This window comes from Natronomonas gomsonensis, assembly GCF_013391635.1.
Taxonomy (GTDB): Archaea; Halobacteriota; Halobacteria; order Halobacteriales; family Haloarculaceae; genus Natronomonas; species Natronomonas gomsonensis_A.
Genome location: NZ_JACAWU010000002.1, coordinates 924,981 through 1,811,997 on the forward strand (window position 1 = coordinate 924,981; position 887,017 = coordinate 1,811,997).

Consider the following 887,017-nt stretch of genomic DNA (forward strand, 5'->3'; position numbering starts at 1 on the left):
AGCGCGTCGGTGTCGGCATCGAGGGAATCCGACCTGTTCCGTCTTTTGCCCCGCCGTCTGCGCGGGCGGCAGTGTCGGTCGATGCGTCGGCGGATTCGGTCGACAGTCGCTCCGCGAGATACTGACGAGCATCCGAGAGGACGAGCGCGCTCGCTCCACCCATGCCTGCCGCAGCGAGCGTCCACCCCTGGACGGCGACTTTCAGCGTCGTGTTCCAGCGAATCTGGGTCGGCGGCCACACCTTCGCGTAGACGATGTCCATCGAGAGGATGAGGCCGACACCAGCGACGAGCAGCAGGCCCTCGAAGCCGATTCGGTCCGTCCGGAGGAGCCACCACGCACCGAGCAACAGCGGGCCGGTGACCGCCAGCACTGCGAAGTCGACGACCCAGAGCAAGGCGGCGACGGCGGCCAGCCCCGACAGCGAGACGGCTGCGACGGCGACGGGCGAGGCATCACGAATCGCCTCGCGGCCGCTGTAGAGCAAGTAGCCGGCGAACAGCGCCAGCACGTTGCCGTAGATGACGAGGAACGGCCAGAGGTCGGTCCGCGGCGGGAGGAAGCCGACACCCTCGTTGGTCGGAACGTTGCCGAAGATGAGGAACGGCGAGGCCAGAGCGACGCCGACCAACCCGACGCCCGCCGCGAGGACGCCCGCGAGGACGATGCGCCACAGTTCGGCACCGAGCCATTCGAGGCGGTCGCCAGATTCGAGGTCGGCATCGAACGTCAGGCGGTCGCCGACGCCGGGGAGGAGCGTCGCCGGGTGGGCGTCAGCGGCAGCGAGTGCGAGCCACGCCAGTCCGACGACCGTCGGCAGCGACCACGTGTTCATGAAGCCGAAGACGCCCGCGACGAGTCCCATCCCACCGTAGACGAGGGCGAGACGCCGGCCGCGTTCTTCGGCTGGCGTCAGGTAGTAACTGAGCGCCAGGGCGGCAGCAAAGAGGATGTAACCGTTGGCCAGCGCGTGCCCGTGGAGGTCGGACTTCACGAAGGAGTACAGCGGGAACTCCTGGAGGGTGTTCGGGACGACGTAGCGGGTGTAGAACCAGCCCCACTCGAAGGGATTGCTCAGCCGAACGACGGCCTCCTCGTAGGGCATGTGCCGGACCGCATCGAAGGCGGGCCGGCCGTACTCGAGGGCGGTCTCGCGGGGAAGCAGGCCGAAGCCGAGGCGGACGGCGGTCGTCAGCGCGCCCGCGAGGGCGACGAAGAACACGCCGAGTGCGCCGCCGAGACGGTAGGAGCGACCGCGGAGCGCCGTCGCGGCACCGACGAGCCCGTACGCCGACACGACGAGGAAGCCGTAGAAGGCGGCGATGCCGAGGTTGAAGCCATACCGTGGCGCGGTGTCGGTCAACAGCGTGTAACTGGCGACCTGCATCTGGGTGCCGTAGTAGTATCGCAGCGGTTCGCCCGCGAACCAGAAGTCCTCGGGCGGAAGCGCCTCCGCTCGCAACAGCGCCTTCACCAATCCGAAGTGGAGGAACTGTTCGCCCCCGGCCGGCGTGATGCCTGCGTTGTACATCCGGAAGGAGACGAGAAACAGGAACCCGACGGCGAAGACGGCGTAGCCGCCGGCGACGGCGCGCCACTCCGGTTCGGCGCCGCGGCGATACGCTAGCGCCGACGCCGCGACGACGAGGCCGAGGCCGACGAGGACGGTGTGGAGGCCGAAGGTCACCTGTCCGATCCAGAAGACGAACAGGGCAAGCGGGACGACGGCCGCTGGGAGGGCCAGCGCCGCACCGCGACGCGGGAGCCGGGGGAAGGCGGCCGCCGCCAGCGGCGCGCCGACCGCGGTCAGCGCCGCGAACGCGACGAGCCATTTCAGGACGATAGCGAGTTCAAGCACGGGTACGTTCGGCCGCTCTTCGGGCGTAAACCTTCTGGATTTCGGGATGTACCGACCGGCGACGGGAGATCACTCCGTCGACGTATCCGGGTCGTCGGTCGTGTTCCTGATTCGGAGCGTCGAAATCCGGGCGCCGTCGACGCTCGTCACCTCGACGCCGTACCCGTCGGCCTCGATGCTGTCGCCGACCTCGGGAGCCCGCCCGAGACGATCGAGCACCAACCCCGCGAGCGTCTCGAAGCCCTCGCCTTCGAAGTCGGTGTCGAGTGCATCGTTGACGGCCGACAGCGTAACCGAGCCGTCGGCATCGTAGGTGTCGTCGTCGAGGCTGCGTATCGAGTGTTCACGTCCCTCGGCGTCGAACTCGTCTCGGAGGTCGCCGACGATGGCCTCGACGACGTCCTCGACGGTCGCGATGCCTTCGAGGGCCCCCCACTCGTCGATGACGGCAGCCATCTGTCGCTGTTCGTCACGGAACTGCAAGAGGAGGTCGTTGACCGTCGTCGTCTCCGGAACGACGACGATTTCGCGTGCGAGGTCGCCGGCGGTCGCCGACTCCGACCCGGTCTCGCTGGCGCGGAGCACGTCTTTCACGTCGACGAACCCGAGCACGCGGTCGGCATCGTCGGCCTCGACGACGGGATAGCGCGTGTGCTCGGCGTCGAGAACCATCGTCCGCAACTCCGACAACGACAGGTCGGCCGGAACGCTCACCACGTCCGGTCGCGGCACCATCACCTCCCGAACCACGGTGTCGTCGAGGTCGAAGACTCGCTCTATCATGTCGACTTCGGCCATCTCGACGTGGCCCTCCTCTCCCGACCGCATCAGTACGCGACGGATTTCACGCTCTTCGAGCGTCTCGTCGCTCTCGGAGGCCGGCGGGATGCCGAGCAGGCGGGTGAAGGCGTTGGCGGTGCCGTTGAACACGACGATGCCGGGTTTAAACAGGTAATAGGAGAGTTTCATCGGCGGGGCCAGCAACAGCGAGACCCGCTCGGCGTCGGCGATGGCGATGGTCTTCGGCGCGAGTTCGCCGAAGACGACGTGGAGGAACGTGATGAAACTGAAGCCGATCGCGAAAGCCACGAGGTGGATGAGACTCGCCGGCAGCAGTGATTCGAGAACCGGTTCGATGAGCGCTGCGACGGCCGGTTCGCCGATCCACCCGAGACCGAGCGAGGCGATGGTGATACCGAGCTGGGTCGCCGCGAGGTAGTCGTCGAGGTTCTCCATCACGTCCTGTAGGACGCCGGAACCGGCGCGTCCCTCCTCGGCCAGTTGTTCGACCGACGTGGACCGAACCCGGACGAAGGCGAACTCCGAGGCGACGAAAAAGCCGTTCAGGACGACCAGGAACAGAGCGAGGAGGACTCGCGCCGCGGAGAAGGCGACGTCTACCATCGTCGCCTCCGAGGCGTGCGTCCGTTCGAGTATCGAGTGACCATACTGCCGTCTCGTGGGGGTGATTATTAAAACGAGGTCGTCGGGAATCGGTCGAAACCCGTTCCTGCACCTTCTGTAGCGCTGTCGCTATCGGAGCAGTCCTCGAAAGAAGCGAAGTTACGTGGCGTCGCCGTGTGGCGACGGTGCAGTAACCGTTAATTACGCGCGGACGACGTTCGTCGCGCGGGGGCCCTTGGGGGCCTGTTCGATCTCGAATTCGATTTCCGTCCCTTCCGTCAGATCCTCACCGCCAACGTCCTCCATGTGGAAGAAAACGTCGTCGTCAGAGTCCTCAGTCGCGATGAAACCGTAGCCGCCTGTGTCGTTGAAGAAATCAACCTTACCGTTTACCATTGCGATTAACCGGAGTAGAGGTACACGGATAAGGGTTCCGTATACGTCGCTCATTTCGCCAAATTAGTATACGAACATCCAGTGTAGACGCCATCACCAGAACATCACTGCGTGTATGCGGTGTTCTTCAGAAATATTGTCCGATTCAGCAGAACCAACGGATGCTTCGGTGGAACCCAAAGTTCTCACCTATTCGACATATTATGTGGACAGTTAGCATTGGTGTAGCGCTATTCAGAGTTACCTCGCGTCATCGCTCGGGAAGATGCTCTCCGGAAGGTACGCCGACACCGTCCACGTCGGTCGGTTCACGACCTGATTGATTTTCAAATCGACCGCGGCAGAACAGAGGAGATACGCCTCCTCGCGAGTGAGTCCCCGCTCCGCTTCGAGGTGGTCGACCATGTGACGGACGGCCAGTTCCGTCGCTTCCATGAGGTCGTCTGCGACACCCGTCGTCCCGTAGGTCGGTTCGTCGGCACCACTCGCCGTGAACGGTCCCATCGTCTCGAACTGAGGGCCGTCGATGTCCATATCCGACCGCACCGAGAGCCGAGCGGTGACGAACATCGGAGCCTCGATGCCGGTGACGCACACCTCACCGTCACCCTGTGCCGCGTGGCAGTCGCCGATGCTGAGCAGCGCACCTTCGGCCTCGACCGGGAGGTACAGCGTCGACCCCGCCGTGAGGTGTTTGATGTCCACGTTGCCACCCACCGGTCGCGGTGGGACGGTGCTGTGGGTTCCCGACTCCGACGGCGCGACGCCGACGACACCCGGAAACGGGTGTAGCGGGACTTCGATTCCGTTCACGAACCGGCCGACATCGCCCTCGAGGTCCCACACGTGGAGTCCGGGGTCGTCGAACGCCTCGGGAAGTAGTCCCTTCCCCGTATCGCCCGGATAGAAGTAACTCACACCGAACCCCTTGTGCTGGAAGTCGAGGAACTCGATGGCGAGTACGTCACCCGGTTCGGCCCCCTCGACTCGAACGGGGCCAGTCAGCGGGTGCCCCTCGAAAGACATCGTCTCGAGGGCTTCGACCGTCGACTCGCTGTCGAAGTGACCGTCCGGCGCTCCGCGGCACTCGAATCGTACGACTGACCCCGGTTCGACCGACTCGATAGGGTCGAGAGTATTACTCCAGGTTCGATGGACGTTCTCGTCTCGGGCGCTGATTTCCCGGTCGACGGGGGGTTCCGGTGACACACCCGACGGACGGACCCGACGGGCTAAGAACTACTGGTGACAGTGCTCGACGTCCCGTTCGTCTTCGGACGCCCCGTCCCGAAAGCCGGCCCCGACCATTCCGAGTACCGATTTACCAAGGTATCCACCGGTCAGCGATTTTCCCGGCAAGGGGGTCCAGAGGACCGCTTCCTCGATTATAATAAGTACCTACCGGTTGTTTCACGCGCTGAAATCCGACCTGCAACCGTATTATTATCATATATTTCAATCATATATTATCCAATAAATTTCCGGTATTACGTTTAAACGATGAACGATTCTGAACCATCTTCTCTTTATTTGATTTCACTTCTGGAAGGTAATTCTACCCGTTAGGGGTGGTAACAGATGAGCCGAAAATCAGAGAAGCCAGAATGGGGAATCAATAGACGAACAGTACTGAAAAGTGCGGCGGCGGCCTCGGGCGCGGGATTGGTTGGTGTGTCGGCAAGCGGGACGGTTGCTGCTGACGGTCATTGTTCGGACGATTGTGCGGCAGCGGAAGCGTGTGAAACCGAAGTCCCACTGTGTGCTGCACAGGATATCGAGGTCGGCACGGTGTATGTACGGAGGAGCGGTGAGGAAGAAATCGACGTCAATTACGAGTTGAACGACGATACCGAAAACGACTGGTATCTCAGGGAAACGCACCTGTACGTTGGCACGACGGACCCTCGGGAGCTGTCAAGCTCCCCCGGTCAGTTCCCGTTCAGCAAGGAAGATTACGGTGACGGTGTCACTGAGGACACGTACACTATCAGTTTCGACGAGATTTGTGAGTACGAACTCGGGGGCGGAAACGGCAAAGGCGGGGGTGGCAAGTGGGACGTAGGCGACAGCTGTGGCGTAGCGGAAGGCGACTGTATCTGGGTTGCCGCCCACGCAGTGGTTGACGAGGTTCTCGAAGAAGCACCGTACTTCGCTGCGGATGCGACCTACGAGGCCGAGCAGGGCGTCAAAAAGAATGGAAATGACATCGATGAGGACAGGTCGAATCCCGAAGACGCGCTGGTCAAGGCGTATCCCGACGGGGATTTCTTCAGCCTCGGATTCATGCCCGATGGAGATGGCGGATTCGAGGAGGAAGGTGGCTGGGTCGAGGTCACCTTCGACTGCCCCGTAGTGAACGGCGACGGTGATGACTTGCGACTCTGGGAAGTTACGTTCGCACCGTATCCACTGGAATCGGCCGACGTCTATGCGTGGTACGATGACGAGTGGGTATACCTGGGCCAGGCCGACAACTCGGGACAGGGCGACGAGGGAAGCCCCGAAGCACACACGCTATCGACGTTCGATCTCGGAGACCCTGCCGACGAGAACTACGACGAGGTCGAGTCGACGGAGAAACTCCGTATCGTCGATACGACCGATCCCGGCCCCCACAATGGGAACGCCGACGGGTTCGACCTCGATGGCATCGAGGTGCTCCAGGACTGCACCGCAGACGAAACTGCGTGGGGCGACGGCTGTGAGGGCTGTGAAATCACCGACGGCGGAAACTGGGCGACCTACTTCCAGTACAGTATCGGGAGCTGTACATAAGAAGAAACGGTATGCGTAGACGATTTCGGGGACCTCGAAGCAGGTGATGAAATCGGCGGAGATAATCTCAAGGGTGTTACAATCACGTCGGCAAGCGGTGGTTCAATTGTAGCAGCAGAAGAGGGCCAAGAACCTACATTCTATGGTGCGCCCAACGGCGACAACTCCGTCAGTAATGGCTGTATGGGTGAGAAGGTCGATGTCGGATTTGGGGACAGAGACGCGAAGGAGAGTGGAGACCCTCAAAACTTGGATTTCGAATTCGAAGACCCAGTCTTCGAGTTCGAACTGCGGATGCTGGATTTCGGCGACTACAATCCTAACGGAGATGGGCATCACCTCGTCGAGATTACTGCGTTCGATGGTGCTGACAACCAAGTCGACTCTGAGAAAATCGAATACTGGACTAATTCCGCTGTGAATCCGGAGACGGCCTGGAAGACGAGTCAAAAGGATGAGGTCCTCTGGCATGACCTCTACGAGGCCGGTGATGCCTGTGATGCAGAAGCAGGGCACCCCGGCGATTACACCATCGAATTGACCGGAGAGGGAATCGAGCGGGTTGCACTCCGTTTCGGTGAGGGACACGACCCCAATATCGCGTTCGACCTTCCCTGTATTGAGAGGGAAGTCGAAATCTACTAAAATCGGAAGTGAACGGATAATTCCTACTATTTTACGTGTTTTGGAAAAACTGATTCAGTAGTTGAGGTTCACTCTCGACCGTTCTGTCTTGCGAGTGTAGAACTCACGACGCACCGTCACACCCAGTAGCTTGCCGAGAACGGTTTCGAGATGCATCGCGTTCTATCGCTGCTGAGGCTCGGCTTACTCACATTCTGTCAGTTTTGAGACTTCATAACTAATGGCGCGTCCCTACCATTCCCAACATGGACACCACCACAATCGCAGCGTCAGTCGAACATCAGTTGTTGTCCGGGGTCGGAACCCTGGTTCCGCTACAGTTCTCGGGCGATTTCCTTCAGTGGGCGGTGATATTTTTCATCATCGCCATCGTCGCAGCAGTCTTCGGTGCCCGCGGAATCGCAGGCGTCTCGATGACCGTCGCGAAGTGGTTCGTCATCATCTTCCTGGTGTTGGCCGTGATTTCGCTCCTCCTCTGAGCGTCCCCGATGACTGAGTACGGCGTTCCCTTCGACGCATGAGCTCGTCGGGACAGGACGATACCGGGGACGACTCCAGTACGTCGTTTCGGGAGCTCACCTCAGAGGTCATCGCACTCGCACAGAAAAACGACATCAGCATCGTTGCCTCGGGCGTTGCGTTTTATTTGTTCAACTCGCTCGTGCCGTTGCTGTTGTTCGTGTTTATCGGACTCTCTGCGACCGGGAGGCTCGGGCCCGGTATCGAACTCTTCGGGACCGTAGCAGGACTCGATATCGGGGAGTTCGTCGCTTCGTTAGACTCGGTCGTCGGCGACGACGCCGACCGACGACGAGCAGCCGTCATCGCCGGTTTGATTCTGTTGTGGAGTTCGCTGCGGTTGGTCCAGGCTATCAACGTGTCGTTTCAAGCGATTTACAACGTGCGCCACGAGCACTCGCTACTCGGGACGATTCTGGACAGTTTGATCGTTTTCGCAACGATTATCCTCGTCGTTCCCGCTATTTCGCTGCTCGTTGTGGTACTGATGGTCGTAACGGACGTTTCGGTCGTCAGTGTGGCCAGTGCCCCTTTGCTGTGTGTCGTGCTCTTGGGTGGGTTTCTGCCGATGTACTATCGGTTTTCGGCCCCGGAAACCACACTCCTGCAGGCGTTTCCAGGAGCGGCGCTTGCTGCAGTCGCTTGGGCGCTCTGTGCTGTCGGCCTCCGACTGTACATTTCGACCTCCGAGAGCGTCGAACTGTACGGCGTCGCCGGCGGCATCCTGTTGCTGTTGACGTGGCTGTACGTCGGTGGTTTGATGCTCCTTACTGGGGCGGCTCTGAACGCCGTTTTGACCGACGGCGTCGAAGTCGACGTCGACGACCAGCCCGACAGGTGACCGTTCGAGCGACCGACGACGTCGGGACGTTACGGGGTCTATACATATACACCTCCGTCACCGGAACTCTTCATGCGACTGGTGAAGGTCATCGTTGACGAGGGCGACCTGAAACCGGTACTGGCGGTGCTCGACGACGAGGAAATCGATTATCTCCGCTTCGAGAGGGTTGACACCGGAACCGGGTCCACCGACGAACTACTCGTGGAGTTCCCGCTACCGGACCAGGCAGTCGAGTACGTCCGCGACCGACTCGACGAAACCGGCGTCACGGGCCGGTATCTCGTTACGGTCAGGGCTGAGTCGGCCCAGACCGAGCGCTTCGCCGCGCTCGAGGACCGGTTTATTACCGGGACTGAAGAGGGAGACAGCATCTCACCGGAGGAACTGCGAACTACAGCCCTCTCCCTCCATCCTGATCCGATGGCATACTACGCAATGACGGTCATCAGTGCGCTCGTCGCCGTTTCGGGCCTCCTGCTCGATTCGGCCGCGCTCGTCGTCGGTGCGATGGTTATCGCCCCACAGGTAGGGTCAGCGCTCACCGCCAGCGTCGGGGCAGTCATGCACGACTGGTCCATGCTCAAACGCGGCGTGCGCGCACAGTTCGTAAGTCTCTCGCTCGCCATCGTCGGGAGTGCGGTATTCGGCGTGGTGCTGCAGTCAATCGGCTCGGTCTCTCCCGTAGTGCACCTGGAGACTATCGCGGAGGTGGGCGAACGGACCTCGCCGGGAGTGCTCACGCTGGCGGTCGGCATCGTTGCAGGGAGTGCAGGAGCCGTGGGCTTGGCGACGGCCCTCCCGGTGTCACTCGTCGGCGTCATGATTGCTGCAGCGCTCATTCCAGCGGCTGCGACCGTCGGAATCGGTCTCGCCTGGAACGCGCCGAGCATCGCAATCGGGGCGCTGGTCCTGCTCATCGCCAATCTCGTCGCTGTCAACGCGTCCGGCTACCTGACTCTTCGGGCGTTCGGCTACCAATCGGAGGATGACACCGATTTCTCCGCTATCCGAAAGGCAGTTGTTGCCATCGGCCTCGTCGCTCTCGTCGTACTCACCGGTGCCACGTTCACCCTACAGGCCTCCTTCGAAAACGAGGTCAACGAAGCAGTCAACGAGGCTCTCGATGAGGAAGAGTACGAGGATTTAGAACTGGTTCGAACCCGGACGGATTTCCTCTTCGTCCCCGGATCCGAACCTCCCGGCATCACGGTCGTTGTCGGCCGCCCGGCGGACCAATCGCACCCGATGCTCGCCGAGACCTTGGGAGAAACGATATCGGAAACGACTGAACGAGACGTGGCCGTCCGGGTCGAGTTCGTCGAGCGCCAGCAGTACGAAACCGGGAGGGTAAACGTGGGAACGGCTCGGGGTCAGGGGATGGAGTTATCGAGAATCACTAACCACTGGCGGAATTAGATGGCCGATTTCCACACCGTCTTCGGCTGAGAAAGTACACACAGGACTGGCCTCGATACTCACGGCTCACAATCCATCCAATGGATACGTTCAGCGACTCTATGGAACCAGCTCGTGTTGGTACTTCCCGTCTATCGACAGCAGTGCACAGCGAACACCGTTGCTCGTCGCCTGAATCACGGTGTTACTGGTCGAACTCCAGTCCGACATCGGCCTTCAGGGTGAACACCGTCGATTCGAGGGAGTGTTTCGAGACGGTAAGCATGCGAAGCATGTACGAACTGAGAAGGACGTACGGCGAAAGCGCGATGACGAACGCGAGGTTGACGTAGAGGAGTCTCGATCGGACTCCCGGAAGTGTCGTTCGCGGGAAGAGGCCAGTATCCATCGCGAGCAGAACGTACGACGTGAAGACGATGACCGGGAGCGAGAGAATGAGGAGGGAACTCGATAGGTTTCGGAGTTCCCGCTTGAAATACAGCGTCGTGAAGTACTCTCTACCGGACGCGAGAATCGTGAGTATCCGAAGCAGTGTCGCGAGCGAATCGTGATCCGATTCCGTAAGTGCGTCCCCGTGGGTGGCTTTCAGGCGGCGGGTCACGTTGATGTGGCGGGCGTATGGGTAATCGAGCGTGCTCAAAAGGAGGATCGACACTCGAGGATCGCTTTGCCGGATTCGCCTCTCGATTTGGGACAACCGCGTCTCGATATCGTCGGCGAAGGCGAGCAGATTCGCCCTCGCTTGCTCGTCGGTCGTCGAGTTATCGGTGGTCCGGATCGAGTCCGTTTCAGAATGGATCGCCTCGATGACGTACTGGAGAAACGGCTGTAACCCGGCCGGACTGACGCCGTCCTCCACGAGTTCCTCCAGTTCGATCTGGAAATCGATGGAGTCCTCGATGCTGGCCAGTTTGACCTGGAGAGGAGCGAACTCCTGGGCGAGGGCCGCAGTATTGATCGAGAGAACGACCGAGACGAAGAGGATGATTCCGCCTAACAGCGTGTTGAACAGGGTCTGAACCGCTCGTGTCTCGGTGACGAGCCGTTCCATCTCGAACTCCCAGACGGTTCCGACCATCAGCAGCGCCAACAGGATGACGACCTCCGTGACAAGTGCGAGTACTCGTCGATCTCCGGATAAGAACACCCACCGAATCAACCAGCCGACCGGATTTCGGGAAAAAGTTCCGAAAGAGTCGGAATCAGCGTCTGTATCGGCTGTATCTGTGACCTGATCGGAAATAACGTCGTCAACTCGATTAGTTCGACTATGCTGGCGTATGCTAATCACTATGCGGCTGCTAGAGACGGTAGGGTGCTGATACCGTATGAACTACAGACGTGATTCGCCGACGTTTGCTCGTCTCTTCTCGAAAATGTCTGGATAGAAGGCTGGCCGCAGAAATCACACCCGGAGATTCATACAGTGAGTTGAAGAATACAAGCGAGAATCGGTCGATACTGGTCACCTCAATCGGTGGAGGTGACATCCCGATTCAAGTCGAACAGGTTCTCTGGGTCGTACTCGTGCTTCAACGCGACCAATCGTTCGTAAGCCGGACCGAACGTGGTCTCCAGTGCGGTCTCACCCCCTTCGAAAAAGCCCGGGAAGTTCAGGTAAAACGAGCCGTCGGAGAACTGCCGCATATCGGCGATACAGTCGCGAACCCACTCGACGTTAGCCCCGTCGTTCACGGGGGCCTCCCAGTTCGCCTCGATTCCCAAGAGGAATGGCGCGTGCCGGCCCGCAAACGCGCTCTCCCCGGGGTCGACGTTCGTGATCGCGCCACCCAACTCCCAAACGTCGACGGTCGTGAGCGGCGACGGCGCGGTCTCCGCCCAGTAGCGGATTCGGTCGATAGCGGATTCGGTGAGTCCATCGAGATAGAGCGATTTCCAGTAGTATCGCATCCCATCGGGGTAATCCTCGTCGAGAATCCGTTGGAACTCGGCGTATGGCATCGTTCCACTGAAGTCAGCTATCGGTTCGCCGAATTCCCGCAGCGGTGCAAGCGCCGCTTCACCTTCCTCCGGGGGTCCTGCGTAACATCCCAGAAAACCGACCTTACGCTCGTCTACCACGTCGTCGGGGAACAGCTCCTCGTCCGGCATCACGCCTGTTGACGAGAGCGTGGTAACTTCGTCGGGCGCATCCGAGACGTACTCGCGGTACGCGCGTAGATACTCGGCCGTCCGCTCCCCAGAATAGAGTACGAAACACGTCGCCACGTCCGGTCCGACCGGGTGAAGTTCGAACTCGAAGCCCGTCACGACTCCGAGTCCGCCTCCGCCGCCACGAACCCCCCAGAACAGCTCCTCGTTCTCGTCGGCGCTGGCGGTCAGATACCGGCCGTCCGCGGTGACCACGTCCACAGAGCGGAGGTTGTCACAACTCAGGCCGTACTTACACCGGAGGTGGCCAATGCCACCGCCGAGGGTGAGCCCCGCTACGCCGGTTTTCGAGACGACGCCGCCGGGCGTCGCCAAGCCAAACGGCTGGGTTTCGTGATCGACGTCGGCCCACGTCGCGCCGCCCTGGACCCACGCCGTCCGTTCTTCAGGGTCGACCCACACGGCCCGCATCTCCGAGAGGTCGATCACGAGCCCATCGTCGCAGACGGCCGTGCCAGCAACGTTGTGCCCGCCACCCCGGACAGCCACACGAAAGCCGTTCTCGCGAGCGAATTCGACCGCACGAACGACGTCTGCCGTGCCTCGACAGCGGGCGATCAGCGACGGATACTTATCGATCATTCCGTTCCAGACGGCGCGCACATCGTCGTATTCGTCGTCAGCGGGAGAAATCACGTCCCCGTGTACGTCGGTTTGAAACTGCTCGATTCGTTCCTCGTTGATGATTGATTGTGCCATACTCACCCGAACGATTGCGGAGCTGTTAGCCTCATTCACTGAGAAGCGTCTGGCGGGATAGACGCTGTTTCAGGCCGTGAGATACCTCTCACGTTGCGTACGCGATAGAGTCATAATCTATGCTAACTTTTGTCAAGGTAGTGAATCCCGTGGAGTTCAACAACCCTGAGCAAACGGCTGATGACGGACGCCCACCGCCTGGCTCACCGGTCCTTGAGGCACTCCTAGAGAACGCACGAAATCAACAGTACCTCGGACAGCGCCTCGACGCCGCGGGCGATCGTGTCGACACAGATCTACTCGGCGATATCGTGCGACACGGACCGGTTCTGGAGGCGCTCCGTGCGGAACCGCTCAATCGCCGGGAGATCGAGGAACGCCTCGACGTTTCGCGCGCAACGAGCCACCGCTTCACGCAGTGGCTCGACGAACAAGGCTTCGTCGAGAAGGTCGACGGTCGGTTCCAACTGACTGGGCGAGGTGAGGCGGTCGCCGACGACGTGCTCCGGTTCGAGGCGAACGTTCGCACCGTCGACCGGCTCGCACCGCTTCTCGACATCATCTGTGAGGACCACCAAGAGTTCGTGATCGAACCGTTCGTGGATGCAAGAGTTACTCTTGCGGAGCCAGAGAATCCATACCAACCGGTCGAGCGGTTCATCTCGCTACTCAGTGACTCGGAGACCTTCCGTGGATTCAACACGACACACATGGCACCGCTCGTCCTCGGCGGATTCCACTACCAGATCTTCGAGGAAACCGACACGGAAATCGTCTATCTCCCCCACATTGTCGAGAAACTCTTCGAGACCTACCCGGAGCGCGCCCGCGAGGCAATCGACCATGGACATCTCGCCCTCCGAACCCGTGACGATCTGCCGTACGGTCTCGCAATCTTCGACGAGTGCGTCGGAATCGGAGGCTACGACGAGGCCACTGGACTCATGCAGGTGTTCGTCGATACGGACGAGCCGATCGCGTGCGAGTGGGCCGACCGCGTGTACGCCTCGATCAGAGCGGATTCGGAACCACTCGATGAGAGGTAGCGGATCGCTGGTGACACACGTTCGAGAGACACGAGCTGATACTCAAGCGTTTCGAAGGTGAAGACTTTGCCTCGCGTATGTTGACCGAGCCCCTCCGATTCACGGTTTCGTTCTTGAAGGCCGCGTCATCAACACACGCAACCACTTGGTAAGCCTACTCACGTCCGTCCCACGCTGACGAGCGAAAGACGGGCTTTGACCGCGAATAAGCTGAGATGAACCGAGAGTAGACCGTCAGCAGACTCGTTCAGCGATGACGCGGAAACACCTAAACGTGAACCGCTTCGATCGGCTTATTCACTTTCTTTGTGCAGTGATATCGTCGACGCCAGACCGCGTATCCGTGAGATTACACTTTATTCCAGATAGTCGCTTCATAGCTAAACAATCGATTCACGTAGGTCGGATACGATGTCTAATGAACCGCCTGAGTCGTCCGCGAGGAAAAGTACGTATCGACGCCGAACGGTAATGGGAGGGCTTGCAGCGAGTGCGAGTCTCGGCGCACTCGGCTCGGAAGCCAGCAGCCAAGCACAAGCGCAAACGGATGACGAACCCGAAGAGTGGCCCCCAGTGGATATCTGGGAAGCACACGTCGCCGTCCTGTCGGGGAATCAAGCCGACGTCGAAACCGATGCGAGTGGTTGCACGCACATGATGCCGGGTGAGGAAGGGACGCTCGTGGTCGATCTCGTGCTCGAGGATATCGAGTGTGTCACCCAGGCGCATATCCACGAGGGCGGGCGGGGAGAGGATGGACCGGTTGTGGCACCGCTTCTCGGCTACACCGAAGAAGTGGACGGGAGCGGTGACGGCGATCCGCTAACCACCCCTCGGGACGTCCCGCTGATCGAAGGGACAGTCGTCGACGACCCCGAGCTCGTCGAAGCCATCTTGGACGATCCGGAAGCGTACTACGTCAACGTACATACGGTCCACAATCCGGGCGGAGAGATTCGCGGACAGATCCGCGGATTCGACTTCGGCCAGGAGACCGAACTCGAACCGGTGCCGGCGGAGTTCACTGTCTCGGGACTGGACCCGGATGATATCGAAGTGGTCCGTGGCGAGCAGATAGACGTGTCCGCGCGGATTCGAAACGTCGGCGACATTACCGACATCCAAACCGTCGAACTTCGTATCGACGACGAAGTCGTCGCGGAGCGCGAATTGGAGCTAGCCTGCCGTTCCTCCAGGAGGATTCGATTCGAGGATATCGACACCGACGGTTTCGACCCGGACGAGTACGAATACGGTACGTTCACCGAAGGCGATTCGGAGACGGGGACGCTCACCGTCCTGCGACCGGCGGAGTTCAGAGTCTCCGATCTGAACCCGGAGGACGTGACCGTCACGCAGGGAGATCTAATCGATGTCTCCGCGACCATCGAAAACGTCGGCGACGTTTCCGATACGCAGACGGTCGAGTTCCGGGTCGACGACGAGCCTGTCGCCGAAGGGAGGTTAGAACTCGACGGAGGCGAGTCGAGACGGATCGCCTTCGAGGAGATCGACACGAGCGAACTCGACCCCGACGAGTACGAACACGGTATATTTACCGAAGACGATTCGGAGACGGCGACGCTAACCGTATTGAGCCCGCCGAATTTCATGGTTTCGGAGCTTGAGCCGATGGACGTGACCGTCACCCGCGGAGACCAAATCGATGTCTCCGCGACTATCGAAAACGTCGGCGAGGCGGCGGGTACACAGACGGTCGAGTTCCGAATCGGCGGCGAAACCATCGACGACCAAGCGCTCGAACTCGATGGAGGGGCGTCCGAAGCGGTCGGCTTCGATGCGGTAGACACCTCGGGGCTCGAACCCAGCGAATACGAGCACGGTGTTTTCACCGACGACGACTCCGTAACGGGGACACTGACCGTCGAAGCGGTCCAAGAAGCCCAGTTCGTGGTCGCCGAACTCGAGCCGGAGGTTCAAACCGTCGCCCAGGGGGAGCAGTTCGGCCTCACGGCGAGAATCGAAAACGTCGGCGAAGTGGCTGGCACGCAGACGGTCGAACTCTCGCTCGCTGAGGAGATTATCAGCGAACGAGAAGTGGAGCTCGAGAGTGGGGAATCAGCAATGCTCGACTACGAAGAAATCGAAACCGTCGGTCTCGACCCCGGCGAATACGAGTACGTCGTTTCCACCGGCGACACCTCCGCAACGGGGACATTGACCGTCGAAGCGGTAGACGGTGACGGCGAAGAAGAGAACGGCGAAGACGGTGAGGATGATGGTGGAGAGGAAACCCCCACCGAAGACACTCCTACGCAAGACACACCCACCGAAGACACTCCTACGCAAGACACACCCACCGAAGAAGATGGAGACGGAGGGGATACCTAAACCGTCCAAAGATAGCGGGTATACACCGCGGCTGATATCTATCGGTAGTACCCGGAGTCAGTCGTCGTCGCGAGACGCTGCGACGGTATCGCTGGGACGTGGAGGGACAGGTCCTCGAACGTTAGAATGGTCGGGGACTCTCGTAAGAGCGGGTTACGGGAAGTAACAGCGAATTATCACCGAACAGCCTGCGAAACGATGTCGATAGTTAACGGGTAGTCCTCGCTAATGCGCTGCCATGTCCGATAACTCCGACCGCGCTGCGTGGCAGGTGACGACCGACCGCGAACGGATACGAGAGTGGGCCGAAGACCACGAGGTAGTGCCCGTCCTCGACGAGAGAGGTGGTAATAATCTGCGGCTGCTCTCGAACCCCGACGACGACCTCGGCGAACAGCTGTCCTGGGACCGGTTCTTCGAGCGCTTCGAGACCGAACCGCTGGCGCTTCGGTACCGGGAGACGGCGACCAGGGGAGGAGGCCAGCCGGCCTACGAGTTCGTGGACAGAGACGAGATTACTGAAGCGGAAGTCGACGAACAGGTGCCCCCAGACTCCTTCGAGGCGGAGATGCACGAGGACGACGGCGAAAGTCAGCGGACGCCCCCGGGACCGGGGACGGAGGGGACCGGCGTCACACAGGTCGACAGCGAGACGGCCGCCCGTAGCGACGAGGCCGCCGAGAGAGACGAAACGCCGACTTCAGACGTGGACGACGCGGCTGAAGGGGACACCGCGATATCGTCGTCGTCACGCGACGACGAGGTAGGTGCGTTCGTCCTCGACGAAATTCACGAGCAGCCTGAACTCGTAGACAACGTCGAGGAGGAGTACCTGACGTTCCGGAACACGGGCGACGAGGCACTGAACCTCTCGGGGTGGGTCGTCGAAAACGAAGACGGCCAGCGGTTCGTCTTCCCGGACGGATTCATCCTCAATTCCGGCCAGAACGTCACGGTGCACAGCGGCCGGGGGTCCGACACCGAGACCGATGTCTACTGGGACGCCACGAACGTGGTCTGGAACGACGACGGTGACACGATTACCGTCAAGGCTGCGGACGGGCGAGAGGTACTTCGAGAGCCGTACCTGAAGTGAGTGGGGCGCTCGACTCACCCGGAGGTAATCGTCAGAAACGCGAACTACGATTGTTCCATAGAGGGGATGCGAATCTCGGTCGGTATCAGACGTTGAGCCGAACTGTCGTGTCGGTGATTTTCGAGACGTACTGGTCGGTCAAGTGGTGGACCCCCTGGTTCACCGTTCCGTCCCAGTTCAGTTCCGAGAGCGTCTTTGAATCGGCGTCCGGGCCGACTTCGACGTACAGGTCGCCGTTCCGTACGTCCTCCACGATACCGACCTCGACGCCGTTCTGGTCGACCACCCGCTTTCCGAGGTGTTTGTCGGTGTATTGAGCAACCATACGTACGAACATACTCGCGCCAACGTCGAATGCGTTTGGGGTGTCCTTGCTTGCAAAAGTCCCCGCGAGCCTCCGTGGTTTCGCGAACCAGACCGGGACCTATGTCTATACTGTGGCCACATCCAGATCTCCGTAGAGACGGGATTTGCGGTCAAAAGTGGCGGCCATTGCACTCACGGCTCACAATCTATCCACGGTGAACGTATGTAGCGGGATTGTAGAGTCCACTCTTCGCGTTACTGTTCGTCCAGCAACTCGATGCCGCGCTCCACAACAGCCTCCGTCACGAAGAGACTCGTCTCACGCTGGAGTGCTCGCATACGCGATGCTGCTTCGTCTCTGCCGAGCAATCCGCGACCGAAACCGACAGCGATGACGCCGATAGAACCGCGTACTTCGACACCTGTGTTGGAGGTACCTCTCGGGCAGCGAGGTCGTCAGTTAGGAGAACGATTCCCCGCTCTTCAGCGACTGCAATCGCGGCGCGTTCTCCGGCGTCCAGTTCTTCAGTTCCGACTCGGCTTCCACCGGCTTCGACGAGTTCGTACGAGAAATCGGCCAACCCCTCTGGAACGCCACCGGTGTCGACCTCCTTGTAAACCGTGTCTGGAACGAGGAGTGTGTCAAACGTCGCGAGCAGTTCGAGCAAGTCGATTTCGGCGAGGTGAATGAGCGGTCATGCGTCCGAGACAGCCGCACGCGTCACGCGTTCAAACCCCAGTCGACGTCTGCCTCAACGACCTCCCGCTCTCGATCCGCTCGCTCGACTTTCGTCCGACCGACACGTTCGATTGCTTCCTTGCGGTCGAGTTCACCGTCGAGGTACCGCGCGAGAACGAGGTTCTCCCACAGGTGTTCAAGACCGCGTTCGAGTGCCTGCTCGAATACTTCGGACTCCGGAAGGCCACGGGCTTCGGCGATTTCTCGAACCCGGTCGGAGATTTCGGCGGCCATACCGTATGACTGCTCGGCAACGTTCATAAATCCGTGTCTGCCTACTCGGCGAGAGCCTGACCGGGGCCTATGTCTACGGTGGCCACGACCAGATACCACAGAGACTCATTCTACCGTCAAAATAGCGGCCTCGGCACTCATAGGGCTCGTCACCGTCGGCTGCCTACACCAACTCGGCCCGCTGGCTCGTCATCGGCCACTCACGGATAAAACGTCGAACGGCAAGTGCGTTCCGTCGTTACTCCTCGTCGGCCGAGGGGATGAAGCCGAACTGTTCGCCGACGCCGAAAACGTCGAACTGTCGGAGGAGTTCGGCGAACTCTTCATCGGAGGGGTCGACGAGCAGGAGGTCGTTGTCGAAGTCCATCGACAGCGTGTCCTCGCCGAAGTCGACGAGAAAGTTCCCGTCGGTGAACTCCCCAGCGATCTCGTCGCTGGATTCGACGGCGTCCTGTAGCAGTTCGCCGACGGACTGGCCGGTGTTTGCGGCCTCTTCCAGCAGTTCGACAGCGATGTCGGGCGCCGAGGAGGGGTCCTCGACGGCCTGCTGGAGCAAGTCACCGAGCGTCTGACCGGTGTCTTCCATCTGTGCCTGCAGTTCCTCGAACAGCTCTCGTGCGTCGCTCATGTGATTCGTCCGACTCGTTCGGGCGGGATAGGCGTGGCGGTTCTCTCGAAATCCGGCACACGTTCGGTGGTGAGGGCTTTCCACGGTCGTGGAATCCCGAATCCACGCCTTTCCACGAGAGTGCCGCTTCGAGACGACGGGATGGGTCCGGTCGCCACAGCGACGTGACAGCCTGCTGGAATAGCTGTTAAGTAGGCTCCAGCGCGATTAAGTACCATGTCCCTCGGTACCGTACAACGCTGTCTGGAGTGTGGCTTCGAGGCGCCGCCGGGCTCCGACGCGTGGAGTCGCGTCGAACACCCACCGCTCGGGACGCTCACTCAGTGTCCGGAGTGTGGGAGTACGAACACGCACACCCTTTGAGAGAGCGTCTCCACGCCGGAAGGGAAGCGCCCGGTCAGGAACCGAACGCGACTTCGATGCCGAACATCGCCACGCCGATACCGACGGCGATAACCGACCCCGCGAGCAGTTGTGCGCCGAGGCCGAAAACGAGCCCAGCGAGCACCGCACAGAAGCCGACTATCGTGCCGAGGCCGAACACCGCGTCCCCGGCCCCGAGTGGTTCTTCGTCGGGATAGGCGGCCGCAGCGGTCGCGAGGAACACGTGAACCCCCAGCGGGACGACGGAGACGACTGCGTACCCCGCATCCGTCCATCTGGGAGCGATTGCGGTCAGTTCGGTGAACTCCCGCAGCGTCGACACCGTATCGAGATAGAACAATCCGACGAACTGAATCAGGCTGTCGGTCACGGTCGTCGGGTCTCCGGACGTCGAGGCGACGACGATCGACGCGCCGACGAACCCCCACGCGAACAGCCAGACGAACACCTGATACGCCCCCATGGCAGTCGTCTCTTCGCCGTCGGGCAAAAATCCGACGGGTGTTTCGACTAGTCGCTTCGGTCGAGCGCCGCCGCGACCACGAGCGGGAGCGTAATGGTGGCGTCGGCGTACACCGAGACGTTCCGGGCGTCTTCCTTCAGTTTCCCCCAGGACCGCGCCTCGTCGAGCGTCGCTCCAGAGAGACCGCCGGTTTGCGGCGGGTCCATCGTCAACTGGACCGCATAATCGTAGGCCTCCGGCGTCACCAGCATCGTCTGGAGGACGTAGTTCTTCGGGACGCCACCGCCGACGACGATGGCCGCCGTCGACTCCGCCTCGTAGGCGAGGTCGTTCAGCGGCGACATGTCCTTCAGGGCGTCCAGCGAGAAGCCCGAGACCTGCGAGCGGAGCCACGCCTGCAACCCGAGGACGGAGTCCTGAATCGCCGGGACGTAGACGGGCACCTCGTTCTCGTATGCCGCGGCGGCGATGCCGGCGTCCTCCTCAATGTCATCGCGGTCGTTGACCTCGCTGTTCGCGCGGCCGAGTTCACGGGTAAATTCGGCGATGGAGACGACCTCCTCGCCGACGGCCTCGAACACCTCCTCTCGAAGGTGGTTCTCGAACAGCGCGAAGTGCTCCTGTGGGAGGTACACGTTGTAGATGCGGTCGACTTCCTCGTGGCGTAACTGCTCGTCGAAGTCCCGCTCCTCGAGGTCGGGGTGCTCCTCCCGGCCGTGATGGTGTTTGCCGCCGATGGCCTCGATTGAATCGTGGGTGAGGTTCGCGCCGGTCGTCACGAGTGCGTCGATGTGGCCCTCCCGGATGAGGTCGGCGACGATGGCTCGCATCCCGGCGGGAACCATCGCCCCTGCGAGACCGAAGAAGGTGGTCGTCTCCTCGCTGGCGAATATCTCGCCGGTCACGTCGATTGCTTCCCCGAGGTTCGCGGCACCGATGCCCGCCTTGCCGTACTCGTCGGCGAGGTCGGCGACGGACATCCCCGCGGTGACGCGTGCGTGCTCGACGGGGTCGTGGTCGAACTCCTCGCGCTCGGGCGGTTCGTAGGTCTCGCTGTCGTCGCTCATTGTGGGACGGTCGGCCGGCGAGCGTTTCAAGGGCGCGATTTTCGGACGGACGACGGACGGCGTCAGGTTCGCAACGCGGCTGCGACGGTTCGGACCTGCGCGAGACCGTTAGCGACGAGGGCTTTCGGAAACCGCCGCCGGGCGTTGTCGATGGCGTCCGTCAGGGCGTCGTCGGCATCCTCCTGGACGCCGGGACCGTGTCCGGAGAGCACCCGGTTCGGCTGAAGGTCGGCAAACGCCTCCCGAGGCGGCGTCAGCCGACGGAGCAACATGACGCCGAGGCGCTCGTCGCCGACGCGCATGTAGTCGGCGGCGCCGACGGATTCCGACGCCACGAGCGTCTCGCCGTCGTAGAGGGCGTACTCCTGCCAGGTGCTGCCGCTCCGGGCAACCTCGATGAGTTCGTACTCGCCGAGCGTTCCGCCCACGTCGAGACGGTCGGTCGGCGCGTCGATGGCGCCGGCCACGTCGGTCATCGGTGCCGGCAGCGTCACCGGGACGCCGTGGCGCTCGGCGAACGTGTCGGCATCGCGGGTGTGGTGATTCGAGAGGACGACGACGCCGGCAACGTCGCCGAACTCCGCGATGAGCTCGTCGACTCCGGGGGCGTCGATTGGGTCGACTAGCCACACGCCGTCGTTCGTCAATAGGGCGTGGCTGGCTCGCTGCATCGTCTCTTCGGGATGTGCAATCCAGCCGACGCCGCCCATCCAGCGGTCTATTTCCTCGTAGTCGGTGGGGGAGTCCGTCGCTTTCGCTGGCATGGTCACTACGACCACCGACTGGCGTTAAAGTGTTGTCGTGGCGACAGACTATGCGAACGACGGCCGAGCGGTCAGTTGTACTCCCGCCAGCGGTACCCGCAGTCCTGACACTTGAAAAAGCGCGTCGGCGGTTCGTCGGCGGCGCCGGTCTGTTTGATGGTGTACCACGCCTTCCCGTGACCGCACTTCTCGCAGGTCACGTCGTCTGCAGTCGGCTTGCCCTCGAAGTTCGCACCCTCTTCGGTTTCGATGAGTTCGGCCTCGGATTGGGCCTCCGTCGTGACGAACTCCGCGGCCCGCTCTTCGTCTTTCGACTGTCTCGCCCCGCAGGACGAACACACCATCTCGCCGTCCGCGGAGTGCATCATCGAACCACACTCGTCGCAAAACTGCATGGCTGGTGCTAGCGGTCCGAGAGGCAAAACCGTGTGGATTCACACGGACTGTTGTCGCTTGGTCTCAGTCATCGCCGACCCGCACTGGCGATGGCCGATACATCGTTACAACACTCCGTATCACTCCTCGTCGGTCAGTATCTCGTCGGTCGGCCCGCGCCGCTTGGCGACGATTGGACAGTTCCGAACCCGGAACGACTCCATGTCGACGTGTTCGACGATTTCGGTGCCGTCGTGGGAGCAGGACACTTCCGGCGGCGTCGAGAAGTATTCACACGACTGGCAGTACCGACTCTTCGGAACGACGGCCGTATCGCCCTCCCGGTCGACGTCGTCGTCGGCTGCCGCGACCGAATCCGCCCGGGCGACGGTCTCGGACGTTTCCCCGTCTTCGAGGGCGTCCCAGAGAGCATCTTCGTCGACATCGCCGACCTCCATCTCGTCGAACAGTTCGTCGGGGTCCACGTCGGCAAGGTCGCCGTCGACATCGCGGTCCAGTTCCGCGAAGGGGTCGTCCCGTTCCGCGTCGCCGACTGCATCGTCGCGGCCGTCGTCGTCACGCATCGGTGTCCTCCCCGCTTTCGATTGCTGGCGGGTCCTCGGCGGTCAGTTTCGGGCTTCCGAAGAGAGAGGTCGACGGGGCCACGTTGCCGAACTCGATGCCGCAGTTCGGGCAGGCGGGTTCGGTCAGCAGCGCGATATCGACTGAACTCGAACACCCGCTGCACTTCGCCGACCTGATTCCCTCCCGACCGGCCCGCCGTTTGAGGTCCTCGAGGTGCCGCTCCCGTTCGGTGTCGACGTCGTCGCTTCGGTTCCGTAGCGCCACGACGATGCGCGCCAGTCGGCCGAGTTTCGACGATACGTCATCGAGTTGCTCCTCGACTGCGTCGACACTATCCGAGAGGTTCGCCACGTCGGTTCCGAGCCCGTCGATGTCCTCGGCGAGGCCGTCCACTCGTCGGTTCAGTTGGTCGATGTCGGCGTGGTCGTGGTCTTCCTTCGCGCGGTCCTGTAACCCATCGCGGAGTTGGAGCACCCGGTTTCGGATGTCGTCGACGTGTTCGTCGAGTTCGGACTCCAGCGAGCCGACGCGGCGCTCCAGTCGCTCGAGTTCCGCTTCGTCAACCGTCTCGATTCGACGCTCGATGTCGTCGAGAAATTCGGCGTCGAGCGTCGGCTTCTCGAAGGACGTAGTTTCGTCGCCATCGAGGTCGGCCGTCGTTCGATAGGCGCTCAGCAACTGGACGACCAGTTCCTCGCGGTCGACGTCGAGGGTGTCGGCCCGGTCGTCGAGCCACCGTTCGAGTTCCGACGGTAGCGTCACCGACATGTCGGGTTCGTCAGCCGACTCCGTAGCCATTGCTACCCCTTACCGACGACGGGCAGTTAAGGGTTCGGCCGTATCGCGACGTGACCGGACGGAACCCCCGGCTTATCGGATTTTCCGAACGTCGCTGATGTCGAATCCGGCGTCGCCGATTTCCGTCTCGAAGCGAACGATGTTCTCGTCTTCGATGCGCGAGAGGACCCCGCGGAACTGTTTTACGACCATCGTTCGCGCGCGGGCGCTCCCGCCGCTTTCCCACTCGAACAGGAGCGTTCCGTCGGCGGCGTCGACGAGTTGGCCGTGTTTTTCGGCACCGAGGGTCTCCTGGTTGATGTGGACGAGAATGAGCCCGCCCCACTCGTAGGCTGCCCGCGAGAGTCCCTTCAACAGGACCGGAATGTCGCTCCACGGCAGGCTGTCGGTCCGGGAGCCGATGAGGTCGGCGATGGAGTCGATGACGACGACGTTGCCGGCAGCGTGGCTCGTGAGTCGGTCACCGAGTGCCTCAGTGACCGTCTTTCTGTCCTGGGTCTGTCCCAAATCGGAGATGCTCGCCGTCTTGTCCGCGTACCACTCCCGGGGGACGGGGCTGAGACGGAAGTACTCCGGCGAGAGGTCGTGAAACGACATGTTGTCGATGCCCGCCTCGACGACCTCCTCGTCCATCGCGAGGGTCATCTCGCGGTTCACCTGCCGTTTCTCGGAGGTAAAGGAGATGTAGTGGACTTCCTCCGGGGCGGAGGCGCGGTCGTCGATGCCGCCGTAGTAGAGGTCGAACAGCTCGGGGTCGCCCTTCGCGAGGCCGTTCATGATGGCCGCGGTGTACATGAACTCCCGGGCGCCGGCGCCGGCTTCCCCCGACAGCAGCACGACGCTGCCGGGCGGCGCACCACCCCCGATGGTCGTGTCCAAGCGTCGAATCCCGAACGGGATGCGGTCCATGCACACCCGTTCGGTCCCCCGGCTTTAAAGCGTTTAGTGGGTTTCGACGCGTGCGCCCACGTTTCGCGGTTCGACTACGCGCACGTCGCCGTCGATGCCCGTCTCCGCGAGTGCGGTTTCGGCGGCTTCTCGCGACGCCGTCGCCGAGTCGGCGTCGGTCACGCCGTAGACGGCCGGCCCCCACGAGGACTGGCCGACGCCCCGGAGTGCGGGCGTCTCGGCCAACTCGTCGATGAGGCGGCCGGCCGGCGGCCGGTACACCCCGCCCTGTTCGTCGGCGTACCACGCGCCGTTGAGTCGCCCGAAAGCGCCGACTGCATCGCCGAATGCAGCGAGTCGGCCCTCCGCGGCCGCCGGCAGGAGGCGGCGAACGAGCAGCGAGGCGAGTTCGTCGGCGACGGCCGGGTCGGCGTTCTCGACGACCGACCGCATGCTCTCGTCTTCGGTGGCGCCGCTGCGTCCGGGGTCGGCGTCGGGCAACACGAGAACGAACCGCCAGTCGTCGGGGAGGTCGTGGCGGGCGACGACCGCCGGCACCTCCCACTCGCCGGGGTCCGGCGGCGCCGTCGTGAATCGCTCGGTCGGATGGCCGGCATCGACGATGAACCCACCCGCTTCGAAGGCCGCGACGCCGACGCCGCTTCGGCCACCGCGTTCGAGTGCCGGCGCACGCGCCCGGATGTTCGGGTCGCGGTCATAAACGGTCGCGACGGCCGCGAGCGTCGCCAGCGTGAGTTGCGTTCCGCTCCCCAACCCGACATGTCGCGGGAGCGTCTCCTCGACCGTCAACTCGGTGCCCGGCACGTCGAGCACGTCACAGACCGCCTCGGCGTACTCCGTGACGACCGGGTCCTCACAGACGACTGCCTCGGCCCGCTCGGCTTCGATGACCACCCGTGGCTCGTCGAGGGCGACGCCGACGCCGCCGTAGAGCCGTTCGTGGGCCAGCGAGAGGTTTCCGAAGCCGACGTGGAGGCGAGCGCCGGCTTCGACACGGGCGCGCATGCCCTGTCGTTCGACGCTGGCCGGGTTGTGCGTTTCGACAGCGGCAGCGATTCACGCCTCAGAGGTCCCGGGACTGCGAGAGGTTCCACAGCTCGCCGCCGCAGGCCGTACAAACGAGCGATTCCGTGTGTTCGGTCCGCCGACCACAGTCGAAGCACTCGTACAGTTCGGTCCCCGATTTCTGCGTAGCTGGTCGCATATCCAACCGTGAGTTATGAGGTAGCTTAACTCACACCCTAATATTACTAGTAACGTACAGTCTAATTCCGTAAACAATGGACGTTCGGACATTTTTCACCGGTGAAAAGAGACCATATCCCGAGCGCGCAACAGCCTGCAAGAAGTGAGTCGATTGCTGGTCGTTAAGTCGGTCGACGGCAAGGGACTACATATGAGCCAACAGGAACCGCCGGAGCGGGCGGCCGGCGACGAGGAGAAGCCGGAGCATCTCCGCAGCCGTGAAGTCACCGAGGGCCCCGAACGCGCCCCACACCGTGCGATGTTCCGCGCGATGGGGTACGACGACGAGGACCTCGCCTCGCCGATGGTCGGCGTCGCCAACCCCGCAGCCGACATCACACCGTGTAACGTCCACCTCGACGACGTGGCGCAGTCGGCCGTCGACGGCGTCGACGGCGCCGGCGGCATGCCAATCGAGTTCGGCACCATCACCATCTCCGACGCCATCTCGATGGGGACCGAGGGGATGAAAGCCAGCCTCATCTCCCGGGAAGTCATCGCCGACTCCGTCGAGTTGGTCGCCTTCGGCGAGCGCATGGACGCCCTCGTGACGGTGGCCGGCTGTGACAAGAACCTCCCCGGCATGATGATGGCCTCCATCCGGACGGACCTCCCCTCCGTGTTCCTCTACGGCGGGTCCATCATGCCCGGCGAACACGACGGGCGAGAAATCACGATTCAGAACGTCTTCGAGGGCGTCGGCGCCGTCGCCTCCGGCGACATGAGCGAAGAGGAACTCGAGGAGATGGAACACCACGCCTGTCCCGGCGCCGGGTCCTGCGGTGGAATGTTCACCGCCAACACGATGGCTTCCATCAGCGAGGCGCTCGGAATGGCGCCGCTCGGGTCGGCCTCCCCGCCCGCCGAAGGCGACGAGCGCTACGAGGTCGCCGAACGCGCCGGCGAACTCGTCTTAGAGTGTGTCCAAGAGGACCGCAAGCCCTCCGACATCCTCACGAAGGAGTCCTTCGAGAACGCCATCGCCGTCCAAGTCGCGTTGGGCGGGTCGACCAACGGCGTCCTCCACGTCCTCGCGTTGGCCGCCGAGGCCGGCATCGACCTCGACATCACCGAATTCGACGAAATATCGAAGCGCACGCCGAAAATCGCCAACCTCCAGCCCGGCGGTACCCGCGTGATGAACGACCTCCACGAAATCGGCGGCGTGCCGGTCGTCATCCGGCGTCTACTGGAGGGCGGTTACATCCACGGCGACGCGATGACCGTCACCGGCCGCACCATCGAGGAGGAACTCGAATTGCTCGAAGAGACCGGCCACCTCCCCGACGACGATGACATCGAGGCGGATTTCCTCTACACCGTCGACGACCCAATTCACGAGGAGGGCGCCATCAAGATTCTCACCGGTAACCTCGCACCCGACGGCGCGGTGCTGAAGGTGACCGGCGACGACGCCTTCTTCCACGAGGGGCCGGCCCGCGTCTTCGAAGACGAGGAGTCGGCGATGAAGTACGTCCAGGAGGACCGCATCGAGTCCGGCGACGTCATCATCATCCGCAACGAGGGCCCGCAGGGAGGGCCCGGGATGCGGGAGATGCTCGGCGTGACCGCCGCCGTCGTCGGCGCCGGCCACGAGGACGACGTGGCGATGCTCACCGACGGCCGCTTCTCGGGGGCGACGCGCGGACCGATGATTGGCCACGCGGCCCCCGAGGCGTTCGTCGGCGGTCCCATCGGGGCCCTCGAAGATGGCGACCACGTCACCATCGACATCCCCGAACGGAGCATCGAGGTCGACCTCACCGACGAGGAACTCGAAGCGCGTCTCGAGGACTGGGAACAGCCCGAGCCCTCGTATCCGACCGGCGTGTTGGCGAAGTACGGCATGGCCTTCGGCTCTGCCGCCAACGGCGCGGTGACGAACCCCGGCGTGAAGCGCGACGACTGACGCTGAAATAGCATCCGCGAGGCGCGCACAGCGCGCCGAAGCGGTTTGCTCAAGAGAGCGCGGTGCGTTCTCTTGGCATGACGAAAGACGCCGGAGGCGTCTTTCGAACCACACTGCGCGACCCCAGGGAGCGCGGGACCGAGGCTCGACTGGAAGGAGAGCCGACGTGTCTTTTTCATCGAAGTTTTTGCCGGCGCGCTGTGCGCGCCGTGCAAAAAGTTCGTGGGTCTAAAACCGCCCCTCTTCGTCGCCGATACCCAGCCGTTCGCCGAGCTCTTCGAGTTCGTCGTTGATGTCGGTCCCTGACGATTCTCCGGGGAGGATATCGCCCAGTGCGGCCCCGAAGGAGGCGACCGTCCAGACCACGGAGATGCGAGCGAGAGCGACCGAGGGGTTGGCCCAGTCGATACGGCCCCACAGCGTCATCGTGAACGCGGCGGTGAGGAACGCGACGACGAGGACGCCGGCGAGTCGCCGTGGAACGAGGCCGAAGATGGGTCGGTTGACGATGACCTCACGGAAGTCCGCAAAGTACAGCAGAGAGATCGCCATCAGGACGACGAAGGTGGCGTTCACCAGAAACAACGCCGGCGTCGAAAGGAGATACGCAGCGATATCGAAGACGCCGTCTTCGACCAACATCGGAATCGAGATGATAATCGCGCCGACGGTGGCCTCCGCGATGTCGCGCCGCGTGAACTTCCGGATGGTCTCCGAGACGGACGGCTCCGGCAGACGGTCCACGAGAGAAATCACGTCACGGACCTCGCGGCGCTCGGCGTCGTCGTCGACTGTGGCTTCCAGCTCGGCGAGTTGCGAGCGGATCTCCCCGACTGCGACGTCTTCGAGGTCCGAGTCGCTCGACCCCTCGTTGCTCACGGCCGTACGTCGGCCGGCCGTTCGAAAAAGGTTGCGCGCGGTTGTACAGAGCCGCTGTCGTTCAGTCGTCGGGTTCGACAACCGTCGGGTCGTCGCCGTCGTCGCCGCGAACCGTCACGCTGTGTCTCGTGTGGCGGGCGTGAGTCTCTGCCCAGCGCCGCGCGGGCCGCTCCGAGAGGAACTCGTCGCCGTCGGGACACTGTCGGCAGGCGACGACCCACGGCGTCACTTCGTCGGGGAAGTGGCCAGTGTGACGTTTGTGGTCCAACGCGAACCGTTCGAGCGCCTGATTGCCGACGCGCAGGTCGTCGAGTTCGTATTCGAGGTCCCACTCCCGGCTACACTGGGTACACGACACGGTAGGCGTGTCGTCGATTTCGTCCGGACAGCCGACCTCGTCGGTGTCTCCATCGAATCCGTCGGGCACAACTGGCGTTACACATCCCCGTATATATGCACACAGATTCGTCGCCACGGATCGCCGAGACGTCCAAACGAAACCACGCCGACACTCAATCCGGGAGGTAGAAGTCGGACTTCGTGTGTCGGTGAGGGGAGGCGTTCTTCAGTTTCGCGATTTTCGCCGGACTCCGGTTGCGGACGATGACCACGTCGTAGGCTTCGTCGGTGGCGACGTTGCCGCCGACGCTCGAGACGCTCGTCACCAGGTGCCCGGCGTTGTCGCTGCCGATGAACACCATCGATACGTCCTCCTGTTTGGCTATCTGTCGGATTCGGGTCGAGATGGACCCCGACGGCGCGTACTTGTCGACCGTCTTGTGTCGGAAGTCCGCACTCGGCGCCAACGCCACGACCTGCTCGTGTAACTTCGAGACGATGGGCTGCATGGCGAAGGGCTCTTCCTCGCCGAGCCAGCCGCGTTTCCTCGCGTAGCCGGCGTTCCCCTTCGGAATGACGCTTACGGCCAATACGTCTTCGTCGAACACTACCGCGAACTCCGTCGCACGGACGAGCGCCGCCTCGGCGAGTTCGGACCCGTCGAACGGAACGAGGAGAGTCATACGCGAGTTCGGCGACGGGAGAGTGTTAAATGTCCGGTCACGGAGATTTCTAGCGACAGGCCCCGTCGAATCGCGTCGAAGCGTCTCGGGCGGCCATCACAGTATGCCGACGGTGGCTCGTGCTCGTCTCCGAAACACCGTGTCGAACGACGAAAGCGTCGTTCCTTCCGACTCGATGTCCCGGAGTCGCTCAGCTACCGTGGCGTCGAGACCCGGAGCGAGGATGGCCGAGGCCACGCCGGTGGCGATTGTTCGGGTCCGCCAGTCGACGTACCGGGTTGCCAGCCACGACGGCCAGTCAGCGAGTAAAACGGCGTTCCGCCACGCGAAGTGCCTGCTCCCCGCGAGACCCGAAAGCGAGAGTCGTTCGTCGAATTCCCCGAGAGCTGCATCAAGTTCGGAGATGCCCTCCGCACCGTACACCGAAGCGAGCGTCTCCTGAACCACGTCGGTGAGCCGTTCGAGAACATCGTTTATCCGGTCGTGGTCTGCCCGCTTCGCTTCGCGGTTCGGGTCGATAGCGACCTCCTCGAGAGCGTAGGTGAGGTCGTAGTTGATGTGGGCGTTGATGCCGAGAAGCGCATCCTGCGTGACGAGCGTCTCACCCCGGAGGGATGCGGCGAAGGCGATTCGCCACGGGCGGGGTACGGCACCGAACTCACGCCGCTCGAAGGCGAGAAGCGCCCGGCGGTAGTGTTCGGCGAACGTGACGAGGTACGCCCGGATCCACTCCGGATCCTCGAAGGCCGCCGAATCGATGCCCGCTCGAACGGCCTCCGTCATGGTGCGGTACACCGTGAGAAACACCGAGCGTCTGTCGCTTCGGTCCCGGAGATGTGCCGCCGCGTTCGCCAACCGTTCTGCAGCGTCGTCGACGGAGTCGAACGGCTCCGACAGGCGTTCGAGCAGCCTCTCGTCGGGCGGGGTTCCGGCGACGCTTCGGAGACGTGTTTCGGTGGCCGTCCGAATTTCGTGACGATAACTCGAAAGAAGCGCCCACAACTCTTCGATTACGGGTGCGTGGGTTCGTAGTGGACTCATTGATTCTGCGGTCGCCACTCCGAGGGGCTCCGTTCAGGGCGCTCGACGGCAACCGTTCCGTCGTTGTCGTCGTCTTTGACGACAATCGAGACGTGACCGAGCGGCGAGTTCGGTGCGGCGCCGTGCCAGTGTCTCTCCTCGGCAGGGATAGAGACGAGGTCGCCAGCGCCGACTTCGAGACGTTTCCCCCCGGACACTATCAGTCCCTCAACGCCGGTGACAGAGAGGAGTTGGCGAATCGTGTGTTCGTGTACCGCCGTTCGCTCACCCGGCCCGAAGAACACCTCGTTCGTCGACAGTCTCCTGTTCCCGTCGAAGGGGTCCTCGAATCCCGGCTTTACGTGCACCTGTGTCTCAAACACCGATCCGTCTCGTCGTTCCGCATCAGTTTCACTCAGCCGTACGACGTCCATGACAGATATACGCACACGCAACGATATACCTACCGCCGAGGGGGTATTAGGCGGTTGATAACAATCCGAGATGTTCCCGTTTCGCTCCGTATGTCCGTCTGGCTCGTACCTGCGTTCCTGCTGTGGGCGCTCGGCATCGCTCTCTTTTGGGCGGTGCTGTACGGCTACGGGGAACAACAGGGAACGCTCGACGGCTACTGAGGCGTCTACGCGATACCGTGTTGGGGGTTACAAACGAGATTGTCGTTACGACTACCGCGAAACACGGCCGTGCGGTTCGACCTATCTAATTAGCTTCTCTGGCGTTTCATCGTGGGCACTCCAGTATCACTATCGGAATCCGGGGGCGCTCCACCGCCCCCGGCTGACCATGAAGACCCGGAACCGCATCCCATCAGGACAACGCAAAGGGCATCGTTATTCGGTGTTTACCGGGGTCGTAGGGATGGCTTTCCAATGGCTCACCTCGACGGCTTTCGATGGACGAAATCGCGGTGACGTTGCGTCGTCGGGAACCACTGAGACGGAGAGCCATACGTTGTCCGGTGTTTTTGTGACTACGGGCCGACTGAGTGGTCATGGCCTCGAAGCCGCAGGTCCAATGTCCACTCTGCCATATTGAACTCGACGACTCGGAGCATCTCCAGGACCATCTGGTCGAGTCCCACTCCTCGAGCGAGCTGGCCGAGGCCATCGTCTCCCGGTGGGAGGCGACCGAATACGGCTACGACTCTTGAGGGGGTGTCGCGTGGCTGTGCCGCCGTCGATCCAGACCCCTTCGGTATGACTCGTCTCGCGGTCATCGGTGACCCCGTCGACATCATTGACTATGAACTGAGGTCCCCTCCCTTCGGCTCTTATGTGGTTTTCAACTGTGTGGATTCCGTGGTGCAGAATTCCTCCCATTCGATTACAATGATTGTCGAGTCACCGTGGCCAGCGATGGTCATGTCGAGGCGGAGCTCAACTGAGGGGGCGGTCGCTGCTGGAATCGATGTTACGGTTGGTCAGAAAAGCGACGTTGATTTGGTGGTCGCTACGCCGGCCGCTCACCTGACCGAATATTCGTCAGCGTGAGCGTCCACACGGCCCTGCAGTTCGAGCACTCCAATTTCACGTTCTTCGTCTCCTTCCCCCGCGTAAACTCAGAGATATCGTGGCCGCAGTCACACGAGAATTCAACCTCCATACGAAGAAATCGTAGGAAACCTACAAAAGGTTTGATATGGTGTGATATTACGGGTTAATACCGAAGTGCCACCGGCCATATTCGCTGTTGAGGTCGATGCTGGGCGGTGGAATTTAGAGAGAATTTTGAACGGAGAGGTAGCTAAGCGTCCACTAATCTAGCAGTTAGATAATATGTAGTGGGACCGCCGTGATTCGAACACGGGTCCAACGGACCCCATCCGCAGAGGATACCACTACCCCACGGTCCCTTGCATTTCGACGGAGGGCGCACCGGCCTTTAACCTCTTCGTTTCGATTCGGCCTACACGAGGACGCGTTCCAGTTCGACCACCTCACCGCTGTCGGCGTCGGGGTCGCCGAGGAGATGCCCGAGACACACCGCTGCGCCGTCAGGCGTGTAGCAGACGACCAACGTGTCGTCGTCGGCTCCATCGAGGTTCGCGTCGATAACGCCGGGTGCGTACACCGGCGCGCCGTTTGCGATTTCGCGTGCCGCGGAGGGGGCGACGGTCACCGAAGGGAGGAATTCCAGCGCCCGTTCGGCCGGTTGAACGACCTCCCGTAGCAGTTCGGCGTCGTCGTTCTCACGCCAGAAGGCGAGGCCGTCGGCGAAATCCTGCAGCGTGGCGAGCGTCCGGTCGTCGAAGGTGCCGGTTTTCGTCCGCCGGAGGTCGCCCATGTGGGCGCCGGTGCCCAACGCGAGGCCCAGGTCGTGACACAGTTTTCGGATGTAGGTCCCGCTTTCGCACTCGACGTCGAGTAAGACACGTCTGCCGTCGACTTCGAGCGCGTCGAGGCGGTGAATCGTCCGGACTCGAAGCCGTCGAGCGACGGCCGATTTTCTCGGCGGCTTCTGGTACAGCGGCCCCTCGAACTCTTCGAGAGTCGATTCGAGATCGTTCGGCGCCGCTGCATGCAGTTCCAGCACCGAGACGTACCCCTTCCGGCTGTCGTCGAACACCTGTGCGGCACGCGTAGCCGTCCCGGTCAGGATGGGGAGACAGCCGGTGACTTTGGGGTCGAGCGTCCCCGCGTGGGCCGCCTGTCCAACATCGGCCATATCCCGGACCCAGGCGGCGACCTGGTGGGCCGACGGTCCCGGTGGCTTATCGAGGTTGATGACGCCGAACTCGAGCAGCGTCGCCGGGTCACGGTCGTCGGGCGGCCCACGTTCCTCCATGTTCAGAACTCGTAGCGGACGTTCTCGACGGGTGCTTTCCCCTCGTCGCTCTCGACGTCGTAGGACTCCAGCGTCGTGAGTACGACGTTGAGGACGCCCTCCGGCGAGAGGCGGGCGGTGTTGAGCGCGAGGTCGTAGATGCCGAGTTCGTCGATGTCGATATTGTAGTACTCCCGATACCGGAGTGCCTCGCTGTCGCCGCGTTCCTTCGTCTCCGTGCGTGCGAGTTCGACGGATTTGTCCTCGCGGTCGGCGATGCGCTCGGCGCGAATCGACAACGGCGCATCGAGCCACACCCGGAAGTCGGCGTGTCCGCCGGCCATCCAGCCGGCCAGCCGGGATTCGAGGACCACGTCGTCTCGCTCTTCGGCGATTTCCCGCTGCCGACGGTCGAGGTCGCGGTCTATCTGGTCGTCCTCCTCGGCGAGTTTGTTCAACTCCAGCGGCGTGAGGCCGCGGTCGGCGGCCAACTCCCGGAAGATGTCACCACCGCTTACGTGTTCGTATCCGAGTGCCTCGGCCAGGGAGGCAGCGGCCGTACTCTTCCCGCTGCCCGCGGGGCCGGAGATGGTCACTAACATATCAGTACTCCGCCGCTGTGACTGAAAGAGGTTACCCTTCGGGGCGGCCGATGCGGGGGCGGAACCGGGGCGGCAGTGAAAAACGAGACCGGGTTACGTCGGGGTCGTCTGGATGTTCAGCGCTTTGCGGATGACCTGCGTGAAGCACATCGAGCAGACGAAGTACCAGACGATCCACGCCTGAATCGGTCCGACGAAGCCCTGGGTCCACTCCACTTGCCCGACGATTGGCATCACCATCGTCGCGAGTTCGTAGTGTTCCGGCCCACCGCGGAAGCCGATAGCCCAGTACATCCACAGGAACACCGGAATGGTGAGCAGCATAATCCACACCATCGGGCGGAACTGCTCTTTGAACATGCCCATGTTGTCGGCCATCGCCTCCATCTGTTCGTCTTGGATACGTTCGAGTTCCTCGTCGTCGCCGCGTTCTTTGGCCGCCTTGCGCTTGTCCTGGATGTCCTTCATCCGCTGTTGGTACTCGCCCATCAGTTCCATGTCCATGAGGTTCGCCTGCAACAGCGTCGAGTATAGCCCCGTAAACAGCGACAAAATCATCACGACCGCGAAGAACGGGAGGATATCGAGCAGCGGCCCCAGGAGGATATCGAGCGTACTCGCAAGTGGGTCTCGGACGGACTGGAAGGTGTAGCCGGCGAACATCGACACCGAGCCGACGGCGGCGAGTTTGTCCCACTTCGTCCACGAGGAGCCCTCGTCGGGGGCGTCCGGTATCTCGAGGTCGTCGTCTTCGAGCGCCTCCCGCACCGCGTCGGGATTTTCGAGGTCGAACCCTTCGCCGTCGGAGTCGACGAGGACGCCCTTCTCGATGAGCCGTCCCCACTGTCCGCTCGTGAGTTCGTCGGAGACGTCGCCCCACGAGACCGTCCCCTCGTCGGCGCGTTCGAGGACGTACTCGATGGCGGACTCCATCTCGGGGTCCTCCCGGACGAGTTCCTGTACTTTCGATGCCGTGCGTGCCATTACCCTCCCTAGTCAAGGACGGGTAATCAACCTTTTACCTTGGCGGCGCGCTCGACTCGGCGAGCAGACGGACCGCGAAAAGAGGTTCCCCGCCGTTCAAACGGCGTCTTCGATGGCTGCCTGCAGGTCAGCCCACACTTCGTCGGGCGTACCCTCGCCGTCGATGCGGACGAGTTCGCCCTCGTCGTCGTAGTAGTCGATGACCGGCTGGGTGTTCTCGTCGAAGACGTTGAGGCGCTCCTTGACGGTCTCCTCGTTGTCGTCGTCGCGCTGGATGAGTTCGCCACCGCACTCGTCACAGACGCCTTCCTCCTCGGGCGGGCTGAACTCGACGTGGTAGTTCGCGCCACACTCCGAACAGACGCGTCGACCGGTGAGTCGGTCGACGAGTTCCCCATGGTCGACGTCCAGCAGGGCGACCAAATCGAGGTCGGTGATGTCGTCGAGGTACTCCGCCTGCGAGAGGTTCCGCGGGTAGCCATCGAGGACGAAGCCGTCGGCGTCCTCCAGTGCCGCCTGGACGATTTCGTTGACGACCGGGTCCGGAACGAGTTCGCCCGCCTCCATGAACGACCGCGGCGTCCCGTGTTCGGTCTCCATGTCCTTGTTGGCTCGGAGCGCATCGCCGGTGGTGACGTGGTCGACATCGTAGGTCTCGGCGATGTTCTTCGACTGCGTTCCCTTACCGGCCCCCGGCGGCCCGAGCAGCAGAATCTTCGGCTGGCTCATACTGGCGCTTTTACCCCTCCAGTAAAAGGCTTGTCTGAATCGTCTCGGTGTCGCCCCCGTTCAGGTCTCGGCGGTGAGGCCGAACTGTACGCGCATCGTCCCCGACTCGTCGGAGTCCTGCTGTGGAATCGACGGAAAGGCTCGCTGGAAGTCGTCGCCTTCACGCCACGAGAAGTTGTCTAGTGCGACCCAGTAGTCGCCGCGTGAGAGGTCGGTCGTGAGGTCGTCGAGGTTCAGAACGTAGAAGGCGCTACCCGAATCGACGTAGCGAGCGCGGTCGTTCCGGAGATACGCCCGGTACTCCCGTTCGTCGTCGAAGAGGATGACGTCGATGGGTGGTCCGGAGCGAACGATGAGGTCGATACTGACGGTGACCGGTGAATCGAAGGAGAGGCTCCACGTCTTGCGCTCGCCGGCCGGCAAGACGAACTTCTCGTAGATGCGGTCGACCTGTTCGACGGACTGTGTGCGAGATTCGGCCGTGTCCGTCGAGCGACTCACCGACTCCGTCGGCGTCGCCGAATCGGTCGGTTCGGGCGTCGCAGTCGCCCTCGATTCCGTCGGTGTCGAATCCGGGGTCCGCTGGGAGCCGGCGTCGTTCCCGAACTGTCCCGTCTGACACCCCGCCAGCAATCCCGACCCCAGCGCTCCGACCGCGGCCAGCACGGAGCGACGACTTCTAGTCATTTTCGTGTCATTCATTCGCGGGCCATATGAAACATGTGGTAGGGACGGCCATCGAACCGGCTGCATCCACCGGTTTACCGCCGAAGGCGAACCAAATATTTAAGCGACTATCATAACAACACGCCGTAAGGTTCGACGGAGGAGTGGGCCGCCGCCGACTCCGGACGTAGCTCGAATAATGGGACGGAGAAACAAACTGGCGTTGCTCGCAGTGGCACTCGTGGGTGGTATCGTGTTGTTCGCCGTCGGTGCGCCGGGGGCAGTTCCCGGACTGGGTGAGTCGCCGACGATGGGCGACCCCGGCGAGTCGACGCCACAAAACGGGAGCGTCGGTACCGCCGACGAGACGCCGACGGAGACGCCCACTACCACAGCCACGGCGGCGCCGACGCCAACCGTCACGCCGACTGAGGCACCGACGGAGACGCCCACTGCCACACCGACCGCCACGCCGCAACCGCCGCGCGATATCGACACCGCTGCGGTCGTCAAGTCGATACAACGGGAGTTGGCGCTGTATCGGAACTACTACGCGAACGTCGGCCCCACGCCACAGAGCTACTACGACGCGTCGCTGTCGACGACCGGCACGATTCCGTCGAAACTCGAGCAGGCGGCGTCGGCCCACAGCGAGCGGATGGCTGCCGAACGGACGGTGAGCCACGAGGCCGGCGGAATCGGAACCAGAGCGCGACTCGAAGCGGTCGGCCTCGATTCCTGTCGAGTCGAACACAGCGGAACCCTCCTCTCCGGGAAACAACTCGAAGGGCTGTACAGCGTCGACATCGGTGAACACTCCGAGGCGGAGTTGGGCCAACGAATCGCCGACGGGCTAATGGACGACGACCACGCCCGCCGAGTGCTGTTGGCAGACGGTGCGGAATATCTCGGTGTCGGCGTGACCACCGCCGACGGCCGGGCCTACGCGACGGTCCTCGTCTGCTGACGAAACGACGTTCGTCACGCGTTAGCCGACGGAACAGCCCCGTCAGGCCAGTTCTACGAGAAGACGGTCCACCGTAGCTTCGTCCGCGAAATCGTACTCGACTTCGTCGAGGCTGGCCTCGAACCGGAGTCGGGTGCCGTCACCGGTCGCTCGGGCATCGTGAATCCGTTCCCGCCTGTGCCCTTCGACCGACCAGTCGAGGCCGACGTGGCGTATCTCCAGCACTCGGTCGGTCGTCACGACGACACGGGTACACCACCGCGCGAGCAGTCCGTCGATCGCCCGCCCTCCGACGACGAACGCCTCTTCGGCCATCAGTACGTCGTCGAGACGCGAGCGAGTGCGGTCGTCGAGGTCCTCGAAACGTTCGTACAGCGACACAACCGACCCACGAAGCACGGGTAAAAAACGGTGACGGACCACCGAGCGTCGCCTTCATACCGCGGCGCGCCGACGGTCCGGTATGTCACCCCAGGCGACGACGCCCGAAGACAGGCGCCGACTGGTCGTCGAGGCCATCGTCGCCCACCGACGGGAGGGCGGCGCCCCCGTCGTGTTCGAGGCAGCCGGCCATCGCGTCGAGTACGACGACCGGCGGCTCCGGCTGGAACTCGACGCCGACGAGCGCGACCGTCTCGACGCGTTGCTGTCGGCGTATCACGTGTTCAAAATCAAACAGCCCGATACCCGGAAGGCCGACGACGAAGTCGTCTATCTCTCGGCGGTCACCGACCCGAAACACGCCGCCGATTTCGTCGAGTCGCTGTTTCGAGACCTCTACGGTGCCGACGAGGGGTACGAACTCGAAATCCGACGACCGTAACGGTACCTTTTCGTGAGTACCCGGTGAACCCGACGACGAATGTACGTCGTCATCGTCGGGGCAGGTGATATCGGAATCCCACTCATCGAAATCGCGACATCGGGTGGAAACGAAGTCGTCGTCATCGAGAACGACGACGAGCGTGCCGAGCGTGCCGCCAGCCAGTTCGACTGCCTCGTTCTCAACGCCGATGCGACAGTCAAGGAGACACTCGCCGACGCCGGACTCGACAGAGCGGATGCAGTCATTTCGACGACCGACCAAGACGCGACGAACATCATGGTGTGTCTCCTCTCCCAGGAGTTCGACGTACCGCAAATCGTCTCCGTGGTCCACAACCCCAACCACATGAACATCTTCCGGCAAATCGGCGTGAACACGATGCAGAACCCCCAACGGCTCATCGCCGAGTACCTCTATCGGGCCGTTCGCCGACCGTCCGTCGTCGACTACATGCACATCGGCGAGGAGGCCGAAGTGTTCGAAGTCGCCGTCGAAGAAGGCGCCCCGATAGTCGGACTGACGATTTCCGAGGCGGCTGAGGAAGGGTTACTGGGCGATGAAATGCTCATAGTCGCCATCGAACGGGACGATAACGAACGGCCGATTACACCCCGAGGGAACACCCGAATCGAAAGCGGAGACATGGTGACAGCGTACTCCGGGACGGGGATTACCGAGTCCGTCCTCGACGTCTTCCTCTCATAATGGAGCGGACACGAACGCAGGACCTCGCGACGATTGCGCGTGACATCGGGTCGCTGCTGCTGATAGAGGCCCTCGTGATGACGGTCAGCCTCGGTGTCGCCATCGCCTTCCGAGAGTGGTACGCTGCGCTTGCGTTTCTCGTCTCCGGTGGTTTGACAGCCGGCATCGGCGGGTTCGCACGGTGGCGGTTCCTCGACGCGCCAGCCCCCCTGATGAAACACGGGATGGTAATCGCGGCTGCCGGGTGGTTCTGTACGGCGGTACTCGGCGCGTTGCCGTTCTTGTTGACCGCACACTTCACCCCACCGGCCGTCGCAGCGGCGACAGCAAACGCCGCCGGGTTCGAGGCGTCGAGTCTTCGGCACTTCCGGCATCCGCTACACGCCCTCTTCGAATCGATGAGCGGGTGGACGGGGAGCGGCCTCACGATGGCCGTCCACGAACCGACCCTTCCGCGTGCGATTCAATGGTGGCGCACCGTCATCCAGTGGGTCGGCGGTGTCGGGGTCATCGTTCTCACGGTCGCCATCCTCGCACGCCCGGGCAGCGGGAGTTACACGCTGTATCAGAGCGAAACTCGAGAGCGGAAGATTCACCCGAGCGTCGTCTCGACGGTCCGAACCGTCTGGAAGATCTTCTTTGCGTACACCGTCGTTTCCATCATCGTCCTCTTTATTGCACTTCGAATGAGCGACTACGGGCGTTCCCTGCCGCTGTTCGAGGTGGGTTGGCAGGCCCTGAATCACGCGATGACAGGACTCGCGACAGGAGGTTTCAGCGTCACCGACAACTCCATCGGGACGTACAACTCACCGCTCGTCGAAGCCGTTCTCCTCCCGGTGATGACCCTCGGTGCCATCGCGTTCCCGATTCATTTTGCCGTTCTTTCGAACCGTGACCTCGGAGGGTTGATTTCCGACATCCAGACCCGATGGCTGTTCGTCCTGCTGGGCGTCGGTGTGGCCGCACTGTCGATTCAGAACCTCTTGTTCGTCGGTGAGACGGGCGTACTCGGGAACGCGGTGCCGGTCCCCGAGATACTCGCCCAACACGTAACGACGGCGGAGGCCGACGCCGTTCGGGACGGAACGTTCCAGTTCATCAGCGCGCTGACCTGTACCGGGTTCCAGTCCTCGCCAATCGTCAACTGGAGCGACGGCGGAAAACTCATCGTTTCGGGAGCGATGGTCGTCGGCGGAGCGGCGGGGTCGACCGTCGGCGGCATCAAGATCATTCGCGCGTACGTCATCGCGAAGGGCATCAAGTGGCAGTTCTCTCGGGTGTTTCTCCCCTCGACCGCGGTTGCGACGGCGAAAGTGGGAGACCGAACGCTCACGCGCCAGCAGATGGACCGAGAGTTCAGCGAAGCCGCCATCGTCGGTGTCCTCTGGATATCACTCTTGGCCGCATCGAGTATCGTCCTGGTTAATCTCGCAGGGCCCGATTTCAGCTATGCCGATGCGCTCTTCGAGGTGGCAAGCGCACAGGGTAACGTCGGGTTGTCGACTGGTATCGTCGGCCCGTCGATGCACCCGCTGGCCGAAGCGATGTTCGTTCTCAACATGTGGATTGGCCGCCTCGAAATCATCCCGGTTTTGGTGTTCGGACGAGCGCTCATCTACGGTCTACGACCCTGAATCACTCACTCCCGCGTGATGCCGATGAACAGCGCCAACACGGGGACGATTTCGAGACGCCCGACCCACATCAGGACGACCATCAAGAGCTTCGACGACCGCGGGAATTCGAGATAGCTGCCGAAAGGACCGAGTGACCCGAATCCCGGACCGATGTTTCCGAGCGTCGCGATGGACGCGCTGAGCGCCTCCAGCGTCGTGATATCGTAGCCGATTCTGTGGGCGTCCAACGAGATGACCACCGTCGCGACCCCAAACAGGAGTAGATATAGGAGTGTAAACGACACCACGCCTCGAACGGCGTCTTCGTCGACGACGTTGCCCCCGAGCCGAATCGGCTCGACGATGCTCGGCCGGGCCGTTTTGTATAGTTCTCGACGAATCGATTTGATGACGACGAGCCAGCGAACGACTTTGACGCCACCGCCGGTCGAACCCGCAGACCCACCGATGAACATCGCGAACAGGAGCACCATCTGTGCGTTGCTATCCCACTGAGCGAAGTCGCTCGTTGCGTATCCGGTCGAGTTCAACAAGGAGACGACTTGGAACGTCGCTTGTCGAAGCGAGTTCTCGGCGACACCCTCCGTCGCCCCACCGAGGTCGAGAACCGGTGCGGTCCCGGAGAACAACAAGGCCGTCAATACGGCCGTCACCGCAGCGATACTTCCGGCATACCACCTGAACTCGGGATTACCGGTCAGTTCGTCGATTTCACCTTTGAGAACGTGCCAGAACAGCGCGAAGTTGACACCCGCGACGAACATGAAGGGGATAACGACCCACTGAACGGCAGCCGAAAACGCCGCGATGCTGTCGGCTTCGGGTGAGAATCCACCGGTCGGTAGCGTCGTAAAGCCGTGTGCGACGGCGTTGTAAAACGTCATATTCGGGGCCAGATTGGCTAGATGCAACCCGTAAAGCAACAGCACGTAGACGACAGTGAATCCGAGATACACCAACCAGAGTGCGCGCGCTGTTTCCGCGATTCGGGGCGTTAGCTTCTGTAGCTCCGGGCCCGGCGCCTCCGACTGCATCAGTTGGGCCCCGTTGACAGCCAACTCCGGAAGGATGGCAATCATCAGGACGATGATTCCCATCCCACCCAGCCACTGAGTGAGCTGTCGCCACATCAGCAACGCATGGGAGTGTTGTTCGAAGCTTATCTCTCCCATGACCGTCGCCCCGGTCGTCGTGAAGCCCGACATCGATTCGAACAGCGCGTTCACCGGCATAGCAAGCGTGGATGATGTGCCGTAGCCAGCGAGTAGATACGGAACGGCGCCGATACCCGCGACGGCTAGCCAAGAAAAGGTAACGAGGGCGAGTGCCTCGGGGGCATTCACCTCGGGGTCCCTGTCGAGTCGTTCGAGCGCGAGACCGACGGACACCGTGATGAGAATCGAGACGGCGAACACCCAGATGTCCTCACCGTAAATTACGGCCACGACGAGTGGAATGAGCATCGCCGCTGCGAGATACTTGACGACGCTCCCGACGAGGCTAAAACTCGTTCGCCAATGAACTCGAAATCTCACTGGACGACGACCTCCATTACGCGTCCCGTCTCACCGCCGATGTAATAAACAGGCGGATTCGTTTCTCAGGAGGTCCAAAACGCTTTCGTGAACAGCACCAAGACGGGGATGATTTCGATCCGGCCAATCCACATCATCACGACCATCACCATTCGCGTCGACCGGGGGAAGGTCGCGTAGGTACCGTAGGGACCGGCATCGCCGAACGCCGGCCCGATGTTGAGAAACGTCGATGCCGCTGCTCCGAGCGCCTCGAACTCCGTGACTTCGATTGGTGCGCGCGTTCCGTCGACGACGATGAACACCGCGAGCAGCGTGAAGATGACGATGCTCAAAAGCAGGTACGCGTAGATGTCGCGAATCGTCTCCTCCTCGACGGGGTTGCCCGAGACTCGAACCGGTCGAACCGCTTCCGGGTGGATGCTGGTGAAGAGGTTGCGCTTGAACGCCTTCAGCGCGACGAGCCACCGGAGCGACTTGATGGAACAGGTCGTCGACCCGACCATCCCGCCGATGAACATACAGAGGAACAGGACGTGTTTGGCGGCCGGCGACCACAACTCGAAGTCAGCACTCGCATACCCCGTCGTCGTCACGATGGAGGCGACGTTGAACACCGCATGCCGAATCGTCGCCTCCGTGCCGAAGGGGACGGTCGGGTCGACTGCCAGCGCCACGCCGACGAGGGCGCTCCCGGTCGCGACGACGCCGAGATAGAAGTGAAACTCCTCGTTTCTGAGCAATCGCATCGGTTCGCCGTTGATGGCGAAGTACAACAGGACGAAACTCGTCGACCCGACGAGCATGAACGGGATGACGGCCCACTGAACGACCGGCGAGAACGCGCCGATGCTGTCGGGTTCCGGCGAGAACCCCGCCGTCGATACCGAGGTGAGCGCGTGGGCGACGGCGTTGTAAAACCCCATGTTCGGCGCGAGATTCAGCAGGTGGAGCCCGTAGTACACCGCGACGGCCAGCAGCGTCAAGCCGATGTACAGCCCCCAGATGAGCTGTGCCGTCGCGGCGATACGCGGCGTGAGTTTGTTGACGTTCCGCGTCTGGGTTTCGGTCTCCATCAGTTGGGCACCACCGACGCCGAGTTCCGACAGTATCGCCGTCGCGAGGACGAGGATGCCGAGGCCGCCGAGCCACTGGAGCACCTGCCGCCACATGAGTATCGACCGCGAGTGAATCGAGAAGTCCCGCAGGACGGTCGCTCCCGTGGTCGTCAGCCCGCTCATCGCCTCGAACATGGCGTCGACCGGATGGGCGATGATGCCGACGCCGGCGACGAAAAACGGGACGGCCCCGACCGCGGCGACGAGGAACCAAATCAGCGCGACGGCGAGAAACGCCTCCCGCGGTCCGAGTTCACCGGGTTCCCCCGGCAGCCCCCGCAACGAGCCGCCGAGGACGACGGTTACGGCGATGGCCGCGAGGAACGGAACCATCGGTTCACCGTAGTAGACGGCGACGAGAAGCGGGAAACACAGCGGCCCGGCGAGATACAGCAGTATCCGGCCGGTCAAATCGAGGCTGGCCCGCCAATCGACTCGGATGACGGCCATATCAGACCATCGACGTGAGTTCGTCGATGAACGACGACTCGAGGAAGACGATGAGGTGGTCGCCGGCTTCCAACACGGTACTCCCCCGTGGCGTGATGAGTTCGCGGTTCCGTGTCACTGCGCCGATGACCAGATTGGCGTCGAGGTCCGCGACGATATCCTGTATCTGACGCCCGACGAACTCGCTGCTGTCGGTCAACTCCAACTCTAGAACCTCCGCTTGGTCGTTTTCCAGTACCGCGACGTTTTCGGCGACGCCCTCGTGGGTGAAGCGGGTTATCTCCTCGGCAGTGACCTGCCGGGGATTGATGGCGATGTCGATGCCGATTTCCTCGAACAGCGTGACGTACTCGCCGTTGTCGACGACGGCGACGACACGGTCGGTGCCGATTCGTTTCGCCAGCACCGAAACGAGCAAGTTCTTCTCGTCGCTGTCGAGTGCGGCGATGACGATGTCGGCCTCGTCGACGTGCTCGCGGGCGAGGAACTCGGTGTCGGTGGCGTCGTGTTCCATCACGAGCGTGTTCGGTAACTCCTCGGCGAGTTCGCGTGCGCGCTCGGGATCTCGTTCGATGAGGCGCGGCTTCAGTCCCCGGCTTTCGAGCAGTCGGGCGGTGTGATAGCCGATTTCGGACCCACCGATGATGACGATTTCATCGGCCGCTCCCGGCGTCGTCTCTGGAGCGATATCCGTCGCAAAGTCCTGGACGCTCTCGGGACTCCCGATGACGACCGTCCGGTCGCCGGCCTCGATGAGCGTGTCCCCACGTGGGAGTATCAACTCGCCACCCCGGAACACCCCCGCGAACGTCAGCGACTCGAAGCGGTCGGCCTCGGCGACGGTCTGTCCCGCGACGGGGCTGCCCTCCATGACCTCGAACTCCGCCATCTGGACGCAGCCACCGGCGAAGGGGTCGACGTCGATTGCGGCCGGAAGCCCGACGATACGAACGATGTTCTCGGCACTCAACAGGTCCGAACACACCATGAAGTCGACGCCGAAGGCCTTCTCGGTGATTTCCCACGTCCGGAGGTACTCGACGCTCTTGACTCGGGCGATGGTGAACGGACTCGCGAGCGTCTTCGCCGTCTCACAGGCGACGAGGTTCGTCCTGTCGTCGTCGGTGCTGGCGATGAGCATATCTGTCTCCTCGATGCCCGCCTGCTGGAGCGTCGACGAGGCGGTGCCGTCACCCGCAAGCGTCATCACGTCGAGTTCGTACTTGAGCTGGTCGGCCCGTTCGGAGTCGATATCGATGACGACGACGTCGTGGGATTGGGCGAGACTGCCCGCAATGGACGTTCCGACCTCCCCAGCACCGATGATGACGACGTGCATACCGCCGTCCACACGGGCCGACGGTAAGTCGGTTACTATCGGGTACACACCACGGGAGTAATCGGATGGCGAACCGACCGACGGCGAAACCGACAACGAGACGTTACACGGCGTCGAATTCGGTTCGGTAGGTCTCCATTGCGGCCACGAATACGCCGATGACGATCGGGCCGACGAAGACACCGGTGAAGCCGACGGCGTAGATGCCACCGACGACGCCGAGGAGGAGCACTCCCGGGTTGATGTGCGCTCGTCGGTCGATGACTATCGGCCGGGCGTAGTTGTCGAAAAGACTGACGACAGTCAGACCGTACAACGCCAGTAGGACACCACTTCCGACATCGCCGACGACGACGAGATAGGCGGCGGCGGGACCCCAGACCATGAACGCGCCGATGAGCGGTAACAGCGACAGTATGACCATGATGAACGTCCAGAAGGAGGCGTCGGGTACCCCCGCCACCCAGAGGCCGACGCCGGCAAGCAGCGCTTGGGCGATGGCCACGGAGATGTGCCCGACGACGACGCCCCACGTGGTGGCGTCGAGTTTCTGCAGCAGGCGTTCGGTGATGTGGTCGGGCAGCGGAACGAGGTCGTAGAACCACACAACGAACGCCTCCCCCTCCAACAGCAGGTAGTAGAGCAGAAACACCATCACTGCGATGCCCATCCCGATTTTCAGGGTCGTGGCGACGACGCCGCCGACCCCCCCGAACAGGACCGTGAATATCTGTTGGGCACTCGACGTGAGTATCTCCGAGAGGTCGACCTCGATGCCGGTCAACTCGAGAGTTCGAGCCTCGAGAACGGTGACGTCGAGCCCGGACTCCCCGCGCGCGATGGTACGCAAATCAGAAATGAACACCGAGATGACGTACAGAAGGGGTCCGACGATAGCCAGAAGCGTCCCAATGATGAGCGTTATCGCCGCCGCCATCTCTCCGAGACGGGGTTCGAGGCGTCGATGGACGGGGTGAAGAACGTACGCCAGCAGCGCCGCCAACACGACGTACTCTACGAACGGCAAGACGATGACGAACGCGAGGGCCGCGAAGACGGCAATCAGTCCGAGGAGAAACGTCTGACTCCGGTTCATCGTTCCAACCGTCAGCGGGGATGATTAAGAGCGTTCGGACGCCTGTGCCAGCGGCTTCGGGGAGACGCATACCCCGTATCCGACCCACGTGAATTATTATCAAGAAACACGGACGTGAATCAAGGGTGAACTCACATGAGTGGCGAATCGGGGACGGAAGCGAACGCGAACGTGAGAGAGGGCATCGAGAAGGGACCGGGGTGGTCGCTCGCCAACTGGACGGTCATCGCAGTATTCACTGCACTGACGCTCGTGGGGATGGTGCTTTCCGTCGGCGTCATCGAACCGCTGGTGGCAACCTCATCGAGCGGGACCGACGCAGGCGGCGTGACGGTCCCACTGTACGTCTATCTGTATGCCGGCCTCGGGGCACTCGGATACGTGTTCACGAAACTGATGGGCGAACTGGAGCGATACACCGAGTGGGGAGAAATCGAACAACTGGCCGCGATGGCGATGCGGATTCCGGCCGCGTGGGTCCTCGCGGCGGGCGTGTACCTCTTTCTCGGCAATTTCGGCGGTGTCGTCGAGACATCCGGACCGCGTTTCGCGGCCGGCGTGTCCTTCCTCGTCGGACTGTACGTGAACGTCGCGCTGAAAGCCCTCGGCAGTTTGGCCGACCGGGTCCTCGGCCGCTCGAAGGCCAAGGCCGAGTAGCGCCGCTCATCGGCAGCGGATACGAAACCCCACTGCTGGTCGGTTAGTGTAAAAAAACCGGCAGTGTGATAGCGATTGCTGGAGTGTTAACCGAACATCTCCCGCGGCATCAGGGAAACGGGATACCCAGTGGTAGTCCGTTCGCATGGCTAGTGAGGCCGCCGAAGTCCTGCCAAGAGACGTTCTGTTAGCCGGACAGTTATCGACCAACACGTGAGTGGACACAATCGTTATCACGTTTCTTACTGTATTCCCATCATTGGGCCGAGTTAGCATGAATCAATATAACCGGAACACACCGATCGACGACATAGCGTATCTCGCGCGTTCCCACCACCGCGTCCCGACACTCGTCGCGCTGACCGAACAACCTCGGAGTCGGTCCGAGCTCTGTGGATTGACCGACGTTTCGTCCTCCACGATGCGCCGGACGCTAAGCGAATTCGACGACCGGACCTGGGTTCGCAAAAACGGGCACGAGTACGTGGCAACACGACTGGGAGAGGCTATCGCATCCGGAATGGAAGACCTGATCGAGCGAGTCGAAACTGAGCGAAAGTTGCGTTACGTCTGGCCATGGCTCCCCGACGAGATCAGCGAGTTCCCGTTCGAAACCTGGTCGGAACTGACGATAACTGTCGCCGAACCTGATTCACCGTACTGTCCCGTGGGACGATTCGAGTCGCTTCTCCGGACCACGACCACGTTGCGGTTTCTTCGCCCCGAAGTCGCGTTGATGGATCTCTGTTTCGACGTTCTCCACCAACGGGTCAAAGACGGCGTAGAGACGACCCTGATTGACCGCCCAGAGTGCCACTCATACTTCCTTTCGACGTACCCGGACCGCAGTTCGGAGATGATACAGCGGGACAATTTCACGGTTCTAGAGCACGACGAGTTCCCTCCGTGCGGAATCGGTCTGCTCGATGATTGCATTACAATCAGCTGTTACGAGGAAGGCAGCGGTACGGTACACGCAGTAGTCGATACCGACGCGGCGGCGGTCCGCGAGTGGGCGGAATCGACGTACGAATCCTACCGACGTGAGGCACGACCACACACCCTCGAATCGGTTGCAGAGTGACTGTACGGTGCTGTCGGTTGAGCTAGCGGCTGGTACACCCCTGTCGAGTGCCTATCTGTATCCGAGGACGTCTTTTGCACTACCTGCACGGCGGTCATCGAGTGACCGATTGTCAGAAGATGCCTACATCTCTGTCTCACTCGTAGTGGTACTCGGAGAGAACCACTATGGTATCCCCCCAAACGAGAGAAGAAATCGAAGAGTCTCTCGGCCAGGTTCCGAGTTGGATAGAAAGCATCGCAGAACCAGCCAGCGACCACAGTTGGGGTCTCTTTCGGGACCTCTCCTTTGGTGAGACCGAACTGACTCCACGCGAGAAGGCACTCATCGGAGTCGGTGTCGCAGCCAGTATCAACTGTCCATACTGCACCCACTTCCACAAAGAAGAGGCTCGGATGGCAGATGTCACGGAAGACGAGATTGAAGAGGTCGTCACCCTGGCAAGCTCGACCCGGTACTCCTCGACGGTCCTGCACGGGAGCGAAGTGGACCTCGACGACTTCGTCACCGAAACGTCGGAGATCGTCGAGTACCTGGAAGAACAAGAGGCCGCACCAGCAGGAGCCGACTGAACTGACCGAGTCGCCCTTCGGTCAGTTTCACTCGCGAACAGCGGTCACGAGAAGGGAGAACACATCATGTCAACCACAAACGGAGTAGACGTAGAACAGCTCGGCCAGGCGGTCGAAACAATCACGGAAGAACCCGAAGTCGGTCAATTCCGGTTCCGCGCGGAAACCGAATGGACCGACGGCCTGCAGTCCATCACGACGATCGACGACTTCGATCAAGCAGGCGAGCAGATTCACACCCAGGAGTTCCACATTGAAGGCGACGAACCGGAGCAGATCCTCGGCAAGCGGGCGGCACCGAATGCGGTCGAGCTATTGCTCGCAGCTCTCGGGTCGTGTCTGAGCGTCGGCTACGCGGCAAACGCCGCCGCGATGGGTATCGAACTCGACGACCTCCGATTCGAACTCGAAGGTGACGTCGACCTCCGGGGATTCCTCGGAATCTCCGAAGACATCCGTGCGGGGTACAACGCGGTGACCTGCACTGCCTACATCGACGCGAATGCGTCAGACGAGGAACTCGCCGAACTTCAGGAAAGAGTCGAAGCCACGTCGCCGCTGTTGGACAACATCACGAACGTCGTCCCGCTCGAAACCGACGTGGTCTCTGCACGGAAGAGTGAGTTGTGATGTCGATGTCCGGGAGTATCCACGATACGAGTTCATCTCGAATCGAGCGACGAGCGCGTGCCAGACGTACGGCGTCGATAACATCGCGCTCAGCGCCCGCAAACGGTCGTACCACGACATACGAAACTCAGTAAGGAGACGGCGTATCGCGCAGAACAGTACTGAGAGCCGGGGCAGCCAGTGTGGCTGACATCAAATAAAAAGCGAGTCGGCTGTCGGACAGATTATCTGCCGACCTATCCAAACATCTCCCGCATCATCGGATGCATCTCCATCATCTGCTCTTCGGCTATCTCCTCGTACAGTTTGTACGTGATAGAGACCGTAAGCAGCAGACCCGTTCCGGAGACCTGTCCGATGGTACCGAGCATGTTCGCCATGACCGCGAGCAGTCCCACGAGGGCACCGCCGATGACGGTGACCTGCGGGATGTACCGCTCGAGAACCTTCTCGGTGACGCCGGGCGACTGTCGGAACCCGGGAATCTGCATTCCGGAGTTCTGAATCTGTTTGGCCGTCGCATTGGGGCCCATGCCCGTCGTTTCGACCCAGAAGATGGCGAAGATGGCGCCGCCGAAGATCATGAACGTGAGGTCGATACCCACGCGGAGCATGATTTGCCACGGCGCTGCGGTGGTCTCACCGAGCCACCACATCCAGTCTTCCGGCGTGTAAATCGGCGCGAGGTAGTAGAACAACCCGCCGATGGGTTCGGCGAAGCCGCCGGCCTGTGGCTGGGTGTAATCACCGAGCCACAGCGGCATGCCAGTCCACTGTGCGTTGAGGATGCGACCGAGGAACTGGACGTTCGCCTGCAGGGCACGGACGAGAATCATCGGCAGGACACTCGCGTAGATGAGCTTCACGGGGAAGCGACCGCGGGCGCCCTTTACGCGGGAGTGACTCAGCGGAATCTCGACGCGGACGGATTCGGCGTAAACGACCACGCCGAAGATGAACAGCGTCGTGATGAGGCCGAGCAGTTCACCGGGGCCGAGGAACAGGTCGAACAGCCCCGACTGAGTCAGCGGTGAGCCGATCTCGATGTCGCCGGTGACGATGCCGAACCACCGCGGGAAGAACCCGACGTAGCCGGCACCCAGACCGCTCCAGGCGATGAAGCCACCGATGAGTCGCTGGCTCACTCCGGCGATAATGAACAGGCCGATACCGGAGCCGACCCCCCACTTCGAGATGATCTCGTCCATGTAGAGGATGAGGAGGCCGCCGACGAAGATTTGGGCGAACATCAGCCACGCCAGTCCCGTCGTCCCGAACGGCAGCGTCGCCGCGACCTGCGGACTCGGCTGTAGGAAGCCGGCGAACACCATCGGCAACGCCGTCAGTGCCGTCATCACGACGACAAGGAGCTTCTGAAGGCCCTGATAGATGGCCTGGTCGCGGGGGTTCTCTTCGGTGTCGAGTCCGAGGAGGTCGGCGCCACCGAGCAACTGCAGCACGATGGACGCGGTGACGATGGGACCGATACCGACCTGCAGTAGCGACCCCTGTGCGCCCGCAAGGATGGTTCGGAACTGCCCGAAGATGTCCGAGCTCTGCCCGAGGCCGTAGATGGCCACGTTCGTCAGGAAGAAGTACAACACGAGCACGCCCGCGGTCCAGCCGAGCTTCCGACGGAACGGTACGTGTCCCGTCGGTCGCTTCACTGCGGGCAGGCGCGTGAGTACCGGTTCGGCGACCTCCTTCCAGCTCATTACGCTTCCTCGTTGTCCTCGTCGGTTGTATCTTTGTCGGCCTCTTCGGCGGCTTCACCGCGCTCCGAAAGGACCGCTTCGCCGCCGGCCTCCGAGAGCGCTTCCTCGGCGCTGTCGGAGAAGGCGTCGGCGGTGACCTCCAGAGCGTTGTAGACGCGACCGGCGCCCAGCACCTTCACCGAGTCGGCTTCGTGGCCGTCCTCGACGAGGTCCCGAGCGTCGATAGCGTAGCCGTCGCCGGACTCCTCGGCGACGCCGTCCTCGACGAGAATCGCGATGTCCTCGTCGAGTTCACGGAGGTTGACGGTCTCGACCGTCCGGTCGGTCTTCTGGGGTCGCTTGAAGCCGGATTTGCCGAGCGGTTCGTAGTTGTGGAACTCGTGTTTGTCACGGCCCGCACGACCGCGCCCGCCTCGGTGGCCGGCGCCGCGGCGGTTCTTGTGGGTGCCGCCGCCGTGTGTGCGAGAACCGCGCTGTCGTCGTTTCTTGGATGTCATTATCGCATCGCCTCCAGCAGTGCGTCGATGTCTTCCGTCGAGTGGGGGCCGAGCTGGCCGCCCTCGGTCGTCGGATGTTTGACGCCGTCGTGGCCGCCACGTGGCGGGTGCAGACGGAGCGTCGGCGAGAGCCCCTGTTCCTGGAGCGTCGTCTCCTCTGCGACGATTGCCGACGCGAGCGCGTCGACGTCGTCGTAGTCGGTGTTGTCCGCGACCCACTCGTCGTCGATGTCGGCCGCGCCCTCGGCGGGCTCGGCGCGACGGCTGACGAGCAGCGCGACGGTCTCCTCGGTGGGTTCGCCGTGGGCGACCCAGTCGTTGACCTTCGTCACCATGCCGCGGTAGGCGTCCGTCTCGGGGACGAACGTGGCGTGGTTGACGCGGTGGAGGTTGAGCATGCCGAGGGTGTCTCGGACGCTCTCGCTTTGGTTGACCTCACCGCGCAGTTGGACGATGGCCCTCATTCGACCACCTCACGCTTCTCGAGGGTGCGCTCGGGGACGCGGGCCTCTGCGGTCGCACGAAGGGCGTTGAACGTCGCCTTCGCGAAGTTGACCGTCGTTCGGGTGTTCCCGCTGGAGCGCGTCCAGATGTCCTCGATACCCGCGAGTTCGAGGACGTGCCGGACGGTCTCTCCGCCCGCCAGCCCCAGCCCACGCGGGGCGGGCTGTAGTTCGACCTCGACGGAGCCGGCTTTGCCGGTCGTCCGCAGCGCGACGGTGTGGGGGCGGCCGCAGCCACACTCCCAGGACCCACAGCCACGCGAGACGTCGATGATGTTCAGTTTGGCCACGTTGATAGCCTTCTGAATCGCGCCACCGACCTGGTCGTCTCGACCTTGCGCGTAGCCGACGAAGCCGTCGCGGTTGCCCACGACGACGACACAGCGGAACTTCACGCGTCGGCCGGAGTCGGTCATCCGCTGGACCATGTTGATGTCCAGGACCTCGTCGTCCAGTCCGGGGAGGAGTTGGTCGACGATCTCCGGTTCCTTCAGCGGAAGCCCCGACTGCAGGGCGTCACGCATCGAGGTGATCTCGTCCTCTGCTACCTTGCGTCCGAGCCGCGTACGCGGCTCCCATCCGTTACTCATAGTTCATCCTCCAGGCGCTCTCGCACCTCGTCGAAGTGGTCCGGAAGCTCCGTCGCATCGAAGTCGCCGCTGTAGAGGCCGTCCTCTTGTTCGGCGTATTCCGCGATGTGGGTTCCGCGGGTGCGCTGCCAGTCAGCGAACACCTCGTCGTTGTGCGGAATCTCCAGACCTGCGTCGATTGCACCTTCCTGTACTGCGAACGCCTTGTTGCCGGGGGTCGCCGTGTTGAGCCCGATGTCGAGAACTGCCTCTTCGAGGCCGGCCTCGACGGCACGTTTGCCGGCCAGAAAGCCGGTCAGATACGCCGCGGGCAGGTTGCCCGTCGGCGCCTCCCAGCCGAACTCTTCGAGGTCGGCCGAGGAAGCGCTCGCAAGCGTTTCGTCACCGTTCGTGCCGGTCACGACCAGCTGCGCCCTGGTTTGGTTGTTGCTCTTGCGAGCAACGAGCCGTGGCTTGCCGGATTTCAGCAGGCGCAACCTCTGGTGGTAGTTCGTTCGGGCCTCGCGGCGACGCCGCATCGGCACCTTGTATCTTGGTCCCGTTGCCATCAGATTTCACCGTAGTTGTCGTCGATGTACCGTCGCAGGTCCGCGACGCTGTCGAACTCGCCACCGCTGGCTTGGTCGTACAGCTCGCGGTACTGCGAGCGGTCGATTTCGCCGTCATCGCGCAGGTCGCGGAGTTCGCGACGCTGAGCGCGGATGCGGCTCGTCCAATCCTCCTTCTTGTTCTGTCGTGCTCCGGCCTTCCCCTTCCGGGAACCGTGTCCCTTCTGGTGACCGTAGGAGCGCTTCTTCGCCCGTTCGCGAGCCTTGCCACGGGAGTTGCCCTTGGCCTCGGTCGCGGAGATGACGCCGGTGTCGACGAGCTCTCGGATGTCGTCGCGCGTGATGGCGTCGGCGATTTCGCCCTGTGCGTCGGGGTCGAACTTGACGCGGTTCTTCCCGACGCCGAGCACGTCCGCTGCCAGTCGCTTCTGTGCTTTCAGGTCAGTCATTCCTCTACCTCCACTTCGATGTAGGTCGGGTTGAGCACGCGGATGCCCTCCTCCTCGGCGACCTCTTCGATACGCTCGCGCTTGCGAGCGCCGACGGTCGAGCCGATTCGGGCGGCCTCCGTGTCCCCGTCGATACCGTCGAGGTCGTCGACGTTCTCGACGCGAACCTCCTCGAAGCCGCTGGGGTGCTTGCCGCGCACCGCCTTCGGCGTCCGGTAGCCGGCCTCGACTTTCGGGCCCTTGCCCTTGATGCCGCGGCGCTGCTTCGAGAGCCCACCGCGGGGCTTGCGCCACGAGGTCGGCGTCCGCTTTTTCTTGTGGTAGTCCTGCCGATTGAACTGCGGTTTGCCGACGCGCTGGCGCTGTTTGAGAAGCCGCTCCTCGTTGTCGCTCAACTCGGGGGTCTTCTCGGCCAGTCCGCGGGGCTGCAGTTCCGTCTCGACGTCCTCGTCGGGCGTCTCCTCGGCTTCCTCCGGCTCGTCCTCTTCGACTTCGGCTTCGGTGTCCTCGGAGACTTCGAGGCCGCCGACGTCGGCTTTGATACGCGCCGCGAGGGCGTTACCGATACCCTCGACCTCCGCGAGTTCATCCTGTGAACGTTCGCGGACGTCGTCGACGGTCTCGATGCCGGCCTCTTGCAGTGCTTCGGCCTTCGAGGGACCGACGCCGCTGATGTCGGTCAGTGCTTCGTATTCTTCGTCGTCAGCCATCAGACCTCACCTCGTTCGGGCGTCTGTGTGATGTAGACGCCGTCCTGGAAGACGCGGGTGTCCTTGTCGGGAACCCGGGTCAGCTGTTCGATGTCGGCCGCCGTCTGGCCGACGTCTTCGATACTCGGGCCCGTGATGGTCAGTTCCTCGCCGTCGACCGAGACCTCGGTGTCGCCGCGGACGGGCGTCCGTCGCGGCGCCTTCTCGCCGAGGAAGTTCTCGATGACGACCTCTCCGTCTTGGACGGAGACCTGCATGGGGAAGTGAGAGTAGAACACTTCCATGTTGTACTCCCAGCCCTCGGTCACGCCGTGAATCATGTTCGTGACGTGGCTCTGGAAGGTGCCGACCGTGGCACGGGCTTTCGCGTTCTCGTCGTCGGTCTCGACGACGACCGAACCGTCCTCGACGGACACCGTCACGTCGGGGTACCAGAGGCGTCGCGTGACGCTCCCGTTGTCCCCTTCGACGGTGATGTCGAAGTGGTCCATCGTCGCCGTGACCTCGTCCGGAATGTCGATTTCCTTTCGCATGGTCAGTAGACGTACGCGATCACTTGGCCACCGATACCCTGTTCGCGGGCCTCGTAGTGGCTCATCACGCCGTGGCTGGTCGTGACGACGAGCGTCCCGTAGTCACGGGCGGGGAGGAACCGCTTCTCCCACTTCTCGAAGTCGTCTGCGCCCGCCGAATAGCGGGGCTTGACCGCGCCACACTCGTTGATCGCTCCTTTCAGTTCGACCTCGAATCGACCGGCTTTCCCGTCGTCGACGAACTGGAATCCGTCGACGTACCCGCGGTCGTAAAAGACCTCGAGTACGGAGCCGATTTCGTTCGAGGCGGGCTGTATCGTCTGCTCTAGGTGGCCGACGCTCTCGGCGTTGTCGAGTCCCGACAGCGCGCTGGCCAGTGGGTCGTTGTCCGCCATTGTTAGCTGTACTTCTTGAAGCCCATGCCACGGGCGACTTCGCGGAAGCACTGTCGGCACAGCCAGATGTCGTACTTGCCGACGAGTCCTTGCTCGCGCCCGCAGCGCTGGCATGCTTCGAGCTGGCCCGTTCGCTTTGCGGCCTGCTCGCCTGTCTCTTGTTCGGATTCGCTCATTCGGTCACCTCCACGTCGTAGTTCGCTTCGAGGAACGCGATGGCGTCCTCGGCGGTCAGTCGGTGGTTCGACGGAATCGGCTGGGACACCTTGTCGCGCTTCGTCACGCGGTAGCCCGGCCGGACGAGGTTGACCGTCACGTCGAGACCAAAGATCCCGATGGTCGGGTCGTACTCCTGGCTCGGGAAGTCGGTGTGCTCCTCGATGCCAAAGCTGAAGTTGCCGGTCTCGTCGAACTGCTTCGCCGAGATGTCGGCGATCTCCAGCGCCGTCTCGAGGAACGCTTCCGCGGCGTCGCCGCGGAGCGTGACCTTCGCACCGATCGGATCGCCCTCGCGGACGTTGAAGTCCTGAATGGTGCGTTTCGCCGTCGTTCGAACCGGCTGCTGTTCCGTGATTTCGCCGAGAATGCTCTCGGCGGTCGCGAGCGGCTCACCGCCTTCGCCGACGCCCATGTGGGCGACGACCTTCTCGACGGTCGGTTCGCGCATCTCGTGGAACTCCGAGTCGGCTGATTCCGAGCTCATTCGTCGTCACCTCCGTCCGTGAAGTTCTCGTCGATGACGACGACGTACTCCTCGACCGTCTCGAAGCGGTCGTCGTCGCCCTCGATGAGGACGTTGTTCGCCGAGGAACCGGGCGTGACCTGAATCTCGTCGATGGTCCCGATTCGACCGGCGTGTGCGCCACGAACGGCCGTCACGAGGGCGCCCTCCTCGTAGGTGAAGTGGGCGACGACCTCGCCGTCGTCGTTGGAGACGACGATGGAGTCGTTCGTGTCGTACTCGGCTGCGTCGTCGACGAGCAGCGTCTGGCCGTCGTGCAGCGTCAACTGCGTGTCGCCGCCAGTAATCTGCGTCTTGCCGATGATTTTGCCGAGTTTCGAGCCCGCGGAATCCTCGTCGATGGGCGTCAGCGAGAGCCGACCACCCTCGTCGGGGAACACGCGGTAGTACTCCTCACGTTCGACGAACGCGAGGATGTCGAACATTCCGATCGGTCGGCGCTCGTCGGAGACGGCCTTCCCGTTGATGAGAACGCTGTCCTGTTCGAGCGCGTAGCGGGCTTCCTTCTTCGAGTCGACGTAGCCAAGCACGTCACGCAGGACGATGAGGAGCGGAACCCCTTCCTCGCCGTGCGGACCCGCGGCGGCCTTCGTCGTGTAGGTCTCTTCTTTCCGCTCGACCGGCCACGACTTCGGAACCGAGAGTCGTTTCTGGTGTTTCGTCATTCGTTATCCTCCTCCAGTCGCGCCTCGCGCACGTCGTCGGAGAGGTCCAGGTCGGTCACCTGAACGTTGCTGGCTTCGAGCGGACGGGGAACCTCCTCGCCGTCCGCCGTCTCCTGAGTCACGTCCTCGACGTGGATGACGGCCGCACGAAGGTCGACGTCGATGACCTCACCGGCATCGCCGGCGAAGTCGCCGCGCTGGACCTCCACGGTGTCGCCCACGTTGACGCGGACGCTCCGCTGGCCGTACTCCTCGCGGAGTTCCGGCGAGAGCGGCGCACGAACCTGCTTCTGCTTTTCGTGCAGCGGGGCGCGCTCCTGTCGATTGCGCTGTTTGGTTGGTTGTCGTGTCATACTATCATCGTCGCCGTGCTGGCGATGCTCCCGAACCGCTCTGCGACTTCACGAGCGATGGGACCCTTGAGTTCGGTCCCGCGGGGCTCTTCGTTCTCGTCGATGATGACGGCCGCGTTGTCCTCGAATTTGAGGCGCGTGCCGTCCGGACGGCGGACCGGCTTGCGCTGGCGGATGATGACCGCTTCCAGCACCTGCCGCCGCATCTCCGGCGTCCCTTTCGTGACCGAGACGGTCACCTTGTCACCGAGACCCGCCTTCGGGTGTCGGTTCTTCGTCCCCGAGTAGCCGGAGACCGAGATGACCTTCAGCTCTCGGGCGCCCGTGTTGTCGGCACAGGTGATGAGCGAGCCCTTCTCGAGCCCCTGGGTGACGTCGGCGTTCAGCGCCTCCATCACTCCTCACCTCCCGCGACTTCGACAACGACGTGGCTCTTCGTCTTCGAGAGCGGTCGCGTCTCTGCAATCTTTACTTCATCGCCGACCGAGAGCGGCTCCAGTACCTCCGGCACGTGGGCCGGAATACGCGACCGCCGCTTCATGTAGCGGTCGTACTTGGGTACCTTCACGTCGTACTCTCGCTCGACGACGACGGTACGTTCCATGTCTGTCGAGACGACCGTCCCCTCGATGACCTGCCCGCGGACGGGCAACTCACCGAAGAACGGACACGTCTCGTAGTCGTACTCCTCCGGATTATCCGGTTCCGGAGGCTGAGTTACGTCGAGTCCTATTGCCATAGTGAACCTCCAATCTGCTCGGTGCGTCGGGCGGGGCGAGCGACGAGCCGTTCGCCGTCGACCACCACGTCGGTGGAGTCGACGGTGAACCGGAAGGTCGCCGCGGCCTTCGGCACCTGTTTGACCCCGTCGCTCGTCGCCACGAGCAGCGTGTTCGTCGTCTCGTCGACGACGCGCCCGGCTATCCCGACGAGGTCGGGGTTGGGCGAATCGGTGACCTCGACATCGAGGCCGGCGAGTTCGTGACGGACGAGCGACTTCGGGGTCATTCGTCGAAGTCGCCCTCCTCGCGCTGAACCGTCTTCATGCGCGCGATGGTTCGTTTGAGTTCGCCGATGCGACCCGGGTTCTCCGGGGCACCACCGGCGGCGAGGACGGCCTTCTCGTTGAGCAGCTCGGTTTCGAGCTGCTCGAGCTCCGTCTCGCGCTCGGCGGGCGTCATGTCGCGGATTTCGTCGACGTGTAGGATGGCCATTATTCCTCAGCCTCCTCGTCTTCGTCTTCGTCCGCTTCCGCTTCCATCTCCTCGACGAGGTCGGCCGCTTCGGCCTCGATATCCTCGTCGAGTGCTTCCGGTTCGTCTTCCTCGGCGGAGTCCGGCGGCGACGTCGGCGATGCGCCTTCCTCGCTGTCGACCTCCTCGTCGATGATCTCCTCTTCGATGTCGTCGGGGACCTCCGTCTCCGTCGCCTCCTCGGCGACTTCCTCGGGGTCGGCGCCGACGGATTCGGCGTCGGCGTCCTCGGGCTCTTCGAGGAGGTCCTCGATTTCGCCCTCCGGCTCTTCGACGAAGTCCTCGACCTCGACGTCCTCGTAGACCTCGAAGTCGTCGGGGAGTTCCGCGTTCGGCGGGATGATCTTCACACGTACGCCGATGGTGCCGAGTTTCATGACCGCGACGCCGACGCCGCTGTCGACGATGGTCTCGGCGGGTTCGCCGTTGTGCTTGATGTAGCCACGGTTGAACTTCTCCACGCGCGAGCGTGCACCCGTGACCTTCCCGCTCAGGACGATTTCGGCGCCGAGGGCGCCGGAATCCATGATGCGGTCGATGGTCGTGTGACCGGCCTTCCGGAAGTACCAACCCCGCTCGAGGGCGTTGGCGAGTCGGTCGGCGACGATCTGGGCGTTGAGGTCCGGTTCGTCGACCTCCTGAACGTCGATCTGGGGGTCTTCGAGGTTGAACCGCTCCTCCAGTTCAGTGGTGATCTTCCGGATGTTCTTCCCGCCTTTGCCGATGACCATACCGGGCTTTTCGGCCTTGAGCACGATCTGGGTGCCCATCGGCGTCTTCGCGACGTCCATCCCGCCGTAGCCGGCACGGGAGAGTTCGTCCGAGAAGAACTCGTCAATCTGGGTTCGCTGAAGCCCGTTTTCGATGAATTGATGTTCGTCTGCCATTATTCGTCCTCCTCCTCGCTTTCGAGGATAAGTTCGACGTCGACCTGCGGGGTGTTCCACTCCGAGGCACGACCGAACGCGCGGGGTTTCTGTCCCGGCGACTCGCCGACCTTGTGGGCCGCGATGTGGGCGATGGTCATCGCCTCACCGTCGAAGCCCTGATGGTCGGCGTTGTTGATGGCGTTCTCCAGGAGGTCGAGGAAGGCCTTCGAGGCCTTGTTGGGGTACCGACCCGCGTCCCAGCCCTCGATGTCGTTTCGGTGGCCGACACCGGAGTTGTGGGACTTGAACGGGACGGACTTCTCCTCGTTGACGACCGCTTCGAGGTACTCGACCGCATCGGAAGCGGTCTTGCCCTTGATTTCGCGGGCGATCTCCTTGCTGTGCTTGTGGCTCATGTGACGCTCCCGAAGCATGGCTTTCGCCGTTTTGTCGGGGTCGGCGTCGACTGAGTAGCTGATTCCCATGATTATTTGAGCGGGACGAACTTCGAGGAGCGGGTAGCCCCGATGCCCGCCTGTCCGTGTTCGACGGACGAACGCGTGAGCTGGAACTCGCCGAGATAGTGCCCGATCATCTCGGGTTCTATCTCGACGCGTTCGAAGCTCTGGCCGGTGTAGACGGCGAACGTCAATCCGACGAACTCCGGCAGGATCGGCATATCCCGCAGGTGGGTTCGAATCGGGTCGTTCGCGGTCTCCTCGGCGCCACGCGAGCGTGCCTTCTCGAGCAGTTTCTGCTTTTCAGTCGAGAGGCCCCGCTTGATAGTTCGCCGCTGTCGGGCGGGAAGCAGTTCCGCAACCTCGTCGAGTTCCAACTCCTGCAACTCGTCGAGCGTGTGACCACGGTAGGTGAAGTCACCCTCGTGGCCGATTTGGTATTCCGAACTCATTCTCTACCTCCTTTGCCGCCCCGACCGGTCCGCTTGGAGGCGATGTCGCCCACCTTGCGGCCCGGCGGCGCGTCCCGGGAGATGCTTTTGGGTTTGCCGGGGTGCTGTCGGCCGCCGCCACCGAAGGGGTGGTCGACGGCGTTCATCGCGACACCGCGGACGCGCGGGTACTTCGTCCCCCGCGATTTCATCTTGTGATGCTTGTTGCCGGCCTTCACGAACGGCTTCTCCGTTCGACCGCCGCCGGCGACCACGCCGATGGTGGCGCGGCAGTCCGGCGACAGGCGGCGCATCTCGCCACTGGGCAACTGAACGACCGCGGCGTTGCGGTCGTGAGTGAGAAGCGTCGCGTTCACGCCGGAAGCGCGTGCGAACTTCCCACCGTCGCCGGCCTGTCGTTCGACGTTACACACCGGAACGCCCTCGGGGATCTCCGCGAGTGGGAGCGTGTTCCCGGGAGCGATTTCGGCGGAGACGCCGACCTGAATCGTGTCGCCGACGGTGATGCCCTCGGGTGCGAGGACGAGTCGGCGGTCGTCGTCGTCGAACTGCACGTCGGCGAGCGGCGCACTCCGTGCGGGGTCGTGCTCGATGTCGACGACCTCACCGGAGATGACGTCCGCGTCTTCGACGTTACGGTGCGAGAGGTCCGCCTTGTAGCGGTGCGACGGCGCCCGGAACGTGGACGTACCGCGACCGCGTCGTTGGCCTTGGATTCGTCGTCCCATGTTCAGAACACCCCGATTCGCGATGCGACTTCCTGTGCGTCGTCGTCCTCGGAGAGACGCACGGTCGCTTTCTTCTCACCGTTCATCGTATTCTGCGTGTTGATGGACGCGACGGCCACGTCGAACTGCGCCTCGATGGCGTCGGCGATCTCGCCTTTGGTGGCTTCGGAGTCACAGATGAACTGCAACTTGTTCTCGAAGTCCATGGCGTTCATCGCTTTCTCGGTGACGAGCGGGTGTTTCAACGTCATCGCTCGGCCACCTCCTCGAGGGCGCTCTCGGTCCACAGCGTGAGTCGCCCGGCGTGGGTGCCGGGAGCGAGGTCTTCGGTGTTGACCTCGGCGGCGGTCGTCACGTCGGCGCCCGCGAGGTTGCGGGCGGCCAGCGAGGGCTCCTCGCTCGTGACGACGAGAATCGACTTCGGCTGGGTGTACTTCCGTCCGCGGGTCGTCCCGCGGCCGGCACGGACGGACTTGCCGTCCTCGGCGCGCTCGATGTCCGAATAGACGCCGAGTGCTTCCAGCGTTTCGACGGCCTCCTTCGTCTTCTGGAGGTCCTCGAACTCGTCGGAGACGACGAGCGGAATCTCGAGGTCCCCGTCGAAGTCGTGGCCGCGCTCGGAAACGAGGTCGCCGTCCGCGGTCGCCGCGATGGCGCTGCGGGTGGCGAGTTTGCGCTCTTTCGTGTTGATGTCGAGTCCGCGGTCCTTCTCGACCTTCGGCGGGTGTGCCGGTCGGCCGGAGACGGCCTGGGGCACCTCCCGGGCACGCCCGTTCTGTCGGGGGACGTGCGCCATCCCGCGGCCGCTGCCGTGGGATTCCGCCGGGGTTCGAAGACCCGCGTACTCGTCTGTACCGGAGTCCTGCTGTCGGTTGGCCTGTGCGGCGAGGACGGCGCGCTTGATGAGGTCGGGCCGGAACTGCGTCTCGAAGACGCCCGGCAGGTCGACCTCGCCCGCGTCGTCGCCGTTCAGGTCACGTACTGTTGCCTTCATGGGTTATCCCTGATTGGAGACGGTGGAGACGTAGCGCACCTCGGGGTCGAGGCGCGGTTGGTCGGCAGGTCGCACCGCCGGTCGGAAGCGCACGAGGCGCTTGTTCGGACCCGGCAGGGAGCCTTTCACCAGTGCGTAGGCGCCGTCGACCTCGCCGTAGTTGACGAAGCCACCGTCGGGGGTGACGTCCTCGTCGCCGAGGGCGAGCAGGCGCTTGTTCAGTTCGGTGCGCTGGTGGTAGCCGGTCTGTCCCTGCTGGGGGACCGTCGACCGGACGCGCGAGGGGTTCCACGGGCCGAGGTTGCCGATACGTCGGCGCCAGCCCTGGCGGGCGTGTTTGCCCTTCCGCTTCTGGACGCCCCATCGCTTGACGGGACCCTGCGTCCCCTTGCCCTTCGTGATACCCGCGACGTCGGCGTACTCGCCGGCACGGAACACGTCCGTGGCCGCGTGCTCCCCGCCGTCGTCGACGAGGTCGAGACCGAACTCGAATCGGTCCGCGAGCGAACCGCCGCCGACGCGTGTCTCCATCACGTCGGGACGTTTCTTCGGAACGCTCGAAAGCCCGCTCGGGACGGTGTGGGTGATGACCCGCACGTCCGCGAGGTCACCCGCGTCGAGTGCCTCCCGAATCTGGCCTTCGGCGTCTCCGGTCTGTTCTTCTGGGACGGACAGTGCCCGTTCGAGGTCCTCGTGGACCTCGTCGGTCCACACCTCGGTCAAGGGGCGCTGTCCGTACGGCGTGTCTTCGTAAGCTCGGACGGCGACAGCCCGCATCGGTGGCGTCTCGACGACGGTCACCGGGACGGTCTCCTCCTGGCCCTCTCGGGGGGAGTTGGGCTCGTCGTTGATAGCAACGACGTGGCTCATGCCGGCCTTGTATCCGGCGAAGCCTTGGAGCCCGGGCTGTCCCTCGTCGTCCGGCCAGGAGTTGAAGCGCGGGACCTCACTGGCCGCACGGCTGCGGGGGCTGAAGCCCATCGAGCCTTTGCGTGGTCTGCTTGGTTGTGGCATTGTGTCTCACTCTAGTGTGAGGGGCGCGAGCGTGGCAAACACCGCTTCTTCGGTGCGCACGACCTCGCTACCCTGGTTTGGAACCGTATTGAGCCAAAGGTCGAACCGCGCTTTGGGTTCGTCATCGCTGATGACCTCCTCGCCTGGCTGACAGTCGAGTATCTCCGGCAGTCCCCGTTCGGGGGCGCCGAAGGTGACTGTCAGGCCGTCGGTGGCCGTCCGCTCGACCAGTTGGTCGAGGCGGTCGACCGTCAACTCCTCACCGTACCGGGAGGCGGCGATGCGCACGCCGGCGTCCGGTCGTGTGAGGGCGTCGTCGATGGTCGCGCGTTCCACCGAGAACCCCGGAAGGGGTTCGTCGACGAGTTTCGCGCGAACCGGCCGTCGCGAAGAGACCCTGATGGTGACGCGCTCCCCCTCCTCGACCGCCATCGATGGCGGGACGGGGAGGGAGATCGGGTGTTGCAGTCCGCAATTGACCCGAACGCGCCCGTCAGATCCGACCTCGGTCACGATTCCCTGTCTTAACGACCCCGAACCGTCCGATCCGGAGCCGGTCTGTGAGCGGATGCGGAGCGGCGGCAGGATGCCGGCGTACTCCAGTTCGTCCCGCTGGGCCCACACCTCCTTTCGGAGGTACGGTGCCGTTGCGGCGTACGACAGTACCGTGTCGACGAACCCGTCGCCGAACCGCCCGTCGTCGCCCCCACGGTCGGGGTAGACGACGAGTCGGTCCACCCGGAAGATGACCGCCGCGCGTGCGACGTAGCCGAGCTTGCGAGTCGCCTCGCGTTTGTCCTCGGCCTCCCGGGTCAAAGACGACGGCACGAGTACGCTGCGTGTCATGCCGTGTCGCTTCCGTTTCCGTTCACCAGACTGTGCTATCCCTTCAGAATCCTAGCTTAAAAGTATCGCGGTATGCACGCGCCGTGTCGGCCGTTGACAGGCGTTTCGGAGTGTGGCGCGTTGCCAAGCGACGGACGGCCACGCAGTCGGCGCTTTCGCAAGCCTTTTATCCATCTCCCCGGTACGAGTTGATGCGAAAGGCGCGCTGGTAGTGTAGTGGTATCACGTGACCTTGCCATGGTCACAACCGGGGTTCAAATCCCCGCCAGCGCATTTCTGTGATGAGCAACACACCGAGTACCGCGAGCGTTAGCGAGCGTGTACTCGGACAAACGCGAATCACGAATGCGGTCGGGATTTGAACCCTGGAAGTCGCAGCGCCGACCGACGGGAGGCGACCGTCTTCCTTTGGTTCAACATCCCCCCAGCGGGTTTCTGTACCGATTACTCGACGAGATAATCGACGATTTCCTCGGTCACCACGTCGGGCCGTTCCTGATGCATGAAGTGACCTGCTTCGCGCACGCGCACGACGCGGCAGTCTTCGATGATTTCGCCGGCGTGGTCGAACAGCGCCGGGCCGATACAGCCGTCGTTCTCGCCGGCCATGGCGAGCGTCGGCGTCTCGACCGGCGGCGTGTCCTCGAGTGAGGGCAGATTGCCGCGAGCCATCGACGACAGCTGTGGACCGACCGTATCCCGATAGTACTCGACGGCGTGTTCGACCGTCTCACCCGTTCGGAACGTCGCTTTGACCGACTCGATGCGCTCGTCGGGGTAGTCCCACCCGGGACTCCACAGCCCCCAGAGGAACTCCACGAGAGCGAACTCCCGCCATCGGAGGGCGCGTTCGGGCGCGTCCGGAACCTGGAAGAACCACATGTACCAACTGCGGAGCAGCTGTCTCGGGTGGTCCAACAGCAACCCTTCGAATCCTGGGGGCACGGCCATCGTGACCATCTTCGAGAACGCCGCAGAATCGACGCGGTCGGCCGCGTAGGCGGCGACGGCGCCCCAATCGTGGCCGACGAGGACGGCGTCGTCGGGGTCGAAGCGCTCGCCCAGCGCCTCGGCTAGGGCGACGGCGTCGGCGCCCAGCGCCATCGCCGAGTAGTCGCCGTCCGGTGCGGGGTCGGTCGGGCCGTAGCCGCGCATGTACGGCGCGACGGCGGTGAAGCCGGCGTCGGCCAAAGCCTCGAGAATCGGTGCCATCGAACCGGCATCGTCGGGGAAGCCGTGCAGACAGACGGCGAGGCGGTCGCCGTCGCCCGCGCGGAGACACTCGAAAGTGAGGCCGTTGGCGTCGACCGACAGGCGGTCGAACTCGGTGTCGCTCATGCAGACGGCGTCGGCGGGCGGCTATTTATCCCTTGGTGCCCTCGCTTCTGTATGAGCGTCGTCGCACTCCTCAGCGTCGCACCGGTCGTCGAAGACAGCATGGCCGCCGAAGTCGCAAACGCCGTCGCCGCCCTCGACGAGTTCGACGTGTCCTACGAGACCAACCCGATGGGAACCGTCATCGAAGCCGACGACATCGACACGCTGCTCGCGGCGGTCGGCGCCGCACACAAGGCCGTCGACGCCGACCGTGTAAGCACGTTCCTGAAAATCGACGACAAACGAACCCGCGACCAGCGCGCAAGCGAGAAGGTCGCCGCCGTCGAGCGGGAACTCGGTCGCGAAGCCAGACGGGAGCGTTAAATCCCGACGCCACCGACCACGCCCCGCGAACCGACGCGTATCCGGCGCGATAAGGAAAAGGCATATCCCCCGTCCACCGTACCTTCGAGCATGAGCACACCCCCCGGCGAGTACTACACTGAAGAGCGGTGGAACAACTGGCTCGACCGACTCCGGGACGAGGACATCGACCCCGAGGACGAGGATTCCGCACGCCTGCTGTTGAACCTCCAGGACGACGCCGCCATCGCCGTCGTGAAAATCGTCGCCGAGTACGAGGACGGCGAAATCGACGACGATGCCGCCCTCCAGGAGTTGGCCCGCGTCCGCGACATCGTCCTCTCGGAAGTCGACTTCGAGGACGAAGAAAAGCGCATGCTCATCGACGGCGTCCAGACCTCGCTGGTCTGTGTCTTCTACGCCGCCGAGGAATACGTCGCCGGCGGCCCACCGGAGGAGGGCTCCGTCACCGAGTACATCCGCGCGGCCGCCGACGCCGAAGCCGAAGAGGACGTCGACACCGCACTCGCCTACTGCGCCCAGGCCGGGACGCTCCTGTTCGACGGCGAGTCTCTGGACATGGACATCGCCGAGGACATCGAGTACGGCCTCGTCGCCGAGTGGGTGAACGGACTGGATTCGCTGGGGACCGCACTCGCTGACCCCGAAGTCATCGACGAAGACGAGTAACGCCGCCGAGTTCGGCGTGGTGTTTTTATTCTCGACGTGCGAACCGTCGCTATGACATTCGCCGATGACGAACGTGGTCAGCCAGTCGTCATCGGAGCGTTGCTGATTTTTACGATACTGATTTTGGCTTTTGCGGGCTATCAGGCGTTCGCCGTCCCTCAGCAGAACGCCGAAACCGAATTCCAACACGAACAGCAGGTACAGTCAGAGTTCCTCGACATTCGGAACGACATACTGCAGTCTGCAACAGGCGGAACGAGTTCGTTCTCCGAACTCACTCTCGGGACGGACTACACCGCTCGTCTGCTGGCACTCAACCCACCACCAGCGACCGGCACCGTCGAAACCACAGCCTCCCAGCAGATTTCGGTAGAGGACGGCGGGACAGACATCACGGGCGACGTTTGTCGAGGACCTGACGAAACTCGGTCACTGGAGTACCGAGCCTCCTACAACGAATTCAGGGGCTATCCGACGTACCGAATCGAGAACACTGTCGCTTACCGCCAGTTCGATAACACGGCAAGACCACAATCGGCACAGCGTCTCATTAGCGACGCGAGTATCAATCTCGTCCCGATACAGGGAGAGTTCTCCGAGTCCGGTATCCAAGCGGAATCTATCGAACCGGTGCCCGGGCGTGTCAAAGCCCAGACCGTCACCGACCCGGTAATCGAGTTACCCACAGAGCTTGACCAAGCGACGTGGAACGAGCTACTCGCCGACGAACTCGACAGCGGTGAATCAGCCACAGTCAGCGGTGACACTCTGACACTCGATTTGTCCGGCGAGTACAACCTCGTCTGTTCTCCTGTGGGAATTAACACTGCGCCACCGGGAGGTGCACGCAACGAAGGCGGATTGTCCGGAGGTACCGGAGATAATGGTCAAATCAACCCCTCCGGAGCGCAGGACATCTTCCTGACCGACATCTCTCGACAGGGAGGGGGCGGAAGCAGCAATATCGAGTTCAGGTTCGAAAACCGGGGTAGTGAGGACCGAACCTTCGAACAGGCACGGTACGTCCTTTATTATGCATCGAACGAGAAGGCACAGCAGGATGTCGAAATCGGGGGAGATACGCTGCAACTCCGAGGCGAGTACGTTACACTGTCGAATCCAATCAAAATCGGAGCAGGTGATACAGAAACTGTCGTACTTGATTTCGATGATAATGCTGCTGGAGACTTGATTGGTATCAGTTTCATTGACGACCGGAACGAGGAGTCTCTGTATCTCGGTGGCAGTGACTCTAGCGGAGGAAGTGGCGGTAGTGGAGGTGGAACGGTACCGGCAGGAAGCGGGTTTAATTCGGTCTCAGCGAGTGATTTCAATGCTCAAAACAACCGGGACCAGAGCCTGTCTTTTGAATTAAGCGACCAACTTAGCAGTGGAGAAACCGTCGAAATTGATTTGAGTGAAGCAGTTAATGGTGGAGTTGGCTACTCAAATCCGACTGTAGTCAGTGGTGGGAATGGAGACGTATCATTAAACGGGAATGTAGTCACGTACAACAGCAACGGAGACCCTCCAAGCACCACGGTTAGCATATCAATTGAGGCAGACGCAAATAAAAACGAAGGTACATACACAGCATACTTCTCGCACTCCGACAAAATTGAAACTGCGTCAAATAGCTTTACAGTAGGCTAATCTGTGGGTTGGGTTCTGTGATTATTCGAATTAACAGGCGACCCCAGACTAGTTCGACAATCGACGAACCACACGTCGACAAACACTTATACTAAACCACCAACCGAACATCCATGACCAGCGTAGGCATCGACGCCATCGCCATCCACGCCGGTAAACTGAAACTCGACCTCGCGGAGACGTTCGCGCCCGCGATGGGCGACGAACCCGAGAAGTACACGAAGGGGCTGGGACTGCACGCCAGTTCGTTCCCGGACACCTACGAGGACATCGTGACGATGGGGGCCAACGCCGCCCACAAACTGATGGAGCGGAAGGGGTTGGAACCCGAAGACATCGGCCGCATCGACGTGGCCACCGAGAGCGCCTTCGACCACTCCAAGCCCGTCTCCACGTACATCGCGGGGTGTCTGGAGCAGGTCTTCGAGGGCGATTTCCACCACGCCAACAAGGGCGAGCGGAAGTTCGCCTGCGTGGCGGGGACTCAGAGCATCGACGACGCGTACAACTGGATTCAGGCGGGGCGCAATCGCGGCCGGTCGGCGCTCGTTATCGCCACCGACACGGCGCTGTATGCGCGTGACGACCCCGGCGAGTCGACACAGGGCGCCGGCGCCGTCGCGATGCTCATCAGCGAGGACCCCTCGCTCGTGGAACTGTCGACCGAGCAGGGCTACGGGTCGGCCGACGAGACGGACTTCCTGAAGCCCCAACAGCAGTTCCCGAGCGTCGACGGCAAGCGCTCGGTGCAGGTGTATCTCGCGCGGATGCGGGAGGCGCTGGTGGACTACCAGAGCGTCGCCGGCGAGGTCCACCCCTACGACATCCGGCTGGTGCCGTTCCACACGCCGTTCCCGGGGATGGTCCGGAAGGCGGCCGTGCTGGGGTATCGCCACATGATTCGCAACACCGAAATCGAGGACGCCCTCGCGGAGGAAATCGGGCCACAGCCTCGCGAGGAGGCCTTCGATGACGACGACGAGTACCTCGATGCCGTCCGGGAGTACACCGACGCCCTACAGGAAACCGACCGTTATCGGGAGTGGTACGACCGGGTCGTCGACCCGACGCTGACCATCTCCCGACACGTCGGCAACTGGTACACCGGGTCGGTCCACGTCGCCCGCGCGTCGGGGCTGATGGAACTCGCCGACGCCGGCGAGGACGCGACGGGTGCGACGATGCTCGTCGGCTCCTACGGCTCGGGCGCCCAGGCCGAGATTCACGCCGAGACGGTCCAGCCGGGCTGGAAAGACGAAATCGAGGCGCTCGACATCGACGAACAGCTCGAATCGCGCTACGACCTCACCTTCGAGGAGTACGAGACGGTCCACGACGCCCACAACCACGACGAGGAGCGGAGCTTCCAGGAGTTTACCGTCCCGGACGGCGAGTTCGTTTTCGACGGCTGGGGCCGTATGGGCGAACGGAAGTACGACTACGTGGAGTAGAAGCTCACGACTGGGGCCGATGATTTCTCGGTGACGTGTTTGAGTACGAACGAGGTGCTACGGCTGGGGAACCCCTTCGAACCGTTCGAATATATTTATTTAGACACGTTACAGTTACCTCTCAATAGCTATAACCACAGGTAAGCGAGGTTCCTACGGAGATGGATACACGAGAGACGTTGGCGACGGAGCGACTCGTCAATGCCGCCGCCCCACCAGCGGAGATCATCGTTGCCGCCAATGAAAGCGATGTCACAGGCCCCATTCGGTGTTCGACGTGTGGTGCGAAAGAAGATCGAGTCGATCTTCCGATAGGGTATTCGAATCCGGTCTGTGACGCCTGTGACCGTCTTGCAGTAGATACCGAGGAAGACGACCCTTGGGAGGGGTATCAACCGGGTGAGTCACCGGAGACAGACGACGGGGTCATCCCGATTGCACCCGACCAGGGTTCGAATCCGGTGTACATTGCGGGGGCGAAATGCTGGCGTCGATACCGATTCGGCGGCTGGATAACACGTCGTGACGCCTTCGACTGTGACGATATCCACGAATTTCACGAGTATCACCGAGTCGGTGGCGACTGGATACACGCGTTCAACACGGATCGGCCCGACGGGATCGAAATCGAAAAAGAACGCTGGACGGACGCTACTGAACGGTTCCTCGACATAGAGTCCCTTCACGAACGCGCGAAATCGTTAGCGAACGCCGATCCAACGGCGGCAGCCATCGAAAGGCTCTACGAAGAGGCAATCCGGCTCGGCGTGGTTTCCAACGAAGAGCTCCCCGACCCTTCGAAGACGGAGACGGGATCTCTCGCCGGCAAAATCGCCTGGAAGGCGAGACGGGAACTCGACGAGACGCCGCCAATCGTTGATTTTTGCATTCGATATTTCGACCTCCGATGAACACAGCAAAAACAAGTGAAACCCTCCGGAGTGTCCATCAACCGGTCTGTCCCAACACAGTTCCTCGACAGGGTATGAACCGTATCCACGGTTCGAGAACGTGATAGTAGATGGCGATGAAAATATACACACTGACTGAGGCGGACACGTGGACTGTCAACGGTGTCGTTCTCGATGGAGTCTTCCGTGGGGACTCAGACGTGGGCGAAATCGCCGCCCCTTACGGCTACGACCGGGAGGACGAGCTGGCTCGGGGATTAGACAATCACTACATCAACGCCAAAATCGTATCCCGGTCCTCGGTGGAAGCCGTTTGGGACGACGACTGGGACGTCGAGTGCGATGGAGACAGTTTCGACAGTTGCTGATTCGCGGCTCGATAGGCCGGCTACTCGTACGCTGAAAAGCTGGCGTCCGTCTCTTCGATTGCCCGACGGAGATGTTCTTGAGTGATTTCGGAACCCTGATTCAAAGCCAGTCGTGCGGCAGTTTCGGCGATGAGTTCGATGTCGGAGGCGACGTACGGACGGCCGCTTGCATCCGTCGCGCTCAATGCGCGAAGTTCCGCCCAGTCGATTTCGTCGGTAGCGAGTGGTCGCTCGGTCAGATGGTACCTGAGCATCTCCATCCGCGCTTCGTCATCCGGTGGCGGGACTTCGATCGTCTCGTCGAATCGTCCAGAGCGGGTAAGTGCGTCGTCGAGTGACGACAGGAGGTTCGTCGCAGCGATGACGACGACGTCTTCGCCCTGTACGTCCGACATCCCGGTGAGAATCTCGTTGACGATCTGTTTCTGGTCTTGGTGCATCCGGTCTCCACCCCGTTGGCTCGCGATGGCGTCGATCTCGTCGATGAAGACGAGCGACGGCTGATTGTCGAGCGCCGTCTCGAACAGTTCGTTGACGTTCTCCGTCCCTTCTCCGATCCATTTACTTACGACGTCTGATGCAGTGATACTGATGAAGTTGAAGCCGAGTTCACCGGCGACGGCCTCGCTGAGATACGTCTTGCCGGTCCCCGGCGGGCCGTACAACAGCACACCGTTGGTTATGTTCAATCCGTACGATTCGTATTTCTCCGGGTTCCGTGCCGGGTCGATTACTGTTTGACGGAGTTCGCGTTTCAGGTCATCCATCCCGGCTACATCGTCGAAATCTGTCTCCGGTGGTGCCTCTATCATACTCGCCGCAGAGCTGTCCTGCTGACGTTTCTCGACGGTCTCTTCGATGCTCTCGAGGAGGTGGTCCGCACTGACCAGAGGGGTCTCCCCGGTTTCGGCCGCCGAGAGGGCTTTCCGAATCGACGATTTCCCGATCTCCGCCATGTCGCTACTGACGAGCCCGTCGGTCTTCGAGCGTAACACGTCCGAATCGATAGCGTCGAGTTCGTTCGGTGGGCCGCTCTCTAACGTCGACCGAAGGATGCCGTACCGTGTTTCGAAATTCGGTGCCCCGATACGAATCGTCGTATCGAACCGCCCGGACCGTTTGATGGCGGAGTCGACGTCGTCGAGGGCGTTCGTCGCAGCGACGACGATGACGTCGTCATCGCTCTCGTTGAGTTCGGAAAGCTCACCAAGCAGTTCGTTTATCATGCTGCGCTCGGACTGTGTCATTCCACTCCTCTCGGAGCGACTACTCGCGATGGAGTCGATCTCGTCGATGAACATCAGCGTCGGTTGGGCCTCCGTTGCGCGTTCGAACAGCTCGTTTACGTTCTCGGCCCCACCGCCGACGTACTGACTCTTGACGTCGGACGGGTCGACTTCGATGTAGTTGTATCCGAGTTCACCCGCCGTCGCCTTCGCGAGATACGTCTTGCCGGTTCCCGGCGGCCCGTGGAACAGCACACCGGTCACCGAGCCGATACCGTACTCGTCGAATCGCTCATCCCTGGCCGGGAGCAATACGTCCTCACGGATGCGTTCTTTAACGTCCGAGAGTCCGATCACGTCGTCGAACGTTCGTTTCGGCGGCCGGTCGACTCCCTCAACGTCCGACGGATCCGGAGCCGGAGGGGTCGGTGTCTCGTCAACGTCGGCCTCCGCGTCCGGTTCCTCGGTAGGGGAGGCACCGTCGCTCGTTGGCTGGGACGGTTCGGTAGCATCGTCGTCACCGGTATCGTTGTCGGTTCCAGTATCGTCCTCGGGACGATTGGAGACGAAAAACGGCGGTTTGGGGGCATCCGTACTCGGGCCGTCGTACGCTTCATCGTAAATCTCCTCGAAGGATTCGAGTACCGGTGCGTCCGAGATGCCGGCGATTACGACCATGACTTCGAGCGTCGATGCACCGCTGGCGATTTTCGTCCCGATAGCCATCTCCGAGGGGATAGCATCGGTCAGCGTTCGTTCTGCAGCCGCGACGGCATCACGGTCTAGATACGACTCCGGCCCGGATACGAGGAGCGCCGCGTATGGAATGCGGTCGTTGGCCACCCGCACGTCGGTATCGGAGACGGCGGATTTGGTGAGTGAAACGAGTTTCTCGGTCGCCTCGTCGGTATCGACATCCGGTTCCCCACCGAGGAATCGTGAAACGGCACCCTGTGACCCCACGTCGACGGAATCGGATGCGTGTCCAACTGTCGCAATCCCCTCTGTCCCCAACATTGCATTGAGTTCGTCGGGAAAGACGGTGCCGACACCGGTCGTGGAGTCGGCGTCTACCGACGAGAACAGCCCGAGAATCCGATTCGAGAACGCCTCGTTGGCGTCTTCGACTCGGAGTTCCTCCTCCGATTCATCGTAGAACATCTCGTTGTCGAAGAGCAGAACCCCATCGGCCGCCCGACACACGTTGTTGAGGTTCACGGCTGCGTTGAGCTGGTGGAAACCGGCTTCATCGGCATGAGGAAGCACGACGGCCGCGTATACAGGCTTCGTCCCGAGAGCGTGAAACAGATCTATCAGTTCGGGGGCACCGCCAGCCATGCCGCCACCAGCACAGGTCACGACGAGGTACGCATCGACATCGTTGAGCATCGTAGCGCTGACCGCCGAGGCGATCTCACGCTCGTCATCTCGAACGATATCCCCGGCGATTTCTATATCGCCTCCGGTACCGTGCCCACGTACTTTCGAGTCCCCCACTATCACCCGCTGTGATTCGGGGATGTACTCGAACTCTGCAAGGCCGGATTTAGCCGAGTCGATTGCGATAACCTCAGAAAGAACAGTCGTCCCGTTCGAGAACTCCCGACGGAGAAGCGAATCGAGTATCTCGCTTCCCCCACCACCGAGTCCGAGTACGCCGAGGTCCATACAGTGTATCTCTGAAAGCCGATACGTAATCCTTGGCCAATCGGCCAATACCGGTATCGCGCAGCGGCGACGGCCAAAGCGAGGCTCAAACCGTTCGTGTGATTTTTATATCATCCAGCTACTATTTCGAGGTACACAACGCGTCTGATTCCGACAGACCACCTGTGACGGCCACCACCGCGGCATCCTATGGTTCGGCCTACCACGCAGGCAAGCGCACGGCTTAGAATTCACTCCGTTTCTATCGTTGCGATAGCAGCTAGAACCGTTACTGTACGCCGCCCGGAACAGTTCCGACTCGATCGGAGTCGACAGCGGATAGTCTGCCCCGTGATGGAGGGCGAACGGTGATGGACAGCGAAACGTGGGGCGACGCCGGAGTTCACGCGGTAGTCGCACGGGTCCGTTCGCTGTTCGCCACGTCCGGTGCGAGGTCGCTGGCCGTCGTCATGCTGTTGCCGATCGTGTCGGGTATCTACCCCTCGATCGTCCTCGCTGGAGGGCTCACCTCCGTGATATCGGCGATCGAGCTCGGTGTGCTCGTATTCAGTGGCGGTGCGAGCGTCGCCATCGTCCTCGCCGATTTCGAGGGGCCCCGCTCTCGTGGGCTGTGTATCGTCGCGGCGGTCGGTGTCGTACTGATTCCCGGGGCCGTGTTCACGGCGGCACTGAGCCCGACCGTTCGGACGCTGCTTCGGGTCGAACTGTTCGTCACACTGACTGCACTCGTCGTGGGTGCTATCGGCGTGTCCATCGGATTCGGTGACGACCCGTGGTGGCTTCCATCGCCCGTTACACTTGGTTTCGGGCTCTGTCTCGTGGCGACACTGGACGCGTTGAGTACTCTGCTGACCGGCAGTGTCACGGTCGATTTTATCGTGAACGGGCGAACGATGTGGCTGTCGGGACTCGCTTCGAGCGTCGGTGTCGGGGTCGTCGCGTTCGTCGTCACCGTCCGCCCGTATCTGCTTCGCCGACTCGATATCGAACGGTTTCGCGTCGGCTGTGCGATAGCTCTCTGTCTTGTCGGCGCCAATATCGCTGGTCTCGTGGGAGGATCGCCTGCCACCGTTGCAATCGCCTGTAGTGTCGTACTGGCCCACCGAAGGTCGACTGGAGACGAGGAACGAGGTGTACAGGTCGAGGACAATCGCCGACAGAGGAGCAACTCCCAGGAGGACCGTAGATGAACGTCGTCGCGGAAGGCCGATACGGTGCCGTCCTGCACTCTTCGGACGGCGATGTGCTGTACGTTCCGAGTCGACAGAGCCATCGAGTAACGGTTTCGTTCGCCGACGAGGAGACCGACCCACCGCTGCGTCGAAGGAACGCCCCCGAAACGCTAACTGCACCCGACGGGACAGCAACCGTCTCGTGGGAGGAGATAGAGCGAATCGAGGGCGTGATACGGTTTACGGGAGGGCGGTTGAACTCCTCCTCGAAAGCGAAACACTGGCTCGTCCTCGAAGACGCAGTCGGGCCGCTGCGGTATCGAACGGACGTCGAGAACGCCTCGATACACAACCGAGGCGGGGAGACACGTCCGAGGGTTCCACTCCGACTCCTCCCGTACGGGACGGGGGCGGTGTTCGCGTACTTCATCGCTCACGACCACCTCGGATACGAGGTTTCACGGGAGCTTTCGGGGACGCTCTGTGACCTGAATCAGGCGTTCGAGGAGTTCCTCGAGACGCACGCCCCTTCGTTTGCGACCGTCGAAGAACTGTGGCCTGCCTGATATCGCGACTGAACCTGGCTCCGATGGCGGTGACGGGGAGACGGTTGCAGCGAACCGAGTAAATTTACCCGAAGGGAACCGCGGTACACACAAAGGGATGGGGTCGCCGAAGATCACGAACGGAATCGTCCGAGCCGTTCGAGAGATCGCGATACCGTCCATCGTCGTCCTGCTAGGCGTCGTCTATGCCAGGACCGCATGGGGTGAAACGGTAGCCGGGGTCGTCATGCTGGCTCTGACCGCGCTTACGCTCTCGGGTATCTATCTCTCCGCGAAGTACTGGACAACGACCTACACCGCCGGGTTCGCCCTTGCTGGATTGGTTCTGTTGTTTATCTCTCCGGATATCGTCTCCGAGCTCGTACATCCGATATTCGGATACCTCGGAACGGCACTGGTTCTGGTGTTCTTGCTACTGATGCTCAAACTCCTTGCCGAAAAGCTCGGAATCGATGCGGTGTGGAAACGGTAGTGAATGACGCTACGTTCCGCACGTAGAACCGGGCAGCCAGAGTCGAGACCCGTTTAGTCCGCGTTCGGCGTCGGCGCGTCCTCGGTCAGCGCGAGCACGTCGTCGAAGAAGTCGAGCGTGTCGTTGGGACCGGGGTTCGCTTCGGGGTGATACTGACGCGTGATGATATCCAGTTCGTCGCTCTCGAGGCCTTCGGGGGTGTCGTCGTTGACGTTGATTTGCGTGACTTCGAGCTGGCCGGGTTCGGAGACGGTGTAGCCGTGGTTCTGTGTCGTCATGACGACTTTCTTCGAGCGGAGGTCCTGAACCGGCTGGTTGACGCCGCGGTGGCCGAACTCCATCTTCTCGGTTTCGCCGCCGAGGGCTTCGGCGATGACCTGCTGGCCGAGACAGATGCCCGCAAGCGGCAACTCGCCGACATACTCGTCGACGAGGGCGGCGGCGGCCTCGAAGTTCTTGGGGTCGCCGGGACCGTTGGAGATGAACAACACGTCGGGGTCGACCGACGCCACGTCGGCGGCTGTCGCGTCGTACGGCAGAATTTCGACCGTCGCGTTCCGTTCGACGAGTGATTCGGTGATAGAACCCTTCGCGCCGCAGTCGATGAGCGCGACGGTGGGGCCGTCCCCATCGGCGTTGTGTGTGAGTCGCTCGTCGGTGGACACCTGTGCGCCGATGTCGGTGTGCTCGCTCATGCCCTTGCAGTCGGCGAGTTCTTCCTTGGCGGCCTCGGGAGTCGCCTCGGGGCCGGCGGCGATGCCGCACTTCATCGCCCCGCCTTCCCGGATGCCCGTCACGAGGTCGCGGGTGTCGAGGTGGTCGACGGCGGGGACGCCCTCGCTTTCGAGCCACTCGGCGACGTCCTCGGTGAGCTCGCGAGCGACGACGGCGCGGGGGTGGACGCGGTCGGACTCGAAGCGCTCCTCTCGGACGCCGTAGTTGCCGATGAGTGGGTACGAGAACGTCAGCACCTGTTCTTCGTAACTCGGGTCGGTGAGCGACTCCTCGTAGCCGGTGTAGGCTGTCGTAAACACCAGTTCACCACGACTGCGGCCGGGAGCGCGAGCGCGTGCCTCCACGACACGCCCGCTTTCCAGCGCCACGTAGGCATCCGTCATTACGAGATGCGTATGAAGCACCCCCAAATAACGCTTGTGTTCGAAGATTCGTTACGAAATTCGTAATCGGTAAGTGGGGGCAGTCTGAATCGTCACATCTCAATGGACGACCTCGACCGTCAAATACTCGCCATCCTCCGGCGGGACTCCCGAACCCCCTACACGGAGATCGCCGACCGCGTCGGGACCAGCGAGGGGACCGTCCGAAACCGCGTCGAGCGACTGCTCGAAGACGGCGTCATCGAACGGTTCACCATCGCCACCCGGACCGGCAACGTCAAGGCGATGATAGAGGTCGGCGTCGCCGTCGACGTCGACACCGGCGGCATCTCCGAGTCCATCGCCGACTGGACCGAGGTCGACTTCGTCTGGCAGGTCTCCGGCGAGGAGGACATCGTCGTCGTCGTCGACACCGCCGACACGGGGACGTTGAACGACCTCATCACCCGAGCGCGGGAACTCGACGAAGTCGTCTCCACGAAGACGCGGCTCATCCTCGACGAGAAGTTGGGATAGCGTCTCGGTCGAGCTACCGATTGTCGAGGTAGTGCAGCACGCCGGCTACGTCCCGCTGGATGGTTGGACTCAGCCAGCGGTCGTCAAGGGATTCGACGATAGCGCCGATGTCGTCGTCGTGCTCGCGGCGGCGTTCTGCGAGGAGGTCGACCCACTCCGGGAGCATCGCCTCGTAGCGGTCCAGTTCGCCGACGGCGTCGTCCCCTCCCGGTCCGACGTGGCCGTAGAAGTTCTTCTCGGGCTCGAACTCGCGGAGTCGAGCAACGGTTTCGAGGTTGGCTTCCAGGTCGAACCCCGGCGGTGGCGTCGTCGGACGCATCTCGCCGGCGAGATGCATTCCCGCCGAGTCGATGGAGAACAACCCCCCTGTTGCGGAGTCGTAGGCGGCGAAGTGATGCGGCGCGTGGCCGGGCGCGTCGACGAGTTCGAGTTCGCGGTCGCCGAGGTCGACCGACTCGCCGCCAGCGATAGAGCGACAGCGCTCCTCGGGGAGCAATTTCGGCTCCCCGTAGGCGTTCTCGGTGCCCATCGCCCGGTCGACGCTGCGTTTCAGCCGGTCCAACTGCTCGGGGTCGGTGACGTAGGGTAACCCTTTCTCGTGGACGTGGAAGGTCGCGTTCGGCAGGTCGTCGGCGAGATGACCCGCTCCGCCCGCGTGGTCGAGGTGGACGTGCGTGACGAGGACGTGTTCGACCGCTTCCGGCGCGATGTCGACTTCGTGCAGGGCGTCGTGAATCCGGTCGATGGAGTTCGCCGAACCGGTATCGACGATTGTCGGGTTCGGCGCGTCGATGAGATACAGGGTGAGCGCACCGGGCGTCCCCATCAGATGTGGGTCGACGGTGTAGATGTCGTCGAGTGCGTGTGTGACCGTCACGTACCGCCGTACGGAAGGGGGTGGCTTGATACCTGCGGCGTCCCGAACCCCGATATGGTGCCGCCGCTGGCCGCCGACATCGACGGAACGCTCACCCGGCCGGACAAGTCCATCGACCCCCGCGTCTTCGACGCCATCCGGGCGTGGGACGCCCCCGTCGTCATCGCCACCGGGAAGTCCTTTCCCTATCCGGTCGGCCTCTGTGAGTTCCTCGGCGTTCCGCTGAACGTCATCGCCGAGAACGGCGGCGCAGTGTACATCGAGGAGGCAGGCGAGGTGGTGTACAACGGCGACCCCGAAGGTGCCGAGGCCGTCGCGGCCGACTACCTCGAAGCGGGCTACGACCTCGGATGGGGAGCCGTCGACATGGTGAACCGCTGGCGGGAGACCGAACTCGCGGTCTCTCGGGAGCGACCGCTGGAGCCACTGGAGCGCATCGCCGCCGACCACGAGATGGACGTGGTCGATACGGGCTACGCCTACCACGTCAAATCGCCCGAGGTCGACAAGGGTGAAGGGCTGAAGACCGCTGCGCGGTTGCTCGACTGTGCCCCGGAGGAGTTCGTCGCCGTCGGGGATTCCGAAAACGACGCCGAGGTGTTCGGCGTCGCCGGGACGGCCTACGCCGTCGCAAACGCCGACGACCACGCTCTTTCGGCCGCCGACGTGGTCACTGAGGGCGCCTTTGCGGACGGATTCCTGGAGGCCCTGGAGTCGATTCGAACCGAGTGGTGACCCCCCGACACTCGTTCGTACCGCTCCTGAGACGTACGGTCCCAAAACACCACAGAAAGTCGCATCAAACGGTCGTTTCTGCCTATTTTCCGGGGAAAGCTTTTGGCTGTGTGGTTGTTACCGTCGCTCACATGAGCGCCGACCGGGCCGCACTCCAGCGCGCCCTCGAACGGGGCGAACGAGAGGGCGGCAGCGTCGAGTTCAAAGAACGGCTCACTCGCTCGGTTCACCTCGCAGACGGGCGATTGGAATCACTCGCTGCGCAGCTGCGCCACCGCGTGCTGTCGGGTGACGGCGAGGCCACCTACGTCGTCGGCGTCACCGACGACGGGGGCATCGCCGGCATCTCGCCGGAGGCCTTCTCCGAGTCGATGGACGTACTGTCGCTGCTCGCCGAGGAGGCGGGCGCCCACATCGACGACGTACAGACGTGGGGCATCGGCGAGGGTATCGTCGGCGTCGCCACCCTACAGGAGGGCGCCGTCCTCGATGTCGACGACGACCACATCGTTGTCGGCACCGCCGGCCACGTCGACCACGGCAAGTCGACGCTCGTCGGCTCGCTCGTCACGGGCGACCACGACGACGGACAGGGCGGGACCCGCGGCTTCCTCGACGTCCAGCCCCACGAGGTCGACCGGGGGCTGTCGGCCGACCTCTCCTACGGCGTCTACGGCTTCGACGACGAGGGACCGGTCCGGATGGACAACCCTCACCGGAAGTCCGACCGCGCCCGCGTCGTCGAGGAGGCCGACCGCCTCGTCTCCTTCGTCGACACCGTCGGCCACGAACCGTGGCTCCGGACGACGATTCGCGGCCTCGTCGGCCAGAAACTCGACTACGGCCTGCTCGTCGTCGCCGCCGACGACGGCCCGACGAAGACGACTCGAGAACACCTCGGCATCCTGCTTGCGACCGAACTCCCGACCATCGTCGCCATCACGAAGGCGGATATGGTCTCCGAGGAGCGCGTCAGCGAGGTCGAACGCGAGGTCGAGCGCCTGCTCCGGAACGCCGACAAGACGCCGCTGTCGGTCGACCGCCACGGCGTCGAGGCCGCAATCGAGGAGATTAACGAACAGGTCGTTCCCGTCCTCTCGACGTCCGCGGTGACGATGGAGGGCCTACCAGTCCTCGACGAACTGTTCGAGCATCTCCCGAAGACGAGCGCCACCGAGGGCGACTTCTCGATGTACATCGACCGCACCTACAACGTCACCGGCGTCGGTGCCGTCGCCTCCGGGACTGTCCGTTCGGGCAGCGTCGAGGCCGGCGACGAGTTACTCGTCGGGCCGCTCGCGGACGGCGCCTTCCGGGCGGTCGAGGTCCGCTCCATCGAGATGCACTACCACCGCGTCGACGAGGCTTCCGCGGGCCGAATCGTCGGCATCGCCCTGAAGGGAATCAGTGAGGCCGACCTCGAACGCGGGATGGTGCTGCTTCCCCGAGACGCCGACCCCGACCCCGTCCGGGAGTTCGAAGCCGAGGTGATGGTCCTCAATCATCCGACTCGCATCGACGACGGCTACGAACCCGTCGTCCACCTCGAAACGGTCTCCGAGACCGTCTCGATTCACCCCGAAGGCGGGCAGTTGCTCCCCGGCGACACCGGCCGCGCACACATCCGATTCAAGTTCCGGCCCTACATGGTCGAGGAGGGCCAGCGGTTCGTCTTCCGGGAAGGCAGTTCGAAGGGCGTCGGGACGGTCACCGACGTATCGGTCGACGGCAACCGGACGGAAGACTCCTAACGCGGCCACCCGTTTTATCCGGCATGGGACGGCTCCGTCTTCGGTTCCTGATGGCACTCGTCGGCGTGACGCTTCTCGCCGGCTATCTGCTGGCCGCACTCGCCGGCTATCAGTTGCTCACGGTGGTGTGGGAGCTCCGTCCCGACCCCGTACGCGCCGTCGCATACTTCGTCGTCGCCACGCTCGTCGTCGGCTATCTGAGCTACCGACTCGGCACCGAGGCGCTGCTGTCGGAACTCGATACCAGAGAACTCACCGAGGCCGAGGCGCCGTGGCTCTACGCCCGTGTCGACGCTCTCCGGCGAGACATCGGCGTCGGCGACGTGACGATGTACACCGCCCGGATGGACGCCCCGAACGCCTTCGCGCTCGGTACCGCTCGTGGCGGTTCGCTCGTCATCGATTACGGCCTGTTCAGGATACTGACTGCCGAGGAACTGGAGGCCGTCCTCGCCCACGAACTCGCCCACCTGGAGAGCCGCGACGGGCTGATTCAGACGCTCGGTTACACGCAAGTCCGAACCGTCGGAGGCGTCCTGTATCTCGCGTTACTGCCGGTCGGCCTCCTCGTCGGTGGCGTCCTCCGGGCGCTCTCGTGGCTGCGCGGCGAAACGCCCAGACCGTTCTCGGAACACCTCGCAATCGTCCAGTTTCGCGTCGCGCAGTTCGTGGTGCTGTTGCTGTTCGTGCTGACGCTGGCGCTGCGTGCCCATTCCCGTCGCCGGGAGTACGCCGCCGACGACCGCGCCGTCGAAGCGACCGGAAACCCGATCGCGCTCGCACGGGCACTCGTGAAAATCGAGCGCGCCGCCACGCCGGGGTGGGGGACGCTGTCGCCGCTGTACATCCACGGAGACGAGGGCGGACTGTTGACGCGACTCCTGGCGACACATCCGCGGATGGAAGAGCGCATCGACCGACTCGTTCGAATGGCGACTGCGAACGCCGACGACGGGCGACGGCCGCCCCGGTAGGTTCACTCGACGCCGAGAAGCGACGGGAGGTCCGACAGCGACGAGACGGTGTAATCCGGCTGTGGTTCGGCCGATTCGTCGGTATCCGGCACCCACACCGAACCCACCCCGGCCGCACGGGCGCCCGCAACGTCCGACCCCAGCGAGTTGCCGACGTGAACCGTCCGCTCGGGTCGCACGTCGAGCGTCGACAGCGCCGCCTCAAACGGTTCGGGACTGGGCTTCGCCGGGGCGTCGTAGCCCGCATGGACGATTACGTCGAAGGACTCCGCCAGCCCGAGCGCCTCGAGTTTTCGCCGTTGCATCGACGGCGCGCCGTTCGTGACGACGCCGAGGGGCCACTCCGACAGCGCCGACAGCGCGTGGTCGACGCCCGGCAGCGGTTCGACGTTGCCGTGGTCGCGCTCGTCGGCGTACACGCGCGCGATTTCCCGGCCGATTGCCGGGTCGTACCCCTTCTCGTCGGCGATAGTCGCGAAACACCGTTCACGGAGGTCGACCATCGAATCGCTCGAATCGACGAACTCCGGGTAGCGGTCGTGATACTCCTCGACGGTGATGAACCGTTCTACGCCCGTCCGCTCGAAGGACGCATCCAGCAGTTCCGCGCCCGACCGACGGTACCGACACAGCGTGTCGTCGACATCGAAGAGGACGGCTTCGACCTCCGGTTGCACGAATCAGTGTTCGAAGTCGAGCGACAAAAATCGCTCGCGAACTCAGCGGTGGCGATCGAGAAACGCCGCAAGCCGACCCAAGCCCTCTTCGAGTTCCGCTGTCGGGAGCCCGTAGCCGATGCGGAACCGGTCGGGGTAGCCGAAGGCCTCACCCGGCGCGAGGACGACCGACTCCTCCTCGACCAGAGCCCGACAGAACGACTCCCCGCCGGCGAATCCCTCGGGTACCTCGACAAAGGCGTTGACGCCGCAGTCGGATTCCGACCACGCGAGGCCACGCTCTTCGAGGAACGCGGCCACGACGGCGCGGTGGTCGGCCGCGAGGTCGCGGTTCTCTTCGAGCAACTCCTCGCGGCGTTCGAAGGCCTGTTCGGCGACGTGTTGGCCGAAGACCGGCGGCGCGATGGTCGTGTAATCCTTCCAGTTCGCGGCGGCGGCGACGACCTCGGGAGCGGCACACAACCACCCGAACCGCAACCCTTCGAGCCCGAAGGACTTCGAGACACCTGCCGTCGAGACGCCGTATCGGCCGAAACTCGCGACGGGGGGAAGTGGCTCCTCGGCGAGCAGTCGGTACACCTCGTCACACAGCAGGTACGTCCCGTTGTCCGCACACGCCTCGTAGATGGCCCGCATCGTCGCCTCGTCGTGGTATCGTCCCGTCGGGTTGTTCGGGTTGTTGACGACTACGCAGTCGGTATCCGGCCGAATCGCCTCGGCGACGGCATCGGCGTCGAGAGTCCAGTCGGATTCCTCGAGGGGGACTTCGGTTACATCGGCCAACGTACCGGGCAGCGCCGTCAGCGACCCGTAGGTCGGCGTGACGACGACCGCGTGGTTTTCGACCAACGCGAGAAACGCCAGCAAGTTCGCCTCCTGTGTCCCGCAGGTGAACAGCGTCTCCTCGGCGCTCCGGCCGTGATGCTCGCCGACGGCGGCGCGAAACTCGGGGTCACCGGCCGTCGGGACGACGTAGCCGAGACTGCCGGGGTCGGTGTCGAAGCGACTCGCATCCAGCGGTCTGATGCCGCTTTCGGCGAGCATGATGTCGGCGTCGTATTCGACCTCCTCGAACCAGCGTTCGAGGGCGAACGGTGGGATTTGCATACCCGGTAGTCGAGTAGAGTAGCCAAAAACGCTCGGTCACGTCCCTCAGTCGTCATCCATCGTCACCGTGACCCGGCCGTGTGCGTCCTCGACGAACACGTCGCTGTCGTCGAGGTCGAAATCATCGAAGTCGGTGTGGCCGTAAGCGTAGCAGTCTTCACCGAGACCAAAGACGCCACCGTCACAGACCTCCCACCCCTCCTCCTCGTAGTTGCTGGACGCTAGTATGTCTGCTCCGCTTCCAGAGAGGATTCGGTTCGCGGCACCGTTCGTCAGTTCGCCTCGGAACAGTCTGTTGCCGTCACCGTCGGTCATCTCAATGAGCGCGGCGTCGTCACCGCTGTCGATATTTTCGTTCCGGTTGCTGTCGATAAACTGGTACGTGAGGTGGTATCGATAGCTGTCACTCTCTATCCGTAGATTCCCTTGGAGAGTCAGGAAGTCGTCGTCGACGCAGTTGATGGCACCGAGGAGTCCACCGAGGAGGCCGCCACCGTCGCCCAAGAGCAGACACTTCTCTTCGCTGTTGGGGACCAACTGCCCCTCCGACAACCTCAGCGACTCGATATCACCCATGCCGGGACGGTACTGCCCAGAAGTGTAGGCAGCGAACGTCGGCGCCCCGCCAGCACCGGCACCACCGACGATACGGCTGGTGGTTTCGTAATCCGGGGAGCCGTCATCGATTTCGGCAGTGACCTCTGTGACGCCGATTTGGGCGTTTCGGATACCGAACGTTGCCTCTCCGTCGTCGTCGGTTGTGACGGCCGCGGCCGTGAGCGTTCCCGGGCCGGTCCTATCGAGATCCACCGAGGCGCCGGATACCGGATTGCCGTACTCGTCGCGGACCGTCACGGTGAACGTCTGTCCGCTGTTGTCAGTCACACCACCTGCTGGTCGCATCGTAACGTACGTGCCGTCGGGCGAAGACGGCTCTTCGAGACTCACTTTCGTCACTCGGAAGTCGTAACTCTCGACGCTGTCGTTGAGTTCGATTTCGACGGTGTTCACCCTGGCATCACACGGCGGGTCGCTCCCGTCGCCACACGTCACTTCAGTGTCGTTGACGTTCGGGTTCTCGGCGGCAATCTCGTCCCACGCGGACTCGCTTCGAATCGTCGGGAGATCGATGCTCGCATCGTCTTCGGGTGTCACGGAATTGTATTCCGAGTTCGTGCTGACCGGTTCCAGCGACACGTCGTGGACGCTGGCCTGTTGGTCCACGTCGCCGTCGAGCAGCACGATGTCGATTTGGTCGCCGTTGACGACCTCACCGCCGACCGAAGTGGCGTACGACCCGTTTCCGGACTCGTGGACTCCGACGCCGTTCGCCAAGTAGTACGTTTCCTCGGTCCGGATGTAGTTGTAGGAGGGTTCGAGCGCTAGCAGTCGCGTCTCGAAGGTCCGTTCGGTGCCGTCCCAGTACTGTTTATGCGCAGATTCCAACCCCGCTATTGACACCTCGTGTTCGGCAGTCGTCGATAGCCGACTCTTCGGCGGCGGTGCGTTGATTCCCAACGCCCTATCGGGGTAGTCGGGAGCACCCTGAACCGTTTCGGAGGCGGAGGCGCCGCTGGCCGCCACGTCCATCGTCGTCGACCGCAGTTCCGAAACCTCGCCGTCCAGCGACTGGCTGTAACTCGATTCGACCTCGGCGTTCTGGTGGGGGACCACGTCGGATTGATAGATTGCAAACGTCGTCATGACGAGGGCGAACATCAGGACGAACCCCAGAACCGCAGAGACACCACGTTGGTCGTCGACAAACGACCCATCTCCCCTCATAGGGTACACGGTTGGCAGGTGACTCCGAAGTTTCTTGTTTCGATTTCCGGTTATAACCCACCATTTATATACAACTCCGACAGCGACGGGACTCTACTTTTCGTCGCGCTGCTCCCGGAGGCTCTGCCGAGTGAACTGTGGGGTTGCTCGGATACCCTTTCGGCTTCGGAACGACCGCCACAGGAGCGCCGCGACGGGAATCGAGACGGCTGCCGCGACGAGCGACGCCTCCAGCGTCGAGAAGGCGTACAGCACCGCCGACGCCATCACGGTCGCCGACAGCAGCCCGCCCAGAATCAACCGCTTTGCGAGCGTGTCGAGCGCACGTTCGTCGTCGGAAATCTCCAGTTGGACGGTCACGTCGCCGCGCTCGACGCGGTCGAGCGTGTTCTCCAGTTTCGGCGGGACGCGAACCATCGACTCGCCGAAATCGCGGGCTTCGGTCACCCGGTCCTCGATGAACCCGCGGGCGCTCTCCTCGATGAACCCCTGTTCGCGGAGGTAGTCGGTCGCCACCTCGATGAAGTCGAAGTCCTCGTCGAGGGTGACACAGACGCCCTCGACGACCGTCGCCACCCGCAACACCAACGCGAGATTCGGCGGCAACCGGAGCGGGAACTCGTAGATGGTGTCCTCGACCTGCTGGATGATTTGCTGGACGCGGTACTGTTCGATGTCCTCCCCCCGGGCGTCGGCGATAGCCAGTTCCATAACGTTCGCCATCACCTCGCGGTCGGCCTGCGGACTGAGCGTCCCCATCTCGACGAGGGTGTCGAGAATGTCGTCGATGTCCTGTCGGGCGATAGCCATGTAGAAGTCGATGATTTTCTCCTGGATGAACGGGTCGACCCGTCCGGACATCCCGAAGTCATAGAAGACGATGGTGCCGTCGTCTTGAACCGCGAGATTTCCGGGGTGTGGGTCGGCGTGGAAGACGCCGTCCTGGACGATCATCTGGAGGTAGACGCGCTGGAGCGTCTCCGCGAGCGTGGTTCGGTCGAGTCCGAGGCTGTCGAGGTTGTCGATTTGGGAGATTTTCGTCCCGCCGACGTACTCCATCGTGAGTACGCGCTTGCTCGACAACTCCGGTAGCGCGACGGGAACCCGAACATTGGGATTGTCGGCGAGGTTCCCGCCGATTTCTTCGAGCATTCGACGCTCCCGCTCGTAGTTCATCTCCTCGCGGATGGTCCGTTCGAACTCGTCGGCGAGCGTCTCCAAGGAGAACGACCGCGTGTCGTCGACGAACTGCATCAGTATCGGCAGCGACCACCGGATGACCCGGAGGTCGGCTTCGACGAGGTCCTCTATGCCGGGCCGGCGAATCTTCACCGCCACCTGCTGGTCGTCGAGGGAGGCGATGTACACCTGTCCGAGGCTCGCACCGCTTATCGCCTCGGTGTCGAACTCGTCGAACGTCGTCTCGATGGGGCCGATGTCTTCCTCGAAGATTTGCTTTGCTTCCCGCCAGTCGGCCGGCGGGACGTCGTCCTGTAGGCTCTCGAACTCATCGACGTACTCCGGGGGGAGGATGTCCGGCCGCGTCGACAGCAGCTGCCCGAGTTTGATGAACGTCGGGCCGAGGGTGAGGAGGGAGTTCAACAGCGCCTGGGCACGTTTCCGTCGGGTTTCGGCCGTGACTCGGCGACCGGAGCCGAACAGGAAGAATCGCTTTCGGTCCCGCGCGTACGCCAAGAGCAGCGGCAAGAACTGGTAGGCGACGACGACGAACCGCCGATAGACACGAAAGTTCACCGGGAGGACACCTCACCGAACCGGCCGCTCGACGACCGGAAGGGCTGCAGACGTACGGGGGATGCCGTAGTGATAAGAGTGGAGTACACGCGTCAGGAGATGGGAATCCGCTGGCCGCTCTCTTCGGTGGATTTGGGGAGCCGAAGCGTGAGGACGCCACGCTCCATCTCACCGGATGCGTCAGCGCCCGAAACGTCGGGCGGCAACGGCAGTTCGGCGTCGAGAAACAGCGAGCGCTCCTCGGTCACGTAGCGAAAGGAGGTCGGCAGCGACTTCTCGCGTCGCGCCTCGATGCGGAGTCGGCCGTCGTCGAGTGTCACGTCGAGGGTGTCGGCCGTCGCACCGGGGAGGTCGACGACGAGTAGATAGGCATCGTCGCTCTCCAGTAAGTCGGCGAACACCGTCTCCGGGAGCTCGCCGAGAGCCTCACGCAGTTGCATACGCCGGGGTACGCCCGCCGGAGCGTTAAAGCCCTCGGTGGCGGTGATTCGGCTATCGACGCCCACTGTTCGTCGTCCGTGACGGTAGCGTGTTGGTCTCGCCGCTGTGAGGGGCGCGACCCTTTTTCACCTTGCCGGCCTCAGAGTTCGGTATGAGCGACGTACGCGAAACAGGGTTCAAACAGCGCATCCGCGTGGCTGACGCCCGCGAGCGCTTACTCGACGTGGACCCCCTAGACAGAACCGAGCGCGTCCCCCTTTCGGTGGCAGACGGCCGGACCCTCGCCGAACCCATCGACGCCGCCCGAAACGTTCCCCACTACGCACGCGCCGCGATGGACGGGTGGGCAGTGCGCGCCGAGGACACCTTCGGCGCCTCCGACCGCTCGCCGGCGATACTCCGACCCGCGGAGTCGGCTGGGCCGAACGCCGCCGTCCGCGTTCACACCGGCAGCGAACTCCCCGAGGGCGCCGATTCGGTCGTGATGGTCGAGCAAACCGAGGAGATAGCCGGCGAACTCGAAGTGTTCGACGCCGTCGCCGAGGGCGAAAACGTCGCCCCTGTCGGCGAGGACGTCGAGACCGGCCAGCGGCTCTACGAATCCGGCCACCAGCTCCGTCCCTCGGACCTCGGACTGTTGAAGGCTATCGGCGTCGACACCGTCGAGGTGGTTTCCCGACCGGAAGTCGCCGTCGTCCCGACCGGCGAGGAACTCGTCCAGGCCGACCCCGACCCGGGCGAGGTTATCGAGACGAACCGATTTACCGTCTCGCGACTCGCCGAGCGCTGGGGCGCCGACGTGACACGGCGGAACATCGTCACCGACGACCACGAGGCGCTCCGCGTCGCCGTCGAACGCGACCTCACGCGAGACGTGGTGGTTACGACCGGCGGCTCCTCCGTCGGCGAACGGGACCTCATCCCGGAAGTCGTCGAGGAACTCGGCGAGGTGTTCGTCCACGGGGTCGCGCTGAAACCGGGCCATCCGGTCGCTCTCGGCCGCGTGGAGGACACGACGGTCGTGATGCTGCCCGGCTATCCCGTCGCCGCCATCGTCAACGCCGTCCAGTTCCTCCGACCGCTCATCAAACACCTCGGTCGGATGCCGAGAAATCCGCTTCCGACACGTGAGGCTGAACTGACGCGGAAGATACGGAGCGAACCCGGCGTTCGGACGTTCGTTCGGGTGAAGCTCGACCGCGTGCCGCGTGACGGGGGCGACGACGCCGTCGAAGCGACGCCGACACGGGCCAGCGGGTCGGGCATCCTCTCCAGTGTCGCTCTCGCCGACGGGTGGGTCGTCGTCGAGGAGAGCCGCGAAGGGATTCCGAAGGGCGAAACCGTGACCGTCCAAGACTGGGAGTACAATGCGTAGAAAGGAGTTCCGCGATTTGGCCGACCCCGCCGAGGCCCACGAGGCAATCGCCTCGCTGGACCTCCGAGCGGACGACGAGACCGTCCCGCTCCGAGAGGCCCGCGGCCGCGTGCTGTCCGAGCGCATCGACGCCGCCCTCGACGTGCCGGGATTCGACCGCGCGAGCGTCGACGGCTACGCGCTGAAAGCCGCCGACACCTTCGGCGCCGACGAGGCCGACCCCGTCGAGTTGGAGCTGGTCGGCGAGGTCCACGCCGGCGCCGAACCCGACGTGGAGGTCGAAGACGGTGAGTGTGCCGAAATCTCGACCGGTGCCGTCCTCCCACCGGGCGCCGACGCGGTGGTGATGGTCGAGCGCACCGACACTGATGGTGAAACCGTCCTCGTCCGCACCTCGCTGGCGCCGGGCGACCGCGTGATGTTCGCGGGCGCCGACGTGGCCGCCGGCGAGCGGGCCCTCGGCCCCGGAACCGTGTTGACGCCGCGGGAAATCGGCTTGCTGTCCGCCCTCGGGGTCGACGAAGTGCCCGTTCGTGGAAAGCCGACGGTCGGCATCATCTCGACCGGCGACGAACTCGTCCGTCCCGGCGAACCACTGGACAGCGATTCGGGCGAAATCTACGACGTGAACAGCTACACGACGGCGACAGCAATCGAGGAAGCCGGCGGCGAGGCGCGGCTGTACCCTCACGCCGGCGACGACTACGAGGCGATGGAGTCGGTCCTCCGGGAGGCCGCAAGCGAGTGTGACCTCGTGCTCTCCTCGGGGTCGACCTCGGCGTCGGCCGTCGATGTCATCTACCGCGTCGTCGAGGAGACGGGCGAACTCCTCCTCCATGGCGTCGCGGTCAAACCCGGCAAACCGATGCTCGTCGGGCGGCTGGATGGGTCAGCCTACATCGGCCTTCCCGGCTATCCGGTTTCGGCGTTGACCATCTTCCGGACGTTCGTCGCGCCCGCCGTTCGGAGCGCTGCCGGACTGCCTGAACCGCGAACCGCCACCGTCACCGGCGAGATGGCCGTCCGGGAGCGATACAGCGAGGGGCGACTGCGATACATGCCCGCCGGAGTGGTCGAGGACGGCGACGGAACCACGCTCGTCTACCCGGTCGACAAGGGTAGCGGCGCGACGACGAGTCTCGTCGAGGCGGACGGCGTGGTCGCCGTCGACCCCGACGTGGAGTACCTCGATTCGGGCGAGGAAGTCGAGGTGCAGTTGTTCTCCGCCGACGTTCGCCCGCCCAGCCTGTTCGGCGCCGGCGAGGACGACCCCGCGCTGTCGCGGCTGCTGGACCGAGTCGAGCGACCGCGATATCTCGGCGTCGGCAGCCGACAGGGAATCAGACGACTCCGCGACGGCGTCACCGACGTTGCCGTCGTGTCGGGCGACGCCGAACCCGCCGACGCGACCGAACTCGGCGGCTGGACCCGCGAGTGGGGGCTGGTCGTCCCGGCCGACAATCCCGACGACATCGATGGCCTCGCCGACCTCGTCGACCGGGAACTCCGGTTCGTCAACCGGACGACCGACTCAGGGCTTCGGACCACCCTCGGCGACGCTGTTGCCGACCTCGCCGACGAACGCGGCGTCGACCGCCACGACCTCGTGGAGGCCATCGACGGCTTCGAGTTCGCCGTTCGTGCCCACGAATCGCCCGCACGCAAAGTCCTCGCCGGAAAGGCCGACGCCGGCCTCGGGTTGGCCGCGACCGCCGACGCACTCGGGATGGGGTTCGTCCCCTGCGGAACCGAGACGGTACGGGTGTACGGAAGCGACGACCGCCTCGAAAAGCCGGGGGTCACGCGGTTGGCGACAGTCATCGATGACGGCGCCTCGGTCATCGAGTCGCTGCCCGGCTACGACTCGCAGTAGGTTTTTGTCAGCACGGGTTGCATGATTCGGTATGTCCTGTGACCACGAACTCGATGCCGAGTATCTGTATCCGGGCGACACCGACGTGTTGGAGATTTACGAAGGCGACGACGGCGTTCACGTGACGCTGGCACTCGCCTGTCCGGAGTGCGGCGAAGCGCTCGAAGTCGACGCGGCCGTCGAGAGCGTCGAAGAGGGCGACTTCGAGTTGCCGCTCGACGACGAACTGTACGACTAGACGAGGTCGTCGACGCGGTCGACGCGGTGGTCGCCGACGACACACAGGCCACGTCGGTCGTGGCCGTGGCGTTCGACGTGTGCGCCGTCTAGGCCGGCGTTCCACGCTGCTCCCACGTCGTGGGGGCCGTCGCCGACGAGGACGCCGTCGCCGTCGGCGCCGACCGACGACAGCGCCATGTGGACGGGTTCCGGGTCCGGTTTCCAGCCGGTCTCCTCGGTACAGCAGACGACCGCATCGAACCAGTCGCCGATGTCGAGCGCCTCCAACACCGGGTCGGTGAGGTACTCCTGACAGTGCGTGACGAGCACCGTCGGCGAATCGAGGTTCCCGACCACCTCGGCGTCGTCGTAAAGATAGGTTGCGTCGGCACGGGCCTCGGGGTCTTCCTCCTCGTGATACACCTCCCAGAACGTCTCGACGTCGACGCCCCACTCGGAGAGTTGGTCGTTGCGAACGCCGCCCAAGCCGTGCCACACCGCCTCGGCCTCCCGCTCGGAGAAATCGTGGCCGACGCGGTCGCCGACGCGGTCGAACACGTCGTGGACGTATCCAGGTTCTACGTCGACGAGGGTGCCGTCGAGGTCGAACACCCAGTGGTCGTAGGACGGGACGCTCATGGGTTCCAGCGTAGGTGAGTACCGAATAAGTGCTTTCTGGAGGCGGTTGGTTGCTGATGCCGACGCCGGCGGAGGCTACTCTCTGTCCCGAACGTGGATTCGGGAGCCGAGATACTTCGTGAGGACCTCGGGTACGTCGTCTGCGTTGAACAACTCGAGGTCCGCCGCGATGGCGTCCTGAAGGGCCTCGTAGTACGCGTCGTCAGTCCCGAGTTCCCGAAACTCGACCGACTCGACATCCGTCCCGAGCATCTCCTCGGCCAGTTCACACATGTGGCCGTGGTCGTTCACCTCGCCCCGCCAGAGGTTATCTCTGAAAAACAGCCAGCCGTCCTCGCCAGGCGGCGCTGCCCGCTTGAAAAGCGTCGTCTCGACGGTCGCGGGGTCGAGTCGGACCGTCGGGTCCGACGGCGAGAGTCGAAGCCGAACGGCGAAGACGTACTCCGCATCGCCCACGTCCTGTGGGTCGCTCATCGGTCTCAGTCCGCGAGTTCGTTGAACCGCGCGGCGAGGTCGGTGTCGTTTTCGGTGATGCCGCCGGCGTCGTGGGTCGTCAGTCGGACCTCCACCTCCCGCCAGCCGACGGTCATCTCGGGGTGGTGGAACGCCTCCTCGGCGAGGCCGCCCGCCCCTGCGGCGAAGCCGACGCCTTCGAGATACGAGTCGAACTCGAAGGTGCGGACGATTTTGTCGCCGTCACGTTCCCAGCCCTCCGGTAGTCGACGCTCGATTTCCTCGTCGGATAGCAGGTCACTCATGGGTGAGTAGTCGGTCCGTGACCCGATAAAACTACGCGAGCAGCGAGGGGCCGGTCAGTCGCCGGCCGGTGCGGCGGCCGTCGAGCGGGCACCGAGGGCTCGGGTGCGCCGAATCGCCGCGAGCGTCAGTCCGAAGGCGACAAACGAGAGACCGAGAATCAACAGTTGGCCGTCGTTGCCGAACGCGCGGCGAGCGACGACGAGTTGGGAGACCACGAGTGCAGCGCCGACCCCGCCCGCGTAGGCGACGGCCCGGGCGCCGAGTTCCCGACTCCACAGCGCGACGAGACACAGTGCGGCGAACATCGCGAAGCCGAGGCCGTAGTAGACGAACTGTGCGATTTCGCCGAAGGCGACGAACAGTCGCGGGGTGAGGCCGACCATCACGGGAAAGCCCAGGAGTGCAGCGGTCGCGGCGGTCTGAATCTTCTCGAAGGTCACCTCGGACACGTCGGCGTAGGCCCACACCGTCGCGCCGACGAGGAACGCGAGGATGAGCGACGCGAACGTGAAGTGCAGCGTCAACACGACGATGGAGTAGCCGAACACCAACTCGTTTACGAGGACGGTGAACGCCCCGAAGACGATTTGCACCGGCGTCAACAGCATCGCGGCGAGGGTGGCGAGGCGAATCCGTCGTGAGTGACCACCGCGCCACGCCGCAATCGTAGAGCCGATGATGAGGAAGCCGGTTATCATCGCCACCAGTCGGTGGGACCACTCGATGAACGACATGAAGTTCGCCGGGAACAGCCCGAAGACGGCGCCGTCGCACAGCGGCCACCGGGCTTCACAGGTCAGTCCGGCCCCGGACGTGGCCGTGATGACCCCGACGAGTGCCGTGAGCGCCGTCGTGACGGTCGTGACGAGCAACAGCCGACGGAAGTCCATAATCGACGTTCGGTACTACGGGAGTATATACCCCCCGAAACCGGACGCTGGCGGGAGCCGACGACCGGTTGGGGCAACGTCTGCCGAACTCCTCGGCTTGGGTAGCTTTTTGAGGCCAGTCGACGGGGTACCAGTATGGGACTGGACGAGGATTCACTCGAGTATCACCGGCGGGAGCCGCCGGGGAAAATCGAGATATCGACGACGAAGCCGACGAACACGCAACGGGACCTCTCGCTTGCGTACTCACCCGGCGTTGCCGCGCCGTGTAACGAAATCGCCGAGGACTCCGAGCGAGCGTTCACCTACACGACGAAGGGGAACATGGTGGGCGTCATCTCGAACGGCACCGCTGTGCTCGGATTGGGCGACATCGGCGCGCAGGCATCGAAGCCGGTGATGGAGGGGAAGGGCGTGCTGTTCAAGCGTTTCGCCGACATCGACGTCTTCGACATCGAGTTGGACCAACACGACCCCAAGGAGATAATCACGTCCGTGAAGGCGATGGAGCCCACCTTCGGCGGCATCAACCTCGAGGACATCAAGGCGCCGGAGTGTTTCGAAATCGAAAAGACGCTCCGAAAAGAGATGGACATCCCCGTCTTCCACGACGACCAACACGGGACGGCAATCATTTCGGGGGCCGCACTGCTGAACGCCGCCGAAATCGCCGACAAAGACCTCTCGGAGGTCGAAATCGTCTTCTCCGGGGCCGGCGCGTCCGCGCTCGCTACCGCCCGCTTCTACGTCTCTCTGGGCGCCGACCGCGACAACATCACGATGTGTGACTCCTCGGGCATCATCACCGAGGAACGCGCCGAAGCCGGCGACGTAAACGAGTTCAAACAGGAGTTCGCACAGGACCGTCCCGCAGGCGACCTCGCGGATGCGATGGAGGGTGCCGACGTGTTCGTCGGCCTGTCCGTCGGCGGATTGGTCTCCGAGGAGATGGTCCAGTCGATGGCGGCCGACCCCATCATCTTCGCGATGGCGAACCCCGACCCGGAAATCGGTTACGAGGCGGCGAAGAACGCCCGCGACGACACGGTCATCATGGCGACGGGTCGCTCCGACTATCCGAACCAGGTCAACAACGTCCTCGGGTTCCCCTTCATCTTCCGCGGGGCGCTGGACGTGCGGGCGACGGAAATCAACGAGGCGATGAAGGTCGCCGCCGCCGAGGCGCTCGCCGAGTTGGCCCAACAGGACGTGCCCGACGCCGTCGTCAAAGCCTACGGCGACCAACCACTGCAATTCGGCCCCAACTACATCATCCCCAAACCGCTGGACCCACGGGTCCTCTTCGAGGTTGCCCCGGCAGTGGCGAAGGCGGCGATGGACAGCGGATGTGCCCGGAAGGAACTCGACCTCCAGAAGTACGCCGAGCGGTTGGAGGCACGACTCGGGAAGTCCCGCGAGATGATGCGCGTGGTGCTGAACAAGGCCAAAAGCGACCCGAAGCGACTCGTCCTCGCCGAGGGCGACGACGAGAAGATGGTGCGTGCAGCCCACCAGCTCGTCGACCAGGGCATCGCCGAACCGGTTCTCATCGGCGACCGCGAGGAAATCTGGGAGCACGCCGAACGGCTCGGCCTCGATTTCGACCCCGAAATCGTCGACCCCGAAGAGGGCAACCTCGCGCCGTACGCCGAGCGACTGTACGAACTCCGCCAGCGGAAGGGCGTCACCAGACGCGAGGCCGACGAACTCATCGAGGACGGCAACTACCTCGGCAGCGTGATGGTCGAGATGGGCGACGCCGACGCGATGCTCACCGGCCTCATGCACCACTACCCCTCGGCGCTTCGCCCGCCGCTGCAGGTCATCGGTACGGACCCCGAGGCCGACTACGCGGCAGGGGTGTACATGCTGACGTTTAAAAACCGCGTCGTCTTCGTCGCCGACGCCACCGTCAACCAATCGCCCGACGAGGACGTCCTCGCCGAAATCACGAAACAGACCGCGAAACTCGCCCGCCGGTTCAACGTCGAACCGCGGGCGGCGCTGTTGTCGTACTCCGATTTCGGCAGCGTCCGAAACGAGGGGACCAGCAAGCCGCGAAACGCCGCGAAGATGCTCCACGAGGACCCCGAGGCCGACTTCCCGGTCGACGGTGAGATGCAGGCCGACACGGCGGTCGTCGAGGAGATGCTGACGGGCGATTACTCCTTCTCGGAGTTGGACGAGCCAGCGAACGTGCTGGTCTTCCCGAACCTCGAAGCCGGCAACATCGCGTACAAACTGCTCCAACGGCTGGGCGGTGCCGAGGCCATCGGCCCGATGCTCGTCGGCATGGACAAGCCGGTCCACGTCCTCCAGCGGGGCGACGAAGTCAAAGACATCGTCAATCTGGCCGGCGTTGCGGTCGTCGACGCACAGTCCAACGGACAGTAGCCGACCGGGACCGTCGGGAGCGGTCGGCCTTTTTCGCCCACGTTTTTGCGCCGAGTGGGGAGCGAAGCGATCCCCGAGGCGGAAAAAGGTGGAAGTTGAGGAGATCGTCAATCTGGCCGGTGTGGCGGTCGTCGACGCACAGTCAAACGGTCAGTAACCGCCTCGGTCTGGACAACTGTCCGCTTTCTCCGTGAAACGTGGTAACAGTACGGCAGTCGCCCGTCGAAACGTTGAAACCCGATTCCCCCGACAATCGGGGTATGGCACGCAAGTTCAGCATGGACCGTCGTGCGTATCTGAAGACGGTCGGAGCAGCGGGGACGACCGCAGCGGTTGCGGGTTGTCTCGGCAACGGTGGGAACGGCAACGGCAACGGCAATGGGAACGGCAATGGAAACGGGAACGGAAACGGCGACGGCAACGACGTAATCGTTCCGGGGACCGCCTCCGGGTTCCCGCCGTTCGAGTACACCCAAGACGGGGAGTTGGTCGGCTTCGACGTCGACCTCGCCGAGGAGGCGATTACCCGCGCCGGCTACGAAGTCGGCGACTGGGTCGACATCGAATTCGACTCGCTCATCCCGTCGTTGACCGGCGGCGACATCGACCTCGTCGCGGCCGCGATGACGATTACCGACGAGCGGTCGGAGCAAATCGCGTTCTCGAACCCCTACTACGAGGCCAATCAGTCCGTGTTGGTCTCTTCCGACGGCGATTTCGCACCCGAAGGCGAGTCCGACCTCGAAGGCCAGGTCATCGGAGCCCAATCCGGGACGACCGGCGCCGCGGAAGCCGAACGGCTCATCGAGGAGGGCGTCGTCGACGGCGACGACTACCGCCAGTACGACAACTACACGCTGGCGGTCGAGGACCTCGAGAACGGCAACGTCGACGCCATCATCATCGACGTGCCGGTCGCGAACAACTTCGCCGACAGCCGGTCGGTCGAGGTCGCCTTCGTCATCGAGACCGGCGAGGAGTACGGTCTTGGGATGCGACAGGACGACGACCGCATCGGCGACATCAACGACGCACTCGCCGAGATTCGCGAGGACGGCACCTACGAGGACCTCGTCGCCGAGTACTTCGAGTGAGATAGATGGACCCGGTGTTCCTGCAGGCCGGCGACTGGGCGTTCATCGCCTCGAACGGGTCGTACCTGCTGGTCGGTACGGTCGTCACCGTGCTGTTGACGGTGACGAGCCTCGGCCTCGGCTTCCTCGCCGGCTTTCCGGCCGGCGCCATCGAGGTGTACGGCTCCGGATGGCTGGAGGACATCGTCAGCACCGTCGGCGTCGTCCTGCGCGGGACGCCAATCGTCGTGCTCATCGTCCTGTTTTATTTCGGATTACCGATTCCTGAAATCGGCCGAATCGAGGCCCTCGACATCCGGATGAGCACCTTCCTCGCCGCGACGCTTGCATTGGGCCTCCGGAGCGCCGCCTACCAGGGACAGGTGTTCCGCGGCGCCATCCAGTCCATCGACGAGGGCCAGATGGAGGCCGCACGCTCGGTCGGAATGACGAAACTGCAGGCCATCCGCCGTGTCGTCTTCCCACAGGCGCTTCGGCGCTCGGTACCAGGGTTCCAAAACGAGTTCACCATCGTTCTCAAGGACACGAGCGTCGCCTTCGCCATCGGACTGGCAGAGCTGCTGACCCGGGCGGAGAACCTCTATCTCCAGCCGGGACGAGGCACCGCAGTGATGGAGGTCATCATCACCATCAGCGCCATCTACTTCGTGCTCACCTTCACGACGAACCGTTCGCTCGATTACATCGAATCCGTGTACGCGACACCCGGAGGCAACGAATGAGTCTACTACGCGTCGAGAACGTCGACAAATCCTACGGCGACGAGGAGGTACTGCACGACGTGAGTTTCGAGATGGACCGCCAGGACGTCGAGGTCATCGTCGGCCCCAGCGGCTCGGGGAAATCGACGATGCTCCGGTGTGTCAATCGACTCACCGAAATCGACGACGGCGCCATCTTCCTCGACGGCGAGGAGATTCACGGTATCGACGAAAACGACCTTCGGCGCCGCGTCGGCATGGTGTTTCAGGACTTCAACCTCTTTGCCCACCGCACCGCCCGAGGCAACGTCACGCTCGGGTTGACCGAGGTGCTGGGACTGTCGAAGGAGGAGGCCCGAGCGAAGGCCGACGACTACCTCGGTCGCGTCGGCCTCGCTGAACAAGCCGATTCCTACCCGGCGGAACTTTCCGGCGGCCAGAAACAGCGCGTCGGCATCGCCCGCGCGCTAGCGATGGACCCCGAACTCATCCTCTTCGACGAACCGACGAGCGCACTCGACCCCGAACTCATCGGGGAGGTGCTGGAAGTGATGCGCGACCTCGCCGAGGGCGGGATGACGATGCTGTGTGTCACCCACGAGATGGGCTTTGCTCGCTCGGCGGCGTCGACGCTGACGTTCCTCGATGAGGGCCGAATCGTCGAGCGCGGCCCGCCCGAACAGCTGTTCGATACCCCCGAACACGACCGCACGAGACAGTTCCTCAGTGAACTGACCGACCTCCACTGATGAGCGAGACGGAAGTCAGAGGGTCGACGGTCGGCGAGATTCCGGGGCGCAAGCGACTGGTCGTCATCGCAGTCGGGGCCGTCTTCTGGACGTGGCTGCTCGCCCGGTGGGCCTACCACAACACGCTGTTGGACCGCCTGTTCACCGCGTTGGGCTTTCCGGACCTCATCCGCTCGGAGCTGGGCTACCGCCAACAGGAGCCGTGGCTTCCAGCAGCGCCATTCGAATCCGTCGCGGAAGCCATCCTGAGCGTCCAGAGTGCCTTCGGCCCCCTCGAGTTCCTCGTCGGGTGGGCAGCGTGGCCGTTCGAACTCGCAGCCTTTGCGACGACGACCGAACCCGCACTCGCCTCCGGGGCGTTCATCACGGTGTATCTCACCATCCTCTCGATGCTGTTCGGGCTGGTCATCGCCGTGCCGCTGTCGGTCGCTCGGGTGTACGGCGGGCCGATTCTCTCGGGAATCTCGCTCGTCTACACCGAACTCATCCGCGGGACGCCGCTGCTCGCACAGCTGTTTTTCCTGTACTTCGGGCTGCCACTTGCGAGCTTCTTCAACGGCTTCGAGTTCGTCGGTGAGGGCGCGATTCCGCGCGCGTCGATTCTCGTCGCGATAATCGGCTTCACCATCAACTCCTCGGCGTACCAATCGGAGTACATCAGGTCCGCACTGCAGTCGGTCGACGCGGGCCAACTGACAGCCGCGCGGGCCGTCGGCCTCTCGAAACTCGACGGCATCAGACACGTCGTCCTCCCACAGGGACTGCGCTTTGCCATCCCCGGGTGGACCAACGAGTTCGTCTACCTCATCAAGTACTCCTCGCTGGCGGCCTTCATCACCGTCCCGGAACTGTTCCGGCAGGCCCGAAACATCGGCTCCGACACCTTCCAGTTCACCGATATCTACGTCATCGCCGCGCTGTTCTATCTCGCCTTGGTGTTGACGACGGCACTCGCGATGTCGAAACTCGAAGACGCGGTGGCGATTCCCGGACTGGGGTCGTCATCCCGCTGACTACATGAAATCCGAGAGACCGGCCTGTCCGTCGTCATCTTCGGCGGCTTCGGCGCGTTCCTCGGTGGTCCGCTCGGCGTCTTCATCGTCGCTTTCGGTGCCGTCGTCCGAGGGCTCCGAACTGCCGAAGTCGGCGAGCGTGCCGCTGCTTTCGCTGCCGTCTTCGGACACTGTTTCGTCGTCGCCGTTTTCGGCCGCCGATTCCAGTTGGGCGAAGGCGCCCCCGGAGTGGTCGACGGCCTCCTGTTCGAGTAGTTCTTCGGCGTCCTCGACGATTCCCTGCACCTTGTTGGTCGTCTTTCCCGACCCGGTGATGAAGGAGACGTGTTCGGCATCGAGGTCGTAGCGAGCGACCATCCGAACCGTGAGGTCGCGGTTCCGACAGTGGTGGGTCATCGCCGCGAGATATGGCATGATTTCCCGGCGAGCGGTCGCCGTCGAAACGCCGGCCGTTTCGGCGATTTTCCGGGCGATGTAGTCCCGCGTCGAGTCTCGCGAGGACCGATACGGCGCGCCACCGTATCGGGTCCAGCCACCGCGGTCGGACCGTCTGACCGCCGCGACGCCCGCGGCGACGTTGTCGGTGGCGTAGCGCCAGTAACTGTAGTTCTGGGTCGCACGAACCCGACCGAGCCACACGTCGGCGTCGGCGAGGTGTTCGTAGGCGTCGGCGAGTTCGTCACCCTCGTACACCTTGGGCACCTTGTCCTCTATCCACTGCAGTAAGTCGTCGGGTGTCTCGTCGACCGAGTAGGCCGTCTGGAGGGCGTCTTCGGCGGACTCCTCTTTCAGCACGGCATCGAGAAACGAGAAGATGTCGACCGTCTTGTCGCGGTCGCTTTCCTCGCCCTCGGGGCGTATCTCGCCGTCGCGTTCCCGTGATTGGAGGTCCTTGATGGCGCCTCGAAGGTCACCGCGGTTCTGCTCGGCGATGCCCTTCAGCACCGATTCCTCGAAGGCGACGTTCTCCTGTCGGCAGATATCCCGGAGGACGGGGACGATAGAGCGCGAGGAGATGTCGCGGAACTCGATGTCGCGGCAGGCGCTCCGGAGCCCCGACGACATCTCGTAGTAGTCGTTGGCGATGAGGACGATGGGTTGGGTGGCGTTTTTCACCAGTCGCGTCATCGCCGCCGCGCCGCCGCGGTCCTTGTGCTGGTGGAGGTTGTCGGCCTCGTCTAAGATGATGAGTTGTCGGGAGCCACCGAGCGTCGTATTCGAGGCCGCCCGCCCCGCCACGCGGTCGATTTCGTCTTTCGTCCGGGAGTTCGAGGCGTTCAGCTCCATCACCGGCCACCCCATGTCGTTGGCCAGGGCGTGGGCCGCCGAGGTCTTCCCGACGCCCGGCGAGCCATGGATGACGACCGCCTCGCCGTGGTCGTCCCACGTTTCGGCCCACTCCTTCAGCGCGTCGCGGGCCTTGTCGTTCCCGCGGACCTCCGACAGCGTCGAAGGGCGGTACTTTTCCGTCCAATCACTCATTATCGGAGGGAGGTTCGTGGCGGGTAAAGTGATTGCGGAGCGACCGACATCGCCCTACGCCTCTCGGAGGTCGTCGACGGCCTTCGAGCGAATCCCCGCGGCCGCCACCTCGTCGGCCCGTCGGACGATTTCGGCCTCCAGCGTCGCCGGTTCGACCGTCGTCCGCGAGGAATGGGCAAGGACGATGTGGGCGATTTCGACCGGGAGGTTGGCACGGGAGACGACCGCCACGCCGTAGTGGGGATGTCCCAACAGGTCGCCGACTTCGGTCGTCTCCATCCCGTCGAACTCGTAGGGTTTCGAGACGTCGTGGACGAGCGCGCCCGCGATGACGACATCGAGGTCGATGTCGAGGTCCGAATCGCGGGCGAGCAGCGACTCGGCGAGCCCGACCGCACACGAGGTCACGTCACGGACGTGCTCGACGAGTGAGGCCTCGTCCGCCTCGATGTCCAACTCGCGTTGAGCCGGCGGAAACCACGGCACGTCGGGGAGGTCCTCGACGTCGAGTCCGTTGATGCCGGCCGCAGTGGTCCACGCCGAGGCGACGCCAGTTCGGAGGGTGTCGTCGTCGATACTCTCGATTTCGGGGAAGACGTCCTCGATCTCCATACCACCACGACGACGGGCAGGCCGCTAAACGCTGTGGAACCCGTCCGACACCAGTCGTGGGCAGGACTTATGCGGTGCGTGCCGAATCACCCTGTATGGTCGACGACATCGACGGGACGACACTCGCCCAGCGAATCATCCTCTGTTGTTTGGCCGACCTCTCGACCGAGGGGGCGACGCCAGCGAACTCCGCGGAGATACGCGAGTTGGCCACAGAGCGAATCGATAAGACGGACACCGATGCGGCCGGCCACCTCACCGAAGCCGACGTGATGCGCGCGCTCAACGCGCTGGTCGAATCCGAGTTCGTCGAGGAGTCCTCACCCGACAGCCACTCGCCCGTCGGCAAGGGCCGACTCGAATATTCGCTGACGAGCGACCCCGAGGCGGTGCGGTCGGCGCTTCGAAGCGACGAGCGAATCGCACCGCTGTTGGAGTGAGTCAGCCGCCGAGTTCGATATCGACGAGCGACGTGTCGCTGATTCGAATCCGCGACTCGAAGTAGTCGCCGTCACGTCGGTAGAACCGGAGCCAACTCGCGACCTCCCGCCCCTCGGGAAGCGACAGGTCATCCGCCGAAAGCGTCGAGAGCACCGACTCGAAGGCCTCAGATGGGGCGCCTTCCTCGTGGTATCCCGTTATCGCCGTCGACTCCTCGAAGAGATCCCGTTCCGCCTCCGAGAGCGAGTCGCTCTCGACGGTGGCGACGACGTGTTCGGATTCGACGTGGTCGACCAGTGCCGACCGCCCGTCCGCGACGGAATCGAGGGTGTGGGTGTACCGCGTCGTCTCGACGGCCTCTCGCTCGACGTGGAGTCGAACGGCGAGTTCCTCGGGACCGAACTCCGAATCCGGTTCGACGAGGGCGTACTCGAACGGTGGGTCGGGAACGAGGTCGCTGTTCTCGGGGTCCAGCGGCTCGAAGAAGACGGTTCCCCGGCGGTACGCCCGTTGGGCCTCGTGGTCGCGTTCTTCCAGCACCGAGACGTGGGCCTCGGCGATGGCGTCGTCGACTATTTCGGCGTCCGACTCCGAGAGTCCATCCCGCGGCGTCGTCGTGTAGTCGACACCCGCGGGGAGTTCATCGAGCGGCTCCATCCAGACGACCCACCGCTCTAGTGTGGCCGGTTCGGCCTCGACACGAACGCGGTGGTAGGAACCGTCGACTTCGGTGTAGGCCGGGCGGTAGCCGTCCTCGCCGCTGGGTCGTTCCTCGACCAGCGGAATCTCGATTGATTCGACCGAACCGGTCTCGCGTAACTCCTCCGCGAGGCGTTCGGCGTCGCTCTCGTCGTAGTGGACGGCGTTGGACGCTGGCCGCCACGTGAACAACTCGACTGGGTCGGCACCAGCCTCGGGGCGGCTCTTGAGCGTTCGTCTGGCACCACCGAACGTAGAACAGCCCGCGAGGGCGGTCGTGCCGGCGGCGAGGGCGCCGACGAGGAACCGCCGCCGCGATGGCTCGAAGGGCATATCCGAGGTGACGGAAGCCGAACCTAAAGGCCTTCAGAAGACACAAACGCGGGGTTTAGTTACCGCGTCGCACGCCGAGGCGTCACTCGCCCCAGTTGCGGCGCTCGGTCGGCCGCTCCGACAGCGCCATCACGTCCAGCGGTTCGTCCTTCGTCTCGATGGCCTCCAGCGCCGCACGGGCGCTCGGAACCGTCGAGAAGTAGGTCACCGTCTCCTCGACGGCGACCTCCAGAACGTCGCGGTCCCGCGAGAAGATGACGTCTATCTCGCCGTCACGGATGGCCTGTTCGAGGTCCTCGAAGTCGTCTTTCTCATGGACCTCGAAGTTGCGTTCGGCGCCCTCGCGCACGTCGGAGATGTCCTCGTTCTTCTGAGACATCCCGCGCAGGGTTTCGAGGTCGACGACGGCAGTCCCCTCGGTGGGGATGGGTTTGCCGGTCGACGATTGGGCCTTCAGGTACGCCTTCCCGAAGGAGCGTGCCGTTCCCATGACCTCGCCGGTGGATTTCATCTCGGGGCCGAGACGGGGGTCGCTGCCCGGTAGGCGGTCGAACGGCAGGACGACCTCCTTCACGGAGACGTGTTCGGGAATCTGCTCGTGGGCCTGGAGTTCGTCCAGCGACTGGCCAGCCATCACCTTCGCCGCGAGTTTGGCGATGGGGACGCCCGTGGCCTTCGAGACGAACGGGACGGTACGGGACGAACGGGGATTGGCCTCGAGGACGTACACCTCGCCGTCGCGGACGGCGAGTTGGACGTTCAGCAGGCCGACGGTGTCGAGCGCGCGAGCGATGTCGAGTGCCACCTCGCGGACGCGTTCGAGCGTCTCCTGGGACAGCGACCGCGGCGGAATCATACACGCCGAGTCACCGGAGTGGACGCCGGCGGCCTCGACGTGTTCCATGATGCCGCCGATGAGCACGTCCTCGCCATCCGCTACTGCGTCGACGTCGAGTTCGACGGCGTCGGCGAGGAACTCGTCGACGAGGATGGGCTTGTCGGGGGCGACGCGAACCGCCTCCTCGATGTACTCCTTCAGTTCCTCGTCGGAGTACACCACGTCCATCGCGCGGCCGCCCAGCACGTAGGAGGGGCGGACGAGGACAGGATAGCCGATGTCGTGGGCCAACTCGAGGGCCTCTTGTTCGCTGGTCGCCGTACCGCCCTTCGGCTGGCTGATGCCGAGTTCGTCCATCAGGACGTTGAACCGGTCGCGGTCCTCCGCGAGGTCCATCGCCTCGACGGACGTGCCCATGATTTCACAGTCGAGGTCGCGGCGTTCGAGTTCCTTCTCGAGTGGGTCGCCGACGTTGACGGAGGTCTGACCACCGAACTGGACCATCACGCCGTCGGCGTTGGTCTCCTCGACGATGTCGGCCACCTCTTCGGCCGTGATGGGTTCGAAGAACAGCCCGTCGGAGGTGTCGTAGTCCGTCGACACCGTCTCGGGGTTGTTGTTGACGACGTGGGCGTCGATGCCCTCCTCGCGGAGCGCACGCACGGCGTGGACCGCACAGTAGTCGAACTCGACGCCCTGTCCGATACGGATGGGGCCGCCGCCGACGACCACGACCGACTCGACGTCGCGGTCGACCTGCACCTCGCTTGCGCCCTGTCCCGTGGGTGGTTCACGCGCGGAGTAGTAGTACGGCGTCGACGCACGGAACTCGCCGGCACAGGTGTCGACCTGCTTGTAGGTGCGACTGGAGGTTTCGTTCTCCACGTCGTCGACTGTCACCCCTGCGCCGTCGGTTTCGACCGGCCGACCTTCGCCGTCGTCGTCTTCTGCGTCCTGTACCTCGGAGGGTATCCAGGAGGCGTGGGTGTCGTTGAATTCGCCGCCGGCGATGGCGGTGACTTCCTGATTGGTGAAGCCGGCATCGGCGGCGATCTGGAACTCGCCGTCTTGTGCGGCGTCGGCGGCATCAGCGATGCGCTTGAACCGCTCGACGTACCACTCGTAGATGCCCGTCAACTCGACGACTTTCTCGACGGTGTAGTCGCGGTCGAAGGCCTCGAAGATGGCGTAGGGACGGTCCGGCGTCGGCCGGATGAGGTACTGTTCTTCGAGTTCCTCGTCGCCCACGTCGGCCCAGTCGACAGCGGGGTCGTACTCCGAGGACCGCAGCGCCTTCAGCATCGACTCCTCGAACGTTCGGCCGATAGACATCGCCTCGCCCGTCGATTTCATCGCCGGGCCGAGTTCGAACTCCACGTCGGAGAACTTGTCCTTCGGCCACCGTGGGACCTTCGTGACGATGTAGTCGATTGCGGGTTCGAACGCCGCCGTCGTCTCGCCGGTGATTTCGTTGTCGATTTCGTGGAGGCGCTTGCCCATCGCGACCTTCGCCGTGACGCGGGCGATGGGGTAGCCGGTCGCCTTCGAGGCCAAAGCCGAGGACCGCGAGACGCGGGGGTTGACCTCGACGACGCGGTACTCCCCGGAGGGCGTGCCGTCGTCGCGCCAGGCGTGTTGGATGTTACAGCCGCCCTCGATACCGAGTTCGCGGATGACCTTCAGCGCCGAGTCGCGCATCTCCTGGTGGGCCTCGTCGGGGATGACCTGACTGGGCGTGACGACCGTCGACTCGCCGGTGTGGATGCCCATCGGGTCGATGTTCTCCATGTTGCAGATGATGATACAGGAGTCGTCGGCGTCCCGCATCACCTCGTATTCGAGTTCGACCCAGCCGGCGATGGACTCGGTGATCTGGACTTCGTGATTCCGGGAGAGCTGGAAGCCCTTGCGGGCGATTTCCCGCAGTTCGTCCATGTCGTCGACGACGCCGGAACCCGAGCCACCGAGGGTGTAGGCGGTGCGGGCGATGACCGGCAGACCGCCGACTTCCTCGACGGCGTCTTCGATTTCGTCCATCGACTCGATGGTCGCTGAGCTACACACGGGTTCGCCGATATTCCGCATCCGTTCGCGGAACAGTTGGCGGTCCTCCGTCGCGTAGATGGTGTCCAGCGGCGTCCCCATGATTTCGACGTCGTGTTCCTCGAGGACGCCCTCCTCGGCGAGTTCGGCGGTGACGTTCAGGCCGGTCTGGCCGCCGAGGCCGGCGATGACGCCGTCGGGTTTCTCCTCGCGGATGACCTCGGCGATGGCCTCGGTGGTGATGGGTTCGACGTACACCTTGTCGGCCATCTCGGGGTCCGTCATGATGGTCGCCGGATTGGAGTTGACGAGGACGACCCGGGCGCCTTCCTCCTGGAGCGCCCGACACGCCTGTGCGCCGGAGTAGTCGAACTCGGCCGCCTGTCCGATTTGAATGGGTCCGCTGCCGATGAGCAGGATAGTGCGGTCCTCGTCTGGCATTACTCGACCCCAATCCGTACATCGTAATAAGCCCGGCGATAGAATGCGGATATCGTAACGCGAGTACGAATTTCGAATCGAAAGAGGTTTGTTGCAGGCGGCGCCAGCGCTGCCGCTCTAGGTGAAACAGCAGCGACGGGAGGAAAACTCAGTTCACTTCGCCGAGTCGGTAGCGATAGGGCTGGCCGTCGATGACCTCGACTTCGCCGACCTGTGCCTCTCGGCCGAGAACGGTCGCAACCTGGTGAGCGCTGTCGAACTCCTCGCCGTGCTCCTCAAGAAGGTCGAGTATCTCCCGGGCCGTCAGCGGCTCCTCGGGGTCGGCCTTCGACAGCACGGTTCGGATGCGCTCGAACTCACCCCGGCGTATGCGCATGTTCTTACACATGTGCCCACATACCATAACACCCCGTCAGACAAACGTCGGACGAGTGAACGACGAAAACCGAAAGACGGAGCAGGGATGGACTCGCCGACGTTCGTCAGACATCGAACATCGAATTCGTGTGACGCGGTGTCACACCGGCGTGTCGACTTCCGACTCGAAGTTCCGCTGTTCGCGGTACTGTTCGACGAACGCCTCGACGTCGAACTCCAGCATCTGTTCTTCGAACGCCGAAGCGGTGTCGCTGTCGCCGTGGCTGGCGGCGTGATCCATCAACTCCACGAGCAGCTCGACGACGGTCTCGTGGAGCCGTCGGGAGTCGAAATCGGTCACCCACACGAGGGCGTAGCCGACGGAGCCGTCTTCGCTCACGTCGGCGACGGCGACCTCGTCGGGGAACTCCTCTAGAACGATACCCATCACGTGGGCGATGCCGAATTCGGGGAACTCGTCGGCGGTTTCGATGGTCTCGCGCAACACCTCGGCGATGGATTCGGGGACGAACCGGGAGACGGGGTGGACGTCGACGACGACGGCGTGGTGCTCGCCGCAGTCACAGCAAACGTCGCGCATCCCCATGTCGATGTCCCGAGCGTGAACCGTCTCGCCACACGCCAACTCGAGTGTGCCCGGGTCGTCGCCCGGAACGCGCGGTTCTGCCATTGGTCACTCTCGGTCGCCTGCGGGGTTAAAAACAGCGTTCCGCGACGGTCGGACTCACGGCTCGTCGTCGTCGGGCTCGTCCACCTCCTCGTCCTCGTCGCTCTCAGACGATGGCTCCTCCGAGTCAGCGTCTTCGTGGTCCCCTTCGTGGTCCCCTTCCGCGTCGTCTTCTCTCCCCTCCGTCTCGGAGCTCTCATCGACTGCGTGCCGCTCGACTTCGACCTCGACTTCGATTTCCACGCCGTCGGCCTCCAGTTCCGCCTCGGCCTCGGTGGCGTCGCCGACCTCGATTTCGAGTTCGTCTTCGTCGACCGCTACCTCGACCTCCACGTCGACTTCGATATCCGGGTCGCTCATGGTGAGGGATACGATCCGCAGCGAGAAATAATCCAGTGGCCGTTACTCCGGGATGTCCTCCGGCCCGAGCGCCGCGTCGTAGGGATCGGCGTCCTCGTCGTCGGGCTCCGTCTCGTCCGCTTCGAGTTGGACGTAGCCGCGCGTGACGACTGCGGCGCCGAAGGCCAAGATGACCCCGCCGATGGCAGCGGTAATCACTGCACTAGCGATTGGCGAAACGAGGCTCAGAACCGACCCGACCAGTTCGTCGATGAGCGAGACGACGACGACGAGCAATCCGAGAGCGAACACCTCGATGCGGTGGCCCTTCGTCAGCCGCCACGATTCGGCCATCGCCTCGACGAAGTTCTCGTTCTCGATGGCGATTCGCTGGCGCATGAAGAGGAACACGACCGCGAAGAATATCCCCGGCAACAGGAGGAACACCGACCCGACGATGATGAGCCCCCAGACGACGATACTGCCGATAAAGCCGTTGAGCGTCGCGAGCAGGATGTTCTCGGTGAGGCGCTCACTGGCGACTGCTTCGGAGTCGGCGGCAGCGAACGTCCGCACGGCGACGATGGAGACCGTTTCCGAAACCAGCGAGAGCGCGAGGAGGGCGCCCGCTGCGACGCCCGCGGGAAGTCCCAACGCGAGCGGTGAGGACTCCCGAGCCGCCTCCACCTGTGTCTGCAGGTCCGAAATCAGCGTCTCGTACTCCTGTTGGCTGACGTTGAGTTCCTCCGGCGACAGCCCTTGGAACGATTCGAGCATCGTTTCGAGTAAACCGACCGATAGCGTCTGTGCGAAAACGCCGAAGAGGAGGGTGACCACCGCGAAGGCCGCCGCCAACAGCAGGCCGTTCTTGGCGAACGTTCTGGAGGTACCGTCGCTGAACGCCTCGCCGATGTCGAGACTCATAGACGAGTGGGCGCCCGCGGGCCTCTTAAGCGTGGCCGAAACCGTTAGGGCCAGTCGTCGCGTTCCTCGCCGTCCTCGTCGCCTGATTCGTCTTCGGGGTCGCCGAGGTCCCACTCGGCGGCCTCGGCAGCCTGTTCGACCGGGAGGAACTCCCAGTCGACCGACTCCGCGAGGGCGGCATCGTCGTCGTCGACGCCGATGAAGACGTGTCGGTCGGTGTCGAACTGTTTCTTGACGTTTTCGAGGCTCTCCTCGCGGCCCCGGGGTCCGGAGAAGAAGTCCTGTCTGATGCGGTTCTTCCGCGTGAAGTTCGTCACGACGTACGTCGGCTTATCGGAGACGACACCGACGTACTCACTCCACGTGCGAGCGTCGGAGAACACCTCTTCGGGCCGTGCAAGCCGCTTGAGCGCCTCCAGCTCGAACGCGAGTGTCATGTCCGTAGAGCCGCCGCCATCCATACGCGAGTGGGGGAGGCCACCGGAGAAAACACTTTGGATACGGGGAGGCGGCCCCGCCTTCGACCCGGACAGTTATCGGCGCCCACGTCGACGGAGCGGGTATGGGTTCCGTCCGTCCGGGTCCGCTCACGGAGTGGAACCGAGTTCCCGCACTCGCCGTCGTCTTCGGCATCGCCTCGGTGCCGTGGACTTACGGCTTCGTCGTGGGGCTCGAAATACCGCTGTGGCCGTCGTTCATCGCGTCGGCAACGTTCTTCGCGGTTGGAAGCGGCTTCGACGCGCTCGTCCGGGGGTACGCGAGCAATCTCGCCGGCATCCTCTACGCTGCCGCCACACTCGCAATCGTCGACGGCCTCTTCGGAGGTGGCGTCCTCGCGCTCAGCCTCGTCGTCGGCGGGTTCATGTTCCTGGCTAGTCTGCACGAAACCGTCCCGCTGTTGTCGTTTACCCCGGGTGCGTTCTTCGGATACGCGACGATGTTCAGCGTCGAAGCCGCTGAAGCGACGGCCTTCGGCGTCACCGGCCTCCCCGGTGAGACGCTAGCTGCCGTGGTGTCGATGCTGTTCGGCGCCGTCATCGGCCTCGGCGCGGACGAACTGTCCTCGCGGCTCACCCCCGACCAGAACCTTTAGGCGGCGGTCAGGTGAATCCGCGAGCGTGTTTCCCCTCCTCGCCGGCACCGGGCTGACGACGGAGATGCTCGTCGTCTTCGCGGTCATCCTCGTCGCGTTGGCCCTCTTCGTCGCCGAGCCGGTTCCCATCGACATCACGGCCATCGGCGTTCTGGTCTCGCTGGTCGTTCTGGAGCCCTGGACCGGCGTCACGCCCGCAGACGGCGTCTCCGGCTTTGCCTCCTCGGCGACGGTGACGGTGCTCGCGATGTTCGTTCTCTCGGAGGGTATCCGACGGACCGGCGTCGTCAACATCATCGGTCGGGAAATCGCCGAGCGGTTCGGCGAGAGTCCCTTCGGGCAACTGGCGGCAGTGCTGGGTCTCGCCGGCGGCAGCGCCGGGTTCATCAACAACACCCCGGTCGTCGCGGTGATGATTCCGATGGTGACCGAACTGTCGGACCGAACCGGCATCTCGCCGTCGAAGTTGCTCATCCCCGTCTCCTTCGCGTCGATGATGGGCGGCATGCTGACGCTCATCGGTACGTCGACGAACATCCTCGCCTCCGACGTCTACGACCGCATCGGCGGCGCCGCGACCGAACCGTTCTCGATGTTCGAGTTCACGGCGCTGGGGCTCTTGGTCCTCGTCTCGGGGACGCTGTATCTGCTGGCGTTCGGGCCGCGACTCCTCCCTGAGCGCATCAAGGCCCGGACCGAGCTCACCGACGAGTTCGAGATGAAGCAGTACCTCACCGAAGTCGTCGTCCGGGAGGACTCGCCGATGGTTGGTCGCTCGGTCGACGAGTCGCTGTCGGACATCGACGTCGACGCCGACATCGTCCAACTCATTCGCGACCGGAAGTCGTTCAACGAACCGCTGTCCCGAAAAGTCGTCCGGGAGGGCGACATTCTCGTGTTGCGCGTCGACCGCGAGAGTCTGGTCGGTTTGATGGACGCCGAGGGACTGGATTTCGCCCCCGACGTGGACGCGACCGACGAACTCCTCGAAGGTGAGGAGAGCGATATTCGCGAGGAGGGCGAACAGCGCCTCGTCGAAATCGTCCTCACGCCTGATACCAACCTTCTCGGAGAGACCCTGGAGACGCTGAACTTCCGGCAGCGCTACGACGCGACCGTCCTCGCGATTCGCCGCGGCGGCGAAATCATCCACCAGCGGATGGACAAACGCCGCCTCCGTGCCGGTGACACGCTGTTGATACAGGCCACCGAGGACACGGTCAACCGGTTCGGCCGTGACCGGAACTTCGTCGTCGCCCAGGAACTCACCCGGCCGTACTTCCGGTCGGAACGGATTCCAGTCGCCGTCGGCATCGTCGCCGGCGTCGTCGCCCTCGCGGCCCTCGACATCCTCCCCATCATGATATCGGCACTCGGTGGCATCCTCGGAATGGTCGTCACCGGTTGTGTCAAGCCCAACGAGGTGTACGACGCCGTCGACTGGAACGTCATCTTCCTGTTGGCGGGCCTCATCCCGCTGGGCGTGGCGATGGAGGAGTCGGGGGCGGCCGCGTGGCTCGCCGACCTCGTCGTCGGCAGTAGCGCCGGGTTGGGAATGGTCGCCTTACTCGCCGTCTTCTATCTGTTCACCGCACTCGTCACGAACGTCATCAGCAACAACGCCAGCGTCGTGTTGATGGTGCCGGTCGCATACGACGCCGCTATTCAGTTGGGTGCCGACCCCTTCGCGTTCGTGCTGGCGGTCACCTTCGCCGCCTCGACGGCGATGCTGACGCCAATCGGCTATCAGACGAACCTGATGGTGTACGGTCCCGGCGGCTACAAGTTCACCGACTTCGCGCGCGTCGGCGCGCCGCTGCAGTTGCTCCTCACCGCCGTGACGACGCTAGGAATCGTCTGGCTGTACGGCGTTTGAACGCCGGTCTCACGCCGATTCGAGGTCGAATTCGACTCGGAGGCCAGCACCGGGACGTTCCGAGAGGACAACCGTCCAGCCGTGGAACTCCGCGACGCTTCGGACGATGTAGAGTCCGAGTCCGGTCCCGTCGTCCGACCCGCTTACGCCCGGTTGGAGGGCTTCGGCGCGGTCCACCGACGATAGTCCTGGACCGTCGTCCTCGACAGCGAACCCCGTCGGCGTCTCGACGATGGCGACGGTGACGCCGTGGGGGCCGTGTTCGATACAGTTTCGGAAGAGGTTCTCGAAGACTCGCTGCAGTTGTGCGGGGTCGGCCGCGACCGAGCCGTCCGTTCGAACGTCTAGCGTTCCGGTCCCGCTGACGACGGCCTGCCACGCCCGTTCGGCGACCTCCGGCAGCGACACCTCGACGAGTTCGGAGCGGGGGATGCCATCACGTGCCGTCGTTCGGATGTCCGCGATGATGGCGTCGATGCGGTCGAGTGCGCCCTCGACACTTTCCAGCGTCGCCGGGTCGCCGCCGGTCCGATACAGTTCGAGATTCCCCCGCGCGACCGCCAGTGGGTTCCGGAGGTCGTGTGCCAACACGTCGGCGAACTCCGAGAGCCGTTCGTTGCGCGTCGCCAACAGCCACTCCTGGTCGCGGCGGTCGGTCACGTCGCGTGCGACCCCGGAGAACCCGATTACGTCCTCGCCATCGAGTAGTTTCCGTCCGGTGAGTTCGAACCGGACGAGTCCTTCGCTCGTTTCGGCACGCGCCTCGACGACGGTGACGCCGGTTTCGAACACCTCGGCGACGGCGTCGTTGACGGCCGGGCGGTCGGCCTCGATGAAAAATGCCGCCGGCAGCATCCCTTCGAGTTCGGCGTCGGAGAGACCGAACAGTTCGTTCAGACGGCGGTTCCAGTGAACCAACCGCCCGTTGGCGTCGTACACGTAGAAGATATCGCCGAGGGCATCCAGCGACCGTTCGAGTAGTGAACACTCCCCATCCATCCGAGTATCCTCGGTAGAGAGGTGGCTCCGTTACATAAATCGAACTGCAGAATCGACGCCAGATTCTTCGTCGGGAGTTACTCTGCCGTGGCGGGTTCCTCGAAGGCCTCGACATCGATCTGCTCTTCGAGCAGGAGGTCTTCCTTGCCGGAGACGTCGATCTGTTCGCGAGCCAGTCGCTTCAGGCCGGACTGCGGTGCGAGGTCGCCGATGAGGACGCCGCCGATGACGCGACCGTCCTTGAGCGCGACGCGGCGCCACGTTCCCTCGTCGTACTTCTTTTCGACGGAATCGTCGCCGAGCGTCGGATGGCCGAAGGAGAGGAAGGGAAAACCGAAGTGCGTGATGGAGTACGAGGAGACCCACTCGAAGGTCTCTTCGGGTCCGTCGGCGGCCATGTTCGCGCCGGCGATAGAACCCTGCTCTTTGGCCGATCCCCACGCGCCGTTCTGTGCGCGCTCGCCCAGAATCACGTCGTGGAACTGCGTGATGTCGCCGGCGGCGTAGACGTCTTCGACGTTGGTCTGCATGTGTTCGTCGACGACGATGCCGTTGTCCGTCTCGATGCCGCTGCCGCGGAGGAATTCGGTGTTGAAGTTCAGGCCGATGGCGACGCCGGCGAACTCCGCCTCGAAGCGGTCGCCGTTGGGGTCGACCGCAGCCGTGACGTGGCCCTCGTCGTCGGTCTCGAAGTGGTCGACGCCCGAATCGAAGACGGGCGTGACGCCGACATCGCGCAGCGCCTCGTGGATGATTTCGGCGCCCTCCTCGCTCAGCGCGTAGCGCCACCACGCGTTCCCACGCATCAGGTAGTGTGCGTCGATACCCTGTGCGCCGCAGATGGCTGCGAGGTCGATACCGAGCAGGCCCGCGCCGACGACGACGCCCTTGTCGGCCCGTTCGGCGTTCTCTTTGATTGCGCGGGCGTCCTCGAACGTCCAGAAGTGGTGGACGCCCTCGGCGTCGCTGTTGTCGACTGGGAGCTGTGTCGGCGTCCCGCCGGTGGCGACGAGCAGTTTGTCGTACTCGTAGACGTCGCCCTCGTGGGTGTGTACCGCCTTGTCGTCGGTGTCGACGGACGTGACGACGGTGTTCAACTCGAGATCGATGTCGCGTTCCTCGTACCAATCGGGGTCGTGAATCGAGACGGGCGCGGCGGGCAGTTTGCCCTTCGCGAACTCCTTTATCAGAATCCGATTGTAGAGAGCTTCCCCTTCCTCCGTGATGACGGTGATATCGGCATCCGGGTCGGCCTCGCGAATCGTCTCCGCGGCGGACGAGCCGGCGATGCCGTCACCGATAATGACGTGCGACGCACACATACCACCGGGTAGAGGGCCGGGCTTAATGTGAATTGCTATGTCGCGGTCCTTCACGTCTCGCCGGGGCGAAGTCGGTCGTTCGGGTTCGATTCGGAACGCTGTAAACGAAACGAGAATCCGACGTTATCGCTGTACACGACCGAGAGCAGATCGTTACCGCTCGAAGCCGACGGCTGCCGCGTTCCGGGGGTTGAAGAACGACGAACACCAACCGAGGCGTATGAAACTGTATCAGAACCCGCGACACTGGGCGTCGATGAAGGCGTTGACGACCCCGGGGGTTCGTAACGTCGCCAACTACGCGCTCGTGAAGATGCACACGAAAATCTTCCTCGGAAAAGCCGACGAAGAGCGCCACGAGGAGCGACGTGACCACCTCGATGACTTCTTCGATGCGACGATGGACGCCTACGTCGCCGCGCTACAGGAGGGCTACAGCGAGGCCGAAGCCCGCGAAATCACGCACATTCAGGCGAACTTCGACTTCTTCAACCACGGCTGGACGGAGATGATGGAGATTCCCGGCGACGAACTACAGCCGCACTACCGTCGCTACGAGGCGTTCTTCGTCGCCCACGACATCACCATCGACGACCCCCTCGGAGAGTTCGCACCCGACGACGGCGTTGCCGAGGCGCCGAAGACGCTGGAAAAACTCGAAGAGCCGGAGTACGAGAACGCTGTCGCCGGATTCGACGACGACGTGTACGTCGAGACCGCCGACGGCGAGACGGTGGTCGGTGGCGACACCGAGGAGCCTGACGTGAGCGTCACCGACGCCCCCGGCGTCTCCGACGAGGACGCGAAGGCCGACTGAGTCGACGCCGACTATGGCTCCAGGGCTCTGTTAGAACCGATTCATCACCGATGTACTAGTCCCTGTATCCGGCTTCGGACGTCATCAGCGGACTCATACGTTTGGTCGTCGATCGGGGCCAGCACTTCATCGAGGGATTTCTGTCCGTCCTGCGTTTCGATCTCGTAGTCGCCAAAGGCCTCGATCAATTCTTCCGTCGTGGTTGGATACTCCTGGTTTTGGAGTGCTTCATCGAGGTCACCAAGTTCCTGTCCAGGATCGTCCTGAATCGGTTCGGCTTCATCGCCGCGGTCACGTGCTTCCTCTAGCTCACGCTCTCGCTGACGTCGCTCTTCATCATCGGCTTGGTCGTCTCGGCCCTGTTTGTCATCTGCCATCCGTGTAAATAGGGAATCGATTCGGATAATGGTTTGGTCGCCAATCGGGCTGACCGATTCGAACACACATCGCACCCCCTGTATTGACCGCAGGTGGATCAGAGAGTGTCCGCTACTGAAGAGTTCGACGGAGTCTACTCCAGTATCGCGTCGGCGGCCGCATACCCCGCTTCTATCGCGCCGTCGAGGCTCCGTTCTGGGTACTGTGCCCGCGAGGCCATCCCCGCGTAGTAGACGCCCGGCACGGCGTCGCCGAGGTCGTAGGGGACGACCATATCGAGATACCCTCGCTCGTAAATGGGCGCCGTCCGTGGATTGCGCGCGGTCCGTATCCAGTTGACCGACTCGCGGTCGAAGTCGGGAAACAGCGATTCGATACCGTCGAGCCATGCTTCTTCGACACCGGCGTCGTCCATCTGCCACAGTTCTTCTTCGGGGCTTTGGATGTAGCTGACCGCATACAGCAGGTGTTCGCCGCCGTAGCGTTCGGGCGGCACGAAGTTCGTGTGCTCGATGAGCGCGCCGAAGGGGACCTCCTCGGCGATGTTCAGCCAGTAGGTGTCGGTCAGCGGCTCGTCGACGCTGATGACCGAACACACCGTCCCCTGGAAGTCGATGTCACATTCGTAGCCGGTGAGGTCCTCCAGGACGTTCGGCATCGCCGCGACGACGGCGTCGTCGACGGTGTGTGTCGTCACGCCGTCGGCCGTCTCGACGGTCATCGAGGAAACGTCGTCCGCAACGTCGAGGTCGGTCACGCGTGCGCCCGTCGTGATGTTCTCGCGGCCGACCGCCTCGATGAGTGCATCGAGCAAGGTGCCGAACCCACCGTCGAAGTAGCCCAGCACCTCCCCTTTCAGGATGTCGCGTTCGCCGCGGAATTTGATGCGGCCGAGCAGCCACGCGGCGCTGACCTCTTCCCAGCGGTCGCCGAACTTCGCCCGCAACAGCGGCAGGAAGAAGTGCTCGAAACAGCCCCGAGAGGTGTGTTCGAGGATGAACTCCTTCACCGGCACGTCCTCGAAATCTTCGAGTCGCTCGTAGCTGTCGAAAGAGGGGACGCCGCCGCGGACATCGATGTCCAACACGAGCATGCCGAGGCGGAACTTGTCGTACAGCGAGAGATGCGGGTAGGCGAGTATCTCCCAGGGTTTGTTCATGGGGTGGACGACGCCGTCGACGTAGTAGGCGTCGGAGCCGTAGCGCCACTCCAGTCGGTCGTCGACGCCCAACTCCGCGGCGAGTTCGACGATGGTCTCCTCGGACTTCGAGAGGTGGTGATAGAAGGCCTCGATGCGGTCGCCGCTCGTCTCGTAGGTGGCGGCGAGGCCGCCGACGCCGTCGGCGGCTTCGAAGACGTGTGCTTCCCGGCCCGCTTGCTGGAGGCGGTAGGCGGCAGCGAGGCCCGCGAGCCCGCCGCCGACGATACCAATCATGTTCGGGCCTGCGCCCTCGGCGGTGTTGGCTCTTTTGACTGGGCGAGCAGTTCGGGTACCTTTATCCGGGGCCGACCGGTACAGCGGGCATGGTCACGGTGCGGGCCCCGGCGACGAGTGCGAATCTGGGCAGTGGCTTCGACGTCTTCGGTGCCGCCTTAGAGCGGCCCGCAGACGTGGTTCGCGTCGAGAAGGCCGACCGCACCACTATCGACGTTACCGGCGTCGGCAGTCAGTACATCCCCGAAGACCCCGAGAAGAACACCGTCGGGGCGGTCGCGGAGGCGCTGGACGCCCCCGCCCACATCAGCATCGACAAGGGGGTTCGGCCGGCCTCGGGGCTTGGCTCGTCGGCCGCCTCCGCCGCCGCTGCCGCCGTCGGCCTCAACGAACTGTACGACCGCGGTCTCACCCGCGAGGAGTTGGTTCCCATCGCCGCGGAGGGCGAGGCGGTCGTCTCCGGCGCCGCCCACGCCGACAACGTCGCCCCCTCGATTATGGGCGGGTTCACCATCGCTCGCGAGGACGGCGTCACCCAACTCGACGCCTCGATTCCACTGGTCACCTGCCTGCCGGAAATCGTCGTCTCGACGCGGGACGCCCGCGAGGTCGTTCCCGATGGCGCGCGGATGGAACAGGTCGTCGAGTTGGTCGGCAACGCCGCGACGCTGGCGGTCGGGATGGCGCGAAACGACCCCGACCTCGTCGGCCGAGGCATGAAGGACAGCATCGTCACGCCTGCACGTGCGAAACTCATCACTGGGTACAGCGAAGTCCGGGAGGCGGCCTTCGAGGCCGGCGCGACCGGCGTCACCATCTCGGGGGCAGGTCCGGCGGTCATCGCCGCCTGCCACGAACGGGACCGTCGTGACATCGCTGGAACGATGATAGATACCTTCGAGGACGCGGGCGTCGAGGCGCGGGCCTACCAGACGGAAATCGGGAAAGGCGCGACGATTTACTGAGTCGGAGAGTCCGTAAAAGATTGGTTTCGGAACCTATGAGGTCATCAGCCCGCTATCTGAATCGTCATATTGAGGACCTGTGGTAGGATTACGCTGATGAGTATCTGAGACCACATGGTGAACGTCGTCGGGTACTCCTTCATACCTCTGACGTGGTCTAACTGGCGGACGATTTCTTTGCGCTTTCCCTCGTCGGCCACCGTCGAGTTCCGGATGTCGTAGGGGTTCTCAATGACGTCACGGAGGTCGTCTTCTAGCTCCTTCAGTCGGCGTTCTTTCTTTCCCGCCATGAGCGTGTGGACCTTCCACATCGAGTAGCCGATAGAGACGACACCCATCAGCCAAGCGACCGAAAAGAACACCGTGGTAGACGTGCCAACCTCGTAGGTGGAGTCGATGACGCCGGAGAAAATTATTGGTATGTATATGAAGAAGAAGTACGCGAGAAGGCCGCCGGTGTATACGTAATACGCACGCTTCAGCAGTTGGCCGATTGGGGCGAAGCCACCCATATTCCGTGGGTCGTAGAAGAAGAGGTTCAAATCGGCCTTCTCGAGGCGCCGTGGAAGCAGGAAATGAACCCCCAAAAACATCGTCCCGACGTCTATGATGATGGGGACGTAAGCGAGCGGGAGGGCGATGAACCATCGAACGGCGACCGGCCACGTTCCCTACTCGGCGATGAGTGTCTCAGCACCGAACCCGAAGAAATTGACATAGATACCAACCAGCGCAAGGACGTAAATCGCCGCTTGCATTCGGAGCGATACGATCGTCGCGAACTGACTGTGGTCGTACTCCGTGGGACGTTGCTCTAACCGCAGGTGGTCAATTGCATCCTCGTACCCGTTACGCATATATCGTGCTCCGATGAGTCCAAGCCACAATCCCCCGACGATGCTCAGACTCGTCGTAAATCGCCACGGCTCGGCTAGCAACAGCGGTGTACGGAAGGCATAGCTGAGAGCAATCGCACTGCCGAGCAGCAGATGGGGTCCGTACTTCCGCCGTCCGAAGACAGCCTCCGATAGTCGGTCGAGATACAACTTACTCGCAAATACCTCGATGAGTAAGGAGTTGTACCGACTGTGCTGGCTGCTGTTCGACATATTCGGTTCTGTTTTGCTACGATAAAATAGGTACTCCATAGGTATTCGACAACAGCGAAGCGGCACCGACAGAACAACCGTACTTGGAGAGAGGCGCGAGATTCGATATCAAACGGTGGAATTCAGAATTCCTTAATCACGCCGTAGCCGACGCCCATCACCACACCGTAGAGGACGAAGGCCAGCAGGAACCACGGCTGGAGGGTGGGGACGAACAGTCCGAATGGCGTGACGGTGTTGACGGCCAGGGGAACCGCGATGGCGCCGACGGCGATGGCGGCGACGATGCCGTAGACGAAGCCGGCGACGGCGGCCGCGGTGGTGACTGGGGCGCGGTCGAGGAAGTCGCCGAAGACGGCGTCGAGGTCGGCGTCGCTTTCGACGAACTCGTCCATCGAGCGAGCGTACTTGCTGAGTCGTGGGCCAACGGCGACGGCGAACATCAACCCGAGAATCAGCGAGATGGTGAGCCAGACTGCCCACCCAATAGTGACGCTGCCGCCGTAGCCGACGATGGCACCGAGGAACCGCATCGCGCCGCCGCCGACCATGTGGTGGACGATGAGGCCGCCGACGGAGCCGCCGAACAGCGACCCGAAGACGATGGCGCGCTGGCCGCTCGTCCCGATGGCCGTCGAGGTGGGGAGGTCCTCGCGGACGATAGTTTGCTTCCGGAGTTGCGTGTAGACGACCGAGAAGACGACACCGAAGACGAAGTAGCCGGCGACCGGCGGGGCGGTATGCGGTAGGTCGATGGCGGTGAGTGCCGGAACGCCGACGACGCCGAAAGCAGCGGTGAGAACGGCTCCGTAGATGACGCCGACGCCGACGCCGCGGACGAAGCCGAGGCGGCGTTCGAGCGTCCCGGCCGCCAGCGGCACGAACAGCAGGCCGGCGAGGAGCGAAAGGACGAACCAGACGGCGACGCCGCCGGTCAGTGTCGGCATCCCGACGATGTTTCCGAGGACGTAGAGATAGGGGTTCGGCGGGAGCGCGCCGTAAACGAGGCCGATACCGGCGACGCCACCGACGACAGCGCCGCCGATGACGGGCACGCCGCGGCCGTGCAGGAACGCCGGCGTGAGACCGGCACCCCGGGTCCCCTCGTAGACGGCGCCCAAGGCGACCCCGAAGAGGAGGTAGGCGCCCAACACGGTGCCGCTGGTGTGCGGCGTCGGCAGCCCGAACGGCGTCGCCGAGCTGATGACCGACGGCATGACGAGCATCCCGACGAAGACGAGCAGGACGCCGTACACCGAACCGACCTTCAGGCCGGTCTGGGTTGGCACGTCGTTCCGTTCGACGCGACGGGCGCCCAGCGCGGCGAAGGCCATCGCGAACAGGACGGTGAGGCCTAGCCACATGCCGAACCCGACGCCTTCGGAGCCGCCGTAGCCGACGATGGCACCGAGCAGTCGGAGGTAGACCGGAGAGCTGACGTAGAGCAGTCCGCCGGAGACGGCGCCGGCGACGAGCGCCGAGAACATCACGGCACGGCTTCGGCCGACGAGGAAGGCGGGTCGGAGCGGCCGTTGGTTGACGACCTTCCCGAACGTCGATCCGAGGACGACGCCGTAGACGACGAACGCGCCGAGGGTGCTCACCGCGACGTTGCCGAAGCCGAGTTCGAACGGCGTCACCGCGGAGGCGACCGCCGGCACCGCGAGCAGGCCGACGAAGACGGCCAGCACGATGCCGTAGACGAAACCGTAACCGGTGGTGCCGTTACCGCGAGCGGCGTGACCTCCGGCGACGAGCGCGAACAACAGCCCCAACACGGCGGTGAGTCCAACCCAGATGCCGAGACCGGTCGTCGGGACGCCGTCGCCGGCTATCGCACCGAGATAGCGGAGATACAGCGGTTGTTGAGAGTAGACGATGGCACCCGAGAGGGTGCTGGCGAGAGTCGGTGCGAGGACGGTCGCCCGGACCCGAGGACTGATGAACGAAAAGGAGGGGAGCGGAATCGTTCCTTCGAGCGTGAGTCCGTATCCGAGACCGAAGACGAGACCGAAGACGGCGTAGCCGGCGACGATGTTCGTGTTCGTCAGCGGCACGTCGGCCGCCGGAATGAACGAGGGGACGACGACCAATCCGACGACGACGCCCGCGAGGGCACCGTAGAGGAGGCCGACCCCGGCCGCGGTCGTCCCCAGCGGCGAGCGGACGACGAGCGGTTGGACGAGTTTGCGGAACAGTACGATTCGTGCGGTCAACCACGTGGTCGCGGCGGTATAGGCGGTGATGGCCGGTGCCGCGAACGCGGCGAACACCAAGCCGAGAACGAGGGCCAAGCCGAGCCACGCACCGTAACTCGCGGTGCCGCCGACGCCGACGACGCTGCCGATGAACGCGAGATGAATCGGCGCGAGGCTGTTGAAGACCGCGAGGCCGGCGAGGCCGCCGAGTATCGACCCCACCAGGGCCGCCCCCAAGACCCCGTCGTCCAGCGAGGCAGCCTCCTCGGACGCCTCGGGTTGACTCTGTGCGTTACGGGTAGTCACGAGTATCTACACGGGTGTGTCTGTGCTATGTAATAAAGCGTTGCGGGGGGTGTACACGGCCATTTAAGCCGGGGGAACCGAAAGCGGCCACCGCCGTCCCCTGCCGAACCTTTTATTTCCGACACGACCGATAGTGGGTTGTCGACACACACCACAGGTATTCACACATGTCTATTCCGTTCCCATCCGAAGAGTGGATCGTAGAGTGGCGTGAACAACTGAACGACAACGACGAGTACGCCGAGAAGGGTCAGGGGTGGGGCGTCGGCTTCAACGGGGACTTCGTGTTCCACATCCGCGCCGACGACCGACTCCCCGAAGACCGATACTTCTTCATCGCTCTCGAGGACGGCACCTGCACCGAAGCGCGGGAAATCGATTCCCCCGACGAGGTCGACGCCGGATTCGTCTATCGGGGCGACTACGACGACTGGGTCGCGCTCAATCAGGGCGACATCGGCCCGATAGACGGGATGATGTCCGGCGTCTTCGACATCGAAGGCGACATGCAGAAAGTCCTGCAGTACAGCGAGGCCGCCGTCGCGATGAGCGAGACGGGCCAGCGCATCGACACGGAGTACACCTACTGACCGGTTCCGACTCGTCTCGTTTTAAACGGCCAGCATTGAGAGGCATCACGCCCAACTCGAATCCCGAGAACCGTCGTGGTGCACCATGGCAGACAGAGACGCAGTTCGAGAGCAGTTCGAGGACGCCTTCGGTGGCGCCGACTACCCCGTGAACAGCCCGATGGACCTCGTGCCCGCCCTGCCGCAGGGCCCCGGTACGACGTTCGACATCGGCGACGAGACCATCACGGCGATGGAGCTGAATCAAGAAGCGTCGGGACAGGCCGACTACCCCTACGACAGCGTCGACGAACTCGTCGACGCCCTGATGGACGGCCTCGAAGACGAAGGCTACGTGTAAACTACCCCTACTCGCTCACGGCTTCGCCGTTCGCTTCGTTGAGGGTGGGGCTTTCGCGTGGACTCCCGTTCTGGCTTGACGGGGACGGTGCGACGTACCTCCATCCGTGTTTCAGGTGTAGTGCCATGCCTTTATATCACAAACGATTTGGTGGGGGAGTCGGCCAGTCATCGAGCGTGGTTGGTGTAGTACCATGTCGGTTTCCTCTCCGACCTACTCGATCGCTACGCTCGCTCCTTGAGGTCGGAGGCTCCACCTCGAACGACGCTGAACACGAGCCGTTGACGGAGGGTCGTCGACCCCTTTTCCGAAACGAGCGTACCGAGCGCTACTCCGTGCTATCGACCGCGAGAGCCGCCTCGATAGCATCGGCGAAGCGCTCGACGGCGCCGGGCGAACGTTCGAGTCCGAGAAACGGTTCGATGAGCTCCAACTCCGACAGCAGGAACTCGCCCTCCCGAACGATGCCGTCGATGCGGGCGTACGGCAGTGCTTCGGGAGCGAGGTCGAAGCGGGCCCGTGCCGCGTCGAGAATCGATTGCGCGGTCGCTATCGTCGCCTCCCACGGGTCGTACGGTTCGACTACGTCGTTTGCGGCGAAGTCGTCGTCTGCAGGCAACCGGAGGGAGGCGTGGCTGTACTCGCCGCCGAAGAAGACGAGGGAACGCTCGCCCTCGAAGATTTCTGGGAGATATTTTTGGACGAGGAGGTCGCCCTCCGAACGGGCACGTTCGAATCGCTCTCGGGCGTCGCTGTTGGTGGCGGCACCGCGTGAAACGCGCCAGACGCCCGCAGAGCTGGTCCCGATAGTCGGTTTGACGACGGCTTCCGCCCAGCCGCGACGTGTGAGTATCGATTCCAGTTCCCGGTCGCTCGTCGCCGGAACCGCCGCTGTCGGGACGATATCGACGCCGGCCTCGGCGAGGTCACGGAGGTAAGACTTGTGCATGTTCCAGCGGACGACCGACGTGGGGTTGACGGCGGTGACGCCCGCTTCGTCCAGACGGTCCAGCCAGCGTCGGAACGCCTCCGGCTGGCGGTGGTACTGCCAACAGGACCGAAACACGACGGCATCGAACGCCGAGGGGTCGGCCCGGTCGTCGCTCCAGACGACCGGCTCCGCCTCCATGCCGCGAGTCGACAGCTCGGCGGCGAGATCCTTGCCGTCGTCGGTGAGGGAGGGTGCTTTCTCACCGGTGACGAGACCGATATCGAGCGGCGCCATGACTCGGGAGTCGAGTCGGCACGACCGTAAGAATATCGTCCGGAAGTCGAATACAGTAGTCGGGTTACCGGGCGTTCAGACGCCGCGGCCCTGCAGTTTCTCCTCTTCGGGCATCGTCTCGTTGGCCTGTCCCTTCATGCCCTTGCCGATGCCCTTGGCGATGTCGCGGAGTTTCTCGGGGTCGTCGTAGTTGTTGACGGCCTCGACGATGGCGGTGCCCATCGCGGTGGGGTCCTCGGCGCCGAAGATGCCGGAGCCGACGAAGATGCCATCACAGCCCAACTGCATCATGAGCGCGGCGTCGGCCGGGGTGGCGATGCCGCCGGCGGCGAAGTTGACGACGGGCAGTCGGCCCATCTCGGCGGTCTCGTGGACCAACTCGCGCGGAGCCTCGTTGTTTCGGGCCCACTCGTCGCGCTCCTCGTAGTTCATTCCGGAGAGCTTCCGAATCGACCGCTGGATGTTGCGCTGGTGGGTGACGGCCTGGTTCACGTCGCCGGTGCCGGCCTCGCCTTTGGTTCGAATCATGGCGGCGCCCTCGTCGATGCGGCGCAGCGCCTCGCCGAGGTTGCGGGCGCCACAGACGAACGGCGCGGTGAAATCGCGTTTGTCGATGTGGTATCGCTCGTCGGCGGTCGTCAGCACCTCGCTCTCGTCGAGCATGTCGGCGCCCGTGGCTTCGAGAATCTGTGCCTCGGCGGTGTGGCCGATGCGGCACTTCCCCATTACCGGAATCGACACTTCGTCGATGATCTCTTCGAGGGCCGCGGGGTCGGCCATACGAGCGACGCCGCCGCGTTTGCGGATGTCTGCGGGGACTGCCTCCAGCGACATGACGGCGACTGCGCCAGTGTCCTCGGCGACTCGGGCCTGTTCGCGGGTGACGACGTCCATGATGACGCCACCTTTCTGCATCTTCGCGAAGCCGCGCTTGACGAGGTCCGTCCCGCGACGGAGCTCTTCGAGGTCCGTTTCGGTCATACGCCCGTGTTGGAGTCGGACCCACTTAACGCGTGTCTTTCGACGGGTGGTGGCCGGTGCCGAGGTGTTTTTGTGCCATCGCTCGGTGGAGGCCACATGGACTTTCGAGGGTTGTTCGAATCCGACGTGCCCCGCGAGGACCTCCCGCGGTACGTCGCGCCGCTGCCGGAGGCCATCGAGAACCTCGGCCTCAACCTCGCGTGGCTGGTCGTCCTCGTCAACCTCGCCGGCACCGCCTTCGGCTTCTACTACTACCGGTTTCAGTTCCAGATTACGCCCGTCGAGATGTGGCCGTTCGTCCCCGACAGCCCCGCGGCGACGCTGCTCATCGCCCTCGCCTTGGCGGCGTGGAAACTCGACCGGCCACAGGCGTGGCTGACGGCACTCGCCTTCTTCGGCAACATCATCCTGGGCGGGTGGACGGTGTACGTTCACTTCGCCTACTGGGACGCCTTCAGCTATCTCCACCCGGCGATGCGGCAGTTCCTCATCTGGAGTCACGCAGCGATGGTGGTTCAGGCGTTCCTGTTGCACCGAATCGGGGACTTCGACCCGCGGGCGGTCGGCGTCGCGACGCTGTGGTACACCGTCGACACCGTCGTCGACTACTTCGTTCCCGTTCGCGGCGACCTCCATCACACCCTGATTCCGCTGGAGCGGGAGACGCCCGTCTTTTTGGGTGCCGACGCACTCGGCGTCGCGGCCGCCGGCGCGGTCGTGTTGCTCGTCATCGCGGTGTATCTGGCGCTGGCGACACGAATCGAAAAGCAGCGTGCGAGTGCGATTTAATCCAAAAGGCTCTCGCCGGTCATCGCGTCCGGCTTCTCGACGCCGATGAGTTCGAGTAGCGTCGGGGTGATGTCCGCGAGCGTTCCACCCTCCCGGACGCGGCGGCCGCCATCGGTTCCGTCGGGAGCGACGTAGACGAACGGAACGGGATTCGTCGTGTGTGCGGTGTGGGGGTCCTCGGGAGTGCCCATGTCGTCTGCGTTGCCGTGGTCGGCGGTGACGAGTACGTGTCCGCCGGCCGCCCGAACCGCTTCGACGAGTCGGTTCAGTTGTGCGTCGACGGCTTCGACAGCGGCGACGGCGGCCTCGAAGTCGCCCGTGTGGCCGACCATGTCGGGGTTGGCGTAGTTCAACACCAACACGTCGGGGTCCTCGCGGTCGATGTAGTCGACGGCGGTGTCGGTCACTTCGCGGGCGCTCATCTCGGGTTGCTCGTCGTATGTCGGCACGTCCGGACTCGGGATGATTTCGCGGTGTTCGCCCTCGAACTCGACCTCGCGACCGCCGTTGAGGAAGTAGGTGACGTGGGCGTACTTCTCGGATTCGGCCATCCGGAGTTGCGTGAGGCCGGCCTTCGAGACCGTCTCCCCAAGGGTCTCTTCGGGCTCTAACGGCGGGTAGGCCACGGGCAACTCGAAGGTCTCGTCGTACTCGGTCATCGTGACGAGGTAGGTGTCCGGCGGCGTCGTCTCGAAGTCCCACTCCGGGCGGATGTCGGCGAGCATCCTGACGAGTTGGCGGGCGCGGTCCGACCGGAAGTTGAAGAAGACGACCGAATCGCCGTCTTCGAGCGCGGGGCCGTCGGCGACGAGCGTTGGTTCGACGTACTCGTCGGTGTCGCCGCGGGCGTACGACTGCTCGACGGCCTCGACAGCCGAATCGGTCTCGAAGGGCGCCTCTCGGTCGACGATGGCGTCGTAGGCGCGTTTCGTCCGCTCCCAGTTCTCGTCGCGGTCCATCGCGTAGTAGCGACCGCAGACAGTCGCCACGTCGCCGGTACCGGCCTCCGTGGCGACCGCTTCGAGGTCCGCGAGAAAGCCCGCGCCGCTTTTCGGGGCCGTGTCGCGGCCGTCGGTGAAGGCGTGGGTGACGGCATCGACGCCGCGCTCGCCCGCGAGTTCGACCAGTGCGTGGAGATGTGCTTGGTGGGAGTGGACGCCGCCGTCGCTGACCAACCCCATGAAGTGGACGCGGCCGTCGTTGTCGCGTGCGTGCGTGAAAGCGTCGATGATGGCTTCGTTGTCGGCGAAGACGTCGGCGTCGATGTCGTCGGTGATGCGCGTCGAGTCCTGTTTGACGACGCGGCCGGCACCGATGTTGAGGTGGCCGACTTCGCTGTTGCCCATCTGTCCCTCCGGAAGGCCGACGCGTCGACCGTGTGTTTCCAGGGTTCCGAAGGCACCCGTCTCGCGGAGGCGGTCGAACGTCGGCGTGTCGGCGGCGGCGACGGCGTCCGATTCGCCACCGTCGCCGAGCCCCCAGCCGTCGAGGATGACCAGCGCTGCTCTCATTACCCGAGGGAAGCCGTCGGCGGCGTAAGGCCGTGTCGGTGTTCGTCGGTTTGCCGTCTCGGAAGGGTTTTCCCGCGCCCCGCCGGACACCGTGGTATGGACTTGCGGGTCATCGGCGTCCTGCTGCTCGTCCCCCTGCTCGACATCATGCTGCTCGTCGTCCTGGCGACGCAGTTGGGCGGTGTAGTGACGGTCGCACTCGTCGTGTTGACGGCGCTCATCGGACTGCTGCTCGCCCGCGCAGAGGGGCGTCACACACTCCAGCGCCTCCAGCGAAAGCTGGCACAAGGCGAGCCACCGACCGACGAACTGCTCGACGCGGCTCTCCTGTTGGTCGCCGGCGTCTTGATGCTCACCCCCGGTCTGGTGACCGACCTCCTCGGGTTGCTGTTGGTGTTGCCGCCGACGCGGTATCCCATCCGGGTGTTCACCAAGCGGTACGTCGTCAAGCCGTACATCGACGCCCAGACCGGCGGCTTCGCCTCCGGCAACGTCTACATCGGCGGGTTCCCGAACGCCGATGAAGGCGGCGACCCCGGCGAGGAGTTCTTCCGACAGGGCATGGACGAAGGCCGCCCCGGCTCGGAGCCGGTCGATATCGACGAGGACGCCTACGAGTTTTCCGACGCGGAGGAACCTGACGACGACGGCGACGATTCAACCGACCGCCGGGCGTGACATCGCCAACCGAAGGGCCGCCGAAAAGAAACGTTTAAACAACCAACCGCGCTACGATGAAATGCGCCTACCTAGGGCCAATAGCTCAGCTAGGTATGAGCGCTCGGCTGATAACCGGGAGGTCCTCGGTTCAAATCCGAGTTGGCCCATCCCTTTCCCCGGCGATTGTTGTCCGGGGCTGAAACGGGCGCAGACCTCCCCAGCCAACCAATTTCCGGCGATACCACCTTTCCAGCAGCGCCGCTTTTTGGATAATCCGAGGAGGTTTTTGCATGGCCACCCCTCACGTCGCCCGATTCTCTTAGCCGAAACCGGAGGTGCGGCATGACCCGGTACTGTCCGCACTGCGCGGCGAGGATGAAGAAGACAACCTCGCCCGGGTCCGGCATTCCGAGCTACGAGTGCCCGAACGGCCCCCACGAAGCCGGGGAGGTGTACCGCGGACCATGACGAAGTCTCTCCGCTTCGATGTCCTCGACGACGACTCGGCCAGCATCGACCGCGCCCGCAGCACGGACTACGAGGTAGTCACCGACCCCAGCGGCCGCGGCTACATCATCGCTTTCGCCGACAGCGAAGACGTACACCTCGCTGAACTCCAGCGCGAGCCCGACGGCTGGGCCGGTGACTGTTGGACCGTCGACGAAGACGGCACCCGGACCGGCCGCTGCCGCGGCTGGGTCCACCACGACGGCCCGTGCGCCCACCTTTGGGCCGTTCGGTCGCACCTCGCCCGCGAGAGACTGAAAGACGACGACGAGCGACACAGCAACGACGTAGAACGCGCCCTCGCAGACGGCGGCCGACGACGAGGTGAACTGAAGTGAGGGGGACCCGCCCCACACCTTTAGCCTTCCGCGGGGGGGTGTCCGCCACCATACCGTCCAGTCGAAACGACCCCGGTTTTTCGACCCCCCGCATGCGGGGTCCTCGAACCTCCGTTTCATCTGTGTCCGCACACCCACCGCGGTTTGCGGACAGGAGGCGAGCATGAGCAGCGGTTCTCGACTCCCCGGCGATTCGGAGAGCAACGACCGCCACACCGTCGAAGAACGCGCCGAAACTCGACTGTCGGGCGACTTGGCCTATCGACTCGGCCAGTACCTCGACGCCACCGGCGAGAAGAAAAGCTCCATCCTACGGGACGCCCTCGACGAGTACCTTCCGTCATCGGAAAACAGCGCTTACGTGTTACCGAGAGACGGCGACCTCGCCGACGCCTATCTTCAGTTGGCCGACGAGGACGAAAAGCGCGTTTACGACTACGAGGAGGCCGTCGACATCTTAGCGAACAGCACCCACCCGAACACGAAGAAACCACTCATCCGAAAGACCGTCATCGAGCGGTTAGACGGTAGCGGCCTGTTGACGATGAAAGGCGGCCACGTGGCCGTCCACCCCCTGACGCTCCGAGAGGAGGTAACCGACGGATGAGAACGCGAGCGCGAGCCGGTGAAGCACTCGGCGACGTGCTACAACGCCACCTAACCGAGTTCGACGACGGCACCAACGACGACCCCCACGGCCGATAGGGCCGCCGCTCTTTCTTAGAAGACCTCGCCGATGGGTAGCTTGTGCTGTCGCCCCTTCGATTGGTGACCCGAACGGTTCCACCCACCCCGGTCGTTGATGATGCCCGTCACCGTCGACGGCCGACGCCGCTGTATCCGAATCACGCCGTCGTCGGTATCCAGCAGCACGAACGCATACCACGCCGCGTTTTGGCCCTCTGCCGCCGTCATGGACCGATGCTGCTGTTCCCACAGTCGGAACCGCCCCGGCCCCGATCTAATCCTCGACGACGTACTCTTGACCTCGTACTTCGCCCCGGTCGACTTCAAGACGCAGTCGTACCACTCCGCGTCGTTGAACTCCGACAGGCCGTACTCCTCGGCGACCAACGACTCGGCGAGAGAATCGAACTCGTCGCCCTGGACCCGTCGCTGCTGGGACCGGCCGAGAGACCGAATCGGTAGCTCAATCATCCGCGTATTCCCCCTCGTAGCTGTCCGGTGAGGTTTCTGGGTGGCACGTCGGGCACATGAAGTTTCCTCGCATACGGGTCCGTTCCTCGCACTTTCGGCAGACTGTCGGCAAACTCATGGCGCGTACTCCTCCGGGACGGGCGGGTTCTTCTCGACGAACTCGCCGGCGTTGAACACGGTCCACTCGTAGGGGTCCATGTCGGGCATCTGCTCGTAGGCCCCGGCAATCTGCATCGTTGTGAAATATCGCTTCGCCTGCGGACTCTTACGGCCGAGATAGACGAACAGCGGAACGTTGTTCGTCACCGCTTCAGGCAGGTCCCATGGGTGTTGCGAGGTCAACAGCGACCGGATGTTACCAGTCTCGAACCGGATACTGTCTTCGACGTTCCCACCCTGTCGAAACATCCAGTCGAGCATCTCGCTATCGGCGTACTCGTGGCCTTCGTCATGCCCGATTATCTTCGACCCCGGCAGTTCCCGAAGCATCTGCATCACGCCCTCGTGGTCGTCCTCTGAATCCATCGGGATGAAGTTGAACAGCCGATAGCCCGAGCGGTAGGCGTCGGCGAGGTCTTGGAGCGTTCGAACCGTCTTTCCCCGGATGAACGAGTGACCTTTCGCGTTGAATATCAGTCCGAGGTCGTGGTGTCCCTGCTCGACGGCGCGGGTCACCCACCAATTCAGAAGAACGGTCTTGCCACCGAACTCGCTCCCGGCTCCGGTTGCCCCGGTGATGAACACGTGTGCCCCGTCGGTGAGGTAAAATCGGTCGTTCATATCGAGTGAACACCCCCGTCGACCGCCGCGCCGTCGCCCTCGTCCTCGAGGTCGTCACCGTCGCCCGACTCATCACCGCCGGTCGGAATCGACAAGTCGAGTTCGGCGGAGAGCAGCAGCAGGAACGCCACGGTGAGATGCACCCAAGCCGGCGTTCCGTGCGCGTTGGACGCCTTTTCGATTCCGGCCTCCAAGTGGGCGTACCACGGCGTCGAGAGGTCGAACGACCCGCGGGCCTGCTGTGGCGAAACCTCCGGTTCCGTCGAGGAGAGCATCGACCGAAGCCCCGACGTGCGCGACGACTCCCGAGACGACTCCCGACTTGTCTCGTCGGTCGACCTCTCAGACGTCTGCCGTCCCTCTGCCGCCTCTCGGTCCGGTTCCTCTCCGAGCGCCTTCGCCGCGGCCGAAGACGGGTCCATGTCCCCCATCTTAGACCACCTCGTAGTTCGGCCCGTTGTCTGTTTGTGACCCACGCTGCTGACCACGCAATTTCATGAACGCGAGCCCGGCGACAGCGACCGCCCCGACCGCGAGGCCGGCCGCCGCGGACCCCTCGCCAGCAGTTGCCGCCCCTGCCGGTGGGTCCGGGTCGTCGTCGCCCCCGTCGTCGAGGTCGTCGTCGGGAGTGTCGGTCTGAATCTGTTCGGCCGGTTCTGTCGGGTCCCGGTCCGCCGGCCCGTCGGGCGCGGTCGGGAAGTCGACCGACCCAGTGTCCTCGGGAGAGGGTTCGGGAGTTGACTCGTCGGAACCCTCTGAATCTTCTGCCGTCTCTTGATTTCCGTCCCCTTCGAGAAGCGCGTAGGCGTCCGCCTTGTTCGATACCTCCGCGTGGAGGTCGTCTTCCTTGTTTATCATGTGCATCACAGCCCCGTTTTTCGTCGAGAACGGGCCGCCTTCTTCACATCCGATCGGACAGGCTGGAACAGTCATTCGGCACCTCCGGCGATGTGTCGGACGTGGGCCGCTACCCGGTCTATTCGACCGTCGACGGCCTCCTCTGCCTGTTTTCGAGTGAACCGGACAATCAACTTGTACACGACATAGACCCACAGGAGGCCTATCAACGGTTGGAACACGAGTATCCCCGCCAGTACCCCCAGCAGGAGCAGCAGTTCGAAGCTTACCATACGCCGATTAGTCTTGTCTCCATCTACTAATATTAGTGGGTGGTACAACTCAGTTGTAATGTTCGGAGAAGTACCAATCCCGTTCACGGGAGAGACGATTGATTTCGGCGAGCCCGGTTCGGCCGCCGCTACGGTCGTTCTCCTCATCCTCGGGATGACTGTGTTCGCCATGTCGCGCGACATCGGCGACGAACTCGCATCGAACGCAAACAGCTTCATCGGGAACCTGCTGGGGGTCAACCCCGCGGGCGACGACGGGGCGGACAGCCCTGAGGTGGTCTAAATGGCCCGTCCGACCCTCTACAATCCGCGCCAGCGCGGTAACAGCTACCTCTACCCCGACTCCTCGCCACAGTTCATCAACGGCGCGGACCTCGACGGGGCGACTCTCCAGAGTGGTGAGTACATCACCATCTGGAGCGAAGACGTGAAGGCGGACACTCTGAAGTTCTTCGGCTTCGGGCCGCGGAACCGAGAGGCCGCCGACGCGAGTTTCGCGTACTGCGAGCTCCTCGCCGACGGCTCCGGCACCGGCGCCGACGGCGACCAGATTTCGGGCAAGCTGCGGCTGGCTATCGTCGACTCGACCGGCGACGACATCCGCCGCCGCGTGTTCGGTGACCTCGACGACCTCGCCGACGCGAAGGGCGACTCCCGAACCGACCGGCCCATGCAGGCAGAAGTACAGCCCGCCGCCAGCCAAGACAAGAGCCTCGCCCTTCAGGTGAAGGTCGACGCCTCTCAGGACGGTGTCGTGGTTGGCAACGACAGCAACGTCAAGCTACACTACGGCCTCTACTCCGGGGCCTGAGGTTCAGCATGACCCAATTTTTGGAACACAACCACGGTGACCAGCGATGAGCAAGACGATACCAGAAGACGAGCGCGTTCAGGTCGTTACCGAGCAGATGCTTCAGCAGGACGCGATGACCATTCGGAACGACGAAAACGGGACCGACATCCAAATCTTCGGGTCCGAAGACGCCGAAGGCAGCGGTATCCCGTTCCGCACAGACGACGAGTTCGCTATCCGAGAAGAACAGGGCTGGGGATTCGATACCCTCGATTTCTCAGACGGTCTCTGGATGGAAACGGTATCGTCGTCAACGAGTCAGGTCCAGGTGCTGAAGGGCGTGGCTTTGGAGCGGAACGTTCGCCGAGACGTGCGCGTGTCGGCGACGGTCTCCTCGAACACCTACCCGAACGGCGCCGATTTCGACACAGCAGCCGGCGACAGCTACCCGGTCGAAATGACGAACTCCGGCACTATCGAGGAGGTTCTTCTATCCATCGTCGAGGGAGAGGTTAACGTCGAAATCGACACCGTTGACGGCGGTACCGTCGTTATCCCCGTCGACCAGAAAGCCAGTATCGAGAGCTATTCCGCCGAATCGGTGACTATCACCGACCCGAGCGGGACCACTCCGCGAGTCGCAGGGGGGTGGGCTGGCGAATGACTGATTTCGACCCCGGCCCATCGTCTGTCCGCGACCGCGACATCAACCCGAAAAGCGTCGGGAAGGACGACCCGGCAGAAGCGTTCTATACAGAGGAAGCAAACGGCGATTTCGACGTGACGTATCCAATAGACGAGGCCTCGCCGCAAGTGTCCAACAGGCCACTATTTGATAGTGATTACACGGATACAACGCTCTACTGCTCCCCAAACGGCAGTCGTGAGGCGGCAGGGACAGAATCGGACCCGCTTACGCTCCGAGGGGCGTTAGAGACTGTGCCGTACTTTCCGAATCGTGCGTATATTATTGACCTTTACACCGTTCCGTCAAGCAATGGTAACCTCCCGGCCGTGTACGATTACGATGGGGCTAGAAACATAATTTGGAGCGTGTTTAACGGCAATAATAAAGGCGAGGTACGGATTGTTGGCAACAGTAATGACCGCACCGATGTTCAATTGAAGCCGACAGTCCAAATGATGGCGTGGGCACGTTCCGACCATCTGAATTTCCGCGACGTGACGTTTAACAACGGCATCCAGACCCACGGGAAAATGAGGCTTGATCGGTGTACAATAGTGAACAATAACTTTAGTTCATTCACCAACAAATGCATCGGGACGAAAAGCGGGATCGTGTTCCTATCGTCAACGACAATCGGAGATGGGACACATGGGACAGCGATTAACGTTACAAATAATCCTTACATGGCGTTCCAGTCCTGCACAATCAATAACGACGGGTCACAGTCCCCTATTCAATCAAACGTCGGGGGGCAATTCTCGTTTGCATTTACCGACAGCAGTACAAACGGCACCGCAACACCAACAGACACACGAGGAATGACTGATTCCGAACTGGGTGGTGTAATCGACGGTGCTGCCACAACGCTGGTCAATCATGATGGGCGGATTGTCATCACAGAGTCTAACGCCGGGAACTCCCACATCCACAAGCCCGCCAAGACAGTTTAGGTGGTGTAAAAATGTTCAACGGCCGAGTTTAAACCCGACCATTTGGTAGGTAGTCGGTGGTTTTCCGACATTCAAATGGCTGACCCGACATTAACACCGACTTGAAATTATAATAGATTAGGTAAATTAAAAATCAGTGTTTGACCTACTGCCGCTTCGCCTCTACCCGGTAGAGAACGACGAACCGACTGTCATATACTCGATTGATTCTCGGGTCTGACTCAACATACCGGAAGTCCCCCTCATTATACCGAAACCCATCATACAAATCGGTCTCTAGTATTTTATCACGGATATGGATAGCTAAATAAAAATCGTCAGAATATTCGGAAGAGAGTGAACGATTTGCAAAATGGTCAGGGACTTGCCTAGAGGCGGGAACTCGTCCATTGACTAATAACCCCCGTCTTGTGGCTTCTGAAACACCGAATACAGCTTGGAAATACCGTTCTGGTGGTGTTCTAACGCTACGAAATTTATTCTCCTCCGCGCCGAACTCAGCTGTCGATTCGTAACTTTGCACTGCTGGTTGCCGGATCTCTCCAGAGCCTTTCAAAATGTATGGCGACGGATATACGACTGGGACAGACACCAACAGCATAATGACAAAGAATACAGATAGCGCTTCTTTGGAGATCTTTGCTGGCAGTTTTTTGTTTATAATGGCAAGTGCTGAACCACCCAAAATCGTCCCAAAAACCATCAACACACCCAAGAATCTGAACGGGATGGTGTTTGGCCTGATTACAATGAAAAAGGCAGACACCAATGATATTGGTATGAGTGATACTGCAAACCCAAGCACTAGATTCGTTTTCCCTCGTTCTTTGCGGGAGTGCTTTCGCAGGAATAGCCAGAAGACGAAACTAATCGTCAAAGCCACGAACACTGCACTAACTGTAAAGAGTCGGGTACCCAACTCGACAACAGACGTACCTAGATCAGTTAATGAACCAGCAGTTGAATCCACGCGACTCGAACCCCCAATATCAATGAACAGGATATCGCCTATGTATCCGCTCGCAGCTACCCAGAACCGCCGGTGTTCGAGAGTCCACACAGCCGTGGCTACGCCCAAAAAAACCGACAGGCTGAGAGGGAAGTGGATAGACCACTCCTCGTAGCACCACGACAGAAAATGCGATGCAATTGATACGGCACCTAAAATTGCAGTGTAAATTATGGCATGCATCGGGTGTAATAGAATCAATGTCGCCGTAGTGAGCAAAACTAGAAATTTCCATCGACGACTCCGAGTGGTGGCTGCCTGAATAGTGACGAAGATTAGAAGCGGGTAGAATAAGACCGCTTGGCTCGTCGGATGGGGCATCAAATAAACGCCGATATGATTGATTGGAAGAAAAAGGAGCCCTGAAAATACACCTATAGTGGCTGCTTGCTGACCTGGGGCTTCTATGATGGAAATAATCTGCCGAACAGCAACACCTGAGGAGACGACGAATAGAACAACAAACACAAAGACTATCAAGAGTAGCGAGCGGTTCGGTTCTAAATTCGTAACTCTAGTAAGCTGCGCTGCGGTAAGGTGAAGGAGGGGATAGAGGAGATCTGTCGCAACAATTGAAGACCTTAGTATATCTTTCGTCCAACCGACGTGGGTGAGTGGGTCACCTTTCCCAATCATATATGAGCCCCGTAGTAATGGCAACCCCACTATAGCAAGCATACTTGATGCTACTACAATAGTGCCTGACCAATGCGGATCTCGGTGAATAGATATCTTTACTCCAATTATAATGGCTATTCCGGCAAGAGCCCAGAAGAGTAGTGGAGTAGAAGTGTAGATGGATATGGAAAATAGGGCGCTATCCCAGAAAACGGCGACTGCTACAGCGACCAAGACAGCAATCCCGCCCAATTTGGCGAACTGTGATTTCATGACTAAATTATGGGAATTGGGATTCCAAGTTCGGAGTTGAGAATAACAAAGAACGAGACGATTGCTCCAATAGACCCGATAATGACGATATTACGCACTTTTCGTCTTTCAGCACCACTTGATGGCATAAAATAGTACGCTAGTGCGGTGAAAGATGTGTAAGCTGCAATATATAACCTTGAGTACGTCAGCGCATGGAAAATGATTAACATGAGTGTGATTACAAGAGCTGAAAAAATCCAGACTTGAACCAAGTTCATTCTCCAATCGCCAACGTTAGGCATTATGGAGTGGTGGTGGTGTGGAGTATATAATATCTGGCCTATCCACTAATGCTGAGGTAGGCTGACCGACCCATTCAGTCGCCTTTCGACAGAATTTATCGCCTCTTTCAGACTTGTCCTCTTTCTCAAGTAACCTTCAGACGAGTCTACACACATGGTTGAGCTACCAGACAGCGTTTACGACGACATAGGCGAAGACGCCCCCGACGACGACGGCGGCAGCAGCGGCGGCGGTGGGGGCGGCAGTACCAGCACCGACAGCAGCGGGGGGACAGTTTCCATCACCTCGGACAGCGACGATGCACCCGCGCCCGGCTCCGACGAGTTCGACGAGCAGGCTCAGGACATCGTCACCGACAACATGGCCGACCAAGGTTTCGTCGCCGACGAAGACCTCACGAGCGGGTCCGGTGGCGCCGCCACTCGGTCGCCCGACGAAGGCACCGACTTTACTGAACTCGGCGAAGACGTTTCCGATTCCCCCGAGGTGACCGTCGAAGAAGACCTCGGCGGCCGGTTCGTCGGGAACGTTTTTGACCAGATTCGGCAAACCGGAACGGCCGCCGTCGACACCTCCGAAGCCGGCGAGAGAACCCCCCTCGAAGCCGACGCCGTGGCCTACGGAAACGAAATAGCCGGCGCCACGTTCGAAGCACTTGACCCGTCGACGCTCTCGGTGCCCGACTCTCTCATGCCCGAGTCGATGCCCACGGTCGAGGAGGTCGCCGACGACGTCACCGGCGACAACGGCAACGGCGGGCTGCTGCTCACCGGCGCGGCCCTCGCCCTCGGCATCGGCGCCGCCGTCATCGGGAGGGAATAAGATGGAGGGCGTCGACTCGGGGGACGGTGAAGTGAGCACCACGTCGATGGACGACAACCTACTCGACGACCACGAGTGGCAGGGACCTGTGGAGCCGGCGCCCGACGATTCGGACGTGCCGGGCTACGACAGCGGCGGCTACGAGTTCGTGGGGCCGGAGTCAGACGCCAACTGGTCGGGCGACGAACAGCCGACCGGCGACGACCCGACACTCGCCGAAATTCTCACAAGTGGGCGGGCGTTTTCCGCGGCGGTGTTCGGCGAGAATTACGTCTCTCCCGACGACCTCGAGGAGAACCCCGACTCAGACCCGACCGGCGACCCGTGGTGGGTCTACGATGGAACTGTTAGCCCTGCCGAGGGAGCGGCTGATTCTGATATTGACCTCGGAACAGGGACCGACATTCGAGATGTCGACATACCCGAAGAACTGAATGTGGACCTTCCCGGCTGGTTACCGTGGGCCGCCGGCGGTACCCTCGGAACCATCCTGCTGCTGGTTGTTATCTACGTCGTCGGTCAGGCCGTGACGTGGAACGTCGGAGGTGACCCTGCTTAGATGTTCGAAGCCGTCACCGTCGAAGTGCTCGCCGCCGTCACCGCGGCCGCGGCTATCGGCACCTTCGGGGCGGCACTCGGTGTCCTTCGGAGCGTCCTACGCACCGAGCGAGCGGTGTTCGGGTCCGAACACGTCGACCACGACGACGGCCTGATAGGACTCGTCGAAGAACACGACTCCCGGTTGACGCGCATCCGGCTGGCCCTCAGTCGAGAGGGCCTTCTGCACGTCACCGACGGCGGCCCGGAGGAGAAGGACGATGTGTAGCTTCGAAACGATGATGCCGTACATCCTCGGCGCGGTAGCCCTCGCTGTGGTGTCCGGCGCGCGCTGGGAAGAACTACTCCGCGAAGCTGCTCGTCGAAAACTCGGCCTCGGTGACGACGAATAGCGTAATCGACTTGTCCCACAACGCGATTAGAAAACCCCGCTTTTCGCTGTATATCACCTCGGACCCACCCACCCGACCGAAAGAACTAGACGGATAGCCCTGTAAATCCGATTATGGTTCGACTCGACGACTCGGGCGACGTGACGAAGTGTTGGCTCTCGCCGGACGAACTCGACCGGCTGGAACGGACCGCCGGCCGCGACGGGTGGGCGCGCGAGGTCGCCATGCAGTTGATGGGGCGGTGTGGCCTTCGAGCGTCAGAGGTGACGTACCCCGGCGACGAACACCTCCGGTGGTCCGACGACGGGGACGTGTGGCTGTTCGAGGTCCGCGGGAAGAACACGAAAGGCGGTGAGCCGAAGATTCGTGACGCTTGGATGCCGGAGGAGGTCGCCGACGACGTTCACAAATTCAGCCGTGAGCGCGGTCTGGGCGCGTCGGAGGCATGGGTCGACGCTTCCACGCCTACCGTGCGTCGGTGGGTCACCGAAGCCGCTCAGACGCTCGCTGAGGAGGCCGACGACGAACGGTGGTCCGAAGTATCGTCCCACGACCTTCGACGGTCGTGGGCGACGTACCACCTCGTCGAGCGGCAAGTTGACGTGCGGACGATGATGTCCATCGGCGGGTGGTCGGACTACTCGGCGATAGAACCGTACCTCGCCGAGCCAACCGAGAAGCGTATCGGCGAAGCGATGGGGTGACTTTTCGGAAATTCGGAAACGCCCCGGTTAGACATTTTACCCCTCCCGGCCTCACTTGTTCCGCATGTCTCTAGGAAATTGGACCTCATGCCCACGGTGCCGTAGCCCCGACGTGTCCGTATATCCGCTCCCGCGCCCTGAAATCCTACTCGTCTGTGAGGGATGCAACCAGCGGGCGTGTGTGGGGGTAGAAGAAGTAAGCAGGGCCTAAGACTCGTCCTGTTCTTCCTCGTGCTCCTCGGCGAGGTCGAGGAGTTCACCTATCACGTCGTCAAAAGAATCGCCCCGACCTTTTCTCATCATCAACCTACGCCAAGTATCGTCCGTAACCGTCACTGTCGTCTTATCTTCGGCCATGTTTCCGCTTCGGGGTATTGACCTATTGTAGTTATTATACAATGAACTCATGAGTCAATAGTTTCATTAGTGATGACCTACTACTGAGGATGCGAGCCGACGACCCGGTTGAAGATGACTCTGTTGGCGGTGTGAAGAACGGGCCGCGCTGCAACGCGGCCCGATAAGTCGGTTCCGACTCGGAACCATGTTCGGAACCACTACGGGGCTTGTGAGCCCCGAAAGGCCAGATGGACCGCTTTCTGATAACAGTAGCGACACCGCACGCTGCGCGTGTGGTGACCCACTCGACGGCTTCGACGCCCGACGCGGCGAGGCGACCTGTGAGGCGTGCGCCCGGCTCCGTGCAGACGGTGGCGACGACGAACACCTTCCTCAACACGCGCCAGCCGAATCTTGGCTTGTTCAAGCGGCTGCCGCAGAGAAGGTCACAGCCGTTCGGGACGGAACAGTGTACCACGTCACCGTCGAGGAGGTCGAAAGCGAATGAGCCTCACCCAACACGGGTTTTGTCCGACCTGTGACGACCGGCGGGAGCTCGTAATGACCTCACCCGGCGTCCTCGCCTGTCACTCCTGCGGCAACGTCGACGTCTACGAAAATCGGGACGACTACGAAAAGGTTCAGAACGATGAGTAGCGAAGCGACTCGCCGCTCGTTCGTCATTCGGTGCGAGTGCGGTATCACCGTCGTCGGCGCGGTCGCCGGAGACACCTGCGCGAACTGTGGCCGGGTGGTCCTCGATGGGTGACGAAGACAGCTACTCGGTGACCGTCACCCTCACCCGCGGGACCGGCACCGACGACCGAGACAAGATGAAGGCCACCGTCGAGGCCGACACCCTCGAAGAACTCGACGAAAAACTCGGCGAGATGCGCGACCGGCTCGAAGACCTTGCCGCCGACGTGCGAGACATCCAGCCCGAGGAGCGGCTTCGACAACTCGCCGAGAACCAGCGGACCCTCGAAGGTCAGGAGGCAGGTAACCCGTGACGGACGACCTCGACCCGATAGACCCGGAGGCGGCGGTCGAACTCTACCTCGACCAGCGGCAGGACGGTGTGAGCGAGTCGACCCGCCAAACCCACGAGTACAGACTTGACCCCTTCGTCAAGTGGTGCAACACCGAAGGGGACGTGACGAACATGAACGACCTCACCGGTCGGGACCTCCACGCCTACCGAGTCTATCGGCGCGAGGAGGACGACCTGAAGCCCGTCACGCTTCAGGGTCAGCTATCCACGCTCCGGGTGTTCCTCCGGTTCTGTGCGTCTATCGACGCCGTCCCCGAGGGACTACCGGACAAGATACTGCTCCCGACGGTGAGCAAAGGCGACGACGTCAGTGAATCGACCCTCGACCCGAACCGCGCCGAAGCCATCCTCGCCTATCTCGGCAAGTACGAGTACGGCAGCCGCGACCACATCATCTGGTTGCTGCTGTGGCGGACCGGCATGCGGACCGGAGCGCTTCGCGGTATCGACCTCGACGATCTCGACCGCGACGACCCGGCCGTCCGAATCCGGCACCGACCGGAGGAGGACACGCCGCTGAAGAACGCCGACCACGGCGAGCGGTGGGTCGCACTGACGGACTACCTTGTCGGCGTCGTCGAGGACTACATCGACGGCCCTCGAGTCGAGACGACCGACGAGTTCGGCCGGGAGCCACTTCTGACGACTCGGGAGGGGCGGGCGAGTCGGTCGACGATTCGAGACACCTTCTATCGGTGGACCCGCCCGTGCATGGTCGGCGAGGAGTGCCCCCACGACCGCGAGCCCGAGGAGTGCGAAGCGACCACCTTCGACACGGCCACCAAGTGCCCGTCGACGAGGTCGCCGCACGACGCTCGAAGCGGGGCAATCACCGCCCACCTGATGGACGATGTCCCGACCGAGATAGTCAGCGGTCGGATGGACGTATCGCCGAAAATCCTGAATCGCCACTACGACCGGCGTTCAGGGCGTGAGAAGATGGAACAGCGCCGCGATTACCTACGGGACTAACGATGCAAGCAACCACAGACCTACAGAGTCGACGAACCGCGCCAGAATCGAGTAATCCGGAACCGAGTTGGCCCACTCGGTTTCCAACCGGCCCTTGGCCGACGGAAATCGGTGGCCAAACTCCCGTAGGCGCCCAATTTCGGACGATACCACTTCTCGAAGAGCGGCGCTCTTCGGATAATCCGAACAGGTATCCTGACGCCCACCCCTCACGTCGTGCGGTTCGTTTAGCCGAAACCGGAGGTGTAGCATGACTCGATGATGCCCACATTGGGCCTGTAGGATGGCGGGGACGACTTCGTCACGCTCCATCATCCCGAATTTCGAGCCTTCGAGCGAGCCTCAGGATGCCGGAGAGATCACTGAGCCGGTGGTGTTCGGTCTCGGCATGGCTCAGTCCGTAACCGAGACGTTATTGCTGTTGTTAATCCGAATCGAGGCCTGTGCTCGTTAACAAGATTCTGAGTACATGCCAAATCATACTCTCGGTTAGTAATTGCTAACTTATCGGTAACCATCATGATATGCCAAGCACAACTCTTTGAATTATCTCTAAATAAGGACTATGCCATGTCTTCACAAGGTGCCTATTCGACCAAGGCCCCGGTTGTCGACAGCGTACTGGAGACGCTGAGCAACACGGTTCGAAGAGAGGCAATCAGGTATTTCGAAGATAGCGTGAACGGCGACGCAGCGCACATAGCGGAGTTAGCTACGCACATCAGCCACCGAATACCGTCGAAGAGTCACGAACAATTGAAAACTGAACTCCATCACCAGCACCTCCCAAGGTTGGATGAAAAGAATTGGCTTGCGTACGACCAAAGACAGGGAAATATCCGGTATTACGGAAACGAGAGGGCGGAGTACATCATTGAGGAAGTACAGGCGATTTTTTGAGTATCAGTATCTCTCTCTGCGCGAGACGGCGGAAGACGATTACAATTTTCGATATCAATCGGCTCTGATGAAGTCCTCAATCGGTGATATGTTCTTGGGGCCATGCTGAATACAGAGCGCACAAACCCGTGTTAAAATTGTTTAATCCGAGTTCACCAAGGCCCCATCTGGATCCATTCGTGCCGGGCGAGTCTTACCAGTCCAAGGGGAAAGGGTGGAGCCGATAGGAAAACCAACTTCTGTAAGCAATCGAGGCACGTTGGTCGTCTCGGGCCACGTTGCTCAGTAAGTGTGCCTAATACCGTTATCCACCGAGCCACCAGCCGTAGAGCTTCTCCTGCTCCTCGGCGTCGGGGTGCTTCTTCGATTGGCCGTACGTTTTCCCCTTTAGGAGTTGTCGTTCGACTGTATTCGCGGCGAGACGGAGTGCATGGGTAGCGCCGTAACCCTCGCCGTCGGCGGTGAAGTAGCCACGATCAGTGACCAGCCGTATTCGTGCCAGCACGAGCGGCACGCCCCGAGTCTGTTCCTTGTGCTCTTGCAGTTCGATGCTGGCCTTGATCACCTGCATATCGCCGTACTTCGAGGTCATGCTCTCGATCAATGCGGAGACGCCGTCGTAGTCCATGCCATCGAGCAGGTCGAGACCAAACACTTGCACAGGCTGGCGCCCGTTGTCTTGTTCCCAGGTGAGTGCCTTGATGACATCCGTTTTCGTGACGATCCCGCTGGGCTCGCCCGTCTCACTGTCAGTGACGACGAGCGAGGAGATTTCCTGCTCGAACATCATCTCAACCACCTCGTCGAGCGTTGCGTCTTGCCCGATGGTCACGACCGCATCGGACATTAGGTTCCGAACCGGCAGATCGAGCATCCGATCAGACTCCCCTTCGCGCGCGCCGAAGCCCCCGTGGCTCCCACCGGCGGCTTTCCCACCGGCGCCGACGTTGCCGGATGACCCCCCCTGACTCCGACTCCCCCCTCGCGTCGTGAACTCGATGACGTCGTAGAGGCTGAGCATCCCCACTACTTCGTCGTCCTCGACGACCGGGAGATGGGCGATGCCCGATTCCCGCAGCGTGTTGAGCGCTTTTCCGATACCGGTCTCGGGGGTCACGCTGATCAACTCGGCCGAGTACGCCTCGTCGACGGTCGCCGCGTCGAGGAACGGACGGACGGCCGCGAGGACGGCATCTGCGGTCACGACGCCATAGACGCGTTCGTCGTCGAGGACGGGAAGTGTCTTGGCGTCGCTCCCGATCATGAGTCGGGCGACCTCGCGGACGTCTTCGGTGCGTTCGACAGCCGGGACGTGTTGCACCTGCGAGCCGACCTTCGCAGAGGGCTGATTGGACGACGATGCCAGCTGTCGACGGCTGACGACGCCGCGATACTCGTCGCCGTCCGTGACGACGACGACATCGAGTTCCTGATTCTCGAACGCACCTGCGACCTTCGAGAGCGGTGTCCCAATGTCGAATTCGGTGAACGATGTGGAAACGATCTCGGTGATGTCCATGTTGACTCTCTCTTGATAGAGGATCGGCGTACGGTTATGACTGTCCCACCGACCGGGGGTGAGGAGCCGGGAGCTCGAACTCAATTCCAGTGGGCAGATTCGGTTACAGAACAGGAGTTGGTAGAAATCGACTGCGAGATAGAGAGGGTGAGGGCGCCGTAAGGCAGGCAACTCCAATTTCGTTGGTAATGTTACCTGACAACGGTAACCGGAACGGTAGCATGCTCGACGACGTCTCGCGCCACGCTGCCCATGAACTCGATGGTTCGTTCCGACCGCCCCCGGTGACCGACGTAGAGCGTCTCGAACGCCCCCTCCTCAGCGTAATCCGGTATAATCCTCGCTGGTTTGCCGTAGCGTAATTCGCCAGATACGGTTTGTCCCCGCTCCGCGGCAAACTCGATCGCCTCGTCCAAGATGTCTTGACCTTCCACCTCCGCGGCGTCAAAGCTATCGATGATCAGCCTGTCCCGACGGTCAGATTCGGAGACCGGCTCTCCACCGCCAGTATCATAGATGTCCGGTTCAATCGTGTGGATCAGTGTGATTGATCCGCCGGTCGCGTTAGCAATATTCGTGGCGTACGAAAGCGCCCGATTGCTCTCCTCGGATCCGTCAACAGCGACGAGCAGTTCCATACTGAACCATTGGGGGGCAGAACCGATATAAACAGCAGTCTAATCTGACGATCTGAGAACGATCCCCCACCCCTCGGGGGCCGACGGCCCCACCGGCCAAGCGGAAAGATCATAGATCCTTTCGAACACCTCGTTCTCGAGTTTTGTCCCGCTCATCCCCCACCCGACCGACGACTAGTCGTCCGCTCCTCTGTCTCTGCCGTTCTAGCTATTACTCAGTACACCCGAGACAGCCGAAGAGACCGCTCAGTCCTTCGAGCCGTGCTCGGGAAGCCGGAGGGTGAGGAGCACGACCACGACCAGTATTCCGGCTAACAGCAGGTATCCTTCGTTGAAGTATCCCCGGTCAGCGATGGCACCGAAAAGCACCGGCCCGGCAGCACCGAGTGTCGCCGAGGTGGTTCGAACCGCACCGAGTCCGGTTCCCTGAATCTCGTCGGGAATCGCATCCGAGAGGAACGACTGGGTAATCGCCCCGGAGCCGAGCATCGTACTCACGAGGGCGGTGACGGCGACGAGCGGCCAGATGCCATCGATGAAGGGGAGCGACGCCAGTCCGACGACGGGACCGACGAGAACGGCGACGAGAGAGCGGCGCATACCGATCCGGTCGTAGGCCGCGCCGGCGAGTGGCTTGACGACGACGCCGAAGGCGAAGAACACGCTGAACAGCACCCCGGCCACCGACGACGGGAGTTCCTTCTCTTCGACCAGATACGTCGGATAGAACCCGGTGAACGACTGCCAGATGAGGATGTACAGAAAGAGGATGAACGCGACGAACAGCAGGTTCGACTGGCGCAACTCGGCGATGACGTAGCGTGCGCTGTCGGCCGAGAGCGAATCGACCGCGCTGGCCGTCGGCGTTTGTGTCGGGAGAACTACCCAGAGGACGACGCCGACCAACAGGAGCAGTGGGATGATGAATCCCAGGCCGAGTTGCCACGCGACGGCGGCCGCGAGCGCTCCTGCAATCGGCGGCAGCACTGTCTGGCCGAGGTCGCCGGTCGCCATCGTCACCCCGAGGGCGCTCCCGATTCGGCCGGGGTAGATGTCGGAGAGTATCGTGATGCGCGCGATGGGATACAGCGACTGGCCGAGGCCCACGAGTGCCGTGGCGGCGAACAGGACGAGTGGCGTCGGTGCCGTCACGACGGCTACGAGTGCGATGGCGACGACGATCGTCCCCGCAGTCATGACCGCCCGTTCGCTGTATCGGTCGGCGAGGATGCCGCCCGGGAGCTGGCCGAGTGCCGATCCGAGCCACAGCACCGTCACGAGTAGGCCCGCGACCGTGAGACTGAGACCGAACGACTCCCGGAGGTAGGGCAACAGCACGGGATACACCATCCGAGTCCCGAGCAGTATCCCCCACCCGCCCGCGATCGTGACGAGGAGCGGGCCCCTGCCGTCGCCCCACAGTTGCCTCGCCTCGTTCCCAATAGATTCGAAGAGCCCCATTTCGAGCGTCAGTACTGAACGGTTCGACAGCGAACGAATAACTGTTTATAAATCCGGGAATGGCGTGTGGATGAGTGGCAGCAGCACGAAGCCGAAAAGCAGTCGAAACCCAAGCGGGGAGTCGATGGGACGACGAACCGACAACTCTTTAGGCCAGCCTAAAACATAGCTGGTAAGCGAAAGATGAGTCAAGACATCTGCGTCGTCGTTCCGACGATTCGGGAGTACGAATGCATGCGGGCGTACTTCGACAACGCTCGCCGCCACGACTTCGACCTCTCACGACTGCACGTCGTCCTCGTGACCGAGGACTTCTGTGATACCGACGAGATGGAAGCGATGCTCGACGAGGAGGGCGTCTCCGGCGAGGTCTTCGACAGCTCACGCCGACAGGAGTGGTACGAGGCAAACGACATCGCGGAGTACAGCCACGTCGTTCCGGCGGCCAGCCACGCCGAGACGAGTTTCGGCCTGCTGTACATGTGGGCCAACGAGCGCTTCGAGTACGGCTTCTTCATCGACGACGACACCCTGCCTCACGAGGAAGACGACTTCTTCGGCCGGCACATGGAGAACCTCGCCTACGAGGGCGACATCGAGTCGGTGTCCTCCGACGAGCAGTGGGTCAACGTGCTGTATCAGAACGCCGACGACCACGGCCTGTATCCACGCGGCTACCCCTACGCGGCGATGGACGAGACCGTCGAGACGGATACCGAGTCCGTCGACGACGTGGTCGCCTCACAGGGACTGTGGACGAACGTGCCGGACCTCGACGCCGTCCGTATCCTGATGGACGGCGACCTGCAGGGACAGGCCCAAACCCGAACGAGTCGGGACGACTTCGAAGGCGATTTCGTCGCTGCGGAGGGTGATTATCTCACCGTCTGTTCGATGAATCTCGCGTTCAAACGAGAGGTCATCCCCGCGTTCTACCAGCTCCCGATGGACGAAAACGAGTGGGACGTGGGTCGCTTCGACGATATCTGGAGCGGCGTGTTCCTCAAGCGCGCCTGCGACGTGTTGGGTAAGCAGATTTACAACGGCTACCCGCTGTGTGAACACAACAAGGCGCCACGGTCGACGTTCGACGACCTCACCAACGAGGTCGCTGGCCTGGAGTTGAACGAACACCTCTGGGAGATTATCGACGATGCTGGCGCGGACGCCGACAGTTACGCGGCGGTGTTCGAGGCGATGGCCGAGGAACTCCGCGACGGGGACTACTCGGCGTACAACAACGGGGCGTTCTTCAACCACGTCGGCGAGTACATGTACGACTGGTTGGACTGTCTGGACAGCCTGGAATCGCTGCAGCGCGTCCCGGCGGCGGCGGACGACTGAACCGACGACTATAAGTTAATTTAGGTAAGCCTAAAACACATGGACGCACCGAATTCGTTTTTCGACGGAACCGACCGGCGGTCGTTCCTCGCGGGGGCGGCCGCCGCGGGAACCGTCGGACTGGCAGGGTGTTCGAGCATCCTCGGTAACGGCGAGGGCAACGGGAACGGCAACGGAGACAGCCCAATCGGACAAATCGGGTCCGGCCGGGCGGGACGCGGCACCCCCGGCGGTACCCCGATGGCGGAGATGCCGGACCTCGAAGGCGAGTTGACGCTGTACTCCGGTCGCGGGGAGTTCCTCGTCGGCGACCTCATCAGCTACATCGAAGACATCTACGACGATTTCTCGCTGACGGTCCGGTATGCCGGGTCGACGGACCTCGTCAATCAGATAATCAACGAGGGCCAGGGGACGCCGGCCGACGTGTTCTACTCTGTCAACGCCGGCTCCCTCGGCGCACTCACCGACGCGGACCGCACGCAGGCGCTTCCGGACGAAGTGCTGAACATGGTCCGCGAGGAGTTCCGGACCGACCAGTGGGTCGGCACCTCCGGCCGCGCTCGAAGCGTTCCCTACAACACCGAGGCGTACTCGGGCGACGACCTCCCGAACGACATCATGGCCTACCCCGACTTCGAGGGCGACCTCGGGTGGGCGCCGTCCTACGGCTCCTGTCAGGCGTTCGTGACCGCCATGCGCATCATCGAGGGCGAGGACGCGACCCGAGAGTGGCTCGAAGGCGTCGTCGACTCGGGCATCACCTCCTACCCCGACGAGTTCGTCACGTGTCAAGCCATCGCCGACGGCGAAATCGACGCCGCGTTCACGAACCACTACTATATCCAGCGCGTCCTCGACGGCTCGTCGGATGCACCCATCGCAACGGCGTTCACCGAGGGCGACGCCGGCGCCGTCTTCAACGTCGCGGGCGCGACCGTCACCGACGCGGCCGGCGACGCGACGCTCGCCTCGAACTTCGTCCGACACCTGCTGTCGGCGGAGGCACAGGACTACTTCGCCCGCTCGACCTTCGAGTACCCCCTCGTCAGCGACGTCGAACCCATCGGTGATTTGCCGACCATCGACGAACTCGACGTGCCGGATATCGACCTGACGCAGCTGTCCGACCTCGAACCGACCATCGACCTCATGCGCGAGGTCGGCATCGACGTCTGACCACACGACTTATTTCCACTGCTTTGTACGATTCGACGTGATTCGGCCGCTTCGCACCCTCCGCCGTCGGTTCCGTGAGACGCCCACGGAGACGCTTCTGGCGGCCGGCCTCGCCGTCCTCGCCGGCATCGTGGTGTTCGCAACCGCGGAGACGCTGTTTCCCTACCACTCCAGCAACCACGACGAGGGCGTCTATCTCCAGCAGGCATCGATGCTGTTGGCTGGGCAACTGGAGTTGTACGCCGGCGGCCTCGCCGACGCGTTTCACCCGTGGTTCTTCATCGAGGACGGCGGCCGACTCTACCCCAAGTACACGCCCGTCCCCGCCGCGATGTACGCGGTTTCGATGGCGCTGTTCGGCGAGCCGCGCGTGACACTCGCGGTCGTCGCCGCCGCGAACGTGGCGTTGGTGTACCGGCTCGGGTCGCTCGCCTTCGACCGCCGCGTGGGTCTCGTCGCCAGCGTCGTCTACGCCGTCTCACCGATGGCACTCATCACTACCTCGGTGTTCCTGCCGTACGCGCCGACGACGATGCTGAATCTCGCCTTCGCGGTGCTGTATCTCCGGGCAGTCCGGGAGAACTCCCTCCGGAGCGCCGGCCTTGCGGGCGCCGTCGTCGGCATCGCGTTCTTCGCTCGCCCGTACACGGCAGTCCTCTTTGCGGCGCCGTTCATCGCGCACGCGGTGTGGACCATCCTGCAGGGCGTCCGGACGGACGGCGTGTGGCCGCTCGCCGACGCCGCACGTCGAAACGCTCTGACGGCCACCTTTGGCCTCCTCGGCGTCGGCCTCGCGTTGGCGTACAACGCACGCATGACCGGGTCGCCGCTGGTCTTCCCCTACGAGGCGTTCGCGCCGATGGACGGCCCCGGCTTCGGCGAGCGCCGCATTCTCGGCCACGAAATCGACTACACGCTCGACCTCGCGCTGGAAGCCAACGGTTACGTCCTGTGGTATTTCGCCACCCGGTGGTTCACGGCCGGCCTCCTCGGGACGGTCGTCGCCGCCGTCGGCCTCGCGGTCGCCGCGAGCCGCTGGTTCGACGGCCAACTCACCAGCCAACGCCGACGCGTGGGCACCCTCCTTGCGGCCCTGTTCGTGACCATCCCGCTGGGCAACATCGCCTTCTGGGGCAACTACAACATGCTGGCGACGATGGACGATCCGACCGACGGCCTGCTCTCGCAGTTCGGCGCGTTCTATCACTTCGATTTGCTCGTCCCGCTGTCGGTGTTTGCGGCGTTCGCACTCGTCGTCGGCTGGCGAGCGGCCCGCGACAGCGCCGCCGTCGAACGACTCACCGCTACCGCCTCGCCGCGGGCCGTCCGGGCCGTGGGCATCGTCGCGCTTGCAACGGTGCTTCTCGTCGGCGGCGTCGCCAACGCCGCCGTCCTCACGCCACCCGTCGAGCGTCACGCGAGCGCCACAGAGAAGTTCGACACCGCTTACGAGCCAATCGATTCGGCCGACTTCGAAGATGCCGTCGTGTTCATCCCGGCGCCGTACGGTGACTGGCAGAATCACCCCTTCCAGTACCTCCGGAACGACCCCGGCTTCGACGGCCCGGTCGTCTACGCCCTAGACCGCGACCCCGCGGGTGACTTCGCCGTGATGGACGCCTACCCGAACCGGACGCAGTACCGCTATACCTACCGCGGGGAGTGGACGGCCGACCCCGACCGTCACGTCACGCCGAAACTCGACGAAATCGAGGTTCGCGAAGGCAGTCGACTCGACGGCGAGACGACCGTCGGCGTCCCCGGGCGCGTCCAGCGGGCGACCGTCCGGCTGTTCAGCGTCTCCGGCGGCCACGTCGAGTACGGCGTCGAAAACCCCGGCGACGACGTGAGCGTCGCGTGGAGTCTCGACGGCGATGGCGCGCGTCTCGACGGCGCGAACGGGACCGTCTCGGTCGCCGAGACAGACGAACTCATCCTGCTGGTTCGACTGTCTCAACCCGACGGCGGCACGCTGACCTACCGACAGGAGATTACCGTGCGAACCACGGGCGACACCGTCGAGGTGGTGTGGCCACCCGAGCGAAGCGTCTGCCCGCTGGTCGACTACTGCGGCCGAGAGGGAACCTACCTCCCCGACCACCCAGAAGAACACTTCATCGGCGTCTCCTTCGAGACGGACGTAGAACCGTCGCGGTGAGTTACCGGAACCGCTCTTCGAGACACACCTTCACGATGGACTTCGCGATGGCTGCGCCGCCTTCGATGGGGTCGAGTTTCGTCTCACCGGCGCGTTCGGCGTACTCGATGGGCCGCTCCTGTATATCGTAGCCGCGCATCAGCGGGCGGATGAGCAGTTCTGCCGACAGGCCGGTGTTTTCGGTCCACTCGATGTCTTCGACCACATCGCGTCGGTAGGCGCGCATCCCCGTCGTGGTGTCGTGGACGCGTTCGCCCATCAGGACGCTGGCGACGGCGGCGAAGGCGTGGTTGCCGAGGCGGTTGAACGCCGGCATCGCGTCCGCGCCGTGATACAGGCGGTCGCCCGAGACCACGTCGTATCCCTCGTTGATGGCTGCGAGGAACTCCGGCAGTTGCTCCATCGGGTAGGTGTCGTCGCAGTCGGTCGTGACGACGATGGGGCGGTCGGGGGCGAGAATCGCCTCCCGGACGGCGACGCCGTACCCCTGTGGCTCCTGTTCGATGACGCGGGCGCCGTGTTCGCGAGCGATTTCGGGCGTCCGGTCGTCGGAGCCGTCGACGCAGACGACTTCGGCCTGCCCGTCGGTGACGCGCTCGATGTCCTCGAGGACGGTGGCGACGGCGGCCTCCTCGTTGTAGGTGCCCATCACGACGCTGAGGTCCTCGAAGGTGTAATCGTCCGCCGTGTCGCCGTCTGCTGTCTCCGCATCGTCTGCGGGTTCGGAGCCGTTAGAGTGCTGTAACTGACTCATTGTCCTGTCGTCTATCTCCCACCGACTTAGGCTTTTAGGTTTACCTAAAACAGAGTCAGAGCGACGCGTCGATGGCTTCAGCGGCCCGAATCGCGAGTGCAGCGATGGTGAGTGTCGGGTTCATCGCGCCGCCGGTGGGGAAGACGCTGCTACCCGCCAGCCAGCAGTTCTCGAGGTCGTGGGTGCGAAGTTGGGGCGTCACGACGCTGTCGTCGGGGTTGGTCCCCATTCGGGTCGTCCCCATGTGGTGATACGCGGGACCGGTGTTCTCGGAGCCGACCTGCCACGTGATATCGGCGCCCAACTCCTCCAGAATCGACCGCTGTATCTCGTTTGCACGCTCGATCGTTCGGCGCATGCGGTCGTCGAGCGACCAGTGGATCTCGGGAACTGGGTTGCCGTGATCGTCGGTGCGGCTCTCGTCGAGAGTGACGTAGTTGTCCTCGCTGGGCAGCTGTTCGACGAGCGCGCCCACCCCGACGTGGTCGCCGTAGTTCGCCCGGAGGCGTTCGAGTAAGTCGTCGCCCCAGTCGTCGCCGGTCAGCGCCATCTCCACCGGCGAGGGGCCGGCGTAGTTGAAGAACTCCAGTTTGAACGGGCCGACCGTCTCGTCGGCGTCGTCGTAGAACTGGTGGCTCTCGCTGGTGAGAAACCCGACGTGGTTCTGTCGGGTCGGTTCCCCGAGCCGGCCGCCCATCCCCGCAAAGAGGTGGTCCATGAAGCACTTGCCGACGAGACCGCTGGAGTTGGCGAGGCCGTCGGGGTAGTGTTCTGACTCGGACAGCAGAAGCAACCGGGGTGTCTCGACGCCGCCACAAGCGACGACGAAGGCGTCGGCTTCCTGTCTGTGGCGTTCGCCGTCCGGTGTGGCGTAGACGGCCGCCTCGACCGAGTCGAGGCCGTGTTCGAGCCGCTGGACTGGCGCGCGGTCGATGACCGTCGCCCCTCGTCGCTCGGCGGCCTCGGCGTGCACCGTCGCGTCGTACTTCGCACCCGAGGGACACACCGGCTGGCAGGTGCCGTACCCGACGCAGGCGCTGCGGCCGTTTCGGGACTCGGAGTTGCGGGCATTGGGCACCGAGTGCATCGCGATTTCGAGTTCCTCACAGGCCTCCGCGAACAGGCTGTCGCTGTAGGAGGGCGGAAACGCCGCCATCGGGTGTGGTTCCTCTCGTGGCGGCGCGAAGGGGTTGTCCGAGGCGCCCGAGACGCCCAACTCCCGTTCGGCCTCGGCGTACTGCGGTCGGAGGTCGGCGTAGTCGATTGGCCAGTCGACGCCGACGCCGCGCTCGCTGCGTGAGTTGAAGTCGTCCTCGTGGAGCCGCATCACCATCCCCTGCCAGTGGAGCGTCGACCCGCCGACGCCCTTCACGCGGGCGTGATTCAGCGGATACCCCTTCTCGCCGCTTGAGGTGTAGGCGTCGCGGTCGGCGTCGCCGTCCCACACGTCCGGCCGAGAGAAGGAAGGTCGTATCGAACGCTCCTGTCTGCGGAGTCGGTCGTCGGGGTCGAACCGCGGGCCGGCGTCGAGGACGACCACCTCGTGGCCAGACGCGGCGAGGCGGTCGGCGACGATGGTGCCGGCCGGACCGGCGCCGACGACACACACGTCTGCGCCCGCGACTGGCGTTCGGGTCACGACGGCGGCCCCCGCTGGTAGGTGTCGGTGCCGCCAGGATGTCCCTGGGGATTCTCGATGCCGACCAGCTCCCCGCCGGTCGGGGAGGTGTACAGCGCCATGAGGAGTTCGTTGATGACGAAGTATCGCACGCGTTCGGCGGTCGTTCCGTCGGGCGCCTCGTCGGCGATGTCGGCACCGGCCTCCCGGAGCAGTTCCTCGCGGGCCGCCGGCGACAGCTCGGCGATTGCGGCGTCGTGCCAGGCGGCGGCCAACTCGTTTAGGTCGGTCGCGGTCGCTCGCAGCGCTTCGCCGTGGCCTTCGCGTTCGAGTCGCTCGGTCACGAACGTCTCGACGAACGGCTCGATACCCGAGAGTTCCGAGGGGTAGAGAACCTCGGCGAGTGCGACCATCGCCGAGACGACCGCGTCGTCGTCGAGTCGGTCGGGGGGTTCGTCTCGCTCCCGGGTGGCTCTGAGACCGGCTGCGGCGGCGCCGCCCGTGCCGAGGGCTGCCAACGCGATGGTGGCGTCGCGCCGCGTCAGTTCCATGGGATTGAATTAGGCTGGCCTAAAATATATCCGTTGGAATGGGTTCGCTCAAGTACGTCGGGACACGAACGGTCGGACAATGAGGGATATCGCGGGACTTCGGGAACGCTTCGATGGGGAGTTCCCGCTCGGGTTGGCGCTTCTCTGTGGGTTCATCGCCGTGGCGCTCGTGTTCCCGATGTCGTGGCTGTTCATCGAGGCGGTGACCGTCGACACCGAGCGCGCCGCTGACCTCCTGTTCCGGTGGGGGACCGCCGAGATCATCTTCAACAGTTTGCTTCTGATGGCCGGCGTGACCGGCCTGTCCGTGCTGTTGGGCGTTCCGCTGGCGTATCTCACCGTCCGCACCGACCTGCCGTTCCGTCGCTTCTGGACCATCGTCGTCGCGCTGCCGCTGGTCGTACCGAGTTACGTCGGCGCCTTCGCCTTCGTCTCGGCGTTCGGCCCCCGCGGAGAATTTACCGACCTATTGGCGCCGCTCGGCATCGAGCAAATTCCCGAAGTGTACGGCCTCGGTGGGACGATACTCGTCATCACGCTGTACACCTACCCGTACGTGTATCTGACGACGCGAGCGTCGCTTCTGTCGCTCGATACGACGCTCATCGACGCCGCCCGAACGCTCAATCAGGACCGCCTGACCGCGTTCCGTCGCGTGACGATACCGCACATCCGACCGGCCGTCGTCGCCGGGGCGCTGCTGACCGCGCTGTATGCGGTCTCGGACTTCGGAACGCCCGGCATCATGCGACTGCCGGTGTTCACACGCCAGATATACGTCGAGTACAACGCCTTCGGTCAGGACTTCGCGGCGCTGTTGTCGCTGCAGTTACTCGCCATCGTCCTCGTCGTCCTCGTCTTGGAGCGGTGGGTGCGTCCGCAGACCTCCGTCAAGGGCGGGTCGGATTCCAGCGGCGACTCGACGGTCACCCTGGGCCTCTGGCGCTGGCCCGCGACGCTTCTGCCCGTCGCCGTCACCACCATCGCCCTGGCCGTTCCCATCTGGATTCTCGGCCTGTTGCTCGTCAACTCCGAGGCCGGCCGTCGGCCCTCGCTTGCCTTCGAGTGGATCTACGCGTTCAACTCCGTCGGCGTCTCGCTCGTGGCAGCCATCGTCGCCGCCCTCGCCGCCCTCCCCATCGCCTACTTCGCCGCACAACACGACTCCCGCCTCGCGGCAGTGTTCGAACGCATGACGTACCTCGGGTTCGCCGTCCCCGGTATCGTTCTCGCGCTCGCGTTGGTGTACTTCGCCGCGGGCTACGACTCCCTCGACATCCCCTTCACCCCGGGGCTGTACCAGACGATTCCACTCCTCGTGTTCGCCTACGTCGTCCGGTTCATGCCGCAGGCCGTCGGGTCGATTCGAACGTCGACCCTGCAGGTCGACTCGACGCTCGTCGAGGCCGCACGCACACTCGGTGAATCGCCGGTCGGCGCGTTCCGACGAACCACCCTCCCGCTCATCGCGCCCGGCGTGGTGGCAGGCGCCGCCCTCGTCTTCCTCACGACGATGAAGGAGTTACCCGTGACGCTCATCCTCCGCCCGACCGGCTTCGAGACCATCGTCACCCAGATCTGGCGCGCCCAAGAGGCTGCCTACTACCAGTACGCCGTCGTCCCCGCGTTCCTCTTACTCGCCGTCTCCGGGCTATCGATGGTCGTGTTGCTGTTACAGGAGGAGCGACTGTGACGACGGTCGACCTCCGCGTCGTGACAACCGACGACGCCGCCGCCATCGCGTCGATTTATCGCCCCTACGTCGAGGAAACTGCAGTCACCTTCGAGGAGGTACCTCCAGACGCCGAGGAAATCGAGCGCCGCATCGCCGACACCGTCGAGACGTACCCGTGGTTCGTCGCGGAAGTCGACGGGTCGGTCGTCGGCTACGCCTACGCGGGGGACCTGCGGAAGCGTTCGGCCTACCGATGGGTGACCGAACTCTCGGTATACGTCGAGCGGTCGGCCCGCGGTGCGGGAGTCGGGTCGGCGCTGTACGCGGCACTGTTGGAGACGCTCAGCGAACAGGGGTTTGCCAGCGCCTACGGCGTCGTCACGCTGCCGAACCCCGAAAGCGTCGGCTTCCACGAGGCCTTCGGCTTCGAGCGCGCGGCGTTGCTACCCGAAGCCGGCTACAAACACGGCGAGTGGCACGACGTGGCGTGGTTCGAACGCAGCCTCGCCGCCCGAAGCGACGACCCGGCCGACCCGACGCCGTTTTCGGCGTGTCGGGACGCCCAACTCGACGACATCCTCGACGCCGCGGCTACCGGAAAGCCGTAGCCGAACGGTAGGGTTTTGCCGGTGGGGTTGGTACTTCGGAGCAATGATACAACGGCTGGCGAGACAGCTGGCGAAAGAGGAACGGGACCTCCGCGTGCTGGAGGCCGTCATCGAACACCAGCCGATCGGTATCACCCGCGTCGCCACGGAGACTGGCATCGACGAGCACAAAGCGCGCTACTCTCTCCGGATGCTGGAGGACGACGGCCTCATCGAGCCAACGCCCGATGGCGCGGTTACCGCCGAGGGGTTCGAGACGCACGCCACCGACATAAACGAGGGGCTAGACGGTCTCATCGAGCGGATGGAATCGCTGAAGGAAATCGATCTGTAGTCACGAACCGGAACACTCGAATCCGTCGGAACCCTACCGGAGTCATGAACAACCCACTCGAAGACAACGACGTTCCGGGGTGGGCCCTCGGTATGTTCCTGTTGGCGACGACCGTCGCCATCGCCGGCGTCACCGACTACGTGTTGACCAACGCCGGCTACCGGAACCTCGGGCTCTTCGTCTGGGCGGTGTGTTACTCCGGCGTGATAATCATCGTCTGGGTGCTGTGGCTCAGCGACATCGAGTTGACCGGTCCCGCCGAGGGGTAACGGAACCATTAAGAACGAAACACCGCGATATCCACCAAAGATGTTCGAGATGCCGCTGCAACTGGTCGACGACTTCCTGCGGCAGTACCACGTCGGGCACGCACTCCTCGTCGGGTTCGTTCTCGCCGTCGTCGGCGGGTTCGCAATCAATCGGTCGGTGAAAGTCCTCGGAATCCAACTGTCGCTGTTCGGAATCCTGTTCATCGTCACCCCAACGTCGACGATGGAAGTCCCGTTCCTCTTCCTCGGCATCGGGTTAGCCGTCATCGGCCCCGTCGTCGCGGTCTCGGGGAACGACTGACGCGCCGTCACCCCTACAGTTCCTTCTCGATGACGTACCCCCACCTGTCGTAGCCGCGGCGCTCGTAGTAGTCGTGAGTGTCTGTTTTCGCTTCCGGCGACGCCAACGCGAGGAACGCACAGTCTTCCGCGTCCGCCCACGACTCGACGAACCGGAGTAGTTCGGTGCCGTAGCCCTCGCCGCGGTGTGGTTCGTCGACGACGAGGTCGTAGAGCCACGCGTGCCGGGCGTGATGCAGAACGCCCGCGACGAGGACGCCAGCGACGGCGACCAACTCACCGTCGACGAACCCGCCGAAACAGCGGTAGTCGTCCTCGCCGGTCCATGCGAGTACGTCCGCGGGCGATTTCTCGGTCCACAGCTGTCGGAGAATCGGGACCGCCTCACGGCGCTCCGTCTCGTCGGTCAACTCCCGAACGTCCATACTCGGGCGTCGTGAGTCGGCGTCAAGAAACTGATTGTGGTGTGGTATCGGGGCTCACGACTCGGTGACGATGTCGTCGTAGCGCGCGCCGGTCTGTTTCAGCGTCTCGGTTGAGTACAGGCGCTCGTGTTCGACGGGGAGGTACTCCTCGGCGAGTTCGTCGATTTTCGCGTCGACGGCATCGGGGTCGCGGCCGTGAATCATCGTAAAGAGGTTGTAGGGCCACCCCTGCTCGGGCCGCCGAGGCCGGTGATAACACAGCGTCACGTAGGGCAACTCGCCGACAGTCTCGCCGCGGGCGTCGAGTTCCTCGTCGGGGACGTTCCAGACGACCATGCAGTTGGCGTCGAAGCCCGTGACGACGTGGTTGACGACACAGCCGATGCGCTTGATGCAGCCGTCGGCACGGAGCGCTTCGATGGCGTCGAGGACGTCTTCGACTGGCGCGTCGACGGCGTCAGCGATGTCCTCGTAGGGCGTCATCGACAGCGGGAAGCCGTCCTGTATCTCCAACAGCAGCGCCTTATCGAGATCCGAGAGGTTCGCCGCGGCCGACTCGGAGATGCGCGTCGCCGTCACCTCGGTCCGTTCGACCGACTCCCGGGCGAACCGGTCCGAATTGACGACCGGGAACTCCAGGTCGATGTAGAAGTCGGTCAGCATCGGGAGGTTCAGTACCTCACAGCCGGTTCGTTCCTCGATTTCCGCGAGGATTTCGTCGCGGCGGTCGAGCGACCCCGCCGTGACGACGAACCACATGTTCCACTCGTGGTCGCGGCGGTAGTTGTGGTTGATCTGCCGGTAGCCGTTGATGATGTCGGCGATCTCGTCGAATCGTTCCTCGGGGGCGCGAACCGCCGCCAGCGTCGAGGCGCCGATGACGGGCGGGTTCAACACCGCTCCGAAGCGCCGGAAGACGCCCGCTTCACGGAGTCGCCGAACGCGTTCGAGCGCCTCGTCCGCTTCGATGCCGAGTTCCGCCCCGACGCGGCGGAACGGTCGCCGCTCGACGGGGAAGTCCGACTGGTAGCCGTCGATGAGGGCTTCGTCGACCGCATCGAGGTCCGAACGCCAGTCCGCGTCGTCGGCCGCCGACGTGCTCATTGTCGGTGATACGGTGGGCGGGGATTAGGGTCCGTCGGTTCCGGCGGGCCGTTCCGTGACAGGTGGCAACCGTGGACGTTTTTGTGCCCCTGCCCCAATCTTCGGTATGGCCCAAGCGACCGAGAAATACGGCGAGTGGCCCCTCAAGCGTCTGATGACCGAAGTCGTCGGCTCCGGACACAAGTCCGCCGACGACATGACGCGCGAGCAGGCCGCCGAGGCGTTCCGTCGCATCCTCGAATTCGAACCCGACGACACGACGCTGGGTGCCTTCTGGCTGGCGAACCGCTGGAAGCGCAACACGCCCGAGGAGCTGGCCGCCTACATCGACGTGATGGCGGAGGGAACCGAGACGTACGCGCCGCAGTGTGACCCAGTCGATTGTGGGGCGAACTACGACGGCAAGGGGCGGAGCGCCATCTTCGGCGTCGCCGCCGGCCTCGTCGCCGCGGCCGCGGGCACGCCCGTCGTCGTCCACTCCGGGGACCGCGTCCCGACGCAGAAACAGGACGCCTACAAGCACGTCCTCGATGAGTTGGGCGTCCGGACCGACCTCACGCCCGAGGAATCCGCCGAGATGACCGACGAGGTCGGCTTCGGCTACTACTACCAACCGAACTTCGCCCCTGAGATTACCGCCCTCGAAGAGCGCCGTGAGATGATGGGCGTCCGCACGTTCGTCAACACCATCGAGACGCTGGCGAATCCCGCCGAGGCGTCGACGCACCTCGGGTCGTTCTATCACCTGCCCTACGCCAAGCGCATCATCGACACCTTCCAAGAAAGCGAAACCGCGACCGTCGACCGCGTCGTCATGTTCCAGGGGATGGAGGGGTACGACGACGTGCGTCCGGGGTCGACGAAGGTGGCCGTCTGGAACGAGGGCGAGGAGATGGACGACTTCGACATCGAGACGCCGGAATACGGCATGGACTTCGAAGAAGAGGACCTCGGCGTCGACGACGTGGCCGCCGACTCCGCGGCGATTACCGAGGACGTGCTGTCGGGCGACCGCGAGGACAACTTCGCCGACGCTGTCGCCGTCAACGCCGCCCTGCGCATCTACGCCGGCGGCGACGCCGACGACATCCGTGGTGGTCTTGAGGCGGCCCGCGACGCACTCGAATCGGGCGCAGCGGCGGAGAAACTCGACGCGCTTCGGTCGTTCTGAGACGGCCGACTACTGTTCGACTGTCGGGGCGTCGGTGGCCTCTCGGAGTTCGAAGCCGTCGTAGTCGTCTTCGGCGACCCGTTCACAGATGCCGCGATACATCTCGAGACCGCCCGGGAACGGCGTGAATATGCTCGGCTTACCGGGGACGTTCTCGCCGCGATACCACGATTTGGCCTCCGAGAACAGCATATTGTCGGCCAGCATGTTCGTCTGTGAGACCCACTGCTGTTCGGATTCGGCGGTCGCTTCGATGCGGTCGTAGCCTTCGCGATCCATGTAGGCGATGCAGTCGGTTATCCACTCGACGTGCTGCTCGATGGACATCGGCATGTTCGTCAACACGGAGGGGCTCTGGGGGCCGGTGATGGTGAAGAGGTTCGGGAAGTCGTGCATGCCGAGACCGAGGTACGTGGTCGGACCATCGGCCCACTTCTCTTCGAGCGGCAAGCCGTCTCGCCCTCGAATGTCCATCGCGAGCAGCGCGCCGGTCATGGCGTCGAAGCCGGTTGCGAAGACCAACACGTCGAGGTCGTACTCGTCGGCCGTCGTCCGGACGCCATCAGGTGTGATTTCGGTTATCGGGTTCTCCTCGACATCGACGAGGCTCACGTCGTCGCGGTTGTACGTCCCGTAGTAGTCGTTGTAGTCCATCGGCGGGCGCTTGGCGCCGTAGGGGTGATCCGTCGGGACGAGTTTCTCTGCGGTGTCGGGGTCGTCGACCCGCTCGCGAATCTTCTCGCGGATGAACTCCGAGATGATGGCGTTGGTGTCGGCGTTCGACAGCACGTGGCCGGGTTCGAACGCGTGCAGGAATCGGAAGCCACCCTGCTGCCAGCGGTCCTCCAGGATGTCGTGTATCTCCGCTTCGGAGAGCCCGCGAGCGGAGTTCTCGTCGGGGTCGAACGGCATCCCCAACCGGGAGTTCCGGGCCTGCTCCCAGATAGCGTCGTAGTTCTCGCGTATCTCCTCGTACTCCTCGGCTTCGAGTGGGCGGTTGCGCGCGGGGACGGCGTAGTTCGGCGTCCGCTGGAAGACCGTCAGGTGGCCCGCTCGCGAGGCGGTCTCGGAGATGAACTGAATGCCCGTCGACCCCGTGCCGATGACGCCGACGCGCTGGCCGTCGAGGTCGACGCCGTCGTGTGGCCACCGGGCGGTGTGGTACCACTCGCCCTCGAAGGTGTCGAGGCCATCGAAGTCGGGTTTGAACGGTTCGGAGAGACAGCCGACGGCGCTGATGAAAAACCGGGTCTCGACGCGTTCGCCATCGGCGGTTTCGATGGTCCACGTCGCCGCGTCGTCGTCGTAGCTGGCCGAAGTGACCTCCGTCTCGAAGGCGATGTCCCGGCGGAGGTCGAGTTCGTCGGCGGCGAAGTTGAGATACTCCAGAATTTCGGGCTGTTCGGGGTAGCGTTCCGACCACTCCCACTCCTCGTAGAGGTCCTCGTCGAAGGAGTAACAGTAGATGTGGCTCTCGCTGTCACAGCGGGCGCCCGGATAGCGGTTCCAGTACCACGTCCCGCCGACGCCGTCGCCCTTCTCGTAGACACGCACCGACAGTCCCAATTCTCGGAGTCGGTGCAGCATGTACAGTCCCGAAAAGCCCGCGCCGACGACGACGGCGTCGAAGTCGGTCGTTTCGCTGGCGCGTTCGGTCGTGGCTTCGCGTACGTCCCCGTCAGACACTGTCAATCACTGACAGACCATCAGGGACAAACGGTGTTAAATTTACTACCAGTCAAACGAGGTCGAATGACACCGTGCCCTCGAATCCGGTTAGGCTTCGTAGCCAGCGTAGTCCATCAGTTCCGCGAAGAGGTCGGAGTCCATCGCCTCCTCGTAGACGATGGCACCGACCATCCCGCCGGGATAGCTGTTGCCGTTCATCGCGTGGCTCACCTTGTGGCAGTGGATCAGGTAGATCCCGGGGTCGGCGTCGGCCTCGAACTCGATGGTCTTCCGTTCTGCGGGCGCGACGTTGACGATGTCCTGTTCGTACTGGGCGGCTTCGGGCACGTCGGAGCCGTCCTTCTGGACGAGCCGGAACCGGTGGTTGTGCGTGTGAATCGGGTGGCTCATGTAGCCGTTGTTGGCGAGGTGCAGTCGAACGGTGTCGCCCTGTGAGACGATGACCGGCGAGCCGTCCTCTGGGTGCAGCGTCCGCGGCGCCGACCGGCCGTTGATGGTGAACACGTCCGGGGAACGGTCACGCGGGCTGTAGGAGACGTCCTCGCCGGCGATCTGTCGGTTGAGCCGGGAGTCCCAGTCCTTCAGCGTCATGAACAGTTCCTGGTCGGCCCGCTCGTAGCCCTCGGGGTCGACACGGAAGACGCCGTACATCCCCATGTCGATGTGCCGGTGGGTCTGGTAGTGGCAGTGATACAGGTGCGTCCCGGGGACGTTCGCGGGAATCTCGTAGGTGTGTTTCTCGCCGGGGGCGACGGTGATGCCCGTCGTCGTCGGGACGCCGTCGTTCTCCCAGGTCTTCCGGACGCCGTGGAAGTGGAGGGTGTGGGGGTGCATCGCGTCGGTGTTGTCCAGCGTCACCTCGATGTCCTCGCCCTCGACGGTCCGAATGACGGGACCGGGGACGCTCGGCGTCCGGTCGTCGGCCTGCCACGCCCAGACGGCGGGCAATTCGACGGGACCGCCCATCGAATCGCCGGGGTGGGCGGCGAGTCGCGAGGTGACAGAGCGGAGCGTCACCTGATTGTTTTGTTCGTGCACGTCGACGACTTCAGGCGCACCAGCGAGCGGTAGTTGCTCGCCGTCCTGGGTTCCCGTCGCCTGTTGGGCCGGGCCCTGATATCCAGTCGAACAGCCCGCGAGACCCGCCACGCCGACGGTTCCAGTCGCTTTCACGAAATCCCGGCGCGAGAAGTCCGTTCCGGGTGCGCCAATGTTGTCAGTCATTACAGTTCGACGTAGTAAGGCTATACGTAAAGCACGGAAGGCGGATTCCCGGGGATTGAGAATCGTTTCTCCGAGGTGGGAATCCGCCGTGGGAGTTGAGAATTGAGAATCCCCCGGAGGTTTACTGCACGCGCAACGAGTAGGCGATGATGCTCAGGCCGGTGAGGATGAACAGGCCCTCGATGAGAACGCCGATGCCGATGTCCGTCCCGAGGATTTCGAAGGTGAACCCGGCAATGAGGACGCCGATGCCGACGAAGGCGAATCCGACCGAGAGAAACTTCAGCGACCGGTCGCCGGTCCGGCGGTAGGCACTCCAGGCGAGATACGTCACGACGCCGCCGACGACGAGAATGAGTGTCTTTACGACTGCGATGGCGAGTTGGATTCCGGCCGTAGATTGCGTGTGAACCATTATCGTACCTCCTTGCCGACTTCCGACCACAGTTCGGCCAGTCGTTCGTCGGCGCGTCTGGCCGGCCGCTCGATTTCGATGCCGAACTCCCGGTCGTCGTCGCACTCGACGATGACCTCGGTGAAGTCGACCTCGTAGCGGCCGGCGTGGCTGCCGTCCTGCCGTATTTCGGTTCCCTCCCGCAGCAGCGTCGACTCCGTCAACCGGTCGAGTTTCCGATACAGCGTCGACCGCGGAATGTCACACCGCTCGACGAGTTCACTCGCCGTCCGAGGCTCGTCGAGTTGCCGGACGATGTTTCGACAGTCCTCGTCGTCGAGCGTCCCGACGACCGTTTCGAGGTCTGGATCGTCGGTGTCCGACAGCGGGTCCCGAACCATACGGGAGATATTAAGTCACGCCTATAAACGGTTGCGAAGACGGGGAAACGCCGTTTCGGGGCGGTTATGCTCCTCGACATCGGAGGGGTCGCATGGCAATCGAACGTCGGGCAGTTCTCGGGGCGGCGACAGCGATGCTGAGTGGCGCCCTCGCGGGTTGTTTCGGCGACGACAGCAGTCGGCAACCTTTTGCGACGCCCGCGCCTGAATCGGGTATGAGCGACAACCCGACTGTCACCCTGGGTACGAACCACGGCGACATTACCATCGAACTGTTCGAAGAGCGCGCACCCCGAACCGTCGAGAACTTCCTCAACCTCGCAGAACACGACCCCGCGGCCGACGACGACCCCGCCCCCGAGACGACCACATGGGAAGACCCCGAAACCGGCGAAACCCGCGGTGACTCCCTCTATGAGGGAACGGTCTTCCACCGCATCATCGCGGACTTCATGATTCAGGGTGGCGACCCCACCGGCACCGGCCGCGGCGGCCCCGGCTACCAGTTCGACGACGAGTTCCACCCCGAACTCCGCCACGACGGCGCCGGCATCCTCTCGATGGCCAACTCCGGGCCGAACACCAACGGCAGCCAGTTCTTCATCACGCTGGACGCCCAGCCGCACCTCGACGACAAACACGCCGTCTTCGGCGAAGTCGTCGACGGGATGGACGTGGTCAAGGAAATCGGCAACGTCCCGACGGGCCGCAACGACAAGCCGCACGACGATGTCGAAATCGAGTCGGTCGACATCGAGCGATAACGCCCGAGAGAACGCCTTCTGTCGGCGATTTATCGACTGAGGCACAAACGTGGATTCTGCGTTCGCGAAATCTCTCGAACGCGATATTTTCTGAACGTGGGATCCGTTGAAATCCTCTTCTGTAAGTCCAATACAGCATGGAATGGATGTTCGGTAGACGTGCACAGGTAGCAAATTCTGTAGGATATGGGAGCGTGGTAAGAGGCCCCCATGGATCCGTTTCAATCGGTAACTAAGTGGGAAGAAACACTATCTGTTGTCTCTTTATCATTGAAAGATATGGTAAATCACGATGAGGAAATCGTGCGTCGTGAGTTGGACAAAGACAGAGATTCACCAGCGATGGGGGTTGCAGAGAATCTCGCTGAACTCGAAGGGAAATCCATCGAAGAGTTGGAAACCACGTGGGACTGCGTTGACGGTGTCCTTGATCACATTTTCTCAAACCCTCCCTCGCCGGAAGCGCAGCTGACGATCACGTTCACCTACGAGGGCTACCGCATCACCGTCGAACAGAACGGCCGTGCTGAGTTTGTCAAGGTGACCTGATTGGCGTAATTCATCAACGGGACGACTCACGGCCTCTGCGATGTATACGTCCACTGTACTGACCGGACTCCGGCCCGAGTGCGTTACTTACTCAAGACTTCATCGGAACGTAAACTACCCCACCCTACTCCCTCGGCGCTCCGCGCCTCGGTCCTTGAGGGTGGGGCTTTGATGTGGACTCCCAGCAATCAATCGCCAGCAATCGGCTGGTGATTCTCGCCGTTCAACGTCCCACCATTTATACGCAGGTCTACTTCTGCGTCTCCGCTCCCCGGCTTGGGCGAGGAACGGAGTCTGTGTGTCTGCTTTCGAGCGTACCGTAGCCCGATATTTTTCGCACCGTTGTAGTCCGCGTTCACCTCATACCCACACTTCTGGCACTCAAAGTGTTCTCCGTGGCGGTTATTCTCGTGTGTGAACCCACAGTCCGTTCGAGAACAGCGTTGGGATGTGTGGTTCGGCTCGACCTGTTCCACGGAGACCTCCTGTTCAGGGGCTTTGTAGGAGACGTACTCAAGCAGGCGTCGGAACGCCCAGACGTGGTGCCACTTCGCGTGTGGAAGCCGCTCTCGAATGTCGGTTAAATCCTCGAACGCAATCACGTCGCAGTCGTGAGTGAGGGCTTCCTCGACGAGTTCGTTGGCGACCGTGTGGATGTATTGTTTGCGCCAGGCTTCTTCACGCTTCCCGAGGCGAAGCAGGGCCTTGTGTGCGGCCTGCGTGCCGCGCCGTTGCATCTCGCCACGTCGCTTCTCGAACTCACGACACCAGTGGTCGTAGTCGTCCCCCTGCCAAAACGTGCCGGTTGAGGACACAGCGAGGCTATTGACGCCGAGGTCGATACCGAGGACCGTTTGGTCGGGGTGCCCGGTGTCTTCCGAAACCTCATCGTCACCGTCTGTTCGCCGCGTCGAAAGGTTGAGATAGAACTCGTCAGTGGCCACGTCGTACCGAAGCGTACTCTCGCGGAACTCGTAGTTCTCGGAGAGTACGTACCGCTCGTAGGGCGTCGGACTGTCTGCCGGGAGAACGAACGACGGTTCGACTCGGCCCTCAACAGTTGCCAGCGACACCTTGTTCCGGTAGAAGGTCGCGCTCCGCGTGTCGTAGTCCATCGTTTCGGCGGTGAACGTCGGTTGAGAGACGCGCTGTCCCTTTTTCCACCGTTCGACACACGCTTTGACAGCTTCGACAGCGCGTTTGATAGCGGCTTGGACAAGTTGGGCCTGTAGGTCTGTCTCCTCTCGAAGTTCGGAGTAGAGCGCGTCACGGACCTCTCGTTTGTTGGTCTTACACTCGGTATAGGAGGTGTCGGACCAACAGTAGTCGGCGGTTCGGTTCGCGCAGTACAGGTATTGCTCGGCGGTTCGGTGGAGTGCGTCGCGTTGCTCGTCGGAAACGGCGATTTTCACGACGGCGGTTCGACGCACACCCATGTTTTCAGAGAACACCCGACGGTAGTTATAGACTTGGGAGTCGATCGGTCATAGTGTGGCGGTTGTGTCGTCCCATGTCGGGTTCCTCCCCGACCTACTCGCTCACTCCGTTCGCTCCTTGAGGTTGGGGGCTCCACCTCGAAAGTGCTGAAACTGCTAGGAGAAATCTCGACACCATAGCACCCAGTACACAGTGGTCCCCTCAGTGACCTCCAGTAACTGAATTTGTGGTCGGGGAGGCAATCGGTGAGACGGTCATTGTTCGAGACGGTTGGAAATCCGCGATTTCTCCAGGCAATTCTCGGCGCTGTGTTCGGTGTGATACGGAAAAATCGCACGGCAGGCGGCGTCTATCGGAGAGTAGGATGGGATGCTGGAAACCTGAATCAGGTTAACGACCGACTTACACGCTCTGTCTACCGTGAACTGTCGGTCCGATTAATGCCGGAAGGAAGCCATCCTCTTTTCCACCCATCTCGGTGAGGTGGATTTAGTGGAGGGGAAGACGCGATACTGAGGAGGCGACGACAGTGACAGGTCGAGGAATACTACGAGCGAAACCACCGAAACGGAAATCAGACATGAAGGACCAACACGAATCGAATTCGACGCCACTCTCACGACGGAGGGTGCTGAAGGCGGGCGCGGTAACGAGCGGGGCTCTCTTGATCGGCGGCACAGGTGTCGCGGCTGCCTACGACTTCCCGAGTACCAACGAGGACAACAAGGAAAACGGGTGGCCATACGTCAAGCCGGTCGACGACGACAACTGTGAGGTGACTCTCGAGTTCATCAACGACACGAACGCGTTGGCGTACTTCGAGTACCGAATCGACGGCGAGGAGCCCGACGAGACGTACGGTGACCATCCCGTCGTCGACGATGACGTAATCTATCCGGGCGTGACCGTCGACGGCCGTGGTGAATCCGACCCGGTCGTCGAGACCCGGACGTTCAACGCGACGAGTATGGTGGAGATCAGACTCGCTCTCGGCGGTGAGCGGGACTGGGACTTCGACTGGACGCCGTTCAGCGTCCCATCGTGTGACCCTGAAACCAAGAGCGACTGTAGGGACGGCGGCTGGGATGACTACGGGTTCCGGAACCAAGGGCAGTGTATCCGGTACGTCAACACCGGCAAAGATAGTCGGTGAACGCACTCGGTCGGTGTCGGTGACGGCACCACATATTTTGGCGGTTCTGTCGACATCAGTCACCACCGACGCGCCGGTCGAAGCCGTCCACGAGTGGTCTGAACAGTCGCGGATGTACGCTGTCACCGAAGATGACCCGCTAGCCGTCGGCGAACTCGATACCGGTGATTTCGAATCGTGCGCCACCGTCGGCGCCATCGGTCACGTCGATGGACCACTCGTGGGCTTCGACGATTTGTTGAACGATACTCAGACCGAAGCCGGTTCCCTCCTCTCGCGTCGAATAGCCGGTTTCGAAGACGTCGTCGTGGTCCTCTGCGGGGATACCAGCCCCGTCGTCTTCGACGTAGATGCCGTCGTCCAACTCGCCGAACGTCACCGTCACGCCTTCACCGCCATGTTCCACGGCGTTACGGATGAGGTTCTCGACCACTTGCTTCAGGCGGCTCTCGTCGGCCAGTACCGTCCGGTCGATGTCCGTTCGTAGGGTCGCGTCCCCGGTTTCGACGTTCGACCAACACCGCTCGACGAGCGGCGATACCGCGATGGGTTCCCGGTCAGTCACCGTCGCGCCCTGCCGGGCGAGCGTGAGGAGGTCTTCGATCAACGCCTCCATTCGGTCGTGAGCCTTCCGGACGTGTTCGATGTCCTCGCTGTCACACTCCTCGCTGACGAGTTCTAACCGTCCCTTGGCGACGGTGAGCGGGTTCCGGAGGTCGTGTGACAGGACACTGGCGAACTCCTCGAGCCGTTCGTTCTGCCGTTCGAGTTCCCGCACCTGTTGTTCGTCCGTGATATCGAGATACAACGCGTGCGTGCCGATTATCTCGCCATTCCGGTCTCGACGCGGTACCGCGCGGAGAATCGTGAGTATCTCCTGTCCCGCACGCGTCACCAGCGTCCGTTGTTCGCGGAGGAAATCGCCGGTGAGGGCTCGCTCGTACCCCGCCTTGTCGATTAGCCGTCCAGTCGACCGTTCGGTGTAGTAGTCGGCCAGTGGCGTCCCGCGGAGTTCATCGCGGGTGTATCCGAGTCGGTTGGCGAAGGCTCGATTACAGTCCTCGATAATCGGCTCCCCGTCGACGGCTCTCGTGAGAACCACCATCACCGGGGCCTCCTCGAACAGCGTCCGATACTGGTCGGTGTACTGTCGCTGCAGTTCGATTCGGTGGTAGGCGTGTGCGATCGTCTCGCCGACGTTCGAGAGCAGCTGCCGTTCGCGCTCGTCGAACGCGTAGGTTCGGTCGGCGTAGACGTTCAAGACACCGTACAGCGTCCCCTCGCGAGCGAGTGGAACGGCGGCGCTGGATCGATACCCTCGTTCGAGGGCTTCCCGCCGCCACGGTTCGTACTCGGGGTCCTCGGGGATGTTCTGCATCACCGCGATGGTGCCGGTTCGGACTGCCTGCCCGGTGGGGCCACGCCCCGTGGGGCTCTCGTCGACGGTTATCTCGATTGCTTCGAGGTAATCGCTCTCGATGCCGGCGGAATTCCGGGGTTCGACGGTTCGTGTCTCGGCGTCGTATTCACCAATCCACGCGAACTGATACGGCTTGGCATCACTGATAATCTCACAGACGCGGGCGTCGACCTCGCTTCGCGCCGTTGCACGGACCAGGACTTCGTCGATGTTCCGAACGACCGTATTGATTCGTTGTTCCGCCGCCGCCTGTCGGTTCGCCCGGTATTGTTCGACCGCGTTGCGAATCCGATTCGACAGGAGCGTGTACTGGTCGGTGCCGGTATCTTTCTGGAGGTAATCGGTCACTCCGGCGCGAATCGCCTCGCTCGCGACTTCCTCGGAGCCCTTCCCCGTATACAGGACGAACGGGAGGTCCGAGTGCTCCTCTCGGACCGCCCTGAGGAATTCAAGCCCGTTCTGGCCGGGCATATCGTAATCCGAGATGATACAATCGAAGTCCTCCTCGGCGAGTCGGGCTAACCCTTCCTCGGCGCTGGCTGCCGGGTGAATATCGAATCGGTCGTCTTCCTTCTGGAGAAACCGTGAAACGAGTTCCGTGAGACGGGTGTCATCATCGACGTGCAGGATGTGAATCGTATCACCCGTCGTGCGCATACGTGGTGTATCCGCTGCTGGTATTTCAATGTCAGCCGATGTTTCGCGCTCGATACGGACGGCGACGGCCTCGTTCAGTCCCCAGCGATCCGTCGGTCGAGGAAATCCACGAGCAGCCTGAACATCCGTTCTTTCTGGTCGATGTCTGAGGAGGCGTGGCCCTCCTCGCCGAGTTCTTGGTACTCGAAGTCGCCGTCTTCACCCTCGTCGTAGCCGAGTTCGTCGAGTCGGTCGCGGAACAGTCGCGCCTGTGAGACGGGGACGCGGCTATCGTTGACGCCGTGGAGCATGAACAGCGGCGCCGCGAGGTTCTCGGCGTGGGTGATGGGCGAGCGCTCCCGATACAGTTCGGGGTTTTCTTCGGGCGTCCCGAGGTACTGTTCCATCAACTCGGTCCGGTAGTGTGGCATCGTCGTCTCGTACATCTCCTCGAGGTCGGTGAGGCCGATCCACGCGACGCCAGCGTCGTACAGCGAGGGATACTGGACGAGCTGCCAGTACGCCGAGTAACCGCCGTAGGAGCCGCCGAAGACGACGATACGGTCCTCGTCGACCCACTCACGGTCGGCGATGACTTCCTCGAGGCCGATTGCCACGTCGCCCTGCTCGGCGCCGCCCCAGTCGTCGTACAGCGCCTCGATGAATTCCCGTCCACGGCCGGTCGAACCGCGATAGTTCACCTGCAGGACCGAATACCCCTGCTGGGCGAGTACCTGGGTGTAGAGGTCGAAGCGCTTGTCGTTGCGGCCGCGCGGGCCGCCGTGGGGGTTGACGACGAGCGGCGAGGGTCGTTGCCCGGAGTCGTACAGCAGCGCGCCGATTTCGTACGTCTCGTAGGGGTCGTGGGCGACCGCTTCGGCGTCGGCCTCGGGAACGCCGTCGGAGTCGAAGGTGAAGTACTCGGCGTCGGCGAAATCGTCGGATGAGAAGGGGCCGTGGTCGGCTTCGACGAGTGTCTCGGTGGTGTCGTCTCGGAGGTCGTACGCCAGCAGATCGGGGCGTCGCGTCGGCGTCGTGTGTTGCAACAGGATACGGTCTTCGTCGATAACGGAGTTCCCTGCCAGGCCGAAGTCGGCAACGCCCTCCGGCAGGTCCAGTTCCCGGCTCTCGCCGGAGTCGAGGTCGTAGACGACCGGAACGACCGAGGCGTCTCGCACCCGCGTCGCAACGACGTACTCGCCGTCGTCGCCGAAGCACTCCGGGTGTTCCTCGAATGCGAGGTCACCGAGCCACCTCACGGTATCCTCGCGTAGGTCATAGACGCCACAGCGGGTGCGGTCCTCGGTGTTATCGGAGACGAGCAGGCGGTCGCCATCGGGACCCCAGTCGGCGACGACGGCTTCCGCGCCCGTCTCGCCGATGTCGAGATTGCGAGCGTCCGAATGGTCGTCTGGGCCGCCGGCGGGGCCGTCGGCAGCGAGCGACTCGACCGACGCGACGTAGACGTCGCGGTTGTCGAAGTCGTCGGTTTCGTTGGTCGTGTAGGCGATGCGCTCGCCATCCGGCGAGAGTACCGACGACCAGACTGCGCGGTCGTAGTCGGTGAGTTGGGTCACGTCGTCGCCGCCGAGGGCGTGGCGATAGCAGTTCATCTGGCCATCGCGGGACGAGCCGACGACGACGAACTCCCCGTCGGGGTCGACATCGTGGAGGGTGTTCTGGGCCTCGGAAGCCGCGACAGTTTCGACATCTCCGTCGGCATCGATAGCGCGGATGTCGTTCTGCTCGTCGCCGCCCTCGTCGTCGTGGAAGAACACGCGGTCACCGTCGGCATCCCACTGGAGGAACCAGCGGGCGTTCCGGGGCACCTCACCGTCGCTCCACTGCGTTACTTCACCGGAGTCGACGTCGAGGACGTGCAGTTCGTTGCGACCAGTCACGTCGTGGTAGTACGCTACCCGGTCGCCGTCCGGCGAGACGGTCGGATGCGCCAGCGTCGGCAGCGCGGCGAGGGCTTCCAGTGGATCCTGCTCGGAGTCCTGCGACATATCCAGCACCTTGTGGCGGCGTCGATTTAGCCGTTCGGCTCTCGGCGCAATCGTTGACGAAGTCGACGCCAACACCGGCAGTGATAAAACCCACCTTGGGACACCGGCACAACGTATAGGTAGGGTCCGCGAGTCGTGAGTTTCCATGACGACCGTATTCCTCACTGGCTTCCCCGGCTTCCTCGGGAGCGCACTCGTCGAACGACTGCTGGAGCGTCACGACGCCGAGACGAGCGTCACCTGTCTCATTCAGGCGAAGTACCGCTCACAGGCCGAATCGAAAGCCGAAGAAATCGAGGCCGAACACGACGCCGAGGGGCGCATCGAGTTGGTCGAGGGCGACATCACGAACGCCGATCTCGGACTTGGTGAGGCCTACGACGACCTCCAGGCCGACAGCGTCGAGGTGTATCACCTCGCGGCCATCTACGATTTGACGATGGATCGGGAACCCGGCCGGCTGGTCAACATCGAGGGAACGCGACACGTCCTCGATTTCGCCGAAGGTGGGAACGTCGACCGCCTACACTACGTCAGTTCCGTCGTCGTCTCGGGCACCTACGAGGGCCGGTTCACCGAAGACATGCTACAGGAGGGCCAGCAGTTCTGTAACTACTACGAGACGACCAAACACATGGCCGAAGTGCTCGTGCAACAGCGGATGGCGGAGATTCCGACGACCATCTACCGGCCGGGCGTCGCCGTCGGCGACAGCGAAACCGGCGAGACACAGAAGTACGACGGCCCCTACGCCTTCGTCGAGATGCTGCTCGACCAGGGCAACAACGCCGTGATTCCGGCGCCTCGTGGCGCCAGCGACGCGGAGTTCAACCTCGTGCCCCGTGATTACGTCGTCGACGCCTTGGGCTATCTCAGCGGTATCGAGGAATCCGAAGGGAAGGTGTATCACCTCGCGGACCCCGACCCGCCGACGACGACCGAACTCATCAAGACCTTCGGCGACGCCGCCGGCAAGAGCCGAACCATCGTCGTCCCGTATCCGAAGGGTATCGTCAAGGGACTCCTGGCGTCGTTATCGCCCGAGAGCGACCTGCTCAAAAGCGGCGGACTGGAGTATCAGACGTGGGGTGCGAGCTTCGATTGTACCAACGCCGTCGAGGACCTCGAAGGGTCGGGCATCGAGTGTCCACCCTTCGACTCCTACGCCGAGAACCTCGTTGAGTTCGTCCGCGAGAACCCGGACATCGACGAAGGCGCGATGAACTAATCGATACCTAAATAGCCCGCAGCATCTATCGCGATTTCTTCAGTCGTCGCTGGAACAAGCCGACCCTCTTCACCGTGAATATCCGCGTGTCGAATCGTGACGACCGTCCATGGGTTGACGTAGGTTTCACGCGGGAGGCCACCTGTCTCGAAATCCGCTTCGGAGAGCAGGATGGCAGCTGGCCGACGGGTCGTCGTCGCAGCGGCGTAGAGCCCTTCCTCTCCGCTAAATGGATGAGTGCGGTCACTTAAACAGACGTACGGCCGGAAGTCGTGGTTTGCCAGCAGGTCCGGGCCTTTCACGACAGTGCCGCGGTCGTACATCTGTTACTCCTCGCCGTAGTAGTCGTCTGTCGTCGACGCCGAACTGGCGTTCGTTTGTGCCGCGTAGGAGGCCAATCGGTCGTCATCGCCGATGGCCCAGTACCGGCCCTTGTGTCGAACGAGTCCCCGCTCTTCCAGCCTCGAGAGGACGGCACCGACACTTCCCCGATTGATTCCGGTTGCTTCGTGTATCTCGGTTTGTGTGAACGCTTGTTCGGCGTTCTCGGCGAGAAACTGGAGGATTCGATACGGTTGCGTCCCCTCCTGAACGTCGAGCGCATCGCTGGGACCGTCCTCGAAGCGGTCGATGTGAATCGGCATGTGTAATAGAATGTAATATACTGAAATAAATGTTCGGGCGACCGACTACAGAAGACTCCGAGTATCGAACACTTCAGTCAACCCGAAGCGCGTACTGCAACACCGCCAGCGCCGACCGGCCGTCTCTGAGGTCGCCGGCGACGGCTCGCTCTTGCAGTTCCGGGAACGTCGTGGTCGTCACGCGAATCGATTCGTTGTCGTCGAGGTCCTGTTCGGCGGTCGGCGTACACCCGCGGGCGACGACGTAGTGAAACACGGAATCGAACAGGCCGTTGGCCGGTTCGTAGGTGGCCAGTCGCTCGATGGCGTCGGCCTCGTAGCCGGTCTCTTCCTGTAGTTCGCGGTGGGCCGCCGCAAGGAGGTCGGTGTCGTCGTCTTCGAGGCCGCCGGCGGGGAGGCCGTAGTTGCGGCGTTTGACCGCCTGTCGCCATTCCTCGATGACGACCACGTCGCCGTCGTCGGTGAACGGGAGCACGACGACCGACGGCGGTTCCGAGACGTAGTGAAACTCGGTGTCGGTGCCATCGGGGAGACGTACGTCGTCGCGAACCACGTCGAAGCCGGGGCAGGTGTAGTCGGTCTCCGAATCCAGCGTTTCCCACGCGAGGTCGTCTTCGTCGGCCATACCCCCGCTTGATTCGCCGGCGACAAAACTATCGCCGTTCGGGCGTCTCCTCGACGCCCTCGAAGTAGAGGTGATAGTGGTCGGCACACGCGGGGTTGAACTGGGTGCCACACTCCGGACAGGAGTCGACGCCCATGTACTCCTGGGGAGCGAGTTCGGCGCCGCAGGCGCCACACAGCACGGCGGGTTCGTCACGGCGTTCCAGCGGCCACGGTTCGGCGTCGTGGTCGGTCGTCTCGGCGTGACAGCGGAAACAGGGGTAGTACGTCTCACAGCAGCCGAATTTCATCGCAACGACGTCGCGCTTGGTGCCGTAGTGGGCACACCGCGTCTCGCTGTCGACGCCGATGCCGCGGACTTCGTGACCGTGAACCTTCACGGTCGGCGGTTGGGCCGCAGCGACAAAAACCGTCCGCCGACTACAGGCTGCCCCAGCGAATCCACACCATCACGACGATGACGGCGAGTTGGAACACACCCTGAATCCCGCTGAGTTTCGCGTTGCGCATCCCGATGTTGCTGATGACATCTGTGTCGGGGTTTTCCGAGACCATCTCCCGATACATCCGTACCTCGCCGGGCATGAGGACGCCGAAGCCGAGGACGCTGAGGACGGTGACGATGCCGAGTGCGACGGCGATGGAGGGTTCGGTCATCGCAAAGGCAGGGAGTGTTACAGCGAGATATCCGCCGGAGCCGACGAGGACGACGGCGAAGACGGCCAGCCACCGCCAGTCCCGGAAGGCGTCGAACTGCCAGCCGATGAGAATAATCGCGGGCAAAAGCGAGGCGGCGGTAAACAGCGCGAGCCACGGCTGGGCGTTCGAGAACACCTCCAACCGCAGTGCGAGCGTGATGCCGCCGGCAATGGTGACGAGCGCCAGCGTCGGCATCAGGAACGTCATCTTGGGCGTGAACCGCTGGAAGACGTTCGCCCGCTCTTCGACGGCCAGCCCACCCAACACCGGTCCCAGTACCATCGCCATGAACAGGTCGATGCCGGTCCACAGTACGCCGGCCATCACGTGGACGTAGATGTGCTGTGGTCGATTCCCCCACTGGAGGACGTACACCAAGGCGAGAACGGGTATCGCAACAGCGCCGACCGCAAACGCCGGATTCGCTCGGTTCGCCATCCCCCGTACCGTCCCGCGAATAGTCGCAGCCATCGGGTTTGGCCACTCGAAGGCAACGCATAAACGCTGTGTCCTCGGCAGAAATACGGGGCGGCTGTGCGACGGCGGTACCCCATCGCGGCGGATTCAGGAGTCACGAACGATAGTTCAACGTATGGCCGACATCGAGCTGTACGACCTGAGCGGCTGTCCCTACTGTGCGAAGGTGCGGCGAGCGCTTGACGACTTGGAGTTGTCGTACGAAACCCACTCTGTCGCCGGTCGACGACGCAACCGCGACGAAGTGTACGAAGTAAGTGGCCAGTACGGCGTGCCCGTGTTGGTCGACAACGCCAACGGCATCGAGGGGATGGCCGAAAGCGACGACATCGTCGCGTACCTCTATCGTGAGTACGGTGACGACGACCAGCAGCCACCGGACGGTGGGCTGTTGTCGCGGCTGCTGTCGCGGCTCACCTGACCGGCAGTCACAAGCGACGAGCGAGACGTGACGCCCGCAGCGTCACGAGAGGGAAAGCCATGGGAGTGGCCGGGAGTCCGAAACGAACGAGCACTGACAGGGACGCCGGGACCGAAAGCGCTTTTACTTTAGGCTTACCTAAATAAAATAATGACGGCGCGTGCCCAGCGGCGTTCGGAACGGGGCGTTGATTCCGACGCCGACTCCAAACCCGAGGTGTCCCAGTGTGAGAGTTCTCCCGGCAAATCCGTGTTCATCGAAACGGACAACAACGACGGCTGGATTGCGAGTGACCTGACGGTCGACGTTCGACGGTGAGTACTCGTGGCAGATTCTGACTCAGCTACAGACGACGACCGGACGACGATTCGGGCGGGACGAGAGTTTGAACGCGAATACCGTCTTGACTCGAAGGAAGCCGGCGAGTTTCTGATCGCGCTGGGAGAACAACTCAGAGACGACGACGAACTCACGCTCGTCGACGACGAGTGGGAACTCCCCTTTGCCTTCGGCGAGCCCATCGACGTCGAAATCGACTTCGACGGCGTCGGCGACCAGGAGTTAGAAATTGAGGTAGAGATTCCGGGGCGAAGCGACGAATCGGCGCCCGACGTTCGGTAGTCAGTCGGCGTTAGTTCGTCGCGGATTCGAGGACGAGCGAGTCGTCTTCGAGGTAGTGTTCGATATGGTGGGTGTGTTCTTCGATGGTTTCGAGTTGCTCGCGAAGCATCTCGCTTGTCGCGTAGTCGCCGAGGCCCTCGGCCAACTCGATGTGTTGCCGGTAGCTCTCGATGATGTTGCCCATCATCTCGAGGTCGTTCTCCAGCGACGCTCGGATGTCGTAGACGTCCTCGTCTTCGGCCTCGACAGTAGCGTTCTCGGCGAGCGTCGTCATGCTGGCGTGCGGAACGCCGCCCAGCGCCTGCAGACGCTCAGCGAGTTCGTCGGCGGCGTCTTCGACGTCCTCGTACACTTCCTGAAGGAACACGTGAATATCGAGGAACTCCGCGCCCTCGACGTTCCAGTGGTGTTTGTGCAGTTGGTGATAGAGGACGTACGCGTCCGCGAGGTCCGTGTTCAGCGCGTCGATGATCTGTTCGGCTTTCTCGGTGTCGAGTCGGAGCGCGTTCTCTTCGACGGTGCCAGCCTGTTGACGGGTGGTCTTCTGTGTGCTCATTACATCTGTAGTTGGGTCGCCAGCGACTTATAATTACTCAAATTGAAAATATATTTTCGTCTTGCCTAAAATGCGGATAACTACGGACCATCGTCACTGCTCACAGCGTGCTCTGCGGCAGTCAGTCGTCGGCATCCAGCAACTCGACGTCGACTGCGGTGTCTTCGTTGACGAATTCGGGTGGTTCCGCCGATTCAGCAGGTTCGTCCTCTTCTTCGTCTTCGGCCTGTTCGTGACGCCACTTTGCTTGTTCCTTGCCGAGTGTGTGGTGACACATGTGTTGACCCTCCACACGATATTTTGACTCCAGCCGCAAAACCCTCACGGCCAGTCGAGTCAGGTGTCGAAAGTGATTGTTTCGAGGTCCAACTCCAACTCGGCGACGTGGTCGTTGTAAGCGTCGACGAACCCCCCGAATCGAGGGGCGTACTCACGTACGTCGGCCGCAGAGGGCGGGCCGTATTGGGAGAGGACGTACACCCCGCCCGAGCCGCCAGCACGGAGGTACGACGCGCCGTCTTCGTCCCACTTCAACTCCCAGCGGGTGCCGTCGATTCGGGCCGCGAAGCTGCCGTACTCGGTGCCCTCGTAGCGGCGCAGTTCGCCCGCCATCCGGTCACAGCAGGCTTCGATAGTTTCGACGATGCGGTCGCGTTCGGCGACGACACTCTCGGTTGATTCCACCGTTGGGAAGGATGTCTCAACCGAATCGAGCAGTCCGGCCAGTGACTCGACGTAGTCGTTGTACGCCGCGACGAAGGCGGGGTAGTCTTCGAGGGCCTCCGCCAGCGCCTTCGGCTCGGCCGGTTGTTGTGTCGAGATGACGTACGTCTCGCCGCCGCCACGCGGTTCGAACCGGAGGTATTCGAGGTCGCCAGCCTCGTATTTGACCGTCCACTCGCCGTCGTCGGTCGAAAACGACCGCTGGCCGTAGTCGCCGCCGTCGACGCGGGCGATGTGGTAGGCGATGCGGCCGGCGTGGTCACGGACCGCAGCGAGGAGGTCCTCACGGCGCTCTGCGACTTCCTCGACATCGGCGAGGTCCAAATCCGCAAATGAGGTCATATTATCTGTGGGTCGGCATCGCTGATAACCTCCGTGGCTGTGAATCAAGGATTATCGAGCTGTCAGTGTTTCATAATAATCTACGGCGAAGCGATTGATTTTTCGTGACCGACAAGAACACTCGTGGTATGGCTACACGTGGACCACAACCGACCGATGGGACCGTCGCTCGACTTCCTCATATCGTGCCCTTCGACCTACCACAGGTGACGCGTCTGAGTTGGGAGCTCGGCTCCAATGTCGTCAGTGACGCAGTCGAACTCGGTACGTGGGAGCGAGTGGGCGGCGCGTGGACGCTCTCGATATTCCGCGCCACGAGCGAAACGGTCGTGCTCCGCCTCCAGACGCCCACTGGTCGAGAACGTTTCTATGGTGCCGCCGAAATGGATATTAATTCGGTTCGGCCGGAGTTAATTTCGGCGCCAGAGTGGGAACGGCGGGAGTAGTACTTCCGATAGCTGTTGGTACCGGCGTAGCTCTAGTAAGGTACCCATGTATATGTCAGTATACAGGCTTATTTAGCATATCTGAGTGACAGAATGCGTTCCCCTCGGTGAAAAGCCGAAGTTCTACCGTGATGAGACACGGCTTAAAAGGAGCTAATCCACTGTGTCAACGAATGCGACCTCGCCAGTAGGGTTGCTACGCCGGCTTCTCCCCTGCTCGAATATTTGTCAGTGTTTGCGCCCACACTGCCCTACAGTTCGGACACTCCAAATGCACGTTCTTCGTCCCCTTCTCCCGTGTAAACTTAGAGATATCGTGCCCGCAGTCGCACGCAAATTCGAACTCCAAACGAGGGTACGGAAGGTAACTCACAAAAGTTTTGACATGGTATGATATTACGGACGAATACCACTTGAAGAGCCGCTGTCGTTACTCGGGTTCGAAGTAAAGCTGTTGGACGGAATTGCCGATGATGTACACCGGAAAGCCATTCCCACAAATCATGTCGGCCTCCTCAACCACCCGCTCCAGCAACGAACGAACATCACGCTAGTACCGCTCGGAGCGGTCCTCCAGCAGTGTGACGGCTGGCGTGCCGTATGGCTCCGTCGGCGATGCTCGAAGATGAACGTATGTAGCTGCGAACGCCGGTGTGATGTCTTCTGGGGAAAAGCACGGGTATCGTGGGAACTGCGCTGCGAGCGCTCTTATCGCCCTGCAGCCCTGTCCACGTGTTGAGCAGGCGACCGAACACCGTCTGGTGCTCCGTGGGTGTCCGCTCCGGCGGTCGGTCGGAATCGTCGCGCATCCGCGGCACCGATAGGTTGGCGGCGGCGGCCACTTGTTGGAATCGCTCTTCGAGGGCGTGTTCGACGACGAAGTATGGCGTGAACACGCCGTCTATCGACCCGGAGGCACACACCCACGCCGCCAGCTCGTTGAGCGCGCGTGCCGTAACGGCGTCCCACGATTCCAGCAACCAATCGTGCTGAATGGCGACTTGCAGCCCGTGATAGCAGACCGGGCGGGAGCCGTCGATCCACGGACGAATCGGAGATCGTGGGAGTTCAACAACCGACGCCAGGGGTCGGCGTACGTTGGCGGGTTGTCCGTTCGGACAAGCGCCCGTTTCGAAGTTGATGTGTCTGTTGGTGTATCGAGCAAATACTGAAAAATTGATGACGGTCGTTAGTTAGCTTCGTACGTCGAGAGCGTCGACGAGCTGCCGCCACCTTCTGCCGTCCAGATCAGGCGGTACGTACCGGAAGCTGGCTCGGAATGCGTGACTGAACCGTTAACGGCAAGGCAACTGGTCCCAGCAGTAACGGTGCTACTGGTCCAGTTATTGTGAGCATTCGCGGATGCGCATGCAGGCGACGTGCCTAGATTGCTACCACCAGTTACCTCTAAGTTCGTTGCCGTGACCGAGTCTCCGCCTTCATGTGTTATTTCGAGCGCGTTGCTACTGTTCTGATCCCAATCCCATTGGGCGTTTGGGCTGGTTTGCTGGACTTGGTCGCCCAAGCCAAGGACGAACGTCCCAATGACGGCCGCGAGGATGACGGTTATCGCTACCATCAGGATGACGCCAATCACTGGCGAGACTGCGCGTTCCGATTCGTCGGTCGTGAAGAGTTGTGTGAATCTCATTATCGTGTTAATTAGTTTAGGCGTTTGGTCCTTCCCACGTGGTCAGCGTCGAGGAGCTGCCGCCGCCCTCGGCAGTCCAGACGAGACGAATGGTTGCGCTATCCAGCTCACCATCAGTCCAAGACCCGCTATTGTAGGAACCTGCAGTATTATTGAATTCCGCGCTATCTCCAGCGGAGACCGTCGTATCGGAGCCTGTTCCTAACGTCGACCAGTCGTAATCGCCATTATCAAGATTACTCGCTCCGCTCAGCGACACTTTCAATGTCGTCTCGTCAACGTCGTCACCACTCGTGTGGGAGATCGCCCACGAGGAACTTGAGTTGTAGTCGGTTTCCCACTGGGCGTTCGGGCTCGTTTGCTGGACTTGGTCGCCCAAGCCGAGGACGAACGTCCCGATGACGGCCGCGAGGATAACGGTTATCGCAACCATCAGGATAACCCCGATGACGGGCGATACAGCGCGTTCTTCGTCAGATTTGAAGAGGCCTGTGAATTGCATTGTTTTGAATTGTCGGTTGCTTTAGTTGGCCGTGTAGGACGTGAGCGTGGAGGAGGAGCCGCCGCCTTCGGCTGTCCAAATGAGGCGGAACTCATCACCATCAGAAATGTCATTATTATTGACCTGGCAAGTATCGCCAGCAGTCACGGATGCAGAGGTCCAATTGTTGCTAGTTGCGGGATCATTAACACTACAAGTGGCTCCCGATGGCGTGTTTGACCCCGTGGCTTCCAATGTGGTCGCCTCCACTGAGTCTCCTCCTTCATGGGTGACGTTGAGGTCTCCTCCGTCAACCTCCCAGTTCCATTGTGCATTCGGACTGGTTTGCTGGACCTGGTCGCCAAGCCCCAGCACGAACGTTCCGATGACGGCTGCCAGAATCACCGTAATCGCGACCATCAGGATAACCCCTATAACGGGGGATACCGCACGATTCTCCTCGTCTGCTGTGAGCAGGTGTTTCAATTCCATGGTTGTGTCAACGCACACACCCTCTGCGGGTAGGGTACGCTTATCCTATCCAATCAGAGCCATCTGTAATAAAGATGCAAGCCGACTCAGGCCGTGAGTCGGGCGGGTAAAACCCACGGACGGCACACTGATAGATTGAGAATTTCGAGAAGTCACGAAACCAGCCCCCGGCGGAGGGGGCCGAGGTGTGACGCTGACAGCACCCGGTTTGGGCGCACACCGACTCAGGGCATGGAATAACCCCGTCGAGTGCATCTCTACCTCTGGTGGCTATCGGCATAAAACACCCGGCCCGTCTTCAGGTTGTGACGACACACCAAGTGGTAGGGATAGCCGACAGAATGAGTTCACACCCTATCGACTCACTTCTCCGTTAGAGTGGCGAACGAGACGGCCAAGAGTAGCGAAAACGCCGAACCCTGAGAACTGTCGCTGTGGGAACGTAGGTATCAAAAAACCGAAGCGGGCAATGGGCCGGCACGAATTTGAATCGTGGTTACGGCCACCCGAAGGCCGAAGGATACCAAGCTACCCCACCGGCCCGCACTCGATACGAGGCCGGCGCCGACTTTAAGGGTTATGATGCGGCTCGATTCAGAGCGCCTCGGGGTCCGAGGTTGGCTCTGTGGTGCCACCGCCACTGCCCGGCTTCTCGCCACGAACTTGCAGGTATGCGTCGGCGAGAATACCATAGCTGATGATAGCGAACACCGACGTGAGCGCGAGGCTCAGGACTTGACCGGCGGCGGGGCTTACGAAGGAAGCCACCGAGCCGATGCTACTCCCGACAGCCGTGATGACGCCGACGATGAGACCGAGCGCGAACAGGCCCCAGCGGTTGCCGCTTGCGAGTTCCCAACTGCGGCTCAAGGAGTCCATAGCGCGTTCGTCCTCGACGCCGATGGCGAAGATGACGAAAATGAAGCTAATCGCAAGGAAGATACCGGGGACGAACAGCAAGATGAACCCGATAGTGACCGCGATCGTGACGATGATGTTGGCACCGATGGACGAGATGAACGCCCGGCCCATTCGGCGGGTGAAGAGCTCTCCGGGCAGGGAGTTCAACTCCGACTGCTCGCGGGTCAACGCCCGCGTCGCGGCGATGTAGAGGACGACACCGAACGCCAGACCAACGACCGCGATAACACTGGCGACGGCCGCGGGAACCGGCAGTGCGAATCCGAGCTGGCCGGATTGCTGGGCCTCCGGCGGGAGGATGTCGATGAACACCGCGTTGACCGACCCGAGGAACAGCAGTTGATACACGAACGTCAGTACCATCAGGACGCCACCACTGTACGTGAGCGACCGGCGAATACCGTCACCGAGCGCGTCACCGATTTGGAGGGACATACACAGTGGGATTCTCCATCGGCTTACTTAAATTCCCAGCTTAAACCGGGGATAGAGTTCAGTATATATTGAACCCGTCGGTGTCGAGATAGTTGTGTGCGACCGTAATGGCATGGTCAGCGTGGAGTGCCTTCGGGCCGAGGGAAACGCGTTCGTCGGCCAACTCGGCGAGGCATTCGGCCTCGTCGTCGGTGAAGTCGTGGTGGTCCGAGAGAACGAACGCTGAGTCACTTGGTGGTTCGAGTTCGACCACGGGCCGGCCCTCTTCGTGGAGTTCGACGACCGTGCTCTCCTCGGCGACAGAGCGGACAGTCGACTCGAAATCCCCTTTGCCAATGTAGACGCCAGGAGAGGGGTTTGCCTCCATCGCGCCGATGGCGCCCTCACGGGCTTCGAGCGCGCCGCGAATCAGCGCTGCCGTCGACCGCTCGTCGGGATTGAGTCGCCGCAGCTCCGTGCCTTCGAAGCGAACGACGTACTCGTCGGCCAACACGAGGTGGACGCAAACGTCCTCACGGAGCGCGTGTGAGAGGAAAAAAGCGCTGTTGACACACCGACACAACACGTCGAGACGGCCGGTGCCGGGCAGGTCTTCGAGCGAGAAGTCGGGAGTCGTCGGCGCGTCGTGGCCGACGATGACGAACTGGCGCATACAGTTCGTTGCAATGGCTGGTGGTATAGGCGTCGCGTTTTACTCTACCAGGTCAGCCCCTCGTAGGTGAGTCCGTCCCGTCGGCTAATGATACGCCGGCCATCTACGACCACGGGGTCGGCCATCTCGTCGAACTCCTCGTATAGGTCAGTGAACTCCGGCCAGTCAGTGACGACGGCCACGCCGTAAGCGCCGTCGAGGGCCTCTGCCGCTGAGTCGACGTATTCGATATCAGTGTACTGTTCGGCCATTGCCTCGTTGGCCAGTGGGTCGTAGGCGACGATGTCGGCGCCGCGATTCTGCAGCCCTTCGATGATCGGCTTGGCACGAGAGCCGCGGATGTCGTCGGTTCCGGCTTTGAACGCCAACCCGAGGACAGCGATGCGTTTGGCCTCGCTATCGACGTGGGAATCGAGCAGTTCGAGCATGCGCTCGGGTTGGCCATCGTTGACTTCGATTGCGGCTTCTATCATCGCCGGCCTGTAGTCGTTGTCCCGGGCAGCCGCAGCGAGGGCAGCGGTCTCTTTCGGGAAGCAGCTACCCCCCCAACCCACCCCGGAATTGAGGAACCGCTCGCCGATGCGGTCGTCCATCCCCATCGCGTCGGCGACCGCGTAGGTGTCGACACCGAACTCCTTGCAGATGTTACCGAGGTCGTTGATGAGGCTCACCTTCGCCGCGAGGAAGGCGTTGCTGGCGTACTTTATCATCGCCGCCTCCCGACGCCCGGTTTCGACAGTTGGTACATCCCAGTCGGTGATGAGCGGTTCGTACAACTCAGCGAGCTGTTGGAGCGCACGTGGGTCGCCGTCGGTGCCGATGACGATTCGGTCGGGGTCCATGAAGTCGTCCACGGCGCTGCCCTCACGTAGGAATTCGGGGTTGACGGCGACGCCGAACTCTTCGCCGTCGGTCTTCCCTGAGGCACGTTCGATTGCCGGGATCAGTTCGTCTTCGATAATGTCGGGGAGGACAGTCGATTTGACGACGACAAGATGATAGCCGTCTTTGTCGGCGATTGCTTCACCGACGTCTTCGGCGGCCGCGAGGAGACCGCTCGGGTCGATAGAGCCGTCCTCAGTAGCGGGCGTCCCGACGGCGAGGAAAGTGAGGTCGGTGTCAGCAGCGGCCGCGTGGTCGGTGGTCGCTTTGAGGCGCGATCCGGCGTACGCCGAAACCAGCGGGTCAAGTCCGGGTTGGTGGATGGTCGTTTCGCCAGCATCGAGTCGTTCGACAGTCTCCTCGTCGACGTCGATAGCGGTGACATCGTGGCCGAGGTCGGCCAGACACGCCGACAGCGTGGTCCCGACGTAGCCGCTTCCGACGACGCTTACGTTCATGCCTCTGGGTTGCAGTCGGGAGGGTTTGAGGCTTCGGCTTACCGCTGACGGGCGGCAGCCCCCACACTTACCCTGCCAGCCGCGGTCGAAGAAGTATGTCGACGGCTGAACCCTCCGATAGCCGCCTGGCCGAATACTCGCTGTCTCGTTCGCTGGCGTTGCAGTGGACCGCGGTCTCCACCATGGGATTCGTCGCCGGTCTATTCGCCTTCATCGGCGTGTACTACCTCGCCACCGGCGACAGCGCCGCCTTCGCCTTCGGTATCGGGAGCGACGCCGGCTGGTGGAACGCCGGGTTGTCGATACTCGTGTTCCTCACGTTGCTGTTCGGCGTTATTATTCCTCACGAACTCGTCCACGGACTAGCGATGCGACTGTACGGCGGGCGGCCGCGATACGGCCTCGGTCTCTCGTACTTCGTCTTCCCGTATGCCTACGCAACGGCCGAAGACCGCTTCACCCGAAACCAGTTTCTCGTCATCACCCTCGCCCCGCTAGTCGTGTTGACGCTGGTCGGCACGCCGCTGATGGTCGCGTTGGAACTCCCGTGGCTGGCCGTCCCGCTTGCGGCGAACGCTGGTGGTGCGGTCGGCGACGTGTGGATGGCGCTGACGATGCTTAGCTATCCATCGACCGTGACGGTACTCGATACGCGAACCGGGCTGTCGGTGTATGGTCAACCCGATGAGGCGCCATCGATGGGGGATCAATCACCAGTTAGAGTCGTTTGGGACGTACTCTTGGGCACCGGGGCGGCCGCACTTGCCGTGTTAGTAGTCGTTGCTGTCGTCGTGCCGTTGGTGTTAGGAGTGACTGGAGTAGGGTCGATACGCCTCGGTTTCCCGAACTCGCCGCTGTTCCTCTTTGCCTACGAGACGAGCGCCGACGGCTTCTCCTACAGCGTCGGGCCGTTATGGTTGGTACTCGCTCCGGTTCTCGGAGTAGTGTATGCGTACATGCGTGCATATCGGCATGGAGGAGTCTGTGCATAGGAGATCGGATGGAAAATGCTACTGAGATATGGTGATATTGATTACAAGTAGCCAGTGATTACCTTAGACGGTCCAGCACTCATATTTACGGCTGCGTAAGTATCATTTGCGTCTTTCTCGCAATCAATTCTCAGCACCTGGTTTAGTCTGTGATATTTGAAGATTATGTTTGCATAGTGGGGGAAGACCCACAGGTTGTGGCCGGGTTCAAGTATGGCATGCGCCCCAACTTTGAGTCGTTCGGCCGTCATCTCGCTAACATCCATATTCGTTTACTTCTGACCTGGAGCCGGCGGACATTCCGATAACCTGGTGCCCACATATCTCCACCCAATGACGCTAACGATAATTAATTATTAGCAGAGATACGGGTGTCTGAGAACTTATACATAGTTCAGTAGTCAATTCTGTCATCGCCGTCCAAAAAAGCCATTCGTATACCCCTAGTAGGTGGTATTATAGATGTCTAGCCAGCCTTCCGTTTGCGTCGTTACGCAACCACTTGCTTCAGCAAGCGAGACGGCGACAATGCAGTTACTTGAGGTTCTGAGTGCGGTCACAACAGTATCACTCGTCACAGCGCATCTCTCAAAAAATTCCTCGCTGAGGGACGCCTACGAGACCGTCGAAATAAGCGACGCCCCGACAGGTGAGAGACTTCCAACGGCGGCTGCACGGTTCCTCCGTAACCAGCTACGAATTTGTCGGGCAGTTCTTCAACGGGACGAGGATGTCATTCTATTCTTCGGTTCAACGTCGTACTTGCTGCCCATCCTTTTTGCGAATCTTCTCGGCAAGACTGTCGTACTCCAACCACGAGGAAACGTGCCTGAGTCGCTCTATCAGGTCTGGTGCGAAAAGCTTCCATATCCCATTGCGTACTTTGCTTCGCGGCTGGTTTGGGGTCTCGAACGATTGGGATACCAAGCGGCCGACGCGATAATAACTCTCTCATCGGGGATGGCCGACGACCTTGAGTTAGGTATACATGAGGAGAAGCTCCACCGTAACGGAGCCTGGCACGTAGATACCGAGCAGTTCCGGCCGATTACTCCATACCAAGAGCGCGACCGCTGTCTCGGGTACGTTGGACGGTTGGCGGAAGAGAAAGGCATCAGGGAGCTAGTTGACATCGTAGCAGAACTCCCTACCAATATTAAATTTGTGTTCGTTGGCGACGGTGAATTACGGTCGTGGATTGCCGACGAACTCGCGACCGAAATTAACGCTGGAAGAGTAGAGATAACCGGCTGGGTCAACCACAACCGAGTTCCCGAACTCCTCAACCAGTTTCGGCTCTTAGTAATGACATCGCGGACCGAGGGACTCCCTACTACGATATTGGAATCGATGGCATGTGGGACGCCCGTGTGTGCGCGTCCGGTCTCAGGTGTGACAGATGTCGTGCTGCCTGGAATGACTGGTTACTTGCTCAAGGAAGAGACACCTCCAGAAGCCGCCGAGCGAATCGTCTCGGTACTGGAAGCCACCTCCACGGAGACGAGCGACGAGTGTCGTACCTTCGCCGAAGAGGAGTATAGCTTCGCGGCCGCGATAGAGCGTTACGAATCGATACTCTCAACCCTTTAACCGGCTAGACACACTCTACCCGATTCTGACTCCCGAGCCCGCCTCCTCCGATTAAAATAAATTGTTCCAGACGAGTGATGATATATGGAATTGACGCTCGATGTTGATGATGACACCGGAGCCGTACTTGAGCGACGAGCCGACGAACACGGGTTCGACTCAATCGAGGAGTACGCTGAGACGGTGCTGTCCCTCGTGATGAATGAACTGGAGAACGACACAAAGCGAAATGAAGAGGTCGAGAGTCGCCTCGAGGATCTCGGCTATCTCAGCTGAGTGATATCTGATTTGCTGCTTGTCGGATTCGTCTTTTCTCGGCCATCTTCATGTCCACCTGACGGTACGTTGGCTTCCTCCGATCAGGGTCGCTCTCCTCAGCAAAGATATCGGTCCGGACCTCCCCGTCCATGTCGGTCGGTACCGAACACCCGCGGAGATGCAGGAGGGTGGGCGCCAAGTCGAGGATGCTTAATGGTTCGGTCTCGCCCTGAGTAAAGCTGGGACCTGTAGCCACGAATAGGCCCTCGCGTTTGTTCTCTCCCCGCCAGCCATCCTCTTCAGGCCTACTGAAAATCTCGTCACGACCGATACCACCCGGTATGTGAATGCCGGAACCCTGGTCAATCACGAGATCCGGAGCTTCGTTGCTGTACTGCCCAGAATACACTTCCTCTCCCCGGTAGACATCAGCTACAATCGCCTCCCCGCGCGGTCCCTTGACGCTTAACAGCTTCTCGCGAAGTTCTTCTCGAATATCATCGTACTCTGAGGAATTCCGATTGTGGGTAATATAGAGAGGTCCCTGTCCACTTGCGACGGCATCAGTCTTTTCCCAGTCGATGTTCGACGCCTTACTTTCATGGATAAGCTGTCCCTGTTCGTCGGGTATCATGTCGCGTATCCGCTGTGGGGTTAACCGGACAGCCAAATCCTGAAGTCCGATAATTGACGCCAACCGGAGAAGTCGGTCTCTATTGATACCCAGCCCGTGTACGAATTCAGCGACGCCGGCATCAAGTTCCAGGTACCCTTCCCGTTCAAGCCACGTGTTAATATTGAACGTGCATTCGATTTGGTTCGCCCCATGGTCGCTCATGAGGACGACATCAAAGCCTTCGTCAAGGAATTTCCCTAGGTGTTTATCAATAATCTGCCACCCTTGGAGTGTGTACTTGTGGTCCCAGAAGTAATGATGTAGTGAGTTGATATAGAACGTAGTCACTTGCAGGAAGGTAAGGTTGTACTCTTCGAAGAGATCATGTGCCACATTGAACCGGATGTCAATAAGATCTAGAATTTCATCAGCCGCAGCGTTGGGCGTTGCCCGGAGTTCGTTCTTCGTTGTGACTTGATAGTCGTACTCCTCACGGAGGCGGTGTTCAAGACTGGCCGGATAGGTGTAACCAGTGTTCTCGCTATCAGGCGCCCCTGAGACAACGAACTCATCAACCTCTTTTGGTGGATACGTTGTCGGCACACCGAGGACCCCGGGCCGTTCATCATCGATCTCAGAAAGTACCTCCCAGTACTCGGCCTCAACGTTTTTCCTATCGCTTGGATAATATATACGTCGTTGATCGATATCGATATTCTCCCACCAAAAGATGCCGAATTTTCCAGGATTCTTCCCCGTTGCGTAGGATTTCCAATTCGGCGACGTGACAGGGGGTAGCACAGAGTGCAGGTCCGTAGAGACACCCTCCTTAATAGCCTGCTCAACGTTGGGTAGTTTTCCGTCGGCAATCCACGGTTCGAGGAGTTCGAAGTGCGCGCCGTCAAGACCGAACACGACCGTCTTCGGTCGTTCCTTGCTCATGTTGTGGGGTACGTACCACGGAACCTATACCTTCTGGAGTAGTAGAAGTCTCCGAATGGCTGGACAAGTCACAATTAGCCTTGAGGTGGAACTAGGGTGGGGGTTCCACGACCTCGCTCCACCGTCAGATATTCCCGAACTCAGTGATGACGGGAAGGCGGAGCGAGCCGCTCTCGAACGATTGTTAGAACTTTGTGACGAGTTCGAAATACCGATTAGCTTCGACGTTGTCGGTCACCTCCTCCTTAACACCTGCAGTGGGAATCACAAAGGCCCACACCCAGAGGGGTGGTTTGACGCAGATCCCGGAACCAATGTTGATCGGGACCCCCTGTTCTACGCGCCTGACCTCATTGAAGCGATTCGTGAGTCCAATGTAGATCATGAAATATGCACTCATACATTTAGCCATATCCTCTGTGCAGAAGTTTCGCGCGATGTAGTGGACTGGGAGCTTTCGAAGGTGGAGGAGGTTCACCCCGAGTCATTGACATCGATGGTGCCACCACGCCACAGCGACCCTCCTCGAGATGTAATCGAAGATCACGGTATCTCGGTGATACGGATGCCCTTTGATGAGGCCCGACCGTCAAACCCGATCAGGGAGTATCTCTGGACGCTACTCCGAAACCATCCCGTCGGAGACCCAGTAGATATAGAGGGGATAACCGAGACACGGTCGTCATCATTGATGACACTCACAGCGACGTACCTCTCCCGAGGGGTAGCAAATCCACATCTGGCCTATCGTGTCTTGCCTCGCCGCATGCGACAGGCTCACCATGAGCAATTTCTCCTGTCAGGGCTAAAGCGGGCCGTCCGAGATGACACTTCGATTCACTACTGGAGCCACCTGTACAACCTCGCGAACGAATCTCAGTGGCCTCCAATTGAAACGTTCATAAAAACGCTTGCGAACCACCACAAGGCTAACGAGATATCAATCGTCCCTATGCGAGGACTCAACAGTTGGCCTTAGTCAGTTTCGCTACTTGAAATAGCCACCTACTTGTCGATCAGTTGCTCTATGTCGGTCGCGATGGAGTCTGCCAATTGGTCCCACGTATGGTTCGCAGCGACGTAATCGTGGCCACGACGTCCCATCTCAAGGAGTTCGGTCCGAGGGCGTTCTTTCAGTTCGGTTATCGCTTTGGCGACATCGTCAACTTCCGTGGAGTCGATGGTGAGGCCCGCCCCAATTTCGCCAACGAACTCGAATGCTTCCCTTGAGTCGGTTATTACGGGACGCTCACAAATGAGGTATTCGTAACACTTGATAGCATTTCCTGGGTGGTCTGGGGCTATTACCCCGTACATCACATCACAGGCGGCGATGTATTCGTCGATACGGTCATGGTCTATATAGCCCGTGAATCGAATGCGATCAGTCAAACCCTCTTCTGCGACAAGTTCTTCCAGACGCTTCCGCTGGGGTCCATCACCGACAATAATGACTGAAACGTCGTCGAACTCGGCGGTTGCGAGTATCAGGTGGTCAACCTTGTGATAGGCTTCGAGGCTGCCAACAAATCCAACCACGAATTCCGAAGGATCGATATCAAAATCTAGTCCGCGCCGAGATGTTTCGAGATCGTCGGTCTTGAAGTTCGCTGGATTCACCGCGTTGGCGAAGAGGTTCGTCTCCGCTTGTTCCGGACGGCGAATCGTGTCTGTCCGTTGTTTAATTTCTTTGAATGCGGCATACACTTCGTCGGCTGCCCGAACATTAATATGGAACAACAACCGCAAAATAGTACTAAATTTGAGGTCCTCGTGGGAAAGTCCGCGAACGAGCAGGATATACGGAAGTCCGTACATCGTTGTCCCGACCGGCGCGGATATCATCGTTGGAGAGTGGCGGCTAACGACTGCATCCGGATCCATCTCCTGGATAGCTCTGTGGATCTTCACCAACATCTTAGTCTGCGTCTCAAATCGAGTCCGGATTGATCCATCTAATTGTTGCGGTAGGAAATAGAACTTTGCGATATCATACTGTATTTCCTCCGGCATCGTCCGAAGCGGCGACGGACAGATCACCGATACCCGGAGGTCAGGATGCCTGCACAGTGCTGCTACCACCTCCCGGGTCGCGATATTGTGACCAAGCGTGCCAGAGAGGTCTGACGTGGTTACGAACAGGATGTTGTTCACTGCTGTCCATCTCAGATTTCCAGTGAAGTTAACCTTTGGAAGAAGCAGTCGGCGCCATCCATGTTTATGTCTGAATCGGTTCTAGAGTGGTTCTAGATTATCAGGTCGACCCACCGGGTCAACGAACGAATTTACTTTCTTATAACAGCCCGTTTGAGCCCGGAGAGACTCAGAAGCCGTGCGGATGGACGGTTCACCGTGAAGGCCCGGAGTAGCTCAATAATTACTCAGATCCTAGCCTTTTCCCTCAATACGTACGCCTTAGAGTGTACATACACAGCGTAAAAATAAACGAGCTGTCACCAAGTTAGATGGGTGAGTGGAGTAGCGCGAATATCCGTTTGGTCGGGATCATAGGCGACGCTGAGTGGCCCCCAATATCTCACATCCCGATGAATATGCGCCGAGATACGCGTGTGGCGGATTCGTCGCTTCACCTCATGGAAGCCATCGAATTCAACCGTCGGACTCACGACGAAGTTGAGTAGCTGCTTGGTCCTATCAAAGTTGATCGAAGAGATTCCCATAGCGTTGACGAGCGTTTCAAGAGCTTTCGAGATCGTACTGTTCAGGTAATCATTACACTATCGGACCAATGAAATCGAAACAGAGACCTTATTCAGTATATCAAGCCTGCCGTGATTCTTCAGCGACTTGCATAAGGACAACGCCCCGAGAATCTCAGTTCTCTAGGTTGAGTTCCGAATCTAACAGAGTGTAATACTAGAAAGAAACTTAACTGCCAACTCAAATAGCAAGCATACATGAACTCTCCTATGGTCATTATCCTCGGTGCCGGCCGCCCATTCGCCGGCACCGAGCCCTCCGCACTGACCCATACGTCGGGCGACCGGAGAGCCTTAGACTGGCTGCTTGAAGCGTTCAGACAGTCGCTTGAGGATCCGGAGATTCATTTCGTGGGAGGATATCGAATGGACGAAATCGTCGATGAGTACCCGAATATCCACTTCTCGCAGAATGAGGAGTGGGAAGAGACTGGTTCCGTCGCATCACTGTTTGCGGCGCCGCTTTCCACCGACCGCTCTGTGTTCGTCTGTTATGCGGACACCGTTTTCGAATCGACGGCTGTCGACGCCCTCCAAGGCATGAACTCAGTGGCAGTTGACCTTGATTGGCAGACTCGCTACCATACACGGACTGAGGAGAGCCTTGAGCGCGCAGAGAAAGTCTGTATCAAGGACGGAAGGCTAATCGCTGCGGACACCGACATTTCGAAGAGCGAAGCCGACGCAGAATTCACCGGACTGGTCCGACTCTCCCCGATGGCCATCAAGCGATCTCGGTCGCTATGGAGCGCCCGGACGATAAGCCGAGATGCCGACATCCCCGACCTCCTCCAATCCCTCGCGGCAACCGGCATTACTATAGAAGTGGTCGACATCGGCGGCCAATGGGCAGAACTCGAGACCGCCGAGGACATCTCGCGGTTCGTCTTAGATACGAAGGCCAACACTCTCCGGCGACTCCAATCCCGCGTTACCGAGAGCAATATTCTCGACCAACACACATTTACCGTCAATGAGTGGCTTGATGATCCAGATTCAATCTGCGAATTAATCCATACGCGGTTCAAGGGAGAACCAATCATCGTCCGTAGTAGCGCCCTCGCCGAGGATGGCTTCGAGGAGTCAAACGCGGGTGCCTTCGAAAGCGTTCTCAATGTTTCCTCGGATAATTCGGCCGAGTTAACCGACGCAATCGTCAAAGTGATTGACTCGTACCCGGACGACAATCCAGAGAACCAGGTCCTTGTTCAGCCGATGGTCGACGATGTTGACCAGAGCGGAGTTGTCATGACCCGGTCGCTCGGAAACGGAGGCCCATATTACGTAATCAACTACGACGCAACGACATCGAGCACCGAATCCGTGACCGACGGAACCGGTGAACACCTTAAAACCGCAATTATCAGGAAGGACGTCGATATCAAGGACATAGAGTCCGCATCGGAAGGGCAACAGTTTCCCTCGAAGTTGTCGATAGGTCCATTATTCAAAGCTATACGGGAGCTTGAGGAGCTCATCGCTCACGATAGCCTCGATATCGAATTCGCCGTCGACAGTTTGGGTAACGTCTATGTGCTTCAAGCGCGGCCAATGACCATTGATCCCACAGAGAACAGAGTCGACGACGAAACCCTCTTCCAAACCGTCGACCAAGCGGGTGAGGAGTTCGTCAACTCCCAAACTACGCCGCCGGTCGTCATGGGCGACCGGACCATCTACGGCGTGATGCCCGACTGGAACCCAGCGGAGATTATCGGACGGAAACCTAAGCAACTCGCCACCTCACTATACCGTTATCTAATTATGAACGAAACCTGGGCACAGCAGCGTGCCGAATACGGTTACCGTGACGTCCGCCCCCACTCTTTGATGAAATGCTTCGCCGGACAGCCCTATGTGGACGTTCGAGCCGATTTCAACTCCTTCATTCCGGCTTCGGTCCCCGACGACCTCGCCGAACGTCTCATTGAGTATTATCTCGATCGACTTGAGGCTCATCCGGAATATCACGACAAAGTTGAATTCGATATCGTCCTGACCTGCCTAACTTTCGACTACGAGGACCAAATCGAACCACTCCGCGATGCAGGGTTCACTGAAGACGAACTGGAGCTATTCCGGGACGGTCTCCAAGAGATTACTCTTGAAGCGTACAATCGACTCGACGACGACCTCACACAGATCGAACGGCTCGAGGAACGCTATGAGGAGATAACCTCGGTAGATCTTCCATCGCTCAAGGAAGCATATTTGCTTCTCGAAGACTGTCGGAGGTTCGGTACGCTCCCATTCGCCCACCTCGCTCGGACGGCATTCGTCGCCACGTCACTGCTACACTCACTTGAACGGAAGGGTGTTCTGACGACCGACCAGCGCAGTAACTTTCAGAACGCACTGAACACTATCGCTCGACAGTTCGAACGCGACGGCTATCGAGTCTCTTCGGGCGACCTGGAATGGGATGAGTTTGTCGACACCTACGGTCACCTTCGTCCGGGTACGTATGAGATTACCTCGCCTGCCTACGCTGAGAACCCCAAGGAGTACCTTCGTCCGGTAGTCGAGACTGACAGCGAACCGGAAAGCCACCCGAATCCCATCGATGTCTGGGACAAAGATACGAAGCTTCGAATTGAGGACGAACTCGAGCGAATTGGCTTGCCGGTTGCCGCGGACGAGTTCGTCGACTTCCTCGTCCGGGCAATTGAGGGACGGGAGCGCTCGAAGTTCGTCTTCTCACGAAATTTGAGTGCGGCACTCGAACGTATCGCCGAGTTCGGTGCCGATCACGGCCTGTCGAGGGAGGACCTCTCGCACGTCTCTCTGGAGTCGTACTTCGAGCTGGCGTTGAACCACCCACCATCGGATGTCGAAGGATGGCTCTCTGAACAGATACGTGCCGGCCGAAACCAACACACAGTGACGACATCCGTCGAATTACCACCCCTCCTCTTTGATGAGAGCGACTTCATCGTCTTCGAAAGCCCGTCACGTGAGGCGAACTTCGTGACCAACGAAACCCTCATAGCCGACGTGGTCGAACTCAATGACAGTGACGTATACCCCGAGGAGCTTAACGGGCGAATTGTCCTCATCGAGCAAGCAGATCCTGGATACGACTGGCTGTTCGGTCACGATATCGCTGGCTTGGTGACGATGTACGGAGGTGCAAATTCGCACATGGCGGTACGAGCTGCCGAGTTCTCGTTGCCAGCCGCCATCGGCGTCGGCGAGAACCGCTATGAGCAGCTCCGTCGGGCAGAGGTCGTCGAACTGAACTGTGCAGCTTTGAATGTCAAGGTGGTACAGTGACTCGCATCGGGTTGACCCAGCGAGTGAGCGTTGTCGAGGACTTTGGCGAACGCAGGGATTGTCTCGATCAGGAGTGGACGACACTCCTCGAGGACCTCGGCCACACGCCGATACCGCTCCCGAACTCTGTCAATGACGGCACCAGCCACCTCACGGAGATGGAACTAGACAGCCTCGTTTTGACAAGCGGGAATGATCTCTCTTCACTCGAGTATCCAGCAAACCCAGCACCAGAACGTGACCGATTCGAGACCGAGGCACTGGAGTATGCGATTGATACCGGCTTACCAGTTCTCGGTGTCTGTCGTGGCCTCGAACTCCTGAACACCTACTTCGGTGGGTCACTCGCGTCGATTGACGGTCACGTTGCAACCACACACGCCGTTGAATTCACGAATGAAAAGTCCGGTTTCGAGTTTCCGAATCGAGTAATCGTCAACAGCTACCACGACTATGCTATCCCCATGGATGGGGTCGGTGACGAATTACAGGTACTCGGGAAATCTCCAGACGACTCAGTGGAGTGTATGGTCCACAGCGAATACCCCATTTGGGGTATTATGTGGCATCCAGAACGACAATCGCCATCGAAGAACCTCGACCGACAGTTACTCAACCATGTTCTAGGTGGTAACTAAGCATGAGTGATGACGTAACTGCACGTGCGATTCACCTCGCTGCCGGTGAGGGGAGGCGACTTCGGCCTATCACGAACGATCGCCCGAAACCACTCGTCGAACTCGATGGAGTATCGCTGCTAGAGCGAAACGTCGAGACACTCAGGGATTGTGGAGTCACTGATCAGATTGTCGTAACAGGCTATTGTGCGGACCAAATCCAGGAACTGGGATACGACACCGAACACAACCCCGTATATGACAAAACAGACATGGTCTACAGCTTGTTCTGTGCCCAAGATATGTTTCCGGAGGATCGCGACCTTCTAATTTCCTACGGTGACATCATTTACGAACAGAAAGTCGTCGAAGCCTTGCTTGAATCCGATGCTGGCGTCAGCGTCATTGTTGATAGACAGTGGAAGGATCTTTGGGACGCGCGATTCGAAGACCCGCTCGAAGACGCTGAAACCTTGCGCCTCAGAGAGAACAATCGAATCAAGGATATCGGTAACACACCGGACACATCGTCCGAAATCCAAGGACAATACATCGGGCTCATTAAGATTAGAGCCGACCAGATCGGGCCATTCGCGGAAAAGTACAATCAACTCGCTGAGAAGGACGGCGCCGAGTACGCGTCAGTTGAAATGACACACTTCATTCAGAGGATGATCGATGATGGCTGGGATGTGAGGGCCGTGCCCGTTGACGGTGGTTGGCTGGAGATTGACACTGTTGAAGACTTGGAGATGTACCAGAATCTTTACTCTGACGGAGAATTGAATAGGTATATCGATTTGGGGTCAACAGAAGAAACTGCGGAGTAGAAGGACTCGCAGGCTTTGAACGATTTGAGTACAATAACGGCTTGTTCGATTACTGAACATCAATGAAGGAAAGTGTTTGCAGAGGATAGGCAAATTTCTACTGGTTCGGAACACGCAGTCGCCGGAGGTTGGCAAGAATCTCAAACTCGCATCTCTCGCAGAGTAATGTCAGAAGGAATCAAGGTCCGTTTTGGGTGCGTTAGATATTCGGTGGTCGTAGAATAACATCGTGTTGTGCCAACAGAAAAGCTACGACGGGTTGTTCGGACGATGTACAAGGACGGATTTAGCGACGTACTGGAGGAGGTAAACGCACACCTCAAGTACGTGGACTCGCCGGCCGCGATTATCTACGGGCGTGTACCTAAACCGGCTATTTTTTGACGCAATTATCTATCAAACACGCTACGGGCTGAATTTCGACGAAGCCCTCGATCTAGCATCAAATACGGAGAAAGATATCATCATCGATGTGCTCTCGAATTTAAATTCCGAAGACGTGTTCTACGACGTTGGGGCCAGGACGGGAAAGTACTCCCTGAAGGTGGCACAACTCTCTGATTCCCCCCAGGCGGTCGTAGCCTTCGAACCAACGAATTCTGTAAATTCTCTCAGGCGAACAGCTGTGGAACGTAGTCTCGATATCGAAATCGTGGATGAGGCTATCGGTACACATTCTAAGAGTCAGTACTACAGGACGGTACGGAACGGCCACGTGACGCTGACTTCTGGCCCCGAGGAAGTTCCGAAGGAAGATATCGAAGTTATTGACGGCTCCGAGATCTCCGACCGGAGGTTCCCAGATCCGACAGTTGTTAAAATCGACGTCAACGGATGGGATTGGGACGTTTCAAAAGCGCTAAAACCACTGTTGGCAAAATAAAAGTGTCGGCTAGTATATATAGAGATAGAACCGCCAAGTACGGACACTGAACACCGTCACCCACCAATTTACGAACTCACAGACGACGAACTCCGACGGTATTTTGAGGAGAACTGGTCTTTCGACGAGATGCTGATACTACTGACATCACTTGGGTTCAAATGCGAGTACCTCATGGATCGCTCGAACGATCTCTTCATCAAAGCATTCCGGGATGGGGAAGCCAGCATGGGACCTCGTGATTGACGGGGCCCTTCACTTAGTCACTCGTCCAAGAATATCCTTGAGGACTAACCGCCCGGTGTTACGCCAAACCTCTATGTCTTCCTGGCGCGTGAGATCGCCTAGTTCATCTGGACGTTCTATGGAGAAATCTGGGTCCTGTATCAGCCGGATTCCTTCAACCAGCATATCGTCGTACAGACGGTTCTGTTTCACCTTCACCTCCCAGTAGGTGGACGCGTCGCTGATGTCGGCCGATTTTATAACAATCGGGAACCCGCCGTCCAAGTCGTCGGTCAGACGCTGTAATGTGACGCCGATCTCGTTCTCGCCATTGATGAATTGCCAGAACGCTGCCGGGCGGCCCCTGTACTTCCGTACGTCTCCCGAGTGGAAGCTCAAGATCCCATACTTGGGCTCAAAGAGAATCCGTCCACGGAGAATCTCGTGCTCGAAATTCACGACCACGTCGGACGTCTCGCACACCTTGTCGACGATTTCGTCTGGTATCTCGGTTCCGACGCCTGAATCTACGGTTTTAGGTCAAAAAATCAACTTTTCTACATCTTCCAGAGCAACAATTTCAGATATATTCGTACGTTTGTAATATGTCTTTAGCTCCTCGATGTACTTGTCACCCAGAAACTCAGCTGTCCTGAACTCGAGGCCCATCAAGACTGACGCGTCCCTTGACGCGACCTTGCTAAGGAACTTCGATAGTAGGCCAGGAAATCCGTCCGCCGTGGTCTCCTCTGCCGAACTAGTAGCCTCTTCGTGTTTGGTTTCGTTTATTACGAGGTAGTCTACCGTGACATCCGTCTCGCGACACATCGTCTCAAGGGCTGTGAAGTCGTGTCGGCGGAGCGAATCGGTCTCTAGCAGGACACTGACGTTAAGCGAACCGTCATTAGTCATATTAGTCAGAAGAGGCCGGTAAATATATATATCTTGAGTATTTTAAACGTGACCAGGATTCCATAGCCAATTCTTTCTTTCTAATGGTTGAGTTAATGTTGAGAATCCTTTGTTTCGGAGTGCGTCGTCGTATAACCAGCAAGTTCAATTCAGTAACCACCCAGAGATTTGTACGGGTTTATATAGATTCAGCAGACTACTGAAGGTATGGACATAATGAAGGTAATTCGAGTTCAACCAACGACTAATCTTTCCATAGAATATTGCTTAAAGAGACTGCTTAAGAACGCAAAAGATGAATATAGCTCCCTCGATATTCACCCGCCCACAATCCTGAACGAAGCACCAGGACTTGGGGAAACTTGGCAATTATGTACAGATGTGACCGGTCCAAGGGGGATCGTTGTTCGGGCCAAAAAATATACGCCCTACTTATCGACCAGCAGCGACCACGATATCGGTATCCAAGCTAGCCAGGCTAAAGGTATTGAGAACCTTCTAGACCGATCCATCAGCGAGATCTCCGAAGGACTTGATTAAAACTATGGCAGACCTATTAAATCGTATTCGAGAGTTGCACGAAGAGGGCGGGACCACGGCCGTCACAGATGGAATAAAGCGAAAGATTGCCTACGATATTTTTCCGCAATATTGGAGGCTCCGATTGCTACTGCCCGGATCCATCACCACCTGTACTGTCGGTGGTCAAACGAGAAATTTCTATACTGAAAACGAGATTGAGCTCAAGCGATTCACGTTTCTAAACGAAGGCGAAATTCTCGAAACAGTGATCTCGGAGCTCCAACCGACAGACATTTTCTGGGACGTGGGTGCGAACATCGGGCTTTACACATGTTTCGCCGCGCCAATCTGCGACACCACAATCGCTTTCGAACCGGTACCGAACAACGCAAATCGAATCAAAAAGAATCTCGAGTTGAACGACACAGATGCGATAATAGAGCGAATCGCTCTCGGCGAATGCCACGATGAAATGTCTATTAATGTTGACGGCAGCAAAACCGGAGGAAAAAGCTCACTTGCCTCAATAAAAAATTCTACTGAATCCATAAAAGTGCCTGTTCGTACTGGTGACGAATTGACGAGAGTCGATACGGTTCCCACCCCCTCAGTCATCAAGATGGATATCGAAGGCGCTGAGGCGATGGCGCTAGCCGGTCTTGAAGAAACGCTGCCCCAAGTACGAACAGCATTTATTGAGGTCCACCCTAAAAAACTCAAGAATCTCGGAACTGATATAGAGGAGGTTCACGAAATGCTGGCCAACGCGGGATTTCGAATTCGTAACGCAAATTTATCGAACCGTTTAGTCACATTTCTTATTGCCAGCCGGGACAATTCAAGTGTTTAAGTTACGACATAAGTTCAATCGGAGTTTCCTGTTTTACCAACCCGCTATCGTCCCAATAATGGTAGTCGTCTGTCGGTGTTCTCCAGTCTCCATAAACATACTCAAGATATTCCTCAACCTGGGCTGGCATATAAATTTCAAACTCTTCGCTGTAGTTCCGCTCCATATAGAATTGTTTAGGAGCCTGGCGAGTACGGATTTCATTAATCGTATTCCAAACCGGATCCAATATCTCCGTTTGATGGACGTACCAATAGTAGGCCGTCTGGAGACGAGCAAACGGATTCAAATTGTTCGATCGAACAGCGGTAGCACTCCAAGCAGTATCATCGTGAATTCGATACACGACAAACGTTGTTTTCACGCCGTCATTGGGTGATTCAGGGAGTACATCCATTCCGTGAACCTCACCATCATATATTTTTCGACGAACCGTAAACCCACATAGTGATTCAACGATTTCTTCAACGGTCTCAATTTCGTCGGCCCACACTCCAAACTCGACGTCATCATCCCACTCTATTGGGTGTCCCTCACGAACCAGGCCGAGTAATACACCCAAATCCAGCCAGTAAGAAACATCCTGCTCCTCCAGGAGATCCCGGACCCAATACATTTGTTCCTCAATGTCTGCCGGGTATGGATTCATATATGATATGATTTCAGTCGTGTATATAATCGATTCGGTAACTCTATGGCATAAGTATAGCTAACATTCACTGATCAGAATTTATATCGAATCCCGAGTTCGAACAACATCCAACAATGGCCCGGGACTTTACGTTTACAGAACGCTCGTCCTACGTGTCTTAGTGGCCGTGCTCACCGGTGTATCGCCAGAAATACGTGCCATCTCTCTGTTTCAAATCAGTCAGACCCGGTCACGTTAAAATCCTTATTCATTCGCAAGATAATTCTCAATTTCAATCCCTTCGCGGACTTATCCGTACGGTTTGCTAGCATCCTTGATCATGACTTACCCAGAATTTACAGACGTGGGATACCTCTTCTTAAGCTTTGACCGTTCGAGCTGCGGGTTACCGATATCTACGCTCGCGGTTTGTGACGCTTTCTGTCTAATCTCAAAGTCTGGACCGTCGAAAAGGTTTCTGTAGTATGGCGGTACAGGTTGTTAGAATCACCTTCGAATCCACAGCTAGGAAAATGCGGTATGTGTTGATATTCTCTAGGTGTATGAACGACTTCCATTCCGGTCCCGGGTCGTTGGCGGTATCAAGTATATACTCGGCGGCTATATCCAATTTTGCCTGCATCGCAGGTCAAGATATGATTCAGCTGGCTCTCCACGGCGAAAATCATGTAAATGTGACTCGTTACCGTAAGACACTCTCGCGAGTTTCTCTTTGATGTTGTCGCCGATCCCCGATAGCACCTGTTGTTGAGATGGTTCCGTGCCGCCGTTTGGTCGGTAATTGGCAACATTCTATCCTTCTCGCAGAAATATTGGTTTTAAAAGAGATTTTCGATATTCGTTAGGAAGTGCTCGCCTGCCAGACGGACCGCGCACCGTGAGTACACTTTAATTTTCAGATCAATTAAGTATAATATTTCGTCTGTAGGCGGCCCGATTGGCAGTGTCATTAAATAATCAATATACTACATTTGTAATTTTAGATTATAAATCAACAGGATATTTTCATGATTGGGACGCCGTCGATATGGCGAGTTTGGCGCGACTACTTCAAACCGTTAGGAAGATTAGGACTCGTTTCCGAGGGGCTACGTACGAGACCCAGAGGAGGAGCTACCTATATGAATATTGGTCAAACTTCGATGGTGGTGTTTCTCTCTCGACTTTTGAGCTCCGCTATTGGGTTCGTCGCGACAGTCATCTTTGCTCGATTGCTAGGTGCGGAAGTTATCGGTATATATACGCTCGTTATCACGTTGGTTGCCTGGCTATCACTCGGCGGTCGCCTAGGTCTGGGGAAGGCAATGAAGAAGCGAATTAGTGAAGATGAAAACCGAGGCGAGTATCTCTTCGCAGGCATCGTCGCCATCGGAATCATGCTCATGCTGCTGCAGGTAGTCGTCTTCACCGGGCAGAGGTACATCGAAACCTATATTGGGGGTTTCAGCGAGTACGCTGCTCTATCGGTAGTTTGGTTCGTCTCTATCCTCTTGGTGGTCCAACTCGCATACGTCATCATCACGGCCACGCTCAAAGGACAGCACTTGGTACACTTAGCTGGTATTCTTGATCCTATATGGGTATTCCTCAGAAGTGTCTTTCAGGTAGCACTGGTCGTACTAGGTTTCAGTGTCGTGGGCCTCTTGGTCGGCTACATCGTTGGTGGGATACTAGTAGTCGTCATAGGTACCGTCTTTATCAGTATCCGATTGCAGACACCCACACGGGTTCACTTCGAGAGTTTAGCTGAATACGCGAAATTTTCTTGGCTCGGCGGACTCAAGTCCCGTTCGTTCAATGATGTCGACATACTCGTTCTAGGTGCGATGGTTCCTTCGTCACTAGTCGGAATCTACAGTATTGCCTGGGGTCTTACAAAGTTCCTTGACCTGTTTGGGAATGCTATCGGTGGCGCGGTTTTTCCCGAAATTAGCAATCTTACCGCCAAGGAAACAGAGGATGCAGCCAGTAGACTTATTGAGGACGTCGTTGCCTTCGCGGGCTTCATCTCCATACCGGGGGCCGTTGGTGGAATCCTGCTTTCGGACCGGTTGCTCATGTTCTATGGTTCTGAGTTCGTCCGAGGAACGGAAGTCTTGTCATTATTACTCATTTCAATTCTCTTGTACAGTTTTATGCGGCAATTCTTGAACGCATTGAATGCCCTTGATAGACCAGAAATTGCATTCCGAGCCAACATTGTCTTTATTATTTGTAATACTACCTTGAATATTATTCTCATATATTTTCTTGGATGGATTGGAGCCGCAATTGCCAGCGTACTTTCCGTCACGGTTGGAACTCTACACTCTTACCGCCTCCTCGTCCGGACCGTCAGCATTCAGTTGCCGTATAGTGAAATCGGTAGACAAACAGTCGCAGCGTTACTGATGGGAGGCGTAGTGTGGCTGTTACGCAGCCTTTTGGAGACATCAGGATTAATTAGACACAACTTGGTTGTTGTAAGCGTACTCGTAGGAATTGGATCTGCATTGTATTTCACGACGCTTCTCGTGATATCTACTAGGGTTCGGTCGACAATCAATCGAAATGCTCCTTTCGATTTATTTTTCTTAAATAAATAGTATCTTGATGTGAAAACCTTGGTAGCATTCGTTCGCTCATCCATCGCCGCAGGCCCCTACCGACGGTAGTATTCGACGGACCGCTTGAGTCCTTCCTCAAATCCGATATCAGGCTTGTACCCAAGTAACGTCTCCGCCTTCGCAATCTCTGCGTGAGAGTGCCGAACGTCGCCAAGACGTGGGTCGTCGTGGATCGGGTCGATATCTGTTTCCAGCAGGTCATTCAACGTTTTGACGAGTTCGTTGACAGTGACGCGGCCACCAGTGCCGACGTTGAAGGCCTCGCCAGTTACTTCTGATTCGGCGGCCAAGATGTTGGCCTGAATCGCGTTGTCAATATAGGTGAAATCCCTGGACTGATCGCCGTCACCATAGATGACTGGCTGGTCGCCCGCAAGCATCAAATTGATGAATTTCGGGATAACAGCGGCGTACTCACCGTTCGGATCCTGTCGGGGACCGAAGATATTGAAGTACCGCAGTGCGGCGGTGTCGATATCGTAGAGGTCGCTACACTGCAGGGCGAGTTTTTCGGTGAAGTACTTCGAAAGCGCATAGGGCGACTCGGGGTTGGACTCCATCGTTTCAACCTTCGGTAGCTGTTGACTGGAGCCATACACCGACGACGAAGAGGCTACGACGACGGAATCGACATCGTTCTTTCGGGCCGCATCTAATACGGTCGCCGTTCCGGTGCAGTTGGCGTCGGTCGTCGTCACTGGGTCGTCGACACTTCGCGGCACCGAGGGGACAGCTGCTTGATGGAAAACGTAATCGACGCCGTCAGTGAGGGCTGCCATAGCTTCTGCATCACGGATATCAGCTTCCTCGAAGGTGAAGTCCTCGCGACCTTCCATCGGCTCAAGAGCGACTTCGCGGCCGGTTTCGAAGTTGTCCATCCCGCGGACTGTGTAGTCACGGTCCAGTAGGGCATCGGCGAGGCTTGACCCGATGAAGCCCGCCGCTCCGGTGACGAGTGCAGTCGGCATACCGGTGCTCCTCGGGGCGGGCGGTTGAACGTGTCGACTCCGACTGAAAAATTAGAGTAGGACGATGTTGTCGGCGTCGATGTCCGCGGTCGCGTTGCGGGCGTCGAACACCATCGCAGAGCGCTTGACGATGCGCTCGATGTCGAGTGCTGAGTGGTCCGTGACGATTATGATGCAGTCGACCGCTTCGAGTCGGTCGTCGGTCAGCGGCACGGACTCGTAGGTCTCGTCGCCGACAGCGAGCGTGGGGACGTGCGGGTCGTGATACTCGACATCCGCGTTCCACTCTTCGAGTTTGAGAACGATATCGACGGCCGGCGATTCGCGGGTGTCCGAAACGTCGGGCTTGTAGGCTGCGCCGACGACGAGGATGTCGGCCGTCGAGAGCGCCACGCCGCGGTCGTTGAGCTGCTCGACGACGCGTTGGACGACGTGGTCGGGCATCTCGCGGTTGACCGTGTCGGCGAGATGGATGAATCGCGTGTCGATACCCTGCTCGTTGGCCTTCCAGGAGAGATAGAACGGGTCGATGGGGATGCAGTGACCGCCAAGTCCCGGCCCTGGGTAGAACGGCATGAAGCCGAACGGCTTCGTCTTGGCCGCATCGATGGCGTTCCAGATGTCAACGTCGAGTTCATGAGCCACCTGTGCGAGTTCGTTGATGAGGCCGATGTTGACCGCCCGGAAGGTGTTTTCGAGCAGTTTTACGAGTTCGGCTTCCGTCGCCGATTCGACGCGGACAACCTCGTCGAAGACGGGGCTGTACAGCGCTTCGGCGTGGTCTCCGCAAGCAGGCGTCACGCCGCCGAGTACTTTTGGGATGTCCGTTGGGCCGTACTCCTTGTTGCCCGGGTCGATACGCTCCGGAGAGAAGGCGAGATACACGTCCTCGCCGACAGTCGCGCCGTTTTCTGTGAGGGCGTCGCCCACGACTTCCTCGGTCGCACCGGGGTAGACGGTGCTTTCGAGAATGACGGTCGCGCCGGTCGGGATGACCGTCGCCAGCCGCTCTGCCGCATCGACGACAAAGGAAAGATCCGGGGTATCGGTCTTCCGGAGCGGTGTCGGGACACAAATGGAAACACCGTCGACATCGCCGAGTTCCTTGTAGTCGGTTGTGAACGTGATGCCTTCAGCGACGGCATCCTTCACTTCGGCATCGCTCACGTCGCTGACGGTTGAGTCACCGTTTCGGAGGCGTTCGATGGTATCGGCATCGACATCGACACCGACCACCTCGTGGCCGGCACGATGCATCGCAAGCGCCAGCGGGAGGCCGACGTAGCCCAACCCAATGACGCCGACGCGCGTCTGTGTACTCATTGGAGTAGTTCAAGAGCGTGGGGGCTTTCAGGGCATCGTTTGCGAGAGCGGGGTGTTGAGAGACGATTATACAGCTCCTACCGCTGCCGTCACCACTTGAAAAGCCCGTACAGGTAACCCACGCCGACTGTCGCCGTCAACACGAACAGCGCCACGAGCTGTTTGGCCTTTGGGACGTTCGGGTCCGTGAGAAGTCCCTTCAGCCGTGAGGGGACGAACTCGAAGACGAGCTGTTTGAGGAAATCAGACTCCTCTTCGCTGGAGTCCTCGGACACGAGCGTCTCCATCGCTCGCTTGGAGTAGCCCTGCCAAAACGACCGCTCCAGCAGCCATTGCTTGTCTGTCCGCCACTCGAAGACCTTGTGGCCGACTTTCGCATCGGGATTGTAGACGACACCTTGGCCGTACTCCTCGCGCATCCGTGCACAGAACTCCGTCTCGTGGGCCTGGAGGTTCTTTTCCCCCTGCCGACCGACTTGTGATTCGAACCCGCCCAACTCCTTCAGCACCTCCGTTTTGAAGGAAATGTTCGATCCGAAGGTATTGCGGACCTCTTCACCGGGTTCGGCAAATCCGCGGTGTGTGACGCCGACCAGCCAGTAGAACTCCTCGGGGAGGAACTCAGGTTTGCCGTCAACCCACAGCGGTGTCATCTTCCCGCCCGCGGCGATGGCATCAGTGGATTTGTATACGGAGACGAGTTCCTCAACCCAGTGTTCGTCGGCAACGGCGTCGTCGTCGATGAGTGCGACTACGTCACCAGTGACGAGTTCGAGGGCGTTGTTACGACTCGCCGAGAGGCCGACGTTCTCCTCGTTGCAGTGGAGCACCAGTTCCTCGTCGTCGCCGTAGTCATCTTGAATCCGCTCGTACAGCGGCTCGTTGCCGTCAACGACGACGACAATCTCGATGTCATCGTACGTCTGTTCACGGACGCTCTGGAGAGCATCCTCGAAGTGTTCGTACATCTCTTCGGTGTACGTACTGATGACGACCGAGACCTTCATCGGGCAAGGCTACCCACGAATGCCGAATAAGCCTTTTGTATACTGGTTTCGTTCGAAGAGTATAGTAGATCAACAATCCATTTTAGACTCATTAAATTGGATTAGTACGTCTCCTTCAACTACATTTGTCTCGTAATATAACCCAAGAGACTGTCAATTCACGATGAGAATCGGCCAAACATCCGTTATTGTCTTCGGATCGAAGTTCGTCGGGTCAGCACTGGGCTTCGTCGCGACGATCTATTTCGCACGTGAACTCGGTGCCGAAGTTCTCGGGTACTATGCGCTGGTCATCGCGCTGGTCGCGTGGCTCAAGCTCGGAGGCCACCTCGGTATCTCCTCGGCGATGACGAAGCGGATGAGCGAGGGGGAGGATCCAGCGGCATTCGCGGCGGCAAGCGTAATTCTAGTATCGGTCCTTGGGCTTGGTCTCTCGATTCTGGTACTCGTTTTTGCCCCCTATATCAACGACTACGTGGGCGCGTCAGTCGCCTCTCTCGTTGCCGTGCTCCTTTTGGTTGGCCTGTTTCAAGCCCTCACAAATGCAGCACTTCAAGGCGAACATAAGGTTCATTTAGCCGGTCTCCTCACACCACTCGGGATTGGTGCTCGAAGCATCATTCAAATCGCTCTCGTTTCGATCGGATTAGGTCTGATGGGGATGCTCGCTGGAGGCGCTATTGGAAGCGTTATTGTCGGCAGTATCGGATTGCTATTGCTCTCGACGAAACTCACGAGGCCCCGAAGAAGCCACTTCGATGACCTCATCGATTACGCGAAATTCTCGTGGCTCGGTGGGCTTAAGAACCGGTCGTTCAATGACGTGGATATCCTTCTATTGGGAGTTTTCGTCCAATCGTCATTTATCGGCGTATATTCGGCAGCATGGAGCATCTCGAAGTTTCTCACGCTGTTCGATTCCGCAATAAGTTCGACCCTTTTTCCGGAACTTAGTCGAGCTAATGCCGAAAACAGCGACGAGACCGTCTCAACACTCATCGAGGATTCGTTAACGTACGGTGGTCTCCTACTAATTCCCGGACTATTAGGAGGATGGCTTCTGGCTGACCGACTGCTAAAAATCTACGGCCCGGAGTTCGTCCAAGGGTCAACAGTCCTCTGGGTACTGATTCTCGCGACGCTATTATACTCCTACCAGAAGCAACTGATGAATGCGATGAACGGTATCGACCGACCGGACGCTGCCTTTCGCATCAATCTCGTCTTCATTGCCAGCAACGTTGTGTTGAATCTCGTGTTTATTTCGACACTCGGATTCGTCGGAGCAGCAATTGCAACAGCCATCTCGGCCGCTTTTGGACTGGCGTTGTCAATGTACGTTATTCGCTCGATGGTTTCGTTCGCCATCCCAACGAACGAACTCTCTCGTCAGTTCGCGGCTGCAGCTATCATGGCGGGTGGTGTTTGGGCGGTTGAAAAACTAATCGAGATAACAAATTTTTCGCACAATTTCGCCATCCTCGTCTCGCTAGTCGTCATCGGCGCAGGAACATATTTTGGAACCTTGTTCTGTATCTCGAAGTCGTTTCGAACGACTGTACTTGCCAACAGTCCGATTCAGCTACCGTACAAGTCCAAGTAGCCCAACTCATCTGCGAGGTGAACCGAAAGCATTTGGTCAAGCCATTCGGTTGTGGGAGTATGCAAGCTGTCGTGCTCGCGGCCGGCGAATGAACCCGATTGCGACCCCTCACCGAGGACAAACCGAAGGCGCTCGTCGAAGTCGACGGCTGCCCGATTCTGAGGCAATGATTCAACCGTGTTGCCGAGTTGGGCGCTGACGAACTACTCGTCGTCGTCGGCTACAGGAAAGATGAAATCACCGACTTCTACGGCGATGATTACGAAGGCATTCCCATTAATTATACGCACTTAAGAGAGCCGAAAGAACTCGCCCACGCAATTTGACCGTTGAGGATCACTTCGACGACGACTTCATGCTCATATTGGGTGGCAACATCTTCGAAGCGAATCTTGATGACATGGTCCGTCGCCAACGCGAGGCCCGTGCCGATGAGGCTTTCTTCGGAGGAGAAGAAGTTCCATACGCGGATGCCTCTCGCTATGGTGTCTGTGACACTAACGACTACGGCGAAATCACCGAGGTGATTGAAAAGCCCGACGCACCGCCGACTAATCTCGTGATGACCGGCTTCTACACGTTCACGCTGGCTATCTTCCACGCTTACCACCTAGTCCAGCCCTCTATTGCGGCGAGTACGGGATTACCGACGCAGTGAACCTCCTGTTGTAAATCGGTCGAACCATCGACGCCATTCGATTGGACGACTAGCGGATGGACATCGGCTATCCCGAGGACCGTGAGGAGGCTGAACGGCGACTGAATGAGGGGTACGAAGGCACGGTAGACGAGGCAACCGCGCCCCTGAGTGAGCAATCGCATCAATGGCTGGAAACAGGCGTATTATTTTTTTTAAGTGTATATACTGGCCTATTTAACGGACAGGTCTACATGATCGATGTCAATGCGGGTTAAACCACTATATAGACGAAAAACATAGAAAACCCACAGTCACCGGAACCAAGACCCAGAGGTGGTGAATCCACTTCAAATAAATGAACGCCCTAATGGCTGGTGATTAATTTTCGAAGTCCCCTGTAGCTTTCCAACCTGTTTGGAGCGAGGGTTCAGTCGAAACATCGACACATACGGCTCTGGCGCCTGAGAGCGAACGACCGGACGATGAGTATCATTCCTTCCGAGCACGAACTCAAGAGGTCGGCTACAGAGAAGTCGTCCTGCCCGCTGGTCGATGCCGAAGCAAGGGCATCCAGCCAGGTAGGACAATCAAGAATAAACTCGGTTAGACTCCATGAACCCGACGAGCGTCGGCGACGATATTTCCCCACAGAGACCAACACCAGTAAATCCCGGCCGTGATACATCCACCAACAGACCTACAGACACGCCGGAACGGGGGTAGTAACCTATACCATCTCGATTATACCTCGGTGGTCGGAGGCGTAAAGTGGGTTGTGAGGAGCAGCCACAACACCGAGAGCAGACCAACGCAGCAACGGTCAGTTTTTACGGCATCACACAGTCGAACCGTCGACTTCCGCGAGCACGTCTGGAACCGGCATTACGGATAGGTCACTCATAGGTGAACACTGAGCGACACATTATCGTAGCAATGCGGAACGACAAATACTGGCTATATTGTCAATGACTCGCCGGATGTACGAGCGCGTGATGATATCACCGCCGCTATTCAATTAGCGTCCAAAAAAAAAAATAAAACCGCGAAAACCGAACCGAACCGCTCGATTCAGTCAGTTAGAACGCGTTCCGTCGGGCAGCCAGCAGTGCTGCGCCGAGGAGCGCGATGAGCGCGATGACGGCACCGAAGCCGGGCTGGTCCTCGGATTCGGTTTCCGTCGGCTCGTCAGTGGCCGGCTCGTCGGTTGCAGTCGCCGTCGGCTCGGGCGTTGCGGTTGCCGTTGCCGTCGGCGTCGGCGTCGACGTGTCGACCGTCAGCGTCGCGGAGTCGAGAACGATTTCGCCCTCAGCGTTGAGGTACGGAGCGTCTTCCTCACCCTCGCTGGTGACGAAGTCGTACTCTTCGTTGTCGTTCGAGTCCTGGTGCGGCATGGCGATGACCGTGCCGTTGTCGCCCTCGTACGGCGTGTCGAGGGTGACTTCGACATCCTCATGCTCGCCGGATTCGAGGTAGTCAGACGTACCGCGGACACTGTCAAACGTGGCGCCGTCGAGGAGCGTACCGTCGTGGATGGTGACGAAGCCACCGTCCGGGACGTACACGCTGTCGACAGTCACGGTTGTGCCGTCAGTCGTCTGGTTCGTGATGGAGACCTCGGCGTAGTCGCCTTCGATGACGCGGCCGTCGGTCTCAGCGTCGTCCTCGAAGGACTGACGCTGGATGGTCGCCGTAAAGTTCTGCGGCGGCGTCACGTCCTCGAAGGAGTCGCTACCGTTGAACGTCGCTTCGAACGTTCCGTCGGCGTTGACTTCCGTGGATGCGCTCTTGAGGAACGCGTTTTCGCCGTCAGTGTCTTCAGCGGTTGCACGGGCACGGACGGTGATTTCCGTACCGGGGGCGACCGTGGTCTCGCCGCTGATGACTTGGTCGGCTGCGGACTGGACGCGAACTTCATCGTTGACCGTGTCGAACGTCGCTTCACGGTCGACGAGTTCGTAGGTGCCCATTGCGGACTCATCGTCATCCGGATCGGCGGGGTCCACATGGTTCCGCTCACGGAGGAACTGGTTCTGGTACTGCCCCGTGACGTTGAAGCTGGCTTCAAGCTCGTCACCCTCTTCGAGGCCAGCTGCCTCGAGAGCGTTGGAGTTGAGCACGACGTACAGCGTGTCGTTATCCGTATCGGAGATAACGTTCGTGCTGGACGAACCAATGTCGCTCAGGTTGCCAACGAAAGCATCCTCGTTCTGACCGGGGTTCTGCTGTTCCAGCGTCAGGTTAAGGTTGTTGTTGTTGGCAATCTGTTCATAGTCAGTCTGACCATCGGAGGCCAACAGACCACCGATACCGGAAACATCGATGCGGTGGATAACGGCGTCACCGCGGACGCTCGAATCGCGCTCAGTGTTGAGCGCAATCGTGTTGGTTTCCGTAATCTGACCCTCCTCGATCATCTCGAGGACATCCTCAGTTTCGGTGATGCTGGTGTAGTCGTTACTCGGGGCCGTGTGAATCGTCATGTTCCCCGTACTACGCTCCTGTAGGCTGAGGACACTCACGTCGTACTCCTGAATCTCCTCTTCAGCAGTCGTGATGTTGCTGTCCTCAATGATGAGGTCGTAGAGTCCAGGGTCCAGTGCACGGTCGTTGATACCGGTTTCGGAGCGGTTCAGGATTTCTCCGCCATCGTCGGTGGTATCGTAGATGTCGCCTGTACTGACAGACGGGTCATCCAGAGCAACCCGGCTTGCCAGGTACGTGTTGATTTCCAGTTCAACCTCGCCGTCGTCGTTCGGCTCAACTTCGAGATCTGCCTGGTAGTTTGCATCGTCGCTGCCGAGGGAGACGTTGAATCGGTCAAGCTCTTCGGAGGTGAGCGAGACGGTTACGACGTCACCACGGTTCTCATCGTACTGTGCCTGGTCCCAGTTGGCGTCGCCGTCAGTGACTTCACCGACGGTAATCGAAGCATCCGCGTTAGCGGTCGTGTCCGTTGCTTCGAAGTTGAAGTCGAGAGAGTCACCTTCTTCGATATCGTTCGATTCGTTGAACGTCGCCTCGATTTCAGATTCGCTCTGGAGACCCGAGATGGTGACGTTATCGTCATCATCCGAGGTCGGAGCGACGCTGTAGGTGGAATCGTCGAAGACCTTTTCGAGCTGGTCCTGCGTCAGATTCTCGCTGCTGACTTCAACCCCGAATCCGTTCCGGTTGGAGTCCAGAACGAGCGTTCGTGAATCGTCGAGGTCGACATCGTCGACTTCGTCACCGTCAGCGTCCTCGAAGGTCGCATCGAGGTTCTGGACGACGATTTCGACGTACTCATTGGTTGCTGCACTGCTGTTCGAGCTCACCGAATCTGTAGCGACACCTTGATTGTTCGTGATGATAACCTCTCGGTTTTCACCGCTGGCGCTGTCATCGTTTGCCGTGATGACGTAGTCTCCTTCAAGATTGCTCGTGTCAATAACCGTTTGACCGTTCTCGAACGAGAGTTCACTCACAAGGCTACCGAGGCGGTCATTGGACGCCGTTCGGTCCCAGTTTCGGACTTGCCAGTTGGAGTGGTTATCGGAGAGGGCACCCTGGTCGAAGAACAGCTCCTGACCTTGCCATCGGGTCGTTCCCGTGTCGTAGGCACCATCCGCACCTGCTTCGGATGCCGAGCTGGCACCAATCGAGTACGAAGCTGTGTCGGTACTGTTATTGTCCGATTGACCGGCAGTTTCGTATAAGGTCGTAGTTACATCGTACGTTCCCGCCGAGGGATTGTCGACATCCTCAAGAACGATGTTCAGACCGGTCGTGTTGGAAGTGTTTACCGCCGTGTCGAGGTCGAAGTCAATGACACCACCGCTTTCGCTAACGCTCGTGGTGGTAATCTCCGAACCGTCGCTGGCGTTAAACACGCGAACAGTCCCGCTGCTAGCGTCAATGCCAGCAGAGTCCGCATCGCTTAGGTCAACCGTTCCCGAAGTGACATCGGATTGGGGAGACCCTTGCTGGTCGAAGGTTGTGTTAATTGTATACGTTGCTGTTTGATCGCCCGTTTGCGGGTTGACGTCAACGTTGTCAATGGTGATACCATCGCCAACGCCTGCTGCAGCACCGCCTGCAAACGCCATGGTTCCTGCGAAGACCCACAGGACCATCAGCGCCGCGAGGAGTACCGCACGCAGCTTGCTATTGTTGTCTGTCATGGTTAGTTTCGTTCTGCAATCGCACCGCACTGCACTGCATCGCACCACATCGACAGCGTCCCAGACGCCACAGATGCACTCGAGTCGTTCGTAACGCCCGCCGACACGTCCAACGCGTCGGGGGCTGACGACACCGAGTCATCGTGTGGGTACAGCGACACTGTCATGGGTAGGGGTACGCTCCAAACCACTCTTGCTTGGTATAAATGCTTTGTGGGGTTTCAGGAGTCGTGACAACGTGTGTCGCTCCCGAAAACGGCAGGTACAGCCGATTTGGTATGTCGTGACACACACGTCTGACGACCGGCATCCATATATAAATTCAGAGGCAGGACTCGGCAATCACGTGTACGCACGAGGTTAATACAACTGCCCGCACGCTCTTGAAGTGATAGTCACTTTCAACGTTCACAGACGTGTGTACACTGCTTCTAACCTGCGTTTGGTGATCTATAACTTGTTTTAACGAGTCTCTATCTAAGCGGTTGGTTGTGGAAGCTTAGCTAACTCTCGGGTAGCCGAGAGCGCATGGACATGAACGATTCCACGCCAACACGCCACAGTGTCACCACTCCAGTATCGCCATTCAGACACACGCGCACAGAGGGGGCCAGATGATGACACGCAAACGCAGAACAGGTGTTGCAGTCGTCTGGGCGACGCTGCTCGTTGTGAGTCTGTTAGCAACCGCCGCCTTCGCCGGCCCGGCAGCCGCACAGTCCGACAGCGCCGATATCGTGTTCGTCTTCGATAAAACCGACAGCATGGATCCCCACAGGGAGGCCCTCCAAGATGACATCGGGAACGTCGCCGACGAGTTCGAATCCAAAGGCATCGACGCCCGCTACGGGCTCGTGACGTACGAGGAAGACTGGAACACCGAGGTCAGACAGCCGCTGACGAGCGACACGGGAGAGCTGAAGGAATCGCTCAACTTCGAAACCAGCGGGAACATGGAGAACGCCTCGCATGGGATTCACATGGCACTCGACATGGAGTTCCGTGATGACGCACAGAAGATCGTCGTCGTCATCACCAACGAAGACGATGATGGCGCAAATAACAACACCGCCGTAAAGGAACGCGCACTCCAGCGCATCGACGACGAAAACGCGTGCCTCGTGGCGTTCTCGCCGGACAGTGACCGTGATTACAACGACCTCAACACGTACACCGAGGAGGTCGACTGTGGCCACTGGTCGAACTTCGATACTGAGTCGTTCACCGACGTTGCTGCAGTCATCGAAGATGAGGCTACCAGTGATCCCGAATCGACGAGTCGGGACGACCGAGTAGAGCGAAGCGCGCCGGATTTCGAGGTGATCGAGAAATCACTTAGCAACACGACGGTCTCTGCGGGGGAGACGTTCACGGCGGAAGTCGTCGTCACAAACGACGGATCGGCCGGTGGTACGTATCACGCGCTGATTACCGATTCAGACCAGGTTCACTACAGCGAACGGGTCGACATAGAGGCCGGAGAGACCCACACGTTCAACGCACCGCTCTCGTACGCAGAGGTCGACAAGCATATGCTCCAGATTAACCATCGCTTCCTCGACCACGTGACGGTCAAAGAGCGGCAACTGGTCGCCGAGAACGTCGCCGTCAGTGATGGCGCAGTCAAGCGATCGGTCGTCATGCCCAACGAGAGCTACGCCGTTGCGGCGACTGTCGAGAACCCCGGCAACCACTCGGGCTATGCAACCGTACCGTTCGCTGTCAGAGAGGACGGCAACAACACGACGCACGTCGCCAACGAGACGGTCTACCTCTCGTCGGGCGAAGCGAAGACAGTAACCTACGAAGCGACCGCCGATGCCAACGCTTCGGGTGTCAACCAGACCTGGGTAGTCCAGAACACCACGGTAGGAAACGTGTCGGTGCTGGACGGCAATGCCTCCGGGGTCGGTATCGATAGCTATCCTGAATCGTCGTCAGTCGGGGCGAACGAGTCCTACAACCTGACGAGCGTCGTCTACAATAACGGTAATGACTCACGGATGGTTTCAGTCAACGTCGCTCCCCAAGACCGACAGATAGGGACGCTCCGAATGCTGACCGTCAACCCCGGTGAATCGGTTGAATTGACACACACTGTTCAAGCGCCAGCCGGTGGCAACAACGGTAGTGCCGCGACAACGAATGCAACTGAAACCGATGCCAACCTCGTACGTACGATGGATTCGTGGTGGGTCAACGACGAGACAGTGTCTGTCACCGTGAATGCTGGCAGCTGATGTCGTCGGCCATCGAGAACCCTCCAGTTAACGGGTGAAACACCCCGGAATTGTAGATATTTTGGTATAAATTTCTGGTCATCGAGTAGCATGAGAGCACCGTAAACGTTTTTCAGGTGTTCAGTTTTCATCGATAAACTGCCATAGAATAAACAATAATGGCTGATTATCCGATTTCGCCGTGGATTCAGGCACATCATACATAGGTTGTTAGAACCTGCAAATTCGTCCGCTACCACTACACGGGGTGGGGAAAAGCATGAATAAGCAATACCTAACCAACGGCCACGGCGTCACAGCGAACAGATCGAAAGTAACGCATCATCTGGAGGTGCCAAAATGACATCGCGGTCTCGGATGCTCACTGCAGTCGTTTTATCGACAATTCTCGTCGTGAGCGTCCTTCTCTCAAGCGTTGCCTTCGCCGGCACAGCAGCCGCAGAGACCCGCAATGCAGATGTCGTCTTCGTCTTCGATGAGACGGGCAGTATGGATGCCCAAGCTGAGGATTTGGCAAACGAAGTTGAGAACGTTGCTGAAGAACTCGATACACAGGGAATCGACGCTCGTTACGGGCTCGTAACTTACGAAGACGCGGAGAGTACGGAAGTCAACCTCGCGTTGTCAAGTAATCCAGACGATTTGAAAACCGGACTCGACGGAATATACACGTTCGGAGGTACCGAGAACGCTTCCCACGGTATTCACACCGCACTCGATATGGACTACCGCGACGATGCCCAGAAAATTATCGTCGTGATCACCGACGAGGACGATGATGGGACGGAAACTGCGAGACAGCAAGCACTCCAACGAATCGATGACGAAGACGCATGTCTCGTAGCAGTTTCGCCTGATTGGTATTCGGGCGATATCGAGGGGGCGGACGAACTCAAGACCATGTCAGAGGCAGTAGCGTGTGGCGAATGGACTGACGTGAACACCGAGTCGTTCACAACAATCGTCACCGATCTCATCGAGGTAATCGAGGAGGAGACAACCCAGACCACGGAAACGACGAGATCATCCCCCGATTTCGACGTGATCGAGAAATCGCTTAGCAACACGACTGTCGCCACCGATGAAACGTTCACGGCTGATGTCGTTGTTGAAAACGACGGGTCGGCCGGTGGTACGTATCACGCCCGGATTACCGATTCAGACCAGGTCCACTACAGCGAGCGGGTTGAGATCGAATCTGGGGAAACACACACGTTCAGCGCACCAATCTCGTACGCAGAGGTCGACCGATATATGCTCCAGATTAACCACCGCCTCCTCGATTATGTGACAGTCAACGAACGGCAACTGACCGCTGAGAACGTGGTAGTTACCGGGGGAGCAATCAAACGCTCGGCCGTCATGCCCAACGAGAGCTATGAGGTGTCGGCGACTGTCGAGAACACCGGCAACTATTCGGGGTATGCGACCGTCCCCTTCGCTGCCGGTGGGGACGCTAACAACACGACCCATGTCGCCAACGAGACGGTATATCTCTCGTCCGGCGAAACCAAGACGGTAACCCACGAGGCGACCGCCGACGTGAACGCCTCGGGAGCCAATCAAACGTGGGCCGTCGGGAACACCACACTGGGGAGCGTGTCGGTACTCGACGAAAACGACTCGCAGGTCGGTATCGACGCCTACACCACGCCGGGCGCCGTCACGCCGAACGAGTCCTACGACGTGACGGGCGTCGTCTACAACAACGGCAACAGTTCGCGAATGCTCGCGGTCAATTTCGCCCCCGAGCACGGCCGATTGGGTTCGCTTCGGATGGTGAGCGTTGCTCCCGGTGAGTCGATGGCAGTACGACACAGCACGCAAGCGTCGGCACTTTCAGAGCCCAGTAGCATCGGTCAGACCAACACGACCGAACGCGCGAGCACTGAAAGAACGAGCGAAACCTGGTGGGTCAACGACGAGCGAGTCAACGTCACCGTCGTCGCAGACGGATAATGGCAGGCATCTAAGAATTGGCAGATGCTGAGTGATCCCGCCACCGGGATTCGGTAATCAGCGTTCGATGACCGTGTTTCGGGGGCAAGACGCCCCAATCCGGATTTTCCGTAGTATTTCGTCATCGTGAGATTTCATCGAACCCAGAGAGACAGCAAGGGCCGTCAGTCAGCCGCCTCGATGGCGGCCACTTTCGCACGTGATGCGATTTCGACCTCCAAATCGCGCATGAAGTCGTCGACAGTGTTCCCCATGGTCAACACGGGATACCCCTCGTCGAACATGTCGTCGATGACATCGCCGGCGTCTTCGGTGCGCTCGTGTTCGGTGACGGGCACGTCGACGTTCGAAGCGAAGACGCTGGTGAACGCCCCGCCCACACGTGCGCGTTCGATTAGGTCGCGGTCTGCCAAGGTGTTGAGATACTTCGCGAACGATGCCGTTCGGCTTCGGCGGTCCGACCGGAGGTAGACAAAGGGCAGCACGTAGTCGTCACCGGCCAGCGCCTGCCGAATCGCTTCCGTGCTCTCGATGTCGTTGATTTCGGCGCCGTTGAAGATGCGGCCCTGTGGGAGTCGAATCCAGCGTGGCTGGATGGCGTCGAGATACGAGTTGAGCTGTGCTTCGGGCACGGGCTCCATATCCAGCCACCGCAACACGTCGTTGACTGCATACACCGTCTCCGCCCCGATTCGGCCCTGCTGGTCGGCCGGAATCGTGACCTGCCGCATCTCGCCGCCTTGCTGTTCGATTTCTTCGCGCATGTACTCCGCGAGGACGGGGTTTTGTTCGCCGTTGACGACTTTCGTACCGGCCGGAATCGTCCGAGCGAAGGCCCGAGCGAGGTCCCGAACCGTCTTGCCCAGCGTGTCCTGGTGGTCCTGTCGGACGTTCGCGATGACGACGACGTGCGGTTTGACGAATCGCTTGTTGATCAACCGCGTGGTGTACTCGGTGATGCCTTGGTTCTCGAAGATGGCGACATCGTCGGGCGTGTAGGATTCGAGTTCGGGACCGAACTCCCGAAGGACGTTGATGTTCTCGTACAGCGTGGTGTGTGCGCCCGTCCGCTCGATGGGGATGACTTCGCCGTTGCGAATCAACACGGGGTGGTTACCCGTAATCTTCGTCAGGGTGTCGTAGCCACGCCGTCTGAACACGTCGTCGAGTCGCTTGACGGTCGATGATTTTCCGCGAATACCGGAGACGACGATTCGCGTGTCGATGCCATCGAGGAACTGGCGGTGGTCGCGACCGCGTGTGAGCAGCGACAGAGCACCACGGACGTTCGACATCCCGACTTCGAAGGGGTCTGATTCGGTGTCCGTCTCGTCAGCGACGAGATACACCGGCACCGCACCCGTCGCCAGATGGCGGAACCGTCGCATCGCCTCGCGTGCGTTGGCGCGCTCGGTGTAGGTGAAATTCGTGACTGCGAGCGTCTCGCCGTCATCGCGAAGCACCCAATCGAAGATTCCGTGTTCCTCGTCGCCACGAACACGAAGCGTCGGTTTGTCACCGGCTTCCGGCGGCTCGACGTACTCGAAGTCCTCGGCGTCGAAGTCATCGAGTTCGGCCGCGGCGTCGCGCACTCGGTCGATGCGTCGTCTGGCCGCCTCCGAACTCCGGTACTGTTTCGGCCCGACCGCGAGACAGACCTCGGCGTCACAGAGACGCCAGAACCACCCATCCTCGTTTCTAGTCACCTCGAACATCCCTTGCTCCATCACTCGTCGTCACCTCCGGAGAGAATCGACGCCTCGAACACCCGCTCGTGGGCGGGTTGGTCGACCGTAGCGTACTCGACGTATGCGAAACAGACGACGGCGACCACGACGGCGAGGGCGATTTGGGGGACGCCGAACTGCTGTGGGAAGCCCCGCGGGAGGATTCGGCCGCTGGCGCGGGCGAGCGGTAACACGAGAGCGAATGTGCCGAGTTGCAGCGGCACGAAGAGTTTCCGTTTCGCCCCGGGAGCTGTGTGCCAGTTGTAGGCGGCAATCCCCGCGAGAATGGCAACAAAGTACGCCGAGAGCCCACGCGTAATCGGGAGAAACAGTACGACTGGAACCGCAGCGAGGAGGGCAAACGCCGTGGTGAGCGATATGAGGACGCGACCGTACAGGAGCGTCACGTAGTGGACGACCGAGAGGAAGCCGAAGGCGGCCGCGAGGAGAATCACGTACAGCAGGATGAGCCACTTGCTCGCAAGGGCATAGATACCGAGCAACGGAAGCGCGATAAGCCCCATCCGAATGCCGTAGCGACTGCGAACACGCTCGGAGACGAGGAGTCCGAGCACGAAGAGTCCGATGACGAGCGGGCGGCCGAGAATCGTCGGTTCGAGTTCGGTCGGGAGTGCGGCGTTTTTGTACACGGCCACGTCGGTCGTCGTCGTGTACAGCGCCGGCGGCGTAATCTCGCCGATCGTCGCCGCCAGATTCGGCGTAATGAGTAGCCACCCGAGGGCGACTAATCCAACGTAGAGCCCCGTTGCCGCGAGCACGTCGAAGACACGGTACTGGGGCTTGAGTTGGTGGTAGTTGTACGCGGCGAGACCGGGGAGAATGCTGCCGATGAAGACGACTGATTGGAGGGACTCCGGAATGAGCGACTCCAGCCCGACCAACAGCAGGATTGGAACCCCGCTGCCGATGGCCATCGCGACGAGGAGTTCGTCACGACCGTAGAGCAACGTTCGCTGTTTGACGATACTGAGACCGAGGAAGGCGAGTATCGTACTCAACACGAAAATCGGGAGCATCAGGGCGTTCTTCAGGGTGTAGACGGCCAAGACTGGGATGGCAATGGTCCCGCCCAATCGAAGCCCGAAAAGCTGTGAGATGCTGCCGACCAACAGCAGTCCCAGCGCAGTAATCCCTGCTGCAACTAACATCGGCCCCACCTCACGATATGACGCTCCCCCGCACGGATTCGAATGAACACCGAAGTACAATAGGCCTACCCATCGTTGCCTCAAGGGAATCGAACTCCGGAATCGGCTTCAAATCACGCCAATGGAGACGGCAGCCAGAACGAGAGCGAAGAGAATCGAGACGGCGATGCCGGCGACGAGCGGTTTGTTCTCCATCGCTTTCTCGTGGAGGGGCATCGCGTCGTACTCCGCTCGGAACGTTTCGAGGTTCTCGCTGTCGTAGAAGTACTTCGTCTTGAGCGCGAAGCGTTCGGTCACCGCACAGCCGGTACAGACCGGCGAGCCTTCGAGACGTTCGGTCTCGATGTGGTCACCACAACTGATACTGCCGCAGTTGGCACAGTAGGTGTACTGCCCGTCGTCTCCGGCCGTATCACAGTGGACACAGCGATGAATCCCGTCCTCGATTGTGGCGCGTGAGGGGCCGGCAGCGTAGTACTCGTAGGGGTAGGAGTAGGACTGCAGCTTCACTGTCTGTCGAATTTGCGGCAGATACACCGGGTCGATGGACTGGACGGAGATGTCGGATTGCTTCGGCTCGCAGGTCTTGTTGTACGTGACGTTGTTGTCGCCGGTGTAGGTGACCGTCGTCGTGTGCCGTGTTCGGAGGCGGTCGACCGCCCACTCCTTGTACTCGGTTTGGGTCTGTCCGAAGCGGCCTTCCTCGATGTCGTCGAACACCTCGTGTAGGTCCGCGCGTCGTTCTTCGAGGTCGATAGTCGCGTGGCGATTTTCCTTGACGAGCGTCCGGACAGTGCTATTCGCGAGTTCCGGGTGGCCCCGGCCGGCGTAGGCGACGAACCGAGAGCGGTCGTTGATGCGGTGGATGACGCCGACCGAGGTCTCGAAGACGGCGTTGACCTCGGCGGTAATCGTCACGAGAGGGTTGAACGTCACGCTGGTCCGAGGTGATGGAACGGCTCCCGGGTCGATGTTGTCGATGTCGCGAAACGCCGTCTTGACCGGGGCGTCGATGGTGCCGGGCCGTTCGTACGGCCGGAGTGATTCCGAACAGAGAATTTCGATGCGACCGTTGTACAAATCGAGACCGATTTCATCGGCAATCTCGCGTAAGTCCATCCCGTCGATGAGTTCAATGGGGTAGGGATCGTCGTTGTTGCGAAGCCGCTCGGCGTATTCTTCAGCAGGGCCGCTGAACCGCCCCGTCGTGACGACCATCCCGCGTTTCGGCCCGTCGTAGTCGTAGGTCGCAATGGCCGAGTGGAGTTTCTGGACGACGGGGCGGCCGACCGAGCCGGTGTGTTTGCATTCGACGACGACCGCCCGCCGAGTACCGTCGACGACTTCCTCCATCAGGATGTCGCGGCCCTCGTCGGCCGTACGACTCGCCTGCCGGACGTTTTCATAGCCGAGGTTCCGGAAGACGTCCTCCATGAGGTCCTCGAACTCGTATCCGGAGAGCTCGTCCAAGACTGCCATCGCGATACGACGGGTATCTCCGGGCGCCGATATATAGGTTGTCGAGGGCGATTGGCGTCAACAGAAATGGGAACCTAATCGATTAGTCGTGGGGTTCGAGTGGGAGGCGATCTACGTCGATTTTGTCGTAATCTTGCTCGCTCGAAAGAATCGATTCCCCGGTCGCAATAGTGATGCCGGCGTGAATCGCATCGAACGGCGTGAAATCGTCTTCGCTGGCGAGGACAGCAGCGACGAGAACAGCCTCTTCATGTACTGCCGGCTGGACAGGAACTCGTTCGACTAAGTTCGTCAGCGCCCGCTCGACATCAATCGTGTACTCGTCAGCTTCAGAGTCGTATGTGTAGAGGAGTAATTCCGTGTAGGCATTGATTGACGTATGAATATCATCATGCTCTTCGAGTGCCTTACGAGCAGAGTCCTGAAGCCAGTCGTCGGGCTTTGCGAGTGCCAACAGGAAATCCGTTTCTACGTACACAATCTATTCCTTGCGCCGCGATTCGCGGCCTTCGATTTCAGATTCAATCTCGGCCTTTGCCTTGGAGATGGCTTGACTCGCTAGCTCATCTCGACTCGTTCCCTCGAAGGCATCGCCGACAGCTTCGTGAACGCCTTCAAGCGGGTCTTCATCTATCGGTAAAAGTACGACATGACTTGGTAACTTGACTATTCGATACTCGTCGCCGTACTGGTCTCGTACGTCTTTTGGCAGATAGATTCGCCCCCGTTCATCAGCTGTTGTTCCCATATATTGGGATAATATACGTGCATATCTAAGTCTTTTCCCGTAATACAGGACTGTGGCCAAAGCCCACGACTTCAGTCGTGAAGGATGTCAGAATAGAGTGTAACGTTCAGTCTCGCGTCACAAGTATCACGGCGAACGTCCCTGCGAGGGTCGAGAAGGCGGCCAGAGCGAGAAACACCGCCGACATCGAACCGTAGGTCCGGACCGTCCCGATAATCGCGGCACCGAGGGCGCCGACGCCAAAAATAGCGAGATACGTGTAGCCGAACGAGAGCCCTCTCGAGCCAGCGAGTGAGTACTTGGCGATAGTTGCTTGGGAGAGCGGTTGCATCGCAAACAGCGCAAAGCCGAGTAGCGCACCAACAATCAACAGCCCCCACAGCCCAGTCCCGGCGGCCGGCACGAACAACAGCGCGAAGGTGGTGAGAAAGACGAGCATCAGCAACATCCCGCGGTCGGGTTCGATGTACTCGGTGAGGCGGCCGCCGAGATACTGCCCGCCGATGCCAATCGTCAGCAGGCCGACGTACAGATACTGTGCGAGATCGAACTCCTCCGCCATCGGGCTGTTGGGGTCAAAGAGCCCGAGACGGGCATCACCGATAGCCGCGGTGAGGAACTCCCCGAGCAATTCGGGGAGGAACGTGACGACGCCGCGGTAGTAGAGCCCGTTGAACGCGACGATGACGAAGACAAGCGCGAAACCAACAGTAAACAACTGCCGCGTCTCGGCGAAAAACTCCGAGAGTGACGACGGCGGCTGTCGTTCCTGGCCTCCATCGGTGACCTCGACGGCTGCAGTTGGGTCGAACTCGATGGATAGCCCCGCAGCTGCAGCGATGAGCGCCGGAATCGCGAGGATAACGGCGACGGTTTGCCACTCGAAGACGAGCAAAAGTAGCGCCGTCAACAGTGGCCCTGCAGCGATACCGACGTTGCCAGCCATGCCGTGATAGGCGAACCCTCGGCCGCGTTCGCGGACCCCGTTGCTGATGAGCGTCAGCCCCGCGGGATGATAGACGCTGGCCGCAGCACCCCAGATCGCGATTGCGATGGTGATGCCGAGGACACCTGGGGCGATGCCCAAGATGAGAAACGAGACGCCCATCCCGGCCAGACAGAGGGTGATGAGCCGGCGGGAGCCGAAACGGTCGACGAGAAGGCCACCGGGAAGTGCACCGACGCCGAAGAGGCCGTAGCCGACGGCGACTGCCGTGCCCAGTACAGCAGTCGTCGTCGAGAATTCGAGCAGCCACACTGTCATCAAAATCGGAATCGATAGCTCGTAGATGTGGACCATCGCGTGGCCAGCCATCACGAACCCGACGATGGAACGGTCGTTGTCGTCCACAGGGAGTGAGACTGCGTGGGGGTCGCAAATATACTCTATTGAGGGTCATTGACAGCACCGGAGGTACGGTGAACAATCGCACCCGAGTATTATCGACCTGTCTACGGCTTCTCCAGCAGCGACATTGAGCTCATATATTTGTATGTTCCAAAATTATATTGCGTGTTGGTGGCTAGTCCCAGCATGGCCGAGTTCGACCCAGTTCCATCAGCAGGGTCCGAAGACGGGTCGCGACGGTGGCAGGAGGGTACGGATACGTTCGGCCGTGTGTATGCCGTCCTTCTCGGAACCTCGACACCGACGCCCTATAGGGAGCTCGCGGAAGCCGCGGCCTGTTCGCCAAACGCCGCCAAGAAGCACTTAGACAGGCTCACTGAGATGGGTATCGCCGATGCTGATACCGATGGCCGACCGGCGAAATACGCGCGCAACGACGGGTATCTCGAATGGCAGGAAGCCAGTCGAATCGCCAACGCTCTCTCGGTCGAAGAAATCCGTGACCGCGTTCAGGAGTTGGAAACCCAACGCGCAACCTACGAGGAACGCTTCGGGACCACGGACCCGGCGACGCTGTCTGCAGTCAATGCCGAAACGCACGACGCTATTCACGACCGTATGGAGGCATTGAGTGACTGGCGGAGTATCGTTCGAGATGTTCGGCTGTACGATCTTGCCCGACGGCTCGCCGAAAACGACGGCCATCTCATCCCGGCATAAATGGGCCCACCAACAGACGCCCCCACTGGAAGGACGGGGCCAGTTGACCGACAAACCCTCCGACTCCTCGAAACACACCTCATCGACGACCCACTAGTGGAGTCGACCAGCATCGACCCCGATCCGTACGAACCACGTCTCCTGCACGCCTCGCTTGATACAGGTCGCTATCCGGAATCGGTAGAGACAGTCCGAATCGACATTCAGTGGTTCACCAGCGGCGATTTTTCGTTTCACTACCTCGAAACCGAGTCGGCAGGTCAGCACTGGGAGTGTCGTTGGGACCGTCATCCCAATGAGCATAACACCCGACTCCACTTTCATATGCCCCCAACCGGGACGAACGTTCGAGACATTCCGGACCTGGCTGAGCATCCGCTCGAAGTGTATTCGACCGTCCTCACAGCAATCGATGAGCGAATCGAGACGCTATGGTCGGAAGGTGAGTGAGGAGGCGTTCCTTGCTAGGGTTTCACTAGGCACTGTATCGCCCGCCTCCCAGTCGAATGAGGGGTTGGTTACTTGTTCTCCAGCGCGTCAAGGATACAGGCAGCGGCGATGACCGCTTCCTTCGGCACGTCGCTTGCGTCGTCGATAGTGACCGTGTAGGCGTCTCGCATCGAGAACTTGCCTTCGATGTCGCCGACGTGGCCACCGTCGGCGTCGAAGATTTCGTATTTGTTCGGGACGAGGTTCGCGGCCGAGAAGAGGTGCCGAAGCGCCGACAGCAGTTTGTTCTTCGACTTGATGGTCGCTAACGCTTCGCCCGTATCGGGGTCGCGAATCGTCCAGTTCTCGACGAACAGTGAGTAATCCTCGTCAAGGACGACGACATCCTCGCCAGTGCCGGAGTCCGTGATGGTGTAGTTGCCCGCGATATCCATGATGCCGCCGGCTTTCACACTGAAGGCATCCGCGTCGTTGCCGGTGACGAAGGGGAACTCCTCTTTCAGTTTGAACATCTTCTGCTTGCCGCGCAGGACGACGTCGCCGGCGCTGTCGCGGACGACGTACTTATTCCGAATCATCGACTGTTTGACCTCATAACGGTCGTCGTTAAGATTGACCGTCGAGATGTCGTAGCGGCCAGCCGATTCGGATGTGGAGGGCTCTGACATGGTCGATAGGTGCGGCACGGTCTGGAAAAAGGCTTCTGTTCAGTGCGAACAGGCCTCTGTTGCTCTGTTGAGATTCTATCATATCGATACCATCTGTAGTGGAACAGTTGCCCAGTACGTGTGCAAACTGAGCGACGAGCATCCGTACGATGACCGCAAGCGAGCATGGCACCGTACCGACTACAGACCGGGATTCTGTCGGAGGTCCGCGATTGGCGTTCCCAGTCAGGAGCTGTTCCATACCGATGGTGGCAGTTGTGGTCAGTAACGCTATACCTACGCTACCTGCTCGCTGTTTTGGAACGTGACGGTCCGTTCGTCCGTTTCTATGGTCATGACGATAGTAATCCAGCCGTTCTGCCGGTCTATCTTCCATGCCTCCTGCAGCGATAGGTCGATACGCTCGGTAGCAGTACGGGAGCCCCCGGCTTCGACCGTGCCGACCTCCTTCTTGCCCTCCCAGACGATGTCGTCCTCAGCGGTATTGTCCTCACCAGCAAAAATCCGGGTGTATACGGTAGTCCCGGTCGCCGTCTCATCTTGGTTGTTGTGTAGCGTCGTCGTGACATCCCGACAGGTCTGCCCGCACTCCTTGATATTATTGATAGTCAACGAGAACGGCGGCGTTTCTGTCGCGGCCCCTCCGGCCCCATCGTTACCCGAGCCGCTATCGGACGGCGTGGCTGTCGGGAAGTCCGAAAGTTCCTCTCCAGAGCCCGTGCCGCCAGGGGCCGGACCCACACCGTAGTAGAACACGGCACCGAGACAGACAGCAAGGACCACAACCACCAGTGCTGAACCGACTGCGTATCTCCGATTCGCCGTGTCTCGTTCTTCAGGCACTACGCAAGGGAAAGACGGCTACCGGGAAGTCTCTGGTGGCCGATTGATACAGAGTCGGTTTCACTCCGGGCGTCATGATACAATCGTCTCCGTCGAATATTGTTCTGCACCCAAAGTCAGTTCCCGTTCGACAACGGTCAGACGCAGTCGGAGCGTTTATTCGCCCCCCAGTCACACGAGGTGGTTGTGCATCCGACGGCGGCCGAGGGGGCAGCGCCAGAGCGTTCGGCAATCGTCCGATACCGTGGAAAGGTGTCCCGAACACGCGCCAGCGTCTCGTCACGCAACGCCAGATCCAGCGTCGCGACTATTGCGAGATGGCCATGCCGCTTGAGTTCGCGCATCCTGTGCCTCATGGACGTGAAACTCAGTAATCGTCGATTCGCCAGCGGCGCGGGCTAACTCACCGGCCTTGTACAGGAGACTGAGTGCCTGCCGGGCACTCCCCGTATCTAGTGCTGATAACGCCGCACACAGCGAAATTACGCCTGACGCGGTCGCACCGTCGTACAAAGCGCCCTCAACGCGTCGCTGTAGAATCTCTTCCAGTTCCAGCGCTTGATATGGCGGAAAATGACTCTCTTGCTCGCAGAACGTGTTTTTGACCTTCGGGGAAAGCTCATCACGGAACCCGAAATCATTGCTAATCCCGACTACGCACGGTTTGACCGGAGTGAGAGAGTACGTTTCGTGTGCTTTTCCACCGTACGCGGCCGGGTGCAGACACATACACACAGAGTAGATTTCGTGTGCTTTCACCCCGTGTGTTCGGCGATCTCCGACCGGGTTTCTAACACGATTTCTGGGTCAAGATCCAATTCGTATTCGTAGTACTGGCCACCACTCAGTCCCTTGTTCTGCTCATGTCTGTGGAGAAATCCCAGCATGTGGAGATCCGAGAGGTGGTCCTGGATGCTTTTCAGAGTCGATAGCGGCGTGGCGGCGTGTGAGTCAGCGACCTGCTCGTACGTTCGTTGAATCTCCTTCGAGCGGGCCGGAACAGCACCGCTGGTCTGGAGGTTCGCGATCGCTTCCAAGATGTACTGGGCGTGTTCCGTCTGATCGCGGATCTTGTTCTCTAACCGACCGCGCTGTACCCGTTCCCGTGCGGCCTCGATGTGGTCGTCCGTGACCGGCGTCGCACCATTCTGTTCGGCTAATTCCGCGCCGACGCGGAGTAAATCGAGCGCCTGCCGGGCGTTCCCCATGTCCTGTGCGGCCAGCGCGGCCGCCTTTGCAATCGCCGACGTATCGCAGGCCCCCTCCACGAAAGCGCGTTCCGCTCGATGCGCTAAGATCTCCCGCAATTCTTGGGCGTCGTACGGGCTGAAAGAGATCTCGGTCTCCATCAGCGTATCTTTGACCTTCGGCGAGAGCGTCCGCCGAAAGGTGTAGTCGTTACTGATTCCGACCACACCGACCTTTGCATCTGAGACGTGACCGTTCGCTCGCGCACGTGGCAGTTCGTACAATAGCGTGTTCGCCTCCTCCAGATGATCGATTTCGTCGAAGACGACGAGGTGTGTTCCACCCAGACGGTCGAACTGTCGGTACAGCTCGTCGAAGGCGTCCCCGGTCCCGAGCCCTCGCTTCGGGAAGCGACTGGCATGCTCCGGGAGCAACTCGTTGACAAGGCCGCGAACGACCATGAACAGCGTCCGCCCGTTACAGTTGATTGTATGGATGTGGAGGTCGTCTGCCGCCTTTCGCGTCGTTACCTCTTCGCGCAGCTCATCCATCATGTACTTCGTGACTGCTGTCTTCCCGAGTCCGGCCTTCCCGTACACGAAGATGTTCTCTGGCTCCCGGCCGAACAGCACGTCCTGAAGTGCGTGGCTGTACGCCTCGATCTCTTCGTCTCGTTCGAGAATCGTCTCCGGTTGGTAGCTTTCTGTGAGAACCGCCTTGTCCGCAAATACCGTCTCAGTGAGATCATCGAACGGGCCACCCATGGATATCGTATTCAACTCGACATAGACATATAAAACCAAGCGTTGTTTGTTTCGTATGCTACTATGGAAATCGATTGAAGCCAGAAATATCGGTTACGTCGCCCTCATTTTGTGAATAACATATAGGAAAGCACACGAAACGTACTCTCTCACTCCCTGCCAATCCCGTCATCACAACCAGCGTGGAAAGCAAACGAAATCCACTCTCCACGTGATACTCCCAAGGCTATCGCTGACCGAAAGCACACGAAACGTACTCTCTCTTACCGACCCTCGCAAGCCGGGCGACGTCGCCGATCAACTTGAGCGAGCGGGAGCTGCAGCCGAACTTGAATCCGATCCGCTCCAGCGACAGACAGCAGCTCGATAGTATTGTTGATACACCCGAACGGTACTGCCGAACCACTCCACCGTTTCGAGTGAAGCGATGGAATATCGCGATGTCTCCCACGAATTGGGAGAATTCGAAATCGGCAAACACCACACTGTGTCGTGTGTTCACAGAACCGATGACCAAGGAGACAATCGAATGCGTCGATCCCCATAATTGGTACCTGGCTTTCTCATCGGTCTATCCTATACCCAACTTCACTTGAAACAGTGGAGTGTCTCTGCTAGTATTCCCCACGAGGGACCACCGAATATGAGATTCCTCGGTAAATTCCAGGTACCATACCGAGACCACTACACTGGGGCAGCTTCAGTTGAAACGGTGGAGTGTCTTTGTGGTTCAAACGGCGGCTCACACTTCCAGCCATCCCAGACGAACCACCGATACTCTGCCGTACCAATCCATTGGTGAGGGTGTGGAGGGCAGTAGCGTCAAGTTCGGCGAACCGACCATTGTCCACACACCAGACGGCCGCCAGAGTCCGAGTGGCTGATGGACGAGTGCGACCGTTCGAACCTGGGAGTGTGTTTAACCAACAGACGGAGCACACTGTTGGTTAAGAAGAAGGAGGACAATCAAGCACAACCGCGCTGTCCACGCTACCTTCGGTCAAGGTGATACTCAGAGAATCGTCGCAGTCTCATTAGGGTCGTCTGTAGCCGAAATCAGTTCGAGCTTTTCATCGAAATCACTCTCCATGAGCCATTATTGAAAGGACATACTCCCGACTGCCCGATTCAGTGTCTCCCTGCCGCATGGCGAATTCTTCCGCAGCAATCGTCGCGGGCATCTGTCGAGAGGCTCCGGATGGGCGGTCGCATCACGAATAATCTTCGAGGTCCGTTCTTGTATCGCCTGCCGTACAATGGCCTGACATCGAAATATCCCTCTCCGATCAGATCGCCATGTTTGTTGACTGCCTGTAGCAACCCTTCGATACGGCCGCTGGTGGGTGCTTAAGACTCTCACGTCGATTCCCTCACCCCACCATCAGCTCGTGGCAACTCTGGGAGGCGACCATCTGGCGTTGGAACTATAAGGTTCCTGATTTCAATATCGACACGGCAGAGAAGTTTACACCGCTCAACAGGGGCTTTATGTTGGTCTGGGCAGGTGCACTCCTTGCGAACGACATCAATGCGATAGACGTTGCCAGACTGCGACTGGAGTGTGTAAACGCTGCCCGAACGACGGAGTATGACCGGCATCTGCTCCGTTGGTGCAGGTTTTGTTCACCAGCAAATTCGATCGGTTTCGACAATGAACCAATTCACGACCGACTAAATCTCGAAATCGTCCCGACGATTTGTTAGTGCGGGACGGACCCGTGGTTTGCCGCGTTCGTCCTCGCCCATGCTAGCGGGGTCCTAGCTATTCCCATCGGTTCCGCCCCACCGATAGGTTAGCAGGTACTCCGATTTGTCGTCGTTCGCTGCCGATTTTTCGAGTGTGACTGGTGTGTTGAGTCCGTCTGCTAACCCGACTGCGATTACCGACGCGACCGGGTGGTCGAATCGATCAAGCGTGCCATATACAGTGTCGTCGGTAGCGACCGTCAAACGCGATTCATCTGGATCCAACTCTGGCGTGGCACTGTCTACGAGTTCGAACTGCTCGACGAGCGCATCGCTCAGTTGGGTTGCGATTGCCTCCGGGGTTTCAGCAGCCGGTCCGGACCGTGCCGCCTCGAACGCCTCAAAAAGTGGCCCGCCGCTTGGTGTGAACGCAACACCGCGCGTGTCGTCGGTCTCTGTGACCACGATAGAGTCTGCCAGTGCCGCGTCCTCTGGGATTGAATACGCCTCACTTTGGGGAACGAAGAGGCGGACTGGATCGCCACCGCTCTCCGTGGGTACATATAGGCGGGTCTCGGAGAGGCCAAGTTCGTCTACCAGAGCCGCTTCGTTGCCGGCGAGCGCCGCGTAAACATCGCGACCGACATCGGCAGAGACGAAGCGTTCCGGCGTGAGGTAGTAAGTGAGCACTGCTCCGAACAGCCCGATGCCACCGAGGGCGAACAGGACATCACGTGCACCTGGAAGCAGTACGCCCGCTGCTGCAGCGAGCAGTCCGATGAGACCCAATCCGAGGGCAGTTCGCTGGTATTGGGCCTGTTTTGCGCGAGTGTAGGATTCTCGGAGCTCTTCATTCTCTTCGGTGATGACTTCGAGTTGTGTGCGTAACTCGGCGATGGATTCGTCGCCATCTTTGTTGCCATCAGCGTCCGGGTCGAGTCGGCCTTTCATACTCATCGGTGAAACAGATGTGTCTCGTCGCTAGCAGACGGCTGGAGTCGGTATCGGATTACAGTACCGTTTTCCGGCTCCACCGAAGCCCGTACCAGTCGTGGGTCGTTCGATTCTCTTCTAGTCCTCATTGAGATGTCCGAGTTTCAGCAGGAGTGAGCGATGGAGTATATACGAGCCAAGACCGGCCACGAGTAGCAAAACGATTCCGGCGGCGATAAGGCCGCCCACCTCGGCGATGAGGAGCACCGATGCGCCGCCGACGCAGATTATAGCTACGAACAGGGCGGTATCGACGATGGTCGTCGTGTCTCGCCCGCCAAGGATGTCCGCAAGGAGCGGCGTCACGATCGCGGCTTCGGCCGGGAGCATCGTCGTGAGCGCGGCGTCGGCTGGCAGCACCACAAGCAGCGCGAGCTGCGCGATTGCGACGGGAACGATGGGCGGCCACAGCAGCCACGCCGCGGCGACGAACACCCACGCGGCTACTCCGCCGAAGCCGCCAAGCCACCAGAACGCCGCGAGGATAGCGAGAAGCGCCAGCCCCCCGAGAATCGGTGCGTCGGTCCGCCACCGGATTGCCTCCAGCCAAGAGCGACTATCGCTGGTTGTTGACCCCTGTTCAGGGTCCCGTTCGTCGGTTGCTTGTGCGGTCATTGGTTCGCTCGACGCGTTGCTTTGCCGGCGGCGAGGACGGTTGTGAGTCGATCAGCCGGTCCGACTTCGTAGGCGTTGACGCGCGATACTCCGGCGAGGTCCCGCCGAAACGCTTCAAACTCTGTGTATCGACGATAGGCGTCATCAATTTCAGTTAGTGTTCGAGAGTCATACAGCACACTCGGGGTGATGAACGCCACAACGTGGCCGTCTCCACCGCGGGCCGCTTTCACGGTCTCTAGTAGCTCCGTTCGATGCTCGTCGTCGCTAATGATGATCGTTCGCGCCCCACTGTCTTGGGTTGTCGACGCGACTCGCACTGCACCGAACAGCGGTTCATCAACGATGCGCTGGACGTACTGCTCGGCGTCGGCGAAGAACGGCCGCAAACGCCTCTCGAAGTCCGTCTCCCCCGACAGTAGTTGTGCTGTTCGACGAGCTTCGCCCGGATTGAGCACCTGGGTGCCGGACTGGCTTCCCATACCGTTCCCCGACTCGTCTGCCGTGGTCGGTTCGAGAGTTCGAAGCGTTCGGGCGACCGCCCGATACTGGTCGTCGTCTGAACTCGCGCTGAACGCGTTGGTGACGCCCTCATCACCGACGGTGTAACAGGCAAGCGGATCGCCGAGTTCACGCGTACTCTTGACGAGTGCTAGCGCCACTTGGCGAGCGAAGTCGAGTTTGCGCCGACCCCCCTGTCCAGCCCCCATTGTCGCTCGGTGGTCGACGACGAGCAGCGTCTTGTAGTCCTGCTCGGCTTCGAACTCACGGATATGCGGTTCGTCCAGTCGGGCCGTGGCCTTCCAATCGATTCGCCTGAAGGTATCACCCGGCGTGTATCGACGCACCTCTGCGGGGGTGAGACCGCTGCCAGTGCGCCCGCCTTCGTGTTCACCGAACCCGGCGGTGAGACGGGTGCCACCTTCGCCGACGTGGATATCGTGCGGTGTCCGCGGTTCGACAGTCACAGATGGTGTCGACCCAACGGTTGTGCTTTGTCGAAATAGGCCGAGTGAGTCCCTCACCGTGACTGTCGGTTGGTCGAATTGAAAACGCCCAGCGATCGGCCAATTCACTTCGAAGCTTGCTTGAGTGAGGTTCTCATCGGGACCGAGTACGCAGGCGATGGTCTCCCCGGTGGCTCCTGTCGGCGGTGACACGGCCACCCGAACCGAGAGCCCCGCTGGGCGTTCGCTCGTTACGTGCAGCGTGCCGAGCGATGTCTCCTCGGCGACGACACGCGACCTATCGAGTTCCAGATCGATGGTGATCCGCCCGACCGTCCCGTCGACGCTACGCACGAACCGATACTGGCGAACGAGGAGCCACGCCGCGATACTCACTGCTCCGACGAGCAGAATCGCTTGCTCCAAGACGATGGCCCAAGCAACCATCACCGCCACGATGGCTGCAACAGCCCAGTATCGACGCGTGACCCGCATCTATTCACCCCTCTGATGGCGCGACGTTAATTTGTTGGTACTTCATTTCCATCGACGAGACGGCTTTCAGTCGATCGATGCTTCCTCCGAATCCCCACTGGGTTCCGGTTGGGCCACCGTGCCGTCCGGCGTCGGCACCGACGACCGGATCTGTTCGATGATTGACTCGGGACTCACGTCTCCGAGTTCGGCGTCTGTCGTGAGTACCAGACGGTGCCGGAACACCGGACCGACTAACCGCTTGATATCGTCGCTGGTGACGTACTCTCGACCGCGAACTGCGGCCCGTGCTTTGGCCGTCTGGAGTAACGCCAGCGACCCTCGAGGGGAAACACCATGTGCGACATCCGAGTGCTCTCGTGAGGCGGTGACGAGATCCAGAATATACTCGTGAACCATCGACTCGACGTTGACCTCGGTGACCATTTCACGCGCTTCGAGGATTTCCGCTGGAGACGTCACGGCCTCGATGTCGTCGGCGGTCATCGTTGGTGCGCTGTCGAATCGGGTTAGCATCTCGCGTTCGGTGTCAGGTTCCGGGAGTTCGACCTGGAGCTTGAACTGAAACCGGTCGCGTTGGGCCTCCGGCAGTTCGAACGTTCCCTCCATCTCGATTGGGTTCTGGGTCGCAACGACCAGAAACGGCGTCGGCAACGCAAGGGTCTCGCTTTCGATTGAGACGTGTTCTTCGGCCATCGCCTCCAGAAGCGCCGACTGGGTCTTCGGCGTGGCGCGATTGATCTCGTCGGCGACGACGACGTTCGCAAAGATCGGCCCTTTCTGCAGTTCGAAGGTGCCGGCCTGCTCTCGATAAACGTTCGTCCCGGTGATATCTGCGGGAAGGGTATCGGGCGTCATCTGAATTCGATTGTACGACAGGCCGCTGGCTCGTGCGAATGCGTTAGCTAACGTCGTTTTTGCCACCCCGGGCACCCCTTCAAGCAGTACGTGCCCACGGCTCAGCAGCGAAACCGTGAGATACTCGATCTGCTCGTCCATGCCGACAAGAACTGTCGACATCTCGGCTGCGATGTCGTCGGCGAGCGCGGCGGGGTCAGTCATTGCTCCCTCCTTTTCGACGCCGTTCCATCAAACTGTCCGTCACCCGCTCGATTCGGTCGCTATCCCACTCCGGATGTCGACGCCGGAGTGAGGCCGCGATGTCGGTCTCGGACAGCCCCGGTGAGTCAGGCCGTCCCGACCGTCGCCCGCGAAGGCGTCTGACAAGCCCGACCGGCTGTAGTGCGACCGTAACCACTAGCACGGACAGCGCTCCGGCGATGAACGCGGCCACCCCGGAGTCCTGAAGCAGCAAGCGAGCGGTCACGAGCGGCGGCAGTGCGGTACTATGTGAGACATCGAGCACTACGCGGTCGTGGCTTTCGACGAGTACTTGGAGGAAGGCAGCGTTATCGCTCCGGTCGAGCATCGAATTGAGGAACACGCTGGGGTCGCTGACCACGATGACGCGGCCCTCCCCGACCGACTCAATGGTCACAACCGGCCGCTGGCGGAGCGTCTCTGCGTCGTCGAGTGCGCCGTTTCGGTTCGTGTCCAGATAGCTGAACTCCGAGGAGGCGAACAGGGTTGTGGCGTTACCGGCATCGATAGTGCTGCCGTGGTTGAGCATGAGTCCATCCACACCGTCGGTGTAGGTGTGATTCGTGACTGGATTTGCCCGGGGGAAATCGGGGCTGGGCCCGGCGCGCTGTTCGTCTCGCAGCGGCGTTCCGTTGATGCGTGCGTCCGCCCCGACGCCATCGAGCAACTGGTTTCCATGTTGGCCGTAATCCTCCGCGACGAGGAGCGTCCCTCCCGACCGAACGAAGGAGCGAACAGCCTGTCCATCACTTCCGTACGCATCTGACGGCGAGAGGACAACGGCTAGCGTCCCCTCTGGGGTGGCAGCCTCATAGGCACTGACGTTCTGTGCGACTGTCGGCTCCGCGCCAGCGGATTCGGCGGCTGATCGGATCTCGGAGGTGCCGTCCCAATCGGCGTTGTACACGCCAAGTGACGCCGACGAGGTTCCAGCGAGTACAATCAACGTGATGGCGAGTGTTCCGGCAAGCCCCACCAACAGTAGTCGGGGATACGAGTAGTCCTCAAGCACGATTAGACCACCCCCGATGGAAGGATTTCGAGGATCCGACGCACGACGATGTAGCCGAAGGCGGCCAATCCGAGTGCGATAAGCCATTTCAGCCGGCGCCGCCAGCGTGGCCTCACGGCGAAGGGTGCAGTCAGTTCGGTAACGACGAGAAAGCCAATGAGGGAGATAACGAAGAACAGTTCATACGAGAGTGATTCAAGGAGCGTCAATACGAGCACGGTAGCTAACATCCACGCGAGATGGCCTGTGATGAACTGCTGTCGCCGCCGTGTCGGCATTGTCGGCACCTCGAAGTGCGGGGGTTTGTACCTGTCGTCTCGAACAAAAGGTTCATCGCCGCGGCTCTCCGCTGCTACGATATGTGGCCATGGGGACATCTGGCCGTTGGCTACCTTCTCTGTAGCCTCTGGATGCGGAGTCGATACCGGCAGCCACCAGCTGCCGGCGTGGCTATCGCGCTCGCGTTTGGCACCCAGTTCCCGGACCTGATCGACAAACCGTTGGCATGGCATCTCAGTGTGCTCCCATCCGGTCGCACGGGCGCCCATTCGTTGCTCGTCGCAATCCCACTCATCGTCTGTCTCATCTTCCTGTTAGACCGCATTGAGCGACGTTCTATTGGTCTCTGGTTCGGCATCGGGTATCTCGCTCACGTCTTTTCCGATGGCCTGTATGCGCTTCTCGATGGACACTACGCCGACTTAGGGTATCTACTGTGGCCTGTTACCTCCGTGCCGGAGTACGAGGAGTCTGCGGGCATCATCGCACACTTTGTTGCCGCCGAATTGACGCCTCGGATACTCGGTGAATTTGGACTTTTCACACTTGCTGCTGTCTTGTGGGTCGCAGACGGGATGCCCGGCCTTCGACTCCTCGGTCACCTGATTCGTCGTAGTGTCGCGTTCGTTAACGACACCGCTGCAGGATAACGCACGTTCTTTTACCGTTGCAGTCGTGGGCTTCCTTTTGGGCAGGTATGGACCACCCTAGGGCAAGCCCCGAGGTGTGGACCTCCCTATCCGTGTAGACGGCACATAACGAAGCCTGCCGTTCCTCATAATACGTCTATGACGGGACTCACACACCGTGGCGAACGGCTGTCTGAACCGACTACCAGGTCGTTCGACGACGGAGGCAACAGTCCCGAATGTCTCTGAGGGAATACGTTACTGGAGTAGTGGGTCAAGGTGATACCGTCGCCTCTGACCCTGAGGACATCTCCAAGATGATCCCGGTTCGGCAAGCAGTGTTAACTGCAGGACTGTGTGCCATCGCGGGCTCGACAGCGACGGTACCACTGTATACGACGTTTTGGTGGTGGGATTTACTGGCGCACGGACTGGCCGGTGGGGCAATTGCGGCTACTGGACGGCTGTTTCGACTCACTGATGGCGCTGTCGTCTCGATTGTGGTGCTGATCGCTGTCGGTTGGGAACTGATTGAGCCGCACATTCCCACCCCGATATTTCGAATTACGTTCCAAACGGGTGATGCGCCTTCGGACATCGTAGCAACTGTCGTCGGTGGGGGCATCGTTATCGCGATGCTTCAGATTCAGCGTTCGTGGAACAGCCGCTGAATTCGAAAAACGAGGAATCGAGTCGGATGTTTCCGGTGTGTCAGCCCGCGAAGCCGGAGGGTTTACTGGCGGCGCATAGCCAGTAGAGCGGCCGCGAGCAGCGCGATGAGCGCGACGATAGCGCCGAAGCCGGGCAGCGTCTCGGAGTCGGTTTCCGTTGGCGTGTCGTCCGGCGTGTCTGTCGTTATGTCATCGGTCGTGTCGGTTTCAGTCGGCGTCGCCGTCAGTTCAGTCGGTGTTGGCGTGGGCTCCGACGGCGTCGGCGTGGTCTCTTCTTCCTGTGGTGCCGTCACGGCGAACAGCGAGAAGCCGGGCGTTTCGGCTTCGAGTAGCACTGATTCGTCATCCGAGGAAATCACGGACGTGTTCAGATCCTCCCACTCCTCGGACGTGTCGTTGTAACGAGTAATGACGAGCTCCTCAGCGGAGGCGTTGAACTCGGCGAGCTGACTTGCGTTCACTCGCATTTGAACCGTCGCACTACGGTTCCGCTCGGACTCGGGAACCGTGATTTGCGTCGATTGGACGACGCTCCCATTGGGTTGAGTGATATTGCGTGGTACTCGGGTCAGGTCCTCAACGGATACGTTTCCGGTCGCGCTCTCGTTGCTGAAGGTGATGTTCGTAACCGACACGTTCCGGAATCCAACGCGGAGCCCGGGTTGGTCAGGGGCTTCATCGGCTAACTGCCGTGTCTCGTTGACAGCCACCTGGGCCGGTTCAAGATCAACAAGGACCATGCCGACATCGAAGTCGTTGTTGATTTTGAGGTTGTAGGCACCGGATTCGTTGAACGTGTTGTTCAGGTGCACCGTTTCGGACGCCCCTTCATCGATATCGACGGTCTGCTCGTCGAGGGTGACACCACGAGTCGTTAGTCGTGCGTCGAAGTCACCGTCGGCATCGCCGGTGTTCTCGATAGTGACGTTCACACCAACGGTATCACCGCTTTCGATTACCGTTTCATTGATCGTTGCATCGGTGATGTCGAACTCTGCGGAGGGGGACGGAGCGGCGCCGCCACCGCCGCCACCGCCGCTGCCAGTGTTTCCATCATTATTCCCATTGTTATCGTCAGGGTCATCACCGGTGTCTCCATCGCCACCGCCACTCGGATCCGACAGCGTAATGGTGTCCGTATTCGTGCTCATCCTCTGCTCATTACCATCAGGTGACGAAAGCACGACATAGCGGTAATCACCGGTGGAGAAATCTTCATTCGTTTCAACGGTGACCTCCGCGTTTGCGCTTCTGTCGTTTACCACAGTTACCGAGGCGTCAATGGTTTGGTAGCTCTTGGGATCACCAATTTTGATCGCTTGCGTGTTGGGATCGTCGGTGCCAGCTTCATCCGCGAGGAAGTCGATGATACTTGCTACACTTCCAGGCTGACTGACGCGCCCATCAGTGAGTTCGTGTCCGTTAATTGTTGTTCCGGGTTCCACATCAGCTACACCGTTGACATCCTTGATCGAATGCTTTAGCTGGATGTCATCGGACGCCGAGAAGTCCGGGCCCAGTTCGGATTCGTCGACGACTACTTCGAAGCGAGATTCTTCGAATGTAGAGGCGTCATAAACCGCAACAGCATGTGTAACGTCTTCTTTTTCGTTGAAGGCTTCCGCGTCAATATCGAACGTGATGTCCTCGCCGGGGTTGGGATTCGAAGGAGAGATAGAATTTACCGTTGTCTTGGCCTCCTGAACGGCAAGGTGGTCCACACCGATAATGACAGTATCCCCTTCAACAGAGGAAATATCTCCCGAATTGATTTGGAATCCTTTCCCATCTTCTACGACGGCAGCGAATATTATCCAATTCCCGGGATTTTGGAATGTTTCAGGAATACTGGCCTTGCCGTTCTCTAGACTTGTTGTAGTTATATCCTTAAATGAGGCATTTTTGTTCGCTTTGTCGATACTGGAGAACAGATCCATTGCGCCTTGCGTCGTTTCTGGAACACTCTTACCGTCTTGTGGTGTAAGGCGAGCGGCAACGAATTGGACATTTTCCTCGTTGTCAAGATTCCCGTATGTGGCCTTCTCCTGATCAAATTCTATCGTGACATCCTCTTTCGTCGAGTGGACACCGATCGGGTTTGGAGTAGTCCCGTGATACCACGTCAGCTCTTCTTGAGTCCCATCCGAACTTTCCCCGAACACTCCTCCATACTCTCCGTGTGGTGGTGTTATTTTTGTAGCCGCGGTCGTATCGTCCGTTCGAAGAGTGAAGGCAGCGCGTTCCCACCCCTGTATTTTACCATCGTTACTGATCTCATATACCTCATCGTCATCAATACTGCTTGGGTTATTCTGTGCGGCAACTATCCCTGCCCCCAGCACGCTGAGAACCATCAGAGAACTGAGTAAGAGGGCCAAGCCGCGATTCTGTCTACTCATGGGCTTACTCCGACATCAAATCACTCAGTAAAGAAGGTTTTCCTCAGCCGATGGGTTCTGAAAATCGGTCAATGCGAACGTTTTTTCATCAACTCTCGCTGAATGTGGGGGTTCAGAAATCTGTAACGTATACTATCACCGACGACGGAAAATGGCGAACGCACCCACTATAGCCATAGAAGCCAATAGTGCGCTAAACCCCGGCCCATCAGCATCGGTTGTCGCTGTTTGTGTTGCGGTAGACGGCTCTATGACACTGGAGTTATCCGTCGTAGTCGGCGAAGTACTCGGTGTGTTGTCAGTTGGTGTTGCAGTCGGCGCGGGCGTCATCGTCAGCGTCGGGGTCGCCTCGATCGTCGATGTCACAGTTGGGGTTGTGGCAGGTGTCGTCGGCGTTGCTGTACTATTGTCTGGCTCCGACCCTGTCGATCCCCCTGGGTTGGAGTCAGCGGGCGTTTCGGTGGCAGCGGTTGTGACCTCAAACGACGTGGATTCACTAACACCGAGTATCTCGTCGCGTTTCCGGACCTCTTTCTCTCCACGGACGGCCGCATACACGTTGTAACTCTGTGTCTCAAGATCGTCCGTCGACACTGTGGCCGTATACGTTCCGTCGTCGGCTTGACTCATCTGCTCACGGACTGCGATGTCCTCGTTGCCGATGACGAACTCCACTCGGTCGAACGACGAGTGTTTCTCGATGGAACGTTCAGAGGCCGACGCCTCGATGGTAATTGATTCCCCTTGTTCGACGGTTTCAGGAGCGGAAACTGCGATATCGTACCCCTGAACAATGACTGGTTGGACAGTTTGTGCTGTTCCTTCGCTCTGAATCGTGATAGCATACGTCCCCGCTACTTCGGGGATGTAGTCGATGGTGTAGCTTACATCGCCCGCTGACCGTTTACTGCTGATTATCTGGTTTTCTGGGCCACGAAAGATAATATCGTAACTCGCCCCATCGGGAACCGATGTTTGCACCGAAATCGCTTCATCTGACGTGATTGGGGTTATTGAACTGACAGTGTACTCGGTACCTTCGTAGGTCGTTGTCTCGGATGGCGTATCCATCGAGGGGTCGGCTGTGATGCCGTACTCGGTCGCGGCCAGGCCCGTTATCGGGATGACGACCAACATCAACGCAAGCAGCAGTGGAGGGACGATGGAGCGGAGACTAGACATATCTGGGTTCTCGGCACTTTCCTACTCAATCTTTGGGGTTTCGATACCGCTGTGTCCAAACAATTATCGGTCGTCCAAGCGGAACCCCGGGTAGGCAATGGCACAACAGCAGGTCCCCGACGCTGAAGCCGCGGCCGACGCCGCCGTCGCGGCCGATGCGGTCTCCCGTTCCTACACCCGGGGTGGTGGTGGGATATTCGGCGGCGGTGACGCGCCGACCGTCCAAGCCCTCGACGAGGTGTCGATGACCGTCTCGCCAGGCGAGGTGGTCGGCATCGCCGGGCCGAGCGGCAGCGGCAAATCAACGCTCCTCCATCTCCTCGCCGGGCTCGACGTGCCGACCAGTGGTACCGTCACGCTCGCCGGCGAAGATATCGCATCGCTATCGGGCCGCCAGCGCGCACGGTTGCGGCTTGACAACGTCGGCATCGTCTTTCAGCGCTTTCACCTCCTCGATGCGCTCTCGGCACGCGCGAACGTCGCCCTCCCACTCGTCGAGTTGGGGTACTCCAAGGGGCGTCGACGCGAACGCGCCGAAACGCTCTTGGCTGAGGTCGGCCTCGACGGCCGACTGACACACAAACCGGGGCAACTCTCCGGTGGGGAACAACAACGCGTCGCACTCGCGCGAGCGCTTGCGAGCGAACCGGCGTTAATCGTCGCGGACGAACCGACCGGGGAACTCGATTCGGAGACGGGCGAACGCGTCCTCGATTTGTTGGTCGACATCGCGGACGAGCAGGCCGTCGTGTTGGCCTCCCACGACCAGCAGGCGCTCGACGTGTGTGACCGCGTTGTCTACCTCCGCGATGGCGCGGTTGAACGGGTGGTCTGAATGGTACTGAGACGCTTCCGTGCCCTCCTTGGGGTTGCCGTCCGCCGCGTCTCGGGCCGCCTGCAGATCGCCCCCCAGCGCGTCCTGTTGAGCGTCCTCGGCGTGGCGCTCGCCGTTGGGCTGATGGTCACCGTGACGGGCGTCTCACTGGGATTGGCTTCGCAGTCGGTCGTTGAAAGCGACGGCGTCGACTACTGGATCGTCCCGGAACAGGCCGATGTCGAATCGATCGCGATTTCGACCGGTGGCGTTCGGTTGGGTGACGTCCATTCGACGAGTCGCGATATTGCCTCTGACGAGCGCGTCGACTATGCGACCCCGGTGTTACTCGAACTCGTGCCGATCGAGGACGCCACAACTGGGGAGCGAAAGTACGTCCTCGCGGCGGGTGTTATCCCCGGCGAGTCGACCGACGTGCTCGGGTTGTCGACCGATCAGCTGACCCCCGGGGACCCACACTACGCCGACGGGAGCTATGATGGCCCGTGGACCGGCGAGGTCATCCTCAACGATGCCGCGGCAACGGTGACCAACACATCGTCTGGCCAGCCGCTGTCGCTGTCGGGCAACGCGACGAATCGGTCGCTGACCGTCGCGAACGTCTCGACCGGTGGGACGGAAGCCGTGGGCGGGACAGTGCCGATGATGCTGGTGCATCTGAGCGAACTGCAGACGATTACGGGCGCCTCGAACGGCGATACCGCTGACCAACTGCTGGTTAGTACGAACGACCCGGCTGTTCGTGATAGCCTCGAAGGTCGCTACGACCGGACGACCGTCGTCTCCCGAAGCGGGCTCTCCGCCCAGCAAGTGTCGACGTCGAATCTGCCGCTGGCGGTGGCCATCGCGGCGCTGTTGTCGGCGGTCGTCGTTGGCGTGCTGTTCGTGACGACGCTGATGGGCTTGGAGGTGAGTGCCGACCGTGAGCAACTCGGCACGCTGGCTGCCCTGGGTGTCTCGGCACGGTCGCGGTCCATTGTGGTGGCTGCCGAGACGGTCATCATCTCGCTGTTGGGCGGCGGCGTCGGGATCGCTGTTGGTGGGCTCGGGGTTCTCGGCGTCAATCGCCTCGGGACCGAAACGTTCGGTGTCGACACCGTCGCGGTGTTCGAACCGCGGTTGGCGGTGTATGCCCTGATCGTCGCGTTCTTCATCGGGCTGTTGGGAGCGACCTATCCCGCCGTCTTGAGTCGGCGTACCGACCCACTGGAGGTGTTGTCTTGATGCGGGTCATCTCGCGAGTGCGGGCGTTAATTGGTGTGGCACTCGTCCAGTTGCGCCACGAGCGACTGCGGACCGTCCTTGCCGTCGTCGGCGTCGCGATGGCCGTCCTGTCGTCGGTGCTGTTGGCCAGCGTCGGCGCCGGTGTCGTCGCGACAGGGCAAGAGAAGTTCGATCAGTCCGGCCGAGATCTGTGGGTCAGCGGCGGCCCCGTGCAGTTACGCCCCGGCTCAGTTGGTGGCTTCCAGAACTCGCTTGTCGATGCCCATACCGTCGAACGGCAACTCGAACAGCGGGAAGATGTCCGCACGGCTAACCCGCTCATCTTCCAAACGTTGTATGCTAGCACCGATGGCGAGGAGTACGAAACCCTCGTCGGCGTGGGCGCTGCCTCCTCCGGGGGAAGCGTCTCGTTCTCCAAAGGTGGGCCAATCGAGGGGGGTGACAGCCACTACGCCGGCGGGAGTTACGATGGGCCGATGCAACACGAGGTGATTATCGACCCGCGGACGGCCGACCAGTACAACGTGTCCGTGGGCGATACCTTGTACCTCGGTGGAACATTGGCGACTGCCCGAAACAACGAGTTCACCATCGTCGGCATCTCATCGACGTATTCGCAGTTCGTCGGCGCTGCTACGGTCGTCATGCCGCCGAGTGAGATGCAAGAGATTACGGGCACGACTGCAAGCGACCGTGCGACGATGATGTCCGTGCAGGTAGCCGACGGTGCGGATGTCGAGGCGACTGCAACCGCAATCGAGCAGGACTTCCCCGAGTACACGGTCCGGACGAACCGCGAACAGTTGGAGTCGATGCTGGAAGAACAAGCGGTTGTGTTGGCCAGCGGCGTCGGCCTTGTCGTGTTGGCCGTCGTCGCTGGGGTGCTGTTGTTGACGAATCTGCAGTTGTCGTTCGTCTATCGCCACCGCGAAACCTTTGGTGCGCTCACGGCGATGGGCACCTCACGGTCGTCGCTGGCGGTCGTCGTGCTGACGAACACGCTGGCGTTGGGGCTGCTCGGTGGGTTGGTCGGCGTTGGGCTTGCCATCCCCAGTATCTGGGGGCTGAATTACGTCGCCGCTGCCCTCAGCGGCTTCGAGGGGGTCGTCTCCGTCTCGGAGCGAATCCTGGCTGGCGGGTTCGCTGTTTCGCTTGCGGTGAGTCTCGTTGGAGGGTTGGCGGCAACGCTGTATCTCAGTCGCCTGCGGCCATTGGAACAGTTGCGGTGACCTTCGCAGGGAGCTCAGGCAATTAACAGTCGGTTGAGTCAAGTTCTCTGAGTTGACGGACACTAACTCACCCCTCGCTACTTACCGGGACTCTTCACAGATCCCAAGACCGTCATTGAGCATCGTCTAAACCGCGAGGGCGTGCCTGCAACACGAACGGAGCGGTATTACGAGGAAATGGCTGCAGGCTACGTCACCATTGAGGAGTTCCGAAATCGCCTACTGGTGGACTGTTACACTCGGCTTGAGTTGAGCATAAGAAAATCCTCTCGACGAGAGTGCCCTTCGCGAACGCTTGGTATACGACGACTGGTTCCGGTATCCGGCCGATGTGTTCAAACAGAAGCTTCGTCAGGGGGTCGGCACCGACATCTGCCACATCCCTGAGAGCGACGAGTTGCTCCGGAACTTCACGTGGGGCAGCCAAGCTATAATACGCCTTGGAAAAGGACGAAGAGGTTGTTCAGGACCACGAAACTCCCCCAGAGGATGATTAGTGACCACAAACCAACTGATAATAGATAGACTTGGCGCTTCTGAGGATCCGTCCCCAACGAAAATAACCACGTCAGCAGCCAGAGGCCGGTAATCGCCAGGATAAACAGCGGGATGTGAATCAAGAGTAATCGGTCAACCCCTCCCTGGAAATGTGGTGCCATCAGCGGGTTTGCTTCACTCGCAACGTCGAAGACACTAATCGCGAAATAGGATACGAATGGATCTAAAATACCGTGAATCGCAAGGGCGGTAAGTCCGAGTATCCAGATATGCTTCACTCGGTGATCAGCAGCTGTCTGTAGCCCGGGGACAGAGGTAATGGAGACTACTATCAATACCAAAGCCAATATAAACGGACTATATTGGGTGTTACGGACTACGAAATTGCATAATACCGGCTTTGTTGAAATCCTCCGCTGGTGATAGATTGGTGAGCAGTCGGTAAGTATAGAGAATGGATTCAGTGAAGTATCCGAGATAACAGTGAGCTTCACGAGACATAGTCTAGTCGGTGACGTAAGATAGAACCAATCTGGACGACCGGGCTTTCGAGTTATGGTTGTGGCGCGTTCAGTGCTCGAAGACAGTGTAGGACGCGCCAATTAATAGTCTTGTACGCCACGTCAGTCTCCATGTACAGTTGTCTGAGATCCGGGTTGAATCAATGGTATCTGTAGATTATGAAAACCACGTTCTGAGTGCCACCGCCAAGTTTTCGAGATCTCTGCCGACCTAGTCTTTGAACGCGCGGTCGAAATCCGTAATTCATCTCCGTGGATCCAAGCATCACTCCATCGCCACGCTCTCCGATTTCGAGACAGATGCTACAGGAATCTGCCCAGCGTTGAACATACCTTCAGAGGAATGAAATGCCAAACCAATTTGTTCCCAAGCTGTTCTAGGCATGCCCAAGCAGAGACTGTTGAAAATTGATTCCCTGTGAATGCGACTCATGGGGCCAGCTAATTAGAATAATACTCTGAAATCGTTTGGCTTCTGTTATGCGTTACAGTATTGAATGTCTGCATTTGGATTTACATTCAAATTATTTGTACCAACATCTACGCACCCAGTTACTTCCGCCTTATTCTTGATTTGGCCATTAGCGTTTTGATCGACAATTAGGTCTCCGTCAATACGGCCACTCTTTTTAATATCAATATTCCCGTTGCCCATGATCCGCAGAGTACCAATTACCTCGGCATTCTCTCCAATATCGATATCCCCATTATTTAGAAGCGTAACATCCCCCTCACATGTTTCGTCCTTTCCAATATCAAAGCTATTTCCGCTCAAGAACTCCGTACAGCTCGGGAAACCACCATTGCCATCATCGCCACTATCAGTACCATCACCGCTGCCACTTCCCACGTTTTGCTTCGATGGCCCCTCGGTTGGCTCCGACTGTATCCCCACCGTGTTCACTTGCAAATCGTTCGAATCCTGCGAAGTATCAATTGAGAACTCAAGAGCGTGCACGCCCGTCTCGTAATCATCCTCGGTAACGCCATCATAGAAGGATTGCCCCTGCATCGCTTCTTCCCAGTATTCGTCGCTAGTCAACCGCGTGGGAACCCTAATGTCCAGATCGCCTGTGGGGATGTCGCCTGCTGTAGTGGTCTCCGTCGGGTACAATTCCAACGCTACACGTCCCGTTCCAGATTCATCGAACTCGTTTTGTAAGGCGGTAATCCGAAGGGTATCGCCATTTGTCACGAGCTGTTGGTCCTCGTAGATTATCCGGCCACCTTGCTGTGTCTCATCAAGATACAGAATTGAATTCTCGTACCAGGTCGAGCCGACGCTCAACTCGTTGTACCCAGGTCGATACTCGATAAATCGAGTCGATATCGTGACTGTGTCCGTACTATTGGAAATCTCAATATCGTAGGCTTCACTGGTACGAATGGTCCCTGACGGTGGCGGTGGATTCACTGCAAAGATTCGAGTGGGGTAATTCGTGCCCAATTTGACGGTCGCGTATTGAGAGACATCCGCTTGGCCGGCTTGGAGAATCGAACTCCGGACGCTTACTAACTCGCTTTGGGTATCCTGGAAATGCTGAAACTCGATTTTTGAGTTCTCCTGGGGCACCACGTAGGCTTGGTTCATTGAGATGAGAATCACGACGAATGCGAAGAGAAACATCGCACCGATGAGCGCCGAAATGCCCCGTCTATCATTCCAGAAATCGGGGTCTTGACCGGATAGCGACATTTACTGAGTCGGATATGGGGTCTCTACTGCTTGAATATTGGGTTGGCAATAATGCATTAGGTACTGTGTCGAAACCATATGAACCCGATTGCGACGTTGTTGACGATCGTTCCACTGGTGCTGCCACGAAAGTGATGGTAAGCCTTCCCAACAATAATACCGGTGTATGAACGATGTGGTCATGGGTGCAACAAAGCCGCCGAGCAGGCTGTCATCCCGGGACCGCTTGCACCCACCGTTGGAGCATCGTTCGCGCCATAGAGCGGTTTCCAACAGCGTCAGGCGTGGTTCGTCGCTGTCTGGGCTCCAAGTATCCTACCCCCATCCCGGGATTCCTTCCCTTGAGAAGTACGACCATCCGCGGTTGCTATGAAAATTGTAGGCGCTAAGTCCCCTTCTCAAGGAGCAACGCAAGGAGCGAAGCGATCGAGTAGCGCAGTAGGGAGGGGATACAGCGCCGTCATCACCTGTTCATTTCTGTAGAAACTCATCGAAGTCGCGGGCAGGTGACCTGAATCCTGCTTCATAACGGTAACAGCGCGGAAACCCACCCCTTCAGGGGTGGGAGGAAGCGCGTACGCTCAGTGCGACAACCCACCACCGACGACAAGGCCGACTCCCCAATATATTTGAATCATATAGTCTCCATTTGACGTATGGAGAAGCGTCGAACTGTCCCCGTGAAACTCGACGTGGACAGTGACGACGCCGTACTCCTCGAAGACACCATAGACGAGTTCCTGTGGGCTGCCAACTCCGTGACACGCCACGCGTTCGAGGGTGAATACGTCACGACGAGCAAGACCACGCTCCACGACGACACCTACGCGGACGTGCGCAACGAGACGGCACTACACAGCAACCACGTCCAAGCCGCCCGAAACAAGGCCGCCGACGCCTGCAAGAGCGTCGTCGAGAAGTGGAAGCAGGGCAAGAAGGCGTCGATGCCACATTTCACCAGTCCACACGTCGTCTACGACCACCGCACCGCCACCTTCCACGACGAGTCTGTGAGTCTCGCCACTACGGACGGTCGCATTGAAGCCGACTACGTGCTTCCTGACGATGAGCGGGACACGCCCCATGCGGAATACTATTTCTCGGACGAGTACGAGACAACTGGGGCGGAACTGCACTACTCAGATGGCAACTGGATGCTCCACATCCACTGCAAGAAAGAGGTGGAGTCTGAGACGCCGGAACAGGCATCCACTGAGAACGGAACGGTTCTCGGGGTTGACCTCGGCGTGACTAATCTGGCCGTTGCGAGTACGGGCACGTTCTGGACTGGCGACGAGTTCGACCACTGGCGCAAGGAGTACGAGAAACGCCGTGGCGACTTGCAGCAATGCGGTACGCGGTGGGCACACGAGAATATGGAGGCGGTCGGGCGGAAAGAAGACGGTCGGTTCAAGCAGACACTTCACCGCATATCGAACGAGTTGGTGGCTGAAGCCCGCGAATACCGGTGCTCCGTGATTGCGTTTGAGGACTTGACCGATATTCGTGACCGAACCGGTGCATCGTGGGGCCACACGTGGGCGTTCAACCGCCTCTACGAGTACGTCGAATACAAGGCCGCAGAGTACGGTATCGACGTAGAGCAGGTTGACCCGGAGAATACCTCACGGCGTTGCTCTGAGTGTGGGTTCACGCACCCGGACAACCGTGAGAGCGAGGCGTTCGAGTGCCTGAAGTGCGGCTACGAGAACCACGCTGACTACAATGCCGCCAAGAACATCGGCTTGCGGTATCTCCGCCGGAACCAAACTGGAGACGGTGGAGGCGCATCCGTAGGCGTGCGCTTGAACAGCGGGATGTTGAACGCGAACGGAGCATATGACCCTCCTGCCGAAGATTCGGCCAGAGCGGGAGTCCACGCTGAAAGCCCACCCCTTTAGGGGTGGTTAGCTTACACATTATATGATTTCTGTCGAAAGGAATATGAGCGACGTACCGACTCTCCACAACCTCAAGGTTTTCGTCGGTTAGGGAAGATCCCGTGTTGCCGAGTGAACGGCTAAGACCCAACAGATGAGTTTTCACAGGTTTTACTTGCTATTGGTGAACCAACCAATATCGTTATTACATTGGTCTATGTACCAATACTAGTGGATGGGATCACTGACCGACGATGATCTCGATGGCGTAAGTGAGGGGCGGAAGTATCCCGATGGGACGGTCATCCGCGTGTTCTGCATGCGGACCGTCCGTGATGCGTACCCATCTGGATGGGCTTACAAGCTCCACTACGGTTCGACAGAGCCAGACCCGCCCCGAACGCTTGACGATGGAACGATTCGTCGGTACGACAACTCACATGAGGACACCAAAGGCCACGAACTGCACGTTGCTCCAGATCCTACTCCGGAGATAATCGAGTTTCCCGGCATGGTTGAACTCTGGGAACGGTTCTGGAGTGAGGTCCCGAAATCCGAGTTCAACGGTACGTGAAGACACCAAACGAGGTCAAATCTATGAACGACACCACACCGCCGCTGCATCCGATGGAACGCGAACAGCTTCGAGCGGAATCAACGCTCAACGTGACTGTGAAGTCGACCGACGAGTTCCACGACGATGTCACGAACACCATACAGGTGCTTGAACAGGGTGAGACGGTGGATTCCACGCCGACGCTGTCGTTTGTGAGTTACGACGACCTGATGGCGACGCTAACGCCACGTGTGCTCGATCTCATCGAAGCCATCCGCCGGGAAGAGCCAGCTAGCATCAACGAAACTGCACGAGTTGTTGATCGAGACGTAAAGAACGTCCACGAAGAACTCAGTCGACTCGCCCAGTTGGGCATCATCTTCTTCGAGGAAGACGGCCAGAGTAAACGCCCAGTCGTCTGGTTCGACGAACTTGTCATCAATCTCCCGTTCGACCCAGAGGCGGGCGACACGGCTACTGCTGCCCCTTGATCGGAGGTGGATTTTCACTCACCAGAGTGGTCGAACCCCATCGCTGCATTTTGGATTCGCTTTGGCACCGATAATGGTGTACACCCCGACTCGGAAAATCGAAGTTCGCAAACTACTCAGGTGCCTCGGGCTTATCGAGCCGCCCGTCGACCAAGGACGAATATCAGGAGCGCCAGCAGTATCGGCGCCATCATTGCTTCAATCGTTATCAGCAACTCCCCGATAAACCCAGTCGGATTCAGTGGGCCCCCACCGGTTAGAAAGAGCAGTGAACTGTGATGGAAGGACTGCCACAGCACTCCTGGAATGTCTGCGGCAGCTCCGTATGTAATCGTTCCAGTTGAATCGCTCTGTAGCCATCCACCTAACGGGTATATGAAGGCGAAGGCGACGATGGTCCCGATGGACCAGCCAATGACTCGCGAAAAACTTTCACCGTGTCGGAAAATGGCGTTCTGGGCTTCTGCAAACCAGTAGCTGACGCGTCGCCCCTCCGACCGCAGTTGTGCGCGGCGCATATCTTGTCTGCGAGCGAAGAATTTGGACTGCTCATCGGGGAGCGTGTTGGCTCTCGTTAGTTGCTCCAACACGTGGTAGGCACCCATCGATTTCGTGAGCCGACCAACGTTCTCGTCGTCGGGGGTATACTCGTACTCCGAGTGCGGATCGTAAACACAGCGGTACGTTCCATGGTCGTCGAACACTGTTTGTGAGTTAATAGCAACGTCACCCATTCGAGTGCCATACAGTCGCGCCCCACTGAGGTTCGTATCAAACAGGTCGCTATTCGAGAGTTTTGCGCGTTCGAGATTTGCACCGCTGAGATCTGCACTACTGAAATCCGACGACTCGAGGTTCGCCTCCCGGAAGTTGGCAGCTGTGGCCTCCGCGTCCTCAAATGACGACGCAGTCAGTGTCGCGTTCTCAAACACGCAGCCGGAAATATCGCAGGTCCCGAAGTCCGCGCCGTCACGAAACTCGACTTCGGGAAACTGCGCCTCGCCGAGGAATTCTGCACCGTAGAACTGACATGTTTCTTTGAATTCTGCGAGCATGAACCGAGCGGAGTCGTTGAACGTTGCACGCCGGAAACTAGCATCTTCGGTGAACTCCGTTTGATAAAAATCGACAGCTCCAGCAAACGAGGCGAGTTCAAACGTGGCACTGTCGTTGAACTGTCCCTTTGAGAAATCAGCCTCGCCTGGGACCTCGACGTGTCCGAAGTCGGCATCCTGCTCGAATACCGCCCCTTCGAAATTTACATCGGCTCCGAATGTGGTCAGTTGGAAGTCGACGCGGCCGCCAAACTCTGAACTACTGAAATCAACCATGCCGCCGATATCCACGTCACCGAACTCGAGTGAGCCGTCAAACTCGACTAGTGGCAACTGGATATCGCCTCCGAATGTTGCTCTGAAGTCAGCCCGTCCACTGAACTCTGCCCACTGGCCGACGAGGTCATCACGAAACTCCGTCTCAAAGAACGTCACATCGCCACGGAATTCTCCCTTTCCAACATCTGTCTCTCCGTCAATTGTCGCCCGATCGACGTTCAGGTCTCCGTTGAACGTCGCTTGGCTCAAATTAAGCGTACACTGGAATGAGCTGTCGGAGAAATCCGTGTTGGCCCCAAAGGACGTATCAAAGAAGTCGGCTGCCGTTTCGAATACAGCTGAATTGAAGACAGTCTCGTCAATGAATTCTGTTTTATAAAAGTCGGTAGCGCCGCCGAACTGTACGGATTTGAATTGGGCCGACTCCCGGAAGAGGGCTTTATCGAACGATAGGGCGCCGAGGAACTCCGCGTGGTCGAATACGGCGGCAGCGGTACATTCCGCGTAATCGAACTCGGTATCGCCCCTGATTGTTGTCTTCGAAAACGTGAGGTCATTCTGGAACGTGGTCCCACGGAAGCGGATGGAAGCAACATCGATCTCCGAGTCGGAGACGTCGGTTGGCCCTTCGAATCTGGCGTGTGAGAAATCGAGATTCGCTTCGCCAGCGACGAGTTCGAGGGGGTCGTCACTCAAATCGAACGTTCCGAACTTCGCGCCGATAAATTCGAAATCAGGTTTTGAGTCTGCATTCTCCGCTGAGCTATTCGTGCGTACCGTGTCTCTGAACGCTCTTTTCACTTCGTCGTCCGATTTCTGGGTGACTGGTGTATGAAAGATACACAGGTTACTGTCACCGCGGGTTTCGTGTGGACAGGACCATTCTCCGTCCTCGTTCAGTAGTCCTTTTTCGACGTAGCACGTATCCCCGTCTTCCCCACCCCATGTGTCTGGGTCGCTCGAATCAAGTACGTACGCGCAGGTTCCCCCGTCAGGCATACATCGGCCAAGCAGGGGTGGCTTCTTCAAACTGGGTGCCAATACGCCTGGGTTTGATAGATCGTTTACAGTGGCACCGCGTCACGGCATCGCGGCGATATTGGAGTGAAACGTGTTGGGGCACTGCCAGAGCCGGTCCGACCACGACAACTCGAACGGACAATACATGGCTTTTTGAGCGCCCACCGCAAGACAGCGACTGTGAGACGGACCGGCCTCGCTGTTGCCGTTGTCGCACTTGTCGTGGTGAGTACCGCGACGGTCGCCGTTGGCGTTTCGACACTCGCCGTCGCGACAGATGGCGACGCTGTCGTAGCCCAACAGACGACGGCGACGCCGACGAACAATACGACGGTCCAACACGAACGCCCGGATTCGGTGTCGCAGTCGGGTGACTCCCAGCGGGTGAGCCAGTGGCTCGAAGGCCGCCTCTCTGAGCAACTCCAGGGCAGCGCGATCGAGATCTCAGAGGGGGAGTACGAACAGGGCCAAGAGCTGCTCGGTGACGAGTACGATTCGCGACTCGAGCAGTACGTGGACGTTGCGGGGGAGACTGAAGGGACGGATGATGACGACAGCGCCGAGACGTTCCGTGAGACCCAACAGAACCAACGGGAGTTCGGTGAGACGGTCCAATCGTATCGCGAGACAAAAGACGAATATGACGAGGCGCGGGCGAACGGTAATGAGACGCGCGCTCGGGCGGCTGCACGGCGCCTCGAATCGCTCTCGGAGAACGCAACCATACTCAACCGGAGTCTCAACCGCAATTACAGAACGATAGCAAACCAAACCGGCCGCAACTTCGACCAGTCCGAGGAGGCCGTTGAGACGACAACACGAAATATCACGTCCCAGCAGGCGACCGTTCGGGAGCAAACGTTCGTTACGACACAGCTGACCGTCGAGACGAACGGCACACGAGTCGCATTCGATGCACCACTTGGCATCTCTGGGCGTGTGACCACGGCCAATGGAACGGCTGTTGGGAACCAACCGGCTCGAATCGTCGTGTTTGACCGCACGTATTCGATCGAGACTGACAACGAAGGGCGGTTTGAAGTGGCCTATCGCCCGGTCTCGCTACCGGTTAACGCGAGTGAAGTTGCTGTCCAGTTCCGACCAGCTGCCACCTCACCGTATCTCGGGTCCAAACAGAACGTCTCCGTCGACGTCCGGCAGGTGACGCCAACGCTTGCAGTGTCGGCGAGCCCAGCAGAGGCTGGTTACGGCGAGACCGTAACCACGACAGCGACGGCAACCGTTGGGAATCGCTCGGTTCCATCGCTGCCCCTTACCGCGACGTTCGGCGGCGCGACGCGGACGCGTATGACGAACGCCTCGGGAAGGATTGGGACCGACCACCGCGTGCCTGCCGCGGTATCTACAGGCGACCAGTCGATATCCGTTCGACACGGGTTGGCAAATCGAGCGGTCGGGGCCATTACGGAGACCGCGACGGTTTCGGTTACGTCGACGCCGACGAGGCTGTCAGTGGCTGCCGAACGCGTGGGCGGTCGTCTCGAGATTGAGGGTCGACTGCGGACAGAGAGTGGGACGCGGATTCCAGATCAATCCGTCTCGGTGGCTGTTGGCGAATCCGTCCAGACCGTCGAGACAAACGAATCTGGGTGGTATCGCACTTCGGTGCGGAACGTCACTGGAACGGCCGATGAGAACGCGAGTACTGTGCCGGTGACTGCACGCTTCGATGCTACTGGCGGGAATCTTCAGTCGAGTCGCGCGGAGACGACGATTGCTGTTCCTGGTAGTGCGTCGACTGGACTCCTGCCGTGGAGTGAGACGGTGTCGCTCGCAATCGGCGGTGGCGTCGTTTCGCTTGTCCTCCTTGCTGGTGCGGTCGTGTGGGTCCGACGTGACGACGGCGTTGAGACTTCTGAAGAGACTGCAGTGACGCCTGAATCATCCGACGACCGTCTCGGTGGGCCGACGCCACAGCAGTGGATCGACGATGCCGAAACAACGCTCGTTGCTGGCGACCATAAGGGCGCAGCCATCGCCACCTACGCCGCAGTCAGAGCGGGCTTGGGCCAACGCATCGATCTCTCGGACACGTTGACGCACACGGAGTTCCTTGCGGTCTGTGGGACCGAAATCGACGATATCGACATCGAAGCGCTGTCAACGGTGGTGGATGCCTACGAACGGGCGACCTTCGCCGGCAGTATCGAACCGAGCGAGGTGCGGACGGCACTGCGGGCAGCAAAGCGTGTTGTCGGCGAATGACCACCTAACAACGAAGCTCTTGCCTCGGGGCAATCCGCAAGATACCCGTCACGTCGCCGTGGCGACGCACCGACCGCGGCTTTTTTGTTCGGCACCCGCTTTCGCTGTAGTAGATGTCACGCCGACGGGACCTCTGGTTGTTGTTGCCCCGTCCAGTCCGTCGGTTGCCAGCCGACCTCGCCGCAATGCTTGCGGTGGTCGTGCTGACAAACGCGGTCGTCTTTCTGCCGATCGTCCGGGAATCGCCGGTGAGGGTGCTGTTGGGACTGCCCTTCGTGTTGTTCGTTCCCGGCTACGTCTTCATCGCGGCGCTGTTTCCCGAAGCGGGACAGCCACCAACGGAGGAGGCGCTCGCGGAGGCACAAGACGACGATGATGGCGATGACTCGGGATATTCTCTCAAGGGCCCGTTGGGTGGTCCGCTCGGCAGTGATCGTGGTATCGACGGCATCGAACGCCTCGCGCTTGCCTTTGGGTTGAGTATCGCGATTACGCCGCTGATCGGGTTGGCACTAAACTTCACGCCGTGGGGGATTCGACTGGCGCCGATCATGGTGTCGTTGAGTGGGTTTACTGTTGTGATGACCGCCGTGGCAACCGTTCGGCGCTGGGAGCTGCCCGAAGACGAACGCTTTGCCGTGCCGTATCGGGCATGGCTTAAGGCGGGTCGCGAGGAGGTGTTTGAGCCATCCTCCCGTACTGACGCCGTCCTGAACGTGGCGTTGGCGGTGAGTGTGGTGCTTGCGTTAGGGTCCGTTGGGTATGCGATTGCGGTGCCACCGCAGGGTGAGCAGTTCTCGGAGTTTTACCTCCTTACCGAAGCCGAGGACGGCCAAGAGGTCTCCAACGCCGAGGGATTGGTCGCCGATAATTATCCGACGAACTTCACGCAAGGTGAGGAACGCTCGCTGGTCGTCGGCATCGGCAATCAGGAACACCAGCGGGCGAACTACACGGTGGTGGTGGAGATTCAGCGGGTTGAAACCGTGGGCAATGAGACACGAGTGCGTGAATCACAGGAGTTGCGACGTTTCCAGACGACGCTCCCCCACAATGAGACGTGGCATCGGCAGCATACTGTCGCGCCGCGGATGACTGGTGAGAACCTTCGGTTGCAGTATCTGTTGTATCGTGGTGAGCCGCCAGCGGAGATTGATACGTCGACGGCCTATCGAGATCTCCACCTGTGGGTCAACGTTTCGAGCGCCTGATGGTAGGTGAGGTATACTCGGGGTGTTGATGCAGGCAAAACTGGATTAATACGTGCTTAAACCCACATCAACAGCGATTGCCACGGTGGTTGTACTCGTCTGCTCCTGTACGATAATTTTAAACCAGTTTAGTTTGATTATCATATCGTTACCAGAAGTCTCCGGCTGGGTTGGAGGGCCAGCCACTGCGGTTGAGTAGACGGGTGCGCTACACAATGGGAATACAAACGAACGGAAGCGGGGGTGAATCGAGTGTTACCGACCAGTCGGTTATTTCAGAAGTATCGAGCACAGTTGCGGAAGAGATTGTCGTTGGCATTCCGACGTATAACGAAGAGATTGCGATTGGGAGTGTTGTCCTCCAGGCACAGCAGTATGCTGAGGAAGTCGTCGTCGTTGATGACGGCAGCTCCGATCACACAGTGGCGATTGCCGAAGCAGCTGGGGCAACCGTCATTGAACACGAGACGAACAAGGGAAAAGGCGGGGCGATTCGGACCATCCTTGGCCATTTTCAGGACGTTGATCTCGATGCGGTTGTCCTGCTTGATGGGGATGGCCAGCATATCCCCGGCGACATCCCCGAAGTCGTCGAACCGGTTGTCGATGATGACTGCGATATCGCTATCGGCAGCCGGTATCTCGAGGACGATGACACGGAGACGCCCGTGTATCGCCGCTTTGGACAACGGGTACTTGATTATCTGACGCTCGGCTCCTCTGGGGAGAACTTGACGGACACCCAAAGTGGGTTTCGGGCGTTCTCACCCGACGCCGTTGCGGAGTTGAATATCCGCACCGACGGAATGGGCGTCGAAAGCGAGATGATCGGGCAGGCCTCCGAGAACGGACTGGACATCGAAGAAGTGCCGATCGATGTCCGGTATGAAGAGGTGGACGGCCAGACCCACAATCCGTTGCGTCACGGGTTGGGCGTTGCGGTGTTCCTGACGCAGTTGATCCGTGACCGACATCCGTTACTGTTCTTTGCGGTGCCCGGATTGGCCTTATTGACGATGGGTGGGTTGGTGATGACTCATGCTGCATGGCTGTATCAGACGACGGGTGCGTTTCACCAATGGCGTGTCACGATCAGCGGATTCACCATCCTACTGGGTACGATTGGCCTGTTCTGTGGGCTGGTGTTGAGTCAGGTGCAGAATATGATCGCTGGCCTTGACGGTGAGTAAATTTGAATCAGAACGACACACAACTCGCGTTCGTGTTGGGGACTCGGCCGGAAATTATCAAGATGGCGCCGCTCATTCGGGAATGCGAGCAGAGAGACCAGCCATTCGTCCTCATCCACACCGGCCAGCATTATTCCGACTCGCTGGATTCGGTGTTCTTCGACCAACTGGAGCTTCCGACGCCCGACTATCATCTCGGGGTTGGATCTGCCTCTCATGGTGAACAGACCGGAACGATGGTCATTCAAATCGAGGAGGTGTTGCTTGAAGTTGAGCCGAGTGTGGTGTTCGTCCAAGGCGATACGAACTCCGTGCTTGCGAGCGCGATCGCAGGTAGCAAACTTGACTGTGAACTAGCCCACGTCGAGGCAGGGCTCCGAAGCTTCGATCGAGACATGCCAGAGGAGACGAATCGCGTCGTTGCCGACCACGTCTCGGATTATCTCTTCGCACCGACAGAGCAGAGTCGAGAGTACTTGCTTGATGAGGGCCGTCCTGAGGAAGATATCTACGTGACCGGCAATACCGTCGTTGACGCGCTTTATCAAAACCGCGAACTTGCACGCGAGAAGAGTGACGTGTTTGCGGAATTGGATATGGTTAATGAAGAGTACTTCCTCATGACGGCCCACCGTGCAGAGAACGTTGATGATGAAGGTCGGTTCCGTGAGTTACTATCTGGTGTTGCAAAGGCTGCAGAGACTCACGGTGCCACCGTTATTTATCCGATACACCCACGGGCGCGAAATCAGCTTGATGAATTCGCTATCGACGTGTCTGAACGGATTCGCCTTACGGAACCACAGGAGTATCTTGATTTCCTCCGATTAGAGGCAGATGCAAATCTTATACTTACCGACTCCGGAGGGGTGCAGGAAGAAGCGTGTGTACTCCGTGTTCCCTGCGTGACACTTCGTGATAATACGGAGCGGCCAGAGACGTTGGATGTAGGGGCGAACCGACTGAGTGGGACTGCCCCGGAATCAATTCAAGAAGAGGCCAGAAGGATGCTCTCAAAACCCACTGAGTGGGCAAATCCGTTCGGTGATGGAAAAGCAGCAGCGGAGATGCTCGATATTGTGGCGAAGCAACCGCAGCAGGTGAAACAATGAGTTCAGTTTGTGTACATGGATTAGGCTATATTGGCCTTCCGACGGCGGCGATGCTCGCTAACTACGACCACGATGTCTACGGGTATGATGCCAGCAAGGAGGTGACAGAACAGCTACGTGGTGGTGAAGTACATCTTGATGAGCCCGGCCTTCGAGCGTTTGTGACGCAAGCTTTGGAGTCTGGGCAGTTAAATATCGTCGAAGAAGTCGTTGAGGCAAAGTACCACGTCATCTGCGTTCCGACGCCGTTCGACGAGGAATCAAAGGAGGCTGATTTGAATTACGTTCGGCAAGCAGGGAAGGCGGTTGGCCCACATCTCCGATCGGGCGATACGGTCATTCTGGAGTCGACAGTACCGCCTGGCACAACGTTCAACGAACTCAAACCCGTGCTTGAAGAATCCGGACTAGCTGCTGGCAAAGACTTCGCGCTGGTCCATTGCCCTGAGACGGTTCTACCCGGTAACATCATTACTGAACTCCGCCAGAACAACCGGATTATCGGTGGTGTAAACGGCGTTTCGACTGAAGCCGCTGTTCGGTTGTACAGGTCGTTTGTTGAAGGCGATATTCGGACAACTGAAGACGCGACGACCGCCGAGTTCGTGAAGTTGATTCAGAACACATTTCGGGACACAAATATTGCCCTCGCCAACGAGATTGCGAAGTTAGCAGCTGACTACGATATCGACTCTCGCGAGGCCATCGAGATGGCGAACACGCACCCACGGGTCGAAATTCACCAGCCGGGACCGGGTGTCGGTGGTCACTGTCTTCCGATCGACCCCTGGTTCCTCGGGTACGGATCCGACCAACTCGACCTAATCGAGACCGCACGGGAGATCAACGACGGGATGGCCTGCCACATCGTCGACATCCTCCGTGAGGAACTGGGGACGCTGGACGGCCGACAGATCGCTTTGCTCGGCGTTGCTTACAAGGGGAACGTCGGCGACGTGAGACAGAGTCCGGCGCTCGACCTCGCTGCCGAACTCCAGCAAGCAGCCGCCGACCAGTCGCAACTGACGGCTGACGGCGGAAACCAGTTAGGCGGCGATGGCGTCGACATCAGGATGCACGATCCCCACGTCGATGATCAGGTACTCGATCTCGTGGGGTTCGACGAAGCCGTCACCGGAGCCGACGCCGTCGTAATCACGACCGATCACGACGAATTCGCCGAGTTGGAGCCGGCACCGGTGCTCAACTCGATGACCGGCGACCTGCTCGTCGATACGAAGGCTATCCTTCCCGAGCGCGAGTGGATATCAGAAGGGTTCTCACTGCGGCGCATCTGAGCACGACCATGGCACTGTCGACGACCGGATGGATCGATCTCGCGAGTCCGTCACATCCGTTCTTCTTTCACGCCCTCGCCGACGAGATCCCCGACGTAACATTTCGGACGACCGTTCGCAACAAGACGGAGACAGTCGATCTGGCCGAAGAGGTCGGATTCGACTACACCGTTATCGGCAGGGACTTCGACAACCCCCTGCTGAGGAAAGTCGGGATTCCGCTTCGGACGGGCCAGCTCGCGTTGTCCGCACCCACGGCCGACGTCTCGCTGTCGTCCCGAAACGCGATGTGTATCTTGGCATCGAAGACCCGCGGAATCCCCTCGATACACTTCACGGACAATGACATCACTGCCCACGTGGACGGACTCAGGTACGAGAAACTGTACAACCGGCTGGAAGCGATGGCGACCCACAACGTCGTTCCGTCCTCCTTCGAGATCGACGAGCTGGTGAAACGCGGGGCCGATCCCGGGAGTATCCACACCTACGACGGGTACAAGGAGGACATCTATATTGCCGACTTCGACCCCGATCCGTCGTTCACCGACCAATTTCCCTTTGAGGAGTACATCGTGATTCGGCCCGAGGCGCTCGACGCCGCCTACGTAGACGCCGAGCACTCACTGGTCCCGGACCTTCTCAGGGGAGCCACCGAGCGAGACATACCGGTCGTGTATCTCCCCCGTGGCCGCGGTGACGAGGCTCACGCTCATCCGTACGACGAGACGCAGGTGTACGTCCCCGAAGGCGCACTGAACGGGCTCCAGTTGGCGTGGCACTGTCGCTGTATGCTCACCGGATCGGGGACGATGGCACGTGAGGCGGCCTGCATGGAGAAGCCAGCCGTCTCCTTCTTCCCGAACACGCTGCTGTCGGTCGACCAAGAAATGGAGGCCCAGGGCCGGATATTCCACTCCCGAGAGCCTGCCACAATTCTCAATTACGTCGACGGTCTCGGTGACGCGGACGTGTCACCGGATCGAACCCGGTCCCGAGCTGTTCGAGATCAAGTCGTCGAGCTAGTCGGAGAACTCATTGATGGCGAGTGACTGGACTGACGACGCGGGGGCGAGCCCGGGGGTGGTCTGTGACGACTGTCTGGCGTGGGCCCGTGAGCGTGACTACGCCGGGTACGATCCCTACGACGGGTTGAACAGTACGATCGTAGACTCACTGACGAACAACTGGCTGACGCGGTTAGTCGGGCTTCACGCGGTGCACAAGTCACCGGTAAACCTTCGGCCTCTACTCGGGGTGCCAGCCGAGCGGAATCCAAAAGGAATCGCCCTGTTCGCGATGGCGTACCTGAACCGGTATCGGGAGACGGGTGATGCTGTCGAGAAAGAGCGAGCGGAGTCCCTCCTCCGCTGGCTCAACGAAAATCGGTCGTCGGAGTACGACTTGGCTGCGTGGGGATACAACTTCGACTGGCAGAACGGACGTAAGTTCTTCCTGCCGGAGTATCATCCGTCCATCGTTGTGACCGTCTTCGGCGGTCGGGCGTTCCTTGACTATTACGAGACGACCGGCGAATCCTGGGCTCTGAAGACGGCACAGTCGGCCGCCTCGTTCATCAGGGAACACATCAACCGCGAGCGAGTCGACGGATTCGATGTGTTCACCTACACACCTCACGATTCGTTTGTCCTGATAAATACGAACGCGCTCGCAGCCGGGTTCTTCTATCGGCTCGCACCCCACAGGGACTCGGGCGAACTCTTCGAACGGGCCACTGAGTTGTTCGAGTTCGTCGTCGACGCGCAGGCAGATAGCGGCGGCTGGTACTACGCGATGCCGGCGACCGAGTCGCATCTGACCCACGACAACTTCCACACCGGATTCGTCCTCGAAAGCCTCCATGACTACGCGATGGACCACCCGACCGACCATCCTTCTCGGGACGCCTACGAGACAGGCCTCCGGTTCTACCGTGACAATCTGTTCGACGAGAACGGTGCGCCGCGGTTCGAAGCCGACAGGCGCTACCCTTACGACGTACACGCCGCCGCACAGGCGATACTCACGTTCGCTCAACGCGATCTCGGTCGGGACCGTGAGATGGCACGGACAGTGTACGAGTGGACGACAGCGAACCTACTCGACGACGACGGGTACTTCCACCGACGGGTCGGCCGAGTCCTCACGGACAGAACCCCTTACATGCGCTGGAGCCAGGCGTGGATGTGTCGGGCGCTCTCGGCGCTCAGCCTACGTGAGTCCGAAGGTGCCTGACCGGGACGTTCCGGATTGTTCCGCTGTCCGTGTCCGTGTTGTACGGATTGACGAACAGCCCACGGTCGGCATCGGCCGCGAGGAACACGTAGGCGTTAGTGTCGAATACGCTTGCCAAGGGTGAAGACGCTCTGTCGTATGTTGCAAGCGTCTGCCAAGTGTCGAAGTCATCAGCGGTTGACCCGTGAAGGACGCAGGCGGAGTGTCGGGGGGCTGTTGCCGGCTCGATTGCAGTCGAGAAGAACACGTGGTACTGACCGTCCAGTTCCACGGTCTCAGCGAAATACACCGGGCTTGTCACCGTATGTAGCGTCTCGACGGACGGCTTGTTCGCGCCGACCTGATCTCGCTCCAGTCGGAGCAGGCGGTTCTTCCTACTGTACGGACAGTCCATCCCCCAGAGTACGGCATCGGGCGTAAACGCCACGTCGACGGCCCGCCACATCTGGCTCCCGATTCCGACGGTTTCGAGACCGTCCTCCGTCAACCGACCGATCATCGACTCGTTGTCGCCATCGCCGGTCGTCACCCAGCGGTCACCGGTAAACGGGTCGATGGTGACGGCGTGGACGTGCCGCGCGGCAGGCGTCGCAGCCGTTTTCCACGTCTCTCCCCCGTCCACGCTCTGCAGGACGCGGGGTCGCATGTCGTCGTTGAGGGGATATTCGCCGAGGTACAAATTATCGTCGTCCACACACAACCCGGTTGGCAGTATTCCCATCGGCCCGGATGACCGCGGAAACCGGCGGATACGTACCCACGTGTCGCCGCCGTCGGTGCTACGGAAGAGACAGTCCCCACGTGTCGCGTAGAGTTCGTCGTCACCTACCGGCCACACGTTCGTCGTCGGGAAGGTACCGAACAGTCGTTGGAGGACGGCTTTACTCGCGCAGTTGGTCTGAAGGACACGAGACATGGACCGGCCACGCACACCGACATCGGGGAGTCGGCCGATCCGTCGAATGTCCCGAGGGTCTGCTCCGGCGAACACCGACGCACATCCCGAGGCGTAGAGTGTCCCCTGCGATATTCCGCCGAGTTTCACAGTCGGTACACCTCTAGGAGACTGTTAAATCGTTTGCAACCGGCTGTCCAGTACCCACGGAAGAATCGAAGTGACAACATATATTGGACCGTCAGTCCAAACCGCTGACAATGCCCGACCTCCCGAATATTCTCTTTCTCGTTCTGGATTCGCTACGGACGGACCGGGTGTCCTGTTACGGCCACGACCGGGATACGACGCCCACTCTGGACGCGTTCGGGACGGATGCAACGAGGTACACAAACGCGTACACTCCGGCCCCGTGGACGCTCCCAACGCATACGTCGCTTTTCACCGGCCTCTTTCCGTCCGAACACGGTATCACCAACGCCTTTCCCGACAGCAACCTTCGGCTCTCATCGGAGATTCCGACGCTCGCGGAGAAGCTTCGAGATGATGGCTACCGGACCGCGGGATTCTCGAACAACCCATGGGTCGGAAAGACCTCAGGTCTCGACAGGGGGTTTGAGGACTACGTCGAGTGGAATCTCGAGATTGGGGCGGAGACCACCCCGGAGATACACGACCGAACCGACCGCCTCGTCTCGCGGTTCCACTCATGGGTTGGGCACGCAGCCCGCCAGCCGGTTTACATTCTCAAGCGCCCCTTCTTCACCGACTCGCTGACACGACGCGCGACCTCGTGGATTGAAGCGACTGCTGACTCCCAGCCGTGGTTCTGTTTTATGAATCTAATGGAGGCGCATAGTCCCTACTTTCCCCGCAAGTGGGCGTTCAGAGAGTTAGGGCTAGAGACGCCCGGACCAGTCGAGCCGCGGATTCTGAACACGAAACTTCTAGCCTACGTCATGGGGAAGGCCGACCTTGACCCCGAGACCCGAGAGCGGGTGATGGAATTCTACGATGCGAGCCTCCGTTACCAAGATCGGAAGGTAGCGGAAATCCTCGACAGCCTCCGGGCGAACGACGCATACGATGACACGTTGATCGTCATCTGCTCGGACCACGGAAAGACGCTCGGGGGCTTCGACCGGTCGGAGAGCCCACCCCACTACCTCCGTGACATCAACACTCGGGTTCCGTTGCTCGTCAAAGCGCCCGGTCAGGAGGATGGCGACGTGGTGGATAAACCGACCGAACTCGTCTCAACCCACGAGTACGCGCTTGACGGTGCGGCCAAGCCACTCCACGAGTACCAGCCCGCCCCCGACCACGCGCTGTTCGAGGACCACATCCCACACACTGGTCGGCAATCACCCGACGACGGCGTCACCTACTGGCGCGGGCTGGGGACCGCGGACGGGAAGTTCGTCCGGAGCGATACCGGCGAGCGGTTCCTGTTTGAGGGCCTGGGATTCGAGGAGCGAACCGTAGACGGTGTCGCTGAGTCCGAACTCGCCGAGGCGCTATCGGCTCGTGTTGGACGACTGGAGCGAATCGAAATCAGCGAGGACGGCAACCGAATGAACGACCTCGAAGACGACGTGCAGGCGCAACTGGAGGACTTGGGGTACATGAAGTGAGCTACCGCGTGGTATACTCGACGATCTCTCGCCAGTCTTCCCGCGCATTCTCGTAGGAGAATGACTGTCCGACGGGAATCGCGTTCGCACCGAGTCGCTCGTGAAGCGACGCGTCGATGAGCACACGCTCCATAGCGTCAGCGAAGGCCTCCGGAGTACGCTCCTCAACGAGCAACGCGTTCTCGCCGTCGTCAGCGATGTCCGGAATGTTTCCGATGCGTGGGGCGATACATGACAACCCCATCGCCATCGACTCGATCAGTGCGAGTCCGAGCGCCTCACGCTCCGAAGTCAGGACAAAGGTATCCGACCGGGTATAGTAGTCGGCTGGTTCGTCAACCCAGCCTGGTGTGTCGACAATGTCGGAGAGTTCTGCCGAGTGAATTTTCGCTTCTATCGATTCCGTTAGGTCTCCCGAGCCGAGGATTGCCGCTCGAATATTGTACCCCCGCCGATTGAGTTCATCCACCGCATCGACGAATAGCCCTGGCGCTTTTTCCGGTGAAAATCGACCCGACCAGACAAAATCGTACTCGGACTCTGCCGCTCCACGTTTCGGGTCGTATACGTCTGTTTCGATGGCGTTCGTCAGAATAAACACTGACTCGGCGGGGACTCCGTAGTCCACGAGCTGTTGCCGGTGACGGCTCCCCAGTACTGAAATCGAGTCGAAGCGAGGGAACGCGAACCGCGGTCCCCACCCGTACCACGCGTGTGCGTGGACATCCAAGTCCGCGCCCAAAACCCCGAGATGCGTCGGTGTGTTAGAGACGCCACCGGCCACGAGTGCCATGAGGCCGTAGGGTACCAGCGAGAACGAGACCACGAGGTCGTAGTCGTTCGTGAGCACCTCGCGGAGCGCATATAGAAACATCAACCCGATTCCGAGCAGTCGGATTCCCACCGACGGAACGATCTTGTAGTCGATATCGACGGATTCGTTCGGTGTGAGACAGACCATTGTGGTCTGCCCGGCCACGTCAGCGAGTGGTCCGATGTGTCTCTCGACTTTCTTTTGGTTCGAGTGCTCGGATACGACGAGCACCTCTTTCTCCGCGCACAGCCTGGCTTCTTCCACGGTAATTAGGATATCGGTGCCGCCCTGAATGTTGAGTACTCCGGTTTCGGTCGGCGTAACTCGACCCAGCTACCTGAGAGGCCTCGATATCAGTCCAGACCCGTGCTAGTGTTCCCTACAAATTGAAGACCCCAATCGAATGATTGAATATCAGCCCTCGCAGGCCAGTTAACAATGGGCTTGTCAGCTAGGAACTGGGCTTCTCACATGAGTACTGCCATCAGGCAGCGAGACACCGAAAAATTGCTTGAGGGTATCTACTCGGTCTACGCCGCCGGCTGGCAGGCAGTAACGTCCCGACACCCGCTAGGAACCAACGTCTACGATGCCGAGTGGGACGTGTTGATCGTGCTGGACGCGTGTCGAGTCGACGCTCTCCGGGAAGTCGCTGACGAGTACGATTTTCTCGGCGATATTGACAGTATCTGGAGCGTCGGAAGTAATTCACAGGAGTGGTACCTGAACACGTTCACCGGGCAGTACGCGGAGGCAATTGCAAAGACCGCACTCATCACCAGCAACCCGAACGCGGAGGCCGTACTCAAACACGGTGACACCGATCCTCGAATACCGATCCCGTTTTCCTGGACGGACTGGTCGCACGTTTCAGAGGAGGCATTCGCGCATATCGAGTACACGAGACAACACGAACGACCCTTCGATGATCTGGGGGATGACGCCCCCACCTTCGACGCGATACAGGATCCGAATTACATTACGGACCGGGCGATTGCTGCGGGTCGCAACGACTACGAGAAAATTATTGTCCACTACTTCCAGCCGCATCGACCCTTCGTTGACGGCTTGATCAGACAAAATCAGCCGCTGAGTGTCACTGAAGAGAGCCCATATCGAGCGGTGCAGGCTGGTGAAATAACCAAATCAGATCTTTGGGCAGCCTATCTGGACAATCTCCGTCTCGCTCTCGGTTCTATCGAAATTCTGTTGGAGAACATCGATGCAGAGGATGTAATCATCACATCCGATCACGGTGAGTTACTGGGTGAGTTCGGCCAATACGGTCACTTCTTCGGTCTTCCGCATCCAGACCTGAAACGTGTCCCATGGGTTCGTACGAGTGCGAACGACCAGCGAACACGTAATCCAAAGTCTAATCCCTCGATTAGAGAGGATGTAGACGTTACAGAACAGTTAGAAAGTCTTGGATACCTCTGAGTTTGGAGGTATGATTAGCCTGATGAGTGTCGTAAAAAAGAAAATAAATCCTCACGAGTACGTTCGATCGACAACAGAAGGATAGTGTAGATCGTCGCTCCCAAAATAATCAATAAGATTGTTTCAGTATTCCCGGAAAAGATGACCCGCGTCTTTACGAACCATACGCAAACCCCCATAGTGCAGGCTGAAATGAACTGGATTAAAAACCGATATTTGGGGAAGGAAAAACTCACAAACTGACGAAGGAGCAAAACGTGAACTACTGCTGCAATAACAAATGACGCACTCGTGGCGAAGGCAGCCCCAATGATTCCAAATCGAGGAATCAACATCAGGTTCAACCCCAAGTTCGAGATGATGGTGGTAGCCGTGCCATAAAATGACACTTTCGGTTTATTCATGGCTACAAGTGAACGGCTAAATAAAAAATATATCGATTGAAAAATGAACCCAGACATCAGAACTGAAAGTAGATATTCGTTTGAAACGTATTCAGCCGTGAAAAGGAGAGCCAATACATCCGAACCAATAATTGCCGCCCCAATAACACCTGCAAATGGCAGAATAAGGACAAATCGGAGTGAAGTCTCGATATCGTCACGTATTTGTTTAGTATTGTTCAGGCTATCTGCTTTACTTATATATGAGAAGATTGTGTTCGCAAGAATTCCATTCAGGATGATTGCCGCGAGCATTAGACGCCACGCTACTTCATAGAGTCCGACATCGGCCTTTGTCAGCAGGATTCCGATTAATACAATGTCCGCAAAATAGAGTATCTTTGATCCGATGACGGTTAGAAAGTAGTATTTTGCAAAACCTATCAACTTGTTTGCCATCTCAATAGATGGAATAGTGAACTTCCGGTTCGTAAAATATATACTAACTGGAATAACCAAGAGTCTCGCAAAGGTCGCGGATGCAATAATTCCAAGCGCCCCCATTCCAAGCCGGACCGCGGCAACCGCACCTATAACAAATGCTATAACTCTAAGCAAATTTACGAAACCACCAACTGCTGCACGGAGGTCTGCTCTGAATATATGTTTATAGAATGATATGAATTGCTGTCCTGTCAATGCAACGATGAAATATATAAGGTACTCTTGGGCTATTATACCATCAAATGCATACTGGACCCCGAGGAACAGTATAGAGCCTATTACAGCTAGTGCGGTCGTCATCACCAAACCCGTGGAGTACCACCCATCGGGATCTTCATTTTCACTCGCAAACTTTTCTGTAGCACCTCCGACTCCAAATGAAACTAGGAGTCCAGCCATACCTCGTAGAGACTCGAAGTAGAAGTACTCGCCTAATGTTCCTGGTGGGAGTGAACGAGTAAAATAGATGACTGATAATAATGTCAAGAGTTGCCCAAAGACCCGTAGGAAAAAAAGCTGTTTGACGTTCTTTAATAAAGACATGCTGAAGTTCCTTCGAGATATTGCATTTATTTAATGGAGGTGAATGGTCGCCACAACAAACGGTTATATGAGGGTCACAACATGCTATTATAAAAAAGGTGTTTATTTAGCCCACTAAATCCCCAGACAACGACTTAATAGGTCGATAAATCAATGGAGTTGATGCGAATGAGTGTCAGTTTGAGGAACCACACTATACTATTTACCAAGGTGGTGGGTTCGCTGACAAAAAGGTATTGCGACGGTAGCCAATAAACCACCCCCTCCTGGGCGGCAGCTCCTTGAACAAAAACGATTTGTACGAGACCCTGGGGGTTGCTCCCATATGTTTACAACCTCAAACAGTACGTGACCCACTGATTTCGACGCGCTACGGCGATTCAATAGGAAAAATCATGGTGATATCGATAACGTTATACAACCAGACAGAACTGGATAGACTAGTGTCCCGTCAAGCTAAAATTGGACTCATTGCCGTATTTTTGGCACTTGCATCCGCTTTTTTTATGTATACTATCTCTGTAGACGGGTTTGCTCCTAAACACGCATACCATGTGGCTGAAACGGTCCAGACGGGCCATATTCCTGAGTCCGGAATAAATGTCGAGGGCTTCTATGGATTTGGTGCGATATTTGTTATAGTCTCAAATATTGATCCGTCGGCTTTGATATATTTTCCACTAACTGTCTGGGCATATATCCCAATACTATTCACTTTGACATATAAATTATCTAGTGATTACAGGATCGCTGGTGGGGTTGTTTTACTTCAATATCTAACCGGCTTGGAAGGCACAGAAAAACTCTATTTTTGGCCACACGGATTTGGCAAAATGCTATTTTTTACAGTACTTATTTTGCTCATTGTATCCGTTAGAAATGGGCGCTGGTATAGGAGACTGAGTTTATGCCTCGTAATTATCTTAACATCCCTTATGTTTGTGTCGTACAATTTATCTGTGATTGCACTGGCTTGTCTGGGTATCCTTGCTATCAGTACAAATTTACTGGAAAGTTGTGCTAATAAGACATCAAAATATTGGTTTTCTTACTCAACCAGTAAATCTTTGATTATAAGTATTTCCTTAGCTGCTATCGTGATATTCGGTATGAGTAGTTTCATATATTCAACTGCTATTCCTCTTGTTCTTCGATTAGAAGAATTTTCCACCCTTTCAAAGTTCACAAGTGCTTGGTTTGGTACGAATGACCTTCCAGAAGAACTTGCTGCGATATATTTCACGCGGCCCCCAACCCTAACTTATCTAGCAGTTTTTAAATATGTGATTGTTCTCTTCATCCTTAGCTTGCTGGGAATACTAATACTCCAGTTCCTTAGACACCGTGACTTATACGCTGATGACCTCATAATGGGTAGTTTGACTCTGAGCGTAGGTATCTTCATGTTTCTCCGGATTTTTGTTGGTGCGATACCCGTACAATGGCTTCATCTGCCGATGATTCTTACTATTGGTTATCTTTGGAAAAATAGGGACCGGGAATCAGCCGTTCTCGATATAAAAACCCGACGCAGTATAGTAGTCGTAGCACTCGTACTGCTACTCATTCAGGCACCTATATTTTATGCTGTAGGCCTCCAATCCAACAGCATCAATCGCGTCGATGGTTTTTCGGAATATGAAGAATCTAGTGAATTCATGTCAGATTATTCAAATAAACCTGTATTAACTACAAAGACGAGCCAATATTTGGTGGAATCATATGCATTACAGTCATACAAGGAGTCTCAAAGTGGAATCCAAGTTGGGGTGTTAACTATATCTGACATTAACAAAATGCGGACTCAGCAGCAAGTAAAGGAGGGGATCTATGTCACATACACTGGATGGAATTATGTTGCTTTGCCTAACTGGGTCACCGTACAGTCGTGGGAAATGTCTGAGGGTAAGATACAAAGAAACACCAACATGATACACATCTATGATTCAGGCAAAATGAAATTGTATGGGAATAATAATATGTCTACAAAATCTGGATGATGTAGGGGCAAAATAGCGTGAGAAAACATAGCTGCCTATTTCCCCCGCACCACAACTTAAATTGATGAATTATTTGACTGCCGGCTTTCATCGTAACTGCGAGTCACCAGTTGGCTGACCCGTAAAACTTGAGCGAGGACTGAAGATCTTGGAGAGTGATGAACTCAATCACGGCTATTGAATTGACTTCGGGGCCTCAACTGTCTCGGAAGAAACGTTCACAGCCCTCCGAACGTATCTGTCTGCGCAAGTTGAACAGCTGGCCTGACCAGCGAGATGCCATAGTGTTGGAACTACCTGCATTATGGAGAGTATCTCCCGTTCACGGTGGGCGAGAATCTGCTACTCCACACCACCCCAAGCGGATACAGTGTCCGAAAATCGGCAAAAAATGAATAGTGAGGAGAATACACCCACGCCACGATGAAGCGGAATCGGCTCCTGAAAGCCGGCCTCGCCGTTCTCTGTATTTCGATGGTGATGGCTGCAGGCCTGTGGTTTCTGTTCGTGGCTACACCGCCAACAACTGAAAGCGACCTGAACGCAACCACGCCGGATCCAAACCTCTCGACAGCGCCACCCGAGTTCACGATGACTGCGATGGTAACGACTCGGGAGCTCGAGGAGCCGTCCGATACGACGAACTGGTCGGCCGGAGTGGTGTACGATGCCGACGCGGAGGAGCGTCTCGGGTGGCTCAACTCTACGGGCGCGGACGGCGAGGTGTCTATGGGTCAGTATCAGCGGTACTCTCAAAACGCAACTCACGAGTACAATCGGTATCACCACCCGGAATCCGACGCATTCGATACCAGAGTCGAATCCATCCGTGACGATTTGAACCCGGATGCGGAGTCGCTCTCCGTCAACAACACGTCGCAAACGTACGTCCACTACCGAAAGCGGCCACAGAGCGCGTTTGAGGTCGTCCCCGATTTGATGCCGCCGCTTGGATTCATCGACCGAGTGCCGTTCGAGCACGATGGGTCGACGACGTTCAGAGGCGATCCTGTCGAGAAATACGTACCCACCTCCGGATGGGCTCAGACACCGGGAACTGTCGATGACGACCCTGACTGGTATATTTCGAATACGAGTGGCGAACTGTACGTGAACCAGACGACCGGGCATATCGTTCACGTGAACGTGTCCCTCACATCGAAACGTACTGCGATTCGCGCAGGCAAGTGGTTCGGTGAGAGCGGGAACCGTATCCGCATTAGGCTAACCGTCCGTGAGGATCTCCGGGACGGTGACCTCCGGCCAGGGTGGGCTACGGACGCGACATTCGACGAGCAGTCATCGGACCGGACACGATGATCGTTCCAATAGGCGGTGAGCCCCTTTCTCAAGGAAGCGAGTCTGGGGTCGTTCACGGGCCCTAGTCCCGGTTAACAGCGTTCCAGCCGCGTCTCCGCGGGCACCGACAACTGAATCAAGTTCACTGTACTGGTAAACGCCGATGCCTCATCCCGGCCGGGGAATACAACGGAGAATTCCCCACTCCATTCACCCGACCGAATTGCCTCGGCGAGCTGGCGCGATATCCCGCCGTTCCACACTGTCTCTCCTCCCACATCGATGTACAACACTTGGCCAACTTGCCCCTGGAGGTCCACTACCTCCCTGAGTCTGTTGCGGTATTGCGTGCGCCCAGTTTCCGTGAGTTGGATATGAACTAATATTCGGTTATTATCCTCTGTTACTTCGGTCACTTGGAACAAGGACTTGTCAACCAGCGTTCGGCGCTCACCATCCGACTCAGCATAAAACGTCACGTCACTTGAGGGGGAGAGACCCTCCGCGCCCTGTATATTGATGACCGCGACAATTCGATCGGACTCGGACTCGCCCGTTCGAATACGATACACCGAATACGCCGACACGTCTTCGGACTGGTCGAGAGAGTCCCTGACAGATTGTGCAATGCGCCTAAGCGTGGGCGTCGTGAGGCCCACACGAACCGGGCCGAGATCAGATCGGTCATCGGTATAGCTCCGTAGTTCCTCAATCGATATGGCATCGCTACGCACCTCAACCGCATACTCGTCTCCCGTCTCGACGATTTCGAATTCCATCTCCGGTCCGAGCTCGGCGGTGAAGGATTCGGCTGCCTCTTTGGTTTCTGCGACGACGGACACCCCACGTGGTGTTACTATCAGCCGACTTTGTTCGTCGGGGTTCGAACACTCGGGGTCCTCAGAGAGTGTCTCGATCTCGTCGCTTGTGGCTTCGTTCTTGGGAGTCTGGCGCTGGTTCTCATCGTTGATGCCATCCACAGGGCCTTTCGAACACCCGGCGAGTAGGGGTGTCGTGGCCGCGATCGCCGTCAGTAGCTGGCGACGGGTTGCCATTGAGTTCAAATATGTCCAATCTTCGGAATAATTTTCGATTCGAGAGGTTTGGATCGCTTGTGAGCAGTGAGACCCACCTCGGGATATTGACAGAGTTTAGAGAATATATCAGACACCATATATCTCAATAGAGACAGAATTCGGGCTGAGTGGGTGGCCGCGGATACGCTAGCGGCAATGTAATCGCATGTCGAGTGGGTTCACCCACAAAGATAGTCGCAATAGCGACGAGTTCCCGTGTGGCTGACTGGTAGCAAGAACCTTCCTGTTGTTCAGTTACCACAACAATTACCAATGTGCCGCCCGTTGTTGTAGATGGACAACACAGGTGGCCCAATGCCGGGGACGAAAATCTTCGAGGACGACGACGAATTCCCAGAAGGCGACAGATGGGAAGCCCTCGCCTGGGATGTCCCAAAGAGTGATGAGTTCCCGGAGGGACTGAAGTACAGCTTCCAGTACCTTGGGCCGGCCGACGAAGAGATCCTGCGATACGACAACGCGAACGACGCCCACGACGTTGGGCGACATCACCGCCACTACCACAGCGAGGTCGAAACCATCCATGAGCAAGAATTCGCCTGACCACGCCCACGAACCCCCGGAGGATGTCGAATATCCCTCGACGCTTCGCATCACGTCGAAGCCGTTCGAGGACCACAAGGAGAGCGTTCTGGACCGTGCCGAGCGCTGCGAGCAGGGTGAAGAAGTGCCGCATGTCGTCAACTTCCAAGACGCCAGCCGACTACAGCGCATCCTCACGCCCCGCCGGTTGGAGTTGGTTCGAAGCCTGATGGACGAGCCAGCCGAGAGCATCCGCGCCCTCGCCGCTCGCCTCGATCGAGACGTCCGACAGGTTCACGACGATCTCCAGATTCTCAGCGAGTATCGTATCGTCCACTTCCGCGAAGAGGATGGCGCAAAGAAGCCACACATACCCTATGACACGGTAACAATCGAGGTCGAACTCAGCAAGTCACTCGGTGACACCACCGACTCACACGCGTCGGCAAAATGAAGACGTCCAATGGTCAGGTATCCGGAGTTCTCAGACGAACCCTTAAGCGGGAGAGCGAGTAACAAATACCCAATGAAGGGTATCGTTCGCACCGAGGACATCTTGGGTGGTGAGCCCCGGTTAGCGGGTCGTCGTATCGCGGTCCGCCAGATCGCTGAGTTGGCGATAGATGGAGGTGTCCAGCCTGCAGAAGTGGCTGACCAACTCGAAATCGAACTGGCAGACGTTCACCGGGCGCTGACGTATTACTATGATCACCCTGAGGAGATGGCTACAGTTCGCAAGCGGCATCGGGAAGCTATGGACCGAGTGCGTGAAGAGGCCCTCGATCCACCGAAAACGGCCACGAAATGACCCTGTCGTTGCTCTGCGATGAGCACGTTAAGAGAGTCTTTATCAGGGAGCTCAGGGCCAATGGATACGGTGTTGAGTGGGTTTCGGATGACTATGAGTCTGGTCGATCCGATTCGGAACATCTCAAGTACGCTGTGGAGAATGATCTCGTGCTGCTGACCAACGACACGGACGTTCTCCGGTTGCACGATGACTATCGCCACTCGGGACTCATCGTATACGACGAATAGATCTTTCGCGTCCTTCTGCCGCAATATCAACACATCACCAGTGGCACCCACAACCCGAGGGGCGAGACGCGAAGCACGAGCGATGTGGGGGCATCATTTCTTTCAACGATAAACGATTAGTATAATGGCCTGAAGGTTTCGCCCAACGATGTCGTCCACCGACAGCGATGACACAGCGCCGGAACTCACACTCGGTCGAGATCCCGACGCACTCGGTGAAACGGTGCCCCTGCCGCCTGGCGCGCTCGATGACGGCTGTTACGTCGCGGGCAATCGCGACCGGCGGACTGCCATCGTTCAGCGATGGTGTGTCGAATTGGCTGCAGCGGGGCACGGGTTTTGCTACATCCACCCGTCTGACCCAATGCCACGCGATCTCTTAGCGAGGCTTCCCCAGGAACGCCTCGAGGACGTCGTCTGGATCGACGCGGGTCGATGGCAAGTGGCCTCTAAGTTAGATGTGCCAGCGGTAGAGCGCGTCGCGGTCAACCCATTCGAGGCACCGCCAGATCGGGACGCGTTCACGACCGATCCGGTCGCCACCAGAGTGAATGCGTACATGGATGCGGCAACAGTGTGGGACCGGTTCGACGCCGCTGTCGCCCCCATCCTCTCGGCTATCCTGCCCGCGCTGTTCGAGGGTGAGGAGCCGTATTACGAGTATCCGGCTGCACTCAGGGAGGCGGATTTCAGGGATTCCTTCGAACCCCTCAAGGAACTCGACGCCTTGGATTCGCTGACACCGTTCGAACTGGCACAAACACGCGAAGGTCAACCCGTACGGCTTGCAGCGTCGCTCATCAGCGGGCCGCTCGACCCCGGGCCAAGCAATCCACTGCTCGGTGACTCGACCTACGATCCGGCTCGTGCTCTCACGGAAAACGAGATCATCTTGATCACAGGCGACATCGACCCGTTCAAAGAGACGGATCCAACGATGGATGGCACCATCGCCACCCATCTCTTGGTGGCAGCTGTGTGCTGTCGGCTCTGGGAGGGCGCCCAAACGACAGCGACGGAGAGGACCTTTCCGGTCGTCGTCGATGGTGTCGACACACTGGTTCCCGGCGACGGTGATCTGTTCCGGAAGCTCCTCGCCGACCCCGTGTCGCTAGCTCCTGTCTACGCCGGCCCCCCGGCGAGGACGCTTGCAGAACCGGTCCACATCAGTGTCGAGGAACACATCGAGACCCGCGTAGGCGTCACGGACGGCGCCGGAAGCGGACCTGAATCACGGGACCGAGATCAGGATCTCAAAGCCGCCCTCTCTAACGGGTCGCTGGATGCCGCCGAACACTATTTCGACCAGGAGGAGGCCGGAACGGTTGGGGAAGGCCCGCTCTGTTGGCTCCGGACGAACGCCGCCGGGCGATTGGTTGGACCCGAGGGGGTACAGCAGTCGATGCGTCCAGCGCTGGCTCCCGACCCGCCAGACACCCGGCGTGGCCAGGAGGCTGTCGCCGCGGCGATCACACGGAGCATCGATCGCTACGGCGGGGAGTTACAGACGGTGTCCGAGGAATCGAAAACACGGGCTCGCGAGCGATACAACGATTCCAGTCGCTAGCCACGCGCCGACACCACTATTCGTTTTGCTGTCCTGTTCTCTCTGAAAGCGGCAGGGATTAATCTCTCCGTATTAACCAACAAATACGGTCACTATGTTGGTTAATTTTGTTTGCCTCAGCTTCCGCTGCGGCTGTTACTGGTTTCTCGACATCTTTTTGCCAGTCTGAGACGATTCCGGACAACAGTCTTCGAGGTCCTTCTTGCGCATCGCCTCTCGTCCACAGGCCCGACACCGAAAGTACGACTCTCCGGTGGGATTCCCATGCTTGTCGAGTTCCTGTAGCGGGCCTTCGATTCGGCCACTGGTGGGTGCTTGGGAAGGACCTCTCACCGATTCCTTCACGCCGCCATCCGCACGCGGGCGTTCTGGAAGCCGACCGTCCGGCGTTGGAACTGTTCGGTTTTGAATTTCCATGTCGACCCGCCGGAGATGCTTACATCGATTGACCGAGGCTTTCTGTTGGTCCGGGCAGGTGCACCCCTTTCGGAGTACATCAACCCGATACACGTTTCCAGATTCCGACTGCACCGTGTATATGCCGCCCGAACGACGGAGTGTGACCGTCATATCCTCCGTTCGTGCTCGTTTAGTCCGCTGGTCGATGTCGTTGTGATTGTCTGGTTCGTCTCCTTGCATGGAATCACGGGTGCAGGGCTGGACTCGCCTGCGCCCGCCCGTCGGGCGCACGACAAAACGGAACCGGTACGTCACGCGCTGAATATTAATGATACTATAGAGTATCATACTTCAAAGTACGATTACCAAAAGTACGATATTTCTTCGAGGAGAAAATCTCGCCGTCTACGGCGGGAGTGAATCCGACAACGCGGACGCCAACCACCGTCGTTGGCAGGTCGGATACTCAACGCCCATCCTCACCATTAAGTAAGTTTGTCTACATAGGCTATGTATGGCGATTGAGGTCACGCGCACCTACATTGGTTCCATCCAGAACCACTGTCAGGTACGTGATGGCCTCGATTCGCTCGGAGACTCCGCCTCAAAAATCTGGAACGTCGCACGCTGGACAGCCGACCGAATCTGGGATGCAACCGGCGAAATCCCTGATGAAGGCCCGCTCAAAGCGTACATGAAGAACCAGCCGTGCTGGAAAGACTTGAATGCACAATCCAGTCAGAAAGTCATCGAAGAACTTTCCGACGCTTTCCAGTCGTGGTTCGATCTGCGACAGAACGACCCAGAGGCGAATCCGCCCGGCTACCGCAAACACGGCGATACTCGACCCAAGAGTACGGTTACGTTCAAAGCAGACGGGTTCACACACGACCCAGAGAACAACCGGGTCCGACTCTCAAAGGGGAAGAACCTCAAAGAACACTTCTCAGACTTCTTGCTCTGCGAGTACCAGAACCGCCCCGACGTTGACCTCTCAGAAGTCAACAAGGTACAGAACGTTCGCGCGGTCTGGGGCGGCGACGAGTGGGAACTGCACTTCGTCTGCAAAGTCGAACTCGAAACCAACGATTCGGCAGGCGACGGTATGGCGGGTATCGACCTTGGCATCAAGAACATCGCCACGGTCGCCTTCCCCGACGAATACGTCCTCTACCCCGGTAACTCCCTCAAACAAGACAAGCACTACTTCACTCAAGCCGAGTACGACACCGAAGGTGAGAACGGTCCCTCAGAAAAGTCGATATGGGTACGACAGAAACTCACAGAACGCGAGACACACTTCTACCACACGCTTACAGATACCATCATCACGGAGTGTGTCGAACGTGGTGTTGGGACGCTCGCGGTGAGTTGGCCCGAAGACGTGCGCGAACATGACTGGGGTGCGACGGGGAACAAGAAGTTGCACTCGTGGGCGTTTGACCGCATCTACCAGTACCTCAAATACAAAGGCGAGATCTGCGGTGTTGAGGTGCTGAAGGAGAACGAGTGGAACACCAGTAAGACCTGCTCGCGGTGTGGTGACGACACGAAGTCGAACCGTGTCGAGCGTGGGTTGTACGTTTGCTCGTCGTGTGAGTTGGTCGGGAACGCGGATTGCAATGGGGCGGAGAATATGCGGCAGAAGATAACTCCGAGTCCTCACGGTGAGGATAGGAGTAACGGCTGTGTGGCACAGCCATCGGTACACCTGTTCGACCGCGAGAGCGGGACGTTCACCACGAGAGAACAGGTCGTATCGTAGACCGGCAAATATCCCACCTGCGGGACGGGAAGCCCCGCCGTTCACGGCGGGGAGGATGTCACCCCGAGTACACGATCACGAACACGGGACAATGGTGGTATGGCGAACACGAGATCGACGCCGTCGGCCTGACCACCGGCGAGACGCTTATTGTCGGTGAATGCAAATTCCAACAGTCACCACTCGGATACGATGCGCTATCGAATCTAGAGGATCACACCGACGAACTTCAATGGTCTCCACAAAGCGGGGGTGACCGGGTCGTCGAGTACGCCCTCTTCTCCCGAAGTGGGTTCAAACAATCGGTCACGGAGGCAGCCAGTCAACGAGACGACCTCCGTTTGTTCAGCCTCACAGATGTCGTGACTGCACTCACAGAAACTTAGGCCTAGGCAAGGCTTTGAGTCGACTCAATTCACAGCACGTTCGATATCCCGATATCGCTCTCGAACCGTCACTTTAGACACGTCCGCCGCGTCCGCGATTTCGGCTTGCGTCAGGTTCTCCCCAGTGTCCTGTCCAGCCACGTACAAGGCGCCTGCTGCAGCGCCCGCGGGATTACAGCCGTTCGTCACGGCCTCACCCGCTGCGGCTTCGAGGAGCGCTCGTGCGCGACGCTCCGTCTCATTGCTCACATCGGTTTCCGATGCAATCTGTGGGAGATACTGCGTCGGCCCTGCCGGTGGCACGGGCAACTCGAGTTCCCGATTTAACACGGTGTACCCCAACCGGACCTTCCCATCATCGAGTTTCGACACTCCAGCGATCTCCTCGAACGTCCGTGGATACTCGTTCAGTCGGCAGACCGCATACACGCTCCCGGACGCTATCGTTTCGATCGACCGACCGCGAAGGACGTCTTCGCTCTGTGCTGTCCGGAACAACTGACACGCCTGGTTTCGTAGACTCTCCGAGAAACCGAGGGCAGACGTCATCCGCCGAATCTCGACCAGCCCCGACAGGAGATTTCGATTCGCTTTCGAGCCGATTTTCGCTCGTGTATGCTCGCGACGCAGTCGACCGAGTTGCCGCCGTTTCTTCCCGCCGATCGTTCGCCCCTCGGAATCTTTCTTCCACCCGATTTCGCTCCCGATACCGTGGTCGTGCCGGGCGACCGTGTTCGGCGCCCCTGTCCGCCGTCGCTCCGAGGCGTTTTCGTCGGCCTTGCAGTACTGCGGCCCGTGGTCCAGTCCTTCGTCGTCGAGGATGAGACCACAGTCCTCACACACCGTTTCGTGAGCGTTGGTCGTGACGCGACCATCGCATTCCGGACAACTGTTCTGTTCGTGTTCCTGTACGTCCTCGTCGAACGTCTGCTCGTAGATGTTTCTCGAAGCCATCTCAATTCACGAGGCACGCCTTCCTGCGCCCCTCGCCCGTCAGGGGCCAACAAAACACAACCGCGGTGCAGCTACGGGCGTCTCGGTGCGGAGAACTGTCGCTTGCCTCGCTCTACTGATCAACTCGGGTCGTATGGATTCGTCGCTGTATCAAGCCGATAGATGTCGTCGACGGCATCGAAATCATCGTCGAACGCATACAGATACCCGAGCCCCTCGGTTTGCATATACGCGACAATACAGGCGTCAACGAACGAGAGGGGTTTGTGCAGCCTGAACAGGGATTTCCCTGTCGCGAAGGCATCAGTACTGAGTGACTCGATATGGAACCGTGCGTTTTCCTCGATTCGGTCAAGGAGATCAACGGCTGCAGCGTGGCCTGCATGGGTCGTGAGGCCGTTCAGCGTCTCTGCGAGAACGTAGTCAAGCACGACCGCTCCCGGCAGTGTACCGTTGTCAATACCACGAATGACCGGAAGTGCAGTCTCATGGGAACTATCGCGTCGATACGCTGCCGCAAAGAGAACTGTTGTATCGATGAGTGCGCGCGGCATCTATTCGACGTTGACGCCCCAGGCGTCATGCTCGTCCACTACATCGGTTGTCTCTTCTCCATCGTAGCCATCGAACTCGGCGAACGTCCCCGCCTGTTGTTGGACGACTTCTACACGGACACTGCCATCTGCCTCAAGGTGCCAGCGAAGTTGGTCACCATCATCAATATCGAGTTCACGTCGAATCCGTGCAGGGATGTTCGCCTGGTTCCCCGAAACCTTACTTTCGGCGTCAATCCGGTCGCTGCTCATAGCCACCAGTACGGCCCCGGTCGTCAAAAGCCTAGTGTGACATCACACTATTCCGAAAGTGTCACTTCACGGGGTCCTTAGGCTTGAGAGACGACTCTCGGACCCGCTCGAATGCCGCCTCGTTCTCCTGTTCCAGCTTTCGCAGTTCGTCGATGTGAGCGTAGTAGTAGGAGAGGGCTTTGTACACGCTTCCAAGAGATACGTCGAGTTGATCTGCGACAAGAGCGGGGGACTGTCCGCTATCGATCACCCGTGGAGCAATGTGGCGAACACCAATGCGTGTGCCGGCGATTCGCGGCTCACCACCGAGTACGTCTTTGTCTTGGGTGATACTCATACTGTACAGTAGCCTCTCGTATGAGTTATATTTTTCCGGCAGCACTCCTCTCGTACCTGTTCAGGAAGGCAACGGGGTGGTGTATTCCGTGAACTACCCTACCCTACTCGCTCACGGCGTCAGCCGTTCGCTTCTTGAGGGTAGGGCTTCCTGCTTCCACGACGCGCTTTGCAGATACAGGCGAATCCACAGGGAGCGCAGTCTCCACAGGCGTTGATTCGGAGTATCCCACTCCTACATCTTCTAGACCGCGAGAAAGAATGTTCCACGCCGCGTTCGCGTCCCTGTCCGCCTCAAACCCGCAAGCTGGACAGGAGTGTTCACGGACCCACAACGGCTTGTCCGTCGAAACGCCGCACGACGCGCACTCTTTGGTTGTCCCTCTCGGGTTGACCGCGACGAAGTGCGTTCCCTCCCGCTCGCACTTGTATTCGAGCAACGAGAGAAACGTTCGCCACGCGGCAGACGCCGTGTTGCGACTGTTCGACGGACTTTCCATCATCCCCTTCACGTTCAGGTCTTCGACCGCTACGAGGTCGTACTCCCGAGCGTAGTACGCCGAGAGCTTGTGCAAGAAGTCGCGGCGCTTCCGACGGAGGTCGGCGTGACACTCCGCAACGCGCCGTCGTTGCTTCTCGTAGTTGTTCGACCCGTGTTGCTTGCGCGAGAGTTCCCGTTGCTCGCGCTCCAAGCGGTCACGCTCGTCTGAGAGGTTGAGCGACCCGACCGCCGTGCCGTCGGTGTCGTGGGCGTACGTGAGAATCCCAACGTCGATACCGACGCACTTCTCGGGGTTCTCAGGCGTTTCAGGCGGTTCGCGGTCCATTTCGACGCCGAAGGTGGCGAACCACTCGCCCGTCGGTTCCTTCTTGATCGTGACCTGCTTGAGTGTGGCGTCGTCGGGGATGGCGCGGTGAAGCCGAATCGGTATGTCCGCGAGTTTCGAGAGTGATAGGACAGTCTGACCGCCCTTCTTGTCGAGCTTGAAGCCAGACTGACTGTACGTGAAACTGCGGAACTCCCGTGGCGGCTTCCACTTGAGTTGACCGACGCCGTAGCCGTTCTCCTTGAGTTTGGAGAGTCCGTTGAGGTTGTCGAACAGCCGTTCAACGACGGTTTGGAGAACTTTCGAGTACACGTCGGACAGGCCATCCCACCACTCCTTGAGGTCAGGTAGCTCCGACCGCAAGGCGGTCATGGACGGCAATTCACCGTGTTCGTCTTGGTAATCGTTGAGGCGGTAGAGCGTGTGGTTGTACAGTTGCCTACAAATGTTCCGGTGGCGGTCCAACTCCTTGCGGTGGGCGTCGGACGGCTTGAGTCGGTACTTGTAGGCGTAGTACATCAGCTCTCCCGCTGGTCTTCGACGTACTGTTTTAGCACATCCAGAGACACCTGCCCCGTCGAGATGAGGCAGTACGAATCGTTCCAGAACGAGTCACCCCACAGTTCGGTCTTCAGTTCATCCTCGTACTCGTTTCGGATACGGCGGGCGGTCGCGCCCTTGACCGTGTTGATGAACTTCACTAGGTCTGTGGTGGGTTTCGCTCGGAACAGAATGTGAGCGTGGTCGTCCTCTCCGTCGAGGTTCGTCAGTTCGACACCGTAGTTGTCCGTGAACCCGCTGATGACCTCGTGAATGAATTGGGTTCGCTCCTCGGTTAGCACTCCGCGCCGATACTTCGTGGTGAGTATCAGGTGGTAGTGTAGGGAATACGTCGAGTGCGCTCCCGAGTCGAGGTCGTACTCCATTGGGTTCGGTCAATATTATACTACCCCACTGAAAAAACGTTGTGATTGCGTGGGTATGTGGGCCTGCCACCGAATCGTGTATGAGAACTGTGCGGCGCTGTATCCCCTCCCTGCTCGCGTCTCCCGTTCGGTCGGTGCTCGCTGAGGAAGGGGGCTTAGCGCCTCAATTCAGCTAACTGACCCTCTAGTAAGTTTTTTAACTGTTACCGGATTATTGGTAATCACCAGATGTATGAGGTTCTCGACGACACGGCGGCACAGACTATCCTCGCCATTGAGAGTGGTGACTCCATCCGCCGTGTCGCCCAACACCTCCACACACCCTACGAGACAGTGAGACAGGCCGTCAATCGGCTGGAAGACGAGGGCTACGTTTCCTATGACGGCGGCCTCACCGTCGTCGACGAGCGCGTACGCGACGCAGCGCTCGAGCTCGTCGCTGCCAGCGCCGGCGTCAGTCCACCCTCCATCGAGGAAACGTACGTCATCCCACAGTTCGGTGACTGGCCGTTCGCGTTCACGCGGATCGACGCCGTCTACGTGTGGACGCAGGGCGGCTACCAGGTCGGTCGCGAGCCCGACGACTATCCGTTGTTCCTTGCTGTTCGTGAGCAGGACGTCGACGCCTGGGAGTCGTTTTTCGAGTGGTTTGACCTCCCGACCGCATTCGAGCGACAGCCCCGAGATGAGTTGGACGGACCGCTGCAGATCGTCCTCGAGCCACGCGCGTCACTCGATATCGAGCACGTCGAAGGGTACCCGGTGATCCCGAGAGCAGAGACAATCGAGTATATGCGCGAGAACTACGCCCAGTTCCAGTCGGCGCTGGCGATGCTCGACCGGATGTACGAGGACCTCGACCTCGGCGTCACGTATCGAGAGACTGAACGGGCACAACCATGAGCTTCAACAACCGAAGTGACGCGCTCATCGAACTGCTCGAGGAGCTCATCCAAGAGGGCCATGAGTACGTCCTTGTCGGCGGCTACGCTGTCTCAGCGTTCAATGCTCGCTTCTCTACGGACCTCGATATTGTCGTCGCGCCGGACTCCAAAGCTGACTTCGTCGAGTTCCTCGAACAGCGAGGTTTCGAGGAAACGGACAGCCACGCCAAAGAATGGTTCTATGACACCGAAGTAATCGAGTACGAGAAGCGGCTCACGCCGCAGCAGCCGATCGGCTTCGATCTACTAGTGAATGGACTCGGGTGTCGCCAGACGGAGGCACAGTGGTCGTTCGACTACCTGTACGACCACAGCCTCCAACAGGAGGTGAGCGGAGGCACAATGACGACGACAGCCAGAGTGATCGATGGGGCCGTCCTCGTCGCGGCAAAGCTCCACAGTGGCCGAGAAACGGACCTCCGAGACGTCCTGGCAGTGGCTGAAGAGATCGATCTCGACGCTTTGACTTCCTCCCACGGCTGAAGCCGTGGAATTCCTCCGCGTGGGTGATTCAGGCCGTGCCTGAACCAACACCGGAGGCAAGATTCCCACCACTACGGGTGGTACTCCGGTCTGCGGGTTCCTCTTTGGTCGTATGATCACGGTGTTGCCACCGGTGATCGTCCCACTCGAGGCACACAGGTGTGTCCCTTGGGCTGTTCTGCCCGCGGGCCGCGGGCCGAGCCATCGGCCCACCTCTATCGACCTCGTCCGCCTGCTCCACGAGGAAGTTCACCGCCCCCACCACGTCGCTGTGCCCCTCGAACTCACACTCGAGACACTGCAAATCGTCGCCGGAACGGTGAACGTCCCCACCCCCACACGCCGGGCACCGGTTGGACGTGCCGGCCTCGCTCTCCTCGTGGACGGCGATTCCATACTCGTCCTCCAGCACGTCGTGGAGGCGATCGCGGAAGCGGCCGTGCGCCCAGAACAGATCGGTCTTCTCGTTCACCACCGCCGACCAATGCTCCTCGCGCACGTCGTCGAGTTTGCCGACGTACAACTCCACCACGTTACGCTCGAGGAGCCACCCGGCGAGAAACCTGATGAGCGCGTCTTGGGCGTGATCGCGGTGCTCGTCGCGGCGGCGATACAACTGCCCGATCCGTTCGGTGTAGTACCGGTCGTCGGGGAGTCGTGACTGCAAGTCCGCGATCGCGGCGGTGAGGTCGTGGAACCGCTCGAAGCAGGGCCGGCCGTGGAAGACCACGCGGTCGCCCTCGCTCGTGACGACGGCGGCGAGGTTGTTGGCGCCGATGTCCACCGCTGCCACCACCCCTTCCTCGCCCGGGGTGGCGGCCAGTGCATGGGTATGCGTGAATCGTCGGACGGCAGGAGAATCGTTGCGTCCGACGGATTGGTGTGCGGTGAACGACTCGGCAGTCCGGTCGTACGTGAGTTCGAGGGAACCGTTCGGGCCCGTCCAGTGCGGGCGGCCCCTAACTTCCAAGCGGAGCTTCTCGTTGTGACCGTAGCCGTACTTCTCCTTCAACGCCTTCCCCAGCGGGATTTCAAGACGGGAGCGTTCCCCGAGTGCCAGCGTGTAGGTGTCGTTTCGGATGACGGTGTGGAGTTGGCGGTTGCCGTCGTCATTCCAGTACCCCGGCGGGCTGGGTTCGTCGACCACGGAGTCGTCCTCGGGGTCGCGGTACTTGCGGAGAAGTCGGAAGAAACCTGTCCACGTCTGCCGGTTCTTCCGCTCGAGTTGCTGTGGGATGCTCGATGAGAGCTGTTGGATGTACTTGTTACGGTACTCCTCTTGAGAGGCGGCGTCTCCGACGATGTCTTCGAGTTCCGAGGTGGTGTGGTTGTCGTCCGTGTCGTACCGTGCGGAGAAGTAGGCTTGACGGCGGTCGTAGTTGATCTCGTTGAAGCAGGCGGATGATGCGTCCAACAGTTCGATGAGGGCGAGCCTCCCGCGGTGGGAAAGTGCCCGGACGTCGAACGTGTTGGCGCGTCGCATCCACCTGTCGTGTGGCGGTCTTGGGTGTTAAAGGCTGCCGTCGGGAGAATCACGGCAGGCCATTGCACGCGGTTCGTCGAACGAGAGTGTCCGCTCTGACCCACGGCTGAAGCCGTGGGCTTCCGCTCGCAACGTGTCACGCCCCACCTACAGCGAGGGGACGACGATGCGCTGCGGAAGCAACTTGAGCGTGGTCTGGAGATCTTGGAGAGCGACGAACTCAAGCACGGATTTCGGAGCGACTTCGGGGCCTCAGCTGTCTCAGAAGAAACGGTCACCGCTCTCCAAGCGTATCTGTCTGCACAGATTGACCACCTGAGCTGAAGGGGTCGGGACCCCCTGATCGGAGTGGAGATAGTGCCCTTCAGCAGTGCTTGCAGTCAGGCAAAAAATTGGAGGGGTGATGTCAGTCGACCGTCGCTTACACACGGACGTCCGTCTCTGAATGTTGTTTCCGTTCAGTTCGAGCACCGTGCTCGCGGAGGAACTCATATCTTTGCGGGGCGGACGGTGAGCCCCTAATCAGCCGCCTCAGCGAAGCGCTCTCGCAGTTCTGCTTCCCGTTCTTCGAACGTTTCGGCTTTCTCCCGGACGCTGTCGCTCACCTGCTCGATCTGGGCGAGTGCAACCTGACTTTCCAGCCCCGTCTGTCCGTCCCCGTCTGTTTCCGCTTCGGCCTGCTGTTCGTACTCGCGTTCGACCCGTTCGAGCGTGCCATCCGGGTTGAACAGGATATCGTTGGCCGTCCGGACGTAGCCATCGAGTGCGTCGCCCTCTTTGCCGCGGAAGAAGTGCGTCAGCGCGTACGTTGCGCCTGAGTGCAGTGTCCACATATCGATCTCGAAGGGATCGGCAGCGTTCGCTCGAGCGTCACTCGCCGCCTGTTGGGCGAGATACTCCGGGAAGCCGAGCAGTTCGTAGAATCCCTCGAGGTCGAATGGCACGTCGGGGAGGGAGAGGGTGATGTCTTGGGCGTCAGTGATGAAGCCCAACAGGTCGTCCGCGACGAGTTCGAGTTGTTCGAGGACGGATTCCCACCACGGGCCGAAGCCATCCACGTCGCCGACGTGTTTGACCACTTCTCTGTCGGTCAGTGAACGAATCGAGTTCGCACAGTAGCTATCTCGGGCAAATCCTTCGACGTAGACCGCGTTGTTGCCGAAGAAATCGTAGCCGGAGGTGACGCCCATCGTAATCGGGTCGTTCCGTCCAGGGAGGATGACCGAGAGGCCATCGAACATGATGTCCATGTGGATTTCACCGCCGCCGCGATACTGCCTGATTTCGCCGAAGACGAGTTCCGAGAGTGGAGTATCCTCGTAGGTTTCGGCACGGAGGACGTCCTCCAGTTCTCCATAGACGTCAGTTGGGTTGATGATGGCGTAACTGTCCGTCGGGATGTTGAACAACGGCGTTTCGGCATCAGCGTCGGCGTTCGCTTGGTCGATGAGTCGATTCGGTTCGACGACAGCGTTGAATCGCTCCGTCTCGACCCATTCGCCCGTGTAGGGGTTTTCGTAGCCGACTTTGGTCTCTGTCGCTCGTGGAAGCTCTCGGATTGCTTCGGCGAAGGTCGTCACCTCGTCGGTGTCTTGTCGTGCCTCGTACCACTCAGGAAGGTCGGTATCTGTTCTCGCGTCGACGCCAGCGAACACGGTAGATGTTTCTGGAGATTTCATTCGATCTCACGAGGGACTGCTTCGAGCGCCCCTCGCCTATCGGGGGCTAAAAAACAGCAGTCGTTAGCGGCCGGGGACCTCAATCGGTCACGCGCGACGGCGAATGACCAACCAGCTTCCGAGGAGAAGCCCGATAAAGATAGCTCCGAAGGCGAATCCGAATTGGGGATCGGACTCTGGACTCGCTGTCGGGCTAGATTCGGTCGGTGACTGGCTGACAGTCGTGGTCGCAGTCGATTGTGTGGACTGTTGATCATCAGCCACTATAGCGAATGGTGAGAACCCGTCTGTGCGAGCAATCACCGCGAGTCCATCCTCGGTATCTTCGACCGTACTGTTGAGTGTTCGCCACTCATCGTTCTCGTAGTGCAGAACCGTGATATCATCGGCGTTTGTGGATTCTGTTTCGTTCCGCGATAGCTCAAATCTGATTTCACCGGCCGAATCGGTGGCCGCATCCGGAACCTCGATGTCGTAAGTGGCCAGCTCCTCACCAGGAGCAGGCGTGTCCGTCTCGGTAGCTGGCTGAACAGCAACCTCACCAGTTGTGGATTCGTTGAACTCGATGCTAACCACGCTGATCGAATCGTTGTCGAAGGTTACCGCTGCAGTACCGTTCGAGGCCGAAATCTCTTCAGTAACATGCGTTTGATTCGCCGTGTCGGGCTCGGTATACGGAGTGGGTGTCGAATCATCAGTCTCGGGTTCCGGATCGCCTGAAGATGGATTGGCGTCGCCTCTGCCACCGTTGTTAGCCGGTGCCGTCGTCTCCATTGTCGTCGGCGTTGCCGTTTTCGTCGGCGTCGCTGTTTGAGTCGCGGTGGGCGTTTCCGTCTCAGTGGGTGTGGGCGTCTCTGTTTTCGTTAGCGTCGCAGTGGGCGTTTCCGTTGCTGTTGGTGTCGCAGTAGGCGTTGCTGTTGCCGTCGGCGTCGCTGTTTGAGTCGTGGTGGGCGTTTCCGTCGCAGTGGGTGTGGTCGTCTCCGTTTCCGTTGGCGTCGCTGTAGGCGTTTTCGTTGGCGTCGCGGTGGACGTTTCCGTCTCAGTGGGTGTCGCAGTAGGCGTAGGCGTTGCCGTTGGTGTCGCAGTAGGCGTTGCCGTTGTCGTCGGCGTCGCAGTAGGCGTAGGCGTTGCCGTTGGTGTCGCAGTAGGCGTAGGCGTTGCCGTTGGTGTCGCAGTAGGCGTAGGCGTTGCCGTTGGTGTCGCAGTAGGCGTAGGCGTTGCCGTTGGTGTCGCAGTAGGCGTTGCCGTTGCCGTTGGTGTCGCAGTAGGCGTAGGCGTTGCCGTTGGTGTCGCAGTAGGCGTAGGCGTTGCCGTTGGTGTCGCAGTAGGCGTAGGCGTTGCCGTTGGTGTCGCAGTAGGCGTTGGCGTCGCCGTGGGCGTCGGTGTCGATGTACTCCCTTCCGAATCTACTGAGACTGTCCGTATGGCGGTGTTCTTGTGGCCGTCCGGATCGGTAATCGTCACTTCGACCCTGAACGTATCGCTGCGGTCGAACGTGTAATTCGGCGTTGCATCAGTACTTCCCTCATCCGGGAACGACCACTCGTAGGACTCAATCGACGGCGAGTTCGAGTGCTCGAGACTGAACTCGACAGGTTCGTTCGCCTTAGGATTTCGCGAATGCTTGATTGTTAGGTTCTCGGCGACAGCGCCTTCGGAAACTGCGGCGAGCCGTTGCTCATACCCATCACCAACACGGAGATACAATCGACCATCAGCCGGAACGAAATCCCGAATGGACTCTTCGCTGTGGTACGTCCATGTTTGTTCCCCGGTTGCCGCGTCGAACATCGTCAAATTCCGCTCCGGGAAGAACTGCGAATCCGTCCCGGTTCGAGCGTATATCTCCCCGTCGGCAACGACGAGCCGGCCGAGCGAATCGGTCTCGGTCCGCCAGTCACGCGTGCCGTTCTCGATGTCGACTGCGTGGATGGTATCACCGGTTGTAATGTAGGCCGTCCCATCCGCGACCGCCTGCACGCGCGCATCTCGTGACGTGTTGAACCACCATTTGTTGGTCCCGGAATCAGCGTCTATACCGGTGACATTTCGGTTACTAATCTCTCGCTGCTGCTCCCTATCCCAAGCAATGAACTCCTCGTGCTCCGCGATGACCATTCCATCGAGGCTCGTATGTGTAGCCTGTCTGGATTTGGCCGTCCACTCGATCGTACCGTTGTCCCGATTTAGTGCGTGGAGATGTGACGTGTTCTCGAAGATTAACGAATCGCCGGCCAATGTGAGATCCTCAAGGCCATATTCCCCAGGTATCGTCGTCTGCCATTCGAGGCCTCCCCTCGTATTGTACTTGTAAGTCGTATTGTGGTCCGTGATGTAGACGCCTGTCTCAGTCGCCAGCTTTTGGTTCGGCCGGTCAATTTCTGTCGTCCAATCAATCACCCCGGTTGAGCGATTGTGAGATCGGAGTAGGAAGCCACTGTGTTCTGCCTCATCGAAGCTATACAGCGTGTCGTCCGTGATCATCGGTTCCGACATCGACTGCCCGTGCTCGTTCGACTGATTCCAGCGACGATCTCCGGTGGCCGCGTCGACGGCGACGAGTTCGTCCTGGGATTTGACGTACACCGTTCCGTTGGCGACGAGTGGTTGACCGAATATCGACCCCTCGTTGCTGAATGGGGAGTGCATCCAGATCTGTCTGGCACTGCCGTGCGGCGCAGCCGCGTCGGGATTCGATGCTGTTCCTGCCGCGTTGCCATCCTCGTGAGTCCAATCTGGGCCACCGAGGGGTTGCACGGACTCGTAGCTGGGCCGAACTACAATCGATCGGCTAACGCTGTCGGTATAGTTGTCACCAACCGTCTCCACAGTCACCGGATATACACCCGGTTCGGAATAGGTGTACTCCAGTTGAGCCTGCGTAGTGTTCCGTTCGACATCTCCATCGTCGTCGAGGTCCCATCGGTAGGTATCGATGTCGCCACTCGTGCCCCCTGCATCGAAGACAACCGGCGTGTCGACCCGGGTGTCATTCGGGCCTGAAAGACGAGCGGTTATTCCGTCCTTGAGCCCAATGACCTTTCCTTCGTTGCTAAGTTCGGCTCGGAAGACCGTATTGCCGCTACGTGTTTCTGATACCGCATACCCACCGTCGTAGTATCCACCACTGTAGATCTCCTCCCAGAGGGTTTCACCATAGCGGGTTGTTTTAACTGCAAATGCATCTGGCTTGTCACTATCGCTGAACGACTCGGTACGCCCCACGAACACGTACGTCCCATCCTCTCTCGCTACGACCGATTCAGCAGCATCATCCCCGCTAGTACCGTAGCTTCGGTTCCACTGGACATCACCGTCCATATCGGTTTTCATGAACCACGCTTTCGCGTAGAAGCTATCCTGCAGTGGATATTCACCAGCCGCAACGAATCCACCAGCGGGCGTTCTGTCGATGGAGGTCACATGCGACCCCGTATAGCCTCGTTCCCACGTTTCGTCCCCCTCAGGCCCGATTTCTCGAAGGACGGCCATCGATGCGTTACTGCCTCCAAGCACGACGCGACCATTCTCCGAGGTCTCGATGGTGGCGTGGGTTCCGTGCCCATATGTCCGGTTCCACTGCTCGACGCCCTCCTCGTCCGTCTTTATCGCCCAGGCATCCCAACTCGTATTGCCGTACGTATTCGTTGTTCCAGAGAGGATGAACCCGCCGTTCGCCGTCTCGACGAGGTCAGAGGCACTATCGTCATCGTGTGCCCCATAGGTTCGGTCCCAGCGTTTACTCCCGTTCGCTGCTACGTTTAGCAACACTGCACCTGAACGATCCGTGGTATCGTCCGAATCGATATTATTCGTATGGCCTGCCACAGCGTATCCACCGTCTGACAACTCGATGACGGATTCAAAGCCGCCCGATTCGATGATGTCGTAGTTCCGTGACCACTCCGTGGTTCCATTCCTCGCGACCTTCGTGAGACCACTGCCGGTCGTGAGTATGTACCCACCATCGTCTGTCGACGTGATCGCGTCAGGGGAGGACCCACCTTGGGTCCTCGTAAAGCGGGTTCTCGGTTTATCAGCTTGTGTTACCGTGAGCGGCCGCGTCACGGTGGATTCGTTGCCCGCACTGCCGATTGCCGTGACGTTGAAGATGTACTCGCCGGGAGAATCGATCGTATCGTCGAGCGAAGTCGACGACGTTTCGGTGGTGGTGCCATTAATTTCTACCTCATACGACTGGATCGTTCGATTCGGGTGCGGGTGGACAGACTCCTCGAAATCGAACGGCACCGCCGCACCGGCTTCCACATGCTCCGGGGCAGCAACTGACACCTGCGGCGATGCGATCCGCTCCTCGCGTGCAGCGACGGTGTATACCGACTCCCGGTCAATCGGCGTGCCATCGACCTCACCCGAGAACGAGACGCGATAGACACCTGAGTCGGCCAACTCCGGCCGGAACGAGCCTGAAGATCCGGATTCGATCTCAGAGCCGTTCTTCTCGACCGTCCACGCGATGTCGGAGACAGAAGACGGCGCGTCGAACTGAATACTGCCACCGGGTTCCGGATACGTCCGATTCGCCATGATATCTATCGTTCGGGTGCGTTCACGGGGTGATTTGCTGAGGACGTCTACGTCGATAGTCCGGGATACCGTCCTTTCGTTTGTATCGGTCAGTTCGAGTTGGATCCGTTTCGTACCTCCGGACTCGAAAGTCACGTTTTCGGTCCGTCCCGACGTCGACTCCTCGTAGGTGCCGTCGTTATCCGTATCAATCTGCCAGTCGTACGTGTCGATCTCATCCTCTGCCGTCGAGGCCGAGGCATCGAGTGTGGTCTCGCCGCCGACTATCGGCTGGGACGGTGGCTCCGCATCGGTGGCTGATGGGTGGGACGGCGTTATATCGATTGCCGGCTGCGGACGAGCCGGCTCCTCAGTAATGTTGTAAACGCTCCATCCCTGCTGGTCCTGACTACCGGTGTTCGGATACCGTTCGAAGACGCCCTGTGATTCGTCTTCAGAGACGTCATTTGGTGCGAACACTGGTTCGAACGCCGCACGATAGGCGAGCCAGGGTGTTTGGTCGCCCTCGCGTTCGAGTGTGACTGTAATGTTGCGAGTCTGTCCAGGCTCATACTGCCCCCAGACGTCCAGTAGCGGGGTCGAAATTGGTTCGGTAGAGCCATCTCTGGTGGTGACTTCATCGTTTGTCAGATTGTCCCGATACTCCTGTGAAAGCGTTCCATTACCGTGTACCCCGGTGACGTTCAGCGAGTCAGCGTGGGTGACGGAAAGATAGCCGAGTTCGCTCGTCAGCCCGGCATACTCGCCGTTCGAAACAACGAACGTCACGTTCGTTCGGGTATCGTTCATTAGGTCGGATCTGATCGCCTCACTCGACCGCTGCGTCCGGACGGTCGGCGCTGGATCCTTGACGAACTGGAGTCGGTTCTGGGCTGCCGTCTCTTCCTCGATTGCAAAGGAGTTGAGTGATTTGAAGTACGTCGCCAGATCCTCGTTCGGGTCGCCGAAGCCTGTCGAACGTTGAGCCGCGTCCCGTTGCGCTTGGGACTCCTGATAGAGTTGAGCGTCTGTAGAATCTGACTGGAGCCCGAGAACGGATCGCTGTGTCTGGATTGCGTCGGAGGCATTCTGTCGATCGCCCGCTCGCCAGGCTCTGGCCTCGTCCCTGTACGCCGCCTCCAGGGACGCCAGTGCCTCGTCAGAAGTCCCTGCTCGCCGAACCCGATCCTGGTCCATCCTGCTGTGGAGATTGTTCACCAACTTGGTGTTCAGTTTCGCGATTTCCCCGGCCGTTCCACCGCTGTACTGCCCGGTAGAGAGGCCATAGATCGAGGAGACGTCGTCGGCGGACATCGAAACGCCGCCAACACCGAAGGACACTTGGCTCAGTACCAACCCTTTGGTCTGTTCGACGGCGACTGTTGCGAAGGCGTCCTGCATCGACTGGTCGACGGTTTCGTTCCAGGGGTCGTTCGTAAGCAGATGTTCGTAACTGGTCCGGTACGAGGAGATCAATTGGGCACGTGCGTCGGCACGTTCGGCCAACGAGGAATTGAGTGACGTCGAACCCACCGAATAATTCTGCTCGATGGATTGCGTCTCCGCGCCATTGCCGCTGGCAGTCGTGGTCAGCGAGACCGTCTCAGCATCCGTGTTCGGCGATACCAACACGACCGCCTGGTGTTCGGTTCCGGACCGGAACTTCTGACCAGTGAATGTGCCTGACCTGTTGTCGTCCCCTATTGATGCGTTCGTGTAGTCCGTAGGTTGAATGCTGTGGATCGTTCCCCCCTCGACCGCTACCTCCAGTGTGGGATCCTTGAGTTCAGTTCCGGACAGAAACGACCCCTCGCCCACCGAGAGGGAGACAGTCACCGGATAGAGGCCCTCCGGTGGTAACGTGGAATTTTCCGGAGAGACGTCCAGCTCCTGGTTCAGATCTCCCGGATTTGCGTCCACTGGTCCCGAGCCTAGTAACGCGCCAATAGGAATCAGCGTCAGCAGAAGTGCCAATACAATACAATTAATAATGAACTCGTTCGCGTTTCTCGAAAGCATCGTATTCAGTTTCCACCCATCGATATGTCGAACGGACCTACATCACGCAGACATCACGTTCGTATTGTAGCGGGCTCCCGGATATAGTATAATTCATACGGAATCGAGACACTCCTCGCCGGTAGCAACCGAAACGTATCGAATCGACCTGTTTCTGTAATTACAGGGCATGGTAGTACATAACGAACTTCAGCCATTTCGATCAGCCGACCGATCGTACGTTCCGTGATATCGAAACGCGTTCATCAGTCGGGGAAGTAACCCCTGCCGACCCTGACCCAGCCTACAGACAGGTCGGTTTACTGTACTTTTCCGTCGAAGGTCTTCGCGTAGAGGTTTCTCGGGGGCTTTTTCGAGTCATGAGACACGCTTTTTCAGCGCCCCCTTGCCCGTCAGGGGCCAATAAACAATAACGTATGCAGTCCGAATAGGCACAACGTATAAGTCATTATCACAATAATCATTATCCAGAGTATGACCTTCTACGATCGGGAAGCGGAACTTAACGCTCTCGAGACGACATTCGAGTCACCGGGCCACGGCTTCCAGGTCGTCTATGGTCGGCGTCGAGTCGGGAAGACGGAACTCCTCAAGAAGTTCTGTCGTGATCGGCCGCACGTCTACTTTCTCGCCGCCCAGGAGGCAGAACACCGACAGCGTGAGAAATTCGTCGATCAAATTGCCGCCCACTTCGATGACCGCGTCCCCCGTATCGATGACTGGGACGAAGCCTTCGATTATCTCGGGGAGAAACTCTCCGCAGAACAGTGTATCGTCGTCATCGACGAGTTTCCGTATTTGATCGCGGAAAACGATTCGCTTCCGTCCTACATTCAGTCGTTCATAGATGAACAACTCCAGCACACTGACTCGATGCTCGTGGTATGTGGCTCCAGCGTCAGCACGATGGAGTCGGATGTCCTCGGGCACGAAAGCCCACTCTACGGGCGTCGAACTGGACAAATTGACCTCCAGCCGTTCTCGTTTCAGCAGGCCCGCGAGGCAATCGGATACGATCTCACGGACGCCATCCGGTCGTATGCCATCACCGGCGGCACTCCAATGTATCTCACGCTGTTCGACTACACCACATCCCTCGGTGAGAACATTCAGACCCATATCCTCACCCGGACGGCGATGCTCTATAACGAACCCGAGTTCCTGCTCCGAACCGAGCTGCGCAACCCCGCACGGTATCTAAGCATCCTCGAAGCGATTGCGACAGGACATACGACACCGAAGGAGATCGCTGGCGCAACCGGCATCGATTCCGGTCCGCTGTCGAAGTACCTGCAGACGCTTCGACGGCTCCGGCTCATCGACCGGGAAGTCCCCGTCACTGCTTCAGCAAAGCAGTCTAAGCGGTCGCGGTATCATGTCGCTGATGAATTCCTTCGGTTTTGGTTTCGCTTCGTCGAACCGAACCGCTCCAGCATCGAAGAGGCTCCGGGGATCGTATATGATGGAACGATCAAGCCGAACCTCCCCGACCACGTCGCGACGACGTTCGAAGATGTCTGTCAGGAAGCCATCTGGGAAGCAATTCGCCGTACTGAACTCGATTCGTATTCCGAAGTTGGGCGATGGTGGTACGGCGAAGACGAAATCGATATCGTCGGTCTCGCGCCCGATGATGACCGCTTGCTGCTCGCTGAATGTAAGTGGACCTCCGAACCGGTTGGCCATGCGCTCGTCTCACAGCTTCGCGAGAAAGCCGAACACGTACGCTGGGGGCCAGACAACCGAACCGAGGAGTTTGCAGTGTTCTCAAAAAGCGGATTCGTTGATGGGCTCGGCGACGAACTAGACAACAACTGGTCGCTGTTCGGCCTTGGCGAGCTCGAAACGTTGGTTTGAATCCACAGGTCGTGGCTGCGCGCGCAGCGACTGCGAGACGCGACCTCAGGGAGCGTCTCGTACTGTGCGAACGGTGAGTGCAGCGAGCCGTGAGCACTAGCGAGCACGGAGCGGTGGGTGGGGAGGTGGTTGGTGGGTGGCGGTCACAATAAAAAGAAAAGAGCTGCCTACGAGCTCACCACCAAGCCGCTCGTTCGGGGAAAGTGACCGTCGACCGCCCGGTGAGTGCGAGTGACGCCCGCCCTCGGTACCAGCTCACCGCCGCATCCCTGATGCGAACCGTCTGGCCTTCGGCGATGATGGGTTGATTTGAGCGCTTCCACACCGTCAGCTTGGTTTTCCCTGTCTCGTCTTCCAGCAAGCCAACTTGTTGCATCGAGGGACTGCTGGGCTCCCACAGCGTCTCGACTGTCGCTTCGATATCCACCCACTTGCGACCGACTTGCTCCAACTTCCCGAGTGCCACGATCGCCCCCGGCGCCGCCTGCACGTCATCGACCATGTCCAACACCGCATCCTGCATCGACCGACCGCTCTCGACACGGGCAGCCAACTCCCGTTCGATGGCTTCGACACCGAGACCACCGCGACACTTCCCGTCCAACCGGATGGCCTGTTTCTCGACCTCCCGCCGCGTCTCGATGTCTAACTGCTCACGTGGATCTGCCTCACTGGACAACCCACAGTGTTTCGCCTGCGTCATCTCCCGGCACAGTTCCTCGCGCCGACTCGTCTGGGCGCGGTCCTCGCGCTCACGAGTCCGCTGTTTTTCGGCTTCTCGCGCTTCCCACTTCTCTTGGGCTTCCAGTGTCATCCCGTGGGGGTGGTCCTGTTCGTCAGCCGCCGCAATCGCATCACGCACGTCCGAGTCAATCTTCGCCTGGGTCTGCAGTTCAACCGTGGGGCGCAGCTCCGGGGTTTCCTCGACTGCTTCTTGTTCTGATTCCTGTTCGACCGAGACCTTTTCACGAATCGGGTTGTTACGTTGCATTGGTCTTCACTGACCGAAGGCGCTCACCGAGCGTCCGACGCCCGCGACCTCACTCGCGGGTTTTCCACGGAACCGAACCGACCAGTCACGACTGCGCGCTCTCGCTCGCGCCTTCGCGAGCGCCCTCTGGGCGCGAGCGAGAGCGCGCTACAGACGGTGCACACAACCAGCCGCGCGCGGTGAGACCGCCCGGAACGCGCGTCCAGCGGAGTAAGCGTGGGGGGTGAGCACCCACTGGAGCGCAACCCCTCGCGCTTACCCGCTGGCGCCGAGACCATATTCACTTCAGCCCGGAACGGACGCGGGCGGTGCGGAGAGCGCCCGCATGCCCGGAATGGTCGGTCGCGAGCGCGTGGAGGGCGGCAGCGCCGAGCGCGGCGAGCCGGCTACCACTCACGGGGTAACCGTCGATTCCAGCCGGCCAGCTAACGAATGAAAACACGTCTGCTAATTAACCAACATACTCGGGAGTTGTTGGTTAAGACGAAGGGTACCGATTCCGTGCTTCTGCGGTCGAGGTTCGATGCCACCATAACGGTCGTAGAAACGATTACAGAGTTTCAGGGACTACTACTGCTATGGCACCGCCGGTCAACATCGACGAGGAGGCGAAATCCCGTCTCGAGGAGTTGCAAGCTGAGATTCGACTCCAGACTGGCGAGAAGGTCACCGAACAGGAGCTTCTGACCAGCCTCATCAACGATGCCTACGAATCCCGAGAAGCGATTATGGACTCGTTTCGTGAGTCGACGGTCCCGCTATCGGAGGCCGAAAAAGAGACGATACAAGCGGGTCGGATCAGCTCCGGCGTCGAGACGGACGAAGACTACGTCGACGACATCCTCTACGGATGACAGTACTCATCGATACGGGCGTGGTATACGCCGACCACGATACTGACGCGGCATGGCACAACGCTGCCAGCGGCGTTGTTCGACGCGGCAGAGCATGATATCCCAGCTACAAATCGGACTCCCAGTCATATCGATGTCTGATTCCCCGGCGGCTTCACCCAGTACCGGCCCCATCAATACGGAGATTCTCGACCGGATTGCCGCACACCTTACCCGAAGCGCTTGCTACAGAGATATCAAAACCCGATTCTCTTTTTGAGTATTCCTTTGTATGAGTGACACGTACGGGATAGAAACTGATTGACACGGCTGGCGACACCCCATACTCGCCCACCAATCAGCCCACTATCTCGTATAGCCGTTCGCCGGAGAAAAGCTACATATTAAACGGTGTATTAGTGATTCTATACACCGATGAGTACGACGGTTTATTATCATCATCCCGAGGATTCACGGCTTTCTATCGATTACGTCACTCATGATTTCGAGGCTGCCGAAGACCGCACCGGGGGTAGCGAACGTGATATCTATCAAATTGAAGAATATGACCTCAATGGCACCGTCTATGTCGTCTATCACGGGACTATCGTCCCTAAAGTTGCTGATGATGTTGACTTAGATATCTATGAGAGCGTCGCTGATATGGAATGGGCGAATCAGATTATCACCACTCGTATTCTCCGACTTCTTGAATCCGTTATCGAAGAAAAGTATGAAGAAGAAAACGAGAAACTGGCAGCATACAAGGATATAGAGGTCAAAAAGATTCCCGAAGCCCTCGATAGGGTACATTGGGGCGACTCGGTAACGGAGACAGCTGGCGAACTCGTCTCGTGTCTCATCCTCCGGCACTCACTCCCGAATGCAAACCACCGCACCTCCCTCGCAATGCTGAGTTTGTACTACCAAGCAATCTCTCCGCAATTCGACATGCCTGCTACCGCAACTGAAGAGTATGACTGGGAAGGATGGGTGAACGACTACATCGAAGAGTCAAAAGAGATCATCACGGTGCGTCGGAACACAATTCGGTTTCATTATCTCAACGAGTACGGCTGTAACGTGGTCGAGCGGAAGGACGGGCTCCGAATCCATCTCAATGAGTATGATCTAGATATGCACCCGCGGAAGGCTCTCGAACACTATGCCGAGTATCATACGAAGCGAAGTGTTGCGTTCGCTGAAACAGTACTCAAACAAGCGGGAACGAAAGAACTCCGAAACGGTGCACCACTCGACAAAGTGGAGTTCGCTGAACGACTTCAAGAAATGGACTAATCACTGAGTCGGAAGGGTTTCAGGCTACTATGAAAGAAAACGACAGGTTAGTCGCGGAGATGGGCGAGGGATCGGCCGGTATTTTCGACCCGACTGCTTTGCGTCATGTCGAGATCGCGTTCAAGCACGCGAACAGTTTCTTCGAGTGTCATGGTTGGTCGGGATACAGTTCGTGGCCACACGGTTGGTACGTGGGGTTAAACCCTTTTCGCACTATTTCTCGTGCCGATGCTACGATTCGTTCTACCGATAAGTTGCATCTCAACGCTCATAAGTACTGCTCCAATCTCTTTGACATCCTCCCCGCCCTGAAGGGCGAGGATTCCCGACCGCGTTGGGATATTGTGGTTTACGACGTGACCTGTTCTTGAGGTGCGAACGCACCAGTTTCCTTGTCAAACAGATACGTCGATGGCTGTGCCAACCAGCCGTTACTCCTATCTCCCCCATCACAGGCGAGACTCGGAGATACTTTCTGTCGAATGTTCTCCGCACCGTTTACGTCCGCGTTCGCCACCGTATCACACGAATCACAGACGTACAACCCACGCTCAACACGGTTTGCGTCACGCTTCCGACCACAGCACGAACACGACTTCGACGTATCCCGCTCAGACACTTCTTCAACCGAAATACCTTCTATCTCGGCCTTGTATTCAAGGATGTCGGTGAAGCGGTCAAACGCCCACGAGTGCAAGTCAAGGTTGCCGTGCTTCCCCCAGTTCTTTGACTCACCGTTCTCCTTGTCCTCACGGATGCCGGAGAGGTCGCCCACGACAATCGTTCCAACCCCCTCGCCAACACACCGCTGAACGATGTGTTTGGAGAGTGTGTGGAAGTAGTGGGTACGGCGAGCCGCCTTCTTCTGGTTCAGTCGCATGGCCTGCTCGGAGTCCGAATCGTCACACTGGGCGAGTCGCTTGCTGAAGTAGTAGTCATCCTGCTTCAAGCAGTTCAGCGGGTATAACTCGCTGCGACCGTCTTCGTAGGCGAGTGCGGCGAAGTTGTTGATACCGAGGTCAACACCCACTGTCTTCTCACCGGGCGATTCGCTCACTTCGATTTCGACCTTGCAGATGAAGTGCAGTTCCCACTCGTCACCAGTCCAGACGGCTCTGACTTGTTGAACGTTGTCCACGGTGGAGAGGTCAACGTCGGGACGAGTCTGGTACTCGCACAGAATGAAGTCAGACCAGTAGTCTTTCAAGTTCGAGCCTTTGCTGAGCCGAACTCGGTTGTATTTGGTGTCGAGTTTGAATCCGGCGGCTTTGAACGTGACTGTCGAACGCGGGTGTTCGTCGCCCTGTTTGCGGTACTTCGGTGGGTTGGCTCTCGTGTCTCCGTTGCGTCGTTTACCGTACCAGCCGGTGAACGCTTCAGCGAGTTCTTGGAGGACCCGCTGACTTGACTGAGAATGCAGGTCATCATAGCGTTCGTGCGACTTGAGGTACGAGGTGAGCTCGTTGTGACCGGGGATGTGGCCGATCTCAGACCACACTCTGTCACAGACCCACCGTCCAACGTTCCAGAGTTTCGAGGCTGCGAACCCAAGCGAATCGAGGTCGTCAGACACCGGTAGCTGGTTCCGTATGGAAGCAGTGTAGGTGCGGGTGACGACCTGTTTCGCCATACGTAACCTATGTTGATAATATTACTTAATAGTATGGATCGGCGTGGAATATCCGAGCCTGCCATCGAACGTGGTTAGTGAAAGATAGTGTCGGATTCATCCCCGCCCTGAAGGGCGGGGCTTTCTCCTTGATTTTCCGTAATCCATCGTGGACAGCCTCGTGACTCGAGCCCCGTGGTGCCTGGCGGACTGAAAGGGCGAGATACGGCGGCGTTCATGTAGTCGCTACGCGGGCGCTATCCGAGGCAACGAGGATATCTCGCGTAGCGACCGCCGCCGCGTCGAGGGCTTTCGATTGGTGGACGCCGTTAGCAACTACAACACACTGGACGAATCGACTGCACCCTCCCAGTTCACCGCTGACCCAATTGTTAACTAATTACACGCGAAACGTCTCGCTCTCGTAGCTACGCTTGCACGCGTGAGTACGGGAGACAACCAATGACAGGAGCAACTTTTCTGAGCGAGGAGTGGTGGGACGAATATCGAGACGTCGTTGACGAAGACCCCGAAATGACGCTGCAGGGCCGCGATGCGTTCGATGAGAACTTCGTGATCGCGGTCGGCGAGGAGAACCACCTCCTTGATTTCCACAACGGGGCGGTACAGGACGTTCGAACACCGGGGCTGGACGATTCGTGGGCGTTCACCATCGTCGGGGCACGCGACGCGTGGGAGCACTTCGTCGAGGAGGTTCCACCGGCCCACCACAACGAACTGTTCGCCTCGTTCTACCGGACGGCTGTCAAGGGCGAAGAGGGGTATTTCGACATCGTCGGTGACCACAAGGCGGTCTTCCAGAACTTCCGGTCGGTCCAGCGAGCGCTCGATCTGATGCGGACCACCGAGAACGGAGCCACGCCACGAACGGAAGGGACGAACCGGCCATCGGAACCAACCGATGAAATCACTGGCAAGTACGTCAATGTTGAGTTGGACGGGATCACACACCGGATCTACTACGAGACGAATGGTCCCGAAGATGGGATTCCACTGTTGTGTCAGCACACGGCTGGCTGTAACAACTCTCAGTGGCGGCACGTGCTCAACGACGACGAGATCACGGAGCACTTCCGCGTCATCGCATACGACCTCCCACAGCATGGGAAGTCGGTGCCTCCGTCGAGTGAGTCGTGGTGGGCCGACCAGTACGACCTCACCGGAGAGCGGTTCACCGAGACGATCGTCTCGATTGCCGACGCCCTCGAACTCGATGAGCCGGTCTTCATCGGATCGAGTATGGGTGGGACGATCACGATGGAGCTTGCCGACTGGTACCCCGATCGATTCCGGGCGCTCATCGGCTTGGAGGCAGGCCTGTTCACCCCTGGCTTCTACATCGGGTGGCTTGCCCATCCCCACGTCAACGCGAACGACGTCAATTCGTATGCGACGTGGGGATTGATGGCGCCACACTCCCCGGAGTGGGCTCGCCGAGAGACGCTGTACAACTACGAACAGGGCGCAAATGGTGTTCTCAAGGGCGATCTCTACTACTATTCCGTCGAACACGATTATCGGGACTCAGCCGACGATATCGACGCGACCCAGACTCGGATGTATCTGCTGAACGGCGAGTACGATTACCTGACCAATCCGGACGATGCACGAGTGGCAGCAGAGGCAATTGGCGAGGGGGCGTCGGCACACGAAATGAAGGCTATCGGGCACTTCCCGATGGCTGAAGGCCCGGAACTGTTCCGGTCGTACATCAAACCAGTGTTGGACGATATCCGTGGGGTTCGAGACGAACCATTACCTGATGTGTTCGCCCCTGAAGACTTCGGTGTCGAGGCGAATCGGTAACTGCGCGATGTTCTATTAGGATCCCTCAAGCAGCGAACGAGCGCGTTGCAGGTAGCTGTTCGCGTCCCAGTTGTGAGCGTCACTAATCCCCTCAAGGAGTGTCCGAGCAGTGGTAGCTGACAACTGCTCAGGAATCGAGGTACGCCGTACACTCATCGATCATCCGGTCTGCGAACGCCGTCGTCACTTCACCCTGTGGGTTAGCAACGGCTTGGTGTTTGATCGTCGCCACGACCCAGGGAGAACAGTACGAGGTCTTCGACGGGTCGCGACCACGGATCCAGTCCGCCCCGATCTCGTGGTTCTCGGGGAGATCACTCGTCGTCAGGGCGGCACAGATGTACTCCTCGCCAGCATACGGAAGCGAGTCAGCGGCGAGGACGAGCCATAGCCGAAGGGTTGCATGCTGCCTGAACGGATCCGGGGCCCAGAAGACATCGCCTCGCTGGAATGCGCTACTGCTCACGGTCCTCGCGCGGATCGACGGCGTGCTCCATCCACGCATCGTAGTCGAAGGTTTCCGACTCGTGGCGCCCAGCAGCGGCCGCAGCATGCTCGAGTGCAGCATCGAGACTTCGCTCGTGGTCGCTGATACGCCAGTACTGCCCGCGATGGTCGACGCGCCCCGATTCTCGGAGCCGAACAAGCGTCGGCCCGACGGAGCCACGTTTGACGTCCGTGCCATCGGCAATCTCGCTCTGGGTGAATGCCTGGTCGGCGTTCGACCGCAGAAACGAGAGGATTGCCTCGGCGTTCGTCCCTGGAGCGGGTGTATCATCGTCCTCGGCAATCTCCTCGAAGCGATCTGTACTGATCGGCATCATGTATCGATATGTACTGATTGTACTAAGCCCTTCTCCACGACTGGCCAGTGGTTCGGCTGGCGCTACTCTTCCAGCACGTCGATAAGCCGTTCTGCCGTCCGACTGATTCGTCCGAGCCGTTCCCGGAGGACCGATGGATCGTCCGACTCCCACACGGCCAGATAGAACGCGGACCCACTCGAATCGCCCCGCACCCGTCGGGGGCGATACAAACTTCGCTAAGAAAGGCGAGGGCCTCGAGGCTTGACCCCCAGGTCGTTCACAATATCACTCGCCGCCATCGGCGACAGGGCGGCGGGTGGCGTCATAGTCTTCGGGGTCCCCGCCCAAATCGGCGGCTAAGTCTTCTCGAATCTCTTCACGGAGCTCCTCGAGCTTCTGAGTGGCCTCCTCAAGTTCTTCTTCAGTCATCGGCTGTTGATCCCGTGCCATGATTCAAACCGCTTGACGAATCCTTCGAGGTTCTTGGATAAATGGTCTTCGGCGCGATCAAGGGCAAGGTCGGCCGGCATTGGCGGCGCAACGTACTCGGATCGGGCTTTTTCGCCGTTGCGATAGATGTCGATGTGGAGGCCTTCCTCAGTGACATCATGTCCGAAGTCGCTGACTGGGTCGTGGTCGTAGCGGACGACCTCACGCCAGCTGCTCTCGAGTCTGTACTCCAACTGAACGACGAATCGGATGACCTTCCCGCGGCTGTGGCTGAAGCCGATTCGAATCCGGAGCGAATCCGAGAGTGGCTTCGTGTATTCTCGGTCGTAGTCCCGCGGCGACTCAGCGCCCATATCGAACCCATTGAGGGCATTCGTTAAAAGCGGTCCAACACACTACTGCCACCTCTGGATTTGGTGTTTCAATCCGTCTCAGGGTCTCATACACAGCCCATTTCACGCATTATTGCTCGCGGTCCTTGCGCGGATCGACTACGTGTTCTATCATGCATCGTAGTCGAAGGATCCCGAATCGTGACGCCCAGCAGCGGCCGTACTATGTTTTCTCCACGACTGACCAGTGGTTCGAGTGGCGCTAGTCCTCCAGCACGTCAATAAGCCGTTCTGCCGTTCGGCTGATTCGTCCGAGCCGTTCCCGGACGACCGATGGATCGTCCGACTCCCACGCGGCCAGATAGAACGCGGACCCGCTCGTGTCCAGCCCGAGGTAGCGACCGACGACGTAGGCGACGCTCTCGGCTTCGACTTCTCGCTTCGCCCGTTCCGTCTCGTCGTCGACATCGCTGTGCAACAGGGCATGGGCATATTCGTGGATGAGCGTCCGAGCGAGGTCGGCCTCGTTCGGCCGATCACGCACCTTCACCTGTGCGGTCTCGTCAGGATGCTCTGGATACGTACAGACGCCGTTAGCATCTGGGTGCGGCCACGCCGAGGCAGCAACCACGTTAACCGTTACGTCCAGCGCCGCAGCGGCGTCGGTGAGTTGCCCGACGAGCGTTCCGGCCTCGCCCGTCGCAGCTGTCTCCAGCTCGGGCAGGGGCTCACCCGCTGTCTGTGAGACATCGAAGACGGGCGCTGGATTGAAGCCGACGAGCCCGCGCGACCACTCCTCCGGGTCGGTCTCGTCGTACTCACAGTCGATCTGTTCGTGGTAGGATGGCGAATTCTCGCATTCGGGACACCGCTGAGCAATGATCGGCGCCCAGATCCAGATGGCTGACTCGCCTTCTGTGACGTGCCGATCGAACTCCTCCTGCCACGTCCGATAGCCCGCGACGCGTGTCGCCTCCGGACATTGCTGTTTGATGAGTAGCGTGTTTCGATACGAATAGTCGTGGAATTGGCTCTGGGCATCCAGCCACGCTTGGAACGCTTCGCTCGCCTGTGCGTCGTCGACTGCCGCGACGAGGTCCTCGACCCACTGTTCGATCGTACTGTGCATCTCCTCGGATCGTGTATCGGACTCGGTGAACGAGACCGACGGATCACTGGACGTAGCCATCAGAATCACCGAAACAACGGCACGCGGACCGACTCGAATCGCCCCGCACCCGTCGGGGCGAAACAAACTTCACCGTTTCAAGCGGTCCCAACGTGACAGCCAACGACTTCTGATATAAAACGCAAGGAGAATACCCGCGCCTTCAGGCGCGGGATGAATCCGACACCCCCTCCACAATCCACCGCCGATGGCAGGCTCGGATATTCCACCATTCCCATTCCGAATCTTTACAAGAGATACGATTATAATCGATTATACAGGCGTTCAGAATGCTGGAAGTCCATCGCACCCACCGAGCAAAAATCCTCAACCACAGCCAGGTGGCTGAGATGCTTGACCTGCATGGATGGGATGCCAGCAAACTCTGGAACGTCGCCAACTACCACTCCCGCAAAGTCTGGGAGAACACGGGCGAGATTCCTGACCACGGCGACCTCAAAGACGAGTTGAAGACTCATCCAAAGTACAAGGGGCTGCATAGTCAGTCCAGTCAGCGCGTTCTGGAGGAACTCGCTGAAGCCTTCAACTCGTGGTACGGCAAGAGGAAGTCTGACGACCGAGCGAATCCGCCCGGCTACCGCAAGAAAAACTACTACGACCAACAGGGCCGCCGTGTCCACGAAGAACACCCTCGGTCAACGGTGACGTGGAAGCAAAACGGCATCAAACACGACTCGAAAAACAATCGTGTTCGTCTGTCCAAAGGCGCGAATCACAAGGAACACCCCAAGGCGTGGGAATACATCCTTGTTGAATACGAGACACGACCCGGTGTCACCGTCGAAAACCTACAACAAGTCCGTGCAGTCTACGACAAGGCGAAAGGACGCTGGGAACTCCATCTCGTCTGCAAAGACGAAATCGAGACGCCCAACGCACCCGGCAACGAAACAGCGGGTGTTGACCTCGGCATCTGTAACTTTGCGGCGGTCGCGTACAGCACCGAGGAGGCTGAGTTGTACCCCGGCAATCGCCTGAAACAGGACGGGTACTACTTCCCGAAGGAAGTCGCCAAGTGCGACGATTCGGGGGGCGAACGAGCCACTCGTCTCCACGCGAAATGGTCGGAGCGCCGCACCCACTTCTTCCACAGCCTCGCCAAACACATCGTTGAACGGTGTGTCGAGCAAGAGGTTGGACAAATCAACGTTGGGAAGCTCGCTAGCGTTCGAGAGGACGACAACGGCGAGTCGAAGAACTGGGGGAAGCATGGGAACCTTGACTTGCACGGGTGGGCGTTCGACAGGTTCTCGAACATCCTCGAATACAAAGCGAAAGTCGAGGGCATCGAAGTCGTAGAGGTGTCCGAGCGTGACACGAGCAAGACGTGTTGCGTCTGCGGTAGAGAAGACGAGACTCAGCGTGTCGAACGCGGATTGTACGTGTGTGAGCCGTGTGATGCGGCCTATAATGCGGACGTGAATGGGGCGGAGAACATCCGTCTCGACATCAATCAAAGTAACTCCGAGTCTCCACCCAGCTTGGGTGGCGATAGGAGTACCGGCTGGTTGGCACAGCCCGGAGTCTACCTTCATGACCTCTCCCGAGGATTCCAACCTCGGACAGAGGTGGTAGACTGCAAACCCTAATATCCCAATCCAGCGGCGCGGTACCGTGGGATTCCCGCGTCTTCAGGCGCGGGAGGATGTCAACGGCGAACACGAAGCTTGTTCGCCCCAATAGCCGAATACATCTCTGACCACAACACTCATCATAGTTCGGTGGAAAAACCGAACCAACGCCGAGTTCGGTAATGGAGGCGAACAAATGCCCAAGAAGCAAGCCGACGCCATGTTCGTAGCCGTCATCGGGGACATCCGTGGGTCTCGGGAGCTCGCAGATCGGAGCGAAGCACAGCAGGAGTTCAAGCAGGTGGTCAACTCGCTGAACGACGAGTTCCCGGACAGATCCATCGCCTCCCAGTTCACCGTCACGACGGGCGACGAGTTCCAGGCGCTCCTGAGAGAGGCGACCGATGCCGTCGAAGCGGTGGTCTCGGTAAGCGACCAGTTCCACCCGGCTCGACTCCGGTTCGGCATCGGGGTCGGGGCGCTGGACACGCAGCTGAACCCGACCCAGGCGATCGGGATGGATGGCCCGTGTTTCCACCGGGCACGAGAGGCGATCGAAGCGGCCGAAGACGCGGGGGCGTGGGTCCGAGTCGATGGCTGGTCGAGCGAGCTAGTGGCCCACGTCAACGCGATGTTCGACCTGGTACAGTGTGTCCGTGAAGATTGGACGGATCGGCAGGCGCAGTTCGCGCGAGCCCTCAAAGCGGAGGGCACCCAGAAACGCGTCGTTGAGCGCTTCGATGTCTCGAAATCCACGGTGAGTGAATCACTGAGTTCAGGGCACGTCCAGGAGGTTCGCGAGGCCGAGGCGTCCCTCGGAAACCAGTTACAAGCGGCGCTCGAGGAGGAACGAGCATGAGCGGGTGGCTGACCGGGCTTGGCCCGGCGGGGACCGCGCTTGCACTGCTCGTGCTGGGCCACGTCCTCGGTGACTTCGTGTTCCAGACCGACGCCCTGGCGATGGCCAAACACCGCCTCCGGCCGTTACTCACCCACTGGGGCATCGTCTGGCTCGTCCACGTGGCCGTATTCGCACCGCTGTTGACCGTCCAGTCAGTGGTGGTCGTCGCGGTGATCGGGTTGCTCCATCTCCCCATCGACGCCATCTCGGCGCAGCTCCGCGAGCGCAAAGGCGGGTCGGCACTGCTGTTTCTCGGTGACCAACTGGCCCATCTTCTGGTCATCCTCGCTGGGTGGGCGTTGCTTGCCCCCGGTGTCTGGCGCCTCACACCGCTGCTGACCGGGGTTCGCGGCGTGACCCAGCTACCCTGGGCGGCGGTGACCACGGGAGCGGTCTACCTCGCGGTGTTCGTATTCGCCCACGAGGGCGGGAACGCCATCGTCCGTGGCGTGCTCCCGGACGAGGATCCGATCCCCGACTCGGAGGACGAACTGGAGGCGGGGTCGCTCATTGGGAGCCTCGAACGGTGGATCATCCTCTTCCTCGGCGTGGCCGGGCTGTGGGGCGCGGTCGGGCTCGTCGTGGCCGCGAAGTCGATCGCCCGCTTCGAAGAGCTGAAGAAACAGCCCTTTGCCGAGTACTTCCTCGTCGGCACGCTCACCAGTGTGCTCGTCGCCATCGCGCTCGTCGGGCTGGTGTCGGTCCTCGTTTGACGGGACGATTAATTGCAGGGTCGGGGGCGAAGCCGCTCGCGTTCAGCGGATCGACGTGGGCGAGCGAACAAAGCGATATTGCCCCTCACAGCGAGTTTGACTTGCTATTCAGCCGTTCGATGGCCCACAGCAGATAGCAACCTCACGGTGCTACGCCCGCTGTTGCGACCGTCGCTTGGACGTCGTCGCTACCGAGGTTGTGGCTGCGCGCGCAGCGACTGCGAGACGCGACCTCAGGGAGCGTCTCGTACTGTGCGATCGGTGAGCGAAGCGAGCCGTGAGCACGAGCGAGCACGGAGCGGTGGGTGGGGCGGTGGGCGTGGCGTGGTGGCCACAAAAAACGAAGGAGAGGACCCCTCAGTCGGCCTGCACCAGCCCCGGTAGCGCGTCGTTCGACAGCGACTGCAACCGTGCCTGCCCGATGTCGTGGACTTCTCGCGAGTAGCTTCGAATCTGGCTCTTCGACGTGGGGACGACCGTCGACGCCGCCGCGACCACCTCGGCTTGCGTCAGATGTTTCTCGCTCGTCAGCCGATCGGCTGCGTACACCGCCGCCCCGGCCATCGCCATCCGATGCGTGCCCGACCCAATGGCCTCCCTATCGGCCACTTCCAGCAGCCGCTCGCCGACGCGTACCAACTCGATCGCCGCCTCGACGTCGAGGACATCATCCAGCGCTGCGACGACCCGATCGACCGCCCGATCACGCACTGGTGGCGCTTCGACCTCGGTTTCGAGCCGGATCTTCCGCGCGCCGGCACACACTCGATCCAGCGACGCTTTCGCGTACTGGGCGACGTCCACCGGGTCGCGCTCAATGCCTGCGTTTCGGGTCGCTAACAGCATCGCCCCGGCCGCCAGCCCCTCCCAGGGCATCCGACCACCGGGAAGCCGCTCACGCTTGGCCGCTTTCAGGTATCGGCTCGCATCCGTCTGGACGTGTTCGGGAATACTGAGGTTCGCCCCGAGCATCCCGATATCACGCATCCCTTCGTTGAGTCGCTGGTTCCGCCGATTGTGCATCGTGAACCGCTTGTGCCGCCGCCGCAGTCGCTCCATCCGGTCTTTCCGCTCGGAACTCAGCTGATTGCCCTTCCCATCGGTGTTAAGGAAGAACGTCGTCACGAGACCCTTATCCACTCGGAGTTGGTTCGTCGGTTCACACGACCACTCACCGCTTCGATCGTCCGTCGTCGGTGCATGGTCCTTCAGCGTCGGCGTCCGATCCAGCGTCTCGACGGCGATGACGAGTCCACACTCGTCACACACCGACTCGTGGCCCCGCTGATGTACCCGGCCTTCACACTCCGGACACCGCGACTGCCACGACGCACCTCGCACGTCGACGACGCGCTCCGCGTCCGCTTCGTTCGTTTCCGATTCGACCGAATCTTCAAGTTTGATTACCTTCTTAGAATTCATTGGGTATTCTACCCCGAAGGCGCTCACCGAGCGCCCGACACCCCGTGTCCTATCACGGGTTTTTCCACAGCGACCGACCAGTCACGACTGCCTTGTGCGCTCTCGCTCGCGCCTTCGCGAGCGCCCCCTGGGCGCGAGCGAGAGCGCGCCACAGACGGGGAAGAAACAAGCCGCGCGCGAGCGACCTGAGCGGTGCGCTCGTCCAGCGGAGTAAGCGTCGTGGGGTGAGCACCCACTGGCGCGCAACCCCCGGCGCTTACCCGCTGGCGTCGAGACCAGATTCACTTTAGCCCGGAACGGGCGCTCGTGGTGCGGAGAGCGCCCGCACGCCCGGAATGGTCGGTCGCGAGAGCGCACCGCCAGCAGCGCCGAGCGCGGCGAACCGACCGCTTCGCACCAAAAACCGTCTATCCCGGACCAATTGGCTGACAACCGAGAGTGAGTGGCCAATCTATCGACGGATTAACCAACGTCTGAAGGACGTGTTGGTTAAGCCGATTGCTCGGCACGCATGAGTTGCTCGATCCCTTCATCGGCAAAGCCAGCCAGCGCTTCGACGTCGGCTTCAGTGCGGTCGACAGCAAGCCGGGCGAGGAGCTCGTCAAACGCCTCTCCGGGCCGCTTTACCTAAGTGAAATTCAGGTTTGAGCGGAACGGAGGCGAACGAACTCTCTCCGACCCGAAGCTTATTGTCTCGTAAGACGAGACACGTAACGTATGACGGGACAAAACGATGCAGTCGGCCAGACGGAACAGGCGACCGTCGGTCTCCCCATACCGACGCCGGAGCCGGATTTATTCCGCCATGCGGCGACCGACGACCTCCTCCGACTGTTACTCGAGAATCCCTATGAGCAATTCACCATCCGAGAGTTGGCTCGCCTCACCGACAACGCAGCCCAGTCGGTAAAACGCGCCGTCGATGTCCTCGAGCCTAACGATCTCGTCGTGACCGAAACAGAGGGTAACCGCCGTCTCGTTGGCATCAATCGGGCCCGCGTTTCGAAGCCGGATGATCCAGTTCTGCGGATTCCACAGGCGGGATTTCACCCGCCCGTCCGGGCTGCTCTCGACCGGCTCCAAGCAGAACTCGACGATGTCAAGGGCGTTCTCGTCTTCGGCAGCGTCGCTCGGGGGCAGGCCGACCGACAGAGCGATATCGATCTGTGGGTGCTGGCTGGCGACCGCGGCCAGCAGCACCGGGCCAACGAACTCGCGACGGAACTCGGGCAGGAACGATTCGACGGTGACCGCTACGAGTTCCAGATTCTCGTCGAGACACCGGACTCGGCCAGCGGGCACGGCAACCGCCTCGAAGACGTGTTCACCGACGCAATCACACTCGTTGATAGTGAGACGCTCCGGGAACTCAAGCGCGAGGTGCTGAGCGATGCCTAACGAACCGGACGCCCTTCTGGAGGCACTAACTCATACTGAAGACGCGTTCAGCGGCCAACTGGGACGGCCATAGTACGAAGCGGGCCTCGACTCGAACGACAACGACGCCGAAGTGATTCAGCTTCGCAGGGGCGTACCGGATACCGTGGCGAGGGTGGCGAGCCGATGGTGGAAGACCTGCGTGCACTCGGGATTTCCCCCGAGGAAACCGAGTCCGGCTCGCTCGCAGATTCTGAGACCTTCGAGTGACCACCGGACAGGATTCGATAGATGACCCGCGGCACGTTTTCCGGTCGGGATGTCGTGAAGGTCATGGCAGAAGGGGAGTCCACTGACAAGCCCACGACTTCAGTCGTGGGTCGCTAACTACTGGGCATATTCGAAGTCTTCAGCAAGTTCAGCTTCGGTGTAGTGTCGAGGGATTTCTCGTTCACCGAGGAGCGTATGGAACTCGCGTTTAGACAGCTCGGCTAACGCACGGGCTTTGCTAAACGAAAGAACATCGCGTGCATAGAGTGACACTGCTAACTCCTGCTTCATCGCCTTCGATCGCTCCCCTTCTGGAATTCGCAATGCTTCATACACCTCATCGTCAATTTCGAAGGTGGCGATAGATACATATTGGATTACACGATTCTTGAGTGTTTGGCCCTCAGTGCTGGCGCGACCGCGCACTTGAGATCGAGAAAGTGGGATCGCAAACAGTACCCGATCCGACGACCCAGTCACATCTGACTGCTGCCCAACAGGCCGACCGGCTGACGAGCGAGAACGTTCCTTCATTTCCATCCTCCAGTTCTCTCCGTAGCTCGACCGTGGCTGTGCGGGCAACGACAGTGAGACGCGACCGAAGGGAGCGTCTCGAAAGCGAACGGCGAGCGGTTCGTGGTCGACCGGAGGAAGACCACGATAGCGAGCGGGGAGCACCGCGACCCGCGAGCAGTGAGCTGTGAGCGCATGGAGGGCGGAATGCGTCGAGCGCGGCGAGCCGGTATGTAGACGTTCTACAGGTTTCAGTATTGAGTGGTTCGGCATTTAAGTAAGCGAATCAACCAATGCATTGGTTAGATATATAAGTACATGCGTTAACCAATGTACATGGCGCTATTGGCGAAGCCGGATAGAGAACGCGGATTCAACAAGGGACGAATCATCCGCGTCCTGTTGAATCATATGGGGGACGGTTTGACGAAGTACCGATTAGCCCAACTATCAGAGGCATCCGAGCCATGGACGCGGCAGTACACTGATCAGCTCGAAGAACAGGGCTTGCTCGAAGGGACTGAAGTCGTTGCACCTGAACGGCTGTACCGGATATGGTTGGAGCAACGGATTGAGCCCAACCACTTGGAAGTGTCACTCCAACAGCCGATGGATCTGCTAGCAGAGACTGACTTGCGGTACGCGTTGACGACATACCAGGCAGAGAATCTTCATCAGGGACTTCTCTTCACCTCGACGACTGACTTCTATATCGCTCCAGAAGAGATCACCGAGTGGCTTGCCATCATCGAGGACAATGGATTGCTAGGCGGTGGAAATACCCGAATCCGGGTGCTTGACGACCACGTCTTCTACAATCACCAGGAAGTCGATGGCTTCCCGACGGTGTCCATCCCCCAACTAATTCTAGATTTGCTAGCCGAAGGCGGGCCATGTGAAGAAGCCGCCGAGAAACTCATTGATTCGAATCATGGTGAGAACCAGTGGTGAGACAGTACTACGTCCCACAGGTGACGGAGCTCTCCGAACAAGAACTCCAGGCGGTATTCGAAACAGCTGAACCGCCGGTCTGTCTGCTCGGCGGTTGGGCAGTCCATCTTCACGTCTCCTCCGGGTTTCGCTCAGAACACGGCCGCGAATACATCGGATCACGAGACATCGACATCGGAATCCCCGTTGACGAGCAATTGGCTGGTGAGTGCCTTGCAGAAACACCGGTTGGTGAGTCTATCTCGGCAATCGAAGCGTTGGGGTACACGAAGAGCCGGTTTGGATTCGTCCAGAACTTCCTCCGCGACAGTCAGGAACGAGTTAGCGAAAAGGAAGCCAGCGAGCACGGTATGCACGAGGTGTTCCAGGTCTACGTCGATGTTATCCCTGACACGACCGCGTTAGACGGATTCCGAGACGTCTTCGGGTTCAAACCACCAGCGGAGCCACTCTTACGACCGGTATTCGAAGCGGACGGGGGTGAGCCGTTGGCGGAGTACGTATCGTGGTCACCGTCTGCCGGAAAGCTGATCGTCTCACCGGAATTGCTGGCTGCAATGAAAATCCGCTCGCTACCCGATCGAGACAAGAGTCATAAACGAGTGAAGGATGTCGCTGACCTCCATGCCCTCCTCTGGTACGTCACAGATTACACTGAGATGAAAGCCGGTGCACTGGAATACGTTTCCGACGCTGACGTGGATCACCTTACGGAAGCGTTAGACGACCAAGTATTCGAAAACGCTGCGACACTTCTCCAGATCGAACCGCAACTCATCAGTGACTCGATTGACCGATTACTCCTCTGACACCCTTCCACGACAGTAGTTATCCCTGAAAGGTCGGGTTTCCGCCCGCTACCTGTTACGCGTAGGGTTACGGATGCGGGCAACGACAGCGAGACGCGACCGAAGGGAGCGTCTCGAAAGCGAACGGCGAGCGGTTCGTGGTCGACCGGAGGGAGACCACGATAGCGAGCGGGGAGCACCGCGACCAGCGAGCAGTGAGCCGTGAGCGCGTGAAGGGCGGAATGCACCGAGCGCGGCGAGCCGACCGCTCCTCACCGAACGCCCGTCAATTCCCGCCCTGTTCACGAACGAGAGGGGACGACGAGGTGGATACGGTTTAACCAACAGACGGGATGAGTTGTTGGTTACACTGAAGAGGACGACTCAGTACAGTTAAGCCATCAGGAACCCGGAACCCAAGCAGCGAACACGGCTTAGGTACGCTTAAGCCCCAAATATGTCCAGCATAGCAAAAATATTACCACAGCGAATATGCAGGAGGATGCACCTGACGACGCACCGAACGCTGCTAGGGAATCGATGACGCGTCGCGAACGGATTCTGACTGCAGCCCAAACACTTCGGAAACCCCGGACTGCCTCGTGGATAGCCGAGGAACTTGACGTATCAGTAAAGACTCTCCAAGAGTACCTCGAGCAGCTCGTTGAGGATAACGTGCTCGGATGGATCGAACAAAATAGCCAGATCATGCCTTTATGGAGAATTTCGAAATTGAAACAGTACCATAACTGATAATATACATGTCTTCAGAAACCAGCGATAAATCGGGTAGAAACGAGCCGCGGACGGTTGTTGGCCGACATCGGGACGACCCTTCGCGAACGGTTAGCCTTCCAGATGGCGCCCTGGGAGCGGGCTGTTACGTCGAGGGTTCGGATAGCAATGTACAGACCGGGCTCTTGCAATCGTGGTGCGTCCAGTGGGCTGAAGCAGGCCACGGCTTCTGCTATATCCATCCGCGTGGCCCGGAGCCGTTCGACTTGCTCCGCCGGCTCCCAGCGGACCGGCTCGAGGACGTCATCTGGATCGATATTGACCGCAGAGAAACAGCGAGCCGATACAATTTACCGCCGTTTACGCGTGTCATCGTCAATCCGTTCGAATCCCGAAGCCAGGATACGGACCACTATTGCGTCGATCCCGTGACACTGCGAACCAGCGCGTATCTCGACGTTTTCACGGCGGAGGACCAGTTCAATTGGCTCTCGGGAGCGATCCTGCAGACGATACTGCCGAAACTCCTCAGCAGTACCGAGCGATACCTGGATGCCACGATGGCTCTGCGGAGAGCTGACCGGGAGAACAGCCCTCGCCCACTCGAGCGCTGGCTCGCAGAGAATGACGACGTCGCTACGCAATCGCGATATCAGTCACCGTTCAACCTCGCTTGCAATCGCGACCCGACGGTGTTCCCAGAGGCGTCGCTGCTGTTGGGGCTGCCGATGGATCCGTACCCGGAGAACCCGCTCAACGAGGAGACAACGTACGATCCGGCGAGGGCGGTCGAGAACGACAATATCGTGCTCGTAACGGGGTCGATCTCGGCTACTGAAGACCGACTCGATGACGACTCGCGTCGACTCGGTTCACGGCTACTGATTGCGGCCATCTGTGCGCGCCTGTGGGAAGGTGCACAGACCGCGAGTGCAGGGAGAGCCGCGTTCCCGCTCGTCGTCGAGGGTATCGACGAGATCGTAACGGGTGATGGCGATCTCTATCGGAAACTGGTCACGAAAACGGACACTTGCCCGCTCGCCCCCGTTTTCAGCGGCCCGGCGTGTCGTGAACTCCCGGAGCATCTCCGCATCGGGATTGACGAGTCCGTCGATACTCGGCTTGTCGTGGTTAGTAGCCGAGACTATGCGACGGTATCCGACGATGAGTCAGGATCAATCAGCGACGCGTTGCTGACGACGTCTCTCGATGCATTCGCCGACTACCTGAAGCGGGCAGAAGAGGCGTCGGTTGCGGAGGGAGCACTCTGTTGGCTGCGAACGGACGACGCGGGGGTCTTGGTCGGGATGGATGATCTGGATACCTCGATGACGCCGGTGGTTCCGGTTTCGATGCCGGAGACGCGTCAAAGCCACACGGGTGCGGCGGAGACGATAACGGCCAGCGTGAACCGCCACGGCGAAGAGAAGACGTTCTCGCTCCCGGAGTCGGAAAAACAGGCTCGCGACCAGTATCTGAATTGATCGAAGCAACTCGTAACCCGGATATCAATCCACCGCTGAGGATATGGCAGAATCGGTCACACGACACCGGCAAAGTGGTGATATCGGACGGTACAGAATGGCGCCGATGGAGTGGGTCCATTCGCGAGCTACCCCACCAGACGTAGATACATAATGCTTCCAAATTTCTTCAATTCGGAATCAGACACTGACAACGAGGATCGCATATATTTCGAGATCGAGCCGGCCGCAGAGCCGGGCGATCCGGCCATCATCGAACGCGCGGTAACGCGGTTGCATAGCGTGACCGAACTCACGCTGGAATGTCTCCTGATCGCCGACGGGAACGGCGTCGACTATTACATCGGAACTGACGCCGGGAACGAACGCCAGATAAACCACCTGCTACACTCGGTGTTCCCGGAGGAGACATCGATCAGGACCACGGAGCGACCGCCAATCGAAATCCTCGAGGATTTCGCACTATCCCAACCGGAAGACGAAGGGGTAGCGGACGAAGACGAAGACGAAGACAGAGCGACGGAGCCCGCTGTAGCGATTCAGTATCTCGGGTCAGCCGCCCGGAGCGGCGATTGGCAGATGCAACTACAGGCAGCGATAGACACCGAGCGGGACGCGATTCAATCGCCGCTGACGGGCATCGTCGATCGACTTGCGGCGACGCCACCCGGTACCGTCGCGGTCTTCCAGGCAGTGTTGAAGCCGTTCAAGGACTGGAGGGTCGACGAGGAGTTGCGTCGCGAGGACCTCCGCTGGCATGAGGACACTCCCGGCCAGCGGCTCGGGAGTTTTCTCTTCGGTTTAGAGGAGAGCACGGATCGCGACGACATCGCACGAAGCAACGCGCTACGCCTGGAGGAACTCGACGAGGCGGCCCCACGGAAAACATGGGCGATCACGGCGCGCCTCTACATCGCGGGCGATGACGCCGATGGGGTCGCGACGGATCTGGAGGGACCGTTCGGCGGCCTCGACGGCGACTATTACAGAGTGAGGCCGCTCCGCGTCGACGGCGAGGACGCCCACGACGTCCTCGAAGCCATTCGTGAGCGTAGACACCGCCTGGAACACGGCTTCACGCGCCGGCTCCTCCAGCGGATTCCCTCCACGTCGAACACTCGGCCGGTTGTCCACGCGGATCCGGAGTCAATGCCGGCGTTCTGGTTTCTCGACGGTGACGCCCTCACGCCGGAGGGCCGGCAGGCGCTAGATACGACGCACGGCGAACAGTCGGGTGTCACGCCGCCGAGCGACGACCAACTGGACCGCTACGACCAGGGGCTGACACTCGGCCGCCTGCTCGATGCCGACGACGAACCGACCGACCGGACAGTAGCGCTGCCGCCCGCCCTCCAGACGCTGCACGCCGCGTGGTTCGGGAAGACCGGCGCTGGCAAATCAGTCGGCATCACCCGCGGTATCTTCGACAACACCATTCGTACGGGCGGGCCCGATATCGTCATCGACTCCAAGGGCGACGGCATGGCCGAGGACCTCCTGAAAGCGCACTATCGCCGTCACGGCCACCTGGATAACGTCTACTACTTTGAATGTGACCGATTCGTCCCCGCCATCTCGTATTTCGACGTCAGCGACGACATCGAAGCCGGCGTCCCGCGAGCGACCGCCGTCGAGGACAAGGTCGACCACTACATCGAGATCCTGGCGGGCATCATGGGCGAGGAGGCCTTCCAGTCAAAGCGAGCGCCGGACATCATCCGGTATCTCCTGAAGGCGATGTACGACCCGGTTCACGGCAGCGATGCGTTCACCCAAAGCGAGTTCGACGCCGCCGTCAAGCGGATGACTCAGCGCCAATCGCCGCCCGCCGTCTCCGATCCACATCTCGAACGCATGCTCTCAGGTGTGGCCGCCGACCGCTCGGACGTCTTCCAGAGCGTCATGCAGGGCGTGAACGGCCGCATCGAGAAGGTCAGCCGTGACAGCCGCACCGCACGGCTCTTCGAACACACGCCACCCGAATCTGACGCCCAAACTGCTGCCGACGAATCCATCGAGGGTGGGCCGTCGTTCGATCTCGCGGACCACCTCGACGAGGACGCGGTCGTCATCCTCGATACAGGCGGGCTCCGAACCGAAGCCCAGCGCGCGCTCATCCTGGTCGTGCTCTCGAACCTCTGGGCGGCGCTCCGGAAACGCGAACGCCGACGCGACAAGCAGGCTGCGGCCGATGACCCGTCGCTCGTCAACCTCTACATCGAGGAGGCCGCCGACATCGCCGACACGTCGCTGATGAGCGACCTGCTCGCGAAATCCCGCGGCTTCGGGCTGTCGGTCACGCTCGCGATGCAGTTCCCCGCTCAGCTTCGGAATTCATCGCCCCGCGTCTACGACGAGGTACTGAACAACGTCTCCACGCTCGTCACGGGCAACGTTGGGCGTGACACGCCACTCGCCGAGCGGCTTGCGACCGACGCTATGCCACCCAGCGACGTTGCGAACCGCCTGCGTGGGCTCCGGCGCGGCCAGTGGCTCGCGAAACTCCCCGCGGGCTTCGACGACCCCGAACCGCGACCCTTCCTGTTGGCGTCCGCGGAGCCACCCGCGGGTCACCCGGCGAGCGACGAGCCGCTCTCGCCCGCTCGCCTGACCGCCTTCGACGCCGCACTCCACCTCTGTAAGGAACGCACCCGCGAGGACGCCGGTCTGACGATAGCTCAGCCAAGTACCGTCGCCGACGCCTCCCAAGCCGATGCGGACGCACCTGATAGCGACAACACGGACGAACGCGATGGACTGCGGCCGCGCGTCGACACGACGCTGCCCTACACGAAGCGATTGCCCGACCACGTCACGTACATAGCCGACCGTCACGCCCTGAAGTGCCTGGGCTGTGATACGAGATACGACCCTAATTCGGACGGCATGGCGCGCGTCCTGCGATGCTGTCCGAATGGCGAGATCGACTCTGACGATATCCCGATCTGTGACGTGACGCTGAAACTCACTCGCGAAGAGCGTCGCGAGCTAGATTACACGGACGGCCAACTCATGTTCCTCAAAGCCGTCTACAACGCCGCCCAGCTCCGCTATACGGAACCGACCTACGACCTCCTCACCGACAGCATGCTCCGGTTACGCGAATACGTCGGTATCGACGCCGAAGCCGTCGACGAACTGCTCGACGACGGCCTCCTCCGCCACGACACCGACCATCCCCACCGACTCTACACCGTCAGTTCCGAGGGCCGAAACCTGCTCGGCGAGGAATACCGCCTCGGCGTCGACCACGGCCACGCCACCGGCGACCTCGGCGAATCCACACAGCATATCATGGGCGTCGAGATCGCGCGGCGCTGGCTCCACCAGGAGTACGTCCGCGACCCGGAGTCGCCCGTCGAAACCATCGTTCCCTACTTCGAACTCGACGAGACAGTTATCGCCGACCACATCGACCGCGACGAAAGCGGTAACGCCAGCCGACTCGACATTGCCGGACTCGATGCAGATGGCGAGGTCGCCGTCTGCCTCGAAGTCGAACGCATCAACAACGACGTCGCCGAAGCCGTCCCCGCCGACTTCGATAAGATGGCCGCCTGCGACCCCGATGACGCCATCTGGGTCGTCATGTCCCAGTCGGCCGGCCACGACGTCCTCCAGGCGCTCAACAAGAGCGGCCGCGTCGAGAAAACCTACGCCGGCACCACACCTCCACAGCAGTTCCGGATCGACGAACCCGGCCTCACCGGTATGTACCCGATCACGTGGGTTCGCGATCGGCTAGCGTAGCATGAAGGGCCTGAAGTGTCGCCAGCAACCGACGAAAAACTCGCGGCCACCGAGAGCCGATTCGCGAGCAAAAAGATTCGTCGATTCGGCTCAACCAGATTCGAGTCGCCCCCAGCAATGACCGAATCGATGCCGTCGTCGGAAGCCTCGATACGGAGCGTATGAATACCATAGAGGATGCGTTCAAACTAAGTTTCGGCTTGAACTGAACCCGTTCAACCCCTGGCACTCAAAACGCCCCCGAAAATAACGGCGAGATTCTGGTATCGTACCCAACGGTAGTCTCTTCTCACAGAAAAAACGGATTCCAACAGCGCCAGATCATCATAATCGGCCTCATCGTCCGAAAGCCTGGGGTATCCCGGGTGTGACCCCGAGTTAGGAAAATGCATCTCGGTATCACTACTGGAATCCAAATCGCCTGCCTAGAACCCGCTAAACAGGAACTACAACGGAATAGTTGGAGTATGAATCCCGCGATGAAGCCTTATGAGAGCGCCTCCAATCAAAACCGCATGACTGCAGCCGATTATGAAGCACTATATCGCTCGCACCAACAGATATCGGACCCAAAGCCAGGAACTCCAGACAGACGAATACGGAGCCAAAACACCATGAGAGACGCTCTACTACGGTCTTGAGCGTCTCTGGTTGGGCCGACTAGTTCCCCTTTCGAACTGAACACGGACAGTATCTTGCGGACAGGCCACCGGATATGAACACTTGTTCTAGAAGCCAGATGCCTGGTTTCGACCGAGAGACCTCCTGAGACCGATTATGAACCATCTTGAAACTCGCGTAGTCCCAGCTCACCAGTTGAGCGAAAGCCAGGGGATCGGCTAGGAAGATTCGTGATTCGGGGTGCTATCGAAACGGTGCTTAGACCCCCTGAAAGCGGCGTTTCTTCTCCGAGAATCGAATGCAGCGTGGGTCGGCATGAGCCGACGATTGGCCTGAATTCCCCCGACCGTTGTTCGCACATTTCAGTTGCTCTCAGTGAGTAGAAGTGACGATATTGACGTCATGGACGGCTAATGAACCGATTTGGAAATATCACGAATCGAGCGAATGATTGGAATATTCGGAGCCATGGGCCGGGCCCCGTTACTGTATCGATGTAGGTTCTCCATCTCAGACACAGACGACCCGACTATGACGTGTCACCGCCAACTGAAGAACGACCCACTCGAATCGCGTTCCGCTTCCAACTCCGCCTCCAGGGCGTTACGCCGAGCTCGTTCCTCGTCCAATTTGGCTTCCAACCCGGCTTTCTCATCGAGGACTTCGCTGAGTCGCTCTTCGAGTTCCTCGATGCGGTCGAGACTTTCGCGATGGCGGAAGTCACAAGTGGGCGACTCCGATACCGATTTCTTACTCCCTGCTGACGATTTTGTGGTATCAGGTGTGGGTTCGTAGAACTCGCTCGTTCCAGCAATCGCCCGCTCGATGGTCTTCTCGCCATAGGTACTCCCGTCCGCGAAGTGCCGTTCGTCCCACTTCTCGCGCATCAGTCCAGAATCTCGAAACAGCCGATTCATCTGTCGAGCGTCGCCGCCCGTCCAGAACGCCAGCAGCGAACACAGCGCCATATCCGCCTCCGAGTGGCTCTCGTAGCCGCTGGTGTCGCCGCGATACAGCGCCTCGAACTTCTCGCCGTTCACGGCGTTTTTGGCCTTCTGTAGCAACTCTGAATCTTCCAGCGACCTGGTTGTCCGCTCGTCGTCGATGTTAGAATCGGATGCCGACCTTTCAGGCTCGTCCGGGGCGAGATACTCGTTGTAAATCGCTGCGAGTTCCTCCTCACGGGCCTTAATCGCCTCGGGCGTCCCGTGGACGTGATCGGCGGTCACGGTGAAGAAGCGCGCGGTCTCGTACAGTTCCAGGTCACCCTTGCGATTGCGGCCCCTCGGAAGCGAACCGTCCACGAGGACGTGATACCCGGTTCCCGAGGGACTCACCTCGGTGAAGGAATCGAGCGTCTCGATGACGTCCTTCGCCCATTCCTCGGGTCGGCCCGTCTCCGCATTTCGGCAGTCGTCGAGGTCGACACCAACTATGGGGTCTGCGTCCGTGAACACGAAACCGAGGCCATCCTCCTGGCCGAACTGTACTTGCTCGCTGGCCGTCTTGAAATCAGCCCACGTCTCCGGGTCGGTCGTCGACGCGAACTCGCCGCTCGTCGGGTCGATTGGAATCTTCGTCGATTTCCCGTTGCGTTGTTCCGCACGCCAGCAGAGCCATTGGTCGTATTCTAGGAGCGTCTCCGGGATCACATCTCGATTCGGCGGCGGCTCACTCATTTGGATTCGTAATTTACCCCGAAAGCGCAATAACCCCTTCGTGGCGATGTTTCAAACGCCCATCATCTGAAAGCACGCTCACGTCCCGATTTTTTTCCTCACACTTCCCGTATCAGTCCGATATCACGTGACTCTAAGCTCACAATCCTCTGATTCGACTGATGTTCCGTACTTGTCTTCAGAATCGTCCAGGTCGATGATTAGGGGGCCTTCATCGTCGTCTCACTCCGAATCATACTGGGTCGTCAAGTCCGGAATCACGTCTAAAATTTCGAGGAATGCTTGCGGCACGATCGTCCACCCAGCCCTGGAGACACCTATGAATTAGCACTCGGCGAGCTTCAAACTCCAGTACAGTAAAGAAATTACAAATTCGGAAATCTGGATTTCCGAAATTGAAAGTTCTACACTGATGGCCGTGGGACGGTAGCTATGGAGCGATTCGTCGATCGGGAAACCGAACTCGAGCAACTCACGGGCTGCTATGAGTCCGAGACGGCAGACTTCGTCGTGCTGTACGGTCGGCGGCGTCTCGGGAAGAGCGAACTCGTCCGCCAGTCGATTGCCGATCGGGACGACGCGATCTACTACCAAGCCGTCGAATCGACCGCCGAGAACCAGCTCGAACAGTTCGTCGACGCCGCCACCACACAGTTCCCCGCACTGGAAACCGTCCGTCGCGACTGGGAGATACTGCTCGAAGCCCTCGGTGGACAAGACGCGATCGTGATCATCGACGAGTTCTCCTTCCTCATCGAGGAGGACGAGTCACTACCCTCGCGTATCCAGCGCGTCTGGGACACGGCGTTACAGGAGACCGCGATGACACTGGTCCTCGTTGGCTCGTCGATTAGCGTCATGGAAGACAAAGTCCTCTCCGGGAGCGCACCGCTGTATGGCCGCCGAACAGCAACGATCGACCTCAAACCGCTCTCCGTTGCCAATGCACGTCAGTTCTTCCCGGCGTACGACCCCGAGACCGCAATCACCGCATGGTCGATCTACGGTGGGACGCCGTATTATCTCCAAACGATCGATCCCGACGAGCCATTGGAATCGAACGTCCAAGAGACGATTCTCTCAGAACAGGGGCTCTTGTACTCCGAACCGGAGTTCCTGCTGCGAATCGAACTCCGACAACCGAATACGTACTTCAGTATTCTCCGAGCACTCGCCCACGGACGTCGGACACCCAACGAAATCGCGGGCATGGCTGGCGTCGAATCCAGTTCGCTCAGTACGTACCTCCAGACGCTTCGTCGGCTGCGTCTCGTCGAACGCCACATCCCCGTGACGGCATCGCCAACGGCCTCAAAACGCGGTCGGTATCGAATCGCAGCACCGCTGTTCCAATTCTGGTTTCGGTTCGTCTACGGGAAACAAGACCAACTCGGGCTGCTCGGAGCCGACGCCTACGAGGAACTCGTTGCGCCCGACTTGGCGGATTACGTCAGTCCGCTGTTCGAGCGCCTCTGCCAAGAGGCGCTCCCAGGGCTCATCGACCGGCGATTTCGGAACGTCGGCCAATGGTGGTTCAAAGAACACGAACTCGACGTTCTCGGTCTCACCAGTGAAGGACTCGTCGCCGGTGAGTGTAAGTTCACCAGCCAGCCGGTGAGTGAAGGCGTCCTCGCCGATCTTGAACGAACAGCATCGGAAGTACAGTGGTCGGAGGCCCCAGCAGATGGGAACCCGCTCTACGTACTGTTCAGCCGCTCCGGATTTACCGACGACCTCCAACAGGTCGCTGACACGCGCGGGGATGTGCGGCTCTTCAATCTAGCAGATTTAGTGTAGTCATCTAGTTCGTCTCCAGCTTGACTCTATTTCAATCAGCTGTCGAGTCGAACAGCCGGTGATGTTTTTCGAGCCATTCGACCTCATGGTACGTCACGTTATCCTGGATGTCGTATTCTAACGGGAGTGGATTTGAGGGGCAGTTCGTGTAGGTGAGGTTGATTTCGATACAGGGTCCATGCTCTGAGACGCAATCAAATCCCTCGTCACAAGCATACACGACGCTGAACCACCGGATTTGAAACCCGAAGTGGTCACAGACATCTCTGACGACTGCTGCATCACAATAGGGCGTATGAACCCACAACTCACTGCCAGCGTATGCCCCATCTTTGACGCACCAAATCTCATCGAGCGACCGAAGAAATGCTGCTGCGCGATTGTAGTGCGCTTCAGTCAGGTGGTCCCACCAGTAGTATCGTTCAACTTGGTCAACGAGCAGCTGGAGGCAGTCACCACACACATCGTACTCGGTCTCTCCGAGACAGACATCGTGGAGTTCGCCATGATGTGTGGTGTCGCACGCATCGCATGTTGGACGGGAACTCGTATCTTGACGTGCGGAGCGCTCCTCAGAGTCGATGTAGTGGGGATACGCGCTGATATGCTCTGTTTGTTCAGATTTACTCGCATCGGTATTCTCGGTCATTGGTCTCTAACCGAGAACCATCAGTCACGTCGGTGACTGGGTTCCCGGCTAGAACCCGACCGACGGGAGACCAGCCATCTGTAATAACAACTATCGGGGTGCTGTAAATAGTTTCTGTGCACTCCATCAGAGGGTTCTAACCGTGACGATACCAGAGATTGGTGTTTGCGACAGCGATCAGTGCATCAGTATCGACGATAATTGGATAGCGTACTTCATTGTCCGCCATCGCTACTCTTGGAATACCCCCGTCGTATCAAGCTCTGAAGCTTCCTCAAAGGCATTCCGCTCGCGCTCAATCTCCTCTAAGCCATCATCGAGAAGAATTTCTGCAACATCTTCAGAGATATCTCCCTGCTTGTACCGCTGGTGAAGAGTGATTTTCTCTTCGTCCGAAAGGGCTTCTCGAAGTTTCTCTCGGAGCCCCTGTCGGGCAAGCTCACTAATGTTTATTCCCCCGAGACGCATCTGGTCGACGACCTGCGTTGCTTCCTTCTCAGCTTCCCCCCGGAACTGGATTTTGTCGTTGTTCGTCGCCATCTTATCTACTCGTTCCCTACAACAATAGATGTTGTGACGTGCCATCCATGTCATCACAGATCTACCACTGGACTACAGCTTGAAAAATGAGATTCGTTGTTTCAAGGATCGAATCGTACACTCGTTAAAACCGTGCCTATGGTTATCACACCCTGATTAATTTTAATACAGTTGCCACGATAATCCGTAACTGACGTCCGAAACAAACCTCGTAAACAGAGAATCCCGCAACATGGTCGATACTCGCTTCAAACCGCGGCGTGCTCGTTCTCGCTTAGCCGCGGGTCGCGTGTTCGGCGAGTACCTACAAGACCAGCGTACGGAGGGACCGGTCGAGAATCGTCGGGCCTGCGTCGCCATCGAATACGAGAGTGCGACGCACTCCGGCGATCTCCGGACACCCTCACCCGCATAACCCGGCTCCCACGCGGACTACCCGTCAGGGGCTGGGGAACACGGGATTGCCGCCTGCTTTCGCCTAGTACTCGCTTGGCTCACAGCCGTACGCGAGTACGGGGGACGAGGCTCGCGGCAGTTTGGTCTGCGTTCGTTCCTGATTGTAGGACGAACGAGCGATTCTGTGCGTGCTGAACGCACCAAGAGTCGCTGGTACGCTTTCCCGCAGCGTTAGCTGCGGCTACGTCAAGCCCCGGAGTCTCCGTTGGCGAGGGACGCCGGACTTTGAATCCGGAGGTCGCCGGTTCGATTCCGGCCGGGGCGACATGCCGACGTGGTGTAATCCGGCGAGCATACGGTCCTATCACGGCCGTGATCCGGGTTCGAATCCCGGCGTCGGCGTGGACGCGTGGCGTGGCCACGTGGGGATACCCATCGAGGTAGGCAGCTCGTTGGTGCGATCAGTTGGATCGTTCCTACGATGCTGGGCCCAGCAGGGTCTGTAACCTATATGAGCCGGTGTGGTATTCCCGGGAGATCCCGAAGCACGCCCCCGCGATGAGACGCGCAATAACGACCGAGAGGTCGCGGTTGCGCAGTTGGAAAGTCGTACAGATAGATAATCAACTGCCGAACGCTCGGCAGTCCCGTGAGCCGATGGTCCAGCGGACGACGATCTGTGCATCGGGCGCACAGGACCGAGGTTCGAATCCTCGTCGGCTCAGTGTGCCGTGTCTGGGGAATGGAGACCCCACTGGCCTGCTATGCCAGCCCCGACGACGGGTTCCCGGTTCGACTCCGGGACACGGCGTGATGCCAAAGAATGTCTGCCCTAACTGCGAGGAGGAAGCGTTCCGCCACGTCCCGCTCGGCGAAACAACGTCCATCGACACGATTGGAAGTGTGAGAATCTGCGTCACCGGCGACGGCGCGTACTTCCACGGAACGAGGTAACCGTCATCCATCCCTGCCGTGACTGGGTGCTGATGAGCGCATTCGCCGCGAAAGTGAGGGTCAGAAGATGAGCGATGTACGTCTTCCGGCGTCCCGGTGAGCAACGCGAGGCGGGCTCGTCGGAGCAAGCTCCAACGGTGATGGTGAGACATGCGGATAGGCGACCGTGCTCGGTTTGAAACCGAGAGCCGCGAGGCTTCGGAGTTCGACTCTCCGTCTCACCGTTGGCGGGATTTCCCTAGCTTGGTCAAGGGACCGCATTGGAACCGCGGCGTCCGCGAGGACACGAGTGTTCAAATCACTCTCCCGCCGCTGCGTGCCGAAGTGATTCGCAGAGTCGTTGGCGATTTTCGAATTGCGCCGCCATGCCAGAGTGGTCAAACGGGCACGGTTGAGAGCCGTGTGGTTAGTCCTTCCCAGGTTCGAATCCTGGTGGCGGCATCCGGCCATCGTGCCGGTAGACAATTCCCGCTCAAACGTTACGTCGCCGTACCCAAGTGGTCAACGGGAAGCGGTTCAGAACCGCTGGCGTAGGTCCTTCCGAGGTTCAAATCCTCGCGGCGACATTTCTCCCTGTGGTCTAGCGGCTACGATGCCTCCCTGTAGAGGAGGAGACGCACGTTCGAGTCGTGCCGGGGAGACTGCGGGACGGTGGAAGAGCCTGGCATTCACACACTCTCGCCGAATTTTCACCGGAGACCCGGTGCGACGGTGAGAGTTCCTTCATCTCACTTGTAACGAGAACACGCAGGTTCGAATCCTGCCCGTCCCACTGGCCGATGACCCCTTCCAGGTGAGGCCAACCCGCTCCAGTGGAGTAGTGGCCAAACTCACGGCTCTCTCACGGCCGAGCCCCCGGCTCGAATCCGGGCTGGAGCATTCTCCAACAGTCCGAGACCTCTCACTTCCAGCCGACTAGACTGAGGGACGGACAGCTGTGGAGAACTGAGAGATGCCCATGAGTGAGTTCCGGATAGTGGTGCTGCGGGATAGGGTAATGGCAGTCCACGGGGCTCATATCCCCGAGGTCCAGGTTCGACTCCTGGTCCCGCAATGGAGGATAACAATGGGACTATTCGATACAGTCGAACTCTACGACGACGTCCACCTACCGAAGTACCTCGAAGGGATTACTCCTGCCGAGGACGTCGACTGGCAGACGAAAGGCATCGAACGGCCAAGCATGACCACATTTCGGATTACGGCGGACGGTCGGCTCCTCGAAGAGGAGTGGCACACCGAAGCGGTCCCGCCGGAAGACCGGCCATACGCGAGCCGTGACGACATCGACGAGGACGATTTTCGCTACATGGCCGGCAGTCTGAATCGAGTCCACGACGGCTGGATCGAACGAGACGACTACCACGGCCGCTTCAAGCTCACACACTCCTTCGAGAATCTCGATACACTCGTCACGTATCAAGTGACGTTCACGCACGGGCAACTCGAGGGCTTCGAACGGCTGCAGTGACCCGTGCGTGCCCATACCTCGGTGCTTGATTTCGTCCCTACTGCGCTCCCGGAGTCTCCGTTGGCGAGAGACACCAGTTTTTCAAACTGGAGGCCAGGGGTTCGATTCCCCTCGGGAGCACTCGGGGGGCTGGCTCTGACAGCGTTTTCCCGTGTCTGACATAGCGGGCAGCCACGGATCCGTGACGCTGTCACGGTCGGCTTTCCCCAAGCGTGTGGTCGTCGAGGTGGTGCATTTCTTCGCCCGCAAAGCACACCAACGGGAGTCATAGCCCGTCGCACCACCGGTTGCCCGACCGCACGTGGCGACCGTCGAGTCGGAGCGTTGCTTCGCCAGGAACTCGCAGGTTCAAATCCTGTCGGTGGCGCAGTCCATCGAGAACATCCCGGACAAAGAGCGTACGAGAGGACCCTCGACACCGGTCCCGCTCCGACAGTTTTCCGGTCGCCGTGTCGCCAGTGGCCGTCGATCTGGAGCGCTACGTCGATGGCACTCTACGGGTTCGAATCCCGTCGTTCGCTCCAGAAATTGTCCGGCCACTCGTGTTCCCGTAGCTCAGTCAGGACAGAGCACCGTCAGAGTGAACTCTGACGAGCCCTCGTTCGGGTCTTCGACCCTCACGAGGACACCGGCCTTCGAAGCCGGGTGTCGCACGTTCGAATCGTGCCGGGAACGTCCAGCCGAGCGATGCGAGGCTGGTTCGGGAAGTTTCTCTCCCGATACTCGCTGCTCACAGAGCGTGTGGGCAGCTGCGATCGGAGTCGCCTGTTGCGGCTCCAGGTGATAGGATGGAATTCAACACGCCAAAGCAAACGGTCGCGGAGGCAACGCGGACCACCAACTACGAAGGTGGGGAAGCGTTCGAGCCTGCCGACCCCCGACTCGCACTGTACAAGCGCACGATCAACCAACTGCTAGAGGGCTCGTTCTACGAGACCGATGACGAACAGCTCGCTGCTGTCGTTCGCCAGTTCGATGCCGCCGCAAACGACAACCCGGAGTTCGTCCTGAAGCTCGCGGCCTATGCGCGCCAGGAGCTCTACTTGCGAGACATCCCGCAAGTACTGCTCGTGTTGGCAGCCAACGACGATCGGTTCAAGGACGACTCCCCCGAGTCGCTCATCCGCGAATGGGCGCCGGCGATCATCCAGCGGATGGACGAGACAGCCACCGCGCTCGCGGTCCACGATCAGCTGTTCGGCGGGACTGCGCCGTGGCCGCTTCGACGTGGGATCGAGGACGCGCTGGTGGAGATGGCCGACGCCTACACGCTGGGCAAGTACGAGCTGTCGCGGCGCGAGGTGACGCTACACGACGTCTTCAACCGTGTCCACCCCACGCCTGTCGACGCCGAGCAGGAAGCGCTCTTCGAGCGGTTCATGCGTGGCGGCCTCGACGACTATCCCGACGTCGACCCGTTGCCGGCGCCGAATACGTGGGAGACGGTCATTTCCGAGCGCGGCAACACCCAAGACGCCTGGGAACTGCTCATCGAGGACGACGAGTACACGCTGCCCATCTTCGCGTCGATCCGGAACCTCCGGAACATGCTCGAAGCCGGCGTTCCGGAGGACACCGTCGTGAATCACCTCGACTTAGAGGCCGTCCGGCACGCGCCGCTGTACCCGTTCCGGTACTACCAGGCCTACACCGCGCTGCAAGACACGGATGTCCAGGCACCGGCGGTCGAGCAGTGGCTCGAAGACGCAATCGACGTCGCTGTCGAGACGGTGCCTGACGGACTCGGAGACACGTTCGTCGCCGTGGACCTCTCAGGGTCGATGGACATAGCGCTATCCACGAACAGCACGCTCAGGCTGAAGGAAATCGGTGCGTTGTTCGGTGCGATTCTGGCCGACCAAGGTGCCGAAGTCGGCGGGTTCGGTGACGACTTCCAGACCGTTCCGATGCACGTCGACACGCCAGTACTGCAGCGTCAAGGTGCGGTACTGGCTATCGACGAGGACGTCGGGAACTCGACGAACGGCTGGAGGGCGTTCGAGTATCTCCGCGACCGAGGAGAACCCGTTGAGCGAGTCGTCGTCTTCACCGACATGCAGATCTGGGACAGCACGCCATCCACGGCGCGCGATACCCAGACGGTCAAAGACGCGTTCGATGCGTATCGGGATGAAGTCTCCTCGGACACCGCGCTGTATCTCGTCGATCTTGCGTCCTACGGCAATCTCGTAACTCCCGAGGGATACGAGAACGTCTACAACGTCTCCGGGTGGTCGGAGAACGTTCTCCTGTTCATCGAACACGCCGAGAATCCGAAGCAGGTCATCGATGAAATCGAAGCCTTTGAGCCTGCATAGCGCGGTCTTCTCATCTTTCTTCGTCACGCGCGAGTAGTGTAGTTCGGTATCACGCGGTCGTGCCACGACCGAGACGGGCGTTCGAATCGCTCCTCGCGCACTCGGAGCGCAGCTCGTGGACCAAACAGCCCGAGCGACGCTCTTCAACAGAGGTGACACTATGGCAATCACCAGTGACAACGACACCGAATCGACTACGGCTGCTGTCGTCACGATCCGGATCCCATGTGGCGCAGACAGCGATATCGTCACCGACGCCGAAGAGCGCCTCTCGCGGGGCGAAGATATCGATGGGGTCTCGATTGACGAGCTGCACAGTCTCGACCCGAAGCTTTCGGCCACGGTCGTCACCGTCGGTATCACGCTTCGGTGGACCGCGGCGATGACCGATACAGAAGTGAGATGCTGGCTTGCCGAGGTTCCCGGTCTTGAATCGATTGAGCGGATCAAATGAAACGTCATGAACACGCCACTCTCGACGATTTATCCGGATGTCTCTCTGTATGAACAGCATGGAACACGCGGTTGACCGTGGGGAAAAGAAGGAACTCCGAAAGGAACATCCCAGCGGGTGGCTCTACCTCACTCAACACGACGCCATCCCGATTCTCGTCGACGCATTGCTCGATCTCCCGCCGAACCGCGAGTTCAACAAAAGCGAATTTGCCGAGCACGCCGGCGTCACGCGGCAAACAGTCGGTAACTACACCGACCTTCTGCTTGAGGTCGAGCTCATCGAAGAAGTCCCGAATACGTCCCCGAGCCGGTACCGTGTCGCAGACAGCGACGTCGTTCGCGAACTCTTCGAGTTGAACAGCGCGCTCAACAACACCGGCAGCGAGTGACTATCTGCCCGACGAGGCACGAGCGGTGTTCGACGGCAACGAGATGTTTGCGCCCGAGCTCTTGGGAGAGCTGTTTGAGCGCATCAACCACAGCGAGCAGTTCTGTGAACTCGCCGGGCAGCCGCGGTCGGCCGTGGACGTGATGACAACGTCAAAACCACGGCAATGACGCTCAAAAAAGCCGCACTTAGCTCGATTCGTCGTCGGAGTCGTTCTCCTCGAGAATGTCTTTTGCAACTGTCTTCACGTGTTGGTGGTGAGAGGCCGATGTCTCGACGCTTTGGGCGGCCTCGAGTTGATCATTGACGACCGCATTCTGCTGTGGCCCCCACGTCTCCGGTGGCTCAGACGTGATGTATTCGACCCATCGCTTGATACCCGCAATCCGCTGTTCGCGGTTGCGTTCGTGTTTTGCAGCGAGGTGGTCAGGCGCGTTTGAGTCGCTCATATTCGGTCTCGACAGCAAGTCGCGTGCCCCACTCTTCGAGGCGGGGGACACTAAGCGCTTCCTCGAAAAGCGTGTACAGGTGGACCGCATCCTCATATCTTTCTGGGCGCCCGAGAGAGGAAATGGATGCAGCAGCGATGAGACACGACCCTGTCAGCCGTTCCGGTCGATCCACTCACAGAATGCGTCGAAGTCGTGTGCCCCCGCACTCTCGGCGATGTCGCGAAGTGTCCCGATACGGAGTTCCTCGTGCAGTGGGACCGTCACTTGCCGGCGGTCGTCCTCGTTTGACGGGTGTTCGTAGTACAGTTGCGCGTGGTCACCGGTCGTCCGTCGCCACTCAAACCCACCTGTATTTACGAGTACTTTCAGGACCTCCATGCCGGAGAATGTCCGCCGTCCCATCGATCAGTCGAGTACGTCCGGAGGGTCTTGGTCGCCTGTGACGTTGTCTGCAGGATCGATGCCCGCTTCCCGAAGCTCATCGTCGCTCGGCGCTCGACCACACTCGCCGGTGTGCAACGCCACGGCGTCGTCGAGGTTCTCTAAGGCTGCCTCCCGGGACTCACCTTGGGTGGTGACCCCTGTCTCAACGTCCTTGGCGATCCACCAGTCGTCCTCCTGCCAGAGTCGGATCTCTCCGTCGTGGATTTCTCCGTCCTGGGTCGAACTGGCCATCTCGAGTGGTATTGGGTGACGGGCCGTATAAGCGTTCGGCGAACGCTCCTCGCGACGAATCACAAAACCGGACCAACCTGATGGTCAAGTCGTTCGCGGTGGGAGTCCAGCGGCAGGTCAGCGTTCTCGATTCGCTCACAAGCGTGCTGGTAGAGCGTTCTGGCTACCTCGTCGTCGCCATACTCGCGTTCGATTTGCAGGTGAATACGGAGAACTTGAAGTTCATCAGGGAGGAGATCCATCTCGCGAAGCGACGAAATCGCTTCATCACGCTGGTCTCTCGCTGTGGTAGTCTCCCCTTCGGCGAGATCGAGAGCTGCGAGTGTACCTTGAGACAGCGCCTCCTGTCGAGGATGCTCTATTTCGACGTCCATATCGAGGCTCTCATCGAAGTGAGTTCGGGCTTCGGTGGGACGACCCTCCAGTAACAGCGTCGTTCCGAAGTCTCTCAGCACCTCGGCTTGGTTCTGTTCGTCGTCGAGCGCTCGATAGCTGTTGAGACTCTGTTGGTGGTATCTCTTGGCGTCCTCGTACTCCTGTTGGCTCCGAGCCACCTCGCCAAGCGTTCTGAGCACTCTGGTCTCTCCTCGAGTGTGTCCGATTTCACGAGCGATATCCAAACTCTGGTTGAGATATTCGGTGGCTGTCTCGTAGTCGCCCAGTTGGTGGGCGACTTCCCCGAGAAGAGTGAGGCAGAGACTCTCTACAGGAGCATGGTCGACGTCTCTCGCGATTGCAAGACTCTCTTGGGTATGCGTTCTTGCTTGGTGGTACTCGCCGAGGAGAAGCGCGAGCGTCCCGAGGTGGACTTGAATGAGAACAGTATCGGCCGGAGTACCGATCTCCTGGAAAATTTCGAGACTCGCTTGATAGTAGCCTCTGGCACGCGTGAATTGGCCACGGTCTCCGGTAACCTCACCGAGACGCTCAAGAAGTACCCCCTCGACTGTGCGATCATCGAGGGTACGGGAGGCGTCGAGACTCCGTTGTAAGTACTCGGTGGCAGTCTCTAGGTGGCCACGTTCCTCTGCAAGATCGGCGAGGCTGGTAAGGCTTGCTACGACCTCTTGGCTGTCGTCGAGATCCTGGGAGATGTCGAGGCGCTGTTCGTGGTAGGATATCGCTTCTGCAAGATCTCCGCGATCTTGAGCGAGGTTTCCGAGATTCGTGAGCACCAAAGCCTCGTCTCCGCGCTTATTCATGTCTCGGAAGATCTCGAGACTCTCTTGATAGTACTCATGTGCCATCTCGAGGTCCCCACGTGACCGTGCGATAAGTCCGAAGCTATTGAGGCTGCCTGCCTCACCGCGGCGGTCACCGGTTTCCCGATAGAGCGCTAGACTCTTCTGATAGTACGATTCTGCCTGCTCGAGATCCTCACGTTCCTTGGCGATATCGCCGAGATTGTTGAGACTCGAGGCTTGCCCGCGCGGGTCGTCAACCGCTTCGAACAGTTCGAGGCTTCGCTCGTAGTACTCTTCGGCTTGCTGGTGGTCTCCGGCCTGTTCACTTACTGTTCCGAGTCCTTCGAAGTTTTTCGCTTCACCCAAGCTATCACCGATTTCACGACTGATAGCGAGGCTTTGCTGGTAGTTCTCTCGGGCCGACTCAAACTCTCCGAGTGACTTAGCGACGCTTCCGAGCGCGCTCATAACGCGGGCTTCCATTTGCCGAGCCCCTAGCTCACGGTAGATGTCGAGGCTACGGCTGTGGTATTCTCGGGCCCGCTCGTACTCACGCATCTCTTGGGCGAGGACGCCCAAATTGTTGAGGCTCTGTGCTTCACCGAAGGAAAACCCGACGTCCTGAAACAGGTCGAGGCTCTGCTGATAGTACTCTTTGGCTGTCTGATACTCTCCGAGGACGAGTGCGATGTTCCCGAGGCTGTCTAAGGCGTCGGCTTCACCGATTGAATACCCCGCTCTACGACAGATCTCGAGCCGTTCCTCCTGAATGTCGTTTGCCTGCTCCGGGTTGCCCCGTTGGTGGGCGATGGTACCGAGGCCGGCAAGCGCAGCGACCTTCTCCCTCGGGTGGAGAATGTCCGACCGTTCGAGAACCGTCTCATACTCCGATTTTGCGTGGTCTTTCGAGCCGTTCTGTAGGTGTGTCCACGCCCGACTGAGGCGGGCCTGTTGGTGGCTGCTGTCCGGACAACACTCCGGCAACGCATAGCGAGCGGTTTCCGATGTCCCAACCAATGGACCCAAAATCGGCCATTTACGGCAGAGGTCCATCACCGACCTGACGTAGTCGTCGGCTGTCTCGCTCGGGAGAGTTTCAATCTCTGTCAACACTGATGACTGCGGAAACTCCCGTGCTGTCGACTCGTGGTGGTCGGTGTCGTCAAAGAGCCGAAACAGGGCGTCCAGGCAGCGTCCGGTCCGTGGCTCAGAGCGACGCCGTCGCCGACTATCGGCCTGTTGGTCAGCATGGTCTTGGGCCAGCACACGCAGATACAGCGTCGACCACAGAGGATGGGTTGTGTGGGCCTGTTCACCCGTCTCGACAGGATAGAGGAACCACCCGGTCAGCGCGTCGCGAATCGCGGCAATTTCATCGTGAGTGTCAATGTCGTGTCCATACTCGTACCCGAGCGCGTGGACCAGCTCGGGATAGATGCCGATTCCACTGGCGTTCAACAGGTTCACCATTACGGCCACGTCAGCCAGTAGGTCAGGATCGAACTGCGAGAGGTCCCGGAGAGACTGCCTATCGGCCGGCCGGTTGATTGTTTCATACCGCGAACGGACGTGCCCCTCCAAGCCGGTTTCAGCCTGGTCATCATTTTCGACTGAATCGGTGCCGAACGGCAAGTGAAATGCCAACAGCATGAACGCGCCGATCCCGTCAATGTCCTCGCTACGGACCGTCTCGTATAGTTCCGAACTCGACTGGGCGACCGTTCGGCCGGTGGCGTCCTCAAACGAATCGACGACTCGCTGGACGTCGGGTTTCGAAATCACTGGCAGCGTGTATGGCGTCACATCGTCGATAATCGCCCGCGTTCGGCGAGCCATGGATTCATCGTAGCCGCGGGCGCCCATCTCATCGTCCAGTTCCGAGCTGCGAGCGTCCAGCAGGAAGCTCACTTCCGGGTCGTCGTCGTATTCTTCCACCACCCGCAGCACTGCTCTGGCGTCCGAGCGCACGACATCTTCAACCCCAACGAGTACGTGGCCCTGTGCGTGCTCAATCGCCTGTCGGAGAGACTCACGACTTTCGAAGCGACTCCCCGCCCGGTCGGTGTCACGGTAGAACACTGGCCCAGTGTCGTCATTCCGATACCACTCGATTGCGACCTGTTTGCAGAGCGTACTTTTGCCGCTGCCAGCCCGGCCGATGACCAGTCGGTCCGTCCCCGTTTTGAGCGACTCCAGCAACTCTTGACTGGCGACGTCTGCGTCGATTCCCGTCCGCTGTGCTGGGATGTCTGCGGCGACATCAGCGAGACTGAACGTCGTCCGCCAAGACAACTCGGGGGTGACCGGTGTCCGCTGGAAGTATGGGGGTGACAGTTGGCGGAACCCTTCGTTGCGAGCATCCTGAGTGAGCAACTGATTGCCGATTTCGGTGAGCGTCGTCAACCGTTGCTGAGCGTCCGCAAGCTGATCGGAGAGATGCAATCCGAGTTCCTGCTGGAACACGTCAGCGAGGTCGGTCCCAGCGATGCGGTGCTGGAAGTCAACCAGCGCCTCACAGTAGGCCTCAGCGACGGCGTCAGTCAGTTCCCCGCGCAGTTGCGGGGTGTCTGCGAGATCGAAGCCGTTCGCCGTCGCGATTGCTTCGGTGATTTCCTGCACCGCATCCGTCTCGGTATCAGCGTGGAGCAAGAAGTCAAGTTGGTCACGCTCGCCCGGAGTATGGACCGGGTGGCTGGCGTCTTCTGAGAGTCCCGCAAGTTCGGTGATGACTGCCTCCCAGTTGTCGGCCACGGCAGCCAGTTCGTTCGTGTCCGTCCGTGCATCGACGTCGACGATCGACTGCCGCAGTGCTTTGCTGAACTCGGTTGCGACATGTTCGAGATCCTCTTGATGGGTCCGTCGCCGAAGCACGTCCTGGGCCTTCCGTGACGCCACCCCAGATCCCGCTGTAATCCCGGTCGCAGCGAGATTGATAAAAAGCGAGACAGCCTGCTCTTCGACCATATGAAAAAACGAACCCAGTACCAGAAATACCTGTCCACGTCGGTAACCCACGGTTTAAGCCGTGGGCTTCCTCTTGGCGTCTCTGTGAAATCCGGCTATTACGAAATCGATTGGATTGACGGCGCGACACGCCTGTTCGACCAATGATGGACTACCGATGGGGTCAATACCGAGTGGTTTGTGGAACACGTCGATTACAGATGCGTCTCGACAAAATACGCCAAAACAGTCGGTCAGTAGATGTGCGACCTACGCAGCGGTGTTCGTCAGTCGGGTCTGCAAAGAGTTATCCAGTCCGGGTCGCTCTGCGTTTCTTGTGTTGGCGGCGATCTTGAAGTGGGTGGCCATCGCGGGTGTGCTCATCGGCGTTACGATCGCGATAAATACCGTGTTTCCATCGATTCGCGGTCATATTGCGATAGGCGTCGCGGCGGGTTTACTGCTAGTCGTGATTTACGGAGTGCAAAGCCTTCGAGATTGAAGCCCTTCCCAATGCCCAACACGCAGCGATTTCTACAGGCGGAGCAGGCCGAGTGCCTCAGGGTCGTTCGGAAATCGAAGATTTCCGTGATGACGAGACGCCTTTGGCGTCTCGAACCACTTGACCCTGAGACAGTTCACTGACTGCGTCTGTTCATCTCGTGGCCACGGGCGAATACCGAGGGCTCAGCCCAAGGGCTCCGTGAGGAGACGTACGACCGGCGGCCACGTTGAACCCACTTTGTCTCTGATGGTTCCTCGCCGTCATGCATCCACTTGCAGAACTGCTTGATCGACTGTTTATAGTCGGTGAGCGCCGACTCCGACGATATTCCGGAGCGATAACACCAAAATCCGTGGGGCACACAGCCCACTCGATGCCCTCCACCCGCACGCTCATCATCAGTCTCGTCGTCGGCGTTGTACACGCTACAGGATTGCTCGCCGTTGCGCTCCACCTCGGTTACGCAGTCAGCCCGGGAGAGTACTCGACCGTTGGAATAGGCTGGCGATACGGAGGCCTCGTTCTCGTAGCGGCGCTTCCGGTGTGGCTCGCACTCCGGTACCGACTCGCCACACCGCTCGTTGCACTCGCCATCACGACAAGCTACGTTCTTGGGATGGAACTCCTGCCGCCAGGACCGACGTTTCGCGATGCCGCCGAACTCGAGGGGCTTGCTGAACCCACCGGTATCACGATCGTAGAGGATGGCCTCTACATCGTCCGATACATCGTCAACGCATCGGTCTGGACGGTGGGATTCCTGTTTCTCGGCCTCGTCGAATACGTCAGCCGAAGCACCTGGAACGCCCTCCCGACCGGCCGTGAGGCAATTCCATGGCTGTCGATTCCGGCCTCACGTCAACGAGCGGTAGCCGTGGCAACGGCGGGCGGCATCATCCACGCAGTGGTCATGGTGTGGTTCGCCGCCAGACTTGGCGTGACGTTCTCCGGTGGGAGAGAGTGGACGCTGTATCTCTTCGGAGCAATCGGCATGTTGATACTCGCTGCTGTCCCGCTGTATCTACTTGTTCGTCACCGACTGCTCGCCCCGGCGACGCTTCTCACGTTGTTCATCCTGCTCAACGTTCAGGCCGAGTTCACGGCGAGTGTCGAGGATCCTCACGCGCTCTACTTTGGTGCCTGGTTCCTGTATCTGGGGATACTGCTCATCGCTGGCGGTATTGAGTACGGTTTGCGTCGAATCGATATCTATCGGCGGGTTGTGTCTCGACTGTGAGTACTCACCCAAGTTTCGTCGTGGGCGTTCTCCTCCGGTGACGATAGCGGCTCTGTCGGAACCCATCTTTCAGCGAAAAAGTCAGTTATTTACTGGGATTGGATTGATCCAGAATATGGGTCTCCGTAGTTTGGTCACAACTCACCTTCCAAAGGCAGCAATTGCATCGGCCGTGATATTGGCCTTCAACGCCTACACGGAGGGAATGGCTACACCGGTACGGCTCGGTATTGAATTTCTACTCTATAGCACCGCGATTTTCATTGGGTTTGTCGTTTTTGACATCATTTCAGATTCAATATCGGATGTCCGAAAATCGTGAGCGATCGACACTACTCGAATGGACCCACTTCATCGAGCGAGTTCTCCACCATATCGGCGGGAGGATCGAGAAAGCGATTCCACACTATCCGCCACCGGGTCCATGAAAGACCAAGGAGAGTCCACAAATCGGCTCTGTTGAAAACACAACCTCCAGACACACCATCATACGTACATTAAGTTACTGACGAGTACGCACGTCCCTGCCACGTTGTGTTTTTCGGACAAACATTTATCCCTAGCTGTGATCCTTCTCACCCATGGGAATCACAGACGTAATCTTGGATTCGGACCTAGATAGAGACAAAGCGAGAAGCTACAGAAACGGATTCGCAGCGGCTCTACTTGCTGGGTTTATTGTTCTCTCGTACCAGTACTGGGTCATAGGCGAGTTAGCTATCGAGATACTGGGCATCTTCTTTTCTGCCGCGTTTGTATTCATTATCTCACATGCCATCTATTCTCGCGGTCGGTGAGTTCTCTGGACGGCCCACAGCGATTTAGCATGTCCCATTACGGAGGATCCCAAGAGAGCCGAACTTACGGAGAGTCAGGGTCTCGAGAATGGCCAAGGCTTGATGAAATGATTCAATTAATGTATCCCGAATTCAACCAGTAATTGAACTCATATGCCCTCCAGACGAGCGTTCCTGACCACCGTTGGGACTGCCGTCCCGCTCGCACTGGCCGGGTGTCTCGACTCTGCCCAGCGCGTCGAAGGATACGTACAATTCAAGCTGATAGACGGCCTCATAGAGGAACAAGGCGAGACTACTGAAGTCTCGATTATCCACGTCGATGCCAGCTACGAAAACGGTGCACCTCCGAATCTCGTCTACCTCAACGAGGAGTGGACAGATCAGTTTCCAATACCCCGAAAGCCGACCGTGTCGGATTCGCTCCACGAGAGGCTTACCGAACAGTTCGATTCCGTGCGCTATGTAATCGGCACGACCAGCCCCGAGTGGGCCGAAGATGACGAGTCGGTCGGCAGTTTCAACGTTGCGACGACACGGGAGAACTTCAACCGAGTCCAAGTCCATACCAAGGTTACCGCCTCCTCCGATGGCACATACCTCACCATCCACTCGGTCGATGGCCTCTGGAACTTTGATTAGAATGACCGGTAGCTATTATAAACACACGTCAAAACTCGTAACACCATCCTGGAGTTCTAGTTAATATGAATCGGACGGAACTGTTTCTCGCTCTGATAGTGTTCCTTTTAGCAGCGCTTATATACGAAACTGGGGATGGGACTACGCCAGAATTCATCGTGATTCCAGTGCTTCTGATACTCTTCGTAATCCCAATCTATGCTATTGGTGCCCTCATAATTGAGAATGTAATCAACGGATGAGCACGTTCACCGAATGGTTGTTTCATCCGTCTTGTTTCCGGAGGCGGTCAATTCGGTTCCCTAACGGTGGGCGGCTTTTGAAGATCGTTCCGACCCCACCAGACGGTATGTCGAGGTTCTGTTCGGTCGCCATACGTTCGAGTGCGTCCGCGACAGTCGCTGCCCCGACCCGGTCGGCTGCATCGTCGTCTCCGCGCCGAACTGCCCGCCGTGCGGCCCACAGCACTGGTAGCCAACCCACAAGCGCGAGTCCGATTATTATCACATACCCAAGTGTCGAGCCCCACGCGAGTGTTGCTACGCCAACGACGAGGAACCCGAGCAGTGAATAGACCTTGATCGCCCGGTGATGATGTGCAACGCTCCCGCCGTTCACCGCCAGCAGCGCACTCAGCGGTTCGTCATCGAATCGTTCCAGTACGGACGCAGAGACGTACAGGGACTGTTGTCCCGGAAGTCCACGGAGATGGATCTCTAGCGTCTCGGTCGCATCGGTTAGGATTCGGGCATCGTCCACGTCCAGGCTAGCGCGTGTACAGAGAGCTTCGATCCTATCGCGCTCCTCCTGCGTCGGAGCACGGGTCGATCGGAAGACCCTGAAGAGAACCGACGTTACGAACGGGAACAGCAGTACCAACAGTATGAGCGTCACTGGAGCCACCCCGAGATCCTCACCCATTACAATACGCCGGAATGGGACGAACACGACGGTCAGAAGGACCGTCAGGAGGAGGGCAAACCGGCCAGCCCGACGGATGGCTGTCCACGTCGATAGTTCGATATCCCGAGCCGTTCGTATTGCAGGGACGACAACGGTGTAGGCAGCGAGCGTCACGCTGGCCGCCGAGAGAAACAGCGCGAACTGCGCCGCAACATCACCGGCGAGTGACGATACTGCTGGCGGGGCAGATTCAGGGAGGAGTCCTGTAACGGTGTTTCGGGCGGCGTCATCGGTGCCTGCGGCGATAAATAGAAGACTTGCGCTCACAGCGGCTGGAATCAGGGTGATGAGGAGGCGACGAAGCCACACGGTCGGAGCGGATGTCCGGAGCGCGAGTCGAGAGAGCACCCAGTATACTGGAAGTGTGACAGCGAGGAACGCGATCACTGAACCGAATTGGAGGGCAAGGGACATAGACAGGCGGTAGTTAATCAGGAACTGTAAGATATTCGCTTTCGCGGCTACGATCGTGTAATAGAGAAGGTCTCATTTACGGATAGACAGTTAAATCGAATTCAAACCAGTTCCCGTCGTAGATCGCGTACATATTCGGAAACGTCGTGTACTCAGCATAGTCACTGTGTGCTCCAATGTGGCTTGCAGCGTTGAGTTGCGTGAGTACTGCTTCGAGCCCGTCTGACATCGGTGGTGACTCTTCATAGAACCCAGAGACTGGTCGTCCATCTGTTGCCGTTTCGAGTACCTCTGTCGCCTCACTTGAGAGCGAAACCGTCGAGAAATCGACTTCGAGAACGGTGTCGTCTACGTGTTGCTCGTATTCAGACTGAGAGTCTCCGATCGGCTCGGCTGTGAATGTCCGTTCGGTTACGGGAACAGCATTCTGTTCGGCTCGGGCCTGGAACAGATGGTCGTTGTGCTGGAGATACTCGAACGGCGGTGATGGGACGAAATCGCTCTCATCGGCATCCAGATGATGGTGATACAGCACACCACGAGAACCTGGGTTCCGGTCACCGACATCAATCGCAGGGTCTCGATCCGCGGCAGCAGCTTCCATTGCCCGCTGGAGTATCTGCTGATCCAGATCGGATAGCGACGTGACTGGTACCGTTGTCGATTCGACACCGTCGGACTGGTCCGGATCTTGGAGGTCGAGGTAGAATTCCCACCAGTTTCGTTCGACGGTTTGGACGGTCTCGACATGGATTCGGTAGTATCGGTCACCGTCTGTGGCGAACTGCGGTCGTTCCCGCTGCTCGGAGCCGAACTGATATTTGTAGGCCAACTCGTAGTTAAGTACCGTCACGGAGCCACTTGCAAGCAGATTGTCGTAGACCGTTTGTTTGTACTCGTCGGGGTAGTCGATAGCGAACTGCGCTCGTTGTGCCGTTGGATCCGCCCACAGGAACTTCGCGTACGGATTCTCGACCGGGTACGCACTCAATCGAAAGCGACTATTTCCGAGCGAGAAACAGCCAGCGGCACTCGTGACACCCGCTGCACCGAGTGTTGTCAACAACGTCCGTCGAGTATATTGCGTACTCATTACTTGCTCACTGATTACCGATATTGGGCCCCAAGCGTCTCCGTCTGACAGATCTGTTCATGTGGAGGGTAATGCTTACTCAATATCACGAGTATCAGACTCTTGCCAAGCAGCGTGTTTCAATGCCCCGATAACTCAAATCGGAATTGTGCTTATTGGTGTAATGAACCCCCATCAATCACCGTTACTGCTTAAGAGAAGCGCAATTCCTGTCACAGAAACTGACACTCCAAGAAGGATTAAGCCGAGGTATCCAACAGCTATCGACCCCATGTCCTGAATGGCCGAATTGTACTGGCTGGTCGTATGCAGGAACAGCAACAGGGTACCCACGATACTGAGTAACAGTCCGAGTGCGTTCATTCGCAGTCCGATCTTTTGCATGCTATTGCCACGTTCACGTCTTGTATCAAGTCTTAATTTTTTTGTGTCACGTATGGTATCCGCTGAACAGGTACATCTGATCACATACGGTGAGTAGGATAGGTGCACCTACTGAATCGATGTTCGTTATGCCGCATGTCTCTCGAATTATCAACGGGACCTGGGAGAAGCTAGGGGTAGTATATTAGCACGTCTACGTGACTTCTCTCACGGCAATAGTCGTGGGCTTTTTCCTCGAATCTCTGTAAACTCACACATTAAACGGAAACCTGGCTCATTCGTCCGCTCACGACGGTGATGGAAGCAGTTCCGTGAACTCGTTGTTGGCTGTCTCACTCACACCAGCGACACTGCCCTCTGAACGGTAGATATAGGTTGTACAGTTATCCTCAACTGAGGGTGAATGGGAGAAAATTAAGTCATAGCGGTAACAGCGCGGAAACCCACCCCTTCAGGGGTGGGAGGAAGCGCGTCCACTCAGTGCGACAACCCACCGACTACGGCAGGGCCGACTCCCCAATATATTTGAATCATATAGTATCCATTTGATGTATGGAGAAGCGTCGAACTGTCCCCGTGAAACTTGACGTGGATAGTGCCGACGCCGCACTCCTCGAAGAGACCATCGACGAGTTCCTGTGGGCCGCCAACTACGTCACGCGCCACGCGTTCGAGGGTGAATACGTCACGACAAGCAAGACGACGCTCCACGACGACACCTACAACGTTGTGCGCGACAAGACGGCGTTGCACAGCAACCACGTCCAAGCCGCCCGAAACAAGGCCGCCGACGCCTGCAAGAGCGTCGTCGAGAAGTGGAAGCAAGGAACGAACGCGTCGATGCCTCACTTCACGAGTCCACACCTCGTGTACGATCACCGCACCGCCACCTTCCACGACGACTACGTGTCGCTGGCTACCGTCGACGGCCGCATTGAAGCCGACTACGTGCTTCCTGACGATGAGCGAGAGACGCCCCATGCGGAATATTATTTCTCGGACGAGTACGAGACAACGGGGGCGGAACTGCACTACTCAAATGGCAATTGGATGCTCCACATCCACTGCAAACGGGAAGTGGAGTCTGACACGCCGGACCAGGATGCCACCGAGAACGGAACGGTTCTCGGGGTAGACCTCGGCGTCCGCAACCTTGCCGTTACCAGTACGGGCACCTTCTGGACGGGTGCCGAGTTCGACCACTGGCGGCGTGAATACGAGAACCGTCGCGGTGACTTACAGGCGCATGGCACTCGGTGGGCGCACGAAAATATACAGGCGGTTGGACGGAAAGAGGAAGGTCGGTTCAAACAAACGCTCCACCGAATCAGCAATGAGTTAGTCAGCGAAGCCCGCGAATACGGGTGTTCGGTGATCGCGTTCGAGGATTTGAGCGACATTCGTGACCGCACTCGTGCGTCGTGGGGGCACAAGTGGGCGTTCAACCGCCTGTACGAGTACGTCGAGTACAAGGCCGCCGAGTACGGTATCGACGTAGACCAAGTAGACCCGGAGAACACGTCGCGGCGGTGTTCTCGCTGTGGGTTCACGCACCCAGATAACCGTGAGAGCGAGGCGTTCGAGTGCCTGAAGTGCGGGTACGAGAACCACGCTGACTACAATGCTGCGAAGAATATTGGACTGCGGTATCTCCGTCGCAACCAAACCGGGGGCGACGGAGGGGCATCCGTAGGCATTGCCCTGAACAGCGGGATGTTGAACGCGAATGGAGGATATGTGCCTCCTGCCGAAGATTCGGCCAGAGCGGGAGTCCATGCTGAAAGCCCACCCCTTTAGGGGTGGGTCAGCTTACTTCCCTACCCACTCGGGCTGATTAGTGGAATTTTACTGTGGATCGGATTCCTCGGCTTATTTTTTCGCGGACTCGTTGCCGCGTGGGAAGAACGAAAATCGTCTACATCCTCGGTCTGATACCGTATCTCTGAATGCGGTTGTCCCCGAGACATTCGTAGTTCTAACTACCGGTTATTTCAGCCAGGAATATCTCAAACTAATATCAATCCAACTGAGGCGGGCTCTCAAATCGAACTTCACCAGAGCCATCCAGATAGATATTGCTCTCGGAGACAGATCCGGAATAATAGGTACACGCTCTGTGTACACGTCGGGCCCGAGGGTAACAAATAATTTTCTACCAGTTCGCTCTTCATGGTATGGTACGTCGGTCGAATTACCTAACGATGTCAATATCGGAAGAATGATTGTTAAATTATCAAAATAATATTAATATGGACCGGAGGACGTTCCTATCGACAGCAATTGTCGGGTCAGGTACACTCTCAGGATGTCTGTCGACGATCCCGTCGTTGGACTCAGATACCTCCCTGCCGGACGTTCCCACCGGAGCGTGGACACAGTACGGAGCCGACGGCACGAATTCGTTCGCATCGAACGTATCCGTGCCATCGGAGGGGAATCTGGCATGGACGTCGAAGGCCTTCACACGCTGGCAACCCGTGGTTTCAAACGGGACTGTGTACACGACGAACTTCGACCCCAGCAACGACGGGAGTGCAATTGCACTCGACGCCCAGGACGGCACCGAACAATGGCGGACCACCCTCAACGCCAGCGGGGACAATGGAACTGTCGTCGTCGACGATCGATGTCTCGTGGCATACGACACCGAACTGGTGGCACTCGATCCCCAGACGGGTGAGCGGATCTGGACGGAACCGACAAACGGCCTCGACAACTGGGAATTGCTCGTCGCAGACGAAGCCACCGGAACCGTATTAGTTGCTTCCGAGAGCGGTATCGAGGCATTCAGGGCAACTGACGGGGAGAAACACTGGGAAACCGACACGGTCCGCCAACTTGTCCGTGCGCCTGCAGTATACGCTGGGAGTGTGTTCGCGGTCGGTAACGTGGATGGAGCACCGGTTCTCGTTGCGTTCTCACTGGATGACGGCTCGGAGCTATGGCGGAGTGAACTCACGTCCACGCCCGAGTCCGCTGCGCCTGTCGCCACCCAGGAGGGAGTGGTCGTCTCCGAGGACCGAACGCTCGTCGTCTACGACAGGGAAACCGGCGACCGGCGCCGCGAACTCCACTCGTTCGGCGAGGGTGCTTCTGGAATCCCGCAGACGGTTGCTGTTGCCGACGGAACCGTATTCGCTACCAGCGCCTCCGGCGCCGTCGCGGTCGACAGCGAAACTGGAACGGAACGATGGCGTCGCGACGCTCCAGTGTATGACCCGGGAATCTGTGTGGGAACCGAAACAGTCATTGTCCCGATAAACGACCCCGAATTCGCACCTGGGAAGAAGACAATCAGTGCGTTCGATTGCGAATCAGGAGAGATGCGCTGGTACTACGCATTCAATCGGTCACCAAATGTGATGACACCACCTGTGCTAGTTGATGGAGCCGTATTCTTTACCGCCAGTACCATGGATGGTCTCGGGGCGCTCGGTGACGTACCCACACGAGATAGCTAGCCTCGCACCGTCCGCTCTCAGGAGTTCGTTCTGCTGCGGCGATGCGGCGGGTATCTCTTGTCCCGGCAGCCAGTATTTCGACGCCCTGGGTATCTACACTGGCAGTTTCGTGTCGGTACACGATGCAAACGGCAGATCCGTGGAATTTTCGATTGAAGTATGCTCGAGGCAGTTCATCGTGTACCACAGACGGTACTTACTTTTGCGATGGTCGAGCATATCAAACGATGACAGCCCCCCAACAGTATGAACTCTCTGCGATCGACCTCTCGGGAAGCCAATATACGGTTGAGCAGACTGGCCGCGATAAGAACTTTCGACCAGAGTACGAAGCGACGGACGTTACAGGCGACACGATTTTTCGCACCACATACCAGATGTACGAAGAAAACGACGAATTTCCCTTCGTGGATGCTGACGGTACTGAGATCTGTCGTGTGAAAGCTATCGATACGTGGGATATCGCCGGTGATTATCTCCTCACGGACAGCCAGACCGACGAAGAACTCCTTATCTTCGACAATGACTTTTCGTTGTTGCAAGATACCTGGCGACTCCGCGATGTCGACGATGGGTCGCTGCTTGCGACGATCAACTCACGTGGCGCACTCATCACCCTCGCACGGACGTTCCTGCCGGCCGGCGAAGGGATCGCTCACCAGTACGAGGTAACTGATTCAGCAGGCAATCAAGTCGGCTCTATCGAGGGTGAATTCGCTCTGTTTGCCTTCGATCAATACGAGATTACGCTTACCGATACAAGTTCGATCCCGACCGAGCCAGTCGTGATCGCAGCAATCGTCATCGATGCGATTCAGGGAAATTGAGTTCTCGACACAAGTCCCATTCACAGTACCCGAAGTAGCCCGTGCTACGCTGCCGTGACGTCTTCGAGTTCGCCGAGGTAGGTCTTCCGCTGGACGGTTCGCTCGCCATCTTCCGTCCCCACCGAGAGGCTATACACCCGCCCACCCATGACGCCCGTCAACTGATCGTCGTCGGTCTCGACGAAGAAACCACGCTTGCCCTCCGACTCGGGGACCTGGAGGACGGTGCCCGTCCGTGATACCTCACCGCCGGAGCGGTCAGACAGATACGAGATCTCAACACGGTCGCCGCGTTCAAACGCTTCGAACATATGCTCATAATTCACCTGCCCCGAAATAAAACTGTAACAATGACGGACGAAGTCAGAAGGCGGACGCCATCGATAGACTTGAAAACGAACGGCCCGTGTTGACTCTTCATTCGGCCGACGTACTGGGAGGTGGAACGGTCGGCGTCACCAAGATTCACCGAGAAACGTATCGTGAACACTCAGGGCCTCGATTCCGCGCCAGCGTCCTCTTCGACGAGTTCCGCGAAGTTCCGCAGAAACGTCTTGTCGTCGGTTTTACCCGCGTGGGCTTCGACGAGCAACGCCTCTAAGCCGTCCCGTGAGTGATTACATCGCTCTTTGTCGCAGGGCTTACAGAGGTACTCGAATCGCTTGCCGTCACGGTCCCAGCGGTCGCCGTACTTGTCGTACTCCCGCGCCGCCGATCGCGAGACGGTGTCGCCACAGGCGATGCAAACGACCGAATCGTCGTCGGCGTCAGTGGTGTTCCAGCGTCCCATCGGCATCACCGTCCCTCGTCGAACGTCTCGGTCGACACACCGGCTGTCGAAGGCGACCACATCGAACCGCGACGCTCGGGGAAAGCGTTCGATCGCTCGGCGCGACTCCTACCGGCTTCCACCGGGTCGTTTTCGTCGAACCGCATATCTAGATGGAGACCCGCTACCGCGGAGTAAACTACCCCACCCTACTCCCTCGGCGCTCCGCGCCTCGGTCCTTGAGGGTGGGGCTTTGATGTGGACTCCCAGCAATCAATCGCCAGCAATCGGCTGGTGATTCTCGCCGTTCAACGTCCCACCATTTATACGCAGGTCTACTTCTGCGTCTCCGCTCCCCGGCTTGGGCGAGGAACGGAGTCTGTGTGTCCGCTTTCGAGCGTACCGTAGCCCGATATTTTTCGCACCGTTGTAGTCCGCGTTCACCTCATACCCACACTTCTGGCACTCAAAGTGTTCTCCGTGGCGGTTATTCTCGTGTGTGAACCCACAGTCCGTTCGAGAACAGCGTTGGGATGTGTGATTCGGCTCGACCTGTTCCACGGAGACCTCCTGTTCAGGGGCTTTGTAGGAGACGTACTCAAGCAGGCGTCGGAACGCCCAGACGTGGTGCCACTTCGCGTGTGGAAGCCGCTCTCGAATGTCGGTTAAATCCTCGAACGCAATCACGTCGCAGTCGTGAGTGAGGGCTTCCTCGACGAGTTCGTTGGCGACCGTGTGGATGTATTGTTTGCGCCAGGCTTCTTCACGCTTCCCGAGGCGAAGCAGGGCCTTGTGTGCGGCCTGCGTGCCGCGCCGTTGCATCTCGCCACGTCGCTTCTCGAACTCACGACACCAGTGGTCGTAGTCGTCCCCCTGCCAAAACGTGCCGGTTGAGGACACAGCGAGGCTATTGACGCCGAGGTCGATACCGAGGACCGTTTGGTCGGGGTGCCCGGTGTCTTCCGAAACCTCATCGTCACCGTCTGTTCGCCGCGTCGAAAGGTTGAGATAGAACTCGTCAGTGGCCACGTCGTACCGAAGCGTACTCTCGCGGAACTCGTAGTTCTCGGAGAGTACGTACCGCTCGTAGGGCGTCGGACTGTCTGCCGGGAGAACGAACGACGGTTCGACTCGGCCCTCAACAGTTGCCAGCGACACCTTGTTCCGGTAGAAGGTCGCGCTCCGCGTGTCGTAGTCCATCGTTTCGGCGGTGAACGTCGGTTGAGAGACGCGCTGTCCCTTTTTCCACCGTTCGACACACGCTTTGACAGCTTCGACAGCGCGTTTGATAGCGGCTTGGACAAGTTGGGCCTGTAGGTCTGTCTCCTCTCGAAGTTCGGAGTAGAGCGCGTCACGGACCTCTCGTTTGTTGGTCTTACACTCGGTATAGGAGGTGTCGGACCAACAGTAGTCGGCGGTTCGGTTCGCGCAGTACAGGTATTGCTCGGCGGTTCGGTGGAGTGCGTCGCGTTGCTCGTCGGAAACGGCGATTTTCACGACGGCGGTTCGACGCACACCCATGTTTTCAGAGAACACCCGACGGTAGTTATAGACTTGGGAGTCGATCGGTCATAGTGTGGCGGTTGTGTCGTCCCATGTCGGTTTCCTCCCCGACCTACTCGCTCACTCCGTTCGCTCCTTGAGGTTGGGGGCTCCACCTCGAAAGTGCTGATCGATATCCTCTTCGTCAGCGTATTTCAGGATCGCTCGTGCGGGCCGGCCGACTTCGGTGACCGTCTTGAGGTCGATGTCGTGTCCAGCCGCGATCTCCGTGGCCGTCCCATTGATTCTGGTTGCACGCGCTTTGGCATTGTCGTACCAGTCCTCAGCCGCTGGTAAACCGCCGGCCTCTACGTCCATCACCGAGTTAATCGGATTGATGACGTAAATCGCAGTGAGGGTCGCATCCGAGAAGTTCTCGATTGCATACGTGAGCGCACGCTCGGCAAGCGGCGACCCGTCGAAGGCGATGAGAACGTTCTCGGGCATACGAAGAGCGTTTGACCCGAACTGAAAAGAGTGTACTGCTCAGAACACCCCGTGTAGGAACTCCGTCAAGGCGTGTCTCTGTTACACGTGATTTTTCTGGCTGTTCGGGTGCATCACTCTCCGTCCAGCAGGAACGACCGGACGTCGGGAGCCGTCCGCGTTGGGTCTTCTTCCATCGGGATGTGGCCTAACCCCTCGTAGACGACGAGTTCGGCACCAGCGATTTCGCGGGCGAACCGCTCGCCGTGTGCCGGCGGGATGATCTCGTCCTCGCTGCCCCACAGCACGAGCGTCGGCGTGTTGACCAGCGGGACGTCGGCGCTCCGATCGCCGGTCTGGACGTCCAGATCGGCGATCGCGTCGCGGTTGCCCGCCCGCAGGAGTAAGTCGTGATAGCGAGTCACCGTCTCGGGTGCCATCCGCGCAGGGTTGCCGTAGGCCTTCCGCACAGCGAGCATCGTCAAGGTTCGTGGCGTGAGGTGTCTGAGTGGCCACGAGAGCGGGCCGAGGTCCCGTACCCGTCGCAGCCACCGCGTCTCCGTGCGTGGATAGCCCGCCGCGCCGACCAACACCAGACGGTCAACGCGGTCGGGGTAGTCAACCGCGAATCGCCAGGCAATCTCGCCGCCCCGGGAGCTACCAGCCAGCGACGCCCGCTCGATGCCAACGGCGTCGAGGAAGGCCGCGAGAAAGTCGACGGTCTCCTGGATGCCGTTGTGTCCCTCCGGGTGGGGGCCAGTGAGGCCGAATCCAGGGAGGTCGAGGCTTACGACCCGTATCGTGCTGGCGAGTTCCTCAGTCCACCCCTCCCAGGTATGGAGCGACGAGAAGACCCCGTGACAACACACCAGCGTCGGCGCGTCGGGGTCCTCGGGGCCGACATCGCGGTAGTGAACGGCCAACCCGTCGACGGTCACGAACTCTGAATCCGGATACGTGTACCGCTCGCGGAGTATCTCCGGCTCCCGGTCCGATTCGTAGCCCGCATACAGCGCCAGACCCAGCATGCCGCCTGCGACAGACCTGCGAATCCACCGGCCGAGTCCCCTCTCGTGACGCCCCGTTTCGCCGTCCCCGTTATCCGGCTGTCTGGGGACCAGGTTATCCATGACGCTACCACGGCCACTGCTCACAAGTGCTTAGGGGATTCAACTCCGGGAAAACCCCTGCCACTACTGTCACCCGCTTAATCACAAAAGAGATAATGTACTAGACCACGACTACTCACTTGCACGCAGGTCAGTTCTGTGTCCCAACCACCGTGCTGCTGTGTGCCAGCCCGGTCACGTCGTGTGACCGGATTCGTACTACCGGCTGTCAGCCCAATCGATGAACAACGACCCAATCGAAGACCCCCAATCCGCAGCAGTCGAGCAACTCGAGCGATTCGGGTTGAGTGCGTACGCCGCACGGACGTTCGTCGCCCTCGCGAGTCTGGGGACGGGAACGGCCAGAGACATCAGCCAGGTGTCAGACGTACCACGTACCCGCGTGTACGATGCAATCGACGAATTACACGACCGGGGACTCGTCGACATCCTCCAGTCCTCACCCAAGCAGTTCTGGGCGATTTCTGCCGAAACTGCAAGCCGAACCTTCGAACACGAACTCCAAAACCGGACTGACGTCCTTCGGGCGGCACTAAGCGAGATCGAACCCGTCGAACGACGAGCCGAACAGCGAGGCGTCTGGACGGTCGATGGACAGCGGTCGGTCACGGAGCGAGTCATCGAATTCTTCGAGAACGCGGAGGAGGAAATCGTCTACATGACTGTCGAGGACCTCCTCACGGACGACCTAATCGACGCGTTGAGCGAGGCCGCAGCGCGTGGTGTCTCCATCAAACTTGGCGGCGTCTCGACAGCTGTCCAAGAGCGCATCCAAGAGGACATCCCCGGAGCGACGATGTTCGAGTCGCTGTGGGTCTGGTCGGATACCTCCGCGGGCCGACTCATGATGATCGACGGGCGAAAGACCCTCGTGAGCGCACTCGTCAACGGTACGGACGCATCGCCATCCGACCCGCGGTCGGAGACCGCCATCTGGGGTGAAGGCGACACGAACAGTCTGGTCGTCGTCTTGAAGGCGATTTTTACCTGGCGACTCGCTACGGAGAATCCGGAATGATGAAACCTACCGAATCCTCACCGTGCAGTACCTATCACATGGATATACGAACTGAATCACGCCGACACACGCATTGGTGGTATCACACATGACGATACCGAATCGACCAGGGGACGGCGAGCCAGCTCCTGATTCGCACAGTACGATTCAGACCGAGTTCGACTGGGAGTCGGTCACTCCAAGTACGGCCGTCATCGAGACGATAGCCATCGCAGCAAACACGGACCCCTCTGAAATCGAGCCACTGTACGACTCTGTCGACTCGGAAGCCTTGGACAGGCTTATTCAATCGACTGGGACACGCCCAACCAATGGCGGCACTACCGTCTCATTTGCTGTCTCGGAATACGAGGTGAGCGTCCACAGTGACGGGACTGTCGCCGTTCGCCACATCACAGAAGAGGCCTGAGACGGCCCCATAGGTGGCGCTGGAGTAGCCAGCGTCTCAGTGGATACGCCGAATACGTTGATACCGTCGAAGTGGCCGACGGCCGTGTCTCGTCTCTCGGATAATCAAAAACCCATTAATTGTGAAAAGTGACGAGTTGAAACGGTAGCGGTGTCCATCTATTCGGAAGATGAACGACTTTGACGGAGTTATGCACGCGCTATCGGACGGGCGCCGCCGACAGATACTGATTGCACTCCGTACGGACGAGGAGGTCCGTCCGTTCTCCGGTGACGGAGACGAAGGGGACGGAGCGATTCAGCTCCATCACGTCCACCTCCCGCTGCTCGAGAAAAACGACCTCGTCGTGTGGAATCGGGAGACTGGCACCGTGAACAGAGGCGACGATTTCGAGGCCGTCGAATCCATACTCACAGCGTTGGACGCCCAACGTGACGTACTACCCGACGACGACCTTCCGGAGGAGGGACAGATATGTTAGGGAGTATCAAGACCTTACTCGGCCGACTGCACACGGGAGCCGCCGACGGGGGTGCCGACGGGTGGCCACAGGCCCACACGCCGGTTAGCGAGGATAGCGGGAGGCCGGAGGACCCCGCCACGGACGACTCTGCGGCCGCCCAATCACCGCACCTGTACAACTGTTCGTCGTGTGACCGCATCTACGTGGCCACCGACAAACGCACGTGTGCTACGTGCAACACCGCCGTCGACCGCGTCGAACAAACTAGCTAAGTGGGATATTCGTGGCCGAGTTCGTTCGCTTTGCATCGGCTTCTTTGCCCGAGATGATTGTAACCCATCGAGTTACAACAGGCCGTTGTATCCGGTCCAGTTATCGAGTAGCATCCGCGTTCCGAGAACCCCACCCTCTTGAGCGACATCGGAGTGATGGTTCGAGTGACAACCTCTATCCGTATCCCGGCACAATTGGTAGTCTAGCCCATTCAAACGGGCCGGTTGGGACACAATGAACGCATCCGAAAACATCGAAGAGGCGATTGAAGTACTCCAGCAACTCGGGTTGAAAGAGTACGAGGCGCGGTGTTTCGTCGGCTTGTCACAGGTAGAGACAGGGACGGCGAAGAAACTCAGCGAGTTGACCGAGGTGCCTCGAACCAGGGTGTACGACGCGATTCGGGTACTGGAAGCCCAGGGCCTCGTCGAAATCCACCATTCGAGTCCACAGCGATTCCGCGCGGTTTCCCTCGAAGAAGCGACCGAAACGCTCCGCGACCAATACGAGGCCCGCGTCGAACGACTTCAGGACGCCCTCGACACCGTCGAAATCGTCGACGAAGGCGACGAGGAACCCGTCCAGCAAGTGTGGTCGATGTCCGGAAACGACGGCATCGAAAATCGGACGGAAGAGCTCATCGACGCGGCAGCCGACGAAATCGTACTCGTCATCGGCGACGAGTCGCTACTGACCGAGGACTTCGTCGGTACCCTCAACGAGGTCGAAAGCGGCGTCGAGTTGCTCATCGGCGCACTGACTGAACCGCTTCAGGAACAGATTCAAACCGCCATCCCTGACGCCACGACGTTCATATCGGGCCTGGAGTGGTTACACGGCGAAGACTCCACCGAAGACGAAACCGCCATCGGTCGGCTGTTGCTAATCGACCGCTCGACCATTCTCGTGAGTTCGATTATGCCCGTGGCGAAAGAGGAAAAAGCAATCTTCGGAGAGGGGTTCGGAAACGGTCTCATCGTAATCGCCCGCCGACTCATGTCACAGGGACTGTTGACCGAGCGCGATCCCGCCTCGTGAGTCCTCTGCTGCGCCCGCCAACTGGCTCGTCCAATCACCGAACGTCATTATCAGTGACACCCTGACGCTCGTTGCGGATTTCTGATTCGAATGGTTCTAGCGTGAGGTACTCGCCGTTGTCGACCGTGACCCAGCACTTGCTGTAGACGAATCTGAGACGGGCGCCTGGTCGCGAGAACTCCTCACCCGGCGACCCGAACAGCGAATCCAACGCAGCAGGTTCGAGAACGTCAGCGAGCGGCCGGAGCGACCGTGGGTCACGACCCTCGACGGCGCTCACCGCACGTACGACAGCCGTACTTATCGATTCGTTCGGCCCGATCTCGTACTCCATACTACCGTTTCGTGGTAGACAAGCAAAACGCACTTGATTTTCACCCGAATCATCAAAACACTACGTTAAGCTAGTCGGTGCCGTGAAGGTGGCCGCGCCTACTCGGCGAGCGTCCGACCACTCGCTGTCTCTCGGTGAAATAATTGCGTCGTACCGCAAAATCACGCTAAATAACTAACCATGGCCAGGCCCCATATCGATGTGACCATGCCACTGTATATGGACGTTCACAGAGATGTCGATGCAAGCGTCGATGAGGTTGTAGAGGCTCACAAAAAGGATCTCGAGACCCAGGAGAAACACGGTGTGAAATACCTGAATTACTGGGTGGACGAAGACGAGGGGGCCGTCTTTTGCCTCTTTGAAGGCCCCAGCAAAGAAGCCGGTGAGAAGGTCCACAAAGAAGCCCACGGTCTCACCGCGGACGAGATCTTCGAAGTCGAACAGGGCGAGTAAATATTGACGACCGAGACGCCACTTTTGACGACTTGCCAGACGTATTCCCTGTATTCCACAGTCCGGCCTCAGTTCGTGAAGAGTTCAATAGAGCCGACCGCCACCACTAGCTCATGACCGCTTCACAACCCACCAACGACCTCGCCGCGACACTGGATGACGGAGATATCGCGCTGGGAATACTCGATAACACGTACAGTCCGACGCTCGTGGAGTTCTACGGTGAACTCGGCGTCGACTTCATCTGGCTGGATTTCGAACACGGCGGACCGGACCCGTGGAATGCGAGTCAGATGGAAGACCTGCTCCGGGCAGGCGAGCGGACGGACGTGGAGTTACTCGTCCGGATTCCCGATACGGAGCCCACGCTCGTCCGGAAAGTACTGGACCTCGGCGTGAGAAACGTGTTCCTGCCCCGGGTGGAAACCGCCGACGAAGTCCGCGAGGCGGTTCGATCCGCTCGATTCCGGTACGACGATGGCCCCGGTCATCGAGGCCTGGCGTCGCCACGCGCTCGCCGCTGGGGGCTCGCTGAGGAGTACGTCGCGACCGAAGACAGAGAGACCCTCGTCGGTGTGACCATCGAGACCAAGGCGTCCGTCGAGAACCTCGACGAAATCCTGGCCGTCCCGGAACTGGGCTTCGTCTTCATCGGCCCGCTCGACCTCTCGGTGTCGCTCAGCCATCCCGGCGAAATCGACCATCCGGATGTGCAGGACGCCGTCGAGACGATTCGGTCGAAGGCTGTCGATGCGGGCGTTCCCGTTGCTGGTCTCGGGTTCGGGATGGACGATGTCAATGAAAAAGCGGCGAACGGCTACCAGATGCTGAATCTCGGGAGTACGACCGGGGCGCTCGAGCAGACGGTCACTGGCTGGTTCGATGCCTACGAAGGGACCGACGCTTAATCCGAACGACGGCCGGGACGAATGTCGTGGAATTCACCATTCGTGAAAACCGTTACCCGGCCGTCCTCTTCGCTGAGCGTGAGCGCCGCGAGTACTTCCTCGCGTGTTGAAGTTTCCAGCGCACTCATGTGACGGGCACCCATCCAGCCTGCAAATTGAAGGTCGTCGTTTCGTCGGCCTTCAGCCGCAGAGAGTTGCTTGACCCGAACCATCGTCTCCTCGATCGTGCCATCGTTGTGAACGACGACTGCGCCATCGCGGGACAGCGCGACCTCTCGTGCGGTCTCGAGAAACACGTCGGTCTCGGCAAAGACACTCGCACAGTCCTCGACCGGCCAGCGGTTCGCTCCCATTGGAGCCGCGAATTCGGTCTTGGAGTCACGTTCGACGACGAAATAGAGCCCGGGGCCACGGGCGCGGGGGTCGTCCCATCGCTCGAACCCGAGGCTGATGTCCTTGAGACAGCCCTCGATTCGTTCGCGTATCGCGTCGGTGTCTGCACCAGCAGCTGTCAGCTCCGCCGTCGCAAAACTGGGGATGGGCTCAGTCATTCCGTTCACACTAGAATACGGCTGCCGAGAGGATAGTAGCCCCGAATTTCTCAGTGAGACGGTGTGCTGAGTAATCGGGTGAATCACCCGTTGCGCCGCAGTGAATCCGCGGACGCCGACGTACTTCGTTCCCTGAGTACCCGCGCGTCCCGCTCGGACGCCGAACGTCCCGCCACCGTGTTGACTCGAGTACCCAACCGAGAACGAAACCGAACATCCTCGGCCGACTACCTTTCTACAGCGAGAGAGTCCCGTCGTTCACGACGGGGAGGATGTCATACCGGGTCGAGTTCCCCCTCGTCGTCGGTGATGAGGTCCTGTATCTCCTCGTCACGCCGCTGTTCTGCAGCAGTAATCTGTTCTTTGGCATCGACGGCCTGCTGTTGGAGTTCCTTGACGCGCTGGATGTCGGTCACGTTCGACAGCAGCACCGCCACGGAAATCACGTCGCGAGCCCTCCGTGGGTCGTCACCGGCGAGCACTTCGTTGCTGTCGGTTTCGGCTTCGAGCCAGCGCCGACCGCTTTCGACTCCCTTCCGGGATAACACCTCCGGGGGCCCGGAGACGACAGCAAGCGACCGCTCGGCCGACGACACGGTCGACGGACAGGTCAGCCGGGACTGAACGCTTTTCTGGACGAGGCTGCTGATCTTCGTCGCCGAGTCGGTGCCGTCGGTGTCGGCCGGCGAGCTGCCGCGAAGTCGGTCGAGTAGCCCCGTCCGGTCGGCTGCGCGTCGTTCGGCCTCGGCGTAACCGATGACGCTGAGGCCGCCGGTCGCGAGGGTTCGGCGGATGTCGCTGGAATCCATCGCGTTTTCCGAGACCTGTGAGCCGTCGATTTCGCCGGCCGAAAGGAGCGTCGCCACGCGTTTGGCGAGTTCCTCGTTCGTCGATTCGTACCCCGCCTCGACGGTGTCACCGCTCTGCCGCCAGGCGTCGTTGTCGAAGAGAATGAGGTTCTCGGTGGCGTCCGCAAACGACTGTAACGACCGGGCGGCGTTCAGCGCCGGTCGACCACCCTCCTCGGTGCTCGGGAGGACACCCAGCCCGTACACCGGTTCGTTGTACGTCTCTCGCAGCGTCTCGGCCAACACCGGCGCGCCGCCGCTGCCCGTGCCGCCGCCGAGCCCAGCCACAATGAGGAAGGCGTCGATGGCGTAAATCGGGACTCGGTCGAGTGCACGCTCGATTTCGTGGGCGTCCTGGTCGGCGATTTCGGCGCCGAGATCGGGGTCGCCACCCGCGCCGTGGCCCTTCGACCGGTGGTCGGTTTGCCCGATGAGAACTCGGTTCTCGTCGGGGACGTACTCGAGCCGTTCCAGGTCGACCTTCGCGGAGTTGACGGCGAGCGCGGCGCTGGTCAGCGTCCGGCCGGTTTCGCGTTCGAATTCGAGGAGTTTGTCCGTAATCTTCGACCCCGCGTTCCCGAAGCCGATGAGGGCGAGTTTCATCGTCTCCAGAGGTCGCCCTCGTTTCGGCTTAGTTAATTGCTAGCTATCGGCTTACTCGCCGACTCGAGAGCGAACTCTGACGGCGGGACGACGACACGAGACCCGATGAGAGTGACTGGATGCCTGAACGTCTGCGGACGCCGACTCGTTTGCTCCCGTTCCCGACTCGCCAACCCGTTCTTGTTCATTTGTTGCAATTCCCATATGGCTGTTTGACAATCCGGGTTAACGACACGGGTTTCTGCATAGAGAGTGATTTTATATCCACCATGTTCACGCGAATGGATGTTTCGTCGGGACATGGTGGGACGAAAGATGACCTCAACGCCACAGCCACTGTCGACCGATACAGCCTTCGAGTTACTAGCCAATGAACAGCGACGGAGGGCCCTCCGACACGTCGCTGACAAAGACGGACCCTTAACGGTTGACCAACTCGTCGACGCGCTCCTGGCCGACACCACTCACTCGGCCGATTCGGACACGACGCGCGACCAACTCGAAATCAGTCTTCACCACACCCATCTACCGAAGCTCCACGATGCGGGCGTCATCGAATACGACCCGCAGCGCGAAACGATTCGGTACCACGCCACCGACATCGTCGAGGAGCTACTCGAGCAGTGTTAGTGGAAATCACCGCACCTGCCAGCGTGCTGGGGCTTCTCGAGAACCGACCCCTTCCGGAGGGGACCGAACTCGAGTTCGAACGAACCGCGTTCGGGTTCGATGGCGGGCCCCACTCGCTCGTGGTAACTGGCGACGATGTTGCGACCGTGACGCGCTCACTCAGAGAACGGCCGGCTATCGACGGCGTCACGGCCACGAGCGACACCGAGACAGTGTTTCGGGTGCGTTTCGACACCACCATGCCGGAGTTACTGGCGTGTATTCGAGAGACTGACGGCACCATTCGTTCGGCGACCGCCACGACCGACACCTGGACGTTCGAGGTCCGGTTCCCGAGTACGGACGCCTCCTCTCGGTTCTACAGGCGGTACGACGACGAGAGCCATCCGATTACCGTCCGACGCCTGAACCAGCAGGGAACGACCGACCGACACTCGAACGGACGGCTCACGGCCGACCAGCGGGATGCGCTCGCTCGTGCGGTCGCCGCGGGGTATTTCGAGGTGCCCCGACGGACGACACTCGTCGAACTTGCAGACGAGTTGGACATCTCCGATACCGCGGTTTCACAACGAATCAGACGTGGGGTGGCGAACGTGCTTCAGGGCTCGGCGTTGGCGTCCGAAGCGGATGACACTACTGTTCACCACGACGACTGAGGCGTGGACGACTGGGGGCTCGGGCGCTCAGGGTTGTTTCTCTTTCCAGTCCGTTTCGAAGCGTTGCTCGAAGGCATGTCTCAAACAGTTCTCAAAAACCACCGAGTAGGGTGGTTCCGGCGTGTAGTGACAGAGAGGTTGGGACCAGTCTGCGGCCACACGCCATATTATCCTGCGTGCCACTCCCACATAGATGTACTGTGATTAATCGGGTTAATCTACTCAGAGAGCTGGTGGTTCGACGCCTCTAATCGGTGCTACCGGCGAATATCGTAACTATCCGAGTTACAGCCAGTGAGCACGAAACGACGTACTAAACACCTAGGGGATAAACGAACCGCTAGCGGTTGAGGTTGGGACCAATGGATCATACGTCAAAACAAGAACAAGCGATTGGATTGCTCCAGGAACTTGGGCTCAAGGAGTACGAGGCCAAGTCGTTCGTGGCACTCACGCGCCGGCAGAGTGGTACGGCGAAAGACATCAGCGAGACCTCCGAAGTTCCCCGGACGCGCGTCTACGACGCGATTCGGGTCCTCGAAGAGAAGGGGCTGGTCGAGACCCAACACTCCAATCCACAGGTGTTTCGAGCCGTCTCGATCGACGAGGCCATCAACACCCTTCAGGCGGAGTACACCGAGCGCACCGAATCGCTCCGTGACACGCTGCGGGGGCTCGAACCGGTCGAGGACACAGAGTCGACGGACGTCACCCACGAGGTGTGGATGCTCTCCGACGACCAGGGAATCACGAGTCGGACGGAGCAGTTAATCGAGCAGGCGGAAAAAGAAGTGATTCTCGTCGTCGGCCACGAGAGTATTTTCACCGACCGCCTGGCCGAGCAGTTGGGGGTGGCCCAAAGACGGGGCGTCGACGTCATCGTCGGCACCATCGACGAGGCGCTTCACGCCGAGATTCAACAGTCGCTCCCCGACGTCGAGGTGTTCGTGTCGGAACTGGAGTGGTTGAGTCAGTCCCCATTACCGGACGACGACACCGAAATCAGTCGGCTGTTGATGGTCGACCGAGAGGCGATTCTGGTGAGCTCGTTCACCGAAACCGAAGCGGAGCGACGAGAACACGAACAGGGCGTGTTCGGTACCGGGTTCGACAACGGTCTCGTCACAATCGTTCGGCGGTTGATGGCCACCGGGTTGCTGCTCGAGAACGACCGAGGAGATACCGGCACCTGAACAGCCCGCGCCGACTGCGGCGCTCAGGTGAGCCGCCAGAGCAACGACCTTAGTTTGTAGCTCACCGACCCGTTCTGGTAGCCCCGCCAGCCGCTCATCCCACCGCGCAACGTCACCGCATCGTATCCCTCCTCGTTCAGCAGGCTGGTGGCGCGTTTCGCGACGACGCCCATCTTACAGATGACGATCACCTCGCGATCCATCGGGATGTCGTGGAGGTGCCGGCGGAGCGTCGCGTCGTCGCCCCCGCGTAGGTCGTCGTAGACGGCGACGTTGTGGCTGTTCTCGATGGCACCGGACTGGAACGAGCGTTCCGGGCGGATGTCGAGGAGGAACGGGTCGGCATCCGTGGCGGAATCGAGGCGGTCGGCCAACTCGTTCGGGCGAATGTTACTCATCGAATAGAGATTGTACTCGCGATACAAAACCGCCCCGTTTCGCCCGCTTTCGTGTTCGCGAGTTCAAATCACACCGCCCGCTGTCTACTCGTCGTCGACGGGACGGCGGTCGGGAATCAAGTCGAAATCGGGTTCGATGTCGCCCAACACGAGCAGGGCGTAGTACCGCAGGTACGCGAGCACTGGGACCTGAACGAGCGCCGTCAGGACGATGACGGCGACGACGAAGATGGCTGCGAGCACCCCGATGATGACGAGGCCGGCCGGCGAGAACGACAGCGTCAGGTACGTGATCCCACCGAGGATGGCAAACGGTATGGCCACGATGACTGCGCCGATACCGACCACAATCGACAGCAGGAAGGCGGCGACGATACCCAGGCCGAAGGCGACGAGTGCGTAGGCGATGTACTGCTTCCACGCCGATTTCACCGACGTCCAGAGTCGACCCCACGCGGCGAGGACGCCGCTGTCGTTTTGAATCATGAGGGGAACGACGAACGCGGTCGTGAAGGCGTCGATGACCCCGTAGACGAGCGCCGCGATGAAGATGAGCGGAATCCCGATCAAGAAGGCGGCGATACCGGGGGCAGCGTTACCGGTAAGCAGCGGCACCAAGAGAAGCGCCAACCAGCCGACTACGAGCAACAGGAAGGGAAGACCGATAGCGAATCGGAACCCGAACAGTCGGAGCCCCTGTCCCCACCGTCGATTCCAGTAGCGCCGAATGGACACCTCGCCGCTGCGAAGCGATTCGATGAAGACGAACTCCATTATCGACCCAATTATCGCGAACGCGAGGCCGATGACGAGAAGGACGGCCACGACGAGGCCGACAATCAGAAGGAAGTCGTCCGGAAGCGTCGAGGGGATGCCGTCGGGGAATTGCCCCGGCTGTTGCCCCGGCGTGTCGCTCGGCGTCCCACCGGTGTTGAAGTTCGCCGTCGGCGCACTCGTCGTGCCGCCGATGAAGAACGCGACGATGGCGAGTTTGAGCCACCGCCGCAACTCGAACGGGAACAGGAACTCCCGTGTGACATCTATCGCGTCGCTAACGTCGTCGATGGCATGGAGGGCCATACAGAGATAATCGGCGACATCCCCGATAGCGCTTTGGGTGATTCTCACTCGCCAAGACGGGACTCGCTGCCGACGGCGTCGAGGATGTGTTCGCGAAGTACGTCGCTGGCGAGCGATCCCGTGACGTGGCCTTTCTCGATGGTCCTCACAGAACACTCATAGCAGGGCCGCTGGGTGTCGAATTCGATGATGCGGTCGTAGCGAGCCAACAGCGGACGGCAGTCGTCGGCCTCGATAGCACGAAACTCGGCGCCGAAATCCAGCGTGTCCCGGAGCTGTTCCGGTCGCGATAGCGCCGAATCGGCGGTTAGATGCCGATACGCCGACGTGACGAACATCTCACCGAGCGCCGCCCCAGCCAACAGTGGTACGTAACGGTCGGCCGACCCGAAGCAGACGCGGTGGAGATTCGTCACCCACCCACCGAGGCTGATACCCGAGACGACCGGCCGACTCCCCACCTGGTTGATCTCCTCGACGAGCGCCTCGGTCAGGCCGCTCGCCGCCGCGAGCATGCCGACGAAGTTCGCCAACTCGCCCATCGACTCGACGTACTCGCGGTTCGACCCGTCGTGGAACGGCGCCCGGACGACCACGACGTTGGCGGGCACGTCGATGTCGGGGCCGGCGAACAGCCGCCGGACGGAGTTCGAACTGAATCGGCCGAAATCGAATGGCCGCTCCCCGCTACCGTGATGGTAAACGAGCGTCGGATACTCAGCACCGAGCCACTGCCAGGGCATGTAGGCGGCCTCGAAGGGACCGAGTGGCGTCTCGACGGTGACCGTTCGCTGGCCGGCACGGGTGATGTCGTTCACCGTCGCCTCGGCGTTCGCCGCGACACCGACGAGCGGAGGCGACTCGGCGGACCGACCGAAGAATCGCCGCTCACCCGCCAGTAGCGCACCGAGTCTGACCGTCGCTACGTCGGCGAGTTCGTGGTGGTTCATTCGGTCAGCCTCCTGTCTCGGTTGGCAGCCATCACAGTTCAATCCCTCCGCCAGCGTTTGTGTACTTCGGCGACGAGCAGTACCGTCGGCGAGAGCACGAGTATGCGCAGCCACGTGTCCATCGCAATCGGTTCGACGCCGAGCAGCAGTTGTGTCGGGGTGGCGTGAATCGCGAGCAGATGCACCACCAGCGCCACGAGCGTCCCGCCGAAGAGGAGCGGGTTCGAAAACGGGCTCTTCCCGAGAACGGAGCGGGACTCGGAGCGACACGTCCCGAGGAACAGCGCCATCGAGACGACCATCGTCGAGAGTGCGGCCGTCTGAGCGTACCCGAGGCCCGCACCGTTCGTGAACTCATACCAGAAGATAGCGAGGGCGAGACCAGCGAGCCACACGCCGACCACAATCGTCCGTTCGAGCAGCTCCCGCGAGAGCAACCCCGCGTCTGGAGGATGCGGCGGCCGTTCGTACTGCTCTCGCTCGCCGGGTTCGAACCCCAGAGCGACGTCTTGGATACCGTTGTTGACGACGTTCAACCACAGCGCCTGGGCAGGCAAGAGGAGGAGCGGAAAGAGCCCCGCGTCGTCCCGCGGAAGCACCCCACCGATAGCGAGGACGAACGCAGTGAGTATCGCCACGACGAGTGCGACGCCGGTTGCGAGCAGAAACATCGTCGCCTTGCGGATGTTCGAAAAGACGGTGCGTCCCTCCTCGACGGCGGCGTAAATCGTGGCGAAGTTGTCGTCAGTGAGGACCATCTCGCTGGCCTCCTTGGCCACGTCAGTCCCGGAGATTCCCATCGCCGCCCCGATGTGTGCTGCCTTCAGCGCCGGTGCGTCGTTGACGCCGTCGCCGGTGACGGCGACGATCTCGTCGTCGGCCTGCAGTAGTGTGACGAGCCGGTGTTTCTGGGCCGGCGAGATACGGGCGAAGACGGCCGTGTCCCGGAGGCGGTCGGTCAGTTCCGCATCGGAGAGTTTGGTCACGTCAGCGCCCGTGAGCACCCGATCACTCTCGATACCGACCCGTTCGGCGATGGCTCTCGCAGTGACGGCGTGGTCGCCGGTGACCATCTTGACGGCGATACCGGCGCGGTCGCACGCCTCGATGGCCTCCGCGACGCCCGACCGCGGCGGGTCGATCATCCCCGCGAACCCCAGGAACGTCAGCCCATCCAGTTCATCGGTGTCCGTCAGGTCACCGTCACCGCGGGCCATCCCGATGACACGAAGCCCGTTACCGGCGAGTTCGTCAGCCCTCGCGAGCGCTGCTGCAGCGTCGAGCGGTGTTCGGCCCTCCGCAGTCAGCGCCGTGTCACACATCTCGACGACGCGCTCAGGGGCGCCCTTGACGTAGGTGACGGTGCTGTCGCCGACCGTGTGTGCGGATGCAGCGAAGCGGCGGTCCGGCTCGAACGGCAGGTGGCCGACCTGTGGATGGGCGTCGGACAGTTCACGCTGGTCGAGGCCCGCCTTCCGGCCGGCGGCGAGCAACGCCGTTTCGGTGGGGTCCCCCATCTCTCGAAGCGCACCGTCGTCGGCCTCCTCGAGCGACGCCTCGTTGGCCAGCACCGCGGCGAGCAGCGTCTCGTATAGCGGCGTTCCTGCTCCGGGTGTGTTCGCGCCGTCGCTGAGAGAGGATTCACCCGCTCCCGACAGTCCATCGTCGGTCACGTCGACGAAGCCGTCGACGGTCCACATCCGCTGGACGGTCATTCGGTTTTCGGTGATCGTCCCCGTCTTATCGGAGACGATGACGCTACAGGAGCCGAGCGTCTCGACGGCGGGAAGTCGCCGGATGATGGCGTTGCGCCCAGCCATCCGGCGAACGCTGACCGCGAGTGCGACCGTCATGACCACCGGCAACCCTTCGGGAATCGCCGATACCGCCGTCGCGACTGCGAGCAAGAAGACGTCCGCGAGCGGAATCGCCTGCCAGACCCCGATGACGACGAGGCCGACCGCGATCGCGAGGATGGCGACGCTGATGCGGTTTCCGAACCGATGCATCCGCGTCTGGAGCGGCGTCGCCACGCGCTCGGTCTCCCGGACCTGCCCGGCGATGGTTCCGACCTGGCTGTCCTCGCCGGTCGCAACCACGACACCGACCCCGCGACCGGAGGCCACCGACGTGCCCATGTGAGCCATGTTCCGTCTGTCGACGACGGTGTGTTCCGCTTCGACGGGGTCCGTCGAACGGCTGACTGGGACCGATTCCCCGGTTAGAATCGCGGTGTCGAGTTGCAGGTCGGTCGTCTCGATCAACCGAAGGTCCGCGGGGACGATATCGCCGGATTCCAGCAGCACGATATCTCCCGGTACCAGATTCGGGCTATCGATCTTGGCCACGGCACCATCCCTGCGGACTCGCGCCTTCGGCGTGACGAGCGACGCCAGAGCCGCCATCGCGTTTTCCGCCCGGTACTCCTGAACGAACCCGATAGCGGCGTTTATCACGAGCACGAGGGCGATGACGATCGCATCGGCGTAATGCTCGATAGCGACCGTGATGACGAAGGCGACGACCAAGACGTAGATGAGCGGGCTCGTGAACTGGTGGAGGAAGATTCTCACCGGACTGACGACCTCGCTTTCCCCGACCGTGTTCGGCCCGTATCGGTCGAGCCGACGGGCCGCTTCGTCACTGCTCAACCCGTCCGAACTCGACGCTACTTCCTCGAGGGTCTCGTCTACGGTGGCTGCATGCCACGCCGTCTCATCCATCTGACTGTGTAGTCGGGACTGACGACCAAAGTTCTACGGCCGAGGGGAGTCCGCGTCGATTCGCGCCCTCGCTAGCCCGCGACCGAAGCGAGGTTCCGATCAATCGACCCACGTTCGTGTTAGTTCCTCTCGCGGCGTCGTGGTGTATTCTCCCTCCTCGAAGACGGTCACACGTCCCGTCTCCGCGCTCAGCGTGATCGTCGTGACAACGTCCGGTCGAGCGGAGGTATCGAGTGCGCTCATGTGCCGAGACCCCATCCAGTCGGCGTACTGACTGCAGTGTTCCGATGAGTGTGCCGAATCCGGCGAGTAGCTTCGGAACCGGACCAGCTGTTCCTGAACGACGCCGTCGACGCTCACGACCACTGCACCGTCTCGAGTGCGAGCGACCTCGGTCGTCGCCTCGTAAAAGGCATCGACGTCGGCGAGGACGTCACGACTGTCGGCGTCGGGCCAGCGATTGTTCCCCATCGCGTCCGCGTGAGTTCCGACGGTGGGCCCAGAGACGACGGCGAAATACAGCCCCGGCCCGGTGACGTACGGCTCCTCCCAACGCTCGAAGGATAGACTGACATCCTCCACGCAGACTCGAATCCGGTCGATCAGTTCCTGCACCCGTTCGTGCGACCGATACTCGATGTCCAACGGGTCGGTGGACGTCATACGCACCACTCGTATCGGGAAGGTAAAGAATCCGCACACGCTTCGTTTCGGCGCTCGTGTCGTATCGGCAAACGGTGAAGGGGTAGCCCGCCAACGTCCAACTAGAGATGTACGACCGAATCCTAATCGCCGTCGATGGGAGCGAAGAAGCCCGTCGAGCGGCGAGACGAGGGCTCGCACTCGCGAAGGCCTTCGATGCGGAGGTGGATGTGGTCTCTGTCGTCGAGCGGAAAACGCTCCGACTTACGGAGACGGCCGACGAGAAGCGCCAGCTGCGAGAACGCGGTGAGGAAGCCCTCGCAGAAATCGAGGGCCTCGCAGCGGAGGTCGGCCTCACCGTTCGGACGGGACTGCTCGAAGGCAAGCCCGCCGCCCAAATCTGTGACCACGCAGCCACGACGGATGCCGATTTACTCGTCGTCGGGAGACAGGGGCGGACGGGGCTCGGTCGCCGTCTGTTGGGCGGCGTTACCGAACAGGTCCTCCATCGGGGCGACACGCCTGTGCTCGTCGTCCCGGATGGCGACGGGAATGAAATGGACACCGACTATTCGGACGTTCTCATCACGACGGACGGCAGCGACAACGCCGAGGTGGCGGTCCCGCACGGTATCGGCGTCGCCGAACGCTATGATTCGACGCTCCACGTGTTGAACGTCGTCGACCTGCAAGCTGCAGGCGGCGTGTTCGACGCGGGCGGACTCGACCGGGCGTTCATCGAACGGCTCGAAGCGAGAGGCCAGGACGCAGTCGATCGCGTCGCGACGGACATCACGGACTCTGCCCCGTCGCTGACGGTCGAGGCCGCCGTCGAACGGACGACTTCGATGGGAGGAGCAGCTGCCGGCGTCAGCGAATACCTCGTGGAGAACGGAATCGACCTCGTGGTGATGGGGTCACACGGCCGGTCGAACCTCAAGCGTCAACTCCTCGGTAGCGTCGCCTCGACCGTGCTTCGGACGGTCGACGTTCCGGTTCTCGTGGTGAAACGACCCGACTGACCCGGGCGGCGAAGCGACGGGCCGCGCGACGAGACCCCTCGTATCGATTTATCCCTCTTCCTGCCGTACGACGAGTATGTCGAGTTCGGAGCCATCTCCCTCCCGACGCCGCTGGCCGCTGCTCGCGGCAGCGCTCGGGGTCGTCATCGCCGCCATCGTGTTCGCCCGCCACCGTTTTGTCGCCGAAATCAACGACCACGTCGACGCCCTGTATGCGACAGCCGACTCCGAACAGCCGAGGCCCCCTCGATTCGATTCCGACGACATCGAGTCGTTGCCGGCGCCGGTCCGCCGGTACTTCGAGCGCGTCCTCGAACCGGGACAGCCTCACGTCCGAACGGCGCGATTGCGACAGCAGGGGGAGTTCCGCCTCGGCGGCGACGACGCCGACTGGCGCCCGCTGGAAGCGACCCAACACGCCACCGTCCAGCCACCGGGATTCGTCTGGGACGGGCGTATCGACATCGCACCGCTGGTACCCGCCCGCGTCGTCGACCTGTATCGGGACGGCGAGGGCCTCCTCGAGGCACGACTGTTCGGCATCGTCCCTGTGGCGAGCGCCGGCCCCTCCCCGGAGATGAACGAGGGCGAACTCCTCAGGTATCTTGCCGAGGCGGTCTGGGTGCCGACCGCCCTGTTGCCCGGCGCAGGCATCTCTTGGGAAGCCATCGACGACCGCTCGGCGCGTGCAACCCTCGAAGACGGCGACGTGACGGCCTCGGTCGTGTTTCACTTCGACGCCGACGACGAAATCGAGCGCGTCACTGCCGAACGCTACCGACAGGAAGACGACGACTACGCCTCGTGGACTGGGCACTTTCGCGCCTACGAGCGTCGCGACGGCATGCGAGTGCCGACCGAGGCGGAGGTGGCCTGGGCCCTCCCTGACGGTGACCGCCCCTACTGGCGGGCGACTATCGAAGACATCGAGTACTGGACGTGAGGCGACGCCGTGATATCAGGGGCGGGCGCCGGCGTCCGTCGCGTCCGGCATCTCGCCGTCGGTGAGTCGCTCCCGGCCGTAGACGGCGATGACGGCGAAGACGATGAAGACATACACCGCGAGGTGGACGACCGTGACGACGCCGACGGCGCTTTCGTCGATGATGCCGTCGATGACGATTTGGTCCGCCGCCAGCGGAATGACCACGTCGGCCGTGTTCGCCATCGCGTGCAGGACCATCGCGAGAAGAACGCTGCCGGTGTTGTTGTACAGCCACCCGAGCAGAATCGACAGCGTCAGAATCCCGCCTATCCAGCCGAGCGTGTTGACGAGCGGGAAACTGGAGTGCGGCGTCACGGGGATGACGAAGTACGGGGCGTGCCAGCCGGCCCAGACGACGCCGATGAGCAGACTCGCCGGCACCGCGCCGTAGCGCTCGTTGAGGTGTGGCTGGGCGAATCCACGCCAGCCGGGTTCTTCGTTGAGACCGCCGCTCAACAGCAGCGCGAACAGGAAGATGGCTGCGAACAGAACCGGCGAGGGAAACGCCTGCCCGAGGTCGACGGGGCCGCGAACGACGACGAGCACGAGCGTGATACCAACGGCCGCCACGATGGGGAGGCCGGCGGCGACGGCCCACCACTTCCAGCCGACCCGCCAGCGAGTAATCTGTCGCGCCCACGCCCGAATGTCGTCGCCGCGCAGCCACGTGACGACCGCGGCGCTAATCGGCGGGCCGAAACTCCCCGCGTAGACGAGAATCGCGGCCGACCAACTCGGCTCCATGAACACGGCCGGCGCCGAAACCACCCACGTGTAGAGGTACGCGCCGAGGAAGAACGCGACGACTGGACGGTCCTCGACGAGTGGTATGCTAGAGTCAGCCATAGCGAGAAATTCCTCGGAATCGCATTAAACGCTTTTCCGTCCGAAAGTGAGTGGCTCCTCACCCACACAGCCCGCTCGCCGGTCAGTCGGCCGTCGCCGCACAGTTGTTCGGCCCGCGTTCGAGTTGCAGGGCGCGCTGTCGTGGGATGTCGCGCTGGGCGAGGTTCGCCGCGATGAGTTGGGTGTGATTCGCGGGCCGCGGCGGCATGTCGGCGAGGACGGCCTCAACGAACTCGTCTTCGGGCAGCGACAGGATGTCCAGTCGCTTGATGACATCGCGTAGGGTGGCCGTATAACTCCCGTCGGCGGCCGGTTCGGCGTGGGTCCCGTGGTGTCCCGGCGCGATGAGCGTCTCGTCGGGCAGGGTGAGAACCCGTTGTTGCAGCGACTGATACAGTTGGGCTGCGGCCTCCGGTGCCCCGTCGGCACCGGCTTCGAGGTCCGGCCGGGCCACGCTCTCGATGAACAGCCCATCGCCGGTCAGCAGGACCGCCTCGTCGACGTAGTAGGCGGTCATCCCCGAGGTGTGTCCGGGCGTGTGAATCGCCGCAATCGTGCTATCTCCGACGGCGAGCGTCTCGCCGTCCGAAATCGTCTCATAGGAGATGTCGTAGTCGATGCCGCGGTCGACCGCGGCCGCGGGGACGACCGCAGTCGCGTCGGTGTGTTCGCCGAGTTCGCGGACGCCGCTGACATGGTCGGCGTGGACGTGCGTGTCGACGGCGTAGGTGAGTTCGCTCCCGTGGTCGGCCGCAACGTCGACGTACTCCCGGGCGAAGGCCGACAGCGGGTCGATGACCGCCGCTTCGTCACCGGAGACGACGAGATACGCCAGACAGCCGCTGGAGGGCCGCCGGAACTGCAGTATCGTCGCATCGGCGTCCGTCGTCAGCTCCGTGTACACCGAGAGGTCCGCCCACGCCTCCATCCCGCCAGCGAGATTTCGAACGTCGACGTCGGCCCCCCGGAGATGACGTGTCGATTCACGACTGATTTTCCCCGTCCCACAGACGGTCACGACCGTCTCCGTCGGATGGTCGGCCAGCACCTCCCCGGGGTCCGACTGGGTCAGCGTCCGGTCGGGCACGTTCACCGTTTCGACGCTCGGCCCCTCGATGTGCCACTTCTCGTACTCGTGCGGTTGGCGCACGTCGACGACCGTGACCGGCTCACCCGCCTCGATGTGCTCGTACAGTTCCTCGGGCGTCATCTCGGGGACGGAAGGCATGGTTCTACCAGAGCTATCCGACGCCACGAACAAAAGCATTCCGACAGTATTGCAAATTCTCCACAATTACGATATTCCAAAAACAGTTCTATTATGTGAGTAATACGGGAAATCGACGCGCCACTCGACGTGCTTGGGTCCAGAGACACCTCAGCGGGTTAAGAAACGGCCACGACTCGGAGCGACCGCCGGTTACTCCAGTTTGCCCTGCAGGACCTTTGCCGCGGTGAGCACCGGGTCCCACACCGGGCTGAACGGCGGCGCGTACGCGAGGTCGGCGTTCTGGAGTTCCTCGACGGTCATCTCCGCGGCGAGTGCGGTCGCGACCGTGTCGATGCGTTTGACGCCCTCTCGCCCGACGAGACTACTCCCGAGGACGCGACCGGACTCCCGGTCGGCCAGCAGCGTGACGGTTAGCTCCGACCCGCCGGGGTAGTAGTGTGCCCGCGAGGCCGCCGAAATCGTCACCGAGACGGGGTCGAAGCCGGCTTCTCGGGCCTGCTCTTCGTCGATGAGGCCGGTCCGGGACGCACCGAGGTCGAAGGCCTTGACGATGGCCGTCCCAGCGATGTCACCCGTCGGCGTCGGCGACCCGGAAATCGTTTGGCCGATGGCGCGGCCGGCGCGGTTGGCCGTCAGCGCCAACGGGACGTGGTCGGGTTCGCCGGTCACCACGTGGCGTGCCTCCGCACAGTCGCCCGCGGCGTAGACGTTCTCGTAGTTCGTGCGGCCGTAGTCGTCGGTCGCGATGGCGCCGGTCGGACCCAACTCGATGCCGGCGTCCTCTGCGAGGTCGACGTTCGGTGCGACGCCGACGCCGACGATGGCGATGTCAGCTTGCTGGGTGCCGTCTTCCAGCTCGACGACCTCGACGGAGCCGTCGCCGTCGAATCCGGAGACGGCAGTCTCGAGATGGAGTCCGACGCCCTGTTCTCGTAGGTGCTCTTCGACGGTTTCCGCGACCGTCTCCCCGAAGGGCTGGAGCACGTGCGGCAGCATCTCGTAGATGCGAACGTCGACCCCGCGTTCGGCCAGCGCCTCGGCCATCTCGATGCCGACGTAGCCGCCGCCGACGATGGCCGCCGTCTCGGGGGAGTGCTCGCTGACGAACGTCTCGATGGCCTCGGCCTCGTCCATATTGTGGATGGTGAACACACCCTCGAGGTCCATCCCGTCGAACGGCGGTTCGATTGCGGTCGCGCCCGTCGCCACGAGAAGGTCGTCGTAGGGCTGCTTGAACGTCTCCGTGCCGTCGTCGACGGTGACCGTCTGGCCCTCCGGGTCGATACCGACGACTTCGTGACCGGTCCGCAAATCCACGTCGCGCTCCTCGCGGAACTCCTCGGGCGTCACGGTGACGAGGTCGTCGATGTCGTCGACGGCGCCCTTCACGTAGTACGGCATCCCACAGGCGGCGTAGGACACCCACTCGCCCTTCTCGAAGACGACGACGTCCATCTCCGGGTTATCCCGTTTGACCTTGCTCGCGGCGCTCATTCCAGCTGCGTCTCCGCCGATGACGACAAATGTATCACCCATGCGTCATAGTTCGGGTGGGAGTGCCAAAAGTATTTCTCAAATTCCACAATACTGAGAACGTCCAAACCGAACGAATCCTCGGGGGTTCGCGAGCGAAAACTGTCAAGAGGGACCGCCACCTCACAATAACAATGAACAGCACCGACGAGTGGTACGACGTCGAGGCCGTCTCCGATGGCACCTACCGAATTTCGGAGGGACCATACTACGGGATGTATCTGGCTGCGGGAACCGAGCGGTCGTATCTCGTCGATGCCGGCATCGGCGTCGGTGACCTCCGCGCGCTCGTCGAGGGGTTGGTCGACACCCCCGTCACGCTGTTGCTCACCCACTGGCACTGGGACCACATCGGCAACGCAGCGCAGTTCGACGACGTTCGTATCCACGAACGGGAACGCTCGCCGGACGGCCGGGTCGCACTCGACGGCCGCTCCGAGGAGTTCCTCGGGCGTCCGGCGAACTTCCTCGAGCGCTGGCAGGCCGCCGGCAAGGCGTTGCCCGACGGCTTCGACGCCGACGACTACGCAATCGAGGCAGTCGAGAACCCGACGTCACTGTCGGGCGATGAGACCTTCGACCTCGGTGACCGAACGCTCGAAAGCCTCCACCTCTCGGGACACTCTCCGGGACAGTTGGGCTTTCTCGACCGCCAGTCGGGCGTCCTCTACGGCGGTGACGTGATACACGTCGACGAAGGGCTGTACGTCCACCTCGAAGGGGGTGACTTGCGGGCCTATCTAGAGACCTTCGAGCGACTCTGCGAGTTGCGAGACGCAGGGGGCTTCGAGACATTGCTCACGAGTCACAACCCGCCGTTCGTCGGTGCGGAGTTGGCGATTCTCGACCGACTCGAAGACGGGCTTCGACGCATCATCGACGGCGACGCCGACTACGAGGTGGTCGAGACGGACTGGGGTGACGCTCGTCGATACGAGTTCGGGGGGTCAGTGGTGTTTACGGAGCCGACGCTTTCGTAACGGGTTCCACCGACTCAACCCCAGATGGCGCAACGTGACTCATTTGCAGGCTCCATCGACGGGCAGTCGTGACTAGTCGAGTACCCGCTCGTGGCTGGAAGGGAGGCCACCGGAACCTCCCAAGCGCAATCAGCTGTTTTCGATCCGCGTCAGTCGGTCAACTAGCTCAGCCACAATCCGATGAGTGCGAGGAGAGCCGCCAAGGTCGCCAAGAGGAGAACGCTGGCAGGGCTAACGGCATCGGGCTTCGGAATGGAGGGCATCAATACGAACTCGACACCAGCGGATAATAAAACTAGTCAGTGTTCCCGAAACACCTCAAGCAGTCACGGTCGATTCAGCGGCTCGGCTCGTTCAGACACCGCTGACACGGCGGTCGAACACGTCGAGAATCGGCGCGGGGTCTCGGAGGTGTGGAAGCCGAATATCCCGGTCGGAACACTCGATGACGACCGTCGACGTATCGAGCAACCGGTGGAGGCGACCACGTTCGAGTCGCAATCCGCTCTCGTCCCACGGTTCGATTCGCCACAACCGCGTCCGAAACAGTCGGTCGTAGGCGACGACCGCGTCTCCGGACACCCGATACTCGACGCCGCCGTACCGCAGCCAGTAGTCGAGCGTGAGAAGCCCAATGGGAACGGCGAGACTGACCACCACCAAGAGGAGGACGACATCCCAGACGCCGCCCATAACGAAGAGCAGCGAGATGAGCAGGATGAACCCGCCGACAGCTACCGCGCCCGGATGACGTCGGATGTTCAAGACCGAAACGCTGCCGACGACTCTGCCCGGAACAGTCGGTCGCAGTCTGTCGGCTACGGTCTCGACGGGGGGAATCGTTTCATCCTGTGGTGGGTCGTACGCCCACCCGAGTTCGAAGTACGACGCCTCGTCGAAGGCGACCAGGCGCTCGCGGTACAGTCCCCCGAGGTCGAATCCAAATTTCACGAGGACGATTCCGACCAGGAGTGGCAACCCGACGACGGTTGGGTCGACGGCCGTGATGGGTTCGTCGGGCGCGACCGAACCGGCGCCGAGTCCCACGAACACTGCTGTAAGCATCCCGCCGACACCGACCACCGCGGCACGGATGAACACACTCTGAATCGCGGTTTGAGCGCTCTCCTCGCGGTAGCCGCCACGGTAGAAATACTCGACAAGTGTCGAGGCTCCTTCGCTGAGGAAGATGCCGAAGCCTGCGAGTACCACCATCCGCAGTGCGTCCGGGTCGGGCGTCTCGGTCCCGATGACGCCGACGGTCGTGACGCCCGCGAAAAACCACACGAGTGTGAGGATGGGAGTGGCGATGGCGATGACGGGCAGCGTCGAAAGCCGAATACCGACATCGGTAGCTGGGAGTGCAATCGTCGTTCGCTTCCTCACCACCGCCCCCGCAATCAGTGGGTCGCCATCGAGTTCGGAGGGCCGGCCGGCGAATAGCGCCCGAACGAGTGCCCAAAACGAGAGGATACCGAGTTCGAACCAGTAGAGGAAGACGAGGGCTGCGAGGTCCCAGCCCAAGAAGACGACGCCGACGAGTGGAACCGCGTTCGCAACGATGACGGCTATCGTCTCCGCGGGAGGACTGTAGTGCTGTGCGGTCTGGAGGGCGACCATCGACCGAATATGCGGATTGGCCGAGACAAATATCTGGCTGTCTGGAAGAGGAACGACCTCTATCTCACTCCTTCCGCCCCCACGCTTTGAACAACTCGTCCCGCGTCCGTAGCCCGTCGGTCGGCAGGGCGTGATTCGCGACGTAGGACTCGGCGTCGTGTTCGTTGTCCCACATCGCCTGGTGGGCTTCGGGGAGGTCCTCCCAGTCGACCAGTTCGGGCGTCGTGATGTCGAGTGCGCCGGCGTCGATGGCGGCGTTCAACTGCTGGACCTCGTAGGCGTTCGAGAGGTGACTGCCGAGAATCGACGCGGTTGGCATGTGAATCTCGCGTTGGCGCATCCAGACCTGCGGCGCGTAAAACGAGTACCGGCGGTCTTCGAGGCTCTCGCTGTAGACGACGCGGCCGGTGTGGGGGCGGACGAGCATCGTCGAGACGCCAAGGGAGTCCTGCCCGGCGCGTTCGAACACCACGTCCGGGTAGCCGCGTGGGTTCTCCGGTGTCCGGAGGTGTTCGCCGATGGCCTTCCCGAGCGGCTTGAACGCCGAGTCGGTGTAGGCCTGAACGGCCTGCTTGAACGCCTCGGGGTCCGCTTGGGGATGCGGCAGTTCCGGCATCGTTTCGGGCCACTCGAAGTCGTCCTCGCGGCGCTGTAACCCCTCGATGGAGTAACTACCGGCGACGGAATCACCGTAGCCGAGCGACTCGACGAACTCCCGTTGCTCGTCGGTGTAGGCGACGACCACGACGGTCGCGTCTTTCTCGCGGGCCGCCTCGATTGCTCGCAACCCCACCTCGTCGAGAACATCGTCGGGGCCGGTGTCGGTGCCGTAGTAGACGACGACGCCGTCGCCGGCGCGCAAATCGACGCGGTCGAACATCGTCTCGGGGGTCTCGCTGCCGGGCTTGCCGAGGAACGTCATCTCGTAGCCCGTCGAGGCGCCCCAGAAGGTGAGCGTGCCGCCCTCGCCGAGCGTCTGGAAGGTGCGGGGGAAGGACTGTTCGCCGGCGTGACTCACCGCGTAATCCGCACGCGTGCCGTGGTGTGATTCGAACGCCTCGACGAACGGCTCGCCGGCTTCCTTCCAGTCGGCCCACGTCTCTGGGTCACGGGGAATCGGCCCCCAGATGTCGTCGTACGGCGGTTCGGTCCGGTCGATGGCGTGGGCGCCCGCCGAGGCTATCCGGTCGGCCCGGTCGGCGCTCGAACAGAGGCCGCTCACCGAGACGCCGTTGCGCGTGGCGGTCCGGACGGACTCCCAACCGGTGCCGGTGGCGCCACCCTCGACGAACATCGCCGTCTCCGATTCGATGTCGAGGGTGGTGAACAGCGCCCGATACACCGTCCCGAGTGCGAGGACGTACGACCCGGCCTCTTCGAGCGTCGCCTCGGCCGGAATCGGATGGACCTGCGGCCCCTGTGCGACCATGAACTGCTGGTGGCTGCCGTCGGGTTCCTCGTAGCCCTGGATGCTGAAGCCGGCGTACATCGGGTCCAGCCCCATCCGCGGGGACAGCAGGTCGCTCTGCCCCGAGTAGACGGTGACGAGGTCGCCGACCTGGACGCGGCCCTGCTCGCGGACGGCCGCCCCCTGTTCGACGACGAGGGCGACGCCGCCGCTGCCGGTGACGTGGCGGTCGCTGTCGTGGTTGTCGAACTGGCTGACGGGGATGCCGGTTACTGCCCAGATGTCGTTGAAGTTCACCTCGCTGGCGAGAACGTACAGCAAGACCTCGTTGGAACCGGGCTCTTCGACCGGGTAGACGCCCTCGAGTTCCGCCTCGAGTGGGTCGCCGTGGTTCGGTTCGCCCGTCTCGGGAGCCTTCTCGACGGCGAAGCCGAACTGCCAATCCGGCACCTCGTCGACGCCGGGGTAGAACGGCTCGCCGACGGGGATAGCCTCCCCCGCCTCGATGAGTTCCTCGGCGTCCTCGATACCGGGGCCCTCCCGCGGTCGGAGCGGCAGCGGCTCGCTCCGTTTGTCGAGGAACTTCTCGATGCCGGTCTTGCCGCCCTCGGGGTCGACGACGGCGGCCCCGAAGTGCTCCGCTTCGGTCGCATACCCCGCCTCAATGCCGTCCTCGAAGCCCGTCCGGATGGCGTCGACAGCGCGCTCGAAGGCGGCCGCCCGGCCGGCGCTCGCGTGTTCACACTGCCGTCGATTGCGAGCCACGTCGGGGGCCTCGAGAACTGCTTCCTCGAACTCGCCGGGCGTTCGCCAGCGCTCGCGGGCGGCCTGTCGGTCCTCGCGGGCATCCCGAAGCGTCGCCGTCTCGCCGCGGACGTGGGCCCGTGCGAGGGTGGCCGCCCGCGAGCGGGCCGTCATTCCCGTGGCCACCTCGTCGACGAGGCCCATCGCCTCGGCGTCGTCGGCGTCGACCGACCGCCCGTTCGTTATCATCGTCACCGCGTCCACGACACCCTCCGTTCCGCGTCCCTCGGCGAGCACGCGCGGCAGACGCTGGGTGCCGCCGTAGCCGGGGATGAGGTTCAACCGGAGTTCCGGTTGCCCGAACTCGGCGTGGTCGTCCGCGATGGTGTAGTGGGTCGCCAACTGCAGTTCGTTGCCGCCACCCAAGGCGACGCCGTTGACGGCCGCGACGACCGGGACCGAGAGCGTCTCGAGTTTCCGGAACGCCTCGTGGGCCTTCGTCGCCAGCGTCCGTGCGGTGTCGGCCTCGTGGACCTCTTCGAGGAACTGCTCGATGTCGGCGCCGGCGACGAACGCCTCGCTCTCGCTAGCGAGGACGACCGCACCAACGTCCTCGCGGCGGTCGAGGTGGTTCGCGACGGTGTTGAGTTCGTCCAGCGCCCGCTCGGTGAGCGCGTTGACCGGCGGGTTGTCGATAACGACCGTCGCCACGTCCGCATCGGCCCCCGGGACAGTGTTGTACTGCACCGTGAAGAACCGATACTCGTCGAGGACCTCCTGTTCGCGGGCAATGCGCTGCCGTCGCCGCCACCGCTCGGCTTTCGGCCGAATCGCCTCGACCGCTCCCGGGTTCTTCAGCGTCGTGGTGTCGCCGGGGTCCTCACCCGACAGCATCGCCGTCAACATCCGGCGCATGTACTTCCCCGAGCGGGTCTCCGGGAACGCATCGACCTCGATGAACGAATCCGGGACCGCAACGACGCCCTTCTCCTCTCTGACGAGACGCGCGAGTCGGCGTTCGACCTCCGTGGTCAGTTCCGTCCCCTCCCGCGTCTGGACGAAGGCGACCGGAACCAGCCCCTGCTCGTGGTGGGGCGCGCCCACGACGACGACGTTTGCGACCGGCGTTTCGGGATTGAGTTGCTTGTCGCGCAACATCGCGCCCTCCAGTTCCTCCGTGCCCATCCGGTGGCCGGAGACGTTGATGACCTCGTCGGAGCGACCGTGCAGCGAGAACGAACCATCGTCGTACTGCTTTGCCACGTCGCCCTGCAGGTAGGCGAGTTCGCCCTCCTTTTCGACCCAGTAGGTGTCCTCGAAGCGCTCGCGGTTGCCCGTCCAGTCGGTCGGGTTCTCGGGGTCCCATCCCTCCAAGTCGCCCCAGACGGTCCGCATCAGATACGGGTACGGCTCTCGGATGATGATTTCGCCGCGCTCGCCTACGTCTGCGTCCTCGAATCGAACGCCGTCTGCGGTCTCTTCTTTGCGCCACACGTCGCCGAACACCCACGGACAGGGGTAGGTGTGGGCGTCCGGGCGCAACTCGAAGTCCTCGTTGCCGAAGAAGTGCGTCCAGACGATGCCGCCGTGTTCGGTCGCCCAGTACGAGTTGATGTACCACTCACAGACGGCCTCCATGCCGAACTTCTGGACGGCCGGACTGACCGGCTCCGCACAGAACGTCGCGACGCGGAGCGATTCGGTCGACCACGCCTCCATGTCGGCGACGTTCTCCTCGTCTTCCATCACCGTCTTCAGGAAGGTGACGCCGGCTTTGAACGCCGTCACGTCGTAGCGTTCGATGATGGAGGTAAATCGGCCGGCGTCCGGGTACAGCGGCGACCCCTCGGCGATGACGCCGGTCGTCCGCGTCGAAAGCGAGGCGCTGATGAGATACGACTGCCCCGTAATCCAGCCGGGGTCGGCGACGACGAATATCGTGTCCTCGCCCGGCACCACGTCGAAGGACACCGACATCGTGTGAGCGATGCCGGCGGTGTAGCCACCGTGGACGTGGACGACACCCTTCGGCTTCCCCGTCGACCCGCTGGTGAAGATGACGAACAGCGGGTACTCCGCGTCGACCGGCTCGGGTTCGTTGCTCGCCCACAGCGCCTCGACGAAGGCCCGGTCCGAAAGCCCCGCCAGGTCTTCGCGCGTCTCCACGTCGAACCCGGCGTCCCGAGCGTTTTCGAGGACTCGCTCGCCCGCATCGGCTTCCAGTTCGTGGGCCCAGGAATCCCGCTCGTAGCACTGAATCTCGTGGCCGGTGTGTTCGACGACGACCACTTCGTCGACGACGTGGTCGGCCCCGACGAGCGCCGAGGCGAGTTCGGTCCGCACCGATGACGCCCGCTCGGGCGACAGCGACAGCGAATCCAGGGCGTGTCCCACCCCGCGCATCGCGTCGGCCCTGTCGACCGTTATCTCGCCCTCGATGGCGGATTCGACGCCCTCGCGGACAGTCGCCGCCTGCTCCTCGGAGAGTTCGAGGTCCGAAAGCGTCCGATCGACGACATCGAGAACGGTCTCCGTCGGGAGGTACTCCTCCAGTGCTGGGTCGGCGTAGGCCTCCTTGTACGGCGTCACCTCGGCGTTCCGGTAGCCGCCGTCGACGGTCACGAGCACGTCGGCACCCAGTTCGGCGATGCGGTCCGAGAGCGTCTTGTCGCTGAACCCCCCGAACACCGGCGTGTAGACGACGCCGAGGCGTTTGCAGGCCTCGATGTAGTAGATTTGCTCGGGAACGTTCGGCATGTTGAGCGCGACGCGGTCGCCTTTCTCGACGCCGAGGTCCCGCAACACCTCGGCCGCGACGACCACCTCGTACAGCAGTTCTCGTCGGGAGATGGCTTCGGAGACGACCGGCCCGCCGCGTCCGTCGTTTTGCAGTTGGTCCCAGCGGTCGCCCTCGAAGTGATAGGCGATTTCCTCGCCGTGGCCGGCGAGGACGTGGCGGTCCACCTCGTTGAAGCAGGCGTTCGTCAGGCCGCCGGCGAACCACCGATACAGCGGCGGGTCCGAATCGTCGAAGGCCACGTCCCACGGTTCGTATTCCGCGCCGTAGTCGAGTTTCGTCGGCGTACACCCCTCGAAGCCGGTCCACGTCTCGGCATCGGCGTCGAAACTCGCCCACGTCCCCTCCTCGGGGAGAAACCAGTGCAGTTCGCGCTTGGCGATGTCGCCGTGGAACGCACCAGGGTCCTCGCGGGCGCGTCGTCGCTGTTCGGTCCAGTCGTCGGCCGTCCGTATCGGATTGCTACGGATTCGGTCCGGCGGCCGAGGAGCATCAGAATCGTTCACACGTACCGCTGTAGTTCGCGACGGCAAAACCGCTTCGCCGATGAGCGGAATTCCCGCGAAGAGAAGTGTAAATCAGCCTGAATCGGACGGTACGACGGGACCCTACCGAACGACCGTTACCGGAACGGGACAACGGCGGAACACGGTCTGTGCGACATCGCCGACGAACAGGCGGTCGGCGAACGAACTGCCGTGGCTCCCCACGACGACCGTATCGAACGTCTCGGCACGCTCGACGATGGCCCGCGCCGGACGACCCATCTCGATGATCGTGTCGATGTCGCGGTCGTACTCGGCGGCGATGTCGCGGGCGCGGTCGAGGACCTCACTCGCCTGTTCCTCGGCGGCGGCTTCGATGTCGTCTTCCAGCGCCAACGTGGTCGCCTCGCCGAACATCGACGATGGCCCGCCGACGACGTGCATGACTGTAATCTCGGCGTCGCCGTGGGTTTCGAGGGCGTATCTGAGCGCATTCTCGGCGAGTTCCGAATCGTCCATCGGGACGAGGACGCGTGTCGTCATACCGCGACTACACCCGAGAGCCGAATAAACGCTCGGGACCTGCCTACCACAGGAAGGCAAACAGCGCCCAGAAAGTGAGATACGAGCCGAGCGTCGAGATGACCGGAACGAGATTCTGCATCAGGATGACCCGCCCCGTCGTCGATGGGTTGAACAGATCCGACGCCTGCGGGATGTCCTCGGGTTCTTCCTCGCCGATGTCGGGAGCCTCCTCCCCCGGTTCTTCGGCGGCTAAAGCGCCGACCGAGACGTTCGTCTCGTCCTCGCCGCGGATGCTTCCGGTGACCGTCGCGGTTCGGGTCGCCCGACCCCAGCCGAGACCGACGATCGACATCGTCGCGATGATGACGAAACTGGCGGGAATGCCGATGGCCGACAGCCCGATGACGATTGCGGAGGCGACGACGGCGACCACGATGGCCGCCGTCAGCGGGAGGTCGGTGATGTCGTTGCCGAGCGTGTCGAGCGTCCGGCGGGCGATAGACAGCGCGCCGACGGCGACCGCCGCCGACCCGGCCAGTATGAGCGGGTTCATCGACACGCCGGCGCCGTACAGTGGCGCGATGGCGTTGGCGATGTTGGACGTTCCCGACGAGAACGCCATCAGACAGCCGATGGAGACCAACACGATGGTCCCGAAGAACTCACGACGGGTGGTGTTCGGCCCCGCTTGCGGAACCGGGAGGACTCCCGACCGGTCGAACTCGACGAGTGCGCCCTCGGTTTGGGTAATCGCAATCCAGCTGTTGAGCGTCGGGTAGACGTACCGGCCAATCATCACCGACACCCAGAACCCGACCAGTGGAGCGACAATCCACCAGATGGCGATTTCGCCCATCACCGTCCAGTTGAGTTCGCCCGTCGCGACGCCGAGGCCGGCGATGGCACCGACGGCCGTCATCGACGTGGAGGCTGGGACACCGACGTAGTTGCCGACGAACAGCGCGCCGCCGATGAAGAACAGCACGACGATGCTCGTCTCGATGGTGAACACGCCCGGGTCGTAGACGAGGTCCCGGCCGAGCGTGTTGACGACGCGTCGGCCGATGGTCCACGCGCCGATGGCGAAGAATATCGACATCAACACGCCGGCGAGGAACTTCGAAATCGCACCCGCGCCGACGGCCGGCCCGAACGCCGGTCCCGTCGTCGACCCACCGATGTTGAAGCCGACGAACAGCGCGACGAGCAGCCCGACGCCGATGAGTACCTCGACCATGCTCAGACCACCTCCGTTTCGAGCCGTCGCACGCTCCGAATCATTCGTCGTCCCGTTCGTCGTCGGAGTTGTTCTTCGAGTCCCCGTCGGCCGCCGCTTCGACCTCCTCGGCGTCGAGTTCCTCCTTCCGGGGCCGTCTGTCGATGCGTTGGTTGACGGCTTCGAGTTGGTCGACGATGGTCTCGATCTCGTCGGAAAGCGTCTGCTCGACGTTCTCTGTCACCTCTTGGGTGACTTCCTGTGTGACCTCTTCGGCCACCTTCTCCTCGACACTCTCCGTGACCTCTTGGGTGACTTTCTCCCCGACGTTTTCCGTGACCTCCTCGGTGACCTTCTCTTCGACGCTCTCGGTGACTTCTTCTGTCACTTTCTCGCCGACGTTCTCGGAGACCTCCTCTGTCAGGGACTCCTCGATGTTTTCGGTGACCTCTTTGGTCATCCAGTCGGGGTCGAATCGCGCCATCTTCCAGGCAACGTGAACGGCGTATGAGACGAGTGCACCGAGTCCGAAGGCGATACCGATCCCCGTCGACCCGGTGGCGATGAGGACGATCGCAACCAACAGCAGGAGACCGTACGCCATGTCAACCATGAAGTCGACTCGGCTCGGATTCATCGGGACATATCCACCAGTTGCCAGAACGGTTCGTTCATCAGATATAAAGCCTCTACTATAACTGGGGACGCCGTAGGTTTAGTCTAATTCATTCCGGACAGCCATCGGAAGGCGAACCTTCGTCGACGGCGACCGAACGTTCAGCACCCACATCAGCTGGTCGAATTGCGGGGCCACACCGACGCCGACTCGACGAGTCCGACCGCGTCAGGAACCACCGGCGTTTTCTACCCGACGCTCCGAGGTGCCAGCAGTGAACCGCGCCGAGTTGCTGTTCGCGCTGCTCGTGGGAATCCTGCAGGGCGTCTTGGAGTGGCTCCCCATCTCCAGTCAGGGCAACCTCTCTATCGTCACGACCGCTGTCGGGGGCGTCGACCCCGTGGTCGCCCTGGACCTCGCGCTGTTCGTACAGGTCGGAACCGTCTTCTCTGCGGCCGCCTACTACCGCGAGGACATCACCGACGCACTCTCGAACGCTCCCGGATGGCGGCCGGATGCAGCGTTCGATCCGGAGAACGCCGACGTGACGTACCTCGTCCTCGCGAGTCTGGTGACGGGCGTCGTCGGCATCCCGCTGTATCTCACGTTGCGTGACGCCGTCGCCGGACTCGCCGGCGGCGTCTTCATCGCCGTCGTCGGCGGCCTACTGGTCGCGACGGGACTGCTCCAGCGCGCCGCCGACTCGATGGGGTTCGTCGGCAAGGAGACGCCCACACTCCTCGATACGCTGCTCGTCGGCGCGTTTCAGGGCCTCACCATCCTCCCGGGCGTGTCGCGGTCGGGAACGACCGTTTCGGTGCTTCTCCTGCGTGGCTACGAGGGGCCAGCCTCGCTGCGACTGTCGTTCCTGTTGGCCATTCCGGCCGGCGTCGGTGCCGCCGCACTCGTCGTGGTGAGCGGTGGGGGCCTGCCGGGCATTTCGCCGCTGGCGGCCGGCGTCGCACTCGCCACCAGCGCCGTCGTCGGCTATCTCACCATCGACGCCCTGATGCGGTTCGTCGAACGCGTACCGTTCTGGGCGGTGTGTGTCTCGCTGGGGACGCTCGCGGTCGTCGGGGGACTGCTCGTCGCCGTAGCGTGAGGAACGAAACACGTTAGTGAACACCGGGAACACACCGGGGCAGATGGAACTCATCGACGAGAAGGGCCGACTGTTCGGCCGCGTGAATATCATCGACGTACTCGTCGTCCTCTTCGCGATTGCAGTGCTCGCCGCTGGGGCGGCACTGGTGTTCGGTGACGACCCGAACGCGAACGAAACCGAACCCAATTCCGATGCTCCACCAGCCGATACCCTCCACGTGACGCTCGTGACAACCGATGACGCTGCGACCACGCTCGAAACCGAAAACGTAACCGTCGGCGACGAGCGTGCGACGGTTACCGCCATCCACCGCACGCCTGGTCCCCGGAGTTTCCTCCGTGTCGCCCTCAAAGGCGTTCAAACCGAACAGGGTTTTCGATTCGCCGGCAATCCCGTGAGAGTCAGTGACGATTACACCATCACGACGGAGACGGCACGAGTCGGGACCCGAGTCGTCGAACGTGACGTTTCGCCAGCGTTCGACACCGAGAGTACGACGGTGAACGTGACGACGACCGTTCGCCGCCCGGTCGCAGAGGCGGTCGGAACGGGCGACGAACAGACCGTCGGTGACGACACCGTTGCGACGGTCGGAAGCGTCGAGACGACTGCTGTCAACGAAACGCACAGCGAACTTCGAGCCTCGGTCGAACTCGAAACCCGACTCGTCGACGACAGCCCACAGTACGGCGGCGGTCCGGTCCGTCTCGGCCGAACGCTCTTCCTCGAAACGAACACCTATCAGTTCGAAGCCGAAATCGTCGGCGTGAATGAGTAGTGGGGTGCTCGGTTGGGTACAGTCGATTCGGCATCGGCTCGGAACAGCGGTCGCTGAATCTCGCATCGTGGGCGCTGGCAAACGAATCGAAGCCACGCTGTCGCGGTGGGCCAGCGGCTCGCGCATCGTCCAGTGGTTCCTTGCGGAACCCGAACCGGAGGTCATCGTCATCGATTTGCGTGAGACGTACACCATCGGCCCGATTCTTCGGGCAATCGAGTGGGCACTCGGCCACGGGAGTCGGTTCGCAGAACGGAGCGGTCTAGCTGCGGCCGTACGGAAGACGGCCCAGTGGGTTCGCTCACGACCGATTCACGTCGCCGGTATCGTGCTGTTCGGTGTCGCCGTCGCCGGCGTGGTCGCAGCGGTACGCTCGTCCGGAGACCTCGGCGGCTGGCTGGTGCTGTCGGGAATCGCCCTCCTCGCGCTCCTTGAACGCCGGTCGTGGGGTGAAATCCGAGACACCCGCGTTGGCCGAGCGCTGGCAGCCGCGTTCGCACCGCCGGACCCGCCAGCCGACGACCGACAGCAACCCGACTCCGAAACTGAATGACTACTCGACGGTGACGCTTTTCGCGAGATTGCGAGGCTTGTCTATCGACCGTCCGAGTTTCGCGGCGGTATGATACGCCACGAGCTGGAGCTGGACGTTCGTCAGAATCGCCGCCGTCCGTGGGTGTGTCTCGGGGATTTCGAGAACGTGGTCGGCGTATCGGGCAACGTCGCTTTGGCCGTCGGTAATCGCTACGACAGGGGCGTCGCGGGCTTCGACTTCCTTCACGTTGCCGACCGTCTTGCGTGCGAGTTCGCCGTCGCCGACGACGGTCGCGAAGACGGGCGTCTGCGAGGTGACGAGCGCGAGCGGACCGTGTTTCAACTCACCGGCAGCGAACCCCTCGGCGTGTTCGTACGATATCTCCTTCATCTTCAGCGCGCCTTCGAGGGAGACCGGGAAGTTCAGCGACCGGCCGATGAAGAAGTAGGCGTCGCTGTCGAGGTAGGCCTCGGCGACGGCTTCGGCCTTCGAACTGTCGAGGACCTCCTGGACCTGTCCCGGCACGTTCCGAAGCGCGGCGATGACGTCGCGGTCGGCCTGTCCCGCCGTCGCCGCCTCGGTCAGGAGGTTCAACGCGGTCTGTTGACCGGCGAACGTCTTCGTCGCCGCGACGCCGATTTCCGGGCCGGAGCGGATGTAACAGACGTGGTCGCACTCGCGGGCCATTGTCGACCCGACGGTGTTCGTCAGCGCGAGCGTTTCGGCACCGCGACGGCGGGCCTCTCGGGTCGCCGCCAGCGTGTCGGCCGTCTCGCCGCTCTGTGAGACGCCGACGACGATGGCGTCCTCGGCCGGCGGAGGCGAGGTGGCGTACTCGTGAGAGAGAAACGGCTGGGCGGGGACGCCCTTGGCTTGCAGCAGTTGGGCGCCGTAGATGGCGGCGTGATAGCTCGTTCCTGCGGCGACGAGATGGACCCGTTCGAGGGACAACTCGCCCAATTCCTCTAAAGTCACGGTCCCGCGGAGTTCATCGACTCGGCCCTGGAGACACTGCCGCAACGCACGCGGCTGTTCGTGAATCTCCTTGAGCATGAAGTGGTCGTAGCCGCTCTTGCCGGTGTCCTCCGGGTCCCACGTCACCGTCTCGATGGATTTCTCGATGGTCCCGCCGTCGATATCGGAGACACGCCAGCCGTCGGTGTCGAGTCGGGCGTACTCGCCGTCTTCGAGGTACACCACTTTGTCGGTGAACTCCCGGAATGCGGGCACGTCGCTGGCGAGATACGTCGCGTCTTCGGCGATACCGAGGACGAGCGGCGAGTCGTTGCGTGCGACGAACACCGAGTCGGTGCCAGCGATGACACAGGCGATGGCGTAACTCCCTTCGAGACGACCGATGGCCTCCCGGAAGGCGGCTTCAGGGTCTGCTCCCGATTCAAGACTCGCCTCGACGAGATGCGGCACGACCTCGGTGTCGGTGTCGCTGCGGAACTCGTGGCCCGATTCGGCCAGTTCGTCACGGAGCGACTGGTAGTTCTCGATGATGCCGTTGTGGACGACGGCAACGTCCCCGGTGCAGTCGCGGTGGGGGTGTGCGTTGCCGTCCGTCGGCGGTCCGTGGGTGCTCCAGCGGGTGTGGCCGATGCCGACCCGTCCACTGACGTCGATGGCAGCCAACTCCTCTCGAAGCGCGTCGAGTTCGCCCGATTTCTTGACGACCGACACCGAGCGGTCGTCGACCAACGCGACGCCCGCGGAGTCGTAGCCGCGGTACTCCAGTTTCGAGAGACCGTGCAGCAGCGTATCGAGCGTCCCGTCGCCACGGCCAACACAGCCGATGATGCCACACATTAGCGGACCACCTCCGCGCCATTACGAATCCAGCCACTCACGTGGGTGCCCGTCCCGACCGTCGCGTCGGCACCGACGAGCGTGCCGGGCACGAACGTGGCGCCGCCGCCGACCGATACCCGGTCGGCAAGCACCGCCCCGAGCCCCTGGTTCTCGAACACCCGGTCGCCGACCCGGACGTCGCTCGGACCGCCCGGAACGACCGTTCCGGGGCCGATGGAGACGCTCTGTCCGGCGACGCAGTCGACGAGCGTCGACCCGGGGCCGACCCGACAGTCCGAATCCAACAGCGTGTTCTGCAGCGTCACGTTGCCGCCGATTGTCGCGTTCCGTCCGACCGCTACGTCGGGGCCGACGACGGCGCTGGCCGCGATTTCGGCGTCGGGACCGACGACGACCGGTCCCTGTAGGGTCGCGTCGGGGTGGACGCGGGCGCTGTCGGCCACCCACACGTTGTGGCTTCGCTCCGGAAACTGCACGCGCCCGTTGGCGAGCAACTCACGCGTCAGATACAGCAGGTCCCACGGGTAGGTCGCGTCGACCCACAGCCCATCCGTCGACACCGCCCGAACATCGCCGTCGTCCATCAGCGTCTCGATGACGTCGGGCAACTGGAGTTCGCCGTTACGCCGGGGTGTTCGTTCGATAGCGTCGAACACCGACTCGTCGAAGGCGTAGACACCGGCGTTGATGCGACCGAAGGCGTCGCTGTCGGGTTTTTCGACGAGCGTCGACAGCGTGCCGTCGTCGACCTCGACGGCACCGTATCTCGTCGGCGTCGGGTGGTCTAACACCGCCATCGCGGGCGTTCCGTCGAACCCCTCGAGAACGTCCGCGACGATTCGCTCGTCGATGACGCGGTCGCCGTTCAGGACCAACACTGGTCCATCGGTCTCCGGAGCGGCCTGCTGGAGGGCGTGACCGCTCCCGAGTTGCTTCGTCTGGTGGACGTACGTGATGGGCACGTCGCGGTAGGAGGGTCCAAAGTGCTCTTGGACGCGTTCGCGCTGGTAGCCGACGACGAGACAGAGCCGTTCGATGCCGCAGTCGACCAACACGTCGAGGACGTGTTCGAGAATGGGTCGTCCCGCCGCGGGAAGCATCGTCTTCGGTCGGTTGAAGGTCAGCGGTCGCAGCCGCGTCCCCTCCCCCGCTGCGAGGACGATGCCGGTCGTGATGTCCATACCGACGGGTCGTTGCCGCCCCGGTTGAAACTATCGGCGGAGCGCGGCTTCCGCGAGCGATACACACAGCAGGCTCCCGACCGTACCGTCGGTATGGCCGACGACGAATATCCGCGGGAACCACCCGAGGACGTGCCGCCGGAACACCACGACCGAGCGCGGGAGCTCCAGCTCGAACTGCTCGTCCTCGAAGCGCGCCTCGAGTCGGCGAACTTCGAAGACAAGGAGGCCTTCCGACGAGCGATACGTACGCGCCGCGAGGAACTGGACGGTCTTCGAACCGGTAGCGGCTGATCGGCCGGACGGGACAGGCGGTACCGTCGTGGATGGCAAGCGTGTTACCGTCGCGGCACCGACCGGGCCGTATGAGCCTCATCGACGACGCCCGCGCGCTGCTCGCGACCGGGCCGCTGTGTGACGCCTGCCTCGGGCGGCCGGTCGCCGACCGCAGTTTCGGGCTGACCAACGCCGAACGCGGGCGGGCGCTCCGAACCGCCGTCGCACTCGACGACGACGACCCCTTCGAGGAACCCGACGCCGACTGCTGGGTGTGTGAGGGCATCTGTGACCGCTTCGACGAGTTGGCCGACCGCGTCGTCGAGGCGCTCGGCGAAACCGAACTGTACACCTATCAGGTCGGCACGCGCATCCCGCCACTCGTCGAAGAAAACGAACGGCTCCTGCGACTCGATGCCGGCTTCGAGGAGGACGCCGGCGAACCGCTGAAGACCGAGGTGAACCGCGAAGTCGGTCGCCGCGTCGGCGCGAAACTCGGCGCCGAAGTCGACTTCGAGCGTCCGGACGTGCAGTTCCTCATCGACCTCGCCGGCGAGGACGTCGACGTGGAAATCCAGCGCAACTCCGTGACGATTTACGGCCGCTACCGGAAACTGCAGCGAGACATTCCCCAGACGGAGTGGGAGAAGTTCGACGAGAGCGTCGAGGAGCTGGTCGCGCCGCCGTTTCTGTCGGCGTTCCGCGGCACCGAGGCCGTCTTCCACGGCGCCGGCCGGGAGGACGTCGACGCGCTCATGCTCGACTCCGGGCGGCCGTTCGCGCTGGAAATCAAACAGCCCCGTCGACGGGACGCCGACCTCGAGGAACTCGCCGACGCCGTCAACACCGGCACCGACGGCAAGGTCGAGGTGACCGATCTCGCCTTCGCCACCTACGACACCGTCGAGCGCGTGAAGGAACACGACGCGACGAAGACCTACCGGGCGACCGTCGACTTCGACGACTCCGTGTCGGAGGCCGACTTCGAGGCGGCCCTCGAGGAATTGGACGGCACCACCGTCGAACAGCGGACGCCGCATCGAGTCTCCCACCGGCGTGCGGACCTCGTTCGGGAGCGCACCGTCCTCTCCATCGACGGCACGCTCGAAGACGACCTCTCGGCGACCATCGACGTCCACGGCGAGGGCGGCCTCTACATCAAGGAGCTCATCAGCGGCGACGAGGGTCGCACCGAACCGAGTCTGACTGGCCTTCTCGGCGTCGGCGCGACCGTCCGGACGCTCGACGTTATCGACGTACAGGGCGTCGACGAACCGTTCCTCACCGAGGAGTACGAACTCGAGCGCGACGGCGACCCTGTGACGGGCGCGTCGTAAATCGGCCGCGACCGGGGTTTTATTAGGAATCAACGCCCTACACCGTTATAACCGGTTTCACGGTTTCACATGAGCGAAGACGTCATTCTCGTCGTCGAGGACGAGCAGGATTTGGCGGACCTGTACAGTGGGTGGCTTTCGGAGCGATATCCGGTCCGCGTAGCCAACGACGGGTCGGAAGCCCTCGAAAAGTTCGACGAGGATGTCGAGGTCGTCCTCCTGGACCGACAGATGCCCGGGATGGACGGCGCCGCGGTTCTGAAACTCATCCGGGACCGCGACCCCGACTGTCAGGTGGCGATGGTCACCGCGGTCGAACCCGACGTCGACGTCGTCGACATGGGATTCGACGCCTACATCACGAAACCCGTCCGCGAGGAGGAACTGTTCGACCTCGTGAACCACCTGCTGCACCGGCGGGTGTACGACGACAACGTCCGCGAGCTGTTCGCAGCCATCTCCAAGCAAATCGCCCTCGAGAACCAACACGAACCCGAAGAACTCGCCGAGGACCCCCAATACCAGTACCTGCTCGCGAAAATCGACAAACTCCGCGCCGAAACCGTCGACCTCGCCGAACAGTTCGACGACGAGGAGTTCCGAACGGCGCTGGCGGCGCTGCAGTAACACGACGACGCTGACGACTGTTTTATGTCACCCGCCTTCGAGCGGCCGCCATGGAGTTCGGCGTCGACGAGGCCGGCAAAGGCCCAGTACTCGGTTCGATGTTCGCCGCGGCGGTGCAGGCGCCGAGAGAAGCCCTCCCCGACGGCATCGACGACTCCAAGCGACTGAGCGACACGCGCCGCGAGGAACTCGCCGACCGGCTCCGTGGGGACGACCGCATCAGCGTCGGCATCGCCGAAATCACGCCCGAGCGCATCGACGCGGGCAACATGAACGACCTCACCGTCGCCGCCCACGCCGAGGCACTCGCCGAGGTGGCCGAGGACGGCGACGCCGGACTGTGTGATGCCGGCGACGTAGACGCCGACCGCTTCGCCTCGCGGGTCGCCGACCGACTCGATGCCGAGGTGAGTCTCGCCGCCGAACACCGTGCCGACGAGTCCGACGAGCTGGTCGGCACGGCGAGCATTCTCGCCAAGAGCGCCCGCGAGCGCCACGTCGCCACGCTCGCCGAGCGCTTCGGCGACGTGGGCAGCGGCTACCCCTCAGACCCGACGACGCGGGCGTTCTTGCGAGAGTACGTCGCCGAGACCGGAACGCTGCCCGATTGTGCCCGGCGGTCGTGGTCGACCTGCGAGGACGTACTGGCAGCGGCCGAACAGTCCGCACTCGACGAGTTTTGACGACGTTCGATTGGAGACCGACGGCTATTTCTCGCCGCCGCCTCACTCCGCGGCCATGAGTCTCCGGACGGCCGTCGCGGCGCCGTTTCGCCAAGCCGGGAGCCGCGAGATGGGGGAAAGTGCCTTCGTCGTCGCGCTGTCGCTGGACCGCGATTGGTTCTCGCCCGACCAGGCCAAGCGGTTGGTCGACGTGGCCGCAAGCGAGGGCCTGCTCGAACGCGACGACGGGGAGTTGCGGGTGTCGTTCGAGCCCGGGTCAGTCGACATTCCTGAAGGGTTCACCCCCGAGGAGTCCATCCTCCAGAAGCGCTCGACGTTCGAGCGCGTCCTCGACGCCTTAGTCGATGCCGGTCACGACAAACAGGAAGCCGTCGCCGCGGTCAACGGCCTCCAGTCGGAGTTGGGCATCACCATCGAGGCCGCGGCGGTGCTGTACGCACACCGCAACGCCGTCGACGTACAGCAACACGCCGAGACGGCGCTGGGGGAACTGTAATGGTCGAAGACGAAACCACCGATGGCACGCGAATCGCCCAACTGCTCTCCTCGGAGATACACGGCCACGAACGCGGGAGCCTCGGTCTGCTCTCGGTGGTCGACGCCGACCCCGATGTCGACCCCGAGGAGTTCGGCGCCTTCGCCTACGGCGTGGCGTTCGAAACCGACGACGAATCGCGCCGAATCGCCGAGGTGTACGTCCACCCCGACCGCGCCCGCGTGGAGTTCCTCGCCGGTGTCGAGACGGCCGCCGAAGCGGCCGACAGAGAGGGCCTTCGCGTCCGACCGAAGGCAGTCGACCCACCGCGGACGCTCGTCTTCGTCGAGAGCGGTGCGGAAGTGAAGCGGGCGCTACGCGTCGTCCGTACCGTCGCCGACCAACTCCGTGAGGAGTGCCGGTAGCGTCGATATCTCATCGCGGGACAGCGACGCGTCGGCGTCGGGGTGAACCGCCGGCCCGCCGTCGTACGTCACCTGCACCGCGAGGAGGCCGGCCGCGGCGGCACCCGCGACGTCCCGGTCGGGGTCGTCGCCGACGTAGGCTACCTCCTCGGGAGCGACATCAAGGGCGTCACACAGCGACGCGAAGGCAGCGGCGTCGGGTTTCGGCGCGCCGAGGGCGCCTGTGACGAGGGTTTGGTCGAACGAGTCGGTCCACCCCAGCCGTCGGAGTTTGTCCCGCTGGGTTCGGTCCGGACCGTCCGTCAGCAGGCCGACCCGGTAGCGCTCGCGAAGCCACTCGACGGTCTCTGCGGCGCCGTCGACGGGCGCCATCGCCTCTCCGACGGCCGCGCGATAGGCGCGAGTCACTGCCGGGGCCTGTTCGCCGACGAGCGCCTCGAACACCGGTCGGCGGCTCTCGGTGCCGCTGTGTTTCCGGTGAGCAGCGAGGTAGTCCTCACGGTCGAAATCGAGTGCCACGTCGGCACGGTCGGCGGCCTCGGCCAGGAGCGTCTCGCGGTCGCGGGCCGTAACCGCGAGCGTGTCGTCGAGGTCGAAGGCGACGGCGCGAAGCACGACCGACCGTAGCGACCCCGACGATATATAGGGGTCGACTCCGGGCAGTGGCGCCGACAGTACGGAACGGCAGCGTTTTGCCCCACCGCCGCAACGCGCCGACAATGAGCTTCTTCGACGACCTCGCCGCACGCATCGAGTCGACGAACAGCGTCGTTTCCGTCGGGTTAGACCCCGACCCCGACCGCCTGCCCGACTTTCTCGATTCCGAGCTCCCGCGGTGGGCGTTCAACCGCCGAATCATCGACGCCACCCACGAACACGCCGCCTGCTACAAGCCCAACGCCGCCTTCTACGAGGACCCAGACGGCTGGCGGGCCTTAGAGGAGACCGTCGCCTACGCCCACGGAAAAGGCGTTCCCGTCCTCCTGGACGCCAAGCGCGGCGACATCGGCAACACAGCCCGACAGTACGCCGACCTGCTGGACGACGACGGCCTCGGTGTCGACGCGATGACCGTCAACCCCTACATGGGCCGGGACACCCTCGAACCGTACCTCTCGAAACCCGAGAAGGGGGTCATCGTCCTCTGTCGGACCTCCAACTCCGGCGGCGCGGATTTCCAGAACCTCGAAGTCGGCAACGGCAAATCGCTGTACGAGTACGTCGCTCAGCGCTGTGCGGAGTGGAACGACAACGACAACGTCGGCTTGGTCGTCGGCGCGACGGCTCCCGAGGAACTCGAATCCGTCCGGGAACTGGTCGATTTGCCCTTCCTCGTCCCCGGCGTCGGTGCACAGGGCGGCGACGCCGAGGCGGCCGTCGAGTACGGCCTCGCCGACGGCGTCGGCTTGGTCAACTCCTCTCGGGGCATCATCTTCGCGGGGGAAGGTGCCGACGACGAGACGGCGTACTTCGGGGCGGCCGGCAGCGCCGCGAAACGACTGAAAAAGCGACTGAACCAATACCGTTGACAATCTTCGCCGTCGATGTTTTCCAGTCCCGACCACTCAGTACAGCGCGCGTAACTCTCGCTGGAGTAGTTCCAGTTCCGGACGGGCGTGAGCAATCGTCAGAATGAGACGGTAGATTCATCCCTCGACACGGGCCCGAATGACGTGCCGCCTCGGTCATCGTAATATTTCCGTCCGATGAATGTCTCATCGAGGTTGCCGATGATTGCGGTGTAAAGCGCGTCCGAAGTCAGGTAACTCTCTTCTTCGAGTGGGTCTAAGATGTCTTGAATTGTCACCGAGTCGCCGAGAGGAGACGTTATTTCAATGGCGCCAATCTGTTCGACGACAGCCGCATGCGTCACTGGGAATTCGAACGACTGATTGACAATCTGCTCTGTATCTGAATATTCCATATCTGTTGTTTGGGAACCGACGTTTCGGTCTCTGCGTTACCCAGTACGTGGCGAAGGTGAATCAACTCCAATAGTTTTCATTCGATGTCGGGTTTTGAGTATGTGAGTTACAGCTATTGGCATTTATCCAATCTCCACAGTCGAAGTGACGGCCATGTGATGTAGTTGCAAGTGGAGACATCCTTAGCGGACGCTTGTCGGTCAGTATAGGGGCGAAATTGTGAGAACAGATGCTACGGGGAGGAGTTGAACCTCCGGCTTGACCGTGGAAAGGTCACGTGTTCCGCTACACCACCGTCGCGGTGACGACATGTGTTTTCGCGGGGTGATACCTCAAAGATATACAGTCGCTATGTGGCAGTAACGACCGCCTACGATGGAGTGTCGCTGTTCAAAGAGGTACGTCTCACTATCGGCCAATACACAGCTAGACGTGACGCTCAATGGAGTTATCGTGAGGTGAAACAAGCGGATTACCCTCTGCCAGCATCCGCCGAGGTGACGTTCGGAGGTCTCGTGAGCGAAGCGAACGAGAGCGTTGGAAGACGACCGGGAGAGTCTTCCTGAGAACGCTCCCAAGGCGGCCGTTGGCCGGCTCGCTAGTTTTCCCCAAGTTTTTGCCACGAACCGGTGTCGCGCGCCGTCCGGCGCGCGACCCGCGTTCCTGTGCAAAACGTGGGTTAGAATCGGTATTCGTCGACTCCGTCAGGGTACTCCCGTTCCTCTCGGTCGGAGTCGCCGGCCGGTCGGTCGCCCAACTCGGCGAGACAGTCGGTACACAGCCCGCTCGTCCGGTCGTAGTGGTCGGCACACACCAGTCGGCCACAGCGGTCACAGCCGTCCTCGACTGTCTCGGACTCACAGATTTCGCAGAGTCCAGCGACGCTCATACCCCACGTTGGGCGTCCACGCCCCTAAATCAATCCCCGAATTTACGGTGTCTGGGAACGTATTGTAGGTGTGCAAAAAGAGCGGCTCGTCCTCGGTCTCACCGTCGTCTTCGGCGCCATGACGGCGCTCGTGTTGCTGTTGAGCGTCGCGCTCGTCGAGCCGGTGCTGTTCTTCGTGGCGCTGCCCCTCGGCGCCGCCGCCTACATGTTCTGGTATCAGTCCTCGGGGAGACTCCGGGAACGCGTCGCCCGCACGCGGCCGGGTGCCCGCAGCACCGGCGATGGCCGGGGTGGGTTCGGCGCCGGCCCCCGAAGCGGCTTCGAGAGCGCACGCGGCCAGCAGGCACGCGCGGAATGGGAGCGCCGCCAACGCCAGCAACGCCAGCGACAGCAACAGAAACGCCGGCGACGGGCTGGCGTCGACCCCTCACCCGGACTCAGTCGCGCCGAAGCCTACCGCCGGTTGGGCCTCGACACCGATGCCGACGAGGGCGAAATCAAACGCGCCTACCGGGAACGAATCAAGGAGGCCCACCCCGACAGAGGCGGTGACGAGGCGGAGTTCAAGCGACTCACCGAAGCCTACGAGACGCTGACCGAGTAGGCCACGAGTCGAAGCCTCCTTAACAACCCTCCCCGTTTTCGTAGCCATGAGTACGGACGACATCGACCCCGCGGGGTCGAAGACGGAGGGGACGCCCGACCACGAGAACGCCCTCCAAGACGTTATCGCAGTCGACGGCGACGACAACCCGGAAGGGCTCGTCAATCGTCTCGACGCCCACACCGGCGACGGTATCCGCCACCGTGCGTTCACGGCGCTTCTGTTCGACGGCGACGGCAACGTCTTGCTCGCCCAGCGCGCGCCGAACAAGCGCCTGTGGGACACCTACTGGGACGGGACGGTCGCCTCCCACCCCGTCGAGGGCCAGACCCAGCTCGAGGCAACCCGGGAACGACTGGAGGAGGAACTCGGCGTCACACCCGAGCAGTACGGCGACCTTCGGGTGACGGACAAGTTCGAGTACAAGCGCTACTATCTCGACCAAGGGGTCGAATGGGAGGTGTGTTCGGTGCTGCAGGCGACGCTCGAGGACTGTACGCTCGACCCCGACGAGGAGGAGGTCGCGGGACTGATGTGGGTACCCTACGAGCGACTCCACGAGAACCCGAAGTGGTACCGACAGCTGCGACTCTGTCCGTGGTTCGAAATCGCGATGCGGCGGGACTTCGCCGAGGACTGATACGGATTGGTGTAACGATTTATCGGTCATCGCCAGTGCGGGTCAGCGATGACCGATAGAAGACTACAGCAATCCGTATGACGCTCGCTGTCAGTCGTTCTGGTACTCTTTCTCGAAGCCGCGGAACTCGGTGCGGTGTGCTTCCTCGTCGGCCAGAATCGTCACCGCGAGGTCCTCCGTGACGGGGTCGTCGGCTTCCTCGGCGGCGGTGATGAGCGTCCGGTAGGTTTCGATGGCGCCCTCCTCGGCATCGAGGACGCCGCGGATGACCGAAATCACGTTCGTCGAATCCTCCGGCGGCTGGAGGGTGTCCTGTCGAGCGACGAACTCCGCCGACCCCGGCGGTCGGGCGTCCAACTGCTTGAGGCGCTGACCTAACTGTTGGGCATGGCTCAGTTCCTCCTGGATGTCCTGTTGGAGGCTCTCTTTGATTTCCTCGGCACGAACGCCGTCGAGGACGATGGCGTTCGTCTGGTAGTTCATCACCGTCTCCATCTCGTCGCTGTAGGCTTTCTTCAGAATTTCGACCACTCGCTCGGATGCTTCGGATTCGGACATGGCACTACTGAGTTCGGGCCGAAGCGTGAAGAAACCCACCTCGAAGTAATTCGTCTCGAACGGGTCCCGTCCCGGAGACGGAGGGGCACGTTCGTCACAGTTTGTAGAGAAAATATGGATGTTCATCACACAGTAGCGTAGAAAGCTTTAGGTAATATCGTATTGTATGCCTATTCGTTCCGATGTACAACAACAAGGTTCGGACCGCGGTTGCATTACACCTGACCGGCACGCTGACGGAGGGTGAGGCGGCCCGACACGCCGGGCTGTCGCGTGCGCAACTGCGCCGCTACACCCGAACCTGCGGCGCCATCGTTCCGGCGCCATCGACAGACGACCTCGACGCCGAACCGAAAGAACACGCCGACACGAATGCCGTCCGCCTCGACGGTTAATCGAGTAGTCGGTTGAGTTCGGCCGCCGTCTCCGCTTCCAACCCGCGAACCGTCTCGATGATGCTACTCCGCCGTTCGATGTCGTAGCGGTCCTCGGCCAACGCGTGGAACTTCTCTTCGACGACGCCCCACGACGCCGCGCGTGCGGGATGCCCGGTGAACCACTTCTCTTCGGCCTCGTGTGTCGCCCCGTCGTGGCAGTCGACGGTGACGCGGGCCGGCAGTTCGCCGCGTTCGGCTCGTTCGCGCAACTCGTCGTCGACTCGGGCGTCGACGGCCGACGCGACGGGTCTGAGGTCCTCGCGGGCGGCGGGGCGTTTCGTCGCGTCGCGGTCGACGAGAGCGGCGGCGAGCGTCACGGGATCGAGCGCCTCGACGGCCTCCGGATACGTCTCGACGGTAACCGAGTCGATGTCGGCGGGGTCGAGCGTCACGTCCGAGGCGAGGTCCAACGCGGCTTCGAGCGTCGATTGAGCGTGTGGATGGGCGTCGTAGGGGCGGATGGCCGCGTCGCGAACCCGCTCACAGCCTGGGTCAAGGTCCAAATCGAACGGCCCGACGAGGTCGTGCCACCCGCCCGGCCCCGCGATGGCGTCGGGGCCGACGACACCGCTTTCGGCGAGAAGACACGCCGAAACCGCCTCGTGTGTCGCGTTTCCCCCCACGACCGGGTCGAACTCGTCGTCGACAGCGAGCGTTCCGCGGCCGGCCGCGATACCGATTGCGCTTTCGAGACGGCCGGTCCCGAATCCCAGCGCCCGGCCGACGCCGGCCGACGCCGCGATGGCGCCGTGGGTCGCCGGATGGAACCCGTCCAGGGGCGCGTGCCACGCCAACTCGCCGTGAACCTCGTGGGCTGCGGCGACACCGGCGAGGAGTTCTTCACCCGTCGCGCTTCGGGCCTCCGCGGCCGTCAACACCGCGGCGACGGAGATCGAGGCCGACCCCAGCGCGGGGGCGAGAAACACCGTCCCGTTGCCCGCACAGGCCAGCGCGCCGTTGTACATCGCGGCGTCGGACGCCGCCGCGCTCAACTCCGATCCCCACAGTCTGCTTCGGCCCGTCGCGTTCTGTGTCGCCACGGTGCGGCGGATGCCGTCGGTCGGCGAGGTGCCGACACTGTCGAGGGCGACGGCGACGGCGTCGAGCACGCGGCGTTTGGCCGCCTCCCGAACCTCCTCGGGCAATCCGTCGTAGGTGACGCCCGCCGCGAACTCCGCGAGGGCCCCAGTCGATGTCATGCCAGACGATACCATTGCCGACGTGAAAAACGTTCGCAGGCGGCGGGGTCAGGGCCGGGTCGTCGCCCACACCGCGAGTATCCCGAGGAGGATAGCCGGTACCATCGGAAGGGCGAGATACGTGTCCCAAAAGGAGAGCCCGAGCTGGGAGCCGAGGTACGGATACGCGTAGATGATGCCCGGAACGACGACGAACGCGACGAAGACGGCCGCGACGAGTGTCCACCCGCGTTTGTCGAACTCACGGTCCACTTCGTCGGGGTGGACGGTCATCGGGTCACGGTCGGACTCGTCGTCTGCCGTCTCCGAAGCCGCCTCCGGCGTGTACTGGTCGTCATCGTCGAAGGCGTCGGGGTCGTGGGTGTAGCCGTCACTCATAATCGTCGGGGTCGTACTCGCTGTCGGGGACGACGACCACCGACCCGAACCCTTCTCGTCCTTCGAGCATCTCGTGGGCACGGGCCATCTCGCTCATCGGCAACACCGCACGGACGTGGGGTTCGAAGGTGCCGTCGAACACCTTCGCCATCACGTCGTCCATCTCGCCGGGCGTTCCCATCGTCGACCCGAGGATGTCGAGTTGCTTCCAGAACACCTTCGGGATGTTCGTCTCCGGCGTCACACCGGAGGTCGCTCCACAGGTGACGACAGTCCCGCCGTGGGCGGCCGCCGACAGCGAATTGTCCCACGTCGCCTCGCCGATGTGGTCGACGACAACGTCGACGCCGCGGCCGTCCGTCTCGGATTTGACGACCTCCGCGAAGTCCTCCTCCTCGTAGTTGACGAGGTGGTCGGCACCGCAGTCGCGGGCGTGGTCGAGTTTCTCCTCCGAGGAGGCCGTCGCCCACACCTCACACCCCTCGTTGGCGGCGATTTGGACGCAGGCATGGCCGACGCCACCGGAGGCGCCCAACACGAGGACGGTGTCGTTCTGCTGGATTTCGGCGCGCGTGACGAGCATCCGCCACGCCGTCTGGAAGACGAGCGGCGCCGAGGCCGCGGTGACGAAGTCGACGCCCTCGGGCAGCTCGATGAGGTTCGTCTCGGGCACCGCCGCCTGCTCGCTGTGGACGCCGCGGACGTGTTCGCCAATCATCTTGTAGTCGACACACAGCGACTGCTCGCCCTTCCGGCAGAACTCACACTCCCCGCAGTACAGTCCGGGGTCGACGACGACGCGGTCGCCTTCCTCGAAGCGGGTGACGCGTTCGCCGACCTCGCTGACGACGCCCGCACCGTCGCTGCCCGGAATGTGCGGCAGTTCCTCGGGACTCGGCATCCCGCGGCGAGTCCACACGTCGAGGTGGTTCAAACCGCCCGCCTTGATGTCGACGAGTACCTCCTCGGGGCCGATGTCGGGATCCTGGAACTCGTCGTACTGGAGCACGTCGGTCGAACCGTGTTCGTCGTAGAAGACCGCTTTCATACCCCCACTTCGGAGCGGGGTGTGCAAAACATTAGCGGAGTCGGAGACGACCCCGGTGGAGTTTAGCGGCCGGCCGACCCAGACCGAGCCATGAGCGACGACGGCCACCACCACGAAGCGGAGAACCATGGACACGACCACGAGGACGGAGCCCACGGGCACCACCACGAACACGACAACCACCACGCCCACGACCTTGATGAACTCGGTGTCACGGTTCTGACCGTTTCCTCCTCGCGGAGCATCGAGGAAGACCCCTCCGGCGCCGCCATCGTCGACCTCGTGGAGGAGGCGGGCCACACCGTCGTGGTTCGGGAACTCGTCGGCGACGATTACGACAGCGTGCAGGACGCCGTCGACCGCTTCGTGGGTCGCGAGGACACCGACTGCGTCGTGACGACCGGCGGCACCGGCGTCACGCCCGACGACGTGACCGTCGAGGCAGTCGAACCGCTGTTCGAAAAGGAACTGCCGGGGTTCGGCGAACTGTTCCGGTCGCTGTCGGTCGAGGAAATCGGGACGCGCGTCGTCGGGACGCGTGCCGCCGCGGGCATCGCCGACGGCGTCCCCGTGTTCTGCCTACCCGGCAGCGAGAACGCGGTTCGACTCGCAGTCGACGACATCATCGTCGCCGAGGCGCCGCATCTCGCCGGGCTCGCCCGTCGGGAAGACGAGACCGCTGACAGTGCCGAGACCGAGGATAGCGACGAACCCGACGAGGGCGACCCCGCTTAGGGAAGCGGACAGAGACTCGCCGTCAGAAGCGCCCGCTCGTCGCTTTCGTTTCGCGCGCCGTGTTCGACGCCGCGTTCGTTGTGGACGACTGCGGGCGCGGAAACCGTCTCCTTGGTGCCGTCCTGTGTGACGACGACTTCGCCCTCCAGTAGGTGAAAGACGTTCTCACAGTCGTCGTGGACGTGGGGGTCGAACGCACCACCGGGGCCGAGCGCGAACAGTTTCACGAGCACGTCGTCGTGGACCACCAGCTCCGCCGTCTCGACTTCGCCGGCAGCGGGGTCGACCGCCGGCAGTTCGTTCAGCGTCATACCGACCGATTCGGCCGCGAGAACTTAACTCTCAGCCGTCGACGGCGGGTCAGTCGGCGCTGACTTCGCGACCGCCGCTGGCCGAGACGCCGCCCTCGCCGTTGTCCAGTGTCGACCTGACGGAGGGCGCCAGTCGCGTGACCTTGCTCGCGCCGTCTTTCTCTTGGACCACGAGGCCGTCGTCGGCGAGTCGCGAGAGATGATACGACACCGTGCTGTAACTCGTCTCCACCTCGTCGACGATGTCGCCGACGGTCGCCGCGCCGTAGGTCCTGAGTACGTCGATGATGGCGGCGCTGGAGTCCTTCTCAAGGGCTGCGGCGAGTTCCTCGTTTTCCGTCCCGATGGGGAACAGCCGTCTGTTGCCGCGGAGCTTCCGGGAGGTGACGAGCCGTTCGCGTTCGAGGACGCGGAGGTGATGGCGGACGGTCGAAAGCGGCGTGTCGAGGTCGTCGGCGAGCGCCGACAGCGAGACGCCCGGGGAGTCCGTGATGCGGTCGTGAATTCGCTCCCGTGTCTCGTGTTCGAGGGGGTCGGAGCCGTCGTGGCGGCCGAAGCGGAACATCGCACCGAACCGCCCCAGCCAGTCGGCCACGAGCGCGGTACCCACCGATAGGAAACCGGTCCACGGTTGGGCCACCGCGACGAACATCGCCGTCCCGAGCGCCGGGACGTAATCGAGCAGCGCGGCGCCGTCGAACCACGCAAGGGACCCGAGCAGCGACGCGGGCGGCTCCCCGTCGTCTTCGGCGCTCGGTTCCGCCGACTCGCCACCGGTGGTGTCACCGCCGGTCGTCGGCTCGACGGCGATAGATTCGCCGTCGGCAGCCGCCGTCTTGGCGTCGGCGTCACCGTCCGTCTCAGCCGATGTCGAGGGGGCAGCGAGTTCGGGGCCATCGGCAGCATCGGTGTCCGCCGGTGGTGTCACCGACGAACCGGAGTCGGAGGTCGTCGACCCCGACAGCGGAACGTCGACTGCCAACCCCGGCGCCGAGTTCGTCGTCGAGCCGACCTCGACGGCGACGCCGCCAGAGGTCACGTCGACGGTGGGGGCCCCAGCGAGCGCCGGCGACGCCGTCACGCCATCGAGGCCGGCCACTCCGTCGTCGAGACGCCATTGCTCCGTGTCCGCCCCGGAGAGAGCTACGAGCCGGTCGACGGACTCCTCGCCGTCAGTGCCGTCCGTGGCGGTTCCGGCAGTTGCGTTCGTGATGTTCGTGATATTCGTGGCGTTCGTGGCGTTCGTAGCGTTGTCGAGGACCGTTCCCGTCGTGTTCTCGACAGTTCCTGTCGCCGTCTCCGTCAGGTTACGAACCGGCTCGGAGTCGTTTCGTTGCCAGTCGCTGTCGTTGTCGCCCCACTCGCGTTCGTCGGTTTCCCACTCGTCGTCGTCATCGTCGGATATCGCTGCGGCGGCCGGCGCGACCGCGGAGAGAGCCACACTGGCGACGAGCAGCGTACAGACGACGAGCGTGCGTAATCGTAGTTCCAATTCAGTAACCCCCTTTGGCGACGGATGGGCCCGATTACGAAAGTCCGTTTCACCGGTCATGGACGGACTTTTATATTCGCCTCGTATTCACGGCCGACTGCTGGCCTCTAGCGGTCGTTTCGATGCGGTTGTTAGAACGTTCATAGGGGTATCGACGGTCGTTTCGACCACGACATGAGTAGAGACGATTCGGGACTGTCACGACGAACGTTCATGAAGGGCGTCGGGATAACTGCTCTCGCGGCAGCGACGGGGCCCTCCCTTGCGAGCGCCGACCACGCTATCGACGAGCGCTTCCTCAACTGGCGTGCCGTCGAGGCACGGAAGGTGTGGGACCGTGGCTTCCGTGGGCGCCGCGACCGGACCCTCGCGTTGACCGACTCCGGCGTCGAGGGGCGCCACCCCGACCTCGGCCCGTGGAACGGCGTCCGCGTCGAAATCGAAGACGGCGAGTTCACGCTGGTTCGCTCGGACGGCGACTCGGGCGGCAGCGTCGAGTTCCAACCAATTACCGAAGACGGCGAGCCGCTGACCGAGTCCGACTCCGGTACCTTCACCCCCGGTGCCTTCGCCGCACCGAACGAGCAGTTCAGCGAAGTCAAAGGCGCAACGTTCACCGCACAGGCGACGAGCAAACTCGACGCCGAACTGTCGTGGACGCCGCCGGGCAACGACCTCGAGTTCCGCATCGACGACGTGACCGACGAGCGGACGGAAGTCGGCCGCGTCGCGAGCGCCGACAACCCCGAGACGCTGCTGGTCGACCTCGAAGAGGGTCGGGAGTACCAGTTCGTCATCGAACTGTACGCGGCCGTCGGCGGCCAGTACACCGTCGAGGCGACGTACGTCGAGGCGGTGTCGAACGGCGACGGCGGGGAGACGGCGAGCGTCGACGCCAGCGATATCTTCGCTGACCCCTCCAACAAGACGTTCGGCTGGTACGACGCCGGCAGCCGATATGGCAGTTTCGACCGCCCGCGCGACCAGAACGGCCACGGGACCCACGTCTCCTCCATCATGGCCGGTTCGGGACGCGCAAGCACCATCGAGTCCTCGACGATCCACGAGGAGAACGCGACGCTGCTGCCAAGTGACTTCCTCGAATACGAGGTCGACGCCGTGGCCGGCCAGAGCGTCTGGGCGTCGGCGTTCGGGACGAACATCAACCTCTACATCATCGACGAGGAGGGCCGGGAACTCGACGAGTCGCCGGTCCGGAAGGACTCGCTGATTCTCGAACAACCCATCGACGAGGACGGCACCTACACCGTACAGGTCCGCCCCCGAGAGACCGACACCGTCGTCAGCGGTGCGGGAGAGCAGGCCCAATCCGGCAATCCGACGGCGGGCACGCTCGAACGCATCGCCGTCGGGACGACGAAGTTCGCAGCCAACACCGCAGGCGAGGGCATCCCCGGCGACGTGAGCGAAAGCGAGCAGTCACTCCATCCCGGCGTCGCCCCGAACGCCGGCATCGTCGGCCTGCAGGGACTGGGCGAACCGACCGTCGACCTCGGCGACTACGCCGAGCAGTTCAAAAAAGCGTTCAACATCCGCTCGGTCAACATGTCGTGGGGGCCGCTACAGGGCGCTCCCCTCGGTCAGGTCGAACAGCTCGACTCCACGCGCGCGGACGTACGTCGCATCACCGAAGGCGGGATGTTGGTCTGTGCGTCGGCGGGTAACTCCTTTACACCCGCCAACGGCAACGGCGGGCCGGCGGCGGCCGACGAGGCCATCTCCGTCGTCGCCACTGGGCCGTTCGACGGCATCTCGACGTACTCCTCGGGTGGCATCGGCGGCGTCGACGAACAGAGCGACGACTCGCCCGAATCGAGCCCCGCCTACGCCAAACCCGACGTGACCGCCCCCGGCGGCGACATCGGGCCGGACGCCTTGGCGAACATCGGCCTCGGACTGGCGACGAACCCGCCGGTCAGCGCCGGACCGGAACCGCCGGTCGGCATCGAGTACCCGATTCCGTCGAACTACGAACTCGCCCGTGCGGCGAAGAACGGCGACCCCGAGAGGACGTACGGCGACGCCGATGGTTCGGCGGATACCGGCGCGGACGAACCGTTCGCGCCACGCGATTACACCGACAAGGCAGGCACCTCGATGTCCTCGCCGTACGTCAACGGCGTCGCCGGCTTGCTGGCGGAAGCGATGGAGTTCGGCCGACCCGACGGCAGCGACCGACCCGACGAACTGACGCTTCCCGAACCGGCCGCGACGACCGAATCCGACGTGTACCGGCTGAAGGGTCTGCTGTTGGCGACGGCCAGCGAGTCGGTGTTCACGGCCGCGCCGTATCACGCCGGCCAGAACCCGCCGAAGGGGCCGACCTACGACTTCGGCGGCCGGGACCCCTTCGAAGGCTTCGGTCGCGTCAACCCCGACGCCGCCGTCGACGCCGTCACGCGGGATTTGACGCCCGAACTCACGAACGACGACGGTGACCCGACGACCGGCTCGGCGACCACCGAGGAGACCCTCGGCCTCTACGTCCCCGAAGACTCCCGTGCGACCGCCGGCTACGTCGAGGCGCCGACCGGAACGATGACCGTCGAGGTGTCGCTGTCGCACCTCTCGGGCGGCAACAAGGGAATTGCCGCCGGCGACCCCCACATCGACCTGTTCGTCTACGACCCGGCGAATCCGACCGACCGCGGCGAACCGAACATCGTCGCCCGCGCTCAGGGCGCCACCGGTGCCCCGTCGGTGACCGTCTCGGTCCCCGACGACGACCAAGAGACCAACACCTACGTCGTCGTCGCCAAACTGGTCAACGTTCCCGGCGTCGTCAACGGTTTCGACGTTCAGAGCCACTTCGACCTCACCGTGGCGCTGGACGCCGCCGAGAACACCTTCGACGTGGCCGACGGCGCACGGACCAGCGACGCGACAGCGGTCACCGGCGGACAGGCCAACCGCCTCACCGTCGACGTGACCGACCCCGACGAGGAGGCCCTCGTCCGCGACGTGGTCCCTGGGTCGTGGAACGTCCTCACCGAGTTGTCCGACACCGTCGAGCGCGTCGACCAACCCACCGAGGGCGGCCCGCAGTTCGTCTACTTCGCCGACAGCGCTGCGACCGGCGAGACCTCCTCCTACACCTACTTCGTCGAAGCGCCCGACAGCCTCGAAGAGTCCAACGCCTACCAGTTCGGGCCAGCGGAGGCGAAACCGACCGAGGACGCCGGTGATGACGGCGTGCCGTTCGTCGCCGTCCCCAATACCTCCGGCAACGTCGTCGCCGTGGGCCTCGACACCGCCGACCCGCAGGGCAGTCTGCCGGGCGGCGACGTGGAACCGCCGACGAACTGAGCGGTCGCTCCGCTGTGCGACTGGCGGGGTTTTTTACGGCGCGTCGAGATCCCCCGTGTATGGAGCCGATTGCCCTCCTGTTCGTCCTGTTCGGACTCCCAAGTGCGGTCTGGCCCTACCGGATGGCCCGCTTCGAAGAGCAACTCGACGCTATCGGTAGCAAACGCCGCTGGTCGGAGGTCGAACCCGCCGACTGGAAGGTCATGCTGACGAGATACGTCGGTATCGTGATGGTCGGCGGGGGCGTCCTGTGGTTCCTCTCGGGGTGAGGGTCGAGTCACGAACCCTTTTCACCGAATCCGTCCGAGAGGTCGGTATGGAGAGTCTCAATCGGATGGCCGTCGAGTTGGTCGACGAGGCCATCGACTTCGCCGACGAACTCGCTATCGAGGTCCACGAACTCGACAACGGCGCGGTCGTTCTCGACTTCGGCGTCGAGGCGGTCGGCGGCATCGAGGCCGGCCTGCTGTTGACCGAAATCCAGACCGGCGGGCTGTCGACGGTCCAAATTGGAATGGACGAAATCGAGGGCGTGCCGTTCACCCACGTCGAAACGTCGACCGACCACCCCGCACTCGCGCTCTTGTGCGCCCAGAAGGCCGGCTGGGAGCTGTCGGTCGAGGGCTTCGAGGGACTCGGGTCGGGGCCGGCACGGGCGCTCGTCGCCGAAGAGGAGGAGTACGCCCGCGTCGGTTACCGCGACGCCTCGGACTTTGCCGTCCTCGCCATCGAAAGCGAGGAACTGCCCGACGAAGCCGTCGCCGAACACATCGCCGACCGCTGTGGCGTCCCCGTCTCGAGCGTCTTCCTGCCGACGTTCTCGACGGCAAGCGTCACCGGCAGCGTCGCCCTGGCAGGGCGAGCCGGCGAACTCGCCGCCTTCCGGCTCTCGGAGCTGGGGTACGACCCCGTCGAGTTGTTGACGGTGACTGCCTCCGCACCAGTCGCCCCCGTCGCCGAAAGCGACGAGCTGGCGATGGCAAGAACCAACGACGCACTCGCCTACGGCGGACAAGTCCACATGAGCGTCGACGAGGGCTTCGACCGCTTCGACGAGGTCTCCTCGACGGCTCGCGAGGAGTTCGGTCGACCCTTCGTCGACATCTTCGAGGACCACGAGTGGGACTTCTATGACCTCCCGCTCGAAGTGTTCGCGCCGGCGCAGGTAACCATCGACGTGGTCGGTGAGGGCGTCGAAGCCCTCGGCCGAACCGACGAGGCGCTGTTGGCCGAGAGCTTCGGACTCCCATGAAGTTCAAAGTCGTCCCCGAACCGGCCCCATCAATCGACCGCATCGCCGAGGTACAGCGGGCGGTCCCGCTCGTCCCCGACGGGGAAACCTCCTGCTGTGTGCGCGTGATGGAGCAGGCGGGCGTCTCCTCACAGGACCGCGCCAAGGAGTGGCTGACGTTCCTGCGGGCCTTGGAGCTCGTCGAGGAAACCGACGGGAAGTACCGGCGACTCCCGCAGGAGGTCGACCCCGAAGCGCTGCGGTCGGCGTTTCTACAGCGGGTGTATCTCGCCGAAGCGGTCGTCGCGACGCTGGACAACGCCGAAGAACCGCTGGCCGCCGAGACGGTCTTCGAACGACTGGCCGACCGCCTCCCACAGTGGGAGCGACTGCGGCACACCGACCCCGAGTCGGTGTGGCGCGAGCGCATCGACCGGCTCCTGGAGTGGGCCTGTACGTTCGGGCTGGCGGAGCGCGTCGACGGTGCGTACGCGGGCGCGTGACACCGCCGGGGCTTTCCAAACCGTTTATACTGCACCGAAGGCAAGCCGTGGGTATGCCGAGAGAGCAGACTGAGGTCCGAGATCTTCAGGAAGGCAACTACGTGATGATAGACGACGTGCCGAGCAAAATCTACGCCTACAGCACGTCCAAGCCCGGCAAACACGGGAGCGCGAAGGCCCGCGTCGAGGGCAAGGGTGTCTTCGACAGCCAGAAGCGCAACTTCACCCAGCCGGTCGACGCGAAGGTGTGGGTTCCCATCATCAACCGCAAGCAGGGACAGGTCGTCTCCGTCTCCGGCGGCGACATGCAGGTGATGGACCTCGAAACCTACGAGACCATCACGATGCGCATCCCCGATGACCTCGACCCCTCGCCGGACGACGAGATCGAGTACCTCGAGTACGAAGGCCAGCGCAAGGTCGTCTAGGTGGGTATGGGCGAGTTCCCCGGTGCGAACGCCGACCCGGACGACGCCGATTACGCCGTCGTCGGCGCACCACTCGACGTTTCTACCACGTTTCGCCCCGGAACCCGATTCGGACCCGACCGGGTCCGACGGTTCGCTCGCCCGTTCGATGATTACGACCAGCGAACGGACCAACATTTCTCGGACCTCGTTTTCGATTCGGGCGACGTGTCCCCGTGGGACGACGCCGCCGACTATCTCGACTTCCTTTCGGGCAGCCTCCGTGACCACCACGACGACGGCCGCCTCCCCCTGTTGGTCGGCGGCGAACACACCGTCACCGTCGCCGGACTCCGTGCGGCCGACCCCGACGTGTACGTCTGTCTCGACGCCCACCTCGACCTCTACGAGGCGTATGCGGGCAACGAATACTCACACGCGACGGTGACCCACCACGCCCTCGAAATCGTAGACGAGGCGATTTTACTCGGGGCACGCACCGGCAGCGAGGCCGAGTGGGACCGCGCCGCAGAGTCGGACGTGACCATCGTGACCCCAGAAGAGGTCCCCCAGTGGCGGCCCGACTTCGACGGCGACGCCTACCTGAGTGTCGACATCGACGCCGCCGACCCGGCTTTCGCCCCCGGCACCGGAACGCCGGAACCGTTCGGACTGAGTTCACGAGAGATGCGCGATGTCGTTCGAGCGGTCGCGCCCTCCGCGGTCGGCTTCGACATCGTGGAGGTCAACGACCGCGACGACGGCCAGGCCGGTTCGCTTGCGGCGAAACTGCTCCGAGAGTTGGTCTTCACCCACGCCGACAGTTCGGAGTAACGAAGCCCGCCGCACACGGCGGACCCGAACCCCACGATAGCGCGTTCAAAACTACTATTTCGAGCGCCGACCAGCGGGCGAGTGTATGCCGCCCTCCACGCTCGTGTCCCTCCTCGCGTTGGGAGTCGTCGTCACCGTCCCAATCGTCAGCCTGTATCGTCACTGGGGGCGCTCGGAGCCGCCCGACTGGCCGCAACTCAGACGGGGGTTGGCGCTGAACGCGGCGCTTCTCGTCGGCATCGTCACTCTGGTCGCCGCCACCGGTTCGCCCGCCGACGCCGGCCTCGTCGTCCCGTCGGTCGGGGCGATAGTCGACGGCTTTCTGTTCGGGTTCATCGCCTTCGGCGGGACGATGCTCGTCGTCGCGCTCGTCGCGAAGTTCCGCGGCGGCGTCAGTGCCGACCCGGCCTCGCTCGTCGTCTTCGAGCAACCGCTTCACCGTCGCCTCGCGGTCGCAGCGACGGGTGCGACCGTCGAGGCGCTGTTGTTTTTCGGTGTCGCCATCGAGGCGATTCTCGCCCTGGGCGGCGGCCCCTACGTCGCCGGCGCAATCGCGGCCGCCGGTCTGTTGGCCGTCCGTGCGCGATTCAGTGTCGACAACGCCGTCCAGTGGATTCCCGGCGCGGCCGTCCTGTCGGGAATCGCACTCACCTCGGGAACGGCCGTTCCGGTCCTGTTGGTTCGACTGCTGTACGACGGCCTGACGCTCGCCTCGGGCGACGAGAGCGATTACGTCACGGAGGGCGACGCCTGAGGCGAGCAGGGAATACAAATGCAAGCCGAGTGAGGGTCAGGTATGCAACTCTCGGAGTTCCGCGACCGGCTGAACGACCGACTGAACCACGCCGACTACGGGGGCGTCGACGCCAGCGCCAACGGCCTGCAAGTGGGCAGGGCCGACGGCCGAACCGTCGAGCGTGCCGCCTTCGCCGTCGACGGCGTCGAGGCGACCGCTGAAACGGCTGCCGACGCGGGGGCGGACGTCCTCGTCGTCCACCACGGCATGGTCTGGGGCGGTCTCGACCGAGTGACGGGGCGCGACTACGACCGCGTCGCCGCTTTGGTCGACAACGACCTCGCGCTGTACGTCTCACACCTTCCACTGGACGGCCACGCCGAGTTGGGCAACGCCGCCGGCCTCGCCGAATTCCTCGACTGCGAAATCGTCGAACCGTTCGGCGACTACGGCGGAGTCACCATCGGCCAGCGCGTCCGTGCCGCCGACCCGTACACCGTCTCGGACCTCGAATCCCGACTGTCGGACCTCGACACCGGCGAAGGGTCGGTACGGACGCTGGATTTCGGCCCCGACCGCATCGAGGACATCGCCATCGTCACCGGTTCCGGTACCGACTGGATTCGAGAGGCTGCCGACGCCGGCGTCGACGCCTTAGTTACCGGCGAGGGGAAACAGAAGGCCTACCACGAGGCCTGCGAAGCGGGGCTGAACGTCTTCCTCGCGGGCCACTACGCGACGGAGACGTTCGGCGTTCGCGCCCTCGCCGACCTCGTCGAGGAGTGGGGCGTCGAGACGACGTACGTCGACCACCCGACGGGGTTGTGAGGGCACTCCCACGTCGACGGCATCGGGGTTCAATCGCTTGGGTTCTCCACCAGTACTAAGCCGCCGCCTCGCGTCCGTCCGTGCGTATGAGTGAGGCTCCGAGCGGACAGAACATCGAGGGTGAGGAACCGTCCGCCGAACCCGTCGTCGAAACTGACGAGGCGACGGTCACCGAGAACGCCGAACTCGAACGCACGCTCGGGCTCTCCGGGGGGTTGGCAATCGGTATCGGCACGATGATAGGCGCCGGTATCTTCGTGTTTCCCGGTCTCGCGGCGGGGCGTGCGGGACCCGCGGCGGCGTTGTCCTTTACCATCGGCGCGGTCATCGCGCTGTTGGTCGCGCTCCCGACCTCGGAGTTGGCGACGGCGATGCCGAAATCCGGCGGCGGCTACTACTTCATCTCCCGCGGCCTCGGGGCGCTCGCAGGGTCGGTCGTCGGCCTCTCGCTTTGGCTCGGATTGGTCTTTGCGACGGCGTTTTACCTCGTCGGCTTCGGCTACTACGCCGTCGACGCTCTCGGCTTTCTCGGCATCGCCGTCGGAGAGGGCCTCGTCATCCCGATTGCGCTGCTGTTCGGGTTGGGCTTTACGCTCCTGAACGTCACCGGCACCGAGAACGCGGCGAAACTCCAGAACGGCGTCGTCGCGCTGTTGCTGTCGATTCTCGTCGTCTTTCTCGGATTCGGCATCCTCGACGCCGTCGGCCTCGTCGGCGAACCGACCGCGCCGGAACGGTTCGCTCCCTACGGCCCGTTCCCGATTCTGACGACGGCCGCGCTGGTGTTCACCTCCTATCTCGGGTTCGCACAGGTCGCGACCGTCGCCGGCGAAATGAAAGACCCCGGCCGGAACCTCCCGCTGGCGATGGTCGGGTCGGTAGTCATCGTCGGCGTGTTGTACGTCGTGACCATCTTCGTCGCGACGAGCGCGATCGGGAGCAACGCACTGTCGCTGGCGGGCGAGACCGCGATGGTCGACGTCGGCCGAGAACTCCTCGGTCCGGCCGGGGGCTTCGCAATCATCCTCGGCGGCCTGCTAGCGACGATGTCGAGTGCGAACGCCTCGATTCTCTCGACCTCCCGAGCCGTCTACGCCGTCTCGAAGGACGCGCTGTTGCCGAGTCGAGCGAGTCGTATCAACCTGAAATACGGGACCCCACACGTCGCGTTGGGAATGGCCGGCGGTCCGATTCTCCTCTTGACGGCGACCGGCCGCGTCGAAGTGCTCGCCGAAGTCGCCTCGTTTCTGCACCTCGTCGCCTACGGCCTCATCTGCGTCGCGTTACTCGCACTCAGACGCGACGAACCGGAGTGGTACGACCCCGACTTTCGGGTCCCCGGCTACCCCGCTGTGCCGATAGTCGGCGGCGTCGCGAGTTTCGCGCTCATTCTGTTCATGCAACCGCTCTCACAGATACTCGGCTTCCTCATCATGCTCGGAGCCGCCGGGTGGTACTTCTACTATGCACGCGATGTAACACTCAAGGGGGCACTGTAAGATGACGCGAGTACTCATGCCGCTGGCGGTGCTGGAGAGTGAATCGGTCGCCTACGGACTGATGGACTTACTCGGGACGATGGACGTGACCGTCCTCGGCTATCACGTCCTGCCGGAACAGACCCCGGCCGACCAGGCCCGCGAGCAGTACGAAGAGCGGGCCGTTTCGGGCCTCGAAGACACCGCCGAGGAGTTCCGCAAGGCCGGTGGTGCCGCCGATTACCGACTCGTCTTCACCCACGACCGCCAACAGTCGGTCGAACGCGTCGCCGACGAAGTCGGCGCTCGGGCCTACGCCATCAACGGCGCGACCGGCGACGTAAATCGGTTGCTCGTCCCGCTGAGCGGTGACGTGGCCGTCGACCGCATCCTCGAGTTCGTCGCGGAACTGGTCGGCGGCCGCGACATCGCCGTCACGCTGTTTCTCGCCAGCGAAGCCGACGACGCCGAGGGCCTGCTACAGCGAAGTGCCGAACAGCTTCGAGATGGCGGCCTCGACGTAACGACCGAACGCGTCGTCAGCGACCGCCCCTTCGAGACGCTAATCGAGGCCGTTCCCGACCACGACGCGGTCGTCGTCGGCGAGGCCGCACCGTCGCTGTCGCAGTTCCTGCTGGGCGACGAGTCCGAGCGCCTCGCTGCCGCGTCGGTCGGCCCGGTGTTGGTCGTCCGCCGCGAGACCGAGGGAGACGGCGCCGACGAGTAGTCACCGCGTCGCCGCCTTCCACTCCCGTAGCCCGACGACCGCCCCATCGATGGTTTCGGGGTCGGCTTCCGACGCCGCCCACCAGAACATCGGCGCGACGTCGGCGGGGTCTCGTCCCTGCATCCGGTTCGTCAACTCCGTCTGTACCTGCCCCAAATCGAGGACGCCGACGGCCTGCTCCAGTTCGGCGGCGAACTGTCGGGCGACGGCTTCGGCGGTCGCTTTCGACACCGCGTAGGCGCCGAATCCGGGTTTCGCTTCACGGGCGATGGCACCAGACGGGACGACGACCCGTGCGTCGTCGGTCAGGTGCGGGACGGCCTCGCGAATCGTCGCGAAGACGCCGCGACCGTTGATGCGGAGCGTGTCGTCGAACGACGAGTACGAGGCCTCGGCCAGCGGCGTCTCGCCGGGGGTGCCGTGGTAGACGCCTGCGTTGGCGACGACGAAGTCGATACCACCGCCCTCGCCGGCCCGCGAGGCGGTCTCCATCAGTCGCTCGACGTCGAACTCGTCGCGAACGTCGGCGCGAATTGCCGTCGCCGCCCCACCGTCGGCCTCGATGGCTTCGACGACCGACTCGACGGCGTCTCTATCCCGCGCACACAGCACGACGTGGACGCCTTCTGCTGCGAGCAGTCTCGCGACGGCTTCGCCGACGCCTCGGGACCCACCGGTGACGACTGCAGTGTTCATACCACACAGTCGTACGGCGGCGACAAGGACGTTTCCCAAGCGGCGGTCCGGACGGCCACGGCATTAGCACCGTGCCACCGTTCCCCACGCCCGTTTTATGGGCGGTCCGCCCCTATATCAGATTATGTCCACATCCCGTGAGGTGGTCGTCGTCGGCTCCGGGTTCGGCGGCCTCTCGACCGCGTGTTATCTCGCCGAGGCGGGCTTCGACGTGACGGTCCTCGAGAAGAACGAGCAACTGGGCGGGCGGGCCTCCCGACTGGAAGCCGACGGCTTCCGGTTCGACATGGGCCCGTCGTGGTACCTGATGCCCGACGTCTTCGAGCGGTTCTTCGGCCACTTCGGGAAGGAACCCGAGGATTACTACGACCTCAATCGGCTGGACCCCCACTATCGCATCTTCTTCAAGGACGGCGACACCGCCGAGGTGACCTCCGACCGAGAAGCGATGTACGACCTCTTCGAGTCCTACGAAGAGGGCGCCGGCGACGCCTTAGAGGAGTACCTCGACACCTCCGAGACCCACTACGAGGTGGCGATGGAGCAGTTCGTCTACACCGACCGCCCCCGCCTCCGCGATTGGGTCGACTGGGACGTGATGAAGGCCGCCCCAATCGGCCTGCAGTTGCTCGGGACGATGGACGACTACGTCGCCGACTACTTCGACAACCCGAAACTCCAGCAGATAATGCAGTACACGCTGGTGTTCCTCGGCGGCGCGCCCTCGAACACGCCCGCGCTGTACAACATGATGGGCCACGTCGATTTCAACCTCGGCGTCTACTATCCCGAGGACGGACTGGGGTCGGTCGTCGACGCCTGCGTCGAGTTGGGCGAGGAGTTGGGCGTCGAGTACGTCACCGACGCGGAAGTGACCGAAATCGTCAACCGCAAGCAGGGGTTCGTCGTCGAGTCCGCCGCCGGCGACTTCGAGGTGGACTACGTCGTCAGCGACGCCGACTACGCCCACACCGAACAGGAACTGCTTCCGAAACACGAACGCCAGTACGACGCCGACTACTGGGACGACCGGACCTACGCACCGAGTGCCTTCCTCATGTACATGGGCGTCGAGGGCGACGTGGAGCCACTCGAACACCACACGCTCGTCCTCCCGACCGACTGGGACGGCCATTTCGAGCAGATTTTCGAGGACCCGACCTGGCCCGAAGACCCCGCTTACTACCTCTGTGTCCCCTCGAAAACCGACGACACCGTCGCCCCCGAGGGGCACTCGAACCTCTTTGCGCTCGTCCCCATCGCTCCCGGCCTCGACGACACCGAGGAGGTCCGGACGTGGTACCGCGATGTAATCCTCGACGACATCGCCGAGAACACCGGCGTCGAGTTGCGCGACCGACTGGTCTTCGAGGAGATATTCTCCGTCTCGGAGTTCGCAGACCGCTACAACAGCCAACAGGGGACGGCACTCGGGATGGCACACACCCTGCGACAGACCTCGCTGCTCCGGCCGCCGCACCGCTCTGAGGCCTGTCCGGGACTGTACTTCACCGGCTCGTACACCACTCCCGGCATCGGCGTCCCGATGTGTCTCATCAGCGGCCAACACACCGCCGACGCGCTCATCGAGGACGCCTGACCGGACTCGCCGACCATGACCGACCACGCAATCGACCGTCTGTTGCCGAGCGAGGCGACGCCGAGCGGCTACGTCCTCCGGATGTCGCGGCCCCGCTTTTGGTTCTACCTCGCCGGCCCCGTCATCGTCGGTGTCGCCTACGCCGCCGAGGCGCCGTCGGAGCTGTTCGGCCCGCTCGCCGTCGCCCTGTTCGCGTACTTCCTGTTGCCGGCGAACGTGTTCCTCTACGGCGTCAACGACGTCTTCGACGCCGATATCGACGAGGCGAACCCGAAGAAGGACGACCGCGAAGTCCGCTATCAGGGCGACCGACTGGTGCCCGCCCTCGTCGTGTTGACGGGGCTGGCCGGCCTCCTGTTCCTCCCCACACTTCCGACCGCCGGCGTGGTCGCGATGGTCGGCTTTCTGTTGTTGGCCGTCGAATACAGCGCCCCACCGTTGCGGTTCAAGACAACGCCGTTTCTCGACTCGCTGTCGAACGGCCTCTACGTCCTGCCGGGCGTCGTCGCCTACGCCGCCGTCGCCGGGACGGCACCGCCGCTTGCCGCCGTCGCCGGCGGGTGGCTGTGGGCGATGGGCATGCACACCTTTTCGGCGATTCCCGACATCGAACCGGACCGCGAGGCCGGCATCGAGACGACGGCGACGTTCCTCGGGGAGTCACGAACCTACGCCTACTGTGCGGCCTGCTGGCTCGCCGCGGCCGCCGTCTTCGGGACGGTCCATCCGTTCTTCGCCGCCGTCCTCGGCGTCTATCCCGTCTTCGTCGCCGGCATCGTCGCCGCCGACGTGGCCGTCGACCGCGCTTACTGGTGGTTCCCGTCACTGAACACGGCCGCCGGGATGGTGCTGACGCTCGCGGCACTGTGGGTGATGCTGTATGCGTGAGGCCGTCACCGACTTCGAGATGCCGCCCCGAGGGCACCTCGAGCGCCGTCTCGACGAACTCGTCGACGAGAACCGGTTCACCATCGCCGTCGTCTTCCCGGCGCTCGGGGCGGTGACGCTACTCGCCTCCGCCGAAGGCCTGCTCCCGGAGCCGCTCAGTTTCAATCCCTACTTCCTGTTGTTCGGCGTCGCGGTGATGCGGCTGCCGCTCGTCGCCGGCCTCGCGCCGGTGCTCACCCGAAAGGCCGCCGCCGGCCTCGCCATCCTGTGTGGCTACACCTACGCCATCGAGTACGTCGGCGTCACGACGGGCTTCCCCTACGGCGAGTTCGCCTACGGCGTCGAGTTGGGGCCGATGCTCGGCGGGATTCCCGTGGCGCTGCCGCTGTTTTTCCTCCCGCTCGTCGGCAACGCCTACCTGCTGTGTCTGTTGCTCCTCGGCGACGCCGCCCGACGGGTCGCCCTCCGGGTGCCGGTCGTCGTCGCCGCCGTCATCGGGATGGACCTCGTCCTCGACCCCGCAGCCGTCTCGGTCGGATTCTGGGCCTACGAGGCCGGTGGCCTCTACTACGGCGTCCCGTGGTCGAACTACGCCGGGTGGCTGCTGTCGGCCGTCGTCGCCGTCGTCGTCCTCGATTACGCCCTCGACCGAAACGCCGTCCTCGCTCGGCTGGAGTCTTGTCGGTTCATGCTCGACGACCTCGTGAGTTTCGTCATCTTGTGGGGCGGCATCAACGCCTACTTCGGCAACTGGATTCCCGCGACGCTGGCGGTGGGGTACGGCTACGCCCTGTGGAAAACGGACCGCTTCGACTTCCCGGAGCGATAAGTTATCGCGTCGGGGCGGGTTCGTTCGGCCGGCGCTCGGTACGGTGATCGGCCGCCGACGGGACGGCGCTCACCTTCGAGAACACCGTCTCGGGGTCCTTGCTCCAGAACCAGTGCCATCGGGTGCGTGCGACCAACGAGAGCTTCCGCCACGTCGACAGCGACGGCGTCTCGGTGACGGTGTCGTAGCCCCGCTGTCGCACCAGTCGGTGGTGGTCGGCATAGAGGACGGCTGCCGTCAGGACCGGCAGTTGGCAGTCCCGTGGGAGATACTGGATGCCGGCGACGCCCTCGCGGTACAGCCCTTCCGCGCGCCGGAGTTCGTGTTCGATGGCCGCACCGATTTCGTCGGTGAACCGCCGTGCTTCGATGTCGGCGGGGTCGGCACCGTGTTCGTCCAGTGTCTCTCGGGGGAGATAGATGCGGTCGCGGTCGGCGATGTCCTCGCCCACGTCGCGGATGAAGTTGGTGAGTTGGAACGCCTCGCCGAGCGTCCGGGCGTGTGGAATCGCGGTGTCGGGGTCGTCACACTCCATGATGAGCGTCATCATGACGCCGACGGCGGACGCCGACCCGCGCATGTACGTTTCGAGTTCCTCGTAGGTGTCGTAGCGGGAGGTTTCGATGTCGGCACACATCGCGTCGATGAACACGTCGACCTCCTCGTCGGGAATGTCGTAGGATTCCCGGAGTTCGGAGAACGCCGACAGGACGGGGTCGTCGGTCGGCTCGCGGCCGAGCGCCGCCTCACGAATCTCTTCGAGGCGGCGGCGCTGTTCGTCGGGCGACATTCCCTCGGGATTGTCGACAACCTCGTCGGCGACTCGGAAGAAGGCATACAGCACGTACGTCGCGTGGCGGACCCGCTCGGGCAGCAGCTTCGTCGCGTAGTAGAAGGTCTTCCCAGTCGCTCTGTGGATGGACTTGCTCTCTGCAAGCTGGGTGTCGTCGACCATTCGGTACGTGTTTCATACGGCAGGAACCACCTTATGTGTTTGTACGAGAATTGAAAGAAAGCGGCAGTACGTGTGGGGTTTTGGGGATTCCCCCGGGTTATGCGATTTGGGCTTCGTAGTCCGCTGGTGACAACAGCGCCTCGAGTTCCGATTCGTCCTCGAGGTCGACCTCCAGCATCCAGCCGTCGCCGAAGGGGTCCTCGTTGACGAGTTCGGGCGCGTCGAAGAGGTCCTCGTTGACCGAAACCACCTCACCGGAGACGGGCGCATATAGGTCCGAAACGGCCTTGATGGACTCGATGACGCCGAACTCCTCGTCTTTGTCGACCGACGCGCCGACCTCGGGCAACTCGACGAACACCACGTCACCGAGTTCGTCCTGTGCGAAATCCGTGATGCCGATGTGTGCGGTGTCGCCGTCGCCGCGGACCCACTCGTGGCTCTCCAGATACCGACAGTCGTCTGGTACGTCGAAGCTCATAGGTATCGTATCTGTGGTGGGGAATGTAGTGGTATCGACTCAGCACCGTTCGCGGCCGGAACCGTGCCCGTTATTTTTCGTCGTCCCTGAGGGCCCAGCGTGAACACCCCAAAATCCGACGCCACCGACGAGTCCGACGGCTTGGTGGGGCGCGGATACCGGATTACCGTCGACGAGGGTCGCGAGTCGTTTTTCGCACTCTCCATCGAGGACCCCGACAGCGAGACCGCGTGGCTGATGTCCGACACCGTTCGGTCGCTCGAAGAAATGCGGTAATCAGCGACCGTAAAACGGCAGTTCCTCGACTTCCGCTCGTTTCTCACGACCCCGGACCAACACGTCGAGTTCGGTCCCGGGGTCGGCGTACTCGGTTGGGACGTAACCGAGACCGATGGCGTCGCCCAGCGTCGGACTCATCGTCCCGCTCGTGACGGTGCCGACGACCTCGCCGTCGACGGCAATGTCGTAGCCGTGACGCGCGATACCGCGTTCCTGTAGGCGGAAGCCGATCAGTTTCTCCTCGATTCCCGACTCCGCGGCCGCCGCGAGCGCCTCGCGGCCGACGAACTCCGTATCGAGGTCGACGACGAAGCCGATGTCCGCCTCGTAGGGGTTCCGTGGGTTCTCATCGATGTCGAAGTCCTGTCCGGAGAGCAGAAAGCCCGCCTCCAGTCGAAGCGTATCGCGCGCGCCGAGACCGCAGGGTTGGCAGTCCAACGCCGACCAGACGGCCTCGGAATCGTCGGCGTCGAACAGCAACTCGACGCCGTCCTCGCCGGTGTAGCCCGTCCGAGCGACGAGACAGTGGACGCCCGCCACGTCGCGGAGGGCGACGGTGAACCGCGAGATGTCCTCGGGAGCCTCACACAGCTCGCCGAGCAACGAGAGGGCGTCGGGGCCCTGCAGCGCTATCATGCCGTACTCCGTCGTCGCGTTCTCGACGGTGGCGTCGAGGCCCCACTCCTCGCAATATTCGACCCAGCGGTCGTGGGCGTCCTCGTCGTGGCCCGCGTTGGGGATGAACAGGAACTCCGCGTCGTTGGCCTCGGGTAGGCGATAGACCACGGTGTCGTCGATGATATCGCCGGCCTCGTCGGTGATAGCCGAATACTGGGCGTCGCCGGGGTCGAGCGCCGAAGCGTCGTTGGTCGTCAGACGGTTCATCAGTTCGGTCGAATCGGGGCCGGAGACTTCGATTTCGCCCATATGCGAGACGTCGAACTTGCCCGCGGACTCGCGGACGGCCTCGTGTTCGACGGTGATGGAGTCGAACTCGACGGGCATCTCCCAGCCACCGAACTCGGTCAGTTTCGCCTCCGCCGCGGCGTGCGCCTCGCCGAGCGGCGGCGTTCGAAGGGACATACTCGACTCCTCGTCGGCCGGGGAGTAAGAAGTTCCCCTCGCCGCCGACCAACACCGATTTCACCGCCGGTCGCGGAGAGGCCGTCATGGGACTGCTCGACCGCCTTCGCCCCCGCTCGACCCGCGTCGGTATATTCGTCGACGGGCCGAACGTGTTCCGCGAGGAGTTCGACGTCGACCTCGACGAACTCCGGAACATCGCCCGTGGGGAGGGGACGGTCGCCGTCGCCCGTGTCTACGTCGACGAGAACGCCACCGGCGGGCTGATTCAGGCCGCCGAAGCACGGGGGTTCGAAGTGGTGACGACCAGCGGCGACGTGGACGTGAAACTCGCCGTCGACGCCGTCGAGGCCGCCGTCGCCGAGCAAATCGATACGGTCGTCGTCGTCTCACGGGACACCGACTTCAAGCCGGTCTTGGAGACGGCGTCGAAACGCGGCCTCCGGACGGTCGCCGTCGCGCCCGGGACACACGGCCGTTCGGACGCGCTCCGGAACGCCGCCCACGACGAGATTACGCTGGGGTGAAGCGCCGAACGGGAGCGCACGGCTTTTGGCCGCCCCGCCGCAACGCCTCTCCATGTACGACGGGCCGATTCTCGACAATCACCTCCATCTCGACCCGGTGAACGGCCGCGGCGCCGAGGCCGCCGCGGAGTTCGCCGAGGTCGGCGGCACGCATCTGAACGTCCTGAACAAGCCATCGTGGCACCTCGTCGGCGAGGTCGACGACGCCGAGGGCTTCCGGGAGACGTTCGACCTCACCGTCGAGGTGACCGAAGCGGCCGACGAGATACTCCCCGGGAAAGCGTGGCCCGTTCTCGGGGTCCATCCGGCGTTGATATCCCAGCTCGTCGACCGCGGCTACGACGCCGAGGCGGCCGCGGAGTTGATGAAGACCGGTATCGACGTTGCCGCCGAGTACGTCGCCGAGGGACCGGCGCTGGCCATCAAATCCGGTCGGCCGCACTACGACACCAGCGACGCGGTCTGGGCGGCCTCCAACGACGTGATGCGTCACGCCTTCGCCCGCGGCGCCGAGGTCGGCTGTGCCGTCCAACTGCACACCGAAGGCGGCGAGGAGTTCACGGAAGTGGCCGAGTGGGCCGAAGCCGAGGGGCTGCCCCGCGAGCAGGTGGTCAAACACTACTCGGAGGGCTACGTCGAGGGGCCGATTCCGAGCGTCATCTGCGACAAGGACGAACTCGAGCGGGCCTGTGGCGGCGACTGGCCCTTCTTCATGGAGACGGACTTCATCGACGACCCCGACCGCCCCGGGGCCGTCATGGGGCCGAAGACCGTGCCCAGGCGAACCGAGTGGCTCGCCGAAGAGGGCTACTCCGAGGCGCTGTACCGGGCCCACGTCGAGACCCCTGCGCGAGTGTACGGCGTCGACACCGAGGCAACACTCCAGTAGTCCGTCCTTCACGAGGCCACAAATTTATTCACGTAGCCGGGTGTCCTCTTGAGTGATATGTCGTCCAACATCGATGCTGATAGCCTTCCACTGGTCCCCGGTGCCCTCGCCGGTGTCGCCGCGTGGGTTCTCGGATACGTGTTCACGTATCTGCTGGCTGGTACGGATATCCAGCAATCGAACCTCAATCAGATTATCGAGTTCACTGGCGGTGAATCTGCAACGTACGAACTCGTCGGATGGGTGTTCTACAACGCCCACATGGTGAGCATTACCTACACGAATCTCGGGCCATTCGCTCCGCCAGCGAACTTCATCGGTGGTGAAGACGGGTTCACTGCTCTGCTCTACGTGATTCCTCCGGCCCTACTCATTGCCGCGGGGCTCGCCATCAGTCGGTATCAGGGTGCGACAGAGACAAACGACGGCGCGATTGCCGGCGCACTTGTCGTCCCCGGCTATCTCATAGTGAGCATCGCAGGCACGTTCCTCTTCGAGATTGTTGTCGAGAATGCGACGGGCGGACCGGACCTCATTCCCGCCATCTTCCTTGCTGGTCTCGTATACCCCGTCGTCTTCGGGGCTATCGGTGGCGCTATCGGTGGTGCGACCGCCGAGGACGACTCCAGCGGCCTATAGCTCCCGGGCGACGATTTCGCCCCACGGCTCGAACCCCAACTTCTCGTAGAAGGCGTAGGCCCGTTCGTTGTCCGGGTCCACGTCGAGCAACAGCCTGTCCAGCGGGAGGTCCTGTTCGGTCGCGAGGCCGACGGCGGACTCCAGCAGCGCCTCGGCGACGCCGCTGCCGCGATACGCCGCGTCGAGATACAGTTCGTTGACGACGGCGGCGTCCCAGACGAAGGCGAGTCGCTCGGGAAGGACGAAGACGTAGCCGACCGCCTCGCCGTCGGCGACCACCAACGTCACGCAGCGCTCGTCGTCGGCGACACAGCGGTCGACCCACGCCAGCCACTCGCGTCGGTACTCGTCGGTGAGTTTGGACTCGTAGGTGGCGGCCTTCTCCTCGCCGCCTTCGGCACCGAGTCCGGTCTCGAACGCCCGTTTGAGTTCCCACAGTGCCTCTCGGTCGGTTTCGGGGTCGTACGGCCGGAGGGTCGGCTCCTCAGTCATCGTCCCGTTCCGACGGGAGCGGCGACTGTAGCTTCTTCGCGACGAGCGTGAACGCACCGAGGACGATGAGATACAGCTGCCACCCCTGGACCGCGATGGGCGCCCGTCGGTCGACGGTCTCCGGTTCGGGGTCCGGCGAGGGGTCGACCGGGCTGGAGACGTGGGTGTTCCCGGTCGTCCCGCCCTGTCCGGCATCGACCGACTGCTGGCCCGTCTCGGGGTCGGTCGTCACCTCGATGAACGTCTGGGTGAATCCCTCGGCCGTCGAGAAGAACGCCTCGCCGTCGAGATTGAAGAAGCGGTCCGTAATCGGGTAAAAGAGGTTGATTCCGTCGAGGTGGGCCCAGTCGAAGAGCATGTGTGCGAAGGTGTGGACGAACAGGCCGATCCACACGAGCCGGACGCCGCGGGCACCGAAGCGCTCGCGGAGCCACGACGACTCCCGCGTCGTGTCCCACAACAGGACCGGCACTGCGACGGCGGTGAACACGAGGTTGTGCAACAGCGCCCGGTGGGCGCCGTCGAGGAACCATCCCGCGAACGTGTCGATTTCCGGCGCGAGGACGACCGCGAGGACGAACACGAGCGCCCGCCGGTCGTAGAATTCCCCGAGGAGGCCGACGGCGAGGCAGAACGCGACCGCAGCGTGGACGACGGTCGACGGCATCAGTCACCCCCTCCATCGAGGAGTCGTTTCGCGGGCGCGGCGGCCGCCGCGGTGATGACGACGACGAGTTGCCACCCGGAATCGACGACCCGGAGGCGGCGGGCTACGTCGCCGTCGGCCGCCGCCGAGGGATTGAGCCACGTCTCGACGTGGTGGGTTTCGGTCGTTCCGGGCGAGGCCACTTCTAGCCAGCCGTCGCCCCACTCGACGTACGTCTGGACGACCCCCTCCTGTGTCGAGAGGACGAGTTTGCCCGTAATCGAGTAGTACCGGTCCGACAGCGGGTACAGCGCGGCGGCACTGTCGATGTTGAACAAATCGAGGCCGATGCCGGCGACGGCGTAGGCGGCGACGGCGACCCACGCGACGCGGACGCCGTACCAGCCGTACCGCCGGCGGAGCCACGAGGATTCCCGGCGTTCGGTGTCGTAGTAGAGCGCGACGGCGGCGGCCGCCGGAACGAACGCGGAGTGTAGCAGGGCGTTGGTCACGCCCGGGACGAGGAGGCTGACCGCAGCGTCGAGGTCCGGAACCGCGGCCGCGAGAGCGACGAGGGCCAGCGATCGCCGGTCGAAGACCGGGCCGAGCAGCGCGACACCGATGAGGACGCCGACGGCGACGGTGACGAGAGTCGGCGGCATTGCCGGGGCGTAGTGCTCGGGGGGCTTAACAGTAGTTGCTGTGCGCACACGCCGTTCCCAGCCACCGGGAACTGCCAGCGGTGGATATACGTCAAGCGAGCCTACTTCAAGTATGCTATCCGACGACGTAGCCATCGTCACGGGCGGGTCGATGGGTATCGGGAAGGCCATCGCAGCGGAGTACCTCGAACAGGGCGCGGACGTGGTCGTCGCCGACATCGACGACGATGCCGGGGCGGAAACCGCCGCCGACATCGGGGCCGAGTACAGACACTGCAACGTCCGCGAGTACGAACAAGTCGAGTCGCTGGTGGCGGGCGTCGCCGACGACTACGGACGACTCGACATCATGGTGAACAACGCCGGCGTCGGCAGTGAGTCGAAACTCGAAGCGATGAGCCTCGAGGAGTGGCGCACCGTCATCGAGACGAACCTCGACGGCGTGATGCACGGCGCGAAAGCGGCGCTCCCGTATCTCCTCGAGTCGGAGGGCTGTATCATAAACATCGAATCCATCTACGGACTGCGCGGCGGGAAGGGAGCAGCCGCCTACTCGGCGTCGAAGGGCGGCGTGGTGAACTTCACACAACAGGTCGCCGTCGATTACGCACCCGACAACGTTCGCGTCAACGGCATCTGTCCGGGGTTCGTCCGGACGCCGATGACCGACGAACTCCTCGACGAAGAGCGGTTCTACGAGTTTCTCAAGGCCCGGACGCCGATGGAACGACCGGCCGACCCCGAAGAGATAGCGCCGCTGGCGGCGTTTCTCGCCTCCGACGGGGCGTCATACATTACGGGGGCGAACATCCCGGTCGACGGCGGCTGGACCGCCTTCTGAAGGCCCGCTCCGGCCGTCGTTCACTCGACTTCGATGTCGACTTCGTGTGCGTCCTCGGCGGCTACCTTCGGCAGCGTAACGGTCAGCGTACCGTTCTTCATGGTGGCTGTCACGCCATCGGCATCGACGTCGCCCGGGAGCCGAACCGACCGGTTCACCGATTCGCGTCGGCGTTCGCGCCGGACGTACCGGCCCTCGGATTCCGCTTCGGTCGTTTCCTCGTGGTCGGCGTCGATACGGAGCGTGTGGTCCGTCACCTGAACGTCGACCTCGTCACTGTCGAATCCCGGTAGGTCGGCGGTCACGACGAACGTCTCGTCGTGTTCGACGATATCGACGGCCATCCGAGAGACCCCGAGTGACAGCCGACTGAACGGTTCGGCTGTCCCCAGTTCTCTCGACGTGTCGTCGAACTGCTCGCTCAGCTGGTTGAAGAAGCGTTCCAACTCGGTGAATGGGTTGATTCGTGTCGTCATCGTCTCCCGAACGAAGATTGGCCGTCTGGCGACATGTAGCCGAACGCCCGTTCCCAGGGAGTGAGAACACTCACTCCGGTTCGAAGATGTCCTCGATAGCGCAGTCGAAGTGCTCGGCGAGGGCGAAGGCCAACTCCAGGGATGGGTCGTACCGTTCCCGTTCGATGGCGTTGATTGTCTGTCTGGTCACGTCGACGGCTGCCGCGAGGTCCGCCTGGCTCTCGTCGCGGTCGGCGCGGCGCTCCTTGAGGTCGTTTTTCATCGGTATCGGTGGTAGCCGAGCGCGAGCAGGTAGACGGCGTAGACGGCGGCAGTCGCGAAGGCGACGGCGGTGCTGGCCGGCCCCCACGAAAATTGCCCGGTCGCCGACAGCGCGACCAGCGAGGGGTAGACGATGGCCGACAGCCAGCCGAACAGCGTCAGCGTCGTCCCGGCGGCCTTTCGGGCGATTTCGTCGTCGCGTTCGTCGAACAGCCGCACGTCCGTGACGGCCGGCAGCGAGAACACCGTCACGAGCCCGAGGGCGTAGACGGCGATGCCGACGAACGGTACCTCGAAGACCACCCCGAAAGCGAGGGCGAACGCGGCAAGCAGGGTGAGTCCGAACGTCGTGCGTCTGTACGTCGTGGGGTCGAACCGTATCGTTGTGGTGGAGTTCATCGTCGAAGTATCAAGAGCGGATGCGAACCACGATGGAGGCGAGCATGTAGACGCCGAACATCGCGGCGTAGCCGTACAGTGCGCCGAGGGCGAGTGACGGTACCTCGTAGCCGGCATCGAGGGCCGCCGGGAGTGCCGGGCCAACGAGTATCAACACCGCACCGACGGCGCCGAAAGTGGCCCTCATTGCCTCGGCTTCCAGTGCCTCGTGTCGTTCGTCGTACAGCGTGACCGAACTGCCCTTCCAGACGCCGAGGAATCCGAGGAAGCCGACCCAGTAGATACCGAGGGCTGCCAGCGGTGCGTCTACTCGAAGGCCGGCGATGTAGCCGACGAACCCGACGGCCAGAAACCCGTACATCGCGATTCGATACCGGCGTGGACTGGAGGAGCGATTCGTCGTTGGGGACGTGTTCGCTGTCATGGGTGGAGGGTGTAAAGCATCACTTCCGTAAAGCTCGCTTTACAGTAAAGTGTACTTTACACACCCACTTAATTCCTTCGGGCAGCCTTATGCCCCGCCGTCTACTCCCTCAGGGCATGCGCGACCCACGGGAGGAACTCGCCGAGCGCATCGCCGGCGAGGTGACGCTCTCAGAAGAGCCCGGCGCGACCATACGGAAGTGGCGCGAGGAGTTCGACGTGGCACAGACGACGCTCGCCGACGAACTCGAAGTCTCGGCGTCGGTCGTCTCCGACTACGAGAGCGGCCGCCGGGAGAACCCGGGAATCGGTATCGTTCGACGAGTCGTCGAGGGCCTGCTCGCCGTCGACGAGCGTCGCGGCGGCGACCGCGTCCGCCAACACGCCCGCGTCATCTCCGCTGGCTTCGAATCCGACGTGGTGTACGACCTCCGGGAGTACCCCGTAACGGTGCCGACCGACCGACTGTACGGCGCCATCGACGCCGAGGAGGTCGTCGCCGGCCGGGCCGACACCGTCGCTGGCCACACCGTCATCAACAGCGTCGAAGCCATCAAACGCCTCTCCAGCGAGGAGTTCTACCGCCTGTACGGCCAGTCGACGAACCGCGCGCTCGTGTTCACGAACGTCACGCGCGGGGAGTCGCCGCTGGTCGCACTGCGGGTGGTCACGCCGACACCGTCGGCGGTCGTCCTTCACGGTCTCAATGAGGAGAATCTCTGGGAGCACGCGCCGGCACTCGCGCAAGCCGACGGCGTCTCGCTTGCGACGACGACGAAACCGCTCGAAGAACTGCTCGATTCCCTGCGGGAGTTCCCCTAGTCGTCGGTCGAGGAGGGAACCGCCGTCTGGCCCGCGTCGTCGTCGCTGTCAGCGCCGGCATCGGCCGTCTCGGCCGTCTCTGCACCGACGGTCGACTCGGCGGCCACCTCATCGGCGTCGGCTTCGGCCTCCTCGTCCGCCTCGGCCCGCGGGAAGTTGTCGATAGTCGCCGCCCGGAACGCTTCCTCGTCGAAGGTGTAGTCGCCGTCGAGGAACTCGACGACCTGTTCGGTGTCGCGCATCGCGTTCTTCAGACACGTCGAGGCGCCCGGCGACGGCGTGATGTTGAAGATGATATCCTCCTCGACGAGTTTTGCCTCGCCCATGTCGAGGGATTTCCGCTCGGTATCGACGATCTGCGGGCGGACGCCGCCGTAACCCTCCGCGCGTTCGATGTCGGAGAGTTCGACGCCGGGGACGACCTTCTGGACGTTCGGCAGGAACGCGCGCTTGCCGACCTCCGGGATGTCGTAGACCAGGTTCCGGAGCACGTACGGCAACAGGACGCGGTCCGAGAGGATGTTCGCGTAACTCAACGCCGAGGCCGGTCGGAGTCCGAACACGTCGAAGAAATCGCTCACCGTCGAGATGCGGCCGCGTTCGAGCGTCGGGACCAACTTCGCCGTCGGGCCGAACCGCGTGACGCCGTCGTCGTGAACGTCGGCGTCGCCGTGGACCGCGGCGAAGGGCAGTTTCTTCATCTGGAGGGTGTACACCTTCCCGTTCAGGAGGTCGTCGGCGAGGAAGAAACTCCCCGCGACCGGCAAAAGCGAGAGGTGTTCGCCGTAGCCCATCTCCTGGGCGAACTGGAGGCTGTGTGAACCGGCGGCGACGACCGTCGCCTCGGATTCGAACCAGCCGTCGTCGGTCTCGACGAGGAAGCCCTCGTCGGTCTCGTTGATGTCCTCGACTTCGGTGCCGGTGTAGACGTCGACGCCGGCCTCCTCGCGAGCGGCCTCGACGAACGACTTCGTCGTCTGCCCGTAGTCGACGGTGTAGCCGTCCGGCGTCTGGAGGGCGAGCATCTCCTTGTCGGGGTCCCGACCCTCGACGACGGCCGGTTCGAGGTCCGCAATCTCGTCGCGCCCGATGGCACGCAGTTTCGGATACAGGTCGCCGAAGCCCTCCTCGTGGTAGCGTTCTTCGAGTTCCTCGACCTCCTCGTCGCCGACGGCCAGCACCATCTTGCTCCGCTTGCTGTACATCTCCCGGTCGGGGTCGACCGCCTCGAGATACCCCGCGAGCAGCTCGGCGCCCTCCTTTACCTCCTCGGCCTTCTCGAGGGTGTAGTTGGTCTCGATGTCCCCGAAGTGAAGCGTCTGGGAGTTGTTGGTGTGATGGGAGTTGATGGCCGCGAGGTCCTCCTCCTTTTCGAGAAGCGCGACGCGCTCTACGTCCGTGAACTTCGAGACGGTGTATAGCAACGATGCCCCGCTGATTCCGCCGCCGACGATGAGTAAGTCGTATTCTTCTGGCATAGGTGGTCCTCGTGTTGGTCGTTGTCGTTTAGGTCGAGTGAGGTCTCCCACTTAATCCTCCCCGTACGTCCCTGCGCATGCGTGTGATTTTCACACACTAACCGAGCGTGCGCGGAGGGCCGCATCTATACAACCACGGCGGTCGTACGACCACTATGGATTTCACGACCGTCCAAGGCGTCGAGGTCCCCGCCGTGGGCCTCGGGACGTGGCGACTCACCGGCGAGAGTTGTCGAGAGGCGGTCCACACCGCCCTCGACGTCGGCTACCGCCACATCGACACCGCACAGGCCTACGGCAACGAACGGCAGGTCGGAAACGCCCTCCGGGACAGCAGCGTCGACCGCGAGGAGGTGTTCCTCGCGACGAAACTGGAGACGAAGAATCGGGGCTACGACGACGTGCTCCGCTCGACCGAGGAGAGCCTCGCGAAACTCGGCACCGACTACGTCGATTTGCTGTTGATTCACCACCCAAACCTCACCACGCCGCTTCGGGACACCCTCGCGGCGATGAACGAACTCGTCGACTCGGGGCGGGTCCGACACCTCGGCGTCTCTAACTTCGACGTCGACGGCCTCGACAACGCCCGCCGACTCTCCGAACACGGGGTTCTCACGAATCAGGTCCAGTACAACCCCTACTGGAGCCAGGGCGAACTGCTCGATTACTGCCGGATTCACGACGTGCTGTTGACGGCGTACTCGCCGCTCGCTCACGGCGGTGTCCTCGAGGACCCTGTGCTCGCAGAAATCGGCGCACGACACGACAAATCGCCTGCACAGGTGGCGATTCGCTGGCTCCTCCAACAGCCGAACGTCGCCACCGTGCCGAAGGCGACGAGTCGCGACCACCTCGAAGCGAACCTCGACGTGTTCGACTTCGAACTCACCGACGCGGAGATGGGCCGCATCCGCCAGCCCTCGAAACTCCGGGCGCTGTCGGGGATGGTGAAGTCGCGACTCCGGGAGTTGGCGTAGCCGCAAAAGTGCGTTCGGTCGCTACTCGACGAGAACGGCGTTGACCTGACCGTCTTGGCCGGGTCGGGAGGTGACGCGGGCGCGTCCCTCGGAGGTCTCGATGATGGCGCCCTTCGTGATGATATTCCGTCGGACGTAGTTGGGGTTCGAGGGGTTCTCGACGACGTCCTCGATGTCGGCGGCGACGGCGCCGTCGTCGGTGGCGACGCTGGCGACGGTCTTGGCGATGGCGCGAACCTTCGTGTTGCCGCCGTGTGTCTCGGCGACTTTCAGTTTCTCCTCGCCGACACGGGTCTCCGTCGGGGAGGAACCCATCTCGTGTTTGCGCTTCTTGCGAACGGCGCGGCGTCGGCCGCCCGTCCGTTTCTTCGTGGACCGCGCGTGGCTCTTCATACCCTATCGGTGCCCTGCCGCGTACTTGAACCCCTCGGCTTGGCCTCGGTGAACGAGCCGACGGCTGCTCACTCAGCGAAAGAAAGAACGAATCTCGGGGTCAGTCGTCGGCGGGAGCGGCCGAATCGCCGGCCGAAACGCCGGTTCCGGGGCCGATGTCGATGTCCAACTCCTCGAGTTTCTCGTCCGGGACGACGCCGTCGACCCAGCCGCGAACCTCGTAGTACTCCGCTTTGAGCTCGTCGAGTTCGACCAGACTGCCCTCGACGCCGCCCTGTCCGGGGACGGCGTCCTCGTGGCCCTCGACGAACCGACCCGGCAGGTCGTCGTCAGACCCGTCGAAGCCGTTGAGGTTGTTGTAGTACCGCTCGAGGGTGTAGATGCGCTCGCCGGCCTGCATCAACTCCTCCTCACCGACATCCCGGCCCGTCATGCCGTTGTACTGCATGACGTACTCCTCGATGCCCTCGGCGAAGGCGTTGAACTTGCAGATGTCGAACGAATCCGAAATCGAGTGCATGTCCTGGAACAGCACCGTCAACTCGCCCTTTCCTTCCCACTCGACGGGGTCGACCTTCTCGGGAATCCCCAGAATCTCCGCGGCCGGCGTGTAGCCGCGCAGGTGACACGCACCGCGGTTGGAGGTGGCGTACGCGATAGCCATCCCCTTCATACAGCGCGGGTCGTAGGCCGCCATCGTCTGACCCTTCACGGCGAGGGTGTTGTCGTGGGCGTCCCGTCGCTCGGCGACGCGGCGCGGTCCCTCGGCCAGGAGGTCCGGCAGGCCCTCCTCGCGGTTGGCGATGCGGCCAATCATCTCGACGATGGCCTCGGAGTCGCCCCAGTCGATGGTCTCGAGGTCGTCGAGTTTGCCCTCCTCGGACATCTCCATCGCCATCGCCATCATATTGCCCGCCTCGATGGTGTCCATGCCGTAGTCGTTACAGCGCTGGAGCATCAGCGCGATCTCGTCGCGGTCGGTGTGCCCGGAGTTCGGCCCGAGTGCCCACGCCGATTCGTACTCGTAGGACTCGGTGCGGACGTTCAGCTCCTCGCCTTTGTGCATCACGTCGACTTCGACTTCCTTCTTGCAGGCGACCGGACAGGAGTGACACGTCGGTTCGTCGACGAGGATGTTCTCCCGGACGTTCTCGCCGGAGACCTTCTCGGAGTCGAATCCGGGGCCACCGTAACCGTCGTTTCGGGCGTCGGCTGTCGAGGTGTACTTGCCGTTCTTCGACGGCAGGCCGGACATCTCCTCGGTGGCGTTCATCAGGACGTTCGTCCCGTACAGCGAGAGGCCGCCCTCGTTGGGCGCGGTCACGTCGGATTCGGTGATGACCTCCATCGCCTGTTTGTGGCCCTTCTTGAACGTCTCGGGGTCGGCCGGTTTCGGCATCTTCGTCGAGGACTTGACGACGACCGCCTTGAGGTTCTTCGACCCCATCACACAGCCGGTGCCGCCGCGACCGGAGGCCCGGTCGTCCTCGTTCATGATGCAGGCGTACTTGACGCCGTTCTCGCCGGCCTGCCCGATGGCCATCGTCGAGAGGTTCTTGCCGTACGACCCCTCGACCTCGTCTTCGAGTTCATCCATCGTCTCGTGGACGCCCCAACCCCACATATGGGAGGCGTCCCGGAGTTCGACCTCGCCGTCCTCGACGACGGCGTATACGGGCGAGTCGGCCTTCCCCTCGAACAGCAGGCCGTCGAAGCCGGCCCATTTGAGACGGGCGCCGGACCACCCGCCGTGGTGGGAGTCCGTAACCGTTCCCGTCAACGGTGATTTGGTACAGATGGCGATGCGGCCGCTCATCGTCACCTGCGTGCCCGTCAGCGGGCCGTTCATGAACGCAAGCAGGTTCTCCGGTCCCTCGGGGTCGACGTCCGGTCCCTGTTCGAAGACGTACTTGACACCCAGTCCGCGTGCGCCGATGTACTTCTCCGCGTCCTCTTGGTCGATGCTCTCGTAGTCGACGCTCCCCTCCGAGAGGTCGACCCGAGCTACGTTGTCGTGGAAACCGCCTAAGTCTGTCATAGTAACGTGTTACACTTGCTAGTAGTTCGCAACCGGTGTAATACTTGCCACGAGGACATAACCACAACTGGTTACGGTAATTACACACCGTGGTTCCGGACAGCGTTTCCGGGGGAGTATTTTGTCAGTCGGGGTCCGACGGTGGGTATGGCCGCGCTGGTGGAGTGGTACGTCTTCGGTGTCGTCCTCCTGTTCGTCGCGGTGTTTGCCGCCGCCGGGTACTACGAGGCCGAATCCGGCGGCGACCCCATCGAGCAACGGACCGGTACGCCGACGACGTGGTACATGACGGCGGGCTTTTTCGGCGTCGTCGCGGCCGGCGTCATCGCCCTGTACGGCTCGCTCCCCGAGGGGTTCGGCGGTCGGGGAGATGCCTTGGTCCTGTTTGTAAACGTCGCCCCGCTCGTCGTCGGCTGTGGCGCCCTCGCTATCGCCGTCGACAACGGCCTCGTCGCCCTCCGATTGGTGCGCGCGGAAGCGGCCAACACTGGTGGCATCGCCCGCCGAGCGGGGACGAAACGAATCGCAGTTACGGGGCTCGTCGACGAGACGTCCGGAACGTCGCCCGTGTTCGGCCGGGAGGCGGCCTGTTGGACGTGGTCGCTCGAACTCGGCTGGGAGGACCGCGACATCGGCTGGCAGACCGACCAGGTCGGCTCCGGCGGCGCTCCGTTCATCCTCGACGACGGCACGGGGCCGGTGACCGTCGACCCCCGAAGGGCGCACATCGAGTTGTACGGCGGCCGCAGTCACGTGTACGACGCCGACGAGGCCCAACCCGGCGAGATCGGCTCGAACCTCCGGTCGTCCATCGGCGGAGACCGATACAGATACGAGGAGGCCGTCGCCGCCGAGGGCCGAGAACTGACCGTCCTCGGCGAGGTCGATACGGGCGGAACGCTCGACGCCGAACGAGTCATCGACGCCGGCACGGACGACGTGAGGCTGCGTTACGCCGGCCGGAGCGGGTCTCTCGCCGTCGGCGGCGTCCTCGCGGTGTATCTCGGCGTCCGCCTGACCGCCGGCTACTTCGGAACGCCACTACCCATTTGAGTCGGACCGGGTCGTTGAAGTCCGCCGACGAACACCTACCGCCGTGACCACTTCGTTGCCACCCGCACCGCGCTCGTTGCGGTACTTCGGCGTGTTCGCGTGTGCCGCCGTCATCCTCTATGCGTCCGTGTTGGACCCCGGCGAGGGCACTCCGGAGAGGCTGTTCGGCATCGGCGTGACGGTGTATCTCCACGTCGTCGCCTACGCGGGCTTTGCCGGCGCAGTCGGCTACGCCCTGTTGGCCACTGACCGACGGGCGCTTCTCATCGCGGCCACGGCCTCAATGCTGTACGGCGCCGGCATCGAAGTCGTACAAAGCTTTCTCGCCTACCGGACCATGAGTGCCTTCGACGTGGCGGTGAACGCTGGCGGTGCGACCATCGGAGCGGCGCTGTGGTGGCTGGCGGCGCCGTGGTTCGGTGCCGAGCGATAGCCCCGCGCCACAGACGACACCGCTTTAGGCGCGCGTCGGCTACGCCCGCCAATGAGTCAGCCGAGTCCCGACGCACACGAGCAGGGTCGGGGAATGGACGCACACAACGAGGTGATGCGGGAGATTCGAGGCCGCAACGACGCGACCTACGACCCCACGGAGCCGACGCGGGTGTGGCTCGACGAGGACAACACCCCCGACGGCGTCGTCCAGTCGCTCACTATCATTCTCAACACCGGCGGCTGTCGGTGGGCACGCGCCGGTGGGTGTACGATGTGTGGCTACGTCGCCGAGAGCGTCGAAGGAGGCAGCGTCGGCCACGAGAACCTGATGACCCAAATCCAGCACTGTCTGGACCACGAGGCCGAAAACGCCGACGGAGAGACGGCCGATCTCATCAAGATCTACACCTCCGGGTCGTTCCTCGACGAGCGGGAAGTGCCCGCCGAGACCCGCCGAGCCATCGCCGAAACGTTCGGCGACCGCGACCGCATCGTCGTCGAGTCTCTCCCCGATTTCGTCGACCGCGAGAAGTTGGGCGATTTCACCGAACAGGACTTGGAAACCGACGTGGCCGTCGGCCTCGAAACCGCAACCGACCGCGTCCGCCACGACGCCGTCAACAAGTACTTCGACTTCTCGGAGTTCGAGGACGCCTGCGAGGAGGCGCGAGCAGCGGGAGCGGGCGTGAAGGCGTATCTCCTGATGAAGCCGCCGTTCCTCGCCGAACCCGACGCCGTCGAGGACATGAAACGCTCGATTCGCCGCTGTGCCGCCGTCGAGGGCTGTCACACCGTCTCCATGAACCCCTGTAACGTCCAGCGCTACACCATGGTCGAGGAACTGTTCCACGACGGCGGCTACCGGCCGCCGTGGCTGTGGTCGGTGTGTGACGTGCTGGAGTCGACCGCCGATGTAGATGCCATCGTCGTCTCCGACCCAGTCGGCCACGGGTCGGACCGCGGCCCGCACAACTGCGGGGAGTGTGACGACCTCGTCCAGCGCGCTATCAAGGACTTCGACCTCCGGCAGGACCCCTCGGTGTTCGATGAAGTGTCCTGTGAGTGTGAGGCGACCTGGGAGTACGTGATGCGCGAGGAGACGACGTACAACCAGCCGCTGGTCCGGTAGTTACTGAAAGCCGAGAAGGACGCCCTGGCCGTCCGTCGGGCCGATGTCGGGCAGCGACGCCCGCTCGGGGTGGGGCATCAACACTGCGACGTTGTCGTCGGCGCCGAGGACGCCCGCGACGTTCTCTTTCGACCCGTTCGGATTGGCCTCGTCGGTGACGTTGCCGTCGGCGTCGCAGTACCGGAACAGCACCCGGTCCTCGTCGTTCAGCGTTTCGAGGTGGTCGTCGGGGAGTTCGAAGCGGCCCTCGCCGTGAGCGATGGGAACCTCGATGACATCGCCTTCCTCGAAGGCCTCGGTCCACGGCGTCTCGGCGTTCTCGACGCGCAGGTAGACGGGTTCACACTGGAACCGCGCGCTCCGGTTGGTCGTGAACGCGCCGGGGGTCAACCCACCCTCGGAGCCGATTTGGGCGCCGTTGCAGACGCCGAGGACGGGCGTCCCCTCTTCGGCCGCCGCCCGGATTTCGTCCATGATGGGCGCTCGGGCGGCCATCGCGCCAGCCCGCAGGTAGTCGCCGTAGGAGAATCCCCCCGGGATGACGATGCCCGACGTGTCCGCCGGGAGGCCGTCGTCGTGCCAGACGATTTCGGCGTCGATGCCGAGATGCTCCAGCGCACGGAGGGCGTCGCGGTCGCAGTTCGACCCGCCGAATCGGACGATGGCGACGGTCACAGCGACCACCTCGTGTGGGAGCAGAGCGTCGCTATCGGATTGAGAGAGACGGTCATCGGTTACGCTTCGGCGACCTCGACCGTGTAGTCGTGGATGGTCGGGTTCGCCAGCAGGCGCTCGGCCATCTCGGTGGCGCGGGCCTCAGCGTCGTCGGCGTCGGTGGCGTCGAGGTCGACCTCGAAGCGGTCGGCCGACCGGAGGTCGTCCAACTCGAATCCGAGACGTTCGAGCGCCTGTTGGGTCGTTTCGGCCTCGGGGTCGAGGACGCCCCGCTTCAGCCGGACGGTGACGGTCGCGGTGTAGGCGGTCATACGCGAAGGGGCGTGTTCGTGCGTGAAAACGGTTGTGTATCCGAACGGGTATGCACGTTCGTGTATCAAACGCCGTTCATCCGGAGTCGGGATCCGGATACTGCGAATCAATAACGTCGTTGACCTCGGAGGACCACTCCTCGTCGGAGTGGTTCTTTCCGTACTCTGCCCACTGCTTGACGAACTCCCGACGCTGTTGGACGTTCGCACGCTGCTGTTCTCTAAGTTCTTCTAAGTTCGGCATAGCGGTCAGTAACCTCCAGTCCCTCGGTGTATATTTCGAGCGTGTCGGTATCAAGCTGTTCCCGAAACACCGTATACAGGTGGAGGGCGTCCTCAAAGTCCTTCTCGGTGCCAAGGAAGAGCTTGTACGCGATCTGCTGCTCTGGTGGACTGATATTGAGTTCGTGTCCGGCGACATCGGCAACGAGTGGGTCATCAAGAGCACGACTGTCGTACTCGTTTTTCGGGAACCAGAGTTCGAAGTTCGGTGTCATTCTGTCTCGTTCGGCGACGAACTCGTCGAGTGCCGAAAGCTCCTTGTCGATTCGGAGAACGCCGTTATCGAACTCCATCGATTAGAGATGTATCGTCTTTGTATAAAAACAGACGGCCCGGAGCACGGAACGTCGCCCTTTTGAGAACCCGCCTCTCAGGCGGTAGTATGACTGCCGCCACCACGTGGAGGTATTGCCCGTGACCCGCGAGTACACCGAGATTACGGTCGTCGGCGACGACAAGACCGGACTCATCGCCCGCGTGACGACGCTTCTGTTCGAACGCGACATCAACATCGAGGACCTCGACCAGGCGGTCCGGGACGGGGTCTTCCGGATGACGATGCACGTCGACACCGCCGAGATGACGACCGAAAAAGAGGAACTCCGCGAGGCGCTCCACGACCTCGGCGACGACCTCGATATGGACATCCAGGTTCGGTTCCCGGCCGACCGCGAAACGAGGACCATCGCGGTGCTCGTGACGAAGGAGTCCCACTGTCTGGAGGCGCTGTTCGAGGCGTGGGCCGACGGGAAGTTGGGCGCCGAAATCAGCGTCATCGTCGGCAACCACGACGACCTCGAACCGCTGGCCGAGCACTACGGCGTCGACTTCCACGACATCGGCGACGAGAAGGGCAACCCCGACGAGGCCGAGCTGCTCGACATCCTGGCGGAGTACGACACCGACCTCATCGTGTTGGCGCGGTACATGCGCATCCTCAGCCCCAACGTCGTCTTCCGCTACGAGGACCGCATCATCAACATCCATCCCTCGCTGCTCCCGGCGTTCCCCGGCGCCGAAGCGTACCGCCAGGCACGGGAGGAGGGCGTCCGCATCGCCGGCGTCACCGCCCACTACGTGACGACGGATTTGGACCAAGGGCCCATCATCACCCAGCGGGCCTTCAACGTTCCCGCGGGCGCGACCGTCGAGGAAATCGAGCGACGCGGCCAACCGCTGGAGGCCGAAGCGCTCCTGGAGGCGGTTCAGTTGCATCTCGACAGCGCGATTTCGGTGTATCACGGCCGGACGGAACTCCGCGACGACGTGGACGCCGAAGGCTACCAGTTCGGCCTGCCGAACGCCGTCGACGATTTGCTGGCCGACCGCCCCGTCGACGGACTCGGCAGCGTGGTCTCCCGAAGCGAGGAGTAGAGAGTCGATAGCTTTTTGTGTTTTAGGCCCACCTAAAACGATAGCGCGAGTCAATCGAGTGGTCCGACGCTCGCGCAGCGGACGGCACCGGTCACACCGTGGGCATCGACACAACCGGGCCGCGGGCGCCTGCCCGTCGACTCCGCGTCTGTCCCTTTCGACGTCAAAAACCCGCGAGTCGTATCGACGGCGTCAGGCGCCGTGACCGTTGCCGCTTTCGTGGTCCTCGATTTCTTCCGGCGGTTCGCGAATCTTTCCGTAGGCCCAGATGAAACTGAAGATGACCACGAGCGTCATGACGACGCTCAGGACGACCACCGCCATCGCCGGGTCCGAAATCGTCTGTAGGGGGAACATAGCCGGCGGTTCTGCGTCGGAGAATAAAAACCTCGTGGGTTTTCCGCGATTGGAGTTCCAGCGGCTTCAGAGCGACCGAATCGTCTCGACGGCCTCCGACAGCGACGGCGCGTCGAACAGCTCTCGACCGATGTAGGCGTTCGTGCCGGCGGTGTACATGTCCCGGACCGCATCGACGACGTGGCCCGAAAGCGGTTCCGGGTCGCGTTCACACAGTTCGCGCCAGTCGGCGACGCCCTCGTCTTTCGCCTCCGCCTTGGCCGCATCGACGGCCTCGACCCACTCCGGTTGGGTCCGCTTGTGGTACTGCCGGACGACCTCCTTCGAGAGCTGTTGGCCCTCGAAGGAAAAGCGGTTCTCGTCGAACGTTCCGACCACGTCGGCGACGCGAATCTCGCCGTCGAAGTACAGACACTCTATTTTACCGTCCTCGTGTTTCAACCCCGCCTCCGCAGCCTGTTCGGTCACGAGGTCGTTTACGTCCCGGGCGATGGCTTCGAGGTCGTCTACGTCGGCTTTTCCGGCGATGTAGTCGGCGTTGTCCCGGGAAAGATAGCGGTCGGACTCCTCGTACTTCGTCGAGAACTCGACGACCGGCTCGGGAAGGTCGACCGGCTCGTCGGGCCACTCGGCGTAGTCGAGACCGAACTCCTCGGGGTCGGCACGGCCGCGCAGCGACGACCCCACCGGAACCGTGTTCCGGAAGACGATTTCCAGCGGAATCAGGTAGTTCTCGCCCGCAGCGTCGTGAAACGCCGTGTAGTCGTACTCCCGCCCTTCGTGGGGGAGGTCCGGCACCTGTGTCAAATCGATCGCCATCTCCCGTGGTGGGGTGACGACATCCCCGAGGGGCACCACGTCGGCCCCGTTGACGACGCCGCGGTAGTGGGTCGGAATGCCCGCGGATTCGAGTAACTCGAAGTTCGCCGCACCCATCGCACACAGCGACGCACCCTTGTTCGGAATCGAATCGGGCATCTTCCCCCAGTCGAACACCGAGTAGTCGTCGGTGAAGACGAAGGCACCGCGCCCGAGCGAGTCGGCACTCGCGGGTTCCTCGACGCGGAATTCCTTGACACTGGTCATTACCGGAACCGAATCCGTGAACCCGGAAAGGCGTTTCCATCGCGGGTTCGAGCGTCGTTCGTGCCGTCGCCGGGACTTGGCACCACCAGCGATTCGACGCACACGGCGAGGGTCGGTGGGTCCGCCCACCCATCGGTATTGCATCGGGGTTTAATGTGTTGCTTCAACAATATCAGAATCGCATGAACGGCCCGCCAGTCGCCAGTAGGTCCCTGTCCGCCGGAGAGCTACTCGAACACACCTCGAACACTGAATCCTCCACACAGTAATGGGGAAACAGCTGGAGCGTGACCTCGGTCTCCCGTCAGTAACTGCCATCAGCATCGGCGCGATGGTCGGCAGCGGTATCTTCATCCTGCCCGGACTGGCGATGGAGATGGCCGGCCCAGCGGTCGTCTTCGCGTACTTCCTCGCGGGCGTACTGGTGTTGCCCGCCGCCCTGAGCAAATCCGAGATGGCGACGGCGATGCCCGAGGCCGGCGGGACCTACCTCTACATTGAGCGAGCGATGGGCCCGCTGTTCGGAACCATCGCCGGCGTCGGGACGTGGTTCTCGCTGACGTTCAAGGGAGCACTGGCGCTGGTCGGCGGCGCGCCGTATCTGGTATTGTTGTTCGATTTGCCCGTGACACCGGTTGCGCTCACCGTCGCGACGCTCCTCATCGTCCTGAACGTCGCCGGCGCGAAACAGACCGGCCGGATGCAAATCGCTATCGTCGCAGTGATGCTCGCGGTGATGGTCTGGTTCATCGTCGCCGGCGCACCGAGCGTCGAAGGCGCCCGCTTCGAGGGCTTCTTCGACAGCGGCTTCGAGGGCATCCTCGGCGCGACTGGGTTCGTCTTCGTCTCCTACGCCGGCGTCACCAAAATCGCCAGCGTCGCCGAAGAAGTCGAGAATCCCGACCGGAACCTCCCACTGGGCATCCTCGGGTCCCTCGTCATCACCGCCGCCATCTACGTCGCCATCGTGACCGTGATGGTCGGCGTCGCCGAGCAAGCCGCCCTGACCGACACCCAAACCCCGATGGAAGTCGCCGCCAACAACGCCCTCCCCGCACTCGGCGTCATCGCCGTCGTCGTCGCGGCGCTACTCGCATTAATCAGTACCGCTAACGCCGGCATTCTCTCGTCCTCGCGGTACCCCTTCGCGATGAGTCGCGACGGCCTCGCCCCCGACATCTTCGAGAACGTCAGCGACCGCTTCGAGACGCCGGTCAACGCGATTACGATTACCGGCGGTGTGTTGCTCGTCCTCATCGCCTTCGTCCCCATCGACGACATCGCCAAACTCGCCAGCGCGTTCAAAATCGTGGTGTTCATCCTCATCAACGTCGCGCTGATTGCCTTCCGACAGGGCTCGATAGAAGCCTACGACCCCAGTTTCGAGTCGCCGCTGTACCCACTCCCACAACTCGTCGGCATCGTCGGCGGCGCCGTCCTGCTGCGGTACATCGGGTTCGTCCCGTTGGTCGGGGCCATAGTCATTACCGTTGGCTCGATGGCATGGTACTATTTCTTCGTCTACCGACGGGGCGGCGTCAGCCGTGAGGGCGCGATGACCGATGCCATCCGGCGCAGCGTCGGGCGAGACGTCGTCGAACAGACCGAATCCGAGGTCGGAACCGACGGCGACGAGGTGCTCGTGGCGGTCACCGAGCAGACATCGCCTGCCGTCGAGCGGTCGCTCATCGACCTCGCCACCGACTTGGCACGGACCCGCGAGGGGGGTGTCCGAGTCGCCCAGTTCGACGAGACGCCCGATCAGACGCCGCTCCCGCAATCGGCCGACACTCTTACCGAAGCCGACCAGGCCTTCGAGGCCAGACTGGCCGACCGGGCGACCGACTCGACGATACCGATTCGGTACGGCGAGGTCGTCAGCCACGACACCCGACACGCCATCGTCAACTACGCCGCCGAGGTCGGCGTCGACACGCTGATTATCGAGCGCTCGACCGGCACCGAAGGGTTGCTGGGTAGCGATGCTGACTGGATCGAAGACCACGCCCCCTGCGACGTTATCGAAGTGTCGAACCTCGATCACGATGCGGTCGAACGTATCGGCGTCGTGACCGACGAAGGCCCCTTCGACCCCACGAAGGTGGCACTCGCGGACGCACTCGCCACGGCAGTGGGTGCGAGAATCACGTTCTACTTCCCAATTGGCGCGGACCCACCCGAGAGCCACCGGAACACCACCGAGGACTATCTCTCGGAACTGGTGGCGGTGTGTGAGGCGCCGGTCGAGACGCGAATCGTCGAGGCCGGCACCGACCACGCGGTCGAACTGGCAGCCAGCGACTCCGACGTCCTCGTCGTCGGTGGCATACAACGCGGACTCACGGACCGGCTGTTCGGTGACGTTCCGAACCCGGTGACGGTCGGCACGGAACACGGGACGCTGGTCGTCTACGATGCAAATCAACCGGGGCGACTCCGACGAATGGTCGAGCGCTATCTGTTCTGAATCGTTACGTGAGTTCGGTTTTGGGAGTCGGTTCCACTCTGGAGACCTCTGTGAATGGAGCCGTTGGGCTGGACCCAACGGCAAAAAGTCATCTCGGAAGAAACGCTACAGCTCGGTGACGGCGTCCAGCGCGATGCGGATGGCCCGGCCGACGTTGTCCTTTGCCTTCTCGGGCAGTTCCTCGTCGTCGGTTTCGCCCTTCTGGGTGCCCTCGACGAGGTTGCCGTCGACGGTACAGATGGCGCCGGCGGCCAGTCCCTTCCGGCGGGCGAGCGTGAACAGCGCGGCGGCTTCCATCTCGACACACAGCAGGCCGGCGTCGTTCCACGCCTCGACGTAGGTTTGGGTTTCGGCGTAGAAGGCGTCGTCGGTGGCGATTGGGCCGACGTGGACCGGTGCCTGTCGTCGCTCGGCCGACCCGACCAGCGTCGACAGCGTCCCGTAGTCGGCGACGGCCGGAACCTCGACGGCCTCGTAGCGCTTCGTCGTCCCCTCGTCCTTGGCGGCGCCGGTGGCGACGACCATGTCACCGATTTCGATGTCGGACTGGAGCGCGCCGGTGGTGCCGACCCGGACGAACGTCTCGACGCCGACGGCGGCGAGTTCCTCGACGGCGATGGCCGCCGACGGCGACCCGATTCCGGTCGAGCAGATGGTGAGGTTCCGCCCCTCGTAGGTGGCGTTTACGACCTTGTACTCGCGGTTCTCGGCGACGGTTTCGCTGTCGTCGCACAGATCGGCGATGCGGTCGACGCGGCCGGGGTCCCCGGGGACGAGCGCGATGTCGGCGACATCGCCGTCCTCGACGAGGAGATGCGGCTGTTTTGCCATGTGACGAGGTCACCGCCGACGGTCAAAAGTCGGTCGGCATCGGGTCGCTACAGCGACGTGTCGACTGCCGGCCTCGGCGGCTACTCGACGAACCCCTTCGTATCGGGACCACGCCAGCACGTCAGCGTCTCCGGACCGCTTCCGTCCGTCTGCCAGACGACACAGACCTCCGCCTTCGAGAGGTCGAAGTCCTGGTCACCGACCAGTCCGACGCCGAGGCCACGTCTGAAATCGCCGGTCGTCACGGTCGTCGAATCGCCCGCGGTGACCGATTCCGTACCGAAGAAGGATGTCGACGGTTTCCGTGAGGCGTCCGCTTCGTGGCTGAACCGCTCTTCTTCGTATCTCGCGTTTCGAATCCGAAGGTCGAGCCGTTCGCCGGCTATCGTGTCACCCCGAACGTGCGTCACGGTGAGTTCGTCGCCCGACCGTCTATCGCCGGGCTGGTACTCGAAGTCGAAGACCGCCACCGGCGACGACTCCTCGGGCTGATTCCGGTCGTCGAGGACGAACGCACCCGTACTGGCGGCGAGAACGAGGACGATACCGACGAGGAGGAGTATCCCGACTGCCGGCGCGATTGCCCGGTTATCGTAGCCGAAGCTCTCTGTATCCTCGAGTCTCTTCGACGGTCGGAACCGCACCCCCATTCCTCACGGGGAGTACGCAAAGCCCGTATGTAAAACCACAGTCGACGGCGATGTCCCCTGCGACAGGAAGATAAGACAGCGCCTCAGGGCCGCATCAGGGTCGGCATCTTCGCGAGGTCCGATGGGTCCGACACGCGGTGGTCGGCGAGGCCTTCGGCGTCGGGTGCATCGCCGACGAACACCGTCCGGTAGCCGCGTTCGGCGGCCGGTCGGATGTCGTAGTTCACGTTGTCCCCGACCATGACGTAGTCGTCGGCGGGAACGGCGTCGGTGATGGCGTCGAACGGCGCATCGTCGGGCTTGAACGCCTCCACGTCGTCGGCACACACCAGCGCGTCGATGTGTACGTCCAGCCCCTTCTCGGCGAGTTTCCGGCGCTGGACTGGCCCGTAGCCGTTCGTGACGACGCCAACGCGGTCGAGGGATGCGAGGAGGTCGCCGACGCCCTCGGGGACGTGTGTCGCCTCGATTTCGGCGTCGACGTAGGTGTCGGCGAAGGATTCGGGGTCGATGTCCATGCCGGCATCGCGGGCGGCGCGGGCGGCACCGACGTAGGGACTCTCCTCGAACTCGAGGAACGTCTCGACGTAACTCGGGGCGAGGGTGTCGACGGCCTCGGGCGTCGGCTCGACGCCGACCTCGGCGCAGGCGTTCCGGAAGATGCCCGGAACCTCCGGCTCGTAGGTGACGAGCGTCTTGTCGAGGTCGAAGAGGTAGCCGACTGTCATGCCATCAGGTAGGCGCTGTGGAACGTAAACCCCTTTCGCCGGTCTATACCGGCAGGAACCTGTAGACGACAGTTACGGCCGCGAACAGACAGCCGCCGTAGACGACCGCCGAGACGGCCCACTGCCGGCGAACCGTCTCCGGTCGCGTCTCGTAGGCGGCGCCGCCGTAGCGGGGAAAGACGACCCACGAGAAGAACCCATACAGGAAGGCGACGACGGCGGCGACGATGGCGAGTTCGGATGCCGTCGTCACGTTGGCGACGACGACTTCGGTTCGAATACCGAGAACGGTACGGACCTGCTCGTAGCCGACGAGCAGCGCCTCGAAGCCGACGCCGGCGAGCATTCCGGCTGCGAGGTGGACGGCGTTTGCGGCCGACCACGAGACGCCTTCGGCGGGCCGTTGCCACACCGCCCCGGCGGCGACGTAGGCGGGGACGTAGCCGTACGATTGCAGACGCATCACGACGGTCATGCCGAGGGTGGCGAGCAGTCCAGTGAGCAACGCGACGGCGAGTCGGATGCTCAACGGGGGCGGAACCTCTCCGGGAACGTGCAGCGGAACTGCCAGCGTGGACGACGAAATCATGCCATCACTGCCTCGATGCGTTCCCAAGAGAGGTCCGGTTTCGGGCCGCGCTCGCTGGCCGCGATGGCGCCGCAGGCGTTTGCGACCGCCAGCGCGCGCTCCGGGGAGTCGTCGTCGAGCCAAACGGTGAGAAAGCCGGCCGCGAAGGCGTCGCCCGCGCCCGTCGAATCGACCGAGGGCAGGTCGTACCCGGGATGTTCGAAGGTGCCAGCGGGACACCGGAGGACGGCGCCGTCGATGCCGCGTTTCGTCACCTGTGGAATCCCCTCGGCGTCGATTTGGGCGGCCTCGGTGTCGGTGACGAAGAGGAGGTCACTCCGGTCGAGGACGGCCCCGTAGTCGCAGTCGGCGAGCCGTCTTCCCGGGTCGAAACTGACGAAAACGCCGGCGTCGGCGGCGAGTTCGGCCAGCCGTTCGGCCGTATCTGGTCGCTGGCTCGTCAGGTGGAGCGCGTCGGCGCCGTCGAGCAGTTCGGGCGACGCGTCCTCTGGACCGAGCGCCTCGTTCGCGCCGTCTGTTCCAAGGACGGCGACCTCCCCCGACTCCTCGACGAGGACGTACTTCGTGGTCGTTTCGCTCCCCTCGACGACCCGAACGCGCGTGTCGACGCCGGCGGCTTCCAACTCGGCGAGCGCTCGCTCCCCGCAGTCGTCGTCACCGACGCTGCCGAGCAGTCGCGGCTCACACGACAGCCCGGCGAAGGCGACGGCCGCGTTGGCCGCGCTCCCGCCGCCCGTCGCCGCCCGCTCGTGAACGTGGGCCTCCTCGTCGGGGCCGGGAAGCCGGTCGACGTGAAACGTCACGTCCCAGTTTACGTGTCCCGCACAGACCACTCGCATGCCCTCGACTCCGGGCCGGTCGGTGATAAATTCCCCAGCGACCGTCGCCCTAGCTCAAACGAGCGCGAACAACACGAGGTTGTGTGCGCCCGGCCCGAGTCCGACGGCGGTGATGAGCGCCAAGAGTAGATAGCCCTCGGTCGGGTCCTCGCGGACGTACTCCTCGAACAGTGCGACGATGCCCGCCGCGAGCAGGAGTTTCACGACGACGAACAGCCACCCGGCACCGATGAGTTCGGCGGTCGGTAGTGCCTCGCCGGCGTGGATGATGATTCGCGATAGCGGCGTCTGTTCGCCGAACCCGAGGCGGTCGTAGCCGACCGCCGTCGAGATACCGTCGAGGGCGTGAGCGAAGACGACGAGTACGCCGACCGAACCGGTCGCATCGACGGTGGCGACGCGTCGGAGACCCGCCCACACCGCGGCCGTGACGACGAGCGTCACGACGAGAATTCCCGCGGAGGCGTCGGGGCGGCCACCGACGGAGGAGGCGGCGGCGATGCCGGCGGCGGCGACCGTCGAGGCGAGCAGCAGGCCGCCCGCTCCGGCGAGCAGTCCAGGGGCAGTAGTCCGCCCCCAGCCCTCGGCGGGGCGGTCGGCGACGGCCGCCCAGACGATCGCCGCGAGAACGCCGACGGAGACGTAGACGGCGGGTGACCCGAACAGCGGTGCGACGGCCGACGGCACGGCACCGAACTGGAACAGTGCGTACAGGCCGCCGCCGGCAGCCATCCACGGTGTCAGCGCCGTCGCCGTCGCCTCGGTGACCGGCGGTCGCCGACGGTAGAGGAGGCCACCGGCGACGGCGGCGGTGACGAGCAGGCCGACCAGATACGGCAGGGCGGGCAGGGCGAACCCCGATGGGAGTGGCGACACTACCGTATCCAGCGACGCCGGTGCCGGAAAACGTTGCGATTGTGGAAGCCGGCGAGGCCCGAACACAACCCCTTTTATCGAACCCGCCGAAGCGGGCGGCATGAGCGTCGACCTCACCGAGGAGTCCTACGAGAAGAACCGCGAGGCCGGCGAGATTCTCGCGCAGGTCCGTGACGAGACCGCCGACCGCGTCGAGGTCGGAGCCAGCCACCTCGAAATCGCCGAGTACGCCGAAGAGCGCATCCGCGAACTCGGCGGCGAACCCGCCTTCCCCGTCAACATCAGCATCGACGAGGAGGCCGCCCACGCGACGCCGAAACCCGACGACGACTCGACGTTCGGCGAGGAGATGATAAACCTCGACATCGGCGTCCACATCGACGGCTGGCTCGCCGACACCGCCGTGACGGTCGACCTCTCCGGGAACCCGGAACTCGCCGAGGCGCCGGCCGAGGCGCTCGACGCCGCACTCGAAATCATCGAACCCGGCATCGAGACGGGCGAAATCGGCGCCGAAATCGAGTCGGTCATCGACGGCTACGGCTACAACCCCGTCGTCAACCTCTCGGGTCACGGCCTGGGCCACTGGGAACAGCACACCGACCCGAACATCCCGAACCGCGGCGTCGAACAGGGCGTCGAACTGGAGGTCGGCGACGTGGTCGCCATCGAGCCCTTCGCAACCGATGGCGGCGGGAAAGTCACCGAGGGGGCCAAAGAGGAGATTTACGCCCTCGAACGCGAAGCGTCGGTGCGCAACCGACAGGCCCGGGAAGCCCTCGAACAGATAGTCGAGGAGTTCAAGACGCTGCCCTTCGCCCGCCGGTGGCTCGACACCTCCCGGGCGGAGATGGCACTGCGACGACTCCAACAGCAGAACGTCGTCCACGGCTACCCCGTCCTGAAAGAACAGGACGGCTTCCTCGTCAGCCAGAAGGAACACACGATTATCGTCACCGAGGACGGCTGTGAAGTGACGACTCGTTCGCGGTAACGCGGCTTCGAAAACAGCTACCGGTTCGGCGGCGCGTTCGTCACGCGTTGTTCATCCGTACCGACATCTCGGTGCCACAGACGCGACACGTCGACACGCGGTAGGGTTCCCGGGAGAACTCGGCGTTCTCCTCTTTGGTGCTCTCGGTGAGGAGCTCGATGCTCACCTCGTGGGGCGTCTCGCGGCCACACTCGTCACACTCCTCGGTCATACCGTCGTCGTCGATTCGGGTTGCCATGCGTGACTCCGGATTGCCGGGATTGGAGCATAAAAACCCCATTCGGTTGGACTCCGTTCGAACCGTTCATCCCGCGATTATTGCCCCACAGCACGTTCGGCGTTCGAAATCGCTCGAGACGGTTTAGAAAACGTTCTCAACCCTTCATTCATCCTTCGGATAGTTGAACAGCCAATAGTTTTATATAGTATATCATTCCGTCGGATAACAGCGTTAACCACCCACCGGCCCCATCGACCGACATGGACCAGTTGTTCGCGCCGTGGCGAATCGAGTGGGTCGAGCGTGACGACGGCAACGCCGACATCGACGGCTGTCCGTTCTGCGTGCTCCCGGAGCGAGACGACGCCCGCGAGGCGTTGGTCGTCGCCGAATCCGACCGCGCGTTCGTCCTCATGAACAACTACCCGTACAACCCCGGTCACGCGATGGTCATCCCCCGCGAACACACGGGCTCGTTCGGCGACCTCGACGACGAGACCCTCCTCGACCACGCCCGCCTGAAACAACGAACCATCCGCGCAATCGAGGAGGGACTGGGCGCCGACGGCGTCAACGCCGGGTTGAATCTCGGCGACGCGGCGGGTGGCTCCATCGACGACCACCTCCACACCCACGTCGTTCCGCGCTGGAACGGCGACACCAACTTCATGCCGGTCACCTCGGGGACGAAAGTCATCGTCGAAGCTGTCGAAGACACCTACGAGACGCTCCACGACGCGTTCCGCGAGCAGGACGGCGCGGCCGTCACCGACAGCGGATCGATCCGCATCGAGTTTTAGCCCCGTCGAACCCCGGGGTTCGGCTCAGCTAACCCGACCGCTTATCAGTCCGGTTGCGGTATTCCGGGCAATGAGCGACACGGCGGTCGCCGAGGCGGGGTTGGACACCGACGCCGCAAAGCGGGGCTTCACCCGCGCCAGCGTCGTCAACGTCCTCGGCAACGCCGTCAAAATCGTCGTCGAGGCCGCCGCCGGACTGACGTTCGGGTCGGTCGCGCTGGTGGCCGACGCCGCCCACTCCGTCGCCGACCTCGTCGCCAGCCTCGTCGTGTTGGTGTGGGGCCGCAGCGTCTACGCCGACCCCGACGAACGACATCCCCACGGCCACCAGCGCGTCGAACCGCTGGCCGCGCTGTTCGTCGGCAGCGTCATCGTCATCCTCGGGTTGAACCTCCTGTACGAGTCCGCACTCGGCCTCATCGAGGGGCCAACCGTCACCTTCAGCCCGTTTTTGATTGGCGCGCTGCTGTTCGCGATGGCCGACATGTACCTCCTGTACTGGTACACCGAGCGCGTCAACGCGAGTATCGGCTCCTCGGCGCTCGAAGCGCTCGCCGTCGACTGTCTCAACGACATTTACACCACTATCGCGGCGCTGGTCGGCGTCATCGGCGTCTTCTTCGGCTACCCCGTTCTCGACGCCGCCGCCGGGGGACTCGTCAGCCTGCTCGTCGTGTATCAGGGCGCCGACATCGGCCGCGAGAACGTCACGTATCTCGTCGGTGCCGCCCCTTCAGAGGAGGAGTGCCGTCGCATCGTCGAGACGCTCCGCTCGCATCCCGCTGTCGAGGGCGTTCACGACACGGCGGTGTTCTACGACGGGACCGACCTCGAAGTCGAAGCCCACGTCGAGGTCGACGGCGAGTTGACGCTCGTCGAAGCCCACGACATCGAAACCGAACTCATGGATATGCTCCGCGAGCTAGACGACGTCGGCGACGCTCACCTCCATCTCGACCCTGCGGGTATCGGGGAGTGGAAGGACGCCGAAGAAGGTCAGACCAGTTCGCCGTAACAGTACACCGTCTCGTTTTGGGTAATCTCGACCTCGATGAAGTCGCCGACCTCGATGCCCTTCGCCTCGGCGTCGGTGACGATGACCTGCCGGTAGGCCTCGTCGCGGCACTTCACCGAATCGCCGGTGCCCTCCTCGACGACCAGCGCCTCGTGGGTCTCGCCGACCATCGACTCGTAGGCCTCCCGGCAGACATCCATCTTCAGGTCAGTCATCGCCTTCGACCGTTCCTTCTTCACGGTCCCGCCGAGGCCCTTCATGTCGGCGGCGTCGGTGCCGGGCCGTTTCGAGAAGCGCGTGATGTTGATTTTCTCGGGGCGAACGTCGTCGAGCAGTTTCATCGACTTGCGGTGGTCGTCGTCGTCCTCGGTGGGAAAGCCGACGATGAAGTCCGTCGAGAGCGTCCAGTGGTCCAGACGGTCGTCGAAGGCGGCGACGACCTCGCGGAACTTCTCGACGCGGTGTTGCCGGCGCATGTCCTCGAGTACGTCGTCGCTGCCCGACTGGACCGGCGCGTGGATGAAGTTGTACAGTTTCTCGTTTTCGGCGAACACGTCGGCGAGTTCGTCGTGAATGCCGTGAATCCCGCCGGGGTTGGCCATCCCGAGTCGGACGCGGAAGTCGCCCTCGATATCGCAGATGCGGTCGAGTAGTTCCGGGAGCTTCCGGTCGCCCTTGTCCCAGCCGTAGACGCCGGTGTCCTGTCCGGTGATGCGAATCTCCTTGGCGCCGGCGTGGACCAGCGCCCGGGCCTTCTCGACGTTCTCCGAGACCGGGGGCGAGTCGACTCGACCCGTCGCGAACTTCGTGATGCAGTACGAACAGTTCGACATACAGCCGCGGGCGATTGGGAGGATGCCGACGACGCCGTCCAGAATCGGTTCGGCGTCGGGGGTCGTCGTCGGACACTCGCCGTTGGTCACCGCAGTCGGCACGTCCTCCCAGTGGAGCACCTGCACGTCGAGGTCGTCGAACTCCTCACCCTGTGCGAGCGCCATACAGCCGGTGACGATGAGGTCAGAGGTCTCGGCTTCGAGTTCCTCCGCGCGCCGTAGCATGTTGCGTTCAGTCTTCTCGACGACGGTACAGGTGTTGAGGATGGCCACGTCCGCCTCCTCGGGGCCGTCGACGCGGTAGTGACCCGCATCGCGGAGCTTGCGCTCGATCTGTCGGCTCTCACCCCGGTTGGACGTACAGCCGTACGTCTCGATGTGGTACGTGGCCATCGGCTTGCCCCTCGATTGTAGGTGGGCGGGCAAAAGGGCGACGTTTCGGCCGACCCGGGCATCCTCGGTAGCACACCACCGAAAAACACTTGCCGGAGGTTCGAAATTCGTGGAACATGCCCTCCAGACGACGCGTTCTCTGCGGTCTCGGGAGCGTTGCCGCGGTCGGACTCGCCGGCTGTACCGACGCCGGTCCCGCGAGCAACGCGACCCCCGGTACCGACGCCGACACCGAGTGGCCCCAACCCGGCGGCACCGACCGCTTCGACTGTTATCGTGCCGACGCCGTCGCGCCGCGCGAAGCACCTGAAGAACGGTGGGCGGTCGAAACGGTCTGGCCGGCCGGGCGCCCCATCGTCGCCGACGGACGAGTGGTACTTCCGTCCCAGGGCGGCCTTATCGGCTACGACCTCAGCGGCGAGGAGCGCTGGCGACTCGGATTCAAAGACGAGGAACTCGCCATCGAGACGGCCCCCATCATCGTCGACGGCGTCGGCTACGCTGGTGGGATGGATGAACTCGTGGCCTTCGACGTCGAAACAGGGGAGACGAACTGGCAGGTCGACATCGGTGCCTCGCCGACGACGGCGCCAGTCGTCGACTACGACCGGGAGCGACTCGCCGTCGGTACCGACGGCGGACTCGTCGGCGTCGACCTCGATGGCGAACGACTGTGGGGCCGCGAAACGTTCACCCCCGTCTCCGCGCTCGCCTCGTGGGGCGACCAGCTCTGTGCGGGAACGACCGGAGGCGAACTGCTCGTCTACTTCGACCTTCAGGACCCCGAGGGGATGTGGCGGAGACAGCTGGACGGGCGAGTGATGCAGGTCAGCCTGCTCGACGGCGACGGCCTCGTCGTCTCCGTGTTCGGCGGCCCGACGAGTCGGCGCGACGGCGACAGTGCTGGCGCCCCACGCTGGTCCCACCAGACCGGCTCCCACGGCTTCGTCGTCGCCGGCAACACCTACGCCGTCGGCGGCGGTCTCGCGGCGATTCACACCCGAACCGGCGAACGGCAGTGGTCGGTCGACGACCGCCTGCGAGCGCCGCCGGCCGGCGCCGGCGACACCGTCTACTCAGGCGGCGAGGGGTTCATCGCCGCCTACGCGATGGACGGCGGGACGGGCGTCGACGACTACCGAATCGGGACCGAGCGCTGGCGACACGAGGTCGACGGTATCGTCGTCACGGGGCTGGCCGTCGCAGATGGCGCGGTTTTCGGCGCCGCCCAGAACGACGATGGAGAGGCGACACTGTACGCCCTCGAGTAATCAGAACGCCTCGGGGTCGAACCCCTCGACCAACGCGACACCCGAGGAGGCACCGATGCGCTCGGCGCCGGCCTCGAGCATCGCGACGGCGTCCTCGAAAGAGCCGATGCCGCCGCTTGCTTTCACCGGGAGGTACTCGGCCATCACGCGTACGTCCTCGACGGTCGCGCCACCCTCGGAAAACCCGGTAGCGGTCTTGACGAACGCCGCATCGGCCTCGGCGGCGAGTTCACATGCCGTCCGGAGTTCGTCCCCCTCGAGGAGCGGTGCCTCGACGATGACCTTCACCGGGAGGGGGACGGCGGCGACGACGCAGGCGAGTTCCTCGGCGACCGCCTCGGTGTCGCCGCTTCGGAGACGGCCGACGTTGAGCACCACATCGATTTCGTCGGCACCGTCCTGCCACGCCCGTTCTGCTTCGAACTCCTTGGTGTCGGGTGCTTCCTGTCCGTGGGGGAAGCCACACACCGAGACGAGGGTCACGTCGGGTGCGTATTCGGCGGCTTCGGCGACGTAACACGGCGGGATACACGCGTTCATCCCGTGGGCGGCAGCGGCGTCGAGCACCGCGTTCACCTCGTCCCACGTCGTCTCCGGCCCGAGGACGGTGTGGTCGATGCGTGCGGCGAACTCGGCGCGGTTCATACCGAACACCTCGCGACCGAGCGGGATAAATCGACCCCTCGCTCCGTCCGAGGGCGACAGCGAATCGGGCGCGAGTCTTTTGCCGCTGCCGTGGTAACGTCAACCATGACCGAACCGCCGTCGCTACATCCGGAGGTCCACGAGACGGCCGACCGCATCGCCGAGATGGAGGTTCGCGGTGCCGCCACCATCGCCGACGCGGCCGCCGCGGCCCTCGGCACGCAGGCCGCCGACAGCGACGCCGAGTCGGCGGCGGTGTTCCGGGCGGAACTCCGGGCGGCCGCTCGGGAACTCCACGAAACCCGGCCGACCGCCGTTAGCCTCCCGAACGCCCTCCGATACGTCCTCTCGGGGATGGAGGGCGACAACGTCGAGGAGTTGCGGCGCTCCGTCGAGCGAACCGTCGCCCGCTTCCGGTCGGACCTCGACGAGGCACAGGACCGCCTGGGCCGTATCGGGGCGGGACGGCTCTCCGACGGCGACGTGGTGATGACTCACTGTCACTCGACGGACGCGATGGCCTGCATCGAGGCCGCCGTCGAGGACGGCACGGAACTGGAGGCCATCGTCAAGGAGACGCGCCCGCGCAATCAGGGCCACATCACTGCCCGACAGCTCCGGGAGTTGGGCGTGCCGGTGACGCTCGTCGTCGACAACGCCGCCCACCGGTTTCTCGACGACGCCGACCACTTACTCGTCGGTGCCGACAGCATCGCCGCCGACGGCAGCGTCGTCAACAAAATCGGCACCGCCGGCCTCGCCGTCTCCGCCCGCGACCGTGGCGTCGAGGTGATGGTCGCCGCCCAGTCTATCAAACTCCACCCCAAGACCCTGACCGGCGCGGCGGTCGAAATCGAACAGCGCGACGATTCGGAGGTCATCGACGAGAAAACCCGCGCGGACATCGGCGACATCGAGGTGGCGAACCCCGCCTTCGACGTGACGCCGCCGAGACACGTCGACGCCATCGTCACCGAGCGCGGCCAGTTCCCACCGGAGAGCGTCGTCGTGTTGATGCGGGAACTGTTCGGCGAGAGCGTCGACGAACCCTGGCAGGAGCCGTAAATTCGGCCAGCGAGAACGGGCCGTACGGACTCAGTCGTCCTCAGGTTCGCGAACGACCGTGACCGGGACCGGCGAGCGGCGGACGACCGCCTCCGCGACGCTCCCGAGAATCAACCGGGAGACAGCACCGCGGCCGTGACTCCCCATCACGACCTGGTCGATTGGGTTGTTCCCGATGTACCCGACGATGACGTGACGAGGGCGGCCGTACTCCCAGTGAGTGTCGATGTCGGCGGCGTGGTCGGCCGCGACCTCTCGCGCCCCCGCTAACACTTCGTCGGCGATTTCTGCCGCTCGGTCCTGCCAGCTATCGGCCGATTGCCCTTCCGTACCTGCCGCCGTGTGGTCGGCGAAGGGTTCGACGACGTGCAAGACGGTAATCGAGGCGTCGGGGAATTCCCGGAGCGCAAACGAGAGAGCAGCATCCGCCGGGGCCCCACCGTCGTGGGGAACGAGTATCTGATTCGGCATACTGCGAAGTCGGTGCTTTCACGCATATAATTTTGCGAGGGGAACCGTCAGAACGACCCCGCAATCGCCGTCTGCATCGCCTCGCTGTTGTACGCCTCCCCGAAATCGCCGTCGGGCGTGAGGACGATGAGCCCCGCCGACCCCGCTGCGAGGTCGCCGAACTCCGCGAGGGCGGCGTCGGCGGCCGCCTGAGCGTCCAGGCCGTCTTCGAGGAACTGGCTGGCGCGCCGCGAGAGGTTCAGGCGAGCGATGTCCTCGCCGGTACCCGTCGCGGAGACGCCGCCGGCGTCGGTGCAGTAGAAGCCGCTGCCGACCTGCGGCACGTCGCCGACTCGACCGGCCAACGCGAGCCAGCGACCGCCCGTCGAGGTGGCGGCGGCGACCGCCTCGCCGTCGGTCGCCACCGCGCCGACCGTGTCGTGGTCGGCGGGGGTTTCGCTCCGACCTTCGGGGTCGCCGCCGAACCGTTCGGCGACCCACTCGGCGTGTTCGCGGGCGTCGCCGGCGGGGCGCTCGTCGAGGTCCTCCCACTGCTCGCGAGTCCGTTCCGACCAGAGGTTGGCGTCGGTCTCGACGCCGAAGGCATCCGCGAGGTCGACGGCGTGGACGCCCGAGACGAGGACGTGTGGCGTCTCCTCTTTGACGAGGCGGGCGACCTCGACTGCGGCTTCGACGCCGGGCATCCCGCAGGCCGCCCCCGTCTCGCGGTCGTCGGTCATCAGGCCGGCGTCGGTGCGGATGTAGCCGTCGGACTGGACCGCCGACCCGACGCCGGCGTTGAACCGTGGGTCACTTTCGAGGACGCGAACCGCGGCGACGACCGCATCGGTCGGGTCGTCGGCCGCCGTGCCGGTTTCGGCGGCGTCGTCGAGGACTTCCTGTCGCGGTGTCGGCTCGTCGGCCGGACTGCCGGCCCCGCCGTGGACGATGACGCGCATACGTTCGCTCCGGCCGCCGCCGTGTTACGGTTTGCGGCTTGGCGGAAGGAAAGTCGAATGCTCGGAAACCGCTCGGGAGTTCTCCCCGGTCGTTCATGCAAAATTCGCCGCGAGAGCGGTACGCCTTTCAGGGGGCCGGTAGAAGCACGAGCATATGGGATACGATAAAGTCGAGGTGCCCAAGCAGGGCGAGCAAATCGAGGTAACGGGTGACGACGAACTCGTCGTACCGGACGACCCCATCATCCCCATCATCCACGGCGACGGTATCGGCGTCGACGTCGGCCCGGCGGCACAGGACGTGCTGCAGGCCGCCGCCAACGCGACCGGCCGGGAAATCAACTGGATGCGCGTCTACGCCGGCGAGTCCGCACGGGAGCGATACGACGAGAACCTCCCCGACGACACCATCGAGGCGCTCAAGGAGTTCAAAGTCTCTATCAAGGGTCCGCTGACGACGCCCGTCGGCGCCGGCTTCCGCAGCCTCAACGTCGCCCTCCGGAAGCGACTCGACCTCTACACCAACATCCGTCCGACCTACCACCTCGACGGTGTCCCATCACCGGTCAAGCGGCCCGAGCAGATGGACATGGTTTCGTTCCGGGAGAACACCGAAGACGTCTACGCCGGCATCGAGTGGGAGGCCGGCACCGACGACGTCCAGAAAGTCAAGGAGTTCGTCGAAGACGAGATGGGCTTCGATTCGACCATCCACGACGGCCCGGTCGGCATCGGCATCAAGCCCATCACCGAGTTCGGGACGAAGCGACTCGTCCGCAAGGCCATCGACTACGCCCTCGAGAACGACCGCGATTCGGTCACGCTCGTCCACAAGGGCAACATCATGAAGTTCACCGAGGGCGCCTTCCGCGACTGGGGCTACGAAGTCGCCGAAGAGGAGTACGGCGAAGAGGTCATCACCGAGGACACCCTCTGGGAGGAGCGCGACGGCGAACCGCCGGAGGACGCCGTCGTCGTCAACGACCGCATCGCCGACAACATGCTCCAGCAGATTCTCACACGCACCGACCAGTACGACGTACTGGCGCTGCCGAACCTCAACGGCGACTACCTCTCGGACGCCTGTGGCGCCCAAATCGGCGGCCTCGGCATCGCGCCGGGCGCCAACGTCGGCGACGGCCGCGTGCTGGCCGAACCCGTCCACGGCTCGGCACCGAAGTACGCCGGCCAGGACAAGGTCAACCCCACAGCGATGATTCTCTCCGGCCGCATCATGCTGGAGTTCATGGGCTGGGACGACGCCGCCGACCTCGTTCGTGACGCCGTCGAGCAGACCATCGTCGACCGGAAGGTCACCTACGACATCGAGCGCCAAATCGAGGGCGGCGAGAAACTCGCCACCAGCGAGTACGCAAACGCCGTCATCGACAACCTCGAAGACCTGGCGTAACTCAATCTACCTCTTCTTTCGCCGTCTCGACCCACGCCGGAGGAGCCGGCGGTTCGTCCAGTCGCTCGTAGTCGACGGTCGCCTCGATGTCGACCGGCTGACCCGAAATCGACGCCGCAACCGAGAGGTCGTAGCCGTCGACGTACAGCGGATTGGACCGCACAGTCGCCTCGAAGCGCCCGCTGTACAGCGTCGTGATGACGCGAATCCGTGCGGGCGTTACGTCCCACCCGGATCGGAGGTCGGTGCCGACCGCGGACGCGCCGTCGGTCGTCTCCGAGATGGCCACCGACGCGAACGAGCCGAACAGTCTGCGGATGCGAAAGCGGTCGGTCGTGCCGTCGGCCGGCGAGTCGAAGGCCCGGCTCTCGGAGACGAAGTACTCCGGATTGCGCCGCCCGTAGCGGTTGTGCGTCGTTCCGTCGTCCCACGTCTCGAAGTACGGTTCGGCGGGTTGGGTCGGATACCGCTCTGTGTCCTCGGTGTCGAAGACGAAGTGATACGCCTCGGCGTCGGCGGCCGACCGTACGCTGACCCGGAGCGTCCGAATGGGCGTGCCGTCCTCGGTGACGACCACCTCGCGGGTGAAGGCGTGCGGGCCGGCCAGCAGGCTGTCGCGGTGGCTGCGAGCCAACTCGGGGGCGTCCTCGACGCCGAGTGCCGTGAGGTCCGGCGGCGGCCTGCGTTGCGGCGTCGGGCGGTCGGTCGGCACGGGAACGGCCGTCGGCGTTCCCACGGGTTCGGCGTTCGAGTTGCTGGTGTTACAGCCCGCCAAGAGCGGTGCCGAAACCGCCGCGAGGAACCGACGCCGGCCGACCGGCATCGTCACTCCGCCCAGTCGGGGTTCGGCCGCGGCGGCGCGAAGATGTCGACACCGCGAACCACCGCGTCACCACGGTTTTCGGCCGCGTGGGGTTCCTCACCCGGAATGGTGAACGAGTCGCCGGGGCCGACGACGGTCTCGCCGTCCGGACCGACGAACGTCAACTCACCCTCGTAGACGAAGCCGGTCTGTTCGTGGTGGTGGCTGTGTTCGGGGACGGTCGCGCCCGGTTCGATTTCGAACGCCTGAATGCTCGTCTCCTCGCCCGTCGCCAGTTGCGTGAGGTGGACGGCCTCGACCGCCTCCACCGAATCCCGCTCGGAGAGTCCGACGCGTTGCATACACACCATTGGGCGCCGGGCGTTGATACGTTTCCGGGTGCCCAGCACGGCTCTCCGGAAGGAAAGCGATGCATCGAACTTTTAGCCCGAGGCGCGGAACCGTCAGATATGTACTCCGTCGTCGGGTGCAAGGAGTGTCTCGCCCTCTGGGTCGTCGAGGACCGCCCCGAGACGACGCAGTGTCCCCGCTGTCGGAAACGCCACCAGTTCGGGAAGCTGAAGCAGTTCGCCGAAACCGACACCTCCGAGGCGGCCGCCCGCGTCCGGAGTTCGATGCTCGCCGACCGCGCCGACGACGGCGAGTTCCTCGACCCGGAGGAAATCGACATCGACGGCGTCGGCGTCGACGACGAGGAGTATCTCACCGCCTCGGGACTGGACGCCGACGAGGTGGCGGCGGCCGGCGACCGCGCCGAAGGCGGCACGGAGCGCTCGCGGAGTCGGAAGCAAATCGTCCTCGACGCGCTCTCGGAGTTAGAGGAGCCGACCACCGAGGCAGTCGTCGAGTACGCCACCGCCGAAGGCGTGCCCGAGTCCTACGTCGAGACGGCGCTCGAGCGCCTCCAGCGTGCCGGCGAAGTGACCGAGACGGGCGGCGTCTATCGCCGGCTGTAGTCCCAGCGCCACGCGCCTTATCGGCCCAGCTCCTCGTGAGCGCTGGCGAGGTGGTCCGACGCCAGCGCCCCCAGAAGCGACAACTCGCCGGCGAGTGCGGCGGTCGTGATGAGTTCCGCCAGCGCGTCGGCGTTGGCTCCAGCGGGGTCCCCGCCGCCGCGGACGCCGACGATATCGAGCGCCTCCGACTGGGTCGGCAGTTTCGTCCCGCCGCCGACGGTTCCGACCTCCAAGGAGGCGATGGTCAGCGAGGCGTAGAGGTCGCCATCACGCACGTCGGCGGTCGTAATCGCGTTACTGCCCTCGACGACCTGTGCGATGTCCTGGCCGGTCGCGAGGAAGGCCGCGGCGACGGTGTTCGCGGCGTGGGCGTTGAAGCCGAGCGAGCCGGCCTTCGCCGACCCGACGAGGTTCTTGCGGGTGTTGGCCTCGGCGATGGCCTCCGGCGTCGTCTTGAAGTAGCTCTCGACGGTCTCTCGCGGGATTTCCACGTCGGCGGCGACCGTCCGACCACGTCCCTCGACGCTGTTGACGGCGGCCGGTTTCTTATCGGAACAGAGGTTTCCGGAGAGGGCGACGAGTTCGGCGGGGGTCTCCACCGTGACCACGTCGCAGGCGGCCTCGGTGGCGATGGTAGCCATGTTCATCCCCATCGCGTCCTTGGTGTCGTAGGCGAATCGGAGGAAGACGTTGTCGCCGACGACGTAGGGCGTCACGTCGCGCAACTCGCCGTGGCTGGTGGTCGACTCGGCAGCCTCGGCGAGTGTCTCGATATTGCCTCGGACCCACGAGGCGACTTCGCTGGCCTCCCCCACGTCGTTGACGCGGAAGACCGGGGCACGGGTCATCGCGTTCTTCAGCACCCGAGCGGTCGCGCCGTCGGCCGCCCGGATGGCCGCACAGCCACGGTTGACCGAGGCGACGAGGGCGCCCTCAGTCGTCGCAAGCGGGAGGTACTTCGAGCCCTCGATTGCCCCGCCGTCGATGCGGACGGGGCCGACGATACCCATCGGCACCTGTGCGGCGCCGAGCATGTTCTCGATGTTCGGGCCGGCGTCGGCGGCGTCGAAGGTGTAGGCGCCGATGGCGTCGAGGTCGGCCTCGGTCTCGGCGGTGAGGAGCAGTCGACGCGCCTCGGCCGCAGCGTCGGCGTCGGCGTGCTGTTCGAGTTCGTGTAAGCGTAACTCGCCGTCCTGTACGCCTTCGACGAGTTCCTCTGTGTCCATATCGTCGAGTTGCGGGCGGGCGACTAAGGGTTTCCGTCCGGCCGCGGACGGTCAGGCGTCGCCCCGCTGTATCGCCGCGTGGTGGTCGCGGAACTCCTCGATTGCGCCGTCGTCGAGGGTGACGCCGTGGCCGGGAGTGTCGCGCAACTCGATGACGCCGTCGACCGGGGCGAGTGGGTCTTCGACCACGTCGTCGAAGACGGTCACGTCCATGTCGCGATAGAAGTACTCGACCCAGTGGCCGTTCTCGATAGCGCCGACGAGCGGCGCATGGAGATTCCAGTTGTAGTGCGGCGCGATAGGTACGTCGTAGGCGGCGGCGTGATGAGCGATTTTCAGCCACTCGGTGATGCCGCCACACACCGTCACGTCCGGTTGGAGGATGCTCGCCGCGCCGGTGTCGTGCAACCGAGCGAAGTTGTACCGATTACCTTCGAGTTCTCCGGTGGCGACCGCGAAGTCGATGGCGCCGTTGAGTTCCGCCATCGTCTCGACTTGGTCTATCATCACCGGTTCCTCGATGAAGTAGGGGTCGTACGGTTCGAAGGCCCGACAGGCTCTGACGGCCTCGACGGTGGAGTCCCACTTGCCGTTGGCATCGAGCAGTAGCGTCGTCTCCGAGCCGATTTCATCCCGGACCGCCTCGATTCGGTCGACCTCTTCGGTGAGAGAGCGGCGGCCGACTTTCATCTTCACCACGTCGTGGCCCTCATCGAGGTAGCGTCGCATCTCCCCGCGGAGGCTCTCGTGGCCCTTCTCGTCGCGGTAGTAGCCGCCGCTGGCGTAGGCAGGAACGCTGTCGGCGTATCCGCCGAGAAGTTTGTGCAGGGGCTCGCCGGCGGCCTTGCCCTTGATGTCCCAGAGGGCGATGTCGACCGTCGAGATGCCCCGCAGGAGGATGCCCGCACGGCCGATTTGGACGTTACCGTCGTACATCGTCCGCCACAGCGCCTCGGTGTCTCGGGGGTCCTCGCCGATGAGGTTGGGTTTCAGAAGCGACTCGACGGCTTCGGCGATGAGACCTGCGCCCTCGTAACCCAACGAGTAGCCGACGCCTTCGTGTCCCTCGTCGGTTCGGACGTACGTTATCGCGTGGTCGCGGTAGGTGATGGTGCGATTCGAGAAGGAGACGGGTGTCTCCAGCGGAATGGCTATCGGGAACGACTCGACGTCGGTAATCTGCATGCTCAGACCATGCCGCACGATGCCAAGTAGTTTGGCTACACGCCAGCAAGAGCGGTCAATTCAGCCGAATTTCAGGTTCGCTGTCCGGACTGCGGCGTGGACTGTTCGAACTCCTCTACCCTCGGCTCGTCGGACCCGGTTCCCGAAAAATCTCGATAGTCTCGAACGGTCGCTACTCCGGAAGCAGGACGCCGTCGATGACGTGTACGACGCCGTTGGATGCCTCGATGTCCGTGTCGACGATGTCGGCCTGGTCGCCGTTCAGGTCGGTCCCATCGACGTCGACGGTGCCGCCGTTGAGCATTCTGATTCTCGGCGCGTTGACGACCGACTGGGAGTATCGACGACCGTTGGTGACGTGGTACAGGAGGATGTCCGCCAAGTTCTCCAGTTCGAGTAAGTCCTCCAGTTCGACGCCGAGTGCTCCGGCGAGGTCTTCGAACGCCTGGTCGGTCGGTGCGAACACCGTCAGCTGTTTGTTGCCGCTCAGCGCGTCGACGAGTCCAGCCTCCTCGACGGCAGCGACCAAAACGGTGAAATCCTCGGATTCGACAGCGATGTCGACTATCGTGTCGTCGCCGCTGGCTCCTGTACGCCGTCCCTTGGCACTCTCCGGACGGCCTCTGGCACTCACCGTGCCGACGCCGACCGCCAGCGCTGTGCTCCCGCCAATCGTCTTCAGTACTGCCCGCCGCGTTTGGTTCATGTGTTCAAACCTCACGAATCAGTACGCGATACTTCCCCAAGATATTAATACCAAACTAGTATGAAGTATATAACCTAACCCCCGTTCGATGGGGCGACGAACTAGTCGAGGCGCTTCCACAGGGAGTTTCAAGACGCTGGGTTCCGCCTTTTCGGTATGACACAGGCGGCGGACCGCATCTTCACGAACGCCGAGATACACACGCTGGCCGACCCCGACGAGACGTACGAGGCCGTCGCCGTCCGAGACGGCCGAATCGTCCGCGTCGACTCCGCCTACGAAATCGGGTTTCTGGAGGGCGTCGACACCGAGGTCATAGACTGCGACGGTGGTGTCCTGCTGCCGGGATTCATCGACGCCCACACCCACATGGAAATCGTCGGGCGGCGACTCGTCCACGCCGACCTCGCGACCGACGACCGGACGGCAGCACTCGACCGTCTTCGGGAAGCGCCGGACGAAGAGTGGATTCTTGGCTACGGCTACGACGAATCGTCGTGGGACGACGACCGCTATCTCACCCGCGAGGAGTTAGACGAGGTGTCGAGTGACCGGCCGGTCGTCGCCTTCCGAGAAGACCTCCACACTGCCTCGGTCAACTCCGTCGTCCTCGACAGATACGCGGAGTCCTTACCCGAATCGGGCGTCCAACGGGACGACGGCGACCCGACCGGCGTCGTCACCGAGGACGCCGCCGAGTTCCTGCGGATGGAGACCGCACCCGGACGCGCCGAGACGAAACGGCTCGTCGAGGCCGCACGCGACCGAGCCCACCGACTCGGCGTGACGGGCGTCCACGACATGGTCCGACACTCCGATGCGCCGGCGGCCTATCGAGCGTTGGCACGCGACGGCGACCTCGGTTTGCGGGTGCGACTGTACTACTGGGCGGACCACCTCGATGCGGTCGAAGAGACGGGGCTTGTGACGAACCACGGCGGCCCCTACGTCTCCGTCGGCGGTATCAAGACCTACACTGACGGCTCTCTCGGCGCGGGAACGGCGAAGCTCTCGGAACCCTACGCCGACCGCGAGGGGACCGGCGAGTGGGTCGTCGACCCCGAGGAGTTGGCCGACATCGCCGAACGCGCCGACGAACTCGGGATGCAGTTGGCGGTCCACGCCATCGGCGACGAGGCAATCGAAATCACCCTCGAGACCCTCCCTGAGGACCCTGAAATGCGGCACCGCATCGAACATGCCGAGTTGCTACCGGCCGACCTCGAGGGCTTCGACGCCGTCGCCTCGATGCAACCGAACTTCCTGCGGTGGGCGCGGGCGGGTGGGCTCTACGAGCGCCGTCTCGGCGCCGACCGAACCGCCGAATCGAACCGCTTTGCGGACGTACTCGACGCGGACGTACCGCTGGCATTCGGCAGCGACTGCATGCCGCTGGACCCGCTTTTCGGCGTCCAGCATGCGGTGACGGCCCCAGAGGAAGGCCAGCGGCTCTCGGTCACCGAGGCGTTAGAGGCCTACACCTCCGGAGCGGCCTACGCGGGCCACGACGAGGACCGCTTCGGCACCGTCGAAGTCGGCAAGCGGGCGGACTTAGTCGTCCTCGAGGAATCTCCGTGGGCGGTCGACGTCGACGCAATCGCCGATATCCCCGTCTCGATGACGGTCGTCGACGGCCAGGTCGTCTACCGGGCCTGACTCGACTCAGGCCAACACCACGTCGAGTGTCAGCATGACGATGATACCGGCCATCGTTCCGAGCGTGGCGACGCGTTCGTTGCCGTGGGTGTGGGTCTCGGGAATGATTTCGTCGGAGATGACGAACAGCATCGCGCCGGCGGCAAAGCCCATCGCGTAGGGGAGGAGAGGACTGGCAATCTGGACGGCGAAGGCGCCGAAGACGGCCAGCGGTATCTCGACGACGCCGGCCCGTAGCCCCGCGACTGCCGCGTACCATCGGCTGTCGAGGCCGGCGTTCAGCGCCGCGATGGAGACGGCTAGCCCCTCGGGGATGTTCTGGAGGCCGATGGCAATCATCAGCGCGATGGCGCCGCCGAGGTCACCGGACCCGAACCCGACGCCGACGGCCAACCCTTCGGGCATGTTGTGCAGCGTGATGGCGAGGACGAACAGCGTCACCGAGGCGACGCGTGCGTCGACATCTGGGAGACCGTCAGTGTCTGGGTTGGCCGCGTCGGTCCGCCGCTCCCCGGTGACGAGGTAGTGGGCGTGGGGAACGAGTGCGTCGGCGCGGTCGAGAAACAGCGTTCCCGTGACGAGGCCGACGAGAACCGGAACGATACCGACCAACTCGACCCCGCCGAGAGTGACTGGGTTGTACGCCGCCTCCGACGCGAAGTCGATGCCGGGGAGGATGAGGCTCGTGAAACTCGCAGCCAGCATGACGCCGGCGGCGAACCCCAGCGCCGTATCCAGCGACCGCTCGGAGGGGTTCCGCCAGACGAAGACCAGCGCCGCACCCAGCAGGTTCAACCCGGCAATGACGAGGCCGCCGACGAACGCCTGCATCACGGGGTTCTGACCGGCAATCGCGACGAACACCGACTCGGCCGTGGTCATACGACCTACCGACACCGGGGTAGATTAAAAAACCGGCATACGCCGGTCTTTGATTGAATACTGCAGTTCGGAGTGCGTAGTATCGGACACTAACTCAGCCAACAGAGAATATTGAAGACAAAATTTTATCAATACGCCAGTCCGTGGGCTAGAATACCCCAAGGAGTACTACCCATGCCCGAAATGGAAACGGTCGACCTTCAGACCGACCTCAGCCTGTTCAAGTACGACAACCTCGAACAGCTCCCGTCGCAGTACCGGGAGTTGAACGAGGACGAACGCACGGAGCGCGTCGCTGTCGCCCGGGAGGAACTGGGCGAGGACGTAATCGTCCTCGGCCACAACTACCAGCGGCGGGAAATCGTCGAGCACGCCGACTTCATCGGCGATTCCTACGAGTTGAGCAAACGGGCCGCCGACGCCGATGCGGACTACGTCGTCTTCTGTGGCGTGACGTTCATGGCCGAATCGGCCGACATCATCACCGACGACGACCAGACGGTCATCCTGCCGAGCATGGAGGCCTCCTGTCCGATGGCCGGGATGGCCGAGGCGCTGCAGGTCGACGCCGCGTGGGCCGAACTCACCGCCGCCGCACCCGACGCGGATATCGTTCCCATCACCTACATGAACAGCTACGCCGACCTGAAGGCGTTCTGTGCTGACCAGGGCGGTCTCGTCTGTACCTCCTCGAACGCCCACGACGCCTTCGAGTACGCCTTCGAGCGTGGCGACAAGGTGCTGTTCTTGCCCGACAAACACCTCGGAGAAAACACCGCCCACCGCCTCGGAATGGAAGACGCCGTCGCCGAGTGGGACCCGTGGGATCCCGAATCGAAAGACGCCAGCGAGGTGGCCGACGCCGACATCGTGCTGTGGGACGGCTACTGTCAGGTTCACGAGCGGTTCACCGAGGCCCACATCGAGGCAGTCCGAGAACAGCACGACGACGCCAACGTCATCGTCCACCCCGAGTGTCGACGGGAAGTCGTCGAGGCGGCCGACGTGGCCGGGTCGACCTCGACCATCTGTGACACCGTCGCCGAGGCCGACCCCGGCGAGACGTGGGCCATCGGCACCGAAATCCACCTCACGAATCACCTCCAGCGGTGGCATCCCGAGGTGAACGTTGTGCCGCTGTGCGGCGACGCCTGCATGGACTGCAACGCCATGCGACAGGTCGACCCCAACTACCTGACGTGGGTACTGGAGGGTCTGGCCGAAGGCGAAGAACGCAACGTCATCGAAGTCGCACCGCGCGAGAAGGAACTCGCCGGACTGGCGTTAGAACGGATGCTAGAGATATGACGATGCAGGAACGCACCACCGACCTGCTGGTCGTCGGCAGCGGCGTCGCGGGCTGTGCGGCCGCCCTCGCCGGCGCCCGAGCGGGCGCGGACGTGACGCTCGCGACGAAGGCCACCCGTCCGGAGGAGTCGACCTCCTACTGGGCACAGGGCGGCGTCGCCGTCACTCGCGGCGACCCCGAGGCGTTCAGAGCCGACATCTTGGAAGCGGCCGACGGCGCGGCAGACCCCGAGGCCGTCGACGTGTTGGTCGATTCGGCCGACGAGGCCGTCGAAGACGTGTTCGTCGAGACCCTCGGCGTCGAGTTCGACGGCGACGATATCCCCGACTACGGCCGGGAGGCCGCCCACAGCGAGGCGCGCATCCTCCACGTCGACGCCTCGACGGGTAAACACGTGCTGGCACCGTTTTTGAACCACCTGGCCGACCACGACGCCGTCGAGATACTGGAGGACACCGCCGCCCTCGAATTGCTGACCCACGAGGGGCGAGTCCACGGTGCGATGCTAGAACGAGATGGCGAGTGGGCCCCCTGCTTCGCCGGCGCGACGGTGCTGGCGACGGGTGGCATCGGGGCGTGTTACGGTCGCTCGACGAACCCCGAAACGGCGACCGGCGACGGCATCGCGATGGCGGCGCTGGCCGGCGCGGACCTCGAGGACATGGAGTACGTCCAGTTCCATCCCACCGCGTTCGCGGGTGAGGCGCCACGCGCCTCGAAGCGAAGCGGCGAAGCCGCAGAGCGGGGCGAGGCTGACGGAGACGGACAGGGAACCTTCCTCCTCAGCGAGGCGGTCCGTGGCGAGGGCGCCCTCCTTCGGAATAGAGACGACGAGCGGTTCATGCCGGAGTACCACGCCGACGCCGAGCTTGCTCCCCGTGACGTGGTCGCACGCGCCGTCGAAGCGGAACGCGACCGTACCGGCGAGGTGTATCTGGATGTGGGCCCGCTCGATTTCGAAGCCGAGTTCCCGGACCTCACCGCCGAATGCGAGAAGCGGGGCGTCGACCCCACGGAGGGGATTCCGGTCGCTCCCGCCGAGCACTTCCTCTGTGGCGGCATCGACGTCGACACCGAGGGCCGGGCGTCGCTGGACCGACTGTTCGCCGTCGGCGAATGTGCCCGGACGGGCGTCCACGGCGCGAACCGACTGGCTTCGACCAGCCTGCTGGAAGCCCTCGTCTGGGGACTCCGGGCGGGTGAGGCCGCCGGCGGTTTCGAGGCCGAGAAAATCGAGACGCCGGAGTTGCTCGACCGCGACCCCACCTTACCCGAGGGGTTCGCCGAAGAGAAGTCGGTCCGTCTCCGACGCGTGATGGACGAGTACGTCGGCATCGAGCGCACTCCCGAGGATTTGGGTCGAGCGCAGGCCGTCCTCCGGCGGCTGAAGGGCGAGGTCGACGCCTACACCCGCACCCGGACGAGTCGGTCGCTGTACGAACTCCGCGGCACCTGCGTCACCGCCCTGCTTGTGGCACGCGCTGCCGCCGAACAGGAGGAATCGCGCGGCTGTCACCACCTCGTCGAGGAACCGACCGCCGATGCCGATTGAGCGCTCACAGGTCGAACGCTGGCTCCGGGAGGACCTCGGCCACCACGACGTGACGAACGACGTTCCCGGCGAGACGACCGGACGACTCGTCGCCAAAGAGCGCGGCGTCGTCGCCGGCCTCGACGCCGCCGAAGCCGTCTTCGAGTACCTCGGCGTTACCGTCGAGAGTCGGGAACCCGACGGTACGGCCATCGAAGCCGGTGAGACCGTTCTCCGCGTTTCGGGGGCTGCTGCCGACATCCTTCGCGGCGAGCGCGTCGCGGTCAACGTCGCCGGCCACGCCTCGGGTATCGCCACCCGAGCCCGGCAGGCGGTCGACGCCGCCCGTCAGGTCAGCGACGAGGTTCGCATCGCCGGCACCCGAAAGACCACACCCGGCCTTCGGGGAATCGAGAAACGCGCCATCGCCGCGGGTGGCGGCGACACCCACCGACTGGACCTCTCGCATATGGTGATGGTAAAGGACAACCACGTCGCCGAGTTGGGGATGGAACGAGCCATCGAGCGGTTCCGAGAACAGGTGTCGTTCGCGACGAAAATCGAGGTCGAAGTCGAGGAACCGTCGACTGCCGTCGACGCCGTCGATGCGGGCGCCGACATCGTCCTGCTGGACAACATGACCCCGGACGAAATCGAGCGGGCGGTCGAATCGGTCGATGGCCGGGCGCTGACCGAAGCAAGCGGCGGCATCACCGTCGAGGACGTGGCCGACTACGCGGCGACCGGCGTCGACGTGATTTCGATGGGGTCGCTGACGCACTCGGCGTCGGCGCTGGATTTCTCCTTTCGGACCGGCTGATTACAACTCCGACTGGTCGGCGTGCGACCTGACCCATAGCTCCCCGATGCGGGACAGTCGCGTCCGGTAGGACTTGCCGTGTTCTTCCTGTTCGATGTACCCCTTCCCGCCGGGACCGAGGCGGTCGACGTTGTAGATGACCTTCGAGCGGAACGAATCGGTGTACTCCTCGCCCAATTCCCGGGCGAGCGTCTGAGCGAGTTCCGAGACGGACTCGAAGACGCCGTGTTCACCGAGCGTGAAGAGAATGAGTTCCTCGAAGGGCTTGACGTTCGAGAAGGAGGCGACCGGCAACTCGATGATGTGGCTGTCGCCGAACTGCTTGGCGCCGATGGTGGTGCCGCGTTCGTCGAACTCCTCCAGTAAGTCGTCGGCGAGGTCGAGGTGTCGTTCGATGCGTTCGTCGTCGACTTCGTCGCCGAGGAGGTCCTCCAGCAGGTCCCGCTGGGCACGGAGTTCCTCGGCGAGTTCGGTCTCGAGGTACTTCTCCGGGACGGTGTAGTAGGTGTGGATGCGGTCGCGGTCGCCCTCGCGTTCGACCATGATGGAGTGAGCGGCGGTCGCGAAGGCAAACGAGACCGTGCGAGGCATCGCCGAGACGTTGACCCACACCTCGCCGCCGGCGTCGAGTTCCGTGTTGATGAGGTCGTAGGCCTGCTCGAAGGCGGCGTCGTAGTCGTAGACGTCCTCAACGACGAACCGTTCGGTTTCGGCGCCGAGAAGGTTCGTGAAGTCCTTTTCGAGTTTCTTCGCGAGGTTCCGAGAGTACTCGACGTTGGCCTCGCTGCCGACCGCCCCCTCGAGCAGGACGACGCGGTCCACGTCGAGTTGGTCCCGCACCAGCGGGGCGATGAGCCGGTCGTAATCGAAGCCGACCGGAACGATGTGGGTTTGCATACTCCCGAATCAGCGCGGGACGGTTATCAATCCCGGCAGGTCGTCACGGTGAATGGCTCTCGATTCGACGGCTCACCGGACACGTTCCGGGAAGTATCATAACGGTGGCCAACGAGGGGGCCAACGAGGCCGACGCATGAGTGACACTGACGAGCAGGGGAACCGCCGATACGACGCGGTTCGTCTCGAGTACCAGAACCTCCGGTCGGAAGTCGAGGAGTCGATTCGCAATCAGGTCCGCATCCTCGGCTACGGTGGGACGGCGCTGTCGCTGCTGCTCGGCGTCGGCATCGTCCAAGCATCCCGGATGCTCTTGGTGTCGCTCCCGTTTCTGGCGTTCTTTTTCGCCGTGCTGTGGAACATCGAACAGACCCGGATGATGCGGGCCGGCGACTACATCTCGACTATCGAGAAGCGACTGAACGAAGACCAGTTCGAAGAGCCAGTGATGCTGTGGGAGACGTGGCTCCGGTTCAGGGCCTCGAATCAACCGGAAGGCGACATCTATCAGCGACATTATCAGGCACAGTACGTCGTCATCGGGATTTTCATGCTAGTAATCCTCGGCGGGATGGTCGGCCTATGGATTGGGCGTCCCGAGAACGTGCCAGTCAGCCTCGCTGCCGTCTTGACCGTCGTGTACGCGGGGTTCCTGCTGACGACGCTGTACTTCCTTCAGGCAGTCGTCCGGCACGAGAGCGTCGAACACAGCTTCGATCGCTTCCACCGCATCGAGACCGAGGCCTTTCAGGACGATTCGGAATAACTGGTCTGGCCCGGATACGCCGATTCGGATTCGTACTGTCGGAGCGTTTCGGGGGGAGACGTGAAGACGGGGTCGATGGCACCACTGTCGACGAGGGCCTCGAAAGTCAGCTCCCGCAGGAACGACGCTTCGGGATCGAAATCGACGCCGTCGAGCGTCGAGTACTGTTCGAGGGCCGCGGCACGGCGCCGAGCGAGAGCAAAGAGCAGCGCGTCGGTCCCGCGACGGTGAATCGGCCGATGATGGCGAAGCGACGCCGCGAGCACGTCGGCCGGAACACCGAGTCTGAGCGCGTCGCGGTAGTTCCGGTACCGTCGGCGGAGTCGGTATCGGAGCGACGACCACTCGAAGTTCGCGTGGTGTTTGATTGTCGTCACCGGGAGAACGTACAGAGTCGCCCGCTCGTCGACGCGCATCCAGAGGTCCTTGTCCTCGTGGACCTGCAGGTCACGCCAGCCGCCCGCGTCTTCGATTACGTCCCGATAGCCGATGAGACAGCCGTTGACGAGGAGGATTCCAGGGCCCCGGTCGTCGGTGAGACGGCGGTAGTACTCGACGAGGTCCGGCAGCGCGGCGTGGAACTCCGTGTCGAGGTCCGCCTGTGCGACGACCACGTCCGAATCGGCGTGTTCGAACGCGATTTGCCGCCCTCGTCCCCGCGAGACACCGTCCCGATACACCAGTTCGATGTCCCGCTGGGCGTCGAAGCGCTCGAGTTCACTGAAGGAGTCGTCCTCCGACCCGGCGTCGACGACGTAGATTCCGTCCTCCGCCGAGAGCTGTCGACGAAGACTCTCGATGGCGACGGAAACCGTCTCGTTCTGTTCGTAGTGGGTCACCAGAACGTCCATTCGGGTTCGGATACCGCTCGGTATCACATAAGCGTACGTCGTAGACCCACGACCTGACGGGCCCGTGAGACATGCACGGATTTATTCTGTCTCCCTCTGTAGATATGGTGGGTGATACCGATGGGCAAAGACATCCTGATGATAGTCGGTGACTTCGGCGAGGACTACGAGATTATGGTACCGTTCCAGGCGCTGCAGATGGTGGGCCACGAGGTCCACGCCGTCTGTCCCGACAAGGAAGCGGGCGAGACGATCAAGACCGCCATCCACGATTTCCGTGGCGACCAGACGTACATGGAGTCGCGAGGGCACAACTTCGAGTTGAACGCCACGATGGCCGAGATAGAGCCGAGCGACTACGACGCGCTGTGTGTTCCCGGCGGGCGGGCACCGGAGTACCTCCGGACCCACGAGGAGGTCATCGAGGCGGTCCAGCACTTCTTCGAGGCCGACAAGCCGGTCGCGACGCTGTGTCACGGCCCGCAGATTCTGGCGGCCGCCGGCGTACTGGACGGCTACGAGATGACCTCCTACCCTGCGGTTCGAGCGGAGTGTGAGGCCGCCGGTTGTTCGTGGGTCGACGGCGTCGTCACCGACCGCAACCTCGTCACGGGGCAGGCGTGGCCCGACCACGCCGAGTGGCTGGCCGGCTTCATGGAACTGCTGGGCGACGAAGTGAGCCACGGCGAGGCGGTCGCGGCCGCCGACGACTAATCGACGCTTTCCCTTTTTCAATCGGCGCTCAGGCCCTCGAAGTACAGGTCTGTGTCCTCGTCGGGCGACTGGGCGGTGACGGTGGAGACGGCCACCGTGACGAGCAGTCCGAGAACCATACAGTAGATGGAGACCCCCCAGCCGAAGTAGGTGTCCGTAAAGAGCGTCACGGGGCCGAGCGGCACTTCCGGAAGGAAGTTGAACGCGACGTAGACGACCTGCGGGACGAGGATGCCCGCGACGATGCCGCCCCGTGTCGTGCGCCGCCAGTACAGCGCCAGGATGACGGGCAGCGCCAGTTGGGCGAACCCGCCGAAGGCGAGATCGCCGATGGTGACGAGAATCGACCCGACCGAGTCGGCGCCGAAGGCACCGGCCTCGGCCCAGATGCTCGCCGCGAGTGCGGCGATAGCGAAGACGGCCACGCCGACGCGGGCCAGGAGGTCCTCGCGGCGCTCCGACAGCGAGGCGTCGACGACCGGCCGATAGATGTCGCGGGTGAAGTACGACGACCCCGACAGCAGCATCGAGTCCGACGACGACATCATCGCGGCGATGGCGCCGGCGATGACCAGCGCCGCGAACCACGCCGGCGTGTACTCGCCGAGGATGACCGGCAGGATGCTCTCGCCGGCGCCGATGTCCGCTTCGAGGCCGAGGCCCGTCGCCCACGTCCCGAGCAGGAACGCGGGGACGAACAGCAATAAGACGAGGACGGGCCACAGCGCGAAGGAGCGTTTGAGGACGGTCTCGGAGGACGCTGCGAAGAACCGCTGGTTCACCTGCGGGAACATGGCGACGCCGAAGGCGATGGAGATGGCGAAGGTGAGCATGTTCGCGGGCGTGTAGAAGTCACTTCCCAGCGCGAAGAACTCCGGCCGAGTGGCTTCGAGGCCGGCGTTGATGGTGGTGAGGCCGCCGTCGACGGCCAAGAGCACCCACAGCGCCGCCGCCCACACCATCACCAGCATGAACGCACCCTGTAAGGTGTCAGTCCAGGCGATACCGCGCATCCCCGCCAACACGACGTACAGTATCATGAACGCGGTGATGAGCGTCGCGCCGGCCCAGAAGGGGAAGGCGCCGCCGGTGAGCGCCGACAGCGCCCCGCCGGCGCCGATTTGCTGGAGCATGACGTAGGGGAACAGCCAGAACAGTGAGACGACGGCGACGAGGGCCCGAACGCCGGTGGACCCGAAGCGGTCGCCGAGCATCTCCCCCAGCGTCACGTAGCCGTGTCGCTGGCCGAGGAGCCACTGCTTGTAGCCGACGACGTACCACAGCACCGCGAAGATGATACCGTCCATCAGGCCCATGACGAGAATCCACTCGGGGCCGAAGGCGTACGACGTGTCGGGTCCGCCAAAGAAGGTAAAGGCCGACAAGAGCGTCGCGAACACGGTAAACAACAACACGACGGTGCCGAAGGTGCGACTGGCGAGATAGAAGTCCTCGGCGGTACGCTCCGTGAGGCGGTAGGCGAGCAGGCCGACGCCCAACGCGATGAACAGGTAGGCGACGATGATGCCGAGTTGCAGCGTCGCAGTCATGCGCGGTCACCCGTCGTAGTGCCGTCGGTATCGGTGATACCGATACCCCACGCGCGGTTCGCGAACGTCCAGAAGGCTACCGACGCCAGCACCATCCAGCCGATATGCCACCACAGCCACACCGGCAATCCGAGCGCCATGCGACTGTCGCCCCACAGGAACCACGGGATGGCGAACGTAACCAGCAGCGCAAATACGACCGCCCAACCGTATTTCTCCGCTGTCGAGACCATTGGTTGACACTCCTTACCGACCCGCACGCCTAAATGTTGCTAATCGTTCGACAATGGCCAGTATCGAAGAAGAATCCTCTTCATCAGCCGGAGGCCGACGGCAATCAGTACACGCGCGTCCCGTTCGGCACGTCGCGTTCGGGTTGGAGGTGGACGACGCTCCCGTCGCCGTCGTCGGACTCCGTCCGACTCTCCGCGGGACCGTGTCCCGCGCTGTCGACGCCGGTGACGAGACACTGACTCTCGAAGCCCGCGATGTTCACCGTCCCGAGGTTGACGACGGCGACGACCTGTTGACCGAGGAGGTCATCCGGGTCATAGAGGTCGGTGAGCCCGGCCGCCGACTGTCGCGTCTCGGAGCCGAAGTCGACTTCGAGTTTGTACACGTCCTTTCGGGCCTCGGGGAACGGTTCGACGCTCGTTATTTCGCCGATGCGCATCTCCACGTCCTCGAGGAACGCCGTCGGGTCGATGTCGGGTTCGTCGATACCCATACGCCGCCGTCGTCGTGGACGTACATAAACGGTCCCGGAGGCTAGCCAAAGCCCGAGTCCGTCCGCAGGTTTATATACGCGTGTCGGCGTAATTTATATACCCATGAGTTCGCTCATGGATTCACCATCACCATCCACGCCCGGCGACGGGCAGTTCATCAATGCAGGACACAGCCAAATATCTCGTTCACGCGGACATCACCGCCGACGGAGTGGTCGAGCGCTCCGACGTCGTGGGGGCGGTCTTCGGGCAGACCGAAGGCTTGCTTGGCGACGAACTCGACCTCCGGGAGTTACAGGACTCCTCGAAAGTCGGCCGCATCGACGTCGAAATAGACTCCCAGAACGGCCAGTCGTTCGGCCGCATCACCATCGCGACCAGCCTCGACCAGGTCGAGACGGCCATCCTCGGGGCGGCGCTGGAGACTATCGACCGCGTCGGCCCGTGTCGCTCGACCATCGAGGTCAGAAAAATCGAGGACGTCCGCGCCGCCAAGCGCCGGGAAGTGGTCGAGCGCGCGAAGGCGCTGTTCGGCGAGGCGTTCGACGATACGGTCCGCTCCAGCCGTGACCTCGTCGAGGAGGTCCGAGAGGCCGTCCGCGTCGAGGACATCACCGAATACGAGGGCCTCCCGGCCGGCCCCCGCGTCGCCGACTCCGACGCCATCGTCGTCGTCGAGGGACGGGCCGACGTGCTCACGCTGCTCCGGTACGGCATCAAGAACGCCATCGCCGTCGAGGGGACGAACGTCCCCGACGCAGTCGCCGAATTGACCGAATCGAAGACCGTCACCGTCTTCCTCGACGGCGACCGCGGCGGCGAACTCATCAGGAAGGAACTGTCGCAGGTCGGCGACATCGACTACGTTGCCTTCGCGCCGGAGGGCAAGTGCGTAGAGGACCTCGCGCGCCACGAAGTGATGGCCGCGCTTCGGGAGAAAGTCCCCCACGAACAAGCCATCGAGGCTGCCGAAGCGGAGAGTCCCCCCGAGACACCGGGCGTCGAGTCGTCATCCTCAATCGAGCCGTCCGGTCCGACGAACAACGGAACCGCCGCGGTCGACGCGTCGGCCGAAGCCTCCGCCGAGGAGCCGACGGCCGACACCGATGCGACGGCCGACACCGATGCGACGGCCGACATCGAGACGACCGAACCCGAAGAATCCGAAGCGACGGCGACTGAAAGCGACGACGACAGCGACCCCGGAACGCTTCGCGGGCACGTCCGTGAAATCATCGGCGACGAGAGCGGCCGCGCCAGACTGCTGGATGCCGACTTTCGAGCGGTCGAGGAGTGCCCCGCGGCGGACGCCTTCGACTGTCTGGTCGACGCCGAGACGGTGCCCACCGCCGTCGTCGTCGACGGTGAACTGGACCAGCGGCTTCTCGACGTGGCCGCCCAGCGGGGCGTCGACCAGGTGGTCGCCGCCTCGACCGGCGAGTTCGTCAAACAGCCGACGAGCGTCCGGGTCAGAACCGCCGACGCGTTACTCGCCGCGAACGAGGCGTAGTGCGTCCGTGCCGTCGGCGTAAAACGACGGCAATCGCTCTCTGACCGCGAACCCGATGGCGCGATAGAAGCGTTCGGCCCCCTCGTTTTCCGCCGGCGTCGTGACGACCGTTCGGTCGGCGCCCGACACCTCCGCGATCGCATCGACCAGCGCTCGACCATATCCGTGTCGACGGAAATCGGCGGCGACGACCAACTCCGAGAGCGTCGTCTCCTCGCCGGGAAGTGCGATAGCGTAGCCGACGACGCTCCCCTCGTGGACGGCGACCCGGCCGACGAACGGGCCGTCGATGGCGGCGTCGATTAACTGTGAGTCGGCGTAGGAGAGATTCGACTGCAACGACCGGACAGCCGATTCGTCGGCCGGGACTATCGGCCGAATCACAGGACCACGAGCCCCGCTGCCCCGGCGACCAGCCCCGCCGACAGCGTCGCCAGCAGATTGACGCTCTGGTTGTCGAGGCGACCGCCTTCGAGCGTCGCCCCGAGGATGCTGTCGACGGTCATGCCGACGAACCCGGCGGCGAGAATCGTCGCAGTACCGGGAACGCCGAGGCCGAAGAACAGCGCGCCGAGGCCGGCGATACAGCCGGAGCCGACGAGGCCGGCGACGACGCCCTGCCACGTGACGCCACCGTCGGTGCCCGCCTCAACGCGTTCGAACGTCGTGATAAGTCGCGGGTTGTCGAAGAGGCCGCCGAACTCACTGGAGAGGGTGTCGGCCAGCGCCGCGGCCACCGCGCCGGCGAAGGCAAACCGGAATACGGAGGCGTCCATGTTGACGTGGAGCGCGCCAGCGTAGGCGGCGACGGCGACCAACGCGACCGCCGAGTTCGCGAGGACGTTCCCGCTGTCGCGGGCGCCCTCGTTCTCCTGGGCGATGCCGCGTTCGAGTTTCTCGTCGTAGCGGTACTTCGAGGCGAGGCCGCCGACGCCGAAGAACGTCATGAGGAGGACGAACCAGCCGTAGCCCCCGAGGACGACGGCGAACAGCGCGAGCAACACCCCGGTGAGCATGCCGGTAATCGAGGCGGTTCCGAGTCCGTAGGCGAGGCCGCCGAGCAGGACGGTGAGTCCGAGCCCGACGGCGATTTGCGTCGACGACGTCGTCGCCTCCAGACCCAGTTCGAGCAGGAACCAGATGACGAGTCCCGTCGAGAGCAACACGAGCGAGTCGTCGCGAATGTGTAGCGCCGACCGGATGAGCGCCGCCAACAGCGCGCCGCTAGCCGCGAAGAACGTCGCCAACGGGAGCGACGGCGTCGCGGCGCCGAGGGTACCGGCGAGGAAAATCGACCCGATGGCTCCGGCCATCCCCGAGACGACGAACGCCGAGACGAGGACGAACGGGTTCAGCAGACGGGTCGCGACGAGCATCTGTCCGAGGTTGCCAGTCGTGAGGACGAACACCGACGCGACGAACGCCGCCGTCGGCAACTCGAAACCGACGAGCAACACGGCGAGACCGGCGACCGCAAGGGCGAAGGAGGCGAGGCCGTACAGCCGGCCCTCCTTGCGGTCGCTGTCGCGGGCGAACAGTTCGAACAGCGGGCCTCGTGTCGATACCAGCGCCACGGCGGCGACGAACGCGAAGGGGGCGACGGTCGTGATGGCGGCGAGCCGACTGCTGGTGGCGCCGTCTAACACCGGAGCGATAAGCGACAGCGCTCCGACGAGGAAGTAGCCGCCGGCCCGACGTACGTCGCCAGTCACGCCCCGAGATTCCGCCGTCGCCCACTTAACCTTCCCGAAGGTGGACCGACACGTTCAGGCGCCTCGGCGAGAACACGCGGACGTGGGACTGTACGACCGGTATCTCGCGACGCGAATCCGTCTCAGCGACGCGGCCGTTCCCGAGCGGGTCGCACTCGTCATCACCGAACACGACCTGCTCGAACGGGGCGCCTACGACACCCTCTCGGCGTTTCTGGAGTGGGCCTTCGAGACCGGCGTCGAGGAGGTGCTCATCTACGTGAGCGTCCTCGACAAGGCTGCCGTCCCGACGCTTCGGAACGCGCTCTCGGAGTTGGAGAGTCCGAGGACGGTCGCCGTCCGTGGCCCCGACGCCGACGACGCCGCCGACGCGCCCGTGCAAGTGTCCATCGGCCTCGGCGGCCGCGAGGAGTTCGCCGCCGCCGTCCGAAACATCGCCGAAGACGCCGCTGCCGGCGAGTTGGACCCCGAGGACATCGACGAGGCCGAAATCGAGCGCCATCTCGTCTTCCGGACGCCGCCGGACCTCGTCATCAAGACCGGCGCCGAACGGCTCTCGGATTTCCTCATCTGGCAGTCCGTCTACTCCGAGTTGCACTTCACCGACGTGAACTGGCGTGACTTCCGGCGGCGGGACTTCCTGCGTGCTGTTCGGGAGTATCAGGAGCGGCAGAGACGATTTGGACGATGAAGGCAGCGAGTCTTCCAACCCTCGCGGCGCGAGCGAAGCGAGTGACGCGACGGGCCGAGCGGTGAGCGCGGCGGACCGCCCGAAACACGTCGTTCACTCGACCGATGGGTCGGCCTCGCCGGCCTCCTCGATGTCGTCGAGTTCGCCATCGGGCAGCGAATCGCGGAACCGACCGATGACGCGGCGGGCCTCCTGGAGTTCTACGTCACCGACGGCGCGCAACAGCGCGGCCGCACGCTGGGCGCGCGTCCGGCGCCACGACTCCTGTCTCGACTCGTAGGTCCGGACCGCACGCAGGAGGTCCACGCGGGAGAACTCCGGCCAGTATGGCGTACAGAAGTAGACGGCCGCCTCGTTGCCGTTGGCGTGCCACGGCAGGAAGTTCGAGGTGCGCTCGTCGCCGCCGGTGCGGATGATGAGGTCGACCGCACGGGTGGGACGGGCGGTCATCCGGCGCTCGATTTCTTCGACGCAGACCGACTCGGGATCCAACTCGCCGGCGGCGGCTTCGCGAGCGATGTCGCGGGCCACCCCGAGCAGTTCCGCGCGGCCGCCGTAGGCCAAGGCGACGTTCAGGTACAGTTCGTCGTACTGTTCGGTCCGGGATTCGGCGTAGTCGACGGCCTCACGGACGCGCGGCGGGAGCCGCTCGACCTCGCCGATGGCGCGGATGCGGACCTCGCGGTCGTGGACCTCCTCGCGGTCGGCGAACGTTCGGAGTTTCTCGGTGATGAGGTCGAACAGCGCCTCGCGTTCCTCCGGCGGGCGCTCGAAGTTCTCCGTCGAGAACGTGTACAGCGTCAACTCCTCGACGCCGAGGTCCGCACACCACCGCAGCACGGACTCGGTTGTGTCGGCGCCCGCTCTGTGACCTTCGGTCTTCGCTTCGCCCTGCTTTTCGGCGTACCGACGGTTGCCGTCCTGAATGACCGCGACGTGGGACGGGGCACCGGACACTTCTCGCTCCAAGACGCGCTCGTAGGCGGCTTCCAGGAGCCGACGGGGACCTCTCATCTGTCTGAGTCGAAGGCACCCAGGCAAATGAGTGTTGTTGGTCCGGCCGGCGCGCGCCGGCCGGCACAGACGACTCCGAGTGTCGGCACCCGGCAATAAACGGCCCGCCACAGACCGAACGACCGAATTTACGGGCAGTTCAGGGCAAATCACCACCAAAAACAGTCGATTCACAATCATGTAGCCGCAGCCTTTTTATGCACCCACGTCATCCCGTCAGTTGCAATGGCGACTGGTACGGTTGACTTCTTCAACGACACTGGCGGCTACGGATTCATCGAAACTGACGACGCGGACGAAGACGTGTTCTTCCACATGGAGGACGTCGGCGGTCCTGACCTCGAGGAGGGGCAGGAAGTCGAGTTCGACATCGAGGAGGCCGAGAAGGGCCCGCGCGCGAAGAATCTGACCCGTCTGTAAGACGGCACACAGGCACAGCGTTTACGACTTCGGTGCGGTGCGGGCTTCGGCGCGGACCGTGACCTGTATTACCCTCGATAGCCTCTGCTTTCTCAATGGCAGACGCTATCGACGACGACCTTTATCAGCGGACGAAGGCGCTGCTCGAACCCGGAGACATCCAACTGAACGGCGTCATCGTCCGGACCGAGTTGACCGGCGAGGAGGAGCCGACGCTCCATCAGGCCACCCTCGACATCGGCGACATCATCGCCGAAGCCGCCGGCATCGACCCAACGGACACCTTCGTCTACTCCGGCAACGACGACGACCGCTTCGGCGTCAACCAACATCAGGGACTGACCCTCGAGGACGAGGAGTTCGTCTGGGAGTGCCAACAGCTCGTCCGCGACGGCACCTACGACGTGGTGTTCTACTACGAGGCCGACGCCGACCAGACGGCCATCGTCGAGGGCGTCGAGGAACTCGGCTTCGATGCCACCGGCGTCGAGGGCGAGTAGGCGAGCGTCGGAAAACCGGCGAAGGAATGCGCCGAACACGGGTCTCAAGCGTCCGGCCGCCCAAGGACGTGTATGAGCCAGCCGGCACTCCGACGGGACGGACGGGACGAGTGGACCGACGAACGTGGCTGGAGCCACCGAATCGCGGACGTCAGCAGCGTCGACCTCCACTACGTCACCGTGGGCGACCCCGAGGCCCCAGCGGTCGTCTTACTTCACGGGTTTCCGGAGTGCTGGTGGGCGTGGCGGCGACACGTCGAGCGCCTCGCCGAGTCGTTCCACGTCGTCGTTCCCGACCTGCGCGGCTACAATCGCTCGGAGAAGCCCCACGAAGTCCGACAGTACCGACTCGAAGCAGTAACCGAGGACGTGGCGGGACTGATACGGACGACCGGCCACGAGACGGCCCACGTCGTCGGCCACGACTGGGGCGGCGTCGTCGCCTTCGGGACCGCCCTCCAGCGACCCGAGGTCCTCGACCGACTGGTCGTCCTCAACGCACCCTATCCCGGGGCCTTCGAGGGGCAGTTCACGCTCAGGCAGGCGCTTCGGTCGTGGTACGCCGGCTTCTTCCAGTTACCCGCGATTCCCGAGCGGTTGCTTTCGGCCAACGACTTCGCGTTGCTCGAACGACTGTTCCGTGAGGACCCGGTCGTTCCGGACGCCTACACAGAGGAGGATATCGCGACGTACCGGAGGGCGTGGCGCCGGGAGGGTGCGATTCGGGCGATGCTCGATTACTACCGGGCGTTCGGCCGGGAGAACGTCCAGCGACTGTGGCGAAACCGGTGGGATGCCGGCCGACGCGTCGGCGCCGAGACGCTACTGCTGTGGGGCGAACGCGACCGCGCACTCGGCGGGCACATCCCCAACGTCATCCAGCGAGAACTCGACGACGTGACGGTCGAACACTATCCGGAGGCGAGTCACTGGCTCCACGCCGAGTACCCCGAGCGGACGGGCGCCGACATCGAGGCGTTCATTTCCCGATGACGACGGCCTCCCGCACCTCCAGTGCTGTCTCGAACTCTTGACGGCGGTCGAGGTCGTCACCGAGTCGTTTCAGGTGTTCGGCGTGAGCGCGGCGAATCGCCTTCCACTCGCGGTCGGTGAGGTCCAACGCCTCGCCCACATCCGCCCAGTGGCCCTCGCTTGTGAGGAAGACAGCCGTCGATTCGTCCTCGTGGACGCATTCGTAGCGTCGGCCGTAGTCGGGGAGTCGAGCCCCGAGGTGCGTTTGGGCGCGGTCGACGAGGTCTGGGAGCGCTTCACCGGAGACGGAGGCTTTCGCGGCCGCGACGACGAGGGCGTTGCCCTGTAGCGGACCGCCCGCCATCTATCCACCCGCACGAATCGCCTTGCGGGCGAAGTCCTCGATGAGCGGTTCCAGCGTCTCGTCGTCACCTTCGAAGTCGACGGTCACTTCGGTCAGCGTTATCGATCCGACGACGTCGACTTTCTCCTCGGAGAGGTCGGCGTGCCAGCCGTCGCCCTCGATGCGGTCACCGCTCTCGTCGGTTCGGGCGCCCCCGAGGTTCTCCAGATAGTTCGCGGCCAACCGCTTCGAGATGCCGCGGAACTGCCGTGTCTCCTGCATCTATCCACCCGCCACTGGCGGAAAGACGCTCAGCCGGTCGCCGTCGTCCAATTCCGTCTCGGTGCCGTCGATGTGAACCACCTCGCGGCCGTTCTTCAGGATGCTCAACTGTGGCTGGATGTCGCCGTCGTCGTCGAGGATTTCGCCGACGAGTTCCGGCCACTCCGATTCGATTGCCGCGAGCACGTCGCCGACCGTGGCGTCGTCGTCGTACTCCCGTTCGACGACTTTCTGACCAACCGCCTTCCGGAACGTCGCGAAGAACCGCAACTCGATGTTCATGCCTCGCCGTTGGTCCGTCTCACTCATAAATCAGAGAGTCGGATGCCGTCTTCGACGAGGCGAGCGTTGCGTTCGCGGTCGAGTTGTGCCGCCAGCCACTCGTATTCGTACAGTTGGGCGACGAGGTCCGCATACAGGTTCCGCCACGCGATGGCGAAGATAGGCGACTGTCCCCACGCCCGGAGTTCGGGGACGAACTCGTCGAAGCGCTCGCGGCGGGCGTCGAAGTGTTCGATGAGGTCGAGCGCGCGACTCGCGGCTTCGGCGTCGTCGTCGGCTTCCTCGATGGCGCCGTTGAGGCGCTGTTCGTACCCCTCGACGGCTCGTTGCATGTCCTGTGCGGCAGCCTGTCCGTCCTCCGGAAGCGAGTCGAGAAGTGGCTGTGGGACGCCGAGCGAAATCTCGTCCATACGGCGTGGTGGTGCCACGACAGTAAAAAGGTGGCCGGCGCCTGCGTCGGGCGAACTATTCCGACCGACCCGTCTCGAAGGTGAGTGCGTACCCGCCGAGGGCGAGCATGCCGAATAGGGCCGCATCCAGTACCGCGTACCCGCCGAGAAGCCCGACTTCGGCGAGAGGGCCCCCGCGACCGGCCACAGTCGCCTCGGTTCCGAAACTGACGACGAGGAGTCCGACGGCGACGCCGACCAGCGCCGACAGCGACGCGACGGCAAGGACGACCGTCGGCTTCTCGCGGGGACTCACCGTACCGTACGCGTATCCGACGGCGGCGAGTCCGACGATGGCGAGCGTCATCCAGAGCGGCCGAGCGAGCAACGACAGGACGGTCAAGTCGACGACCTCACGAAGCGACTGGAAGGCGACGAGACTCCGCAACGGGACGACGAGTGCCGATACGACTGCGACCGGAACTGCGAGGAGGGCAGGGCGGTCCATACCACCATTCCCGACACCCGCCGAAAAGAAACCTATGGCTCTTCGCAGTGACGTACGTCGACGGCGACGCCGCGTGTGCCTTCGACCATCGCCGTACCGTGAGAGGCCGCCCGCCCGATACCGAAGGCCTTCGGCCCCTCGAAGACGACTTCGTCGCCCGGCCGAATCGAGTCGTCGGCGTCGACGACGCCTGGCGCGAGGACGCTTCCGCTGGGAACGAAGGCGTCGATTTCGACCCGCTTGGTCGGTGCGTCGCTGTCGAGCCACGCCCGGGCGCCGGCCAGCGTCAACGAGAGCGTACCGTACTGGGCGACCTGCGTCGCCAGCAGTTCGCCCTCGGTGTCGACGACCCGGAGTTTCGGGTAGTAGCTCTCGGTTTCGACCTCGGGGCCGAACACCTCGTCGCCGGCGCCGTCGCCGAACTGGAAGTCCGCGATGGCTCGCACCGTCGCCGCCTCGCGTTCGCTCTTGTAGTAGCTGTCCTCGCCCTCCAGCGCCGCGGCGAGGTTGTCGAGGGAGGCGTCGGTCGTCGGGTGGTCCTCGACGGTGTACTCGAAGTCGATGTCCAGCGAATCGGCGACCCGCTCACAGATTTCGCGGTACCCCTCGCCGGGGACGTGGGCGATGTGGCGGTCGTAGTCGGCGCGTTCGAGGTACCGCTCTAAGACGGCGGCGACGAACTCGATTTCCGTCTCCGTCCAGTTGCCCGTCACCACGCTGTCGTAGTGTTGGGCTGGGTAGGTCGTCTCCAGTTCGTTCGGGACGACGCCGATGGGAGAGGTCATCGAGACGACGTGACCGCGGTACTTGATGGCCTCGGAGAACTGCTTGTGGCTCTGGGAGTCGCTGTAGGGTTTCCGGGCCGAACAGGGGACGAGCACGAGCGGCGCGTCGAGACGCCTGCGGTAGCGACTCGTCACGCGGTCGGCGAAGCGCTGAATCTCGACGCGGCGGAGGGCGTCGTCGGTCGCCGCGAGCAACTCGTTGCGCCGGAATACGGGCGTCCGTGCTTCGAGGTAGCCGTACTGCTGGTCGAGGCGGCGGAACGTCGCCGTCAGCCACGCCTCGTGGCGGGCCTGTCCCTCGACGTAATCGCGCAATCGGCCCTCCGAAATCCGGTGGCGGACGCGGGCGAGTTCCGCACGCAGGGCGTTGGCGTTGTGGTCGGCGCAGTCGGCCCGGGTGAACTCCGAGACGGGCTTTCGGCAGGCCTCACACGGACACGGCAACTCATCGAGGTCCTCGAGGAACGCCTCGCCGTCTGTCGAGAGGTAGAACCCCTCCAGACCGCGCGCTCTCGCGCGCTTCTCATCTAACAGGTCGATACCCGAATAGACGAGGACGGCGGCGTTGGCCGGCGTCGCGACGCCGGACAGATACAGTGCGGTGTCGTCGGGGACGGCCTGCCGAACCGACAGCACTGCCTCGACGAACGCCTCTGCGTGGCCGGCGTACCCGGGGCTGCCGGCGAGGACGTAGGCGTCGGCCCCGTGGTCGACGGCCGTCTCCGGCGAAACGACGGCGGCGCTGGGGTAGTCGACATCGGGATATTCCCCCGAGAAGGCTTCGGCGACCGGCGGTTCGGTGCCCGGCGGCAGCGCCCGATGGGGAAGAATCGTCAACCGCGCGTCGTCACCGTCGGGCAACTCGCGAGCCTCGTGCCAGCGACTGCCCGAATCGTCGACGAACTCGTCGACGAGAGCCGGCGTCGAGACGGCGTCCGCGAGGCGCAACTCGCCGCGGCGGGCGGCGGCATCGCGCTCGTGAACTTCGAAGTAGTCGGTCATAGACGCCCTTCGTCGGCCGGTGGGTAACCCTCCTTCGGTCTCACTCCGCCTCGTTGTCCATCCATGCCGGTATCGTGCTGTCGTCGCCCAACTGGACGGTTCCGACCGACTCCGGCAGCGCCGCGAGTGCCGTCTCGGGCCACTCCCAGTGACCGACCCAGAACTCCGTATCGGGATTGGCCGCGGCGAGTCGCCGGACTCCCTCGGCGGCGGCCTCGTAGGCCGCGGGGTCGAGGCGCTCGGGGATCTCGGCGGTCAGCGGGTAGCTGTCCGACAGCGCCGGCGGATACGGGCCGAACGGGGCCTGCAGCCGCCACGTCGTATCGAAGCGGCTGTTGTCGTCGCCCTCCGACAGCAGGACGCGGTCGCCGTCGACGGCGAGCCGCGACAGTCGGTCGTGGTGCCGCCGGACCTCCGGGCGGCGGGCCGAGTCCGCCGAGAGATGGAAGAACGTCCCCTTCGAGACGCGGTCGTGGGCTTCCAGTTGGTCGGCGCCGTCCAGCAGCGCCCGGTAGCCGTCGACCATCGCCGGATGCCCGCGGGCGCGGCGTTCGACGAGTTCCAAGAGATTGCCGTCCCGAATCGCCTGTTTGACGGTCCGCAACTCACGGTAACTGACGTGGAGGTTGTGCCGGGCGAGCAGTTCCTCGCGGCGGTCGGCGTCGGTCGCCCGGAGGCTCTCGGGAGTGTGTTCGGCACACACCGGACACGCACACGGGAGGTAATCGAGGTCCTCGAGGTGTTCGGTTCCGGAGACGGTGAGATAGCGGTCGTCGCGGGCATACAGCGCGTAGGCGGCGGAATCGAAGAGGTCACACCCTGCCGCGACGGCGAGGGCGAACATCATCGGGTGGCCGGCGCCGAAGAGATGGACGGGCGCGTCGACCCCGAGGCCGCGTTTCGCGGCGAGGACGACCTCGACCATCTCGGCGTACCGATAACTGTTCATCAGCGGCACGACCGCACCGACGGGGAACACGTCGAGGTCGGTGCCCGCGGCGTGGGCGCCGGCGGCCTCCCGCAGGTCGGGGTACGTCGACCCCTGGACCGGCGCGTTGACGAGCATCTCGCCGACGTCGACCGCTTCGGCGGCTTCCAGTCGCTGCTGTGTCGTTTCGAGGTCGGCTTCGGCCTGCTCGCGGCCGACATCGGGGGGCGTCGGGATGTCTATCGGCGTGCCGATGTCCGAGCCGATGTCGTGTTGGAACCGGAGTATCTCCTCGTTCGTCACCGAGATTTCACCGTACTCCGACAGTTGGAACGACCCCGAGTCGGTCATGATGGCACCCGAGAACTCCAGTAAGTCGTGGAGCCCCTCGTCGAGGGCGCGCTCGCGGAACTGCTCGGATTTGAAAAAAATGTATCCGTTCGTGATGAGGACGTCCGCACCGAACTCGGCTTCGAGTACCGCGGGTTCGATGGTTCGGATGTGGGGGTTGATGACCGGAAGGAGAGCGGGCGTCTCGACGGTGACGCCGGCCCGCGGGACCGAGAGCTCGCCGATGCGGCCGGCGCCGTCTCCGTCCCGGAGTTCGAAAGAGTCGCGCATTACACCGCCGTTGCCGAGCGACGGCACTAAGGGTTGCGTTCGGTCGACACGCCACACGAGTCGTCCGCGGGCGACACCGCTAAGGGAGAGCCACGCCGACCCACGTCCATGGAATGGCGACTGTTCGCTAACCTCGCCGAGGCCGCCGGCACGAAACGTGTCACGGTCGAGGCAGGCCCCGGCGACACGTTCGGCGACGCCTTCGAGCAACTGCTGGAGGCACATCCCGGACTCCGAGACGAGGTGCTCGACGAAGAGGGTGAGATTCGCGACCACATCCGCGTCCTCCGCAACGACCGCAACCCCTTCGTGAACGACGAGGGCCACGAGACGGTGCTGGAAGCGGGCGACGAACTCGCGTTGTTCCCGCCGGTTAGCGGCGGCGACGGTGGCGTCGCTCAAAGACCCGTTTGAGCCTCCACAAGGAACTCCCCCGTCGGCCCCGTAGCGTCGCGTATGGCCCCCGACAGACGAACGACCCTCCGACTCGCCGGCGCCGGCCTCGTCGGCGCGCTCGCCGGTTGTCTCGACGGACTCGGCGACGGAAACGGAAATGGAAACGGAACCCCGGACGGAACGCCGGACGACACCCCCGATGGAACACCCACGGAACCGTCGGTGACCGACACCGAGACCCAGCAGTACCGCATCGAGGAATCGGCACCCGAGTGGTACGACGAGTCGACGACGGGCCACGTCGTCGTCATCGACAGCGAAAAGCGACAAGATGCAGTGGTCCGGCTTCACGAAGCCCCCGAGGCGCGCCGACAGGCGCTCCGGGAATTCCTCGACGGCGTCGACTACGAGGAGAGCGTCGTGTTGCTCGTCGCCACCGTCGGCCCGAACACCTGTTACACGGAACTCGACGCCGGCGGTTTCGCCGTCGAGGAGGATACGCTCGTCGGCGAGGCCTCGGCCGTCGACACCAGCGGCGACGACGAAGCCTGTGGAGAGGCGGTGACGTTCCCGTCGGCGCTCGTTCGCATCACCTTCGACGGAGTGCCGGTCACCGAGACGGCCCTCGACATCACCGACGGGTGGGGCGAGACGAAAACGGTCACCGCGAGCGCCGACGACTCCCTGTCGCCGGACCCAGCGGACCTGCCGGGGTACGTTCGCCCCGATGGTGAAGCCGACCCCATCGCGCCGCTGTCGTGTGACGACGACGCCTTCGAGCGACATCCGCAGTGGGCCGACGAAGACGACGTGCAGTACGGCGAGTTCGAGACCGACGGCGAGACGACGTTCGCGCTTCGAGTCGCGGAGACGAGTTACGAGCGCGGCGACACCGTCGAGATGACGCTCACGAACGTCACCGACCGAGAGGCCTCGACCGGCAACGACCGGAAGTTCAATCTCCAAGTGTACACCGAGGACGGCTGGCAGGACGTCCGCGGCGGCTCGGAGAGCTCGTTCGGCTACACCGACGAGGCAATCGGCCACGCCCCCGGTGAAGGCTTCGAGTGGTCTATCGAGTTGACCGAGGAGGCCGTCGGCGGCGACCGCTTCGAGGTGTGTCCCGACCTGCCGGCCGGCCGCTATCGGTTCGCGTACTTCGGCGTCATCGGCGACGGCGCGGTGGCGGTCGCCTTCGACGTGGCCTGAGCAGCCGTCACTGCGGCGTAGCGCCCGTCCCGCGTTCGACCGCACCGAGGTCGAATCGGCCTCCGGAGACGGGAACGCCCTCGTAGAGGTCCGACTCCAGCAACAGCGACCCATCGAGGTCGGCGTAATCGAGCAACGGCAGCAGGTGTGTCGCCCCCGCGATGGCGGCGTTCGTCTCGAGCATACAGCCACACATCACCTCCAGTCCGTGTGCGCGGGCGGTGTGAATCGCCTCGACGGCGGGCGTGATGCCGCCCGTCTTCATCAGTTTCAGGTTGACGATGTCACAGCGGTCGGCCACGTCGGCCACGTCGACGGCGGTGAGACAGGACTCGTCGGCGGCGATAGGGAGCGGCGAGCGCTCGGAGACGTATCGGAGGCCCTCGCGGTTCTCCGCGGGAACTGGCTGTTCGACGAACTCGACGTCGTAGTCGGCCAGCGCCTCGCAGTTGCGGACCGCCTCGGTCGGCGTCCACGCCTCGTTGGCGTCGACCCGGAGGGTCACGTCGGGTGCGACAGCGCGAATCGCCTCGATGATGCGCTGGTCGCGGTCGGTGCCGAGTTTCACCTTCAGAACAGGGTAGCCCGACTCGACGGCCGCGCGGGCGCGGCGCTTCATCGCGTCGGTGTCGTCGATGCCGACGGTGAAGGAAGTGGGTGGACGCTCGGTTTCGGCCGACGCGCCGAGCAGGCGGTACACCGGCTGGTCGAGCAGTTTCCCCGCGAGGTCCCACAGCGCGACGTCGACGGCGGCGCGGGCGGCCGGGTTGTCGCGGGCGACCGACAGCATCCGATCGTGAATCTCGCGGCGAGCGAACGGGTCGCCGACCGCCTCGATTGCGTCGAGATACTCCGGCAACAGCGCCTCGACGGTGGCGGTGGTCTCGCCGTAGTGTCGCGAGGGGGCGGCCGCGCCGTATCCGACTTCGTCGCCGTGCTCGACCGTGACGACGACGTTTTCGGTCGTCTCGGTCGTCCCGCGGGAGATTGTGAAGGGCACGTCGAGCCGCAACTCGACGGTCTCGAAATCGGTCTTCATAGCTGTTCGATGATTTTCGCGGCGTCGTCTCGGACCGGGTCGGCCGCCGGGACGCCGATGGAGTCCTCGTACTCGTCGATGGCCGCCTCGGCCTCCTCGGGCGACATACCGTAGGTGTTCAACGCGCCGCCGAGGAGTTCCGTCGGCGCGACGCCTTCGGCGAGGTCTTCGTACAGGGTCGCCACTTCGCCGGGGTCGGGAATCGGGAACGACTCGTAGCCGTGGATGGCCTCCCGGCCCGCGACGTGACACAACACGAGGTGGTCGGGCATCGCGCCGTGGAGGATGCCGCAGGTGACCGCCGAGTAGGCGGGGTGGATAATCGAGCCCTGACCCTCGACGAAGAGGTAGTCGTAGTCGTCGGCGGCCTCGACCAGCATGCGCTCGACGGCGCCGTTGGTGAAGTCGCTGATGGTGCGGTCGATGGGAATGCCCCATCCGGCAATCATGATGCCCGTCTGGCCAGTCGGGACGAACCCGGCGTCGAGTCCGGCCTCGCGGGCGGCCTCAACGAGTTCGAGCGTCGTCGTCATCTTCCCGGTCGAGCAGTCGGTGCCGACCGTCAGGACGATTTCGCAGTCGAGGTCGCGGGCGACGCCTTCGGCGACGGTGAGGTCCTCGGGTGGGTTGCGCACGTCGCGTAACTCGACGCCGTATTCGTCGGCGAGTCGGGCGAACTCCTCGTCGTCTTCGAGGAAGTAGTGCAGGCCCGCGATTACGTCGGCGCCGCGTTCGATAGCGCCGCGGACGTCCGGACGCCAGGACTCGTCGAAACCGCCGCCGATGGGCGCGATGCCGACGACCAGGGCGTCGAACTCCGGGGCGTCGTCGACGCCTTCGACGACCGGGGCCTCGGAATCCACATCGGGGAGGTGGTCGGAGACGGTCGTTCCGACCGAATCGCGGTCCAGCACCGCGACGACGTCGTCGTCGCCGTATCTGAGGATGCCGACTGCCGTTTTCGCGCGGTCCGGGAACTGCTCGTGGGCGAGAATCGCGATGCGCATACGCCGATAAGACACCACCCGCGAGTATAAACGCATCAGTCCGCGTCGAGCGTTTATAAGCCGTACACCGGGACGGTCCAGAAGTCCTCGAAGGCGTCTTCGAGGGCCGCCCGCGGTTTGCCGGTGGCGTCGACGGCGGCGGTCACGTCGGCGTCGAACTCGGAGACGAGACGGCGGTCGCCGACGACGTACAGTCGCTCGGCGTCGATGGCCGCCAGGGCGTCTTCGCACTTCTCGACGTGGTCGGCGATTTGCTCGTCTCGGAGGCGCTCGAAGCGGGCCTGCGAGAACCCGCCTTTCGAGTGGTCGCTCTTCACGTCGCTCTCGAAGCCCTCGTAGCCGACCCGCTCGTCGCCCTCGTAGACGCCGACGGCGAAGACGTCCGAGCGGACCAACGCGAGTGCGAACCGGCCGGTCGGCGCTATCCACTCGCGGTCGATTCGCGGAGTGGCGTTCCACTCGACGAACGGGTCGGGAGCGACCGGGGGCCGGATGGCGACTGCCAAGAGACCGGCGTCGTCGGCACAGACGAGACACGGCTCGGCCCGCGAGACGAGCGGAGTGCGGTCACCGAGGAGTTCGCGAACGTCGTCGGGCACCTCGTCGTCGACGAACGCCGTCAGGACGGTCTCCTCGGACCCCTCGAAGGACGTGAGTCGGCCGTATATCTCGTCGAGACGGCCACCCTGGACGGTCTCTCGGTGTCGAAATCCGATATCGGCCGTCTCGTGTTCGGCGTCGACTTTGCCCTTCAGGTCGGCGATGCGGTCTTCGAGGCGGTTGACCCGCTCTTCGGCCTCCTGTCTGGCGCTGGCGGCGTCGGCACGGCGGTCGCTCTCGGCGTCGAGTTGCGCCTGCAGCCGGTCGCACTCGTCTTCCAGTTCCGCGATGCGTTCCTTGAGTGCGGTCCGGCCGAGGAGGTCGTCGAGCATCGCCGGACCGAGGTGGGCGGGCGTCTAAAAGCCCGCGGCCCTGTCGGTGTAGTCCGCGGCGTCGCCGTCGATACCGAGCAGTTGGGCTGCGCGGTCGGCTTTCGCCAACAGCACCTCGCTGAGCGTCGGCGGATTGTCGACGCCCGTCGCCGACAACACCGACTCCGGGAGCGCGACGGTCCGACCGGGGACGCCCTCGGCGCCGTGGACCGGAACGTGTGCCGAGCCGATTTTCATCACCAACGGACCGGAATAATCCGCCGTTTCGGTGTATAATCGGTCGTTAACCCGCTCGTGGTGTTCGTGATGCATTACTGCGCAGTCGCCGTCGTGCGGCTCGACGTAGAGCCGCCCGAGGTAGTAGCCGCTTGAGAACGGTTCAAACATGCCGCTACGTGCATGTTAGATAATCACACACATAAGCTTTATCCGGGACGGAAGCGGTATCGGACCCCGAAACCTGACGAGGCAGCCAGTCGGAACGCCGGTGTTTGAGAGCGAATTCGAAGCTCCTAACGATAGTATAAACGCTATTGGACCGTTTGAGGCCGTAGCTTCGATCGCTGAACGATGAGAACGGAGGGGGGGTTTTTACGAGTCAGGTGCCCCAGAGAACAGTGATGAAACGAACTGCTGTCGGTATTGGCGTCTTGGTGGCACTCGCCGTCCTCCTCACGGCTGGGATGGGCGGCGTCGCGGCAGGGGCCCAACCGACGAACGAGACGGCTGAACGCGGGAACGCCTCCTTCGGCGCGTCCGTCTCGTCGTTCATGCAGGCCAGCAGCGCTGAGGCCGAAGGCGAGGTCGACGACGGCATGTTCGAGGCGTCGTTGAACCGGGCCGAGACCAAAGAAGAGCGGCGCGAGCTCATCGAACAGCGGCAAGCGCAACTCGAACAACGACAACAGCGGCTGGCGAACCGCCGAGCGGCCATCTCTGAGGAGGACTCGGAGGTTCGTAACCGCGCGATAGCCGCACACGTCACGACCGGTGCGAGCGGACTCGAACAGTCCGCCAACGAGACCGCATCGGTCGCCGCGGAGGCCGGCGTCGACACGACGCGACTCGACGCGCTTCGAAACGAGGCCCGCAACCTCAGCGGTGGGGAGGTCGCCGAGTTGGCGCGCGGCCTCGCCGGACCGATGTTCGACGGCGAGCGCGGCCCACCGGGGGACACCGGTAATGCCGACGGCGATTCGAACACCTCCGTCGACGTTCCCGGTGCCTCGAACGGTGGCGGTCCGCCCGTCGATACGGACAGCGACGACTCGATATCCGACGCCGGCGGCGACGGCCCTCCCGGTTCCAGTGGTAGTTCTGCGCCCGGAGACAGTGAGGAGAACGGCGACGGTGGTGCCGACGCAGATGCGACACCCGAAGGCTCCGAAACGAGCCGTAGCGACGGCTGAGACGGCGGCAGCCGACTCGAAACCCCCTCGCCGGCGGGGCGGCACCCTTTTTCGTCCGCGGACCGAACTCCAACGTAATGGACTCGGCGGCGCTGTTGGACCTGCTGGGAAACGAGAACCGTAGACGCATCCTGCGGCTCCTCGCCCGAAAGCCCTGCTACGTCACCGAAATCAGCGAGTATCTCGGCGTGAGCCCGAAGGCAGTCATCGACCACCTCAGGAAACTGGAGGAGGCGGGCCTCGTCGAGTCGACCGTCGACGATGGTCGCCGGAAGTACTTCTCTATCGCGCGGAACCTCCGACTGGAGGTCAACGTCTCGCCGTACGACTTCGGAACGAAGAGCGCCTACTCGGCGTCGCCGAACTTCGACATCACCTCCTGGCGGTACGTCTCACTCGACGTGGAGTGCTGTCGACCCGGCGACGAAAACGGTGACCCCGACGCCGCCGACCCCGAACTCGCCGGCCTCACCGAGGAGTTACAGGAACTCGAACGGCTGGAGAACGAACTGTCGATGGCCCAGCGGTGGGTGCAAGGCCGGCTGACGGAGACGCTCGACAGAATCAGTTCCCACTTCGAGGGGCTCGACGGGCGGTTCTACGCGGATTTGCTTCGGGCGCTCGCCGACGGCCCCGCAACGGCCGAGCGGTTGAGTCGCCGCGTCGAGGCACCACCCGACGTCGTCACCGACGCGCTGGAGGGGTTGTCGGCACACGGCGTCGTCGAACGCGACGGCGAGACGTGGCGGCTGGTCTAGTTAGATTTCTCTGGTCAGTCCAGCCCGCAGGTCCCGACCGAAGTACGTTCCGACAACGGCGACAGCCGCGCCGACGCCGCCGCCAAGAAGCGCGAGCGAGACGCCGAACCCACCGAGGAAGGCGACGACAGCGGCGTCGAGAAACGCACTGGCGCCGACGGTGATACCGCCAGCGACGGCGGCCTCGGCGTAGCGCCGGTCCGAAGCAACCAGTCCGAAGGCGAACGTCGCGAGGAAGACACCGAGCAGCCCCGACCCCGGCAGCGGAAGGAAGGTGCCAGCGGTGAACAGCCCCGCGACCGACAACAGGAGAATGGCGAGGAACGCACGCGGCGAGAACAGCCGTTCGGTGCGGGCGGCCAACCGTCCCCGAAGTCCCGCCGACTCGCCGGTCTCGCTAGGGGCGGTCGCCTCGCCGGCCACGTCCGCACCGACATCGAACTCGGAGGTGTCGACGGTGTCGGCCTCGTCGGACCGGTCCCGGGTCCGTGTTCGGTCGCGGCTCATGGGTTCCCGTTTCGCCGCCAACGGTATCGGTCTTTCCTAGCCACCCCGAAGGGAGGCTTTCAAGTCCGCCCGCACGGTAGCCGGACGTATGAACCCCGGGGACCGCGTCCGCGTCGACCGCGGCACAGCGACTTACGAGGGCGTCCTCATGCCCTCGACGACCGCCGACCACCTCGTCGTCAAACTCGACGGCGGCTACAACGTCGGCGTCGACCGCGCCGACGCGAACGTCGACGTACTGGAGACGGACAGCTACGATGTCGAGAGCGCCCAAGACGGCGACTCCGAATCGGAGATTACCTTCGAGGAGGACCTGCCCACCATCGCGCTCATCTCGACGGGCGGCACCATCGCCTCGACGGTCGACTACCGGACTGGCGCCGTCACCGCCCAGTTCGACGCCGAAGACGTCCTGCGTGCCGTGCCGGAACTGGCCGGTCGGGCGAACTATCGGGGCCGCGTCGTCGCGAACATCCTCTCGGAGAACATGACGCCCGACGTGTGGACCGACCTCGCCGAGGCCGTCCACGAGGAAATCGACAACGGCGCCGACGGCGTCGTCGTCATGCACGGCACCGACACGATGCAGTACACCGCCGCGGCGCTGTCGTTCACGCTCGATACGCCGGTTCCCGTCGTCTTCACCGGCAGTCAGCGCTCGGCGGACCGACCCTCTTCCGACAACGTGATGAACGCCGTCTGTGCCGTCGAGGCGGCGAAAGCCGACCACTCCGAGGTGCTCGTCTGCATGCACGAAAACGAGTCCGACGACACCTGCGCGCTCCACCGCGGGACGCGCGTCCGGAAGAACCACACCTCACGTCGGGACGCCTTCGAGACGGTCGGCGCGGAACCCCTCGGCGAGGTCGAGTGGGAGAGCGGCGAGGTGTCGTTCCGCCGGCCGGTCGCCGACCGCGACGCCGTCGAGTTGGACATCGACGCCGACCTCGCGACCGACGTGGAGCTCGTGAAGTTCGTTCCCGGGCGCTCGCCGGAGACGCTCGACCTCGCTGCCGACGCCGCTGGACTCGTCCTCGAGGGGACGGGACTGGGCCACGTCAACACCGAGTGGATAGAGCGAATCGAGGCGTTGGTCGACGACGGCACGACCGTCGTGATGACGAGTCAGTGTCTGGAGGGGCGGGTCTGTGACCGCGTCTACGACACGGGTCGTGACCTCTTGGAGGCAGGCGTCGTCGAGGCCGGCGACACCCTGCCGGCGACGGCGTACGTCAAACTGATGTGGGCGCTTTCGAACGTCGAGAGCGTCGAGGAGACGATGCGCCGACCCATCGCCGGGGAACTGCAGGAGCGGTCGGTTCCGTGGACGTGACGCGATGAGCGACCGACCCGAGGTGACGGTCCGGCAGGCGAGACACGACGACCGCGAGGCGGTCGTCGAATTCACCCAGGATACCTGGCCGGAGTTGGGCGGCGACTACATCCCTCGCGTCTTCGAGGAGTGGGTCGAAAGCGACGGGGAGACACAGCGGACGGTCGTCGCCGTCGTCGACGGCGACCCCGTCGGCATCTGTCAGGGCGTGATTCTCTCCGACCACGAGGCTTGGGCACAGGGAATGCGCGTCGCCCCCGACTACCGCGGCGAGGGCATCAGTCCCACGCTGACCGAGGCCGTCTTCGAGTGGGCCGCAGACCGGGGGGCGACCGTCTGTCGGAACATGGTGTTCTCCTGGAACGCCGCCGGCCTCGGCCAGTCGCGGTCGATGGGGTTCGAACCGCTGGCGGAGTTCCGCTGGGTCGAACCCAGCCCCGACGAGGCGGCTGCCTCCACACTCGACGTACTAACCGACCCCACGGCTGCGTGGAGCGCCTTCCACGCCAGCGACGCCTACCGCGAACTGTCGGGTCTCGGGCTCGACCTCGAGGAGTCGTGGGCGCTCGCGGAACTGACGCCCGACCGACTGGCCGACGCCGAAACGACACTGACCGTCGCGGATGACGACGGTGTTCGAGGAATGACCTACCGGACCCGGACCTTCCAGCGAGAGGAAGACGGTGAGGAACAGCAGTGGGCCGAGTACGGCGTCGGGTCGTGGAGCGACCACGAGGCGCTACAGTCGCTGGCCGCCGCGGTTGCCCGCGACGCCGCCGAGGCCGGCGCCGAGAAGGCCCGCATGCTCGTTCCCGAAACCCCCCAGCACGTCTCCGATGCCGCCTATGCCCGCCAGTCAATCTCCGAGGAGCCGGATTTCGTCCTCGAACGCGACCTGACTCGGTACTGACCGACGGCCCCGCGACCGACACGCCGATTACCGTCCGCTTCGAGGACTCGGAGGATGGAACACTTCCGGAAACTCGAACGGATGTACCACGCCGCGCCGTGTAACGACGAGACCGACCCGACACTCCACATCGAAGACGAGGGCGTCGCCGAACTCCGCATCGAGGTGGGCGAGGAGTACCACCACGCCGCCGGCGGCGTCCACGGCTCGTATTACTTCAAGGCGCTCGACGACGCGACGTTCTTCGCGGCGAACTCGCTGGTCGAGGACGTGTTCGTGTTGACGACTGATTTTCACCTGCAGTTGACCCGTCCCGTCTCCACCGGCGAACTCGTCGCGCGGGCGGAGGTCGTCAACGACCACCCCAAGCAACTCATCGCCGACGGCGTCCTCGAAGACGGTGAGGGGAACCAACTCGCCCGCGGAACCGGCACCTTCGCCAAGAGCGGCGTCGAGTTGGACGCCGAGGTCGGCTACGAGTAACCGACGGCCAGTTCCGCCGCCGGCTAAAAGACGCCTCCGTCCACAGGGCGAAGGTTTTTGATAACACGTCACAAGCACGATTCCATCGATGAAGTACTTCCAGCAGGAGCCGCTCAGACACGTCGGCGACGTTCCGGCGATGGGGGCCGAACGCTACGGCGAGAAACTCGCTTTCGAGTACCGCGGCGAAGAGTACAGCTACGCCGATCTGGAGGCGCGGTCGAATCGGGTGGCCAACGCCCTCGCTGATGCGGGCATCGAACCCGGCGACCGGGTGGCGCTGTATCTGGAGAACTCCCTGCAGTTCCCCGAGACGTTCTTCGGGGTCATCAAAACTGGCGCAGTGGCCGTGCCGCTGAACCACCGGATGGACACCGGCCGGCTGAAATACATCCTCGGGGATGCCGACGCAGCGGCGCTTGTCACCTCGCCGGTGTTCCCCAGCGTCGGCACGGAGCTGGCCGAGGAAGTGCCGCTGGCGTTCATCCCCGGCGGTGCGGAGGGGCTCGAGGACTACGACGAGCACGTCGATGCGGCCTCGACAGAGTTCGACCGCCCCGACCGGGACTTCGAGGACGTGGCCGTGCAGTGTTACACCTCGGGAACCACCGGCGACCCTAAGGGCGTGTTGACCACCCACGAGAACCTCCTGTCGACGGTGCAGTCCTACACCTCCCGCAGTGGCTCTGACCCCGAGGAGGACGTGGCGCTGTGCTTCCTCCCGCTGTTTCACATGTACGGCCTCAGCGTCGTGATGCTCACCGGCCTCTACAACGGCGCGACGGTCGTCCTCCGGACGATGCCCGTGGCCTCGGAGTTGCTGTCGGCCATCACCGAGTTCGAAGTGACCCAGTTCGCGGGTATCCCCGCCGTCTACATCGAGATGCTCGCCGAAATGGAGGCCAATCCCGACAAATACGACGTTTCGAGCCTCGAAACGCTCGGGAGCGGCGCCGCACCGCTGGCTGACGACACCCGCCGGCGCATCGAGGACGCTTTCGACACGCCGCTGACCGAAGGGTGGGGCATGACCGAGACATCCCCGGCCGGTACCACTTCCTCGACGTACGGCGTCCACAAGGGTGCGGGCTGTATCGGCCAGCCACTACCCAACGTCGAGTTGAAACTGGTCGACCCGATTACCCGAGACCTCCGGGTGCCGGCCGAGGCGCTCGACCCCACGTCGGCGACGACGCTCGAAGACCACGGCATCGACCCCGGCGACGAAGAGCAAGTCACCGGCGAACTCGCCATCCGCGGCCCGCAGGTGTTCGAGGGCTACCACGGCCTCCCCGAGAAGACGGAGGCCGTCTTCGACGGGGAGGGGTGGTTCTACACCGACGACATCGCCCGCGTCGACGAGGACCGCTTCCTGTGGATGGTCGACCGCGCCGACGACATGCTCATCGTCGGCGGCGAGAACGTCTACCCCGCCGAAGTCGAGGACGCGCTGTTCGAACACCCGGACGTACAGGCCGCCGCCGTCGTCGCCGCCGACCACGAGGTGAAAGGAGAGGCACCGGTCGCCTACGTCGTCTTAGAACCCGGCGTCGAGGATCCACCCACCGAACGCGAAATCCGGGAGTTCGCACTCGACCACGTCGCCACGTACGCACACCCCCGGCGGGTGTTCTTCGTCGACGAACTCCCCCGCAGTGGGACGCGGAAGGTCCAGCGGTACAAACTGGAGGAGGACGCCGCCGAGCGACTGGGCGGGCCGCTGTCGAGTAGTGAGGAATTGTAACCAACCCGATGTATGGCACTCTGTAACACTCGCCACCGTCTCTAAACACTTATCCGCCCGCCTTGGTTTTGCGTAGGCATGAGCGACATCGTCGTCACCTTGCCGGACGGCTCCGAACTCGAAGTCGAGGAGGGGTCGACGGTCGAGGACGTGGCCTACGAAATCGGACCCGGACTCGGGTCGGACACGAAAGCCGGGATCGTCGACGGAGACCTCGTCGACAAGGTCGAACCGCTGTACGAGGACTGCGAACTCGTCATCGTCACCGACCAGTCCGACGAGTATCTCCGCGTCCTCCGTCACTCGGCGGCCCACGTCTTCGCACAGGCGCTGCAGCGACTCTACCCCGAGGCGAAACTCGCCATCGGCCCACCGACCGACGAGGGGTTCTACTACGACATCACGGGCGTCGACCTCGACGCCGAGGACCTCGAGGACATCGAGGCCGAGATGTACGACATCATCGACGCCGACTACGACATCGAGCGCGTCGAACGCTCCCGGGAGGAGGCCTTCGACCTCTACGAGGACAACGAGTACAAACGAGACATCCTCGAGACCGAAGCCGCCGACGAGGACCCCGTCTCCTTCTACGTCCAGGACGACTGGCAGGACCTCTGTCAGGGCCCGCACGTCGAGTCGACGGGGAAAATCGGCGCCGTCGAGTTGTTGAACATCGCGGCAGCGTACTGGCGCGGTGACGAGGACAACGAGACGCTCACCCGCGTCTACGGGACGGCCTTCGAGAGCGAGTCCGACCTCGAGAACTTCCTCCAGCGACGGGAGGAGGCCAAAGAGCGCGACCACCGAAAACTCGGCCAGGAGTTAGACCTGTTTTCGATTCCCGACGTGACGGGACCCGGACTGCCGCTGTATCACCCCAACGGCAAGACGGTTCTGCGGGAGTTAGAGGACTTCGTCGACGACCTCAACGACGCCGAAGGCTACGACTTCGTCGAGACGCCACATCTGTTCCGGACGGAGCTATGGAAGAAGTCGGGTCACTACGACAACTACGTCGACGACATGTTCCTGCTCGATGTCAACGACGAGGAGTACGGCCTCAAGCCGATGAACTGCCCCGGCCACGCGACCGTGTTCAATCAGGGCAACTGGTCCTACCGGGACTTGCCCGTCCGGTACGCCGAAAACGGGAAGGTCTACCGCAAGGAACAGCGCGGGGAACTCTCCGGACTCTCCCGGGTGTGGGCGTTCACCATCGACGACGGCCACCTGTTCGTCAAGCCGGAGTCCATCGAGCGGGAGGTCAACGTCATCATGGACCAGATCAACGAGGTCCTGGAGACCTTCGACCTCGACTACGAGGTGGCGCTCGCAACCCGTCCCGAGAAGTCCGTCGGCAGCGACGAAATCTGGGAGCAGGCCGAATCCCAACTCCGTGACGTACTCGAAGCCAGCGGGATGGACTACGACATCGAGTCCGGCGACGGGGCCTTCTACGGCCCGAAAATCGACTTCGCCTTCGAGGACGCCCTCGGCCGGAACTGGGACGGCCCGACGGTCCAACTCGACTTCAACATGCCCGAGCGGTTCGATTTGACCTACACGGGCGAGGACAACGAGGAACACCGCCCGGTGATGATTCATCGGGCGCTGTACGGCAGCTACGAGCGGTTCTTCATGGTGCTCATCGAGCACTTCAACGGGAACTTCCCGACGTGGCTGGCGCCCGAACAGGTGCGTATCCTCCCCGTCTCCGACGACAACATCGGCTACGCCAAACAGCTCCAGAACCGCTATCTCGGCGATTTCCGCGTCGAAATCGAGGACCGCTCGTGGACGGTCGGCAAGAAGATTCAGCAGGCCCACGACGACCGGGTGCCGTACATGCTCGTCGTCGGTGACAACGAACAGGAGGCCGGCACAGTCTCGGTTCGGGACCGCTTCGAAAACGAGCGCAAGGACGTCGACGTCGAGACGTTCCGAGACCACCTCGAAAGCGAAGTGGGCGAGAAGCGTATCGAACCGGACTTCGTCGAGGAATGACCGACTACGAGCACGAACTCGTCGTCGGGAGCCTCGACACCGGCAAACGACACGTCGACGACGCGGTGTTCTCGACGTACGTCCGCCGGGTTCGGGAGTCGTTCCTCCGGGAGACGGTGCCGACCTTCGAGGAGTACTACCGTCCGGTGGTCCGAATGGAGGTCGAGTACCACGCCGAACTGTTCGCGGGCGACCGCGTGGTCGGCACCGTCGAGGTCCTCGACGTGGGAACGACGAGCATCACGACCGAAATCACGCTGGCGACCGACGAAGAGACGGTCGCGACGGCGAAGACGATTCAGGTCATCGTCGACCCAGAAACCGACGAACCGACGCCGGTCCCCGAGGAGTGGCGGGCCAATCTGACGTAGCTACTCCTCGTCGTCGTCTTTCAGTTCGTCCAGTTCGGCTTCGATTTCGGGGTCGGTGGCCTCGGTTTCGACTTCGGACTCGGCGTCGACAGACGCCTCCTCCTCGACGCTTCCCTTGCCGGCTTCGGTTTTCAGCGTCTCCAGTTCGGCTTCGACTTCGCCGTCGCGTTGCATCTCTTCGAGTTCGCGGTCGATGCTGTCTTTATCCGAAAGCGCGTCCTCGAAGGCGCCGCTCTCCTGGAGTTCGTCCATCGCGGCGGCGCGAGCCTCCATGTCCTCGGTCTTCTCGCGGGCGCGCTCGATGGAGCGGCCGACGTTCTCCATCTCGTCGCCGGCGCCGGTCATCGCCTCGCTGACGCGGGTGCTGGCCTCGGCGGCCTCGTAGCGGGCCTTCATCGTCTCCTTCTCGGTGCGGAACTGCTCGATGCGGCTCTGGAGTTCGTTCTTCTTTTCGACGAGATTGTCCTGTGTGTTCTGGAGGTCCGCGATTTGTGTCTCCAACTCCTCGATTTGGGACATCTTCTGTTTCTTCTTCTCCAGTGCGCGCCGTGCGAGGTCGTCGCGGTCCTGCTCGACGGCCTGTCTGGCCTGTTCGTTGTGCTTCTCGACGTTCTCCTCGAGGCGGCGCTTCTGAATCTCGAGGCGCTTCTTCTGTGTCGTCAAATCGGCGATACCCTTCTTTACGTCCTGCAGTTCGTCCCGGAGGCGCTCGTAGGAGTAGTCGAGCGTCTCGGAGGGGTCTTCCGCGCGGTTCAGGACGGCGTTGAGTTTCGAGCGGATGACGTACGACGCCCGAGAGAGGATGCCCATGTGTCGAGGTGATGGGTTCCGAACCCTTAAAACGCTCTCCGAGCGGCGGGGTACAGCCTCAAGGCCCCACCGCTCGAAGGGCCCTCCATGAGCGAATCGGTCGTGATTCCGTCGGACCGCGACGTTCGGGGTAGCCTCGATGCCCCCGACAGCGACGCCTGTGTGGTCGCCTGCCCGCCACACCCCCAGATGGGCGGGAACCGAAATGACCCCCGCCTGCAGGCGGTGAGCGACGCCCTCGACTGCGCCTGCCTCCGCTTCGACTACGGCGAGTGGGACGAGGGGCCCGGGGAGTTGGCAGACACCCGCGACGCCTACGCGTGGGCCAGACAGCGGTACGACGCCGTCGGGTTGTTCGGCTACAGTTTCGGCGGCTGTCTCGCCGTGGTCGCCGCCGCCCGAGAGAGCGGGACAGGAACGGCGCCGTTCGCGGTGGCGGCACTCGCTCCGGCCGACCGCATCACTGACGACATCGACGCCGTGGCCGCAATCGACGACATCGACTGTCCGATAGCGGTCGTCTACGGCGAGCGCGACACGACGGTCGACGCAGCGGCCGTCGCCGGAGCCGTCGAGAAACGGGGCGGCACGGTCGAAGTCATGAGCGCCGACCACCACTTCGTCGGGCAGGCAGCGAAGGTCGGAAACCGGGTCGGCGAGTTCTTCCGCGAGGTGCGGATGGCTTAAAGGTCCGGCAGACGCTGGCACGAAACGTTTACGTATAGGTCCGTTTTCGCAGGTATGCACGACCCGAACTGGGGCGCCACTCGACCACGCGGGGGGAGTCTCGAGGAGGTGTGGGGGTCGTCGACGTTCGAACCCGTCGACCTCGGCGCGAAACCGATCGAGGAGTACGTCGACGCGATGGCGGCGACCCGACGCCACGGCGACGCTCGCTACTGCTGTGTCGAAATCCCCGACTCGCCGGAAATCGACTGGTTCGCCTCCCGGAACTGCCTCGCCGACGCGGAGTTCTTCGGTCGGCTTCTCGGCTCGGAAACCATCGCCGATGAACTCGGCCTCGACGTGACGGAGGACCCCGACGTGTCGATGACCGTCGAGACGGCGCTGTCGATGGACGGGACCCTCGCCGAACAGCTCGTCCACGGCGGCACCGTCTCCTACGGCGATACGCTCGACCAGCAGTACGGAACGTTCGCGAAAGCCAAGCGACTCGCCGAGGAGTTCCGCGATTCCGTCGTCGAGGACCGCTACGAGGAGGTGACCGTCCACCGGACGCGAGAAGCGTGGTGTGAGTGGTTCGGCGAGCCACACTGGAACGTCACGATGGTCGTCGTCGACCGGCGCTACCGGCTGGCGTGGGTGCTCGTCGCCACCGACGAGGGGCCGCTGGAGCAACTCGAAGACTGACCCGAATGCTTTCTTTCGACACTGCCGACTTGTAGGTGTGACCCCCACGACGAACCGAGGGACCGAGGAACTCGTCGTCGGGAGCTAGGCCGTCGTCGCTATCCTCTGTGGAGTCGTCTTCGCCGGCGTCCAACTGACGAGCGGGCCCTACATCGGCGGGGCGTTCCTCGTCATCGGTGCGTTCTGGCTATGTATCCTCGCTGCCGTCGCGGCAGCTGTCGTCGTCCTCCTCGAGAACGTCGACCGGCGACGCCGAAATGAATCGGTCGACCCGTGGGCCAGCGTCTTCGCGGCGCTGATGCTCGTGGCACTCACCGCCGCCGTGTTTCTCGCCTTCGCCGCGAACCGACTACAGGTGGCAATGGTGGTCGGTGTGGTGGGACTCGTCGTCGCACCGCTTGGGTTGTTGGTCGTGGTGTTCGAAACCCGTCTGAATAATCTCCGGAATAGATTCGAGGACTAATGGTTCGCTAGCATCCGCGAGGCGCGCGAAGCGCGACGAGCGGTTCTCCGCGCGCCTACGGCGCGCGGGACCAAGGGCCGACCAACGGGAGGCCCGCAGTGTCTTTTTCATCGACGTTTTTGCCGCCCGCTCGCCCCGCGAGCGGGCGTGCAAAAAGGTCGGTCCGAAACGGTTTTGTCTGACGCTCGCGGACCGTCGGTATGCCGACGGAACTTACTGAGTACGACCCCACATTGGGGAACAAATTCATCTTCGTCACCGGCGGCGTGATGTCAGGATTGGGGAAAGGCATCACTGCGGCGAGCACCGGGCGCTTGCTCGCCAACGCCGGCTTCGACGTGACGGCCGTGAAAATCGACCCGTATCTCAACGTCGACGCGGGGACGATGAACCCCTACCAGCACGGCGAGGTGTACGTCCTGAAAGACGGCGGCGAAGTCGACCTCGACTTGGGGAACTACGAGCGGTTCCTCGACATCGACATGACGTTCGACCACAACGTCACGACGGGGAAGACCTACCGTCACGTCATCGAGAAGGAACGCGCGGGCGACTATCTCGGGAACACCGTCCAGATTATCCCGCACATCACTGACGACATCAAGCGGCGCATTCGCGAGGCCGCCGAGGGCCACGACATCTGTCTCATCGAGGTCGGCGGCACCGTCGGCGACATCGAAGGGATGCCGTATCTCGAGGCGCTCCGACAGTTCGCCCACGAGGAGGACGAAGAGGACATTCTCTTTACGCACGTCACCTTGGTCCCCTACTCGAAGAACGGCGAACAGAAGACCAAACCGACTCAGCACTCCGTCAAGGAACTTCGCTCTATCGGGCTCCAGCCCGACATCTTGGTCGGCCGCTGTGAGGACAAACTGGACCCCGAGACGAAGGAGAAAATCGCCCTGTTCTGTGACGTTCCCACCGACGCTGTCTTCTCGAATCCCGACGTCGCGGACATCTATCACGTCCCCTTGATGGTCGAAGACGAGGGACTCGACGAGTACGTCATGGAGCGGTTGGGACTGGCCGAAGAGGCGATTCCGAAGGCCGACCGCGACAACGGCTGGCGCGAAATCGTCACCACCGACCCCACCGACGAAATCGACATCGCGCTGGTCGGGAAGTACGGTCTGGAGGACGCCTACATGTCCATCCACGAATCGCTGAAACACGCCGGCTTCGAGACCGAAACCGACGTGAACGTCCTGTGGGTCGACGCCGACGAGATGGACGACGAACACGCCGACCGCCTCGAACGCGCCGACGGCATCATCGTTCCCGGCGGCTTCGGGGCACGCGGCACCGAGGGCAAGATGGAGGCAGTCCGCTACGCCCGTGAGAACGACGTGCCGTTCCTCGGACTGTGTCTGGGCTTCCAGATGGCTGTCATCGAGTACGCCCGTAACGTCTGCGGGTTGGAGGATGCGGATTCGACGGAGATGGTTGAGGATACACCCCACCCCGTCATCGACATCCTCCCCGAGCAGTACGAGGTCGAGGACATGGGCGGGACGATGCGACTCGGCGCCCACGAGACCGATATTTCCGAGGGAACACTGGCCCACGAGGTGTACGGATCCGACTCCTGTACGGAGCGCCACCGCCACCGGTACGAGGTCAACCCCGAGTACATCGAGGAACTCGAATCGGCGGGGATGCGGTTCTCCGGCCGAGCGAACAACCGCATGGAGATACTGGAGTTGCCCGACCACACCTACTTCCTCGGGACGCAGTTCCACCCCGAGTTCCGGTCGCGACCCACCCGCGCGTCGCCGCCGTTCGTCGGGTTGGTCGAGACGATACTCGAAGCCGACGAGGCGGACACCGAGGAGGTGACGGCCTGATGGTCGACACCGAGGCATTCATCGACGAGAAGATAGCCGAAATCGACGACTCGGTCGGCGACGCCAACGCCGTCATCGCGCTGTCGGGTGGCGTCGACTCCTCGACGGCCGCGGCGTTGGCCTATGAGGCGCTCGGCGACCGCCTCACGCCCGTCTACGTCGACACCGGGTTGATGCGGAAAGGCGAAACCGAGGGCGTTCGGGAGACCTTCGAGTACATGGAGAGCCTGCGAATCGTCGACGCCCGCGACCGGTTCCTCGATGCCCTGTCGGGTATCACCGACCCCGAGGAGAAGCGCCACGCTATCGGCGAGCAGTTCATCCGGGAGTTCGAGACGGTCGCCCGTGAGGTCGACGCCGACTACCTCGTCCAGGGAACCATCTACCCCGACCGTATCGAGTCGGAGGGCACCATCAAGTCCCACCACAACGTCGGTGGACTCCCCGACGTGGTGGACTTCGAGGGCATCGTCGAACCGATGCGGGACCTCTACAAGGACGAGGTCCGGGAAGTCGCCCGCGCGCTGGACCTCGAGGAAGTCGTCTCCGAGCGGATGCCGTTCCCCGGCCCCGGCCTCGCCATCCGCGTCCTCGGCGAAGTGACCGAGGAGAAACTCGAAGTCGCCCGCGAATCGAACTACATCATCGAGGAGGAACTCGAAGAGTACGACCCCTGGCAGGCGCTCGCGGCGGTGCTCGGAAAGGCCACCGGGGTGAAAGGCGACAACCGCGTCCACGGCTGGGTCGTCTCGGTTCGGTCGGTCGAATCGAGAGACGGCATGACCGCCCGCGCACAGGAAATCGACTGGGAGACGCTCCAGCGCATCCAGTCGCGCATCACTGGCACCCTCAACAACGTCTCTCGCGTCGTCTACGACGTGACGCACAAACCCCCGGCGACCATCGAATATGAGTAAGGTCGTCATCGCGGGGGCCGACCCCGACGAACTCGGCGCGGCGCTTTCCGAACGCGGCGCGGACGTGAGCTACGCGGAGGGAACCGCCAACCGGCCGGCCCTCGAAGAGGCCGGCATCGTCGACGCCGACACGCTCGTCGTCACCGACGCCGGGTTGGCGACCTCGATTGCGGTCGCGAAGGACCTCAATCCCGACCTCCGGGTCGTCGTCTACACGCGGGATTCGGTGCCGGAGTTCGTGAAGGGGCAGGCCGGCCACATCGTCGACCCGGAGTTACTCGACGCCGACACCGTCGCCGAAGAGATTATCTAATCACTCCGCGGCGAGTTCGTGGAGTCGGACGCCACCGCCCTTCAGGAACGGCGTTCCGTGACCCATCGCCGCGACCTCGAAGGCAGGTACGCGGTCGACGAACGCGTCGATACTCCGTCGAACCTCGTCGGTATCGTAGGAGAGCAGCCACGGTGAGGGCTGGAGGTCGCCGTCGCGTTCGATTACCATGTCGCCGAGGAACGCCGCCCGGTGTTCGTCGTGGAGGTAGACGGTGTGCCCGGGTGTGTGGCCGGGCGTGTGATAGGCCGTGAAGCCACCGATTTCGTCCCCGTCGGTGGCCGGATGGACGCGGTCGGCCGGCACGTCGGGGACGAGCAGTCCCGAAACGAGTTGCGTGAGCGCCTTGTGTCCCGACAGCGACGGTCGCTCTTCGCCGGTGACCAGCGGGGCGTCCGCACGGCCGACGTAGATGGGGGCGTCAGTCGAGAGCTTCGCCGCCGAACCGACGTGGTCGAGGTCGTAGTGCGTGATGAGGATGCGGTCGAGTGCCGACGGCGTGAATCCGGCCGTCTCGATTGCGGCCTCGATTCGCGTGGCGTCGAACGGCGTTCCCGTATCGACGAGCGTCAGGGCCTCGTCGTCGGCGACGAGGTAGGCGTTAACGCCGGTGCAGTTTATCCACCAGACGCCATCGCGGAGTTCGGTTACCATAGCCGGAGGGACGAGCGCCGAGACTAAAAATCAGGGCTTCGGTGCGGCCTTCTGGAGTGCCGTCTCGGCGATGTTGCCGCCGTAGTCGGCACTTCGGGACAGCGAGTCGACGATGAGTCCGAGTAACTGCGCCTGCTGAGGTTCGAGTTCGCGGATGCGGTCGTCGACCCGTCGGGCGAGTTCGTCGATTTCGGTGATCCGCTGTCGGGCGTCGTTGGCGAGTCGCGTCGCGCGGTCAGAGTCCTCCTCCAGCAGGGCGTCCATCGCCATCTCGATGATTTCGGTCGCCTCGGTGTGCAGCGCCTCGATGGCTTCGGCGGCGTCGTCTGGTGGTGCGCCGAGCGTCCCGGCGTGGGTTGCTATCTTGGCCGCGTGGTCACCGACGCGTTCGAGTTGGCGGGCGCTGGAGTGGTAGTCGAAACACGTCTCGCGGTCGAGGCCGATGTCGGCGGCCGCCGAGGGGTCACGAAGCACCGACCGAAACACACGGGAGACCATCGACCACAGCCGGTCGACGTCGTCGTCGCGTTGGACCACGTCAGCCGCGAGGTCGTCGTCGTCCTCCAGTAGCGCGGTGACGGCGTCGCCGAGCATCGTCGTCGAGACGAGCCGCATCCGCGTGATGGCATTGTGCATCGACAGTTCAGAAGAGTCGAGTAAGTCCTGCAGTTGGACGCGCTCTGAGGTCTCGCCGATGACCTCGAGTCCGACGAGGCCCTGTGTCGCCTCCCGAATCGTCCGGCGCTGGGCGGCGCTGACGCGGGCGGTCTCCAGAGTGATGATGTCGAAGCCACTGACGTACATCGTCACGACCGCACGCATCAACTGGTCGCCCTCCAGTCCGGTGATGTCGAGTGACCCTTCGACTTTCTCCTCGTCACGGCGCGGCGTCAACAGAAGCGAATCCTCCTCGGGATGGAACTCGACGACGCTCCCGCCGCTGACGCCGTTTTCCGTCGCCCACTCCTTCGGGAGCGAGACGGTGTATGTAGAGCCACCCGTCACCTGCACCTTTCGGGTCTCCATAAGCACCCCTACCAACCAGCAATATAAATTATCATCGGAATATATACTGAGTTCCGAGACGCCCACATACCGACCTAATGGTTCCTTGATAGACGAGAGTGGGTCGAAACGTAGTCCAGAACCCCATCGAAGTACGTGGCAGAATATAGCCCTATATAGCAATCATAGTGGAGTATTTACGGAATCGGTGGCGACGTGACGTAAGTACGGGCGGTCGAGTGTGTCGCATCCGACAGCTATCCACCGACGGACTGCCGTCGAGTGACCCGACACGGTACTCGCCCTCAGCCGAGACGGACTTATCCAATGAGCCGGAACGAATCCACCGCCGACGCCTCGTCCGAATCGCTCGTCGAACAGGGACCGACCGCCGGCCTCGAATCGACCGACCGCGGGAACGGCCGGACCATCATCAGCGCCCGCGACATCAACGTCTGGTACGACGAAACGCAGGCGCTGAAGGACATCTCGATGGAGATACCCGAACAGCAGGTGACGGCACTCATCGGCCCCTCGGGGTGCGGGAAATCGACGTTCCTTCGGTGTGTCAACCGAATGAACGACCTCATCGACGCCGCCCGCGTCGAGGGGGAACTGCAACTCCGCGGCAAGAACGTCTACGACGAGGACGTCGACCCCGTCGCACTGCGCCGGAAGGTCGGCATGGTGTTTCAGAAGCCGAACCCGTTTCCGAAGTCGATTCGGGAGAACGTCGCCTACGGCCTGAAGATTCAGGGCTACGACGGCGACATCGACGCCCGCGTCGAGGAATCGCTGAAAGCCGCGGCACTGTGGGACGAGGTGAAAGACCAACTGGACTCCTCGGGGTTGGACCTCTCCGGTGGCCAACAACAGCGGCTGTGTATCGCCCGGGCCATCGCACCCGACCCCGAGGTCGTCCTCATGGACGAGCCGGCATCGGCGCTGGACCCTGTCGCGACCTCCAAAATCGAAGACCTCATCGACGACCTCGCCGCCGAGTACACCGTCCTCATCGTCACCCACAACATGCAGCAAGCCGCCCGCATCTCCGATAAGACGGCCGTCTTCCTCACCGGCGGCGAGTTGGTCGAGTTCGACGACACCGAGAAAGTGTTCGAGAACCCCGACAGTGACCGCGTCGAGGACTACATCACCGGCAAGTTCGGATAACGGCTGACGGGCGTCGGACGCCTCCCGAAGACACAAATCCGAGACCCGAGAAGGGTCCCGTATGGCACGCAAGGGATTCCAGGAGCAACTCACCGAGCTCCGAGAGAACGTCCTCTACATGAGCGAGGTCGTCCTCGAACGGCTCCGGATGGGACTCCGCGCACTCGAAGGGAAAGACGAATCGCTCGCCCGCGAGGTCATTGAGGGCGACCACGAAATCAACGAGATGTACCTCGAACTCGAGAAGGACTGTATCGACCTCTTCGCGCTCCAACAGCCGGTCGCCGGCGACCTCCGGTTCATCGCGGCGTCGTTCAAAATCATCACCGACCTCGAACGCGTCGCCGACCTCGCGACCAATCTCGGTGACTACACCCTGCAGGCGAAGCGCGACCTCTACCCCGACGTTGACGTACAGGGCATCGGCGACGCCGTCATCGAGATGATAGACGACGCGATGACGGCCTACGCCGACGAGGACATCGACGCGTGTTTCGACATCGACGACCGCGACGACGACATCGACGCGATGTGTGAGAACGCATCCAGTACCGTCGTCCGAGACCTCATCGAGACGGAAATCGACGCCGAATCCTCCGATCAGGAAATCGAGTCGCTGATGCAGGAGGTCTCACGACTCCTCCTCACCATCCGTGACCTCGAGCGCGTCGGCGACCACGCGGTCAACATCGCCGCGCGGACGCTATACATGGTCGACAACAGCGACGAACTCATCTATTGAAAGTTTTTGCACGGCGCCCTGCGGGCGCCGGCAAAAACGTTCATGAAAAAGACACGTCGGGCCTCCCTCCGGTCGGCCCTCGGTCCCGCGCGCCTGCGGCGCGCGGAGAACCGCTCGGTCGCTCCGCTCCCTCGCGGATGCTATCCAAAGGACCGAATCGGTCGATATAGGGGATTCACATTCCGGCGGGAGATTCGAACCGTCCGTACTTTGATAGGAACGCGATGCGAGATACAGAGGATGTATGCAGCAGGGCGTTTGCTTCAGAGGAGGCAAAATAGCAGTCAGCAATATACCCAGAATGTCGTGTTGTGTACAGAGGACATCCTCTCGGAGAGACCCGATGATCCCTCCGTCACCTGAGGTGGATGAGAACCTCCCGGAAATGGAACTATGGCAGGTTCTTCACGACGAACCCATCCTCACGTACTGTCCTTGATCTCTCTGTTCCCGTCCGACGACCGACCTGCCTGAGCCAAACTCACCACGGTCGCTCTGCAGTGACCCCCAGGATCCGAAGCTCCGCCCCGGACAGAGTTCGTCATTCCAGTAGGCAGCAAGTGCAGCAAGGCCCGGTGTACGGAATCACGCAAGCACAGCCCCATTGACGGCCATCGGAAAGGACGACCCAAGAACCTCTGGTATCTGGGTCCTCTTCGGTCCCGTGCGCCCAGTAGACGCCGGAAACGCCGGTCGCGGCGTCCGCCGTGAACTCTCTTGGCTCCTCCACGGCGACGGTGACTGTCCCGGTCACTGCGTCGTCCCCCACGACGAGATCGGCCGTGGCCTCGAAGTCGCTGGGTTCCTCGCTTTCGAGCGTCGCCGCGCCCTCGGCATCGATTGCGCCGAGCATGATGGCGAGGCTTTGACCATCGTACAGGTGAACGACGATATCGTCGTCCGCTCCGGCGCCGATGTCGTCAAGGAAGGCGATGCCGATTGCCTCCCCGTCGTCGATCCAGCCGACGTACGAGTTCTCCGCCCGCTGTGCCTGGAGAGTCCCAACCTCCGTCTCGGCCTCCAATGTGTCGAGGTCCAGTTCCATAGCGCCATCGTCCTCCGGGATGGCCGTGTCTGTACCCGGTGTGTCAGGCTCCGGCGAGCCGTCCTCGCTCATGCAGCCGGCCAGCCCGACCGTGCCCATTCCACCCGCACACGCGTTCAGGAGGGCTCGGCGGGAGATGACGTCCAATCGAGTAGATTCGGGAGTCGGTGACATGGTGTAGTGTCTTTCCCCCGTAAGAGCCGAGACGGACACGACGGTGAAATAGCTACTTAGTGACTTCTCGTCACCTGTTGACGCTCCGGGTAGGCGGTGGCCGAGCTGCAGCTGCTGCAACTGCGGCGCTCGCTGCACGACGGAAGGGCTCGTAGTCGAATGTCCGGCACTCGCGGGCGCTACTGCAGTACTCCGCTTCAGCGACCACTCTCCGAATCATTCGCCAGTCGTTGGTGTTTGAACACCCTCCCTTTGCCACGCCGCTACCAATAATATCGGGACCCACAAAGCCCTCAGCGTTAACTGTACATCGCTACATAACACGCTATTCACCGAACAAACGCTGAAACAAACAATCACTTCTCGATCGCATCCGCGAGAGGGGGTTCGATAGTACCCCCTCGAAGCGGTTCACCGCGCGAGCGAAGCGAGCGCGGGACCGAGGGCCGACCATCGGGAGGCCCGACGTGTCTTTTTCATGAACGTTTTTGCCGGTAGACCGAGCGAAGCGAGGTCTACCGTGCAAAAAGGTTCTATTGGAAACCGATGCGGCCGCCCTGTCGATGGCCGGTTTCGGCGCCGCCACCGCGGAACTCGTCTTCGACCTGTTCGTAGTACTCCCGAATGTCGTCGGTGATGGTCGGTCGGACCGACTCCAGGGCCTGTCGGAAGTGTCGCATCTCGACGGCTTCGGCGTCGTCGTCCTCCCGAAGCGCCTGAATCGCCGCCTCACGGCCGATGGATTCGAGGTCGGAGCCGACGTAGCCCTCGGTGATCTCGGCGAGTTCACGGAGGCTCACGTCCGGCGACAGCGGCGTGTCCTTGGTGTGGATACGGAGAATCTGCTCTCGGCCCTCCACGTCCGGTTCACCAATCATCACGAGCCGGTCGAAGCGCCCACTCCGGATGAGCGCGGGGTCTATCATGTCCGGGCGGTTCGTCGCCCCGATGACCATCACGTCGCCCATCTCTTCGAGGCCGTCCAACTCCGTCAGCAGTTGGTTGACGACACGCTCGGAGACGTTCGACCCGGTGTCGCTGCCGCGGCCCGGCGCGAGACTGTCGAGCTCGTCGAAGAAGATGACGGTCGGCGCGACCTGACGCGCCTTCCGGAAGGTCTGTCGGATGGCCTTCTCCGATTCGCCGACCCACTTCGACAGCAGTTGCGGACCGCGCACCGAAATGAAGTTGGCGTTCGTCTCGTTTGCGACGGCTTTCGCCATCAGCGTCTTGCCGGTGCCGGGCGGGCCGTACAGCAGCACACCTTTCGGCGGTTCGACGCCCATCCGCTGGAACTTCTCGGGGGAGTTCATCGGCCACTCGATGGACTCTTTGACCTGTCCTTTCGCTTCGTTGAGGCCGCCCACGTCGTCCCACGATATCTTGGGGAGTTCGACCAGGACTTCCCGCATCGCCGATGGGTCGACCTCGTTGAGCGCGCCGCGGAAGTCGTCGCGTTTGATTATCATCCGGTCGATGAGACTCGGCGGGATGTCCTCCTCGTCGAGGTCGATTTCGGGGAGGTAGCGGCGGAGCGCCTTCATCGCCGCTTCCTTCGTCAGCGACTCGATGTCGGCGCCGACGAAGCCGTGAGTCTCGTCGGCCATGTGGTCCAGACTCACGTCGTCAGCCAGCGGCATTCCGCGGGTGTGAATCTGCAGTATTTCCTTCCGCCCCGTCTCGTCGGGGACGCCGATTTCGATTTCGCGGTCGAAACGGCCCGGCCGACGCAGGGCGGGGTCGACCGAATCGACGCGGTTCGTCGCCGCGATGACGATGACCTGCCCGCGCGATTCCAGTCCGTCCATCATCGTCAGCAGTTGGGCGACGACACGGCGCTCGACCTCGCCGGTGACGTCCTCGCGTTTCGGCGCGATGGAGTCGAGTTCGTCGATGAAGATGATGGAAGGTGACTCCTCGGTGGCGTCCTCGAATATCTCCCGCAGTTGTTGTTCGGACTCGCCGTAGTACTTCGAGATGATTTCCGGGCCGGCAATCGAGAAGAACGAGGCGCTGGTCTCGTTTGCGACGGCCTTCGCCAGCAGGGTCTTACCGGTGCCGGGCGGGCCGTGGAGCAACACCCCCTGTGGCGGCTCGATACCCAGTTTCTTGAAAATCTGGGGGTGTTTCATCGGCAGTTCGACCATCTCGCGGACCCGCTGGATCTCGTTTTGTAGGCCGCCGATGTCCTCGTAGGTGATGCCGCCACCGGTCTTCTCGAAGCCCGAAATCGGCTCCTCGCGGAGTTCGACCTCGGTGTCCTCGGTGATGAGACAGACGCCGTCGGGGTCCGTTTCGACGGCGATAAGCGGAATCGCCTGCCCCGGCGAGCGCATGAACGGATGGTTCGTCGAACTCATCACGGGGACGATGTCGCGTTCGACGACCGGCCGCTTCAGTATCTGCCGTTTGACCATCCCCGCGGCGTCGGAGCCGAACTGCACCGATGCCTCCTCCGGCGGCGCGAGGACGAGTTTGTCCGCCTTCGTCGCCTCGGCCTTCCGGATGGTGACGCGCTCGCCGATGCCCACGTCGGCGTTCTGGCGGGTGAACCCGTCGATGCGCACCGTGTCGGTGTTCCAGTCCTGCCGGTCGGCACGCCACACCTTCGCCGCAGTGGTGTCGGCACCCTCGATTTCGATGATGTCTCCCGGCGACAGCTTCAGATGCAAAAGCGTGTCCGGGTCGAGTCGCGCGATGCCCCGACCCGAGTCGTTCGGGTAGGCCTTGGCGACCTCTAGTTGAACCTCGTTCATCCTGATACGTGAATTCGGGTCGCGCCGGAGATATGCTTTTTGCTGCCACGCCACCCAACGGCTACCTCTCAGCTCACTCCTGTGGCTTCACCAACACCTTGATTGCCTCCCGGTCGTCCATCGCGCGGTAGCCGTCCGGAACGCCGTCCATACCGACCGTCTTCGTGAAAATCGGCGAGGGGTCGAGCGTCCCCTGCAGCACGTCGGCCATCAACTCCTCGGCGTAGGCCCGGACCGGCGCGACGCCGCCCCGAAGCGAGATGTTCGCTCCGAACATCGAATGGAGGTTCATCCCCTCCTCCTCGACGCCGAGCGGAACGCCGACGTAGCCGATGGTGCCGCCCGGACGACAGACCTCGATTGCGGTCTCCATCGACGACGCCGCGCCGACACACTCCAGGACGTGGTTCGAGCCGCCGTAGGTGAGTTCGCGGGCGCTGTCGATGGCTTCCTCGCCCCGCGCCGAGATGGTTTCGGTCGCACCGAATGACTCGGCGAGTTCGAGTCGGTCCTCGTGGTGACCCATCGCGACGATGCGCTCGGCGCCGAGTCGACCGGCGGCGAGGACGGCACACAGTCCGACCGCGCCGTCGCCGACGACGACGCAGGTGTCACCCGCCTCGACGCCGGCGCTGACCGCGGCGTGGTGGCCCGTCCCCATCACGTCGGTCAGCGGAAGCAGTGGCTGCAGCGTCTCCTCGTCGTCCGCGTGTCGGTCCGGAACCCGAACGAGCGTCCCGTCGGCGTGTGGTGACCGGACGTACTCGCCCTGTGCGCCACCGTTGTCGCCGCTCCAGGAGTCGCCGTTCCGACAGGAGGTGTGGAGTCCCTTCCGGCAGAACTCACACTCCCCGCAGCTGACGACGAACGGCGCGAACACGCGGTCACCCGGTTCGACCGACCGCACGTCCTCGCCCACTTCCTCGACGATACCCATCGGTTCGTGGCCGACCCGGGAGTTCTCCTCGCGGTCACGCTGACCGCGGTAGAACCACAAATCGGAGCCACAGACGGCGGTGTGAGTGACCCGGACGATGGCGTCGGTCGGCTCCTCGATTTCGGGTTTCGGCACCTCCTCGACTGTGATGTCTCCCGCTCCACGATAGATAGCAGCGCGCATACGACACCCACGGACTGCGCCCGCATAAAGCGTGTACCACACCACTTTTCGCCTCGCACGACCGACGTATTCGCATGAAAACGCTCGCCTTCGACGGCCGAACAGGGGCAAGCGGTGACATGCTCCTCGGCGCGCTGGTGGCGGCCGGCGCCGACTCCGAGGTGCTCTCGCCCATCGAAGACGTACTCGACGTGACCTACCGCATCGGCGAGACGACGAAGAACGGTATCCGAGCGACGACGGTCGACGTGTTGGTGGACGGCGACGGCCACGAACACGCCGACCATGCTCACGAACACGAACATGGCCACGACCATGGCGACGGCCACGAACATGCCGACCATGCTCACGACCACGAACATAGCCACGACCACACCCACGCCGAGGGCCACGGCCCGAACCGGACCTACGCGGAGTGTCGGGACATCGTCGGCGAGATGGGTCTTCCAGAGGCCGTCGAAGCCGACGCCACGGCGGTATTCCGGCTGCTCGGCGAAGCTGAATCCCGAGTCCACGGAACCGACCTCGAAGAGACGCACTTCCACGAGGTGGGGGCCGACGACGCCATCGCCGACATCGTCGGGGCGGCGCTGCTGTTCGACGACCTCGACGCCGACCGCGTGGTGACGACGCCGGTCGCCGTGGGCGGTGGTGAGGCGTCGATGAGCCACGGCGTCTACCCGGTGCCGACGCCGGCCGTGACCTACATCGCCGAGGCGGCGTCGTGGGAACTACACGGCGGACCCCTCGACGAGGAACTTCTCACACCCACGGGGGCGGCGATTCTTGCACACTTCGCCGAAGGCGTCGACTCGCTGCCACCGATGGACATCGACAGTGGTGGCTACGGAGCCGGCAGCAAGTCCTTCGAGGACCACCCGAACGTCCTCCGGGCAATGGTCGGCAACTCCAGCGGCGGCCTGAAGCGCGACGACATCCGCGTGCTGGAGACGAACCTCGACGACGCGAGTCCCGAGATGCTGGGCGGGCTCCAGGAAACGCTGACCGACGCCGGCGCACGGGACGTGACGGTCGTTCCGGCGACGATGAAGAAATCCCGGCCCGGCCATCTCGTGAAAGTCATCGTCAAGCCCGATGACGTGGCGTCGGTCGCGAGACGACTCGCCGAGGAGACGGGAACGCTCGGTATCCGCGAGACGGCGGCGGGCCACCGCTGGATAGCCGGGCGGTCCTTCGAGACGGTCGAACTCGACATCGGCGACGAGACGTTCGGCGTGACGGTGAAAATCGCGGCCGACGACGCGGGCGAGGTGTACGACGTGAGCGCCGAGTACGACGACGCCGCGGCGGTCGCTGACGCCACCGACCTCGCGATTCGAGATGTCGTTCGCCGTGCCGAGACCGCATATCGACAGGAGTACGACACGCAATAAGACGGCGTCTCAACGCTTTCGGTGTCGCTGCAGGGCTTCCTCCATCGTCAACTCGCCGACAGCGACCCGTCTGGCGAGTTCCTCGTCGATGGTGCGGCCGTCGTCGCTCCGTCGCCGCGAACGGTTCTTGATGAGTTGGATTTCGCCGGCCGTCGGTTCGATGTCCCGACTCTCGATTCGCTCGCCGTCGAGTCGCGCGATGTTGACCGCGGCCAGCACGTCACCCATGCCGCGTGCGCCGGTCCCGAGATACGGCGTCGTCCCCGTCTCGTCGACGAGTTCGACCGGCACGCCGTCGAGGGCCTCGATTATTTTCGTTCCCTGCAATCGCGCGCCGTCACCGATTCGGATCAGCGGGTCGGGCGCCTCGGCGACTTCCTCGGCGACGACCGCCGCGGCCTCGTCGGCCGGCACCTGAAACGCGGCGACGACCGTCTCACCCGAGAGGACGGCGATCCCGGGGCGGTCACCGGGGTCGATGCCGACGACGGTTTGGCCGCCGTCGCCACGGAGAATCGCCAGCGCCGCGTCGACCGCACGGCGAGGGTCGTCCGGCGTCGCCCGAACCGTCTCCACGTCGGGGTGTTCGTCCTCGGGACCGACGATGGCGACGCGAGCCGCCTCCGGAAGCGACTGGCCGGGTTCTAGCGTGGTGAACTCGACGCCCCGGTCACGGAGCTCGCCGACGACGCCGTGGTACACCTCGAAATCGTCCGTGGCGACGACAATCACGGCCGAGAGTTCGCCTGCGGGGGCTTAAGCCCGACGCCTACGCCGCCCCGAAGAGCCCGAGGAGGACGAACAGCAAATCGCCGAACGTGAGCGCGAGGAGCAAACCGACGAACATCGGGACGATGAACGGGACGCCGGGGGTAATCCACACCGACTCGCGGTCCGGTTCGGTGAGCACCTCGAGTCCCCCCCGAAGTTCCTCGGGCGTCGTCCCGTAGGCGCTGTGTTCTTCGAGGAACCGTTCGGCGCCCCACGCGTCGAACGGCCGAATCGCCGCCTCGGAGGAATCGAATCGGTCGGCGACGACGCCCCCACCGTCGGTCAACGCGCGCTCGTCGACCTCGATAGAGCCATCGCCGGGGTCGTTGCGTTCGGTCGGGAGGGGGTGCCGATACCGGTCGGGGGTCGTCCGAACCGCCTCGAAGGAGACGCCGCGCCAGCGGAGATACATCCGGAGCGCGTCGATGTCGAGTCCCTGGCGGGTGAACCCCTCGGGCGTTTCGAGCAGACGGCCGTACTCCGAGAGGATGTCGTCGATTTCGACGGCGCGGCCGATGAACATCGCGGGCGTGAACGCGCCTCGGAGCGCGTTCACCCCGGCGAGGAAGAAGGGATAGGCGAGACCGACGAGAACGGTGTTCGAGAGGATGCTCAGCGAGAAGACGCCGAGGGGCGGTTGGTTTCCGGACGGCGGATACACGCCCGTCCCGACGAAAAACGCCGGGTAGACGGGCAACAGCAGCGAAAGCGTCATGATGGCTTTGGCATCCGCGCCGCCGAAGCCGCCGAGTCGCCAGAAGATGTACCCGAGCGGCGCAACGAGACCGACCGAGAGGACGACCTGTACCGCGAAGCGTCGCTGTTCGAAGGCGGCGGCGTCGGCCACGAGCCAGCCGTCCCACGCCAGCGCGACGAGGCCGGCGACGGCGAGGGGCAGCCACGTCCGGTTCGGGACACGCCGGGTTTCGATGTCGCGGTAGGCGGCCCACCCGAACACCGGAACGGCCAGCAGTCGGATGATGTCGGGCCCGGTCGCGAAATCGAAGAGCAGCGACGACACGTAGGGGAGTGTGTCCACATCCCTCTTAAACGCAAGCACTCTTTGCCGACCGTAGCTGAAGGACTTTATTGCCGCATATCCACCTCATTTTCGAACGTTCGTTCACTATTTTGCCCACAGAATACGCCCGATAGGGAAAGTATATCCCCGACGGTTGACTATCGATGACCGAACAGGGTCATGCCGTTTCGGGACTACGAGACGTTGAATCTGGACGACGCCGCGCTCGTGCTCGTCGACGTACAGCAGGGGTTCGACGACGACCGCTGGGGTGACCGGAACAACCCCGACGCGGAGCGCCACATCGCGGAGCTGTTGGGCCAGTGGCGCGAGAGTGGCCGACCCATCTATCACGTCAAACACGACTCGACGGAACGGGATTCGCCGTTGCGGCCGGGACGCCCCGGCAACGAGTTCAAGCCCGAGGCCGCACCCCGAGGCGACGAACCCGTCGTCGAAAAGCGGGTCAACAGCGCCTTCATCGGAACCGACCTCGAACGTCGACTGCGCGATGCGGGCATCGAACGGCTCGTCGTCGCCGGCTTCACCACCGACCACTGCGTGTCGACGACGACCCGGATGGCCGAGAACCTCGGCTTCGAGGTGTACCTCGTCGGCGACGCTTCCGTCACTTTCGACCGCGAGTTCGACGGCACTCGCTACGCCGCCGAGCAGAACCACCGACTCGCTCTCGCGCAACTCTCCGGGGAGTTCGCGACTGTCGTCGAAACCGCGACGCTGCTGGCGGCGCTGGAAGCCAACTCGTAACGAACGCGCTGTGCGGGTTCGGCCGCAAACACAGCGATGTCTCAGCGTCCGAGACCCACGCGGACCTTCTAAATGGTTTCGGGCGGTACCCGTCTAGCGATGGGTGACGAACGACGTGTGAACGAGTCGGCCGAACTCGGGGACGCCCCGGTCGTGGCGGATATCGACTTCCTCTCGGGGTCGCGGCACCGACTGCGGATACTGAACGTGCTTCGAGGAGACGCGATGAGCCGTCGGGACGTTCGCGCGTCCGTCGACGCCTCTCGGTCGACGGTGCGGCGGACCCTCGAGGGATTTCTGAGCCGCGGCTGGGTCGAATCGACGGACGACGGCTATCGGGTGACCGCGGCCGGTGAACTCGTGGCAGCGGAGTTCACTCGACTCTCGGAGACCCTCCGGCTCACCGAGGAGTTCGCGCCGTTGCTGGAGCACGTCCCGCCGTCGTCGTTCGATATCGAACCGGAGTGGCTCGCCGGCGCCGAGTTGACAGTGTCGACGACGGCGGAGCCGTACGCGCCGGCACAGACCCAAACCGAGACGATACGGACCGCAGACCGGTTCCGAGGGTTCCTGCCCGCCATCGAACTCGACGGAACGAAACTCGTCCACGACCGAATCACCAACGGGGAGTTCACCGCGAGCATCGTCCTCGGACCGGCGTGTGCCGACCACGTCATGGAAGAGCCCTTCGCGGAACTGTTCCGCGAAAAGCTCGCTACGGACCGATTCGAGGTCGCCATCGCCGACGGCCCGCTGCCGTTTTACCTCGGGTTACCGGACGACGAGCGGATCGAGATCGGCGTCGCCGACGACGAGGGGATTCCCCGGGCGCTGGTGCAGTCGTCGAACACCGAGTTTCGCGAGTGGGGCGAAGCGACGTTCGAACGCTACGAACGAGACGCCGAACGCCTATCGGCAGCGGATTTCGAGACTGAGCAGTCGGGATAGCCCTCGCTTTTCGAAAACGGATACAGGGGCCGCCGTGATCCTCGAAAGAGAAACCGACACGCCCCGCCGGCGAGGCGAGCGCGGTGCTACACGATACGCAAACGGTGTCCCAAAGCAGGACACACGCGGCTTAGATGACGCGGTTCTGCAGGTAGTCGAGGTGTTTGGCGTTGTAGACGATTTTGACCGTGTCGGCAGCGGGGCTGCCGATACAGGTCAGGCGAACGCCCTTCTCTTCGACTTCCTCGTCGGAGAGGATCTGCTGCATGTCCATGTCGATTTCGCCCTCCTTGACGATGGCCGCGCAGTTCGCACACGCACCGGCGCGGCAGGAGAAGGGCCAATCGAAGCCCTGCGCCTCGGCGGATTCGAGGATGTACTCACCCTCCGCGACATCGAGCGTGCCGTAGTCCTCGTCGTCGAGGCCGGCGTCTGCGGCCTCATCGAAGAGGCCGTCGTCGTCGATGTCCCAGCCGTGGTCGTCCAGCACTTCGTAGTTGAGGTATTCTACCGTGGGCATCACTGAGTGAGTTCACGCGCCTCTGTGTTGAAGGTTGCTGTTAGGAGATGGGTCTTCGGCGCAATCCGTACGTGCGTTCAGTTTTCTTTGCTACGGCTTCCCATCACGCCACGAGCGTGAACCGAAACACGAGAAACGCCCCGATAGTGGCGACCGCGGGGACGACGTTCTGCATCAAAATGACACGTCCGGTCGTCTCCGGGTCGAACAGGTCCGATGCCGCAGGGATGTCCTCGGGGTTTTCCTCGCCCATCGGTCGTGCCGAAGCGCCGTCCGTCTCGGTGCTCCCGACGGTCGCCGCGTCGTCGGCCGCCAGCGCCCCGACGGAGACGTTCGCTCCCGCACCCTCGCCACGAACCGCATCGCGGGCGGTCGTCGTCCGCGTCGCACGACCCCACCCGAGGCCGACGATGGACATCGTCGCGATGATGACGAAACTGGCGGGGACGCCGATTGCGGCGAGTCCCGCCGTCAGCGTCGAGGAGACGACGGCGACGACGATGGCGGCGGTCAGCGGAAGTTGTGTGAGGTCGTTGCCCATCGTATCGAGCGTCCGGCGGGCGATGCTAAACGCACCGAGACCGACGGCGACCGACGCCAGCAGGATGCCGAAATTCATCGTTATCGCGCCGCTGCCGAACAGCGGCCCAACGGCGTTGGCGACGTTCGAGGCGCCGCTAGAAAACGCCATGAAACAGCCGATTGCGACGAGAAGCAACGTGCCGGCGAGTTCCCGTCGGGTGGTTCCCTCCGTGAGATGCACCGTCGGTATCCGGCCCGAACGCTCGATTCGGAACGGACCGCCCTCCGTGCCCGCGATGGCGACCCACTGATTGAGGTACGGGTAGAGATACCGGCCGATGACGCCGCTGACCCAGAAGGCGACGATGGGGGCGACGACCCACCAGCTGACGATTTGGCCCATCACGACCCAATTGAGGTCGCCGGTCGCCAATCCGAGCCCGGCGATGGAGCCGACGGCGGTCATCGACGTCGAGGCGGGGACGCCGAAGAAGTTCGAGATGAACAGCGCCAAGCCGATAAAAAAGAGGACGATGATGCTCGCCTGCGTGGTGAACAGTTCGGCAGGGACGATTTCCCCGCCCAGCGTCTCGACGACCTCACGACCGAGCGTCCAGCCACCGACGAAGAAAAACACCGTCATCAACAGTCCCGCGCCGGCCTTCGGGAGGATGTCGGCGCCGACGGCGGGGCCGAACGCCGGAGCGGTGTTCGCGCCCCCGATGTTGTAACCGACGAAGACCGCAACGAGGAGGCCCACGACGAGCAACGCATCCATACGGGATTGGTGGATTGGTCGGCAAATAAGCGCCACGCTCGCGTTCCAACGGGCAGGTTTTTGGCCGCCCCCACCGGTTGAAGACGTATGTTTCCGGAGTTCGAGGTCATCCCTGCGGTCGACATGCAGGACGGACAGGTCGTCCAGTTGGTCGGCGGCGAGCGCGGCACCGGCAAGACCTACGGCGACCCCGTCGAGGCGGCCGAGCGGTGGGTCGACGAAGGCGCCGAAACGTTACATCTCGTCGACCTCGACGGCGCCTTCGAGGGCGACCGCGAGAACGCCCCCGCCGTCGAGGCGATTCTCGACGCCGTCGACGTGGACGTCCAGTTGGGCGGCGGTATCCGGACCGCCCGAGATGCCTGTTCGCTCCTGGAGTTGGGCGTCGACCGCGTCATCCTCGGAACCGCGGCCGTCGAGAACCCAGCCATCGTCGGCGCAATCAGCGAGGACTTCCCCGGCAGCGTGATGGTGAGCCTCGACGCAAAGGGTGGGGAGGTCGTCGTCTCGGGGTGGACCGAGGGGACGGGACTGGACCCAGCGGAGGCCGCCGCACGCTACGATGACGAGGGCGCTGGTGCAATCCTCTTTACCGACGTGGACGTCGAGGGGCAGCTGGAGGGAATCCGCCGCGAACCGGTCGAGGCGGTCGTCGACGCGGTCGACATCCCGGTCGTCGCCAGCGGCGGCGTCTCGACACTTGAGGACGTGCGTGCGCTGAAGGATGCCGGTGCGGCGGCGGTCGTCGTCGGAACGGCGCTCTACGAGGGCCAATTCACGCTCGAAGAAGCGATGGAGTCAGTGTAGGCGCCGTCGCTGGTCGCCGAGGCGGATACCGACCTAACGGCGAACCGTCGCCCGAACCCGGCGGTACAGCGCCGCCGCGCGTGCGAGCAGTCCCGCTTTCGTCGTCGCCGGGAGCTCCGGCGCGACGGGTTCGGCCAGCGCCGCGGCGACGGGGAGCAGGTTTCGCGCGCTCATACAACGCCCGACGTTGTCGCCGAGGGGTCAAAACGTTCAGTCAGACGGCCGTCACGCACCCGTACGACGAGGGCGGTTCGACGCCGACAAGAACCTACACCGCGTCGTCGACGGCCTTCCCGAGACGGGGGTAGTTCTCGACGAGGTAATCACGAAGGAAGACGAACCCGACGACCACGAGGAGCGCGAACACCGCCGCGCCGAGCGGCCCCACCCGCTTGACACTCAGTTTCCACGCCGTCCACGCGAGTCCGAACAGTTCGAGCATACTGACATTTCGGCACCCACATATAAAAATCACGTCGCCGCAACCACCTTAAGCGAGCACGAGAACTACCGCACATGACAGACCGGACGGCAGCACGGACCCGCGAAACCGCCGAGACGGACATCGATGTGACGCTCGACCTCGACGGCGACGGCGACGCCACCGTCGAAACCGGCGTCGGCTTCTTCGACCACATGCTGGAGGCGCTGGCGAAACACGGCCTCTTCGATGTGACCGTCCGGTGTGACGGCGACCTCGCCATCGACGACCACCACACCGTCGAGGACGTGGCCATCACGCTCGGTGCGGCCTTCGAGGACGCCCTCGGCGACAAGCGGGGCATCGTCCGCTACGCCGACCGGAAGGTGCCGCTCGACGAGGCCGTCGCCGAGGTCGTCGTCGACGTGTCGGGTCGCCCTCGCTTTTATTTCGACGGGGAGTTTTCTCAGCCGACGGTCGGCGATTTCACGAGCGACATGGCGCGGCACTTCGCCGAATCGCTGGCGCTGAACGCCGGCTTGACGCTCCATGCGTCGGTGTCGGGGGAGAACGCCCACCACGAAATCGAGGCGCTGTTCAAGGCGCTGGCCCGGGGACTCGACGACGCGACGCGCATCGACGAGCGCCGCAGCGACACGCCGAGTACGAAAGGCGAACTGTAGGTGAGCGTCGGCACTCGAACCGGGGCGGACTTTATTTCCAAGTCGAACGAAACACGGCCATGAGCGGCCACATCGATGGGGTCGTCGTCCACATCACGAGTCCCGACGCCAACGACTGGGAGCAGGCACTCCGAAACGTCTCGAACCTCCACAGCGACGAGAGTGTGCCGATCGAACCGAATCTGATAACCATCGTCGTCAACGGCGACGCGACCCGGTTCCTGCAGGCGGACGAACCCGACGCCGACCGGCTTTCCCGACTGGCCGATTCCGGCGTCCGGATTCTGGCCTGTTCTAACTCGCTGGACCGCCTCGGGTATTCGCCGGATGAACTGGCAGATGGCGTCGACACGGTCGACTCCGGGGTCGCCGAAGTGACGCGGTTGCAGTGGCACGGCAACGGATACCTCAAACTGCCATGAGGGACGACGAAAGCGAACAGCCCCGAGGCGCGACCGAACGCACGCTGGCTTTATCACCGGAGCGCATCTGACATCTAGGTCAGTCCCATCGGATTCGACGGGGCGTTCAGACAATGGAAGACAGACCAACCATCCTGCTCCCGGTCAGCGTTCTCGAAGGGGAATCGATTCCGGAGGGCGTTCCCGAACTCCTGACGAACGCCCACGTCGTCCTGCTCGGCTACCACGTCGTGCCGGAACAGACCGCCACCGACCAGGCGCGTCAGCAGTTCGAAGATCAGGCCACTCGCCGTCTCGAGGATTTCACGGTGATACTCGAAGACGCGGGTGCGACAGTCGAATCACGGGTCGTGTTCACCCACGACGGGCAGACGACAATCGACCGAATGACGGACGAGCACGACTGTCTCGCGGCCCTGATTCCGAACGCGACGAGACCGCTCGAGAACGTTCTGGTCGCGGTCCGCGGAATCGTCGGTATCGACCGGTTCGTCCGATTGGTTTCGGGCCTGTTCGCACCGCTCGATGTACGCGTGACCCTGTATCACGTCGCTGAAGCGGACGAATCAGACGAGGACGTAGAGACGCTGCTCGACGGAATCGCGACTCGACTCTCCGAAGAAGGGGTCTCTCCGGAGTTAATCGACACCCAAATCTCGCGTGGAGACGACTCTCAGCAGTTAATCCTCGATGCGGCCGACGACAACGACGCAATCGTCATGGGCGAATCCGACCCATCGGTGACGACGTTCCTGTTTGGGATGACCGCAGAACAGGTCGCCGATCAGTTCCTCGGTCCGGTCTTCGTAATCCAACACGAGGAACCGGAAGTCGAGGAAGCGGCGACCGATACGGAGTGACGATTCCGACAGCGAGCCAAAGAATAGTTTCGAGAAACTCACCGAGCCGATAGACAGGGCCACGCTACCGGCTGTTGAGTCGGGAGTCGCTGAAAGAAAGTCGTGAGTCGTTCGACGCGTTCGGCGTTTATCGAAGCTTGAACTCGATGGCTGCGCCCTGGCCGAAGCCGACGCATTCGGTGGCGAGGCCGAGTTCGGCGTCGTCGCGCTTGCGCATCTCGTGGATGAGCGTGACGGGCAGGCGGGCACCGGTCGCACCGAGGGGGTGACCGATGGCGATGGCGCCGCCGTTGACGTTGTAGATGTCGTCGTCGAAGCCGAGCTCCTGCTGGCAGTAGTAACACTGGGAGGCGAAGGCCTCGTTCAACTCGACGAGGTCGTAGTCGTCGGCGGTCGTCCCGGAGCGCTCGAACAGTTCCTCACACGCCGGGATGGGGCCGATACCCATGACCTCGGGTTCGACGCCGGCGACGGAGTTGTTGCCGACTTCCGCGAGGATTTCGAAGTCGTGCTCCTCGGCGAACTCCTCGGAGGTGACCAACAGCGCGGCGGCGCCGTCGGTCGTCTGGGAGGCGTTGCCGGGCGTGACGGTGCCGTCGGCCTGGAAGACGGTCGGCAGCTCGGCGAGTTTCTCGGCGGTCGTGCCGGGACGGAGTCCCTCGTCTTCCTCGACGAGAATCTCGTTGCCCTCGTCGTCGTGACCCTCGATGGGGACGATTTCGTCGTCGAAGCGACCCTCCTCGGTGGCGGCGACGGCGCGCTGCTGGGAGCGGGCGGCGTACTCGTCTTGCTCCTCGCGGCTCACGTCGTAGCGCTCGGCGACGGTTTCGGCGGTGATGCCCATCTGCAGGGCGGCGATGTTGTGGTGGTCGTTGAGGCCCGGGTGAATCTGGTTGTTCTGGCCCATCTTCACGCGGGACATCGATTCGACGCCGCCGGCGATGATACAGTCACGCTGGCCGGCACGAACCGCGTCCGCGGCGGAGATGACCGCCTGCGCCGAGGAGGCACACCAGCGGTTGATGGTCGTCGCGGGCGTGTCCTCGCCGAGTTCGGACATCAGCGCGATGACGCGGGCCATGTTGTTGCCCTGCTCTTCGCGCTGTTGGGCACAGCCCCACTGGAGGTCGTCGACGTCCTCGCCGGTGAGGTCCGTCTCCTCGAGGATGCGGTTGATGAGCGGAATCGAGAGGTCCTCCGGGCGAACCTCGGAGAAGACGCCGTCTTCCTTCCCGAACGGGGTGCGATACGCTTTGACTACGACCGGTGTGTTGGCACTCATACGAACCCTCATTATTTTTGCTCGCACGTTAAAGCTTCTACTCAGTCATTTTTGTCTTGTTAGCGGATTAGGGACAGCAGACATATTCTGTTAACCTCGTGGAGAAGGTAATTTATAAAGAACGGGGCGTCCGTGAGTGACCGCCGACAGCGAGCGGCGGAACCGCCCGTCCCGAAACCGTGGGCGCATATCAGCGCCTTTCGACGGGCTTATACTTCCGACCCGGTAAGGCTTCGGGGAATGAGCAGCCCCGAGCTCGATGTAGTCGAGTTTCTGTTGACTGCGGCCATCTACACGGAGAACCACGACCTCGACGAGCGGGACTTACCGCCCCGCTATCGTCGTGTTTTCTGGGAAGACGGCGAGGTCGAACGGCCGCTGACGACCACGACGAACACGGCCGCGGCGGCGACCGGCGTCGAACGCCCCTGGGAAGCCGTCTCGGGGCTGATGTTCACCGACCGCGACGACTTCTCCGGGAAGATCGAGTTCACCGACCGTGGGATGGCCGAATCGTGGCTCAAAGAGCGCCTCTCCGAGGAGCAACTGCTCGGCAATCCGACGCTGGCCTACGCCTTCGGCGAGGAGTTGGGCGTCGACTACGAGGCCGCCCGCGAGCAGAACCGCCCCATCCACGCCGACCGCGTGTGGATAGACTCACTCCTGGAGGAGATGTTCGACGAGGACGAAGAGGAGATGCTCGACCTCGTGGACGTGCGTGCCCCCGAGGAGATCGAGATGACCCTCGACGACCTCGTCCTCACGGCCGACCAGGAAAACGAGATTCACAAGGTCGTCAAAGCCATCGAACACCGCGACTACCTCGCGGAAATCGGTCTGCGTGAAATCGGAAAACTCCTCTTCGTCGGGCCGCCCGGAACGGGGAAGACCTCCGTCGCCCGCGCGCTCGCACAGGACCTCGATTTGCCGTTCGTCGAGGTGAAACTCTCGATGATAACGAGTCAGTACCTCGGCGAGACGGCCAAGAACGTCGACAAGACCTTCGAGGTCGCAAAGCGGCTCTCGCCGTGTATTCTCTTCATGGACGAGTTCGACTTCGTCGCGAAGACCCGCTCGTCGGACGAACACGCCGCCATCAAGCGCGCCGTCAACACGCTGCTGAAGAGCATCGACGAGATTTCGCTGATTCAAGACGACGTGCTCCTCATCGGCGCGACGAACCACCCCGACCAACTAGACGCCGCGGCCTGGCGCCGCTTCGACGAAATCGTCAACTTCCCGAAACCGGACCGCGGGATGCGTGCGGACATCCTCCGCATCGTCACCCGGCGGATGGACGTCGACGACTTCGACCCCGACGAACTCGCCGAGGCGACGGAGGGACTGACCGGGAGCGACCTCCGACTCGTCCTGCGTGAGGCCGTCCTCGATGCCCTCACCGAAAACCGGACGACGCTCACCCAGGAGGACCTCTTGGACGCCATCGAGGACTTCGAGGAGCGTGACAACCTCAAGAACATGGACATGATAGAGGGCGACGCGGACGCGCTCGTCGCGGGCGGTTCGGATAGCCCGAGCCACGACCACGACCACGACTGATGGAAGTCACGCTGCTCGGAACCGGCGACACGACGGGGACGCCGACGCCGAACTGCGAGTGTGACACCTGCACCGAGGCCCGCGAACGCGGCGTCGAGCGCTCTCGGTTTTCGGTTCACGTCCACAACGAACGCACCGGCGAGTCGTTGCTCGTCGACGCCAGCCCCGACTTCCGCCAGCAGTTCCTCGACAACGACGTCGCGTTGCCCGACGCCATCTGTATCTCACACATCCACTTCGACCACCTCGACGGACTGGGCAACGCCTACCGTCTGTTGGAGGACGTACCTGTGTTCGCGGCCGACGAGACCGACCCGGTCACCGGCGAGAGCGTCGCCGAGACCATCGAAGAAAAGTACGACTACCTCGATGCCGTCACCGTCTCGCCGGAGTCGCCGTTCGAACCGTTCGAGACTTGCGGGTTCGAGGTGACCCTCGTTCCCGTCGAACACCCGCCGCTGGTGTGTTACGGCCTGCGCGTCGAGGACCCCGAGACGGGCGCTGTGCTGTCGCTGTCCGGCGATACGAACTACGGCGTCCCCGTGCGCTCCCGAGAAGTGCTGTCCGGGGCCGACCTGTTGTTCGTCGACGGCATCGTTCCCGCCGCGTACTGCGAGTACCATCCCTACGGCGGCGACCACGCCGACGAGAACGGTATCCCCCGGACCTTCGGGACGAAACACATGACCATCGAGGGCGCACGCGCCTTCGCCGAGGACCTCTCGGTCGATGAGTACCGTCTCGTCCATCTCTCACACTACATCGCTGCCGAGGACGCCTTCGACGACGACATGGCTCTCGACGGCGAGCAGTTCGTGGTGTAGACGCGTTACGTCCCGAAGAAGCGGTCCAATCCCGTCTGTTTTCGGTCGGTTCCTGCCGGGTCGGCGGCCCACGGCGTGTGACGTTCGCGTGCCGCCTCACTGTCGGCCTCCGGTGGGTCAGAGGGGTCGTACCCGCCACATTCGGTGCCGCACTCCCGGGCAGGGTCGACCAGCCGACCCTTCCACTCGCAGTACGGAAGCGCGTCGTCCGGCCGGAACGGCGGGCCCCCCGCGTCGGCTTGGCTACAGGCTGGGAGCGTCTCCGGACGCCAGCCCTTGCCGTAGGCGCGTTCCGCGACTCGCCGACGGAGGCGGGCCTTCTCGGCGGCGGTGACGGGTTCGATGTCGACTCGGGCGGGCGATTCTTCGAGGACGGCGACTCCCGGTTCGTCGGTCGACAGCGGCGTGGCCTCCCGGACCACCTCGGTATCACCCGTTTCACTGTCGAAGCGCCACACGCCGACGGACTCCGGGATGCGATTCAGGTGCGCGCCCGTGACGTAGGATTCGGTGACGAGGACGACCTCGTCGAACAGTGCGAGCGAGACGTCCTTCCGCAACTGGAGTTCGAGGTCGCCTGGACGACCGAGGTCGGGTTTGTTCTCGAAGGCCCGCAACCCGCCGATCCAGTCGGGGTACCGCGCCGTCTGTCGGACGTAGCGGCGGCCGTTGCGGCGCTCGGCCGCGAAGAACCCGACTTCGACAGCGCGGTCGACGGCTCCCCTGGCACGGTCGGGAGCGGCGTCGATGGCGTCCTTCCAGTAGCGGGCCCGCCCCGCGCCAACGTCGCTCTCGATAGCGAGGTCGGGAATCGACTCGGCGGTGATGGCGACGCGGTCCTCGAACTCCGGACCCGGACGGATTTCGACGGCGTCGACGATGCGCGTGTGCGTGCCGAGTTGGCGGGCGAGGAGGCCGTCGCTTTCGGCCTCGATGGCGGCACACACCGCGAGTTCGAAGGGGTACTCCCGCACGACCGAACGTGGGGCCGCGAGGAGCAAAAACGGTCGGTTACCGACGGTCGTTGGAGGAGTGGAGGGCCGAGCGTCGGGGACGGCTATCCGAGCAGCGTAGCGGCGACGCCCACGGCGGCGAAGGGGGCGACGAAGCCGACGGCGAGCAGCGCGGGGAGGGTGAGCAACGCCAGCGGGGGCGTTCCAACGACCGAGAGGACGCCGACGACGGCGGCGGGGACGGCGACACCGGCGGCCAACACGGCGAGCACTAACAGCACTCGCACGGCCCACGCTGGAACGGTGACCACGAGGTCTCCGCGTTCGGTTCGTGTGACACGCCCCGACGCGGGCGTAGCGGAGACGGTTCGTCCGGCCTGTCTGGTTCCTTGGTTCATATCAGTACGAACGATCCACATCGGGATATATGTTCGCAGAAATACACTTTTGTAGACGAACCGACTGAAACCCAGTTAGGTATAGAGGTTGATACTTATGCGTCCGAACGCTCGGCCTCGATAACCGAAAGTGACTCGTCGAGAACGACGGTGAGTCGTTCGCCGTCCAGCGGTATTTCGACGGCCAGCCGCCACGGGTCCTCGTCGACGATTTCGGTGTGGCGGTCGGAGACGCACCACTCGAGCGTCCAGAACGGGACTGCGTTGAGGTCGATGCCGTGGTCCCGATAGAAGGAGACCACTTCCGCGTCGTCGAGGAGCGCGATACCGACGGTCGTCTTCGTCGTGTTCTCACACCGACGGCATCGGTGGGTCACCGTCACGTCGATGTCGTCTTCCGCGTCGGCGTGGGCTATGTCCGTCTGCATGCGCCCGTTGCAGGCCGGACAGACGCCGTCAGCGGAGAGACACAACAGATGTCGAACCCGCTGATTGAACGCGTCCATCACCGCCTCGCGGTCACGCCCTTCGAGGCCACCGGGCGGGAACTGCCAGTCGGTGTGAGCGCGGCCACAGTCCGGACAGTCGACGTAGAGCAGTTCCTCCTCGTAGTGGGCTTGCAGTCCGGCCCCACAGTCGATGCACTCGCCTTCGACCGAAAACGGGCCGAACTCGGGGTCCTGGTTCAGCGACCCCGACAGCACCGCCTGGATGACGGCGCGGCCGGCGCTCCGGAAGTCGTAGCCGTCGTCGGTCTTGCGGACGAACTGGCCCGTCAGTTTCTGGAGGTGGTAGTTGAACTGGGCGCTGTCGCGAACGCCGACGCGGTCTCGGAGCGCCGAGAACGTCACCGGACGGTCCGGTGCCTCCCAGAGCGCCTTGAGGATGGCGAATCGGGTTTCGTTGCCGACGACCGCGAAGGCCTCTGCGGGGGCGAGACACGCCTCACAGTCGAACGGGGAGGCGGCGCCTCGGCCCTCATGCTCCATGGCGGTTCCCTCTGCGTCACTCATACCCACACGATGGGCGGCCGCAGGCTAATATCTTCGCTCAACTCCGTTTTTGTAGTACGTCTGTCACGTCTCGGATGTCCGAGACGGTCGCGTCGGGGTCGCCGGCGAAGCCGTCCCACGGGACCTTCCCGCGGTCGAGCCACACGCCGGTCATACCGGCGTGTTGAGCGCCGAGTACGTCGAAGAAGGCCGCGCTGACGTGGGCGATAGCGTCTATCGGCGTCCCCGCTCGGGCGGCGGCGTGGCGGTAGATTTCGGCGTTCGGCTTGAAGGTCTCGACCTCGTCGGCGCTGATGGTATCTCCGATGTACTCGTCGATGCCGGCGGTTTCGACGAGCGACGCGAGCATCTCGGGGTTGCCGTTGGAGACGACGTACACGTCGTAGCCCGCCTCGGTCAGCGCGGCCATGCCGTCCTGTACGTCGTCGAAGACGCGCAGGTCGTGATACGTCGCGAGGATTTCCTCGCGTTCGCTTTCGGGGAGGTCGACGCCGTGGGTTTCGAGAGCGTGTTCCAGTGCCGCCCGATTGAACGCGTAGAACGTGTCGTAGGCGTCGGTTTCGTTTGCGACCATCGTGTACATCAGCGACCGCGACCGCCAGTGTTGGGAGATGGGTCGTGGGTTCTCGACGGCGTCTTCGAGGGCGGCCTCGACGGCGTCGACGTCGAGGAGCGTGCTGTAGGAGTCGAACGTGACTGTTTCGACCGAGGTCATACCCTGTGGTTGCGCTCGGGGGGCTTATCACTGTGGGCAGTGATCATGTGACAGACACACTCGGTTGCTAGCGGTCCCTGCGTCCTGAAACGAACGTCGACAGCGCCGGGCGCGACCACTCGGCGGAGCGAACGAAGCGGAAGCGTTATGACGCGCACGAGTGGATATCCACATCATTACTAAATGACGCAAGAACACCGACAACCGGAGGTGAACATCGGACTGGTCGGCCACGTCGACCACGGGAAGACGACGCTCGTGCAGGCGCTTTCCGGGGAGTGGACCGACCAGCACTCCGAGGAGATGAAGCGAGGCATCTCCATTCGCCTCGGGTACGCCGACGCGACGTTCCGGCACTGCCCGGACCTCGACGAACCGGAACGGTACACCGTCGAGGAGGAGTGTCCGGACGGCTCGCCCAGTGAGCATCTTCGGACGGTGTCGTTCGTCGACGCACCGGGCCACGAGACGCTCATGGCGACGATGCTGTCGGGTGCCTCCATCATGGACGGCGCGGTGCTCGTCGTCGGTGCCAACGAACCGGTGCCCCAGGCCCAGACCGAAGAACACCTGATGGCGCTGGACATCATCGGCATCGAGAACATCGTCATCGCCCAGAACAAGATCGATCTCGTCGACCGCGAGCAGGCACTCCGGAACTACGAGCAAATCGAGGAGTTCGTCGAGGGAACGGTCGCAGAGGACGCGCCAATCGTCCCCATCTCGGCCCAGCAGAACGTCAACATGGACCTCCTCATCCAGACTGTCGAGGAGACCATCCCGACGCCGGAGCGAGACCCCGACGCCGACGCGCGACTCCAGGTCGCACGCTCGTTCGACATCAACCGACCCGGGACGACCTGGGAAGACCTCACCGGCGGCGTGTTGGGCGGGTCGCTCACGCAGGGACAACTCGAAGTCGACGACGAAATCGAAATCAAACCCGGCCGAGAAATCGAGGAGGGCGGCCAATCCGAGTACCATCCCGTCGAGACGACGGTTCGGTCGCTGCAGGCCGGCGGTGAGTTCGTCGACGAGGTTTCGCCGGGCGGCCTGCTCGGTGTCGGCACGGGACTGGACCCCTCGCTGACGAAGGGCGACGCCCTCGCCGGACAGGTCGCTGGCCCGCCGGGGAGCCTCCCGCCGACCCACGAGGCGTTCACGATGGACGTCGAACTGTTCGACCGAATCGTCGGCGAGGGCGACGTCGAGGAGATTTCGACGGGCGAACCGCTGATGATGACCATCGGGACGGCGACGACGGTCGGTGCGGTGACGAGCGCCCGCGACGGCGAGTGTGAAGTGAACCTCAAGCGGCCGGTGTGTGCCGCCGAGGGAGCGAAAATCGCAATCAATCGCCGAGTCGGCGCTCGCTGGCGACTCATCGGCGTCGGAACGCTTCGGTGATGCGCGTGGTGCTCGATACGAACGCACTGATGATGCCGGTCGAAGTCGGCGTCCGGACGTTCGAGGAGTTGGACCGCCTGCTGGGCGACCACGAGACGGTCGTTCCGCGGGCGGTGTTGGAGGAACTCGACGACCTCGCCGAGGGCAACGGCGAGGAGGCGACGGCCGCAAGCGTCGGCGCGGACCTCGCACGCCGGGAGTGCGACGTAATCGAGCACGAAGCGGGCTACGCGGACGATGCGGTCGTCGAAATCGCCCGCGAGGTCGACGGTGCGGTCACGAACGACATGCCGCTGCGGCGGCGGCTACTGGACGAAAACGTTCCCGTAATTAGTTTACGGGGGCGTAACAAACTCGAAGTTACTCAACCATAACATGTACAAACGGGTACGACTCAAGGACACGGTCGAGGTGCCGCCGCGGCATCTCGCGGAGGTGTCGCCCGAGCTGGTCAAGCGGCTGCTGCAGGACAAGCTCGAAGGACGGATGGACGAATCGGTCGGCAGCGTCGTCTCGGTGACGGAGGTCCACGAAATCGGCGACGGCGCCGTCTTACCGAACCGGCCGGGCGTCTACTACGAGGCGGAGTTCGACGCTGTCACCTACGACCCACAGATGCAGGAGGTCGTCGACGGCGAGGTCGTCGAAGTCGTCAACTTCGGGGCCTTCGTCGGCATCGGCCCCGTCGACGGACTGCTCCACGTCTCCCAGATATCCGACGAGTACCTGGCGTACGACGAGGAGAACCAGCAGTTGGCCTCTCGGGACTCCAACCGCGTGCTCAGCGTCGGTGACTCCGTCCGGGCGCGCATCGTCACCAAGAGCATCGACGAGCGGAACCCCCGTGACTCGAAAATCGGTCTCACCGCGAAACAGCCAGGACTCGGGAAACACGGCTGGCTCAAGGAAGACCGAGAGCGCCACGAGGCGGAGGCCGGTGATTAGATGGCAGACAGACTGGTGTGTCGGGACTGTCACCGCGTCCTCGAAATCGACGACGGCGAGCAGTGTCCCGTCTGTGCCTCGAACTCCCTGACCGAGGACTGGGCCGGCTACGTCGTCATCGCCCACCCAGAGGAGAGCCAAATCGCCGCCGAGATGGAAATCACGGAACCCGGACGCTACGCGCTGAAGGTCCGCTGAGATGGTCGAGGTCCTCGTCGAACTGCAGACGGAGCTCCGCGGCGAACTGAAAGACCCCCTCGGACCCATCTACACGGACACGGACGCGCTTCTCGCCGACACCGACGGCCCGATAATCGCCGTCGGTGACATCGTCACGTATCACCTCCTGGAGGCTGGTCGCCGCCCCGACGTGGCGTTGGTCGACGGCAAGACGAAACGCGAACGCGTCGAGCGGGAAATCCTCGACGCTATCGAGGGCTTCGACCATCAGCAGGAGGTCGAGAACCCGCCGGCCACGCTGACCGCCGAACTGCTCGAAGCACTCGACGACGCTATCGACAGCGAGGGGACGACCGTCATCACCGTCGTCGGCGAGGAGGACCTCGCGGCGCTACCCGCTATCGTCGCCGCCCCCGATGGCGCCGCCGTCGTCTACGGCCAACCCGACGAGGGGATGGTACTCGTCACCGTCGACGAGACCCTCCGGACGGAGTGTCGGGGCCTACTGGAGCGGATGGAGGGCGATTCGGAGCGGTTGTTCGATATTCTCGGCGTCTGAGGCCACGGAGACCCTCCAGTCACCCAGTTTTCGACGGGTTGTGTGGACCCGAAACGGCCTCTGGACGCCGTCTCGCGCTTCGAAATCCTTTTACGCGCTTCGGGGGAAAATTCGGGCAACGTAACCATGGACGTCGAAATCATCGATGAAGACGAGAACCCGATGCTGCACCGGACGGACGTCCGGTTCCAGCTGACTCACGAGGAGGCGACGCCGGAGCGACTGTCGGTCCGCGACTCGCTGGCCGCGAAGCTGAACAAGGACGCCGGCGAGGTCGTCGTCCACAAACTCGACACCAAATACGGCATGCGGAAGTCCGTCGGCTACGCGAAGGTGTACGACAGCGCCGACGACGCCAAGGCCGTCGAGCAGGAGTACATGCTCGAACGGAACAAGATTACCGCCGACGACGAGGAGGCAGCGGCCGAGGACGCCGACACGGAAGCGGAGGAAGCCTAGATGGCGCGTCACGAGTACTACAACGACGACGGCACGACTGACAAGGAGATGTGCCCCCGCTGTGGCGACACGTTCCTCGGTGACTACGGCGACCGCAAGCACTGCGGGAAGTGTAGCTACACCGAATTCAAGTAGGTCGTGACCCGCGTACTCGGCATCGAGGGGACCGCCTGGTGCGCCAGTGCGGCGCTGTTCGATTCCGGGACCGACACCGTTTCTATCGAATCCGACGCCTACCAACCGGACAGCGGCGGCATTCACCCGCGCGAGGCCGCCGAGCACATGCGGGAGGCGATTCCGACCGTCGTCGAGACGGTTCTGGAGGAGGTTCGGGAGACCTACGGCGACCCGAGCGACGCGCTGGACGCCGTCGCCTTCTCCAGGGGGCCCGGTATCGGCCCCTGTCTCCGCATCGTCGGGACGGCCGCTCGGGCCCTCTCCGGTGTCTTGGACGTACCGCTCGTCGGTGTCAATCACATGGTCGCCCACCTCGAAGTCGGGCGGCACCGCTCGGGGTTCGACTCGCCGGTGTGCCTCAATGCGTCGGGGGCAAACGCCCACGTCCTCGGCTACCGGAACGGCCGGTACCGCGTGTTGGGTGAGACGATGGACACCGGCGTCGGTAACGCCCTCGATAAGTTCACCCGCCACGTCGGCTGGACACATCCGGGCGGTCCGAAGGTCGAAGCCCACGCTCGCGACGGCGAGTACATCGAGTTGCCGTACGTCGTCAAGGGGATGGATTTCTCGTTTTCCGGCATCATGTCGGCGGCGAAGGCCGCCTACGACGACGGCGTGCCCGTCGAAGACGTCTGTTGTGGCCTCCAGGAGAACGTCTTCGCCATGCTGGCGGAGGTCAGCGAGCGAGCGCTGTCGTTGACCGGGGCCGAGGAACTCGTCTTGGGCGGTGGGGTCGCACAGAACGACCGCCTGCGGTCGATGCTGGAATCCATGTGCAACGAGCGCGGAGCGGACTTCTACGCCCCCGAACCCCGATTCCTCCGGGACAACGCGGGCATGATAGCCGTCCTCGGCGCGAAGATGTACGAGGCTGGCGACACCGTCGACATTGCCGACTCCCGCGTGTTGCCGAATTTCCGACCCGACGAGGTGGAGGTAACGTGGCGCTCCGGGGAGGGCGTCGCCGAACCGGTCGCCGACGACGACCGCCAGCAGGGCGCCGAAGCGGTCGTCGACCTCGACGGCCGACGGGCGCACAAACAGCGACTCTCGAAGCCGTACCGGCACCCCCAGCTCGACGAGGCGCTCCGGACGCGACGGACGCGCTCGGAGGCCCGACTCACGAGCGAGGCCCGACGCCTCGGCGTGCCCACGCCGGTCGTCTTCGACGTCGACCCCTCCGAGGGTCGGCTCGTCTTCGAGTACGTCGGCGATGCGGATTTGCGAGACGACCTCGACGAATCCGGCGTCCGCGATGTCGGGCGACACCTCGCTCGCTGCCACGAGGCCGGATTCGTCCACGGCGACCCCACGCCGCGAAACGCCCGCGTCGGCGGCGGTCGAACCTATCTCATCGACTTCGGGCTGGGCTACTACACCGACGACATCGAGGACTACGCGATGGACCTCCACGTCTTCGAGGGCGCGTTGGGCGGGACGGCCGACGACGCACCCGAACTGCTCGAAGCCTTCGAGGACGCTTATCGCGACGCCGGCGACCCCCGCGTCGTCCAGCAGTTACGGGGGATAGAGGGCCGCGGGCGATACCAGTGAGACCACGGTGTGAGACGGCATCGTGGCGAGGGGCGTGGCTATAAGTTCCGGCCCACCGTACCCCGAGACATGACCGACAAGCCGCAGTCCGGCGAACTGTTCGGCGTGCCGTACAACTTCGAACGACCGTCGCTCGGACGGATGATGAGCGCCTACTGGCAACCCGACGAGGGCATGCTCGTCGAGAAGCCGTTCGGCATCGGCTACACGCTCAACCTCGCCAACTGGCGGTCGTGGATCGTGCTGGCCGTCGCCGGCGCGCTGTTCTACCAGCAGCGACAGGCCAGCGAAGCCGCGACCGAGGACGACACTGAGGAGCCTGTCGAAGTCGTTGTTGACGACTAGCGAGGCTTTGACCGAAGGGAAAAGCCTCGAACGAACGGCGGCCGCTGGCCCCCGTGAGTAGCGAGAAGCCTCGCTCCCCACGCACAATCGCACCTTTTAGTGCCTCCCCTCTCGAAGCCGTGAGCATGTACGACCGGCTGAAGGGGTTCCGCGATTTCTACCCCGGCGAGATGTCTGCCCGGCGGGAGGTCACCGATGCCATCGAGGAGCAACTGCGTCGGTACGGCTTCCGAGAGGTCGGGACGCCGGCGATGGAGCGGACCGAGATGTACGTCGACAAATCGGGCGAGGAAATCGTCGAAGAGCTGTACACTTTCGAGGACAAGGGTGGCCGCAACGTCGCGTTGACGCCGGAGTTGACGCCGACGGTCGCACGGATGGTCGTCGCCAAACAGCAGGCGTTACAGAAGCCCATCAAGTGGTTCTCGACGCGACCGTTCTGGCGCTACGAGCAGGTCCAGCAGGGCCGATTCCGCGAGTTCTACCAGACCAACGTCGACATCTTCGGCGTCTCGAACCCCGAGGCCGACGCCGAAATCCTCGCGGCCGCCGCCGACGTGTTGACCGAACTCGGATTGACCGCCGAGGACTTCGAGTTCCGCGTCTCCCACCGCGACATATTGGGTGGCCTGCTAGAGTCACTCGACAGCGACGTGGACACCGCCGATGCGATTCGGGCCGTCGACAAGAGCCAGAAGATAGACGACGCGGAGTACCACGAGTTGCTCGTCGAGGCCGGTCTGACCCGGGAGGAAGCCGAATCCTTCGATGCGGTGTTGGCGACCGACGACCTCGACGACCTCGTCGAGTTCGCCGGCACCGACCGCGTGGAGTCGGCCGTCGAGAACCTGCGTGCAGTGCTCGACGCCGCCGACGACTTCGGTGCCGACGAGTTCTGTACGGTCTCCTTGGAGACTGCCCGCGGGCTGGATTACTACACCGGGGTCGTCTTCGAGTGCTTCGACACCGCCGGGGAGGTGTCGCGGTCGGTGTTCGGCGGCGGTCGCTACGACGACCTCATAGAGGGGTTCGGCGGCCAGCCGACGCCCGCAGTCGGCGTCGGTATCGGTCACGCCACCCTGAGCCTGCTGTGTCAGCGGGCGGGCGTCTGGCCCGAGGAGGAACTGGCGACGGATTACTACGTCCTGACGGTCGGTGACACCCGCGAAGTCGCCGCCGATATCGCCCGTCAACTTCGGGCGTCGGGCAACGTCGTCGAGTCGAACCTGACGGGTCGCGGGTTCGGTGACCAACTCGGCTACGCCGACGGCATCAACGCCGAGACGGTCGTCGTCGTGGGAGAACAGGACCTCGCCGACGACGCCGTGACGCTGAAGGACATGGAGTCGGGCGACCAAAAACAGGTGCCGTTGGAGGAGTTCCCCGGGGAGTACGACCGACCGACCTACGACGACTACTGATTTCCCTATCAGGGCCAGATTCTGTGTGAGAGACTCGACAGCACCTCTTGGTCGGCGAAGGGCGTGTAGTCGTGAAGCGTCGGCCGGAGGTCGTCCTTCTCGCCGAGATACGCCGCCAGCGTCGCGCTGTCCTTGTGGTCGTAGCCGCCGATGCTCCACGGCGGCCACAGCGTCAGGTGCTCGTAGCGTGCGCCGCGGCCGTCCCAGCGGGCGTACACGTCGGCGGCACCGTCGCTGGCGACGAGTGCGAGCGTGCCGTCGGTCGCACGCATCGCCTCGACGTAGTCGGTGAGGTCCGCCGACCCCTGTCCACGGTGGGCGCTGAACACGTTGCGGACGGCCCGGTGGTCGGAGTACTCCAACAGCACGTCACGAATCTCGTCCGGGGCCGCATCCGAATCGGTCATCGACCGTGCGTACGATTCACACGCGCTTAAGCCTCAGGGTGGCAGCGAAACGGGAACGCTGCCGACGCGTATCGGTGGTGCTTTTCGCCCTCCCGCCGAACCGGCGTTCATGCTTCGGTACGTGACGACCAACGAGGGGAAAGTCAGGGAGGCCGAGGAGTATCTCGGCGACGACATCTCGGCGCTCGATTACGACTACCCGGAGATACAGGCCGATTCGCTGGAAGCCGTCGCCGCGGAGGGCGCCCGATCGGCCTTCGAGTACGCCGACGAACCGGTCATCGTCGACGACGCCGGCCTCTACATCGAGGGGTTCGACGGCTTCCCGGGGCCGTATTCGGCGTACGTCGAGAACACGCTGGGCGTCGAACGGGTGGGCCGACTCGCGCGCGGAGAGGACGCCACCCGGGCGCAGTTCCGGTGTGTCATCGCCTACTGCGACGGCGAGGGCTTCGAGGCCTCACCCGAACCCGTCGATACCGGCGAGCGCCGTGGACAGGACCTCTCGGCCGACGACCGGGCGGGTGCGACGACGGACGACACCGTCGCCGGAAGCGACCTGCCCGTGAAACTGTTCGCGGGGGCGGTTCCCGGAACAATCGTCGAACCGCGCGGGGAGGGTGGCTTCGGCTACGACCCCATCTTCGAACACGACGGCACCACCTTCGCCGAGATGAGCGCCGAACGGAAGAACGCCATCTCACACCGCGGGCGCGCCCTTGGGAAGTTCGCCGAGTGGTACGCGAACCGGCGAGTGGATTAAACGGCCCGGATAGCCCGCCCGTAGCTTTAGGGCTGTCTCGGACGGCACCCGAGTATGGCAGTCGATGGAACCGCGCTCGTGACGGGCGCGTCGGCGGGAATCGGGAAGGCGCTGGCCGAGCAGTTCGCCGCGGGCGGCCACGATGTGGTCCTCGTCGCACGACGCGAGGGGAAACTCCGGGCGCTGGCCGAGCGGCTCGAAGATGACCACGCAATCGAGGCCCACACGGTCGTCCAGGACCTCTCGACCCGGGAGGCCCCGGCGGAGTTGTACGAGGAAACCGAGCGCCGGGACATCGAAGTCGATGTGCTCGTCAACAACGTCGGCATCGGAACGCAGGGCTCGTTCGTCGACAACGACCTCGACCGGGAACTCGACCAACTGCAGTTGAACGTGGTGACACCGACGGAGTTGGTCCACCGCTACGGCGGAGATATGGCCGACCGGGGCCACGGCGGCGTCCTGAACGTCGCCTCGACGGCTGCGTGGTTCCCCGGCCCGTTCATGGCTATCTACTACGCCTCGAAGGCGTACATGAAGAACTTCTCGGAGGGTATCGCCGAGGAGCTCCGAACGGAGGGCGTCACGGTGACGGTGTTGTGTCCCGGACCTGTCGAGACGGAGTTTCAGGCGCGTGCCGAAAACGAGGACACACCGCTCGGAAGCGGGTCGATGCAGAACGTCGAGATGGTCGCGAAAGCCGGCTACGCTGGACTACAGGCGGGCGACACCGTCGTCGTCACCGGCTGGAAGTACGAACTCCTCACCCGGATTTCGAACGTCCTCCCGAACCGCATCACTGGCCAGGTCGCCAAGAACCTCAACACGCCCGACTAACTGCGAGGGTCGCTGTCGGGACCCGGATACGGCTCCTCGTAGACCAGTTCGTAGATGCTCTCGGGGTCGAAGAGACGCTCGAAAGCGTCCGGCGGACGGACGCTCACGTCGATTCGCCCGCCGAGCGCCGCGGCGGCTTTCGCTCCCAGCAGTCGCTCGTCGAGGGAGACGACCTGAGTGGCGTTCCCGCGATAGGCGGCCGCGAGTGCCGGATGGTCCCCTTCGGGTTGCTCGACGATTACGGCCCACTCTTCGAGATGCTCGCGCCAGTCGGCGGCCAGCGACTCGTCGGCCAACTCGGCCACGACTGCCTCCGCGTCGTCGAGTAGCCGGTCGGTCGCGACGGGAGTGAGCCACGAGTGCGCCCGGAGGACATCGAGCGTCGCCCGCGAGGCGCCGCCGACGAGGAGGTCGGCCGCCAGCACGTCGGCGTCGGCGACGATTCGAGTGTAATCCGGTTCGTGGTCGTTACCGATCATCGCGTCGCTCCCGGAGCGTTTCGGTCACGTCTTCGAGGGACACGTCGTACGCCTCGGCCCGCTCGAAGAGGTCTTCCCAAGACATACTCACCACTCGTCGTTCAGGGACGAAAAGCGCGGTGGCCGGGAACGGAGTACCCACCAGACGGCACCCGCCAGAAAGGCGATGCCGACGTTGGTGATGACGGCGAGGCCCCCGACCGAGGCGACGAACAGCCATCGGTCGGTCGAGGCGAACGCCGTCCGGGCGAGCGACAGCGCCACCACGACCAACAGCACACCGAGGAGCGCCATCGGGAAGGCGACGAGCAGGCCAGCGAGAACTGCGAGGGCAGCGTACAGACCGCCAGCGAGGACGTTGGCCGTCGCCGTGCGGGCACCGAAGGCGTGTTTGCCGGCGAGGCCGCCGGAGCCGTGACACATCGGAAGCGCACCGAGCGGAACCGCGAGCAGGTTCATCGCCCCCATGCTCTCGGCCAAGTGGTCGGGCGACACGTCGGCGTCGTAGTAGTCGGCGAGGAGCAGCGACGTGGCGACGGCGGCGTTACCGACCGTCATCGCTAACTGAGCGGCGACGCCCTCGACTGCACCGACCGAGAGCCTCGGGAGGCCGCTCGGAAACAGCGCCATCGACGGGACCGAGAGAGCGGGAACGCCCGTCGTCACGGTGGCCCAAGCCAAGCCGGCGGCGAGGACGACGAGTGCGACAGCACGGCGGGAGACGACCGCGACCACGACTGCGACACCGACGCCCACGAGAGCGACGTTCGGCGCGGCGGCAACGAGGTCCGCCGCCGCGACGATTAACAGACAGGCGACCGCGAACTGGACACCACGGACGACCGGTTCGCCGACGACAGCCGCGAATCGCGAAACCGCACCAATACGACCGCCGACGAGTAACACACCACCGGCGAGTAGACCCGCAGCGACCAACTCGCCGTAGCCGATGGCGCCGGCGATGGCGAGGCCCGCGAGCGCCTTCATCGGCTCGACGGACAGCGGAAGGCCATAGTAGACTCCCCAGACGACCTGAAAGACCCCAAATCCGACCAGTAGATGTGGCAGCGACGCCGGCGTCAGCGCTCCGAGTGCGACGACCAACGGCAACACGGTAATCGAATCGCCGATGGCGCCCGTCACCTCGCCGTAATCGAACGCGAACACCCCATCCGCGAACCCGACCGTCGCCATGGCTCATCCTTCGACGGCAGCCGTATGTCAGTTTCCAGAAACTAACGGTGATTTCGAAGAGGCGGCAACGAAACCTTCGGTCGTTACCCACCGCTGCGAGAAAGCGGCGCGTGCCGCCGGTCACACGCCCGTCTGACGCGGATTTATGTGACACCCCGACTACCCAACTGATGGGCGCGCACCGACGGCCTCAAACTTTCCCCATCCTCCCCATCGCGCGCCCGAGCTTTTCACGTCGCCAGCCGACGCTATCCGGTCAGCATCGTCTGGACCGACTCCAGGGAACTCTGTTCGGCGATGAGCGCGACCCGGTCGCCCGCCTCGATTCTCGTCTGTGGGAGCGGAATCGTCATCGGTTCCTTGCGTCGGCCGTGGGCGTACAGTCGAGCGTTTCCGGGGAGGTCCAACTCGACGACCCGCTGGCCGATGACCGGCGACTCCGAAGGGATGTCGATGCTCGTCGCGGTCAGATGCTCGGTGAGGTCGGCGAGCACGTTCAGGTTCCCGCCGAGAAGCGCCGTCTTCGCACCCGCAGCACCCATTCGCTCGGGGTAGACCACCTCGTCGACGTCGGCCGCGTACTTCTCGTAAATCTCCTGTCGGTAGTCCTCGTCGATTCGCAACACCGTCCGACAGCCGTGACCGTTGGCTATCATACACGCGGTGAAGTTGACGTTCAAATCGCCCGACAAAGCCGCGAGTGCGTCGGTTTCGTCGAGGTCAGCGCGTTCGAGAACTCGCTCGTCCTCGCCGTCTCCTTCGATGACTTCCAACCCGTCGTCGCGGGCCTTCTGGGCCTTTTCGGGGTCGACTTCGACGATGACGACCTCGTGACCTTCGTTCACCAGAATATCCGTGGTGCGCATCCCAACTCGACCGTACCCGACGATGGCGAACCTCATGTGTGAGCGTATGCCACGGTGGGGCAAAAAGATGTGCGCCGATTCGCGAGCAGCCCCAACGGACCTCCGTCTCGCTACTCGTGGCTCGCTCCACTCGCTGTTCCCCTTTCGAGGCCTTCGCTTCGCTCACGCCTCGCTGTTCACGGCGGCCGCTGGCCGCCGTTCGTCTCTCCGAGGTTTCTCGCCCCCCTCGAAGCCTCGCTACGCCCCACCACTCTCGTCTGTTCGTGGTCGGCGAACACCTCTCGGACGGTGTCGTCTCCCCACCGCTGACGGATGCGCGCCCGGAGTTCCGTCTCGTAGTCGCCCTTCGGAATCTCCTCGCTCGGGCCGGACTCGACGACGAGATGCTCGTCGACGAGCCGGTCGACCGCGCTTCGACCGAACCCCGACAGCGGGGCGACGTAATCGACACCGTGTCGGTCTTCGAGGCTCTGGGCCACCGCCCGCGACACCGTCGGAACGCGGTCGTCCCGGCGCGTCCCGTCCGCGACCACGTCGTATTCGGCGGCGACTGCCTCCAGGGCGTCCTCGTGGACCTGTTGGATGCCGGTCCGCGGGAACCCGTCTTCGCGCATTCGTTCGGCGGCGGCGTCGGCGAACTCGCTGTCCATCTCGATTTCGTCGAACGGGAAGCCGAGCGCGCCGGCGGCCTCGCGGGCGTGTTTCCAGTCGTCGGTGATGCCGAAGTGAGCGGTGACGAGCGTCACGTCGTAGAATCGGTCGAGCAGCAACGCGGCCAACGAGGAGTCCTTCCCGCCGCTGAACAGCAGTCCGCACTCCATCTATCGGCGCTTGATGTCGAAGCTCTGGGAGTCGGGTTTCATCTCCGAGAGGAGTTCCTTCATCTTCTCCTCGTCGATTTTGCCCTGCAGGCGGCCGCTCTGGGCCAGCGCGACGATTTGCTGTTCGACCTGCTCGCCGAACTCCGGTTTCGACATCTGGACCGTGTTGAGACGCTTGCGGGCGCCGTCGGTCAGCGCCTTCCGGAGGACGGCCTTCTTCTGGGCTTCGGCCTGCTGGCGTTGGGCCTCGGCGGCCTCCGCTTGCCCCTCGCCGCCCTGCTGGTCTTTGAGCTGTTCCATCTTCTTCTTGCGCAGTTCTTCGAGGTCCTCGTCTGTGGGTTCGCCGCTCATGTCTATACCTTATTTCTCAGGGGTGAAAAATGGTTTCGACCGGGGGCCCAGTAATCTCCCGGGAGCCGTCGGAACAGTAATGTGAATCGATAGTGATTCGAAAATATGAACGACGCCGTCGCAGTGCTCGTCTTTCCAATCGCCGGCGCCGCGCTCGGCGGGCTCTTTGCCGCCCTGTAGGGGTACTCGGTGGGTTCCTTCTGTCCGCCCTCGTCGGCGTGTTCTTCCTGGATTCCTCGTCGGAAAATGACGAACGAATCGCGGAGTTGGAAGAACGGGTCGAAGAATTGGAAAACGGGGAAGATAGTAGTCGAGTCGCTGATAAGGGGTAGCGGCGGATTATTTTGGCTCACACGCCGGGCACGCGGATATTAAAATATTGCAAGCATCCGCAAGCGAACGAAGTGAGCGAGCGGTTTGCTGAAAAGAGCGCGAAGCGCCCTTTTCGCGTGACGAAAGGCGCCGTCGGCGTCTTTCGAGATGACGAGAGAGCAACGCTCTCTCGAACCACCCATCAGAAATCTCCGATTTCTGAGGGCGTTTTTGCCGGTCGCCCTCGGCGACCGTGCAAAAAGTTTCAGGCGTACCGCTCGAGTTCCGGTCGGTCGAGGTCCTCGATGACCTCTTCGGCGGTCTCGTCGAGAAGCGCCTTGCCTTCACCGCTGACGGTGCGGCCGCGACCCTCGTAGGAGTCGACGTAGCCGGCGTCTTCGAGTTGCTGGAGGGCGGTTCGGATGACGTTCCCGGAGCCCTCGGTCTTGCGGTCCGGACGGACGCGGTAGCGGGTCGTCCCGTTGACGGACTTCCCGTAGTGGGTTCGGAGTCGCTGGACGCCGACGGGACCGTCGACGGCGACTTTTCGCAGGAGGCTGGCGGCGCGTCGCGCCCAGAAGTCCTCCTGTTCGGGCGGGAGTTCGCGGCTGATACCGGTCTTGCCGTAGTTGATCCATTCGGGTTCGTCCAGTTCGGATTCGAGCTTCTCGGCGACCGCCTCGATGAGGTCCTCAGCGGGCACGTCGTAGAGCGTCGTCATTACGATTCGATTCCCGTCGCCCGCGTTTAACGCTGTTGGTCTCCCCCGAGGGCGGTCGTGAGGCGGTCACACGCGGCCGATGCCGAGTGCCGAGGCGACGCCGCCGCCGAGAAGCGTCGGGAGCCAGTAAATCGCCCCGCGATGGAGGACGACCGCCGCCGCAGCGGTCGCCCCGCTGACGCCGGCCAGCGGGACGAGCAGGGCAACGAGGGCAGCCTCGATGCCGCCGAGTCCACCCGGAAGCGGCGTGACGCTGGCGATCGCACCGACGGGGACCGCGACGAGGATGGCCGCTATCGGTGCCGTGACGCCGAGGGCGTACAGCGACAGCCACAGCGCCGAGGCCTGTGCCAGCCACCCCAGCGACGACAGGCCGAGCGCAGCGAGCAGCGTCGACCGGTCAGTCGCGACGGCCTCTATCGACTCGAAGAACCCACCGACGCGACGTTCGACGGCCGTCCGTTCGGGAGGGTCGACCCGAGGAGCGTGCCGACCCACCGCTCGTGCAATCGGCGTTACCGCTCGCCCGATTGCGGTTTCGAGTCGCCCGCGGTTCCGCCACCCGAGGAAGCCGACGACCGGAAGTGCGACCGCTAACCCGAGGGCCGCGGCCGCCGCCCACTGCAGCGCCTCGGTTCCGGCGGTCGCGACGACGGAGAGGTACGCCACGCCGACGAGCGACAGCGCCGTCGAGGGAACGAAGTTCAGCGCGTCGGCGCTGGCGATCGAGGCGAGTGCCGTCTCGTACTCCGTCTCGGCGGCCTCCGAGATGAGCAACGCACTCACCGGTTCGCCGCCGGCCTGTCCGAACGGCGTGACGTTGTTGGAGAACAACACGCCGGCGTAGACCGCAACCGACTGCAGAACGGATATGTGCGCACCGAGTGCGGCGAGTACCGTCCGGAGCGCCAGTGCCCACGCGAACAGCCACAGCGACGCCGCCACGAGGACGGCACCCACGAGCGACGGACGCGCCATCGAAAGCGTCGACAGCAGTTCCCCGACGCCGACGACGACCGCGAGGACGGCCAACACAACCACGGCGCCGAGAAAGCCTGCGACGGTCGCACGAACGTCCAGCGCCATACCTGTCGGTCGGCCGTCGGGCGCTTGAACGCACCGATGGCCCTTTGACCGCAGGGAGAGAGGTTCGGATATGGACGAACGGGCGGCGCTCTCGCTCGTCGGCGAGTACGTAGAGGGGTCGGGCGACGACTGTGCGGTTCTCGACAACCTCCTCGTGACGACCGACATGCTCCACGAGACGACGGATTTCCCCGACGGGACGACCCGCTATACGGCCGGCTGGCGAGCCGTCGGGGCCTCCCTGTCGGACGTGGCCGCGATGGGCGCCGAGGCGACGGCAGCCGTCGCGGTGTACGGTGCGCCGTCGTTCCGTGAGGCGGAGCTATCGGCGTTCCTCGGCGGCTGTACGGATGTCTGTGAAGCCGTCGGCGCCGAGTACGTCGGCGGCGACCTCGATGGCCACGACGAGTTCACCGTCGCCACGACTGCGGTGGGCCGGAGCGACGACCCGGTCTATCGCTCCGGTGCTTCCCGGGGCGACGCCGTCTGTGTGACCGGTTCGGTCGGTCGCAGCGGGGCGGCACTCCAGTTGTTCGAGGACGGCGAGACCGCGCGGGCAAACGAACTGTTCCGGTTCGAGCCACGTGTGGCTGCCGGCCGAGCGGTCGCCGCCGACGCCACCGCGATGATGGACTCCAGCGACGGCCTCGCACGCTCGCTACACCAACTCGCGGCGGCGAGCGACTGCGGTTTTTCGGTTCGCTACGACGACGTTCCGGTCGACCCGTCGGTAGACGATGTTGTCGAGAACAACGCCATGCGACGGGAGTTGTCGCTTCACTTCGGCGAGGACTTCGAGTTGGTGTTCACCGTCCCCGAGAGCGCCGTCGACCAAATCAAGACGGCCGCACCGGTCGAGGTGACACGAATCGGCGAGGTCACGGACGGCGACGTTCTGTTGGACGGAGAGCCGCTTTCGGACCGCGGCTTCACGCACCGATGAGTTCGAACGGAACCGGGGTGAAACACAGCGCACCGAGAACGAAGGTGAGGACGCCCACGGCCATTCGCGTTCGGTCCAGCGGTTCGTCGAACACCGGTCGCGTCGGCCCGACGTACGCCAATCCCAGCGCGATGAGGCCCCAGAACACCCACAGGAACGGCGCGTTCGAACTGACGCCAGTGAACAGGTACAGGTAGCCGGCAAGAGCGAACAGTCCACCCGGGACGAGTGCAGCAATCGTCTCGGAGCGCTCGCCGACCATCGAGCGGATGATGTGGCCGCCGTCGAGTTGGCCGACCGGGATAAGGTTGAGGAACGTGACGAACAGTCCGATCCACGCGCCGAAGACGATGGGACTCGCCACCAACGCGGGGTCCTCGTAGGTCAGCGGTTGGCCGGTCACCCACGAGAGGAACTGCAACAGCGGTGGGTAGCCGAGTTCCAGTTGGATGGCGCTCTCGCTGTTCAGTACCTCCGGCGGGACCGGAATCGGGTCCTGATACAGGCCGAAAACGGCGACGCCGACGGCGGCGACGAGACCGGCCAACGGCCCCGCGACGCCGATGTCGAACAGCGCCTTCCGGTTCGGGATGCGCCCCTTCATCTTGATGACGGCCCCGAACGTGCCGATGAACGTCGGTACGGGGATGAAGTAGGGAAGGCTCGCTTCCACGTCGTGGTACCGGGACAGCGCGTAGTGGCCGAACTCGTGGACGCCGAGGACGCCGAGCACCGCAAGGGAAAAGGGCCACCCTGCGAGGAGGTCCAGCGGCCCGTTCACCGGCTCGTAGTACCAGATGGTGCCGGCGTACAGCGTCGTGAGGACCGTCGCGACGAGCATCACGACGTTGGTCCACGGGACGCTGTCGACGCCGACGCTGCGGGGTTCGGCGACGAGTGCCTGTCGGTTCTCCGTCACCGCGACGCCCGTTATCGGGTCGGGTTCGCTGTCGGAGACGACGTCGAGTCGAACCTCGTAGCCGTACTCCCGGAACAGCGGCCACAGTTGCTGTTCGAGCCGCTGGTACTCGGTCTGGGGACGACCGTAGTAGATGAGTCGGTCGTCGTCCCGTTCCACGTCGGTGACGCGGAACGACGGCAGGAGGGCCTCCGGCGGCGGTCCCTCGTGGTCCGACGCCGGTTCGGCAGTAGTCATCACGCTACGGAAGGGGATTGTCGCGGATAAATCCCCTGACAAAGGCAGAAAAACGGGGACCGAGCGCAAGCGAGCGCCTGCCTCGGTGGGACTGTGTCTCGATGCCGCGTCAGGCCGGACTGACTCGCCACGTGGTCGCGGAGGTGTAGGACCACTTCTCGACTTCGATGTCGGTGGCGGAGTCGCGTAGTTTCACCATCAGCGCACCGATTTCCTTCGGGGAGAGCTCCACGTCGTCGGCGATGAACTTGCTCTTGATGTAGACCTCTCCATCCTCCACCCGCTGACGCAGGTACGTTCGGAGGCGACGTTCCTTGTCGTTCGTGGAGGCTTCCATAGTTGCGCTCATTTTCTATCTCCTCGCTTACGGCTATCTTCCGTATCGACATATAAATGAAGGAACCTTAGGGTCACTTCGCCTCGATTCGGACGTTTTGCGGAAACATCCCGACATTTCACGAAGCGTTTAGAGACTATTAGACATTTTATATTCTATTTTTAGGAATTCTTGCTTCTACAATTATTTGAAATTAATTCAGGCCTTCTCCTCGAAATTGGGCGTCAAATCGCTCGTTTAGCGGCTAAATTCTCTGCTAATTACCGTGGCTGCACGCCTCGGTTGTGCTCGACGCACACCTACGTCTCGCGCTCGTGGACCCAGAACGTCTCGTCGTCGGTTACCTCCTTCTTGAACAGCGGCACCTCGTCTTTCAGTCGGTCGATGCCGTCCTCGACGGCCCGGAACGCCTCCCGGCGGTGACCAGCGAGGACGACCACGAACACGATGTCCTCTCCGTCCGGAATCCGGCCCGTCCTGTGGTGGAGCCGTACGTTCAGGATTCCGTCCCGTTCTTCGAGTTCGGTCTCGATGGTGTCCATGCGCCGCTCGGCGACGCCCTCGTACTTCTCGAATTCGAGATAGTGGGTTCGATCGTCTGCGGTGTCCTCTTTGGCCCGCACCCGACCGGTGAAGGTGGCGATGGCGCCGGCGTAGTCGGCCGACTGTGACCGTTTGACCTCGGCGACGAGCGATTCGAGTGTCTCGTGTGGTTCGGTCCCGTGAATCGCCTCGATGGCCGCCTCCGTATCGAAACTCCTCGCGTCGTCGGCTTCGAAGACCGCGTCTTCGACCCCACTGCCGACCGCAACCGTCGGTAACCCGGTTTCGTCGTCGCCGAGGACCGCCGCGTAGTCGTGGTCGGGCGCCAGTCGGTCGAGAGCGTCCGAAACGGACAGCCCGTCGCCGGTGGCTCGCCAGCGCTCTTCGACGACGTACTCCGTGTCGCCGTAGCCGGCCGTCACGCCGCCGTCAGTCGCGGTCTCGCCGACCCGGACGACGCCGACTCGGCCCTCGACGGCGGCGGCCAGTCGCTCTACTGCGCGCCCGGCGTCATCGCCGAGCAGGGCGAACGCGTACATAGCCTGTCCTTCGACCGCTGGGGCTTGTAGGTGTCGGAGATGTTGACAACCCTTAAGACCGAAACACGGCAACCCGAACCTAATGAGAATCGTCGTTTCTATCGGCGGGAGCGTACTCGCACCCGACCTCGACCCCGAGCGGGTCCGAGGCCACGCCACCGTCATCGACGGACTCGTCGAGGACGGACACGAGGTCGCGACCGTCGTCGGCGGTGGTGGCGTCGCTCGACGGTACATCGGAACCGCCCGCGAGCTCGGAGCCTCGGAGTACGACCTCGACGCCCTCGGCATCGACGTGACCCGGCTGAACGCACGGCTGCTCGTCACCGCGCTGGACAGTTCGGCGACACCCGAACCGGCCGAATCCCACGAGGCCGCACGCGCTTCCCTTCGACGCGGCGAGGTCGCGGTCATGGGTGGGACGGTCCCCGGCCACACGACCGACGCCGTCTCGGCGCTGTTGGCGGAGATGGTCGACGCAGACCTGCTCGTCTACGCCACGAGCGTTCCGGGCGTCTTCTCGGCGGACCCCAACGAGGTCGACGACGCCGAACGCTACGACCGCCTGACAGCAAGCGAACTCGTCGACGTCATCTCCAGTATCGAGACCGCCGCCGGGTCGAACGCGCCGGTCGACTTACTCGCCGCGAAGATTATCGAGCGCTCGGGACTCAGAGCCGTCGTTCTCGACGGCACCGACCCGGACCGAATCGCCGACGCCGTCGCCGGTGACGACTTCGACGGCACCGAGGTCGTCCCGAATGAGTGACCTCTACGACATCGGAACCGGGCGGCAGCGGGCCTTCTGGGCCGACGCGGTCGCCGACGAGATAGAGGCCCGCGACCCCGAGGAACCGATCATCATCAAAGGCGGTGTCTCCCCCTCCGGCGTCCCACATCTCGGCCACTTCAACGAAATCATGCGCGGCTACTTCGTCGCCGAGGCCCTCCGGGAACGTGGCCACGAGGTTCGACAGGTGTTCACCACCGACGACAAGGACCGGCTCCGGAAACTGCCCCGAAAGCTCGCGGACCTCGAGTGGAACGTCGTCGGACTGGGGGAGGTCGACGCCGGCGCGCTCGGCCGCAACCTCGGAAAGCCCTACACCGACATCCCCGACCCCTTCGGCTGCTGTGACTCCTACGGCGACCACTTCACCGAACTCCTCTCCCGCTCCGCCGAGGCCGTCGGTGTCCCCATCGACGTGGTCTCCAACACCGACCTCTACGAATCGGGCGAGTTCGACGACGCCGTCCGGCACGTCCTCGAACACCGCGACCGCGCCCGCGAGGTGTTGAGCGAGTTCCAGGACAAGGTCGACGACTCCTACGTCCCCTTCTTCGCGCAGTGCTCGGAGTGCGGTAACCTCACCGAGACCATCACGGGAATCGACCTCGAGGCCGAAACCGTCGACTACGTCTGTGAAGACGTACAGGCCGGCGACGACACGATAGAGGGCTGTGGCCACGAGGGGACGGCCACCTTCCGGGAGGGAAAACTCCCGTGGCGCTTCGAGTGGCCAGCCCAGTGGCTCACGCTGGGAGTGGATTTCGAGCCGTTCGGAAAGGACCACGCCGAAGGGTCGTGGCCCTCCGGTGAGACCGTCGCTCGCGAGGTGTTCGAATTCGAGCCGCCCGTTCCGATGGTGTACGAGTGGTTCACGCTCAACGGCGACGCGCTGTCGTCGTCGGCCGGCAACATCATCACCGTCGACGAGGTGCTCGAACTGCTGGAGGTGCCGGTGTTGCGCTACTTCTTCACGAAGAACCCGAAGAAACAGCGGGACTTCAACGTCGGCAACATCGACCGACTCGTCGACGAGTTCGACCGCTTCGAGCGCGTCTACTACGGCGCCACCGACGACGCAGACGACGAACAGGAGCGTGCCGACCGCGCCTACCCGATGGTCGTCGACGAAGTGAGCGAAACCCCGCCCGTCCGCATCCCGTACACGTTCGCGGCCGTCCTCGGGATGACGGACAACCGCGACCTCCGAATCCAGATGGCTCGTCGGTCGGGACATCTGCCGGCCGACGCCACCGACGACGAACTCGAAGCCGCACTCGCACGCGTCGAGAAGGCCCGCGCGTGGGCTGAACGCACCGACAACGAGTTCAACTACCGACTGGCCGAGGACCTCCCCGATGTTGAGTTCGACGAGGAGCTCGCGACCGCCCTCGAAGACCTCGCCGACTTCATCGAAGCCGAATCCCCGGACGCGGAGGCGCTTCAAGGTGAAATTTACGAGACCGCAAAGCGAAACGACGTTGCCGTCGGTGAGTTCTTCGGGGCTGGCTACCGGCTGTTCCTCGACGAATCACAGGGGCCACGCCTCGGACCGTTCCTCGCACCGATGGACGAGGAGTTCGTGACGCGACGGCTCCGCCGGGAAGCGTAGCCGTCTTCGAGACGACCGGCGGGACCGCTCCACTGGTGTCCGAAAGGTCGGGTTTTTGAACCACGGAGCCCCTACGGAACTGTAATGAACACGCTGCTGTGGATACTGGTCGGCGTCCTCATCTACACCTCGGTGGCGATGGCGCTAAACGCCCGCGGAGTGTTGCCGTCGTCGTTCCGGGTGTCGGGGCCGATTTTGACCATCCACACGAAACGCGGGCGGGCCGCCCTCGAGTGGCTCGCCAAACCCAAGCGGTTCTGGCGCGCGTGGGGCAACCTCGGCGTCGGTATCGCCGTCGTCATCATGGTCGGGTCGTTCGTCGCCGTGTTGTTCTCGGCGTTCAGCGCGATTACCTCCCCCGAAGCCGCCCGCATCGCCCGCCCACAGGACGCACTCGTCATCCCGGGCGTCAATCAGTTCCTCCCGTGGGCCGCCGCCATCGACATCCTCGTCGGCCTCCTCGTGGGGCTCGTCGTTCACGAGGGGGGCCACGGGCTCCTGTGTCGCGTCGAGGACATCGAAATCGAGTCGATGGGCGTCGCGCTGCTGGCGTTCATCCCGCTCGGTGCCTTCGTCCAACCCGACGAGGAGAGCCAGCGGTCGGCCGACCGCGGCGGCAAGACGCGGATGTTCGCCGCGGGCGTGACGAACAACTTCCTCGTCACCGCCGTCACGTTCGCGCTGCTGTTCGGCCTCGTCGCCGGCCTCGTCACCGTGGTCCCGGGCGTCGCAATCGGCGGAACGCTACCGGGGTCGCCGGCCGGCGACGCCGGCATCGACCGCGGCGACGTCATCACGGGCGTCGACGGCCAATCGGTCGACGATCAGGCGTCGTTCGACGCCGCCCTCGCCGAGGCGGACCGGGAGGTGACCGTCGAGCGCCGAAGCGGCGAGACCGTCACCGTCCAGCGCCGCCTGATGGTCACCCGTGCGGTCGTCGACGCACCGTTCGGAACCGAGACCACAATCGAAGCCGTCGACGGCGAACCGGTGTACACCCAATCGGCGTTCGAAGCCGCCGTCTCCGGCAACGAGGTCGTCGAGTTGGACACCGACGACGGGACGGCGCAGTTCCCGGTCGGCGTCTTCGTCAGTGCGGTCCCGGCCGACGACCCACTGGGGGCCGACGGCGGAGCGCCCGACAGGCCGATGCTCGTCCACAGCGTCGGCGGCGAACCGACGCCGACACCCGAGGCGCTCTCGACGGTGCTTCAGGAGACCGAGCCCGGTGATACCGTCGAAGTCGTCGCCTACCACGGCGACGGCACCGACCCCTGGAACGGTGAGCGCCACGTCTACGAAGTGACGCTGGGCGAAAACCCACAGGGTGAGTACGGCTACCTCGGCGTCGGCGGCATCCAGCAGGGCACGAGCGGAATCGTCGTCGACGACTTCGGTATCGACACCTACCCGGCCTCGCAGTATCACGCCCTCCTCGGAGGCAGTGGCTGGGGCGACGACCCCATCTCGACGTTCATTTCCCGAACCTTCGCCGTGCTCGTCTTGCCGTTCGCCAGCGTCGTCGACCCCAACCTCGCGTACAACTTCGCGGGATTCAACGGCGAGATATCGAACTTCTATTCGGTGTCCGGCCCGCTCAGCGCCGGCGTCGTCTTCGGACTCATCAACGTGCTGTTCTGGACCGGCTGGGTCAATCTGAACCTCGGCATCTTCAACTGCATCCCGTCGTATCCGCTCGACGGCGGACACATCCTTCGGTCGGCGGTCGAGGCCACGATAGCACGACTGCCGATGGAACCCGACCCGGCCGTGGCAACGGCGGTGACCGTCGCCATCAGCGCCTCGATGATACTCAGTCTCCTCGGGATGCTGTTCGTGCCGCAGCTACTGGGGTAGGACGGAAGCAAAAACGGAGACCGGCGAGCGCCGAGATACTCAGGCCGAGGAGATTCGCCACGTGGTCGCGGAGGTGTAGGACCACTTCTCGATGGTGAGTCCGGGGACCGACCCCTGAAGATTCGACAGCAGCGCGCCGATTTCCTTCGGGGAGAGCTCCACGTCGTCGGCGATGAACTTCCCTTTGATGTAGAGGTCGCCGTCGTTACGTTCGGCCTCCGCACGGAGGTACTCGACGAGTCGCTTCGCCTTCCGGGAGCGATACGGCGATTGGGTGGAGGCGTTCGTACTCATCGTTGGGGGGCGTGGCCGTGACCGACGACCGCACAGACGGCGTTCAGCGCCAGTGCACCAGCGAGGGCTTCGGGGTACTGTCCGGCCAGTCCCGTCGCCAGCCCAGCGATGACGACGAGCGGTAGCAGGGCGGCGGCCCAGAACGCGGCCGCGCGGACGCCGGTGGTGAGTCGTTCGATGCATCCGGACACCAACTGCGGGAGTCCGGGCGTGATGGAGGGGGCGTTCGATTGGGTGGCGCTCGACATTGGGGGTCTCCTCGCTTCTCTCTGGGGCCGCCACCCCCATATAAACGCCAGAGCCTTGCGATGAATTCAGCATCGTTCGCGCAGTTCTCGACGTTTCAGCCGCCAAAATGACTCGTCTAGAGATCGTCCGAGAGTCTTTTAGAACTTTTATAGAGCAATTTAACGTGTTATCTCCGGGGGAACTGAAGGGACGACGGCTCCGGAACGCTCGGTCTTCGCCGGACTCAAAAGCCCCATTATCCGGCCGTCCGAACGTCCGCTCATGGTACGACGACGACCGCCGGGAACCGAAGAAGGGTGGTACGCGCTCCACGACCTCCGCCGTATCGACTGGGACGCGTGGCGCGAGGCACCCGAACGGACCCGACAGCGGGCGCTCGAAGAGGGTATCGACTATCTGCAGAACCACGAGGCGGTGGTCGACGCCGAGGAGGGCGGGTCGGCCGTCTTCTCCATCGTCGGTCACAAGGCCGACCTCATGATACTGCATCTGCGACCGACGCTGGAACACCTCGACCGCGCCGAGCGGCGCTTCGAGTCGACGGCACTCGCCGAATTCACCGAACGTGCCTCCTCGTACGTCTCCGTCACCGAGGTCTCGGGGTACATGCACGAGGACCTCACCGACGGCCTCGATGACATCGAGGACGCGGGGATGCGCAACTACATGAAACAGCGCATATATCCGGAGATTCCGGACGCCGAACACGTCTGTTTCTACCCGATGGACAAGCGCCGCGGCCCCGAGAACAACTGGTACGACCTCCCCTTCGAGGAGCGCAAGGAGTACATGTCCGCCCACGGCGACATCGGTCGGGAGTACGCCGGCAAAGTGACCCAAATCATCACCGGCAGCGTCGGCCTCGACGACCACGAGTGGGGCGTCACGCTGTTCGCCGACGACATGACCGACATCAAACACCTGCTGTACGAGATGCGATTCGACCCCTCCTCCTCGAAGTTCGCGGAGTTCGGCCCCTTCTACGTCGGCCGTCGGTTCCCGTCGTCTGACCTCGGGGCGCTGTTCGCCGGCGAGACCGTCCCGGCCGACGACAGCGTCGACGCCGCCCATCCACACGCCGAAAGCGAAGACGACCACGGCACCGACGAGAACGACGACACCGGCGGGCGGCCCTCGACCGATGCCGACCACGAGGTGGTCGCACCCAGCACGTTCACCCGGAGGACCGGCACCTACGGCGTCGACGTAGCCGAGACGGACGCGGGCTACGGTCTCCTCTTCGAATCCGACGCCGACGCCGACGTCCTCGAAGAGTCCGTCGACGAGTTGCGGGGCAACTTCGACCACTACGACACCCACGTCCTCACCGAAGTCCGAACGAGCGACGAATCTGTGGCCATCGTCTCGCTGTGGGCCAACGAACGCGCCGCCAACACCGCATCCGGCTTCCTCGCCGATCTGCCGGGCGTCACTGGCGGCGTCGGGGCGCCGCTCGACACCGAGGAAATCACCACAGACGACTCCGAAGACGAACACGAATCCTCGGGCGGCCGCCCCGACACCGGCGGCCCCGAACACGAGGAAGTCGACGCCGAGGAGTTCCAGCGTCGCGTCCACCGCTTCGGCATCGACTTGACGGAGCACCCCGACGCAGGCTACGCCTTGCTGTTCCCCTCCGACACTCCCGCGGAGGACCTCGTCGACGAGGTCGACGGACTCCGAGGGAACTTCGAGCACTACGACACCCACGTCCTCACGACCGTCCGTGCCGACTCCGGTGACACCGCCGTCATCTCGCTGTGGGCCAACGAACGCGCCGCCAACACCGCATCCGGCTTCCTCGCCGACCTCCCCGGTTCCGGTCCCGGCGTGGGCGCCGCTCTCGGGGACGACTCGGACGACGGCGCCGACGACGCCGACACCCACGGCACCGACGAGGACGACGACATCCGCGGGGAACTGGAGGAGTTGAACATCTACGCCGGACAACCGCACGGCGAAGACGTCTACGCCCTGGTGTTGTACTCCGAGGCCGACCCCGAAGCGCTCCGTGAGGAACTCGACGGCCTCCGTGAACGGTTCGAACACTACGACACCCACGTCAAATCCGCCGTCTACGCCGGTGAACACGATGGCGACCGAACCGCAATCGTCTCCATCTGGGAGACCAAGGAGGCCGCCGACACCGCCGGCGGGTTCCTCTCGGAGTTGCCCGGCGTCGTCGCCCGCGCCGGCGAGGAAAGCGGCTTCGGCACGATGGGAATGTTCTACACCGTCAAACCGGAGTACCGCGAGGAGTTCGTCGACACCTTCGAGGACGTCGGCGACGCTCTCGACGGCATGGAGGGCCACTTCGACACGCGGCTCATGGTCAACGAAACCGACGAGAACGACATGTTCATCGCGAGCCACTGGCGCGAGAAGGACGACGCCATGGCGTTCTTCCGCTCGGAGGACTTCCGGGAGACCGTCCAGTGGGGCCGGGAAGTCCTCGACGGCCGACCGCGACACGTCTTCCTCGCCTAACCCCCGGAAGCCGCTTCCGCGTTAGGTTCGAGAGACGAGTCAGGGTTAGGGTTTTTATCGAGTTGTGAACCACCGGATTGTATGGCGCTTGATGCGATTCGGAACCTCGCGATTGCTCGTATCGGTCGCTTCCTGTTTTCGGCGTTGCTCGTCGGTATCGTGTTCGTCGTCGCGTTCAGCCTCGCCTTCGGGACGGACGCGCTGGTGGCGCTTGGACTCCCGAGAGACATCGCGGGCCCCATCATCACCCTCCTCGTAATCGCGGCCTGCGTCTACGGCCTCTACTGGTTCGCGACGCGGATGATAGACTGGTAATACACCGAACGGCAGCGAAACGGGAGTCAGTCAGTAGAACGCGATGGGCTTTCCGGGGGATTCCTCGCGAGTGACCTTATCGAGGGCTTCGAGGAAGTCGGCCTCGGCCACTTCGGTACGGTTGTCCCGGATGGCGAACATGCCGGCCTCGGTGGCGAGACTCTCCAGTTCGGCGCCCGAGAGACCCTCGGTCTCCTCGGCGAGTTCCGCGAGGTCGACGCTGTCGGCGAGGTTCATCCGCTGGGTGTGGATGCGGAGGATCTGTGTCCGTCCCTCGACGTCGGGTTCGGGCACTTCGATGAGGCGGTCGAAGCGGCCGGGCCGCAGGATGGCGCGGTCGAGCATGTCGAAGCGGTTCGTCGCCGCGATGATGGAGATGTCCCCGCGCTGGTCGAAGCCGTCCATCTCGGAGAGGAGTTGCATCATCGTCCGCTGGACCTCGGCGTCGCCGGAGGTCTTCGACTCCGTCCGTTTGGAGGCGATAGCGTCGATTTCGTCGATGAAGATGATGGCGGGTTCGCGTTCCGCGGCCAACTCGAAGAGGTCACGGACGAGGCGTGCGCCCTCGCCGATGAACTTCTGGACCAGCTCGGAGCCGGCCATCTTGATGAAGGTGGCGTCGGTCTGGTTCGCGACGGCCTTCGCCAACATCGTCTTCCCCGTCCCCGGCGGCCCGTGCAGCAGGACGCCAGTCGGCGGTTCGATGCCGACGGAGTCGAACTTCTCGGGGTTGGTGAGCGGGTCCTCGACGGCTTCCCGGACCTCCTGAATCTGGCTCTCGAGGCCACCGATGTCGTCGTAGTCGACGCCCGGTTTCTCCGAGATCTCCATCGCTTGTGCTCGGGCGTCCGTCTCGGTGTCCAACAGCGTCTGGATGGCGAAGGAGTCGTTGATGGCGACGCGGTCGCCGGCCTCGATGCGGTCGTACAGCCGCGGCGAAACGTCCGTGAGGACTTCCTGGTTGTTGCCGTGCTGTTTGAGCAGCGCCTGGTCGTCGGTGAGTTCCTCGACCGTCGCGATGTACAAAGAAGAGGTTTTCAGCGCCTCGTTTTCCTCCTGGAGCGTCGAAACCTCCTCGCGGAGTTCCGACTGCCGCGACCGTGCGGACTCCAGTTGTGCCGACAGTTCATCGTGGACACGTGCGACGTCGATGTAGTGGTCCCGAAGCGCCGAGAGCCGTTCTGACTCCGACATCTCGGGGTCGAGGTCCAGCGTCGGCCGGTCGGGGAGCGAAGGACTATGCGACATTGATGGCTGGTACGCGTTCGAGATTAAAAGTGGCTTTGGGTGTGGGAGACGCTTGCGGTAGGAGTTGACACACCGCCTGCGCGGGAATTCGTCCGATTCAAACGGTCGAAATACTCGTAGCTACTCGAGTCGCTCGAACTCGGCGACCATCTCGTCGTAGGTCTCGATGGCCGACTCGACCGGGGCCGGTGAGGACATGTCGATTCCGGCGGTTTCGAGCAGTTCCAGTGGGTACCCGCGAGAGCCCGACTGCAGGAATTCGCGGTAGTCGGCCGCCGCCCCCTCGCCGTCTTCACGGATGCGGTCGACGATGGCGTTGGCAGCCGAGATGCCCGTCGCGTACTGGTAGACGTAGTAGGCGCGATAGAAGTGCGGGATGCGCATCCACTCGCGGGCGATGCGGTCGTCGACATCGGCGGGGTCGTAGTAGTCCTCCTTGAGGTCGCGATAGATGCCGTCGAGTCGGTCCGGGGTCAGCGCCTCGCCGGCCTCGCTCAGTTCGTGGGCGCGGTGTTCGAAGGAGGCGAACATCGTCTGGCGGAACAGCGTCGACCGGAACCGTTCGAGGTACTCGTCGATGACGTGCCGACGGAACGTCTCGTCGTCGACGGTCTCCAGCAGGTGGTGGGTGAGCAACGCCTCGTTGACCGTCGAGGCGACTTCCGCGACGAATATCTCGTAACCCGAATACACGTAGGGCTGTTCCTCGCTCGTCAACTCCGAGTGCATCGAGTGGCCGAGTTCGTGGGCCAGCGTGTACATCGAGGCGATGTCGTCCTGGTAGTTCATCAGGATGTAGGGCTGGCTGTCGTAGGTGCCGCCGCTGTAGGCTCCCGACTGCTTGTTCGCCGTCTCGTAGACATCGACCCATCGCGACTCCAAGCCCTCCGCCATCCGTTCCTGATAGGCGTCGCCGAGCGGTTCGACGGCCTCGATGACGTGGTCTTTGGCCTCCTCGTAGGGGAGGTCGGGACTTTCGGAATCAGCGAGCGGCGCGTAGAGGTCCCACATCTTCAACTCCCCGACGTCGAGGGCGTCGCGTTTCAGTTCGGCGTGTCGATGGAGTACGTCGAGGTTCGACTCCACCGTCTCGACCAGCGTGTCGTACACGTCGGCGGGGACGTTCGGGCCGTCCAGGGCCGCCTCCCGAGCGGAGTCGTAGTTCCGCGCCGCCGCGAGTTTCGAGTCGGCCTTCACGCTGTTTTTGTAGGCCGTGCCGACCGAGTTGCGGTACTCGCTCCACTCGTCGTAGAACGCCTCGTACACCCGCCGGCGAACGTCTCGGTCCGGGTGTTTCTGGAGTTTCGTGAAGTTCGACAGCGTGATGCGCCGCGGCTCGCCGTCGACATCGACCGAGGGGAACTCCATGTCGGCGTTCGTCAGCATGTTGTACACGTCGCCGGCCGCGCCCGTCACCTCGCTCAAATCCGCCAGCAGTTCCTCGATTTCCGCTGACCGGGTGTGGGGTTTCATCCGCAACACGTCGTCGAAGTAGTGGTCGTACTCCGCGAGGTCGGGGTTGGATGCGACGAACTCGTCTATCGCCTCGCGGTCCAGCGACTGCAGTTCGGGTTCGATGAAACTCGCCGCACTGGAGGCATCCGCCGCCAGCGACTGCGACCGCGCCGACAGCGCCTGATACCGCTGGTTCGTCGTATCCTCGTCTTTCCGCATCCGCGCGTAGGCGGCGACGTTCGACACCTCACGCATCACCGACTCCCGGAGTTCCAGTATCTCCTGAAGCGTTTCGGCGTCCTCGGCGACACGGCCCTCGTAGGCCCTGAGGTCCTCGAGTCGCTCTTCGACCGCCTCGTAGGCGTCCTCCCACTCCTCGTCGTCGGCGAAGAGGTCCGTGAGGTCCCACGTGTACGCCTCGTCGATGTCGCTCCGTTCCGGAACCGAACTCATGGCCACGGCTACGAAGCGTGTCTTTCTAAACCCGTCGTCATTCCCGCTGGCAGTCGCCGGCGAGGGTCTCCGCGACACGTACGCCCGTCAACCGCTCTCGGCGCCGCCGGTCAAACACTTCGTGGGCGCTCTCGGCAGCGGTCGCGTCGACAGTGAACTCGATACCGGGATAGCGAACGTCGAGCAACACCAGCGGTTCGGGAGCAGCAGGGGCGACCCCCTCGGGGCCGGAGAGCCGCTCCGCCGAGAGGACCCTGTCGAGGAACCCCGCCTCGCGCTCGCCGGTCGCGAGGGCTTCGAGCAACGACACCACCCGTCGGACGAGTTCCCGAGCGAACCCGCCGGCCCGACAGTCGACGACGAGGAACGGGCCCTCGCGTTCGACGCCCACCGAGAGGTCCCTTTCGGTTCCCGTCTCGTCGGGCGTGAGGTTGTGGAAGTCGTGTTCCCCGGAGAGTCGCCTACAGACCTCGGCGGCCCGCTCGACATCGAGGTCCGGCGCGTACAGGAAGTACCGATACGTCCGCTCGACGGCGTCGTGGGTGGCGTGAAACGACGCCGGAACGTCGGCGTCGGCCCACGCCCGCACGTCGGCCGGCAGTTCGCCGTTGAGCGCCCGCGGCCGGAGCCACTCGGGTGCCTCGAAGGCGACCGTCTGGGCGCGGGCGGAGACACCGGCGTCGGTCCGACCCGCGGCGGCGTAGCCGACCGGCGACCCGTCTTCGAAGCCGACACCGAGGTCCGACAGCGCCTCGAACAGCGTATCTTCGACGGTGTTGCCGTGAGGCTGGCGCTGATACCCTCGATAGCCGGTCCCGTCGTAGGCCACCCGAAAGGCGCGCATACCGAGACGAGAGGCCCGCCGACTCTTGGCAGTGTCGGCCCGGCGTCGAAAGAAATGAGACGCGTGTCCTCAGTTACCGACTTCGACCGCGCGCTCGACGACGTCCTCGCTGTACAGTTCCGCGAGGTCGTCGTGCTGGTCGGGGCGGTTCTCGTAGACGTCCTGGAACAGCGCGATGGGCGTCATGAGGGCCTGGTAGGTCGCCTCGTCCCACATGCGGTCCTTGGCGACGTCGACCTCGACGCCGTCGATGCGGACGGTCGCCGACTGGGTCATCGCGATTGCGCCCTTGCCGGCTTCCTTGGCGGCCTCGAACTCCTCCATGGAGTCGACGATGTCGTCCATGCTGGGGACGTAATCGAGCAGGCCGAGCAGCTCCTCGTGGAGCGCCTCCTCGTCGTCGAGTTCGTAGGTATCGGAGCCGACCGTCAGCGTGTAGCCGTCGCCGGTCTCTTCGAGACTGATGCGGTCGCCCTCGTAGGCTTCGACGCCGTCGACGCTTTCGAGTTCGACCTCGCGGCCGTCGGCGTCGATGAGCCAGCTCCCCTCGGCGGGCGGCAGCGGCGACTGGTTGGCCTCGACGACCTGACCGGGCGTCAGCGACCAGATACCGAGCATCCCCATGGCGTTGTTCGCCTCGATGCGGTCGTGGTACCCCTCGACGTTGCGGATGTCGTCAAAGGGACCGTCGACGGCGATGAGGCCGTTGGCGCTTGCGCCGCGGGAGGTGTTGTGGCGGAGTTCCTTCCACTCCGGCAGTTCGCCGGTGGGCGTGATGGCGCGCATGTCCTTGGTGTAGTCGACTTCGCCGTCGACGAGCAGGAACATGCGTTCGAGGTTGTTGGTCGGCTTGCCCATCTCGTCGCGGAGCTTGCCCATCGCGAGTTCGGCCGACCCGCTCTCGATGATGACCGACATCTTGAGGCTGCCTTCCTCGAGGCCGTGTTCGTTCTCGACGATGGTGAAGAACTCGTCGGCCTTCTTCCAGTCATCGATGTCGCCGACTTCCGGGATGACGAAGCCGTCGATGTCGTCGACGGCGCCGTTTGCGGGGTCGGCGATTTCGAGCATGTGCTGGAAGCCCTGATAGCGCGTCTCGGGGCTGTCGCGGTGCCAGACGACGCGGGGGTGAATCTCGCCGGGGAAGTCGGCGCCGTTCTCCGAAACCACGTCGATGATGTTCTGGGCGCCCTCGTCGCGCATGTTCGGCGCGGTGGCGTCCTCGTTGTCCGGGACCCACACGTCGGGGGCCTGCATGCCGCGGAGCTGGGAGGCGTTTGCGAGCATCTTCGCGGAGTCGTCTTCGCCCTCGACAGCAGTCGGGGTCGTGAAGAACGTTCGGACGAACTTCCGCTCGTGTCGTCGTTTGTCGATTGCAGTCATCTGAGTCACTCGGAGAGATTCACCCGCGGTTATTAAAGGTGGCCGAATCGGCTTCATTGACGGTCCTATCGGCGGGTACAGTAGTGACTCGGCGTGCGTCGAAAGAAAGGAAACTCGTCGGTCGAGGGAGCCGTTAGTCGTCGTCCTGCTCGGACGTGAGCGGCTCGTTCTCGTCCTCGGTGAAGCCCGCGGACTTCTCCATCCGTTCCTTGGCCTCGGGGTCGAACTGCGCCTCGATGTCCTGGAAGCGGGAGACGAACGAAAGCTCGTGGTGGCTCTCGGTTTCGTGGCCGAGGTAGCGACCTTCGAGGTCGAACTGTGCTTCCTCGTCGTTCTCGGCGATGTTCGCCATGTCCTCGTAGACGGCGTGTGCGCCGGAGTGCAGGGCGTACAGCGTGATGAAGATGTACTGGTAGCCGAGATCACCCAGTTCCTGGAACGTGAGCGGGTCCTCCTCCTCGCTCCACGCGAAGGAGCTGGAGTAGTTGAACGCGAGGTCCAGGTCGGGGTGGGTCTCGTGGATGGTCTCGGCGTAGTTGACGGCGTCCTCGCGGGACGGGTCGGGCATCTCGGGCCAGACGAGGTCGACGCCGGCGTCGGCGTAGATGCGGCCACGCTCGAGGTGCTCTTCCCAGTCGCCGTTGGCGGAGCCGTAGGCGTCCGTTCGGGCGATGATGACGGTGTCTTCGGACTGCTTGGCGTCGACGGCCGCGCTGAAGCGGGCCTTGGCGTCCTCTCGGGAGACGATCTGCTTGCCAGCGATGTGGCCACAGCGCTTGGGCGTCGTCTGGTCCTCGATGTGGACTGCAGCGACGCCGGCCTTCTCGTACTCTCGGACGGCTCGGCGGACGTTGTGGATGCCACCGTAGCCGGTGTCAGCGTCGGCGACGACCGGCAGGTTCGTCGCTTCGACGATGCGCTTTGCGTTCTCGACCATCTCGGTCATCGTGACCATCTCGAGGTCCGGGAAGCCGAACTGGCCCAGAACCGTCGAGTAGCCCGACATGTACGCGGCGTCGAGGCCGGCCATCTCGGCGAGGCGGGCGTCGAGGGCGTGGTAGAGACCGGGCGCGAACGTGAAGTCCTGCTTCTCGAACTTCTCGCGGAGTTCGCGAGCGGCCGGGTTGTCAACGTCTCGAACGATCGATTCGGTGTTCTGGACTCGGCTTGCGACCTTGTCCTCTCCGTCGTTGTCGTGTGCCATGGTTGGATGTAGATTACCGGGACCGAACGGCAGCGCCTTCGAGTCGCCGGATTTGGTTCCTGAGTTCCTCTAGCCCCGAATCCTCCGAACGGGTCTCCGGGAAGCGGGGCTGGGAGTCACTCATCTTGTGCACTCGTGAAGAGCGGGGACTGGTACAAAACCCTTATGAATTATAATGTTAATACTGGCTAGACTGTTTGGAGTCTTTAAGGGATTGGGATTCTCTAACACCCCTTGGCGAGGCGAAACGAAATCTTCGTTTCTGTCGCTGAGACGAAGGAAACCGGCTGAATCAGTCGGCCGCAGCGGGCTCGTCGTCGAGGGCGACGAGTTCTTCGACGTCCGGAATCGTCGCCTGCTGGTCGGTGATGATTTCGATGCGGCGGGTGAGCTTCTCGCTGGCGTAGTCGACCAGCGGTAGTGGGTTGATGACCTCGTCGGTCGCACTGACCGTCTCGGCGACGAGCGGCATCAGTTCCTGAAGTGTGTCCCGGACGATTTGCTCGTCGACGCCGTCTTCGGCGAGGTGAGCCTGGACCTTCTGCATCCCGAAGCCGACGTGTCGGCCCTCGTCGGAGCGGATGAAGGAGATGCCTTTCACCAGTCCATCGAGATGTGGGAGGTCCTCTTTGGCCACGTCGTCGCTTCCTCGCTCCGACATCGAGGAGGTGATGCCGTAGTAGCCGGTCTGAGCCAGCACGGACTCGACGACGAGGTGGTAATGGCAGTACGCACGCACGCGGTTTTCGGGAGTGTCGTCGGTCAGAAGCGTCTCCATCGCCTCTTCGGTCCGGTCGAATAACTCGATGTAACCGTCGAGGAAGAACCGCTGGTCGGTCGGGGCGACCTGCTCCCAGCCGCGTTCTTCGGCGACCGGCAGGATGACCTCTCGCCAGTAACGGTCGAAGAACTGGGTGTGTTTTGCCTCCTCGTAAATCTGGCTGGAGACGAACATCTGGTCGTTGATGTCGTCCAGCGTGAGCATCAGCGGCGCGAGGTCCTCCGTGACCGCCTCCTCGCCGGCGCCGAACAGCGCGACGGTCTGCATCAAATCGCCGAACGCCGACTCGTCCAGTTCTTCGCTTTCGACGAGTCGTTTCCGGTCTTGCTCCAACAATTCCTGTTCAATGTCCTCGTATGGGTCCCAGTGGTTGTAGACGGCGTGTTTGAAGTAGCCACCGCCGACGGTGTCGGGGTCGATTCGCATTTCTCGGGTCGTGTCTTCTATCTGCGTCATACCACCACGGAGGGCGGAACGAGCAATCGTCGTGTCGCCCGCCATCCGAGGGGTGTTTAAAAGCGATGTGTGAGCACAACACTAAGGCACCCCGGCGCGCACCTGGGGGTATGCGCTATGCGACCGTCGTCATCTCGCCGGAGGGAGGGGGCCTCCAGCCGGCGGACCAAGCACTCGCCGGCGACCCGACGGTCACCCGGGACGCGATTCACCAGATAAACCTCCTCTCGGACGGCAGTTGCGTGTCGCTGTACAGCGTCCGGGGAAGTCTCGACGCCGTCGCCGAGATATTGGACGAGCAGGACGACGTCATCGCCCACGACGTCTCCGGCGACCACGAGGGGTTGGCGTACATCCACTTCCAGCCCACGGAGACGGTCCGACGCCTGCTGTCGATTACACAGGACAACGAGATCGTCCTGAAGACGCCCATCGACTGTCTGGAGTCGGGCGGCGTCCGGGTGACGCTCGTCGGCGACGACGGCACCATCCAGCGGGTCGTCGACTCGATTCCGGACTCACTGACCCTGTCGCTGGAAGGCATCGGCGACTACCACCCCGACTCCGAGCAACTGTTTTCGGTGCTCACCGAACGCCAACAGGAGATACTGGAGGCCGCCGTCGAGATGGGGTACTACGAGGTGCCGCGCAACGCGACCCACGAGGACATCGCCGGCGAGGTGGGCGTCTCGGCGGGCACCGTCGGCGAACACCTCCGAAAGGTCGAGGGAAAGGTGCTGTCGACGCTCGTCCAGTAGTCACGACTCGGTTCGGGGGTCGAGCGTCGCCGAGACGAAATCCTGCAGGAGATTTCCGACGACGCCAACCAGTACGACGACGTACGTTATCGCCAACAGGACGGGCACGTCGCGGTCGTAGACGGAGGTGAGCACGAGCGACCCGAAGCCGTCGATGCCGAACACCGATTCGATGACGAAGACGGCGACGAGCAGGGCGGCCAGCAGTTCGGCGAACAGCAGCGCGAACAGCGGCGGTGCGGCGTTTTTCAGGACGTGACGCGCCACCCGCCGGTCGGAGCCTCCCTTCGCTCTGACCAACTTCACGAACGCCGTGTCGACGTGTTCGTTCGCGCTCGCCCGCGTGTAACTCACCATCGCACCGGTCAGCGTCGTCGACAGCAACACGACCGGGAAGACGTGTTTCGTCCAGACGTTGTCGGCGATGGTGCCGTACTCCGCATAGAGGGTGAAGTCCCCGAAGGTAAGCAACACGAGAAAGCCGAGGAAGAAGTTCGGCACCGCGAGTGCGACGTAGGCACCGAGTCGGCCGAGGCGGTCACCCCTCGACCCGGGAGTGAGGGCACCGTACAATCCCAAAGCGATGCCCGAAAGCACCGCGAGCACCGTCGCTGGAACGACGTACTGGGCGGTCCGCCAGAGCCCGTCGGCGACCATCTCACGGACCGGTTCTCCCGTGACGAACGACTCGCCCCACTGGAACGTCGGAATCGTCGTCATCCACTCGGCGTACCGGGCGCTTATCGGGCGGTCCTGTCCCCGCTGTTCGAGGTACCGCTCTTCGATGGCTTCGAGTTCGGCCTCGTCGGCCCCGCCGTAGGCCGCCGCACCGAGGAGCCCACCGAGTTGGGAATCCGGTGCGACGACGACGAGCAGGAACGTCGACGAGAGGACGAGCCACACCACGACGACCGAAAACAGCAGGCGGCGGGCGAGCAGTCGCGTCGTGTTCACGGAACCACCCCCGAACGGCGGGCGTGCTGACGACTGGAGGGCATCGTGGCGAGTCAACAGGCCACGAGGGGGTTAAAGTTTTGTGTGCGCGGCCACCCCGTAGAGACGTTCCGCCCTCCATGCCGCCCGACCGGATGCCGACGTTCGAACCGCGCGAGTCAAGCGACGACCGGCACCTCTCCGCGCCGCTCGCGACGCTGTTCGCCGGCCTCGGAACCGTCACCGCACTGTACCTCTACGACCGCTATCTCCCCGGGGCGTACCTCGTCTTCGGCTGGAGCGTCGAGCGACTGGAATGGCTGTTCCTCCTGTCGGTCGCGGTCGTCCTCGCCATCGCCGTTTCGGTCGCGGGGAACCGCCGGCGCTCCCTGCGGGTGTGGCGGCGATTCCGACGCGACACAGGGGCGGTCGTCGCCCTGGTCGTCCTCCTCGCTATCCTGCTGTCGGGGCTTTTCGGCCCCTTCGTCCGCCCCACCTCCCACAACCTCCTGCACTCGACACAACCGCCGCTTTTCGCCTCCGTCCCCACCTCGGCGGTCACCGACTGCGTCGGACCGGTAGCCGAGGGACGGTGTCACGGCTCCCTCCGGTACCCGCTGGGCACCGACCACTTCGGTCGGGACGTACTCGCGTTGGTGTTCTCGGGGGCCCGCATCGCGACGATGCTGTCGTTCATCGCGGTCGGCCTCGTCGTGCCGCTGGCGACGCTCATCGGCCTCGTGTCGGGGTATCGCGGCGGTCGGGTCGACGACGCCCTCGTGACCGGCATCGACGCCCAACAGACCTTGCCCGCGGTCATCGTCTACATCCTGTTGGCCAGCCTCTCCAGTCGTAGTCTGGCGATGTTCGTCGCCCTCTTCGCCGTGTTCAGTTGGGGAAGCGCCGCCCGCCTCGTGCGCAGTGAGACACGCCAGCGCTCGGAGATGGGCTACGTGCTGGCCGCCCGGAACCTCGGTGCCGACACCGGCCACCTCCTGCGTCGACACCTGCTTCCGAACGTCTCCAACGCCGTCGTGACGGCGACGGCACATCTCGTTCCCGTCCTCGTGTTGACCGAGGCTGCCATCGCCTATCTCAGCCTTACGAACCCGGATTTGCTGTCGTGGGGGCGTACCGTCGCGGTCGCGACCGACCCCGAGTTGGCGCCGATTTGGGAGCAGTGGTGGGTCGCCCCGCCCGCGGTCGTCACCCTCGCCGCGATGGTCGTCGCTTGCAAGGTGGTCGGCGACGGACTCAGAGACGCCCTCGACCCACGAGGTGGACGATGACGCTGTTGTCGGTCGAGGGACTCCGCGTCGAGTTCCCGACCGACGAAGGGCCTGTCGAAGCCGTCGACGGCGTCGACTTCACCGTCGATCGCGGCGAAGTCGTCTGTCTCGTCGGTGAGACGGGGTCGGGGAAGACGGCAGCCTGTGAGGCGCTGACTCGAATCGCAGACGGCGCGGCGGTCGAGGGGTCGGTCCGCTTCGACGGCCGGGAGTTGACCGACTGCGACGACCGGACGCTCCGGTCGGTCCGCGGGGACCGAATCGCCCACGTCTTCCAGCAACCGGGGACGAGTCTTGACCCCGTCTACTCCGTCGGCGACCAAATAATCGAGGCGATACGCCTCCACGACGACGCCTCCCGGAGCGAGGCGAGGGCTCGCGCCGTCTCCCTACTCGAGGACGTGGGTATTGCCGCCCCCGCAGAGCGCATCGACGCCTACCCACACCAACTCTCCGGCGGGATGCGACAGCGGGTCGCCATCGCCGTGGCACTGGCGGCCGACCCCGACCTGCTCGTGGCCGACGAACCGACGACGGCGCTGGACGTGACGCTACAGGCCGGCCTGCTGGAACTCCTCCGGGAGTTGAGTTCTGACCGCGACCTCGCGGTGTTGCTCGTCACTCACGACCTCGGCGTCGTCGCGGAGTTGGCCGACCGGGTGGTCGTCCTCTACGGCGGTCGTGTGATGGAACGCGGCGGCGTCGGGGCGCTGTTCGACCGGCCGGCCCACCCTTACACCCGGCTTCTGTTCCGGTCGCTTCGGGGAGACGCCGAGGGCACCGACGACCGCCCGACACCCGCCGACGGCGGCTGTCCGTTCCGCTCGGAGTGCCCCCACGCCGTCTCCGACTGTGCGGACGGCTATCCCTCGTTCCACGCCGCCAACGGTGATGCGGGCCACGAAGTCGCCTGCGTCTTCTACGGCCCCGATTACGACATCGGGGCGCTCGGAGGTGAGGGGTCGTGAGCGACGGCGACCCCCTGTTATCGGTTCGGGACCTGAAAAAACACTATCCGGTCAAACGTGGGTTCCTTCGCCGGACGGTCGGCCACGTCAAAGCCGTCGACGGCATCGACCTGGAGTTGCGGCGCGGCGAGACCCTCGCGCTCGTCGGCGAGTCGGGGTGTGGCAAATCGACCGCCGCGCGGTCGCTGTTGCACCTCGAATCGCCGACAGACGGAGTGGTGCGCTTCGACGGGGAGTCGGTGGGGTCGTTCGACGACGCCGAGTTGAACCGGTTTCGCCGGCGCGCGCAGTTGCTGTTGCAGAACCCCGACGAGGCGTTCAATCCCCGGATTCCGATCGGCGACTCCGTCGCAGAGCCGATGGACATCCACGGCGTGAGCGACGTCGAGCGCCGCGAGGAACTCGTCGCCGACCGCCTCGAACGGGTCGGAATCGACCCCGAGACGGCCGATCGCTACCCACACGAGTTCTCAGGTGGGCAGAAGCAGCGCCTCGCGCTCGCGCGGGCGCTCGTCTTCGACCCCGATTTGCTCGTGGCCGACGAACCCACGAGCGCCCTCGACGAGCGCGTCCAGACGCGAATCCTCTCGCTGCTCGAAACGTTGCAGGCCCGCCACGACCTCGCCATCCTCTTTATCAGCCACGACATCCGCACGGTCCGTCGGTTCTGTGACCGCGTCGCCGTCATGTATCTCGGCGAAATCGTCGAACGAGGGCCGGTCGAGGCCGTCTTCGAGAACCCACAACACCCCTACACGCAGGCGCTGGTCGACGCCGTGCCGACGCTCGATCCCGGCGAGCGCGGGGCGGCGAAACCGCTCGGCGGCGACGTGCCGGACCCCGCCGACCCACCATCGGGCTGTCGGTTCCACACCCGCTGTCCCGTGGTCATCCCGCCCGAGGCGTTCGACATCGACGCCGAAACGTTCCGGACAGTACTGGACTTGCGACTCGCCGTCACCGCCGACGACATCGACGTCGAACGGCTTCGAGGGCGACTGGATGACGACGACAACGAACGCCTCCGGACGGCGCTCCGGGAGCGATACGGCGTTCCCGACCCCCTCTCCGACGGCGACGCCGAGCGGGCGCTTTCGTCAGCGCTCGATGCCCTCCTCGCTGGTGACGAGGGGGCCGCGCTGGAGCAACTGGAAACGTCGTTCACCACGGTGTGTGAGCGCCGCGAACCCGAGACCCACGAAACCCCCGGCAGCTCGGCGGCCTGTCACCGCCGTGACGAATCGTCGCCATTTTAGTGACTCCCCGCAGAAGCCGGGGCAATGGCTGCCGAGAGTTTCGAGTTGCGAGCCGTCGAGTGGACGCTCCCGAGAGCAGCCCTCGTCGTCCTGTCGTTCGTCAGCGCCGCCATCCACCTCGCGTTGGCGACGACGACGGGCAACCACATCTTCGCGGTGCTGGGGCTGGGGCTCCTCGCCGGCTTCGTCGTTTTCTTTACGAATTTCTGGAGTCCCGTGTTGTACCTCGTCGGGGCGATTTACATCAGCGTGATGACCATCGTCTGGGTTCTCGACGGCGCGCCAATGCTGACTCTGGGCATCGTCGACAAAGTCGTCCAAGCCGGCCTGTTCGTGCTGTTCGTGTACCTCCTGTTCGAGGAGGGCGGGACGAGAGGCGAGGCGGAAGCGTCCGACGACGAGGAGTGACTACACGAACGCGAACACCGCCAGCGCGACGAGCACCAGGGCGATGCTGTATTTGAGACCACTTCGAACGTCGCTGTCGGCGAGTTCGCCGATGATGAGCCCGGTCCCGACGGCCTGTACAAGCGCCGAGTGAAGGAACAGTGCGTTGTACGTCGACACGTCGCCGGCGCCGACGCTGATGAGTTGGTCGAGTTCGCCGCTTTCGGTCTCGCCGATGCGTTCGATGACCGGCGCGAGGAAACTCTGGTCGATGACCACGACGGTGCCGAGATAGACGAGAAAGCCGATGGCGACGACCGCGACGTACGTCTGGAGTTCCTGTTCGCGGGCCCGCTCCATCTGGATGCGATGTCGCGTGTCTTGGGCAGCGATTTTCAACACCTGATGGAGGTTCCCGGTCGACCGACTCCCCTCGGCGAGGATTTTGCAGGTCCGAGTCAACTGCGGGACGGCCATCCGGTCGGCCATCGACAACAGCGCACCGCGCATGTCGTGGTTCCAGCGAATGTCGTTTCGGACGTGGCGGAGTTCCTCGGCGAAGCGACCGGTCACGTTCCGGGCGACCAATCCGAACCCCTCGACGAGCGAGACGCCCATCTGGTTCGAACTCGCGAGGATGTCGAGCGCGTCGGGCAACCGCGACGCGACGTGGCGCCGCTGTCGGCGACTCTGCTCGTGAACGAACGCCATCGGCGTCGCCACGATGAGAAACGGCGCGACGAAAAACAGGCTCGTCATCCGGAACGGCGTCGAGAGGATCCCATCGACCGACGGAGCCCCGAAGACGACGGCGGCAACGGCCAGATACGCGACCGCGAGGGGGGCCGAGAACAGAAGCGTCAACCCCGGCCGCCGTCGCAGCGGCTTCAACGGACTCGACAGGAACTCGTCGAGCCGGCGACGGAGCCGGATTCGTCGGATAATGGTGTGCTGTGTTTCGTCGTCGAACCACTCGGTCGGCGAAGAGAGGTCCGAATCCGTGGTCACGCTGTGGTTCGGCGAGCGGTACGGCTCCGAGAGCATCGACACGAGGACGATGAACCCCAGCATCCCGAGCGGGATCACCAAGTACACGATGGCGAACAGCATGCTGAACCCTGCAGAGCCGAGGAACGTCATCATGATGAGCGTGATGATGAGAAACAGCGGCGCGGCGACGAAGGCGACGATGAACACTTCGCTGAGCATCGCCAGCGTCTCGAGGAACCGCTTCTGTTCCTCTTGGCTCCGCTGCATGTACTTGTCACTCTCGTCGCGGAGGAACTCGGTGACGTTCCCGCCGCTGTCGAGGACGCTGAGCATGTCGTCGAGGAACGTCTCCATGTTCTCGCTGGCCGTGAGGTTCCGGGCGTTGCGTATCGCCGTGAACAGGTCGTTGCCGAACACCTCCACGTCGCGGACGACCATGTCGAACTCGTGGGCCACCTCACCGTAGGTGTCTTCGGCCTCGGCCATCCGCTTCAGCACCGTGATGAAGTCCATCCCACCGTAGGAGAGCGCGTACATGTAGACGATGGCGTGCGGCAGCATTACGTCGATGTTCCGCCGTCGACTGTCGACCAGAATGTAGGGGTAGTAATACTGCGCAATCCACGTCACCATTGCACCGAGGAACATCAACAGGAGCGTCGCGGTCGCCCCGAAAAAGAACACCCGGTTGGCGGCGACGAACAACACGACATCGGACAGCACCGACCCGCTGGAGACCGAGATGGGCGATTCGATGCCCGCGAGGACACCCAACCGCGACAGCGCGACCGTCAAGCCGAGGCCCAACAGCGCACACAGCAACCCCACGAGGACCGAGTACAGCACGGTTCGCGTCAGGTACACGTCGTAGGACAGTCCGAGACGGGCCTGATTGAGACGACGCTGGAGACCGAAGTGATCGTCCGGGCGGGCTTTGAAGTACGTTCGGACTGGGCCGAACTTCTCGACCAACACCTTGCGTCGTGCGGTCGGAAGGCCGCTCGTGGGGAGGTACTGCTTTCGTTCGTACTCCGGCACCGGCAGTCGCTCTTCGGTTCCGCCGTCGCTGAGTGTGGTTCCGTCAGCCGCCTCATCCGACCCCTTCGGTCGGTCCGGCGCGTCTCTCTCGGAGTCGTCGTGGCTCATCGTCCGTCCTCGAATATTCCCTCGTCGGAGACCCCCTCTTCGAGCGTTCCCGCCGGCTGGAGTTCCCCGTTTTCGATGGCCTCCAACACGCGCTCTTCGTTTTCGATGAACGAGTGGATGACGCGGGCGACGTCCTCCCACCACGTGATGTCGTTCTCCAGGAGGTACTCCAGAACCCGCTTTCGGCCGTCGATAGCCGACTGCAGTTGCTTGGCCGACCACCCACGGTCGGCCGCGATTTCGTCGAGAACGTTCGAATCGAACTTCTCGTTGTAGCTGTCGTCTCTGGGATTCCACTCGAACACCTCGTTTGCGAGGATGTCGTCGCCCTCGCCGCCGCTGATTAACTCGGTGATGTTCTGGTTGCGCCGGACGCGCTCGTCGCCCAACAGCACCTGTTTTTGAATCGAGATGATGTCGAGTTCCTTTATCATCTGGGTCGGAACGCTGAGCGGTTCGTTCTCCAGTCGGTTGATGACGCCCATCACGGACTCGGAGTGAACCGTCGTGTACGCCGTGTGTCCGGTCGCCATCGCCTGGAAGAACGTGAGCGCGACCCGGGATTCGGTCCGAATCTCACCGACCAGCAGGTACTCGGGGCGTTGCCGGAGGGCGGTCTGGAGCTGTTGGTACATCGTCACCTCCCCGGAACCGTCGGCGGTCGCCGACTCCCGCGTCAGCGACTGCACCCAGTTTTCGTGCGGCAGCGACACCTCCTGAGTGTCCTCGATGGAGACGATTTTACTCTTCTTGGGGATGAAAAACGACACCGCGTTCAGCGAGGTGGTTTTGCCGGCGCCGGTCCCCCCGGCGAACATCAACGAGCGGTTGTTCTCGATGGCGAGCCACAGATACGCCATTTGCTCGACGGAGAACGTCCCCCAGTTGATGAGGTCGATCGGCGTATCCGGCACCGACGAGAACTGCCGAATCGTGAAGTTCGGTCCCCGGGTGGCGATTTCGCCGCCGAAGGTCAACTGCACCCGAGAACCGTCCGGTAGCGACGCGTCGACGAGTGGGTTCGACACCGAGAGGTGTTTGCCGGCCCGCTGGGCCAGTCGGGTGACGAACGAGCGTAGATCGGACTCGCCGAACGTGATGTTCGTATCCAGGTCGCGGTAATCCCGGTGGTAGACGAACACGGGCAGGTTCCGCCCGTCACAGGAGATGTCCTCGACCGCATCGTCCGACAGCAACGGGTCGATTCGCTCGTAGCCGACGAAGTCCCGACGGAGGTAGTAGGCGAGTTTGTGAATCGACAGCGCCGACAGCGACGCCGTGTGGTCGTCGATGAGTTCGATGACCCGCCGGTCGAACGTCGAGGCGCGTTCGGCCTCGTTGCCGAGGTCCTCGTACATCAGGTTGTTCCGAAGGATGCGCGTCAACTCCTCGAGGATGTACTCCTCGAAGGCCCCCAACGCCGGTTCCGTCACCCGGTAGTGGAGTTCGCCGTCGACGTCGCTCCGAAGAATCGACACGTACGCGTACGGCTCGTTGACCCAGTAGCGTTCCACTTCCTCGTGAGCGCGGAGATAACTGAAATCGAACCACTCCTCGCGAAGGGCGTCGGGGTCGGGCGTCTCGATCGGGAGTTCGTTCGTGATACCCGAGAACTCCACCACGTCGGCGATGACCTCGATTCGCGTCGGGTGGTCCCGAATCGGGTCGTCCATCGGAAGTCGGTCGACGCCCGTCCCGGGAACCTCCGAGAGGGAATCGTCACCACCGACGACGAGGTCGATGTAGTCCCTGAAGATGCGAGACGCTTCCCTGAGTCCGCTACGGTCCGACTTCGGAGTATGCGTTACGGACAGCTTTCCGGTGGATTCACTGTCAGTTACGCCCCCGTCGGAGGCTGTTTCGAACCCCTCCTCACCTGTACGACTCTCCGAGTCCCCCTCGCTGTCGTCACCCCACATACGTACATGATGTACGTTACCACACCTAAACTTTTGCTGTTGGTTTCACGTTCAGAAAACGGTCAATCGCGTTTAACGGCGTCCTACCACCCTGACAGTTGAAACATTTATGTATCACCACTGTAGAATTAGACTGGTATGGGGTGGGGTAACAATCGTGCGGTATCGGAAGTACTGGGAGCGATACTGCTGTTCGGCATCGTCGTCCTCGCATTGGGGAGCTATCAGGCGTTCGTCGTGCCACAGCAGAACGCCGAAATCGAATCGAACCACGACGCACAGGTGAGCAACGAGTTCGCCGAGATACAGCCCGCGATTAGCAACGCCGCCGCAAGCGGCAGGACGCGGACGACTTCGGTGACGTTGGGGACTCGGTATCCGGTTCGGGCCGCCGCGCTCAATCCGCCGACCGTTTCGGGGCAGTTGTCGACGGGTCCATCTGGGGATGTAGTCGTTGAGAATGATGGAAGCCCGGTCGATGCATGTGCATTAGATGATAGTAGAGAAGACAACACCGTACTTCGTTACAAAGCGAACTACAACGAACTAGGTGGTACCGGAGCGTTGGTCTACGAAAACGGGATTACCTATCGAGAGACGGATGGAAATCGACCGCTCGTAAAAAACGACCAACAACTTATCGACGAAAACACGATTAGACTGTTCCCACTCGTCTCTAAGGAATTTTCGACCGCTAGTTCGGGTAGTGAGTCATTACAATTCTACCCCGGAGAAACCGGTATTCAGACCTTTGAAGTGGCATCTGGTGACCAACTAAATATCTCCTTCCCATCGCAACTCAGTGATACAGAGTGGGAGAGAATTCTCGAGGATGCAGATGCCACCAAGTCCGGAAATACGATTACCGTGACACTCACACCGAGCGATGACACCGAATACACGGTTCGGTGTACACCAGTAGGGCTGGGGAGTTCACCAAAACAAAATGACCCCCCAGAAGAGAGAGCATACCCCAACCCATCCGGCGAAATAAACCCGGCCGGGACGGTGAAGCTCGAAGGACAAAGCTTAGACAAACCTAATAGTGCAATCGAAATGACTTTCAAGGCTGTTGATGAGAGCGTGAACTTTAGTGAAACTCGGTACAGTTTCTTTTACGCAGGTCCCGGTGGAGGGAATATTTCAACGATGACCAATATGACTGGCAACGGAGACGGCGGCTTGAGTGAAAATGCAGTCGTCGGAGAAGGATACGTGAATCTCAATTCGAGTATCGAAATCACGGAAAGTGGGACAACTGTGACTGCTAAATTCGATAACAATCCCAATCAAAAGAACCTCTTCGGCATCACGTTTATTATCGAAGAGACGGGCGAGCGTGCTCAGTACATCATCGGGGTCTAATCTAAGCGATTAGAGGAAAAGTTCTTCGAGCAGAATATTGAATCGCTGTTTCACCCTTTTTACCTCGATGTCCGTAACTGGGCCAGATTTGTGATGGGCCATCCAGATTCGCTCGGTGTTCATCGTATGTAGTGCCTCTGAGGTCGTTTGTGACACTGCCCCCGTCTCCTCTACTTCATCTATCAGTTTTCTAAATTCAAGCCCTCGGTCATATCCCTCCTCCTCTACGATGTCTCTACCCTCCGAATCCGCGATATAACAGATAATAGCCCACTCTATTCCATGAACATAGGCGCACAGAGCGGGTCGCATGAGGGAGTATCGGAATGCTTCATCTGCCTCGTCTGCGAAGTTGACAACGTAGGACCCATAATTGGTTTCTCGAAGTTGCTGGCGTAGATGTGATTCGAGAGTGTCCCGATAGTTCTCCGAGCGCGTGAAGGGTCTACGGGAGATGCTGACCCCGACCTCAGTAGCGATATCCTTCAGAAATCGCTTATTCGTCCGAACGACGCTTTTGAGATTCGCGTCCTGAAAATCGCCATTGAGCCGGTCGATTTTCTCACTTAATGCAGGGATAGATTCTACCTCAAGGCTATACCCTTCAGAACCGTCCTCCCATACAACTCGGACAAATCGAAACGTCAGTCGATATGGTTGATTATTTCTTGTCTGATTCAGCGACTCTAAAGACTCGCGTGTGCGTAGGTTCGACCTCTCGGCTAAACCGGTTCTCTCCTTGACCCGCCACCAAAGTGATGGGTTTGGCTGAGGTTGACGAAAAATGAACTCCAGCACGCGGTCACCATTATTCAGTATCTCGAATCCCCTCTCAGTCATCACTTCGAGGAGCCGCATTTGTTTTGAACTCAGAGATGGGGTTCCATCTTCCTGCTTGAAGTAGAACTCTGCCTCGACCTCGATTTGGTCAGGGTCAATCGAACTTTCCGGCATCGAATCGTTTGGGTGGTGAACCTACTCGGCCTTATTTTTGGCCGGCCCTTCCCGCTGATTTCAACGATAAGGCCGGGGAATCTCCCTCATTTCGATAAATCGCCTGATAACGAGGGTTGATTGCGCTTACGGATCCAATTGACGTGCTAAACTGCCGGTGAATCCTGCCGCCTACCGGGTAGAATTGACGAGCACAATACGGCACAAAAGTTATACTAAATCCTCTATGAACGGTGATTTCGATGGTACAGTAGGGGAAAGCCTAGGCCGGGACACAACCCAAAGGTTCAATGTCCCATGTATTAAAGATGGGGTATCCCAAAAGTGGCAGACATCAGAAAGCAAATCACAAACCTGCAAGACAGAATCGAAGAGTCTAGTGACATTAGTCGGGAAGATAAGGATCTTCTCCTGGAATTCAGTAACAAAATCGAACTCCTGAGATCGAAGTATACGGATCACCGACACAATAAGCTCCTCCGTCATTGCACTATCATGGCAGAGAATGTTGGCGGTCTGGCTGACGCCCTCGAGGACCGGGACGCTGCCGAGGAGATCGTCCTCTGGATTCACGAAAACTACGAAAACGAAAATACCAACCATGACTACCGGACCGCTCTTCGTGTATTCGGGAAGCATGTCTCCGAAGGCGAAGGTCACCCTCCTGGCATTGAATGGATTCCGTCCGGCACCTCGAATAGCCACGACCCGGTTCCGGATCCTGCTGAAATGCTGGACTGGAAGGACGACGTTCTTCCTATGATAGACGCCACTCGAAACTCCCGAGATGCGGCTCTTATCGCAGTTGCGTTCGACTCCGGGGCTCGAAGCGGAGAACTCCAAGGTCTCACCGTTGGTGATGTGAGTGACCACGACCACGGCCTCATGCTTCGAGTCGATGGCAAGACCGGACAACGATCGGTAACACTCGTCCCGAGCGTCCCCTACCTTCAGCGATGGCTGAGTGACCACCCAGATCCGGATAATCCAGATTCGCCTCTTTGGTCGAAGCTTAGCAAAGCAGAGGGACTCAGTTATCGTCAGTTCAAGAATTGCTTCGAGGACTCGGCAGAACGTGCAGGGGTTACGAAGCCGGTCACCCCGACCAACTTTCGTAAGTCTAATGCGACGTACTTGGCTCGGGAAGGGCTTGGTCAGGCCCAAATCGAGGACCGACAGGGACGAAAGCGTGGGAGCGAAGCGACCGCCCATTATATTGCCAAGTTTGCCGGCGAAGAAGACGATCAATACGCGCGTTTGCACGGGATGGATATCGAGGAGGAAGAGTCGGAACCCATAGGACCTGTCACGTGCCCCCGTTGTGACAAAGATACGCCGCGAGAGCGGGAAACTTGCGTCTGGTGTAATCAGCCCCTCGACTACGGTGCGATCGAGTCTATCGAACAAGACGAACGGGATGTTAGAGATGCGGTCTTTCGGTTCGCCAAGGAAAACCCCGAACTCCTCGACGACCTCGAACAATCTCGGACCTTCTCCGAGCTTATCGAAGACCACCCGGAATTGGTCGGTGATGCGCAGGAATTCGTGGACGCCCTGTCGAACGAATAGCTTCATCGACGAACTTCACGCCGAATTTTGTCCAATTCCGCTTGGACCTGATCGATTGCTTCCACAGAACCCGTGTTCGCAAGTAGAGCAAGTGCATATGCTCGAGCCTCTTCGTCACCGTAGGCGAGTACTCGCGATAGAAACTCTGTGTTTCTACGAGCGTATTCTTCCAGTCCAGAAGGTATTTCACTACTCATCGACAGCCACCTCCCGTTGAGATTGGTCGATGAGACTGGTAGTACGATCGAGAGACCGGATGCTGACGGTGTGCGCTGACATGATTTAGTTGATATGTTGGTTGTTATCCGAGAACACCGGGGTCAGTAGACGAAATCAACCGACCAACTGTAGCGCCAATGTTGAGATGGAGCCCAACTGGACAGCAGAGTGTTGGTCGGGGATCGGTTGAAGAGAACCTGGTGAATTCCCTCAATCGATTTGCCCCGGTGCGGGATTCTCGTGTCTGGTGCTGAACTTCTACTGCTGTATTTTGGGTTGTGGATGGAAGATATATAAAATTCAGTTCTGTCTGAGTTCCCCAACCGTTCCGGAAAACCCCAAGAGGGAAAGCTGAAATTGGCTAAATTGCACTCTAGAAATAATAGAATTATACTCTTAACCGAGCGTTTCTATATTTGAATCAGAGCGTTCTATAGCATGAGACACTCGCAATTCTCTTACTAAGATTGGCCGGGATTGTTCGGGTAAAGTATTCGAATTGGCCGGAAGAAACGATGGAAACTCAAAGCCACCAATCGAGCGTGCTGGATAAATTTTCTACAATATGCTAATTGGTCGGGAGAAAGGCAGATATTGGTCGGTTATCATCCACATTATCTGCCGATATTCTTAATTCATAACCCAGGAACTACGGTTACGAAGCCAATCAGATTTACACATTAGTTTATATTTTGCCGTTTCAAAAACAGGATTAAAAATCTCAGTACTTATGACGACCCACTGTCCCCAGACAATTGCTTCCGAACTGTAATCGCGTCTTCGGGTAGCAACCGATACGCCTGGAGGTGATACTCATCCCCTGCAGAGGTCAACGCAATCATGTCTCCAGCCCCCTCAAGTTCCTCCGCACCGGGTTGATCAAGAATCACGCGAGAATCCGTATTCGAGGGTAGCTCGAAACTTACACGACAGTTGAAATTCGTCTTGATACTTCCGGACACAATATCTGCATCTGGACGCTGGGTAGCCAGTAAAATTGAGTAACCTAGAGCACGACCAATTTGTGCTAAGCGCCCAACAGCGTCCTCGAACTCATCCTGATTGTCCGAGAGAGACATAATTAGATCAGCGAACTCATCGATCACAATCACTCGATATGGGATCGGTTCAAGATCCTGCATTGCGGCAAGTTTATTGAACTCTTGAACTGATGCCGCACCATGTTCACGGAGAGTCGCCCGCCGCTCTTCGAGTTCCCCCTCGAGTAGTGAGCGCAGATAGCCAACACAATCCTCGGCGTCATCGAGGTACGTGTCGATTTGAGGGAGAGATGCAAATCGGCCGAAGTCAATCCCTTTCGGGTCTAAGAGACTCAACCGAACCCGAGTTGGAGGTTGGCAGGCGGCCAGACTACAGATACAACTGGCTAGAAAATTCGATTTTCCGGATCCAGTCGCGCCACCGATGAGCATATGATGTTCCTCAAGTAGATCCACAATGATGTGGTCATTCTCAGTATTAACCCCAAGCGGAATGTGGAGTGGCTCTCGAAGGGTTTCTCCCTGCTGTTCGAATGCTTCTCGGAGGTAGATATCCCGAGGTTCACCATGCGGGATCTCCAGACGGATTGCCCCTTCTGCAGGATTCGCAACACCGGTAATTGTCCCTGAGGCCTGCAGGTGCACACTAATCGAATCAAGTGCGTTGAGAATGCCACCAATCTTCTGACCAGATTTTGGCCGAACGTTCACTCCGAGTTTTCGTGGCCCGATCGAGACATCAGCAGGATTCGGCTCATGAATATCTACACCAAGTGAGCCAAATTGCTCTTTGAGATCAGTGGTCAGACGAGAAATGTCAATCGTGATCGCAGTATCGGGACTCTGCGTCAGCGATCCCGTAAGCGACTCAAAGTCGGCTTCTCCCCAATCGAAGTCCAGACCCTGACCGTAATCTGTCTCGTCTTCAACGGTGGTACTACTACTCTCCGTATCTTCGCCCCGCTTCGTAGCATCGTCAGAGTCGGTCTCAGAATTCACGGAGTCAATTTCATCCTCCGAGTCTTCCGTCTCATCACCATCTGTCCCAGTCTCACCAGAATGGTCTGCACTACCGGATTCTTGGACGATATCTGTCGCGGTGCCTAATTCGGATCCAGTTTGTGCGCGTTCGGAGGGGGAAACAGACTCCTCATCGTCGTCTGGTGAATCATCTGGCTCAACATCAGTTGTGGACGAGTCGTCCACGTCGGAATCAATTCCTTCATCGTCATTATCAGCTGTCCCAGTCGATTCCACGTCTGACCCCGACGCAGGAGCTAGATTATACGAATCAAACACGAGCGGCCCCGTATCGAGATCGGGATGAATCTCGTTCTCACCAGTCGGTGGGTCGTTAATTAATGAAAGAACTGACGTTGGTAATTTGAGCACCCGAACACCGTCGCGGACACTTAACTCGGGAAGCGCAATATTCTGCTGGATACGGATAACTTCACCCTTGTTCCCCGCAGCATCTGTAACCAGATCAATAGTATAATCGCCATCAATCAGCGCATTGGAGTGTTGTTCGACGGTTTCGAGCCGCTCACTACTGAGAACGTCGTAGTGGTAGAGTCGGCGTGCAATCTTGGTGATAACATCGCCAAATTCGCTACGGAGCACCGATGTGTCCGCGTATGCCTCATCAGGCTCGAACAAATCGGTCAATTTCTCGCACGCACCGATGACCTGATCCACGCCCTTGCCGATACCTGCCGACCCACCCTTCGTTTCGACAACCCACATTTTCAGCGACAGATTCTCCGCTGTCTCATCCTTGGGAACGCCGATAAAGCAGAGATCATCCGATGCTTTACCGTCACCGAAGTACTGCAACAGTCCTTCTTCGTCGCTTCGGTAGCGCCGGTCATGGCGAGCGAACTCGGCGAGACTAATTGGGATCCACTCGTAAGCCGGAAGTTCACGTGCGAGCAGTTCGGCGCTCACGGCGAGCCCGCCGACTAACCCGAGCAGTTCTATAGTTGAGCTCCCCGTCGCCTGTTGGATATCAAGGGCCAGCTCGCCATCAATCGCTACCAAGCGGGTAAGGACGGTCTCAGGCGAGACGTCATCTAGTCCGGGCGTGTCATCCAGAACCTGTTGGAGTGACTGCAGATATGGGTCACGTTTGTCCGTGGTTGTGATCACGTCAAAGCCGGGGGAGGCTGCATCATACTGATCGCTGTAGTGAATCATCAACGTCTGGTCCGATACAGTCCCAGCCTGTGAAGTGGTACGCACGTAGAAGTCGAGGTCAACCTTCGGCTCAACATGTAGGACCCACAGTGACTCATCCCAGATACGAGGAAGATTCGTCTGGTCTGACGATGTAATTACTTTACTCAGAGTCCGATCCGACGCAAATCCTTGGTCTCTCACACCTGCCTCCAATGCATTCACTGCAGCTCCAACACGGTTGAGCAAGTTGTCATCGGATCCATTGAATGCCGCTCCAGACCGAGAAACGATATCACCACCACTGGAGTCAACCTCAATCTGGTCATGGGGCAATAGTCCATCCATACGGACCGCGCTGGGGAAGGTGTCGACTTCCATTGTCCCGGATTGTTCTTTTAGAATTCCTCGGAACAACGTTAAGTGAGCTGGTCTCCGTGTATCTTCATCAAATTGCTCGTCCGCATGGATGTAGGTGACGCGACGGTCAAGCAGATCAACAATATCTGTTTCATGAGACCGACTCCGGAGTGAATCACGGAGGGATGAATCCGTGGAATCCAAGGAGAAAAATCGTTCCAGCGTCTCTCCGTCGCCTGGGTCACCATAGATTTGGAGTGTGACCTGCGGTACATGCAATTCAGGGTGGTCAACCATGAACTCGAAGAAATCAAACAGACCCTCGATTACTGGGCCGAGGTCACCCATATTTATTAGATTGATTTTCAACTGCCGTTCCTCATGAAGGGTAAACAGCAGTGGAAACGCCCTAGCAAAGGCCTCTAACTTGTCCGCAACGACATCTGAGATGTAATCTGGGGTCGTTGATCCAGGACCTTCTATCGGGGCATAAGCCGCCCAAAGGTGGTTGTTCCCTATTTGCAAACCTGAAAAAATATCATCAGCCGCTTGGCTCCACCGATACGGATTAAAGCCAGCCGGATTAAACACTGATTTGAACCGCGCGAATCGAAATCCCTCCGTCTGGCCGTTTGTAACCAGCTCTTCGCGCCACTCACTGAGTCGGAGACCGTACGCGAGCATCAACGGATGGAATGGCGTCAGATACTCCACATCACCAGATGATGATCGGATCGTCCCAAGATCGCGGTAGGGGTTAAACGTGATTACTGCTGCTCCCTGATCAAGGCGTTCGACAGCCCGTAGATACGTCGATAGTACCTGCTCAACAGTCGCCTGGGTTTCGTCGTCCCACGGATCCGTGGATGGGATCGTCCCTCTGTCCTCGAAGTGGGCAAACAGTTGTGTGTACGCGTCAATGAGATCCGCAGCCACGTGTTCAAGTTCGTCCTTTTGCGGAATCCCGGTACCTACACCTGTTTCTTCGGTCACACGAGGGGCTATCGTACCATCATTGACCATCAGCTCTTCAAGCTGTAACAATCGCTGGTCAGTCTCTGGAAGCTCAATCAGTCCACCGTTTGGCGAGTGGAACTCACCACTATCCAGATCAGTCACAACCGCAGAGTCAACTAAGAGGCCATCGTCAGCCCAATTGTCTGAATCGGTAATTGCTGCAAACGACAGCGGGAGTGGCACCTCCCCTCGGTTAGCTTCCTCAATTTCCGAGAGGAAGTCAATCGCGACCGGAACGGGGGTATCTTCCGATTCGATGATCTGACATCGTAAACGATCGACTTTCGGTGGTGCTTTCGGTCGTAACAATACCGGCCGTGAGAGCGTGATCGTTTGCGATTCGTTTTGAATATCTTCGACAATCCGGTCTGCATCAGATTCGCGCGACGGATCGAGCGGAATTGCACTCTCATTTCGAACTATGAGTGCTTCATTTTCAACGTCGACAGCAAACGTGTCGTCCCCAATGGAATCGAAGAACCACGTCGGAACGATCGCGATGTCGAATTGGTTCTGGGGTGTCCCACGACGTTCCTTGTGACCGACATAGACCTTGAGACTGTAATAATGCGGAGCCTCAGGATCTAGTCCAGAGAGCGAAATATGGATTTCATCATCATTAACGGAGACACCGTCGGTCCGCTCTCCAGCGCTGTTTACGAATTCTAATGGTTCGTCTGATACATCAACATCGTATGTGATCGTGGCGCCGAAGGAACCACCAGGGGCAGTTGCAACAATACTCCGGTCGCCCGCTGTCTCTGATCCGGAGCCATAGACGTTTACTGCGTCTGTTTCAACGTCTAACGATTCAAATTCCGGCTCCTTAGTTTCCTCTCGGCCGCCTCCACCGGATCCAGAACGGATAGGTCCACCACGATCACCGTCATCACCACCATCTTCGCCAGGTTCAGGCGATGAACTTAGTTCTCCCTCCTTTGCTTCGGACCTAGTGACCGCTGCCCAATCCGTTCGGCTCAGAATGTCATTAATGAAGTCCTCATCATAGTAGGCAGCCAATTCGGACCGAGTATCCTTTGTGACAGCCATTGCGTCCTGAATCCGCTCGGCATGAGTGCTGTTCTGATCCAGAATTTGCTCTGCTTGACTAACGAGGTTGTCTTCGTCCTCGGATTTTTCGAACCAGTCATTATTGAATTCCGTCTCGGTCAGGTACGTACCGAGTTCGGGGATGAGCCCAGATAACTGTCCTCCGTCTTCGTTGGCACAGGCATCATAAATGCGACAATAGATACGCAGTGGCTCAAGGTTTTCCATGGGGTCATCTGGGAAATTCAGCTCTGATTCGATCGCCCGTATAAGCGCCCGTCCAGGGGTGTTAAGCGGAGACAAGTCAGACCGGATTCGGTCTTCAAATTCTGACAACGGTAGCTGCCCATCTGCGGTAAACAAGGCATGAGTCGTATCAAGCGTCTCAATTCCGACACCCGCCTCATAGATCATCAATAGGGCTGCATTCGATTCTGTACGCCCGCGTTCAGCTAACACATTCCGGATCGTCGTTGCATACCAGCGAGACACTTCGTACGACTCGGTTACATCATCACCAGAGGCACGTACAAGGACGATATGAAGCGGTGTTCCGGCCACCTCAATAGTCGGGATTGATTGGGTTACCCCCTCGTACTCGACTTCTTGATTAGTGAACTCAGATGCCAGTTCATCAATGATGGCTTCACAGACATTTTTAGCGGTCTCATCATTCGGGAATTCTGCCTCATATCGATCTCCGGGCTGAGGATCTAGTGTCGATGTTTGGGTATGAAACCACTTGGCTAGCGCGTCTTCAAATTGCCTGGACATACATTGCCTCCCCACTGTCACTCTGTTTCTGTAGCAGTCCCATCTCCTCGAGCTGCTCAATCAATTCCTGCTTGGACCGATGGTCAAATTGTATTCCTCGTTGTAACATGTATTGCCAGAATTCGTCGATGTGACCACGCTCTTTTTGCGCGTCAAAAAGGCGAGCAAACATGCGAAGGCTCGCCCGATCCAACCGAAGAATCGTTCCGACGCGCTGCCGGCGTTCAATGTACCGCCGTTCAGTTCCACGACCAAGTTGATACACAGCCTTGAATCCCATCGTGTAGGCAGTCTGGGATTCCGGGGACTTCCCCATATTTTCGTAGTACCGACGTACAGCGTGGGAGAATCGGATTGCAGCATCGTCAAGCTCGAACTCCTCATCGGGCCGCTGTTCCTCGGGGAATTCGTCAAGAAGGCGTGAGACAACCTCTGCTTGAAGATCCACTGGGAACTCGTTCAGCGCTTCTGTGAGAGTGTATGGCCGTGATTCGACCTCGTTCGATTCGTCTAAGCCGATGTCAACTACATGACTAAGCACTGCCAACCGCCCCCAAGAGTCGTATAAATGGCGTTCAATACCACCGCCCCCCCACTCTGTCGCAAATTGTCGTGATTTCGACGCGGCCTCATTTTCCATCCCGAAATAGAGGGGTTGGAGTTCGAATTTATACTCGAAGGGGGGCCCATCTTGTATCGAATCATATTCTTCAGCCAACGTAACGCTCACCTGCAAAAAATACATCATATAGTGATAACACAATAGGTCACGGAGCCCCCGCATCCAACGAGATGACGACTCTGTTGACTGTAAATCAAGCCATGCTTCCAAATCGGCCTGAAACGCAGACGCACATTCCGGCACAAGGGTCGGAATAATATTGTACTGATCCTCGGTCAATAATTCGTTCGCACCCATGTCCGTCGTGTCATCCTCAAGATTTTTCGCTGCCTCGATAGCCAACTTTTCAACGAGGTTTGAGTACGGCATCTCGAACAGTTCATGAACAAACCGTTCATGCAATTCTTCATTAATCCGATTTTCCTCCGGTTCAGTCATCAACATCCAGTACCATCGCCACCAATTCCGCGGCTGATCCACCTCTAAGACCGTCGCCATCACCCGGTGAAACGGAATAACGTACGGTCGTGTTGCCGCGCCCGACCGACGTACACCTCGTTCACCGGTTGTAATGTAGCTTGCTTCAAAGGCCTTCCAGAGTTCAGATGCAGTCTGCTCAATCTCCGACAGATATGATAAGTTCTTGAATTCCTCTTCTAATTCGTATGGTGTATGCTCAGGATCAGCTCCGAGGACACCTGCTAATGTCTCTGATAGCGTCGCCTCACGGAGAGTCCCGGATGGCGAGGCTGGGAAGAATGCTTGCTGGTTCGTGCGGTCAGGTGCGCGATTTGAACGACCCCAGTCAGGTACAAACCCGAAGTCTCTCATTAGATTCCCTCCGATTCGACGGTGATTCCAAGATCTCCCTCTTTGACAGTAATACTCCGAGAGCCAGTTCGGTTCTCAATAGTCACAGATTGACGCTTCTCTGTAAAATCATCTAGTCGTGAGTGGAGCATTCTAATTGCGTGTGACCTATTTAGATCGGTCGCATTGGGGGTGTAGCCATCTCTAATTTGGGTCATCAATCGATACGTCTGGAAGGATAGTGGAATCGGGACTGGCGAGTCCATCTCCGGTGGTGGTTCCGCAATCAGTTTGATTCGGCCTGGAACGACTAGAGACCGTGATTCCTTACCTGATTTGTCTGTATCAATGTTCGGCTCGTTCCATTGGGAGAGAAAACGATAGTCAGGAGACCGATATCCGTCAACGAATTCCACGAGATCGTCATCACGTTGTCTTCCCGTCCAGCTACTAAGGGCGGTTTTCGTCGTGTTAAGCAATGTTTTGACGTCTTCTATGAGATCTGGGTGATCCTCTTCCTGTCCAAAGTATGTGATGCCAGCAACGAACTGGTCGAACGGCGGATCATCAAGGACCGTGTCGCCAGCCTCCAATGTCATATACTGCTTCCTCAGCAGCGTTCGGACCTTTTTTGTCGTCGATTTGAATTCGATTGCCGGGATTTCCGAGAGTTGGCCGTCAAGCTCTGACTTATCGGCCCCCCAGCTCAGTGCTTTTTGATCAGTGCTGAAGCTCGTATAGCTAGCTGGGTCAAGGGAACTAACACTTGCGTCTTGGTGGCTCTGGATAGATTCGAATAATGAGTTCCAAACGATATCGGATTCTGTAGCCTCTAGGTGCCCATCGGCAATTGCGGCGCCGACTGGACAGCTTTCATGACCAGGGAGGTCGTGCAGTCCCGTCGGGAGGAGCAATGAGGCGATATTATCGATAATTGTTCGTGGGTTCAGGTAGGATCCCGTGGTTACACTCCAGCCTGCTAGAAGGCGGGCTATTTGATCTTTGACAGCCGTTTGTGTGAGTTGGCGTATGTTATACTGTAAGAGGCATTCGTCGCCAGCAGGACACCTCTCCATTTCATGCTCAAATGCGTCAGTAAAGGGGCTCTCTTCGTTTGTCGGATCAAATCGGTCTAGGAGATCGCGGACTAATCCCTCGCCGAGATGATCCGGGTGTGTCCGATAGGTTCGGCGATGGCTTAAGTTGATTACCGTAATGTTTGACGCTCCCGAGTTGTGTATCGGCACACTTTGCGAGGTTTTTAACGCCTCCCAGACTGGCTGGAATTCTTCTGGTGTATCTCGACGTTCAAAGTAATCCACAGCAAGCCCATAATTGATTGCAAGAGCGCTTCGCTGTCCGGCCCCTGTCTCTACATCACCAACGACATCGTCGAAGAAGGATGTTAGGCGATCTGCATAATCACCGTCCCGGCGTCGAGACTCCGTTGCGTCCATATTAACGCGTTCTTGTGGAAGTTCGTCGGTGTGCTCAAAACCGCGTGCGAGGAGCGCGCTCTTTCCGTCACCGGCGCTTCCCGTTAGGATGAGGAGTTGTCCATCTTCTGTGTCGGCCTCTTTAAAAAATGAGGAAACGTGTTCGTCCTCCTCTTGTTCGATATAGAGTTGGTTCCGGAGAGGATCATCATCCGTATGTCCACCAACGATTGCAACCTGTTGTCCGCGTTGGCAGGCGTACAACAACTCGTAGAGAGTTTCGGTTTCTTCAGGACCGGGATCAGGAGCCATATGTGGTGGGTTGAGTTTTAATATCTAGATACATATACCTGTGTGAACTACTGATCTACAATGTGTATATACCTACGGGCTCTTTTTTAGCCAGTTATATCGGGAGATAGATGCAGTGCGTAGAAGCAGCCTACTCAGATGCCGGTTGAAACTGAAATTCGATGTCGTATATCGCGTTCTCGGCCTTGCTTCAACCGCCTACGGGTCCATCTGAAACGAGTCTCATCAGACTGCCAACGACCGGCAGAACTCGCTTCAACCGCCCAAGGGTCCATCTGAAACCATGCCCAATTCAGGACATGGAGCGTCTATCGGCCATGTTTTCTATAAGCCTATTCCATCGACCCTCAATAGCAGTGTAACGTATAAAAGTCGATGAACTAAGAAATCGATTCGTCGAATAGGGTGCGAGTATTATCAGGTGATTCCCATTCAACCGTGGCGATACGGTTCTACTTTCACCTCGCTGGGTAAGGATATAAATATCTCCCCGAGGACGGAGTGGACGCAATGCCTCCTGAATATATTGGGGTTGGTGGGTGATCGTATAGATGCGTATACTAGTGCGCCTCCGAGCGCGCATGGACGCAGCTTACGACAACCGATACCACAACAAGCTCCGCGGTCGGATATGGAACGCTCTCGAAGGGACGGAATATGGCGAAATCCACGATGAAAACCGCCCGAAACCATTCACCTACAGTAACCCATTTCCACCGGGTGATATGGAGGAAGGCGATGAGCGAACGCTTCTAGTTGCCTCCACAGACGAGGAGTTACTTGCTCACGTGGCGGCCGACCTCCAAGATAATCCAGAGCTGAATATCGGAGAGATGCCCTTCACCGTCACAGACGTGAGCGCGCTCTCACCGGATGTTGGTGAACCAGGGACATCGGGCACCATCGAAACTGGAACTGGCCTCCTTGTTCGCATACCCCCCTGGCGATTCGAGGAATACGGTATTGATACCGAGCACGACGAAGCTGAGTTCTGGCGCCCCGAACACACAATGGAACCGCTTCAGAACCAACTTGAAGCGAACCTCGATAAGAAACACGGCCTGTTCTGTCCGGACTACCTCCCGGGGCCATCCGATGTCGATGGTGATCTGTTCGACGGATACGAACTCATCAAGACGTTCGCGATTCCGGTCACCGTAACAGAAGGCCGCGAAGAGACATGGGTGTTGAGCAAGTGGCGGTTCGATTACACAGTCAGAGATGACGATCATCGGCGACACCTGAATCTCGCCTTAGACGTTGGAATCGGGGAGCGGAACTCCCTCGGATTCGGGTTCGTAAACAAGGTGGAAGCATGACGGCTGACTCCCACGCTGCAACGGCCGTCAGCCGAATGCAGAATCGAATCCCGGCGTCACTCTACGAAGTCGCGTGGCAGTACTCACTGCTCGGGTGGTACTCAGCGGTCGAGTCCGATGTCATCGATTGGGACCTTGACCCAAAGCACCTCACGTATCTCACCCCTCGTGCGAAGAGTGAATTGTTCGGGGAGGAAGACAGCCTCATCGTCGCGTATGTGGACCTGAGTGACCCGGAGAACCCTTCGCTTCGGGCTGAAGAGGATGGGGGGCCTGTCGAGATTACAACCTATACAGCCGATGATCGATTCCGAATCGGCTATTCCCGTCCAATCGACAAAACGAATCAGACCGCTCATTCGATAACGACTCATCAAGACACAGAGGCATACCGCATCGCTGGCTTGGAAGATGCCTGGTACGGAAGGGGGAACCTCCAAGATCGATTCAATCGTTGGATCGATAGCGAGTACGCCGAAACGGTTAGAGAGGAAGCGAAGCCCGAAAATCGGCAGATTCTCGATGCGTTGTCAGAGCTCGGTGACAATGAAAATGAGATGGACCGCCTCGCGGATCGGTTCCTTCAGCTGGCTGGTGGCGAAGATGCTGAATACGACGCCTTACTCACAGTTGCAATTCGGACCCCCGGTGGATCCGAATACAGGTTCCCCGGCGAGATTGAGGTCCTGAATGAGGTGATGTACGAAAAGAAGCTCAATCGCTTGGACAGCATCTCAGTCGAGGATGCAAGTGGTGATGGTACAGGCTACGTGACCGGAGACGCCAATGAGGTCACGGGAGGTTCGCCGGGATTGCTCGGGATGAACGGGAAGAAGCAACGCGAACACTTCGCTGATTTGGATACAACCGGCGGAAATGCATGGAATGCACGGCCTCTGGAATTCGATACGGCGGCCGCAATCGCCTCCGCGGGGTCACTATTCAACGACTTCTACCGTGGGTTGCGTTACAACCGACGAATCTACATCCTACCCTACATCGCTGCCCGACGCGATGAAATCTCGCCGGAGACATTCGAATGGTTCTATCGGCGTATCTATGCTCGACTACAGGCAGCAGAGCATGGTGCTGATGGAACGTTCGATGACGTACTCGAGGAACTATTCATCGAAGCGTCCCAAGCAAGGTTGGAGGCAAGTGACTCTGCTGATGAATCGGCAACTGGCCTCCTCGAAGCGACACCCGGCGTCTCGTGGGATGATGTGAGATTCGCCGTTGTCCATCAGGTCACAGGTAACCCCGAACGGGTCTACTTCGATACCTTGGACGGGATGGCACCCGCAACAGAACTCGAAGACGCCCACAACCAAGCGACGAGTAGTCCACTGTTCGAAAGTGGCGGGATTTTCCACAACAATCCTACGCCCGACTCCAGCCCGCTACTAGGAGTTGGACTCAAACTTGCCCGATACATCCTCTATGGCGGGTATTTTCGCCGAACAACCGAACCGACTAGGAGTAGCCGCGAAGCAAATGAACCCCCGGGAACAGGGTCGCTTGACGACAGTCAGATGCGACCTGTTCGAAACCTACTCACCGGGACACAAATCGACGCACGTTCGCTTCTGGAGGAGTACATCCATCAACTGGTCCAAGACCAGCGCGATCAATTCGGAGATGATTCCGGATTCATGCCCTTCCCGAAGCGAAGTGTCGTTGAGCAGTACGTGCAGCTCCGGGCACTCGACGATATCGGAGCGCTCGATACGACCAATACACTCGAATTCACAACCACACAAATGACAACTGAATATGAAGACCGCAGCGCGCGCCTGACCGATTTCATCGAGAACCACGACGCACTAGATGGAATGACTGAGGAGGCTGTTTTTGTTCTCGGTGGCCTCGTCGGGCGTATCTCGGCGTACCAAGACTACAAGAACGTCTCATCGACACTCATCCGTCGCTATCCGGTCGATTATCTCACCAAACAGACGGTCAAGGAGGTGACTAAGGAGGTGTTACAGATGAATAATTCGTACGCTGAAGCAGACGAGAAACGGTCCTACCGTACCAATGGTCGGTATACTGAGCGGCTGACAGACACGATGCTCGCTGCCGATCCGAACACGTGGGAACTCAACGAGTCCGAACTCCAGTGGCTCTACAGTCTCGGTATTGCCTACGGGTTGAGCGACTACTCGCTTGAAAGTGAAGAACCGGACGACGACCAGACGACTGAATCCGATACATAACAATGTCCAGTGACGAATCCACGGCCGACATCGATGGAACCGACTCCGTAGAGAACCGCTCGGAAATCGTCTTTGCGTACGATGCAGAAGACACGAATCCGAACGGGAATCCACTCTCCGCGAACGACAAGCCGCGAATCGACGAGACGACCGGTAAAGCAGTCGTCACCGACGTACGGCTGAAACGATACCTTCGAGACCAACTCGACGACGACGATTTCGATATTTACATCAAGAACCCAACCAAGGCCGAGGAAGATACCGTTCTCGACCGTGACGACCTCTTCACTCAGGTCACCGGCTACGAGGAGGACGATCTTGATGATGTGTCGGGGAGTGAAGCTGCCAACGCGTTCCTACAAAACTCTACTGACGTTCGATATTTCGGTGCGACGGCCTCGTTTAGTAGTGGGTTCCAAAGCTCACTTGGTGAGGGATTCCCCGGCCAGTTCATCGGTCCCGTCCAGTTCTCCCACGCCCGGAGTCTGAACACCGTCGTGCAAAAGAGCGAGTCGAAGCAGCTGTCGACGGTCGTCTCTAGTGGTGGTGACGCCGAACAAGGGACCTTCGCAACCGACAACCGCTTGCAATACGCCTTCATTCCGTTCCATGGAATCGTCAACGAGGTTGGCGCAAACGATACCAAACTCAGCCAGACCGACGTGGAGCGTCTCGATACGCTCTGCTGGCGCGCACTAAAGAACCAGACGCTGACGCGGTCGAAGATGGGACATCAGCCTCGACTGTATCTTCGTGTCGAATACGAAACAGATGCGTTCCATATCGGAACATTAGACGACGGGCTGGAACTAGTGCAGGACCGGCCCGATGCGGAGCTGCGGAACATTGCAGATGTCGTTGTCGGAATCGACGAGGTTCTCACCGATCTCGAAGCAAATAGTGACCACGTCGCGTCGATTAGCGTCATCGCAGATCGCCATCTAACAGTCGAAGCAGACGGTGAACGCGGTGGTCCAGAATATCTTGTCGAGGCCCTTGAATCCGCAGTGGGTCCCGAGAAGGTGACCGAGGTTGACCCCTACGCCTGATGTCGGTGACATCACTGGATGTGAGCGGTCGTGAATGCCTCTCGTTCACTGTGAGTGGTCCATGGGCGCATTTCCGACGTATCGACACCACCACGGAGAAATTGACGTATCGGATTATCCCACGGACGACTGTTGCTGGGCTTCTTGCCGCCGTTCTCGGACTGCCGCGCAACTCCTATTATGACCTATTCAGTCAAGATTCGTCTGCAATGGCAATCTCTCCACAGTGCCAACTTGAGACGCAGTCTATCCCAATACTGACCTTACCGACCACGGCGAGCGATATCAAGACTGCAGACGGGGTCTCTGGGAAAACAGTGGTTGACCCTGAAACCATCGCCGAGGAGCGGAAGCGGCGTACGTTCGAGTATATTGTTGATCCGTCCTACCGAATTGACCTCGTCCTTGATGATGATGACAAGTTTGAGGAATTGACAGAGTATCTTCAGTCTGGGCGGGCAGTCTACACACCAGCCTTAGGAAAGTCAGAGTGTTTGGCAAACTTCTCCGAGGTGAAACGAACTACCGTGGCAGACGGTGGAGATTTGCAGTCGATTACGTCAACGGTTCCCGAAGAACACGTCGTTCCAAGTCCAGGCCAACCCCTCAGAATGGAACGAACACCAGCGTACATGCAAGCAACCGATGGTGGTCGCAAGACTACTGGATTCATTTCGTATGCCTATCCAACTGAGCAGCATCAACTGTCGGCACCTGATGCTGATGTCATGACGGTTGACGGCCGATCCGTCTGCTTCATCTAATGGCCAACCAACCTCTCGAATCGTACGATGCACGCCCCGGCCAATCTCTCGCAGAACACATCGAAGGCGTCGCGGCTGGTGCCGAGGCACTCACCACTGACGCAGGAATGAATCCGTACGGTGACGATTGGTCCGGGGTCTTGCAGACGTTAGCCTGGACACACGATATCGGGAAACTCACGGGGTACTTTCAGACCTACCTCAAAACAGGCGATAGACAGAGTGCCCCGCGGCCAGAATTGACCTATCACGGGACGTTCGGTGCCCTCGTCACGAGTCTCGCAATGGTCCGTACAGGTTATGCGCCAGAGACGGCAGCAGCAGGGTTCTATGCCGTCGCAAAGCATCACTCCGTCATCCAGAACATCCCGACCGATATTCGTCGATACCATCTCGATAAAGAGGCGGTCGATGCACGCTTCGAACTTGCCGAACAACAACTTTCGAACATCGACGCGACAGGATCTCCTGCAGCAGACGAGGCATTACGACAGGCGACAAATGGTGCGTACTCGTGGGATGAATTGCTAACTGATGGACTATCACGTGCACGGGCCACAATCAAGCAAATGGGCGAGCGGATTCCCGACGAAACCTTCTATGGATGTGTTCTACGCATGTGGTCGACTCTCGTCACGGCGGACAAGTTCGATGCAAGTGGGATAACGACACGGGATGATGTCACTGGAGCCACCGAGATCTCACGTCCTGCTCCGAATCGGCTTACATCCGAGGTTCGGAAGATAGCTGAAACGAAACTCTCTGACGGAGAACCCGCATCGGCGTATCTCGATACCCCCGACCGACCGTTACCCGCTCAATCGGCATCTATCAAACAACGCCTCGACGGGCTTCGGACCGCTGCCAATGCTCGGACGACAGAGAACGTACTCAACGAATTCTCGGCCGGTAATCGCGTCTTCGAATTGACGCTACCGACCGGATTTGGGAAGACGTACACCGGCCTTCGCGCCGGGTTGTCACTTGCAGACCACCGGAATTCCCGACTCATCTACGCACTGCCGTACACTTCCATCATCGACCAAGTCGGATCGAATATCGAAGATGTCTTCGACATCAGTGAGACCGACCCGGCGTTCACGAAACACCATCACTTGGCAGATACGCGAACGGTTCAACACGAGGGAGACGACTTCGCAGATAGCGCGAGTTCTGGCCGAGAGACCCTCCACGCCGAAGCGTGGCGATCCGGCCTCATTCTGACCACGTTTACGCAGCTATTGGAGAGTGTGGCTGGCCCAGGGAACGTCCAGTCGATGAAACTCCCTGCGCTTCAGGATAGTGTCATCATCCTCGACGAACCGCAAGCAATTCCGCTTCAGTGGTGGGAACTCGTCGGTCGATTGACCCGCTATCTCGTCTCAGAGTACGATGCGACCGTCCTGTTCATGACAGCAACGCAGCCGCGTATCCTCAACCAGATGGACCATGTACCCTCACCGACCCCAGTCGGGGGACTGCACGAGGACTGTATCGATCTCATCGACGACTATCCACGGGTTTCGTTCCGGTTACACGAGAGCCTCCAGCGGCACATCGAATCACCTGGCGGGCGGCCATATTCGCTCGCCTCTGCAGCCGACGAACTCCTCGAGGCGACGACTTCGCCGATGAACACTGCAGCAATCGTCAACACGGTGGATTCCGCGACGACACTAGCTACCCAATTAGACACGAGAGAAGATGTCGTCTTCTTAGGAAGCGAGCTACTATCGTATCATCAGGCATCCGAAGGTGACTCGTTCGATGCTTGTACGTATCTTGAATATCTTGCTGAGACCGTTGACGAGGACGCCCTCCTCGTTGCCACCCTGACGACTCGGCTTCGTCCGGTTGACCGAGTGTGTCTCATCGAAAGCCTGCGTGCGATTCTCGATGGGAAAATCGAGACCCCGTTCGATACCTCGCGAACGATTACTGTGACGACACAGTTACTTGAGGCAGGCGTCGATATCAGCTTCGACCGCTTGTACCGCGATCTCGCCCCGCTTCCGGCCATTGTTCAAGCTGCTGGTCGATGTAACCGGAGCTTCAGTGCTGACCCAAGCGAAGTGGTCATCTGGCGGCTCGACAGCCAGCCATCGGAGACGTTCGTTCCCAGTCAACTCATCTATGGCGATCACTCGCTACTCCGCCCAACGTTGACCGCGTTGGAGGCACTCCGAACGAAACATGGAGCTGAGGAACTGCCCGAAGGCGCAGTTATCTCGACGGGGATATCGGAGTACTACGACGCACTTCACGACCAGCGACAGACCGGACAGCGACAGGACCGACTCACGGCCGCGTTCGATACTGCGAAGGGGAAACTACTGCGGGAAGCATCGTTGATTGAGGAGACACAGTCGTCCAAGGAGGTTCTCGTATTAGTAACCGAAGAGGACACTACTCACTACGACGAGTACGTTGCCGCGAAGGCGGCTGATGAATGGGAGACAGCGAGACAGAAGTTCAACCAACTCAAAGAGTGTCTTGTGACCGTCTCTGACGAGTCTCAATCTGACGAGGACAAACTGGATGCCGTGCGTCCGGATGAAATCCACGAAAAGTACGATATCGAGACAGGAAGTGGTGTCCAGTTGTAAACGAACAGGTTATGTTCTCTGAGATTGGAATTCATCGACCCGTTAATGATTGGCGGCTATTGGAGGTCGACGGAAATGTTGATGTGATTTCCGCCGGAAGATGACCTATGGCTGCAGGAGTTGCCATGGTTTCAGGTGGACCCTTGGGCGGTTGAAGCTCGAGTTGCTAAGGATGCAATCACCGGATAAAAGAGCGTTTCAGACGGACCCTTGGGCGGTTAAAGCACCTGTACGAACCGCTGCGGCAGTTGCGGTGCGAACGGTTTCAGACGGACCCGTTGGCGGTTGAAGCTCGCCACCGACATAATCCAATGAACGACCTAATCCGCGTTTCAGACGGACCCGTGGGAGGTTGAAGCTGCACCCTCGTATTTGAGTCGGTGCTCATCAACCCAGTTTCAAGTGGACCCTTGGGCGGTTGAAGCAGCACGACCGTCCCGCAGACGGTCGCTGTTCCGATGGTTTCAGACGGACCTCTTGGGCGGTTGAAGCTCCCAGACGAAGATTAGTTGGCCGTGGATTTGGTCGTTTCAGACGGACCCGCGGGCGGTTGAAGCGTCCATCCCGCCGAGTGGCCCGAGCCCTTTGGTCGCGTTTCAGACGGACCCGTGGGCGGTTGAAGCAGCCGTATGCAGTGCATACACCACGTATGCGCTTTGTTTCAGACGGACCCGTGGGCGGTTGAAGCCGCTCGATCCCCGACGTGATCTCGACGTCGGAGAGTGTTTCAGACGGCCCCGTGGGCGGTTGAAGTGAGGCCGACGCCATCACGCCGAAGCTCGTCGTCGACGTTTCAGACGGATCCTTGGGCGGTTGAAGCCCGGCCCCCGAATACGATGTGAGTTAGTCGGAGGGTTTCAGACGGACCCATAGGTGGTTGAAGCGCCGGCCTGATTGAAGACCGGGAAACCCTCAATTTGTTTCAGACGGACTCTTGGGCGGTTGAAGCTACGGCGACCCAGGAACTGCCGGGGAAGCGGACCTATTTCAGACGTACCCTTGGGCGGTTGAAGTATGGTTCTTATCATGGGTGCCATTGCGCTAGTCGTGTTTCAGATGGACTCCCGTAGGGTTGAAGCACTTGACGACGGTAAGGGCATCCAAGAGATTTCGTTTCAGATAAATCCTTGGGCGGTTGAAGCGAGCGCATCTGTACGCAGATGGAGAGCGTCACCGAGTTTCAGACGGACCCTTGGGCGGTTGAAGCAGACACTCGTTGGCGTCGAGCAGAGTGTCCTGAATTGTTTCAGACGGACCATGGGCGGTTGAAACATCATTGACGGGACAACGTTCGTCCTCGGGACCGCGTTTCAGACGGACCCTTGGGCGGTTGAAGCGACACCCGAACGAATCGCTATGAAATCGACAGCCAAGTTTCAGACGGACCCGTGGGCGGTTGAAGCAGAACACAGCACGCGACAGACGGAGTTATAGACGTAGTTTCAGACGGCGCCTTGGGCGGTGGAAGCCTGAACAGCGGCGCCGAGATGCTTCGGGCATCCGGGTTTCAGAAGGACCATTAGGCGGTTGAATCGACCGCGAGGGCGACGGCTTCCGCGTGTCCCTCCCGTTTCAGACGGCGCCTTGGGCGGTGGAAGCCCGAATCACGATCTCCCGAAAGAGGTGAAGCACTAGTTTCAGACGGACCCTTCGGTGGTTGAAGCACGCGCGGGCTGAAGAAACTCGGTGACATCGAGATCAGTTTCAGATGGACTCTAGGGCGGTTGAAGCATCGAGAGACCGATCGTTATCTTGAGTCAGACGTGTATCAGATGGGCCCTCGTGGGATTGAAACATGACGGTCGCGTACATGATATGAGAGGCGATTGAATTTCAGACGGACTGCGTGGGTTTGAAGCCACATCTCGAAGTCTGCGCAGTGCTGCGCGTAGAGGTTTCAGATGGTCCCGTGGGCGGTTGAAGCGACCTCGTCACGTACAAGATGTATCCGTGGCTCCCCGTTTCAGACGGACTCATTGACGGTTGAACCAACCCGAACGATAGCCCCCTCCGGGCTGACAGCGAGTTTCAGACGGATTCATGGACGGTTGAAGTAACACCCCGGACCGGGACAACCCCGTAATTGAGTGGGTTTCAGAAGGACCCTCGGGTGCTTATAGTGCTGGACCGGCAGAGGAATTTATGAGCTACAAAGAGTTTCAGGCGGACCCCTGGGTGGTTGAAGCTCGAGGTACTTCTGCGGGTTCCTATGGGCGGCTTGTTTCAAACGGACGCGTGGGCGGTTGAAGCGGGACTGACAGCGACCCGGACGCGTACCGCTTCGAGTTCCAGACGGATTCTTGGGCGGTTGAAGCGGCACAACCAAGATCGCGTCCACGCGTGTCTCGCATTTCAGACGGACCCATGAGCGGTTGAAGCATCCACCCAAACAGCAGCCCTGGGGGACCGGCAGCGGTTTCAGACGGACCCGTAGGGGTTGAAGTATGGTACTTATCATGGGTGCCATTGCGCTCGTCGTGTTTCAGATGGACTCCTATAGGGTTGAAGGACTTGACGACGGTAAGAACATCTCAAGAGATTACGTTTCAGATGGACTTTTGGGCGGTTGAAGAGATGATCTGACCAAGGTTGACACATCGAACGACAACGTTTCAGATGGACCCGTGGGCGGTTGAAGCTGGGACGCCCGCCACTGGTCCAATGGTCGGAAGGTGGTTTCAGACGGACCCATAGGCGGTTGAAGCAACCACTACCCGGAGGACGGCCGTGTTGCGGTCACTGTTTCAGACGGACTCATGGGCGGTTGAAGCACCAAGACGCTCTTTGACACGGCGGAGAACAACGCGTTTCAGACGGACCCTTGGGCGGTTGAAGCACGGTCCCGCGTGACGAACTCCTCGCCAAAATTGAGGGTTTCAGACGGCCCCGTGGGCGGTTGAAGCGATCCACGGCACGCCATCGCCGGCCACCGAAAGCAGTTTCAGACGGATCCTTGGGCGGTTGAAGCAAGGCCGAGAACGCGATGTACGACATCGAACCCCAGTTTCAGACGGACCCGTGGGCGGTTGAAGCGGCCGCGCGTACGTCTTTGAGGGAGGTGGGTTCTGGTTTCAGACGGACCCACGGGCAGTTAAAATTGCGACCACTATCTCATCCAGTTCTTACCCCAAGGTGCTTCAAACGAACTCGTGCGATTGATCTCCCTATAGCAGGAGAGTACTTTTTGCCGTTGTGGTGCTGTACCGGAGGGCCGAAGGCCCGTAGGTGTCCTTTGTTGGGTGCCTTTAGGCACACCCCCTAAACGGAAAGTAGGGCTGGGTAGTCGAATTCTACAGCGTCAACGAACCGCCGGCTGAGTACCAAAGCAACAAACCGCAGAAACCACCGCTGAGTAGGGCCAAAAAGCAGCTATTTTTGCTGCTTAACACTGCCCAGAATAGTGATGCCTCTCAGCAGGCAGCCGGTTAGCTCACGGTCGGCGCAAACTCCATATGGACGTTCGTCCCATCGGTGAGATTCACGACAGCCTGGCCGTGTCGCGCCAACTGGGAAGCGTCCGCATCCTTGCCACCGAAGGCTGCCCGGAGCTTCGAGAGACCGTCTGTGAGGATCTCCCGGGCTTCTTGGCTGCTCTCGGGCCGGTATCCCATTCGGAGATACAGCCGTGGGTCACCGTCGGGATCGTCAACGCCCTCGAGATACCGCTGGACCCATCGGTCGAAGGGCGAGTCCCCATCAGTATCAGCCCCAGCCACGAACTGAGCGGCTTTGTCGGCAAGCCGGTCGACATGCTCTTGCCATCGGCCAAAGTCGCCCAGCAGGTCACCAGCGCGTTCTGCTAGCCGTTGAGCCAAGTGATGCGACTTCAACTCGACCGAGCCGTAGGAATGCTCAACAACATCCTCGAGCCGTTCCAACGATCGAAGGATCGTCTCGTAGTGCTTGCCCAGATCGGCTGCAAGCCCCTTCGGAGATGTTTCGCCACCGTCTGCGAGCAGCCGGTTGATGACTTTCGCATCAGTATCGTACCGTTCGGGGTTGCACATCTTCGTCACCGCCCGCGTTACCATATGCTCCTGTTCTCGTTCCAATTCGGGCAGTGGATCCGCAACCAGCGTCCGCTCACGGCGGCGGGGCTCAACCGTGAACACCGCGTCGTCGACGAACACCTGGCGATCCGGCCGCGTCGGCAACCCTGCCCATCGGAGCGTGTTCAGCAGCTGCTCATCCAGCTCCCGTGCCATGTCGTTCAATCCAATCGCGTCCGCGTCGGCCTGCCGGTCGAATTCCAGCGCCTCGGGGTTCCAGTAGACTTTCGTATCCGAACGAGACCGTTGGTAGGAGACCCCCAGCTTAGGGTGCCGGAGAGGATCGTCTTCCTCGAGACTCTCCGGATGCTTGACGTGGTAGTGTTTCACCTCCTTCGCAAGCTGGTGCCCGGCCAGAATTTTTCGCGCCCGCATCGAGCCGAAGGTTGCCGTATGATAGTAGCCGGCGACCTCTTGGTCGTCAGCGACGCGCTTGCGGTACCCAGAGCGTTCGCCGGCTAGTACCAAGTTCATCCGCTCCAGCGGACCGTTGACGCCGAATAACGGCCCAGAGTAGTCCTCATCAATGCGGACATACTGCTCACCGTCGATGACGAGACTCCAGGGCTCGACGTTCGGCGCCGACAAATAACGGTCACTTGCCGCGTTTGCGCCACCGTTCACTTCGAAGGCTTGCATCGCATGGTCCAACAGCTCGGGATAGGCACCCGGCTGGTGGTTCGCTCCCTGGGTGTCGACATCAATGCCGATGAAATCTCGCGGGTTTGAGGGCGTTGAGATCCCTTCTTCAGATTCGAGATTGGGCCATCGCGGCCGAATGTGGAAGTTCGCTTTTCGAATTCCATCAGCCGTCTCGACATGCAGCCGGAACTCTCGTACCTTCTCAATCCGGAACGACTCGTCATCCCAGGGCAACAGCTTCGACTCGTCAAACGTGAGAGTCACCTCATATTTCCGATCCTGGTACTCGATAACCCGGGTTGGCGGGCCATCACTCCAGTCAATCCGGCGCATCAGCGAATGCAGCGCATAGTAGGGATCGAGACCGTGCTCGCCGAATTTCAGATATGCCCGAAACTCGTGCCACTGCGTGTCGACCAGGAACGTCCGCTGTTCCCCAGGGGTCTCACCACCGGCTTCGGGAGCCGGTGACTCTTCGTTTTCCTCTTCCTGACCCCGTTCGTCGACTGGCTTCTCGTCGTCGGTCCAGTGCGTATCCCGGTAGTGTTGAGAGTCCGGACATGTGGCGTGATGGGCGACCACGCCATCCGGATTTCGGCGTTCAGTTTCGCAAAAGCGACACACCCACCGGCCGGTGGTCGTCTCTTCGACGCAATCGTCAGCCTCGGCTTCATTGTCGATAGCGTCGTCAACGCTTTTCGACGTTGGAATATCGTCATGCTTTGCGATATCTGCTCTTAGAAGTCCCTCAAGGAGGTCACTGGTTCGCTCTGACTCTGTACGTTCAGAGTCCTCATGAATTTCCTCCAGTCCAGGGACATCCGCATCGTCGCCCGTATGACGGTGGTCCGTCACAGGCGACACCCCATTTTATGAGGTTTGAACTGTGAAGTACAAGGCGTATTCTCCCTATAATCGGGAGAATTTGAACGAATCGTACCAAGCCTAGGCCGGGATTTGAACCCGGGCTCTCGTCCTTACCAAGGACGCGCTTTACCGCTAAGCTACCCAGGCAGGCACTTCTCCGTAGCCGGGTTGCCCCGTTAATCGTTTCGATTCAGCGGCCGCCCGCTATCGATTGACAGGCCTGCCAGGCGGTCGCGTCGTCCGTCGTCGAAAAACGCCTCCGCAGGGTCGAACGGCGAGTTATCGGGCGCGAAATCGTCGGCGAGACCGGCGGCGTCGTCGGTTCGGCCGCCGGAGGCCGAGACGCCGGTGCGGATGGCGAGTTCGAGTACGTCCGTTTCGAGGTTCCCGTCGAGAGCGGCGGCTTGGTCGGGGGCGGCCGATTCGCGGACGGTCTGGTCGCGGCCGAAGGCGCGGACGACGCCCACGGCGTCCTCGGCGGCGTCGGTGCGGGCGAGCAGGTAGAACCCGCGGGCGACCAACACGTCGGCGGCGAGAATCGCCATGTTGGCGGCGTCGCGGTCGCCGCCGTTCCAGGGGTCGTCCTGTGCGAGGTCCCGCGTGAGTCGCAGGCCGTCGTAGATGAGTTGGACGCCGGCGGCCTGTTCGACGAGGTCCTCGGGATGTTCGTCGGTGACGGCGCGGGCGCTCAGAAGCGTCAACACGCCGGGGACGACGGATCCGTCTGCGACGTACTCGTCGATGGTCCGACGGAGTTCCTCGGGGGCGACGTCCGCGACCGACTCGGACGCTGCCCGCCGGACCGCGGCGGCTTCCTCCATTGCCGACATGTTGGGGAGCGAAGGGCAAAGACCTTTGGAAACGGTGGCAATCTCACCGTATGATACGCGTCGAAGACGGCGACGACGTGCGCGTCGTCACGCTCGACCGGCCGGAGCGCCGCAACGCTCTGACGCCTGCAGCGCTGGAGGAACTGGCGGCCGTGGTCACCGACTGTGCCGCGCCAGTGGTGTATCTCCGCGGAGCAGGGGAGGCCTTCTGTGCCGGTGCGGACCTCTCGACGGTCGCGACGGTTGCCGAAAGTGACCCCGAATCAGTGGAGCCGTTCGTTCGTCGCGGGCAGGCCGTCGCCGACGCCATCGAGAGTTCCTCGTCGGTCGTCGTCGCCGGCATCGACGGCCCGGCCCGCGGCGGTGGCGTCGAGTTGGCGCTCGCCTGCGACATGCGGCTGGCGACTCCGGAGGCCACCTTCGGGGAACCGGGCGTGACGTTCGGTCTCTTCGGCGCGTGGGGCGGCACCGTCCGGCTCCCCGAAGTCGTCGGAATGGGCGACGCGCTGGATTTCTCGCTCTCCGGTCGCGTCATCGACGCCGAGGAGGCCCTCCGCATCGGGTTGGTCTCCCGCGTCGTCGAGTCACCGCGCGCCGTTGCCGAACAGGTGGCCGGAAACGACCGCCTCGCGCTCGAACACGTCAAAGAGCGGATTCGAGACCGGGCTCCGAAATCCGAACAGGAAGACGCCGAGGTGGCGGCCTTCGAGGCACTCGTCGACGCACACGCCGACGACCTCCGGGATTTGGGTCAGTGAGTCGAGCCTCACTCGGTTCGTTTCAGTTACCGTAACAGTTGAAAGCCTCGACGGATAAGGGGTGGTAGAAATGCCAGAGTGCGACTACTGTGGTGCCTCCCACGACACCGAGGAGGCACACCTCGAACACCTGAAGTCCGCCCACGCCGACGAACTCGGTCCCATCGACAAGCGCCGAGTCGGCGGTGTCGACGGCGACGACGGCCTCCCGACCGGCCCCATCGCCCTCGGCGTCGTTCTGCTCGCCTCCCTCGGCATCGTCGGCTACGTCGTCTTCGTCGCCGGCAGCGGGAGCGCCGCCGGTGACATCGGACAGGCAGGAAGCGCCCACTACCACGGGACTATCAACGTCACCATCACCGGCGAGACGTTCGATTTCTCACAGGCACGATGGAAACAGCCCCAGGAGTACCCCCGGTTCCACTTCGAGGGGAGTACCGACGACCGGTGGCACTCACACGCGACCGGCATGACGCTGGAGTACGGCATGGACACCCTCGGATTCGAGATTACGGATAATTCGGTGACCTACGACGGCACGGAGTACGTCGACGGCGAGGGGTACGAGGTCGTCGTGGAGGTCAGCGGCGAAGACGTGCAACCCGATTACGTCCTCCAAGAAGGCGACCACATCCGCATCGTCGTCAGCGAAGCCTGATTCTCACAGCGGTTCCGGCGCGGGCGGCATCGACCGCTTGTGTTCGCTCTTTTCGTAGAGGCCGACGACGCGTTCGACGGCCTCCTCGGGCAGTCCGAGCGTCCGCACGGTGGCGTCCTTCGAGAACGGCCCGTCGACGTGGAGTGCGAGAATCGCGTCGAGTTCGTCGTATCCGAGTCCCATCTCCTCTTCGTCGGTTTGGCCCTCCCACATCCCCGCAGTCGGCGTCCGGGTGACGAGATCTTCGGGGACGCCGACCTCGCGGGCGAGTTGCCGGACCTGACACTTGTAGAGGTTGCCGATGGGGTTGCAGTCGACGGCTTGGTCGCCGTACTTCGTGAAGTAGCCCGTCGCGGCCTCCGAGCGATTGCCGGTGCCGAGGACGACCCGACTCTCGGCGTTGGCGACGAAGTAGTTCAACACGCCGCGAGTCCGCACCCGGACGTTCCCGAGCGCCATCCGGTCGTCGGCGGCGTGGTCGGGCGCCGCCTCGACGAAGGAGTCAACGATGGGGTTGATGTCGATTACGTCGTATGCGATACCGAGGTTCTCGGCGACCCGTTCGGCGTCGGTCTTGTCGGCCTCGGGATTGGATTCGCTCGGCATGAGCAGACCGTGTAGTCCGTCGGTTCCCAGGGCCTCGACGGCGAGGTGAGCCGTCAGCGTCGAGTCGATGCCGCCCGAGAGTCCGAGAACGGCTCCCTCGGCACCCGCGTCCTCGACGACGTTCTCGATGAACTCGACGATGTGTTCCCGGTGCGCGTCGAGTTCCGCCTCGGAGAACAGCAAGTCCACGTTCGTCCCCTCGACCAGTGGTGAAGCACTCGTCATCGACGGTCCGTTCGCTCGCTCGTGACTAATAACCTCCCGTCATCGGGGGTTTCTTGGACGGCCGTCCGGTTCCGATGGCGACACCGAGGCGCTACGTTCAAGTGCGGGCGTCAGGTACGTTCTTTTGAGCTCCGGTGGTGAGCGACCCCGTCGCGAGCCGCGGAGCGCGAACGAAGTGAGCGCGCCGTTGGTGAGCGAACCGGAACGTTCGCGATACGCGGGGCGTGAGGAGAGAAGCGACGAACGCGCCGTTGGTCCAGTGGTAGGACATTAGCTTCCCAAGCTAATAGCCCGGGTTCAATTCCCGGACGGCGCATAGCGAGGCCGAACGGAGTGAGGCCTCGGGAATGTGAACGGGGAGCGGAGCGACCCGTGAACGCACTTCCTGTCGTCGTGCGCCGCCCGTAGTTCGAAAACGCTTCGCGTTTTCTCATCCCGGACGGCGCATTGCGAGGCGCGACCGAAGGGAGCGCCTCGTACAGTCGAGCGACCCCGTGAACACTTTTTTCGACGAGACAGCCGAACACCGCGGCGTCTCCTGTCGTTCCGCGACGACAATGCTTAACACACGGCACGGGGAAGAGAAGGTATGGACGACATCTTTGTCGCACGGTTGATGTCCACGGATTTACACACTGTCACCCCGGACACGCTCGTCGAAGACGCCGCGACCGTGATGCGCGAACACGACATTGGCTCCGTACTCGTCGTCGACGAGTCGGGCCATCTGGAGGGGATTCTCACTTCGACCGACTTCGTCGACATCGTCGCCGAGCGGAAGCCGAAAGACCGGACGCCCGTCTCGGAGTACATGTCGACGGGGCTCACCACGGCGTCGGCACAGGACCCGATTCGGGAGGCCGCCGATACGATGCTCGAGGAGGGCATCCACCACCTGCCGGTCGTCGACGAGACGGAGGGCGTCATCGGGATACTCACGACGACCGACCTCACGGCCTACGTCTCCGAACTTCGGTCGCCGGTGTCCGCCTAATTTAGCCGAACCGTTCGGTGAACGCGCTGGTCCCCTCGTCGGTGCCGGCGATAATCAGTTCGTCGCCGTCCTCGATTCGGAAATCCGGGCCGATTTCAGTCCGGACATCGCCGTTCCGTTCGACAGCGATGACCGTACAGTTCGTCTCCGAGCGGACCTCTGCTTCGCCGATGGTCGTGCCGACGAGCCCCGGTGCCTCGGTCTGGACGATGTCGACCTGCTTGTCGAAGGAGATGACTTCCTCGTCGAGAATCGTCGAGGCCAACATCCGGCCGCTGACGGTCGCAAGCGAGAGGACGTAGTCCGCCCCAGCGCGGTAGATTTTGGTGACGTTCTCGTTCTCCTCGGCGCGGGCGAGGATTTCGATATCCGGCGAGAGGTCGCGAGCGACGAGCGTGGCGAACTCGGTCGTCGTGTCGTCCGACAGCGCGAGGACGGCGGTGTTTGCCTCCTGGATGCCGGCCGCTTCGAGTTCCTCGGGGTCGGTCGCATCCCCGACACGGTCGACGCCGGGTTTCTCGACGAGGTCGAGCGTCGTGTAGGGGATACCCTCCTCGTCGAGTCTGCTGGCGACGGAGTCGCCGACCTCGCCGCGGCCGATGAGAAGCGTCTGACTGCTTCGGAAGTGCCGGATGTCCGATAGCGTGAGGTTCTTCAGCCGTTCGAGTTGCGGTTCCTGACCGGTGACGAGCAGGACCGTTCCGGAGTCGATGACCGCGTCCGGCGACGGCGGCGTCTCGAACTGCCCCCGGAACCACGCGCCGATGACGTTCGCGCCGGTCCGCTGTCGGATGCCGATTTCGTCGATGGTCTTCCCGATGAGTTCGCTACCGTGGTGGATTGGCAGTTCGACGATTTCGAACTGGTCGCCCGCTGCGATGGTGTCGGACAGCGACGTGGAGATACTGGTCGTGATTTTCGAAGCGAGACTCCGACCCAAAAGCGCCCGCGGGGAAAACACCGTGTCTGCGCCGGCGAGATGGTGATACCGCTCGCGGGAGGGGTCTTCGGCGAAACTGATGACCTCGACGTCTCCCGCGAGTTCCTTCGCCGTCAAGATGATGCTCGTGTTGATTTGGTCGGTGTCGTCGGCGACGAGCGCCCGGGCAGACGGGAGCTCCGCCGCGCGAAGCCCGTCGAGGGTTTTCGGGTCGGCGTGGATGACCGAATACTCCGCCTCGTGGAGTTCCTCCGCGACTTCGCGGTCCTGCTCAACGACGACGTAGCCGACGCCGTTCGATTCGAGTTCGTCGATGAGAGTTTCGCCGCGGGACGTGAGGTTGCAGATGACGACGTGGTCTTCGAAGTCCTCGACGCTCGTCGGCGCAGTCGTCGAAATAGCCTCCTCGAACAGCGGGAACACCAACACTGGCAGCGCGATGAAGATGAGCAGAACCCCGGTCAGGTCCATGACGACGATTAACACGAGCATCTCCGTCGAGGACCACCCCGCCGAATCGGAGCCGAAGCCGGTCGTCGTGAACGTCTCGACGACGATTTGGAACGATTCGAGGAACGTCCGTGGGTCGTTCTCGAAGGCCGACATCCCGTAGTCGTAGGCGAGAGTGTACGCGAACATCACGGCCAGCAAGCCGAGGAGATAGTAGAACGTGCGATGCCGCCAACTGTCCATGTGACTGCTGCTGTGTCCGGAGGCGATAAAGTATCATCGACAGAGACGGGTCGTCAGCGGCGGCCCGAGGGCTGCCGATTACTCTTCGACCCAGTGACGTTCGCCGCGTTCGTTCCCGTCGGTCACGTCCATCACGTGGTCGGTGAGCAGCTCCGTCACGGGCGTCCAACAGCGATACAGTCGCCGGGCGAAGGCACCGACGACGAGCAGTCCGACTGCCAAGAAGCCGAGGTGATAGAAGCCGCCGATGCCGAACGCTTCGAACGACGGCGTCACGACGACCTCGAAGCCGTGGTATCCGACGGTGACCGCGAGGAAACCGACGAGGAGCTTTGCGGCCACCGCGGCGTTCTCCACTACGGCATCGGGGCCGTCGAGCGCCTGTCCGACGGCGCGTTCGACCGACGGAGCGAGCCACACCAGCGCGACGACGACGAGAAGCGTCAGGACGGCCACGACGGCGTCCCACAGCGACACCGACAGGCCCGCGACCAGGCGGTCGACTGCGGGTGTGACAGCCAAGAGTCCGACCAACAGTATCGAGCCGGCAACCGCGAGACAGCCGCCGACGATGCGTCTGACGGTCCGCTGTTCGAACGACGGGACGAACCGAAGCGGTCCGGTTGTATCACTCATAGGCAATCGTGGCGGTATCCGGCGGTCGGAGATAAGCTTCGTGGCCGTCAGCGGAACGCCCGTTCGTGGGCGCGAGCGTCGTGTATCTCAAGCAGTTCTTCGGTCCCTTCGGCGTCGAATTTCATCGGGCGGCGCCACCACGGCCCCTTTCCGGAGTCACTCGAACAGTCGGTGACGAGCCGGTTGGCGTCGACGCCGGCCGCACGCGAGGACAGGGGCACCGCGATGTCGTACAGTTCCGAGCCCATTCCGTCGCCGTACAGCAGCACCTCGGCGTCGAAGCGCTCGCGCTTACAGTGGGCGTTCTCCGAGAACACCTCCTTGCCGTACGGCGGGAGGTCGTGGTAGTCGGCTGCCGACAGCGGGTCCCGGCCGAGACGGAAGTGGCCGATGACGTAGGTGCCCCACTCGGGAGCAATCCAGTTGGTGGGGTCCGAGCCGGCCGTCGAGAGCGTCGCATAGAAGAACACGAAATCACCCGCCTCAAGTTCCAGTAGCGGACGGGCCTTCACGCCGTGGGGGTCGCCGTAGGTGTACAGCTCCGAGCCGTGGACGCCGGCGAAGGTGGGGTCGAGGTGGACCGGTACGTCGGCGACCGAACCCACGTCGACGTGCAAATCGAGGTCGCCGTAGGTCGGCACGGTGGCCTCTGTGTCGGTGGGTTCGGATTCGGGGATTGGGACGTACTCGAAGCGGCCGTCGTCGTAAATCGGGCCGCGGAACCCCGGTTCGTTCGTGTTGGCTCCGACGTTGATGGCGACGCTCCGCATATCCCTACTTCGAGTCGGTGGGGAAAAGCCGAGCGGATGGCGGCGACGAAAGACCGTCAAAGATTTGCACGGCGACGCGAACACCGTGGGTATGAGAAAGCGACGCGTCGTCGTCCTGACGGCAATCTTCCTCGTGTGTCTCGGCGTTCTCGGCGTTCTCGCGGTCACCGCCGGTGACCCCGTCGAAACCGACGGTGACACGGACGAACGGTTCCCGGGGAACACGCTGGTGACGATTCAAACCTACGGCTGGTTCGGCAACTACAACGGCGACGTGTTCGTTCTCGACGAGAGCGGCGAGCGGGTCTGGGAGTATCAGCCCGACGACGCCGCGGTGTTCGACGGCGAGATGCTCGACAACGGCAACGTGATGGTCTCCTACGGACAGCGCGTCCCCAACAGCGAGTGCCCCGAGGAGTTCAAGGACGCCGGTCCCGAGGGCCAACGCGACCACTGCGTCCAGAACGTCGTCGAGGAAGTCGACCCCGACACCAACGAGCGCGTCTGGGCCTACACGTGGTACGACCACTTCGTCACCTACCACGAGGTCCACGACGCCGACCGACTGGACAGTGGCGAAACGGTCATCATCGACATGGGCCAACACCGGACGTTCACGGTCGACCAGTCGGGGAACATCACTTGGGAGTGGTCCGCCATCGAACACCTCGACGAGGGAACGGAGTTCTGGGCAAACCACGTCGAGGGGACCTCACGCGAGGACCACCACTACACCGGCGGCAGTCAGGACTGGACCCACATGAACGACGTCGACCAACTCGACAACGGTAACTTCCTGATGTCCATCCGGAACTTCGACGTGCTCATCGAGGTCGACCCCGAAACCGACGACATCGTCCGCGTCATCGGGGAACCGGGCAACGAGAACATCATGCACGAACAACACGACCCCGACTACCTCGAGGCTCACGACCACGTCATCGTCTCCGACAGCGAGAACAACCGCATCGTCGAATACGACGCCGAAACGATGGAGGAGGTCTGGCGCTACGAAGGGACAGGTCCGGGGGCAGACGAACACCTCCAGTGGCCGCGGGACGCCGAGCGACTGCCGAACGGCAACACGATGATAGCCGACTCCCGGAACTTCCGAATCCTCGAAGTCAACGAGACTGGGAAGGTCGTCTGGGGCCACGACTTCAGCGAAGAGCGTGGCATCGTCTACGACGTCGACCCGCTCGGACCGGACGGCGAGTTGGGCGAAGAACCCGAAAACGTCCCGCCGGGCGACGACCTCGAAGGCACCTACTACGGCGGCGGCCTTTCCGGCACCATCGCCTTCGCGGAGTCGTGGATTGGCTTCGTGTTCCCCTCGTGGGTCGGCCTGCCGGGGCTACTCGCGCTGTTGACGATGCTCGGTAGTGTCGTCGGACTCACGTGGGAGGGCGTTCGGACGTATCGCCGAGACTGAGAATTACGGTCGGTCGAGGTCCCGCTGGAACTCGTCGAACACCCTGATGTCGTCTGGAACTTCGTAGGGGATGCGTCGCGATTCGCGGTCGTCGGGATGGTCACTGTCGAGTGGTTCGGCCACGTCCTCGAACCCTGGTTTCACGCGGACGCTTTTGGCCGGCATCCCGACCGCGACGTGGTGGTCCGGGATGTCCGACTGGGCGACTCCACGGGAACCGACGACGGCGTTCTCGCCGATTCTGACGCCCGCTCGAACCATCGCGTCGTAGGTGATTCGGGCATCGTCGCCGATTATCGTATGGAAGTTCTCGACTTCGGTCTGGTCGACGATGTCGTGGTCGTGGGAGTAGATGTGGACGCCGTCGGAAATCGAGACGCGGTCGCCGATAGTGAGTTTCCCCCGGTCGTCGAGGTGGACATCGTCGTGAACGACGACGTTGTCGCCAACGGAGATGTTGTGGCCGTAAGTGAACGTGATGCCCTTGAAGAACCGACAGTTCTCCCCGCAGGATTCGAAGAGGTGGTCGGCGAGCATCCGCCGGAACCGAAGCGCGAACTCGACGTTGTCGGCCATCGGCGTGGCGTCGAACTGCCGCCAGAGCCACTGGAGGTGTTTCGATTGCTCGAAGGCGTCCTCGTCCTTCTCGGCGTAGTACTCGCTCTCCAGCGTCGAGTTACACGGGTCGTACCCCTGCAAACGGACGCGCTCGGCCGGAGAAACGTCGCCGCCGCTCTGCCACCGCTCGTAGGCGTCGCGGTCGCCGTGGAGGTCGATGAGAACGTCCTCGACGACGTCACAGGTGCTCTCGTCGCTCGATAGCCGGCGGTCGACCTCGTCGATGAAGGTCCGAAGCCCCTCCTCGGCGTCGGCCGGCAGCGAGACGTGTCGCTTCGTCATTGTCAGTTCGAGGGGACCGAGAGGTGTTAGGGATTGCTGTTGTGACGGGCGCGCACGACCGCGGTTACCTGAAGTGCCGGGAGTCCCCCGCGCGTCGGTGATTCACTCGAAGCCACCGAAACCACCGTCGAGCGGTCACGTTCGTTAGCTGTCCCACTCGTTGAGACGAACCACGACCGCTAAGTGTGTCACCTCCCAACGGGATGGTATGAACTATCGGACGCTTGGCGACTCCGATGTGGAGGTCAGCGAAATCGGCTTCGGTGCCTGGGTCGTCGGCACTGACTGGTGGGGCGACCGAGGCGAACAGCAGGCCGTCGAGATGCTCCAGTACGCCGTCGAACAGGGCATCACCTACTTCGACACCGGCGACGTGTACGGCCACGGCCGCTCCGAGGAGTTGGTTGGTGAGGCACTCGCCGACTACCGCGACGAGGTGACCGTCGCTACCAAACTCGGCTACGACTTCTACAACAATCCCCAGGCCGGCCACGGCGAGCTCCCGAAGGAACTGAACCGGGAGTACCTCGAGGAGGCCTTCGAGAAATCACTCGACCGCCTCGGGATGGACCGCGTCGACGTGTTGCAACTGCACAACGCCAACGTCGAGGAGATGGACGCCGACGTCTTGGAGTTCCTCGACGAAGTTCGCGAGGACGGCCGCGCCGACGCCATCGGGCTGGCGCTCGGCCCCTCCATCGGCTGGCTCGCGGAGGGCGACCTCGCCATCGAACAGGAGTTCGACTCCGTGCAGTTGGTGTGGAACCTCCTCGAACAGGAGGTCGGCAACCACTTCCTCGACACCCTCGAACGGACCGGCTCCTCGACGAGTCTCATCCCCCGCGTGCCGCACTCCTCGGGACTGCTCAACGAGCAGGTCACCCCCGAAACGGAACTCGACGAAGGCGACCACCGCGGTTTCCGCCCCGACGAGTGGTACGAGACCGGCTGGGAGAAAATCGAGACGCTGCGCTTCCTCGAACGCGACGGCGAGCGCACGATGGCCCAGGCGAGCCTCCAGTGGCTGCTCTCACAGGACCACGTCGCCTCGGTCACGCCAACGTTCCGCACCCGCGAGGACATCGACGAGTGGGCCGCCGCCAGCGAGGTGCCCGCCCTCACCGATGAAGAACTAACGCGCGTCGCTGACCTCTACGAGGACAACTTCGGCATCGACCGCGAGGACGGGATGGACGCCCTCCGCTCGTCGGTCGACGGCGAGGACATCCAATCGGCGGGACTGGACAAACAGAGCGCCGGAAGCTAACCGACGGACGCCTCCGTCGTCCTCCCGAGACATATGTACTGCACCGTACAGGTGCCGACGGGTTTTTACCGACACCTCCTGTAGGCAGACCAAGTTCTCATGCACGGAAACACGCCCCACGCCGGTCGGGTCACGGAGGAGCCCACCACCGAAGCGCGCAAAGCGCTGCGTCGCAACATCGAGGCCATCACGTCTTCTACCCGCTCGCTGCTCCCGGACACCTTCGTCGTCGGCGCCGAAATCGTCGACGGTGCCGACGGCCTGCAGGCGACCGTCGCGGTCCAACCCCCCGCCGGCTCCGTCGTCTCCACCGGCTTCACCTTCGACGAGGACGCCGACGAGGTCGAACTCGCCCGCGAACTCGCCGCTGGCGCCGCGCTCGAAGCCAAACACGCCAGCGACGACGTACCCCAGATAGCGAAGTAACGCGTCTCTCGTTTTACTGCGGCGGCACCAACAGTATCGACACCGTAAGCAACAGCCCCGCGAACAGGCTGCCTGCGGCCATTCCGGCGAGAACGGGAACCGCAAACACCCACCCGACTGCGGCGCCGCCGGCGACCGACGCCGGCATCGCCGCCAACAGGCCGTCGTATTGGCTCGGAGTGAGCGTCTCCGTCATACCCGGGACGTGTGGACGGTGGTAATTAAATCTAATTACTCAGAGCTGCTTTTTTTAAGAGGACACTGCTGGTGGCACTATTTAAATTGACTACCGAGCGTAGCCTGTTTCTGCTGACCGCTTGTATCTGCATGAATCGACTCAGATTTATTGTACGGAGAGTGTGCCACTGTATATCCGTTCTCTGCCTGCTCAACATTATCAATCGTATAAAGTTGAAGTGGCTTCTCCTGCTTCGTCGTCACAGGGAAGTCATAGTTCTCCGCCTCATACTTGAAGTCCTTGCCATCCTCAAGACGCTGTTCCACAAATTCCTCGTGGCGACGAATCCGTTTTGAAACAGTGCTATGAGCGAGTTTCTTAATGTCGGAAACTTCAGAATCGAATACATCCATGAACTTCTCCTGTAGTTCATATCCAGCGGAATTCCGGCCTGCAATCATAGCTGCCAGCGAGGTCGTTCCAGTCCCCCAGAATGGGTCAAGGACGGTGTCACCATACACGCTGAACATATTGATGAGACGGTATGGAACTTCCAACGGATACGCTGCCGAACGGTCACGGAGATCCTCGTCAGCGTTCTCTAACTGCTGGAATGTTCCCTTGATTCCCTCCCACACGTCAGAAAACCATTCGTTACGCTCTTCCCAGAAGTATGCTGATTCATACCGCACATCGTTTCCAGACGAGAAATCTCGACTGTCTTTTCCATTTCGGAAGATGAGTAGATATTCGTGTTCAAGGGTCGCATAGGCGTTCGGCGGCATCATCCCGCTTCCCATAAATTTAGCTGCCGAATTTGTGGGCTTCCGCCAGAGAATATCTGGGAGTGGCTCAAACCCCATGTTGTCAAAGTATTCTGTGATGTGGGCGTGGTTCTGGTAGACCCGGAAACTATCTGCGACCTTCCGTGTGGCGTCACCGATGTTGATACAGGCGATTCCACCATCCACGAGAACTCGATTTATTTCGTCCCACGTCTTGTTCAGCTCTTCGTGCATCAACTCGAATGCTTCTCGACCGTCGCCGTCTTCAAGCGCAGTCTCTATATTTGAATTAAGTGAGGAGAATAGGTCGTCCCACATCTCAATCATCGGATACGGCGGCGACGTAACGACAAGCTCAACTTCGTTATCCTCTACTTGCGATAGATTGTTCGAGTTACCAATGAAAACCCTGTGCTCAGTCCTCATACGGACAACCTATCCGTGGAGGTGTTAGTAGTTATTGGTGGTTCCCCAGCCCGACTCTATTTCTCATCTATTGCTTCCGTTAATTCAGAAATATCGACCGTCATCGCCTTGTTTGTCTTGTTCTCGTCGTAGTAGACAATCGGGGCATCAAACTCTTCCTGCAAGTTGTCCTTGTGAGTATTCGGTTTAATTTGAACCGCTTGCTCTCCGATATACCCGTCAATACCCTTGCTCTCCTCACTTGCAGTTGCCCTACGAACCTCCACATCATACATGTCTCCCAGCTTGCGGAGAATCGTTTCCTGAATATCGAACCCCTCATAGGTTTTGAAGAGAACGAGATCGCGGATGTATCTCCGAGTCATCTCCTCGTCAATTTGCTCAAACGCATTCCGCATCTTCTCCACCATCGGATACGCTTTTTCTGCCGACTTTTCCAATCTTTTTTCGCCGTTATATTCCTCAAAGTAGAATTCAACCGAGTCCTCAAACGTTCCGTCTGGATGTTCTTTTCGGAACTCTTCGATGATATCGCTCATTTGTCCCACAACCTCGGGGCGGTTCGATTGTGAGAGATTAATAGCGGGATTTAGGAGATACGTCGTATACTTTGGCGTATCAAAGGGGAATTCATCTACATCTTCAGCCACAAGCCGTTCTCGCTCTTCTTCTGAAATTCGAAATTCATCTGTCATACACGGGGGATCAAAACGTAACGAATTATCTTTTGGTATTATGTGAGAATCACTTCCCCCAGAACGGGTCCCGCTTGCGGTGTTTGTCGAGGTACATCCCGAGGGCTTCGAGTTCGTCGGTCGGGATATCCTCGGAGAGTTCCTGTTCGAGAATCTTGGCGTGTTTCTCGGGGATTTCCGTCCACAGTTCGTCGCCCTCCTCGATTTGTCGGCCGACCGTCGGGCCGTCGATGGAGGCGGCGACCTGCTCGCCGGCGCGGGCCTCGTCGATGTCCTCGCCGGCGTCCTGCAGCGATTTGAGTTCGCCGACGCGGGTGGTGTCGTTGCCCTCCCACTTGACGACGCGGGAGTTGCGCTTCAGCGTCCCCGAGAGGACTTCGACGCCGACGACGGCGGGACTGGACTGCCGGAAGGTGTGGTCTTCCAGGATGCGGAACCGACAGGGCCGCTGAATCTTGTCGAGCACCTGCTCCTGTTGGGCGCGCTCGATGCTCTCGACGTGGTTCTCGTACTCCTCGACGAGTTGGTAAATCACGTCGTCGACGAACAGTTCGACGTCGCTTTCGGCCGCCTCGCGTTCGGCGTCTTCGAGCACGTCGACGTTGAACCCGAGGATGGCCTGGTGTTTGCCCTCCTCGGCGGTGGAGGCGATAGCCACGTCGCGGGGTGCCACGTCACCGACCTCCGCGCGGACGATGGGGACTTCGGCGTCCTCCAGCGCGGAGGCGATGGCCTCCAGCGACCCGAGGGTGTCGGCTTTGACGACGACGCCGTCCTCTTCGGTGACCACGTCGATTTCGGCGAGTTCGGCCTGCACTTCCGCGATGACGTCCTCGACGGGGCGGTCGCGGACGACACGGACGGGTGCGCCTGCCATCGCGTCGTCGAGGTCCGGTGCGGCGATTTTCACGCCGGCCGCGGCGCCGACCTCCTCGACCTGCTCGAACTGCTTTTCGGTCCGGATTTCGGCGAGCGGTCGCGGCTGCAACAGCGCCCGCACGTCGGTGACGATGGGGTCGTTCTTCCCGCCGACGACGATGGTGTCGTCGGCCCGAATCGTCCCGTCGTACAGCACGATGTCGAGCGTCGTCCCGAAGCCGCGTTCCTCCTTGACCTCGAGGACCGTCCCGACGCCGGGACCGCCGACGTCGATGGACATCTCCTCTTTGAGATACCGCTGGGACAGTCCCATCAGGACCGTCAGGAGGTCGGGGACGCCCTCGCCGGTTTCCGCGGAGACGGGAACGACGCCGATGTTCCCCCGGAAGTCCTGGACTCGCCAGTACATGTCCGCCGAGAAGCCGTTGTCGGAAAGTTCGCCGATGATTTCGTACAGTTGTTGATTGAGTCGGTCTTCGGCGCGGTCGCTCTGTTTTTCCAGCGTCTGCTGTATCGGCTCGTCGGGGTTGGGGTTCCACCCCGGCACCGTGTCGACTTTGTTCGCCGCGACGATGAACGGCGTCTGGGTGCGTTTGAGGATGTCGATGGCCTCCAGCGTCTGTGGCTGGAAGCCGTCGTTGACGTCGACGACGAGGATGGCGATGTCGGCGAGTGCGCCGCCGCGTGACCGAAGCGTCGAAAACGAGTGGTGGCCGGGCGTGTCGATGAACAGCAGTCCGGGCAGGTCGAAGTCGTCGGGGTCGACGAGGCGGCCCGCGATGTCCGAAATCGTCGACAGCGGCACGGCCGTCGCGCCGATGTGTTGGGTGATGGCGCCGGCCTCGCCGGCCGTGACCGCCGACCCGCGGACCTTGTCCAGCAGACTCGTCTTCCCGTGGTCGACGTGGCCCAAGACGGCGACGATAGGCGTCCGTAACTCCGCTTCGTCCCCGGCGTCGGTGGTGTGAGCGTCAGACATAGAAAGAACTCCGTTGTTGGTGTAGTGGCCGCCCGCGGCATTTAACGGTTTCAGTCTCCGGTCGTCCGGCGTCGCTACTCCGTGACGGTGAACGACCCAGTCATGCCGCTGCTCGCGTGGGGTACGCAGTAGTAGTCGTATTCGCCGGCCGTCTCGAAGGTATGGAAGTGAACGTGGCCCTCGCCGTAGGTCGTCGTGCGACTGCCCTCGGTACCGGTCCAGTCGGTGCCATCGGGGACGCCGCCGTCGTCGTACTTGATGTTGTGTCCCGCTCCGACCCACTCCCAGAGGACGGTGTCGCCGACGGAGATTTCGAACGCATCGGGGTCGAAGTTGAGGCCGTCACCGACCGCCACTCGCTGGTCGGGGTCGTCGGGCGGCTCGGGGGTCGGTGTCGCCGTCTCCATCGGCGTCTCGGTCGGTTCGTCCGTCGGTTCCGCCGTCGGCGTGGCTGTCTCCGTCGGCGTCTCGGTCGGTGTTGCCTCGGGCGTTCCGTCGCCACCGCCGTTCCCGTTGCCGCCCTCCGTACAGCCCGCGATTCCGAGTGCGGCCCCGGCGAGTGCGGCCGTTCGGAGATACTGTCGTCGTTGCATACACGGATTCGAGCGGGCGACACTCTTCAACGTTGACCCAAATTCGACCGTACTCGACGGCCGGGGTCGCGTCCGACCCGAACGTTGATACAGGATGACGCTCAAGCGGGGAGTATGTCCGACGTACTCGCCGAGAACCTCTCGGAGAAAGAGGTAATGGGCTCCGACGGTGCGAGCCTCGGAACGCTGTACAACATCACGATGGACCTCAAGACCGGGTCGCTACAGGACCTCGTAGTCGACCCCGGCGAGCAGACGGTCAAAACCGAGTTCGACCACGACGAACACGGTAATCTCCGCGTGCCGGTCAGCCGAGTACAGGCCGTGAAAGACACCATCGTCGTTGCTCGCTGATTTTCGATGCAGATTCTCGATTCGTCGGCCTTCATCCACGACTTCACCACCGACAGCGACATCGTCACCATCCCGCTCGTCCGCGAGGAACTCGAAGACGAGGCCGGCTATCGCTTCGACGCCCTCGAAGGTTCCGGGATGCAGATACACATCCCCGACCCCAGCACGATAGAGCGGGTCGAACGCGCCGCCCGCGAGACGGGCGACGCGGAGGAACTCTCCCGGACCGACATCCGACTGCTCGCGGCCGCCTTCGAACTCGACGGAACGCTCGTCACCGACGACTACGCGATGCAGAACGTCGCCGAGAAACTCGACGTGGCCGTCGAGGTCATCGCCCGCGACGGCATCGACGAGACCAGGGAGTGGCAGTTCCAGTGTCAGGGCTGCGGGCGGACGTTCGACGACCACCGCGAGCGCTGTGAAATCTGCGGGAGCGACCTCGAACGCAAGCGGCCCTAGTCGAGCTCTTCGAGCCCGACACCGACGAGCTGTTCGAGGACCTCCTGTTCGGTCAGGCCGTACTCGACAGCCAACCCCTCGATTTGTTGCGCCGTCGTCTCGTCACAGACGAGGGTGTACCGCTCCATGCGACGAACGTATGGTACCGGTTCGCATAAAACTCCGTCAGACGGGCGACCGACGGTTCGGACTGATAAGGTTAATCGGTTCGAAGCCCCAACATCAACTAATGAGCGTCTCCGCCGAACGGTCCTCGCCGGCCCTCGCGGTCGGCAGCGTCGCCTTCCTCGGATTGGTCGGACTCCTCATCGGCGCCGTCGTCGGCCTCATCGTCATCAGCATCGCCAGCGCGTTCATCCCGATTACGAGCGATTCACCGCTGACCAGCGCCCTCTCGCTGGTCGGACAGGGTATCGGACTCGTCGGCGTCGCGGTCGTGTACCTCCGGTTCAGGGACCTCCCGTGGTCGTACCTCCGTATCAGCCGTCCAACGCTCCGGGACCTCGGTTGGGCGGTCGCCGCGACGGTCGGCCTCTTCGCCGTCCTCGCTGGGGCGAGTTTCCTCATCGACCAACTCGGGTTGACGGCGACGGAACACTCCGTCTCCCAGCAGGCCGAGTCGAACCCCGCGCTGTTGCTCCCGCTCATCCCGCTTTCGGTGCTCGTCACCGGGCCGGCCGAAGAACTCCTCTATCGGGGCGTCATCCAGACCCGGCTTCGGGAGGTGTTCGGTTCCGCTCCCGCCGTCGCCGTCGCAGCGGTCGTCTTCTCGCTCGTCCACATCCCAGCCTACGGGGCGACGAGCGGCCTTGACCCCAGCCTCGCGACGACGCTCGGAATCCTCTTCCTGCTGGGGGCTTCACTCGGTGCGGCGTACGAACACACCGAGAACCTCGTCGTTCCGGCCGTCGCCCACGGCGTCTACAACGCCGTCGTCTTCGGGTCGAGTTACGCCAACGCCGTCGGCCTCGTCTGACTACTCGACGCGGCGGACCGTCTTGTCCTCGACGGCTTCGGCCTCTTCGAACTCTCCGGCGCCGAGGAGGCCGCGGGCCGCGCGTTTCCCCCACTCGACGGCCGGCTGTGTGAACGTCGACACGCCGGACAGTTCGCCGGCGAGGATACACGCCGCCTCCATTCCGTACAGCAGTTCACCGACGCCGTGGGCGTCGAGACGGTCGATTTCGATGCGGACGTTCGGTTGTCCGGCGGCGACGAGCGACGCTTCGGTCGCCTCGAACTCCGCGTCGAGCAGTTCACCAATCGTCTGCCCGCCCAGATAGGATAGTTCTTCGACGTTCGTTTCCGGGATGTCGATGTCAGTCCGCTCCTGTGGACGGACGAGCGTCACGAGTTTGTCCTTTCGGCCGGCCCGGTACAACTGCAGTTGGGAGTGTTGGTCGGTCACACCGAGGGCGCGGGCCGGCGTCTGCCCGAGGCCGTCCTTGCCGAGGCTCTCGGCCCACAGTTGGGCGAACCACTCCCCGAAGGCCTCGAGGCCCTCGGCGTAGGGGACGAAGGCGTTCGTCGTCGCGCCGCGCTGTTCGAGCGCGTAGGCGACGGCGCCGTAGGCGTAGGCCGGACAGTCGAACAGCGACGGTTCCAGCGATGCTCGGCCGTCGGCACCACCGGCGAGAACGGCCTCGATGTCGCCGCCCAGCGCCACCGCCGGAAGCAGGCCGACCGGCGACAGCGCCGAGAACCGGCCAGGAAGCCCCTCCGGAACGCGACACGTCGGCAGGTCGTGGGTTTCGGCCAACTCCACGAGCGGCCCCGAGTCGCCGGACGTGATGACTGTCCGGTCGGTCCAATCGACGCCAGCGTCGGCCATCGCCTCCTGAACGACGAGGAAGTTCGCCAGCGTCTCGGCGGTCGTTCCCGACTTCGAGACGACGTTGACGAGCGTCTCGGACAGCGGGAGTCGGTCGAGTAGCCGTCGGGTGTATTGGGGGTCGATGTTGTCGAGCGTGTGGTGGCCCTCGAGGCCCAACGCGGCGGTGATGGTGTCGGCGCCGAGCGACGACCCACCGATGCCGACGGTCAACACCGCCTCGGGGTCGAAGCCGTCGACGGCCGCACGGATGGCGTCGGTGTCGGTGTCTTCCGGGAGTGCGAGACACGCATAGCCGAACTCGCGGTCCTCGATGCCCGTCTCGATACGGTCGTGGGCGCGGACGACGCGTTCGTCGAGGCGCTGTAAGGACTCCTCTGAGACGCCCTGTGCCGTCTCGGCAGCCAAGGCGTTACCAAAGTCGATGTACATGGTGGTAGCGGCGGGCCGAACCACAAAGGCGTTGCCGATACCCCTCGGTCGTGTCTGCTCGGCGCAGAGAAGCACCGCAACCGGGCGGTTTATTCGACGGACCCACCTACGGCCGACGATGAGCGACGGGTACTCGGGACTGCTCGGTGCGTTCCCCTACGCCTTCAGACGGAGTCGTTCGCGGCTGTTCCGGGCCTACGTCGTCGTTGGGGGACTGCTCGCGGCGATTCTCGGCGTGTTCTTCACGTTCGCGCTCGTCGTCGCCATCGCCAACACCGCGGGGTTCGGCGGCGGGACCATCACGTTCGTCCGGTCGGTGTTCCTGCTTTTGGGGTTCGTCGTCGTGACACCGCTTCTCGCGCCCGTCCTGTTCGTCGCCCGCCACCACCGCCGGGAGGGCGACGACCCACGGTACGATTTCGCGCTCGCGGTCACCGGCGCCGTCTACGTCGTGACGCTGTATCTGGGCGCCATCGCCTCGATGCCCGCGGAATTCGAACTCGACGGCGAAGTGACGACCCGACCCGATCCGAGCGGGGTCGCCGCCCCGCTCGTGGAGGCGCTGTACGCCCTTCCGGAAGTCCTCTCTTGGACCGTTCCGCTGGCCGGCGCGGCCCTGATTTATCTGGTCCACCGGTGGCTCCGGTAGCCTCGAAACGTGGAAAAGCCCAGAGCGCGTTCATCCATCCATGACAGCGCAGGAAGGTCGGTTCCTCGTGACCCACGCGGACGCCGAGTCGGCCGTCCTCAAGGACATCGACCGCGGGCAGGTCCACACGCTCGCGGAGAACCCCGGCGTCGAAGAGCAAGAAGTAATCGAGGGAACGGTCGCTCCGGAACCGCCGATGGAGGTACAGTACAGACTCGTCGATTTCGAGAGTCGCTGTCGGCTCTCGGTCGAACACAGCGCCGAACCGCCGACGAAACAGGAACGCGACATCGCCGCCGAGCAACCCGAAGGCGAGTTGACGACGTGTGAACGAGCCGGAACGGGCGAACTCCACGTCCTGACCGTCCCCGATACCGAAACCGAGGCCGCAGTCGAGGACGTCCTCGACGACGAGGGGACGCTCGCACGGGCGGCCCGCCTGGGCGTGAACCGCGTAGAGATTCGGAGCGACGATGGCGTCGTCAGCGTCCGGTATCTCCCGTAGGGTACGGCCGTTCCCCGAGTATCTCGATTTTATCGCCGACCCGGAGGGACTCCCCGACCGTCGATTCGGGGACGAACGTGTTGACCATCAGTCGGAAGTAGTGGTCGAACCACGCCTCCGAGGCCCACGCCGGAAGCGTCGCTTCGCGTTGTTCGTGGAACGTCTCCCGGAACCCGGGCGTCTCCTCCCCTGTTTCGGGGTCCCGGGTGGGGACGACACAGCGCTGACAGGGGTTCGACCCGAGGAACTCACAGTCGCCGATTCGGAAACCGATTGCCCTCTCGCGGTCGCGGTACAGGCGGTCTTCCCAGAACGGCTCGACGCCGGAGACGACGAGGTTCGGTCGGAGTCGTCGCTCCATCTCTTCGACGTCGATGTCGTCGAACCACCCCGCGACCGTCTCGATGGTCGATTCGGCGATGACGGTCGGTCCCGAGGCGAGCGTGTCGTCCGGAAAGCCCCCAGCCTCGTCGTGGCGGAGTTCGACGGGCTCCTCGAAGTACCCCGAGAGCCACGCCTCGATGGCGTCGGTGTCATCGAGGTCGAACGCCGTGGGGTCGCCGTCGTTCGGCCGGAGCGTCAGCCGGCCGGCTTTGGGGTCGAACCACGACCGGAGTCGGTGAACTCGGCGATCGTTCTTCCCGTTGACGTAGTTGCCGTCGGCGTCGACGATGGCGAACTCGCGGTCGTAGGAGAGGCCGCCGTCCGGCCGAACCGTCGCCCGCTCTATCGTCCCGTGTGGGTCGAGCGACTTGACGGGGTAGACGACGATGCGCTCCAGCGTCGCGGACATGTCCGACGATTGGACCCGGCGGTGTTGAAGGGTGCGGTTGCGGCTACGGGCGCCGACCGCCGAGAACCCTTTCGAGACACGAACGACAACCCTTATTCGAGGTCCACTCACACCGAACGGCATGGACCTGACGGTACCGACTGTCGATTACGCCGACTACACCAACCGTCAGTTGATAGCCCTCCCGCTCGGGCTGTTGGCGGTAGCAATCGGCATCCTCGTCGTCGCGACAGCGATAGCGGGGTCACCGGTGTCGCTCGGTATCGAGTTTACCGGCGGCGCCGAGTTGCAGGTGGAAACGACTGATTCTCCCGAGGAGATACGCGATACCTTCGACGAACCGGTCGACTCCGTCACGCCGGTCGGAACGGCGGGGAGTAACTCCTACATCGTGGAGTTCCAAGAGGGCGAGTACGAGGACCTCGAGACGCTCCGGACCCAAGCCGAGGACGAGGGATACACGATAGAGTCCTCCGGAACCCGGTCGGCGAGTTTCGCCGCCGAATCACAGACGCAGGCGCTCATCGGACTCGCGATAGCCTTCGCGGGGATGGCCGGACTCGTTTTCCTCCTGTTCCGGACGTTCGTCCCCTCTATCGCCGTGGTCGCTTCCGCGTTCTCCGACATCGTCATCCCCTTGGCGCTGATGCGGCTGTTCAACATCGAGCTGACCCTCGGTACGGTCGCGGCGCTTCTGATGCTCATCGGGTACTCCGTGGACTCCGACTTGCTGTTGAACAACCACGTCCTGCGGCGACACGGTGACTTCTACACCTCGACGTTCCGCGCGATGCGGACCGGTGTGACGATGACGGTTACCTCCATCGCGGCGATGATTGTCATGACCGTCGTCGCCAGCCAGTTCGGCATCCCGCTGTTGCCCCAAGTCGGCATCGTGCTCGTGTTCGGCCTCACCACCGACCTGATGAACACCTACCTGCTCAACGTGAGCCTGCTTCGCTACTACAAATACGAGGGGATCGCACAATGAACCTAGAACTCAGAGAGAACTGGCGCATCTGGCTGCTGGTCGTGTTCATCCTCGTCAGCACCATCGCCGTGTTCGCACCGCTCGGTGGGGGCAGCGGTGGCGCGAACGCGACCGCCGCGAACGCGACCGCCGACTCGACCACCTCCGAATACACGAACCTCCGGTTCGGGCTGGAACTCTCCGGCGGGACGCAAGTCCGCGCGCCGCTTGCTGGCATGACCGCAAGCGGCCTCGAGTTCAGCGTCGACGACGAACGGGCCATCGAGCAGACTGTGCGGGACGAACTCGACCTCGGGGCGGGTGACGTACGCGCCGACGCCGAGGGCAACACCGTCGAGGTGTTCGACGACCGCTTCGTCGGCGATACGAACCAATCGGAGTTCGCCGCCGCACTCAACGAGGCCGGCTACGAGGTGAGCGAAGACGACATCCGCATGGGTGTAACCGACACCACCCGTGACCGTGCCGAAGACGTGCTGACGAACAAGATCAGCCAGGGTGGCCTCCCCGGCGGCACCGTCACGCAGGTCGCCTCCCCGGGACAGCAGTTCATGCTCGTCGAGGTGCCGAACGCCAACCGCTCTGAGGTCATCGACCTCATCGGCGACCGCGGACAGGTCGAAACCGTCGCGCTGTTCCCGGGCGAGAACGGGACGTACCAGAACGTCTCGCTTTTGACCCAGAGCGACTTCGCCAGTATCGGTGGCGCGACACAGGAGCAGGGACGGACGTTCGTCCCCGTGACGCTCACCGAGCAGGCGGGCCCGGAGTTCGGCCAAGCGATGCGCGATTACGGCTTCGACCAGCAAGGCGGGACGAACTGTAACTACGACCTCAACGAGTCGATGGCCGAGAACAAGGGGGAGAACCCCGGTCGGTGTCTCCTGACCGTCCTCGACGGCGAAGTCGTCTTCGCCGCAGGGGTCAACCGAGACCTCTCGGCGTCGTTCCGCGACGGCTCCTTCGACGACAACCCGCAGTACCAGACGACGACGACGAGCCTCGAGGAGGCTCGCGAACTCGAACTCAACATCCGCGCGGGGGCGCTCCCGACGCAACTCGACATCGACAACCGCGGGACGACGTTCTTCCTGTTGCCGAGTCTCGCCGAGCGGTTCAAGCCGCTGTCGCTCGCCACCGGCGCGGCCGCAGTCGGTGCAGTCGCGCTCGTGGTGTTCGCCCGATACCGAAGAGCGGAGGTGGCGGCACCGATGCTGCTCACCGCCGCCGCGGAGGTGTACATCCTGCTCGGCTTCGCCGCCGCGGTGGGGTTACCGCTGGACCTCTCTCACATCGCCGGCTTCATCGCCGTCATCGGGACCGGGGTCGACGACCTCGTGATAATCGCGGACGAAATCATGCAACAGGGTGAGGTTCGGACTTCACGCGTCTTCGAGTCGCGGTTCAAGAAGGCGTTCTGGGTCATCGGCGCCGCCGCCGCGACGACCATCATCGCCATGTCGCCGCTGGCGGTGCTGTCGTTGGGTGACCTCCAAGGGTTCGCCATCATCACCATCGTCGGCGTCCTCATCGGCGTCCTCATCACGCGGCCGGCCTACGGCGACATCCTCCGCGTGCTCGTGTTGGACGACTAACCACCCCTTTTCACCCCCTTCTGATTCAGTCGGCGCGTCGGCGAAGTCCCAGCGCCACGAACAGCGCCACGACGCCGGCGACCGTGAAGCCGAACCCGGCCCCGTCGGCCGCCGCTGGCGAGGCGTCGTCAGTGTCGGTGGGGTCGTCGTCGGTCGTCGGCGTTTCCGGCGGTTCCGTCGGGAGTGGCGTGAACGTCTCTGTCGGCGTCGTTTCCGGCGTCACAGTCGGTGTTACCGTCCGTGTCGCCGTCGGCGTCGAAGTCGCTGTCGCGGTTGGGGTTGCCGTGGGAGTCGCCGTCGCTGTCGGCGTCGGAGTCCAGGGCCCCGACATCGGGCCCAACTTCAGTTGGGCGTCGCTCTCGTTGTCGCACTCACAGACGTACGTTTCGTTCGTTTCGACGGTGAAGCCGAAGGACTCACTTTCCGTGTCGGTTTCCTGCGGGCCGGTGCCGTTGAGGAACACATCCGCGGCGTACCAGCCGGGTTCGTCGGTGGTGTCGGCACAGGCGCCGCCCGGCGCCTCGTCGCTCAACTCGAGGACGAGTCGGTCCTCGCGCTCGACGTGCGGCGGGTTGCCACCGAAATCGCTGCCGTTGTAGAACTCGACTTCGATGCGGTCCCCGAAGCGCATCTGACCCCCGTCTTCGAGAAACTCCCGTTCGGTCTCGCCGTCGTTGTCCTCGTCAATGCCGAACGTCGCGACGTTCGTCGGGTCGCAGTCGCTGTGGTCGACCGCGTCCGTTTCGACGATGAGTTGGTCCGGGGCGATGCCGTCCGATGCGCCGATGTCCTCGAAGACATCGCCACCCCGTAGCGTGTATCTGACGCTGGCGTTATCGGTTCCGGGGTGGTGGTCTTCCGCTTCGAGGAACTCGAACGTCGCGTTGCCCGCTTCCTCGGGCTCGTAGTGTGGTGCGTCGGATTGGGCCGTGCCATCCGCGGAGGCGAAGCCGACGGCTGCAACCGAGGCCACGCCGACGCAGACGACGGCGACGAGGACGGCACGTCGGACCGACACCTGACCACAACCGAGTCGGAACATGGCCGCTGTCACGACGACGGCCCACTAAACGGAACCGCCGGCAATCCGCTACGGTTTTTCGCACTTCGAAGCGCTTTCCCCCACCGGACCGAAAGGACAGCCATGACCTTCCGAGACGGCACGCTCGTCGACTGGCACGAGTGGGGACCCTCCCCGTTCGAGACCGCCGACCGTGCCGGCAAACCCGTGCTGTGTTCGCTGACGGCGCCGTGGTGTGAGTGGTGCCACCGGATGGACGAGGAGACGTACTCGGACCCCAAACTGGCCGCCAACATCGGCGACAGTTTCGTCCCCGTTCGCGTCGACATCGACCGCAACCCCCGCGTCCGGGAGCGGTACAACATGGGGGGGTTCCCGACGACGGTGTTCCTAACGCCCGACGGCGAGGTCCTGTCGGGAGCGACGTATCTCGGTCTCGATGGGATGCGACAGGTACTCGACAGCGTTCGGGAATCTTGGGACGCGAAGGGCGCGACCGCGGGGAGCGTCCCGCGGGCGCTGTCCGGCGAAGACCTGCCGAGCGGCGAGGTGACCGCCGACATCGAAGCCCACATGGTCGAACAGGTCGCCGCCGCCTTCGACGAGGAGTTCGGCGGCTGGGGCACCGGCGCGAAGTTCCCGCTTCCGCAAACCATCGAGTTCGCGCTCAAACGCGACCGTCAGCGGGCGACGCGAACGCTCGAAGCGGTTCAAACGCACCTCTACGACACCTACGACGGCGGATTCTACCGATTCGCGGAGAACCGGAGTTGGGGCGAACCCCACCGCGAGAAACTCACAGACGAGAACGCCGCTCTCCTCGGAGCGTTCACCTCGGGATACCTCTACACCGGCCAGGAATCCTACCACGCCGCCGCCGAGGGCACGGTCGATTATTTGACGACGACGGCGTGGACCGGCGAGGCCTTCGCCGCCAGCCAGGCCGGCAGCGACTACTACCTGCTCGAACCGACCGAACGCGAGGAGGCCGACCCGCCGCACGTCGATACGACGGCCTTCGCGGACCGAAACGGGATGGCCGCCGAGGCGCTGTTCCGCTTCGCCGCGGTCACCGATCACGAAGGAGCGACCCGCTACGCCGAACGGGCTCTGGAGTTCGTCCTCGAAACGCTCGTCGATGACGGCCACGTCGCACACTTCGACGGTGAGGATAGCGAAACCGGACTGCTCGCCGACCACGCGCGAGTGCTGTCGGGACTCACCGCCGCCGCACAGGTAACCGGCCCCGACGGCTGGCTCGCGCCGGCCCGGGCAGTCGCCGACGACGCCATCGACCGCCTCGTCGACGACGGCGCGTTCCTCGACGGCGACGCGGAGGGGGCCGGACTGCTCGACCGACCCCTCCGGCCGCTGGAGACCAATGCGGAGATGGCCGACGCGCTCCTCGATTTGTGGGCGCTGACCGACGAGGACCGCTACCGTGCCGCCGCGACCGATGCGCTCGCGTCGTTCGCCGGTGCCTACGACCGAATGGGCGTCGAGGTGGCCGGCTACGCGGCCGCCTGTGCCCGCGCCCACTACGACCCGCTCGTCGTCCGGACGCCCGCCGCCGGGACGGACCTCCACCGGGCCGCCCTCCGCATCGCCGACCACGAGAAGGTGGTCGTCCCCGCGGACCGCGAAAACGCCGTCGTCGTTCGGAGCGGAACCGAGACGGTACCGGCTGAGACGCCCGACGAACTCCTCGAGCGCGCTTCTGAGGGCCCGAGTCCCTGAGCCGCGTGCCGTGGGGACGTGTGACTATCCCAACAACAACTCCAACCGTTCCTAAACTTACGATGTGTTTATATCCCCCGAGGGTGAGATGCGAGTAATGGCAAGTCTCAGAGACCTCGGGTTGTCGGAGTACGAGGCTCGGGCGTACCGAGCACTGCTGAAAACCGGACCCACAACCGCCAAAGAGTTGTCACGGGTCAGCGACGTCCCGATGGGCCGGATTTACGACGTGCTCAACAGCATCGAGCAGTACAACCTCGTCCGCTCGCAGTCGGCTTCGCGTCCGAAGAAGTACGTCGCCGTCGAGCCGACGACCGCACTCGACCGCCTTTTGGACGACAAGAAGCGCGAGCTCAACGAGAAGGCCAGCCAGTACGAGGACATCGTCGACGAACTCACCGGCGAACTCGAAACCGCCGAACCGGTCGAGGAGACCTTCTGGACCGCCGCCGTCGGCCCCGAGGAGACCGTCGACCTCCTCGTCGAACGACTCTCCGCGGCCGATTCGAGGGTCGTGATGGTACTGTCGACGTACACCGAGCAGTTCTTCGACATCGACAAGGTCGGCACGCTCATCGTCGACGAGTTGAGCGAGGCACTCGACCGCGGCGTCGACGTACAGTTGCTGATGCGGCCCGACCTCGTTCCCATCCTTCCGGAGTCCATCGGCGAACGCTACCGGAGTTCGCTGACGGAACACGACGCCTTTTCCGTCCGAACCAGCGAGAACGTCTCCGGAACGTTCACCCTCGTCGACGAGAACGAGGTCGTCATCGAGGTGCCGCACCCGCTGAAGAGCCAAGAGGTGTTCGCCATGATAGACCTCAAAGACCGCGAGTTCGCCGGGAACGTTCGCACCGAATTCGAGCCCCGGTGGGAGAAAGCCGAGGAGTTGGCGTTCTAGTCGTTCGGGTCGACGGACACAACTTTCCACTCGAAACAGCCGGAACGAACTTCCGTCTCGGTGTCGAACCCTCGGGAAGGACCGAATGGACGACCCCGAGAAACTGAAAGCTCTCCTCGACCACGCCCAAGACAAAATCGTCGTCGTCGACGAGAACGGCGTGTATCGGTACGTCAACGCCGCCGTCGAACGACTGTTGGGGTACTCACCCGAGGAGTTCGTCGGGACCAACACCTTCGGATACATGCACCCTGACGACCGCGAGGACGTTCGGGAGGCCTTCAGTCGACTGCTCGAGGGAGCCGTCGACGACATCGAGACCATCGAATACCGCCACCAGGCCAAGGATGGCTCGTGGGTGTGGCTGGAGAGCCGCGTCGAGAATCACGCCGACTCGACGCTCGGCGGCTACGTCGTCAGTTCCCGCGACATTACCGACCGCAAGCGGGCCGAACGCCGGCAGCGCGAGACCGAGATTCGACTCGAGGAACTCGCGGCGAACACCGACGACGTGCTGTGGACGTTCTCCGAGGACTGGAGCGAGTTGCTGTTCGTCAACGACGCCTTCGAGGACCTCTGGGGGATGTCAGTCGAACGCGTCAAGGCAGACCCGACGAGCTTCCTCGACGGCATCCACCCGGACGACAGGGACCGCGTCGTCGAGGGAATGCACCAACTCTCGAACGGGACCCCGCGAGCCATGGAGTACCGCGTGAACCCCGAGAAGGGGTATCGTCGGTGGGTCTGGGTGCAGGCACGCCCCGTCGTCGAGAACGGTTCGGTCGCCCGCATCGTCGGCTTCGCACGGGACGTCACCGACCGCCGCCGCCGGGAACGGCAACTACAGGTGATGGACAACCTCCTCCGACACAACCTCCGCAACGACATGAACGTCATCCTCGGGCACGCGGAGTTGGCACGGAAACGGGCCGACGGGACGGTCGTGGAGGGGATGGAGACGATACTGGAGACGGGGTGGAAACTACTCGAAACCGCCGATAAGGAGCGGGAAATCGTCGACGTGCTCGTCGGGGTCGGCGACGTGGGGCGCGTCGACCTCGCTTCGACCCTCCGGGCCAAAGTCGAGGAGTTCGGAGCGGAGGTGGGGCCGGAGGCCACCATCACCGCCGATACGCCCGCCTCGGCCGAAGTCGTCTCGCTACCGGAGATCGACCGCGCCGTCCACGAGTTGCTCGAAAACGCGATCAGACACGCCGACGGTCCACCGGAGATCGAGGCCGAACTCCACGTCGAATCGGAGTGCGTCGTCCTGAAAATCCTCGACAACGCCTCACCGATTCCTCGAAATGAGTTCGAGCCGCTGTTCGGCGACGAAGAGCCAAGCGACCTGTATCACGGCACCGGTCTCGGCCTGTGGCTGGTCTACTGGATAGTCGACCTCTCGGACGGCACGCTCGAGTTCGAGTACGTCCCCGACTGCGGCAACTGCGTGACGGTGCGACTTCCGCGAGCGGAGTGAGGCCGGTCAGTCGCCGTTGACTTCCGCCTTCAGTTGGCCGAATTCGGCGACTCGCTCGGCGTGGGCGTTGTGCTGGTGGATGGACTCGTCGTTGGACTGTTCCATGTAGACGACGGCGTCGTCGGGGAGGTCCGGATACGCTTCGACCAGTCCGTCGGCCATCGCGCGGACGCAGTCCTCGACGAACTTCGCGTCGCTGTGGCTCTCGAAGGTCATGTGGTCCTCGTCGGGGCGCTTGGCGAGGTTGTAGATGCGTGCACTCATCGAGTCACGGGCTACCTCGATGAGTCGGTTGAGGTCGACGCTCGGATCGCCCGCGGTCTCGACGGTCAACGTCGCGTGGCCGCGCTGGGAGTGACCGGGTTGGGGAACCTCCTCGAGGAACGCATCGACCGTCTCGCGGTCGACATCGAGGTCGGCGAGTACGTCGCGAGCGCGTGATTCGCTCATGCCCTGCGAGCAGGGACACACCGTCATGCCGACGACGTGACAGCCGATTTCCTCGCGGGTGCCGTCCTCGGTGGCGGTCGCCGAAGCGATGATGTCCGCCGTCGCCTGCGTCGGCCGATTCGTCGCCGGTGTCTCCTCACGAATCATGTACTCCGCCTCCATCCGCACCTCGGCTTTCGTCGTGTAGTCGTGTTTTTCGAGCAGGCGTTCGGCCACGTCGCCGCAGACGTCCTCGACGCGCATCGCCGGTTCGGAGACGGCCTCCTCCAGCATCTCGTCGACGACCTCCATGTTCCGGCTCATGTCGGCGCCTTTCCGCCAACTCGGCAGGTCGACGAACACCTCGAACTCCGCCATCAACACGATGGGACGGTCCTCCTCGCGGTGGAGTTTCACGAGTTTCTCGACGCCGGTCACGCCCACGCGGTTGAGACCGACGCTCACGTCGGGACTCGACGCCTGTACGTCCGGCAGCTGCTGACTCATTGGTACTTAAAACGTCGGGGACGCCGTTAGGGCTTTCGAAAGGGGCATTCGGTCGGTTGCCGCTACTCCAGTTTCCCGAGTGCGGTGAAGAACTCCAGCGGCGGTCCCGCGATTCTGACGGGGTCGTCGGCGCGGCGCAGTCGGACGTTCGTCGGCGGGTCGACCCGCTCTCGTGTTCGGCCGTCGGCGACGACGAAGGCGTGGTCGGCCTCCTCGACTCGGACGACGATGTCGGCGTCCAGCGGCGCGGCGAGGGAGGGCATCGGCCCCTCCGCACACATCTCGGTGACGACGAGCGTCGCCACGTCGGGGTGGACCAACGGCCCGCCCTCGCTGAGGTTGTACGCCGTCGACCCGGTCGGCGTCGACACCAACACGCCGTCGGCTCGGCTCCCGGAGTACAGCTGTCCGTCGACGCGCACCTCGATGCCGACACCGTTGTTTCGGCCGCGCTGTGGCCCGAGAATCGACACCTCGTTGACCGCTGCCGGCAGCGACCACCCCTCGCCTTCGGCCTGGACCTGCGGCAGTTCCTGGTACGTTCGGTCACCGCTCTCGAACCGCTCGACCTCACGCTTGACGGTCTCGACGGCCTCTTCGGGCGAAACCGCATTGAGGAAGCCGACCTCGCCGAGATTGACGCCCATGACGGGCGTCGGCGTCACCTCGCGGGCGGCAAACAGGAACGTTCCATCGCCACCGATGGAGACGACGAGGTCACAGTCGACGAACTCGCCGACGGCCATCCCCTCGCGGTCGAGGCTTGCCGCCGTCGCCGCGTCCAGCGAAACCGAGGCGTCGGCGTTTCGGCGTATCCGGTCGGCGAGCTCGGCGGCCCGGGGGTTGTCCTGTTGGGCGACGACGCCGACGTGCATCGGCGGTGCTTCGCCACCCGACGACAAAAAGCCCCACGGACTGCGATTCGACGGGTAACATTAACGTTGTAGCGAAATAACACGCTGATGTATGCGTGAGTCGCGGGGGCGAACATGAGCGACGAAGACGACTGGTTCGAGAGCGCCAGCGACGAACCGTTCGAGGACGGCGACGACGAACTGTTCGAGGACGACTTCGCGACCGCCTTCGAAGGCGGCGACGGCGACGGCTTCGAGGAGGAGTTCGAATCCGAGATTCCCCGCCTCGATCTCGGCATCGAGGGACTCGACGACATGATTCAGGGCGGCGTTCCCGAACGGTCGCTGCTCGTGGTCATGGGCGCCGCCGGGACCGGGAAAACCACGTTCGGCCTCCAGTTCCTCCAGCGCGGCATCGAAGACGGTGAGAAAGCCATCTACATCACGCTCGAAGAAGACAAGGAAGCCGTCGTACAGGCCGCAACCGAGAAGGGATGGCCCTTCGACGAGTACATCGAGGACGACAAACTCGCCATCGTCGATTTGGACCCCATCGAGATGGCCAACAGTCTCGCCTCCATCCGCGGTGACCTCCCCCGACTCGTCGACGAGTTCGACGCCCAGCGACTCGTTCTCGACTCCGTATCGCTGCTGGAGATGATGTACGACAACCAAGCCGAGCGCCGTACCGAGGTGTTCGACTTCACCCGGTCACTGAAGAAGGCTGGCGTCACTACGATGCTGACCAGCGAAGCCAGCGAGGGCAACCCCTACGCCTCCCGCCACGGCATCATCGAATACCTCACCGACGGCGTGTTCGTCCTCCAGTACGTCCGCTCGGAGTTCCGCGAAACCCGACTCGCCGTCGAGATTCAGAAGATACGGAACGCCAACCACTCCCGAGAGACGAAACCCTACGAAATCACGGGCGACGGGATTTCGGTGTACCAGCAGGCGAATATTTTCTAAGCCGAACTTTTTACGCCTCGGGTTGCGGGCCGCAGGCCCGCAACCGCTCGGCGCAAAAACTTCGATGAAAAAGGCGGCGACTCGCTTCGCTCGTCACCGTGAACCGCTCGCGCCTCCGGCGCTCGCGGATGCTAGCAGCGATTACCGAACGACCGTCACGGGCACCGGCGACCGGCGGACCACGCTCTCGGCGACGCTGCCAAGCAAGATTCGGGACACTCCCTCCCGACCGTGGCTCCCGATGACGACGTGGTCGCAGTCCTCAGCGACATCGGTGATAGAGCGGACGGGCCGACCGGTTTCGGTTGTCGTCTCGACGGTGACGCCGGCTTCCTCGGCGCGTTCCTCGACATCTTCGAACATCCGCTCGGCCGCTTCCTGTTGAGCCTCGAGCCACTCCCCGGCCGCCGCGGCCTCGCCGACACCGATGCCGTACCCCGCCTGTACCGGGTCGATGACCCGCAGACAGACGATGGTCTCCTCGGGGAACTGCTCGGCCGCGTACTCGAAGGCTCGCCACGACTGCTCGGAACCGTCCATCGGCACTAGGACACGCATACGAGAACCGACGACGGCACCGGTGATAAAGGTCAGTCTCGCCCGTGGCGAGTCAGACACTTCGGAAGGCCGATTAGTTCGACCGGTTCGGAGTTATCGGGCGAGTAGACGACCATCTGTCCCTTCTCCATGTACGGCACCTTCCCTTCGAGGTTCGAGGGGATGTTGACGGCCTTGATGGCGTCTTCGTCACCGAGGTTGAGCACGACCGTCGTGTTCACCTGCTTGAAGATTGGGTCGGCGATGTCTTGAGGGTCCTGCGTGATGAGAAACAGGCCGAGCCGCTCCTTGCGGCCCTGCTTTGCGGCCTCGGAGAACTTCCCGATGACCTTGTCGGCCTGGACGCTGTCGGCGTCGGTGAGGAAGTTGTGCGCCTCGTCCATCCCCAAGACGAGCGGCGTCTCCTTGATGCGCTCGAAGGAGGGGTCGTTCGACAGTTTCTCGTCGACCAGCAGCGAGGCGACGGCGAGGACGACCGTCGTAGTCGCCCGCGAGTCGTTGAGGTGATAGGTCGGCACCGTCGTCAGGCCACCGGGGCGGACGAACTCCCGTACGAGGTCGGTAATCGGGCGGGCGTCCTGGTCGAACACGTTGTCGAAGCCGAACGCCCGCCGCCGGACCGCATCGAAGGTGGCCTCGTGGACGCGACCGGACTCGTCGAGTTCCTCCTTCAGCGCCGGGTCGTCGAGGAACGACATGAACTGACTGTACGTGTCGCCGGAGCCGTGCCGGTCGAAGAAGCGCTTCAAAAGGTACTGCAACGCCCCGTACTGGTTGTCGTTGAGCTTCGACCCGGCGATGAGCCACGGTCGGTTCCGAACCATCGAAAACGGAATCGTGAACTCGACCTGCTCGGCGTGGTGGTGGGAGGCGGCGTACGTCGCGTCGCCAACTGTCGGGACGAACGCCTTCGTGTCCGCGACGCCGCCGTGGGCGACGCCCTCCCGTTCGAGTCGCCGCTCGTAGTCGGCGTCGATAGTGGGGTTGTCGTCGTGCATCTGGGCGTACTCGTCTTGGGGGTCGAACTGGACGACAGCGGGCGCCACGTCGCGGCCGTCCTCGATGGGGTAGCGGCGGTCCTGGGAGAGATACTGTCGGAGGACGTTCTTCGCGGCGTGGGTCTTCCCCGACCCCGTCCCGCCAGCGACGAGTGTGTGTCGGAAAACGAGTGGGTCGCCGGCCTCGTAGTCGTCTTTCAGGCGGTAGTCGATGGTCGGCGGTTCGGCCGCAGTGCGGACCTTCTCGCCGCCGACCGAGAGGTGCCCGAGGAAGACGCCCTCGGACGGGATTTTCAGCCCCGTCTTGATTTCCTCGTCGTCCTCGGCTTGTCGGACGACCGTCTCCGGTTTCGGAACCCGGTCGGTCATTCGGCGTTTGAGTTCGCCGCCCTCCGAGTACAGCACCGCGACCGGTTCGAGCGACGCCATGAACTTGTAGTCCTGTTCGTCGACCTCCTCGCGGCGCATCGCTCGCCGGGCGTGGATTTCCGTCGCGTCGTCGGAGCGGAACTCTTGGGCGTACTCCAGTGCGACGATACGGCAGAACAGCCGTTCGCCGTCAGGATAGGCGGCGATAAGGTAACTGCCGATGCGGACCGAAGAGCGGTTCGCGACCGTGATGTAGGCTCTGAGCCGCGTCTCGTCGTCGTCCTCGCTGATGACCAGCCCCTCAGAGGCCGACAGCGTCCCGATTCCCCTGTCGGAACCGACCGGCGTCACCGAGACGGCCTCGAAATCGTCCTCGTCGGTGGCCGGCTCCTCCCCGCCGGCGTCGTCGGGGTCGTGGTCGGCGAAGTCGCCCAAATCGGACATACGGTAGCTGTGGCCGCCATCGGCTAAAAAGGCACAGGTGGTGGAGTGGAAGTGAACGACACCGCGAACCGAAACCGACCTCAGAGCGGCATCGGACCGCTACCCTGTCCGTCGCCGTCGGATTGCCGTGCTTGTGAGAGCATCTCCGAAACCGGCTGGACGTAGTCGTAGCCCGGGACGATTCCCTCCATGTACGTCCCCTCGACGTACTCGACTATCGCCTTCACCATCGCGGGTGCGTGGTCGGCGTTGCCCCACTCGAACTCGAAAACCGCGACGGCGTCACCGGATTCCTCGATGACCCGTTGGTCCTCGAAACTCAGGTCCTGTCGGACCGCCATATCGGCGTCCTCCAATCGGAGTTCGTACGTCTCGAACCACCCGTCCTCAACGGCCGACCCGACCGGCCCCTCCGTCGCCGCCGATAACATCGGCGCACGGACCTCTATCGTATACCGGAGGTCCCAGTCGTCGGTTTCGGTGGCGGTCGCCCGTCCGTCGAATCGCGTCGTCGTCACGTCGAACCACTCGCCGTCCCGCTCGAAGGCCTCGTGGCCCTCGAAGGCCCGAACGGCGCGCTCGGGAAGTTCGTCGGTCATTGCAGTCGGATACGACGTTGTGCCTCAAAAGGGCGTCGTGAGAGGACGTGTCTGTTTGGTCCGTTCCACAGCACGGTCGATACTGCAGTTCGCCGTGTCGCTGCCTCGGAATTCGAAGCAGCCGATTCGGTCCCGTCCCCGTGTTCACTCCCCGTCAGTTTCGGACAGAGGGACTTCCTGCCAAGAAGACGCCCCAAAGAACGCTCGAAGCGCCAGAAAGACGCCCAGATACGTGCCAACCACGACAATCACGAGCGAGATGACTGCTGCGCCGAATAGCTCAATCAGCGTCATACTCCCGTCTGGATAGCACCAATTGATAAATAATTCGTCCTCACGGAGTACGGTCTCACGGCTCGCTTCGCTCGCCGTTCGACTATTCCGAGACGCCTCGCGTTGCTCGGCGTCTCGCTATGCGAGGGGAGGGATTCGAACCCACGGACCCCTACGGGAGCGGATCTTAAGTCCGCCGCTTTTGGCCAGGCTCAGCCACCCTCGCGCGTTCGTACTTCCGACCGTCCCCGGAAAATCGGTTTCGGTCCGCAGACGAACAGTTCGCGGACGCCTCCACGGCGTTCGGTCGTTTTACTCGATGGTGAACGTCGTTTCGGCGGTCAGCCCCTTGTCGTCGGCGTCCGGGACGTTGACCCGAACCGCCAGTGAGTACTCCCCGGGGCCTGCGGGTTCCCAGCGTTGGGCAGACTCCCGGAACCGTTGGGACCACGACCGCTTGAACGTCTTCGTCTCCGAGCGCGAAAACCGAAAGAGGCTGTCCTCAGTGGGGTGGTTCGTGACGCGACTGGCCTCGTCGACGCCATCGATACTCCACGTCCACCGGACCGGCGAGTCGGTTCGCAGCGCGATGGGAAACGGAACCCGGTTTCGGAACGACACGCGAAAGCGAACCGGCTCGTCAGTCTCGTATCGCTGTCGGTCAGTTTCGACCGAAACGCCGACCGCTCGCGGTCGGAGTCGCATCGGAACGAAGGCGTGGCTGGCCGACGCCCAATCGATGGGTTTTCGCGACCGTTCGTCGTCGGAGGTCCGCTTGGGAGCGTAGGGGTCTTCGTCATCGTACTCCAGCGCCCGCGATTCGTAGATGCGGCGCATCCACCCGCAGTAACACTGCAGCGAACAAAAGCGTACGGACCGCGGTCAGTCGTCGGCGCCGATAGCGCCGTCGCGTGCGTCGCCTTCGGCCTCGGGAATATCGCCGGTTTCGTCCACGTCGAAGAGATGACAGGACTTGGGGTTCTCGCCGTCGCCGAGCGTCGGTTCTCGGGTCTCACAGACGCTCTCGTAGTGTTTCCGGAGCAGTTCGCCCGCGGCCTCGAAGTCGTCCTCGGCGAGGAGTTCGATGGCCTCGTCGACCCGCTCGCGGTGAACCCCGTCGGGTTCGGTGTCGAGTTCCTGCTCGCGGAGTTCCGCGACGAACTCCTCGCGGAGTTTCTCGCGGTCCGACTCGGGGTTGCGCTCTTCGACCTGTTCCCAGGCGTACTCGGTGCCAACTTCACGGTCGGCGATTCGGACCCGCAGGTCCATGATAGAGCGGAACGCCTCCTGCTCGATATCCATCCCCTCCGGCGGGATGACCCGCGGACACCGGGTGTGGAACTTACACCCCGACGGCGGGTCCATCGGCGAGGGGACCGTCCCCTTCAGCAGGACGCGGTCGCTCTCCCACAGCGGGTCCGGTTCGGGGATGGCCGACAGCAGCGCCTCGGTGTAGGGATGGTGCGGTTCGGTGAACACCTCCTCGGGCGTACCGACCTCGACGATTTCGCCGAGATACATCACCGCGATGCGGTCGGCGATGTGCTCGACGACGCTGAGGTCGTGAGCGATGAACAGATACGACAGGCCCAACTCCTCTTGGAGGTCCATGAGAAGGTTGAGAATTTGGGCCTGAACGCTCACGTCCAGCGCGGAGACGGGTTCGTCACAGACGATGAAATCGGGGTCGACCGCCAGCGCCCGAGCGATACCGATTCGCTGCCGCTGGCCCCCGGAGAACTCGTGTGGATACCGCCCGGCGTGACTGGCCTGTAGCCCGACGGTTTCGAGCAGTTCCTCGATGCGCTCCTGTCGCTCGTCGCCGCTGGCGATGCCGTGAACGTCGAGCGGTTCGCCGATGATGTCGGCGATGGTGAGCCGCGGGTTCAAACTCGCAAACGGGTTCTGGAAGATGAACTGGAGATCCTTGCGGTACTCCCGCATCTCGCTGTTGGACAACTCCGCGAGGTCGACCTCCTCGGTGCCGTCGCGGTAGTACGCCGACCCGGCGGTGACGTCCTCCAGTTGCAACAGGGTTCGACCGAGCGAGGACTTCCCACAGCCCGACTCGCCGACCAAACCGAGGGTCTCGCCTTCCTTGATTTCGATGTCGACGCCGTCGACGGCTTTCACGTCCTTGTCCTCGCCGAGCAGTCGGTCGAGGAAGCCGCTCTCCGTCGAGTAGTACTTCGTGAGGTTCTCCGTTCGAATCAGGGGGTCGTCAGCACTCATTGGTTCTCCTCCGTCGTCTCGCTGCCGGCGCCCGTCTCGATTCCCTCACCGACGTGGACCTCGTAGTCGAGGCCCTGTTGGAGGTCGCCGGTGTACTCCAGACACGCCGCGGCGTGGGCGTCGTCCTCGACCGGGTCCGCTCGGTCCCCGCTGTCGACCGCCGTGAGTTCGGGTTCTTTCCGCGTACACGCCTCCTCGGCGTACGGACACCGCGGGTGGAAACTACAGCCGGGCGGCACCTGCACGAGGTCGGGCATCGTTCCCGGGATGGTGTCGAGTCGTTCACGGCCGTCACCGATGCGGGGAATCGACCCCATCAGCCCGACCGTGTAGGGGTGTTTCGGGTCGTAGTACAGCTCTTCGACCGGTGCGATTTCGACCGGCTTGCCCGCGTACATCACCGCCACGCGGTCACAGACGCCCGCCACGACGCCGAGGTCGTGGGTAATCATCTGAATCGCGGTTCCCGTCTCGGTCGTCAAGTCGTCGAGCAGCTCGAGAATCTGGGCCTCGATGGTCACGTCCAGCGCCGTCGTCGGCTCGTCCGCGATGATGAGGTCGGGGTCACACGACAGCGCGACGGCGATGACCGCCCGCTGCTGCATGCCGCCGGAGAACTCGTGGGGGTAGTTGTCGTATCGACTCTCGGGGTCGGGGATACCGACCTGGTCGAGCATGTCGATGGCGCGGTCCTTGACGGCGGCGGAATCGAGGTCCATGTGCGTCCGGATGGCCTCGGAAATCTGCTCGCCGATGGTGTACACCGGGTTGAGCGCCGTCTGTGGGTCCTGGAAAATCATCGCGATGTGGTTCCCACGGAGTTGGCGCAACGGTTCGCCGTCGGCGCGCGTAATCTCGATGTAGCGTTCGGAGCCGTCGTGGACGACGACGGCGTCGTCGTCGACGATACCGAGGTCGACGCCGTAGCGGCTATCGACCAAGTCACGCATTCCGACGTCGCCGTCTCTGACCACCGTTTTCGCGTCGGCGTCGGCGTCGAGTCGGTCGTCGGCTATCGACGACGGCGCGACGCCCTCCTCGAGCAGTCGGTCGACGAGTTCGGTCACGTCGTGTTCCGCACGAAGGTCCGCCACGTCGACGACGCGCTTCGGGAACTGCTGTTCGAAGCGCTCGACGGTCGACTCCTCGTAGAACCGTATCGATCCGCCGGCGACGCGACCGGGGTCGTCGATGAGCCGCATCAACGATAGCGAGGCGACGGACTTCCCGGCGCCCGATTCGCCGACGATACCGAACTTCTCGCCACGCTCGATACGATACGACAGGCCGTCGACCGCCCGCACGACGCCGTCCTCGGTGTAGAACTGCGTCCGAAGGTCATCGACTTCCAGCAGCGCCATCAGCGGAACCCTCCGCCGGTGTCGCCACCGGTGTCCTGTGGGTCCATCGCGTCGCGGACGCCGTCGCCGACGAGGTTGACCGCGAGCACGAAGAAGACGATAGCGAGTCCCGGGAAGACGGTGACCCACCATCGGCCGGCGATGACGGCGTCACGGCCGCCCGAGAGGATGGTCCCCCACTCGGGGGAGCCGGGCTGGAGTCCCAACCCGAGGAACCCGAGTGCGGCGGCCGCGAGGACGATGGTGCCGACGTTGAGCGTCGCCTGGACGATGACCGGCGCCATCGCGTTCGGGACGATGTGTTTGAAGATGATGGAACTGTCACGGGCGCCCAGCGCCTTCGCGGCCATCACGTACTCGTTTTCCTTCACCGAGAGGATTTCACCACGGATGAGACGCGCGTAGCCGATCCACCCGACGATGACGAGGGCGAGAATCATCTTCCAGAAGCCCTGTCCGAGAATAGCGATGATGACGATTGCGAGGACGAGGAAGGGGAACGCATAGAGAACGTCGACGACGCGCATGATGGCTTCGTCGACCCAGCCGCCGTAGTAGCCGGCGATAGCACCCATCGGCACGCCGACGAGGACGGCCAATCCGACCGCGATGACGCCGATAGAGAGGCTGAAGCGCGCGCCGACCATCACTTGCGAGAGGATGTCGCGACCGAGTTGCGTCGTCCCGAACGGGTGTTCGGCGTTGGGCGGGGTGTTGCTCGCGATGAGGCTGGTGTCGGTGCTGTGTGGGGCCAGTTGAATCGGCTGGATGGGTATCGACTGCCCGGCGACGGCGACCTCTATGGGTCGTGCGAAGATCGCGACGAACACCATGAAGGCGAGGATACCGATGCCGAGGAACGCCGACCGGTTCTGTTTGAACCGATACCACGCTTTCGCGCGTCTGCTGGTGCCGCTTTTCGACCCCTCGGCCGCCTGCCAGTCGACGAGTTCGTCGCGTTCGGTCACTATCGAGGCGTCGAACCCAGTCACCTGAATCCGGCCGCGTTCGGAAGTCTTGTCTCTCGTAGCCATAGTTTAGTAGCGAATTCGTGGGTCGAGATAGGAGTAGATGATGTCAGCCAGGAGGTTGGCGAAGACGATAGTCACCCCAATCATCAGGACCGACGCCTGAATGATGGGGAAGTCACGCTGGAGAATCGCACCGAGTAGGAGGCGTCCGATGCCACGAACCGAGAACACCTGCTCAATGACGACGGCGCCGTCGACGATGAACGCGATTTGGAGCGCCGCCACCGTCACGACGGAAATCAGTGAGTTCCGGACGACGTGTTTCGTGATGACGGTCCGCTCGGGAAGTCCCTTCGCGCGGGCCATCTTCACGTACTCCTTGTTCAACTCTTCGAGCATCGACGACCGCATGATGCGCATCAGAAGCGCGGCCGAGGCCGTCCCCAGCGTGATCGCGGGGAGTACCATGAACTTCAGCAACGACGGGTCGTACACCGCCACGTCCGAGGGCGGAATGGTTCGGAACCAACCCAACTGGACGCTGAAGACGAGCAGCAACATCAGTCCGAGCCAGAAGTTCGGCGTCGCAACACCGATCAGAGCGGCGACGCGGCTGACTTCGTCGGCCTGCTCGCCTTTCCTCACGGCGGCGATGATACCGGCCGGAACCCCGATGGCGATGGAGATGACGAGTGCGAGGACACCGAGCAGCACGGTGTAGGGGAGACGGGTCGAAATCGCCTCGCCGACGCTCCGCTCGGAGATGAACGACTGCCCGAAGTCCAGCACCATGGCGTCTCTGAGCCACAGGACGTACTGGACGTATATCGGCTCGTCGAGGTTGTACTGCTCCCGCAACTGCCGTTCCGTCTCGGCGCTAACGTCGTTGAATCCGACGAGCACGTCGATGACGTCACCGGGTTGGAGGTGGACCATCGCGAACGTGATGGCCGTCACACCCAGCAGTATCGGGATGGTGAGTAACAGTCGCTTGACGACGTACCTGCGTAGGGACATGTAGGGGTGGTAATCGCGGTTCCGGAGTTATTCGGCGCCGTAGTACCGCGAGTACTCGTCACCCATGCGTTGGTTGAACTCTTCGGAGGTGAACGACCCCGCCAGCGGCGAAATCGGCGAGTACGCCGGGGTACCGATGCCGTCGTAGACGGCGCTGACGATGCCGGGCCGGTTGATGAGTCGGTTGACCGCGAGGCGGACGTCCTGACTCTGGAACGGCGTGTCGGCGTTCATCGGGTAGATGAACATGTCGAAGCCGCCGGCGATGCGGCTCGTGACCGTGAAGTCGCTCTCCTCTTCGAGCGCCGAGACGCTGCCCTGCGGCGGCTGGGCGAGGTCCACGTCGCCGCCGCGGAGTGCGGCCTCGCGTGCGGAGCTCTCGGTGATGATGCGGAACGTCGCCGTCTCGATGGGCTGGTCGGCCGGCACGTCGCCGGAGCCGTCGTACCAGTGGTCGTCGAACGCCGTCAGGCGCCACAGCTCGTCGGGGTCGTAGTCGTCGAAGCGGTAGGGGCCCGTCCCGATGGGCTCCGTCGAGAGGTCGAGGGGACCGTCCTCGCCGGCTTCCCGCGGAACGATGAGGCCGTCGCCGACGGTGAACTGGAACGGCGCGTACACTTCGGGCAGTTCGACTCGCAGCGTGTAGTCGTCTTCGACGGTGAGCGTTCCCTCGAAGGAGTCGGCAGACTCGCCCTCGGGGGTGTCGGGGACGCCGAGCCAGTCGCCGACGTCGGCCTCTCGCGTCGTACCGAGATACCGCTCCCAGGAGAACTTCACGTCCTCGGCGGTCAGCTCGCGGCCGTCGAAGTCGAACTCCTCGCTGGGGTGGAACTGGACGCCCTCACGGAGCGTGAACACGTACTCGGTATCGCTGACCTGTTCGAGGTCCTCGGCGAGCACCATCTGCGGTTCGCCGCTGTAGTCGACGCCCATCAGGCCCTCGTAGACGAGGTTCGTCGACATGGTCGAGGTGGTGTCGTTCTGCTCGGTGGGGTCGGTGTTGGCCACGTCGGCGGAGAACGTCGCGATGAGTTCGTTCTCGTCGCCGGCGTTGTCGCCCGTGACCTCGGCGTGGACGCCCGCCCACGGCGCGTAGACGCTGTAGTACTTGCCGCCGTTGATTGGGTAGGTCTCCCAGCCTTCGACCGCCGCCGACCGGAAGGCGTCGATTTCCTCGCCGTAACGGACGAACGCCATCGGCGAGGTTTCGATGATAGCCTCCTGGGCGTCCTGATAAATGTCGGCCCGCTCGTCGATGTCGGTCGTCGACGTCCCCTCGTCGATGAGGTTGTCGATATTCTCGTCAGTGAAGTGGTTGACGTTACAACAGGCGGGCGTGTGCTGGTCGCTGTGGAACAGGTTCCGGATGTAGGCGTCGGGGTCCCAGCCGGCCGACCAGCCGAGACAGACGAGCGCCTCGTCTTCGACCGAGTCCTCGGCCAGTACGCGGCCGACGTAGGTCGTCCACTCGAACTGGTTCAGTTCGATGTCGAAGAACTCCGTAGCGTTGAGTTCCTCCTGGATGACCTGCGCCCACTGGACGCGCTCTGGGTTCTCGTTGGTGATGATTTCGCCTTCCCACGGCGTCTCGAAGCCCGCCTCCTCGAAGCCGTCGCTGAGTTGCTGTTGGAGGTCGTCGGGAAGACCGCTTCCGTTGCCGTTTCCGTTGCCGTTTCCGTTGCCACCGAGACCGGAACAACCGGCAAGTCCAGCCGCACCGGCAGCGCCCATCGCTTGGAGGAGCCGCCGCCGATTCTGATTAACCTTATCCTGGCTGTCGTTTCGCGCCATACTTGCCTACCTGCGTTCCAAATATATATATATGGGGGAATCAGGGTTCCTCGTTGTGGGTGTGTCGACCCGATCACTTAATCTACGGCGTTCATTGTGGAGTAATCGGGCGGAGAGTAGGACAAACACCGATATAAATTCGACTTCAGTTTCAAATCGTGTATTCGGTTCCAGCGGTACTCGGCCGCCGATTCGTGCTACCAATCGACCGATAGCGTGCCGTCACCGTGGGGGTCCGGGGCGATTTCTTCGTTCGTTCGCCGGTCGACGACGTGGATGACTCCACGGTCCTTCTTTGCTGGACAGGCCTCGGCCGCACGGATGTTGTGCTCGAGGTCACCCTCCTCGAAAAAGTACACGTCCGGCTTGGCGATGCCCGTCGTGATGTCCATCTCCCAGTTGGTCGATACCTCCGCACACTTGCCCGCGGCAATACACTTGTTCGCCTCGAAGATGATTTTGTACGGTGCGTCCTCGATTGGGGGGGCATCCCCTTCGCCGATGTCGCTGGGGTCTATCGGGTCGTCGGCCATACCCTTACTCGGGGGCCGTCGGTTTTGTCTGTAACGACTACTGGCCGTCCACTGCGGCAGCCGCCTCCAGCTGACGGAGTTGTGCCGGACGAGCGATAGCGTACACCGTCTCGCCGGGAGCGAGTGCTCGCCTTCGCGGCGGAATCGCCTCGATATCGCCGGCAGACGTTCGGACCGCGACGACGGCGATATCGAGTGCGCCGACACTCGAGTTGACGAGGGGGCTTCCTGATTCGATCGTGACCGCAGTCGTCGTCTCCTCGGCGGCGCGCAACTGGGCGGCGAACTCCCGGTCGGTTCGAGCCTCGACGGGGAGGGTGACGAGTCGATATCGGCGCTCGGTGTCGAAGCGCCGTGCATCCCGCTCGTCCATCGTCAGAGTCACCACGTCTTCGGCCGTGCCCCGGAGCTCCGCGTTCGTCACCCGGCGTGGCGACGTTTCCTCCCCATCGCCGGTCGTCCAGACCTGAACGGCGTCGCCGGGACTGGCGTTGTTCGGCGGGTCCGCCCTGGCGGCGACGGCAGCACTTCCGGGCGGTAGCGTCGGCCCGAGCCCGGATTCCCGCCGTCCCAACGCGAGGTACTCGATGCTCGCGTCCTCGGCGAACTCCACGTCGACGTACCCGACATCGTAGTCGATGCGGAGTCGCTCGACGAACCGTGTCTGTAACTCCTCGACGGTGAGTCGCCGGGGGAACAGCAGCGTCTGCCCGGCGAGTTTCTCCTTCGTCGCCGCGTCGACGGGTTCGTAGCCGTCGATGTCCTCGATGTCGTCCGGTACCTCGACGGTGGTCACCCGACCGACGGACTTGACGATGCGGCTCACGTCCTGTTCGACGGATTTCCGTCCCGACACGGCGAAGACGCTGATACCGGCTCGGTCGCCGACTCGCCCACCCGCACTCGCCGTGACGCCCGAAAGGAAGAGCGTGATGGTGTTGTAAGCCACCATCTCCAGAGCGAGTAAGTCCCCGCCGGTACCGCCGATGACCTCACCGAGCGCGCCAGCAGTGTTGAGATACAGTGCGACGCTGCTGAGGCCGACGAGTACCGTCAGACCGTCCGGAACCGGTTCGTTGGCGTACCACCGGTGAATCAGCCCTCCGATAGCGCCTACAACCCCAGCGAACAGTACCAACACCGCGACACGCGCCACGTCGACGAGGAACCCCTCGACGATAGCGAGTTGTGCAAGCGTCATCCGACCACCCCCTCGAAAGCGTTGAGCGCCTCGCGTGTCCCGACGACGAACAGTTCGTCGCCGGCCGATAGCTCCGTCGCCCCGCGCGGGGCGACCAGCCAGCCGTTGGGCCGCTTGACTGCCAGTACCGCGACATCGTGGTTATCACGGACATTGGCCCCGGCCAGCGTCGACCCCACAAGGGAACTGGTCGGCTTGACCGGGAGCTTCCGAAAGCGTTTGCCCGCCTGTCGAAGCAACGAGATGAGTTCGAACTCCCGGCGGGTTCCGCGGGCAGTCACGACGATTTTCGCCCCCCGAACCGAGAGCAGTTTCTCGGCGTCGCTGCGAGCGACCGCGACAGTGACACGACCATCCCCGCCCGTCGTCGTCGGGGCGTTGACGGGGGGTGTGACCTCCTCAGTTCCGCCGTCGGTCTTCAACTCCTCTTTTTTCGTCCCGGAGCGGGCGGCGATGACGGTCCCCTCGACGGAGAGGTCCTCCGCGACGACGAGTACCTCGTCACCCCGGGCGACCCCCGTTGGGACGAGTACGTCGAGGGAGACAGCCCGTTTGCCGGTCGGAACTCGCTTGGAGATGCCCGACAGCGGCGGCGCGGCAATCACCGTCGCTCGCCCACGCTCGTCGATTGACACAGAGACGTCCGCGAGGTCCAGTTCCGTCTTCAGTCGGTCGGCGAATCGCGTCTCGAGTTCCGAAATCGGGAGGTCGGCGGGGAGCCGCCACTCGTCGGTCTTGATGGCCGTCCGTGTCTCCTCGGACAGCGGCGGATACCCCTCCATGTCGATGACCTCGCCGATGACCTCGACGCGGACTTCGCCGCGGGAGCCGACGAGGTCGACCACGTCGCTCGACAGCGTTCGCTCCCGCAACTTCGACAGCGACAGCCGTTTCGGGAACGTCGCGCCCATCTGGTCGCCCTTCGAGTGGGCGTACATCGAGACCATCAACACGACGACGAGTGCGACGATGACCCGAGGACCGGAGGCGAGAACCGCCGGGTCGTTCAGTGCCAGCAGCCCCCCGTTGATACCCGCGATGGCCAAGGAGAGAACGACGACACCGAAGGCAGGGATGGAGACTCCGGTAAAGTACTTGAAGATGAATCCGAGCCCCCACGCGACGAGCGCCGGGAAGATGCCCGTCAGGATGCCGAGATATATCCCCAGCAGAATCTCGACGGGGAGCGCTTGAACCATGGGCCCCCTGAGACCCTGCGGCGTTAAACTACTACCGCTCCGACAGCGACACTCCGACCCGTCCGAGAGCGGAGAGGTTTTATCGTGGCCGTAGCTGAGACGACAGTATGGCGGCCGAATCGGAGAAGCGGCACGAGCGGCCGACGCTGTTGCGGACGCAAGCGGCGGTGCTGTCGACGACGGTCGTCGCCGTGTTGTCGGTCGTCACCGGGCTCGTCAACATCAGTGCGACGACGATTTCCGGGCCGCTCGCCACCGTGATTCCGGAGTACGTCGCTCGGACGGCCGGATTCACCGGGACGATGACGGGATTCGGCATGCTGGTCAGCGTCTACGGGCTCCGACGCGGCTACCGAGTGGCGTGGTCGTCGACTGTCGTGTTACTGCCCGTGACGGCTCTCCAGGGGGTGGCCCAATCGAGCATCCTCTCGCTGCCGCTCGTCGCCTTGTCGGTTCTTTCCCTCCCGGCCGTCCTCCTCAACCGCCGGTACTTCGACCGACGCGTCGACCTCAACACGACGCAGTTGGCCTCGCTGGCGGCCATCGTCGGCGTCCAGGCCTACGGCACCATCGGCACGTACGCGCTGCGCGATGAGTTTCCGCAGGTGAACACCGTCCTCGACGCCTTCTACTTCACGCTCGTCACCGCCTCGACGGTCGGTTACGGCGACATCACTGCGACGACGCAGTTGGGGCGACTGTTCTCGATGTCGGTGCTGCTCACCGGCGTCGCCAGTTTCGGTGTCGCCCTCGGTACCCTGCTCGGCCCACTCATCGAAGCCCGCCTCGCGACCGCACTCGGAAACATGAGCGACAAACAACTCGACCTGTTGGACGACCACTACATCGTCCTCGGATACGGCGAACTGACCGAACCGATACTCGAAAACCTCAATCGCGACGCCTCGGTGGTCGTCACCCGCGACACCGAGAAGGCCAAACACCTCCGGGACCACGGGTTCGAGGTCGTCACCGGCAACCCCAGCGACGAAGAACCGCTCCAGCGCGTCCACGTCGAACGGGCGACGGCACTCATCGCCGCGACGAACGACGACGCACAGGATGCGCTGTCGATTCTGACCGCACGGGAACTCAATCCCGACCTCCGCATCGTCGCCGCGGCCACCGACCGCGAGAACGTCCGGAAACTCCGCCGAGCAGGCGCCGACGTGGTGTTGAGTCCCTCCGTTCTCGGCGGGCGGCTCCTCGTCGAGTCGGCGCTCGGCAACGACGACCCCGAGCGCACGCTGGGGCAGATACTCGACCTCGGGGACTGAGTGAACGCTCGGTCACCGACCATTTAACACCGAAAGCGACGCAGATAGCCCATGACCCTCGACCCGGTCCACTTCGACGGCATCGCCCAGCTGGCGGGGCGCATCAGCCAGCAGGTCGACGCCACGGACCACGACTCCTTCGCCGAGACGGTGTTCGAGGAGTTCCTCGACCCGCTGTGGTACGACGGCCGACGCGTCATCGAACCCGTGGGTGAGTTGCGACGCCGCCGCATCGACGCCGAGGACGCCGCCCTCCAAGAGGCCCCGTTCCCGACCCAACACGGCCTCGATTCCGGCACCATCAACCCGACGACGTTCACGAACGGCCTCGTTCTCGACGTGGCACAGGCGGCGATGGCCGCCGTCCCCTCCGACCTCGACCTCCATCGCGCCCGGTCGGTCGTCGCGACGGTCCACTCCAACGACGCGACCGTCGACTGTGGCGAGGACGACTGGACCGTCTTCGACGGCGGGTACTCACGCGGGCGCATACTGCAGGCACCACACGTCAACCGCTACGAGGAGGCCGTCGTCCACGCGCTGTCGTTGTATCTCGCGGAGGTGACCCACGCCCGAACGCAGTCGGAGGTGGTCGACGACTTGCTCATCCTCGACGGTCCCATCTACCCGAAAGGGCTGCTCGCGTGGGCCGACCGGCATCCGGAACTCGCCGACTTACTCATCGAGGACGAACGCCCGCGGGACGTAATCGAGGGATACGTCGAGTTGGTCGAGACGTTCGCCGACCGCGGCGTCCCGCTCGTCGGCTTCGTCAAGAACAGCGCCTCGAAGGCCATCACTCGTGCGGTCCGCAACAAAGAGCGCGCCCCGTGGGTCGACGACGGCGCGTTCTTCGAGCGCGCGCTCCGCCGGACCGACAACGAGGGGGAGACCCGGACCGACTGTCTCACGTTCACCAACTGGTTCGTCTCCCGGTGTGGCGTCGACGAACCGCTGTCGGCCGATGGCGACGCCGTGGGGGTCGAACGCGAACGCGACCCCGAGGACTACGAAGTGACCTTCTTCTGCATCTACGACCCCCGTGACGAACTCCTGTTCCGCGTGGAGGCCCCCGCGGTGTTCACCCGCGACGAAACGACTCGGGAGGCGATTACGATGCAGTTGCTCCGGGACGTGGCCCACGAACGCGGCCCGCCGCTCGCCGTCGCCAAGGCCGACGAACTCGCCCGCATCAGCCGCGAGGAGAAAGCCGCACTCGGACGTGCAATCGAGGAGCGCTTCGACGCCGAACGCGACCGCAGTTACGACGACGAACGCTGGGGCCTCGTGGCTTAGGCGCCCGCAACCTCATCTGCGACTTCGATGACCTCGACGGTCACCTCCTCTTCGGGAACGCCGAGGCGGGCGAACTGAGTCCGAACGTGCTCTTTCCCGGCCTCGATTGCGTCCTCCCGTGTCTCGAATCCCCGCGGCATCGGCGACTCGAAGGCGATTTGGACCTCCTCCCCGCCGAGTTCCTGGGTCGTCCCGCCGCTGTCGACCTGGTAGAAGGCGTCACACACCCAGACGTACGGCGCGTCGTCGTCGGGTGCCCCCCGGAACTGCGGCGGCTCCTCGCCGCGCTCGAACAGCGTTCCGGTCAAATCGGTCCCCCGTGCCGACCCCCGAATGTGAATCATACACACACTACGATAGGGACGGGTAAAAAGCGTGCGGCGGCGGGGATGGCTTCGGTATCCCCTCACTCCATCGCCACGTACGTCCGCGTGTCCTCGACGCCGTCGAGGTTCTGAATCGTGGTGGCCGCGATATCTTTGACCTCGGCGGGGGAGTCGACCTCGACTTTGGCGATGATGTCCACGTCGCCAGCGACGATGTGTGCCGAGACGACGCCGTCGATGGCCTCGATGTCGTTTTTCAGGCGGTCGGCCTCACCGGTGTGGGCTTTCACCATCACGTAGGCGACGACCATGGTCAGGCACCCCCCGTCGCCGTGACGTGGCTCGTGTCACCCACGATAATCTGCTCGACGTCGCGGAGGACGCTGAAGTCGGCGATGATGACGACCCGGTCGCCGGCCTCCAGTGAGTCGTCTGGGCCGGGAAGTTCGAGTATGCCGTCGGCTTTCCCGAAGGCGAGCAGTCGGGAGTCGGCCGGCAGTTCGAGTTCGGTCAGCGAGTAGCCACGCATCGGCGACTCCGGCGTGATAGTCAACTGGACGAGTTGGAGGTTCTGGGCGATGTCGGCGACGGCACGGATGTTGCCGCCGACGAGAGCGTTCTTCGCGGCGATGGCGCCGAGTCGCTCGGGGTAGATGACCTCGTCGACGTCGGAGGCGTACTTCTGGACGACGTACTCGCGGTAGTCGTCGTCGACCCGGAGGACCGTCCGGCAGTCGTGGGCCTTCCCTATCATGCAGGCGACGAAGTTGACGACGAGGTCACCGGAGAGGCCGGCGATGCCGTCGGCGTCCTCGAGGCCGACCGCCAACAGCGTCTCCTCGTCGCTGCCGTCGCCCTGCACGACGTCGAACCCCTCGTCGTCGAGTCTGCTCACCTTCGTCTCGTCGGGTTCGATGATGACGACGTCGTGGTCCTCCTCGCGCAGCACCCGGGCGGTCCGCATTCCGACCCGACCGGCACCAACGATAACGAATCTCATGGCGTACCGTACGCCGACCGGCCCCAATAATGTTACTCCGTACCACGGAGGTGACTCACCGCTCGTGGAAGGAAGCGGCGGGAAAGATTTTTCGCCAGCCCCTGCGAATCGGTACCATGGTCCGTGCGTTCATCATGGTGAAGGCAGGTTCGGGACACGCCGAGTCGCTCTTGGGGACGATTCGCGGACTGAACCACGTCGCCGACGCGAACGTCGTGGCCGGCGATTTCGACCTCATCGTCGAGGCCGAGGCCGAGGAAGTGTACGATGTCATCAACGGCGTGGCGACGAAGGTTCGAGAACTCGACAACGTCGACGACACGAAGACCTACGTCTGTCTGGAGTGACGCGGGTGCTGCCGACTACTCGTTCTCGTAGGGGTCGCCGTGGCGCTCAAGCCACTCGTTCAGTTCCCTCCGCTGTGCGTCGAAACTCGGTGGGGCCGTCTCGTACACCGAAGCGAACAGTGCCTCGGGGTCGCGGTTGGCGTCGGCGGTTTCGGCGTCGCGTTTGGCCGCCGCGAACGCTTCCTCCGCCGTCTCGCGCACGCCGTCAACGAACCCCTCGTCGATTGCATCGGCTTCGCTGAGTGCTGATTCGAACCGCTCGATGGGGTCGGCCGTGCGCCACTCGGGGAACGATTCGCGGTCGGCGTAGCGTTCGGGGTCGTCGCTTGTGGTGTGGGGACCCTGCCGGTAGGTGAGACTCTCGACGAGGACGGGTCGCCCCTCGCGGGCCATCGACAGCGCCTCGGTGACGACCTCGTAGGTCGCAAGCGGGTCGTTGCCGTCGACGCGGACACCCTCAATGCCGTAGGCGTCGGCTTTTTCGGCGATACTATCGCTGGCCGTCTGCATCGACTCGGGCGTCGAGATGGCCCAGCCGTTGTTCTCACAGAAGAAGACGACCGGCGCCTCAAAGACGCCCGCGAAGTTCAACCCCTCGTGGAAATCACCCTCCGAAGTCGCGCCGTCGCCGAAGTAACAGAGCGCCGCCTCGTCCGTCTCGCGGTAGGTCGCGGCCATCCCGACGCCGACGGCGTGGGGAATCTGGGAAGCGATGGGGACCGCCTGCGGCAGAGTCGGCAGGTCGTGGTCCGACCCGAACTCCGGGTAGCCGCGCCGGAACCGCAGGATGTCGGCCATCGGGACACCGCGGGTCAACTGGGCAGCGTTGGAGCGATACGTCGGCACCAGCCAGTCGTCGTCAGTCATCGCCGCCGCGGCGCCGACCTGTGAGGCTTCCTGACCGCGAAACGGTGGGTAGCCGCTCATCCATCCCTGTCGCTGGAGCGCAAAGGCCCGTTCGTCGAACACGCGGGCGCGAACCATCTCGGTCAACAGGCGCCGTGCGAGGTCGCCGTCGACCGCCGAGAGGTCCCGCTCGCCGAGGACGCGGTGCATACGTCTCCTGGGTGGGCGGCGAGCAAAGAGGTGACGCCGGAGAGACAGAGGCAAGAGCCTCGACCACCTACGGACGGTATGGTCTCGGTGTTCGAAGCAGTGGGATTGCTCGCCCTCATCGGTGTCAACACGCTCGTCGCCGCCGTCCTGACGCGCGTGTTTCGCGTCCGACTGGACACTCGCTGGGGCGGTGCCCTCTATACGCTGTTGCTCACGCCGCTCGCATTGGTCGTCCTCACGCTCGTATTGGGGCAAGCCCTCGGGCCGAATCTCGGGTCGCCGACGACGGTCGTTGGCATCGCCATCCTGCTGCCGCTGACGCTCGGTGTCGCCTTCGATTACTTCTGGATGCCCTCGCCCGAGGATGTCGAGGTTCCCGATACGCTCTAATCGAGGAGGTCTGCGACCACCCGCTCGGCCGAGGCGATGACCTCCTCCGGCGATTGGGTGGCGTCGATACGGACGAACCGGTTCGGTTCGGCGTCGATGAGTCGTTCGTAGTTCTGCTGGACCCGTTCGAGGTAGTCGGCGGCCTCGAACTTGTTCGTCGCGCCCGCGCGCTCGGCACCCGTCTTCGGCGGCACATCGAAATACAACGTCGCGTCGGGCTTCCGGGTGAACGGCTCGTGGACGCCCTTGATGTACGCCATCGGCTGTTTGACGACACCCGCAAGCGTCGCCCCCTGGTAGGCGTACCGGGAGTCCGAGTACCGGTCGGAAATCACGGTCTTGCCCTCGTTCAGCGCCGGTCGAATCACCCGCGAGAGGTGGTCGGCGTGGTCGGCGGTGTAGAGGAACAACTCCGCCATCGGGTCGGCGGCGTCGTCGTTGATGGAGCGATTGACGGCCTCGCCGTACCACGAATTGGTCGGTTCGCGGGTGAACACCGCCTCGGGGTGGCTGTCGGCCAGCGCCTCCCGGACGGTCGTCTTGCCGCTGCCGTCGATACCCTCGAGCGTGATGAGCATACCCGGCCCGTCGGCGCCGGCGCATATCAGTTGGGCGGTCTCCCCGACGGCGGCCCGCCGACAACTGACCGGACTGCCGCTACCCGGTGGGGTTTTGACGTTCGAGTGGCGAAGGGAGGTATGGACGCGTTCGAGGCGTCGGCGAACGTCCCGCGGGGTTCCTTCGAGTTCGAACACCGCCCCGAGACGGACCAATCCTTCGAGAACGCCCTCGCGAAGGCGCGGAGCGGCGAGCGGCTCGACGTCGCCGACGCCATAGAGTTGCTAACCACTGGAACCGAGCGGGACGGCATCGACCTCGAACGCAAAGAGCGAGTGCTGGAGGCCGCCGACCGCCGCCGCGCCGAAGTCGTCGGCGAGGAGGTCACGTTCGTCGCCAACCTCAACAACAACGTCACGACCGCCTGCAACACGGGGTGTCTGTTCTGTAACTTCAAGGACCGCTCCGAGCAGTTCCGCACGACGTACCAGGACGACCACGGCGGCTTCACGAAAACCCCCGCCGAGTCCCGCGAAATCGTCCGTGACGCCGTCGAACGCGGCATTTACGAGGTGACCTCGGTGTCGGGGCTCCACCCCGCCTTCGCGCTCGACGACGAACACCGCGAGCTACTCGAATCGAGCGACCGCGGCGACCTCAACTACCGCCCGCCCGAAGAGTACGAGGTCGACCCGCGAACGTACGTCGAACAGATTCGGGCGATGGCCGTCGACGGCGTCCACGTCCACTCGATGACGCCCGAGGAGGCCTACCACGCCCGCCGGGGCACCGACTGGAGCTACGAGGAGGTGTTCCAGCGGCTGAAAGATGCCGGTCTCAACTCCGTGCCCGGCACTGCCGCCGAAATCCTCGTCGACGAAGTTCGGGACGTCATCTGTCCGGCGAAAATCGACACCGGCGAGTGGCTCGACGCGATGGAAGCCGCCGCCGATGTGGGGTTGGACACCACCGCGACCATCATGTACGGCCACGTCGACAACGAGGCCCACCGGGCGCTGCACCTCGACCGAATTCGGGAGTTACAGGACCGAACCGGGAACATCACCGAGTTCGTCCCGCTGTCGTTCGTCCACCGCGACACGCCGCTTGCCGAACGCGGGATGGTCGACTCCGGAGCGACCGTCCACGAGGACGAACTGCTGATAGCTGTCTCACGGCTGTATCTCGACAACGTCGAGCACATCCAGTCGTCGTGGGTGAAGTACGGCGACACCCAGGGGCTGAAGATGCTCTCCTGTGGCGCCGACGACTTCATGGGCACCATCCTCTCGGAGGAAATCACGAAACGCGCCGGCGGCGAGTACGGCGAGTTCCGCTCGTTCCAGGAGTACGTCGACATGATTTCGGCTATCGGACGGATCCCCGTCGAGCGCTCGACGGACTACGAGAAACGCCGCCGCATCGACCCCGACGACGGCCCCCACGGGCCGGAGTTGGGGCCGAAAGCCGACGGCACGCCGCTGGTGCCGCGTTAATCAGCCAGCAACGCTCGGTAGCGCTCGCCGGCAGAATCGTCGGCGTCCAGTGCCGCCTCGATGCGCTCGGAGAGCCACCCCTCCTCGACGTACCGGTCGTACACCGGAAGCCGCTCGTTCAGCGGGACGCCGGCCTCCTCGGCGATAGACTCCAGTTCCCGCAGCTGCGGCCAGGCGTACTCGGGGTTGATGTGGTCGTCGGTGACCGGCGAGACGCCACCCAGGTCGTCGATGCCGCAGTCGAGCAACTCGCGGACGGGTGCGAGGTTCGGTGGTGACTGGACGCTTACCTCATCGGGAAGACCGACCCGTGCCATCGCCGTCACCCGGCGCATGGTCTCGACGTCCGGTGACCCGCTCTGCCAGCGGTCGTTGTTCACGACGGGTTGGACGATGACCTCCTGGATGTGGCCGTATCGTTCTTGGAGGTCCCGAATCGCGAGAATGCTCTCGGCACGGTCGCGCCAGGACTCGCCGATGCCGACGAGGATGCCGGTGGTAAAGGGGACGCCGAGCTCGCCCGCGGTGGCGAGGGTGGCGAGTCGCTGACCCGGGTCTTTCGCCCGGGGGCCGCCGTGGGCCTGCACCTCGGCAGTCGTCTCCAGCATCACGCCCATCGAGGCGTTCACGTCGGCGACCAGTTCCATCTGCTCGCGGGTCTGGTCGCCGGGGTTGGCGTGGGGCAACAACCCCGCGTCGAGAGCGATTTCGCAGGCTTCTCGGAGGTAGGCGTGAATCGAGTCGTGGCCCCACTCCGCGAGTTGGTCGTGAACCGCCGTGTAGCGGTCGTCGGGGTCGTCGCCGAAGGTGAACAGCGCCTCCGTACACCCCGCGTCGGCCCCTCGCCGGCAGATGTCGCGAATCTCCTCGGGCGACAGCAGCGACGCCTGTCCCGGCGGGTCGTAGTAGGTGCAGTAGGTACAGGTATAGCGGCAGGCGGTCGTCAGCGGGACGAACACGTTGCGCGCGAAGGTCAACTCGGGGGCGCTCGAAACGTCGGCGGGCGTGGTATCGAGCAGTCGCTCGACGGCCGCCTCGTCGACGGTCACCTCGACACCGTAGTCGCCTGCGCCGAACACACTCCCCGCTCGGAGGGAGAGCACATTAAAGGGCTCGCCTGCGGCGGGACGGCGTCGGCCTCAGGCGTCCCGGCCGACACCGACCCGACCGTCGCGGCGCTGGACGGCGAAACCGGCGTCGGCGAGCCACTGGCGGGTCCGTCCCTCGCCGTGCAGGAGCACCTCGACGAGGTCGCGTGGTTCGTCGATGTCGACGGCCAGCCGGAAGGAGTCGACCATCGTCGCCTCCGTGCCGATTCCGCGGGCGATGCGGCGGTGGTCCCGAACCGAGGCGCCGTGGTAGTCGACTTCGAAGTCGGGGTGTCGGACGACGAGGGCGTTCGTCCCGCCGCCCAACCCGGGCGCGATGACGACGTCGCCGTCGGCCTCGAAGAGTCGTTCCAGCGCCGCGACGTTCGCCAACCCGAGGTCGGCCATCACGACGGCGACCGGCGGGTCGAGCCGCGCGTTCACCGCGTCGGAGAGCGGCCGGTCGTCGACGACGACCGGGTGCGGACAGTCGACCGAGTCGGTCGCCAGCACGGTCGGCTCTCGGCCGCTTCGAGAGATCGCATCGCACACGTCGAGAAGCAGCGCGCGGGCGAAGGCGGCCCGCTCGTCCGGTTCGAAGGCGTCGGCGAGTCGCGTCTTCGGCTTCCGCGCCGCGAACGGGACGTAAACGTTCATCTACCGCAGTCTGCTCGGACCCTGCTGACGGGACTTATAGAGGTAGTAGGCTGCACCGACGAACAGGAGGGCGACGATGACGACCGCACCGACTATGAGGCCGGTCCGGAGCGTCGCGCTCTCGGAGGCCTCGTTCTCGGCCCGTTCGGCGTTTCGAATCGCGTTGTCGAAGTTCCCGGCCTCGTACGCCGAGATGGCGCTATCCAGGGAGCTCTGTGCTTCCGAGGAGCCCGAACTTCCGACGGCCTCGTTGGCACTGTCGATGGCTTCGCGAGCTTCCTTGCTGTCGGTCGTGTAGTGGTGGACCTCGTAGCTGTCGATGGCGTTGGTCGTGCCGCCGGAGCGGACCTGCGTGAACTCGGCGAACCGGAACCGCTGTGGCGGGTCGTAGCTCAGGGTCTCGATTTCGGGCGCCGTCCCGCGGATTTCGACCTCGATTCGGTTCGTGCCGTCCTCGATGTCGACTTCCGTTTCGACGGACTGGCCGTCAGCGGAGGTCTGGGCGACCTGATTGCCCGCCTGGTCGAACTGCCGAACCGTCCACGTCACGTTCGTCATGTTCGTCTCGCCGCGCAGCGTCCACTGTTCGAACTCGTCGAACAACTGCGTGAGTTCGACGGTCGCCTCGACGGTGGTTCCGACTTCGGCCTCCTCGGGCATGTCGTCGCTGCTGCTGTCGACGGCTGCCGCCGGCCCGGCGAAGAGCGCGCCGACGAGCAGGCAGGCGAACAGGCCCGCGATGAACTGGCTACTCCTCATCGTCGCCGTACTCTATGAGGGAGTCTAGGTCTTCCTTGCTCTTCGCTCGGAGCTGTTCGACGTTCTCCTCGGCCTCGATGGCCATCCGCTGCATCTCCTTGACGCGCGGAACGTCGGTCACCCCCGAGAGGACGACGATTGCCGCCACCCGGCTCTCGTTGGGGAGCGGGTAGTCGCCGGCCCGCACCTCCATACAGCCGGTGGTCTCCTCGAGCCACTTCCGCGCTTTGTCTATGCCTTTCCGATTGAGCGCCTTCGGCGGCCCGGAGACGAGCAACAGCGCCCGCTCGGTGCTGTCGACCTCACACTGGAGCGTGAGTTTGCCGAGCGTCGCCCGGCGGACGAGGGAGGTGATGCGGTTCGTCGCGTCGCCGGAGCTTTCGAGGCCGTCCCCGTCGTTGTTGCCGCGGAACCTGTCGAGCAGTCCCTTGTTCTCGGATTCGACCTCCTCGCTGGCGTAGCCGATGGACGTGATGCCGTGGTCGCCGAGGGTGTTGATGATTTCGGAGGCGTCGACGACGCTTTCGGCCACGTCGTCGCCCATCGCCTCGACCTCGCCCGCGGAGAACAGCGCGCCGAAGCGAGCGACGATTTCCTGATTGATTTCGGCGTACCCCTCGCCGAGACTCTCGCCGCCGGTTTTGAACGCGTCGTTGTCGAAGGTGAGCAGGTTGTCGACGCTCTCGGCGAAGTTCTGGAACGACCGGGCGGCGTTGCGGTTGTAGATGCCACCCTCGTCGCGGGCGGGGAGAATACCAAGCCCGTAGACGGGTTCGACGTACAGTCGCTGGAGGTGTTCGGCCAGGACGGGTGCACCGCCGCTGCCGGTGCCGCCGCCGAGGCCGGCCATGATGAGGAACGCGTCGATTTCGCTGCTCGTCATGGTGTCGATGGCCGTCTGAATCTCTTCCATGTCCTCGCGAGCACACCGCTCGCCCAGCTCCGGTTCGGTGCCGGCGCCGTGGCCCTTCACGACCGATTGGCCGATGAGCACCCGATTCTCGTTCGGTACGTAGTCAAGGCCCATCAGGTCCGCCTTCGCCGTGTTGACGGCGACAGCGTGGCCGATGATACCCGTCCCACGGGTAGAGTCGTATTCGAGGAACCGGTCGAGAACTTTCCCGCCGGCCTGCCCGAAGCCGATCATTGCGAGTTTCATAACGTCACTTGTCCCGGATAGCGTCCCACGGGAAGGATAAGCTTTCGGCCGGAGTCAGACGCTGAGATGACGAATCGGCCGCCCGCTACGTATCAGTCGTCCAACGTCTCGGGGTCGACGCCGAGATAGTCGGCCAGCGTCGTCAAATCTGCGGGGGTGAGGCCGAAGGCGTCGATGTCGTTGTCGTCGGTGGTGTTGTCGAACTGCAGCGAGCGGTACTGGTCCGACCCCATCGGCGCGCCGGGGACGAAATCGGCGAGTCGCAACCCGATTTTCGTCAGCGCCATCGGAACCGGCACCACGTCAATGGGCTTGTCGTCGGCCGCGTGTGCCAGTTTCGCGACTTCCGCCAGCGTCAACACCTCCGGACCGCCGATGTCGTAGGTCTCGCCGACGTGGGGGTCCTGCTCTTCGGCCCTGCCGTCATCCGAGTCGCCGACACGCCGGATGGCCGGCGTCGGCCCGCCTTCGTCGCTTTCCTCTTCGCCGGTCGGTTCGACGCCCTCCAGCGCATCGGCGAGCATCGGGACGATGTCGCCGACCCAGATGGGCTGGAATCGCGTCTTCCCGCCGCCGGGAAGCGGGGTGAGATACGGCGGGGCGAGTTTCTTCGTAAAGGAGACGAACTCGCCGCCGTCGCCGAAGACGACGGAAGGCCGGAAGATGACCCAATCGAGCCCCGACTCCTTGACGATGACCTCGGCGAGGCCCTTCGATTGGATGTAGGCCGTATTCCCGTCGGGGTCGGCGCCGAGGGCACTCATCTGGACCAGTTTCCCGACGCCGTGTTCCTCGGCAGCACGAACGACGTTGGAAGTGCCGTCCCGATGGACCTCGAAGTGTTTGTCGTTGCCGCCCTTCGGGCGGAACAGCGGCGACAGCGCGACGAGGTTGACGACGGCGTCTTGGCCCTCGAAGGCGGCCTCGATGGAGTCGTACGCCGCCACGTCACCCATGGCGGTTTCGACGCCGCTCGGCAGGCCGGCCTCGTTCGGGGAACGCGACAGCGCCGTCACGTCGTGTCCCCGCCGGTGCAACTCTCGACACAGGTTCTCGCCGATGAAGCCCGTACCGCCGACGACAAGGATGCGCATACACTCTTTCGTACTCGCGGAGACCGTATAAAGGGTCGTGGCGAGGCAACCGCTACAGGGTTCCGAACGCCACCGAAACCGTCGCTAGCCGACGCCGTTATTGTCCCGAAACTCCGAGTACCGATAATGAGCGCCACCGCCGGATTGGACCGCATCGACCGGGCCATCATCAACGCCTTCCAGGGCGGCTTTCCCGTCGTCGAAGAGCCCTTCGAGCCGGCCGCAGAGGCGCTTCGAGCGCGCGGCATCGACGTGACCGGCGAGGAACTCCTCGAACGGGTCCAACGGCTCGACGACGACGGCGTGTTGACGCGCTTCGGCGCCCTCATCAACGCCCAAGAGATCGGTGGTGCGGCGACGCTCGTGGCGATGCACGCCCCCGAGGAGCGCTTCGAGGAGGTGGCCGAGCAGGTCAACGCCCACAGAGAGGTCGCCCACAACTACGAACGGGAACACCCCCATCTCAACATGTGGTTCGTCGTCTCGGTGGCCGACCCCGACGCCGTCGAGGACGTCCTCGGCGACATCGAATCCGAAACCGGACAGGAGACCTACAACCTCCCGAAGCGCGAGGAGTTCCGCGTCGAGGCGAAGTTCCTCCTCGACGGCCCGATTCCCGACGGCGACCTCGATTGCTCGGAGCTCGGTCCCGCCGTCGAACCCGTCGAGCGGGACACGCTCACCCCCCAAGAGCGGGACCTCGTCGTCGAGATTCAGGGCGGCCTGCCCGTCACTGCGACGCCGTACGCCGACGTGGCCGAAGAACTCGGCATCGACACCGAGTGGGTCACGAACACCATCAAGCGATTCAACGAGGAGGGAAAGGTCCGCCGCGTCGGCGTGATTCCGAACCACTACAGTCTCGGCTACACGGAAAACGGAATGACCGTCTGGAACGTTCCCGACGACCTCGTCTCGGAGGTCGGCCCCGAAGTCGCGTCGCTGGATTTCGTCACGCACTGCTACCGTCGGCCGCGTCACGAGGGCGTCTGGCCATACAACTTCTTCGCGATGACACACGGCCGGAGCGAAGAAGAAAGTCAACAGCGCATCCAGCAGGTCAAAGAGACGATGGAATCCTTCTGGGACGTGGGCGACGACGACTGGGACACGCTGTTCTCGACGCAGATACTGAAGAAGACCGGCATCCGACTGGACGAACGCGCCGATGCGAACACGGAGTAACCGAACCCGATGATACCGCTGTATCACGACTTTACGGACGAGACGGTGCTCGTCGTCGGCGGCGGGCCGGTCGGGGCCAGGAAGGCGAGGCGGTTCGCCCGCGAGGCGCGCGTCGTCGTCGTCAGCCCCGAGTTCCCGGCCGACGACTACGGCGATGCAGACCGAGTACGAGCGGCGCCGACTGCCGAGGACGTGTCGGCGTGGGTCGACCGAACCGACCCGGCACTCGTGGTGGCGGCGACAGACGACGCGGCGGTCAACGACGCCGTCGAGGCGGCCGCACGGGAGCGTTCGGTGCTCGTCAACCGCGCCGACCGCTCCGGGGACCGCGACGTGGGCAGCGTGGTCGTCCCAGCGACGGTTCGGGACGGCGACGTGGTCGTCTCTATCTCGACCAGCGGAGCGAGTCCCGCTCTGTCGAAAGAACTCCGAACGCGCATCCAGTCGAACATCGACGGCGCGGGTGAGTTAGCGAGACTGACCGGCGAGGTGCGCGAGGAACTGAAACAACGCGGTGTCGACGCGAGTGCTCGTCGGGATGCAGTCCGAGCAGTCGTGCAATCGCCGCGTGTTTGGAAGGTTTTAGGTACAGGCGGGGCTAAGCCACGACGAACAGTAGACGCCGTCGTCGAATCGGCGTTGGGTGACAAGGAGTGAACATCGGAACCGGAATCATCGCTGGGGTCAGCGTCTCATACAGCCACGCGAGCGTCGAGCAAATCGAAGCCGCCTGCGAGACCTCCGAACGCGAGGCCGTCGAGGCGCTTCTGAAGCGTCCCGGCGTCTCGGAGGCGTTCGTCCTCCAGACCTGCAATCGCGCGGAGGCCTACGTCGTCGCCGACGAGGCCGAAACGGCCCGCGAGGCGCTCGACGAGTACCTCGTCGGCGTCGACCCGAATGCGACCCACGAGTTGGGCCACGAAGAGAGTCTCCGACACCTGATGCGGGTCGCCTGCGGCCTCGAATCGCTCGTCATCGGCGAAGACCAGATTATCGGACAGGTCCGTGAGGCCTACGAGGCCGCTCGGGGCGCCGGCGGCATCGGGTCGACGCTCGACGACGCCGTGCTGAAGGCGCTCCACGTCGGCGAGCGCGCCCGCAGCGAGACCGCAATCAACGAAGGCGTCGTCTCGCTCGGGTCGGCCGCCGTCGAACTCGCCGAAAGCGAGCGGGACATCGCCGACGCGACCGCCCTCGTCGTCGGTGCTGGAAAGATGGCGACGCTGGCGGCCCGCGCACTCGACGACGCCGTCGACCGCGTCGTCGTCGCCAACCGAACGCTCCCACACGCCGAACACATCGTCGAGGAACTCGACACCGATGCCGCAGCCGTCGGCCTCGCCGCCCTCCCGATTGCCGTCGAAGAGGCCGACATCGTCGTCACGGCGACGGGCAGCGACGACCACGTCCTCGACAGCGACACGCTCGAAGAGGTCGGCGAGACGCTCATCATCGACATCGCCCAGCCGCGTGACGTGACGCCGGCGGCGCGAACCGTCGAGGAGGTCGAACTCCACGACCTCGATTCGCTGCAGTCGGTCACCGACGAGACACGGAGTCAGCGGCGCGAAGCCGCCGAAACCGTCGAGGCGATGATAGACGAGGAGTTCGACCACCTCATCGCCCAGTACAAGCGCAAGCGCGCCGACCAGGTCATCGGCGCGATGTACGAGGGCGCCGAACGCATCAAGGCCCGTGAACTCCGAACCGCCGTCTCGAAGCTCGAAGCCGAATCCGACGACGGCCTCACCGACGAACAGCAGGAGATCCTCGAATCGATGGCCGACGCGCTCGTCGGGCAGATTCTCTCCGCGCCGACACAGAGCCTCCGGGACGCCGCCGAGAACGACGACTGGACGACCATCAACACCGCCCTCCAGTTGTTCGGCCCCGGACTGAAGCCCGAACCCGCCGACATTCCGGAGGCACCCGACGGGATTCCCGACGAGATGCGGCGACAGATGCCCGACGCCGTCTTAGAGCAGTTGACGGTCGACGACGACTAGCCACTTTTTGCACGAGAACGCGGGTCGCGCGCCGGACGGCGCGCGACACCGGGTCGTGGCAAAAACTTGGGGAAAATATGCGAGAGAGCCTCCAGCCGCGCCCTACGGGCGCGTTAGTCGGCACTCGCTACGGCGACTCACTTGGCTCACGGCTCACTTCGTTCGCCGTTCGCTTTTCCGAGACGCTCCCTCCGGTCGCGTCTCGCTATCGTTCGTCGCCGCGAACCGCGCTCGCTTCGCTCGCGCGGAGATTCTATATCTGATAACACTAAATGGAGGAGTATCCGCGAGGGAGCAACGCGACCGAGCGGTTCACCGGACGCGACCGAAGGGAGCGTCCGGGTCGTTTTTCCCCAAGTTTTTGCGAGGTGGGGTTCCCGCAGCGAGCGCAGCGAGCGAGGAAACCCTACCTCGTAAAAAGTGGGTGTTCTAGTCGCTAGCCGACCCGCTGCCGACGAAGCTGTTGGAGCGGTCGCGGTCGGCACGGGACGGTGGCGGATAGCGGTCGTCGTCGGGCGCTCGCCAGCGCTCGTCCCGCGGGAGGACACAGCGGTCGGGTTCGCGGTTGACGTGGGCGTACTGGTCCGGCGTATTCGCGAGCGGATGGGCCGGGTTGTCGGCGCTGTCGATGCGGGCCGCGCGGAGTTCGCCGAAGCCGGCGACGCGGGCGCGGATGCCCCGCCAGTGGGTGGCGCTTTCGGCGGGGACGCGGAACGGGTGCGGTGGCCGGCCGTCGGGGCCCCGCGTGGCGAGCGTCGCGCGATTGACGTTCGCCGCGAGGTCGTCGTGGTCGATGAGGACACCCACGCGGGCGTTTCGGGGCGCTCGTGCCGCCAACACGTCGAGACCGAGATGGAGGGCCCGATACTCGGCGACGTTGTTGTCCGGTACCGCGTCGGGCACCGAGAGGCGAGCGACACGCTCGCCATCGCGCGTTTCGATGACGACACCCAATCCGCCAGCATCGTCCGCGCGGTAGGACCCGTCGGTAGCGAGGTAGAAGTCTCGGCGATGGGTGCGCGGCGGATGCGCGATGTGGGGGGTGGGTGAGTCGTCGAACAGGTTCCGCAATACCGGCCGGCAGTGCGCGGCCATACAGGAGTTTCGCCCCGCACAGTACATAAATCCACGGGCGCCCAGCACCAATGTTTAGACTAGTCTAAATTCTATATTAGACCACAAGTTCTAAATACGAACTAGTGGCTAAGTCTTTGTAATGACGTATCACGAAACCGGCGGTAGCGACCGGCCGGTCCTCACCCGTCGGCAGGCAGTCGCCGGCGGCGGGGGGCTGTTAGCCGCCGGCCTCGCCGGCTGTCTGGGCGAGGCGAGCGCGCCGGGAGGCGCCGGCGACGACGGGCCGGTCGCGGTCGCGTCGTTCTTCAGTTTCTACGATTTCGGCCGGAAAGTCGCCCGCGAGACGCCGATAGAGGTCCGTAACCTGATTCCGACGGGGCTTCACGGCCACGGCTGGCAGCCGAACTCCAGTATCACCCGAGAGGTCATCGAGGCGGACGCGTTCGTCCACGTCGGCGAGGAGTTCCAGCCGTGGGCCGACCGGACGATTCAGACGCTGAAAGACGACGGCATCGACACGCAACTCATCAACGTCCGGGAGGGCGTCGAGTTGGTCGACCTCGCGGCGAGTCTCGACCCAGACGAGGAGGGCGTCGGCGAGAACCGTGGCAAGGACCCCCACTTCTGGCTCGACCCCCAGCGAGCCAAGCAGTCCGTCGACAACATCACCGAGGGGTTCGTCGAACTCGCTCCCGACCACGAGTCGACGCTTCGCGACAACGCCGAGACCTACAAAGCCGACGTGCTCGACCGCATCGACGGCGACTACGAGGCGATATTCGACGCCGCGACGCGGGACGTGGTCCAGTTGGCCGCACACAACGCCTTCCAGTACATCGGGACGCGCTACGGCGTCGAGATGCGACCGCTCGTCGTCAATCTCGCAGCCAGCGGTGACGTGAAACCCACCGACATCAGGGAGGCGAAACGCGTCATCGAGGAAAACGACATCGAGTACGTCGGTGCCGGCGTCTTTGAGACCCGCCGACCCGCCAAACAGCTCATCGCAGAGACGGACGTGTCGGCGTACTTCCCGGTGACGCCCTACGCCGGCGTCCGCGAGGAGTGGGTCGAAAACGACTGGGGCTACGAGGAAATCGCCTACAACATCAACATGCCGACGTTCGAAGTCGTCCTCGGAAACAAAGCGCCCGAAGACGCCGGTCCCGACGGCTGGGCCGACGAGTGGAGGAACTTCGAATGACGACAGACGAACTCGTCGCCGAACTCGACGACGTGACCTTCGGCTACACCGCGACACCGGTCGTCGAGAACGTCTCGCTTCGTATCGAACCCGGCGAGTACGCCGCAATCGTCGGCCCGAACGGCTCCGGGAAGTCGACGCTGATGCGTCTCATTCTTGGCCTGCTCGAACCCGACAGCGGTTCGGCCCGGCTGTTCGGCGAGCCCGCCCATCGCTTCGACGAGGGATCCCGGGTGGGCTACGTCGCCCAGCAGGCAAACGCCGCAAAGGAGATGCCGATTACCGTCCGGGAAGTCGTGAAGATGGGCCGGTTCCCCCACGTCGGTTACGGACTCCTCTCTACCGACGACTGGGAGATCGTCGACCGCGCCCTCAATATCGTCGGAATGAGTGCCTTCGCCGACCGCCCCGTGACCCAACTCTCCGGTGGCCAGCGACAGCGCGCCTTCATCGCACGAGCCCTGGCCGGCGAGGCCGACCTGCTCGTCCTCGACGAACCGACCGTCGGCGTCGACGCCGAGTCGGTCGACGCCTTCTACGCGCTGCTCGAAACGCTCAACGACGACGGCATCACCGTCCTATTGGTCGAACACGACCTGCGTGCGGTCACCGACCACGCCGAACGAGTCGTCTGTCTGAACCGGACGGTCCGCTTCGACGGCCCGACCGAGGAGTTCGTCGACAGCGACGCTCTCGCGGAGACGTTCGGAACGGCCGTCAGCGCCGTGGGTGAGACCGGATGACGACGACGTTCGCCATCTTCGCACAGTCGAGTCCGCTCGACGCCGTCCTCTCGCCCGTCTACTGGCTCTTGGCGCAGTGGTCGGTACTCATGTTCCGTTTGGCCGAGACGACCGGCCTGGAACTGCTACAGTACCAGTACATGCACCGAGCGGTGCTCGTCGGGCTGTGTATCGGCGTGATGGCGCCACTCATCGGGACGTTCCTCGTCCACCGCCAACTGGCACTCATCGGCGACGCCCTGGCACACACCGCCTTCGCCGGCGTCGCGGTCGGCCTGTTCCTGAACGCCGTGTTGGACTTCGGCGTCTCGCCGTACCTCACCGCCATCATCGTCGCGATGATAGCGGCGTTGAGTATCGAACTCATCTCCGAGGTGACCGACGCCTACAACGACGTGTCGATGGCCATCGTCCTCTCGACTGGGTTCGCGCTGGGGACGACGCTCATCAGCCTCAACGCCGGCGGCCTGTCGGTCGGCATCGACCAGTACCTCTTCGGCAACCTCGCGACGGTCTCCCGTGAGAACGCGGCGATACTGCTCATGTTGTTCGCCGTCATCGTCGGCACCGTCGCACTCACCCGAAATCAACTGCTGTACGTCACCTTCGACGAGACCGCAGCCGAGGTGGCGGGGATTCCCGTCAACTGGTACAACCGGACGATGGTCGTCCTCACCGCGCTCGTCGTCGTCGGCGCGATGCAGATAATGGGCGTCATCCTCGTCGCGGCGATGCTCGTCGTCCCCGTCGCGGGGGCGGCACAGGTCTCCCGGAGTTTCACCGGGTCGCTGCTCTCGTCGGTCGTCCTCGCGGAGTTGGCCGTCGTCGTCGGTATCGGGCTGTCGTACTACGGCGAGGCGACCGCCGGCGGCGTCATCGTCCTCGTCGCCGTCGCTATCTACGTCGCCTGTATCGTTCTCGGGCGCCTTCGAACCGCGCTCGGAGAGGAGTCGGCGGCGGAGACCGCACGCATCGACGCGGGCGACCGGGACCCCGAACCGACGACAGACTGACTCCGACGACCGGAACACACATCGGACGGGACGCTGTACGTCGGCACATGCAGGCCCGCGACATCATGACGCGCGACGTGGAGACGGTCTCCCCTGAGGACGACGTGAGCGAGGTGTTGACGCGACTCGCTCGCGCCGATTTCAACGGCTTCCCCGTCACCGAAGACGGCATCGTCGTCGGCATCGTCACGCAGGGGGATTTGGTCGATTTGTTCCAACCCTCAGACCGGACGCTGTGGATTCCCGTCGGCTTCCCGCCGTTTCTCGAATCGCTCACCTACGCTATCGACATCTCGTGGGACGACTTCGACGTCGGCGTCGACATGCTTCGGAACGCCGGCCGCCCGATTAGCGAGGTGATGACGACCGAAGTCGTGACCGTCGGCCCGAAGGCCGACGTCGACGAACTGCTCGCCCTCCTCGCCGACGAGGAACGCGACATCAACCGACTCCCGGTCGTCGACGAGGCCAACGCCCTCCTCGGCGTCGTCACTCGAGAGGACCTGCTTCGGGCGCTCCGGGACGAACGGGACGCCTGAGAACGCAATGGATTCGACTGGCGGGAGTCGAGAGCCGACCGACTGGCAACGCCGCATCACCCGTGGATTGGAGCTGCTAGGCGTGAGTATCGCCGTCCTCGCGGTGTTCGGGCTACTCGCCGTCGGCGTCGAAGCCGAATCCCCAATCGCCAGTGTGCTTGGGTTGATATTGGGTACGTTCCTGTTCGCGATGTTCACTCGACGCTGATTTCGAACGATTCCAGCACCCGAAACGACGGCTCCTCGCCGGTTCCGGTCCAGATTACGCGGACCGTCACGCCCGGTTCGACCCCCGTCAAACGGACGCTATCGCTCTCCTCGACCGGGAACGCCTCGTCCGCAGCAGCCCACGTCGTCGTCACTTCGGCCTCCGGCGACGACACCTCGAGTCGTGCGGTCTCTGCGGTCGTAAACGAGTCGCCGCCGGCGTGTGTCACCGTCACGGTGCCGTTGTCGTACTCGTGGGTGAACGACGCGTTCGGCGTCGGGTCGGTCAAATCGCCGACGAGCATCGACCCCGCGTAGGCACCGACTACCACGATGAGGACGACGAGAACGCCCGCAGCGACGAGTCGTAGTTTCGGGTTTCCACCGCCCACCTCCCTCTCCATATCACCTCCCGTCGGGCGACGAACTTACCTCTTACTCCATCCCGAAAACTTGAGGCCGACGGCCGACGCCGTTCCGTCGTGCGCTATCGAAACCTCCTGTTGTTCTGTGCGCTCGCCGCCGCGTGGGGGTCGGCGTTCATGGCCATCAAAGCGGGACTGGGCGAACCCGGAAGCCCAGCGTACTTTTTCGACGCGCCGGTGCTGTTCGCCGCCGTTCGCTACGACATCGCCGGACTCCTGATGCTCGGGTACGCCGCGTGGGCGGTCGACCGCTGGCGGCCCCGCGGCCGCTCGGAGTGGCTTCTCGTCGCCGTCGGGGCGGTGTTTCTCATCGCCGGATATCACGCGCTGTTGTTCATCGGCGAACGCGGGACGACGAGCGCCGCGGCGGCCGTCATCGTCTCGCTGTCGCCGGTCCTCACCACCGCCTTTGCCCGCGCTCTCCTCCCCGAAGAGCGACTCACCGTCGTCGGGTTGGTCGGGATGGTCCTCGGTCTCGTCGGCGTCGCGATTCTCGCCCGACCCGACCCGGCGAACCTCGTCGGGTCGCGGTTCGAGGCGCTCGTCTTCGGCGCTACGCTGTGTTTCGCCCTCGGGAGCGTCCTCACGCGTCGACTCGACACCGACCTCCCCATCGAGACGATGGAAGCGTGGTCGATGGTCGGCGGCGCCGCGTTGATGCACGCCCTCAGCGTCGGCCTCGGCGAATCAGTCTCCGGACTCCCACCGCTACGTGCGACGGTCGCGCTTGTGTATCTCGCCGTCGTCGCCAGCGCCGCCGGTTTTCTCATCTACTTCGACTTGCTCGAACGCCTCGGCCCCATCGAAATCAACCTCGTCTCCTACGTCGCGCCCGTCTTCGCCGCTCTCGCCGGCTTCCTCTTCCTTCAGGAAGTCATCGACGCACCGACCGTCGTCGGCTTCCTCGTCATCCTCGTCGGGTTTCTGCTCATCAAACGACGGGAAATCCGTGCCGAACTGAACCGACATCTGTGACCGGGTAACGACCCGTTACTGTCGGTAATCGTGGCCGACGACGACCGCAGCGACGTTGGCGACGACCAGGGCGGTGAACACGAAATAATCCGTCGGGCCGTCGAACCCGCTGGCGAAGAGCCCGAGCAGACAGAACGGCAGGAACACCGCACTCCAGAAGGCGAGGGCCTCCAGTGGCCCACTGAGGTACGACCGTGCCGACTTGACCACCCCAATCAGGGAGTCGTCGGGGAACGTGGAGGGACTCATCGTCTATCCAACAACACACGCGAAACCCACTAATAACCATGCGAATATTCCACACGTTTCACAGAGTGTGTGACCTTTCACGGACACGCCAGCGCAGGCGAGAGATTTTATCCGCGCCGCTGAAGCGGTCACGGACCGTCCGGTCCATCATCCGAGCATCGCGAGGTCGACCTCGTGAGGGCCCTCCGGCGTTCGGATGGTCGTCGTCTCGCGGAGGCGGTCGCGGACGGCGCGTCGCCACGCCGCAACCGCCCGTTCGTGGTATTCGCGGTGGGTCTCGGGAGCGTACGTTCGCTCGGGGTGTGAGCGGAGGGCGTCTTCGGTTCGGTCCGCCGTCGGGAACGCGGGCACGGAGTCGACGAACACCTCCGGCGGCAGGTGAAGCGGCGCCGGGTCGTCGTACTCCCGTTCGGTGCCCGCGAGGTGCAGTCGGGCGCGCATCCGGCCGCTGAACGGCGGCGTCACCCGGAGAACCGCTCCTGCGTCGCGGCGCTCGTTGGCTTCGAGTGCGGCCACCACGTCGTCGGTCGTCACCGCGAGCGTACGTATCGATGTCGGGTCGTCGGTCGCCACGGCGGAAAACGGACCCGAGCGCCAATGAGCGTGTCGGCGGACTTTTCTCCGCCGACGGACGATTCGGCCCCATGGACTGGACTCACGAGGAGCGAGACGACGGTACCGTCTGGAGCCGAAGCGACCGCAACGCCTTCGTCCGCCTTCGACACACCGCCGACGACCGATGGGCAGTGACCCTCGACAGACTCGAACAGGCCCCCGACGGGGAGACGTACCGCCACGAGACCTTCGAGGACCGCGAAGCGGCCGAAGCTCAAGCCGAGGAGTGGCGCTCAGCGTAGCGGCCCGATGACATCCGTGACGGCCTCGGCAGAGCAGTCAGGGTCCAACGCGATGTACAGCCCAGTCGTCTCGCCAAGCAGTCTGAGCAGCGTCAACTCCTCGGTGTGAGTGACCAACGAGGTGACGTGGCCGGCGTTCGGCAACAGCGTGTTCTCGTAGGTGTCACGTTCCATGAAGTCCATGTGCAGGTGGTCCAACACGCGTGCGTAGTGCTCACGGAGGTGCTCTTCGTCGCGATACATCTCGACGATGTCGTCGTGGACGTAGAGGATGTTGTACTCGTTCTGTGAGAACTCCATGAACGACTGGACGCCGTCACCACAGACGTCTCGCACTCGTTCGAGTGCGGCCTCGGCGTCGAACTCCGCCAACTCCGAATCGCCCGTCAGTGCCATGGGTGCCACTCGATAGCGACCGACTAAAACGGTTGGTTGACGACCCGCATCCATGTCGGCCCAATCGTTTTTATTCGATGCCGACCGAGGGCCAGCATGTCATCAGCGGGAGCACTCGACGACATCGCTGACGTGTCGAACGTGCTCGTTCTCGGGCCAAGTGTCGACGAATCCGTCGACATCGGCTGTAAGCGCCTCCTGAGGGCCGGTGACGAGGAGGCGGTACTCGTCGTGAGTTTCATGTTGTCACCCAAACAGTGGGTCGACAGCTGGATTGAACGCGTCGGCGACCTCCCCGAGGAACTCGTCGTCGTCACGACGAGCGACGCCTTCACCCAACCGGGAGAGACCGAAGACGACCTCCCCGACTCCGTGACCGTCGAGTACCTCTCCAGTCCGGGCGACCTCACGGGCATCGGGATGGTCGTCAGCAAGTACCTCGAACGCTGGCACGAAGCCGACCGAGAGATGGCCCTCTGTTTCGACTCGCTGACCACGCTGTTGCAGTACGGCGAGACCCACAGCATCTACCGCTTCCTCCATCTCATCACGACGCGCATCTCCGGCGCCGACGCCCGCGCACACTTCCACCTCGACCCCGACACCCAGGACAAACAGACCGTCTCGACGATTACCTCGACGTTTCAGGCAGTCGCCCGCCACACCGATTCGGGCTGGGAAGTCAAGCGTCGCTGAGAATCTCAGAGTCCGGGTTCGAACTCGCGGAACGCTTCTCGCCACGACTCGGGGACCGGTCTCGTTCCCGTCTCGTCGACGACTACCAGCGTCGTCTCTCCGGTCGCCGCGGGGTCGTCGGCGCCGCCGGCGTACACCCGATAGCCCATCCGGAAACTGGATTCCCCGATGTCGGTGACGCCACAGTCGATTCGAACCGACTCGTCGTCGAGGACGATTGCCCGCCGGAAATCCATCTCTATCGAGGCCAGCACCATCCCCAACTCGTCGAAAGCGACGCCGAGGACTTCCTCGAAGTATTCGATGCGCGCCTGTTCGAGGTACGTCCCGTAGACGGCGTTGTTGACGTGTTCGAGCGTGTCGAGGTCTCGGTACCTGACGGGCAACTCGACGTGAAACGGGAACTCTCGGTCCATACGCACGCCCCGTCCGTGTCGCCGAAGGGCGTTTCGCTTCCGTCGGTGTCGGTACGCTCATTGTGTTCGACCGACCAACACGTCTATGGCCCGGCTCCTGCGGGATTCGCTGTACGGCCTCCTCATCGTCGCCTGCGTCGTGGCGACGCTACTGGCGGTCGTCGCCTTCGTCGCACCCACGGTTCTCCCGGCACCGTTTGCGGCCGCCGCGGGTAGCAACCTCTGGATAGTCGCCACCGCCGCCCTCACCATCCTCGGCGTCATGTTCCTGTTGTTGGTGATGCGGGCGCTCATCTAACCCACACATCGATATCATTCCTCGGCCCATTCCGGTCGTTCGACCGTCGTCTCGTCGACATCGGTGTATCGAACCCGTCGTTCGACGGTCAACGTCTCACCGGTCTCGTTTCCGGGACCTCGCTGGATGAGTCGATACTCGTGGACGAAGCCCTCCGAATCGACGCTGCCGCTGAACTCGGCGTGCTGGAGTTCTGATACGTGCTGTCTCGGGCCGAGGTAGCCGTATCGGTTGTGAAAGTCCGTCGACTGAACGTAGTAGAGGGTCTTCCCGTTCAGTTCGGTCCCCCCGCTGACGGTCGTCGTGAACGAGTCCAGAATCGGACGGAGGGAGTCGGTCTGTGTCGACCGAGTCACGTATTCGCTCAGCGGACTCTCCGCGGAGAACGGCTCCACCACCCGTCCATCGTCGGTTTGGCGGGCGGACCACCCGTTCTCTCCGTCGAAGTACAGCGCGACATCGGGCCGGGATTCGTTTCCAGTCGAGTCGTAGCGTTCGGTCTCGTAGGCGCTGAATCCCGATGCGACCGCCGTCCGAGACCGTCGTTCTTCGAGGACGGTCCCGTTTTCGTGGATAACCGTTTCAGTCGTGACGACTGTAAAGGAGTGGTTTTCGAGGAAATCGCCGTGGGCATCCGTCAGTGCGTCGGGGTCCTCGATGCCGGTTTCGGAGAGCCCCGGCGCGACCGGTTCGGGTTCGGATTCCCCGTCGGGACCCACCATCGAACACCCCGAGATGGAGACCGACAGACACAGGACGGCGAGGAGGGCGATGCGTTTCATACACCAACTATTCAGCACGCCCTACGTAAAAAAAAACATCGCCAGTCATCGAAGCCGATGCAGTGGTAGTTTCGGCCGCCCGCGACGACTGTTACAGCGCCTCTTCGGGCGGCGACTGCGTGTACCACCACGCCCACGCGATGAGGACGGCCTGCAGCGGGAGTCTACCCCATCGGACGAGTTGGGAGGGGTCGCCGCCACCGGGTGTACCCTCGATGACCACGCCGTGGGTCGCCATGTAGATGTTCGCCGGGAAGATTGCCACGAGTAGCGCGACGGTTCCCCACGCCGCGATGCGACGCGTTCGTGGAACCAACACGCCGACGCCGACGAGGATTTCGGCGATACCGGAGAGATAGACGAGTTCGAGCCGAAACGGGAGCGTGGGCGGCACTATTTGGACGTACAACTCCGGAACGACGAAGTGCAGGATCCCTGCGACGATGTAGGCAGGTCCCATCACGTACAGAAGCGGCCGTTTCAGTCGTCGAAGCGCCCGCGGCAGGTCGCGTCCGTCGCTCATTCCGCGTATGTAATCGGGTTGTCGGGTTAACAGTACCGTCTCGGTGCGCAAAGCGGCGGCTGTTCGACGTGAGTTCTCGAAATAGGAGTGCCCGGGGAGGGCTCCGAACCCTCGATCTCCGCATGTCCCAGGAACGAGACGTAGGCACCGTCTCAGGACATCGCGGGTACCGCCTCGTAACCCTATGAGTGCGGCGCTATGTCCAGCTAAGCCACCCGGGCTCACTTCCTCGTTGCCCGCTTTCGCCCTTCAACCTTCCTATCTCCGTCGGGTGGTTGTGCGGGTCAGTGGCGTAGTTAGCCAGCGGTTTTAAGCTACCGTGCGGGGACACCACACGCATGGACGAGCTTCCGGCGCTGGTAACCGAGGCCGTCGGCGACGCTGCGGTCATTGGAACCGTCGACGTCGGCGGTGGAGACGCCGTCGTCGTCACCCCCGAGGCGACGCACGTGTATCGTTCCGAGGGGCTGCTGTCCGACGAATCACTCGACAGCTACGACCACGACGTCGAACGCTTCGCCGTCGACGCCGGCCGGCGCAAATCGACGGTTCGACTCGACGGCATCGACGGCGAACGGAGCTTCACCGTTCCCGGAAGCGTCGCCGACGGCGTCATCGAGGCCGTCCTCGAAGGCGTTCTCAGAGCGACCGGCGTCGTCGCCGCGGACGAAACCGTCGACGCGACGTTTCGATTCAGCGAACTCACCCTCGTCGTCACCGACAGACAACTGCTGAAACACGTCGGTAGCGCGGTCTGGGACGAAGAGTTCGAGGCGTTCCACTACGAGGACCTCGCCGACCTCGACTTCGAGGAGGGAAGCGTCGCCACACAGGTCGTCGTCGAGGCCGACGGCCGGAAACAGCGGGTCAAAGTACCAAACGAACACGCCGGCCGCGTCCGCGAGGACGTACAGAGCGCCGTCTTCGAGTTCCACGGTGTCTCCTCGCTCGGCGGGCTTCGAGCCGCCCTCGAGGACGGGTCCGACGACGAGACCGACCGCGACGAAGGGACCGACCCGAACGAAGACGAGGGGGCCGACGACTCCGACGCGTCGGAAGGTGGCTTCGTCTCTGCCGACTGGTCGCCACCGGCCGACCAGGACGTGACCGGCAGTCGAGGAATCGATACCGCGGAATCGGGTGACGAAGACGAGTCGCCCGACGACACCCAGCCGAAGGCAACCGAAGTCGATACCGAGGAGCTCGCAGACGAGGTCGAAGCCCTCAGGGAGACCGTCGAGTACCAGACCGAGTTGCTCGAATCTCAACAGGAGACCATCGAACAGCTCGTCGACGAACTCCGACGGGGACGGTAGGCTGTTGGTCGAACTGGTCTCCGAGACGTTCGGTTACTCGAACAACTGCGGCCCCCAGATGTCAGCCACGAAGGCGACGAGGTAGGCGGCTCCCAACAGCAGCGCACTCGGGAAGGGGTCGCTGCCCGAAAGCTCCAATCCAGCGACGACGACCACCGCCGTACCGACGATACCGAGAGCGAAAACTGCGACGACGAAGACGAAGCAGAACTCGCCGAGTCGTCCCAGCGACCACGGTCCCGCCACGAACGGGTAGGCACTTCCGACGGCGAGCGTCCCGGCGAGTAGCGTCACACTCGAGGGCGTGAGAGGCGACCCGAGTAGCTCGTTGCCGACCGAAAGTGCCGGATACCACAGCACACCAAGGACGGCGCTCGCGAGCAGTACGTCGACTGTCGCACCGAGCCACGAGTTGCGCTGGAAGGGGAGGGCGGACATAACAGCGAGTAGCAATCCCAGCGTCGAATCAGTTGTGGTGGAAGTCACTCCCGGCCGGTCACTTTCCGGATGCACGAGGACCCGAACGGCCCATGTTCGCCGGCCTGTAACTTCATGAAGTAGCCCGTCGAGATGGACGCCCCACAGCGCTGGCAGTCGAACTCCCCCTCCCGGGAGACGACTTCGCTTTCGAAACTGAGAAACCGGCCGGCAGTAGGTTTGATCGTGTCGCCGTCGCGGGTTATGTGACCCCTCTTTTCGGCCTCCTCGAGGATGGCTCGCGTCGTTTCGGGGTGGGTGGTAATCGTCTCGATGCGGTCGATAAGTTCAGCCAGCGACAGCTCCTCGTGTTCGAGGCGGGCGAGCAACTGCACCCCGAGTTCGACGGGGTCGTCGTCGCGGCTCACGGAGACTCCTCGGCGGCGTCGAAATAAAAACGACCGGGTAATCCGACCACAAGAGGTTTGTTCACCCGGTGGCTTCCCGCCGACGTGAAGCGTGCGACTGCCCGTCAGGTGGCCGGCATCGCCGTCGTCTGTGTCGTCGCCGGCACCGCCGCCCTGACGGTCCCCCCAGAGCGGCTGTTCGTCCACGCCGAGTCCCTCGCCTCGCGACCCGTGATTCTCGGCATCGCGCTCCTCGTGCTGTATCTCGTTCGCCCGCTGTTGGCGTGGCCCATCAGCGCGCTGTCGATACTCCTCGGCTACCTCTACGGGCCGACGGCGATTCCGGTCGCCCTCGCCGGTGCGGTCGTGACGACGCTTCCCGCCTACGCGCTGGCGGGGTATCTCGGCCACGACGCCGGCCTGCTGGCCCGCGTCGGCGACGCAGGGGGCGCTGTCCGGAAGACCGCCGGCGACCTCCGCGGCGTCATCGCGGTTCGACTCGCCCCGCTGCCGACCGACCCCGTCTCCTACGGCGCGGGACTGGCCGAGGTGCCGCTGCGTCCCTACATTCTGGGGACTGCCATCGGCGAAGCGCCGTGGGTCGTCGCCGCCGTCTTGCTCGGCGCCTCCGCCGGCGAGTTGACCGCCGCCGGAAGCGCCGCCGACCCGCTCGTCGTCGTCACCGCCGTCGCGCTTGCGGCACTGCTCGTCCTTTCGGGGCCGGCCTACAGGCGCCTCTCGGACGGAACGGCGTTCTAGAACGTGAAGGGGTCCGAACAGTCGACGACGACGCCGTGTTGCGGGCAGACGTACTTGCAGTGACGCTTGTACATCGGCGTCTCACACATCGGACACCGTCGACCGCTTCGGTCGCCGTCCATACGAAATCGGGGGGCGACGACCTCAAAAAGGCTCCGTAGCGTCTACGTCAGCACTCCGACCAGCCACAGGACTCACACGTCTTACAGCCCTCGGAGTAGTACAGCGTCATACTGCTGCACTCGGGGCACTCGGGGGATTCCCCGGCGTCGATGAGCGACTGCGTGTCGGAGGCGTCGTCGTTCGGCGAGGCCTTCGACTCCATCTCGGGGGCGGCACTCGCCGCACCGCCGTCGGTCTCGGGCGCTTCGCGCGGTTCTCGCTCGGCTTGCTCTTCGGCCTGCTGGGCCGTCTGGTCGAGCGTGGCCTGGTCGGGGTAGGCCTTGTCCACGTCGCCGTCGAGGTAGCGGCGCATCGCCGTCCCGATGGCGTCGGGGATGGAGTTAATCTGCTCGCCTTTGTCCCAGGCGACCTTCGGCGACCGGATGCCCTGCAGTTCGTCGGCGATCTCTTCGGGGTCGACACCCGAGCGCAGCGCCGTCGAAATGGTCTTCGCCAGCGCCTCGGTGAAAGAGGCGGTGAAGCCGCCGGAGTTGCCGATGTTGGCGAACAACTCGAAGGGCCGCTCCTGGGCGGGGTCCTCGTTGATGTTGACGTACAGTTTGCCGTAGCCGGTGTCGATGCGCTGGGTGACGCCGTGGAGTACGTCGGGGCGGGGCTGTTTCTCTCCGAACTCGCCCGACTCGATGTCGAGCAGCGACTCCACGTCGGACTCGAGTGCCGCACGGACCTCTTCGTTGTCGAGGAAGCCCTCGATGCCGCCGAACAGTTCCTCGATGTTCTCGACGATGGCCGCGGCGGCCTCGTCTTCGTTCAAGTCGGAGAACTCGGCGTTCTTCGCACGGGTCGTCAACACCTGCTTCGAGCGGGTGCCGTCGCGGTAGTAGGTGACGCCCTTCCCGCCGTGTTCGTAGATGTACTCGAACACTTCCTTCGCGTCCTCGACCGTGGAGTCGTTGGGCGCGTTGACCGTCTTCGAGATGGCCGAGTCGACGCCCTTCTGACAGGCGACCTGCACGCCGGCGTGTTCCTTCGCCGAAAGGGCGCCGGTCGTCACGAACAGTTCGCCGACCGCGTCGGGAACCGTCGAGAGCCCGTCGACGCCGTCGAAGGCGTTGTTCGCCATCTGCTCTTGGGCCTCCTGCTTGACGGCGTCGACGTCGATGTCGTTCTCCTCCAGCACGCGGAGGAAGTAGTCGTCGAACTCCACGAGCATCTCGTCGCCCTGGACGTCGTCGGAGACGTTCTTGTAGAAGGCGACGTTGTAAATCGGCTCACAGCCACCGGTCGTGTTGCCGATCATCGACGTCGTGCCGGTCGGCGCGATGGTCGTCGTGTTGTGGTTGCGGATGGCGAAACCGTCTTCCCACTCGTCGGCGTCGAGACCGGTCTGTTTCTCGAACCACTCTCGGTACTCCGTGGGGTTGGCGTACTTGGAGTTGTCCCACTCGTCGAAGGCGCCGCGCTGTTCGGCCAGTTCGTGGGAGGCCCACTTCGAACCGTGGTTGATGTGGGTCATCAACTGGCGGGCGACCTCGTTGCCCTCCTCGCTCCCGTAGCGGATGCCGAGTTGGATGTACAACTGCGCCAGCCCCATGATGCCGAGACCGATTTTCCGCATCTCCCGTACCTTCTCCTCGATTTTCGGCACCGGGAAGTCCGACATCGTGACGACGTTCTCGAGGAACCGCGTCCCGAGTTCGATGCGTCGGTCGAACTCCTCGAAGTCGATAGATTCCTCGAGGAACGCCTCGACGGCAGCCTCGGTCGAGTCGTACTCGTCGGCGTGTTCGGCGTGCCAGACGCGCCAGTCCGGCGTTTCGAGGTCCGCCAGCGTCGAGAGGTTGATGTGACCGAGGTTACAGGCCTCGTACTCCTCCAGGGGCTGTTCGCCACAGGGGTTCGTCGCGAGGATGCGGTGGTCGGGGTGTTTCTCCACGTCGAAGGAGTGCTGTTTGTTCACCCGTTCGAGGTAGATGACGCCCGGTTCGCCGTTCTCGTGGGCACCCTCGACGATGTGGTTCCACAGTTTCTCGGCGGGGACCGACAGCACCTCGCCGACCTCGACGTGTTCGCCCAGACCGAACATGTCGTACAGTTCCTTCGTCTCGGGAGTGGCGACGTGGGGTTCGCCGGTTCGGGGGTTCGTGAACGTGAACTCCTCGCCGTTTTTCACACACTCCATGAAATCGTCGGTGATGCCGACGGAGATGTTGAAGTTCGAGAGGTGGCCTTCGACGGCGTTGCGGAGGTGTTTGGGGACGCGGCCCTCGTCGTCGATGAGTTCGCGGGCCTCTTCGAGCGCTTCGGCGAAGGAGTTGTGCGTGAAGTCGTCGGGGTCGTTGAGTCGAAGCGTCTCGGCGAGGGAGACGTCCTTGTTCTTCGCGTGGAGGAACTGAATCACGTCGGGGTGTGAGACGCGCATGACGCCCATCTGGGCGCCTCGGCGGGCACCACCCTGCGCGATGGTCTCACACATCTGGTCGTACGTTCGCATGAACGTAATCGGGCCGCTGGCGATGCCACCGGTGGAGCCGACGGCGTCGCCGTATGGGCGGAGCCGCCAGAAGGCGTACCCCATGCCACCGCCGCTCTGGAACACCTGTGCGGCCTCCTTTGCGGTCTGGTGGATGTCGTCGATGTCGTCCTCCGGAGAGTCGACGAAACACGCCGAGAGCTGCTGGAGTTCGTCGCCGGCGTTCATCAGCGTCGGCGAGTTCGGCATGAAGGAAAGCATCTCCATGGCCTCCTGGAACTCGTCGGCTTTCTCCTCGACGTGGCTCCGGATGTCCTCGGGGAGTTCGGGGACCAGCGTCTCGTAGGCGAACTTGTTGACGTTGTAGATTGAGAGCTCCGTCTCGACTTCGTCACCGACCGAAACGCCCTTGCCGAACACTTCCTCCGCGAGTTCGTCGCGGCGTGGATGGTCGGGTTTGAGTTGCTCCGGCGTGACCGTCACGTCGACATCGCGTTTCTCGGCCTCGAAGACGGCCTCGGCGAGGGCGATGTTCTTGCCGACCCGCTCGAAGAGGTCCTCCTGCTGTTCGACGGGGTCGCCGTTGGCGTCCTTCCGGAGATAGCGCGCCGGCAGGATGTTGTGATAGGCGTTGCCGGTGAGGCGCTCCTCGAGCGTGTCGCCTTCGGTTCGCTTCACCGGAAGCGTCAGTTCGTCCGCGGAGAGGTCCGCCCCGGACATCACTCGGCCCCCCGTGTGAAAGTAGTCGGTTCCCCTACAGTTCCGTCAGCAGCGAGATGGGTGGTGCAAATCGTCATGGTAGCGTGTTCGTGCTCGAATGCCATATGACCCGCGGCATTCGACGGGTATTCGTGTCGACGCTTCGACATTGGGATAGAGGCACGTGTTGGTTTTCGGAATCAGCAGTTGCGCGTGCCTGTGCGCGTACGACAAGTTGCATTCGGGGCAACTCTCATAAGGGTTGATAGACCACGGTGAAAGTGAAGTTAGCCCAACCAAAACCGACAGACGAAACCGTAGTTTCCATTGGAAATAATCGGGGGTTTTCCCCGGCGCTCAACGTCAGCAAAAAGCCGGTAAGTGCTCGCCGAAGCGGAGAAGGTTTCCGGGGACTGTTCGAGGTGCATCCATCCGCCAGCTACTGCACCACCCACACGTACAATAATTCTGTCACATACATTTGACAGTGTGTCGGTGGCTCGTGGAACCCCGAAATCGGGGGACAACTCACAGTGTGTGCTGTTTCTCTTCGATACGTTCCGCGGGGTCGAGACGGTAAAGCACCGTACCGTCAGACATCCGCGAGGAAGTTCGCGATGACGTCGTGACCGGCCGCAGTCAACACCGACTCGGGGTGGAACTGGACGCACTCGATGGGGTGTTCGCGGTGGCGGACACCCATCACCAACTCCTCCCCGTCGTGGTCGGTCGTGGCCGTCACGTCGAAACACGCCGGCACCTCGAGGGCGACGAGCGAGTGGTATCGGCCGCCCTGGAAACCGTCTTCGAGTCCCGCGTACACCCCCTCGCCGTCGTGGTCGACGGGGAACGCCTTGCCGTGTATGGGCTCCGGCGCCCGACCGACCGACCCGCCGTACTCGTAGACGGCCGCTTCGAGACCGAGACAGACGCCGAGCGTCGGCACCTCGGGACTCACCTCCCGGAGCACCTCCAGTGTCACGCCCACGTCCCGGTCGTTCTTCGGATGTCCCGGCCCCGGCGAGATGATAATCGCGTCGGGGTCGACCGCGCGGACCTCCTCCAGAGACGCCGTGTTCCGCAACACTTCGACTTCGGTGTCCTCGTGTTGGCTGACGTACTCCACGAGGTTGTAGGTGAACGAATCGAAGTTGTCGATAAAGAGAACGCGCGTCATCGCCGAACCTCCTCGGGGGCGACCTCGATGCGCTCTAAGGCGGCCAGGACGCCGTCCATCTTCTTTTCGGTCTCCTCGTACTCGCTTTCGGGGTCCGAATCGGCGACGATGCCCGCGCCCGCCTGCACCGTGATTCGGTCCGACCCACCCTCACCGACGCCGGCTTCCACCGTCGCCGTCCGAATGACGATGGCGAAGTCCGCATCGCCGGTCCAGGAGTAATACCCCACACCGCCGCCGTAGACGCCGCGTGGCTTCCGTTCGAGGTCGTCGATTATCTCCATCGCCCGTATCTTCGGTGCCCCCGAGAGTGTTCCGGCCGGGAACGCCGCCCGCGTCGCGTCGAAGGCGTCGCAGTCCTCGGCGAGCGTCCCCGTCACCGTCGACTCGATGTGCTGGACGTGGCTGTACTTCAGGACGTTCATGAACTCCTCGACGCGAACGCTGCCGGCCTCACCAACCCGGCGGACGTCGTTTCGCGCGAGGTCGACGAGCATCGTGTGTTCGGCCCGCTCCTTGTCGTCGGCGAGCATCTCGCCGGCCAACCGTCGGTCCTCGACCGGACTGGTCCCCCGGGCGCACGTCCCCGCGATGGGGTTGCTCATCACCTCACAACCCCGGACGGACACCAGCGTTTCGGGAGATGCACCAACGACCGCGAGGTCGTCGTAATCGAGGACGTACATGTACGGCGAGGGGTTGATTTCTCGGAGCGCCTCGTACAGCCCCAGTGGGTCGATTTCACCGTCGAGTTCCCGCGTTCGAGAGATGACGCCCTGATAGATGTCGCCGTCCAGGACGTGCTCTTTGGCCGTCCGGACCGCGGCCTCGTAGTCGGCTTTCGGTCCGGCACGCTCGGCGACGGGTCGGTAACCACCCGTCGTCAACTCGTCGGCGTCGGCGAGCAGCGACTCGACGCGGTCGACCTCCTCCCGAAGTCGGTCGTACACCGCCCCGGGGTCGTCGCCCTCACGAACCACGGGAGTGAACACCAATTCGACGGTTCCGGCGGCGTCGTCGAAGACGACCGTCTTCGTGGTGAGGACGAACTGCGCGTCGGGGAACCGCGAATCGGGTCGGTCGATGCCGACCTCGTCCAACCAGAGGTCGTACACCGCGTCGTAGGCGAGAAAGCCAACGAGGCCGCCCTGTAACTGCTGTCGTTCGGTGTCGGGGAAGTTCCGCAACGGAACGTCGGGCAGGGATTCACGGAGTTTGGCAACCGTATCGCCGCCGTTGGGGTCGAGCAGTCCCTCGTAACGGTCGTCCATCACGTCGACCGAGGCCTCACCGTCGACAGTGACGACCGCGGCGGGGTCGTAGCCGACGAAAGAGTACCGGGCGTGGCGGTCGGCGCCGTGTCCCGCCGTGAACGCGCCGTCGGGGTCGCTGGAGGCGACCTTCTCGGCGCTCTCCAGGAGGAACGCGTGGTCGGCGCCGTCGGCGTCGGTCGTCCGGCCCGTCAGCGCCGCGTAGGCCACGAGCGGTTCCGGCGTCACGTCGAGTTCCTCCACCGCCCTGACGACGACCGGCCCCTCCTCTGCGAGCGCCACGAACTCGTCTTTCGAAATCACGGTCGCCCCCCTGCGGCTCGAACGAACGCCGAAACCGCGGCGGCGTCCTTCCGTCCCGGGTCACCCTCGACGCCGCTTGCGACATCGACGCCGAACGGGCGGACGGTTTCGACCGCCTCGGCGACGTTGTCGGCCGTCAACCCACCCGCCAACACGACCGGCGACTCCAGCGTCTCGACGAGTTCTCGCGTCCGTTCCCAGTCGTGGGTCTCTCCGGTCCCACCTGCGCCGTCGCTGTCGAGGGAATCGACCAACAGTGCGTCGGCGACGGTGTCGTAGGCAGGGGCCGATTCGGGGGAGACGGCCTTCACGACATCGCCGTGGATTTTCGCCGAGAGAAAGGCGAGGTCGCCGGGCGTCAGTTCGCCGTGAACCTGCACCACGTCGGGTTGGACGCGAGACGCGAGTTCGACGGTTTCCTCCGGCGTTTCGGGCATCGTCACGAGCACCGTCGTCACGAACGGCGGTGCGGCCCGAGCCAACTCGACGGCTCGTTTGGCCGAAATCTCACGCGGCGTGTCGACCGACACGTCGACGATGAAGCCGACGGCGTCTGCTCCGGCCTCGACCACCGCATCGAGGTCCTCGTGGGTCGTCGTCCCGCAGACTTTCACACGCGTCATGGCTCGAACTCCCGCAACGAGTCGAGCTGGGCGGCAGCGGCCCCGGAATCGATTGACTCGCGTGCGGCGTCGACGCCCGCCTCGAGGCTGTCGGCCTCTCCGGAGACGTAGATGGCAGCCCCAGCGTTCGCGAGGATGATGTCGCGTTTCGCGCCATCGACCTCGCCTTCGAGGATGCCGCGCATGTCCGCAGCGTTCTCGGTCGGTGAGCCACCGCCGACCGCCGAGAGGTCGTAGGTACCGACACCGAGGTCGTCGGGCGTGACCGTGTACTCCGTCACGTCGCCGCCGTCGACTTCGGCGACGGTCGACTGCCCGTGGACGCCGATTTCGTCGAGGCCGGCGCCGTGGACGACGAGCGCGCGCTCGACGGCCATCTGGGAGAGCGCATCGGCCAACACGGGGACGAGCGCCTCGTCGTAGACGCCAACGACCTGTGCGTCCGCACCGGCCGGGTTCGTCAGCGGCCCGAGAACGTTGAATATCGTCCGCATTCCGAGTTCCTTCCGGGGGCCGATGACCGCCTTCATCGCCGGGTGGAACACGGGGGCGAGCATGAACCCCATCCCGGTCTCCTCGATGCACTGCTCGACGGCCGGCGGTTCGGCGTCGATGGTGACGCCGATCTCCTCCAGTACGTCCGCGCTTCCCGACGACGACGACACCGAGTAGTTGCCGTGTTTCGCGACGGGGACGCCGGCACCCGCGACGACGAAGGAACTGGTCGTCGAGACGTTGATGGTGTCGTGGCCGTCGCCACCCGTTCCACACGTGTCGACGAGCGGTTCGCGGTCGGGGTCGATGCGTCGGGCCGCATCTCGCATTCCCTGTGCGAACCCGGCGATTTCCGCTTCCGTCTCCCCTTTCGAGCGCAGGGCCGCCAACAGCGCACCGATCTGTGCCTCCGTCGCCTCCTCGAAGACCGTCGCCGCAGCGTCCCGCGCCGCCGCCATCGAGAGGTCTTCACCGTCAGTGACTCGTCGAATATGTTCTTTCATTGTGGGCACCAATGTTCAGTTTTGAGTTATAATGTACAAATCAGTACACCAGTATAAGGCTGTCGCTACAGCGGGCGCTCGTCGGTCGAAAACGGTGAAAATCGAATCCGAGAATCCGAGCGCGAGAGCCTATTCGCCCGTCGGAGCGGGGATGGCGGGCAGTTCCTGGAGTTCAGGGAGGCCGCGCGTGCCCGGCTGGCACTCCTCGCCGTTGCAGTCCATCACCACGCCCAGTCGCGTCCCCAAGAGTTCCACGTTCGTCTCCGCCATGGCCGTACTCCCACCGTCGTGGTACCGAAGGCGTGGGTCGACCGTGTAGTCCTTCTCCCCGTCGTTAACGGTTAGTTCCGCGTCAGCGTCACCGAATTCCGAGGTTGCGAGGCCACCGACCTTCCCCGAAACACCGGGACCTTCCCCGGATTCGTTGGCCGTCACTTCGTAGAAGACTAATCCAACGGCTCCGTCACGGTACTGCCCATATCGGCTCGGCGTTGCGCTAGCACCAGGGTCGCTCGGCGGGTTCTGTGGGTCGACCGAGGGGTCGTTGGGGTCCTGAACCTCACACTGGTTCGGCGTCGCGCCGAAGACGATGGCCGCAGCGACCTCCGGCGTAATCAGGTTCGTCGGCACGCCCGGCGGCTGGGCCTGCTCCGGCAAGTCGTCGAACCACGGCACCTGCTCGAACGGCACGTTCTCCTGGGCTTGGTTTCCAACGTCCGTACAGACCGCACTCGGGAACGGACCTTCCGAGTCGTCGCCCTCTTGGCTCGTCGGTGCGGGAATGGCGGGCGGTTTCTGGAGTTCGGGGAGGCCGCGCGTGCCCGGCTGACACTCCTCGCCGTTGCAGTCCATCACCACGCCCAGACGCGTGCCCAACAGTTCCACGTTCGTCTCTGCCATGCCGGTTCCGTCGTCGAAGTACCGGACGCGCGGGTCGACCGTGTAGTCCTTCTCGCCGTCGTTGACCGTCACCGACGGGTCAGCGTCGCCGAACTGCGATGTCGCCAATCCCGCTGCGGTCACCGTCGCACCGGGTCCTTCGCCGGACTCGTTGGCCGTCACGTCGAAAACAACCACGCCAACGGCACCGTCACGGAACTGCCCCATACGCTGGTTCTCCACGCTGTAATCCGGGTCACGCGGTGGGTCAGTGGGATCGACCGATGGGTCGTTGGGGTCCTGGACTTCACACTGATTCGGCGTCGCGCCGAAGACGATGGCCGCAGCGACCTCCGGTGTAATCAGGTTCGTCGGCACGCCCGGCGGCTGGGCCTGCTCCGGCAAGTCGTCGAACCACGGCACCTGCTCGAACGGCACGTTCTCCTGAGCCTGGTCCCCAACGTCCGTACAGACCGCATCCGGGAACGGACCCTCCTCATCGTCGTTACTATCGTCAGGGGCTATATCTTCCTCGTCGGGGAGCGTGCCCTCATCCGGTGTGTCTTCCTCGCTCGGGATGGATTCTTCGACCGTACTGGTGTCGTTCTCAACCGTGACATCGCCGTCATCGTTGACTTCGACTCCGTTACCGTCGACTCCGACCGAGACGCCGTCGTCGCTCACCGAGACGCCGTCGTCGACCGCCGCCGCCGGTGCGGCCGTGAAACCCACGACCATCAAAACGGCGACGAGACAGGACAGTGTTGCTCTCGCTATACTGGATTCTCCCATTTCTACCAGTGGCTACCTTAGTCAACGTATTTACAGTTACGCCCCCCATACACGGGGCTTTATATGTAATACCGAATATTCGGAGGAGCGAGCCCGAAACCACCGAAAAGAGACGTTTGAGAACAGCCAACAAGCCCAGTTAGGTCGTCAGCGAAGTTTCACTAGACGGGGAGCCCCGACCCGCCGAGTTCCGGAAGACCCGGAGCGCCGCCCTCGGTCGCACCGGTGATGATGGAGATCGCGTCAGCGGGACCGACGGCGTTCGGGAGCCCAACGAGTTCGTACTCGCAGGGACCGAGCGGGTTCTCCTGAACGTCGCTGAAGTCGCCGTCGAACTCGGTGAGTTCGTTACACTCGCCGTCGATACCCGCTTGGTTTCCGAAGATGAGGAGCACCGCTTCGCCCTCGAAGCTGTCGTCGTTGTACCGAATGCGCGGGTCGACGCCGTAATCCTTCTCGCCGTCGTTGACGACGAGTTCACCGTCGAGGTCACCGAACTCCGAGGTCGTCAGTCCGCCAAGTTTCCCGGAAACACCGGGGCCCTCACCGGACTCGTTCAGGGTGCTGTCGTACGTGATGAGTGCAACGCCGCCGTCCTGGAACTGTCCGAACCGCTGCACGTCGAAGTCGTAGGCAGGGTCACTCGGCGGGTCGGTCGGGTCGACCGAGGGGTCGTTCGGCGTCTGGATGTCACACGGCGCCGGAACGAGGCCGAGTGCGATACCGAGGACCGCATCGTTCGAGAGGATGCTCGTCGGGACGCCCGAGGGAACGGCCTCCTGCGGGAGGTCCTGAATCGACGGAAGAGCCTCGGCAGGAAGATCGCTGGATTCGACGTTGAGGGGTTCACACACGTTCACCTGTGCGTTTTCGTCACCGATGGGAACGTCCTCGGGACCCGTTTGATTGATTTCCGCGTTTTCGAGGATTTGCTCCAGAACCCGGAGCTCCTGCGGGATGTCGTCGGAACTGCTGTCGAGTTCCGTCGGGTCGGTCGGGACATCATCGCCGCTACCGATGTCGCCCGCGTCCTCGGGGAGCGGAAGGCTTCCGGAGTCGCCGACCGGATTCTCGCCGTCGCCGCCGATGTCACCGGCATCGTCGGGAAGCGGAAGGTCACCGCCGCCGCTGTCCGGGGAGACTTCTCGGTCACCCACGGAGACGCCGTCGTCGCTTGCTTCGACGCCACCGACCTGTGCACCGGCACCGTCGGTTCCCGCCTCGGCAGCGACCGCATCGTCGCCGCCGACGGTCGCGTTGACACCGGAAGTGCCGGCCTCAACGTCGACACCCTCCTCGCCACCGACGTTGACGCCGTCGCCTCCGATACTGATTCCCTCGTCGCCACCGATGTTGATTCCGTCACCACTACCGCCCAACTGCGCAGCGGCCGGAGCCACGGCGAAGGAGGTGAAAACCGAAACGGCCGTGACGACCACTAACAGTTGCAGTACTCTCTGTCGCATGTACTTACGGATGGCAGACGTACAAGGAAGGGGGTAACGCCCGAGATAGCCGGTTATTTTTATGCGGCCCTCGTCACCTGTCGAACGGCTCGTGAACCACCCCTGCACTCGACGACCATTCCGAAACCTTCAATTACCTCACCGGGATACGAAGAAGTGCAGGCAGACGCCAGCGTGGGTTCGTGGTCTAGGCTGGTTATGACACCTCCTTGACATGGAGGAGGCCGGCAGTTCAAATCTGCCCGAACCCACTCGCTTTCTACACCGCTACTACGTCGACACCTAGACAGTACTGCAGCTGTGCGGTCGCTACGTATCGAGTGACGCAAAAGCGGAGTTGTTCGAGCAGCTATCTACAGCAGGTCGGCCGGAAGCTCACCGCCACCGGGGAACTCGGGGAGTTCCGGTGGTTCGGGTGCGGGCGTGTCGCCACCCGGCGATTCGATTTCGCACGTCTCCTGGGGGTTCTGTGCCGACTGCTCGCTGAGTTCGCAGTCGATTCCGGCTTCTCCACCTTCACCGGCGACATCGCCGCCACCGGATGCCGAAACTTCGGCGCTCGGTTCCTCGGCGTCGACGCCAGCGGAACCACTCCCGGAGGCGTTACCTTGACTGCTCTCGACGCCGACTTCACCGCCGCCCTCGCCGCCGCTGTCGTCGGCGTCGAGGATGAGGTCACCGGTGATGTCACCGCCACTGGGACCGTCGGGAACTTGGTCGCCGATTCCACCGAGTTGCGCCGCCGCGGGCGCAACGAACATCGTCGCGACACAGAACGCCGCCAGCAGGGCGACGCCAGCGCGTGTCGTGGTACGTCGAGTCATGCTACACGCAAACCGGGACCGGGTAAATAAAAGGAGATTACTCGGGAGATTACCGGCTTTTTATTAAATTAATAAACCTCCGTGTAGAGCCAGCGTGTCGCTCTTTTTTATTTACCTTCCAGCGGTTCGTCGATGCCGAGAATCTCCGCACTCCGTCGCCAGAGGTCTCGCTGGGCCTCGACGTCCAGTGCCTTTGGCGCCGGCCGGCGCTCTTTGCACCGGGCGAAGTACTTCCCGGTGACGCCCGACACGTCCTCGGAAGCCGCGAGATAGACGATGGTGGCGGCGCCGTCCTCGACAGAGTCGGTCATGGGAAATTGGCCGACGAGTTGGCCGATTTGTGGTGCCGGCGACGGGAGTGCCCGGGAGAACTCGCTGCCGGGGACGATACCGGGATGCAGCGAGTTCGAGGTGACGTCCCGACCGGCGACGACGAGTCGTCGAGCCAGTTCGTTCGAGAACTGGATGTTGGCGAGTTTCGACCGGCAGTACGCCGCCCACGGCGAGAGCGTCGTCATATCGAGGAGGTCGTCGAGGTTCATCGTCGCCACCCGGTGTCCAATCGAGGCTGTCGTGACGATGCGGCCGCCGGATGCCATCGTCGGCAGGAGGTCGTTGGTCAACTGGTACGGCGCGAGGTGGTTGATGTGAAACGTTTTACCGACTCCGAGGCCCGTCTCTTCGTTGTCCTCGAAGAGTCCGCCGGCGTTGTTACACAGTACGTCCAGTTCCTCGACGGACGCCCGGACCTCGTCGGCGAGGGCGGTCACCTCGTCGGTGTCGAGGAAGTCCGCGGCGATGAACTCGGCGTCGGAACCGACCGCCTCGAGTTCGGCGACGGTTTCGGCGCCCGCCTCCTCGTTGCGGCCGTGGACCAACACGTCCGCCCCGAGTCGGCCGAGCGACAGCGCCGCCTCCCGGCCGAGTCCGTTCGTCGAACCGGTCACGAGAACCGTTTTCCCGGACATGTCGACCGACTCGACGCCCGCTTTCACTTCCGGCTTCTTGTCGGACCCAATCATCAGGCTACGCTTTACGCCCCGCGTTGAAGTTTGCTACGGCTGACACATTTCTCACTCGCCGGTTCGCTCCTCCAGCAGTTCGGCGGTTCCGACGACCATCGACGGGACGACGAACATGAAGATGTGTTCTTCAAGCGGGATGCCCGCGATGTCGATTCCCGTTCGGAGTGGGATATCAAAGACGCCGACTTCGAGCGTGTAGCGGTCCCACGCGTAGGCGAAGGGATACAGCAGTAAACTGACGCGAAGCGCCTTCCGAACCGAGTTGGTCCGTCGCAGGAGGGCGAACGCGACGGCCCCCCAAACGACTTCGGTGAGAAGGTAGGTGAACCGACCGAACACCGTGATATCGGGTCGCATATCCGAAACAGGAGTGCCGTCTATAAAATTTGGATGGAGGTACTTTGAATAACCAGGACGGAGAAGTCGCTCCGAGAGAGATGAATATCGCAGATATCGCCACCCCGGAGTACATCCAGGTGGACGACGACGAGCGGCTCGGGAAGATTCGGTCTATCTTCGAGCGCGAGAACCCGAAGGGGGTCATCGTGACCAACGACGAAACCTACGCTGGCGTCATTACGGAGCGACAACTCGTCCAGTCGCACATCGAAGACGACGCGAAGGCGAGCGTGATGATGCGAAACGCCCCGAAAGTCGGACGCACGGACGACCTACGTGACGTCGCCCGCATGCTCGTCGAGGGCGGCACGAAAGTCGCCCCGGTGTTCGAAGGCGAAAACCTGTGGGGAATCGTCACCGAGGACGCCATCCTCGAAGCCGTCCACGACAACCTCGACGTGCTCACCGTCGAGCAGATATACACCGAGGAAGTCGTCACGCTCACCGAAGACGACCACGTCGGCAAGGCCATCAACCACCTTCGAGAGCACGGCGTCTCCAGACTGCCGGTCGTCAACGAGAGCGGCCACCTCACTGGGATGGTGACGACCCACGACATCGCCGATTTCGCGGTGCGAACCATGGAGCGCCAACAGAAGGGCGACCGCTCCGGTGAGACCGACCGGATGCTCGACCTGCCCGTGTACGACCTGATGAACAGCCCCGTCGAGACGGTGACACTCGGTGCGACCGTCAGCGACGCCGTCGAGCAGATGTTCGAGAACGACTACGCCGGCCTCGTCGTCACGCCCGCCGACGACGACCGCATGGTCGCCGGGATTCTCACCAAGACCGACATCCTCCGTGCGCTCACCTACACCGAAGAGGAGGCCATGGACGTACAGGTCACGAACGTCGAACTCCTCGATACGCTGACCCGCGAGAACATCCGGACCTCGATTACCGAAGTGGCCGACAAGTACCAGGACATGCAGGTCCACCACGCCCACGTCCGCTTCCACGAACACAAGGAGCGACTCCGCGGGACGCCGCTCATCCAGTGTCAGATTCGACTCCGGACGAACCGCGGCCAGGTCGCCGGCTCCGGAGAGGGGTACGGCGCCGAAACTGCCTTCCACGTCGCCGTCGACAAACTCGAACGGAACGTCCTCGAACTGAAGGGGACCCGGGCCGACGAGGAGTACGAAGGCCAACTGCTCCGGAAACTCGGCGAACTGTAATCGGTCTCAGGCGCCTTCTTCGACGGAATCGAGGCCGTCTTCGGTAATTCGGAATCGTGCCGTCTCCCCGGCCGCTTTCGACCGATGTTTCTCCAGCGTCATCCGTCGATTCCCCGCCCGGAACCGCTCGATGCGCGCGACGACGCCACACCAGTGGGTGAGCGTGTGGCCTCCGAGCGGGCGCGCACGCGAGGAGTCCGAGTCCGGGTCGGAGTACACCTGATTCGTGAGTACGACCGCGAGGTCGTGTCGGCGGGCCAGCGACAGCAGGTGTGTCACCTGCTTTGCGACCCGACGGAGCGCGTTGCCCTCCTCGTCGTCGATGCGTTCGAGTCGATAGAAACCGGTCGCGCTGTCGAGCACAACGAGGTCGACGCGTTCGGCGAGGTCCGAAGCGTCTCGGACCGCCTCTTCCTGCTGTTCGAAATCCAGTGCGTCCGTGATGATGACGCGGGAGGCGAGGTCGTCGATGTCTCCGTCGGCTCTCGCGCGGGCGAGTTGCTCGAAGCGGTCGACGGAGAGCCCCTCCGTGTCGATGTACAGCGCGGTCCCGCCGGTCGCGGCCACCTCGATAGCCGCCGACAGCGCGAGGTTGGTCTTCCCCGCCGCCGGCGGGCCGTACAGCTGGGTGGCCGTTCCACGTTCGAATCCCCCGCCGAGTAACTCGTCGACCGTCTCACACCCCGTCGGAATCGGCTCGCTCACGGCTATCGCTTCGGCGCGTTCGGTTAAAAACCTCCGCAGTCCACACTGGGACCGGGAGAACGGTTACGGAGCTACGCTTCGGCCGCGACCTCGGCGTCGGCTTCGAGGTCCTCCAGTGCCTTGACGACCTGGTCGCGGTACACCGCGAGGTCGGGGTCGTACTGGGTTTCGGCCATCGCGGCGTACTCGTCGGCCCCATCGAACGCTTCGATTCGGTCGAGAGTCCGTTCGGCCGTCTCGGCGACCCAACGGTTCCGCGTGGCGGCGTCGACAATCGTAATCGACTCCGGTCGCAGCGAGACGTTCACGTCGCCCTCCTCGGTCTCGTAGGTGCGGGGCTTGCCGACGACCGCCACGTAAGCGGGCGTTTCGGTTTCCCGCAGTGCGGAGGCGGCTTCCGGCTGGTACTGGCCCGCGTAGGCGAAGAACGTCCCGGTCGGGTCGACGATGCGACCGCGCCAGTACTCCGAATCCTCGCCGACGTCTTCGGTTTCGGTCAGCGTCCCGACGACGAAGACGCGGTTGGCCCGCTCGCCGGTCGGCAGAAGCGAGTAGACGGGCGCGCGGTCGTCGTCGGACTCTTTGAACGTGTACGTTGCGTCGTTGAACTCGGCCGCGAAGGCGCGTCGGGCGACCTCGCGGGTGGGTACGGATGCACTCATTACAGGGACCTCGCTTTGATCAGCACGCTCTCGGCATCGACCGGCCCGTCGAGCAGTTCGATGTCGTTGGCCAAGACGTATCGGCCCAACGTCGGGCCGGCGACGCGGTAGTACCGCCCGAGGACGGTCTCGCGCATCTCCTCGACGACGACCTCGGTGTCGAGGGCGTCCATCGCCATCTCCTGAGCCTCATCGAGGGTGATACCGGTCAGTTCCTCCGTCGACTCCTGGTTGAAGATGACCTCGTGGATGGTCTCGCCGTCGTCGAGGACACCCTTGATACGGAGGTCGAACTCGCCTTCGACCTCGCCGTGTTCCGAACAGCGGCCGTTCTGGAGGACGCGCGTACAGTCCTCCTCGGGACAGCGCTTGATGAGTCCGGAGCCGGATTGGATGTCGACCAAGGCGCCCTCGACTTCCGTCGAGTCGTCGCCGACCTCGATGTCCTCGTCGAGTTCCTCGATGGTCGTCGTCGAGTTGAGTTTCACCGAGAACCGACCCTCGTACTCGTCGGTGACGAGGTTGCCGAGACGGTAGACCTTCCCCTCTTCGAGTTCGGGGAGGTCGCTCTTGGCCCACTTGGTGAACTTGACGGTGCCGGTTTCGTCGCCGAGCAGGCCGACCTGAGCGATGGAGTCCGCCCGGGGTTCCCACAGCTCGACGACCTTCGCGGTCAAATCGAGCCACTCCTCGGGGGCGTCGATGTCGGCGACCTCGGCGGCCTCGCTGCCACCGGAGGCGATGTCCTCTCGCTCCATGTCGGCCTCGTCGAGATACGTCGAGACCACGCTTCGGCGGGCCTCCTCGACGGGAACGCGATATTCGGAGACGAGCGTCTCCAGTCTGTCTTCGATTTCGTCGACGCTCACGTCGAGCGCCTCGGAGAACTGTTCGTGTATCTCGACCGCGTGCTGTCGCAGGTCTGTCATGGGTGTTCCGTCTCCGCGTGTTTTCAGTGGGAGACGTACGACGGTTGGTTCGCGATGGTATAAAAACCGTCGGTGGCAGAGTGAAAGTGTTCTTAGCTGCTCTTCGGCGTGGTTTCGCGTACGTGAACGGTTTTCCGAGAGAGACGGTTTCCCACGCCCGCTCCGGGCGACGCCTCTTTGTGAGTTCGACCGCTACGTGGCCGTGTGAGCAACCGTCGTCGCCTCAAGCGGCTCCTGCAGACGAAACTGCACTCGGCGGGCAAGCAGTACGAGGAAGCCAAGCGCGCCTACACCGACGCGAAGGCGGCCGCGCTCGCCGACCTGCCGACCGACGAGGAGGGGCGTGCGAAACTCGTCTGCCGGCGCTACGCCGAGAAGCGTGCCGTCTCGCTGGACGACGAGGGCCGACCCGCCTGTTATGAGGCCGACCACCGGGACTGTCAGGGCTGTCTCGAGGACATCCGCGAGGACCGAATCGAGACGTGGTAATGTCGCAACCGTCGCCTCTGACCGAGGGTTATTTTATCAGCGCAACGACCGACCGATATGACCTATCTCGTCGCGTTCGACGGCACCGACCTCTCGGAGACGGCACTGTCCCGGGCGGTCGAGTTCGCCGATTCGACTGACGAACGACTCGTCGTCGTGAGCGTTCTCCCGACCGACGAGGACCTCGCCGCCGAATACGGCCTCGTCGAGGGCGACACCTACGACCCCGGCGATGCGGCCCAACGGCTCCGAACGCAGGTCGAGGACGTCAGTACGGACGCCGAGTTTCGCACCGAGAGCGTCGACGCCTACGCCGGAAAGGGCCGCATCGCGACCGAAATACGCGACGTCGCCCGGGACGTCGACGCCGACGTCGTTTTCGTCGGCAGCGACAACGCCGGTCGGGTCGTCCAACCGGTAACCAGCGTCGGCGGGGCGGTCGCCGGCGGAACCGACTACGACGTGTTCATCGTCCGGTCCTGAGTCAGACGCTCCGGGTCGACCCGCCGTCGACCGGTACCGCCGCGCCATTGACGTACGACGAGCGGTCGCTGGAGAGCCACGCGACCGTCTCGCCGAGTTCGCGTGGTTCACCGACCCGTTCGAGCGGAATCCCCTCCGACCACTCCTCGAGGCCCGCCTCGTAGTCCTCGAAGTCGCCGCGGTCGACGCCCTGTTCGACCAACTCCTCGATGCGGCCCGTCTCGTGGGCGCCCGGCAGCACCGCGTTCGCCCGCACGTCGGGGGCGAACTCGTAGGAGAGCGTCTTCATCAACCCGATGACTGCCCGGCGGACCGAGTTCGACAACACGAGGTCGTCGATGACCTCCCGAACCGACCGGGAGGTGATATTGACGATGGTGCCGCCACCGTCCTCGGCGATGGTCGGATGTGCCGCCCGGACCGTCCGGACGACGCTCATTACCAGCAGGTCGTGGGCCCGTTGCCAGTCCTCGTCGCTGGTTTCGAGGAACGGCCCCGACGGCGGCCCGCCGGCGCTCGTGACGACGTGGTCGAGTCGGCCGAACTCGCCGATGGCGCTCCCGACGAACCCCTCGATTTCGCTCTCGTCGGTGATGTCCGCCTGAACGGCGAGTACGTCGCCGCCGTCGATGGCTTCGAGGTGGGCCTCCGCACGCGAGAGGCGGTCCTCGTCGCGACCACACACCGCCACGTCACACCCCTCGCGGGCGAGTGCCTCCGCGCTCGCGAGTCCGAGTCCTGCGGTTCCGGCCGTCACCACTGCTGCGTTGCCGTCGATTCCCAAATCCATACCGACAAATCGGCCGCCGTCGACTTATAACTCCGTCGTCGCCTGCGGTTTCCCTCGACTCACTCCCGAACGCGGACGGTGCCGTCACTGGTCACGCTGACGGTGATGTCGCGCCGGACCTCCCGGCCGTGGACGGCGTCGCCGGCGGCGTCGCCGACCAGTTTCATCAACTCCGGCGCCGTGCGGGTGACTTTCACGCCCGCCTCGTCACAGGCCGAGTACACCCGATTCGGCACGTCGTAGAGGTCGGTACCGGCCTCGACTGTCAACTGGACGGGCGCCGTCAGCGCCTCGGCGAAGGCGACCGTCTCGCGGGCTTTCTCGATGTTCTCGCGGGCGCTCGATTCGACGCTGGAGACGTTCGCCCGCGAGGTGCCGAGCGCTTCTGCGATGTCGGCCTGTGGGATGTCACGCTCGCGGAGCGCGAGTACCTCCGCCTGACGACGGGTCAGAACGCCGCTCTCCTCGTCGAACCCCGCAGTGTCCAGCAGTTCGTCGACGTCGGGAAGCGTCACTTGCCCCAGAAATTCTCGCGGCTGCCCAGCCGCTCGCGGTCGAGTGCCTTCTTGCGGCCGCTCTTCTCCTCAGTTTCGGTGTCGTCGCCGTCGCCCTCTGATTCGGTGGCGTCGCTCGCCTCGTCGCCTTCGTCTTCGTCCTCCATCGGAAGCCGTTCGATTTCGTCGGCGCGAGCGTGGTTCGACCGCACTTCGGTTATCTTCACTCTCGCTCGGGCCTCCGGCAACACGCCGTCGACCATGACGATGAAACCGTCCTCGGTGCGACCGACGCCCGCACCCGACTCGTGGATGTCCTCGACGTCGACGACGACCTCCTCACCCATCTTGACGGGCTGTTGCTTCAGGTCTCGAATCGGCTGATTGTAGTGAGAACACCACTCGGCGCCGCCGCGGTCGCCGTAGTGTTGACACCCCATGCCCTCGATTCGCTCCGAGAAACTGGGGCAGTCGTCCGCGAGTGGGCAGTCCGGCATACAGGAGCGTAGTTCGGGCGTCGATTAAACGCTTGTGGGTCGGTGAGACCCTCGCCGAACGCCAGCGCTTTGCCGAGGGGGCGCCTACGCGGACGCGATGAGTCGCCCGGTTCCCGAAGCCGCCCCCCTCGTCGGCATCGTCCTCTCGTCGGCGTTCGCCCTGTTCGGGTTTCTCGTCTCGACGGACCACCTCGCGACGATACTCGGCAGCGTCGTCCTCCTGTACCCGTTCGTCGCCTTCGGTATCGTCCGCTCGAAGACGCCAGAAGACGTGTTCCTGCCGGATCCCGTCCTCGCTGCGGGGCTTCTGGGCGGCGCCCTCGTGTTCCTGTACGGCCTCGTTTCGGGACAACTCGCCTTCGGCGCGTTCGTCGCCTCGGTCGTCGCCGTCCCCCCGGCGTTGTATCACGCCCGATTCGGCGAGTCGGTCAACCCACTCTCTCCCGACGCGACCCTCGCCGTCGGCCTCCTCGGCGCCGCCGCGCTCCTCGTCTACGGCGCCATCGACGGCCTGCTCGTGGGGGCGCTGTCGGCCGTTTTCGTCGGTTTCGGTGCGGTCGACTACCGCAGACACCGTGGCGGCCCACTCCAGCGTCGCACCAGAAGTATTGCCGTCGCCTGCTGTCTCGGCGGCGGACTGGCGGCGTTCGGCGTCCTGACCGCCACCGGCCGTCCGACCGAAGGCCTTGCCGCGGGGAGCGTGTTGGTCGCCGTCGGCGCCTTTCTCGCGTTGGGCGCTGAACCCCGACCTACTCGATGAACCGACTGACGAGTTTTCTGTCGACCACGTCGACGAGAATCACGACGATACCGGCGATGCCGACTTGGGCCGTCGGCGCGAGGTTCGTGAACACGCCGAGGAGGATTAGTTGTGCGAACAACAGCACGCCGCCGATTTCCAGTCGGTCGACGACCGCCTTCAAGTTCAGGTCGTCTTCGAGGTCGACGCGGGCCGGCACGCGGGTGTCGTCGCCGATGCCGAGCAATCCCAGCAACGGCGGACTGTCGCTTCCCATGAAGGCCGTACTTCGAGACGGAAGAAATGTCTACTGGCTTCCATGCACGCTCCAAAATCTATGTACCACCTCGCCGTACACCTCCGTCGATGCCCCGCCCGTTCCTTTCTGCGCACTGGAAGAACCTCCTGAACCTCACCTACGAGGTGCCGCCGGAACTGCTGGAACCACACTGCCCCGACGGCGTCGAACTGGAGCGCTCCGAGGGCCGGAGTTTCGTCAGCCTCGTCGCCTTCGATTTCACCGACACGCGCGTGTTGGGCGTCCCGTGGCCGGGATATCGCGCCTTCCCAGAGGTGAACCTCCGGTTTTACGTCCGCCACGGCGACGAGCGTGGCGTCGTCTTCCTCCGGGAGTTCGTCCCCAAACGCGCCGTCGCGTGGATTGCCCGAGCGCTGTACGGCGAACCGTACGTCCGAGCGCCGATGACCTCCGAACAGCGACTGACGCCTGAAGAACTGTCCTTCGGCCTGCGAGTCGACTACGGCGGACGCGAACACGACCTCGAAGTGACCGCCGACAGTCACTCCACGCACGTCCCGCCCGAGGACAGCCCCGAACACTTCTTCAAGGAACACTCGTGGGGATTCGGGACGGACAGACTGGGCCGGACGCGTCGTTATCGCGTCGACCACCCACGGTGGGCCGTCTACGACATCGAATCGCTGACCGTCGATATCGACTTCGAGACGCTGTACGGCGAGCAGTGGTCGTTTCTCAACGACGCCGACCCGATACACGAACTGTTCGCCCAAGGCTCCGACGTGACTGTCTATCCGTCAGAATCACTGTAGAAGCCGCAGTGAGGCGCCGTTAGGCCAACGGCGTCCGCTCGACGACCGTCCCATCGTAGGTCGGATACTGCTCGACGATTTCGCCCTTCTCGACGTCGCCGTCCTCGACCATCTCCTCCAGGAGCCACCACGCCAACTCGACGTGGTCGGATTTGACCGAGTAGAACGACTCTGGGATGCCCAACTCCTCCAGACGGCGCTCGGTCACCCACGTCTTCCCGTAGACGATGGTTCCGTCGTCGGTGATTTCGTCGAACTCCCGGCGGATGTTCCGTGCCATCCGCTTCAACCGCGAGCGGTGCTGGGCGGCGTCCTTGAAGACGCTCGTACAGAAGTACACCTTCTCGTGGTCGCCCATCTCCTCTAAGATGCCGTGGGAGCCCTCGACGGCGGACATGTGGTCCTCCTTGAGTTCGAAGCCCTCCTCCTGCATCCGGCGGTAGTTGCCGTCGGACATCTCGAACTCGTTGATGTTACAGAAGTCGGCGGCGCCCTCGTCGAGGAACTCGAGGAACTCCGGTTCCGGCCGGATGCCGGGAATCTCGAAGGCGGGCGTCAGTCCCTCCTCGCGGGCGATGTAGAGGATGTCCTCCCACTCTGTGCCGTGCATGTCGCCCCACAGCTCCAGCGGAGGGTGGAAGCGAATCTCGTCGAGACCGGCCTCGGCGAGTCGGCGCATGTTCTCTCGACCGCCCGTTATTCCGGTGTAGAGGTGCGTGTGGTGGTCTTCGCCGAACTCGTCTTTCAAGAGCGAGAGGTAGCGAGTGGTCTTCTCCATCGCCTCCTGTGGTTCACCGCCCGTGATGGAGGTGCCGAGGGCGCTCATCCGCTTTGCCTCCTCGATGATGTCGCTGTCGTCTTCGATGGGCCGTTCGTTGGCGTAGGCCTGTGTGACGTTCTTGCGGTTCTCGCCGAGCGGGCAGTAGAAACAGTCGCGTTGGTCGCAGTAGCCGTAGACGAAGAGAACCATCTTCCCACCCTTGGCGCACTGTTCACAGCCCTTCGAAATCATTCGTTGTCGTCGTTTGTCCGTCGACACGCAAAAGTCGTGCGTTACACGGTCCGTTTTATACGCGTCGACGCCGACTGTCGTCCCGTGCAGAACCGTCGTGGACTCGCCGTCGTCTTCCTCGTCGTGTTCGTCGACCTCGCGGGGTTCGGTATCGTCATCCCCATCCTCCCGTTTTTCGCCCGCTCCTTCGGCGCCTCGGAGTTGGTCATCGGCCTGCTCGCGGCCACCTACTCGCTGATGCAGTTCGGCTTCGCGCCGCTTCTCGGGTCGCTGTCGGACCGCTACGGCCGCCGACTCGTGATGGTGGTGTCGCTGGCCGGGGCGGTCGTCGCGTGGACAATCTTCGGCTTCGCGACCGGATTGGCGACACTGTTCGTCGCTCGGGGACTCGCCGGTGCGATGGGCGGCAACATCGCCGCCGCCCAGGCCTCCGTGGCGGACCTCACGACGCCCGAGGAGCGACCGAAAGCCCTCGGCTACCTCGGTGCGGCGTTCGGCTTCGGGTTCATCTTCGGACCGGTCATCGGTGCAGCGCTGGCCTTCGAGGGAACCGTCACCGTCGTCGCCGGCATTGCCCCCGCCTTCGTCCCCGTCTCACCGTTTTCGCTGCCGGCGTTCGGCGCCGCCGCCACCAGCCTGCTCGCGCTCGTGTTGGCCGCAACCCTGTTGCCGGCCACGAAGGGCGAAACCGAACGGGAGTCCCAACTCGACGCCCTCCGGAACGCCTTGGCCGCTCCCGGCCTCCGCGGACTGCTCGGGGCGTTCTTCCTCGTGTCGTTTGCCTTCTCCGGCGTCCAAATCATGTTCATCCCCTACGTCGCAGACATCTACGGCTACACCGAGAGTCAGGCGGCGCTGCTTTTCGCCTACATCGGCGTCCTCGCCGTCGTCGTTCAGGGCGGCCTCATCGGCCCGCTGACGAGTCGCTACGGCGATGCGCCACTGACCGTCTTCGGAGCCGGTTGTCTCGCCGTCTCCCTTGTCGGGATTCCGGCGGCACCGACCATCGGACGGCTCCTCCCCGACGCGACCAGAGTCGTCGGCTTTCTCACACCGGAGTTGCTCGGCCTGCTCGTCGTCCTCGCGGCGCTGTCGCTGGGCAACGGCGTGTTGAGCGTCACGCTGACCGCGCTGGTCTCGAAGGGTGCCGGGTCGCGTCAGGGGTCGGCGTTCGGCCTGACACAGGGCGCCGGCAGCCTCGCACGCACCATCGGTCCCGTCGTGATGGGCGGACTGTACACCGCCGTCGCCTACTGGGCGCCGTTCGTCCTCGGGTTCGTGCTGTTGCTCCCGGTCGTCGTCTACGCCGTCGGCCTCCCAGCTGTCGCCCCCGAGCGGCCGGCCGACCCCGGCCACGTCCGATAGCGGGACCGATGAGGTGAAAAGCGACGACCACCTTCCTTCGTCCATGTCACCGACGCGACGCCAAGTGCTCGCCGGACTCGGCGCGGGAGCAGCCGGCGGACTGGCGGGCTGTACGGATGCCCTCGACGGCGGCGTCACCGCGTTCGGAGCGACGGGCGTCGGCCTCTCGGCGAGCGTCCAAGAGGAGACCGGCTACACCCACAACCGGACGATTGAGGACGTAATCTCCCGCGAGTTCGAGCGGTTCGGACTCTCCCGAACCGTCGAGGTGACGAACATCGTCTCGGAGTACGACCGCGCCATCGAACTCGGGTTCTTGGGCACGCGGATTCAGGCGGCGGTGTTCGCGACGCTTTCGACCCCACAGGTGAGCGTTCTCGGCCGGTCGTTCAACCCCATCGCCGAGATGTCGGCCGAGGAAATCGCCGCGTTAGTTCAGGACCGCTACGACAACGTCGGCGGCCTCGAACCCGACGGCGAACTCGAAGCCACGGTGACGGGCGAGACGACGACCGTCACGCGCTTTGCCGGACAGGCCCGTCTCGTCGAGTTGGGACAGGGCATCGACATCTACCTCTACGTCAGCGACGCGGTCGAGGTCGGCGAGGACTTCGTCGTGACGCTGGCCGCCCACCCGCAGGCGTTCGGCGAGCGACTCGACACCGTCCGGACGCTACTCGCAGGGGTCGAACCCCGCGCGGAATCGTAGGGACCGCTCGACAGGGAGAAGGGACTTAACGCCTCGCGTGAAATCATCGCACGAACAGCGATGCTGCTCATCCTGTGTGTCGACCTCGACGACGACCTCGGTCGGAAGACCGGCTTCGAGACGCCGGTCGTCGGCCGCGACAGCGTCGAGGCCGCCGCCGTCGCCCTCGCCAACGCCGACCCCGAGGACTCCGACGTGAACGTCTGTTTTCAAGGTATTCACCTCCACGACGCCATCGACGACGAGTCCGTCGAGGTTGCCGTCGTCACCGGGACGGCGAAGGCGGACGTCTCCGCCAACCGCAAGGTCGGCAAAGAGGTCGACACCGTCCTCGCCTCGCTGTCGACCGGCGAGGACGTTCGGGCCATCGTCGTCACCGACGGCGCCCAAGACGAATCCGTCCTGCCGGTCATCCGGTCGCGCGTCCCCATCGACGGCGTCCGCCGCGTCGTCGTCCGGCAGGCACAGGACCTCGAATCGATGTACTACACGTTCAAGCAGGTACTCGCCGACCCCGAAACCCGTGGGACCATCCTCATCCCGCTCGGTATCCTGCTGTTAATCTACCCGGTCGCAATCGTCGCCGAGGAGTTGGGCCTGCCGGGGTCGACGCTCGGGGTCATCTCCGCGCTGTTGGGACTGTACATCCTCTTTCGTGGCCTCGGCCTGGAGGACGCCATCGACGACACCGCCGAGCGACTCCGCGTCGGCCTCTTTTCGGGGCGCGTCCAACTCATCACGTACGTCGTCGGGGTCGCACTGCTCGCCGTCGGGGCTGCGTCCGGACTCGAGACCGTCGGCGAGTTACCGTCGCCGGAACCGCTGTCGGCCGCCTCGGCGTTCGTCTACGGGTCCGTCCAGTGGGCCGCTGCCGCGGGCGTCGTCGCCTCGCTCGGCCGCATCACCGACGAGTACCTCGCCGGCAGTTTCCGGTGGCGATACCTCAACGCCCCGTTCTACGTGGCCGCAATCGCCATCGTCCTCCACGGCCTGAGTGCGTTCTTCCTCCAGTTGCCGTTCGCCGGCCTCCCGTATCTCGCGGGAACGCTCACCGCGGGGACGCTCGTCGGACTCGCCAGCACGCTCGCCTTCGCCGTCGCCGAGCAGCGGTTCCCGCGGAACCGCGATTCGGATTCGGAGCTAATCGGTTAAACCACCGCGAGAGCGGTCACGTCGGGTAATCCGAGCGAGCGATGTCGCCAGCCGTCGCCCGCGTTCACGAGGAAGGTCCCGTCCGTCGTGACCGCGTAGGTCGCCTCGCCGTACGCCACGTCGGCGATGGTCCCCTCGATTGGTAACTCGACGGCCGACCACTCCCCGTCGGTCCGCTCGTACAGTCGGTCGCCCGTGGCGGCGTGGGCGGTGCCGTCGACCCGGTTGGCCGCGACCTGGAAGTCGCCGTCGAGGGCCTCCATCCAGCCGTTGGCGAGGTAGTACAGCCCCGTTTCGGTCGCCGCCAGCGGCCCGCCGGCGGTCGTCACGTCGTGGGCGGCCGTCAGTCCGACGTGCGTGCCGTCGAGGCGGTGGACGCCGGAGGCCGCAGCGACCATCTCGCCGTCCATCGCGCGCACGTCGTCCAGTTCCGCGAGCGTCACCCAGCCGTCGTCGTATCGAGCGATACGTCCCTCGCCGGCCGCGAGCAGGCCGTCGTGATAGCCGACGGCGTCGGCAGGGCCGAACCCGGTCGGTTCGAACTCCTCGCCAGTCCCCACGAGAACGTCGTCGGTCGTGGCGACGGCGAGGCGGCCGTCGGCGCTCGCAGCGTCGGTGGCCGTCCCCCGGTGGACCAAGGAGAACTCCCCGACGATGTCGTCGGACACGTCGACACGGGTGATGCCGACACCGGTCGCGACGAACGCCGTCGTGGTCCCGGTCTTGTCGGCGTAGACGCGCTTCTCGTCGATGCTGATATCCTCGTCGCTCATATCTCACCTCGGAGGTGCGGGGCCGAAAGCGTTTATACCGGCGTCGAACGTTCGACCGGTTCCGAGCGGTCGCGCACCCGCTCGAAGACCGACCGTCCCCACTCGACGGCATCGTCGTCGGAACTGAACGCCGCACCGAGAAGCGACCCGTCGTCGTAGGCGAACAGGCCGACCTGCTCGTCGTCGAACAGCATGACGGCGAACGGGAGCTCCTCGGCGGCGGTTCTGACGTTCAGCCCCGGTTGTTCGAGCGCCGCCTCGTAGCGGTCGTAACTGTCAGCCAGCCGCGACAGCGCGGCGGATTCGATGACGAGCGTCACCGTCTGGTCGGTCGCCGCGACCCGTTCGTGGGAGGCTTCCAGGTACCGCGGCATCCCAGCCGGCGAGAGACAGCGCAGTCGGTCGGCTGTCTGTGCGAGGGATTCCATCCGCTCGAGCGGCCGCTCGGGGGCGTGTCTCCCCGGCGCGACGATACGGCCGCGTTCGAACAGCGACGGTGGGTACTGGCGGTCGGTTGGCAAGCCGTTCAGCAGTCGCTCGGCGTCGTCCAACCGTTGCAGTCGGGCGAGGTAGGCGTCGTGTCGTTGCCACGCCAGCCGGCCGAAGCCCGTGAGCCCATAGCCGCAGCCACGCTGTTCGACCAGCCCCGCGTCTTCGAGTTCCTTCAGCGCCTTGTACACCGTCGACCGCGAGACGCCGAGTTCCTCACGCAGTCCTCGCTGGTCCGTCGGCCCGTCAGCGAGGGCCGTCAGCAGCGGCGTTCGCTTGGCGAGTACGTTCGCGACCGCTGACACGTCACGGTCGAGTTCGTCCATATCGGCCCCTAACGAACTACATTAATAAAGGGATACGCATCGAATCGATGTTTCGAACGTCGAAACGTGTTCGGCCCTTCGAAACAGTGTGCGGCGCGTAACGTAAAGGTCCCCGACTGCGCAGGAGTAGGTAGGTCCCCCTGACGCTGCGGTGCCTCCGGAAGGACTGTTCCTCCACTTCATCCCGACGGCAGCGGCCGCTGTCGGAACCCCTTTGCCGCCGCCCGTCAAGGAGACAGGTATGCAGGTGTTCGGGTCGAGTGGTGTCCGTGGCGTCGCGGGCGAGGAGTTGACGCCACCGTTCGTCGGGCAAGTCGCCGCTGCTGCGGGTACCGAGCTCGATACCGAGTCGGTCGCCATCGCTCGTGACACACGAACCACCGGTCGGCTGTTCGCCGACGCTGCCGCGAGCGCCCTCGCCGCCATCGGTTGCGACGTACATCGCCTCGGCATCGTGCCGACGCCGGCCGCTCAAGCCTACGCCGAGCGAACCGGCGTTCCCGTTGTCGTGATTACCGCGAGTCACAACCCACCGGAGTACAACGGCGTGAAACTCGTCGGGGCCAACGGCGTCGAGTTGCCGCAGACGACGCTAGAGCGAATCGAGGAGCGTCTCCTCGCGGAGGATTTCACGCTTGTCGGCTACGCCGCCGTCGGGTCCCACCGCGAGGTTGACGACGCTCCGGAGCGTTACGTCGACGCGTTACTCGACAGACTGGAGTCCGAGGGACGCCGCGAACGAATCACCGACGCCGACCTCACGGTCGCGTTGGACCCCGGCCACGGCGCCGGCTGTCTGACCAGCCCCGAGTTCTTCCGGAAACTCGGCTGTCGCGTCGTCACCGTCAACGCCCAACCCGACGGCCATTTCCCCGGCCGGAACCCGGAACCCGTCGCCGCGAACCTCGCGGACCTGCGGCGACTCGTCGGAGCGACCGACGCCGACCTCGGTATCGCCCACGACGGCGACGCCGACCGCGCGATATTCGTCGACGAACGGGGCGAACACATCGAGGGCGACACCGCTCTCGCGGCGCTCGCCGCCGCGGAACTCGACGCCGGCGACGTGACAGTTTCGGCGGTCAACGTCTCCCAGCGTCTCGTCGACGTGGCCGACGACGCCGGCGCCGACGTGGAGTTGACCCCAATCGGCAGTACCTACATCATCAGTCGCATCCGAGAGCTACAACGCGAGGGTCGCGAAGTGCCCATCGCGGGCGAGGGCAACGGCGGCATCCTCTTTCCGGACTACCGCATCGCCCGCGACGGAGCCTACACCGCCGCACGCTTCCTCGCGTTGCTCGACGAGCGCTCGGCAAGTGCGGTAGCCGCGTCTCACGGCGACTACGCCAATGTCCGGGCGAACCTCGAGTACGAGGACGAGGACGGCCGCACGGCGATGCTCGCGGCCGCCGAGAAACACGCCGACGACGCAGACGCCGAGTTGACGACCATCGACGGCTATCGTCTCGATTACGGCGACGCGTGGGTGTTGGCCCGGCCGAGCGGGACGGAGCCGCTCGTCAGACTGTACGCCGAGGCCCGAAATCAGAAGCGAGCGACGTCCCTCCTCGAGGGGGTCAGAGCCGAGATGGTCGAGGCGAGAGACGGCGACTGATTACTCCGGTTCGTACGCCGAAAGCGCCTCGTCGAGTCGCTCTCGCTCGCTTCGGGCGGCTTCGAGGTTGTCCTCGACCGCGCCGCTGTCGACGCGTGCGCGCTCGTCGGGGTCTAACTCCGAGTGGGCGACGGCGGCCGTTTGGAGCCGTTCGTACGCCTCGCGGCGCGTCAGTTCCCGAACGGATCGGAGTGCGGCGACCGTCTCCTCGTCCGCGAAGCGGTCGACCAGCGACACCAACTCCTCGGCTCGGAACCGGAGCGTCTCGGCTTCGGCGGGCGGCCACTCGACGAACAGCGGGTCGGCCGACAGCCCGTCGAGATACGTCCGGTTCGTCGCGACCCGGCGCTTCAGCAGGTTCGCGTCGTCGACGTAGTGGGAGAGCTTCGACGGCGAGTAGTCGGCGTATTCGATTAGGTCGGGTACCGAATGCTCGCCTGCGGGCCGCTCTCGGACGTACTCCAGCAGTTCCGTCGGTGGTCGCCGGAACTCGACCAGCGGATACTCCGCAGCCGTCGCGACGAACGAGAGAAACTCGCGGGCCGACGCCTCCCGTCGAAAGGCGGCGAAATCGTCGGCGACGCCGTCGTTGTATCGTTCGACGGGCTCTCGCAGTTCCTCGATGGGAGCGTCGAGGTCGGCTTCGCCAAGTCGGACCAGCCGTTCGAGGTCGTCGATTCGGTCCTCGAGTTCGTTCAGTCGGTCCCGGGCCGCGCGGTAGGCATCGCGATGTCGGCTCCGGGCGTCGGCCAATGCCTCGCGCGTCTCCGCGTAGTCCCGGGCCGGCGTGAGGGCCTCGCGTGCGGCCTCGAAGTCCCGAGTCTTCAGCGACCCCGTAACCCCGCTGGTCTTGACGTGGCCGTCGGCCTCGAGGAACGCCTCGCTCTCGGGAACGTCTTCGGGAATCGACTCAAGCGTCTCCGAGATGTCGTTGCGGAACTCGACGTACCCCTCGAAGTCGTCCCAATCGGTCGCACGCTCCTCCCAGCGGTCCAACACCGTGGCGACCGACTCGTAGGCGTTGGCGACCGCATCGAGGTCGGCCTCGTCGAGTTCGAGACTCCGCTCTAGCTCTCGAACCCGTTCGTGGGCGGCCTCCAACTCCGCGGCCGCGTCGTCGCGGTCACTCCCCGTAGACATCGTCGGGGTCGAACACTCGGTCGCCGACGACCTCGCCGTCGAGCGTCCGGTGGAAACAGCTCTCGTAGCCGGTGTGACACGCCCCGCCCTCCTGTTCGACGACGTACAGCAGTGCGTCGCCGTCGCAGTCGACCCGGACCTCCTCGATTCGCTGGGTGTGGCCGCTGGAGCCACCCTTCTTCCACAACTCGTCACGGCTTCGGGAGTAGTAGTGGGCGTACCCCGTCTCCCGGGTCCGCTCCAGCGCCTCCTCGGAGACGTAGGCGAGCATCAACACGTCGCCGGAGTCGGCGTCCTGTGCGACCGCGGGAAGCAGTTCCTGCTCGTCGAAGGCGAGGTCGACCGTCATTACCCGACAGTGGGTCAGTCGTCGGGATAGGCCTTTTCGTTAGCCCATCGAAGGGGTTCAATCAGCGGTGTCGGTCGCGTCCGTGTCGAGGACGCTCGCGACGCCACACTGAACGGCGGCGAATCCGACGCCGATGACGAGAAACGGTAGCGTGAGGCCACGAATCGAGTCGAACAGCGGTTGGACGCCGACGAGCGCGGCGGCGGTCGTCACGCCGACGGCCAGTCCGTTCCAGCGACCGTGTCGCCAGCCGCTATCGGAGAGGCCGGGCGCGATGGCGTAATTCCGGAGCGTCAGCCACGCACCGATACCGAAGGACACACCGACGAACACCGCCAGCGTCGGTGCCGGGTCGAGGGCGTACGTGCCGGCCACCCCGCCGGTAGCGACGACGATACCGACGAGTCGACGGGCAGTCGGCTCGGAGGGCACTCGCATATGCTTCGCTCCTCGCGACGGAGCAAAAGTGCGACGCCCGTCAGGACGCCCGGCCGACCGGTGGCGTGCGTGCGTCTGACAAACGCTTATATGCGTGGACGAACCAGCTAGGGCCAATATGGGCAACAAGAACAAGACCATCTCCTTTCGGGTCAACGAGGACGCCTTCGAGACCCTCCGGGAGATAGCCGAAGAGCGCGACATCTCGCTTTCGGCCGTGTTCCGCGACTACGTGGACACGCTCGTCGCCCACGACGGCCAAGTTCGGGTCGTCCCCGAACACGAACTGAAAGGCGGCAGTGCCACGGAAACGTCCTCTGCTGCCGAGAGCTTCCCGCCAAAAGTCGAGGTGCCGAAGAGCTTCGTCCGCGAACACGAGCGGCTCGAACTCGAAGCCGAACACCTCCGCGAACAGCTCGACGAGTACAAACAGTACGTCACGAAACTCAGCCAGAAGGTCGAAGAGCAGGACGAAGAGGAGGTCATTCAACTGGAAGACCTCGACGGCGACGAACAGGAAGAAGAGCCGTTCCGCCTCGGCTAACGCCCGACGCCGCTACCCCGACAGTTCACTGCGCTTTCTGCGAATCTCTGCTTCCGCTTCGTCGCGTCCGTCCACGTCGGCCAGCTGTTCGGCTGCCTCCAACGTCCGGACCCCGCTGTCGAGAAACGACAGCACGTCGCCGGGGTAGGCGTACACCATGTAGTCGTCGCCCATCACGTCGACGATGGCGTCCGGGCCGAGTCCCTGCGCCCGCAACTCCAGCAAATACGCGATGAACTTCCGCTCGGGACAGCCGCAGTGAGGGTTCGACTGACAGTCACAGTCGAGGAAGTCCTCGGCGAACTCCAACACCCGATCCCGGGAGGCGTCGTCGAGTTTGGCGATGCCGTCGCCCGAAAAGAGGATGTCCAGCGTCGCCCCGGAGAAGGCACTCTTCGGAAACGACGTATCCAGTTGGGAGGCCAACTGCCGATGGTTCTTCACGTAGATTTTGTCCGTAATCGCCACGTTGGCCGTCCTACGTCGTCGGTGCTGAAAAGCGACTCGAAACACCGTGCGGGAGGGTTACACGGGGTTGGGAAAGTCGAAACGTATATCACTTCGTCTCTGCCTAGAGTCAGTTGCGTGTCCGGGTTGGGGTAGTGGCATCCTACAGCCTTGTGGTGGCTGTGAGGCGGATTCGATTTCCGCACCCGGACTCATAATATATTCTACACGACCTCACCTCCGGAGCAGCGGTATCCTCCGAACGTTCTAATCCAATTGGAACAAAAGAAACAGTATGCCTGACTGCCCGACGTGCGGCACGTCGTTCGATTCTCAGCGTGGGCTGGGCGTCCACCACAGTGGTGCCCACGGCGAGTTGCTCCCGAACCGCGAGTGCGCCCGCTGTGGCGTCGAGTTCCACAGCGAACACGAGAAGAAGTACTGTTCCGACGACTGTCGAGACGAAGCGGTTTCATTCGAGGGCGAGAAAAATCCGAACTATTGCGGGGGAAAAACGGCTACGACGTGCGAAATTTGCGGCTCGAACTTCGAATACTACCCGTCGGCAAAACCCGGCCGATACTGCGAGTCGTGCGTCGAGTCCGAGGAGTGGCGTCACGAACGCGATATCTCGGGGGAACGGAATCCCCGCTGGTCAGGCGGCGAGCACGAACTGACCTGTGATTGGTGTGATGGGAAGGTAGTTCGCCAGCAGACCAACATCAGCGGAGAACACGTCTTCTGCAGTCCCGACTGTCAGTACGAGTGGCTCTCCGAGGAATTCACCGGCGACGGCCATCCGAACTGGAAGGGCGGGGCCGACGCCAACTACGGGCGTGGCTGGAATCGTGTCCGACGGCGCGCGCTCGAACGAGACGACGACCGGTGCGTTCTCTGTGGGGTGACGGCGGACGAACTCGGCCGGAACCCGGACGTACACCACATCGTTCCGGTTCGGGCGTTCGTCGAAACACCGGTTACGACCGAGTTCGACGCTCACTACCTCGAAAACGTCGTCTCGCTGTGCCCGTCCTGCCACCGAAAAGCGGAGTTCGGCGGCGTCAGCCCCGAACGGCTGAAAACGGCGACTGGGCTGGTTCCGAACGCGGAAGGCCTTTGACGGCCGGCGCCGACGATTGGGCCATGCAGGCGGCGCTTCTCACTGTCGGCGACGAGTTGCTCGACGGCGACACCGAAAACACCAACGCGACGTGGTTGGCAGCCGAATTGAGCGACCGCGGCGTCTCCGTCCGACGGATACTGACCGTCCCGGACGACGAGAGCGTCATCGCGGCGGCGACTCGCGACTACAGCGATTCTTTCGACGCTGTCGTCGTCACCGGCGGCCTCGGTGGGACATCCGACGACGTGACGATGGCCGGCGTCGCGGCGGCGTTCGACCGTCCGCTCGTCGAGAACGACCTCGCACGGGAGGACATCGACCGGACGCTCGAGGCCATCGCCGGCGACTACCCGGACCTCGACGTGGACGTGTCCGCGGAGGCGTCGCTCCCCGAAGGTGCCCGGCCGCTTCTCAACCGTGCAGGCCTCTCGCCGGGGTGTGTCGTCAAGAACGTCTACGTCCTCCCCGGAATTCCATCGGAGATGGAGCGCATGTTCGAGGACGTAGCCGGCGAGTTCGACGGCGACATGGCCTCTCGTTTCCTCTACACCGAGGAACCCGAAGCGAACCTCATCGAGCGACTCGACGAGACCCGGGAACGGTTCGGCGTGAAGGTGGGTTGTTATCCCGACCGCGGGGCGGGGCACAATCGGCTGAAGCTTACCGCCGAGGACACCGCGGCGCTGGACGACGCCGAAGCCTGGTTGGCCGAGAACGTCACGCTCGCGGAGTGAGTGTCACGTGCCGTCCCGAGGGTAGGCCCACGGACAGTATTTTGCCGACGCTACCGAAAGTGGACGTAATGCGGATACGCGAAGCCGAAGCAAGCGAGGCGTCGATGCTGGCAGAGACGTTCTGGCATCCCCTCGCAGAGCGGATGGAACAGTATTCCGAGTTGAACGCGTTGGCGGACGACGCCGTCGAAGTCGCTGTCGAGGGGTTCGAATCACTACTGGAAGACGAACAACGGACCGTCTTCCTGCTCGAAGACGAAGACACCGAAATCGGATTCGTGGCCGTCGAGTTCGGTGAGCGACCCACACGCGAGGCCGGCAGATACGTCTCGATTACCGATTTGTACGTCAAAGACGGACATCGCGGACAGGGCTACGGCACGAAACTGCTCGAGCGAGTCGAGACGCTAGCGGCGACAGAGGATTGTGACTACCTCGACGTCTCGGCGGAGTGGGAAAACCACGACGCGAGGGCGTTCTACGAGAACGCCGGGTACGATGCGAAACAGGTCACGTACGCGAAGCCGCTCGACTGACTCGAAATCGGTCCGCCAAGCGACCGGCGGGATATTTCCGGCCGCCGGCCCCACTGTCGGTATGGACGGCTCTGCGCTCGCGCGGGAGTACTACCGGAGCATCGACGACGACGACTACGAGACGCTCGAGTCGCTTCTCGCCGAGGGGTTCGTCCACGGGCGCCCCGATAGAACGCTCTCCGGTAGGGAACGGTTCGTCGAGTTCATGCGCGAAGAGCGCCCCGAAACCGACACCGAGCACGTCATCGATGCGGTGTACAGCACGGGCGACGGCGCCCGCGTCGCCGCCGAGGGACGACTGCTCCGGGCCGACGGCGAGGTGTGGTTCGGCTTCGTCGACACCTTCGACATCGACGGCGAGGCGATTGCCGACATCCGAACGTACACCGACGAACACCCGCTCTGACTAGGAACCGTCGCCGACCGCGGTTTCGCCGACCGGTTCGTGACCCTCGATGACTTCGGCGCCGCCCATGTACGGCTGGAGCGGTTCGGGCACGTCGACGGTGCCGTCGTCGTTCTGGTAGTACTCGAGGATGGCGACGACGACGCGCGGAATCGCCACCCCCGAACCGTTCAGGGTGTGAATGTACTCCGCGGATTCGTGCTGTTCGGGGCGGTATTGGATGCCGGCACGGCGGGCTTGGAAGTCCTCGAAGTTCGACACCGACGAGACTTCGAGCCACCGACCGCCGGCCTCGGGACCGTCTTCCATGTCGTCGCCGGGCGCCCACACCTCGACGTCGTACTTCTTGGCCTGCGTAAAGCCCATGTCGCCGGTGCACATCTCCAGAGTGCGGTAGGGGAGGCCGAGCGCCTCCAGCACGGAGGTCGCTTCCTCGAGCAGCCCCTCCAGTCGGTCGTAGCTCTCCTCGGGGCGGACGAAGTTCACCATCTCGACCTTGTTGAACTGGTGGACGCGGACGATGCCGCGCGTCTCGGTACCGTGTTCGCCGGCCTCTCGACGGAAGTTCGGCGAGTACGCCTGGTGTTTGATTGGGAGGTCGTCGTCGAGCAGAATCTCGTCGCGGTACATGTTCGTCACCGGCACCTCGGCGGTCGGCAACAGCCAGAGGTCGTCGTCGTCGTAGGCCTCGTCGTTGTCGCCGCCGATGCGGTAGGCGTCTTCGACGAACTTCGGGAACTGCCCGGTGCCGCGCATCGACGCGGAGTTGACCGGAATCGGCGGGAACACGTCGGTGTACCCCTGCTCGCGGTGGGTCTCCAGCATGAACTGCACGAGGGCGTGTTCGAGTTGAGCACCCTCGCCCTTCGCGAAGTAGAAGCCGCCGCCGGTCACTTTCGCGCCGCGTTCGAAATCGAGGATGTCCAACTCCTCGCCGAGGTCGTAGTGGGGGACGACCTCCTCGGGCAGTTCCCGTCGGTCCTCGAAGCCCCAGCGGTCGACTTCGACGTTGTCGGATTCGTCCTCGCCGACGGGAGCGTCGGGATGTGGGACGTTCGGAATCTCCAGTAGTGCCGCCTCCAGTTCGGCTTCGAGTTCCTCGGCGCGTTCCTCGACGGTCTCGAGTTCGGCTTTCAGTTCCTGGGACTCCTCGATTGCGGCCTGGGCCTTCTCCTCCTCGCCGGCCTGTTTCAGTTCGCCGATCTGACTGGAGACCTCGTTGCGCTGGTGACGCAGGTCGTCGCCTTTCGCCTTGAGTTGTCGCCACTCCTCGTCGACCTCGAGGATTCGGTCGAGGTCGACGTCGACGCCCTTCGTCTCCAGCGCCCGCCGGACCTCCTCGGTGTTCTCGCGGACGAACTGCCTCGATAGCATTTGTCGGCGGTTCGGCAGGCCCGGGCAAAGTCGTGTCGGTCGCGTGCGACCGGTTGTCGGCCGCTCGCGCCGAGTAAACACGACGCCGAGCGTGTCGGGTTGACGACAGACCGAAGTGTTGGGGACGTGTTGGCCCGCCCATGATAGAGCAGTATCTCCAGCGGCTCTTCACCTGGGAGAGCCTCGAAAACACCGAACGGGGCGTCGAGTTCGAGTTGAAGAACCGGCTCATCGAAGCCGAGTTCGAGGGAATCACGCTGGTTGCCCTCGACGAGGAGGAGGTCCCACAGGGTGACATTACGGTGGAGTTGTCGGAAGACGAGCAGTATCGAGCCGACGAGATAACGCCGGAGGACCCACTCGAACTCGACCTCGCGGAGACCGTCCAGATGGTGCTCGACCGCGACCGACTCCGCCTCGGCGTCCACGAACTCCAGGTCGGCCTCGAAGTCGAGGGGTACGGTGAGGTGAGTTTCACCACCGACGACGAGATTACCGAGGAGGACCTCGTCGACGTCGACCCCGCCGACTACACCGTCGCGGAGCTGACCGACCTCGCCGGCGGAATCGCCGAACCGGAGTCCCTAGAACGACTGCTCGAACGCGAACGCGAGGGGAAGAACCGCAAGACGGCCGTCCCGGCGCTCGAAGAGCGACTGGAGGAGGCCGAACCGCTCACCGAAGACGAGATGGTCGTCACCGAAACGTCCTCGAAATCGTCCGGCGGGAACCTCGTCAACGAACTGCTCGTGAACGTCCTTGAGTCACCACAGCGCGTCTCGGTGTATCTCACCGTCCAGACGCTCGGCAGCGGGACCCCCGAGACCATCGCCGGCCGAATGGTGCTGTCTGAGGACACCGTCCAGTCGACGCTAGAGGACTTCGAGAGCGAGGGCATCGCCGAGCGGAACGCCGACGGCCAGTACAGCGTCGCCTCGCCGATTACGGTGTTACAGAAGCGACAGAACACGCTGTGGTCGGCGCTCCAGCGGTCGCTCTGAGACGGCAAGGTCGGGCTTTTTGCTCCTGTGCTCCGAGACACCAGTATGGGAATCGGAGACGTGTACGAGGTGCGTTCGATGACGGATTGGTACTACGTCGACACCGGCATGTACGGCACCTCCGGGTACGGTGCCGTCTACATCCTCGACGGCGAGCGTCCCGCTATCGTCGATACGGGCATCGGGACGAACTACGAGCGAATCCTGACCGCACTGGAGTCGATCGGCATCGCGCCGGGCGACCTCGAGGCGATAGTGGTCACGCACGTCCACCTCGACCACGCGGGTGGGGCGGGTTTTCTCGCCGCCGAAACCGACGCCGACGTGTACGTTCACGAGAAGGGCGCGAAGTTCCTCTCGGACCCGGAGGCCCTCTGGGAAGGGACGAAAAGCGCCGTCGGCGAGCTAATCGAGTACTACACGGAGCCGAAACCGGTTCCGGTCGACCGCATCGAGCCGATTCACGACGGCACCACTATCGATCTTGGCGACCGGCATCTGGAGACCCACGACGCTCCCGGCCACGCCTTCCACCAGGCCATCTTCCACGAACCCGACGACGACATCGTGTTCACCGCCGACGCCGCGGGTATCTACGTGCCCGAATACGACGCCATCCGCGAGACCTCCCCACCGCCGGGGTTCGACCTCGAAGCGGTCGTCGCGGACGCCCGGATGATAGCCCGAATCGACCCCGAGACGCTGTGTTACGCCCACTTCGGTCCGGCGGCGACCGACGAACGGCTCTCGGAGTACGTCGGCGTCATCGCCGAATGGGTCGAACGCGTCGCCGAGAAACGCGAGGAATTGGACGACGACGAGGCAGTCATCGAGCACTTCGTCGACGAGAGCGACATCAGCGAGGTGTGGGGGCAAAAGAAAGGCGACGGCGAAGTAGCGATGAACGTCAGGGGCGTGTTCCACTACCTCGACGAACGGGCCGAAGACAGCGAGTGAACCGTCTACGCCGACTGCGTCCCCGGGGTTTATTCGCCACGGCGGTGAACCGATGAGTCGATGACGGAGGGACCGTGTCCAGTCAACTGATTCCACTCGTCGCGGCGATCATCGCGCTGGGCGTCGGCGCGCAGTTGCTCGCTGACCGCTTCGAAGTGCCGAGTATCGTCTTCCTGCTCGCCGCAGGCATTGGACTCGGCCCCGAAGGACTCGGCGTCGTGACGAGCGACTCCTTCGGGGCCCTTCCGGCTATCGTCGGACTGTCGGTCGCCATCATCGTCTTCGAAGGGGCCTTTCATCTCCGGGTTGAGAAGCTTCGACAGGCCACGAGCGAGAGCCTCCGGCTGATAACTATCGGCGCGCTCATCGCGCTGGTCGGGACGGCGGTCGCGGTTCGGTTCGCCCTCGGAGCCGACTGGGGCATCGCGTTTCTCGTCGGCGCGCTCCTGATAGCGACCGGCCCGACGGTTATCACGCCCATCCTCAACGTTGTTCCCGTCCGCGACCGGGTGCAGGCCGCACTAGAAACCGAAGGCATCGTCAACGACGTGACTGCGGCCATCCTCGCCGTCGTGGTGTTCAAAGTGATTCGCCTCGAAGAGCCGACTCTCGGCGCCTTCCTGGCGCTGTTCATCGAGCGCCTCGGTGGCGGCATACTCATCGGAGCCACCGTCGCTGCCGCCGTCTGGTTCGTTCTCAGGTACATCGACCTCTCGCCGGGGGACGCCCCCCGGAACGCTCGACTCGTCGTCCTCGCCGGCGCGCTCGTCGCCTTCGGCACCGGGGAAATCCTCGCCAGCGAGGCGGGCGTCGCCGCCGCCGCAACCGCCGGTATCGTCCTCGGGAACCTCGACATCCCCTACGAGGAACAGATATCCGAGTTCAAAGGCGACATCACGCTCATCGTGTTGTCGTTCGTCTTCATCGCGCTGGCGGCGCTTTTGGAACTCGAAGACCTGCTGGCGCTCGGCATCGGTGGCGTGGCCGTCGTCGTCGCCGTCGCGTTCCTCATCCGTCCGCTGTTGGTGTATCTCTCGACGGTGGGCGGCAACTTCACGCGCTCCGAACGGCTGTTCGTCGGCTTCGTCGGGCCGCGGGGAATCATCCCCGCGTCGGTCGCGACGCTGTTCGCCATCGAACTCCAGACCGTCGCCGAGGAAGCAGCGGCCGCCGGACAGATGGCACGGGCCGCCCAGCTGGAGGCCAACGCGACGCTTCTGGTCGGAACCGTGTTCCTCGTGATTCTCGCGACGGTCGTCTTGCAGGGCGGGTTCGCCCGTCACATCGCGGAATACCTCGACGTGATACCAATGCGTGTACTCGTAATCGGAGGCGGACAGGTCGGCCGAGAGGTCGCCACACGCCTCGAAGACAGAGGAGAGAACGTCGTCATCATCGAGAACGACGACGAAGCAGTCGAACGGGCCCGCAAGGAGGGGTTCACCGTCCACATCGGTGACGGGACGAAAATCGACACCCTTCGGTCGGCCGGCGTCGAGAACGCCTCGACGGTCGTCGCAGCGACCGGTAACGACGAGGTGAACCTGCTGGTCGGCCAACTCGCCGTCACGAAGTTCGACGTCGAGCGCGTCATCTGCCGGGCGAACGACGCCGAGAACGTCGAGGCCTTCGATGAGTTGGGCGTCGACACCATCTCCTCGACGCTGGCGACGGCCCAGGCCATGGACAACGCCATCGAGCGGCCGGCGCTGGCCAGTTGGTCCGGGTCCATCGGCGAAGAGGGCGACGTACAGGAAGTGACTGTTCGCAACAGCGAGTTCGTCGGCCAGACCATCAGCGAGGTCGGTCCGGAACTGCCGGGGCGCTGTCTGGTCGTTCTCGTCTCCCACGACGATGAAACGTTCGTCCCCGAGGCCGATTACGTCCTCCAGGAGGGCGACCGAATCACCCTCGTCGGCGAACACGACGCGGTTCGGGACGCGATGGCCCTCTGTCGCGGGGATTAACCCCCCGAGGATTCGTGGCAGACCGTTTAAGGGGTCCGCTCTCTCCTATAGGATAGACCATGATTCACACCGAGGGCCCGCTTCTGTCTATCGACGTCGGACGACAGGAGACGACCGAGGAAGACATCGACGAGGTACTGGAGGCGTTCGTCGGCGGCCGCGGCGTCGGCACGAAACTCGCCCACGACCGCATTCCGTTCGACGCCGACCCGCTCGGCGCCGAAAACAGACTGGTGTTCGCGACGGGACCGCTGCAAACGTCGATGATGAGCTACACCGGCCGGATGTCCTGTACCGGCCTCTCGCCGTTGACCGACGGCCTACTGTCGTCGAACGCCGGCGGCTTCATGTCCCGGCCGTTCGTCGACACTGGCTATTCGGCCGTCGAAATCGCCGGCGCGAGTGACGAACTCGTCGGCGTCCACGTCACCGACGAAGGCGTCGAGTTCGAGGCTGTCCCCGACCTCGCGGAGGCGACCGTCGAGGAGACGACCGAGTACATCGAGGAGTCGTCCGGACTCGACATGGAACACACCGCCGTCGTCGGTCCCGCCGGCGAGAACGAGGTGCGGTTCGCCTCCATCATGACCAGCGAATCCCGCGCCTTCGGCCGCGGCGGCCTCGGCGCCGTCCTCGGCGCGAAGAACGTGAAGTTCCTCACATTCGACGGCGACTCCCGACCCGAAATCGAGGGCGTCGACGAGGAACTCGTCATGGAGATTCACAAGGAGGCCTCCGAATCCGGCAGTCCGATGAAAGACGCCGGCACGGTTTCGGTCTCCGACTACGCCAACGCCGTCGGCGCACTCCCGACGAAGTACTTCGAGGAGCTTCGCTACGACGGGGTCGACGACATCGGTTCGGCTGCCGTCATCGAACACAAATACAAGAAGGGAACGTGTTCGTCGTGTGCCTTCGCGTGTAAACTGCCGACCCGCGACGAGGAGTCCGGGCTCGAAACCGAGGGCCCCGAGTACGAGACGATGATGTCGTTCGGCTCGAACGCTCTCGTCGACGACTTCGTCGCCATCATGAAATCCAACGAGTTGTGTGACCAGTACGGACTCGACACCATCTCCTGTGGCGACTCGATTGCGGCCTACCTCGCCGCCGAAGACGAGTTCGGCAACACCGACCTCATCCACGACCTTATCGAAAAAATCGCCTTCCGAGAGGGCGTCGGCGACACGCTCGCGGAGGGAATCGACCGCTTCCACGAGGAGTTGGGCGTCGACAACTGGACGATGAAGGGCATGGAGTTCGCCGCCCACGACGGCCGGACGCTGAACGGACAGGGCCTGTCCTTCGCCACCTCGAACCGCGGCGCCGACCACATGTACGCCGAGATGTACCAACTCGAGTACCCGCTCGTCGCGCCCGACCAGGCGCTTGACTCCGACGGCGTCGAGGGGAAATCCGAGCGGCTCATCGAGATGGAGAACAAAAACGCCGTCCACGACTCCGGCGTCCTCTGTAAGTTCGCCTTCTCGAGTATGGACCACGACCGCTACGCGCGGCTGTTCGACACTGACTGGGAGACGTTTCAGGAAGTCGGCGGCAATATCATCGAACTCGAACGCCACTTCAACAACGAGCGCGGCTTCGACCGCAGCGACGACGACGCCCTCCCCTACGAACTGGCGGGTCTCGACGCGGAGTTGTCGAACTACTACGAACTGCGTGGCTGGAACGACGACGGCACCGTCCCAGACGCGAGCGTCAGTGGCAGTCCGGCCCCGGCAGACGACTGAACCGACGCCAGCCCGCTATTCGTCCGGTTCGCCGCGCCACGCCGACGACCCGTCGCCGCCGCCCGTTTTGTACGTCCCGCGGGCGGTGGCGATGTCGGTTCCCTCCTCGTCGGTAACGTCGACTTCGACGGTGGCGACGTTGTTGCCGTTTCGGATGACCTCCGCATCGGCGTACAGCGTCCCGCCGGTAGCCGGCGAGAGGTAGTCGATGCGCATGTCGATAGTCGGCGTGACGGTGTAGTTCGCGGAGACAGCCGCCGCACCGCCGATGGTGTCCGCGAGGGCGTACGTGACGCCGCCGTGGGCAATCATCGTGTTCGGGTTCGAGGAGTGCTCCGAGGAGAGCTCCAGTTTCCCCTTCGCGTGACCGTCCTCGGCGTCCAGTAGTTCGATTCCGAGGCGGTCGTTGAACGGCATCTCGTCGAACAGCTCCGAGAGGACCATACCCGAACTCCACCGTCGGCGGGGAAAAATCCGTCCCCTCGGATAGGGTGGCGTAACTGACAACATCACCGCCCCCGAGAAGCGTGTATGTTCGACGAAATCATGCGGAAGTTCGAAGACAGCCCGAGCCAACAGGCTGTCATTCGGCTGCTGTTGGAGCGGGGCTTTTCGGTCAACGACGAGGGGCGAGTCGTTTCCGGCGGCATCGAGATTCCGAACACGGGAATCGCCCGGGAGATCGACGTCGACCGGCGGGTCGTCGACGCGACGACCGACGCCATCCTCGCCGACGACGAACTCCGGCGCATCTTCCAGAACATCTCCGCGATTCCGTCGTTGATGGACCTCGCGCCGGTACTCGATTTGACCGTCCTCACGGTTCGTGTCGGCGACGCCGACGAACCTGGCATCGTCGCCGCGGTGACGGGCTGTATCGCAGACCACGGTATCTCGATTCGACAGACGATAAGCGAGGACCCGGAGTTCACCGACGAACCGAAACTGTACATCGTTACCGACGAATCGCTCGACGGCGAGTTGATAAACGAGATTCGGTCGCTGCCGTTCGTCCGGAAAATCGAGTTGGAGTGACGCCGTCTATCAGTTCTTCGTCGGTTCGGATTCGCCGTGGGTCTCCTCGTCCTCGGGGGGTGCGTGGCCCTCGACGGCTTCGGCGACCCCGGTGTCTTTGGGCGTGTCGACGTGCCAGCGGTCGACCGACGTCTCGTAGTCGGCCAGTTTGTTGGAGACGCGAATCTTCAGGTCGTCGTCGTTGACGTTCACCTCGAAGACGTAGTCGTCGGTGTCGGCTCGTGAGAGGTTCGCGCTCACGAGTTCGTTGTCGAAGTAGTACGGCGACACCTGGGTCATCACGTTCTTGTAGACGCTACCCTCGACCTTCCGGAGGGCTTTCCGCGTCGCGGAGTCGGCGGCGCGGGCGACGTAGTTGATGGACTTCCGCCACTCGTTGACCGCCTCCTCGGGGTCTTCGAGGCTGTCGTAGGAGTCCGCGAGTTTCTCGCCGGCCGTCTTCAGATCTTCGTCCGGTCCCTTGCCCGCTTTTTCCCCTTCACCTTCCGAGACGCTCGCCTTCTCGGCGGTCTTTTCGTTGACGTCCTCGCCGAGCCGTTCGTCGGCCTTCGGCCGCCATTCGTCCCACTCTTCGAGGGCAGTCTCGTCGACGTCCTGTTCCTCGTCGGCGAGGTCCTTCAGCGCACGAGTGAGTCGTTCGCCATGTTCGACGATGTCTCCCCAACTCCCACGAACTTTGAAGCCGGAGACGCTCTCTTCGACCTCCATTGCTGGCGGCTACGGTGCCGGGACGTTTACCTCTTGTCGCTCGTCGCTCCCAACGACTGGCTTTAAGCCGTCGGCGCACGGCCTACCGGTATGCCAATCGAGGACCGTGATGACGCCCACGTCATCACTCACGCGCTCGCGAAGCACACCCTCTCGGAGCTTCGGTCGGTCGACACCGACCAGGTCGCGTTCCGCAACGGCCTCATCGACCTCGGGCGGCTCTGTGGTTTCGAAATCATCGACGGCATGATGGACACCGAGTACGTCTCGATTACGACGCCGCTTGCGGAGACCACCGGCGAGGTCGTCAAGGGACTCGACGATGTGGTCATCGTCAACGTTCTGCGGGCGGCGACGCCGTTCGTCGAGGGGTTAGTCGAGGCGTTCCCGCACGCCCGCCAGGGCGTCATCTCGGCGGGGCGCGACGAGGACGCGGGCATGGACGACGACGGCGAGTTCCCCATCACCGTCGACTACGTGAAACTGCCGGACATCAACGAGGACGACACCGTCATCGTCGCCGACCCGATGTTGGCCACCGGAAGCACGATGGTCGCGGTGTTGGAGGAAGTCTTGGAGAAGGGCAACCCCGAACGGCTCGTGGTGCTCTCGGCTGTGAGCGCGCCGCCGGGACTCGTCCGCGTCGACGAGGCGTTCCCGAAGGCCGACATCCTCACCGTCAGCATCGACGAGCGCCTCGACGACGACGGCTACATCGTCCCCGGCGTCGGCGACGCGGGCGACCGAGCCTTCGGCACCTGACCGGCGTTTCTCCTCGAGATACGCGAGACCGCAGCCACGACTGATTTCCACCCGAACCCGTCTCAACCCCTCTACTTCACGTGGAGATGGCCGCTTTCCTGCGGTTTCGTTCCTGTCGAAGCGTCAGACGTACGACCGACAACGACGTTATAGCTCGATTCGACCACTGGTGGCGCTCCGAAGACGGTCACGAAGCGCGTCGGCCTCGGCGACCGGCACCCGGATTTCGAATCGGACGCGTTCGCCGTAGTCGGCCTCGAACGTGACGGCTTCGCTTTCGAGGATTCCCCGGACCGTCCCCGAGTCGTCGTAGTCGACGACGGCGCGAAACGTCTCCTGTGGCCGTTGTTCGATAACGCTGGCGGCGTCGACGGCGTCCTTCGCCGCCTGCGAGTACGCCCGGACCAAGCCGCCGACACCGAGGTTCGTCCCGCCGTAGTAGCGTGTGACGACGACGACGACGTTCTCCAACTCCCGACCCGAGAGCACCGACAGCATCGGTTTTCCGGCGCTCCCGGAGGGTTCGCCGTCGTCGGAGGCGTACTCCCGAAACGGGTCCGCCCGGACCCGGTAGGCCGGCACGTTGTGGGTGGCGTCGTCGTACTCGGCTTCGATTTCGTCGACGAACGCCTCCGCGGCCTCGACGGAGTCGACCGGCGCGGCGTGACCGATGAACTCCGACCCCTGCACCGTGAACCGCGCCGTCCCCCGACCGGCCAGCGTCAGATAGGCGTCGTCGGACACACACCGACTCCGAACGCGGTCGGTAAACGCGTTTCGCGTCGCAAGCGCGTTCGGCCGGTATTTATACGGACGGCCGACGAAGTCGCTTTCGATGGAGGCGTTGACGCTCGCGACGTTCGTGGCCGCCGGGGGAGCCAGCCTGTTCATGGCGTGGGCCATCGGCGCCGGGTCGTCCGGGTCGACGCCGTTTGCACCCGCCGTCGGCGCCAACGCCATCTCGGTGATGCGCGCCGGCTTCTTCGTCGGGATTCTCGGCCTGCTCGGGGCCACGCTACAGGGCGCGAACGTCACTGAAGCAGTCGGTCGAGAACTCGTCGTCGGCACGACGCTGTCGCCCGGCGCGGCCATCGTCGCGTTGAGCATCGCCGCGGGCCTCGTCGCCGTCGGCATCTTCACCGGCTACCCCATCGCGACGGCCTTCACCGTCACCGGTGCGGTCGTCGGCGCCGGCCTGGCGATGGGGGGTGGCCCCGCGTGGACGAAGTACACGGAGATACTCTCGGTGTGGACGCTGACCCCGTTCGTCGGTGGCGGCATCGCCTACGCGACGGCGAAACTACTCCGGCGGGAGGCGGTCCCGGAACGGGTGGCGATTCCCGCACTCGCCGGCGTCGTCGGCGCGCTGTTGGCGAACGTCGAGTTCGTCCTTCTGGGGCCGCCCGACGGGGTCGGCAGCCTCTCGACGACGCTCGGTGGCGGACTCCCCGGTCAGGTGGCGGTGACGCTCGTCTTCGCGGGCGCCGTCGCGGGCGCACTCGCCGCCGACATGCGCAGCGACGAAGCGGCGGGCCAACGCCACTTCCTGCTCGCGTTGGGTGCGCTCGTCGCCTTCTCCGCGGGCGGCAGTCAGGTCGGGCTCGCGCTCGGTCCCCTGTTGCCGTTGTTCGACACCACGAGCGTCGAGATTCCGCTCATCGCGCTGCTGTTCGGCGGCGGTTTCGGCCTGCTGTTGGGATCCTGGACCGCCGCGCCACGGATGATAAAGGCCATCGCACAGGACTACTCCTCGCTCGGGCCACGCCGCTCTATCGCCGCGCTCATTCCCTCTTTCGCCATCGCACAGACGGCCATCCTGCTCGGCGTTCCCATATCGTTCAACGAAATCATCGTCTCGGCGGTCGTCGGCGCCGGCGCGGCCGCCGGCACCGGTGGTGTCAGCCGTGGGAAAATGGGGTACACCGTGTTGGCGTGGGTCGGGTCGCTGCTATTGGCCAGCGTGTTGAGTTTCGGCCTCTACACCGCCGCGACGGCGGTGCTGTAATCGTCGTCGGACGCGTCACTCCTCGTCGGCGATTTGCTCTTCGGGCTCCGGTTCGTCGTAGGCCTCGGTGCGGACGAGGCGGGCCTTCATGATGCGCGTGTTCTCGACGCTCTCGATATGGATGTCGATGCCGTCGTACTCGATGGTCTCGCCCTCCTCGACGAGGCGACCGGCGCGGTTGAAGATGAACCCCGCCAGCGTCTCGAACTCCTCGCCCTCCGGGATGTCGATGTCGAGGGCCTCGTTGACCTCGTCGATGTTCACTTCGCCTTTGATAATCGCGGTGCGGTCGTCGATGAACTCGATTGGCTCCTCTTCGCCCGCTTCCAGCAGTTCGCCGACGATTTCCTCGGTGATGTCCTCCATCGTCACCAATCCCTCTGTGGTGCCGAACTCGTCGATGACGATGACCATGTGCATCCGGCTTTCGCGCATCTCCGCGAGCAGTTCGTCGACGTTCTTCGACTCGGGGACGTGGAGCGTCTCCTCGATGACGTCCTCCAGTTCGAGGTTCTCGCCCTCGCCGTAGGAGTAATCGCGGACGAGGTCGCTGACGTGGACGATGCCGAGAACGTTGTCCAGACTACCCTCGTACACCGGGAGGCGTGTGTGACCGGAGTGGACACACTTCTCGAGGGCTTCCTCGATGCTGGCGTCCTTCGAGACCGCTTCCATGTCCAGCCGTGGCGTCATGATTTCCTTGGCGATGGTGTTGGTAAAGCGGAAGATGCGCTGGAGCATCTCGCGTTCGTCCTCCTCGAGGACGCCGGCGCGTTCGCCCGTCTCGATGATGTCGCGAATCTCCTCGCGAGTGACGTACGTCGACTCGATCGAGGACTGGCCGCCGGTGAGTCGGTTGACCTGCCGGGTGAGGTAATCGAAGGTAATCACCAGCGGCATGAGGACGTACTCCGCGTACTGCAGCGGCCGAGCGATGCGGAGGGCCCACGACTCGGTGTGTTCGACGGCGTAGGACTTCGGCGCGCTTTCGCCGAACAGCAACACGAGGGCGGTGATGCCGAACGTCGACGCGAGGACGGCCTGCCCCTGTGAGAGGAAGTACGTCGCCAACAGCCCCGTCGCTATCGACGACATCGCGATGTTGACGATGTTGTTGCCGACGAGGATCGTGACGAGCAACCGGTGGGGGTCGTCCTTGAGGTGTTTCAGCGTCTCGGCCCCCGGGATGTCGTCGGAGACGAGGGCATCCACCCGGTGGGGTGGCAGCGAGAACATCGCGATCTCCGACGACGAGAAGAACCCCGAGAGTGCGACCAATCCGAGGATTACCACGCCGCCGAGTACGATGACGGTCGTGTCACTGAACGGAAGTTCGCCGGCGTCGGGGGCAGCCTGTAACCAGACCGTGACGACCGACAGCGCGAGAGAGCCCATTTAGACGTGCGTTGTTCTTCGGCCGCGGGATTAAGAGTTGTCATGGACGCGAACACCGAGGTCGTGTGTCGTGTGTGTCCGCGGGCGACACCCTTAGGCGGAGACCACCCCAACGTGACGGTATGTCCGAACCAGCGATTACGCTGTACCGACTGCAGGCGTGTCCGTTCTGTGAGCGCGTCGTGCGCGTGTTGGACGACCTCGGTCTGGAGTACCGTTCGCGGTTCGTCGAGGCGCGACACTCCCGTCGCGATGTCGTCAAGCGAATCAGCGGCGCACGAACCGTCCCCGCGATCGTCGACGAATCGACCGGCGTCACGATGAGCGAGAGCGCGAACATCGTCGAGTATCTCGAAACGACGTACGGCGACGGCGACGTAGACCCGGCACATGTCACCGCCAGCGCGGCGGGTGATGCCGAATGAACCTCGGCTTCGACATCGTCGAACTGGGCGACGCCGACCACCCCGAGGCTGGCGAGACCGCACCCGACTTCACACGGCCACTCGTCAACGACGAGTACTGGGAGGACGCCTCGCTGTCGGCGTTGACTGACGACGAGCCGGTCGTCCTCGTGTTCTACCCGATGGATGGCGACTTCCCGGCGACGTACATCTGGCAGGAAATCGACGACCGCGAATGGGTTGATTACGACGCGCACATCGTCGGCCTCTCTATTTCGACGCCGTACGAACACTCCCGGTTCCTCGAGGAGTGGGAGGTCGAGGACTACGAACTGTTCTCGGACCCACAGAACGGCGTCGCCGAGTCCTACGGCATCAGTCACGACCTCGACGGGATGAACGGCATCGCCGAACCGCGGCCGGCGGTGTTCGTCATCGACGAGGACCGAACGATTCGGGAGGCCTGGGTCGCGACGGAGTGGCCGGAGTTCCCGCCGTACAGCGACATCGAGGCCGCAATCGAACGGCTGTGACCGACCAGGACCTGACAGCGGCCGTCGCGGCGATTCGCCGCGGCGACCTCGTGGTGTACCCGACCGAGACGGTGTACGGCCTCGGCGCCGACGCCCTCGACACCGACGCCATCGAGCGTGTCTTCGAGGCGAAGGGCCGACCCCGGGACAAACCGCTCTCGATGGCCCTTCCCGACGCCGATGTCGCCGCCGACTACACCGACCCCTCCAAGCTCGAACGGGCGTTCTGCGAGCGATTCCTCCCGGGCCCCGTCACGGTGCTGTTGGAGCGCAACGACCGCGTCCCAGACGCTCTCGTCGCCGGCAAAGACCACGTTGGAATCCGGGTTCCCGACCACGACGTCGCACGCAGCCTCGCGCGTCGCACCGGCCCGATAACCGCGACGAGTGCCAACCGGAGCGGCGAACCGAGCGCCCGCCGAGTCGACGAAATCGACGCCACCATCCGCGAACGGGCGGTCGTCATCGACGGGGGCGAAACTCCCGGAACCGAAAGCACAGTCGTCGACGTTTCGGCCGGCGAAATCGTCCGTCGGGGGGCGGGCGCGGACGACATCGAGGCGTGGCTGGACGAACATCTATAGGGGAAGCCGCGACCGCAGCGACCGCGTTTTCACCCCGCATTGCCCGCGGTATTCACAGGGGCCACATCGGGAGTCGTCGTGCAGCCGCGGCGGTGGCCCATCGAGCGATTGGACGGTTCGAAGCGCCCGCCGATAGGTAGCCTTGCGGCGCGTCGTGAGTCTGATTTTACGGATGCGGCCGTAGGCGGGATACTCGACGAACGCGCGCTCGATTGGCTCCTCCCGCTCCCACGCCAGCGCCTTCGCCGCCGCGGTCGCCCGAACCGACTGTGGTTCCCAGACGCCGCGCTCCGGCGGTTCACCTGCCGAAACGACGACCGGAACGGCGGGGTCTTCGAGCAGTTTGTGAGCGATGCCGCGACAGTCCTTTCCCTCCAACAGCACGTCCGTCTTCGGGGGATCGGCGAGCGTCTCCCAGCAGTCGAGACGGGCCTTCGCGCTGCCGAGGTTCGAGCGGTACTGCGTCGGCGTGGTCGCTATCGGTTCCGCCGAGAGGTCCGTCGCCGAATCCAGGAGTGCCTCGTAGCGCGTCGCGAGTGCTCGGATTCGTTCGATTTTCTCGGGCGGGCCGCGGTCGTCGTCTCGCCGACGGTAGTACAGTTTTCGCGGACAGTACGCCGCCGTCGCGAGGTCGCTGAATGTCTCCACGGGACGTCTGGTCGCCTTCCCGTATTTGAACCCTCGCTCGTCGGGTTACCGGCCGCGTCGATGTTTCGCCAGCCGAACGAGCAGCGGAACGTCGCTGGCGTGGAGGAGTTTGAGGATGGCCCGCTTCTCGCCGGCGTTGGCTCGCTGGAGCGTCTCGTCGTCGAGACGGTTGAGGTCCGACAGCAGGGTATCGTAGCGGTCGTTCGGCGCGAGATACAGCATCTCCGTCATCAACAGTCGCGAGTCCATGTCCGGGGCCACCTCGTCGTGCCACAGCTCGTCGTACAGCGAGATGGCGTCGGCTGAGGTGTCGGGGTTCGACGGGGTCAGACAGCTGTCGACGGTTTTTGCGGCCGCACGCCCCGACTGCATACACTTGTTGATTCCCTCGCCCCACAGCGGGTCGATTGTCGGGACGGTGTCGCCGATAGCCATGAAGCGGTCCGTGCTGAGGTTCGTCGGCGGCTGGATGTGTGCCGACCCGCGGTGTTGCCGGCCCTCGATGCGTTCGGCGCTCTCGAAGCGTGGGTCGGTGTCGAGCCAGTGGTCGAGATAGCCGTCGATGGTGCGGTCGACCTCGGCGTAGCGCTGGTAACTGTCGTTGCGGATGTAACAGAGCCCGACCTTCGCGGTGTCGCCGCCGGTGTGGAAAATCCACGAGTAGCCGCCGGGAGCGTACTCGTGGTCGAGCCGCAACATCATCGACCGATGCAGGTCGGCGTACCCCTCGTGGTCGAGGTCGACGCCCTCGAACTCGTATTCGATTCCGATGGCGTGGTTCTGCCGAGAGAGGTCGGTGACCCCGAGGTCCTTCGCCAGCGGCGCGGCCGGCCCCGTCGCGTCGATTACCACGTCGCCGTACACCTCTTCCGAACCGTTGTACTTCACGCCGACCGGTTCGCCGTCCTCGACGATGGGTTTCGAGACCCGGGCGTCGAAGTAGTACTCCGCACCGCGCTGCTGGCCGTCCTCGACCAGGAACTCCTTGAACGCGCCGAAATCGAGGACTGCGCCCGGCCGTTCCCGGGCGAAGTAGTCGTTCGGCGATTCGATGACCACGTCGTCGGTGAACTGCATCACCACGTCGTCGGGGATTCCGAACGACGCCATCATCGACGGGAACGTCCCGCCGGTGGACTTGTTGCTCTGACGTGGGAACTCGTCTTCGGATTCCGTCTCCAACACGACGACATCGTACCCTCTCGCGGCGAGGTCGCGTGCACACTGCCCGCCGGCCGGACCCGCCCCGGCGATGACCACGTCAAAGCGCTCGCGCATACGGGTTCCTCACGCGTTTCCGTAATGAGTTTTCCTGACTTGCCGCGTCGGCACCGAAAAAATAGTGGCCCGAGCGTCAGTCGTCGGCGGGCGCGGCGTCGGTTGGCGTCTCGGCCGACGCCGAAACCGTCGCGCCGCTCGACTCCAGGGCCTCGACGATGAGTTCCGCCACGTCGACGATTTCGATGTCTTCCTCGAAGCCACCGGTCTTGCGGCCGTCCTCGTACATCGTCATACACATCGGACAGGCGACGACGAACTTCTCGATGGCTTCGCCGGCCTCGGTGTCGTTCAGCGCCTCCCGGAGGCGTTCCTCGCTGGGTTTGGTCTCCTCTTCGAGGTCCATCCAGAGACCGCCGCCGCCGCCACCGCAGCAGAAAGAGTTCTCGCGGTTGCGCGGCATCTCGTGGAGGTCACACCCGGTCGCACGGACGAGTTCCCGTGGCGCCTCGTACTCGTCGTTGAACCGGCCGAGGTGACAGGGGTCGTGGTAGGTGACCGTGTAGTCGAGTTCGGTTCCCGACAGGCCGAGAACGTTCGAGTCGACCAGCTCCTCGACGGCCTGCGTCCAGTGGTACACGTCGATGTCGCCGTCGGCGTTCCAGTAGCCTTCGATGGCGAACTCCATCATCGGGTCGTCGGCGAACTCCTCGAAGTCGACCTCCGGGTACTCGTTTTTGAACGTGTTGTAGGAGTGGGGGTCCGTACAGACGATAGTGTCGTAATCGCACTCCTCGAAGGTGTCGACGAGCGTGCCGGCCTGCTCGACGAAGAGGAACTCCTCGCCGATACGGCGGATGTCGTTGCCGTCGTACACCTCGTCCTCGTAGAGGATACCCACGTCGACGTCGGCGTGTTCGAAGATTTTCGCCAGCGAACGGGCGACCTTCTTGTTGCGCTCGTCGTAGGAGGGGTAGTCGCCGACGTACCAGAGGTAGTCGACGGACTCCTCTCGGGCGTCGGTGACCTCGAAGTCGAGGTCGTCGGCCCAGTCGCCGCGGTCGGTCGGCGAGTCGCCGAAGGTGTTGCCCTTCGTCATCACGTTCTGGAAGACGTCCTGAATCTGGGGGCGAACGTCGCCCTGGTCGACGAGCTGGCGGTTCAGCCGAGTGAACGATTTGAGGTGCTCGATTTCGACCGGACAGGCGTCCATGCAAGCCATACAGGCCATACAGGACTCCATCGTCTCGGTGTCGATGACGCCGCCGTCGGCGATGATCTCCTCCGTGTCGCCGCCGGCGTCCAGCGATTCGCGGTACTCCTTGAGGTCGAGAATCACGTCGCGGGGGTCCAGCGGTCGGCCGGAGGCGTTGGCGGGGCAGACGGACGAACAGCGGCCGCACTTCGTACAGGCGTCCTGGTCGAGCATCTCCTTCCACGTGAAGTCGTCCATGGACTCGGCGTTGGTCGCATCGAGGTCGGAGGGCACACCCGGCAGTCGCGCGCCGGCTTTCTCGTCGCGGGCGACGATGTTGGCGAACGACGAGATCATGTGGAACGGTTTGGCATACGGGATCGCCGCGAGGAAGACGAACGCGAGCAGGGTGTGGGACCACCACGCGACGGGGTACACCGTCCGGACCATCGCGGCGTCCATCCCAATACCTTGCAGACCGAGGGCGGTCGCCCAGCCGACGAAACTCACCGTCTCGTGGGCGGGGAACCCGTTTCCGAGGATACGGAGCCCCTCGAGGAGGAACCCGCCGACGCCGATGAGGAACAGCGACCACACGAGGAAGGCGTCCTCCCAGTTGGTGTGTTTGCCCCACAGGCGGTCGTTGCGGGTGACGTAGCGCCGCCACAGCGCGATGGCGAGGCCGACGACGAACAGCAGGCCGAGCGCGTCGGTCACGAGCGAGTAGGAGAGATAGAAGTCACCGACGAAGAAGGAATCACCGATGACGATGCGGTAGAAGTCGATGTCGATAAAGAGGATGGTCGTCGCGATGAGCAGGGTCAGAAAGCCCCAGAGGATGAAGGCGTGCATGAGGCCGCCGACCAGATCGCGGTTGAACTGTTTCTCGTTCGATGCGACGATTTTCGCCGCGCTGACGACCCGTCCGGGCAGGTCGTCGAGCCGGTCGAACCAGTCCTCGGTGCCTTCGGCGTATCGCGCGAAGCGCTGATAGACGCCGATGGCGAGGACGAGTACCGTCAACGTGGCGAGGAAGTAGAAGACCGCCTTCTGGACAGGGCCGATGAGCCAGTAGGTCTCCCGTGTGACCTCACTTCCCGCCTGAAGCGCCATGGACATACGGCAATAGGCAGGGGCGTATCCGCTTAAGTTTTGTTACACGGAACCGCCGTAGGGCGCTGTTGTGGCAAAATTTGGCTTTCGAGTGGCCGCTCAGACGACTGTCACGATGGCGACGACGAGGAAGCACCCGGCGACGACGAGCGCCGGCCCGTCGAGCCACGTGAACCGAAGCGCCGGCAGCGTCGGGTTCCACGCGAAACAGCGGGCCTGCAGGGCGTCGGCGAACCGCTCGGAGCGGTCGAAGGCGCCGTCGAGCGCCGACAGCAACACCGACGCGATGCGTTCGTGGACGGGGCGTTCGGTGCCGAGACGCGCGCGTTGGGCGTCGCGAATCCGGGCGAGGTCGGCCTGCAGGACGGGCAAGAACCGGAAGACGAAGGCGACGCTCATCCCGAGGAACTGTCCGGTTCGGCCGGGGACGTGTCGCTGGACGACAGCGCGGGACTCCCGAACCGGCGTCGTCCGGACATAGGCGGCGCTGACGGCCAACACCAACAGGATTCGGTAGGCCGCGAGTGCCGGCGCGACGGCATCACCGACGACGACCCACGGGGACCCGAGCGTCAGCGCCTCGACGACGGGCGCGGCCGCCAACAGCGGGAGGACGTACTTCAGCTCCGAGAGGGCCGTCCACGGCGGCGTCGCGGCGACGGCGAGCATGCCGACGGCGACGACGGACAAAACGGCCAGACCGCGAGGCGTCGTGTAGGCGAAGGCGACGGTGACGAAGCCGATTTGGACGGCGAGTTTCGAACGGGGGTCGAGACGGTGGGCCAGCGAGTCGCCGGGTTCGTAGCTCAGCACGGTCGCACGTCGAATTGGGCAAGTCGGTCACGAGCCGTCTCCGGGTTGGCGTCCAAGACGACGGTCCCCGACGAGAGCGCGACGACGCGGTCGGCCCGCCCGAGTACGTCCCGGAGGTCGTGAGTGACGACGACGATGCTCGTCCCGGATTCCGCGAGCCCATCGAGGTGGTCGAGGACGGCCCGTCGTGACGGCCAGTCCAGCCCCGCGAACGGTTCGTCCAACACGAGGTGGTCGGGGTCCATCGCGAGCGCTCCGGCGATAGCGACGCGGGCCTGTTCGCCACCGGAGAGGTGGTCGAGGCGCTCGTCGGCTCGGTCGGCCATGTCGACGGCGTCCAGCGCCGATTCTACCCGGTCGTCGATTTCGGCCCGCGTGAGGCCGAGGTTCTCGGGGCCGAAGGCCACGTCCGCGCCGACGGTGGCGGCGACGAAGCAGTCCCGCGGGTTCTGAAACACCATGCCGACGGCCGTCCGTGCGGCGACGAGGTCTTCGTCGACCGGCCGACCGTTGACGGACACCTCGCCGTCGTCCGGTTCCAACAGCCCGCTGAAGTGTCGGACCAGCGTGGTCTTTCCGGAGCCGTTGGCACCCGCGAGGACGAGGAACTCGCCGTCCTCGATGGTCAGCGAGACGCCGTCGAGGGCCGTCGTCTCCCCGTAGCGGTGAACGAGACCCTCGGTTCGAATCATGCGGTGTTGAGGCGGTCGCTATGGACGATGCCGACGGCGGCGGCGATTTTTACGGCTTCGGCCGGGAGGAACAGCAGACCAGCGTTGACGATGGCCGTCGTCCACGTCACGTCGAGGTAGTACCAGTAGACGGGGATGCCGAAGGCGTAGACGACCGGGACCGCGAGTGCCATCCCGACGATGAGGCGGCCGACCGAGACGGATTTCGGAGCCTCCGGTTCGAAACCGCCGTGGATGATGGCCCCGACGAGGAGGGCAGCGAATGGATACGACACCAGATACCCGCCGGTCGCACCGAAGAACGAACCCAACCCGGCGGACCCACTGGAGAACACCGGCACGCCCAGCGCGCCCGCGAGCAGATACACGACCATCGCCGCGCCTCCCCACACCGGTCCGAGGAAAATGGCCGCGAGGAATACGCCGAGTACCTGCAGCGTCACCGGAACGCTCGGAACCAGCGGATTCGGGAACGATACGTAGGCGAAGGCGCCCATCAACGCCGCGAACAGGGCGACGCGGGCGACGTTCAGCGTCATCTCCGACCCGACGAGGTCGACGTCGGTTGTCGATGTGTTAGCCATACTCCCTGCGAGTTCGTCAACCCTCTTTTGTGTATCGGTCGACGACGCGCTCGGGAACAGGCTTATGTGCACAGGCCCGGTTAATACGTAGTTGAGATGGACGAAAAAACTGAGGAGCTACGGGATATCTTCGTCGATATCACCGACGAAGACACCGTCACCGAACGGCAGTCCGAATCCCGTGGCTCGCTCACCGGCGAGACGTCGACCGAGGGACTCGCCGCCATCGTCGCCGAGATGCGGGAGGTCTGTGGGTTCGACACGTCGCTGGACGACGAGGCACTGGTGGCGGTCGTCGAGCGGTTCTACGCCGGGGACTCCGATGGGGACATCGCCGAGGCGCTGGATGTAGACCAGCGGACAGTGTTCCGTGCCCGCCTCGATTTACACCTCCTCCGGGAGAGCGACACCGACGCGCCGTTCGACTTCGAACGGTTCCGCGAGCTCCTCGCCGAAGACCGAGCGGCGGGCGACATCGCCGAGACACTCGGCGTCTCCGAGTCGACCGTCCGACGGTATCGCCGGGTCGTCAACGCCCGAGACGAGAGTCGACGCGTCAGCGGCCGGTTCAGAAGCAAGTTCGAGGACCTCGTCGCCACGGCAGACCTGAGCCAACAGCTCACGACCGATGTACAGGACGACGGTCTCGAAGAGGCCACCGAGGGCATGGAGACCAACGTACAGTTCTGAGGACAGTCCTCACACGACACGATGCCCGCGACGGAGTCAGTCCGTCGGCTTTCCGTGAGACGAAGATAGAAACGCCACCGCGGCGAAGGCGGTCCAATGCGCGAGCGGTTCGTCTCGGTGTGGCGTCGGGTCCTCTCGCTGTCGTGGCCGGTGATGGTCGAACAGACCACGCGGACGCTGATGCGCACCGTCGACATCCTCGTGACGGCGCTGTTCTCGCCGGTCGCCGTCGCCGCCATCGGCCTCGCCGACCTGTATGCGCGGTTCCCGCTGTGGGTCGGCCTCGGGATGGGCAGCGGCGCCATCGCGCTGTCCTCACAGGACACCGGCAGCGGCGCGACGGCGAACCGGGACGAAGCGATTACGCAGGCACTCGGCCTCGGGTTGCTCGTCGGCGTTCCCTTCGCCGTCGGGGGCGTCCTGTACGGCGAGGCCGCCATCGCGCTGTTGGGGGCGCCCGACGAAGTGGCTCGACTGGGCGGACAGTACCTCGCTATCGTCCTCGCGACGGCGCCGGCGAGACACGTCGCGCTCATCGCCGCGCGGTCGCTGCAGGGGACCGGTGACACCCGGACGCCGATGTACGTCAACATCGTCGCCAACGGCCTGAACATCCTCGGGTCGCTCACGCTCGGCCTCGGACTGTTCGGTGCGCCTCGGCTCTCCATCGTCGGCGTCGGCATCGCGACCGCGGGTGCGAACCTGTTTACGGCCGGTGTGCTCGTGGTTGCGTTGGCGACCGACTGGGCGGACGCGAACCTCACGCGACCGACCGACGTCGTGGTCACGAAACAACTGCTCCGTGTGAGCGCGCCGTCGGTCGCCGAGGGACTCGTCTCGACGCTGGCGGAGTTCCCGCTGAACGCGATACTGCTCGGATTCGGTACCGAGGTCAACGCGGCGTTCCACATCGGCCGGCGGCTCTACCAGCAGTTGACCGGGCCGCTGTCGCGGGGGTTCAACGTCGGTGCGAGCATCCTCGTTGGGCAATCGCTCGGGGCGGGCGACCCGGAGACGGCCCGATTCGAGGGGTGGGCGACGGTCGCACTCGGCATCGGAACGGTCGGCGTCTTCGGCCTCGCGTTGGCCGTCGGTGCCCGGCCGTTCGTCTCGCTGTTCACCGACGACGCCGCGACAGTCACCTACGCGGTCGATTTCGCCCGCGTGTACGGACTCACCGCCGGATTCCTCGTCACATTCTCCGTCCTGCAGGGGGCGTTGGCGGGCGCCAGCGAGACGCGAGCGCCGTTTCTCGCCCGCACCTCGGGGATGGTGCTGTTCATGTTGGGCGTTACCTACGTCGTCGGCGTCGTCCTCGGGTACGGCGTCCTCGGGGCGTACTTTGGCATCGGCCTCACGTACGTCTGGATGGCGGCCGTCGTCGCCGGGAGTTTTCACTACAGCGGATGGGCCGAACGGGCGGCGTCGATGCTCGAAGCCCGCGGGAGCGTCGGATAATCGCCTCGACGGCGTCGTCAGGTCGAAGCGCTGAATACACCGCGGGGGAATGTTGAAACGAATGCTGCCGCCTTCGTGGAAGCGTGACATCGCGAGCGGACTCATCGTACTGGTGCCGTTGCTCGTGACGGCGTACGTCGTCGCCTTCATCTACCAGTCGATAGCCAACCTGCCACTGTTGGAGCAAGCGCTCGCGAACCAGCCCGTCGTGGTCCGCGTCCTCGTCACGCTGGTGCTGTTCGCGCTGTTGGTTCTCTCGGTCGGCTATCTGATGCGAACGACCGTCGGCGACCTCCTCGAACAGTCACTCGACAACGTGATGAACCGCCTGCCGGGGCTGCGGGTCGTGTACAACGCCTCGAAGATGGCCGTCGAAACCGCCGTCTCCGGCCCCGACGACCTCCAGACCCCGGTGAAACTCGAAACGTGGAACGGGATGCGGATGACCGCTTTCAAGACCGGCAAGACGACCGACGACGGCAAGGACGTGCTGTTTCTGCCGACCGCACCGAACATCACGACGGGATTCGTCGTCGAGGTCGAACCGGACCGCTACGAGGAGGTCGACGAGAAGGTCGAAGACGCCCTGACCCGCATCCTCAGCGCCGGTTTCGGCGAGAATCGAGAGCAGAGCATCCAAATCGACGTGACAGAGGAGACGCCGGCCCCTCGGGCCGACGACGAGGCCGTCGACGACTGATTAGCCGGTGAGAATCGCCCGCAGCGCGAACAGCGCGTTCTCCTTGCGCTCCATCAGCCGCCGATAGAAGTACGACAGCCAGCGGTCGCCGTAGGGAGCGTACTGGTAGACGGTGACGCCTTCTGCGGCCAACTCCCGTTGGGCGTCCTCGCGGACGCCCATCAGCATCTGGACCTCATACGGCGTGCCGTACTCCGCGTGGAGGTCGGCAGCGTGGGCTATCATTTCGGGGTCGTGGCTCCCGACGGCGACGCCGCGGTCGAACTCTTGGAACGCCAACTCGAGGTACTCCCGATAGGCCTCGTTCACCCGCGGTTTGTCGGTGTAGGCGACTTCGGGCGGTTCGTCGTAGGCGCCTTTCACCAGCCGTATCTTCCCCGGTACGTCCGCGAGCCGTTCGATATCGGCGGCCGTCCGCTTGAGGTTGGCCTGCAGACACAACCCCATGCGAGGATACGTTTCGGCCTGTGCGACGAAGGCCGAAAGCGTCGCGTCGGTGGTCGTGTGGTCCTCCATGTCCATCCAGACGAAGGCACCGGCGTCGGCGGCCGCCTCCACGATGCGTTCGAGGTTCTCACGGAAGACGCCGACATCGACGTCGAGGCCGAGTTGAGAGGGTTTCACCGAGATACAGGCGTCGAGGTCGCTATCGCCGAGTTCTCCGAGCAGTCGGCAGTAGGCGTCGGTGTCGGCGTCGGCGGGCGGGCGCGTGTCGTAGTGTTCCCCCAGCAGGTTGAGTATCGCGCCGATTCCGTCGTCGTTGAGTCGGCGCGCGTGGTCCATCGCGGTCGCGGGCGACTCGCCGGCGACGAACCGCCGGGCGATTGGCGGTAGCATACGTTCGAGTACTCCCGCCCGCCTCAAGAGGATACCCCCGCGAGCGGAATCCCCCGGTCTTATGCTCGTGCCGACTGGAGGCCGGATATGGTAGTCGAGACTCTCGTCGTCGCCGTGTGGGCGATGCTGCCCGCCTACATCCCCAACAACGTCGCCGTGTTGGCCGGCGGCGGCCAACCAATCGACGGCGGCCGCCGACTCGACGACGGCAAACGCATTCTCGGCGATGGGAAAACGTGGCGTGGGACCGCCTTCGGGACCGCCGCGGGCATCGTCATCGCACTCCTGCTCAACGCGCTGAACGGCGTCGCTAGCCTCGGCCTCCCCGAGTTCCCCCTCACGGCCGCCGTCGGTCTCGCCTTCGGCGCGATGCTCGGCGACATCCTCGCGTCGTTCGCAAAACGCCGGACCGGCCGGGAGCGCGGCGCCGTCTTCCCCGTCGTCGACCAACTCGACTTCGTCGTGGTCGCGTTGCTGTTGACCGCCATCCTCTCGTATGGCTGGTTCCGCGAGACGTTCACCCTCCCGGTCATCGTCGCAGTCATCGTGCTCACGCCCATGCTCCACGTCGTGACGAACGCCATCGCCTACGCGCTCGGCCTGAAGGACGAACCGTGGTAATCACATCGGATTTATCACCGTCGGTCGTGTGAACCCGCCACATGGACCCTGACGCCCTCCAGGAAGAAGTCGACGAGTGGGTCCGCGAAGGAATCATCGACGAATCCCAAGCCGAGGCGATACTGGCCCGCTACGAGGACGAATCGACCGGACGCTCGCGGGTCGTCGTCGCACTGTCGCTCGTCGGCGCCGCTCTCGTGTTCGCCGGTGTCGTCCTGTTCCTCGCGACGAACTGGGAGGACCTGCCGCGGGCAGCGCGGATGGCGGTTCTCGTCGCCGGGCCGGCGCTGGCCTACGTGTCGGGGATCGTCGCCTACGACCGGTCGGTCCCGCGAATCGGCCACGCACTCTGTGTCCTCGGGGCCGTGTTGGTCGGGCCGTCGCTGTTCCTCTTCGAGGACCTGCTGACGCTCGGCGTGGACTCGGAGTGGCTGCTGTTGGCGTGGACCGTCGCCATCCTACCGACCGCCCACGCGCTGGGGTCGCGGGTCGCCACGGGCATCGGCCTCGCCGTCGTTCTCGCGTTGGTGCTCACGCTGTCGTCGCCGGACGACCCCGTGCCTGCGGTCGGATTGCTCGGCGTCGCGCTGTTCGCACTCGGCCACACTCGCGAGGGCGCGGTCCAGTGGACCTACCGCGTCGGCGGCGTCGCCTTCACTCTCGGAACGCTGGTAGTGATGACCACCCTCGAAGGGCAGTTCGAACTGTACGCCTTCGGCCCGCCGGCCGTCCTGGGCGGCACCGCCGTCGGCGCACTCCTCGGCGTCGGGTGGCTGTTTGTCGCCGGTAACCGGGAATCCGGCGGCTGGGCCGGCTTCGCCGTCGTCGCCCTCGCTGTCGTGACGGCGCTGGCGACTGCGGCCCCCGACACCGTCCCCGAGTTCGTCGCCTTCCTCGGGGTACACGCCGCTGCGGTAGCCGGCCTCGTCACGACCGGCTATCTCGGGTATCGCCGTCGCTCGCGGGCCTACATCGATCTCGCCGTAATCGGGGCGCTGTTGCAGTCGCTGTCGTTCGTCGAGGCGACGGTCGTCGACGCGCTGTCGGGGTCGGTCGCGCTCGTCGTCGCCGGCCTGCTGCTTTTGGCCACCGGCGTCGCCTTAGAGCGGGGCCGGCGCTCGCTGCTGTCCAGAATCTAGACCGGCGGCGGGGCTTATGTGGACGGGCACGCACCGTGAGGTATGTTCTTGGCCGCGGGACTCCTCGCAATCGTCGGTCTCGTTGCGGTGAGTGCCTTCTTTTCGTCGAGCGAAATCTCGTTGTTCTCGCTGGAGGAACACCGACTCGGAACGCTCGCAACGGAACCGGGCGGCGACGTGCTGGTCGCGCTCCGAGAGGACCCCCACAGACTGCTCGTCACGATTCTCGTCGGCAACAACGTCGTCAACGTCGCCATCGCCTCGCTGACGACGGCGCTGTTCGTCGACCGCTTCCCCGGCGGCCTCGGCGTCGTCCTCGCGACGCTGTTCGCCAGTACGGTCGTCCTCGTCTTCGGCGAAATCGTCCCGAAATCGTACGGCGTCGGCAACCCCGAATCCGTCGCGCTCCGCGTCGCTCGACCGGTCAAGGTGGTCCAGACGGCGCTGTACCCAGTCGTGGTGGTCTTCGAGTCGATTACCGACGCCATCAACCGCGTCACCGGCGGCGGCCGCGACATCGAACGGCCCTACGTCACCCGCGAGGAAATCGTCGCGTTGGTCGAGACCGCCGAGCAACTCGGCATCGTCGAGGGCGACGAGCAGGCGATGATAGAGCGAATCTTCCGGTTCAACACGACGACCGTCGGGAACGTGATGGTGCCGCGAGCCGACGTAGTCGCCGTCGACGCCGCCGCGAGCGTCGAGGACGCCATCGACGCGTGTCGCTCGGAGCGGGTCACTCGCCTCCCGGTGTACGAGGGCGACTTCGACCGCGTTCTCGGCTACGTCGACATCCGCGACCTCGTCGACGCGCCGGCGGACGCCTCGCTTCAGTCGCTGACCAACCCCGCCCTCCACGTCTTCGAGGGGAGAGAAATCGACGAGGTGTTGGCCGAACTGCAGGCGAGTCGAACCGAGTTGGCCATCGTCTACGACGAGTTCGGTTCCGTCGAAGGCCTTCTCACCGTCGAGGACATCGTCGAGGAGATCGTCGGCGAGATATTCGACATCGGTGAGGAGGCGGCGGTCGTCCGGCTCTCGCCGACGACGGCGACCGTCAGCGGGACGGCCTCGACCGAGGCTCTCAACGACGAAATCGGGACGCACTTGCCGGCAGCCGGCGAGACCGTCGCCGGCCTACTCGCCGAGCGGTTGGGCCGGCCGGCCGAACCGGGCGACGTACTCGACGTAGCCGACGCCCGACTCACGGTTCGGAGCGTCGAGGACAACCGCGTCCGACGCGTCCACGTCGAACGACAGACGGAGGCGTCGCTGGACGGGAAATAAAAGGAAGAAGCGTTCGGAAGGCGGTTCGAGACGGCGGGCTGGTAGGGAGCTGTTGTAACCCGACCGGATTACATCATGCCGCCCATGCCGCCGCCCATACCGCCCATGCCGCCCATACCGCCGCCCATGCCGCCGCCGGGGCCGCCGGGCATCTCGTCGTCGTCGCCGTCGTCGCTGGAGCCACCCTTGAGGTCGCCCGCGGCGATGACGTCGTCGATGCGGAGGATCATCACGGCCGCCTCGGTGGCGGACTCGATGGCCTGGGTCTTGACTCGGAGCGGCTCGACGACGCCCTCGTCTTCCATGTCGATGACCTCGCCCGTGTAGGCGTCGAGGCCGGCGGCGTCGGCGCCGTCGGCGTGCTGACTGCGGAGGTCGACAAGGGAGTCGATTGGGTCGAGACCGGCGTTCTCGGCGAGCGTGCGCGGAATCACGTCGACGGCGTCGGCGAAGGCCTCGACGGCGAGCTGCTCGCGGCCGCCGACGGAGTCGGCGTAGTCACGCAGGCCGAGGGCCAGCGCGATCTCGGGGGCACCGCCGCCGGGGAGGACTTTGCCCTCCTCCAGCGTGGTGCGGACGACACCGAGGGAGTCCTCGATGGCGCGTTCGATTTCGTCGACGACGTGTTCGGTGCCGCCGCGGAGGATGAGCGTGACCGCTTTGGCCTCCTCGACGTCCTCGACGAAGATTTTCTCGTCGCCAGCGATGTCCTTCTGGGCGACGCTGCCGGCGAAGCCGAGGTCGTCCTCGGTGATGTCGTCGATGTTGGAGATGACGCGGCCGCCCGTCGCGCGGGCGAGCGCCTTCATGTCGGATTTCTTCGCACGGCGGACGGCGATGATGCCCTCCTGTGCGAGGTAGTGTTGGGCCATGTCGTCGATGCCCTTCTGACAGAAGACGACGTCGGCGCCGACCTCTTTCAGCTGGTCGACCATCTGGCGAAGCTGCTGTTCCTCCTGGTCGAGGAACTGCTGGAGCTGGTCGGGGTCGGTGACGTTGACCTCGGCGTCGATTTCGGTCTCCTTGACCTCGATGGGCGTCGACAGCAGCGCGATGTTGGCGTCCTCGGCGAAGTACGGCATGTTGTCGTGGACGCGCTCTTTGCCCACGATGACGCCCTCGACGAGTTCGGACTCGTCGACGGCACCGCCGACGACCTTCTCGACTTTGATGTTGTCCGTGTCGATGTCGTCGCCGTCGGCGACGGCCTGCACCGCGTCGACGACGAGTTCGGCCAGCAGGTCCTTCGAGGCTTCGGCGCCCTTGCCGGTCATCGCGGTCGCGGCGATGGACTCCAGCACGTCGCTGTCGTCGGCGTCGACGTCGATGGCGATGTCCTCGAGGATCTCCTTGGCCTCGGCGGCGGCCTGTCGGTACCCCTGTGCGAGGATGGTCGCGTGGATATCCTGGTCCAGCAGGTCCTCTGCCTTCGAGAGGAGTTCACCCGAAATGACGACGCTCGTGGTCGTACCGTCGCCGACTTCCTCTTCCTGCGTTTCGGCGACTTCGACGATCATGTTGGCCGCCGGGTGCTCGATGTCCATCTCTTTGAGGATGGTGACGCCGTCGTTCGTGACGACGACGTTGCCCGTCGAGTCGACGAGCATTTTGTCCATCCCTTTCGGGCCGAGTGTGGTGCGTACCGACTCGGCGACCGCCTTCCCGGCGGTAATGTTCATCGACTGTGCGTCCTTTCCGGAGGTTCGCTGGCTCTCCTCGGAAAGAACTATCATCGGCTGGTTGCCCATCTGTTGTGCCATAGTCGTCCGAATGATTGTCTGTGGTTCTATATAAAGGTTTCTGAAATGGCAGCGGAAAACCCCCATACGGGGGCAGGACGGGTGTGTGAATAGGTGTCGAGAAAAGTTTATATATGGCTTCGAAGCGGTTCCGCGCGGCGTGCCGCTGTCCGACGGTTTATCACGCGCCCGCGAGTGTGGCAGTGTATGGCAACCAAGACAGCGGCCTACGACTACGTCGTCGTCGGCGCCGGGTCGGCCGGGTGTGTCCTCGCGTCGCGTCTCAGCGAAGACCCAGACACCTCCGTCCTCCTACTGGAGGCCGGTGAACCCGACGAGAAACGCGAGATTCACATCCCGGCGGCGTTCCCGGAACTGTTCAAAAGCGACGTGGACTGGGAGTACTACACCGAACCCCAACCCGGTCTGGCCGACCGCGAGTTGTACTGGCCGCGCGGAAAGACCCTCGGCGGGTCCAGTTCCATCAACGCGATGATTTACATCCGGGGCCACCCCGACGACTACGACGAGTGGGCCGACCGCGGCAACGACGGGTGGGCCTACGAGGACGTCCTTCCCTACTTCAAGCGCAACGAGACGTTCGAACCCGGTGACGGCGACTACCACGGCACCGACGGCCCGCTACACGTCTCGAACCCCCGGTCGCCGAACGACCTCTCCCGGACGTTCGTCGAGGCCGCAACCGACGTCGGCCATCCGCGGAACGCCGACTTCAACGGCGCCCGACAGGAGGGCGTCGGCCTCTATCACCTCACCCAGAAGAAGGGCAAACGCCACAGCGCCGCGGCCGCCTACCTGACACCACATCTCGACCGGCCGAACCTCACCGTCGAGACCGGCGCCCACGCCACCGAAATCGCCTTCGACGGCAATCGCGCCTCGGGCGTCGAGTACGAACAGGACGGCACGCGACTCCGGGCCGAAGCAGTCGAGGAGGTGCTCGTCTCCGGCGGCGCCATCAACTCCCCGCAACTGCTCATGCTGTCGGGACTCGGCGACCCCGAACACCTCACCGACCAAGACATCGAGGTACAGGCCGAACTGCCGGGCGTCGGTCGAAACCTCCAGGACCACCTCTTTGCCTTCACCGTCTACGAGTGTACCGAACCCGGGACGCTCGACGACGCCGGCCGAATCCGGGACCTCGCGAAGTACTTCCTGTTGAAGCGGGGCCATCTCACCTCCAACGTCGGCGAATCGGGCGGCTTCATCAGGACCGATGACGACCTCGACGCACCGGATTTGCAGTTCCACTTCGCACCCGGCTACTTCATGGAACACGGCTTCGAGAACCCCGAGGACGGCCACGGCCTCTCGGTCGGGGCGACCCAACTCCGCCCGGAGAGTCGCGGGTCGATTTCGCTGGCCTCCGACGACCCCTTCGCCGACCCCGTCATCGACCCGAACTACCTCGACGACGACCGGGACATGGAGGTGTTAGTCGAGGGCATCCGTCGGGCCCGCGAAATCCTGCAGGCGGAGCCCTTCGACGACGTTCGCGGCGAGGAGATCTGGCCCGGTGAGGAGGCGACCACCGATGCCGAACTGCGCGAACACGTCCGCGAGACGGCCCACACGGTGTATCACCCCGTCGGAACGTGCAAGATGGGCGACGGCGACGATGCGGTCGTCGACGAGGAACTCCGCGTCCACGGCGTCGAGGGGCTTCGCGTCGTCGACGCCTCGGTGATGCCGACGCTCGTCGGCGGCAACACCAACGCACCCACGATGATGATAGCGGAGAAAGCGGTGGATCTGATTCGCTCGTAGTAAACCGAAAGCGGCCCGTCTCAGCCCGTAAACTGGTGGTACTCGATGTCGTTGGACTTCATCTCGTTGTGGCGCCGTTCGAGGAAGGAGTAGACGGCGCCGTGGGGCGCGCCGTCGAGAATCATCTCGGCGGCGCTGCGGACGGCGTCCACCTGCTGGGGTTTGCCGATGATGCCCAGCGTCGACCCGTAGATGACCACGTCGGCGCCGGAGAGTTCGGCCATGAGTTCTCGGGTTCGACCGCCCTCGCCGATGAGCCGGCCCTTCTTCCGGCGGAGGTCCTTCTTGTTCCGGGTGGCGGCCTCGATGTCGATGAGCTCGAACAACTGCATGTCGTCGTCCAGCAGGCGCATCGCGTCCTCGGGAGCGAACCCGCGGCCGATGGCCTTGACGATGTCCGGCCCCTTCAGACCGAGTATCGGGTCGCCGACGGTCTCGACTTTCACCGACCCCGTCTCGGAGTCGATGTCCAGACGGACCTCGGCGCGGGATTCGATTTCCCGCATGGTCGCACCCCCTTCGCCGATGAGAACGCCGATGCGGTCCTCCGGAATCGTGACGTGTTTCATATCCACGTTTCGTCGTGGATACTTTTAAGCGTTCGCCGATGCGGATGCCACTACAACTCTAGTTCGAACTCGTATTCGTCGTGGAGTTCCCCGGCGATTTCGCCCTTCGCTTCGGCGCCGCGGCGGAAGCCCGAGGCTTCGAAGAACCCGATTCCGACCGAGTTCTCGGCGAGGACGGAACACGCGATGCGGTCGACGCCCTGCTCGGTCGCCCACCGACGGATGCGGTCGAGCAGCGCTGCCCCGACGCCATCCCCCCAGCGGTCGGGATGAACGTAGATGGTGTGTAACTCCACTTCGTCGGCCCACGTCTGCTCGGCGCTGGCGAAGCCGATTACGCTCTCCTCGTCTCCGCTTTCGGCGACAAAGAAAGCGATGTCGTCGTGTTCGACGCCCGCCTCGATGAGTTCTGGGTCGTAGTACTCTCCGAGGGCGCCCTCGATGGTCGAGGGTTCGAGAGATCCGCCGTAGGCCGCATACCACGAGTCCCGAGCAACGTCGCGGATGGCCGCCACGTCGTCGGCCGTCGCCTCGCGTATCTCGACGCTCATACGGACTCCGTCACGTCGAGGAACTCGACGGTGTCGTCTTCGGTGTCGACGACGGCCACCGTGCGGTGCTCGTCGGGGACCGTCGGGAACTGTGCGCCGGGGTTGATGACCGTCGTCTCGTCGACGGACCGCTCCTCGCGAACGTGCCAGTGGCCGTGACAGACGTAGTCGTACTCTCCCGAGGACGCCAAGGCGTCGATGACCGGCCGCTGTTCGCCGTGAAGGACGGCGAACGCTCGTCCGTCGAACTCCAGTTCGGCAAAGCGACCGTGCAGCGTGCCGCCGTCGAGGCTCTCGAAGGCGTCGACGAGCCCCTCGCGTTCGCCGTCGTTGTTCCCGCGGACGGCGTGGACCGCGATGTCCTCGCGGTCGAGATGCGGAATCAGTGGCGGTGCGATGAAGTCCCCACAATGAATCACTGCCTCGACCCCGCGCTCGGCGAAGGCATCCATCGCGGCGTCGGCCGCCGGGACGTTGTCGTGGGTATCGGAGATGATGCCGACGTACATGAGCGACCGTTCGTCGCACGTCGAAAAGAAGCCACCGGGGACCGAGAGTTGGTCGACTGTCGAGCCCACGACTGCGACGACCGGTGACGCTTTCCGTCGGGGCGGCGTACCCCGAGACGAATGACAGAGGAGTACGGCCTGTTAGAGCCCGAGGAGTCAGAGGGGCTCGGCGACGAGTGGGAAGAACTCGACGTGTCGGACACGGAAGCCGACCGTACCGCCAGAAAGCAGGACCGTGAGTTCCTCGAGTTCCGGAAACGCATCAAGAACACCGAGCAGTTCAAAGTCGAGGCGTCGGTGTTCGACGACGCCACGTTCGGTGCGCTGTACAAACTGGTTCAGGACGGCTACATCGACGCCTTCGGCGGCCCCATCTCGACCGGCAAGGAGGCCAACGTCTACACCGCCCTCGGGCCGGACGGCGAAGTGGCGGTGAAGGTCTACCGCATCAACGCTTCCGATTTCCGGCAGATGCGGGACTACCTCGACGGCGACCCCCGCTTCGAGGGCATCGGCTCGGACAAGAAGAAGGTCGTCGTCGCCTGGACGAAAAAGGAGTACGCGAACCTCATGCGCGCACGCAAGGCGGGCGTCCGCGTGCCTGAACCGCTGGCCGTCGAGCGGAACGTCCTCGTGATGGAGTACCTCGGCGGCGAGAACGACCGCGCCAAACGCCTCAACGAGGTTCACGTCGAGAACCCACAGACGGCCTACGAGGTCGTCCGAGAGTACACCCGACGGCTGTATCGTGCGGGGCTCGTCCACGGCGACCTCTCGGAGTACAACATCGTCGTCCACGACGGCGAGTTGTGCCTGCTCGATTTGGGCCAGGCGGTCACCGTCCATCACCCCAACGCCCGGGAGTTCCTCGAACGGGACTGCCACAACGTCGCCGCGTTCTTCCGCCGACAGGGGCTGGAAGTCACCGACGACGACCTTCTGGAGTACGTCACCGAAGCCGAACCGGAGCCGGACGGCGACCAGGAGTAACCTCCCAGCCCCGGGTCAGTCGTAGGCGTGGGCTTCCAGCGTCTCCATCGGCACTGTATCCAACACCGCTTCGTTCGTCGCTTCCAGAACGACCGGCGGCACCGTCGTCTCAGGGATGTGTCGGGTCCGAACTGCCTCTAGCGTCTCGACCCAGCGAGGCACACAGACACACCAGCGGTCGCCGGGAGAGAGGCCCGGGAAGTCGAGTTCCGGCCGCGGCGTCACGAGGTCGTTGCCCTGTTCGCGGCTGAATTCGAGGAACGCGTCGGTCATGACGGCACACAGTTCGTGCCGTCCCATATCCGCATCGTGACACGAACAGCGCCCGTCCCGCTGGAACCCCGTTTCGGGGTCGGTGCTACACGGTTCGAGCGGCTCTCCGAGGACGTTCAGTTCGGGCATACCGACAGAACGTGCGCCGGCGACAAAAGTTCCCTCGGCGAAGAGAGCGCAGTCAGACGCTGTCGGTGATGTGGCCTTCTTCGCGCAACTGGTCGGCGTCCTGTTTCTCGTAGCGCCACACCACGTCGGCCTTCTCGTCCTGCCAGTCCCACGGTTCGACCAACACCACGTCGTCTTCACGAATCCAGATGCGCTTCTGCATCCGGCCGGGGATGCGTGCGGTTCGCTCCGTGCCGTCCATACAGCGGACCTTCACTCGGTTGGCGCCGAGCATGTTCGTGACGACGGCGAACACCTCGTCGTCGTCGGGCATCCTGAGGTTCTTGCGTCCCTCGTTGTCGCTCATACCCGTCGGTTGGATAGGGAGCCCTTTAATTCTTTCAAGCAGAGCGCCTTCCAGTTCGGTCCGCGCGCCAACCGCTACCGAACCACGAAACCGCCAGTATCCGGCAATAATTGCCACAGTATCGGCACCGTCACCGTACCCCACATAACACCGCGCCCTCCCAATCGTGGCCCGTTAATATACCGTGGCAAGGATTAAATCGGTGGAGGGGTAGTGTTCGCGCGTTATGAGCAAATCCGCAGACGCGGAGCAGGAGGCGGAGTCGATGCGAGCCGTGGTCTTCCAGGAGCCACAGGAGCCGATGGAAGTAGAGGAGGTCGACCGACCGGAACCCGACCCGGACGGCATCGTCGTGGAGACGGAGGCCTGCGGCGTCTGCCGCTCCGACTGGCACGCCTGGCAGGGCGACTGGGACTGGGTCGGCGTCATGCCGACGCCCGGCCTCATCTTCGGACACGAACCCGTCGGCATCGTCAAGGACGTCGGCGAAGACGTCGAGAACTTCAGCGAGGGCGACCGGGTGTGCGTCCCGTTCAACCTCTCCGATGGCACCTGCCGGTTCTGCAAGCAGGGTCGAGCGAACATCTGTGAGCGGGTCATCCCGCTCGGATTCGTCTCCTTCCAGCCGGGCGCCTTCGCCGAGGAGTTCCCGGTTCGGAACGCCGACCACAACGTCATCAAACTCCCCGACGGCGTCGACCCCGTCGAGGTCGCCGGCCTCGGCTGTCGGTTCGCGACGGCGTTCCACGGACTGGTCCACCGCGTCGACGTGACCGCCGGCGACTGGGTCGCCGTCCACGGGTGTGGCGGCGTTGGCCTGTCTGCGGTCCACATCGCCGACGCACTCGGCGCGAACGTCATCGCCGTCGACCTCTCGGAAGACAAACTGGAGAAAGCCGAGGAACTCGGCGCCGACGCCACCATCGACGTGACCGAAGTACAGGACGTTCCCCAGGCAGTCAAAGGCGAGACGCCGAAGAGCCGCGGCGCCGACATCAGCGTCGACGCCCTCGGCATCGCAGAGACCTGCCGGAACTCCGTGAACTCGCTCGCCAAGGGCGGTCAGAACCTCCAGATTGGCCTCACCACGAGCGAGGAGGAAGGCGAAGTGTCGCTTCCCGTCGACAGCATCGTGATGGACGAACGGGAGTTCATCGGCTCCTTCGGCATGCCGCCCCACGAGTACGAGGAGATCTTCTCGATGATGGAGCAGGGCAAAATCGACCCCGGCAAGATCGTCTCGAAGACCATCTCGCTGGAGGAGGTCCCCGACACCATCGCCTCGATGGGCGACTTCGATACGGTCGGCATCCCCGTCTGCAACGAGTTCTAACCGAATCCGCCGTTCCGTTTTTGAGTGTGCTTACGACGAGTCGGAGCGTCACTAAGACACGACTACTGCTCGGTCGCCGGTCGTAGGGAGCGGGTTACCAACTCCACTGCTCCCGTCTTCGGTGAGCATGTCCCTGCGTTCGGTTCCGTCGCCCATCGGACACTCCGAAGTGAGCCACCTGATTCTGTGGGCGCTCGCCGTCCTCTTTTTCGGCGTCGGCGACGTGGTGACGACGACCGTCGGGCTCGGCATCGAGGGACTGTTCGAACTCGGCCCGGTCACCTCGGTGTTCGTCGAACGGTACGGACTCGGGGGGATGGTGGCGTCGAAGGCCCTCATCTTCGGCGGCGGCTTTCTCTGTTGGCGAGTCGTCCAGCGGCCCTACCGCGTCGGGGTGCCGCTCGGACTGGCGCTTCTGGGCGTCTCCGTGACGGGGTGGAACCTCTATCTGCTGGCGCTCGTCGTGCCGTCGTGACCGCGCCGTCGGGAAATCCGGCTCTTTAGGTATCCCCCGTGTACACCCACTGGTATGAGTACCCAAGAACTGACGGACGCGCTCGGAGACACCGGTATCGCGGGGACTGTGCTCGTCGTCGTTGGGATGGTGCTGCTCGGCCGTGAGAACCGCCGGGCCGCCCTCGCGGCGACGGTCGTCATGGCGGGGGGCGTCCTCCTCGGGCACGGCCTCCTCGGCACCTTCCTCGAATCGATGGGGATGAGCTACGACGACCTCTAGTCGCGCTGCCAGAGGTAGACGGCCAACGCGAGGAACCCACCGAAGAACGTCAAAAAGAACAGCCCACCGACGGCCAGCGCCCACAGCGCCGCGTTGTCGTTACCGCGGCTCTCGGCATCGTTGAACACCCAATACGCCGACACGAACGGGATGATGAGGTACAGCAACCCGAATATCAGTAGTTCCGGTCCGCCTGGAAGGCCGAACTGAAGCGGGAACATCACCCGGAGTACACCCGCTTTATTTAAAAAACCACGTCAGCCGTCGGCGGCGGGGTCACGCGCCCGGTGCTCGCTGATGACCTCGTCGAGTTTCGCGGATTTCTTCTCGCGTCGGCGCTCTTCGGCGCGGTCCTCCCAGTCGTCGATGACCGACTCGACTTCGCTCTCGCGGGCGACGGCGAGTTCGTCGATTTCCTGTATCGTCACGTCGTCGGCCGGCCCGACGGGAATTCCGTGGTCGAACAGCACCTCGTCGGCCTGCTCGGAGAGTCGGCCGTCCCGGAGGACGACCCGCGGCTCGCGGTCGGCCAGTCGCTCGGCAGTCGCTCGGCCGGCACCGCTGGCATCCCGGAGGTACACCACGTCGTCGGGGGCGAGACCGTAGCTTTCCTCGGCGGCTTCGAGGGCGCCTTTCGTGAACTGCTCGACGGGCTTGACCGGGACCAGCCCCTGTTTCTCCGCGGCCACGTCCGCGAAGTTCGAGTGGTCGAGTTTCCACAACTCCTTGAGCCGTTCGAGTTTGCCGTCGAGTTCCTCGTTTGCCTGTTCGGCCTCGGCGAGTTCGCGTTTCAGCCGTTCGTTCTCCCGCTCCAGCCGCGTCACTTCGCGGCGCTCGCGAGCCTCCCGGCGCTCCTCGCGCCGTGTTTCGGAGAGTTCGTCTTCCAGTTCCGACACCCGGCTGTCCTTCTGTTGGATGGTGTCTTTCAGGTCCTCGACGTGACCCTCGAGGCGCTCGATGCGAGCCTCCAGACGCTTGATTTCCTTCTCCTCGGCGGTCAGTTCTCGGGGGTCGTGTTCGGTTGACTCCTCGTCGGACTTCTCGTCCTCGGCGAGGTCATCGAGGACGGCTTCGACGCTTTCCTCGCCGGCGACCACGCGGGCCGTCACTTCTCCGCGGTCGAACCCCGCGGGCGTCTTCTCGGCGATGCGGTCGAACTGGTCTTCGTGGCTGTCGAAGGCGAACAGCGCCGCCGCCATCGCGTCCCGTTCGTGGTCGTTGTCGTAACTCTCCTCGCGGGTGCGGTGGAGCTTTCTGTCGACCGGCAGGTCGGTCCCGGGAATCCAGCCCGCGGCGTCGAAACTGCGGCGTATCTTCTCGACCGTCTCGGGCATCGGTTCGACGTCGGCGGCGACGATGACCGGTCGGCCGTGTTCGATAATCCATTCGATGACCTCGGCGGTGTCGGCAGTGCGGGTCGACCACACGTCGAGGACATTCCCGTCGAGGTCCAACAGCGACACCGCGGTCGTCGTCCCGGGGTCGATGCCGACGACGACGAAATCCCGTCGTTTCGCGAGCGGGCGATACTCGATGCCGTCGCGGCGCTCGCGCTCGATTTCGATGCGGGTGTCGCCGGAGCGCCGCGCCGAGACGGGTATCTCGGCGGGCGTCGCTTCGACTTCGAACAGTGCCTGAGAGTAGCCCCCGTACTTCTCGGTGACCACCTTCTCGTAGTCGAGGGCGGCGTCTTCGAGTTTCGACTCGACCTCTCGAGTAACGGTTTTCACCGACCCGTGGATGCGACGGGTGAAGCGGTCCTCGCTCCAGCCGCCTCCGCCGCCGGTCGAGCGCCCACGGGCGACCTTCACCGTCGTCGTGTTCGTAAACGCCGACACCTCGTAGCCGACGTTGCGGGCGGCGAGTCGCGCCGCCGCTTCGGCCTCCTTCATCGGCGGCTTCGCGTAGGGGACGCCGTGTCTGGCGGCGACGCGCGAGAGCGGTTCGGGCCGCTCGTCGCCGGTCACCTGCACCAGTTTCGTCTCCGACGGCAACTCTCGGAGGAAGTGGACGAGTGCGCCCTTGTCCTCGGCGAGTTCGTAGGTGTTGTCGGTGGCGACGATGGCCGGCGCTTCGGATTGGATTCGCCGGCGGAGCTTTCGGCCCGACACCACGTCGCGCTCGATGGACTCGCCGTCGAAGGCGACCACCGCATACGAGGGGGCATCACCTCGAACGTCGCCGCTCTGGATGTCGACGCCGAAGATGAGGGAATCGAGGGCACTCGTTCGCGTGCTCACGGCCGCGTGTAGGAATGCAGCGAGTATAAACTCCGTGCCGAAGCCGGCGAAACGCCACCACGTCGTCGCGGGGTACGGCTTTTTGTCCCCCCGAACCGACCGTTCGGTAATGCCACGGTATTTCGAGGACATCGAAGTCGGAGCGACCTACGAACTCGACGGTACCTACGAAGTCACCGAAGACGAGGTGTTGGAGTTCGCCGAGAAGTACGACCCCCAGCCGTTCCACACCGACGAGGAGGCGGCGAAAGACTCCATCTTCGGCTCGCTTGCGGCCTCGGGATGGCACACCGCCTCGATATGCATGCGCCTGCTCGTCGACGGGTTCCTCGATGCTGAAACGTCGATGGGTGCCCGCGGCATCGACGACCTCCAGTGGAAGCAGCCGGTGTACCCCGGCGACACGCTGCACGTCGACGTGGAAATTCTCGAGAAACGCGTCTCCGAGAGCCGTCCCGAGATGGGTCACGTCCGCTCGAAGTTGACCGGCTACAACGACGACGACGAGGCCGTCATCGAGTGGAAGGCCGACGGGATGTTCCGCCGCCGCGAGGCCGACGAGTAGCGACGCCTACTCCGCGTTCGGGTACGGCACGTCGAGTTCGTCGCCGTCGTCGGGGACGAACGCCTCGTTGCCGAACACCTCTCGGGCCTCCCGTTCGATGGGTGAGACGTTGCCCGCGTACCGCGAGGAGACGTGGACCAACGCGAGGCGTTTCGCCCCCGCTCCCGCGGCGATTTCGGCGGCTTGGGCGGCCGTCGAGTGGGCCGTCCGGCCCGCACGTTCGGCGTTGTCGGCGGCGAAGGTCGCATCGTGTATCAACAGGTCGGCGTCGGCGGCCACCTCGGCGGTCCGGTCGCTCGGCCGTGTGTCGCCGGTGTAGACGAGCGTGCGGCCAGGGCGGGGGTGACCGACGACTTCCTCGGAGCGAACGGCCGTTCCGTCGTCCAGTTCCACGTCCTCGCCGGCGTGGAGTCGCTGGAACTTCGGACCGACGGGAACGCCCAACTCCTCGGCGCGTTCGCGGTCGAATCGGCCCTTTCGGTCGTCCTCGACGAGGGCGTAGCCGACCGACGGCGTGTCGTGGTCGGTCGCAAACGCCCGGATTTCGTACTCGTCGGCCTCCAGCGCCACGTCGCCGTCACCGACGCCGTGGATGCGAATCGGGAACGACGGGTCGGTTCCCGTCGCGCCGACCAACCGCTCGATGCGGCGCTGTTGGCCCGAGGGGACGTGAATCGCCAGCGGGTCGGTCCGCTCGTTGAAGTCCATCGTCTGCAACAGCCCCGGAATCCCGAGGGTGTGGTCGGCGTGGAGATGCGAGACGAAGATGTGCGAGACGCCGAAGCCGGTTCCGAATCGCATCATCTGTCGCTGGGTTCCCTCCCCGCAGTCGAAGAGGAACCGCTCGCCCTCCCGACGGCAGAACACCGAACTCGTGTTCCGCTGGGTCGTCGGCACGGCCCCGCCGGTTCCGAGGAACGTCACACACAGCGACATACACGGGGAAAGTGGCGGCGTTTACATACCGCCTTCGATGCCGGGCTACTCGCCGTTCCAGTAGTCGACGTCGTCGTCGCGGTTGTAGTAGCCGTGGACCGACCGCTCCTCGCGGCCGCCGGGGGGCGACCCGGCGAAGACGCCGATCTTCCCCGAATCCGGATAGACGGTCACGTCGGGTTCGTTCATCGTCGAGACTGCCAGATAGCGGAGGGACCCCTCGGAGTCATTGACGACGCGGTGGCCGCCGGATTCCTCGGCCGGGAAGGCGACGTAATCGCCCGTCTCGAGGTCGTACGTTTCGTCATCCAGACGGAGCGTTCCGGTGCCCGAAAGGACGTACAGCGCCTCCTCGTTGCCAGTGTGGTAGTGATACGGCCACGAGCGGTGACCGGCCGGGAGTTCGTACAGACTACAGCCGATGTCCTCGCCGTCGGCTGCCTCGGCCAACTGCTTGCGTTTGAACCGCGTCTCCCCGCGGTCGGTTTCGGACCACTCGAGGTCGGCTTCGTTGATGGGGCCCATGTGTCCTCCCGAAGTCGTTTACACGTAGTGGAACCACTCGTCGTAGCCGTCGAGTTCGCCGTTGACGAGGTCGAAGAACCGCTGTTGAATCTCCTCGGTAACCGGGCCACGCGAACCGTTGCCGATTTCCTTGTCGTCGACGCTCCGGATGGGCGTCACCTCGGCGGCGGTGCCGGTGAAGAACAGCTCGTCGGCGGTGTAGAGCTGTCCGCGGGCGATAGAGGCCTCGTCGTGGACGGTGTATCCGAGGTCCTCGGCCAGTTGGATGGCCGTCTCGCGGGTGATACCGTCGAGGATGGACTCCGAGAGGCCGGTCGTGTAAATCTCGCCGTCGTTGACCATGAAGATGTTCTCGCCGGGGCCCTCCGCGACGTTGCCCTCCTTGTTGAGGACGATGGCCTCGACGTAGCCGTTGCGGCGGGCCTCCTCGCCGGCCAGCATGGAGTTGACGTAGGGGCCAGTCGCCTTCACGTTCGTCGGAATCTGACTGGAGGCGTGTTTTCGCCACGAGGAAACCATCACGTCGACGCCGTTCTCGATGGCGTCCTCGCCGAGGTAGGCGCCCCACGGCCAGCAGGCGACCATCGTCTCGGTCGGGCAGTCCTTCGGCGAGACGCCCAGGGAGTTGTACCCGTAGTAGACGAGCGGCCGGATGTAACAGGACTCGAGGTCCTGTCGGCGGATGAGTTCCAGCGTCGCCTCGGTAATCTCCTCGCGCGTGTGGTCGATGTCGTGGTCGAGCACTTTCGCCGAATCGAACAGGCGGTCGAGGTGTTCCTCCCAGCGGAACAGCGCCGGGCCGTCGACGGTGTCGTAACACCGCGCACCCTCGAAAACGGCCGTTCCGTAGTGCAGCGAGTGGGTCAGAATGTGTGTCTGTGCGTCGTCCCAGTCGACGAACTCCCCGTTCTGCCAGATGGTGTCGACGTCCATCTCCTCGAAAGACATACTCCGTCTGTGGGCGCCCCCCGTAATGAGTGTTGACGATTACTGACAGCGTGTGTCACGCCGCCGACACCGCTCGTCAACCGAGTCTGGCCAGCAGTTCCGCCCCCTCGACGTAGGCGAAGCCGTTGCGGTCGGCGTAGGCCCGGGCCGCCGCCGGCGACAGCGCCCCGCCGGATTCGTCGTCCATCATCTCACAGACGACGACCGCGGGTTCGACATCGGCGGCGTCGGCCAACGCGATGCCGAGTTCGGTGTGGCCCTCGCGGTCTTCGAGGAGGCCCGGCGCGGCCCGAAGGAGGTGGACGTGGCCTGGCGAGCGGAACGATTCGGCGAACCCCTCGGCGTCGGCGGCGACGGACCCTTCGGCCCCGTCCCCGGCGACGGTCGTCGCACGGCGGACCGACCCCGCGGCCGCCCCGAGTTCCGAGATGGTGAGCGCGCGGTCCTCGTCGGTGATGCCGGTGAAGGTGTCGCGGTGGTTGACCGTCAGCGAGAACGACGACCGTTCGTCGTAGGAGAGGTCGTGGCTGGCCGCCGTCGGGTGGTCAATGAGTTCCTGTGCGAAGGGGAGGTCCCAGGCCGAACACACGTCGTCGGCCAAGGCGACACAGACGAGCCCGCCCGCGTCGTTTCGCATGCGGGCGACGGCTTTGGGGGTGACGGCGGCCGCCGGATAGACGAGGTCGACCTCGCCCTCGCGGTCGGCGGCGTCGTGGACGAGCACCGGCTCGCCGGCGGCGAATGCGGCGATGGCCGAATCGACGCCGCGGCGGACGCGCGTGGTGTTACTGCTCTGAGACATGGATGGTGACGTGGTCGTCGTCGTTCAGACCCAGTTCGTCGCGGAGGCGGTCGGGCGCGATGATTTCGAGCTGGTCGGTGCCGTGGTGGGTCCGCTCCGGGGCGATAACGTGGGCAGTCTCGTAGCGGGTGCCGTCGACGGTTTCGACCGTCGCCGGCCAGCAGAACGCCGGCCCGTATGTTCGGTCGTCGTCCTCCCAGCCGTCGATTCCGACGGGGTCGAGAGCGTCCATGCGGGCACGAGCGCGGACGCTCTCGTCGTCCAACTCGACGTTGAGCGTGCCGGCGAACGGTTCGTAGCCGAGTCGGTCGCGGAACTGCTCCATGTACCCCGAAAGGGAGATGTAGTGTCGACCCTCGCCCATCCCGCTCGTGACGACGCCGGAGAGGTCCACGTCGGCGTCGCCCTCGAACAGTCGGCGGTAGTCGGCATACTCCCGCTGGAGGGCCCGCTCGCCGACTTCGGTGACGGCGATGCGCTGGCCGTCGCCGGTCATGTCGCGTTCGATGAATTCGGCGTCTTCGAGCCGCTGGAGTCGCCGGGAGGCGGTCTGGTTCGATGCGTCGAGGCGGTCGGCGAGCGCCGCACACGTCACCGTCGCCCGACCCTCGAGCGCGCCGTCGAGGGCGACGAGCTTCAGCGTCGCCAACTCGTCGTGTCCCACGCGCTCGGTCGTCTGTGACATACCGTCCGGTAGGGAGTATTGCCCCTTAACCGTAACGGAAATGGCATGCGTAACAGAATTGGAACGGTACGCACGCCGAGAGCGGTTTACAGCGTAAACTGCGCATCCAAGACGTAAATACGTGGCGAGGCCGGCGACGGTTGCTGTCAGTCGCTGGTCCCTTTCGCGTAGGAGCCCTCGGTCCAAAAGTCCGAGCCGCCTTTCAGTTCCGGTACCCACGTGTCCTCCTCGCGTGCGAGGAGGGCGACCCGGGAGGCCGGCACGTCGCGGACGACCGGATGGTCGGGCATGTACTCGCCGACCGCTTCGGTGAAGGCGACGACGTCCTCGTGGTCGGGCATCACTTCGCGGTCCAGTCGGTCCCGGGAGTTGCCGACGTGCATGAACGCCTTCATCTCGACGAAGTCGGCGTCGGCGCGGTCGAACATCCCCGCGTACCACTCCGGCGTCTTCATGTTGTAGCCGTTCAGAAGCGTCGTCCGAAGGACCGTCCGGGTTTCGTCCTTCTCGGCGAGTACGTCCAGCGTCTCGATGAGGTTGTCCCAGGCGTCGTCCTCGACGGCTTTGACGACCTCGCCGAACGTCTTCCGGTCGGGGGCGTCGACGCTGACGTACAACTGCGTGGGGTCACACTCCGCCAACACTTCCGGCCGAGTGCCGTTGGAGACGAGAAACGTCGTGATACCGCGGTCGTGGAACGCCTCGATGAGTTCCGGCAGGTAGGGGTACAGCGTCGGTTCGCCGTCCAGCGAGATGGCGACGTGTCGGGGCTCCATCGCCTCCTCGAAGACCTTCTCGGGTACGTCGTCGTTGCCGCCGAAGCCGCTGAGGAGTTTCCGCTGTAGGTCGATGGAGGCGTCGACGACCGCCTCGGGGTCGTCCCACTCCACGTCACCGAGTTCGTAGGCGTGGCCGGCGTGGTCCCGCCAGCAGAACACACACCGCTCGTTGCACTTGACGACCGGCGTCATCTGGATGCAGCGGTGACTCTGGATGCCGTAGAAGTGGTTCTTGTAACAGCGGCCCTCTCCGCGCAGGGCGTTGGCCGTCCACCCGCAGGTCTGGGCGGCGGTGTGGTTCTCCGAGTGATAGTCAGGGTCGCTGACCTGCTTGGGCATACCCGCCCATACAGCGACGAAGGCCTAAAGGCCGTGGTTCGGTCGTGTGTGAAGTCATACCACGACGTTCGATACACGTTTCCACGGGTCGTGATACGTTCGTTCACTGCAGCCGCTCTTTGGTCAGTGTTCACACGAACTCCTAATACAATTTGTATGCTTTCTACAGAACCCTTTTGCGTGGTGATGGAAACGAATAGACATGCTCAGAGGGCTCGATACGTGGGGCGAAAACGACGACGAACCGATGATAATCAAAGCGGCCGGACGCGAGGCGTTCGACGGTGACGTGACCGTCTACGTCGCCGAATCCCTCTCGTCGGAGAGCCACGAGCGGTTCCGCGCCGTCCGCGATGGCTTCGATCGGCTCGAAGCCGCCGAGGTGGTCGACGGCGTCAGCGTCGTGACGTGGCCAACCGAGGTCGACGCGCCGACCGACGGCCCCGAAAACGAGGTCGTCGCCACCTACGACGAGTTCGTCGAGTCGGTCGGCACCGACGCCCTCGAACCGTTCTTCGAGGCCGAAACCGGTGCCGACGACCACGAACGCACCGTCACCATGCCCGACATCTGCATCACGGTTCGCGACGAGGGCGAACTGACGGGTCTCTACCCGAAGCGAGACGGCAGCGCAACCCAGTCGGTCGAGGACTGTCTGGCCGCCCTCGCGATGGGCGACCGCGTCGAGAACGTCGCCTGAATCCCGCCGTTTCGAGCCCCGACGGACCTTTTCGTTCGTTCCGATTGCTCCAGTACGCGCCGACGCACAGCCCACACCGCCGAATTCGAACGTTTATTTCTAATATCGAACAGAGCCTACTCACAACTTCTGAACGTCATTTAGAAACGTTTGAACCGTTATTGCCACTTATTTCTTTAGTTCTTGGTGAAGAACGCTTTTCCATTGGTCGGCTGATGTAGAGATATGCTCAGAGGACTCGATATGGGTGGAAAATCCGGCGGTGAGCCCACGATAATCAGGGTGGCCGACCGGGAGCCACTATCGGCGGAGCTGACCCTCTACGTCCACGAGACCGTTCCGGACGCTGCCTCCGACAGGGTTTCGAGCGCCCTCGATGGGTTCGAACTACTGGAGCAGGCGGGCGTGGTGACCGACCGTCGAGTCGAGACGGTATCTAGGCAGCCGACGGGGAATGAAGCCGACGGGAGCGCACCCGCCGCCGTCTACGACGAGTTCGTCGAGGCAGTCGACTGGGAGTCGTTGGACCCGTTCTTCAAGACGCGGCCCGGTTCCGACGGTGCCGACCGCGTCACGTTCCCGCCGCTCTGTGTCGCCATCCGAGACGCCGGCGAGTTGACCGGACTCTACCCCCGGTGGAACGACGGCACCCACGAGAGCATCGAGGACTGTTTGAACGCGCTGGCTGCTGGCGACCGCGTCGAGAACGTCCGGCCCTGACCGACGGCGCCGTTCGGAAACCCCTTTATCGGCCGCTCGTCAACCGTCGGGTATGTTCCTTGCGTTCCGGGAGTCGGTCGCCACGGCGCTGGAAACGGCGCTCGCGGCCAACGACTACCCAACCGACGACCTCGGTATCGAGGAGCCACCGGAAGACGTCGAGGCGGTCTTCGCCTCCAGCGTCGCCTTCCGACTGGCCGAGCGGGCCGAAGCACCGCCGCCGAAGGTGGCCGCCGAACTCGCCGACGCCATCGACCCCGACGACTACGACTACCTCGACCGCGTCGACGTTCAGGGTCCGTATCTGAACTTCCTGCCAGACGAGTCGTACTTCGCCGACACGCTGGACGCCGGCGGGGACGCCGCCTTCGGCAGACTCCCCGACCGCGACACCTCCGTCGTCGTCGAACACACCTCCGCGAACCCGACCGGGCCTGTCCACGTCGGGCGCGCGCGCAACCCCATCATCGGCGACGCCGTCGCCAACGCCCTCGATTACGCCGGCTACGACGTCGACCGCCACTACTACGTCAACGACGCCGGCCGGCAGATGGCCGTCTTCACCTGGGCCTACGAGCGCTTCGACGAGGATGACCTCCCCGAACCGGCACGGGACCGCGCGGAGTACCGGATGGTTCGCTACTACCGGAAGGGCAACGCCTTCCTCGAAGAAGCCGACCCCGAAGAAGTCGAGGCGGCCGAAGCCGAAATCGAAGCCATCCTCCAGGGGCTGGAAGCCGGCGACGAGGAGACCTACGAGCGCGTCGGCGAAGTCGTCGACACCGTCCTCGGCGGGATGAAGGAGTGTCTCGCCCGCCTCCCCGCGGATTTCGACGAGTTCGTCAAGGAGACCAAGTTCATGCGCGACGGCTCGACCGACGACATAATCGCCCGCCTGAAGGAACTCGACGGCGCCGTCTACGAGGACGACGCGTGGCAACTCACCTTCGACGACATCGAGAAGAACCTCGTCTTCCTCCGAGCCGACGACACCTCGCTGTACACGACCCGCGATTTGGCCCACCACGAGTGGAAGTTCGACAACTACGACCGCGCGGTCACCGTCCTCGGTGAGGACCACAAACTGCAGGCAGAGCAACTCCAAGCGACCCTCGAGCTGCTCGGCAACGACACCGACCGACTGCAGAACGTCATCTACTCCTACGTCAACCTCCCCGAGGGGAAGATGTCGACCCGCCGAGGGACTGGCGTCCAGTTGGACGACCTGCTGGACGAGGCAATCGACCGCGCGCGCGAGGAAGTCGAAGACCGCATGGACGACCGCCTCCGCGACGACGACCTCGACGAAGCCGACGTCGACCGCATCGCCCGACAGGTCGGCATCGGCGCCGTCCGCTACGACATCGTCTCGAAACAGCCGACGAAGGCCATCACCTTCGAGTGGGAGCGCGCACTGGACTTCGAGGCCCAATCGGCCCCTTACGTCCAGTACGTCCACGCGCGCTGTTGTGGGATTCTGAGCGAGGCGCGACGCGCCTCGGAAAGTGCGAGCGGCGACGAGCAGCGAGCAGGCGAAGCCGACGAACTCGAACCGGCTGCCGACACCTCGGTTCTCACCACAGACGCCGAGCGCGACCTCATCCGCTCGCTCGCGCGGTTCCCCGGCGTCGTCGAGTCGGCCGCCTCGGACCTCGAACCCCACCAGGTCGCCACGTACACCCGCGAACTCGCCGACCGGTTCAACGCCTTCTATCGGGAGTGTCCCGTCCTCACCGCCGACGACGCCGAGACCCGTGCCGCACGACTCGCGCTCGTCGCCGCCTCGAAACACGCCGTCGCCAACGCGCTCGATATCTTGGGTGTGGAAGCGCCGGAGTCGATGTAACCCGAAGTTTTTGCGCCGAGCGGTTCGTGCTCCGCGCGAACCCGAGGCGCAAAAACTTCGATGAAAAAGGCCGCCGACTCGCTTCGCTCGTCGCCGTGAACCGCTCGCGCCTCCGGGCGCTCGCGGATACTGCTCTTCTCCTCCAGTTTGGACACGAACAGAGAGTTTCAGACCAGCGGTGCGACCGTCGGCAGGATGCTGCCGCCGACGGCGAGGACGGCGGCTGCCCCGAGACCGAGCGCGAGCAGCAGGAAGATGGCGATCCACGACAGTCGAACCGAACTCTCCTCGCTCTGTGACATAGCGGGATGTGTGCGGAGTGGCCTGATAGGCCTTACTCTCTGCTCCCACAAAGGACGGAGTTTTATTTCCGGGGGCGCAAACCAACTGCAATGAGCGAAAGCGAGGGGGACCCCTCGGACAAACAGAAATACGAGTTTCAGAAGGTAATCGAGGAACTCGACGACTACTCGGGTTCCGGAACCCAGCTCGTCTCCATCTACATCCCCGAAGACAGGCTAATTAGCGACGTGGTCGCCCACGTCACCCAGGAGCACAGCGAAGCGTCCAACATCAAGTCCAAGCAGACCCGAACGGCAGTACAGGACGCCCTCACCAGCATCAAAGACCGTCTGAAGTACTACGATGTCCACCCACCGGAAAACGGGATGGTCATCTTCTCGGGCGCCGTCGACGCCGGCGGCGGCCAGACCGACATGGTCACCGAGGTGCTGGAATCGCCGCCGGACCCCATCGAGTCGTTCCGGTATCACTGTGATTCGCACTTCCTCACCGAGCCGCTGGCAGAGATGCTCGGCGACAAGGGGCTGTACGGCCTCATCGTGTTGGACCGACGGGAGGCCAACGTCGGGTGGCTGAAAGGCAAACGCGTCGAACCCGTCAAATCGGCTTCTTCGCTGGTCCCCGGCAAGCAGCGAAAAGGTGGCCAGTCAGCCCAGCGATTCGCCCGCCTGCGGCTGGAAGCCATCGACAACTTCTATCAGGAAGTCGCCGGCATGGCCGACGACCTCTTCGTCCCCAAGCGCCACGAGATGGACGGCATCCTCGTGGGTGGCCCCTCGCCGACGAAAGACGAGTTCCTCGATGGCGACTACCTCCACCACGAACTGCAGGACATGGTGTTGGGGAAGTTCGACGTCTCCTACACGGACGAATCCGGATTGTACGACCTCGTCGACGCCGCCCAGGACGTGCTGGCCGAAACCGAGGTGATGAAGGACAAATCCGAGATGGAGGAGTTCTTCGAGCAACTCCACGACGGCCAGAAGGCCACCTACGGCTTCGAGGCCACCCGACAGAACCTCATGATGGGTGCCGTCGACCGCCTGCTCATCAGCGAGGACCTCCGAAAGGACGTGGTCGTCTACGAATGCGGCGGCCGCGAGGAATTCGAGGTCGTCAACCGAAAAGCGGGGACGCCGAGTCACACCTGCGAGGACGGAACGGAGGGCGAGGTCCAAGAGCGTGAAGACGTCATCGACCATCTCATGGACCTCGCCGAACAGCGCGGGTCGGATGCGAAGTTCATCTCCACCGACTTCGAGAAGGGCGAGCAACTGCTCACGGCGTTCGGTGGCATCGCCGGCATTCTCCGCTACTCGACGGGCGTCTAAGGCCCGACAGCCGACGCGGACAGCCGTCCCCCATGACTGCCCGCGCGTCGGCCGACTCCCCCCGCCCCGAAGAGAGGGTGCAACCCACCCCCTCGGAGGTTAGCCGTTCGGGTTTATTACGTCACTGCGTGACGCATCCTTCCACAAAGTGAAAACTTATATTTAAGCGTTTCCCTCAATCCAACAGTTGCTGGAGTTGATGCCGGCGCCTGCTGATGTCGAACTCCGGTTGGACGCCACCCTGTGCGTCAAGTCGGTCGAGAACGAGGAGCGGGTCGACGCCCGCGGCTTCGACCGCCGGGAGCAACTCCTGTAACGCCGTCCGGTGAAGCGCCAGCGAGTCGAGCAATCCGATCGCCAGCGCCAGTGGAACCGCCGCTTCGTTGTCGGGGAAGGCACTGGAAATGCGGTCGAACCGTGGGTCGTCACTGGCGCTGTTTGCCGCCACGAGCGTCAGACACTCGGGACACAGCGCCGCACAGTCCGAGGACTCCGGAACGTGTTCGCGATACTCCAGGGGGACGGCGAACGACACCATCCGCGCTCGGCATGCAGGACACTCCATGTTCGACGTAGGAGGAAAGCACAGTAGTGTGTGCCGGTTTACTCGACGTCGGCGGCCAACGCCTCGATTTCCCGCTCGAAAGCGTCTCCGAGTTTCGACGGCTCCGGGAGGAGGTTCTCGTCGGCCGCGATGCCGACTCGGACGCCCCCGTCGTAACTGAAGATGCTGATACCGATGCCCTGGTCGTTGGCCTGTGGCACCCAGAACATCACGTCGGTCACCTCCTTGCCGGCGAACTCGACGGTTTCCGTCGGGCCCGGCACGTTCGTCACCACGCCAGTCGCACGGTTCTCGAACTGCTCCATCAGCCAGTCCAACACGGGGTCCGGCGAATGTCCGCCGATAGACAGCGTCAGGTACATCATGAGCGCCTCAATGCCCGCCTTCTGGGCGTCCATTCGCTCGTGGATGATGCGAATCCGCTCGTTCAGGTCGGCGGTGCCGACCGGAATCGGGACGAAGGCGAGTCCGAAGTAGTTCCCCAGCGAGGCGTCCCGCTCGTCCAACGGCTTGAGGTTGACCGGCACCGTCGTCCGGAGTTCGAGGCCCTCTACCCCCTCACCACGGTCCTGCAGGAGCCGACGGAACGCCCCGGCGAGGGCGGCCAACAGCACGTCGTTGATGGTCGCGTCGTTGGCTCGACCGATGGCACGGACCGTTTCGAGGTCGATTTCTTCGGTCCATCCCGCCCGCTTGGCCGTCCCGATGTCACCGCGAAGTGAGGTCTCGGCCTCGTCCTCTTGCGTCAGCAGGTTCCAGCCGGTCTTGACGGCTTTCCCCGCGAGTCGGGCCGCCTCCAAGGGGCCGTCGGGACCGAGGGAGAGCCCCGACCCGTCCTCGTCGTCCGAGTCGGGGGAGCGACCCGACGACTCGGGGCGCGTCCCGTCGGCCTCATCGGAAAAAGCGTCCGCACTCGGCGGGTCGGGCATGATACCCATCGGCATCTCGACCGAATCGGGGTCGTCGACCAGCCCGAACAGCACGTACATCAGCGCGAAGCCGTCGCCGATGCTGTGATTGATTCGGAACGCGACGGCGTTGCCGTCGTCGCCGCCTGCTCCGTCGATGAGATACGCCTCCCACAGCGGCCGGGACTCCTCGAGGGGATGGCTCATCAGACAACTGACGAAGCGCTGAAACGCCGCCTTGTCCTGTGGTTCGGGAAGCGCGATGTGGGTGATGTGCGTCTCGATGTCGAAGTTCTCGACGGATTCCCAGTAGGGCCGCCGCATCGGACGGTCGGTGCCTGCGACGCGTTGGGTAAACCGGTCGAACCGGAGCAGTCGCTCCTCGAGGCGGTCGGCCAGTTCCTCGTAGGTGATGGCGTCGTCGAACCACAGGACCCCCGTTATCGTCGTCAGGTTGTTCACCGACCCGATACGCCGCCACGCGTTGTCCGCACCCGAAATCGGTTCCCGTTCAGTCATCGCTGCTGCCGAACCCCAACGGTCGTTCCCGCTCGGTTCGTCACTCGTGGGCCGTCGATAGCGAGCCTCGAACGTGTCATCTGAAACGGGCTTCGGAGAGGGAGTCAATGAATCTGCCGCCGAACGTCGGCGTCGCTACCACACTTGAAAATGGAGACGAAAGAGGTTGCGTCAGTCGTCTGCGGTGACCGGTTCGGCCTCGGCTTCGGCCGCTTCGGCGGCCTCCTCGGCCTCGCTTTCTTCCTTCTTCGCCTTGATTTTCTTCATTCGGAAGATTTCCTCACGCTCCTGCTCTTCGAGTTTCTGCTCGATGTACTCCTGGGCACCGTGCAGTTCCGGGAGGAGTTTGAACTCGAGGGCGTTGACACGGCGTTTGGTCTTCTCGATTTCGTCGAGCATCTTCTTCATCGCCGTCTCGACCTCGGCAGCGAGGATAATCGTCTCCAGCAGTTCCTCGTAGGCGTCGGCGGCCTCGTCGATGCGCGCCGACGTGCCGACGAGTCCGTAGCCACGCTGGTCGAGGGATTTCTTCACCTTCGTCGACTCGATTTGGGGGACGACGACGCCCATGATGTTCTTCGACTGAGAGGTGATTTCGGGGTGTTCTTTCAGCGCCGCGGCGGCGCCGCGAACCGCCACGTCGCCCTCCATCGCCCGCGCCATGTTGATGTTTCGCTGGGCACGCTCGTAGTTGTCGTCGAGGTCCGACCGGACGTCCTGTGCCTGATCGAGGATGTCCATGAACTCCATGATGAGGCCGTCTCGCTTCTTCTCGAGGGTGTCGTGGCCCCGCTCGGAGAGTTCGATGCGGTCCTCGATAGCCATGAGGTTCTTCCGCGTCGGTTTGACGTCCTTGGCCATTCTTGTCGAGGGCTTGTGTCCCGACCGGGTTAATCTTTTTCAGTTAGTTCGGGCCGAACCGAGACCGTCCCCGCCTCGGTGTCGATGACCGCGTCAACGAGCGTCGACAGCGCCGACAGGGTCGTCTCGTCGGCCGCCTCGGGGTCGAGATGGTAATGTGCCGTCGCGCCCGCGGCCGCACACCGCTCGCCGAGGGCGTGGAGGAACTGAAACGACCGCTCGCGGTCGGCGTACTGCAGCATCGCCGTCAGCGAGTCGAAACACACCGCCGTGTCCGGCCCCAAGGATTCGGCGATGGCGATTCCCAACCCCGTCAAATCACCCGGCTCGACATCGGTTCCGACGTCGAGTTCCCGAACCGGCGGCGGGTCGGCGTCGCCTTCGGCCAACCGCGTTCGAAGCGCCTCGACGTTCGAACCCGCATACCCGACGAGCAGAACGCGCTCGGACCACCCCGACAGTCCGGTACAGACCGGCGTGACCCCCTCTATTGCAGGTGACTGAACGAGAACCGTCGAGGCGTCTTCGGGCACCCGCTGGAGGAGGCTATCCGACATACCGATCATTCACCCCACCCTGTAAAGAAGTCGTTGACTGATGGAATCAGTCGGCCGTCTGGGCCGCTTCAGTTTCGACGTAGTACTTCTCGATGAGTTCCTCGTCGATACGGTTGAGTTCCTCCTTCGGCAGTTCGCTGAGGAGCTCCCAGCCGAGGTCGAGCGTCTCGTCGATGTCGCGGTTCGTATCGTACCCCTGCTGGACGAACTCCGTCTCGAAGGCGTCCGCGAAGTCGAGGTACTTGTTGTCACGCTCGCTGAGTGCCTCGCGACCGACGATGTTCACGAGGTCACGGAGGTCCTCACCCTCCGCGTAGGCGGCATACAGCTGGTCGGAGACGTCGGCGTGGTCCTCTCGGGTGAGGCCCTCGCCGATACCGTCGTCCATCAGACGCGAGAGGCTGGGCAGGACGTTCACCGGCGGCTCGATACCCTGACTGTTCAAGTCACGGTCGATGTAAATCTGGCCTTCGGTGATGTACCCGGTGAGGTCCGGAATCGGGTGGGTGTCGTCGTCACCCGGCATCGTGAGGATGGGAATCTGGGTGACAGAGCCCTCTCGTCCTTCGATTCGGCCAGCACGCTCGTAGAGTTGAGCCAGGTCCGTGTACATGTATCCGGGGTAGCCACGACGGCCCGGAACCTCCTCACGTGCGGCGCCGATTTCTCGAAGCGCCTCACAGTAGTTGGTCATGTCCGTTAGGATGACGAGCACGTGATACCCCTTGTCGAAGGCGAGATACTCGGCGGTCGTCAGCGCCATCCGTGGCGTGACCGTCCGCTCGACTGCGGGGTCGTCCGCGAGGTTCATGAAGACGACCGACCGCTCGAGTGCGCCCGTGCGCTCGAAGTCGTCCATGAACTCGTTTGCCTCCTCGGCGGTGATGCCCATCGCGCCGAAGATGACTGCGAACTCCGAGCCCTCGTCGTCGTCGCCGCCCTCCTCCTCTTCGGGGACGGTTGCTTGTCGGGCAATCTGGAGTGCGAGGTCGTTGTGCGGCAGCCCGGACCCAGAGAAGATGGGAAGCTTCTGGCCACGGACCAAGGTGTTCATGCCGTCGACGGCGGAGACACCTGTCTGGATGAACTCCTCGGGGTACTCTCGAGCCGTCGGGTTGATTGCGGCGCCGACGATAGGTCGTTCCTCGTTGGGTTCGATTTCCGGACCGCCGTCGATGGGTTCGCCGGAGCCCGACAGCACGCGACCGAGTAGCTCCTCGGTCAGCGGCATCTGTAGGGTCTCGCCGAGGAACCGCACCGACGAGTTGCGGTCGATGCCCGAGGTACCCTCGAACACCTGAATCGCGACGTATTCGGAGGTGCTTTCGAGGACCTGACCGCGTCGCGTCTCACCGCTCGGCGTCTCGATTTCGACGATTTCGTCGTAGCCGACGGGCTCGTCGATTTCGGCGAACACCAGCGGGCCGCTAATCTCCGTGATAGTTTTGTATTCTTTCTGCATTGTCAGTACTTCTCCCGAAGCTGGTCGCTGAGATCGTCTTTCAGCTCGCTGATGTAGACTTCGAAGTCGTCTTGAGTGTTCATGCGGTTCAACTGCGGCACGGCGTCGACGTCGATGATCTCCTCGATGGGAACGCCGGCTTCCAGCGCGTCGAAGGCCTCCTCGCTGAAGTGCTGAATCGCGGTCAGCATGAGGTAGGTCTTCTCGGGCTCACAGTAGGTGTCCACGTCGTGGAAGGCGTTCTGCTGGAGCCACCCCTCGCGGATGTAACGGGCGATCTCGAGCGTGAGCTGCTGGTCTTCCGGCAGGGCGTCCTTCCCGACGAGCTGAACGATTTCCTGCAGTTCGGCCTCCTCGTCGAGGACGTCGACGGCCCACTGCCGCACTTCCGGGAACTCCTCGTGGACGTTCTCCCGCCACCAGGGGTCGAGTTGATCCTTGTACAGCGAGTAGGACTCACTCCAGTTGATAGACGGGAAGTGCCGACGTTCCGCGAGGTCGGCGTCCAGCGCCCAGAAGCACTTCACGATACGCAGCGTGTTCTGGGTGACCGGCTCCGAGAAGTCACCGCCCGGCGGCGAGACGGCGCCGATGACCGAAATCGAGCCCTCGCTACCGTTGATGTTCTGGAACTTGCCGGCCCGCTCGTAGAACTCCGAGAGGCGCGCGGCGAGATAGGCAGGGTAGCCCTCCTCGCCGGGCATCTCCTCGAGTCGCGAGGAGATTTCCCGCATGGCCTCGGCCCACCGCGAGGTGGAGTCGGCCATCAGCGCCACGTCGTAGCCCATGTCGCGGTAGTACTCGGCGATGGTGATGCCCGTGTACACACAGGACTCACGCGCCGCGACGGGCATGTTGGACGTGTTCGCGATGAGACACGTCCGTGACATGAGCGGCTTGCCGGTCTTGGGGTCTTCCAGTTCCGGGAAGTCCTCGATGACTTCCGTCATCTCGTTGCCACGCTCGCCACAGCCGACGTAGACGACGATGTCGGCGTCGGCCCACTTGGCGAGTTGGTGCTGGGTGACCGTCTTCCCGGAGCCGAACGGGCCCGGAATGGCGGCCGTCCCACCCTTCGCGATGGGGAACAGGCCGTCGAGGACGCGCTGACCCGAAACCAGCGGCGTCGTCGGCGTCTCCTTCTCGACGGTGGGGCGCGGTTCGCGGACCGGCCACTCCTGTCGCATCTGAACCTCCTCGCCGTTGTCGAGTTCGACGACCGTCTCGTCGACGGTGAAGTTACCCGACTCGACGGAGGTCACTTCGCCACCCTCATAGCCCGGTGGGACGAGAACCTTGTGGTCGATGCTCTCGGTCTCGGGAACGATACCGACGACGTCGCCGGAGGATACCTCGTCACCCTCCTCGACTTCGGGGTTGAACTCCCAGGTCTTCTCGAGGTCGATACCGGGTGCGTCGACACCGCGGTCGAGGAACGCCCCCATCTGCTCTTCGAGGACGTCCAGCGGACGCTGGACACCGTCGTAGATGCTGTCCAGCATACCGGGTCCGAGGTCGACGGACAGCGGTTCGCCCGTGTTGGCGACCGGTTCGCCGGGGGCGACGTCGGAGGTCTCCTCGTACACCTGGATGGTGGTGATGTTCCCCTCGATTTCGATGACCTCGCCCATCAGGCCTTCTTCGCCGACGTAGACGACGTCGTTCATGCGGGCGTCGAGGTCGACGGCGGTCACGACCGGACCGCTGACGCTCTCGATGACGCCCTCACTCGTGGTTTCGGTTGCAGTAGCTTGGCTCATGTTATTCTTCCATCAGGTCGATGCCGATGGCGCGTTTGATCTGCTGACGCAGATTGCCCGAACCCGTCCCGCCACCCAAGGTGACGACGACCGGTTCGACACTCGTTTCGACTCGCTGTCGAACTGTACGTGAGAGGTCCGCAACGTCTTCGTCGTGCATCACGACGATACCGACGCCTTCGTCGTCGAGTACCTCCTCGACGGCGTCGTCGAGACGCTCGTCTTTCTCGTCGTCGGTGATGCTCTCGAAGCGACGAACGCCGGCCAGTCGGAACCCCGTCGTGAAGTCCGGACTGCCGACGACGGCGATTTCCTGACTCATTGTATCACCAGTTCCTCCTCGATTTCCTCGACGGAGAGACCGGCCTCCCGACCGCGGGCGACGGCACGGATGTTCTCGACCTCGCGCTCCTTGGCGAGGATGTACGAGAGCACCGGACACACCGACAGCGGGTAGCGGTTCGAGAGTTTCCCGGAGTACTCCAGCAGCGCTGCATCGAGGGCGTGTTCGAACTGGATGAGACTGTCGGCGTCCTCCAGTTCCTCGAGGGCCACGTCGAGGTCGTCCCCGTAGGGACCCTCCCGGATGCGGGCGACGAGTTCCTCGTCGTTGCTCGCCAACTGTCGGAGTTCCTCGGGGTCGAACAGTCGACCGCCGTCGATGAAGTACGCGGCGGGGTCGATGTCGGCACCGCTGCGTGCGATACGCAGGCCGTTCCGGAGGTTCCGGAAGTCGATTTCGGCTTCGAGGAACTCACGGACCAACGCCGTCGGGGAATCCGGTTCGGCGTTCGGCAAGTCGTCGAGCAGGTGCCCGTAGAATGCGCGGTCGACCGCGTTCTCCAGCGGCACCAACACGCCGTCGCGCTCGAAGTCGCTGTAGGCGTCTTCGAGCGGCCCGCCGAAGATGGTGGTCTCCAGCAGTTCGATGGCCTCCTCGATGCTCGATGCGTCGACGAGACGGTCGAGCAGGCGCTCGGAGAACTCGCCGGTGCGAATGAGGTCGTCCTCGATGTCGCTCCGGTCGGAGTCCGTGTAGATGCCCCGGATGACCGTCTTGATGTTCCACGCGTCGAACTTCCGGAGATAGCGGGCGATGTAGCCGTACAGACTCCCTTCGGACCACCGCAGCAGGTCCTCGAAGTGCTTCGCGAGGTTCCGGTTCAGCGCGTACTCGACCAAGTCGACGCCCGAGTGCCGTGCACCGAGGGCGTTCATTTCGGTTTCGTACTCCGTCTCCTCCATGAAGCGGGCTATCTCGCCGGGGCCCATCCGGACCAGTTTCCGGTAGTCGTCGTCGCCGAACAGTTTCGCCCGGCGAGCGCGCACTCGTGCCGTGACGTATTCGTAGTTCGAGCTCCCTTCGGTTTTGACGCTCATTCTTCGAAGAGCCGTGCGCTGATATCACGCAGGTTGTCGTCCCAGACCTCTTCGAGGACGGAGTCGAACGTGTTGTTCACGCGAACGCGGGACTCCTCGGCATCGACGACGACGCCGCCGAGACAGTCTATCGGTTCGCCCACGCCGAAGCCATCGTAGTCTTCGACGACCGTCTCGAGCAGTTCCTCGTCGTCGGCACGGCCGTGGACAACGACGGTGTCGGCGTCCTCGAACTCCTCGGCCGCGGCGTCCAGCAACGCCCGCGTCAGTTCTTCGCGTTCGTCACCGTCGATGGCGGCGATCTGTGCTTCTACGTCGTCGCGGACCTCCTCGAGAACCTCGCGGCGAGCCTCGAGGCGCTTCTGTTTGGCCTCGAGTTTCGCACTAGAGAGCTTCTGCTCGCGCTCCTGTTCGATAGTGCGTTCGACGTCGCGTTCGGCCTCCTCTCGGATTTCCTCGGCGTCGCGCTCTGCCTCGGAGACGATCTCCTCGGCACGCTCTTCGCCCTCCGAACGGATGTCCTCCGCACGCGCGCGGGCTTCGTCTCGGATGTCCTCTACGACCGTATCAAGGCTCATTGGTTTAAAAATCGGGTGCGGTTTACAGCGTGAGGAACACGACGACCAGCGCCAGAATGACGAGCGTCTCGGGCAGCACCGTCAGGATGAGCCCGCGACCGAACAGGTCCTCGTTCTCCGCGATGGCACCCATCGCCGCCGCGCCGATACCTCGCTCGGCGATACCCGCACCGAGCGCCGCAAGCCCTACTGCGAGGGCCGCTGCCCCTGTCGCGTCGAGCGCAGGACCGCCTGCTTCTGCTCCACTCTGAAGAACCGGTGCAACACTGCCCAGGACCGTAGCAAGTTCAAACATGGTTTGATTTTCCGTCGGGTGGATTGACTGCTATCCGAACAGACGGATATGTTCGTAGTGAGTTCATAAAACTTCCCAAACGACACGGAGAGCGCCCCTCACTCTCGTGTGAGAACAGTACACAATCTGAACGCTATGCGATGTCTCAGCACGGCGACAGCGGCAGCGACCGAGGCCTCAGTCCTCGGTCGTGTAGGTCCGGTCGTAGCCGAACGGCGTGTACTTCTTGCCGCCGCCCTCGTAGAACTTCCCGAAGAACTCGACGTACTCGAGACGGACCGCCTGCAGGCCCGCGGACGTGATGCCCAGAATCAACACGAGCAGGTGTCCGAGGACGAGCACGACGATACCGAAGATGACGCCGAGGACGAGCATCGCGCCGCCTTCCGCGTTGAGGAGCCCACCGAAGATGACCTCCCCTGCGGCTTCCGCCTCCGCGACTTCGGCAGCCTCCGCGAAGAAGATGAGGTGGAACTCACCATCGTGGAGGTACGCACCGAAGACGAGCAGGTTCACCGCGAGCGCCATGCCGGCCTTCGCCAGCAGGACCGCGGCGATACGCGTATAGGAGACGACGTGCCCGAACGCCTGGGTAATCGACTCCACGAGGCCGATACCGCCCTCGACTTTCAACACCATCGCCAGTCCGACGAGGATGGCGAGGACCTGCAGCGTCAGCGTCCCGACGACCGGCAGCGTCACGAGTTCGATCGGCGCGAAGCCGTTGAACCCGAGCGGTAAGGCGACGCCCTCGGTGATGACCTCGCCCGTCGCGGGGTTGGTCATTCCTTCGGCGGCGAAGACGCTGAACATGAAGTTCGGCTTCGGGCCGAGCGCGGACGTACTGAACACCCACCACCAGACGCCGAGGGTGAGGATAATCCACGACCCGCTCTCCATGAACGCCTCACCGAAGCCGTGTTCGAGGTTGTTGACGAAGTCGAACACGCGGCCCACCACGAGGTGGAACACGCCGGCGATGACGCTGGCCAGCAGCCATGCGTAAGCGTAGTAGATGTAGTGCGGCTGGAGCCCCTTGTGAATCGGTGGGTGGCCGTCCCAGAGGATGCCACCGAGCTGGTGGAGTCCGAAGAACTCCCCGTACAGGATACCGAAGATGGCCGTGAACACACCCGCGTAGATGCCGACGCCACCGAGCGAGCGAATCGCGTCGGATTCGAACCGGCTCATCAGCAGGTAGCCCATCCCGGCGTACAGCAACCCGTAGCCGAGGTCACCGATCATGAACCCGAAGAACAGCGGGAACGTCAGGAACAGGATGAACGTCGGGTCGAGTTCGGAGTACTTCGGTCGGTTGATGACCTCGATGAGCACCTCGAACGGTTTTACCGCACCGGAGTTGTCCTGGACGACCGGCGGTTCGCCACCGCTCATCGCGGTGCCGCCGTCGGCCGCGACCGCCTCGCCGCTTTCGGAGCCGGCCGAACCGGAGCCGCCGACGCTCTCGCGTTCGTGGGCGTGGCCGTCGTCGTCGTACTTCGCCTGTTCGAGTTCCTCGACGTCGACGTGGTCGCCGACGGCCGACTGCAGCGTCTCGGCGAGGTCGGCGTATCGGTCGCTCGGAATCCATCCCTCGGCGACGAAGGCGTTCTCCGTCGTCGCGAAGGTCAGCGGGGCCTCCCGCTTTTGGACCTCGATAGAGAGTTTCTCCTCGGCGGCCAGCAGGAAGCCAGCGACCTCGTGTTTGGTGTCTTCGAGTTCGTTCTCGACGGTTTCGAGCTTCGACTCGACCTTCTGCCGACGGTGTTCGAGGTCGTCGATGTACTTCTCGGGACTCGTCGCCTCGTCGCCGTCGCCCAACTCCGGCACCTCGTATCGGGTGAACGCTGCGCCGACCAGCACGTCCTCGAGGTCGACGTCGGGATAGACGAAGACGGCGACGTAGCCGCTCTCCTCGAACAGTTCGAAGCCGTCGACCTCGTCGGCGTCGATGAGCGTCCGACGGATGGTCTCGGTGTCGCCCTCGCCGACGGTGGCCGTCAGCGAGTCGTAGCCGGCGAGCAAGTCGAGGTCGATACCTAACTCGGCGAAGGGACGTGCTGCGTCGACTTTCTCGTCGATATCCCGCAGTTCGTCCTCCAACTCCGAGCGGCGGTCGTCGAGTTCGTTGACCCGATTCCGGGTCGCCTCGAGTTCCTCGTCGAGTTCGTCGTCCTCGATGATTCGCGTCCGACCGGCGTCCTCCTCGGTGATGTCGAGGATACTCTCCAGCGAGCGGACGGTGACGAGTTTCTCGGCGGCGTCTTCGGCGCCCTCGACTGGGTCACCGGGTTCGAACCCCTCCCAGCCGCCGTCGTACTCGGTGACGTGCAACAGGTTCAGGTCGTGGACGGCCTCGACGGCGTCGTCCATCACGCGCTTGGATCCCGTCACCGAGACCCGACTCATCTGCTTAGGTCTGAGCATTCACCGCCTCCGTGAACAACTCCACGGTGTATTCGACCACCTCGTCGCGCTGTTCGTCGGCGCGCGCTTCGAGGGCCTCGCGGTCGGACTCGCCTTCGGCGAGGAGTTCCTCGCGTTCGGCCTCGATTTCCTCACGCGCCTCGGCGAGTTCCGCCTCCTTGTGGTCGGCGGCGTCCTCGCGGGCTTGCTCGCGAATGCGGTCGGCTTCCTCGCGCGCCTCGGCGATGCGCTCCTCTCGCGCATCCTTCGCGTCGGCGACGATTTCGTCAGCCTCCCGCTCGGCCTCCTTGATTCGGTCAAGAACCTCTGGCCTGGCCATGATTATATCATCGGATGCTTCGGAAAGCGCCTATTTGGTAGTTGCGAAACGGCTTTTCGCGCGGTTCGATGCCAAGTGCACCTTCGGGCGCTCGCGGGCGACGACTACCCGGAAACAGGGGAATTATGACCGAACCGCCCCAACAGGCGGTCAATGGGACTCCTCGAAGACAAAGCGCGTGCGCGGCTCTTCTACAAGTACCTCTCGCAGGTGTACGACACCATCAACCCGTTCATCTGGAACGAGGAGATGCGCGACGAGGCCTTGGAGTGGCTCGACCTCGATGCGGGGGACCGCGTCCTCGACGTTGGCTGTGGCACCGGCTTCGCGACCGAGGGGCTGCTGGGGTACACCGACGACGTGTGGGGACTCGACCAGTCGGCCCACCAACTGGAGAAGGCGTTCGCGAAGTTCGGTAAGCGTGGTGACGTGAAGTTCCACCGCGGCGACGCCGAACGACTCCCCTTCGACGACGACAGTTTCGACGCCTACTGGTCGTCCGGTTCCATCGAGTACTGGCCCGACCCCGTGGCGGCGTTGCGGGAGGCCCGCCGCGTCACCAAACCCGGCCAACCGGTGCTCGTCGTCGGCCCGGACTACCCAAACTCGACACTGTTCCAGAAGCTCGCGGACGTCATCATGCTGTTTTACGACGAAGCGGAGGCCGACAGGATGTTCGCCGAAGCGGGCTTCGAGGAGTTCGAACACCACATCCAACAGCGCGCACCGGGCACCCCGCGGGCGATTACGACCGTCGCCTACGTCCCCGAGGACGACGGGGACGCCCCCGAAACCGAAGAGGAGACGACCGTCGACAGCGACCCGGTGGAAGCAGCCTGAACGGTCGCTGCCTCGACGGCGATTCGCGTCCCGTCGACGTAGAGGCGCACCTCTACGGTCGCACCGACTCCCAACGTCGGCGAATTCGTCCCTGCCACGCGGAGAGCCGCGGATTCGCCGGCACGCCACGTGCCGTGCGTGGCGCTGTTGAACGGGCCCGTCGGCCCGCTTTCGAACCCCCGCGCCGAGAAGAACGGGACCGGCGGCTGTTCGGAGAGCCGTTCGCCGTCGACGAGAATCCGGACCCGAAGCGCCGTGGGGTCGATGGCGTCGCCGCCGAGGTGGGTGACGGTCACTCGGCCGGTGTCGTCGGCCTCCACATCGAAAGCGGCCGTTCGGGCGGGCGTCGATAGTTCCGAGGGGAGTGCCGTCCCGACGGCCGTCGCCGCGAGGACGGTCACCGCGACCAAGAGGACGACTCCGACGACGGGAGCGACGGCGCGGTCAGACATACCGTCCGTGGTTCCGGCTTCCGATAAGAACGTTCGCTACTCGAGGGTCGTCGTGGTGGACAACGACCGGCCGTCGCGGGTTGCGTTGACCGTCACGGTTCCCCGCGGACCGACGGTCCAGACCCGTCCGCCGTCGGTGTTGCCCACCTGTCTGCCGTTCATCTCGACCGTTGCGGCGACCGGTTCACCGCTGGTCTCGTTTAGCACCGTCACGCCGAGCGGGCCGCCGGCGCGGGTCGTGTTGACCCGAAGCAGGAGGTCACCGTCGACGGTTTCGACGGTGTCAGTCGGCACCGCTTCGGGGTCGTTGCGCTGGATTTCCGTGACGATGTTTTCCGAACCGCCGTCGAGGTAGGTCTGAAGGGTCCCGTGTGGGTGGTCGTACTCGAAGCGGTAGAGTCGGGCGCGGTCGGGCCCGAGGAAATCGACCGTCGGCGACCCGTTGTCGGTCACCCACGGGTACAGCGTCTCGACGCGGTCGAGTGCCGGCGAGAGGTCACCGTCGTAGGTGTCGGGGACGCCGATGGACCGCGCCGAGGGGTCGTGCGCCTCGCGGACGTACGTCTGGTCCCCGTTCGTGTCGGTCTCGACCGTCGCGAGCACCGTGGCGTTGTCGCTCACTTCGGTGTGAACGACGAGGGGCCCCTCGCCTTCGAACGCCGACTCGAGGGTGCCTCCGAGCGGGCCTTGGAGGGTGAGCAGCCGAACGCGGTCGGTGTTCAGTTGCGTCTGGACGCCGCTCATTCCGAGGTCGTCGGCGTTGTTTTCGAACCAGCCGACGTTCGATTCCATCGTGGCAGCGCCCCGGTCGACGGCGGCCAGCGTTCGGAACAGCTCCTGGGAGTCGATTGCACCGTTACCGTACTGCCGTATCGCGGTTCGCTGTCGTCGTTCGAGCCGGTCGGTCCGCTCCGAATACCACTCGGCAGCGTTCCGGATGACCATTCGACGTTCGGTGTCCGATTCGGCGTTCCGATACGCCCGCTGGAAATTGACACGCTGGTAGGTCGTCTGGAGTTCGATGGCGTTGTCGCCGACCGCACCTGCAACGTCCAGCGTCGCCGTCGAACTCTCGCTTCGATCGACGGCAGACGGCGACGGTGCCAGATACTCCGCGGTGCCGTTGTCGCCGGTGACAGACATCGTCGACTCACCCACCGTTTGGGCGTGAACGGCGACGCCGGACGCCAAGGCGAGACAGCAGAGGAGGGCGAACACGACGGCACGGGAACCGTTCATAGTCGACCCTCGTCGCCGGCGAGTAAAAATCCAGCCCACTCGACACGGTCGGCTGTACGGAGCGCAGAGCCCTCGAAACGCTTCATCCGCCGCGGAGACGTTTTATCTCGTGATGGAAAGCGTTTTCCCGCGTGGGCGTGCATCGAACCTAATATGCGGTGCCGGGTTCCCGTCCTGCTGTGTGCCCTCCTCGTGACCGCGCTCGTGGTCGGTGCCACACCGGCAGCCGCACAGCCGGCCACGACCGAGGAGACCCGTCTTGAGGCACAACTACAGGACGACGGCGACGCTCGCTGGACCGTCGTCGCGGTCGTTCCGCTGGAGGACGAAGAGGACAGAGAGGAGTTCCAATCCTTCGCCAACGCCTTCGAGAGCGGCGAACGCGACTTCGACCTCGGCGTCGAGACCTTCCGACGCGCCGCCGAAGAGACGTCGGCGGCGACCGGCCGGGAGATGCGGATTCCGCAGGACTCCACCGACCGGAACGCAGTCATCGTCAACGAAACCGAAGACGGAGAAGTCGTCAGCCAGCGCGGTGAGTTCCGGCTATCGTTCACTTGGACATCGTTCGCTCGACAGGACGAGAGCGGAACGCTGTATCTACAGGATTCGTTCAACACCACAAACGGGACGTGGCTCCCGGGACTGAGCGACGGGCAGACGCTCGTGTTGAAATCCCCACCGGGGTACGGCGGCCCGAGCACCTCCCCGATTGCCCCGCGAGACGGTGAACTTCGGTGGGAAGGCCCGCAAACGTTCGAACCGGGGTACTTCGATGTCGTCTACGAGCCCGGAAACGGTGGCCCCGGCAGCACGGACACCGAGACTCCAGTAGGACCGGGCGGAATCCAGCTCTCGACGCTGCTGCTCGTCGGCGCCGTGGTGTTGAGCGCCGCCGCGTTGCTGCTGGGACTGTACCTGCTGTGGCACCGTCGGGACGGTGAAACCGACGGCGGCGTCGAGGCGACACCGTCAGCGACCGACGGCCCCTCGGCGTCGACGGCCACCGAAAGCGACGAAACGGCAGGTGTCGGTGCCAGCACCGACGACGAATCCGCGACCGACGAAGGCGACGAACCCGAGGCCCCAACCGACCCGGAACTCCTCTCCGACGAGGAGCGGGTCGAACAACTGCTCGAACGGAACGGTGGGCGGATGAAGCAGGCCAACATCGTCAAGGAGACCGGCTGGTCGAACGCGAAGGTGTCACAGCTGCTGTCGTCGATGGACGAGGCCGGCCGCATCGAGAAGCTCCGAATCGGCCGGGAAAACCTCATCAGTTTTCCCGACGAACAGCTCGGCGAGTTCGACGACGACGAAGAGTGACCGCCACGTTGTCGGGCGGTTAAACACTGTTCAACGGATTCTTAACCTGTGACAAACGCCGTACGATTCGGAAACGTTTAACCACGGACAGTCGTCATATCCGGTGACTAGCCGCTATGAAAATACTCGTCACCGTCAAAGAGGTGGCCGAGGTCGACGACGAGTTCCAGATTTCGGGACTCGACATCGACGAGGGCTCCCTCGAGTATGATCTCAACGAGTGGGACGACTACGCCGTTGAGGAAGCCGTACAGATTTCGGAGGAGAACGACGACGTGGAGGTCGTCACCGTCACCATCGGCCCCGAACGCGCCGAGGAAACCGTGCGGATGGCGCTGGCGAAAGGCGCAGACCGCGCGCTCCGCGTGTGGGACGACTCCCTCGAAAACGCCCAGTTCCTCGACGTCGAGTCGAAAGCCGACATCCTCGCCGCCGTCGTCGAAGAGGAAGACCCCGACTTCGTCCTCACCGGCGTGCAGGCCGGCGACGACGCCAACGGCGCGACCGGCGTCGCGCTCGCCGACCGCATCGGCTTCGAGTGGGCTGCCGTCGTCAACGCCCTCGACCTCGACATCGAGGGAGGCGTCGCCTCCGTCCACCGCGAACTCGAAGGCGGTATCGAGGAACTCACCGACGTCGAACTCCCGTCCGTGTTGACCATCCAGACCGGTATCAACGAACCACGCTACGCGAGCCTCCGCGGTATCCGGCAGGCTCAGCGCAAACCGCTGGACGTTCACACGCTCGATGACCTTGGCCTCGACGACAGCGTCGTCGAATCGCCGGTCGAGCGCACGTCGATGTACGAACCCGAATCCGAGGGCGACGCCACGCTCTGGGAGGGTAGTGCAGAGGAGACCGCAGGAGAACTGGCTACGTTCCTCCGCGACAAGGGGGTCGTCGAAGGATGACCGTTCTCGCAATTACCGAACACCGCCGCGGCGATGTTCGTGACGTGTCCTACGAACTCGTCACGGCCGGCCGCGAACTGGCAGACGACCTCGGCACCGACCTCGAACTCGCCGTCATCGGCGGCGACGTCGAGGGCTTCGCCGCGGACGTAAACCGCGACGGCGTCGACACTATCTACACCGTCGACGAGGGCGAGGAGTTCAACCACGGCGTCTACACCCAGGCCATCGAGCAGTTGGCCGCCGAGGTCGAGCCGACGGCGCTTCTGATGCCGAACTCGGTCAACGGCCTCGACTACGCGCCGGCGGTCGCCGAGCAACTCGACCTTCCGCTCGTCACCGACGTCGTCGACTTCGAGACGAACGGCAACGTCGAGGTCACCCGCGAACAGTACGGTGGCAAGGTCGAGACGACCTACGACATCGACGCCGACGACTACGCGCTGACCATCCGGCCGGCGGAGTGGCCGAAGGCCGAAGAGGCCGGCGACGCCGCCATCGAGTCCTTCGACGTCGACATCGACGAGGACGCCCTCGGGACGACTGTCAACGGCTTCGAAGAGGTCGGCGGCGGCGACGTCGACATCACCGAGGCTGACGTACTCGTCTCCATCGGCCGCGGTATCGACGAGGAGGAGAACCTCCCGCTCGTCGAGGAACTCGCCGACACCCTCGGCGCGACGCTGTCCTCCTCGCGACCCATCGTCGACAACGGCTGGCTACCGAAGAACCGACAGGTCGGCCAGTCCGGGAAGGTCGTCACCCCCGACGTGTACATCGCCATCGGCATCTCCGGGGCGGTCCAGCACGTCGCCGGCATGAAGGGCGCCGACACCATCGTCGCCATCAACACCGATCCCAACGCACCCATCTACGACATCGCCGACTACGGTATCGTCGACGACCTCTTCGATGTCGTTCCCGAACTCATCGAGGAGTTCGGCGGCGAAGCGCCCGACCTGTAGGCCGGTTTCCGACCCTCGATATCCACATTTTTCGTCCGTATCCGACACGTACTTCCGAGGAACGAACCTACCACTTTTATGGAGTATCTGGAGCGGCGTCGGTCGTTCGTCGAGGACCGGCTCGAGGCTGTCCTCGATTCGACCGAACCCGAGGCGATGACCGACCGCCTCGAACACGTCTCGCTGTCGGGGGGCAAACGGGTCCGCCCGACGGTGACGCTTCTGGCCTTCGAGGCCGCCGGCGGCGAACTGACCGGCGAGGACGGTCGCGGCTCGATGCCGTCCCGAAACGCCGTCGACTTCGCGGTCGGCATCGAGTTGGTCCACAACGCCTCCTTGGTCGTCGACGACATCATCGACGAGTCCGAACTGCGACGGAGCGTCGACAGCGCGTGGGCGGCCTTCGGCCACGGGTCGGCCATCGTCGCCAGCGACGGCCTGCTCGGGGAGGCCTTTGCGCTGTTTTCGGCCGACGAACGCGCCATGCAGGTCGTCAGCGAGTCGATGGTCGAACTCGGCGAGGGCGAGGCGACCGAACTCGTCGCCCAACCGACGAACGAAACCGAGTACATGGAACTCGCCCGCCGGAAGACGGGCGCGCTGTTCCGGGCCGCCGCCGAGTTGGGCGCGGTCGCCGCCGACGCCGACGCCTACACCGTCGAGGCCTTCGGCCAGTACGCCGAGCGGGTCGGCATCGCCTTCCAGATTCGCGACGACGTCCTCGACGCGACGGCCGACGCCGAGGAACTCGGCAAGCCGACCGGCCAAGACGAGGAGATGGCCCGCCCCTCGCTGGTCCAGATTACGGAGATGACGCCCGAGGAGGCGAATCAGCGCGCCCGTGAGGAATCCGACGCGGCACTGGCGGCACTCGAAGCCGCCGACTCCGTCGGCTCGGAGGCGGTCGGGTATCTGGAAGACCTCGCGGAGTTCGTCGTGGTTCGAGAGCGGTAATCCTGTGTCGTAATTAGTCCAGCATCCGCGCGCCGCAGGCGCGCGGTTCACGGCGACGAAACGGCCGAAGGCCGCTGAGTCGCCGCCTTTTTCATCGACGTTTTTCAAGTCGAGCGGGACCTTCGGTCCCGCTGACCGTGCGAACGGCGACTTCGTCGCCGTGAGCAGAGAGAGGTTCGCGCGAAGCGCGAACCCGACGCAGAAAAAGGTCGAAGGAAAACGCGTTTACCCCCGGAACGCGGAGCCTCGCGCATGATAGTTCCGGGCTCCGCCTCACAGGACCTCGCGGCCACACTCTCGGCCGCGTTGGGAGAGCCGCTCGCGGCCGTCGAGTACGAACAGTTCGCCGACGGGGAACGGGTCGTCCGCGTTCCGGACACCGACGACCGTGCGGTCGTCGTCGCCTCGACGGTCTCCGACGGCGCCCACATCGAGTTGCTCCAGTTGCAGGACGCCGCCCGCCAGCAGGCCGAGGAAGTCGTCACCGTCCTGCCGTACATGGGGTATGCACGACAGGACGAGGCGTTCGCCGAGGGCGAACCCGTCTCCGCGCGTGCGATGGCTCGGGCCATCTCGACGGGAACCGACCGCGTACTGACGGTCAATCCCCACGAGAATGCGGTGTGTGACTTCTTCGACGTGCCGTGTCGAGCCGTCGACGCCTCGGGGTTGCTCGCCGACGCCCTGCCGGCGCTTTCTGACCCGCTTTTCCTCTCGCCGGACGAGGGCGCCATCGACCTCGCGAGGACCGTCCGGGACGCCGCGGGTGACGGCGAACTCGACTACTTCGAGAAACACCGCCTCTCGGATACGGAGGTCGAGATGCAGCCGAGCGACGCCGACACGGCCGGTCGTGACGTAGTGTTGGTCGACGACATCGTCGCGACGGGGTCAACGATGAGCACCGCCATCGCGCAGTTGGATGGTCCCGACCGCGTGTTCGTGACCTGCGTCCACCCGATGCTCGCCGCCAGCGCCCGGACGAAACTGGCCCGCGCCGGCGTCGACGGCGTGTTCGGAACGGACACCATCGAGCGTGCGGTGTCGACTGTCAGCGTCGCACCCGCGCTCGCAGAACACCTCTGAGTAGCGGCACGGTGACTATCGGCGGCCGACCAGTACGGCCGCGGCGAGAGCCGCGAGGACCGCAGCACCGACGCCGAACCCGGAACCGGCGCCCTCCGTCGGCGTCGTGGGACGGTCGGTCACCTCACCCGGCCGCTCCGTCGACTGCGGCGCCGATGCCGTTCCGCCAGGGGTCGCCGTCTCAGACCTGACCGACACCGTCGTCGAACGGTCGCCAGCGGTGACGGTGTACTCGCCGGACTCCTCGAAGGTCGTCGTCGCCTCGACGGTCACCGACCCGTCGCTCAGTCGAACCCGCTCGGTGGCGACCGTCTCGCCGTCGACGGCGAAGGTGACGTTGCCGTCGGCAGGTCGGTCAGCCGAGGACTCGACGGTCGCTCGGAGCGTCACCGACTCGCCGAGTGCCGGGTCTGCCGGAGCGGCGGTGAGGTCGGTGACAGCCACGTCGGCCGGTTGCTCGACGACTGCCGTGGTGGTGGTCGTGCCAATCGAAAGTTCGTACTCGCTGGCGGCGTCGAAGCGTCGCTGGAACGTCACCGTCGTCTCCTCGTCGGCGTCGAGGCTACCGGTTCGCTCTCCAGCCGTCTCGCCGTCGACGCGAAGCTCGGCAGTGTACTCGCCGGCGTCGGTGCCGACGTTGCGGATTCGAACGGTCGGTTCGAGCGTCTCGCCGGTGACGACACGCGGGGAATCGATTGTGGCGTCGCGATACGGTCCCGACACCGCGAACCCCTCGAACTCGTATCGGATGTCGGCGCCGCCGAAGGCGTCGAAGTGCTGTTGGCGGCTCCAGACCGGCGGCGTCTCGGTCGTCTCGGTGTATCGTTCGGCGTCGTTGCGGATGTCGGCGCTCCCAGTGGTTTCGATGGCGTCAAGGAACTGCTGTTGTGTCAACTCCGACCCGGGGTCGTTGAACTCGGCGATTGCGGCCGCGAGCGTCGTGTCGGCATCGGCTCGAAGCCGCCGGTCGAGGTGGCCGAAGACGAGCGCGCCCTTCTCGTAGTTGCCGCGACCGTTCTCCCACGTCGCGGGGTCGGACAACTGTACGTCGCTGTATCGGTCACTTGTTCCGTCTTCCATCTGAGATTGGAACGTCTCGAAGTCGATGCGTCCCTGCTCGTAGGTGAGCAACGCGGCGTAGTAGTCCGCCATTCCCTCGATGGTCCAGCGCGTCGCCTCGGTGCGGTCGTAGTCCTGTCTGGTGTGGACGTACTCGTGAATCCACGTGTTCCGAGCGGTGTCGAGGCGTTCGTCGTCGCGGACCCACATGTCGGAGTCGCCGCGCTGGACACCGGTGGCGGCCCAGTCGACCTTCGATGGGACGGCGACGATGAGGACGCTATCGTCTCGAGCACCCGTCTCGAAGCCCTCGGCGGCGTGGGCCAGCGAGTCGAGTACGTCGTCGGGGTTTTCGCGCATGTCGCCGTGTTCGGACTCGATGAGTCGGAAGCGCTGTCCGGCCGCCTCGCGGGTGTGTTCCTCGTACGCACCGAGATAGGTGATGTGTCGTCCGGCGACGCCCTCGCCGTCGACGTGGTTCGAGCGATCGATGTTCAAGTCGATACCAGTCGCCCGAACGCTGATGCTCGGCGACCGGACGACTGCCCACTCGTCGGTGACGGCGTAGAGGAACTGCTCGCCACTGCCCCGGTCGATGGTTCGGTTGCCGGCCAGTTCGTACCGGACGAACGGCCGGTCGGTCCCGCCGGTCCACTCGTAGGTTCGGCCGTCGGTTCCCGACTGTCTGAACCCCTCCGTTTCGTACACGTCGGTGTCCTCGGGGATCGTTATCTCCACCGATGTCGCTCCGTCCGGAACGGTCACCTGCGTTTTCACGTCGACTTCGCCTTTCGTGTCGGTCTGGGCGAGCGTGTTGTCGACCTCGATGGTCGCCGCGGCCGCGGGCGTCACGAACGCGACGCTCCCTGCGAGCAACCAACACGTCAACAGCACCGAAACCGCGAGCGCTCGCGCTCGTGGCCGTGACCGTGACATCTACGCCGCTATACAGCCTCGATGGTTATCCGCATGTCGGTGCCTTCGACGGTCCAGTCCTGTTCGTAACCGTCGTCGACGCCGCCGAAGCCACTCGCCCGGACCTCGCCGGCGATGAGGTCCTCGTGTTCGCGGACGAGTCCCGCGATGCGGTCGTCGGCGACATCGAGGTCAACCCGAATCTCGGCGTCGATTTCGAGGTCGAGGTCCTTGCGCATCTCCTGAATCCGGCGGATGACCTCGCGGGCGTAGCCCTCCGACTCGATGTCCTCGGTGAGCGTCGTGTCGACGTAGACGACGCCCCGGTCGTCGCCGTCGACGTCGAAGGCCGTCCCCTCGACGCCCTCCGGCGTGTCGGTGTTGAACGACACCATCTCCTCGGTCAATTCGACCTCGCGACCGAGTTCCTCGGCGACGGCGCTCGACAGCGCGTCGAGGGACTGTTCGGTGACGGTGACAGCGTTGAGCGCGTTCATCACTTCGCCGGCCTCGTCGCCAAATGCAGGGCCGAGGACAGACATGTCGGCGCGGGCACTGTACTGGAGTTCTTCCCAGTCAGCCCCGGGTTCGACGAGTTCGATTTCGCGTGCGTTCAGTCGGTCACGGAGCAAATCGCGGTGGCGGTCGACGGCCGTGGCGGCCTCCTCGTCGTCGGCGGCGACGACAACGCGCGTGACGGGCCAGCGCAGTTTCCGCTCGGCCTGCTGGCGGGCGTTGGAGCCTGCCTCCTCGACAGCCGCGACGATTTCCACGTCGGTTTCGAGTTGCGTGTCGTGGAAGAACTCGTCCACTTCGGGCCACTCACACATGTGGACCGTCTCGAAACCGTCCTCGCCGGTGAGCGTCCCGTAGATGTCGTCGGCGACGAACGGCGCGTAGGGCGCCAGCAGTTTCGTCGTCTCGACGAGCACGTGATACAGCGTCGCGTAGGCGGCCTGCTTGCTTTCCGATTGCTCTTCCTCCCACATCCGCTCGCGGACGACCTGGATGTAGAACCGCGAAACGTCCTCGACGATGAACTCCAGCAGCGCGTCCAGCGCCTTGTCCTGCCGGTAGTCGTCCCACTGCTCGGTCATCTCGGCGGTGACCGACTGCAGTCGGGAGAGTACCCACTCGTCGACCGTCTCGAGGGCGGCGTCCTGCAGCGCCACCGAACCGGGTTCGAAGTCGTCCATCCGCATGTACGGCAGCGGGAAGCGGAACACGTTCCAGAGGATGTTGAGGTCCCGCTGGCGGTTGCCCATCTCGTCCCACGAGAAGCGCATGTCGTCGCCCTGTGGGTTCTGACTCAGCAGGAACAACCGCATCGGGTCGGCGCCGTGGCGGTCGATGGCCTCCTGTGGCGCGACGATGTTGCCGATGGATTTCGACATCTTCCGGCCGTCCTCGGCCAGCGCCCATCCGTGCATCAGCACGTCGTTGTACGGCACCTCGCCGAGGGCGGCGGTGCCCATCCCGAGTTGCGACCAGAACCAGCCGCGGGTCTGGTCGTGAGCCTCCATGATGAGGTCGGCGGGCCACAGCTCCTCGAAGTCGTCTTCGTTCGACGGGTAATCGAGCGTCCCCCACGAGGCGACGGAGGAGTCCAGCCACACGTCGAAGACGTCCGGCACGCGGGTGTAGGTGGTGTCGCCGTCCGTGATCGTGATGTCGTCGACGGTCGGCCGATGGAGGTCTATCTCCTCGGGGTCGATGTCCTGGTCTGCGAGGTCGGCGAGTTTCTCGCGGGTGCCGACGACGATAGCGTCGCCCATGTGGCCGTCCCAGTCCTCGGGCGTCCAGATGGGGATGGGGATGCCCCAGTAGCGCTGTCGGGAGACGTTCCAGTCCGGCGAGTTCTCGACGAACTTCCGGAAGCGACCCTCACGGGCCTCCTGTGGGTGCCACTCGGAGTCCTCGATGTTCGAGAGAAGTTCGTCCTTGATGTCGGTGACCGTGATGAACCACTGGTCGGTGACGATGCGGACGATGTCGGTGTCACAGCGCCAACACTGCCCCTCGTCGATGGCGTGGCCCGATTCCGAAAGCAGGAGGTGGCCGTTCGACCGCAGGTCGGCGATGATGTCGTCGTTGGCGTCGCGGACGAACTCGCCCTGGTAGTCGCCGGCTTCGGCGGTGTAGACGCCATCGGAGGCGACCGGACAGAAGATTTCGAGTTCCAGTTCCTGCCCGCGCTCGAAGTCCTCCTCACCGTGGCCGGGGGCGGAGTGAACCATCCCGGTGCGGTCGACCTCGACGTAGTCGGCGTGATACACCTGCTGGGAGCCCTCGGCCTGTGCGTGGTCGGGGACTTCCTCGGCAAGTGGGTGGTCGTACTCCCAGCCGATGAGGTCCGAGCCGGGAAGTTCCTCGAGAACGGTGTAATCCTCGGGTTCGGCGCCGACCCGCTCCATCACGTCGTCGACCACGTCGCTCGCGAGATACAGAATCTCGTCGTCGTACTCCACTTCCGCGTAGGTCACGTCCTCGTCGACGGCGACGAAGGTGTTCGCAGGGATGGTCCACGGCGTCGTCGTCCAGATGACGAGGTTCCCCTCGCGGTTTCGGAGCGGGAACTTCACGTAGATGGAGGGCGCCTCGGCAGTGTGGTACTCGACTTCGTTCTTCGCGATGGCCGTCTCACACCGGGGACACTGCGTGATGGAGCGTTTCCCCTGCGTGACGAGGCCGCGCTCGTGGGCTTGTTCGAAGCCCCACCACGCCGCCTCCATGTACTCCGGCGAGACGGTTTTGTAGGGGTTCTCCCAGTCCATCCAGACGCCGAAGGACTTGAAGTCGTTCTGGAGCCCTTCGAGTTGGGAGTCGGCGAAGGTCTTACACTCCTCGATGAAGTTCTCCATGCCGAACTCCTCGATGTCCTTCTTGTTGTCGAAGCCGAGTTTCTCCTCGACTTTCGTCTCGATGGGGAGGCCGTGCATGTCGTAGCCGGGGCGGTCGGTGACGTTGTGGCCCCGCATCCGAAGGTGGCGGATGTAGGCGTCCTTCAGCGTCTTGTTCCACGTCGTCCCCATGTGGGCGGCACCGGAGGTGTACGGCGGCCCGTCGACGAAGAACAGCGGTTCTTCGTCCGCGAAGCGCTCCTTGGTCTGCTCGTAGGCGTCGACGTCGTCCCAGTGGTCGAACACCCGTGCTTCGACCGCGTCGGGGTCGTACTGGTCGTCGACCTCGGCGAACCTGCTCATACCTGGTAATCCGGCCCCGCTGTTAAAGGAGAATCGGTACTGTGCGAAGGATTCTACGCGCGTCGCTCGCGGAGTCGCGGCAGAAGGTGGTCGTTACCGAGCGAGAACGCACCGTACAGGGCGACGAACCCCATCACCGCGAGCCAGGCCGCGAACATGGTGTTTCCGGCATCGAGATACGACAGGCTGGTCAGTTCGGCAAAGACGCCGGCCGCCGCGAGGGCGGCGGTTCCCAGTAGGTAGGCGACGGACTCGATTCCGGCGACGAGGAGTTCTCGCATTGGCCCTACTCGGCGAGTGCGGAAAATAGGCTTTTCGACTGAACCGATGAATCGAAACGCTTTCGCTGACGAGTCGAAAACGGCAACCATGAGCCATCGAACAGGGGGGCGAAGCCTCGATTACGCGCGGTTGGCAAAACTGGGATTCCTGTTCGGCGTCGGCCTGTTCGCCGTCGGCGCCATCGGTGAAATCGGCGGCCACGCCTTCCTCTCGACGGTACCGTCGACGTTGGAAACCGTCTTTTTCGGCATGGAAACGCTCGGCGTGGTCGTCGGCCTCGTTACGCCGATCGTCTTCGGCGCAGTGCTCCCGCTAATCGAGTAATCAGGCGCCGATTTCGACGGCGAAATCCGACTGGAGCCACGTTTCGGGGTCCTCCCGGTCGTAGATGACGACTTCCCCGTCGCCGAGTGAGAGGTGTGCGTACCGCTCGTCGTCGCGAGCGGAGTGTGGCGGTGCTTCGGTCATCGGTTCGGGCAACTCGTCCGAGTCGGAGGGTGTGTCACTCATTCGCAAGTGAGCGAAAGCGGTAGACGGTGTTAAGCGTTCTGTCGATATCGAATTCATACTTATATGCTGTATTATGCCCCTAGAACACGCGAAGCGAACACTGACTTATCCGCCGACCCACGTCCCGTCGATGGCGACGTTTCCCGACCCGGAGAACCGAAGCCCCCTCGCGGCAGACTGCCGGCGCTGTCCCCGACTCGTCGAGGGACGAAACTGCATCTCCTGGGGTGTCGGCTCGCTCGATGCGACGCTCGTCGTCGTCGGCGAGGCCCCCGGCGCCGGCGACCCCGACGCCGACCGCTGGCGGGGCGGCAACCACACCGGGATGGCCTACACGGCACGCCACAGCGGTCGCCGCATCCGCGAACGCTTCGAATCGCTCGGCTACGACGAGGAGGAACTGTACTTCACGAACGCCGTGAAGTGTTTCCCCGCCGAAAACCCCGAGGCCCCCGACTCCTCGAACCGCGAACCGACGACCGAAGAGCGCGCCAACTGCCGGCCGTACCTGCTCTCGGAACTGACAGACATCGAACCGGCGTGTGTCGTTCCGACCGGCCGCCACGCCACGGAGTCCCTACTTGCTGCGGCCGACAGAGAACTCGACGGCTTCCTCGAAACCGTCCTGACGACCATCGAAACCGACACACTGCCGCCGCTGGTCCCGATACTGCACCCCTCCTACGAGGACATCTGGATTGCCCGGCTCGGCTACGAGCCCGGGGAGTACGAATCGGCTATCTCGGCGGCGCTAGAACGCGTCGGCGCCGAACCCCGGTGACCGAACGGCGGTCAACCGGCCTACGGTTTTTTGTCGTTTCCGACGGACTCTCGAAGCATGGACGACGAGGAGACCCTCGCGGCGGTCAACGAACAACTCGAACGCGTCGGCGACTACGAACTGTACGACGACCTCGGCCCAGTCGATTCCTGGGAGGCGTTCCGCGAGTTGCCGTTTCTCACGGGTAAGGACCTGAAGGCCGACTACGACGACCACGCACCCGAGGGGTCACTGTACGACGGCGCGGCGATGATGTGTTTCACGCCGCTCGGCGACGACCTCGCGCCCGTCTTCGACACGACGGCGGACCTCGAGTGGCAGGCTGAAGCCAACGCCCGCGCCTTCGAGCGCGCCGGCATCGAACCGGGCGACCGCGTGCTCAACACCTTCGGGTACCACACCTTCGGGACAGGTATCATCGTCCAGCGCGGCCTCGAAGCCCTCGGCGCGGAGGTCATCCCCGCCGGACCGGGCGAGTCCGAACAGGCCGCCGCGACCGTCTCGGAGTTCGACGTCGACGCTCTCGTCGGCAACCCCTCCTTCGCGCTGAAGGTCGGCGACGCCGGCGCGAGCGTCGACACCTTCGTCGGCGCCGGCGAGCCGTTCACCTCGATTCCGGGCATGCGTGAACAGGTCAAGGATGCCCTCGACGCCGACACCGCCGTCGACTACTTCGGCACCAGACAGATACTCCCGGTCGCCGCCGAAACGGCCGACGAGGACGGCCTCCACCTCCTCGACGACTACGCACTCATCGAGGTCGTCGACCCCGACACCGGCGAGTTGCTCCCGTTCGGCGAGCGCGGCGAACTCGTCGTCACCCACCTCAAGAAGGAGGGCTGTCCGCTCGTCCGCTATCGCACCGGCGACCTCGCCGAGTGGGAGCAACGCGACGGCGAAGTCGTCCTCCCCGACGGCGTCATCGGTCGCACCGACGGCCGGCTCAAGGTGAAAGGCGTCAAACTGTACCCCGAATCGCTCGGCACCGTGCTGGCCGGCTTCGAGGGACTGACCGGCGAGTTCCGACTGGAGGTCTCCCGGCCGGAATCGACCGACCAGATACGACTGGTCGTCGAGGGCGACGCAGACATCGAAGAACTCGCAGCGGCGGTCAAGGACCGCCTGCTCGTCGCACCCAACGAGGTCGAGTTGGTCGACGACATCGACGACACGGGCGTCGTCGACGAGCGGTACTGAACTCGCGGTTTAGCCGACCATCGTCAGGCCGCCGGAGACGCTGAGTACCTGCCCCGTGACGAAATCGGCGTCGTCGCTGGCGAGATAGGCGACCGCACCGGCCACGTCGTCGGGTTCGGTCATCCGACCGAGCGGCGTCTGTGATTCGATGCTCCCGAGGATGTGTTCGGCCAGTTCCGACTCCTCGCGCATCGCCCGCGTGAGCGGCGTGTCCGCGGGACCGGGACAGACGACGTTGCAGGTGACGCCGTCGCGAGCCAACTCCCGGGCGAGCGTCTTCGTGAAGGCGATGACACCGCCTTTCGTCCCGGCGTACACCGCCTCCCCGGAGGAGCCGACCCGACCGGCGTCCGAAGCGATGGCGACGACGGTACCGCCGTCGTCCCGGTCGGCGAACACCTCGCCGGCCGCCCGCGCACAGTTGATTTGTCCGCGGAGGTTCACATCGATGATGCGGTCCCAGCGGTCGGGGTCCTGTTCGAGGAACCACTCGATTCGGTCCCAGCCGGCGTTGTTTACGAGCACATCGAGCCCGGCACGGTCGACGACCGTTTCGACCATTTCACGAACCGATTCGAGGTCGGTCACGTCGGCGACGACCGGAAACGCCTCACCGCCCGCTTCCTCGATTGCCTCGACGGTCGCTTCGGCCCGTTCCTCGTCGATGTCGTTGACCGCGACGGTCGCACCTTCCTCGGCCAACCGCCCCGCGATGGCGCTGCCGATACCGCCGCCCGCGCCCGTCACCAGTGCCGTCTTCGTTTCCAATCCACGCATGTCCGACCCGTCGTCCCCCGGTGTTATATCCCTGTGGGATGACCACACGACACATGTCGTACGAAACCATCGCCGTCGACCGCCATCCCGAGGACGACCGCATCGCACGGATTCGGTTCGACCGAGCTGACCGCAACAACGTCCTCGATGCCCGCGTCCTGGACGAGCTGACGGTCGCGATTACCGACGCCGACCGCGACGACGATGTCCGCGGCATTCTCCTTGGGTCGACCGAACCGCCCTTCTGTTCGGGGGCATCACTCGCGGAGTTGACCGAACTACAGTGGGAGGAGGGCGCCCGCTGGATGACGGCGTACTTCGAGACGCTGGATTTGTTGCGCGATACCGGCAAGCCCGTCGTCGCCGCCGCCGAGGGAACCTGCGTCGCCGGCGGCAACGAACTCGCCTCGGCGTGTGACCTCATCGTCGCCGGCGAGTCGACCCGTTTCGGCCAACCGGAGGTCGGCGTCGGCTCGACGGCCGCCGGCGGCGGCGTGCAGTTGCTCCCGCTGATGATTGGCGAGAAGCGTGCTCGGGACTTGCTGTTGACGGGGCGACTGCTGGAGGCCGAAGAGGCGAAATCCATCGGCCTCATCAACCGCGTCGTCGACGACGGTGACGCCGAGGCGAAGGCCGCGGAGATTCTCACGACCATCGCCGACGAGAAGAGCCCACAGGCCTACCGCACCATCAAGGCCGTGATGAAACAGTGGACGAACCTCGGGTTGACCGGCCAGGAGATGGCCCGAGACCTCACCGCCCGCGTGTGGGACTCCCCGGAGTTCCAGGAGCGCGCCGAGGCGTTCCTCGCACGCGAAGAACAGAAACCACGGCAGTTCCACGGGACGCGGCCGCGTGACCCCGAGGACGTGGAGTAACTACCGTTCCCCGAGGAACCGCTCGGCAGCACCCGAAAATAGCGCCTCGAAGGCCGCATCCGAGAGGTCCCGCTGTAGCAGCCCCTCGTATTCGGCCCGGTAGGGATGTGGGATGTTCGGATAATCGGAGCCGTACATGACCCGCCCCGACAGCTCCTCGAACACCGAATCGTCGATTTCGCTGGGGTCGAAATCCATGTACTCCCCGACGGCCGTCGACATCGCGAAACAGGTGTCGAGGAAGGCGTTGTCGTGGTTGCGCGCCGTCTCGATGAACTCCGTCGTCTCGAAGGCACCCATGTGAGCCGCACAGGCCCGGACCTCCGGATACGACTGGAGGAACGAGCGGAACGGTTCGACGCCGACGTGCGGCGAATCCCGGAACATCGGTGCGGTACCCGCGTGGAACAGAATCGGCCGGTCGTACTCCGCGGCCAACTCGAAGGCCGGGTCGAGACGCGGGTCGTCGGGACCGACTCGCTGGACGGGACACTGGAACTTCAGCCCGCGTGCGCCAGCCTCGAAGGCCTCCCGGACGACGGGTCGAACGTCGTCGTCGCCGTGGACCGTCGCGAAGGGAACGCACATCTCGGATTCCGAAGCGCGGTCCAGCACCCACTCGTTGAGGTCAGCGGCGATGTCGGGCTTGTGGGCATAGGGGAGCGCACAGTAACGCTCGACGCCGTTTTCTCGAAGTTCCGCCTCGATACCCTCGCGGTCGGTCGGATGGGGGAACTCCCAGCCGGCGTCCTCGTTGAGCGCGCCGCGGATCGCCGCCATCAGCCGGTCGGGCATGAGATGGACGTGCACGTCCGTCGCGCCCGAAAGCGTCTCGTCGGTCATCGTCCCAACTTGTACACCCCACGGGCTTCCGCACATCGGTCCCCGCCCGACTCGACGACCACGTCGGCGACACCGACAGTGTCACCGTGTCGTCGCACCTCGGCGTGGCCTTCGAGGTCGGCCTCGCCGGCGTGGGTGAGGTAGTCGACTCTGAGGTCGACGGTCGGCGTGTACCGACCCAACTCGCCGACGAACGGCGCGGCGCCGGTGAGGTCCGCGAGCGCGGAGATGACGCCGCCGTGAATCGCCGGCACCTCGGGATTGCCGAGCAGCGACTCGTCGAAGGGCCACCGCGTGTGGGCCCCGTCGGCGGACGCCGAGACGATTTCGATGCCGTTTGCGCGGTGAAACGGGAGGTCGAGCAACTCCCGTGCGGTCTCGGTGGCGTCGCCCATCAGTAGGCGTAGGGCCACTTCCGCAGGTACTCCTTGAGCTGTCCGAGCGCCGCGAGGACGCCCTTCGGTTCGACGGCCAGCACGATGATGATAACCATGCCGAAGAACACCGAGACCAGCGACGTCGCGTTCAGTCCGGTGGCCGCCGAAACCGACTGCAGGATGCTCTGTAGGATGTCCTGCAGTATCGTGACGACGCCGACGCCGAGCAGCGCACCCCACACCCGACCCAACCCGCCGAACAGCAGCATCACGTAGTGTTCGAGGGTGAGCGCGAGCGTGAAGTAATCGGGGCTGATGAATCCGATGTAGAAGGCGTACAGTCCGCCGGAGAATCCGATCATGAACCCACCGATGGCGAACGCCAGCAGTTTGTTCTTGAAGACGTTGACCCCGAGCACCGCCGCCGCGAGGTCGTTCTCGTGGACCGCCCGGAACGTCCGGCCGATGCCAGTCCGCGAGAGGTTCAGCGACAGGATGGCGAAGAACAGCATCGCCACGAGCGAGAGGTAGTAGATGCTGAGGTCGCCGCCCAGACTGCCGAGTGGGCCGATGAGGCCGATATCCGAGGGTATCTGCTGTTGGGCACCGCCGTGAATCCACTCGGCGCGGCTGTTGTTGAAGAACCACTCGGCGATGAACTGCAGCGCCAGCGTCGAGATGGCGATGTAGAACCCCTTGACGCGGAACGACGGGAGACCGAAGGCGACGGCGACGAGTGCTGCCATCAGGCCGCCGACGGCCATCGACGGCAGCAAACCGACGCCGGTCGTGAGCATCCGACTCGTCGTGTACGCACCGATAGCCATGAACGCCCCCTGTGCGAGGACGATTTCCCCGGCGTACCCCAGAATGACGTTCAATCCGAGGACCGCGATGGCGAAGATGAACATCTGGGACAACAGCGAGACGTTCCCTCCGCCCAACCCGAGCAACGGCAGGATGAACGGGATGGGTAACGCGAGGACGAGTGCGACCCGCTGGATGCGCCAGCGGAACAGCCCCATCCGGGATTCGTAGCTCGTGAAGTACTCACCGCAGGGCACGGCTACGGCACCTCCGTAGTCGGTCGGTCACTCGCGGCCACCGTGGCCGACTGCACGCGGTCGGGTCGCCTCTCGCAGGTGTGTATCTCGAACATGTTAGAGCCTCTCGATGCGTTCGGTGCCGAACAGGCCGTACGGCTTCACGACGATGACGACGAGCAGGAATATCAGCGGCAGTATCTCGCCGAAGCCGGCGCCGAAGTTCAGTTTCACGTCGATGATGGGTGCGGTAATCGCCGACCCACCTTCCAGGTAGAACGACCCCAACTCCTGTAGCAGGCCGACGATGATGGCCCCGATGAACGCCCCGGGGATGGAGTCGAGACCGCCGAAGACGACGGCGGCGAAGATGATGATGCCGGTCGCCACGATGGAGAAGCCGGCACCCCCGGATGACATCGCCAACAGCACCCCGCCGATGGCGGTGATGCCGATGGAGAGCGCCCACGCGAGTGCAATGGTGCGCTCGATGCTCACGCCGAGTACCATCGCCGCCTGTTCGTCGCTGGCGGCCGCCCGCAGGATGCTTCCGGTGACGGTGTACCGGAAGAACAGCATCAGCGCGACGACGACGACGAGCGCCAGCGCCACCGCCAGCGCGTACGCCGCCGAGATGGACGTTCCCAGCGGGAGGTCGATGCTGAATCCGAACGTCAGCGCCTCGGGATACGACCGGTAGTTCGGCCCGAGCAGGAATCGGATGAACCCGCTGAAGATGCCACCGAGCGCCAGCGTGACGATGATGACCGACAGCACCGGTTCACCGATGAACTGCCGGAAGATGACCCGTTCGAGGAAGATACCGAGAAGGATGCCGAACAGAATCGTCGCTCCGACGGCCGCGACCGCCGGTAACGGCGTCGAAATCAGTGACGACGTGCCGAGGATGACGACGCCGTAGGCGCCGACCAAGGCGAGTTCGCCCTGGGCGAAGTTCAACACGCCCGTGACCTTGTAGATGAGCGCAAAGCCCATCGCGACCAGGGCATACAGCGCCCCGAGGCCGATTCCCGAGATGGTGATGTCGAGGAAGTTGATGACGCCGGCGCTAACCATCGAGCATCACCTCCTCGCCGTCGTCGGCCTCGACCGGTTCCTCGACATCGACGATCGCCATCGTGCCGTGTTCTTCCGATTCGCGTCCGTCCTGATACGTTATCGTTATGTCCATCTCGACTTCCTCCTGGTCACTGTACAGTCCCTCGACGAGTTTCCCGTAGCGGTCGACGACGACCTCCCGGCGTATCTTCCCCGTCCGGGTGAGTTCGCCGTCGTCGGCGTCGAACTCCTTGAACAGGATGAGGAACCGCTCGATGGGATGTTCGAGGTCCTCGTTGGTCTCCGCGACGACCTGTCGCATCAACTCCAACACGGGCGGCTTCTGGGTCAGGTCCTTGTAGCCGGCGTACTGGATGTCGCGTTGATCGGCCCACTCGGCGACGTTGTCGAACCGGAGGTTCAACACCGCAGCGAGCGAGTCTCGGCCGTCGCCGACGACCAGCGCCTCCTTCACGTAGGGGTTGAACTTCAGTTTCGTCTCGACGCTGATGGGCGCGACCGCGGTGCCGTCGTTCAACTCTAGCACGTCGTCCATCCGGTCGAAGATTTTGACGTGGTCGTCGTCGGTGAGCGCCCCGAAGTCGTCGGTGTGGAGCCAACCGTCCTCCATCGCGGATTCGGTCTTCTCGGGCATGCCGTAGTACCCCGAGGTGACGACCGGGCCGCGGACGAGCAACTCCCCGCCGGGGGTGATGCCGACCTCGACGTTCGGGAACACCTCGCCGACGGTGTCGACCTGGATGTCGTCGTCGCGGTGCATCGTCACGAACCCACACACCTCGGACTGTCCCCAAATCTGTTTCAGGGGCACACCGAGGGCGTGATAGTACGAGAAGTGGTCCTCGCCGAGGGGGCCACCGCCCGTGTAGACGTTCTTCGCGCGTTTCAGCCCGATTTTGTCGAGGATGGGCCGGTAGGCGACCCAATACGAGAGCCAGTGGGCGGCTCGCAGGGTCGCCGGCGGTTCCTCGTCGCTTTTGTCGCCGCTGACGTAGTCGGCGTACTTCCGACCGATGGACATCGCCTTCTCGTAGACGAACCGCTTCAGTCGCGTGGTGTTCTCGATTTTCGCCTTGATATCGGCGACCCACGCCTCGTAGCGGTTCGGCGACGAGAAGATGATTTCCGGGCCGATTTCACGGAGGTCCTCGGCCTCGGTTTCGGGCTGTTCGGGGAAGTTGGCGGTCCAACCGCCGACGAACGCCGCCGCAATGAGTATCATCTGCTCGCCGACCCACGCCATCGGGAGATACGAGAAGTAATCGGATTCCTTCGGCAACGGGTCGATTTCGATGGCCGCGTTCGCGAGGTTCAGGAAGTTGAAGTGGCTCAACTTCACCCGCTTCGGCATTCCAGTCGTCCCCGAAGTCGGCGGCAACATCGCCGGGGTGTCGGGGTCGATGGCTTTCACACGTTCGTGGAGGTAATCGTCGGCCACCTCACCGGTTTCGAGCCGCTCTTCGCCGACCTCCTCGACGTGTTCGTAGGAGACGATTTCGGGGTCGCCGGGCTCCGTCTTCTCGCCGTTCTCGTAGCGGAACATCCCCTTCTCGTCGCGGTAGATGATGGTCTCCAGCGACGGCACGTCGTCGGCGACCAGGAGTAGTTTGTCGACCATCTCCTGGTCTTCGGCGTAGACGACCGATGGCTCCAGCAGTTGGAGCTGTTTGCGGATGTCGTCGGGGAGCATGTCCTCGTAGTTCGGCGCGGCCATCCCGCCCAGCGACTGGGCGGCCATCCAGGCCCACAGCTGGTGGGGCCGGTTGTAGCCGATGGTGAAGAGGACGTCTTCCTCCTCGAAGCCGTACGTTTCGAGGCCGAGCGCGAAGTGTTCGACGCGCTCGTAGTACTCCTCCCAAGTGAATTCTTGCCAGATGCCGTATCGCTTCCACCGCAAGGCGATGTCGTCGCCGTGTTCCTCGACGTGGTCGAAGAGGATTTCCGGCAGTGCGCGGTCGGAGACGATGGGAACGTCCTCGCCGTCGGGTGCGGACAACACCCGGTCGACGGCGAGGCTGCTGTCGGTATCGCCAGTCGCTCCGTCCTCGGTCGCCATCTCAGTCCACCCCCGTGTACACGCGAGCGACCTCGGGGTCCTCGGTGACCGCTTCGGGTGGCCCCCGTGCGATGACGCCGCCCTTCTGCATCACGATCATCCGGTCGGAGACGGCCGTGACGACCTCGAGGTCGTGTTCGATCATCACGAGTGCGAGGTCCTCCTGTTCGTGGAGGTCGGTCAGGAACCGAATCATGTCGTACTTCTCGTCGAAGGTGAGACCGCTCATCGCCTCGTCCAGAAGGAGGACGTCCGGTTCCAGTGCCAGCGACCGTGCGAGGTCGACGCGGCGGCGGACGCCGAGCGGCAGCGTCGCGATTTTCGAGTGGCGGTGTTCCCACAACTCGAGGTAGTCGAGTATCTCCTCGACACGGCGCATGTTCTCGGCTTCGGTCTTCCGGCCGGCGCCGTAGAACAGCATCGCCGACAGCAGGTTGGGTCGGTTCTTGACCGCCCGCACCGTCATCACGTTCTCGATGACGTCCTCGTCTTCGAACAGTTCCAGCCCCTGAAACGTCCGCCCCAGTCCGTTTCGGGCGCGGTAGTGTTCGGGCGTGCCGGTCACGTCCTCACCGGAGAGGTACACCGTTCCGCCCGGGTCGGGCGTGTAGAAGCCGTTGAGGATGTTCAGAAGCGTCGTCTTGCCGGCGCCGTTCGGCCCGACGATGGACACCCACTCGCCGGGTTCGATGCCGATACTCACGTCGTCGACAGCGGTGACGGTGCCGAACGTCTTGGTCACGTCGCGACAGCCGATGACCGCGTCTTCGGGGGGAATCGCCGGGCCCGCTCGGAGCGATGCTGCGGCGGCATCGGCATCGGACCCCACGTTGGCGTCGTCGACGCTCACCGTGGCCACCTCCCAATCCGAGACATCAGGTCCACCTCTTGCGGATTTTGTAGTGACGGATGTCGGTGTATCGAGAGCCGTCGCCGGAGGTGCCGAGGTAGAACTCCTTGATTTCCTCGCGGTTCAACAACACGTCGGCCGGGTCGTTCAACTCGATTTGGCCGTTCTCCATCACGTAGCCGTAGTCGGCGATGTCGAGCGTTCGCTGGGCGTTCTGGTCGGCGATAATCATCGTGATGTCCTCCTGTCGGTTGATTTCGACGAGCGTCTCGAAGATGTCCTCGACGAGTTTCGGCGCCAGGCCGAGCGAGGGTTCGTCCAGCAACAACAGTCGCGGCCGGTGGATGAGTGCCCGCGCGATGACGAGCATCTGTTGTTGACCGCCGCTGGCGTAGCCGGCTTTCAAGTCGAGGATTTCCTCCAGTTGCGGGAAGTACTCGAAGGCGATTTCGTAGTCGTCTTCCTCGAAGCGGAAACGTCGGCCACCGCGGTACAGCCCACAGCGGAGGTTCTCCTCGACGGTGAGGTCCTCGAACACGCGCCGACCCTCGAGGATGTGGGTGACGCCGCGGTCGACCATCTCGTTGGCCCCGTTGTTGGTCACGTCCTCGCCGTCGTAGAACACGCGACCGCGGGAGACCTCGCCGCGCTCGCTGCGGCCGATGCCGCTTATCATCTTGAGGATGGTCGACTTGCCGGCGCCGTTGGGACCCAACAGCGCGACGATGTCACCCTCATCGACGGACATCGAGACACCCTGTACCGCCAGGAAGTGGCGGTCGTAGACGATTTCGACGTTGTCGAGTTCGACGACGGGTGTCTCCTCGTCCTCGGCGCTGGCGTCCGCCGAAACCGCCTCGCGTTCGCTCGCGGTCATCAGAGTCCAATCCAGTCGTCACGCCGGGGCAGTTCGACCGTCGTGTCGAATTCGAAGGAACCGTCGGAAACCTCGAACAGACGGCCAGTCATCGTCGGCCGGCGGTCCTCCTCCGTGTAGGTGAACGGCTCGGCGAGGTCCCACATGGTGTCGTCCTCGATGTCGAACATCGACTGACGGACGTCCGACCCGCTCGTGGGGTCGCGGTCGGCGTCGATGGCGTTCTGTAGGCCCTTCAACACGAGCAGCCCGTGGATGCAGCCGCGGACGTAGTTGAGGTTCGCGACCGACGGGTCGTCCATGTCCCGCCCCTCGCGTTCGAAGTTCTCCTCGATCATGGACGTGCCGTCGCCGCCCGAATCGAGTGCCCCCTGGAAGGTCCGGAAGGCACTGACGTAGCGGACGCCCTCGAAGTTCTCCGGGGACTCCTGGATGCGTGGTTCGTCGACGGTGTAGGTCAGCCCACAGACGGTCACGTCGGGGTAGATGTCCTCCCTGTCGGAGAGCAACACCTGCATCGGCGCGGCCGTGTTCTGGTGAATGAGGTAGTCCACGTCGGCGTCCCGCGCCTGCCGCAGTTGCGTCGTCGCGGAGTTGGCGTCCAGCGGGAGGTTGATGTCCTCGGCGACGTTCAGCCCCAGTTCTTCGGCGTACTGCTTGCCACCCTCGACGGGCGCCTGCCCGAAGGGGTTGTTCGAGAAGATGAAGGCGATGGTCGCCTCCGCGTCGTTGTCGGCAATCCACTTGAGGTGGGCCCGCGCCTGACTCGTGTAGTCGAGGTTGCCGAAGAAGTTGTAGGGGGCTTCCTCGGTCAGGAGGTTCGCCGAGTACGATGCCGAGACGTAGACGATTTCGTCTTCGGCGACCGTTCCCGACAGCGCCTCGGTGTCGGCAGTCCCCCAGCCGATAATCATCGGTGGCTCCGACCCCGAGGTGTACTCGTCGTAGTACTGCTGGGCCTGCGGCACCTCGTAGGCGTAGTCGTTGTTCGGGTGGTTGATTTCCTGTGGCAGGAGGTCGTTCTCGTTGAAATACGCGATGGCGTCCCGCGACCCGACCGCGGTCGGCCGTCCAACGTCGGAGGTTCCGCCGCTTTCGTCGTACAGACCTGGAACAGTAATGCTGTCCCCACCGTTCCCGTTCCCGTTACCGTTACCGTTACCGTTACCGCCGAGACAACCGGCCAGGGCGCCGACCGCCATCGTTCCAGCCGTCGCCTTCATGAACGTCCGCCGGTTGTGTGCGTTGTAATCGTGTCCCATGGCGTTACGAAACAACCGTTCGTAGGAATGCGGTTTATTCTTTACCCCTATAAACAACCTAATATGCCCGTATAAAAGTACAAAAGTGACTGGAGCCAAGATTGATGGCGCTCCTCGAAGAAACCGGGAACATGACTGACGACTGTGTCTTCTGTCGCATCATCGACGGCGAGATCCCGGCGCGAACCGTCTACGAGGACGACGACGTGCTGGCGTTTCTCGACGCCAACCCGCTCGCCCGTGGTCACACGCTCGTCATCCCCAAGAACCACCACGAACGCGTCTCCGATTTGCCGTCGGCCGACAGGGACGCCGTCTTCGAGACGCTCGGCCGACTCACATCGGCCGTCGAGGCGGCCGTCGACGCCGACGGCGTCACCGTAGGGATGAACGACGGCGACGCCGCCGGCCAGGAGGTCCCCCACGTCCACGGCCATCTCGTCCCGCGTTTCGACGGCGACGGCGGCGGCGCCGTCCACTCCATCGTCCGGACGCTACCGGAACTCTCCGACGGGGAGTTAGACGCCATCGCCGCCGACATCGGCGACGCCGCGGAGTGACCGGTCAAAGCGGGGCGGAAGTCCCTGTCACCGCCGCAAAGCGCTCTGGGTCGAATCGGATGCCACCGACCGTTTCGACCCACGGATACGCTTTCAGCCGCTGGGCTCGGCCATAGGATAACACGACGACCGCAAACCCCGAACGGTGGTGCATCACGAGTCGGTCGGGGGAACCGATGGCACCGAGCAATCCGACCATGAACTGGTCGTGGTCGACGCTCTCGGGGCGTTTCACGAGGAACGTTCCGACGACGTCCGGCGCCGGCCCCTCGACGGTGATGTCGGCGCCGAACCGCTCTGCCATATCCATCGTCACGTCAGCATCGACCGCGCCTGCTCGACCCACGACTCGGCCCGGCTACTCGATGTGTTGGCGATTTCGGCGACCGTTTTGGGGTCCATCTCCGCCAGCGCCGCGAGGCCGGCGACGCCCGCCTCGCGCAGGCGCTCTGCGTACGTCGGCCCGATGCCGTCGATGGCCTCGAGGGACTCCGACGGCTGTTCCTCGGTCGGCTCCATCGGTTCGAAGTCGGCATCCGAGTCGGCGTCCTCGGCTTGGCGTTCGTCGGCGACCGTCAAATCGACCGGAGCCTCCGGTGGTGCGAGAGCGTACGGTTCGGGGAACTGGTCGACGACGGCGTCCGGCGACGACGTGGCGTCTTCCACCGTCGTGACCTCCCCGACGGTGAGTCCGGCCCGGTTCAGTCGCCCCCTCGCCGTCTCCAAGTCGGTTCCCAGGAGGTCCGGCACCTCGCTGTAGTCGGCTTCCGGGCTGTCCGGCTCGGAGTCACCCGCACGGACCCGGAAGGAGATTTCGCTCAGGTTCTCGCTTGCGAACCGCTCGTCGAGCGACGGCAAGTGCAGCCGAATCCCGTCGTTGTCCTGTACCACGTTGGCTTTGAGCGAAAACGCCACGTCGTCTATTGTGTAGTTGGCCGCATCGAGTTCCGTCCGCACGTCTCCGACGGCCGACCCGAGGTTCGAAAACACCGTCTTCGGTTCGAGTTTCGGACGCTCGACTTCGAGTTGCCGGATGCGGTCTCGGAGTTCCTCGCGCTCCGATTCCAGACGCGAGAGTTGACTTTCGAGGGCGTTTCGCTCGCCACGAATCTCCAGAACGTCCGTCTGGAGGTTCTGGATGATGGTCTCGCGTTCGCTGACGGCGCGTTCGATGGCCGCACGCTCGACCGTCTCGAGTTTCTTCGTTTCGACCTGCGGAATCTCTTCGAGTTGAAACGACCGGGCACTCACGTATCGGCGGTCGTCGGTCGGAAACTTCTCGCCGCTCATGACTGTCGACGCTCCGGGGGTACTGGGACCATACGCACGGTCACCTCACTTGTCATTTCGGCGTCGATGTCGAACTGACTCCGGGAGCGGGGGTTGACTGGCGTCGCCCCGAGTTTCGGGCGGTAGCCACGGACCGTCCCGTTTTCGTCGCGAATCTCCTCGCCCTCGATTGAGACGGCGATTTGGAGGTCGGCTTCGACCTCCGAAAAGCGGAGCCACGAGGCGTCCATCTGGACGTCGAGGTCGCCGCTCTCGGCGGCACGTTCGAGTTCCCGCTGGACCCGCATCGTCCGACGGTCCAACTCCTCTTGACCCTCCGCGACGGAGACGGCCAGCGACCGGATGAACTCCTTCAGCGGTCTGGAGGCCCACTGTTCGGTCGACATCACTCACCCTCCGGAGTGTCACGCGTCTCGGTGGGCGACAACTCGAGGGGGAGTGGGACCGGCTGGAGTCGCGCGTTGATTCGTGCGTTCGCCTCGACCTCGTGGTCGTATTTGCGCTGTTCGGTCACTTCGTAGGTTCCGGCCCGAAGCCCGAGACGTCGCCCTTCGGATTCGCTTTCGCGTTCGCCTTCCTCGCTGAATCGGATGTCGACGCCGACCTCGAGGGTGGCCTCCGAGAACTGATAGCGGGTCGGCGTAAAGCCGAGTTCGAGCAGCGACCGCGATTCGGTGGCGGCCGATTCGGTCTCGACGCCGCCGTGTTCGTCGATTCGGCGGGTGAGTTGCGGGACGACGTCGACTTCGGTCTCCGCGAGGGTTTCGAGGAGTTCGGCCGTCGAGAGGTCGAGTTTCGTCTGTGCGCTGGCGATTCCCTCCGCGAGTAGGTATATCAGGTCGTCGAACGGAACGTCAAGCTCTTCGCGAACCGGCTGTGTGTGGGCGGTACCTCGATGTCGTAGGTCCGACGGTCGAATTGGCATGGTGGCAGTTTCGGGTGGTAAGCGTGGGAAATGCGGGATTCGGGTGGTTCAGGCTTCGGTCTCGCCGTCGCCCGACGGTCGGTTGTCGACCGTTTTGACCTCCGGGAATAGGTACGGCGGTTCCGGAACCGGCTGCATCTTCGTCACCAGCCTGCTCGTGCCGTGGACCTCCTTGCCGAACTTCCGGTTGTGACTCACGTCGGTGTCGATGCGGGCGCTCCAGAGGCCGAACCCGACCTTGCCGCTGGCGCTTACGTCTACCTGCGTCTCCGTCGACGTGGTCGTCTTGATGTCCATCTCGACCTCGATAGTCGCCTCTGAAAACTGATAGAACGTCGGGAACATCCCGGCCTGTAGCAGGGAAACGTCGATAGCGTCCGCGGAGTCGTAATCGACGCTCCCGTCGGCGTTGATAGTGCGAGTTATCGCGGGCACGACCTCGATTTCCGTTTCGGCGAGGGTCTTTGCGACCTCCACCGAGTTCATGTCGAGTTGGTGCTGTGCGTCGGCGATACCCTGGCCGAGGCTAGCAACCATCTCGGGAAGCGGCACGTCTAGTAGTTCTTGTCCAACTGACATTGTTTGTACCTCCAAATTTTACGTACTCATAACTATAATAAATAGTTAACTAGCCCAAATTAACACATAATTGATTATTGATTGATGTATTTTCAAACAGGCGTTTGAGAGTAATGAGACATCAACTGGCCGGCGGACGACACTCGGGGCGTCCGCCGACTACAGTTTCTCGATGACCATCTCCTCGGGGCGGCGAATCCGGAAGACGTCCGCACGGGCCTCCAGCGCCGCCGCGTCGTCGCGTTTCGCCGCCGACTCGGCGTGAATCGTCAACAGCGGGTCCCCCAGGTCGACCGCCTCGCCGGTAGTGACGTGCAACACCACGCCCGCACCCTTGTCTTTCGGCGCTCCGGCTCGCCGGCCGAGTTCGGCCAACACGCCGTTGTCGGCGTTCGTCACCACGCCGTCCCGTTCGGCGACGATCGTCTCGGTCAGCGAGCCGATTTCGATGCCCTCGCGAGTCACGTCCCGGTCGCCGCCCTGCGCCTCGATGATGTCGCGGAACGTCTCGAGGGCGCGACCCGATTCGAGTAACATCTCGGCGTCGGTGTCGACGCCACAGCGCTCCAGCAGTATCGACGCCAACTCGACGCTCTTCGAGCGAAGGTCGGAGGGGCCGTCACCTTCGAGAACCGCGAGTACCTCGCGGGCCTCCAGCGCCGGTCCGATGCCTCGACCGATGGGCCCGTCGCCCCGCGTGATGGCACACTCGATGCGAACGTCGAGGTGCTCGCCGACCCGTTTGAACCCACGGGAGAGTCGACGGGCCTCCGCGAGACTCACCACCTTCGCGCTCTCGCCGTAGGGGATGTCGACGACGACGTGGGTCGAGCCGGCGCTGCGTTTCTTCGAGAGCACCGACGCGATGACCTGCCCCTCCGGGTCCAGCGACAGCGGCGTCTCGACTTCGATGATGCGGTCGTCGACCGGCGAGAGGTCGACCGCACCGCCCCACGCGACACAGCCGTTGACTTTCCGAACGACGGCCTCGATTTCCGACTGGCTCAACTCGACGTTACAGAACACCTCCATCGTGTCGGCCGTCCCCGCTGGCGAGGTGATCGCCCGCGAGGACGTCTTCGGAATCTTCACGCCGGCGGCCGCGACGATGGCGACGATGATGGGCGTCGTCCGATTCCCGGGGACGCCGCCGATACAGTGTTTGTCCGCGATGACCGCGTCGTCCCACCTGATTCGACTGCCCACGTCCGCCATGCACTCGGTCAGTGAGGTCGTCTCCTCGAGTGAGAGGCCGTTGGCCTGGAGGCCACAGACGTAGGCCGTCAACTCGATGTCGGTCAGGCGGTCGTGGTAGATGTCCTGAACGATGCTCCGGATTTCGGTGTGGTCGAGTTCGATGTCTTCGAGTTTTCGCCTGACGTACCGCGTCGACTGCGGGGTCGGTGACAGGCGAACGTCGACCGACCCCTCCAGATGCATCAGCGGTCGCGTCACGCCGATGGTTCCGGGCTCTATCAGGTCGGTGGTCACCTTCACGACGCCGACCGTGGTTCCCGTGTCATCGGATAACTCGACACGCTCCATCGCGTGGACGCCCAGCGCCTCGGCGTCCTCGCGGTGGATGACGACCGTCGGCGTCGCCGTATCGAGGTCGAACGGCTCCGTCTTCAGTTCCATGTCTCGGTATCGGCACCGGGGGCAAAGAAGGTCAGCCTCGACGGAGCGCTGTCGCCGACGCTCAGTCGCTGTCTTCGGATTCCGGCGGTCGAACCGTCAACACGGGCACCGGCGACGTTCGGACCAGCGCCTCGGCGACGCTTCCGAGGAGATATCGGTCGAAACCGGTCCGGCCGTGGGTGCCGACTACGACGAGGTCGACCTCCCGTTCCTCGAGAAACGAGAGGACTGCCTCGTGGACCGACGACCCGTACTCGACGGCGCCGTGTACCTGCTCGACGCCCGCCTCTTCGGCGAATGCTGTCGCCTCCTCGACGATGTCCTCGGCGCTTTCCTCCAACATCGCGGTCTGGATGTCGCTTCGGACGTCGATACCGAGGGACTGGTAGGTGATAGCCGACAGGACGTACAGGGCGGCCTCGGCCTCGGTCGCCACGTCGGCCGCAACCGAGAGGGCCTCGGTTGCCCCCTTGCTTCCATCGGTGGGTACCAACACGTCCCGATACGGGTAGTGGGGTTCGGCCGCGGCGTCGGGGCGAATCGTGAGCACGGGAACCTCGGCCCGCCTGACGACGCGCTCGGTGGTGCTTCCGAGCAGCAACCGCTGGAGCCCCCTGCGACCGTGCGTCGGCATGACGATCAGGTCCATATCGTACTCGTCGGCGTATTCGACGATGGTTCGGTACGGTTCGCCCTGAATGACGGTCGACACCGTCTCGACATCGCGATCGCGGGCGCGTTCGGCCACCTCCTCGAGGAGGCCCTCCCCTTCTCGTTCGAGCACGTCGACGACATCTCCCTGAATCCGCGTGAGGCTATCCCGCGTCGTGTCCGCTACGTTGAGAAGATAGACGGTCGACCCGTGTGTCGACGCGATGTCGAGAACGTGGTCGAGGGCGCGGCCCTCCCCGTCGCTTCCATCGGTCGGAAAGAGGATTCGGTCGTACATACGTCGGCTATCGTGGCCGGGAACCAAAACGAAGGGGGGTCGTCCAGGCAACCCTCAATGGACGGCCTGTCCAGAATACTTGCTCCGTTGAGACCATCTGTAGTCGATAAAATAGCGTGCTGAGTATAGAGGATGTACTTACCGGCCGCCAACCACTCGGTTCCACACTACCCAGATGAAAGAACCGGTCGTACGAACTTCGGATGGACAGGTCCGGTTTGTTTTCATAGTTGTTCTACTGGGTAGGTCGCCATCCCCCGTGCGAGCCAGCGACTCGGAAGGCCTGCGCCTTCCATTGTTCGCCCGGACGCGGATTCGTTTTCCGCAAAAAGACTGAAAGGGAATCGCTCGAGAGTTCACCCGTGGGCGAAACGCACAACGTGTGGACGCCGGTGTACATCGGCGAGCGGCCGGACGAGTTGATTCGGCGCACCATCCGCATCCTCATCGACAACGGGTTTGAGACGACTAGCGACGGCGACACCGACCTCGTGGAGTGGTACAAGTTCGAGGGGGACGACCGGTACGACATCCGCAAGGACGCCTCCCTCGAGGAGGTAATCGAGGAGTCCCGCACCGTCGAGGACGTCGACAAGGTCGTGATTCGGGTCTGGATGCCCGACAGCGCATCGTGCCTGCGCGTCGAATTCAACGACGAGCAGTCCGTCGCCTATCCCGCGTTGTCCATGTTCGGCCCGGACGAGTGGGAACTGGGTGACAAAGGGGATGTTGAGTACGATATCGCCCGCGAGCGTTCCGACCGACTCGCCGACGCGCTCGTCGCACTCGCCGAAGAATTCGACCCGTGGTTCGCCTTCTCCCGCGTGCGTCACCCTTACGACGGGGACGACGTGTTCCCCAGTGACGAACCGCCGAACAGCGGAGTCGAAACGGTTCCGTGGATGGCGGTGTTCGGTGAGGAGTGGTTCGATCGCTTCGGTGGTCGGAAGCGAGTACTCGACGCGCCATCGTGGCGGGTCGACGCCCTCGACTCCGGCGGCGTGTTCCTGCGGTCGCACGACGTACCTGCACGGATTCGTTCCGACGCCACCGGCGGCGGCGAAATCTCTACCTACGACTACCTGTTCGACCGCGAATCCATCGACAGCCTGCAGGCGGAAATCAAGCGTCAGAAGAGCACGTTCGTCGATCCGTTCCGCGATCTCGACGACGGCGAGTTGGCCAGCGACGTGGTGATGTGTGAGTCCCACGCCCCCTTCGAGTTCGAGGAGATGGACTACGCCTCGTTCTTCGACGAGTACACCATTGAGGATATGTGCCACGTCTTCTGCGTGCGCCGCGGCGGCGACAAGTTGTGGGAGGCGAACAATGACGAGTTCATCCGTCGGCTCGTCGACGAGAACGGCCACCCTATCGGGGAACTCCCCGAGGGCGTACCGCCCCATCGGGAGATGATCTCGCACAAGGTCGTGACCGAACACCACGGTGCTGCGCCACTCGATATGCTTCGGATGGACGCTCCCGACGAGCCCAGCTTGACCGCACGATTGCACGGGCTCAGTTGCGCGCGCGAGGGCGAGAGCATCTGGCAGGACGACGACAAACCGGTCACGAGAACGTGACGACGGGGTGACGTGGCGGGGACCGTCAAACCGGGAAGCGGGTCAGATTTTTCACCCACGTCACTCGTTCGTCGAAAGAAAGGCTAGCGTCGCTCGACGAGCCGCAGGTTTTCGATATTCAGCACACCCGCTGAAACCCATCCGAGACCGACGATTTTAACGAACCCAGAATATTGGGAATATGGGACAATATTATATCGTTGCCGTCCTAACTACCTACTATGCGAGCCGTATACGCAACCGACCTCTCCGATTCCATCGAGGCGGCGATGAGTTCCCGAATCTGCCTCGAGTGTTTGGGCCGCTACGGGATAACCGAAATCCACCTCCTCAACGTCACCAGCCCGAACGTGACGACGGGCATGCCGGGAAGCGACATCGGCGAGCGGACGAAAGCGGGGCTCGAACGGCAGCGGCGGCTGCTCGAAGAGGAAGGGTTCGACGTCGAAACCCACGTCGTCAGAGGGACGCCGCACCGACGCATCAACGGGCTAGCCGACCAAATCAAGGCCGACCTGATCATCGTCGGCTCCCGCGGGAAGAGCCCCCTCCGGGAGCGCTTCATCGGCGGGACGACGCGCAACGTCGCCCGGACTGCGGGCCGGCCGCTTTTGATTCAGCGCATCGCCGAAGACGACGACCACCACGAAGTCGTCAACGAACACCTCTTCCAGCGCGTGCTCTACGCGACGGACTTCTCGGAGAACGCCGAACACGCCTTCGAACAGTTCCGGTATCTCGACGAGGCGACGCAGGAAGCGACGCTCCTGCACGTCCGACCGCCCGAACGGCGCAGCGGCTCTCCGGGCGTCGAGGACGCCGAAGAGAAACTCGAAGCCCTCGCCGAACGACTCCGGGAGAAGGGCATCGAAACGACGACGATGATTCGCGAGGGCGAAGCCGTCGAGGAGATTCTCGCCGCCGAAGCGGAAGTCCAGCCGACGACCGTCCTCATGGGTTCTCGGGGCCGAAGCCGCATCCGACGGCTACTGTTGGGTAGCACCTCCGAGTCCGTGACCGCCCGAGCGAACAGTAACGTCCTGCTCGTCCCGCCGGTCGGCGGGCGGTGAGTGAACCGCCAGTTTTCACGCACAACGACAATATTTTTCACAGAAAGCGAGAGCAACTATCCTGTGACCACCGACACGCTCGCGTTCGTCGGCGCCGCCGGTGGCGTCGGAACCACGCGACTCACGCTCGAATGTGGAACGCTGTTGGCCGGCGAGGGCCACGACGTGGCGATACTCGATGCGGCCTACGCCACCCAGGGGTTGGCCGACCGGACGCCCGGCCGCATCGACCCCGACATGACGGCGCTCTGTCTCGAAGAGCCGCCGCTGGAAACGGCGCTCGTCGACCGCGACATCGAGGGTGCCGGCCGCCTCGCGGCCTGTCCGGCACGCGCCCCGTTCGAACGCCTCGCACGGGCGAAGACGCCCGAGGCCGCCGAAGCCTTCGAGCGGAAAGTCGACGAAGCGACGCGTTCCTTCGACCACGTGCTCCTCGATACGCCGCCGGTCGGCGCCAATCAGGCCATCGCGGCAGCCACCACAGCCGACGCCGTCGCGGTCGTCTGTGACGCCGCCAGAACAGAAGACGCCGTTCCGAGGATGTGGGACCGACTCGCCGATATCGGCGTCGACGACTCGACGACGGTCGTGACACGGACGAAGGACCACCCAGACGCGGCGGCGACGGTGCCGACGTTCGACGCTGAGTATCCCGCGGTCACGGTCGATGTCGAGGCCCGGAGCGCAATCGCGGCGGTACTCGAAGAGACAGTCGGCGTAGATATCGAAATCGACGACGGGGACGGCCTTCGAGAACGGTTGCCGATTTAGAGCCAGTCATCGACGCCGCTGCGGGCGTCGGAAAGCGGGTCGGGGGCGTCCTCGAGTGCCAGCGCGTCGGCGACCGCCGTTTCGGCGGCCGGTATCGGGTCGTGGGTGACGACGTAGGCACCGAGTGCGAACTCCGCCTCGCCGACGTTGGCCAACGTCTTCGCCTCCGTCCGTGATATCGCCCCGGCCAGCCAGTCTTTCATCACCCGTCGAGCGGTCGGCGTCAGCGGGTCGATGGGTTCGCCGAGGAGATACAGCGTCTTCGCCGCCGTCGTCTTCGGAAGCTCCGCGACGGCGGCCGAACGGCCGAGGCTCGCTCCTTCGGCGTAGGCTTCGACGACGAGGGCTGCTTCATCCGCCGAACAGGGCAGTTCCTCGGCGAACGGTGTCAGGCGCTCGGACAGCGACGCGTCGGTTCGGTCGCTCCTCGCGACGCCGGGGTCGCGTTGCTCCATCGTCACCTCGATTCCCTCGGCGATGTCCGAAAGCCCCATGCTCGTGGCTGGCTCCCCGATGTTTGTTAAACTGTTGGAGAACGGAAAGGTACTGGCTGTTCACGCTGCGAGGAAGGTACCGATAACCGGTGCCCTCTAGCGGGCGAGCGAGGTTGATTTCTCCCACCTGCGGTAGTTTTTAAAGTATCATCCCGACCCACCTTCGCATGTGATGAGCGCCACGACGCGACAGACGTGTCCCGAATGTGAGGGGCGCCTCCGGAGCACCGACACCGAAACAGTGTGCGACGAGTGCGGACTCGTCGTCGACGAAACCGCCATCGACCACGGGCCGGAGTGGCGGTCCTTCGAGGACGACCGAACGAACCCCGAGCGGACCGGCGCGCCCCTGACGCGTTCGCGACACGACAGAGGGCTCTCGACGGAGATCGGTCACTCGACCCGGCTGAAGGGAAGAAAGCGGCGCCGGGTCGCACGCATGCGGCGACAGCACAAACGCGCCCAAATCGCCAGCAAGCAGGAGCGAAATCAGGTGTACGGCTTCACCGAGATACGGCGTATCGTTGGCCGACTCGAACTCCCCGACAGCCTCCAGGAGCGGGCGTGTGTCCTCTTCGAGTCAGCACAGGACGACGGACTGTTACAGGGTCGGTCGATAGAGGGCTTCGCCGCCGCTGCGGTGTATGCAGTGTGTCGAACCGCCTCCATCTCTCGGACACTCGCCGAAATCGTCGCGGTCGCTGCGTCCGACGAATCCGAACTGAAAGCCGCCTACGACGCCCTGAACCGGGAACTCGGGCTGCCGGCCGGGCCGATACATCCGGCGGAGTATCTCGCACGGTTCGCCTCCAAACTCGACGTGTCGACCGCAATCGAACGGGAGGCCCGCGACCTCGCCGAACGTGCCCGAGACTCCGGCCTGGCGACGGGACGCAATCCGAGCGGCGTCGCGGCGGCCTGTCTGTACACGGCCGCACGGGACGGCAACGCCGACCTCACACAGGCCGACGTCGCGTCGGTCGCCGATGTCTCCGCGGTGACCGTTCGGAGCACCTACCAGGACCTACGCGACTAACTGCGACCGGAAGGACCGAATCGTATCACCGCTCGCGTGCCAACCCTGCGAACGTCTCCGTGGGGAGGTCGACCGATTCGACCCGTCGCTGGAGGTCTTCTGGAGCGACCGACAACCGAGCGAGTGCCCGTTCGTCGGCGACGAGCGCCGCGGCCAGTTCCTCGACGGCGTCCAATCCACCGACTGACGCGATGGCTATCGTCGCCGACTGGAGGTCCTCGACCGCAGCGAGTCGTTCGGCACGTTCGACACGCCGCTCGATCCGCTCGAACCACGCCGCAAAAGCCTCGGGAGGCCCACCAGCCGCCAGTGGTTCCGACTTCACCAACTCGACGACCGGTCGCTCGGGACGCGCAGGCGTCGCGAATCCGAGCGGCGTGGTTCCTGTATCGACAGTCCGAGTTACACCTCGTTCGTTCCACCCGTCGGCCGGCGTTCCCTCGGAACGAGGTGGAAACACGGGGCCGTCGAGGCGGCTCTCAATACGAATCCGGTGGGGGCGGTCAGCAGTGACGAGAACCTCGACGAACGTCACACCATCGACGCGCGTCGACTCGACCCTTAGCGTCGGCATACGTCCGTTGGCCGCCACCTCGTTGATAAATTACAGCCAGTAGACAGGAGCATCCAGCCACGCCATCGCTTCGGCCGCGTCCGAGAAGCGCCGACAGGCGAGTGCGACCGGCGCGTGAACGGTTCCGACGCGAGCGACGGCGAGCGCCGCGGTGACCGAATCGGCGTCCGCGAAGGTGCGTCCGTCCCCGCCCGGAGCCGAGACGACGGCCTCGTCGGCGGCCGGGCGGACCGATTCGACGAGTTCCACCCGCGCCTCCCGCCGGCGGTTTTCGAGTCGGTCCTGCAGTCGAAGACGACGGTCACGTTCGTCCCGGGCGGACCGTGCACGCGAGCGTGCGTCTTCGAGGGCTTCCGTCGCAGCGAGATGCTCCGTTTCGGCCTCCGAGAGTTCACGAATCGCCGTCCGGTACTCCCCGGTCACTGCGTCGTCGTCGGACGCCTGTACCCGCCCGCGAAGCGTCGCCACACGCTCGCGACGCTCCTCAAGTGCGGCCTCGGTTTCCGCGACCCGCCGACGGGCGTCCGACAGCGTGGGAACCGACGCCTCGTGGTCCGAAAGCCGACACCGAATCGACTCGATTTGCTCGTCGACGCTCGTCTCAACCCCGCGGGAGCGTGCCGCCGCCACGAGTGCCCCACGCCGGTCCAAGGTCATTCCCGGGGCGATGACACGGACGTACTCGTACAGCCCCACGGTTGGTTACAGCTCTCGCCGTTTCAGTGTCGCCGGCGAGGGATGCGGCGCGTCGACGGCGAACTTCGCGTACGCCGTGTTCGGATTCTCCCGACACTCGTAGGCCGTCGCGGCCTCCCGAACCGACTCGGGTACGTCTCGAAACTCGTTGAACGGTTCGGTGCGCTCTACTTGTACGTCGTCGGGGTGTTTCTCCCGGAGTCGCAACGCGAGAAACGCCCCAAACTCCGTGGCTCGGAACAGTGCCGCCCGACCGAACCGACGAACGACGCAGTCCTCGTGTGTTCGACAAACGTTCCGAAGCGACGTTCTCGCTGCCTGAGAGTACGTCACGACCAACAGCACGGCCAGTCGTATTCCTCAGTTTGACCTAAAATTAACGGATTAGTCGATGCGTTCAACCGTCGGCGCCGTCGCGTCGGTCAACTCCTCGATTCGGTTTCGGGCTTGACGTTCGGACTCGGCGACGACGACAGTGCCCGTATCAGCCCGATACGCCGACAGCTCGCCGTCGAACTCCGTGGCGAACGTTCGAACGGCACTCCGGACCCGGCGCTCGCAGGTCTCCAGTTCGGTCTCGCCGGCCTCGTAGTCGGCCAACGCCTCCTCGATTCGGCGGATGGCAGCGATACGGTCCATCTACACCGACCGCAGGTGGCCGCCCTGCGGTTCGTACACCTCGCCCTTCTGTCTGAGTTTCTCGATTTCGTGTTCGGCCGTCGACCGCTCGGTGCCCATCTCCTCGGCACGGTCGAGCACCTCCTCGATGGGGGCGCCTTCCTCGTACTCATCCTGAATTTCGCTGATGAGCGCCTTGATGTTCTTGATGCGGTCGCGTTGACTCTTGGAGGTGCCCGTCTCGACGATGTCGGCGTCGAACTCGCCGGTCTCGGGGTCGACGCCGACGTCTTTCAGCGAGGACATGACGATGTCGACGGCCTTCTCGGCGTCCCGCTTTTCGACGTGGTCGCCCAACCGCATCCGGGCGCTGGCCTCCGAGAGCCGAACCAGCGCCTCCAGTTTCCGTGCCGTCACCGGAACTGCGGAGCCCTCGTCGAGCCCCTTCGACCGGAGGTCGACGTAGAAGTCCTCGATGACCGTTTTGGCCTCCTCGGTCATCGTCGGGAACACGTTCCGCTTGGCGAAGGCGATGTACTTCCGCATCAACTCGGGGTCGATGGCCGACTGAACGTCCTCGGTGGCCTTCGCGACTTCGTCCTCCGAGAAGTTCGAGGTCGGGTTCTGCTGTTGGTGCGTGTACACCTCACCGGCGTAGTTGGTCTGGACGATGTGTTCGGCCAGTTCCTTGTCCTTCTCCTGGTCCGGTACGTCGGTGATGATGAACATGATGTCGAACCGCGAGAGCAGCGCCGGTTCGAGGTCGATTTGTTGGCTGTACTTTTCGTGTTGGTCGAAGCGGCCGTACTTCGGGTTCGCCGCCGCCAGAAGCGAACATCGGCTCTTCAGCGTCGCGTTGATGCCGGCTTTGTTGACGCTGATTTGCTGTTGTTCGAGCCCCTCGTGAAGCGCCGAGCGGTCCGAGGAGTCCATCTTGTCGAGTTCGTCGACGGCAGCGACGCCGCGGTCGGCCAACACGAGCGCGCCGGCCTCCAGAGTCCACTGTTGGCCGTCGGCGAAGTCGTCTCTAACAGCTGCAGCGGTGAGCCCGGCCGCGGAACTGCTCTTCCCGGAGGTCGAAACAGCTCGCGGGGCGATGTTCTTGACGTACTGAATCAACTGGGATTTCCCCGTCCCGGGGTCGCCCATCAGCAGGATGTGGATGTCCCCACGTACACGGGAATCGTTGGGGAGGCTCTTCGTGACGCCGGCGAACAACTGCAGGATGATGGCGAGTTTCTCCTGTTCGTAGCCGTGGATGGAGGGCGCCATCGAGTCGATGAACTGCTGTTCGATGTCCTGTTGTTCGGAGAGGGCGTAGATTTCCTTCTTGTCCTCGTCGGTGATGTCCATCTCCTCGAACTCCTCGTCCTCGATTTCGACGGAGATGCCGCTCATGTACACGTCGAAGATGGGCGTCTTGCTCTGGTTCTGCTCCTGTTGGTCGAGGTGGATGATACCGATGACCCGAACGTGGTCGCCGGGAGTGACCTTCCCGGTGATGTCGTCTTCGATGTTCACGTCGATGCTCTGGGGCGTCTCCCCGCCGCGCAGGCCCTCAGGGGACTCCTGAACGCGGAGTTTCTGGGCGTCGACGAACTCCGATTGGTCGAAGTTGATTTCGAACGGTCCCTGCCGTTCACAGCCCTGACACTCGTGGGGTTCGTAGAACTCACCGGAGGTCTGGGGGATGCGGGTGAGCGTGCCACAGCGTTGGCACTCGAAGGCGGCTTCGGTCACTTTCGGGCGTACGTCGGTCGCCTTCCGGATGATGCCGGAGACAGCGACCAACTGGCCGCGATGGCGCGCGCGGATGTCGCGGATGCCCGTCGTCTCCTGGAGGTTCAAGATGCGAACGTGGGCCTGTCCCAGTTTCACGTCGACCGGGAGATCGTACAGGCGGAGGGCCTCCTCGGCGTAGTCGCGCATCTGGTCGGGTTGGGCGATGAAGTCGTCGGCGAGGTCGGGGTCGAAGCGATAGAGGTCGTCCCAGTCGACGTACAGCGAGCGCTGTTCGTTCGGGTACTTCTGGGCGAGTTCACCGATTTCGTTGCGATAGTAGTCGCGGTAGAACTGCTCGAACTTGTCGATGACTTCGGTGTTCTCCGCGCGCGCCATGAGAGTATCACGTCTTGGCGCGCCACCGAATAAGAACTTTGCCAACCGGGGTAAAAGTGGATGAGCGATTTCCGGCACGATATAAAAAACAGGCACCTGCCGGCAGAATTGTAAATTAATTTGCTGTTGTATGCGTGGTATGGACACCCGTACTGTAATCGTGGCTCTCCTGACGCTGCTGGTCGGGGTCGGAATCGCGACGATGCCCGCGGCGGCACAGTCCACCGAAGACCCCCTCGGCGACACCGACATCGAACTCGGCGGCGACGGCGTTCCCGGCGAGATAACCTTCGAAACCGACGACGGCAGCACGCTCGTCGTCGACGGCGTCGTCACCGGCGGCCACGCGAGCGTCGACTGCATCGGGAGCGAATCGCAGGCCAGTTACTGCGACAAAGACGGTGAGTTGTACCTCGGCCCGGGTTCGCTGACCTACGAGGGGTACAACGAGTTCGAAAACCGAAACAGCGGTGGGTTCGGTGACTCAATCGCCGTCATGCAGGACGGCGAGGAAGTCGCCACCATCGACATCGAGACCCAAGACAACCCCGTCGCGGTCATCGTCGGCTTCCTCGGCGGCCTCGGCTTCGGGGTCTTCGGTTGAGTCCATCTTTAGCAGCGCTGGCAACGTATCGTCTCGGTCGCTCGTGAACACGGCAGCGACGCCGAACGATAGCGCTGAGGCGTCTTCGAGAGCGTCGTTACGCTTCGATGCGCTGGCGCTTCCGTTCCGAGAGCGTCTCCAGATATTCCTCGGCGTCGAGCGCGGCCATGCTCCCGGTCCCCGCCGAGGTAATCGCCTGCCGGTAGTTCGGGTCCGCAACGTCGCCGGCGGCGAAGACGCCGTCGACGGTCGTCCGAGCAGTCGGGCGACCGTCCGCGTCGGTCTGCGGGACGATGTAGCCGCTGTCGTCGCGTTCGACCCCCGTCCCCTCCAAGAAGTCCGTGTTCGGCGTGTGGCCGACGCCGTAGAACACGCCGCCGACATCGACCGTTTCGGTGTCGACCTCGATACCCGCTTCGGCTTTCTCCCGTGGATACCCGTCGGGGTGAGAGACGAGCGTCGCACCGGTCACGCCCTCTTCCTGTGAGCCGTGGAGGGCCTGTAGCTCCGTGTTCCATCGGAACTCGATGTCCTCGTGCTCGCGGGCGCGTTCGGCCATGATTTCGGAGGCGCGGAGCTCCTCGCGTCGGTGGACGATGGTAACGGAGTCGGCGAACTTCGTGAGGAACAGCGCCTCTTCCATCGCGCTGTCGCCGCCACCGATAACGAGAACGTCGTCCCCGCGGTGGAACGCGCCGTCACAGGTCGCACACGTCGACAGCCCGTACCCCATCAGGTCGGCTTCGTTCTCGGCGCCGACCCAGCGGGCGCTGGCGCCGGTGGCGACGACGAACGCACGCGTTCGAATCGTCTCACCCGTCGAGAGGGTGAGCTCTTTCGGCTGCCCGGCGAGGGTCGCGGACTCGACGCTCCCGTGTTGGAACGTCGCGCCGAACCGCTCGGCTTGCTCTTTGCCCTGCTGGACCAGTTCCATGCCGCCGACACCCTCGGGGAACCCGAGGAAGTTCTCGACGTCGGTAGTCAGCGTCAGCTGGCCGCCGGGCTCGTCGCCCTCGAGAACGAGGGGGTCGAGGTCGGCACGCGCCGCGTAGACGGCCGCCGAGAGGCCGGCGATGCCCGAGCCCGCGACGACCACGTCGTGGATGTCCTCGCTCATTTACTCGGTGTACCCCTGTATCAGCGAGCGGAGTTGGTCTTCGCCCTGGACGCCGACGATTTCCTCGACCTGCTCGCCGTCGGCGAAGAGGACGAGCGTGGGGACCCCGCGGACGCCGTAGGCGGCCGCCAACTGCTGGTTCGCGTCCACGTCGACTTTCGCGACCGCGGCGTCGGTCTCGGCGGCCAGTCGGTCGACGATGGGCGCAATCATCTGACAGGGCCCACACCAATCGGCGTAGAAGTCCGCGAGGACCACGTCGTTGTCCGCGACGAACTCGTCCAGTTCGCTCTGCCCGGCGATGGGACGTGGTTCATCGGGTGTGGTTGCTCCTGCGTCGGAAGCGGTTTCGACTGTCATCACCTCTCGATAGGGACCAGTAGTAATTAAGGGTTATGGGAATTTTCTGCAATACTGTTATAGCAATACCCCATCGACCTGAGAGTAACCGACGGCAGAAGAGAGACCCGACTCGACGCTGTACAGCCCGTGTTCGAAACCCCGGAGATGACTAACCTTCGAGTGAGTTGGCAGCGTCATTTCGTTCGTATTTGTTCTCGAACTCCTCGATGAGTTGGCCCATCTTCGCGTACCAGTCGTTGAGGAACCGCTGCATGTCGTCGGTGACGTTCGAGGCCGGCTTGTACACGTGGTAGTAGCCGCCCTGGTCGTAGTTGACCTGCTCTTTCTGGATGAATCCGGCCTGAAGCAGCCGCTGGACGGCGCGGTACGCCGTCGAGCGCTCGCGGTCGACCGACTCCGCAATCGCGTCGACGGTTAGCGGTTCGTCCGTGTGAACGAGCGTTTGGAAGACCTCTCTGTCGAGCCGTTTGAGCCCGTGAAAGCACTCCAAGAGCCCCTCACACGCCATATCCTGCTGGAGTTGTTCAGCCATCGAGTCGACCATTGGTATCACGTTCGACTACGTGCTCCGGGACCAAAATACTTGTGTATAGAATTTGCAATTCTGTACAAGTATAGAATCGGTGAGGGCGTCAACTCACGCAATCGAACACGTCTGTGGATTACCCGTTCGGCCGAGGAAAAACAGCAACAGCAGGATGCCGCCGAGTCGGAGGAGGTTCCCCTCGAAGGGCAGTGCGGCCATCGCACCGACGAAGCCGAGGGCGCCGAGAACGCCGGCACCGCAACTCGCACACCCGGCCGCGAGGAACCCGGGAACGACGCCGAGCATCGTCGACGCGCTCGTTCGGCGGGCCCGCCGGAAGAGGGTAATCGCATGCGTCGCCGCGATGCCCGTCAACAGCGCGTAGGTCACGACCAAGAGGAGTCCGAGCCACCCGACGCTCAGATACGTTTCCCGGGTGAGGGCGGTAATCCCGTAGAGGAGGTCGGCCGGATTCCTCGTCAGGAGCTGAATGGAGAACTGGGGGAACGTACTCAGCACCAGAATCGAATACGCGAGGACGGTCACGACGCCGGCAGTCACGAGTCGGCCATCGGACGTGAGCGGATAGCCGAGTGCGTCGGGGAGTCCTCGGAGCCACGCCGGAGCCGCATCCCGCGTGGTACTCACGCGTCCAACACCCGGTCGAGCGCATTCGAGAAGGTGTCGTAGGGGTGTGCACCGACGAGTTTACCCGCCGCGTCGGCGTCGCGATTGTAGAGGACGAACCCGGGTGTCCCCCTGATTTCGACCGATTGGGCGACGCCGACGTTCGTCTCGATGGCGTCACGGATGGCGTCGCCGCGGGACTCCCGACAGCTGTCGACGGCCGAGACGGAAACGCCGTCGGTCCGTTCGGTGATGCTCCTGAACGTCGCCTCGTCGGCCCAGTCGTGTCCCGATTCCGATTGGGCGTCGAACGCTGCCTCGTGCCACCGCCAGAAGGCTTCGGGGTCGGTTCGTTCGACCGCCCGCCACACGCAGCGACTCCAGACGACCGCCGGCATCGAGTACTCCCCGATGTTCGGATACGGCAAGACGACGAGTCGCACGTCCCCGGTGTCGATGTACTCCGAGCCGACCTTGGGGAGGGTTTCGGTTTCGAACTTCTTGCAGAACGGACACAGGTAGTCCGTCCAGTAGTACACGTCGACCGTCGCTTCAGGGTCACCCACGAGCGGTCGGCCGGCGAGTTCGACACCGAATCCGGTCGTCTCCTCGCTGGTGTGGAACGTCTCCGGAACGTATTCGGGTTCGTCGGATTCAGAGCCGGATGCGAGGTACGCGACTCCACCGCCGAACAGGACCGTCGCACCGCCGGCGGCAATCGCCCGCCTGCGCGTAATCTTGCTCTTGCTATCCATTCACGTGCAATTGTCACTATCAAGCGTCATCGGTGTTTCGATTGTCCGACTTCGGTAGCGACTCACAAGGGCGAGTTCGTTCCCGCCGCCATCCATCCGAAGAACCCGAAAGGGGTTTGTCCCGAGAGCCCAATACTCCACAGGAATGACGCTCCCAATCGATCCGTCACAGATCAGCCCCGACGACATCGGTGAAGCCGAAGCGACCCTGGAGATGGACCACGAGGAAGCCATCGAACACGTCCGCGAGGTGTTCACCAACGCCGGGTTCGGCATCCCAGTCGAGTTCTCGCCCTCGGAGATGCTCAACGAGAAGGTCGACGCCGGCCGAGACCCCTACTACGTGCTCGGCGCCTGCAATCCGGCGGTTGCCGAGAAGGCGCTCGACGCGACCGACAACAAACTCGGCGCGCTGATGCCCTGCAACGTCGTCATCTGGGAGGAAAGTCCCGGCACCCAGCACGTCTATCACGTCTCGATTATGCGCATCGGCCGGCTCGTCGGCATGGCGCCCGACGACGAGGAGATGGCGGACATCGTGGCCGAGACCGGTGAACTCGTCGACGACGCCTTCGAGAACCTATAATGGGGTTCCACACCTTCGACGCCGACCGCGCCGACAAACTCGAAGAGGCGGGCAAGCGGTATCGGTTCCTCTCCGCCGAGGAGTTGCTCTGGGCGCTCTCACCGAGCGACGACGACCACGTCGCCGACTTCGGGAGCGGCACGGGGTTCTTCACCGACGACGTCGCCCCGCACGTGGACACCGTGCACGCAGTCGACGTTCAGGAGGCGATGCACGACTACTACCGGGAGAAAGGCGTCCCGGACAACGTCGAACTCGTGACGAGCGGCGTGGGCGACCTCCCGCTCGCCACCGGGAGCCTCGACGGGGCGTTCTCGACGATGACGTACCACGAATTCGCCAGCGACGAGGCGCTCGCCGAAATCGCTCGCGTGCTGAAAAGCGAGGGAACTCTCGCCATCGTCGACTGGGCCGCCTCGGGCGACGGGAGCTATGGACCGCCGGTCGACGAGCGGTTCACCGCCGAGGAAGCGGTCGATGCCCTCCGGGAGACGGGGTTCACCGTCACGCACGAGGCCGTTCGACCGGAAACGTTCCTGCTCACGGCGACGGCGCCGTCGGAGTAGCTACTGGGCCGAAACGCCTCGACAGAAAGTGGGACCGCCCGAATTTGAATCGGGGTTACAGCGTCCCAAACGCTGAAGGATACCAAGCTACCCCACGGTCCCGCATTCCTACCGAGGCCCCCCGAGCGTGAAAACGTTTCGTTCCGGGCCCCAAGGGCTATATCTTCGCACGGAGAATCGCGTCGATATGGTGACACCAGTCGAGATCGGCCTGTTCGTGCTCGTGTTGGCGCTGCTGTTCGGCGCCTATCGAGTCATCAAGGCCGTCAAACCGTTCATCGTCAACGCCGTCGTCGGCGTGATAATCCTGTTCGTAGCCAGTTTCCTCGGGGTGCCGATAGAGATAACGGCGGTGGCAGTACTCATCTGTGCCGTCGGCGGCGTCCCCGGCGCGATACTCGTCATCGCGTTGGCGTATCTCGACATCGCCTTCGTCGGGACGATGGCACCGCTCGTGGTGTAGGTCAGCAACCCGCAGTGGACGTGATGGAGTAGCACAAACGGCTGTTTGAGCTTAGGGTACCCCTTTGATATCCCCGTCCGTTCGCTCTCGTATGCGACACGCCACGGTGCCTCGCCGACTGTTCGAACCCCTCCGGGCGGCCACCGGAACGCTCCTCACTATCGTCGAGGGGATGGCGTTCTGGGCCGCCGCCGTCTTCCCGCTGGTGTACGTGGTCGCGGTCCTGCTGTACGACGCCGGTGTCGTCTCCGAAACCGAACTGGTCGCGTTGGTCGCGCTCAACGCCGTCTCGATAGTCGTCGGCCACCAGCACCGCTCACAGCCATGACGATGCGCCAACAGACCCACCCCTCCAGTCGCCTCCTCGAGTACCTCGAACGCCGCGCGGCCGACGGCGAGATATACGTCAAGAGTAAGTTCCTCGCCGAGGACCTCGACCTCTCGGCGTCCCAAATCGGCGTGTTGCTCGGCCGACTGCAGGACTCGACGGAGACCCTCGACATCGAGCAGTGGTCCTACACCAACGCGACGACGTGGCGCATCGCGCCCGCCGAGTAATCAGTGCTCGTCGCGGAGTTCGATTTCCGCGACGAGTTCGTAGGGGTCTGCGCCCTTCCGAATCGAATCGAGCATGGCGAAGGCCTCGTCGGGCGCGAGGAAGTGTTCGGTGACCGCCCGACCCAGCGGCGTCGGCCGGAAGCCGTCGATGAACTCGTATTCGATGAGTTTGCCGACGGCGTGTTTCGTCGGCACCTCCCCGACCATGCGGTCGTTGAGCGCCTTCGCTCGCTTGCCGGCGACGGTGATGTTGGCGAGCGTCTCCTCGATTGCGGCGGCCTCGTCGTAGCGGGTGACGACCGGCTCCATCTCCCCTTTCAGCAGTTTGAACGCCACCTCGTCTTCGGTCATCTCCATGGAACTGTGATACGAGCAGTCGGGTTCGACGAGCGTGTAGACGGTCCCTTTGTCGTGGTAGTCCGGGCGGCCCGCACGCCCCAGCATCTGCTCGAATTCCTGGACGGAGAGCCACTCGATGCCCATCGCCAGCGAGTCGAAGATGACCTGTGAGGCCGGGAAGTCGACACCGGCGGCGAGGGCCGCCGTGGTGACGACCGCCGCGAGGTCCTGCTCGCCGAACTGCCGTTCGACCTGCTTGCGGCGGCCGTAATCGAGGCCGGCGTGATACGGCGCCGAATCGTACTCGAGTTGCCGGGATATCTCGTGACAGCGCCGCCGGGAGTTCGTGAAGATAATCGTCTGTCCGCGATACCCCTTCGAGGATTTCGAGTCGAAGGCCCGCCGGACGAGTTTGTTCTCGATGTCCAACTTCTCGCCGCCGTCGGCGAAGGTGACGTGGCGCTCGATGGGAACCGGTCGTTCCTCGAACTCGATGAGTTGGGCGTCGAGTTTCCCGGCGAGGTCGCCGGGATTGCCGACCGTCGCGGAGAGGTAGACGTACTGGGTGTTGCAGTCGTTGCTCTCCGAGTAGTGCTTGAGTCGGGAGATGAGGCCGTCGAGGCGGTGGCCGCGTTCCTCCTCGCCCAGCGTGTGGACCTCGTCGATGACGACGGTGCCGATGTCGCCGAGGTCCTTGCCGGTCCGCAACGCGTGGTCGATGCCCTCGTAGGTGCCGACGATGACGTCCGCCCCGGGGTCGAAGCGGTTGCCCGAATCCCGGATGCGGGAGGCGCCGACCCGCAACGTCACGTCGAGTAAATCGCCGTAGTCGTCCTCGAAGTCCTCGTGTTTCTGGTTCGCCAGCGCCACGAGGGGAACGAGAAACAGCATCTTCCCCTTCCCTTTCAGCGCGCGGTCGATGCCGGCGAGTTCGCCGACTAGCGTCTTGCCGGTCGCCGTCGCGCTCACGACGAGCTGGTCGCGTCCCTCCAGGAGGTCGTTGTCGACGGCGAGACTCTGGACGGGCAGCAGGGTGTCGAACTCCTCGAGCCGAGATTTCAACTCCGGGTGTACGTCGATGTCGCTGGTCGGAACGAGGTCGATGTCGTCGGTCGTCGCCGAGATTTCGTCGAACTTCGTCAGTTCGGGGTCGAGTTGTCCCGAAAGCAGGTTCGCGACGCGTTCGAGGTCGCCGACCTCCAACAGGAGGTCCTCGAGGCGGTCCCGGGCGCCCGAGCGGAGGCCACGGTAGTTCGCCTCCCGTTCGAGTTCGCGTTTCGCACAGTCGAGACAGATGTGTTCGTTATCGTATTTGATAGCCGTCTCGGAGGTCAACGGCGAGTACCGGCCCTTGCCCGCACAGATACGGCAGGTCCGGACCTGCTTCGCGTCGAGTTGATACCCCTCCAGCATGGACTCGATGTCCCGGCGGCCCTCCCGAGAGGTCTGCTGGGAGATGCGGATGCGGCCGGCGCGGCGGGCCATCTCGACGAACTGCTCGGGGCGGCGCGGTATCTCGTCGTCGCCGTCCTTCACGCGGAAGCGGCCGGGACGGGGGCCGGCGCTCGTCTCCTTGAGGTCGAGACGGCCCTGTAGCAGTCGCTCGCCATCGCGGCGGATTACGACGGTGAAATCGTCACGCGCCTCGTGGAGGAACAGCGTGTCGACCTCGGCGACCTGCTGTGACACGAGAGAGTGTAGTGTATCGGGGTATTTCAGTCGTCCGGGACGGATGCAAACGGATGCCAATCGGCGAATCGGCGACCAATGTTATAATAACAATCGTGCGATATCCTAGCATACTGTGCTCCCGGTCGGTCGGGAGGGCGGGCAAGGAGGGAAAAACAGATGCCAACCTACGTCCACCTGATGGAACTCGGCAAAGAGAACCTCGAAACGATGGAGCGGAGTCCGGACAGACGGCAGGCCGCCCGCGAGCTGGTCGCCGACCACGGCGGGGAGCTACTGGCGTTCTACTACACGTTCGGCCGGTACGACGTGGTCGCAATCGCCGAGTACCCGGACGACGGTGCGGCCGCACGCGCCGCCATCACCTTCCGCGGCGAGGGCAACACGAGCGTCGAGACGCTGCCGGCGTTCACCGAAGCCGAGTGGGACGAGGAGGTCGTCGAGAAACTGGCGTGAGGAGAGCCTCACCGTCTCGGTGCGTCGACGCGCTTACTCCAAGAGTTCGATTGCGTCGTCGCCGTTCGGCACCGCACAGATGAACGCTCCCGGGTCGTCGCTTTCGTTGCGGTACCAGTGGACCGTCCCGGCGGGGATGTGTAGCGAGTCGCCGGCGGAGACGGTATACTCCACGTCTCCGAGCCCCACGACGTACTCGCCTTCGAGGACGTACTGTTCGTGTTCGATGTCGTTGGTATGTTTCGGCACCTCGGCGCCCGCTTCGAGGACGAACCGTCGCAACGCGAGGTTCGGCGCGCCGTGTTCGGGGCCGACGAGGACGCCCTTCGAGAGGCCCTCGGCGGCCGAGACGGGTTCGTACTCGATGTCGTCCGCACGGCGGACGAGCGGTCGGTCTGCTGTTGACTCCGGTTCGGACATGTTCGGGGCTACGAACCAGGGGAGTACGAACCCATCGGTCAGTCTTTTAATAGGGTCGCGGACCCACAAACACCCATGAAGAACTTTCGCGTCGGCAGCGCCTTCGGGATACCCATCAAATTGGACCTGACGTTCCTGCTGATTCTGCCGGTGTTCGCCTACCTCATCGGCATCCAGTTGGAGAGTCTCATCGAACTCCTCAACGCGCAGTTCACCGTCGCCTTCGACGCCAGCGTGCTCGCGGCATCGACCGGGACCCGCTTCGGTATCGGGCTGGCCGCGGCGCTGGGGCTGTTCTTCTGTGTCGTCCTCCACGAGTTCGGCCACTCGCTGGTGGCGCGTCGCTACGGCGTCCACATCGACTCGATTACGCTGTGGCTGCTCGGCGGCATCGCACAGATGCAGGAGATTCCCGAGGACTGGAAACAGGAGTTCAACATCGCCATCGCCGGCCCCATCGTTTCGGTGCTGGCCGGCGTCGCCGCCTACTTCGCCTTCCGGACGGTCCCCGACGGCGGCTTCCTGCTGGAAGCCACCCAGTTCACGCTCGCGTATCTCGCCATCATGAACATCGTGCTGGCGGTGTTCAACATGCTCCCGGGCTTTCCGATGGACGGCGGCCGCATCCTCCGGGCACTGTTGGCCCGGAACCGACCACACGCACAGGCGACCCAGCAGGCCGCCCGCGTCGGCCAACTGTTCGCCATCCTCCTGGGACTGTTCGGCCTGCTCATCAACTTCAATCCGTTTCTCATCGTGCTGGCGTTCTTCATCTACATCGCCGCCGCCTCGGAATCGACGCGGACGGTGATGAACGCCGCCTTCGATGGCGTCACCGTCAGCGACGTGATGACCCCCCGGGACCGACTCGACGTGGTCACCCCGAAGACGACCGTCGCCGAGTTGGTCGAACGGATGTTCCGAGACCGCCACACCGGCTACCCGGTCATGGAGGGTGACCGCGTCGCCGGCGTCGTCACCCTCGACGACGCCCGCGAAGTCGACGCAGTCGAACGCGACGCCTACCGCGTCGAAGACATCATGAGCCACGACATCCACGCCGTCGAACCGGACGTGCCGGTGATGACCGCCTTCGAGACGATGCAGCAGAACGGCGTCGGCCGCCTGCTCGTCATCGAGGGTGAAACCGCCGAGGAGTCCGGTCGTCTCGTCGGCCTGCTCTCCCGGACCGACGTGATGACCGCCCTCGACATCGTGAAGTCGGGTGGGTCGCCGAGTCGCCGCTCCGTCGGCGGCGACGCTCGTGGCGCCGAGGCACTGGACCGCGAGCGAGCCTGACGCCGAGCGACTTTTCTTCGCCGACCCGCTGGAGTCGGTGTGGACCTCCACGTCAGATACGAGGGCGACGACGACCCCGAGAAGTGCTCGGCTCGAAAGCTCGCGCGCTTCGACCTCGTTTCCCTCCATCGCTCGGCGCGGGCGACCCCGCCCGGTATCGTACTCGACCCCCACGCCGAGCAGGCGCTGTCGCCGGCCGATGCCGACGAAAGCGATGCCCTCGTCGCCCTCGACTGTTCGTGGGAAACCGCCGAAGCCGAGGCGTTCAAACTCGACGGGCCACATCGGGCGCTTCCCTTTCTCGTCGCCGCCAACCCGGTCAACTACGGGACGCCGTTTCAGTTGAACACCGTCGAGGCGTTCGCCGCGGCGCTGTGTATCCTCGGCGAGCGCGACCACGCCGAGGAACTGCTCGGGAAGTTCCGGTGGGGCCACACGTTCCTGGAGTTGAACGACGAACCCCTCCGGCGCTACGCCGACTGTGCGGATTCGGCCGAAGTCGTCGCCGTCCAATCGGAGTACCTCGACCGCGGCGAGGAGTGAGTCACCACCTGAATCCGACGGGGTCCGCGGGCGGGTCGAGCGGACTCGTTGGCAGGTTCTCCTCGAGGTCAGTCGCGTTGTACGCTCCCGGCGCCACGTCGTTCGGCGTCTCGGGGTAGAACAGCGAGGCGAGCAGTTGGATGTGTCCCCGACCGACGCCGAGTTCGAACTGCCCGCCGCCGTACATCGAGATTCCGTTTGTCTCGCAGTAGTCGATGGCGGCAAGCAGTGATTCGACGGTGCCGAACCGTGAGGGCTTGATGTTGAGCCAGTTCGGTTCGAACGGCAGCGCCTCGATGTCGTCGACGCTCGTTATCGGCGCGTCCCACGACAGTCGGTCGCTGACAGATTCGAGGATTGGTCGCGTTTCCTCGGTCACTGCGGGGTCCTCGATGACCGCTTCGGGAAACGTTTCGACGATGCGGCGATAGAGGTCGGGGTCGACGGAGCCATCGACGGTCGTTCCCTCGTAGTGGCCCTTCAAATCCAGCGTCCGGACGCCGCCGCGTTCGGCGACTGCGGCACAGAACGCTTCGTCCCACTCATCGGTGGGGTCGAGTTTGAACTCGGCGTCGGGAGCGACCGCCCGGATGTCGTCGAGGCGTTCGGGCGACTCCAGGCGCGTGCTGACGACGAACCGGACCGGGTCGTAACGCCGGTTCAAGACGCTTCCGAGGTCGGTGTCGGCCTGCCGCAGCGCCAAATCCAGCGCCGCGCTCTCGAAGCCCCACCGCCGGTAGTGGGCATCCGCCTCGTTGGTCGGCGGTTCGGGGAACAGCGAGAGTGAATCGAGGTGCGCCGAAAAGGAATCGAGCGTGTACTCCCCCGAAAGGTCGAGGCCGCCGTCTTCGTAGGTATCCTGAAACAGTCGCTGGTCGTCGGCGTCGTAGCCCACGTCCTCGCCGCGGCCGGTCTCTCCGTCGCCGGACAGCGAAATCGTCGTGGAAACGCGTGTGAATCCACTCGAAACGTCGCGCTGGGCAGCGTCGAGTTCGTAGCCGTCGACGACGAGCGGCAGGTCCGCGAGTCGGTCGTACATACCCCGGCTTCGATTGGGAGCCACCTAAACCCACGAGGAGGAGGGTCGAATCGATGGCACCGACGAAGGGAAAGGTTAAACGGCAGCGACCGCCTCGGAACTGGTATGGCTAGCTTCGAAGAGGCGGAAAAGCGCACCCTCGAGAAGATGATTTGCATGCGCTGTAACGCCCGAAACTCCAAGCGAGCGAAACGATGTCGGAAGTGCGGTTACAAGAACCTCCGCCCCAAGGCGAAGGAACGCCGCGCGGCCTAAACCGGCACTCGTTTCTCTCGTCAATCGCGTCCGACAGCCGTCGGCTCGTCGTCGCTACTCTTCGGGGTACTTCGGTTCCCGCTTCTCCGCTCGGCCGAGTGCCGTCTCCACCACGTCCCGAACGTCGCCGTGGAACACCTCGCCGTGGCCCGCGTACATGTGCTCGACGCCATCGCCCATCCGGTCGAGTAACGTCTCGATGCTCTCGATGAGCCGTTCTCTCGATTGGCCGGCCATGTCGGTGCGGCCGAAACTGCCGTAGTCGAAGGCGCCGTCGTCGTGGACGACCACGTCGCCGCTGAACAGCGTCGTCTCCGAGACGAAAGAGACGTGGTCGTCGGCGTGTCCCGGCGTGTACACCACGTCGAAGGCCTCGTCGCCGATGAACACCTGCTCGCCGTCGTCGAGGTCGCTGGCCCGGCGCGGGTGGTCGGCGTAGGCGTACAACGGCGCGTCGAAGGCGTCTAGCACGGCATCGAGTTGGGCGACGTGGTCGCCGTGCTGGTGGGTCAACACGACGGCGTCGAGGCCGTCGGTGTGTTCTCGAATGACGTCGACGACCCCGTCCATCGCACCCGCGTCGACGAGTACCGTTCGGTCCCCCTCGACGAGATACGCGTTGCAGGTGAACGTCTCCGCGTCCGCGGTTACGTTGGTTACGTCCATACCGACGCCACACGCTGTGGCGTATTGATGCTGGCGGCACCGAAAGCGACCCCGAGCGGCGCATCATTTACAATCATGAAACACATACCCACGGATGACCATGGGGTTCGGAAGCTACGACGAATCCGAACAGGAGTCCCAGCAAATCGACACCGACATCGAGGAAGACGGCCAGTCGACGCTGCCCACTCACGACGGCGAGGTCGAATTCGAGTACGACGACGCCTCCAGCGAGGACCTCCTGGAGACGTTCGAGGAAATCAAAGGGCAGTGAGGTGAAACCCGGCCGCCGCGCGCTCGGCATCGCGGAATCGTACCGCGGCACCGACGACGGCGCGAGTAGCACACTCGGTGGTGCGGTGGTCCGTGCTAACCGAGTCGTCGACGACTTCGTTTTCGGGTCGTGTACCGTCGGCGGCAGCGACGCCACCGCCGCCATTATCGACTGCTGGCGGCGTCTCGACCGCCCGGACGTGCGGTACGTGTTCGTCGCGGGCGTCGCCCTCGCGTGGTACAACACCCTCGACCTCGATGCGATTCACGAGGCGGCCGACCGACCCGTCGTCGCCGTCTCCTTCGAGGACAGCGAGGGGCTCTCCGAGGCCATCGAGGACGCCTTCGAGGGCCCCGAGCGCGAACGCCGCCTCGACAGCTATCGGGCGCTGCCGGAGCGGCGGCGTGTTACGGTCGATGGCCGGGACCTCTTCGTCCGGAGCGTCGGCCTCGATACCGACGATGCCGACGAAATCGTCGCGGCCTACACTCACGAACGCCGACCCGAACCGCTCCGCGTGGCGAAACGGGCGGCGCGGCGCGTCGACGCCATCCGCGGTGGGGCCGGCGGCGGGTTCCGGCGGGATTAACTCGCCCGAGAGCGACCGACCGCCATGGACGATATCGACGTACACGACTGCACCCGGTGTGAGGAGTTGTGTGCCTCCCGGAGCCGCATCGTCAACGGCGTCGGGGCGACGGACGCCGAGTTGCTGTTCGTCGGCGAGGCACCGGGGGCACAGGAGGACGCCGAGGGCGAACCGTTCGTCGGCCGCTCCGGCGACGTGCTGACCGAGGCGCTCCGGGACCGTGGGCTGGCACGTCGAGACGTTCGTATCACGAACTGCGTCCGCTGTCGGCCGCCGGAGAACCGCGACCCGACCGTCGAGGAACGAGAGAACTGCCGGGAGTACCTCGAAGGAGAAATCGATATCGTCGACCCTGCAGTCGTCGTGACGCTCGGGAAAGTACCCTCCGAGCATCTGCTGGAGCGGTCGGTCGCGGTGACGAAGGAGGCCGGCACGCTCCACGACGCCCGCATCGCCGGGTCGACGCGACGGCTGCTCGTCTGTGTTCACCCCGCGGCGACGCTGTACGACCCCAGCCAACGGGAGACGTTCGACGACGCCCTCGACGAAGCACTCGCCCTCGTCGACGACGAGGGGAGCGACGGCCAATCCCGGCTCGGAGATTTTTAAATACCCGGTTTACTGAGGCAGAAATTGACAAACCCATAAACACCTACTGGAGACGGTAACTATTAGAAAGGAGTGAACTACCCCACCCTACTCGCTCACCGCTGACGCGGTTCGCTCCTTGAGTGTGGGGCTTCCTGTTTCCACGACGCGCTTTGCAGATACGGGTGTATCCACAGGGAGCGCAGTCTCCACAGGCGTTGATTCGGAGTGAACCACTCCTACATCTTCGAGACCGCGAGAAAGAAGATTCCACGCCGCGTTCGCGTCCCTGTCCGCCTCGAACCCACACGAGGGACAGGAGTGTTCGCGCACCCACAGCGGCTTGTCTGTCTTGACACCACAGGCCGCGCATTCCTTCGTCGTCTCTTTCGGGTCAACCGCGATGAAGTGTGTCCCTTCGCGCTTGCACTTGTATTGGAGCATTCGTAGGAACGTTCCCCACGCCGCTCCCGCCCGGTTACGAGAGTTGCCCGGCAGTTCGACCAATCCCTTCGCGTCCAAGTCCTCAACCGCTACGAGGTCGTATCCTCTCGCGTAGTAGTTCGAGAGCTTGTGAAGGAAGTCTCGGCGCTTTCGCTTGAGGTTGGCGTGACGCTCGGCCACGACCTGCCGTTGTTTCTCCCAATTCGCAGACCCGTGTTCCTTCAGCGAGAGGTCGCGTTGGGCGCGTTCGAGCCGTTCGCGCTCCTCGCTGAAGTCGGGGCTTTTGATGGCGTACCCGTCGGTGTCGTGTGCGTACTTGAGAATCCCCACGTCGATTCCGACGACCTTCTCGGGATTCTCCGGTTTCTCTGGTGTATCCTCGTCCACGTCGATGCCGAACGTGGCATACCACTCGCCCGTGGGTTCTTGCTTGACCGTGACCTGTTTGATGGTCGCGTTCTCGGGAATGTCTCGGTGGAGGTGGATCGGAATATCGCCGATCTTGCTCAACCACAACGTAGGCCGACCACTCGTATTCTTGAGTTCGAAGCCGGACTGGTTGTAGGTGAGCGACCGATACTCCCGAGGCGGTTTCCACTTGAGCATCCCTACGGCGCGTCCGTTCTCCTTCTGTGCTTTGAGCGTGGAGAGATTGTCGTAGACGCGCTTGACGACCATCTGCAACACTTTCGAGTGAACGTCTCCGAGGGTGTCCCACCACTCTTTGAGGTCAGTGAGCGTGTCCTGTACCTCGTAACGAGTGGGAATCTCGTCTGCCTCGTTGAGTTTGTAGAGGACGTGGTTGTAGAGTTGCCTACAAGTATCGACGTGATGCAGAAGCGTCTCAGTGAGGGATTCTGGTGGGTCGAGTCGATACTTGTAGTTGTAGTGCATCTATGACTCTCGTTCTTCGATAAGTTCGTCCAGTTTCTCTTGAACGAACGAGGAAAGATTCAGGTGGTTATCCTGAATCCACTCCTCTTGGTCGTCTCGGATGGAGATGGTCTTTCGGGTCGTCACACCATAACTTACGTAATTTGCATAAAAGTAGTTTGTGGTTGACGTGGGCCTGTGGGCCAGCAACAAACAGGCGTATGAAAGATGATGACGGCGCTGTATCCCCTCCCTACTGCGCTACTCGGTCGCTTCGCTCTCTGCGTTGCTCCTTGAGGAAGGGGACTTAGCGCCTGAATACAGTTAAACGAGAGTCGTCACAGTTGATTGGTATGTCGAAGGGGTCCGCCATCAATCGACGTTCAGTGCTCAAAACGACCGGTGCAGCGGGTATTTTCGGACTGGCTGGCTGTATCGGCGGCAACGGCGGCGGAAACGGCAACGGCAATGGAAACGGCAACGGTAACGGCGGAACGCGAGGCGAAAGCGATGGCCCCACCGAGGTCCGGTTCATTCTGAACCCGGCGGAGGCTGACGTGGACATCTCCGAGCAGTACCAGCCGATGTTCGAGTACCTCGAATCCGAGGTCGACGTGACCATCGACCCGGTCGAAACCGCGAGTTACGCGGCGACGCTGCAGGAGATTCGCCGCGACGGCGGCGAAATCGCCGACACCTCGCCGTCGGCGGCGGTCGCCGGCGAGGACGTGGCGGACGTCATCGGCATCCGCGTCGCCTTCGGCGCCGCCCAGTACTTCTCGCTCATCACGACGACGCCCGACGATAACGGCGTCGACGAACTCGCCGAACTCGAAGGTCAGGAAGTCGCCATGGGCGCGACGCTGTCGGTCAGCGGCACGCTCGTCCCGATGGTGTTGCTGAAAAACGCCGGACTGGACGTGGGGACGGCCCCGGACGGCGACGCCGAGGATTTCACCGCCCGGTACTCCGACCACTCGACGGCGCGTGATCAACTCATCAACAACCCTTCGATTGCGGCGGCGACGACGGGTGCGTTCTCGACGGCACCGCACGTGCCCCAAGAGCAGTTCGACGAGATGTCGCAGGACTTCGTCGACATCTCCGCGGAGTACGAAAGCGCCGGGTCGGCGACCGACGAGGCCGAACTGAAACTGCTGGCCGTCTCCGACCCGCTGCCGCGGGCGCCGCTGATGTCGCGGTCGAACTGGGACGACCCGGTTCGAGAAGACATCGAGCAGGCCATCCTCGATGCGACCGAGGAGGACCTCTCCCACGGCGAGGACTACGACGGCGAACCGCTGTGGTTCACCGGCGTCGAACCCGGCACGAGCGAGGACTTCGAGCCGATTGCCGACGTACTCGACGAACTCGGCCTCGAGTTCGAGGACATCTCGTAACGTCGTCGAATCACACGTTCAATGACACGAATCACGGTCGATAGCCTCACGAAGGAGTACGGCGACACCGTCGCCTTAGACGACGTTTCCTTCGAGATTCCCGAAGGCGAGTTCGTCGTCGTGTTGGGCGTCTCGGGGTCGGGAAAGTCGACGCTGTTGCGGTGTCTGAACGGCCTGACGGACCCGACCGGAGGGGAAATCGTCGTCGGCGACGAGGAGGTCACCAGCCTCCGACGCGACGTGGCGATGATTTTCCAGCAACACAACATCATCGGCCAGATGACCGCCTACTCCAACGCCCTGACCGGTTCGCTGGGTCGGAACCGCTTTTTGACGAGTCTGTTCCAACTACAGGACCGCGAGGAGAAACTGCGGGCGCTGCGCGCACTCGACACCGTCGGTCTCTTGAACGAGTCCCAACAGAAGGCTCGGCGGATGAGCGGCGGCCAACAGCAGCGCGTCGGCATCGCCCGCGCGTTGGTACAGGAGCCGTCGGTGCTTCTGGCCGACGAACCCGTCGCGAGTCTCGACCCCGGCAGCGCCCAGCAGGTGATGGGCTATCTCCGGACTGCCGCCGAGGAACGCGGCCTCACGGCCGTCATCAGCCTCCACCAGGTGAACCTCGCACGGAAGTTCGGTCAGCGGTTCATCGGCCTCCGGGACGGACAGAAGGTGTTCGACGGCTACCGCGAGGAGATGACCATGGACATCGTCGACGAGATTTACGGCGACATCGACACCGAAGGGATGCTTGCCGAGACCGAGACCGAAACTGGCGGCGGTTCGCCGGACAGTACAGTCGACGAACCGACTACAGATGAGGGGTCGACCGAGGCATGAGCGAGGAATCGACCGTCGAGGAACACGGTGAAAACCGGTTCACAGAGCAACTCGACCGCATTCGTGCGGCCCGAAAGACCCGCGCTATCGGTGGACTCCTGCTCATCGCGTTCATCGGGTTCCTGTTCGTCCAGGCGCTCAGCGCCGCCGGCATCCTGACCACCGAGTACACGACCGGGTTCTTCCTCGAATCGCTTCGGGACTTCTTCCCACTCGCCTACTTCGGCATCGTCATCCCCCTCACCGAATGGATTGGATTCTCGGTGACGGTTCCGTACGTCGGTTGGACGCTATCGTACTCCGGCCCGATTTCGTTCTCGATTCCGTATCTCGACATCGGCCAGTACTGGGCGTTCATCGTCGAGCGCAACCTGCTGTTCAGCGGCGAGGACGCGGCGATGATGCTTTCCGACCCCGTCGGGTTCTTCTTCGGTGGGGAACTCGGCGTCTTCTCGGTGTTCGGCGTCGCAGGCATCACGCTCGCGATGGGCTTTGCCGGGACGATTATCGGCTTCCCGCTGGCGCTGCTGTTCGGCGTTCTCGGCTCCGAGCGCGTGCTTCCGTTCCCGCTGAACTTCGTCTTCCGCGGGACGATGTCGGCCATCCGCGCCATTCCCGCGCTCGTGTGGATTCTCATCTTCATTCCGCTTGCGGGTCTCAACCCGGTATCGGCAGTCCTCGCCATCGGTACCGACACCGTCGGGAACCTCGGCCGACTGTTCACCGACGAACTCGAGGAAATCGAGGAAGGACCCATCGAGGCGATGGAGACCACCGGCGCCAACCGCATCCAGACGGTCACCTTCGGCATGCTGAGCCAGGTGACGACCCCCTACATCGCGTGGACCCTGTACATCTTCGAAATCAACGTCCGCATCGCGGTGTCGCTGGGCGTCTACGGTGGCGGCGGACTGGGACAGGTCGTCGAGACCCAAATCGGCCTCTTCCAGTTCACCAACACCATGGCGACGCTGCTGTGTATCTTCCTGCTCATCATCTCCGTCGAGTTGTTCAGCCAGCGCATCCGCGCGCGCCTGCGTTCTGACACCGAAGTGATGAGCCTGAAGGAACTGATATTCGGGTTCCCCCGTCGGTTCGCCGACTCGCTGCTGCGGTAACCGCGGGGATGGAAACCCACTTTGCCCCCGCCCGCCCACGGACGAGTATGAGCACCACCCAACGGAGCGCCGAGGTCGTCCTCGTCGACTACGGGCTCGGGAACCTCCGGAGTGCGACCCGGGGGCTCGAACGCGCTGGCGCCGAGGTGACGCTGACCGACGACCCAGCCGACTTCGATACCGCCGACGGCATCGTCCTGCCGGGCGTCGGCGCGTTCAGCGAGGGCATGGACAACGCCGGCCCGTTCCGTGAGCCACTCGTCGAGGCCGCCGCCGACGGCAAACCGCTGTTCGGCATCTGTCTCGGGATGCAGATGCTGCTGACCTCCAGCGAGGAGGCCGAACACGTCGGACAGGGCGACGTGGAGGGCCTCGATTTGATTCCGGGCCGCAACGTCCGCTTCGACGAGGGCCAGAAGGTCCCGCACATGGGCTGGAACGAACTGTCCGTCCAGCGCGAGCATCCCATCGCGGAGGGCGTCGACGGCGACTACGCCTACTTCGTCCACTCCTACTACGCATCCCCCGACAGCGACGACGCCGTCGTCGCGACGACCGACTACGATATCGACTTCCCGGCCATCGTCGCAAACGAGGCCGGCAACGTCTTCGGAACGCAGTTCCACCCCGAGAAGTCCGGCGAGACAGGCCTCCGCATCCTCCGGAACTTCGTCGACTACTGTATCGAACGGTAACGAAACCCGCCAAACCGGCAGTACTGAACGGAGGAAAGAACGGCGCTGTTGAAATCTGTTTGTTAGCCCCTATTCGCAGTGAAAGGGTCGTTACGTAGGACTGCGAACCTGACGCTCTCGGTTCGGTACTTCTAGGTATGGAGTAGCGGTCGCTCCTCGGTAGTAGAGTGACGGGGTAGGTCAGCCAGCGGCAACTACACGTGGAAACCACGTGAATTGAAAGGTGGCTGTCTGACCGTGCCGTCTGTGTTCTTCTCTCTGCTACCGCTACAAAACCCCTCCGGTACCAACCGGATGCGTGTCGGGTGTTCGAGAAACTCGGTCTGAGCGCAACGACATCTCTACTCCAGATGCGTCTCTCGCTGAGGATTTCAACAGAGCCGAAAGAGAGTGCCGCAGGCGCGCGGAGCGCGACCGGAGGCCGAAAACGTTCGTTTAGAAGGTCTCGAGGTACTGGTCGAGTTCCCACTCGGAGACTTCGACGAGGTACTCCTTGAACTCGGCCTCTTTGGCTTCGACGAACTTCGGACCGACGTGGTCGCCGAGCGCGTTGTAAATCGCTTCGTCTTCCTTGAGCGCCTCGACGGCCTCGCCGAGGTTCGTCGGGAGCGTCTCGATGCCGTACTCCTCGCGTTTGTCCTCGTCGAAGTCGTAGATGTTCTCCCGGACCGGGTCGGGGCAGTCGAGGCCCTCCTCGATGCCGTCGAGACCGGCGTGGATGAGCGCGGCGAAGGCGAGATACGGGTTACACGACGGGTCGGGGAAGCGAGCCTCGATGCGGGAGGCGGCCGGCACGCGGGCGGCCGGCTTACGGATGAGCGCCGAGCGGTTGCGGTCGGACCACGCGACGTAGACAGGGGCCTCGTAGCCGGGGACCAGACGCTTGTAGCTGTTCACCGTCGGGTTGGTGATGGCGGTAATCGCCGGGGCGTGTTCGAGGATGCCCGCGGTGAACTGCTTGGCCTCCTCGCTGAGGTCGAACTCGTCGTCGCCGTCGTGGAAGGCGTTCTCGCCGTCCTCGGTGAACAGCGAGATGTGGGTGTGCATCCCCGAGCCGTTGATTCGGGCGATGGGTTTCGGCATGAACGTCGCATGGAGGTCGTGTTGGGCCGCGATGGCGCGGACGACCGTCCGGAAGGTGCCGACATTGTCGGCCGTCGTCAGGGCGTCGTCGTACTCGAAGTTGATTTCGTGTTGACCCTGTGCGACCTCGTGGTGGCTGGCTTCGATATCGAAGCCCATGTCCTCCAGCCCGTATATGATGTCGCGGCGAACGTCGGAGGCGAGGTCCTTCGGCGCGAGGTCGAAGTAGCCACCGGCGTCGTTCGTCTTCGTCGTCGCGCGGCCGTCTTCGTCCTCCTCGAACAGGAAGAACTCCGGTTCGGGCGCGGCGTTGACCTTGTAGCCCATGTCGTGGGCGCGCTGCAGGGCCTGCTTCAGGATGTACCGCGGGTCACCCTCGAAGGGTTCGCCCGTCGAGGTGTTGTACACGTCACAAATCATCCGGGCGGAGGCGTGTTCGTCGGTGTTCCGCCACGGCAGCACGGCGAACGTGCTCGCGTCGGGGATGAGCCGCATGTCCGATTCCTGGATGCGGACGAACCCTTCGATAGAGGAGCCGTCGAAGTAGATACCTTCCGTGAATGCCTTCTCGGCCTGTTCGGCGGGAACGGAGACGTTCTTCACCGTGCCGAGGATGTCGGTGAACTGCAGGCGAAGGAAGTCGACGTTCTTCTCTTCGATTTCGTCGAGGACGCTCTGTGCTTCCGGGGTGAGACCACCGTCGGTTGCTACGTTGTCGTTCGTCATTTCTCGTCGTCTGTGCGGATGAGTGCCTATACTAAAACCTTGCTGCTCTGCGCAAACCTCACCTCATTGCTCATAGAACTGTATAATCGTAAACTTCTAAAGTGTCCAGTCGGTACTGGGATGTAATGACGTACGAAAATCTCGACCGCAAGTTGGTGAACGCACTCTTGGACGACGGCCGCGCCTCGCTTCGCTCCCTCGGTGAGGACCTCGACGTCTCGGTGACGACCGTCTCGAATCACATCTCCGACCTCGAAGACGAGGGGATAATCCAGGGGTACGCCCCCATCGTCGACTACGGCGAGTTGGGCTACGACGTGACCGCGGTCATCCAGATGAAAGTCGAGGGGAGTGCCCTCCCCGAGATCACCGACCGGCTCGCGGACCACAAACACATGGTGTCGGTGTACGAGGTCACCGGCGACCACGACATCATCGCCATCGGGAAGTTCACCGACACCGACCACATGAACGAGCAGATCAAGGAACTCCTCATCGACCCCGATATCAAGGAGTCCAACACCTCGGTCGTGCTCAACACCGTCACCGAAAACGAGCAGTTCGACCTCGACTTCGAGTAGGTCGATTCCTTTCTCGGTTCTCAAACCCGCCGAGCGACCGCTTCGCCGACCAGCGGCGCCGCGATGACGCCAGCCAACACGACGGCCATCCCGAGGAAGCCGACTGCCGGCATGGGCTCTACGACGTACATCGCCCCGAACGCCGCGCCGAACAGCAGTCCGACGGCGACGGCGACCGCACCACCGAGTTGGGTCGTCGTCTCGTGGACCACCGCGTCGCCGAGGCTCCCCCACGCGATTCGCGCGCCGAGGGCGCCGCCGAGGGCCGCCATCGTATCGAAGTTGTAGACGACCCCCGCACCGAGAAGCGAGACGCCGACGGCGACCATCAGCGCCCGCCCGGGGTTGTCGCCGCGGCCACACACGAGATAGACGCCCGCGAGGAACGCGCCGCCGAAGGCGAGCCCCGCCGCGATGTCGACGAGGTAATGGACGCCCAACACCACCCGCGACACCGGAATCGCGGCGACGAGCGCGCCGGCGGCGACGTAGCCGCGGCGTGAGTCGACAAGCAGCGCCAACCCTCCATAGACGAGGATGGCTGCGGTGGCGTGGCCGCTCGGGAACCCGAAGCCGTCGGCGGTCGCCGCCGAGACGTACAGCGGTTCCACGACGGCCGGAACGAGTTCGACGCCGACCGCCTCGTCGGCACCGGGGGGTCGCGGCAACGCGAACAGCTCCTTGAACGTCGTCGTCACGGCACGGGCGACGAGTGCGAGCGCGACGGCGAACATCGCGTGCCGTCGGGAAAGCGACAGCGGCCCCGGAAGCGCGTTGCCGAACCAGTACAACAGACCGAGCAGACAGAAGACGAACCACACGTCGCCGAACTGCGTGACCAGCGCCGCGAGCGCGACGAGCCACGACGGCAACTCCGCGACTGCGGCGAGTTCGCCGAGCCCGCGAGTCATCGGTCGCCCAGTCGGTCCTTCAGTCGGCCCGGCAGCCCCGCGACGGTCGCCGTCGTGCCGACCAGAAGCATCAGGACGTACAGTCCGAGCGTCGACAGCCAGATGATGAGCATGGCGAGGATAGCCCATCCACCAGACAGCGCGACGAAGGCTCCGAGCGTCATCGCCGTCCCGTACAGCAACACGAGGTACGGGCCCCACCCGCGGGCCTTCCCGCGGCGGACCTGCTTGCGGACGTACCGCTTGAGGTCGCTCTCGATTTCCTCGCGGTGGACGGTCCGGTCGTCGACGCGCTCCTCGAAGCGGTCGAGTTCGTCGTAGAGCCGTTCGAGTTCCTCGCGGAGTTCAGCGTCCGATACCTCGTCGTCGAGTCGGTCCCGTGTCATGATTCCTTCGAGTACAGCGGTCGGTTCCGGCGTCGGTTCGTCCGGTTCGGCGAGTCCCGTCTCCTCGTTGGCGCGGCCGGCCAACACGGCGTTGAGAACGACGCCGAGAAGCAACACGAGCCCCCCGAAATAGAGGAACGTGAGGAGCAACAGGACGCCACCCAACACGCCGTAGGCCTCGTAACTGCCCGCGATTTCGGCGTAGACCCGAAAGCCGGTCTGGAGGAGCGTCCAGCCGACGGCGGCGAAGACGGCGCCCGGAAGCGCCTCCCGGACGGAAACGTCGGTCCCCGGCAGGAGGTAATACAGCGGCAGGAAGGCGGCGGTGAGTCCGGCGACGAGGGTGAGCGTGCCGAGCGCCGCGACGGCGGCGGCGCCACCGAACCCTTCGAGAACGCCACTGACGCCGGAGAATGCGATGAGCGCGCCGACGGCGACCGTCGCCGCGACGGCGACGCCGACCGCCCCGAGCGTGACGGTGGCGTTGCGGAATTGGTCGATAATCGACTCCGGACCGGGGTGGCCGTACACCTCCGAGAAGGCGATGTCGAGACCCCGAAACAGTTTCAGCCCGGACCACAGCAACACCGCGACGCCGAGGAGGGTCGCCCCGCCCCGTCCGGCCGCACCGGTCAGCGCATCGCGGACGACGACACCTGCCTGGTCGCCGAGTGTTTCGGTGGCCCGAGCGACGAGCGCCTCGACGGTCCCGGCGTCACCGAACGTCGACGCCGCGACCAACGCGAGCAACAGCAGGGGCAGAAGCGAAATGAACGCGTAATAGGCGAGGCTCCCGGCGATGAACGTGATTCGGTCCGATTGGGCGCCGTTGACGACGCCTCGGGTCACCGTCGTGACCCGAGCGAGATACCCCTTCACGAACCCGGCTATGGGCGAGTGCTACATATAATCGGTGGGAAACTATTCGTCGACGACGGGGGATTCCCTCTGAAAACGGCTGTTCACGGAGCCGCAACGGCTCAACCAGCAGAAATGGGGTTTCTGGGTCGTTACAGTCCGTTACCCTGTTCCTCGGCAACGACCTCGAAGGTCTCGTCGACGTCGTCGCTACTCAGGTCCTCTTGGACGATTTTGACGCCGACCGCGACGGCCTGTCCCGGACTCAGCGATTCGCGGTTGTTCGCGTTAAACGGCGTCCGATTGCCGGGCGAGCTGCCCGTATAGAAGGTGATTCCGTCGATGTTCTCGTTTATCCACACATCGATTTCACCGACGCCGCTCCCGCTGTTGTTCGAGAGATTGCGGATTTCGAACGTGCCGTCGAAATAGTACGTCGAATCGGGATTCACACCCGTACCGCCGAGTGAGTTCCCTTCCTCTGGGTCACCACTCCGGGCACTCGTCGGGTTGTCGCTGGTGAAGTCCAGCGTGAGTTTGTCGCTATTGTATTCGACGAAATTCCCGTTCCGAGTGTCCCCACCATCACTGAGACCATTGTCGGGGCGCTGCAGAGCGATGTACGCTTCGGCGTCACCGACCGTTTCCACGCCGATATGACGGTCGCCCGAATTGAACTGCGAAACGGCACCGGTACTCATTACTGCCGCACCACCAGCGGCGATCGATCCAAGTCCGACCATGAATTTGCGTCGTTGCATTGGTTCTCACTTTCTCACGCGCCCTCCGACCCCGCGTCACTCCCCGCCATCGTCCGCCGCGGCGCGTACTCAACCGGTCGGGCAGGACCCACTTTGGAATAGACAGCCATCGAATCCCGAAAGCGGTGTTTTCCGACTCGACAGGGATTCTATGGCAAAATTCGAACGCCTGATTAATTACGAAGGTTCGATGTAACGCGACGCTCGACGAACCGTTCGAACGAGACGGGGTCGTCGTCAGAGGGTCGTGGGGAGTAACCACAGCATAATCGAAGCCGTTACCGGGAGAAATCATCCCAGTTAACGCCGCTCATACGGTATTGTACGAACGTGACAGTACCCGCATAGACCACTTGTTTTCGAGATGGTTCTGTATACTGAAGGCCGGCTACAGTGACTGAACTACACGATGGCGTCGACGACCGTTCAGTTCAGGGCACAGGGAGGGGATTCGTCATGAGAGAGCTATCGAGGAACGTGCCGGAGCCACCGTCGTTTCGCGACCACGAGTTTTCACGGGACGTGATACTCGAGGTGCTCAGCAACCGACGCCGCCGGTTCGTACTTCACTACCTCAAACAGAACGGGGACCACACCACGGTTTCCGAACTCGCGGACCGAGTCGCCGGCTGGGAGAACAACAAGCCGATAGAGGAACTCACCCACCGAGAGCGCAAGCGCGTGAAGAACGCGCTTCGACAGTTCCACCTCCCGAAGATGGAGAGCTGTGGGTTCGTCGAGTACGACTCCCGACGCGGCAATGTCGCCCTCAGCGAGGCAGCCTCGAACGCCAACTTCTACGTCGATTCGCTCACCGACGGAGATATCCCGTGGGGACTGTACTACATCGGTCTCTCCGCGCTGAGTGCGGTTTGTTTGGCCAGCCTCTGGTTCGGCGTCTACCCCTTCGATTCGCTTCCACCGCTGCTGTACGGCGTCTTTTTCGTGACGACGCTGGCGGTGTCGTCGGCGGGGCACTTCTACGACAACTACTACCGGATGCGATTGGGTGCGCGTGCCGAACCCCCGGAGGTCGAAGAGAGATGACCCGGCGCCGGCGTCTCCTCCTCGCGGCCGCTCTCCTTGCCAGCGTCGTCGTCGTGACGACTACCGGCGGGTTTAGTTCGGCAACGGCAGAGCGCGGCGTCGACGTGAGCGTCGCAGAAGACTCCAACGCCTACCTGGGGGTCGAACAGGCACCCTCGGGAACGGAGAACGGCACGACGAACCTCGAAGTGACGGTGGCAAATCAGTTCCCCGCCGGCACCGACCTGACGACCGTCGAAGTCACCGCCAACGGAACGACAGTCGACTTCGCCGAGCCCGACGCCGTCGAGGCCGGTGACGAGCGGACGTACACGTTCAGGACAGTCTCCTGTGACGGCCGGATTACCGTCGAAGCGCAGGGAGCGGGCGTGACGGTCGGGCTAAATCGCACCGTCGCGTGTGGCTGACGACACGGGTCACGACACCGCTTCGCGAATCGCCACCACGTCGGCGTCGGTTTTGAACGTCGTTCCACCGAAGTGCGTCCGAGAGGCCTCGTACCCCGCCGCCCGGAGTTTTTCGAGGAACTCGTCCATCGCGATGTTCGGTTCGCCCCATCGCTTGTACAGTTTGTGCTGGTCGTAGTGGGTCGGTTCGTGGAGTTCGCCGGCGACGGTCTCGAGGAGGCGGTCGGCTTTCGACGCCTCGCCGAAGGAGTCGGGAATCGACTCCCGGACCGATTCGACGAACGCGGCGTCGTGGGCCGGCCCGAGCCAGATGGCGCCGGCCGTCCACGTCGACTGCCCGCAGTTCGGACACGTTTTCGTCGGGTCGGCGATGAGCGTCGCCTCGCTGTCGCGCCACAGACATTTCTGACAGTGGTCGACGTAGCCCAACTGGTCGATGCAGTCGTCGGCGGCGCGGGCGCCGTGGTCCAGTTCGACGTAGGTTCGGACGTAGTGACTGGAGACGTGGCTCAACACGGGACGGGCGGCGATGTCGTAGCGTGCGGCGGTCCGGACCAGCGCCGATAGCAACACGCGCAGGCCCATCTCGGGGTGGAACTCCGTGTTCCGCGGGACCGCACCGTAACTCCGGACGCCGCTTTCGAAGTGAGCGCCACACAGCGGCGCGGTGTCGGTCGCGGTCACACAGAGGTACCGCCCGGCGCTCTGAAACGCCGCATCGAGGAACGGAACGGGCGTCCCGAAGGGGTCCAAATCGACCACGTCGTGGCGGGACTCGTGCATGTGGGCGTTGACGTTCCGATGGTGGACTTCGCCCGCGAGGTCGTTTACGTCGAGGTTCCGGCGAGCCAACTCGACGGCGTCGTCGTCGACATCGCAGGCGGTCACGTCGTAGCCGGCGTCGGCGGCCCGAACCGCGCGGACGCCGCTTGCGGTCATCGCGTCGAGATAGGAGTCGCAGTCGTCGGCCACCGTCCGCAACACGCCGACGGTGATGTCGCGGTTCAACTCCTGAACCGGGTTGTAGAACACCCCCGACCCGGCGCCCTCGCTGGCACCGTGGCGCTCCTCGGGCACCTCGATTCTCACGCCGCCCTCGCGGACTTCCATACACTCCGTTGTGGGGTGACCCCCGAAAAGGGACACGTTTGCGTATCGCCGAACGAATCGAGCAGTCGATTTTTGTCGTCGGGGGATGGAGAGTCGACAGCATGGTCGAACCCGTCGACGTGTTCGCCTACGCCGTCGCGGCCGTCCTCGTCGGCGGCGCTGTCTGGTGGGTCATGTCTCGGTGGCTCCCCGACGGTGCGCTGGCCGCAACCCTCACCTTCCGAGCCTACGAGTCCGGCGTCTCGCGACGGGAAACGCTCCCCGCGGTCGTCGTGGCCTCGCTGTCGCTGGCCCCGGTCGTGACCAACGGCCCCGACAGCGTTGGCTTCGGGTGGGCTATCGCCACCGGCATCTTCGCCGGCGGCCTGCTCGTCGGCGCGACGGCTATCGCCAACCGTCCCCGGGCGAACCTCCTCGAAGCGGGCAGCGGCGACGGCCTCCCGACGAGCGGTCCCTGTGCCGTCGGCGGCGCGGCTGCTGCCGACGGCGAGACGCTGACGACGCCAATCACCGGACGGGACGCCGTCTGCTACACCGCCTCCGTCGCCCAGTACAAACAACAGCCGTTGCGGTCCTACGGGAGCTATTTCACGACCGATTTCACCATCGAGCGGACGCCCTTCACGGTCGAGACCGACGACGGGACCGCCAACGTCGACCCCGAGGGCGCGTGGCTCAGCCTCGCCGCCGGGAGTCCGACCGACACCGAAACCCTCCCCGAAGGCACCACGACCGGCGGACCGGCGGAACACGAACTCGTCGTCGAGGAGGGCGAACCCGTACCGGACCACCTTCGCGGCGAGGGAGCGCCGTTTCCGAACCTCCCGCTGACCACCGATGGCCGGGCCGAGCGAGAGCTCCGGTTCAAGGAGAACGTCGTCGAACCCGGCGAGAGCGTCGTCGTCGCGGGCGAGACGACAGTGGGCGAGGAGTACGGCCGGCCGCTCCTCACGTGCGAACGCGAGGGGGCGTTCGTCGCCCGTGGCCCCTACGAGGAAGTCGCCGCGGGACTGCGGAAGGCGACCGGGCGGAACATCTGGGTCGGCGCGGTGCTGTCGGTGGTCGGGGCGGCCGGAATCCTCTTTCTGACAGTGTAGCCGAGTGCCGATTAGAAGAGCGGGCGAACGTAGTAAACGGCGAACAGCCCACCGGTAACGAGGAGGATGGCGAGTAACCCGCGCTTCTCGGTTCGACCGGGCGTTCTGGGTGCTGTTCGACGAACCGTCGCCGCCTCCGTACCGAGCAGGTGTGCCGTCGTTCCGAAGAACAGCGCGACGATTAGAGTTCCGGATACCTCCAGCAAGCCGATTCCGGGGTGGTGAAACCAAACGAGACGGACAGTCATCGACGCCAGCAACGGAGCGCCTGCAATGAGCCAACTGAGGGCGACACTGCCGTTTCGATATGCTTGTACTGTCGCCACGAGGAACGCCACGAGCGGGCCGACGTACGTGATGAGGAAGAAGGACCCGAACGGATCCGTCGTGAGTAAGCGGAGTACCGTGACCGCATAGATGGCGACACACACGCCTGCCCAAACGCCGGCCCGACGCTTCGTCGCTCCGATGAGAACACCCATATTGTGGACAGTTAACATGATTCGAAAATATCGTACACCGGTAAATGTTTTCTGGAAAACACTATATGCACAAAACCGACCGCGGTCGCGGTACTGTCCGCGCGCCTGAGGCGCGCGGTTCACGGCGACGAGCGAAGCGAGTCGCCGCCTTTTTCATCGAAGTTTTTGCTGTGAGTGGTGCGCCGCAGGCGCACCCGAACAGCAAAAAGTTCGGAGCGAAGCGATTTTCCCACGTCCCCGAGAATAGCCGAGAGTGAACCCGGTCGAGGAGTGGGAGGCGCAACTGGAAGCCGACGGCGAACTCACCAGCGACGCCGTCGACCGTATTATCGCCACCCACGGCGACCGCGGGGTCCGGGCCATCGAGGCCGTCGGTGAAGAGCGGGTCAAGGAGTACCGCGATTTCACCGTCGTCGTCGGCCACTCCGAGGAACACGTCGTCGAAGACGGCACCTGCGAGTGTGAGGACTCTCGCTACAATCTCGACCCCGAGGAACCGACGGAACTCTGTTGGCACGCTATCGCCACGAAAATCGCCCGCCGTATCGACGCCCTCGACCACCACGACATGTGGTACTCCGAGGTCAGGGAGTTCCTGTAGTCTCATCCGGCGTCGCGGAATCCATCCACTCGCCACACCCAGAGGAGTTCCAGCGCAATGGCGAGGAGCAACCACGACAGAAGGAGGACGAACACGACCACCGTTGACGACAGGAAATGAAGCGGTTGGGTGACGGCGAACAACAGTGGCGCGACTAGCGACACCACGACGACGGCCGCCACTAACCCGGAAATCGCACACGTGTAGTGCTGGATTCGCCCGACACACACGCTGCCCGCCGAGCACTCACACAGCGATTCAGGGGTGTGTTTCGTAACCATTGCCACCACTCCGTGCTAGACGGTATGGGCCACTTCGTGTTATTTGTTATCATTGTTCGTGTTTTATCGAGACGAGACCAATTGTCGGTATGCAGGTGCCCCCGTGATTCCGCGCCGCTTTTTACCCGGACGGGCGAGGAGCGTGTATGGTCAATCAGGAACTCATCGACGCGCTCCGGGCCGCGGAGGCGGTGAAGTTCGGGGAGTTCGAACTCTCCCACGGCGGTACCTCCGAGTACTACGTCGACAAGTACGTCTTCGAGACCGACCCACACTGTCTGGAACTCATCGCCGAGGCGTTCGCCGAACGGGTCGGTGACTCGAAACTCGCCGGCGTCGCGTTGGGCGCCGTCCCGCTGGTCGCCGCGACGGCCGTCGAGACGGGCAACCCCTACGTCATCGTCCGGAAGAAGGCCAAGGAGTACGGCACGGGCAACCAAATCGAAGGCGAGTTCGAGGACGGCGAGGAAGTCGTTGTGTTGGAGGACATCGCCACGACAGGCCAAAGCGCAATCGACGCCGTGGAGGCGCTCCGAGACGCTGGGGCGGTCGTCGACCGCGTGCTCGTCGTCGTCGACCGCGAGGAGGGCGCCCACGAGAACCTCGCCGAACACGACATCGAACTGGAGTCGCTGTTGACGGCCTCGGAGCTGTTGGCCGACGCCGACCGCGCGTAGAGTATCCACTCCCGTGTCTATTTACTCTCGGTAGCACACCGAAGTGTTCATACATATGCGGTGACGCGTTGAAGTCATGAACCGTTCGGAGAAGGCCGCCCTCCAGCTGCGCGCCGTCGACGTGTTGCGGACGTTGAAGGAGACGCGCACCTACGAGGAGTTGGCCGCCGAAACCGGACTGCCCGCCGGCGACCTGAACCGGTACGTCAACGGGCACGTCCTCCCGAGTGAGGCCCGCGCCCGCGAGGTGGTCGGTGGAGTCGGCTCCGAGTTGCTCGCCGAGGAACTCGACGCCCGCATCGTCGTCGACGATGAAGGGTACGTCGACAACTCCCGGGTCGTCTTCGACCAGTCGCTGCTGTCGCTCGTCCCGCCCGTCGCCGCCGAGACGCTCGGCATCGAGCCGCCCGATGCCGTCCTGACGGCGGCCACCGACGGCATCACCCTCGCGGCGGCGATGGCCCGCTACTTCGGGTCCCGATGTGCCTACGCCAAGAAGTCCCGCGAGACCGCCGTCGAGGAGTTCATCGAGGCCCGACAACGGCTCTCCTCGGGCATCGAAATCGACTACTACCTCCCCGCCAACGCCATCGCCTCGGGCGAATCCGTGCTGGTCGTCGACGACCTCATCCGGTCGGGGGAGACACAGGAACTGCTGCTCGACATCGCGGCGTCGGCCGGCGCCGAGGTGGCCGGCGTGTTCGCGCTCATCGCGGTCGGCGACGAGGGCATCGACCGCGCCCGCGCCCACACCGACGCCCCGGTGGGCGCACTCGTCACACGAGAGTGACACGTTCCGAGTCACGGCGCCATCGATACGCACATACGTGCACAGAATTCGCCGTTTCCGACGGTAACTATTAAGTCACCAACCTGTGGTATGCTCGAACGTGAATTATGGCTGTTACTGATACGCTGGCGGAGTACTTCGAGTTCGAGGAACACGACACCGACGTACGAACCGAGAGCGTCGCCGGACTGACGACGTTCCTGGCGATGGCGTACATCATCGTCGTCAATCCGAGCATTCTCGCACCGGCCATCGTCGGCGGGTCGCCACAGGAAGGTGAACCGACACCGACGACCGAAATCGCGGGGGCGACCTACGACTTCTTCCAGGTCGTCGAGATGCTCACCGTCGTTACCATCATCGCGTCGGTCGTCGCCATTCTCGTGATGGCGCTGTACGCGAACCGTCCGTTCGGCCTCGCGCCGGGACTGGGACTGAACGCCTTCTTCGCGTTCACCGTCGTGTTGACATTGGGCGTCCCGTGGCAGGTCGCCCTCGCCGCGGTGTTCGTCGAAGGGCTGATATTCATCGCCCTGACGGCCGTCGGCGCGCGGGAGTACATCATCCAGTTGTTCCCCGAACCGGTGAAGTTCGCCGTCGGAGCCGGTATCGGCGTGTTCCTCCTGTTCCTCGGCCTTCAGGAGATGCAAATCGTCGTCACGGACCCGGCGACGCTCACCACGCTCGGAAACGTCCTCCAGAGTCCGGTTGCGGCGCTGTCGCTGCTCGGACTCGCGCTTACTTTCGTCCTCTACGCCCGCGGCATCAAGGGCTCCATCGTCATCGGCATCATCGGGACGGCCCTGGCCGGCTACGCGCTGACGCTGGCGGGCGTCGTCGACCGTGGCGTCCTCGAACCCGGAACGGTTTCACAGGTCGAAAGCGAGGGCATCGGCTCGCTCCTGTTCGGTGTCCAGTACGATTTCACCCCGCTCGTCTACGGCTTCGTCGACGGACTGGGCCTCATCCTCGAGGACCCCGTCGTGTTCGCACTCGTCGTGTTCACGTTCTTCTTCGTCGACTTCTTCGACACCGCGGGCACGCTCATCGGCGTCTCCCAAATCGCGGGCTTCCTCGACGAGAACGGTGACCTTCCGGACATCGACAAGCCGCTGATGGCCGACGCAATCGGGACGACGTTCGGCGCGATGATTGGCACCTCGACGGTGACGACGTTCATCGAATCCGCGACCGGCGTCGAAGAGGGTGGCCGAACCGGCTTCACCGCCCTCGTCGTCGGTGCGCTGTTCGCGCTCTCGCTGCTCGTGGTGCCGCTCATCTCGGCGATTCCGACGTACGCGAGTTACATCGCGCTGGTCGTCGTGGGCATCATCATGCTGCAGGGCGTCGCCGACATCGACTGGCAGGACCCAGCGTGGGCCATCTCCGCCGGTCTCACCATCACCATCATGCCGCTTACGACCTCCATCGCCAACGGCCTCGCAGCGGGTATCATGAGCTACCCCATCGTCAAAGCCGCCGTCGGCGAGGCCGACGATGTCTCGCTCGGCCAGTGGACGCTGGCGGTCGTCTTCGTCGTCTACTTCGCCGTCTTCTTCGCGGCGAGTGCCGGACTGCTCCCGTCCTTCTGAGCCCAACCGCAAGGTATTCCTTGCGGACTCCTCTGGACGGAACATGGACGTCTCGCGAGTCGACTCGTTGTCACGTCGCGTGACGCTGCGGGTCGTCCTCGCGGTTCTCGTCTTCGTCCTCCTGTTGCCGGCCGCCTACGCCGCAGTCAACCCTCAGACGCTCGAACTCGGCGCCGGGACCGTCGAGGAGCCGGCCGCCGAGACCACCTACGTCAGCGTACAGGGCTTTCACTTCGCGGGCTACGGGAAACCCAAGAAGCCGGCCCGCCTCGTCGCCGCCGACGAGAACGGCAGCGTCGCGTGGCGCTTCGACGGCGACGAGGTCGGCGCGCGGTGGTTCTACGACATCGACCCGACGGCCGACGGCGACCTCTTCGTCACCGCCACCTACGAGGGCGGCACCGTCGTCTTCGAGTACGACACCGCAACCGAGGCCGTGGAGTGGCGCCACGACATGCCCGGACGCCTCGACACCCACGACACGACACGCCTGAGCGAGGACCGAATCCTCGTCGCCCACATGCGGAACACCCGAGACGGCGTGAGCGACGACCGCCTCTACGTCGAGAACACCACCACCGGCGACACCGAGTGGGAGTGGCTGTTCCGCGAGCACTACCCCAACGGCACCGACGGCGGCTTCGACGCCGACTGGACGCACGTCAACGACGTGGACGTAGTCGGCCCCGACGACGGCTACGTGTTGGCCTCCCCGCGGAACTTCGACCAAGTGATTCTCCTCAACCGCTCGAGCGGCGACATCGCGATGCGACTCGGCTCCGACGGCGACCACGACACGCTGTTCGAACAGCACAACCCCGACTACCTCGAACGCGACGACGGCACGCCGGTCATCCTCGTCTCCGACAGCGAAAACGACCGCGTCGTCGAGTACGAGCGAGACTGCGGCGACGCCGACCCCCGCCTCGGCGCGGGCACGCCACCCGAATCCTGTGAGTGGGACCTCGTCTGGAGCGTCGAGGGGTTCAACTGGCCGCGGGACGCCGACCGACTACCGAACGGCAACACGCTGGTCACCGATACGCTGAACCACCGCGTCGTCGAGATAACGCCCGAAGGCGAGGTCGTCTGGGAGTTCTACGCGGCGTGGGCGCCGTACGACGCCGAACGCGGCCAGCAGGGAAGCAACGGGCCGACGATGGCCGACCACGGCACGACCGGCAGTTACACCGTCTCCGGTGGCGGCGACGGCGGCGTCGCCGACCGCTATCACGTCGCCGACGCCATCGCCGACGTCGGGAGCTACACCCCGTTGAAATCCAGTTTCGACGGGATTGCGACCCGGTACTCCCACGTCGAACCGTGGTTCCGGCCCGTCTGGATGGGGTCGTGGACGTTCCTCTCGGCGGTTCTCGGCGTGTTGCTCGCACTCGGATGGGCCGCCTGCGAACTCCTCGCGCGACGGGAGCGACTCCTCGCCGAACTCCGGTCGCTTCAGAACGGGTGAGCACGGGAAAATCCGGATTGACAGCGTTCGGACACACCACCGCCGCGTTCTTAGTCCCCGGATACATACACTGTGTCGATGGCGAACATTACGCTATACGAACTGCCCGGCTGTCCGTACTGTATGAAGGTCGCCGACAAACTGGATGAGCTCGGCCTCGAGTACGATGTCGTAGAGGTGCCGCGCGCCCACGGAGCGCGAACCGAGGTCGAAGAAATCAGCGGTCAGACTGGCGTCCCTGTCATCGTCGACGAGGAACACGGCGTCGACGCGATGGCCGAATCCGACGACATCGTCGCGTACCTCGAAGAGACCTACGGCGCCTAAACCGCGGCGTTACAGCGCTTCTTTGTAGGCTTCGAGCGTCTCCTCGACGTCTTCCTCGGTGTGGCCGTAGGAGACGAAGTTGGCCTCGAATTGATTCTGTGAGACGAGGACGCCCTGTTCGACCATCGCGGGGCGGAACAGTCGCGCGTAGCGTTCGGTTTCGGCGTCGGCCACGTCGGTGCCGCGTTTGGGGCACTCGCCGTAGCGACTGCAGGTGGGGTCCTGCCGACACCCGTTCGAACAGGGGTCGCCCTGTGGGTGGCTTTCGGCCCGCGAGAAGACGACCTTGAAAATCGAATCGGTGCCGACGACGGTGTAGGCGGGGGCGTGGTCTTCGACGATGTCGGCCAGTCCCTCGCGCAACTGCTCGCCGAGCGAATTGACGTGGTCGTGAACGTCGTTTTCCGCACAGAACTTCAGCGTCTCCAGTCCGGCCGCCATCGTCACGGGATGTCCGGAGAAGGTGCCGGCCTGGAACACGTCGCCGGTGGGGCTGAACTGCTCGATGTACTCCGTCTTGCCGCCGATGGCGCCGACCGGGAAGCCGCCGCCGATGATTTTGCCGAACGTCGTGAGGTCTGGGTCGACGTCGAAGCGGCCCTGGGCACACTGCAGGCCGCCGACCCGGAACCCCGTGATGACCTCGTCGAAGATGAACAGCGCGCCGTAGTCCTCACACAGCGCCTCCAGCGTCTCGTGGTAGCCGTCTTCGGGGAAGGCGATGCCCATGTTCGCCTGTATCGGCTCGACGAGGACGGCCGCGATGTCGTCGCCGTGTTCCTCGAACACCTCGCGGGCGGCGGCCTCGTCGTTGAACGGAATCGGGAGGGTGTGTTGGGCGAACGACTGTGGGACGCCGGAACTGGAGGGTTTCGGGTGGTCGGCGTCGCCCTCGACGAGCGTCGACTCCTGGGCGCCGTGGTAGCCGCCCTGCATGACGACGACCTTGTTGCGGCCGGTGACCCCGCGGGCGAGTCGGACCGCCGACACCGTCGCCTCCGTCCCGCTGTTGACGAACCGAATCATCTCGACGCTCGGGACGTGGCGGCAGACGAACTCGGCGTGGTCGACCTCGATTTCGGTCGGCATGCCGTACATCGGCGCCTCGGCGGCACGGGACTGGACTGCGGCCTGGACCGACTCGGGCATGTCGTGGCCGAGCAGCAGCGGTCCGAGCCCCTGAATCCAGTCGATGTAGCGGTTGCCGTCGGCATCGACGACGTGGCCGCCCTCACCGTGGTCGGCGAACACCGGGTACGGCTGTGGCGCGGCGCGAACCGAGGAGTTGACGCCGCCCGGCAGGACCGACAGCGCCCTGTCGTACAGCGACCGCGATGTCTCGTGGTTCATGAGCGTCGGTTCGACTGCCGCCCCGAAAGGCGTTACCGTCCGCAGTCGAGCGGTATCGCGGAGAAGTGATTCGGCAATGTAGAGCATTCGGCTAAAATTCACCCAGAAAACACCACGTTCGAGCAATATTTTTCCCAGTGGTTTCAGATATTGCCCCTCTCGACACGATATTACGACACCGGTCCGTTCGTTGAGACACCGCGAGACCCTCGTGGTCTCCGGTGTGTACCGCTCAGGAACGAACCGAACGGCTGGCATCCGACGGTTTTCCGTGGTCGGCCCCCTCCGGGCCGAAACCGCTTTTTTACGCGTGAGACGGCCGTCCAGTTCAGTTCTGAGTCGCGTAAGCGAGAGCGTAATTCCTCAAAGACGGACGACACAGTCAGTTCGAAAAAACAGCGTCGCGTGAATCCGAAATGCAGTCCGCCCGACGGCGTTCAGTCCTCCAGTGCGGGTGGGTCACCCTCGCGGACGACCGACCGGACCGAACTGGTGTCGACGGTGCGAACGTCGGGGTCGTCGTGCAGATCGTGCAGTTGGGCGGCCAGCGCCGCATCGTCTTCGAACTTTCCGACGGCGAAGACGGTGGAGGGACCGCTCATCTGATAGACGGTGACGAACTCGGGACGTTCCCGGAGCCGTGCCGTCACGTCGTCTATCGCGTCGAGGTCGACCGCCAGTCGGATGATGGCCGTCCGGTAGCCAAGGCGGTCGTAGTCGACGCGGGCGGTGTAGCCCGTGATGACGCCGTCGTCTTCGAGCGCCCGAAGGCGTTTCTGCACCGTCGTCGCGACCGCGTCGGTGGCTTCCGCGACCGACGGCACGTCGGCGCGGCCGTCCCGAAAGAGGGCGGCGACGACCTGCCTGTCGAGCGACTCGGTCACGTCAGACCGCGCTCGTTCCGACCTCACCGGTACGAATCTGGTAGGCGTTCTCGACCGGCAGGATGAACACCTTGCCGTCGCCCGGTTCACCCGTCTTCGCGGAGTCACGGATGGCCTCTGCCACGTCCTCGGCCGGGATGTCCGCGACGACGCACTCGATTTTCACCTTCTGGTGGAGGTCGACGCTGTACTCCTCGCCGCGCCACTGGCCCTTCTTCGCGGGCTGGGAGCCGCGACCGGAGACGTTCGTAACCGTCAGCGAGGGTGCGCCGATTTCGGCGAGTCCCTGCTTGACATCGGAGAGCTTGTCGGGGCGGATGAAGCCCATGACCATCCTGATGCCGCCGTCGTTGGCGATACCGCCGTCGGGGCGGACGATGCCGTCCTCCTCGACGAACCCGCCGTCGGTCGCGGCCGGACCGGTGGAGCCGCTACCGAACTCGGGGTAGGTGTTCGTCCCGTGCTCGGAGATGTCGAGTCCCTCACGCTCGTGGTCGGGGCTGACGCGGGCTTGTCCGACGGCCTTGAACGCACCCCAGACGAGTGCGGTCGCGAGGACCGTCCACGCCGTGATGATGGCCGTTCCCAGAATCTGGGGGACGAACATCGACGCTTCGACCGAGAGGATACCGCCAGGGACGACGCCGCCGGCGATAGCCGTACCGCCGGTCGACCACAGCGGGAAGAGGATGACACCAAGCGCGCCGGCACTCCCGTGGACCGGGAAGACGGCACACACGTCATCGATCTGCAGGCGCTTTTCGACGAATTCGAAGACGATGGGGAGCTGTGCGCCGGCCAGCAGGCCGAGCATGAGTCCGCCCATCGGCGTGAGCACGTCCGCGGTACCCGTCACGCCGACGAGCCCCGCGAGCATGCCGTTTGCGACGTACAGCGTGTCGACTTTGCCGGTCTTCGCGAGTGCGACGGCGCCGGCACCGAGTGCGCCCATCGCCATGCCGAGTGTGGTGTTCAGCGCGACGCGGCCGACGATCTCCCAGCCGGCACCGAGGACGAGTTCGCCGCCCTCGACGGCGAAGACGTTGACGGAGGTGCCGACGTTGAAGCCGTACCAGCCGAACGCGAGGATGAGCGTCCCGAGTACGGCAAAAGTCATCGAGTGACCGGGGATGACGTTGACGCTGCCGTCCTCGTTGAACCGCCCCATGCGCGAACCGAGCATGTAGGCGGCCGTCAGGCCGGCGATACCGCCGACGCCGTGGACGATCATGCCGCCCGCGAAGTCGTGGAAGCCGAGGGAGGCGATGAAGCCGCCACCCCACGTCAACCCGGTGACGACGGGGTAGATGACCGCCGCAACGAGGAACGTGTAGGTGACGTACGCACGCAGCTTCGCGCGGCCGGCGACGGCCCCGGAGACGATGGTCGCCATCGTCATCGCGAAGACGGCGCCGAACAGCCAGCTCACCCAGCCGAAGTTGCCGGCACCGAACTGGCTCAACGGACCGTAGCTACCGCCGGAGCCGGTCAACACTCCGACGATTCCGGAGATGCCCGCACCGATGAGGAAGAACACGACGACACCGACACTCCAGGTGAGCATGTTCTTCGTCAGCTGGTTTGCGACGTTCTTCGAACGTACCTGTCCGGCCTCCAGCATCGCGAAGCCCGCGTGCATGAAGAAGATGAGGAACGTCACCACGAGAATCCACAGCCAGTTGACCCCCTCGGCGACGACGCTCGGGTCGACCTGCAACGCAGTCAGTTCCATCATGCTTCGACCTCCGTACTACTCCCGTATTTCTGTGAAAGTTCGTCCATGTTTTCTCTGATTTGCACCATGTTTGTCTTCCAACTCACGGGAGAACCTCATGGAACAGCCCTACATAAATGTTGGAGTTGAAATTGAAAATTTTTGCATACCCTTAGTGGACGGTCGTCAGCAATGGGGTAGGATAATAGCTGTATAAGGTCGGCTCGCGTCAAGAGTTCAGGGAAGAATATTCTCGTTTTCTGGACGAATGTCAATCGCAACACTTGCCAATTGGCCGTATTTCACTCTGCTCGCGGGAGCGCGCGGCGACCCTCCGGAACGCGTTCTGGTGTGGACGAAGACGGGAGAACACCAGCCGCAAGAGAACGAACTCGGCGCCGGCTCAGAGTCGCTCGGCGATATCTTCGGCGAAGTACGTCAGGATGAGGTCCGCTCCGGCCCGCTTTATCGACAGCAGTGATTCGTAGGCGACCTCCTCCAAGGAGAGCCACCCCTTCTCGCTTGCGGCGTGCAACATTGCGTACTCCCCGGAGACGTTGTACGCCGCCACCGGGTGGTCGAACTCCCGGCGGATGTCGGCGACGATGTCGAGATACGGCAGCGCTGGCTTGACCATCAACACGTCGGCGCCCTGTTCGACGTCGAGTCGGACCTCCCGCATCGCCTCGCGGGCGTTCGCCGGGTCCATCTGGTAGTGTCTTCGGTCGCCGAAGGCGGGCGCGCCGTCGGCGGCGTCCCGGAACGGCCCGTAGAACGCCGACTCGTACTTCGCGGCGTAGCTCATCACCGGCAGGTTCTCGTGGCCCGCCGCGTCGAGGGCCCCGCGAATAGCACCGACCATCCCGTCTATCATCCCCGAAGGTGCGACCATGTCCGCGCCCGCGTCCGCGTGCGAGACGGCGATGCGTTGGAGCAACTCCAAGGTCTCGTCGTTTTCGACCGTCAAACACGGTTCCTCGGACGCTCCGTCTTCGAGAATGCCGCAGTGGCCGTGGTCGGTGTACTCACACAGACACACGTCGGTGATGACGTAGCAGTCCGTCTCCTCGGTGATTCGCCGGACCGCCCGCTGGACGACGCCGTCGTCGGCCCACGCTCGCGAGCCCTCGCTATCCTTCGATTCGGGGATGCCGAACACCATCACCGCCCCGACACCTGTCTCCTGTATCTCCCGGACGCGGGCGACGCTCTCGGAGACGGGCACCCGCTCGTGGCCGGGCATCGACTCGATTTCGACGCGCTCGTCGGTCGTCGCGTCGACGAACACCGGGGCGATGAGATCCGACGGTCGGACGTCCGTCTCGCCGACGAGCGGACGGATGCCGTCGGTCCGGAGCCGTCTCGGCCGGTCCGTGAGGTTCATACCCGACGTTCCGCACCGTGCCATAAAATGTCCGTCGCTCCCCACGCGACGACACAACGCCTATATATCGCCTCTCCCGACGAAGGAACATGTCGCTCGGCAGATCGTCCGCCGTCGACCGCGTTCGAAGCTTTCTCGAACGTTACGCAGTCCACCTCGCCGGCGGCTTGACGCTCGTCTGTGCGGCCGCCGGGGTGTATCTCCTCGTCTTCGCGGACCCGGAAGTCGCCGCCCAACTGCTCGAGGACTATGGGCTTGCGGCGCTGTTTTTCATCCTCGTGTTGGAGGGGGCGATGCTGCTGTACTTCGCGCCGAGCGAGGCGCTCGTCCCAGCCGGCATCGCGCTTCTGACGGCCGGTACCGAGGACTACCTCGGCATCGCGACAGTCATCGGCGTCGCCGTCGTCGGCGCGACCATCGGCCAGTTCGTCCTGTTCACCGTCGCCAAGCGCGCCGGTCGGGAGTACCTGCTCGAACAGTCGTGGTTCCGTATCAGCGAGGACTCGCTCGCCCGCTTCGATGGCTGGTTCGACCGCTGGGGGCCGCTCGCAGTCCCGATTTCTAACGCACTGTTGTTCACGCGAGGGATGTTGACGGTGCCGGCCGGCGTCGCGGATATGAGTGACCGCCATTTCATCGCGCTGTCGGCACTCGGGACGTTGCTGTTCCAATCGTGGCTGGCCGGGCTGTTCCTGCTTCTCGGGGTTCGACTCGGCGTGCTGTGAGGCTCGTGTCGAAAGTAGAGACGCGGGCGCGAGGCTGAAAGGGCGTCGAGAACGGGGTGGGTTCGGCCGCTATCGCTCCTCGAGCGACGGCACCGAGCGGTCGTCGGGGCCGACGTAGCGGGCGCGCGGTCGGATGAGGCGGTTGTCCTCGTACTGTTCGAGGACGTGGGCAATCCAGCCGCCCACGCGGCTCATCGCGAAGATGGGCGTGTAGATGTCGACCGGGATACCCATCTGGTAGTACGTCGACGCCGAATAGAAGTCGACGTTGGGGGCCAGGCCCTTCTCGTCGGTGAGGAAGTCCTCGACGGCGACGGAGTAGTCGTACCACTTCATGTCGCCGGCCTCGCCGAGCGCTTTGGACTTCTTCGAGAGAATCTTCGCGCGGGGGTCCTTGACGTTGTAGACGCGGTGGCCGAAGCCGGGGACGCGTCGACCTTCCTCGATTGCGTCCTGAACCCACTGGAGGGGGTCCTTGTCGGAGGCATCGACCTCCTTGAGCATCTCCATGACGTCCTGATTGGCGCCGCCGTGGAGGCTCCCCGAGAGGGTGCCGACCGCGGAGGTAATCGCCGAGTGGAGGTCGGCGAGCGTCGATGCCGTCACCGTCGCCGAGAACGTCGAGGCGTTCAGGCCGTGGTCGGCGTGCAGCACCAGCGCCATATCGAAGGTGTCGGCGAGTACGTCGTCCGGTTCCTCGCCGTTGAGCATGTAGAGGAAGTTCGCCGCGTGGTCTAAGTCCTCCCGTGGGTCGACGGGGTCGTTGCCGTCGCGGATGCGGGCGAACGCCGCCAGCGCGGTCGGAATCTTCGCCGTGATGCGGCGACCCTTCCGGAGGTTTGCGGCCTCGTCGGTCGGGTCGGCGTCGGCGTCGGGGTCGTACGCCGACAACTCCGAGACGATAGTGCGGAGTGCGGCCATCGGCTCCTCGTCGGCTTCGGCGAGGTCGCGGACGAGCCGCTGGACGCCGTCGTCGATGTGGCGCTCCTCGGCCATCGCCGCCTTGAACTCCGAGAGTTCATCGCGGTTCGGCAGTTCGCCGTGCCACAGCATGTAGACGACCTCCTCGAAGCTCGCGTTCTCGGCGAGGTCGTCGATTGTGTAGCCACGGTAGACGAGTTTGCCCTCGTCGCCGTCGATGTAACTCAACGACGATTCGGCGACCAGGACACCCTCCAGCCCTTTCTTGAGCTCCTCGGTCATACGCTACCGGTTTCCATGCCCGGGAGAAAAGGGTTACCGTTCACGGCAGGCGTGTGAGTACTTATTCGTCCGGAAACCCGCCGCTTTCTTCGGGCGTCTTCTCACGCACGACGGTGGCGACGGCACCGCCGACTGCGCCGACCGCTCCGAGCAGGACGGGCAGGTACAGCGCCGTCGACCGCACCGCCGCCGGGTCGCCGGTCGCGGCAGCGACGACGACGAGCGTACTCATCGCTGCGGCGACGCCGGCGAAGAACCCGTGTGACGGCGCGGCGCCCCGAAGCCCGAGGCCGAACCCGACCAGCAGGCCGCCGACCACGACCGCACCCGCGTACGCCGGCGCGACGAGACTCGAATCGAAAGCGACCGTCGCCGCGACGAGTCGGTCGGGCGTTCCGAGACACGGCCCACCGGCGGGACAGCCAACCGCCGGTGCGGCGACGGCGGCGGTGTAGGCCACCGCACCGACCGCCGCATCGAGCGGCCGCCACGCGTGTTCCAGCGACAGCGCCGCGACGAGTTTTATCCCGAGACCGCCGACGAACAGGACGACGAACCCACCGGTCAACAGTGCGACAGTGAGTCGGAACCCAGCGCTCGGAACGTCGACGGCTAGCGTCGCGACGACGGGGACGACGACCCACCCGAGCAACCCGAGGAGGGCCGCGACCGTCGTCGGCGACCGACCACCGGGTTCGATGCCGTTGACCGACAGCGTCCGGCGGTAGGCCGCCCGGCCGACGAGGACGACGGCGACGAGACAGACGACCGCGAAGGCGAGGACGAACGACAGCGACGCCCAGTACAGCAGCGACTCGTCGGTACCCGGCAGGTAGGCGAACAGGAGGAACACCACGGCGGCAAAGCCGATGCCAGCGACGGCGGCAGTGCGGACGTGACGGCGGACCTCCAGTTCGGCGACGAGGGCGGCGACGCCGGGACGGTCGGGTCGGTCGGCGGAGTCGGCGGACACACCCGAACTAGCGGCGGGAGCCACATAAGCCGTACAGATTCCGACTGACGCGAGCGTCTCCTCGGATAGACGGAAAACCCGGCGGGTATCAGTAAGCCTAAGAACGAACGGGTGAGCAGTGATAATAATGACTACCCTCGGTACGGCGAACGCCGCCCCCGGCGAGATGGACACGGGGCGGCTGTCGGTCGGCGAGGCGCGTGACGGCTCCGAGGTCGGCCTCCCGGTCGCGGTCCTAAACGGCGCTCGCGACGGGAAGACGCTCTACATACAGGCCGTCTCCGACGGCGACGAACTCAACGGACTGGGCGTCCTACAGCGACTCGTTCCACAACTCGAACCGGCGGACATCGCCGGCGAGATACGCATCGTCGGCATCGTCAACCACTACGGCTTCCAGGTCGCCGAACACCGCAACCCCATCGACGACACGAAACTCAACCGCACCTACCCCGGCGACGCCACCGGCACCTCCTCGGAGCGCATCGCTGCAGCGACCTTCGAGGCCGCGAGCGACGCCGACCTCATCCTCGACCTCCATCAGGGGTCGACCTCCCGGATGTTGAACGAGACGCGCGTCCGCTGTGGCTCCCGCCACCGCTTGCACCGGGACTGTCTCGAACTCGCGAAGGTGTTCGACTGCGGCTACATCTTAGACCAGAAGGGTCCCGACGGACAGTTGGCCCGTGCCGCACCGGACGAGGGCATTCCCACGATAGACCCCGAACTCGGCGGCGCGGTCGGCTGGGACGACGAGTCCATCCAGAAGGGCGTCAAGGGCGTGTTCAACGTCCTGCATCACTACGGTTTCCTCGCGGGAAGCGTCGAATCCCGGCCGCAAACGCGAGCCACCGGCTTCGAACAATACGGCTCCCCCGCCGGCGGCCTCACGAAGTTCGCCGTCGACCTCGGCGACGAAGTATCCCGCGGCGACACGCTGTTCGAGGTGACTGACCCCTTCGGAACCGTCAAAGCCGAAGTGACCGCCGACTCGGAGGGCATCTTCTGGCGGCGACGGCGCCTCCCGCAGGTCGCCACCGGCGAGTACGTCTGCTCGGTCGGCACCGACATCGACCGGTTCTAACGCCACGAACGGTCCTGTTCCGGTCCGACCCGTTCGCACCCACCGAAACCGACACGGCGACTGCGGCCGACCGTCCGATATGAGCCTTCGTTGTCCGGCCTGTGGCGAGAACTACGCCGACCGCTGGCGCTGTCGCTGTGGGACGCCGCTTGAGTTCACCGACCAGCCGCTGCCGCCGACCGAAACGCCCGAAGACGCCGCTATCGACCCACGGGATGGACTGTGGACATTCGAATCGTTCCTGCCAGTGGGCGCCGACCCGTCCGACCGCGTGACGTTGGGGGAGGGGTACACCCCGATGGTCGACGCTCCGGAGTGGGACGCGACGTTCAAACTGGAGTACGTCTTCCCCACCGGGTCGTTCAAGGACCGCGGGGCGACGGCGACGCTCACGCGCGCGAAGGAGATCGGCGCCGACCGCATCGTCGAGGACTCCTCGGGCAACGCCGGTGCGGCCATCGCGACCTACGCCGCCCGCGCCGGCATCGACGCCGAAATCTACGTGCCCGCGGGCGTCAAGGAGTCGAAGGTGAAAGCGATTCGCCGCGCCGGCGCCGACGTGGTGCGCGTCGAGGGGACACGAGAGGACGTGACCGACGCCTGCATCGACGCCGTGACCGACGGCGAGGCGTGGTACGCCAGCCACGCGTGGAATCCGGCTTTCTTCGCCGGCACGGCGACGATGGCCTACGAAATCGCACACCAGCGCGATTGGTCGGTCCCCGACGCCGTCGTGATGCCGCTCGGTCACGGCACGATGTTCCTCGGTGCCTATCGCGGCTTCCGGGCGCTACGGGACGCCGGGTGGACCGACCAAGTGCCGAAACTCCTCGGCGCACAGGCCGCCGGCTACGCCCCCATCGCCGCCGAACTCCACGGGGAGGACGCTGTGGTTGGAGACAACACCGTCGCCGACGGGATTCAGATTCGACAGCCGGTGCAGAAAGCGTCCATCCTCGACGCCATCGAGGCGACCGACGGCGACGCGATTGCACTGTCGAAGGACGCCGTCGCCTCGGAACTGAAGCGCCTCCATCGTGCCGGATTCTACACCGAGCCGACGTGTGCAGTCGCACCCGCCGCAGCAGAGGTGTACCGGAATCGGGGCGTCATCGGGCCGGACGACGACGTCGTCGTCCCGCTCTCGGGTAGCGGGCTGAAGGGGTAGCTCAGAAACCGAGCGTGCGTTTGATGCGGCCGAAGAGGCCGCTTCGTTCGTCGGCACTCGGTGCCGACTCGGTCGGTCCGTCGGGGCTGTCGGGACTGTCGGCCTCGACGGCCGTCCCGCCAGCGCGTTCGCAGTACGGACACGCCTCGAGGTCGTCGTAGTGAGGGAGGCCGCACGCCTGACAGGTCGTCCGTGTTCGCTCGGTCGTCTCCGGAGCCTCGAAGACGAAGCCGCCGGCGTCGGCGTCTGCATCGGCGGTCGACCCATCGGTGTCACAGTACGGACAGGCCCCTGAATCGGCGTAGAACGGGAGGTTACACGTTTCACAGACGGTGCGACGGCGGCCCGCTGAATGACTCGCCATACCGAGACGTGTCGATACGCGCTAATAAAGAGTGAGGAACGTTCACACGAGCCACACTACGATTCCGGATGCGTCGGCGCGTCGAACCCACCTCTCACGAGGGGTTTGGCGATGTGCCGACGCGCTCGCGGTGGGACCTCGTACCACCCGACCGATAGTTCGCGGTCGAGTCGGCGCTCGACCTTCCCGTCGGCAGCCGTCCCGCAGTCCCGACAGCGGTACCCTTGTCCCCGGCCCGCCGACTCCATCGACCGGCCGCACGCCGAACACGTCGGTGTCACGAGTTCCGTACGGTCGAGGTCCCGAACCGCGAACTTCTCCAGTTTCAGGGTCCCGTCTTTCAGTTCCCCACAGACGGTGAGTTCGTCGCCGGGGCGGAGTGCCCGGATGTGGTCGCGGAACCGCTTGGTCGGTTCGAAGGCCGCACAGCGTAGTTCCGCCTCGGCGTCGCCGACCCGGAAGAAGACGTGGCCGCCTTGCCGCGTCTCCGGGGCCGTCCGGACCGTCGCGTCGAGTCGGTACGACCGGCCCTCGCGTGCAGTCGAAACGGTCCCCTCCCGGAGGTGGCCGTCGGTCCCCTGATTCGTCACGAACGTCCGTTCGCGGTCGATAGGTTCGCTTCGGATACGGTCGGCGACTGCACGGCAGGCCACCGCATCGTCGCCGCGGATGCCGTACAGGACCGGCCCCGGCGTCCGGGGCACACAGACGACCTCGCCGCTTTCCCGGTCGACGGTGTCCCACACTGTCGGATAGTACTCGTCGGCGGCCTCGAACACCGACTCGGCGTCGACATCGCGGTCGGTCCCCCACCGCCGGCGCTCGCGGTAGGTGATGTGTTCGTAGGTCCACTCATCGAAGGCGCGCCAGGCGCCGACGGCCGCGAGCGCGCCGATGACGCCGCGGCCGTTCTTCCAGCGGCGAACCCGAAAGCCCGCCTCCTCGGCGAGTTTTACTGCGTCCGCGCGGTCGTGGTGGTCGCAAACGGCCTCCCGAGCGAAGGCCGCGACCGACTCGGGAACGGCTTCGGGGGCACCCGCAGCAACGACGATTCCGGGGTTGGTTCGGTCGTCGTCGGTTTCGGCCGCGCCGTCGACGACGCTCGCCGCCACCTCGAAGGCGGTGTCGACCGACGCGTCGGTGTGGACGGCGAGCGCCGCGTTCCCGCGCGTTTTGTGTTCGACCGCCGGGTTACACCGAACGAGTAAGACTCGCTCGACGGCCGCCCCGACGTCGGTCAACCGTCGAGCGACGGTGTCGGCGGCGTAGGTCGTACACATCCCCCGCTCGCGGGAGTCGGTGTCGTCCAACCCGATGACTGTCACGCCCCGGGGTAGGACACCACCGCCTAACGGGGTTTCGGTCGGCGTTCCGATGCCGTGTCACTTGCTGTCCCAACCGCCAGATAGCGGCAGTATCGCTGGGGAAAACGATTTAACTGGCGAATGGCTTATGTACCACTATGTCACGGTCCGCACTGGTTGGTAACATCACCGCGATGCTCGAGGACGCAGGCTTCACGGTGAGCGACCGGTGTGCAATCCGTCCCAAGAGTTTCGACATCGCCGCACGGCGCGGCGACGACGTGTTGCTGTTGAAACTGCTCGCCAACATCGACGCCTTCGATGGCTACACCGGCGCGGAGATGCGCCGCCTCGGCGAGTACCTCGATGCGACGCCGCTGGTCATCGGGTTGCGAACCCGAAACGAGGAGCTCAAACCCGGCGTCATCTACTTCCGCCACGGCGTGCCCGTGTTCTCGCCGGACACCGCGATGGATCTGTTCATCGAGGAGGTGCCGCCGCTCATCTACGCCGCACCCGGCGGCCTGTACGTCAACATCGACGGCGAGTTGCTCTCGGAGGTCCGCTCCGAGGAGGAGATGTCGCTCGGTAAACTCGCCAACGAACTCGGCGTCTCCCGGCGCACCGTCTCGAAGTACGAGGACGGCATGAGCGCGAGCGTCGAAGTCGCGGCGGAACTGGAGGAGATATTCGACCGCCCGCTCGCGAACCCCGTCGAGGTGCTCGAGGGCGCCGAGGAGGTCCGCGACGAGATGGACGACCCCGGCGAACCCGAGGCCGACCCCGACGACGCACACCTCATCACCGTCCTCACCCGCGTCGGGTTCGATGTCCACCCGACTATGCGGGCGCCGTTCAAGGCCGTCAGCGAAGACGAGGCCCGCGAGCGGAAGATGCTCACCGGTCACTCCGACTTCAACCGGACCGCCGAGAAGCGTGCCCGCATCATGTCGTCGGTCGGTGAAGTGACCCGGACCCGGTCGGTGTACGTCGTCGACCGCGCCCGCCAAGAGTCCGTCGACGGGACCGCCCTCATCGAACGCGAGGAAATCGAGCGCATCGACGACCCCGAGGAACTGGAGGACATCATCCGCGAGCGCGCCGGCCTCGAAGAACCGGCCTGAACGGTCCTTTTTATCGTCGTAGCCCCGCCACAGCCGCTGCGCCGTCGGTCACTGCTCGTTGAGCGGGCCGAGTCGACTGTCGACCGGTGAGTGATGTGTCCAGCGACTCGCAACCGAATCCGATTTCGTATATCGAATAGCAGTTTATTGGCGGAGAACCACGATGTCGACCCAGCGCACGAAATCGCGTCCGGAGAAGCCGAAGGGCGTTTCAACCGCCGCGACGGAGGTTCGGGTATGACTGAGACGATTCGGCTGGCGACACGGGGGTCGGACCTCGCGTTGCGACAGGCCCAGGCGGTGGCCCAGCGCCTGCAGAACCGCAAACGCGACGTGGAGTTGGTCGAGGTATCGACGACGGGTGACGAACTGCGCGACGAGTTGATTCACCGGCTCGGCAAGACTGGGGCGTTCGTCCGCAGCCTCGACGAGAAGGTCATCGACGGTGAGGTGGACGCCGCCGTACACTCGATGAAGGATATGCCGACGGAGTTCCCCGAGGAGTTGGTCGTCGCGGGCGTTCCCGACCGGGCCTCGCCCGTCGACCTCCTGTTGACGTCCGACGGGGCGACCCTCGAGGACCTGCCGAGCGGCGCGACGGTCGGCACCTCGAGTTTGCGGCGAAAGGCCCAGCTGTTGGCCGAACGTCCGGACCTCGACGTACAGCCGCTTCGCGGTAACGTCGACACCCGAGTTCAGAAATTGCTCGCACCGGAGCTACAGGCCGAACACGAACGCCGGATGGACGCCGAAACCGAGGAGTCGGACACCTCCTACGACCGCACCGCAGAGGAGTGGTTCGACGACCTCACGGAGTTCGAACGGCAGGCGCTCGGCCGGGAGGTCGAGACGCGATTCGACGCCATCGTTCTCGCGGAGGCCGGCCTCGAACGCAGCGACTTGCTCGATTCCGTCGACCACGAACGCCTCGGAGCGTCGTTCGTTCCGGCGCCGGGACAGGGCGCGCTAGCGGTCACCGCCCGCGACGGCGAGATTGCGCAGACGATTAACCACGAACTCGACCACCCACGGACGCGCGTCGAGACCACCGTCGAGCGGACGATTCTGGGAACGCTGGGCGGCGGTTGTGTCGCTCCGGTTGGGATTCACGCCGTCATCCAAGGGGAGTACGTCCACGCGAAGGTACGGGTGCTCTCACAGGACGGCACCGAGGAGATATCGGCTACGCGCGATTTGCCGGTCGAGACCCACCCGGAGGCCGCCCGGGCGTTCGCCGAGGCGTTGGCCGAGGAGGGCGCGTCCGACCTCATCGAACGCGCCCGGAGGGAGACGTGACCGGGAAAGTGTACCTCGTCGGGAGCGGTCCCGGCGACCCCGAACTCCTGACGGTGAAAGCTCGACGGCTCATCGACGAGGCGGACGTGGTGCTTCACGACAAACTCCCCGGCCCCGAGATTCTGTCCTCGATTCCGGCGGAGAAACGCGAGGACGTGGGCAAACGCGCAGGCGGCGAGTGGACGCCACAGGAGTACACGAACAAGCGATTGGTCGAACTCGCCGAGGAGGGAAAGACCGTCGTCCGCCTCAAGGGCGGTGACCCCTTCGTCTTCGGCCGCGGCGGCGAGGAAGCCGAACATCTGGCCAAAAACGAGATTCCATTCGAGTACGTCCCCGGGGTGACGAGCGCCATCGCCGGGGCCGGCGTCGCCGGCATCCCCGTGACCCACCGCGAACACACGTCCTCGGTGTCGTTCGTCACCGGCCACGAAGACCCGACGAAAGACGAGTCCGCAATCGACTGGACCGCGCTGGCAGAGACCGGCGGGACGCTCGTCGTCCTGATGGGCGTCGGGAAACTCCCGCTGTACACCGACGAACTGCTGGCGGCCGGTATGGACCCGGAGACGCCGGTCGCGCTGGTCGAGCGGGCGACGTGGCCCGACCAGCGAGTCGCCGTCGGCACACTGGAGACCATCGTCGACGTTCGCGACGATGCCGGCATCGAACCGCCGGCGATTACCGTCATCGGCGGCGTCGCGGCGACGAGAGAGCGCGTACTGGCGTTTCTAGAGAACGAACCCGACTCGGGAGACGAGACTAAATAAACCACATGCCACGATATCAAATGCGAGCTGACGGAACTGCTGGAGGCCGAGTGAGCCATGTCTGAGACGGTCGCGTTCTTCCGACCAGACGACGAACGAGCGGCCGAGGCGGCCGAAATCGTCCGTTCGCTCGGCGGAGAGCCGCTTTCGGACCCGATGTTGACCGTCGAACCGACCGGCGAGACGCCGCGGGAGGACGCAGCACTTACCGTGCTGACGAGCAAGACCGGCGTCGAGCTAGCCGCCGACGCTGGCTGGGAACCGGGCGGCGAAATCGTCGCCATCGGCTCTGGTACCGCTGAAGCGCTGGAGCGGGCCGGATACAACGTCGACCGTATTCCCGAGGAGTACTCCTCGTCGGGCCTCGTCGAGGAGTTGCGCGCCGACGCCCCCGGCGCCCGAATCGAGGTCGCCCGCTCGGACCACGGGTCCCCGGTACTCACCGACGGCCTCGAAGCCGCGGGCGCGTACGTCCACGAGACGGTGTTGTACCGTCTCCGTCGGCCACCGGAAGCCGGCGCCTCGGCGGTCGCCGCCGCCGAGGGCCGACTCGACGGCGCCTGTTTCACCTCCTCGCTCACGGTGGAGCACTTCCTTGAATCTGCAGACGAGCGAGGACTTCGAGACGAGGCTATCGAGGGACTGAACGACGCCGTCGTCGGCGCCATCGGCGAGCCGACCCGCGAAACGGCCGAGAACGCGGGGATTTCCGTCGATGTCGTCCCGAGTGTCGCCGAATTCGAGGCGCTGGCGGAGGCGGTCCTCACACGGGTCGGTCCGGAGGTTTAAACCCGAGAGCGCAGTACGAACCCGTAGATGGCTGCCGCCCCCGTCCCGGAGTTAGCGACCACCGCCACGGCGTGTGCAGAGCGCCTGCTCGCCGCCGACCGCGTGCTGTTGGCCTCCCACATCGACGCCGACGGACTGACCAGCGCCGGCGTCGCGTCGACGGCGCTCGAACGCGCGTCGATTCCCTTCGAGACGGTGTTCGAAAAGCAACTCGACGCCGAGTCGATAGCCGGCATCGCCGAACGCGAGTACGACACCGTGTTGTTCACCGACTTCGGCAGCGGCCAACTCGACGTCATCGCCGAACACGAGTCCGCGGGCGATTTTACACCGGTCATCGCCGACCACCACCAGCCCGCCGACGTCGACACTGAGTACCACCTCAACCCGCTGTTGGAGGGTATCAATGGCGCTTCGGAGATGTCCGGGGCCGGCGCGGCGTACGTCCTCGCGCGCGCACTCGCAGCCGAGTGCGACGGCGCCGGTGATAATCGCGACCTCGCGGCACTGGCGGTCGTCGGCGCCGTCGGGGACATGCAGGCCAAAAGCGGTGCACTCCACGGCGCCAACGCCGCCATCGTCGCCGACGGCGTCGAGGCGGGCGTTCTCGAGGAGACGAAGGACCTCGCCGTCTACGGGAAACAGACCCGTCCGCTGCCGAAACTGCTCGAATACGCCTCCGACGTTCGAATTCCGGGCATCACGAACGACGAACGCGGCACCGTCTCGTTTCTCTCCGACCTCGACGTGACGTGCCGCGAGGAAGGCAACTGGAAGCGGTGGGTCGACCTCACCGACGACGAACGCCAGTCGGTCGCCAGCGCACTCGTCCAACACGCCGTCAAGCGCGGCGTTCCCGCCTTCAAAATCGACCGCCTCGTCGGAACGACCTACATCCTTCGGGAGGAGGCCGTCGGGACGGAACTCCGGGACGCAAGTGAGTTCTCGACGCTGCTCAACGCCACCGCGCGGTACGAACGCGCCGACGTAGGGTTGGCGGTGTGTCTCGGCGACCGCGGCGAGGCCCTCGAACGTGCTCGAGAGCTCCTGCGAAACCACCGCCGGAACCTCTCGGAGGGCATCGAGTGGGTCGAACAGCGGGGCGTCGAGCAGGAAGACCACCTCCAGTGGTTCGACGCCGGCGACGAGATTCGCGAGACCATCGTCGGTATCATCGCTGGGATGTCGATGGGCGCCGACGGCGTCTCTCGGAACCGACCCATCGTCGCCTTCGCCCGCAAGAACGACGAGGAGACGAAGGTCTCCGGCCGTGGAACCGGGGCGCTCGTAAGCGAGGGGCTTGACCTCTCGGTCGTGATGAAAGAGGCCAGTCAGAACGCGGGCGGCGACGGCGGGGGCCACGACGTGGCCGCCGGGGCGACGATTCCAGCCGGCACCGAGGAGATCTTCATCGAACACGCCGACCGCATCGTCGGCGAGCAGTTGGGGTGACCGACTCGCCGAGAGTCAGAGGATATTTCAATTTACTGGGAATAGCCGCCCCTGAATGACCCCCCCTGGAGATATCGTTCCGATTAGTCGCTGGCGTGTTGCTCATTCTCGCCAACGGCTTCTTCGTCGCCATCGAGTTCGCACTGACGCGAGCACGGCAGTTCACCAGAGGTGAGTTCATCGGCGAAACGGCCGCACTCGAGCGCGCCTGGGAGATGACACAGAATCTCGAAATCTATCTGACGACCTGTCAGGTCGGCATCACCGCCTCCAGCATCGCGGTGGGTATCGTCGCCGAGCCGGCGCTGGCGGCGCTGTTCGAACCGTACTTCGCGAACACGGCGCTGGCCTCCGTCGGCGCTGGCGCCATCATCGCTTTCGGTATCATCAATCTCGTCCATCTCACCCACGGCGAACAGACGCCGACGTATCTCGGCGTCGAGCGCTCGCGACTGGTGTGCCGATACGGCGCGACGCCACTGTATTGGTTCAACGCGTTGATTTCGCCGATAATCACCCTCGGAGACTGGGTGGCGAAGGCGACGCTGAAACTGTTCGGCATCGAGATGACCGGCGCGTGGTTGGAGACCGAGGAGGACATCTTGGAGAGCCGCGCGGACCTCCGGAACCGTATCGACACTCTGCTGGACGAGGGTGACCTCAACGACGAGCGTCGCGAGGAGGTTCTCAACGCCCTGGCGGTGGACGAACTCCCGGTTAGCGACATCATGGTCGACCCGGCGGACATCATCGCCCTGTCGACGACGGATTCCGTCGAGGCGAACCTCGAACGCATCCGGGAGACGCCCCACACCCGATTCCCGCTCCTTGGCGAGGAACCCACCGACTTCCGCGGCATCGTCTATGCACCCTCGATTCTGAACAACATCGAGCGCCTACAGGCCGAGGAGGTCACCTTCGAGGACATCGCCGCACCGCCGATGACCCTCGCCGCCGATACGAGCATCAGCGACGCCTTCGACCAGTTTCAGGCCGAAGGGCAGGAACTCGCCTTGGTGTTACGCGACGGCGAAGTCGTGGGGCTGATGACCGCCACCGACGCCCTCGAAGCCGTCATGGGCGAACTCGAGGACCCGCTGGACGAAGCCCACCGATAGCGTTTTCGCCCGATTGATGGCCGAGCGTCACTACTCTTCGGCGTCTTCCTCATCTTTCGGTGGGCGTTTCGAGAGCCTATCGAATCGGCTCTGGGCACCCTCTTTTCGCCGTTCCGTTTCCTCGGCGTCGTACGTCGCTTCGCGGAGTTCCCCGTCGGCGACCACGATATCGAGGACTGCGTCGGCGTGACGGGCCGGTTCCGGTAACGCCTCGGGGTCGACGAGGAGTTCCTCGCCGACGCCGTCGGCTTCCGGAATCACCGCCGCGATTCCGTCTTCGATGCGGTCGACCACCGCGACGTAGCGCCCGTCTGGAATCATGAGTACTCCTCCGTGAGGACACGTTCGCCCGCCGCGTTCGTCACGATTACGGTGTCGCCAGCGTTGTTCCAGACCGGGCTGTCGGCCCCCCAGTACAGTTCCGTATCGGTGTCGGTGCCGCTCCCGGTGTAGACGGTGACTGTCTCGCCGGCCGAAAGCGTCAATTCGGGGAAGGTGTACGTTTTGTCGGCTTCGTCCCGGAGCGTCCAGCCGCGCAAATCGAGCGGACCGTCCCCGGCGTTGCGGAAGGTCACGTACTCGTCGTTGAGGTTCTCGCGGTCGTCGCCGTCAGCGTCGGCGTGAATCGTCTCGACGACCAGTTCACCCTCGGTTTCGGTGCCGCCGTCGGCCCGCGCCGTCTCGGTCGGGGTCGACGTTGTCGACGGCGCAGCGCCGATTCGGGCGCGCTCTTCCAGCGCCGTCGTCGTTCCCGGGTCGACCCGCGCCGCGTCGCGAATCGACAGCGGGTCCGTCGGGGCGTCAGCCTGTGTTCGGACGGAGACGCCCTCGCCGTTGGTGACGAAGACGACGTTACCGTGGGTCGCCGTCCAGAAGGTCGGAATCGACCGCTCGGAGAACGCCTCAAGCACCTCGTCGTGTGGGTGGCCGTACTGGGAGTCGTACGCGCTCGAAACGACGGCGGCCTTCGGGTCGACGGCATCGAGCAGCGTCTCGCTGCTGGAACTGCTGCTCCCGTGGTGGCCGGCCTTGTACACCGTCGAGCCCAGCCCCGAGCCGTACTCCTCGACGAGTCGTCGCTCGGCGTCCTCCTCGGCGTCGCCAGTGTAGAGGAAACTCGTCGAACCGTAGGAGAGTCGGAGGACGATGCTGTTCTCGTTTCGGTCCTCGCCGTCGACGTAGGGTTCGGGCGGCCCGAGCACCTCGGTTTCGACGCCGTCGAACGGAATCGAATCGCCGGCTCGCGTCTCGTATAGCGTCACGTCGTGGCGCTCGATGGCGTCGAGGTACTCCCCGTAGGTGGCGGTACTCGCGGCGATACCGGGGTCGTACACCGCGCCGATACCGTCGGCTTCGGTCTCGAAGTACTCGATGACGGCCGCGTTGCCGCCGATGTGGTCGGCATCGTTGTGGGACGTGACGAGGTAGTCGATGCGGTCGATGTCCTGTCGCTGGAGGTAGTCGATGACGTACTCGCCGTCGTCGTTGTAGTGGCCGGTGTCGATGAGCATCGTCTCACCCGTCGGGCCGACGACGAGCGTACTCACCGACTGGCCGACGTTGATGTTGTGGACGGCGACAGTTCCGTTGGTCGAGATGCTACCGGACTCTGGCGTCGGTGTCGAATCGTCCTCGATGGAGACGGGCGCGGCCGAACAGCCGGCGAGGACGACCGCACAGACGAGGAAAACGACTGCGAGCGGACGAACTGATGACACGGCAATTCGTTCGAACGGGAGGCGTATAGATGCGTGGGTCGGACCGACGAGTGGTGATTCTATATTACGATATACAGTTTATCGCGTTCGGCTGGCGCCACTCTTTTTATACTACCATCGGTCGGTTCGTGGGCTATGGCAGTCCATTACGAACGCGAGGGACCGGTCGCCGTCGTCACGGTCGACCGCCCCGGACGGCGCAACGCCATCGACAACGAAACCGCTGAATCCCTCGGCGACGCGTGGGCGCGCTTCGAGGAGGACGACGACGCCCTCGTCGGCGTGTTGACCGGCAGCGAAGGGACGTTCTCCGCGGGTGCAGACCTCAAAGCGATGGACTTAGAGGACCGACCGGAGGGGTGGCTCGGGTTCACGCGGACGCGCGTCTCGAAGCCGACCATCGCGGCCATCGAGGGCCACTGCGTCGCCGGCGGACTGGAAATGGCTCTCTGGTGTGACCTCCGTATCGCGAGTGCATCCGCCGTTTTCGGCTGTTTCGAGCGCCGCTTCGGCGTCCCGTTAGTCGACGGCGGTACACAACGGCTCCCACACGTCGTCGGACTGGGCCGGGCCCTGGACATGATACTCACCGGGCGGGAAATCGACCCCGAGACTGCCACGGAGTGGGGACTGGTCAACCGGCTCGTCGGCGAGGGAGAAGCACTTGACGCCGCGGTCCGGTTGGGCGAGACCGTCGCCGACTTCCCACAAGAGACGCTCCGGACGGACCGGGAAGCCGTCTACGACGGCCTCGGGTCGACGCTGGAACAGGGGCTGGCGGCCGAAGGCTGGCACGGGTCGCGTGCGCTCGACGTGGCCGAGGCCGGAGCCGACCGGTTTGCCGACGGAGCGGGCCGCAGCGGGGAAGGCGTCCCTGACGAGGAGTGACGCCCGGAATCGAATAATAAACTGCTATTCGCGATATAGAATCGTCGATTCCGTGCGGCACCCTTTTGCCGCCCGGGACGAATCTCCGCCCATGTCTCAGGGAGTACTCGAACGGGTCCGTCGTCCGGAGTACACCGGCGAGAATCGCTGTGTACCGTGTACGGCGACGAACCTCCTCATCGCTGCGGCGGTGACGGCGGCGCTTGCGGTGCTGGTGCCGCCCGCAGCCCTCGTCTTCGCCGTCGTCGCCGTCGGGAGCATCTGGCTCCGCGGATATCTCGTCCCGGGAACGCCCGAACTGACCAAGCGGTACTTCCCGGAGTGGCTGCTGGCGAAGTTCGACAAGGCGCCGGCGGCCGACCGCGAGCCGATTTCGGCCGAGGATTTCGACCCCGAGACGGTGCTGCTCGAATCGGGCGTCGTCGAGCCCTGCGAGGGCGACGACCTCTGTTTGACGGACGACTTCGAGCGGGCGTGGCAACGCCACATCGACGCGATAGCCGACGACGATGCCCTGCGAGCCGAACTCGCCGAACAACTGGGGCTCGATGCCGACGAAGTCACCTTCGAATCACACGGCGACGCCTACCTCGCTCGAAACGACACGACTCGAATCGGCCAGTGGGAGTCGCGGTCGGCGCTGCTGGCCGACCTCGCCGCGGCGACGGAACTCCCCGAGTGGGTCGAGTGGGACCGCCTCGATTCCCGGGCGCGGAGCCAATTGCTCAGCGGGCTGCGGGTGTTCGTCGAAACCTGTCCGAGTTGCGGCGGCCTCGTCACCGCCGACACCGAAACCGTCGAATCCTGCTGTCGTTCCCACACCGTCGTCGCCGTCGGCTGTGAGGACTGTGGCGATAGGCTGCTAGAAGTGCCGTACAACGAAGCCACCGCCTGACCACCTACTCCTCTTCGCGGAGCAGCCGGTCGACGATGACATCGGGGTCGAACCGTTCGAGGTCCCCGTATCCCTGGCCGGTGCCGAGGAAGAGAATCGGCTTCCCGGTGACGTGAGCGATGGAGATTGCGGCACCGCCCTGTGAGTCCGCGTCGGCTTTCGTGAGCACCGCACCGTCGATTGCTGCGGCGTCGTTGAACTCCCGGGCGCGGTTGGTCGCGTCCTGTCCGGCGACCGCTTCGTCGACGAACAGCGTCATGTCGGGGTCGACGACGCGGTCGATTTTCTCCAGTTGCGCCATCAGGTCGTTGGAGGTGTGCAGTCGACCGGCGGTATCACCCAACACCACGTCGATGTCGTGGGCCTCGGCGTACTCGACGGCGTCGTAGATGACCGCCGCCGGGTCCCCGCCCTGTTCGTGGGCGATGAGCTTCCGGTCGAGGTTCTCGGCGTGCTCGCGAATCTGCTCGTTGGCCCCGGCGCGGTAGGTGTCGCCGTTGGCCATCACCGACGAGAGGCCGCGCTCTTCGAGCCACTCGGAGAGTTTGGCGATGGTCGTGGTCTTGCCGACCCCGTTGACACCGGTGAAGACGATGACGACCGGTTTCTCCGTCTCGGCGATGCGACCTTCGAAGTCGAACTGTCCGACACCGATGACCTCGCGCAGGGCGTCGGCGATAGCTCGTTCGACGACCTGCTCGCCGGATTCGACCTGTTTGCGGGTCTCCCCGACCAACTGCTCGCGGATGCGGTCGGTGATTTCGCTGGCGACGCTCATCTCGACGTCGCCCTGCAGGAGTTCCAGTTCAAGCTGTTCGAGGGGCTCTTCGAGTTCCTCCTCGGTGATAATCGTCTTGCCGGTGGCCGCCAGTGCCGCCTTCTTCGCCAGTCCGGGGCCGTCGTCGTCGTCGGCCTCCGTCGAGTCGCTCTCGGCGTCGGAATTACCCACGACGTCCGGCGTTTCGGATGTTTCGGCGCCAGAATCGGCCTCAGCAGCCGCTTCCTCGGCGGCGTCGGCATCTCCGTCCTCGGCCTCCTCTTCGACGTCGTCTTTGAAGCGGCCGAGTTTGTCCTTCAGTCCGTCGAACATGTGGCCTTACTCGTCGTCCTGCTGGGACATCTGCTGCTGCATCTGCTGCATCTGCTGTTGCTGCATCTGCTGGGCGCGCTCTTCGAGGTTCTCGGATTCGGATTCGACTTCCTCGATTTCCGCTTCGAGTTCCTCGATGCGCTCGTCGAGGGTGTCCTTCTTCCGTTCCAGCGATTCGACTGCACCCTCGCTGTCTCGTTCGGCCGCGTAGCCGCCGCCGAGGCTGACGACGATCTCGTCGATGTCGGCGATTTCGGCACGGACGTAGGCGCCGCCGCCGAGCGGGACCTGGACCGTCGAGTCGCTGTCGAGCGTCTCGATGGCCTCGATGGCCTCGTCGATTTCGGACTGCTCGTCGCGGACGTCCTCGATTTCGGCCTCGATAGCCTCTTTCTCCTGCTCGAGTGCCTGCAGTTGCTGTTGGAGCTGCTGCATCGCGCCGCCGCCACCGCCACCACCGAGGCTCATGCCGACACCTCGTCGATGGAAATCTGCGTGCGCTTCAGACCGTGTTGGGAGCCGAACTGGGTGTACACGTGCTCGACCGCGACGTTTTCGTTCGGCGCGTCCAGTGTCTTCTCGAAGGCCTGCTCGCCGAACCGAGCAGGGAACGTTCCCGTAACAGTAAACTCACTCATACTACGTGATACGACGCGCGAGCGGGAAGTATCTTCCTCATCTTCCCTCCGAGTGTTCGCAGCCTCCAGCCACCAAATTACGCCGCCCTCCTGCGGTCGGCTGCTCGAAACCACCCGAACGGTTAACATCCTCGTCCGACAGTGTCACCCATGCCATACTGCCAACAGTGCGACAGAACTGTCGACGACGGGCGGTACTGCCCCGATTGTGGGTCGGAACTCGTCCAGCCGTCGGCGGACCGCAACCAGTGGGGAACGGAGCGAGAGACGGGTAGCGGCGCCGACGCCTCCGGATGGGGCGAACCCGCCGAAACGGCCGGGGAGCACTCGGAGCCGCAAACGGCACGGCCCGCAGAAACCGACGACGGGGAGGATTACTTCAAAAAGGGCCCGTTGGGGTTCGCGCTCACCTACCCCATCGCCGACGGCTGGGAGCAGATGCTCATAAGCGCCGGACTGCTGTTTCTGGCGGGACTGGTCATCTTCCCGTTCGTGTTCGTCTACGGCTACGCCTACCGACTCGGGCGGGCGGCCATCCGTGGCGACCATCGACCGCCGGAGTACGGCGACTGGGGCGGACTGTTCGTCGACGGCTTACTGATTTCGGTCGTCGGGATACCGGTGTTCATCGCGATGCTCATCGCAATCGCGGTTCCGGTCGGTCTGTCGACCGCCCTCGATGCGCCGTCGGTGATGCTGCTGGCGATACCGCTGTATCTGGCGACGCTGTACGTCGGCGGCGGCGTCCTGCCGACGTTCATGGCGACCGGAAGCGTCACCCGAACCTACAGCGGCCTCCGGTTTCTGGAGTTCGTCAAGACGACGAACTACCTGAAGGCACTCCTCTTCGGCTTCCTCGGGACGTTCGGAATCACCCTCGCGATGATGTTGGTGTTCCTCGTCCTGCTCATCACCGTCGTCGGGATTCTGCTGGCGTTCCCGCTTCTCATCCTCGTCCAGCCGTTCGTCGTCTTCATCCCGTTTTTGCTGTTCGCGTACTTCTACCGGGAGTCGATGCTGGAGGGTGTCGTGCCGGAACTGGAAAACGAGTCGACGCTCGGGTCGGAGTTCTGAATCCCGGCGTCAGTCGATGAAGCCGAGGGCGTCGTCGATGCGGCCCAACTCCGGCCCGGTGGTGTCCTCGCCGACGATGTAGCCGGAGGAGTTGGCGATGAGGCCCGAACCGACCAGCGGTCCGCCGTAGTTGACCGTCCCGATGTCGGCGTAGACGCCGAAGACGTCCTCTAGGGCGTCGAGTTCCTCGTCGGTCGTTTTCGGATGACACAGCACGCCCTCGTTGGTGACGACGGCGGCGGTGCCGACCGTTCGCACGTCCGCGAGCATCCCGCGTTCGACCGGCACGTCGAGTGCGTCCTCGACGGCCCGTATCGCCTTCCGCGAGAGGTCGGGATGGACGTACGCGCCCGTGTCGTTCGCCAACACGACGTTGCCGGCGGCGTTGATGCGGCCCGGGAGTTCGACGACCGGGAGGTCCGTCGCCTCCTCGATGCGGTCGCACTCGCGGTCGGTGGCCCGCTGGCTGACGAGCAGGCCGTTCTCGTTGCCGACGGCGAGGGCGCCGACCGTCGAGGACCCGGCGACGGTGGTCGGCACTGCGGGAACGTCGAGTTCGTCCTCGAAGTCCTCGCGTAGCGACTCCTCGAGGTCTGGACGAACGAGCAGACAGTCGTCCGTGGCCCGCGCGAAGACGCCGACGTAGGAAGAGCCGGAGAGGGCCGCGCGGAGCACGTTATGCGGTTTCGGCTTCCACGACGGCCTCGCCCTCTTCCTCGAAGCGGGCGGCCCGGACGCGGACTTTCTTCGGCGGTTTCGAGCGGCCGCGCGACCAGATTTCCTCGTTGATGGAGGGGTCCAGACGGACGGCGTCTTCCTCGACGTTGAAGTGCTGTGCGAGATGGGAGCGAACGAGGCTCATCGCCTTATCGGCGCGCTGGCCCTTCGACTCCGCGAGGATGTCTCGGAGCGGGACCGTCATGACGCGCTCGTCGAATTCGGCGCTCATTCGTCCGTGTCACTCCGACGCCAGTTGCGGCGCTTGTGGTTGCGCAGCGTGTCGCGGTCGGTCTTCATGATGACCCACGCGGGGACGCGGCTGTTCTGGTTCTCCAGTTTGGCCAGCCGCTTCTTTTTGGCCTTCGACTTCTTGCTCATAGTGTCGCTGTGTTCCCTCGCGGTGTTTAAATTCTTGTTCCTTTGGGTGCGAGGCGCCGAGCGTAGCGAGGGGCCTCGGAAAGACGAACGGCGAACGTAGTGAGCCGTGAGTTGGGCGCGAGAGCCCGACCGCGGGGAGAGGGCTCGAACGGAGTGAGGGGCCTCGTGAAGGTGAGCGAGGGGCTTCGAAGAACGAACGGTCACAGCGGAAACCGCTCGAGAGTCTCGTATTCCGGTCCCGCCGGCGTCAGCGTACTCTCGGTGAGCCGCAGCTCTTCGACGTGAAGCGTCCCGGCCTCGGGATGGGTCTCCTCGACTGTCTCTTGGACAGTCTCCTTTGCGGCGGCGTGGTCCATCCGCGCCAGGGTGACGTGGGGGGTAAACTCGTGGGATTCGGCGTCGTAGCCGAGTGCAGTCGTTTCGGCCTCCAGCGCTTCGTGAAGCGCGGTGAGTTCGGCGCTTCCGTCTTCGATACCCAACCAGACGACGCTGATGTACTCCAGCGAGGGGAAGACGCCCAATCCTTCGAATCGAGCGTCGAACGGGCCCACGTCGGCCGTTTCGACGGCCGTCTCGATAGCCGTCGACAGCGCATCGAGGTCGTGACCGCCGGCGGGACCGTCTCCGAGGAACTTCATCGTGATATGGGCGCTCTCGGGGTCGGTCGGGTTCAATCCGGGGCGGTCGGCGAACGGCGCTTGGGCCTCAGCGACCCCCTCGCCGAGGCCATCGAGGTCGACACTCACGAACAGTCGCATACGGGGCGATACGTTTCGAGCGAGCATAAAACACCGAACAGGGTACGGCCGCCGTCACGAGGCGGGCCCGTAGGCCTTAACCGCGCTCGCGGCCAACTCCCGGCTATGACTGACGAGGAACCCGACGACTCACACGAGTTCTCCGAGGGCCAGGGGTTCGGCGACCCCTACGATGGGTTCGACCTCGACCCGCCGGAGTTGGACATCGACCCGGGGATGGTAGACCCGGTGGACTCCCGTGTCGTCGCCGACACGCTCGACCGCCGGCAGATACCGGCGGACCAGGTCGACGCCGAGAGCCTCCTCGACGTGGGACTGGAGTACATGCGCATCAACCGCCACGAGCAGGCGACCGAGGCGTTCGAGCGCGTCGCGAACTTCGCCGACGACGACGGCATCGAACAGGAGGCGTGGGTGAACAAGGGCGCCGCCCACGCCGAGTTACAGGAGTTCCAGCGAGCCATCGAATCCTACCGAGAGGCACTCGCCATCGACGACGACTCCGAACACGCCGCCTCGGCGGAGACGAATCTCGCGTACGCGCTGTGGGAGTCCGGCCAGAGCGAACAGGCGCTCGAACACGCCGAACGCGCCGTCGAGTTGGACCCCCGGTTCCCGCAAGGGTGGTACAACCGTGGATTCTTCCTGCTCGAACGGGGACTGGCCGAGGACGCCGTCTCCTGTTTCGACAACGCACTCCGACTGGGCCACCGCAATCCCGACGTGCTGGAGGAGAAAGCCCGCGCACTCGAGGCGATGGGTGAAGACGACCGCGCCGAGGAAGTCGCCGAAGAGGCAGAGGAACTCAGACAGAACGCCGAGGAGAAACTCGTCGAGTCACGGGAGAAATGATGTTACTGCGGGAGCGGCCGACACAGGAGGGAACGCTCGTCTCCGTCTGTGACGCCGACGTACTCGGGGAAACCTTCGAGAACGGCGAGGTGTCGCTGACCGTCGAGCGGGACTTTTACGACGGCGAGGAGGCGACCGCCGAGGAGGTCGTCGCCAGCCTCTCGGGGGCGGCGGTGGCGAACCTCGTCGGCGACCAGGCGGTCCAAATCGCCGTCGAACACGGCTTCGTCGACAGCGAGAACGTCCTCGAGTTCGAGGAGACGGTCCACGCCCAGTACCTCCGGCTCTGAGTTCCGGGCCGAATATCTAAGAAATATAGAACAAACATCATGACGGCGGCGAGATGGCCCGGTAGAATTATTTGAGTCGGTAGTGAGTGTGCGAGTAAATGCCACTGGCCACACCCGTCTCACTGCCGTTTCTCATCGGGTACGTGGCCGCCATGGTGGTCGCCGGCGGGCTGTCGGGGTACTGTTTGTACCGGCGCTCCGGCCGGGTTTCGAGGGCGTTCGGCCTCACGATGGTCGCGGTGTTTTCGTGGTCCGTCGGCGCGCTCGGTCGGACGGCGGTCTCGACGGAGGCCGCCTGGTACGCCCTGACGCTCGTGATGTACGCCGGCGTCGTGGGGTCGACGGCCCTGTTTTTCGTTTTCACGGTCCGCTACACCGGGTCGAAGCCACGGGTGACGGGACGGCAACTCGCCGGCCTGTTCGTCGTTCCGGCCCTCTCGTTGCTCCTGTTGGCGACAAATCCGGTGCATGGCCTGTTCTTCGCCGGCGTCGAGCGGTCGACGATGGCCGGAACGGTCGTCTTCGAGACGACTGCCGGACCGTGGTTCTGGGTCCACTCGCTGTACAGTTACGCGCTGTTGGGTGGCGGGACCCTCCTCCTCGTTCGGTTCGCCGCGGGGAACCGGAGTCACTACCGGCGACAGGCGCTCCCGTTGCTCTTCGGCGTCGCCCTGCCGTGGGGGACGAACGTCGCCTACGTGTTCGGACCCGTCGGTGGCTTCCCCGTCGACCCGACGCCGGTCGGGTTCGCTCTCGGCGGCGTGTTCATCGCGTATGCGGTGTTCCGCGCCCGGTTGACCGACCTGACGCCGATTGCCCGGTCGTCGGTCGTCGACGCCATCGACGACGCGGTGTTCGTCCTCGACGACCGCCGGCGCCTCGTCGACTTCAATACCGCTGCGGCGTCGCTGCTCGACGCCGACGACCCGGTCGGCGAAGAGATATCCGACCTCCTTCCGGCGGCGCTCTCCGACGCCGACGGCGATGCGACGCCGCTCGACACCAGCGGCACGGAGCGGTGGTATCGCTCCCGGGAGGTCCCCATCGAAGGAATCGGTTCGGTTCTGCTGGTCAGCGACGTGACCGAACGGATGCGCCGACGGCGACAGCTTCGCGAGCAAAACGAGCGCTTAGAGGAGTTCACCCGCGTCGCCGCCCACGACCTCCGGAACCCGCTGAACGCGATAACGGGGTACACCGAGCTCGCCCGCGAGACGGGAGAGGTTTCGTATCTCGAACAGGTCGACCCGGCGACCGACCGCATGGAGACGCTCGTCGACGACTTGCTGACCCTCGGCGAGGAGGGACAGGTCGTCGAGGAGACCGAGCCGGTTCCGGTCGCGGAGGTCGCAGAGCGAGCCTGGGCGAACGTCGAGACGGACGACGCGACGCTTCAGGCGGTCGACGACGGGTGGATACTCGCCGACGAGACGCGACTGACGAACCTGCTCGAGAAACTGTTCCGGAACTGCGTCGAACACGCCCCCGGCGACGACGACAGCGTCACCGTTCGCATTGGGATGCTCTCGGACGGCTTTTTCGTCGCCGACGACGGCATCGGCATCCCGACCGACGCCCGGGCCGACGTGTTCGATTACGGCTATTCGACACACGGCGGGACCGGACTCGGCCTTCCCGTCGTCCGGAGTATCGCCGTCGCCCACGGGTGGGAGGTGTCGGTGACCGACTCGGATACCGGCGGAGCCCGCTTCGAGTTCCGGAGCGTCCAACTGCACGCCGGCCCGCAACGGGAGCGACCGGACGTCGACACCCCGTGGGGCCGGACGAAATAAGTAACCGGCAACCCGTGGCCGAAGTTTGAAGCCGTTTCCCGATGGGGTGGGCCCATGCAGATAACAGGCGTCAATCAGTACCACCTCGACCACACCCTGGAGGAGCCGTTCTACCCGACGTGGATTCCCGGCTACCCGCAGTCGACTCACGAACTCGAGTTGTTCGAAATCGAAACCGACGAGGGCATCACCGGCTACGGTGCCTCGCCGTCGTTCGCGGGCGGCCTCGACTACGAAACGCCGCTGGAGCTGTTTCTGACCGGCGAGGACCCCCACAACGTCGAGGGGATTCTCGGCAAACTGGAGACGGTCAACCTCGTCGGCCCGCGACCGTGGCACGTCGAGATGGCGCTGTGGGACATCATCGGCAAGGACGCCGACAAGCCCGTCTACGAACTGTTCGGTGCACAGGCCCGGGACATCCCGGTGTACGCCTCGACGGGCGAGGTGATGGACGCCGAGGAGCGAATCGACTACGTCGAAAAACGCGTCGATGAGGGCTTCGAGGCCGTCAAACTCCGGGTGACGGAAGTCGACCACATCGAGACGGTTCGGCGAGTGCGAGAGGCCTTCCCCGAGTTGACGCTGATGGTCGACGCGAACAAGGGGTGGGCCGTTCGCGTGATGGAAGACCCAATCGAGTGGTCCTTCGCCGACGCCTTGGAGTTCGCCCGCGGTCTCGACGAGGTCGGCGGCGTTGCGTGGCTCGAAGAGCCGCTGCATCGCCACGACTACGAGGGGTACAGTCGGCTCCGAGACGCCGTGGACGTCAACATCGCCGGCGGGGAGTTCAACAACGGCACCCATCACTTCCGGGAGTTCGTCCGGCAGGGGTCCCTGGACATCCTCCAGCCCGACGCGGCGCTGGCGACGGGGATTCGGCGGGCAGTCGACGTTGCGCGGATGGGACAGGAACACGGCCTCCAGTTCGTGCCCCACACCTGGACGAACGCCGTCGGCTTCGCGGCGAACCTGCAGGTGATGACCGCCGTCGGCAGTCCGTGGTGTGAGTACCCGATGGAGCCGCCGTGGACGCCCGACGTGTGGTCGTTCATGCTCGAAGACGGCTTCGAACACGACGACGGGACGATTCGCGCACCCGAGAAACCCGGCCTCGGCATCGAGATTCCCGACGGCGTGTTGGCCGACGCCGAGTAGCTCACTCCGCCGCGTCGCCGTCGAATCGGAACTCGAACCGTGCGCCGCCCGACTCGCTTTCCTCGACAGCGACCGACCAGCCGTGGGCGACGGCGATGCGGCGGACGATGGGGAGTCCGAACCCGGTTCCCGACTCGTGGTCGGTGTAACCGACCTCGAACACCCGTTCGCGTTCCGAGGCGGGAATGCCGGGGCCGTCGTCGGCGACGACGAAGCCGAACTCGGTCGGTTCGACGCGGACCGACACCGTCTCGCCACCGTGGATGACGGCGTTGGTGAAGAGGTTCTCGAGGAGTTGTCGGAGACGACCGGGGTCGGCGTCGATGGCCTCATCCTCGGTCGAGAGCGTCGCCTCGGCGGTTTCGACGTTCTCCCACGCCGTCTCGGCGACGTCGGCCAGCGAGACCGTCCGGACGTCACCGACCGTCCGGCCCTGTTTGGCGAGTGCGAGCAGGTTCTCGATGAGCGAGTCCATCCGGTCGAGCGCGTCGGCGGTCGCTTGGAGGTCCTCGTCGTCGTACTGCTCGCGGGCGAGGTCGAGCCGACCCTTGGCGACCGACAGCGGACTCCGGAGGTCGTGGCTGACGACGGAGGTGAACTCCTCTAACCGCTCGTTCTGTCGACTGAGTTCGCGGCGCTGTCTGCGGAGGACCTCCTCGCGGTCGGCGCGGCCCAGCGCGGCCCTCGTCGCCGTCGCGAGCAGTTTCGCCACCGTCACGTCGAGGTCGTCGAAGGCGTTCGGTTCCGTCGCGCCGAGATTCATCACACCGTACGCTCCCAACGGAATAACTATCTCCGAACGAATCACGGTGTCGGGGTTGTGAACCCCGTCGACGGACTGAACGTCGTCGTAAACCGTCATCTCGCCGGATTCGAAGGCCTGCCACGAGAGGCTCTCTCCAGAAGCGTACCTCGGGGGGTTCTCGAACAGTTCCTGACCGGGGTTGGCGACGGCCGCGGGGACGAGCGCGTCGGTCTCGTCGTCGTAGAGCCACACCCCGGTGACGGGCAGATCGAGGACCTGATTGGCGATTTCGACCGCCCGTTCACACACCTCCTGTTGTGTCGTCGCCGCCGAGAGGTCCGTCGTCGCCTGCTGGAGCGATTCGACGAGGTCGGCACGCCGCCGGGTCTGTGCGTCGTACCACCCGGCGAGAGAGCCCAAGAGCCCGCCGCCCGTCGCCGCCGCCGCGACGACGAACAGCGCCTCCGCGACGAGGACGCCCTCGACGAACTGGTGGGCGACGACGGCGGTCGAGACGACGCCGAGCGTGGCCGCACCGAGGAGGACCCACGCCGCGATAACCGGGACCACGTCGCGGTCGCCCCGATACAGCGCGATGGGGACCGCCGCAATCGCGACCGCGAGACCGAACGGGACGACGGCGCCGAGGATGGTTCCGGTGGCCAGCGTCTCGTGTGAGAGGGCGTGATAGGCGTGGACGACCGAGAGGAAGGCCCCGAATCCGAAGACGAGGGCCGTCGATGTCCGGCCGGAGAGCGAGAGACGCATCCACCACAGTATTCGCCCCCTGTCTCTTCAATCCCCACATAGCGGCCCGTAGGACCGAAGGAGTAACCAGCCTCCAACCCCTTTACCCGGTAATGAGCCAACAGGTCGAGCCACTCGACGTCGAGGCCCTCCGCGAGGACTTCCCGATTCTGCAGCGGGAGGTCAACGGGACGGACCTCGTCTATCTCGACAACGCGGCGACGACACAAACCCCCGAACAGGTCATCGGGGCCATCACCGACTACTACCGCAACTACAACGCGAACGTCCACCGGGGCATCCACCAACTGAGCCAGGAGGCGTCCATCGCCTACGAGGAGGCCCACGACCGCGTCGCGGAGTTCATCGGGGCGGCCGGCCGCGAGGAAATCGTGTTCACGAAGAACACCACCGAATCGATGAACCTCGTCGCCTACGCGTGGGGCCTGAACGAACTCGGCCCCGGCGACGAGGTGGTGCTCACGGAGATGGAACACCACGCCTCGCTCGTGACGTGGCAACAGATAGCCAAGCGCACGGGCGCCGACTGCAAGTACATCCCCATCACCGACGAGGGGCGACTGGATATGGACGCGGCCCGCGAACTCATCACCGACGATACGGCGATGGTCTCCGCGGTCCACGTTTCCAACACCCTCGGCACCATCAATCCGGTCTCCGAACTGGCCGACATCGCCCACGACCACGGCGCCTACATGTTCGTCGACGCCGCCCAGTCGGTTCCGAACCGCTCCGTCGACGTCGAGGAGTTGGACGCCGACTTCCTCGCCTTCTCCGGACACAAGATGGCCGGACCCACCGGCATCGGCGTCCTCTACGGAAAAGAACACATCCTCGAGGGGATGGAGCCGTACCTCTACGGCGGCGACATGATACTGAAGGTCACCTTCGAGGACGCGACGTGGAACGAACTGCCCTGGAAGTTCGAAGCCGGCACGCCGAACATCTGTGAGGGCATCGCGCTCGCGGCGGCCTGTGACTACCTCGAGGACATCGGGATGGAGGCGATTCAGCGCCACGAAGCCGAACTCGCCGAGTACGCTTACGACCGCCTCACCGAATGGGACGACGTGGAGGTGTACGGCCCGCCGGCCGACGACCGCGGCGGCCTCGTCGCGTTCAACGTCGAGGGACTCCACGCTCACGACCTCTCCAGTATCCTCAACGACTACGGCGTCGCCATCCGCGCCGGCGACCACTGTACGCAACCGCTGCACGACGTGTTGGGCGCGACCGCCTCGGCGCGCGCCTCGTTTTACCTCTACAACACGAAAGACGAGGTCGACGAACTGGTCGACGCCGTCGACGAGGCTCGGGAACTGTTCAGCTAAACGGGCCCGAACTCACCGTCCTTTTCCCCGCACTTCCACCTCGAACACCCGTCCGAGACCCATCAGCGAGGCGACGCCGAGCGTGGCGACGTTGACGTAGTGTTCGCCGGGAACGGCGGCGACGGCCCCGACGAGGGCGGCGACGCCGAGGAGGAGATGCGGTCGGAGTCCCGGGGTGTAGTCGGTGAGGAGGTCCCCGCCGACCGCGACGACGGCGGGAATCCCGGCCAGCACCGCGAAGACGACGACTGGACTGGGTTGGTCCAGCGAGTAGGCCGTTCCGGCGGCGAGCAGGCACGCGGCGCCGGCCAACGCGAGGATGACGCCGTCGTCGGAGAAGCGAGGGTCCGACGCCGATTCATCGGGGTCCGAATCGGCCTCGGGAGCGTCGTCGACCGCCGACTCGGAATCGTCGCTCATGTCGCGGTGTGGACGCCCGGGGGTATTCGACCTTGCGCTCTCGACATCGGCACGGACTCACACGACCGGTGGGCTTTTACTCGTCATTCCCCTCGTGTTCGACAACAATGGGACCCGGCACCGATATGTATCGGCAGCAAATCCTCGACCACTACAAGAACCCCCGCAACTACGGGGAACTCGAGGATGCGGACATCGAACACGTCGGCGAGAACCCGATGTGTGGCGACACCATCAAGATGTTCCTGAAGCTGGCCGACGACGGCGACACGATAGCGGGCGTCAGTTTCATCGGCGACGGCTGTGCCATCAGTCAGGCCTCCGCGAGCATGCTCTCGGGGAAACTCCGGGGCAAGAGCCTCGAGGAGGTCCGCGGGATGGAACGCGAGGACATCGAGGAGATGCTCGGCGTCGACCTCAGCCCGATGCGGGTCAAGTGCGCCGTCCTCGCCGAGAAAGTCGCAAAGGACGGCATCGCCATCCACCAAGGCGACAAGGACCTCGAAGAGACGACCACGGAGTAGGCGGCGAACCGCCGGCGGTTTTTTGGTGTGTGATGACATACCAAAGAGTATGGCAACCGAGCAACGACAGCGACAGGTACAGTTCGGACAGACCGTCTACGACGCCGACGGCGAGGAGTTGGGACGGGTCCGTGCCTTCGACGACTCCGGGTTCTACGTCTCCAGCGCCGAGGGCGTCTCGACGATGACCCAGGCCGAGAGCAAGGCCGGCGAGAAGACGCTGATGTGGCGCTGCTGGGAGTGTGGCGAGATGGGCAACATCGACGATATCCCCGACACGTGTCCCTCCTGTGGCGCCGAAAGTGAGGAAATATACTACTGGCAGGAGGATTGAGCGGGAACCGACCGTTTTTCTACCGCAGCGCCCCGTTCCAGCGGTATGGATGTCGTCGTCTTCGGTGCGGGCAGCCTCGGCAGTTTGCTTGGCGGGCTGTTGGCCCGCGAACACGCCGTCACGCTCGTCGGCCGTGACCCACACGTCAGCCGAGTCCGCGAGAAGGGCCTCCGTATCGAGGGTGCCATCGAGACGACGGTGTTCCCGGACGCCGACACCGAACCGCCAGCCGAAGCCGACCTCGCCGTCGTCTGCGTGAAGTCCTTCGACACCGACGAGGCGGCCGCGGCGCTGGCCGAAACCGACATCGAGTGGTGTCTATCGCTACAGAACGGCATGGGCAACGAGGAACTGCTGGCCGACCGCCTCGACGCGACGGTGCTGGCCGGCACCTGCACCTACGGTGCGATGCTGGAATCACCGGGCGTCGTCCGCTGTACCGGCGTCGGCGAGACGGTTCTGGGGCCACGCAAAGGAGGACACTCGGAGGTGGCCGACCGCGTCGGGGCCGCCTTCGAAGACGCCGGCATCGTTACCACGGTTGCAGTGGACATGCCGCGTCGACTCTGGGAGAAACTGGCCGTCAACGCCGGTATCAACGCGACGACGGCGCTGGCCGACACCGACAACGGCGCGCTACTGGGCGGCGACGCCAACGCCGTAGCGACCACCGCCGCCCGCGAGGTCGCAGCCGTCGCACGCGCCGAAGGGGTCGACTTCTCACCCGAGGAAGCTGTCAGGGCCCTCGAAGAGGTCGCCGAAGCCACCGCCGAGAACACCTCCTCGATGCGGCAGGACGTCCTCGCCGGCCGGCGGACAGAGGTCAACGCCATCAACGGCTACGTCGTCGACCGCGGCGGGGAACTGGGCGTCGACGTGCCGGTCAACGCGACGCTCGCCGGATTGCTGTATGCGTGGGAGGCCGACCACGTCGAGGGATGCTGAGCCAGCGATAGCAGCCATCGAACGGCTGTCAGCACTGCTCACTACTGCTTTATCATCTCAGAGCGCGTATAGAGAGGCAGTCACCCGGTACACCTTACGATTCTCCCAACCGGGACGAGTACGACGGTCGGAGTGACGACAGAGTTGATAGCAATGCCTACCTTCGAACACACAATCGACGTTGCAGCGCCCGTAGAACGCGTCTCCGAGTTCATGACGGACCCCACGAACTGGCCGCGAACGCACGCGAGCATCTCCCAACTGGAGATTATCGAATCCAGCGACGACGAGATGCGGATGGACGCGACCTTCCGCGTCCTCGGCATCGGCAACGAGGGCGAGATGGTCCAGCGTATCCTCGAACCCGACTCTCACGTGACGGTCTCCTTCGAGAGCCCCGGCCTCAGTGGCACGGCCGACTACCGATACTCCGAATCCGACGGCGTGACGACCATCGTCGAGTTCGTCGACTACGAGTTCGGCGACTCGCTGCTCGACCGCATCATGGAGCCGGTTGCCAAACGGTACAACGAACGACAGTTCCGCCACAGCCTCGAGAGTTCCAAGGAACTCATCGAAGCGGAACTCGCCGAAAGCGAGCGGATGGCCGCGGCCTGAGTGCCGTCGCGCCCTTCCGACCGACTTTTTCGAACGTCACAGTTTCCACCCAGCCGACGGCCTCACTCCACGTAGCCGAGGTCCTGTAGCCGCTGTTTGGCCTCCTCGTCCATCTCCTCGAGTGAGCCGTCGGCGTCAGCCGCGGAGTCGTCCCACTCGCTTCCGGCCCGTTCCTCGAAGCGTTCCAGCGCCGCCAGCACCTCCCCGATGACGGGGTCCTCTTGGTCGACCGACTCACGCTCGTCGGGGTCGGAATCGAGTCGGTAGGCCTCGTCGGCGATGCGCTCGTTGCGGATGTACTTCCCGTCGGGGCGGCGTGCGGCACGCATCCGGGAGTAGAACCGTGACTCCTCGTCGAGTTCGATACCTCCCTCGGCGGCCTTCGTCTCCAGTTGGTTCAACTCGACGACCGGGCGGTGGTAGTCGACGAAGGCGAACTCGCCGTCCGTGATGTCTCGCTCTTCGGAGAGCAGCGACCGACCCGCATCGAAGGGGCGTGCCCCGACGCGGTCGGCGGCCGCCGTGGCTTCGGCCGACTCCAAGACGGTGTCATAGAGGTCCAGCAGTTCGACCTGCTCGTCGGTTCGGCCGGTCGAGAGGTCGGGGTGTTTCACCATCAGCGGGACGTTCACCAGCGGGTCGTAGATGCAGAACTCGTGGCCGTAGAGGCCGTGTTCGCCGTGGAGTTCCCCGTGGTCGGCACAGACGACGACGACGGTCTCCTCCCACTGGCCGGTGGCCTTCAGATGCGAGAACAGCCGGTCGAGTTCCGAATCGATGTGTTTGATTTCGGCGTCGTACAGGCCGCGGATGTCGTCGAACTCCTCATCAGTTATCTCGCGGGCGCCGGAGTTGTACTCCTTGGAGTTCTGGCACACCGAGTGGGGGTCGACGCCGGGGGCGAACGCCTCGCGGTACTGCTCGGGTGGGTAGTACGGCAGGTGTGCGTCCATCAGGTTGATGAACGCGAACCACTCGTCGTTGTCGTCGACGAAGTCGATCGTGTCGTCGATTATCTGTGGCGTCTTCGAGTCCTCGCCCTCGCCGCTTGCGAGGTATTCGTGGACCTCGTTGCCCAACTCGACGAGGCGGTCGGCGACGCCGCGGAGGCGGTCGCTGTCGTTGACGCGCTGCCAGAGGTTCGCGAGCGCACCCGAGAACGTGTCGCCGGGAAGCGCCTTGAAGAAGTTGTCCTGTTCGTCGAAGCCACTCGTCAGCCGGGTGTAGGGGGTAATCCACGCGTTCGAGGAGTAACAGGCGGTGGCGTATCCGGCGTCCGACATCGCTTCGGCGAGCGTCGCCGTTCCGTCGGCGAGATACGGTGCCTCTTGGGAGGCGCCGTGTTCGCCGGGGTACAGCCCCGTAAACATCGAGGCGTGGACGGGCAGCGTCCACGGCGCCTGTGCGACGGCCTCTTCGTAGACGAGTGCCTCCTCGGCGAAAGCCTCCAACGTCGGCGTCGTCTCGCGGTCGTAGCCGTACGGCGTCAGGTGGTCCTTCCGGACGGTGTCCATGACGACGAACAGCACGTTCCGACCGTCGGTGTCCATACCGGTGGTCGGGGTGTTTCGGGCTTAAAACGACTGGTGTGTCGTCGCGGTCGAACCGATTAGCCGTGAGAAGAGTTTAGAACGGGGCTTCGGGGCCTTCGTCGGCCTCGTCGTCGCCGCCCTCGTGGCCCGGGAAGGAGGGGGACATCTGGCCGCCGGCCATTCCCTCGCTGCCGCCGTCCATGCCGGTGTCGGCGTGGACGGTATCGATTTCGGGGATTTCCTGTGTCATGCGGGACTTGATGGCCTGAATCGTCATCGGGGAGATACCACAGCCCGAGCAGGCGCCGCCGAGCATGATGGTGACCTCGCCCGCCTCGCGGTCGAGGTTCCGGACGGCGGCACTGCCACCGTGCATCTGAATTTGCGGGAAGTTCCGGCGGAGGAAGTTGCTGATGCGCTCGCGAAGGTCCTCGTCGGCGTCGGCGGATTCGGTACTCATGTGCCAGCGTATGCAGCGCAGCCGTATGAAGATTTGGCTCCGGTCGGGCCGCCCGCCGAACCGACACCGCTATTGGATGGTGTGACACGCGGGAGACGGGCGTCTGACGGGAGTTTATGTCGGTTCAGACCCGCTAGCAGGTATGCCAACTCGTCGCCATCTGCTCGCGGCTGCCGGCGTCGCAACCGCCAGTGCGGGCTGTCTGGGCGTCTTAGGAGACGATGGGGAGACGAACGCCGAAGGGAACATCGCCGACGCGGCCGATGACGACGACGATGACAGCCTAACGGTCGAACTCGGCGAACTCTCCGTCCAGAACAACCACGAGGAGAGCCACCAGGTGCAACTGGCCGTCGAGGCCGACGACGGGATGCTCCATCTTGGAACCTACCAGCTCGAAGCCGGTGGGTCGAGCACCACCATCGAGGGAGAGTGGAACGACGAACCGGGCGCCTACCGCATCCACGCCCGCCTCGACGACGGGGAGATACGGACGGCAAGCGTGACCGACGGCGTCGGCGAGGGCGCCGAGTGTGTCCGCGTGCTCGTCCGTGTCGACAACGAAGGAGCGCTCGCGGTGTGGAACGGCGCCGGCTGTGAGAGCTGATTCAGGCGTCGAAAACCCGCTCTAACTCCCGTTCGATTTCCTCGACGTACTCCGCCAGTACCGCCTCGAACTTCTCCTCATCGACGAGCACGCCCGTCAGTCGGTCGTAAGGGTCCTCGGGCAACTCGAGATAGAACCCCTCCTCGTCGTCGTAGAACGGCTCGGATTCGTTGAGAATCTGCTGGTCGATGCCGTGGACCAACGTGGAGTCGTACGTCTCGTTGACGCGGTTGAACGCGTTCTTGTACGCCTGCTGGAGCTGTGGGAAGTAGTCGACGTACTTCTGTTCCTCGAAGGTGTCTGCGTCCATGGCGGGCCGTTCGTTGCGCGGCCCTAAAAGCCGGTCGAACCCTCGCGATAGGCGAGCGCAAGCGACTTGTTCGCGGCCGGAGTGGCCGGTCGTATGTACCGAAGCGGTGCCTTCGTCGCCGACCACGTCACGCCGACGACAGACGAGCAGGTCCAGCCGAACGGGGTCGATGTGACGCTACAGGCGGTGTACGAACAGCGGGAACCGGGACGTATCGGCCGCGACGGTAAGGAAATCGGGACGCGGCATCGTCGTCCAGCAGACCCCGTCGTGGAGGGCGAATCCATCGACGAGGTGACCGACGAAAACGAGACGTACTACCTCCCACCGGGCGGCTACATCGTCCAGTACGCCGAAATCGTCTCGATACCCGACGACCACATCGGCTTCATCTACCCGCGGTCGTCGCTGTTGCGGAACTCCTGTATGCTCGACACCGCCGTCTGGGACGCCGGCTACGAGGGGAAAGGCGAGGGGCTGCTCGAAGTCCACCACGACATCGAAATCGAGGCCGGCGCCCGAATCGCACAGTTCGTCCTCGCGGAGGCCGACCACGAGGGAACCTACGACGGGAGCTATCAGCGCGAAAACCTCTGACCGGGCACGGCGGAACGGGGTTGGATATTCACGAACAACGTCGGTGCAAATATTGTCACTTTTGGACGTTTTTGCTAGTGTATTTATATGGGTGTTTAGAAACAAAAGACACTTCCGAGTCGGCGTTCGCGTTCGGTCCGCTCCTTGCGGTTTTGGGTCGATACCTCACTTATACACCCATACATCACCTGCAGAATCGATTTAAATAGACAGTCGATACGTTCGCTAACTCGGTTTCGGGGCCCTCAACCATGTCAAATACTCACACGCGACTACTCCTCGCTGTGCTGGCGGCGCTGCTCGTCGTTTGCTCGGCGGTGGGAGCGCCCGTCGCGGCTGCGAGTACGTCGACCTTCGAAGACGGACTGAACGGCACGTTCGGCTCCGGCGACAGCGAGGACGGAGACGGCCCTTCGGACGACACGAGCGACGGTGAAGAGGATACCGACGGCGACACGAGCGACGATACCGACAGCGATTCGGGCGACAGCACGAGCGATAGTACGGACGACGACGCGAGTGACGATTCCGACGGCGCGTCGAGTTCGGACGAATCGACGGCTGATACGACGGACGGCTCGACGGATGACTCCATCGCGGATGACCGAGAAGAGCACGACGACTCGAGTACGGACGTGCGAAATCGTGTCAACGACACGGCCGGTGGAATCAACGACACGGCCGAGAACGCGACGGATGAGGTCGGTGACACGGCCGAAGACTCGACAGAGGACACCGACTGGCAGACAGAAGCGCTCGATTATATCGACGACCTCGAGAACGCCGAATCAGCCGACGAGTACCGCTTCGAGGGGCGCTATATCGACACGCGAATCGACTCGGGAATGGCCGTCGAGACGCTGGAGGCCGACACCGGAATCGAATCCGACGAAACCGTCGAAACAACAGTAACGACCACCACGGACACGTTGGGGACCGTCGGCGGGACGCTGACATCCGGGAGCGACGAGGTGCTGGTCGGCGCCGTCGGTACATCGACGGCGTCGAACTCCGATAGCGAGTTCGACGAAATCGTCCTCGACGACGGGGACGACGCCCCGGCCGGTGCAGCGATGAGTGCCGGCGGCGCCGGTGGTACCGGCGGACAGCCCCTCCCCGCCGGCCCGGCAAGCGGGGCCGCAGTCAGCCTCGGTGCCGTCGCGGCGGTCGCCGCCCTCCGTGGGAGCGCGTTCCTCTCCGGCAGCGCCGGCGTCGGCGCGTCGGCGGTGGGCGCCTTCGCGGCGATGCCCCGGTTCACCCTCGCCTCGCTGGTCGAGAAACTCCGACCGTTCTTCTTCCCCCTCCGATACAGTCGCTACGACGATTCGGACCCGCTGGAACACGAGGCACGCGAGCGCGTCTACGAAATCGTCAACGAGTCGCCGGGGTCGTATCTTTCGGAGGTCTCCGAGGAGGCCGACCTCCCGCTGTCGACGACGCGACACCACGTGCGGGTTCTCGAACGCGAAGACCTCGTCTCGGGGGCGAAACTCCGCGGCAAGCGTCGGTTCTACCCGGCGTACGCGGAGGGAGTCGAGTTGGCCGCCGCGCTCAACGACGACTCGACGGCGAGCATCATCGACGCCATCGCCCGCCTCGGGTCGGCGTCGGTCAGCGACCTCGCGGGGGAACTCGGGCGCGACCCCAGTACGATCACCCACCACCTCCAGCGACTCGAAGAGGACGGCATCATCTCCCGCGAGCGGGAGGGACGCGCCGTGATGAACAAACTCTCCGTGGAGGCCCGGACGGCACTCGAACCCGAGACGGTTCCCAAACCGGGCGAACCCGGCGGTGCCATCGCCGGCGGCGCGGACTGAGTTCTGTGTTCCCCGCTTCAGGATGACGAATCAGAGTCGCGTCCGTCAGCGGCCGCGTTCGGCGTCGCGTCCGAATCGAACTCGAAGGGCTCGGCCGTCGAGTCGTCGATTTCGGCTTCGAACTCCGGTTCCGTCGACTCCCGGTCGCCCTCCGCCATCGGGTCGTTGGCGTCCGGTGACACCGCGGGGATGTCGACGTCTTCGAGCGCCGACCGGACGACTGCACGCTCGTCGACGCCCTCGACGGTGGCCTCAGTCGTCAACAGGAGGCGGTGGGCCATCGTCGCTGCCGCGAGGCCCTTCACGTCGCTCGGGGTGGCGTACTCGCGACCGTCGATGACCGCGCTGGCGCGTGCGATTTCGAAGATACGCTGGACGCCACGGGGTGAGACGCCGATTTCGATCCGGTCGTCCCGTCGAGTGGTCCGCGCGAGGTCGATTATATATCGGCGAATCTTCGGGTCGACGTGGACGTCCTCGGCCAGCGACTGCAAGGCTCGAACCGTCTCCGGGGAGACGACGGCTTCGACGGAAGGTGAGAGTTCCCGACGGTCGTCACGGCGGGCCAACAATCCCATTTCGCCCTCGATGTCGGGGTAGCCGAAGGAGGTCTTGACGCTGAAGCGGTCGCGTTGGGCTTCGGGGAGTCGGAACGTCCCTTCCTGTTCGACGGGGTTCTGCGTCGCGATGACGAGAAACGGCTCCGGAAGGGGGTAGGTCGTCCCGTCGACGCTGACCTGTCGTTCTTCCATCGCCTCGAGGAGGGCGGCCTGGGTCTTCGGCGGCGCGCGGTTGATTTCGTCGGCCAACACAACGTTTGTGAACACCGGACCCTCGGCGAACTCGAAGGTACCCTCGTGTTCGTCGTACACCGTCGAGCCGGTGATGTCGGCAGGCAGGAGGTCTGGCGTGAACTGGATGCGGTTGAAATCGAGACCGAGCGACTCCGCCAGCACGCGGGCGGTGACGGTCTTGCCCGTTCCAGGAACGTCCTCGATGAGGACGTGGCCGCGGGCGACGACCGCTGAGAGGATGCCTCGGAGGACGCGCCGGTCGACGACGGCGGCAGACTCGATGCGTTCGACGACGGACTGCACCGTCGCCTCGGGGTCATCGACGGTTGCGTCCGGTTCGTTCATGGCCGTCGTTCGGCGGGCGGCTACAAGAATGTCCGGCCCTCATCCACGGAGCGTTCCGAGCAGCGCGAGCGCGCCGAGACAGGCGACGACGGCGGGGACGGTCCCGCCGACGCCGGCGAAGACGCCCGTTCGGAGCGCGTCGACGGCAACGAGAGCGACGACGACGGCGACCGTGATGCCGACACCGACGACGGCGTGAACCAGTTCGAGACGCCGCGTTTCGGGGATTCGACCGAGTTCGGCGGTGACGCCGAGTCCGAACGACGAGAGATCCCACACGAGTAGCGCGACGGCGACGCAGGCGAACGTCACCGGCATCGAGATACGAGCGAAGCCCACGGCCGAGACGACCAGTCCGAACGCCGCCATCGCCGCACCGCTTGCTCGGTCGGGGAGGATTCCGATGTCGATACCAAGGACGAGTATCGCGATACAGACGACGAGCGCCAGCGGAGCGGCGAGCACCCCGAGGAACACAATCGCGCCGACGAGCGGGGAGACGGCGACGAGGGCGGCCGCAACGACGGCGGCCACGGCGAGAACGAAGCCAGCGATGACCGCGGCGAGTCGCTCGGCCGACGCCGGGTCGCTGTCGCGGGCCAGTCGGCGGAGCGTGAGCGCGACGGCGCCGGCGAGGATGCCGACCGTTCCGACGGTGACGGCGGGCCAGACCACCAACGGCGACGACAGCGCGCCGAACCCGGTCGCAAGCGCCGTCCCCTCGAGGCGCTCGAAGCCGCCCGACGCCCGAATCAGGGAGACGGCCAAAAGCGAAAGCACGGCGACGGCAATCGTTCCGAGAGCATACCGTCGGATGACGGCGACCCGTCTCTCGACGGCCGGACGCCGCGAACGCGGCGTCAACTGCCGAATCGGGAGCCACCGAATCGCGGCGGCGATCCCCGCCCCCGCATAGGCGACGACCACGAACAGACTCGCCAGCCCGCCGGCGGCGGTCGACTGGCCGACGAGGCCTTCGACCGATAGTTCCGCGAGCGCGAGACCGCCGGCGACGGCAGCGAACCCGACGAGCCACAGTATCGTCGCCGCGAAGGCGAGCGTACTCGCCGAGAGGCCGTCGCCGAGATGCGTTCGCGTGCCGGCGTTGCCCCAGGTCATCGCGAGGCCGAACAGCGCCAGCGCGAACCCGTCGACGGCGACGCCGACGCGGCCGACGAGTGGTGCGAAGACGACGAGAAGCGAAAGCGGCGCGCCGAACCAGACGAACAGGCAGTGGCCGGCCAGCAGGTGGACGAACCGCTCGCGGTCCAGCAGCGCGAGGCCGGCCCCGGCCAGTCCCGTCACCGAACCGAGCGAAACCAGGAGGTCGGGTTGGCCGATAACGAACCCCCCTGCGACGACGAGCAACGCGACGACGAAGGAGGCGACCGCGAGGCTGGCCGCGCGGGGGCGGCCCTCGTCGCCGACGGCCGACGAGCGGTCGAGGAGCGGAATCGGTATCGTCACCGGCCGTCACCCCCGGCAGCGCGGCCCCGGCGTCGGTTCGGGGCGAGGCGTGCGTCGGCGGCGAAGGCCTCGGCCAAGACCGCCGGAAGCGGCGTCCCGCGGCGCCAATCGACCGTTCGGGCACCGACTCGCTGACACCGGGCGAGTCTGGTCCGCCGTCGAACCTGGACGTACTGTCCGCTGACGGTGTTCTCCGGGACAATGTCGGGCGAGAGAACGACGATGGGAACGTCGGCCGCTCGCCACGTCTCGATCGACTCGACGGCCCGGTCGTCGAGGACCGGCGAGAACGCGAGGAGTTGTCCACCCGGCGGGAGCAACTCGATGACGCGTCTGACCTGCGCCGATTCGTTCGCCGGACGGCCCGCAGCGTCGTTGGCCGTCCGGAACAACTCGAGGGCTTTCGCGCGCTGCTGTCTGCTCGCGGCCGGCGGCAGCCAGTAGAGCCCAGCCGGCCCGGGGCCGTCGAGACCCAAGACGACGACGCCAACGTCGTGGCCGCGTCTGAGGAGGTCCGTGAGCGCGTGTGTCGCCGCGTAGGTACCCAACTCCACTGCCGTCGGGCGACCGGGGCCGGCGACGACCCGGTTCCGAATCCGGGCGTCGATGACGAGAATCGTCGTCGCGGCGACGGTTCGCTCGTAGTTGGTGGTCGCGAGGTCGCCCCGTTTCGCGTAGTGACGCCAGTTGATTCGTTCGGCGGGGTCGCCAGCGTAGTACTCCCGCGTGGAGTGGAACGTGACGCCGGCACCGGCAGCGTCGCTTTCCAGTCGGCCCGGCCGTGCGTCGCCGTGTTCCTCGATGGGTGGGGCGTCGGCATCGAGACGGCAGACGAGACGCCTGTCGCCGTCGGCGATGCGCCGTGTCGTCTCGACGGTGCCCGCGCCGAACCCACGGGCCCGGAGTTGTGGCGATTCGAACTCGTAGGTGCCGCGCCGTGCCGCGACGGCGTATTCGAGCGTGAGTTCCTCGTCGGGCGCCAACGAGGTCCCGCCTCGCGGTGTCCCGTCGACGACCGCGAGGTCCGCCGGAACACCGTCGACGACCCTGAGGTCGGGAACCGTCCGCTCGGAGTCGTTCCGGACGGTGAGCGAGACAGTGACCGGGCGGCCGGGCGGGGCCGGTGTCGGGTCAACGTGTCGGGTTATCGAGATGGCGTCGGGAACGGTGACGTCCGAGATGGCGTCGGCCGCGACGTACGCAAGCGGAACGGCGGCGGCGAGGAGTAACGCGCCGTTGCCATCGAAGACGCCGACAGCGGCGAGGAAGACGCTCGCCGCGAGGCCGCCACCCCAGCGTCGCTGTCGGCGGGTCATTCGCTGCCCTCCTCGTCGGTGGACGCCTCCGGCGGCGATGGGCCACGGGCAATCGCCATCGGGTCGCTCGCGCGCTGAAGTCGCCCGTCGACGCCGCGCTGGAGTTCCGACAGCGACGTAGTGACGGTGGGGACGGTTCGGGGGGCCGTCTGTCCGGGGACGGTCGGCAGCGCCGCTTCGGCGGCGACCGCGACTGCTTCCGTCGCACGGCGTGCGCGCCGGCGAACGACCCGTTCGGGAAACAGCCACGCTTCGACGCGGGCACGAATCGACCGGTCCGGTGGGTCGACGTGCTCGGAGAGGACGCTGGCGGCGACAGGGTCGTCCGTCCACTCGCCCGATTCCAGCAGGTCATCGACGGATTCGGCGGCGGTCCCACCCTGTGTGAGCGCGCCGACGAGCGTATCACGGAGCGCCGGCCGGACGACGTCGATGCCGTCCTCGACGGTCCCCTCACGGCGTGCCGTCTCGCCCGCACCGTCGAGGATGCGGGCGAGTGCGACACTCGAGAGTGGATATTCGCTTGCGACTTCTTCGGGTGGGGGCGAAGCGAAGGGTTCCGTAGACGACCGCCTTTCGTCGGCGGTCGAATCGGGAGGCGTCCTGATTTTCAGCGCGGCCAACAGCAGTGCGAAGAGCGCGACGGCGACGAGCAACCCGGTTTCGACCGTCGAGGAACTCGGCCACTCGGCAAGTACGGCGAGTGCGACGCCACCCAACACGAGAACGAACCCGGCGACGGCGACGAGGAGTTGGCGTCTCACTGCTCTTCACCCCGGTCGCGTCGTCGGATGGCTTCGTAGGCGTCGGTCGCACGCGAGCGCACGGCCGCCGACAGCGGCCGGTCGCCGTATTCCACCTCCCGGAACAGTCGCGTCAGTTCCGCGACCGGTCGGCGGGGGAACCCCTGTTCGACCGCGGCGGCCGCTATCTCCTCGGGAGTACTCGAACGCCACCGGTTCGGAGCGACGAGACGGGCAAACCCACGCCACAGCGTGCGAATCGAGCGGCCGTCGTCGGTCACGTGACCCGGCGCGGCCGAGGCACTCTCGCTGGCGGCGGGGCCGTCAGCGTTCGAATCGTCGACAGAACGGCGACGGAGCGCGAGAGCGAGGGCGACAACGAGCGTGGCCGTCGCTCCGAGAACCGCACCGAGGCCGTCGCCGACGCGGTAGCCGACGGCCGTCGCTCCCACGCCCGCCACCGCGAGGGCGAGGACGATTGGGTTCCGTGTAGCCCGTCGGATGCCACTAGCCGCCGAGCGGAGGGCGTCGCGCAAACGCTCGAAGAACTCGGACGCCGACCGTGGGAACGACCGGAGACGTGCTGCTGCGGTCCGCACGGTCGCCGCGGCAGCCGACGCGAGGCGCCCGATGTCGTCGGCCAGACGGAGTACGTTGCGGTACGCCGATTCGACGAGCGACGACCACAGGTGTCGGAGCAGGCCGGGAAGGCGACGGACGTTCGTGAGCGTGCGAACGACGGCAGCAATCAGCCAGTGGAGCGTCCCGCGGGCCGAGGTGGCACCGCTCGCGAGCGACTGTCGCCACCGGAAGAGGCCGATACCGACGACGGCGGCAATCACCGCAGCGAGCGCGACGTATCGACCGGTCGGTCCGTAGAGGCCGTCCGCGACGACGACTGCAGCGACGGTGGCGACACCGGCAGCGACGGTTGCCACGCCGCGGCGATCGCGGATGCGGTAGGCGGCGACTGCGAGAAGCGCGACGACGAGGGCGAAGACGCCCGCCGGAACGGCGTAGTGGGACGCGACGCTTGTCGTCGCCCGCTGGTCCGCAGTCTCGACCACTATCGTTGTGGTCGGATTCAACGGTAAGTCGACCGTGAGTCGACCGTCGGCACCGGTCGTCCCGCGGCGTTCCCCGCCGACGAAGACGGCGGCTTCGGTCGGTTCCTCCCCCAGTCGAGCGAGTACGTCGCCCTCGGCTCCCGGGAGCGCGAGGAGGTTCTCCGAGCGGAGCGACGCCGACAGCAGGAGCACGTCGACCCGTTCGGACCCCGCGAAGTCACCGCGGACGACGCGGACACGGAACTGCTCCGTTCCGTCTTCGGGGACCGCGACGGTCGCGGTGCCGTCGGCGTCGGTTTCGCCGACCGACCTGCCGTCAACGAAGACCTCGGCGCCGCGGAAGGGCCGGCCGTCGATTTCCGACTCGACGGTGAGCGTGTCGCCGGGATAGGGCTGGCCACGAACGTCGACTGTGACGGTGCCATCGACCGGGTAGGTGACGCTCGCGTTCGGCGTGGCGGTCCCCTGGGCCACCGCAGCGACCGAGAGGGCCGGGAACCCTGCGGGCGACGACAGGCCGGGGGCGCCACTTCGGCGGGCGCTTCCGGTACTCGCGCGGCAGTCGGGACGCCCCGGAACGTCGACTCGAATCGTGAGTTCGCGCTCGTAGGGGACCGTTCCGGCCACCTCGCCGTCGGCGTTCGTGGTGCCGACGCGCTCGCCGTTGAACCACACGGGCGCGTCGGCGAGCGGCTCGCCCTCGTAGGTGACCTGCGCCGTGACCTCGCCGCCGGGCTCCGGTTGGCGGTCGAGGCCGATAGAACAGCGCGGCTCGGTGCGCGTGGATTCGCCGTCGTTCTCCGGGAGGAACCACTCCAGGAGTTCGTACAAATGGAAGGTGCCGTCAGGGGCTTCTCCCGAACCACCGGTACCGGGGTTTTGACCCGTCGAGTCGCTCTCGCCCGGGTCGTCCCCGGAGCCGGCGCCGCCCGACGGCGCGACGACGGGGACGAGGAAGGCGGCGACGACGAGTGCGACCGCAGCGAGGACGACGAGACCGACCTGTGCGGTGCTGGTGGTGTCGTCCGTGCTCTCCGGGGACGGCGCGTCGTCGTTCATCCGTAGACCCTATTTTCGCGTTCGGGGACCGCTTCGGTGTGTACGTTGTGCCGTTCTTCGGTATAAAGGGTCGGGCGGACTGAAAACGTGAGAGTAGCCGAGCAGGGCCGTCACGCGCCGTTAGGGCGGCGTGGCGAACAGACCTGACGGTAGCCAAGTGAAAACGGGACAACGTCGAAAGGATTATTCGGCGGTGTGTATCCGAGTTACGCCGTGAGGTCGGTGTTCTCGGTCGCGTCCTCGACCTGCTCGGAGACGTCCTCGATCTGCTGTTGGACGGTGTCAGCCTGCTCTTCGAGTTGTTCCTGGATGCTGTCGAGTTGCTCGTCGAGTTGGTTTTGGAACTCCTCGGAGCGCTCGTCGAGTTGCTCCTGGAGGTCCTCGATGGACTCCTGGAGGTTCTCGAGGGCGTCGACGGTCTGGTCTTCGAGGTCCTCGCTGGCCTCGAGCAGTTGGGCGACTTGCTCGTCGAGGGTTTCGAGGAAGTCCTCGAGGAGTTCGT

At 62.8% G+C, this 887,017-nt stretch carries 923 protein-coding genes, 24 tRNA genes and 10 pseudogenes (1 of these 957 running past the window's edge); 440 read left to right on the forward strand and 517 right to left on the reverse strand.

Annotated features, from left to right (window positions below; genetic code table 11):
* The 4 genes from HWX69_RS13260 to HWX69_RS13275 all read right to left on the reverse strand — a co-directional run.
* Positions 1 to 1,858: the 5' portion of a DUF2298 domain-containing protein gene (locus HWX69_RS13260; RefSeq protein WP_178917563.1), read on the reverse strand. 560 nt of this gene lie to the left of the window's left edge; only the first 1,858 of its 2,418 coding nucleotides appear in the window; it begins with the start codon at positions 1,856 to 1,858; the stop codon falls past the left edge of the window.
* A 69-nt stretch (positions 1,859 to 1,927) separates the two neighbouring features.
* Positions 1,928 to 3,262, reverse strand: coding sequence for a hemolysin family protein (locus tag HWX69_RS13265; protein ID WP_178917564.1), 1,335 nt, complete (start codon positions 3,260 to 3,262; stop codon positions 1,928 to 1,930).
* 201 nt (positions 3,263 to 3,463) lie between these two features.
* Positions 3,464 to 3,658 carry a cold-shock protein gene (locus HWX69_RS13270; RefSeq protein ID WP_156708026.1) on the reverse strand — a complete coding sequence of 65 codons (195 nt, stop codon included), beginning with the start codon at positions 3,656 to 3,658 and terminating at the stop codon, positions 3,464 to 3,466.
* A gap of 240 nt (positions 3,659 to 3,898) precedes the next feature.
* Positions 3,899 to 4,867 (reverse strand): acetamidase/formamidase family protein, encoded by a 969-nt coding sequence (locus HWX69_RS13275; RefSeq protein ID WP_178917565.1) that lies wholly within the window; start codon positions 4,865 to 4,867, stop codon positions 3,899 to 3,901.
* 579 nt (positions 4,868 to 5,446) lie between these two features.
* Here HWX69_RS13275 and HWX69_RS13280 point away from each other — a divergent pair.
* The 5 genes from HWX69_RS13280 (at position 5,447) to HWX69_RS13300 (ending at position 9,857) form a co-directional block, all read left to right on the forward strand.
* On the forward strand, positions 5,447 to 6,433 hold the full coding sequence (locus tag HWX69_RS13280) for a hypothetical protein (protein ID WP_178917566.1): 987 nt from the start codon (positions 5,447 to 5,449) through the stop codon (positions 6,431 to 6,433).
* 183 nt (positions 6,434 to 6,616) lie between these two features.
* On the forward strand, positions 6,617 to 7,078 hold the full coding sequence (locus tag HWX69_RS13285; protein WP_178917567.1) for a hypothetical protein: 462 nt from the start codon (positions 6,617 to 6,619) through the stop codon (positions 7,076 to 7,078).
* 245 nt (positions 7,079 to 7,323) lie between these two features.
* Positions 7,324 to 7,557 (forward strand): DUF1328 domain-containing protein, encoded by a 234-nt coding sequence (locus tag HWX69_RS13290; RefSeq protein ID WP_178917568.1) that lies wholly within the window; start codon positions 7,324 to 7,326, stop codon positions 7,555 to 7,557.
* Positions 7,558 to 7,595: 38 nt separating this feature from the next.
* Positions 7,596 to 8,438, forward strand: coding sequence for a YihY/virulence factor BrkB family protein (locus HWX69_RS13295; protein ID WP_178917569.1), 843 nt, complete (start codon positions 7,596 to 7,598; stop codon positions 8,436 to 8,438).
* A 126-nt stretch (positions 8,439 to 8,564) separates the two neighbouring features.
* A complete protein-coding gene (locus tag HWX69_RS13300) occupies positions 8,565 to 9,857 on the forward strand; it encodes a DUF389 domain-containing protein (RefSeq protein WP_178917570.1) in 1,293 nt (430 codons plus the stop codon).
* Positions 9,858 to 10,041: 184 nt separating this feature from the next.
* On the opposite strand, the gene HWX69_RS13305 is transcribed toward HWX69_RS13300, so the two are convergent.
* The gene (locus HWX69_RS13305) at positions 10,042 to 11,004 is read right to left on the reverse strand and encodes a hypothetical protein (RefSeq protein WP_218644793.1); all 963 of its coding nucleotides are present in this window, start codon (positions 11,002 to 11,004) and stop codon (positions 10,042 to 10,044) included.
* 323 nt (positions 11,005 to 11,327) lie between these two features.
* Positions 11,328 to 12,728 (reverse strand): FAD-binding oxidoreductase, encoded by a 1,401-nt coding sequence (locus HWX69_RS13310; protein WP_178917571.1) that lies wholly within the window; start codon positions 12,726 to 12,728, stop codon positions 11,328 to 11,330.
* 119 nt (positions 12,729 to 12,847) lie between these two features.
* Here HWX69_RS13310 and HWX69_RS13315 point away from each other — a divergent pair, with 119 nt between their 5' ends.
* The 3 genes from HWX69_RS13315 to HWX69_RS13325 all read left to right on the forward strand — a co-directional run bounded on the left by HWX69_RS13315 (position 12,848) and on the right by HWX69_RS13325 (position 17,222).
* Entirely contained in the window at positions 12,848 to 13,774 is a 927-nt protein-coding gene (locus HWX69_RS13315; RefSeq protein WP_348643023.1) for a helix-turn-helix transcriptional regulator, read from the forward strand.
* 471 nt (positions 13,775 to 14,245) lie between these two features.
* Positions 14,246 to 16,126 (forward strand): CHRD domain-containing protein, encoded by a 1,881-nt coding sequence (locus HWX69_RS13320; RefSeq protein ID WP_178917572.1) that lies wholly within the window; start codon positions 14,246 to 14,248, stop codon positions 16,124 to 16,126.
* A 238-nt stretch (positions 16,127 to 16,364) separates the two neighbouring features.
* Positions 16,365 to 17,222 (forward strand): lamin tail domain-containing protein, encoded by an 858-nt coding sequence (locus HWX69_RS13325; protein ID WP_178917573.1) that lies wholly within the window; start codon positions 16,365 to 16,367, stop codon positions 17,220 to 17,222.
* Positions 17,223 to 17,307: 85 nt separating this feature from the next.
* On the opposite strand, the gene HWX69_RS13330 is transcribed toward HWX69_RS13325, so the two are convergent.
* The 4 genes and pseudogenes from HWX69_RS13330 to HWX69_RS13345 form a co-directional block, all read right to left on the reverse strand.
* Positions 17,308 to 17,547: a hypothetical protein gene (locus tag HWX69_RS13330; protein ID WP_178917574.1), complete on the reverse strand. Its 240-nt coding sequence runs from the start codon at positions 17,545 to 17,547 to the stop codon at positions 17,308 to 17,310.
* Between the two features lie 236 nt (positions 17,548 to 17,783).
* Positions 17,784 to 18,217, reverse strand: a pseudogene (locus HWX69_RS13335) (nucleic acid-binding protein).
* 32 nt (positions 18,218 to 18,249) lie between these two features.
* Positions 18,250 to 18,501, reverse strand: coding sequence for a hypothetical protein (locus tag HWX69_RS13340; RefSeq protein WP_178917575.1), 252 nt, complete (start codon positions 18,499 to 18,501; stop codon positions 18,250 to 18,252).
* A gap of 238 nt (positions 18,502 to 18,739) precedes the next feature.
* Positions 18,740 to 19,129 (reverse strand): hypothetical protein, encoded by a 390-nt coding sequence (locus HWX69_RS13345; RefSeq protein ID WP_178917576.1) that lies wholly within the window; start codon positions 19,127 to 19,129, stop codon positions 18,740 to 18,742.
* 216 nt (positions 19,130 to 19,345) lie between these two features.
* Between HWX69_RS13345 and HWX69_RS13350 the strand changes: the two genes are divergently transcribed.
* Positions 19,346 to 19,492: a hypothetical protein gene (locus HWX69_RS13350; RefSeq protein WP_178917577.1), complete on the forward strand. Its 147-nt coding sequence runs from the start codon at positions 19,346 to 19,348 to the stop codon at positions 19,490 to 19,492.
* Positions 19,493 to 19,526: 34 nt separating this feature from the next.
* Here HWX69_RS13350 and HWX69_RS13355 read toward each other — a convergent pair whose 3' ends face one another.
* From HWX69_RS13355 to HWX69_RS13395, 9 genes are all read right to left on the reverse strand, one after another.
* Positions 19,527 to 19,976 (reverse strand): hypothetical protein, encoded by a 450-nt coding sequence (locus tag HWX69_RS13355; protein WP_178917578.1) that lies wholly within the window; start codon positions 19,974 to 19,976, stop codon positions 19,527 to 19,529.
* A 47-nt stretch (positions 19,977 to 20,023) separates the two neighbouring features.
* A complete protein-coding gene (locus HWX69_RS13360; protein WP_178917579.1) occupies positions 20,024 to 21,043 on the reverse strand; it encodes a deoxyhypusine synthase in 1,020 nt (339 codons plus the stop codon).
* A gap of 62 nt (positions 21,044 to 21,105) precedes the next feature.
* Positions 21,106 to 21,807: a hypothetical protein gene (locus HWX69_RS13365; RefSeq protein WP_178917580.1), complete on the reverse strand. Its 702-nt coding sequence runs from the start codon at positions 21,805 to 21,807 to the stop codon at positions 21,106 to 21,108.
* Between the two features lie 71 nt (positions 21,808 to 21,878).
* A complete protein-coding gene (locus HWX69_RS13370) occupies positions 21,879 to 22,202 on the reverse strand; it encodes a transcription factor S (protein WP_178917581.1) in 324 nt (107 codons plus the stop codon).
* Positions 22,203 to 22,322: 120 nt separating this feature from the next.
* Positions 22,323 to 22,766 carry a hypothetical protein gene (locus tag HWX69_RS13375; RefSeq protein ID WP_178917582.1) on the reverse strand — a complete coding sequence of 148 codons (444 nt, stop codon included), beginning with the start codon at positions 22,764 to 22,766 and terminating at the stop codon, positions 22,323 to 22,325.
* Positions 22,759 to 23,565: a coiled-coil domain-containing protein gene (locus HWX69_RS13380; RefSeq protein WP_178917583.1), complete on the reverse strand. Its 807-nt coding sequence runs from the start codon at positions 23,563 to 23,565 to the stop codon at positions 22,759 to 22,761. Before HWX69_RS13380 ends, HWX69_RS13375 begins: the two co-directional genes overlap by 8 nt.
* A gap of 72 nt (positions 23,566 to 23,637) precedes the next feature.
* Complete coding sequence (locus tag HWX69_RS13385; RefSeq protein WP_178917584.1) at positions 23,638 to 24,474, reverse strand: RAD55 family ATPase; 837 nt, start codon at positions 24,472 to 24,474, stop codon at positions 23,638 to 23,640.
* Positions 24,475 to 24,507: 33 nt separating this feature from the next.
* Complete coding sequence (locus HWX69_RS13390; protein WP_178917585.1) at positions 24,508 to 25,479, reverse strand: beta-ribofuranosylaminobenzene 5'-phosphate synthase family protein; 972 nt, start codon at positions 25,477 to 25,479, stop codon at positions 24,508 to 24,510.
* A 58-nt stretch (positions 25,480 to 25,537) separates the two neighbouring features.
* The gene (locus HWX69_RS13395) at positions 25,538 to 25,678 is read right to left on the reverse strand and encodes a rubrerythrin-like domain-containing protein (protein ID WP_178917586.1); all 141 of its coding nucleotides are present in this window, start codon (positions 25,676 to 25,678) and stop codon (positions 25,538 to 25,540) included.
* A gap of 192 nt (positions 25,679 to 25,870) precedes the next feature.
* Between HWX69_RS13395 and ilvD the strand changes: the two genes are divergently transcribed.
* Entirely contained in the window at positions 25,871 to 27,628 is a 1,758-nt protein-coding gene (ilvD, locus tag HWX69_RS13400) for a dihydroxy-acid dehydratase (RefSeq protein WP_178917587.1), read from the forward strand.
* A 228-nt stretch (positions 27,629 to 27,856) separates the two neighbouring features.
* Here ilvD and HWX69_RS18305 read toward each other — a convergent pair whose 3' ends face one another.
* The 5 genes from HWX69_RS18305 to HWX69_RS13425 all read right to left on the reverse strand — a co-directional run bounded on the left by HWX69_RS18305 (position 27,857) and on the right by HWX69_RS13425 (position 30,932).
* The gene (locus HWX69_RS18305) at positions 27,857 to 28,507 is read right to left on the reverse strand and encodes a DUF2391 family protein (RefSeq protein ID WP_178917588.1); all 651 of its coding nucleotides are present in this window, start codon (positions 28,505 to 28,507) and stop codon (positions 27,857 to 27,859) included.
* A gap of 61 nt (positions 28,508 to 28,568) precedes the next feature.
* A complete protein-coding gene (locus HWX69_RS13410; RefSeq protein WP_178917589.1) occupies positions 28,569 to 28,934 on the reverse strand; it encodes a hypothetical protein in 366 nt (121 codons plus the stop codon).
* An 85-nt stretch (positions 28,935 to 29,019) separates the two neighbouring features.
* Positions 29,020 to 29,529: a universal stress protein gene (locus tag HWX69_RS13415; RefSeq protein ID WP_178917590.1), complete on the reverse strand. Its 510-nt coding sequence runs from the start codon at positions 29,527 to 29,529 to the stop codon at positions 29,020 to 29,022.
* Between the two features lie 96 nt (positions 29,530 to 29,625).
* On the reverse strand, positions 29,626 to 30,570 hold the full coding sequence (locus HWX69_RS13420) for a DUF5995 family protein (RefSeq protein WP_178917591.1): 945 nt from the start codon (positions 30,568 to 30,570) through the stop codon (positions 29,626 to 29,628).
* A complete protein-coding gene (locus tag HWX69_RS13425) occupies positions 30,567 to 30,932 on the reverse strand; it encodes a cupin domain-containing protein (protein ID WP_178917592.1) in 366 nt (121 codons plus the stop codon). Before HWX69_RS13425 ends, HWX69_RS13420 begins: the two co-directional genes overlap by 4 nt.
* 629 nt (positions 30,933 to 31,561) lie before the next feature.
* Between HWX69_RS13425 and HWX69_RS13430 the strand changes: the two genes are divergently transcribed.
* Positions 31,562 to 31,720: a hypothetical protein gene (locus HWX69_RS13430; protein WP_178917593.1), complete on the forward strand. Its 159-nt coding sequence runs from the start codon at positions 31,562 to 31,564 to the stop codon at positions 31,718 to 31,720.
* A gap of 299 nt (positions 31,721 to 32,019) precedes the next feature.
* Here HWX69_RS13430 and HWX69_RS13435 read toward each other — a convergent pair whose 3' ends face one another.
* The 7 genes from HWX69_RS13435 to HWX69_RS13465 all read right to left on the reverse strand — a co-directional run bounded on the left by HWX69_RS13435 (position 32,020) and on the right by HWX69_RS13465 (position 36,335).
* On the reverse strand, positions 32,020 to 32,172 hold the full coding sequence (locus HWX69_RS13435; protein ID WP_178917594.1) for a hypothetical protein: 153 nt from the start codon (positions 32,170 to 32,172) through the stop codon (positions 32,020 to 32,022).
* 179 nt (positions 32,173 to 32,351) lie between these two features.
* Positions 32,352 to 32,422: transfer RNA gene (locus tag HWX69_RS13440), tRNA-Pro, on the reverse strand.
* 53 nt (positions 32,423 to 32,475) lie between these two features.
* Positions 32,476 to 33,354, reverse strand: coding sequence for an RNA-guided pseudouridylation complex pseudouridine synthase subunit Cbf5 (locus HWX69_RS13445; RefSeq protein ID WP_178917595.1), 879 nt, complete (start codon positions 33,352 to 33,354; stop codon positions 32,476 to 32,478).
* Positions 33,355 to 33,356: 2 nt separating this feature from the next.
* Positions 33,357 to 33,935 (reverse strand): (d)CMP kinase, encoded by a 579-nt coding sequence (gene cmk / locus HWX69_RS13450; protein ID WP_178917596.1) that lies wholly within the window; start codon positions 33,933 to 33,935, stop codon positions 33,357 to 33,359.
* 93 nt (positions 33,936 to 34,028) lie between these two features.
* Positions 34,029 to 34,919: a DUF106 domain-containing protein gene (locus HWX69_RS13455; RefSeq protein ID WP_178917597.1), complete on the reverse strand. Its 891-nt coding sequence runs from the start codon at positions 34,917 to 34,919 to the stop codon at positions 34,029 to 34,031.
* Between the two features lie 96 nt (positions 34,920 to 35,015).
* Positions 35,016 to 35,648 (reverse strand): adenylate kinase, encoded by a 633-nt coding sequence (locus tag HWX69_RS13460; RefSeq protein ID WP_178917598.1) that lies wholly within the window; start codon positions 35,646 to 35,648, stop codon positions 35,016 to 35,018.
* A gap of 60 nt (positions 35,649 to 35,708) precedes the next feature.
* Positions 35,709 to 36,335 carry a hypothetical protein gene (locus HWX69_RS13465; RefSeq protein ID WP_178917599.1) on the reverse strand — a complete coding sequence of 209 codons (627 nt, stop codon included), beginning with the start codon at positions 36,333 to 36,335 and terminating at the stop codon, positions 35,709 to 35,711.
* Positions 36,336 to 36,513: 178 nt separating this feature from the next.
* Here HWX69_RS13465 and HWX69_RS13470 point away from each other — a divergent pair, with 178 nt between their 5' ends.
* Complete coding sequence (locus tag HWX69_RS13470) at positions 36,514 to 37,281, forward strand: CAP domain-containing protein (RefSeq protein WP_178917600.1); 768 nt, start codon at positions 36,514 to 36,516, stop codon at positions 37,279 to 37,281.
* 42 nt (positions 37,282 to 37,323) lie between these two features.
* Here the strand turns inward: HWX69_RS13470 and HWX69_RS13475 are convergent, their stop codons facing one another.
* Positions 37,324 to 37,662 (reverse strand): hypothetical protein, encoded by a 339-nt coding sequence (locus HWX69_RS13475; protein ID WP_178917601.1) that lies wholly within the window; start codon positions 37,660 to 37,662, stop codon positions 37,324 to 37,326.
* A gap of 82 nt (positions 37,663 to 37,744) precedes the next feature.
* Here HWX69_RS13475 and HWX69_RS13480 point away from each other — a divergent pair, with 82 nt between their 5' ends.
* From HWX69_RS13480 to HWX69_RS13490, 3 genes are read left to right on the forward strand one after another with little or no spacing between them, the layout of a single operon-like run.
* Entirely contained in the window at positions 37,745 to 38,104 is a 360-nt protein-coding gene (locus HWX69_RS13480) for a hypothetical protein (RefSeq protein ID WP_178917602.1), read from the forward strand.
* Between the two features lie 39 nt (positions 38,105 to 38,143).
* Positions 38,144 to 38,812 (forward strand): potassium channel family protein, encoded by a 669-nt coding sequence (locus tag HWX69_RS13485; protein ID WP_178917603.1) that lies wholly within the window; start codon positions 38,144 to 38,146, stop codon positions 38,810 to 38,812.
* Complete coding sequence (locus HWX69_RS13490) at positions 38,812 to 40,449, forward strand: TrkH family potassium uptake protein (RefSeq protein WP_178917604.1); 1,638 nt, start codon at positions 38,812 to 38,814, stop codon at positions 40,447 to 40,449. Before HWX69_RS13485 ends, HWX69_RS13490 begins: the two co-directional genes overlap by 1 nt.
* Before the next feature lie 5 nt (positions 40,450 to 40,454).
* Here HWX69_RS13490 and HWX69_RS13495 read toward each other — a convergent pair whose 3' ends face one another.
* The 4 genes from HWX69_RS13495 to HWX69_RS13510 form a co-directional block, all read right to left on the reverse strand.
* The gene (locus HWX69_RS13495; protein WP_178917605.1) at positions 40,455 to 41,987 is read right to left on the reverse strand and encodes a potassium transporter TrkG; all 1,533 of its coding nucleotides are present in this window, start codon (positions 41,985 to 41,987) and stop codon (positions 40,455 to 40,457) included.
* 65 nt (positions 41,988 to 42,052) lie between these two features.
* On the reverse strand, positions 42,053 to 43,555 hold the full coding sequence (locus HWX69_RS13500) for a TrkH family potassium uptake protein (RefSeq protein WP_178917606.1): 1,503 nt from the start codon (positions 43,553 to 43,555) through the stop codon (positions 42,053 to 42,055).
* Between the two features lies 1 nt (position 43,556).
* Positions 43,557 to 44,894 (reverse strand): Trk system potassium transporter TrkA, encoded by a 1,338-nt coding sequence (gene trkA / locus HWX69_RS13505; protein ID WP_178917607.1) that lies wholly within the window; start codon positions 44,892 to 44,894, stop codon positions 43,557 to 43,559.
* A gap of 103 nt (positions 44,895 to 44,997) precedes the next feature.
* Positions 44,998 to 45,990: an AI-2E family transporter gene (locus HWX69_RS13510; RefSeq protein ID WP_178917608.1), complete on the reverse strand. Its 993-nt coding sequence runs from the start codon at positions 45,988 to 45,990 to the stop codon at positions 44,998 to 45,000.
* 135 nt (positions 45,991 to 46,125) lie between these two features.
* Here HWX69_RS13510 and HWX69_RS13515 point away from each other — a divergent pair, with 135 nt between their 5' ends.
* From HWX69_RS13515 to HWX69_RS13530, 4 genes are all read left to right on the forward strand, one after another.
* Positions 46,126 to 46,647, forward strand: a complete 522-nt coding sequence (locus HWX69_RS13515) for a hypothetical protein (protein ID WP_178917609.1) — start codon at positions 46,126 to 46,128, stop codon at positions 46,645 to 46,647.
* 274 nt (positions 46,648 to 46,921) lie between these two features.
* The gene (locus tag HWX69_RS13520) at positions 46,922 to 47,731 is read left to right on the forward strand and encodes a transcriptional regulator FilR1 domain-containing protein (protein WP_178918345.1); all 810 of its coding nucleotides are present in this window, start codon (positions 46,922 to 46,924) and stop codon (positions 47,729 to 47,731) included.
* A gap of 167 nt (positions 47,732 to 47,898) precedes the next feature.
* Entirely contained in the window at positions 47,899 to 48,303 is a 405-nt protein-coding gene (locus HWX69_RS13525; RefSeq protein ID WP_178917610.1) for a carboxymuconolactone decarboxylase family protein, read from the forward strand.
* Positions 48,304 to 48,369: 66 nt separating this feature from the next.
* Positions 48,370 to 48,933: an OsmC family protein gene (locus HWX69_RS13530; protein WP_178917611.1), complete on the forward strand. Its 564-nt coding sequence runs from the start codon at positions 48,370 to 48,372 to the stop codon at positions 48,931 to 48,933.
* Positions 48,934 to 49,169: 236 nt separating this feature from the next.
* On the opposite strand, the gene secY is transcribed toward HWX69_RS13530, so the two are convergent.
* The 25 genes and pseudogenes from secY to HWX69_RS13655 form a co-directional block, all read right to left on the reverse strand.
* A complete protein-coding gene (gene secY, locus HWX69_RS13535) occupies positions 49,170 to 50,648 on the reverse strand; it encodes a preprotein translocase subunit SecY (protein WP_178917612.1) in 1,479 nt (492 codons plus the stop codon).
* A complete protein-coding gene (locus tag HWX69_RS13540; protein WP_156708062.1) occupies positions 50,648 to 51,145 on the reverse strand; it encodes an uL15m family ribosomal protein in 498 nt (165 codons plus the stop codon). The genes secY and HWX69_RS13540 overlap by 1 nt, the downstream gene beginning before the upstream one ends.
* On the reverse strand, positions 51,145 to 51,609 hold the full coding sequence (locus HWX69_RS13545; RefSeq protein WP_178917613.1) for a 50S ribosomal protein L30: 465 nt from the start codon (positions 51,607 to 51,609) through the stop codon (positions 51,145 to 51,147). The genes HWX69_RS13540 and HWX69_RS13545 overlap by 1 nt, the downstream gene beginning before the upstream one ends.
* The gene (locus HWX69_RS13550) at positions 51,606 to 52,238 is read right to left on the reverse strand and encodes a 30S ribosomal protein S5 (RefSeq protein ID WP_156708064.1); all 633 of its coding nucleotides are present in this window, start codon (positions 52,236 to 52,238) and stop codon (positions 51,606 to 51,608) included. The genes HWX69_RS13545 and HWX69_RS13550 overlap by 4 nt, the downstream gene beginning before the upstream one ends.
* Complete coding sequence (locus HWX69_RS13555; RefSeq protein ID WP_178917614.1) at positions 52,235 to 52,786, reverse strand: 50S ribosomal protein L18; 552 nt, start codon at positions 52,784 to 52,786, stop codon at positions 52,235 to 52,237. Before HWX69_RS13555 ends, HWX69_RS13550 begins: the two co-directional genes overlap by 4 nt.
* On the reverse strand, positions 52,786 to 53,235 hold the full coding sequence (locus HWX69_RS13560; RefSeq protein WP_178917615.1) for a 50S ribosomal protein L19e: 450 nt from the start codon (positions 53,233 to 53,235) through the stop codon (positions 52,786 to 52,788). The genes HWX69_RS13555 and HWX69_RS13560 overlap by 1 nt, the downstream gene beginning before the upstream one ends.
* A complete protein-coding gene (locus HWX69_RS13565; RefSeq protein WP_178917616.1) occupies positions 53,232 to 53,945 on the reverse strand; it encodes a 50S ribosomal protein L32e in 714 nt (237 codons plus the stop codon). The genes HWX69_RS13560 and HWX69_RS13565 overlap by 4 nt, the downstream gene beginning before the upstream one ends.
* On the reverse strand, positions 53,945 to 54,478 hold the full coding sequence (locus HWX69_RS13570; RefSeq protein ID WP_178917617.1) for a 50S ribosomal protein L6: 534 nt from the start codon (positions 54,476 to 54,478) through the stop codon (positions 53,945 to 53,947). Before HWX69_RS13570 ends, HWX69_RS13565 begins: the two co-directional genes overlap by 1 nt.
* Before the next feature lie 2 nt (positions 54,479 to 54,480).
* Positions 54,481 to 54,873 (reverse strand): 30S ribosomal protein S8, encoded by a 393-nt coding sequence (locus tag HWX69_RS13575; protein ID WP_178917618.1) that lies wholly within the window; start codon positions 54,871 to 54,873, stop codon positions 54,481 to 54,483.
* Positions 54,874 to 54,875: 2 nt separating this feature from the next.
* Entirely contained in the window at positions 54,876 to 55,049 is a 174-nt protein-coding gene (locus HWX69_RS13580) for a 30S ribosomal protein S14 (RefSeq protein ID WP_156708070.1), read from the reverse strand.
* Positions 55,046 to 55,576, reverse strand: a complete 531-nt coding sequence (locus tag HWX69_RS13585; protein ID WP_178917619.1) for a 50S ribosomal protein L5 — start codon at positions 55,574 to 55,576, stop codon at positions 55,046 to 55,048. Before HWX69_RS13585 ends, HWX69_RS13580 begins: the two co-directional genes overlap by 4 nt.
* Entirely contained in the window at positions 55,573 to 56,280 is a 708-nt protein-coding gene (locus HWX69_RS13590) for a 30S ribosomal protein S4e (RefSeq protein WP_178917620.1), read from the reverse strand. The genes HWX69_RS13585 and HWX69_RS13590 overlap by 4 nt, the downstream gene beginning before the upstream one ends.
* A complete protein-coding gene (gene rplX, locus HWX69_RS13595; RefSeq protein ID WP_178917621.1) occupies positions 56,277 to 56,633 on the reverse strand; it encodes a 50S ribosomal protein L24 in 357 nt (118 codons plus the stop codon). The genes HWX69_RS13590 and rplX overlap by 4 nt, the downstream gene beginning before the upstream one ends.
* Positions 56,630 to 57,028 (reverse strand): 50S ribosomal protein L14, encoded by a 399-nt coding sequence (locus HWX69_RS13600; protein WP_156708074.1) that lies wholly within the window; start codon positions 57,026 to 57,028, stop codon positions 56,630 to 56,632. The genes rplX and HWX69_RS13600 overlap by 4 nt, the downstream gene beginning before the upstream one ends.
* A 17-nt stretch (positions 57,029 to 57,045) precedes the next feature.
* Positions 57,046 to 57,372: pseudogene (locus HWX69_RS13605) on the reverse strand (30S ribosomal protein S17); the annotation flags it as partial.
* Positions 57,363 to 57,641 carry a ribonuclease P protein component 1 gene (locus HWX69_RS13610; RefSeq protein WP_178917622.1) on the reverse strand — a complete coding sequence of 93 codons (279 nt, stop codon included), beginning with the start codon at positions 57,639 to 57,641 and terminating at the stop codon, positions 57,363 to 57,365. The gene HWX69_RS13610 and the pseudogene HWX69_RS13605, both read right to left, overlap by 10 nt.
* On the reverse strand, positions 57,638 to 57,847 hold the full coding sequence (rpmC, locus tag HWX69_RS13615; protein WP_178917623.1) for a 50S ribosomal protein L29: 210 nt from the start codon (positions 57,845 to 57,847) through the stop codon (positions 57,638 to 57,640). The genes HWX69_RS13610 and rpmC overlap by 4 nt, the downstream gene beginning before the upstream one ends.
* Entirely contained in the window at positions 57,847 to 58,773 is a 927-nt protein-coding gene (locus HWX69_RS13620; RefSeq protein WP_178917624.1) for a 30S ribosomal protein S3, read from the reverse strand. The genes rpmC and HWX69_RS13620 overlap by 1 nt, the downstream gene beginning before the upstream one ends.
* Positions 58,773 to 59,240: a 50S ribosomal protein L22 gene (locus tag HWX69_RS13625; protein WP_156708079.1), complete on the reverse strand. Its 468-nt coding sequence runs from the start codon at positions 59,238 to 59,240 to the stop codon at positions 58,773 to 58,775. The genes HWX69_RS13620 and HWX69_RS13625 overlap by 1 nt, the downstream gene beginning before the upstream one ends.
* A 2-nt stretch (positions 59,241 to 59,242) precedes the next feature.
* Positions 59,243 to 59,665, reverse strand: a complete 423-nt coding sequence (locus HWX69_RS13630; RefSeq protein WP_156708080.1) for a 30S ribosomal protein S19 — start codon at positions 59,663 to 59,665, stop codon at positions 59,243 to 59,245.
* Positions 59,662 to 60,393: a 50S ribosomal protein L2 gene (locus HWX69_RS13635; RefSeq protein ID WP_156708081.1), complete on the reverse strand. Its 732-nt coding sequence runs from the start codon at positions 60,391 to 60,393 to the stop codon at positions 59,662 to 59,664. Before HWX69_RS13635 ends, HWX69_RS13630 begins: the two co-directional genes overlap by 4 nt.
* Positions 60,394 to 60,395: 2 nt before the next feature.
* Positions 60,396 to 60,644 (reverse strand): 50S ribosomal protein L23, encoded by a 249-nt coding sequence (locus tag HWX69_RS13640; RefSeq protein ID WP_178917625.1) that lies wholly within the window; start codon positions 60,642 to 60,644, stop codon positions 60,396 to 60,398.
* Positions 60,641 to 61,387, reverse strand: coding sequence for a 50S ribosomal protein L4 (gene rpl4p / locus HWX69_RS13645; RefSeq protein ID WP_178917626.1), 747 nt, complete (start codon positions 61,385 to 61,387; stop codon positions 60,641 to 60,643). The genes HWX69_RS13640 and rpl4p overlap by 4 nt, the downstream gene beginning before the upstream one ends.
* Positions 61,388 to 61,390: 3 nt before the next feature.
* Positions 61,391 to 62,401 carry a 50S ribosomal protein L3 gene (locus HWX69_RS13650; protein WP_178917627.1) on the reverse strand — a complete coding sequence of 337 codons (1,011 nt, stop codon included), beginning with the start codon at positions 62,399 to 62,401 and terminating at the stop codon, positions 61,391 to 61,393.
* 6 nt (positions 62,402 to 62,407) lie between these two features.
* Positions 62,408 to 63,247 carry a putative RNA uridine N3 methyltransferase gene (locus HWX69_RS13655; RefSeq protein WP_156708085.1) on the reverse strand — a complete coding sequence of 280 codons (840 nt, stop codon included), beginning with the start codon at positions 63,245 to 63,247 and terminating at the stop codon, positions 62,408 to 62,410.
* 202 nt (positions 63,248 to 63,449) lie between these two features.
* On the opposite strand from HWX69_RS13655, the gene HWX69_RS13660 reads away from it, so the two are divergent.
* Positions 63,450 to 63,520: transfer RNA gene (locus HWX69_RS13660), tRNA-Gly, on the forward strand.
* Between the two features lie 171 nt (positions 63,521 to 63,691).
* Here the strand turns inward: HWX69_RS13660 and HWX69_RS13665 are convergent.
* Positions 63,692 to 64,585 (reverse strand): alpha/beta fold hydrolase, encoded by an 894-nt coding sequence (locus tag HWX69_RS13665; protein WP_178917628.1) that lies wholly within the window; start codon positions 64,583 to 64,585, stop codon positions 63,692 to 63,694.
* Positions 64,586 to 64,636: 51 nt separating this feature from the next.
* Between HWX69_RS13665 and HWX69_RS13670 the strand changes: the two genes are divergently transcribed.
* The 6 genes from HWX69_RS13670 (at position 64,637) to HWX69_RS13695 (ending at position 70,000) form a co-directional block, all read left to right on the forward strand.
* On the forward strand, positions 64,637 to 64,948 hold the full coding sequence (locus HWX69_RS13670) for an MTH1187 family thiamine-binding protein (protein ID WP_178917629.1): 312 nt from the start codon (positions 64,637 to 64,639) through the stop codon (positions 64,946 to 64,948).
* 90 nt (positions 64,949 to 65,038) lie between these two features.
* Positions 65,039 to 65,617 (forward strand): DUF2150 family protein, encoded by a 579-nt coding sequence (locus tag HWX69_RS13675; RefSeq protein WP_178917630.1) that lies wholly within the window; start codon positions 65,039 to 65,041, stop codon positions 65,615 to 65,617.
* Positions 65,618 to 65,668: 51 nt separating this feature from the next.
* Positions 65,669 to 67,270: a hypothetical protein gene (locus HWX69_RS13680; protein WP_178917631.1), complete on the forward strand. Its 1,602-nt coding sequence runs from the start codon at positions 65,669 to 65,671 to the stop codon at positions 67,268 to 67,270.
* A gap of 113 nt (positions 67,271 to 67,383) precedes the next feature.
* A complete protein-coding gene (hmgB, locus tag HWX69_RS13685; protein WP_178917632.1) occupies positions 67,384 to 68,721 on the forward strand; it encodes a hydroxymethylglutaryl-CoA synthase in 1,338 nt (445 codons plus the stop codon).
* Positions 68,722 to 68,900: 179 nt separating this feature from the next.
* The gene (locus tag HWX69_RS13690; RefSeq protein WP_178917633.1) at positions 68,901 to 69,632 is read left to right on the forward strand and encodes a hypothetical protein; all 732 of its coding nucleotides are present in this window, start codon (positions 68,901 to 68,903) and stop codon (positions 69,630 to 69,632) included.
* Between the two features lie 110 nt (positions 69,633 to 69,742).
* The gene (locus tag HWX69_RS13695; protein WP_178917634.1) at positions 69,743 to 70,000 is read left to right on the forward strand and encodes a hypothetical protein; all 258 of its coding nucleotides are present in this window, start codon (positions 69,743 to 69,745) and stop codon (positions 69,998 to 70,000) included.
* 20 nt (positions 70,001 to 70,020) lie between these two features.
* Here the strand turns inward: HWX69_RS13695 and HWX69_RS13700 are convergent, their stop codons facing one another.
* Positions 70,021 to 72,894, reverse strand: coding sequence for an AAA family ATPase (locus tag HWX69_RS13700; RefSeq protein ID WP_178917635.1), 2,874 nt, complete (start codon positions 72,892 to 72,894; stop codon positions 70,021 to 70,023).
* Positions 72,895 to 73,244: 350 nt separating this feature from the next.
* On the opposite strand from HWX69_RS13700, the gene HWX69_RS13705 reads away from it, so the two are divergent.
* From HWX69_RS13705 to HWX69_RS13715, 3 genes are all read left to right on the forward strand, one after another.
* Positions 73,245 to 74,084 (forward strand): DUF5794 domain-containing protein, encoded by an 840-nt coding sequence (locus HWX69_RS13705; RefSeq protein ID WP_178917636.1) that lies wholly within the window; start codon positions 73,245 to 73,247, stop codon positions 74,082 to 74,084.
* Complete coding sequence (locus tag HWX69_RS13710) at positions 74,081 to 74,632, forward strand: hypothetical protein (protein WP_178917637.1); 552 nt, start codon at positions 74,081 to 74,083, stop codon at positions 74,630 to 74,632. Before HWX69_RS13705 ends, HWX69_RS13710 begins: the two co-directional genes overlap by 4 nt.
* A 97-nt stretch (positions 74,633 to 74,729) precedes the next feature.
* Positions 74,730 to 75,104: a hypothetical protein gene (locus tag HWX69_RS13715; RefSeq protein WP_178917638.1), complete on the forward strand. Its 375-nt coding sequence runs from the start codon at positions 74,730 to 74,732 to the stop codon at positions 75,102 to 75,104.
* Positions 75,105 to 75,157: 53 nt separating this feature from the next.
* Here the strand turns inward: HWX69_RS13715 and carA are convergent, their stop codons facing one another.
* Positions 75,158 to 76,222, reverse strand: coding sequence for a glutamine-hydrolyzing carbamoyl-phosphate synthase small subunit (gene carA / locus HWX69_RS13720; protein ID WP_178917639.1), 1,065 nt, complete (start codon positions 76,220 to 76,222; stop codon positions 75,158 to 75,160).
* A gap of 102 nt (positions 76,223 to 76,324) precedes the next feature.
* On the opposite strand from carA, the gene HWX69_RS13725 reads away from it, so the two are divergent.
* A complete protein-coding gene (locus HWX69_RS13725) occupies positions 76,325 to 76,738 on the forward strand; it encodes an Lrp/AsnC family transcriptional regulator (RefSeq protein ID WP_156708091.1) in 414 nt (137 codons plus the stop codon).
* Positions 76,739 to 76,751: 13 nt separating this feature from the next.
* Here HWX69_RS13725 and HWX69_RS13730 read toward each other — a convergent pair whose 3' ends face one another.
* Entirely contained in the window at positions 76,752 to 77,615 is an 864-nt protein-coding gene (locus HWX69_RS13730; RefSeq protein WP_178917640.1) for an MBL fold metallo-hydrolase, read from the reverse strand.
* Positions 77,616 to 77,669: 54 nt separating this feature from the next.
* On the opposite strand from HWX69_RS13730, the gene HWX69_RS13735 reads away from it, so the two are divergent.
* The 3 genes from HWX69_RS13735 to HWX69_RS13745 all read left to right on the forward strand — a co-directional run bounded on the left by HWX69_RS13735 (position 77,670) and on the right by HWX69_RS13745 (position 81,075).
* Positions 77,670 to 78,350, forward strand: coding sequence for a phosphoglycolate phosphatase (locus tag HWX69_RS13735; RefSeq protein WP_178917641.1), 681 nt, complete (start codon positions 77,670 to 77,672; stop codon positions 78,348 to 78,350).
* A gap of 131 nt (positions 78,351 to 78,481) precedes the next feature.
* Complete coding sequence (locus HWX69_RS13740; protein WP_178917642.1) at positions 78,482 to 80,101, forward strand: GTPBP1 family GTP-binding protein; 1,620 nt, start codon at positions 78,482 to 78,484, stop codon at positions 80,099 to 80,101.
* Positions 80,102 to 80,124: 23 nt separating this feature from the next.
* Positions 80,125 to 81,075, forward strand: coding sequence for a M48 family metallopeptidase (locus HWX69_RS13745; RefSeq protein WP_178917643.1), 951 nt, complete (start codon positions 80,125 to 80,127; stop codon positions 81,073 to 81,075).
* A gap of 2 nt (positions 81,076 to 81,077) precedes the next feature.
* Here the strand turns inward: HWX69_RS13745 and HWX69_RS13750 are convergent, their stop codons facing one another.
* From HWX69_RS13750 to HWX69_RS13770, 5 genes are all read right to left on the reverse strand, one after another.
* Entirely contained in the window at positions 81,078 to 81,752 is a 675-nt protein-coding gene (locus HWX69_RS13750; RefSeq protein ID WP_178917644.1) for an HAD-IA family hydrolase, read from the reverse strand.
* 42 nt (positions 81,753 to 81,794) lie between these two features.
* Positions 81,795 to 82,859 carry an aminotransferase class I/II-fold pyridoxal phosphate-dependent enzyme gene (locus HWX69_RS13755; protein WP_178917645.1) on the reverse strand — a complete coding sequence of 355 codons (1,065 nt, stop codon included), beginning with the start codon at positions 82,857 to 82,859 and terminating at the stop codon, positions 81,795 to 81,797.
* A 45-nt stretch (positions 82,860 to 82,904) separates the two neighbouring features.
* A complete protein-coding gene (locus tag HWX69_RS13760; protein WP_178917646.1) occupies positions 82,905 to 84,644 on the reverse strand; it encodes an Ig-like domain-containing protein in 1,740 nt (579 codons plus the stop codon).
* Between the two features lie 93 nt (positions 84,645 to 84,737).
* The gene (locus tag HWX69_RS13765; RefSeq protein ID WP_178917647.1) at positions 84,738 to 86,399 is read right to left on the reverse strand and encodes an AarF/UbiB family protein; all 1,662 of its coding nucleotides are present in this window, start codon (positions 86,397 to 86,399) and stop codon (positions 84,738 to 84,740) included.
* A gap of 92 nt (positions 86,400 to 86,491) precedes the next feature.
* Positions 86,492 to 86,839: an Hsp20/alpha crystallin family protein gene (locus HWX69_RS13770; RefSeq protein WP_156708098.1), complete on the reverse strand. Its 348-nt coding sequence runs from the start codon at positions 86,837 to 86,839 to the stop codon at positions 86,492 to 86,494.
* A gap of 152 nt (positions 86,840 to 86,991) precedes the next feature.
* On the opposite strand from HWX69_RS13770, the gene HWX69_RS13775 reads away from it, so the two are divergent.
* Genes HWX69_RS13775 through HWX69_RS13785 form a run of 3 tightly spaced genes read left to right on the forward strand, consistent with a single transcriptional unit; the run spans position 86,992 to position 90,326 of the window.
* On the forward strand, positions 86,992 to 88,215 hold the full coding sequence (locus HWX69_RS13775; protein WP_178917648.1) for a molybdopterin molybdotransferase MoeA: 1,224 nt from the start codon (positions 86,992 to 86,994) through the stop codon (positions 88,213 to 88,215).
* Positions 88,208 to 90,088 carry a molybdopterin biosynthesis protein gene (locus HWX69_RS13780; protein ID WP_178917649.1) on the forward strand — a complete coding sequence of 627 codons (1,881 nt, stop codon included), beginning with the start codon at positions 88,208 to 88,210 and terminating at the stop codon, positions 90,086 to 90,088. The genes HWX69_RS13775 and HWX69_RS13780 overlap by 8 nt, the downstream gene beginning before the upstream one ends.
* 31 nt (positions 90,089 to 90,119) lie before the next feature.
* Complete coding sequence (locus HWX69_RS13785) at positions 90,120 to 90,326, forward strand: hypothetical protein (protein WP_178917650.1); 207 nt, start codon at positions 90,120 to 90,122, stop codon at positions 90,324 to 90,326.
* On the opposite strand, the gene HWX69_RS13790 is transcribed toward HWX69_RS13785, so the two are convergent.
* The 4 genes from HWX69_RS13790 to HWX69_RS13805 form a co-directional block, all read right to left on the reverse strand.
* The gene (locus tag HWX69_RS13790; protein WP_178917651.1) at positions 90,323 to 90,946 is read right to left on the reverse strand and encodes an HAD family hydrolase; all 624 of its coding nucleotides are present in this window, start codon (positions 90,944 to 90,946) and stop codon (positions 90,323 to 90,325) included. The genes HWX69_RS13785 and HWX69_RS13790 overlap by 4 nt on opposite strands.
* A 75-nt stretch (positions 90,947 to 91,021) precedes the next feature.
* On the reverse strand, positions 91,022 to 91,420 hold the full coding sequence (gene lwrS / locus HWX69_RS13795; RefSeq protein WP_178917652.1) for an LWR-salt protein: 399 nt from the start codon (positions 91,418 to 91,420) through the stop codon (positions 91,022 to 91,024).
* Positions 91,421 to 91,425: 5 nt separating this feature from the next.
* Positions 91,426 to 91,704, reverse strand: coding sequence for a 4a-hydroxytetrahydrobiopterin dehydratase (locus HWX69_RS13800; protein WP_178917653.1), 279 nt, complete (start codon positions 91,702 to 91,704; stop codon positions 91,426 to 91,428).
* A 54-nt stretch (positions 91,705 to 91,758) separates the two neighbouring features.
* Entirely contained in the window at positions 91,759 to 92,595 is an 837-nt protein-coding gene (locus HWX69_RS13805; protein ID WP_178917654.1) for a COX15/CtaA family protein, read from the reverse strand.
* Between the two features lie 135 nt (positions 92,596 to 92,730).
* On the opposite strand from HWX69_RS13805, the gene HWX69_RS13810 reads away from it, so the two are divergent.
* From HWX69_RS13810 to HWX69_RS13830, 5 genes are all read left to right on the forward strand, one after another.
* Positions 92,731 to 94,989: an NADP-dependent malic enzyme gene (locus HWX69_RS13810; protein ID WP_178917655.1), complete on the forward strand. Its 2,259-nt coding sequence runs from the start codon at positions 92,731 to 92,733 to the stop codon at positions 94,987 to 94,989.
* 260 nt (positions 94,990 to 95,249) lie between these two features.
* Entirely contained in the window at positions 95,250 to 96,083 is an 834-nt protein-coding gene (locus HWX69_RS13815) for a basic amino acid ABC transporter substrate-binding protein (RefSeq protein ID WP_178917656.1), read from the forward strand.
* Between the two features lie 5 nt (positions 96,084 to 96,088).
* Complete coding sequence (locus HWX69_RS13820; protein WP_178917657.1) at positions 96,089 to 96,805, forward strand: amino acid ABC transporter permease; 717 nt, start codon at positions 96,089 to 96,091, stop codon at positions 96,803 to 96,805.
* The gene (locus HWX69_RS13825) at positions 96,802 to 97,533 is read left to right on the forward strand and encodes an amino acid ABC transporter ATP-binding protein (protein ID WP_178917658.1); all 732 of its coding nucleotides are present in this window, start codon (positions 96,802 to 96,804) and stop codon (positions 97,531 to 97,533) included. The genes HWX69_RS13820 and HWX69_RS13825 overlap by 4 nt, the downstream gene beginning before the upstream one ends.
* Positions 97,533 to 98,546 (forward strand): amino acid ABC transporter permease, encoded by a 1,014-nt coding sequence (locus HWX69_RS13830; RefSeq protein ID WP_178917659.1) that lies wholly within the window; start codon positions 97,533 to 97,535, stop codon positions 98,544 to 98,546. Before HWX69_RS13825 ends, HWX69_RS13830 begins: the two co-directional genes overlap by 1 nt.
* On the opposite strand, the gene HWX69_RS13835 is transcribed toward HWX69_RS13830, so the two are convergent.
* Positions 98,547 to 100,028: a replication factor C large subunit gene (locus HWX69_RS13835; protein ID WP_178917660.1), complete on the reverse strand. Its 1,482-nt coding sequence runs from the start codon at positions 100,026 to 100,028 to the stop codon at positions 98,547 to 98,549. It lies immediately after the preceding gene.
* A 54-nt stretch (positions 100,029 to 100,082) separates the two neighbouring features.
* Positions 100,083 to 100,640: an HD domain-containing protein gene (locus HWX69_RS13840; protein WP_178917661.1), complete on the reverse strand. Its 558-nt coding sequence runs from the start codon at positions 100,638 to 100,640 to the stop codon at positions 100,083 to 100,085.
* Positions 100,641 to 100,735: 95 nt separating this feature from the next.
* Here HWX69_RS13840 and HWX69_RS13845 point away from each other — a divergent pair, with 95 nt between their 5' ends.
* Entirely contained in the window at positions 100,736 to 101,080 is a 345-nt protein-coding gene (locus HWX69_RS13845) for a Cdc6/Cdc18 family protein (protein WP_178917662.1), read from the forward strand.
* Position 101,081: 1 nt separating this feature from the next.
* Here HWX69_RS13845 and HWX69_RS13850 read toward each other — a convergent pair whose 3' ends face one another.
* The 7 genes from HWX69_RS13850 to HWX69_RS13880 all read right to left on the reverse strand — a co-directional run bounded on the left by HWX69_RS13850 (position 101,082) and on the right by HWX69_RS13880 (position 108,204).
* On the reverse strand, positions 101,082 to 102,113 hold the full coding sequence (locus HWX69_RS13850; protein ID WP_178917663.1) for a hypothetical protein: 1,032 nt from the start codon (positions 102,111 to 102,113) through the stop codon (positions 101,082 to 101,084).
* A gap of 82 nt (positions 102,114 to 102,195) precedes the next feature.
* A complete protein-coding gene (gene carB / locus HWX69_RS13855) occupies positions 102,196 to 105,435 on the reverse strand; it encodes a carbamoyl-phosphate synthase large subunit (protein ID WP_178917664.1) in 3,240 nt (1,079 codons plus the stop codon).
* 148 nt (positions 105,436 to 105,583) lie between these two features.
* Positions 105,584 to 105,811, reverse strand: coding sequence for a hypothetical protein (locus tag HWX69_RS13860; RefSeq protein ID WP_156707186.1), 228 nt, complete (start codon positions 105,809 to 105,811; stop codon positions 105,584 to 105,586).
* A 141-nt stretch (positions 105,812 to 105,952) separates the two neighbouring features.
* The gene (locus HWX69_RS13865) at positions 105,953 to 106,483 is read right to left on the reverse strand and encodes a DUF5815 family protein (RefSeq protein ID WP_178917665.1); all 531 of its coding nucleotides are present in this window, start codon (positions 106,481 to 106,483) and stop codon (positions 105,953 to 105,955) included.
* A gap of 54 nt (positions 106,484 to 106,537) precedes the next feature.
* Complete coding sequence (locus tag HWX69_RS13870; protein WP_178917666.1) at positions 106,538 to 106,840, reverse strand: hypothetical protein; 303 nt, start codon at positions 106,838 to 106,840, stop codon at positions 106,538 to 106,540.
* Between the two features lie 42 nt (positions 106,841 to 106,882).
* Positions 106,883 to 107,743 carry a hypothetical protein gene (locus tag HWX69_RS13875; protein WP_178917667.1) on the reverse strand — a complete coding sequence of 287 codons (861 nt, stop codon included), beginning with the start codon at positions 107,741 to 107,743 and terminating at the stop codon, positions 106,883 to 106,885.
* 44 nt (positions 107,744 to 107,787) lie between these two features.
* Complete coding sequence (locus tag HWX69_RS13880; RefSeq protein ID WP_178917668.1) at positions 107,788 to 108,204, reverse strand: DUF7124 domain-containing protein; 417 nt, start codon at positions 108,202 to 108,204, stop codon at positions 107,788 to 107,790.
* A 101-nt stretch (positions 108,205 to 108,305) separates the two neighbouring features.
* On the opposite strand from HWX69_RS13880, the gene HWX69_RS13885 reads away from it, so the two are divergent.
* Together HWX69_RS13885 and HWX69_RS13890 are read left to right on the forward strand one after the other, a co-directional pair.
* The gene (locus tag HWX69_RS13885; protein WP_178917669.1) at positions 108,306 to 108,836 is read left to right on the forward strand and encodes a DUF1097 domain-containing protein; all 531 of its coding nucleotides are present in this window, start codon (positions 108,306 to 108,308) and stop codon (positions 108,834 to 108,836) included.
* Positions 108,837 to 108,900: 64 nt separating this feature from the next.
* Positions 108,901 to 110,712, forward strand: a complete 1,812-nt coding sequence (locus tag HWX69_RS13890; RefSeq protein ID WP_178918346.1) for an SLC13 family permease — start codon at positions 108,901 to 108,903, stop codon at positions 110,710 to 110,712.
* A 9-nt stretch (positions 110,713 to 110,721) separates the two neighbouring features.
* On the opposite strand, the gene HWX69_RS13895 is transcribed toward HWX69_RS13890, so the two are convergent.
* Together HWX69_RS13895 and HWX69_RS13900 are read right to left on the reverse strand one after the other, a co-directional pair.
* Positions 110,722 to 111,711: an ATP-binding protein gene (locus tag HWX69_RS13895; protein ID WP_178917670.1), complete on the reverse strand. Its 990-nt coding sequence runs from the start codon at positions 111,709 to 111,711 to the stop codon at positions 110,722 to 110,724.
* Between the two features lie 77 nt (positions 111,712 to 111,788).
* The gene (locus tag HWX69_RS13900; protein WP_178917671.1) at positions 111,789 to 113,033 is read right to left on the reverse strand and encodes an NAD(P)/FAD-dependent oxidoreductase; all 1,245 of its coding nucleotides are present in this window, start codon (positions 113,031 to 113,033) and stop codon (positions 111,789 to 111,791) included.
* A gap of 220 nt (positions 113,034 to 113,253) precedes the next feature.
* Between HWX69_RS13900 and HWX69_RS13905 the strand changes: the two genes are divergently transcribed.
* Positions 113,254 to 113,850 carry a DUF6149 family protein gene (locus tag HWX69_RS13905; RefSeq protein ID WP_178917672.1) on the forward strand — a complete coding sequence of 199 codons (597 nt, stop codon included), beginning with the start codon at positions 113,254 to 113,256 and terminating at the stop codon, positions 113,848 to 113,850.
* Positions 113,851 to 113,894: 44 nt separating this feature from the next.
* Here HWX69_RS13905 and HWX69_RS13910 read toward each other — a convergent pair whose 3' ends face one another.
* Both HWX69_RS13910 and HWX69_RS13915 read right to left on the reverse strand, forming a co-directional pair.
* Entirely contained in the window at positions 113,895 to 114,227 is a 333-nt protein-coding gene (locus HWX69_RS13910; RefSeq protein ID WP_178917673.1) for a DUF5789 family protein, read from the reverse strand.
* Positions 114,228 to 114,361: 134 nt separating this feature from the next.
* Entirely contained in the window at positions 114,362 to 115,663 is a 1,302-nt protein-coding gene (locus HWX69_RS13915; protein WP_178917674.1) for an NAD(P)/FAD-dependent oxidoreductase, read from the reverse strand.
* An 89-nt stretch (positions 115,664 to 115,752) separates the two neighbouring features.
* On the opposite strand from HWX69_RS13915, the gene HWX69_RS13920 reads away from it, so the two are divergent.
* The gene (locus tag HWX69_RS13920; protein WP_178917675.1) at positions 115,753 to 116,628 is read left to right on the forward strand and encodes a homoserine kinase; all 876 of its coding nucleotides are present in this window, start codon (positions 115,753 to 115,755) and stop codon (positions 116,626 to 116,628) included.
* Between the two features lie 44 nt (positions 116,629 to 116,672).
* Here the strand turns inward: HWX69_RS13920 and HWX69_RS13925 are convergent, their stop codons facing one another.
* The 3 genes from HWX69_RS13925 to HWX69_RS13935 all read right to left on the reverse strand — a co-directional run bounded on the left by HWX69_RS13925 (position 116,673) and on the right by HWX69_RS13935 (position 120,241).
* A complete protein-coding gene (locus HWX69_RS13925) occupies positions 116,673 to 117,215 on the reverse strand; it encodes a hypothetical protein (RefSeq protein WP_178917676.1) in 543 nt (180 codons plus the stop codon).
* 84 nt (positions 117,216 to 117,299) lie between these two features.
* Positions 117,300 to 117,737 carry a hypothetical protein gene (locus HWX69_RS13930; protein ID WP_178917677.1) on the reverse strand — a complete coding sequence of 146 codons (438 nt, stop codon included), beginning with the start codon at positions 117,735 to 117,737 and terminating at the stop codon, positions 117,300 to 117,302.
* Between the two features lie 122 nt (positions 117,738 to 117,859).
* Positions 117,860 to 120,241, reverse strand: coding sequence for a hypothetical protein (locus tag HWX69_RS13935; RefSeq protein ID WP_178917678.1), 2,382 nt, complete (start codon positions 120,239 to 120,241; stop codon positions 117,860 to 117,862).
* 167 nt (positions 120,242 to 120,408) lie between these two features.
* Between HWX69_RS13935 and HWX69_RS13940 the strand changes: the two genes are divergently transcribed.
* Together HWX69_RS13940 and HWX69_RS13945 are read left to right on the forward strand one after the other, a co-directional pair.
* On the forward strand, positions 120,409 to 120,831 hold the full coding sequence (locus tag HWX69_RS13940) for an SCP2 sterol-binding domain-containing protein (protein ID WP_178917679.1): 423 nt from the start codon (positions 120,409 to 120,411) through the stop codon (positions 120,829 to 120,831).
* A gap of 85 nt (positions 120,832 to 120,916) precedes the next feature.
* Positions 120,917 to 121,171 carry an MTH865 family protein gene (locus HWX69_RS13945; RefSeq protein WP_156707198.1) on the forward strand — a complete coding sequence of 85 codons (255 nt, stop codon included), beginning with the start codon at positions 120,917 to 120,919 and terminating at the stop codon, positions 121,169 to 121,171.
* Between the two features lie 328 nt (positions 121,172 to 121,499).
* On the opposite strand, the gene HWX69_RS13950 is transcribed toward HWX69_RS13945, so the two are convergent.
* Both HWX69_RS13950 and pdxS read right to left on the reverse strand, forming a co-directional pair.
* A complete protein-coding gene (locus tag HWX69_RS13950) occupies positions 121,500 to 122,396 on the reverse strand; it encodes an ATP-grasp domain-containing protein (protein ID WP_178917680.1) in 897 nt (298 codons plus the stop codon).
* Positions 122,397 to 122,471: 75 nt separating this feature from the next.
* Positions 122,472 to 123,377, reverse strand: a complete 906-nt coding sequence (gene pdxS, locus HWX69_RS13955; protein WP_178917681.1) for a pyridoxal 5'-phosphate synthase lyase subunit PdxS — start codon at positions 123,375 to 123,377, stop codon at positions 122,472 to 122,474.
* 96 nt (positions 123,378 to 123,473) lie between these two features.
* Here pdxS and HWX69_RS13960 point away from each other — a divergent pair, with 96 nt between their 5' ends.
* The gene (locus tag HWX69_RS13960) at positions 123,474 to 124,166 is read left to right on the forward strand and encodes a DUF1405 domain-containing protein (protein ID WP_178917682.1); all 693 of its coding nucleotides are present in this window, start codon (positions 123,474 to 123,476) and stop codon (positions 124,164 to 124,166) included.
* On the opposite strand, the gene gpmI is transcribed toward HWX69_RS13960, so the two are convergent.
* Positions 124,163 to 125,677 carry a 2,3-bisphosphoglycerate-independent phosphoglycerate mutase gene (gene gpmI, locus HWX69_RS13965; protein ID WP_178917683.1) on the reverse strand — a complete coding sequence of 505 codons (1,515 nt, stop codon included), beginning with the start codon at positions 125,675 to 125,677 and terminating at the stop codon, positions 124,163 to 124,165. The two genes, HWX69_RS13960 and gpmI, sit on opposite strands and share 4 nt — an antisense overlap.
* A gap of 96 nt (positions 125,678 to 125,773) precedes the next feature.
* On the opposite strand from gpmI, the gene HWX69_RS13970 reads away from it, so the two are divergent.
* From HWX69_RS13970 to HWX69_RS13985, 4 genes are all read left to right on the forward strand, one after another.
* Positions 125,774 to 126,355 carry an FxsA family protein gene (locus HWX69_RS13970; protein ID WP_178917684.1) on the forward strand — a complete coding sequence of 194 codons (582 nt, stop codon included), beginning with the start codon at positions 125,774 to 125,776 and terminating at the stop codon, positions 126,353 to 126,355.
* Between the two features lie 74 nt (positions 126,356 to 126,429).
* A tRNA-Ile gene (locus HWX69_RS13975) sits at positions 126,430 to 126,504 on the forward strand.
* 297 nt (positions 126,505 to 126,801) lie between these two features.
* Entirely contained in the window at positions 126,802 to 127,182 is a 381-nt protein-coding gene (locus HWX69_RS13980; protein WP_178917685.1) for a hypothetical protein, read from the forward strand.
* Between the two features lie 163 nt (positions 127,183 to 127,345).
* The gene (locus HWX69_RS13985) at positions 127,346 to 127,789 is read left to right on the forward strand and encodes a hypothetical protein (protein WP_178917686.1); all 444 of its coding nucleotides are present in this window, start codon (positions 127,346 to 127,348) and stop codon (positions 127,787 to 127,789) included.
* A 113-nt stretch (positions 127,790 to 127,902) separates the two neighbouring features.
* On the opposite strand, the gene HWX69_RS13990 is transcribed toward HWX69_RS13985, so the two are convergent.
* From HWX69_RS13990 to HWX69_RS14010, 5 genes are all read right to left on the reverse strand, one after another.
* The gene (locus HWX69_RS13990) at positions 127,903 to 128,340 is read right to left on the reverse strand and encodes a hypothetical protein (protein WP_178917687.1); all 438 of its coding nucleotides are present in this window, start codon (positions 128,338 to 128,340) and stop codon (positions 127,903 to 127,905) included.
* A gap of 114 nt (positions 128,341 to 128,454) precedes the next feature.
* Positions 128,455 to 129,120, reverse strand: a complete 666-nt coding sequence (locus tag HWX69_RS13995; protein WP_178917688.1) for an ATP-binding protein — start codon at positions 129,118 to 129,120, stop codon at positions 128,455 to 128,457.
* The gene (locus HWX69_RS14000) at positions 129,117 to 129,551 is read right to left on the reverse strand and encodes a hypothetical protein (protein WP_178917689.1); all 435 of its coding nucleotides are present in this window, start codon (positions 129,549 to 129,551) and stop codon (positions 129,117 to 129,119) included. The genes HWX69_RS13995 and HWX69_RS14000 overlap by 4 nt, the downstream gene beginning before the upstream one ends.
* Position 129,552: 1 nt before the next feature.
* Positions 129,553 to 130,053: a hypothetical protein gene (locus tag HWX69_RS14005; protein ID WP_178917690.1), complete on the reverse strand. Its 501-nt coding sequence runs from the start codon at positions 130,051 to 130,053 to the stop codon at positions 129,553 to 129,555.
* Entirely contained in the window at positions 130,050 to 130,250 is a 201-nt protein-coding gene (locus tag HWX69_RS14010; RefSeq protein ID WP_178917691.1) for a hypothetical protein, read from the reverse strand. The genes HWX69_RS14005 and HWX69_RS14010 overlap by 4 nt, the downstream gene beginning before the upstream one ends.
* Positions 130,251 to 130,308: 58 nt before the next feature.
* On the opposite strand from HWX69_RS14010, the gene HWX69_RS14015 reads away from it, so the two are divergent.
* Genes HWX69_RS14015 through HWX69_RS14030 form a run of 4 tightly spaced genes read left to right on the forward strand, consistent with a single transcriptional unit; the run spans position 130,309 to position 132,681 of the window.
* A complete protein-coding gene (locus tag HWX69_RS14015; protein ID WP_178917692.1) occupies positions 130,309 to 130,533 on the forward strand; it encodes a hypothetical protein in 225 nt (74 codons plus the stop codon).
* On the forward strand, positions 130,534 to 131,061 hold the full coding sequence (locus HWX69_RS14020; protein WP_178917693.1) for a hypothetical protein: 528 nt from the start codon (positions 130,534 to 130,536) through the stop codon (positions 131,059 to 131,061).
* Between the two features lie 46 nt (positions 131,062 to 131,107).
* Positions 131,108 to 131,707 carry a hypothetical protein gene (locus HWX69_RS14025; protein WP_178917694.1) on the forward strand — a complete coding sequence of 200 codons (600 nt, stop codon included), beginning with the start codon at positions 131,108 to 131,110 and terminating at the stop codon, positions 131,705 to 131,707.
* Positions 131,704 to 132,681 (forward strand): hypothetical protein, encoded by a 978-nt coding sequence (locus HWX69_RS14030; RefSeq protein WP_178917695.1) that lies wholly within the window; start codon positions 131,704 to 131,706, stop codon positions 132,679 to 132,681. Before HWX69_RS14025 ends, HWX69_RS14030 begins: the two co-directional genes overlap by 4 nt.
* Positions 132,682 to 132,826: 145 nt before the next feature.
* On the opposite strand, the gene HWX69_RS14035 is transcribed toward HWX69_RS14030, so the two are convergent.
* On the reverse strand, positions 132,827 to 134,581 hold the full coding sequence (locus HWX69_RS14035) for a hypothetical protein (RefSeq protein ID WP_178917696.1): 1,755 nt from the start codon (positions 134,579 to 134,581) through the stop codon (positions 132,827 to 132,829).
* Positions 134,582 to 135,019: 438 nt separating this feature from the next.
* Here HWX69_RS14035 and HWX69_RS14040 point away from each other — a divergent pair, with 438 nt between their 5' ends.
* The 5 genes from HWX69_RS14040 to HWX69_RS14055 all read left to right on the forward strand — a co-directional run bounded on the left by HWX69_RS14040 (position 135,020) and on the right by HWX69_RS14055 (position 137,342).
* Positions 135,020 to 135,688 (forward strand): hypothetical protein, encoded by a 669-nt coding sequence (locus HWX69_RS14040; protein ID WP_178917697.1) that lies wholly within the window; start codon positions 135,020 to 135,022, stop codon positions 135,686 to 135,688.
* Between the two features lies 1 nt (position 135,689).
* Complete coding sequence (locus HWX69_RS14045; protein WP_178917698.1) at positions 135,690 to 136,247, forward strand: hypothetical protein; 558 nt, start codon at positions 135,690 to 135,692, stop codon at positions 136,245 to 136,247.
* On the forward strand, positions 136,248 to 136,514 hold the full coding sequence (locus tag HWX69_RS14050) for a hypothetical protein (protein ID WP_178917699.1): 267 nt from the start codon (positions 136,248 to 136,250) through the stop codon (positions 136,512 to 136,514).
* Entirely contained in the window at positions 136,507 to 136,638 is a 132-nt protein-coding gene (locus tag HWX69_RS18310) for a hypothetical protein (protein ID WP_281361580.1), read from the forward strand. Before HWX69_RS14050 ends, HWX69_RS18310 begins: the two co-directional genes overlap by 8 nt.
* Before the next feature lie 113 nt (positions 136,639 to 136,751).
* Complete coding sequence (locus tag HWX69_RS14055; protein WP_178917700.1) at positions 136,752 to 137,342, forward strand: site-specific integrase; 591 nt, start codon at positions 136,752 to 136,754, stop codon at positions 137,340 to 137,342.
* 207 nt (positions 137,343 to 137,549) lie between these two features.
* Here the strand turns inward: HWX69_RS14055 and HWX69_RS14060 are convergent, their stop codons facing one another.
* Positions 137,550 to 137,699, reverse strand: a complete 150-nt coding sequence (locus HWX69_RS14060; RefSeq protein ID WP_178917701.1) for an antitoxin VapB family protein — start codon at positions 137,697 to 137,699, stop codon at positions 137,550 to 137,552.
* A 187-nt stretch (positions 137,700 to 137,886) separates the two neighbouring features.
* On the opposite strand from HWX69_RS14060, the gene HWX69_RS14065 reads away from it, so the two are divergent.
* The 5 genes from HWX69_RS14065 to HWX69_RS14085 all read left to right on the forward strand — a co-directional run bounded on the left by HWX69_RS14065 (position 137,887) and on the right by HWX69_RS14085 (position 140,604).
* Positions 137,887 to 138,189, forward strand: a complete 303-nt coding sequence (locus tag HWX69_RS14065) for a hypothetical protein (RefSeq protein ID WP_178917702.1) — start codon at positions 137,887 to 137,889, stop codon at positions 138,187 to 138,189.
* Positions 138,186 to 138,338: a hypothetical protein gene (locus HWX69_RS14070; RefSeq protein ID WP_178917703.1), complete on the forward strand. Its 153-nt coding sequence runs from the start codon at positions 138,186 to 138,188 to the stop codon at positions 138,336 to 138,338. Before HWX69_RS14065 ends, HWX69_RS14070 begins: the two co-directional genes overlap by 4 nt.
* Before the next feature lie 104 nt (positions 138,339 to 138,442).
* The gene (locus HWX69_RS14075; protein WP_178917704.1) at positions 138,443 to 138,691 is read left to right on the forward strand and encodes a DUF7389 domain-containing protein; all 249 of its coding nucleotides are present in this window, start codon (positions 138,443 to 138,445) and stop codon (positions 138,689 to 138,691) included.
* Positions 138,688 to 139,704 (forward strand): tyrosine-type recombinase/integrase, encoded by a 1,017-nt coding sequence (locus tag HWX69_RS14080; protein ID WP_178917705.1) that lies wholly within the window; start codon positions 138,688 to 138,690, stop codon positions 139,702 to 139,704. The genes HWX69_RS14075 and HWX69_RS14080 overlap by 4 nt, the downstream gene beginning before the upstream one ends.
* A 570-nt stretch (positions 139,705 to 140,274) precedes the next feature.
* Positions 140,275 to 140,604: a DUF7344 domain-containing protein gene (locus tag HWX69_RS14085; protein WP_178917706.1), complete on the forward strand. Its 330-nt coding sequence runs from the start codon at positions 140,275 to 140,277 to the stop codon at positions 140,602 to 140,604.
* A 304-nt stretch (positions 140,605 to 140,908) separates the two neighbouring features.
* Here the strand turns inward: HWX69_RS14085 and HWX69_RS14090 are convergent, their stop codons facing one another.
* The 3 genes from HWX69_RS14090 to HWX69_RS14100 form a co-directional block, all read right to left on the reverse strand.
* Positions 140,909 to 142,123, reverse strand: a complete 1,215-nt coding sequence (locus tag HWX69_RS14090; protein ID WP_178917707.1) for a CBS domain-containing protein — start codon at positions 142,121 to 142,123, stop codon at positions 140,909 to 140,911.
* A gap of 191 nt (positions 142,124 to 142,314) precedes the next feature.
* Complete coding sequence (locus tag HWX69_RS14095) at positions 142,315 to 142,761, reverse strand: universal stress protein (RefSeq protein ID WP_178917708.1); 447 nt, start codon at positions 142,759 to 142,761, stop codon at positions 142,315 to 142,317.
* A 246-nt stretch (positions 142,762 to 143,007) separates the two neighbouring features.
* The gene (locus tag HWX69_RS14100; protein ID WP_178917709.1) at positions 143,008 to 144,222 is read right to left on the reverse strand and encodes an MFS transporter; all 1,215 of its coding nucleotides are present in this window, start codon (positions 144,220 to 144,222) and stop codon (positions 143,008 to 143,010) included.
* A 183-nt stretch (positions 144,223 to 144,405) separates the two neighbouring features.
* Between HWX69_RS14100 and HWX69_RS14105 the strand changes: the two genes are divergently transcribed.
* Genes HWX69_RS14105 through HWX69_RS14115 form a run of 3 tightly spaced genes read left to right on the forward strand, consistent with a single transcriptional unit; the run spans position 144,406 to position 148,903 of the window.
* On the forward strand, positions 144,406 to 145,566 hold the full coding sequence (locus tag HWX69_RS14105; protein ID WP_178917710.1) for an alpha-1 4-glucan-protein synthase: 1,161 nt from the start codon (positions 144,406 to 144,408) through the stop codon (positions 145,564 to 145,566).
* 39 nt (positions 145,567 to 145,605) lie between these two features.
* On the forward strand, positions 145,606 to 146,745 hold the full coding sequence (locus HWX69_RS14110; protein ID WP_178917711.1) for an extracellular solute-binding protein: 1,140 nt from the start codon (positions 145,606 to 145,608) through the stop codon (positions 146,743 to 146,745).
* Positions 146,746 to 146,782: 37 nt separating this feature from the next.
* A complete protein-coding gene (locus tag HWX69_RS14115; protein WP_178917712.1) occupies positions 146,783 to 148,903 on the forward strand; it encodes a DUF7846 domain-containing protein in 2,121 nt (706 codons plus the stop codon).
* Between the two features lies 1 nt (position 148,904).
* On the opposite strand, the gene HWX69_RS14120 is transcribed toward HWX69_RS14115, so the two are convergent.
* The 3 genes from HWX69_RS14120 to HWX69_RS18170 all read right to left on the reverse strand — a co-directional run bounded on the left by HWX69_RS14120 (position 148,905) and on the right by HWX69_RS18170 (position 151,826).
* A complete protein-coding gene (locus tag HWX69_RS14120) occupies positions 148,905 to 149,552 on the reverse strand; it encodes a dolichyl-phosphate hexose transferase (RefSeq protein WP_246286569.1) in 648 nt (215 codons plus the stop codon).
* Positions 149,553 to 149,712: 160 nt separating this feature from the next.
* Positions 149,713 to 151,296: a GMC oxidoreductase gene (locus HWX69_RS14125; RefSeq protein WP_178917714.1), complete on the reverse strand. Its 1,584-nt coding sequence runs from the start codon at positions 151,294 to 151,296 to the stop codon at positions 149,713 to 149,715.
* The gene (locus HWX69_RS18170) at positions 151,293 to 151,826 is read right to left on the reverse strand and encodes a gluconate 2-dehydrogenase subunit 3 family protein (RefSeq protein WP_178917715.1); all 534 of its coding nucleotides are present in this window, start codon (positions 151,824 to 151,826) and stop codon (positions 151,293 to 151,295) included. Before HWX69_RS18170 ends, HWX69_RS14125 begins: the two co-directional genes overlap by 4 nt.
* A gap of 79 nt (positions 151,827 to 151,905) precedes the next feature.
* Between HWX69_RS18170 and HWX69_RS14135 the strand changes: the two genes are divergently transcribed.
* From HWX69_RS14135 to HWX69_RS14155, 5 genes are read left to right on the forward strand one after another with little or no spacing between them, the layout of a single operon-like run.
* Entirely contained in the window at positions 151,906 to 153,519 is a 1,614-nt protein-coding gene (locus HWX69_RS14135) for an ABC transporter permease (RefSeq protein WP_178917716.1), read from the forward strand.
* Positions 153,516 to 154,109 (forward strand): GNAT family N-acetyltransferase, encoded by a 594-nt coding sequence (locus tag HWX69_RS14140; protein WP_178917717.1) that lies wholly within the window; start codon positions 153,516 to 153,518, stop codon positions 154,107 to 154,109. The genes HWX69_RS14135 and HWX69_RS14140 overlap by 4 nt, the downstream gene beginning before the upstream one ends.
* A 43-nt stretch (positions 154,110 to 154,152) precedes the next feature.
* Positions 154,153 to 154,443 carry a winged helix-turn-helix transcriptional regulator gene (locus HWX69_RS14145; RefSeq protein ID WP_178917718.1) on the forward strand — a complete coding sequence of 97 codons (291 nt, stop codon included), beginning with the start codon at positions 154,153 to 154,155 and terminating at the stop codon, positions 154,441 to 154,443.
* 44 nt (positions 154,444 to 154,487) lie between these two features.
* On the forward strand, positions 154,488 to 154,712 hold the full coding sequence (locus tag HWX69_RS14150; protein ID WP_178917719.1) for a hypothetical protein: 225 nt from the start codon (positions 154,488 to 154,490) through the stop codon (positions 154,710 to 154,712).
* A gap of 40 nt (positions 154,713 to 154,752) precedes the next feature.
* Positions 154,753 to 155,013 carry a hypothetical protein gene (locus HWX69_RS14155; protein WP_218644796.1) on the forward strand — a complete coding sequence of 87 codons (261 nt, stop codon included), beginning with the start codon at positions 154,753 to 154,755 and terminating at the stop codon, positions 155,011 to 155,013.
* Between the two features lie 13 nt (positions 155,014 to 155,026).
* Here the strand turns inward: HWX69_RS14155 and HWX69_RS14160 are convergent, their stop codons facing one another.
* The gene (locus tag HWX69_RS14160) at positions 155,027 to 155,437 is read right to left on the reverse strand and encodes a GNAT family N-acetyltransferase (protein ID WP_178917720.1); all 411 of its coding nucleotides are present in this window, start codon (positions 155,435 to 155,437) and stop codon (positions 155,027 to 155,029) included.
* A 54-nt stretch (positions 155,438 to 155,491) separates the two neighbouring features.
* Positions 155,492 to 156,541 carry a siroheme decarboxylase subunit beta gene (gene ahbB, locus HWX69_RS14165; RefSeq protein ID WP_178917721.1) on the reverse strand — a complete coding sequence of 350 codons (1,050 nt, stop codon included), beginning with the start codon at positions 156,539 to 156,541 and terminating at the stop codon, positions 155,492 to 155,494.
* A gap of 106 nt (positions 156,542 to 156,647) precedes the next feature.
* Between ahbB (HWX69_RS14165) and HWX69_RS14170 the strand changes: the two genes are divergently transcribed.
* Positions 156,648 to 157,712, forward strand: coding sequence for an anthranilate phosphoribosyltransferase (locus HWX69_RS14170; protein WP_178917722.1), 1,065 nt, complete (start codon positions 156,648 to 156,650; stop codon positions 157,710 to 157,712).
* Positions 157,713 to 157,721: 9 nt separating this feature from the next.
* Here HWX69_RS14170 and HWX69_RS14175 read toward each other — a convergent pair whose 3' ends face one another.
* The 4 genes from HWX69_RS14175 to HWX69_RS14190 form a co-directional block, all read right to left on the reverse strand.
* Positions 157,722 to 159,398 carry an NAD(P)-binding protein gene (locus tag HWX69_RS14175; protein ID WP_178917723.1) on the reverse strand — a complete coding sequence of 559 codons (1,677 nt, stop codon included), beginning with the start codon at positions 159,396 to 159,398 and terminating at the stop codon, positions 157,722 to 157,724.
* Positions 159,399 to 159,488: 90 nt separating this feature from the next.
* Complete coding sequence (locus HWX69_RS14180; protein WP_178917724.1) at positions 159,489 to 160,625, reverse strand: multicopper oxidase domain-containing protein; 1,137 nt, start codon at positions 160,623 to 160,625, stop codon at positions 159,489 to 159,491.
* A 121-nt stretch (positions 160,626 to 160,746) separates the two neighbouring features.
* A complete protein-coding gene (locus tag HWX69_RS14185; RefSeq protein ID WP_178917725.1) occupies positions 160,747 to 161,040 on the reverse strand; it encodes a DUF7521 family protein in 294 nt (97 codons plus the stop codon).
* Positions 161,040 to 161,420 carry a winged helix-turn-helix domain-containing protein gene (locus HWX69_RS14190; protein ID WP_156707219.1) on the reverse strand — a complete coding sequence of 127 codons (381 nt, stop codon included), beginning with the start codon at positions 161,418 to 161,420 and terminating at the stop codon, positions 161,040 to 161,042. The genes HWX69_RS14185 and HWX69_RS14190 overlap by 1 nt, the downstream gene beginning before the upstream one ends.
* A gap of 215 nt (positions 161,421 to 161,635) precedes the next feature.
* On the opposite strand from HWX69_RS14190, the gene HWX69_RS14195 reads away from it, so the two are divergent.
* Positions 161,636 to 162,184 carry a peptidylprolyl isomerase gene (locus tag HWX69_RS14195; protein ID WP_218644856.1) on the forward strand — a complete coding sequence of 183 codons (549 nt, stop codon included), beginning with the start codon at positions 161,636 to 161,638 and terminating at the stop codon, positions 162,182 to 162,184.
* 279 nt (positions 162,185 to 162,463) lie between these two features.
* Positions 162,464 to 162,733: a HalOD1 output domain-containing protein gene (locus HWX69_RS14200; protein WP_178918348.1), complete on the forward strand. Its 270-nt coding sequence runs from the start codon at positions 162,464 to 162,466 to the stop codon at positions 162,731 to 162,733.
* A gap of 188 nt (positions 162,734 to 162,921) precedes the next feature.
* Here the strand turns inward: HWX69_RS14200 and HWX69_RS14205 are convergent, their stop codons facing one another.
* Complete coding sequence (locus HWX69_RS14205) at positions 162,922 to 164,169, reverse strand: RNA-guided endonuclease InsQ/TnpB family protein (RefSeq protein WP_156708733.1); 1,248 nt, start codon at positions 164,167 to 164,169, stop codon at positions 162,922 to 162,924.
* 581 nt (positions 164,170 to 164,750) lie between these two features.
* On the opposite strand from HWX69_RS14205, the gene HWX69_RS14210 reads away from it, so the two are divergent.
* Positions 164,751 to 165,323: a twin-arginine translocation signal domain-containing protein gene (locus HWX69_RS14210; RefSeq protein ID WP_178917727.1), complete on the forward strand. Its 573-nt coding sequence runs from the start codon at positions 164,751 to 164,753 to the stop codon at positions 165,321 to 165,323.
* A gap of 139 nt (positions 165,324 to 165,462) precedes the next feature.
* Here HWX69_RS14210 and HWX69_RS14215 read toward each other — a convergent pair whose 3' ends face one another.
* Complete coding sequence (locus HWX69_RS14215) at positions 165,463 to 167,400, reverse strand: hybrid sensor histidine kinase/response regulator (RefSeq protein ID WP_178917728.1); 1,938 nt, start codon at positions 167,398 to 167,400, stop codon at positions 165,463 to 165,465.
* A 74-nt stretch (positions 167,401 to 167,474) separates the two neighbouring features.
* Positions 167,475 to 169,388: a S9 family peptidase gene (locus HWX69_RS14220; RefSeq protein WP_178917729.1), complete on the reverse strand. Its 1,914-nt coding sequence runs from the start codon at positions 169,386 to 169,388 to the stop codon at positions 167,475 to 167,477.
* Between the two features lie 145 nt (positions 169,389 to 169,533).
* On the opposite strand from HWX69_RS14220, the gene HWX69_RS14225 reads away from it, so the two are divergent.
* A complete protein-coding gene (locus tag HWX69_RS14225) occupies positions 169,534 to 170,616 on the forward strand; it encodes an SDR family oxidoreductase (RefSeq protein ID WP_178917730.1) in 1,083 nt (360 codons plus the stop codon).
* Here HWX69_RS14225 and HWX69_RS14230 read toward each other — a convergent pair.
* The 5 genes from HWX69_RS14230 to HWX69_RS14250 all read right to left on the reverse strand — a co-directional run bounded on the left by HWX69_RS14230 (position 170,613) and on the right by HWX69_RS14250 (position 173,021).
* Positions 170,613 to 170,939 (reverse strand): hypothetical protein, encoded by a 327-nt coding sequence (locus HWX69_RS14230; protein WP_178917731.1) that lies wholly within the window; start codon positions 170,937 to 170,939, stop codon positions 170,613 to 170,615. The two genes, HWX69_RS14225 and HWX69_RS14230, sit on opposite strands and share 4 nt — an antisense overlap.
* A gap of 3 nt (positions 170,940 to 170,942) precedes the next feature.
* Positions 170,943 to 171,260 carry a helix-turn-helix transcriptional regulator gene (locus HWX69_RS14235; protein WP_178917732.1) on the reverse strand — a complete coding sequence of 106 codons (318 nt, stop codon included), beginning with the start codon at positions 171,258 to 171,260 and terminating at the stop codon, positions 170,943 to 170,945.
* A 73-nt stretch (positions 171,261 to 171,333) separates the two neighbouring features.
* Positions 171,334 to 171,885: an NUDIX hydrolase gene (locus HWX69_RS14240; protein WP_178917733.1), complete on the reverse strand. Its 552-nt coding sequence runs from the start codon at positions 171,883 to 171,885 to the stop codon at positions 171,334 to 171,336.
* A 28-nt stretch (positions 171,886 to 171,913) separates the two neighbouring features.
* A complete protein-coding gene (locus tag HWX69_RS14245; RefSeq protein WP_178917734.1) occupies positions 171,914 to 172,264 on the reverse strand; it encodes a CHY zinc finger protein in 351 nt (116 codons plus the stop codon).
* A 40-nt stretch (positions 172,265 to 172,304) separates the two neighbouring features.
* The gene (locus tag HWX69_RS14250) at positions 172,305 to 173,021 is read right to left on the reverse strand and encodes a hypothetical protein (RefSeq protein WP_178918349.1); all 717 of its coding nucleotides are present in this window, start codon (positions 173,019 to 173,021) and stop codon (positions 172,305 to 172,307) included.
* 154 nt (positions 173,022 to 173,175) lie between these two features.
* Here HWX69_RS14250 and HWX69_RS14255 point away from each other — a divergent pair, with 154 nt between their 5' ends.
* The 3 genes from HWX69_RS14255 to HWX69_RS18040 all read left to right on the forward strand — a co-directional run bounded on the left by HWX69_RS14255 (position 173,176) and on the right by HWX69_RS18040 (position 174,102).
* The gene (locus tag HWX69_RS14255) at positions 173,176 to 173,481 is read left to right on the forward strand and encodes a glutathione S-transferase N-terminal domain-containing protein (RefSeq protein WP_178917735.1); all 306 of its coding nucleotides are present in this window, start codon (positions 173,176 to 173,178) and stop codon (positions 173,479 to 173,481) included.
* Positions 173,482 to 173,631: 150 nt separating this feature from the next.
* Complete coding sequence (locus HWX69_RS14260; RefSeq protein WP_178917736.1) at positions 173,632 to 173,799, forward strand: hypothetical protein; 168 nt, start codon at positions 173,632 to 173,634, stop codon at positions 173,797 to 173,799.
* A 6-nt stretch (positions 173,800 to 173,805) separates the two neighbouring features.
* A complete protein-coding gene (locus HWX69_RS18040) occupies positions 173,806 to 174,102 on the forward strand; it encodes an amphi-Trp domain-containing protein (RefSeq protein ID WP_178917737.1) in 297 nt (98 codons plus the stop codon).
* Positions 174,103 to 174,112: 10 nt separating this feature from the next.
* On the opposite strand, the gene dpsA is transcribed toward HWX69_RS18040, so the two are convergent.
* The 10 genes from dpsA to aglM form a co-directional block, all read right to left on the reverse strand.
* The gene (dpsA, locus tag HWX69_RS14270; protein ID WP_178917738.1) at positions 174,113 to 174,658 is read right to left on the reverse strand and encodes a DNA starvation/stationary phase protection protein DpsA; all 546 of its coding nucleotides are present in this window, start codon (positions 174,656 to 174,658) and stop codon (positions 174,113 to 174,115) included.
* A 121-nt stretch (positions 174,659 to 174,779) separates the two neighbouring features.
* Positions 174,780 to 174,935: a hypothetical protein gene (locus HWX69_RS14275; RefSeq protein ID WP_178917739.1), complete on the reverse strand. Its 156-nt coding sequence runs from the start codon at positions 174,933 to 174,935 to the stop codon at positions 174,780 to 174,782.
* Positions 174,936 to 174,994: 59 nt separating this feature from the next.
* The gene (locus HWX69_RS14280; protein ID WP_178917740.1) at positions 174,995 to 175,723 is read right to left on the reverse strand and encodes a hypothetical protein; all 729 of its coding nucleotides are present in this window, start codon (positions 175,721 to 175,723) and stop codon (positions 174,995 to 174,997) included.
* A gap of 1,635 nt (positions 175,724 to 177,358) precedes the next feature.
* Positions 177,359 to 177,820 (reverse strand): type IV pilin domain-containing protein, encoded by a 462-nt coding sequence (locus HWX69_RS14285; RefSeq protein ID WP_178917741.1) that lies wholly within the window; start codon positions 177,818 to 177,820, stop codon positions 177,359 to 177,361.
* Between the two features lie 16 nt (positions 177,821 to 177,836).
* A complete protein-coding gene (locus tag HWX69_RS14290; RefSeq protein ID WP_178917742.1) occupies positions 177,837 to 178,322 on the reverse strand; it encodes a type IV pilin domain-containing protein in 486 nt (161 codons plus the stop codon).
* A gap of 21 nt (positions 178,323 to 178,343) precedes the next feature.
* On the reverse strand, positions 178,344 to 178,793 hold the full coding sequence (locus HWX69_RS14295; protein WP_178917743.1) for a type IV pilin domain-containing protein: 450 nt from the start codon (positions 178,791 to 178,793) through the stop codon (positions 178,344 to 178,346).
* Positions 178,794 to 179,263: 470 nt separating this feature from the next.
* Positions 179,264 to 179,336: transfer RNA gene (locus HWX69_RS14300), tRNA-Pro, on the reverse strand.
* Positions 179,337 to 179,387: 51 nt separating this feature from the next.
* Entirely contained in the window at positions 179,388 to 180,149 is a 762-nt protein-coding gene (locus tag HWX69_RS14305) for a hypothetical protein (RefSeq protein WP_178917744.1), read from the reverse strand.
* Between the two features lie 58 nt (positions 180,150 to 180,207).
* Entirely contained in the window at positions 180,208 to 180,801 is a 594-nt protein-coding gene (gene trmY / locus HWX69_RS14310) for a tRNA (pseudouridine(54)-N(1))-methyltransferase TrmY (protein ID WP_178917745.1), read from the reverse strand.
* Positions 180,802 to 180,845: 44 nt separating this feature from the next.
* Positions 180,846 to 182,141 carry a UDP-glucose 6-dehydrogenase AglM gene (aglM, locus tag HWX69_RS14315; protein ID WP_178917746.1) on the reverse strand — a complete coding sequence of 432 codons (1,296 nt, stop codon included), beginning with the start codon at positions 182,139 to 182,141 and terminating at the stop codon, positions 180,846 to 180,848.
* A gap of 95 nt (positions 182,142 to 182,236) precedes the next feature.
* On the opposite strand from aglM, the gene HWX69_RS14320 reads away from it, so the two are divergent.
* The 3 genes from HWX69_RS14320 (at position 182,237) to HWX69_RS14330 (ending at position 184,999) form a co-directional block, all read left to right on the forward strand.
* The gene (locus HWX69_RS14320; RefSeq protein ID WP_178917747.1) at positions 182,237 to 183,133 is read left to right on the forward strand and encodes a DUF3267 domain-containing protein; all 897 of its coding nucleotides are present in this window, start codon (positions 182,237 to 182,239) and stop codon (positions 183,131 to 183,133) included.
* 528 nt (positions 183,134 to 183,661) lie between these two features.
* Positions 183,662 to 184,723, forward strand: coding sequence for a glycosyltransferase family 4 protein (locus HWX69_RS14325; RefSeq protein WP_246286514.1), 1,062 nt, complete (start codon positions 183,662 to 183,664; stop codon positions 184,721 to 184,723).
* Between the two features lie 84 nt (positions 184,724 to 184,807).
* Positions 184,808 to 184,999, forward strand: a complete 192-nt coding sequence (locus HWX69_RS14330; RefSeq protein ID WP_178917749.1) for a hypothetical protein — start codon at positions 184,808 to 184,810, stop codon at positions 184,997 to 184,999.
* On the opposite strand, the gene HWX69_RS14335 is transcribed toward HWX69_RS14330, so the two are convergent.
* Complete coding sequence (locus HWX69_RS14335; RefSeq protein WP_178917750.1) at positions 184,992 to 186,539, reverse strand: alkaline phosphatase family protein; 1,548 nt, start codon at positions 186,537 to 186,539, stop codon at positions 184,992 to 184,994. The two genes, HWX69_RS14330 and HWX69_RS14335, sit on opposite strands and share 8 nt — an antisense overlap.
* Before the next feature lie 55 nt (positions 186,540 to 186,594).
* On the opposite strand from HWX69_RS14335, the gene HWX69_RS14340 reads away from it, so the two are divergent.
* Positions 186,595 to 187,518 carry a polysaccharide deacetylase family protein gene (locus HWX69_RS14340; protein WP_178917751.1) on the forward strand — a complete coding sequence of 308 codons (924 nt, stop codon included), beginning with the start codon at positions 186,595 to 186,597 and terminating at the stop codon, positions 187,516 to 187,518.
* Between the two features lie 26 nt (positions 187,519 to 187,544).
* On the opposite strand, the gene HWX69_RS14345 is transcribed toward HWX69_RS14340, so the two are convergent.
* Positions 187,545 to 188,693 (reverse strand): glycosyltransferase, encoded by a 1,149-nt coding sequence (locus HWX69_RS14345; RefSeq protein WP_178917752.1) that lies wholly within the window; start codon positions 188,691 to 188,693, stop codon positions 187,545 to 187,547.
* A 776-nt stretch (positions 188,694 to 189,469) separates the two neighbouring features.
* Between HWX69_RS14345 and HWX69_RS14350 the strand changes: the two genes are divergently transcribed.
* The 4 genes from HWX69_RS14350 to HWX69_RS14365 all read left to right on the forward strand — a co-directional run bounded on the left by HWX69_RS14350 (position 189,470) and on the right by HWX69_RS14365 (position 194,862).
* The gene (locus tag HWX69_RS14350; RefSeq protein WP_178917753.1) at positions 189,470 to 192,532 is read left to right on the forward strand and encodes a PEP/pyruvate-binding domain-containing protein; all 3,063 of its coding nucleotides are present in this window, start codon (positions 189,470 to 189,472) and stop codon (positions 192,530 to 192,532) included.
* Between the two features lie 23 nt (positions 192,533 to 192,555).
* Positions 192,556 to 193,170 (forward strand): gamma-glutamyl-gamma-aminobutyrate hydrolase family protein, encoded by a 615-nt coding sequence (locus HWX69_RS14355; protein WP_178917754.1) that lies wholly within the window; start codon positions 192,556 to 192,558, stop codon positions 193,168 to 193,170.
* A 2-nt stretch (positions 193,171 to 193,172) separates the two neighbouring features.
* Positions 193,173 to 193,979 carry a phosphocholine cytidylyltransferase family protein gene (locus HWX69_RS14360; protein WP_178917755.1) on the forward strand — a complete coding sequence of 269 codons (807 nt, stop codon included), beginning with the start codon at positions 193,173 to 193,175 and terminating at the stop codon, positions 193,977 to 193,979.
* Between the two features lie 358 nt (positions 193,980 to 194,337).
* A complete protein-coding gene (locus HWX69_RS14365; protein ID WP_178917756.1) occupies positions 194,338 to 194,862 on the forward strand; it encodes an FkbM family methyltransferase in 525 nt (174 codons plus the stop codon).
* Positions 194,863 to 195,117: 255 nt separating this feature from the next.
* Here HWX69_RS14365 and HWX69_RS14370 read toward each other — a convergent pair whose 3' ends face one another.
* Both HWX69_RS14370 and HWX69_RS14375 read right to left on the reverse strand, forming a co-directional pair.
* Positions 195,118 to 195,594 (reverse strand): formyltransferase family protein, encoded by a 477-nt coding sequence (locus HWX69_RS14370; protein WP_348643042.1) that lies wholly within the window; start codon positions 195,592 to 195,594, stop codon positions 195,118 to 195,120.
* A 33-nt stretch (positions 195,595 to 195,627) separates the two neighbouring features.
* Positions 195,628 to 195,999 (reverse strand): hypothetical protein, encoded by a 372-nt coding sequence (locus HWX69_RS14375; RefSeq protein WP_178917758.1) that lies wholly within the window; start codon positions 195,997 to 195,999, stop codon positions 195,628 to 195,630.
* Positions 196,000 to 196,206: 207 nt separating this feature from the next.
* Between HWX69_RS14375 and HWX69_RS14380 the strand changes: the two genes are divergently transcribed.
* Both HWX69_RS14380 and HWX69_RS14385 read left to right on the forward strand, forming a co-directional pair.
* On the forward strand, positions 196,207 to 196,539 hold the full coding sequence (locus tag HWX69_RS14380; RefSeq protein WP_178917759.1) for a hypothetical protein: 333 nt from the start codon (positions 196,207 to 196,209) through the stop codon (positions 196,537 to 196,539).
* A gap of 4 nt (positions 196,540 to 196,543) precedes the next feature.
* Complete coding sequence (locus HWX69_RS14385) at positions 196,544 to 197,371, forward strand: FkbM family methyltransferase (RefSeq protein WP_178917760.1); 828 nt, start codon at positions 196,544 to 196,546, stop codon at positions 197,369 to 197,371.
* Position 197,372: 1 nt separating this feature from the next.
* On the opposite strand, the gene HWX69_RS14390 is transcribed toward HWX69_RS14385, so the two are convergent.
* Complete coding sequence (locus HWX69_RS14390; RefSeq protein WP_178917761.1) at positions 197,373 to 198,020, reverse strand: LicD family protein; 648 nt, start codon at positions 198,018 to 198,020, stop codon at positions 197,373 to 197,375.
* Positions 198,021 to 199,165: 1,145 nt separating this feature from the next.
* On the opposite strand from HWX69_RS14390, the gene HWX69_RS14395 reads away from it, so the two are divergent.
* Complete coding sequence (locus HWX69_RS14395) at positions 199,166 to 200,608, forward strand: oligosaccharide flippase family protein (RefSeq protein WP_178917762.1); 1,443 nt, start codon at positions 199,166 to 199,168, stop codon at positions 200,606 to 200,608.
* A gap of 56 nt (positions 200,609 to 200,664) precedes the next feature.
* Here HWX69_RS14395 and HWX69_RS14400 read toward each other — a convergent pair whose 3' ends face one another.
* From HWX69_RS14400 to aglG, 3 genes are all read right to left on the reverse strand, one after another.
* Positions 200,665 to 201,597, reverse strand: coding sequence for an NAD-dependent epimerase/dehydratase family protein (locus HWX69_RS14400; protein WP_178917763.1), 933 nt, complete (start codon positions 201,595 to 201,597; stop codon positions 200,665 to 200,667).
* Positions 201,598 to 201,648: 51 nt separating this feature from the next.
* The gene (locus HWX69_RS14405) at positions 201,649 to 202,920 is read right to left on the reverse strand and encodes a nucleotide sugar dehydrogenase (protein WP_178917764.1); all 1,272 of its coding nucleotides are present in this window, start codon (positions 202,918 to 202,920) and stop codon (positions 201,649 to 201,651) included.
* Positions 202,921 to 203,009: 89 nt separating this feature from the next.
* Positions 203,010 to 203,927 (reverse strand): glucosyl-dolichyl phosphate glucuronosyltransferase, encoded by a 918-nt coding sequence (gene aglG / locus HWX69_RS14410; RefSeq protein WP_178917765.1) that lies wholly within the window; start codon positions 203,925 to 203,927, stop codon positions 203,010 to 203,012.
* Between the two features lie 163 nt (positions 203,928 to 204,090).
* Between aglG and HWX69_RS14415 the strand changes: the two genes are divergently transcribed.
* Positions 204,091 to 205,530, forward strand: coding sequence for an oligosaccharide flippase family protein (locus HWX69_RS14415; RefSeq protein WP_178917766.1), 1,440 nt, complete (start codon positions 204,091 to 204,093; stop codon positions 205,528 to 205,530).
* A 98-nt stretch (positions 205,531 to 205,628) separates the two neighbouring features.
* A pseudogene (locus tag HWX69_RS14420) lies at positions 205,629 to 206,445 on the forward strand (sugar phosphate nucleotidyltransferase).
* 801 nt (positions 206,446 to 207,246) lie between these two features.
* Here the strand turns inward: HWX69_RS14420 and HWX69_RS14425 are convergent.
* Positions 207,247 to 210,360: a DUF7282 domain-containing protein gene (locus HWX69_RS14425; RefSeq protein WP_178917767.1), complete on the reverse strand. Its 3,114-nt coding sequence runs from the start codon at positions 210,358 to 210,360 to the stop codon at positions 207,247 to 207,249.
* 587 nt (positions 210,361 to 210,947) lie between these two features.
* On the opposite strand from HWX69_RS14425, the gene HWX69_RS14430 reads away from it, so the two are divergent.
* Positions 210,948 to 212,570, forward strand: coding sequence for a VWA domain-containing protein (locus HWX69_RS14430; protein WP_178917768.1), 1,623 nt, complete (start codon positions 210,948 to 210,950; stop codon positions 212,568 to 212,570).
* 393 nt (positions 212,571 to 212,963) lie between these two features.
* Complete coding sequence (locus tag HWX69_RS14435) at positions 212,964 to 214,529, forward strand: VWA domain-containing protein (RefSeq protein WP_178917769.1); 1,566 nt, start codon at positions 212,964 to 212,966, stop codon at positions 214,527 to 214,529.
* 164 nt (positions 214,530 to 214,693) lie between these two features.
* Here the strand turns inward: HWX69_RS14435 and HWX69_RS14440 are convergent, their stop codons facing one another.
* The 6 genes from HWX69_RS14440 to HWX69_RS14465 all read right to left on the reverse strand — a co-directional run bounded on the left by HWX69_RS14440 (position 214,694) and on the right by HWX69_RS14465 (position 221,003).
* Positions 214,694 to 216,256, reverse strand: coding sequence for a Mur ligase family CapB protein (locus HWX69_RS14440; RefSeq protein WP_218644798.1), 1,563 nt, complete (start codon positions 216,254 to 216,256; stop codon positions 214,694 to 214,696).
* On the reverse strand, positions 216,256 to 217,425 hold the full coding sequence (locus HWX69_RS14445; RefSeq protein ID WP_178917770.1) for a poly-gamma-glutamate biosynthesis protein PgsC/CapC: 1,170 nt from the start codon (positions 217,423 to 217,425) through the stop codon (positions 216,256 to 216,258). Before HWX69_RS14445 ends, HWX69_RS14440 begins: the two co-directional genes overlap by 1 nt.
* Positions 217,426 to 217,533: 108 nt before the next feature.
* A complete protein-coding gene (locus HWX69_RS14450; RefSeq protein ID WP_178917771.1) occupies positions 217,534 to 218,904 on the reverse strand; it encodes a restriction endonuclease in 1,371 nt (456 codons plus the stop codon).
* 82 nt (positions 218,905 to 218,986) lie between these two features.
* Positions 218,987 to 219,382, reverse strand: coding sequence for a PIN domain-containing protein (locus tag HWX69_RS14455; RefSeq protein ID WP_178917772.1), 396 nt, complete (start codon positions 219,380 to 219,382; stop codon positions 218,987 to 218,989).
* A gap of 3 nt (positions 219,383 to 219,385) precedes the next feature.
* Positions 219,386 to 219,652, reverse strand: coding sequence for an AbrB/MazE/SpoVT family DNA-binding domain-containing protein (locus HWX69_RS14460; protein WP_218644799.1), 267 nt, complete (start codon positions 219,650 to 219,652; stop codon positions 219,386 to 219,388).
* A gap of 106 nt (positions 219,653 to 219,758) precedes the next feature.
* Positions 219,759 to 221,003, reverse strand: a complete 1,245-nt coding sequence (locus HWX69_RS14465) for an MFS transporter (RefSeq protein ID WP_348643028.1) — start codon at positions 221,001 to 221,003, stop codon at positions 219,759 to 219,761.
* Between the two features lie 183 nt (positions 221,004 to 221,186).
* On the opposite strand from HWX69_RS14465, the gene HWX69_RS14470 reads away from it, so the two are divergent.
* Entirely contained in the window at positions 221,187 to 221,720 is a 534-nt protein-coding gene (locus HWX69_RS14470; protein ID WP_178917773.1) for a DUF7342 family protein, read from the forward strand.
* Positions 221,721 to 222,170, forward strand: coding sequence for a hypothetical protein (locus HWX69_RS18395; protein ID WP_348643029.1), 450 nt, complete (start codon positions 221,721 to 221,723; stop codon positions 222,168 to 222,170).
* A 68-nt stretch (positions 222,171 to 222,238) separates the two neighbouring features.
* On the opposite strand, the gene HWX69_RS14475 is transcribed toward HWX69_RS18395, so the two are convergent.
* The 10 genes from HWX69_RS14475 to HWX69_RS14515 all read right to left on the reverse strand — a co-directional run bounded on the left by HWX69_RS14475 (position 222,239) and on the right by HWX69_RS14515 (position 232,760).
* Positions 222,239 to 222,838, reverse strand: coding sequence for an LURP-one-related/scramblase family protein (locus HWX69_RS14475; protein WP_178917774.1), 600 nt, complete (start codon positions 222,836 to 222,838; stop codon positions 222,239 to 222,241).
* Positions 222,839 to 223,114: 276 nt separating this feature from the next.
* Positions 223,115 to 223,681, reverse strand: coding sequence for a hypothetical protein (locus HWX69_RS14480; protein WP_178917775.1), 567 nt, complete (start codon positions 223,679 to 223,681; stop codon positions 223,115 to 223,117).
* 279 nt (positions 223,682 to 223,960) lie between these two features.
* Positions 223,961 to 224,410, reverse strand: a complete 450-nt coding sequence (locus HWX69_RS18440) for a hypothetical protein (protein ID WP_394353464.1) — start codon at positions 224,408 to 224,410, stop codon at positions 223,961 to 223,963.
* A gap of 26 nt (positions 224,411 to 224,436) precedes the next feature.
* The gene (locus HWX69_RS14485; protein ID WP_178917776.1) at positions 224,437 to 225,633 is read right to left on the reverse strand and encodes an orc1/cdc6 family replication initiation protein; all 1,197 of its coding nucleotides are present in this window, start codon (positions 225,631 to 225,633) and stop codon (positions 224,437 to 224,439) included.
* Positions 225,634 to 227,391: 1,758 nt separating this feature from the next.
* On the reverse strand, positions 227,392 to 228,270 hold the full coding sequence (locus HWX69_RS14490; RefSeq protein WP_178917777.1) for a hypothetical protein: 879 nt from the start codon (positions 228,268 to 228,270) through the stop codon (positions 227,392 to 227,394).
* A gap of 120 nt (positions 228,271 to 228,390) precedes the next feature.
* Positions 228,391 to 228,927 carry a hypothetical protein gene (locus HWX69_RS14495; RefSeq protein WP_178917778.1) on the reverse strand — a complete coding sequence of 179 codons (537 nt, stop codon included), beginning with the start codon at positions 228,925 to 228,927 and terminating at the stop codon, positions 228,391 to 228,393.
* A complete protein-coding gene (locus HWX69_RS14500) occupies positions 228,924 to 230,369 on the reverse strand; it encodes a DUF58 domain-containing protein (protein ID WP_178917779.1) in 1,446 nt (481 codons plus the stop codon). Before HWX69_RS14500 ends, HWX69_RS14495 begins: the two co-directional genes overlap by 4 nt.
* Before the next feature lie 66 nt (positions 230,370 to 230,435).
* Positions 230,436 to 231,431, reverse strand: a complete 996-nt coding sequence (locus HWX69_RS14505) for an AAA family ATPase (protein WP_178917780.1) — start codon at positions 231,429 to 231,431, stop codon at positions 230,436 to 230,438.
* Positions 231,424 to 232,482 carry a DUF4350 domain-containing protein gene (locus HWX69_RS14510; RefSeq protein WP_178917781.1) on the reverse strand — a complete coding sequence of 353 codons (1,059 nt, stop codon included), beginning with the start codon at positions 232,480 to 232,482 and terminating at the stop codon, positions 231,424 to 231,426. The genes HWX69_RS14505 and HWX69_RS14510 overlap by 8 nt, the downstream gene beginning before the upstream one ends.
* 2 nt (positions 232,483 to 232,484) lie before the next feature.
* Complete coding sequence (locus HWX69_RS14515; RefSeq protein ID WP_178917782.1) at positions 232,485 to 232,760, reverse strand: hypothetical protein; 276 nt, start codon at positions 232,758 to 232,760, stop codon at positions 232,485 to 232,487.
* Positions 232,761 to 232,892: 132 nt separating this feature from the next.
* On the opposite strand from HWX69_RS14515, the gene HWX69_RS14520 reads away from it, so the two are divergent.
* Positions 232,893 to 233,411, forward strand: a complete 519-nt coding sequence (locus HWX69_RS14520; RefSeq protein ID WP_246286579.1) for a metal-dependent hydrolase — start codon at positions 232,893 to 232,895, stop codon at positions 233,409 to 233,411.
* Between the two features lie 218 nt (positions 233,412 to 233,629).
* Complete coding sequence (locus HWX69_RS14525; protein WP_178917784.1) at positions 233,630 to 234,061, forward strand: hypothetical protein; 432 nt, start codon at positions 233,630 to 233,632, stop codon at positions 234,059 to 234,061.
* Between the two features lie 62 nt (positions 234,062 to 234,123).
* Here HWX69_RS14525 and HWX69_RS14530 read toward each other — a convergent pair whose 3' ends face one another.
* Both HWX69_RS14530 and HWX69_RS14535 read right to left on the reverse strand, forming a co-directional pair.
* Entirely contained in the window at positions 234,124 to 236,460 is a 2,337-nt protein-coding gene (locus HWX69_RS14530) for a PGF-pre-PGF domain-containing protein (RefSeq protein ID WP_178917785.1), read from the reverse strand.
* Between the two features lie 135 nt (positions 236,461 to 236,595).
* Positions 236,596 to 237,642 carry a hypothetical protein gene (locus tag HWX69_RS14535; RefSeq protein ID WP_178917786.1) on the reverse strand — a complete coding sequence of 349 codons (1,047 nt, stop codon included), beginning with the start codon at positions 237,640 to 237,642 and terminating at the stop codon, positions 236,596 to 236,598.
* Between the two features lie 97 nt (positions 237,643 to 237,739).
* On the opposite strand from HWX69_RS14535, the gene HWX69_RS14540 reads away from it, so the two are divergent.
* The 3 genes from HWX69_RS14540 to HWX69_RS14550 are packed head-to-tail and all read left to right on the forward strand — an operon-like array spanning position 237,740 to position 240,930.
* The gene (locus HWX69_RS14540; RefSeq protein ID WP_178917787.1) at positions 237,740 to 238,477 is read left to right on the forward strand and encodes an ABC transporter ATP-binding protein; all 738 of its coding nucleotides are present in this window, start codon (positions 237,740 to 237,742) and stop codon (positions 238,475 to 238,477) included.
* Positions 238,478 to 239,701: an ABC transporter permease gene (locus HWX69_RS14545; RefSeq protein WP_178917788.1), complete on the forward strand. Its 1,224-nt coding sequence runs from the start codon at positions 238,478 to 238,480 to the stop codon at positions 239,699 to 239,701.
* Entirely contained in the window at positions 239,701 to 240,930 is a 1,230-nt protein-coding gene (locus HWX69_RS14550; RefSeq protein WP_178917789.1) for an ABC transporter permease, read from the forward strand. Before HWX69_RS14545 ends, HWX69_RS14550 begins: the two co-directional genes overlap by 1 nt.
* A 1,497-nt stretch (positions 240,931 to 242,427) precedes the next feature.
* Here HWX69_RS14550 and HWX69_RS14555 read toward each other — a convergent pair.
* Positions 242,428 to 243,645, reverse strand: coding sequence for a bactofilin family protein (locus HWX69_RS14555; protein ID WP_178917790.1), 1,218 nt, complete (start codon positions 243,643 to 243,645; stop codon positions 242,428 to 242,430).
* Positions 243,646 to 244,301: 656 nt separating this feature from the next.
* On the opposite strand from HWX69_RS14555, the gene HWX69_RS14560 reads away from it, so the two are divergent.
* From HWX69_RS14560 to HWX69_RS14570, 3 genes are all read left to right on the forward strand, one after another.
* Positions 244,302 to 245,546, forward strand: a complete 1,245-nt coding sequence (locus tag HWX69_RS14560; protein WP_178917791.1) for an RNA-guided endonuclease InsQ/TnpB family protein — start codon at positions 244,302 to 244,304, stop codon at positions 245,544 to 245,546.
* Between the two features lie 214 nt (positions 245,547 to 245,760).
* Entirely contained in the window at positions 245,761 to 246,099 is a 339-nt protein-coding gene (locus HWX69_RS14565) for a toxin-antitoxin system TumE family protein (protein ID WP_178917792.1), read from the forward strand.
* A 23-nt stretch (positions 246,100 to 246,122) separates the two neighbouring features.
* Positions 246,123 to 246,572 carry an HVO_A0114 family putative DNA-binding protein gene (locus HWX69_RS14570; RefSeq protein ID WP_178917793.1) on the forward strand — a complete coding sequence of 150 codons (450 nt, stop codon included), beginning with the start codon at positions 246,123 to 246,125 and terminating at the stop codon, positions 246,570 to 246,572.
* Between the two features lie 131 nt (positions 246,573 to 246,703).
* On the opposite strand, the gene HWX69_RS14575 is transcribed toward HWX69_RS14570, so the two are convergent.
* On the reverse strand, positions 246,704 to 248,905 hold the full coding sequence (locus tag HWX69_RS14575) for a pentapeptide repeat-containing protein (protein WP_178917794.1): 2,202 nt from the start codon (positions 248,903 to 248,905) through the stop codon (positions 246,704 to 246,706).
* Between the two features lie 201 nt (positions 248,906 to 249,106).
* On the opposite strand from HWX69_RS14575, the gene HWX69_RS14580 reads away from it, so the two are divergent.
* From HWX69_RS14580 to HWX69_RS14610, 7 genes are all read left to right on the forward strand, one after another.
* Positions 249,107 to 251,152 carry a hypothetical protein gene (locus HWX69_RS14580; protein ID WP_178917795.1) on the forward strand — a complete coding sequence of 682 codons (2,046 nt, stop codon included), beginning with the start codon at positions 249,107 to 249,109 and terminating at the stop codon, positions 251,150 to 251,152.
* Between the two features lie 113 nt (positions 251,153 to 251,265).
* Entirely contained in the window at positions 251,266 to 252,363 is a 1,098-nt protein-coding gene (locus tag HWX69_RS14585; protein ID WP_178917796.1) for a DUF1616 domain-containing protein, read from the forward strand.
* Positions 252,364 to 252,578: 215 nt separating this feature from the next.
* Complete coding sequence (locus HWX69_RS14590) at positions 252,579 to 253,553, forward strand: glycosyltransferase family 2 protein (RefSeq protein ID WP_178917797.1); 975 nt, start codon at positions 252,579 to 252,581, stop codon at positions 253,551 to 253,553.
* Positions 253,554 to 253,555: 2 nt separating this feature from the next.
* Positions 253,556 to 254,665, forward strand: coding sequence for a non-hydrolyzing UDP-N-acetylglucosamine 2-epimerase (wecB, locus tag HWX69_RS14595; protein ID WP_178917798.1), 1,110 nt, complete (start codon positions 253,556 to 253,558; stop codon positions 254,663 to 254,665).
* Positions 254,662 to 255,963, forward strand: coding sequence for a nucleotide sugar dehydrogenase (locus HWX69_RS14600; protein WP_178917799.1), 1,302 nt, complete (start codon positions 254,662 to 254,664; stop codon positions 255,961 to 255,963). Before wecB ends, HWX69_RS14600 begins: the two co-directional genes overlap by 4 nt.
* An 8-nt stretch (positions 255,964 to 255,971) precedes the next feature.
* On the forward strand, positions 255,972 to 257,015 hold the full coding sequence (locus tag HWX69_RS14605; RefSeq protein WP_178917800.1) for a DUF354 domain-containing protein: 1,044 nt from the start codon (positions 255,972 to 255,974) through the stop codon (positions 257,013 to 257,015).
* 247 nt (positions 257,016 to 257,262) lie between these two features.
* Positions 257,263 to 258,198 (forward strand): hypothetical protein, encoded by a 936-nt coding sequence (locus HWX69_RS14610; RefSeq protein ID WP_246286519.1) that lies wholly within the window; start codon positions 257,263 to 257,265, stop codon positions 258,196 to 258,198.
* On the opposite strand, the gene HWX69_RS14615 is transcribed toward HWX69_RS14610, so the two are convergent.
* Positions 258,170 to 258,877 (reverse strand): hypothetical protein, encoded by a 708-nt coding sequence (locus HWX69_RS14615; protein ID WP_178917802.1) that lies wholly within the window; start codon positions 258,875 to 258,877, stop codon positions 258,170 to 258,172. The genes HWX69_RS14610 and HWX69_RS14615 overlap by 29 nt on opposite strands.
* A 476-nt stretch (positions 258,878 to 259,353) precedes the next feature.
* On the opposite strand from HWX69_RS14615, the gene HWX69_RS14620 reads away from it, so the two are divergent.
* Positions 259,354 to 260,727, forward strand: coding sequence for a sulfatase (locus HWX69_RS14620; protein WP_178917803.1), 1,374 nt, complete (start codon positions 259,354 to 259,356; stop codon positions 260,725 to 260,727).
* Position 260,728: 1 nt separating this feature from the next.
* Here the strand turns inward: HWX69_RS14620 and HWX69_RS14625 are convergent, their stop codons facing one another.
* Positions 260,729 to 261,805, reverse strand: coding sequence for a glycosyltransferase family 4 protein (locus HWX69_RS14625; protein WP_218644800.1), 1,077 nt, complete (start codon positions 261,803 to 261,805; stop codon positions 260,729 to 260,731).
* 207 nt (positions 261,806 to 262,012) lie between these two features.
* On the opposite strand from HWX69_RS14625, the gene HWX69_RS14630 reads away from it, so the two are divergent.
* A complete protein-coding gene (locus tag HWX69_RS14630) occupies positions 262,013 to 262,981 on the forward strand; it encodes an alkaline phosphatase family protein (protein WP_178917804.1) in 969 nt (322 codons plus the stop codon).
* Between the two features lie 14 nt (positions 262,982 to 262,995).
* Here HWX69_RS14630 and HWX69_RS14635 read toward each other — a convergent pair whose 3' ends face one another.
* Positions 262,996 to 264,411 carry a flippase gene (locus HWX69_RS14635; protein ID WP_246286520.1) on the reverse strand — a complete coding sequence of 472 codons (1,416 nt, stop codon included), beginning with the start codon at positions 264,409 to 264,411 and terminating at the stop codon, positions 262,996 to 262,998.
* Between the two features lie 443 nt (positions 264,412 to 264,854).
* Between HWX69_RS14635 and HWX69_RS14640 the strand changes: the two genes are divergently transcribed.
* Positions 264,855 to 266,411, forward strand: coding sequence for a hypothetical protein (locus HWX69_RS14640; protein ID WP_178917806.1), 1,557 nt, complete (start codon positions 264,855 to 264,857; stop codon positions 266,409 to 266,411).
* Positions 266,412 to 266,891: 480 nt separating this feature from the next.
* Positions 266,892 to 267,731, forward strand: coding sequence for a hypothetical protein (locus HWX69_RS14645; protein WP_178917807.1), 840 nt, complete (start codon positions 266,892 to 266,894; stop codon positions 267,729 to 267,731).
* A 71-nt stretch (positions 267,732 to 267,802) separates the two neighbouring features.
* On the opposite strand, the gene HWX69_RS14650 is transcribed toward HWX69_RS14645, so the two are convergent.
* Positions 267,803 to 268,765 (reverse strand): hypothetical protein, encoded by a 963-nt coding sequence (locus tag HWX69_RS14650; RefSeq protein ID WP_178917808.1) that lies wholly within the window; start codon positions 268,763 to 268,765, stop codon positions 267,803 to 267,805.
* A 315-nt stretch (positions 268,766 to 269,080) separates the two neighbouring features.
* On the opposite strand from HWX69_RS14650, the gene HWX69_RS14655 reads away from it, so the two are divergent.
* The 7 genes and pseudogenes from HWX69_RS14655 to HWX69_RS14685 all read left to right on the forward strand — a co-directional run.
* On the forward strand, positions 269,081 to 269,350 hold the full coding sequence (locus HWX69_RS14655; RefSeq protein ID WP_246286521.1) for a toxin-antitoxin system TumE family protein: 270 nt from the start codon (positions 269,081 to 269,083) through the stop codon (positions 269,348 to 269,350).
* Positions 269,331 to 269,783, forward strand: coding sequence for an HVO_A0114 family putative DNA-binding protein (locus HWX69_RS14660; protein WP_178917809.1), 453 nt, complete (start codon positions 269,331 to 269,333; stop codon positions 269,781 to 269,783). Before HWX69_RS14655 ends, HWX69_RS14660 begins: the two co-directional genes overlap by 20 nt.
* A gap of 72 nt (positions 269,784 to 269,855) precedes the next feature.
* A complete protein-coding gene (locus HWX69_RS14665; protein WP_178917810.1) occupies positions 269,856 to 270,137 on the forward strand; it encodes a DUF433 domain-containing protein in 282 nt (93 codons plus the stop codon).
* Complete coding sequence (locus tag HWX69_RS18445) at positions 270,134 to 270,367, forward strand: DUF5615 family PIN-like protein (protein ID WP_178917811.1); 234 nt, start codon at positions 270,134 to 270,136, stop codon at positions 270,365 to 270,367. The genes HWX69_RS14665 and HWX69_RS18445 overlap by 4 nt, the downstream gene beginning before the upstream one ends.
* A gap of 364 nt (positions 270,368 to 270,731) precedes the next feature.
* Positions 270,732 to 271,934, forward strand: a complete 1,203-nt coding sequence (locus HWX69_RS14675; protein ID WP_178917812.1) for a hypothetical protein — start codon at positions 270,732 to 270,734, stop codon at positions 271,932 to 271,934.
* 913 nt (positions 271,935 to 272,847) lie between these two features.
* Positions 272,848 to 274,098 (forward strand): RNA-guided endonuclease InsQ/TnpB family protein, encoded by a 1,251-nt coding sequence (locus tag HWX69_RS14680; RefSeq protein ID WP_178917813.1) that lies wholly within the window; start codon positions 272,848 to 272,850, stop codon positions 274,096 to 274,098.
* 59 nt (positions 274,099 to 274,157) lie between these two features.
* Positions 274,158 to 274,484, forward strand: a pseudogene (locus HWX69_RS14685) (DUF234 domain-containing protein); the annotation flags it as partial.
* A 24-nt stretch (positions 274,485 to 274,508) separates the two neighbouring features.
* Here the strand turns inward: HWX69_RS14685 and HWX69_RS14690 are convergent.
* The 6 genes from HWX69_RS14690 to tnpA all read right to left on the reverse strand — a co-directional run bounded on the left by HWX69_RS14690 (position 274,509) and on the right by tnpA (position 278,333).
* A complete protein-coding gene (locus HWX69_RS14690; protein ID WP_178917814.1) occupies positions 274,509 to 275,438 on the reverse strand; it encodes a transcription initiation factor IIB in 930 nt (309 codons plus the stop codon).
* Positions 275,439 to 275,557: 119 nt separating this feature from the next.
* Positions 275,558 to 275,992: a PIN domain-containing protein gene (locus tag HWX69_RS14695; protein ID WP_178917815.1), complete on the reverse strand. Its 435-nt coding sequence runs from the start codon at positions 275,990 to 275,992 to the stop codon at positions 275,558 to 275,560.
* Positions 275,993 to 276,244, reverse strand: coding sequence for an AbrB/MazE/SpoVT family DNA-binding domain-containing protein (locus HWX69_RS14700; RefSeq protein WP_178917816.1), 252 nt, complete (start codon positions 276,242 to 276,244; stop codon positions 275,993 to 275,995).
* 61 nt (positions 276,245 to 276,305) lie between these two features.
* Positions 276,306 to 276,581: a DUF433 domain-containing protein gene (locus HWX69_RS14705; RefSeq protein ID WP_178917817.1), complete on the reverse strand. Its 276-nt coding sequence runs from the start codon at positions 276,579 to 276,581 to the stop codon at positions 276,306 to 276,308.
* Positions 276,582 to 276,684: 103 nt separating this feature from the next.
* Positions 276,685 to 277,926 (reverse strand): RNA-guided endonuclease InsQ/TnpB family protein, encoded by a 1,242-nt coding sequence (locus tag HWX69_RS14710; protein ID WP_178917818.1) that lies wholly within the window; start codon positions 277,924 to 277,926, stop codon positions 276,685 to 276,687.
* The gene (gene tnpA, locus HWX69_RS14715) at positions 277,926 to 278,333 is read right to left on the reverse strand and encodes an IS200/IS605 family transposase (protein WP_178917819.1); all 408 of its coding nucleotides are present in this window, start codon (positions 278,331 to 278,333) and stop codon (positions 277,926 to 277,928) included. The genes HWX69_RS14710 and tnpA overlap by 1 nt, the downstream gene beginning before the upstream one ends.
* A gap of 228 nt (positions 278,334 to 278,561) precedes the next feature.
* On the opposite strand from tnpA, the gene HWX69_RS14720 reads away from it, so the two are divergent.
* Positions 278,562 to 279,236, forward strand: a complete 675-nt coding sequence (locus HWX69_RS14720) for a helix-turn-helix domain-containing protein (protein WP_178917820.1) — start codon at positions 278,562 to 278,564, stop codon at positions 279,234 to 279,236.
* Positions 279,233 to 279,745, forward strand: a pseudogene (locus HWX69_RS14725) (nucleotidyltransferase family protein); the annotation flags it as partial. The gene HWX69_RS14720 and the pseudogene HWX69_RS14725, both read left to right, overlap by 4 nt.
* A gap of 43 nt (positions 279,746 to 279,788) precedes the next feature.
* Here the strand turns inward: HWX69_RS14725 and HWX69_RS14730 are convergent.
* Entirely contained in the window at positions 279,789 to 281,243 is a 1,455-nt protein-coding gene (locus tag HWX69_RS14730; protein WP_178917821.1) for a transposase, read from the reverse strand.
* 135 nt (positions 281,244 to 281,378) lie between these two features.
* On the opposite strand from HWX69_RS14730, the pseudogene HWX69_RS18400 reads away from it, so the two are divergent.
* Positions 281,379 to 281,567, forward strand: a pseudogene (locus tag HWX69_RS18400) (hypothetical protein); the annotation flags it as partial.
* 194 nt (positions 281,568 to 281,761) lie between these two features.
* Here HWX69_RS18400 and HWX69_RS14735 read toward each other — a convergent pair.
* Complete coding sequence (locus HWX69_RS14735; protein ID WP_178917822.1) at positions 281,762 to 282,922, reverse strand: hypothetical protein; 1,161 nt, start codon at positions 282,920 to 282,922, stop codon at positions 281,762 to 281,764.
* Between the two features lie 87 nt (positions 282,923 to 283,009).
* Positions 283,010 to 289,468 carry a PKD domain-containing protein gene (locus HWX69_RS14740; RefSeq protein ID WP_178917823.1) on the reverse strand — a complete coding sequence of 2,153 codons (6,459 nt, stop codon included), beginning with the start codon at positions 289,466 to 289,468 and terminating at the stop codon, positions 283,010 to 283,012.
* Positions 289,469 to 289,942: 474 nt separating this feature from the next.
* Between HWX69_RS14740 and HWX69_RS14745 the strand changes: the two genes are divergently transcribed.
* The gene (locus HWX69_RS14745) at positions 289,943 to 291,325 is read left to right on the forward strand and encodes an ATP-binding protein (RefSeq protein ID WP_178917824.1); all 1,383 of its coding nucleotides are present in this window, start codon (positions 289,943 to 289,945) and stop codon (positions 291,323 to 291,325) included.
* Positions 291,326 to 291,500: 175 nt separating this feature from the next.
* Here the strand turns inward: HWX69_RS14745 and HWX69_RS14750 are convergent, their stop codons facing one another.
* Entirely contained in the window at positions 291,501 to 292,316 is an 816-nt protein-coding gene (locus HWX69_RS14750) for a DNA-binding protein (RefSeq protein WP_178917825.1), read from the reverse strand.
* A gap of 578 nt (positions 292,317 to 292,894) precedes the next feature.
* Here HWX69_RS14750 and HWX69_RS14755 point away from each other — a divergent pair.
* Both HWX69_RS14755 and HWX69_RS14760 read left to right on the forward strand, forming a co-directional pair.
* Complete coding sequence (locus tag HWX69_RS14755) at positions 292,895 to 293,170, forward strand: hypothetical protein (protein WP_178917826.1); 276 nt, start codon at positions 292,895 to 292,897, stop codon at positions 293,168 to 293,170.
* Between the two features lie 414 nt (positions 293,171 to 293,584).
* The gene (locus HWX69_RS14760) at positions 293,585 to 294,448 is read left to right on the forward strand and encodes a hypothetical protein (RefSeq protein WP_178917827.1); all 864 of its coding nucleotides are present in this window, start codon (positions 293,585 to 293,587) and stop codon (positions 294,446 to 294,448) included.
* Between the two features lie 349 nt (positions 294,449 to 294,797).
* On the opposite strand, the gene HWX69_RS14765 is transcribed toward HWX69_RS14760, so the two are convergent.
* The gene (locus HWX69_RS14765; protein ID WP_178917828.1) at positions 294,798 to 296,078 is read right to left on the reverse strand and encodes an RNA-guided endonuclease InsQ/TnpB family protein; all 1,281 of its coding nucleotides are present in this window, start codon (positions 296,076 to 296,078) and stop codon (positions 294,798 to 294,800) included.
* Between the two features lie 441 nt (positions 296,079 to 296,519).
* On the opposite strand from HWX69_RS14765, the gene HWX69_RS14770 reads away from it, so the two are divergent.
* A complete protein-coding gene (locus HWX69_RS14770; RefSeq protein WP_178917829.1) occupies positions 296,520 to 297,884 on the forward strand; it encodes an alpha/beta fold hydrolase in 1,365 nt (454 codons plus the stop codon).
* 127 nt (positions 297,885 to 298,011) lie between these two features.
* On the opposite strand, the gene HWX69_RS14775 is transcribed toward HWX69_RS14770, so the two are convergent.
* From HWX69_RS14775 to HWX69_RS14795, 6 genes and pseudogenes are all read right to left on the reverse strand, one after another.
* Positions 298,012 to 298,350, reverse strand: a complete 339-nt coding sequence (locus tag HWX69_RS14775) for a hypothetical protein (protein ID WP_246286523.1) — start codon at positions 298,348 to 298,350, stop codon at positions 298,012 to 298,014.
* Positions 298,340 to 298,705, reverse strand: a complete 366-nt coding sequence (locus HWX69_RS14780) for a helix-turn-helix domain-containing protein (protein ID WP_178917831.1) — start codon at positions 298,703 to 298,705, stop codon at positions 298,340 to 298,342. The genes HWX69_RS14775 and HWX69_RS14780 overlap by 11 nt, the downstream gene beginning before the upstream one ends.
* 65 nt (positions 298,706 to 298,770) lie before the next feature.
* Positions 298,771 to 298,893: pseudogene (locus HWX69_RS18175) on the reverse strand (DUF955 domain-containing protein); the annotation flags it as partial.
* Positions 298,894 to 298,975: 82 nt separating this feature from the next.
* The gene (locus tag HWX69_RS14785; protein WP_178917832.1) at positions 298,976 to 299,119 is read right to left on the reverse strand and encodes a hypothetical protein; all 144 of its coding nucleotides are present in this window, start codon (positions 299,117 to 299,119) and stop codon (positions 298,976 to 298,978) included.
* On the reverse strand, positions 299,116 to 299,493 hold the full coding sequence (locus HWX69_RS14790; protein WP_178917833.1) for a DUF7718 family protein: 378 nt from the start codon (positions 299,491 to 299,493) through the stop codon (positions 299,116 to 299,118). The genes HWX69_RS14785 and HWX69_RS14790 overlap by 4 nt, the downstream gene beginning before the upstream one ends.
* A 241-nt stretch (positions 299,494 to 299,734) precedes the next feature.
* Positions 299,735 to 300,661 carry an ArdC-like ssDNA-binding domain-containing protein gene (locus HWX69_RS14795; protein WP_178917834.1) on the reverse strand — a complete coding sequence of 309 codons (927 nt, stop codon included), beginning with the start codon at positions 300,659 to 300,661 and terminating at the stop codon, positions 299,735 to 299,737.
* A gap of 269 nt (positions 300,662 to 300,930) precedes the next feature.
* Here HWX69_RS14795 and HWX69_RS14800 point away from each other — a divergent pair, with 269 nt between their 5' ends.
* The 3 genes from HWX69_RS14800 (at position 300,931) to HWX69_RS14810 (ending at position 303,846) form a co-directional block, all read left to right on the forward strand.
* Positions 300,931 to 302,250, forward strand: a complete 1,320-nt coding sequence (locus HWX69_RS14800) for an RNA-guided endonuclease InsQ/TnpB family protein (RefSeq protein ID WP_178917835.1) — start codon at positions 300,931 to 300,933, stop codon at positions 302,248 to 302,250.
* 178 nt (positions 302,251 to 302,428) lie between these two features.
* The gene (locus HWX69_RS14805) at positions 302,429 to 303,091 is read left to right on the forward strand and encodes a SatD family protein (protein ID WP_178917836.1); all 663 of its coding nucleotides are present in this window, start codon (positions 302,429 to 302,431) and stop codon (positions 303,089 to 303,091) included.
* Entirely contained in the window at positions 303,088 to 303,846 is a 759-nt protein-coding gene (locus HWX69_RS14810; RefSeq protein WP_178917837.1) for a DUF3307 domain-containing protein, read from the forward strand. The genes HWX69_RS14805 and HWX69_RS14810 overlap by 4 nt, the downstream gene beginning before the upstream one ends.
* A gap of 357 nt (positions 303,847 to 304,203) precedes the next feature.
* On the opposite strand, the gene HWX69_RS14815 is transcribed toward HWX69_RS14810, so the two are convergent.
* Positions 304,204 to 305,268 carry a transcription initiation factor IIB family protein gene (locus tag HWX69_RS14815; RefSeq protein ID WP_178917838.1) on the reverse strand — a complete coding sequence of 355 codons (1,065 nt, stop codon included), beginning with the start codon at positions 305,266 to 305,268 and terminating at the stop codon, positions 304,204 to 304,206.
* A 717-nt stretch (positions 305,269 to 305,985) separates the two neighbouring features.
* On the opposite strand from HWX69_RS14815, the gene HWX69_RS14820 reads away from it, so the two are divergent.
* Positions 305,986 to 306,666, forward strand: a complete 681-nt coding sequence (locus HWX69_RS14820) for a nucleotidyltransferase domain-containing protein (RefSeq protein WP_178917839.1) — start codon at positions 305,986 to 305,988, stop codon at positions 306,664 to 306,666.
* A 366-nt stretch (positions 306,667 to 307,032) separates the two neighbouring features.
* Here the strand turns inward: HWX69_RS14820 and HWX69_RS18405 are convergent, their stop codons facing one another.
* Positions 307,033 to 307,278 carry a UPF0175 family protein gene (locus HWX69_RS18405; RefSeq protein WP_178918355.1) on the reverse strand — a complete coding sequence of 82 codons (246 nt, stop codon included), beginning with the start codon at positions 307,276 to 307,278 and terminating at the stop codon, positions 307,033 to 307,035.
* Between the two features lie 486 nt (positions 307,279 to 307,764).
* Between HWX69_RS18405 and HWX69_RS14830 the strand changes: the two genes are divergently transcribed.
* From HWX69_RS14830 to HWX69_RS18180, 5 genes are all read left to right on the forward strand, one after another.
* Positions 307,765 to 308,379, forward strand: a complete 615-nt coding sequence (locus HWX69_RS14830; protein ID WP_178917840.1) for a hypothetical protein — start codon at positions 307,765 to 307,767, stop codon at positions 308,377 to 308,379.
* Complete coding sequence (locus HWX69_RS14835; RefSeq protein WP_348643030.1) at positions 308,376 to 309,188, forward strand: nucleotidyl transferase AbiEii/AbiGii toxin family protein; 813 nt, start codon at positions 308,376 to 308,378, stop codon at positions 309,186 to 309,188. Before HWX69_RS14830 ends, HWX69_RS14835 begins: the two co-directional genes overlap by 4 nt.
* Before the next feature lie 471 nt (positions 309,189 to 309,659).
* Positions 309,660 to 309,920: a DUF7342 family protein gene (locus HWX69_RS14840; RefSeq protein ID WP_178917842.1), complete on the forward strand. Its 261-nt coding sequence runs from the start codon at positions 309,660 to 309,662 to the stop codon at positions 309,918 to 309,920.
* A 410-nt stretch (positions 309,921 to 310,330) separates the two neighbouring features.
* Positions 310,331 to 311,386, forward strand: coding sequence for a hypothetical protein (locus tag HWX69_RS14845; RefSeq protein ID WP_178917843.1), 1,056 nt, complete (start codon positions 310,331 to 310,333; stop codon positions 311,384 to 311,386).
* Between the two features lie 282 nt (positions 311,387 to 311,668).
* Entirely contained in the window at positions 311,669 to 315,136 is a 3,468-nt protein-coding gene (locus HWX69_RS18180) for an ATP-binding protein (RefSeq protein WP_178917844.1), read from the forward strand.
* Positions 315,137 to 316,296: 1,160 nt separating this feature from the next.
* Here HWX69_RS18180 and HWX69_RS14855 read toward each other — a convergent pair.
* Positions 316,297 to 317,436 carry a phage NrS-1 polymerase family protein gene (locus tag HWX69_RS14855; protein ID WP_178917845.1) on the reverse strand — a complete coding sequence of 380 codons (1,140 nt, stop codon included), beginning with the start codon at positions 317,434 to 317,436 and terminating at the stop codon, positions 316,297 to 316,299.
* A gap of 432 nt (positions 317,437 to 317,868) precedes the next feature.
* On the opposite strand from HWX69_RS14855, the gene HWX69_RS14860 reads away from it, so the two are divergent.
* Positions 317,869 to 319,233, forward strand: coding sequence for an ATP-binding protein (locus tag HWX69_RS14860; RefSeq protein ID WP_178917846.1), 1,365 nt, complete (start codon positions 317,869 to 317,871; stop codon positions 319,231 to 319,233).
* 31 nt (positions 319,234 to 319,264) lie between these two features.
* Here the strand turns inward: HWX69_RS14860 and HWX69_RS14865 are convergent, their stop codons facing one another.
* Positions 319,265 to 319,882 carry a hypothetical protein gene (locus tag HWX69_RS14865; protein WP_178917847.1) on the reverse strand — a complete coding sequence of 206 codons (618 nt, stop codon included), beginning with the start codon at positions 319,880 to 319,882 and terminating at the stop codon, positions 319,265 to 319,267.
* Between the two features lie 231 nt (positions 319,883 to 320,113).
* The gene (locus HWX69_RS14870) at positions 320,114 to 320,422 is read right to left on the reverse strand and encodes a hypothetical protein (protein ID WP_178917848.1); all 309 of its coding nucleotides are present in this window, start codon (positions 320,420 to 320,422) and stop codon (positions 320,114 to 320,116) included.
* A gap of 645 nt (positions 320,423 to 321,067) precedes the next feature.
* On the opposite strand from HWX69_RS14870, the gene HWX69_RS14875 reads away from it, so the two are divergent.
* From HWX69_RS14875 to HWX69_RS14960, 18 genes are all read left to right on the forward strand, one after another.
* A tRNA-Gln gene (locus HWX69_RS14875) sits at positions 321,068 to 321,143 on the forward strand.
* A 3-nt stretch (positions 321,144 to 321,146) separates the two neighbouring features.
* Positions 321,147 to 321,220 (forward strand) — tRNA-Asp (locus HWX69_RS14880).
* A gap of 249 nt (positions 321,221 to 321,469) precedes the next feature.
* Positions 321,470 to 321,542, forward strand: a tRNA-Pro gene (locus HWX69_RS14885).
* 456 nt (positions 321,543 to 321,998) lie between these two features.
* Positions 321,999 to 322,084, forward strand: a tRNA-Ser gene (locus HWX69_RS14890).
* A gap of 47 nt (positions 322,085 to 322,131) precedes the next feature.
* Positions 322,132 to 322,213 (forward strand) — tRNA-Leu (locus HWX69_RS14895).
* Positions 322,214 to 322,255: 42 nt separating this feature from the next.
* Positions 322,256 to 322,338: transfer RNA gene (locus HWX69_RS14900), tRNA-Leu, on the forward strand.
* Positions 322,339 to 322,341: 3 nt separating this feature from the next.
* Positions 322,342 to 322,413, forward strand: a tRNA-Tyr gene (locus tag HWX69_RS14905).
* 4 nt (positions 322,414 to 322,417) lie between these two features.
* Positions 322,418 to 322,544: transfer RNA gene (locus tag HWX69_RS14910), tRNA-Thr, on the forward strand.
* A gap of 34 nt (positions 322,545 to 322,578) precedes the next feature.
* Positions 322,579 to 322,651 (forward strand) — tRNA-Glu (locus tag HWX69_RS14915).
* A 104-nt stretch (positions 322,652 to 322,755) separates the two neighbouring features.
* A tRNA-Met gene (locus HWX69_RS14920) sits at positions 322,756 to 322,826 on the forward strand.
* Positions 322,827 to 322,838: 12 nt separating this feature from the next.
* Positions 322,839 to 323,243, forward strand: coding sequence for a hypothetical protein (locus HWX69_RS14925; protein WP_178917849.1), 405 nt, complete (start codon positions 322,839 to 322,841; stop codon positions 323,241 to 323,243).
* A 44-nt stretch (positions 323,244 to 323,287) separates the two neighbouring features.
* A tRNA-Glu gene (locus HWX69_RS14930) sits at positions 323,288 to 323,363 on the forward strand.
* Positions 323,364 to 323,787: 424 nt separating this feature from the next.
* Positions 323,788 to 323,918 (forward strand) — tRNA-Arg (locus HWX69_RS14935).
* Between the two features lie 113 nt (positions 323,919 to 324,031).
* Complete coding sequence (locus HWX69_RS14940; protein ID WP_178917850.1) at positions 324,032 to 325,561, forward strand: TROVE domain-containing protein; 1,530 nt, start codon at positions 324,032 to 324,034, stop codon at positions 325,559 to 325,561.
* Positions 325,562 to 325,588: 27 nt separating this feature from the next.
* A tRNA-Gly gene (locus tag HWX69_RS14945) sits at positions 325,589 to 325,661 on the forward strand.
* A gap of 15 nt (positions 325,662 to 325,676) precedes the next feature.
* A complete protein-coding gene (locus tag HWX69_RS14950) occupies positions 325,677 to 326,015 on the forward strand; it encodes a hypothetical protein (RefSeq protein WP_178917851.1) in 339 nt (112 codons plus the stop codon).
* 49 nt (positions 326,016 to 326,064) lie between these two features.
* Positions 326,065 to 326,406, forward strand: a complete 342-nt coding sequence (locus tag HWX69_RS14955) for a hypothetical protein (RefSeq protein ID WP_178917852.1) — start codon at positions 326,065 to 326,067, stop codon at positions 326,404 to 326,406.
* Positions 326,407 to 326,431: 25 nt separating this feature from the next.
* On the forward strand, positions 326,432 to 326,575 hold the full coding sequence (locus tag HWX69_RS14960; RefSeq protein WP_178917853.1) for a hypothetical protein: 144 nt from the start codon (positions 326,432 to 326,434) through the stop codon (positions 326,573 to 326,575).
* A gap of 18 nt (positions 326,576 to 326,593) precedes the next feature.
* Here the strand turns inward: HWX69_RS14960 and HWX69_RS14965 are convergent, their stop codons facing one another.
* The 4 genes from HWX69_RS14965 to HWX69_RS14980 all read right to left on the reverse strand — a co-directional run bounded on the left by HWX69_RS14965 (position 326,594) and on the right by HWX69_RS14980 (position 331,680).
* The gene (locus HWX69_RS14965; RefSeq protein WP_178917854.1) at positions 326,594 to 326,854 is read right to left on the reverse strand and encodes a hypothetical protein; all 261 of its coding nucleotides are present in this window, start codon (positions 326,852 to 326,854) and stop codon (positions 326,594 to 326,596) included.
* Positions 326,855 to 327,007: 153 nt separating this feature from the next.
* Positions 327,008 to 327,259, reverse strand: coding sequence for a type II toxin-antitoxin system HicA family toxin (locus HWX69_RS14970; protein WP_178917855.1), 252 nt, complete (start codon positions 327,257 to 327,259; stop codon positions 327,008 to 327,010).
* A gap of 3 nt (positions 327,260 to 327,262) precedes the next feature.
* A complete protein-coding gene (locus tag HWX69_RS14975; RefSeq protein WP_178917856.1) occupies positions 327,263 to 327,532 on the reverse strand; it encodes a type II toxin-antitoxin system HicB family antitoxin in 270 nt (89 codons plus the stop codon).
* A 59-nt stretch (positions 327,533 to 327,591) separates the two neighbouring features.
* Positions 327,592 to 331,680 (reverse strand): tetratricopeptide repeat protein, encoded by a 4,089-nt coding sequence (locus HWX69_RS14980; RefSeq protein ID WP_178917857.1) that lies wholly within the window; start codon positions 331,678 to 331,680, stop codon positions 327,592 to 327,594.
* 857 nt (positions 331,681 to 332,537) lie between these two features.
* Between HWX69_RS14980 and HWX69_RS14985 the strand changes: the two genes are divergently transcribed.
* From HWX69_RS14985 to HWX69_RS15000, 4 genes are all read left to right on the forward strand, one after another.
* Entirely contained in the window at positions 332,538 to 333,401 is an 864-nt protein-coding gene (locus HWX69_RS14985; protein ID WP_178917858.1) for a hypothetical protein, read from the forward strand.
* Positions 333,402 to 333,982: 581 nt separating this feature from the next.
* Complete coding sequence (locus tag HWX69_RS14990) at positions 333,983 to 334,198, forward strand: hypothetical protein (protein WP_178917859.1); 216 nt, start codon at positions 333,983 to 333,985, stop codon at positions 334,196 to 334,198.
* Between the two features lie 153 nt (positions 334,199 to 334,351).
* Positions 334,352 to 334,840 (forward strand): hypothetical protein, encoded by a 489-nt coding sequence (locus HWX69_RS14995; RefSeq protein ID WP_178917860.1) that lies wholly within the window; start codon positions 334,352 to 334,354, stop codon positions 334,838 to 334,840.
* Positions 334,841 to 334,905: 65 nt separating this feature from the next.
* Positions 334,906 to 335,082: a hypothetical protein gene (locus HWX69_RS15000; RefSeq protein ID WP_178917861.1), complete on the forward strand. Its 177-nt coding sequence runs from the start codon at positions 334,906 to 334,908 to the stop codon at positions 335,080 to 335,082.
* A 22-nt stretch (positions 335,083 to 335,104) separates the two neighbouring features.
* On the opposite strand, the gene HWX69_RS15005 is transcribed toward HWX69_RS15000, so the two are convergent.
* Together HWX69_RS15005 and HWX69_RS15010 are read right to left on the reverse strand one after the other, a co-directional pair.
* The gene (locus tag HWX69_RS15005; RefSeq protein ID WP_178917862.1) at positions 335,105 to 336,217 is read right to left on the reverse strand and encodes a M48 family metalloprotease; all 1,113 of its coding nucleotides are present in this window, start codon (positions 336,215 to 336,217) and stop codon (positions 335,105 to 335,107) included.
* Positions 336,218 to 336,293: 76 nt separating this feature from the next.
* Entirely contained in the window at positions 336,294 to 337,208 is a 915-nt protein-coding gene (locus HWX69_RS15010) for a hypothetical protein (RefSeq protein ID WP_178917863.1), read from the reverse strand.
* Positions 337,209 to 337,935: 727 nt separating this feature from the next.
* On the opposite strand from HWX69_RS15010, the pseudogene HWX69_RS15015 reads away from it, so the two are divergent.
* From HWX69_RS15015 to HWX69_RS15030, 4 genes and pseudogenes are all read left to right on the forward strand, one after another.
* Positions 337,936 to 338,055: pseudogene (locus HWX69_RS15015) on the forward strand (IS5/IS1182 family transposase); the annotation flags it as partial.
* A gap of 191 nt (positions 338,056 to 338,246) precedes the next feature.
* A complete protein-coding gene (locus tag HWX69_RS15020; protein ID WP_178917864.1) occupies positions 338,247 to 339,491 on the forward strand; it encodes an RNA-guided endonuclease InsQ/TnpB family protein in 1,245 nt (414 codons plus the stop codon).
* A gap of 452 nt (positions 339,492 to 339,943) precedes the next feature.
* Positions 339,944 to 341,155, forward strand: coding sequence for an outer membrane protein assembly factor BamB family protein (locus HWX69_RS15025; protein WP_178917865.1), 1,212 nt, complete (start codon positions 339,944 to 339,946; stop codon positions 341,153 to 341,155).
* Between the two features lie 227 nt (positions 341,156 to 341,382).
* The gene (locus HWX69_RS15030; protein WP_178917866.1) at positions 341,383 to 341,982 is read left to right on the forward strand and encodes an LURP-one-related/scramblase family protein; all 600 of its coding nucleotides are present in this window, start codon (positions 341,383 to 341,385) and stop codon (positions 341,980 to 341,982) included.
* A gap of 44 nt (positions 341,983 to 342,026) precedes the next feature.
* Here the strand turns inward: HWX69_RS15030 and HWX69_RS15035 are convergent, their stop codons facing one another.
* The 5 genes from HWX69_RS15035 to HWX69_RS15055 form a co-directional block, all read right to left on the reverse strand.
* Positions 342,027 to 342,293 carry a hypothetical protein gene (locus HWX69_RS15035; RefSeq protein WP_178917867.1) on the reverse strand — a complete coding sequence of 89 codons (267 nt, stop codon included), beginning with the start codon at positions 342,291 to 342,293 and terminating at the stop codon, positions 342,027 to 342,029.
* A gap of 179 nt (positions 342,294 to 342,472) precedes the next feature.
* On the reverse strand, positions 342,473 to 342,778 hold the full coding sequence (locus tag HWX69_RS15040; protein WP_348643031.1) for a DUF7562 family protein: 306 nt from the start codon (positions 342,776 to 342,778) through the stop codon (positions 342,473 to 342,475).
* A gap of 246 nt (positions 342,779 to 343,024) precedes the next feature.
* The gene (locus HWX69_RS15045) at positions 343,025 to 344,272 is read right to left on the reverse strand and encodes an RNA-guided endonuclease InsQ/TnpB family protein (RefSeq protein WP_178917868.1); all 1,248 of its coding nucleotides are present in this window, start codon (positions 344,270 to 344,272) and stop codon (positions 343,025 to 343,027) included.
* A gap of 102 nt (positions 344,273 to 344,374) precedes the next feature.
* A complete protein-coding gene (locus HWX69_RS15050; protein ID WP_178917869.1) occupies positions 344,375 to 344,740 on the reverse strand; it encodes a universal stress protein in 366 nt (121 codons plus the stop codon).
* A gap of 113 nt (positions 344,741 to 344,853) precedes the next feature.
* Entirely contained in the window at positions 344,854 to 345,849 is a 996-nt protein-coding gene (locus tag HWX69_RS15055) for an alpha/beta fold hydrolase (protein WP_178917870.1), read from the reverse strand.
* Between the two features lie 220 nt (positions 345,850 to 346,069).
* Here HWX69_RS15055 and HWX69_RS15060 point away from each other — a divergent pair, with 220 nt between their 5' ends.
* The 5 genes from HWX69_RS15060 to HWX69_RS15080 all read left to right on the forward strand — a co-directional run bounded on the left by HWX69_RS15060 (position 346,070) and on the right by HWX69_RS15080 (position 349,050).
* A complete protein-coding gene (locus tag HWX69_RS15060) occupies positions 346,070 to 346,867 on the forward strand; it encodes a TrmB family transcriptional regulator (RefSeq protein ID WP_178917871.1) in 798 nt (265 codons plus the stop codon).
* Positions 346,868 to 346,955: 88 nt separating this feature from the next.
* A complete protein-coding gene (locus tag HWX69_RS15065) occupies positions 346,956 to 347,276 on the forward strand; it encodes a HalOD1 output domain-containing protein (RefSeq protein ID WP_178917872.1) in 321 nt (106 codons plus the stop codon).
* Positions 347,277 to 347,466: 190 nt separating this feature from the next.
* Positions 347,467 to 347,757 (forward strand): hypothetical protein, encoded by a 291-nt coding sequence (locus HWX69_RS15070; protein WP_178917873.1) that lies wholly within the window; start codon positions 347,467 to 347,469, stop codon positions 347,755 to 347,757.
* Positions 347,751 to 348,011 (forward strand): hypothetical protein, encoded by a 261-nt coding sequence (locus tag HWX69_RS15075; RefSeq protein WP_178917874.1) that lies wholly within the window; start codon positions 347,751 to 347,753, stop codon positions 348,009 to 348,011. Before HWX69_RS15070 ends, HWX69_RS15075 begins: the two co-directional genes overlap by 7 nt.
* 235 nt (positions 348,012 to 348,246) lie before the next feature.
* Entirely contained in the window at positions 348,247 to 349,050 is an 804-nt protein-coding gene (locus HWX69_RS15080; protein WP_178917875.1) for a TrmB family transcriptional regulator, read from the forward strand.
* A gap of 34 nt (positions 349,051 to 349,084) precedes the next feature.
* Here the strand turns inward: HWX69_RS15080 and HWX69_RS15085 are convergent, their stop codons facing one another.
* Positions 349,085 to 349,384 (reverse strand): HalOD1 output domain-containing protein, encoded by a 300-nt coding sequence (locus tag HWX69_RS15085; RefSeq protein ID WP_178917876.1) that lies wholly within the window; start codon positions 349,382 to 349,384, stop codon positions 349,085 to 349,087.
* 219 nt (positions 349,385 to 349,603) lie between these two features.
* On the opposite strand from HWX69_RS15085, the gene HWX69_RS15090 reads away from it, so the two are divergent.
* Together HWX69_RS15090 and HWX69_RS15095 are read left to right on the forward strand one after the other, a co-directional pair.
* Positions 349,604 to 349,840, forward strand: coding sequence for a DUF4242 domain-containing protein (locus HWX69_RS15090; RefSeq protein WP_218644801.1), 237 nt, complete (start codon positions 349,604 to 349,606; stop codon positions 349,838 to 349,840).
* A gap of 113 nt (positions 349,841 to 349,953) precedes the next feature.
* Positions 349,954 to 350,748 carry an HpcH/HpaI aldolase family protein gene (locus HWX69_RS15095; RefSeq protein ID WP_178917877.1) on the forward strand — a complete coding sequence of 265 codons (795 nt, stop codon included), beginning with the start codon at positions 349,954 to 349,956 and terminating at the stop codon, positions 350,746 to 350,748.
* On the opposite strand, the gene HWX69_RS15100 is transcribed toward HWX69_RS15095, so the two are convergent.
* Both HWX69_RS15100 and HWX69_RS15105 read right to left on the reverse strand, forming a co-directional pair.
* A complete protein-coding gene (locus HWX69_RS15100; RefSeq protein ID WP_178917878.1) occupies positions 350,745 to 351,299 on the reverse strand; it encodes a diadenylate cyclase in 555 nt (184 codons plus the stop codon). The genes HWX69_RS15095 and HWX69_RS15100 overlap by 4 nt on opposite strands.
* Before the next feature lie 275 nt (positions 351,300 to 351,574).
* Complete coding sequence (locus tag HWX69_RS15105) at positions 351,575 to 352,750, reverse strand: tubulin/FtsZ family protein (RefSeq protein ID WP_178917879.1); 1,176 nt, start codon at positions 352,748 to 352,750, stop codon at positions 351,575 to 351,577.
* 315 nt (positions 352,751 to 353,065) lie between these two features.
* Between HWX69_RS15105 and HWX69_RS15110 the strand changes: the two genes are divergently transcribed.
* The 3 genes from HWX69_RS15110 (at position 353,066) to HWX69_RS15120 (ending at position 355,232) form a co-directional block, all read left to right on the forward strand.
* Positions 353,066 to 353,380, forward strand: a complete 315-nt coding sequence (locus tag HWX69_RS15110) for an ArsR/SmtB family transcription factor (protein ID WP_178917880.1) — start codon at positions 353,066 to 353,068, stop codon at positions 353,378 to 353,380.
* Complete coding sequence (locus tag HWX69_RS15115) at positions 353,374 to 354,039, forward strand: helix-turn-helix domain-containing protein (RefSeq protein ID WP_178917881.1); 666 nt, start codon at positions 353,374 to 353,376, stop codon at positions 354,037 to 354,039. The genes HWX69_RS15110 and HWX69_RS15115 overlap by 7 nt, the downstream gene beginning before the upstream one ends.
* A 362-nt stretch (positions 354,040 to 354,401) precedes the next feature.
* The gene (locus HWX69_RS15120) at positions 354,402 to 355,232 is read left to right on the forward strand and encodes a TrmB family transcriptional regulator (RefSeq protein ID WP_178917882.1); all 831 of its coding nucleotides are present in this window, start codon (positions 354,402 to 354,404) and stop codon (positions 355,230 to 355,232) included.
* A gap of 23 nt (positions 355,233 to 355,255) precedes the next feature.
* On the opposite strand, the gene HWX69_RS15125 is transcribed toward HWX69_RS15120, so the two are convergent.
* The 5 genes from HWX69_RS15125 to HWX69_RS15145 all read right to left on the reverse strand — a co-directional run bounded on the left by HWX69_RS15125 (position 355,256) and on the right by HWX69_RS15145 (position 361,046).
* Complete coding sequence (locus tag HWX69_RS15125; RefSeq protein WP_178917883.1) at positions 355,256 to 355,630, reverse strand: rhodanese-like domain-containing protein; 375 nt, start codon at positions 355,628 to 355,630, stop codon at positions 355,256 to 355,258.
* Between the two features lie 84 nt (positions 355,631 to 355,714).
* Positions 355,715 to 356,710, reverse strand: coding sequence for a DUF7544 domain-containing protein (locus HWX69_RS15130; protein ID WP_178917884.1), 996 nt, complete (start codon positions 356,708 to 356,710; stop codon positions 355,715 to 355,717).
* Positions 356,711 to 356,754: 44 nt separating this feature from the next.
* On the reverse strand, positions 356,755 to 357,660 hold the full coding sequence (locus HWX69_RS15135; protein WP_178917885.1) for a hypothetical protein: 906 nt from the start codon (positions 357,658 to 357,660) through the stop codon (positions 356,755 to 356,757).
* Between the two features lie 38 nt (positions 357,661 to 357,698).
* Entirely contained in the window at positions 357,699 to 360,383 is a 2,685-nt protein-coding gene (locus HWX69_RS15140) for a cation-translocating P-type ATPase (RefSeq protein WP_178917886.1), read from the reverse strand.
* 99 nt (positions 360,384 to 360,482) lie between these two features.
* Positions 360,483 to 361,046, reverse strand: coding sequence for a diadenylate cyclase (locus tag HWX69_RS15145; protein WP_178917887.1), 564 nt, complete (start codon positions 361,044 to 361,046; stop codon positions 360,483 to 360,485).
* A gap of 107 nt (positions 361,047 to 361,153) precedes the next feature.
* Between HWX69_RS15145 and HWX69_RS15150 the strand changes: the two genes are divergently transcribed.
* Positions 361,154 to 362,047: a universal stress protein gene (locus HWX69_RS15150; RefSeq protein ID WP_178917888.1), complete on the forward strand. Its 894-nt coding sequence runs from the start codon at positions 361,154 to 361,156 to the stop codon at positions 362,045 to 362,047.
* A gap of 76 nt (positions 362,048 to 362,123) precedes the next feature.
* Positions 362,124 to 362,990: a DUF6920 family protein gene (locus tag HWX69_RS15155; RefSeq protein WP_218644802.1), complete on the forward strand. Its 867-nt coding sequence runs from the start codon at positions 362,124 to 362,126 to the stop codon at positions 362,988 to 362,990.
* A gap of 15 nt (positions 362,991 to 363,005) precedes the next feature.
* On the opposite strand, the gene HWX69_RS15160 is transcribed toward HWX69_RS15155, so the two are convergent.
* The 3 genes from HWX69_RS15160 to HWX69_RS15170 all read right to left on the reverse strand — a co-directional run bounded on the left by HWX69_RS15160 (position 363,006) and on the right by HWX69_RS15170 (position 366,645).
* A complete protein-coding gene (locus HWX69_RS15160) occupies positions 363,006 to 363,878 on the reverse strand; it encodes a CPBP family intramembrane glutamic endopeptidase (RefSeq protein WP_218644803.1) in 873 nt (290 codons plus the stop codon).
* Positions 363,879 to 363,960: 82 nt separating this feature from the next.
* Positions 363,961 to 365,106 carry an MBL fold metallo-hydrolase gene (locus HWX69_RS15165; RefSeq protein WP_178917889.1) on the reverse strand — a complete coding sequence of 382 codons (1,146 nt, stop codon included), beginning with the start codon at positions 365,104 to 365,106 and terminating at the stop codon, positions 363,961 to 363,963.
* A 192-nt stretch (positions 365,107 to 365,298) separates the two neighbouring features.
* The gene (locus HWX69_RS15170; protein ID WP_178917890.1) at positions 365,299 to 366,645 is read right to left on the reverse strand and encodes an FAD-dependent oxidoreductase; all 1,347 of its coding nucleotides are present in this window, start codon (positions 366,643 to 366,645) and stop codon (positions 365,299 to 365,301) included.
* A gap of 131 nt (positions 366,646 to 366,776) precedes the next feature.
* On the opposite strand from HWX69_RS15170, the gene HWX69_RS15175 reads away from it, so the two are divergent.
* Positions 366,777 to 367,622 (forward strand): MBL fold metallo-hydrolase, encoded by an 846-nt coding sequence (locus HWX69_RS15175; protein WP_178917891.1) that lies wholly within the window; start codon positions 366,777 to 366,779, stop codon positions 367,620 to 367,622.
* 354 nt (positions 367,623 to 367,976) lie between these two features.
* Here the strand turns inward: HWX69_RS15175 and HWX69_RS15180 are convergent, their stop codons facing one another.
* The 5 genes from HWX69_RS15180 to HWX69_RS15200 all read right to left on the reverse strand — a co-directional run bounded on the left by HWX69_RS15180 (position 367,977) and on the right by HWX69_RS15200 (position 377,054).
* Entirely contained in the window at positions 367,977 to 369,242 is a 1,266-nt protein-coding gene (locus HWX69_RS15180) for a DUF6498-containing protein (protein ID WP_178917892.1), read from the reverse strand.
* A gap of 64 nt (positions 369,243 to 369,306) precedes the next feature.
* The gene (locus HWX69_RS15185; protein WP_178917893.1) at positions 369,307 to 374,697 is read right to left on the reverse strand and encodes an AMP-binding protein; all 5,391 of its coding nucleotides are present in this window, start codon (positions 374,695 to 374,697) and stop codon (positions 369,307 to 369,309) included.
* A 102-nt stretch (positions 374,698 to 374,799) separates the two neighbouring features.
* A complete protein-coding gene (locus tag HWX69_RS15190; RefSeq protein ID WP_178917894.1) occupies positions 374,800 to 375,219 on the reverse strand; it encodes a universal stress protein in 420 nt (139 codons plus the stop codon).
* 43 nt (positions 375,220 to 375,262) lie between these two features.
* A complete protein-coding gene (locus tag HWX69_RS15195) occupies positions 375,263 to 376,438 on the reverse strand; it encodes an inorganic phosphate transporter (protein WP_178917895.1) in 1,176 nt (391 codons plus the stop codon).
* Between the two features lie 40 nt (positions 376,439 to 376,478).
* Positions 376,479 to 377,054, reverse strand: coding sequence for a hypothetical protein (locus HWX69_RS15200; RefSeq protein WP_178917896.1), 576 nt, complete (start codon positions 377,052 to 377,054; stop codon positions 376,479 to 376,481).
* Between the two features lie 253 nt (positions 377,055 to 377,307).
* On the opposite strand from HWX69_RS15200, the gene HWX69_RS15205 reads away from it, so the two are divergent.
* Genes HWX69_RS15205 through HWX69_RS15215 form a run of 3 tightly spaced genes read left to right on the forward strand, consistent with a single transcriptional unit; the run spans position 377,308 to position 379,469 of the window.
* On the forward strand, positions 377,308 to 378,135 hold the full coding sequence (locus HWX69_RS15205) for an undecaprenyl-diphosphate phosphatase (RefSeq protein ID WP_178917897.1): 828 nt from the start codon (positions 377,308 to 377,310) through the stop codon (positions 378,133 to 378,135).
* 43 nt (positions 378,136 to 378,178) lie between these two features.
* Complete coding sequence (locus HWX69_RS15210) at positions 378,179 to 378,916, forward strand: DUF4330 family protein (protein WP_178917898.1); 738 nt, start codon at positions 378,179 to 378,181, stop codon at positions 378,914 to 378,916.
* A complete protein-coding gene (locus HWX69_RS15215; RefSeq protein WP_178917899.1) occupies positions 378,909 to 379,469 on the forward strand; it encodes a hypothetical protein in 561 nt (186 codons plus the stop codon). Before HWX69_RS15210 ends, HWX69_RS15215 begins: the two co-directional genes overlap by 8 nt.
* Here HWX69_RS15215 and glmS read toward each other — a convergent pair whose 3' ends face one another.
* Both glmS and HWX69_RS15225 read right to left on the reverse strand, forming a co-directional pair.
* Positions 379,470 to 381,263: a glutamine--fructose-6-phosphate transaminase (isomerizing) gene (gene glmS, locus HWX69_RS15220; protein WP_178917900.1), complete on the reverse strand. Its 1,794-nt coding sequence runs from the start codon at positions 381,261 to 381,263 to the stop codon at positions 379,470 to 379,472. It lies immediately after the preceding gene.
* Positions 381,263 to 382,447, reverse strand: a complete 1,185-nt coding sequence (locus tag HWX69_RS15225; protein ID WP_178917901.1) for a sugar phosphate nucleotidyltransferase — start codon at positions 382,445 to 382,447, stop codon at positions 381,263 to 381,265. Before HWX69_RS15225 ends, glmS begins: the two co-directional genes overlap by 1 nt.
* A 93-nt stretch (positions 382,448 to 382,540) precedes the next feature.
* On the opposite strand from HWX69_RS15225, the gene HWX69_RS15230 reads away from it, so the two are divergent.
* The 6 genes from HWX69_RS15230 to HWX69_RS15255 all read left to right on the forward strand — a co-directional run bounded on the left by HWX69_RS15230 (position 382,541) and on the right by HWX69_RS15255 (position 386,270).
* On the forward strand, positions 382,541 to 382,741 hold the full coding sequence (locus HWX69_RS15230; protein WP_156707378.1) for a hypothetical protein: 201 nt from the start codon (positions 382,541 to 382,543) through the stop codon (positions 382,739 to 382,741).
* Between the two features lie 71 nt (positions 382,742 to 382,812).
* Positions 382,813 to 384,060: a tRNA pseudouridine(54/55) synthase Pus10 gene (locus HWX69_RS15235; RefSeq protein ID WP_178917902.1), complete on the forward strand. Its 1,248-nt coding sequence runs from the start codon at positions 382,813 to 382,815 to the stop codon at positions 384,058 to 384,060.
* A gap of 69 nt (positions 384,061 to 384,129) precedes the next feature.
* Entirely contained in the window at positions 384,130 to 384,687 is a 558-nt protein-coding gene (locus HWX69_RS15240; RefSeq protein ID WP_156707380.1) for a response regulator, read from the forward strand.
* A gap of 50 nt (positions 384,688 to 384,737) precedes the next feature.
* Positions 384,738 to 385,370 carry a ribonuclease HII gene (rnhB, locus tag HWX69_RS15245; RefSeq protein WP_178917903.1) on the forward strand — a complete coding sequence of 211 codons (633 nt, stop codon included), beginning with the start codon at positions 384,738 to 384,740 and terminating at the stop codon, positions 385,368 to 385,370.
* A 55-nt stretch (positions 385,371 to 385,425) separates the two neighbouring features.
* Entirely contained in the window at positions 385,426 to 385,866 is a 441-nt protein-coding gene (locus tag HWX69_RS15250; RefSeq protein WP_178917904.1) for a DUF2240 family protein, read from the forward strand.
* Entirely contained in the window at positions 385,866 to 386,270 is a 405-nt protein-coding gene (locus tag HWX69_RS15255; protein WP_178917905.1) for a hypothetical protein, read from the forward strand. The genes HWX69_RS15250 and HWX69_RS15255 overlap by 1 nt, the downstream gene beginning before the upstream one ends.
* Here the strand turns inward: HWX69_RS15255 and HWX69_RS15260 are convergent.
* Entirely contained in the window at positions 386,220 to 386,885 is a 666-nt protein-coding gene (locus HWX69_RS15260) for an HAD-IA family hydrolase (protein WP_178917906.1), read from the reverse strand. The genes HWX69_RS15255 and HWX69_RS15260 overlap by 51 nt on opposite strands.
* Positions 386,886 to 386,989: 104 nt before the next feature.
* Between HWX69_RS15260 and pyrF the strand changes: the two genes are divergently transcribed.
* Positions 386,990 to 387,799: an orotidine-5'-phosphate decarboxylase gene (gene pyrF, locus HWX69_RS15265; protein WP_178917907.1), complete on the forward strand. Its 810-nt coding sequence runs from the start codon at positions 386,990 to 386,992 to the stop codon at positions 387,797 to 387,799.
* Positions 387,800 to 387,897: 98 nt separating this feature from the next.
* On the opposite strand, the gene HWX69_RS15270 is transcribed toward pyrF, so the two are convergent.
* The 3 genes from HWX69_RS15270 to HWX69_RS15280 form a co-directional block, all read right to left on the reverse strand.
* The gene (locus HWX69_RS15270; protein WP_178917908.1) at positions 387,898 to 388,194 is read right to left on the reverse strand and encodes a DUF5789 family protein; all 297 of its coding nucleotides are present in this window, start codon (positions 388,192 to 388,194) and stop codon (positions 387,898 to 387,900) included.
* Positions 388,195 to 388,425: 231 nt separating this feature from the next.
* Positions 388,426 to 388,495: transfer RNA gene (locus HWX69_RS15275), tRNA-Gly, on the reverse strand.
* A 379-nt stretch (positions 388,496 to 388,874) separates the two neighbouring features.
* Positions 388,875 to 389,084: a hypothetical protein gene (locus tag HWX69_RS15280; protein WP_178917909.1), complete on the reverse strand. Its 210-nt coding sequence runs from the start codon at positions 389,082 to 389,084 to the stop codon at positions 388,875 to 388,877.
* A gap of 70 nt (positions 389,085 to 389,154) precedes the next feature.
* Between HWX69_RS15280 and HWX69_RS15285 the strand changes: the two genes are divergently transcribed.
* On the forward strand, positions 389,155 to 389,688 hold the full coding sequence (locus tag HWX69_RS15285) for a DnaJ domain-containing protein (RefSeq protein ID WP_178917910.1): 534 nt from the start codon (positions 389,155 to 389,157) through the stop codon (positions 389,686 to 389,688).
* A 46-nt stretch (positions 389,689 to 389,734) separates the two neighbouring features.
* Positions 389,735 to 390,328 carry an NUDIX hydrolase gene (locus HWX69_RS15290; protein ID WP_178917911.1) on the forward strand — a complete coding sequence of 198 codons (594 nt, stop codon included), beginning with the start codon at positions 389,735 to 389,737 and terminating at the stop codon, positions 390,326 to 390,328.
* Positions 390,329 to 390,418: 90 nt separating this feature from the next.
* Here HWX69_RS15290 and HWX69_RS15295 read toward each other — a convergent pair whose 3' ends face one another.
* Entirely contained in the window at positions 390,419 to 390,886 is a 468-nt protein-coding gene (locus HWX69_RS15295) for a DUF892 family protein (protein ID WP_178917912.1), read from the reverse strand.
* 182 nt (positions 390,887 to 391,068) lie between these two features.
* Between HWX69_RS15295 and HWX69_RS15300 the strand changes: the two genes are divergently transcribed.
* Positions 391,069 to 391,281 carry a hypothetical protein gene (locus HWX69_RS15300; protein ID WP_178917913.1) on the forward strand — a complete coding sequence of 71 codons (213 nt, stop codon included), beginning with the start codon at positions 391,069 to 391,071 and terminating at the stop codon, positions 391,279 to 391,281.
* On the opposite strand, the gene HWX69_RS15305 is transcribed toward HWX69_RS15300, so the two are convergent.
* From HWX69_RS15305 to HWX69_RS15315, 3 genes are read right to left on the reverse strand one after another with little or no spacing between them, the layout of a single operon-like run.
* Positions 391,278 to 392,522 (reverse strand): MmgE/PrpD family protein, encoded by a 1,245-nt coding sequence (locus HWX69_RS15305; RefSeq protein ID WP_178917914.1) that lies wholly within the window; start codon positions 392,520 to 392,522, stop codon positions 391,278 to 391,280. The genes HWX69_RS15300 and HWX69_RS15305 overlap by 4 nt on opposite strands.
* A gap of 48 nt (positions 392,523 to 392,570) precedes the next feature.
* Complete coding sequence (locus HWX69_RS15310; RefSeq protein ID WP_178917915.1) at positions 392,571 to 392,900, reverse strand: hypothetical protein; 330 nt, start codon at positions 392,898 to 392,900, stop codon at positions 392,571 to 392,573.
* Positions 392,893 to 393,948 (reverse strand): zinc-binding dehydrogenase, encoded by a 1,056-nt coding sequence (locus HWX69_RS15315; RefSeq protein WP_178917916.1) that lies wholly within the window; start codon positions 393,946 to 393,948, stop codon positions 392,893 to 392,895. The genes HWX69_RS15310 and HWX69_RS15315 overlap by 8 nt, the downstream gene beginning before the upstream one ends.
* A 90-nt stretch (positions 393,949 to 394,038) precedes the next feature.
* Between HWX69_RS15315 and HWX69_RS15320 the strand changes: the two genes are divergently transcribed.
* On the forward strand, positions 394,039 to 394,683 hold the full coding sequence (locus tag HWX69_RS15320) for a MogA/MoaB family molybdenum cofactor biosynthesis protein (protein WP_178917917.1): 645 nt from the start codon (positions 394,039 to 394,041) through the stop codon (positions 394,681 to 394,683).
* On the opposite strand, the gene HWX69_RS15325 is transcribed toward HWX69_RS15320, so the two are convergent.
* Together HWX69_RS15325 and HWX69_RS15330 are read right to left on the reverse strand one after the other, a co-directional pair.
* A complete protein-coding gene (locus HWX69_RS15325) occupies positions 394,680 to 394,994 on the reverse strand; it encodes a cupin domain-containing protein (RefSeq protein ID WP_178917918.1) in 315 nt (104 codons plus the stop codon). The genes HWX69_RS15320 and HWX69_RS15325 overlap by 4 nt on opposite strands.
* A gap of 49 nt (positions 394,995 to 395,043) precedes the next feature.
* Positions 395,044 to 396,486, reverse strand: a complete 1,443-nt coding sequence (locus tag HWX69_RS15330; protein ID WP_178917919.1) for a winged helix-turn-helix transcriptional regulator — start codon at positions 396,484 to 396,486, stop codon at positions 395,044 to 395,046.
* A gap of 174 nt (positions 396,487 to 396,660) precedes the next feature.
* On the opposite strand from HWX69_RS15330, the gene HWX69_RS15335 reads away from it, so the two are divergent.
* The 10 genes from HWX69_RS15335 to HWX69_RS15380 all read left to right on the forward strand — a co-directional run bounded on the left by HWX69_RS15335 (position 396,661) and on the right by HWX69_RS15380 (position 406,557).
* Positions 396,661 to 399,813 (forward strand): S8 family serine peptidase, encoded by a 3,153-nt coding sequence (locus HWX69_RS15335; RefSeq protein ID WP_178917920.1) that lies wholly within the window; start codon positions 396,661 to 396,663, stop codon positions 399,811 to 399,813.
* Positions 399,814 to 399,872: 59 nt separating this feature from the next.
* Positions 399,873 to 400,082, forward strand: a complete 210-nt coding sequence (locus tag HWX69_RS15340) for a hypothetical protein (protein WP_178917921.1) — start codon at positions 399,873 to 399,875, stop codon at positions 400,080 to 400,082.
* Between the two features lie 47 nt (positions 400,083 to 400,129).
* Entirely contained in the window at positions 400,130 to 401,065 is a 936-nt protein-coding gene (gene mch / locus HWX69_RS15345) for a methenyltetrahydromethanopterin cyclohydrolase (RefSeq protein ID WP_178917922.1), read from the forward strand.
* Complete coding sequence (locus HWX69_RS15350) at positions 401,062 to 401,547, forward strand: hypothetical protein (RefSeq protein ID WP_178917923.1); 486 nt, start codon at positions 401,062 to 401,064, stop codon at positions 401,545 to 401,547. Before mch ends, HWX69_RS15350 begins: the two co-directional genes overlap by 4 nt.
* A 53-nt stretch (positions 401,548 to 401,600) precedes the next feature.
* The gene (locus HWX69_RS15355; RefSeq protein WP_178917924.1) at positions 401,601 to 401,975 is read left to right on the forward strand and encodes a translation initiation factor IF-5A; all 375 of its coding nucleotides are present in this window, start codon (positions 401,601 to 401,603) and stop codon (positions 401,973 to 401,975) included.
* Positions 401,976 to 401,981: 6 nt separating this feature from the next.
* Complete coding sequence (locus HWX69_RS15360) at positions 401,982 to 402,788, forward strand: arginase family protein (protein ID WP_178917925.1); 807 nt, start codon at positions 401,982 to 401,984, stop codon at positions 402,786 to 402,788.
* 85 nt (positions 402,789 to 402,873) lie between these two features.
* Positions 402,874 to 403,542 carry a hypothetical protein gene (locus tag HWX69_RS15365; protein ID WP_178917926.1) on the forward strand — a complete coding sequence of 223 codons (669 nt, stop codon included), beginning with the start codon at positions 402,874 to 402,876 and terminating at the stop codon, positions 403,540 to 403,542.
* A 42-nt stretch (positions 403,543 to 403,584) separates the two neighbouring features.
* The gene (locus HWX69_RS15370; RefSeq protein ID WP_178917927.1) at positions 403,585 to 404,352 is read left to right on the forward strand and encodes a Nif3-like dinuclear metal center hexameric protein; all 768 of its coding nucleotides are present in this window, start codon (positions 403,585 to 403,587) and stop codon (positions 404,350 to 404,352) included.
* Between the two features lie 86 nt (positions 404,353 to 404,438).
* Positions 404,439 to 405,851: an APC family permease gene (locus tag HWX69_RS15375; RefSeq protein WP_178917928.1), complete on the forward strand. Its 1,413-nt coding sequence runs from the start codon at positions 404,439 to 404,441 to the stop codon at positions 405,849 to 405,851.
* Position 405,852: 1 nt separating this feature from the next.
* A complete protein-coding gene (locus tag HWX69_RS15380; protein ID WP_178917929.1) occupies positions 405,853 to 406,557 on the forward strand; it encodes a universal stress protein in 705 nt (234 codons plus the stop codon).
* Here HWX69_RS15380 and HWX69_RS15385 read toward each other — a convergent pair whose 3' ends face one another.
* A complete protein-coding gene (locus tag HWX69_RS15385; protein WP_178917930.1) occupies positions 406,558 to 407,253 on the reverse strand; it encodes an SDR family NAD(P)-dependent oxidoreductase in 696 nt (231 codons plus the stop codon).
* A 124-nt stretch (positions 407,254 to 407,377) separates the two neighbouring features.
* On the opposite strand from HWX69_RS15385, the gene HWX69_RS15390 reads away from it, so the two are divergent.
* The 3 genes from HWX69_RS15390 to cruF are packed head-to-tail and all read left to right on the forward strand — an operon-like array spanning position 407,378 to position 410,570.
* Positions 407,378 to 408,853 (forward strand): phytoene desaturase family protein, encoded by a 1,476-nt coding sequence (locus HWX69_RS15390; protein WP_178917931.1) that lies wholly within the window; start codon positions 407,378 to 407,380, stop codon positions 408,851 to 408,853.
* Positions 408,854 to 408,868: 15 nt separating this feature from the next.
* Positions 408,869 to 409,741: a prenyltransferase gene (locus HWX69_RS15395; RefSeq protein WP_178917932.1), complete on the forward strand. Its 873-nt coding sequence runs from the start codon at positions 408,869 to 408,871 to the stop codon at positions 409,739 to 409,741.
* Positions 409,734 to 410,570 (forward strand): bisanhydrobacterioruberin hydratase, encoded by an 837-nt coding sequence (gene cruF, locus HWX69_RS15400; RefSeq protein WP_178917933.1) that lies wholly within the window; start codon positions 409,734 to 409,736, stop codon positions 410,568 to 410,570. The genes HWX69_RS15395 and cruF overlap by 8 nt, the downstream gene beginning before the upstream one ends.
* Before the next feature lies 1 nt (position 410,571).
* Here cruF and HWX69_RS15405 read toward each other — a convergent pair whose 3' ends face one another.
* Together HWX69_RS15405 and gcvH are read right to left on the reverse strand one after the other, a co-directional pair.
* The gene (locus tag HWX69_RS15405; protein WP_178917934.1) at positions 410,572 to 411,525 is read right to left on the reverse strand and encodes a phytoene/squalene synthase family protein; all 954 of its coding nucleotides are present in this window, start codon (positions 411,523 to 411,525) and stop codon (positions 410,572 to 410,574) included.
* Positions 411,526 to 411,622: 97 nt separating this feature from the next.
* Positions 411,623 to 412,006, reverse strand: coding sequence for a glycine cleavage system protein GcvH (gene gcvH, locus HWX69_RS15410; protein WP_178917935.1), 384 nt, complete (start codon positions 412,004 to 412,006; stop codon positions 411,623 to 411,625).
* A 99-nt stretch (positions 412,007 to 412,105) separates the two neighbouring features.
* Here gcvH and HWX69_RS15415 point away from each other — a divergent pair, with 99 nt between their 5' ends.
* Positions 412,106 to 412,282 (forward strand): hypothetical protein, encoded by a 177-nt coding sequence (locus HWX69_RS15415; protein WP_178917936.1) that lies wholly within the window; start codon positions 412,106 to 412,108, stop codon positions 412,280 to 412,282.
* Here HWX69_RS15415 and gcvT read toward each other — a convergent pair whose 3' ends face one another.
* Entirely contained in the window at positions 412,283 to 413,368 is a 1,086-nt protein-coding gene (gcvT, locus tag HWX69_RS15420; protein ID WP_178917937.1) for a glycine cleavage system aminomethyltransferase GcvT, read from the reverse strand. It abuts the gene before it with no gap.
* Positions 413,369 to 413,454: 86 nt separating this feature from the next.
* Here gcvT and HWX69_RS15425 point away from each other — a divergent pair, with 86 nt between their 5' ends.
* Genes HWX69_RS15425 through HWX69_RS15435 form a run of 3 tightly spaced genes read left to right on the forward strand, consistent with a single transcriptional unit; the run spans position 413,455 to position 415,423 of the window.
* The gene (locus tag HWX69_RS15425) at positions 413,455 to 413,895 is read left to right on the forward strand and encodes an NYN domain-containing protein (protein ID WP_178917938.1); all 441 of its coding nucleotides are present in this window, start codon (positions 413,455 to 413,457) and stop codon (positions 413,893 to 413,895) included.
* A 52-nt stretch (positions 413,896 to 413,947) separates the two neighbouring features.
* The gene (locus HWX69_RS15430; RefSeq protein WP_178917939.1) at positions 413,948 to 414,784 is read left to right on the forward strand and encodes a TatD family hydrolase; all 837 of its coding nucleotides are present in this window, start codon (positions 413,948 to 413,950) and stop codon (positions 414,782 to 414,784) included.
* Between the two features lie 57 nt (positions 414,785 to 414,841).
* Positions 414,842 to 415,423, forward strand: coding sequence for a hypothetical protein (locus HWX69_RS15435; protein ID WP_178917940.1), 582 nt, complete (start codon positions 414,842 to 414,844; stop codon positions 415,421 to 415,423).
* Here HWX69_RS15435 and HWX69_RS15440 read toward each other — a convergent pair.
* The 3 genes from HWX69_RS15440 to HWX69_RS15450 are packed head-to-tail and all read right to left on the reverse strand — an operon-like array spanning position 415,418 to position 417,223.
* Entirely contained in the window at positions 415,418 to 415,915 is a 498-nt protein-coding gene (locus HWX69_RS15440) for a GNAT family N-acetyltransferase (protein WP_178917941.1), read from the reverse strand. The two genes, HWX69_RS15435 and HWX69_RS15440, sit on opposite strands and share 6 nt — an antisense overlap.
* Positions 415,908 to 416,582, reverse strand: coding sequence for a metal-dependent hydrolase (locus tag HWX69_RS15445; protein ID WP_178917942.1), 675 nt, complete (start codon positions 416,580 to 416,582; stop codon positions 415,908 to 415,910). Before HWX69_RS15445 ends, HWX69_RS15440 begins: the two co-directional genes overlap by 8 nt.
* Complete coding sequence (locus HWX69_RS15450; protein ID WP_178917943.1) at positions 416,582 to 417,223, reverse strand: metal-dependent hydrolase; 642 nt, start codon at positions 417,221 to 417,223, stop codon at positions 416,582 to 416,584. Before HWX69_RS15450 ends, HWX69_RS15445 begins: the two co-directional genes overlap by 1 nt.
* A 112-nt stretch (positions 417,224 to 417,335) precedes the next feature.
* On the opposite strand from HWX69_RS15450, the gene budC reads away from it, so the two are divergent.
* Positions 417,336 to 418,064, forward strand: a complete 729-nt coding sequence (budC, locus tag HWX69_RS15455; RefSeq protein ID WP_178917944.1) for a meso-2,3-butanediol dehydrogenase — start codon at positions 417,336 to 417,338, stop codon at positions 418,062 to 418,064.
* 20 nt (positions 418,065 to 418,084) lie between these two features.
* Here the strand turns inward: budC and HWX69_RS15460 are convergent, their stop codons facing one another.
* The 4 genes from HWX69_RS15460 to HWX69_RS15475 all read right to left on the reverse strand — a co-directional run bounded on the left by HWX69_RS15460 (position 418,085) and on the right by HWX69_RS15475 (position 419,624).
* The gene (locus tag HWX69_RS15460) at positions 418,085 to 418,540 is read right to left on the reverse strand and encodes an Hsp20/alpha crystallin family protein (RefSeq protein WP_178917945.1); all 456 of its coding nucleotides are present in this window, start codon (positions 418,538 to 418,540) and stop codon (positions 418,085 to 418,087) included.
* A 70-nt stretch (positions 418,541 to 418,610) separates the two neighbouring features.
* Positions 418,611 to 418,802: a helix-turn-helix transcriptional regulator gene (locus tag HWX69_RS15465; RefSeq protein WP_178917946.1), complete on the reverse strand. Its 192-nt coding sequence runs from the start codon at positions 418,800 to 418,802 to the stop codon at positions 418,611 to 418,613.
* A complete protein-coding gene (locus HWX69_RS15470) occupies positions 418,799 to 419,200 on the reverse strand; it encodes a DUF2178 domain-containing protein (protein ID WP_178917947.1) in 402 nt (133 codons plus the stop codon). The genes HWX69_RS15465 and HWX69_RS15470 overlap by 4 nt, the downstream gene beginning before the upstream one ends.
* 10 nt (positions 419,201 to 419,210) lie before the next feature.
* Positions 419,211 to 419,624: a hypothetical protein gene (locus HWX69_RS15475; protein ID WP_178917948.1), complete on the reverse strand. Its 414-nt coding sequence runs from the start codon at positions 419,622 to 419,624 to the stop codon at positions 419,211 to 419,213.
* 116 nt (positions 419,625 to 419,740) lie between these two features.
* On the opposite strand from HWX69_RS15475, the gene HWX69_RS15480 reads away from it, so the two are divergent.
* On the forward strand, positions 419,741 to 420,445 hold the full coding sequence (locus HWX69_RS15480) for a helix-turn-helix domain-containing protein (RefSeq protein ID WP_178917949.1): 705 nt from the start codon (positions 419,741 to 419,743) through the stop codon (positions 420,443 to 420,445).
* Here HWX69_RS15480 and HWX69_RS15485 read toward each other — a convergent pair.
* Complete coding sequence (locus HWX69_RS15485) at positions 420,442 to 421,923, reverse strand: FAD-dependent oxidoreductase (protein WP_178917950.1); 1,482 nt, start codon at positions 421,921 to 421,923, stop codon at positions 420,442 to 420,444. The two genes, HWX69_RS15480 and HWX69_RS15485, sit on opposite strands and share 4 nt — an antisense overlap.
* Before the next feature lie 155 nt (positions 421,924 to 422,078).
* Here HWX69_RS15485 and HWX69_RS15490 point away from each other — a divergent pair, with 155 nt between their 5' ends.
* Entirely contained in the window at positions 422,079 to 422,903 is an 825-nt protein-coding gene (locus tag HWX69_RS15490; protein ID WP_178917951.1) for an aldo/keto reductase, read from the forward strand.
* Between the two features lie 21 nt (positions 422,904 to 422,924).
* Here HWX69_RS15490 and HWX69_RS15495 read toward each other — a convergent pair whose 3' ends face one another.
* Both HWX69_RS15495 and HWX69_RS15500 read right to left on the reverse strand, forming a co-directional pair.
* Positions 422,925 to 423,296 (reverse strand): 30S ribosomal protein S8e, encoded by a 372-nt coding sequence (locus HWX69_RS15495; protein WP_156710258.1) that lies wholly within the window; start codon positions 423,294 to 423,296, stop codon positions 422,925 to 422,927.
* 100 nt (positions 423,297 to 423,396) lie between these two features.
* On the reverse strand, positions 423,397 to 425,334 hold the full coding sequence (locus HWX69_RS15500) for an aldehyde ferredoxin oxidoreductase family protein (RefSeq protein WP_178917952.1): 1,938 nt from the start codon (positions 425,332 to 425,334) through the stop codon (positions 423,397 to 423,399).
* Between the two features lie 147 nt (positions 425,335 to 425,481).
* Here HWX69_RS15500 and HWX69_RS15505 point away from each other — a divergent pair, with 147 nt between their 5' ends.
* Genes HWX69_RS15505 through HWX69_RS15515 form a run of 3 tightly spaced genes read left to right on the forward strand, consistent with a single transcriptional unit; the run spans position 425,482 to position 427,951 of the window.
* Positions 425,482 to 426,387, forward strand: coding sequence for a GIDE domain-containing protein (locus tag HWX69_RS15505; RefSeq protein WP_178917953.1), 906 nt, complete (start codon positions 425,482 to 425,484; stop codon positions 426,385 to 426,387).
* Between the two features lie 43 nt (positions 426,388 to 426,430).
* Entirely contained in the window at positions 426,431 to 426,820 is a 390-nt protein-coding gene (locus tag HWX69_RS18315) for a VanZ family protein (RefSeq protein WP_178917954.1), read from the forward strand.
* Between the two features lie 51 nt (positions 426,821 to 426,871).
* Positions 426,872 to 427,951, forward strand: coding sequence for an archaeosine biosynthesis radical SAM protein RaSEA (locus tag HWX69_RS15515; RefSeq protein ID WP_178917955.1), 1,080 nt, complete (start codon positions 426,872 to 426,874; stop codon positions 427,949 to 427,951).
* Here HWX69_RS15515 and purQ read toward each other — a convergent pair whose 3' ends face one another.
* From purQ to HWX69_RS15535, 4 genes are all read right to left on the reverse strand, one after another.
* On the reverse strand, positions 427,952 to 428,626 hold the full coding sequence (gene purQ, locus HWX69_RS15520) for a phosphoribosylformylglycinamidine synthase I (RefSeq protein WP_178917956.1): 675 nt from the start codon (positions 428,624 to 428,626) through the stop codon (positions 427,952 to 427,954).
* A gap of 59 nt (positions 428,627 to 428,685) precedes the next feature.
* The gene (gene purS / locus HWX69_RS15525; RefSeq protein ID WP_178917957.1) at positions 428,686 to 428,937 is read right to left on the reverse strand and encodes a phosphoribosylformylglycinamidine synthase subunit PurS; all 252 of its coding nucleotides are present in this window, start codon (positions 428,935 to 428,937) and stop codon (positions 428,686 to 428,688) included.
* A gap of 76 nt (positions 428,938 to 429,013) precedes the next feature.
* Complete coding sequence (locus HWX69_RS15530; protein ID WP_178917958.1) at positions 429,014 to 429,181, reverse strand: hypothetical protein; 168 nt, start codon at positions 429,179 to 429,181, stop codon at positions 429,014 to 429,016.
* A complete protein-coding gene (locus tag HWX69_RS15535; protein ID WP_178917959.1) occupies positions 429,159 to 429,512 on the reverse strand; it encodes a hypothetical protein in 354 nt (117 codons plus the stop codon). Before HWX69_RS15535 ends, HWX69_RS15530 begins: the two co-directional genes overlap by 23 nt.
* 121 nt (positions 429,513 to 429,633) lie before the next feature.
* On the opposite strand from HWX69_RS15535, the gene HWX69_RS15540 reads away from it, so the two are divergent.
* A complete protein-coding gene (locus tag HWX69_RS15540; protein WP_178917960.1) occupies positions 429,634 to 430,593 on the forward strand; it encodes a formyltetrahydrofolate deformylase in 960 nt (319 codons plus the stop codon).
* 192 nt (positions 430,594 to 430,785) lie between these two features.
* Here the strand turns inward: HWX69_RS15540 and HWX69_RS15545 are convergent, their stop codons facing one another.
* A complete protein-coding gene (locus tag HWX69_RS15545) occupies positions 430,786 to 430,950 on the reverse strand; it encodes a hypothetical protein (RefSeq protein ID WP_178917961.1) in 165 nt (54 codons plus the stop codon).
* Positions 430,951 to 431,016: 66 nt separating this feature from the next.
* Positions 431,017 to 432,036: a phosphoribosylaminoimidazolesuccinocarboxamide synthase gene (locus HWX69_RS15550; protein ID WP_178917962.1), complete on the reverse strand. Its 1,020-nt coding sequence runs from the start codon at positions 432,034 to 432,036 to the stop codon at positions 431,017 to 431,019.
* A 268-nt stretch (positions 432,037 to 432,304) separates the two neighbouring features.
* Here HWX69_RS15550 and HWX69_RS15555 point away from each other — a divergent pair, with 268 nt between their 5' ends.
* Positions 432,305 to 434,503, forward strand: a complete 2,199-nt coding sequence (locus HWX69_RS15555; RefSeq protein ID WP_178917963.1) for a universal stress protein — start codon at positions 432,305 to 432,307, stop codon at positions 434,501 to 434,503.
* A gap of 105 nt (positions 434,504 to 434,608) precedes the next feature.
* Here HWX69_RS15555 and HWX69_RS15560 read toward each other — a convergent pair whose 3' ends face one another.
* The 6 genes from HWX69_RS15560 to HWX69_RS15585 all read right to left on the reverse strand — a co-directional run bounded on the left by HWX69_RS15560 (position 434,609) and on the right by HWX69_RS15585 (position 439,016).
* The gene (locus HWX69_RS15560; RefSeq protein ID WP_178917964.1) at positions 434,609 to 435,334 is read right to left on the reverse strand and encodes a nucleoside phosphorylase; all 726 of its coding nucleotides are present in this window, start codon (positions 435,332 to 435,334) and stop codon (positions 434,609 to 434,611) included.
* Positions 435,335 to 435,414: 80 nt separating this feature from the next.
* Positions 435,415 to 435,984, reverse strand: coding sequence for a type IV pilin domain-containing protein (locus tag HWX69_RS15565; protein ID WP_178917965.1), 570 nt, complete (start codon positions 435,982 to 435,984; stop codon positions 435,415 to 435,417).
* Positions 435,985 to 436,067: 83 nt separating this feature from the next.
* Positions 436,068 to 436,712, reverse strand: coding sequence for an HAD family hydrolase (locus HWX69_RS15570; RefSeq protein ID WP_178917966.1), 645 nt, complete (start codon positions 436,710 to 436,712; stop codon positions 436,068 to 436,070).
* A 43-nt stretch (positions 436,713 to 436,755) separates the two neighbouring features.
* Entirely contained in the window at positions 436,756 to 437,301 is a 546-nt protein-coding gene (locus HWX69_RS15575; protein WP_178917967.1) for a hypothetical protein, read from the reverse strand.
* On the reverse strand, positions 437,298 to 438,140 hold the full coding sequence (locus tag HWX69_RS15580; RefSeq protein WP_178917968.1) for a carbohydrate kinase family protein: 843 nt from the start codon (positions 438,138 to 438,140) through the stop codon (positions 437,298 to 437,300). Before HWX69_RS15580 ends, HWX69_RS15575 begins: the two co-directional genes overlap by 4 nt.
* Before the next feature lie 54 nt (positions 438,141 to 438,194).
* Positions 438,195 to 439,016: a DUF63 family protein gene (locus HWX69_RS15585; protein ID WP_178917969.1), complete on the reverse strand. Its 822-nt coding sequence runs from the start codon at positions 439,014 to 439,016 to the stop codon at positions 438,195 to 438,197.
* Between the two features lie 100 nt (positions 439,017 to 439,116).
* Here HWX69_RS15585 and map point away from each other — a divergent pair, with 100 nt between their 5' ends.
* Positions 439,117 to 440,010 carry a type II methionyl aminopeptidase gene (map, locus tag HWX69_RS15590; RefSeq protein ID WP_178917970.1) on the forward strand — a complete coding sequence of 298 codons (894 nt, stop codon included), beginning with the start codon at positions 439,117 to 439,119 and terminating at the stop codon, positions 440,008 to 440,010.
* Between the two features lie 40 nt (positions 440,011 to 440,050).
* Here map and HWX69_RS15595 read toward each other — a convergent pair whose 3' ends face one another.
* Positions 440,051 to 440,248, reverse strand: a complete 198-nt coding sequence (locus HWX69_RS15595) for a DUF7835 family putative zinc beta-ribbon protein (protein WP_178917971.1) — start codon at positions 440,246 to 440,248, stop codon at positions 440,051 to 440,053.
* A 242-nt stretch (positions 440,249 to 440,490) separates the two neighbouring features.
* On the opposite strand from HWX69_RS15595, the gene HWX69_RS15600 reads away from it, so the two are divergent.
* Together HWX69_RS15600 and HWX69_RS15605 are read left to right on the forward strand one after the other, a co-directional pair.
* Positions 440,491 to 441,030 (forward strand): HIT family protein, encoded by a 540-nt coding sequence (locus tag HWX69_RS15600; protein WP_178917972.1) that lies wholly within the window; start codon positions 440,491 to 440,493, stop codon positions 441,028 to 441,030.
* 70 nt (positions 441,031 to 441,100) lie between these two features.
* The gene (locus HWX69_RS15605; protein ID WP_178917973.1) at positions 441,101 to 442,045 is read left to right on the forward strand and encodes a cation diffusion facilitator family transporter; all 945 of its coding nucleotides are present in this window, start codon (positions 441,101 to 441,103) and stop codon (positions 442,043 to 442,045) included.
* On the opposite strand, the gene HWX69_RS15610 is transcribed toward HWX69_RS15605, so the two are convergent.
* Complete coding sequence (locus HWX69_RS15610) at positions 442,027 to 443,271, reverse strand: tRNA (N(6)-L-threonylcarbamoyladenosine(37)-C(2))-methylthiotransferase (protein WP_178917974.1); 1,245 nt, start codon at positions 443,269 to 443,271, stop codon at positions 442,027 to 442,029. The two genes, HWX69_RS15605 and HWX69_RS15610, sit on opposite strands and share 19 nt — an antisense overlap.
* A 116-nt stretch (positions 443,272 to 443,387) precedes the next feature.
* Between HWX69_RS15610 and HWX69_RS15615 the strand changes: the two genes are divergently transcribed.
* Positions 443,388 to 444,542, forward strand: a complete 1,155-nt coding sequence (locus HWX69_RS15615) for an outer membrane protein assembly factor BamB family protein (RefSeq protein WP_178917975.1) — start codon at positions 443,388 to 443,390, stop codon at positions 444,540 to 444,542.
* On the opposite strand, the gene deoC is transcribed toward HWX69_RS15615, so the two are convergent.
* Complete coding sequence (gene deoC / locus HWX69_RS15620; protein WP_178917976.1) at positions 444,543 to 445,187, reverse strand: deoxyribose-phosphate aldolase; 645 nt, start codon at positions 445,185 to 445,187, stop codon at positions 444,543 to 444,545.
* A 105-nt stretch (positions 445,188 to 445,292) separates the two neighbouring features.
* On the opposite strand from deoC, the gene HWX69_RS15625 reads away from it, so the two are divergent.
* A complete protein-coding gene (locus tag HWX69_RS15625; protein ID WP_178917977.1) occupies positions 445,293 to 446,252 on the forward strand; it encodes a ribose 1,5-bisphosphate isomerase in 960 nt (319 codons plus the stop codon).
* Between the two features lie 30 nt (positions 446,253 to 446,282).
* Here the strand turns inward: HWX69_RS15625 and HWX69_RS15630 are convergent, their stop codons facing one another.
* Together HWX69_RS15630 and HWX69_RS15635 are read right to left on the reverse strand one after the other, a co-directional pair.
* The gene (locus tag HWX69_RS15630) at positions 446,283 to 446,723 is read right to left on the reverse strand and encodes a universal stress protein (RefSeq protein ID WP_178917978.1); all 441 of its coding nucleotides are present in this window, start codon (positions 446,721 to 446,723) and stop codon (positions 446,283 to 446,285) included.
* 47 nt (positions 446,724 to 446,770) lie between these two features.
* Positions 446,771 to 447,661, reverse strand: coding sequence for an isoaspartyl peptidase/L-asparaginase (locus HWX69_RS15635; RefSeq protein ID WP_178917979.1), 891 nt, complete (start codon positions 447,659 to 447,661; stop codon positions 446,771 to 446,773).
* A gap of 154 nt (positions 447,662 to 447,815) precedes the next feature.
* On the opposite strand from HWX69_RS15635, the gene icd reads away from it, so the two are divergent.
* On the forward strand, positions 447,816 to 449,072 hold the full coding sequence (gene icd / locus HWX69_RS15640) for an isocitrate dehydrogenase (NADP(+)) (protein ID WP_178917980.1): 1,257 nt from the start codon (positions 447,816 to 447,818) through the stop codon (positions 449,070 to 449,072).
* Between the two features lies 1 nt (position 449,073).
* Here icd and HWX69_RS15645 read toward each other — a convergent pair whose 3' ends face one another.
* Together HWX69_RS15645 and HWX69_RS15650 are read right to left on the reverse strand one after the other, a co-directional pair.
* Positions 449,074 to 449,895, reverse strand: a complete 822-nt coding sequence (locus HWX69_RS15645; RefSeq protein ID WP_178917981.1) for a hypothetical protein — start codon at positions 449,893 to 449,895, stop codon at positions 449,074 to 449,076.
* A gap of 2 nt (positions 449,896 to 449,897) precedes the next feature.
* Positions 449,898 to 450,236 carry a cupin domain-containing protein gene (locus HWX69_RS15650; protein WP_156709814.1) on the reverse strand — a complete coding sequence of 113 codons (339 nt, stop codon included), beginning with the start codon at positions 450,234 to 450,236 and terminating at the stop codon, positions 449,898 to 449,900.
* A gap of 108 nt (positions 450,237 to 450,344) precedes the next feature.
* Between HWX69_RS15650 and HWX69_RS15655 the strand changes: the two genes are divergently transcribed.
* Positions 450,345 to 450,851 (forward strand): DUF5817 domain-containing protein, encoded by a 507-nt coding sequence (locus tag HWX69_RS15655; RefSeq protein ID WP_156709815.1) that lies wholly within the window; start codon positions 450,345 to 450,347, stop codon positions 450,849 to 450,851.
* A 17-nt stretch (positions 450,852 to 450,868) separates the two neighbouring features.
* On the opposite strand, the gene hmgA is transcribed toward HWX69_RS15655, so the two are convergent.
* The 3 genes from hmgA to HWX69_RS15670 all read right to left on the reverse strand — a co-directional run bounded on the left by hmgA (position 450,869) and on the right by HWX69_RS15670 (position 453,968).
* Complete coding sequence (gene hmgA, locus HWX69_RS15660; protein ID WP_178917982.1) at positions 450,869 to 452,077, reverse strand: hydroxymethylglutaryl-CoA reductase (NADPH); 1,209 nt, start codon at positions 452,075 to 452,077, stop codon at positions 450,869 to 450,871.
* A 51-nt stretch (positions 452,078 to 452,128) separates the two neighbouring features.
* On the reverse strand, positions 452,129 to 453,262 hold the full coding sequence (locus HWX69_RS15665; RefSeq protein WP_178917983.1) for a mandelate racemase/muconate lactonizing enzyme family protein: 1,134 nt from the start codon (positions 453,260 to 453,262) through the stop codon (positions 452,129 to 452,131).
* A gap of 172 nt (positions 453,263 to 453,434) precedes the next feature.
* The gene (locus HWX69_RS15670; RefSeq protein WP_178917984.1) at positions 453,435 to 453,968 is read right to left on the reverse strand and encodes a fasciclin domain-containing protein; all 534 of its coding nucleotides are present in this window, start codon (positions 453,966 to 453,968) and stop codon (positions 453,435 to 453,437) included.
* 156 nt (positions 453,969 to 454,124) lie between these two features.
* On the opposite strand from HWX69_RS15670, the gene HWX69_RS15675 reads away from it, so the two are divergent.
* The gene (locus tag HWX69_RS15675) at positions 454,125 to 455,624 is read left to right on the forward strand and encodes an amidohydrolase (protein ID WP_178917985.1); all 1,500 of its coding nucleotides are present in this window, start codon (positions 454,125 to 454,127) and stop codon (positions 455,622 to 455,624) included.
* A gap of 6 nt (positions 455,625 to 455,630) precedes the next feature.
* Here HWX69_RS15675 and HWX69_RS15680 read toward each other — a convergent pair whose 3' ends face one another.
* On the reverse strand, positions 455,631 to 456,506 hold the full coding sequence (locus HWX69_RS15680) for a ZIP family metal transporter (protein ID WP_178917986.1): 876 nt from the start codon (positions 456,504 to 456,506) through the stop codon (positions 455,631 to 455,633).
* Between the two features lie 174 nt (positions 456,507 to 456,680).
* On the opposite strand from HWX69_RS15680, the gene nadA reads away from it, so the two are divergent.
* From nadA to nadC, 3 genes are read left to right on the forward strand one after another with little or no spacing between them, the layout of a single operon-like run.
* The gene (nadA, locus tag HWX69_RS15685) at positions 456,681 to 457,814 is read left to right on the forward strand and encodes a quinolinate synthase NadA (protein ID WP_178917987.1); all 1,134 of its coding nucleotides are present in this window, start codon (positions 456,681 to 456,683) and stop codon (positions 457,812 to 457,814) included.
* Complete coding sequence (locus HWX69_RS15690) at positions 457,811 to 459,367, forward strand: L-aspartate oxidase (protein ID WP_178917988.1); 1,557 nt, start codon at positions 457,811 to 457,813, stop codon at positions 459,365 to 459,367. Before nadA ends, HWX69_RS15690 begins: the two co-directional genes overlap by 4 nt.
* The gene (gene nadC, locus HWX69_RS15695) at positions 459,357 to 460,166 is read left to right on the forward strand and encodes a carboxylating nicotinate-nucleotide diphosphorylase (RefSeq protein WP_178917989.1); all 810 of its coding nucleotides are present in this window, start codon (positions 459,357 to 459,359) and stop codon (positions 460,164 to 460,166) included. Before HWX69_RS15690 ends, nadC begins: the two co-directional genes overlap by 11 nt.
* Here the strand turns inward: nadC and HWX69_RS15700 are convergent, their stop codons facing one another.
* The gene (locus tag HWX69_RS15700; protein WP_178917990.1) at positions 460,167 to 461,063 is read right to left on the reverse strand and encodes an HFX_2341 family transcriptional regulator; all 897 of its coding nucleotides are present in this window, start codon (positions 461,061 to 461,063) and stop codon (positions 460,167 to 460,169) included.
* Between the two features lie 136 nt (positions 461,064 to 461,199).
* On the opposite strand from HWX69_RS15700, the gene HWX69_RS15705 reads away from it, so the two are divergent.
* Entirely contained in the window at positions 461,200 to 461,829 is a 630-nt protein-coding gene (locus HWX69_RS15705; protein ID WP_178917991.1) for a hypothetical protein, read from the forward strand.
* On the opposite strand, the gene HWX69_RS15710 is transcribed toward HWX69_RS15705, so the two are convergent.
* Positions 461,811 to 462,680 carry a glycosyltransferase family 2 protein gene (locus tag HWX69_RS15710; protein ID WP_178917992.1) on the reverse strand — a complete coding sequence of 290 codons (870 nt, stop codon included), beginning with the start codon at positions 462,678 to 462,680 and terminating at the stop codon, positions 461,811 to 461,813. The genes HWX69_RS15705 and HWX69_RS15710 overlap by 19 nt on opposite strands.
* 120 nt (positions 462,681 to 462,800) lie before the next feature.
* Here HWX69_RS15710 and HWX69_RS15715 point away from each other — a divergent pair, with 120 nt between their 5' ends.
* The gene (locus HWX69_RS15715) at positions 462,801 to 463,394 is read left to right on the forward strand and encodes a DJ-1/PfpI family protein (protein WP_178917993.1); all 594 of its coding nucleotides are present in this window, start codon (positions 462,801 to 462,803) and stop codon (positions 463,392 to 463,394) included.
* Between the two features lie 17 nt (positions 463,395 to 463,411).
* Here HWX69_RS15715 and HWX69_RS15720 read toward each other — a convergent pair whose 3' ends face one another.
* From HWX69_RS15720 to HWX69_RS15730, 3 genes are all read right to left on the reverse strand, one after another.
* On the reverse strand, positions 463,412 to 464,944 hold the full coding sequence (locus HWX69_RS15720; protein WP_178917994.1) for a sodium:solute symporter family protein: 1,533 nt from the start codon (positions 464,942 to 464,944) through the stop codon (positions 463,412 to 463,414).
* A complete protein-coding gene (locus HWX69_RS15725) occupies positions 464,941 to 465,177 on the reverse strand; it encodes a DUF3311 domain-containing protein (protein WP_178917995.1) in 237 nt (78 codons plus the stop codon). Before HWX69_RS15725 ends, HWX69_RS15720 begins: the two co-directional genes overlap by 4 nt.
* A 104-nt stretch (positions 465,178 to 465,281) precedes the next feature.
* A complete protein-coding gene (locus tag HWX69_RS15730) occupies positions 465,282 to 465,671 on the reverse strand; it encodes a tRNA-binding protein (protein WP_178917996.1) in 390 nt (129 codons plus the stop codon).
* A gap of 161 nt (positions 465,672 to 465,832) precedes the next feature.
* On the opposite strand from HWX69_RS15730, the gene dnaG reads away from it, so the two are divergent.
* Positions 465,833 to 467,182 carry a DNA primase DnaG gene (dnaG, locus tag HWX69_RS15735; RefSeq protein WP_178917997.1) on the forward strand — a complete coding sequence of 450 codons (1,350 nt, stop codon included), beginning with the start codon at positions 465,833 to 465,835 and terminating at the stop codon, positions 467,180 to 467,182.
* Here the strand turns inward: dnaG and HWX69_RS15740 are convergent.
* Positions 467,159 to 467,566, reverse strand: a complete 408-nt coding sequence (locus HWX69_RS15740; RefSeq protein WP_178917998.1) for a GNAT family N-acetyltransferase — start codon at positions 467,564 to 467,566, stop codon at positions 467,159 to 467,161. The genes dnaG and HWX69_RS15740 overlap by 24 nt on opposite strands.
* The gene (locus HWX69_RS15745) at positions 467,563 to 468,894 is read right to left on the reverse strand and encodes a DUF92 domain-containing protein (protein ID WP_178917999.1); all 1,332 of its coding nucleotides are present in this window, start codon (positions 468,892 to 468,894) and stop codon (positions 467,563 to 467,565) included. Before HWX69_RS15745 ends, HWX69_RS15740 begins: the two co-directional genes overlap by 4 nt.
* Before the next feature lie 82 nt (positions 468,895 to 468,976).
* Here HWX69_RS15745 and HWX69_RS15750 point away from each other — a divergent pair, with 82 nt between their 5' ends.
* Positions 468,977 to 469,585 (forward strand): undecaprenyl diphosphate synthase family protein, encoded by a 609-nt coding sequence (locus HWX69_RS15750; RefSeq protein ID WP_178918000.1) that lies wholly within the window; start codon positions 468,977 to 468,979, stop codon positions 469,583 to 469,585.
* 93 nt (positions 469,586 to 469,678) lie between these two features.
* Here HWX69_RS15750 and uppS read toward each other — a convergent pair whose 3' ends face one another.
* Positions 469,679 to 470,599: a polyprenyl diphosphate synthase gene (gene uppS, locus HWX69_RS15755; protein WP_178918001.1), complete on the reverse strand. Its 921-nt coding sequence runs from the start codon at positions 470,597 to 470,599 to the stop codon at positions 469,679 to 469,681.
* A 225-nt stretch (positions 470,600 to 470,824) separates the two neighbouring features.
* Here uppS and HWX69_RS15760 point away from each other — a divergent pair, with 225 nt between their 5' ends.
* The 3 genes from HWX69_RS15760 to HWX69_RS15770 all read left to right on the forward strand — a co-directional run bounded on the left by HWX69_RS15760 (position 470,825) and on the right by HWX69_RS15770 (position 472,512).
* Positions 470,825 to 471,019 carry a cold-shock protein gene (locus tag HWX69_RS15760; RefSeq protein WP_156709831.1) on the forward strand — a complete coding sequence of 65 codons (195 nt, stop codon included), beginning with the start codon at positions 470,825 to 470,827 and terminating at the stop codon, positions 471,017 to 471,019.
* Between the two features lie 95 nt (positions 471,020 to 471,114).
* Positions 471,115 to 471,519 (forward strand): DUF5778 family protein, encoded by a 405-nt coding sequence (locus HWX69_RS15765; protein WP_178918002.1) that lies wholly within the window; start codon positions 471,115 to 471,117, stop codon positions 471,517 to 471,519.
* A 72-nt stretch (positions 471,520 to 471,591) separates the two neighbouring features.
* The gene (locus HWX69_RS15770; protein WP_178918003.1) at positions 471,592 to 472,512 is read left to right on the forward strand and encodes an alpha/beta fold hydrolase; all 921 of its coding nucleotides are present in this window, start codon (positions 471,592 to 471,594) and stop codon (positions 472,510 to 472,512) included.
* On the opposite strand, the gene HWX69_RS15775 is transcribed toward HWX69_RS15770, so the two are convergent.
* From HWX69_RS15775 to tgtA, 7 genes are read right to left on the reverse strand one after another with little or no spacing between them, the layout of a single operon-like run.
* Entirely contained in the window at positions 472,499 to 472,855 is a 357-nt protein-coding gene (locus tag HWX69_RS15775) for a hypothetical protein (RefSeq protein ID WP_178918004.1), read from the reverse strand. The genes HWX69_RS15770 and HWX69_RS15775 overlap by 14 nt on opposite strands.
* The gene (locus HWX69_RS15780) at positions 472,856 to 473,116 is read right to left on the reverse strand and encodes a hypothetical protein (protein WP_178918005.1); all 261 of its coding nucleotides are present in this window, start codon (positions 473,114 to 473,116) and stop codon (positions 472,856 to 472,858) included. It lies immediately after the preceding gene.
* Entirely contained in the window at positions 473,117 to 473,398 is a 282-nt protein-coding gene (locus HWX69_RS15785; RefSeq protein ID WP_178918360.1) for a ubiquitin-like small modifier protein 1, read from the reverse strand. It lies immediately after the preceding gene.
* A gap of 23 nt (positions 473,399 to 473,421) precedes the next feature.
* On the reverse strand, positions 473,422 to 473,808 hold the full coding sequence (locus HWX69_RS15790; RefSeq protein WP_178918006.1) for a hypothetical protein: 387 nt from the start codon (positions 473,806 to 473,808) through the stop codon (positions 473,422 to 473,424).
* A gap of 55 nt (positions 473,809 to 473,863) precedes the next feature.
* On the reverse strand, positions 473,864 to 474,295 hold the full coding sequence (locus tag HWX69_RS15795) for a hypothetical protein (RefSeq protein ID WP_178918007.1): 432 nt from the start codon (positions 474,293 to 474,295) through the stop codon (positions 473,864 to 473,866).
* A gap of 32 nt (positions 474,296 to 474,327) precedes the next feature.
* Positions 474,328 to 476,082, reverse strand: a complete 1,755-nt coding sequence (arcS, locus tag HWX69_RS15800; protein WP_178918008.1) for an archaeosine synthase subunit alpha — start codon at positions 476,080 to 476,082, stop codon at positions 474,328 to 474,330.
* A gap of 40 nt (positions 476,083 to 476,122) precedes the next feature.
* A complete protein-coding gene (tgtA, locus tag HWX69_RS15805) occupies positions 476,123 to 477,631 on the reverse strand; it encodes a tRNA guanosine(15) transglycosylase TgtA (RefSeq protein WP_178918009.1) in 1,509 nt (502 codons plus the stop codon).
* Between the two features lie 108 nt (positions 477,632 to 477,739).
* Here tgtA and HWX69_RS15810 point away from each other — a divergent pair, with 108 nt between their 5' ends.
* Complete coding sequence (locus tag HWX69_RS15810; protein WP_178918010.1) at positions 477,740 to 478,045, forward strand: ubiquitin-like small modifier protein 1; 306 nt, start codon at positions 477,740 to 477,742, stop codon at positions 478,043 to 478,045.
* A gap of 42 nt (positions 478,046 to 478,087) precedes the next feature.
* On the forward strand, positions 478,088 to 479,236 hold the full coding sequence (locus HWX69_RS15815; protein WP_178918011.1) for an immunoglobulin-like domain-containing protein: 1,149 nt from the start codon (positions 478,088 to 478,090) through the stop codon (positions 479,234 to 479,236).
* A gap of 7 nt (positions 479,237 to 479,243) precedes the next feature.
* On the opposite strand, the gene HWX69_RS15820 is transcribed toward HWX69_RS15815, so the two are convergent.
* The 4 genes from HWX69_RS15820 to HWX69_RS15835 are packed head-to-tail and all read right to left on the reverse strand — an operon-like array spanning position 479,244 to position 482,601.
* Complete coding sequence (locus HWX69_RS15820) at positions 479,244 to 480,275, reverse strand: dipeptide epimerase (RefSeq protein WP_178918012.1); 1,032 nt, start codon at positions 480,273 to 480,275, stop codon at positions 479,244 to 479,246.
* Positions 480,272 to 481,282, reverse strand: coding sequence for a DUF1611 domain-containing protein (locus tag HWX69_RS15825; RefSeq protein ID WP_178918013.1), 1,011 nt, complete (start codon positions 481,280 to 481,282; stop codon positions 480,272 to 480,274). Before HWX69_RS15825 ends, HWX69_RS15820 begins: the two co-directional genes overlap by 4 nt.
* 53 nt (positions 481,283 to 481,335) lie before the next feature.
* Positions 481,336 to 482,214 carry a Vms1/Ankzf1 family peptidyl-tRNA hydrolase gene (locus HWX69_RS15830; protein WP_178918014.1) on the reverse strand — a complete coding sequence of 293 codons (879 nt, stop codon included), beginning with the start codon at positions 482,212 to 482,214 and terminating at the stop codon, positions 481,336 to 481,338.
* A gap of 24 nt (positions 482,215 to 482,238) precedes the next feature.
* Complete coding sequence (locus HWX69_RS15835) at positions 482,239 to 482,601, reverse strand: DUF5802 family protein (protein WP_156710059.1); 363 nt, start codon at positions 482,599 to 482,601, stop codon at positions 482,239 to 482,241.
* 233 nt (positions 482,602 to 482,834) lie between these two features.
* Here HWX69_RS15835 and HWX69_RS15840 point away from each other — a divergent pair, with 233 nt between their 5' ends.
* Both HWX69_RS15840 and HWX69_RS15845 read left to right on the forward strand, forming a co-directional pair.
* Positions 482,835 to 483,623: a hypothetical protein gene (locus HWX69_RS15840; protein WP_178918015.1), complete on the forward strand. Its 789-nt coding sequence runs from the start codon at positions 482,835 to 482,837 to the stop codon at positions 483,621 to 483,623.
* A gap of 77 nt (positions 483,624 to 483,700) precedes the next feature.
* Entirely contained in the window at positions 483,701 to 484,381 is a 681-nt protein-coding gene (locus HWX69_RS15845; protein WP_178918016.1) for an ArsR/SmtB family transcription factor, read from the forward strand.
* On the opposite strand, the gene HWX69_RS15850 is transcribed toward HWX69_RS15845, so the two are convergent.
* The gene (locus HWX69_RS15850) at positions 484,382 to 484,888 is read right to left on the reverse strand and encodes a hypothetical protein (RefSeq protein ID WP_178918017.1); all 507 of its coding nucleotides are present in this window, start codon (positions 484,886 to 484,888) and stop codon (positions 484,382 to 484,384) included.
* A gap of 88 nt (positions 484,889 to 484,976) precedes the next feature.
* Between HWX69_RS15850 and gatD the strand changes: the two genes are divergently transcribed.
* From gatD to HWX69_RS15880, 6 genes are all read left to right on the forward strand, one after another.
* Positions 484,977 to 486,221: a Glu-tRNA(Gln) amidotransferase subunit GatD gene (gene gatD, locus HWX69_RS15855; RefSeq protein ID WP_178918018.1), complete on the forward strand. Its 1,245-nt coding sequence runs from the start codon at positions 484,977 to 484,979 to the stop codon at positions 486,219 to 486,221.
* Positions 486,222 to 486,225: 4 nt separating this feature from the next.
* Entirely contained in the window at positions 486,226 to 487,131 is a 906-nt protein-coding gene (locus HWX69_RS15860; RefSeq protein ID WP_178918019.1) for a GNAT family N-acetyltransferase, read from the forward strand.
* 54 nt (positions 487,132 to 487,185) lie between these two features.
* On the forward strand, positions 487,186 to 487,614 hold the full coding sequence (locus tag HWX69_RS15865) for a PaaI family thioesterase (protein ID WP_178918020.1): 429 nt from the start codon (positions 487,186 to 487,188) through the stop codon (positions 487,612 to 487,614).
* An 88-nt stretch (positions 487,615 to 487,702) separates the two neighbouring features.
* Positions 487,703 to 489,358 carry a class I adenylate-forming enzyme family protein gene (locus tag HWX69_RS15870; RefSeq protein ID WP_178918021.1) on the forward strand — a complete coding sequence of 552 codons (1,656 nt, stop codon included), beginning with the start codon at positions 487,703 to 487,705 and terminating at the stop codon, positions 489,356 to 489,358.
* 78 nt (positions 489,359 to 489,436) lie between these two features.
* Complete coding sequence (gene thrS, locus HWX69_RS15875) at positions 489,437 to 491,365, forward strand: threonine--tRNA ligase (RefSeq protein ID WP_178918022.1); 1,929 nt, start codon at positions 489,437 to 489,439, stop codon at positions 491,363 to 491,365.
* Positions 491,362 to 491,736 carry an acyl-CoA thioesterase gene (locus tag HWX69_RS15880; RefSeq protein WP_178918023.1) on the forward strand — a complete coding sequence of 125 codons (375 nt, stop codon included), beginning with the start codon at positions 491,362 to 491,364 and terminating at the stop codon, positions 491,734 to 491,736. Before thrS ends, HWX69_RS15880 begins: the two co-directional genes overlap by 4 nt.
* Here HWX69_RS15880 and HWX69_RS15885 read toward each other — a convergent pair whose 3' ends face one another.
* Positions 491,737 to 492,546 (reverse strand): PspA/IM30 family protein, encoded by an 810-nt coding sequence (locus HWX69_RS15885; RefSeq protein WP_178918024.1) that lies wholly within the window; start codon positions 492,544 to 492,546, stop codon positions 491,737 to 491,739.
* 87 nt (positions 492,547 to 492,633) lie between these two features.
* Between HWX69_RS15885 and HWX69_RS15890 the strand changes: the two genes are divergently transcribed.
* The 6 genes from HWX69_RS15890 (at position 492,634) to HWX69_RS15915 (ending at position 497,457) form a co-directional block, all read left to right on the forward strand.
* Positions 492,634 to 493,233, forward strand: a complete 600-nt coding sequence (locus tag HWX69_RS15890) for a dienelactone hydrolase family protein (protein WP_178918025.1) — start codon at positions 492,634 to 492,636, stop codon at positions 493,231 to 493,233.
* Positions 493,234 to 493,287: 54 nt separating this feature from the next.
* The gene (locus tag HWX69_RS15895; protein ID WP_178918026.1) at positions 493,288 to 493,917 is read left to right on the forward strand and encodes a hypothetical protein; all 630 of its coding nucleotides are present in this window, start codon (positions 493,288 to 493,290) and stop codon (positions 493,915 to 493,917) included.
* A gap of 298 nt (positions 493,918 to 494,215) precedes the next feature.
* Entirely contained in the window at positions 494,216 to 494,380 is a 165-nt protein-coding gene (locus HWX69_RS15900; RefSeq protein ID WP_178918027.1) for a hypothetical protein, read from the forward strand.
* A 200-nt stretch (positions 494,381 to 494,580) separates the two neighbouring features.
* Positions 494,581 to 496,227: a glutamine hydrolyzing CTP synthase gene (gene pyrG, locus HWX69_RS15905; RefSeq protein ID WP_178918028.1), complete on the forward strand. Its 1,647-nt coding sequence runs from the start codon at positions 494,581 to 494,583 to the stop codon at positions 496,225 to 496,227.
* Positions 496,227 to 497,144: a glutamine-hydrolyzing GMP synthase gene (gene guaA, locus HWX69_RS15910; protein ID WP_178918029.1), complete on the forward strand. Its 918-nt coding sequence runs from the start codon at positions 496,227 to 496,229 to the stop codon at positions 497,142 to 497,144. Before pyrG ends, guaA begins: the two co-directional genes overlap by 1 nt.
* Positions 497,137 to 497,457 (forward strand): DUF7126 family protein, encoded by a 321-nt coding sequence (locus tag HWX69_RS15915; protein ID WP_178918030.1) that lies wholly within the window; start codon positions 497,137 to 497,139, stop codon positions 497,455 to 497,457. Before guaA ends, HWX69_RS15915 begins: the two co-directional genes overlap by 8 nt.
* Here HWX69_RS15915 and HWX69_RS15920 read toward each other — a convergent pair whose 3' ends face one another.
* Together HWX69_RS15920 and HWX69_RS15925 are read right to left on the reverse strand one after the other, a co-directional pair.
* On the reverse strand, positions 497,458 to 498,129 hold the full coding sequence (locus tag HWX69_RS15920; protein WP_178918031.1) for an MBL fold metallo-hydrolase: 672 nt from the start codon (positions 498,127 to 498,129) through the stop codon (positions 497,458 to 497,460).
* Between the two features lie 30 nt (positions 498,130 to 498,159).
* On the reverse strand, positions 498,160 to 499,155 hold the full coding sequence (locus HWX69_RS15925; protein ID WP_178918032.1) for a phosphate uptake regulator PhoU: 996 nt from the start codon (positions 499,153 to 499,155) through the stop codon (positions 498,160 to 498,162).
* 306 nt (positions 499,156 to 499,461) lie between these two features.
* Here HWX69_RS15925 and pstB point away from each other — a divergent pair, with 306 nt between their 5' ends.
* Positions 499,462 to 500,307 carry a phosphate ABC transporter ATP-binding protein PstB gene (gene pstB, locus HWX69_RS15930; RefSeq protein ID WP_178918033.1) on the forward strand — a complete coding sequence of 282 codons (846 nt, stop codon included), beginning with the start codon at positions 499,462 to 499,464 and terminating at the stop codon, positions 500,305 to 500,307.
* Between the two features lie 61 nt (positions 500,308 to 500,368).
* Entirely contained in the window at positions 500,369 to 501,049 is a 681-nt protein-coding gene (gene phoU, locus HWX69_RS15935; protein WP_178918034.1) for a phosphate signaling complex protein PhoU, read from the forward strand.
* 541 nt (positions 501,050 to 501,590) lie between these two features.
* Here phoU and HWX69_RS15940 read toward each other — a convergent pair.
* From HWX69_RS15940 to HWX69_RS15950, 3 genes are all read right to left on the reverse strand, one after another.
* Positions 501,591 to 502,268, reverse strand: coding sequence for a hypothetical protein (locus tag HWX69_RS15940; RefSeq protein WP_178918035.1), 678 nt, complete (start codon positions 502,266 to 502,268; stop codon positions 501,591 to 501,593).
* Positions 502,269 to 502,801: 533 nt separating this feature from the next.
* Complete coding sequence (locus HWX69_RS15945) at positions 502,802 to 505,024, reverse strand: CDC48 family AAA ATPase (RefSeq protein WP_178918036.1); 2,223 nt, start codon at positions 505,022 to 505,024, stop codon at positions 502,802 to 502,804.
* 73 nt (positions 505,025 to 505,097) lie between these two features.
* Positions 505,098 to 506,144 (reverse strand): zinc-dependent alcohol dehydrogenase family protein, encoded by a 1,047-nt coding sequence (locus HWX69_RS15950; RefSeq protein WP_178918037.1) that lies wholly within the window; start codon positions 506,142 to 506,144, stop codon positions 505,098 to 505,100.
* Between the two features lie 74 nt (positions 506,145 to 506,218).
* Between HWX69_RS15950 and larC the strand changes: the two genes are divergently transcribed.
* Positions 506,219 to 507,538 (forward strand): nickel pincer cofactor biosynthesis protein LarC, encoded by a 1,320-nt coding sequence (gene larC, locus HWX69_RS15955; RefSeq protein WP_178918038.1) that lies wholly within the window; start codon positions 506,219 to 506,221, stop codon positions 507,536 to 507,538.
* Between the two features lie 9 nt (positions 507,539 to 507,547).
* Here the strand turns inward: larC and HWX69_RS15960 are convergent, their stop codons facing one another.
* Entirely contained in the window at positions 507,548 to 508,270 is a 723-nt protein-coding gene (locus HWX69_RS15960; RefSeq protein ID WP_178918039.1) for a hypothetical protein, read from the reverse strand.
* A gap of 37 nt (positions 508,271 to 508,307) precedes the next feature.
* Complete coding sequence (locus tag HWX69_RS15965; RefSeq protein ID WP_348643033.1) at positions 508,308 to 509,330, reverse strand: prepilin peptidase; 1,023 nt, start codon at positions 509,328 to 509,330, stop codon at positions 508,308 to 508,310.
* 180 nt (positions 509,331 to 509,510) lie between these two features.
* Here HWX69_RS15965 and HWX69_RS15970 point away from each other — a divergent pair, with 180 nt between their 5' ends.
* Together HWX69_RS15970 and HWX69_RS15975 are read left to right on the forward strand one after the other, a co-directional pair.
* The gene (locus tag HWX69_RS15970; RefSeq protein WP_178918040.1) at positions 509,511 to 510,098 is read left to right on the forward strand and encodes a cysteine hydrolase family protein; all 588 of its coding nucleotides are present in this window, start codon (positions 509,511 to 509,513) and stop codon (positions 510,096 to 510,098) included.
* Positions 510,099 to 510,197: 99 nt separating this feature from the next.
* The gene (locus HWX69_RS15975; protein WP_178918041.1) at positions 510,198 to 511,046 is read left to right on the forward strand and encodes a helix-turn-helix transcriptional regulator; all 849 of its coding nucleotides are present in this window, start codon (positions 510,198 to 510,200) and stop codon (positions 511,044 to 511,046) included.
* A 130-nt stretch (positions 511,047 to 511,176) separates the two neighbouring features.
* Here HWX69_RS15975 and fer read toward each other — a convergent pair whose 3' ends face one another.
* Both fer and HWX69_RS15985 read right to left on the reverse strand, forming a co-directional pair.
* The gene (fer, locus tag HWX69_RS15980) at positions 511,177 to 511,566 is read right to left on the reverse strand and encodes a ferredoxin Fer (protein WP_156710029.1); all 390 of its coding nucleotides are present in this window, start codon (positions 511,564 to 511,566) and stop codon (positions 511,177 to 511,179) included.
* A 103-nt stretch (positions 511,567 to 511,669) separates the two neighbouring features.
* A complete protein-coding gene (locus HWX69_RS15985; protein WP_178918042.1) occupies positions 511,670 to 512,866 on the reverse strand; it encodes an inorganic phosphate transporter in 1,197 nt (398 codons plus the stop codon).
* An 87-nt stretch (positions 512,867 to 512,953) separates the two neighbouring features.
* Here HWX69_RS15985 and hisA point away from each other — a divergent pair, with 87 nt between their 5' ends.
* Positions 512,954 to 513,673 carry a 1-(5-phosphoribosyl)-5-[(5-phosphoribosylamino)methylideneamino]imidazole-4-carboxamide isomerase gene (hisA, locus tag HWX69_RS15990; protein WP_178918043.1) on the forward strand — a complete coding sequence of 240 codons (720 nt, stop codon included), beginning with the start codon at positions 512,954 to 512,956 and terminating at the stop codon, positions 513,671 to 513,673.
* 33 nt (positions 513,674 to 513,706) lie between these two features.
* On the opposite strand, the gene HWX69_RS15995 is transcribed toward hisA, so the two are convergent.
* Entirely contained in the window at positions 513,707 to 513,847 is a 141-nt protein-coding gene (locus HWX69_RS15995) for a hypothetical protein (protein WP_156710032.1), read from the reverse strand.
* Between the two features lie 94 nt (positions 513,848 to 513,941).
* A complete protein-coding gene (locus HWX69_RS16000) occupies positions 513,942 to 514,115 on the reverse strand; it encodes a hypothetical protein (protein WP_178918044.1) in 174 nt (57 codons plus the stop codon).
* Between the two features lie 74 nt (positions 514,116 to 514,189).
* Here HWX69_RS16000 and hisB point away from each other — a divergent pair, with 74 nt between their 5' ends.
* From hisB to HWX69_RS16015, 3 genes are all read left to right on the forward strand, one after another.
* Positions 514,190 to 514,777: an imidazoleglycerol-phosphate dehydratase HisB gene (gene hisB / locus HWX69_RS16005; RefSeq protein ID WP_178918045.1), complete on the forward strand. Its 588-nt coding sequence runs from the start codon at positions 514,190 to 514,192 to the stop codon at positions 514,775 to 514,777.
* Between the two features lie 59 nt (positions 514,778 to 514,836).
* Entirely contained in the window at positions 514,837 to 515,199 is a 363-nt protein-coding gene (locus HWX69_RS16010; RefSeq protein ID WP_178918046.1) for a DsrE family protein, read from the forward strand.
* A 113-nt stretch (positions 515,200 to 515,312) separates the two neighbouring features.
* Positions 515,313 to 516,059, forward strand: a complete 747-nt coding sequence (locus HWX69_RS16015) for a universal stress protein (RefSeq protein ID WP_178918047.1) — start codon at positions 515,313 to 515,315, stop codon at positions 516,057 to 516,059.
* A gap of 127 nt (positions 516,060 to 516,186) precedes the next feature.
* Here the strand turns inward: HWX69_RS16015 and HWX69_RS16020 are convergent, their stop codons facing one another.
* A complete protein-coding gene (locus HWX69_RS16020; RefSeq protein ID WP_178918048.1) occupies positions 516,187 to 517,341 on the reverse strand; it encodes a thiolase family protein in 1,155 nt (384 codons plus the stop codon).
* 240 nt (positions 517,342 to 517,581) lie between these two features.
* Between HWX69_RS16020 and HWX69_RS16025 the strand changes: the two genes are divergently transcribed.
* Together HWX69_RS16025 and HWX69_RS16030 are read left to right on the forward strand one after the other, a co-directional pair.
* Complete coding sequence (locus HWX69_RS16025; RefSeq protein ID WP_178918049.1) at positions 517,582 to 518,901, forward strand: ATP-binding protein; 1,320 nt, start codon at positions 517,582 to 517,584, stop codon at positions 518,899 to 518,901.
* The gene (locus HWX69_RS16030; protein ID WP_178918050.1) at positions 518,901 to 519,725 is read left to right on the forward strand and encodes an MBL fold metallo-hydrolase; all 825 of its coding nucleotides are present in this window, start codon (positions 518,901 to 518,903) and stop codon (positions 519,723 to 519,725) included. The genes HWX69_RS16025 and HWX69_RS16030 overlap by 1 nt, the downstream gene beginning before the upstream one ends.
* A 5-nt stretch (positions 519,726 to 519,730) precedes the next feature.
* Here the strand turns inward: HWX69_RS16030 and HWX69_RS16035 are convergent, their stop codons facing one another.
* From HWX69_RS16035 to HWX69_RS16050, 4 genes are all read right to left on the reverse strand, one after another.
* Entirely contained in the window at positions 519,731 to 520,699 is a 969-nt protein-coding gene (locus tag HWX69_RS16035) for a DUF5787 family protein (protein ID WP_178918051.1), read from the reverse strand.
* 83 nt (positions 520,700 to 520,782) lie between these two features.
* Positions 520,783 to 521,076, reverse strand: a complete 294-nt coding sequence (locus tag HWX69_RS16040) for a hypothetical protein (protein WP_178918052.1) — start codon at positions 521,074 to 521,076, stop codon at positions 520,783 to 520,785.
* A 95-nt stretch (positions 521,077 to 521,171) separates the two neighbouring features.
* On the reverse strand, positions 521,172 to 522,089 hold the full coding sequence (locus HWX69_RS16045; RefSeq protein WP_246286526.1) for a winged helix-turn-helix domain-containing protein: 918 nt from the start codon (positions 522,087 to 522,089) through the stop codon (positions 521,172 to 521,174).
* 37 nt (positions 522,090 to 522,126) lie between these two features.
* Complete coding sequence (locus HWX69_RS16050; RefSeq protein ID WP_178918053.1) at positions 522,127 to 522,804, reverse strand: haloacid dehalogenase type II; 678 nt, start codon at positions 522,802 to 522,804, stop codon at positions 522,127 to 522,129.
* 183 nt (positions 522,805 to 522,987) lie between these two features.
* On the opposite strand from HWX69_RS16050, the gene HWX69_RS16055 reads away from it, so the two are divergent.
* The 10 genes from HWX69_RS16055 to hisS all read left to right on the forward strand — a co-directional run bounded on the left by HWX69_RS16055 (position 522,988) and on the right by hisS (position 529,854).
* Entirely contained in the window at positions 522,988 to 524,211 is a 1,224-nt protein-coding gene (locus HWX69_RS16055) for a translation initiation factor IF-2 subunit gamma (RefSeq protein WP_178918054.1), read from the forward strand.
* Complete coding sequence (locus tag HWX69_RS16060; RefSeq protein ID WP_178918055.1) at positions 524,211 to 524,585, forward strand: PIN domain-containing protein; 375 nt, start codon at positions 524,211 to 524,213, stop codon at positions 524,583 to 524,585. The genes HWX69_RS16055 and HWX69_RS16060 overlap by 1 nt, the downstream gene beginning before the upstream one ends.
* A 1-nt stretch (position 524,586) precedes the next feature.
* On the forward strand, positions 524,587 to 525,156 hold the full coding sequence (locus HWX69_RS16065; protein WP_178918056.1) for a DNA-directed RNA polymerase: 570 nt from the start codon (positions 524,587 to 524,589) through the stop codon (positions 525,154 to 525,156).
* The gene (spt4, locus tag HWX69_RS16070) at positions 525,157 to 525,354 is read left to right on the forward strand and encodes a transcription elongation factor subunit Spt4 (RefSeq protein WP_156710046.1); all 198 of its coding nucleotides are present in this window, start codon (positions 525,157 to 525,159) and stop codon (positions 525,352 to 525,354) included.
* Between the two features lies 1 nt (position 525,355).
* Positions 525,356 to 525,895 carry a GTP-dependent dephospho-CoA kinase family protein gene (locus tag HWX69_RS16075; RefSeq protein ID WP_178918057.1) on the forward strand — a complete coding sequence of 180 codons (540 nt, stop codon included), beginning with the start codon at positions 525,356 to 525,358 and terminating at the stop codon, positions 525,893 to 525,895.
* A gap of 126 nt (positions 525,896 to 526,021) precedes the next feature.
* Positions 526,022 to 526,354: a 30S ribosomal protein S24e gene (locus tag HWX69_RS16080; protein WP_156710048.1), complete on the forward strand. Its 333-nt coding sequence runs from the start codon at positions 526,022 to 526,024 to the stop codon at positions 526,352 to 526,354.
* Positions 526,355 to 526,489 (forward strand): 30S ribosomal protein S27ae, encoded by a 135-nt coding sequence (locus tag HWX69_RS16085; RefSeq protein ID WP_156710049.1) that lies wholly within the window; start codon positions 526,355 to 526,357, stop codon positions 526,487 to 526,489.
* 3 nt (positions 526,490 to 526,492) lie between these two features.
* Positions 526,493 to 528,088, forward strand: a complete 1,596-nt coding sequence (locus tag HWX69_RS16090; protein ID WP_178918058.1) for a bifunctional N(6)-L-threonylcarbamoyladenine synthase/serine/threonine protein kinase — start codon at positions 526,493 to 526,495, stop codon at positions 528,086 to 528,088.
* 69 nt (positions 528,089 to 528,157) lie between these two features.
* Positions 528,158 to 528,433 carry a DUF5808 domain-containing protein gene (locus HWX69_RS16095; RefSeq protein ID WP_178918059.1) on the forward strand — a complete coding sequence of 92 codons (276 nt, stop codon included), beginning with the start codon at positions 528,158 to 528,160 and terminating at the stop codon, positions 528,431 to 528,433.
* Positions 528,434 to 528,558: 125 nt separating this feature from the next.
* A complete protein-coding gene (hisS, locus tag HWX69_RS16100) occupies positions 528,559 to 529,854 on the forward strand; it encodes a histidine--tRNA ligase (RefSeq protein WP_178918060.1) in 1,296 nt (431 codons plus the stop codon).
* Between the two features lie 8 nt (positions 529,855 to 529,862).
* Here the strand turns inward: hisS and HWX69_RS16105 are convergent, their stop codons facing one another.
* Positions 529,863 to 530,261: a hypothetical protein gene (locus HWX69_RS16105; protein WP_178918061.1), complete on the reverse strand. Its 399-nt coding sequence runs from the start codon at positions 530,259 to 530,261 to the stop codon at positions 529,863 to 529,865.
* A gap of 109 nt (positions 530,262 to 530,370) precedes the next feature.
* On the opposite strand from HWX69_RS16105, the gene HWX69_RS16110 reads away from it, so the two are divergent.
* On the forward strand, positions 530,371 to 531,024 hold the full coding sequence (locus HWX69_RS16110; RefSeq protein ID WP_178918062.1) for a non-canonical purine NTP pyrophosphatase: 654 nt from the start codon (positions 530,371 to 530,373) through the stop codon (positions 531,022 to 531,024).
* A gap of 54 nt (positions 531,025 to 531,078) precedes the next feature.
* The gene (locus HWX69_RS16115; protein ID WP_178918063.1) at positions 531,079 to 531,861 is read left to right on the forward strand and encodes an SDR family NAD(P)-dependent oxidoreductase; all 783 of its coding nucleotides are present in this window, start codon (positions 531,079 to 531,081) and stop codon (positions 531,859 to 531,861) included.
* On the opposite strand, the gene HWX69_RS16120 is transcribed toward HWX69_RS16115, so the two are convergent.
* From HWX69_RS16120 to HWX69_RS16150, 7 genes are all read right to left on the reverse strand, one after another.
* Positions 531,858 to 532,340 (reverse strand): DUF7384 family protein, encoded by a 483-nt coding sequence (locus HWX69_RS16120; RefSeq protein WP_178918064.1) that lies wholly within the window; start codon positions 532,338 to 532,340, stop codon positions 531,858 to 531,860. The two genes, HWX69_RS16115 and HWX69_RS16120, sit on opposite strands and share 4 nt — an antisense overlap.
* 87 nt (positions 532,341 to 532,427) lie before the next feature.
* Complete coding sequence (locus HWX69_RS16125; RefSeq protein ID WP_178918065.1) at positions 532,428 to 533,534, reverse strand: putative sulfate/molybdate transporter; 1,107 nt, start codon at positions 533,532 to 533,534, stop codon at positions 532,428 to 532,430.
* A 248-nt stretch (positions 533,535 to 533,782) separates the two neighbouring features.
* The gene (locus HWX69_RS16130; RefSeq protein ID WP_178918066.1) at positions 533,783 to 534,436 is read right to left on the reverse strand and encodes a potassium channel family protein; all 654 of its coding nucleotides are present in this window, start codon (positions 534,434 to 534,436) and stop codon (positions 533,783 to 533,785) included.
* Between the two features lie 140 nt (positions 534,437 to 534,576).
* Positions 534,577 to 535,221, reverse strand: a complete 645-nt coding sequence (locus HWX69_RS16135; RefSeq protein ID WP_178918067.1) for a DUF7411 family protein — start codon at positions 535,219 to 535,221, stop codon at positions 534,577 to 534,579.
* Complete coding sequence (locus HWX69_RS16140) at positions 535,222 to 535,572, reverse strand: DNA-binding protein (protein ID WP_178918068.1); 351 nt, start codon at positions 535,570 to 535,572, stop codon at positions 535,222 to 535,224.
* 577 nt (positions 535,573 to 536,149) lie between these two features.
* A complete protein-coding gene (locus HWX69_RS16145) occupies positions 536,150 to 536,605 on the reverse strand; it encodes a 30S ribosomal protein S19e (RefSeq protein ID WP_156710316.1) in 456 nt (151 codons plus the stop codon).
* A 66-nt stretch (positions 536,606 to 536,671) separates the two neighbouring features.
* Entirely contained in the window at positions 536,672 to 537,691 is a 1,020-nt protein-coding gene (locus tag HWX69_RS16150) for a lysylphosphatidylglycerol synthase transmembrane domain-containing protein (protein ID WP_178918069.1), read from the reverse strand.
* Positions 537,692 to 537,761: 70 nt separating this feature from the next.
* Between HWX69_RS16150 and thiL the strand changes: the two genes are divergently transcribed.
* The gene (thiL, locus tag HWX69_RS16155; RefSeq protein ID WP_178918070.1) at positions 537,762 to 538,634 is read left to right on the forward strand and encodes a thiamine-phosphate kinase; all 873 of its coding nucleotides are present in this window, start codon (positions 537,762 to 537,764) and stop codon (positions 538,632 to 538,634) included.
* On the opposite strand, the gene HWX69_RS16160 is transcribed toward thiL, so the two are convergent.
* The 3 genes from HWX69_RS16160 to HWX69_RS16170 all read right to left on the reverse strand — a co-directional run bounded on the left by HWX69_RS16160 (position 538,621) and on the right by HWX69_RS16170 (position 541,209).
* Positions 538,621 to 539,790, reverse strand: coding sequence for a site-2 protease family protein (locus tag HWX69_RS16160; RefSeq protein WP_178918071.1), 1,170 nt, complete (start codon positions 539,788 to 539,790; stop codon positions 538,621 to 538,623). The two genes, thiL and HWX69_RS16160, sit on opposite strands and share 14 nt — an antisense overlap.
* A gap of 109 nt (positions 539,791 to 539,899) precedes the next feature.
* Positions 539,900 to 540,139, reverse strand: a complete 240-nt coding sequence (locus HWX69_RS16165) for a DUF7123 family protein (protein WP_156710312.1) — start codon at positions 540,137 to 540,139, stop codon at positions 539,900 to 539,902.
* 287 nt (positions 540,140 to 540,426) lie between these two features.
* The gene (locus HWX69_RS16170) at positions 540,427 to 541,209 is read right to left on the reverse strand and encodes a molybdopterin synthase (protein ID WP_178918072.1); all 783 of its coding nucleotides are present in this window, start codon (positions 541,207 to 541,209) and stop codon (positions 540,427 to 540,429) included.
* 82 nt (positions 541,210 to 541,291) lie between these two features.
* Here HWX69_RS16170 and pyrH point away from each other — a divergent pair, with 82 nt between their 5' ends.
* From pyrH to HWX69_RS16185, 3 genes are all read left to right on the forward strand, one after another.
* Entirely contained in the window at positions 541,292 to 541,978 is a 687-nt protein-coding gene (pyrH, locus tag HWX69_RS16175) for a UMP kinase (protein ID WP_178918073.1), read from the forward strand.
* Positions 541,971 to 543,608 (forward strand): lysine--tRNA ligase, encoded by a 1,638-nt coding sequence (gene lysS, locus HWX69_RS16180; RefSeq protein WP_178918074.1) that lies wholly within the window; start codon positions 541,971 to 541,973, stop codon positions 543,606 to 543,608. The genes pyrH and lysS overlap by 8 nt, the downstream gene beginning before the upstream one ends.
* Before the next feature lie 84 nt (positions 543,609 to 543,692).
* Positions 543,693 to 545,465: a site-2 protease family protein gene (locus tag HWX69_RS16185; protein WP_178918075.1), complete on the forward strand. Its 1,773-nt coding sequence runs from the start codon at positions 543,693 to 543,695 to the stop codon at positions 545,463 to 545,465.
* A gap of 39 nt (positions 545,466 to 545,504) precedes the next feature.
* Here HWX69_RS16185 and HWX69_RS16190 read toward each other — a convergent pair whose 3' ends face one another.
* Together HWX69_RS16190 and HWX69_RS16195 are read right to left on the reverse strand one after the other, a co-directional pair.
* On the reverse strand, positions 545,505 to 545,759 hold the full coding sequence (locus HWX69_RS16190) for a DUF7123 family protein (RefSeq protein WP_178918076.1): 255 nt from the start codon (positions 545,757 to 545,759) through the stop codon (positions 545,505 to 545,507).
* Positions 545,756 to 546,007: a hypothetical protein gene (locus HWX69_RS16195; RefSeq protein ID WP_178918077.1), complete on the reverse strand. Its 252-nt coding sequence runs from the start codon at positions 546,005 to 546,007 to the stop codon at positions 545,756 to 545,758. The genes HWX69_RS16190 and HWX69_RS16195 overlap by 4 nt, the downstream gene beginning before the upstream one ends.
* 262 nt (positions 546,008 to 546,269) lie before the next feature.
* Here HWX69_RS16195 and HWX69_RS18410 point away from each other — a divergent pair, with 262 nt between their 5' ends.
* Positions 546,270 to 548,495 (forward strand): heme-binding protein, encoded by a 2,226-nt coding sequence (locus tag HWX69_RS18410; RefSeq protein ID WP_178918078.1) that lies wholly within the window; start codon positions 546,270 to 546,272, stop codon positions 548,493 to 548,495.
* A gap of 81 nt (positions 548,496 to 548,576) precedes the next feature.
* Complete coding sequence (locus tag HWX69_RS16205; RefSeq protein WP_178918079.1) at positions 548,577 to 548,810, forward strand: hypothetical protein; 234 nt, start codon at positions 548,577 to 548,579, stop codon at positions 548,808 to 548,810.
* A gap of 30 nt (positions 548,811 to 548,840) precedes the next feature.
* On the opposite strand, the gene pan2 is transcribed toward HWX69_RS16205, so the two are convergent.
* From pan2 to HWX69_RS16235, 6 genes are all read right to left on the reverse strand, one after another.
* On the reverse strand, positions 548,841 to 550,058 hold the full coding sequence (gene pan2 / locus HWX69_RS16210; protein ID WP_178918080.1) for a proteasome-activating nucleotidase Pan2: 1,218 nt from the start codon (positions 550,056 to 550,058) through the stop codon (positions 548,841 to 548,843).
* Between the two features lie 120 nt (positions 550,059 to 550,178).
* Positions 550,179 to 551,966, reverse strand: coding sequence for an oligoendopeptidase F (gene pepF, locus HWX69_RS16215; RefSeq protein ID WP_178918081.1), 1,788 nt, complete (start codon positions 551,964 to 551,966; stop codon positions 550,179 to 550,181).
* A gap of 37 nt (positions 551,967 to 552,003) precedes the next feature.
* On the reverse strand, positions 552,004 to 552,810 hold the full coding sequence (gene truA, locus HWX69_RS16220; RefSeq protein ID WP_178918082.1) for a tRNA pseudouridine(38-40) synthase TruA: 807 nt from the start codon (positions 552,808 to 552,810) through the stop codon (positions 552,004 to 552,006).
* A gap of 69 nt (positions 552,811 to 552,879) precedes the next feature.
* The gene (gene aceB / locus HWX69_RS16225) at positions 552,880 to 554,184 is read right to left on the reverse strand and encodes a malate synthase AceB (RefSeq protein WP_178918363.1); all 1,305 of its coding nucleotides are present in this window, start codon (positions 554,182 to 554,184) and stop codon (positions 552,880 to 552,882) included.
* Between the two features lie 142 nt (positions 554,185 to 554,326).
* Complete coding sequence (aceA, locus tag HWX69_RS16230) at positions 554,327 to 555,397, reverse strand: isocitrate lyase (protein ID WP_218644808.1); 1,071 nt, start codon at positions 555,395 to 555,397, stop codon at positions 554,327 to 554,329.
* 292 nt (positions 555,398 to 555,689) lie between these two features.
* Positions 555,690 to 556,634 carry a ferritin family protein gene (locus HWX69_RS16235; protein ID WP_246286527.1) on the reverse strand — a complete coding sequence of 315 codons (945 nt, stop codon included), beginning with the start codon at positions 556,632 to 556,634 and terminating at the stop codon, positions 555,690 to 555,692.
* 110 nt (positions 556,635 to 556,744) lie between these two features.
* Between HWX69_RS16235 and HWX69_RS16240 the strand changes: the two genes are divergently transcribed.
* On the forward strand, positions 556,745 to 557,392 hold the full coding sequence (locus HWX69_RS16240) for a helix-turn-helix domain-containing protein (protein WP_178918083.1): 648 nt from the start codon (positions 556,745 to 556,747) through the stop codon (positions 557,390 to 557,392).
* Here the strand turns inward: HWX69_RS16240 and HWX69_RS16245 are convergent, their stop codons facing one another.
* Positions 557,393 to 558,346: an ABC transporter permease subunit gene (locus HWX69_RS16245; protein ID WP_178918084.1), complete on the reverse strand. Its 954-nt coding sequence runs from the start codon at positions 558,344 to 558,346 to the stop codon at positions 557,393 to 557,395.
* A gap of 119 nt (positions 558,347 to 558,465) precedes the next feature.
* Here HWX69_RS16245 and HWX69_RS16250 point away from each other — a divergent pair, with 119 nt between their 5' ends.
* From HWX69_RS16250 to HWX69_RS16265, 4 genes are read left to right on the forward strand one after another with little or no spacing between them, the layout of a single operon-like run.
* A complete protein-coding gene (locus HWX69_RS16250) occupies positions 558,466 to 559,614 on the forward strand; it encodes an ABC transporter permease (RefSeq protein ID WP_178918085.1) in 1,149 nt (382 codons plus the stop codon).
* On the forward strand, positions 559,611 to 560,582 hold the full coding sequence (locus HWX69_RS16255; RefSeq protein ID WP_178918086.1) for an ABC transporter ATP-binding protein: 972 nt from the start codon (positions 559,611 to 559,613) through the stop codon (positions 560,580 to 560,582). The genes HWX69_RS16250 and HWX69_RS16255 overlap by 4 nt, the downstream gene beginning before the upstream one ends.
* A complete protein-coding gene (locus HWX69_RS16260) occupies positions 560,579 to 561,838 on the forward strand; it encodes an oligopeptide/dipeptide ABC transporter ATP-binding protein (RefSeq protein ID WP_178918087.1) in 1,260 nt (419 codons plus the stop codon). Before HWX69_RS16255 ends, HWX69_RS16260 begins: the two co-directional genes overlap by 4 nt.
* Positions 561,839 to 561,862: 24 nt before the next feature.
* Positions 561,863 to 562,246 carry a DUF7475 family protein gene (locus tag HWX69_RS16265; protein WP_178918088.1) on the forward strand — a complete coding sequence of 128 codons (384 nt, stop codon included), beginning with the start codon at positions 561,863 to 561,865 and terminating at the stop codon, positions 562,244 to 562,246.
* On the opposite strand, the gene HWX69_RS16270 is transcribed toward HWX69_RS16265, so the two are convergent.
* Positions 562,247 to 564,361: a type II secretion system F family protein gene (locus HWX69_RS16270; protein WP_178918089.1), complete on the reverse strand. Its 2,115-nt coding sequence runs from the start codon at positions 564,359 to 564,361 to the stop codon at positions 562,247 to 562,249.
* Positions 564,358 to 566,280, reverse strand: a complete 1,923-nt coding sequence (locus tag HWX69_RS16275) for a type II/IV secretion system ATPase subunit (RefSeq protein ID WP_218644809.1) — start codon at positions 566,278 to 566,280, stop codon at positions 564,358 to 564,360. Before HWX69_RS16275 ends, HWX69_RS16270 begins: the two co-directional genes overlap by 4 nt.
* A gap of 138 nt (positions 566,281 to 566,418) precedes the next feature.
* On the opposite strand from HWX69_RS16275, the gene HWX69_RS16280 reads away from it, so the two are divergent.
* Entirely contained in the window at positions 566,419 to 567,645 is a 1,227-nt protein-coding gene (locus tag HWX69_RS16280) for a DUF7289 family protein (RefSeq protein ID WP_178918090.1), read from the forward strand.
* Between the two features lie 9 nt (positions 567,646 to 567,654).
* Here HWX69_RS16280 and HWX69_RS16285 read toward each other — a convergent pair whose 3' ends face one another.
* Positions 567,655 to 568,599: a hypothetical protein gene (locus HWX69_RS16285; RefSeq protein WP_178918091.1), complete on the reverse strand. Its 945-nt coding sequence runs from the start codon at positions 568,597 to 568,599 to the stop codon at positions 567,655 to 567,657.
* A 759-nt stretch (positions 568,600 to 569,358) separates the two neighbouring features.
* Between HWX69_RS16285 and HWX69_RS16290 the strand changes: the two genes are divergently transcribed.
* The gene (locus tag HWX69_RS16290) at positions 569,359 to 570,168 is read left to right on the forward strand and encodes a tyrosine-type recombinase/integrase (protein ID WP_246286595.1); all 810 of its coding nucleotides are present in this window, start codon (positions 569,359 to 569,361) and stop codon (positions 570,166 to 570,168) included.
* Between the two features lie 947 nt (positions 570,169 to 571,115).
* Here the strand turns inward: HWX69_RS16290 and HWX69_RS16295 are convergent.
* From HWX69_RS16295 to dptF, 3 genes are read right to left on the reverse strand one after another with little or no spacing between them, the layout of a single operon-like run.
* Positions 571,116 to 576,764 carry an FtsK/SpoIIIE domain-containing protein gene (locus tag HWX69_RS16295; protein WP_178918093.1) on the reverse strand — a complete coding sequence of 1,883 codons (5,649 nt, stop codon included), beginning with the start codon at positions 576,762 to 576,764 and terminating at the stop codon, positions 571,116 to 571,118.
* Complete coding sequence (dptG, locus tag HWX69_RS16300; protein ID WP_178918094.1) at positions 576,748 to 578,217, reverse strand: DNA phosphorothioation-dependent restriction protein DptG; 1,470 nt, start codon at positions 578,215 to 578,217, stop codon at positions 576,748 to 576,750. Before dptG ends, HWX69_RS16295 begins: the two co-directional genes overlap by 17 nt.
* Complete coding sequence (dptF, locus tag HWX69_RS16305; protein WP_178918095.1) at positions 578,217 to 579,944, reverse strand: DNA phosphorothioation-dependent restriction protein DptF; 1,728 nt, start codon at positions 579,942 to 579,944, stop codon at positions 578,217 to 578,219. The genes dptG and dptF overlap by 1 nt, the downstream gene beginning before the upstream one ends.
* 551 nt (positions 579,945 to 580,495) lie before the next feature.
* On the opposite strand from dptF, the gene cas6 reads away from it, so the two are divergent.
* From cas6 to HWX69_RS16330, 5 genes are read left to right on the forward strand one after another with little or no spacing between them, the layout of a single operon-like run.
* The gene (cas6, locus tag HWX69_RS16310; RefSeq protein WP_178918096.1) at positions 580,496 to 581,263 is read left to right on the forward strand and encodes a CRISPR-associated endoribonuclease Cas6; all 768 of its coding nucleotides are present in this window, start codon (positions 580,496 to 580,498) and stop codon (positions 581,261 to 581,263) included.
* Positions 581,260 to 583,479 (forward strand): TM1802 family CRISPR-associated protein, encoded by a 2,220-nt coding sequence (locus tag HWX69_RS16315; RefSeq protein ID WP_178918097.1) that lies wholly within the window; start codon positions 581,260 to 581,262, stop codon positions 583,477 to 583,479. The genes cas6 and HWX69_RS16315 overlap by 4 nt, the downstream gene beginning before the upstream one ends.
* Before the next feature lie 2 nt (positions 583,480 to 583,481).
* Complete coding sequence (gene cas7b / locus HWX69_RS16320; protein ID WP_178918098.1) at positions 583,482 to 584,528, forward strand: type I-B CRISPR-associated protein Cas7/Csh2; 1,047 nt, start codon at positions 583,482 to 583,484, stop codon at positions 584,526 to 584,528.
* Positions 584,528 to 585,292, forward strand: coding sequence for a type I-B CRISPR-associated protein Cas5b (gene cas5b, locus HWX69_RS16325; protein WP_178918099.1), 765 nt, complete (start codon positions 584,528 to 584,530; stop codon positions 585,290 to 585,292). Before cas7b ends, cas5b begins: the two co-directional genes overlap by 1 nt.
* Complete coding sequence (locus tag HWX69_RS16330; protein WP_178918100.1) at positions 585,292 to 587,898, forward strand: CRISPR-associated endonuclease Cas3''; 2,607 nt, start codon at positions 585,292 to 585,294, stop codon at positions 587,896 to 587,898. The genes cas5b and HWX69_RS16330 overlap by 1 nt, the downstream gene beginning before the upstream one ends.
* Before the next feature lie 3,425 nt (positions 587,899 to 591,323).
* On the opposite strand, the gene HWX69_RS16335 is transcribed toward HWX69_RS16330, so the two are convergent.
* The 3 genes from HWX69_RS16335 to HWX69_RS16345 all read right to left on the reverse strand — a co-directional run bounded on the left by HWX69_RS16335 (position 591,324) and on the right by HWX69_RS16345 (position 594,277).
* Positions 591,324 to 593,444, reverse strand: a complete 2,121-nt coding sequence (locus tag HWX69_RS16335; RefSeq protein WP_178918101.1) for a DUF7845 domain-containing protein — start codon at positions 593,442 to 593,444, stop codon at positions 591,324 to 591,326.
* A gap of 87 nt (positions 593,445 to 593,531) precedes the next feature.
* A tRNA-Thr gene (locus tag HWX69_RS16340) sits at positions 593,532 to 593,603 on the reverse strand.
* Between the two features lie 29 nt (positions 593,604 to 593,632).
* Entirely contained in the window at positions 593,633 to 594,277 is a 645-nt protein-coding gene (locus HWX69_RS16345) for a DUF7114 family protein (RefSeq protein ID WP_178918102.1), read from the reverse strand.
* Between the two features lie 59 nt (positions 594,278 to 594,336).
* Here HWX69_RS16345 and HWX69_RS16350 point away from each other — a divergent pair, with 59 nt between their 5' ends.
* Both HWX69_RS16350 and HWX69_RS16355 read left to right on the forward strand, forming a co-directional pair.
* Entirely contained in the window at positions 594,337 to 595,044 is a 708-nt protein-coding gene (locus HWX69_RS16350; RefSeq protein ID WP_178918103.1) for an enoyl-CoA hydratase/isomerase family protein, read from the forward strand.
* 70 nt (positions 595,045 to 595,114) lie between these two features.
* Complete coding sequence (locus HWX69_RS16355) at positions 595,115 to 595,702, forward strand: hypothetical protein (protein WP_178918104.1); 588 nt, start codon at positions 595,115 to 595,117, stop codon at positions 595,700 to 595,702.
* Between the two features lie 3 nt (positions 595,703 to 595,705).
* On the opposite strand, the gene HWX69_RS16360 is transcribed toward HWX69_RS16355, so the two are convergent.
* Entirely contained in the window at positions 595,706 to 596,533 is an 828-nt protein-coding gene (locus tag HWX69_RS16360) for an NAD+ synthase (RefSeq protein ID WP_178918105.1), read from the reverse strand.
* Positions 596,534 to 596,778: 245 nt separating this feature from the next.
* Between HWX69_RS16360 and HWX69_RS16365 the strand changes: the two genes are divergently transcribed.
* Positions 596,779 to 596,849: transfer RNA gene (locus tag HWX69_RS16365), tRNA-Gly, on the forward strand.
* 273 nt (positions 596,850 to 597,122) lie between these two features.
* On the forward strand, positions 597,123 to 597,527 hold the full coding sequence (locus HWX69_RS16370) for a CBS domain-containing protein (protein ID WP_178918106.1): 405 nt from the start codon (positions 597,123 to 597,125) through the stop codon (positions 597,525 to 597,527).
* Between the two features lies 1 nt (position 597,528).
* On the opposite strand, the gene HWX69_RS16375 is transcribed toward HWX69_RS16370, so the two are convergent.
* From HWX69_RS16375 to HWX69_RS16385, 3 genes are all read right to left on the reverse strand, one after another.
* A complete protein-coding gene (locus tag HWX69_RS16375) occupies positions 597,529 to 599,160 on the reverse strand; it encodes a potassium channel family protein (RefSeq protein ID WP_178918107.1) in 1,632 nt (543 codons plus the stop codon).
* A 78-nt stretch (positions 599,161 to 599,238) separates the two neighbouring features.
* Positions 599,239 to 599,796 carry a hypothetical protein gene (locus HWX69_RS16380; RefSeq protein WP_178918108.1) on the reverse strand — a complete coding sequence of 186 codons (558 nt, stop codon included), beginning with the start codon at positions 599,794 to 599,796 and terminating at the stop codon, positions 599,239 to 599,241.
* A 47-nt stretch (positions 599,797 to 599,843) separates the two neighbouring features.
* Positions 599,844 to 600,566 (reverse strand): Nmad3 family putative nucleotide modification protein, encoded by a 723-nt coding sequence (locus HWX69_RS16385; RefSeq protein ID WP_178918109.1) that lies wholly within the window; start codon positions 600,564 to 600,566, stop codon positions 599,844 to 599,846.
* Between the two features lie 91 nt (positions 600,567 to 600,657).
* On the opposite strand from HWX69_RS16385, the gene HWX69_RS16390 reads away from it, so the two are divergent.
* Positions 600,658 to 601,998 carry an arylsulfotransferase family protein gene (locus HWX69_RS16390; RefSeq protein WP_178918110.1) on the forward strand — a complete coding sequence of 447 codons (1,341 nt, stop codon included), beginning with the start codon at positions 600,658 to 600,660 and terminating at the stop codon, positions 601,996 to 601,998.
* A gap of 3 nt (positions 601,999 to 602,001) precedes the next feature.
* On the opposite strand, the gene HWX69_RS16395 is transcribed toward HWX69_RS16390, so the two are convergent.
* On the reverse strand, positions 602,002 to 602,898 hold the full coding sequence (locus HWX69_RS16395; RefSeq protein WP_178918111.1) for an acyltransferase: 897 nt from the start codon (positions 602,896 to 602,898) through the stop codon (positions 602,002 to 602,004).
* Positions 602,899 to 603,106: 208 nt separating this feature from the next.
* On the opposite strand from HWX69_RS16395, the gene HWX69_RS16400 reads away from it, so the two are divergent.
* Complete coding sequence (locus tag HWX69_RS16400) at positions 603,107 to 604,165, forward strand: aldo/keto reductase (RefSeq protein ID WP_178918112.1); 1,059 nt, start codon at positions 603,107 to 603,109, stop codon at positions 604,163 to 604,165.
* Between the two features lie 99 nt (positions 604,166 to 604,264).
* Positions 604,265 to 604,591, forward strand: coding sequence for a DUF5811 family protein (locus HWX69_RS16405; protein ID WP_178918113.1), 327 nt, complete (start codon positions 604,265 to 604,267; stop codon positions 604,589 to 604,591).
* 13 nt (positions 604,592 to 604,604) lie between these two features.
* On the opposite strand, the gene HWX69_RS16410 is transcribed toward HWX69_RS16405, so the two are convergent.
* The 5 genes from HWX69_RS16410 to HWX69_RS16430 all read right to left on the reverse strand — a co-directional run bounded on the left by HWX69_RS16410 (position 604,605) and on the right by HWX69_RS16430 (position 609,126).
* Complete coding sequence (locus HWX69_RS16410; protein ID WP_178918114.1) at positions 604,605 to 604,787, reverse strand: hypothetical protein; 183 nt, start codon at positions 604,785 to 604,787, stop codon at positions 604,605 to 604,607.
* Positions 604,788 to 604,864: 77 nt separating this feature from the next.
* Entirely contained in the window at positions 604,865 to 605,980 is a 1,116-nt protein-coding gene (locus HWX69_RS16415) for a DNA-methyltransferase (RefSeq protein WP_178918115.1), read from the reverse strand.
* Between the two features lie 56 nt (positions 605,981 to 606,036).
* Positions 606,037 to 606,675: an MjaI family restriction endonuclease gene (locus tag HWX69_RS16420; protein ID WP_178918116.1), complete on the reverse strand. Its 639-nt coding sequence runs from the start codon at positions 606,673 to 606,675 to the stop codon at positions 606,037 to 606,039.
* Between the two features lie 49 nt (positions 606,676 to 606,724).
* Positions 606,725 to 608,533 carry a translation initiation factor IF-2 gene (infB, locus tag HWX69_RS16425; protein WP_178918117.1) on the reverse strand — a complete coding sequence of 603 codons (1,809 nt, stop codon included), beginning with the start codon at positions 608,531 to 608,533 and terminating at the stop codon, positions 606,725 to 606,727.
* A 74-nt stretch (positions 608,534 to 608,607) separates the two neighbouring features.
* A complete protein-coding gene (locus HWX69_RS16430; RefSeq protein ID WP_178918118.1) occupies positions 608,608 to 609,126 on the reverse strand; it encodes a plastocyanin/azurin family copper-binding protein in 519 nt (172 codons plus the stop codon).
* A gap of 114 nt (positions 609,127 to 609,240) precedes the next feature.
* Here HWX69_RS16430 and HWX69_RS16435 point away from each other — a divergent pair, with 114 nt between their 5' ends.
* Both HWX69_RS16435 and HWX69_RS16440 read left to right on the forward strand, forming a co-directional pair.
* Entirely contained in the window at positions 609,241 to 609,480 is a 240-nt protein-coding gene (locus tag HWX69_RS16435) for a PRC-barrel domain-containing protein (protein WP_178918119.1), read from the forward strand.
* A 6-nt stretch (positions 609,481 to 609,486) separates the two neighbouring features.
* Entirely contained in the window at positions 609,487 to 609,942 is a 456-nt protein-coding gene (locus HWX69_RS16440) for an NOB1 family endonuclease (RefSeq protein ID WP_156710425.1), read from the forward strand.
* Here the strand turns inward: HWX69_RS16440 and HWX69_RS16445 are convergent.
* The gene (locus tag HWX69_RS16445) at positions 609,939 to 610,070 is read right to left on the reverse strand and encodes a CopG family transcriptional regulator (protein WP_178918120.1); all 132 of its coding nucleotides are present in this window, start codon (positions 610,068 to 610,070) and stop codon (positions 609,939 to 609,941) included. The genes HWX69_RS16440 and HWX69_RS16445 overlap by 4 nt on opposite strands.
* A gap of 101 nt (positions 610,071 to 610,171) precedes the next feature.
* Here HWX69_RS16445 and HWX69_RS16450 point away from each other — a divergent pair, with 101 nt between their 5' ends.
* The gene (locus HWX69_RS16450) at positions 610,172 to 610,918 is read left to right on the forward strand and encodes a CPBP family intramembrane glutamic endopeptidase (protein ID WP_178918121.1); all 747 of its coding nucleotides are present in this window, start codon (positions 610,172 to 610,174) and stop codon (positions 610,916 to 610,918) included.
* Here HWX69_RS16450 and HWX69_RS16455 read toward each other — a convergent pair whose 3' ends face one another.
* Positions 610,919 to 612,205 carry a glucose-6-phosphate isomerase gene (locus tag HWX69_RS16455; protein ID WP_178918122.1) on the reverse strand — a complete coding sequence of 429 codons (1,287 nt, stop codon included), beginning with the start codon at positions 612,203 to 612,205 and terminating at the stop codon, positions 610,919 to 610,921. It abuts the gene before it with no gap.
* 118 nt (positions 612,206 to 612,323) lie between these two features.
* On the opposite strand from HWX69_RS16455, the gene HWX69_RS16460 reads away from it, so the two are divergent.
* Together HWX69_RS16460 and HWX69_RS16465 are read left to right on the forward strand one after the other, a co-directional pair.
* Positions 612,324 to 612,854: a hypothetical protein gene (locus HWX69_RS16460; protein WP_178918123.1), complete on the forward strand. Its 531-nt coding sequence runs from the start codon at positions 612,324 to 612,326 to the stop codon at positions 612,852 to 612,854.
* Between the two features lie 40 nt (positions 612,855 to 612,894).
* Positions 612,895 to 613,359 (forward strand): DUF5812 family protein, encoded by a 465-nt coding sequence (locus HWX69_RS16465; RefSeq protein ID WP_178918124.1) that lies wholly within the window; start codon positions 612,895 to 612,897, stop codon positions 613,357 to 613,359.
* On the opposite strand, the gene HWX69_RS16470 is transcribed toward HWX69_RS16465, so the two are convergent.
* The gene (locus HWX69_RS16470; protein WP_178918125.1) at positions 613,337 to 614,152 is read right to left on the reverse strand and encodes an MOSC domain-containing protein; all 816 of its coding nucleotides are present in this window, start codon (positions 614,150 to 614,152) and stop codon (positions 613,337 to 613,339) included. The genes HWX69_RS16465 and HWX69_RS16470 overlap by 23 nt on opposite strands.
* A 121-nt stretch (positions 614,153 to 614,273) precedes the next feature.
* On the opposite strand from HWX69_RS16470, the gene secF reads away from it, so the two are divergent.
* Both secF and HWX69_RS16480 read left to right on the forward strand, forming a co-directional pair.
* Positions 614,274 to 615,143: a protein translocase subunit SecF gene (gene secF / locus HWX69_RS16475; protein ID WP_178918126.1), complete on the forward strand. Its 870-nt coding sequence runs from the start codon at positions 614,274 to 614,276 to the stop codon at positions 615,141 to 615,143.
* Positions 615,140 to 616,738 carry a preprotein translocase subunit SecD gene (locus HWX69_RS16480; RefSeq protein WP_178918127.1) on the forward strand — a complete coding sequence of 533 codons (1,599 nt, stop codon included), beginning with the start codon at positions 615,140 to 615,142 and terminating at the stop codon, positions 616,736 to 616,738. Before secF ends, HWX69_RS16480 begins: the two co-directional genes overlap by 4 nt.
* Positions 616,739 to 616,763: 25 nt before the next feature.
* Here HWX69_RS16480 and HWX69_RS16485 read toward each other — a convergent pair whose 3' ends face one another.
* Positions 616,764 to 617,780 carry a hypothetical protein gene (locus tag HWX69_RS16485; protein ID WP_178918128.1) on the reverse strand — a complete coding sequence of 339 codons (1,017 nt, stop codon included), beginning with the start codon at positions 617,778 to 617,780 and terminating at the stop codon, positions 616,764 to 616,766.
* Between the two features lie 102 nt (positions 617,781 to 617,882).
* Here HWX69_RS16485 and HWX69_RS16490 point away from each other — a divergent pair, with 102 nt between their 5' ends.
* The 3 genes from HWX69_RS16490 (at position 617,883) to HWX69_RS16500 (ending at position 621,880) form a co-directional block, all read left to right on the forward strand.
* A complete protein-coding gene (locus HWX69_RS16490; RefSeq protein ID WP_178918129.1) occupies positions 617,883 to 619,496 on the forward strand; it encodes a DUF255 domain-containing protein in 1,614 nt (537 codons plus the stop codon).
* Positions 619,497 to 619,593: 97 nt separating this feature from the next.
* Positions 619,594 to 620,400, forward strand: coding sequence for a TrmB family transcriptional regulator (locus HWX69_RS16495; RefSeq protein ID WP_178918130.1), 807 nt, complete (start codon positions 619,594 to 619,596; stop codon positions 620,398 to 620,400).
* An 85-nt stretch (positions 620,401 to 620,485) separates the two neighbouring features.
* The gene (locus tag HWX69_RS16500; protein ID WP_178918131.1) at positions 620,486 to 621,880 is read left to right on the forward strand and encodes a PAS domain S-box protein; all 1,395 of its coding nucleotides are present in this window, start codon (positions 620,486 to 620,488) and stop codon (positions 621,878 to 621,880) included.
* 6 nt (positions 621,881 to 621,886) lie between these two features.
* Here the strand turns inward: HWX69_RS16500 and mptA are convergent, their stop codons facing one another.
* Positions 621,887 to 622,816: a GTP cyclohydrolase MptA gene (mptA, locus tag HWX69_RS16505; protein ID WP_178918132.1), complete on the reverse strand. Its 930-nt coding sequence runs from the start codon at positions 622,814 to 622,816 to the stop codon at positions 621,887 to 621,889.
* A 62-nt stretch (positions 622,817 to 622,878) separates the two neighbouring features.
* On the reverse strand, positions 622,879 to 623,691 hold the full coding sequence (locus HWX69_RS16510; RefSeq protein WP_178918133.1) for an NAD(+)/NADH kinase: 813 nt from the start codon (positions 623,689 to 623,691) through the stop codon (positions 622,879 to 622,881).
* Between the two features lie 114 nt (positions 623,692 to 623,805).
* Between HWX69_RS16510 and HWX69_RS16515 the strand changes: the two genes are divergently transcribed.
* Positions 623,806 to 624,639, forward strand: coding sequence for a KaiC domain-containing protein (locus HWX69_RS16515; protein WP_178918134.1), 834 nt, complete (start codon positions 623,806 to 623,808; stop codon positions 624,637 to 624,639).
* Between the two features lie 141 nt (positions 624,640 to 624,780).
* On the opposite strand, the gene HWX69_RS16520 is transcribed toward HWX69_RS16515, so the two are convergent.
* From HWX69_RS16520 to HWX69_RS16585, 14 genes are all read right to left on the reverse strand, one after another.
* Positions 624,781 to 625,197, reverse strand: a complete 417-nt coding sequence (locus tag HWX69_RS16520; protein WP_178918135.1) for a universal stress protein — start codon at positions 625,195 to 625,197, stop codon at positions 624,781 to 624,783.
* 32 nt (positions 625,198 to 625,229) lie between these two features.
* Positions 625,230 to 627,008: an ATP-binding protein gene (locus HWX69_RS16525; protein WP_178918136.1), complete on the reverse strand. Its 1,779-nt coding sequence runs from the start codon at positions 627,006 to 627,008 to the stop codon at positions 625,230 to 625,232.
* A gap of 80 nt (positions 627,009 to 627,088) precedes the next feature.
* A complete protein-coding gene (locus HWX69_RS16530; protein ID WP_178918137.1) occupies positions 627,089 to 627,607 on the reverse strand; it encodes a DUF5813 family protein in 519 nt (172 codons plus the stop codon).
* Positions 627,608 to 627,751: 144 nt separating this feature from the next.
* Positions 627,752 to 627,901: a hypothetical protein gene (locus HWX69_RS16535; protein ID WP_178918138.1), complete on the reverse strand. Its 150-nt coding sequence runs from the start codon at positions 627,899 to 627,901 to the stop codon at positions 627,752 to 627,754.
* 120 nt (positions 627,902 to 628,021) lie between these two features.
* Positions 628,022 to 628,106: transfer RNA gene (locus HWX69_RS16540), tRNA-Leu, on the reverse strand.
* Positions 628,107 to 628,192: 86 nt separating this feature from the next.
* Positions 628,193 to 628,717: a hypothetical protein gene (locus HWX69_RS16545; RefSeq protein ID WP_178918139.1), complete on the reverse strand. Its 525-nt coding sequence runs from the start codon at positions 628,715 to 628,717 to the stop codon at positions 628,193 to 628,195.
* Positions 628,718 to 628,762: 45 nt separating this feature from the next.
* On the reverse strand, positions 628,763 to 630,112 hold the full coding sequence (locus HWX69_RS16550; RefSeq protein WP_178918140.1) for an ABC transporter ATP-binding protein: 1,350 nt from the start codon (positions 630,110 to 630,112) through the stop codon (positions 628,763 to 628,765).
* On the reverse strand, positions 630,109 to 631,473 hold the full coding sequence (locus tag HWX69_RS16555; protein WP_178918141.1) for an ABC transporter ATP-binding protein: 1,365 nt from the start codon (positions 631,471 to 631,473) through the stop codon (positions 630,109 to 630,111). Before HWX69_RS16555 ends, HWX69_RS16550 begins: the two co-directional genes overlap by 4 nt.
* Positions 631,473 to 632,507 (reverse strand): ABC transporter permease, encoded by a 1,035-nt coding sequence (locus HWX69_RS16560; protein ID WP_178918142.1) that lies wholly within the window; start codon positions 632,505 to 632,507, stop codon positions 631,473 to 631,475. Before HWX69_RS16560 ends, HWX69_RS16555 begins: the two co-directional genes overlap by 1 nt.
* A gap of 3 nt (positions 632,508 to 632,510) precedes the next feature.
* A complete protein-coding gene (locus tag HWX69_RS16565; RefSeq protein ID WP_178918143.1) occupies positions 632,511 to 633,461 on the reverse strand; it encodes an ABC transporter permease in 951 nt (316 codons plus the stop codon).
* A gap of 27 nt (positions 633,462 to 633,488) precedes the next feature.
* Positions 633,489 to 635,252 (reverse strand): ABC transporter substrate-binding protein, encoded by a 1,764-nt coding sequence (locus HWX69_RS16570; protein WP_178918144.1) that lies wholly within the window; start codon positions 635,250 to 635,252, stop codon positions 633,489 to 633,491.
* Between the two features lie 197 nt (positions 635,253 to 635,449).
* A complete protein-coding gene (locus HWX69_RS16575) occupies positions 635,450 to 635,785 on the reverse strand; it encodes a ferredoxin (RefSeq protein WP_178918145.1) in 336 nt (111 codons plus the stop codon).
* 37 nt (positions 635,786 to 635,822) lie between these two features.
* Positions 635,823 to 636,986, reverse strand: a complete 1,164-nt coding sequence (locus HWX69_RS16580) for a potassium transporter TrkA (protein WP_178918146.1) — start codon at positions 636,984 to 636,986, stop codon at positions 635,823 to 635,825.
* Entirely contained in the window at positions 636,983 to 638,185 is a 1,203-nt protein-coding gene (locus HWX69_RS16585) for a TrkA C-terminal domain-containing protein (RefSeq protein WP_178918147.1), read from the reverse strand. Before HWX69_RS16585 ends, HWX69_RS16580 begins: the two co-directional genes overlap by 4 nt.
* A gap of 107 nt (positions 638,186 to 638,292) precedes the next feature.
* Between HWX69_RS16585 and HWX69_RS16590 the strand changes: the two genes are divergently transcribed.
* Together HWX69_RS16590 and HWX69_RS16595 are read left to right on the forward strand one after the other, a co-directional pair.
* A complete protein-coding gene (locus HWX69_RS16590) occupies positions 638,293 to 639,462 on the forward strand; it encodes an NAD-binding protein (RefSeq protein ID WP_178918148.1) in 1,170 nt (389 codons plus the stop codon).
* Between the two features lie 51 nt (positions 639,463 to 639,513).
* Positions 639,514 to 640,758, forward strand: a complete 1,245-nt coding sequence (locus HWX69_RS16595) for a DNA double-strand break repair nuclease NurA (RefSeq protein ID WP_178918149.1) — start codon at positions 639,514 to 639,516, stop codon at positions 640,756 to 640,758.
* On the opposite strand, the gene HWX69_RS16600 is transcribed toward HWX69_RS16595, so the two are convergent.
* The 3 genes from HWX69_RS16600 to HWX69_RS16610 form a co-directional block, all read right to left on the reverse strand.
* Positions 640,755 to 641,102 (reverse strand): DUF7113 family protein, encoded by a 348-nt coding sequence (locus tag HWX69_RS16600; RefSeq protein WP_178918150.1) that lies wholly within the window; start codon positions 641,100 to 641,102, stop codon positions 640,755 to 640,757. The two genes, HWX69_RS16595 and HWX69_RS16600, sit on opposite strands and share 4 nt — an antisense overlap.
* Positions 641,103 to 641,164: 62 nt before the next feature.
* Positions 641,165 to 641,395 (reverse strand): Lrp/AsnC family transcriptional regulator, encoded by a 231-nt coding sequence (locus HWX69_RS16605; protein ID WP_178918151.1) that lies wholly within the window; start codon positions 641,393 to 641,395, stop codon positions 641,165 to 641,167.
* Between the two features lie 2 nt (positions 641,396 to 641,397).
* Positions 641,398 to 642,084: a potassium channel family protein gene (locus tag HWX69_RS16610; protein ID WP_178918152.1), complete on the reverse strand. Its 687-nt coding sequence runs from the start codon at positions 642,082 to 642,084 to the stop codon at positions 641,398 to 641,400.
* A gap of 116 nt (positions 642,085 to 642,200) precedes the next feature.
* On the opposite strand from HWX69_RS16610, the gene HWX69_RS16615 reads away from it, so the two are divergent.
* Positions 642,201 to 642,431, forward strand: a complete 231-nt coding sequence (locus HWX69_RS16615) for an Lrp/AsnC family transcriptional regulator (RefSeq protein WP_156709298.1) — start codon at positions 642,201 to 642,203, stop codon at positions 642,429 to 642,431.
* 15 nt (positions 642,432 to 642,446) lie between these two features.
* Here HWX69_RS16615 and HWX69_RS16620 read toward each other — a convergent pair whose 3' ends face one another.
* On the reverse strand, positions 642,447 to 643,487 hold the full coding sequence (locus HWX69_RS16620) for a thiamine pyrophosphate-dependent enzyme (protein ID WP_178918153.1): 1,041 nt from the start codon (positions 643,485 to 643,487) through the stop codon (positions 642,447 to 642,449).
* Positions 643,488 to 643,565: 78 nt separating this feature from the next.
* Here HWX69_RS16620 and HWX69_RS16625 point away from each other — a divergent pair, with 78 nt between their 5' ends.
* Positions 643,566 to 643,877 (forward strand): hypothetical protein, encoded by a 312-nt coding sequence (locus HWX69_RS16625; RefSeq protein ID WP_178918154.1) that lies wholly within the window; start codon positions 643,566 to 643,568, stop codon positions 643,875 to 643,877.
* Here the strand turns inward: HWX69_RS16625 and tmk are convergent.
* Positions 643,874 to 644,455, reverse strand: a complete 582-nt coding sequence (tmk, locus tag HWX69_RS16630) for a dTMP kinase (RefSeq protein ID WP_178918155.1) — start codon at positions 644,453 to 644,455, stop codon at positions 643,874 to 643,876. The two genes, HWX69_RS16625 and tmk, sit on opposite strands and share 4 nt — an antisense overlap.
* A gap of 120 nt (positions 644,456 to 644,575) precedes the next feature.
* Here tmk and cofH point away from each other — a divergent pair, with 120 nt between their 5' ends.
* Positions 644,576 to 645,931 (forward strand): 7,8-didemethyl-8-hydroxy-5-deazariboflavin synthase subunit CofH, encoded by a 1,356-nt coding sequence (cofH, locus tag HWX69_RS16635; protein ID WP_178918156.1) that lies wholly within the window; start codon positions 644,576 to 644,578, stop codon positions 645,929 to 645,931.
* Here cofH and cofG read toward each other — a convergent pair.
* From cofG to HWX69_RS16660, 5 genes are all read right to left on the reverse strand, one after another.
* Complete coding sequence (gene cofG, locus HWX69_RS16640) at positions 645,928 to 647,010, reverse strand: 7,8-didemethyl-8-hydroxy-5-deazariboflavin synthase subunit CofG (protein WP_178918157.1); 1,083 nt, start codon at positions 647,008 to 647,010, stop codon at positions 645,928 to 645,930. The genes cofH and cofG overlap by 4 nt on opposite strands.
* A 60-nt stretch (positions 647,011 to 647,070) precedes the next feature.
* The gene (gene cofC / locus HWX69_RS16645) at positions 647,071 to 647,676 is read right to left on the reverse strand and encodes a 2-phospho-L-lactate guanylyltransferase (protein ID WP_178918158.1); all 606 of its coding nucleotides are present in this window, start codon (positions 647,674 to 647,676) and stop codon (positions 647,071 to 647,073) included.
* Entirely contained in the window at positions 647,677 to 648,435 is a 759-nt protein-coding gene (locus HWX69_RS16650) for a hypothetical protein (RefSeq protein ID WP_178918159.1), read from the reverse strand.
* Positions 648,425 to 649,594 carry a tubulin/FtsZ family protein gene (locus HWX69_RS16655; protein WP_178918160.1) on the reverse strand — a complete coding sequence of 390 codons (1,170 nt, stop codon included), beginning with the start codon at positions 649,592 to 649,594 and terminating at the stop codon, positions 648,425 to 648,427. The genes HWX69_RS16650 and HWX69_RS16655 overlap by 11 nt, the downstream gene beginning before the upstream one ends.
* Positions 649,595 to 649,686: 92 nt before the next feature.
* Positions 649,687 to 650,688: a complex I NDUFA9 subunit family protein gene (locus tag HWX69_RS16660; RefSeq protein WP_178918161.1), complete on the reverse strand. Its 1,002-nt coding sequence runs from the start codon at positions 650,686 to 650,688 to the stop codon at positions 649,687 to 649,689.
* A 126-nt stretch (positions 650,689 to 650,814) separates the two neighbouring features.
* Here HWX69_RS16660 and ahbB (HWX69_RS16665) point away from each other — a divergent pair, with 126 nt between their 5' ends.
* Genes ahbB (HWX69_RS16665) through hemA form a run of 3 tightly spaced genes read left to right on the forward strand, consistent with a single transcriptional unit; the run spans position 650,815 to position 653,879 of the window.
* Positions 650,815 to 651,873: a siroheme decarboxylase subunit beta gene (gene ahbB / locus HWX69_RS16665; RefSeq protein ID WP_218644810.1), complete on the forward strand. Its 1,059-nt coding sequence runs from the start codon at positions 650,815 to 650,817 to the stop codon at positions 651,871 to 651,873.
* 9 nt (positions 651,874 to 651,882) lie between these two features.
* Complete coding sequence (locus tag HWX69_RS16670) at positions 651,883 to 652,530, forward strand: precorrin-2 dehydrogenase/sirohydrochlorin ferrochelatase family protein (RefSeq protein ID WP_178918162.1); 648 nt, start codon at positions 651,883 to 651,885, stop codon at positions 652,528 to 652,530.
* On the forward strand, positions 652,527 to 653,879 hold the full coding sequence (hemA, locus tag HWX69_RS16675; RefSeq protein WP_178918163.1) for a glutamyl-tRNA reductase: 1,353 nt from the start codon (positions 652,527 to 652,529) through the stop codon (positions 653,877 to 653,879). The genes HWX69_RS16670 and hemA overlap by 4 nt, the downstream gene beginning before the upstream one ends.
* A 429-nt stretch (positions 653,880 to 654,308) precedes the next feature.
* Here the strand turns inward: hemA and HWX69_RS16680 are convergent, their stop codons facing one another.
* Complete coding sequence (locus HWX69_RS16680) at positions 654,309 to 654,974, reverse strand: ribonuclease H family protein (protein ID WP_178918164.1); 666 nt, start codon at positions 654,972 to 654,974, stop codon at positions 654,309 to 654,311.
* Between the two features lie 121 nt (positions 654,975 to 655,095).
* Here HWX69_RS16680 and HWX69_RS16685 point away from each other — a divergent pair, with 121 nt between their 5' ends.
* The 5 genes from HWX69_RS16685 to HWX69_RS16705 are packed head-to-tail and all read left to right on the forward strand — an operon-like array spanning position 655,096 to position 658,663.
* Positions 655,096 to 656,160, forward strand: a complete 1,065-nt coding sequence (locus tag HWX69_RS16685; RefSeq protein WP_178918165.1) for a metal ABC transporter substrate-binding protein — start codon at positions 655,096 to 655,098, stop codon at positions 656,158 to 656,160.
* Positions 656,157 to 656,903, forward strand: a complete 747-nt coding sequence (locus tag HWX69_RS16690) for a metal ABC transporter ATP-binding protein (protein ID WP_178918166.1) — start codon at positions 656,157 to 656,159, stop codon at positions 656,901 to 656,903. The genes HWX69_RS16685 and HWX69_RS16690 overlap by 4 nt, the downstream gene beginning before the upstream one ends.
* Entirely contained in the window at positions 656,900 to 657,916 is a 1,017-nt protein-coding gene (locus tag HWX69_RS16695) for a metal ABC transporter permease (RefSeq protein ID WP_178918167.1), read from the forward strand. Before HWX69_RS16690 ends, HWX69_RS16695 begins: the two co-directional genes overlap by 4 nt.
* A gap of 47 nt (positions 657,917 to 657,963) precedes the next feature.
* Complete coding sequence (locus HWX69_RS16700; RefSeq protein ID WP_178918168.1) at positions 657,964 to 658,455, forward strand: CBS domain-containing protein; 492 nt, start codon at positions 657,964 to 657,966, stop codon at positions 658,453 to 658,455.
* A gap of 7 nt (positions 658,456 to 658,462) precedes the next feature.
* Entirely contained in the window at positions 658,463 to 658,663 is a 201-nt protein-coding gene (locus HWX69_RS16705; RefSeq protein WP_178918169.1) for a hypothetical protein, read from the forward strand.
* On the opposite strand, the gene HWX69_RS16710 is transcribed toward HWX69_RS16705, so the two are convergent.
* Positions 658,650 to 659,066 carry a type IV pilin domain-containing protein gene (locus HWX69_RS16710; protein WP_178918170.1) on the reverse strand — a complete coding sequence of 139 codons (417 nt, stop codon included), beginning with the start codon at positions 659,064 to 659,066 and terminating at the stop codon, positions 658,650 to 658,652. The two genes, HWX69_RS16705 and HWX69_RS16710, sit on opposite strands and share 14 nt — an antisense overlap.
* 78 nt (positions 659,067 to 659,144) lie before the next feature.
* On the opposite strand from HWX69_RS16710, the gene HWX69_RS16715 reads away from it, so the two are divergent.
* Positions 659,145 to 660,062: a DMT family transporter gene (locus HWX69_RS16715; protein WP_348643034.1), complete on the forward strand. Its 918-nt coding sequence runs from the start codon at positions 659,145 to 659,147 to the stop codon at positions 660,060 to 660,062.
* 15 nt (positions 660,063 to 660,077) lie between these two features.
* Here HWX69_RS16715 and HWX69_RS16720 read toward each other — a convergent pair whose 3' ends face one another.
* Positions 660,078 to 660,311 carry a hypothetical protein gene (locus HWX69_RS16720; RefSeq protein WP_178918171.1) on the reverse strand — a complete coding sequence of 78 codons (234 nt, stop codon included), beginning with the start codon at positions 660,309 to 660,311 and terminating at the stop codon, positions 660,078 to 660,080.
* 147 nt (positions 660,312 to 660,458) lie between these two features.
* Positions 660,459 to 660,884, reverse strand: coding sequence for a hypothetical protein (locus HWX69_RS16725; protein WP_178918172.1), 426 nt, complete (start codon positions 660,882 to 660,884; stop codon positions 660,459 to 660,461).
* Between the two features lie 71 nt (positions 660,885 to 660,955).
* On the opposite strand from HWX69_RS16725, the gene HWX69_RS16730 reads away from it, so the two are divergent.
* Positions 660,956 to 661,168 (forward strand): DUF7543 family protein, encoded by a 213-nt coding sequence (locus HWX69_RS16730; RefSeq protein ID WP_178918173.1) that lies wholly within the window; start codon positions 660,956 to 660,958, stop codon positions 661,166 to 661,168.
* Here HWX69_RS16730 and HWX69_RS16735 read toward each other — a convergent pair.
* On the reverse strand, positions 661,160 to 661,564 hold the full coding sequence (locus HWX69_RS16735; protein WP_178918174.1) for a hypothetical protein: 405 nt from the start codon (positions 661,562 to 661,564) through the stop codon (positions 661,160 to 661,162). The two genes, HWX69_RS16730 and HWX69_RS16735, sit on opposite strands and share 9 nt — an antisense overlap.
* Before the next feature lie 96 nt (positions 661,565 to 661,660).
* Here HWX69_RS16735 and HWX69_RS16740 point away from each other — a divergent pair, with 96 nt between their 5' ends.
* Positions 661,661 to 662,260: a DUF7504 family protein gene (locus tag HWX69_RS16740; protein ID WP_178918175.1), complete on the forward strand. Its 600-nt coding sequence runs from the start codon at positions 661,661 to 661,663 to the stop codon at positions 662,258 to 662,260.
* A gap of 5 nt (positions 662,261 to 662,265) precedes the next feature.
* On the opposite strand, the gene HWX69_RS16745 is transcribed toward HWX69_RS16740, so the two are convergent.
* Positions 662,266 to 662,676, reverse strand: a complete 411-nt coding sequence (locus HWX69_RS16745; RefSeq protein ID WP_178918176.1) for an acyl-CoA thioesterase — start codon at positions 662,674 to 662,676, stop codon at positions 662,266 to 662,268.
* Positions 662,677 to 662,761: 85 nt separating this feature from the next.
* On the opposite strand from HWX69_RS16745, the gene HWX69_RS16750 reads away from it, so the two are divergent.
* Entirely contained in the window at positions 662,762 to 662,974 is a 213-nt protein-coding gene (locus HWX69_RS16750; protein WP_178918177.1) for a hypothetical protein, read from the forward strand.
* 14 nt (positions 662,975 to 662,988) lie between these two features.
* Here the strand turns inward: HWX69_RS16750 and HWX69_RS16755 are convergent, their stop codons facing one another.
* The 3 genes from HWX69_RS16755 to HWX69_RS16765 all read right to left on the reverse strand — a co-directional run bounded on the left by HWX69_RS16755 (position 662,989) and on the right by HWX69_RS16765 (position 664,500).
* Positions 662,989 to 663,756, reverse strand: a complete 768-nt coding sequence (locus HWX69_RS16755; RefSeq protein WP_178918178.1) for a hypothetical protein — start codon at positions 663,754 to 663,756, stop codon at positions 662,989 to 662,991.
* 91 nt (positions 663,757 to 663,847) lie between these two features.
* Entirely contained in the window at positions 663,848 to 664,279 is a 432-nt protein-coding gene (locus tag HWX69_RS16760; protein ID WP_246286528.1) for a DoxX family protein, read from the reverse strand.
* 88 nt (positions 664,280 to 664,367) lie between these two features.
* Positions 664,368 to 664,500: transfer RNA gene (locus HWX69_RS16765), tRNA-Met, on the reverse strand.
* Positions 664,501 to 664,617: 117 nt separating this feature from the next.
* Here HWX69_RS16765 and HWX69_RS16770 point away from each other — a divergent pair.
* Positions 664,618 to 665,595, forward strand: a complete 978-nt coding sequence (locus HWX69_RS16770; protein ID WP_178918179.1) for a DUF7115 domain-containing protein — start codon at positions 664,618 to 664,620, stop codon at positions 665,593 to 665,595.
* A gap of 33 nt (positions 665,596 to 665,628) precedes the next feature.
* On the opposite strand, the gene HWX69_RS16775 is transcribed toward HWX69_RS16770, so the two are convergent.
* A complete protein-coding gene (locus tag HWX69_RS16775) occupies positions 665,629 to 666,033 on the reverse strand; it encodes a hypothetical protein (protein ID WP_178918180.1) in 405 nt (134 codons plus the stop codon).
* A 44-nt stretch (positions 666,034 to 666,077) separates the two neighbouring features.
* On the reverse strand, positions 666,078 to 666,440 hold the full coding sequence (locus HWX69_RS16780) for a DUF5830 family protein (protein ID WP_178918181.1): 363 nt from the start codon (positions 666,438 to 666,440) through the stop codon (positions 666,078 to 666,080).
* A gap of 84 nt (positions 666,441 to 666,524) precedes the next feature.
* Between HWX69_RS16780 and HWX69_RS16785 the strand changes: the two genes are divergently transcribed.
* A complete protein-coding gene (locus HWX69_RS16785) occupies positions 666,525 to 667,178 on the forward strand; it encodes a TVP38/TMEM64 family protein (RefSeq protein ID WP_348643035.1) in 654 nt (217 codons plus the stop codon).
* Here HWX69_RS16785 and HWX69_RS18320 read toward each other — a convergent pair.
* From HWX69_RS18320 to HWX69_RS16820, 8 genes are all read right to left on the reverse strand, one after another.
* On the reverse strand, positions 667,175 to 667,300 hold the full coding sequence (locus HWX69_RS18320) for an HVO_2523 family zinc finger protein (RefSeq protein WP_268105598.1): 126 nt from the start codon (positions 667,298 to 667,300) through the stop codon (positions 667,175 to 667,177). The two genes, HWX69_RS16785 and HWX69_RS18320, sit on opposite strands and share 4 nt — an antisense overlap.
* Positions 667,301 to 667,347: 47 nt before the next feature.
* Positions 667,348 to 670,494 carry an adenosylcobalamin-dependent ribonucleoside-diphosphate reductase gene (locus HWX69_RS16790; protein WP_178918182.1) on the reverse strand — a complete coding sequence of 1,049 codons (3,147 nt, stop codon included), beginning with the start codon at positions 670,492 to 670,494 and terminating at the stop codon, positions 667,348 to 667,350.
* Positions 670,495 to 671,065: 571 nt separating this feature from the next.
* Complete coding sequence (trpG, locus tag HWX69_RS16795) at positions 671,066 to 671,650, reverse strand: anthranilate synthase component II (RefSeq protein ID WP_178918183.1); 585 nt, start codon at positions 671,648 to 671,650, stop codon at positions 671,066 to 671,068.
* Entirely contained in the window at positions 671,647 to 673,224 is a 1,578-nt protein-coding gene (gene trpE / locus HWX69_RS16800; protein WP_178918184.1) for an anthranilate synthase component I, read from the reverse strand. The genes trpG and trpE overlap by 4 nt, the downstream gene beginning before the upstream one ends.
* Positions 673,221 to 673,847 (reverse strand): phosphoribosylanthranilate isomerase, encoded by a 627-nt coding sequence (locus HWX69_RS16805; RefSeq protein WP_178918185.1) that lies wholly within the window; start codon positions 673,845 to 673,847, stop codon positions 673,221 to 673,223. The genes trpE and HWX69_RS16805 overlap by 4 nt, the downstream gene beginning before the upstream one ends.
* A complete protein-coding gene (trpD, locus tag HWX69_RS16810; RefSeq protein ID WP_178918186.1) occupies positions 673,844 to 674,845 on the reverse strand; it encodes an anthranilate phosphoribosyltransferase in 1,002 nt (333 codons plus the stop codon). The genes HWX69_RS16805 and trpD overlap by 4 nt, the downstream gene beginning before the upstream one ends.
* A 129-nt stretch (positions 674,846 to 674,974) precedes the next feature.
* Positions 674,975 to 676,462, reverse strand: a complete 1,488-nt coding sequence (locus tag HWX69_RS16815) for a hypothetical protein (protein ID WP_178918187.1) — start codon at positions 676,460 to 676,462, stop codon at positions 674,975 to 674,977.
* Positions 676,463 to 676,677: 215 nt separating this feature from the next.
* Positions 676,678 to 677,982, reverse strand: coding sequence for a hypothetical protein (locus HWX69_RS16820; RefSeq protein ID WP_178918188.1), 1,305 nt, complete (start codon positions 677,980 to 677,982; stop codon positions 676,678 to 676,680).
* 176 nt (positions 677,983 to 678,158) lie between these two features.
* Between HWX69_RS16820 and HWX69_RS16825 the strand changes: the two genes are divergently transcribed.
* Positions 678,159 to 678,233, forward strand: a tRNA-Val gene (locus HWX69_RS16825).
* A gap of 102 nt (positions 678,234 to 678,335) precedes the next feature.
* Here HWX69_RS16825 and HWX69_RS16830 read toward each other — a convergent pair.
* From HWX69_RS16830 to HWX69_RS16840, 3 genes are all read right to left on the reverse strand, one after another.
* Positions 678,336 to 678,806: a hypothetical protein gene (locus tag HWX69_RS16830; protein WP_178918189.1), complete on the reverse strand. Its 471-nt coding sequence runs from the start codon at positions 678,804 to 678,806 to the stop codon at positions 678,336 to 678,338.
* Between the two features lie 107 nt (positions 678,807 to 678,913).
* A complete protein-coding gene (locus HWX69_RS16835) occupies positions 678,914 to 679,828 on the reverse strand; it encodes an SDR family NAD(P)-dependent oxidoreductase (protein ID WP_178918190.1) in 915 nt (304 codons plus the stop codon).
* A 51-nt stretch (positions 679,829 to 679,879) separates the two neighbouring features.
* A complete protein-coding gene (locus tag HWX69_RS16840) occupies positions 679,880 to 680,188 on the reverse strand; it encodes a lycopene cyclase domain-containing protein (RefSeq protein ID WP_178918191.1) in 309 nt (102 codons plus the stop codon).
* An 80-nt stretch (positions 680,189 to 680,268) separates the two neighbouring features.
* Here HWX69_RS16840 and HWX69_RS16845 point away from each other — a divergent pair, with 80 nt between their 5' ends.
* Positions 680,269 to 681,411: a CBS domain-containing protein gene (locus HWX69_RS16845; RefSeq protein ID WP_178918192.1), complete on the forward strand. Its 1,143-nt coding sequence runs from the start codon at positions 680,269 to 680,271 to the stop codon at positions 681,409 to 681,411.
* A 6-nt stretch (positions 681,412 to 681,417) separates the two neighbouring features.
* On the opposite strand, the gene radB is transcribed toward HWX69_RS16845, so the two are convergent.
* The 3 genes from radB to HWX69_RS16860 all read right to left on the reverse strand — a co-directional run bounded on the left by radB (position 681,418) and on the right by HWX69_RS16860 (position 683,707).
* On the reverse strand, positions 681,418 to 682,116 hold the full coding sequence (gene radB / locus HWX69_RS16850) for a DNA repair and recombination protein RadB (RefSeq protein WP_348643036.1): 699 nt from the start codon (positions 682,114 to 682,116) through the stop codon (positions 681,418 to 681,420).
* 71 nt (positions 682,117 to 682,187) lie between these two features.
* Positions 682,188 to 682,778 carry an RPA family protein gene (locus tag HWX69_RS16855; RefSeq protein WP_178918193.1) on the reverse strand — a complete coding sequence of 197 codons (591 nt, stop codon included), beginning with the start codon at positions 682,776 to 682,778 and terminating at the stop codon, positions 682,188 to 682,190.
* Complete coding sequence (locus HWX69_RS16860; protein ID WP_178918194.1) at positions 682,778 to 683,707, reverse strand: replication factor A; 930 nt, start codon at positions 683,705 to 683,707, stop codon at positions 682,778 to 682,780. Before HWX69_RS16860 ends, HWX69_RS16855 begins: the two co-directional genes overlap by 1 nt.
* A gap of 204 nt (positions 683,708 to 683,911) precedes the next feature.
* Here HWX69_RS16860 and HWX69_RS16865 point away from each other — a divergent pair, with 204 nt between their 5' ends.
* A complete protein-coding gene (locus HWX69_RS16865) occupies positions 683,912 to 684,196 on the forward strand; it encodes a DUF7091 family protein (protein WP_178918195.1) in 285 nt (94 codons plus the stop codon).
* Between the two features lie 57 nt (positions 684,197 to 684,253).
* Entirely contained in the window at positions 684,254 to 684,679 is a 426-nt protein-coding gene (locus tag HWX69_RS16870) for a universal stress protein (RefSeq protein ID WP_178918196.1), read from the forward strand.
* 1 nt (position 684,680) lies between these two features.
* Here HWX69_RS16870 and HWX69_RS16875 read toward each other — a convergent pair whose 3' ends face one another.
* The 3 genes from HWX69_RS16875 to HWX69_RS16885 are packed head-to-tail and all read right to left on the reverse strand — an operon-like array spanning position 684,681 to position 686,460.
* Positions 684,681 to 685,469: an SDR family oxidoreductase gene (locus tag HWX69_RS16875; protein ID WP_156710244.1), complete on the reverse strand. Its 789-nt coding sequence runs from the start codon at positions 685,467 to 685,469 to the stop codon at positions 684,681 to 684,683.
* A 59-nt stretch (positions 685,470 to 685,528) separates the two neighbouring features.
* The gene (locus HWX69_RS16880) at positions 685,529 to 685,984 is read right to left on the reverse strand and encodes a Tfx family DNA-binding protein (protein ID WP_178918197.1); all 456 of its coding nucleotides are present in this window, start codon (positions 685,982 to 685,984) and stop codon (positions 685,529 to 685,531) included.
* Positions 685,981 to 686,460 (reverse strand): TRAM domain-containing protein, encoded by a 480-nt coding sequence (locus HWX69_RS16885; RefSeq protein WP_178918198.1) that lies wholly within the window; start codon positions 686,458 to 686,460, stop codon positions 685,981 to 685,983. Before HWX69_RS16885 ends, HWX69_RS16880 begins: the two co-directional genes overlap by 4 nt.
* A gap of 97 nt (positions 686,461 to 686,557) precedes the next feature.
* Between HWX69_RS16885 and HWX69_RS16890 the strand changes: the two genes are divergently transcribed.
* Positions 686,558 to 687,220, forward strand: a complete 663-nt coding sequence (locus HWX69_RS16890; protein WP_178918199.1) for a hypothetical protein — start codon at positions 686,558 to 686,560, stop codon at positions 687,218 to 687,220.
* Here the strand turns inward: HWX69_RS16890 and HWX69_RS16895 are convergent.
* Complete coding sequence (locus HWX69_RS16895; RefSeq protein ID WP_178918200.1) at positions 687,210 to 687,476, reverse strand: hypothetical protein; 267 nt, start codon at positions 687,474 to 687,476, stop codon at positions 687,210 to 687,212. The genes HWX69_RS16890 and HWX69_RS16895 overlap by 11 nt on opposite strands.
* Positions 687,477 to 687,565: 89 nt before the next feature.
* On the opposite strand from HWX69_RS16895, the gene HWX69_RS16900 reads away from it, so the two are divergent.
* Positions 687,566 to 688,270, forward strand: a complete 705-nt coding sequence (locus HWX69_RS16900; RefSeq protein WP_178918201.1) for a YqjF family protein — start codon at positions 687,566 to 687,568, stop codon at positions 688,268 to 688,270.
* Positions 688,271 to 688,289: 19 nt separating this feature from the next.
* Here the strand turns inward: HWX69_RS16900 and HWX69_RS16905 are convergent, their stop codons facing one another.
* Positions 688,290 to 689,282: a radical SAM protein gene (locus HWX69_RS16905; RefSeq protein WP_178918202.1), complete on the reverse strand. Its 993-nt coding sequence runs from the start codon at positions 689,280 to 689,282 to the stop codon at positions 688,290 to 688,292.
* Between the two features lie 84 nt (positions 689,283 to 689,366).
* Between HWX69_RS16905 and HWX69_RS16910 the strand changes: the two genes are divergently transcribed.
* From HWX69_RS16910 to HWX69_RS16920, 3 genes are read left to right on the forward strand one after another with little or no spacing between them, the layout of a single operon-like run.
* Positions 689,367 to 690,647: an MFS transporter gene (locus tag HWX69_RS16910; protein WP_348643037.1), complete on the forward strand. Its 1,281-nt coding sequence runs from the start codon at positions 689,367 to 689,369 to the stop codon at positions 690,645 to 690,647.
* Between the two features lie 43 nt (positions 690,648 to 690,690).
* The gene (locus HWX69_RS16915; protein ID WP_178918203.1) at positions 690,691 to 691,356 is read left to right on the forward strand and encodes a DUF6517 family protein; all 666 of its coding nucleotides are present in this window, start codon (positions 690,691 to 690,693) and stop codon (positions 691,354 to 691,356) included.
* Positions 691,357 to 691,416: 60 nt separating this feature from the next.
* Positions 691,417 to 692,508: a DUF373 family protein gene (locus tag HWX69_RS16920; protein ID WP_178918204.1), complete on the forward strand. Its 1,092-nt coding sequence runs from the start codon at positions 691,417 to 691,419 to the stop codon at positions 692,506 to 692,508.
* On the opposite strand, the gene HWX69_RS16925 is transcribed toward HWX69_RS16920, so the two are convergent.
* The gene (locus HWX69_RS16925) at positions 692,505 to 693,281 is read right to left on the reverse strand and encodes an HVO_0234 family beta-propeller protein (protein ID WP_178918205.1); all 777 of its coding nucleotides are present in this window, start codon (positions 693,279 to 693,281) and stop codon (positions 692,505 to 692,507) included. The two genes, HWX69_RS16920 and HWX69_RS16925, sit on opposite strands and share 4 nt — an antisense overlap.
* Positions 693,282 to 693,313: 32 nt before the next feature.
* Positions 693,314 to 694,096 carry a helix-turn-helix transcriptional regulator gene (locus HWX69_RS16930; protein WP_178918206.1) on the reverse strand — a complete coding sequence of 261 codons (783 nt, stop codon included), beginning with the start codon at positions 694,094 to 694,096 and terminating at the stop codon, positions 693,314 to 693,316.
* A 241-nt stretch (positions 694,097 to 694,337) separates the two neighbouring features.
* Between HWX69_RS16930 and glmM the strand changes: the two genes are divergently transcribed.
* Positions 694,338 to 695,714, forward strand: coding sequence for a phosphoglucosamine mutase (gene glmM / locus HWX69_RS16935; protein WP_178918207.1), 1,377 nt, complete (start codon positions 694,338 to 694,340; stop codon positions 695,712 to 695,714).
* On the opposite strand, the gene HWX69_RS16940 is transcribed toward glmM, so the two are convergent.
* Genes HWX69_RS16940 through HWX69_RS16950 form a run of 3 tightly spaced genes read right to left on the reverse strand, consistent with a single transcriptional unit; the run spans position 695,715 to position 697,641 of the window.
* Positions 695,715 to 696,854: a DUF7118 family protein gene (locus tag HWX69_RS16940; RefSeq protein ID WP_178918208.1), complete on the reverse strand. Its 1,140-nt coding sequence runs from the start codon at positions 696,852 to 696,854 to the stop codon at positions 695,715 to 695,717.
* Positions 696,838 to 697,203, reverse strand: a complete 366-nt coding sequence (gene hisI / locus HWX69_RS16945; protein ID WP_178918209.1) for a phosphoribosyl-AMP cyclohydrolase — start codon at positions 697,201 to 697,203, stop codon at positions 696,838 to 696,840. Before hisI ends, HWX69_RS16940 begins: the two co-directional genes overlap by 17 nt.
* Positions 697,204 to 697,260: 57 nt before the next feature.
* Positions 697,261 to 697,641 (reverse strand): sterol desaturase, encoded by a 381-nt coding sequence (locus HWX69_RS16950; protein ID WP_178918210.1) that lies wholly within the window; start codon positions 697,639 to 697,641, stop codon positions 697,261 to 697,263.
* 118 nt (positions 697,642 to 697,759) lie between these two features.
* Here HWX69_RS16950 and HWX69_RS16955 point away from each other — a divergent pair, with 118 nt between their 5' ends.
* Positions 697,760 to 698,185, forward strand: coding sequence for a ribbon-helix-helix protein, CopG family (locus HWX69_RS16955; protein ID WP_178918211.1), 426 nt, complete (start codon positions 697,760 to 697,762; stop codon positions 698,183 to 698,185).
* 12 nt (positions 698,186 to 698,197) lie between these two features.
* Here the strand turns inward: HWX69_RS16955 and HWX69_RS16960 are convergent, their stop codons facing one another.
* A complete protein-coding gene (locus tag HWX69_RS16960) occupies positions 698,198 to 698,653 on the reverse strand; it encodes a DUF5814 domain-containing protein (protein WP_178918212.1) in 456 nt (151 codons plus the stop codon).
* A 274-nt stretch (positions 698,654 to 698,927) separates the two neighbouring features.
* On the opposite strand from HWX69_RS16960, the gene HWX69_RS16965 reads away from it, so the two are divergent.
* The 4 genes from HWX69_RS16965 to HWX69_RS16980 all read left to right on the forward strand — a co-directional run bounded on the left by HWX69_RS16965 (position 698,928) and on the right by HWX69_RS16980 (position 701,431).
* Positions 698,928 to 699,752, forward strand: coding sequence for an HNH endonuclease (locus tag HWX69_RS16965; protein WP_178918213.1), 825 nt, complete (start codon positions 698,928 to 698,930; stop codon positions 699,750 to 699,752).
* A gap of 23 nt (positions 699,753 to 699,775) precedes the next feature.
* A complete protein-coding gene (locus HWX69_RS16970; RefSeq protein WP_178918214.1) occupies positions 699,776 to 700,489 on the forward strand; it encodes a competence/damage-inducible protein A in 714 nt (237 codons plus the stop codon).
* Between the two features lie 68 nt (positions 700,490 to 700,557).
* On the forward strand, positions 700,558 to 701,025 hold the full coding sequence (locus tag HWX69_RS16975) for a GNAT family N-acetyltransferase (protein ID WP_178918215.1): 468 nt from the start codon (positions 700,558 to 700,560) through the stop codon (positions 701,023 to 701,025).
* Positions 701,026 to 701,086: 61 nt separating this feature from the next.
* Positions 701,087 to 701,431, forward strand: coding sequence for a nuclear transport factor 2 family protein (locus HWX69_RS16980; RefSeq protein WP_178918216.1), 345 nt, complete (start codon positions 701,087 to 701,089; stop codon positions 701,429 to 701,431).
* On the opposite strand, the gene serS is transcribed toward HWX69_RS16980, so the two are convergent.
* The gene (serS, locus tag HWX69_RS16985) at positions 701,432 to 702,805 is read right to left on the reverse strand and encodes a serine--tRNA ligase (RefSeq protein WP_178918217.1); all 1,374 of its coding nucleotides are present in this window, start codon (positions 702,803 to 702,805) and stop codon (positions 701,432 to 701,434) included. It lies immediately after the preceding gene.
* 140 nt (positions 702,806 to 702,945) lie between these two features.
* On the opposite strand from serS, the gene HWX69_RS16990 reads away from it, so the two are divergent.
* From HWX69_RS16990 to HWX69_RS17005, 4 genes are all read left to right on the forward strand, one after another.
* Positions 702,946 to 703,806 (forward strand): hypothetical protein, encoded by an 861-nt coding sequence (locus HWX69_RS16990; protein WP_178918218.1) that lies wholly within the window; start codon positions 702,946 to 702,948, stop codon positions 703,804 to 703,806.
* Between the two features lie 45 nt (positions 703,807 to 703,851).
* The gene (locus HWX69_RS16995) at positions 703,852 to 704,763 is read left to right on the forward strand and encodes an MBL fold metallo-hydrolase (RefSeq protein WP_178918219.1); all 912 of its coding nucleotides are present in this window, start codon (positions 703,852 to 703,854) and stop codon (positions 704,761 to 704,763) included.
* Between the two features lie 74 nt (positions 704,764 to 704,837).
* Positions 704,838 to 706,730, forward strand: coding sequence for a cation:proton antiporter domain-containing protein (locus HWX69_RS17000; protein ID WP_178918220.1), 1,893 nt, complete (start codon positions 704,838 to 704,840; stop codon positions 706,728 to 706,730).
* Between the two features lie 59 nt (positions 706,731 to 706,789).
* The gene (locus HWX69_RS17005; RefSeq protein WP_178918221.1) at positions 706,790 to 708,481 is read left to right on the forward strand and encodes an aldehyde ferredoxin oxidoreductase family protein; all 1,692 of its coding nucleotides are present in this window, start codon (positions 706,790 to 706,792) and stop codon (positions 708,479 to 708,481) included.
* Positions 708,482 to 708,496: 15 nt separating this feature from the next.
* On the opposite strand, the gene HWX69_RS17010 is transcribed toward HWX69_RS17005, so the two are convergent.
* On the reverse strand, positions 708,497 to 708,925 hold the full coding sequence (locus HWX69_RS17010) for a PaaI family thioesterase (protein WP_178918222.1): 429 nt from the start codon (positions 708,923 to 708,925) through the stop codon (positions 708,497 to 708,499).
* Positions 708,926 to 709,012: 87 nt separating this feature from the next.
* On the opposite strand from HWX69_RS17010, the gene HWX69_RS17015 reads away from it, so the two are divergent.
* Positions 709,013 to 709,516 (forward strand): amino acid-binding protein, encoded by a 504-nt coding sequence (locus HWX69_RS17015; protein WP_156707859.1) that lies wholly within the window; start codon positions 709,013 to 709,015, stop codon positions 709,514 to 709,516.
* 9 nt (positions 709,517 to 709,525) lie between these two features.
* Here the strand turns inward: HWX69_RS17015 and HWX69_RS17020 are convergent, their stop codons facing one another.
* A complete protein-coding gene (locus HWX69_RS17020) occupies positions 709,526 to 710,224 on the reverse strand; it encodes a DUF5828 family protein (RefSeq protein ID WP_178918223.1) in 699 nt (232 codons plus the stop codon).
* Between the two features lie 90 nt (positions 710,225 to 710,314).
* Here HWX69_RS17020 and upp point away from each other — a divergent pair, with 90 nt between their 5' ends.
* Positions 710,315 to 710,986 (forward strand): uracil phosphoribosyltransferase, encoded by a 672-nt coding sequence (gene upp, locus HWX69_RS17025; RefSeq protein ID WP_156707857.1) that lies wholly within the window; start codon positions 710,315 to 710,317, stop codon positions 710,984 to 710,986.
* A 147-nt stretch (positions 710,987 to 711,133) separates the two neighbouring features.
* Here upp and HWX69_RS17030 read toward each other — a convergent pair whose 3' ends face one another.
* The gene (locus tag HWX69_RS17030) at positions 711,134 to 711,730 is read right to left on the reverse strand and encodes an IMPACT family protein (protein ID WP_348643038.1); all 597 of its coding nucleotides are present in this window, start codon (positions 711,728 to 711,730) and stop codon (positions 711,134 to 711,136) included.
* Between the two features lie 91 nt (positions 711,731 to 711,821).
* On the opposite strand from HWX69_RS17030, the gene HWX69_RS17035 reads away from it, so the two are divergent.
* Entirely contained in the window at positions 711,822 to 712,991 is a 1,170-nt protein-coding gene (locus tag HWX69_RS17035) for an inorganic phosphate transporter (RefSeq protein ID WP_178918225.1), read from the forward strand.
* A 15-nt stretch (positions 712,992 to 713,006) separates the two neighbouring features.
* On the opposite strand, the gene HWX69_RS17040 is transcribed toward HWX69_RS17035, so the two are convergent.
* A complete protein-coding gene (locus tag HWX69_RS17040) occupies positions 713,007 to 714,386 on the reverse strand; it encodes a hemolysin family protein (RefSeq protein WP_178918226.1) in 1,380 nt (459 codons plus the stop codon).
* A 122-nt stretch (positions 714,387 to 714,508) separates the two neighbouring features.
* Here HWX69_RS17040 and HWX69_RS17045 point away from each other — a divergent pair, with 122 nt between their 5' ends.
* The 3 genes from HWX69_RS17045 to HWX69_RS17055 are packed head-to-tail and all read left to right on the forward strand — an operon-like array spanning position 714,509 to position 715,907.
* Positions 714,509 to 714,811: a glutaredoxin family protein gene (locus HWX69_RS17045; RefSeq protein WP_156707854.1), complete on the forward strand. Its 303-nt coding sequence runs from the start codon at positions 714,509 to 714,511 to the stop codon at positions 714,809 to 714,811.
* A complete protein-coding gene (locus HWX69_RS17050) occupies positions 714,808 to 715,323 on the forward strand; it encodes a peroxiredoxin family protein (protein WP_178918227.1) in 516 nt (171 codons plus the stop codon). Before HWX69_RS17045 ends, HWX69_RS17050 begins: the two co-directional genes overlap by 4 nt.
* Positions 715,320 to 715,907, forward strand: a complete 588-nt coding sequence (locus HWX69_RS17055) for an L-threonylcarbamoyladenylate synthase (RefSeq protein ID WP_178918228.1) — start codon at positions 715,320 to 715,322, stop codon at positions 715,905 to 715,907. The genes HWX69_RS17050 and HWX69_RS17055 overlap by 4 nt, the downstream gene beginning before the upstream one ends.
* Here the strand turns inward: HWX69_RS17055 and HWX69_RS17060 are convergent.
* From HWX69_RS17060 to HWX69_RS17085, 6 genes are all read right to left on the reverse strand, one after another.
* On the reverse strand, positions 715,902 to 716,555 hold the full coding sequence (locus HWX69_RS17060) for a hypothetical protein (protein WP_178918229.1): 654 nt from the start codon (positions 716,553 to 716,555) through the stop codon (positions 715,902 to 715,904). The genes HWX69_RS17055 and HWX69_RS17060 overlap by 6 nt on opposite strands.
* A gap of 45 nt (positions 716,556 to 716,600) precedes the next feature.
* Positions 716,601 to 717,833, reverse strand: a complete 1,233-nt coding sequence (locus HWX69_RS17065) for a digeranylgeranylglycerophospholipid reductase (RefSeq protein WP_178918230.1) — start codon at positions 717,831 to 717,833, stop codon at positions 716,601 to 716,603.
* A 76-nt stretch (positions 717,834 to 717,909) separates the two neighbouring features.
* Complete coding sequence (locus tag HWX69_RS17070) at positions 717,910 to 720,081, reverse strand: heterodisulfide reductase-related iron-sulfur binding cluster (RefSeq protein WP_178918373.1); 2,172 nt, start codon at positions 720,079 to 720,081, stop codon at positions 717,910 to 717,912.
* Positions 720,082 to 720,180: 99 nt separating this feature from the next.
* Entirely contained in the window at positions 720,181 to 720,894 is a 714-nt protein-coding gene (locus HWX69_RS17075) for a CbiQ family ECF transporter T component (protein ID WP_178918231.1), read from the reverse strand.
* A complete protein-coding gene (locus HWX69_RS17080) occupies positions 720,888 to 721,586 on the reverse strand; it encodes an energy-coupling factor ABC transporter ATP-binding protein (RefSeq protein ID WP_178918232.1) in 699 nt (232 codons plus the stop codon). Before HWX69_RS17080 ends, HWX69_RS17075 begins: the two co-directional genes overlap by 7 nt.
* The gene (locus tag HWX69_RS17085) at positions 721,583 to 722,170 is read right to left on the reverse strand and encodes a biotin transporter BioY (protein WP_178918233.1); all 588 of its coding nucleotides are present in this window, start codon (positions 722,168 to 722,170) and stop codon (positions 721,583 to 721,585) included. The genes HWX69_RS17080 and HWX69_RS17085 overlap by 4 nt, the downstream gene beginning before the upstream one ends.
* A 96-nt stretch (positions 722,171 to 722,266) precedes the next feature.
* Here HWX69_RS17085 and HWX69_RS17090 point away from each other — a divergent pair, with 96 nt between their 5' ends.
* From HWX69_RS17090 to HWX69_RS17100, 3 genes are all read left to right on the forward strand, one after another.
* Positions 722,267 to 722,860, forward strand: a complete 594-nt coding sequence (locus HWX69_RS17090) for a conditioned medium-induced protein 4 (protein WP_178918234.1) — start codon at positions 722,267 to 722,269, stop codon at positions 722,858 to 722,860.
* 96 nt (positions 722,861 to 722,956) lie between these two features.
* A complete protein-coding gene (locus tag HWX69_RS17095) occupies positions 722,957 to 724,318 on the forward strand; it encodes an MATE family efflux transporter (RefSeq protein WP_178918235.1) in 1,362 nt (453 codons plus the stop codon).
* Positions 724,319 to 724,379: 61 nt separating this feature from the next.
* Entirely contained in the window at positions 724,380 to 725,018 is a 639-nt protein-coding gene (locus tag HWX69_RS17100; protein ID WP_178918236.1) for a DUF502 domain-containing protein, read from the forward strand.
* Here HWX69_RS17100 and HWX69_RS17105 read toward each other — a convergent pair whose 3' ends face one another.
* The gene (locus tag HWX69_RS17105) at positions 725,019 to 725,855 is read right to left on the reverse strand and encodes a proline dehydrogenase family protein (RefSeq protein ID WP_178918237.1); all 837 of its coding nucleotides are present in this window, start codon (positions 725,853 to 725,855) and stop codon (positions 725,019 to 725,021) included.
* A gap of 87 nt (positions 725,856 to 725,942) precedes the next feature.
* On the opposite strand from HWX69_RS17105, the gene HWX69_RS17110 reads away from it, so the two are divergent.
* From HWX69_RS17110 to HWX69_RS17120, 3 genes are read left to right on the forward strand one after another with little or no spacing between them, the layout of a single operon-like run.
* A complete protein-coding gene (locus tag HWX69_RS17110) occupies positions 725,943 to 726,476 on the forward strand; it encodes a CDP-2,3-bis-(O-geranylgeranyl)-sn-glycerol synthase (protein ID WP_178918238.1) in 534 nt (177 codons plus the stop codon).
* Positions 726,477 to 726,517: 41 nt separating this feature from the next.
* Positions 726,518 to 727,615: a DUF2157 domain-containing protein gene (locus HWX69_RS17115; RefSeq protein ID WP_178918239.1), complete on the forward strand. Its 1,098-nt coding sequence runs from the start codon at positions 726,518 to 726,520 to the stop codon at positions 727,613 to 727,615.
* Positions 727,616 to 727,657: 42 nt separating this feature from the next.
* The gene (locus tag HWX69_RS17120; RefSeq protein ID WP_178918240.1) at positions 727,658 to 728,902 is read left to right on the forward strand and encodes a hemolysin family protein; all 1,245 of its coding nucleotides are present in this window, start codon (positions 727,658 to 727,660) and stop codon (positions 728,900 to 728,902) included.
* 68 nt (positions 728,903 to 728,970) lie between these two features.
* Here the strand turns inward: HWX69_RS17120 and thsA are convergent, their stop codons facing one another.
* Positions 728,971 to 730,650, reverse strand: a complete 1,680-nt coding sequence (gene thsA / locus HWX69_RS17125) for a thermosome subunit alpha (protein WP_178918374.1) — start codon at positions 730,648 to 730,650, stop codon at positions 728,971 to 728,973.
* A 198-nt stretch (positions 730,651 to 730,848) separates the two neighbouring features.
* Here thsA and HWX69_RS17130 point away from each other — a divergent pair, with 198 nt between their 5' ends.
* Entirely contained in the window at positions 730,849 to 732,432 is a 1,584-nt protein-coding gene (locus tag HWX69_RS17130) for a GMC family oxidoreductase (RefSeq protein ID WP_178918241.1), read from the forward strand.
* Between the two features lie 20 nt (positions 732,433 to 732,452).
* Here HWX69_RS17130 and HWX69_RS17135 read toward each other — a convergent pair whose 3' ends face one another.
* From HWX69_RS17135 to HWX69_RS17145, 3 genes are read right to left on the reverse strand one after another with little or no spacing between them, the layout of a single operon-like run.
* The gene (locus HWX69_RS17135; protein WP_178918242.1) at positions 732,453 to 733,001 is read right to left on the reverse strand and encodes a KH domain-containing protein; all 549 of its coding nucleotides are present in this window, start codon (positions 732,999 to 733,001) and stop codon (positions 732,453 to 732,455) included.
* Positions 733,002 to 733,051: 50 nt separating this feature from the next.
* A complete protein-coding gene (locus tag HWX69_RS17140) occupies positions 733,052 to 733,552 on the reverse strand; it encodes a GNAT family N-acetyltransferase (RefSeq protein WP_178918243.1) in 501 nt (166 codons plus the stop codon).
* Positions 733,549 to 734,061, reverse strand: a complete 513-nt coding sequence (locus HWX69_RS17145) for a metallophosphoesterase (protein WP_178918375.1) — start codon at positions 734,059 to 734,061, stop codon at positions 733,549 to 733,551. Before HWX69_RS17145 ends, HWX69_RS17140 begins: the two co-directional genes overlap by 4 nt.
* Before the next feature lie 120 nt (positions 734,062 to 734,181).
* Here HWX69_RS17145 and rio1 point away from each other — a divergent pair, with 120 nt between their 5' ends.
* Entirely contained in the window at positions 734,182 to 735,051 is an 870-nt protein-coding gene (rio1, locus tag HWX69_RS17150; protein WP_178918244.1) for a serine/threonine-protein kinase Rio1, read from the forward strand.
* Positions 735,052 to 735,066: 15 nt separating this feature from the next.
* Here the strand turns inward: rio1 and HWX69_RS17155 are convergent, their stop codons facing one another.
* Both HWX69_RS17155 and eif1A read right to left on the reverse strand, forming a co-directional pair.
* Positions 735,067 to 735,453, reverse strand: a complete 387-nt coding sequence (locus HWX69_RS17155) for a DUF2237 family protein (RefSeq protein WP_178918245.1) — start codon at positions 735,451 to 735,453, stop codon at positions 735,067 to 735,069.
* Positions 735,454 to 735,505: 52 nt separating this feature from the next.
* A complete protein-coding gene (gene eif1A / locus HWX69_RS17160; RefSeq protein ID WP_178918246.1) occupies positions 735,506 to 735,799 on the reverse strand; it encodes a translation initiation factor eIF-1A in 294 nt (97 codons plus the stop codon).
* Between the two features lie 265 nt (positions 735,800 to 736,064).
* Here eif1A and HWX69_RS17165 point away from each other — a divergent pair, with 265 nt between their 5' ends.
* The 3 genes from HWX69_RS17165 (at position 736,065) to HWX69_RS17175 (ending at position 737,868) form a co-directional block, all read left to right on the forward strand.
* Positions 736,065 to 737,132 carry a zinc-dependent alcohol dehydrogenase family protein gene (locus HWX69_RS17165; RefSeq protein WP_178918376.1) on the forward strand — a complete coding sequence of 356 codons (1,068 nt, stop codon included), beginning with the start codon at positions 736,065 to 736,067 and terminating at the stop codon, positions 737,130 to 737,132.
* 127 nt (positions 737,133 to 737,259) lie between these two features.
* Positions 737,260 to 737,607, forward strand: a complete 348-nt coding sequence (locus tag HWX69_RS17170) for a hypothetical protein (protein ID WP_178918247.1) — start codon at positions 737,260 to 737,262, stop codon at positions 737,605 to 737,607.
* 54 nt (positions 737,608 to 737,661) lie between these two features.
* Positions 737,662 to 737,868: a DUF7470 family protein gene (locus HWX69_RS17175; RefSeq protein ID WP_178918248.1), complete on the forward strand. Its 207-nt coding sequence runs from the start codon at positions 737,662 to 737,664 to the stop codon at positions 737,866 to 737,868.
* Here the strand turns inward: HWX69_RS17175 and HWX69_RS17180 are convergent.
* Both HWX69_RS17180 and HWX69_RS17185 read right to left on the reverse strand, forming a co-directional pair.
* Positions 737,865 to 738,089, reverse strand: a complete 225-nt coding sequence (locus tag HWX69_RS17180) for a hypothetical protein (RefSeq protein ID WP_178918249.1) — start codon at positions 738,087 to 738,089, stop codon at positions 737,865 to 737,867. The two genes, HWX69_RS17175 and HWX69_RS17180, sit on opposite strands and share 4 nt — an antisense overlap.
* A gap of 36 nt (positions 738,090 to 738,125) precedes the next feature.
* A complete protein-coding gene (locus tag HWX69_RS17185) occupies positions 738,126 to 740,108 on the reverse strand; it encodes a DUF460 domain-containing protein (RefSeq protein WP_178918250.1) in 1,983 nt (660 codons plus the stop codon).
* A 109-nt stretch (positions 740,109 to 740,217) separates the two neighbouring features.
* Between HWX69_RS17185 and HWX69_RS17190 the strand changes: the two genes are divergently transcribed.
* Positions 740,218 to 740,673 (forward strand): MaoC family dehydratase, encoded by a 456-nt coding sequence (locus tag HWX69_RS17190; protein WP_178918251.1) that lies wholly within the window; start codon positions 740,218 to 740,220, stop codon positions 740,671 to 740,673.
* 6 nt (positions 740,674 to 740,679) lie between these two features.
* Here HWX69_RS17190 and rnz read toward each other — a convergent pair whose 3' ends face one another.
* The 6 genes from rnz to twy1 all read right to left on the reverse strand — a co-directional run bounded on the left by rnz (position 740,680) and on the right by twy1 (position 745,687).
* On the reverse strand, positions 740,680 to 741,609 hold the full coding sequence (gene rnz, locus HWX69_RS17195; protein ID WP_178918252.1) for a ribonuclease Z: 930 nt from the start codon (positions 741,607 to 741,609) through the stop codon (positions 740,680 to 740,682).
* 45 nt (positions 741,610 to 741,654) lie between these two features.
* The gene (locus HWX69_RS17200) at positions 741,655 to 742,134 is read right to left on the reverse strand and encodes a cupin domain-containing protein (protein WP_178918253.1); all 480 of its coding nucleotides are present in this window, start codon (positions 742,132 to 742,134) and stop codon (positions 741,655 to 741,657) included.
* Positions 742,135 to 742,152: 18 nt separating this feature from the next.
* Positions 742,153 to 743,082 (reverse strand): branched-chain amino acid transaminase, encoded by a 930-nt coding sequence (locus tag HWX69_RS17205; RefSeq protein ID WP_178918254.1) that lies wholly within the window; start codon positions 743,080 to 743,082, stop codon positions 742,153 to 742,155.
* 76 nt (positions 743,083 to 743,158) lie between these two features.
* On the reverse strand, positions 743,159 to 743,884 hold the full coding sequence (ribB, locus tag HWX69_RS17210; protein WP_178918255.1) for a 3,4-dihydroxy-2-butanone-4-phosphate synthase: 726 nt from the start codon (positions 743,882 to 743,884) through the stop codon (positions 743,159 to 743,161).
* Positions 743,868 to 744,569 carry a DUF120 domain-containing protein gene (locus HWX69_RS17215; protein WP_156707825.1) on the reverse strand — a complete coding sequence of 234 codons (702 nt, stop codon included), beginning with the start codon at positions 744,567 to 744,569 and terminating at the stop codon, positions 743,868 to 743,870. The genes ribB and HWX69_RS17215 overlap by 17 nt, the downstream gene beginning before the upstream one ends.
* A 146-nt stretch (positions 744,570 to 744,715) precedes the next feature.
* Complete coding sequence (gene twy1, locus HWX69_RS17220) at positions 744,716 to 745,687, reverse strand: 4-demethylwyosine synthase TYW1 (protein WP_178918256.1); 972 nt, start codon at positions 745,685 to 745,687, stop codon at positions 744,716 to 744,718.
* A 202-nt stretch (positions 745,688 to 745,889) separates the two neighbouring features.
* On the opposite strand from twy1, the gene HWX69_RS17225 reads away from it, so the two are divergent.
* The 3 genes from HWX69_RS17225 to argS all read left to right on the forward strand — a co-directional run bounded on the left by HWX69_RS17225 (position 745,890) and on the right by argS (position 748,953).
* Positions 745,890 to 746,387: an HTH domain-containing protein gene (locus HWX69_RS17225; protein ID WP_178918257.1), complete on the forward strand. Its 498-nt coding sequence runs from the start codon at positions 745,890 to 745,892 to the stop codon at positions 746,385 to 746,387.
* Positions 746,388 to 746,612: 225 nt separating this feature from the next.
* Positions 746,613 to 747,107: an HTH domain-containing protein gene (locus HWX69_RS17230; RefSeq protein ID WP_178918258.1), complete on the forward strand. Its 495-nt coding sequence runs from the start codon at positions 746,613 to 746,615 to the stop codon at positions 747,105 to 747,107.
* 52 nt (positions 747,108 to 747,159) lie between these two features.
* A complete protein-coding gene (argS, locus tag HWX69_RS17235) occupies positions 747,160 to 748,953 on the forward strand; it encodes an arginine--tRNA ligase (protein WP_178918259.1) in 1,794 nt (597 codons plus the stop codon).
* A 167-nt stretch (positions 748,954 to 749,120) separates the two neighbouring features.
* On the opposite strand, the gene HWX69_RS18325 is transcribed toward argS, so the two are convergent.
* Positions 749,121 to 749,255 (reverse strand): hypothetical protein, encoded by a 135-nt coding sequence (locus HWX69_RS18325; RefSeq protein ID WP_255453895.1) that lies wholly within the window; start codon positions 749,253 to 749,255, stop codon positions 749,121 to 749,123.
* 90 nt (positions 749,256 to 749,345) lie between these two features.
* On the opposite strand from HWX69_RS18325, the gene prf1 reads away from it, so the two are divergent.
* Positions 749,346 to 750,587: a peptide chain release factor aRF-1 gene (prf1, locus tag HWX69_RS17240; protein WP_178918260.1), complete on the forward strand. Its 1,242-nt coding sequence runs from the start codon at positions 749,346 to 749,348 to the stop codon at positions 750,585 to 750,587.
* Positions 750,588 to 750,762: 175 nt separating this feature from the next.
* Here prf1 and HWX69_RS17245 read toward each other — a convergent pair whose 3' ends face one another.
* The 12 genes from HWX69_RS17245 to ahaH all read right to left on the reverse strand — a co-directional run bounded on the left by HWX69_RS17245 (position 750,763) and on the right by ahaH (position 762,218).
* Positions 750,763 to 751,152, reverse strand: a complete 390-nt coding sequence (locus tag HWX69_RS17245; RefSeq protein ID WP_178918261.1) for a DUF6276 family protein — start codon at positions 751,150 to 751,152, stop codon at positions 750,763 to 750,765.
* Between the two features lie 38 nt (positions 751,153 to 751,190).
* Positions 751,191 to 752,579, reverse strand: a complete 1,389-nt coding sequence (locus HWX69_RS17250) for a WS/DGAT/MGAT family O-acyltransferase (protein ID WP_178918262.1) — start codon at positions 752,577 to 752,579, stop codon at positions 751,191 to 751,193.
* A gap of 171 nt (positions 752,580 to 752,750) precedes the next feature.
* Positions 752,751 to 753,440 (reverse strand): V-type ATP synthase subunit D, encoded by a 690-nt coding sequence (locus HWX69_RS17255; RefSeq protein ID WP_178918263.1) that lies wholly within the window; start codon positions 753,438 to 753,440, stop codon positions 752,751 to 752,753.
* A gap of 29 nt (positions 753,441 to 753,469) precedes the next feature.
* On the reverse strand, positions 753,470 to 753,997 hold the full coding sequence (locus tag HWX69_RS17260; protein WP_178918264.1) for a DUF7504 family protein: 528 nt from the start codon (positions 753,995 to 753,997) through the stop codon (positions 753,470 to 753,472).
* A gap of 46 nt (positions 753,998 to 754,043) precedes the next feature.
* Entirely contained in the window at positions 754,044 to 755,459 is a 1,416-nt protein-coding gene (locus HWX69_RS17265) for an ATP synthase subunit B (protein WP_178918265.1), read from the reverse strand.
* Positions 755,460 to 755,461: 2 nt separating this feature from the next.
* The gene (locus HWX69_RS17270; RefSeq protein ID WP_178918266.1) at positions 755,462 to 757,219 is read right to left on the reverse strand and encodes an ATP synthase subunit A; all 1,758 of its coding nucleotides are present in this window, start codon (positions 757,217 to 757,219) and stop codon (positions 755,462 to 755,464) included.
* A 1-nt stretch (position 757,220) separates the two neighbouring features.
* Complete coding sequence (locus tag HWX69_RS17275; RefSeq protein ID WP_178918267.1) at positions 757,221 to 757,541, reverse strand: V-type ATP synthase subunit F; 321 nt, start codon at positions 757,539 to 757,541, stop codon at positions 757,221 to 757,223.
* Complete coding sequence (locus HWX69_RS17280) at positions 757,538 to 758,599, reverse strand: V-type ATP synthase subunit C (protein ID WP_178918268.1); 1,062 nt, start codon at positions 758,597 to 758,599, stop codon at positions 757,538 to 757,540. Before HWX69_RS17280 ends, HWX69_RS17275 begins: the two co-directional genes overlap by 4 nt.
* Positions 758,596 to 759,177 (reverse strand): V-type ATP synthase subunit E, encoded by a 582-nt coding sequence (locus HWX69_RS17285; RefSeq protein WP_178918269.1) that lies wholly within the window; start codon positions 759,175 to 759,177, stop codon positions 758,596 to 758,598. Before HWX69_RS17285 ends, HWX69_RS17280 begins: the two co-directional genes overlap by 4 nt.
* A gap of 22 nt (positions 759,178 to 759,199) precedes the next feature.
* Positions 759,200 to 759,472 (reverse strand): F0F1 ATP synthase subunit C, encoded by a 273-nt coding sequence (locus tag HWX69_RS17290; protein WP_156707810.1) that lies wholly within the window; start codon positions 759,470 to 759,472, stop codon positions 759,200 to 759,202.
* A gap of 177 nt (positions 759,473 to 759,649) precedes the next feature.
* Entirely contained in the window at positions 759,650 to 761,899 is a 2,250-nt protein-coding gene (locus HWX69_RS17295; RefSeq protein ID WP_178918270.1) for a V-type ATP synthase subunit I, read from the reverse strand.
* Entirely contained in the window at positions 761,886 to 762,218 is a 333-nt protein-coding gene (ahaH, locus tag HWX69_RS17300) for an ATP synthase archaeal subunit H (RefSeq protein WP_156707808.1), read from the reverse strand. The genes HWX69_RS17295 and ahaH overlap by 14 nt, the downstream gene beginning before the upstream one ends.
* Positions 762,219 to 762,371: 153 nt before the next feature.
* Between ahaH and HWX69_RS17305 the strand changes: the two genes are divergently transcribed.
* A complete protein-coding gene (locus HWX69_RS17305; protein ID WP_178918271.1) occupies positions 762,372 to 763,058 on the forward strand; it encodes a methyltransferase domain-containing protein in 687 nt (228 codons plus the stop codon).
* On the opposite strand, the gene HWX69_RS17310 is transcribed toward HWX69_RS17305, so the two are convergent.
* Positions 762,977 to 763,510 (reverse strand): type IV pilin domain-containing protein, encoded by a 534-nt coding sequence (locus HWX69_RS17310; RefSeq protein ID WP_178918272.1) that lies wholly within the window; start codon positions 763,508 to 763,510, stop codon positions 762,977 to 762,979. The two genes, HWX69_RS17305 and HWX69_RS17310, sit on opposite strands and share 82 nt — an antisense overlap.
* 36 nt (positions 763,511 to 763,546) lie before the next feature.
* Positions 763,547 to 764,749, reverse strand: coding sequence for a DUF7096 domain-containing protein (locus tag HWX69_RS17315; protein WP_178918273.1), 1,203 nt, complete (start codon positions 764,747 to 764,749; stop codon positions 763,547 to 763,549).
* A 153-nt stretch (positions 764,750 to 764,902) separates the two neighbouring features.
* Between HWX69_RS17315 and HWX69_RS17320 the strand changes: the two genes are divergently transcribed.
* From HWX69_RS17320 to prs, 5 genes are all read left to right on the forward strand, one after another.
* Positions 764,903 to 766,075, forward strand: a complete 1,173-nt coding sequence (locus tag HWX69_RS17320) for a helix-turn-helix transcriptional regulator (protein ID WP_178918274.1) — start codon at positions 764,903 to 764,905, stop codon at positions 766,073 to 766,075.
* Between the two features lie 116 nt (positions 766,076 to 766,191).
* Complete coding sequence (locus HWX69_RS17325; protein WP_178918275.1) at positions 766,192 to 766,986, forward strand: electron transfer flavoprotein subunit beta/FixA family protein; 795 nt, start codon at positions 766,192 to 766,194, stop codon at positions 766,984 to 766,986.
* A complete protein-coding gene (locus tag HWX69_RS17330) occupies positions 766,983 to 767,951 on the forward strand; it encodes an electron transfer flavoprotein subunit alpha/FixB family protein (RefSeq protein ID WP_178918276.1) in 969 nt (322 codons plus the stop codon). The genes HWX69_RS17325 and HWX69_RS17330 overlap by 4 nt, the downstream gene beginning before the upstream one ends.
* Positions 767,952 to 768,029: 78 nt before the next feature.
* Positions 768,030 to 768,905, forward strand: a complete 876-nt coding sequence (locus tag HWX69_RS17335; protein ID WP_178918277.1) for a polyprenyl synthetase family protein — start codon at positions 768,030 to 768,032, stop codon at positions 768,903 to 768,905.
* A gap of 252 nt (positions 768,906 to 769,157) precedes the next feature.
* Positions 769,158 to 769,991 carry a ribose-phosphate diphosphokinase gene (prs, locus tag HWX69_RS17340; protein WP_178918278.1) on the forward strand — a complete coding sequence of 278 codons (834 nt, stop codon included), beginning with the start codon at positions 769,158 to 769,160 and terminating at the stop codon, positions 769,989 to 769,991.
* Between the two features lie 15 nt (positions 769,992 to 770,006).
* Here the strand turns inward: prs and HWX69_RS17345 are convergent, their stop codons facing one another.
* Genes HWX69_RS17345 through HWX69_RS17355 form a run of 3 tightly spaced genes read right to left on the reverse strand, consistent with a single transcriptional unit; the run spans position 770,007 to position 775,449 of the window.
* The gene (locus HWX69_RS17345; RefSeq protein WP_178918279.1) at positions 770,007 to 771,986 is read right to left on the reverse strand and encodes a CARDB domain-containing protein; all 1,980 of its coding nucleotides are present in this window, start codon (positions 771,984 to 771,986) and stop codon (positions 770,007 to 770,009) included.
* Positions 771,987 to 771,994: 8 nt separating this feature from the next.
* The gene (gene ileS / locus HWX69_RS17350; protein WP_178918280.1) at positions 771,995 to 775,168 is read right to left on the reverse strand and encodes an isoleucine--tRNA ligase; all 3,174 of its coding nucleotides are present in this window, start codon (positions 775,166 to 775,168) and stop codon (positions 771,995 to 771,997) included.
* A 53-nt stretch (positions 775,169 to 775,221) separates the two neighbouring features.
* The gene (locus HWX69_RS17355; RefSeq protein ID WP_178918281.1) at positions 775,222 to 775,449 is read right to left on the reverse strand and encodes a hypothetical protein; all 228 of its coding nucleotides are present in this window, start codon (positions 775,447 to 775,449) and stop codon (positions 775,222 to 775,224) included.
* Positions 775,450 to 775,537: 88 nt separating this feature from the next.
* Between HWX69_RS17355 and HWX69_RS17360 the strand changes: the two genes are divergently transcribed.
* Positions 775,538 to 775,774 (forward strand): DUF7860 family protein, encoded by a 237-nt coding sequence (locus tag HWX69_RS17360; protein ID WP_178918282.1) that lies wholly within the window; start codon positions 775,538 to 775,540, stop codon positions 775,772 to 775,774.
* On the opposite strand, the gene HWX69_RS17365 is transcribed toward HWX69_RS17360, so the two are convergent.
* Entirely contained in the window at positions 775,775 to 775,960 is a 186-nt protein-coding gene (locus HWX69_RS17365) for a DUF7331 family protein (protein WP_156707795.1), read from the reverse strand. It lies immediately after the preceding gene.
* A gap of 130 nt (positions 775,961 to 776,090) precedes the next feature.
* Between HWX69_RS17365 and HWX69_RS17370 the strand changes: the two genes are divergently transcribed.
* Both HWX69_RS17370 and HWX69_RS17375 read left to right on the forward strand, forming a co-directional pair.
* Entirely contained in the window at positions 776,091 to 776,741 is a 651-nt protein-coding gene (locus tag HWX69_RS17370) for a uracil-DNA glycosylase (protein ID WP_178918283.1), read from the forward strand.
* Positions 776,742 to 776,798: 57 nt separating this feature from the next.
* Positions 776,799 to 777,938 (forward strand): phenylacetate--CoA ligase family protein, encoded by a 1,140-nt coding sequence (locus tag HWX69_RS17375; RefSeq protein WP_178918284.1) that lies wholly within the window; start codon positions 776,799 to 776,801, stop codon positions 777,936 to 777,938.
* 9 nt (positions 777,939 to 777,947) lie between these two features.
* On the opposite strand, the gene HWX69_RS17380 is transcribed toward HWX69_RS17375, so the two are convergent.
* On the reverse strand, positions 777,948 to 778,715 hold the full coding sequence (locus HWX69_RS17380; protein WP_178918285.1) for an SDR family NAD(P)-dependent oxidoreductase: 768 nt from the start codon (positions 778,713 to 778,715) through the stop codon (positions 777,948 to 777,950).
* Between the two features lie 53 nt (positions 778,716 to 778,768).
* Between HWX69_RS17380 and HWX69_RS17385 the strand changes: the two genes are divergently transcribed.
* The gene (locus HWX69_RS17385) at positions 778,769 to 779,593 is read left to right on the forward strand and encodes an enoyl-CoA hydratase/isomerase family protein (RefSeq protein ID WP_178918286.1); all 825 of its coding nucleotides are present in this window, start codon (positions 778,769 to 778,771) and stop codon (positions 779,591 to 779,593) included.
* Here the strand turns inward: HWX69_RS17385 and HWX69_RS17390 are convergent, their stop codons facing one another.
* From HWX69_RS17390 to HWX69_RS17425, 8 genes and pseudogenes are all read right to left on the reverse strand, one after another.
* A complete protein-coding gene (locus HWX69_RS17390; RefSeq protein WP_246286529.1) occupies positions 779,594 to 780,436 on the reverse strand; it encodes an amidohydrolase family protein in 843 nt (280 codons plus the stop codon).
* Positions 780,433 to 780,831 (reverse strand): PaaI family thioesterase, encoded by a 399-nt coding sequence (locus HWX69_RS17395; protein ID WP_178918287.1) that lies wholly within the window; start codon positions 780,829 to 780,831, stop codon positions 780,433 to 780,435. The genes HWX69_RS17390 and HWX69_RS17395 overlap by 4 nt, the downstream gene beginning before the upstream one ends.
* Positions 780,831 to 781,877 carry an ABC transporter permease subunit gene (locus HWX69_RS17400; protein WP_178918288.1) on the reverse strand — a complete coding sequence of 349 codons (1,047 nt, stop codon included), beginning with the start codon at positions 781,875 to 781,877 and terminating at the stop codon, positions 780,831 to 780,833. Before HWX69_RS17400 ends, HWX69_RS17395 begins: the two co-directional genes overlap by 1 nt.
* 96 nt (positions 781,878 to 781,973) lie before the next feature.
* Complete coding sequence (locus HWX69_RS17405; RefSeq protein ID WP_178918289.1) at positions 781,974 to 782,933, reverse strand: branched-chain amino acid ABC transporter permease; 960 nt, start codon at positions 782,931 to 782,933, stop codon at positions 781,974 to 781,976.
* Positions 782,926 to 784,992, reverse strand: a complete 2,067-nt coding sequence (locus HWX69_RS17410) for an AMP-binding protein (protein ID WP_178918290.1) — start codon at positions 784,990 to 784,992, stop codon at positions 782,926 to 782,928. Before HWX69_RS17410 ends, HWX69_RS17405 begins: the two co-directional genes overlap by 8 nt.
* A 1-nt stretch (position 784,993) precedes the next feature.
* Positions 784,994 to 785,707: pseudogene (locus HWX69_RS17415) on the reverse strand (ABC transporter ATP-binding protein); the annotation flags it as partial.
* A gap of 160 nt (positions 785,708 to 785,867) precedes the next feature.
* Positions 785,868 to 786,719 (reverse strand): ABC transporter ATP-binding protein, encoded by an 852-nt coding sequence (locus tag HWX69_RS17420; RefSeq protein WP_156707785.1) that lies wholly within the window; start codon positions 786,717 to 786,719, stop codon positions 785,868 to 785,870.
* Complete coding sequence (locus HWX69_RS17425; RefSeq protein WP_178918378.1) at positions 786,719 to 787,981, reverse strand: substrate-binding domain-containing protein; 1,263 nt, start codon at positions 787,979 to 787,981, stop codon at positions 786,719 to 786,721. The genes HWX69_RS17420 and HWX69_RS17425 overlap by 1 nt, the downstream gene beginning before the upstream one ends.
* A 131-nt stretch (positions 787,982 to 788,112) precedes the next feature.
* Between HWX69_RS17425 and HWX69_RS17430 the strand changes: the two genes are divergently transcribed.
* Positions 788,113 to 788,541, forward strand: a complete 429-nt coding sequence (locus HWX69_RS17430; protein WP_178918292.1) for an HIT family protein — start codon at positions 788,113 to 788,115, stop codon at positions 788,539 to 788,541.
* A 4-nt stretch (positions 788,542 to 788,545) separates the two neighbouring features.
* On the opposite strand, the gene HWX69_RS17435 is transcribed toward HWX69_RS17430, so the two are convergent.
* From HWX69_RS17435 to HWX69_RS17465, 7 genes are all read right to left on the reverse strand, one after another.
* Positions 788,546 to 788,845, reverse strand: a complete 300-nt coding sequence (locus HWX69_RS17435; protein ID WP_218644814.1) for a hypothetical protein — start codon at positions 788,843 to 788,845, stop codon at positions 788,546 to 788,548.
* 8 nt (positions 788,846 to 788,853) lie between these two features.
* A complete protein-coding gene (locus tag HWX69_RS17440) occupies positions 788,854 to 789,831 on the reverse strand; it encodes a helix-hairpin-helix domain-containing protein (protein ID WP_178918293.1) in 978 nt (325 codons plus the stop codon).
* Entirely contained in the window at positions 789,828 to 790,217 is a 390-nt protein-coding gene (locus HWX69_RS17445; RefSeq protein ID WP_178918294.1) for a hypothetical protein, read from the reverse strand. The genes HWX69_RS17440 and HWX69_RS17445 overlap by 4 nt, the downstream gene beginning before the upstream one ends.
* The gene (locus HWX69_RS17450; protein ID WP_178918295.1) at positions 790,217 to 790,756 is read right to left on the reverse strand and encodes a hypothetical protein; all 540 of its coding nucleotides are present in this window, start codon (positions 790,754 to 790,756) and stop codon (positions 790,217 to 790,219) included. The genes HWX69_RS17445 and HWX69_RS17450 overlap by 1 nt, the downstream gene beginning before the upstream one ends.
* 48 nt (positions 790,757 to 790,804) lie before the next feature.
* Complete coding sequence (locus tag HWX69_RS17455) at positions 790,805 to 791,335, reverse strand: hypothetical protein (protein WP_178918296.1); 531 nt, start codon at positions 791,333 to 791,335, stop codon at positions 790,805 to 790,807.
* A gap of 159 nt (positions 791,336 to 791,494) precedes the next feature.
* Positions 791,495 to 792,973 carry an AMP phosphorylase gene (locus HWX69_RS17460; protein WP_178918297.1) on the reverse strand — a complete coding sequence of 493 codons (1,479 nt, stop codon included), beginning with the start codon at positions 792,971 to 792,973 and terminating at the stop codon, positions 791,495 to 791,497.
* A 61-nt stretch (positions 792,974 to 793,034) separates the two neighbouring features.
* Positions 793,035 to 793,922, reverse strand: coding sequence for a universal stress protein (locus HWX69_RS17465; protein ID WP_178918298.1), 888 nt, complete (start codon positions 793,920 to 793,922; stop codon positions 793,035 to 793,037).
* Positions 793,923 to 794,284: 362 nt separating this feature from the next.
* On the opposite strand from HWX69_RS17465, the gene HWX69_RS17470 reads away from it, so the two are divergent.
* The 3 genes from HWX69_RS17470 (at position 794,285) to HWX69_RS17480 (ending at position 797,346) form a co-directional block, all read left to right on the forward strand.
* Positions 794,285 to 795,505: a hypothetical protein gene (locus HWX69_RS17470; protein WP_178918299.1), complete on the forward strand. Its 1,221-nt coding sequence runs from the start codon at positions 794,285 to 794,287 to the stop codon at positions 795,503 to 795,505.
* 221 nt (positions 795,506 to 795,726) lie between these two features.
* Entirely contained in the window at positions 795,727 to 796,575 is an 849-nt protein-coding gene (locus HWX69_RS17475) for a universal stress protein (protein ID WP_178918300.1), read from the forward strand.
* Positions 796,576 to 796,638: 63 nt separating this feature from the next.
* Positions 796,639 to 797,346 (forward strand): AAA family ATPase, encoded by a 708-nt coding sequence (locus tag HWX69_RS17480; protein WP_178918301.1) that lies wholly within the window; start codon positions 796,639 to 796,641, stop codon positions 797,344 to 797,346.
* Here HWX69_RS17480 and HWX69_RS17485 read toward each other — a convergent pair.
* Entirely contained in the window at positions 797,343 to 797,840 is a 498-nt protein-coding gene (locus tag HWX69_RS17485) for a DUF7858 family protein (protein ID WP_178918302.1), read from the reverse strand. The genes HWX69_RS17480 and HWX69_RS17485 overlap by 4 nt on opposite strands.
* 172 nt (positions 797,841 to 798,012) lie before the next feature.
* Between HWX69_RS17485 and HWX69_RS17490 the strand changes: the two genes are divergently transcribed.
* Entirely contained in the window at positions 798,013 to 798,876 is an 864-nt protein-coding gene (locus HWX69_RS17490) for a transcription initiation factor IIB (RefSeq protein WP_178918303.1), read from the forward strand.
* Between the two features lie 25 nt (positions 798,877 to 798,901).
* Here the strand turns inward: HWX69_RS17490 and HWX69_RS17495 are convergent, their stop codons facing one another.
* The 5 genes from HWX69_RS17495 to HWX69_RS17515 are packed head-to-tail and all read right to left on the reverse strand — an operon-like array spanning position 798,902 to position 802,882.
* Entirely contained in the window at positions 798,902 to 799,450 is a 549-nt protein-coding gene (locus tag HWX69_RS17495; RefSeq protein WP_178918304.1) for a DUF7857 domain-containing protein, read from the reverse strand.
* 30 nt (positions 799,451 to 799,480) lie between these two features.
* Positions 799,481 to 800,146, reverse strand: coding sequence for a DUF7856 family protein (locus tag HWX69_RS17500; protein WP_178918305.1), 666 nt, complete (start codon positions 800,144 to 800,146; stop codon positions 799,481 to 799,483).
* 6 nt (positions 800,147 to 800,152) lie between these two features.
* Positions 800,153 to 800,491, reverse strand: a complete 339-nt coding sequence (locus HWX69_RS17505; RefSeq protein WP_178918306.1) for a DUF7855 family protein — start codon at positions 800,489 to 800,491, stop codon at positions 800,153 to 800,155.
* Positions 800,492 to 800,530: 39 nt separating this feature from the next.
* Positions 800,531 to 800,785 carry a DUF7854 family protein gene (locus tag HWX69_RS17510; protein ID WP_178918307.1) on the reverse strand — a complete coding sequence of 85 codons (255 nt, stop codon included), beginning with the start codon at positions 800,783 to 800,785 and terminating at the stop codon, positions 800,531 to 800,533.
* A complete protein-coding gene (locus tag HWX69_RS17515) occupies positions 800,786 to 802,882 on the reverse strand; it encodes a minichromosome maintenance protein MCM (RefSeq protein ID WP_178918308.1) in 2,097 nt (698 codons plus the stop codon).
* A 139-nt stretch (positions 802,883 to 803,021) separates the two neighbouring features.
* Between HWX69_RS17515 and HWX69_RS17520 the strand changes: the two genes are divergently transcribed.
* Complete coding sequence (locus tag HWX69_RS17520; RefSeq protein ID WP_178918309.1) at positions 803,022 to 803,486, forward strand: hypothetical protein; 465 nt, start codon at positions 803,022 to 803,024, stop codon at positions 803,484 to 803,486.
* A 97-nt stretch (positions 803,487 to 803,583) separates the two neighbouring features.
* Here the strand turns inward: HWX69_RS17520 and HWX69_RS17525 are convergent, their stop codons facing one another.
* From HWX69_RS17525 to HWX69_RS17545, 5 genes are all read right to left on the reverse strand, one after another.
* Positions 803,584 to 804,603, reverse strand: a complete 1,020-nt coding sequence (locus HWX69_RS17525; protein ID WP_178918310.1) for an NAD(P)/FAD-dependent oxidoreductase — start codon at positions 804,601 to 804,603, stop codon at positions 803,584 to 803,586.
* Positions 804,604 to 804,963 (reverse strand): thioredoxin, encoded by a 360-nt coding sequence (trxA, locus tag HWX69_RS17530; protein WP_178918311.1) that lies wholly within the window; start codon positions 804,961 to 804,963, stop codon positions 804,604 to 804,606.
* A gap of 151 nt (positions 804,964 to 805,114) precedes the next feature.
* Entirely contained in the window at positions 805,115 to 805,510 is a 396-nt protein-coding gene (locus HWX69_RS17535) for a helix-turn-helix domain-containing protein (protein ID WP_178918380.1), read from the reverse strand.
* A gap of 93 nt (positions 805,511 to 805,603) precedes the next feature.
* On the reverse strand, positions 805,604 to 806,140 hold the full coding sequence (locus tag HWX69_RS17540; protein WP_178918312.1) for a hypothetical protein: 537 nt from the start codon (positions 806,138 to 806,140) through the stop codon (positions 805,604 to 805,606).
* Positions 806,137 to 806,874, reverse strand: coding sequence for a DsbA family protein (locus HWX69_RS17545; RefSeq protein ID WP_178915034.1), 738 nt, complete (start codon positions 806,872 to 806,874; stop codon positions 806,137 to 806,139). The genes HWX69_RS17540 and HWX69_RS17545 overlap by 4 nt, the downstream gene beginning before the upstream one ends.
* Before the next feature lie 145 nt (positions 806,875 to 807,019).
* Between HWX69_RS17545 and HWX69_RS17550 the strand changes: the two genes are divergently transcribed.
* Entirely contained in the window at positions 807,020 to 807,460 is a 441-nt protein-coding gene (locus HWX69_RS17550) for a DUF302 domain-containing protein (protein WP_178915035.1), read from the forward strand.
* The gene (locus HWX69_RS17555; RefSeq protein WP_178915036.1) at positions 807,460 to 808,026 is read left to right on the forward strand and encodes a class I SAM-dependent methyltransferase; all 567 of its coding nucleotides are present in this window, start codon (positions 807,460 to 807,462) and stop codon (positions 808,024 to 808,026) included. Before HWX69_RS17550 ends, HWX69_RS17555 begins: the two co-directional genes overlap by 1 nt.
* 29 nt (positions 808,027 to 808,055) lie before the next feature.
* On the opposite strand, the gene HWX69_RS17560 is transcribed toward HWX69_RS17555, so the two are convergent.
* Positions 808,056 to 808,128 (reverse strand) — tRNA-Pro (locus HWX69_RS17560).
* Positions 808,129 to 808,213: 85 nt separating this feature from the next.
* Between HWX69_RS17560 and HWX69_RS17565 the strand changes: the two genes are divergently transcribed.
* From HWX69_RS17565 to HWX69_RS17575, 3 genes are all read left to right on the forward strand, one after another.
* A complete protein-coding gene (locus HWX69_RS17565) occupies positions 808,214 to 808,489 on the forward strand; it encodes a pro-sigmaK processing inhibitor BofA family protein (RefSeq protein WP_178915037.1) in 276 nt (91 codons plus the stop codon).
* A gap of 91 nt (positions 808,490 to 808,580) precedes the next feature.
* The gene (locus HWX69_RS17570) at positions 808,581 to 808,817 is read left to right on the forward strand and encodes a hypothetical protein (protein ID WP_178915038.1); all 237 of its coding nucleotides are present in this window, start codon (positions 808,581 to 808,583) and stop codon (positions 808,815 to 808,817) included.
* Positions 808,814 to 809,047 carry a DUF7123 family protein gene (locus HWX69_RS17575; RefSeq protein WP_178915039.1) on the forward strand — a complete coding sequence of 78 codons (234 nt, stop codon included), beginning with the start codon at positions 808,814 to 808,816 and terminating at the stop codon, positions 809,045 to 809,047. The genes HWX69_RS17570 and HWX69_RS17575 overlap by 4 nt, the downstream gene beginning before the upstream one ends.
* On the opposite strand, the gene HWX69_RS17580 is transcribed toward HWX69_RS17575, so the two are convergent.
* Positions 809,048 to 811,075, reverse strand: a complete 2,028-nt coding sequence (locus HWX69_RS17580) for a DEAD/DEAH box helicase (RefSeq protein ID WP_178915040.1) — start codon at positions 811,073 to 811,075, stop codon at positions 809,048 to 809,050.
* Between the two features lie 159 nt (positions 811,076 to 811,234).
* Here HWX69_RS17580 and HWX69_RS17585 point away from each other — a divergent pair, with 159 nt between their 5' ends.
* Complete coding sequence (locus HWX69_RS17585) at positions 811,235 to 811,531, forward strand: GYD domain-containing protein (RefSeq protein ID WP_178915041.1); 297 nt, start codon at positions 811,235 to 811,237, stop codon at positions 811,529 to 811,531.
* 33 nt (positions 811,532 to 811,564) lie between these two features.
* Here HWX69_RS17585 and HWX69_RS17590 read toward each other — a convergent pair whose 3' ends face one another.
* Positions 811,565 to 811,951, reverse strand: coding sequence for a cupin domain-containing protein (locus HWX69_RS17590; protein ID WP_178915042.1), 387 nt, complete (start codon positions 811,949 to 811,951; stop codon positions 811,565 to 811,567).
* A 75-nt stretch (positions 811,952 to 812,026) separates the two neighbouring features.
* Here HWX69_RS17590 and HWX69_RS17595 point away from each other — a divergent pair, with 75 nt between their 5' ends.
* Both HWX69_RS17595 and HWX69_RS17600 read left to right on the forward strand, forming a co-directional pair.
* The gene (locus tag HWX69_RS17595; protein ID WP_178915043.1) at positions 812,027 to 813,250 is read left to right on the forward strand and encodes a site-2 protease family protein; all 1,224 of its coding nucleotides are present in this window, start codon (positions 812,027 to 812,029) and stop codon (positions 813,248 to 813,250) included.
* A gap of 39 nt (positions 813,251 to 813,289) precedes the next feature.
* Entirely contained in the window at positions 813,290 to 813,793 is a 504-nt protein-coding gene (locus HWX69_RS17600) for a DUF367 family protein (protein ID WP_178915044.1), read from the forward strand.
* Between the two features lies 1 nt (position 813,794).
* Here HWX69_RS17600 and HWX69_RS17605 read toward each other — a convergent pair whose 3' ends face one another.
* Complete coding sequence (locus HWX69_RS17605; protein ID WP_178915045.1) at positions 813,795 to 814,832, reverse strand: enolase-like domain-containing protein; 1,038 nt, start codon at positions 814,830 to 814,832, stop codon at positions 813,795 to 813,797.
* Between the two features lie 105 nt (positions 814,833 to 814,937).
* On the opposite strand from HWX69_RS17605, the gene HWX69_RS17610 reads away from it, so the two are divergent.
* Positions 814,938 to 815,087, forward strand: a complete 150-nt coding sequence (locus HWX69_RS17610; RefSeq protein WP_178915046.1) for a 50S ribosomal protein L40e — start codon at positions 814,938 to 814,940, stop codon at positions 815,085 to 815,087.
* A gap of 54 nt (positions 815,088 to 815,141) precedes the next feature.
* Here the strand turns inward: HWX69_RS17610 and HWX69_RS17615 are convergent, their stop codons facing one another.
* Positions 815,142 to 815,753, reverse strand: coding sequence for an MBL fold metallo-hydrolase (locus tag HWX69_RS17615; RefSeq protein WP_178915047.1), 612 nt, complete (start codon positions 815,751 to 815,753; stop codon positions 815,142 to 815,144).
* A gap of 100 nt (positions 815,754 to 815,853) precedes the next feature.
* Between HWX69_RS17615 and HWX69_RS17620 the strand changes: the two genes are divergently transcribed.
* From HWX69_RS17620 to HWX69_RS17630, 3 genes are read left to right on the forward strand one after another with little or no spacing between them, the layout of a single operon-like run.
* Positions 815,854 to 816,027, forward strand: coding sequence for a DUF5786 family protein (locus HWX69_RS17620; RefSeq protein ID WP_178916569.1), 174 nt, complete (start codon positions 815,854 to 815,856; stop codon positions 816,025 to 816,027).
* Position 816,028: 1 nt separating this feature from the next.
* Positions 816,029 to 816,616: an endonuclease dU gene (locus HWX69_RS17625; RefSeq protein ID WP_178915048.1), complete on the forward strand. Its 588-nt coding sequence runs from the start codon at positions 816,029 to 816,031 to the stop codon at positions 816,614 to 816,616.
* A 24-nt stretch (positions 816,617 to 816,640) separates the two neighbouring features.
* Entirely contained in the window at positions 816,641 to 817,225 is a 585-nt protein-coding gene (locus tag HWX69_RS17630; protein ID WP_178915049.1) for a uracil-DNA glycosylase, read from the forward strand.
* 87 nt (positions 817,226 to 817,312) lie between these two features.
* On the opposite strand, the gene HWX69_RS17635 is transcribed toward HWX69_RS17630, so the two are convergent.
* A complete protein-coding gene (locus HWX69_RS17635) occupies positions 817,313 to 818,542 on the reverse strand; it encodes an RNA-guided endonuclease InsQ/TnpB family protein (protein WP_178915050.1) in 1,230 nt (409 codons plus the stop codon).
* Positions 818,543 to 818,668 carry a hypothetical protein gene (locus HWX69_RS18330; protein WP_281361526.1) on the reverse strand — a complete coding sequence of 42 codons (126 nt, stop codon included), beginning with the start codon at positions 818,666 to 818,668 and terminating at the stop codon, positions 818,543 to 818,545.
* Positions 818,669 to 818,874: 206 nt separating this feature from the next.
* Between HWX69_RS18330 and HWX69_RS17640 the strand changes: the two genes are divergently transcribed.
* From HWX69_RS17640 to hisH, 4 genes are read left to right on the forward strand one after another with little or no spacing between them, the layout of a single operon-like run.
* A complete protein-coding gene (locus HWX69_RS17640; RefSeq protein WP_178915051.1) occupies positions 818,875 to 819,921 on the forward strand; it encodes a PhnD/SsuA/transferrin family substrate-binding protein in 1,047 nt (348 codons plus the stop codon).
* Positions 819,922 to 819,942: 21 nt separating this feature from the next.
* On the forward strand, positions 819,943 to 820,761 hold the full coding sequence (gene phnC, locus HWX69_RS17645) for a phosphonate ABC transporter ATP-binding protein (protein ID WP_178915052.1): 819 nt from the start codon (positions 819,943 to 819,945) through the stop codon (positions 820,759 to 820,761).
* On the forward strand, positions 820,758 to 821,879 hold the full coding sequence (locus HWX69_RS17650; protein ID WP_218644642.1) for an ABC transporter permease subunit: 1,122 nt from the start codon (positions 820,758 to 820,760) through the stop codon (positions 821,877 to 821,879). Before phnC ends, HWX69_RS17650 begins: the two co-directional genes overlap by 4 nt.
* Before the next feature lie 47 nt (positions 821,880 to 821,926).
* The gene (gene hisH / locus HWX69_RS17655) at positions 821,927 to 822,574 is read left to right on the forward strand and encodes an imidazole glycerol phosphate synthase subunit HisH (protein WP_178915053.1); all 648 of its coding nucleotides are present in this window, start codon (positions 821,927 to 821,929) and stop codon (positions 822,572 to 822,574) included.
* A gap of 435 nt (positions 822,575 to 823,009) precedes the next feature.
* Here hisH and glnA read toward each other — a convergent pair whose 3' ends face one another.
* A complete protein-coding gene (gene glnA / locus HWX69_RS17660) occupies positions 823,010 to 824,383 on the reverse strand; it encodes a type I glutamate--ammonia ligase (RefSeq protein WP_178915054.1) in 1,374 nt (457 codons plus the stop codon).
* Between the two features lie 125 nt (positions 824,384 to 824,508).
* On the opposite strand from glnA, the gene lrp reads away from it, so the two are divergent.
* Positions 824,509 to 824,964, forward strand: coding sequence for an HTH-type transcriptional regulator Lrp (gene lrp / locus HWX69_RS17665; protein ID WP_178915055.1), 456 nt, complete (start codon positions 824,509 to 824,511; stop codon positions 824,962 to 824,964).
* Between the two features lie 20 nt (positions 824,965 to 824,984).
* Here lrp and HWX69_RS17670 read toward each other — a convergent pair whose 3' ends face one another.
* From HWX69_RS17670 to HWX69_RS17680, 3 genes are all read right to left on the reverse strand, one after another.
* Positions 824,985 to 825,875 (reverse strand): phosphatase PAP2 family protein, encoded by an 891-nt coding sequence (locus HWX69_RS17670; protein WP_178915056.1) that lies wholly within the window; start codon positions 825,873 to 825,875, stop codon positions 824,985 to 824,987.
* On the reverse strand, positions 825,872 to 827,140 hold the full coding sequence (locus HWX69_RS17675) for a YhjD/YihY/BrkB family envelope integrity protein (protein WP_178915057.1): 1,269 nt from the start codon (positions 827,138 to 827,140) through the stop codon (positions 825,872 to 825,874). Before HWX69_RS17675 ends, HWX69_RS17670 begins: the two co-directional genes overlap by 4 nt.
* A gap of 131 nt (positions 827,141 to 827,271) precedes the next feature.
* A complete protein-coding gene (locus HWX69_RS17680) occupies positions 827,272 to 827,820 on the reverse strand; it encodes a DUF1102 domain-containing protein (RefSeq protein WP_178915058.1) in 549 nt (182 codons plus the stop codon).
* A gap of 516 nt (positions 827,821 to 828,336) precedes the next feature.
* Here HWX69_RS17680 and HWX69_RS17685 point away from each other — a divergent pair.
* Positions 828,337 to 828,927 carry a DUF7344 domain-containing protein gene (locus HWX69_RS17685; RefSeq protein WP_178915059.1) on the forward strand — a complete coding sequence of 197 codons (591 nt, stop codon included), beginning with the start codon at positions 828,337 to 828,339 and terminating at the stop codon, positions 828,925 to 828,927.
* Positions 828,924 to 829,334, forward strand: a complete 411-nt coding sequence (locus tag HWX69_RS17690; protein ID WP_178915060.1) for a hypothetical protein — start codon at positions 828,924 to 828,926, stop codon at positions 829,332 to 829,334. Before HWX69_RS17685 ends, HWX69_RS17690 begins: the two co-directional genes overlap by 4 nt.
* A gap of 9 nt (positions 829,335 to 829,343) precedes the next feature.
* Here the strand turns inward: HWX69_RS17690 and HWX69_RS17695 are convergent, their stop codons facing one another.
* Positions 829,344 to 830,444 (reverse strand): tRNA (guanine(26)-N(2))-dimethyltransferase, encoded by a 1,101-nt coding sequence (locus HWX69_RS17695; protein WP_178915061.1) that lies wholly within the window; start codon positions 830,442 to 830,444, stop codon positions 829,344 to 829,346.
* A gap of 101 nt (positions 830,445 to 830,545) precedes the next feature.
* On the opposite strand from HWX69_RS17695, the gene HWX69_RS17700 reads away from it, so the two are divergent.
* Entirely contained in the window at positions 830,546 to 831,541 is a 996-nt protein-coding gene (locus HWX69_RS17700; protein ID WP_178915062.1) for a hypothetical protein, read from the forward strand.
* 11 nt (positions 831,542 to 831,552) lie between these two features.
* Here HWX69_RS17700 and HWX69_RS17705 read toward each other — a convergent pair whose 3' ends face one another.
* Positions 831,553 to 832,023: a hypothetical protein gene (locus tag HWX69_RS17705; RefSeq protein ID WP_178915063.1), complete on the reverse strand. Its 471-nt coding sequence runs from the start codon at positions 832,021 to 832,023 to the stop codon at positions 831,553 to 831,555.
* 253 nt (positions 832,024 to 832,276) lie between these two features.
* On the opposite strand from HWX69_RS17705, the gene HWX69_RS17710 reads away from it, so the two are divergent.
* Positions 832,277 to 832,624 (forward strand): hypothetical protein, encoded by a 348-nt coding sequence (locus HWX69_RS17710; RefSeq protein WP_178915064.1) that lies wholly within the window; start codon positions 832,277 to 832,279, stop codon positions 832,622 to 832,624.
* Between the two features lie 2 nt (positions 832,625 to 832,626).
* Here HWX69_RS17710 and HWX69_RS17715 read toward each other — a convergent pair whose 3' ends face one another.
* Positions 832,627 to 832,905: a hypothetical protein gene (locus tag HWX69_RS17715; protein WP_178915065.1), complete on the reverse strand. Its 279-nt coding sequence runs from the start codon at positions 832,903 to 832,905 to the stop codon at positions 832,627 to 832,629.
* Positions 832,906 to 833,051: 146 nt separating this feature from the next.
* Here HWX69_RS17715 and pyrE point away from each other — a divergent pair, with 146 nt between their 5' ends.
* The 5 genes from pyrE (at position 833,052) to HWX69_RS17740 (ending at position 837,759) form a co-directional block, all read left to right on the forward strand.
* Positions 833,052 to 833,582 carry an orotate phosphoribosyltransferase gene (gene pyrE / locus HWX69_RS17720; protein ID WP_178915066.1) on the forward strand — a complete coding sequence of 177 codons (531 nt, stop codon included), beginning with the start codon at positions 833,052 to 833,054 and terminating at the stop codon, positions 833,580 to 833,582.
* Between the two features lie 76 nt (positions 833,583 to 833,658).
* Entirely contained in the window at positions 833,659 to 834,372 is a 714-nt protein-coding gene (locus HWX69_RS17725) for a phosphoribosyltransferase family protein (RefSeq protein ID WP_178915067.1), read from the forward strand.
* Between the two features lie 107 nt (positions 834,373 to 834,479).
* Positions 834,480 to 835,964: an NCS2 family permease gene (locus HWX69_RS17730; protein WP_178915068.1), complete on the forward strand. Its 1,485-nt coding sequence runs from the start codon at positions 834,480 to 834,482 to the stop codon at positions 835,962 to 835,964.
* Positions 835,965 to 836,007: 43 nt separating this feature from the next.
* Positions 836,008 to 837,432 (forward strand): aryl-sulfate sulfotransferase, encoded by a 1,425-nt coding sequence (locus HWX69_RS17735; protein ID WP_178915069.1) that lies wholly within the window; start codon positions 836,008 to 836,010, stop codon positions 837,430 to 837,432.
* Between the two features lie 78 nt (positions 837,433 to 837,510).
* On the forward strand, positions 837,511 to 837,759 hold the full coding sequence (locus HWX69_RS17740; RefSeq protein ID WP_178915070.1) for a glutaredoxin family protein: 249 nt from the start codon (positions 837,511 to 837,513) through the stop codon (positions 837,757 to 837,759).
* 9 nt (positions 837,760 to 837,768) lie between these two features.
* On the opposite strand, the gene hemL is transcribed toward HWX69_RS17740, so the two are convergent.
* The 4 genes from hemL to hemB form a co-directional block, all read right to left on the reverse strand.
* A complete protein-coding gene (hemL, locus tag HWX69_RS17745; RefSeq protein WP_178915071.1) occupies positions 837,769 to 839,109 on the reverse strand; it encodes a glutamate-1-semialdehyde 2,1-aminomutase in 1,341 nt (446 codons plus the stop codon).
* Positions 839,110 to 839,546: 437 nt separating this feature from the next.
* Positions 839,547 to 839,993 (reverse strand): Lrp/AsnC ligand binding domain-containing protein, encoded by a 447-nt coding sequence (locus HWX69_RS18415; protein ID WP_178915072.1) that lies wholly within the window; start codon positions 839,991 to 839,993, stop codon positions 839,547 to 839,549.
* Position 839,994: 1 nt separating this feature from the next.
* On the reverse strand, positions 839,995 to 841,728 hold the full coding sequence (locus tag HWX69_RS18340) for an ammonium transporter (protein ID WP_178915073.1): 1,734 nt from the start codon (positions 841,726 to 841,728) through the stop codon (positions 839,995 to 839,997).
* 382 nt (positions 841,729 to 842,110) lie between these two features.
* Positions 842,111 to 843,091 carry a porphobilinogen synthase gene (hemB, locus tag HWX69_RS17760; protein WP_178915074.1) on the reverse strand — a complete coding sequence of 327 codons (981 nt, stop codon included), beginning with the start codon at positions 843,089 to 843,091 and terminating at the stop codon, positions 842,111 to 842,113.
* An 89-nt stretch (positions 843,092 to 843,180) separates the two neighbouring features.
* Here hemB and HWX69_RS17765 point away from each other — a divergent pair, with 89 nt between their 5' ends.
* On the forward strand, positions 843,181 to 843,816 hold the full coding sequence (locus tag HWX69_RS17765; protein WP_178915075.1) for a DedA family protein: 636 nt from the start codon (positions 843,181 to 843,183) through the stop codon (positions 843,814 to 843,816).
* 69 nt (positions 843,817 to 843,885) lie between these two features.
* Here HWX69_RS17765 and citZ read toward each other — a convergent pair whose 3' ends face one another.
* Positions 843,886 to 845,019, reverse strand: coding sequence for a citrate synthase (citZ, locus tag HWX69_RS17770; protein WP_178915076.1), 1,134 nt, complete (start codon positions 845,017 to 845,019; stop codon positions 843,886 to 843,888).
* Positions 845,020 to 845,080: 61 nt separating this feature from the next.
* On the reverse strand, positions 845,081 to 845,992 hold the full coding sequence (locus HWX69_RS17775; protein ID WP_178915077.1) for a DUF7536 family protein: 912 nt from the start codon (positions 845,990 to 845,992) through the stop codon (positions 845,081 to 845,083).
* A gap of 127 nt (positions 845,993 to 846,119) precedes the next feature.
* Between HWX69_RS17775 and HWX69_RS17780 the strand changes: the two genes are divergently transcribed.
* Together HWX69_RS17780 and HWX69_RS17785 are read left to right on the forward strand one after the other, a co-directional pair.
* A complete protein-coding gene (locus HWX69_RS17780; protein ID WP_178915078.1) occupies positions 846,120 to 847,076 on the forward strand; it encodes a succinylglutamate desuccinylase/aspartoacylase family protein in 957 nt (318 codons plus the stop codon).
* 79 nt (positions 847,077 to 847,155) lie between these two features.
* Positions 847,156 to 848,244, forward strand: coding sequence for a pyridoxal-phosphate dependent enzyme (locus tag HWX69_RS17785; protein WP_178915079.1), 1,089 nt, complete (start codon positions 847,156 to 847,158; stop codon positions 848,242 to 848,244).
* 1 nt (position 848,245) lies between these two features.
* Here the strand turns inward: HWX69_RS17785 and HWX69_RS17790 are convergent, their stop codons facing one another.
* Positions 848,246 to 848,608 carry a hypothetical protein gene (locus HWX69_RS17790; protein WP_178915080.1) on the reverse strand — a complete coding sequence of 121 codons (363 nt, stop codon included), beginning with the start codon at positions 848,606 to 848,608 and terminating at the stop codon, positions 848,246 to 848,248.
* A gap of 56 nt (positions 848,609 to 848,664) precedes the next feature.
* Positions 848,665 to 849,933 (reverse strand): TiaS agmantine-binding domain-containing protein, encoded by a 1,269-nt coding sequence (locus HWX69_RS17795; protein ID WP_178915081.1) that lies wholly within the window; start codon positions 849,931 to 849,933, stop codon positions 848,665 to 848,667.
* Positions 849,934 to 850,070: 137 nt separating this feature from the next.
* Between HWX69_RS17795 and HWX69_RS17800 the strand changes: the two genes are divergently transcribed.
* The 6 genes from HWX69_RS17800 to HWX69_RS17825 all read left to right on the forward strand — a co-directional run bounded on the left by HWX69_RS17800 (position 850,071) and on the right by HWX69_RS17825 (position 856,461).
* Positions 850,071 to 851,036 (forward strand): transcriptional regulator, encoded by a 966-nt coding sequence (locus HWX69_RS17800; protein WP_178915082.1) that lies wholly within the window; start codon positions 850,071 to 850,073, stop codon positions 851,034 to 851,036.
* 237 nt (positions 851,037 to 851,273) lie between these two features.
* A complete protein-coding gene (gene hemC, locus HWX69_RS17805) occupies positions 851,274 to 852,332 on the forward strand; it encodes a hydroxymethylbilane synthase (RefSeq protein ID WP_178915083.1) in 1,059 nt (352 codons plus the stop codon).
* Positions 852,329 to 853,102 carry a uroporphyrinogen-III C-methyltransferase gene (gene cobA / locus HWX69_RS17810; protein ID WP_178915084.1) on the forward strand — a complete coding sequence of 258 codons (774 nt, stop codon included), beginning with the start codon at positions 852,329 to 852,331 and terminating at the stop codon, positions 853,100 to 853,102. The genes hemC and cobA overlap by 4 nt, the downstream gene beginning before the upstream one ends.
* 57 nt (positions 853,103 to 853,159) lie before the next feature.
* Complete coding sequence (locus tag HWX69_RS17815; protein WP_178915085.1) at positions 853,160 to 853,891, forward strand: uroporphyrinogen-III synthase; 732 nt, start codon at positions 853,160 to 853,162, stop codon at positions 853,889 to 853,891.
* A 27-nt stretch (positions 853,892 to 853,918) separates the two neighbouring features.
* Complete coding sequence (locus tag HWX69_RS17820; RefSeq protein ID WP_178915086.1) at positions 853,919 to 855,343, forward strand: single-stranded-DNA-specific exonuclease RecJ; 1,425 nt, start codon at positions 853,919 to 853,921, stop codon at positions 855,341 to 855,343.
* A 95-nt stretch (positions 855,344 to 855,438) separates the two neighbouring features.
* Positions 855,439 to 856,461, forward strand: a complete 1,023-nt coding sequence (locus tag HWX69_RS17825; RefSeq protein ID WP_348642963.1) for a hemolysin family protein — start codon at positions 855,439 to 855,441, stop codon at positions 856,459 to 856,461.
* 30 nt (positions 856,462 to 856,491) lie between these two features.
* Here HWX69_RS17825 and HWX69_RS17830 read toward each other — a convergent pair whose 3' ends face one another.
* Both HWX69_RS17830 and HWX69_RS17835 read right to left on the reverse strand, forming a co-directional pair.
* Positions 856,492 to 856,782 (reverse strand): DUF3006 domain-containing protein, encoded by a 291-nt coding sequence (locus HWX69_RS17830; protein ID WP_178915087.1) that lies wholly within the window; start codon positions 856,780 to 856,782, stop codon positions 856,492 to 856,494.
* The gene (locus tag HWX69_RS17835) at positions 856,779 to 858,179 is read right to left on the reverse strand and encodes a lamin tail domain-containing protein (RefSeq protein WP_178915088.1); all 1,401 of its coding nucleotides are present in this window, start codon (positions 858,177 to 858,179) and stop codon (positions 856,779 to 856,781) included. Before HWX69_RS17835 ends, HWX69_RS17830 begins: the two co-directional genes overlap by 4 nt.
* 135 nt (positions 858,180 to 858,314) lie before the next feature.
* Between HWX69_RS17835 and HWX69_RS17840 the strand changes: the two genes are divergently transcribed.
* Positions 858,315 to 859,067 (forward strand): crotonase/enoyl-CoA hydratase family protein, encoded by a 753-nt coding sequence (locus HWX69_RS17840; RefSeq protein ID WP_178915089.1) that lies wholly within the window; start codon positions 858,315 to 858,317, stop codon positions 859,065 to 859,067.
* 91 nt (positions 859,068 to 859,158) lie between these two features.
* Positions 859,159 to 859,962, forward strand: coding sequence for a hypothetical protein (locus tag HWX69_RS17845; protein ID WP_178915090.1), 804 nt, complete (start codon positions 859,159 to 859,161; stop codon positions 859,960 to 859,962).
* Between the two features lie 4 nt (positions 859,963 to 859,966).
* On the opposite strand, the gene ftsY is transcribed toward HWX69_RS17845, so the two are convergent.
* The 3 genes from ftsY to rpl18a are packed head-to-tail and all read right to left on the reverse strand — an operon-like array spanning position 859,967 to position 861,690.
* A complete protein-coding gene (ftsY, locus tag HWX69_RS17850; protein ID WP_178915091.1) occupies positions 859,967 to 861,052 on the reverse strand; it encodes a signal recognition particle-docking protein FtsY in 1,086 nt (361 codons plus the stop codon).
* 6 nt (positions 861,053 to 861,058) lie between these two features.
* Positions 861,059 to 861,520, reverse strand: coding sequence for a prefoldin subunit alpha (pfdA, locus tag HWX69_RS17855; protein ID WP_178915092.1), 462 nt, complete (start codon positions 861,518 to 861,520; stop codon positions 861,059 to 861,061).
* A complete protein-coding gene (gene rpl18a, locus HWX69_RS17860; RefSeq protein ID WP_156709614.1) occupies positions 861,517 to 861,690 on the reverse strand; it encodes a 50S ribosomal protein L18Ae in 174 nt (57 codons plus the stop codon). The genes pfdA and rpl18a overlap by 4 nt, the downstream gene beginning before the upstream one ends.
* A gap of 150 nt (positions 861,691 to 861,840) precedes the next feature.
* Between rpl18a and HWX69_RS17865 the strand changes: the two genes are divergently transcribed.
* Positions 861,841 to 862,764 carry a DUF4013 domain-containing protein gene (locus HWX69_RS17865; protein WP_178915093.1) on the forward strand — a complete coding sequence of 308 codons (924 nt, stop codon included), beginning with the start codon at positions 861,841 to 861,843 and terminating at the stop codon, positions 862,762 to 862,764.
* A gap of 9 nt (positions 862,765 to 862,773) precedes the next feature.
* On the opposite strand, the gene HWX69_RS17870 is transcribed toward HWX69_RS17865, so the two are convergent.
* The 4 genes from HWX69_RS17870 to thpR form a co-directional block, all read right to left on the reverse strand.
* A complete protein-coding gene (locus HWX69_RS17870; RefSeq protein WP_178915094.1) occupies positions 862,774 to 863,439 on the reverse strand; it encodes a translation initiation factor IF-6 in 666 nt (221 codons plus the stop codon).
* Between the two features lies 1 nt (position 863,440).
* Complete coding sequence (locus HWX69_RS17875; RefSeq protein ID WP_156709616.1) at positions 863,441 to 863,713, reverse strand: 50S ribosomal protein L31e; 273 nt, start codon at positions 863,711 to 863,713, stop codon at positions 863,441 to 863,443.
* A complete protein-coding gene (locus HWX69_RS17880) occupies positions 863,710 to 863,862 on the reverse strand; it encodes a 50S ribosomal protein L39e (RefSeq protein ID WP_156709617.1) in 153 nt (50 codons plus the stop codon). Before HWX69_RS17880 ends, HWX69_RS17875 begins: the two co-directional genes overlap by 4 nt.
* A gap of 200 nt (positions 863,863 to 864,062) precedes the next feature.
* Positions 864,063 to 864,620 carry an RNA 2',3'-cyclic phosphodiesterase gene (thpR, locus tag HWX69_RS17885; RefSeq protein ID WP_178915095.1) on the reverse strand — a complete coding sequence of 186 codons (558 nt, stop codon included), beginning with the start codon at positions 864,618 to 864,620 and terminating at the stop codon, positions 864,063 to 864,065.
* Between the two features lie 105 nt (positions 864,621 to 864,725).
* On the opposite strand from thpR, the gene HWX69_RS17890 reads away from it, so the two are divergent.
* The 4 genes from HWX69_RS17890 to HWX69_RS17905 all read left to right on the forward strand — a co-directional run bounded on the left by HWX69_RS17890 (position 864,726) and on the right by HWX69_RS17905 (position 868,713).
* The gene (locus tag HWX69_RS17890) at positions 864,726 to 865,472 is read left to right on the forward strand and encodes a tetratricopeptide repeat protein (RefSeq protein WP_178915096.1); all 747 of its coding nucleotides are present in this window, start codon (positions 864,726 to 864,728) and stop codon (positions 865,470 to 865,472) included.
* Positions 865,472 to 865,762 (forward strand): DUF424 domain-containing protein, encoded by a 291-nt coding sequence (locus tag HWX69_RS17895; RefSeq protein WP_156709620.1) that lies wholly within the window; start codon positions 865,472 to 865,474, stop codon positions 865,760 to 865,762. Before HWX69_RS17890 ends, HWX69_RS17895 begins: the two co-directional genes overlap by 1 nt.
* 98 nt (positions 865,763 to 865,860) lie before the next feature.
* Positions 865,861 to 867,555: a sensor histidine kinase gene (locus tag HWX69_RS17900; RefSeq protein ID WP_178915097.1), complete on the forward strand. Its 1,695-nt coding sequence runs from the start codon at positions 865,861 to 865,863 to the stop codon at positions 867,553 to 867,555.
* 54 nt (positions 867,556 to 867,609) lie between these two features.
* On the forward strand, positions 867,610 to 868,713 hold the full coding sequence (locus HWX69_RS17905; RefSeq protein WP_178915098.1) for a mandelate racemase/muconate lactonizing enzyme family protein: 1,104 nt from the start codon (positions 867,610 to 867,612) through the stop codon (positions 868,711 to 868,713).
* Between the two features lies 1 nt (position 868,714).
* On the opposite strand, the gene HWX69_RS17910 is transcribed toward HWX69_RS17905, so the two are convergent.
* Complete coding sequence (locus tag HWX69_RS17910) at positions 868,715 to 870,226, reverse strand: sensor histidine kinase (RefSeq protein WP_178915099.1); 1,512 nt, start codon at positions 870,224 to 870,226, stop codon at positions 868,715 to 868,717.
* Between the two features lie 92 nt (positions 870,227 to 870,318).
* Here HWX69_RS17910 and HWX69_RS17915 point away from each other — a divergent pair, with 92 nt between their 5' ends.
* The gene (locus tag HWX69_RS17915) at positions 870,319 to 871,557 is read left to right on the forward strand and encodes an aminotransferase class V-fold PLP-dependent enzyme (protein ID WP_178915100.1); all 1,239 of its coding nucleotides are present in this window, start codon (positions 870,319 to 870,321) and stop codon (positions 871,555 to 871,557) included.
* A gap of 12 nt (positions 871,558 to 871,569) precedes the next feature.
* Here the strand turns inward: HWX69_RS17915 and HWX69_RS17920 are convergent, their stop codons facing one another.
* Positions 871,570 to 871,977: a hypothetical protein gene (locus tag HWX69_RS17920; RefSeq protein ID WP_178915101.1), complete on the reverse strand. Its 408-nt coding sequence runs from the start codon at positions 871,975 to 871,977 to the stop codon at positions 871,570 to 871,572.
* Positions 871,978 to 872,084: 107 nt separating this feature from the next.
* On the opposite strand from HWX69_RS17920, the gene sufU reads away from it, so the two are divergent.
* The 4 genes from sufU to HWX69_RS17940 all read left to right on the forward strand — a co-directional run bounded on the left by sufU (position 872,085) and on the right by HWX69_RS17940 (position 874,398).
* On the forward strand, positions 872,085 to 872,501 hold the full coding sequence (sufU, locus tag HWX69_RS17925; protein WP_178915102.1) for a Fe-S cluster assembly sulfur transfer protein SufU: 417 nt from the start codon (positions 872,085 to 872,087) through the stop codon (positions 872,499 to 872,501).
* A gap of 49 nt (positions 872,502 to 872,550) precedes the next feature.
* The gene (locus HWX69_RS17930; RefSeq protein ID WP_178915103.1) at positions 872,551 to 872,835 is read left to right on the forward strand and encodes a DUF7130 family rubredoxin-like protein; all 285 of its coding nucleotides are present in this window, start codon (positions 872,551 to 872,553) and stop codon (positions 872,833 to 872,835) included.
* Between the two features lie 45 nt (positions 872,836 to 872,880).
* Complete coding sequence (locus HWX69_RS17935; RefSeq protein ID WP_178915104.1) at positions 872,881 to 873,780, forward strand: ketopantoate reductase family protein; 900 nt, start codon at positions 872,881 to 872,883, stop codon at positions 873,778 to 873,780.
* Positions 873,781 to 873,933: 153 nt separating this feature from the next.
* Positions 873,934 to 874,398: an SRPBCC family protein gene (locus tag HWX69_RS17940; protein ID WP_178915105.1), complete on the forward strand. Its 465-nt coding sequence runs from the start codon at positions 873,934 to 873,936 to the stop codon at positions 874,396 to 874,398.
* 62 nt (positions 874,399 to 874,460) lie between these two features.
* Here HWX69_RS17940 and HWX69_RS17945 read toward each other — a convergent pair whose 3' ends face one another.
* Together HWX69_RS17945 and HWX69_RS17950 are read right to left on the reverse strand one after the other, a co-directional pair.
* Positions 874,461 to 875,948 carry a sulfatase gene (locus HWX69_RS17945; RefSeq protein WP_178915106.1) on the reverse strand — a complete coding sequence of 496 codons (1,488 nt, stop codon included), beginning with the start codon at positions 875,946 to 875,948 and terminating at the stop codon, positions 874,461 to 874,463.
* A 76-nt stretch (positions 875,949 to 876,024) separates the two neighbouring features.
* Positions 876,025 to 876,390 carry a NifU family protein gene (locus HWX69_RS17950; RefSeq protein ID WP_178915107.1) on the reverse strand — a complete coding sequence of 122 codons (366 nt, stop codon included), beginning with the start codon at positions 876,388 to 876,390 and terminating at the stop codon, positions 876,025 to 876,027.
* Positions 876,391 to 876,532: 142 nt separating this feature from the next.
* Here HWX69_RS17950 and HWX69_RS17955 point away from each other — a divergent pair, with 142 nt between their 5' ends.
* Positions 876,533 to 876,997: a hypothetical protein gene (locus tag HWX69_RS17955; protein ID WP_178915108.1), complete on the forward strand. Its 465-nt coding sequence runs from the start codon at positions 876,533 to 876,535 to the stop codon at positions 876,995 to 876,997.
* 1 nt (position 876,998) lies between these two features.
* Here HWX69_RS17955 and HWX69_RS17960 read toward each other — a convergent pair whose 3' ends face one another.
* Positions 876,999 to 877,307 (reverse strand): DUF5783 family protein, encoded by a 309-nt coding sequence (locus tag HWX69_RS17960; protein ID WP_178915109.1) that lies wholly within the window; start codon positions 877,305 to 877,307, stop codon positions 876,999 to 877,001.
* A 93-nt stretch (positions 877,308 to 877,400) separates the two neighbouring features.
* On the opposite strand from HWX69_RS17960, the gene HWX69_RS17965 reads away from it, so the two are divergent.
* Complete coding sequence (locus HWX69_RS17965; RefSeq protein ID WP_178915110.1) at positions 877,401 to 877,904, forward strand: deoxyuridine 5'-triphosphate nucleotidohydrolase; 504 nt, start codon at positions 877,401 to 877,403, stop codon at positions 877,902 to 877,904.
* Positions 877,905 to 878,155: 251 nt separating this feature from the next.
* Positions 878,156 to 879,724 (forward strand): winged helix-turn-helix transcriptional regulator, encoded by a 1,569-nt coding sequence (locus HWX69_RS17970; RefSeq protein WP_178915111.1) that lies wholly within the window; start codon positions 878,156 to 878,158, stop codon positions 879,722 to 879,724.
* 17 nt (positions 879,725 to 879,741) lie between these two features.
* Here HWX69_RS17970 and HWX69_RS17975 read toward each other — a convergent pair whose 3' ends face one another.
* The 6 genes and pseudogenes from HWX69_RS17975 to HWX69_RS18000 all read right to left on the reverse strand — a co-directional run.
* Entirely contained in the window at positions 879,742 to 880,863 is a 1,122-nt protein-coding gene (locus HWX69_RS17975; RefSeq protein ID WP_178915112.1) for an AAA family ATPase, read from the reverse strand.
* Between the two features lie 39 nt (positions 880,864 to 880,902).
* A complete protein-coding gene (locus HWX69_RS17980; protein WP_178915113.1) occupies positions 880,903 to 882,330 on the reverse strand; it encodes a hypothetical protein in 1,428 nt (475 codons plus the stop codon).
* Positions 882,327 to 883,646, reverse strand: a complete 1,320-nt coding sequence (locus tag HWX69_RS17985) for a DUF58 domain-containing protein (RefSeq protein ID WP_178915114.1) — start codon at positions 883,644 to 883,646, stop codon at positions 882,327 to 882,329. The genes HWX69_RS17980 and HWX69_RS17985 overlap by 4 nt, the downstream gene beginning before the upstream one ends.
* Positions 883,643 to 884,410 carry a DUF7269 family protein gene (locus tag HWX69_RS17990; protein WP_178915115.1) on the reverse strand — a complete coding sequence of 256 codons (768 nt, stop codon included), beginning with the start codon at positions 884,408 to 884,410 and terminating at the stop codon, positions 883,643 to 883,645. Before HWX69_RS17990 ends, HWX69_RS17985 begins: the two co-directional genes overlap by 4 nt.
* Positions 884,407 to 886,515: a DUF4129 domain-containing protein gene (locus tag HWX69_RS17995; RefSeq protein WP_178915116.1), complete on the reverse strand. Its 2,109-nt coding sequence runs from the start codon at positions 886,513 to 886,515 to the stop codon at positions 884,407 to 884,409. Before HWX69_RS17995 ends, HWX69_RS17990 begins: the two co-directional genes overlap by 4 nt.
* Positions 886,516 to 886,721: 206 nt before the next feature.
* Positions 886,722 to 887,017: pseudogene (locus HWX69_RS18000) on the reverse strand (hypothetical protein); the annotation flags it as partial.

Excerpts from the sequence above, each read along its gene's own strand:
- HWX69_RS13265 (WP_178917564.1), bottom strand. The coding sequence starts at position 3,262 with ATGGTAGACGTCGCCTTCTCCGCGGCGCGAGTCCTCCTCGCTCTGTTC.
- HWX69_RS13270 (WP_156708026.1), bottom strand. The coding sequence starts at position 3,658 with ATGGTAAACGGTAAGGTTGATTTCTTCAACGACACAGGCGGCTACGGT.
- HWX69_RS13285 (WP_178917567.1), top strand. The coding sequence starts at position 6,617 with ATGGGTGAGAAGGTCGATGTCGGATTTGGGGACAGAGACGCGAAGGAG.
- HWX69_RS13290 (WP_178917568.1), top strand. The coding sequence starts at position 7,324 with ATGGACACCACCACAATCGCAGCGTCAGTCGAACATCAGTTGTTGTCC.
- HWX69_RS13295 (WP_178917569.1), top strand. The coding sequence starts at position 7,596 with ATGAGCTCGTCGGGACAGGACGATACCGGGGACGACTCCAGTACGTCG.
- HWX69_RS13310 (WP_178917571.1), bottom strand. The coding sequence starts at position 12,728 with ATGGCACAATCAATCATCAACGAGGAACGAATCGAGCAGTTTCAAACC.
- HWX69_RS13315 (WP_348643023.1), top strand. The coding sequence starts at position 12,848 with ATGCTAACTTTTGTCAAGGTAGTGAATCCCGTGGAGTTCAACAACCCT.
- HWX69_RS13320 (WP_178917572.1), top strand. The coding sequence starts at position 14,246 with ATGGGAGGGCTTGCAGCGAGTGCGAGTCTCGGCGCACTCGGCTCGGAA.
- HWX69_RS13325 (WP_178917573.1), top strand. The coding sequence starts at position 16,365 with ATGTCCGATAACTCCGACCGCGCTGCGTGGCAGGTGACGACCGACCGC.
- HWX69_RS13330 (WP_178917574.1), bottom strand. The coding sequence starts at position 17,547 with ATGGTTGCTCAATACACCGACAAACACCTCGGAAAGCGGGTGGTCGAC.
- HWX69_RS13340 (WP_178917575.1), bottom strand. The coding sequence starts at position 18,501 with ATGGCCGCCGAAATCTCCGACCGGGTTCGAGAAATCGCCGAAGCCCGT.
- HWX69_RS13345 (WP_178917576.1), bottom strand. The coding sequence starts at position 19,129 with ATGAGCGACGCACGAGAGCTGTTCGAGGAACTGCAGGCACAGATGGAA.
- HWX69_RS13350 (WP_178917577.1), top strand. The coding sequence starts at position 19,346 with ATGTCCCTCGGTACCGTACAACGCTGTCTGGAGTGTGGCTTCGAGGCG.
- HWX69_RS13355 (WP_178917578.1), bottom strand. The coding sequence starts at position 19,976 with ATGGGGGCGTATCAGGTGTTCGTCTGGCTGTTCGCGTGGGGGTTCGTC.
- HWX69_RS13360 (WP_178917579.1), bottom strand. The coding sequence starts at position 21,043 with ATGAGCGACGACAGCGAGACCTACGAACCGCCCGAGCGCGAGGAGTTC.
- HWX69_RS13365 (WP_178917580.1), bottom strand. The coding sequence starts at position 21,807 with ATGCCAGCGAAAGCGACGGACTCCCCCACCGACTACGAGGAAATAGAC.
- HWX69_RS13370 (WP_178917581.1), bottom strand. The coding sequence starts at position 22,202 with ATGCAGTTTTGCGACGAGTGTGGTTCGATGATGCACTCCGCGGACGGC.
- HWX69_RS13375 (WP_178917582.1), bottom strand. The coding sequence starts at position 22,766 with ATGCGTGACGACGACGGCCGCGACGATGCAGTCGGCGACGCGGAACGG.
- HWX69_RS13380 (WP_178917583.1), bottom strand. The coding sequence starts at position 23,565 with ATGGCTACGGAGTCGGCTGACGAACCCGACATGTCGGTGACGCTACCG.
- HWX69_RS13385 (WP_178917584.1), bottom strand. The coding sequence starts at position 24,474 with ATGGACCGCATCCCGTTCGGGATTCGACGCTTGGACACGACCATCGGG.
- HWX69_RS13390 (WP_178917585.1), bottom strand. The coding sequence starts at position 25,479 with ATGCGCGCCCGTGTCGAAGCCGGCGCTCGCCTCCACGTCGGCTTCGGA.
- HWX69_RS13395 (WP_178917586.1), bottom strand. The coding sequence starts at position 25,678 with ATGCGACCAGCTACGCAGAAATCGGGGACCGAACTGTACGAGTGCTTC.
- ilvD (WP_178917587.1), top strand. The coding sequence starts at position 25,871 with ATGAGCCAACAGGAACCGCCGGAGCGGGCGGCCGGCGACGAGGAGAAG.
- HWX69_RS13415 (WP_178917590.1), bottom strand. The coding sequence starts at position 29,529 with ATGACTCTCCTCGTTCCGTTCGACGGGTCCGAACTCGCCGAGGCGGCG.
- HWX69_RS13420 (WP_178917591.1), bottom strand. The coding sequence starts at position 30,570 with ATGAGTCCACTACGAACCCACGCACCCGTAATCGAAGAGTTGTGGGCG.
- HWX69_RS13430 (WP_178917593.1), top strand. The coding sequence starts at position 31,562 with ATGGCCTCGAAGCCGCAGGTCCAATGTCCACTCTGCCATATTGAACTC.
- HWX69_RS13435 (WP_178917594.1), bottom strand. The coding sequence starts at position 32,172 with ATGGAGGTTGAATTCTCGTGTGACTGCGGCCACGATATCTCTGAGTTT.
- HWX69_RS13445 (WP_178917595.1), bottom strand. The coding sequence starts at position 33,354 with ATGGAGGAACGTGGGCCGCCCGACGACCGTGACCCGGCGACGCTGCTC.
- cmk (WP_178917596.1), bottom strand. The coding sequence starts at position 33,935 with ATGTTAGTGACCATCTCCGGCCCCGCGGGCAGCGGGAAGAGTACGGCC.
- HWX69_RS13455 (WP_178917597.1), bottom strand. The coding sequence starts at position 34,919 with ATGGCACGCACGGCATCGAAAGTACAGGAACTCGTCCGGGAGGACCCC.
- HWX69_RS13460 (WP_178917598.1), bottom strand. The coding sequence starts at position 35,648 with ATGAGCCAGCCGAAGATTCTGCTGCTCGGGCCGCCGGGGGCCGGTAAG.
- HWX69_RS13465 (WP_178917599.1), bottom strand. The coding sequence starts at position 36,335 with ATGACTAGAAGTCGTCGCTCCGTGCTGGCCGCGGTCGGAGCGCTGGGG.
- HWX69_RS13470 (WP_178917600.1), top strand. The coding sequence starts at position 36,514 with ATGGGACGGAGAAACAAACTGGCGTTGCTCGCAGTGGCACTCGTGGGT.
- HWX69_RS13480 (WP_178917602.1), top strand. The coding sequence starts at position 37,745 with ATGTCACCCCAGGCGACGACGCCCGAAGACAGGCGCCGACTGGTCGTC.
- HWX69_RS13485 (WP_178917603.1), top strand. The coding sequence starts at position 38,144 with ATGTACGTCGTCATCGTCGGGGCAGGTGATATCGGAATCCCACTCATC.
- HWX69_RS13490 (WP_178917604.1), top strand. The coding sequence starts at position 38,812 with ATGGAGCGGACACGAACGCAGGACCTCGCGACGATTGCGCGTGACATC.
- HWX69_RS13500 (WP_178917606.1), bottom strand. The coding sequence starts at position 43,555 with ATGGCCGTCATCCGAGTCGATTGGCGGGCCAGCCTCGATTTGACCGGC.
- trkA (WP_178917607.1), bottom strand. The coding sequence starts at position 44,894 with ATGCACGTCGTCATCATCGGTGCTGGGGAGGTCGGAACGTCCATTGCG.
- HWX69_RS13510 (WP_178917608.1), bottom strand. The coding sequence starts at position 45,990 with ATGAACCGGAGTCAGACGTTTCTCCTCGGACTGATTGCCGTCTTCGCG.
- HWX69_RS13515 (WP_178917609.1), top strand. The coding sequence starts at position 46,126 with ATGAGTGGCGAATCGGGGACGGAAGCGAACGCGAACGTGAGAGAGGGC.
- HWX69_RS13520 (WP_178918345.1), top strand. The coding sequence starts at position 46,922 with ATGAATCAATATAACCGGAACACACCGATCGACGACATAGCGTATCTC.
- HWX69_RS13525 (WP_178917610.1), top strand. The coding sequence starts at position 47,899 with ATGGTATCCCCCCAAACGAGAGAAGAAATCGAAGAGTCTCTCGGCCAG.
- HWX69_RS13530 (WP_178917611.1), top strand. The coding sequence starts at position 48,370 with ATGTCAACCACAAACGGAGTAGACGTAGAACAGCTCGGCCAGGCGGTC.
- secY (WP_178917612.1), bottom strand. The coding sequence starts at position 50,648 with ATGAGCTGGAAGGAGGTCGCCGAACCGGTACTCACGCGCCTGCCCGCA.
- HWX69_RS13540 (WP_156708062.1), bottom strand. The coding sequence starts at position 51,145 with ATGACATCCAAGAAACGACGACAGCGCGGTTCTCGCACACACGGCGGC.
- HWX69_RS13545 (WP_178917613.1), bottom strand. The coding sequence starts at position 51,609 with ATGAGGGCCATCGTCCAACTGCGCGGTGAGGTCAACCAAAGCGAGAGC.
- HWX69_RS13550 (WP_156708064.1), bottom strand. The coding sequence starts at position 52,238 with ATGAGTAACGGATGGGAGCCGCGTACGCGGCTCGGACGCAAGGTAGCA.
- HWX69_RS13555 (WP_178917614.1), bottom strand. The coding sequence starts at position 52,786 with ATGGCAACGGGACCAAGATACAAGGTGCCGATGCGGCGTCGCCGCGAG.
- HWX69_RS13560 (WP_178917615.1), bottom strand. The coding sequence starts at position 53,235 with ATGACTGACCTGAAAGCACAGAAGCGACTGGCAGCGGACGTGCTCGGC.
- HWX69_RS13565 (WP_178917616.1), bottom strand. The coding sequence starts at position 53,945 with ATGGCTGACGACGAAGAATACGAAGCACTGACCGACATCAGCGGCGTC.
- HWX69_RS13570 (WP_178917617.1), bottom strand. The coding sequence starts at position 54,478 with ATGCGAAAGGAAATCGACATTCCGGACGAGGTCACGGCGACGATGGAC.
- HWX69_RS13575 (WP_178917618.1), bottom strand. The coding sequence starts at position 54,873 with ATGGCGGACAACGACCCACTGGCCAGCGCGCTGTCGGGACTCGACAAC.
- HWX69_RS13580 (WP_156708070.1), bottom strand. The coding sequence starts at position 55,049 with ATGAGCGAATCCGAACAAGAGACAGGCGAGCAGGCCGCAAAGCGAACG.
- HWX69_RS13585 (WP_178917619.1), bottom strand. The coding sequence starts at position 55,576 with ATGAGCTCGGAATCAGCCGACTCGGAGTTCCACGAGATGCGCGAACCG.
- HWX69_RS13590 (WP_178917620.1), bottom strand. The coding sequence starts at position 56,280 with ATGACGAAACACCAGAAACGACTCTCGGTTCCGAAGTCGTGGCCGGTC.
- rplX (WP_178917621.1), bottom strand. The coding sequence starts at position 56,633 with ATGACACGACAACCAACCAAACAGCGCAATCGACAGGAGCGCGCCCCG.
- HWX69_RS13600 (WP_156708074.1), bottom strand. The coding sequence starts at position 57,028 with ATGGAGGCGCTGAACGCCGACGTCACCCAGGGGCTCGAGAAGGGCTCG.
- HWX69_RS13610 (WP_178917622.1), bottom strand. The coding sequence starts at position 57,641 with ATGACCCCGAAGTCGCTCGTCCGTCACGAACTCGCCGGCCTCGATGTC.
- rpmC (WP_178917623.1), bottom strand. The coding sequence starts at position 57,847 with ATGGCCATCCTACACGTCGACGAAATCCGCGACATGACGCCCGCCGAG.
- HWX69_RS13620 (WP_178917624.1), bottom strand. The coding sequence starts at position 58,773 with ATGGCAGACGAACATCAATTCATCGAAAACGGGCTTCAGCGAACCCAG.
- HWX69_RS13625 (WP_156708079.1), bottom strand. The coding sequence starts at position 59,240 with ATGGGAATCAGCTACTCAGTCGACGCCGACCCCGACAAAACGGCGAAA.
- HWX69_RS13630 (WP_156708080.1), bottom strand. The coding sequence starts at position 59,665 with ATGAGTTCGGAATACCAAATCGGCCACGAGGGTGACTTCACCTACCGT.
- HWX69_RS13635 (WP_156708081.1), bottom strand. The coding sequence starts at position 60,393 with ATGGGACGACGAATCCAAGGCCAACGACGCGGTCGCGGTACGTCCACG.
- HWX69_RS13640 (WP_178917625.1), bottom strand. The coding sequence starts at position 60,644 with ATGACGTTGAAACACCCGCTCGTCACCGAGAAAGCGATGAACGCCATG.
- rpl4p (WP_178917626.1), bottom strand. The coding sequence starts at position 61,387 with ATGAAGGCAACAGTACGTGACCTGAACGGCGACGACGCGGGCGAGGTC.
- HWX69_RS13650 (WP_178917627.1), bottom strand. The coding sequence starts at position 62,401 with ATGCCACAACCAAGCAGACCACGCAAAGGCTCGATGGGCTTCAGCCCC.
- HWX69_RS13655 (WP_156708085.1), bottom strand. The coding sequence starts at position 63,247 with ATGACACGCAGCGTACTCGTGCCGTCGTCTTTGACCCGGGAGGCCGAG.
- HWX69_RS13665 (WP_178917628.1), bottom strand. The coding sequence starts at position 64,585 with ATGAGCGACACCGAGTTCGACCGCCTGTCGGTCGACGCCAACGGCCTC.
- HWX69_RS13670 (WP_178917629.1), top strand. The coding sequence starts at position 64,637 with ATGAGCGTCGTCGCACTCCTCAGCGTCGCACCGGTCGTCGAAGACAGC.
- HWX69_RS13675 (WP_178917630.1), top strand. The coding sequence starts at position 65,039 with ATGAGCACACCCCCCGGCGAGTACTACACTGAAGAGCGGTGGAACAAC.
- HWX69_RS13680 (WP_178917631.1), top strand. The coding sequence starts at position 65,669 with ATGACATTCGCCGATGACGAACGTGGTCAGCCAGTCGTCATCGGAGCG.
- hmgB (WP_178917632.1), top strand. The coding sequence starts at position 67,384 with ATGACCAGCGTAGGCATCGACGCCATCGCCATCCACGCCGGTAAACTG.
- HWX69_RS13695 (WP_178917634.1), top strand. The coding sequence starts at position 69,743 with ATGGCGATGAAAATATACACACTGACTGAGGCGGACACGTGGACTGTC.
- HWX69_RS13700 (WP_178917635.1), bottom strand. The coding sequence starts at position 72,894 with ATGGACCTCGGCGTACTCGGACTCGGTGGTGGGGGAAGCGAGATACTC.
- HWX69_RS13705 (WP_178917636.1), top strand. The coding sequence starts at position 73,245 with ATGGACAGCGAAACGTGGGGCGACGCCGGAGTTCACGCGGTAGTCGCA.
- HWX69_RS13710 (WP_178917637.1), top strand. The coding sequence starts at position 74,081 with ATGAACGTCGTCGCGGAAGGCCGATACGGTGCCGTCCTGCACTCTTCG.
- HWX69_RS13715 (WP_178917638.1), top strand. The coding sequence starts at position 74,730 with ATGGGGTCGCCGAAGATCACGAACGGAATCGTCCGAGCCGTTCGAGAG.
- carA (WP_178917639.1), bottom strand. The coding sequence starts at position 76,222 with ATGACGGATGCCTACGTGGCGCTGGAAAGCGGGCGTGTCGTGGAGGCA.
- HWX69_RS13725 (WP_156708091.1), top strand. The coding sequence starts at position 76,325 with ATGGACGACCTCGACCGTCAAATACTCGCCATCCTCCGGCGGGACTCC.
- HWX69_RS13735 (WP_178917641.1), top strand. The coding sequence starts at position 77,670 with ATGGTGCCGCCGCTGGCCGCCGACATCGACGGAACGCTCACCCGGCCG.
- HWX69_RS13740 (WP_178917642.1), top strand. The coding sequence starts at position 78,482 with ATGAGCGCCGACCGGGCCGCACTCCAGCGCGCCCTCGAACGGGGCGAA.
- HWX69_RS13745 (WP_178917643.1), top strand. The coding sequence starts at position 80,125 with ATGGGACGGCTCCGTCTTCGGTTCCTGATGGCACTCGTCGGCGTGACG.
- HWX69_RS13755 (WP_178917645.1), bottom strand. The coding sequence starts at position 82,859 with ATGCAAATCCCACCGTTCGCCCTCGAACGCTGGTTCGAGGAGGTCGAA.
- HWX69_RS13760 (WP_178917646.1), bottom strand. The coding sequence starts at position 84,644 with ATGAGGGGAGATGGGTCGTTTGTCGACGACCAACGTGGTGTCTCTGCG.
- HWX69_RS13770 (WP_156708098.1), bottom strand. The coding sequence starts at position 86,839 with ATGCAACTGCGTGAGGCTCTCGGCGAGCTCCCGGAGACGGTGTTCGCC.
- HWX69_RS13775 (WP_178917648.1), top strand. The coding sequence starts at position 86,992 with ATGAGCGACGTACGCGAAACAGGGTTCAAACAGCGCATCCGCGTGGCT.
- HWX69_RS13780 (WP_178917649.1), top strand. The coding sequence starts at position 88,208 with ATGCGTAGAAAGGAGTTCCGCGATTTGGCCGACCCCGCCGAGGCCCAC.
- HWX69_RS13785 (WP_178917650.1), top strand. The coding sequence starts at position 90,120 with ATGTCCTGTGACCACGAACTCGATGCCGAGTATCTGTATCCGGGCGAC.
- HWX69_RS13790 (WP_178917651.1), bottom strand. The coding sequence starts at position 90,946 with ATGAGCGTCCCGTCCTACGACCACTGGGTGTTCGACCTCGACGGCACC.
- lwrS (WP_178917652.1), bottom strand. The coding sequence starts at position 91,420 with ATGAGCGACCCACAGGACGTGGGCGATGCGGAGTACGTCTTCGCCGTT.
- HWX69_RS13800 (WP_178917653.1), bottom strand. The coding sequence starts at position 91,704 with ATGAGTGACCTGCTATCCGACGAGGAAATCGAGCGTCGACTACCGGAG.
- HWX69_RS13805 (WP_178917654.1), bottom strand. The coding sequence starts at position 92,595 with ATGGACTTCCGTCGGCTGTTGCTCGTCACGACCGTCACGACGGCGCTC.
- HWX69_RS13810 (WP_178917655.1), top strand. The coding sequence starts at position 92,731 with ATGGGACTGGACGAGGATTCACTCGAGTATCACCGGCGGGAGCCGCCG.
- HWX69_RS13815 (WP_178917656.1), top strand. The coding sequence starts at position 95,250 with ATGGCACGCAAGTTCAGCATGGACCGTCGTGCGTATCTGAAGACGGTC.
- HWX69_RS13820 (WP_178917657.1), top strand. The coding sequence starts at position 96,089 with ATGGACCCGGTGTTCCTGCAGGCCGGCGACTGGGCGTTCATCGCCTCG.
- HWX69_RS13825 (WP_178917658.1), top strand. The coding sequence starts at position 96,802 with ATGAGTCTACTACGCGTCGAGAACGTCGACAAATCCTACGGCGACGAG.
- HWX69_RS13830 (WP_178917659.1), top strand. The coding sequence starts at position 97,533 with ATGAGCGAGACGGAAGTCAGAGGGTCGACGGTCGGCGAGATTCCGGGG.
- HWX69_RS13835 (WP_178917660.1), bottom strand. The coding sequence starts at position 100,028 with ATGAGTGATTGGACGGAAAAGTACCGCCCTTCGACGCTGTCGGAGGTC.
- HWX69_RS13840 (WP_178917661.1), bottom strand. The coding sequence starts at position 100,640 with ATGGAGATCGAGGACGTCTTCCCCGAAATCGAGAGTATCGACGACGAC.
- HWX69_RS13845 (WP_178917662.1), top strand. The coding sequence starts at position 100,736 with ATGGTCGACGACATCGACGGGACGACACTCGCCCAGCGAATCATCCTC.
- HWX69_RS13850 (WP_178917663.1), bottom strand. The coding sequence starts at position 102,113 with ATGCCCTTCGAGCCATCGCGGCGGCGGTTCCTCGTCGGCGCCCTCGCC.
- carB (WP_178917664.1), bottom strand. The coding sequence starts at position 105,435 with ATGCCAGACGAGGACCGCACTATCCTGCTCATCGGCAGCGGACCCATT.
- HWX69_RS13860 (WP_156707186.1), bottom strand. The coding sequence starts at position 105,811 with ATGCGCATACGCCGGGGTGAGTTCGAGCGCATCCGAACCGTGCTGTCG.
- HWX69_RS13865 (WP_178917665.1), bottom strand. The coding sequence starts at position 106,483 with ATGGCAGAACCGCGCGTTCCGGGCGACGACCCGGGCACACTCGAGTTG.
- HWX69_RS13870 (WP_178917666.1), bottom strand. The coding sequence starts at position 106,840 with ATGAGCGACCCGGATATCGAAGTCGACGTGGAGGTCGAGGTAGCGGTC.
- HWX69_RS13875 (WP_178917667.1), bottom strand. The coding sequence starts at position 107,743 with ATGAGTCTCGACATCGGCGAGGCGTTCAGCGACGGTACCTCCAGAACG.
- HWX69_RS13880 (WP_178917668.1), bottom strand. The coding sequence starts at position 108,204 with ATGGATGGCGGCGGCTCTACGGACATGACACTCGCGTTCGAGCTGGAG.
- HWX69_RS13885 (WP_178917669.1), top strand. The coding sequence starts at position 108,306 with ATGGGTTCCGTCCGTCCGGGTCCGCTCACGGAGTGGAACCGAGTTCCC.
- HWX69_RS13890 (WP_178918346.1), top strand. The coding sequence starts at position 108,901 with ATGCTCGTCGTCTTCGCGGTCATCCTCGTCGCGTTGGCCCTCTTCGTC.
- HWX69_RS13895 (WP_178917670.1), bottom strand. The coding sequence starts at position 111,711 with ATGGATGGGGAGTGTTCACTACTCGAACGGTCGCTGGATGCCCTCGGC.
- HWX69_RS13900 (WP_178917671.1), bottom strand. The coding sequence starts at position 113,033 with ATGTGTGCGTCGCACGTCATTATCGGTGACGGCATCGCCGGCTCGTCC.
- HWX69_RS13905 (WP_178917672.1), top strand. The coding sequence starts at position 113,254 with ATGAAACTGTATCAGAACCCGCGACACTGGGCGTCGATGAAGGCGTTG.
- HWX69_RS13910 (WP_178917673.1), bottom strand. The coding sequence starts at position 114,227 with ATGGCAGATGACAAACAGGGCCGAGACGACCAAGCCGATGATGAAGAG.
- HWX69_RS13915 (WP_178917674.1), bottom strand. The coding sequence starts at position 115,663 with ATGATTGGTATCGTCGGCGGCGGGCTCGCGGGCCTCGCTGCCGCCTAC.
- HWX69_RS13920 (WP_178917675.1), top strand. The coding sequence starts at position 115,753 with ATGGTCACGGTGCGGGCCCCGGCGACGAGTGCGAATCTGGGCAGTGGC.
- HWX69_RS13930 (WP_178917677.1), bottom strand. The coding sequence starts at position 117,737 with ATGTCGAACAGCAGCCAGCACAGTCGGTACAACTCCTTACTCATCGAG.
- HWX69_RS13940 (WP_178917679.1), top strand. The coding sequence starts at position 120,409 with ATGTCTATTCCGTTCCCATCCGAAGAGTGGATCGTAGAGTGGCGTGAA.
- HWX69_RS13945 (WP_156707198.1), top strand. The coding sequence starts at position 120,917 with ATGGCAGACAGAGACGCAGTTCGAGAGCAGTTCGAGGACGCCTTCGGT.
- HWX69_RS13950 (WP_178917680.1), bottom strand. The coding sequence starts at position 122,396 with ATGGCGCCGCTCGATATCGGTCTCGTCACCGGTGAGAAAGCACCCTCC.
- pdxS (WP_178917681.1), bottom strand. The coding sequence starts at position 123,377 with ATGACCGAAACGGACCTCGAAGAGCTCCGTCGCGGGACGGACCTCGTC.
- HWX69_RS13960 (WP_178917682.1), top strand. The coding sequence starts at position 123,474 with ATGGACTTTCGAGGGTTGTTCGAATCCGACGTGCCCCGCGAGGACCTC.
- gpmI (WP_178917683.1), bottom strand. The coding sequence starts at position 125,677 with ATGAGAGCAGCGCTGGTCATCCTCGACGGCTGGGGGCTCGGCGACGGT.
- HWX69_RS13970 (WP_178917684.1), top strand. The coding sequence starts at position 125,774 with ATGGACTTGCGGGTCATCGGCGTCCTGCTGCTCGTCCCCCTGCTCGAC.
- HWX69_RS13980 (WP_178917685.1), top strand. The coding sequence starts at position 126,802 with ATGACGAAGTCTCTCCGCTTCGATGTCCTCGACGACGACTCGGCCAGC.
- HWX69_RS13985 (WP_178917686.1), top strand. The coding sequence starts at position 127,346 with ATGAGCAGCGGTTCTCGACTCCCCGGCGATTCGGAGAGCAACGACCGC.
- HWX69_RS13990 (WP_178917687.1), bottom strand. The coding sequence starts at position 128,340 with ATGATTGAGCTACCGATTCGGTCTCTCGGCCGGTCCCAGCAGCGACGG.
- HWX69_RS13995 (WP_178917688.1), bottom strand. The coding sequence starts at position 129,120 with ATGAACGACCGATTTTACCTCACCGACGGGGCACACGTGTTCATCACC.
- HWX69_RS14000 (WP_178917689.1), bottom strand. The coding sequence starts at position 129,551 with ATGGGGGACATGGACCCGTCTTCGGCCGCGGCGAAGGCGCTCGGAGAG.
- HWX69_RS14005 (WP_178917690.1), bottom strand. The coding sequence starts at position 130,053 with ATGACTGTTCCAGCCTGTCCGATCGGATGTGAAGAAGGCGGCCCGTTC.
- HWX69_RS14010 (WP_178917691.1), bottom strand. The coding sequence starts at position 130,250 with ATGGTAAGCTTCGAACTGCTGCTCCTGCTGGGGGTACTGGCGGGGATA.
- HWX69_RS14015 (WP_178917692.1), top strand. The coding sequence starts at position 130,309 with ATGTTCGGAGAAGTACCAATCCCGTTCACGGGAGAGACGATTGATTTC.
- HWX69_RS14020 (WP_178917693.1), top strand. The coding sequence starts at position 130,534 with ATGGCCCGTCCGACCCTCTACAATCCGCGCCAGCGCGGTAACAGCTAC.
- HWX69_RS14025 (WP_178917694.1), top strand. The coding sequence starts at position 131,108 with ATGAGCAAGACGATACCAGAAGACGAGCGCGTTCAGGTCGTTACCGAG.
- HWX69_RS14030 (WP_178917695.1), top strand. The coding sequence starts at position 131,704 with ATGACTGATTTCGACCCCGGCCCATCGTCTGTCCGCGACCGCGACATC.
- HWX69_RS14035 (WP_178917696.1), bottom strand. The coding sequence starts at position 134,581 with ATGAAATCACAGTTCGCCAAATTGGGCGGGATTGCTGTCTTGGTCGCT.
- HWX69_RS14040 (WP_178917697.1), top strand. The coding sequence starts at position 135,020 with ATGGTTGAGCTACCAGACAGCGTTTACGACGACATAGGCGAAGACGCC.
- HWX69_RS14045 (WP_178917698.1), top strand. The coding sequence starts at position 135,690 with ATGGAGGGCGTCGACTCGGGGGACGGTGAAGTGAGCACCACGTCGATG.
- HWX69_RS14050 (WP_178917699.1), top strand. The coding sequence starts at position 136,248 with ATGTTCGAAGCCGTCACCGTCGAAGTGCTCGCCGCCGTCACCGCGGCC.
- HWX69_RS18310 (WP_281361580.1), top strand. The coding sequence starts at position 136,507 with ATGTGTAGCTTCGAAACGATGATGCCGTACATCCTCGGCGCGGTAGCC.
- HWX69_RS14055 (WP_178917700.1), top strand. The coding sequence starts at position 136,752 with ATGGTTCGACTCGACGACTCGGGCGACGTGACGAAGTGTTGGCTCTCG.
- HWX69_RS14060 (WP_178917701.1), bottom strand. The coding sequence starts at position 137,699 with ATGGCCGAAGATAAGACGACAGTGACGGTTACGGACGATACTTGGCGT.
- HWX69_RS14065 (WP_178917702.1), top strand. The coding sequence starts at position 137,887 with ATGTTCGGAACCACTACGGGGCTTGTGAGCCCCGAAAGGCCAGATGGA.
- HWX69_RS14070 (WP_178917703.1), top strand. The coding sequence starts at position 138,186 with ATGAGCCTCACCCAACACGGGTTTTGTCCGACCTGTGACGACCGGCGG.
- HWX69_RS14075 (WP_178917704.1), top strand. The coding sequence starts at position 138,443 with ATGGGTGACGAAGACAGCTACTCGGTGACCGTCACCCTCACCCGCGGG.
- HWX69_RS14085 (WP_178917706.1), top strand. The coding sequence starts at position 140,275 with ATGTCTTCACAAGGTGCCTATTCGACCAAGGCCCCGGTTGTCGACAGC.
- HWX69_RS14090 (WP_178917707.1), bottom strand. The coding sequence starts at position 142,123 with ATGGACATCACCGAGATCGTTTCCACATCGTTCACCGAATTCGACATT.
- HWX69_RS14095 (WP_178917708.1), bottom strand. The coding sequence starts at position 142,761 with ATGGAACTGCTCGTCGCTGTTGACGGATCCGAGGAGAGCAATCGGGCG.
- HWX69_RS14100 (WP_178917709.1), bottom strand. The coding sequence starts at position 144,222 with ATGGGGCTCTTCGAATCTATTGGGAACGAGGCGAGGCAACTGTGGGGC.
- HWX69_RS14105 (WP_178917710.1), top strand. The coding sequence starts at position 144,406 with ATGAGTCAAGACATCTGCGTCGTCGTTCCGACGATTCGGGAGTACGAA.
- HWX69_RS14110 (WP_178917711.1), top strand. The coding sequence starts at position 145,606 with ATGGACGCACCGAATTCGTTTTTCGACGGAACCGACCGGCGGTCGTTC.
- HWX69_RS14120 (WP_246286569.1), bottom strand. The coding sequence starts at position 149,552 with ATGGGCACCTACAACGAGGAGGCCGCCGTCGCCACCGTCCTCGAGGAC.
- HWX69_RS18170 (WP_178917715.1), bottom strand. The coding sequence starts at position 151,826 with ATGGAACTGACGCGGCGCGACGCCACCATCGCGTTGGCAGCCCTCGGC.
- HWX69_RS14135 (WP_178917716.1), top strand. The coding sequence starts at position 151,906 with ATGAGGGATATCGCGGGACTTCGGGAACGCTTCGATGGGGAGTTCCCG.
- HWX69_RS14145 (WP_178917718.1), top strand. The coding sequence starts at position 154,153 with ATGATACAACGGCTGGCGAGACAGCTGGCGAAAGAGGAACGGGACCTC.
- HWX69_RS14150 (WP_178917719.1), top strand. The coding sequence starts at position 154,488 with ATGAACAACCCACTCGAAGACAACGACGTTCCGGGGTGGGCCCTCGGT.
- HWX69_RS14155 (WP_218644796.1), top strand. The coding sequence starts at position 154,753 with ATGTTCGAGATGCCGCTGCAACTGGTCGACGACTTCCTGCGGCAGTAC.
- HWX69_RS14160 (WP_178917720.1), bottom strand. The coding sequence starts at position 155,437 with ATGGACGTTCGGGAGTTGACCGACGAGACGGAGCGCCGTGAGGCGGTC.
- ahbB (WP_178917721.1), bottom strand. The coding sequence starts at position 156,541 with ATGAGCACGTCGGCGGCCGACGACGCGGACTGGCGTTCGGACCTCGAT.
- HWX69_RS14170 (WP_178917722.1), top strand. The coding sequence starts at position 156,648 with ATGGCCCAAGCGACCGAGAAATACGGCGAGTGGCCCCTCAAGCGTCTG.
- HWX69_RS14180 (WP_178917724.1), bottom strand. The coding sequence starts at position 160,625 with ATGACTGACAACATTGGCGCACCCGGAACGGACTTCTCGCGCCGGGAT.
- HWX69_RS14185 (WP_178917725.1), bottom strand. The coding sequence starts at position 161,040 with ATGGTTCACACGCAATCTACGGCCGGAATCCAACTCGCCATCGCAGTC.
- HWX69_RS14190 (WP_156707219.1), bottom strand. The coding sequence starts at position 161,420 with ATGGTTCGGGACCCGCTGTCGGACACCGACGATCCAGACCTCGAAACG.
- HWX69_RS14195 (WP_218644856.1), top strand. The coding sequence starts at position 161,636 with ATGAGCGACAACCCGACTGTCACCCTGGGTACGAACCACGGCGACATT.
- HWX69_RS14200 (WP_178918348.1), top strand. The coding sequence starts at position 162,464 with ATGGTAAATCACGATGAGGAAATCGTGCGTCGTGAGTTGGACAAAGAC.
- HWX69_RS14205 (WP_156708733.1), bottom strand. The coding sequence starts at position 164,169 with ATGGGTGTGCGTCGAACCGCCGTCGTGAAAATCGCCGTTTCCGACGAG.
- HWX69_RS14210 (WP_178917727.1), top strand. The coding sequence starts at position 164,751 with ATGAAGGACCAACACGAATCGAATTCGACGCCACTCTCACGACGGAGG.
- HWX69_RS14215 (WP_178917728.1), bottom strand. The coding sequence starts at position 167,400 with ATGCGCACGACGGGTGATACGATTCACATCCTGCACGTCGATGATGAC.
- HWX69_RS14220 (WP_178917729.1), bottom strand. The coding sequence starts at position 169,388 with ATGTCGCAGGACTCCGAGCAGGATCCACTGGAAGCCCTCGCCGCGCTG.
- HWX69_RS14225 (WP_178917730.1), top strand. The coding sequence starts at position 169,534 with ATGACGACCGTATTCCTCACTGGCTTCCCCGGCTTCCTCGGGAGCGCA.
- HWX69_RS14230 (WP_178917731.1), bottom strand. The coding sequence starts at position 170,939 with ATGTACGACCGCGGCACTGTCGTGAAAGGCCCGGACCTGCTGGCAAAC.
- HWX69_RS14235 (WP_178917732.1), bottom strand. The coding sequence starts at position 171,260 with ATGCCGATTCACATCGACCGCTTCGAGGACGGTCCCAGCGATGCGCTC.
- HWX69_RS14240 (WP_178917733.1), bottom strand. The coding sequence starts at position 171,885 with ATGGCCGACGAAGACGACCTCGCGTGGGAAACGCTGGATTCGGAGACC.
- HWX69_RS14250 (WP_178918349.1), bottom strand. The coding sequence starts at position 173,021 with ATGGCGAACCGAGCGAATCCGGCGTTTGCGGTCGGCGCTGTTGCGATA.
- HWX69_RS14255 (WP_178917735.1), top strand. The coding sequence starts at position 173,176 with ATGGCCGACATCGAGCTGTACGACCTGAGCGGCTGTCCCTACTGTGCG.
- HWX69_RS14260 (WP_178917736.1), top strand. The coding sequence starts at position 173,632 with ATGACGGCGCGTGCCCAGCGGCGTTCGGAACGGGGCGTTGATTCCGAC.
- dpsA (WP_178917738.1), bottom strand. The coding sequence starts at position 174,658 with ATGAGCACACAGAAGACCACCCGTCAACAGGCTGGCACCGTCGAAGAG.
- HWX69_RS14275 (WP_178917739.1), bottom strand. The coding sequence starts at position 174,935 with ATGTGTCACCACACACTCGGCAAGGAACAAGCAAAGTGGCGTCACGAA.
- HWX69_RS14280 (WP_178917740.1), bottom strand. The coding sequence starts at position 175,723 with ATGACCTCATTTGCGGATTTGGACCTCGCCGATGTCGAGGAAGTCGCA.
- HWX69_RS14285 (WP_178917741.1), bottom strand. The coding sequence starts at position 177,820 with ATGAGATTCACACAACTCTTCACGACCGACGAATCGGAACGCGCAGTC.
- HWX69_RS14290 (WP_178917742.1), bottom strand. The coding sequence starts at position 178,322 with ATGCAATTCACAGGCCTCTTCAAATCTGACGAAGAACGCGCTGTATCG.
- HWX69_RS14295 (WP_178917743.1), bottom strand. The coding sequence starts at position 178,793 with ATGGAATTGAAACACCTGCTCACAGCAGACGAGGAGAATCGTGCGGTA.
- HWX69_RS14305 (WP_178917744.1), bottom strand. The coding sequence starts at position 180,149 with ATGTCCCTCCAAATCGGTGACGCGCTCGGTGACGGTATTCGCCGGTCG.
- trmY (WP_178917745.1), bottom strand. The coding sequence starts at position 180,801 with ATGCGCCAGTTCGTCATCGTCGGCCACGACGCGCCGACGACTCCCGAC.
- aglM (WP_178917746.1), bottom strand. The coding sequence starts at position 182,141 with ATGAACGTAAGCGTCGTCGGAAGCGGCTACGTCGGGACCACGCTGTCG.
- HWX69_RS14320 (WP_178917747.1), top strand. The coding sequence starts at position 182,237 with ATGTCGACGGCTGAACCCTCCGATAGCCGCCTGGCCGAATACTCGCTG.
- HWX69_RS14325 (WP_246286514.1), top strand. The coding sequence starts at position 183,662 with ATGCAGTTACTTGAGGTTCTGAGTGCGGTCACAACAGTATCACTCGTC.
- HWX69_RS14330 (WP_178917749.1), top strand. The coding sequence starts at position 184,808 with ATGGAATTGACGCTCGATGTTGATGATGACACCGGAGCCGTACTTGAG.
- HWX69_RS14335 (WP_178917750.1), bottom strand. The coding sequence starts at position 186,539 with ATGAGCAAGGAACGACCGAAGACGGTCGTGTTCGGTCTTGACGGCGCG.
- HWX69_RS14340 (WP_178917751.1), top strand. The coding sequence starts at position 186,595 with ATGGCTGGACAAGTCACAATTAGCCTTGAGGTGGAACTAGGGTGGGGG.
- HWX69_RS14350 (WP_178917753.1), top strand. The coding sequence starts at position 189,470 with ATGGTCATTATCCTCGGTGCCGGCCGCCCATTCGCCGGCACCGAGCCC.
- HWX69_RS14360 (WP_178917755.1), top strand. The coding sequence starts at position 193,173 with ATGAGTGATGACGTAACTGCACGTGCGATTCACCTCGCTGCCGGTGAG.
- HWX69_RS14375 (WP_178917758.1), bottom strand. The coding sequence starts at position 195,999 with ATGACTAATGACGGTTCGCTTAACGTCAGTGTCCTGCTAGAGACCGAT.
- HWX69_RS14380 (WP_178917759.1), top strand. The coding sequence starts at position 196,207 with ATGGACATAATGAAGGTAATTCGAGTTCAACCAACGACTAATCTTTCC.
- HWX69_RS14385 (WP_178917760.1), top strand. The coding sequence starts at position 196,544 with ATGGCAGACCTATTAAATCGTATTCGAGAGTTGCACGAAGAGGGCGGG.
- HWX69_RS14390 (WP_178917761.1), bottom strand. The coding sequence starts at position 198,020 with ATGAATCCATACCCGGCAGACATTGAGGAACAAATGTATTGGGTCCGG.
- HWX69_RS14395 (WP_178917762.1), top strand. The coding sequence starts at position 199,166 with ATGGTGGTGTTTCTCTCTCGACTTTTGAGCTCCGCTATTGGGTTCGTC.
- HWX69_RS14400 (WP_178917763.1), bottom strand. The coding sequence starts at position 201,597 with ATGCCGACTGCACTCGTCACCGGAGCGGCGGGCTTCATCGGGTCAAGC.
- HWX69_RS14405 (WP_178917764.1), bottom strand. The coding sequence starts at position 202,920 with ATGAGTACACAGACGCGCGTCGGCGTCATTGGGTTGGGCTACGTCGGC.
- aglG (WP_178917765.1), bottom strand. The coding sequence starts at position 203,927 with ATGAAGGTCTCGGTCGTCATCAGTACGTACACCGAAGAGATGTACGAA.
- HWX69_RS14415 (WP_178917766.1), top strand. The coding sequence starts at position 204,091 with ATGAGAATCGGCCAAACATCCGTTATTGTCTTCGGATCGAAGTTCGTC.
- HWX69_RS14430 (WP_178917768.1), top strand. The coding sequence starts at position 210,948 with ATGACACGCAAACGCAGAACAGGTGTTGCAGTCGTCTGGGCGACGCTG.
- HWX69_RS14440 (WP_218644798.1), bottom strand. The coding sequence starts at position 216,256 with ATGGAGCAAGGGATGTTCGAGGTGACTAGAAACGAGGATGGGTGGTTC.
- HWX69_RS14445 (WP_178917770.1), bottom strand. The coding sequence starts at position 217,425 with ATGTTAGTTGCAGCAGGGATTACTGCGCTGGGACTGCTGTTGGTCGGC.
- HWX69_RS14450 (WP_178917771.1), bottom strand. The coding sequence starts at position 218,904 with ATGGCAGTCTTGGACGAGCTCTCCGGATACGAGTTCGAGGACCTCATG.
- HWX69_RS14460 (WP_218644799.1), bottom strand. The coding sequence starts at position 219,652 with ATGGGAACAACAGCTGATGAACGGGGGCGAATCTATCTGCCAAAAGAC.
- HWX69_RS14470 (WP_178917773.1), top strand. The coding sequence starts at position 221,187 with ATGGCCGAGTTCGACCCAGTTCCATCAGCAGGGTCCGAAGACGGGTCG.
- HWX69_RS18395 (WP_348643029.1), top strand. The coding sequence starts at position 221,721 with ATGGGCCCACCAACAGACGCCCCCACTGGAAGGACGGGGCCAGTTGAC.
- HWX69_RS14475 (WP_178917774.1), bottom strand. The coding sequence starts at position 222,838 with ATGTCAGAGCCCTCCACATCCGAATCGGCTGGCCGCTACGACATCTCG.
- HWX69_RS18440 (WP_394353464.1), bottom strand. The coding sequence starts at position 224,410 with ATGTGTCTGCACCCGGCCGCGTACGGTGGAAAAGCACACGAAACGTAC.
- HWX69_RS14485 (WP_178917776.1), bottom strand. The coding sequence starts at position 225,633 with ATGGGTGGCCCGTTCGATGATCTCACTGAGACGGTATTTGCGGACAAG.
- HWX69_RS14490 (WP_178917777.1), bottom strand. The coding sequence starts at position 228,270 with ATGAAAGGCCGACTCGACCCGGACGCTGATGGCAACAAAGATGGCGAC.
- HWX69_RS14495 (WP_178917778.1), bottom strand. The coding sequence starts at position 228,927 with ATGACCGCACAAGCAACCGACGAACGGGACCCTGAACAGGGGTCAACA.
- HWX69_RS14500 (WP_178917779.1), bottom strand. The coding sequence starts at position 230,369 with ATGCGGGTCACGCGTCGATACTGGGCTGTTGCAGCCATCGTGGCGGTG.
- HWX69_RS14505 (WP_178917780.1), bottom strand. The coding sequence starts at position 231,431 with ATGACTGACCCCGCCGCGCTCGCCGACGACATCGCAGCCGAGATGTCG.
- HWX69_RS14515 (WP_178917782.1), bottom strand. The coding sequence starts at position 232,760 with ATGCCGACACGGCGGCGACAGCAGTTCATCACAGGCCATCTCGCGTGG.
- HWX69_RS14520 (WP_246286579.1), top strand. The coding sequence starts at position 232,893 with ATGCGGAGTCGATACCGGCAGCCACCAGCTGCCGGCGTGGCTATCGCG.
- HWX69_RS14525 (WP_178917784.1), top strand. The coding sequence starts at position 233,630 with ATGTCTCTGAGGGAATACGTTACTGGAGTAGTGGGTCAAGGTGATACC.
- HWX69_RS14530 (WP_178917785.1), bottom strand. The coding sequence starts at position 236,460 with ATGAGTAGACAGAATCGCGGCTTGGCCCTCTTACTCAGTTCTCTGATG.
- HWX69_RS14535 (WP_178917786.1), bottom strand. The coding sequence starts at position 237,642 with ATGTCTAGTCTCCGCTCCATCGTCCCTCCACTGCTGCTTGCGTTGATG.
- HWX69_RS14540 (WP_178917787.1), top strand. The coding sequence starts at position 237,740 with ATGGCACAACAGCAGGTCCCCGACGCTGAAGCCGCGGCCGACGCCGCC.
- HWX69_RS14545 (WP_178917788.1), top strand. The coding sequence starts at position 238,478 with ATGGTACTGAGACGCTTCCGTGCCCTCCTTGGGGTTGCCGTCCGCCGC.
- HWX69_RS14550 (WP_178917789.1), top strand. The coding sequence starts at position 239,701 with ATGCGGGTCATCTCGCGAGTGCGGGCGTTAATTGGTGTGGCACTCGTC.
- HWX69_RS14555 (WP_178917790.1), bottom strand. The coding sequence starts at position 243,645 with ATGTCGCTATCCGGTCAAGACCCCGATTTCTGGAATGATAGACGGGGC.
- HWX69_RS14560 (WP_178917791.1), top strand. The coding sequence starts at position 244,302 with ATGGAGAAGCGTCGAACTGTCCCCGTGAAACTCGACGTGGACAGTGAC.
- HWX69_RS14565 (WP_178917792.1), top strand. The coding sequence starts at position 245,761 with ATGGGATCACTGACCGACGATGATCTCGATGGCGTAAGTGAGGGGCGG.
- HWX69_RS14570 (WP_178917793.1), top strand. The coding sequence starts at position 246,123 with ATGAACGACACCACACCGCCGCTGCATCCGATGGAACGCGAACAGCTT.
- HWX69_RS14575 (WP_178917794.1), bottom strand. The coding sequence starts at position 248,905 with ATGCCTGACGGGGGAACCTGCGCGTACGTACTTGATTCGAGCGACCCA.
- HWX69_RS14585 (WP_178917796.1), top strand. The coding sequence starts at position 251,266 with ATGTCACGCCGACGGGACCTCTGGTTGTTGTTGCCCCGTCCAGTCCGT.
- HWX69_RS14590 (WP_178917797.1), top strand. The coding sequence starts at position 252,579 with ATGGGAATACAAACGAACGGAAGCGGGGGTGAATCGAGTGTTACCGAC.
- HWX69_RS14600 (WP_178917799.1), top strand. The coding sequence starts at position 254,662 with ATGAGTTCAGTTTGTGTACATGGATTAGGCTATATTGGCCTTCCGACG.
- HWX69_RS14605 (WP_178917800.1), top strand. The coding sequence starts at position 255,972 with ATGGCACTGTCGACGACCGGATGGATCGATCTCGCGAGTCCGTCACAT.
- HWX69_RS14610 (WP_246286519.1), top strand. The coding sequence starts at position 257,263 with ATGGCGTACCTGAACCGGTATCGGGAGACGGGTGATGCTGTCGAGAAA.
- HWX69_RS14620 (WP_178917803.1), top strand. The coding sequence starts at position 259,354 with ATGCCCGACCTCCCGAATATTCTCTTTCTCGTTCTGGATTCGCTACGG.
- HWX69_RS14630 (WP_178917804.1), top strand. The coding sequence starts at position 262,013 with ATGAGTACTGCCATCAGGCAGCGAGACACCGAAAAATTGCTTGAGGGT.
- HWX69_RS14635 (WP_246286520.1), bottom strand. The coding sequence starts at position 264,411 with ATGTCTTTATTAAAGAACGTCAAACAGCTTTTTTTCCTACGGGTCTTT.
- HWX69_RS14645 (WP_178917807.1), top strand. The coding sequence starts at position 266,892 with ATGGCTGCAGGCCTGTGGTTTCTGTTCGTGGCTACACCGCCAACAACT.
- HWX69_RS14650 (WP_178917808.1), bottom strand. The coding sequence starts at position 268,765 with ATGGCAACCCGTCGCCAGCTACTGACGGCGATCGCGGCCACGACACCC.
- HWX69_RS14655 (WP_246286521.1), top strand. The coding sequence starts at position 269,081 with ATGGACAACACAGGTGGCCCAATGCCGGGGACGAAAATCTTCGAGGAC.
- HWX69_RS14660 (WP_178917809.1), top strand. The coding sequence starts at position 269,331 with ATGAGCAAGAATTCGCCTGACCACGCCCACGAACCCCCGGAGGATGTC.
- HWX69_RS14665 (WP_178917810.1), top strand. The coding sequence starts at position 269,856 with ATGAAGGGTATCGTTCGCACCGAGGACATCTTGGGTGGTGAGCCCCGG.
- HWX69_RS18445 (WP_178917811.1), top strand. The coding sequence starts at position 270,134 with ATGACCCTGTCGTTGCTCTGCGATGAGCACGTTAAGAGAGTCTTTATC.
- HWX69_RS14675 (WP_178917812.1), top strand. The coding sequence starts at position 270,732 with ATGCCACGCGATCTCTTAGCGAGGCTTCCCCAGGAACGCCTCGAGGAC.
- HWX69_RS14680 (WP_178917813.1), top strand. The coding sequence starts at position 272,848 with ATGGCGATTGAGGTCACGCGCACCTACATTGGTTCCATCCAGAACCAC.
- HWX69_RS14690 (WP_178917814.1), bottom strand. The coding sequence starts at position 275,438 with ATGGCTTCGAGAAACATCTACGAGCAGACGTTCGACGAGGACGTACAG.
- HWX69_RS14695 (WP_178917815.1), bottom strand. The coding sequence starts at position 275,992 with ATGCCGCGCGCACTCATCGATACAACAGTTCTCTTTGCGGCAGCGTAT.
- HWX69_RS14700 (WP_178917816.1), bottom strand. The coding sequence starts at position 276,244 with ATGAGCAGCGACCGGATTGACGCCGAAAGTAAGGTTTCGGGGAACCAG.
- HWX69_RS14705 (WP_178917817.1), bottom strand. The coding sequence starts at position 276,581 with ATGAGTATCACCCAAGACAAAGACGTACTCGGTGGTGAGCCGCGAATC.
- HWX69_RS14710 (WP_178917818.1), bottom strand. The coding sequence starts at position 277,926 with ATGTACTACGCCTACAAGTACCGACTCAAGCCGTCCGACGCCCACCGC.
- tnpA (WP_178917819.1), bottom strand. The coding sequence starts at position 278,333 with ATGGAGTACGACCTCGACTCGGGAGCGCACTCGACGTATTCCCTACAC.
- HWX69_RS14720 (WP_178917820.1), top strand. The coding sequence starts at position 278,562 with ATGTATGAGGTTCTCGACGACACGGCGGCACAGACTATCCTCGCCATT.
- HWX69_RS14730 (WP_178917821.1), bottom strand. The coding sequence starts at position 281,243 with ATGCGACGCGCCAACACGTTCGACGTCCGGGCACTTTCCCACCGCGGG.
- HWX69_RS14735 (WP_178917822.1), bottom strand. The coding sequence starts at position 282,922 with ATGAAATCTCCAGAAACATCTACCGTGTTCGCTGGCGTCGACGCGAGA.
- HWX69_RS14740 (WP_178917823.1), bottom strand. The coding sequence starts at position 289,468 with ATGCTTTCGAGAAACGCGAACGAGTTCATTATTAATTGTATTGTATTG.
- HWX69_RS14745 (WP_178917824.1), top strand. The coding sequence starts at position 289,943 with ATGACCTTCTACGATCGGGAAGCGGAACTTAACGCTCTCGAGACGACA.
- HWX69_RS14750 (WP_178917825.1), bottom strand. The coding sequence starts at position 292,316 with ATGCAACGTAACAACCCGATTCGTGAAAAGGTCTCGGTCGAACAGGAA.
- HWX69_RS14755 (WP_178917826.1), top strand. The coding sequence starts at position 292,895 with ATGGCACCGCCGGTCAACATCGACGAGGAGGCGAAATCCCGTCTCGAG.
- HWX69_RS14760 (WP_178917827.1), top strand. The coding sequence starts at position 293,585 with ATGAGTACGACGGTTTATTATCATCATCCCGAGGATTCACGGCTTTCT.
- HWX69_RS14765 (WP_178917828.1), bottom strand. The coding sequence starts at position 296,078 with ATGGCGAAACAGGTCGTCACCCGCACCTACACTGCTTCCATACGGAAC.
- HWX69_RS14770 (WP_178917829.1), top strand. The coding sequence starts at position 296,520 with ATGACAGGAGCAACTTTTCTGAGCGAGGAGTGGTGGGACGAATATCGA.
- HWX69_RS14780 (WP_178917831.1), bottom strand. The coding sequence starts at position 298,705 with ATGCCGATCAGTACAGATCGCTTCGAGGAGATTGCCGAGGACGATGAT.
- HWX69_RS14785 (WP_178917832.1), bottom strand. The coding sequence starts at position 299,119 with ATGACTGAAGAAGAACTTGAGGAGGCCACTCAGAAGCTCGAGGAGCTC.
- HWX69_RS14790 (WP_178917833.1), bottom strand. The coding sequence starts at position 299,493 with ATGGGCGCTGAGTCGCCGCGGGACTACGACCGAGAATACACGAAGCCA.
- HWX69_RS14795 (WP_178917834.1), bottom strand. The coding sequence starts at position 300,661 with ATGGCTACGTCCAGTGATCCGTCGGTCTCGTTCACCGAGTCCGATACA.
- HWX69_RS14800 (WP_178917835.1), top strand. The coding sequence starts at position 300,931 with ATGCTGGAAGTCCATCGCACCCACCGAGCAAAAATCCTCAACCACAGC.
- HWX69_RS14805 (WP_178917836.1), top strand. The coding sequence starts at position 302,429 with ATGCCCAAGAAGCAAGCCGACGCCATGTTCGTAGCCGTCATCGGGGAC.
- HWX69_RS14810 (WP_178917837.1), top strand. The coding sequence starts at position 303,088 with ATGAGCGGGTGGCTGACCGGGCTTGGCCCGGCGGGGACCGCGCTTGCA.
- HWX69_RS14815 (WP_178917838.1), bottom strand. The coding sequence starts at position 305,268 with ATGAATTCTAAGAAGGTAATCAAACTTGAAGATTCGGTCGAATCGGAA.
- HWX69_RS14820 (WP_178917839.1), top strand. The coding sequence starts at position 305,986 with ATGACGGGACAAAACGATGCAGTCGGCCAGACGGAACAGGCGACCGTC.
- HWX69_RS14830 (WP_178917840.1), top strand. The coding sequence starts at position 307,765 with ATGGCGCTATTGGCGAAGCCGGATAGAGAACGCGGATTCAACAAGGGA.
- HWX69_RS14840 (WP_178917842.1), top strand. The coding sequence starts at position 309,660 with ATGCAGGAGGATGCACCTGACGACGCACCGAACGCTGCTAGGGAATCG.
- HWX69_RS14855 (WP_178917845.1), bottom strand. The coding sequence starts at position 317,436 with ATGAGTGAGCCGCCGCCGAATCGAGATGTGATCCCGGAGACGCTCCTA.
- HWX69_RS14860 (WP_178917846.1), top strand. The coding sequence starts at position 317,869 with ATGGAGCGATTCGTCGATCGGGAAACCGAACTCGAGCAACTCACGGGC.
- HWX69_RS14865 (WP_178917847.1), bottom strand. The coding sequence starts at position 319,882 with ATGACCGAGAATACCGATGCGAGTAAATCTGAACAAACAGAGCATATC.
- HWX69_RS14870 (WP_178917848.1), bottom strand. The coding sequence starts at position 320,422 with ATGGCGACGAACAACGACAAAATCCAGTTCCGGGGGGAAGCTGAGAAG.
- HWX69_RS14925 (WP_178917849.1), top strand. The coding sequence starts at position 322,839 with ATGGGACTATTCGATACAGTCGAACTCTACGACGACGTCCACCTACCG.
- HWX69_RS14940 (WP_178917850.1), top strand. The coding sequence starts at position 324,032 with ATGGAATTCAACACGCCAAAGCAAACGGTCGCGGAGGCAACGCGGACC.
- HWX69_RS14955 (WP_178917852.1), top strand. The coding sequence starts at position 326,065 with ATGAACAGCATGGAACACGCGGTTGACCGTGGGGAAAAGAAGGAACTC.
- HWX69_RS14965 (WP_178917854.1), bottom strand. The coding sequence starts at position 326,854 with ATGAGCGACTCAAACGCGCCTGACCACCTCGCTGCAAAACACGAACGC.
- HWX69_RS14970 (WP_178917855.1), bottom strand. The coding sequence starts at position 327,259 with ATGGGACGGCGGACATTCTCCGGCATGGAGGTCCTGAAAGTACTCGTA.
- HWX69_RS14975 (WP_178917856.1), bottom strand. The coding sequence starts at position 327,532 with ATGGCCAGTTCGACCCAGGACGGAGAAATCCACGACGGAGAGATCCGA.
- HWX69_RS14980 (WP_178917857.1), bottom strand. The coding sequence starts at position 331,680 with ATGGTCGAAGAGCAGGCTGTCTCGCTTTTTATCAATCTCGCTGCGACC.
- HWX69_RS14985 (WP_178917858.1), top strand. The coding sequence starts at position 332,538 with ATGCCCTCCACCCGCACGCTCATCATCAGTCTCGTCGTCGGCGTTGTA.
- HWX69_RS14990 (WP_178917859.1), top strand. The coding sequence starts at position 333,983 with ATGGGAATCACAGACGTAATCTTGGATTCGGACCTAGATAGAGACAAA.
- HWX69_RS14995 (WP_178917860.1), top strand. The coding sequence starts at position 334,352 with ATGCCCTCCAGACGAGCGTTCCTGACCACCGTTGGGACTGCCGTCCCG.
- HWX69_RS15000 (WP_178917861.1), top strand. The coding sequence starts at position 334,906 with ATGAATCGGACGGAACTGTTTCTCGCTCTGATAGTGTTCCTTTTAGCA.
- HWX69_RS15005 (WP_178917862.1), bottom strand. The coding sequence starts at position 336,217 with ATGTCCCTTGCCCTCCAATTCGGTTCAGTGATCGCGTTCCTCGCTGTC.
- HWX69_RS15020 (WP_178917864.1), top strand. The coding sequence starts at position 338,247 with ATGGAGAAGCGTCGAACTGTCCCCGTGAAACTTGACGTGGATAGTGCC.
- HWX69_RS15025 (WP_178917865.1), top strand. The coding sequence starts at position 339,944 with ATGGACCGGAGGACGTTCCTATCGACAGCAATTGTCGGGTCAGGTACA.
- HWX69_RS15030 (WP_178917866.1), top strand. The coding sequence starts at position 341,383 with ATGACAGCCCCCCAACAGTATGAACTCTCTGCGATCGACCTCTCGGGA.
- HWX69_RS15035 (WP_178917867.1), bottom strand. The coding sequence starts at position 342,293 with ATGTTCGAAGCGTTTGAACGCGGCGACCGTGTTGAGATCTCGTATCTG.
- HWX69_RS15040 (WP_348643031.1), bottom strand. The coding sequence starts at position 342,778 with ATGCCGATGGGACGCTGGAACACCACTGACGCCGACGACGATTCGGTC.
- HWX69_RS15045 (WP_178917868.1), bottom strand. The coding sequence starts at position 344,272 with ATGGGTGTGCGTCGAACCGCCGTCGTGAAAATCGCCGTTTCCGACGAG.
- HWX69_RS15050 (WP_178917869.1), bottom strand. The coding sequence starts at position 344,740 with ATGCCCGAGAACGTTCTCATCGCCTTCGACGGGTCGCCGCTTGCCGAG.
- HWX69_RS15055 (WP_178917870.1), bottom strand. The coding sequence starts at position 345,849 with ATGGATAACCTGGTCCCCAGACAGCCGGATAACGGGGACGGCGAAACG.
- HWX69_RS15060 (WP_178917871.1), top strand. The coding sequence starts at position 346,070 with ATGAACAACGACCCAATCGAAGACCCCCAATCCGCAGCAGTCGAGCAA.
- HWX69_RS15065 (WP_178917872.1), top strand. The coding sequence starts at position 346,956 with ATGACGATACCGAATCGACCAGGGGACGGCGAGCCAGCTCCTGATTCG.
- HWX69_RS15070 (WP_178917873.1), top strand. The coding sequence starts at position 347,467 with ATGCACGCGCTATCGGACGGGCGCCGCCGACAGATACTGATTGCACTC.
- HWX69_RS15075 (WP_178917874.1), top strand. The coding sequence starts at position 347,751 with ATGTTAGGGAGTATCAAGACCTTACTCGGCCGACTGCACACGGGAGCC.
- HWX69_RS15080 (WP_178917875.1), top strand. The coding sequence starts at position 348,247 with ATGAACGCATCCGAAAACATCGAAGAGGCGATTGAAGTACTCCAGCAA.
- HWX69_RS15085 (WP_178917876.1), bottom strand. The coding sequence starts at position 349,384 with ATGGAGTACGAGATCGGGCCGAACGAATCGATAAGTACGGCTGTCGTA.
- HWX69_RS15090 (WP_218644801.1), top strand. The coding sequence starts at position 349,604 with ATGGACGTTCACAGAGATGTCGATGCAAGCGTCGATGAGGTTGTAGAG.
- HWX69_RS15095 (WP_178917877.1), top strand. The coding sequence starts at position 349,954 with ATGACCGCTTCACAACCCACCAACGACCTCGCCGCGACACTGGATGAC.
- HWX69_RS15100 (WP_178917878.1), bottom strand. The coding sequence starts at position 351,299 with ATGACTGAGCCCATCCCCAGTTTTGCGACGGCGGAGCTGACAGCTGCT.
- HWX69_RS15105 (WP_178917879.1), bottom strand. The coding sequence starts at position 352,750 with ATGAAACTCGCCCTCATCGGCTTCGGGAACGCGGGGTCGAAGATTACG.
- HWX69_RS15110 (WP_178917880.1), top strand. The coding sequence starts at position 353,066 with ATGACCTCAACGCCACAGCCACTGTCGACCGATACAGCCTTCGAGTTA.
- HWX69_RS15120 (WP_178917882.1), top strand. The coding sequence starts at position 354,402 with ATGGATCATACGTCAAAACAAGAACAAGCGATTGGATTGCTCCAGGAA.
- HWX69_RS15125 (WP_178917883.1), bottom strand. The coding sequence starts at position 355,630 with ATGAGTAACATTCGCCCGAACGAGTTGGCCGACCGCCTCGATTCCGCC.
- HWX69_RS15130 (WP_178917884.1), bottom strand. The coding sequence starts at position 356,710 with ATGGCCCTCCATGCCATCGACGACGTTAGCGACGCGATAGATGTCACA.
- HWX69_RS15135 (WP_178917885.1), bottom strand. The coding sequence starts at position 357,660 with ATGAACCACCACGAACTCGCCGACGTAGCGACGGTCAGACTCGGTGCG.
- HWX69_RS15140 (WP_178917886.1), bottom strand. The coding sequence starts at position 360,383 with ATGGATGAGACGGCGTGGCATGCAGCCACCGTAGACGAGACCCTCGAG.
- HWX69_RS15145 (WP_178917887.1), bottom strand. The coding sequence starts at position 361,046 with ATGACGTCCACCGACCCGTTGGACATCGAGTATCGGTCGCACGAACGG.
- HWX69_RS15150 (WP_178917888.1), top strand. The coding sequence starts at position 361,154 with ATGTACGACCGAATCCTAATCGCCGTCGATGGGAGCGAAGAAGCCCGT.
- HWX69_RS15155 (WP_218644802.1), top strand. The coding sequence starts at position 362,124 with ATGTCGAGTTCGGAGCCATCTCCCTCCCGACGCCGCTGGCCGCTGCTC.
- HWX69_RS15160 (WP_218644803.1), bottom strand. The coding sequence starts at position 363,878 with ATGGCTGACTCTAGCATACCACTCGTCGAGGACCGTCCAGTCGTCGCG.
- HWX69_RS15165 (WP_178917889.1), bottom strand. The coding sequence starts at position 365,106 with ATGCCTTCCGTCCCCGAGATGACGCCCGAGGAACTGTACGAGCACATC.
- HWX69_RS15170 (WP_178917890.1), bottom strand. The coding sequence starts at position 366,645 with ATGGGTGATACATTTGTCGTCATCGGCGGAGACGCAGCTGGAATGAGC.
- HWX69_RS15175 (WP_178917891.1), top strand. The coding sequence starts at position 366,777 with ATGAACAGCACCGACGAGTGGTACGACGTCGAGGCCGTCTCCGATGGC.
- HWX69_RS15180 (WP_178917892.1), bottom strand. The coding sequence starts at position 369,242 with ATGGTCGCCCTCCAGACCGCACAGCACTACAGTCCTCCCGCGGAGACG.
- HWX69_RS15190 (WP_178917894.1), bottom strand. The coding sequence starts at position 375,219 with ATGACGACACGCGTCCTCGTCCCGATGGACGATTCGGAACTCGCCGAG.
- HWX69_RS15195 (WP_178917895.1), bottom strand. The coding sequence starts at position 376,438 with ATGGTCGAGGTACTCATCGGCGTCGGGCTGCTCGTCGCGCTGTTCGTC.
- HWX69_RS15200 (WP_178917896.1), bottom strand. The coding sequence starts at position 377,054 with ATGAATCCGAGCCGAGTCGACTTCATGGTTGACATGGCGTACGGTCTC.
- HWX69_RS15210 (WP_178917898.1), top strand. The coding sequence starts at position 378,179 with ATGGAACTCATCGACGAGAAGGGCCGACTGTTCGGCCGCGTGAATATC.
- HWX69_RS15215 (WP_178917899.1), top strand. The coding sequence starts at position 378,909 with ATGAGTAGTGGGGTGCTCGGTTGGGTACAGTCGATTCGGCATCGGCTC.
- glmS (WP_178917900.1), bottom strand. The coding sequence starts at position 381,263 with ATGTGTGGCATCATCGGCTGTGTTGGCCGTGGCGACGGGACGCTCGAT.
- HWX69_RS15225 (WP_178917901.1), bottom strand. The coding sequence starts at position 382,447 with ATGGACATCACGACCGGCATCGTCCTCGCAGCGGGGGAGGGGACGCGG.
- HWX69_RS15230 (WP_156707378.1), top strand. The coding sequence starts at position 382,541 with ATGGCCGACGACGAATATCCGCGGGAACCACCCGAGGACGTGCCGCCG.
- HWX69_RS15235 (WP_178917902.1), top strand. The coding sequence starts at position 382,813 with ATGAGCCTCATCGACGACGCCCGCGCGCTGCTCGCGACCGGGCCGCTG.
- HWX69_RS15240 (WP_156707380.1), top strand. The coding sequence starts at position 384,130 with ATGAGCGAAGACGTCATTCTCGTCGTCGAGGACGAGCAGGATTTGGCG.
- rnhB (WP_178917903.1), top strand. The coding sequence starts at position 384,738 with ATGGAGTTCGGCGTCGACGAGGCCGGCAAAGGCCCAGTACTCGGTTCG.
- HWX69_RS15250 (WP_178917904.1), top strand. The coding sequence starts at position 385,426 with ATGAGTCTCCGGACGGCCGTCGCGGCGCCGTTTCGCCAAGCCGGGAGC.
- HWX69_RS15255 (WP_178917905.1), top strand. The coding sequence starts at position 385,866 with ATGGTCGAAGACGAAACCACCGATGGCACGCGAATCGCCCAACTGCTC.
- pyrF (WP_178917907.1), top strand. The coding sequence starts at position 386,990 with ATGAGCTTCTTCGACGACCTCGCCGCACGCATCGAGTCGACGAACAGC.
- HWX69_RS15270 (WP_178917908.1), bottom strand. The coding sequence starts at position 388,194 with ATGGAATATTCAGATACAGAGCAGATTGTCAATCAGTCGTTCGAATTC.
- HWX69_RS15280 (WP_178917909.1), bottom strand. The coding sequence starts at position 389,084 with ATGAGCGTCGCTGGACTCTGCGAAATCTGTGAGTCCGAGACAGTCGAG.
- HWX69_RS15290 (WP_178917911.1), top strand. The coding sequence starts at position 389,735 with ATGAGTACGGACGACATCGACCCCGCGGGGTCGAAGACGGAGGGGACG.
- HWX69_RS15295 (WP_178917912.1), bottom strand. The coding sequence starts at position 390,886 with ATGTCCGAATCCGAAGCATCCGAGCGAGTGGTCGAAATTCTGAAGAAA.
- HWX69_RS15300 (WP_178917913.1), top strand. The coding sequence starts at position 391,069 with ATGTACAACAACAAGGTTCGGACCGCGGTTGCATTACACCTGACCGGC.
- HWX69_RS15305 (WP_178917914.1), bottom strand. The coding sequence starts at position 392,522 with ATGACATCGACTGGGGCCCTCGCGGAGTTCGCGGCGGGCGTCACCTAC.
- HWX69_RS15310 (WP_178917915.1), bottom strand. The coding sequence starts at position 392,900 with ATGAGTGACGGCTACACCCACGACCCCGACGCCTTCGACGATGACGAC.
- HWX69_RS15315 (WP_178917916.1), bottom strand. The coding sequence starts at position 393,948 with ATGAAAGCGGTCTTCTACGACGAACACGGTTCGACCGACGTGCTCCAG.
- HWX69_RS15320 (WP_178917917.1), top strand. The coding sequence starts at position 394,039 with ATGAGCGACGACGGCCACCACCACGAAGCGGAGAACCATGGACACGAC.
- HWX69_RS15325 (WP_178917918.1), bottom strand. The coding sequence starts at position 394,994 with ATGACGCTGAACGAACTGCCGGCGGTCGACCCCGCTGCCGGCGAAGTC.
- HWX69_RS15335 (WP_178917920.1), top strand. The coding sequence starts at position 396,661 with ATGAGTAGAGACGATTCGGGACTGTCACGACGAACGTTCATGAAGGGC.
- HWX69_RS15340 (WP_178917921.1), top strand. The coding sequence starts at position 399,873 with ATGGAGCCGATTGCCCTCCTGTTCGTCCTGTTCGGACTCCCAAGTGCG.
- mch (WP_178917922.1), top strand. The coding sequence starts at position 400,130 with ATGGAGAGTCTCAATCGGATGGCCGTCGAGTTGGTCGACGAGGCCATC.
- HWX69_RS15350 (WP_178917923.1), top strand. The coding sequence starts at position 401,062 with ATGAAGTTCAAAGTCGTCCCCGAACCGGCCCCATCAATCGACCGCATC.
- HWX69_RS15355 (WP_178917924.1), top strand. The coding sequence starts at position 401,601 with ATGCCGAGAGAGCAGACTGAGGTCCGAGATCTTCAGGAAGGCAACTAC.
- HWX69_RS15360 (WP_178917925.1), top strand. The coding sequence starts at position 401,982 with ATGGGCGAGTTCCCCGGTGCGAACGCCGACCCGGACGACGCCGATTAC.
- HWX69_RS15365 (WP_178917926.1), top strand. The coding sequence starts at position 402,874 with ATGCCGCCCTCCACGCTCGTGTCCCTCCTCGCGTTGGGAGTCGTCGTC.
- HWX69_RS15370 (WP_178917927.1), top strand. The coding sequence starts at position 403,585 with ATGCAACTCTCGGAGTTCCGCGACCGGCTGAACGACCGACTGAACCAC.
- HWX69_RS15375 (WP_178917928.1), top strand. The coding sequence starts at position 404,439 with ATGAGTGAGGCTCCGAGCGGACAGAACATCGAGGGTGAGGAACCGTCC.
- HWX69_RS15380 (WP_178917929.1), top strand. The coding sequence starts at position 405,853 with ATGACGCGAGTACTCATGCCGCTGGCGGTGCTGGAGAGTGAATCGGTC.
- HWX69_RS15385 (WP_178917930.1), bottom strand. The coding sequence starts at position 407,253 with ATGAACACTGCAGTCGTCACCGGTGGGTCCCGAGGCGTCGGCGAAGCC.
- HWX69_RS15390 (WP_178917931.1), top strand. The coding sequence starts at position 407,378 with ATGTCCACATCCCGTGAGGTGGTCGTCGTCGGCTCCGGGTTCGGCGGC.
- HWX69_RS15395 (WP_178917932.1), top strand. The coding sequence starts at position 408,869 with ATGACCGACCACGCAATCGACCGTCTGTTGCCGAGCGAGGCGACGCCG.
- cruF (WP_178917933.1), top strand. The coding sequence starts at position 409,734 with ATGCGTGAGGCCGTCACCGACTTCGAGATGCCGCCCCGAGGGCACCTC.
- HWX69_RS15405 (WP_178917934.1), bottom strand. The coding sequence starts at position 411,525 with ATGGTCGACGACACCCAGCTTGCAGAGAGCAAGTCCATCCACAGAGCG.
- gcvH (WP_178917935.1), bottom strand. The coding sequence starts at position 412,006 with ATGAGCTTCGACGTACCAGACGACTGTCGGTATCTGGAGAGCCACGAG.
- gcvT (WP_178917937.1), bottom strand. The coding sequence starts at position 413,368 with ATGTCCCTTCGAACGCCGCCGCTCGGCGAGGCGCACGCCGCGGCGGAG.
- HWX69_RS15425 (WP_178917938.1), top strand. The coding sequence starts at position 413,455 with ATGGGACTGCTCGACCGCCTTCGCCCCCGCTCGACCCGCGTCGGTATA.
- HWX69_RS15430 (WP_178917939.1), top strand. The coding sequence starts at position 413,948 with ATGTACGACGGGCCGATTCTCGACAATCACCTCCATCTCGACCCGGTG.
- HWX69_RS15435 (WP_178917940.1), top strand. The coding sequence starts at position 414,842 with ATGTCGTCCAACATCGATGCTGATAGCCTTCCACTGGTCCCCGGTGCC.
- HWX69_RS15440 (WP_178917941.1), bottom strand. The coding sequence starts at position 415,915 with ATGACTGAGGAGCCGACCCTCCGGCCGTACGACCCCGAAACCGACCGA.
- HWX69_RS15445 (WP_178917942.1), bottom strand. The coding sequence starts at position 416,582 with ATGCCGTCGACCGTCGTCCACGCTGCGGTCGCGTTCTGCCTCGCCGTC.
- HWX69_RS15450 (WP_178917943.1), bottom strand. The coding sequence starts at position 417,223 with ATGCCGCCGACTCTCGTCACCGTCGCCGTCGGCGTCCTCATCGGTGTC.
- budC (WP_178917944.1), top strand. The coding sequence starts at position 417,336 with ATGCTATCCGACGACGTAGCCATCGTCACGGGCGGGTCGATGGGTATC.
- HWX69_RS15460 (WP_178917945.1), bottom strand. The coding sequence starts at position 418,540 with ATGACGACACGAATCAACCCATTCACCGAGTTGGAACGCTTCTTCAAC.
- HWX69_RS15465 (WP_178917946.1), bottom strand. The coding sequence starts at position 418,802 with ATGAAAAACGACCTCAAGGAGCGCCGCGCCGACCGCGACGAGAGCCAG.
- HWX69_RS15470 (WP_178917947.1), bottom strand. The coding sequence starts at position 419,200 with ATGAACTCCACCACAACGATACGGTTCGACCCCACGACGTACAGACGC.
- HWX69_RS15475 (WP_178917948.1), bottom strand. The coding sequence starts at position 419,624 with ATGACAGCGAACACGTCCCCAACGACGAATCGCTCCTCCAGTCCACGC.
- HWX69_RS15480 (WP_178917949.1), top strand. The coding sequence starts at position 419,741 with ATGCGCGACCCACGGGAGGAACTCGCCGAGCGCATCGCCGGCGAGGTG.
- HWX69_RS15485 (WP_178917950.1), bottom strand. The coding sequence starts at position 421,923 with ATGCCAGAAGAATACGACTTACTCATCGTCGGCGGCGGAATCAGCGGG.
- HWX69_RS15490 (WP_178917951.1), top strand. The coding sequence starts at position 422,079 with ATGGATTTCACGACCGTCCAAGGCGTCGAGGTCCCCGCCGTGGGCCTC.
- HWX69_RS15495 (WP_156710258.1), bottom strand. The coding sequence starts at position 423,296 with ATGAAGAGCCACGCGCGGTCCACGAAGAAACGGACGGGCGGCCGACGC.
- HWX69_RS15500 (WP_178917952.1), bottom strand. The coding sequence starts at position 425,334 with ATGACAGACTTAGGCGGTTTCCACGACAACGTAGCTCGGGTCGACCTC.
- HWX69_RS15505 (WP_178917953.1), top strand. The coding sequence starts at position 425,482 with ATGGCCGCGCTGGTGGAGTGGTACGTCTTCGGTGTCGTCCTCCTGTTC.
- HWX69_RS15515 (WP_178917955.1), top strand. The coding sequence starts at position 426,872 with ATGAGTCAGCCGAGTCCCGACGCACACGAGCAGGGTCGGGGAATGGAC.
- purS (WP_178917957.1), bottom strand. The coding sequence starts at position 428,937 with ATGACCGCCTACACCGCGACCGTCACCGTCCGGCTGAAGCGGGGCGTC.
- HWX69_RS15530 (WP_178917958.1), bottom strand. The coding sequence starts at position 429,181 with ATGCCGAACTTAGAAGAACTTAGAGAACAGCAGCGTGCGAACGTCCAA.
- HWX69_RS15535 (WP_178917959.1), bottom strand. The coding sequence starts at position 429,512 with ATGGAGTTCGATAACGGCGTTCTCCGAATCGACAAGGAGCTTTCGGCA.
- HWX69_RS15545 (WP_178917961.1), bottom strand. The coding sequence starts at position 430,950 with ATGTTCCCCCTACAGACGATTTCGGACCCGGCGATGGCGGTGGTCGTC.
- HWX69_RS15550 (WP_178917962.1), bottom strand. The coding sequence starts at position 432,036 with ATGACCAGTGTCAAGGAATTCCGCGTCGAGGAACCCGCGAGTGCCGAC.
- HWX69_RS15555 (WP_178917963.1), top strand. The coding sequence starts at position 432,305 with ATGGGGAAACAGCTGGAGCGTGACCTCGGTCTCCCGTCAGTAACTGCC.
- HWX69_RS15560 (WP_178917964.1), bottom strand. The coding sequence starts at position 435,334 with ATGGCAAAACAGCCGCATCTCCTCGTCGAGGACGGCGATGTCGCCGAC.
- HWX69_RS15565 (WP_178917965.1), bottom strand. The coding sequence starts at position 435,984 with ATGGGGGTGCGGTTCCGACCGTCGAAGAGACTCGAGGATACAGAGAGC.
- HWX69_RS15570 (WP_178917966.1), bottom strand. The coding sequence starts at position 436,712 with ATGACAGTCGGCTACCTCTTCGACCTCGACAAGACGCTCGTCACCTAC.
- HWX69_RS15575 (WP_178917967.1), bottom strand. The coding sequence starts at position 437,301 with ATGATTTCGTCGTCCACGCTGGCAGTTCCGCTGCACGTTCCCGGAGAG.
- HWX69_RS15580 (WP_178917968.1), bottom strand. The coding sequence starts at position 438,140 with ATGCGAGTGGTCTGTGCGGGACACGTAAACTGGGACGTGACGTTTCAC.
- map (WP_178917970.1), top strand. The coding sequence starts at position 439,117 with ATGAGCGTCGACCTCACCGAGGAGTCCTACGAGAAGAACCGCGAGGCC.
- HWX69_RS15595 (WP_178917971.1), bottom strand. The coding sequence starts at position 440,248 with ATGGCAACCCGAATCGACGACGACGGTATGACCGAGGAGTGTGACGAG.
- HWX69_RS15600 (WP_178917972.1), top strand. The coding sequence starts at position 440,491 with ATGGACCAGTTGTTCGCGCCGTGGCGAATCGAGTGGGTCGAGCGTGAC.
- HWX69_RS15605 (WP_178917973.1), top strand. The coding sequence starts at position 441,101 with ATGAGCGACACGGCGGTCGCCGAGGCGGGGTTGGACACCGACGCCGCA.
- HWX69_RS15610 (WP_178917974.1), bottom strand. The coding sequence starts at position 443,271 with ATGGCCACGTACCACATCGAGACGTACGGCTGTACGTCCAACCGGGGT.
- HWX69_RS15615 (WP_178917975.1), top strand. The coding sequence starts at position 443,388 with ATGCCCTCCAGACGACGCGTTCTCTGCGGTCTCGGGAGCGTTGCCGCG.
- deoC (WP_178917976.1), bottom strand. The coding sequence starts at position 445,187 with ATGAACCGCGCCGAGTTCGCCGCACGCATCGACCACACCGTCCTCGGG.
- HWX69_RS15625 (WP_178917977.1), top strand. The coding sequence starts at position 445,293 with ATGACCGAACCGCCGTCGCTACATCCGGAGGTCCACGAGACGGCCGAC.
- HWX69_RS15630 (WP_178917978.1), bottom strand. The coding sequence starts at position 446,723 with ATGCCGAATCAGATACTCGTTCCCCACGACGGTGGGGCCCCGGCGGAT.
- HWX69_RS15635 (WP_178917979.1), bottom strand. The coding sequence starts at position 447,661 with ATGCGCGTCATCGTCCACGGCGGGGCCGGCAGTCCGGCCGACGAGCCG.
- icd (WP_178917980.1), top strand. The coding sequence starts at position 447,816 with ATGGGATACGATAAAGTCGAGGTGCCCAAGCAGGGCGAGCAAATCGAG.
- HWX69_RS15645 (WP_178917981.1), bottom strand. The coding sequence starts at position 449,895 with ATGCCGGTCGGCCGGCGTCGGTTCCTCGCGGCGGTTTCGGCACCGCTC.
- HWX69_RS15650 (WP_156709814.1), bottom strand. The coding sequence starts at position 450,236 with ATGCAACGCGTCGGACTCTCCGAGCGGGATTCGGTGGAGGCGGTCGAG.
- HWX69_RS15655 (WP_156709815.1), top strand. The coding sequence starts at position 450,345 with ATGTACTCCGTCGTCGGGTGCAAGGAGTGTCTCGCCCTCTGGGTCGTC.
- hmgA (WP_178917982.1), bottom strand. The coding sequence starts at position 452,077 with ATGGACACAGAGGAACTCGTCGAAGGCGTACAGGACGGCGAGTTACGC.
- HWX69_RS15665 (WP_178917983.1), bottom strand. The coding sequence starts at position 453,262 with ATGCAGATTACCGACGTCGAGTCGTTCCCGATAGCCATTCCGCTGGAG.
- HWX69_RS15670 (WP_178917984.1), bottom strand. The coding sequence starts at position 453,968 with ATGAACCAAACGCGGCGGGCAGTACTGAAGACGATTGGCGGGAGCACA.
- HWX69_RS15675 (WP_178917985.1), top strand. The coding sequence starts at position 454,125 with ATGACACAGGCGGCGGACCGCATCTTCACGAACGCCGAGATACACACG.
- HWX69_RS15680 (WP_178917986.1), bottom strand. The coding sequence starts at position 456,506 with ATGACCACGGCCGAGTCGGTGTTCGTCGCGATTGCCGGTCAGAACCCC.
- nadA (WP_178917987.1), top strand. The coding sequence starts at position 456,681 with ATGCCCGAAATGGAAACGGTCGACCTTCAGACCGACCTCAGCCTGTTC.
- HWX69_RS15690 (WP_178917988.1), top strand. The coding sequence starts at position 457,811 with ATGACGATGCAGGAACGCACCACCGACCTGCTGGTCGTCGGCAGCGGC.
- nadC (WP_178917989.1), top strand. The coding sequence starts at position 459,357 with ATGCCGATTGAGCGCTCACAGGTCGAACGCTGGCTCCGGGAGGACCTC.
- HWX69_RS15700 (WP_178917990.1), bottom strand. The coding sequence starts at position 461,063 with ATGCAAACCCACATCGTTCCGGTCGGCTTCGATTACGACCGGCTCATC.
- HWX69_RS15705 (WP_178917991.1), top strand. The coding sequence starts at position 461,200 with ATGAGTGACACTGACGAGCAGGGGAACCGCCGATACGACGCGGTTCGT.
- HWX69_RS15710 (WP_178917992.1), bottom strand. The coding sequence starts at position 462,680 with ATGGACGTTCTGGTGACCCACTACGAACAGAACGAGACGGTTTCCGTC.
- HWX69_RS15715 (WP_178917993.1), top strand. The coding sequence starts at position 462,801 with ATGGGCAAAGACATCCTGATGATAGTCGGTGACTTCGGCGAGGACTAC.
- HWX69_RS15720 (WP_178917994.1), bottom strand. The coding sequence starts at position 464,944 with ATGACTGCGACGCTGCAACTCGGCATCATCGTCGCCTACCTGTTCATC.
- HWX69_RS15725 (WP_178917995.1), bottom strand. The coding sequence starts at position 465,177 with ATGGTCTCGACAGCGGAGAAATACGGTTGGGCGGTCGTATTTGCGCTG.
- HWX69_RS15730 (WP_178917996.1), bottom strand. The coding sequence starts at position 465,671 with ATGGGTATCGACGAACCCGACATCGACCCGACGGCGTTCCTCGAGGAC.
- dnaG (WP_178917997.1), top strand. The coding sequence starts at position 465,833 with ATGCAGGACACAGCCAAATATCTCGTTCACGCGGACATCACCGCCGAC.
- uppS (WP_178918001.1), bottom strand. The coding sequence starts at position 470,599 with ATGAGAGGTCCCCGTCGGCTCCTGGAAGCCGCCTACGAGCGCGTCTTG.
- HWX69_RS15760 (WP_156709831.1), top strand. The coding sequence starts at position 470,825 with ATGGCGACTGGTACGGTTGACTTCTTCAACGACACTGGCGGCTACGGA.
- HWX69_RS15765 (WP_178918002.1), top strand. The coding sequence starts at position 471,115 with ATGGCAGACGCTATCGACGACGACCTTTATCAGCGGACGAAGGCGCTG.
- HWX69_RS15770 (WP_178918003.1), top strand. The coding sequence starts at position 471,592 with ATGAGCCAGCCGGCACTCCGACGGGACGGACGGGACGAGTGGACCGAC.
- HWX69_RS15775 (WP_178918004.1), bottom strand. The coding sequence starts at position 472,855 with ATGGCGGGCGGTCCGCTACAGGGCAACGCCCTCGTCGTCGCGGCCGCG.
- HWX69_RS15780 (WP_178918005.1), bottom strand. The coding sequence starts at position 473,116 with ATGCAGGAGACACGGCAGTTCCGCGGCATCTCGAAGCGGTTGGCCGCG.
- HWX69_RS15785 (WP_178918360.1), bottom strand. The coding sequence starts at position 473,398 with ATGAACATCGAGTTGCGGTTCTTCGCGACGTTCCGGAAGGCGGTTGGT.
- HWX69_RS15790 (WP_178918006.1), bottom strand. The coding sequence starts at position 473,808 with ATGGACGAGATTTCGCTCGGCGTCCCACAGCCACTTCTCGACTCGCTT.
- HWX69_RS15795 (WP_178918007.1), bottom strand. The coding sequence starts at position 474,295 with ATGGACCGCCCTGCCCTCCTCGCAGTTCCGGTCGCAGTCGTATCGGCA.
- arcS (WP_178918008.1), bottom strand. The coding sequence starts at position 476,082 with ATGACCGACTACTTCGAAGTTCACGAGCGCGATGCCGCCGCCCGCCGC.
- tgtA (WP_178918009.1), bottom strand. The coding sequence starts at position 477,631 with ATGCGCGACTCTTTCGAACTCCGGGACGGAGACGGCGCCGGCCGCATC.
- HWX69_RS15810 (WP_178918010.1), top strand. The coding sequence starts at position 477,740 with ATGGAATGGCGACTGTTCGCTAACCTCGCCGAGGCCGCCGGCACGAAA.
- HWX69_RS15815 (WP_178918011.1), top strand. The coding sequence starts at position 478,088 with ATGGCCCCCGACAGACGAACGACCCTCCGACTCGCCGGCGCCGGCCTC.
- HWX69_RS15820 (WP_178918012.1), bottom strand. The coding sequence starts at position 480,275 with ATGAAGACCGATTTCGAGACCGTCGAGTTGCGGCTCGACGTGCCCTTC.
- HWX69_RS15825 (WP_178918013.1), bottom strand. The coding sequence starts at position 481,282 with ATGCGCATCGCGATTCTCGCCCACGAGCAGTTCCCGGACCGCGCGAAA.
- HWX69_RS15830 (WP_178918014.1), bottom strand. The coding sequence starts at position 482,214 with ATGCTCGACGACCTCCTCGGCCGGACCGCACTCAAGGAACGCATCGCG.
- HWX69_RS15835 (WP_156710059.1), bottom strand. The coding sequence starts at position 482,601 with ATGTTTGAACCGTTCTCAAGCGGCTACTACCTCGGGCGGCTCTACGTC.
- HWX69_RS15840 (WP_178918015.1), top strand. The coding sequence starts at position 482,835 with ATGAAACGAACTGCTGTCGGTATTGGCGTCTTGGTGGCACTCGCCGTC.
- HWX69_RS15845 (WP_178918016.1), top strand. The coding sequence starts at position 483,701 with ATGGACTCGGCGGCGCTGTTGGACCTGCTGGGAAACGAGAACCGTAGA.
- HWX69_RS15850 (WP_178918017.1), bottom strand. The coding sequence starts at position 484,888 with ATGAGCCGCGACCGAACACGGACCCGGGACCGGTCCGACGAGGCCGAC.
- gatD (WP_178918018.1), top strand. The coding sequence starts at position 484,977 with ATGAACCCCGGGGACCGCGTCCGCGTCGACCGCGGCACAGCGACTTAC.
- HWX69_RS15860 (WP_178918019.1), top strand. The coding sequence starts at position 486,226 with ATGAGCGACCGACCCGAGGTGACGGTCCGGCAGGCGAGACACGACGAC.
- HWX69_RS15865 (WP_178918020.1), top strand. The coding sequence starts at position 487,186 with ATGGAACACTTCCGGAAACTCGAACGGATGTACCACGCCGCGCCGTGT.
- HWX69_RS15870 (WP_178918021.1), top strand. The coding sequence starts at position 487,703 with ATGAAGTACTTCCAGCAGGAGCCGCTCAGACACGTCGGCGACGTTCCG.
- thrS (WP_178918022.1), top strand. The coding sequence starts at position 489,437 with ATGAGCGACATCGTCGTCACCTTGCCGGACGGCTCCGAACTCGAAGTC.
- HWX69_RS15880 (WP_178918023.1), top strand. The coding sequence starts at position 491,362 with ATGACCGACTACGAGCACGAACTCGTCGTCGGGAGCCTCGACACCGGC.
- HWX69_RS15885 (WP_178918024.1), bottom strand. The coding sequence starts at position 492,546 with ATGGGCATCCTCTCTCGGGCGTCGTACGTCATCCGCTCGAAACTCAAC.
- HWX69_RS15890 (WP_178918025.1), top strand. The coding sequence starts at position 492,634 with ATGAGCGAATCGGTCGTGATTCCGTCGGACCGCGACGTTCGGGGTAGC.
- HWX69_RS15895 (WP_178918026.1), top strand. The coding sequence starts at position 493,288 with ATGCACGACCCGAACTGGGGCGCCACTCGACCACGCGGGGGGAGTCTC.
- HWX69_RS15900 (WP_178918027.1), top strand. The coding sequence starts at position 494,216 with ATGCTCGTGGCACTCACCGCCGCCGTGTTTCTCGCCTTCGCCGCGAAC.
- pyrG (WP_178918028.1), top strand. The coding sequence starts at position 494,581 with ATGCCGACGGAACTTACTGAGTACGACCCCACATTGGGGAACAAATTC.
- guaA (WP_178918029.1), top strand. The coding sequence starts at position 496,227 with ATGGTCGACACCGAGGCATTCATCGACGAGAAGATAGCCGAAATCGAC.
- HWX69_RS15915 (WP_178918030.1), top strand. The coding sequence starts at position 497,137 with ATGAGTAAGGTCGTCATCGCGGGGGCCGACCCCGACGAACTCGGCGCG.
- HWX69_RS15920 (WP_178918031.1), bottom strand. The coding sequence starts at position 498,129 with ATGGTAACCGAACTCCGCGATGGCGTCTGGTGGATAAACTGCACCGGC.
- HWX69_RS15925 (WP_178918032.1), bottom strand. The coding sequence starts at position 499,155 with ATGGAGACCCGAAAGGTGCAGGTGACGGGTGGCTCTACATACACCGTC.
- pstB (WP_178918033.1), top strand. The coding sequence starts at position 499,462 with ATGAGCCGGAACGAATCCACCGCCGACGCCTCGTCCGAATCGCTCGTC.
- phoU (WP_178918034.1), top strand. The coding sequence starts at position 500,369 with ATGGCACGCAAGGGATTCCAGGAGCAACTCACCGAGCTCCGAGAGAAC.
- HWX69_RS15940 (WP_178918035.1), bottom strand. The coding sequence starts at position 502,268 with ATGTCACCGACTCCCGAATCTACTCGATTGGACGTCATCTCCCGCCGA.
- HWX69_RS15945 (WP_178918036.1), bottom strand. The coding sequence starts at position 505,024 with ATGAACGAGGTTCAACTAGAGGTCGCCAAGGCCTACCCGAACGACTCG.
- HWX69_RS15950 (WP_178918037.1), bottom strand. The coding sequence starts at position 506,144 with ATGCGCGCTGCTATCTATCGTGGAGCGGGAGACATCACAGTCGAGGAG.
- larC (WP_178918038.1), top strand. The coding sequence starts at position 506,219 with ATGAAAACGCTCGCCTTCGACGGCCGAACAGGGGCAAGCGGTGACATG.
- HWX69_RS15970 (WP_178918040.1), top strand. The coding sequence starts at position 509,511 with ATGCCGTTTCGGGACTACGAGACGTTGAATCTGGACGACGCCGCGCTC.
- HWX69_RS15975 (WP_178918041.1), top strand. The coding sequence starts at position 510,198 with ATGGGTGACGAACGACGTGTGAACGAGTCGGCCGAACTCGGGGACGCC.
- fer (WP_156710029.1), bottom strand. The coding sequence starts at position 511,566 with ATGCCCACGGTAGAATACCTCAACTACGAAGTGCTGGACGACCACGGC.
- HWX69_RS15985 (WP_178918042.1), bottom strand. The coding sequence starts at position 512,866 with ATGGATGCGTTGCTCGTCGTGGGCCTCCTCGTTGCGGTCTTCGTCGGT.
- hisA (WP_178918043.1), top strand. The coding sequence starts at position 512,954 with ATGTTTCCGGAGTTCGAGGTCATCCCTGCGGTCGACATGCAGGACGGA.
- HWX69_RS15995 (WP_156710032.1), bottom strand. The coding sequence starts at position 513,847 with ATGAGCGCGCGAAACCTGCTCCCCGTCGCCGCGGCGCTGGCCGAACCC.
- HWX69_RS16000 (WP_178918044.1), bottom strand. The coding sequence starts at position 514,115 with ATGCTCGAACTGTTCGGACTCGCGTGGACGGCGTGGAAACTGAGTGTC.
- hisB (WP_178918045.1), top strand. The coding sequence starts at position 514,190 with ATGACAGACCGGACGGCAGCACGGACCCGCGAAACCGCCGAGACGGAC.
- HWX69_RS16010 (WP_178918046.1), top strand. The coding sequence starts at position 514,837 with ATGAGCGGCCACATCGATGGGGTCGTCGTCCACATCACGAGTCCCGAC.
- HWX69_RS16015 (WP_178918047.1), top strand. The coding sequence starts at position 515,313 with ATGGAAGACAGACCAACCATCCTGCTCCCGGTCAGCGTTCTCGAAGGG.
- HWX69_RS16020 (WP_178918048.1), bottom strand. The coding sequence starts at position 517,341 with ATGAGTGCCAACACACCGGTCGTAGTCAAAGCGTATCGCACCCCGTTC.
- HWX69_RS16025 (WP_178918049.1), top strand. The coding sequence starts at position 517,582 with ATGAGCAGCCCCGAGCTCGATGTAGTCGAGTTTCTGTTGACTGCGGCC.
- HWX69_RS16030 (WP_178918050.1), top strand. The coding sequence starts at position 518,901 with ATGGAAGTCACGCTGCTCGGAACCGGCGACACGACGGGGACGCCGACG.
- HWX69_RS16040 (WP_178918052.1), bottom strand. The coding sequence starts at position 521,076 with ATGAACCAAGGAACCAGACAGGCCGGACGAACCGTCTCCGCTACGCCC.
- HWX69_RS16045 (WP_246286526.1), bottom strand. The coding sequence starts at position 522,089 with ATGAGTGACGCAGAGGGAACCGCCATGGAGCATGAGGGCCGAGGCGCC.
- HWX69_RS16050 (WP_178918053.1), bottom strand. The coding sequence starts at position 522,804 with ATGACCTCGGTCGAAACAGTCACGTTCGACTCCTACAGCACGCTCCTC.
- HWX69_RS16055 (WP_178918054.1), top strand. The coding sequence starts at position 522,988 with ATGACGCAAGAACACCGACAACCGGAGGTGAACATCGGACTGGTCGGC.
- HWX69_RS16060 (WP_178918055.1), top strand. The coding sequence starts at position 524,211 with ATGCGCGTGGTGCTCGATACGAACGCACTGATGATGCCGGTCGAAGTC.
- HWX69_RS16065 (WP_178918056.1), top strand. The coding sequence starts at position 524,587 with ATGTACAAACGGGTACGACTCAAGGACACGGTCGAGGTGCCGCCGCGG.
- spt4 (WP_156710046.1), top strand. The coding sequence starts at position 525,157 with ATGGCAGACAGACTGGTGTGTCGGGACTGTCACCGCGTCCTCGAAATC.
- HWX69_RS16075 (WP_178918057.1), top strand. The coding sequence starts at position 525,356 with ATGGTCGAGGTCCTCGTCGAACTGCAGACGGAGCTCCGCGGCGAACTG.
- HWX69_RS16080 (WP_156710048.1), top strand. The coding sequence starts at position 526,022 with ATGGACGTCGAAATCATCGATGAAGACGAGAACCCGATGCTGCACCGG.
- HWX69_RS16085 (WP_156710049.1), top strand. The coding sequence starts at position 526,355 with ATGGCGCGTCACGAGTACTACAACGACGACGGCACGACTGACAAGGAG.
- HWX69_RS16095 (WP_178918059.1), top strand. The coding sequence starts at position 528,158 with ATGACCGACAAGCCGCAGTCCGGCGAACTGTTCGGCGTGCCGTACAAC.
- hisS (WP_178918060.1), top strand. The coding sequence starts at position 528,559 with ATGTACGACCGGCTGAAGGGGTTCCGCGATTTCTACCCCGGCGAGATG.
- HWX69_RS16105 (WP_178918061.1), bottom strand. The coding sequence starts at position 530,261 with ATGACCGATTCGGATGCGGCCCCGGACGAGATTCGTGACGTGCTGTTG.
- HWX69_RS16110 (WP_178918062.1), top strand. The coding sequence starts at position 530,371 with ATGCTTCGGTACGTGACGACCAACGAGGGGAAAGTCAGGGAGGCCGAG.
- HWX69_RS16115 (WP_178918063.1), top strand. The coding sequence starts at position 531,079 with ATGGCAGTCGATGGAACCGCGCTCGTGACGGGCGCGTCGGCGGGAATC.
- HWX69_RS16120 (WP_178918064.1), bottom strand. The coding sequence starts at position 532,340 with ATGATCGGTAACGACCACGAACCGGATTACACTCGAATCGTCGCCGAC.
- HWX69_RS16125 (WP_178918065.1), bottom strand. The coding sequence starts at position 533,534 with ATGGCGACGGTCGGGTTCGCGGATGGGGTGTTCGCGTTCGATTACGGC.
- HWX69_RS16130 (WP_178918066.1), bottom strand. The coding sequence starts at position 534,436 with ATGAGGTTCGCCATCGTCGGGTACGGTCGAGTTGGGATGCGCACCACG.
- HWX69_RS16135 (WP_178918067.1), bottom strand. The coding sequence starts at position 535,221 with ATGGAGTGCGGACTGCTGTTCAGCGGCGGGAAGGACTCCTCGTTGGCC.
- HWX69_RS16140 (WP_178918068.1), bottom strand. The coding sequence starts at position 535,572 with ATGAGCGGCGAACCCACAGACGAGGACCTCGAAGAACTGCGCAAGAAG.
- HWX69_RS16145 (WP_156710316.1), bottom strand. The coding sequence starts at position 536,605 with ATGACGACGCTCTACGACGTGCCCGCTGAGGACCTCATCGAGGCGGTC.
- HWX69_RS16150 (WP_178918069.1), bottom strand. The coding sequence starts at position 537,691 with ATGGCGCTGGACGTTCGTGCGACCGTCGCAGGCTTTCTCGGCGCCGTG.
- thiL (WP_178918070.1), top strand. The coding sequence starts at position 537,762 with ATGGACGAACGGGCGGCGCTCTCGCTCGTCGGCGAGTACGTAGAGGGG.
- HWX69_RS16160 (WP_178918071.1), bottom strand. The coding sequence starts at position 539,790 with ATGACTACTGCCGAACCGGCGTCGGACCACGAGGGACCGCCGCCGGAG.
- HWX69_RS16165 (WP_156710312.1), bottom strand. The coding sequence starts at position 540,139 with ATGAGCGCAACTATGGAAGCCTCCACGAACGACAAGGAACGTCGCCTC.
- HWX69_RS16170 (WP_178918072.1), bottom strand. The coding sequence starts at position 541,209 with ATGTACGCGTTCGCCCTGCTCGGCGATGACGCCGGGCGCGCAGTAGAG.
- pyrH (WP_178918073.1), top strand. The coding sequence starts at position 541,292 with ATGAGAATCGTCGTTTCTATCGGCGGGAGCGTACTCGCACCCGACCTC.
- lysS (WP_178918074.1), top strand. The coding sequence starts at position 541,971 with ATGAGTGACCTCTACGACATCGGAACCGGGCGGCAGCGGGCCTTCTGG.
- HWX69_RS16185 (WP_178918075.1), top strand. The coding sequence starts at position 543,693 with ATGAACACGCTGCTGTGGATACTGGTCGGCGTCCTCATCTACACCTCG.
- HWX69_RS16190 (WP_178918076.1), bottom strand. The coding sequence starts at position 545,759 with ATGAGTACGAACGCCTCCACCCAATCGCCGTATCGCTCCCGGAAGGCG.
- HWX69_RS16195 (WP_178918077.1), bottom strand. The coding sequence starts at position 546,007 with ATGTCGAGCGCCACCCAATCGAACGCCCCCTCCATCACGCCCGGACTC.
- HWX69_RS18410 (WP_178918078.1), top strand. The coding sequence starts at position 546,270 with ATGGTACGACGACGACCGCCGGGAACCGAAGAAGGGTGGTACGCGCTC.
- HWX69_RS16205 (WP_178918079.1), top strand. The coding sequence starts at position 548,577 with ATGGCGCTTGATGCGATTCGGAACCTCGCGATTGCTCGTATCGGTCGC.
- pan2 (WP_178918080.1), bottom strand. The coding sequence starts at position 550,058 with ATGTCGCATAGTCCTTCGCTCCCCGACCGGCCGACGCTGGACCTCGAC.
- pepF (WP_178918081.1), bottom strand. The coding sequence starts at position 551,966 with ATGAGTTCGGTTCCGGAACGGAGCGACATCGACGAGGCGTACACGTGG.
- truA (WP_178918082.1), bottom strand. The coding sequence starts at position 552,810 with ATGCGCGCCTTTCGGGTGGCCTACGACGGGACCGGCTATCGAGGGTAT.
- aceA (WP_218644808.1), bottom strand. The coding sequence starts at position 555,397 with ATGGCACACGACAACGACGGAGAGGACAAGGTCGCAAGCCGAGTCCAG.
- HWX69_RS16235 (WP_246286527.1), bottom strand. The coding sequence starts at position 556,634 with ATGACGCAGATAGAAGACACGACCCGAGAAATGCGAATCGACCCCGAC.
- HWX69_RS16240 (WP_178918083.1), top strand. The coding sequence starts at position 556,745 with ATGCGCTATGCGACCGTCGTCATCTCGCCGGAGGGAGGGGGCCTCCAG.
- HWX69_RS16250 (WP_178918085.1), top strand. The coding sequence starts at position 558,466 with ATGCCGCCCGACCGGATGCCGACGTTCGAACCGCGCGAGTCAAGCGAC.
- HWX69_RS16255 (WP_178918086.1), top strand. The coding sequence starts at position 559,611 with ATGACGCTGTTGTCGGTCGAGGGACTCCGCGTCGAGTTCCCGACCGAC.
- HWX69_RS16265 (WP_178918088.1), top strand. The coding sequence starts at position 561,863 with ATGGCTGCCGAGAGTTTCGAGTTGCGAGCCGTCGAGTGGACGCTCCCG.
- HWX69_RS16270 (WP_178918089.1), bottom strand. The coding sequence starts at position 564,361 with ATGAGCCACGACGACTCCGAGAGAGACGCGCCGGACCGACCGAAGGGG.
- HWX69_RS16275 (WP_218644809.1), bottom strand. The coding sequence starts at position 566,280 with ATGTGGGGTGACGACAGCGAGGGGGACTCGGAGAGTCGTACAGGTGAG.
- HWX69_RS16280 (WP_178918090.1), top strand. The coding sequence starts at position 566,419 with ATGGGGTGGGGTAACAATCGTGCGGTATCGGAAGTACTGGGAGCGATA.
- HWX69_RS16285 (WP_178918091.1), bottom strand. The coding sequence starts at position 568,599 with ATGCCGGAAAGTTCGATTGACCCTGACCAAATCGAGGTCGAGGCAGAG.
- HWX69_RS16290 (WP_246286595.1), top strand. The coding sequence starts at position 569,359 with ATGATAGACGCCACTCGAAACTCCCGAGATGCGGCTCTTATCGCAGTT.
- HWX69_RS16295 (WP_178918093.1), bottom strand. The coding sequence starts at position 576,764 with ATGTCCAGGCAATTTGAAGACGCGCTAGCCAAGTGGTTTCATACCCAA.
- dptG (WP_178918094.1), bottom strand. The coding sequence starts at position 578,217 with ATGAGAGACTTCGGGTTTGTACCTGACTGGGGTCGTTCAAATCGCGCA.
- dptF (WP_178918095.1), bottom strand. The coding sequence starts at position 579,944 with ATGGCTCCTGATCCCGGTCCTGAAGAAACCGAAACTCTCTACGAGTTG.
- cas6 (WP_178918096.1), top strand. The coding sequence starts at position 580,496 with ATGCGTATACTAGTGCGCCTCCGAGCGCGCATGGACGCAGCTTACGAC.
- HWX69_RS16315 (WP_178918097.1), top strand. The coding sequence starts at position 581,260 with ATGACGGCTGACTCCCACGCTGCAACGGCCGTCAGCCGAATGCAGAAT.
- cas7b (WP_178918098.1), top strand. The coding sequence starts at position 583,482 with ATGTCCAGTGACGAATCCACGGCCGACATCGATGGAACCGACTCCGTA.
- cas5b (WP_178918099.1), top strand. The coding sequence starts at position 584,528 with ATGTCGGTGACATCACTGGATGTGAGCGGTCGTGAATGCCTCTCGTTC.
- HWX69_RS16330 (WP_178918100.1), top strand. The coding sequence starts at position 585,292 with ATGGCCAACCAACCTCTCGAATCGTACGATGCACGCCCCGGCCAATCT.
- HWX69_RS16345 (WP_178918102.1), bottom strand. The coding sequence starts at position 594,277 with ATGGAGGAAGCCGCCGCGGTCCGGCGGGCAGCGTCCGAGTCGGTCGCG.
- HWX69_RS16350 (WP_178918103.1), top strand. The coding sequence starts at position 594,337 with ATGATACGCGTCGAAGACGGCGACGACGTGCGCGTCGTCACGCTCGAC.
- HWX69_RS16355 (WP_178918104.1), top strand. The coding sequence starts at position 595,115 with ATGCCAGAGTGCGACTACTGTGGTGCCTCCCACGACACCGAGGAGGCA.
- HWX69_RS16360 (WP_178918105.1), bottom strand. The coding sequence starts at position 596,533 with ATGACGAGTGCTTCACCACTGGTCGAGGGGACGAACGTGGACTTGCTG.
- HWX69_RS16370 (WP_178918106.1), top strand. The coding sequence starts at position 597,123 with ATGGACGACATCTTTGTCGCACGGTTGATGTCCACGGATTTACACACT.
- HWX69_RS16375 (WP_178918107.1), bottom strand. The coding sequence starts at position 599,160 with ATGGACAGTTGGCGGCATCGCACGTTCTACTATCTCCTCGGCTTGCTG.
- HWX69_RS16380 (WP_178918108.1), bottom strand. The coding sequence starts at position 599,796 with ATGAGTGATACAACCGGACCGCTTCGGTTCGTCCCGTCGTTCGAACAG.
- HWX69_RS16385 (WP_178918109.1), bottom strand. The coding sequence starts at position 600,566 with ATGCGGAGCGTCGCCATCAACGTCGGAGCCAACACGAACGAACCGGGG.
- HWX69_RS16390 (WP_178918110.1), top strand. The coding sequence starts at position 600,658 with ATGAGAAAGCGACGCGTCGTCGTCCTGACGGCAATCTTCCTCGTGTGT.
- HWX69_RS16395 (WP_178918111.1), bottom strand. The coding sequence starts at position 602,898 with ATGACGAAGCGACACGTCTCGCTGCCGGCCGACGCCGAGGAGGGGCTT.
- HWX69_RS16400 (WP_178918112.1), top strand. The coding sequence starts at position 603,107 with ATGAACTATCGGACGCTTGGCGACTCCGATGTGGAGGTCAGCGAAATC.
- HWX69_RS16405 (WP_178918113.1), top strand. The coding sequence starts at position 604,265 with ATGCACGGAAACACGCCCCACGCCGGTCGGGTCACGGAGGAGCCCACC.
- HWX69_RS16410 (WP_178918114.1), bottom strand. The coding sequence starts at position 604,787 with ATGACGGAGACGCTCACTCCGAGCCAATACGACGGCCTGTTGGCGGCG.
- HWX69_RS16415 (WP_178918115.1), bottom strand. The coding sequence starts at position 605,980 with ATGAGGACTGAGCACAGGGTTTTCATTGGTAACTCGAACAATCTATCG.
- HWX69_RS16420 (WP_178918116.1), bottom strand. The coding sequence starts at position 606,675 with ATGACAGATGAATTTCGAATTTCAGAAGAAGAGCGAGAACGGCTTGTG.
- infB (WP_178918117.1), bottom strand. The coding sequence starts at position 608,533 with ATGTCTGACGCTCACACCACCGACGCCGGGGACGAAGCGGAGTTACGG.
- HWX69_RS16430 (WP_178918118.1), bottom strand. The coding sequence starts at position 609,126 with ATGCAACGACGACAGTATCTCCGAACGGCCGCACTCGCCGGGGCCGCA.
- HWX69_RS16435 (WP_178918119.1), top strand. The coding sequence starts at position 609,241 with ATGTCCGACGTACTCGCCGAGAACCTCTCGGAGAAAGAGGTAATGGGC.
- HWX69_RS16440 (WP_156710425.1), top strand. The coding sequence starts at position 609,487 with ATGCAGATTCTCGATTCGTCGGCCTTCATCCACGACTTCACCACCGAC.
- HWX69_RS16445 (WP_178918120.1), bottom strand. The coding sequence starts at position 610,070 with ATGGAGCGGTACACCCTCGTCTGTGACGAGACGACGGCGCAACAAATC.
- HWX69_RS16450 (WP_178918121.1), top strand. The coding sequence starts at position 610,172 with ATGAGCGTCTCCGCCGAACGGTCCTCGCCGGCCCTCGCGGTCGGCAGC.
- HWX69_RS16455 (WP_178918122.1), bottom strand. The coding sequence starts at position 612,205 with ATGTACATCGACTTTGGTAACGCCTTGGCTGCCGAGACGGCACAGGGC.
- HWX69_RS16460 (WP_178918123.1), top strand. The coding sequence starts at position 612,324 with ATGAGCGACGGGTACTCGGGACTGCTCGGTGCGTTCCCCTACGCCTTC.
- HWX69_RS16465 (WP_178918124.1), top strand. The coding sequence starts at position 612,895 with ATGACAGCGCAGGAAGGTCGGTTCCTCGTGACCCACGCGGACGCCGAG.
- HWX69_RS16470 (WP_178918125.1), bottom strand. The coding sequence starts at position 614,152 with ATGTCCGCGACGCTGGAGCGCATCGTCGTCTACCCCGTCAAGTCGCTC.
- secF (WP_178918126.1), top strand. The coding sequence starts at position 614,274 with ATGGACCTGACGGTACCGACTGTCGATTACGCCGACTACACCAACCGT.
- HWX69_RS16480 (WP_178918127.1), top strand. The coding sequence starts at position 615,140 with ATGAACCTAGAACTCAGAGAGAACTGGCGCATCTGGCTGCTGGTCGTG.
- HWX69_RS16485 (WP_178918128.1), bottom strand. The coding sequence starts at position 617,780 with ATGTTCCGACTCGGTTGTGGTCAGGTGTCGGTCCGACGTGCCGTCCTC.
- HWX69_RS16490 (WP_178918129.1), top strand. The coding sequence starts at position 617,883 with ATGACCTTCCGAGACGGCACGCTCGTCGACTGGCACGAGTGGGGACCC.
- HWX69_RS16495 (WP_178918130.1), top strand. The coding sequence starts at position 619,594 with ATGGCAAGTCTCAGAGACCTCGGGTTGTCGGAGTACGAGGCTCGGGCG.
- HWX69_RS16500 (WP_178918131.1), top strand. The coding sequence starts at position 620,486 with ATGGACGACCCCGAGAAACTGAAAGCTCTCCTCGACCACGCCCAAGAC.
- mptA (WP_178918132.1), bottom strand. The coding sequence starts at position 622,816 with ATGAGTCAGCAGCTGCCGGACGTACAGGCGTCGAGTCCCGACGTGAGC.
- HWX69_RS16510 (WP_178918133.1), bottom strand. The coding sequence starts at position 623,691 with ATGCACGTCGGCGTCGTCGCCCAACAGGACAACCCCCGGGCCGCCGAG.
- HWX69_RS16515 (WP_178918134.1), top strand. The coding sequence starts at position 623,806 with ATGAGCGACGAAGACGACTGGTTCGAGAGCGCCAGCGACGAACCGTTC.
- HWX69_RS16520 (WP_178918135.1), bottom strand. The coding sequence starts at position 625,197 with ATGCGTGTCCTAGTGCCGATGGACGGTTCCGAGCAGTCGTGGCGAGCC.
- HWX69_RS16525 (WP_178918136.1), bottom strand. The coding sequence starts at position 627,008 with ATGTCCGATTTGGGCGACTTCGCCGACCACGACCCCGACGACGCCGGC.
- HWX69_RS16530 (WP_178918137.1), bottom strand. The coding sequence starts at position 627,607 with ATGACCGACGAACTTCCCGAGCGCGCCGTTCGGGCCTTCGAGGGCCAC.
- HWX69_RS16535 (WP_178918138.1), bottom strand. The coding sequence starts at position 627,901 with ATGACGCTGATTGAGCTATTCGGCGCAGCAGTCATCTCGCTCGTGATT.
- HWX69_RS16545 (WP_178918139.1), bottom strand. The coding sequence starts at position 628,717 with ATGCGCCGCATCTACGAATCGCGGGCGCTGGAGTACGATGACGAAGAC.
- HWX69_RS16550 (WP_178918140.1), bottom strand. The coding sequence starts at position 630,112 with ATGAGTGCTGACGACCCCCTGATTCGAACGGAGAACCTCACGAAGTAC.
- HWX69_RS16555 (WP_178918141.1), bottom strand. The coding sequence starts at position 631,473 with ATGGCGCTGCTGGAAGTCGATGACCTTCGGACGCAGTTCTACACCGAG.
- HWX69_RS16560 (WP_178918142.1), bottom strand. The coding sequence starts at position 632,507 with ATGGCTACGAGAGACAAGACTTCCGAACGCGGCCGGATTCAGGTGACT.
- HWX69_RS16565 (WP_178918143.1), bottom strand. The coding sequence starts at position 633,461 with ATGTCCCTACGCAGGTACGTCGTCAAGCGACTGTTACTCACCATCCCG.
- HWX69_RS16570 (WP_178918144.1), bottom strand. The coding sequence starts at position 635,252 with ATGGCGCGAAACGACAGCCAGGATAAGGTTAATCAGAATCGGCGGCGG.
- HWX69_RS16575 (WP_178918145.1), bottom strand. The coding sequence starts at position 635,785 with ATGGCCGACGACCCGATAGACCCCAGCGACATCGGCGAAGGGGATGCC.
- HWX69_RS16580 (WP_178918146.1), bottom strand. The coding sequence starts at position 636,986 with ATGACGCTTGCACAACTCGCTATCGTCGAGGGGTTCCTCGTCGACGTG.
- HWX69_RS16585 (WP_178918147.1), bottom strand. The coding sequence starts at position 638,185 with ATGGTTCAAGCGCTCCCCGTCGAGATTCTGCTGGGGATATATCTCGGC.
- HWX69_RS16590 (WP_178918148.1), top strand. The coding sequence starts at position 638,293 with ATGGCGGCCGAATCGGAGAAGCGGCACGAGCGGCCGACGCTGTTGCGG.
- HWX69_RS16595 (WP_178918149.1), top strand. The coding sequence starts at position 639,514 with ATGACCCTCGACCCGGTCCACTTCGACGGCATCGCCCAGCTGGCGGGG.
- HWX69_RS16600 (WP_178918150.1), bottom strand. The coding sequence starts at position 641,102 with ATGATTCACATTCGGGGGTCGGCACGGGGGACCGATTTGACCGGAACG.
- HWX69_RS16605 (WP_178918151.1), bottom strand. The coding sequence starts at position 641,395 with ATGGTCGTCGCCTACGTGATGGTGAAAGCCCACACCGGTGAGGCCGAC.
- HWX69_RS16610 (WP_178918152.1), bottom strand. The coding sequence starts at position 642,084 with ATGAGATTCGTTATCGTTGGTGCCGGTCGGGTCGGAATGCGGACCGCC.
- HWX69_RS16615 (WP_156709298.1), top strand. The coding sequence starts at position 642,201 with ATGGTCCGTGCGTTCATCATGGTGAAGGCAGGTTCGGGACACGCCGAG.
- HWX69_RS16620 (WP_178918153.1), bottom strand. The coding sequence starts at position 643,487 with ATGCACCGCGTCCTCGGCGAGCGGGACCTCTCGGCGGTCGACGGCGAC.
- HWX69_RS16625 (WP_178918154.1), top strand. The coding sequence starts at position 643,566 with ATGGTCTCGGTGTTCGAAGCAGTGGGATTGCTCGCCCTCATCGGTGTC.
- tmk (WP_178918155.1), bottom strand. The coding sequence starts at position 644,455 with ATGCTCATCACGCTCGAGGGTATCGACGGCAGCGGCAAGACGACCGTC.
- cofH (WP_178918156.1), top strand. The coding sequence starts at position 644,576 with ATGGACGCGTTCGAGGCGTCGGCGAACGTCCCGCGGGGTTCCTTCGAG.
- cofC (WP_178918158.1), bottom strand. The coding sequence starts at position 647,676 with ATGAACGTTTACGTCCCGTTCGCGGCGCGGAAGCCGAAGACGCGACTC.
- HWX69_RS16650 (WP_178918159.1), bottom strand. The coding sequence starts at position 648,435 with ATGAGGAGTAGCCAGTTCATCGCGGGCCTGTTCGCCTGCCTGCTCGTC.
- HWX69_RS16655 (WP_178918160.1), bottom strand. The coding sequence starts at position 649,594 with ATGAAACTCGCAATGATCGGCTTCGGGCAGGCCGGCGGGAAAGTTCTC.
- HWX69_RS16660 (WP_178918161.1), bottom strand. The coding sequence starts at position 650,688 with ATGCGCATCCTTGTCGTCGGCGGTACGGGCTTCATCGGCGAGAACCTG.
- ahbB (WP_218644810.1), top strand. The coding sequence starts at position 650,815 with ATGAGCGCCACCGCCGGATTGGACCGCATCGACCGGGCCATCATCAAC.
- HWX69_RS16670 (WP_178918162.1), top strand. The coding sequence starts at position 651,883 with ATGATACCGCTGTATCACGACTTTACGGACGAGACGGTGCTCGTCGTC.
- HWX69_RS16680 (WP_178918164.1), bottom strand. The coding sequence starts at position 654,974 with ATGGCCGCGCACTGCCGGCCGGTATTGCGGAACCTGTTCGACGACTCA.
- HWX69_RS16685 (WP_178918165.1), top strand. The coding sequence starts at position 655,096 with ATGACGTATCACGAAACCGGCGGTAGCGACCGGCCGGTCCTCACCCGT.
- HWX69_RS16690 (WP_178918166.1), top strand. The coding sequence starts at position 656,157 with ATGACGACAGACGAACTCGTCGCCGAACTCGACGACGTGACCTTCGGC.
- HWX69_RS16695 (WP_178918167.1), top strand. The coding sequence starts at position 656,900 with ATGACGACGACGTTCGCCATCTTCGCACAGTCGAGTCCGCTCGACGCC.
- HWX69_RS16700 (WP_178918168.1), top strand. The coding sequence starts at position 657,964 with ATGCAGGCCCGCGACATCATGACGCGCGACGTGGAGACGGTCTCCCCT.
- HWX69_RS16705 (WP_178918169.1), top strand. The coding sequence starts at position 658,463 with ATGGATTCGACTGGCGGGAGTCGAGAGCCGACCGACTGGCAACGCCGC.
- HWX69_RS16710 (WP_178918170.1), bottom strand. The coding sequence starts at position 659,066 with ATGGAGAGGGAGGTGGGCGGTGGAAACCCGAAACTACGACTCGTCGCT.
- HWX69_RS16720 (WP_178918171.1), bottom strand. The coding sequence starts at position 660,311 with ATGAGTCCCTCCACGTTCCCCGACGACTCCCTGATTGGGGTGGTCAAG.
- HWX69_RS16730 (WP_178918173.1), top strand. The coding sequence starts at position 660,956 with ATGGACTGGACTCACGAGGAGCGAGACGACGGTACCGTCTGGAGCCGA.
- HWX69_RS16735 (WP_178918174.1), bottom strand. The coding sequence starts at position 661,564 with ATGGCACTGACGGGCGATTCGGAGTTGGCGGAGTTCGACGCCGAGGCC.
- HWX69_RS16740 (WP_178918175.1), top strand. The coding sequence starts at position 661,661 with ATGTCATCAGCGGGAGCACTCGACGACATCGCTGACGTGTCGAACGTG.
- HWX69_RS16745 (WP_178918176.1), bottom strand. The coding sequence starts at position 662,676 with ATGGACCGAGAGTTCCCGTTTCACGTCGAGTTGCCCGTCAGGTACCGA.
- HWX69_RS16750 (WP_178918177.1), top strand. The coding sequence starts at position 662,762 with ATGGCCCGGCTCCTGCGGGATTCGCTGTACGGCCTCCTCATCGTCGCC.
- HWX69_RS16755 (WP_178918178.1), bottom strand. The coding sequence starts at position 663,756 with ATGAAACGCATCGCCCTCCTCGCCGTCCTGTGTCTGTCGGTCTCCATC.
- HWX69_RS16760 (WP_246286528.1), bottom strand. The coding sequence starts at position 664,279 with ATGAGCGACGGACGCGACCTGCCGCGGGCGCTTCGACGACTGAAACGG.
- HWX69_RS16770 (WP_178918179.1), top strand. The coding sequence starts at position 664,618 with ATGGACGAGCTTCCGGCGCTGGTAACCGAGGCCGTCGGCGACGCTGCG.
- HWX69_RS16775 (WP_178918180.1), bottom strand. The coding sequence starts at position 666,033 with ATGTCCGCCCTCCCCTTCCAGCGCAACTCGTGGCTCGGTGCGACAGTC.
- HWX69_RS18320 (WP_268105598.1), bottom strand. The coding sequence starts at position 667,300 with ATGGACGGCGACCGAAGCGGTCGACGGTGTCCGATGTGTGAGACGCCG.
- HWX69_RS16790 (WP_178918182.1), bottom strand. The coding sequence starts at position 670,494 with ATGTCCGGGGCGGACCTCTCCGCGGACGAACTGACGCTTCCGGTGAAG.
- trpG (WP_178918183.1), bottom strand. The coding sequence starts at position 671,650 with ATGACGCGCGTTCTCTTTATCGACAACTTCGATTCGTTCACCTACAAC.
- HWX69_RS16805 (WP_178918185.1), bottom strand. The coding sequence starts at position 673,847 with ATGACGCGTGTGAAAGTCTGCGGGACGACGACCCACGAGGACCTCGAT.
- trpD (WP_178918186.1), bottom strand. The coding sequence starts at position 674,845 with ATGAAAGAACATATTCGACGAGTCACTGACGGTGAAGACCTCTCGATG.
- HWX69_RS16815 (WP_178918187.1), bottom strand. The coding sequence starts at position 676,462 with ATGGTCGTGGGTTTCACGGCCGCACCGGCGGCGGCGGTCGACGACGGC.
- HWX69_RS16820 (WP_178918188.1), bottom strand. The coding sequence starts at position 677,982 with ATGCGACAGAGAGTACTGCAACTGTTAGTGGTCGTCACGGCCGTTTCG.
- HWX69_RS16830 (WP_178918189.1), bottom strand. The coding sequence starts at position 678,806 with ATGACTCGACGTACCACGACACGCGCTGGCGTCGCCCTGCTGGCGGCG.
- HWX69_RS16835 (WP_178918190.1), bottom strand. The coding sequence starts at position 679,828 with ATGATTGGGTCCGACAAGAAGCCGGAAGTGAAAGCGGGCGTCGAGTCG.
- HWX69_RS16840 (WP_178918191.1), bottom strand. The coding sequence starts at position 680,188 with ATGCGACCCGATATCACGGTGTTCGGTCGGTTCACCTACCTTCTCACC.
- HWX69_RS16845 (WP_178918192.1), top strand. The coding sequence starts at position 680,269 with ATGAATATCGCAGATATCGCCACCCCGGAGTACATCCAGGTGGACGAC.
- HWX69_RS16855 (WP_178918193.1), bottom strand. The coding sequence starts at position 682,778 with ATGAGTGCATCCGTACCCACCCGCGAGGTCGCCCGACGCGCCTTCGCG.
- HWX69_RS16860 (WP_178918194.1), bottom strand. The coding sequence starts at position 683,707 with ATGACAGACCTGCGACAGCACGCGGTCGAGATACACGAACAGTTCTCC.
- HWX69_RS16870 (WP_178918196.1), top strand. The coding sequence starts at position 684,254 with ATGACCTATCTCGTCGCGTTCGACGGCACCGACCTCTCGGAGACGGCA.
- HWX69_RS16875 (WP_156710244.1), bottom strand. The coding sequence starts at position 685,469 with ATGGATTTGGGAATCGACGGCAACGCAGCAGTGGTGACGGCCGGAACC.
- HWX69_RS16885 (WP_178918198.1), bottom strand. The coding sequence starts at position 686,460 with ATGCCGGACTGCCCACTCGCGGACGACTGCCCCAGTTTCTCGGAGCGA.
- HWX69_RS16890 (WP_178918199.1), top strand. The coding sequence starts at position 686,558 with ATGAGTCGCCCGGTTCCCGAAGCCGCCCCCCTCGTCGGCATCGTCCTC.
- HWX69_RS16895 (WP_178918200.1), bottom strand. The coding sequence starts at position 687,476 with ATGGGAAGCGACAGTCCGCCGTTGCTGGGATTGCTCGGCATCGGCGAC.
- HWX69_RS16900 (WP_178918201.1), top strand. The coding sequence starts at position 687,566 with ATGCCCCGCCCGTTCCTTTCTGCGCACTGGAAGAACCTCCTGAACCTC.
- HWX69_RS16905 (WP_178918202.1), bottom strand. The coding sequence starts at position 689,282 with ATGATTTCGAAGGGCTGTGAACAGTGCGCCAAGGGTGGGAAGATGGTT.
- HWX69_RS16915 (WP_178918203.1), top strand. The coding sequence starts at position 690,691 with ATGTCACCGACGCGACGCCAAGTGCTCGCCGGACTCGGCGCGGGAGCA.
- HWX69_RS16920 (WP_178918204.1), top strand. The coding sequence starts at position 691,417 with ATGCTGCTCATCCTGTGTGTCGACCTCGACGACGACCTCGGTCGGAAG.
- HWX69_RS16925 (WP_178918205.1), bottom strand. The coding sequence starts at position 693,281 with ATGAGCGACGAGGATATCAGCATCGACGAGAAGCGCGTCTACGCCGAC.
- HWX69_RS16930 (WP_178918206.1), bottom strand. The coding sequence starts at position 694,096 with ATGGACGAACTCGACCGTGACGTGTCAGCGGTCGCGAACGTACTCGCC.
- glmM (WP_178918207.1), top strand. The coding sequence starts at position 694,338 with ATGCAGGTGTTCGGGTCGAGTGGTGTCCGTGGCGTCGCGGGCGAGGAG.
- HWX69_RS16940 (WP_178918208.1), bottom strand. The coding sequence starts at position 696,854 with ATGTCTACGGGGAGTGACCGCGACGACGCGGCCGCGGAGTTGGAGGCC.
- hisI (WP_178918209.1), bottom strand. The coding sequence starts at position 697,203 with ATGACGGTCGACCTCGCCTTCGACGAGCAGGAACTGCTTCCCGCGGTC.
- HWX69_RS16950 (WP_178918210.1), bottom strand. The coding sequence starts at position 697,641 with ATGCGAGTGCCCTCCGAGCCGACTGCCCGTCGACTCGTCGGTATCGTC.
- HWX69_RS16955 (WP_178918211.1), top strand. The coding sequence starts at position 697,760 with ATGGGCAACAAGAACAAGACCATCTCCTTTCGGGTCAACGAGGACGCC.
- HWX69_RS16965 (WP_178918213.1), top strand. The coding sequence starts at position 698,928 with ATGCCTGACTGCCCGACGTGCGGCACGTCGTTCGATTCTCAGCGTGGG.
- HWX69_RS16970 (WP_178918214.1), top strand. The coding sequence starts at position 699,776 with ATGCAGGCGGCGCTTCTCACTGTCGGCGACGAGTTGCTCGACGGCGAC.
- HWX69_RS16975 (WP_178918215.1), top strand. The coding sequence starts at position 700,558 with ATGCGGATACGCGAAGCCGAAGCAAGCGAGGCGTCGATGCTGGCAGAG.
- HWX69_RS16980 (WP_178918216.1), top strand. The coding sequence starts at position 701,087 with ATGGACGGCTCTGCGCTCGCGCGGGAGTACTACCGGAGCATCGACGAC.
- serS (WP_178918217.1), bottom strand. The coding sequence starts at position 702,805 with ATGCTATCGAGGCAGTTCGTCCGCGAGAACACCGAGGAGGTCCGGCGG.
- HWX69_RS16990 (WP_178918218.1), top strand. The coding sequence starts at position 702,946 with ATGATAGAGCAGTATCTCCAGCGGCTCTTCACCTGGGAGAGCCTCGAA.
- HWX69_RS16995 (WP_178918219.1), top strand. The coding sequence starts at position 703,852 with ATGGGAATCGGAGACGTGTACGAGGTGCGTTCGATGACGGATTGGTAC.
- HWX69_RS17005 (WP_178918221.1), top strand. The coding sequence starts at position 706,790 with ATGATTCACACCGAGGGCCCGCTTCTGTCTATCGACGTCGGACGACAG.
- HWX69_RS17010 (WP_178918222.1), bottom strand. The coding sequence starts at position 708,925 with ATGGTCCTCTCGGAGCTGTTCGACGAGATGCCGTTCAACGACCGCCTC.
- HWX69_RS17015 (WP_156707859.1), top strand. The coding sequence starts at position 709,013 with ATGTTCGACGAAATCATGCGGAAGTTCGAAGACAGCCCGAGCCAACAG.
- HWX69_RS17020 (WP_178918223.1), bottom strand. The coding sequence starts at position 710,224 with ATGGAGGTCGAAGAGAGCGTCTCCGGCTTCAAAGTTCGTGGGAGTTGG.
- upp (WP_156707857.1), top strand. The coding sequence starts at position 710,315 with ATGCCAATCGAGGACCGTGATGACGCCCACGTCATCACTCACGCGCTC.
- HWX69_RS17035 (WP_178918225.1), top strand. The coding sequence starts at position 711,822 with ATGGAGGCGTTGACGCTCGCGACGTTCGTGGCCGCCGGGGGAGCCAGC.
- HWX69_RS17040 (WP_178918226.1), bottom strand. The coding sequence starts at position 714,386 with ATGGGCTCTCTCGCGCTGTCGGTCGTCACGGTCTGGTTACAGGCTGCC.
- HWX69_RS17045 (WP_156707854.1), top strand. The coding sequence starts at position 714,509 with ATGTCCGAACCAGCGATTACGCTGTACCGACTGCAGGCGTGTCCGTTC.
- HWX69_RS17050 (WP_178918227.1), top strand. The coding sequence starts at position 714,808 with ATGAACCTCGGCTTCGACATCGTCGAACTGGGCGACGCCGACCACCCC.
- HWX69_RS17065 (WP_178918230.1), bottom strand. The coding sequence starts at position 717,833 with ATGCGCGAGCGCTTTGACGTGGTCATCGCCGGGGCGGGTCCGGCCGGC.
- HWX69_RS17070 (WP_178918373.1), bottom strand. The coding sequence starts at position 720,081 with ATGGCGCTTCAGGCGGGAAGTGAGGTCACACGGGAGACCTACTGGCTC.
- HWX69_RS17080 (WP_178918232.1), bottom strand. The coding sequence starts at position 721,586 with ATGATTCGAACCGAGGGTCTCGTTCACCGCTACGGGGAGACGACGGCC.
- HWX69_RS17085 (WP_178918233.1), bottom strand. The coding sequence starts at position 722,170 with ATGGCTAACACATCGACAACCGACGTCGACCTCGTCGGGTCGGAGATG.
- HWX69_RS17090 (WP_178918234.1), top strand. The coding sequence starts at position 722,267 with ATGGACGAAAAAACTGAGGAGCTACGGGATATCTTCGTCGATATCACC.
- HWX69_RS17095 (WP_178918235.1), top strand. The coding sequence starts at position 722,957 with ATGCGCGAGCGGTTCGTCTCGGTGTGGCGTCGGGTCCTCTCGCTGTCG.
- HWX69_RS17100 (WP_178918236.1), top strand. The coding sequence starts at position 724,380 with ATGCTGCCGCCTTCGTGGAAGCGTGACATCGCGAGCGGACTCATCGTA.
- HWX69_RS17105 (WP_178918237.1), bottom strand. The coding sequence starts at position 725,855 with ATGCTACCGCCAATCGCCCGGCGGTTCGTCGCCGGCGAGTCGCCCGCG.
- HWX69_RS17110 (WP_178918238.1), top strand. The coding sequence starts at position 725,943 with ATGGTAGTCGAGACTCTCGTCGTCGCCGTGTGGGCGATGCTGCCCGCC.
- HWX69_RS17115 (WP_178918239.1), top strand. The coding sequence starts at position 726,518 with ATGGACCCTGACGCCCTCCAGGAAGAAGTCGACGAGTGGGTCCGCGAA.
- HWX69_RS17120 (WP_178918240.1), top strand. The coding sequence starts at position 727,658 with ATGTTCTTGGCCGCGGGACTCCTCGCAATCGTCGGTCTCGTTGCGGTG.
- thsA (WP_178918374.1), bottom strand. The coding sequence starts at position 730,650 with ATGGGCAACCAGCCGATGATAGTTCTTTCCGAGGAGAGCCAGCGAACC.
- HWX69_RS17130 (WP_178918241.1), top strand. The coding sequence starts at position 730,849 with ATGGCAACCAAGACAGCGGCCTACGACTACGTCGTCGTCGGCGCCGGG.
- HWX69_RS17135 (WP_178918242.1), bottom strand. The coding sequence starts at position 733,001 with ATGAAACACGTCACGATTCCGGAGGACCGCATCGGCGTTCTCATCGGC.
- HWX69_RS17140 (WP_178918243.1), bottom strand. The coding sequence starts at position 733,552 with ATGAGCGTCGAGATACGCGAGGCGACGGCCGACGACGTGGCGGCCATC.
- HWX69_RS17145 (WP_178918375.1), bottom strand. The coding sequence starts at position 734,061 with ATGTACGTCGGCATCATCTCCGATACCCACGACAACGTCCCGGCGGCC.
- rio1 (WP_178918244.1), top strand. The coding sequence starts at position 734,182 with ATGACAGAGGAGTACGGCCTGTTAGAGCCCGAGGAGTCAGAGGGGCTC.
- HWX69_RS17155 (WP_178918245.1), bottom strand. The coding sequence starts at position 735,453 with ATGCCCGAACTGAACGTCCTCGGAGAGCCGCTCGAACCGTGTAGCACC.
- eif1A (WP_178918246.1), bottom strand. The coding sequence starts at position 735,799 with ATGAGCGACAACGAGGGACGCAAGAACCTCAGGATGCCCGACGACGAC.
- HWX69_RS17165 (WP_178918376.1), top strand. The coding sequence starts at position 736,065 with ATGCGAGCCGTGGTCTTCCAGGAGCCACAGGAGCCGATGGAAGTAGAG.
- HWX69_RS17170 (WP_178918247.1), top strand. The coding sequence starts at position 737,260 with ATGTCCCTGCGTTCGGTTCCGTCGCCCATCGGACACTCCGAAGTGAGC.
- HWX69_RS17175 (WP_178918248.1), top strand. The coding sequence starts at position 737,662 with ATGAGTACCCAAGAACTGACGGACGCGCTCGGAGACACCGGTATCGCG.
- HWX69_RS17180 (WP_178918249.1), bottom strand. The coding sequence starts at position 738,089 with ATGTTCCCGCTTCAGTTCGGCCTTCCAGGCGGACCGGAACTACTGATA.
- HWX69_RS17190 (WP_178918251.1), top strand. The coding sequence starts at position 740,218 with ATGCCACGGTATTTCGAGGACATCGAAGTCGGAGCGACCTACGAACTC.
- rnz (WP_178918252.1), bottom strand. The coding sequence starts at position 741,609 with ATGTCGCTGTGTGTGACGTTCCTCGGAACCGGCGGGGCCGTGCCGACG.
- HWX69_RS17200 (WP_178918253.1), bottom strand. The coding sequence starts at position 742,134 with ATGGGCCCCATCAACGAAGCCGACCTCGAGTGGTCCGAAACCGACCGC.
- HWX69_RS17205 (WP_178918254.1), bottom strand. The coding sequence starts at position 743,082 with ATGTCTTTCGAGGAGATGGACGTCGACACCATCTGGCAGAACGGGGAG.
- ribB (WP_178918255.1), bottom strand. The coding sequence starts at position 743,884 with ATGTCTCAGAGCAGTAACACCACGCGCGTCCGCCGCGGCGTCGATTCG.
- HWX69_RS17215 (WP_156707825.1), bottom strand. The coding sequence starts at position 744,569 with ATGTCACAGACGACCGAGCGCGTGGGACACGACGAGTTGGCGACGCTG.
- twy1 (WP_178918256.1), bottom strand. The coding sequence starts at position 745,687 with ATGCCCAAGCAGGTCAGCGACCCTGACTATCACTCGGAGAACCACACC.
- HWX69_RS17225 (WP_178918257.1), top strand. The coding sequence starts at position 745,890 with ATGCTCAGAGGGCTCGATACGTGGGGCGAAAACGACGACGAACCGATG.
- HWX69_RS17230 (WP_178918258.1), top strand. The coding sequence starts at position 746,613 with ATGCTCAGAGGACTCGATATGGGTGGAAAATCCGGCGGTGAGCCCACG.
- argS (WP_178918259.1), top strand. The coding sequence starts at position 747,160 with ATGTTCCTTGCGTTCCGGGAGTCGGTCGCCACGGCGCTGGAAACGGCG.
- HWX69_RS18325 (WP_255453895.1), bottom strand. The coding sequence starts at position 749,255 with ATGTCACAGAGCGAGGAGAGTTCGGTTCGACTGTCGTGGATCGCCATC.
- prf1 (WP_178918260.1), top strand. The coding sequence starts at position 749,346 with ATGAGCGAAAGCGAGGGGGACCCCTCGGACAAACAGAAATACGAGTTT.
- HWX69_RS17245 (WP_178918261.1), bottom strand. The coding sequence starts at position 751,152 with ATGGAGTGTCCTGCATGCCGAGCGCGGATGGTGTCGTTCGCCGTCCCC.
- HWX69_RS17250 (WP_178918262.1), bottom strand. The coding sequence starts at position 752,579 with ATGACTGAACGGGAACCGATTTCGGGTGCGGACAACGCGTGGCGGCGT.
- HWX69_RS17255 (WP_178918263.1), bottom strand. The coding sequence starts at position 753,440 with ATGGCCAAGGACGTCAAACCGACGCGGAAGAACCTCATGGCTATCGAG.
- HWX69_RS17260 (WP_178918264.1), bottom strand. The coding sequence starts at position 753,997 with ATGTCGGATAGCCTCCTCCAGCGGGTGCCCGAAGACGCCTCGACGGTT.
- HWX69_RS17265 (WP_178918265.1), bottom strand. The coding sequence starts at position 755,459 with ATGCAGAAAGAATACAAAACTATCACGGAGATTAGCGGCCCGCTGGTG.
- HWX69_RS17270 (WP_178918266.1), bottom strand. The coding sequence starts at position 757,219 with ATGAGCCAAGCTACTGCAACCGAAACCACGAGTGAGGGCGTCATCGAG.
- HWX69_RS17275 (WP_178918267.1), bottom strand. The coding sequence starts at position 757,541 with ATGAGTCAGGAAATCGCCGTCGTCGGCAGTCCGGACTTCACGACGGGG.
- HWX69_RS17280 (WP_178918268.1), bottom strand. The coding sequence starts at position 758,599 with ATGAGCGTCAAAACCGAAGGGAGCTCGAACTACGAATACGTCACGGCA.
- HWX69_RS17285 (WP_178918269.1), bottom strand. The coding sequence starts at position 759,177 with ATGAGCCTTGATACGGTCGTAGAGGACATCCGAGACGAAGCCCGCGCG.
- HWX69_RS17290 (WP_156707810.1), bottom strand. The coding sequence starts at position 759,472 with ATGTTTGAACTTGCTACGGTCCTGGGCAGTGTTGCACCGGTTCTTCAG.
- HWX69_RS17295 (WP_178918270.1), bottom strand. The coding sequence starts at position 761,899 with ATGCTCAGACCTAAGCAGATGAGTCGGGTCTCGGTGACGGGATCCAAG.
- ahaH (WP_156707808.1), bottom strand. The coding sequence starts at position 762,218 with ATGGCCAGGCCAGAGGTTCTTGACCGAATCAAGGAGGCCGAGCGGGAG.
- HWX69_RS17305 (WP_178918271.1), top strand. The coding sequence starts at position 762,372 with ATGGGACTCCTCGAAGACAAAGCGCGTGCGCGGCTCTTCTACAAGTAC.
- HWX69_RS17310 (WP_178918272.1), bottom strand. The coding sequence starts at position 763,510 with ATGTCTGACCGCGCCGTCGCTCCCGTCGTCGGAGTCGTCCTCTTGGTC.
- HWX69_RS17315 (WP_178918273.1), bottom strand. The coding sequence starts at position 764,749 with ATGAACGGTTCCCGTGCCGTCGTGTTCGCCCTCCTCTGCTGTCTCGCC.
- HWX69_RS17320 (WP_178918274.1), top strand. The coding sequence starts at position 764,903 with ATGCGGTGCCGGGTTCCCGTCCTGCTGTGTGCCCTCCTCGTGACCGCG.
- HWX69_RS17325 (WP_178918275.1), top strand. The coding sequence starts at position 766,192 with ATGAAAATACTCGTCACCGTCAAAGAGGTGGCCGAGGTCGACGACGAG.
- HWX69_RS17330 (WP_178918276.1), top strand. The coding sequence starts at position 766,983 with ATGACCGTTCTCGCAATTACCGAACACCGCCGCGGCGATGTTCGTGAC.
- HWX69_RS17335 (WP_178918277.1), top strand. The coding sequence starts at position 768,030 with ATGGAGTATCTGGAGCGGCGTCGGTCGTTCGTCGAGGACCGGCTCGAG.
- prs (WP_178918278.1), top strand. The coding sequence starts at position 769,158 with ATGATAGTTCCGGGCTCCGCCTCACAGGACCTCGCGGCCACACTCTCG.
- HWX69_RS17345 (WP_178918279.1), bottom strand. The coding sequence starts at position 771,986 with ATGTCACGGTCACGGCCACGAGCGCGAGCGCTCGCGGTTTCGGTGCTG.
- ileS (WP_178918280.1), bottom strand. The coding sequence starts at position 775,168 with ATGAGCAGGTTCGCCGAGGTCGACGACCAGTACGACCCCGACGCGGTC.
- HWX69_RS17355 (WP_178918281.1), bottom strand. The coding sequence starts at position 775,449 with ATGCGAGAACTCCTCGTCGCCGGAATCGAGTCCGTCGCCTACCTACTG.
- HWX69_RS17360 (WP_178918282.1), top strand. The coding sequence starts at position 775,538 with ATGAGCCATCGAACAGGGGGGCGAAGCCTCGATTACGCGCGGTTGGCA.
- HWX69_RS17365 (WP_156707795.1), bottom strand. The coding sequence starts at position 775,960 with ATGAGTGACACACCCTCCGACTCGGACGAGTTGCCCGAACCGATGACC.
- HWX69_RS17370 (WP_178918283.1), top strand. The coding sequence starts at position 776,091 with ATGGCGACGTTTCCCGACCCGGAGAACCGAAGCCCCCTCGCGGCAGAC.
- HWX69_RS17375 (WP_178918284.1), top strand. The coding sequence starts at position 776,799 with ATGGACGACGAGGAGACCCTCGCGGCGGTCAACGAACAACTCGAACGC.
- HWX69_RS17380 (WP_178918285.1), bottom strand. The coding sequence starts at position 778,715 with ATGCGTGGATTGGAAACGAAGACGGCACTGGTGACGGGCGCGGGCGGC.
- HWX69_RS17385 (WP_178918286.1), top strand. The coding sequence starts at position 778,769 with ATGTCGTACGAAACCATCGCCGTCGACCGCCATCCCGAGGACGACCGC.
- HWX69_RS17390 (WP_246286529.1), bottom strand. The coding sequence starts at position 780,436 with ATGACCGACGAGACGCTTTCGGGCGCGACGGACGTGCACGTCCATCTC.
- HWX69_RS17395 (WP_178918287.1), bottom strand. The coding sequence starts at position 780,831 with ATGGGCGACGCCACCGAGACCGCACGGGAGTTGCTCGACCTCCCGTTT.
- HWX69_RS17405 (WP_178918289.1), bottom strand. The coding sequence starts at position 782,933 with ATGGTTAGCGCCGGCGTCATCAACTTCCTCGACATCACCATCTCGGGA.
- HWX69_RS17410 (WP_178918290.1), bottom strand. The coding sequence starts at position 784,992 with ATGGCGACCGAGGACGGAGCGACTGGCGATACCGACAGCAGCCTCGCC.
- HWX69_RS17420 (WP_156707785.1), bottom strand. The coding sequence starts at position 786,719 with ATGACCGCGAGCGAACGCGAGGCGGTTTCGGCGGACGCCAGCGCCGAG.
- HWX69_RS17425 (WP_178918378.1), bottom strand. The coding sequence starts at position 787,981 with ATGGGACACGATTACAACGCACACAACCGGCGGACGTTCATGAAGGCG.
- HWX69_RS17430 (WP_178918292.1), top strand. The coding sequence starts at position 788,113 with ATGACTGACGACTGTGTCTTCTGTCGCATCATCGACGGCGAGATCCCG.
- HWX69_RS17435 (WP_218644814.1), bottom strand. The coding sequence starts at position 788,845 with ATGGCAGAGCGGTTCGGCGCCGACATCACCGTCGAGGGGCCGGCGCCG.
- HWX69_RS17440 (WP_178918293.1), bottom strand. The coding sequence starts at position 789,831 with ATGAGCGGCGAGAAGTTTCCGACCGACGACCGCCGATACGTGAGTGCC.
- HWX69_RS17445 (WP_178918294.1), bottom strand. The coding sequence starts at position 790,217 with ATGTCGACCGAACAGTGGGCCTCCAGACCGCTGAAGGAGTTCATCCGG.
- HWX69_RS17450 (WP_178918295.1), bottom strand. The coding sequence starts at position 790,756 with ATGCCAATTCGACCGTCGGACCTACGACATCGAGGTACCGCCCACACA.
- HWX69_RS17455 (WP_178918296.1), bottom strand. The coding sequence starts at position 791,335 with ATGTCAGTTGGACAAGAACTACTAGACGTGCCGCTTCCCGAGATGGTT.
- HWX69_RS17460 (WP_178918297.1), bottom strand. The coding sequence starts at position 792,973 with ATGGAACTGAAGACGGAGCCGTTCGACCTCGATACGGCGACGCCGACG.
- HWX69_RS17465 (WP_178918298.1), bottom strand. The coding sequence starts at position 793,922 with ATGTACGACCGAATCCTCTTTCCGACCGATGGAAGCGACGGGGAGGGC.
- HWX69_RS17475 (WP_178918300.1), top strand. The coding sequence starts at position 795,727 with ATGCGAGCCGTATACGCAACCGACCTCTCCGATTCCATCGAGGCGGCG.
- HWX69_RS17485 (WP_178918302.1), bottom strand. The coding sequence starts at position 797,840 with ATGGGGCTTTCGGACATCGCCGAGGGAATCGAGGTGACGATGGAGCAA.
- HWX69_RS17490 (WP_178918303.1), top strand. The coding sequence starts at position 798,013 with ATGAGCGCCACGACGCGACAGACGTGTCCCGAATGTGAGGGGCGCCTC.
- HWX69_RS17495 (WP_178918304.1), bottom strand. The coding sequence starts at position 799,450 with ATGCCGACGCTAAGGGTCGAGTCGACGCGCGTCGATGGTGTGACGTTC.
- HWX69_RS17510 (WP_178918307.1), bottom strand. The coding sequence starts at position 800,785 with ATGGACCGTATCGCTGCCATCCGCCGAATCGAGGAGGCGTTGGCCGAC.
- HWX69_RS17515 (WP_178918308.1), bottom strand. The coding sequence starts at position 802,882 with ATGGCGCGCGCGGAGAACACCGAAGTCATCGACAAGTTCGAGCAGTTC.
- HWX69_RS17520 (WP_178918309.1), top strand. The coding sequence starts at position 803,022 with ATGGACACCCGTACTGTAATCGTGGCTCTCCTGACGCTGCTGGTCGGG.
- HWX69_RS17525 (WP_178918310.1), bottom strand. The coding sequence starts at position 804,603 with ATGAGCGAGGACATCCACGACGTGGTCGTCGCGGGCTCGGGCATCGCC.
- trxA (WP_178918311.1), bottom strand. The coding sequence starts at position 804,963 with ATGACAGTCGAAACCGCTTCCGACGCAGGAGCAACCACACCCGATGAA.
- HWX69_RS17535 (WP_178918380.1), bottom strand. The coding sequence starts at position 805,510 with ATGGTCGACTCGATGGCTGAACAACTCCAGCAGGATATGGCGTGTGAG.
- HWX69_RS17545 (WP_178915034.1), bottom strand. The coding sequence starts at position 806,874 with ATGGATAGCAAGAGCAAGATTACGCGCAGGCGGGCGATTGCCGCCGGC.
- HWX69_RS17550 (WP_178915035.1), top strand. The coding sequence starts at position 807,020 with ATGACGCTCCCAATCGATCCGTCACAGATCAGCCCCGACGACATCGGT.
- HWX69_RS17555 (WP_178915036.1), top strand. The coding sequence starts at position 807,460 with ATGGGGTTCCACACCTTCGACGCCGACCGCGCCGACAAACTCGAAGAG.
- HWX69_RS17565 (WP_178915037.1), top strand. The coding sequence starts at position 808,214 with ATGGTGACACCAGTCGAGATCGGCCTGTTCGTGCTCGTGTTGGCGCTG.
- HWX69_RS17570 (WP_178915038.1), top strand. The coding sequence starts at position 808,581 with ATGCGACACGCCACGGTGCCTCGCCGACTGTTCGAACCCCTCCGGGCG.
- HWX69_RS17575 (WP_178915039.1), top strand. The coding sequence starts at position 808,814 with ATGACGATGCGCCAACAGACCCACCCCTCCAGTCGCCTCCTCGAGTAC.
- HWX69_RS17585 (WP_178915041.1), top strand. The coding sequence starts at position 811,235 with ATGCCAACCTACGTCCACCTGATGGAACTCGGCAAAGAGAACCTCGAA.
- HWX69_RS17590 (WP_178915042.1), bottom strand. The coding sequence starts at position 811,951 with ATGTCCGAACCGGAGTCAACAGCAGACCGACCGCTCGTCCGCCGTGCG.
- HWX69_RS17595 (WP_178915043.1), top strand. The coding sequence starts at position 812,027 with ATGAAGAACTTTCGCGTCGGCAGCGCCTTCGGGATACCCATCAAATTG.
- HWX69_RS17605 (WP_178915045.1), bottom strand. The coding sequence starts at position 814,832 with ATGTACGACCGACTCGCGGACCTGCCGCTCGTCGTCGACGGCTACGAA.
- HWX69_RS17610 (WP_178915046.1), top strand. The coding sequence starts at position 814,938 with ATGGCTAGCTTCGAAGAGGCGGAAAAGCGCACCCTCGAGAAGATGATT.
- HWX69_RS17615 (WP_178915047.1), bottom strand. The coding sequence starts at position 815,753 with ATGGACGTAACCAACGTAACCGCGGACGCGGAGACGTTCACCTGCAAC.
- HWX69_RS17620 (WP_178916569.1), top strand. The coding sequence starts at position 815,854 with ATGGGGTTCGGAAGCTACGACGAATCCGAACAGGAGTCCCAGCAAATC.
- HWX69_RS17630 (WP_178915049.1), top strand. The coding sequence starts at position 816,641 with ATGGACGATATCGACGTACACGACTGCACCCGGTGTGAGGAGTTGTGT.
- HWX69_RS17635 (WP_178915050.1), bottom strand. The coding sequence starts at position 818,542 with ATGCACTACAACTACAAGTATCGACTCGACCCACCAGAATCCCTCACT.
- HWX69_RS17640 (WP_178915051.1), top strand. The coding sequence starts at position 818,875 with ATGTCGAAGGGGTCCGCCATCAATCGACGTTCAGTGCTCAAAACGACC.
- phnC (WP_178915052.1), top strand. The coding sequence starts at position 819,943 with ATGACACGAATCACGGTCGATAGCCTCACGAAGGAGTACGGCGACACC.
- HWX69_RS17650 (WP_218644642.1), top strand. The coding sequence starts at position 820,758 with ATGAGCGAGGAATCGACCGTCGAGGAACACGGTGAAAACCGGTTCACA.
- hisH (WP_178915053.1), top strand. The coding sequence starts at position 821,927 with ATGAGCACCACCCAACGGAGCGCCGAGGTCGTCCTCGTCGACTACGGG.
- glnA (WP_178915054.1), bottom strand. The coding sequence starts at position 824,383 with ATGACGAACGACAACGTAGCAACCGACGGTGGTCTCACCCCGGAAGCA.
- lrp (WP_178915055.1), top strand. The coding sequence starts at position 824,509 with ATGACGTACGAAAATCTCGACCGCAAGTTGGTGAACGCACTCTTGGAC.
- HWX69_RS17670 (WP_178915056.1), bottom strand. The coding sequence starts at position 825,875 with ATGACTCGCGGGCTCGGCGAACTCGCCGCAGTCGCGGAGTTGCCGTCG.
- HWX69_RS17680 (WP_178915058.1), bottom strand. The coding sequence starts at position 827,820 with ATGAGTACCGGTGCCGTTTCGCAGTTCAATTCGGGCGACCGTCATATC.
- HWX69_RS17685 (WP_178915059.1), top strand. The coding sequence starts at position 828,337 with ATGAGAGAGCTATCGAGGAACGTGCCGGAGCCACCGTCGTTTCGCGAC.
- HWX69_RS17690 (WP_178915060.1), top strand. The coding sequence starts at position 828,924 with ATGACCCGGCGCCGGCGTCTCCTCCTCGCGGCCGCTCTCCTTGCCAGC.
- HWX69_RS17695 (WP_178915061.1), bottom strand. The coding sequence starts at position 830,444 with ATGGAAGTCCGCGAGGGCGGCGTGAGAATCGAGGTGCCCGAGGAGCGC.
- HWX69_RS17700 (WP_178915062.1), top strand. The coding sequence starts at position 830,546 with ATGGTCGAACCCGTCGACGTGTTCGCCTACGCCGTCGCGGCCGTCCTC.
- HWX69_RS17705 (WP_178915063.1), bottom strand. The coding sequence starts at position 832,023 with ATGGGTGTTCTCATCGGAGCGACGAAGCGTCGGGCCGGCGTTTGGGCA.
- HWX69_RS17715 (WP_178915065.1), bottom strand. The coding sequence starts at position 832,905 with ATGGTTACGAAACACACCCCTGAATCGCTGTGTGAGTGCTCGGCGGGC.
- pyrE (WP_178915066.1), top strand. The coding sequence starts at position 833,052 with ATGGTCAATCAGGAACTCATCGACGCGCTCCGGGCCGCGGAGGCGGTG.
- HWX69_RS17725 (WP_178915067.1), top strand. The coding sequence starts at position 833,659 with ATGAACCGTTCGGAGAAGGCCGCCCTCCAGCTGCGCGCCGTCGACGTG.
- HWX69_RS17730 (WP_178915068.1), top strand. The coding sequence starts at position 834,480 with ATGGCTGTTACTGATACGCTGGCGGAGTACTTCGAGTTCGAGGAACAC.
- HWX69_RS17735 (WP_178915069.1), top strand. The coding sequence starts at position 836,008 with ATGGACGTCTCGCGAGTCGACTCGTTGTCACGTCGCGTGACGCTGCGG.
- HWX69_RS17740 (WP_178915070.1), top strand. The coding sequence starts at position 837,511 with ATGGCGAACATTACGCTATACGAACTGCCCGGCTGTCCGTACTGTATG.
- hemL (WP_178915071.1), bottom strand. The coding sequence starts at position 839,109 with ATGAACCACGAGACATCGCGGTCGCTGTACGACAGGGCGCTGTCGGTC.
- HWX69_RS18340 (WP_178915073.1), bottom strand. The coding sequence starts at position 841,728 with ATGATGGAACTGACTGCGTTGCAGGTCGACCCGAGCGTCGTCGCCGAG.
- hemB (WP_178915074.1), bottom strand. The coding sequence starts at position 843,091 with ATGAACCTCACGGACCGGCCGAGACGGCTCCGGACCGACGGCATCCGT.
- HWX69_RS17765 (WP_178915075.1), top strand. The coding sequence starts at position 843,181 with ATGTCGCTCGGCAGATCGTCCGCCGTCGACCGCGTTCGAAGCTTTCTC.
- citZ (WP_178915076.1), bottom strand. The coding sequence starts at position 845,019 with ATGACCGAGGAGCTCAAGAAAGGGCTGGAGGGTGTCCTGGTCGCCGAA.
- HWX69_RS17780 (WP_178915078.1), top strand. The coding sequence starts at position 846,120 with ATGACTACCCTCGGTACGGCGAACGCCGCCCCCGGCGAGATGGACACG.
- HWX69_RS17785 (WP_178915079.1), top strand. The coding sequence starts at position 847,156 with ATGAGCCTTCGTTGTCCGGCCTGTGGCGAGAACTACGCCGACCGCTGG.
- HWX69_RS17790 (WP_178915080.1), bottom strand. The coding sequence starts at position 848,608 with ATGGCGAGTCATTCAGCGGGCCGCCGTCGCACCGTCTGTGAAACGTGT.
- HWX69_RS17800 (WP_178915082.1), top strand. The coding sequence starts at position 850,071 with ATGTCACGGTCCGCACTGGTTGGTAACATCACCGCGATGCTCGAGGAC.
- hemC (WP_178915083.1), top strand. The coding sequence starts at position 851,274 with ATGACTGAGACGATTCGGCTGGCGACACGGGGGTCGGACCTCGCGTTG.
- HWX69_RS17815 (WP_178915085.1), top strand. The coding sequence starts at position 853,160 with ATGTCTGAGACGGTCGCGTTCTTCCGACCAGACGACGAACGAGCGGCC.
- HWX69_RS17820 (WP_178915086.1), top strand. The coding sequence starts at position 853,919 with ATGGCTGCCGCCCCCGTCCCGGAGTTAGCGACCACCGCCACGGCGTGT.
- HWX69_RS17830 (WP_178915087.1), bottom strand. The coding sequence starts at position 856,782 with ATGATTCCAGACGGGCGCTACGTCGCGGTGGTCGACCGCATCGAAGAC.
- HWX69_RS17840 (WP_178915089.1), top strand. The coding sequence starts at position 858,315 with ATGGCAGTCCATTACGAACGCGAGGGACCGGTCGCCGTCGTCACGGTC.
- HWX69_RS17845 (WP_178915090.1), top strand. The coding sequence starts at position 859,159 with ATGTCTCAGGGAGTACTCGAACGGGTCCGTCGTCCGGAGTACACCGGC.
- ftsY (WP_178915091.1), bottom strand. The coding sequence starts at position 861,052 with ATGTTCGACGGACTGAAGGACAAACTCGGCCGCTTCAAAGACGACGTC.
- pfdA (WP_178915092.1), bottom strand. The coding sequence starts at position 861,520 with ATGAGCCTCGGTGGTGGCGGTGGCGGCGGCGCGATGCAGCAGCTCCAA.
- rpl18a (WP_156709614.1), bottom strand. The coding sequence starts at position 861,690 with ATGAGTGAGTTTACTGTTACGGGAACGTTCCCTGCTCGGTTCGGCGAG.
- HWX69_RS17865 (WP_178915093.1), top strand. The coding sequence starts at position 861,841 with ATGCCATACTGCCAACAGTGCGACAGAACTGTCGACGACGGGCGGTAC.
- HWX69_RS17875 (WP_156709616.1), bottom strand. The coding sequence starts at position 863,713 with ATGAGCGCCGAATTCGACGAGCGCGTCATGACGGTCCCGCTCCGAGAC.
- HWX69_RS17880 (WP_156709617.1), bottom strand. The coding sequence starts at position 863,862 with ATGAGCAAGAAGTCGAAGGCCAAAAAGAAGCGGCTGGCCAAACTGGAG.
- thpR (WP_178915095.1), bottom strand. The coding sequence starts at position 864,620 with ATGCGACTGTTCGTGAGTGTCGACCTCGATGGCCTCGGCGAGGGGGTC.
- HWX69_RS17890 (WP_178915096.1), top strand. The coding sequence starts at position 864,726 with ATGACTGACGAGGAACCCGACGACTCACACGAGTTCTCCGAGGGCCAG.
- HWX69_RS17895 (WP_156709620.1), top strand. The coding sequence starts at position 865,472 with ATGTTACTGCGGGAGCGGCCGACACAGGAGGGAACGCTCGTCTCCGTC.
- HWX69_RS17900 (WP_178915097.1), top strand. The coding sequence starts at position 865,861 with ATGCCACTGGCCACACCCGTCTCACTGCCGTTTCTCATCGGGTACGTG.
- HWX69_RS17905 (WP_178915098.1), top strand. The coding sequence starts at position 867,610 with ATGCAGATAACAGGCGTCAATCAGTACCACCTCGACCACACCCTGGAG.
- HWX69_RS17910 (WP_178915099.1), bottom strand. The coding sequence starts at position 870,226 with ATGCGTCTCTCGCTCTCCGGCCGGACATCGACGGCCCTCGTCTTCGGA.
- HWX69_RS17915 (WP_178915100.1), top strand. The coding sequence starts at position 870,319 with ATGAGCCAACAGGTCGAGCCACTCGACGTCGAGGCCCTCCGCGAGGAC.
- HWX69_RS17920 (WP_178915101.1), bottom strand. The coding sequence starts at position 871,977 with ATGAGCGACGATTCCGAGTCGGCGGTCGACGACGCTCCCGAGGCCGAT.
- sufU (WP_178915102.1), top strand. The coding sequence starts at position 872,085 with ATGGGACCCGGCACCGATATGTATCGGCAGCAAATCCTCGACCACTAC.
- HWX69_RS17930 (WP_178915103.1), top strand. The coding sequence starts at position 872,551 with ATGGCAACCGAGCAACGACAGCGACAGGTACAGTTCGGACAGACCGTC.
- HWX69_RS17935 (WP_178915104.1), top strand. The coding sequence starts at position 872,881 with ATGGATGTCGTCGTCTTCGGTGCGGGCAGCCTCGGCAGTTTGCTTGGC.
- HWX69_RS17940 (WP_178915105.1), top strand. The coding sequence starts at position 873,934 with ATGCCTACCTTCGAACACACAATCGACGTTGCAGCGCCCGTAGAACGC.
- HWX69_RS17945 (WP_178915106.1), bottom strand. The coding sequence starts at position 875,948 with ATGGACACCGACGGTCGGAACGTGCTGTTCGTCGTCATGGACACCGTC.
- HWX69_RS17950 (WP_178915107.1), bottom strand. The coding sequence starts at position 876,390 with ATGAGTACCGAATCCGCCGACGCCGACGAGGACCTTCGCGAGCGCATC.
- HWX69_RS17955 (WP_178915108.1), top strand. The coding sequence starts at position 876,533 with ATGCCAACTCGTCGCCATCTGCTCGCGGCTGCCGGCGTCGCAACCGCC.
- HWX69_RS17960 (WP_178915109.1), bottom strand. The coding sequence starts at position 877,307 with ATGGACGCAGACACCTTCGAGGAACAGAAGTACGTCGACTACTTCCCA.
- HWX69_RS17965 (WP_178915110.1), top strand. The coding sequence starts at position 877,401 with ATGTACCGAAGCGGTGCCTTCGTCGCCGACCACGTCACGCCGACGACA.
- HWX69_RS17970 (WP_178915111.1), top strand. The coding sequence starts at position 878,156 with ATGTCAAATACTCACACGCGACTACTCCTCGCTGTGCTGGCGGCGCTG.
- HWX69_RS17975 (WP_178915112.1), bottom strand. The coding sequence starts at position 880,863 with ATGAACGAACCGGACGCAACCGTCGATGACCCCGAGGCGACGGTGCAG.
- HWX69_RS17985 (WP_178915114.1), bottom strand. The coding sequence starts at position 883,646 with ATGACCCGCCGACAGCGACGCTGGGGTGGCGGCCTCGCGGCGAGCGTC.
- HWX69_RS17995 (WP_178915116.1), bottom strand. The coding sequence starts at position 886,515 with ATGAACGACGACGCGCCGTCCCCGGAGAGCACGGACGACACCACCAGC.